The organism is Allosaccharopolyspora coralli (assembly GCF_009664835.1).
Taxonomy (GTDB): domain Bacteria; phylum Actinomycetota; class Actinomycetes; order Mycobacteriales; family Pseudonocardiaceae; genus Allosaccharopolyspora; species Allosaccharopolyspora coralli.
The window spans coordinates 3,034,081-3,956,826 of the sequence record NZ_CP045929.1; the positions used below are offsets into that span (position 1 = coordinate 3,034,081).

The 922,746-nt window shown below is 68.7% G+C and carries 835 protein-coding genes, 5 tRNA genes, 3 rRNA genes, 1 pseudogene and 6 riboswitches (1 of these 850 only partly in view); of the genes and pseudogenes, 321 read left to right on the top strand and 523 right to left on the bottom strand.

Annotated elements, in window-relative coordinates; genetic code table 11:
* Positions 1–16: 16 nt before the first annotated feature.
* Positions 17–652: a M23 family metallopeptidase gene (locus GIY23_RS14270; RefSeq protein WP_228717293.1), complete on the top strand. Its 636-nt coding sequence runs from the start codon at positions 17–19 to the stop codon at positions 650–652.
* 265 nt (positions 653–917) lie between these two features.
* Here GIY23_RS14270 and GIY23_RS14275 read toward each other — a convergent pair whose 3' ends face one another.
* From GIY23_RS14275 to GIY23_RS14295, 5 genes are all read right to left on the bottom strand, one after another.
* Positions 918–1,760, bottom strand: coding sequence for a hypothetical protein (locus tag GIY23_RS14275; protein ID WP_154077114.1), 843 nt, complete (start codon positions 1,758–1,760; stop codon positions 918–920).
* Positions 1,761–1,773: 13 nt separating this feature from the next.
* On the bottom strand, positions 1,774–2,883 hold the full coding sequence (locus tag GIY23_RS14280) for a MerR family transcriptional regulator (RefSeq protein ID WP_154077115.1): 1,110 nt from the start codon (positions 2,881–2,883) through the stop codon (positions 1,774–1,776).
* A 126-nt stretch (positions 2,884–3,009) separates the two neighbouring features.
* Positions 3,010–5,058 carry a xanthine dehydrogenase family protein molybdopterin-binding subunit gene (locus tag GIY23_RS14285; protein ID WP_154077116.1) on the bottom strand — a complete coding sequence of 683 codons (2,049 nt, stop codon included), beginning with the start codon at positions 5,056–5,058 and terminating at the stop codon, positions 3,010–3,012.
* A complete protein-coding gene (locus tag GIY23_RS14290) occupies positions 5,055–6,053 on the bottom strand; it encodes an FAD binding domain-containing protein (RefSeq protein ID WP_154077117.1) in 999 nt (332 codons plus the stop codon). Before GIY23_RS14290 ends, GIY23_RS14285 begins: the two co-directional genes overlap by 4 nt.
* Positions 6,050–6,592, bottom strand: coding sequence for a 2Fe-2S iron-sulfur cluster-binding protein (locus GIY23_RS14295; RefSeq protein WP_154077118.1), 543 nt, complete (start codon positions 6,590–6,592; stop codon positions 6,050–6,052). The genes GIY23_RS14290 and GIY23_RS14295 overlap by 4 nt, the downstream gene beginning before the upstream one ends.
* 128 nt (positions 6,593–6,720) lie before the next feature.
* Between GIY23_RS14295 and GIY23_RS14300 the strand changes: the two genes are divergently transcribed.
* Complete coding sequence (locus GIY23_RS14300; protein ID WP_154077119.1) at positions 6,721–7,254, top strand: hypothetical protein; 534 nt, start codon at positions 6,721–6,723, stop codon at positions 7,252–7,254.
* A gap of 100 nt (positions 7,255–7,354) precedes the next feature.
* Here GIY23_RS14300 and GIY23_RS14305 read toward each other — a convergent pair whose 3' ends face one another.
* The gene (locus GIY23_RS14305; protein ID WP_228717294.1) at positions 7,355–7,885 is read right to left on the bottom strand and encodes an ATP-binding protein; all 531 of its coding nucleotides are present in this window, start codon (positions 7,883–7,885) and stop codon (positions 7,355–7,357) included.
* Positions 7,886–8,112: 227 nt separating this feature from the next.
* Complete coding sequence (locus tag GIY23_RS14310; RefSeq protein WP_154077120.1) at positions 8,113–8,985, bottom strand: alpha/beta fold hydrolase; 873 nt, start codon at positions 8,983–8,985, stop codon at positions 8,113–8,115.
* A gap of 125 nt (positions 8,986–9,110) precedes the next feature.
* On the opposite strand from GIY23_RS14310, the gene GIY23_RS14315 reads away from it, so the two are divergent.
* On the top strand, positions 9,111–10,310 hold the full coding sequence (locus tag GIY23_RS14315) for an MFS transporter (RefSeq protein WP_228717295.1): 1,200 nt from the start codon (positions 9,111–9,113) through the stop codon (positions 10,308–10,310).
* Positions 10,311–10,332: 22 nt separating this feature from the next.
* On the opposite strand, the gene GIY23_RS23055 is transcribed toward GIY23_RS14315, so the two are convergent.
* The 3 genes from GIY23_RS23055 to GIY23_RS14330 form a co-directional block, all read right to left on the bottom strand.
* Entirely contained in the window at positions 10,333–10,989 is a 657-nt protein-coding gene (locus GIY23_RS23055; protein WP_154077121.1) for a 4'-phosphopantetheinyl transferase family protein, read from the bottom strand.
* A 40-nt stretch (positions 10,990–11,029) separates the two neighbouring features.
* Positions 11,030–12,550: a GGDEF domain-containing protein gene (locus GIY23_RS14325; RefSeq protein WP_228717296.1), complete on the bottom strand. Its 1,521-nt coding sequence runs from the start codon at positions 12,548–12,550 to the stop codon at positions 11,030–11,032.
* A 149-nt stretch (positions 12,551–12,699) separates the two neighbouring features.
* Positions 12,700–12,963 carry a DUF3040 domain-containing protein gene (locus GIY23_RS14330; protein WP_187351882.1) on the bottom strand — a complete coding sequence of 88 codons (264 nt, stop codon included), beginning with the start codon at positions 12,961–12,963 and terminating at the stop codon, positions 12,700–12,702.
* A gap of 278 nt (positions 12,964–13,241) precedes the next feature.
* Here GIY23_RS14330 and GIY23_RS14335 point away from each other — a divergent pair, with 278 nt between their 5' ends.
* Positions 13,242–14,258, top strand: a complete 1,017-nt coding sequence (locus GIY23_RS14335) for a DivIVA domain-containing protein (RefSeq protein ID WP_154077124.1) — start codon at positions 13,242–13,244, stop codon at positions 14,256–14,258.
* Positions 14,259–14,353: 95 nt separating this feature from the next.
* Here GIY23_RS14335 and GIY23_RS14340 read toward each other — a convergent pair whose 3' ends face one another.
* From GIY23_RS14340 to GIY23_RS14370, 7 genes are all read right to left on the bottom strand, one after another.
* A complete protein-coding gene (locus GIY23_RS14340) occupies positions 14,354–15,100 on the bottom strand; it encodes an ABC transporter permease (protein ID WP_154077125.1) in 747 nt (248 codons plus the stop codon).
* A gap of 161 nt (positions 15,101–15,261) precedes the next feature.
* Positions 15,262–17,307 (bottom strand): iron ABC transporter permease, encoded by a 2,046-nt coding sequence (locus GIY23_RS14345; RefSeq protein ID WP_154077126.1) that lies wholly within the window; start codon positions 17,305–17,307, stop codon positions 15,262–15,264.
* Positions 17,304–18,284: an ABC transporter substrate-binding protein gene (locus tag GIY23_RS14350; protein WP_154077127.1), complete on the bottom strand. Its 981-nt coding sequence runs from the start codon at positions 18,282–18,284 to the stop codon at positions 17,304–17,306. Before GIY23_RS14350 ends, GIY23_RS14345 begins: the two co-directional genes overlap by 4 nt.
* A 45-nt stretch (positions 18,285–18,329) precedes the next feature.
* Positions 18,330–19,166, bottom strand: a complete 837-nt coding sequence (locus tag GIY23_RS14355; protein WP_228717297.1) for an ABC transporter ATP-binding protein — start codon at positions 19,164–19,166, stop codon at positions 18,330–18,332.
* A gap of 185 nt (positions 19,167–19,351) precedes the next feature.
* Positions 19,352–19,702 (bottom strand): thioredoxin, encoded by a 351-nt coding sequence (gene trxA, locus GIY23_RS14360; protein ID WP_154077128.1) that lies wholly within the window; start codon positions 19,700–19,702, stop codon positions 19,352–19,354.
* Between the two features lie 176 nt (positions 19,703–19,878).
* Entirely contained in the window at positions 19,879–20,880 is a 1,002-nt protein-coding gene (locus tag GIY23_RS14365; RefSeq protein ID WP_154077129.1) for a pirin family protein, read from the bottom strand.
* Positions 20,881–21,300: 420 nt separating this feature from the next.
* Positions 21,301–22,221, bottom strand: coding sequence for a hydroxymethylglutaryl-CoA lyase (locus GIY23_RS14370; RefSeq protein WP_154077130.1), 921 nt, complete (start codon positions 22,219–22,221; stop codon positions 21,301–21,303).
* 128 nt (positions 22,222–22,349) lie between these two features.
* On the opposite strand from GIY23_RS14370, the gene GIY23_RS14375 reads away from it, so the two are divergent.
* The 4 genes from GIY23_RS14375 (at position 22,350) to GIY23_RS14390 (ending at position 26,205) form a co-directional block, all read left to right on the top strand.
* Positions 22,350–23,018, top strand: coding sequence for a GntR family transcriptional regulator (locus GIY23_RS14375; RefSeq protein ID WP_154077131.1), 669 nt, complete (start codon positions 22,350–22,352; stop codon positions 23,016–23,018).
* Positions 23,015–24,283, top strand: coding sequence for a CaiB/BaiF CoA transferase family protein (locus GIY23_RS14380; protein WP_222850164.1), 1,269 nt, complete (start codon positions 23,015–23,017; stop codon positions 24,281–24,283). Before GIY23_RS14375 ends, GIY23_RS14380 begins: the two co-directional genes overlap by 4 nt.
* Positions 24,284–24,364: 81 nt before the next feature.
* Positions 24,365–24,688, top strand: a complete 324-nt coding sequence (locus GIY23_RS14385) for a hypothetical protein (protein WP_154077132.1) — start codon at positions 24,365–24,367, stop codon at positions 24,686–24,688.
* On the top strand, positions 24,685–26,205 hold the full coding sequence (locus GIY23_RS14390) for a sodium:solute symporter family protein (RefSeq protein WP_154077133.1): 1,521 nt from the start codon (positions 24,685–24,687) through the stop codon (positions 26,203–26,205). Before GIY23_RS14385 ends, GIY23_RS14390 begins: the two co-directional genes overlap by 4 nt.
* 65 nt (positions 26,206–26,270) lie before the next feature.
* Here the strand turns inward: GIY23_RS14390 and GIY23_RS14395 are convergent, their stop codons facing one another.
* The 3 genes from GIY23_RS14395 to GIY23_RS14405 all read right to left on the bottom strand — a co-directional run bounded on the left by GIY23_RS14395 (position 26,271) and on the right by GIY23_RS14405 (position 27,154).
* Complete coding sequence (locus GIY23_RS14395; RefSeq protein ID WP_154077134.1) at positions 26,271–26,480, bottom strand: heavy-metal-associated domain-containing protein; 210 nt, start codon at positions 26,478–26,480, stop codon at positions 26,271–26,273.
* A 66-nt stretch (positions 26,481–26,546) separates the two neighbouring features.
* The gene (locus tag GIY23_RS14400) at positions 26,547–26,828 is read right to left on the bottom strand and encodes a metal-sensitive transcriptional regulator (RefSeq protein WP_154077135.1); all 282 of its coding nucleotides are present in this window, start codon (positions 26,826–26,828) and stop codon (positions 26,547–26,549) included.
* Positions 26,829–26,869: 41 nt separating this feature from the next.
* The gene (locus GIY23_RS14405; RefSeq protein ID WP_154077136.1) at positions 26,870–27,154 is read right to left on the bottom strand and encodes a YrhK family protein; all 285 of its coding nucleotides are present in this window, start codon (positions 27,152–27,154) and stop codon (positions 26,870–26,872) included.
* 124 nt (positions 27,155–27,278) lie between these two features.
* Between GIY23_RS14405 and GIY23_RS14410 the strand changes: the two genes are divergently transcribed.
* On the top strand, positions 27,279–28,493 hold the full coding sequence (locus GIY23_RS14410) for a L,D-transpeptidase (RefSeq protein ID WP_228717298.1): 1,215 nt from the start codon (positions 27,279–27,281) through the stop codon (positions 28,491–28,493).
* A 466-nt stretch (positions 28,494–28,959) separates the two neighbouring features.
* On the opposite strand, the gene GIY23_RS14415 is transcribed toward GIY23_RS14410, so the two are convergent.
* Positions 28,960–29,391, bottom strand: coding sequence for a CBS domain-containing protein (locus GIY23_RS14415; RefSeq protein ID WP_154077137.1), 432 nt, complete (start codon positions 29,389–29,391; stop codon positions 28,960–28,962).
* 351 nt (positions 29,392–29,742) lie between these two features.
* Here GIY23_RS14415 and GIY23_RS14420 point away from each other — a divergent pair, with 351 nt between their 5' ends.
* A complete protein-coding gene (locus tag GIY23_RS14420) occupies positions 29,743–30,006 on the top strand; it encodes a GlsB/YeaQ/YmgE family stress response membrane protein (protein WP_154077138.1) in 264 nt (87 codons plus the stop codon).
* 282 nt (positions 30,007–30,288) lie between these two features.
* On the opposite strand, the gene GIY23_RS14425 is transcribed toward GIY23_RS14420, so the two are convergent.
* From GIY23_RS14425 to wrbA, 5 genes are all read right to left on the bottom strand, one after another.
* Positions 30,289–30,936, bottom strand: coding sequence for an alpha-ketoglutarate-dependent dioxygenase AlkB family protein (locus GIY23_RS14425; protein WP_154078853.1), 648 nt, complete (start codon positions 30,934–30,936; stop codon positions 30,289–30,291).
* Between the two features lie 17 nt (positions 30,937–30,953).
* Entirely contained in the window at positions 30,954–33,233 is a 2,280-nt protein-coding gene (locus GIY23_RS14430) for an ArnT family glycosyltransferase (RefSeq protein ID WP_154077139.1), read from the bottom strand.
* A 419-nt stretch (positions 33,234–33,652) separates the two neighbouring features.
* Positions 33,653–34,270: an alpha/beta hydrolase gene (locus GIY23_RS14435; RefSeq protein WP_154077140.1), complete on the bottom strand. Its 618-nt coding sequence runs from the start codon at positions 34,268–34,270 to the stop codon at positions 33,653–33,655.
* Positions 34,267–35,235, bottom strand: coding sequence for a ring-cleaving dioxygenase (locus GIY23_RS14440; RefSeq protein ID WP_154077141.1), 969 nt, complete (start codon positions 35,233–35,235; stop codon positions 34,267–34,269). The genes GIY23_RS14435 and GIY23_RS14440 overlap by 4 nt, the downstream gene beginning before the upstream one ends.
* A 48-nt stretch (positions 35,236–35,283) precedes the next feature.
* Positions 35,284–35,895 carry an NAD(P)H:quinone oxidoreductase gene (gene wrbA / locus GIY23_RS14445; protein WP_154077142.1) on the bottom strand — a complete coding sequence of 204 codons (612 nt, stop codon included), beginning with the start codon at positions 35,893–35,895 and terminating at the stop codon, positions 35,284–35,286.
* A gap of 241 nt (positions 35,896–36,136) precedes the next feature.
* Here wrbA and GIY23_RS14450 point away from each other — a divergent pair, with 241 nt between their 5' ends.
* Positions 36,137–36,598, top strand: coding sequence for a MarR family winged helix-turn-helix transcriptional regulator (locus tag GIY23_RS14450; protein WP_228717732.1), 462 nt, complete (start codon positions 36,137–36,139; stop codon positions 36,596–36,598).
* Positions 36,599–36,775: 177 nt separating this feature from the next.
* Here the strand turns inward: GIY23_RS14450 and GIY23_RS14455 are convergent, their stop codons facing one another.
* Positions 36,776–37,981, bottom strand: coding sequence for a 4-hydroxybenzoate 3-monooxygenase (locus GIY23_RS14455; RefSeq protein ID WP_154077143.1), 1,206 nt, complete (start codon positions 37,979–37,981; stop codon positions 36,776–36,778).
* Positions 37,982–38,214: 233 nt separating this feature from the next.
* Here GIY23_RS14455 and GIY23_RS22670 point away from each other — a divergent pair, with 233 nt between their 5' ends.
* The 3 genes from GIY23_RS22670 to GIY23_RS14465 all read left to right on the top strand — a co-directional run bounded on the left by GIY23_RS22670 (position 38,215) and on the right by GIY23_RS14465 (position 42,096).
* Entirely contained in the window at positions 38,215–38,385 is a 171-nt protein-coding gene (locus GIY23_RS22670) for a hypothetical protein (RefSeq protein WP_187351883.1), read from the top strand.
* A 230-nt stretch (positions 38,386–38,615) separates the two neighbouring features.
* Entirely contained in the window at positions 38,616–40,253 is a 1,638-nt protein-coding gene (locus tag GIY23_RS14460) for an alkaline phosphatase D family protein (RefSeq protein WP_154077144.1), read from the top strand.
* Positions 40,254–40,629: 376 nt separating this feature from the next.
* Complete coding sequence (locus GIY23_RS14465; protein WP_187351884.1) at positions 40,630–42,096, top strand: amino acid permease; 1,467 nt, start codon at positions 40,630–40,632, stop codon at positions 42,094–42,096.
* A gap of 295 nt (positions 42,097–42,391) precedes the next feature.
* On the opposite strand, the gene GIY23_RS14470 is transcribed toward GIY23_RS14465, so the two are convergent.
* The 3 genes from GIY23_RS14470 to GIY23_RS14480 form a co-directional block, all read right to left on the bottom strand.
* Positions 42,392–43,120, bottom strand: coding sequence for a maleylpyruvate isomerase family mycothiol-dependent enzyme (locus tag GIY23_RS14470; RefSeq protein WP_154077145.1), 729 nt, complete (start codon positions 43,118–43,120; stop codon positions 42,392–42,394).
* 66 nt (positions 43,121–43,186) lie between these two features.
* Positions 43,187–43,990, bottom strand: coding sequence for an SGNH/GDSL hydrolase family protein (locus GIY23_RS14475; protein ID WP_154077146.1), 804 nt, complete (start codon positions 43,988–43,990; stop codon positions 43,187–43,189).
* 574 nt (positions 43,991–44,564) lie between these two features.
* A complete protein-coding gene (locus GIY23_RS14480; protein ID WP_154077147.1) occupies positions 44,565–45,545 on the bottom strand; it encodes a M28 family metallopeptidase in 981 nt (326 codons plus the stop codon).
* Between the two features lie 294 nt (positions 45,546–45,839).
* On the opposite strand from GIY23_RS14480, the gene GIY23_RS14485 reads away from it, so the two are divergent.
* On the top strand, positions 45,840–47,222 hold the full coding sequence (locus GIY23_RS14485) for a NupC/NupG family nucleoside CNT transporter (protein WP_222850166.1): 1,383 nt from the start codon (positions 45,840–45,842) through the stop codon (positions 47,220–47,222).
* A gap of 117 nt (positions 47,223–47,339) precedes the next feature.
* Here the strand turns inward: GIY23_RS14485 and GIY23_RS14490 are convergent, their stop codons facing one another.
* Together GIY23_RS14490 and GIY23_RS14495 are read right to left on the bottom strand one after the other, a co-directional pair.
* On the bottom strand, positions 47,340–47,672 hold the full coding sequence (locus GIY23_RS14490) for a VOC family protein (RefSeq protein WP_154077149.1): 333 nt from the start codon (positions 47,670–47,672) through the stop codon (positions 47,340–47,342).
* 79 nt (positions 47,673–47,751) lie between these two features.
* Positions 47,752–49,881, bottom strand: coding sequence for a glycoside hydrolase family 43 protein (locus tag GIY23_RS14495; protein ID WP_228717299.1), 2,130 nt, complete (start codon positions 49,879–49,881; stop codon positions 47,752–47,754).
* Between the two features lie 198 nt (positions 49,882–50,079).
* Here GIY23_RS14495 and GIY23_RS14500 point away from each other — a divergent pair, with 198 nt between their 5' ends.
* Complete coding sequence (locus tag GIY23_RS14500; RefSeq protein ID WP_154077150.1) at positions 50,080–52,164, top strand: S9 family peptidase; 2,085 nt, start codon at positions 50,080–50,082, stop codon at positions 52,162–52,164.
* A 170-nt stretch (positions 52,165–52,334) separates the two neighbouring features.
* Here GIY23_RS14500 and der read toward each other — a convergent pair whose 3' ends face one another.
* Genes der through cmk form a run of 3 tightly spaced genes read right to left on the bottom strand, consistent with a single transcriptional unit; the run spans position 52,335 to position 55,362 of the window.
* Entirely contained in the window at positions 52,335–53,927 is a 1,593-nt protein-coding gene (gene der, locus GIY23_RS14505) for a ribosome biogenesis GTPase Der (protein WP_154077151.1), read from the bottom strand.
* Positions 53,924–54,640: a lysophospholipid acyltransferase family protein gene (locus tag GIY23_RS14510; protein ID WP_154077152.1), complete on the bottom strand. Its 717-nt coding sequence runs from the start codon at positions 54,638–54,640 to the stop codon at positions 53,924–53,926. The genes der and GIY23_RS14510 overlap by 4 nt, the downstream gene beginning before the upstream one ends.
* Entirely contained in the window at positions 54,637–55,362 is a 726-nt protein-coding gene (cmk, locus tag GIY23_RS14515; RefSeq protein WP_228717300.1) for a (d)CMP kinase, read from the bottom strand. Before cmk ends, GIY23_RS14510 begins: the two co-directional genes overlap by 4 nt.
* A 339-nt stretch (positions 55,363–55,701) precedes the next feature.
* On the opposite strand from cmk, the gene GIY23_RS14520 reads away from it, so the two are divergent.
* Together GIY23_RS14520 and GIY23_RS14525 are read left to right on the top strand one after the other, a co-directional pair.
* Positions 55,702–56,190, top strand: a complete 489-nt coding sequence (locus GIY23_RS14520) for a cation:proton antiporter regulatory subunit (RefSeq protein ID WP_154077154.1) — start codon at positions 55,702–55,704, stop codon at positions 56,188–56,190.
* Positions 56,191–56,258: 68 nt separating this feature from the next.
* Entirely contained in the window at positions 56,259–57,434 is a 1,176-nt protein-coding gene (locus GIY23_RS14525; RefSeq protein ID WP_154077155.1) for a cation:proton antiporter, read from the top strand.
* A 120-nt stretch (positions 57,435–57,554) separates the two neighbouring features.
* On the opposite strand, the gene GIY23_RS14530 is transcribed toward GIY23_RS14525, so the two are convergent.
* The 17 genes from GIY23_RS14530 to GIY23_RS14610 all read right to left on the bottom strand — a co-directional run bounded on the left by GIY23_RS14530 (position 57,555) and on the right by GIY23_RS14610 (position 75,188).
* Entirely contained in the window at positions 57,555–58,310 is a 756-nt protein-coding gene (locus tag GIY23_RS14530) for a pseudouridine synthase (RefSeq protein WP_154077156.1), read from the bottom strand.
* Positions 58,303–59,187: an SMC-Scp complex subunit ScpB gene (gene scpB, locus GIY23_RS14535; protein WP_228717301.1), complete on the bottom strand. Its 885-nt coding sequence runs from the start codon at positions 59,185–59,187 to the stop codon at positions 58,303–58,305. Before scpB ends, GIY23_RS14530 begins: the two co-directional genes overlap by 8 nt.
* On the bottom strand, positions 59,184–60,011 hold the full coding sequence (locus GIY23_RS14540; protein ID WP_228717733.1) for a segregation and condensation protein A: 828 nt from the start codon (positions 60,009–60,011) through the stop codon (positions 59,184–59,186). Before GIY23_RS14540 ends, scpB begins: the two co-directional genes overlap by 4 nt.
* An 86-nt stretch (positions 60,012–60,097) precedes the next feature.
* Positions 60,098–60,436 carry a hypothetical protein gene (locus tag GIY23_RS14545; RefSeq protein ID WP_154077157.1) on the bottom strand — a complete coding sequence of 113 codons (339 nt, stop codon included), beginning with the start codon at positions 60,434–60,436 and terminating at the stop codon, positions 60,098–60,100.
* Positions 60,437–60,467: 31 nt separating this feature from the next.
* On the bottom strand, positions 60,468–61,415 hold the full coding sequence (locus GIY23_RS14550) for a ParA family protein (protein ID WP_154077158.1): 948 nt from the start codon (positions 61,413–61,415) through the stop codon (positions 60,468–60,470).
* Positions 61,416–61,532: 117 nt separating this feature from the next.
* Entirely contained in the window at positions 61,533–62,492 is a 960-nt protein-coding gene (xerD, locus tag GIY23_RS14555) for a site-specific tyrosine recombinase XerD (RefSeq protein WP_154077159.1), read from the bottom strand.
* Between the two features lie 448 nt (positions 62,493–62,940).
* Complete coding sequence (locus GIY23_RS14560; RefSeq protein ID WP_154078858.1) at positions 62,941–63,573, bottom strand: NUDIX domain-containing protein; 633 nt, start codon at positions 63,571–63,573, stop codon at positions 62,941–62,943.
* A gap of 147 nt (positions 63,574–63,720) precedes the next feature.
* Positions 63,721–65,427 (bottom strand): CTP synthase, encoded by a 1,707-nt coding sequence (locus GIY23_RS14565; RefSeq protein WP_154077160.1) that lies wholly within the window; start codon positions 65,425–65,427, stop codon positions 63,721–63,723.
* Positions 65,428–65,584: 157 nt separating this feature from the next.
* Positions 65,585–66,553: a helix-turn-helix domain-containing protein gene (locus GIY23_RS14570; RefSeq protein ID WP_187351885.1), complete on the bottom strand. Its 969-nt coding sequence runs from the start codon at positions 66,551–66,553 to the stop codon at positions 65,585–65,587.
* Positions 66,554–66,771: 218 nt separating this feature from the next.
* Positions 66,772–67,704 (bottom strand): copper transporter, encoded by a 933-nt coding sequence (locus GIY23_RS14575; RefSeq protein ID WP_154077162.1) that lies wholly within the window; start codon positions 67,702–67,704, stop codon positions 66,772–66,774.
* Entirely contained in the window at positions 67,701–68,885 is a 1,185-nt protein-coding gene (gene steA / locus GIY23_RS14580) for a putative cytokinetic ring protein SteA (protein ID WP_154077163.1), read from the bottom strand. Before steA ends, GIY23_RS14575 begins: the two co-directional genes overlap by 4 nt.
* Before the next feature lie 105 nt (positions 68,886–68,990).
* A complete protein-coding gene (gene recN / locus GIY23_RS14585; protein WP_187351886.1) occupies positions 68,991–70,814 on the bottom strand; it encodes a DNA repair protein RecN in 1,824 nt (607 codons plus the stop codon).
* A 261-nt stretch (positions 70,815–71,075) separates the two neighbouring features.
* Positions 71,076–71,969 (bottom strand): NAD kinase, encoded by an 894-nt coding sequence (locus GIY23_RS14590; protein ID WP_154077164.1) that lies wholly within the window; start codon positions 71,967–71,969, stop codon positions 71,076–71,078.
* Positions 71,966–72,829, bottom strand: coding sequence for a TlyA family RNA methyltransferase (locus GIY23_RS14595; RefSeq protein WP_154077165.1), 864 nt, complete (start codon positions 72,827–72,829; stop codon positions 71,966–71,968). The genes GIY23_RS14590 and GIY23_RS14595 overlap by 4 nt, the downstream gene beginning before the upstream one ends.
* A gap of 3 nt (positions 72,830–72,832) precedes the next feature.
* Positions 72,833–73,051: a hypothetical protein gene (locus GIY23_RS14600; RefSeq protein WP_407646767.1), complete on the bottom strand. Its 219-nt coding sequence runs from the start codon at positions 73,049–73,051 to the stop codon at positions 72,833–72,835.
* 164 nt (positions 73,052–73,215) lie between these two features.
* Positions 73,216–74,226, bottom strand: coding sequence for an HAD-IIA family hydrolase (locus GIY23_RS14605; RefSeq protein WP_154077166.1), 1,011 nt, complete (start codon positions 74,224–74,226; stop codon positions 73,216–73,218).
* Positions 74,223–75,188, bottom strand: coding sequence for a tetratricopeptide repeat protein (locus GIY23_RS14610; protein WP_228717303.1), 966 nt, complete (start codon positions 75,186–75,188; stop codon positions 74,223–74,225). The genes GIY23_RS14605 and GIY23_RS14610 overlap by 4 nt, the downstream gene beginning before the upstream one ends.
* A 117-nt stretch (positions 75,189–75,305) precedes the next feature.
* Here GIY23_RS14610 and GIY23_RS14615 point away from each other — a divergent pair, with 117 nt between their 5' ends.
* Positions 75,306–76,220, top strand: coding sequence for a hypothetical protein (locus GIY23_RS14615; protein WP_154077167.1), 915 nt, complete (start codon positions 75,306–75,308; stop codon positions 76,218–76,220).
* 156 nt (positions 76,221–76,376) lie between these two features.
* On the opposite strand, the gene rrf is transcribed toward GIY23_RS14615, so the two are convergent.
* The 13 genes from rrf to argC form a co-directional block, all read right to left on the bottom strand.
* Positions 76,377–76,494, bottom strand: a 5S ribosomal RNA gene (gene rrf, locus GIY23_RS14620).
* A 181-nt stretch (positions 76,495–76,675) separates the two neighbouring features.
* Positions 76,676–79,770, bottom strand: a 23S ribosomal RNA gene (locus GIY23_RS14625).
* Positions 79,771–80,075: 305 nt separating this feature from the next.
* Positions 80,076–81,611: ribosomal RNA gene (locus GIY23_RS14630) — 16S ribosomal RNA — on the bottom strand.
* The 16S, 23S and 5S rRNA genes sit together here, the layout of an rRNA operon.
* 575 nt (positions 81,612–82,186) lie before the next feature.
* Positions 82,187–83,461 carry a tyrosine--tRNA ligase gene (gene tyrS, locus GIY23_RS14635; protein WP_154077168.1) on the bottom strand — a complete coding sequence of 425 codons (1,275 nt, stop codon included), beginning with the start codon at positions 83,459–83,461 and terminating at the stop codon, positions 82,187–82,189.
* Positions 83,462–83,494: 33 nt separating this feature from the next.
* Positions 83,495–84,118 carry a DNA-3-methyladenine glycosylase gene (locus GIY23_RS14640; protein ID WP_154077169.1) on the bottom strand — a complete coding sequence of 208 codons (624 nt, stop codon included), beginning with the start codon at positions 84,116–84,118 and terminating at the stop codon, positions 83,495–83,497.
* Positions 84,119–84,137: 19 nt separating this feature from the next.
* Complete coding sequence (gene argH / locus GIY23_RS14645; protein ID WP_154077170.1) at positions 84,138–85,562, bottom strand: argininosuccinate lyase; 1,425 nt, start codon at positions 85,560–85,562, stop codon at positions 84,138–84,140.
* Positions 85,563–85,861: 299 nt separating this feature from the next.
* Positions 85,862–87,058, bottom strand: coding sequence for an argininosuccinate synthase (locus GIY23_RS14650; protein ID WP_154077171.1), 1,197 nt, complete (start codon positions 87,056–87,058; stop codon positions 85,862–85,864).
* Positions 87,059–87,142: 84 nt separating this feature from the next.
* Positions 87,143–87,670, bottom strand: a complete 528-nt coding sequence (locus GIY23_RS14655) for an arginine repressor (protein WP_407646768.1) — start codon at positions 87,668–87,670, stop codon at positions 87,143–87,145.
* Complete coding sequence (gene argF / locus GIY23_RS14660) at positions 87,652–88,575, bottom strand: ornithine carbamoyltransferase (protein ID WP_154077173.1); 924 nt, start codon at positions 88,573–88,575, stop codon at positions 87,652–87,654. The genes GIY23_RS14655 and argF overlap by 19 nt, the downstream gene beginning before the upstream one ends.
* The gene (locus GIY23_RS14665; RefSeq protein ID WP_228717304.1) at positions 88,575–89,783 is read right to left on the bottom strand and encodes an acetylornithine transaminase; all 1,209 of its coding nucleotides are present in this window, start codon (positions 89,781–89,783) and stop codon (positions 88,575–88,577) included. The genes argF and GIY23_RS14665 overlap by 1 nt, the downstream gene beginning before the upstream one ends.
* Entirely contained in the window at positions 89,780–90,745 is a 966-nt protein-coding gene (gene argB / locus GIY23_RS14670; RefSeq protein ID WP_154077174.1) for an acetylglutamate kinase, read from the bottom strand. Before argB ends, GIY23_RS14665 begins: the two co-directional genes overlap by 4 nt.
* Complete coding sequence (gene argJ, locus GIY23_RS14675; RefSeq protein ID WP_154077175.1) at positions 90,742–91,899, bottom strand: bifunctional glutamate N-acetyltransferase/amino-acid acetyltransferase ArgJ; 1,158 nt, start codon at positions 91,897–91,899, stop codon at positions 90,742–90,744. Before argJ ends, argB begins: the two co-directional genes overlap by 4 nt.
* Positions 91,900–91,934: 35 nt before the next feature.
* Positions 91,935–92,963 carry an N-acetyl-gamma-glutamyl-phosphate reductase gene (gene argC, locus GIY23_RS14680; protein WP_154077176.1) on the bottom strand — a complete coding sequence of 343 codons (1,029 nt, stop codon included), beginning with the start codon at positions 92,961–92,963 and terminating at the stop codon, positions 91,935–91,937.
* Positions 92,964–93,031: 68 nt separating this feature from the next.
* Between argC and GIY23_RS14685 the strand changes: the two genes are divergently transcribed.
* A complete protein-coding gene (locus tag GIY23_RS14685; RefSeq protein WP_187351888.1) occupies positions 93,032–93,637 on the top strand; it encodes a GNAT family N-acetyltransferase in 606 nt (201 codons plus the stop codon).
* A gap of 178 nt (positions 93,638–93,815) precedes the next feature.
* On the opposite strand, the gene GIY23_RS14690 is transcribed toward GIY23_RS14685, so the two are convergent.
* From GIY23_RS14690 to infC, 8 genes are all read right to left on the bottom strand, one after another.
* The gene (locus GIY23_RS14690) at positions 93,816–95,057 is read right to left on the bottom strand and encodes an NAD(P)/FAD-dependent oxidoreductase (protein WP_154077177.1); all 1,242 of its coding nucleotides are present in this window, start codon (positions 95,055–95,057) and stop codon (positions 93,816–93,818) included.
* 117 nt (positions 95,058–95,174) lie between these two features.
* Positions 95,175–96,704 (bottom strand): PucR family transcriptional regulator, encoded by a 1,530-nt coding sequence (locus GIY23_RS14695; protein ID WP_154078863.1) that lies wholly within the window; start codon positions 96,702–96,704, stop codon positions 95,175–95,177.
* A 39-nt stretch (positions 96,705–96,743) separates the two neighbouring features.
* Positions 96,744–99,236: a phenylalanine--tRNA ligase subunit beta gene (gene pheT / locus GIY23_RS14700; protein WP_154077178.1), complete on the bottom strand. Its 2,493-nt coding sequence runs from the start codon at positions 99,234–99,236 to the stop codon at positions 96,744–96,746.
* Positions 99,237–99,285: 49 nt separating this feature from the next.
* Complete coding sequence (pheS, locus tag GIY23_RS14705; RefSeq protein WP_154077179.1) at positions 99,286–100,353, bottom strand: phenylalanine--tRNA ligase subunit alpha; 1,068 nt, start codon at positions 100,351–100,353, stop codon at positions 99,286–99,288.
* Between the two features lie 156 nt (positions 100,354–100,509).
* Positions 100,510–101,334 carry a TrmH family RNA methyltransferase gene (locus tag GIY23_RS14710; RefSeq protein ID WP_228717305.1) on the bottom strand — a complete coding sequence of 275 codons (825 nt, stop codon included), beginning with the start codon at positions 101,332–101,334 and terminating at the stop codon, positions 100,510–100,512.
* A 47-nt stretch (positions 101,335–101,381) separates the two neighbouring features.
* Positions 101,382–101,750, bottom strand: coding sequence for a 50S ribosomal protein L20 (gene rplT, locus GIY23_RS14715; RefSeq protein WP_154077180.1), 369 nt, complete (start codon positions 101,748–101,750; stop codon positions 101,382–101,384).
* An 87-nt stretch (positions 101,751–101,837) separates the two neighbouring features.
* The gene (gene rpmI / locus GIY23_RS14720) at positions 101,838–102,032 is read right to left on the bottom strand and encodes a 50S ribosomal protein L35 (protein WP_154077181.1); all 195 of its coding nucleotides are present in this window, start codon (positions 102,030–102,032) and stop codon (positions 101,838–101,840) included.
* Positions 102,033–102,123: 91 nt separating this feature from the next.
* Positions 102,124–102,663: a translation initiation factor IF-3 gene (infC, locus tag GIY23_RS14725; protein WP_154077182.1), complete on the bottom strand. Its 540-nt coding sequence runs from the start codon at positions 102,661–102,663 to the stop codon at positions 102,124–102,126.
* 359 nt (positions 102,664–103,022) lie between these two features.
* On the opposite strand from infC, the gene GIY23_RS14730 reads away from it, so the two are divergent.
* The 3 genes from GIY23_RS14730 (at position 103,023) to GIY23_RS14740 (ending at position 105,755) form a co-directional block, all read left to right on the top strand.
* The gene (locus GIY23_RS14730; RefSeq protein ID WP_187352172.1) at positions 103,023–103,367 is read left to right on the top strand and encodes a DUF1844 domain-containing protein; all 345 of its coding nucleotides are present in this window, start codon (positions 103,023–103,025) and stop codon (positions 103,365–103,367) included.
* A 4-nt stretch (positions 103,368–103,371) separates the two neighbouring features.
* Positions 103,372–104,664 (top strand): amino acid deaminase, encoded by a 1,293-nt coding sequence (locus GIY23_RS14735; RefSeq protein WP_154077183.1) that lies wholly within the window; start codon positions 103,372–103,374, stop codon positions 104,662–104,664.
* Between the two features lie 419 nt (positions 104,665–105,083).
* Positions 105,084–105,755: an esterase/lipase family protein gene (locus tag GIY23_RS14740; RefSeq protein ID WP_154077184.1), complete on the top strand. Its 672-nt coding sequence runs from the start codon at positions 105,084–105,086 to the stop codon at positions 105,753–105,755.
* 139 nt (positions 105,756–105,894) lie between these two features.
* Here the strand turns inward: GIY23_RS14740 and uvrA are convergent, their stop codons facing one another.
* Complete coding sequence (uvrA, locus tag GIY23_RS14745) at positions 105,895–108,756, bottom strand: excinuclease ABC subunit UvrA (RefSeq protein WP_154077185.1); 2,862 nt, start codon at positions 108,754–108,756, stop codon at positions 105,895–105,897.
* A gap of 309 nt (positions 108,757–109,065) precedes the next feature.
* On the opposite strand from uvrA, the gene GIY23_RS14750 reads away from it, so the two are divergent.
* Complete coding sequence (locus GIY23_RS14750; RefSeq protein WP_154077186.1) at positions 109,066–109,740, top strand: MBL fold metallo-hydrolase; 675 nt, start codon at positions 109,066–109,068, stop codon at positions 109,738–109,740.
* A 101-nt stretch (positions 109,741–109,841) separates the two neighbouring features.
* Positions 109,842–110,738 (top strand): IclR family transcriptional regulator, encoded by an 897-nt coding sequence (locus GIY23_RS14755; RefSeq protein WP_154077187.1) that lies wholly within the window; start codon positions 109,842–109,844, stop codon positions 110,736–110,738.
* 77 nt (positions 110,739–110,815) lie between these two features.
* On the opposite strand, the gene GIY23_RS14760 is transcribed toward GIY23_RS14755, so the two are convergent.
* Positions 110,816–114,892: a hydantoinase B/oxoprolinase family protein gene (locus GIY23_RS14760; RefSeq protein ID WP_222850167.1), complete on the bottom strand. Its 4,077-nt coding sequence runs from the start codon at positions 114,890–114,892 to the stop codon at positions 110,816–110,818.
* 299 nt (positions 114,893–115,191) lie between these two features.
* On the opposite strand from GIY23_RS14760, the gene GIY23_RS14765 reads away from it, so the two are divergent.
* Both GIY23_RS14765 and GIY23_RS14770 read left to right on the top strand, forming a co-directional pair.
* The gene (locus tag GIY23_RS14765) at positions 115,192–115,890 is read left to right on the top strand and encodes an isochorismatase family protein (protein WP_222850168.1); all 699 of its coding nucleotides are present in this window, start codon (positions 115,192–115,194) and stop codon (positions 115,888–115,890) included.
* A 158-nt stretch (positions 115,891–116,048) separates the two neighbouring features.
* A complete protein-coding gene (locus tag GIY23_RS14770; protein ID WP_154077189.1) occupies positions 116,049–117,374 on the top strand; it encodes an MFS transporter in 1,326 nt (441 codons plus the stop codon).
* 73 nt (positions 117,375–117,447) lie between these two features.
* On the opposite strand, the gene GIY23_RS14775 is transcribed toward GIY23_RS14770, so the two are convergent.
* On the bottom strand, positions 117,448–118,236 hold the full coding sequence (locus tag GIY23_RS14775; protein WP_154077190.1) for an endonuclease I family protein: 789 nt from the start codon (positions 118,234–118,236) through the stop codon (positions 117,448–117,450).
* Positions 118,237–118,440: 204 nt separating this feature from the next.
* Here GIY23_RS14775 and GIY23_RS14780 point away from each other — a divergent pair, with 204 nt between their 5' ends.
* The 3 genes from GIY23_RS14780 (at position 118,441) to GIY23_RS14790 (ending at position 120,620) form a co-directional block, all read left to right on the top strand.
* The gene (locus GIY23_RS14780) at positions 118,441–118,848 is read left to right on the top strand and encodes a nuclear transport factor 2 family protein (protein ID WP_154077191.1); all 408 of its coding nucleotides are present in this window, start codon (positions 118,441–118,443) and stop codon (positions 118,846–118,848) included.
* Positions 118,849–119,351: 503 nt separating this feature from the next.
* Positions 119,352–119,768: a DUF309 domain-containing protein gene (locus tag GIY23_RS14785; protein ID WP_228717734.1), complete on the top strand. Its 417-nt coding sequence runs from the start codon at positions 119,352–119,354 to the stop codon at positions 119,766–119,768.
* A 57-nt stretch (positions 119,769–119,825) separates the two neighbouring features.
* Entirely contained in the window at positions 119,826–120,620 is a 795-nt protein-coding gene (locus GIY23_RS14790) for an exodeoxyribonuclease III (RefSeq protein WP_154077193.1), read from the top strand.
* 59 nt (positions 120,621–120,679) lie between these two features.
* Here the strand turns inward: GIY23_RS14790 and GIY23_RS14795 are convergent, their stop codons facing one another.
* Positions 120,680–121,423, bottom strand: coding sequence for an SDR family NAD(P)-dependent oxidoreductase (locus GIY23_RS14795; protein ID WP_154077194.1), 744 nt, complete (start codon positions 121,421–121,423; stop codon positions 120,680–120,682).
* 138 nt (positions 121,424–121,561) lie between these two features.
* On the opposite strand from GIY23_RS14795, the gene GIY23_RS14800 reads away from it, so the two are divergent.
* Together GIY23_RS14800 and GIY23_RS14805 are read left to right on the top strand one after the other, a co-directional pair.
* Complete coding sequence (locus GIY23_RS14800) at positions 121,562–122,221, top strand: alpha/beta fold hydrolase (RefSeq protein ID WP_154077195.1); 660 nt, start codon at positions 121,562–121,564, stop codon at positions 122,219–122,221.
* An 82-nt stretch (positions 122,222–122,303) separates the two neighbouring features.
* The gene (locus tag GIY23_RS14805; RefSeq protein ID WP_154077196.1) at positions 122,304–122,696 is read left to right on the top strand and encodes a DUF2237 family protein; all 393 of its coding nucleotides are present in this window, start codon (positions 122,304–122,306) and stop codon (positions 122,694–122,696) included.
* Positions 122,697–123,032: 336 nt separating this feature from the next.
* Here the strand turns inward: GIY23_RS14805 and GIY23_RS14810 are convergent, their stop codons facing one another.
* Positions 123,033–124,070, bottom strand: a complete 1,038-nt coding sequence (locus GIY23_RS14810; RefSeq protein WP_228717306.1) for a GH25 family lysozyme — start codon at positions 124,068–124,070, stop codon at positions 123,033–123,035.
* Positions 124,071–124,580: 510 nt separating this feature from the next.
* Between GIY23_RS14810 and GIY23_RS14815 the strand changes: the two genes are divergently transcribed.
* The 4 genes from GIY23_RS14815 (at position 124,581) to GIY23_RS14830 (ending at position 130,364) form a co-directional block, all read left to right on the top strand.
* Positions 124,581–127,004: a Tex family protein gene (locus tag GIY23_RS14815; RefSeq protein WP_228717307.1), complete on the top strand. Its 2,424-nt coding sequence runs from the start codon at positions 124,581–124,583 to the stop codon at positions 127,002–127,004.
* Between the two features lie 226 nt (positions 127,005–127,230).
* Positions 127,231–128,526, top strand: a complete 1,296-nt coding sequence (locus GIY23_RS14820; protein ID WP_228717735.1) for an acyl-CoA dehydrogenase family protein — start codon at positions 127,231–127,233, stop codon at positions 128,524–128,526.
* 70 nt (positions 128,527–128,596) lie between these two features.
* Positions 128,597–129,805, top strand: coding sequence for an acyl-CoA dehydrogenase family protein (locus GIY23_RS14825; RefSeq protein WP_154077198.1), 1,209 nt, complete (start codon positions 128,597–128,599; stop codon positions 129,803–129,805).
* A 118-nt stretch (positions 129,806–129,923) separates the two neighbouring features.
* Positions 129,924–130,364, top strand: coding sequence for an SAM-dependent methyltransferase (locus tag GIY23_RS14830; RefSeq protein ID WP_154077199.1), 441 nt, complete (start codon positions 129,924–129,926; stop codon positions 130,362–130,364).
* Positions 130,365–130,510: 146 nt separating this feature from the next.
* Here GIY23_RS14830 and GIY23_RS14835 read toward each other — a convergent pair whose 3' ends face one another.
* Together GIY23_RS14835 and GIY23_RS14840 are read right to left on the bottom strand one after the other, a co-directional pair.
* On the bottom strand, positions 130,511–130,720 hold the full coding sequence (locus GIY23_RS14835; RefSeq protein ID WP_187351890.1) for a hypothetical protein: 210 nt from the start codon (positions 130,718–130,720) through the stop codon (positions 130,511–130,513).
* Positions 130,710–130,934: a DUF6400 family protein gene (locus GIY23_RS14840; protein ID WP_154077200.1), complete on the bottom strand. Its 225-nt coding sequence runs from the start codon at positions 130,932–130,934 to the stop codon at positions 130,710–130,712. The genes GIY23_RS14835 and GIY23_RS14840 overlap by 11 nt, the downstream gene beginning before the upstream one ends.
* A gap of 195 nt (positions 130,935–131,129) precedes the next feature.
* On the opposite strand from GIY23_RS14840, the gene GIY23_RS14845 reads away from it, so the two are divergent.
* Together GIY23_RS14845 and GIY23_RS14850 are read left to right on the top strand one after the other, a co-directional pair.
* Positions 131,130–131,912: an enoyl-CoA hydratase/isomerase family protein gene (locus GIY23_RS14845; protein ID WP_154077201.1), complete on the top strand. Its 783-nt coding sequence runs from the start codon at positions 131,130–131,132 to the stop codon at positions 131,910–131,912.
* Between the two features lie 96 nt (positions 131,913–132,008).
* A complete protein-coding gene (locus GIY23_RS14850; protein WP_154077202.1) occupies positions 132,009–132,635 on the top strand; it encodes a cysteine hydrolase in 627 nt (208 codons plus the stop codon).
* A 70-nt stretch (positions 132,636–132,705) separates the two neighbouring features.
* On the opposite strand, the gene GIY23_RS14855 is transcribed toward GIY23_RS14850, so the two are convergent.
* From GIY23_RS14855 to GIY23_RS14865, 3 genes are read right to left on the bottom strand one after another with little or no spacing between them, the layout of a single operon-like run.
* Complete coding sequence (locus tag GIY23_RS14855) at positions 132,706–134,229, bottom strand: tripartite tricarboxylate transporter permease (protein WP_222850169.1); 1,524 nt, start codon at positions 134,227–134,229, stop codon at positions 132,706–132,708.
* Positions 134,229–134,774 carry a tripartite tricarboxylate transporter TctB family protein gene (locus tag GIY23_RS14860; protein WP_154077203.1) on the bottom strand — a complete coding sequence of 182 codons (546 nt, stop codon included), beginning with the start codon at positions 134,772–134,774 and terminating at the stop codon, positions 134,229–134,231. Before GIY23_RS14860 ends, GIY23_RS14855 begins: the two co-directional genes overlap by 1 nt.
* Positions 134,771–135,757, bottom strand: coding sequence for a Bug family tripartite tricarboxylate transporter substrate binding protein (locus GIY23_RS14865; RefSeq protein WP_154077204.1), 987 nt, complete (start codon positions 135,755–135,757; stop codon positions 134,771–134,773). Before GIY23_RS14865 ends, GIY23_RS14860 begins: the two co-directional genes overlap by 4 nt.
* Before the next feature lie 189 nt (positions 135,758–135,946).
* On the opposite strand from GIY23_RS14865, the gene GIY23_RS14870 reads away from it, so the two are divergent.
* The 4 genes from GIY23_RS14870 (at position 135,947) to GIY23_RS14885 (ending at position 140,129) form a co-directional block, all read left to right on the top strand.
* Positions 135,947–137,587 carry a sensor histidine kinase gene (locus GIY23_RS14870; RefSeq protein ID WP_154077205.1) on the top strand — a complete coding sequence of 547 codons (1,641 nt, stop codon included), beginning with the start codon at positions 135,947–135,949 and terminating at the stop codon, positions 137,585–137,587.
* Entirely contained in the window at positions 137,584–138,267 is a 684-nt protein-coding gene (locus GIY23_RS14875; protein ID WP_154077206.1) for a response regulator, read from the top strand. The genes GIY23_RS14870 and GIY23_RS14875 overlap by 4 nt, the downstream gene beginning before the upstream one ends.
* Before the next feature lie 280 nt (positions 138,268–138,547).
* Complete coding sequence (locus tag GIY23_RS14880; protein WP_154077207.1) at positions 138,548–139,672, top strand: acyltransferase family protein; 1,125 nt, start codon at positions 138,548–138,550, stop codon at positions 139,670–139,672.
* 61 nt (positions 139,673–139,733) lie between these two features.
* Positions 139,734–140,129 (top strand): pyridoxamine 5'-phosphate oxidase family protein, encoded by a 396-nt coding sequence (locus tag GIY23_RS14885; RefSeq protein WP_154077208.1) that lies wholly within the window; start codon positions 139,734–139,736, stop codon positions 140,127–140,129.
* Between the two features lie 267 nt (positions 140,130–140,396).
* Here GIY23_RS14885 and GIY23_RS14890 read toward each other — a convergent pair whose 3' ends face one another.
* Entirely contained in the window at positions 140,397–141,404 is a 1,008-nt protein-coding gene (locus tag GIY23_RS14890; protein WP_154077209.1) for a coiled-coil domain-containing protein, read from the bottom strand.
* 268 nt (positions 141,405–141,672) lie between these two features.
* On the bottom strand, positions 141,673–142,275 hold the full coding sequence (locus GIY23_RS14895) for a TetR/AcrR family transcriptional regulator (RefSeq protein ID WP_154077210.1): 603 nt from the start codon (positions 142,273–142,275) through the stop codon (positions 141,673–141,675).
* A gap of 357 nt (positions 142,276–142,632) precedes the next feature.
* On the opposite strand from GIY23_RS14895, the gene GIY23_RS14900 reads away from it, so the two are divergent.
* From GIY23_RS14900 to GIY23_RS14915, 4 genes are all read left to right on the top strand, one after another.
* Positions 142,633–144,117, top strand: a complete 1,485-nt coding sequence (locus tag GIY23_RS14900; RefSeq protein WP_154077211.1) for an aldehyde dehydrogenase family protein — start codon at positions 142,633–142,635, stop codon at positions 144,115–144,117.
* Positions 144,118–144,266: 149 nt separating this feature from the next.
* Positions 144,267–145,841: an APC family permease gene (locus GIY23_RS14905; protein ID WP_154077212.1), complete on the top strand. Its 1,575-nt coding sequence runs from the start codon at positions 144,267–144,269 to the stop codon at positions 145,839–145,841.
* Positions 145,838–147,382: a GMC family oxidoreductase gene (locus GIY23_RS14910; RefSeq protein ID WP_154077213.1), complete on the top strand. Its 1,545-nt coding sequence runs from the start codon at positions 145,838–145,840 to the stop codon at positions 147,380–147,382. Before GIY23_RS14905 ends, GIY23_RS14910 begins: the two co-directional genes overlap by 4 nt.
* 164 nt (positions 147,383–147,546) lie before the next feature.
* Entirely contained in the window at positions 147,547–148,449 is a 903-nt protein-coding gene (locus GIY23_RS14915; RefSeq protein WP_154077214.1) for a TIGR03619 family F420-dependent LLM class oxidoreductase, read from the top strand.
* A gap of 18 nt (positions 148,450–148,467) precedes the next feature.
* Here GIY23_RS14915 and GIY23_RS14920 read toward each other — a convergent pair whose 3' ends face one another.
* The 4 genes from GIY23_RS14920 to GIY23_RS23245 are packed head-to-tail and all read right to left on the bottom strand — an operon-like array spanning position 148,468 to position 151,269.
* A complete protein-coding gene (locus GIY23_RS14920; RefSeq protein WP_222850170.1) occupies positions 148,468–149,094 on the bottom strand; it encodes an SMI1/KNR4 family protein in 627 nt (208 codons plus the stop codon).
* Positions 149,091–149,870 carry a hypothetical protein gene (locus tag GIY23_RS14925; protein WP_154077216.1) on the bottom strand — a complete coding sequence of 260 codons (780 nt, stop codon included), beginning with the start codon at positions 149,868–149,870 and terminating at the stop codon, positions 149,091–149,093. The genes GIY23_RS14920 and GIY23_RS14925 overlap by 4 nt, the downstream gene beginning before the upstream one ends.
* 30 nt (positions 149,871–149,900) lie before the next feature.
* On the bottom strand, positions 149,901–151,148 hold the full coding sequence (locus tag GIY23_RS14930) for a putative T7SS-secreted protein (RefSeq protein ID WP_154077217.1): 1,248 nt from the start codon (positions 151,146–151,148) through the stop codon (positions 149,901–149,903).
* Positions 151,141–151,269 (bottom strand): hypothetical protein, encoded by a 129-nt coding sequence (locus tag GIY23_RS23245; protein WP_267313225.1) that lies wholly within the window; start codon positions 151,267–151,269, stop codon positions 151,141–151,143. Before GIY23_RS23245 ends, GIY23_RS14930 begins: the two co-directional genes overlap by 8 nt.
* A 425-nt stretch (positions 151,270–151,694) precedes the next feature.
* Here GIY23_RS23245 and GIY23_RS14935 point away from each other — a divergent pair, with 425 nt between their 5' ends.
* The 4 genes from GIY23_RS14935 to GIY23_RS14950 all read left to right on the top strand — a co-directional run bounded on the left by GIY23_RS14935 (position 151,695) and on the right by GIY23_RS14950 (position 155,171).
* Positions 151,695–152,351 (top strand): HAD family hydrolase, encoded by a 657-nt coding sequence (locus GIY23_RS14935; protein ID WP_154077218.1) that lies wholly within the window; start codon positions 151,695–151,697, stop codon positions 152,349–152,351.
* On the top strand, positions 152,348–153,364 hold the full coding sequence (locus GIY23_RS14940; RefSeq protein ID WP_154077219.1) for a phosphotransferase family protein: 1,017 nt from the start codon (positions 152,348–152,350) through the stop codon (positions 153,362–153,364). The genes GIY23_RS14935 and GIY23_RS14940 overlap by 4 nt, the downstream gene beginning before the upstream one ends.
* Position 153,365: 1 nt before the next feature.
* On the top strand, positions 153,366–154,574 hold the full coding sequence (locus GIY23_RS14945; RefSeq protein WP_154077220.1) for an acyl-CoA dehydrogenase family protein: 1,209 nt from the start codon (positions 153,366–153,368) through the stop codon (positions 154,572–154,574).
* 144 nt (positions 154,575–154,718) lie between these two features.
* On the top strand, positions 154,719–155,171 hold the full coding sequence (locus tag GIY23_RS14950) for a MaoC family dehydratase (RefSeq protein ID WP_154077221.1): 453 nt from the start codon (positions 154,719–154,721) through the stop codon (positions 155,169–155,171).
* A gap of 217 nt (positions 155,172–155,388) precedes the next feature.
* Here the strand turns inward: GIY23_RS14950 and GIY23_RS14955 are convergent, their stop codons facing one another.
* From GIY23_RS14955 to GIY23_RS14975, 5 genes are all read right to left on the bottom strand, one after another.
* Positions 155,389–156,327: an alpha/beta hydrolase-fold protein gene (locus GIY23_RS14955; protein WP_187351892.1), complete on the bottom strand. Its 939-nt coding sequence runs from the start codon at positions 156,325–156,327 to the stop codon at positions 155,389–155,391.
* A gap of 139 nt (positions 156,328–156,466) precedes the next feature.
* On the bottom strand, positions 156,467–157,453 hold the full coding sequence (locus tag GIY23_RS14960) for an NADPH:quinone oxidoreductase family protein (protein ID WP_154077223.1): 987 nt from the start codon (positions 157,451–157,453) through the stop codon (positions 156,467–156,469).
* 36 nt (positions 157,454–157,489) lie between these two features.
* Positions 157,490–158,098: a TetR/AcrR family transcriptional regulator gene (locus GIY23_RS14965; RefSeq protein WP_154077224.1), complete on the bottom strand. Its 609-nt coding sequence runs from the start codon at positions 158,096–158,098 to the stop codon at positions 157,490–157,492.
* 86 nt (positions 158,099–158,184) lie between these two features.
* A complete protein-coding gene (locus tag GIY23_RS14970) occupies positions 158,185–158,961 on the bottom strand; it encodes an SDR family oxidoreductase (RefSeq protein ID WP_154077225.1) in 777 nt (258 codons plus the stop codon).
* Entirely contained in the window at positions 158,958–159,716 is a 759-nt protein-coding gene (locus GIY23_RS14975; protein WP_154077226.1) for an SDR family oxidoreductase, read from the bottom strand. The genes GIY23_RS14970 and GIY23_RS14975 overlap by 4 nt, the downstream gene beginning before the upstream one ends.
* Positions 159,717–159,951: 235 nt before the next feature.
* On the opposite strand from GIY23_RS14975, the gene GIY23_RS14980 reads away from it, so the two are divergent.
* Together GIY23_RS14980 and GIY23_RS14985 are read left to right on the top strand one after the other, a co-directional pair.
* The gene (locus tag GIY23_RS14980) at positions 159,952–160,536 is read left to right on the top strand and encodes a DNA-binding protein (RefSeq protein ID WP_154077227.1); all 585 of its coding nucleotides are present in this window, start codon (positions 159,952–159,954) and stop codon (positions 160,534–160,536) included.
* 75 nt (positions 160,537–160,611) lie between these two features.
* Positions 160,612–161,265: an RES family NAD+ phosphorylase gene (locus GIY23_RS14985; protein ID WP_187351893.1), complete on the top strand. Its 654-nt coding sequence runs from the start codon at positions 160,612–160,614 to the stop codon at positions 161,263–161,265.
* Between the two features lie 120 nt (positions 161,266–161,385).
* On the opposite strand, the gene GIY23_RS14990 is transcribed toward GIY23_RS14985, so the two are convergent.
* Positions 161,386–162,360, bottom strand: coding sequence for a TerC family protein (locus GIY23_RS14990; RefSeq protein WP_187352173.1), 975 nt, complete (start codon positions 162,358–162,360; stop codon positions 161,386–161,388).
* Positions 162,361–162,801: 441 nt separating this feature from the next.
* On the opposite strand from GIY23_RS14990, the gene GIY23_RS14995 reads away from it, so the two are divergent.
* Both GIY23_RS14995 and GIY23_RS22675 read left to right on the top strand, forming a co-directional pair.
* Positions 162,802–165,597: an alpha/beta fold hydrolase gene (locus tag GIY23_RS14995; RefSeq protein WP_154078872.1), complete on the top strand. Its 2,796-nt coding sequence runs from the start codon at positions 162,802–162,804 to the stop codon at positions 165,595–165,597.
* On the top strand, positions 165,597–166,895 hold the full coding sequence (locus GIY23_RS22675) for an ABC transporter permease (RefSeq protein WP_187351894.1): 1,299 nt from the start codon (positions 165,597–165,599) through the stop codon (positions 166,893–166,895). The genes GIY23_RS14995 and GIY23_RS22675 overlap by 1 nt, the downstream gene beginning before the upstream one ends.
* 155 nt (positions 166,896–167,050) lie before the next feature.
* Here GIY23_RS22675 and uvrB read toward each other — a convergent pair whose 3' ends face one another.
* A complete protein-coding gene (uvrB, locus tag GIY23_RS15005; protein ID WP_154077229.1) occupies positions 167,051–169,198 on the bottom strand; it encodes an excinuclease ABC subunit UvrB in 2,148 nt (715 codons plus the stop codon).
* 74 nt (positions 169,199–169,272) lie between these two features.
* Between uvrB and GIY23_RS15010 the strand changes: the two genes are divergently transcribed.
* Complete coding sequence (locus tag GIY23_RS15010) at positions 169,273–169,821, top strand: DUF402 domain-containing protein (protein WP_154077230.1); 549 nt, start codon at positions 169,273–169,275, stop codon at positions 169,819–169,821.
* A 180-nt stretch (positions 169,822–170,001) separates the two neighbouring features.
* Positions 170,002–170,508 carry a DUF402 domain-containing protein gene (locus GIY23_RS15015; RefSeq protein ID WP_154077231.1) on the top strand — a complete coding sequence of 169 codons (507 nt, stop codon included), beginning with the start codon at positions 170,002–170,004 and terminating at the stop codon, positions 170,506–170,508.
* Between the two features lie 37 nt (positions 170,509–170,545).
* On the opposite strand, the gene coaE is transcribed toward GIY23_RS15015, so the two are convergent.
* Positions 170,546–171,451 carry a dephospho-CoA kinase gene (gene coaE / locus GIY23_RS15020; RefSeq protein WP_154077232.1) on the bottom strand — a complete coding sequence of 302 codons (906 nt, stop codon included), beginning with the start codon at positions 171,449–171,451 and terminating at the stop codon, positions 170,546–170,548.
* Positions 171,452–171,615: 164 nt separating this feature from the next.
* Between coaE and GIY23_RS15025 the strand changes: the two genes are divergently transcribed.
* The gene (locus GIY23_RS15025; RefSeq protein WP_228717308.1) at positions 171,616–171,858 is read left to right on the top strand and encodes a hypothetical protein; all 243 of its coding nucleotides are present in this window, start codon (positions 171,616–171,618) and stop codon (positions 171,856–171,858) included.
* Positions 171,859–171,990: 132 nt separating this feature from the next.
* Here the strand turns inward: GIY23_RS15025 and GIY23_RS15030 are convergent, their stop codons facing one another.
* Positions 171,991–172,464, bottom strand: coding sequence for a YbaK/EbsC family protein (locus tag GIY23_RS15030; RefSeq protein ID WP_154077233.1), 474 nt, complete (start codon positions 172,462–172,464; stop codon positions 171,991–171,993).
* A 128-nt stretch (positions 172,465–172,592) separates the two neighbouring features.
* Positions 172,593–174,128 carry a 30S ribosomal protein S1 gene (rpsA, locus tag GIY23_RS15035; RefSeq protein WP_154077234.1) on the bottom strand — a complete coding sequence of 512 codons (1,536 nt, stop codon included), beginning with the start codon at positions 174,126–174,128 and terminating at the stop codon, positions 172,593–172,595.
* 327 nt (positions 174,129–174,455) lie between these two features.
* On the opposite strand from rpsA, the gene GIY23_RS15040 reads away from it, so the two are divergent.
* Both GIY23_RS15040 and GIY23_RS15045 read left to right on the top strand, forming a co-directional pair.
* Positions 174,456–175,304 (top strand): class I SAM-dependent methyltransferase, encoded by an 849-nt coding sequence (locus GIY23_RS15040; RefSeq protein WP_154077235.1) that lies wholly within the window; start codon positions 174,456–174,458, stop codon positions 175,302–175,304.
* A gap of 143 nt (positions 175,305–175,447) precedes the next feature.
* Positions 175,448–176,401, top strand: a complete 954-nt coding sequence (locus tag GIY23_RS15045; protein WP_154077236.1) for a GNAT family N-acetyltransferase — start codon at positions 175,448–175,450, stop codon at positions 176,399–176,401.
* A gap of 723 nt (positions 176,402–177,124) precedes the next feature.
* Here GIY23_RS15045 and GIY23_RS15050 read toward each other — a convergent pair.
* Together GIY23_RS15050 and polA are read right to left on the bottom strand one after the other, a co-directional pair.
* Positions 177,125–177,568 carry a VOC family protein gene (locus GIY23_RS15050; RefSeq protein ID WP_154077237.1) on the bottom strand — a complete coding sequence of 148 codons (444 nt, stop codon included), beginning with the start codon at positions 177,566–177,568 and terminating at the stop codon, positions 177,125–177,127.
* Positions 177,569–177,726: 158 nt separating this feature from the next.
* Positions 177,727–180,432 (bottom strand): DNA polymerase I, encoded by a 2,706-nt coding sequence (polA, locus tag GIY23_RS15055; protein ID WP_154078875.1) that lies wholly within the window; start codon positions 180,430–180,432, stop codon positions 177,727–177,729.
* A 111-nt stretch (positions 180,433–180,543) separates the two neighbouring features.
* On the opposite strand from polA, the gene GIY23_RS15060 reads away from it, so the two are divergent.
* A complete protein-coding gene (locus tag GIY23_RS15060; protein WP_154078876.1) occupies positions 180,544–180,945 on the top strand; it encodes a PaaI family thioesterase in 402 nt (133 codons plus the stop codon).
* Between the two features lie 21 nt (positions 180,946–180,966).
* Here the strand turns inward: GIY23_RS15060 and GIY23_RS15065 are convergent, their stop codons facing one another.
* The 3 genes from GIY23_RS15065 to GIY23_RS15070 all read right to left on the bottom strand — a co-directional run bounded on the left by GIY23_RS15065 (position 180,967) and on the right by GIY23_RS15070 (position 183,705).
* Positions 180,967–181,578, bottom strand: a complete 612-nt coding sequence (locus tag GIY23_RS15065; RefSeq protein WP_154077238.1) for an ANTAR domain-containing response regulator — start codon at positions 181,576–181,578, stop codon at positions 180,967–180,969.
* 282 nt (positions 181,579–181,860) lie between these two features.
* Positions 181,861–182,001 carry a hypothetical protein gene (locus GIY23_RS22680; RefSeq protein ID WP_187351896.1) on the bottom strand — a complete coding sequence of 47 codons (141 nt, stop codon included), beginning with the start codon at positions 181,999–182,001 and terminating at the stop codon, positions 181,861–181,863.
* 210 nt (positions 182,002–182,211) lie between these two features.
* Positions 182,212–183,705 (bottom strand): PucR family transcriptional regulator, encoded by a 1,494-nt coding sequence (locus GIY23_RS15070; protein ID WP_154077239.1) that lies wholly within the window; start codon positions 183,703–183,705, stop codon positions 182,212–182,214.
* Between the two features lie 87 nt (positions 183,706–183,792).
* Here GIY23_RS15070 and GIY23_RS15075 point away from each other — a divergent pair, with 87 nt between their 5' ends.
* Positions 183,793–185,304: a purine-cytosine permease family protein gene (locus tag GIY23_RS15075; RefSeq protein WP_222850171.1), complete on the top strand. Its 1,512-nt coding sequence runs from the start codon at positions 183,793–183,795 to the stop codon at positions 185,302–185,304.
* Positions 185,305–185,306: 2 nt separating this feature from the next.
* Entirely contained in the window at positions 185,307–186,185 is an 879-nt protein-coding gene (locus GIY23_RS15080; protein ID WP_154077241.1) for a polysaccharide deacetylase family protein, read from the top strand.
* A gap of 109 nt (positions 186,186–186,294) precedes the next feature.
* On the opposite strand, the gene GIY23_RS15085 is transcribed toward GIY23_RS15080, so the two are convergent.
* The 4 genes from GIY23_RS15085 to GIY23_RS15100 all read right to left on the bottom strand — a co-directional run bounded on the left by GIY23_RS15085 (position 186,295) and on the right by GIY23_RS15100 (position 190,483).
* The gene (locus GIY23_RS15085; RefSeq protein ID WP_154077242.1) at positions 186,295–186,762 is read right to left on the bottom strand and encodes a hypothetical protein; all 468 of its coding nucleotides are present in this window, start codon (positions 186,760–186,762) and stop codon (positions 186,295–186,297) included.
* A gap of 313 nt (positions 186,763–187,075) precedes the next feature.
* Positions 187,076–187,858 carry an IclR family transcriptional regulator gene (locus GIY23_RS15090; RefSeq protein ID WP_154077243.1) on the bottom strand — a complete coding sequence of 261 codons (783 nt, stop codon included), beginning with the start codon at positions 187,856–187,858 and terminating at the stop codon, positions 187,076–187,078.
* Positions 187,859–187,916: 58 nt separating this feature from the next.
* A complete protein-coding gene (locus GIY23_RS15095) occupies positions 187,917–189,137 on the bottom strand; it encodes a M24 family metallopeptidase (protein ID WP_228717309.1) in 1,221 nt (406 codons plus the stop codon).
* On the bottom strand, positions 189,134–190,483 hold the full coding sequence (locus GIY23_RS15100) for an MFS transporter (RefSeq protein WP_154077244.1): 1,350 nt from the start codon (positions 190,481–190,483) through the stop codon (positions 189,134–189,136). Before GIY23_RS15100 ends, GIY23_RS15095 begins: the two co-directional genes overlap by 4 nt.
* A gap of 467 nt (positions 190,484–190,950) precedes the next feature.
* On the opposite strand from GIY23_RS15100, the gene GIY23_RS15105 reads away from it, so the two are divergent.
* Together GIY23_RS15105 and GIY23_RS15110 are read left to right on the top strand one after the other, a co-directional pair.
* Positions 190,951–191,865, top strand: coding sequence for a pseudouridine-5'-phosphate glycosidase (locus GIY23_RS15105; RefSeq protein WP_154077245.1), 915 nt, complete (start codon positions 190,951–190,953; stop codon positions 191,863–191,865).
* Between the two features lie 79 nt (positions 191,866–191,944).
* Positions 191,945–192,802 (top strand): carbohydrate kinase family protein, encoded by an 858-nt coding sequence (locus tag GIY23_RS15110; protein WP_154077246.1) that lies wholly within the window; start codon positions 191,945–191,947, stop codon positions 192,800–192,802.
* A 190-nt stretch (positions 192,803–192,992) separates the two neighbouring features.
* On the opposite strand, the gene GIY23_RS15115 is transcribed toward GIY23_RS15110, so the two are convergent.
* Entirely contained in the window at positions 192,993–196,214 is a 3,222-nt protein-coding gene (locus GIY23_RS15115) for a BTAD domain-containing putative transcriptional regulator (RefSeq protein ID WP_154077247.1), read from the bottom strand.
* 237 nt (positions 196,215–196,451) lie between these two features.
* Between GIY23_RS15115 and GIY23_RS15120 the strand changes: the two genes are divergently transcribed.
* Entirely contained in the window at positions 196,452–197,030 is a 579-nt protein-coding gene (locus tag GIY23_RS15120) for an NADPH-dependent FMN reductase (RefSeq protein ID WP_154077248.1), read from the top strand.
* Positions 197,031–197,068: 38 nt separating this feature from the next.
* Positions 197,069–197,950 (top strand): arylamine N-acetyltransferase family protein, encoded by an 882-nt coding sequence (locus GIY23_RS15125; protein WP_154077249.1) that lies wholly within the window; start codon positions 197,069–197,071, stop codon positions 197,948–197,950.
* Positions 197,951–197,956: 6 nt separating this feature from the next.
* On the opposite strand, the gene GIY23_RS15130 is transcribed toward GIY23_RS15125, so the two are convergent.
* The 3 genes from GIY23_RS15130 to GIY23_RS15140 are packed head-to-tail and all read right to left on the bottom strand — an operon-like array spanning position 197,957 to position 202,098.
* Positions 197,957–199,297, bottom strand: coding sequence for a carboxyl transferase domain-containing protein (locus GIY23_RS15130; RefSeq protein WP_154077250.1), 1,341 nt, complete (start codon positions 199,295–199,297; stop codon positions 197,957–197,959).
* Positions 199,290–200,729 carry an acyl-CoA synthetase gene (locus GIY23_RS15135; RefSeq protein WP_154077251.1) on the bottom strand — a complete coding sequence of 480 codons (1,440 nt, stop codon included), beginning with the start codon at positions 200,727–200,729 and terminating at the stop codon, positions 199,290–199,292. Before GIY23_RS15135 ends, GIY23_RS15130 begins: the two co-directional genes overlap by 8 nt.
* Before the next feature lie 19 nt (positions 200,730–200,748).
* The gene (locus tag GIY23_RS15140) at positions 200,749–202,098 is read right to left on the bottom strand and encodes an SLC13 family permease (protein WP_154077252.1); all 1,350 of its coding nucleotides are present in this window, start codon (positions 202,096–202,098) and stop codon (positions 200,749–200,751) included.
* A 228-nt stretch (positions 202,099–202,326) separates the two neighbouring features.
* On the opposite strand from GIY23_RS15140, the gene GIY23_RS15145 reads away from it, so the two are divergent.
* Entirely contained in the window at positions 202,327–203,034 is a 708-nt protein-coding gene (locus tag GIY23_RS15145; RefSeq protein ID WP_154077253.1) for a FadR/GntR family transcriptional regulator, read from the top strand.
* Here the strand turns inward: GIY23_RS15145 and GIY23_RS15150 are convergent, their stop codons facing one another.
* The 5 genes from GIY23_RS15150 to GIY23_RS15170 all read right to left on the bottom strand — a co-directional run bounded on the left by GIY23_RS15150 (position 203,035) and on the right by GIY23_RS15170 (position 208,514).
* Positions 203,035–203,796, bottom strand: a complete 762-nt coding sequence (locus tag GIY23_RS15150) for a class I SAM-dependent methyltransferase (protein WP_187351897.1) — start codon at positions 203,794–203,796, stop codon at positions 203,035–203,037.
* 202 nt (positions 203,797–203,998) lie between these two features.
* Complete coding sequence (locus tag GIY23_RS15155; RefSeq protein ID WP_154077255.1) at positions 203,999–204,928, bottom strand: sugar kinase; 930 nt, start codon at positions 204,926–204,928, stop codon at positions 203,999–204,001.
* A complete protein-coding gene (gene manD / locus GIY23_RS15160; RefSeq protein WP_154077256.1) occupies positions 204,918–206,132 on the bottom strand; it encodes a D-mannonate dehydratase ManD in 1,215 nt (404 codons plus the stop codon). The genes GIY23_RS15155 and manD overlap by 11 nt, the downstream gene beginning before the upstream one ends.
* Positions 206,129–207,154 (bottom strand): alcohol dehydrogenase catalytic domain-containing protein, encoded by a 1,026-nt coding sequence (locus tag GIY23_RS15165; protein ID WP_154077257.1) that lies wholly within the window; start codon positions 207,152–207,154, stop codon positions 206,129–206,131. The genes manD and GIY23_RS15165 overlap by 4 nt, the downstream gene beginning before the upstream one ends.
* Before the next feature lie 16 nt (positions 207,155–207,170).
* Positions 207,171–208,514 (bottom strand): gluconate:H+ symporter, encoded by a 1,344-nt coding sequence (locus GIY23_RS15170; RefSeq protein ID WP_323845117.1) that lies wholly within the window; start codon positions 208,512–208,514, stop codon positions 207,171–207,173.
* Between the two features lie 163 nt (positions 208,515–208,677).
* Between GIY23_RS15170 and GIY23_RS15175 the strand changes: the two genes are divergently transcribed.
* Positions 208,678–209,433: an IclR family transcriptional regulator gene (locus GIY23_RS15175; RefSeq protein ID WP_154077259.1), complete on the top strand. Its 756-nt coding sequence runs from the start codon at positions 208,678–208,680 to the stop codon at positions 209,431–209,433.
* A gap of 168 nt (positions 209,434–209,601) precedes the next feature.
* Here GIY23_RS15175 and GIY23_RS15180 read toward each other — a convergent pair whose 3' ends face one another.
* From GIY23_RS15180 to GIY23_RS15190, 3 genes are read right to left on the bottom strand one after another with little or no spacing between them, the layout of a single operon-like run.
* On the bottom strand, positions 209,602–211,005 hold the full coding sequence (locus tag GIY23_RS15180; protein WP_154077260.1) for an NAD(P)(+) transhydrogenase (Re/Si-specific) subunit beta: 1,404 nt from the start codon (positions 211,003–211,005) through the stop codon (positions 209,602–209,604).
* Positions 211,005–211,331, bottom strand: a complete 327-nt coding sequence (locus GIY23_RS15185; protein ID WP_154077261.1) for an NAD(P) transhydrogenase subunit alpha — start codon at positions 211,329–211,331, stop codon at positions 211,005–211,007. Before GIY23_RS15185 ends, GIY23_RS15180 begins: the two co-directional genes overlap by 1 nt.
* Entirely contained in the window at positions 211,332–212,465 is a 1,134-nt protein-coding gene (locus tag GIY23_RS15190; RefSeq protein WP_154077262.1) for a Re/Si-specific NAD(P)(+) transhydrogenase subunit alpha, read from the bottom strand.
* Positions 212,466–212,688: 223 nt separating this feature from the next.
* Here GIY23_RS15190 and GIY23_RS15195 point away from each other — a divergent pair, with 223 nt between their 5' ends.
* The 4 genes from GIY23_RS15195 to GIY23_RS15210 all read left to right on the top strand — a co-directional run bounded on the left by GIY23_RS15195 (position 212,689) and on the right by GIY23_RS15210 (position 216,341).
* A complete protein-coding gene (locus GIY23_RS15195; RefSeq protein WP_154077263.1) occupies positions 212,689–213,672 on the top strand; it encodes a TIGR03557 family F420-dependent LLM class oxidoreductase in 984 nt (327 codons plus the stop codon).
* Between the two features lie 314 nt (positions 213,673–213,986).
* The gene (locus GIY23_RS15200; protein WP_154077264.1) at positions 213,987–214,499 is read left to right on the top strand and encodes a hemerythrin domain-containing protein; all 513 of its coding nucleotides are present in this window, start codon (positions 213,987–213,989) and stop codon (positions 214,497–214,499) included.
* Positions 214,500–214,690: 191 nt separating this feature from the next.
* Positions 214,691–215,551, top strand: a complete 861-nt coding sequence (locus GIY23_RS15205) for an alpha/beta fold hydrolase (RefSeq protein ID WP_154077265.1) — start codon at positions 214,691–214,693, stop codon at positions 215,549–215,551.
* 55 nt (positions 215,552–215,606) lie between these two features.
* Positions 215,607–216,341: a class I SAM-dependent DNA methyltransferase gene (locus GIY23_RS15210; RefSeq protein WP_154077266.1), complete on the top strand. Its 735-nt coding sequence runs from the start codon at positions 215,607–215,609 to the stop codon at positions 216,339–216,341.
* Here GIY23_RS15210 and GIY23_RS15215 read toward each other — a convergent pair.
* Both GIY23_RS15215 and GIY23_RS15220 read right to left on the bottom strand, forming a co-directional pair.
* The gene (locus tag GIY23_RS15215; protein ID WP_222850172.1) at positions 216,335–217,717 is read right to left on the bottom strand and encodes a pyridoxal phosphate-dependent decarboxylase family protein; all 1,383 of its coding nucleotides are present in this window, start codon (positions 217,715–217,717) and stop codon (positions 216,335–216,337) included. The genes GIY23_RS15210 and GIY23_RS15215 overlap by 7 nt on opposite strands.
* A 252-nt stretch (positions 217,718–217,969) precedes the next feature.
* A complete protein-coding gene (locus GIY23_RS15220) occupies positions 217,970–218,497 on the bottom strand; it encodes a hypothetical protein (RefSeq protein ID WP_154077267.1) in 528 nt (175 codons plus the stop codon).
* Between the two features lie 167 nt (positions 218,498–218,664).
* Here GIY23_RS15220 and GIY23_RS15225 point away from each other — a divergent pair, with 167 nt between their 5' ends.
* Entirely contained in the window at positions 218,665–219,129 is a 465-nt protein-coding gene (locus GIY23_RS15225) for a DUF6328 family protein (protein WP_154077268.1), read from the top strand.
* A gap of 51 nt (positions 219,130–219,180) precedes the next feature.
* Positions 219,181–220,140 (top strand): lipid kinase, encoded by a 960-nt coding sequence (locus GIY23_RS15230; protein WP_228717310.1) that lies wholly within the window; start codon positions 219,181–219,183, stop codon positions 220,138–220,140.
* 17 nt (positions 220,141–220,157) lie between these two features.
* On the opposite strand, the gene GIY23_RS15235 is transcribed toward GIY23_RS15230, so the two are convergent.
* Complete coding sequence (locus GIY23_RS15235; RefSeq protein ID WP_154077269.1) at positions 220,158–220,880, bottom strand: DUF2267 domain-containing protein; 723 nt, start codon at positions 220,878–220,880, stop codon at positions 220,158–220,160.
* Between the two features lie 136 nt (positions 220,881–221,016).
* Between GIY23_RS15235 and GIY23_RS15240 the strand changes: the two genes are divergently transcribed.
* Positions 221,017–221,451, top strand: coding sequence for a DUF6292 family protein (locus GIY23_RS15240; protein ID WP_154077270.1), 435 nt, complete (start codon positions 221,017–221,019; stop codon positions 221,449–221,451).
* A 9-nt stretch (positions 221,452–221,460) separates the two neighbouring features.
* Here the strand turns inward: GIY23_RS15240 and GIY23_RS15245 are convergent, their stop codons facing one another.
* The gene (locus GIY23_RS15245; protein ID WP_154077271.1) at positions 221,461–222,414 is read right to left on the bottom strand and encodes a TIGR03557 family F420-dependent LLM class oxidoreductase; all 954 of its coding nucleotides are present in this window, start codon (positions 222,412–222,414) and stop codon (positions 221,461–221,463) included.
* On the opposite strand from GIY23_RS15245, the gene GIY23_RS15250 reads away from it, so the two are divergent.
* Positions 222,404–222,664 (top strand): hypothetical protein, encoded by a 261-nt coding sequence (locus GIY23_RS15250; protein WP_154077272.1) that lies wholly within the window; start codon positions 222,404–222,406, stop codon positions 222,662–222,664. The two genes, GIY23_RS15245 and GIY23_RS15250, sit on opposite strands and share 11 nt — an antisense overlap.
* 110 nt (positions 222,665–222,774) lie before the next feature.
* Here the strand turns inward: GIY23_RS15250 and GIY23_RS15255 are convergent, their stop codons facing one another.
* A complete protein-coding gene (locus GIY23_RS15255) occupies positions 222,775–223,239 on the bottom strand; it encodes a hypothetical protein (protein ID WP_154077273.1) in 465 nt (154 codons plus the stop codon).
* Positions 223,240–223,256: 17 nt separating this feature from the next.
* Positions 223,257–224,060 carry an SDR family oxidoreductase gene (locus tag GIY23_RS15260; RefSeq protein WP_154078880.1) on the bottom strand — a complete coding sequence of 268 codons (804 nt, stop codon included), beginning with the start codon at positions 224,058–224,060 and terminating at the stop codon, positions 223,257–223,259.
* Between the two features lie 193 nt (positions 224,061–224,253).
* On the opposite strand from GIY23_RS15260, the gene GIY23_RS15265 reads away from it, so the two are divergent.
* The 5 genes from GIY23_RS15265 to GIY23_RS15285 all read left to right on the top strand — a co-directional run bounded on the left by GIY23_RS15265 (position 224,254) and on the right by GIY23_RS15285 (position 230,039).
* On the top strand, positions 224,254–225,435 hold the full coding sequence (locus GIY23_RS15265; RefSeq protein WP_154077274.1) for a zinc-dependent alcohol dehydrogenase: 1,182 nt from the start codon (positions 224,254–224,256) through the stop codon (positions 225,433–225,435).
* A 27-nt stretch (positions 225,436–225,462) separates the two neighbouring features.
* Positions 225,463–225,924: a hypothetical protein gene (locus GIY23_RS15270; RefSeq protein ID WP_154077275.1), complete on the top strand. Its 462-nt coding sequence runs from the start codon at positions 225,463–225,465 to the stop codon at positions 225,922–225,924.
* 12 nt (positions 225,925–225,936) lie between these two features.
* Positions 225,937–227,105, top strand: a protein-coding gene (locus tag GIY23_RS15275; RefSeq protein ID WP_154077276.1) for an IS3 family transposase whose coding sequence is annotated in 2 segments (ribosomal slippage) — positions 225,937–226,198 and positions 226,198–227,105 — 1,170 coding nt in all. Because the reading frame shifts where the segments join, the coding sequence is not laid out codon by codon here.
* 52 nt (positions 227,106–227,157) lie between these two features.
* Positions 227,158–228,018: an ATP-grasp domain-containing protein gene (locus GIY23_RS15280; protein WP_187351898.1), complete on the top strand. Its 861-nt coding sequence runs from the start codon at positions 227,158–227,160 to the stop codon at positions 228,016–228,018.
* Positions 228,015–230,039, top strand: a complete 2,025-nt coding sequence (locus GIY23_RS15285; protein WP_154077278.1) for a CocE/NonD family hydrolase — start codon at positions 228,015–228,017, stop codon at positions 230,037–230,039. Before GIY23_RS15280 ends, GIY23_RS15285 begins: the two co-directional genes overlap by 4 nt.
* A gap of 17 nt (positions 230,040–230,056) precedes the next feature.
* On the opposite strand, the gene GIY23_RS15290 is transcribed toward GIY23_RS15285, so the two are convergent.
* Both GIY23_RS15290 and GIY23_RS15295 read right to left on the bottom strand, forming a co-directional pair.
* Positions 230,057–231,376, bottom strand: coding sequence for a cytochrome P450 (locus GIY23_RS15290; RefSeq protein ID WP_154077279.1), 1,320 nt, complete (start codon positions 231,374–231,376; stop codon positions 230,057–230,059).
* Positions 231,377–231,389: 13 nt separating this feature from the next.
* Positions 231,390–232,439 carry an NAD-dependent epimerase/dehydratase family protein gene (locus GIY23_RS15295; RefSeq protein WP_154077280.1) on the bottom strand — a complete coding sequence of 350 codons (1,050 nt, stop codon included), beginning with the start codon at positions 232,437–232,439 and terminating at the stop codon, positions 231,390–231,392.
* Between the two features lie 440 nt (positions 232,440–232,879).
* Between GIY23_RS15295 and ligD (GIY23_RS15300) the strand changes: the two genes are divergently transcribed.
* The 6 genes from ligD (GIY23_RS15300) to GIY23_RS15325 all read left to right on the top strand — a co-directional run bounded on the left by ligD (GIY23_RS15300) (position 232,880) and on the right by GIY23_RS15325 (position 236,855).
* Complete coding sequence (gene ligD / locus GIY23_RS15300; RefSeq protein ID WP_228717311.1) at positions 232,880–233,809, top strand: non-homologous end-joining DNA ligase; 930 nt, start codon at positions 232,880–232,882, stop codon at positions 233,807–233,809.
* A 105-nt stretch (positions 233,810–233,914) separates the two neighbouring features.
* Positions 233,915–234,217, top strand: coding sequence for a WhiB family transcriptional regulator (locus tag GIY23_RS15305; protein WP_154077281.1), 303 nt, complete (start codon positions 233,915–233,917; stop codon positions 234,215–234,217).
* 218 nt (positions 234,218–234,435) lie between these two features.
* Positions 234,436–234,837 (top strand): STAS domain-containing protein, encoded by a 402-nt coding sequence (locus GIY23_RS15310; RefSeq protein ID WP_154077282.1) that lies wholly within the window; start codon positions 234,436–234,438, stop codon positions 234,835–234,837.
* The gene (locus GIY23_RS15315; RefSeq protein WP_154077283.1) at positions 234,834–234,998 is read left to right on the top strand and encodes a hypothetical protein; all 165 of its coding nucleotides are present in this window, start codon (positions 234,834–234,836) and stop codon (positions 234,996–234,998) included. Before GIY23_RS15310 ends, GIY23_RS15315 begins: the two co-directional genes overlap by 4 nt.
* An 87-nt stretch (positions 234,999–235,085) precedes the next feature.
* Positions 235,086–236,084 (top strand): LLM class flavin-dependent oxidoreductase, encoded by a 999-nt coding sequence (locus tag GIY23_RS15320; protein ID WP_154077284.1) that lies wholly within the window; start codon positions 235,086–235,088, stop codon positions 236,082–236,084.
* A gap of 132 nt (positions 236,085–236,216) precedes the next feature.
* A complete protein-coding gene (locus tag GIY23_RS15325; protein ID WP_154077285.1) occupies positions 236,217–236,855 on the top strand; it encodes an HD domain-containing protein in 639 nt (212 codons plus the stop codon).
* A gap of 145 nt (positions 236,856–237,000) precedes the next feature.
* Here the strand turns inward: GIY23_RS15325 and GIY23_RS15330 are convergent, their stop codons facing one another.
* Entirely contained in the window at positions 237,001–237,726 is a 726-nt protein-coding gene (locus GIY23_RS15330; RefSeq protein WP_154077286.1) for a DUF1990 family protein, read from the bottom strand.
* An 85-nt stretch (positions 237,727–237,811) separates the two neighbouring features.
* Between GIY23_RS15330 and GIY23_RS15335 the strand changes: the two genes are divergently transcribed.
* Positions 237,812–238,024, top strand: coding sequence for a hypothetical protein (locus GIY23_RS15335; protein ID WP_154077287.1), 213 nt, complete (start codon positions 237,812–237,814; stop codon positions 238,022–238,024).
* The gene (locus GIY23_RS15340) at positions 238,021–238,737 is read left to right on the top strand and encodes a DUF1990 family protein (protein ID WP_154077288.1); all 717 of its coding nucleotides are present in this window, start codon (positions 238,021–238,023) and stop codon (positions 238,735–238,737) included. The genes GIY23_RS15335 and GIY23_RS15340 overlap by 4 nt, the downstream gene beginning before the upstream one ends.
* A 37-nt stretch (positions 238,738–238,774) precedes the next feature.
* Here the strand turns inward: GIY23_RS15340 and GIY23_RS15345 are convergent, their stop codons facing one another.
* Complete coding sequence (locus GIY23_RS15345; RefSeq protein WP_154077289.1) at positions 238,775–239,173, bottom strand: DUF2267 domain-containing protein; 399 nt, start codon at positions 239,171–239,173, stop codon at positions 238,775–238,777.
* Between the two features lie 150 nt (positions 239,174–239,323).
* On the opposite strand from GIY23_RS15345, the gene GIY23_RS15350 reads away from it, so the two are divergent.
* Positions 239,324–239,896, top strand: a complete 573-nt coding sequence (locus tag GIY23_RS15350; RefSeq protein ID WP_154077290.1) for a hypothetical protein — start codon at positions 239,324–239,326, stop codon at positions 239,894–239,896.
* Here GIY23_RS15350 and GIY23_RS15355 read toward each other — a convergent pair whose 3' ends face one another.
* The 4 genes from GIY23_RS15355 to GIY23_RS15370 form a co-directional block, all read right to left on the bottom strand.
* Positions 239,897–240,814 carry a dihydrodipicolinate synthase family protein gene (locus GIY23_RS15355; RefSeq protein ID WP_154077291.1) on the bottom strand — a complete coding sequence of 306 codons (918 nt, stop codon included), beginning with the start codon at positions 240,812–240,814 and terminating at the stop codon, positions 239,897–239,899.
* 15 nt (positions 240,815–240,829) lie between these two features.
* On the bottom strand, positions 240,830–241,636 hold the full coding sequence (locus GIY23_RS15360) for an SAM-dependent methyltransferase (protein WP_154077292.1): 807 nt from the start codon (positions 241,634–241,636) through the stop codon (positions 240,830–240,832).
* An 87-nt stretch (positions 241,637–241,723) separates the two neighbouring features.
* On the bottom strand, positions 241,724–242,851 hold the full coding sequence (locus GIY23_RS15365; protein WP_154077293.1) for a glycerate kinase: 1,128 nt from the start codon (positions 242,849–242,851) through the stop codon (positions 241,724–241,726).
* A complete protein-coding gene (locus tag GIY23_RS15370) occupies positions 242,851–244,434 on the bottom strand; it encodes an SLC13 family permease (protein WP_154077294.1) in 1,584 nt (527 codons plus the stop codon). Before GIY23_RS15370 ends, GIY23_RS15365 begins: the two co-directional genes overlap by 1 nt.
* Positions 244,435–244,558: 124 nt before the next feature.
* Between GIY23_RS15370 and GIY23_RS15375 the strand changes: the two genes are divergently transcribed.
* The gene (locus GIY23_RS15375; RefSeq protein ID WP_154077295.1) at positions 244,559–245,446 is read left to right on the top strand and encodes a LysR family transcriptional regulator; all 888 of its coding nucleotides are present in this window, start codon (positions 244,559–244,561) and stop codon (positions 245,444–245,446) included.
* Positions 245,447–245,546: 100 nt separating this feature from the next.
* Positions 245,547–246,620 carry a tartrate dehydrogenase gene (locus tag GIY23_RS15380; protein WP_154077296.1) on the top strand — a complete coding sequence of 358 codons (1,074 nt, stop codon included), beginning with the start codon at positions 245,547–245,549 and terminating at the stop codon, positions 246,618–246,620.
* A 93-nt stretch (positions 246,621–246,713) separates the two neighbouring features.
* On the opposite strand, the gene GIY23_RS15385 is transcribed toward GIY23_RS15380, so the two are convergent.
* Together GIY23_RS15385 and GIY23_RS15390 are read right to left on the bottom strand one after the other, a co-directional pair.
* Positions 246,714–247,829, bottom strand: coding sequence for an epoxide hydrolase family protein (locus GIY23_RS15385; RefSeq protein ID WP_154077297.1), 1,116 nt, complete (start codon positions 247,827–247,829; stop codon positions 246,714–246,716).
* Between the two features lie 191 nt (positions 247,830–248,020).
* A complete protein-coding gene (locus GIY23_RS15390; protein ID WP_154078882.1) occupies positions 248,021–248,956 on the bottom strand; it encodes a LysR family transcriptional regulator in 936 nt (311 codons plus the stop codon).
* A gap of 72 nt (positions 248,957–249,028) precedes the next feature.
* On the opposite strand from GIY23_RS15390, the gene GIY23_RS15395 reads away from it, so the two are divergent.
* The 7 genes from GIY23_RS15395 to GIY23_RS15425 all read left to right on the top strand — a co-directional run bounded on the left by GIY23_RS15395 (position 249,029) and on the right by GIY23_RS15425 (position 260,535).
* Positions 249,029–250,360: an MFS transporter gene (locus GIY23_RS15395; protein WP_228717312.1), complete on the top strand. Its 1,332-nt coding sequence runs from the start codon at positions 249,029–249,031 to the stop codon at positions 250,358–250,360.
* A gap of 37 nt (positions 250,361–250,397) precedes the next feature.
* Entirely contained in the window at positions 250,398–251,258 is an 861-nt protein-coding gene (locus GIY23_RS15400; RefSeq protein WP_154077299.1) for a LysR family transcriptional regulator, read from the top strand.
* Between the two features lie 67 nt (positions 251,259–251,325).
* Complete coding sequence (locus tag GIY23_RS15405) at positions 251,326–252,273, top strand: EamA family transporter (protein WP_154077300.1); 948 nt, start codon at positions 251,326–251,328, stop codon at positions 252,271–252,273.
* A gap of 129 nt (positions 252,274–252,402) precedes the next feature.
* Positions 252,403–253,950: a TIGR02677 family protein gene (locus tag GIY23_RS15410; protein ID WP_228717737.1), complete on the top strand. Its 1,548-nt coding sequence runs from the start codon at positions 252,403–252,405 to the stop codon at positions 253,948–253,950.
* Complete coding sequence (locus GIY23_RS15415) at positions 253,947–255,158, top strand: TIGR02678 family protein (RefSeq protein ID WP_154077302.1); 1,212 nt, start codon at positions 253,947–253,949, stop codon at positions 255,156–255,158. The genes GIY23_RS15410 and GIY23_RS15415 overlap by 4 nt, the downstream gene beginning before the upstream one ends.
* Entirely contained in the window at positions 255,155–259,276 is a 4,122-nt protein-coding gene (locus GIY23_RS15420) for a TIGR02680 family protein (RefSeq protein WP_154077303.1), read from the top strand. Before GIY23_RS15415 ends, GIY23_RS15420 begins: the two co-directional genes overlap by 4 nt.
* Positions 259,273–260,535 (top strand): TIGR02679 family protein, encoded by a 1,263-nt coding sequence (locus GIY23_RS15425; protein ID WP_228717313.1) that lies wholly within the window; start codon positions 259,273–259,275, stop codon positions 260,533–260,535. Before GIY23_RS15420 ends, GIY23_RS15425 begins: the two co-directional genes overlap by 4 nt.
* A gap of 431 nt (positions 260,536–260,966) precedes the next feature.
* Here the strand turns inward: GIY23_RS15425 and GIY23_RS15430 are convergent, their stop codons facing one another.
* Positions 260,967–261,968, bottom strand: coding sequence for an IS30 family transposase (locus GIY23_RS15430; RefSeq protein ID WP_222850173.1), 1,002 nt, complete (start codon positions 261,966–261,968; stop codon positions 260,967–260,969).
* A gap of 55 nt (positions 261,969–262,023) precedes the next feature.
* Positions 262,024–262,314 carry a transposase gene (locus tag GIY23_RS15435; protein ID WP_154077304.1) on the bottom strand — a complete coding sequence of 97 codons (291 nt, stop codon included), beginning with the start codon at positions 262,312–262,314 and terminating at the stop codon, positions 262,024–262,026.
* 92 nt (positions 262,315–262,406) lie between these two features.
* Between GIY23_RS15435 and GIY23_RS15440 the strand changes: the two genes are divergently transcribed.
* Genes GIY23_RS15440 through GIY23_RS15450 form a run of 3 tightly spaced genes read left to right on the top strand, consistent with a single transcriptional unit; the run spans position 262,407 to position 264,933 of the window.
* On the top strand, positions 262,407–263,276 hold the full coding sequence (locus tag GIY23_RS15440) for a DUF3631 domain-containing protein (protein ID WP_154077305.1): 870 nt from the start codon (positions 262,407–262,409) through the stop codon (positions 263,274–263,276).
* Between the two features lie 53 nt (positions 263,277–263,329).
* Positions 263,330–263,521 (top strand): helix-turn-helix transcriptional regulator, encoded by a 192-nt coding sequence (locus GIY23_RS15445; RefSeq protein ID WP_407646771.1) that lies wholly within the window; start codon positions 263,330–263,332, stop codon positions 263,519–263,521.
* Entirely contained in the window at positions 263,518–264,933 is a 1,416-nt protein-coding gene (locus GIY23_RS15450; protein WP_154077306.1) for a tyrosine-type recombinase/integrase, read from the top strand. The genes GIY23_RS15445 and GIY23_RS15450 overlap by 4 nt, the downstream gene beginning before the upstream one ends.
* Before the next feature lie 135 nt (positions 264,934–265,068).
* Here GIY23_RS15450 and GIY23_RS15455 read toward each other — a convergent pair.
* Together GIY23_RS15455 and GIY23_RS15460 are read right to left on the bottom strand one after the other, a co-directional pair.
* A tRNA-Leu gene (locus GIY23_RS15455) sits at positions 265,069–265,142 on the bottom strand.
* Between the two features lie 134 nt (positions 265,143–265,276).
* Positions 265,277–266,401 carry a hypothetical protein gene (locus GIY23_RS15460; protein ID WP_154077307.1) on the bottom strand — a complete coding sequence of 375 codons (1,125 nt, stop codon included), beginning with the start codon at positions 266,399–266,401 and terminating at the stop codon, positions 265,277–265,279.
* Positions 266,402–266,489: 88 nt separating this feature from the next.
* Here GIY23_RS15460 and GIY23_RS15465 point away from each other — a divergent pair.
* A protein-coding gene (locus GIY23_RS15465) for an IS3 family transposase (RefSeq protein WP_154075325.1) occupies positions 266,490–267,625 on the top strand; the annotation gives its coding sequence in 2 pieces (ribosomal slippage) (positions 266,490–266,688 and positions 266,688–267,625; 1,137 coding nt in all).
* A 103-nt stretch (positions 267,626–267,728) separates the two neighbouring features.
* On the opposite strand, the gene GIY23_RS15470 is transcribed toward GIY23_RS15465, so the two are convergent.
* Positions 267,729–268,517: an SDR family oxidoreductase gene (locus tag GIY23_RS15470; RefSeq protein ID WP_154077308.1), complete on the bottom strand. Its 789-nt coding sequence runs from the start codon at positions 268,515–268,517 to the stop codon at positions 267,729–267,731.
* Positions 268,518–268,579: 62 nt separating this feature from the next.
* Between GIY23_RS15470 and GIY23_RS15475 the strand changes: the two genes are divergently transcribed.
* From GIY23_RS15475 to GIY23_RS15495, 5 genes are all read left to right on the top strand, one after another.
* Positions 268,580–269,548, top strand: coding sequence for a helix-turn-helix transcriptional regulator (locus GIY23_RS15475; protein ID WP_154077309.1), 969 nt, complete (start codon positions 268,580–268,582; stop codon positions 269,546–269,548).
* Positions 269,549–269,754: 206 nt separating this feature from the next.
* Positions 269,755–271,293: an MFS transporter gene (locus GIY23_RS15480; protein ID WP_222850174.1), complete on the top strand. Its 1,539-nt coding sequence runs from the start codon at positions 269,755–269,757 to the stop codon at positions 271,291–271,293.
* A 90-nt stretch (positions 271,294–271,383) separates the two neighbouring features.
* A complete protein-coding gene (locus GIY23_RS15485) occupies positions 271,384–272,217 on the top strand; it encodes a TIGR03620 family F420-dependent LLM class oxidoreductase (RefSeq protein ID WP_154077311.1) in 834 nt (277 codons plus the stop codon).
* A 123-nt stretch (positions 272,218–272,340) separates the two neighbouring features.
* Complete coding sequence (locus GIY23_RS15490) at positions 272,341–272,835, top strand: nitroreductase/quinone reductase family protein (RefSeq protein ID WP_154077312.1); 495 nt, start codon at positions 272,341–272,343, stop codon at positions 272,833–272,835.
* Positions 272,832–273,251 (top strand): MerR family transcriptional regulator, encoded by a 420-nt coding sequence (locus tag GIY23_RS15495; RefSeq protein WP_222850175.1) that lies wholly within the window; start codon positions 272,832–272,834, stop codon positions 273,249–273,251. The genes GIY23_RS15490 and GIY23_RS15495 overlap by 4 nt, the downstream gene beginning before the upstream one ends.
* Positions 273,252–273,495: 244 nt before the next feature.
* Here GIY23_RS15495 and GIY23_RS15500 read toward each other — a convergent pair whose 3' ends face one another.
* On the bottom strand, positions 273,496–273,798 hold the full coding sequence (locus tag GIY23_RS15500) for a putative quinol monooxygenase (protein WP_154077313.1): 303 nt from the start codon (positions 273,796–273,798) through the stop codon (positions 273,496–273,498).
* Positions 273,799–273,991: 193 nt separating this feature from the next.
* Here GIY23_RS15500 and GIY23_RS15505 point away from each other — a divergent pair, with 193 nt between their 5' ends.
* The 3 genes from GIY23_RS15505 to GIY23_RS15515 all read left to right on the top strand — a co-directional run bounded on the left by GIY23_RS15505 (position 273,992) and on the right by GIY23_RS15515 (position 276,473).
* On the top strand, positions 273,992–274,219 hold the full coding sequence (locus tag GIY23_RS15505) for a hypothetical protein (protein WP_154077314.1): 228 nt from the start codon (positions 273,992–273,994) through the stop codon (positions 274,217–274,219).
* Positions 274,220–274,365: 146 nt separating this feature from the next.
* Positions 274,366–275,121, top strand: coding sequence for an EI24 domain-containing protein (locus GIY23_RS15510; RefSeq protein ID WP_154077315.1), 756 nt, complete (start codon positions 274,366–274,368; stop codon positions 275,119–275,121).
* A 32-nt stretch (positions 275,122–275,153) separates the two neighbouring features.
* Positions 275,154–276,473, top strand: coding sequence for a M20 family metallopeptidase (locus GIY23_RS15515; RefSeq protein ID WP_154077316.1), 1,320 nt, complete (start codon positions 275,154–275,156; stop codon positions 276,471–276,473).
* Positions 276,474–276,894: 421 nt separating this feature from the next.
* On the opposite strand, the gene rbsK is transcribed toward GIY23_RS15515, so the two are convergent.
* On the bottom strand, positions 276,895–277,812 hold the full coding sequence (gene rbsK, locus GIY23_RS15520) for a ribokinase (protein ID WP_154077317.1): 918 nt from the start codon (positions 277,810–277,812) through the stop codon (positions 276,895–276,897).
* A 182-nt stretch (positions 277,813–277,994) separates the two neighbouring features.
* On the opposite strand from rbsK, the gene GIY23_RS15525 reads away from it, so the two are divergent.
* The 5 genes from GIY23_RS15525 (at position 277,995) to GIY23_RS15545 (ending at position 284,514) form a co-directional block, all read left to right on the top strand.
* Entirely contained in the window at positions 277,995–279,575 is a 1,581-nt protein-coding gene (locus GIY23_RS15525; protein WP_154077318.1) for an AbgT family transporter, read from the top strand.
* 54 nt (positions 279,576–279,629) lie between these two features.
* Positions 279,630–280,325 (top strand): M50 family metallopeptidase, encoded by a 696-nt coding sequence (locus GIY23_RS15530; RefSeq protein ID WP_228717314.1) that lies wholly within the window; start codon positions 279,630–279,632, stop codon positions 280,323–280,325.
* 204 nt (positions 280,326–280,529) lie between these two features.
* On the top strand, positions 280,530–281,435 hold the full coding sequence (locus tag GIY23_RS15535; protein WP_228717315.1) for an oxidoreductase: 906 nt from the start codon (positions 280,530–280,532) through the stop codon (positions 281,433–281,435).
* Between the two features lie 189 nt (positions 281,436–281,624).
* Entirely contained in the window at positions 281,625–283,760 is a 2,136-nt protein-coding gene (locus GIY23_RS15540) for a putative bifunctional diguanylate cyclase/phosphodiesterase (protein ID WP_187351901.1), read from the top strand.
* A gap of 31 nt (positions 283,761–283,791) precedes the next feature.
* On the top strand, positions 283,792–284,514 hold the full coding sequence (locus tag GIY23_RS15545) for a hypothetical protein (protein WP_228717316.1): 723 nt from the start codon (positions 283,792–283,794) through the stop codon (positions 284,512–284,514).
* Between the two features lie 47 nt (positions 284,515–284,561).
* On the opposite strand, the gene GIY23_RS15550 is transcribed toward GIY23_RS15545, so the two are convergent.
* Positions 284,562–285,935 carry an LVIVD repeat-containing protein gene (locus GIY23_RS15550; protein ID WP_154078888.1) on the bottom strand — a complete coding sequence of 458 codons (1,374 nt, stop codon included), beginning with the start codon at positions 285,933–285,935 and terminating at the stop codon, positions 284,562–284,564.
* Between the two features lie 269 nt (positions 285,936–286,204).
* Between GIY23_RS15550 and GIY23_RS15555 the strand changes: the two genes are divergently transcribed.
* A complete protein-coding gene (locus GIY23_RS15555) occupies positions 286,205–286,855 on the top strand; it encodes a DUF305 domain-containing protein (protein ID WP_228717317.1) in 651 nt (216 codons plus the stop codon).
* On the opposite strand, the gene meaB is transcribed toward GIY23_RS15555, so the two are convergent.
* The 5 genes from meaB to GIY23_RS15580 form a co-directional block, all read right to left on the bottom strand.
* A complete protein-coding gene (meaB, locus tag GIY23_RS15560) occupies positions 286,856–287,842 on the bottom strand; it encodes a methylmalonyl Co-A mutase-associated GTPase MeaB (protein WP_154077323.1) in 987 nt (328 codons plus the stop codon).
* An 8-nt stretch (positions 287,843–287,850) separates the two neighbouring features.
* On the bottom strand, positions 287,851–290,067 hold the full coding sequence (scpA, locus tag GIY23_RS15565) for a methylmalonyl-CoA mutase (protein ID WP_154077324.1): 2,217 nt from the start codon (positions 290,065–290,067) through the stop codon (positions 287,851–287,853).
* On the bottom strand, positions 290,064–291,941 hold the full coding sequence (locus GIY23_RS15570) for a methylmalonyl-CoA mutase family protein (RefSeq protein WP_154077325.1): 1,878 nt from the start codon (positions 291,939–291,941) through the stop codon (positions 290,064–290,066). Before GIY23_RS15570 ends, scpA begins: the two co-directional genes overlap by 4 nt.
* A 228-nt stretch (positions 291,942–292,169) precedes the next feature.
* Positions 292,170–292,373: a hypothetical protein gene (locus tag GIY23_RS15575; RefSeq protein WP_154077326.1), complete on the bottom strand. Its 204-nt coding sequence runs from the start codon at positions 292,371–292,373 to the stop codon at positions 292,170–292,172.
* A 93-nt stretch (positions 292,374–292,466) separates the two neighbouring features.
* Positions 292,467–293,003: a hypothetical protein gene (locus GIY23_RS15580; protein WP_154077327.1), complete on the bottom strand. Its 537-nt coding sequence runs from the start codon at positions 293,001–293,003 to the stop codon at positions 292,467–292,469.
* 157 nt (positions 293,004–293,160) lie between these two features.
* Between GIY23_RS15580 and GIY23_RS15585 the strand changes: the two genes are divergently transcribed.
* Together GIY23_RS15585 and GIY23_RS15590 are read left to right on the top strand one after the other, a co-directional pair.
* The gene (locus tag GIY23_RS15585) at positions 293,161–295,668 is read left to right on the top strand and encodes a DEAD/DEAH box helicase (protein ID WP_154077328.1); all 2,508 of its coding nucleotides are present in this window, start codon (positions 293,161–293,163) and stop codon (positions 295,666–295,668) included.
* Positions 295,669–296,195: 527 nt separating this feature from the next.
* Positions 296,196–296,618, top strand: coding sequence for a universal stress protein (locus tag GIY23_RS15590; protein ID WP_154077329.1), 423 nt, complete (start codon positions 296,196–296,198; stop codon positions 296,616–296,618).
* 34 nt (positions 296,619–296,652) lie between these two features.
* Here the strand turns inward: GIY23_RS15590 and GIY23_RS15595 are convergent, their stop codons facing one another.
* From GIY23_RS15595 to GIY23_RS15625, 7 genes are all read right to left on the bottom strand, one after another.
* Complete coding sequence (locus GIY23_RS15595) at positions 296,653–297,033, bottom strand: MmcQ/YjbR family DNA-binding protein (protein WP_154077330.1); 381 nt, start codon at positions 297,031–297,033, stop codon at positions 296,653–296,655.
* Between the two features lie 41 nt (positions 297,034–297,074).
* On the bottom strand, positions 297,075–297,644 hold the full coding sequence (locus tag GIY23_RS15600; protein WP_407646772.1) for a GNAT family N-acetyltransferase: 570 nt from the start codon (positions 297,642–297,644) through the stop codon (positions 297,075–297,077).
* Between the two features lie 16 nt (positions 297,645–297,660).
* The gene (locus GIY23_RS15605; RefSeq protein WP_154077331.1) at positions 297,661–299,358 is read right to left on the bottom strand and encodes a formate--tetrahydrofolate ligase; all 1,698 of its coding nucleotides are present in this window, start codon (positions 299,356–299,358) and stop codon (positions 297,661–297,663) included.
* The gene (locus tag GIY23_RS15610) at positions 299,355–300,200 is read right to left on the bottom strand and encodes a methylenetetrahydrofolate reductase (RefSeq protein ID WP_154077332.1); all 846 of its coding nucleotides are present in this window, start codon (positions 300,198–300,200) and stop codon (positions 299,355–299,357) included. Before GIY23_RS15610 ends, GIY23_RS15605 begins: the two co-directional genes overlap by 4 nt.
* A gap of 16 nt (positions 300,201–300,216) precedes the next feature.
* Positions 300,217–301,419, bottom strand: coding sequence for a glycine cleavage T C-terminal barrel domain-containing protein (locus tag GIY23_RS15615; RefSeq protein ID WP_154077333.1), 1,203 nt, complete (start codon positions 301,417–301,419; stop codon positions 300,217–300,219).
* A 101-nt stretch (positions 301,420–301,520) separates the two neighbouring features.
* The gene (locus GIY23_RS15620; RefSeq protein ID WP_154077334.1) at positions 301,521–304,028 is read right to left on the bottom strand and encodes a GcvT family protein; all 2,508 of its coding nucleotides are present in this window, start codon (positions 304,026–304,028) and stop codon (positions 301,521–301,523) included.
* Between the two features lie 386 nt (positions 304,029–304,414).
* A complete protein-coding gene (locus GIY23_RS15625; RefSeq protein WP_154077335.1) occupies positions 304,415–305,059 on the bottom strand; it encodes a GntR family transcriptional regulator in 645 nt (214 codons plus the stop codon).
* Positions 305,060–305,583: 524 nt separating this feature from the next.
* Here GIY23_RS15625 and GIY23_RS15630 point away from each other — a divergent pair.
* From GIY23_RS15630 to GIY23_RS15645, 4 genes are all read left to right on the top strand, one after another.
* Positions 305,584–306,330 carry an IclR family transcriptional regulator gene (locus tag GIY23_RS15630; RefSeq protein ID WP_154078890.1) on the top strand — a complete coding sequence of 249 codons (747 nt, stop codon included), beginning with the start codon at positions 305,584–305,586 and terminating at the stop codon, positions 306,328–306,330.
* 122 nt (positions 306,331–306,452) lie between these two features.
* A complete protein-coding gene (locus GIY23_RS15635) occupies positions 306,453–306,872 on the top strand; it encodes a CBS domain-containing protein (RefSeq protein ID WP_154077336.1) in 420 nt (139 codons plus the stop codon).
* A 144-nt stretch (positions 306,873–307,016) separates the two neighbouring features.
* Positions 307,017–307,622 (top strand): TetR/AcrR family transcriptional regulator, encoded by a 606-nt coding sequence (locus tag GIY23_RS15640; RefSeq protein ID WP_154077337.1) that lies wholly within the window; start codon positions 307,017–307,019, stop codon positions 307,620–307,622.
* Complete coding sequence (locus tag GIY23_RS15645) at positions 307,606–309,231, top strand: acyl-CoA dehydrogenase family protein (RefSeq protein WP_154077338.1); 1,626 nt, start codon at positions 307,606–307,608, stop codon at positions 309,229–309,231. The genes GIY23_RS15640 and GIY23_RS15645 overlap by 17 nt, the downstream gene beginning before the upstream one ends.
* Before the next feature lie 257 nt (positions 309,232–309,488).
* Here the strand turns inward: GIY23_RS15645 and GIY23_RS15650 are convergent, their stop codons facing one another.
* Positions 309,489–310,181, bottom strand: a complete 693-nt coding sequence (locus tag GIY23_RS15650; protein WP_154077339.1) for an alpha/beta fold hydrolase — start codon at positions 310,179–310,181, stop codon at positions 309,489–309,491.
* Between the two features lie 143 nt (positions 310,182–310,324).
* Positions 310,325–310,756, bottom strand: a complete 432-nt coding sequence (locus GIY23_RS15655; protein ID WP_154077340.1) for an OsmC family protein — start codon at positions 310,754–310,756, stop codon at positions 310,325–310,327.
* A 305-nt stretch (positions 310,757–311,061) separates the two neighbouring features.
* Here GIY23_RS15655 and GIY23_RS15660 point away from each other — a divergent pair, with 305 nt between their 5' ends.
* From GIY23_RS15660 to GIY23_RS15670, 3 genes are all read left to right on the top strand, one after another.
* On the top strand, positions 311,062–312,141 hold the full coding sequence (locus GIY23_RS15660; protein ID WP_154077341.1) for an alkene reductase: 1,080 nt from the start codon (positions 311,062–311,064) through the stop codon (positions 312,139–312,141).
* 254 nt (positions 312,142–312,395) lie between these two features.
* Positions 312,396–313,133 carry an SDR family oxidoreductase gene (locus GIY23_RS15665; RefSeq protein ID WP_154077342.1) on the top strand — a complete coding sequence of 246 codons (738 nt, stop codon included), beginning with the start codon at positions 312,396–312,398 and terminating at the stop codon, positions 313,131–313,133.
* A 225-nt stretch (positions 313,134–313,358) separates the two neighbouring features.
* A complete protein-coding gene (locus GIY23_RS15670; protein ID WP_154077343.1) occupies positions 313,359–314,318 on the top strand; it encodes a bile acid:sodium symporter family protein in 960 nt (319 codons plus the stop codon).
* Between the two features lie 122 nt (positions 314,319–314,440).
* Here the strand turns inward: GIY23_RS15670 and recQ are convergent, their stop codons facing one another.
* Positions 314,441–316,285, bottom strand: a complete 1,845-nt coding sequence (recQ, locus tag GIY23_RS15675; protein WP_154077344.1) for a DNA helicase RecQ — start codon at positions 316,283–316,285, stop codon at positions 314,441–314,443.
* 267 nt (positions 316,286–316,552) lie between these two features.
* On the opposite strand from recQ, the gene GIY23_RS15680 reads away from it, so the two are divergent.
* The 10 genes from GIY23_RS15680 (at position 316,553) to GIY23_RS15725 (ending at position 328,229) form a co-directional block, all read left to right on the top strand.
* Positions 316,553–318,022, top strand: coding sequence for an extracellular solute-binding protein (locus GIY23_RS15680; RefSeq protein ID WP_154077345.1), 1,470 nt, complete (start codon positions 316,553–316,555; stop codon positions 318,020–318,022).
* The gene (locus GIY23_RS15685; protein ID WP_154077346.1) at positions 318,019–318,948 is read left to right on the top strand and encodes a carbohydrate ABC transporter permease; all 930 of its coding nucleotides are present in this window, start codon (positions 318,019–318,021) and stop codon (positions 318,946–318,948) included. The genes GIY23_RS15680 and GIY23_RS15685 overlap by 4 nt, the downstream gene beginning before the upstream one ends.
* Complete coding sequence (locus GIY23_RS15690) at positions 318,945–319,817, top strand: carbohydrate ABC transporter permease (protein ID WP_154077347.1); 873 nt, start codon at positions 318,945–318,947, stop codon at positions 319,815–319,817. The genes GIY23_RS15685 and GIY23_RS15690 overlap by 4 nt, the downstream gene beginning before the upstream one ends.
* A complete protein-coding gene (locus GIY23_RS15695; protein WP_228717318.1) occupies positions 319,814–320,848 on the top strand; it encodes an NAD(P)-dependent alcohol dehydrogenase in 1,035 nt (344 codons plus the stop codon). Before GIY23_RS15690 ends, GIY23_RS15695 begins: the two co-directional genes overlap by 4 nt.
* An 82-nt stretch (positions 320,849–320,930) precedes the next feature.
* On the top strand, positions 320,931–321,740 hold the full coding sequence (locus GIY23_RS15700; protein WP_154077348.1) for a DeoR/GlpR family DNA-binding transcription regulator: 810 nt from the start codon (positions 320,931–320,933) through the stop codon (positions 321,738–321,740).
* A gap of 8 nt (positions 321,741–321,748) precedes the next feature.
* A complete protein-coding gene (locus GIY23_RS15705) occupies positions 321,749–322,753 on the top strand; it encodes a zinc-dependent alcohol dehydrogenase family protein (RefSeq protein ID WP_154077349.1) in 1,005 nt (334 codons plus the stop codon).
* Between the two features lie 4 nt (positions 322,754–322,757).
* The gene (gene xylB / locus GIY23_RS15710; RefSeq protein ID WP_154077350.1) at positions 322,758–324,182 is read left to right on the top strand and encodes a xylulokinase; all 1,425 of its coding nucleotides are present in this window, start codon (positions 322,758–322,760) and stop codon (positions 324,180–324,182) included.
* Between the two features lie 2 nt (positions 324,183–324,184).
* Positions 324,185–325,252 (top strand): ABC transporter ATP-binding protein, encoded by a 1,068-nt coding sequence (locus tag GIY23_RS15715; RefSeq protein WP_154077351.1) that lies wholly within the window; start codon positions 324,185–324,187, stop codon positions 325,250–325,252.
* Between the two features lie 132 nt (positions 325,253–325,384).
* Complete coding sequence (locus GIY23_RS15720; protein WP_154075433.1) at positions 325,385–326,674, top strand: IS256 family transposase; 1,290 nt, start codon at positions 325,385–325,387, stop codon at positions 326,672–326,674.
* 226 nt (positions 326,675–326,900) lie between these two features.
* Positions 326,901–328,229 carry a sugar porter family MFS transporter gene (locus tag GIY23_RS15725; RefSeq protein ID WP_154077352.1) on the top strand — a complete coding sequence of 443 codons (1,329 nt, stop codon included), beginning with the start codon at positions 326,901–326,903 and terminating at the stop codon, positions 328,227–328,229.
* A 70-nt stretch (positions 328,230–328,299) separates the two neighbouring features.
* Here the strand turns inward: GIY23_RS15725 and GIY23_RS15730 are convergent, their stop codons facing one another.
* Complete coding sequence (locus GIY23_RS15730) at positions 328,300–328,806, bottom strand: hypothetical protein (protein WP_154077353.1); 507 nt, start codon at positions 328,804–328,806, stop codon at positions 328,300–328,302.
* Positions 328,807–328,912: 106 nt separating this feature from the next.
* Positions 328,913–330,048 (bottom strand): IS3 family transposase gene (locus GIY23_RS15735; RefSeq protein ID WP_154075325.1). Its coding sequence is split into 2 segments (ribosomal slippage): positions 328,913–329,850 and positions 329,850–330,048, totalling 1,137 coding nucleotides; the frame shifts between segments, so codons are not numbered across the junction.
* A 297-nt stretch (positions 330,049–330,345) separates the two neighbouring features.
* Between GIY23_RS15735 and GIY23_RS15740 the strand changes: the two genes are divergently transcribed.
* The gene (locus GIY23_RS15740) at positions 330,346–330,807 is read left to right on the top strand and encodes a PPOX class F420-dependent oxidoreductase (RefSeq protein ID WP_154077354.1); all 462 of its coding nucleotides are present in this window, start codon (positions 330,346–330,348) and stop codon (positions 330,805–330,807) included.
* 46 nt (positions 330,808–330,853) lie between these two features.
* Here GIY23_RS15740 and GIY23_RS15745 read toward each other — a convergent pair whose 3' ends face one another.
* The 9 genes from GIY23_RS15745 to GIY23_RS15790 all read right to left on the bottom strand — a co-directional run bounded on the left by GIY23_RS15745 (position 330,854) and on the right by GIY23_RS15790 (position 342,463).
* A complete protein-coding gene (locus GIY23_RS15745; protein WP_154077355.1) occupies positions 330,854–332,428 on the bottom strand; it encodes a hypothetical protein in 1,575 nt (524 codons plus the stop codon).
* A 777-nt stretch (positions 332,429–333,205) separates the two neighbouring features.
* Entirely contained in the window at positions 333,206–333,874 is a 669-nt protein-coding gene (locus tag GIY23_RS15750; protein WP_154077356.1) for a DUF4232 domain-containing protein, read from the bottom strand.
* 209 nt (positions 333,875–334,083) lie between these two features.
* Entirely contained in the window at positions 334,084–334,731 is a 648-nt protein-coding gene (locus tag GIY23_RS15760; RefSeq protein ID WP_154077357.1) for a DUF4232 domain-containing protein, read from the bottom strand.
* A 221-nt stretch (positions 334,732–334,952) separates the two neighbouring features.
* Positions 334,953–336,230, bottom strand: a complete 1,278-nt coding sequence (locus tag GIY23_RS15765; RefSeq protein ID WP_187351904.1) for a dihydrolipoamide acetyltransferase family protein — start codon at positions 336,228–336,230, stop codon at positions 334,953–334,955.
* Positions 336,231–336,277: 47 nt separating this feature from the next.
* A complete protein-coding gene (locus GIY23_RS15770) occupies positions 336,278–337,270 on the bottom strand; it encodes an alpha-ketoacid dehydrogenase subunit beta (protein ID WP_154077358.1) in 993 nt (330 codons plus the stop codon).
* Between the two features lie 48 nt (positions 337,271–337,318).
* The gene (gene pdhA / locus GIY23_RS15775) at positions 337,319–338,425 is read right to left on the bottom strand and encodes a pyruvate dehydrogenase (acetyl-transferring) E1 component subunit alpha (RefSeq protein ID WP_154077359.1); all 1,107 of its coding nucleotides are present in this window, start codon (positions 338,423–338,425) and stop codon (positions 337,319–337,321) included.
* A 122-nt stretch (positions 338,426–338,547) separates the two neighbouring features.
* Complete coding sequence (lpdA, locus tag GIY23_RS15780) at positions 338,548–340,011, bottom strand: dihydrolipoyl dehydrogenase (protein WP_154077360.1); 1,464 nt, start codon at positions 340,009–340,011, stop codon at positions 338,548–338,550.
* A 255-nt stretch (positions 340,012–340,266) separates the two neighbouring features.
* Positions 340,267–341,523, bottom strand: coding sequence for a PucR family transcriptional regulator (locus GIY23_RS15785; protein WP_228717319.1), 1,257 nt, complete (start codon positions 341,521–341,523; stop codon positions 340,267–340,269).
* A 40-nt stretch (positions 341,524–341,563) separates the two neighbouring features.
* On the bottom strand, positions 341,564–342,463 hold the full coding sequence (locus GIY23_RS15790) for an acyl-CoA thioesterase (protein ID WP_154077361.1): 900 nt from the start codon (positions 342,461–342,463) through the stop codon (positions 341,564–341,566).
* Between the two features lie 340 nt (positions 342,464–342,803).
* Between GIY23_RS15790 and GIY23_RS22685 the strand changes: the two genes are divergently transcribed.
* Positions 342,804–342,956, top strand: a complete 153-nt coding sequence (locus tag GIY23_RS22685) for a hypothetical protein (protein WP_187351905.1) — start codon at positions 342,804–342,806, stop codon at positions 342,954–342,956.
* A gap of 109 nt (positions 342,957–343,065) precedes the next feature.
* Here GIY23_RS22685 and ligD (GIY23_RS15795) read toward each other — a convergent pair whose 3' ends face one another.
* Positions 343,066–344,091, bottom strand: coding sequence for a non-homologous end-joining DNA ligase (gene ligD, locus GIY23_RS15795; RefSeq protein WP_228717320.1), 1,026 nt, complete (start codon positions 344,089–344,091; stop codon positions 343,066–343,068).
* A gap of 167 nt (positions 344,092–344,258) precedes the next feature.
* Between ligD (GIY23_RS15795) and GIY23_RS15800 the strand changes: the two genes are divergently transcribed.
* The 4 genes from GIY23_RS15800 to GIY23_RS15815 all read left to right on the top strand — a co-directional run bounded on the left by GIY23_RS15800 (position 344,259) and on the right by GIY23_RS15815 (position 346,960).
* Positions 344,259–344,996: a DsbA family protein gene (locus tag GIY23_RS15800; protein ID WP_154077362.1), complete on the top strand. Its 738-nt coding sequence runs from the start codon at positions 344,259–344,261 to the stop codon at positions 344,994–344,996.
* Entirely contained in the window at positions 344,993–345,631 is a 639-nt protein-coding gene (locus tag GIY23_RS15805; protein ID WP_187351906.1) for a vitamin K epoxide reductase family protein, read from the top strand. Before GIY23_RS15800 ends, GIY23_RS15805 begins: the two co-directional genes overlap by 4 nt.
* An 88-nt stretch (positions 345,632–345,719) precedes the next feature.
* Positions 345,720–346,157 carry an ATP-binding protein gene (locus GIY23_RS22820; RefSeq protein ID WP_154077363.1) on the top strand — a complete coding sequence of 146 codons (438 nt, stop codon included), beginning with the start codon at positions 345,720–345,722 and terminating at the stop codon, positions 346,155–346,157.
* Positions 346,158–346,210: 53 nt separating this feature from the next.
* A complete protein-coding gene (locus GIY23_RS15815) occupies positions 346,211–346,960 on the top strand; it encodes an RNA polymerase sigma factor SigF (protein ID WP_154078897.1) in 750 nt (249 codons plus the stop codon).
* A gap of 313 nt (positions 346,961–347,273) precedes the next feature.
* Here the strand turns inward: GIY23_RS15815 and GIY23_RS15820 are convergent, their stop codons facing one another.
* A complete protein-coding gene (locus GIY23_RS15820) occupies positions 347,274–348,965 on the bottom strand; it encodes a BCCT family transporter (protein WP_154077364.1) in 1,692 nt (563 codons plus the stop codon).
* A 389-nt stretch (positions 348,966–349,354) separates the two neighbouring features.
* On the opposite strand from GIY23_RS15820, the gene nhaA reads away from it, so the two are divergent.
* On the top strand, positions 349,355–350,644 hold the full coding sequence (gene nhaA / locus GIY23_RS15825; RefSeq protein ID WP_154077365.1) for a Na+/H+ antiporter NhaA: 1,290 nt from the start codon (positions 349,355–349,357) through the stop codon (positions 350,642–350,644).
* A gap of 251 nt (positions 350,645–350,895) precedes the next feature.
* On the opposite strand, the gene GIY23_RS15830 is transcribed toward nhaA, so the two are convergent.
* Positions 350,896–351,813 (bottom strand): M23 family metallopeptidase, encoded by a 918-nt coding sequence (locus tag GIY23_RS15830; protein WP_154077366.1) that lies wholly within the window; start codon positions 351,811–351,813, stop codon positions 350,896–350,898.
* An 822-nt stretch (positions 351,814–352,635) separates the two neighbouring features.
* Here GIY23_RS15830 and GIY23_RS15835 point away from each other — a divergent pair.
* A complete protein-coding gene (locus tag GIY23_RS15835; protein WP_154077367.1) occupies positions 352,636–353,538 on the top strand; it encodes a sulfite exporter TauE/SafE family protein in 903 nt (300 codons plus the stop codon).
* Positions 353,539–353,819: 281 nt separating this feature from the next.
* Here the strand turns inward: GIY23_RS15835 and GIY23_RS15840 are convergent, their stop codons facing one another.
* The 3 genes from GIY23_RS15840 to GIY23_RS15850 all read right to left on the bottom strand — a co-directional run bounded on the left by GIY23_RS15840 (position 353,820) and on the right by GIY23_RS15850 (position 356,745).
* On the bottom strand, positions 353,820–354,707 hold the full coding sequence (locus GIY23_RS15840) for an IS3 family transposase (RefSeq protein ID WP_187351908.1): 888 nt from the start codon (positions 354,705–354,707) through the stop codon (positions 353,820–353,822).
* Positions 354,704–355,006 carry a transposase gene (locus GIY23_RS15845; RefSeq protein ID WP_187351909.1) on the bottom strand — a complete coding sequence of 101 codons (303 nt, stop codon included), beginning with the start codon at positions 355,004–355,006 and terminating at the stop codon, positions 354,704–354,706. Before GIY23_RS15845 ends, GIY23_RS15840 begins: the two co-directional genes overlap by 4 nt.
* Before the next feature lie 569 nt (positions 355,007–355,575).
* A complete protein-coding gene (locus tag GIY23_RS15850) occupies positions 355,576–356,745 on the bottom strand; it encodes an NAD-dependent epimerase/dehydratase family protein (protein ID WP_154078898.1) in 1,170 nt (389 codons plus the stop codon).
* Between the two features lie 359 nt (positions 356,746–357,104).
* On the opposite strand from GIY23_RS15850, the gene GIY23_RS15855 reads away from it, so the two are divergent.
* Positions 357,105–357,566 (top strand): GtrA family protein, encoded by a 462-nt coding sequence (locus tag GIY23_RS15855; RefSeq protein ID WP_228717321.1) that lies wholly within the window; start codon positions 357,105–357,107, stop codon positions 357,564–357,566.
* A gap of 34 nt (positions 357,567–357,600) precedes the next feature.
* On the opposite strand, the gene GIY23_RS15860 is transcribed toward GIY23_RS15855, so the two are convergent.
* The 6 genes from GIY23_RS15860 to GIY23_RS15885 form a co-directional block, all read right to left on the bottom strand.
* Positions 357,601–359,934: a glycosyltransferase gene (locus tag GIY23_RS15860; RefSeq protein ID WP_154077370.1), complete on the bottom strand. Its 2,334-nt coding sequence runs from the start codon at positions 359,932–359,934 to the stop codon at positions 357,601–357,603.
* A gap of 5 nt (positions 359,935–359,939) precedes the next feature.
* Positions 359,940–360,911 carry an NAD-dependent epimerase/dehydratase family protein gene (locus tag GIY23_RS15865; RefSeq protein WP_154077371.1) on the bottom strand — a complete coding sequence of 324 codons (972 nt, stop codon included), beginning with the start codon at positions 360,909–360,911 and terminating at the stop codon, positions 359,940–359,942.
* Positions 360,912–361,022: 111 nt separating this feature from the next.
* Positions 361,023–361,460: an SRPBCC family protein gene (locus GIY23_RS15870; protein ID WP_154077372.1), complete on the bottom strand. Its 438-nt coding sequence runs from the start codon at positions 361,458–361,460 to the stop codon at positions 361,023–361,025.
* Between the two features lie 15 nt (positions 361,461–361,475).
* A complete protein-coding gene (locus GIY23_RS15875; protein ID WP_154077373.1) occupies positions 361,476–362,303 on the bottom strand; it encodes a phosphoenolpyruvate hydrolase family protein in 828 nt (275 codons plus the stop codon).
* Positions 362,304–362,320: 17 nt separating this feature from the next.
* On the bottom strand, positions 362,321–363,511 hold the full coding sequence (locus GIY23_RS15880) for a Tm-1-like ATP-binding domain-containing protein (RefSeq protein ID WP_154077374.1): 1,191 nt from the start codon (positions 363,509–363,511) through the stop codon (positions 362,321–362,323).
* 103 nt (positions 363,512–363,614) lie between these two features.
* Positions 363,615–364,055, bottom strand: coding sequence for a YbaB/EbfC family nucleoid-associated protein (locus GIY23_RS15885; protein WP_187351910.1), 441 nt, complete (start codon positions 364,053–364,055; stop codon positions 363,615–363,617).
* Between the two features lie 55 nt (positions 364,056–364,110).
* Here GIY23_RS15885 and GIY23_RS15890 point away from each other — a divergent pair, with 55 nt between their 5' ends.
* From GIY23_RS15890 to GIY23_RS15900, 3 genes are read left to right on the top strand one after another with little or no spacing between them, the layout of a single operon-like run.
* Positions 364,111–364,446, top strand: a complete 336-nt coding sequence (locus tag GIY23_RS15890) for a hypothetical protein (protein ID WP_154077376.1) — start codon at positions 364,111–364,113, stop codon at positions 364,444–364,446.
* Positions 364,443–365,396, top strand: a complete 954-nt coding sequence (locus GIY23_RS15895; protein ID WP_154077377.1) for a polymorphic toxin type 24 domain-containing protein — start codon at positions 364,443–364,445, stop codon at positions 365,394–365,396. Before GIY23_RS15890 ends, GIY23_RS15895 begins: the two co-directional genes overlap by 4 nt.
* A complete protein-coding gene (locus GIY23_RS15900) occupies positions 365,393–366,367 on the top strand; it encodes a hypothetical protein (protein WP_154077378.1) in 975 nt (324 codons plus the stop codon). The genes GIY23_RS15895 and GIY23_RS15900 overlap by 4 nt, the downstream gene beginning before the upstream one ends.
* A gap of 147 nt (positions 366,368–366,514) precedes the next feature.
* On the opposite strand, the gene GIY23_RS15905 is transcribed toward GIY23_RS15900, so the two are convergent.
* The 4 genes from GIY23_RS15905 to GIY23_RS15920 form a co-directional block, all read right to left on the bottom strand.
* A complete protein-coding gene (locus GIY23_RS15905; protein WP_154077379.1) occupies positions 366,515–366,862 on the bottom strand; it encodes a hypothetical protein in 348 nt (115 codons plus the stop codon).
* A 72-nt stretch (positions 366,863–366,934) separates the two neighbouring features.
* A complete protein-coding gene (locus GIY23_RS15910; RefSeq protein ID WP_154077380.1) occupies positions 366,935–368,113 on the bottom strand; it encodes an acyl-CoA dehydrogenase family protein in 1,179 nt (392 codons plus the stop codon).
* Positions 368,114–368,199: 86 nt separating this feature from the next.
* Positions 368,200–368,967, bottom strand: coding sequence for a 3-oxoacyl-ACP reductase FabG (fabG, locus tag GIY23_RS15915; RefSeq protein ID WP_154077381.1), 768 nt, complete (start codon positions 368,965–368,967; stop codon positions 368,200–368,202).
* Between the two features lie 49 nt (positions 368,968–369,016).
* Complete coding sequence (locus GIY23_RS15920) at positions 369,017–370,582, bottom strand: long-chain-fatty-acid--CoA ligase (RefSeq protein WP_154077382.1); 1,566 nt, start codon at positions 370,580–370,582, stop codon at positions 369,017–369,019.
* A 301-nt stretch (positions 370,583–370,883) separates the two neighbouring features.
* Between GIY23_RS15920 and GIY23_RS15925 the strand changes: the two genes are divergently transcribed.
* The 5 genes from GIY23_RS15925 (at position 370,884) to GIY23_RS15945 (ending at position 376,825) form a co-directional block, all read left to right on the top strand.
* The gene (locus GIY23_RS15925; protein ID WP_154077383.1) at positions 370,884–371,522 is read left to right on the top strand and encodes a TetR/AcrR family transcriptional regulator; all 639 of its coding nucleotides are present in this window, start codon (positions 370,884–370,886) and stop codon (positions 371,520–371,522) included.
* 101 nt (positions 371,523–371,623) lie between these two features.
* Positions 371,624–371,732, top strand: a riboswitch (glycine riboswitch).
* 215 nt (positions 371,733–371,947) lie between these two features.
* The gene (gene gcvT, locus GIY23_RS15930; RefSeq protein WP_154077384.1) at positions 371,948–373,051 is read left to right on the top strand and encodes a glycine cleavage system aminomethyltransferase GcvT; all 1,104 of its coding nucleotides are present in this window, start codon (positions 371,948–371,950) and stop codon (positions 373,049–373,051) included.
* Positions 373,052–373,088: 37 nt separating this feature from the next.
* Positions 373,089–374,366 carry a serine hydroxymethyltransferase gene (glyA, locus tag GIY23_RS15935; RefSeq protein ID WP_154077385.1) on the top strand — a complete coding sequence of 426 codons (1,278 nt, stop codon included), beginning with the start codon at positions 373,089–373,091 and terminating at the stop codon, positions 374,364–374,366.
* A gap of 155 nt (positions 374,367–374,521) precedes the next feature.
* The gene (bioB, locus tag GIY23_RS15940; protein ID WP_154078899.1) at positions 374,522–375,580 is read left to right on the top strand and encodes a biotin synthase BioB; all 1,059 of its coding nucleotides are present in this window, start codon (positions 374,522–374,524) and stop codon (positions 375,578–375,580) included.
* A gap of 597 nt (positions 375,581–376,177) precedes the next feature.
* On the top strand, positions 376,178–376,825 hold the full coding sequence (locus tag GIY23_RS15945; RefSeq protein ID WP_154077386.1) for a DedA family protein: 648 nt from the start codon (positions 376,178–376,180) through the stop codon (positions 376,823–376,825).
* A 127-nt stretch (positions 376,826–376,952) separates the two neighbouring features.
* On the opposite strand, the gene dacB is transcribed toward GIY23_RS15945, so the two are convergent.
* A complete protein-coding gene (gene dacB / locus GIY23_RS15950; RefSeq protein WP_154077387.1) occupies positions 376,953–378,524 on the bottom strand; it encodes a D-alanyl-D-alanine carboxypeptidase/D-alanyl-D-alanine endopeptidase in 1,572 nt (523 codons plus the stop codon).
* A 182-nt stretch (positions 378,525–378,706) separates the two neighbouring features.
* A complete protein-coding gene (locus tag GIY23_RS15955; RefSeq protein ID WP_154077388.1) occupies positions 378,707–379,318 on the bottom strand; it encodes a LysE family translocator in 612 nt (203 codons plus the stop codon).
* A gap of 96 nt (positions 379,319–379,414) precedes the next feature.
* On the opposite strand from GIY23_RS15955, the gene GIY23_RS15960 reads away from it, so the two are divergent.
* Positions 379,415–379,912, top strand: a complete 498-nt coding sequence (locus tag GIY23_RS15960) for an Lrp/AsnC family transcriptional regulator (protein WP_154077389.1) — start codon at positions 379,415–379,417, stop codon at positions 379,910–379,912.
* A 534-nt stretch (positions 379,913–380,446) separates the two neighbouring features.
* Here GIY23_RS15960 and tesB read toward each other — a convergent pair.
* A complete protein-coding gene (gene tesB, locus GIY23_RS15965) occupies positions 380,447–381,394 on the bottom strand; it encodes an acyl-CoA thioesterase II (RefSeq protein ID WP_154077390.1) in 948 nt (315 codons plus the stop codon).
* Between the two features lie 34 nt (positions 381,395–381,428).
* A complete protein-coding gene (pyk, locus tag GIY23_RS15970; protein ID WP_154077391.1) occupies positions 381,429–382,850 on the bottom strand; it encodes a pyruvate kinase in 1,422 nt (473 codons plus the stop codon).
* Between the two features lie 137 nt (positions 382,851–382,987).
* Between pyk and GIY23_RS15975 the strand changes: the two genes are divergently transcribed.
* Complete coding sequence (locus GIY23_RS15975; protein ID WP_222850176.1) at positions 382,988–383,302, top strand: VanZ family protein; 315 nt, start codon at positions 382,988–382,990, stop codon at positions 383,300–383,302.
* A gap of 219 nt (positions 383,303–383,521) precedes the next feature.
* Here GIY23_RS15975 and GIY23_RS15980 read toward each other — a convergent pair whose 3' ends face one another.
* Entirely contained in the window at positions 383,522–384,175 is a 654-nt protein-coding gene (locus GIY23_RS15980) for a DUF2461 domain-containing protein (RefSeq protein WP_154077393.1), read from the bottom strand.
* Positions 384,176–384,395: 220 nt separating this feature from the next.
* Between GIY23_RS15980 and GIY23_RS15985 the strand changes: the two genes are divergently transcribed.
* Together GIY23_RS15985 and GIY23_RS15990 are read left to right on the top strand one after the other, a co-directional pair.
* Positions 384,396–386,750 carry a LuxR C-terminal-related transcriptional regulator gene (locus GIY23_RS15985; RefSeq protein WP_154077394.1) on the top strand — a complete coding sequence of 785 codons (2,355 nt, stop codon included), beginning with the start codon at positions 384,396–384,398 and terminating at the stop codon, positions 386,748–386,750.
* Positions 386,751–386,922: 172 nt separating this feature from the next.
* Positions 386,923–387,972, top strand: a complete 1,050-nt coding sequence (locus GIY23_RS15990; RefSeq protein WP_154077395.1) for a lytic transglycosylase domain-containing protein — start codon at positions 386,923–386,925, stop codon at positions 387,970–387,972.
* A gap of 66 nt (positions 387,973–388,038) precedes the next feature.
* Here the strand turns inward: GIY23_RS15990 and GIY23_RS15995 are convergent, their stop codons facing one another.
* Positions 388,039–388,776 carry a FadR/GntR family transcriptional regulator gene (locus tag GIY23_RS15995; protein WP_154077396.1) on the bottom strand — a complete coding sequence of 246 codons (738 nt, stop codon included), beginning with the start codon at positions 388,774–388,776 and terminating at the stop codon, positions 388,039–388,041.
* A 182-nt stretch (positions 388,777–388,958) separates the two neighbouring features.
* On the opposite strand from GIY23_RS15995, the gene GIY23_RS16000 reads away from it, so the two are divergent.
* The 4 genes from GIY23_RS16000 (at position 388,959) to GIY23_RS23065 (ending at position 394,178) form a co-directional block, all read left to right on the top strand.
* The gene (locus GIY23_RS16000) at positions 388,959–390,326 is read left to right on the top strand and encodes a GntT/GntP/DsdX family permease (RefSeq protein WP_456061937.1); all 1,368 of its coding nucleotides are present in this window, start codon (positions 388,959–388,961) and stop codon (positions 390,324–390,326) included.
* Between the two features lie 351 nt (positions 390,327–390,677).
* On the top strand, positions 390,678–392,963 hold the full coding sequence (locus tag GIY23_RS16005) for a HelD family protein (protein ID WP_154077398.1): 2,286 nt from the start codon (positions 390,678–390,680) through the stop codon (positions 392,961–392,963).
* Positions 392,964–393,204: 241 nt separating this feature from the next.
* Positions 393,205–393,708, top strand: a complete 504-nt coding sequence (locus tag GIY23_RS23060) for a type IV toxin-antitoxin system AbiEi family antitoxin domain-containing protein (protein ID WP_228717322.1) — start codon at positions 393,205–393,207, stop codon at positions 393,706–393,708.
* Positions 393,660–394,178, top strand: a complete 519-nt coding sequence (locus tag GIY23_RS23065; RefSeq protein WP_228717323.1) for a hypothetical protein — start codon at positions 393,660–393,662, stop codon at positions 394,176–394,178. The genes GIY23_RS23060 and GIY23_RS23065 overlap by 49 nt, the downstream gene beginning before the upstream one ends.
* 128 nt (positions 394,179–394,306) lie before the next feature.
* On the opposite strand, the gene GIY23_RS16015 is transcribed toward GIY23_RS23065, so the two are convergent.
* Both GIY23_RS16015 and gltB read right to left on the bottom strand, forming a co-directional pair.
* A complete protein-coding gene (locus tag GIY23_RS16015) occupies positions 394,307–395,809 on the bottom strand; it encodes a glutamate synthase subunit beta (protein ID WP_154077399.1) in 1,503 nt (500 codons plus the stop codon).
* Positions 395,802–400,352, bottom strand: coding sequence for a glutamate synthase large subunit (gene gltB / locus GIY23_RS16020; protein WP_154077400.1), 4,551 nt, complete (start codon positions 400,350–400,352; stop codon positions 395,802–395,804). Before gltB ends, GIY23_RS16015 begins: the two co-directional genes overlap by 8 nt.
* Positions 400,353–401,013: 661 nt before the next feature.
* Here gltB and GIY23_RS16025 point away from each other — a divergent pair.
* Genes GIY23_RS16025 through GIY23_RS16035 form a run of 3 tightly spaced genes read left to right on the top strand, consistent with a single transcriptional unit; the run spans position 401,014 to position 403,765 of the window.
* Positions 401,014–401,961: an ABC transporter substrate-binding protein gene (locus GIY23_RS16025; protein WP_154077401.1), complete on the top strand. Its 948-nt coding sequence runs from the start codon at positions 401,014–401,016 to the stop codon at positions 401,959–401,961.
* Positions 401,958–402,995, top strand: coding sequence for a FecCD family ABC transporter permease (locus GIY23_RS16030; RefSeq protein WP_154077402.1), 1,038 nt, complete (start codon positions 401,958–401,960; stop codon positions 402,993–402,995). The genes GIY23_RS16025 and GIY23_RS16030 overlap by 4 nt, the downstream gene beginning before the upstream one ends.
* Positions 402,992–403,765 carry an ABC transporter ATP-binding protein gene (locus GIY23_RS16035; protein WP_154077403.1) on the top strand — a complete coding sequence of 258 codons (774 nt, stop codon included), beginning with the start codon at positions 402,992–402,994 and terminating at the stop codon, positions 403,763–403,765. Before GIY23_RS16030 ends, GIY23_RS16035 begins: the two co-directional genes overlap by 4 nt.
* A 150-nt stretch (positions 403,766–403,915) precedes the next feature.
* Here the strand turns inward: GIY23_RS16035 and lgt are convergent, their stop codons facing one another.
* The 8 genes from lgt to GIY23_RS16075 form a co-directional block, all read right to left on the bottom strand.
* A complete protein-coding gene (lgt, locus tag GIY23_RS16040; protein ID WP_154077404.1) occupies positions 403,916–404,947 on the bottom strand; it encodes a prolipoprotein diacylglyceryl transferase in 1,032 nt (343 codons plus the stop codon).
* 254 nt (positions 404,948–405,201) lie between these two features.
* Positions 405,202–405,606: a type II toxin-antitoxin system VapC family toxin gene (locus GIY23_RS16045; RefSeq protein ID WP_154077405.1), complete on the bottom strand. Its 405-nt coding sequence runs from the start codon at positions 405,604–405,606 to the stop codon at positions 405,202–405,204.
* Positions 405,606–405,836, bottom strand: coding sequence for a hypothetical protein (locus tag GIY23_RS16050; RefSeq protein ID WP_154077406.1), 231 nt, complete (start codon positions 405,834–405,836; stop codon positions 405,606–405,608). Before GIY23_RS16050 ends, GIY23_RS16045 begins: the two co-directional genes overlap by 1 nt.
* A gap of 240 nt (positions 405,837–406,076) precedes the next feature.
* Positions 406,077–406,871, bottom strand: a complete 795-nt coding sequence (gene trpA / locus GIY23_RS16055) for a tryptophan synthase subunit alpha (RefSeq protein ID WP_154077407.1) — start codon at positions 406,869–406,871, stop codon at positions 406,077–406,079.
* On the bottom strand, positions 406,868–408,169 hold the full coding sequence (gene trpB / locus GIY23_RS16060; RefSeq protein ID WP_154077408.1) for a tryptophan synthase subunit beta: 1,302 nt from the start codon (positions 408,167–408,169) through the stop codon (positions 406,868–406,870). The genes trpA and trpB overlap by 4 nt, the downstream gene beginning before the upstream one ends.
* Before the next feature lie 33 nt (positions 408,170–408,202).
* On the bottom strand, positions 408,203–409,015 hold the full coding sequence (gene trpC, locus GIY23_RS16065) for an indole-3-glycerol phosphate synthase TrpC (protein WP_154077409.1): 813 nt from the start codon (positions 409,013–409,015) through the stop codon (positions 408,203–408,205).
* A gap of 337 nt (positions 409,016–409,352) precedes the next feature.
* A complete protein-coding gene (locus GIY23_RS16070; RefSeq protein WP_154078900.1) occupies positions 409,353–409,910 on the bottom strand; it encodes a Trp biosynthesis-associated membrane protein in 558 nt (185 codons plus the stop codon).
* A gap of 49 nt (positions 409,911–409,959) precedes the next feature.
* Positions 409,960–411,540 (bottom strand): anthranilate synthase component I, encoded by a 1,581-nt coding sequence (locus GIY23_RS16075; RefSeq protein ID WP_154078901.1) that lies wholly within the window; start codon positions 411,538–411,540, stop codon positions 409,960–409,962.
* 85 nt (positions 411,541–411,625) lie between these two features.
* On the opposite strand from GIY23_RS16075, the gene GIY23_RS16080 reads away from it, so the two are divergent.
* Complete coding sequence (locus GIY23_RS16080) at positions 411,626–412,252, top strand: TetR/AcrR family transcriptional regulator (protein WP_154077410.1); 627 nt, start codon at positions 411,626–411,628, stop codon at positions 412,250–412,252.
* A gap of 121 nt (positions 412,253–412,373) precedes the next feature.
* Here GIY23_RS16080 and hisI read toward each other — a convergent pair whose 3' ends face one another.
* Together hisI and hisF are read right to left on the bottom strand one after the other, a co-directional pair.
* A complete protein-coding gene (hisI, locus tag GIY23_RS16085) occupies positions 412,374–412,724 on the bottom strand; it encodes a phosphoribosyl-AMP cyclohydrolase (protein WP_187352179.1) in 351 nt (116 codons plus the stop codon).
* A gap of 8 nt (positions 412,725–412,732) precedes the next feature.
* Positions 412,733–413,506, bottom strand: coding sequence for an imidazole glycerol phosphate synthase subunit HisF (hisF, locus tag GIY23_RS16090; protein WP_154077412.1), 774 nt, complete (start codon positions 413,504–413,506; stop codon positions 412,733–412,735).
* Positions 413,507–413,559: 53 nt separating this feature from the next.
* Between hisF and GIY23_RS16095 the strand changes: the two genes are divergently transcribed.
* On the top strand, positions 413,560–413,946 hold the full coding sequence (locus GIY23_RS16095; RefSeq protein WP_154077413.1) for a PPOX class F420-dependent oxidoreductase: 387 nt from the start codon (positions 413,560–413,562) through the stop codon (positions 413,944–413,946).
* Between the two features lie 420 nt (positions 413,947–414,366).
* On the opposite strand, the gene priA is transcribed toward GIY23_RS16095, so the two are convergent.
* From priA to GIY23_RS16125, 6 genes are all read right to left on the bottom strand, one after another.
* A complete protein-coding gene (priA, locus tag GIY23_RS16100; protein ID WP_154077414.1) occupies positions 414,367–415,098 on the bottom strand; it encodes a bifunctional 1-(5-phosphoribosyl)-5-((5-phosphoribosylamino)methylideneamino)imidazole-4-carboxamide isomerase/phosphoribosylanthranilate isomerase PriA in 732 nt (243 codons plus the stop codon).
* Between the two features lie 63 nt (positions 415,099–415,161).
* Positions 415,162–415,344 carry a hypothetical protein gene (locus GIY23_RS16105; protein ID WP_154077415.1) on the bottom strand — a complete coding sequence of 61 codons (183 nt, stop codon included), beginning with the start codon at positions 415,342–415,344 and terminating at the stop codon, positions 415,162–415,164.
* Positions 415,345–415,358: 14 nt separating this feature from the next.
* Positions 415,359–415,988 carry an imidazole glycerol phosphate synthase subunit HisH gene (gene hisH, locus GIY23_RS16110; RefSeq protein WP_154077416.1) on the bottom strand — a complete coding sequence of 210 codons (630 nt, stop codon included), beginning with the start codon at positions 415,986–415,988 and terminating at the stop codon, positions 415,359–415,361.
* A 144-nt stretch (positions 415,989–416,132) separates the two neighbouring features.
* On the bottom strand, positions 416,133–416,519 hold the full coding sequence (locus GIY23_RS16115) for a PPOX class F420-dependent oxidoreductase (protein ID WP_154077417.1): 387 nt from the start codon (positions 416,517–416,519) through the stop codon (positions 416,133–416,135).
* A 22-nt stretch (positions 416,520–416,541) separates the two neighbouring features.
* The gene (locus GIY23_RS16120; protein WP_154077418.1) at positions 416,542–417,456 is read right to left on the bottom strand and encodes a transketolase family protein; all 915 of its coding nucleotides are present in this window, start codon (positions 417,454–417,456) and stop codon (positions 416,542–416,544) included.
* A 20-nt stretch (positions 417,457–417,476) separates the two neighbouring features.
* Positions 417,477–418,184, bottom strand: a complete 708-nt coding sequence (locus GIY23_RS16125; RefSeq protein WP_154077419.1) for a thiamine pyrophosphate-dependent enzyme — start codon at positions 418,182–418,184, stop codon at positions 417,477–417,479.
* A gap of 94 nt (positions 418,185–418,278) precedes the next feature.
* Between GIY23_RS16125 and soxR the strand changes: the two genes are divergently transcribed.
* Positions 418,279–418,740 carry a redox-sensitive transcriptional activator SoxR gene (gene soxR, locus GIY23_RS16130; protein WP_154077420.1) on the top strand — a complete coding sequence of 154 codons (462 nt, stop codon included), beginning with the start codon at positions 418,279–418,281 and terminating at the stop codon, positions 418,738–418,740.
* A 265-nt stretch (positions 418,741–419,005) separates the two neighbouring features.
* Here the strand turns inward: soxR and GIY23_RS16135 are convergent, their stop codons facing one another.
* The 3 genes from GIY23_RS16135 to GIY23_RS16145 form a co-directional block, all read right to left on the bottom strand.
* On the bottom strand, positions 419,006–420,373 hold the full coding sequence (locus GIY23_RS16135; RefSeq protein ID WP_154077421.1) for a dihydrolipoyl dehydrogenase family protein: 1,368 nt from the start codon (positions 420,371–420,373) through the stop codon (positions 419,006–419,008).
* A gap of 158 nt (positions 420,374–420,531) precedes the next feature.
* A complete protein-coding gene (locus GIY23_RS16140) occupies positions 420,532–421,209 on the bottom strand; it encodes a response regulator (RefSeq protein WP_154077422.1) in 678 nt (225 codons plus the stop codon).
* A complete protein-coding gene (locus tag GIY23_RS16145) occupies positions 421,206–422,822 on the bottom strand; it encodes a sensor histidine kinase (RefSeq protein ID WP_228717324.1) in 1,617 nt (538 codons plus the stop codon). Before GIY23_RS16145 ends, GIY23_RS16140 begins: the two co-directional genes overlap by 4 nt.
* 140 nt (positions 422,823–422,962) lie before the next feature.
* Here GIY23_RS16145 and GIY23_RS16150 point away from each other — a divergent pair, with 140 nt between their 5' ends.
* Positions 422,963–424,345, top strand: coding sequence for a cation:dicarboxylate symporter family transporter (locus GIY23_RS16150; RefSeq protein ID WP_154077424.1), 1,383 nt, complete (start codon positions 422,963–422,965; stop codon positions 424,343–424,345).
* A gap of 82 nt (positions 424,346–424,427) precedes the next feature.
* On the opposite strand, the gene GIY23_RS22690 is transcribed toward GIY23_RS16150, so the two are convergent.
* The 3 genes from GIY23_RS22690 to GIY23_RS16160 form a co-directional block, all read right to left on the bottom strand.
* Positions 424,428–424,580 carry a hypothetical protein gene (locus GIY23_RS22690; RefSeq protein ID WP_187351912.1) on the bottom strand — a complete coding sequence of 51 codons (153 nt, stop codon included), beginning with the start codon at positions 424,578–424,580 and terminating at the stop codon, positions 424,428–424,430.
* A gap of 30 nt (positions 424,581–424,610) precedes the next feature.
* Complete coding sequence (locus GIY23_RS16155; protein ID WP_154077425.1) at positions 424,611–425,108, bottom strand: SRPBCC family protein; 498 nt, start codon at positions 425,106–425,108, stop codon at positions 424,611–424,613.
* 67 nt (positions 425,109–425,175) lie between these two features.
* Positions 425,176–425,754: a TetR/AcrR family transcriptional regulator gene (locus GIY23_RS16160; protein WP_154077426.1), complete on the bottom strand. Its 579-nt coding sequence runs from the start codon at positions 425,752–425,754 to the stop codon at positions 425,176–425,178.
* Between the two features lie 62 nt (positions 425,755–425,816).
* On the opposite strand from GIY23_RS16160, the gene GIY23_RS16165 reads away from it, so the two are divergent.
* Positions 425,817–426,716: an oxidoreductase gene (locus GIY23_RS16165; RefSeq protein ID WP_154077427.1), complete on the top strand. Its 900-nt coding sequence runs from the start codon at positions 425,817–425,819 to the stop codon at positions 426,714–426,716.
* A 225-nt stretch (positions 426,717–426,941) separates the two neighbouring features.
* Here GIY23_RS16165 and hisB read toward each other — a convergent pair whose 3' ends face one another.
* The 3 genes from hisB to hisD are packed head-to-tail and all read right to left on the bottom strand — an operon-like array spanning position 426,942 to position 430,022.
* Positions 426,942–427,562: an imidazoleglycerol-phosphate dehydratase HisB gene (gene hisB / locus GIY23_RS16170; protein WP_154077428.1), complete on the bottom strand. Its 621-nt coding sequence runs from the start codon at positions 427,560–427,562 to the stop codon at positions 426,942–426,944.
* The gene (locus tag GIY23_RS16175) at positions 427,559–428,674 is read right to left on the bottom strand and encodes a histidinol-phosphate transaminase (protein WP_154077429.1); all 1,116 of its coding nucleotides are present in this window, start codon (positions 428,672–428,674) and stop codon (positions 427,559–427,561) included. Before GIY23_RS16175 ends, hisB begins: the two co-directional genes overlap by 4 nt.
* A 31-nt stretch (positions 428,675–428,705) precedes the next feature.
* Positions 428,706–430,022 carry a histidinol dehydrogenase gene (gene hisD, locus GIY23_RS16180; RefSeq protein ID WP_154078902.1) on the bottom strand — a complete coding sequence of 439 codons (1,317 nt, stop codon included), beginning with the start codon at positions 430,020–430,022 and terminating at the stop codon, positions 428,706–428,708.
* 178 nt (positions 430,023–430,200) lie between these two features.
* Between hisD and GIY23_RS16185 the strand changes: the two genes are divergently transcribed.
* On the top strand, positions 430,201–431,481 hold the full coding sequence (locus tag GIY23_RS16185) for a M14 family metallopeptidase (RefSeq protein ID WP_154077430.1): 1,281 nt from the start codon (positions 430,201–430,203) through the stop codon (positions 431,479–431,481).
* Positions 431,482–431,825: 344 nt separating this feature from the next.
* Entirely contained in the window at positions 431,826–432,623 is a 798-nt protein-coding gene (locus GIY23_RS16190; protein WP_154075648.1) for an IS5 family transposase, read from the top strand.
* Between the two features lie 26 nt (positions 432,624–432,649).
* On the opposite strand, the gene GIY23_RS22695 is transcribed toward GIY23_RS16190, so the two are convergent.
* Positions 432,650–432,802, bottom strand: a complete 153-nt coding sequence (locus GIY23_RS22695; protein ID WP_187351914.1) for a hypothetical protein — start codon at positions 432,800–432,802, stop codon at positions 432,650–432,652.
* Between the two features lie 275 nt (positions 432,803–433,077).
* Between GIY23_RS22695 and GIY23_RS16195 the strand changes: the two genes are divergently transcribed.
* From GIY23_RS16195 to GIY23_RS16205, 3 genes are all read left to right on the top strand, one after another.
* Positions 433,078–433,254, top strand: coding sequence for a DUF3024 domain-containing protein (locus GIY23_RS16195; protein WP_222850177.1), 177 nt, complete (start codon positions 433,078–433,080; stop codon positions 433,252–433,254).
* A gap of 266 nt (positions 433,255–433,520) precedes the next feature.
* Positions 433,521–433,802 (top strand): FitA-like ribbon-helix-helix domain-containing protein, encoded by a 282-nt coding sequence (locus GIY23_RS16200; protein WP_154077431.1) that lies wholly within the window; start codon positions 433,521–433,523, stop codon positions 433,800–433,802.
* Positions 433,799–434,215 carry a type II toxin-antitoxin system VapC family toxin gene (locus tag GIY23_RS16205; protein ID WP_154077432.1) on the top strand — a complete coding sequence of 139 codons (417 nt, stop codon included), beginning with the start codon at positions 433,799–433,801 and terminating at the stop codon, positions 434,213–434,215. Before GIY23_RS16200 ends, GIY23_RS16205 begins: the two co-directional genes overlap by 4 nt.
* Before the next feature lie 311 nt (positions 434,216–434,526).
* Here the strand turns inward: GIY23_RS16205 and GIY23_RS16210 are convergent, their stop codons facing one another.
* The 7 genes from GIY23_RS16210 to GIY23_RS16235 form a co-directional block, all read right to left on the bottom strand.
* The gene (locus GIY23_RS16210) at positions 434,527–434,907 is read right to left on the bottom strand and encodes a type II toxin-antitoxin system VapC family toxin (RefSeq protein ID WP_154077433.1); all 381 of its coding nucleotides are present in this window, start codon (positions 434,905–434,907) and stop codon (positions 434,527–434,529) included.
* The gene (locus tag GIY23_RS16215; protein ID WP_154077434.1) at positions 434,904–435,146 is read right to left on the bottom strand and encodes a hypothetical protein; all 243 of its coding nucleotides are present in this window, start codon (positions 435,144–435,146) and stop codon (positions 434,904–434,906) included. Before GIY23_RS16215 ends, GIY23_RS16210 begins: the two co-directional genes overlap by 4 nt.
* A 378-nt stretch (positions 435,147–435,524) precedes the next feature.
* On the bottom strand, positions 435,525–436,166 hold the full coding sequence (locus tag GIY23_RS16220; RefSeq protein WP_154077435.1) for an ABC transporter ATP-binding protein: 642 nt from the start codon (positions 436,164–436,166) through the stop codon (positions 435,525–435,527).
* Positions 436,160–437,125, bottom strand: a complete 966-nt coding sequence (locus GIY23_RS22825) for an ABC transporter ATP-binding protein (RefSeq protein ID WP_222850178.1) — start codon at positions 437,123–437,125, stop codon at positions 436,160–436,162. The genes GIY23_RS16220 and GIY23_RS22825 overlap by 7 nt, the downstream gene beginning before the upstream one ends.
* Positions 437,122–438,048, bottom strand: a complete 927-nt coding sequence (locus GIY23_RS22830) for an ABC transporter permease (RefSeq protein ID WP_222850179.1) — start codon at positions 438,046–438,048, stop codon at positions 437,122–437,124. Before GIY23_RS22830 ends, GIY23_RS22825 begins: the two co-directional genes overlap by 4 nt.
* Positions 438,041–439,033: an ABC transporter permease gene (locus GIY23_RS16230; RefSeq protein WP_154077437.1), complete on the bottom strand. Its 993-nt coding sequence runs from the start codon at positions 439,031–439,033 to the stop codon at positions 438,041–438,043. The genes GIY23_RS22830 and GIY23_RS16230 overlap by 8 nt, the downstream gene beginning before the upstream one ends.
* Positions 439,030–440,619 carry an ABC transporter substrate-binding protein gene (locus GIY23_RS16235; RefSeq protein ID WP_154077438.1) on the bottom strand — a complete coding sequence of 530 codons (1,590 nt, stop codon included), beginning with the start codon at positions 440,617–440,619 and terminating at the stop codon, positions 439,030–439,032. The genes GIY23_RS16230 and GIY23_RS16235 overlap by 4 nt, the downstream gene beginning before the upstream one ends.
* Before the next feature lie 295 nt (positions 440,620–440,914).
* Between GIY23_RS16235 and GIY23_RS16240 the strand changes: the two genes are divergently transcribed.
* The 3 genes from GIY23_RS16240 to GIY23_RS16250 all read left to right on the top strand — a co-directional run bounded on the left by GIY23_RS16240 (position 440,915) and on the right by GIY23_RS16250 (position 444,154).
* The gene (locus tag GIY23_RS16240) at positions 440,915–441,706 is read left to right on the top strand and encodes a carbon-nitrogen hydrolase family protein (RefSeq protein ID WP_154077439.1); all 792 of its coding nucleotides are present in this window, start codon (positions 440,915–440,917) and stop codon (positions 441,704–441,706) included.
* Between the two features lie 231 nt (positions 441,707–441,937).
* Positions 441,938–443,350, top strand: coding sequence for an MBL fold metallo-hydrolase (locus tag GIY23_RS16245; protein ID WP_228717325.1), 1,413 nt, complete (start codon positions 441,938–441,940; stop codon positions 443,348–443,350).
* 165 nt (positions 443,351–443,515) lie between these two features.
* The gene (locus GIY23_RS16250; protein WP_154077441.1) at positions 443,516–444,154 is read left to right on the top strand and encodes a rhodanese-like domain-containing protein; all 639 of its coding nucleotides are present in this window, start codon (positions 443,516–443,518) and stop codon (positions 444,152–444,154) included.
* On the opposite strand, the gene nadC is transcribed toward GIY23_RS16250, so the two are convergent.
* From nadC to nadA, 3 genes are all read right to left on the bottom strand, one after another.
* The gene (nadC, locus tag GIY23_RS16255) at positions 444,108–445,013 is read right to left on the bottom strand and encodes a carboxylating nicotinate-nucleotide diphosphorylase (RefSeq protein WP_154077442.1); all 906 of its coding nucleotides are present in this window, start codon (positions 445,011–445,013) and stop codon (positions 444,108–444,110) included. The two genes, GIY23_RS16250 and nadC, sit on opposite strands and share 47 nt — an antisense overlap.
* 334 nt (positions 445,014–445,347) lie before the next feature.
* A complete protein-coding gene (locus GIY23_RS16260) occupies positions 445,348–446,949 on the bottom strand; it encodes an L-aspartate oxidase (protein ID WP_154077443.1) in 1,602 nt (533 codons plus the stop codon).
* Complete coding sequence (nadA, locus tag GIY23_RS16265) at positions 446,946–447,998, bottom strand: quinolinate synthase NadA (RefSeq protein ID WP_154077444.1); 1,053 nt, start codon at positions 447,996–447,998, stop codon at positions 446,946–446,948. The genes GIY23_RS16260 and nadA overlap by 4 nt, the downstream gene beginning before the upstream one ends.
* A 157-nt stretch (positions 447,999–448,155) precedes the next feature.
* On the opposite strand from nadA, the gene GIY23_RS16270 reads away from it, so the two are divergent.
* The 3 genes from GIY23_RS16270 to GIY23_RS16280 are packed head-to-tail and all read left to right on the top strand — an operon-like array spanning position 448,156 to position 450,575.
* Positions 448,156–448,863, top strand: coding sequence for an NUDIX hydrolase (locus GIY23_RS16270; RefSeq protein WP_407646776.1), 708 nt, complete (start codon positions 448,156–448,158; stop codon positions 448,861–448,863).
* Between the two features lie 41 nt (positions 448,864–448,904).
* Positions 448,905–449,585 (top strand): LON peptidase substrate-binding domain-containing protein, encoded by a 681-nt coding sequence (locus tag GIY23_RS16275; RefSeq protein WP_154077445.1) that lies wholly within the window; start codon positions 448,905–448,907, stop codon positions 449,583–449,585.
* 45 nt (positions 449,586–449,630) lie between these two features.
* Positions 449,631–450,575, top strand: coding sequence for a hypothetical protein (locus GIY23_RS16280; RefSeq protein WP_154077446.1), 945 nt, complete (start codon positions 449,631–449,633; stop codon positions 450,573–450,575).
* 128 nt (positions 450,576–450,703) lie between these two features.
* Here GIY23_RS16280 and GIY23_RS16285 read toward each other — a convergent pair whose 3' ends face one another.
* Complete coding sequence (locus GIY23_RS16285) at positions 450,704–451,339, bottom strand: DUF2567 domain-containing protein (protein WP_228717326.1); 636 nt, start codon at positions 451,337–451,339, stop codon at positions 450,704–450,706.
* Between the two features lie 133 nt (positions 451,340–451,472).
* Here GIY23_RS16285 and GIY23_RS16290 point away from each other — a divergent pair, with 133 nt between their 5' ends.
* On the top strand, positions 451,473–453,497 hold the full coding sequence (locus GIY23_RS16290) for an arabinofuranosyltransferase (RefSeq protein WP_154077447.1): 2,025 nt from the start codon (positions 451,473–451,475) through the stop codon (positions 453,495–453,497).
* A gap of 91 nt (positions 453,498–453,588) precedes the next feature.
* Here GIY23_RS16290 and GIY23_RS16295 read toward each other — a convergent pair whose 3' ends face one another.
* From GIY23_RS16295 to dnaE, 3 genes are all read right to left on the bottom strand, one after another.
* Positions 453,589–454,803 (bottom strand): cytochrome P450 family protein, encoded by a 1,215-nt coding sequence (locus GIY23_RS16295; protein ID WP_154077448.1) that lies wholly within the window; start codon positions 454,801–454,803, stop codon positions 453,589–453,591.
* Between the two features lie 67 nt (positions 454,804–454,870).
* Positions 454,871–458,137, bottom strand: coding sequence for an arabinosyltransferase domain-containing protein (locus tag GIY23_RS16300; protein ID WP_323845222.1), 3,267 nt, complete (start codon positions 458,135–458,137; stop codon positions 454,871–454,873).
* A gap of 265 nt (positions 458,138–458,402) precedes the next feature.
* Positions 458,403–461,999: a DNA polymerase III subunit alpha gene (gene dnaE / locus GIY23_RS16305; RefSeq protein WP_154077449.1), complete on the bottom strand. Its 3,597-nt coding sequence runs from the start codon at positions 461,997–461,999 to the stop codon at positions 458,403–458,405.
* Between the two features lie 302 nt (positions 462,000–462,301).
* On the opposite strand from dnaE, the gene GIY23_RS16310 reads away from it, so the two are divergent.
* The 3 genes from GIY23_RS16310 (at position 462,302) to GIY23_RS16320 (ending at position 464,626) form a co-directional block, all read left to right on the top strand.
* On the top strand, positions 462,302–463,360 hold the full coding sequence (locus tag GIY23_RS16310; RefSeq protein WP_187351916.1) for an AsnC family protein: 1,059 nt from the start codon (positions 462,302–462,304) through the stop codon (positions 463,358–463,360).
* Positions 463,361–463,504: 144 nt separating this feature from the next.
* On the top strand, positions 463,505–463,804 hold the full coding sequence (locus GIY23_RS16315; RefSeq protein ID WP_154077450.1) for a HigA family addiction module antitoxin: 300 nt from the start codon (positions 463,505–463,507) through the stop codon (positions 463,802–463,804).
* A 189-nt stretch (positions 463,805–463,993) separates the two neighbouring features.
* On the top strand, positions 463,994–464,626 hold the full coding sequence (locus GIY23_RS16320) for a DedA family protein (protein WP_154077451.1): 633 nt from the start codon (positions 463,994–463,996) through the stop codon (positions 464,624–464,626).
* Positions 464,627–465,335: 709 nt separating this feature from the next.
* Here the strand turns inward: GIY23_RS16320 and GIY23_RS16325 are convergent.
* From GIY23_RS16325 to ftsZ, 12 genes are all read right to left on the bottom strand, one after another.
* The gene (locus GIY23_RS16325) at positions 465,336–465,728 is read right to left on the bottom strand and encodes a hypothetical protein (protein WP_154077452.1); all 393 of its coding nucleotides are present in this window, start codon (positions 465,726–465,728) and stop codon (positions 465,336–465,338) included.
* Positions 465,729–465,846: 118 nt separating this feature from the next.
* Positions 465,847–466,734, bottom strand: a complete 888-nt coding sequence (locus GIY23_RS16330) for an RluA family pseudouridine synthase (protein WP_154078907.1) — start codon at positions 466,732–466,734, stop codon at positions 465,847–465,849.
* Positions 466,735–466,775: 41 nt separating this feature from the next.
* Positions 466,776–467,390, bottom strand: a complete 615-nt coding sequence (lspA, locus tag GIY23_RS16335) for a signal peptidase II (RefSeq protein ID WP_187351917.1) — start codon at positions 467,388–467,390, stop codon at positions 466,776–466,778.
* A 58-nt stretch (positions 467,391–467,448) separates the two neighbouring features.
* The gene (locus tag GIY23_RS16340) at positions 467,449–467,652 is read right to left on the bottom strand and encodes a hypothetical protein (RefSeq protein WP_154077454.1); all 204 of its coding nucleotides are present in this window, start codon (positions 467,650–467,652) and stop codon (positions 467,449–467,451) included.
* Positions 467,653–467,916: 264 nt separating this feature from the next.
* On the bottom strand, positions 467,917–471,111 hold the full coding sequence (gene ileS / locus GIY23_RS16345) for an isoleucine--tRNA ligase (RefSeq protein WP_154077455.1): 3,195 nt from the start codon (positions 471,109–471,111) through the stop codon (positions 467,917–467,919).
* 482 nt (positions 471,112–471,593) lie between these two features.
* Positions 471,594–472,400 (bottom strand): hypothetical protein, encoded by an 807-nt coding sequence (locus GIY23_RS16350; RefSeq protein ID WP_228717327.1) that lies wholly within the window; start codon positions 472,398–472,400, stop codon positions 471,594–471,596.
* A 200-nt stretch (positions 472,401–472,600) separates the two neighbouring features.
* The gene (gene wag31, locus GIY23_RS16355) at positions 472,601–473,458 is read right to left on the bottom strand and encodes a DivIVA-like cell division protein Wag31 (protein ID WP_154077456.1); all 858 of its coding nucleotides are present in this window, start codon (positions 473,456–473,458) and stop codon (positions 472,601–472,603) included.
* A 47-nt stretch (positions 473,459–473,505) separates the two neighbouring features.
* Positions 473,506–473,781 carry a YggT family protein gene (locus GIY23_RS16360; protein ID WP_407646877.1) on the bottom strand — a complete coding sequence of 92 codons (276 nt, stop codon included), beginning with the start codon at positions 473,779–473,781 and terminating at the stop codon, positions 473,506–473,508.
* A 28-nt stretch (positions 473,782–473,809) separates the two neighbouring features.
* Entirely contained in the window at positions 473,810–474,418 is a 609-nt protein-coding gene (locus GIY23_RS16365; RefSeq protein WP_154077458.1) for a cell division protein SepF, read from the bottom strand.
* Between the two features lie 74 nt (positions 474,419–474,492).
* Positions 474,493–475,224, bottom strand: coding sequence for a YggS family pyridoxal phosphate-dependent enzyme (locus GIY23_RS16370; RefSeq protein WP_154077459.1), 732 nt, complete (start codon positions 475,222–475,224; stop codon positions 474,493–474,495).
* Positions 475,221–475,943: a peptidoglycan editing factor PgeF gene (pgeF, locus tag GIY23_RS16375; RefSeq protein WP_154077460.1), complete on the bottom strand. Its 723-nt coding sequence runs from the start codon at positions 475,941–475,943 to the stop codon at positions 475,221–475,223. Before pgeF ends, GIY23_RS16370 begins: the two co-directional genes overlap by 4 nt.
* Before the next feature lie 128 nt (positions 475,944–476,071).
* Entirely contained in the window at positions 476,072–477,547 is a 1,476-nt protein-coding gene (gene ftsZ / locus GIY23_RS16380; protein ID WP_154077461.1) for a cell division protein FtsZ, read from the bottom strand.
* A 649-nt stretch (positions 477,548–478,196) separates the two neighbouring features.
* On the opposite strand from ftsZ, the gene GIY23_RS16385 reads away from it, so the two are divergent.
* On the top strand, positions 478,197–479,150 hold the full coding sequence (locus GIY23_RS16385; RefSeq protein ID WP_154077462.1) for an SDR family oxidoreductase: 954 nt from the start codon (positions 478,197–478,199) through the stop codon (positions 479,148–479,150).
* Here the strand turns inward: GIY23_RS16385 and GIY23_RS16390 are convergent.
* From GIY23_RS16390 to GIY23_RS16435, 11 genes are all read right to left on the bottom strand, one after another.
* Positions 479,141–480,325: an MFS transporter gene (locus GIY23_RS16390; RefSeq protein WP_154077463.1), complete on the bottom strand. Its 1,185-nt coding sequence runs from the start codon at positions 480,323–480,325 to the stop codon at positions 479,141–479,143. The genes GIY23_RS16385 and GIY23_RS16390 overlap by 10 nt on opposite strands.
* 14 nt (positions 480,326–480,339) lie before the next feature.
* Positions 480,340–481,554, bottom strand: coding sequence for a nitric oxide synthase oxygenase (locus GIY23_RS16395; protein ID WP_154078909.1), 1,215 nt, complete (start codon positions 481,552–481,554; stop codon positions 480,340–480,342).
* A gap of 356 nt (positions 481,555–481,910) precedes the next feature.
* Positions 481,911–482,729 carry an NPP1 family protein gene (locus tag GIY23_RS16400; RefSeq protein ID WP_154077464.1) on the bottom strand — a complete coding sequence of 273 codons (819 nt, stop codon included), beginning with the start codon at positions 482,727–482,729 and terminating at the stop codon, positions 481,911–481,913.
* Between the two features lie 27 nt (positions 482,730–482,756).
* Positions 482,757–483,656 (bottom strand): chitinase, encoded by a 900-nt coding sequence (locus GIY23_RS16405; protein WP_228717329.1) that lies wholly within the window; start codon positions 483,654–483,656, stop codon positions 482,757–482,759.
* Between the two features lie 85 nt (positions 483,657–483,741).
* Entirely contained in the window at positions 483,742–484,200 is a 459-nt protein-coding gene (locus tag GIY23_RS23070) for a glycoside hydrolase family 16 protein (protein ID WP_228717330.1), read from the bottom strand.
* Complete coding sequence (locus GIY23_RS23075) at positions 484,148–484,552, bottom strand: glycoside hydrolase family 16 protein (protein WP_228717331.1); 405 nt, start codon at positions 484,550–484,552, stop codon at positions 484,148–484,150. Before GIY23_RS23075 ends, GIY23_RS23070 begins: the two co-directional genes overlap by 53 nt.
* A 487-nt stretch (positions 484,553–485,039) precedes the next feature.
* The gene (locus GIY23_RS16415) at positions 485,040–485,867 is read right to left on the bottom strand and encodes an ESX secretion-associated protein EspG (RefSeq protein ID WP_154077465.1); all 828 of its coding nucleotides are present in this window, start codon (positions 485,865–485,867) and stop codon (positions 485,040–485,042) included.
* Positions 485,804–487,498: a PPE domain-containing protein gene (locus GIY23_RS23250; RefSeq protein ID WP_154077466.1), complete on the bottom strand. Its 1,695-nt coding sequence runs from the start codon at positions 487,496–487,498 to the stop codon at positions 485,804–485,806. Before GIY23_RS23250 ends, GIY23_RS16415 begins: the two co-directional genes overlap by 64 nt.
* 11 nt (positions 487,499–487,509) lie before the next feature.
* Complete coding sequence (locus tag GIY23_RS23435; RefSeq protein WP_154077467.1) at positions 487,510–488,043, bottom strand: DUF3558 family protein; 534 nt, start codon at positions 488,041–488,043, stop codon at positions 487,510–487,512.
* Complete coding sequence (locus GIY23_RS16430) at positions 488,040–488,498, bottom strand: hypothetical protein (RefSeq protein WP_154077468.1); 459 nt, start codon at positions 488,496–488,498, stop codon at positions 488,040–488,042. Before GIY23_RS16430 ends, GIY23_RS23435 begins: the two co-directional genes overlap by 4 nt.
* Positions 488,499–488,655: 157 nt before the next feature.
* The gene (locus GIY23_RS16435; RefSeq protein ID WP_187351918.1) at positions 488,656–489,513 is read right to left on the bottom strand and encodes a helix-turn-helix domain-containing protein; all 858 of its coding nucleotides are present in this window, start codon (positions 489,511–489,513) and stop codon (positions 488,656–488,658) included.
* A 133-nt stretch (positions 489,514–489,646) separates the two neighbouring features.
* Here GIY23_RS16435 and GIY23_RS16440 point away from each other — a divergent pair, with 133 nt between their 5' ends.
* Positions 489,647–489,913, top strand: a complete 267-nt coding sequence (locus GIY23_RS16440) for a hypothetical protein (RefSeq protein WP_228717332.1) — start codon at positions 489,647–489,649, stop codon at positions 489,911–489,913.
* 68 nt (positions 489,914–489,981) lie between these two features.
* Here GIY23_RS16440 and GIY23_RS16445 read toward each other — a convergent pair whose 3' ends face one another.
* The 16 genes from GIY23_RS16445 to mraZ all read right to left on the bottom strand — a co-directional run bounded on the left by GIY23_RS16445 (position 489,982) and on the right by mraZ (position 508,634).
* Complete coding sequence (locus GIY23_RS16445; RefSeq protein ID WP_154077470.1) at positions 489,982–491,313, bottom strand: WXG100 family type VII secretion target; 1,332 nt, start codon at positions 491,311–491,313, stop codon at positions 489,982–489,984.
* Between the two features lie 64 nt (positions 491,314–491,377).
* Positions 491,378–492,373 (bottom strand): DUF6346 domain-containing protein, encoded by a 996-nt coding sequence (locus GIY23_RS16450; RefSeq protein ID WP_154077471.1) that lies wholly within the window; start codon positions 492,371–492,373, stop codon positions 491,378–491,380.
* A gap of 38 nt (positions 492,374–492,411) precedes the next feature.
* The gene (locus GIY23_RS16455; RefSeq protein ID WP_187351919.1) at positions 492,412–492,666 is read right to left on the bottom strand and encodes a hypothetical protein; all 255 of its coding nucleotides are present in this window, start codon (positions 492,664–492,666) and stop codon (positions 492,412–492,414) included.
* 58 nt (positions 492,667–492,724) lie between these two features.
* Positions 492,725–493,171, bottom strand: coding sequence for a YbaB/EbfC family nucleoid-associated protein (locus GIY23_RS16460; protein ID WP_154077473.1), 447 nt, complete (start codon positions 493,169–493,171; stop codon positions 492,725–492,727).
* 228 nt (positions 493,172–493,399) lie between these two features.
* Positions 493,400–494,026, bottom strand: coding sequence for a cell division protein FtsQ/DivIB (locus GIY23_RS16465; protein ID WP_228717333.1), 627 nt, complete (start codon positions 494,024–494,026; stop codon positions 493,400–493,402).
* A gap of 157 nt (positions 494,027–494,183) precedes the next feature.
* Positions 494,184–495,563 (bottom strand): UDP-N-acetylmuramate--L-alanine ligase, encoded by a 1,380-nt coding sequence (gene murC / locus GIY23_RS16470; RefSeq protein WP_267313257.1) that lies wholly within the window; start codon positions 495,561–495,563, stop codon positions 494,184–494,186.
* Between the two features lie 95 nt (positions 495,564–495,658).
* Complete coding sequence (gene murG, locus GIY23_RS16475; RefSeq protein ID WP_154077475.1) at positions 495,659–496,801, bottom strand: undecaprenyldiphospho-muramoylpentapeptide beta-N-acetylglucosaminyltransferase; 1,143 nt, start codon at positions 496,799–496,801, stop codon at positions 495,659–495,661.
* On the bottom strand, positions 496,798–498,183 hold the full coding sequence (gene ftsW, locus GIY23_RS16480; protein ID WP_228717335.1) for a putative lipid II flippase FtsW: 1,386 nt from the start codon (positions 498,181–498,183) through the stop codon (positions 496,798–496,800). The genes murG and ftsW overlap by 4 nt, the downstream gene beginning before the upstream one ends.
* Before the next feature lie 74 nt (positions 498,184–498,257).
* Positions 498,258–499,652, bottom strand: a complete 1,395-nt coding sequence (gene murD, locus GIY23_RS16485; RefSeq protein WP_154077476.1) for a UDP-N-acetylmuramoyl-L-alanine--D-glutamate ligase — start codon at positions 499,650–499,652, stop codon at positions 498,258–498,260.
* A 28-nt stretch (positions 499,653–499,680) separates the two neighbouring features.
* Positions 499,681–500,760, bottom strand: a complete 1,080-nt coding sequence (gene mraY / locus GIY23_RS16490) for a phospho-N-acetylmuramoyl-pentapeptide-transferase (RefSeq protein ID WP_154077477.1) — start codon at positions 500,758–500,760, stop codon at positions 499,681–499,683.
* A complete protein-coding gene (locus tag GIY23_RS16495; RefSeq protein WP_154077478.1) occupies positions 500,757–502,229 on the bottom strand; it encodes a UDP-N-acetylmuramoyl-tripeptide--D-alanyl-D-alanine ligase in 1,473 nt (490 codons plus the stop codon). Before GIY23_RS16495 ends, mraY begins: the two co-directional genes overlap by 4 nt.
* A gap of 43 nt (positions 502,230–502,272) precedes the next feature.
* Positions 502,273–503,871 (bottom strand): UDP-N-acetylmuramoyl-L-alanyl-D-glutamate--2,6-diaminopimelate ligase, encoded by a 1,599-nt coding sequence (locus tag GIY23_RS16500; RefSeq protein ID WP_154077479.1) that lies wholly within the window; start codon positions 503,869–503,871, stop codon positions 502,273–502,275.
* 498 nt (positions 503,872–504,369) lie between these two features.
* Positions 504,370–506,223, bottom strand: coding sequence for a peptidoglycan D,D-transpeptidase FtsI family protein (locus GIY23_RS16505; RefSeq protein WP_154077480.1), 1,854 nt, complete (start codon positions 506,221–506,223; stop codon positions 504,370–504,372).
* Positions 506,223–506,999: a hypothetical protein gene (locus tag GIY23_RS16510; protein ID WP_154077481.1), complete on the bottom strand. Its 777-nt coding sequence runs from the start codon at positions 506,997–506,999 to the stop codon at positions 506,223–506,225. The genes GIY23_RS16505 and GIY23_RS16510 overlap by 1 nt, the downstream gene beginning before the upstream one ends.
* A complete protein-coding gene (gene rsmH, locus GIY23_RS16515) occupies positions 506,996–508,018 on the bottom strand; it encodes a 16S rRNA (cytosine(1402)-N(4))-methyltransferase RsmH (protein WP_154077482.1) in 1,023 nt (340 codons plus the stop codon). The genes GIY23_RS16510 and rsmH overlap by 4 nt, the downstream gene beginning before the upstream one ends.
* A gap of 184 nt (positions 508,019–508,202) precedes the next feature.
* Entirely contained in the window at positions 508,203–508,634 is a 432-nt protein-coding gene (mraZ, locus tag GIY23_RS16520) for a division/cell wall cluster transcriptional repressor MraZ (protein ID WP_154077483.1), read from the bottom strand.
* A 553-nt stretch (positions 508,635–509,187) separates the two neighbouring features.
* Here mraZ and GIY23_RS16525 point away from each other — a divergent pair.
* The 3 genes from GIY23_RS16525 to GIY23_RS16535 are packed head-to-tail and all read left to right on the top strand — an operon-like array spanning position 509,188 to position 513,803.
* Positions 509,188–510,315: an AAA family ATPase gene (locus GIY23_RS16525; RefSeq protein WP_154077484.1), complete on the top strand. Its 1,128-nt coding sequence runs from the start codon at positions 509,188–509,190 to the stop codon at positions 510,313–510,315.
* A 3-nt stretch (positions 510,316–510,318) separates the two neighbouring features.
* Positions 510,319–511,560, top strand: coding sequence for a DUF58 domain-containing protein (locus GIY23_RS16530; RefSeq protein ID WP_154077485.1), 1,242 nt, complete (start codon positions 510,319–510,321; stop codon positions 511,558–511,560).
* Positions 511,560–513,803, top strand: coding sequence for a transglutaminase family protein (locus GIY23_RS16535; RefSeq protein ID WP_154077486.1), 2,244 nt, complete (start codon positions 511,560–511,562; stop codon positions 513,801–513,803). Before GIY23_RS16530 ends, GIY23_RS16535 begins: the two co-directional genes overlap by 1 nt.
* A 139-nt stretch (positions 513,804–513,942) precedes the next feature.
* Here GIY23_RS16535 and GIY23_RS16540 read toward each other — a convergent pair whose 3' ends face one another.
* Both GIY23_RS16540 and GIY23_RS16545 read right to left on the bottom strand, forming a co-directional pair.
* Positions 513,943–514,374, bottom strand: coding sequence for a DUF3040 domain-containing protein (locus GIY23_RS16540; protein ID WP_154077487.1), 432 nt, complete (start codon positions 514,372–514,374; stop codon positions 513,943–513,945).
* 203 nt (positions 514,375–514,577) lie between these two features.
* Positions 514,578–515,312 carry a class I SAM-dependent methyltransferase gene (locus GIY23_RS16545; protein ID WP_154077488.1) on the bottom strand — a complete coding sequence of 245 codons (735 nt, stop codon included), beginning with the start codon at positions 515,310–515,312 and terminating at the stop codon, positions 514,578–514,580.
* A 332-nt stretch (positions 515,313–515,644) separates the two neighbouring features.
* On the opposite strand from GIY23_RS16545, the gene GIY23_RS16550 reads away from it, so the two are divergent.
* The gene (locus GIY23_RS16550) at positions 515,645–516,487 is read left to right on the top strand and encodes a ParA family protein (protein WP_154077489.1); all 843 of its coding nucleotides are present in this window, start codon (positions 515,645–515,647) and stop codon (positions 516,485–516,487) included.
* Positions 516,488–516,496: 9 nt separating this feature from the next.
* Entirely contained in the window at positions 516,497–517,285 is a 789-nt protein-coding gene (locus GIY23_RS16555) for a DNA-formamidopyrimidine glycosylase family protein (RefSeq protein ID WP_154077490.1), read from the top strand.
* A 136-nt stretch (positions 517,286–517,421) separates the two neighbouring features.
* Here GIY23_RS16555 and GIY23_RS16560 read toward each other — a convergent pair whose 3' ends face one another.
* The 7 genes from GIY23_RS16560 to rimO all read right to left on the bottom strand — a co-directional run bounded on the left by GIY23_RS16560 (position 517,422) and on the right by rimO (position 524,595).
* Positions 517,422–518,687, bottom strand: a complete 1,266-nt coding sequence (locus tag GIY23_RS16560) for a uracil-xanthine permease family protein (RefSeq protein WP_154077491.1) — start codon at positions 518,685–518,687, stop codon at positions 517,422–517,424.
* Between the two features lie 396 nt (positions 518,688–519,083).
* The gene (pspM, locus tag GIY23_RS16565; RefSeq protein ID WP_154077492.1) at positions 519,084–519,944 is read right to left on the bottom strand and encodes a phage shock envelope stress response protein PspM; all 861 of its coding nucleotides are present in this window, start codon (positions 519,942–519,944) and stop codon (positions 519,084–519,086) included.
* 58 nt (positions 519,945–520,002) lie between these two features.
* On the bottom strand, positions 520,003–520,821 hold the full coding sequence (locus tag GIY23_RS16570; RefSeq protein WP_154077493.1) for a PspA/IM30 family protein: 819 nt from the start codon (positions 520,819–520,821) through the stop codon (positions 520,003–520,005).
* 263 nt (positions 520,822–521,084) lie between these two features.
* Positions 521,085–521,642 carry a helix-turn-helix domain-containing protein gene (locus GIY23_RS16575; RefSeq protein WP_154077494.1) on the bottom strand — a complete coding sequence of 186 codons (558 nt, stop codon included), beginning with the start codon at positions 521,640–521,642 and terminating at the stop codon, positions 521,085–521,087.
* Between the two features lie 405 nt (positions 521,643–522,047).
* Positions 522,048–522,539 carry a CinA family protein gene (locus GIY23_RS16580; RefSeq protein WP_154077495.1) on the bottom strand — a complete coding sequence of 164 codons (492 nt, stop codon included), beginning with the start codon at positions 522,537–522,539 and terminating at the stop codon, positions 522,048–522,050.
* Positions 522,536–523,150 carry a CDP-diacylglycerol--glycerol-3-phosphate 3-phosphatidyltransferase gene (gene pgsA, locus GIY23_RS16585; protein ID WP_154077496.1) on the bottom strand — a complete coding sequence of 205 codons (615 nt, stop codon included), beginning with the start codon at positions 523,148–523,150 and terminating at the stop codon, positions 522,536–522,538. The genes GIY23_RS16580 and pgsA overlap by 4 nt, the downstream gene beginning before the upstream one ends.
* On the bottom strand, positions 523,147–524,595 hold the full coding sequence (gene rimO / locus GIY23_RS16590) for a 30S ribosomal protein S12 methylthiotransferase RimO (protein WP_154077497.1): 1,449 nt from the start codon (positions 524,593–524,595) through the stop codon (positions 523,147–523,149). The genes pgsA and rimO overlap by 4 nt, the downstream gene beginning before the upstream one ends.
* Positions 524,596–524,805: 210 nt before the next feature.
* Between rimO and GIY23_RS16595 the strand changes: the two genes are divergently transcribed.
* The 3 genes from GIY23_RS16595 (at position 524,806) to GIY23_RS16605 (ending at position 527,360) form a co-directional block, all read left to right on the top strand.
* The gene (locus GIY23_RS16595; RefSeq protein ID WP_154077498.1) at positions 524,806–525,369 is read left to right on the top strand and encodes an amino-acid N-acetyltransferase; all 564 of its coding nucleotides are present in this window, start codon (positions 524,806–524,808) and stop codon (positions 525,367–525,369) included.
* Between the two features lie 100 nt (positions 525,370–525,469).
* Positions 525,470–526,030, top strand: coding sequence for a phospholipase (locus tag GIY23_RS16600; protein ID WP_154077499.1), 561 nt, complete (start codon positions 525,470–525,472; stop codon positions 526,028–526,030).
* 118 nt (positions 526,031–526,148) lie between these two features.
* A complete protein-coding gene (locus GIY23_RS16605; protein ID WP_154077500.1) occupies positions 526,149–527,360 on the top strand; it encodes an alpha-hydroxy acid oxidase in 1,212 nt (403 codons plus the stop codon).
* A gap of 200 nt (positions 527,361–527,560) precedes the next feature.
* Here the strand turns inward: GIY23_RS16605 and GIY23_RS16610 are convergent, their stop codons facing one another.
* Both GIY23_RS16610 and GIY23_RS16615 read right to left on the bottom strand, forming a co-directional pair.
* The gene (locus GIY23_RS16610; RefSeq protein ID WP_154077501.1) at positions 527,561–528,832 is read right to left on the bottom strand and encodes a sialidase family protein; all 1,272 of its coding nucleotides are present in this window, start codon (positions 528,830–528,832) and stop codon (positions 527,561–527,563) included.
* A 236-nt stretch (positions 528,833–529,068) separates the two neighbouring features.
* Positions 529,069–531,561, bottom strand: a complete 2,493-nt coding sequence (locus GIY23_RS16615) for an FtsK/SpoIIIE family DNA translocase (protein ID WP_187351920.1) — start codon at positions 531,559–531,561, stop codon at positions 529,069–529,071.
* Between the two features lie 143 nt (positions 531,562–531,704).
* On the opposite strand from GIY23_RS16615, the gene GIY23_RS16620 reads away from it, so the two are divergent.
* Together GIY23_RS16620 and GIY23_RS16625 are read left to right on the top strand one after the other, a co-directional pair.
* The gene (locus GIY23_RS16620) at positions 531,705–532,562 is read left to right on the top strand and encodes a lysophospholipid acyltransferase family protein (protein ID WP_154077502.1); all 858 of its coding nucleotides are present in this window, start codon (positions 531,705–531,707) and stop codon (positions 532,560–532,562) included.
* Between the two features lie 120 nt (positions 532,563–532,682).
* Positions 532,683–534,275 carry an alpha/beta hydrolase gene (locus tag GIY23_RS16625; protein ID WP_228717338.1) on the top strand — a complete coding sequence of 531 codons (1,593 nt, stop codon included), beginning with the start codon at positions 532,683–532,685 and terminating at the stop codon, positions 534,273–534,275.
* A gap of 238 nt (positions 534,276–534,513) precedes the next feature.
* Here the strand turns inward: GIY23_RS16625 and GIY23_RS16630 are convergent, their stop codons facing one another.
* From GIY23_RS16630 to thyX, 6 genes are all read right to left on the bottom strand, one after another.
* Positions 534,514–534,768 (bottom strand): hypothetical protein, encoded by a 255-nt coding sequence (locus GIY23_RS16630; protein WP_228717339.1) that lies wholly within the window; start codon positions 534,766–534,768, stop codon positions 534,514–534,516.
* A 293-nt stretch (positions 534,769–535,061) separates the two neighbouring features.
* A complete protein-coding gene (locus GIY23_RS16635) occupies positions 535,062–536,750 on the bottom strand; it encodes a ribonuclease J (protein ID WP_154077504.1) in 1,689 nt (562 codons plus the stop codon).
* Positions 536,751–536,785: 35 nt separating this feature from the next.
* On the bottom strand, positions 536,786–537,727 hold the full coding sequence (gene dapA, locus GIY23_RS16640; RefSeq protein ID WP_154077505.1) for a 4-hydroxy-tetrahydrodipicolinate synthase: 942 nt from the start codon (positions 537,725–537,727) through the stop codon (positions 536,786–536,788).
* A 204-nt stretch (positions 537,728–537,931) separates the two neighbouring features.
* Positions 537,932–538,558, bottom strand: coding sequence for a TIGR03085 family metal-binding protein (locus tag GIY23_RS16645; protein WP_154077506.1), 627 nt, complete (start codon positions 538,556–538,558; stop codon positions 537,932–537,934).
* Between the two features lie 57 nt (positions 538,559–538,615).
* Positions 538,616–540,085 carry a serine/threonine-protein kinase gene (locus tag GIY23_RS16650; RefSeq protein WP_154078916.1) on the bottom strand — a complete coding sequence of 490 codons (1,470 nt, stop codon included), beginning with the start codon at positions 540,083–540,085 and terminating at the stop codon, positions 538,616–538,618.
* Positions 540,086–540,341: 256 nt separating this feature from the next.
* Positions 540,342–541,094, bottom strand: a complete 753-nt coding sequence (gene thyX, locus GIY23_RS16655; protein WP_154077507.1) for an FAD-dependent thymidylate synthase — start codon at positions 541,092–541,094, stop codon at positions 540,342–540,344.
* 212 nt (positions 541,095–541,306) lie between these two features.
* On the opposite strand from thyX, the gene GIY23_RS16660 reads away from it, so the two are divergent.
* Both GIY23_RS16660 and GIY23_RS16665 read left to right on the top strand, forming a co-directional pair.
* Complete coding sequence (locus tag GIY23_RS16660) at positions 541,307–541,840, top strand: toxin-antitoxin system HicB family antitoxin (RefSeq protein WP_154077508.1); 534 nt, start codon at positions 541,307–541,309, stop codon at positions 541,838–541,840.
* Between the two features lie 159 nt (positions 541,841–541,999).
* Positions 542,000–542,920 carry a DUF4097 family beta strand repeat-containing protein gene (locus GIY23_RS16665; protein WP_154077509.1) on the top strand — a complete coding sequence of 307 codons (921 nt, stop codon included), beginning with the start codon at positions 542,000–542,002 and terminating at the stop codon, positions 542,918–542,920.
* Positions 542,921–543,045: 125 nt separating this feature from the next.
* Here the strand turns inward: GIY23_RS16665 and tnpB are convergent, their stop codons facing one another.
* The 3 genes from tnpB to GIY23_RS16680 are packed head-to-tail and all read right to left on the bottom strand — an operon-like array spanning position 543,046 to position 546,260.
* The gene (tnpB, locus tag GIY23_RS16670; RefSeq protein ID WP_154075421.1) at positions 543,046–544,416 is read right to left on the bottom strand and encodes an IS607 family element RNA-guided endonuclease TnpB; all 1,371 of its coding nucleotides are present in this window, start codon (positions 544,414–544,416) and stop codon (positions 543,046–543,048) included.
* Positions 544,413–544,982 carry an IS607 family transposase gene (locus tag GIY23_RS16675; protein WP_154077510.1) on the bottom strand — a complete coding sequence of 190 codons (570 nt, stop codon included), beginning with the start codon at positions 544,980–544,982 and terminating at the stop codon, positions 544,413–544,415. The genes tnpB and GIY23_RS16675 overlap by 4 nt, the downstream gene beginning before the upstream one ends.
* Before the next feature lie 60 nt (positions 544,983–545,042).
* Positions 545,043–546,260: a winged helix-turn-helix domain-containing protein gene (locus tag GIY23_RS16680; RefSeq protein ID WP_154077511.1), complete on the bottom strand. Its 1,218-nt coding sequence runs from the start codon at positions 546,258–546,260 to the stop codon at positions 545,043–545,045.
* Positions 546,261–546,488: 228 nt separating this feature from the next.
* Between GIY23_RS16680 and GIY23_RS16685 the strand changes: the two genes are divergently transcribed.
* From GIY23_RS16685 to GIY23_RS16695, 3 genes are all read left to right on the top strand, one after another.
* On the top strand, positions 546,489–547,049 hold the full coding sequence (locus tag GIY23_RS16685; protein WP_154077512.1) for a GNAT family N-acetyltransferase: 561 nt from the start codon (positions 546,489–546,491) through the stop codon (positions 547,047–547,049).
* Between the two features lie 201 nt (positions 547,050–547,250).
* The gene (locus GIY23_RS16690) at positions 547,251–547,733 is read left to right on the top strand and encodes a VTT domain-containing protein (RefSeq protein ID WP_228717340.1); all 483 of its coding nucleotides are present in this window, start codon (positions 547,251–547,253) and stop codon (positions 547,731–547,733) included.
* A 35-nt stretch (positions 547,734–547,768) separates the two neighbouring features.
* Entirely contained in the window at positions 547,769–547,915 is a 147-nt protein-coding gene (locus tag GIY23_RS16695; protein WP_154077513.1) for a hypothetical protein, read from the top strand.
* An 11-nt stretch (positions 547,916–547,926) separates the two neighbouring features.
* Here GIY23_RS16695 and GIY23_RS16700 read toward each other — a convergent pair whose 3' ends face one another.
* The 12 genes from GIY23_RS16700 to GIY23_RS16755 all read right to left on the bottom strand — a co-directional run bounded on the left by GIY23_RS16700 (position 547,927) and on the right by GIY23_RS16755 (position 560,195).
* Positions 547,927–548,400 (bottom strand): hypothetical protein, encoded by a 474-nt coding sequence (locus tag GIY23_RS16700; RefSeq protein ID WP_154077514.1) that lies wholly within the window; start codon positions 548,398–548,400, stop codon positions 547,927–547,929.
* On the bottom strand, positions 548,400–549,158 hold the full coding sequence (dapB, locus tag GIY23_RS16705) for a 4-hydroxy-tetrahydrodipicolinate reductase (RefSeq protein WP_154077515.1): 759 nt from the start codon (positions 549,156–549,158) through the stop codon (positions 548,400–548,402). Before dapB ends, GIY23_RS16700 begins: the two co-directional genes overlap by 1 nt.
* The gene (locus GIY23_RS16710) at positions 549,155–550,528 is read right to left on the bottom strand and encodes a M16 family metallopeptidase (RefSeq protein WP_154077516.1); all 1,374 of its coding nucleotides are present in this window, start codon (positions 550,526–550,528) and stop codon (positions 549,155–549,157) included. The genes dapB and GIY23_RS16710 overlap by 4 nt, the downstream gene beginning before the upstream one ends.
* A 190-nt stretch (positions 550,529–550,718) precedes the next feature.
* On the bottom strand, positions 550,719–552,971 hold the full coding sequence (locus GIY23_RS16715) for a polyribonucleotide nucleotidyltransferase (protein WP_154077517.1): 2,253 nt from the start codon (positions 552,969–552,971) through the stop codon (positions 550,719–550,721).
* 269 nt (positions 552,972–553,240) lie between these two features.
* Complete coding sequence (gene rpsO / locus GIY23_RS16720; protein ID WP_154077518.1) at positions 553,241–553,510, bottom strand: 30S ribosomal protein S15; 270 nt, start codon at positions 553,508–553,510, stop codon at positions 553,241–553,243.
* Between the two features lie 195 nt (positions 553,511–553,705).
* Positions 553,706–554,269, bottom strand: coding sequence for a 2'-5' RNA ligase family protein (locus GIY23_RS23085; protein ID WP_228717341.1), 564 nt, complete (start codon positions 554,267–554,269; stop codon positions 553,706–553,708).
* Positions 554,270–554,564: 295 nt separating this feature from the next.
* Positions 554,565–555,062: a hypothetical protein gene (locus GIY23_RS23090; protein WP_154077519.1), complete on the bottom strand. Its 498-nt coding sequence runs from the start codon at positions 555,060–555,062 to the stop codon at positions 554,565–554,567.
* A gap of 159 nt (positions 555,063–555,221) precedes the next feature.
* On the bottom strand, positions 555,222–555,704 hold the full coding sequence (locus GIY23_RS16735; protein ID WP_154078919.1) for a helix-turn-helix domain-containing protein: 483 nt from the start codon (positions 555,702–555,704) through the stop codon (positions 555,222–555,224).
* Between the two features lie 128 nt (positions 555,705–555,832).
* On the bottom strand, positions 555,833–556,813 hold the full coding sequence (locus tag GIY23_RS16740) for a bifunctional riboflavin kinase/FAD synthetase (protein ID WP_154077520.1): 981 nt from the start codon (positions 556,811–556,813) through the stop codon (positions 555,833–555,835).
* A gap of 21 nt (positions 556,814–556,834) precedes the next feature.
* Positions 556,835–557,566, bottom strand: a complete 732-nt coding sequence (locus GIY23_RS16745; protein ID WP_154077521.1) for a DUF4232 domain-containing protein — start codon at positions 557,564–557,566, stop codon at positions 556,835–556,837.
* A gap of 371 nt (positions 557,567–557,937) precedes the next feature.
* Positions 557,938–558,831, bottom strand: coding sequence for a tRNA pseudouridine(55) synthase TruB (gene truB / locus GIY23_RS16750; protein ID WP_154077522.1), 894 nt, complete (start codon positions 558,829–558,831; stop codon positions 557,938–557,940).
* 44 nt (positions 558,832–558,875) lie between these two features.
* A complete protein-coding gene (locus GIY23_RS16755) occupies positions 558,876–560,195 on the bottom strand; it encodes an MATE family efflux transporter (protein WP_154077523.1) in 1,320 nt (439 codons plus the stop codon).
* Positions 560,196–560,483: 288 nt separating this feature from the next.
* Here GIY23_RS16755 and GIY23_RS16760 point away from each other — a divergent pair, with 288 nt between their 5' ends.
* The gene (locus GIY23_RS16760) at positions 560,484–561,011 is read left to right on the top strand and encodes a CGNR zinc finger domain-containing protein (RefSeq protein ID WP_154077524.1); all 528 of its coding nucleotides are present in this window, start codon (positions 560,484–560,486) and stop codon (positions 561,009–561,011) included.
* A gap of 56 nt (positions 561,012–561,067) precedes the next feature.
* Here the strand turns inward: GIY23_RS16760 and GIY23_RS16765 are convergent, their stop codons facing one another.
* The 7 genes from GIY23_RS16765 to rimP all read right to left on the bottom strand — a co-directional run bounded on the left by GIY23_RS16765 (position 561,068) and on the right by rimP (position 568,394).
* Complete coding sequence (locus GIY23_RS16765; RefSeq protein ID WP_228717342.1) at positions 561,068–562,093, bottom strand: DHH family phosphoesterase; 1,026 nt, start codon at positions 562,091–562,093, stop codon at positions 561,068–561,070.
* Positions 562,094–562,220: 127 nt separating this feature from the next.
* Positions 562,221–562,748 (bottom strand): 30S ribosome-binding factor RbfA, encoded by a 528-nt coding sequence (gene rbfA / locus GIY23_RS16770; RefSeq protein WP_154077525.1) that lies wholly within the window; start codon positions 562,746–562,748, stop codon positions 562,221–562,223.
* Positions 562,749–562,888: 140 nt separating this feature from the next.
* A complete protein-coding gene (locus GIY23_RS16775) occupies positions 562,889–563,182 on the bottom strand; it encodes a DUF503 domain-containing protein (protein ID WP_154077526.1) in 294 nt (97 codons plus the stop codon).
* A gap of 61 nt (positions 563,183–563,243) precedes the next feature.
* Positions 563,244–566,267, bottom strand: coding sequence for a translation initiation factor IF-2 (gene infB / locus GIY23_RS16780; protein WP_154077527.1), 3,024 nt, complete (start codon positions 566,265–566,267; stop codon positions 563,244–563,246).
* Positions 566,268–566,416: 149 nt separating this feature from the next.
* Positions 566,417–566,617: a YlxR family protein gene (locus GIY23_RS16785; protein WP_323845270.1), complete on the bottom strand. Its 201-nt coding sequence runs from the start codon at positions 566,615–566,617 to the stop codon at positions 566,417–566,419.
* 143 nt (positions 566,618–566,760) lie between these two features.
* The gene (gene nusA, locus GIY23_RS16790) at positions 566,761–567,840 is read right to left on the bottom strand and encodes a transcription termination factor NusA (protein WP_154077528.1); all 1,080 of its coding nucleotides are present in this window, start codon (positions 567,838–567,840) and stop codon (positions 566,761–566,763) included.
* Complete coding sequence (gene rimP, locus GIY23_RS16795) at positions 567,837–568,394, bottom strand: ribosome maturation factor RimP (protein ID WP_154077529.1); 558 nt, start codon at positions 568,392–568,394, stop codon at positions 567,837–567,839. The genes nusA and rimP overlap by 4 nt, the downstream gene beginning before the upstream one ends.
* A 199-nt stretch (positions 568,395–568,593) precedes the next feature.
* Between rimP and GIY23_RS16800 the strand changes: the two genes are divergently transcribed.
* Together GIY23_RS16800 and GIY23_RS16805 are read left to right on the top strand one after the other, a co-directional pair.
* On the top strand, positions 568,594–569,112 hold the full coding sequence (locus GIY23_RS16800) for a hypothetical protein (RefSeq protein ID WP_228717343.1): 519 nt from the start codon (positions 568,594–568,596) through the stop codon (positions 569,110–569,112).
* On the top strand, positions 569,109–569,555 hold the full coding sequence (locus tag GIY23_RS16805) for a ferritin-like domain-containing protein (protein WP_154077530.1): 447 nt from the start codon (positions 569,109–569,111) through the stop codon (positions 569,553–569,555). The genes GIY23_RS16800 and GIY23_RS16805 overlap by 4 nt, the downstream gene beginning before the upstream one ends.
* On the opposite strand, the gene GIY23_RS16810 is transcribed toward GIY23_RS16805, so the two are convergent.
* Complete coding sequence (locus GIY23_RS16810) at positions 569,556–570,149, bottom strand: hypothetical protein (protein ID WP_154077531.1); 594 nt, start codon at positions 570,147–570,149, stop codon at positions 569,556–569,558.
* A gap of 411 nt (positions 570,150–570,560) precedes the next feature.
* Positions 570,561–571,595, bottom strand: coding sequence for an aminotransferase class V-fold PLP-dependent enzyme (locus GIY23_RS16815; RefSeq protein ID WP_154077532.1), 1,035 nt, complete (start codon positions 571,593–571,595; stop codon positions 570,561–570,563).
* Positions 571,596–571,744: 149 nt separating this feature from the next.
* Between GIY23_RS16815 and GIY23_RS16820 the strand changes: the two genes are divergently transcribed.
* Together GIY23_RS16820 and GIY23_RS16825 are read left to right on the top strand one after the other, a co-directional pair.
* Complete coding sequence (locus tag GIY23_RS16820; RefSeq protein ID WP_154077533.1) at positions 571,745–572,155, top strand: YjbQ family protein; 411 nt, start codon at positions 571,745–571,747, stop codon at positions 572,153–572,155.
* Positions 572,156–572,239: 84 nt separating this feature from the next.
* Entirely contained in the window at positions 572,240–573,091 is an 852-nt protein-coding gene (locus GIY23_RS16825) for a hypothetical protein (RefSeq protein ID WP_154077534.1), read from the top strand.
* Positions 573,092–573,296: 205 nt separating this feature from the next.
* Here the strand turns inward: GIY23_RS16825 and GIY23_RS16830 are convergent, their stop codons facing one another.
* Entirely contained in the window at positions 573,297–575,033 is a 1,737-nt protein-coding gene (locus GIY23_RS16830; protein WP_154077535.1) for a proline--tRNA ligase, read from the bottom strand.
* A gap of 189 nt (positions 575,034–575,222) precedes the next feature.
* On the opposite strand from GIY23_RS16830, the gene GIY23_RS16835 reads away from it, so the two are divergent.
* Together GIY23_RS16835 and yaaA are read left to right on the top strand one after the other, a co-directional pair.
* Complete coding sequence (locus GIY23_RS16835) at positions 575,223–576,530, top strand: cytochrome P450 (RefSeq protein ID WP_228717344.1); 1,308 nt, start codon at positions 575,223–575,225, stop codon at positions 576,528–576,530.
* Between the two features lie 92 nt (positions 576,531–576,622).
* Entirely contained in the window at positions 576,623–577,369 is a 747-nt protein-coding gene (yaaA, locus tag GIY23_RS16840) for a peroxide stress protein YaaA (RefSeq protein WP_154077536.1), read from the top strand.
* A gap of 224 nt (positions 577,370–577,593) precedes the next feature.
* On the opposite strand, the gene GIY23_RS16845 is transcribed toward yaaA, so the two are convergent.
* A complete protein-coding gene (locus GIY23_RS16845) occupies positions 577,594–578,634 on the bottom strand; it encodes a TerC/Alx family metal homeostasis membrane protein (protein WP_154077537.1) in 1,041 nt (346 codons plus the stop codon).
* A gap of 813 nt (positions 578,635–579,447) precedes the next feature.
* On the opposite strand from GIY23_RS16845, the gene GIY23_RS16850 reads away from it, so the two are divergent.
* The 3 genes from GIY23_RS16850 to cobM all read left to right on the top strand — a co-directional run bounded on the left by GIY23_RS16850 (position 579,448) and on the right by cobM (position 583,061).
* Positions 579,448–580,962: a DEAD/DEAH box helicase gene (locus tag GIY23_RS16850; protein ID WP_154077538.1), complete on the top strand. Its 1,515-nt coding sequence runs from the start codon at positions 579,448–579,450 to the stop codon at positions 580,960–580,962.
* A 102-nt stretch (positions 580,963–581,064) separates the two neighbouring features.
* The gene (gene cbiE / locus GIY23_RS16855) at positions 581,065–582,291 is read left to right on the top strand and encodes a precorrin-6y C5,15-methyltransferase (decarboxylating) subunit CbiE (RefSeq protein WP_154077539.1); all 1,227 of its coding nucleotides are present in this window, start codon (positions 581,065–581,067) and stop codon (positions 582,289–582,291) included.
* A complete protein-coding gene (gene cobM / locus GIY23_RS16860; RefSeq protein WP_154077540.1) occupies positions 582,288–583,061 on the top strand; it encodes a precorrin-4 C(11)-methyltransferase in 774 nt (257 codons plus the stop codon). Before cbiE ends, cobM begins: the two co-directional genes overlap by 4 nt.
* A gap of 189 nt (positions 583,062–583,250) precedes the next feature.
* On the opposite strand, the gene GIY23_RS16865 is transcribed toward cobM, so the two are convergent.
* A complete protein-coding gene (locus tag GIY23_RS16865) occupies positions 583,251–584,339 on the bottom strand; it encodes a cobalt-precorrin-5B (C(1))-methyltransferase (protein ID WP_154077541.1) in 1,089 nt (362 codons plus the stop codon).
* Between the two features lie 50 nt (positions 584,340–584,389).
* On the opposite strand from GIY23_RS16865, the gene GIY23_RS16870 reads away from it, so the two are divergent.
* A complete protein-coding gene (locus GIY23_RS16870; protein WP_154077542.1) occupies positions 584,390–585,142 on the top strand; it encodes a cobalt-precorrin-6A reductase in 753 nt (250 codons plus the stop codon).
* Here GIY23_RS16870 and GIY23_RS16875 read toward each other — a convergent pair.
* From GIY23_RS16875 to cobG, 3 genes are read right to left on the bottom strand one after another with little or no spacing between them, the layout of a single operon-like run.
* The gene (locus GIY23_RS16875) at positions 585,130–586,635 is read right to left on the bottom strand and encodes a precorrin-2 C(20)-methyltransferase (RefSeq protein ID WP_154077543.1); all 1,506 of its coding nucleotides are present in this window, start codon (positions 586,633–586,635) and stop codon (positions 585,130–585,132) included. The genes GIY23_RS16870 and GIY23_RS16875 overlap by 13 nt on opposite strands.
* Complete coding sequence (locus GIY23_RS16880) at positions 586,632–587,264, bottom strand: precorrin-8X methylmutase (protein WP_187352184.1); 633 nt, start codon at positions 587,262–587,264, stop codon at positions 586,632–586,634. Before GIY23_RS16880 ends, GIY23_RS16875 begins: the two co-directional genes overlap by 4 nt.
* Positions 587,265–587,320: 56 nt before the next feature.
* Positions 587,321–588,565, bottom strand: a complete 1,245-nt coding sequence (gene cobG, locus GIY23_RS16885) for a precorrin-3B synthase (RefSeq protein WP_187351921.1) — start codon at positions 588,563–588,565, stop codon at positions 587,321–587,323.
* Positions 588,566–588,737: 172 nt separating this feature from the next.
* Positions 588,738–588,857, top strand: a riboswitch (cobalamin riboswitch).
* A 170-nt stretch (positions 588,858–589,027) separates the two neighbouring features.
* Between cobG and cobN the strand changes: the two genes are divergently transcribed.
* Positions 589,028–592,630 carry a cobaltochelatase subunit CobN gene (gene cobN / locus GIY23_RS16890; protein ID WP_154077545.1) on the top strand — a complete coding sequence of 1,201 codons (3,603 nt, stop codon included), beginning with the start codon at positions 589,028–589,030 and terminating at the stop codon, positions 592,628–592,630.
* A 48-nt stretch (positions 592,631–592,678) separates the two neighbouring features.
* On the opposite strand, the gene bla is transcribed toward cobN, so the two are convergent.
* The 10 genes from bla to GIY23_RS16940 form a co-directional block, all read right to left on the bottom strand.
* On the bottom strand, positions 592,679–593,551 hold the full coding sequence (bla, locus tag GIY23_RS16895) for a class A beta-lactamase (RefSeq protein WP_228717346.1): 873 nt from the start codon (positions 593,549–593,551) through the stop codon (positions 592,679–592,681).
* A 58-nt stretch (positions 593,552–593,609) separates the two neighbouring features.
* Positions 593,610–594,836, bottom strand: coding sequence for a uroporphyrinogen-III C-methyltransferase (cobA, locus tag GIY23_RS16900; RefSeq protein WP_154077547.1), 1,227 nt, complete (start codon positions 594,834–594,836; stop codon positions 593,610–593,612).
* Between the two features lie 94 nt (positions 594,837–594,930).
* The gene (locus GIY23_RS16905; RefSeq protein ID WP_154077548.1) at positions 594,931–595,998 is read right to left on the bottom strand and encodes a HoxN/HupN/NixA family nickel/cobalt transporter; all 1,068 of its coding nucleotides are present in this window, start codon (positions 595,996–595,998) and stop codon (positions 594,931–594,933) included.
* 82 nt (positions 595,999–596,080) lie between these two features.
* A riboswitch (cobalamin riboswitch) is annotated at positions 596,081–596,271 on the bottom strand.
* A 331-nt stretch (positions 596,272–596,602) separates the two neighbouring features.
* A complete protein-coding gene (locus tag GIY23_RS16910) occupies positions 596,603–597,919 on the bottom strand; it encodes a cobalamin biosynthesis protein (protein ID WP_154077549.1) in 1,317 nt (438 codons plus the stop codon).
* Positions 597,916–599,127, bottom strand: a complete 1,212-nt coding sequence (locus tag GIY23_RS16915; protein WP_154077550.1) for a bifunctional cobalt-precorrin-7 (C(5))-methyltransferase/cobalt-precorrin-6B (C(15))-methyltransferase — start codon at positions 599,125–599,127, stop codon at positions 597,916–597,918. The genes GIY23_RS16910 and GIY23_RS16915 overlap by 4 nt, the downstream gene beginning before the upstream one ends.
* Positions 599,128–599,387: 260 nt before the next feature.
* Entirely contained in the window at positions 599,388–600,692 is a 1,305-nt protein-coding gene (locus tag GIY23_RS16920; RefSeq protein WP_154077551.1) for a cobalt-precorrin-4/precorrin-4 C(11)-methyltransferase, read from the bottom strand.
* 103 nt (positions 600,693–600,795) lie between these two features.
* The gene (locus GIY23_RS16925; protein ID WP_154077552.1) at positions 600,796–602,202 is read right to left on the bottom strand and encodes a cobyrinate a,c-diamide synthase; all 1,407 of its coding nucleotides are present in this window, start codon (positions 602,200–602,202) and stop codon (positions 600,796–600,798) included.
* Positions 602,196–602,810 carry a cob(I)yrinic acid a,c-diamide adenosyltransferase gene (cobO, locus tag GIY23_RS16930; RefSeq protein ID WP_154077553.1) on the bottom strand — a complete coding sequence of 205 codons (615 nt, stop codon included), beginning with the start codon at positions 602,808–602,810 and terminating at the stop codon, positions 602,196–602,198. Before cobO ends, GIY23_RS16925 begins: the two co-directional genes overlap by 7 nt.
* A gap of 443 nt (positions 602,811–603,253) precedes the next feature.
* Positions 603,254–605,362 carry a putative cobaltochelatase gene (locus GIY23_RS16935; RefSeq protein ID WP_154077554.1) on the bottom strand — a complete coding sequence of 703 codons (2,109 nt, stop codon included), beginning with the start codon at positions 605,360–605,362 and terminating at the stop codon, positions 603,254–603,256.
* Between the two features lie 52 nt (positions 605,363–605,414).
* A riboswitch (cobalamin riboswitch) is annotated at positions 605,415–605,542 on the bottom strand.
* Positions 605,543–605,649: 107 nt separating this feature from the next.
* A complete protein-coding gene (locus tag GIY23_RS16940) occupies positions 605,650–606,141 on the bottom strand; it encodes a GNAT family N-acetyltransferase (protein ID WP_154077555.1) in 492 nt (163 codons plus the stop codon).
* 397 nt (positions 606,142–606,538) lie between these two features.
* Here GIY23_RS16940 and GIY23_RS16945 point away from each other — a divergent pair, with 397 nt between their 5' ends.
* Complete coding sequence (locus GIY23_RS16945) at positions 606,539–607,174, top strand: LysE family translocator (protein ID WP_154077556.1); 636 nt, start codon at positions 606,539–606,541, stop codon at positions 607,172–607,174.
* A 62-nt stretch (positions 607,175–607,236) separates the two neighbouring features.
* Here the strand turns inward: GIY23_RS16945 and GIY23_RS16950 are convergent, their stop codons facing one another.
* Positions 607,237–608,097, bottom strand: a complete 861-nt coding sequence (locus tag GIY23_RS16950; protein WP_154077557.1) for a S1 family peptidase — start codon at positions 608,095–608,097, stop codon at positions 607,237–607,239.
* 445 nt (positions 608,098–608,542) lie between these two features.
* Here GIY23_RS16950 and GIY23_RS16955 point away from each other — a divergent pair, with 445 nt between their 5' ends.
* The 4 genes from GIY23_RS16955 to gdhA all read left to right on the top strand — a co-directional run bounded on the left by GIY23_RS16955 (position 608,543) and on the right by gdhA (position 613,083).
* Complete coding sequence (locus GIY23_RS16955; protein WP_154077558.1) at positions 608,543–609,088, top strand: YbhB/YbcL family Raf kinase inhibitor-like protein; 546 nt, start codon at positions 608,543–608,545, stop codon at positions 609,086–609,088.
* Between the two features lie 75 nt (positions 609,089–609,163).
* Positions 609,164–610,288, top strand: a complete 1,125-nt coding sequence (locus tag GIY23_RS16960; RefSeq protein ID WP_154077559.1) for a VanZ family protein — start codon at positions 609,164–609,166, stop codon at positions 610,286–610,288.
* A gap of 18 nt (positions 610,289–610,306) precedes the next feature.
* Positions 610,307–611,698, top strand: a complete 1,392-nt coding sequence (locus GIY23_RS16965) for a mycothione reductase (RefSeq protein ID WP_154077560.1) — start codon at positions 610,307–610,309, stop codon at positions 611,696–611,698.
* A gap of 44 nt (positions 611,699–611,742) precedes the next feature.
* Positions 611,743–613,083: an NADP-specific glutamate dehydrogenase gene (gdhA, locus tag GIY23_RS16970; RefSeq protein ID WP_154077561.1), complete on the top strand. Its 1,341-nt coding sequence runs from the start codon at positions 611,743–611,745 to the stop codon at positions 613,081–613,083.
* Between the two features lie 175 nt (positions 613,084–613,258).
* Here gdhA and GIY23_RS16975 read toward each other — a convergent pair whose 3' ends face one another.
* Positions 613,259–614,551, bottom strand: a complete 1,293-nt coding sequence (locus tag GIY23_RS16975; protein WP_154077562.1) for a CynX/NimT family MFS transporter — start codon at positions 614,549–614,551, stop codon at positions 613,259–613,261.
* Between the two features lie 49 nt (positions 614,552–614,600).
* Here GIY23_RS16975 and GIY23_RS16980 point away from each other — a divergent pair, with 49 nt between their 5' ends.
* A complete protein-coding gene (locus tag GIY23_RS16980; RefSeq protein ID WP_154077563.1) occupies positions 614,601–615,287 on the top strand; it encodes a FadR/GntR family transcriptional regulator in 687 nt (228 codons plus the stop codon).
* 66 nt (positions 615,288–615,353) lie between these two features.
* On the opposite strand, the gene GIY23_RS16985 is transcribed toward GIY23_RS16980, so the two are convergent.
* The 4 genes from GIY23_RS16985 to GIY23_RS17000 form a co-directional block, all read right to left on the bottom strand.
* Positions 615,354–615,653, bottom strand: a complete 300-nt coding sequence (locus GIY23_RS16985; protein WP_154077564.1) for a type II toxin-antitoxin system Phd/YefM family antitoxin — start codon at positions 615,651–615,653, stop codon at positions 615,354–615,356.
* A gap of 42 nt (positions 615,654–615,695) precedes the next feature.
* A complete protein-coding gene (locus tag GIY23_RS16990; RefSeq protein WP_154077565.1) occupies positions 615,696–617,222 on the bottom strand; it encodes a cobyric acid synthase in 1,527 nt (508 codons plus the stop codon).
* A gap of 145 nt (positions 617,223–617,367) precedes the next feature.
* Entirely contained in the window at positions 617,368–618,891 is a 1,524-nt protein-coding gene (locus tag GIY23_RS16995; protein WP_154077566.1) for an FAD-dependent oxidoreductase, read from the bottom strand.
* A 237-nt stretch (positions 618,892–619,128) separates the two neighbouring features.
* Complete coding sequence (locus GIY23_RS17000) at positions 619,129–620,040, bottom strand: AurF N-oxygenase family protein (RefSeq protein ID WP_154077567.1); 912 nt, start codon at positions 620,038–620,040, stop codon at positions 619,129–619,131.
* Positions 620,041–620,173: 133 nt separating this feature from the next.
* Between GIY23_RS17000 and GIY23_RS17005 the strand changes: the two genes are divergently transcribed.
* On the top strand, positions 620,174–620,860 hold the full coding sequence (locus GIY23_RS17005; protein ID WP_154077568.1) for a TetR/AcrR family transcriptional regulator: 687 nt from the start codon (positions 620,174–620,176) through the stop codon (positions 620,858–620,860).
* Between the two features lie 111 nt (positions 620,861–620,971).
* Here the strand turns inward: GIY23_RS17005 and GIY23_RS17010 are convergent, their stop codons facing one another.
* Positions 620,972–621,790, bottom strand: a complete 819-nt coding sequence (locus GIY23_RS17010) for an IclR family transcriptional regulator domain-containing protein (RefSeq protein ID WP_154077569.1) — start codon at positions 621,788–621,790, stop codon at positions 620,972–620,974.
* 107 nt (positions 621,791–621,897) lie between these two features.
* On the opposite strand from GIY23_RS17010, the gene GIY23_RS17015 reads away from it, so the two are divergent.
* The 5 genes from GIY23_RS17015 (at position 621,898) to GIY23_RS17035 (ending at position 626,812) form a co-directional block, all read left to right on the top strand.
* Positions 621,898–622,467, top strand: a complete 570-nt coding sequence (locus GIY23_RS17015; RefSeq protein ID WP_154077570.1) for a flavin reductase family protein — start codon at positions 621,898–621,900, stop codon at positions 622,465–622,467.
* Positions 622,468–622,523: 56 nt separating this feature from the next.
* Entirely contained in the window at positions 622,524–624,095 is a 1,572-nt protein-coding gene (locus tag GIY23_RS17020) for a 4-hydroxyphenylacetate 3-hydroxylase family protein (RefSeq protein ID WP_154077571.1), read from the top strand.
* A gap of 14 nt (positions 624,096–624,109) precedes the next feature.
* On the top strand, positions 624,110–624,964 hold the full coding sequence (catA, locus tag GIY23_RS17025; RefSeq protein WP_154077572.1) for a catechol 1,2-dioxygenase: 855 nt from the start codon (positions 624,110–624,112) through the stop codon (positions 624,962–624,964).
* A 56-nt stretch (positions 624,965–625,020) separates the two neighbouring features.
* Positions 625,021–625,845: a cytidyltransferase gene (locus tag GIY23_RS17030; RefSeq protein WP_154077573.1), complete on the top strand. Its 825-nt coding sequence runs from the start codon at positions 625,021–625,023 to the stop codon at positions 625,843–625,845.
* 100 nt (positions 625,846–625,945) lie between these two features.
* A complete protein-coding gene (locus GIY23_RS17035) occupies positions 625,946–626,812 on the top strand; it encodes a dioxygenase family protein (RefSeq protein ID WP_154077574.1) in 867 nt (288 codons plus the stop codon).
* A gap of 3 nt (positions 626,813–626,815) precedes the next feature.
* Here the strand turns inward: GIY23_RS17035 and GIY23_RS17040 are convergent, their stop codons facing one another.
* The 3 genes from GIY23_RS17040 to GIY23_RS17050 all read right to left on the bottom strand — a co-directional run bounded on the left by GIY23_RS17040 (position 626,816) and on the right by GIY23_RS17050 (position 629,353).
* Complete coding sequence (locus GIY23_RS17040; RefSeq protein ID WP_154077575.1) at positions 626,816–627,310, bottom strand: nuclear transport factor 2 family protein; 495 nt, start codon at positions 627,308–627,310, stop codon at positions 626,816–626,818.
* Complete coding sequence (locus GIY23_RS17045) at positions 627,307–628,638, bottom strand: MFS transporter (protein WP_154077576.1); 1,332 nt, start codon at positions 628,636–628,638, stop codon at positions 627,307–627,309. Before GIY23_RS17045 ends, GIY23_RS17040 begins: the two co-directional genes overlap by 4 nt.
* A gap of 91 nt (positions 628,639–628,729) precedes the next feature.
* A complete protein-coding gene (locus GIY23_RS17050; protein WP_154077577.1) occupies positions 628,730–629,353 on the bottom strand; it encodes a TetR/AcrR family transcriptional regulator in 624 nt (207 codons plus the stop codon).
* A gap of 111 nt (positions 629,354–629,464) precedes the next feature.
* Here GIY23_RS17050 and GIY23_RS17055 point away from each other — a divergent pair, with 111 nt between their 5' ends.
* The 6 genes from GIY23_RS17055 to GIY23_RS17080 are packed head-to-tail and all read left to right on the top strand — an operon-like array spanning position 629,465 to position 636,377.
* Positions 629,465–630,655: an acyl-CoA dehydrogenase family protein gene (locus tag GIY23_RS17055; protein WP_154077578.1), complete on the top strand. Its 1,191-nt coding sequence runs from the start codon at positions 629,465–629,467 to the stop codon at positions 630,653–630,655.
* Complete coding sequence (locus GIY23_RS17060; protein WP_154077579.1) at positions 630,652–631,485, top strand: MaoC/PaaZ C-terminal domain-containing protein; 834 nt, start codon at positions 630,652–630,654, stop codon at positions 631,483–631,485. Before GIY23_RS17055 ends, GIY23_RS17060 begins: the two co-directional genes overlap by 4 nt.
* Positions 631,482–632,306: an alpha/beta fold hydrolase gene (locus GIY23_RS17065; RefSeq protein ID WP_154077580.1), complete on the top strand. Its 825-nt coding sequence runs from the start codon at positions 631,482–631,484 to the stop codon at positions 632,304–632,306. Before GIY23_RS17060 ends, GIY23_RS17065 begins: the two co-directional genes overlap by 4 nt.
* A complete protein-coding gene (locus tag GIY23_RS17070; RefSeq protein WP_154077581.1) occupies positions 632,303–633,946 on the top strand; it encodes an AMP-binding protein in 1,644 nt (547 codons plus the stop codon). The genes GIY23_RS17065 and GIY23_RS17070 overlap by 4 nt, the downstream gene beginning before the upstream one ends.
* Positions 633,943–635,163 carry an acetyl-CoA C-acetyltransferase gene (locus GIY23_RS17075; RefSeq protein ID WP_154077582.1) on the top strand — a complete coding sequence of 407 codons (1,221 nt, stop codon included), beginning with the start codon at positions 633,943–633,945 and terminating at the stop codon, positions 635,161–635,163. Before GIY23_RS17070 ends, GIY23_RS17075 begins: the two co-directional genes overlap by 4 nt.
* The gene (locus GIY23_RS17080) at positions 635,160–636,377 is read left to right on the top strand and encodes a CoA transferase (protein ID WP_154077583.1); all 1,218 of its coding nucleotides are present in this window, start codon (positions 635,160–635,162) and stop codon (positions 636,375–636,377) included. The genes GIY23_RS17075 and GIY23_RS17080 overlap by 4 nt, the downstream gene beginning before the upstream one ends.
* Before the next feature lie 41 nt (positions 636,378–636,418).
* Here GIY23_RS17080 and map read toward each other — a convergent pair whose 3' ends face one another.
* On the bottom strand, positions 636,419–637,276 hold the full coding sequence (gene map, locus GIY23_RS17085; RefSeq protein ID WP_154077584.1) for a type I methionyl aminopeptidase: 858 nt from the start codon (positions 637,274–637,276) through the stop codon (positions 636,419–636,421).
* 189 nt (positions 637,277–637,465) lie between these two features.
* On the bottom strand, positions 637,466–639,295 hold the full coding sequence (locus GIY23_RS17090; RefSeq protein ID WP_228717347.1) for a penicillin-binding transpeptidase domain-containing protein: 1,830 nt from the start codon (positions 639,293–639,295) through the stop codon (positions 637,466–637,468).
* Between the two features lie 72 nt (positions 639,296–639,367).
* Here GIY23_RS17090 and GIY23_RS17095 point away from each other — a divergent pair, with 72 nt between their 5' ends.
* Complete coding sequence (locus tag GIY23_RS17095) at positions 639,368–639,823, top strand: RNA-binding protein (RefSeq protein ID WP_154077585.1); 456 nt, start codon at positions 639,368–639,370, stop codon at positions 639,821–639,823.
* A 63-nt stretch (positions 639,824–639,886) separates the two neighbouring features.
* Here GIY23_RS17095 and GIY23_RS17100 read toward each other — a convergent pair whose 3' ends face one another.
* The 4 genes from GIY23_RS17100 to dxr all read right to left on the bottom strand — a co-directional run bounded on the left by GIY23_RS17100 (position 639,887) and on the right by dxr (position 644,803).
* A complete protein-coding gene (locus tag GIY23_RS17100) occupies positions 639,887–640,717 on the bottom strand; it encodes a GNAT family N-acetyltransferase (protein WP_154077586.1) in 831 nt (276 codons plus the stop codon).
* A 131-nt stretch (positions 640,718–640,848) separates the two neighbouring features.
* Positions 640,849–641,997, bottom strand: coding sequence for a flavodoxin-dependent (E)-4-hydroxy-3-methylbut-2-enyl-diphosphate synthase (gene ispG / locus GIY23_RS17105; RefSeq protein ID WP_154077587.1), 1,149 nt, complete (start codon positions 641,995–641,997; stop codon positions 640,849–640,851).
* A gap of 239 nt (positions 641,998–642,236) precedes the next feature.
* Positions 642,237–643,520: a M50 family metallopeptidase gene (locus tag GIY23_RS17110; protein WP_154077588.1), complete on the bottom strand. Its 1,284-nt coding sequence runs from the start codon at positions 643,518–643,520 to the stop codon at positions 642,237–642,239.
* A complete protein-coding gene (dxr, locus tag GIY23_RS17115) occupies positions 643,520–644,803 on the bottom strand; it encodes a 1-deoxy-D-xylulose-5-phosphate reductoisomerase (protein WP_154077589.1) in 1,284 nt (427 codons plus the stop codon). Before dxr ends, GIY23_RS17110 begins: the two co-directional genes overlap by 1 nt.
* 152 nt (positions 644,804–644,955) lie before the next feature.
* Here dxr and GIY23_RS17120 point away from each other — a divergent pair, with 152 nt between their 5' ends.
* Together GIY23_RS17120 and GIY23_RS17125 are read left to right on the top strand one after the other, a co-directional pair.
* Entirely contained in the window at positions 644,956–645,228 is a 273-nt protein-coding gene (locus GIY23_RS17120; protein WP_154077590.1) for a GlsB/YeaQ/YmgE family stress response membrane protein, read from the top strand.
* Positions 645,229–645,443: 215 nt separating this feature from the next.
* Positions 645,444–645,728 carry a DUF2631 domain-containing protein gene (locus GIY23_RS17125; protein ID WP_154077591.1) on the top strand — a complete coding sequence of 95 codons (285 nt, stop codon included), beginning with the start codon at positions 645,444–645,446 and terminating at the stop codon, positions 645,726–645,728.
* A 41-nt stretch (positions 645,729–645,769) separates the two neighbouring features.
* Here the strand turns inward: GIY23_RS17125 and GIY23_RS22840 are convergent, their stop codons facing one another.
* The 3 genes from GIY23_RS22840 to GIY23_RS17140 all read right to left on the bottom strand — a co-directional run bounded on the left by GIY23_RS22840 (position 645,770) and on the right by GIY23_RS17140 (position 648,888).
* Positions 645,770–646,030, bottom strand: a complete 261-nt coding sequence (locus tag GIY23_RS22840; RefSeq protein WP_222850182.1) for an NAD(+) diphosphatase — start codon at positions 646,028–646,030, stop codon at positions 645,770–645,772.
* Between the two features lie 191 nt (positions 646,031–646,221).
* Positions 646,222–647,520 carry a lipase family protein gene (locus GIY23_RS17135; RefSeq protein WP_154077592.1) on the bottom strand — a complete coding sequence of 433 codons (1,299 nt, stop codon included), beginning with the start codon at positions 647,518–647,520 and terminating at the stop codon, positions 646,222–646,224.
* 54 nt (positions 647,521–647,574) lie between these two features.
* Positions 647,575–648,888, bottom strand: coding sequence for a lipase family protein (locus GIY23_RS17140; RefSeq protein WP_154077593.1), 1,314 nt, complete (start codon positions 648,886–648,888; stop codon positions 647,575–647,577).
* Between the two features lie 219 nt (positions 648,889–649,107).
* Between GIY23_RS17140 and GIY23_RS17145 the strand changes: the two genes are divergently transcribed.
* Entirely contained in the window at positions 649,108–649,758 is a 651-nt protein-coding gene (locus tag GIY23_RS17145) for a hypothetical protein (protein WP_154077594.1), read from the top strand.
* A gap of 18 nt (positions 649,759–649,776) precedes the next feature.
* On the opposite strand, the gene rlmN is transcribed toward GIY23_RS17145, so the two are convergent.
* Positions 649,777–650,889 (bottom strand): 23S rRNA (adenine(2503)-C(2))-methyltransferase RlmN, encoded by a 1,113-nt coding sequence (gene rlmN, locus GIY23_RS17150; protein ID WP_154077595.1) that lies wholly within the window; start codon positions 650,887–650,889, stop codon positions 649,777–649,779.
* A gap of 85 nt (positions 650,890–650,974) precedes the next feature.
* Here rlmN and GIY23_RS17155 point away from each other — a divergent pair, with 85 nt between their 5' ends.
* From GIY23_RS17155 to GIY23_RS17170, 4 genes are all read left to right on the top strand, one after another.
* Positions 650,975–651,922, top strand: a complete 948-nt coding sequence (locus GIY23_RS17155; RefSeq protein WP_154077596.1) for a metal ABC transporter substrate-binding protein — start codon at positions 650,975–650,977, stop codon at positions 651,920–651,922.
* Positions 651,919–652,686: a metal ABC transporter ATP-binding protein gene (locus GIY23_RS17160; RefSeq protein ID WP_154077597.1), complete on the top strand. Its 768-nt coding sequence runs from the start codon at positions 651,919–651,921 to the stop codon at positions 652,684–652,686. The genes GIY23_RS17155 and GIY23_RS17160 overlap by 4 nt, the downstream gene beginning before the upstream one ends.
* 101 nt (positions 652,687–652,787) lie before the next feature.
* Positions 652,788–653,663, top strand: coding sequence for a metal ABC transporter permease (locus tag GIY23_RS17165; protein WP_154077598.1), 876 nt, complete (start codon positions 652,788–652,790; stop codon positions 653,661–653,663).
* A 94-nt stretch (positions 653,664–653,757) separates the two neighbouring features.
* Positions 653,758–654,435, top strand: coding sequence for a metal-dependent transcriptional regulator (locus GIY23_RS17170; protein WP_154078926.1), 678 nt, complete (start codon positions 653,758–653,760; stop codon positions 654,433–654,435).
* Between the two features lie 4 nt (positions 654,436–654,439).
* On the opposite strand, the gene GIY23_RS17175 is transcribed toward GIY23_RS17170, so the two are convergent.
* The 7 genes from GIY23_RS17175 to rpsB all read right to left on the bottom strand — a co-directional run bounded on the left by GIY23_RS17175 (position 654,440) and on the right by rpsB (position 660,240).
* Positions 654,440–654,871: a hypothetical protein gene (locus GIY23_RS17175; protein WP_154077599.1), complete on the bottom strand. Its 432-nt coding sequence runs from the start codon at positions 654,869–654,871 to the stop codon at positions 654,440–654,442.
* 229 nt (positions 654,872–655,100) lie between these two features.
* Positions 655,101–655,859 (bottom strand): class I SAM-dependent methyltransferase, encoded by a 759-nt coding sequence (locus GIY23_RS17180; protein ID WP_154078927.1) that lies wholly within the window; start codon positions 655,857–655,859, stop codon positions 655,101–655,103.
* A complete protein-coding gene (locus GIY23_RS17185; RefSeq protein WP_154077600.1) occupies positions 655,859–656,704 on the bottom strand; it encodes a phosphatidate cytidylyltransferase in 846 nt (281 codons plus the stop codon). Before GIY23_RS17185 ends, GIY23_RS17180 begins: the two co-directional genes overlap by 1 nt.
* Positions 656,705–656,740: 36 nt before the next feature.
* The gene (gene frr, locus GIY23_RS17190) at positions 656,741–657,298 is read right to left on the bottom strand and encodes a ribosome recycling factor (protein WP_154077601.1); all 558 of its coding nucleotides are present in this window, start codon (positions 657,296–657,298) and stop codon (positions 656,741–656,743) included.
* 87 nt (positions 657,299–657,385) lie between these two features.
* Positions 657,386–658,132: a UMP kinase gene (gene pyrH, locus GIY23_RS17195; RefSeq protein ID WP_407646878.1), complete on the bottom strand. Its 747-nt coding sequence runs from the start codon at positions 658,130–658,132 to the stop codon at positions 657,386–657,388.
* A 352-nt stretch (positions 658,133–658,484) separates the two neighbouring features.
* On the bottom strand, positions 658,485–659,300 hold the full coding sequence (gene tsf / locus GIY23_RS17200) for a translation elongation factor Ts (protein WP_154077602.1): 816 nt from the start codon (positions 659,298–659,300) through the stop codon (positions 658,485–658,487).
* Between the two features lie 109 nt (positions 659,301–659,409).
* Positions 659,410–660,240: a 30S ribosomal protein S2 gene (gene rpsB, locus GIY23_RS17205; RefSeq protein WP_154077603.1), complete on the bottom strand. Its 831-nt coding sequence runs from the start codon at positions 660,238–660,240 to the stop codon at positions 659,410–659,412.
* 484 nt (positions 660,241–660,724) lie between these two features.
* Between rpsB and GIY23_RS17210 the strand changes: the two genes are divergently transcribed.
* Complete coding sequence (locus GIY23_RS17210) at positions 660,725–661,267, top strand: M23 family metallopeptidase (RefSeq protein ID WP_228717348.1); 543 nt, start codon at positions 660,725–660,727, stop codon at positions 661,265–661,267.
* Here the strand turns inward: GIY23_RS17210 and GIY23_RS17215 are convergent.
* The 21 genes from GIY23_RS17215 to GIY23_RS17315 all read right to left on the bottom strand — a co-directional run bounded on the left by GIY23_RS17215 (position 661,248) and on the right by GIY23_RS17315 (position 682,136).
* The gene (locus GIY23_RS17215; protein ID WP_154077605.1) at positions 661,248–662,300 is read right to left on the bottom strand and encodes a FliA/WhiG family RNA polymerase sigma factor; all 1,053 of its coding nucleotides are present in this window, start codon (positions 662,298–662,300) and stop codon (positions 661,248–661,250) included. The genes GIY23_RS17210 and GIY23_RS17215 overlap by 20 nt on opposite strands.
* Positions 662,275–663,243, bottom strand: coding sequence for a tyrosine recombinase XerC (locus GIY23_RS17220; protein ID WP_154077606.1), 969 nt, complete (start codon positions 663,241–663,243; stop codon positions 662,275–662,277). Before GIY23_RS17220 ends, GIY23_RS17215 begins: the two co-directional genes overlap by 26 nt.
* A 113-nt stretch (positions 663,244–663,356) precedes the next feature.
* Positions 663,357–664,511: a DNA-processing protein DprA gene (locus GIY23_RS17225; protein ID WP_154077607.1), complete on the bottom strand. Its 1,155-nt coding sequence runs from the start codon at positions 664,509–664,511 to the stop codon at positions 663,357–663,359.
* Complete coding sequence (locus tag GIY23_RS17230; RefSeq protein ID WP_154077608.1) at positions 664,508–666,034, bottom strand: YifB family Mg chelatase-like AAA ATPase; 1,527 nt, start codon at positions 666,032–666,034, stop codon at positions 664,508–664,510. The genes GIY23_RS17225 and GIY23_RS17230 overlap by 4 nt, the downstream gene beginning before the upstream one ends.
* Positions 666,034–666,450, bottom strand: a complete 417-nt coding sequence (locus tag GIY23_RS17235; protein ID WP_228717349.1) for a YraN family protein — start codon at positions 666,448–666,450, stop codon at positions 666,034–666,036. The genes GIY23_RS17230 and GIY23_RS17235 overlap by 1 nt, the downstream gene beginning before the upstream one ends.
* 290 nt (positions 666,451–666,740) lie before the next feature.
* A complete protein-coding gene (locus tag GIY23_RS17240) occupies positions 666,741–667,064 on the bottom strand; it encodes a DUF2469 domain-containing protein (protein ID WP_154077609.1) in 324 nt (107 codons plus the stop codon).
* 21 nt (positions 667,065–667,085) lie between these two features.
* A complete protein-coding gene (locus tag GIY23_RS17245; RefSeq protein WP_228717350.1) occupies positions 667,086–667,862 on the bottom strand; it encodes a ribonuclease HII in 777 nt (258 codons plus the stop codon).
* 26 nt (positions 667,863–667,888) lie between these two features.
* On the bottom strand, positions 667,889–668,794 hold the full coding sequence (gene lepB / locus GIY23_RS17250) for a signal peptidase I (protein ID WP_154077611.1): 906 nt from the start codon (positions 668,792–668,794) through the stop codon (positions 667,889–667,891).
* Between the two features lie 232 nt (positions 668,795–669,026).
* Positions 669,027–669,383: a 50S ribosomal protein L19 gene (rplS, locus tag GIY23_RS17255; protein WP_154077612.1), complete on the bottom strand. Its 357-nt coding sequence runs from the start codon at positions 669,381–669,383 to the stop codon at positions 669,027–669,029.
* A 405-nt stretch (positions 669,384–669,788) separates the two neighbouring features.
* Positions 669,789–670,580: a tRNA (guanosine(37)-N1)-methyltransferase TrmD gene (gene trmD / locus GIY23_RS17260; protein ID WP_154077613.1), complete on the bottom strand. Its 792-nt coding sequence runs from the start codon at positions 670,578–670,580 to the stop codon at positions 669,789–669,791.
* 126 nt (positions 670,581–670,706) lie between these two features.
* On the bottom strand, positions 670,707–671,243 hold the full coding sequence (gene rimM / locus GIY23_RS17265; protein WP_154077614.1) for a ribosome maturation factor RimM: 537 nt from the start codon (positions 671,241–671,243) through the stop codon (positions 670,707–670,709).
* 9 nt (positions 671,244–671,252) lie between these two features.
* Positions 671,253–671,492 (bottom strand): RNA-binding protein, encoded by a 240-nt coding sequence (locus tag GIY23_RS17270; protein ID WP_154077615.1) that lies wholly within the window; start codon positions 671,490–671,492, stop codon positions 671,253–671,255.
* Positions 671,489–671,971: a 30S ribosomal protein S16 gene (gene rpsP / locus GIY23_RS17275; RefSeq protein ID WP_154077616.1), complete on the bottom strand. Its 483-nt coding sequence runs from the start codon at positions 671,969–671,971 to the stop codon at positions 671,489–671,491. The genes GIY23_RS17270 and rpsP overlap by 4 nt, the downstream gene beginning before the upstream one ends.
* A gap of 197 nt (positions 671,972–672,168) precedes the next feature.
* On the bottom strand, positions 672,169–672,936 hold the full coding sequence (locus tag GIY23_RS17280) for a CPBP family intramembrane glutamic endopeptidase (protein WP_154077617.1): 768 nt from the start codon (positions 672,934–672,936) through the stop codon (positions 672,169–672,171).
* A gap of 148 nt (positions 672,937–673,084) precedes the next feature.
* Positions 673,085–674,164 (bottom strand): metal-dependent hydrolase family protein, encoded by a 1,080-nt coding sequence (locus GIY23_RS17285; RefSeq protein WP_154077618.1) that lies wholly within the window; start codon positions 674,162–674,164, stop codon positions 673,085–673,087.
* A gap of 9 nt (positions 674,165–674,173) precedes the next feature.
* A complete protein-coding gene (ffh, locus tag GIY23_RS17290; RefSeq protein ID WP_154077619.1) occupies positions 674,174–675,748 on the bottom strand; it encodes a signal recognition particle protein in 1,575 nt (524 codons plus the stop codon).
* Between the two features lie 267 nt (positions 675,749–676,015).
* Positions 676,016–677,728, bottom strand: coding sequence for a DEAD/DEAH box helicase (locus GIY23_RS17295; RefSeq protein ID WP_154077620.1), 1,713 nt, complete (start codon positions 677,726–677,728; stop codon positions 676,016–676,018).
* Positions 677,729–677,989: 261 nt separating this feature from the next.
* Positions 677,990–678,709, bottom strand: coding sequence for an AAA family ATPase (locus GIY23_RS17300; protein ID WP_228717351.1), 720 nt, complete (start codon positions 678,707–678,709; stop codon positions 677,990–677,992).
* A gap of 385 nt (positions 678,710–679,094) precedes the next feature.
* Positions 679,095–679,433, bottom strand: a complete 339-nt coding sequence (locus tag GIY23_RS17305; protein WP_154077621.1) for a P-II family nitrogen regulator — start codon at positions 679,431–679,433, stop codon at positions 679,095–679,097.
* Positions 679,430–680,761 carry an ammonium transporter gene (locus GIY23_RS17310; RefSeq protein WP_154077622.1) on the bottom strand — a complete coding sequence of 444 codons (1,332 nt, stop codon included), beginning with the start codon at positions 680,759–680,761 and terminating at the stop codon, positions 679,430–679,432. Before GIY23_RS17310 ends, GIY23_RS17305 begins: the two co-directional genes overlap by 4 nt.
* Positions 680,762–680,930: 169 nt before the next feature.
* Positions 680,931–682,136: a CynX/NimT family MFS transporter gene (locus tag GIY23_RS17315; RefSeq protein WP_228717352.1), complete on the bottom strand. Its 1,206-nt coding sequence runs from the start codon at positions 682,134–682,136 to the stop codon at positions 680,931–680,933.
* A gap of 260 nt (positions 682,137–682,396) precedes the next feature.
* Here GIY23_RS17315 and GIY23_RS17320 point away from each other — a divergent pair, with 260 nt between their 5' ends.
* Entirely contained in the window at positions 682,397–683,218 is an 822-nt protein-coding gene (locus GIY23_RS17320) for a methyltransferase domain-containing protein (RefSeq protein ID WP_154077623.1), read from the top strand.
* A 34-nt stretch (positions 683,219–683,252) separates the two neighbouring features.
* Here the strand turns inward: GIY23_RS17320 and GIY23_RS17325 are convergent, their stop codons facing one another.
* On the bottom strand, positions 683,253–683,981 hold the full coding sequence (locus tag GIY23_RS17325) for a D-Ala-D-Ala carboxypeptidase family metallohydrolase (protein ID WP_228717353.1): 729 nt from the start codon (positions 683,979–683,981) through the stop codon (positions 683,253–683,255).
* Between the two features lie 298 nt (positions 683,982–684,279).
* Here GIY23_RS17325 and GIY23_RS17330 point away from each other — a divergent pair, with 298 nt between their 5' ends.
* Positions 684,280–685,353: a YncE family protein gene (locus GIY23_RS17330; RefSeq protein WP_154077624.1), complete on the top strand. Its 1,074-nt coding sequence runs from the start codon at positions 684,280–684,282 to the stop codon at positions 685,351–685,353.
* 117 nt (positions 685,354–685,470) lie between these two features.
* Here GIY23_RS17330 and ftsY read toward each other — a convergent pair whose 3' ends face one another.
* Complete coding sequence (gene ftsY, locus GIY23_RS17335) at positions 685,471–687,042, bottom strand: signal recognition particle-docking protein FtsY (protein ID WP_154077625.1); 1,572 nt, start codon at positions 687,040–687,042, stop codon at positions 685,471–685,473.
* Between the two features lie 115 nt (positions 687,043–687,157).
* Between ftsY and GIY23_RS17340 the strand changes: the two genes are divergently transcribed.
* The 3 genes from GIY23_RS17340 (at position 687,158) to GIY23_RS17350 (ending at position 690,372) form a co-directional block, all read left to right on the top strand.
* The gene (locus GIY23_RS17340; RefSeq protein WP_228717354.1) at positions 687,158–688,402 is read left to right on the top strand and encodes an anhydro-N-acetylmuramic acid kinase; all 1,245 of its coding nucleotides are present in this window, start codon (positions 687,158–687,160) and stop codon (positions 688,400–688,402) included.
* Entirely contained in the window at positions 688,381–689,892 is a 1,512-nt protein-coding gene (locus GIY23_RS17345) for a sodium:solute symporter (RefSeq protein WP_154077627.1), read from the top strand. Before GIY23_RS17340 ends, GIY23_RS17345 begins: the two co-directional genes overlap by 22 nt.
* A 159-nt stretch (positions 689,893–690,051) precedes the next feature.
* Entirely contained in the window at positions 690,052–690,372 is a 321-nt protein-coding gene (locus GIY23_RS17350) for a hypothetical protein (protein WP_154077628.1), read from the top strand.
* 6 nt (positions 690,373–690,378) lie between these two features.
* Here GIY23_RS17350 and GIY23_RS17355 read toward each other — a convergent pair whose 3' ends face one another.
* Positions 690,379–690,951 carry a helix-turn-helix domain-containing protein gene (locus GIY23_RS17355; RefSeq protein ID WP_154077629.1) on the bottom strand — a complete coding sequence of 191 codons (573 nt, stop codon included), beginning with the start codon at positions 690,949–690,951 and terminating at the stop codon, positions 690,379–690,381.
* Between the two features lie 171 nt (positions 690,952–691,122).
* Here GIY23_RS17355 and GIY23_RS17360 point away from each other — a divergent pair, with 171 nt between their 5' ends.
* Both GIY23_RS17360 and GIY23_RS17365 read left to right on the top strand, forming a co-directional pair.
* The gene (locus GIY23_RS17360) at positions 691,123–691,956 is read left to right on the top strand and encodes a class I SAM-dependent methyltransferase (RefSeq protein ID WP_154077630.1); all 834 of its coding nucleotides are present in this window, start codon (positions 691,123–691,125) and stop codon (positions 691,954–691,956) included.
* A 52-nt stretch (positions 691,957–692,008) separates the two neighbouring features.
* Positions 692,009–692,554 (top strand): DinB family protein, encoded by a 546-nt coding sequence (locus GIY23_RS17365; protein ID WP_154077631.1) that lies wholly within the window; start codon positions 692,009–692,011, stop codon positions 692,552–692,554.
* Positions 692,555–692,730: 176 nt separating this feature from the next.
* Here the strand turns inward: GIY23_RS17365 and smc are convergent, their stop codons facing one another.
* The 3 genes from smc to GIY23_RS17380 all read right to left on the bottom strand — a co-directional run bounded on the left by smc (position 692,731) and on the right by GIY23_RS17380 (position 697,663).
* The gene (smc, locus tag GIY23_RS17370; protein WP_154077632.1) at positions 692,731–696,480 is read right to left on the bottom strand and encodes a chromosome segregation protein SMC; all 3,750 of its coding nucleotides are present in this window, start codon (positions 696,478–696,480) and stop codon (positions 692,731–692,733) included.
* A gap of 108 nt (positions 696,481–696,588) precedes the next feature.
* On the bottom strand, positions 696,589–696,891 hold the full coding sequence (locus tag GIY23_RS17375) for an acylphosphatase (RefSeq protein ID WP_187351923.1): 303 nt from the start codon (positions 696,889–696,891) through the stop codon (positions 696,589–696,591).
* Between the two features lie 52 nt (positions 696,892–696,943).
* The gene (locus GIY23_RS17380; RefSeq protein WP_154077634.1) at positions 696,944–697,663 is read right to left on the bottom strand and encodes a hypothetical protein; all 720 of its coding nucleotides are present in this window, start codon (positions 697,661–697,663) and stop codon (positions 696,944–696,946) included.
* 24 nt (positions 697,664–697,687) lie between these two features.
* On the opposite strand from GIY23_RS17380, the gene GIY23_RS17385 reads away from it, so the two are divergent.
* Positions 697,688–697,879 (top strand): hypothetical protein, encoded by a 192-nt coding sequence (locus tag GIY23_RS17385; protein WP_154077635.1) that lies wholly within the window; start codon positions 697,688–697,690, stop codon positions 697,877–697,879.
* 141 nt (positions 697,880–698,020) lie between these two features.
* Here the strand turns inward: GIY23_RS17385 and GIY23_RS17390 are convergent, their stop codons facing one another.
* From GIY23_RS17390 to GIY23_RS17415, 6 genes are all read right to left on the bottom strand, one after another.
* A complete protein-coding gene (locus GIY23_RS17390; protein WP_228717355.1) occupies positions 698,021–698,662 on the bottom strand; it encodes a nucleoside/nucleotide kinase family protein in 642 nt (213 codons plus the stop codon).
* A 10-nt stretch (positions 698,663–698,672) separates the two neighbouring features.
* Complete coding sequence (locus GIY23_RS17395) at positions 698,673–699,911, bottom strand: MFS transporter (protein WP_187351924.1); 1,239 nt, start codon at positions 699,909–699,911, stop codon at positions 698,673–698,675.
* Between the two features lie 41 nt (positions 699,912–699,952).
* Positions 699,953–700,573, bottom strand: coding sequence for a DUF5825 family protein (locus GIY23_RS17400; RefSeq protein ID WP_154077637.1), 621 nt, complete (start codon positions 700,571–700,573; stop codon positions 699,953–699,955).
* Positions 700,574–700,584: 11 nt separating this feature from the next.
* On the bottom strand, positions 700,585–702,411 hold the full coding sequence (locus tag GIY23_RS17405) for a RiPP maturation radical SAM C-methyltransferase (RefSeq protein WP_154077638.1): 1,827 nt from the start codon (positions 702,409–702,411) through the stop codon (positions 700,585–700,587).
* A gap of 333 nt (positions 702,412–702,744) precedes the next feature.
* On the bottom strand, positions 702,745–703,368 hold the full coding sequence (locus GIY23_RS17410) for a nucleoside/nucleotide kinase family protein (protein WP_154077639.1): 624 nt from the start codon (positions 703,366–703,368) through the stop codon (positions 702,745–702,747).
* Entirely contained in the window at positions 703,365–704,732 is a 1,368-nt protein-coding gene (locus tag GIY23_RS17415; protein ID WP_154077640.1) for a sugar porter family MFS transporter, read from the bottom strand. The genes GIY23_RS17410 and GIY23_RS17415 overlap by 4 nt, the downstream gene beginning before the upstream one ends.
* A gap of 143 nt (positions 704,733–704,875) precedes the next feature.
* Here GIY23_RS17415 and GIY23_RS17420 point away from each other — a divergent pair, with 143 nt between their 5' ends.
* From GIY23_RS17420 to GIY23_RS17430, 3 genes are all read left to right on the top strand, one after another.
* Positions 704,876–705,877 carry a LacI family DNA-binding transcriptional regulator gene (locus tag GIY23_RS17420; protein ID WP_154077641.1) on the top strand — a complete coding sequence of 334 codons (1,002 nt, stop codon included), beginning with the start codon at positions 704,876–704,878 and terminating at the stop codon, positions 705,875–705,877.
* Between the two features lie 329 nt (positions 705,878–706,206).
* On the top strand, positions 706,207–708,033 hold the full coding sequence (asnB, locus tag GIY23_RS17425; RefSeq protein WP_154077642.1) for an asparagine synthase (glutamine-hydrolyzing): 1,827 nt from the start codon (positions 706,207–706,209) through the stop codon (positions 708,031–708,033).
* A 213-nt stretch (positions 708,034–708,246) separates the two neighbouring features.
* Positions 708,247–709,398, top strand: coding sequence for a YbfB/YjiJ family MFS transporter (locus tag GIY23_RS17430; RefSeq protein ID WP_228717356.1), 1,152 nt, complete (start codon positions 708,247–708,249; stop codon positions 709,396–709,398).
* A gap of 7 nt (positions 709,399–709,405) precedes the next feature.
* Here GIY23_RS17430 and mutM read toward each other — a convergent pair whose 3' ends face one another.
* From mutM to GIY23_RS17480, 10 genes are all read right to left on the bottom strand, one after another.
* Complete coding sequence (gene mutM, locus GIY23_RS17435; RefSeq protein WP_154077643.1) at positions 709,406–710,272, bottom strand: bifunctional DNA-formamidopyrimidine glycosylase/DNA-(apurinic or apyrimidinic site) lyase; 867 nt, start codon at positions 710,270–710,272, stop codon at positions 709,406–709,408.
* 49 nt (positions 710,273–710,321) lie between these two features.
* Positions 710,322–711,080 carry a ribonuclease III gene (gene rnc, locus GIY23_RS17440; protein ID WP_154077644.1) on the bottom strand — a complete coding sequence of 253 codons (759 nt, stop codon included), beginning with the start codon at positions 711,078–711,080 and terminating at the stop codon, positions 710,322–710,324.
* 14 nt (positions 711,081–711,094) lie between these two features.
* Positions 711,095–711,277 carry a 50S ribosomal protein L32 gene (rpmF, locus tag GIY23_RS17445; RefSeq protein ID WP_154077645.1) on the bottom strand — a complete coding sequence of 61 codons (183 nt, stop codon included), beginning with the start codon at positions 711,275–711,277 and terminating at the stop codon, positions 711,095–711,097.
* Between the two features lie 2 nt (positions 711,278–711,279).
* Complete coding sequence (locus GIY23_RS17450) at positions 711,280–711,855, bottom strand: YceD family protein (RefSeq protein ID WP_154077646.1); 576 nt, start codon at positions 711,853–711,855, stop codon at positions 711,280–711,282.
* Between the two features lie 340 nt (positions 711,856–712,195).
* Complete coding sequence (locus GIY23_RS17455; RefSeq protein ID WP_154078935.1) at positions 712,196–712,939, bottom strand: ATP synthase F0 subunit B; 744 nt, start codon at positions 712,937–712,939, stop codon at positions 712,196–712,198.
* Between the two features lie 324 nt (positions 712,940–713,263).
* Entirely contained in the window at positions 713,264–713,701 is a 438-nt protein-coding gene (locus GIY23_RS17460; RefSeq protein WP_154077647.1) for a ribonuclease domain-containing protein, read from the bottom strand.
* 468 nt (positions 713,702–714,169) lie between these two features.
* On the bottom strand, positions 714,170–714,652 hold the full coding sequence (gene coaD, locus GIY23_RS17465) for a pantetheine-phosphate adenylyltransferase (RefSeq protein WP_154077648.1): 483 nt from the start codon (positions 714,650–714,652) through the stop codon (positions 714,170–714,172).
* A 106-nt stretch (positions 714,653–714,758) separates the two neighbouring features.
* Positions 714,759–715,652, bottom strand: a complete 894-nt coding sequence (locus tag GIY23_RS17470; RefSeq protein WP_154077649.1) for an SAM-dependent methyltransferase — start codon at positions 715,650–715,652, stop codon at positions 714,759–714,761.
* Between the two features lie 107 nt (positions 715,653–715,759).
* Entirely contained in the window at positions 715,760–716,320 is a 561-nt protein-coding gene (gene rsmD / locus GIY23_RS17475; RefSeq protein ID WP_154077650.1) for a 16S rRNA (guanine(966)-N(2))-methyltransferase RsmD, read from the bottom strand.
* 140 nt (positions 716,321–716,460) lie between these two features.
* Positions 716,461–716,991 (bottom strand): hypothetical protein, encoded by a 531-nt coding sequence (locus GIY23_RS17480; protein WP_154077651.1) that lies wholly within the window; start codon positions 716,989–716,991, stop codon positions 716,461–716,463.
* A 237-nt stretch (positions 716,992–717,228) separates the two neighbouring features.
* Here GIY23_RS17480 and GIY23_RS17485 point away from each other — a divergent pair, with 237 nt between their 5' ends.
* A complete protein-coding gene (locus GIY23_RS17485; protein WP_154077652.1) occupies positions 717,229–718,527 on the top strand; it encodes a sensor histidine kinase in 1,299 nt (432 codons plus the stop codon).
* Between the two features lie 69 nt (positions 718,528–718,596).
* Here the strand turns inward: GIY23_RS17485 and GIY23_RS17490 are convergent, their stop codons facing one another.
* The 3 genes from GIY23_RS17490 to GIY23_RS17500 form a co-directional block, all read right to left on the bottom strand.
* Positions 718,597–721,977 (bottom strand): pyruvate carboxylase, encoded by a 3,381-nt coding sequence (locus GIY23_RS17490; protein WP_154077653.1) that lies wholly within the window; start codon positions 721,975–721,977, stop codon positions 718,597–718,599.
* A gap of 377 nt (positions 721,978–722,354) precedes the next feature.
* On the bottom strand, positions 722,355–724,580 hold the full coding sequence (recG, locus tag GIY23_RS17495) for an ATP-dependent DNA helicase RecG (RefSeq protein WP_154077654.1): 2,226 nt from the start codon (positions 724,578–724,580) through the stop codon (positions 722,355–722,357).
* A gap of 69 nt (positions 724,581–724,649) precedes the next feature.
* Positions 724,650–726,224, bottom strand: coding sequence for a DAK2 domain-containing protein (locus GIY23_RS17500; RefSeq protein WP_154077655.1), 1,575 nt, complete (start codon positions 726,222–726,224; stop codon positions 724,650–724,652).
* A gap of 330 nt (positions 726,225–726,554) precedes the next feature.
* On the opposite strand from GIY23_RS17500, the gene rpmB reads away from it, so the two are divergent.
* Positions 726,555–726,746, top strand: a complete 192-nt coding sequence (rpmB, locus tag GIY23_RS17505; protein ID WP_154078936.1) for a 50S ribosomal protein L28 — start codon at positions 726,555–726,557, stop codon at positions 726,744–726,746.
* A 222-nt stretch (positions 726,747–726,968) separates the two neighbouring features.
* Here rpmB and GIY23_RS17510 read toward each other — a convergent pair whose 3' ends face one another.
* Positions 726,969–727,646, bottom strand: coding sequence for a uracil-DNA glycosylase (locus GIY23_RS17510; RefSeq protein ID WP_154077656.1), 678 nt, complete (start codon positions 727,644–727,646; stop codon positions 726,969–726,971).
* A 365-nt stretch (positions 727,647–728,011) separates the two neighbouring features.
* Here GIY23_RS17510 and GIY23_RS17515 point away from each other — a divergent pair, with 365 nt between their 5' ends.
* Positions 728,012–729,343, top strand: coding sequence for an MFS transporter (locus GIY23_RS17515; protein ID WP_154077657.1), 1,332 nt, complete (start codon positions 728,012–728,014; stop codon positions 729,341–729,343).
* A 53-nt stretch (positions 729,344–729,396) separates the two neighbouring features.
* Here GIY23_RS17515 and GIY23_RS17520 read toward each other — a convergent pair whose 3' ends face one another.
* The gene (locus tag GIY23_RS17520; protein ID WP_154077658.1) at positions 729,397–730,362 is read right to left on the bottom strand and encodes a thiamine-phosphate kinase; all 966 of its coding nucleotides are present in this window, start codon (positions 730,360–730,362) and stop codon (positions 729,397–729,399) included.
* A gap of 94 nt (positions 730,363–730,456) precedes the next feature.
* On the opposite strand from GIY23_RS17520, the gene GIY23_RS17525 reads away from it, so the two are divergent.
* Positions 730,457–730,690, top strand: coding sequence for an Lrp/AsnC ligand binding domain-containing protein (locus GIY23_RS17525; protein WP_154077659.1), 234 nt, complete (start codon positions 730,457–730,459; stop codon positions 730,688–730,690).
* Between the two features lie 28 nt (positions 730,691–730,718).
* Positions 730,719–731,285, top strand: a complete 567-nt coding sequence (locus GIY23_RS17530) for a DUF3515 domain-containing protein (RefSeq protein ID WP_228717358.1) — start codon at positions 730,719–730,721, stop codon at positions 731,283–731,285.
* An 89-nt stretch (positions 731,286–731,374) separates the two neighbouring features.
* Here the strand turns inward: GIY23_RS17530 and GIY23_RS17535 are convergent, their stop codons facing one another.
* On the bottom strand, positions 731,375–732,469 hold the full coding sequence (locus GIY23_RS17535) for a D-alanine--D-alanine ligase family protein (protein ID WP_154077660.1): 1,095 nt from the start codon (positions 732,467–732,469) through the stop codon (positions 731,375–731,377).
* 42 nt (positions 732,470–732,511) lie between these two features.
* Positions 732,512–733,921, bottom strand: coding sequence for a MocR-like pyridoxine biosynthesis transcription factor PdxR (pdxR, locus tag GIY23_RS17540; RefSeq protein WP_154077661.1), 1,410 nt, complete (start codon positions 733,919–733,921; stop codon positions 732,512–732,514).
* Positions 733,922–733,980: 59 nt separating this feature from the next.
* Here pdxR and GIY23_RS17545 point away from each other — a divergent pair, with 59 nt between their 5' ends.
* Complete coding sequence (locus GIY23_RS17545; RefSeq protein ID WP_154077662.1) at positions 733,981–734,664, top strand: pyridoxamine 5'-phosphate oxidase family protein; 684 nt, start codon at positions 733,981–733,983, stop codon at positions 734,662–734,664.
* A gap of 186 nt (positions 734,665–734,850) precedes the next feature.
* Here GIY23_RS17545 and GIY23_RS17550 read toward each other — a convergent pair whose 3' ends face one another.
* From GIY23_RS17550 to GIY23_RS17565, 4 genes are all read right to left on the bottom strand, one after another.
* Positions 734,851–735,294, bottom strand: a complete 444-nt coding sequence (locus GIY23_RS17550; protein ID WP_154077663.1) for a cysteine dioxygenase — start codon at positions 735,292–735,294, stop codon at positions 734,851–734,853.
* 282 nt (positions 735,295–735,576) lie between these two features.
* Entirely contained in the window at positions 735,577–736,689 is a 1,113-nt protein-coding gene (locus GIY23_RS17555) for a cystathionine gamma-lyase (RefSeq protein ID WP_154077664.1), read from the bottom strand.
* Positions 736,690–736,843: 154 nt separating this feature from the next.
* Positions 736,844–737,854, bottom strand: a complete 1,011-nt coding sequence (locus GIY23_RS17560; protein WP_154077665.1) for an NAD(P)H-dependent glycerol-3-phosphate dehydrogenase — start codon at positions 737,852–737,854, stop codon at positions 736,844–736,846.
* Positions 737,847–738,629, bottom strand: coding sequence for a lysophospholipid acyltransferase family protein (locus GIY23_RS17565; protein WP_154077666.1), 783 nt, complete (start codon positions 738,627–738,629; stop codon positions 737,847–737,849). Before GIY23_RS17565 ends, GIY23_RS17560 begins: the two co-directional genes overlap by 8 nt.
* A gap of 115 nt (positions 738,630–738,744) precedes the next feature.
* On the opposite strand from GIY23_RS17565, the gene cofC reads away from it, so the two are divergent.
* From cofC to GIY23_RS17580, 3 genes are all read left to right on the top strand, one after another.
* Complete coding sequence (cofC, locus tag GIY23_RS17570) at positions 738,745–739,359, top strand: 2-phospho-L-lactate guanylyltransferase (RefSeq protein WP_154077667.1); 615 nt, start codon at positions 738,745–738,747, stop codon at positions 739,357–739,359.
* Positions 739,360–739,638: 279 nt separating this feature from the next.
* Complete coding sequence (locus GIY23_RS17575; protein ID WP_228717360.1) at positions 739,639–741,894, top strand: RNA degradosome polyphosphate kinase; 2,256 nt, start codon at positions 739,639–739,641, stop codon at positions 741,892–741,894.
* Positions 741,895–741,955: 61 nt separating this feature from the next.
* Positions 741,956–742,912 (top strand): NUDIX hydrolase, encoded by a 957-nt coding sequence (locus GIY23_RS17580; protein WP_154078939.1) that lies wholly within the window; start codon positions 741,956–741,958, stop codon positions 742,910–742,912.
* Positions 742,913–743,123: 211 nt separating this feature from the next.
* On the opposite strand, the gene GIY23_RS17585 is transcribed toward GIY23_RS17580, so the two are convergent.
* The 3 genes from GIY23_RS17585 to leuC form a co-directional block, all read right to left on the bottom strand.
* The gene (locus tag GIY23_RS17585; protein ID WP_154077668.1) at positions 743,124–743,882 is read right to left on the bottom strand and encodes an HU family DNA-binding protein; all 759 of its coding nucleotides are present in this window, start codon (positions 743,880–743,882) and stop codon (positions 743,124–743,126) included.
* A 227-nt stretch (positions 743,883–744,109) separates the two neighbouring features.
* Positions 744,110–744,712, bottom strand: a complete 603-nt coding sequence (gene leuD / locus GIY23_RS17590) for a 3-isopropylmalate dehydratase small subunit (RefSeq protein ID WP_154077669.1) — start codon at positions 744,710–744,712, stop codon at positions 744,110–744,112.
* A 58-nt stretch (positions 744,713–744,770) separates the two neighbouring features.
* Positions 744,771–746,174 carry a 3-isopropylmalate dehydratase large subunit gene (gene leuC, locus GIY23_RS17595; RefSeq protein WP_154077670.1) on the bottom strand — a complete coding sequence of 468 codons (1,404 nt, stop codon included), beginning with the start codon at positions 746,172–746,174 and terminating at the stop codon, positions 744,771–744,773.
* Between the two features lie 88 nt (positions 746,175–746,262).
* Between leuC and GIY23_RS17600 the strand changes: the two genes are divergently transcribed.
* Complete coding sequence (locus tag GIY23_RS17600; protein WP_187351925.1) at positions 746,263–746,964, top strand: IclR family transcriptional regulator; 702 nt, start codon at positions 746,263–746,265, stop codon at positions 746,962–746,964.
* Positions 746,965–747,060: 96 nt separating this feature from the next.
* Here GIY23_RS17600 and GIY23_RS17605 read toward each other — a convergent pair.
* From GIY23_RS17605 to gltX, 5 genes are all read right to left on the bottom strand, one after another.
* Positions 747,061–747,133, bottom strand: a tRNA-Glu gene (locus GIY23_RS17605).
* 185 nt (positions 747,134–747,318) lie between these two features.
* A tRNA-Glu gene (locus tag GIY23_RS17610) sits at positions 747,319–747,391 on the bottom strand.
* Between the two features lie 45 nt (positions 747,392–747,436).
* Positions 747,437–747,508, bottom strand: a tRNA-Gln gene (locus GIY23_RS17615).
* Positions 747,509–747,623: 115 nt separating this feature from the next.
* Positions 747,624–748,397, bottom strand: coding sequence for an HAD family hydrolase (locus GIY23_RS17620; protein ID WP_228717365.1), 774 nt, complete (start codon positions 748,395–748,397; stop codon positions 747,624–747,626).
* Between the two features lie 170 nt (positions 748,398–748,567).
* The gene (gene gltX, locus GIY23_RS17625) at positions 748,568–750,070 is read right to left on the bottom strand and encodes a glutamate--tRNA ligase (protein ID WP_154077671.1); all 1,503 of its coding nucleotides are present in this window, start codon (positions 750,068–750,070) and stop codon (positions 748,568–748,570) included.
* Positions 750,071–750,290: 220 nt separating this feature from the next.
* On the opposite strand from gltX, the gene GIY23_RS17630 reads away from it, so the two are divergent.
* Positions 750,291–751,523 (top strand): FAD-dependent oxidoreductase, encoded by a 1,233-nt coding sequence (locus tag GIY23_RS17630; protein ID WP_154077672.1) that lies wholly within the window; start codon positions 750,291–750,293, stop codon positions 751,521–751,523.
* A 21-nt stretch (positions 751,524–751,544) separates the two neighbouring features.
* Here GIY23_RS17630 and GIY23_RS17635 read toward each other — a convergent pair whose 3' ends face one another.
* The 8 genes from GIY23_RS17635 to GIY23_RS17670 form a co-directional block, all read right to left on the bottom strand.
* Positions 751,545–752,327, bottom strand: a complete 783-nt coding sequence (locus tag GIY23_RS17635) for a fumarylacetoacetate hydrolase family protein (protein WP_154077673.1) — start codon at positions 752,325–752,327, stop codon at positions 751,545–751,547.
* Between the two features lie 80 nt (positions 752,328–752,407).
* The gene (gene cimA / locus GIY23_RS17640) at positions 752,408–754,057 is read right to left on the bottom strand and encodes a citramalate synthase (RefSeq protein WP_154077674.1); all 1,650 of its coding nucleotides are present in this window, start codon (positions 754,055–754,057) and stop codon (positions 752,408–752,410) included.
* Between the two features lie 612 nt (positions 754,058–754,669).
* Positions 754,670–755,710, bottom strand: coding sequence for a 3-isopropylmalate dehydrogenase (locus GIY23_RS17645; protein ID WP_154077675.1), 1,041 nt, complete (start codon positions 755,708–755,710; stop codon positions 754,670–754,672).
* 258 nt (positions 755,711–755,968) lie between these two features.
* Positions 755,969–757,564: a phosphoglycerate dehydrogenase gene (gene serA, locus GIY23_RS17650; protein WP_154077676.1), complete on the bottom strand. Its 1,596-nt coding sequence runs from the start codon at positions 757,562–757,564 to the stop codon at positions 755,969–755,971.
* Positions 757,565–758,131: 567 nt separating this feature from the next.
* A complete protein-coding gene (locus GIY23_RS17655) occupies positions 758,132–758,368 on the bottom strand; it encodes a DUF397 domain-containing protein (protein WP_154077677.1) in 237 nt (78 codons plus the stop codon).
* A 130-nt stretch (positions 758,369–758,498) separates the two neighbouring features.
* Positions 758,499–759,494, bottom strand: coding sequence for a ketol-acid reductoisomerase (gene ilvC, locus GIY23_RS17660; RefSeq protein ID WP_154077678.1), 996 nt, complete (start codon positions 759,492–759,494; stop codon positions 758,499–758,501).
* Between the two features lie 96 nt (positions 759,495–759,590).
* Positions 759,591–760,097, bottom strand: a complete 507-nt coding sequence (gene ilvN, locus GIY23_RS17665; protein ID WP_154077679.1) for an acetolactate synthase small subunit — start codon at positions 760,095–760,097, stop codon at positions 759,591–759,593.
* A 7-nt stretch (positions 760,098–760,104) separates the two neighbouring features.
* Positions 760,105–761,937 carry an acetolactate synthase large subunit gene (locus GIY23_RS17670; protein ID WP_154077680.1) on the bottom strand — a complete coding sequence of 611 codons (1,833 nt, stop codon included), beginning with the start codon at positions 761,935–761,937 and terminating at the stop codon, positions 760,105–760,107.
* A gap of 299 nt (positions 761,938–762,236) precedes the next feature.
* On the opposite strand from GIY23_RS17670, the gene GIY23_RS17675 reads away from it, so the two are divergent.
* Both GIY23_RS17675 and ilvD read left to right on the top strand, forming a co-directional pair.
* Positions 762,237–762,953, top strand: coding sequence for a PH domain-containing protein (locus tag GIY23_RS17675; RefSeq protein WP_154077681.1), 717 nt, complete (start codon positions 762,237–762,239; stop codon positions 762,951–762,953).
* Between the two features lie 207 nt (positions 762,954–763,160).
* The gene (ilvD, locus tag GIY23_RS17680; RefSeq protein ID WP_154077682.1) at positions 763,161–765,005 is read left to right on the top strand and encodes a dihydroxy-acid dehydratase; all 1,845 of its coding nucleotides are present in this window, start codon (positions 763,161–763,163) and stop codon (positions 765,003–765,005) included.
* A 65-nt stretch (positions 765,006–765,070) separates the two neighbouring features.
* Here the strand turns inward: ilvD and GIY23_RS17685 are convergent, their stop codons facing one another.
* A complete protein-coding gene (locus tag GIY23_RS17685; protein WP_154077683.1) occupies positions 765,071–765,805 on the bottom strand; it encodes a DoxX family protein in 735 nt (244 codons plus the stop codon).
* 111 nt (positions 765,806–765,916) lie between these two features.
* Here GIY23_RS17685 and GIY23_RS17690 point away from each other — a divergent pair, with 111 nt between their 5' ends.
* Entirely contained in the window at positions 765,917–766,864 is a 948-nt protein-coding gene (locus GIY23_RS17690) for an alpha/beta fold hydrolase (protein ID WP_154077684.1), read from the top strand.
* A 62-nt stretch (positions 766,865–766,926) separates the two neighbouring features.
* Positions 766,927–768,099 carry a PQQ-dependent sugar dehydrogenase gene (locus GIY23_RS17695; RefSeq protein WP_228717366.1) on the top strand — a complete coding sequence of 391 codons (1,173 nt, stop codon included), beginning with the start codon at positions 766,927–766,929 and terminating at the stop codon, positions 768,097–768,099.
* Between the two features lie 496 nt (positions 768,100–768,595).
* Here the strand turns inward: GIY23_RS17695 and GIY23_RS17700 are convergent, their stop codons facing one another.
* The 6 genes and pseudogenes from GIY23_RS17700 to gatC all read right to left on the bottom strand — a co-directional run bounded on the left by GIY23_RS17700 (position 768,596) and on the right by gatC (position 774,207).
* Complete coding sequence (locus GIY23_RS17700; RefSeq protein WP_154076931.1) at positions 768,596–769,393, bottom strand: IS5 family transposase; 798 nt, start codon at positions 769,391–769,393, stop codon at positions 768,596–768,598.
* Positions 769,394–769,598: 205 nt separating this feature from the next.
* A pseudogene (locus tag GIY23_RS17705) lies at positions 769,599–770,399 on the bottom strand (MCE family protein); the annotation flags it as partial.
* Positions 770,400–770,700: 301 nt separating this feature from the next.
* Positions 770,701–772,206: an Asp-tRNA(Asn)/Glu-tRNA(Gln) amidotransferase subunit GatB gene (gene gatB, locus GIY23_RS17710; protein WP_154077685.1), complete on the bottom strand. Its 1,506-nt coding sequence runs from the start codon at positions 772,204–772,206 to the stop codon at positions 770,701–770,703.
* Positions 772,203–772,397 carry a hypothetical protein gene (locus tag GIY23_RS17715; protein ID WP_154077686.1) on the bottom strand — a complete coding sequence of 65 codons (195 nt, stop codon included), beginning with the start codon at positions 772,395–772,397 and terminating at the stop codon, positions 772,203–772,205. The genes gatB and GIY23_RS17715 overlap by 4 nt, the downstream gene beginning before the upstream one ends.
* On the bottom strand, positions 772,394–773,908 hold the full coding sequence (gatA, locus tag GIY23_RS17720; RefSeq protein ID WP_154077687.1) for an Asp-tRNA(Asn)/Glu-tRNA(Gln) amidotransferase subunit GatA: 1,515 nt from the start codon (positions 773,906–773,908) through the stop codon (positions 772,394–772,396). The genes GIY23_RS17715 and gatA overlap by 4 nt, the downstream gene beginning before the upstream one ends.
* Entirely contained in the window at positions 773,908–774,207 is a 300-nt protein-coding gene (gene gatC, locus GIY23_RS17725) for an Asp-tRNA(Asn)/Glu-tRNA(Gln) amidotransferase subunit GatC (RefSeq protein ID WP_154077688.1), read from the bottom strand. Before gatC ends, gatA begins: the two co-directional genes overlap by 1 nt.
* 425 nt (positions 774,208–774,632) lie before the next feature.
* Between gatC and GIY23_RS17730 the strand changes: the two genes are divergently transcribed.
* Positions 774,633–775,286, top strand: a complete 654-nt coding sequence (locus GIY23_RS17730) for an ACT domain-containing protein (protein ID WP_187352187.1) — start codon at positions 774,633–774,635, stop codon at positions 775,284–775,286.
* A gap of 36 nt (positions 775,287–775,322) precedes the next feature.
* Here the strand turns inward: GIY23_RS17730 and vapC are convergent, their stop codons facing one another.
* The 6 genes from vapC to GIY23_RS17760 form a co-directional block, all read right to left on the bottom strand.
* The gene (gene vapC / locus GIY23_RS17735; RefSeq protein WP_222850186.1) at positions 775,323–775,721 is read right to left on the bottom strand and encodes a type II toxin-antitoxin system VapC family toxin; all 399 of its coding nucleotides are present in this window, start codon (positions 775,719–775,721) and stop codon (positions 775,323–775,325) included.
* A 2-nt stretch (positions 775,722–775,723) separates the two neighbouring features.
* On the bottom strand, positions 775,724–775,939 hold the full coding sequence (locus tag GIY23_RS17740; protein ID WP_154077690.1) for a type II toxin-antitoxin system VapB family antitoxin: 216 nt from the start codon (positions 775,937–775,939) through the stop codon (positions 775,724–775,726).
* Between the two features lie 27 nt (positions 775,940–775,966).
* Positions 775,967–776,458, bottom strand: coding sequence for a GNAT family N-acetyltransferase (locus tag GIY23_RS17745; RefSeq protein ID WP_154077691.1), 492 nt, complete (start codon positions 776,456–776,458; stop codon positions 775,967–775,969).
* 35 nt (positions 776,459–776,493) lie between these two features.
* On the bottom strand, positions 776,494–778,680 hold the full coding sequence (gene ligA / locus GIY23_RS17750) for an NAD-dependent DNA ligase LigA (protein WP_154077692.1): 2,187 nt from the start codon (positions 778,678–778,680) through the stop codon (positions 776,494–776,496).
* 185 nt (positions 778,681–778,865) lie between these two features.
* Positions 778,866–779,540, bottom strand: a complete 675-nt coding sequence (locus tag GIY23_RS17755; protein ID WP_154077693.1) for a hypothetical protein — start codon at positions 779,538–779,540, stop codon at positions 778,866–778,868.
* 123 nt (positions 779,541–779,663) lie between these two features.
* Entirely contained in the window at positions 779,664–780,707 is a 1,044-nt protein-coding gene (locus tag GIY23_RS17760) for a uroporphyrinogen decarboxylase/cobalamine-independent methonine synthase family protein (protein ID WP_154078944.1), read from the bottom strand.
* Between the two features lie 143 nt (positions 780,708–780,850).
* Here GIY23_RS17760 and GIY23_RS17765 point away from each other — a divergent pair, with 143 nt between their 5' ends.
* Positions 780,851–781,573 carry a dienelactone hydrolase family protein gene (locus tag GIY23_RS17765; protein ID WP_154077694.1) on the top strand — a complete coding sequence of 241 codons (723 nt, stop codon included), beginning with the start codon at positions 780,851–780,853 and terminating at the stop codon, positions 781,571–781,573.
* Positions 781,574–781,595: 22 nt separating this feature from the next.
* On the opposite strand, the gene GIY23_RS17770 is transcribed toward GIY23_RS17765, so the two are convergent.
* The 7 genes from GIY23_RS17770 to GIY23_RS17800 form a co-directional block, all read right to left on the bottom strand.
* Positions 781,596–782,384, bottom strand: a complete 789-nt coding sequence (locus GIY23_RS17770) for an alpha/beta fold hydrolase (protein ID WP_154077695.1) — start codon at positions 782,382–782,384, stop codon at positions 781,596–781,598.
* Between the two features lie 174 nt (positions 782,385–782,558).
* A complete protein-coding gene (mnmA, locus tag GIY23_RS17775; protein WP_154077696.1) occupies positions 782,559–783,647 on the bottom strand; it encodes a tRNA 2-thiouridine(34) synthase MnmA in 1,089 nt (362 codons plus the stop codon).
* 1 nt (position 783,648) lies between these two features.
* Positions 783,649–784,881 carry a cysteine desulfurase family protein gene (locus GIY23_RS17780; protein ID WP_154077697.1) on the bottom strand — a complete coding sequence of 411 codons (1,233 nt, stop codon included), beginning with the start codon at positions 784,879–784,881 and terminating at the stop codon, positions 783,649–783,651.
* Positions 784,878–786,248, bottom strand: a complete 1,371-nt coding sequence (locus GIY23_RS17785; protein ID WP_154077698.1) for an MFS transporter — start codon at positions 786,246–786,248, stop codon at positions 784,878–784,880. Before GIY23_RS17785 ends, GIY23_RS17780 begins: the two co-directional genes overlap by 4 nt.
* 64 nt (positions 786,249–786,312) lie before the next feature.
* A complete protein-coding gene (locus GIY23_RS17790) occupies positions 786,313–787,431 on the bottom strand; it encodes a 5-methyltetrahydropteroyltriglutamate--homocysteine S-methyltransferase (RefSeq protein ID WP_154077699.1) in 1,119 nt (372 codons plus the stop codon).
* A 90-nt stretch (positions 787,432–787,521) separates the two neighbouring features.
* On the bottom strand, positions 787,522–788,349 hold the full coding sequence (locus tag GIY23_RS17795; protein ID WP_154077700.1) for a lysophospholipid acyltransferase family protein: 828 nt from the start codon (positions 788,347–788,349) through the stop codon (positions 787,522–787,524).
* A 20-nt stretch (positions 788,350–788,369) separates the two neighbouring features.
* Positions 788,370–789,143: a GNAT family N-acetyltransferase gene (locus GIY23_RS17800; RefSeq protein ID WP_154077701.1), complete on the bottom strand. Its 774-nt coding sequence runs from the start codon at positions 789,141–789,143 to the stop codon at positions 788,370–788,372.
* 439 nt (positions 789,144–789,582) lie between these two features.
* On the opposite strand from GIY23_RS17800, the gene rnhA reads away from it, so the two are divergent.
* On the top strand, positions 789,583–790,047 hold the full coding sequence (gene rnhA, locus GIY23_RS17805; protein ID WP_154077702.1) for a ribonuclease HI: 465 nt from the start codon (positions 789,583–789,585) through the stop codon (positions 790,045–790,047).
* Positions 790,048–790,118: 71 nt separating this feature from the next.
* Positions 790,119–791,126: a flavin-containing monooxygenase gene (locus GIY23_RS17810; RefSeq protein WP_154077703.1), complete on the top strand. Its 1,008-nt coding sequence runs from the start codon at positions 790,119–790,121 to the stop codon at positions 791,124–791,126.
* A gap of 95 nt (positions 791,127–791,221) precedes the next feature.
* On the opposite strand, the gene GIY23_RS17815 is transcribed toward GIY23_RS17810, so the two are convergent.
* Together GIY23_RS17815 and GIY23_RS17820 are read right to left on the bottom strand one after the other, a co-directional pair.
* A complete protein-coding gene (locus GIY23_RS17815; protein ID WP_154077704.1) occupies positions 791,222–792,181 on the bottom strand; it encodes an electron transfer flavoprotein subunit alpha/FixB family protein in 960 nt (319 codons plus the stop codon).
* A gap of 29 nt (positions 792,182–792,210) precedes the next feature.
* Positions 792,211–792,993 (bottom strand): electron transfer flavoprotein subunit beta/FixA family protein, encoded by a 783-nt coding sequence (locus GIY23_RS17820; protein WP_154077705.1) that lies wholly within the window; start codon positions 792,991–792,993, stop codon positions 792,211–792,213.
* Positions 792,994–793,293: 300 nt separating this feature from the next.
* Here GIY23_RS17820 and GIY23_RS17825 point away from each other — a divergent pair, with 300 nt between their 5' ends.
* Complete coding sequence (locus GIY23_RS17825) at positions 793,294–794,136, top strand: DegV family protein (protein ID WP_154077706.1); 843 nt, start codon at positions 793,294–793,296, stop codon at positions 794,134–794,136.
* Between the two features lie 264 nt (positions 794,137–794,400).
* Here the strand turns inward: GIY23_RS17825 and hrpA are convergent, their stop codons facing one another.
* The 5 genes from hrpA to GIY23_RS17850 all read right to left on the bottom strand — a co-directional run bounded on the left by hrpA (position 794,401) and on the right by GIY23_RS17850 (position 802,223).
* Positions 794,401–798,366: an ATP-dependent RNA helicase HrpA gene (gene hrpA, locus GIY23_RS17830; protein ID WP_154077707.1), complete on the bottom strand. Its 3,966-nt coding sequence runs from the start codon at positions 798,364–798,366 to the stop codon at positions 794,401–794,403.
* Positions 798,367–798,573: 207 nt separating this feature from the next.
* Entirely contained in the window at positions 798,574–799,767 is a 1,194-nt protein-coding gene (locus GIY23_RS17835; RefSeq protein ID WP_154077708.1) for a class I SAM-dependent methyltransferase, read from the bottom strand.
* Positions 799,767–800,552, bottom strand: a complete 786-nt coding sequence (locus GIY23_RS17840; RefSeq protein ID WP_187351926.1) for a class I SAM-dependent methyltransferase — start codon at positions 800,550–800,552, stop codon at positions 799,767–799,769. The genes GIY23_RS17835 and GIY23_RS17840 overlap by 1 nt, the downstream gene beginning before the upstream one ends.
* A gap of 50 nt (positions 800,553–800,602) precedes the next feature.
* Entirely contained in the window at positions 800,603–801,385 is a 783-nt protein-coding gene (locus GIY23_RS17845) for an enoyl-CoA hydratase/isomerase family protein (RefSeq protein ID WP_154077710.1), read from the bottom strand.
* 64 nt (positions 801,386–801,449) lie between these two features.
* Entirely contained in the window at positions 801,450–802,223 is a 774-nt protein-coding gene (locus tag GIY23_RS17850; protein ID WP_154078945.1) for an ABC transporter ATP-binding protein, read from the bottom strand.
* A gap of 413 nt (positions 802,224–802,636) precedes the next feature.
* A riboswitch (cobalamin riboswitch) is annotated at positions 802,637–802,891 on the top strand.
* Positions 802,892–803,020: 129 nt separating this feature from the next.
* Between GIY23_RS17850 and metE the strand changes: the two genes are divergently transcribed.
* Together metE and GIY23_RS17860 are read left to right on the top strand one after the other, a co-directional pair.
* Entirely contained in the window at positions 803,021–805,300 is a 2,280-nt protein-coding gene (gene metE / locus GIY23_RS17855) for a 5-methyltetrahydropteroyltriglutamate--homocysteine S-methyltransferase (RefSeq protein ID WP_154077711.1), read from the top strand.
* 302 nt (positions 805,301–805,602) lie between these two features.
* Entirely contained in the window at positions 805,603–806,760 is a 1,158-nt protein-coding gene (locus tag GIY23_RS17860) for a tetratricopeptide repeat protein (RefSeq protein WP_228717367.1), read from the top strand.
* A 215-nt stretch (positions 806,761–806,975) separates the two neighbouring features.
* Here GIY23_RS17860 and GIY23_RS17865 read toward each other — a convergent pair whose 3' ends face one another.
* A complete protein-coding gene (locus tag GIY23_RS17865) occupies positions 806,976–807,932 on the bottom strand; it encodes a helix-turn-helix transcriptional regulator (protein ID WP_228717741.1) in 957 nt (318 codons plus the stop codon).
* A gap of 100 nt (positions 807,933–808,032) precedes the next feature.
* Here GIY23_RS17865 and GIY23_RS17870 point away from each other — a divergent pair, with 100 nt between their 5' ends.
* Positions 808,033–809,352 (top strand): FAD-binding oxidoreductase, encoded by a 1,320-nt coding sequence (locus tag GIY23_RS17870; protein WP_154077712.1) that lies wholly within the window; start codon positions 808,033–808,035, stop codon positions 809,350–809,352.
* Between the two features lie 39 nt (positions 809,353–809,391).
* Here GIY23_RS17870 and glgP read toward each other — a convergent pair whose 3' ends face one another.
* Positions 809,392–811,941: an alpha-glucan family phosphorylase gene (glgP, locus tag GIY23_RS17875; RefSeq protein WP_154077713.1), complete on the bottom strand. Its 2,550-nt coding sequence runs from the start codon at positions 811,939–811,941 to the stop codon at positions 809,392–809,394.
* Positions 811,942–812,082: 141 nt separating this feature from the next.
* Here glgP and GIY23_RS17880 point away from each other — a divergent pair, with 141 nt between their 5' ends.
* Positions 812,083–813,345, top strand: coding sequence for a neutral zinc metallopeptidase (locus tag GIY23_RS17880; protein ID WP_154077714.1), 1,263 nt, complete (start codon positions 812,083–812,085; stop codon positions 813,343–813,345).
* A 375-nt stretch (positions 813,346–813,720) separates the two neighbouring features.
* Positions 813,721–815,187: a neutral zinc metallopeptidase gene (locus GIY23_RS17885; RefSeq protein WP_154077715.1), complete on the top strand. Its 1,467-nt coding sequence runs from the start codon at positions 813,721–813,723 to the stop codon at positions 815,185–815,187.
* 140 nt (positions 815,188–815,327) lie between these two features.
* Here the strand turns inward: GIY23_RS17885 and GIY23_RS17890 are convergent, their stop codons facing one another.
* Both GIY23_RS17890 and GIY23_RS17895 read right to left on the bottom strand, forming a co-directional pair.
* Positions 815,328–816,239 (bottom strand): tetratricopeptide repeat protein, encoded by a 912-nt coding sequence (locus GIY23_RS17890; protein ID WP_154078948.1) that lies wholly within the window; start codon positions 816,237–816,239, stop codon positions 815,328–815,330.
* A 320-nt stretch (positions 816,240–816,559) separates the two neighbouring features.
* Entirely contained in the window at positions 816,560–816,859 is a 300-nt protein-coding gene (locus GIY23_RS17895) for an MTH1187 family thiamine-binding protein (RefSeq protein WP_154077716.1), read from the bottom strand.
* Positions 816,860–816,950: 91 nt separating this feature from the next.
* On the opposite strand from GIY23_RS17895, the gene GIY23_RS17900 reads away from it, so the two are divergent.
* On the top strand, positions 816,951–817,451 hold the full coding sequence (locus tag GIY23_RS17900) for a MarR family winged helix-turn-helix transcriptional regulator (RefSeq protein ID WP_154077717.1): 501 nt from the start codon (positions 816,951–816,953) through the stop codon (positions 817,449–817,451).
* Positions 817,452–817,608: 157 nt separating this feature from the next.
* Here GIY23_RS17900 and GIY23_RS17905 read toward each other — a convergent pair whose 3' ends face one another.
* Together GIY23_RS17905 and GIY23_RS17910 are read right to left on the bottom strand one after the other, a co-directional pair.
* A complete protein-coding gene (locus tag GIY23_RS17905; protein WP_154077718.1) occupies positions 817,609–817,956 on the bottom strand; it encodes a DUF3817 domain-containing protein in 348 nt (115 codons plus the stop codon).
* A 117-nt stretch (positions 817,957–818,073) separates the two neighbouring features.
* Positions 818,074–818,265 carry a hypothetical protein gene (locus tag GIY23_RS17910; protein WP_154077719.1) on the bottom strand — a complete coding sequence of 64 codons (192 nt, stop codon included), beginning with the start codon at positions 818,263–818,265 and terminating at the stop codon, positions 818,074–818,076.
* A gap of 205 nt (positions 818,266–818,470) precedes the next feature.
* On the opposite strand from GIY23_RS17910, the gene GIY23_RS17915 reads away from it, so the two are divergent.
* The 3 genes from GIY23_RS17915 (at position 818,471) to GIY23_RS17925 (ending at position 820,652) form a co-directional block, all read left to right on the top strand.
* Complete coding sequence (locus GIY23_RS17915; protein WP_154077720.1) at positions 818,471–818,674, top strand: hypothetical protein; 204 nt, start codon at positions 818,471–818,473, stop codon at positions 818,672–818,674.
* Between the two features lie 129 nt (positions 818,675–818,803).
* Complete coding sequence (locus GIY23_RS17920; RefSeq protein WP_154077721.1) at positions 818,804–819,217, top strand: TipAS antibiotic-recognition domain-containing protein; 414 nt, start codon at positions 818,804–818,806, stop codon at positions 819,215–819,217.
* Positions 819,218–819,329: 112 nt separating this feature from the next.
* Positions 819,330–820,652 carry a DNA polymerase IV gene (locus tag GIY23_RS17925; RefSeq protein ID WP_154077722.1) on the top strand — a complete coding sequence of 441 codons (1,323 nt, stop codon included), beginning with the start codon at positions 819,330–819,332 and terminating at the stop codon, positions 820,650–820,652.
* Positions 820,653–820,847: 195 nt separating this feature from the next.
* Here GIY23_RS17925 and GIY23_RS17930 read toward each other — a convergent pair whose 3' ends face one another.
* The 3 genes from GIY23_RS17930 to GIY23_RS17940 form a co-directional block, all read right to left on the bottom strand.
* Complete coding sequence (locus tag GIY23_RS17930; RefSeq protein WP_154077723.1) at positions 820,848–821,579, bottom strand: hypothetical protein; 732 nt, start codon at positions 821,577–821,579, stop codon at positions 820,848–820,850.
* Between the two features lie 106 nt (positions 821,580–821,685).
* Positions 821,686–822,873, bottom strand: a complete 1,188-nt coding sequence (locus GIY23_RS17935) for an acetyl-CoA C-acetyltransferase (protein ID WP_154077724.1) — start codon at positions 822,871–822,873, stop codon at positions 821,686–821,688.
* A gap of 409 nt (positions 822,874–823,282) precedes the next feature.
* Positions 823,283–824,284 carry a hypothetical protein gene (locus tag GIY23_RS17940; RefSeq protein ID WP_154077725.1) on the bottom strand — a complete coding sequence of 334 codons (1,002 nt, stop codon included), beginning with the start codon at positions 824,282–824,284 and terminating at the stop codon, positions 823,283–823,285.
* A gap of 167 nt (positions 824,285–824,451) precedes the next feature.
* On the opposite strand from GIY23_RS17940, the gene mce reads away from it, so the two are divergent.
* Positions 824,452–824,895, top strand: coding sequence for a methylmalonyl-CoA epimerase (mce, locus tag GIY23_RS17945; RefSeq protein ID WP_154077726.1), 444 nt, complete (start codon positions 824,452–824,454; stop codon positions 824,893–824,895).
* A 125-nt stretch (positions 824,896–825,020) separates the two neighbouring features.
* Here the strand turns inward: mce and GIY23_RS17950 are convergent, their stop codons facing one another.
* Both GIY23_RS17950 and GIY23_RS17955 read right to left on the bottom strand, forming a co-directional pair.
* Positions 825,021–825,635: a TetR/AcrR family transcriptional regulator gene (locus GIY23_RS17950; RefSeq protein WP_154077727.1), complete on the bottom strand. Its 615-nt coding sequence runs from the start codon at positions 825,633–825,635 to the stop codon at positions 825,021–825,023.
* Positions 825,636–825,765: 130 nt separating this feature from the next.
* The gene (locus GIY23_RS17955; RefSeq protein WP_228717369.1) at positions 825,766–826,152 is read right to left on the bottom strand and encodes an SPW repeat protein; all 387 of its coding nucleotides are present in this window, start codon (positions 826,150–826,152) and stop codon (positions 825,766–825,768) included.
* A 188-nt stretch (positions 826,153–826,340) separates the two neighbouring features.
* Between GIY23_RS17955 and GIY23_RS23320 the strand changes: the two genes are divergently transcribed.
* Entirely contained in the window at positions 826,341–827,951 is a 1,611-nt protein-coding gene (locus GIY23_RS23320) for a M protein (RefSeq protein ID WP_154077728.1), read from the top strand.
* An 8-nt stretch (positions 827,952–827,959) separates the two neighbouring features.
* Here the strand turns inward: GIY23_RS23320 and GIY23_RS17965 are convergent, their stop codons facing one another.
* From GIY23_RS17965 to GIY23_RS22705, 13 genes are all read right to left on the bottom strand, one after another.
* Positions 827,960–828,751, bottom strand: a complete 792-nt coding sequence (locus GIY23_RS17965) for an alpha/beta fold hydrolase (RefSeq protein WP_154077729.1) — start codon at positions 828,749–828,751, stop codon at positions 827,960–827,962.
* A gap of 266 nt (positions 828,752–829,017) precedes the next feature.
* Entirely contained in the window at positions 829,018–829,767 is a 750-nt protein-coding gene (locus GIY23_RS17970) for an alpha/beta hydrolase (protein WP_154077730.1), read from the bottom strand.
* A 28-nt stretch (positions 829,768–829,795) separates the two neighbouring features.
* Positions 829,796–830,098, bottom strand: a complete 303-nt coding sequence (locus GIY23_RS22700; protein WP_187351928.1) for a hypothetical protein — start codon at positions 830,096–830,098, stop codon at positions 829,796–829,798.
* 30 nt (positions 830,099–830,128) lie between these two features.
* On the bottom strand, positions 830,129–831,088 hold the full coding sequence (locus GIY23_RS17980; RefSeq protein WP_154077731.1) for a hypothetical protein: 960 nt from the start codon (positions 831,086–831,088) through the stop codon (positions 830,129–830,131).
* Between the two features lie 222 nt (positions 831,089–831,310).
* Positions 831,311–831,997, bottom strand: coding sequence for a dihydroxyacetone kinase phosphoryl donor subunit DhaM (gene dhaM, locus GIY23_RS17985; RefSeq protein WP_154077732.1), 687 nt, complete (start codon positions 831,995–831,997; stop codon positions 831,311–831,313).
* Positions 831,994–832,629, bottom strand: a complete 636-nt coding sequence (gene dhaL / locus GIY23_RS17990; RefSeq protein WP_154077733.1) for a dihydroxyacetone kinase subunit DhaL — start codon at positions 832,627–832,629, stop codon at positions 831,994–831,996. Before dhaL ends, dhaM begins: the two co-directional genes overlap by 4 nt.
* Before the next feature lie 26 nt (positions 832,630–832,655).
* Positions 832,656–833,651, bottom strand: a complete 996-nt coding sequence (gene dhaK / locus GIY23_RS17995) for a dihydroxyacetone kinase subunit DhaK (RefSeq protein ID WP_154077734.1) — start codon at positions 833,649–833,651, stop codon at positions 832,656–832,658.
* A gap of 288 nt (positions 833,652–833,939) precedes the next feature.
* Positions 833,940–835,451: an aldehyde dehydrogenase family protein gene (locus tag GIY23_RS18000; protein WP_154077735.1), complete on the bottom strand. Its 1,512-nt coding sequence runs from the start codon at positions 835,449–835,451 to the stop codon at positions 833,940–833,942.
* A gap of 197 nt (positions 835,452–835,648) precedes the next feature.
* Positions 835,649–835,927 carry a hypothetical protein gene (locus GIY23_RS18005; protein ID WP_154077736.1) on the bottom strand — a complete coding sequence of 93 codons (279 nt, stop codon included), beginning with the start codon at positions 835,925–835,927 and terminating at the stop codon, positions 835,649–835,651.
* Positions 835,928–835,940: 13 nt separating this feature from the next.
* A complete protein-coding gene (locus tag GIY23_RS18010) occupies positions 835,941–837,623 on the bottom strand; it encodes a sodium:solute symporter family protein (RefSeq protein ID WP_154077737.1) in 1,683 nt (560 codons plus the stop codon).
* A 143-nt stretch (positions 837,624–837,766) separates the two neighbouring features.
* Positions 837,767–838,369 (bottom strand): DUF1707 SHOCT-like domain-containing protein, encoded by a 603-nt coding sequence (locus tag GIY23_RS18015; RefSeq protein WP_154077738.1) that lies wholly within the window; start codon positions 838,367–838,369, stop codon positions 837,767–837,769.
* Between the two features lie 39 nt (positions 838,370–838,408).
* Positions 838,409–839,068: an endonuclease NucS gene (gene nucS, locus GIY23_RS18020; protein ID WP_154077739.1), complete on the bottom strand. Its 660-nt coding sequence runs from the start codon at positions 839,066–839,068 to the stop codon at positions 838,409–838,411.
* Between the two features lie 192 nt (positions 839,069–839,260).
* Positions 839,261–839,671 carry a protease inhibitor I9 family protein gene (locus tag GIY23_RS22705; RefSeq protein ID WP_187351929.1) on the bottom strand — a complete coding sequence of 137 codons (411 nt, stop codon included), beginning with the start codon at positions 839,669–839,671 and terminating at the stop codon, positions 839,261–839,263.
* A 160-nt stretch (positions 839,672–839,831) separates the two neighbouring features.
* Between GIY23_RS22705 and GIY23_RS18030 the strand changes: the two genes are divergently transcribed.
* Positions 839,832–840,365 carry an NUDIX domain-containing protein gene (locus GIY23_RS18030; RefSeq protein ID WP_154077741.1) on the top strand — a complete coding sequence of 178 codons (534 nt, stop codon included), beginning with the start codon at positions 839,832–839,834 and terminating at the stop codon, positions 840,363–840,365.
* Between the two features lie 58 nt (positions 840,366–840,423).
* Positions 840,424–841,068, top strand: coding sequence for a LysE family translocator (locus GIY23_RS18035; protein WP_154077742.1), 645 nt, complete (start codon positions 840,424–840,426; stop codon positions 841,066–841,068).
* Positions 841,069–841,092: 24 nt separating this feature from the next.
* Here the strand turns inward: GIY23_RS18035 and GIY23_RS18040 are convergent, their stop codons facing one another.
* A complete protein-coding gene (locus tag GIY23_RS18040) occupies positions 841,093–841,512 on the bottom strand; it encodes a hypothetical protein (RefSeq protein ID WP_154077743.1) in 420 nt (139 codons plus the stop codon).
* Positions 841,513–841,719: 207 nt separating this feature from the next.
* Between GIY23_RS18040 and GIY23_RS18045 the strand changes: the two genes are divergently transcribed.
* Positions 841,720–842,169 carry a QcrA and Rieske domain-containing protein gene (locus GIY23_RS18045; RefSeq protein WP_154077744.1) on the top strand — a complete coding sequence of 150 codons (450 nt, stop codon included), beginning with the start codon at positions 841,720–841,722 and terminating at the stop codon, positions 842,167–842,169.
* Between the two features lie 76 nt (positions 842,170–842,245).
* Here the strand turns inward: GIY23_RS18045 and murA are convergent, their stop codons facing one another.
* Entirely contained in the window at positions 842,246–843,502 is a 1,257-nt protein-coding gene (gene murA, locus GIY23_RS18050; protein ID WP_154077745.1) for a UDP-N-acetylglucosamine 1-carboxyvinyltransferase, read from the bottom strand.
* A 151-nt stretch (positions 843,503–843,653) separates the two neighbouring features.
* Here murA and GIY23_RS18055 point away from each other — a divergent pair, with 151 nt between their 5' ends.
* Positions 843,654–844,226: a cob(I)yrinic acid a,c-diamide adenosyltransferase gene (locus GIY23_RS18055; RefSeq protein ID WP_154077746.1), complete on the top strand. Its 573-nt coding sequence runs from the start codon at positions 843,654–843,656 to the stop codon at positions 844,224–844,226.
* Positions 844,227–844,455: 229 nt separating this feature from the next.
* Here the strand turns inward: GIY23_RS18055 and GIY23_RS18060 are convergent, their stop codons facing one another.
* From GIY23_RS18060 to GIY23_RS18120, 13 genes are all read right to left on the bottom strand, one after another.
* Positions 844,456–844,926 (bottom strand): GNAT family N-acetyltransferase, encoded by a 471-nt coding sequence (locus tag GIY23_RS18060; protein ID WP_154077747.1) that lies wholly within the window; start codon positions 844,924–844,926, stop codon positions 844,456–844,458.
* Positions 844,927–845,007: 81 nt separating this feature from the next.
* Complete coding sequence (locus GIY23_RS18065) at positions 845,008–845,439, bottom strand: DUF2550 domain-containing protein (protein WP_154077748.1); 432 nt, start codon at positions 845,437–845,439, stop codon at positions 845,008–845,010.
* 25 nt (positions 845,440–845,464) lie between these two features.
* Positions 845,465–845,830 carry a F0F1 ATP synthase subunit epsilon gene (locus GIY23_RS18070; protein ID WP_154077749.1) on the bottom strand — a complete coding sequence of 122 codons (366 nt, stop codon included), beginning with the start codon at positions 845,828–845,830 and terminating at the stop codon, positions 845,465–845,467.
* A 234-nt stretch (positions 845,831–846,064) separates the two neighbouring features.
* Positions 846,065–847,498 (bottom strand): F0F1 ATP synthase subunit beta, encoded by a 1,434-nt coding sequence (atpD, locus tag GIY23_RS18075; RefSeq protein ID WP_154077750.1) that lies wholly within the window; start codon positions 847,496–847,498, stop codon positions 846,065–846,067.
* A gap of 1 nt (position 847,499) precedes the next feature.
* The gene (locus GIY23_RS18080; RefSeq protein ID WP_154077751.1) at positions 847,500–848,426 is read right to left on the bottom strand and encodes a F0F1 ATP synthase subunit gamma; all 927 of its coding nucleotides are present in this window, start codon (positions 848,424–848,426) and stop codon (positions 847,500–847,502) included.
* An 11-nt stretch (positions 848,427–848,437) separates the two neighbouring features.
* Complete coding sequence (atpA, locus tag GIY23_RS18085; protein ID WP_154077752.1) at positions 848,438–850,087, bottom strand: F0F1 ATP synthase subunit alpha; 1,650 nt, start codon at positions 850,085–850,087, stop codon at positions 848,438–848,440.
* Positions 850,088–850,151: 64 nt separating this feature from the next.
* A complete protein-coding gene (locus tag GIY23_RS18090; protein WP_154077753.1) occupies positions 850,152–850,979 on the bottom strand; it encodes a F0F1 ATP synthase subunit delta in 828 nt (275 codons plus the stop codon).
* A gap of 74 nt (positions 850,980–851,053) precedes the next feature.
* Positions 851,054–851,614 (bottom strand): F0F1 ATP synthase subunit B, encoded by a 561-nt coding sequence (locus tag GIY23_RS18095; protein WP_154077754.1) that lies wholly within the window; start codon positions 851,612–851,614, stop codon positions 851,054–851,056.
* 32 nt (positions 851,615–851,646) lie between these two features.
* On the bottom strand, positions 851,647–851,904 hold the full coding sequence (locus GIY23_RS18100; protein WP_154077755.1) for an ATP synthase subunit c family protein: 258 nt from the start codon (positions 851,902–851,904) through the stop codon (positions 851,647–851,649).
* Between the two features lie 60 nt (positions 851,905–851,964).
* A complete protein-coding gene (atpB, locus tag GIY23_RS18105; RefSeq protein WP_154077756.1) occupies positions 851,965–852,741 on the bottom strand; it encodes a F0F1 ATP synthase subunit A in 777 nt (258 codons plus the stop codon).
* Positions 852,742–852,979: 238 nt separating this feature from the next.
* Complete coding sequence (locus tag GIY23_RS18110) at positions 852,980–853,480, bottom strand: hypothetical protein (protein ID WP_228717370.1); 501 nt, start codon at positions 853,478–853,480, stop codon at positions 852,980–852,982.
* Positions 853,480–854,610 (bottom strand): glycosyltransferase family 4 protein, encoded by a 1,131-nt coding sequence (locus GIY23_RS18115; protein WP_187352188.1) that lies wholly within the window; start codon positions 854,608–854,610, stop codon positions 853,480–853,482. The genes GIY23_RS18110 and GIY23_RS18115 overlap by 1 nt, the downstream gene beginning before the upstream one ends.
* 356 nt (positions 854,611–854,966) lie before the next feature.
* A complete protein-coding gene (locus GIY23_RS18120) occupies positions 854,967–855,614 on the bottom strand; it encodes an L-threonylcarbamoyladenylate synthase (protein ID WP_154077758.1) in 648 nt (215 codons plus the stop codon).
* Between the two features lie 156 nt (positions 855,615–855,770).
* Here GIY23_RS18120 and GIY23_RS18125 point away from each other — a divergent pair, with 156 nt between their 5' ends.
* Together GIY23_RS18125 and GIY23_RS18130 are read left to right on the top strand one after the other, a co-directional pair.
* Positions 855,771–856,670 carry an alpha/beta fold hydrolase gene (locus GIY23_RS18125; protein ID WP_154077759.1) on the top strand — a complete coding sequence of 300 codons (900 nt, stop codon included), beginning with the start codon at positions 855,771–855,773 and terminating at the stop codon, positions 856,668–856,670.
* Complete coding sequence (locus GIY23_RS18130; protein ID WP_154077760.1) at positions 856,667–857,638, top strand: DUF2332 domain-containing protein; 972 nt, start codon at positions 856,667–856,669, stop codon at positions 857,636–857,638. Before GIY23_RS18125 ends, GIY23_RS18130 begins: the two co-directional genes overlap by 4 nt.
* A gap of 48 nt (positions 857,639–857,686) precedes the next feature.
* On the opposite strand, the gene prmC is transcribed toward GIY23_RS18130, so the two are convergent.
* From prmC to rpmE, 3 genes are all read right to left on the bottom strand, one after another.
* A complete protein-coding gene (prmC, locus tag GIY23_RS18135) occupies positions 857,687–858,559 on the bottom strand; it encodes a peptide chain release factor N(5)-glutamine methyltransferase (RefSeq protein WP_154077761.1) in 873 nt (290 codons plus the stop codon).
* A gap of 293 nt (positions 858,560–858,852) precedes the next feature.
* On the bottom strand, positions 858,853–859,926 hold the full coding sequence (prfA, locus tag GIY23_RS18140) for a peptide chain release factor 1 (protein ID WP_154078952.1): 1,074 nt from the start codon (positions 859,924–859,926) through the stop codon (positions 858,853–858,855).
* A gap of 89 nt (positions 859,927–860,015) precedes the next feature.
* Positions 860,016–860,240: a 50S ribosomal protein L31 gene (gene rpmE, locus GIY23_RS18145; protein WP_154077762.1), complete on the bottom strand. Its 225-nt coding sequence runs from the start codon at positions 860,238–860,240 to the stop codon at positions 860,016–860,018.
* A 139-nt stretch (positions 860,241–860,379) separates the two neighbouring features.
* On the opposite strand from rpmE, the gene GIY23_RS18150 reads away from it, so the two are divergent.
* Positions 860,380–860,895, top strand: coding sequence for a hypothetical protein (locus GIY23_RS18150; protein WP_154077763.1), 516 nt, complete (start codon positions 860,380–860,382; stop codon positions 860,893–860,895).
* 296 nt (positions 860,896–861,191) lie between these two features.
* On the opposite strand, the gene rho is transcribed toward GIY23_RS18150, so the two are convergent.
* The 6 genes from rho to argS all read right to left on the bottom strand — a co-directional run bounded on the left by rho (position 861,192) and on the right by argS (position 870,353).
* Positions 861,192–863,048 (bottom strand): transcription termination factor Rho, encoded by a 1,857-nt coding sequence (gene rho, locus GIY23_RS18155; RefSeq protein WP_154077764.1) that lies wholly within the window; start codon positions 863,046–863,048, stop codon positions 861,192–861,194.
* A gap of 923 nt (positions 863,049–863,971) precedes the next feature.
* Positions 863,972–864,874, bottom strand: a complete 903-nt coding sequence (gene thrB, locus GIY23_RS18160) for a homoserine kinase (protein WP_228717371.1) — start codon at positions 864,872–864,874, stop codon at positions 863,972–863,974.
* Entirely contained in the window at positions 864,871–865,947 is a 1,077-nt protein-coding gene (thrC, locus tag GIY23_RS18165; protein WP_154077766.1) for a threonine synthase, read from the bottom strand. Before thrC ends, thrB begins: the two co-directional genes overlap by 4 nt.
* A complete protein-coding gene (locus GIY23_RS18170) occupies positions 865,944–867,248 on the bottom strand; it encodes a homoserine dehydrogenase (RefSeq protein ID WP_154077767.1) in 1,305 nt (434 codons plus the stop codon). The genes thrC and GIY23_RS18170 overlap by 4 nt, the downstream gene beginning before the upstream one ends.
* Complete coding sequence (lysA, locus tag GIY23_RS18175; protein ID WP_154077768.1) at positions 867,249–868,667, bottom strand: diaminopimelate decarboxylase; 1,419 nt, start codon at positions 868,665–868,667, stop codon at positions 867,249–867,251.
* Positions 868,668–868,691: 24 nt separating this feature from the next.
* The gene (gene argS / locus GIY23_RS18180) at positions 868,692–870,353 is read right to left on the bottom strand and encodes an arginine--tRNA ligase (RefSeq protein ID WP_154077769.1); all 1,662 of its coding nucleotides are present in this window, start codon (positions 870,351–870,353) and stop codon (positions 868,692–868,694) included.
* A 267-nt stretch (positions 870,354–870,620) separates the two neighbouring features.
* Here argS and GIY23_RS18185 point away from each other — a divergent pair, with 267 nt between their 5' ends.
* The 6 genes from GIY23_RS18185 to GIY23_RS18205 all read left to right on the top strand — a co-directional run bounded on the left by GIY23_RS18185 (position 870,621) and on the right by GIY23_RS18205 (position 876,333).
* Entirely contained in the window at positions 870,621–871,388 is a 768-nt protein-coding gene (locus GIY23_RS18185; protein WP_154077770.1) for a DUF3105 domain-containing protein, read from the top strand.
* A complete protein-coding gene (locus GIY23_RS18190; protein ID WP_228717372.1) occupies positions 871,381–872,106 on the top strand; it encodes a DUF305 domain-containing protein in 726 nt (241 codons plus the stop codon). Before GIY23_RS18185 ends, GIY23_RS18190 begins: the two co-directional genes overlap by 8 nt.
* Positions 872,107–872,393: 287 nt before the next feature.
* Positions 872,394–873,986: an SLC13 family permease gene (locus GIY23_RS18195; protein ID WP_187351930.1), complete on the top strand. Its 1,593-nt coding sequence runs from the start codon at positions 872,394–872,396 to the stop codon at positions 873,984–873,986.
* A gap of 249 nt (positions 873,987–874,235) precedes the next feature.
* Positions 874,236–874,541 carry a maltose acetyltransferase domain-containing protein gene (locus tag GIY23_RS23105; protein ID WP_228717373.1) on the top strand — a complete coding sequence of 102 codons (306 nt, stop codon included), beginning with the start codon at positions 874,236–874,238 and terminating at the stop codon, positions 874,539–874,541.
* Between the two features lie 24 nt (positions 874,542–874,565).
* Positions 874,566–874,874: a DapH/DapD/GlmU-related protein gene (locus GIY23_RS23110; protein ID WP_228717374.1), complete on the top strand. Its 309-nt coding sequence runs from the start codon at positions 874,566–874,568 to the stop codon at positions 874,872–874,874.
* Between the two features lie 904 nt (positions 874,875–875,778).
* Entirely contained in the window at positions 875,779–876,333 is a 555-nt protein-coding gene (locus tag GIY23_RS18205; protein ID WP_154077771.1) for an HD domain-containing protein, read from the top strand.
* On the opposite strand, the gene GIY23_RS18210 is transcribed toward GIY23_RS18205, so the two are convergent.
* The 3 genes from GIY23_RS18210 to GIY23_RS18220 all read right to left on the bottom strand — a co-directional run bounded on the left by GIY23_RS18210 (position 876,326) and on the right by GIY23_RS18220 (position 878,010).
* The gene (locus GIY23_RS18210; RefSeq protein ID WP_154077772.1) at positions 876,326–876,796 is read right to left on the bottom strand and encodes an NUDIX hydrolase; all 471 of its coding nucleotides are present in this window, start codon (positions 876,794–876,796) and stop codon (positions 876,326–876,328) included. The two genes, GIY23_RS18205 and GIY23_RS18210, sit on opposite strands and share 8 nt — an antisense overlap.
* Before the next feature lie 9 nt (positions 876,797–876,805).
* Positions 876,806–877,552 (bottom strand): helix-turn-helix transcriptional regulator, encoded by a 747-nt coding sequence (locus tag GIY23_RS18215; RefSeq protein WP_154077773.1) that lies wholly within the window; start codon positions 877,550–877,552, stop codon positions 876,806–876,808.
* Between the two features lie 128 nt (positions 877,553–877,680).
* Positions 877,681–878,010, bottom strand: coding sequence for a GntR family transcriptional regulator (locus GIY23_RS18220; RefSeq protein WP_154077774.1), 330 nt, complete (start codon positions 878,008–878,010; stop codon positions 877,681–877,683).
* 126 nt (positions 878,011–878,136) lie between these two features.
* Between GIY23_RS18220 and GIY23_RS18225 the strand changes: the two genes are divergently transcribed.
* From GIY23_RS18225 to GIY23_RS18280, 12 genes are all read left to right on the top strand, one after another.
* The gene (locus GIY23_RS18225) at positions 878,137–878,502 is read left to right on the top strand and encodes a hypothetical protein (protein ID WP_154077775.1); all 366 of its coding nucleotides are present in this window, start codon (positions 878,137–878,139) and stop codon (positions 878,500–878,502) included.
* A 200-nt stretch (positions 878,503–878,702) separates the two neighbouring features.
* Positions 878,703–878,939, top strand: coding sequence for a hypothetical protein (locus tag GIY23_RS18230; RefSeq protein ID WP_154077776.1), 237 nt, complete (start codon positions 878,703–878,705; stop codon positions 878,937–878,939).
* A 160-nt stretch (positions 878,940–879,099) separates the two neighbouring features.
* Entirely contained in the window at positions 879,100–879,312 is a 213-nt protein-coding gene (locus GIY23_RS18235) for a hypothetical protein (protein ID WP_154077777.1), read from the top strand.
* 224 nt (positions 879,313–879,536) lie between these two features.
* The gene (locus GIY23_RS18240) at positions 879,537–879,809 is read left to right on the top strand and encodes a hypothetical protein (protein WP_154077778.1); all 273 of its coding nucleotides are present in this window, start codon (positions 879,537–879,539) and stop codon (positions 879,807–879,809) included.
* Between the two features lie 2 nt (positions 879,810–879,811).
* The gene (locus tag GIY23_RS18245; protein ID WP_154077779.1) at positions 879,812–879,994 is read left to right on the top strand and encodes a hypothetical protein; all 183 of its coding nucleotides are present in this window, start codon (positions 879,812–879,814) and stop codon (positions 879,992–879,994) included.
* Between the two features lie 114 nt (positions 879,995–880,108).
* The gene (locus tag GIY23_RS18250; RefSeq protein WP_187351931.1) at positions 880,109–881,602 is read left to right on the top strand and encodes a cell division protein FtsK; all 1,494 of its coding nucleotides are present in this window, start codon (positions 880,109–880,111) and stop codon (positions 881,600–881,602) included.
* On the top strand, positions 881,599–881,877 hold the full coding sequence (locus tag GIY23_RS18255) for a hypothetical protein (protein WP_154077780.1): 279 nt from the start codon (positions 881,599–881,601) through the stop codon (positions 881,875–881,877). The genes GIY23_RS18250 and GIY23_RS18255 overlap by 4 nt, the downstream gene beginning before the upstream one ends.
* A 17-nt stretch (positions 881,878–881,894) precedes the next feature.
* Positions 881,895–882,080 (top strand): hypothetical protein, encoded by a 186-nt coding sequence (locus tag GIY23_RS18260; RefSeq protein WP_154077781.1) that lies wholly within the window; start codon positions 881,895–881,897, stop codon positions 882,078–882,080.
* 30 nt (positions 882,081–882,110) lie between these two features.
* Positions 882,111–882,926: a DUF2637 domain-containing protein gene (locus tag GIY23_RS18265; RefSeq protein WP_154077782.1), complete on the top strand. Its 816-nt coding sequence runs from the start codon at positions 882,111–882,113 to the stop codon at positions 882,924–882,926.
* Between the two features lie 110 nt (positions 882,927–883,036).
* The gene (locus tag GIY23_RS18270; protein ID WP_154077783.1) at positions 883,037–884,509 is read left to right on the top strand and encodes a replication initiator; all 1,473 of its coding nucleotides are present in this window, start codon (positions 883,037–883,039) and stop codon (positions 884,507–884,509) included.
* Between the two features lie 2 nt (positions 884,510–884,511).
* On the top strand, positions 884,512–884,694 hold the full coding sequence (locus GIY23_RS18275) for a helix-turn-helix domain-containing protein (RefSeq protein ID WP_154077784.1): 183 nt from the start codon (positions 884,512–884,514) through the stop codon (positions 884,692–884,694).
* Positions 884,694–885,818, top strand: coding sequence for a tyrosine-type recombinase/integrase (locus GIY23_RS18280; RefSeq protein WP_154077785.1), 1,125 nt, complete (start codon positions 884,694–884,696; stop codon positions 885,816–885,818). The genes GIY23_RS18275 and GIY23_RS18280 overlap by 1 nt, the downstream gene beginning before the upstream one ends.
* Before the next feature lie 33 nt (positions 885,819–885,851).
* Here GIY23_RS18280 and GIY23_RS18285 read toward each other — a convergent pair.
* A tRNA-Arg gene (locus GIY23_RS18285) sits at positions 885,852–885,924 on the bottom strand.
* Between the two features lie 140 nt (positions 885,925–886,064).
* On the opposite strand from GIY23_RS18285, the gene GIY23_RS18290 reads away from it, so the two are divergent.
* The 6 genes from GIY23_RS18290 (at position 886,065) to GIY23_RS18315 (ending at position 893,633) form a co-directional block, all read left to right on the top strand.
* Complete coding sequence (locus tag GIY23_RS18290) at positions 886,065–886,982, top strand: cation diffusion facilitator family transporter (RefSeq protein ID WP_187351932.1); 918 nt, start codon at positions 886,065–886,067, stop codon at positions 886,980–886,982.
* Between the two features lie 802 nt (positions 886,983–887,784).
* Entirely contained in the window at positions 887,785–890,856 is a 3,072-nt protein-coding gene (locus tag GIY23_RS18295) for a sensor histidine kinase (protein ID WP_154077787.1), read from the top strand.
* Positions 890,857–890,890: 34 nt separating this feature from the next.
* Entirely contained in the window at positions 890,891–891,331 is a 441-nt protein-coding gene (locus GIY23_RS18300; protein WP_154077788.1) for a roadblock/LC7 domain-containing protein, read from the top strand.
* A 7-nt stretch (positions 891,332–891,338) separates the two neighbouring features.
* Positions 891,339–891,902 (top strand): DUF742 domain-containing protein, encoded by a 564-nt coding sequence (locus GIY23_RS18305; RefSeq protein ID WP_154077789.1) that lies wholly within the window; start codon positions 891,339–891,341, stop codon positions 891,900–891,902.
* 49 nt (positions 891,903–891,951) lie between these two features.
* Positions 891,952–892,548: a GTP-binding protein gene (locus GIY23_RS18310; RefSeq protein ID WP_154077790.1), complete on the top strand. Its 597-nt coding sequence runs from the start codon at positions 891,952–891,954 to the stop codon at positions 892,546–892,548.
* Between the two features lie 464 nt (positions 892,549–893,012).
* Positions 893,013–893,633, top strand: coding sequence for a hypothetical protein (locus GIY23_RS18315; protein ID WP_154077791.1), 621 nt, complete (start codon positions 893,013–893,015; stop codon positions 893,631–893,633).
* 117 nt (positions 893,634–893,750) lie between these two features.
* Here GIY23_RS18315 and GIY23_RS18320 read toward each other — a convergent pair whose 3' ends face one another.
* From GIY23_RS18320 to GIY23_RS18340, 5 genes are all read right to left on the bottom strand, one after another.
* Positions 893,751–895,121, bottom strand: a complete 1,371-nt coding sequence (locus GIY23_RS18320; protein WP_154077792.1) for a serine hydrolase domain-containing protein — start codon at positions 895,119–895,121, stop codon at positions 893,751–893,753.
* 84 nt (positions 895,122–895,205) lie between these two features.
* A complete protein-coding gene (locus GIY23_RS18325) occupies positions 895,206–897,473 on the bottom strand; it encodes a transglycosylase domain-containing protein (protein WP_228717376.1) in 2,268 nt (755 codons plus the stop codon).
* 227 nt (positions 897,474–897,700) lie between these two features.
* On the bottom strand, positions 897,701–898,072 hold the full coding sequence (locus GIY23_RS18330) for a hypothetical protein (protein ID WP_154077793.1): 372 nt from the start codon (positions 898,070–898,072) through the stop codon (positions 897,701–897,703).
* A gap of 87 nt (positions 898,073–898,159) precedes the next feature.
* A complete protein-coding gene (locus GIY23_RS18335) occupies positions 898,160–898,918 on the bottom strand; it encodes a DUF6319 family protein (RefSeq protein WP_154077794.1) in 759 nt (252 codons plus the stop codon).
* A gap of 150 nt (positions 898,919–899,068) precedes the next feature.
* Positions 899,069–900,532, bottom strand: a complete 1,464-nt coding sequence (locus GIY23_RS18340; RefSeq protein WP_154078956.1) for a flavin-containing monooxygenase — start codon at positions 900,530–900,532, stop codon at positions 899,069–899,071.
* Between the two features lie 117 nt (positions 900,533–900,649).
* Here GIY23_RS18340 and GIY23_RS18345 point away from each other — a divergent pair, with 117 nt between their 5' ends.
* The 3 genes from GIY23_RS18345 to GIY23_RS18355 all read left to right on the top strand — a co-directional run bounded on the left by GIY23_RS18345 (position 900,650) and on the right by GIY23_RS18355 (position 902,958).
* Positions 900,650–901,297: a TetR/AcrR family transcriptional regulator gene (locus tag GIY23_RS18345; protein ID WP_154077795.1), complete on the top strand. Its 648-nt coding sequence runs from the start codon at positions 900,650–900,652 to the stop codon at positions 901,295–901,297.
* A 308-nt stretch (positions 901,298–901,605) separates the two neighbouring features.
* Positions 901,606–902,433 carry a hypothetical protein gene (locus GIY23_RS18350; RefSeq protein ID WP_154077796.1) on the top strand — a complete coding sequence of 276 codons (828 nt, stop codon included), beginning with the start codon at positions 901,606–901,608 and terminating at the stop codon, positions 902,431–902,433.
* A gap of 267 nt (positions 902,434–902,700) precedes the next feature.
* Positions 902,701–902,958 carry a hypothetical protein gene (locus GIY23_RS18355; protein WP_154077797.1) on the top strand — a complete coding sequence of 86 codons (258 nt, stop codon included), beginning with the start codon at positions 902,701–902,703 and terminating at the stop codon, positions 902,956–902,958.
* A 69-nt stretch (positions 902,959–903,027) separates the two neighbouring features.
* Here GIY23_RS18355 and GIY23_RS18360 read toward each other — a convergent pair whose 3' ends face one another.
* From GIY23_RS18360 to GIY23_RS18395, 8 genes are all read right to left on the bottom strand, one after another.
* Positions 903,028–905,244, bottom strand: coding sequence for a 3-hydroxyacyl-CoA dehydrogenase NAD-binding domain-containing protein (locus GIY23_RS18360; RefSeq protein ID WP_154077798.1), 2,217 nt, complete (start codon positions 905,242–905,244; stop codon positions 903,028–903,030).
* An 11-nt stretch (positions 905,245–905,255) separates the two neighbouring features.
* A complete protein-coding gene (locus GIY23_RS18365) occupies positions 905,256–906,470 on the bottom strand; it encodes an acetyl-CoA C-acetyltransferase (protein ID WP_154077799.1) in 1,215 nt (404 codons plus the stop codon).
* Between the two features lie 399 nt (positions 906,471–906,869).
* Entirely contained in the window at positions 906,870–908,219 is a 1,350-nt protein-coding gene (locus GIY23_RS18370) for a (Fe-S)-binding protein (RefSeq protein WP_154077800.1), read from the bottom strand.
* A complete protein-coding gene (locus tag GIY23_RS18375) occupies positions 908,219–909,502 on the bottom strand; it encodes an FAD-binding oxidoreductase (protein ID WP_154077801.1) in 1,284 nt (427 codons plus the stop codon). Before GIY23_RS18375 ends, GIY23_RS18370 begins: the two co-directional genes overlap by 1 nt.
* Complete coding sequence (locus GIY23_RS18380; protein ID WP_154077802.1) at positions 909,502–910,983, bottom strand: FAD-linked oxidase C-terminal domain-containing protein; 1,482 nt, start codon at positions 910,981–910,983, stop codon at positions 909,502–909,504. Before GIY23_RS18380 ends, GIY23_RS18375 begins: the two co-directional genes overlap by 1 nt.
* 184 nt (positions 910,984–911,167) lie before the next feature.
* The gene (locus tag GIY23_RS18385; protein WP_154077803.1) at positions 911,168–912,310 is read right to left on the bottom strand and encodes an alkaline phosphatase family protein; all 1,143 of its coding nucleotides are present in this window, start codon (positions 912,308–912,310) and stop codon (positions 911,168–911,170) included.
* Between the two features lie 111 nt (positions 912,311–912,421).
* On the bottom strand, positions 912,422–913,564 hold the full coding sequence (locus GIY23_RS18390; RefSeq protein ID WP_154077804.1) for an acyl-CoA dehydrogenase family protein: 1,143 nt from the start codon (positions 913,562–913,564) through the stop codon (positions 912,422–912,424).
* Positions 913,565–913,569: 5 nt separating this feature from the next.
* Positions 913,570–914,703 (bottom strand): CaiB/BaiF CoA transferase family protein, encoded by a 1,134-nt coding sequence (locus GIY23_RS18395; RefSeq protein WP_323845420.1) that lies wholly within the window; start codon positions 914,701–914,703, stop codon positions 913,570–913,572.
* 84 nt (positions 914,704–914,787) lie between these two features.
* On the opposite strand from GIY23_RS18395, the gene GIY23_RS18400 reads away from it, so the two are divergent.
* From GIY23_RS18400 to GIY23_RS18415, 4 genes are all read left to right on the top strand, one after another.
* Positions 914,788–915,507 (top strand): MerR family transcriptional regulator, encoded by a 720-nt coding sequence (locus GIY23_RS18400; protein WP_154077805.1) that lies wholly within the window; start codon positions 914,788–914,790, stop codon positions 915,505–915,507.
* Positions 915,508–915,785: 278 nt separating this feature from the next.
* Positions 915,786–916,196, top strand: coding sequence for an SSI family serine proteinase inhibitor (locus tag GIY23_RS18405; protein WP_154077806.1), 411 nt, complete (start codon positions 915,786–915,788; stop codon positions 916,194–916,196).
* 266 nt (positions 916,197–916,462) lie between these two features.
* Positions 916,463–916,864, top strand: a complete 402-nt coding sequence (locus tag GIY23_RS18410) for a YidH family protein (RefSeq protein WP_154077807.1) — start codon at positions 916,463–916,465, stop codon at positions 916,862–916,864.
* A gap of 3 nt (positions 916,865–916,867) precedes the next feature.
* The gene (locus GIY23_RS18415) at positions 916,868–917,200 is read left to right on the top strand and encodes a DUF202 domain-containing protein (protein ID WP_154077808.1); all 333 of its coding nucleotides are present in this window, start codon (positions 916,868–916,870) and stop codon (positions 917,198–917,200) included.
* Here the strand turns inward: GIY23_RS18415 and GIY23_RS18420 are convergent.
* The 4 genes from GIY23_RS18420 to ald all read right to left on the bottom strand — a co-directional run bounded on the left by GIY23_RS18420 (position 917,182) and on the right by ald (position 921,892).
* Entirely contained in the window at positions 917,182–918,450 is a 1,269-nt protein-coding gene (locus GIY23_RS18420) for an alpha-amylase family glycosyl hydrolase (protein WP_154077809.1), read from the bottom strand. The genes GIY23_RS18415 and GIY23_RS18420 overlap by 19 nt on opposite strands.
* Positions 918,451–918,548: 98 nt before the next feature.
* On the bottom strand, positions 918,549–919,904 hold the full coding sequence (locus GIY23_RS18425; RefSeq protein WP_154077810.1) for an L-serine ammonia-lyase: 1,356 nt from the start codon (positions 919,902–919,904) through the stop codon (positions 918,549–918,551).
* 28 nt (positions 919,905–919,932) lie between these two features.
* The gene (gene gcvH, locus GIY23_RS18430; RefSeq protein WP_154077811.1) at positions 919,933–920,307 is read right to left on the bottom strand and encodes a glycine cleavage system protein GcvH; all 375 of its coding nucleotides are present in this window, start codon (positions 920,305–920,307) and stop codon (positions 919,933–919,935) included.
* 152 nt (positions 920,308–920,459) lie between these two features.
* Positions 920,460–920,556: riboswitch (glycine riboswitch) on the bottom strand.
* 220 nt (positions 920,557–920,776) lie between these two features.
* Positions 920,777–921,892: an alanine dehydrogenase gene (gene ald / locus GIY23_RS18435; protein WP_154077812.1), complete on the bottom strand. Its 1,116-nt coding sequence runs from the start codon at positions 921,890–921,892 to the stop codon at positions 920,777–920,779.
* Positions 921,893–922,401: 509 nt separating this feature from the next.
* Here ald and GIY23_RS18440 point away from each other — a divergent pair.
* Positions 922,402–922,746, top strand: the 5' portion of a protein-coding gene (locus tag GIY23_RS18440; RefSeq protein ID WP_228717377.1) for a hypothetical protein. Its footprint extends 249 nt past the window's final position; only the first 345 of its 594 coding nucleotides appear in the window; it begins with the start codon at positions 922,402–922,404; the stop codon falls past the right edge of the window.

A 922,746-nucleotide genomic window follows, 5' to 3' on the forward strand; every position in this document is an offset into this window, starting at 1 on the left:
GACAGCAGGAGATCCCGTGCACGCACGCCACACCCGGGTCGCCGCGGCGCTCTGCTTCGCGGTCGCTCTGGTTTCCACCGGTTCGACCACGGCAGCCGCCGCTACCACCGACCTCGGGTGCGGCGCCGACGACGCGTTCCATCCGTCCACACCGGCACCACCGGGAACGTTCCGCATCTCCGGTCCCACGGGCACCTGTCGTAGCGCCCCCGACCCGGTCGCCCCTGCCGCCGCCGACCCGGCTCCCCGATCATCACCGTGGGTCGTGCCCACGCGAGGAACATGCACCTCCGAGTTCGGTGCTCGCAGCCGTGGGTTCCACGAAGGACTGGACTTCGGCGCCCCGGTCGGAGAACCGATCGTCGCGGCGTCCGAAGGAACCGTCGTCGACGCGGGACCCGCGAGTGGGTACGGACTGTGGGTCCGCGTCGACCACGGTGGCGGTGTCGTGACGACCTACGGACACAACGACCGCAACCTCGTCCACCGTGGCGCGAGCGTTCGCGCGGGGGACGTCGTCGCCACCGTCGGCAACCGTGGCCAGTCCACCGGACCGCATCTGCACTTCCAGACCGAGGTGGACGGAAACCCCGTCGACCCGGAGTCGTTCTATCAGCAGCGCGGCGCTCCGCCACTCTGCGGCACCCAGTGACAACCCCGACACAGCATGTGCTGTCGTCGTGTCGTGTCAGCGGCGGAGCCGCTGTCCGATCACCACGTGTGCAGCCGGACCACCGGCGCGTTCTCAGCGCCCTCCTCGCGAGTACGGCGGTTTCGCCGCGTAGGTCGCCACTCAAAAAACGATCCCGCAGCGAGGAGGGCGCTGAGGTGCCGCTACCCAACCCACCGAGCAACACCTTCTGACAGGAGTTCTCCGAGTCCGCGTGCACTCTCCGTACGGACGCTTGTCCGCTACCTCACCCTCCGGTGCGGCGTCGAGCCTCGCGTTGGGCGGCGGCGAGATCCTCGCGCGCGTCGGCCAGCCGTTCGCCCGTTTCCGCTGCCCGGGAACGAGCGGATTCCCACGCGGCGCGCAGCCTCTCCGTCTCGTCGTGTGCGACCTGGTCCTCGCGCTCGGCACGCGCCAACGCCTCCCGGGCCGATTCAACGGCCTGTTCCGCCGCCTGTGCGGCCGGCGATCGCTCCTCCTTCGGCTTGCCCCGACGCGGACGGGAGGCCCGTCCGGCCGCCGGAGTCGACGCGGCTGCGGTGTCCGGCAGGGGCCAACCACCGTCGCTGGTGACCGCGACCGTGAGCCTGCCCGCGAGCACCTCTCCGCCGACCTCCTCGTCAGCCGCCACCGCGTCGAACGTCGAGGCGACCTCGTCGAGGACCGTCCTCGACGGGTCCCCGCCCGCTTCACGTGCCCGGTCGACGAGCGCGGTCTGCAGCGCACGACGCCGCTCGGAGAGCTCCCGCACACGATCGCCTGCCAGTTGCTCGTGCGCGGTTCGCAACGACGCACCGAGTTCGGCCAGCTTGGCAGCTCGGCCGGGCTCGTCCCGCACGACCCGATTCACCAGCCAGGCCGCGACGGTCGGCTTGCGCAACGCCTTCACACGGTTCGAGAGAGTCCGGTCACCGTCCTGAGCCGCCTGCCGCGCCAGCTCGCCGCGACGCGCGACGAAATCCTCACGGTTCGCAGCGTAGAGCTCGTCGGCCGCAGCGTCGAAATCCACCGCCTCAGCCAACCACGACAGCCCGCGGAATGCCCGGCTCGGCCCCATGACTCGCTCGGTGCCCGTGTCCGGTCGAGCCATGAGACCGACAGGCTCACTCCACCGGTTTCGCCACGACGTCGGCGACCACGCAGGTGATGTTGTCCGGTCCGCCACGTTCGTTCGCCAACTGCACCAGTCGGCGCACTGCTTTCTCCGGGACGTCCACCGACTTCAGAACCGATCGCATGCCCTCAGGCTCCACCACGCCGGACAAGCCGTCGGAACACAGCATGTACCGATCCCCGGCACGAACCTCGTGCAGTCCCGAGTCGACCGCAGCGATCTCACCCCCGTGCAGTGCCTGCGACAGGATCGAACGCTGCGGGTGTGACGCCGCTTCGTCCGCGGTGATCTGCCCACTGTCGACCATCCGCTGCACCACGGTGTGGTCATGGGTGATCCGGGTCAGCGAGCCGTCCCGCAGCAGATAGGCGCGGGAGTCGCCGACGTGCACGAGCGCGAGCTGTGACCCGGACAGCAGCATCGCGGTCAACGTCGTCCCGACACCCTCGTACGCCGGATCCGAGCGTGCGAAGTCGCGCACGGCGATCTCCGCGTCCCCGACCGCATTCTGCAACGTGTTGAGCAGGTCCCCGGCCGGAATCGCATCGTCGAGCGGCTTCAACGCCTCGACCGCCAGCGCACTGACCGGGTCCGCGTCACCGTGGTCGCCGAAGCCGTCGGCCACGGCGAACAGCCGATCGCCCGCGTACGCCCAGTCCTGGTTGTACTCGCGGGTGCGACCGTGATCGGACTGCACCGCGTAGCGCAATGTGATGGTGTTCGGTCCGTCAGCCATCTCGGTACCTTTCCTCTCGTCCCGGTCCGGACAGTCCTTTCCGGACAGGTGCTCGACGAGGAAGGTGGCGAGACGACGTTGTTCGTCGGTGAGCCGTTCGACCTCCGCCCAGTACGACGCGACCTCGGCCGCGGCGTCCGAAGCCTGCGACGCGCACACCGTTCGGATGCGCGTGAGCGGCATCCCCAGCCGACGCAACCACGACACGAGCCGCGCATGCTCCAGCTGGTTCTCGGTGTAGTACCGGTATCCCGAGTGCGGGTCCACCCGCGCCGGATGGAGCAGTCCGAGCTCGTCGTAGAGGCGCAAGGCCTTCGGTGACAGCCGCACCGCCCGCGCGAACGCCCCGATCGTCAGCTCCATGCCGCCCTCCTCGTGCCCGGCACCTCGCCGGGCGTCGACGACGCTGCCGCTTACCCCAAGGTGAAGGTCAAGCGGCAACGCCGCCGGACGGACGGCCTGCCGCGGACGACGGTCGGGCGACCTCTCTCAGCGCAGGAACGAATCGAGAGTGAGGGGAAGATCGCGCACCCGGACCCCGGTCGCCGCGTACGCCGCGTTCGCGATGGCGGGCGCGGCACCGACGATCCCGACCTCACCGATTCCCTTCACTCCCACCGAGTTCACGTGCGGGTCGTGTTCATCGACCCACGTCGCCTCCACGTCGCCGACGTCGGCGTTCGACGCGATGTGGTAACCGGCGAAGTCGTGGTTGACGACGTGCCCGAAGCGCGGGTCGAGGGCGCTGTGTTCGTGCAGCGCCATCGACACGCCCATGATCATGCCACCGACGAGCTGCGACCGTGCGGTTCGCGGGTTGACGATGCGCCCGGCGGCGAACACGCCGAGCATTCGAGGTACCCGGATCTCGCCGGTGTCGGCGTCGACCCGGACCTCGGCGAACTGGGCACCGAACGCGTGCATCGAGTACTGGCCCGCGTCCGGGTTCCTCGGCATCTTGGACGTCGTTTCCGCACCGTCGACGGGATCCTTGCCGTGTTCGTCACGGAACTCACGCGCCGCCTCGGTCACGGTGCCGCCCCAGCTCGCGAGCCCGCTCGACCCGCCTGCCAGCGACGCCTTCGGCAGCGCAGTGTCGCCGATCCGCAGGTCGACGTCGTCCAACGGAACCTCCAACGCGTCGGCCGCGATCTGGGCCAGCGCCGTCCACGTCCCCGTGCCGATGTCGGCGGCACCGATCTCGACTCGGTAGCGCTCGCCGGTGAACACGATCCGCGCCCGCGAGCCGGGGATCTGGAAGGCCGGGAACGCGGCGCTCGCCACACCGATTCCGTGCTGTCCTCGCCCGCGTCGCCAAGACCGCTCACCCCAGCCGAACCGTTCCGCACCGACCTGCAGGCAGCGGAGCAGGTTGCGGGACGAGAACGGCAGTCCGGAGGACGGGTCGGTCTCCGGCTCGTTTCGGATCCGGAAGTCGATCGGGTCCATTCCGCACTGCTCGGCCAGTTCGTCCACGGCCACTTCGAGGCCGAACATCCCGGGACACTCCCCCGGCGCCCGCATCCATGTCGGAGCGGGGAGGTCGAGTTCGGCCATGCGATGCCGGATGCGGCGCTGCGGTGAGGCGTACATCGTGCCGCTCGGTGCGCCGGCCTGCTCGACGTAGTCCTTGACGCGAGAGGCCGACACCGCGATGTCGTGCGAAAGGGACACCAATCGTCCACTGTGGTCCGCAGCCAGCCGGAGCCGTTGCACGGTCGCCGGACGGTGTCCGACAAGGGTGAACATCTGCTGCCGCGTGACCGTGACCTTGACCGCACGGCCGGGAAAGGCCATCGCGGCCAGGCCCGCCGCCACCAGAGGCGCATGCGGCAGTCCCTTGGAACCGAAACCACCGCCGACGTACGGCGAGATCACCCGGACGTGTTCGAGGCCGAATAGCGCCTCCACGGCCGATCGGGTCGCGTGTACGCCTTGGGTCGAGTCGTGCAGCGTGAGTTGGCCGTCCGCCCAGGTCGCGACGGTGGCGTGCGGCTCCATCGGGTTGTTGTGTTCCAGCGGCGTCGTGCAGGTCACGTCGACACGTGCCTGCGCGGACTCCCACGCCTCGTCGACGCCACCGGTGTCGACGTCGCTGTCGATGCCCGCGTCGACGAGTCGGGAGGAATCTCCGTCCGGCAGTTCGACGTCGTGCTCGGACTCCGCGTACTCGACCCGCACCAGGTTCGCGGCTTGAGTCGCCACGTGCGCGCTGCCGGCGAGCACCACGGCGACGATCTGTCCCCGGTAGGCGACCTCGTCGGACTGCAGTACCCGCATCTCGGGGTCCTCGGTGGACGCCAGTGCGGGCGCGTTGTGCCGGGTGAGCACTCCGGCAACGCCCTCGACTGCTTCGGCCTCGGCGGTCTCGATCGAGGACACGCGGCCGCGCGCCACAGTGGACTGGATCAGGTGCGCGTACAGCGGTTCCGTCTCCGGCTGTTCGGCGGCGTACCGGGCGTTGCCCGTCACCTTCAGCGGACCGTCCAGCCTGCGCACCGCTGTGCCGACAGAGTCAGCGCTGCCCACCCCGGTCATCCGGAGCCCTCCTCAGCTGCCGCCAGGTCGCGCAACACGGCGACGATCGTGTTCCGGGTCAGTGCCACCTTGAACTCGTTGTGCCGCAACGGTTCCGCCGCCTCCAGTTCCGCGTCCGCGGCGGCTCGGAACGTCTCTTCGGTGGCGGGGGCGCCTCGCAGCACCTCCTCCGCCCGGCTCGCCCGCCACGGCACGGTCGCGACACCGCCGAGGGCGATCCGCGCCGACTGCACCACGCCATCGGCGACCTCGACGACCGCCGCGACAGAGGAGAGCGCGAACGCAAAGGACGCGCGGTCGCGCACCTTCCGATAAGCAGACCGCGTGTGCGGCGACGCCTCCGGGAGGTCCACGGCCGTGATGAGTTCACCGTGCTCCAGCACCGTGTCGTGCGACGGGTCATCCTCGGGGAGCTTGTACAACGAGTGCACTGGCAAACCCCGGTCGTGCCCGGGGCTCTGCAATCGCACGACCGCGTCGAGCGCGGTCAACGCGACGGCCAGATCGGACGGGTGCACCGCTACGCACTCCGAGGACCCGCCGAGAACGGCGTGGTCCCGGTTCCATCCGTGCAGCGCCGAACATCCCGACCCCGGCTCCCGTTTGTTGCACGGCGTCGTCAGATCCTGGAAGTACGGGCACCGGGTCCGTTGCAGCAGATTCCCGCCCGTCGTCGCCAAGTTGCGCAACTGCCCGGACGCTCCGGCGAGCAACGCCTGCGCCAGCACCGGATACCACTCCCGGATCAACGGGTCGGCGGCGAGTTCGCTGTTCCGCATCATCCCGCCGACGCGGACACCGCCCTCGGGGCGGGCCTCCACCGAGTCGAACGGCAGCCGCGTCACGTCGACCAGCATCCCGGGCTGGGCCACACCCAGCTTCATGTGGTCGACGAGATTCGTTCCCCCACCCAAGAACTGGGCGTCCGGGCGCGCGGCCACCGCCGCGACCGCGCCCCGCGCGTCGGAAGCGCGCTCGTAGTCGAACGGATTCACGCGCGCGCCTCCTCGTCCGTGCCACGCCCGGTCTCACCCCTGGCGACCTCGGCGAGCGCCGCCACGATTCCGGTGTAGGCACCACACCGGCACAGATTGCCGCTCATCCGCTCCCGGATCTCCTCTTCGTCGAGCTCGATGCCTGCCCGCAGGTCCTCGGTGACGTGGCTGGGCCATCCGGCCTTCGCCTCGTCGAGCATGCCGATCGCCGAGCACACCTGCCCGGGCGTGCAGTATCCGCATTGGAATCCGTCGTGTTCGACCAGCGCCTCCTGCACCGGGTGCAGGTCGTCGCCGTCGTGGACACCGTCGGCGGTGACCACTTCGGACCCGTCCTGGGCCACGGCGAACGTCAGGCAACTGGTGACTCGTCGCCCGTCGAGCAGCACCGTGCAGGCTCCGCACTGCCCGTGATCGCAGCCCTTCTTCGGCGAAGTCACCCCGAGCGTCTCGCGCAACGCGTCCAACAACGTCGTCCGGGTGTCCACCGATAGCGTCCTGCGCCCACCGTCGACGGTCAGATCGATCTGGTTCTCCATCACGCCTCCCGGCCCCACTGTGCACCCCTGACGATGACGGCTCAACGACACCCACCACGTGTAGGGGTTCTCGTCGTCGGGTAACCGGCGGGTGATCCATGACAACGCTCGTCGACAGGGAGGCAACGATGTCCTGGTCCCCCGCAACCGCTCTCGCCACCGCCGACGACACCCGGATCGTCGAATCCGTGGAGCTGCCGGTACCACGCGCCACGGTGCGCGAGGAACTCAAGGAAACCGCCACCCTGACCGCCACCGTGCCGGGGCTGCGTCGAGTGCAGTGGCGCTCCCCACGGTGGATGCGCTGCGAGATCGACCTGCCTGGGCTACCGCACGTGCACGATCTCCGGATCGAGAGCACGGCGTCGCGGTCGTTCGTCGCTTGGCACAGCGAGACGCCGCCGAAACATCAGGCACGGCTCGATCTCACGCCCCTACGGGACCGAACCCGGCTGACACTGCGCATCCGTGTCGGCAACCAGAGCACGGCATCGCCGGAACAGCTCACGCTGCTCATGCGGGAGTTCCTGTTCAATCTCCGCAGCCGCCTTGAAACGAGCAGCGGCGTTCCACCGCGCGCCGGGCACGATCCGTTGCTGCACACGGGACTGAAGGTGCCGCCGGACGGCAAGCAACGAAACCAGAGCCCGACAGGATCCTGAGAGCTCCTGTCAGAAGGTGGTGCTCGGTGGGTCGGGTAGCGGAACCTCAGCGCCCTCCTCGCTGCGGGATCGCTTTCTCGAGTAGCCACCTACGAACTCATCACTCGGCGTGTTTGCCGCCGCTCGGTGAGCCGCCGAGACCGCTCAAGAGCTTGTCCCACACGGCCGGGTCCACCTCATCGGGCTGATCGGCCCACCGGGCCGCCTCGGCGGACGCCCGACGCTCCCGCTTCGGGAGCGGCACGGCGGAGGCGGCCTGCTGGCCCGGCAGCGGTACCTCGCACCACACCAACGGCGCGCCGGTACGGCCGGAGTCGACGCCGGTACGCCCTTCCTCGAGGTCCGGGGCCGTCTCCGGGCAACGCGCCGAGGGATCCCGCTCCACCTCGACGACCAACGAGCCACCCGCCAACCGCAGGCGCACGGTGAGCATGCCCGGCGTGGTCGAGTCGGCGTCGTCCACGGCTCCCTGCACCAGCGCGCCGGACACGGACGTCGCGACCGACGTGAGGTCACGCAGCGACCATTCCGCGAGGGTGAACCGGACGAACATCTCGGCGCAGCTCACCGCCGTGGGAAGCGCGATGAGCTGCAGGTCGTCGAACTGCGCGGTCTGATTGTCCACCTGCATCCTCCCGTCGTACCCGTCGGCATCCGGCCGGGCGCGATCGCGGTCGGTCTCCACTCGCCTCCGGCGGCATCGGCGGCCGCGAGGGGCACTCAGGTCCCGGATCGTACCCAACCGGAACCCGGCCGTTCCAGCACCGGCCAGGCCCGGTACGGGCCTCACCACTGTCGAGCGACACGGCGTGACACGGTGAGTGCTCTCGGCGACCATCGAAGTTCGAAGTGGACGGTTCAGTTCGCGCGGTCGACGTGGCGCATCGCGAAGTCCGCGACCAGCTCGGGCTGAGTCCGGGGCAGCCAGTGACTTCCGGCGACGTGCTCGACGTGCAGGTCCCGCACCCACGCACCGATGTCGGTCTGCAACGGGACGCCGACGAAGGCGTCGTTCGTCGGCGCCACTACCTGGACCGGAATCGTCACCTCGCGTGCACCGTGTGCGACCGCACGGCCGCCGATGTTCGCCCGATACAACTCCAAGCCGGACACGAGATCGTCAACGGCGCGCGGCACGGGCGCGGCGTCGCGTGCCCGTCGATCATGCCGGTCGAGCATCCAGCCGATCACTCCGCGCCGCGCCAACCACTCGGGCACCACCGGGGCACGGAACAGAGCGATGTAGGCCGAGGACGCCGATTGCGTGGCCAGCTCTGCCAACGCCCTCGGCGACGTACTGCGGCGCCGCCGGAAGAACTCCGGCACGTGCGCCAGCGAGGGGCCCGAGATCGACGTGAAGGTACGCACTCGCTGTCTGGTCGGATCGTTGCTCACGAAATACCAGGACTGGATCGAGCCCCAGTCGTGCGCCAGCAGATGAACCGGGGCGTCCGGACTCACCCTGTCCAGGATCACGGCGAAGTCGTCCTGCAGCTGTTCGAGCCGATAGGCCTCCCGCTGCGTCGGATGTCCGGACTGGCCCGCACCCCGCACGTCGTAGGTGACCACGTGGAAACGTTCCGCCAACCGACCGACTACCCCGTTCCACAGTTCGTGATCGTCGGGATAGCCGTGCACGCACACCACGGTCGGCCGCTGTGGGTCTCCGTGCTCTTGGACCGCCAGTTCGACGCCGTCGCGTGCCCGGGCGGAAGTGTGTCTCTCGGACACGGTGGACCTCCTCGAACGTGATCGACGCGGTGATTCTGCCTGCGACAGAAATCGTTGTGGCTACTTGAACGTTTCTGAGTACCGTGGCGCCCGATCTCTCGCCCGCTCGTCCCACCGGAGGTTTCGTGCCCACCGAGCTCTCGCTCGAACGGTCCACGGTGCTGCGTGCCCGCAACGCCGTAGCGCTGGTCTTTTTCGTTAACGGGTTCTCGATGTCGTCATGGGCTTCCCGGCTGCCCGAAGCACGGGACCTGCTCGGACTGACTCCCGGGCAGGTCGGCACGTTGCTGTTGGCCATGTCCGGCGGGGCGATGGTCGCGATGGCCGGCGCGGGCACGCTCGCGCACCACTTCGGCTCGGCGAGGGTCGTCGGTACCGGAGCGATCCTGGCAGGCGCCGCACTCGCCGTCCTGGCGCTCGGGACGAGCGTGGCCGCGTCGGTGTGGGTGACCGCGCTCGGCATGGTCGGGGTCGGCCTCGCCGTAGGTGTGTGGGACGTGGCGATGAACGTCGAAGCCGCGTCCGTCGAGCACCGGCTCGGCTACACGATCATGCCCCGCTTCCACGCCGGGTTCAGTCTCGGCACGGTCCTCGGAGCTGCTGTCGGTGCTGCCGCCTCCGCCGCCGGTGTTTCCGTCGCGCCGCACCTGCTCGCCGCCGCGGTGGTCGTCGCTGTGCTGCCACCGCTGGCGGTCGGCTCGTTCCTCGCACCCGAGCGCGAAGCCGCGGACACCGTCGAGGGCACACCGCAGGCCGCAGGGCAACTCGCGCGCACGTGGAAGGAGCCGCGCACGCTGCTCATCGGACTCATGGTGCTCGCACTCGCGCTCACCGAAGGCACCGCGAACGACTGGCTGGCGCTCGCGATGGTCGACGGGCACCAGGTGCCGCCCTGGGTCGGCGCCACGACCTTCGCGGTGTTCCTCACCGCGATGACGCTCGGCCGGTTCGTCGGAACTCACCTGCTGGACCGCTACGGCCGGGTCCTGGTGCTGCGCACGACGATGACCCTCGCGATCGTCGGCGTGTTGATCACCGTCCTCGCCGAGCCACTGCCGTTGGTTGCGTTCGGGGTCGTGTTGTGGGGCCTCGGTGCCTCGCTCGGGTTCCCCATCGGCATGAGCGCCGCCGCCGACGACCCGGATCGTGCCGCACCGCGCGTGAGCGTCGTCTCGGCCATCGGCTACACCGCGTTCCTCGCCGGCCCGCCCGTGCTCGGGTACCTCGGCGATCACTTCGGGACGCTGCAGGCCCTCCTGCTCATCGCGATCCTGCTGGTGCCCTCGCTGTTCGCGGTGTCCGCAGCGCGTCCGCCACGGACGTGAAGACCCGATCACCGGCAGACACTCAGGCTGGATGGGTGAGGGCGACGGCGAGCGTGCCGTTGGACGTGATCCAGCGGCCGCTGAAGGCGGCGACTTCGATGCCGTCCACCATCGGCGCAGGCACGCGCAGTTCCACGTCCACTCGGTCGTGACGGTGGTCGAGTCGCACCCGCGCGTCCTCGAACCCGAGCCAGCTACCGGTCATCGGGAACCATGTCTTGTACACGGCTTCCTTGGCGCAGAACAGCAAGCGGTCCCAGTGCACCGCCGTCCCGACGCGCGCGAGCTCGTCGAGCATCTCCCGTTCCTCGTCGAGCGCGACCACCCGCAGCACGCCGTCGGGCAGCGTTCGATGCGGCTCGGCGTCGATCCCGACCGAGCGCAGGTCCGTGCGCCGCGCGACCGCCGCCGCGCGGTAGCCCTCGCAGTGCGTGAGGCTGCCGACGACACCGTCGGGCCACTGCGGCGCGCCGCGTTCCCCTCGCGGGATCGCCACAGCCGGCCAGCCCAATCCGGCCAGCGCGAGGTGTGCGCAGTGCCGAGTCGTGGTGAACTCCGCCCGACGGCTGGCGACGGCGCGCGCGACGGCCTCGTGCTCGGCATCGAGGAGCGCGGCCTCCGGCGGATCGTGGTCCAGCTCCCGTGCGACCACGCACTCCGGCAGTATCCGTTCGATCACTCTGCTCGTCCCATGTCGACGCGGAGACTACCGCGGACGATCATCGACGCTCGCGCGTCGCGACGGCGATCGTCTTCTTCGCCAACATCTCGCGATCGGCCGTCGTCAGCGCCTCCTCGACGTCGTCGGCGCCGCTGAGTTTCGCCCAGCCGACGGTCGCCGACACCGGCGTACCGGGGACGAGCGCCTCCCAGTCCTCGTCGAGCACGGCGGCGGCGATACGCTCCCCGGTCGCCTGCGCGGTCGCCAGGTCTGTGTCCGGCAGGACGACCACGAACTCGTCGCCGCCGTAGCGGGCCACGAAGTCACCGCGCCGCACCGCACGGCCGACCACCGCCGCGAGCCGTTGCAACACGAGATCGCCACCGGAGTGGCCGTGCACCGTGTTCACGGTCTTGAAGTCGTCGAGGTCGATGATGCCCAGCGCGGCGCCCCGGATGTCGTCGACATCCGCCGTCACGCGCCGGTGGAAGTGCCTGCGGTTCGGCAGGCCGGTCAGCGGGTCCGTGAGCGCTTCGGACGCGTACCGGTCGACCATCCGCCGCAGCGCCTCGTGGTCGAGCTGGGCTCGGGTGCCGTCGACCAGCCGGTCCCGCAGCGTGTCGGTCACCTCGGTGGCCAACCGCACGGTCTGCCTGTTGACCGCCAGTGCCTCGCCGAGCTCTCCCCTCGCCTGGTGCGCCAACGCCCGGACGCGGTGGATCTCTGCCGCGCCAAGGGTGTACGAGTGGACCCGGCGACCGGCGAGTCGCGCCAGCGCACCGGCGGGGTCGCCGTCCACGATCGCGACGCTCGCCCGGCCGAGCAGTCGCAGGTCGTCGAGCTCGAACCCGGGCGCCTCCGTTGCGAGCAGCTCGCGCTCGACGGTCACGTCCTCGCCGAGCAGAGCCAGTCGCGCCGAGGCGTAGGCGTAGTACAGCCGTTCGGCGCACCACAGCTCCGCCGGATTCGTCCGCCGCGACCACGTCCGCAGCACCTCGCGCAGCATCCGGACGCATCCGTCCTGATCACCCCGGTGGTCGAGGGAGACGGCACAGCGCACGGCGACTTCCGGCAGCGCATGGTCGAAGGTCTGCATCCCGAGTGCTCGCCCGAGCAGGTAGCCGCGTTCGGCGGCCTCCATCGCCTGCCCGTGAAAGCCCGCGAAGGAGTACGACACCGCGAGGTTGTGCCACGCGTCGACGGCTTCCCTCTCCGGCTTGTCCACCAGCTCCAGGTACCGGGCGGCCTGCACGAGGTGGCGTAGGCACCGTTCCATCGAACTGTGCAGCGCGAACGGTGCGGCCAGCGCGTGCACACCACCGAGCAGCGCGTACTCGTCCAGGCCGCCGAGGATCTCGAAGGCGTGGTCGAGCACCGGCGGGAACTGGTCGATCCGCCCGAGGTTGTGCAGCCATCCCAGCTTGAGCATGAGAGCGCGTCCGCTGACCTTCGAGTTCGGTGCCCGTTCGGCGAGTGCGGTCGCGGCCGCGATGGCACCTTCCTCGTCGCCGTTGCGCCCGAGGGTGCGGATCTCGTCGAACACCGACTCGAAGTCGCCTTCCAGGGGTGTTCCCGTCACCTCCATCGCTCCTTCGGACGCACGGTGTGAGCGCTCCGATAGTGCCACGACCGAGTGACACGCGCACTCATGTCGCCCACAGTGAGCAGATGAAAAGCTGCGTGAGCCTTTGTGGTGGCTATGACAACCAAAAAGGCTCACGCTCCTTGTCACTGCGCGGTGATCTCCCACTGGCGAAGTCCGATCAACGCCGCCGCGCAGAACCCGGCCTGCATCGCCGCGAGGACCTCCCCCAACGACGCCGATGCGACCACCAGAACGAGCGCCGTGCACGACCACAGCCACGCCCCCACGCCCCAGCCGAGAGCGCGTGTCTCGATGCTCCCGGTCGCGAGCTGCGTGGCCAGGCTCGGCGCCTCCGCCACCAGTCGCTCTTCGATCTCGTCGAGTGCTCGCCTGTCCTCACGACGCACGTCCCCACCTCCACACACGCTCGAACCCGGCGGAGAGAACCGCCACCGCCCTCGGGTTCCCGGGGGATGACGGGCTCACACATCGGACCCACACGGTGGCCCACTGTCGACCGGACCGCAGACCGGGAGTGACGGAGGCCGCGGAACACGGCAAGATCCTTGCTCCGAACGTGGCGGATTCGGCAAGCTGGACCGCGGAACGGGTCGTCGGGGGCTCACGCGACTCGCGGAACAGCGCCGGGGCGCGATCGCTGCCGTGCGCGCCCAGGAGGACAACGATGACGGTGACCGCCGAAGAGGTACGCCTCGTCGACTTCCCCCGCCCGTGGCGCCGGGCCAAGGGTTATGACGAGTCCGAGGTCGACGACTTCCTCGACCGGATCGAAGCGACCCTGCTCCGTCAGGACACCGTCAGCGCCGAGGACGTGCTCGCCGTCCGGTTCTCGCCGAAACAACGGGGCAAACGCGGCTACCTGGCCACGTCGGTCGACGCCTTCCTGGAGAAGGTCGCGTTGGACCTGATCCGGCGAAAGAACTCACTGACGGGACACACGACCACGCTCACTCCGGTCGCGCCCGATCGCCCGGCACTGACCGCCGGACCGTCGTCACCGCACGCCCCCAGGCCGTCCCTGCCCGCTGGTCCCGAACCCACACCCGCAGACGACGGGAAAACCTCGAACACGAAGCCGCCCCGGCCGCAGGGCTCCCCGGTGCGGCCGACGGCGTTGCCGCAGCCGCCGCCTACCACGGCGTCGGCGGGTGAGCCGACCTTCGACGCCGACGAGGTCGACCGGTTCGTCGAACGGGTCGAGGCGACCTTGCGCGGCCAGGACACGCTCACCGCGGACGGTGTTCTCGCCGCCCGGTTCCACTCCGCGCAACCGGGGCGACGCGGATACTCCGAATCGAACGTGAACGCGTTCATGGTGGTGCTCGCCACGAGCCTGCAGCAGCTCTCGCAGCGTCGCGACCGGAGCACCGTCCCGTCGAAACCCGCGCCCGCGAGCGGCGGCGCGCGCATGATGACCGCCGACGACGTGAACCGGGCGACGCTGTCGAGTCCGCCGCCGGACCGGCACGGCTACCGACTCGACGACGTCGACGCGTTCCTCGACCGGATCGAGGACACCCTGCGAGGCGTCGACCAGCTCACCGCAGGCGACGTCCGCAACGCGCGGTTCCGGGTGTCCCCGCCTGGCCGGGGCGGCTACGACCCGAACGAGGTCGAGTCGTTCCTGCGGCTCATCGAGCGCCAGCTCGACGGCGCCCAGCGCAGACAGCTCGGCGCCTGAGAGGACGTACGCCTGGTACTCGAAGACCCCAACTCAGCGAGGCGCGAACTGGGGCGGCGGTACCGGATCACGTACCCGAGTTCCACAATGCGCTCTCAGCCGCGCCCCCGGATCCGGCCGCGTGCCACCAGCTCCAGTGTCAGCAGCACCGCCAGCGACTCCGCCGCGAGCAGAGCGAGCAGGATCAGGACCTGAACGGCGCCTGCCTGGACGGGGCTCGCGCCGCCGAGCAGTGCACCCACGAACGCCCCGGGAAGGGTGACGAGACCGACCGTGCGGGTTTGGTCGACCACCGGGATCAACGCCTGCCATGCGGAACGACGGTTGATCTCCAGCGCGGCATCGCGCGGCATCAGGCCGATCGAGAGCCCGGCCTCGTACTCGCCGTAGCGGTTGCTCAGCTCGTCGAGGGCCCGCCGGCCCGCCAGCGACGTCGCCGTCATCGCGCCGCCGATGATGATGCCCGCGATCGGCACGATCGCAATCGGCCGCAGCGGCACCACCCCGCTGGCCAGAAGCAACGAGAGCACGGGCACCACGCCCACGGCGATCGGCGCCGCCGCCCACGCGGCTCGCCGCCGGCCGCCGATCCGTTGCGCCGAGGTCCATCCGGCGACCGAGAACATCACCAGCACGAACAGTGCCGTACCCCACGCCGAGCCGAGCAGCGCCGTGATCACCAGCGAGACCACGGAGAGCTGCAGAACCGCGCGGACCGCCGCGACGGCCACGACGCGGCTGGTCCCAAGCCGCCCGAACCACATCGCGGCGGAGGCGATGACCGTGAGCAGCACCAGGAGGACGGCCAGGGCCGGTCCCACCTCGATCGGGGTACCCGACATGGCCTGATCATCGCGGAGGACCGCGCGAGGCCGCCAGGCGGGGACTCAGGATTGAGGCTTTGGAAATCAGGCCGGTGCGCCGATGGTCTCCCCGCTACCGGAGGGCGCTGAGGTTCCGCCACCCGACCCACCCAGCAAACCTTCTGCGAGAAGCTAAAACTTCAGCCGGTGCCGGTTCTGCGTAGTAACCACACCAGGTAGGGCGCGCCGACGATGGCGGTGACGATGCCGACCGGAATCTCGGCGGGAGCCAGCAGAAATCGGCCGAGGGCGTCGGCGACGACCACCAGCGCCGCACCGATGACCGCCGCCATCGGCACGAGCCGGCCGGTGTTGTTGCCGACCAGCCTGCGGGCCAGGTGCGGGGCGACGAGACCGACGAAGCCGACGGTGCCGATCACCGCCGCCGTTCCCGCCGCGAGGACCGCGCCCAGTCCGAGCACACCCATCCGGGCCCGGTGTACCGACAGTCCCAGGGCGCGGGGAAGGTCGTCGCCGAGAGCGAGCATGTTCACCGGCCGGGCCGCGACCGCGAGAACCACCGCGGCCAGCGCCGGGATCGCCAGCCACTGCAGGTTGTCGAAGTCACGCGCGTAGGTGCTCCCTGCCAGCCAGGTCAGCGCCGACGCGAGACTCATCTGTGAGGACACGACCATGATGTTCACGGCCGCCATGCCGGTGGCCGCGACGCCGAGGCCGACGAGCACGACCCGGGTCGGGTCCAGCCCGGTCCGGTCCTGAGCGAGCACGATGACCAGCGCCAGGGCGAGCACACCTCCCACGGCCGCCGCCAACGGGAGCATCGCGGCGGGCGCGCCGGGCACGACGATGATCGTGAGCACCGCCCCGACCGAAGCGCCCGCCGTCACGCCGACGAGGCCGGGTTCGGCCAGCGGATTGCGCACCACGGACTGCACCGCGGTCCCCGCGACGGCCAAACACGCTCCGGCGACGGCGGCGACGAGGATGCGCGGCAGCCGGAACGACACCACGGCCTCGGCGGTGGACTCTCCCGCCCCGGTGAGCACCGCGGCGATCTGCGTCCAGCTGATGGCGACATCGCCGATCCGCAAGCCGACGACCATCCCGACGCCGAGGACGACGAGCCCCGCGCCGAGAGCGACGACGTGCCGGTTCCTGCCGTGCGCCCGGGTGACCGACACGGCCGCGCCCGTGTCCGCGTCGCCGGTGGTCGCACGACGGGCGAGCAGGACGAACACCGGTCCCCCGACGAGTGCGGTGACGATTCCGACGGGGACCTCACCGAATCCGGCCGAGGCAGGGAAGAGCACCTGGGCCACGGAGTCGGCTCCCAGCACCAGCGCGGCGCCGAACAGTCCCGCCAGCGGGAGCAGTGCGGCGTGGTTGCGGATCCCGAGCAGCCGCACCGTCACCGGCGCGACGAGCCCGACGAATCCGATCGGCCCGGTCAGGGTCACCGCCGCCGACGAGAGCAGGACCGCCACGAGCCAGGCCACGGGCCGGATCCGGCCGACCCGGACGCCGAGCGACTCGGCGCCCTCGTCGCCGAGCGAGAGCAGGTCGAGCGGACGGGCGAGCAACGGTGCGAGCAGCGCGATGCCCGCGACGACCAGCCCGATGACCAGCGGCCGCTGCAGACCGGTCTGCAGCAGTGTGCCGTTGCCCCAGAAGAAGACACCGCGGGTGGCGTTCTCGTCGAGAAGTTGGAGGAACTCCGCCGCGGACGTCCCGGCGAGCGCGACGGTCGCCCCGGCGAGCAGAACCCTGCCCGGTGTCATGACGCCACGCGCGGTCAACAGGTAGACGATGCCGATCGCACCGAGACCGCCCAGGAACGCCGCCGCACCGGAGAGCACCATGCCGCTGCCGAACCCGAGGTACGCGGCGAGCGCGACGGCGAAGTACGCCCCGGCGTTGACACCGAGCGTGTCGGGCGCGCCCAACGGGTTGCGCGTCGCTCCCTGGATCAACGTCCCCGAGACTCCCAGCGCGAACCCGGCGACCACGCCCGCGAGGGTCCGCGGCAGCCTGCTGCCCATCAGGACCGACGACGCCTCGGTCGAGGCCGACCCGGTGACGACGCCGACGATCTCGGACAGGCCGAGGCCGGACGCGCCGAGGCCCAGGTGCAGGATCACGATCCCGCAGACGACGGCGAGCACACCACCGCCCACCAGCGCGGTCGCTGGTGGGCGGTGGCGCGGCCGCGTGGCCGCAGCGGTCATCGGACCTGCATCGCCTTAGCGGTCTCGTCGAGCAGCTGCATCGCCGAGAGCGGTCCGCCGAAGAACCAGGTCCCCGGGTCCAGAGCCTTGGCGCGGTCCTGCTGGACGAACGGCAGGTTCTGCCACACCGGGTTCGCCGCGATCGCACCCTTGAACGGGTCCGACTTCTTGCTCGCGACGTACATGAAGGTGGCGTTGTCCGGGATCTGAGTCAGCGCTTCCACGCCGACGGTGGTCATCCCCCACTCGTCCGGCTGACCTTGCCAGGTGTTCTTCAGGCCCGCGGCGTTGAGCACCTGAGCCACCATCGAGTCGTCACCGAGCAACCGGATCGAGGGGTCCGCCGTCGGCGCCTGACCGATCGCGTACGGGGCGCCTGCCTTGCCCGCGGCTTCGAGCTTCGTGCGGGTCTCGGCGATCTTGGTGTCGAGCTGCCCGAGCACCTGGGTGGACTTGTCCTGCTTGCCGGTGGCCTTACCCAGCTCGGTGAAGTTCTTCTTCATCGTCTCCAGCTGCGGCTTCGCCGTGTAGTCGAGGGAGACGACCGGTGCGATCTCCTGCAGAGCCTCGTAGTTGGCCCCGACACGGTCCTCGGGCGCGACGATGAGGTCCGGCTGCAGCGCCTTGATCTGTTCCAGGCTCGGCTCGGACCGGGAGCCGACATCGGTGACCTCGGGCGGCAGTTCGGTGCCGGGCGCGGAGACCCAGGTGTTGTAGGTGTCGTTGTCGGCGTTACCGACCGGCGGCACGCCGAGCGCGAGGAGTTCCTCTGTGTAGGTGAGTTCGAGTGACACGACCCGCTTCGCCGGTGCGGGCAAGGTCACCGGTCCGCGAGCGGACTGGACGGTGACGCCTTCGCCGGACGCCCCCTGTTGCTCGGTTCCCGGGTCGGCCACGGTGCCGCCACACCCGGCCACGGTCAGGGCCAGGGCGACGGCAGCGCCACCCGAGGCGCACGCGCGCAGGATCCTTTTCATGAGTCTCTCCTCGATGGTCGAAATGCGAGAACGGGTGGGAGCTGGTCAGGAGGTACTGGACACGGCCGCCCGCGGGAAACAGGCGAGGTGCCCGGTGTCCGGGTCCTGCAACACGCTGACCTCGAGGCCGAACGCGTGGTGGATCGTTTCCGGAGTGAGGACTTCGGCGGGAGTTCCGTCCGCGGCCACGACGCCGTCCGCGGCGACGACGACCTCGTCCGCGTAGGCCGCCGCCTGCGTGAGGTCGTGCAGCACCACGCCACAGGCGATCTCGTGCTCCTTGGCGAGTTTGCGGACGACGTCGAGGATCTCGAACTGGTGGCGCATGTCGAGGTAGGTAGTCGGCTCGTCGAGCAGCAGCACACCGGCTTTCTGGGCCAGCACCGTTGCCAGCCACGCACGTTGGCGTTCGCCGCCGGAGAGTTCGTCGAGACGGCGGTCGGCCAACGGGGCGGCGTCGCTGACCTGCAGCGCCCAGTCGACGGCGTCGATGTCGGTCTGGGTGTGCCTGCTGAACGCGCCACGGTGGGCGTAGCGACCGTGGCGGACGAGCTCGCGGACCGAGACACCTGCGGGCACCAGCGGGGCCTGCGGCAAGAAGGCGATGCGCTGGGACAGCGCACGGCGGGACAGCGAGCGGATCGACTCGCCGTCCAGGCTGACGCCGCCGCTCAACGGGGTGAGTAGTCCGGCGACGGTGCGCAGCAACGTCGACTTGCCGCACCCGTTCGGCCCGACGAGGACGGTCACTTCGCCGGGCGTCAGCGTCAGGTCGACGCCATCGAGCACGGCCTGCGTCCCGTGGCCGACCGTGAGATCACGCGCCTGCAGGGCACCTGCGTCCCGGCGCGCGTGTTCGCCGCTCGTCCGCTGGTCACTCACCCGAGCCTCCCGTGTCGATTGCGCTGAGCCTAGCAAGGCTAGGCTCGGCACAACAAGGTAAGGCACACCTAATTCATCGGTGCAATCGGGGTCCCTGACAGATCGGGACGAGAGGGATTATTCGTTGATACGACCGGGTTTCGGGTCGTACGGGCTCGTTGTGATCGCACCCGGTGCGACGATCGTCACGAGGCCGTGTTGCGCACCTCGTCCATGTCGAGCGCGCGAACCTTGCCGATGAGTTCCTCGAGCGCCTGCTCCGGCAGCGCGCCTGCCTGCTGGAACACCAGCACACCTTCGCGGATCGCGGCGAGCGTCGGGATGGATCGCACCTCGAAGGCGGCGGCGAGCTGCTGTTGGGCCTCGGTGTCGACCTTCGCGAACACGAAGTCCTCGTGGCGCTGCGACGCCGCGTCGAAGACCGGCGCGAACTGCTTGCACGGGCCGCACCACGAGGCCCAGAAGTCGACGAGCACCGTGTCGTTACCGGTGACGACGTCGTTGAAGTTGTCGGTGGTCAGCTCCACCACAGCCATGCCTACCTCCACTCGAAATCGGTGCACGTCCGGGTCGCGGACGGCACTGTCCGTAACAACGCCCGACGCCTCCGCACCATTCCCCAGGGCGGCTCGTGCCGCGAACCGTTCCCAAGCAGGCCGTGCCACCGGGCGTGTTTCCCGCCGAGCGGTGCCGCCGCAGCAGGCCGACGCCCTCAGCTACGTCGTCGGACGCGCGAGCGCGGACGCAGCTCCGCCTGCGGCAACGCAGGCGCGGGCAGCGACGCCTCCGAGTCGCCGGGGACCGCGCCGAAGGGTCCGCTGTCCCCATTCCGTGCCCGGCCGCCTTCCCACTCCTCGCGCGCAGTGACGATCTCGTCGTGGCTTCGGCCCACGAAGTTCCACCACATGACGAGGTCCTCTTCGAACGGCACACCTCCGAGCAGGAGAAAGCGGGACTCGGTCTCGGCGTGCACCGGAGCCTCCCGGCGCCCCAGACCGAGGTAGAGCATCGTCGCCGCGGGAACGCCCGCTCCGGCGGCAGTGAGCCGTCCGGACAGGGTGAGGACCGCGTGCTCGAAGTCCGGTTCGAGCGGAAGCACCGTCGAGCCGCCTGCGGGCAGGACGAACTCCGCTCCGACGAGCGGCGAGTGGGAACGGGCGCTGGACACGGCGCCGTCGACCTCCCCCATGAGCACGGTTCCCCGCACGTCCCCGAACTCGAGTCGCGGCAGGTCGCGGTGGTGCTCGAAGTGCGGCTCCCCCGTCCGGTCTTCGTCGGGCATCGCCACCCACAGCTGAACTCCGTGCAGCGATCCGGCCGTTTCGGGCGTGCGTTCGGAGTGTGCGATCCCGCGTCCGGCCGTCATGAGGTTGAGTTCTCCTGGCCGGACGAATTGGTCGCTGCCGAGGCTGTCGCGATGGCGGACGTCGCCGTCCACGAGCCAGGTCACGGTCTGCAATCCGATGTGCGGGTGGGGGGGAACCTGCATGCCCGGCCCGCCGCTCAGGTCGTCGGGTCCGAAGCAGTCGGCGAAACACCATGCGCCGACCATCCGCCGGTCGCGGTTCGGCAAGCTCCGCTGCACGAGCATCGCCCGTGGCCCGCCGAGCGGGACCTCGCGCGGTGCCAGCAGTTCCACCTCGGGGCCGGTCGGGGTCGCTTCGCTGCCACGGCAGAGTGTCCGCTCGTCCGGACTCAGCTCCACGTTGCTCATGGGACCACGGTAGACAAAGATCGGCGTTCTCGCGCCAAGCCCAGTCGGCGACGGCGAGCTCGTCGTCCTCGACGGCTCCCATCGAGCGTCCGGGTGGGCGATGCCGTACCCCAGGTCGTCACCGGGGACGCAAGCAGCTCCAGGTTCGGGCCGAGGAGATCGCGGAGGGCGACGGGACCGGCGCCGCGGCGAAGAGGGGCGGTCTCCGACGTGGAGGCGGCGCTGGTGGCGACGGTCGGGGCGACGACCGTCATCGGCTCGGGAAACCGCCCGGCCAGCTACCAAGACAGTCCACTGTGGGCTCCTGGTTCCACTGTCTCGACGATGAACCCATGCTGGTCCGTCTCATAGGACAATGTGGACAGTGTTGGACGGCCGGTCGCGGGCGCGTGGTCGGGATCCACCGGCATCGAACCCAGTTCATGCTTCGGTGCGCCGGGGAAACGCGTCCACTCTGCCAAGTTGAGCAGGAACGTCCGACCCGAGCCGCTCGCCGATCCAGCGGCCCGTCTCCGCGAGGCGAGCCAGGTCGAGCCCGGTGCGCACGCCTGTCCCGGCGAGCAGATACTCGAGGTCTTCGGTGGCGATGTTGCCCGTCGCTCCCGGCGCGAACGGGCATCCGCCGATGCCGCCGATACTGGCATCGAGCCAGGAAACACCGGCCTGTAACGCCGCGACGGCGTTCGCGTAACCGGTGTTGCGTGTGTTGTGAAAGTGACACCGAAGCGGAAGGTCCCCGGTGGCCTCCCGCAGCCGCCCGAGCAGATCGGTGACCTGTGACGGGACTCCGACCCCGATGGTGTCGGCCACCGCGATCTCGGCAGGCCCCGAATCGGCGATGCGACGCGCGAGCTCCGCGACACGCCGTGGACCGACCTCGCCCTCGAAGGGACAGCCGAAGGCGGCGGCGACGGTCACGCTCGCGGGTAGTCCGGCCTGATGCGCCCGAGCGACGATATCGCCGCACACCGCCACACCCTCCTCCACGGTGGTGCCCTGGTTCCGGCGCCCAAACGTGTCCGTGGCGACCGTGACCGCGTTCACCTCGTCGACCCCAGCGTCCCGGGCACGTTCGAATCCGCGGGCGTTGAGCACGAGACCGATGTAGGAGACGTCGTCGCGCCGCGGGACCTTCGACATCACGGCCTCGGCGTCGGCCATCTGCGGGACGCGGTCCGGATGAACGAAGGCGGTCGCCTCCACCCGTCGCACTCCCGCGGCGACAGCCCGCTCGATGAATTCGACCTTGGTCTCCGTCGCGAGGAGAGTGGCCTCGTTCTGCAGACCGTCCCTAGGCCCGACCTCGACCGTTCCGGCATACGAAAAAAACTCCGTCGACATTGCCCACTCCCCGATTCTGTACACAATCTGGCCACGAGCGAATGGTTCACCCGCACTCTTCTAATGTCGAGCCCTTGTTCACCGCACGCAGCCGCGCTACTTTGTACACAATCTCGTGGAGGTGATCGGTGTCACACGCGTCGGCTCGGGCCTACGAGGGGCTGCGGAAACACATTCTGACTGGCGTCCACCCGGCGGGCGCACGGCTGCGGGAAGAACAACTCGCGGAGACACTGGGGCTGAGCCGTACGCCCGTACGGGAAGCGTTGCGCAGACTCGAGGCCGACGGTCTGGTGCAGATGACCCCGCATCGGGGTGCCCAGGTCACGACATGGAGCACCGAGGACTTCGACGAGATCTTCGAGTTGCGCACCCTGCTCGAGGGGCATGCCGCGCTCAAGGCCGCGACCCGCGGTGACGTCGACGTGTCCGGGTTGCGCTCGCTGTGCGAGGCCATGGAACAACGGCTCGATGCGCTCGACGACCGTGCCTACGAGGACATCACCCGGCTGAACCTGGAGTTCCATCGGTCCCTGCACCGGGCGGCGGGGGAACGCCTGCTGCCGGACCTCGTGTCCCGAGTGATCGAGGTTCCGTTGGTACGCCGCACGTTCGACCAGTACAGCGCAGCGGAGCTGCAGCGCAGTTTCACCCAGCATCGCGAACTGGTGGAGGCGCTGAACGCAGGTGACGGGCAGTGGGCCCAGGCGGTGATGCACGCCCATATCCGGGCAGCCAGGACGGCGCTGCTGCGCGCTGCAGGTCGGTTCGACGAGGAAGGGGAACCCACGCCGTGAACGAGGACAGCTCCACCGGGCTCGTCGCGGACACCCACGCCGCGAACGGTCCCGGTTCCGACGACACCACAGTGGACGGACCCTTGACGGACGTCCGGGTACTCGAACTCGGGTCGCTGATCGCAGGACCGTTCTGCGGGCACGTGCTCGCGGATTTCGGGGCGGACGTCATCAAGGTCGAGGATCCCTCGACCGGTGACCCGATGCGCCACTGGAGTCAGGACCGTCCGGGCGGAACGTCGCTGTCCTTCCCGATCATCGCCCGAAACAAGAAGTCGGTCACCTGCGACCTCCGCACCGAAGAGGGGCAACGCATCCTGCGGGACCTCGCGCTGAGTTCGGACGTGCTCGTGGAGAACTTCCGGCCGGGAACACTGGAGCGCTGGGGCCTGGGCTTCGACGAGCTGCAGCGGATCAACCCGCGCCTGATCCTGGTCCGGGTGACCGGCTACGGCCAGGACGGTCCCTACGCACAGCGGGCCGGATACGGTTCGATCGGTGAGGCCATGGGCGGAATCCGTGCCGTGACCGGAGAGCCCGACCGTCCGTCGAGCAGGGTCGGGGTCTCGCTCGGGGACTCGTTGGCAGGGACGTTCTCCGCGCTCGGCACGGTCATGGCGTTGCACGCCCGCACGCGCACCGGGCGCGGCCAGGTCGTCGACACCGCGATCTACGAATCGGTGCTGGCCCTCATGGAATCGCTGCTGCCGGAATGGGCGATCGCGGGCCGGCGCCGTGAACGGACCGGCTCGATCCTGCCCAAGATCGCACCGAGCAACACGTACCCGACCGCCGACGGCGCGGAGATCCTCATCGGCGCCAACCAGGACACGGTGTTCGCCCGGTTGTGTGCGCTGATGGGCGTGCCCGGGCTCGCCGACGACGAGCGCTACGCCACGCACACGGCGCGAGGGGAACGGCAGCAGGAACTCGACGAGTACATCGGACTGTGGACCCGCGCGTTCGATTCGGCGGATCTGCTGGACAAGCTGCACGAGGCCGGTGTTCCCGCAGGGCGGGTGTACCAGGCCGAAGACATGCTCGCGGACCCGCACTTCGCGGCGCGGCAGGCGATCGTGCGCCTCATGCATCCGGATCTGGGCGAGTTCCCGATGCAGAACGTGGTGCCACGCATGGGGCACACCCCCGGCGCGGTGCGCACCGTTGGCCCGCGGCTGGGCGAGCACAACCGGGAGGTGTATCAGGGCCTGCTGAACGTCGACGAGGACCAGTACGAGCAGTGGCGCGCCCAGCGGGTCGTCTGAACAACTCCGTGTGCGGTTGCCCGCGCCGTCCGCACCGAAGCGAACGATTCGAGAGTCGCGCCCCGCGCCGAGGAGACCGACATGAAACGGCAAGCACCCGAACGTCCGTACCGCGAACCGATCCGCAGCCCGTGGGTGTGGGTCGTCATGGGCTTCATCGTCCTGGCGGGCGTGCCCTTCTACTTTCCACAGGGGACTGTCCATCCGGTGCTGTTCGGCCTGCCGTACTGGATGGTGGTCTCCGTCGTGTTCGCGGTGTTGTTCTCCGGATTCGTCAGCTGGCTGTGCCGGAACTGGTGGAACATCGCCGAACCCGAGGAACAGCGGACCGGCTCGGTGGAACCGCGTGACGACACCGGCACGGACACCGCGCGGGCACGCCACGACCAGGACGGTGCGGCATGAACAATCTGAGTTTCGGCGGTGCCAGCGGGATCATGGTCCTGGTCGCCTACGCGGTGATGATGCTGGTGATCGGGTACTTCGCAGGGCGCAAGCAACCCAACGTGCGCCAGAGCGTGCGAAGTTACTACCTCGCCGGGCAGGGCCTGGGATTCGTCGCGCTGTTCTTCACGCTCTACGCCACCCAGTACAGCGGGAATTCCGTTGTGGGGTACGCCCCGGAGGCCTACCGTTCGGGCTTCGTGTGGTGGCAGTCGGTCCCGTTCATGACGGCAGCCATCGCCGCGTACCTGCTGTTCGCCCCTCGCCTGTACGTGATCGCCAAGCGCGAGTCGTTCGTGACCCCGACGGACTGGGTGCGGTACCGGTTCCGGTCCACGCCGGTGAACCTGCTGGTGGCCGCCTTGATGTTGTGGGGTCTGAGCAACTACCTGCTCGAACAGCTCGTCGCGATGGGGCAGGGGATCTCCGGACTCACCGGGGACACCGTGCCGTATCAGATCGGTGTGGTGGCCTTCGTGCTCGTCATGCTCGTCTACTCGTGGATGGGCGGGATGCGTGCGGTCGCGCTCACCGACGTCATGCAAGGAATCGCGCTGCTGGTGGGCGTGGTGGTGTTGCTCGCGGGGGCGCTGTACCTCGCAGGCGGAGACCTGGGGGACGTGACGCGCTATCTCATCGCGAACGAGCCCGACAAGGTCCAGGTTCCGGTGACGACCGACTCGGTGGACTGGCTTTCCATGATCATCATGATCGGGCTGGGAGCAGCGGTCTACCCCCATGCGATCCAGCGAATCTACGCCGCGCGCGACGAACGCACACTCAAACGTTCGCTGGCGATCATGGCCTGGATGCCGCTGGTCACCACCGGGGTGGTGTTCCTGGTCGGCATCATCGGCCTGCGGTTGTTCCCGGGGCTGTCCACGGACGCCTCGGAGCAGCTCGTCGGCGTCATCGCCAACGAGGTGGCCGGCATCAACCTGTTCTTCTACGCCACGATGATCCTGCTGTTCGGCGGTGTCATCGCGGCTATCGTGTCGACAGCCGACTCGGCGCTGCTGAGCTTCTCCTCGATCGTCTCGCGCGACCTCTACGCCCGGCACATCAGTCCGCGAGCCTCCGAGGCCCGGCAGGTACTCGTCGGCAAGATCGCAGGCGTGGTCGCGATCGCGATCCTGCTGGTCGTCGCCTGGAATCCACCGGCCACGCTGTACAACATCTTCGTGCTGAAGTTCGAACTGATCGTGCAACTCGCGCCGGTGTTCATGCTCGGCCTGTACTGGAACCGGCTCTCGGCCGCGCCCGTGTTCTGGGGGATGCTCGCCGGAGCGCTCGTCGCCGGCGGCATGACCGTGGCCGGTGTGGACGACCTCTACGGAGTGCCCGGCGGACTGGTCGGTCTTGCCCTGAACGTGGTGATCTGTGTGGTCGGCTCACTGCTGGCGCCGGACAGTACGCGTACTCCGGAGCCGCCACGGACGCGCAGGGCGGAAACGGAGGTGTCGAGCGCGGCGAGCTGACGACGAGCGCGGTGCGAACTGGGGCGGCGGTGCTGGACCACCTACCCACGTTCTCACACGCCGACTCAGGCGTCGGCGAGCGCGAAGCCGGCCTCGTCCACGGCCGACCGGACGGCCCGCTCGGACACGTCTTGACTGCTCACGACGGTGAGCGCGCCCGTGGGCAGGTCGACCTGGACGTCGGTGACGCCGTCGATCTCGCTTACTTCCTCGGTCACGGACATGACGCAGTGCTGACAGGTCATGCCCGTCACGGTGTAGCGCGACTCGGCCATTCTCGAGGCACCTCCGTGCTCATTCGGGGTTGTCAGGTGCTGTTCAGGGGCTGTTCCACCTGCACCTCAGGAACGCACGAGGCGCGCGATCGCGGCGCTGGCTTCCCGTACCTTCTCGTCCGCTTCCTCGCCGCCCTCGGCGACCGCCTGGGCGACGCAGTGCTTGAGGTGCTCGTCGAGCAGCCCCAGCGACACCGCCTGCAGGCCCTTCGTGGTGGCCGAGACCTGAGTGAGGACGTCGATGCAGTACTGGTCTTCCTCGATCATCTTGGCCAGACCACGAACCTGACCTTCGATGCGCCGCAGGCGTTTGAGGTAGGCGTCCTTGTCCTCCGTGTATCCATGCACACCACCAATGTACCTCATGGGGGTACGGGTATATTCGTTGGTCAGAAGTCCTGGTCGGACTCGGTCGCGGTGTGCAGCCGTCGCAGGTGCAGGTGTCTGCTCAGCCGGATCGCCGGGCGCAGAGCCAGCTCCACGCTGCCGAGCAGGAAGCACCAGGTGCCGGCCGTGGTCGTGCTCTCGGAGAAGAACAGAACGCTGCCCACGATGAACCACACCGCGATGAGCAGGTCGTTGACGATGCTCGCCACCTCGTACCGGTACCGGATCACGAGTTCCTCGTGCCCCAGTCGCAGTACCAGCGGCGACGATCCGGACCGCTCACTCATGATCGTGCCTCCTCACAGCCTTGTACCCCACAAAGGCAACACCCGAAGTCTGGACCGGCGGCGCGCCGAAACCCGACTTACCGTGTCCTGACGGGAGACGGGGCGCGTGGGGATCGGGGGCAACGTGAGCACACATGGACTCGAGAAGCGTTCGTGGCGCGCGGGACTCGCGGCACTTTTTGCCGGAACGATGCTCGTCGGGTGTACCGGTCTCCCCGGGACCGACGACCCGCCGCCTCCGCCGACTCCGCCGGAGGTCACGACCACACCCGGTGCGGGCGCGGTGAACGTGAGCCCGGCGAAGCCGGTGTCGTTGGACGTGGCCGAGGGCACGCTCGAGCAGGTGGCACTGACCAGTTCGGACGGAACTCCGGTGCGCGGCGTGATGTCTCAGGACTCCCGGAACTGGCGGCCGCTGGAACCGCTGGCTTTCGACGAGACCTACACCTGGTCCGGCATGTCGCACGGCGAGCGCGGCACCAAGACCCCGGTGCAAGGCGAGTTTCGCACCGCTGCGCCCGCCGAACTGCGGGACGCCTCCACCAACATCGGCGACGGGCAGACTGTCGGGGTCGCCGCGCCGATCATCATCACCTTCGACGGGACCGTGCAAGACAGGGCCGCGGTGGAGTCCCGGCTGTCGATCTGGATGTCGAACCCGACCGAGGGCTCGTGGGCCTGGCTTCCCGACACTTCGGAGGGCTCGCGGGTGCATTGGCGCCCGAAGGAGTACTGGCCGGAGAACACCCAGGTCAAAGTCAGCGCCCCGCTGTACGGCGTGGACTACGGCAACGGTGTCTACGGCAAGGAGTCGGTGACGCTCGACTTCACCATCGGCCGCGCCCAGGTCACGAAGGCCGACACGCAGAGTCACGAGCTCGTGGTCATGCGCGGCGATCAGGAAGTCGCACGCTACCCCGCCAGCTACGGGCTGGACTCCGTGCTCTCCCGCAACACCCGCTCCGGCATCCACGTGGTCATGGGTAAGTCGGAGGTGCAGCGGATGATCAGTGAACGGTGGGGCTACGACGAGGTGCACCCGTGGGCGGTGCGGATCTCCAACAACGGCGAGTTCATCCACACCAACGCGGGCAGCGTCGGATCGCAAGGCTCCACGAACGTCTCGCACGGCTGCATCAACCTGTCGACGACCAACGGCAAGGAGTACTTCGACATGGCGATGTACGGCGACCCGGTCGAGGTCACCGGCTCCGACGTGCAGCTGTCCTCCGACGACGGCGACATCTACGACTGGACGATTCCCTGGGAGGAGTGGCAGACGATGTCGGCGCTGCACCAGGCGACCATCGCACCGGACGCGCAGCCCGCACCGCGCTGAGAGTGCATTGTGGAACTGGCTTGTGTGCCCGTAGGGCACGGTCATACGTGCCTAGCCGGGGCACGGTGCGGGGCTCCGGCGTTTGGAGTTCGTGCCTCGCAAGGCAGGGGTTCTCGCCGCGTACGCGTGGTACTCAAGAGGACCCCAACGCCGCGAGGCACGAACTGGGGCGGCGGTACCCGACCACCCACCCAAGTTCCCAATCGCGCTCTGAAGCGCGCGAGCGATCGCTCGACAAACTGTGCCCCGCCGCTTCGGCGGGGCACAGGCGTGTAGGGCACCCGCGCAGGGACACTGCGCCAGCAGTTCTCCGCCGCCGACGCACACCAGCCACCCACGGGCTCTCATCTCGTGGGCGGCGAGGACGGAGTCACCGTGATGGAGACCGCTCCTCGATGTCGACGAACCCGCAGCCGGCCGCGAGACGAGGTTCCGCCACGCGACCACCCACGCGGACCCGTCGAACTCAGCCCTGGGTGATGTAGTGCTCCATCTGCTCGCGGTGATGTTCGAGCGTGGAGATGCGGCTCTTGACGACGTCGCCGATGCTGACGATCCCGAGCAGCTCGCCGTCGGCGACGACGGGGACGTGCCGCACGCGCCGCTCGGTCATGAGCACCGTGAGGTCCTCGACCTCGTCCTCCGGCGTACAGGTGACGACGTCGGTCGTCATGATCTCGCCGACCGGCATCCCGAGCACTGCCGCGCCGTGTTCGGCGAGACGACGTACCACGTCGCGCTCGGAGACGATCCCGGCGAGGTCGGTGCCCTCCCCCGCCACCACCACCGCACCGATGTTGCGCTCGTCGAGCAACCGGAGCAGGCCCTCGACGGTCTCCTCCGGCCTGACGGTGGTCACCGTCGTCCCCTTGTTCGTCAACACGTCCGTGATCCGCATCGCAGGCACCTCCGCACGATCGTCGGTGTGTCGACCGTAACGGACCGAGGCCGGTCCCTCCGAGTGAAAACGACGAATCGCCCGGCCGACATGTCCGAGCCGGCCCGGAGGAGCCGCCCTTGACCTGCGTACCCGCGACGACCAGGAGAGTCCGAACCGGTGCAGAACCGTCGGATCCGGTTCGACTACCCTCCCCGGCGCACAGTACGACCGGGAACCGGATCACGGTCCGGTGACCAAGACGACACCCGGACGTTGCCCGCCTTGTGCGTCACGCAGCGCTGTCGGGGTAGTCAGACAGAGTGACCCGTGTGCGCCATCATGACGGCGCACGACGAAAGGAGTGTCACCGTGGGTTTCCTCAGTTGGATCGTGTTCGGACTCATCGCGGGCGCCATCGCGAAGTTCATCCTCCCCGGTAAGGACCCGGGCGGGATCATCGTCACGATCCTCATCGGCATCGCCGGTGGTCTGTTCGGTGGCTGGCTCGGCAGCTCGGTGTTCGGCAGCACCGGTGTCCAGGGCTTCAGCGTGATGAGCTTCGTGTGGGCGGTGATCGGTTCGCTGATCCTGCTCATCGCCTACCGCCTCCTGTTCAACTCCAAACGCGCATGACAGGGGGGCGCCGGGTCCTGGGGTCAGCCCGGGACCCGGCGCTCAGGGCTGAGCCGTCGCGCGGGTTGTGGGCTGTGGTCAGGCAGACTGCGGCGGAGGGTTTTCCCGCCGCCTACGCAGACCGCCCACCCGCGGGTTCTCACCTCGTGGCTGGCGAGGACAGCGTCGACGTGGCGTAGGGCGCTACTCGATGTCGACGATCCCGCAGCCAGCCGCGAGGTGAGGTTCCGCCACGGAACCATCCACTCACACGGACCCCGCGCTTCACTCCCCCCGGAAAGCTCACGCCATCCCGGAAACTCTCAGGGTCACGTTGAGCCGGCCTGTTCTCAAACCGAGGCCGGGCTCCGTGCTCTCCGGCAGCGTCCGCGGCACCCCGTGGTAGGCGTATCGACTCGGTCCGCCGAAAACGAACAGGTCACCCGAGTGCAGCTGCACGTCCGTGTAGGGCTTGCCGCGGTTGTCGGTGTTGCCGAAACGGAACACGCACGCCGTTCCGAGACTCAACGACACCACCGGGGCGTCGCTGCGCTCGTCACGGTCCTGGTGCATTCCCATCCGCGCGGTGCTGTCGTAGTAGTTGATCAGCGCGATGTCCGGACGATGGTCGGTCTCCGCCCCGTAGGCGGCGGTCACGGCGGCCTGCCCCCAGTCGGCGAGCCACCGCGGAAACGGTGCGACCTCTCGGCCGTCCCCGTCGTCGACGGTGCGCGAGTACTGGTATGGGTACCAGTGCCAGCCCAGGCACACCGACCGTACGGACATCACTCCCCCGCTCGGAAGCCGCGCGGAACGCAACGCGCCCGGTGGGCGGGACCACTCACGGCAGGCTTCCAGCAGCTCACGCTGCCGCGTGAGGTCGAGCCAGTCCGGCACGTGGACCGCGCCCGGAGCGACTTCCGAGCGCGGACGTGGGATCAGTCCCTGCAGACCGGGCCTCCCCACCGCTATTGGCTGAACCAGTACCCGAAGGTCGTGTAGTCAGGGTACGGGCCGAGAAACTCCTGCATCGGGCCGAGCTCCACCGTCACCGAGTCTCCGGTGACGAGGTCGCCGGGGATCGTGAACGTCGTTTCCGTCCACCCCTTGTCCTCGGGCGCGAACTGCCACGCCCCCAGATCGGTGCCGTTGGCGGTGACTCGCACCTCGCGGGAGCCGGTGATCTCGTCCCGGCTCGGTTCGGCGCTGTCCACCCGGGCGGTGATCGTGACCGGCTTACCCGGTTCCAGGTTCCGTGCGGTCATCGTCTCGCCGCCGATGACGTGCCGTCCGCTGTCGACGACCTCGCGGTCACCCGGGTAGTTGACGGTGCGGACGGTCGTCGCCGGCTGGTAGCCACGGTGTGCGGGCACGACCTCGTACTCGTGTGCTTGTTCGTCCGGGAGCGAGGCGACGTTGATGTGATCCTTGATCTCACCGGGCGGAGCGCCCTCCGCGGGCAGGTCCCCGCTGCCGAGAAGGCTCCAGTCCGCCTCGTAGATCGTGACCGTGTTGCAGAACCTGGCGGCTTGGCACGAGAACGCCGCGCCCGGGGTCTGGTACGAGAACTCCGGCGACTTGATGTCGAACACCATGATCGGGTCCTCGCTGAAGAGCCCGCCTTCCGCGAGCCCGTGCACCGACCAGTTCGGGAACACCGAGAAGTAGTCCGGTCGCCGTTGCTCGGGCAGGGTACGCAGCTGCTCGTACAGACTGCCCGGTCCGTGCACTGTCGGTTCGGCGAAGCCGTTGGTGCCGAGTCCGATGAGGTCGACGATGTAGTGGTCGGTGAAGTACGCGGCGGCGCCGACGTCGTTGACCGCGACGTTCGACCCGGGCGGCAGGTGCCCCTGCATCCAGTTGCTGATCGACACCGGCTGGTCCCGGATGCCCGCCGCCTGCTGGCCGTACCGGATTCCCCACGCGGGCAGCTCGATCGCGGTGAAGAACACCGCAACAGCCAGCAGTCCGTGCAGCACGAAGCGCCGGGAACGCCGGGTGCTGAACAGCGAGGCGACCGCCGCGACGCCCACCACCGCGAGGACCAGGATCAGCGGCAGGAACGGCTGGATGTAGCGCAGGTGATGGGCGTGGGCGTTCTTCAACGTCGAGATCGCCAGCAGCACCAGCAGCAGACCGGCGATGACGGCGACGCCGAGGGGGCGCAGCTCACGACGATCCCGCAGCAGATACCAGGTGCCGAGCAGCGCGAGGAACAACGTCCCGGGGAAGACGTAGTCCTGGTTGTTCAGTCCTCCCAGGACGAACACGAAGTCGCGGAAGTGGGTCAGTGTCTGGTCGAGGATCTCCAGCGGGTAGACGATCGGGTCGTGCAGCAGGGATTTCGCCTGCATACCGTTGGCCGAGGTCGTGCCGGTGGTGATCCGGTAGAACAGCAGCTGCCCGAGCCCGGCCGCGATCGGCAGCAGGGCCAGCGCGCAGAACCCGAAGCGTCCGTGCCACCGACCGCTCCCGCCGCGCAGGATCGTCCACACCATCGCCGCGCACAGACACACCGCGAAGATCAGACCTTCCGGTCTGCTGATCGCCAACAGTGCGGCGACGATCGGGGTGAGCACGAAACGCGCGCTGCGAAACTCGTGCAGGAACGCCAGCACACTGCCCGCGACGAGGGCCGCGACCAGGCCGACTTCCATGCCGCTCGTGGCTCCCCACAGCAGCGATCCGTTGACGGCGACGAGCACGCCCGCCCATGTGCCGACGGTGCGGCCCATCAGCCGCTTGCCGATGAGGTAACTCGCGGCGGCGGTGAAGGCGAAACACAGGGCACCGAAGCCCATCGCGAACGGCAGGAACAGCGAGCCACGCGCACCGAGCGCGTAGGCGGCCCCCATCAACAGCGAGTAGAGCAGGCTGCTCGCGCCGGCGCTGATCGGGTCGCCGGTGTTGTACTGGAAGAAGTGGCCGAGCCCGTTCTGCTTGGCGTACTGGAGGTGGATGTAGGCGTCGTCGAGCGGCGGAATGACGTTGCCCTGGTTGTAGGCCAGGCCGACGAACAGGAAGACGCTGCTCAACCCGAGCGACAGGCCGCCGATTCCCCAGGTGCGCCGGTCCTTGAGCGGCGGAGGTGCCTCCGCGTTGTCGGCGGATGCCGGTTCCGTGGCAGTGGTGCGCCACGGCGGTGATTCGGGGCTGATCGGCGTGGCGGTGCCGTCGCGGTGCCCGTCCGCGTGATCCAGGGTGGACAGTTCGTCGTCGTCGGTGCCGTTCACCCTGTAGTTCGTCACCCAGTGCCTCGCAAGAGCCCGCTCGGCCGGGGATTCGTCGGCCGCCCACCCCACGTAGTCCGGGTATCACGGCAGCCGCGACTCGGTGAGGGACTCGTCACCCCCCACCCTGGCTCACCGTGACCCAGGGTGGATCATCGGTCATCTTCCGTGCGACCGCATGATCAACCGACGGAGACGGAGTACCCGCCACGGCTCACCACACTCATGGGTGAACGGCGACACCGGGCGACCTCGCGCCGAGCCGCCCGGTGCCGGTCTCAGAGCGTCCGGGAATTGGCATGTGTGCCCGTAAGGCACGCCTCCCACGCGTGCAGCCGCAGCACGGTGAAAAGCTCCGGCGTTCCAGTTCGTGCCCCGACACCGCGGGCGAACTGGGGCGGCGGTACCGGACCACCCACCCACTCCACAATGCGCACTCAGGCCCGGGGCAGCCAGTCGCGTGCCCGGTGCGCGCCGTCCTCGGTGATCTGGTGCCCGCCCGCGTGCCACGCGGTGTCGACCTCGGCGCCTCGCTGACGGTAGGCCGCGACGAGACTCTGGGCCGCCTGCATCGGTGCCATCGGGTCGCGCTGGCCGTTGGCGAGCAGGATCCGCGTCGCCGACAGGTCGTGCTGCGGTGGTTCGGGTACGGGCAGCATCGCCGAGAACAACACGGCCTCCTGCAGGGCGTCCGGTCGCAGCAGCGTCACCGCCGCCGCGATGTTCGCCCCGTTCGAGAAGCCCACGGCCACCATCCGGCGCCCACCGAGGTCGTACTCGTCGCGGGCCGCCACCAGGAAGTCCGCGAGTTGCTCCGAACGGGCGAGCACGTCCTCGGTGTCGAAGACGCCTTCCCTGAGCCTGCGGAACCACCGCGCGGCTCCGTTCTCGGAGACCGGCCCGACGGGCGCGAGCACGCCGGCGTCCGGGCTCAACACCTCGCCGAGTCCGCGCAGGTCGTCGGGCGAGCCGCCGGTGCCGTGCAGGAGCAGCAGCACCGGCGCCTCGGCCGTGCCCGGGCGGAACGTGTGTCGAAGGTCGGCGGGCGCGCTCATGCCGGGCTCTGCTCGGGATTGTTGCCACTCGGCAGGTCCAGCTTCGGCAGCATCGCCTCGATCGACTCGCGGTCCGGTTCCAGCCACGGCGGCAGCTTGAGCGCGCGGCCCAGTTCGAGCAGTGGCTCGTCTGCGGTGAACCCCGGCTCGTCGGTGGCGATCTCCAGTAGTGTCCCGCCGGGTTCGCGGAAGTAGATCGAGCGGAAGTACTGCCGATCCAGGATCGACGTGACGTTCACCCCGGCCTCGAGCAGTTCGCCGCGCCAGTTCGCCTGCGTGGTCTCGTCCGGGGCGCGCCACGCGACGTGGTGGACGGTCCCGGCCGCGACGAGGCCCTGCGCGACGGCGGGGTCGACGCGGACGTCGACGTAGGTTCCGGGCCCGCCCTCGCCCGCGGCGAAGCGGAACCGATTTCCGTCCTGTGCGGTCGCGGTGAGTCCGAGACCGCTGAGCATCTCGGCGGTAGCGTCCTCACTGGCCACTGAGAGCTCCACGGAGTGCAACCCCCGGATGCCGTGCTCGGCGGGAACGATGCCGTTGTCCCACGGCTCCCGCGGGTCTCCCTGCGGATGCGCGACCAAGGACAACGCGAGACCGTCCGGGTCGAGGAAGGTCAGGGCATCCTCACCGTCGCGGTTGCGGACCTCACTGGTGGTGACCCCGAGATCGCCGAGGTGCTGTTTCCACCAGCCGATCGAGGACTCGGGCACGGAGAACGACGTGGTGGTCGCCTGCCCGGTGCCGCGGCGGCCCTTGGGAGCGCCTTTCCACGGGAAGAAGGTCAGCAGCGTGCCCGGCTTCCCGCTGCCGTCGCCGTAATAGAGGTGGTAGGTGCCCGGGTCGTCGAAGTTCACCGTGGACTTCACCAACCGCAGTCCCAGCGTGCGCAGGTAGAAGTCCGCGTTGCGCTGCGGATCCCCCGCGATCGCTGTGACGTGGTGCAGTCCGCTCGTGGCGATGGTCATGGTGCTCTCCCCTCCGACCCGGGCATCACCGGATCAGGTTGCGTCGGATCAGGCGGCGTTCTTCAGGGCGGCGGCCACGCGGACCACTCGGTGGGCCTGCACACTCGCGGCGGTGCGGGTCTCGTCGCCGATCTTGTTCTGGCCCTGCGCGTCGACGTGGCTGGTTCCGTACGGGTTGCCGTCGACGAACTTCGACGGGTCGGTGTAGCCGGGGCTGGCGATGATGCCGCCGAAGTGGTGGATGGTGTTGTAGAGCGCGAGCAACGTGGACTCCTGGCCACCGTGCTGCGTGGCGCTGGAGGCGAACCCGCTGTAGACCTTGTCGGCCAGCAGACCCTGCTGCCACTGCGGGCCGAGCGTGTCGATGAACTGCTTGAGCTGCGCGGCGACGTTGCCGTAGCGGGTGGGCGAACCGAAGATCACCGCGTCGGCCCAGACGATGTCGTCGGGCGTCGCCTCCGGCAGCGCCCGCGTGGCCTCGACGTTCTCCCGCCACGCGGGGTTGGCGTCGATCGCAGCGTCGGGGGCGAGTTCGGCGACCCGGCGCAGCCGAACCTCGGCGCCCGCGGCTTCCGCCTCGGCCGCGATGATCCTGGCGAGCTCGGTGTTGATCCCGGTCGACGAGTAGTAGACGACGCTGAGCTTGACGGGGGCGGTCATGGTGGCGCGACTCCTCTGTGCTGGTCGGGTGCTGCGATGCGTGCCGGTCGTACCGACACCACGAACGCTACGCGGGATTTATCTCGCGCGCAAGATGTTTTCTCGCGAGAGAATTGCCCGGTAGGGTGGACGCGACAAGGAGGAAGGACGTGCGGTGAACACCGAGACCGAACCGGACACCGGGACCGAAACAACAGTGACGACACAGCGGGAGGAAGCCGACCGGGCACGGACCACGACAGTGGCACCCGACCCGCACACCGACGACGACGAGATCGTCACGTGGTGGGGCCTGGTCATCGAGGGCTACCACCTCACGCAGGACCAGCTCATGCGCGAGATCGACGAACGCGTGGGCCTCGCACCGGGCGCGTTCGACATCCTGCTGCGCCTCGTCCGCTCCCCCGACCACCGGATGCCGATGACCCGTCTCGCGCGGGAAGCCGCACTGAGCAGCGGCGGGTTCACCAAGGTCGCCGACCGCCTCTGCCGGGCCGACCTCATCCACAGGCAACGCTGCGACGTCGACCGGCGCGTGACCTACGCCGTGCTCACCGAACACGGCGTCGGGGTCGCCGACCAGGCGCGACAGGTGTGTGCGGAAGTACTGCGCCGCCGGGTGCTGGAACCCCTCGGCACGGGCGCCTCCCAGGAACTCGCCGAGGCCATGCGCACCCTGCGCACGGCCAACGGCGAGTCGTGAATGCCCGTCTTTGGCCTGGTCCTGATGGCAGGGCATGGTCTCGCGTGCTCAGCCCGAGCCCGCTGAGAAGCCCCAGCGTTTCAGGCTGTCGCTCGTCAGGCCGCGGGTCGCCGCTGGGACGGGGCGGTACCGGACCACCTACCCACTACCCAAGATGCCCTCGGAGGGCGCGAGGCATCAGCCGTCGGAGGCGGCTCCCTCGCGGAAGGCATCCAGCGGCAGGCCCGCGTAGTTCTCGGCGAGTGACTGCGCCGCCGCCCGCGAACGTCCCACGTAGTCGAGGTGCGCGGACTGCAACCGCCGCGTGAACGCGTCGGCCCCCGGTTCGGTGTGCAGCAGCGTCGTCATGAAGTACGCGAAGTGCTCCCCACGCCACACCCGGCGCAACGCCAGGTCCGAGTAGGCGTCGAGCAACGCGTCGTTCCCGGCGTTGAACACCTCGGCCAGCGCCTCGGCCAGCAGCGTCACGTCGGAGACCGCGAGGTTGAGGCCCTTCGCCCCGGTCGGCGGCACGATGTGCGCGGCGTCGCCGGCCAACAGCAGGCGACCGTGCCGCATCGGCTCCGCGACGAAACTGCGCATGGGGGTGACGCTCTTCTCGGTGATCGGGCCGCGCTCGAGCTTCCAGTCCCCGTTCACCGCGAACCGGGCCTCGAGCTCGTCCCAGATCTGCTCGTCGGTCCAGTCCGCCGCATCCGTGCCCGGCGGCACCTGCAGGTACAGCCTGCTGACCTCGGAGGAACGCATGCTGTGCAGCGCGAAGCCGCGTTCGTGGCTCGCGTAGATGAGTTCGTCGCACGACGGCGGGACCGAAGCGAGGATGCCCAGCCACGCGTACGGGTACGCCCGCTCGTATACCCGCAGCCGCTCCGCCGGGATCGAGGCTCGCGCGACGCCGTGGAAACCGTCGGCGCCGACCACGTAGTCGGCGTAGAGCGTCGTCTCCACCCCGTCGTGACGGAAGCGGACGCTCGGCTCGTCGGTGTCGGCGCCGTCCACCGACAGGGCCTCGGCCTCGAAGTACAGCGCACCGCCCTCCTGCTGACGCAGCGCGATCAGGTCGCGCACGACCTCGGTCTGCGCGTAGACCATCACCGAGCGCCCACCGGTGAGTTCGGCCATGTCGATGCGGTGCGCCGTCCGGTCGAAGCGCAGCTCGATGCCGTCGTGCTCCATTCCTTCACGGTCCATGCGCTCACCGGCACCGCAGGCTCGCAGCACGTCGACCGTGGACTGTTCGAGGATGCCCGCGCGCTGTCTGCGCTCGACATGCTCCCGAGTCCGGGACTCCAGGATCACCGACTCGATGCCCGATCGGTGCAGCAACCGGGCCAACAGCAATCCCGCCGGGCCCGCGCCGATGATCGCCACTCGGGTTCGCATGTGCTGAATCGTCTCCTCGCCTCGTCGGATCCGGTGTTCGCGCCCGCGGCGGCAGGCTATCCGCTCGCGTGTGCAGTGCGAGGGTGCGTGGCGAACATCCGACGCGGACCCCCGATTTCCGGTGACCGGGAGAGCCGCCGACGTCCGGTCCCTCCGGCCGGCCGATCGCCGAGAGCCGGGCGGTGTGGTGAGATCCCTACGTCAGGCACACCGGGCGATGGGAAGGCGAAGCCATGCCGAGGGGTCGACGCGGGCACGACTGCACACCGGACACCTCGAAAATGGGGATCTGGGTCTGCCCGGAGTGCCGGCAGGAATGGGAGATCCACGGCATCGCGGGACACCACGTCAAGGTGCGTCGCATCGGCCGCTTCAGCAAGGCGCTCATCCGGTTGTTCGGTTAGCGGGCGCGCGGATCGATCTTCCTCGGTGGTTCCGTAGCGGAACCTCTGATGAGTGGTCGCGCTCGACGGCCGCAGTCGGCACAAGGCCACGCACACCAGCCGGCCGCGATGTGAGGTTCCGTCACCACCCCGGGCAACCGGCGCACCCCCGGACGTGATCGGCGGAGATCACCCGCGGATCGTGGCCGTCTCGCGTTTCGCTGCGCCGTGAGGTGCGGTACTCATGGCGGGTGACCACGCTCGTGCTGGGGCCCGTACTCCGTTATGTCGACGACACGTCGGCGACCGTCTGGGTGGAGACCGACCGAGACTGCCTCGTCGAGATTCTCGGCTCGACGGCACACACGTTCCACGCGGGAGGCCACCATTTCGCCCTGGTCCGCATCCGCGGGCTCGAGCCAGGCACGACCAGGCCCTACGAGGTCCGGCTGGACGGCGAGAAGGTCTGGCCACTGCCCCACGACCCGCGGCCGCCTTGCCAGATCAGCACGGTGCCCACCGGGCCCGAGAGTTCACTACGGCTGCTGTTCGGCTCGTGCCGCTTCGGCGCCTCCGAAGATCCGAAGCAGGACGCTGCGCTCGGACCGGACGCGCTCGCCGATTTCGTCGACGAACTCACGAGCGGTTCACACACGCGGTGGCCGGACGCGATGCTGCTGCTCGGCGACCAGGTCTACGCCGACGAGACGACGCCGCAGGTGCGGCGGGATCTCGCACGCAAGCGCGACCTGAACGAACCCCCCGGCCACGAAGTCGCCGACTTCGAGGAGTACACGCTGCTGTACCGGCACGCGTGGCGGGAACCGTACCTGCGGTGGCTGCTGTCCACCGTGCCCAGCATGATGATCTTCGACGACCACGACGTACGCGACGACTGGAACACCTCAGGCGCGTGGCGCGCGCAGATGGCGCGCGAGCCGTGGTGGCGCGAGCGGCTGCTCGGCGGGCTCGCCTCGTACTGGATCTACCAGCACATCGGCAATCTCGACCCCGACACCCTCGACCGGGACGAGACGTTCCAGCACGTGCTCGAACAGGGACGCGACGGCGACGCCCTGCCGATCCTGCGCGAGCTCGCGGCCGCCGCCGACGACGAACACGACGCGATGCACGACGTCCGCTGGAGCTACCGCCGCGATCTCGGCCCCGCGCGACTGCTCGTCCTCGACACCCGAGGCGGACGCGTTCTCGACACCGGACGTCGCTCGATGCTCTCCGACGTCGACTTCGACTGGGCCGAACAGGAGCTGCAGACGACACCCGAGCACGTGGTCGTCGGCTCCTCGCTGCCGTGGTTGCTACCGACCGGGATCCACCACCTCCAGGAGTGGGACGAGGCGATCGCGGCACGCGGCGGGCGACTGGGCAGGCTGGGCGAGAAGATCCGCCAGGAACTGGACCTGGAGCACTGGGCGGCGTTCCGCGGCTCCTTCGACCGGTTCACCGATCTACTGCGCCGTACCGCGCGCCGAACCGACCCGCCCGCGACGATCACCGTGCTCTCCGGCGACGTGCACCATAGCTACCTCGCCGATCCCGACTGCGGCGGTGCGCGCTGCCGGGTCACGCAGGTGGTGAGCTCCCCGCTGCACAACGAGACGCCGCTGGCGTTCACGCCTGCGCTGCGCCTGGCGTGGACGGATCCGATCATCGCCGTGTTGCGCAGGGTGGCCCGATGGGCGGGAGTGCGCGCCTTGCCGGTGCACTGGCGCAAATCCGCGGGCCCCTACTTCGGCAACGCCGTCGGGCTGCTCGACCTCGACCGGGAGTCCGCGTCGGTGGCCCTGCGCGTCGTCGATCACTCCACCGGGCGGCTCACCCGAGGTACTCGACGCCGGCTCAGCTCCACCCGCACTCCGACGTCGTGACCCGGCGCCGGTTGGTGGGCGGCGCGAAAATTCCCAGTAGCCGACCCCAACCGCGCTTCGGCGCCGGACCCGGATGGGCACCGTGCTCAGCGCACCCCCACCGACATGCGAGAACTCGTCCGGATCGGTGCCCGTGGCGCCGAGTCCGGCCGACCGGCGCGAACGGCTCACGGCGGGGGCGCCGTTGACGGGTGATTGCGCCCACCATAGGGTCCCTGCGGCCGTCACCCCAGGTCACAATACGACAACTCGGGCGTAGGCGGCACCATCGACCCGACCGGATCGCCAGGAGACCCCTCATGCCCGACCCCACCCCCGTCCGCGATTCGGCAGGCCGGACACCGGCGTACGCCCGCGAGGACCGTGGGGGGCGGGCGTGACCACGACGAATCCACGCGAGACGCTCGCGCAACGCGTCTCCCGTCGCAAACCGGTCGCGAAACTGATCTCCGAGACCGGCGCCGACCGCGACGGCGGGGAGCTCAAGCGCTCGATCGGCATCGGCAGGCTGACGATGATCGGCGTCGGCGCCACCGTCGGCACCGGCATCTTCATCGTGCTCAACGAGGCGGTGCCGCTGTCGGGACCAGCGGTGGTGTTCTCGTTCCTGCTCGCCGGTCTCACCGCCGCACTCACCGCCCTGTGCTACGCGGAGCTGGCCTCGACCATCCCGGTGTCCGGCGCGTCCTACACCTACAGCTACGCCACGATGGGCGAGCTCATCGCGTTCCTCGTCGGGGCGTGCCTGGTCCTCGAATACGGCGTCGCGGCCGGGGCCGTCGCGGTGGGCTGGGGTGAGTACCTCAACGCACTGCTCGGCCAGACCACCGGCCATCAACTCCCCGAAGCGTTCGCGGCTCCTCCCGGCGAGGGCGGCATCGTCAACGTCCCCGCCGCGGTCTTGGTGGCGCTGTGCTGCACGCTGCTGGTGCGCGGTGCGAAGGAATCCGCCACCGTCAACGCGATCACGGTGATCATCAAACTCGCCGTGCTGATGCTGTTCGTCGCGGTGGCCTTCACCGCGTTCGACGGCGGCAACTACGCGGACTTCGCTCCGTTCGGCGTTTCCGGCGTGGGACTGGCGGCGTCGATGGTCTTCTTCTCCTACATCGGCATGGACACCGTCTCCACCGCGGGTGAGGAAGTGGAGAACCCGCGCCGCACTCTCCCGCTGGCCATCTTCTGGACGGTCATCATCGTCACGACCGTGTACCTGCTGGTGGCGGTCGCCGCGGTCGGAGCCCAGAACTGGACCCGTTTCGAGGGCCAGGATGCGGGCCTGGCCGCAATCCTCGGAGAGGTCACCGGCTCCGGCTGGCCCGCGGTCGCACTCGCCGCAGGCGGCGTGGTGTCGATCTTCGGTGTCACGCTGGCCACGATCTACGGGCAGACCCGCATCCTGTTCTCGATGGGCCGCGACGGCATGCTGCCGGAGGCGTTCCACAAGGTGCACCCGCGCACCAAGACCCCGGTACGCAACACCCTGATCGTGTCCGCGTTCGTGTGCGTGCTGGCCGCCGTGGTGCCGTTGAACGTGCTCGCCGACATCACCAGCATGGGCACCCTCGTGGCATTCACCGTGGTCTCGCTCGGTGTCATCGTGCTGCGCAGGACGCGGCCCGACCTGCCGCGCGGTTTCCGGGTGCCTGGTTACCCGGTGACTCCGATCCTGAGCGTGCTCGCCTGCGCGTACCTGGTGTACGGCCTGTCGTGGCTGACCTACAGCTTGTTCGCAGGCTGGCTGACGTTGGCGCTGATCTTCTACTTCACCTACTCGATCCGGCACTCCCGGCTGGCCTCCCCGGACGAGCCCGACGACGTCACGACGCCGACGACGACGTGACGGAGAGGCACTGCCTGATGTCGACGCTCCCGCAGCCGCGGTTCCGCCACGCAACCGCCCACGCCCATCAACCCGCGCACACTCTTACAGGGCATTGAGGAACCGGCTTGTGTGCCCGTAGGGCACGCCTCATACGTGACCAGCCTCGACAGGGTGAGGGGCTCCGGCGTTCGGAGTTCGTGCTCGCGAGGCAGGGGGGTCTCGCCACGTACGGCCTGGTACTCAAGAGGACCCCAACGCCGCAAGGCGCGATGGGGCGGCGGCACCCCCCCTACCCACGTTCCCAAACGCCTTCTCACAGCCAGCGGCCCGGCGTCGGCAGCGGCCCACCGTCGCTCGTGCGCACCCCGGCACTACCGCGCCCGGTGGCGAACCGGGTGAGCTCTGCCATCGAACCGGTCACCTCCACGACCTCCGCGTCATCGAGCACGACCTCCCACGTGCGGTCGCGGTCGGTGGGGGCGAACCGGATCGCCGGCGACTGCGCCCGGCGAGTCCACATGCCGGTGACGTCGGTGAGCAACGCGTCCAGCAGCGACGCGGGGAAGTCGGTGAACTCGGCGTCGGTTCCCAGGTCGACCGCATGCACCCACACTTCGCGGCACCGCATCCACGGGATCTCGGTCGCCGCCACCGGCCTGCCCTGCGCGGTGACGACCTGCGTGGACCATGCGTCGTCCGGCAGGGTCTCCAGTTCGGACAGCAGCGCCTGGTCGGTGGCACGCGCCTGATGGCGCAGCACGTCGGCGGCGAGCGTGGCCCCGTGCTCGATCTCGTTGTCGCGGTCGTCGGTGCTCGCGTACATCGGGGTCTCGACGCCGGTGCGCGCCCAGTGCGTCAGTCGCCCGAGAGCGACGGCGTTGTACCCGACGTGGCCGACGAGATGAGCGAAGGTCCACCCGGTCAGCGCCGTCTCGCGGCGGAAGTCCGTGTCGTCGAGCCGGTCGAGGTTAGTGAAGAACAGGTCCGCGCCTTCTCGCGCCCACGCGAGACGTTCCTGGACGGTGTGCTCCGGTGAGTTCATGCTGTCACCCTCGCACGAGATCGGCGCGACTCACTTGCCTCGGTGCGACTCCGCCGACGCCCGCGTTCAGCCGAGCGCAGGCAGGTATCCGTGGGCCTGCCCGTCGACGTTGGGGTGAAACGACTCCTGCACGGGGTTGCTCGGGCCGTTGATCCACTCGGTGCCGGCACACACACCGTGCCCGTCGAACGCAGACCGCACGTCGGCGTAGGTGAACCCGGCCGCGCTCGCCGCGTCGGCGATCACGCCGGAGAGCAGGTCGGACGCTTCGTTGAGGCGCTTACGTTTGACCTCGGTGTAACCGGGGATGCCGCAGTCGCCGAGCTCGTTGAGCCGCGGGTAGCCGAGCACGAGGACGGAGGCGTTCGGCGCCGCCGCGCTGATCCCGTCGTAGGTGCTCGCGAGCGCGCCGGGCAACTCCTCGCGCATCAAGGCTTCGCCTTCGGCCACGGAATCGAGGCACATGTCGTCGGTTCCGAGCAGGCAGTCCTGGATGGTGTCGGCGAAACCGATGTCGTTGCCACCGACCGAAATCGTGACGAAACTGGTGTCGGTGTCGAGCGCGTCCAGCTGGTTGGAGTTGACGTCGGCGGTCGTCGCGCCGGAGCAGGCGACGAACTCGAACGAGGCGGGGGCGTGGGCGTCGGCCCACAGCTGCGGATACGCACGCGGGCTGCGCAGGCAGCTCCCGCTGTCGTCGAAGTACTCGCGGGTGCCCACCCCCGAGGAGTAGGAGTCACCGAGCGCGGCGTAGTTCTCGGCTGCCGCGGTCCCGGCCGTACCGGCCTCGGCGGCGAACGCGGGAGTGGCGAGGCCGGTGCCCGCGAGCGCGAGGGCGGCGGCCCAGCTGACGAGTCGGACCTGACGCATGTCTCCTCCACGACGGGTGAACGAGCCTCACCACGGATACGTCCGATGGACCGAGGGCTCTGGAGGCCGGTGGAATCGTGCTCAGTGACGCGAGAGACTCTCGTGTGCGGTCGAAGAAAGTTCCGAGCTCGCCTTGTGAAACTACCTGCGAAACACCACCTCGGAAGCGGGCGATCGAGTGGCGCCACTCCGCCGATCGAGCAGTGTGGACAGTCACTGTCCGAGACCGACACCCTCGACAGCACCCCGCCGCGACGCAGTGCCCTCGCACACGAACGAGGCGAACGGCACCTTCGCCTCGTCACATGGGGCGAAAGTGCCGCTCGCCTCGCCCTCGCACTGGCGCGAACGGCACCCTGCCGCGACGCAGTGCCCTCGCACACGAACGAGGCGAACGGCACCTTCGCCTCGTCACGTGGGGCGAAAGTGCCGCTCGCCTCGCGGTTCTCCGCGGGAGGGTTCGGGGGATGGTTGTCCGGAGTGACGTGTGCGGTGACGGGGTCCGAGCATGGAACAGCCGCGGACCCGGTGGCGGAGAGGGCGACCGGGTCGGCGGCTGGTCCTGCGGCAGCGGTCAGGACTGGGGAATGGGCAGCTGCGCGGCGAAGTCCGCCACCGTCGAGGAGATCACCTGGGAGTTCTTCTCGAACGCTTCGTTGTTGAGGTTGTCGAGATCGTCACAGGCCTGGTGGTAGCACGCATCGTAGGGTTCGCCCGCGCGACCGTTCCACTTCTGCGCCTGTTCCTGGGTCATCCTGCCCTCGGCGCCGGTGAAGATGCCGCCCGACGGGATGCCCACCTCGATGAACGGGCCGTAGTCGGAGCGGCCGTCGAAGTCCGTCCCGTCCGGCTCGACACCCGCACCCGAGAGCGCGTCGTTGAGCGCCTGCTCGATCTCCGCGGAACCGTCCGGGCCCGGACCCGCACCGACCCCGTCGGAGTCGTCGCCGTCGTAGGTGAAGTACCCGGCGTTGTTCGAGCCGACCATGTCGTAGTTGAGGTACATGGCGATCTGGTCGCGCTCCTGCTGCGAGAGGGTGTCGACGTAGTGCGTCGAACCGACCAGCCCGACCTCCTCGGCGCCCCAGAAAGCGAACCGGAGCTTGTTGGCGGGTTCGGCGCCGCTCTCGGCGTACTGCAGCGCCGAGTTGAGCACCGCCGCCGAACCGGAACCGTTGTCGTTGATGCCGTGGCCGCTCTCGACGCCGTCGAGGTGCGCACCGACCACGACGGTGTTGTCGGCGTTCCCGCCTTCGGTCTCGGCCAGCAGGTTCCAGGTCGTCGTCCCGCCGTAGGTGAACTCCTGGCGGGTGGTCACGAAACCGGCTTGGTCGAGTTGCTGCTGCACGTAGTCCAGTGCCGCCTCGTAGCCGGGCGTGCCCACGGCGCGATTTCCGCCGTTCTCGGCGGCGATGCGGTCCAGCTCCTGCAGGTGCGTCATCGCTGCGGGGGCGGAGTAGTCAGGGGACGGGGCCGCGACGACGGCGGCCGGGACGGCCATGCCGGTGGCCACCACGACGGTGGCGGCTCCGGCGAGCAAAGTGCGTGTCCGCATGATCGACTTCTTTCGTTCCGCGATCCGGGGGTGAGGCGAAACGTAACCACCGCTCGAAGCCGATCGGAGGAGTTTGGCGGGAAGTCGCCGGACACCCGCACTTCCCACGTTCCCGCCTTCGGCAGCACCGGCACGAACGCCGTCCGCGCAGTTCACGGCGTCACTTCTCCCCGCGTCGACGGCAGCGGCACTGTGGTATAGCGTCCCGGCCTACCGCGCACGATCAGGGAAATTTCCCGGGCGAGACCGCGGCGCGACCAGTGCAGACGCACCACCGGCGAAAGGATCGATCAGGTGCAGGTGCTGTGGGGAATCGGCGGGATGGTGCTGCTGTTGGCCCTCGCCTTCGCTCTGTCCACGAACCGACGCGCCATCCGGCCCCGGACGGTGATCGGCGCCCTCGCGATCCAGGTGTTGTTCGCCTTCATCGTGTTGCGCTGGGACACCGGCGAACGGGCGTTGGCGGTCGTCTCCGCCGGCGTGCAGAACGTCATCGACAGCTCCGAGGAGGGCATCGAGTTCCTCGTCGGCCCGATCCTGCCGTCCGAGGGCACGGTCGTCGCGTTCCAGGTGCTGCCGCTGATCGTGTTCGTGGCGAGTCTGACGGCGGTGCTCTACCACTGGAACATCCTGCAGTGGGTGGTGCGGATCGTCGGTGGCGGACTGCAGAAGGTGCTGGGCACCAGCCGTGCCGAGTCGATGAACGCGACCGCGAACATCTTCCTCGGCCAGACCGAGGCACCGCTCGTGATCCGGCCGTACCTGAAGAACATGACACGTTCGGAGCTGTTCGCGGTCATGGTGGGCGGCCTGTCCACAGTGGCGGGCAGCGTGCTCGTCGGGTACGCCACACTCGGTGCCCGGCTGGACTACCTGCTCGCGGCGGCCTTCATGGCCGCACCGGCGGCGCTGCTCATGGCAAAGATCATCATGCCGGAGACCGAGAAGGCCGAGACGGCCCTGGGCACACCGTTGGTGAACGACCCGGCTGCCAAGACCGAAACCTCGACGCAACTCGGGGGCGACAAGCAAGCCGCCGAAGGCGCACCGGAAAGTGAGGCCGAGTCCGCGACCACCCGGACCGCCGTGGCCTCGTCGGACGACGCAGACAACGACACGGACGCGAAGGACACCGAAGCCGAACAGGGCGAGCCTCGCAAGGCGCACAACGTCCTCGACGCCGCCGCGAACGGCGCGACCGACGGGCTGCGGCTGGCACTGAACGTGGGGGCGATGCTCTTCGCGTTCGTCTCACTGATCGCACTGGTCAACTTGATACTCGGCGGCGTCGGTGGGCTCGTGGGACTGCCGGAACTCACCATTCAGCAAATGCTCGGCTACCTGTTCGCCCCGATCATGTCGGCCATCGGCGTGCCGTGGAACGAGGCCGTGGCCGCGGGCTCGTTCGTCGGCCAGAAGTTCGCGATCAACGAGTTCGTCGCGTTCGCCGACTTCGGCCCGGTCGCCGGGGATTTCACCCCGAAGACCGCGACCATCATCACCTTCGCGCTCACCGGGTTCGCGAACCTCAGCTCGCTGGCGATCCTGCTCGGCGGTCTCGGCGGTCTCGCGCCGAACCAGCGTCCGCGCATCGCGAAGTTCGGGGTACGTGCGATCCTCGCGGGAACGCTCGCGAACCTGCTCAGCGCGACGATCGCCGGGATGCTGATCGGCTAGGTCACGCGGGTGCGCGACGTGATCTGCGTCGGCACTCGGGTGGCCGGTGTGCACAGACGGCGGGAAACCGTCGGGCGCACCGTGCCTGACCACCGACTCGACCCGCAGGCCCTCTAGCTAGGCCTCGGGTGTGCCCACTCGGAGGCGGTTGCCGTCGGGGTCACGCAGCTCGATCTCGCGTGCCCCCGGTGTCGTCTCCGGGCTCATCCCGAACTCAGCCGCGACCGCGTCGACGTCCCGAACCCGCAGGTACACCAGCGCCTCACCGGGCGCGTCGTCCTCGTGCTGAGACAACAGCACCCGTACGTCGCCGCGTGCGATCTCCACGACCGACGACGCCGCACCCTCGCCGTTCGGGGGTCGCCGGGCGGTGAAACCGAGCAGTCCGTACCACTGCAATGCCACACCGACGTCCTCGACGGGCAGGATCGGGATCACGTCCTCGTCCATCCCGTCATCCTGGCAGCACGCCGTCTTCCCCGCCACGCCGTCTTCCCCGCCACGCCGGCGCGAGCCACCCCCGATGCCGTCACCCGGCGTGGAGCCCCCCACACTGGCCGTGACTTCCGCCCACGACCTGGTTCGGGCGGTCGTCGTCGGTCGGCCGGGGTTCGTTCCCGTCGCAGCGCAGTGCACCGTCGATCTCGTTCCCGGCAACGAGGATCGGACGCCCACCGGTATTGGCGACGAGCCGTACGTCGCCACCGACGGTCGAGTCGTCCACAGCCACGGCCTGGGTGCCGTTCGCCAACCGGACCGAACCGTGGACCGCGGTGCGTTCCAGCCGCACGAGCCCGGCGCCGTCGGTGTCCACCGAGCCCACCGAGCCGCCGGAGACCCACACGCCACCGGGGCCCTGCGAGCTCACCGTGCCCGTGATCGTCGAGTCGATCGCGAGCACCGAAGCACCCGCACGCACCCGCACCGGCCCGTTCACTTCCGCACCCCGCAGGCAGGTCGCACCGTCGGTGATCTCCAGCGGCCCGTCGTGGCGGCCGGTGATCGTCTGCGCGCACCGGACGACCGGCACCGTCGCGCCGACGGATTCTCTGCCTTCGGGTCGATGGTTGTCGACACCGAAGAACTCCCCGTCCGCGCGCGCCCGCTCGTAGCGCATCGTCAGGGCGGCGAGGTCTCCGTGCAGGTCCCGGACAATCGCCCCGTCCGGCTGGTTCTCGAGCGTGACCGCATCCGGCGGTTCGACCGAGGTCGTCACACGGTTGAGCGGGTGCGTGAGGGCGTGGCCGGCACCGCGCGCCGAGCGCACCGTCCAGCCGATCCGCGTCGCGCCCTGATCCACTCGGACGACGTCCGTAGTGGTCTCCAGCGCGTACGGCGCGACGCCGGACGGGATGGGCCGGTCCGCGGTGGACTGGTCGACGGACAGTCCGCCGTCGTCGAGGCGCATTCGAGCCGTGTAGATCCGGCGGTGGTCCGAGGTCGACGGCCTGCCGTGATGGACGTAGTAGAGCTCTGCGCCGTCCGGTGACGCGATCACGCTGCCGTGACCGGTCGAGAACATGCTCTGCTGCTCGTCCTGGCTCAACACCGGGTTCTCCGGGGCCTTGCGCCACGGGCCGAGAGGGCTCTGCGCCGTCGCGTAGCCGACTCCGTAGTGCCGATTCTGGAAGTTGTTGGCCGAGTACGTCAGGTAGTAGATCCGAGAGCCGTCCGCCCGATGAGCCTTGACCGTCGTAGTGCCCTCCTCCCAGCGGCGGTCCTTCTTCTCCCCGCCGGTCTCCGCGTAGTCGTCGACGTGCGCGTTCTCCCACTCCTGCTTGTCGGAACCGTAGTCGAGGATCGGCGTGTACCCGTCCTTACGGGTACCGGGCGGATCGTCCGGCCCGAGGTTGGCGTTGACGTAGTCGGGATGCACCGTGGGAGCGGTGCCGCCCGCAGGATCGTTCCACCAGTCCGTGGTGAGTTCGACGGCGTACACGTTGGACTCCTCGATGTACTTGCTGAGGTCGTGATCCCACACCCAGTTGCGGTAGGCGTTGCGCGAGAAGTACAGGAAGATCCGGTCGCCGTCGAAGAAGACGTTCGGGTCGATGAACGGAAGGTAGGTGCCCTTCGGCGCGGTGCGCCCCTCTTCCAGCGTCTCCGGCGGCTTCTTCTGTGTGTCGTCCATGATCAGATTGACGTCGTGGTAGTCCGGGTCGTACGGGCGGTAGTCGAGCGGTTCCGTGGTGATGTTGCGGAACGGCCCGTACGGGGTGTCGGAGACCGCGACCCCGATCTTGCACGCCTCTTCGAAGTCCGGGTACCGGAAGTGCTCCGCGACACCCTCGTTCATCCGTGCCGAGTAGAACAGGTAGTACAGCCCGGTGTCGGGGTTGTGGTAGACCTCCGGCGCCCAGAACCAGTCGTGGGCCCATTGGCTACCGTCGTCGACGTCCAGCGCCCCGCCCGGCACCTTCTGCCACGTGATCAGATCCGGAGATCGGTAGATCGCGAACCGGTAGCCGGCGTCGGCGCCGTCGGTCGAATAGGCGACGTACTGCCCGGACGCCTCGTCCCAGAGCACGAACGGGTCGGCGCCGAACGTGCTCGCGTCGTTGAAGTACGTGGCGTTCGTTCCCACCGTCGGACCGGATTCCGGTGTCACTCGTTCCTCACCCACGGCGACCGGGGCACTCGCGAGCACGAGGATCGCCACCAACCACAACCCGTGCCGACAGCGTGCTCGACGCACTCGATCCCTCGCCCCCCGCAGCCCCGAGGCACCCTGCCTGCCGCAGAGCGGGACCGATTCGTGCCCGGATTTCCCGGTCCATAGTAGACTCCTCGGGTTCGCGGCGGCAGTGAATCCGGTACCAAGTGCCGGATCGGGTGAGCTGTTTGGCACGCTGCTGGGATGGTCGCCGAACGGTCCTTTCCCCGCCACAGTGCCCGCACCCAGGGATTCACGCTGGGTGCGCCGCGCAACATCACGGTCGCCGCGGACGGCGACCGGGTCCTGTTCCTGCGCTCCCTCGACGGCACCGATCGCCGCAACCGGCTCTGGACACTCGACCTGAACACCGGCGAGGAGGCGTTGCTCGCGGACCCGGACACGGTGGTCGACGACAGCACACTCTCCCCGCAAGAGCGAGCCCGGCGAGAACGGTCCCGGGAGCGCGCCGCGGGCATCGTCGGCTACGCCACCGACGAAGCGGGCGACCTCGTCGCCTTCGCACTGTCCGGACGACTCTTCGTCTGCGAGGTACCCGGCAGGACCGTCGAGGAGCTGCCCGTGCAGGCACCCGTGCTCGATCCCCGCCCCAGCCCGGACGGGACACACATCGCCTACCTGTCCCGTGGCGAGCTCCGGGTCGTCGCCACCGACGGCAGCGCGGGCCGGGCACTGGCCAGGCCCGACGGCGACGACGTCACCTGGGGTGCGGCCGAGTTCATCGCCGCCGAGGAGATGCGCCGGTCCCGTGGCTACTGGTGGGCACCCGACAGCACCCGGATGCTCGCCGCGCGCGTCGACGAAGCCGACGTCCCACGGTGGTATCTCGACGACCCGGCCGAGCCCGACCAGGCACCCGCGAGCATGGCCTACCCGGCCGCGGGCACCGTCAACGCCGACGTCCGACTGGCGGTGCTGGGGCTCGACGGCACGCGAGTGGACGTCGACTGGGACCGTGCGCACTATCCCTACGTCGTGGCCGCGTCGTGGAACGAGCACGGCAGCCCGCTGCTGACCGTCCAGACCCGCGACCAGCGCACCCAGCTCGTCCTCGCCCTCGACCCGGACACCGGAGCCACGGCGGAGATCCACCGCGACACCAGCGCCCACTGGATCGAGATCAAACCAGGCTGGCCGACCTGGACTCCCGACGGACGACTGGTGCGCATCGCCGCACACGACGACGCCTACCGGCTCGTCGTCGGCGACGAGCACTGGACAACCGCTCCCCTGCAACTGCGCGGCGTCGTCGACGTCACCGACGAGGACGTCCTCGTCTCCGCCTCCGCAGCGGATCCCACCCAGGTCCACCTCTACCGCGTCACCGCACACGGCGCCGAACGCATCACGCCCGCACCCGGCGTCCACACCGGACATCGCAGAGGCGAGGTCACCGTGCTCCAGTCCGAAGACCTCGACACCCCGAGCCCCCGGGTGCGGGTCCTGCGTCGCGGCGAGCCGGTCGCCGAGATCGCGAACCACGCCGACACCCCCGAGCTCGCACTCAACGTCGAGCTGCTCCGCGTCGGGAACCGCGACCTCGCCACCGCGCTGCTGCTCCCGCACGGACACCGCCCCGAACACGGCCCACTGCCCGTCCTGCTCGACCCCTACGGCGGACCGCAGGCGCAACGGGTCCTCGCCAGACAGCGCGGCTGGTTCACCTCACAATGGCTCGCCGACCAAGGATTCGCCGTCGTCGTCATCGACGGCCGGGGCATGACCGGACGCGATCCCGCTTGGGACCACGCCCTCTCCGGAGACCTCGCGGGACCGACGCTGCAGGACCAGGTCGACGGGTTGCACGCCCTCGCAGCGCGGCGCCCCGAACTGGACCTCGACCGGGTCGCGATCCGGGGATGGTCGTTCGGCGGATTCCTCGCCGCTCTGGCCGTGCTCCGCCGCCCCGACGTCTTCCACGCCGCCGTCGCCGGAGCCCCCGTCACCGACCAGCGCCTCTACGACACGCACTACACCGAGCGCTACCTCGGCGACCCCACGACCTCGCCCGAGGTGTACGAGGCGAGCTCACTCATCGCCGACGCACCCCGGCTGCGGCGCCCGCTCCTACTCGTCCACGGCACGGTCGACGACAACGTGGTGCCCGCGCACTCACTTCGCCTCTCGGCGGCGCTGACCGCGGCAGGACGACCGCACTCGTTCCTGCCGTTGCCCGGAGTCACCCACATGCCCTCGGACGAGACCACGGCCGAGAACCTGCTCGTCCTCCAGGTCGACTTCCTGCGCCGCGCCCTGGCAGCGAACTGAACGCCGACCAGGCGCGCGGCTCGGGCTGGTCGGGCTCTGTGCGCCGAGAGGTTTTCCGGCCGCCGACACAGATCAGCCACGGCGGGTGCTCATCTCGTGGCCGACGTGGTGTAGGGCGCTACTCGATGTCGACGATCCCGCAGCCAGACGCGAGGTGAGGTTCCGCTGCCCTAACGCTTCCTGCTCTTGGTGCCCTTGCCCGGCGGACGCCCGGAGCCGCCCTTACGTCCCGAGCCACCCTTGCCGCCGGACACACTCTTGCCGCCCTGGCGACCGGAACCGCCCTTGCCGCCCTGGCGACCGGAATCGCCCTTGCCTTCCCGGACACGCACCGAGATCCGCACCGGAGACCCCACGAATCCGAACGTCTCCCGGAACTTGCGTTCCAGGAACCGCCGGTACCCGGCTTCCAGGAACCCGGTCGTGAACAGCACGAGTGTCGGCGGCCGCGGCCGAGCCTGCGTCGCGAACAGCACTTTCGGCTGCTTACCGCCCCGTGCCGGCGGCGGATGCGCCGCGACCACCTCCGAGAGCCACGAGTTGAGCTTGCCCGTCGGCACGCGCTCGTCCCAGGACGCCAACGCCGTTCGCAGCGCGGGTGCGAGCTTGCGCACCGCACGACCCGTCTGCGCCGAGACGTTGACACGCTCGGCCCACCGCGACTGCACCATGTCGCGGTCGATCTCCTTGTCCAGCTGGAAACGACGCTCGTGATCGACCAGGTCCCACTTGTTGTAGGCGATCACCAGCGCCCGACCCGCCTCGACCACCATCGAGATCACCCGCAGGTCCTGTTCGGACAAGGGTTCGGACGCGTCGACGAGCACGATCGCGACCTCCGCGGCCTCGATCGCCTGCTTCGTTCGCAACGACGCGTAGTACTCGGTGCCGCTGGCCGTCCGCACCCGCTTGCGCAGCCCGGCGGTGTCGATGAACCGCCACACCTGCCCGTCGAGCTCGACCATCGAGTCCACCGGGTCCACGGTCGTCCCGGAGACCTCGTCGACGACCGCTCGCTGCTCGCCGGTCAGCTGGTTCAGCAGCGAGGACTTACCCACGTTCGGTTTGCCGACCAGGGCGACCTTCCGCGGTCCGGCGCCGGTGCCGAGCTCCTCCTTCGGCACCGCGGGGAACGCCTCCAACACCGCGTCGAGCAGGTCGCCAGAGCCGCGACCGTGCAGGGCGCTCACCGGCATCGGCTCGCCCAACCCCAGCGACCACAACGACATCGCCTCGGCGTACCCGCGCTCGTTGTCGACCTTGTTCGCCGCCACCAGCACCGGGCACTTCGCGCGGCGCAGCACGCGGGCGACGGCTTCCTCGGTGTCCGTCGCGCCCACACGCGCGTCGACGACGAGCAGCACCGCGTCCGCCGCGGCGATCGCCAGCTCGGCCTGCGCAGCCACCGCCGCCTGCAACCCCTTCGCGTCCGGCTCCCAGCCACCCGTGTCAAGCACCGTGAACCGCCTGCCGTTCCAGAGCGCGTCGTAGGCGACCCGGTCCCGCGTGACGCCGGGGTTGTCCTGCACGACCGCCTCGCGGCGCCCCAACAGGCGATTCACCAGAGTCGACTTGCCGACGTTCGGCCGCCCCACGACGGCCAGCACCGGTTGCGGAGCGCGCGCGCCTTCCTCGCCGTCACCGTCCTCCGGCATCCCCTCGACAGCCGACCAGTCCGCCTCGTCGGACCACGTGCCGTCGAGCCCGCCGGGGTCGACCGGGGCGTCCCATGGCCCGGCCGCGTCCTCACGCGATTCCGTCACGCCTGTTTCCCTCTCGCCTTGTCGTCACGTCCGCCGCCGACCGTCCGATCCAACTCGGCGACCAGGGCGACCAACTCGTCTCGAATCTGTTCGGTGGCCTCCGACAGCCCCGTACGCCCCTTGGCGCCGGTCAACGTCACCGGCTCCCCGAACAGCACGTCCACCCGGGGAAGGAACCGGCGGCGACTGCCGGGCGGGCGATACGTCCCGCGGCAGACCACCGGCAACACCCGCGCTCCGGACGTGCGCGCCAGCCACGCCGCCCCGTCCTGAGCCGTCTTCACGTCCCCGGTCCCCCGGGTGCCTTCCGGGAACACGGCGACGAGACCGCCGGCCCGCAACACCCGCACCGCCGCGAGCAACGGACGCCGATCGGGTTCACCGCGCCGCACCGGCAACTGGCCGATCTTGCGCAGGAACCACCCCAGCGGGCCACGGAAGAGCTCGTGCTTGATGAGGAACACGGCACTGTGGGGCAGCATGCCGAACAACAGTGGCCCCTCCATCAGCGAACTGTGGTTGGCCACCAGCACCAACGGGCCCGAGCTCGGCACCCGCTCGCGGTGGTGAATCCGCACTCGGAAGGGCAGTCGCACGACCGTCGCCCCGATCCACCGGCCCACTCGATGCAACGCGAGCGACCCACCCTCCGGCAACACCGACCCGGCGTCGTGCGACGCGGCCCCGGACGCGCCTGCGCGCTCGGCGCTCACCGGCCCGTCCGTTCCACTCCGGCGAGTAGGGCACGCTCGGTCACCAGCTCGCGCAACCGAGCCAGCACGCCGGGAACGTCCAACTCGGTGGTGTCGACCTCGACGGCGTCGTCGGCTCGACGCAGCGGCGAGACCGCGCGCTGCGAGTCGATCGTGTCCCGCCGCTGCACGTCGTCCCGCGTCCGGTCGACGTCGCTCACGCGGCCGTCCGCGGAGTCCTGAGCACTCCGACGCAGAGCACGGGTGTGCGCGGAGGCAGTCAGGTAGACCTTGAGTCCTGCCTCCGGCGCCACGACACCTCCGATGTCGCGGCCTTCGACCACGACCCCGCCGGGCGAGGCGAGAGCCTCGTCGATCAGCCGACGCTGCTCGGCGACGAGCAGTTCCCGCACCCGTGCGACCGCAGAGACCGCCGAGACCGCACCGGTGACCTCCGCGCCCCGGATCTCACGATCGACGTCTTCGCCGTCCAGCGACACGCCGGGACGCTCCGGTTCGGTACTCATCTCGAGTCTGAGCGACTCCGACACCGACGCCACGGCCGCCGCGTCACCCGGGTCGGTCCCGGCGCGCAGCACCGCCAATGTCACCGCCCGGTACATCGCACCCGTGTCCAGGTACGACGCTCCCAATGCCGTCGCCAGCCCGCGCGCGACCGTGGACTTGCCCGTCCCCGACGGCCCATCCAGCGCGACGACACCTCGCAGTCGTGCCTGTGCCACGTCGCCCGTCCTCCTCGTCACGTCGCCACCGGTCACCGTCCACCGCACCCGCCGCAGCACCCACGTGCACATGCGGGAGCACCCACGGACGGAAAGGGGAACCAGCCCTTCATTCTGCCTGGTACGGCCCGCCGACTCCCACCCGCATCCGGTTACCGGTCACGGCTGCCGCCGACGACGACCGAACAGCGGGAGCGGAGACGCTCGCCACGGGGTCCCGACGTAGCCGGTACCGCGCACACCGGACCATTCACACATTCGCCGACGAACCGACACAAACCTCCGACCTGCGAGAATGCCCTCACACCTGCGGAGTGGGACCGGCGTAGGCTCCCCCGCGTGGATGTCACAGTGACCCCGCTGCCGGGACTCGGTACCCAACAGGACTTCAGCACCCGATCCGGACATCGCGTCGGCGTCATCTCCTATCGGGACGGCCGGTTCGAGCTGATCGTCTCCGACCACGACGACCCCGACAAGATCGCGGCCTCGGTGGCGCTGACGACGCACGAGACGAGCGCCCTGGCGAACCTGCTCGGTGCCCCGCACCTCGTCGCCCAGCTCACCGAACAGCAGAGCGAGGTCACCGGAGTCACGACATGGCAACTGCCGGTCGGCACCGGATCGCCGTTCGACGGCCTGCCCCTGTCCGCGACGGAGATGCGGACGCGGACCTCCACCTCGATCGTCGCGGTCGTCCGCAGCGCGACGGTGCACCCCTCTCCCCGGCCCGACTTCCTGTTCGCCGGCGGTGACCTGGTGATCGTCGTTGGCACCCCCGAAGGCCTCAAGGCGGCCAGCGAGATCCTGGAACGCGGAACCGACTAACCCTCGCGGACTCGGACCGCGCGCGACTCGACAACTTCACACCACAGGGGAAAGGCGAGAGGCAGGAAGTGCACGAAACAGCGGTTTCCCTGATCGAACTGGGGGCGGTGTTCTTCGGTCTGGGTGTCCTCGGGCGCCTCGCCTGGCGAATCGGGATCTCCCCCATCCCGCTGTACCTGCTCGGTGGCCTCGCCTTCGGCCAGGGCGGGCTCATTCCGCTGCACGGCATCGAACCGTTCACGCACCTCGCAGCCGAGATCGGCGTCGTGCTGCTGCTGTTGCTGCTCGGCCTGGAGTACTCGGCCGGGGAACTCGTCACCGGACTCAAACGCTCCTGGGTGGCGGGACTCGTCGACATCGTGCTCAACGCGGCGCCCGGCGCGATCGTCGCATGGCTGCTCGGCTGGGGACCGATCGGCGCGCTCACGATGGCGGGCGTTACCTACATCTCGTCCTCCGGGATCGTCGCGAAGGTCCTCGGCGACCTCGGACGACTCGGCAACCGCGAAACGCCCGTCGTGCTCTCGATCCTCGTGTTCGAAGACCTCGCCATGGCGGTGTACCTGCCGATCCTCACCGCCCTGCTCGCCGGTGTGAGCTTCCTCGGCGGTCTCACCGCGGTCGGCGTCTCACTCGTGGTGATCACGCTCGTGTTGCTGGTGGCACTCCGCTTCGGCAAATACGTCTCGGCCCTCATCGACAGCACCGACCCCGAAGTGTTCCTGCTGCGGCTGCTCGGGTCGGCGTTGCTCGTCGCCGGTCTCGCCTCCGAACTCCAGGTCTCGGCGGCTGTCGGCTCGTTCCTGCTCGGCATCGCCATCTCCGGATCCACGGCGGAGAACGCGACGCGGATGCTGGAGCCGCTGCGAGACCTGTTCGCGGCCATCTTCTTCGTCGTGTTCGGCCTCAACACCGATCCGTCCGCGATCCCGCCGGTGCTCGGCTTCGCCGTGCTGCTGGCCCTCGTCACGGCTGCCACCAAGATCGCGACCGGTTGGTTCGCGGCGGCCCGCCACGGTGTGCGGAAGCTGGGCCGAGCCCGCGCAGGCGCCGCCCTCGTCGCCCGAGGCGAGTTCTCCATCGTCATCGCCGGGCTGGCAGTCGCGTCCGGCGGCGTCGACAGTCAGCTCGCAGCGCTGGCTACCGCGTACGTGCTGCTCATGGCCATCCTCGGTCCCGTCGCCGCCCGGATCGTCGAACCGGTGGCCAAGCAGGTGGTCCGTCGCGTCCCCAGCTTGTCCTGAGTCTTCCGTTGTGGGATTAGCTGACCAGGAAGACATCAATTTCATTCGACACTGAACTCATCGCGACAACAGAATCTTGGGGATACGCGCGGGTTCGAACAGTGCGGCGAAACAATCCGATCAGAGACCGACGGCCTTGTAGAGGCCGCCCACTTCCTTACGGTCCAGCTTGCGGATCGCGCCGGGCCGCTCCGTGGTCAACCGCACCTCACCGATCGCGGTCCGGACCAGGCGGTGCACCGGGTGACCCACGTGCTCCAAGAGGCGCCGCACGATGTGCTTGCGTCCCTCGTGCAGCACGATCTCCACGAGTGCGCGTTTGCCGTTGAGATCCACGAGCTTGAACTTGTCGACCTTGGCGGGACCGTCGTCGAGCGTCACCCCGTCCCGCAACCTGCGCCCCAGATCCTTCTCGATCGGCGCGGCCACCTCCGCGAGATAGGTCTTGCGCACTTCGTACGACGGATGCATGAGCCGGTGCGCCAACTCCCCGTCGTTGGTAACGAGCAACAGGCCCTCGGTGTCGACGTCGAGGCGCCCCACATGGAACAGTCCCTCGTGCTCGCGCAGATAGTCGCCGATGCACGGCCTGTTCTGGTCGTCGGACATCGTGCAGAGAATGCCCGTCGGCTTGTTCAGCAGCAGGTGCGTCACGTCCTCGTTGACGATCACCCGGCTGCCGTCGACCCGGACCTGCGAAGTCGCCGGGTCGATCCGCCGCCCCATCTCGGTCACGATCTCGTCGTCGACCTCGACCCGGCCCTCCGCGATCATCTGCTCGGCGGCACGGCGCGAGGCCACCCCGGCCTTGGACAGCACCTTCTGCAACCGGATCCCCTCGGCGGCCGGGTCGGCGGGGGCGGGGTGTTCAGACATCGTCGATCGCATCCACTTCGGGCAACAAGGGAGCCAACGGCGGCAGATCCTTCAACGACGACAGACCGAGGCGTTCCAGGAACAGCTCCGTCGTGCAGTAGAGAATCCCGCCCGTGCTCGGGTCGGTACCGGCCTCCTCGACGAGGCCACGACCCACCAGGGTACGGATGACGCCGTCGACGTTCACACCGCGTACCGCCGCGACGCGCGACCGCGTCACCGGCTGCCGGTAGGCGACCACGGCCAAGGTCTCCAGCGCGGCCCGGGTCAGCTTGGACCGCTGTCCGTCCAGCAGGTACCGCTCGACGTACGGCGCGTACCTCTCCCGTGTGTAGAACCGCCAGCCATCGCCGACGCGACGCAGATCGATCCCCCGAGCGGCCTCGGCGTACCCGGCCGCGAGACGCTCCAACGCCGACCGGACACGTGCCACCGGCTGTTCGAGCGCGTCCGCGAGCAGTTCCTCCCCCGCGGGCACGTCGACGACCAGCAGCAACGCCTCCAGCGCCGCGTCGAGATCGGCGTCGTCCGTCAGGTCGGGCGCCTCGCCCACCGGCGACGGCTCGGCCACGTCCCCTGCCTTCTCGGCCGGATCTCCTGCCTGATCGGCCTCGGCGACCGGGTCGGCGACCTCGGCATTCGAGGCGACAACGGAGCCATCGGATGCGGCGACCCCGGAACCGGCGTCTGACCCGATCGACGCCCCGGCGTCGGCTGCTCGGTCGGACTCCCCCGTCACCGGAGCGTTCGCCGCCACGGGAATGTCCCCGCTCGAACCGCCGATCTCGTCCTCCCGCGACGCCCCGTCCCCGACGCGCTGGGGCGCACCGTCGGCAGTCTGCTCGGCCGGATCTTCCCCGGCCTCGCCGTCGCTCACCCGTACTCCTCTTCCTCATCGCTCGACTGCAGCCGCTCCGCCTCGGCCCGCGCCTGATCCACGCTGCCGCCCTCCCAGCTCACCGTCAGCTCCCCTAACGGATTCTCCTGGTCGAACGCGACGACGCGTTCCCGGAACAACTCCAGCAGCGCCAGGAACCGCGCGACGATCTCCACCGTGTGCGCACAGTCCTCGACCAACGCACCGAACCCCGCGCGGCCCCGTTCTGCCAGCCTGATCCGCAACAACGCGGCGTGTTCCCGCACCGACACCTGGTGCTGGTGAAGATGTTCCAACGACACCGCCGGCGGCGGCTTCGGGCGGAACACCGCGGCCGCGACCTCCGCGAACCGCTGTGGATCCACCCCGATCGTCACCTCGGGCAACAGCGCCTCGAACCGGTCCTCCACGGCCACCGACCGCGGATAGCGGCGCAACGCACCCGCCTCCAACTCGCCGAACAGCGCCGCCACCTGCTTGTACGCGCGATACTGCAGCAACCGCGCGAACAACAGGTCCCGCGCCTCCAGCAACGCGAGATCGTCCTCGTTCTCGACCTCGGCGGCGGGCAACAACCGCGCCGCCTTCAGGTCCAGCAACGTCGCCGCGACCACCAGGAACTCGGTGGTCTCGTCGAGGTTCGAACGCTGACCGAGGCTGCGAGTATGGGCGAGGAACTCGTCGGTGACCTTGTGCAACGCCACCTCGGTGACGTCCATCTCGTGCTGCGAGATCAGCTGCAGCAGCAGGTCGAACGGTCCCTCGAAGTTCTCCAGCCGGACCGTGAACCGGTTCCCCGACTCCGACTCGGTACCGGTGCCCAGCTCTTCCGGCGAGGACGGCGCGGCCGCCACGGAAGATCCGGCTTCGTCCGCCGACACAGGAAGCTCACCCGGGATCACAGGTGACCTCAACTCTCGGACTCCCCACGCAGCCTCCGGACCAGAATCGACTCGTCGCCGCGCTCGTCGAGGTCGGCGAGCAGCACGGCCACGGCCTCCCGGACGATACGCCCCCGGTCGACCACCACGTCGTGCTCGGCCCGTAACGCCAGCCGGGCCTGTTCCAATCCGAGCAGTTCAGTGCCCGAGACGTAGACCGTGATCTTCGAATCGTGCTTTCGACGGCCGCTGCCACGCACCGGAGCGGGCTCGGCCTGCGCCCCGTCCTCCGTGGTGGATTCGGCCTCCTGCCTCGCCGTGGTCCGGAACAACTCGGCGGCGCCGGGTAGCGCCACCCGCCGATTCACAGCGCGCCCCCGAGCCGACCCCACTCCGCTCTCACCGGGCGATCACCTCGCGCGCGAGCGTGCGGTACGACTTGGCGCCGGCCGAGCGCGGTGCCCAGCGGATGATCGGCTCACCCGCGACCGTGGTCTCCGGGAACCGCACCGTCCGGTTGATGACGCTGTCGAAGACGATGTCGCCGAACGCCTCCACCACGCGGGACATGACCTCGCGCGAGTGCAATGTGCGCGGATCGAACATCGTCGCGAGAATGCCGCTGATCTCCAACTTGGGATTCAACCGCTCGCGCACCTTCTCGATCGTGTCGATGAGCAGCGCGACCCCGCGCAGACTGAAGAACTCACACTCCAGTGGGATGATCACCCCGTCCGCCGCGGCGAGGGCGTTCACCGTGAGCAACCCCAACGACGGCTGGCAGTCCACCAGCACGTAGTCGTAGTCCTTCATCATCGGGTGCAACACGCGCCCCAGCGCCTGCTCGCGACCGACCTCGGCGACCAGCTGGACCTCAGCGGCTGAGAGGTCGATGTTGCTCGGCAACAGGTCCATGCCCTCGACCGTCGTCGACATCAGGACGTCGTTGACGTTGACGTTTCGTTCGATGAGCACGTTGTAGACGGTCTGCTCGAGCTGATGCGGCTGCACACCGAGGCCCACGGACAACGCACCCTGCGGGTCGAAGTCCACCAACAGCACCCGGCGGCCGTACTCGGCCAGCGCCGCGCCCAGGTTGATCGTCGAGGTGGTCTTGCCCACCCCGCCCTTCTGGTTGCACATGGCCACGACCGTGGCCGGCCCGTGCCGCTGCAGCAGGGGAGGCTCCGGGATCTGGCGGTTCGGCCTGCCGGTGGGACCGACGCCGGCACTGCCGACCTCGTCGGCCGCGTCGACCTCCTCCGGTGCATCCGCCTGGTTCGGGGCGATGCTCAGGTCGACCGCACCCCGCGACCGCCCGTCGGCGGAGGGCTGCGGTGTCGACATGGCGATCTGACTCCTTGTCTGCCGGTGGCGATCGACCGCAGCCTAAGCGGCATGTGCGACCAGCGGCAACGCGCCTCGCCGACGTGTCGCAAATAGCTCCACCCGGTGCGTCCCGGCTCAGCCGTGCGCGCGGGGGTGCGCCGTTGCGTAGACCTCGCGCAACGTGCGAACGGTGACCAACGTGTACACCTGGGTGGTCGTCACCGACGAATGCCCCAGCAGCTCTTGTACGACCCGAACGTCCGCGCCGCCCTCCAGCAGATGCGTGGCGAACGAGTGCCGCAACACGTGTGGCGAGACCTCCGAGGCCAGTCCCGCCCGCTGCGCAGCCGACTTCAACGCCGTCCACGCGCTCTGCCGGGACAACCGCGTCCCCCGGGAATTGACGAACACGGCAGCCGACCCGCGCCCCCGCGCGACGAGCGTCGGACGTGCGCGCACCAGGTACGCCTCGAGTGCCTCCAGCGCCGGGCGCCCCACCGGCACCAGACGCTGCTTTCCGCCCTTGCCGTCCAGCACGACCGTCCGCTCCGAACGATCCACGTCGTCCAGATCGAGTCCGACCGCCTCCGAGATCCGGGCGCCTGTCGAATACAGCAACTCGAGCAGCGCCCGCTCCCGCAGCCCGCGAACATCGGAGGAACTCGCGCCGTCGAGCAGTCGCGTCACCTCCGCCAGCGGCAACGCCTTCGGCAGCCGCTGCGGCGGGCTCGGCGGCGCGACCTCCCGCGCCACGTCCGCCTCGACCACTCCCTCGGTGAGCGCGAACCGATGCAGACCTCGTGCCGCCACCAACGCCCGAGCCGTGGACGACGGTGCCAACGGGGCACGATCGCCGGTTCCCGACCGCAACGCCGCCACGAACGAGGACACGTGTTCGGCACGTACCTCGGCGAGGCCGGCGACTCCGCAGGCGGTCAAGTGCTCGGCGTACCGTCGAAGATCCCGGGAGTACGAGTCGACCGTGCTGGGCGCCGTCCCGCGCTCCACCACCAGATGCTGCACGTACTCCGTGACCAACTCCCGCAGTGCCGCGGGAAGCTCCTCCCAAGCGTTCACCGACCTCGCTCCTCGCATCGCGTGCCACCGTGATCCTAGAGCGCCTCGCGCCGACTCCGCCGCAACGACCTATTGGAGGCTCGCCCGGAGTGAGGGCTGTAGTCAGGCACACTGCGCCGACGGCCTGGGCACACCAACCACTCGCGAGGGTTGGGCGAGAAACGCATCAGCGACGACGACCGCGAGAACGCAGTCCGGGCATCCGGGACCATTTCGCCGCCGGCCAGCTGACCATGCAGGAATCCGAGGACCGGTCGGCCACCCCACCCAGACGCGAACCGCCAACGACCTCGGGCCGCTGTTCACCGACCTTCCCTGACCGCATGCGCCGGTCGCCCACCTGCTGTCCCCGCACGGCTCACCATCGACCCCGCACGGTGCCCCGTTCCCCCCTTACGGCCAGCCCGTTCCCCTGATGGACAGAGGGTGCGTCCGCCGTTCTGCTCAGGTCAGGTAGGACCGTGCCCTACGGGCAGAAATGCCAGTTCCCCAAGGCATTCTCAGGTCGCCGCTGGGCGAATCGGTGGGGCCGATCACGCCACTCGGTGTCGATCGGTCGCGGTGACACGTGACCCCGGCACACCGCATCGGCGGCCAGCAGCCCGGCCACCGTCGCCGCGTTCACGATCTCTCCCGCATGGACGCCTCGCACCGCCTCCTGCAACGGAACGCGAGTCACCACCATGTCCGCCTCCTCGTCGCCGACCGGTGACGAGCGCGAGACGTCCGAGAGCTCGCGCGCGAGGAAGACGCGTTCCGACTGATCGGTGAACCCCGCGGACGACGCGAGATCCACCAGCACCGACCACTCGGCGGCCGCGATACCGACCTCCTCGGCGAGCTCCCGACGTGCGGCCGCTGCCGGTGTCTCACCGTCCACATCGAGCAGTCCAGCGGGGATCTCCCACAACCGGCGACCCAGCGGGTAACGGTACTGGTGGATCAGCACCACGTGATCCTGCTCGTCCAATGCCACCACGGCCACCGCACCCGGATGCTCGACCACCTCCCGACGAGCGGTCTCGCCGCCGGGCATGGCGACCTCGTCGACCCGCAACGCGAGGATCTTTCCGACGTGGACATCCTCGGAGGAGACCATTCGGAACTCGTGGGTTCCCTCCGTCGGCGCTACCGGGCCACCACCTTGTCCGCCACCGTCGTGCACGACCGGCCCGTCCCGGTCGGCAGGCAGATCTCGGTCCGCAGGACTCGGCTGTTCATTCACCGCCGTCCACCTCGTTCCGGCTCACTCCGTGTTCGTACCCGACTCGGACCGCACCGCGACCTCCACCGGAAGCCGTTCCGCGGCACGGTAATCCAGCGCCGCCCGCACGAATGCGGCGAACAGCGGATGCGGCCGGGTGGGGCGGCTCTTGAGTTCCGGATGCGCCTGGGTCCCCACGAAGAACGGATGCTGATCACGCGGGAGTTCGACGAACTCCACGAGCCGCTTGTCCGGGGACAGACCGGAGAAGACCAGTCCCGCGTTCGACAGCCGGTCCCGATAGGCGTTGTTCACCTCGTAGCGGTGCCGGTGGCGCTCGGTGATCTCCTTGTCGCCGTAAGCGTCGGCGACCGTCGAGCCGGGGTCCAGCATCGCCGGGTACGAGCCGAGGCGCATCGTGCCGCCCATGTCCCGATCTCCGGCGATCACGTCCTGCTGATCGGCCATCGTGCTGATCACCGGATGCCCGCACGCCTCGTCGAACTCGGCCGAGTTCGCCCCGTCCAACTCGGCAAGGTGGCGCGCTGCCTCGATGACGACGCACTGCAGGCCCAGACACAGACCGAGCAGCGGGATCCCGTGGGTTCGCGCGTACTTCACCGCGCCGAGCTTGCCCTCGATTCCGCGCACACCGAAGCCGCCGGGAACGAGCACCGCGTCCACCTCGGCGAGCGCCTGTGCGGCCCCCGCGTCGGTCTCGCAGCTGTCCGAGGCGATCCAGACGATCTCGGTCTTCGCCCAGTTCGCGAATCCACCGGCACGGATCGCCTCGGTCACCGACAGGTAGGCGTCCGGCAGGTCCACGTACTTGCCCACGAGGCCGATGCGGATCTTCTCGGTCGGCTTGTGCACCCGGTCCAGCAGGTCACCCCACACCGACCAGTCGACGTCACGGAACGGCAGACCGAGCCTGCGCACGAGGAACGCGTCCAACCCCTCGCCGTGCAGCACCTTCGGGATGTCGTAGATCGACGGAGCATCCGGGCACGCGACCACACCGTCGGAGTCCACGTCGCACATCAGCGCGATCTTGCGCTTGAGGTCCTCAGGCAGATCCCGGTCCGAACGGCACACCAGTGCGTCGGGCTGGATACCGATGTTGCGCAACGCGGCCACCGAGTGCTGCGTCGGCTTCGTCTTCAACTCCCCGGACGGCGCCAGGAAAGGCACCAGCGAGACGTGCAGGAAGAAGCAGTTGTCCCGCCCGACGTCGTGACGCACTTGGCGGCACGCCTCCAGGAACGGCAGCGACTCGATGTCCCCGACCGTGCCGCCGACCTCGGTGATCACCACGTCGGGCGTGCGGCCGTCCTCGTCGGGCTCGGCCATCGCGCGGATGCGCGTTTGGATCTGGTCGGTGATGTGCGGGATCACCTGCACGGTGTCACCGAGATACTCACCGCGCCGCTCCTTGGCGATGACCGTCGAGTACACCTGCCCGGTGGTGACGTTCGCGTTCCTGGTCAACGGCCGGTCCAGGAAGCGCTCGTAATGTCCGATGTCGAGGTCGGTCTCGGCCCCGTCCTCGGTGACGAACACCTCGCCGTGCTGGAACGGGTTCATGGTGCCCGGATCGACGTTGAGGTACGGATCCAGCTTCTGCATCGTCACCCGCAAGCCGCGGGAGGTCAGCAGCTCCCCGAGACTCGACGCGGTCAAGCCCTTGCCGAGTGAGGAGGCCACGCCTCCGGTGACGAATACGTGCTTGATCGTGTGTGCGTGCGGCACCAAGAAAGCTCCCCGTGGTCAACGCCGTCGCCTGGCTCTGAGTTCTGCGCTGGCAGGGACGGTTCACCCGCCACTCCCACGGGATTCCAGCCTATCCCACGCGGTCGCCCTCCCGCAGCGCACCCCGGACCGCAGCGCGACGGCACACCTGTCGCGTTCACGGCACCGACTCCGCCCCGGCGAGGTCCACCAGGAACCGGATCGACTCGGCCGTGTCCAGCGCCATCGTCGTGAGCTCGCGCCATGCTTGCTGGTGCACCGAGAGCGCGTTCTCGCCCACGCAGCGCTCCCACCCCACACGGTCGGAACGGAACGCGGCGTCGGGATGTCTGCCGTCACCGAAGCCGAGCAGGGTGAAGGAGCCGTCCAACGGAAGCGGACCACTACGGAACGGCACCACTCGCACGGAGACTGCCTGCGACCGCGCCGCGGCCACGAGCCGGTAGCGCTGCTCAGCGAGTACCTGCGCCTCCCCGGCGAACCGGTACAGCGCGGACTCCGCCAGGACGGTCTCCACCCGAGGTGACGGGCGGACCGCACGACCGGGAATCCCGTCCTCCGCGCGGGCCAGCACCTGGCGCTGCCGGTCCAGCAACAGCTGGAGCCGCCGTTCGGCGGCGGAGCCGGCCCGGGCCCGCAACTGAGCCTCCGCGTAGTCCGTCGTCTGCAACAGCTCGGGCACCGACTCGGTGGCGAAGACCCGGACGGTGCTCGCATCGGACTCCAACCCGACGTAGGAGCGGCGGTCCGGAGGGAGCACGTCTCTGTACGACTCCCACCACCCCTTCCGGCGCGCCTGCCTGGCGAGTTCGACGAGGTGCGCTCGATGATCACCTTCGACGCCGCACGTCTCGGTGATCGCCATCACCGCGTCCACACCGACGCCCTGCTTCGCGGATTCGATCTTGCTGAGTTTCGCCTGCGGCCAACCCAGCGTCCTCGCCAACTGGACGTGGGTGAGCCCTGCATCGAGACGGACGCGTTTGAGCTCGGCCGCGAGGACACGGTGACTCAGTTCGGGGCTGGAGGGCCGCTGCGGGGCCGGTCGAAGGTCGCCGGACGACGGGCGCGAGTCCCGCGGAGCGGATTCCGACGCAGGGACGGAGTCGGGCGGTTGACCGGTCATGCGTCCATCGTCGGACGCAGCCGTGGCCAGGTCCATGCATATCACCGGATCGAATGATCGCAATTCGAATTATTCGAACGCATGATGAAGTCTAAGGAACCCAACCCGGTCCGGCGCGCCTCTCCCCTCCGTCGTGCCGGATCTCATGGCCGGGCGGTACGTACCCCGAGCGTGCCGCCCGGCACCCGCGACCACGGTGCACCGCTGCGCCAGAACAATCAGCCCCGCACATCAGGAGAAGGACCTTGCGCACCTTCAGCCACGCCGTACTGCCCCGAGCGCCCTTCGGTCTGCTCACGCAACGCCAGAACGGTCGCCACCCGTCCAGGGGCCGAGCCCACGTTGTCCACGGTGGACAGGGCCGAAGCCATCGTGGAGTCGGCTCGCACGACGCCGATCGGTCCCCGGCTCTCCGCTGCCGCGCGGCTCCCGGCGAGGACAGCGCCCTGACCGGCGCGATCCATCTCGGTGGCGAACCGTGCGATGGTCGCGGCCCTGTCCTGGTCGCCCGACTGCCCGGAGCCGGTGACCACGACCGCGAGCTCAGCGGGTTCGATGTCCTGAGCGACCCGGACGAACCCGCCTTCCGTCAGACCGCCGAGGGCGGCGGCTCGTTCCTCGGGCGACGGCTGCGCCCCGGCATTGCCCGAACCGGCCAAGGTCAACGATCCGAGAAGTCCTCCTGCGAGAGTCCCGGGATCCGACGCGGGGGGCAGTTGCACTCCTGCCGGAAGCAGCTGCGTGACCACCCTGCGGAGTTCGTCCGCCCGGTTCGGGTCGGCGAATCCGTCGGTCAGCTGTACCTCCCCGGTGACCCGGGCACCCGCGTCGGCGAGCGTCCGTTTCACGGCCTCGCGCTGTTCGTCGGGCGCGTCCCCGGTCGTCACCAGGGTGATCGTCCGGGAACGCAGCTGGTCGCGCACCGCCGTCGGCGCTACCGACGTGCCGAACTGCTCGGCGGCCGCGAGCTGTCCGCGGAGCGCGTCGCGTTCGGACCGCAGCTGCTCCACCTCCTGGCCGAGCGCGTCGCGTTGACCTCCCACAGTGGTCAGCAGACGTTCGCTGACCGACGTCGATCCGAGCAGGATGCCGACGGTCAAGGCCAAGAAGACAGCGGCGAGCGAGACGATGTGATAACGAACCGAGATCACGAGAACAACCCCTTGCCGAATTCGAGGACCGAGTTCCCCGTGTCGAGCAGAATCTGGAGATACGCGGAGCCGAAGCCGGTCGCGGCGAGAGTCACGAACACCGTCAGCGCCACCGCGAGGACGAGGAAGACCACCGCCGCCGTGGGTACTCTGCTGCGCTGCAGCGTGGCTACCGCGGACGCGTCGACCACTTTGCCGCCGAGGCGCAATCGGGTCAGGAACGTCGACGGGTTCGACCCCGCACGACCACTGTCCAAGAACTCCCGCAGTGTCGCCTGGAAACCGACCGTGACGACGAGGTCGGCGCCATGCGCGTCCGCGAGCAGCAGTGCCAGGTCTTCGGGATTGCCGGACGCGGGGAAGGTGACGGCCCCGATGCCCAAGTCCTGGATCCGTTCCAAGCCGTGCGCGTGGCCGTCGACGTGAGCGGGCAACACAACTTCGGCTCCGCACTTGAGGGTCGCGGTTTCCATCAGTTCCGGATCGCCGACGATCACGTCGGGCGTGTGGCCTGCCTTGCGCAAGGTGTCCGCACCGGTTTCCACTCCGACGAGCACCGGACGATGGTCACGAATGTAGTTCCGCAATCCCTGCAGATCGTCAGCATGCCCGTAGCCGGGTGCGACCACGACCACGTGTCGCGACTCCATGGCCACCGACAGATCCGGAACGCCGACCCCGTCGAGCACGAGCATCCGTTCGCGGCGAAGAAACTCGATGGTGTTTGCCGAGAACGCTTCGAGCTGGGCAGACATCCCCGCCTTTGCCTCGATCATCTGGTCGGCGACGGAGTCGGCCGTCTGCTCGGTCCCTCGTGCGACCTCGTTCTCACCGACAAAGACACCGCCCTCGTGCAGCCGTACCTTCGCGCCGTCCTTGATCTTGTGCAGTACCTCGCCACCGACGTTGTCGACGAGCGTGATCCCGGCCGAGACGAGGACCTCCGGTCCGAGGTTCGGGAACCGGCCCGAGATCGACCGGGCGGCGTTCACCACACCGCCGACCTCCGCGGACACAAGTGCCTCCGCCGTGCGGCGATCCAGATCGGCCTGGTCGATCACCGCGATGTGCCCCTTGTTCAACCGGCGAACGAGGTCACCCGAGCGGCGCTGGACCCGCGCACTCCCGACCACACCGGGCAGGCTTTCGTCCTGACGTGCAAGCAGTCCACTCAGCTTCATGCAGCGATGGTGACAAACCGATCACGTGAAGCCGGTTCGCCACGCCGAGACGACTCGTCCATTCGCAGTATCGGACGCTCCGGGCTACGGCCCGTACGGCTTCGGTCAGGACCGCGGTCCGGCCGTCTGCCGTGTCCGCGAACGCTTCGCGGGCTTCTTACCGCTCTTGGCCGGTCCGTTGTCGTCCTGCTTGTGCGCGGCAGCCGTGGCCAGCAACTCCTCGGCGTGTGCTCGTCCCGTTTCCGTCGACTCGAGCCCTGCGAGCATCCGAGCGAGCTCGGCGACCCGACGCTCGTCGGTCACCATTCGCACGTCGCTTCGCGTGACGCCGCCCTGCGAAGCCTTGTCCACCACCCAGTGTCGGTCGGCGTAGGCGGCCACCTGCGGCAGGTGGGTCACGACCACGACCTGGTGTGTCCGGGCGAGCCGGGCGAGTCGACGCCCGATCTCCACCGCGGCACGTCCCCCCACTCCCGCGTCCACCTCGTCGAAAACCAGGGTCGGCACCGTGTCGGCGCCGGCGAGCACGACCTCCAGACCGAGCATCACTCGCGAGAGCTCACCACCGGATGCTCCCTTGTGGATCGGCAGCGACGGAGCGCCCGAATGCGCCGCGAGCCGCAGTTCGACCTCGTCGGTACCGTCCGGGCCCGCATGCAAGGCGCGGCCGTCGACGTGCAACGCCGCCTCGGTCTCGCGTTCGGCCTCTTTCGGCTGCACTCCGACCTCGACCCGGGCTTGAGCCATCGCGAGACCCTCCAGCTCCGCGGTGACCGCGGTGGCGAGCCTGCCCGCCGCCGCACGCCGTTGCTCGGACAACGAGGCCGCCAGTCCGGACAGCCTTTCCGCCAACTCGTCGCGGCGTGCGGCGAGGGCCGCGAGGGCTTCCTCCGAGGTGTCCATTCGGGACAGTCGATCCCGCGCCTGCGCAGCCCAGTCCAGAACGCCGTCGACGTCCGCCGCGTACTTCTTGGTGAGCTGCTTCAGATCCGCCTGTCGCGCGAGAACGTGCTCCAGACGAGACGGGTCCGCGTCGAGGCCGTCGAGATAGGCACCGAGTTCGGCCCCCACGTCGGACAGGACCGCCGCCGCTTCCTCCAGGCGCGGCTCCAGGTCTCGCAAAGCCGGGTCTTCCGCCGTGGCCAGCTTGCGACGCGCCTCACCAACCAAGCCCAGGGCGCCGGGCACGTCCGGGTCCCCGTCCGGCGACCCGTTCACGGCAGTGTGCGCACCGGTCGCCGTGTCGCGCAGCTGGTCGGCGTCGGCCAGCCGTCGTGCCTCGTCGACGAGTTCCCGGTCTTCTCCCGGCTCGGGCGCAGCCGCCTCGATCTCGGCGAGACCGTGTCGCAGCAAATCGGCCTCGCGCGCGAGTTCACGCGAGCGTTCCGTGCGCTCCTTCCATTCCCGCGCCGCGTCGATCCACTCGCCCCGGACCCGTTGATAGTCACGCAGCACCGCGAGCACCGGCTCGCCTGCGAACCGGTCGAGCACCGCCCGCTGCTCACCACCGCGCAACAGGCGCAGCTGGTCGTTCTGCCCGTGCACCGCCAGAAGCTGTTCGGACAGGTCCGAGAGCACCGCGTTCGGCACCGACCGCCCGCCGAGGTGGGAGCGGGAACGCCCATCGGAGTTCACGGTTCGCAGCGCGATGAGACTGCCGTCGTCGTCCGGTTCGGCCCCTGCCTCCGCGGCCACGGTGCCCGCAGGAGTGTCCTGTACTGCCTCGAATCGTCCTTCCACGAGCGCGCGCGAGACGTCGTTGCGCACCTTCGACGCGTCCGCTCGTCCCCCACCGAGCAGGTGCAACCCGGTGACCACCATGGTCTTACCCGCACCGGTCTCACCGGTGACAACGGTCAGCCCGGTGTCGAGTTCGAGAGTCGCGTCGTCGATGACGCCCAAGCCCTGGATGTGCATCTCCGCCAACACACCCCGCACCCTAGCGTCACACAGCACCGGACTGGTCGACATCGAACCGATCAAGTGTTCGAAAGGAGATCCGTTCGTCATCCACGCCCGGGCGTGCCGCCGTCGTCTCCCCCACCGGGAGCCGGGGCGGCTGTCCCGGCACAGGAGCTCTCACCAGTGCAGGAACCTGGATGCCGACGGCGGTCGGTTCGCGACTCTCGTCGGTCCTTCGAACCCGCCGCCGGTGTCCGACACGCCGCACTGGCGTGTCCGACCACACCGTCACTCCGCAGACGGCCCACGCCAGCCTTGCACCGGGAGTTCGAACTTCCGCACGAGTCGATCAGTGAACGGCGTGTCGTAGAGCCGGACGAGACGCACCGGGGTTCCACCCGCGGTGACCTCGATCCGCACACCCGGCGGCAGATCGAAATGTCGTTGGCCATCACAGCACAGCACCGCTTCGTGGCCGTGCTGATCGACCTCGAGTGCCACCAGCGAGTCGCGGGCCACGACCAGCGGTCGGGCGAACAAGGCGTGGGCGTTGCTGGGCAGCACCACGAGCGCCTGCACCTCGGGCCACACCACAGGTCCACCTGCCGAGAAGGCGTACGCGGTGGAACCGGTGGGGGTCGAACACAGCACGCCGTCACAGCCGAAAGCCGACACCGGATGCTCGTCGACCTCGACCACCACGTCGAGAATGCGTTCCCGGCTGCTCTTCTCGACACTGGCCTCGTTGAGCGCCCACGTCCTCGCCAAGACTTCTCCGTCCAGCCAGGCCGTGACGTCGATCGTCATCCGTTCCTCGACGTGATAGACCCCCCGCACCACGGCGCCGACGGCGTCGTCGAGGTCGTCCGAGTCGGCACCGGCAAGGAACCCGACCCGGCCGAGATTCACCCCGAAGACCGGGACGCCGGCCATGCGGGCCAACTCGGCGGCGCGCAGGATCGTGCCGTCGCCGCCCAGCGCGAACACCAGCTCGGTACCGTCTGCAGCCTCCGTATCGGCGGTCACCACCTCGCTGAAGCAGTGCGCCTCGATCTCCGGAGCCTCCTCGTCCAGTACCCGGACGAGAAGGCCGGCATCGATCAGCTGACCGGCGACCTTCTCGGCCGTCCTCAGGTTGTGCTGGCGGCCCGTGTGGACGACCAACAGCACCGCGCGTCTCACTGCGTGCCTCCCGCGCTCTGTTCGGTCACCACGGACCCACTCTTGTCTTGTGGTCCGGCACGCACGGCCTCGCGCACGCGCCGCCGACTCTCGTCACGAGAACTCTGCTCACCGGCGCGCAACCACGCGAAGTACTCGACGTTGCCGGACGGGCCCGGCAACGGGCTCGCCACCACGCCGTGGACCCCGAAATCCCCGCTCTGCGCGTGTTCGAGGACATCGAGCACGACCTCGGCACGCAAGTCGGCATCACGTACGACACCACCGGATCCGAGGCGGTCCTTGCCGACCTCGAATTGCGGCTTGATCATCGGCAACACGTCGGCTCCGGTCTCCACGCACGCGGACAGCGCGGGCAGGACGAGGCGTAGCGAGATGAACGACAGATCCGCGACCACGAGACCCACCGGGCCACCGATGATCTCCGGGGTCAACGAGCGGACGTTCGTGCGATCGTGGATCCGCACCCGTTCGTCGGTCTGCAACTTCCACGCCAGCTGTCCGTACCCGACGTCCACGGCAACGACCTCGTGTACGCCCCGCCGCAGAAGCGCGTCGGTGAAACCGCCGGTGGAAGCGCCTGCGTCCAGGCACCGGCGACCGGTGACGTCGAGACCGTCGGCTTCGAAGACCTCCAACGCACCGACCAGCTTGTGCGCCCCTCGTGAGGCCCATTTCGGATCGTCGCGATCCTCGGTGACGAGGACAGGAGCGTCGATCTCCACCGCGGTCGCCGCTTTCCGCGCTATCATGCCGCGGACGGTCACGCGCCCGGCGGCGACGAGTTCGGACGCGTGTTCCCGCGACCGGGCGAGCCCTCGCCGCACCAGCTCGGCATCCAACCGCGCCCGTCGTGGCACCGCTCAGCTCCCGCCGTGGGGCCCGGACTGGTGGTTCTCGGTCCGGCCGAGCGCCTCTGTCAGGGCCGTGTGGGCCGTGTCGAACCGCTTGACGTGGTCGGCAACGGGGAGCTCGTCGAGTCCGCGCAGTCCCTCAAGTGCCGAGTCGATCGCCTGCTCCGCTGCACTGCCGTCGTCGGGCGCGTTCCGCCGCGCCAACATCGACGGTTTCGGGGCCGTCACGGACGGAGTCGACTCCGCCTCACCATGTGACTCCGTCCCGGTCACTGACTCTGCACTGCCGTGCGACGAGGTCATGCGCTTCCGCTCCCCTTGGTCTCCCCCACACTCGGTGACTGTCTCCACGCTATCGGACGGGTGTGCCGCGTGCGCGCACCTGGCATCGGTCAGGCCAACCCGAGTTCGTAGAGTACCGATTTCGCCGTCGCGTCCGTGCCGACGACGTCCACCCGGCCCTCGCCCGTCGCCCACCATGCGGCGCAGAGCGCTCGCAACGCAGCGAGCGGGTCGGCGTCGTCCTGCGCCGTGGAACTACCGAGTTCCACCACGGACTCCGCGCATCGCACTGTCCAGGCTTCGGACCCGCGGATCTCGGTCGCGGCCGCGGGTTCGGTCACCGCCCGCACGTCCGCGCCGATTCGGTCCGGACGCTGCTCCGATGCGGCGGTGAGTACGTCCCGCGGGGTCCCGACACCGGTCAGCACGAACAGTGACGGCATGCCGTACGCGACAGCGCCTGCGATGTCGGTGTCCAACCGGTCGCCCACCATGAGCGGGCGTTCCGCACCACTCGAAGCGACCGCACGTCGTAGCAACGGCACCTGCGGTTTGCCCGCGAACTCCGGTTCACGTCCGCTGGCGGTCCGGAGAGCATCGACCATCGCGCCGTTGCCGGGCAGCTCGCCGCGTTCCGTAGGCAAGGTGCGGTCGCCGTTACTGGCGATCCAGAGTGCTCCGAACCGCAGCGCCAGGCAGGCCTCGGCAAGATCCGCCCATCCCGTCGTCGGGGAATGTCCTTGCACCACCGCGACCGGCTCGTCCTCGAAGCGGCGGACCGGAGTGAGACCGACTCCGGCGACCTCGTCGGCGAACGCCGCACTGCCGATCACCAGGACGGCCGCTGCCGGCGGCACCGACTCGGCGACCATCGCAGCGGCCGCCTGCGCGCTCGTGCTGATCTCGTGCGGTTCCGCTGCGAGGCCGAGCGCCCGGAGATGGTCGACGACCTGCGCAGGTGATTTCGACGCGTTGTTCGTGACGAATCGGAGCGCCACGCCGGCCTCACGCGCGCCGGCGAGCGTCTCGGCGGCGGAGCTGACGGCGTCCCCGCCTCGGTAGACGGTGCCGTCGAGGTCGAGCAGCAGGCCGTCGTGGTGATCCAGCAGGCTGTCCGTCACGTCGCCCCGGCACCATCCGAGTCTTCGGTGGCCGAATCGTCGTCGGACCGGGTGGCCGCGCCACCGGACGTGCTGGCCCGAGGGGCTACGTCTCCGTCATCTCCGGCCGTGCCCGCGGCACCTGCTGCCCCACCGTGCGTGCTATTCACGTCGGGGATGTCGTCGACCGGTGCAATCGCTTGCCGCTCCCGCGGCACGTCACCGAGCTCGACCGCAGCAGTGTCATCCTCGTCGTGGACGACCTCGTCCGAACCCTGTTCCGCCGACGCAGCCTGCGCGACGAGATCTTCGGCGACGTCGTGGCCGCCGAGCATCTCCACCAGTTCGTCGAGACGCTCCGCCGCGTCGGTGTCGCCTTCGTCGTCGGCATGGGCGGCGTGCACGAACCAGGTGAACGCTTCCTGCACGCGATCCGCGGCCAGAAGATTGTCCGCGTAAGCATAGAACAGGCGGGCGCTCCACGGATCCTGACGTTGCGGATCGAGCTCCGGGATCTGCAGTCCGACCACCGCGGCATCGATCTCGCCGAGGTCGCGTCGAACCCCCGCGGCGACCATCCGCAGCTCGACGGCCTCCTCGCCGACGAGTTCGGCCGCTTCGGGGCTGCGGGACAGTTCCAACGCCCGCTCGGGCCGCCCGAGCGCACGTTCGCAGTCGATCATGAGCGCGAGGTGGCCGGCGCCACCGGCCATACGACGTGCCGCACGAAGCTCGGCCAAAGCCTCGCTCCATTCGCCGGAGGCATAGGCGGTCAGGCCGTTCGCTTCCCGCACGGCCCACACACGCGAGGCGCAGCGCCGCGCGAACCGCGCATGGACGAGGGCGCGCTGTGGCTCCTCGTCGATCAACGTGCCTGCCGCCACGATGTGGCTGGCGACCTTGTCCGCGAGGCTCTTCGGCATACTGCGCAGCTCACGACGGATATCGCCGTCGAGTTCCTTCGGATCGATCTCCTCCGGCAACTCGGGCTCCTGCGGCTTCGAGGAGACCGTATCGCCCGCACCCTCCCGCGGGCGCTTCCGTTCGTCGTCTCGTGGCCGACCGCCTCGGTCGTCACGCCTGTCACGGTGTTTGCGGTCGTGCCCCGGCTGAGAGCTCCGGTGGTGGTCGCTCCGCGCGTTCTCGCGACGACCGTCCCGGTTCCGTTCGTCGCGTCCTCCGGAGAAACGCGGCTTGTCACGCCGGACGTCGCGCCGAGGGCCTTGATCGTCGTCGCGCCGGTGATCACGACGGTCACCGGCCCGGTCGTCACGCCGGTTGTCGTCGAACCGCGACCGATCATCACGGCGCGGCCCGTCGAACTTGCGATTCCGACCACCACGGTCGTCCCGGCCACCCTGGAACCGAGAACGATCACCCCGGTCGTCGGAACGCCCGCCACGATCGTCCCGGCGCCCACGTTCGTCAGGACGTCCCTTGCCGTCGCGACGGAAGCCCCGGTCCTGACCCCGTCCCCTGTCGTCCCGACGGCCTTTGTCGCCACGACGTTCCTGATCACCACGGTCGCGCCGGTCGTCGCGCCGGGGGCGTTGATCGTCGTCGCGCCGGTGATCACGACGGTCACCGGCCCGGTCGTCACGCCGGTTGTCGTCGAACCGCGACCGATCATCACGGCGCGGCCCGTCGAACTTGCGATTCCGACCACCACGGTCGTCCCGGCCACCCTGGAACCGAGAACGATCACCCCGGTCGTCGGAACGCCCGCCACGATCGTCCCGGCGTCCGCCTTCGTCACGACGCCCCCTGTCGTCGCGGCGGAAGCCTCGATCGTCACCGCCTCGGCCGCGCTGCTGGCCGTCTCCACCGCGGCCTTTTCCCTGCTCGTCGGAGCCGCGGCCTTGTCGAAATCCACCGCCGCGATCTTCTCGCCCACCTGGACGACCGTCGCCGGATCGACCGCCGGACCGGCGACCGCCCTCGGCGCCAGCGTCGGCGCGGCGATCACGTCGGAATCCACCACGCCTGTCGTCGGAACCGGACACCGGACCTCCTGAGCACTGTGAAACTTGCTATCTGACCAGCATAAACCCACCAGCTTCAGCCGGTGGGAGCGCCTCCGCACACCGGGAAATGGTGACGCCGAAGCTGTAGTGCGTCCCTACAAGTCGGAGGGGCTGGCCGTGGTGGCCAGCCCCTCCGTGTGGGTGGAATGTCGGCGGTGTCCTACTCTCCCACACCCTGTCGGGTGCAGTACCATCGGCGCTGGAGGGCTTAGCTTCCGGGTTCGGGATGGGTCCGGGCGTTTCCCGCTCCGCTATCGCCACCGACACACTCAACACCACCCCCGGCAACCCCACACGGGTGGGGGGTGGAAGTCTTGATGTGTTGTGCGTATTCAACTGTGCCGAGCCCCCGGTTCCACACGTGTGTGTGGTGGGGGTGGTTGTTGTTTCAGATACCGTATAGTGGATGCAAGATCGCGTGGTTGTCGCGTGTGTTTGTGGTGTGGTTGTGGTAAGTCCTCGGCCTATTAGTACCCGTCCACTCCGCCCATTACTGGGTGTCCATGTCGGGCCTATCAACCCACTGATCTGGTGGGGGCCTTAACCCACAACGGGGTGGGAGACCTCATCTGGGAACGGGCTTCCCGCTTAGATGCTTTCAGCGGTTATCCCTTCCGAACGTAGCCAACCAGCCGTGCCCCTGGCGGGACAACTGGCACACCAGAGGTCCGTCCGTCCCGGTCCTCTCGTACTAGGGACAGCCTTCCGCAAGTCTCCTACGCGCGCGGCGGATAGGGACCGAACTGTCTCACGACGTTCTAAACCCAGCTCGCGTGCCGCTTTAATGGGCGAACAGCCCAACCCTTGGGACCAACTCCAGCCCCAGGATGCGACGAGCCGACATCGAGGTGCCAAACCATCCCGTCGATATGGACTCTTGGGGAAGATCAGCCTGTTATCCCCGGGGTACCTTTTATCCGTTGAGCGACACCGCTTCCACCAGCCAGTGCCGGATCACTAGTCCCTGCTTTCGCACCTGCTCGACCCGTCAGTCTCACAGTCAAGCTCCCTTATACACTTACACTCAACACCTGATTGCCAACCAGGCTGAGGGAACCTTTGGGCGCCTCCGTTACCCTTTAGGAGGCAACCGCCCCAGTTAAACTACCCACCAGGCACTGTCCCTGAACCCGATCAGGGCCCGAGGTTGAGATGCCCGGAACGACCAGAGTGGTATTTCAACAACGACTCCACACCCACTAGCGTGAACGCTTCACAGTCTCCCACCTATCCTACACAAGCCGAACCAAACACCAATACCAAGCTATAGTAAAGGTCCCGGGGTCTTTCCGTCCTGCCGCGCGAAACGAGCATCTTTACTCGTATTGCAATTTCACCGGGCCTGTGGTCGAGACAGCGGAGAAGTCGTTACGCCATTCGTGCAGGTCGGAACTTACCCGACAAGGAATTTCGCTACCTTAGGATGGTTATAGTTACCACCGCCGTTTACTGGCGCTTAAATTCTCCGCTTCACCACCCAAAGATGGTTAACGGGTCCTCTTAACGTTCCAGCACCGGGCAGGCGTCAGTCCGTATACCTCGTCTTACGACTTCGCACGGACCTGTGTTTTTAGTAAACAGTCGCTTCTCCCTGGTCTCTGCGGCCACACCCAGCTCCCCACGCACGGTGGATCACCAGACATGGCCCCCCTTCTCCCGAAGTTACGGGGGCATTTTGCCGAGTTCCTTAACCACAGTTCACCCGACCGCCTCGGTATTCTCTACCTGACCACCTGTGTCGGTTTCGGGTACGGGCCGTGCACACACATCGCTAGAGGCTTTTCTCGACAGCACGGGATCACCCACTTCACCACCACGGCTACGCCTCACCTCTCACCCACACGCTGCCCGGATTTCCCTGGACAACGGGCTACAGGCTTACACCGGTACTACCACTCACCGGCAGGGCTACCCTCCTGCGTCACCCCATCACTTGACTACTACCCACTCAGGTCCCACGCACCACCAACCAGGATCCGAAGACCCCCGTCAGCAGCGGGTGGTTAGTCTCACGGGACTCGCCATGGGCGCGTGCACACGGGTACGGGAATATCAACCCGTTCTCCATCGACTACGCCTGTCGGCCTCGCCTTAGGCCCCGACTCACCCTGGGCGGACGAACCTGCCCCAGGAACCCTTGGTCATCCGGCGGCAGAGATTCTCACTCTGCTCTCGCTACTCATGCCTGCATTCTCACTCCCACACCCTCCACACCCCCTCACAGAGATGCTTCACCGGATACAGGACGCTCCCCTACCCACCCACACACAGTGTGAGCGACACGGCTTCGGCGGTGTACTTCAGCCCCGCTACATTGTCGGCGCAGGACCACTTGACCAGTGAGCTATTACGCACTCTTTCAAGGATGGCTGCTTCTAAGCCAACCTCCTGGTTGTCTCTGCGATCCCACATCCTTTCCCACTAAGCACACACTTCGGGGCCTTAGCCGGTGTTCTGGGCTGTTTCCCTCTCGACGACGAAGCTTTTCCCCCGCCGTCTCACTGCCACGCTCCACCACAGGCGTATTCGGAGTTTGGCTGACGTCAGTAACCCGTAAAGGCCCATCAACCAACCAGTGCTCTACCCCACCCGGGCACCACGCAACGCTGCACCTAAATGCATTTCGGGGAGAACCAGCTATCACGAAGTTTGATTGGCCTTTCACCCCTACCCACAGCTCATCCCCCAGGTTTTCAACCCTGGTGGGTTCGGGCCTCCACACGGTCTTACCCGCGCTTCACCCTGGCCATGGGTAGATCACTCCGCTTCGGGTCTGCACCACGCGACTCCAACGCCCTCTTCAGACTCGCTTTCGCTCCGGCTACCCCACCCGGGTTAACCTCGCCACGCAGCAGCAACTCGCAGGCTCATTCTTCAAAAGGCACGCCATCACCACCACCCCAACAGGGGCAGCCACAGCTCTGACGGATTGCAGGCACACGGTTTCAGGAACTCTTTCACTCCCCTCCCGGGGTACTTTTCACCATTCCCTCACGGTACTCTCCACTATCGGTCACCAGGCAGTATTCAGGCTTAACGGGTGGTCCCGCCAGATTCACAGCGCCCTCCACGGAAACACTGCTACTCGGGCACGCCATCACACACACCACGCAGATTTTCGCCTACGGGACTCTCACCCACTCCGGCCAGGCATCCCAACCTGTTCAACTAACCCACGCAGCCACGCTGAAGGGCCGGCAGACCCCTCCAACAACGCCCCACAACCCCGCACACGCAACCCCTGCCGGGTCTCCCACATGCACGGTTTAGCCAACCTCCGCTTTCGCTCGCCACTACTCACGGAATCACAATTGTTTTCTCTTCCTACGGGTACTAAGATGTTTCACTTCCCCGCGTATACCCCCCACACCCTATACATTCAGATGCAGGTAACCCGACATCACTCGGGCTGGGTTTCCCCATTCGGACATCCTCGGATCACAGCTCGGTTGACAACTCCCCGAGGCATATCGCAGCCTCCCACGTCCTTCATCGGCCCCTGGTACCTAGGCATCCACCGTGTGCCCAATACAACTTACACACAAACCAGAAACACAAGACAAAAACAAGATGCTCGCATCCACTATACAGTTCTCAAACAACAACCAGACAACACACACCCGTGTGTTCCCTCAAAACCCAACAGTGCACCGACATCACGACCAACCCCACCCACAACACGAGCAGAACCAGCCGACCAGTGATTAGCGTTTCCACAACTCTTCGAGCACACCCACCACACGGAACATCCGCCCATGCACAGCAGGCACACCCCACACCCAGCACAGCCACACACGCAACACGCACGCAACCACACCAGACATGGACACGATGTTTGCTCCTTAGAAAGGAGGTGATCCAGCCGCACCTTCCGGTACGGCTACCTTGTTACGACTTCGTCCCAATCGCCGGTCCCACCTTCGACCACTCCCCCCGGACAACCGGTTGGGCCATGAGCTTCGGGTGTTACCGACTTTCGTGACGTGACGGGCGGTGTGTACAAGGCCCGGGAACGTATTCACCGCAGCACTGCTGATCTGCGATTACTAGCGACTCCGACTTCACGAGGTCGAGTTGCAGACCCCGATCCGAACTGAGACCAGCTTTATGGGATTCGCTCCACCTCACAGTATCGCCACCCATTGTACCGGCCATTGTAGCATGTGTGAAGCCCTGGACATAAGGGGCATGATGACTTGACGTCATCCCCACCTTCCTCCGAGTTGACCCCGGCAGTCTCCCGCGAGTCCCCACCATCATGTGCTGGCAACACGGGATAAGGGTTGCGCTCGTTGCGGGACTTAACCCAACATCTCACGACACGAGCTGACGACAGCCATGCACCACCTGTACACCAACCACAAGGGAAACCATGTCTCCACGGCAATCTGGTGCATGTCAAACCCAGGTAAGGTTCTTCGCGTTGCATCGAATTAATCCACATGCTCCGCCGCTTGTGCGGGCCCCCGTCAATTCCTTTGAGTTTTAGCCTTGCGGCCGTACTCCCCAGGCGGGGCGCTTAATGCGTTAGCTACGGCACGGAAACCGTGGAAACAGTCCCCACACCTAGCGCCCAACGTTTACGGCGTGGACTACCAGGGTATCTAATCCTGTTCGCTCCCCACGCTTTCGCTCCTCAGCGTCAGTATCGGCCCAGAGACCCGCCTTCGCCACCGGTGTTCCTCCTGATATCTGCGCATTTCACCGCTACACCAGGAATTCCAGTCTCCCCTACCGAACTCAAGTCTGCCCGTATCGACCGCACGCCCACCGTTAAGCGGCAGGTTTTCACGGCCGACGCGACAAACCGCCTACGAGCTCTTTACGCCCAATAAATCCGGACAACGCTCGCACCCTACGTATTACCGCGGCTGCTGGCACGTAGTTAGCCGGTGCTTCTTCTACACCTACCGTCAAAACCCCACAACAGGGCCCCTTCGTCGATGTCGAAAGAGGTTTACAACCCGAAGGCCGTCATCCCCCACGCGGCGTTGCTGCGTCAGGCTTTCGCCCATTGCGCAAGATTCCCCACTGCTGCCTCCCGTAGGAGTCTGGGCCGTGTCTCAGTCCCAGTGTGACCGGTCACCCTCTCAGGCCGGCTACCCGTCGTCGCCTTGGTAGGCCACTACCCCACCAACAAGCTGATAGGCCGCGGGCTCATCCCATACCGCCGGAACTTTCCACCCACCCCCATGCGAGGACAGGTCCTATCCGGTATTAGACCCCGTTTCCAAGGCTTATCCCGAAGTACAGGGCAGATTACCCACGTGTTACTCACCCGTTCGCCACTCATCCACCCCCGAAAGGGCTTCAGCGTTCGACTTGCATGTGTTAAGCACGCCGCCAGCGTTCGTCCTGAGCCAGGATCAAACTCTCCAACAAGGATCATTCAAAACCTGACCAACAAAAACAGTTGGCACAAAAACAAAACCACCCAACCCACACAACGCAGGCCAGGCAGCCAAACCACCAACCACAAAACATCGGCACACTGTTGAGATCTCAAAGAACACACGCACAACCCAGCAACCCCACAACAAGGCCACCAAGCAAGCGTCATCGTTATCGCGTCCGGAACACTTCCGCGTTCCGTTCTGGCTCCACCCTAACCCACACGGATCTCAGCGACTCACCGGGGGGCCACCCGACCCGATCGGGCCGGAACCTCACCCGACGAACCACATCGGGGAACCACATACAACTATTATCAAACCCCACCCGCGCCACAACCACCGACACATCGGCAGCCACACTGCGAGGCAAGGAAACACGGACCGCTACTCCAGCACCACAACCGTGCCACCTTCACGATCCCCAACACCCGGTCCGAACCCGGCCCGTTCCGTGCTGACTTCATCGAAGTTACGCGCCGGTGGACGCCACGTCAAATCACGCTTCACCGGCGTCGAAAACGAGTTTTGTGCAGCTCACGAACCGTTTTCGTCGTCGACCGCAGCCTAGTTCACGGCCTTGATCCCCGCAGTGTGTCGCTTGCCACGCCGAACCACCAGCCATTCGCCGTGCAGCAGATCGTCGGTGCTCGGCGTCCAGCTCTCATCGGTGATCTTGACGTTGTTGACGTACGCGCCGCCCTCCTTGATCGTGCGGCGGGCGGCACCGTTGCTGGTTGCGAGACCGGACTCCACGAGCAGCGTCACGATCGTCGTCGAGTCGCTCAGGGCCACTTCCCCGGTCGGTGCCTCCCCCATCGCCGCCCGCAGCGTAGAGGCGTCCAGGTCCGCGAGCTCGCCACGACCGAAGAGGGCCTGGCTCGCGGCCACGACCTGTCGCGTCTGACGTTCGCCGTGCACAAGCGTGGTGAGCTCCTCGGCGAGCCGCCGCGCCGCGGCACGAAGCTGCGGCTTCTCGATCGTGCTCTGCTCGAGCTCTGCGATCTCCTCGGCACCGAGGAAGGTGAACAACCGCAGGTATCGTCCGACGTCGGCGTCGGCGGTGTTCACGAAGTACTGGTACCAGGCGTACGGCGACGTCATCTCCGGGTCGAGCCAGACACTGCCGCCACCAGTGGACTTGCCGAACTTCCGCCCCTCGGCGTCGGTGACCAACGGGTGGGTGATCGCGTGCGCGACCACGGATTCCTGCCGCCGCAAGAGATCGACTCCGGCCACGATGTTGCCCCATTGGTCCGAACCGCCGAGTTGCAGGCGTGCGCCGTACTTGCGGTAGAGCTGCACGTAATCATTGGCCTGCAACAGCATGTAGCTGAACTCGGTGTAGGACATCCCGTCGGTTTCGAGACGACGCTTCACCGTCTCCCTCGAGAGCATCGTGTTGAGGGAGAAGTGCTTGCCGATGTCCCGGAGGAACGCGGTCACCGGCAGGTTCGCCGTCCAGTCCGCGTTGTTGACCATGATCGCGCCGGTCCTTGGATCGTCGAAGTCGAGAAACTTCTCCAGCTGCGATCCGACCCCGTCGGTCCACTCCCGAACGGTGTCCTCGTCGTGCAGGTTGCGCTCCCCCACGTCCCGGGGGTCACCGATGAGTCCGGTGGCGCCTCCCGCGAGCGCGATCGGACGGTGTCCCGCCCGCTGCAGGCGGCGCAACGCGAGCATCGGCACGAGGTGGCCGGCGTGCAGGCTGGGAGCGGTCGGGTCGAAGCCGCCGTAGAACGTGAGCGGGCCCTCGTCGAGGTCGGCGCGCAGTGCGTCGAGGTCGGTGGACTGCGCGATCAGACCGCGCCAGGACAGCTCGTCAAGGATGTGCTCACTCACGAGTCCAGTTTGGCGCATACACTCCAGCGGGCGTCACCCCAGGTCCCGGACCCGCACCCGCCCACCGCGGCGGTAGGTGCTCACCGCCGGGGAACCCGCGACCCACAACCGCCACGGGAAGTCCTGGGCCGTCGCCACTCCGACTCGCGGGCCGGTGCGCACGTCGTGTTCGTCGACGGTGGTCCCGGTCAGCAACCGGATCGAGGAGCCCGGGGCGGTGAGGTCGGTGCCATTGTGCTCCCGCGTGATCCCCAGTGCGCCGGCAAGTTTGGCGGGTCCGTCGGCGAGCTGGGTGTCCTTACGTGCGGCCGGGCGGCGCTTGCGGGCGAGGTCGACACCGTCCAGGACTTCGCCGGCCCGAAGCAGCACCGCGCCGGGTTCGTCGTCGGTGAGCGTCACCACGTTGATGCAGAAGTGCATGCCGTAGACGAAGTACACGTACAGGTGCCCGGCAGGCCCGAACATAACGGCGTTGCGCTCGGTCCGGCCGCGATAGCAGTGTGACGCCGGGTCGTCGTATCCCCGGTAGGCCTCGACCTCGACGACACGCAGGCGCACGGTCCCCTCGGGCGTGTCCGAGGCGATCTCGCTGCCGAGAAGGTCGCGGGCGACCCGCAGCGGGTCGTGGGCGAGGTCCGGCCGGGTCACGATGCTCACGGCGCGCACCGTACCGGCGTCAGTCGCCGAACCGGGCTCGGTGGTCGCGCACGGCCGAGCGCACGCGGTCGAGCTGTTCGGCGACCCGCGGCGCAGCCGTGCCGCCGTGAGCATCGCGAGAGGCGATCGAGCCCGCGACAGTGAGGACGTCCCGAACTTCCGGGGTCAGAGCCGGGTGTACGCCGGCGAGTTCGGTGTCGGTGAGCTCGTCGAGCCCGACGTCGCCTCGTTCGGCGAGCCGCACGCATTCACCGGAGGCCTCGTGCGCGACGCGGAACGGGACACCTCGGCGAACGAGCCACTCGGCGATGTCGGTGGCCAGCGTGAATCCGGCCGGTGCGAGCTCGGCGAGCCGTCCCGTGTGGAACGTCAGCGTGCCCATCATGCCCGTCATCGCGGGCAGCAGAAGTTCGAGATGCTCGACGGAGTCGAACACCGGCTGCTTGTCCTCCTGCAGATCCCGGTTGTAGGCGAGCGGCTGCGCCTTCAGAGTGGCGAGCAGTCCGGTGAGGTTTCCGATCATGGTGCCGGATTTGCCGCGCGCGAGTTCGGCGACGTCGGGATTCTTCTTCTGTGGCATGATGGAACTGCCGGTGGCCCACGCGTCGTCCAGCGTGACGTAGCCGAACTCGGCGGTGTTCCAGATGACGACTTCCTCGGCGATCCGGGAGAGGTTCACTCCCAGCATCGCGAAGCAGAACGCCGACTCCGCTGCGAAGTCGCGGCTGGAGGTACCGTCGATGGAGTTGTCCACGGCCGCGTCGAACCCGAGTTCTTCGGCCACGGCTTGCGGATCGAGCCCGAGCGACGATCCGGCGAGCGCGCCCGAGCCGTACGGCGAGTAGGCGGTGCGGGCGTCCCAGTCGCGCAACCGCGCGACGTCACGCAGCAGCGCCTGGCAGTGCGCGAGCAGATGGTGCGCGAGCAGGACCGGTTGCGCGTGCTGGAGGTGTGTCCGCCCTGGCAGGACGGTGTCGGGGTGTGCGGCGGCTTGCGAGGTGAGTGCTTCGACCACGTCGAGGACTCCGGTGGCCACGCGGCCAGTGGCGTCCCGCAGCCACATGCGGAACAGCGTCGCGACCTGGTCGTTACGGGAGCGGCCTGCTCGCAGTTTGCCACCGAGGTCGGCTCCGACCCGTTCGAGCAGACCCCGTTCGAGCGCGGTGTGGACGTCTTCGTCGTCGAGAACCGGCTGGAACGCACCGGATTCGACGTCGCCGGCGAGGACGTCGAGCCCGTCGTGCATGCGTTGGAGTTCGTCGTCGGTAAGCAGCCCAGCATGGTGGAGCACCCGTGCGTGCGCTCGCGATCCCGCGATGTCGTACGGAGCGAGTCGCCAGTCGACGTGCGTGGACAGACTCAGTCGCGCCATCGCCTCGGCAGGCCCCGACGCGAACCGTCCACCCCACAACTTGGTCGACCCCGACCCATCCTGCTCGGTCACAACATCCCCTTCACACAACGACAACCGATACTCACGACACCCGGGGCGCAGACACCCGGACCATCGTCTGGAAATCGGCGAACCCGATTCCCTCCACCCACACCATCCGGCACCGCTGCGGGTTCTCAGGGCGTCTTCTCGCGAGGACAGTGCCTTCGCAGCGTAGGCCGCTACTCAAGAAGGCACTCCCGCAGCGAGAAGACGCCCTGAGGTTCCGCCACTCGCACCGGGCGAACCGACCAAGAACGAAACCGCACCCGGCAGCGCAGACCAGCCAGACGATCAGACCAGCCGAAACCTCAACTCCCGAGATCCCGCTTCGCGGCGATCTTGGAGGGGAGTCCCCACAACTGCACGAACCCCTTCGCCAACCCCTGGTCGAAGGTGTCCCCTTCGTCGTAGGTGGCGAGGTTGAAGTCGTACAGCGACGCGTCGCTCCTGCGGCCGTTGACGACGGCGCGTCCGCCGTGCAGCGTCATCCGGATCTCGCCGGAGACGTGCTGTTGCGAGTCGGCGACGAAGGAGTCGAGCGCGTTCTTCAGCGGGGAGAACCAGAGCCCGTCGTAGACGAGTTCGCCCCAGCGTTGGGCGACGGTCCGCTTGAACCGGGCGAGATCACGTTCGAGCGTGACGTCTTCGAGTTCCTGGTGTGCGGTGATGAGCGCGAGCGCACCGGGTGCTTCGTAGACCTCGCGGCTCTTGATGCCCACGAGGCGGTCTTCGACCATGTCGAGCCTGCCGACGCCCTGGTTGCCGGCACGCTGGTTGAGCTGCTGGATGGCTTGCAGCACGGTGACCGTCTCACCGTCGATGGCCACCGGCACGCCCTTGTCGAAGGTGATGACGACTTCGTCGGGATCACGGGGCTGCGACGGGTCCTGGGTGTAGGAGTAGACGTCCTCGATGGGCGCGTTCCAGATGTCTTCGAGGAAGCCGGTTTCGACGGCGCGTCCCCACACGTTCTGGTCGATGGAGTACGGGGACTTCTTGTTGACGTCGATGGGCAGGTCGCGGTCCTCGGCCCAGGCGATCGCCTTCTCCCGGGTCCATGCGAAGTCGCGGACGGGTGCGATGACCTTGAGATCGGGTGCGAGGGCGCCGATGCCGACCTCGAACCGCACCTGGTCGTTGCCCTTGCCGGTGCAGCCGTGCGAGACGGTCGTGGCGCCGGTCTGGGCGGCGGCGTCGGTGAGGTGCTTGACGATCAGCGGCCGGGACAAGGCCGAGACCAACGGATAGCGGTCCATGTAGAGGGCGTTGGTCTGGAGTGCCGGCAGGCAGTACTGCTCGGCGTATTCGTCGCGGGCGTCGGCGACGACGGCTTCGACCGCACCGCAGTCGAGGGCCCGTTTGCGGACCTCTTCGAGGTCTTCGCCGCCCTGGCCGACGTCGACGGCGACGGCGACGACCTCGGCGCCGGTTTCCTCGGCGATCCATCCGATGGCCACGGAGGTGTCGAGGCCGCCGGAGTAGGCGAGTACGACCCGCTCACTCATGATTGTGCTCCTTTGCGTCTGTTGTGGACCACGCGTTCTCGCTGACGAGCGAGGCGGTCCGGGTACCTGCGGATGCCGGTCCGCTCAGCCGGTCTGTTCGTCCGCTTCGGGTCTTCGTTCGCCCGCGGCCATCGCGGTGAACCGTTCGGCGAGGTCGAGGCCGGTGAGCGGTTCGCGGGCGACGACCATGAGCGTGTCGTCGCCTGCGATGGTGCCGACCACCTCCAGCAGTGCCGCCCGGTCGATGGCGCTGGCGAGGAATTGTGCGGCTCCGGGTGGGGTGCGCAGGACGGTGATGTTGCCGGAACCGTCCGAGCCGACGAGGAGTTCGGCGAGCAGGCGGGTGAGCCGGGAGGTACCTCCCTGGATACCGCGCACGGGGCTACCGTCCTCGGGGACGACGTAGACGGCCGCTCCCCCGTCGGCGCCGCGGAGTTTCACGGCTCCGAGTTCGTCGAGGTCGCGGGACAGGGTCGCCTGCGTGACGTCGATGCCGTCGTCGGCCAGCAACTTCGCGAGTTCGGTCTGGCTGCGAACGGCCATGCTGGAGACGAGGTCGACGATCCGCGCCTGGCGGGCCGCCCGGGTGGTGGTCACGGCTGCATCACCCATGCCAGCAGTGCTTTCTGGGCGTGCAGCCGATTCTCGGCTTCGTCGAAGACGGCACTGGCGGGGCCGTCGAGGACCTCGTCGGTGATCTCCCGCCCGCGGTGGGCGGGAAGGCAGTGCAGCACGAAGGTTCCCGGTTTTCCCGTGGCGGCGAGGAGTTCGGTGTTGACCTGGTAAGGCTGGAACGGTGCGAGCCGGTCCTTGCCGTCGTTCTCCTGGCCCATCGAGGTCCAGGAGTCGGTGACGAGCACGTCGGCGCCGTCGACGCAGCCGCGCGGATCGGTCAGCACCTGCACCGAGCCGCCGGTCTCGGTCGCGCGCGCGTTCGCCGCGTCGAGGACCCATTGTTCCGGTGCGAATCCCTGCGGCGCACCGATACGGACGTGCATCCCCGCGGTGGCGCCGCCGACGAGCAACGAGTGCGCCATGTTGTTGGCACCGTCGCCGAGGTAGGTCAGGGTGAGCCCGGCGAGGTGCCCGCACCGTTCGCGGATCGTCTGCAGGTCGGCGAGCACCTGGCACGGGTGGAACTCGTTGGTGAGCGCGTTGATCACCGGGACGTCGGAACCGGCGGCCATCGCCTCGATCCGTGCCTGGGCGAAGGTCCGCCAGACGACGGCGTCGACGTAGCGACCGAGGACCCGGGCGGTGTCCTCGATGGTCTCTTCGCGGCCGAGCTGCATCGTGCGTCCGTCGACGATGACGGGGTGGCCGCCGAGCTGCGCGATGCCGACCTCGAACGACAGCCGGGTGCGGGTGGAGACCTTCTCGAACAGGACCGCGACCGAGCGGGGTCCGGCGAGCACGGGGTTGCCGTGCGGGTTCTTCTTGAACTCGTCGGCGAGGTCGAGGATCGCGGTCTGTTCCTCGGGGGTCAGGTCGTCGTCGCGCAGGAAGTGGCGCAGCATCAGGTGTTCACCTCGGCGGGGACGGGCAGCAGCTCGGGCAGGTGCTCGACGAAGCTCTGCACCTGTCGGGGGTGCAGGATCAGCGGTGGTGCCAGCCGGACCGTGGTCGGGTTGACGGCGTTGACGAGATAGCCCGCGCGTTGCGCGTTCGCCACCACCTGCGGGGCCACGGCTTGGGCGAGTCCGATCCCGATGAGGAGTCCGGCGCCACGCAGGTGGGTGATCTGGGGATGAGCGAGCCGTTGGACGGCGTCGACGAGGTTCTTGCCGGTGGTGTCCGCGTGTTCCAGCAGCCCGTCGTCGGCGATCGTGTGCAGCACGGCACTGGCGGCGGCGCAGGCGACCGGGTTGCCGCCGAAAGTGGTGCCGTGCTGGCCGGGGCCGAACAGCGTCGCGGCATCGCCCAGGGTCAGGCACGCCCCGAGCGAGAGTCCGCCGCCGAGGCCCTTGGCGAGAGTCACGATGTCGGGCACGATTCCGCACCGTTGGAAGGCGAACCAGTGGCCCGTGCGGCCAATGCCCGTCTGCACCTCGTCGAGGACGAGCAGCGCTCCGGTCTTCGACGCGAGCGCCCGTGCCTGTTGGAGGTAGCTTTCCGGAGGCACGACGACGCCGTTCTCGCCCTGGATGGGTTCGAGCACGATCGCGGCGGTGTCGCTGTCCACTTCGGACTCGAGCGCGGAGATGTCACCGTAGGGGACGTGGACGACTCCGTGCGGCAGCGGTTCGAACGGTGCCTGCTTGCTCGGCTGCCCGGTGAGGGCGAGCGCGCCCATGGTACGTCCGTGGAACCCACCTTCGGTGGCCACGACCTTCGCCCGGCCGGTGAGCCGGGCGAGCTTGAATGCCGTCTCGTTGGCCTCGGCGCCGGAGTTGCAGAACAGCACCCGCCCGTTCCCGCGGGCGCCGAGCAGGTCGAGGAGTTCCTCGGCCAGGCGTAGTCCGGGTTCGTGCGCGTAGAAGTTCGAGACGTGTCCGAGCCGTCCGATCTGGTCGGTCACCGCCTGCACGACAGCCGGATGCGCGTGTCCGAGTGCGTTGACGGCGATGCCGCCGACGAGGTCGAGGTAGGTCCTGCCGTCGGCGTCGGTGACCTCGCACCCGGAACCTCGCACCAGTGTGAGCTGCGGAGTCCCGTAGTTGTCCATCATGGACTCCTGCCAGCGCTTCACTCCGGCGACGTTGCCTGCCGCAGGCATGCTGCTCATGAGGTTTCGCCTTCCGTCCGTTCGGTTCGAGCATCGGGCAGCACCATGGTGCCGACGCCGGCACTGGTGAACACTTCGAGCAGGACCGAGTGCGCGAGCCTGCCGTCGATGACGTGCGCCTGCGGGACTCCGCCCCGGACCGCGCGCAGGCACGACTCCATCTTCGGGATCATCCCGGAATCCAGCGTCGGAAGCAGTTCCGCGAGGCGGCGTTCGGCGATCTGGGAGACCAGGGAGGATCGGTCGGGCCAGTCGGTGTAGAGCCCCTCGACGTCGGTGAGCACCACGAGTTTCTGCGCGCCGAGAGCGGTCGCGAGCGCTCCGGCGGCCGTGTCGGCGTTGACGTTGTGCACCACGCCGTCCGCGTCCGGGGCCACAGTGGACACGACAGGGATGCGACCGCCCGCGATCAGGTCGACCACGGCGTCCGGGTTGACCGACACGACGTCGCCGACGAGACCGATGTCAACGGCCTCACCGTCCACGGTGGCGCCACGCCGTTGCGCGGTGAACAGGTGCGCGTCCTCGCCGGACATGCCGACGGCGTGCGGGCCGTGCTGGTTGATCAGGCCGACGAGTTCGCGGCCGACCTGACCGACGAGCACCATGCGCACGACGTCCATCGTCTCCGGTGTCGTGACCCGGAGTCCGCCGCGGAACTCACCCGGCATGTCGAGGCGTTCCAGCATCGAGCTGATCTGCGGGCCGCCGCCGTGCACGACGACCGGGTGCAGACCGGCGAGTCGCAGGAACACCATGTCCTCGGCGAAGGCACGCTTGAGGTTCTCGTCGATCATCGCGTTGCCGCCGTACTTGACGACCACGGTCGCACCGTGGAACCGGCGCAACCACGGCAGCGCCTCGACGAGCACGCGGGCCTTCTCACCGGCGACGGCGAGCCGCTCGGCGGGGTCGGCGTTCGCCGGCTCCGTCAACTGGTTGCGGTCACTCGTACCGGTCATGACGAGTACGCGCTGTTCTCTTCGACGTAGGCGTGCGAGAGGTCGGTGGACAGGATGGTGGCCTGCTCGGCGCCGAGGTGCAGGTCGATCACGATCTCGATGTCCCGACCGGTGAGGTCCGCGTCGGACCGATCGGCCTGCGGCGCACCGTCGGCGTAGAGCGAGACACCGTTGGTGAGGATCTCCATCCGGTCGACGTCGATCTTCGCGTCGGCGCGGCCGAGTGCCATCGCGATCCGTCCCCAGTTCGGGTCGGAGCCGAACAGCGCCGTCTTGACCAGGTTGTCTTCCGCGATGACACGTCCGATGTGGACTGCTTCCTGCTCGCTGACGGCACCGCGAACCGTGATGTCGACGGCTTTGGTCGCACCTTCGGCATCCGCCTGCAACTGCCGGACGAGACCCTGCGACGCTTCGCGGAGACCAGCGGCCAGCTCGTCCTCCGTGATCCGTACACCCGACGCTCCGGAGGCGAGCACGAGTACCGTGTCGTTGGTGGACGTGCCCCCGTCCACGTCGAGCCGACCGAACGTGACCCGCGTGGCCGACCGCAACGCACTGTCCAGGACGGCGCCCTCCACCACCGCGTCGGTGGTCAGCACCGCGAGCATCGTGGCCATGTTCGGGGCCAGCATCCCGGCGCCCTTGGCAAAGCCCCCGACGGACCACCCCTGCCGCTGGAGATGCACTTGCTTGGGACGGCTGTCGGTGGTCAGAACGGCCTCCGCGGCGTTCTCGGCGTCCTGGTCGTGGCCACCGAGCGCATTCGCCGCACTGTCCACGCCGGACAGCACGGCGTCCATGGGCAACCGTTCACCGATGAGACCGGTGGAGCACACGGCGACCTCGATCGCTCCACACCCGAGGGCCTGTCCGACTTTCTCGGCCGTGGCGTGCGCATCCTGGAACCCGCCGCTGCCGGTGCAGGCGTTCGCGCCGCCGGAGTTGAGCACGACCGCCCGTAGTCGCCGCTGGGTCAGCACTTGCTGCGACCACAACACCGGCGCGGCCTTGACCTTGTTGGTGGTGAACACGCCTGCCGCCGCGTCGAGTGGTCCGTCGTTGACGACCAGTGCGAGGTCGCGCGCGCCGGAACCCTTGATCGCGGCGGCCACACCCGCCGCCCGGAACCCGGCCGGTCCGGTCACGCCCATCGCTACTCCTCGTTCGGGGGCTTCGCTCTTGTCGCTCACGGCGCGAGCCCGGCGACCGGGAGGCCGGCGGTCTCGTCGAGGCCAAGCGCGAGGTTCATGCACTGCACCGCTCCCCCGGCGGTGCCCTTGGTCAGATTGTCCTCGGCGCCGACGACCACGAGGCGCCCGGCGTCCCAATCGATGGTGAGCTGCAGGTGCACCGTGTTCGCCCCGACCGTCGCCGAGGTTTGCGGCCAACTCCCCTCGGGCAGCACGTGGACGAACGGCTCGTCGCCGTAGGCCTGGTCGTACACCTTGCGCGCGGCTTCGGCGTCCACCCCGTCGCGGACCGGCGCGCTGCACGTGGCGAGGATCCCCCGCGCCATCGGCGCGAGAACCGGGGTGAACGACACCGCGACGTCGCCGCCCGCAGCGGCCGAGAGGTTCTGGATCAGCTCCGGAGTGTGGCGGTGCGCCCCGCCCACTCCGTACACGCTCGCCGATCCCATGACCTCGGCCGAGAGCAGATGCGGCTTGAGCGCACGGCCCGCGCCGGAGGATCCGGTGACGGCGACGACGACGGCTTCGGGCTCGACGATTCCGGCCGCGACCGCGGGAGCCAGCGCCAGCGACGACACGGTCGGGAAACACCCGGGCACCGCGATCCGGTTCGCGCCACGCAGGCCGTCCCGCCCACCCGGGAGTTCGGGGATGCCGTAAGGCCAGGTTCCGGGGTGCTCGCCGCCGTACCAGCGTTCCCACGCGGTCGGGTCGTTGAGCCGATGGTCGGCGCCGCAGTCCACCACGACGACGTCGTCGCCGAGCTCGGCCGCCAAGGCTGCGGAGTGTCCGTGCGGCAGCGCGAGGAACACCACGTCGTGCCCCGCGAGCTCGGTCGCCGCCGTGTCGACGAGCATGCGGTCGGCGAGCGGGACCAGGTTGGGATGGTGCTCACCGAGGGAGCTTCCCGCGTTGCTCCCCGCCGTGAGTGCACCGATTTCGACATCGGGGTGAGCGAGCAGCAGGCGCAGGAGTTCCCCGCCCGCGTACCCACTCGCACCGGCCACCGCCGCTCGCACCGTCATGCGGATGATTATGCACCGTCATGCAACATCAATCAATTCGAGTGCCGGTGTCACACCCCACAGGCAGGATGAGGCGCACGACCCTCGAGCACCCGCGTTCCCTCGATCCCGACCCCATCGTGCGCCCCGGGCGCATGTGCGGCATCGAGCAGCCTACGTTGACCAGCGATTCCGGTCTGCTGCTGCGTCCGTTTCGCAACGCCGACACCGGTACGGTCGTGCGCGCCTACCAGGACCCGGACGTGCGATTCTGGAACTTTCGCCGCATCGACGACGAGGCCGACGCCGCTCGATGGATCGAACACCAGCGCGAGGGCTGGGGCGCCGAGACCGTCGCGTCCTGGGCGATCGCGGACGGGACGACCCTTCTCGGACGCATCGCGTTGAACAACGTCAAGCTCACGTTCGGCATCGCCGAGGTCGGCTACTGGATGCTGCCCGAAGCACGCGGGCGCGGAGCAGCCGTCACCGCGTTGGCGATCGTGACCGAGTGGGCCCTCGGCGAGGTCGGCCTGCACCGGATCAGCCTCTACCACTCCGTCGCGAACGCCGCGTCCTGCCGGGTCGCCGAGAAAGCGGGCTACGTCCTGGACGGCACCGCCCGCAGCGCATGGCCGCATCCCGACGGCTGGCACGACATGCATCTGCACGGCGCGGTACGCACCGACCACTGAACCCGGGAGCGAACGGCACTTTCGCCCCGCCAGACGGAGCGAACGGCACTTTCGCCCCACCAGACGGAGCGAACGGCACTTTCGCCCCACCAGACGAAGCGAACGGCACTTTCGCCCCACCAGACGAAGCGAACGGCACACTCGCCCCACCAGACGGAGCGAAAGTGCCGTTCGCGCGTCAGCGGAGCGGGTCGAAGGGACGAAGCCGTGCCGGGCGAGAACCGGTGACGATCTGATCGCCGAGCATCCGCCCCGTCCACGGGCCCAACGTGAGCCCCCACATGCCGTGGCCGCCCGCCACGAACACCCCGGGCGCACGCGTCGCCCCGATCACGGGCAACCCGTCCGCCGAGACCGGCCGCGACCCCACCCAGTCGTCCTTTCGTTCCTCCCACGCCACGCCGGTGAGCAACGGCCGCGCCGAGCGAACGATGGCCTCCACCCGAGCCTCGTCCAGACTCGCGTCGGGCGAACGGAACTCCATCGTCCCTGCCACGCGCAGTCCGCCTCGATACGGCGTGCACGCCACTCGCGCAGCAGGCAGGTACACCGGGCCCGGCACCGGCTCGTCGGTCGGCACGGTGAACGAGTAGCCGCGCCCCGCCTGCACGCGGGTGCGCACTCCGAGCGGTTTCGCCAACCGAGGAAGCCACGCTCCGGTGGCCAGCACCACGGCGTCGGCCGCGACCAGGTCGCCGTCGGCCGACTCCACCGACACCCCGGCATCCTGGTGCACGACCGTGACCTCGAATCCTGACCGGACCTCACCGTCGCGCTCGCGCACCGAGCGGGCGAGCGCGCACACGAACGCGCCGGGATCGACGAAACGCTGACCCTCGATCCGCAGCACCGACTCGATCCGCGACGACAGCTGCGGAACACCGGCGTCCGAGGGTGCCGCCTCCCGGACCGTCACCTCCTGGCCGACGCGCGCCATCGACTCGAACTCGTGCCGCAGCGCGGCGAGGCTTTTCGCGTCGTCGAACGCGGCGGTGATCGGAGCCGCATTCGTCCTCGCCTCGACGCCACCGTCGGTCAGCACGTCGAACGCGTCGAGGGACTCCCCGTTGATCTCCGCGTACGCCCGCATCGCACGCTTCCACGCTCCGGGGGTGCAGCGACGGGCGAAGCCGACCAGAAACGCCCACAGCCCCGGATCCACCGTCGCCGGCACGTGCAACGGGGCGTCACGGTCGAGCAGCGCTCGCAGCCCGTAGCGCAGCACCGCCGGTTCCGGCAGCGGTGCCGTGAAGGCCGGGGACAGATAACCGGCGTTGCCCCACGAAGCGCCGGCCGCGACGTCGTCGCGGTCGACGACGACCACCTCGACACCGTGTTCCTGCAAGAACCACGCCGTGGACAGTCCCACGACGCCCGCACCCACGACCACGACCTTGCGCGGCGCACCCTTGTCCTGCACGACACCCTCCAGCCTCGATGGCGATCCGGTTACCTCGAGGGTGACCCTCCGCACGCCCCTGCGAACTGGTGAAAGCGCACAATTCCGCACCGATTCGTTGGCCGTGCCGCACTACGCTCAGTCGAGCGACGGTTCCCCCACCGCGAGCTCGATGATCATGGCGAGCCGACTGTTCGGGTCCTCGAGGTCGACCTCGGTGACCTCCGCCAGTTTGCGCATCCGGTACCGCACCGTGTTCGGGTGCACCTCCAGACGCGCCGCGGCAGCGGCGAGATCCCCCTGGCACTCCAGCCACGCACGTAACGTCTCGACGTACCGGGTACCCCGCTGCGCGTCGTGGCGACGCAACTCGACCACAGGTCCTCGCGTCGGTGCGCGCCCCACCTGCGCGACGTGCCGGAGCCGTCGCAACAACACCTCGTGCCACGCGTCGTCGTAGACCACCGCGGGACCGCCCCGGTCCGTGTGCACCGCCACGCTCTCGTCCGCCTCACGCCGGCTCGCGACCACCTCGCGCAAACCCGCGTTGCCACCGACCCCGACGAACAACGACACGTCGTCCGGCAACTCTCGGTCCAGGGAACGCACCCACGACAAGACCTTCGACACGTCCGGACCACCCGGCAGGATGGTGTAGACCGTGTCGGCGAACAAGGCGCTGCGCCCCGGCCGGGACCAGCCGAATCCGGTGGTCACGCGCTCGAACAACAGCAGCGGCGCGGCACTGCTCGGTTCCGACCGGGCCCGCATCGCCAAGACCCGAAACTGCTCCGCCGACAGCCCGAGCTGACTCGCGGCCGCCGGAGCGTCGCCCACCCCCTCGAGCAGGCCGATCACCAGGTCCGATTCGACCTGCCGTTCCAGGTCCGCGCTCGCCCTGGCCCGCAACATGTGCAGCGACGCGGTTCGGGCCGCCGCGGTCAACGCGGCCCGCGCCGCGTCGCCGAGAGGTCGCGCCGTCTCCACCCAGATCGACCCGAGCAGTTCGTGTCCCGCCCGCACCGCAGCCACCATCCGGCCGTCGAGCAGCGCATCCTGCTCAGCTGGCACGAACAGCGGCTCGTCCGACTGCGTCAGGTGCGTGAACACGCCACGTTCCGACAGGTGCCGCCGCACCGGTTCCGGAACGCGGCGTCCCAGGATCGTCTGCCAGCGGGCCTGATCCGCCCGTTCCTGACGTGCCGAGTACGCCAACACCCGCGACCGCTGGTCCTCGATGGTCACCGGCGCGGCCACGGCCTCGGCAACCGAATCGGCCAGTGCGAACAGGTCCGTGGGCCCACGCCCGACCTCGGTCTCCCGTCCGTCGAGCACGAGGCCGTACACGACACCCGTCACCTGGCCCCACGACACCGCCGGGTCGACCAGGACCAGCGCGACACCGCGCTCGTTCGCCGTCGCCACGGCGTCCTCGCCGAGCGCTTCGGCACGGCAGACCGCCACCGACGCCTGAGTACGGTCCACCAGCGAGACGACGTGCTCGGCGGAGTCCACGCCGACGCCGAGCACGACCTCGTCCGCGCCGCCGAACTCACCGGCGTCGTGTACCGCGACCCCGAGCAGTCGCACGGCCCGGCCGTGCGGGGCACAGACAAGCCGAGCGCCGTACCCGCCGAGCACGTTGATCAACCGGTCCAACGTGACCATCACGACCACGCTCCTCCGCGATCAGGCCCGGCGCTCGGCTCAGCCGCGGAGGACGGCGCCGTGGCGCTGCTTCGCGGTGCTCACCGCACGGTCGCGCGCCTCCGTGGCCTCGTCCTGCTTCAACGTCCGGTCCGGGGCCCGGAACCGCAACGCCATCGCGAGCGACTTCTTGCCATCGCCGACCTGCTGCCCGGTGAACACGTCGAACAACCGCACGTCCTCCAGCAGCTCACCGCCCCCGGAACGCACCGTCTCGACCAGGTCGGCCGACGGCACCGAGTCGTCGACGACCAGCGCCACGTCCATGAGCACCGGCGGGTACGCCGAGACCGCCGGGGCCGGACGGTGCTCGGTCAGCGGCAACGCGTCGAGGTCGAGTTCCACCGCACACGCCCGCTTCGGTAGTTCGAACGCCTCCACGACGGTCGGATGCAGCTCTCCTGCGTACCCGACGACGACGTCGCCTGCGAGCAGTTCCGCACACCGTCCGGGGTGCCACGGTTTCCGCTCGCCCTTGCGGACGGTCAGCTCCACGTTCGCGGCCCGCGCCACGGTCCGCGCGGCCTCGACCGCGTCCGACCAGTCCGCCTCGCGGCCCGTGCCCCACCAGCCCGCGCGTTCGCGCTGACCCACGAGAACGGCACCGACGTGGGTCGGCTGCTCGGGCAGTGACGCCTGCAGCGCGGCCAGCTCCTGCGCCGACGGCCGATCCGCGACACCGACGTCCGGCACCGCAGCCCGCTGCTCCGCAGGGAGCACCACCTGTCCGATGTGGAACACCCCGAGGTCACGTTGCCCCCGGGCGACGTTGCGCTGCACGGCCTCGATCAAGCCCGGCAGCAGCGTGGTCGCCATCAGCGCGCGATCAGACTCGAGCGGGTTCACCAGCGACACATCGCGCCTGCGTTCGTCGTCCTCGGTGAGACCGAGCTTGCCGAGCTCCTCCGTGCCGGTGAACGGGAACGGCAGCACCTCCACGTAGCCGTCGTGGGCCAGCGCCCGCGAGACGGCCCTCTTCCGCCGCTGAGCGGGTGTCAGCCCACGTCCCGCGGGCGCCGGCGGGAGCACGGATGGGATCGTGTGATATCCCTCGAGCCGCAACACTTCCTCGACGAGGTCGGCAGGCTGGCCCAGGTCCGGCCGCCAGCTCGGCGGGCTCGCTGTGACAAGGCCGATCCCGCTGTCGGAGGTGCTCACCTCGATGCGGCATCCGATCTGGGTCAGTCGCCGCGCCGTGACGCCACGCTCGTAGCGCACGCCCGCGACCTTGTCCGGCAACGCGAGCGGCATCGTCACCGGCGGCGGCGCGGACCACTCGCCCACGTCGGTGCGTCCCGGTTCGATCGTCGCCTCGCCGTAGCGGACGAGCAGCTGCGCAGCCAGTTCCGCCGCCGCAGGCGCGACGGCCGGGTCGACCGTGCGCTCGAAACGCTTGCCCGCCTCGCTCGGCAACTTGTGCCTGCGCAGCATGCGGGCGATCGTCTTCGGATCCCAGTTCGCCGCTTCCAGCAACACGTCGGTGGTGCCGTCGCCGATCTCGGTCGTGGCACCACCCATCACGCCGGCCAGCGACACCGGGCCGGAGTCGTCGCAAATGACGATGTCGTCCGGATCCAGACTCCGCTGCACGTCGTCCAGAGTGGTCAGTTTCTCGCCCGGTGCGGCACGGCGGACGGTAACCCCGCCCGAGAGTTTCGTGGCGTCCCAGGCGTGCAACGGCTGACCGAGTTCGAGCATGACGTAGTTCGTGACGTCGACCGCCAGCGAGATCGACCGGATCCCGGCCAGCGACAACCGCCGCCGCATCCACCACGGCGTCGGGGACGTCGGGTCCACGCCGGACACCCGGCGGAACACGAACCGGCTGCACGCACTCGGATCGTCGATCCGCACCGGGCGGGACTCGCGTTCGTCCTCGGGCACCGGGCGGTTTCCCGGGTCGCCGAACGGGACGTCGAACGCGTTCGAGAGCTCCCGCGCCAACCCGCGCACCGAGAAGCAGTAGCCCCTGTCGGGCGTGACGGCCAGCTCGATCACGGTGTCGTCGAGTCCGAGCAGCTCGGCGGCTTCCGTCCCGGGATCGGCCGATCCCGGCGGCAGCACCAGAATGCCCTCGTGGTCGTCGCCGAGCCCGAGCTCGCGCATCGAGCAGATCATGCCCTCGCTCATGCGACCGTAGGTCTTGCGCGCGCCGATCTCGAAACCGCCCGGCAGCACCGCACCCGGCAACGCCGTCACGACGAGGTCGCCCTCGGCGAAGTTCGTCGCGCCGCAGACGATGCCCTGCAGGTGCTGCTCGCCCGTGTCGTCCTCGCCGACCTCGACGCGGCAGAACCGGATCGGTTTCTTGAACTCGGTGAGCTCCTCGACCTCGGCGACCCGGCCGACCACCAGCGGCCCGTCGACCGGCGTCAGCGGGGTGAGGTCCTCGACTTCCAAGCCGATCCGGACGAACGCGTCCGCCACGGCCTCGGCGGTCGTGTCCTCCGGCAGCTCCAGGTGCTCGGCCAACCAGGAAACAGGGATCCGCACGGGGTCAAGCCCTTCTCTCGAACGAACGGGTGTCAGGCGCCACGGGCGCTCAGGAGTCGATGCCGAACGGCGCGGTGAACCGCACGTCACCCTCGACCATGTCCCGCATGTCGGGGATGCCGTTGCGGAACTGCAGGGTGCGTTCCGCGCCCATGCCGAACGCGAAACCGGAATACACCTCCGGGTCGAGCCCGCAGGCACGCAGCACGTTCGGGTTGACCATGCCGCAGCCGCCCCACTCGACCCATCCGGCACCGCCCTTCTTCTGCGGGAACCAGACGTCGGCCTCCGCGGACGGCTCGGTGAACGGGAAGAACGACGGGCGCAGCCGCACCGACGCCTCGTCGCCGAACATCGCGCGCGCGAAGGCGTCCAGCGTGCCCTTGAGGTGCGCCATCGTCAGACCCTCGTCGACGGCGAGGCCCTCGATCTGGTGGAAGACCGGGGTGTGCGTCGCATCGAGCTCGTCGGTGCGGAAGGTGCGGCCAGGACACACCACGTACACCGGCAGCTCGCGGTTCAGCAGACTCCGGATCTGCACCGGCGAGGTGTGCGTGCGCAACACCAGACCCGAGTCCCGCGGCGCCACGTAGAACGTGTCCTGCATGGTTCGGGCCGGGTGGTCCTTGCCGAAGTTGAGCGCGTCGAAGTTGAACCACTCCGTCTCCAGCTCCGGGCCCTCGGCGACCTCCCAGCCCATCGCGACGAAGGTGTCGCCGATCTGCTCGGTGAGCTGCGTGATCGGGTGTCGCGCCCCGGCAGGCACCCGGTTGCCCGGCAACGTGACGTCCACGGATTCCTCGACCAGGACCTTCTCGTCCCGCTCGGCCTGCAGCTGCGCGCGACGCGTGTCGTAGGCGGACTGGATCGACTCGCGCGCGTGGTTCACCCGCTTCCCGGCGTCCGAGCGTGCCTTCGGGGGCAGCGCGCCGATCTCCCGGCGGGCGGTGAGCAGCGGGGACCGCTCCCCCAGATGTGCGGGTTTGACCTTCGCCAACTCGTCGAGGTCGGCCGCCTCCTCGAACGCCTTGCCCGCCGCCACCACGGCTTCCTCGAGCGTCTCCGGCGCGAGCGCGGCGACCTCCTTCGGGTCGTACGAGTCGTTCGCTGCGGACATCGTCGGTGCGTCACTCCCGTTCTCGGCGGCATCTCAGACTCGACGGCTCCGCCGACCTGCCTGAAAGCCGACCTGCCTGAAATGGGTGTCAGTCGAGTCTAAGCGATCGCGGCAACGAGATACCGCACAGCATCGTCCAGGCGTGTTCGCGGCACGTCACCCACGCACCCCACCCGGTTCGCGTTGCTCGCGCGCGGAGGCGTACAAGCACACTGCCGCCGCCGTGGCGAGGTTGAGACTTTCGGCCTGCCCGTAGATCGGAACGCGCACCGTGCTGTCGAGCCTGGCGACCAGCTCGTCCGGGAGCCCGTGGGCCTCAGATCCGAACACCCATGCCGTCGGCCTCCCCAGCAGCGCGCGCGCCTCGGACGCGGCCAGATCGTGCGCTGCGTGGCCGTCGGCTCCGAGCGGACTCAGTCCGGCGTCGCGGCAGGCGGCCAGCACCGAGTCGACGTCCCGCTCGCGCGCGATCGGCAGGTGGAAGAGGCTGCCCGTCGACGCCCGCACCGCCTTGCCGTTGAACGGGTCGACGCTGTCCCCTGCGAAGACGACCGCGCCGGCGCCGGCAGCGTCGGCGACACGGAGCACCGTGCCCGCGTTGCCCGGATCGGTGATGCCCACCAGCACCGCGACCAGCGGCGGGCGGACAGCCAGCGCCGCGCTCACCGGGACGTCGAGACGGTCGCACACGGTGACCACGCCCTGCGGGGTCACCGTCTCCGACAGCGAAGCCGCCGCCCGCTCGGTCACCTCGTGCACCCGCACGTCGCCGTCGAGCAGGTCGGCGACGAGCTCCGGCTGCCGTTCGGCGAAGGCCGCGGTGGTGAACGCCTCCCGCAGTCCCGCCGTACCGGCACGATGCGCGACCAACGCCTCCCGCACGGCCTGGGCGCCCTCGGCGAGGAACGCCCCCGCCTTCTCGCGACCCGCGCGGCGGGTCAGCTTCCGAGCGACGACGACCCGGGCCGAGCGCTCCGTCAACGGAGCGGCCTCGGTCCCGGGTCGTCGGGCCGAACCTCGTGCGGTGCTCAGGCCACGCCTTCCGGCAGGTTCTCGCGCGCCACGTCGCACAGCGCGGTGAACGCCTGCGGGTCGCGCACCGCCATGTCGGCGAGGACCTTGCGGTCCACCTCGACACCGGCGGCCTTCATTCCCTGAACGAAACGGTTGTAGCTGAGCCCGTTCTGCCGGGTCGCGGCGTTGATACGGGTGATCCACAACTTCCGGAACTCGCCCTTGCGGGCGCGACGGTCCCGGTAGTTGTAGGTCATCGAGTGGAGCATCTGCTCCTTGGCCTTGCGGTACAGCCGGGAGCGCTGACCGCGGTAACCGCTGGCCGAATCGAGAATCATCCGGCGCTTCTTCTGGGCGTTCACTGCCCGCTTGACGCGTGCCACGGGTTCCGTCCTGTTGGTCTGTCGGGGGCGGTCGTGCCGCCCGGAGATGGGCTGGAAGCGGAGGTGAGCGCGTGGCTCACCAGCGGGTCAGCGACCCAGCAGCCGCTTGACGCGGGCGACGTCGTTCTTGGCCACCGTCTCGGTGCCCTCGAGACGACGGGTGACGCGGCTGGACTTCTTCTCCAGGATGTGGCGGCGTCCCGCCTGCTCGCGGCGGAGCTTGCCCTTGCCGGTCACGCGAAAACGCTTCTTGGTTCCGCTGTGCGTCTTGTTCTTCGGCATTCTCGTCCTCGTTCCGTGCTCGCCCGGCCTGCGACGGGCCAGGATCGTCCGGCGGGTGACGCCGTGCGACGCCACCCTCCTGTCGTGCTGCTTACGCGGTGGCCTTGGACTTGCTCTTGTTCGTCTTGTGCGGAGCCAACACCATGATCATGTTGCGGCCGTCCTGCTTCGGGTTCGCCTCGATGAACCCCAGGTCGGCGACGTCGTCGGCCAGCCGTTGCAGCAGTCGGAATCCCAGCTCGGGACGGGACTGCTCACGACCACGGAACATGATCGTCACCTTGACCTTGTGACCCTGCCCGAGGAAGCGGCTCACGTGGCCCTTCTTCGTCTCGTAGTCGTGCGGGTCGATCTTCGGCCGGAGCTTCTGCTCCTTGATGACGGTCTGCTGCTGGTTCTTCCGCGACTCGCGAGCCTTCTGCGCGCTCTCGTACTTGAACTTGCCGTAGTCCATGAGCTTGCAGACCGGCGGGCGCGCCTGCGGGGCGACCTCGACAAGGTCCAGATCCGCTTCCTGCGCCAGGCGCAACGCGTCCTCGATGCGGACGATGCCGACCTGTTCGCCGTTCGGTCCGACCAAGCGGACCTCGGGCACGCGGATGCGGTCGTTGATGCGCGTGTCGGAGCTGATGGGGCCTCCTCGGTTCGATCCGGTTCACTGCTGCACCGCGGCGTGTGAAGCTCACCCCTGCGCACGCAAGCAGTCCCGCAACCCGAAGGATCGCGGGACCCTACTCCGACCGATCGAACCGGCGCCCGTGACGGGCGTCCCTGTCGCCCACGACCACGCCGTCGGCGAAGACCGGAACCCGGCGACCTCGGAATCGGTCACGCGGGTGGGAGCGGGGCTCCACTTTGCCGCCCCCGGCAAGGCGGGGGCTGGTCACGCATGCGAGGGTACCAGGCGTGACCGAGCAGCATTCCCACCCGGGCCAGGACACTTCGTCGAACGCCGGTTCCGACCTGCCCGACGGGGTGGACCCCGACGCGATGAGCAGCATGGACACCGACGTCAACGTCCGCGAGATGGTGGATGTTCCCAGCGTCGAGGTGATCAGCCGGGCGGCGGTCATGCTCATGTCGTCGGCCGCAGAGAAACTCGGACTCGCCGACGACGAGCCGGAGCACTCGGCCACTCGCGACCTGGACGAAGCACGGCGTCTGATCACCGCGCTCGCCGGTCTGGTCACCGCCTCCGTCGAATACCTCGGTGCGCACGCCGGTCCGATCCGCGACGGGCTGCAGAGCCTGCAGCGCGCCTTCCGAGAGACCTCCGCCGTTCCGGACCCGCCGGGACAGGGCCCCGGCGAAAAGTACACCGGTCCGGTGCACTGAGCCGATGACGGAGGCCACCGCGCCCCTGGACCGCGCGGCGGTGCGAGCACTGCGGGACGAGAAGCTGGACTGGCGGTTCCGGTCGATCCCGGAACGCGCCTTCGGGATGACCACCGGCGAGTTCCTGGCCACGGGCCCGTCGCTCACGGAGTTCCTCGGCCCGGTCCTCACGCTCGACGAGCCGGCGCTCGACCACAACCTGCGCACCATGGCCGAGTGGTGTGCGCAGCGCGGCGTTCTCCTGGCGCCGCACGGAAAGACGACGATGGCGCCGCGGCTGTTCGAGCGGCAGCTTGACCACGGGGCGTGGGGCATCACGGCCGCGACGGCTGGCCAGCTCCGCGTCTACCGGGCGTTCGGCCTCCGCCGGGTGTTGCTGGCGAATCAGCTCGTGGACCCGCAGGCGCTGCGGTGGCTTTCCGGTGAGCTCGACGCCGATCCCGGCTTCGACTGCGCCTGCTGGGTCGACTCGCTGCGCGGGGTGCGGCTGATGGACGAGGCGCTCACCGGGCGACGGCCGCTGGACGTGCTCGTCGAACTCGGCGCCCCGGGAGGTCGTACCGGCGCACGCGGCGTGGAAGAGTCCGTGGAGATCGCCCGAGCGGTCGCGGCCAGCCCGAAGCTGCGGCTCGTCGGTGTGGCCGGCTACGAAGCGGCGATCGCTCGGTCCACCGACCCGAGCGCATTGGAGACGGTGGACGCGTACCTCGGTGACGTGCGGGAACTGGCCCTCCGGCTCGATCACGACGACCTGTTCGAGACCGAGCACGTTCTCGTCAGCTGCGGCGGCAGTTCCTACTTCGATCAGGTCACCGACGCGCTCACGACCGACTGGCCGACGCGACGCGAGGTCTTTCCGGTCCTGCGCAGCGGTGCGTATCTCACCCACGACGACGGTCTGTACCGCGGGATGTCGCCGCTGGGACGCGAACACCGGCTGACCGGCGCCGAATCCCCGTTCCAGTCGGCGATGCGGATCTGGGCGCAGATCACCTCGCACCCCGAACCGACACTGGCGCTGGCCACGATGGGACGCCGCGACGTCTCCTTCGACGCGGGACTGCCTGAACCCCAGGTGGTGTGTGCCGACGAGGGAACCGCCCCGCTGACGGGATGCCGGGTCACCGCGCTGGCCGACCAGCACGCGTTCCTCGACGTTCCCGCCGATAGCGGCCTCCGCGTCGGCGACCGGATCGGTTTCGGCCTCTCCCACCCGTGCACGGTGTTCGACCGCTGGTCGCTGATCCCGCTCGTCCGCGACGACGAAGTCGTCGACCTGATCCGCACGTTCTTTTGAGGGGGCGTTTCAGGGGGTGTTGCTTGGTGGCGGAACCCCAGCTCCCTCCTCGCTGCGGGATCGGTTTCTCGAGTAGCCACCTACGCAACGAAACCGCTGTCCTCGCGAGGAGAGCGCTGAGAACCCGCCGGTGGTCCGGCTGCGTACGTGGTTGAACGCTCAGCGGCTCCGCCGCTGACACGACACGACCCCGACTCGTACTGCAACCACCCACGCGCGGCCTCTCACATGGATTTCCCGGAGCTCTCCGCCGGACGGGTGTCGGCGGTGGCGGAGCGTACGACTGATCGGACTCCTCGAGCGCCATTCGGGCGAACCTGTGAGTACGGTCACGTCCGATCGTTCCCGAGATCGTTGCTCGAAGCACGGGTGCATTGCCTGCCCGGTTGTCCCCAGCTCCGAGGAACAGGACCAGAACCATGCGCCGATGCCGCTTCGCGTTCACGATCGTCTGCGCCGCCGCTCTCGCGTTCACCGCACCCGCGAGCGCTGCCGCCGTCCCCGCCGCCGAGCACGACCCGGTGATCTTCGTCCACGGCTGGAACGGGTCCAGCTGGAACTGGGACGCCATGAAGGCCGACTTCGAGAACAACGGGTACAGCAGCGACGAGCTGCACGCGTGGGACTACGACACCGCGCAGTCGAACGAGATCACCGCCGAGGAGTTCGCGGGCTACGTGGACGAGGTGCTCGCGAGCACAGGCGCATCGCAGGTCGACGTGGTGACGCACTCGATGGGCGGGCTCAACACGCGCTGGTACCTCAGTTTCCTCGACGGCACCAGCAAGGTCGACGACTGGGTCTCGCTCGGCGGCCCGAACCACGGGACCACGTCCGCCGAAGGCTGTGGCGACGACTCCTGCGCGGACATGCGACCGGGCTCGGAGTTCCTCACCCAGCTCAACGAGGGTGACGAGACTCCGGGCGACACGAGCTACGCGACCTGGTGGTCGCCGTGCGACGGGGTGGTGTACCCGGCGGAGAGCACGGTGCTCGACGGGGCGGAGAACACCGAACTCGCCTGCGTGAGCCACCTCGGGCTGCTCGCCAATCACGAGGTGATGGAGGGCGTCCGGGCGTTCGTCGCCTGACCCCCGCACCGGGCCCCGGTCGCTCAGAAGGCATGTGGTTCTCGGCGCGTACTCCCTGGTACGCGAGAGGACCCCAACGCCGCGAGGCGCGAACTGGGACGGCAGCACCGGACCACACACCCAGTTCCACAATGCCCGCTCAGCCTTCCGCGAGTACCGGGGCCAGGTACCGGCCGGTGTAGCTGGTCTCCACGGCCGCGACCTGCTCCGGTGTCCCCTCCGCGACGAGCTCGCCGCCGCCCGATCCCCCTTCCGGGCCGAGGTCGAGCAGCCAATCGGCGGTCTTGATGACGTCGAGGTTGTGCTCGATGATCACCACCGTGTTGCCCTTGTCGACGAGCCCGTTGACGACCCCGAGCAGCTTGCGGATGTCCTCGAAATGCAGGCCGGTGGTGGGCTCGTCCAGGACGTAGACCGTCTGACCGGTGGATCGTTTCTGCAGCTCACTGGCGAGCTTGACGCGCTGCGCCTCGCCACCGGAGAGCGTCGGCGCCGGTTGTCCGAGCCGCACGTACCCGAGCCCGACGTCGACCAGCGTCTTGAGGTGCCGGTGGATCGCGGTGATCGGCTCGAAGAACTCGGTGGCCTCCTCGATCGGCATGTCGAGGACCTCGGCGATGGTCTTGCCCTTGTAGTGCACCTCGAGGGTTTCGCGGTTGTAGCGGGCCCCGCCGCACACCTCGCACGGCACGTACACGTCCGGGAGGAAGTTCATCTCGATCTTCAGCGTGCCGTCGCCCGCACACGCCTCGCACCGGCCGCCCTTGACGTTGAACGAGAACCGGCCCGGCTGGTACCCGCGAACCTTCGCCTCGGTCGTGGCGGCGAACAGCTTGCGAATCCGGTCGAACACGCCCGTGTAGGTCGCCGGGTTCGACCGCGGTGTGCGGCCGATCGGTGACTGGTCGACCTGCACCAGCTTGTCGACGTTGCTCAGCCCGTTGACCCGGGTGTGCCTGCCGGGCACGGTCCGCGCACCGTTGACCTTGTTCGCCAGTACCGCCGCGAAGATGTCGTTGACCAGCGTCGACTTGCCGGAGCCCGACACGCCGGTGACGCCGATGAGGCAGCCCAGCGGGAACGCCACGTCCATCTTGCGCAGGTTGTGCTCGCGCGCCCCGACCACGGTCAGTTGGCGTTTCGGGTCCCGCTTGCGGCGCTGGGTCGGCGTCGGGATGTGCTTGCGCCGTGCCAGGTAGGCGCCGGTGAGTGACTCGCTGTTGTCGAGCAGCTCCTTGTACGGCCCGCTGTGCACGACCCGGCCACCGTGTTCCCCGGCACCGGGGCCGATGTCGACGACCCAGTCGGCGCTGCGCACCGTGTCCTCGTCGTGTTCGACGACGATCAACGTGTTGCCCAGGTCACGCAGCCGGGACAGCGTCTCCAGCAGCCGGTGGTTGTCGCGCTGGTGCAGGCCGATCGAGGGTTCGTCCAGGACGTAGAGCACTCCCACCAGGCCGGAGCCGATCTGCGTGGCGAGCCGGATGCGCTGGGCCTCTCCCCCGGAGAGAGTGCCCGCGGCGCGGTCCAGCGACAGGTAGTCGAGGCCGACGTCGAGCAGGAAGCCCAACCGAGCTTGGACCTCCTTGAGCACCCGTCCGGCGATCATCTCCTCCCGCGTGCCCAGGACGAGGTGCTGGAGGAACTCCGAACACTCGCGGACACTCAGGGCGCTGACCTCGGCGATGGAGTAGTCGCCGTGCTCGGCGTTCTCCATGGTCACCGCGAGGATCTCGGGCTTGAGGCGGGTGCCGTCGCAGGCCGGGCACGGCACGTCCCGCATGTAGCCCTCGTACTTCTCGCGCGCGTAGTCCGATTCGGTCTGCTCCATCCGCCGTTCGAGGAACGGAATGACGCCTTCGTAGCTGGCGTAATAGGAGCGCTGCCGCCCGTAGCGGTTGCGGTACCGGACGTGCACCTGGTCCGAGGTGCCGTGCAGGACGGCCTTTTTGACCTTCGTGGGCAGCTTCGACCACGGAGTGTCCATCCGGAAGCCGATCGACTCGGCCAGGGAGGTGAGCAGCCGGGTGAAGTAGTCGGCGGTCTGCCCGCCCGCCCACGGCGCGATGGCACCCTCACCGAGCGAGAGGTCCTCGTCCGGCACCACCAGCTCCGGGTCGACCTCCTTGCGGTTGCCCAGACCGGCGCACTCCGGGCACGCGCCGTAGGGCGAGTTGAACGAGAACGAGCGGGGTTCCAGCTCGTCGACGCCGAACGGGTGGCCGTTCGGGCAGGCGAGGTTCTCGGAGAACCGGCGCTCCCGGTGCGGGTCGTGCTCGTCGGTGTCGACGAACTCCAGCACCACGAGGCCGTCGGCGAGCCGCAGCGCGGTCTCGACCGAGTCGGTGAGGCGCTGCTTGGCGTTCGCCTTGACCGTGAGGCGGTCGACCACGACGTCGACGTCGTGCTTCTCCTGCTTCTTCAGTTTGGGCGGGTCCTCGAGCTTGTGCACCGCCCCGTCGATCCGGGCGCGCGCGTAGCCCTGGGACTGCAACTGCTCGAACAGGTCGACGTACTCGCCCTTGCGGCCGCGGATCACCGGTGCGAGCACCTGGAACCGGGTCCGCTCCTGCATCGCCAACACCTGGTCGACGATCTGCTGCGGGGTCTGCTTGCTGATGTGCTCACCACAGACCGGGCAGTGCGGTTTGCCCGCGCGCGCGTAGAGCAGACGCAGGTAGTCCGAGACCTCGGTGATCGTGCCAACCGTCGAGCGGGGGTTGCGGCTGGTCGACTTCTGGTCGATCGAGACCGCGGGCGAGAGTCCCTCGATGAAGTCCACGTCCGGCTTGTCCATCTGGCCGAGGAACTGGCGCGCGTACGCCGACAGCGACTCGACGTAGCGACGCTGGCCCTCGGCGAAGATCGTGTCGAAGGCCAGGCTCGACTTGCCGGAACCGGACAGGCCGGTGAACGCGATCAGGCTGTCCCTGGGCAGGTCCAGGTCGATCCCGCGGAGGTTGTGCTCACGGGCGCCGCGGACGACGAGGCGGTCGGCCACTGTGATCCCTTCGGACGGTGTCGAGTGCGTGCGGTGGGTCGAATGCGTGCGGCGAACCGGACCCGGCGGCGAGCGCGATCCGGGCCGGAGCACGAGCGCAGCTCACCGAACAATGCTATTCCGGGGTACCGACAATGCTCGCGCGCCATGGTGTCCGTACCCGCCCACAGCTCGCTGACCGGCGACGACCATGCGGCAGACTCACGCGCGCGAGGTGCGGAGGCCGTGTCCAACGTACGCCTCACGCGACGGCCTCGACCAGGATCGTGCGCGTCACACGATCCTGGTGGAGGCCGTTACGCTCGTCGCGTGGAGCTACAGAACTACACCGGACACGTCGAACCAGGCGGCGCCGCCGCCACCCGCTCGCTGGACGCGGTGGTGATCACGAAGCTGTCGGTGGGCCCGATGGACAACAACGCCTACCTGCTGACCTGCCGCACGACCGGGGACGCGCTGCTGATCGACGCCGCCGCCGAGTCCGACCGGCTCACCGACCTGCTCGGGCACGACGCGTTGCGGCCTCGCCTACGCACGATCGTCACGACCCACCAGCACCAGGACCATTGGCAGGCATTGGGGTCCGTCGCGGGCCAGACCGGCTGCTACACCCTCGCCCACCCGGAGGACGCGCGCCCGCTGCCGGTGCCGCCCGACCGTCTCGTGGAGCACGGTGACACCGTCGAGGTCGGGAACCTGAGCCTCGAGGTGATCCACCTGCGCGGCCACACGCCCGGGTCGATCGCGCTGCTCTACCGCGACCCGAACGGTCGCCCTCACCTGTTCACCGGCGACTCGCTGTTCCCCGGCGGCCCGGGCAAGACCGGCTCCCCCGAAGCGTTCACGAGCCTCATGGACGATCTGGAGTCCCGCGTGTTCGCCGAACTCCCGGACGACACGTGGTTCTACCCAGGCCACGGCGACGACTCCACCCTCGGTGAGCAACGCCCGAAGCTCGCCGAATGGCGCACTCGCGGCTGGTGATTCCCCCCGCGTCCTGTGGGGCGAACGGCACTTTCGCCCCACAGGACGAGGCGAGAGTGCCGTTCGCCGCATCGGCTGATCGCGGACGATAATCTCGACGGATGAGCGAGTCACAGCAGTCCGGCCCGTCGGAGAACCCGCCGGTCACCAAGACAGGGGCGCCAGATCCGGAGCTGGGCGCCGAAAGCTCGGCACGCGGCCCCTTGCATTCGCTCCTCAACGGGATCCGGGTGCTCGAAGCGTTCTCCGTGAGCGATCCGATGCTCGGCGTCAACGAGATCGCGCGGCGCGTCGACCTGCACAAGAGCACCGCGTCCCGGATCCTGGCCACGCTCCAGCAGGTCGACCTGGTCGAGCGGGACGACAACAGCGGCCGGTACCGGCTGGGGCTGGGTGTCATCGGACTGGCGGGGCCACTGCTGGCGCACCTCGACGTCCGCAGCGTCACGTACCCCGCCCTGGAGGAGCTCGTCCAGCTCACCGGCGAGACCGCCGCCCTGAGCGTCTGGAGCGGGCACGAGTCCATCGTCGTCGAACAGGTCCCGAGCCCGAAGCTGGTCAAACACACGACTCCCCTCGGCGCCCGCTTCTCCAAGGCCACCAGCGCGACCGTGCAGGTCTTCCTCGCCGAGCGGACCGAGACCGAGATCCATCGACTGATCCGGCAGGGCCTCGTCTCGGCCATCACCGGGACCGAGGACGACATCACGCGTCTGCTGGAGAAGTTGCGGACGACCTACGAGCGGGGCTACGCGCTCAACGACGGAGACACCGACCCGGAGGAACTGTCCGTCTCCGCCCCGATTCGCGATCACCGGTCCACTGTGGTCGCCGCGGTGCTGTTGTCGGTTCCCCGGTCACGTTCGACCCCATTGCTGGTCGAGGACTACATCCGCCGGGTGCGGGAAGCAGCCGACCAGGTGTCGGCGCGACTCGGTGCACTGCGCAGGACCGCACAGGACAGGCCTGCCCACGAACCGGAGTCCCGCACGACGTGACCGTGGCGGTCGCCGACGAAACCCGTCGGCGACCGCCACGCCGGATCGCACGGTGCGGCTCGCTCGATCCCGTCGCGTTACACGGTTGCCCGCTGCGCGCGGAGCTCGTCGGTGGCAGCCGTGTCCACACTCATCGTGCCGGTGTCGATCACGACGCCGTAGTCCCGGCGGGCGAGCTCCACAGTGGTGAGTTCGTCGAGGAAGTCCTCGAGCACCTTGCCCGGCTCGCGGGTGTACGGATCCCCGTAGCCTCCGGAGTTCGGCACCGTGATCTCCACGCAGTCGCCCGCCTTCAAGGGGCGCGCGTTCACCTTCGACGGCCAGTTCTCCTCGGACGCACTTCCGGGGTTCTTGACCAGCGATGCGTTCGCACCGTCGTGGCCGCCGAAGACACCCCACGGCACGTCGGACTCGTGGCGCTCACCCTCGCACGTGACCACCGTGTCGACGAGGAAGCGGTTGACCCGAACCATGCCGACGCCGCCTCGCGTGCGGCCGGCCGCGCACGGCTCGCTCCGCAACTCGTAGCGGTCCGTGCGCATCGGGAACCGCCATTCCAGCTCCTCGATCGGGTTGTTGCGGGTGTTTGCGATCAGGCAGTCGACCGAGTCCAGCCCGTCGCGTTCCGGCCTGCCGCCGTAGGAGCCTTCGTTGACCTCCAGGTAGACCCAGTATTCGCCGCGTTCTTCCTCCCACCCGGAGTACGACATGAAGTGCAGGTGGGCGGAGTTGCCCGCGGTCACCTGATCCGGCAGCACCGGGGAGAGGGCTCGCAGCGCGAGATCCACGGCGCGCTGGACCTGGCAGAAGCGCGCGAAGCACGCCCTCGGGTAGCGCGGGTTGAAGATCGACCCCTCGGGAGCGATGACCGACACCGGACGCAACATACCCTCGTTCTGGGGAACGAAGGTCGGATGCGCCACCTCGTCCAGGAAGATCATGCGCGTGATGAAGGCGAACGCCGACATCGTCGTTCCCTCGAAGGGACAGTTGTAGGCCGACGGCACCTCGTCGCTCGAACCCGTGAGGTCGTAGGTGATCTCGTCACCCTCGATGATCACCTTGACCTTGACCGGAAGCTTCTCGCCCGGGTTGACGCCGTCGTCGTCGAGGTAGCCGGTCTCGGTCTCGTAGACACCGTCCGGGACCTTCGCGATCTCGGCACGCAACATGCGCTCCGAATAGGACAGCCACGAGCCGCCCGCCTCCAGCACCGTGTCCTTGCCGTACCGGCCCACCAGCGTCAGGAAACGCCGTGTCGCCAGGTCGCACGCGGCGATCATCGCCTCGATGTCGCCTTCGTTCTGGGTGGGCGTCCGGGTGTTGGTCAGGATGTGCTGCATCAGCTTGTCCTGACGCACGCCGCGATCGCTGATCTTGATCGCGCGGAAGATCTGGCCTTCGGCCTGGTTGTCCACCAGGTCGATCGCCAGCCCCGGGTAGGCACCGCCGATGTCGAGCAGCTGGCCGGAAGCACCGGCGAACCCGACGAGTTCGCCACGCCAGAAGATCGGGGTGACGACAGCGACGTCCGGTGAGTGCGTGGCGCCCATGTACGGGTCGTTGTGCAGAATGACGTCACCCTCGTGGATGTCGTCGGCGAGTTCCTCGATCACGCCTCGCACGATCTTGGGCATCGCACCCATGAACATGGGCGTCGAGTCCGACTCCGCCAGGACGTTGCCCTGGGCGTCGAAGATCCCGGCGCCGAGATCCTCCGACTCGCGGATGATCGACGAGTACGCCATCCGGAACAGGACGCTGGCCATCTCCTTGGCGATGGAGGTGAAGGCGCCGCCGATCACCCGCATCAGGATCGGTGCCGCGAGATCGTCGGCGGCGTCGGATTCCGCGGGCGCCGAGCTGTCGGGTTCGGGGCAGGCGATCACGATGTTGCCGAACGAATCCAGCGACGCGACGAATCCGGGCGGAACCACGGTGGTCGTGTCGTACTGCTCGATGACCGCGGGACCGACGATCTCGTGGCCGTTCTCGAGCCGCTGCCGGTCGTAGAACGGGGTCTTCTCGGTGACCGCGCGCCCACCGGAGTCGAAGACCACGTCGCGACGGTCGATCTCGGCGGCACTCACGTCCTGAGTGTTGGGGGGCAGGGTCGGCAGGTCCAACGGCTCGATGCGTCCGATGCCGACGACGCGGATGTTGACCAGTTCCACCTCGGCACCCGCGAACCGGTGGCCGTACTCCGCCTCGTGCGCCTCGTGGAACGCCTCTTGCAGCCGGTCCACCCAGGACTCGTCGATGTCCCCGTGGGGCACCTCGAACCGAACCTCGTACCCCTGGCCCTCGCACCGACATTCGGCGAGCCGTTGCACGACGCGGTGGTGCTGTTCGACGCCGTCGCGCTCGAGCCGGCCCATCGCCTGCTCGGTGAGTTCTCCGTAGCGTTTGGCGAGCAACGAAAGGTCCATCGTGGACACTGTGTGCCGCTCGGTCGCGACGAACTCGTGTTTGTGGTCGGTCGCGAGCAGACCGGTGGCGGCGATGATGCCCGGGTTCGCAGGAACGAGCACGCGCGGGATGTTGAGCTCCGCGGCGATCTCGGCGGCGAACAGCGGTCCGGCGCCACCGCCGGCCACCAAGGTGAAATCGCGCGGATCGTAGCCGCGACGCACCGAACTGAGCTCGATGGCCTGCGTCATCCCGAACTTCTGGACCTGGACCGCGCCGATCGCGGCGTCCTCGACGGACATGCCGAGTTCGTCGGCGATCGGCGAGAACGCCTGTCGCGCCGCATCGACGTTCAACCGCATGCCACCGCCTGCGAGACCCTGGTCTCCCCGCATGCGCCCCAGAACGACTTGCGCGTCGGTGGCGGTGGCCTGAGTCCCGCCACGCCCGTAACAAGCGGGCCCCGGGTCGGCACCCGCGGACTGCGGACCGACCCGGTACACGCCGCCTTCGTCGACGTAGGCGAGCGAACCACCGCCGGCGCCGATGGTGTCGATGTCCACCATCGGCACCATCGCCTGGTAGTCGCCGACCTTCGTGTCGAGCAGGTGGCGCATCCGCATCTCGCCGTCGACCGCCACGCCGATGTCGGCCGAAGTTCCCCCGATGTCGAGAGTGACGACGTTGCTGCGCTCGGCGAGCGACCCTGCCCAGATGCCGCCGGTCAAGCCGGCGACCGGACCCGACATCAGCAGGTTGACCGGGTGGTCCGCCGCGGTCTCGATCGGAATCATGCCCCCGGAGGACTGCATGATGAGCACCTCGCGGTGAAAGCCCCTCGACGTCAACTCGGTCGCGAGATGCCGCAGGTACCCGGACACGCGGGGTCCGACGTAGGCGTTGAGCGCCGTGGTCGAGAACCGCTCGAACTCCCGGTACAGCGGCACGACTTCACTGGAGATCGACAGGTAGCAGTCCGGGTACTCCTCGTGGACGATCTCCTTGATGCGGCGCTCGTGCGTGTCGTTGAGATACGAGTGCAGCAGGCACACGGCGATGGCGTCCACACCGGCCTCCCGCAGGTTTCGCACTCGTTCGCGCACCTCGTCCTCGTCGAGCGCGGTGAGCACTTCGCCGTCCGGGGCGGTCACGCGCTCCGCGACGGTCACCCGGTTCCGTCGCTTGACCAGCGGGAGGGACTGCCAGGACAGGTCCTGCTGCAACGAGAAGTTGTGCGGTTTCTTGTGTCTGCCGATGTGCAGCACGTCGCGGAAGCCTTCGGTGGTGATCAGGCCGACGTCGGCACCGGTGTGGGTCAACGCGATGTTGGTGGCCACCGTCGTGCCGTGCAGGAGCTGATCCACTTCGTCCAGCCGCACGTCCGCTTTGACGCACAGCGCCTCAAGGCCGTCCAGAACGGCCCGCGACGGATCCGACGGGGTCGAGGGCACCTTTTCCACCACGACGCGGCCGGATTCCTCGTCGAGGAAGTACAGGTCGGTGAACGTCCCACCGACGTCGACGCCGATTCGCTTCATCACTCCATCTCCTTGGCACTGGTCGGAGACCGCGGCCCGATCTCGCGGTGACGCACGCACGGATCGGCCGGGCCACGAGGCGAAGGTGTGAGCCAGATCATCACCCGAGCTATCTGGCAACATAGATGCCTCATGCGCAACGGTCAATGCGTCAGAACCGACAGCGACGCTGCTGAACGATCCAGCGTTGGTCGGAAACCAGACCACACGCCCCCCGGTCATGCAATGAAAGAGGTCACCATCACGAGCAGAGAATTCTCGGGAGCCGCCGACTCGGGAACCTCAGAAGTCGTCTTATGTGCAACGCGGTTGCGCTTTTGGCGACACTCGTGCACGCTCTGGAGACCGAGCGAACCCGGCCACCCCGTGCGCAGAGTGCGTCGCTCACAGCAGTAGGTGAACCGCGGGCCACCGAGAAGGGACCCGCGAGACGTGGGTATCCACCCTGAGCCGCGCCGGGTGACGCCACCGGTTGTCGACCGAGACGCATGGCGAAAGGAATCATCGTGTCGCAAGAACTGCAGAAGCTGCTGGACCAGACCTTCTCCACGGACACCGCCGAGTACCAGAAGCGCGGATTCCAACGCCGGATCGGCTACGGCTCGCGTCCGGCGATCGTTCACATCGACCTGGCGAACGCGTGGACCCGACCCGGTCACGCGTTCACCTGCGACAACATGGACGTCATCATCCCGGCGTGCCAGGACCTCAACCGTTCGGCCCGCGCCAAGGGCGTGCCCATCGTCTACACCACGACCGCCTACGAGGTGACCGACTCCGGACAACCGTCCGACATGGGGCTGTGGGCGAGCAAGATCCCGCTCGAGACCCTGACCGTGGGCGACCCCAGCGTCGACATCGACGACCGCATCGCGCCCGAGTCCGGCGACCTGGTCATCACGAAGAAGCGGGCGAGCGGCTTCCACGGCACCAACCTCGCCTCGTTCCTGACCTCCAACCGGATCGACACGATCATCGTCACCGGCGTGACGATGGCGGGCTGCGTCCGGCACACCGTCGAGGACGGCATCGCCGAAGGGTTCCGGCCGATCGTCGTCGAGGAAGCCGTCGGCGACCGCGTGGACGGCGTCGTGGCATGGAACCTCTTCGACATCAACGCGAAGTTCGGCGACGTCGAGCCGCTCAGCAACGTCGTCAAGTACCTCGACAACCTGCCGAAGTTCTCCGAGACCACCGCCTCCTGACCCTCTCGGCGAACCGTCCCGGTTCCGGAGCCGACCACGCACCCGGGGGTCGGTTCCGGAAACCCATCGCGAGCCCGTCACCGGCTTCGGTCGCGACGGGCCCTCAGCACCGGCGGATCGAGCGGGAGCGCGCCGCCGCGAACCAGTGGGAGTGGTGCATGACCTTCCAGCACGATCCGGTCACCGACCGGGCCACCTTGCGCAAAGTGACCCGAGCCGCCGTCGCGGGGACCGTCATCGAGTGGTTCGACTTCGCGGTCTACGGCTTCCTCGCGCACACCCTGTCCGTCAAGTTCTTCCCGGCCGACAACGAGCTCGTCGGACTGCTCCAGACCTTCGCGGTCTTCGCCGTCGCGTTCGCGCTCCGGCCGCTCGGCGGGGCCTTCTTCGGTGTGCTCGGCGATCGCATCGGCCGAAAGCGGACGCTGGCCCTCACCGTGATCGTCATGTCGGCGGCCACCACCGCGATCGGACTGCTGCCCACCTACGCCGCCGTCGGGATCGCCGCTCCGCTGATGCTCACGGTCGCGCGTTGCCTGCAAGGGTTCTCCGCGGGTGGTGAGTACGCAGGCGCCTGCACGTACCTCGTCGAACACTGCCCGCCGAACCGGCGTGCTCGTTACGCGAGCCTGCTGCCCGCTGCCACGTTCGGATCGTTCGCGCTCGCCGCGCTCGTGGCCTACTCGTTGACCGCGGGCCTGTCCGAGAGCCAGATGAGCGAGTGGGGTTGGCGGGTCCCGTTCCTGCTCGCCGCACCGCTCGGACTCGTCGGCTTCTACATCCGCCGGCGGCTGGACGAGAGCCCGGTGTTCCAAGAGGTCCAGAACGACGACGAAACCCCGACCTCCTCGCTGGCCACCACGGTGCGCACGCAGGCGTCCGCGATGCTGCGGCTCGGCGGCGTAGTCATCGCCACCGCGTTGTCGTTCTACATGTTCTCGACGTACATGACGACGTTCCTGCACACAGTGGTCGGCATGGACGAGGGCAGGGTTCTGCTGTCCAATGTGGTCGCTTTGGTCTTCGCCACCCTGCTGGCTCCCGTCGCCGGTCGCTTCACCGACCGCGTCGGACGTCGCCGGGCACTGTTCGCCGCATGCGGCGCACTCGTCGTACTCGCCGTCCCCGGTTTTCTCGTGGCGGGCACCGGCGGGCTCGCGGGCGCGGTGGGCGGTCAGCTCATGCTGGCGCTGGGGACGGTCACGGTGAACGTGGTGACGGCGGTCCTGCTCGCCGAACTGTTCCCCACCGACGTCCGGTACACCGCCTCGGCGATCACCTACAACGTGGCCTACGCCGTGTTCGGCGGAACGGCCCCGTTCATGGCGACCTTGCTCCTCGCGCTCACCGGCAGTGACTTCGCCCCTGCGGTCTATCTCGCGCTCGTCGCCGCGGTCGCCCTCGGAGCCTCGGCACTGCTCCCGGAAACCGCCGGGCAGCCTCTGACCGGAAGGAAGGAACGCGAACCGCTCCCCTCGCACTGACCACGAACGGCGCGAACGGCACTGTCACCTCGTGAGACGGGGCGAGAGTGCCGTTCGCTCCATCGGGCCGGAGTCAGGACCAGAGTTCGCCTGCCCACTCGGGGCGGTCGATGAACGGGTTCCGGTTGTGCTGGAACTGGTCGAAGATGACGTCGTTGCGGCGCTGTTCGGCCTCATCGACCGGATCCTGCTCGTGCCACTGCAACAGCACCGACGAACGGCCCATGAAAGGCTGCTCTCCGTTGTCGACCTGGTCATTGAGTTCGAGATCGGCGAAACCGTCGGTGCCCTCGTAGCGCACCGCCATGTACATGATCATCCGGGCGACGTCGCCCTTGACCTCGTCACGCGGCTCGTACGAGTCGTCGTCGGTGAAGTTGCCCGGCGCTTCCTGGACTTCGGATCCGCCCATGTCGAAGTCCTTGTTCCCGCGCTCGGAGTTCACCGACACGTCGGTCGGGCGAAGGTGGTGCAGGTCCGTTCCGGGCCCGGGAGCGGTGCCGAAGTCACCGTGCGACTTGGCCCAGACGTGTTCGCGGTTCCACTGGTCGGCATCCCCGCCGTTACTGTCCTTGCTCTGCGAACGCGCGGAGTAGAACAACAGGACGTTGGCGTTGTTCGCCGGGTCCTCGTCGGTGACCTTGAGCCCGTCCCACACCTGGTCGTAGGACAGTGTGTCCTGCTCGCTGATGATGCCGTGGAGCGCGGCTTCGAGTTCCGGCCCGGTTTTGCCGACTGCGTCCTGGTAGTAGCCCTCGGGCGGCTGGTGAGTGGGAGCCGCGGTAGCGGGTGTCGCCAGTCCGATCGCGAGGACACCGGCGCCCGCGACGAGGGCGAGTGAGGTGAGGCGGCTGTGCTGCACGAGTGAGTCCCTTCCCGACCGCTGCGGGCTCACGACACGAGCTCGTCGCCTACGCAGCGCACCGTTGGTTGCTCGATCAGGTGAAGGTTCGCACGTAAGTGGACACTGAAGTGTGGATCAGGGGCGGCAATTTCCCGCCATTCCCGTAAACAGCGGTGTCTCGCCCAGTCCGGTTGCGCACGACCGCGGCCGTACGATCACCCCATGGCAGTGACCTACGACGAGATCGTGGCCGAGATCGGCACCCACACCGCACTCCTCGCCGGGTGGCTCGCGGGCGAGGCGGCCGACGCCGACATCGACACGTTCGCCGCCGCGCACGACCCGGGGTTCAGCATGGTCGACACAATCGGCGAGATCGTCGCGTTGCCCGACGTCGTCGACGGGATCACCGCCGCTCGGGGGGCCGTGCCCGGGCTGCACATCGACGTCCAGGACGTCGAGATCCTCACTCGGTCGGACCAAGCGGTTCTGGTGCGCTACCTGGAGACCCATCGACTCGGCGAGGACCGCGCACCCCGCAGGGTGACCGCGGCGCTGCGCCCGGACCAGGCAGCAGCGGGCGGGTTCCGGTGGTTGCACCTGCACGAGACTCCGCTCCCCCGCGACTGACGCTCCCCCAGAGTGCGTTTGGGAACTGGCTTTTGTGCCTGTAGGGCACGCCTCGTACGTGCCCAGCAGCGGCGGGGCGAGGGGGCTCCGGCGTTCGGAGTTCGTGCCTCGCAAGGCGGGGGTTTGTTCGCCGCGTACTCCTGGTACTCAGAGGACCCCAACGCCGCGAGGCGCGAACTGGGGGCGGCGGACTGGACCCCCACCAACTTCCACAATGCCCTCTCAGCACTGCGAGCCCGATCGGTGACCGACCGGAGCTCTGCCGGTCCGTGCCACACTCGGGGCAGGTTGAGGAGGACGCGATGGTTGACGTGGAACACGGCGACAGCCCGTGCTGGGCCGACCGCGTGTGCGAACACTGCGGCCGGGTGCAGGATTCCCCCAGCGCGAGCGAGTGCGAGGGGTGCGGCGAGCCGGTCGAACCGGTCCGGGCCACGCAGGCCGCCGGCCGCCGGGATCGGGACGAGGAAGGACGCGCGCGCAGCGCTCGCCCCCGCGACGCCTTGGGCCGCCCGCTTCCGTACGGAACCCCCGGTGTCGAACGCCAGCCGGAAGGGATCGAGCGGACTCCGCCCGAGACCGTCTCCGAAGCACAGCGGCTACTCGACGAGGGCAAACCGTTCCACGCCCACGAAGTCTTCGAAGACGCGTGGAAGACCGGCCCGGACCACGAGGAGGGCCTGTGGCGGGGGCTCGCGCAGCTCGCCGTCGGCCTCACCCATGCCGCGCGAGGCAACACCGGTGGCGGTCAGAAGCTGCTGCTACGCGGTGCGGCGAACCTCGACGACTTCGAGCAGGACCCGCCGTACGGCATCGACGTTCCCGGCCTGGTGCGATGGGCGACCTCGCTGGCGGTGGACCTCGAGGGCTACGCCGAACCACCGGATCCTGTCACGCTCGCCCCGAAGATCACCGGCTGACGACTGCGGACGGCAGCGCCCAACGGGACCGTCGGGGGCGCGTGACAGGATCGCGGCATGCGCATCGCCACCTGGAACGTGAACTCCGTGAGCGCCCGGCTGCCACGTCTGTTGGAGTGGCTGTCGTCGGCGCGCCCTGACGTGCTGTGCCTGCAAGAACTGAAGTGCGCGGCGGACGCGTTCCCGGTCGAGGAGGTAGCCGAGCTCGGCTACGAGGTCGCCGCGCACGGCACCGGACGGTGGAACGGCGTCGCGATCCTGTCCAAGGCCGGTCTCGACGACGTGCGCCGTGGGCTGCTCGACCAGCCCGGGTACCAGTCGCAGGACGCGCTGCTCGAAGCCGACGAACCCCGCGCGATCGCCGCGACCTGCGGCGGTGTCCGTGTCTGGTCGCTGTACGTGCCGAACGGCCGCGAACCGGGACACGCGCATTACAAGTACAAGCTCCGGTGGTTGGAGGCACTGCGCGCCACGGCAGCGGAGGAACTCACCGCCGAGCGGCCGTTCGCGCTGCTCGGTGACTTCAACATCGCTCCGACGGATTCAGACGTGTGGGACATCGCGAAGTTCCACGACTCCACCCACGTCACCGACGCCGAGCGGGCGGCGCTGGCGGCGCTGGGCGAGGTCGGTCTCACAGAGGTGTACCCGCGGGCGCTCAAGTACGACATCCCGTTCACGTATTGGGACTACCGGGCGCTGGCTTTCCCGCAGAACCGCGGGATGCGTATCGACCTCGTGTACGGCAACGACTCGTTCACCAGCACGGTCGCGGATTCCTATGTCGACCGCAACGAGCGCAAAGGCAAGGGACAGTCCGACCACGCTCCCGTCGTGGTCGACACCGCGTGAGCCAGCTCCGCGGCGTGAGTCTTTGTGGTGGCTAGAGCAACCACAAAGACTCACGCCGGTCACCGGGGCATGCGCCGCCAGATCGCACGCGGCATGAGCCGGAAGGCGGCGGCGAGCAACCGGAGCCTGCCCGGCACCCACACCTCGCCTCGCCCACGACGCAACGCCGCGGTCGCGGCTTCGGCGACCTTCTCGGGCGTGGTGGACAACGGCGCCGGGCTCATGCCTTCGGTCATCCGCCCGACGACGAATCCGGGCCGGACGAGCAGCAGGTGCACCGCACTACCGTGCAGGGCGTCGGCGAGTCCGCTCGCGAAACCGTCGAGCCCGGCCTTCGCGGAGCCGTAGACGTAGTTGGCGCGCCGCACCCGCACCCCGGCGATGGAGGAGAACGCGACGAGCCTGCCGGAGCCACGGCGCCGCATCCGAGCCGCGAGCAGGGTCAGCATGCTCACCTGGGCCACGTAGTCGGTGTGCACGACGGCGACCGCGTGCGCCGCGTCGGTCTCGGCCCGCTGCTGGTCGCCGAGGATGCCGAACGCCAGCACCACGTCGTCGACGGGCCCGTGCGCGGCCTCGACACGGTCGAGGAACGCCGCGTGTTCGCCGGTCTGGTCGGCGTCGAACTCCACGGCCGACACGGCCGTCGCTCCCGCCGCGCGCAACTCGTCGACCTGTGGTCCGAGATCGTCGCTGCGGCGAGCTGCGAGGACGATGGTGGTCACGCCGTCGGCGACGAGACGCCGGGCCACCTCGGTCCCGATTTCACTGCGACCGCCGAGCACCAGGGCTGTTCTGCTCACACCGCGCAGTCTGCCGTATCGCGCGTTCCGGTCCGCGCGCACCGGCGGTGATCGTGACGCGGCCGCCGCGAGCGTGATCCCCAGGCTCGACCGTGAGAACGTGGGCAGCGACGTCGCCGCACCACACGGAGGAGATCCATGACTGGCGTGGTCCTGGTACACGGCTTGTGGAGCGAGCCACGACACTTCGACCTGGTCGCGGAGGATCTCCGCGCGGAAGGCGTGGAGGTCGCGGTGCCGGAGCTGCACCGCGGGTCGTTGGAGGCGGACACGGCGGTGGTGCAGGCCGAGGTCGACGCGATGGGGCCACCGCCGATCGTGGTGGGGCACTCCTACGGTGGCTCGGTGATCACGGGACTGACCGGGGCCGCGCACCTGGTCTACCTCGCCGCGTACGCCCCGGACGAGGGTGAAAGCGCGGCGTCGCTGGGCTCCTCGGAGGAACTGGCGGCCGCGATCACGCGGGTCGATCGCGGTGTGACGGCGCTCGACCCGGCGAAAGCGGTGGCCGCTCTGTACCAGGACTGCCCGCCGGACCTGGTGCAGCGGGCGGTCGACCTACTGCGGCCGCAGGTGATGGCGTGCCCGAAGGGTTCCCCAGTCCGGCAGGCATGGCGGGAGGTGCCCTCGACCTACGTGGTGTGCGATCAGGACCGCACGGTCGACCCCGACCTGCAGCGCCGGATGGCTCAGCGGTGCGACACGGAACTCACGTGGCCGTCGGGACACTGTCCGTTCCTGAGCCGTCCGGATCTCGTTCTCGAACTCATCGAGGAACTCAGTGCGTTCGAAGACTGACCAGTCGGGAGTCGAGTCCGCCCGGCGGTCGGGACGGGTGTCGGGGAGTGCCTTCGGCAGCCGGGGATGAGAGCCTTCAGTCATGACGAGCGACCGCAACGTGCTCGGCGGCGAGCTGGAACCCTGCGGAACCGACCCGCTCACGGGGTTCTTCCGCGACGGCTGCTGTTCGACCGGCCCGGAGGATGTCGGGCGCCACACCGTGTGCGCGGTCGTGACGACTGATTTCCTGACGTTCCAGAGCCAGGTCGGTAACGACCTCACGACACCGCAACCGGCGATCGGGTTTCCGGGCCTGCAGGCAGGCGATCGCTGGTGCGTATGTGCGGACCGCTGGGTGCAGGCCCACCAGGAAGGTGTCGCCCCACCGGTGGTGCTGGCCTCGACCAACGAGGTGACCCTGGAGCTGGTGGCGCTGGAGAAGCTGCGGGCTTACGCCGTGGACGTCCCCGCCGATCCCAGTACCCTCACCTGAGCTGCCACCCCTGCTTTGCGAGCACACCCCGGAACACCGGCCGGACGAGACACGAAAGGGCCGCCCGCGTGTTCGCGGGCGGCCCTTCGCTGTGCGAGTACCGGTTCCTCGCTCCGCGCCGAACGGTGGTGCTACTCCTGACCGGGGCAGGGACCACGACCGCGACGACGTCGGGTCTATCGGGGTGAGGCGGAAGGACGCCGATCCGGACGGTCGCCGTCATCGACCCGTTCCGCCTCGGGGGCTCCGGTGCCGGTGGTGCCGGGAGTGGCCTCGCCACTGCCCGAGGGCGTTTCACCTGGGTGACGCGGTCACCACCGGCACCGGGCCGCACGCTCAGCCCTGGGCGAGCTTCTTGAGTTCGCCGAGGGTGCCCTGGAAGTGGTTCAGGTCGGTGTCACCCGAGATGCCGGGCACCGAGCCACTGTCGGTGTACTGCCAGAACTTCCAGGTCGGGAAGCCGTCCGGGACGCTGGGCTGGTCGACCTCGTAGGCGGCGAGCCACAGCGGCTGGTCGGAGAACTTGTCGGTGCCACCCATGCACTGCTCCCAGAACGACGGGTTGGCGTAGATGATCGGTTCCTTACCGGTCTTGTCCTTGACCACGTCGTTGAACTCCGTGGTCCACTGCGTCATCTGGTCGACGTTCATGCCGTAGCAGCCGCCGCCGCTCGGGTCGACCTCGAGGTCGAGCACCGGAGGCAGGGTCTGGCCGTCCTTCTGGTAGTCCGCCACCTCGAGCATGCGGTTGGCCTGCTCGGCCGCCGAGCTGTCGTCGGGACGGGCGAAGTGGTACGCGCCGGCGATCATGCCAGCGTCCTTCGCGCCCTGGTACTGCTCCTTGTACATCGGGTTGGTGAAGTCGGTGCCGTCGGTCGAGAGCACGAAGGTGAAGTTCTGACCGGAGTCGGCGACCTGCTGCCAGTCGATCGGCCCGTTGTGGTTGGACACGTCGATGCCCTTGGCCGGGCCACCGTCCTCGGGGGAGGCGGGCAGCTGCTTGGGCTGTTCCTGCGCCTTCAGCGGCGCGGGAGCCTGCTCGGGTGCGGGCTGGTTCGGCGCGGCCACGGACTGGGCCGCCTCGTCGACACCGCGCTCTTCGGCATTCTGACCGGCGGTCGTAGCGACGACACCGAGGAGCCCGGCGACAGCGACGACGGCTCCGACCTGCGCGGTCCGCATCCTCGGGTGGACCCGGGTGTTGCCGTCTTCCAGGCGCGCCCGCTCGTTTTCCTCGCCGCCGCGCAGCCAGGTCATGGCGGAGCTCGCCAGTGCGCCCGCGCGGTCCTGGAGGGACTGCCCGCGGTCAGCCGACTCGTTCGGGGTCGAGTCGGTCGCGTTCTGGTTCGAGTTCACGTCGTGGTTGTCGTTCACGCTGTGTGCCTCTTCGGGGATTCGGGTTCGGGGTGTCAAGTCGGGGGACTGACAAGCCCCAACACTCCCTGTGTCCGGACACCGCTCGCATCACGGTAAGTACTTGGACTGGTACCTAGGTTCACTCCGAAGGGCCACGCTTGTGCACCCGGGTCATAACTCACTGTGTATTCGGACGCGGAAAGGCGGCGAAGAGAGTCGGATGCGTGCTCCGGACCACTCTGACGGGTGGTAGATCTCGGCAGGCGCGCCACTACCGGACATCACCTTGGTCCAGGCGTCGAGGCGGGCCGCAGCGCGTGCCGGCGGGCGAGCGGCACCCTCGCCTCGTCACACGGGGCGAAGGTGCCGTTCGCCCACGGGCCCGGCACGTCCTGTCACTGTCCGTGTGCGGACACGCCGAAGCGTCGGGCCATGGGTTCCGCGATGATCTCGCCACGGCACAATGTGCGGGCCACGTGGGCGAGGCACGTGCGGGTCGAACCCCGAGGGAGAAGGCGGACCAGGATCGTGACGTTGTCGCAGCAACAGGTGTCGCAGCAGCAGGTGCCGACACACCGCAAGATCGCCGACGAGCTCGGTGTGCGCGAGGGGCAGGTACGGGCCGCGGTCGACCTGCTCGACGACGGCGCGACGGTGCCGTTCATCGCCCGCTACCGCAAGGAAGCCACCGGCACCCTCGACGACACTCAGCTCCGCACACTCGAGGACCGACTGCGCTACCTGCGGGAACTCGATGAACGCCGGACGGCGGTGCTCGACTCGATCCGCGAACAGGGAAAGCTGACCGACGAGCTGCAGGCACAGGTCGTCGCCGCCGAGACGAAGGCCCGGCTCGAGGACATCTACCTGCCGTACAAGAAGAAGCGGCGCACCAAGGCACAGATCGCCCGCGAGGCGGGGCTGGAACCGCTGGCCGAGACCCTGCTCGCGGACCCGTCCCACGATCCGCAGGCCACGGCGGCCACCTACGTGGACGCCGAGAAGGGCCTCGACGACGCGGCAGCGGCGCTGGAGGGCGCGCGGTCGATTCTCGTCGAGCGGTTCGGCGAGGACGCCGACCTGCTCGGCGAACTGCGCGAGATGGTGTGGTCCCGCGGCGTGCTCACCTCGACCGTCCGGGACGGCAAGCAGGATCAGGGCGCCAAGTTCAGCGACTACTTCGAGTTCTCCGAGCCGCTGGCGAAGCTGCCGTCGCACCGGGTCCTCGCGCTGTTCCGAGGCGAGAAGGAGGAAGTCCTCGACGTAACGCTCAAGCCCGACACCGCGGAGGTCGACGGGCCCACGGACTTCGAACAGCGCATCGCCGCGCGGTTCGGTATCCGGGACGAGGGCAGGCCCGCCGACCCGTGGCTGACGGCGGCGGTGCGCTGGGCGTGGCGGACCCGGATCTTCGTGCACCTCGACCTCGACCTGCGCGGCCGGTTGCGTCAGGCTGCCGAGGACGAGGCGGTGCGCGTCTTCGCGGGCAACCTGCGCGATCTGCTGCTGGCCGCCCCGGCGGGGACCCGCGCGACGATGGGCCTGGACCCGGGTTTTCGCACCGGGGTGAAGGTGGCGGTCATCGACGGCACCGGCAAGGTGGTCGCCACGGACACGATCCATCCGCACGTGCCGCAGAACAAGTGGGACCAGTCGATCGCCACACTCGCCGCGCTGGCGACCGAGCACCAGGTGGAACTGGTCGCGATCGGCAACGGCACCGCCTCCCGGGAGACCGACAAGCTGGCCGCGGATCTGCTCTCGCGTCATGCCGAGCTGAAGCTGACGAAGGTGACCGTCTCGGAGGCGGGCGCCTCGGTGTACTCGGCCTCGTCGTACGCGGCTCAGGAGCTGCCCGAGCTCGACGTCTCGTTGCGTGGTGCGGTCTCGATCGCACGACGCCTGCAGGATCCGCTGGCCGAGCTGGTCAAGATCGACCCGAAATCGATCGGCGTGGGCCAGTATCAGCACGACCTCGCCGAGAGTTCGCTGTCGCGCTCACTGGACGCGGTCGTCGAGGACTGCGTCAACGGCGTCGGCGTCGACGTCAACACCGCGTCGGCTCCGCTGCTGACCCGGGTGTCGGGCATCGGTGCCGGACTCGCCGAGAACCTCGTACTCCACCGGGACGCACACGGCCCGTTCCGCGCGCGCACCGAACTCAAGGACGTCTCCCGGCTCGGCCCGAAAGCCTTCGAGCAGTGCGCCGGCTTCCTGCGCATCCCGAACGGTGACGACCCGCTCGACGCCTCCGGGGTCCATCCGGAGAGTTACCCGGTGGCGCGCCGCATCGTCACGGCCAGCGGCACCGATCTCGGTGGCCTGATCGGCAACAGCCGGGTGCTGGGCGGCATCCGCGCCGAGGACTTCGTCGACGACACGGTCGGCCTGCCCACGGTCGGCGACATCCTCACCGAACTCGACAAGCCGGGACGCGATCCGCGGCCTGCATTCACCACCGCGACGTTCGCGGAAGGCGTGGAGACCCTCGCCGACCTCCGGCCGGAGATGGTGCTGGAGGGTGTCGTGACGAACGTGGCGCAGTTCGGGGCGTTCATCGACGTCGGGGTGCACCAGGACGGTCTGGTCCACGTCTCGGCGATGTCGAAGCAGTTCGTCAACGACCCGCGGGACATCGTCAAACCGGGCGACATCGTCCGGGTGAAGGTCCTCGACGTGGACGTAGCGCGCAAGCGCATCTCGTTGACGCTGCGACTCGACGACGAGCCGGGTGGTTCCGCCAAGGGGCAGAGCGACTCCGGCAAGGGCCAGAACGAACAGCGGTCCGGGCGTGGGCGTCCGCAGCAGAACGGACGCGGCGACCAGCGCCGTTCGGGACGCGGCAACCCGGGCGAGAAGGGCGGTGGACGTCAAGGCGGCCGGGGTCGCGACAAGGCCCCTGGCGGTGCGATGGCCGACGCGCTCCGCAAGGCCGGGTTCGACAACCGCTGACCGTCCGGGAGCGGGACGGCGATCTCCGGACGCGGCAGCCGCCGCCCCGCTCGGGTCGGGAGGTCCGCTGGCTGTCCGGCGCGGTGAGCGGACTGGACGCGTTACCTACTCACGAGTAGTGTTACCCTTTAGTAGGAACTGTGGTCCGACCTCGAGGGCAGCGATGACTCAGAACACGGCAACGACACCGGCCCGTCCCGCGAGCGGCAACGGCAAGCGCGACGCCATCGGCTACGCCCTCGCGGCCATCAACCGGCTCGCAGGCGCGCGGGTCCTCGATCAACTGAAACTGCGCAAGCCCGCCGAGAAGGTGCTCTTCGAGGCCACCAAGGCAGGCTTCCGCACCGCAGGCGCTGCCGGCCGCTCCTTCAAGGCCGTGGAGCAGTGGGGCAAGCCCGCGCGACTGCCGAACGCCCCGGAGAAGAAGCTCTTCGACCTCACCCCGAGCGACGAGCAGCAGATGATCCAGCAGATGCTGCGCGAGTTCGCCGAGGAGCAGCTGCGTCCCGCGGCTCCCGACGCCGACTCGGCGTGCACTCCCCCGCCGGACCTGCTGGCCAGAATCGCCGAGCTCGGCGTCACCCAGATCGGCATTCCCGACGAGATCGGTGGCGCGGGCACCGAACAGTCCACGGTGACCAACGTCTTCATCGCCGAGGCGCTGGCGCACGGCGACATGGGGCTCGCCGTCGCCGCGCTCGCCCCGTCCGGCGTCAGCAACGCACTCGTCCGCTGGGGTGACGAGCAACAGCAGTCCACTTACCTGCCCGCGTTCGTCGGTGAGAACGTGCCCTCGGCGGCGCTGAGCCTGCTGGAACCCCGACCGCTGTTCGACCCGTTCGAGCTGAAGACCACCGCTCGTCGTAGCGGCGGTGGCTTCGTCCTCGACGGCGTCAAGTCGCTCGTCCCCCGCGCCCGCGACGGGGAGCTGTTCGTCGTGGCCGCCCATCTCGACGGAACCGGACCGGCTCTGTTCCTCGTCGAGTCCGACACCGACGGCGTCACGATCGAGACCGAACCGGCCATGGGACTGCGCGGCGCCGCGACCGGTCGGGTGCTGCTCGACAACGTCTCGGTGCCGAAGGCCGCGCTGCTCGGCGGCGGTCAGGACGAGGTCTACCGCGAATGCGTGCGGCTGTCCCGGATCGGGTGGAGCGCCCTGGCCGTCGGCACCGGCCAAGCCGTGCTCGACTACGTGACCCCGTACGTCAACGAGCGTGTCGCCTTCGGCGAACCGGTCAGTCATCGGCAGGGCGTCGCGTTCCGGGTCGCCGACATCGGCATCGAGCTCGAAGGGATGCGGCTGGCGACCTACCGCGCGGCGAGTCGTGCCGAGCAGGGTCATGCCTACGCGCGTGAGGCTGCCCTGGCCCGCACGCTCGCCGCCGAGAAGGGCATGGCGATCGGCAGCGACGGGGTACAGCTGCTCGGCGGGCACGGCTTCGTCAAGGAACACCCGGTGGAGCGGTGGTACCGCGATCTGCGCGCGGTCGGCGTCTCCGAGGGCGTCCTGCTCGTGTGACCCGTTCCCGTCCGAACCGCCCCCGGTCAGCCCCTTCATCGGCGACAGCCGAGATTCCAGGAGCTTTGCTGTGATCAACCTCGAACCTCCCAAGAAGTTCGCCACCCTGGTGCACCAGGCCCGCCAGTCGGCGACCGAGTTCTTCCGGCCCAACTCCCGAAAGTACGACCACGCCGAGCACAGCTATCCCGTGGAGCTGGACATGCTCGCGTCGGTGCTCGACGGGCTGAACTCCGCCGGTGGCGAAGGCGGTGGCGCCAGCGGCATCCGGCGCTCCGACAACACCAAGCAGGAGGGCACCCGTAACGGTGGCAACCTCTCCACCGTGCTCGGCACGATCGAACTGTGCTGGGGCGACGTCGGCCTGCTGCTGGCCTTGCCGCGCCAGGGACTCGGTAACGCGGCGATCGCCTCCGTGGCGGACGAGGAGCAAGCCGAGCGGTTCGCGGGCAAGTGGGCGGCCATGGCGATCACCGAGCCGGACTGCGGTTCGGACTCGGCCGCCATCCGCACCACCGCGGTCGAGGACGGCGACGAGTACGTCCTCAACGGCACCAAGATCTTCGTGACGTCCGGTGAACGCGCCGACGCCGTCGTCGTGTGGGCGACCCTGGATCCCGCGCAGGGGCGAGCGGCGATCAAGTCGTTCGTCGTCGAGAAGGGGACGCCGGGATTCACGCTGGTGCGGCTGGAGCACAAGCTCGGCATCCGCGCCTCGGACACCGCAGAGTTCCATCTGGAGAACGTGCGGGTCCCGAAGGAGAACCTGCTCGGCAGCCCGGAGATCAACACCGAGCGCGGGTTCGCGGGCGTCATGCAGACCTTCGACAACACTCGGCCGCTGGTCGCGGCGATGGCCGTGGGTGTCGCGAAAGCGGCGTTGGAGGAGACCCGGGAACTACTCGCCGAGGCAGGAGTCGAGGTCGACTACGACCGTCCGGCGGGCAAGCAGTCGGCGGCGGCAGCGACGTTCCTGCAGTTGGAGTCGGACTACGAGGCCGCGTACCTGCTGACGCTGCAGGCCGCGTGGATGGCCGACAACAGCAAGCCGAACTCGCTGCAGGCCTCGATGGCGAAGGCGAAGGCCGGCCGTGCGGGAACCGACATCACGCTGCGCTGTGTGGAGCTCGCGGGAACGTTCGGGTACTCGGAGAACAGCTTGCTGGAGAAGTGGGCCCGCGACGCCAAGATCCTCGACATTTTCGAGGGGACGCAGCAGATCCAGCAGCTCGTCGTGGCCCGCCGCCTGCTCGGCAAGTCCTCGAAGGAACTGCGCTGAAGCGACGCTCGCCAAGGGCCGCGCTCCCCAATACCCGGGTGGAGCGCGGCCCTGTTCGTCGCGGACGTCCGATCGTGGCGTCCGGTGGGCGTGGCTGCGCTCTGGTTGACTGGTCCGCATGGCCGCGCCCGCCTTGTCACCTCGACTCGCACGGATCGTGGACGCGCTTGCGCTCCGTCCCGGCATGCGAGTGCTCGAGATCGGTGGAGCGCCGGGCACCGCTGCGCGGGCCGTCGCCGAGCACGTCGGGCCGGACGGGCAGGTCTTGGTGATCGACCGGTCGGCCAAGGGTGTGGCGGAGATTCAGCGCCTCGCCGCAGCAGAGGTCGCGGCTCACCGCATGAGCGTCCGTTGCGTGGCCGCCGAGGACTTCGAGCTGCAGCCCGGCGAAGCGGCCTACGATCTGGCTTTCGCCGTGCGCGTCGGAGCCTTCGACGGGCGCCACCCGCAGGCGGGGCTGCGGGCGCGTCGCCGCATTCGAGAGGCCCTCGTGCCCGGCGGACGTCTGCTCATCGACGGCGGTGATCCGCTGCGCGAGGTCGCGCTCGACTCCGCGTGAGCGAGCGTTCGAGCCGGCCCGCAGCGCTCAGAGTGCATTGGGAAACTGTCCTTGGTGCCCGTAGGGCACGCCTCATACGTGCCCAGCCGCAGCAAAGTGAGGGGCTTCGGAGTTCGGACCACCCACCCAAGCTCCACAACGCCCTCTCAGTTCATCGACCGGGTGTCGTAGGACCACAGGTGGGTGCAGGTCGGGCACTGCAGGTTGACGACGGTCCCGCGGTTCGACAACAGATACTGCCAATGCTCGGTGCAGGTGCGCTGCTGCGAACACGTGGCGCACCCGCTCATGTGGGCGCATTCGGGGCAGTCGATCCAGGCACGTCGAGCGATGTCCGCGAACGGGTCAAGCGGCATCGCGATCGTCCTTGTCCGGCAGCACGCCTTCGGCCACGAGCATGTCGAACGTGGCTTGCTGCTCCGAATCGAGGTTCGAGTACAGCAACGCGTAGGCGCGTTCCTCGTCGTGCATGGCGGCGATCGGGTCCCAGTCCGGCCCGAGCGCCTTGACGACCTCGGCACGGCGGCGCATTTCGTCCGCGCCGAGGTCCAGGGTGAAGTCGAATCGCATGGGTCACTTCCGACGGAAAACGGATGTGCGCCGCCATGTTTCGTCACTCGAACCCGACACCACAATGCTGTACACCACATATCATCGGACCATTTCGTCACATTTCACGCCGTATAGGCCCTGTCGGGTCCGCAGTGTGTCCGAGACGCTACGGTGCGCATCGGACTCGTCACGCCAACGCAGTCGGGAGGGTTCATGAGCGAGCAGGGACTCGTCGTGTCGGTGCAGGATCACGTCGCGCGCGTCGTACTGGACCGGCCTGGCCGACTCAACGCGCTGAGTTCGGACCTGCGCACCGCACTCGTCGACGCGTTCGACCGGTTCGAGACGGACGAGGACGTGTGGGTCGTCCTGCTCACCGGCACCGGCGACAGGGCGTTCTGTGCCGGACTCGACCTCAAGGAACTCGACGAGCGCCGAGACGGTGGCACGCCTGGGGAGCTGCTCATGCGCGGCACCGGACGGAACGTGTTCGAGACGGTGCTCGAGTGCAGCAAGCCCGTGGTCGCCGCGCTGAACGGCTGGGCGCTCGGGGCAGGCTGTGAACTGGCGTTGGCGTGCGACATACGCCTCGCGGCCGAACACGCACGGATCGGGATGCCCGAAGCCAAACGCGGGCTCGGCGCGAACTTCGGCAGCCAGATGCTCACCAGGATCGTGCCGCGCGGCGTGGCCTTCGAGATGCTCTACACCGGTGAGCCGATCGGAACGGAACAAGCGCTGCACTGGGGTCTGGTGAACCACGTGTTCCCCCCGGAACAGCTCGACGCCGAGGCGACGGCGTTCGCGCAGGGCCTCGCGAGCAACGCTCCGCTGAGCCTGCGGCGCTACAAGGCCATGATCGGCAAGGGATCGGAACTCCCGCTCTCCGCCGCACTGCGCCTCTCGGCGGGCCCCAATCCCTACGACAGCGAAGACCGCAAAGAAGGCGTCCGCGCCTTCACCGAGAAGCGCCCGCCCCGCTGGCAGGCCCGCTGACATGCGTGAGCCTTTGTGGTTGCTATAGCCACCACAAAGGCTCACGCGTCGGCGCGGCAGTGCGCTACGGACGCGGCCCGTGAGACGATCACGCGCATGACGAGTTCGCTCGACCCGGCGCGTACCGCCGTCCTCGCGTTGCATTGGCAGATTCACGTCGTCAAACCCGAGGGCTTCTTCGGCGGAATGCTCGCCGAGCCGGTGGCACGCAGCGGTGTCGTCGACAACGCGGTGCGGTTCCACGAGTCCGCGCACGCGGCGGGTGCGACGGTGTTCCACACTCGCTTCACGGTTCCCGAGGACGGGGGCCTGATGGTGCCGAACACCGAGTTCATGCGGTCCGTCGCCGAAGCGGGTGAGTCCTTCCGTCCGGACGCTGAAATGACCCGGATCATCCCGGAGATGGCCGAGTCCGCCGACCACGTCGTGGACAACCAGAAGCTCTCCGGCCTCGCGGGCAACGACCTCACCGAGACGCTCCGTACGAAGGGCATCGACACGGTGCTCGTCACCGGCGTGGCCACGAACCTGACCGTCGAACAGACCGCCCGGCACGCCACCGACCTCGGCTTCATTACGCACGTGATCAGCGACTGTGTGACGACGACGGACGAAACGACGCATCAGGCGTCGCTGTCGAACCTCGACATGACCACCGCTGGTTGCCGCACCGCCGCCGACACCCTCGCCGGGCTCGCCGTCGGCGTCTCGCAGTCCCACTGACGCCTCGCCCGTCCTGACGCGGACCGGGGCGTTCGGACGATTCCGAACACCCCGGTCCGCTCGCAGGACCTCAGACGTCGACGCGCTCACGCTCCGCGTCGTCCTGTGTGGAAGGACGCCGGATCAGTCGGAACAGCACCGGCCACAGCAGGACCAGGGCGATGACGACGTAGACGGTGATCGCGAACGGTGTGTTGACGAGCCCCGAGACGTTGCCGTCGCTGATCTGCAACGCCCGCCGCATCTGCTGCTCGGCCGACGGGCCGAGGATCACCGCGATGATCGCCGGTAGTACCGGCAGCCCGTAGCGGCGCATCGCGAAACCGATCGCACCGATGACGAACAGCACGATCAGATCCAACGGCTGACCACCGACCGCGTACGCACCGACGCTGGCGAAGAACAGGATGCCCGCGTACAGATACGGCCGCGGAATCTGCAGCAGCTTCGCCCACACCGGAGCCAGCGGCAGGTTGAGCACGAGCAGCAACACCGAGCCGATGAACATGCTCGCGATCAAGGCCCACACCAGATCGGGCTCGCGCTGGAACAACAGCGGCCCCGGTTGGAGACCGTACTGCTGGAACGCGGCGAGCATGACCGCCGCGACGGCCGTGGTCGGCAGTCCCAACGTCAGCAACGAGACCATCGTGCCCGCCGCCGACGCGCTCGCAGCGGATTCCGGACCGGCGACGCCTTCGATGGCGCCGGTACCGAACTCCTTGCGACGCTTGGAGAGTCGCTTCTCGGTCACATAGGACAGGAAGGTCGGGATTTCCGCTCCCCCGGCCGGGATCGCGCCGAACGGGAAGCCGATCACGGGTCCGCGCAGCCACGGCTTCCATGTGCGACGGAGGTCGTCGGCACCGAGCCAGGGCTGCCCGACCGGGATCGGTTTGCCCGAGGAGCGCCGTAGATGCGCGGCGACCCACAGCGACTCGCCGATGGCGAACAACCCCACGGCGACGATGACGACGTCGATCCCGTCGGAGAGGTGCAGAATCCCGAAGGTCAGCCGCTGCTGGCCGGTCATCTCGTCCAGGCCGATGATCCCGATGGTCAGGCCGATCAGCAGCGACGCGAATCCCCGGATGCGGGACGACCCGAGGACCGAGGTCACGGCGATGAACGCCAGCATCATGATCGCGAAGAAGTCGGGAGCGCCGATGTTCACCGCGAGGTCGGCGATCGTCGGCGCGAGCAGCACGAGCAGTGTGATGCCGACGACGGCCCCGATGAAGTGGCCGATCGCGGCCGTGGCCAGTGCTTGGGACCCGCGTCCCTTGCGGGCCATCGGGTTGCCTTCGATCGCGGCCACCACCGCCGCACTCTCCCCTGGCGTGTTCAGCAGAATCGACGTCGTGGAACCGCCGAACATGCCTCCGAAGTAGATCCCGGCGAACATGATGAACGCCGCGGTGGGTTCGAGCGCGAACGTCACCGGGAGCAGCAGCGCCACCGCCATCGCGGGTCCGATGCCGGGCAGCACCCCGATGGCGGTGCCCAGCAGCACGCCGATCGCCGCCCACAGCAGGTTGATCGGGCTCAGCGCGGTCGCGAACCCGTCCAGGAGCAGTCCTACCGACTCCACCATCACAGCACCCCCATCAGCGGGCCGCCGGGCAGCGGAACCCCGAGCAGGTTGTTGAACGCCAGGAACGTCACGATCGAGAGCACCGCCGCCACGAGCGGGTCTCGAACGGTGTTGCGGCTACCGAGCGCGTAGGCCGAGCCCCAGAACAGGATCATGCCCGAGAGCGGGAAGCCGATGACGTCGACGAGCGCCGCGTTGGCCAAGAACGCCGCTGCCAGCAACAGAACCGTGCGCCAGTCGCTCGGGGCCGACAGGTCGATGTCCTCACCGGACTCGGCCTGGGCGCGACCACCGCGCAGCACTTCGACGGCGAGGATCGCCGCGACCAGGAGCAGAGCGATGCCGATGGCGACCGGGGCGGTCTTCGGCCCGATCGGCCCGCGTTGGGCGAAGTCGGTCTCGATGAGTGCGGCGTCGACGAGCACGAACACGCCGAGTGCCGCCAGCAGTGCGCAGACGCCGAGTTCGGAGTGCTCGCGCCACCAGCTTGTCGCGTGAGTCGTGGTGTGCGGTGCGGTCTGCTCTGCGGTAGTGGTCTCGCTCATACCAGTCCCAACTCCTTGAGCACCGACTCCACACGGTCGCGTTCCTGTCGCATGAACGCGCCGAACTCGTCCCCGGTCTGGAAGGCGTCGCTCCATCCGTTGCGCTGCAACGCTTCGCGCCATTCAGGGGTGTCGTGCATCCGGCGGAACAGCGAGATCATCCGTTCGGTGTCCTCGTCGGACATGCCGGGCGGAGCGACGATGCCACGCCAGTTGGTGAACTCGACGTCCACGCCCGCTTCCTGCAACGTCGGCGCGTCGACCCCGGGGATGCGTTTCGCTCCGGTCACGGCGAGCACGCGCAGTTCACCGGATTCGATCTGGTCGCGGTACTCGCCGATGCCGGAGACCCCGAAGTCGACCTTGCCGCCCAGCACGGACGCGAGCAGTTCACCACCGCCGTCGTAGGACACGTAGTTCACCGACTTGGGTGCGATGCCCAAGGCCTTGGCCATGAGCATCGGCGCGAGGTGGTCCGGCCCGCCGGGCGAGGATCCGCCGCCGACCGGCGTCTCACCGGGTCGGGCCTTCCACTCCGACACGAGCTGGTCCAGGTCGCGGTACGGCGAATCCTTGCCGACCACGACCACGTTCGGTTCTTCGACGGTCTTCGCGATCGGCGTGGTGTCCTGCAGCGAAACCGGCGAGTTGTTGGTGAACACGCTGCCGACGACACCGAGGCCCATCGACATCGCGAGCGAACCGTTGCCGCGCTCGTTGACGACCCGGCCGAGCCCGACGGTGCCGCCGGCACCCGGCAGGTTGAACACCTCGTTGTTGCGGTTGAGCCCCGCGTCCTCCATGGCCTTGACGGCCGTCCGGGCGGTGATGTCGTACCCGCCGCCCGGTGAATTCGGCACCAGCACCCGGAAGTTCCGGATCTCCCCGCCTGCCCGGGTGTCGGACTGCGTGCTCGCCAGGGGTGGCACGAGCAGTACCAGTAACAGAGCCCCGGCGATCGCGAATGCGCTGCGAAGTCGCACCGTCCCACCTTTCCTCGTAGAAAACGCCCGTCGCGTCGTCAATGTGCGTCGGATCATGCGCCACGCGTGGGCCGGTGTCTCGGTTCGGCAGCTATCGGACGTTGTGTCACTTGTGTCACCACCCGCGCTACCGGTTCTCGCGCTGCGCGGCTACTGTGCTGGCCGACCGAGACAGCGGAGGTGGCGAGCATGCCCAGGACGGGAACGTGGGGGTCGCTGTCCCGCAGCCTGCTCGGGTGGCAGCTCGTCATCGTCTTCGTACTGCTGGCGTCGGTGGCGGTGTACTCGGTCGCCCAGTCCGACGCGGCCTTCCGCAAGACCGAAGGCCGCCGCATGCTCTCGGTGGCCGAGGACCTCGCGGCGACGCCCGGGGTCCGCGCCAGCCTGGCCGATCCGTTCCGCCGGGACGCATTGCCGACCTTCGCCGAGAGCGCCCGCAGCCGGTCCGGGGCCGACGACGTGAGCATCGCCGACGCGCGGGGTGTCGTGCTCACCTCGCCGGACCCCGACCAGATCGGGACGCCACTGCCGCTGGGCGACAGCGAGATCCGCAGAGGCCGCGCCTGGGTCGGTGAGGTCGACAACGGCTCTGCCGACTCTCTCGTCGCGCACGTGCCTGTGATCGGCGACGACGCCTCGGTCCTCGGCGTCGTCGCCGCGGGAAGGGAGACGCCCGACTTCTTCCAAGGCGTCGCAAGCGCACCGCAGAACCCGTTGGCACTACTGGCGTTCGCGACGCTGCTCGGCGTTGCGGGGTCGATCGTGTTGGCACGCCGCGTGAAACGGCAGACGCTCGGTCTCGAACCGCAGGAGATCACCCGCCTGGTCGAGCACCGGGAGGCGCTGCTGCACGGGGTCCGCGAGGGGGTGCTGGGCGTCGACAAGCAGAACAGGGTCACCCTCGCGAACGACGAGGCACGGGCACTGCTGTCGTTGCCACAGGACTGCCTCGGCCGCGCGATCGACGAGTTGCAGCTCAACGAGCGGACACAGGACGTGCTCACGGGCCGCAGCGACGGCACGGACCAGATCGTGTTGCGACGAGGGCGGGTCGTGGTGCTCAACCGGATGCCGATCTCCTCCGTGGGAGCGGTCGTGACGATGCGGGACCGCACCGAACTGGTGGATCTGCGACGCGAGCTGGACGCCAACCGGCACGCGACCGACACGCTGCGCGCCCAGGCTCACGAGTTCTCCAACCGGCTGCACACGATCTCCGGGCTCATCGAACTCGGCGAATACGAGGAGCTGCAACGGTTCGTCGACCGGGTCAGCCACGCGCACCAGCGGTGGCGAGCGGAGGTCGCCGCGCGCATCGAGGACCCCGCGCTGGCGGCGCTTCTGGTCGCGAAAGCCAGCCTCGCCGACGAACGAGGCGTCGGCCTCCGGCTCGCCGAGGACGCGCGGCTCGACGCGATCGACGAGCAGCTCTCCAGCGACCTGGTGACGGTCGTCGGCAACCTCGTCGACAACGCGCTCGACGCCCTCGAGGGCACCGGGCGGGACAACTGGATCGAGGTGACTGTGCGTGCGGCCAGGGACGTCGAGTCTCCGGACGACCGAGAGGTGACGGTCGTCGTGCGCGATTCCGGCCCCGGTGTGGCGCCCGAGATCGTGACCGAGGTGTTCGGCCACGGATTCACCACGAAGGCCGCCGCCGACGGCGAACGCGGTCTGGGTCTCGCGCTGACACGCCGGACGTGCCACCGCAGGGGCGGTTCGGTGTCGGTCCACAACGCCGACGGGGCGGTGTTCACCGCGCGCCTGCCGATCTCCCCCACGCCCGAGCGGAGCCTCAGCACCGCCGACACGAGAGGAGGCGTGTCGTGATCAGGGTCCTGGTCGTCGACGACGACTTCATGGTCGCCAAGATCCACAGCGGATACGTCGCGCGGGTGGAGGGCTTCGAGGTCGTCGCCGTCGCCCACACCGGTGCCGACGCCGTGCGGGCGGTGGTGGATCTGCGTCCCGACCTGGTGTTGCTGGACATCTACCTCCCGGACCGCGACGGGCTGTCCGTGCTGCGGGAGTTGCGCACCAGGACCGACGCCGACCCGGACGTCCTCGTCATCACGGCCGCCAACGATCTCGACACGGTCCGCGGCACGATTCGCGGCGGTGCCCTGCACTATCTGATCAAGCCGTTCCAGTTCGACGCGCTGCGCGATCAGCTCGAACGGTTCCGCTCGTTGCACGGCACCCTCACCGAACTCCCGGGAGACGCCCCGGCGGGCCAGCAGGAGATCGACCAGCTCTTCGGCACCCGCCGCACCGGCACGCCTCCGAAGGGGCTCGCCGAGGAGACCGCGGAGGTGGTGCACCGCGTGCTGCGGGAGGCCTCCGCGCATGGGGGCGACCTGTCGGCCACGGAGTGCGCGAGCGCCAGCGAGCTCTCGAGGGTCAGCGCCCGCAAGTACCTGGAGCACTTCGTCTCCGTCGGTTCCGCGGAGGTCCGGCTCCGCTACGGCGGCACCGGGCGTCCCGAACGGCGCTACCGCGTCGCCGACTGACGCATGCCTCGCCCGCCGCCCGGGGCGTGAGCCTTTGTGGTGGCTCTGACCACCAAAAAGACTCACGCCCCCACCCGGCACACCCCGGTCCGCAGCTCACACCCTGCCTGGCGCGTGAGCCTTTGTGGTGGCTATAGCAACCACAAAGGCTCACGCCGTGTTCACAGTGCCTGGGTGTTCACAGTGCGGAAAGGTCGCTCGTGCGGTCTCCGCCGCTGACGTGGAACGCGACACACCATGACAGCGGGGTGACTCGCGGCCGATTGTTACCCTGACCGTCGTGCTGCCCGGAACGTCTGCCTCCGCCCAAGCGGCGTCGGGCAGGAAGAGCCATCGCAAGATCAGCTGGGACCTCGTCCGGTCCAGCTGTGTCGTGCTGGTGATGATCTACCACTCGACGTTCCTCAGCGTCGTCCTGCACCCGGAGCTCGAAGGCCGCGCCATCCGGTTCCCGTGGCAGGTCGGGGCCAGCATGCTCCTGGTCATCTCCGCGTACTTCGCCTGCGTGACCGTCGGTAAGGGCACCGCGCTGCGGTACTGGTGGGGCCGCGTCGCACGTCTGGTCCCGCCGTTCGTGGCGACCGTGCTGAGTCTGTTCGTGCTGCTGCAGTTCATCAGTCCGGAAGGCTGGCAGACGCCGACGAGCCGGGACCTGTGGAGCAACCTGTTCATGCTGTGGCACTGGAAGCCACAGGACTACGTCTTCCTCGACGGCTCACACTGGACCGTTCCGTTGCAGCTCATGGGCTTCTCCATGGCGGCTTTGCTCTACGGGAGCCGATTCGGGCGACGACCGGCCATCGTCGCCATCATGTGGTTGGCCATCCTGCTGCCGGTCGCACAGTGGAGCTACCGACTGTCCACACCCCCGGAGACATACCGGATGCTCGTGGACGGTCTCGGCGCGCACCGCTGGCACCTGTTCGTCGCCGGTGTGGCGGTCTGGATGTGGTCGACACGGCGGCTGAGCACACCGCACTTCGCTGCCCTCGCCGCGAGCTGCATGGTCGCCCAGGGGCTGCACAACCACCTCTACGACGCGAACGGCATCCTGGTCTCCAACTTCGGCTCCACGGTCGGTGTCTCCGTCGGCATCCTGGTCATCGCCCTCACCGCGCGCGGCCCGGACTGGAACAAGGTCGTCCCGCAGTGGACACACCGGCACATCCAGTGGTTCGCGGGCATCTCGTACGGTGTGTTCCTCACCCACCAGACGATCGGCTACGTGCTGTCGATCCACCTGCACCGGCTGGGCGTCGGGGCGGTCTGGCAAGTCGTGGTCATGATCGCGGCAGGGGTGTTCTGCGGCTGGGCGATGACACGGGCGGTGGAGCGGCCGGCGTTCAACTTCCTCATGTCCACCCACGACCGGCTCTTCCCCGGCCCGCCGCGCTCCGTGAGGTAGCGGGCGCGGACCGACTCCGGTAAACCGGGGATCATCCGGACTCGATCCGAGGAGGAACCGCATGGCCGACCGCGAGATGCCCGCGTACGTGCTCGACATGCTGGCCCGCCCCAACCCGGCGGTGATCGCGACCGTCTCCGGCACTGGCGCGCCGGTCACGGTCGCGACCTGGTACCTCTGGGAGCAGGGCCGCGTGCTGGTGAACATGGACGCGGGCCGACGCAGGCTGGAGCACATCCGTCGCGATCGCCGGGTGTCGCTGACCGTGCTCCACGGCAGCGACTGGCACGCGCACGTGAGCCTGCGCGGGCGGGTCGTCGAACTTGTCGACGACCCGGAACTGGTCGACATCGACCGCCTCGCCCACCACTACACCGGCGACCGCTACCCGGTGCGTGACCGGGCCCGGGTGAGCGGGTGGGTCGAGGTCGACAACTGGCACGAGTGGGGATTCTGAGGCGCGCCTCCGGGTTCCGTACGTGACTGGAACCCGGAGGGCACACGACTCCCTGAGAAGTTGTCTGTGGTCTGCGGTGGTGGTCACCTACCGGCGTCCCAGCTTGCCGCTCGCGACGTTGGGGTCGCCTCGATTACCAGCACGTACGCAGCGGCGACCCCGGCCTTACCAGCGACAACCTGGAACACCGGAGCTTCTCACCGTGCTCGGGCTGAGCACGCAAGACCATGCCCCGACGGGCATCAGAACAAGAGCACAAACAGGCGCTCAGCTTGTGGACGTGCTCTCCGCAGCCGTCACGCCGGCTTCATCGGCTTGCGCCTCCTCCTCGGGGTCGCCGTTCGCCTGCGCCGCGCGCTGCCGAGGTACGGCGACAGCGTGCTCGGCGTCGTCCGTCCAGGGCGCGGCGTGGCCGTGGCGCAGGCTCGCTGCCGCGTATTCCTCGGCCTCGGCGGAGTCGGTCCCGGACTCCGAGGCCGTGACCAGCGGTTCCGCCTCGGTGAGCATCTGCTGAGCGAGCCGCACCCGTTCGGCGACGTCTTGACGGACCATCCGCATCGCGGCGACGTGCTCGTCCGCGAGCCGGATCCGACGCTCGGCCTCGGCGGTGGCGGCGAGGACGCGCCGCTCGGCTTCGTCCCGGCTCGCCCGGTCCCGTTCCGTCAGCGCCTGCGCCTCGGCCTCCCGCCGGGCATGCATGGACACCTCGAAGTCGTCCTCGATCTTCGTGCGACGGTCCTCTGCCTCCGCGTCGAGCCTGCGGCGTCGCTGCTCGGCTTCCTGCGCCATCGACTCGACCTGCCGACGCATCTCCTGGAACTCTTCCTCGCGCTGCTTCTCCTGCTGCACGCGCCACGCGTCCGCGTCGGAGACGAGCTTCTCGTAGCGGCCACGGAGTTCGGCTGCCGCCTGCTCCGACCGCGCCCACTCGTGTTCGGCCGTGGCCTGGGCGGACGACACGATCTCGGTCGCCTCTTCGTGTGCCAGACGCACCATCCGGCGCATCCGTTCGGACAGGCCGTCCACGTCGACGGGGTCCCTGCTGATCCGGTCGAGCTGCTCGCGCAACGACTCGATCTCCGCGCGAGCCTCTTCCAGCTCACCGGTGAGATCGGCGACCTGACTCAACGCGGAATCGCGATCCTCGGTGAGGATGCGCAGTTCGGTTTCGGTCTGCTGTACGTAGAACTTCACCTGCGATCGGCGGTATCCCCGCCACATCACATCGAAATCCGACTTCAGCGGTACGAGTTCACGGTCCTCGTGATGCCTCACGGTCTCACCCCACTCTGGTTGATCACAGCTTCGACGAGCTGGGAGCGAGCCACGCCCCGACGCGGCACTTTCTTTTCCTGCACGGGACCGCGTGAGCGCCGAGCGACGGAGCCTGCCGGCGAGTCTCCGGCGTCGAGCGGAACCTGCGCAGTGGTGACGCCGGTCATGTTCCTCGCCCGGGAGCGTGAGATCAACTGTTCGACATCAGGCGTGACGAGGACGCCGAACACCCGAAAATCCCGGCTGAACGGCACAAAGCGCAGGTCGATCAGCGTTCCAGCACTGGACCGAGCGCCCTCCGGACGAGGGTTTCGATTTCATCTCGTCCCGGCGTCGATTCCCGGACCATCCCCTGGAGGAGCAATCCGCAGAAGATCGTCGAGACCATCCGTCCGGTGGTCCGGTCGGTGTGTGCGGTGAACAGTTCGACGAGCGCGTCGTCCCACGCGGTGCTCGCATCCCGCAACGCGGGCCGGTGCATGGCGGCGACGTAGAGCTCGTGTTGCACGATCGTGCTCGTCCGTTCGGGGCCGAGATAGTGCAGCACGAGATCGGCGAGCGCGGAGGGCAGGTCGTGCGGACCGCCGAGCCGTTCGGACCACGCCCGCAGTTGGGTGATGTCGTCCTGTGCGGCGTACTGCAGCGCGACGGCGAGCAGGTCGTCGAGCGTGGCGAAGTGATAGGTCGTGGAGCCGAGCGGAACGCCGGCAGCGGCGGCGACGGCGCGGTGCGTGAGTTTGTCGATGCCTCGGTCGGCGACGACGTCGATCGCCGCGCGCGCGATGCGCTCCCGCCGGGCGGGATCCCGCCTGCCGGTCGCAGCGGTGCGTCCCGCCGCGGTGCTCGCGGCCGAGTCTCCGATGCTCGCCATGGACGCGGCCTACCCCTTTCGCCGTTCCGCGACTCGATCGCGGATCACAGTACGCGCGTACCACCTTGCCACGAGCGGCGCAGCGGTGCGGCCGACGTCACCACACGGCGTTTCTACTGTTCACGCAACCACAAAAGATCGACATTCACGAGTATGTGTACATTTGTACACGTCCGCTGTTAGGGTTCCGACTCAGGCGCACCGTGGCGTCGAGACCGACGAGCCCCCAGCGCTCGACCACCGCACACTGAGCATCTTGTGGGACACCCGACACACCCGTCTGCGGCGGACCGCCACCCGGCCTCGACCACGCCGCCCGTCAGGGGCCGACCGCGAACACGACCGAGCGAGGACGCCATGCCCGAGCACGACCCGACGCTGTTCATCGACGGCGCGTGGGGCACCGCAGACGCCGGACGCACCCGCGAGATTCACTGTCCTGCCGACGGCAGCCACGTCGTCACCGTCGACGAGGGCGACCGCGTCGACACCGAACGCGCGATCGCCGCCGCCCGCCGCACCTTCGACGCCGGGGACTGGGCGGCGACCTCGGCCTGGGAACGCGGGGACCTGCTGTTGCGGGTCAGCGACATCCTCGCCAGGGACAAGGACGTCTTCGCCCGCGCCGAGTCACGCGACACCGGCAAACGCCTGGTGGAAAGCGAATACGACATGGACGACATCGCCGCGTGCTTCCGCTACTTCGGAAAGCTCGCGGGAATCGATGCCGGACACGTCGTCGACACCGGCAGCCCCGACTCGATCAGCCGCGTCGACTACGAACCCGTCGGGGTGTGCGGCCTGATCACGCCGTGGAACTACCCCCTGCTGCAGGTCGCGTGGAAGGTCGCTCCGGCGATCGCCGCAGGCGACACCTTCGTGCTCAAGCCCAGCGAACTCACCCCCAGCACGGCGATTCTGCTGATGCGGGCGCTCGACGAGGCCGGGCTGCCCGCCGGGGTCGGCAATCTCGTGCTCGGCGCAGGAGCCGAAGCCGGAGCGCCGCTGGCCGAGCATCCCGACGTGGACCTCGTCTCGTTCACCGGCGGCCTGCACACCGGCCGCGGCGTCGCGGCGAGCGCCGCGGCCACGGTCAAGAAGGTGGCTCTCGAACTCGGCGGCAAGAACCCCGTCGTCGTCTTCGACGACAGCGATTTCGACACCGCCGTCGACCACGTGCTCATGGCGGTGTTCCTGCACTCCGGCCAAGTGTGCTCTGCCGGATCCCGGCTGGTGGTCCAGCACGGCATCGCCGATCGCCTCGTCGACGAGGTCGTGCGCCGCGCCGAGCAGATCCGGCTCGGTGGGCCGTTCGACCCCGACGCCGAGACCGGACCGTTGATTTCCGCCGCACACCTGGAGAAAGTCGACACCTACGTCAAGGACGCCGTCGCGGACGGCGCGGTGGTGCGAACGGGCGGCCGACGCGCCGAGAACCCTGCGCTCGCCGACGGGCACTACTACCTGCCCACCGTCCTGGATCGCGTGGAACAGAAATCCCGCGCCGTGGTGGAAGAATCGTTCGGGCCGGTACTCACCGTCGAACGATTCACCGACGAGGCCGACGCGCTCCGCATCGCCAACGACACCCACTACGGCCTGGCCGGTGGGATATTCACCTCCGATCCCGCCCGCGCACAACGCGTCGCGAACCGGCTCCGGCACGGAACGGTGTGGATCAACGACTTCCACCCGTACCTGCCGCAGGCCGAGTGGGGCGGGTTCAAGCAGTCCGGCGTCGGGCGCGAACTCGGCCGTGCCGGACTCGGCGAATACCAGGAAGCCAAGCACGTCCACCAGAACCTCCGTCCCGGACCGCAACACTGGTTCTCCGGGACGTGACGGGATCGCGGGGGCCGCTCGTCGCGCCCCCGCGTCCCCGGCCGCCACCGGCGGCCCGCACGCGCCCGCAGCCAACGACCGTCTGCGTCGCGCGATCCATCCGCACAACCACCCGGCCGCCCGCGTGCGGCCGGGAAAGGAGTACGGGCATGAGCGCGCCCAACGGCGACGCCGAGCTCAGCGAGTTCGGCTACACCAACACATTGAAGAGATCTCTCGGCGGCTTCCACACCTTCGCCGCCGGCGTCAGCTACATCTCGGTGCTCACCGGCACCTTCCAACTGTCCTACTTCGGTCTGTCCTTCGGCGGACCCGCCTACTGGTGGTCCTGGCCGATGGTCTTCCTCGGGCAGTTGATGGTGGCGTTGAGTTTCGCCGAGCTGGCCTCGCACTATCCCATCGCCGGATCCGTCTACAACTGGTCCAAGAAGCTCAGCGGCCAGCACGTCGCGTGGCTGGCAGGCTGGATGATGTTGCTCGCCTCGATCGTCTCGATCGCGGCGACCGCACTCGCCTACCAGAAGACGTTGCCGCAGATCTGGGGTGCGTTCCAGGTCATCGGAGACGGCTCCGGCGGCACCGAGCAAGCCGCCAACGGCGTTCTGCTCGCCAGCGCCCTCATCGTGTTCACCACCCTCGTCAACGCCTACGGCGTGAAACTGATGGCGCGGATCAACTCCGCAGGTGTCGCCATCGAGCTCGTCGCCGCTGTTCTGCTGATCCTGTTCCTCGCCGTCGCCGCCACCCGCGGCCCCGACGTCGTGCTCGACACCCAAGGCACCGAGGCGGCCTACGCCGACAACGGCGGTTACCTGGGCGCGTTCCTCGTCGCTGCCATCGCCTCCTCCTACGTGATGTACGGGTTCGACACGGCGTCCTCGCTTGGTGAGGAGTCCATCGATCCGCGCCGCAACGCTCCGCGCGCGATCCTGCGGTCGCTCGTCGCGTCCTTCGTGCTCGGCGGGCTCATCATCCTGCTGGCGTTGATGGCGGCCCGCGACCTCTCGGCGCCGGAGCTGACCTCCGCCGGATTGCAGTTCGTACTCACCGACGCACTGGGCCCGCTCGTGGGGCGCATGTTCCTGCTCGTCGTCTTCGTCGCGATCACGGTGTGCGTGCTGGCCGTGCACACCGCTGCGATCCGGATCGCCTTCGCGATGGCGCGGGACAACGCGCTCCCCGGCGGTTCGACACTGGCACGGGTGAGTCCCCGATTCCAGACGCCGGTCGTACCCGCAGTGCTCATCGGTGTGTTCGCGATCGCGTTGTTGATCGTCAACTTCGGACAGCCGCAGATCTTCACCGCCGTCACCAGCCTGGCGATCATCCTGATCTACATCTCGTACCTGCTGGTGACGGTGCCGATGCTCGTCGCGCGACTGCGAGGCAGGTGGTCGGACTCGCGTGCGCTGGCCCGGCGACAGGGCCGCTTCTCACTCGGCAAGTGGGGAATGCCGGTCAACATCGCAGCCGTGCTGTGGGGCGTCGGGATGACCACCAACCTCGCGTGGCCGCGCCGAGCCGTCTACAACGCCGAACCGCCCTACCACTGGTACCTGCAGTACAGCTCGATCCTGTTCGTCGGCGTCGCAGCAGCGGCGGGTTTCGCGTACTACTGGTTCGTGCAGCGCCACAAGATCGGAGTGCTCAGCGAGCACGCAGCCAGAGCCCCCGAGGCGCGGGCGTCCGAGCCCGCGGCCGCGACCGATGGGAGAACCTCGTGATCGAACAGTTCGACTACGTCGTCGTCGGCGGCGGCAGCGCCGGTGCCGCCGTCGCGGCACGGCTCTCCGAGGATCCGGACGTCACCGTCTGCCTCCTCGAAGCCGGACCGTCCGATGTGGACGACAAGGCGATTCTGGAGTTGAACCGCTGGATGGAGCTGCTCGAGTCGGGCTATGACTGGGACTACCTCGTCGAACCGCAGGAACAGGGCAACTCGTTCATGCGTCACGCCCGCGCCCGCGTGCTCGGGGGTTGTTCGTCGCACAACTCCTGCATCGCCTTCTGGGCTCCGGCCGAAGACCTGAACGAGTGGGAAGCATCGGGCCTCCCCGGCTGGGGCGCGAAGGACATTTTCCCGCTGTACAAGCGGTTGGAGACCAACGACGGACCCGGCGACCACCACGGTCGCAACGGCCCGGTGACGATCCGTTCGGTCCCGCCTCGGGACCCGTCCGGTGTCGCGCTGCTCGAAGCCTGCGAACAAGCGGGGATTCCCCGCACGGAGTTCAACTCCGGGCGGACCGTGACGCATGGTGCGAACTGGTTCCAGATCAACGCGCGCGAGGACGGCACCCGCTCCTCGTCCTCGGTGTCGTACCTGCACCCGATCATGGGTCGCCGCCCGAATCTGGATGTCCGCACCGACGTCCGCGCTCGGCGCGTCGCCTTCGACGGAACCCGCGCGGTCGGCGTCGACTACCTCTGCCCGGATCAGATCCACAGTCGACAGATCCGCGCGCGGCGGGAGGTCGTGCTCTCCACCGGTGCCATCGACACGCCGAAGCTGCTGATGCTCTCCGGGATCGGTCCTGCCGAGCACCTGCGCGAGACCGGAGTCGATGTTCTGGTCGACTCCCCCGGTGTCGGGTCGAACCTCCAGGACCATCCCGAGGGCGTCATCGGCTGGGACGCGAAGCAACCGATGGTCACCGACTCGACGCAATGGTGGGAGATCGGGATCTTCACCACCACCGAGGACGGTCTCGACCGGCCGGACCTGATGTTCCACTACGGGTCCGTGCCGTTCGACATGCACACCGCACGACACGGCTACCCGACCACCGAGAACGGCTTCTGCCTCACCCCGAACGTGACCCGCAGCCGCTCGATCGGCACGGTTCGGCTGCGGACACCGGATTTCCGGGACAAGCCCGCGGTGGATCCGCGTTACTTCACCGACCCGCACGACGTTCGTGTGATGACCCACGGCATCAAGCTCGCCCGTGAGATCGTGTCGCAGCCTGCGATGCGGGACTGGGCAGGAGCCGAACTGCACCCAGGGCACGACGTGCGGACCGACGACGAGATCGCCGACTACCTCCGCAAGACCCACAACACCGTGTACCACCCGGCGGCCTCGGTGCCGATGGGAACCGGGGCGAGCGCCCCGCTGGACGCACGGCTGCGGGTCAAGGGCGTGCAGGGACTGCGCGTCGCGGATGCTTCGGCGATGCCGTTCCTCGTCGCGGTGAATCCGAACATCACCACCATGGCCATCGGCGAGAAGTGCGCCGACATGCTCACCGAAGACGCCCACTGATCTGAGGCGAACGGCACTCTCGCCCCGTCTGATGAGGCGAAAGTGCCGTTCGCCCCGTCTGATGAGGCGAAAGTGCCGTTCGCCCCGTCTGATGAGGCGAAAGTGCCGTTCGCCTCGGGGCGCGGGAGTCCCGTGGTGGGTGGGGACGTTCTACTATGCGGATCATGCGTCTCGGTCTCGCTCTCCCGCAGCTCGGACACTTCGCCGACCCCTCGCTGATCGGCACCGTCGCGGCCGAAGCGGAGCGGATGGGCTACGAGAGCCTCTGGGTCGGCGAGCGGCTCCACGCGCCGCTGGATCCGCTCACGCCGTACCCGGGCGGCGGAGGGATGCCGGAGCTGTTCCGCGCGTCGATCGACCCGGTGCTCGCGCTGACGCTGGCCGCCAGTCACACCTCCCGGGCGTTGCTGGGTTCCAGCACCCTCAACGCCCCGCTGTACTCGCCGATGCAGCTCGCCCGGTCCTTCGCAGGGATCGACCAGCTCAGCGGCGGTCGTCTGCTCGTCGGACTCGGGCTGGGGTGGTGCCGCGACGAGTACGACGCCGCCGGTGTGCCGTGGCACGAACGCGGCGCACGACTGGACGAGACACTCGACGTCCTCGAAACCCTCTGGTCGCAGGACCCCGTGAAGTTCGAGGGCAAATTCTGGACCATCAGCCCGGGCACCTTCCAGCCGAAACCGGTCCAGCACCCGCCACCGGTCTACCTCGGCGGCGTGTCCCCGGCCGCGTTCCGTCGCATCGGTCGCCGCGCCGACGGGTGGCTCGGCGTACCGATGCCGGTGGAGATGCTCCGAGCGGTACTGGGCGACATCGCTGAGCATGCTCGCGCCGCCGACCGTGATCCGGCTGCGGTGCGCTCGGTGATCCGGGTGAACGCCGAACTGACCGACCACGCAGGTGAGGGCGGCGGCCCTCATCGCGGCACCGTGGAGGAGATCGGCGAGTATCTTCGCGGGCTCGCCGCGCTCGGAATCGCCGACGCGTTCGTGGACCTGCAGTTCACCACGTCGACTCCGGAGGAGCTGCTCGACGCGGCCCAGCGGATCCGGGCTGCCTGCGCCTGAACCGGATCCCGCGCGGGGTCAGCCGGAGGCCAGGGTGATGGTGGTGCCTTGGGGGAGTTCGTGGATCTGTCGGGCCAGCGGGCCACGGATGCGCATGCAGCGGGCAGCATCCTTGGCGGTGACGTTGTCGAAGTCGTAGGTCCCGCCGAGGGCGAACAGTCGCCACGGAACGAGCCGTTGGCTGTGTCCCAACGGCCCGCACTGGTCCTGCCACGCCGTCGCGTAAGCGCGGCAGCCATGGACGTCGACGTCATCGAGCAGCCATGCCGCCCAGGCTTCGAGGGTCGTGCCCAGCGGCGTGATCCGCCCGGTCTCGGAGTCGAAGGCCACCACGGTCGTGCGGTCCTGGACGGCGAACTGCACGCCGAAGAGATCCTGTCCGAAGCAGAACAGACCGTCGGCGATCCCGCCGTAAGTGTTCTTCCACATCTCCGGGTGATTCCACTGGCTCAGCTCCGGCCCGAGGCCGGGCGTTCCGGCACGGAAGACCTGGATTCCCGCGTTGCACGCGGAGAACCCGTTCACGGCGCTCAACAGACCCCCGAGTTCACCGAGAATCCCTGCGGTGGCACCGAGATCGACCGAGCGCCGCAACCCGGCCGGGCCACGGGCCCCGGAAACGAGGTGCCGCAGCGGCGAGGTCACGATCGGACCCCGGGAACCTGGGAAATGTCCACGGCGGCGAGGACCGCGTCGCGAAGCTCCGGTGTGACTGCCTCACGCATGTCAGGTTGGAGCATGACCCCGTTCGGCGCCACGTGCCAAGGCTCTTCGGAACCCCAGAGATGCAGCGACTCCAGCAGAGCGGCGGTGGCATCGCGTGTGCGGTCGAACTTGATCAACTGCCGGGCGAGCCAGAACACGGTCGGCCATTCGAAGGGCGGGAATCCACTGTCATATAGGCGAAAGGCGATATGCGGTTCACTGCAACGTCGCGCGGCTCCCCACAGCTCCAGCTGTTCGCTCGTTGTCAAGCCAACCGGGTCACGGTCGGCGAGTTCGGCGTCGACAGTACGGAGCGACTTGGGCCGCAGGGGGCTGTAGAGGTCGGTGTCGAGGCCGGTGACCAAGCTGTGCGGCGGCCTTTCCCACAGCTTTCCTTCGAGCCAATTCAACCGTGTGCCCAGAACCGTACCTGCCGGAACGACCTCACTTACACGCGCCAGCGCACTCTTCGGTTCGTCACCGGAGGCAGCCGCTCCGATCAGTACCGCCTCACTGAACGGAATGTGGTGATCGAAAAGCGTGCCGGGAGTGTCATGAAATCGGAAAATGGTTTCCTCGGCGAGTGCGCGAACGGCGGCGAACCGCTCCTGCCACCACAGCACGTCGATGGCGGCGGCCGCAGCGGGCCACACCTCGTCCGCCGAGCCATCCATCCGTGCGATGGCAAACAGCTTGTCCAGATCGCCTTGCAGCACTTTCAGCTCCGATCGTCGCTCAACACGGCTCTACTCGACCAGGATGCGAACCTGCTCGCCGCGTCCGAGTTCTTGGGCCCTGATCTGGGCATTCATCGAGGCCCCCGAACCGCGATTGTCGCTGGCAGGGATGAACTTCACCGAACTACCTTCGCCACCTTCCGCGAACATCGCCGGCGGGTACTCGTCGCGGTCGAGGTTCTCGCTGCCACGGGTCGGGATGCCGCGCAGCGCTTCGCGCCGATTGATATCAACGTTCTCCTTGTCGATCGTGACATCCGAAGGCTTGGGGTCCGTCTCCTCAATCGGGTCACGCCCCCGCGAGATGAACCCCGCCTGTGCTTCCTCGATGTGCTGCGCCGAGTCCGGGTACTTCTCGCTCTTCACGATCACCGGCTGCGGGCTCGTGTCCGGGAGGTAGTCGCCGTAGCCGGGAGGATCCTCAGCACCGAGAGCTCCGGCGGCGTCGTCCGCCGCTTCACGGACGCCCTCGGCCGCTCGGTTGGTGCCGTCGAGCAGGGAGTGGGACCGCGCGTCGGCGGATTGCTGCACCGTCGCGGCGGCATCGTCGAAGCCGACCAGGTCGAGCGCTCCCTCGGCCACGGCGCCTGCTCCGCCGACAACACCGGCCGCCGTCGTACCTGCCGCGTCGACGGCGTTGCCGAACCCGTCCACGGCGTAGTGCACGAGGTTGCCGGGAACGTCGCCCACCGTCTCGACCGCTCCGCTGAGCGCAGCGCCGATCTCGTCGAGGAACGTGGGCTTCTCCGGTGCGTCCTGCTGGGCGGCTTTCATCGCCGACGCGGCGCGGTGCCCGGCGTCATCGACCTGATCACGAGCCCGCCGGAGCCTGTCGCGGGCGGCTTGACGTTGAGGCTCACCAGGGTCGTCGAACGGGGTACCTGGTGGCGTGGGCGTGCGTTCGTATTCGGTTCGGGCGCGTTCAGTGGCGCGTTGCCCGGCCTCGTACTCGTGGATCGCTTCGCCCGCCTGCGCCTGCCCCCACTCCAGGGTGGAACAGTAATCCTGCATGGTCCGGGCGGCGTCCTGGAAGGCATCTCCGGCCTTGATCCATCTCAGCGGCTCGGTTGCGAAACGCTGCCGGAACGCGTCCCCGGCCTCACCCTGCCAGCCGCCTGCATCCAGGCGCCGGAACCCGTTCCCGATCTCGATGAACGTCGCACCATACTCGGTCAAGGTCTGTGCCGAGGTGCGAATCGCAGACGGCTCGCCCTGGACCAGCTGTTTCGGCTCGGTGGTCTCTCCCAGCTCAGCCATCGCGCTCGATCGCCGCCGCGCCGGGATCGTCCACACCGTCGAAGAAGCCTTGCAGCCTGCGTTCGTTCTCCGTGTCTGCCTGAATGTAGGCGCCTGCGGCGTCGATCATCCGCTGCGACATGTCCTGACCGTCGACGCCGCCACAAAGATCGCGTGAGCCCTTTTAGTGGCTATAGCAACCACAAAGACTCACGCGCTCTTGTCAACGTAGGCCATCAGGAAGCCGTCGTACTCCTTGCTGTCGACGCGAAAGGCGTCCCCAGCGCCCACACGCTCCTCCACTACGGCACCGTCGGTTCGCCGATCACACGATAGCCGTCAGAGCCCGCCGAGATCACCGGAATGCCGAAAAGCGCCTCGCGGGGCCGGCCGGGCCCAGTGCGCCGAAGGTCTCCTGCCGCCTACGCACACCAACCAGATGCGGTTCCCACGCCCGAACCGCCCACGCAGATCATCCCGCGCGCCCTCGACAACACCTCGTCGGCAGACAACCGGACCCGGCCGACCCCTGGCGGGGCATACCGTCTGGTCGGTACGGTGCTGTCCATGATTCCCGTCACCGCTCGGGTCGAAGCCGCCGTCTTCGACTTCGGGGGCGTGCTCACGACCTCCGGACGCGAGATGATCCGCGCATGGACCAGTGCGGAGCGCATCGACCCTGGCACGTTCTCGGCCGCCATCAAGGAGTGGATGTCCCGCCAGGCGCCGTCCGGCACCCCGGTCCACCTGCTCGAAACCGGCGAGATGCCGGTCGAGGAGTTCAACGAACGCCTCGCCGAGCGGCTGCGCACCGTCGACGGCGGCAAGGTCGAGGCCGACGGGCTACTCGGCAGGCTCTTCGCCCACAACCAGGTCGAGCAGCCGATGCTCGATCTCGTCCGGAGACTGCGCGAGCACGGCACGCGCACCGCGCTGTTGTCGAACAGTTGGGGCGCCGCCTATCCGTGGCATCTGCTGGAGGGACTGTTCGAGTGCACGGTGATCTCCGGTGAAGTCGGCCTGCGCAAACCGGACCCGCGGATTTACCGGCTCGTTCTCGACGAGCTCGGAGTCGACCCCGGGCGCGCCGTGTTCGTCGACGACGCCCGCCCGAACGTCGAGGCCGCCGAAGCCCTGGGCATGCACACGATCCTGCACACCGACGCCCCGTCCACGACGGCCGCGCTCGCGGCCCTGACAGCGCTGCCCCTGGAGCCCACATGAGCGATCTTCCCGGACTCGACCTCACCGCACTGCGTCGCTACCTGGACTCGCAGGGTTTCGAGCCGCCGCCCCTGCACGGCGAGCTGATCGAAGGCGGTCGTTCCAACCTCACCTACATCGTCTCCGGCGGAGACCGCCGGTGGGTGGTACGCCGGCCGCCGCTCGGGCACGTGTTGGCGACCGCCCACGACATGTCCCGCGAGTACCGGGTGATGAGCGCGCTGCACGACACCGCCGTCCCGGTGCCAGAGACGCTCTCCCTGTGCGAGGACACCGACGTCCTCGGTGCGCCCTTCTACGTCATGGAGCACGTGAGCGGCACGGTCCTGCGTACCCCGGAGCAGACCGAGAAGCTTGCCGTGGCGGACCGGCGGGACGTGTCGATGCGGTTGGTGGACGTCCTCGCCGACCTGCACGCGATCGACCCCGGCTCCGTCGGGCTCGGTGATTTCGGGCGGCCGGAGGGGTTTCTGGAACGCCAGGTGCGCCGGTGGAGCAAGCAACTCGCCTCGTCGCGCAGCCGGGACATCGCGGGCATCGACCATCTCGCCGAGAGGCTGGGCGAGACCGTTCCGTCCAGCACACGCACCGGCATCGTGCACGGCGACTACCGGTTGGACAACGTGTTGCTCGGCGACGAACTCGAGATCAACGCGGTGCTGGACTGGGAGATGGCCACGATCGGCGACCCGTTCACGGATCTGGGACTGCTCGCGGTCTATTGGGAAGGCTTCTCCGGGATGCCGACCAACCCGATCGCGAAGGGTGTCGGCCCGGAGTACGACTTCCCCGCCGCATCCGAACTGCTCGACCGCTACGCCGAACGCATCGGAACCGATCTGTCCACATTGAACTGGTATGTCGGGTTCGGCTACTTCAAGATCGCCGTGATCCTCGAGGGAATCCACTACCGCTACACCCACGGGCAGACCGTCGGCTCCGGCTTCGAGCACGTCGGCGCTCTCGTCGGCCCGCTCGTCGCGCAGGGCCTGGCCACGATCGGAGAGGACTGACATGGATTTCGCCTACGACGAGCGCACGGAGGAACTCCGGACGCGCATCACACGGTTCCTGGACGAGCACGTCTACCCAGCGGAAGCGGTGCTCGCCGAACAGATCGACGGCTCCGACGACCCGTGGGCCACGCCGCCGGTCGTCGAGGACCTCAAAACCGAGGCGCGCAGCCGTGATCTGTGGAATCTGTTCCTGCCCGGTGAACACGGGGCAGGACTGACGAACCTGCAGTACGCCCCGCTGGCCGAGCTCACCGGCCGCAGCCCGAGGCTCGCGCCGGAGGCGATGAACTGTTCGGCTCCGGACACCGGCAACATGGAAGTGCTGTCGATGTTCGGCACCGAACAGCAGCAACGGCAGTGGCTGAAACCGTTGCTGGACGGCGAGATCCGGTCCGCCTTCTGCATGACCGAGCCCGAGGTCGCCTCCTCCGACGCGACCAACATCGAGACACGTATCGAACGCGACGGCGACCACTACGTCCTCAATGGACGCAAATGGTGGTCCTCCGGGGCGATGAACGCGAATTGCGCCATCCTGATCGTGATGGGCAAGACGGACCCGGACGCCGAACGTCATCGCCAACAGAGCCAGATCCTGGTGCCGATGGACACGCCTGGCGTGCACGTCAAACGCGGGATGCAGGTGTTCGGCTACACCGACGGCGATCACGGCGGCCACGCCGAGATCGAGTTCCGCGACGTCCGCGTGCCCGCGTCGAACCTGATCTCCGGGGAGGGCGAGGGGTTCGCCATCGCCCAGGCGCGCCTCGGCCCCGGCCGCATCCACCACTGCATGCGTGCCATCGGCATGGCCGAACGGGCGCTGGAACTGATGTGCCGGCGTGTCAGCGATCGTGTCGCCTTCGGCACCCCGCTGGCCGAGCAGGGCGTGCTTCAGCAGTGGATCGCCGAGGCGCGGGTGCGGATCGAGACGACACGGCTGCTCGTGCTCAAGACCGCGTGGCTGATGGACACCGCGGGAAACAAGGGCGCGCACACCGAGATCCAAGCCATCAAGGTCGCGGTTCCCGAGATGGTCACGTGGGTGATCGACCGGGCGATCCAGGCCCACGGTGCGGCCGGACTCAGCCAGGACACGCCGCTGGCGAACCTCTACGCTCACGCACGCACGCTGCACATCGTGGACGGTCCGGACGAAGTCCACCGCCGGTCGCTGGCGCGCCGCGAGCTGAAGAAGTACCGCTGAGAACTCCTGTCAGAAGCGTTGCTCGGTGGTCCGGGTAGTTCCCTACCTGATGTCGACGCTCCCGCGTGGCCAGCCACGAGGTGAGATTCCGCCGCACAACCACCAGAACAGATCAACCCGCACGCCGACACCAAGGAGCATTACATGCGCGTGTTCAGCAGTCCGGAGGAACTCCACGCCGCCAAGGGTGAGGAGCTCGGCAGCAGCGACTGGATGGAGATCACCCAGGATCAGGTCGACACCTTCGCCGACGCCACCCACGACCACCAGTGGATCCACGTCGACGCGGAGCGTGCGGCGCAGGGACCGTTCGGCGGCACCATCGCGCACGGTTTCCTGACGCTGAGTCTCGTCTCGGCGCTGAACTGGCAGATCTACCGGTTCGACGGCGTCACGATGGGCATCAACTACGGGCTGAACAAGGTGCGTTTCCCCAGCCCGGTCAAGGTCGGTTCCCGTGTCCGCGCGCACACCACCCTCGCCGACGTGGTGGACACCGGTGGTGGTGTGCAGCTCACCTTCGCGACCACCGTCGAGGCCGAAGGCGCCGACAAGCCCGCGTGCGTGGCCGAGGTGCTCACCCGGCTCATGTTCTGACATGACCTGGAGGGTGTGCGGGTTGGGCTGCGTGTGTGGTTGCAGTAGCGGAACCTCACCTCGCGGTTGACTGCGGGATCGTCGACATCGAGTAGCCACCTACGCCACGTCGACGCTGTCCTCGCCAGCCGCGAGGTGAGAACCCGCCGGTGGCCGCTCTGCGTACGGGCGGGAAGACTCCTCGCGGTGTGCCCAACCCTCCCTGCCGAGCGGGGGTTCAGCCCTCGACGGGCTTGTCGCGGCTGAGGAAGTGGACGGCCTCCAGGCCGGTCGCGTCGAATACCGAGCCGTCGTGTGCTCCCGGCAGGATCGTCACGACGGGCGTGTTCTCGTGCCCTGCGACGAGCTGCATGGTCCCGTCGAAGAAGTGGTCCTTGTCCCCGATCCACACCGCGACCGGGACGTCGCCGAGCTCGTCGAGACGCAGCAGCGGGTCGTGGCTGCGCCACACCTGCTCGGACGGGAAGGCCTGGCGGACCTCGACCTCTTTCCAGTCGGTCATCAGCGCCGGGGCGAGCAGGCCCACCGCCTCCAGCGGAATCCCGCGGCGGTTGCGTTCGATGGCGTAACAGGCAGCGCCGAACCCGCCGGTGGACAAGCCCACGCACGCGTACGGCAGGCCGGTTCCGGCCTCGCCGAGCCCGCGTTCCAGCAGCCACCGTGGGATCTCGTCCTGGATCATGCTCATGAGCTCGCCGTTGAGCGAGCCGTTGTTCCAGTAGGCGTTGTAGCCACCGTCGACGGAAACGAACCCGAACGCGGGAATCGTGCCCGCCTGGTACTCGCTTTCCATCGCGGCCAGCGTGCCGAACGGGGTCGCGGTCGGCACCGGCCCGTCACGACCGTGCAGCGAGAGCACCATCGGCAGGTTCTCGGTGTTGGTTACCCCGGACGGGTAAGTGACGGTCAGTCCGACGGAGGCTTGCCGGAACTCGGAGTACACCAACTCGGTGATCGTCGTCGGCGTGTTCTCCGGGGTGATCTGCGGCGCGGGTTCGGCAGGTGGCCAGATCTCGGGAGCGGGCAGGCGCAGCGGCGGCGTGGCCTGCGGCCCCGGTGCCGCGGCGGGCGCGGAACACCCGGCGGCGACGCCACCGGCGGCGAGCCCGGCCGCCCAGGCCAGGAACCGCCGACGTCCGACTGTTCGGTCTCGCACGTGCCTCTCGCTCTCGTGACCGGCTCGCACACTGCGGACGCGACCGCAGGGGCCGCGTCCCATCGCTCCCACGTTACCGGGCCACCCGAACTCACCGGGCACCGCGTGGTGGACGTGGCACGCGGTCGCCGCCGTGCGGCTACTGGCGAACCAGCGCGACCCGGCCGACGGTGTGCCCGTCACCGACCCGTTGGACGGCGTCCGCGAGGTTCTCCAGTGAGACCTTCTCGCTGATCAGCGGCCGGACGGCCCCTTCGGCGGCGAGGCGGCGCAGTTCGGTGTGTACCTGTACGACCGCCTGCGGGGCACGCTCGGTGTAGAGCCCCCAGTGCAGCCCGAGGATCGAGTAGTTCTTGATCAAGGCGTGGTTGAGCCCGGGCGTCGGGATGGTGCCTCCGGCGAAGCCGATCACGAGGATCCGTCCTTCGAAGGCGATGCACTTCGTCGAGCGCGTGTACGTCTCCCCGCCGACCGGGTCGTACACCACATCGGCACCCCGGCCGCCGGTGAGGTCCTTGACGACCGAGACGAAATCCTCCCGGTGCCGGTCCACGACCACGTCGGCGCCGAGTTCCCGTGCGATGGCGGCCTTGTCCGGCCCACCCACGACCGCGACGACCCGAGATCCGGCAGCCTTGCCCAGTTGCACCGCCGCGCTGCCCGTACCACCGGCGGCGGCGTGCACCAGCAGCGTCTCGCCTTCGCTGAGCCCGGCCCGGCGATGCAGCCCGAACCACGCGGTCTGGTATCCGATGTAGAGCGAGGCGCCCTCGGCGGGCGAGAGCGACTCGGGAGCGGGCAACGCTCGATCGGCCTGGATCACCGCGTACTCGCCGAAACCGCCGTGCGGCAGGGCCGCCCCACCGATCACGTGATCGCCGACCGAGACACCGGAGACCTCGCTGCCGAGTTCGACGACCTCGCCGCAGAGTTCGACGCCCGGCGTGAACGGCAGCTCGGGTGAGACCTGGTACTCGCCCCGGCACAGCAACACGTCGGGAAAGTTGACGGTGCTCGCCAGTACCCGGACGACGAGTTGGCCGGGTCCTGGCTCGGGGCGGTCGATCTCCACCAGGCGGAGTACGTCGCGGGGGGAACCGAGTTCGGTGAGCTGCCATGCGTACACGGTGACGACCTCCGGGGTCTCGTGTGGGTCGCGGGATCAGGAACGAGGGGACGGCGATCGGAGCGCGTCCAGCAGCAGATCGGCGAAGTGCTCGCCCACCTGCTCGGGAGTCCATTCCCCGTCCGGCCGGAACCAGCTGCCGAGATGGTGGACGGAGCCGAAGAAGTAGTCGACGACGAGGTCGGCGGGCTTGTCGTCGCGGAACACGCCCGCGCGCTGGCCTTCCTCGACGAGTTCACGGACACGTTCGTGGTAGCGCCGCCGCTGAGCCCGGACCTCGGCCTGGGTGTCCGGATGCAACATGTGCATCGAGCGGAAGAAGATGACCGTGTCGTCCAGGTTGTCCGCCGTGGTGACCACGACGTCGGCCGCGACAGCGTGCAGCCGCCGGTCGACGGGGTCGGTGCTGGCAACGGCCTGTTCCATGCGTGCTGTCTGCACGCGCAGCACTCGGGCGTAGATCTCGTGGAGCAGGTCGTCTTTGGAGTCGAAGTAGTGGTACATGGCGCCTTTGGTGACGCCGGCGGCATCGACGATGCGCTGGACGGAGGTCGCCTCGAAACCGTGGTCGGCGAACAGTGTCGTCGCCGCAGCCAGCAGGCGTTGCGGCACCGAGTCGGTGCCCGCGTTCGCTGCTCGTGCCATCGGTTCTCCCCGTCGTGTCCCAGGATTCGTCGTAGGTCACCGCCACCGCGGCGGTCGCAGAGGGCGTTTGGGGACTGAGGGACCTCTCAGCCCGCGTCGAGCATGCGTTGCAACTTGCGCATCGAGCCCTGCCACTTGTCCGGGTCGCCGGCACGGGCCGCGTAGTACCGGGCGACCTCTGGGTGCGGCAGGATGAGGAACCTGTCGTCCTGCAGGGCTTCCAGCACCGACTCGACCACCGTCTCGACCCCGACGGCACTGTCGGCGAGGATCTGCTGACCCTGTTTCCCGCAGCGTGCCAGCATGTCCGTGCGCACGCCCTGCGGGCACAGTGCCTGCACGGTGATGCCGCGGTCGGCGTAGGTGATCGCCAGCCACTCCGCGAAGGCGAGCGCGGCGTGTTTGGTGACCGAATACGGCGCCGACCCCAGCATGGTCAACAGTCCGGCTGCCGACACTGTGGACACGAACCGCCCTTGGCCGCGTTCGAGCCAATGCGGCAGAACCGCCCGTGCCGCGCGGACGTGCGCCATCACGTTGACGTCCCACGCGTGGTCCCAGGTCTCGTCGAGCGCTTCCGGACCGCCCGCGTGGTCCACTCCGGCATTTGCGCAGAACAGATCGATGCGCCCGTGCTCGGCGAGCGCGGTGTCGACCAGGTTGCCGACGTCCTGCGCGTCGGCGGCGTTGCCGGCGACCGCCTGCGCTCCGATCTCGGCACAGAGGCCGTGCAACGCCTCGGCGTCGAGGTCACCGGCAACGACGTGTGCGCCGCGCTCCGCGAAGGCACGGCTGAGTGCGGCGCCGATGCCGTGGGCAGCGCCGGTGACGAGCACGACCTTGCCGGTGAGTTCCACGGTCACACCCCGCCGGTCAGCGTGAGGCCGCCGTCGAGGACCAGGGTCTGCCCGGTCACCCAGCCGGCGTCGGCCTCCGAGAGCAGGAACGCGGCGGCTCCACTGATGTCGTCGGGCGCACCGAGCCGCTTCAACGGATACGAGGCGGCGACGTCCTCCTCCTTGCCTTCGTAGAGGGCCGTCGCGAACCGCGTCTTGACCACGGCAGGCGCCAGTGCGTTGACCCGGATGTCGGGGCCGAGTTCGAGGGCGAGCTGCTGGGTGATCGACAGGAGCATCGCCTTGGTGGCGCCGTAGAAGCCGATGTGCGGCGCGGGACGCTTACCCGCGACCGACGCGACGTTGAGGACGGTGCCGCCGTGCTCGGCCATCCACGCGCGATGGACCTGCTGCACCCACGACAGTGCGCCGAGTGCGTTGACCTCGAAGGTCTTGCGCGCCACACCGTGGTCGAGGTCCACGAGCGGGCCGTAGGCGGGGTTGATGCCGGTGTTGTTCACGAGCATGTCGACCCGGCCGAACGTGTCGAGGGTGCGCGCGACGGTGTCGGCCTGGTGATCGGGATCGTCGGCCTTGCCCGCGACGCCCAGCGCCCGGTCGGCGCCGCCCAGCGCCTCTACCGCCTCGTCGAGGGGCCCGTCCTTGCGCGCGGTGAGACACACCTGCGCTCCTTCGGAGACGAGGCGCTCGGCGATGCCGTACCCGATGCCCCGGCTCGATCCGGTCACGATCGCGACCTGCCCGTCGAAACGCTTGTCCATGTGGATGTGGTCCCTTCCCACGCGGTGCCGGACGGACCGGTCGACGCCCAAGACCGACCAGTCGGTACGTGCAGTCAACGCGGTTCGGGAGAGCGTCGTCAACCCCCCGCGCGGCGACCCGCCTCGGCACACGAGTCGGGGCGGCTGCAGGCACGAGCACGGTCGGTGACATGACCGACACTCATCCGGCGCACGAAAGCGCACGTTTCGCGCGCCGAGCCGCTAGACTGTGGGTATGACAGTCGCGTTGGAAACCGTGCTGGCCAGGGCGGGACTGCGGGTCACCGCCACCGAGTTCCTCAGCCTGGTCGAGGACGCGGCCAAGAAGCTCACCCCCGCCCAGCAGCAACCCTCGACCCAGTTCAGCAGCGCCGAGCGAGCCGCACTCGCCGACGTGGGCCTCGACCTGTCCCCCGTCGACGCGGACGAGCACGACGCCCGTGCGCGCACGGTGGCCGAACAGGCGGTCATGCGCGACACCGCCCTGTCGGTCAACCAGGCCGCCGCCCGGATCGGCGTCGACACCAGTCGCATCCGCCACCGCATCGGCTCCGGCAGACTCGTCGGATGGAAGGATCGCGGTGGCTGGCGGCTGCCCGCGTGGCAGTTCACCGATGCCGACGTGCTCCCCGGCCTGGACAGCGTGCTCCTGGCGGTGCCGATCGACCAGCCCGCTCTGGTGCTCGCCAAGTTCATGACCACTCCGCAGGACGACCTGCTACTCGGAGACCGCCCGGTGTCCCCGAGAGAGTGGCTGATGGCGGGCGGCAGCGCGGAACGGGTGGCGACCCAGGCCGCGATGCTCGGCACCCCCGCCTAGGAACGCTCGACACCCAGACCCCCGGCTGCCCCGGCCGGAGCGGAACCTTCCACGCACGGCAGACCAGGACATCCATTGGCACGGCTCCCCCAGCCGCCGGCCCCGGCGGCGCTGCAGGCGTTGCTCCGCCGGACCGAGGACGTGATCGCGGTTCCGGCGGGGACGCGGCTCGTCCGCGTGTTCACCACCGGTGGCAACCACCCGCAGCAGTGGGACAGCTTCCGTTACGCGGGTCCGCTGCCGCACGCACGGTTCGACCCGCACCTGCCCAATTCCCGGGGCGGCCCCTCGGTCACCAGGGAACACGGGGTGCTGTACTTCTCGCTGTCGGTGCGAACCTGCGTCGCCGAGGTCTTCCAAGCCACGTCCACCGTCGACCGGTCCTCACGGAGTCCGCACCTGGTGGTTTTCCGGCCGAGACGCACGCTGCGACTGCTCGACCTCTCCGGGCTCTGGCCCACCCGCGCGGGCGCGTCGCAGGCGATCAGCAGCGGGCCGAAGGAACGCACGCAAGCGTGGGCGCGCTCGATCCGTGCCGCACATCCCGAACTCGACGGCGTCTGGTACTGCTCGTCGATGGACGGCGGAGACCCGTCACTGTGCCTCTGGGATCCGCCTTCGGCCGACGCGATGCCCGAAGCACCGGACGTGCTGCTGCCGCTCGACCACCCCGGCCTGGACGTGCCGCTCGGCAGGGTCTGCGAGGAACTCAGCTACACGCTGCTCTGAGCCGGCACGTGTGCGCCCGTAGGGCACGCCTCATACGTGACCAGCCGGGGAAGGGTGAGGGGTTCCTGCGAGCACGAAGCCCCGGAACCACTCGGGCCCCGGGGCCGTGTCGGCCGAAAGTCAGCCCTGGTCGGTTCCGGACTCGACCTGCTGCGCGTCGCGCTTGGACTTCTGCAGACTCAGATAGGTCGTGATCGCCAGGGTGAGCACGATGAAGCCCAGCGACATCCAGTTATTGATCTCCAGCCACTCGGGCACGAGGTGGTACTCGTGGAACGCGTGGATGATCAGCTTGACACCGATGAACCCGAGGATGACGGCGAGACCGGTCGAGAGGTAGACGAGCTTGTTCACCAGGCCGCCGAGCAGGAAGTACAACTGTCGAAGCCCCATCAGGGCGAAGGCGTTCGCAGCGAAGACCAGGAACGGATCCTGAGTGATCCCGAAGATCGCCGGGATCGAGTCGACCGCGAACAACAGGTCGGCGCTGCCGATCGCGACGATGACCACGAACATCGGGGTGAGGTAGCGCTTGCCGTCGATCTTCACGCTGCTCTTGGCGCCGTGGTAGTCGTCGGTGACCGGGAACAGCTTGCGCACCCACCGTACGACCGCGTTCTCCGGATCGTCGTCCTCGTCGTCCTTGTTGCGCACCATCGACAACGCGGTCCAGATCAGGAACGCACCGAAGATGAAGAAGATCCACACGAAGCGGGCGATGAGGGCGGCGCCCACGGCGATGAAGATGCCGCGCATGACGAGCGCGAGCACGATGCCGATGAGCAGCACGCGGTGCTGGTGGATCGCCGGTACCGCGAAGCCCGACATGATCACCATGAAGATGAACAGGTTGTCGACGCTCAGGGAGTACTCGGTGATGTAGCCGGTGAAGTACTCGATCGCGAAGTGCCCGTCACCGAAGAACCAGACCCCGAGGCCGAACGCGATCGCGCAGCCGATGTAGAAGACCACCCACTTGGCGGCCTCCGAGGTCGACACCTCGTGGGGTTTGCGATCGACGATCACCAGGTCGATCAGCAGCAGGACAGCGAGTCCCGCCAGCGTGGCCGCCCAGACCCACCAGGACACGTTCAACGTGTCGGTCTGTGCCTGGGCGAGTGCCGTGCTCTGCAACGGCACCGTCGTCGGGGCACCCATCGTTCACCTCCGGTTCAGGGCGTGCGCCGGGACCGGAGGTCTCCTCCACCGGTCCGACCGGCCGGCGACACCGGGGGCGAACCCGGTCCGACCAGGCACGATCCGTGATGACGATGCCGCCGCATGGGAGTACTCCCCTCCACAGCCTCGGCGATTGTTCCTGATCGACCGGAACGATCTCCACTCGAGGTGATGAGCCGCACGATCCCGCGGCCCGGAAGGTCACGCGGTGCGTATCACGTCCGGTTGCTCTTTGATTTCTGATTCATAGCGTCTGCCCCGCGGGGCCGACCCCGGTCGTCCCCGTCGCCTACTGTCGGAGCCGTGCCTGCACGCCGCCCCCGACGCAGCATAGGCTTCCTCCTGGTCGCCTTGCTGATGGTGGGTTTCGTACTCGCCGGAGCCATGCTGTGGCCGCGCGAGGACGAGGCCGCCCCGACTCCCCCGCCCCCACGCCACGCGCTGATCGACGTCGTCGACGGCCCGTCACGCGGGGAACGCGTTCAGATCGACGCGACGCTCTACTCCCCCGTCGAGACACCCGCGCCCGCCGTGCTGCTGACACACGGGTTCGGCGGCGACAAGAACAGCCTCGCCGATCAGGCCCGCGAGCTGGCGGCTCGCGGGTTCACCGTGCTCACGTATTCCGCACGGGGGTTCGGCCGGAGCACCGGCAAGATCGCACTCAACGCCCCGGAGTACGAGGTCACCGACGCCCGCCAGATCGTCGACTGGCTCGCTCGGCAGCCGGAGGTCCGGCGCGACGGGGACAACGACCCCCGCATCGGCGTCGGCGGCGCCTCCTACGGGGGCGCATTGAGCCTGTTGCTCGCGGGTTCCGACCCCCGCGTCGACGCCGTCGCCGGAATGACCACGTACAACGATCTCGGCCAAGCATTGCTGCCGAACGCCGCGTCCTCCCGCCCGATCCCCGCGCGCACACCCGCACACGGCTCGTTCGGCCCGAACGGCGTGTTCAAGCAGTCGTGGGCGGGACTGCTGTTCGCGGCAGGCGCACACGGCAACGGTGCGTCGCCACCCGGAAACGGCCCACGTCAAGGCGCAGGTGCCGGCCCTTCCACGGCGCAGCCACCCACCCCCCGGCCGCCCCGACCCGACACCCAGACCTCCACCTGCGGGCAGTTCACCGAGGCGGTCTGTGCCGCCTACGTCGAGATCGCCCAAAACGGCGCGCCGGGACCGAGGGCCCAGGCGCTGCTCGACAGGGTCTCCCCCCAGCGCGTCGCGGACCGGATCACTGCCCCCACGCTGCTCGTCCAAGGCACCCGCGACACGCTGTTCGGACTCGACCAGGCCGACGCGAACGCCCGTCAGATCGCCGCGTCGGGAACCAAGACGAAGGTCGTCTGGTTCTCCGGCGGCCACGACGGAGCGGCACCGGGACCGCAGGTGCGGCACCGCATCGGCGACTGGTTCGCGTTCCACCTCGGCGGCGTGCCCCCGGTACCGGACCCGGGGACCAGCTTCGAGTACGAAGTCAACGGACCGCCTCGCCGCAACAGCGACGGCTCGGTGCGCACCGTCACCGCACCCACGTACCCGGGAATCGGCGGGGCGGAACGCTCCGCACGCTTCACCCTGCCGCTGTCCGGCGATCTCGCGCGCGTGGTGAACCCGCCCGGCGGAAGCCCGGCGGCGACGAGCTCGCTGCCCGGTGTCGGCGCCGGAGAGGACTCCCCCGAACAGCTCGGCCGCGCGCTGGCCATGGAGGTGCCGGGGCAGGTCGCCACCTTCCGCACCGAACCCCTGACCAGCCAACTCGTCGTCTCCGGCGCGCCGCAGACCCGGCTGGCGATCTCGGCGGTGCCGGGCGAACCGAATACCGGTCAGGCGGTGCTGTTCGCGAAGCTCTACGACGTCGCCCCCGACGGAACCAAGACGCTCACCGGTAACAACGTCGCCCCGATCCGGGTGACCGGCATCCCTCAGGACGGCACCCCCGTCGAGGTCAACGTCGCGCTGCCCGGGGTGGTGCAGTCCGTCGAGGCCGGGCACCGCCTCGAACTCGCGGTCTCGACCACCGACCAGGCGTTCGCCACCCCGGAGGAAGCCGCGGTGCATCGCGTCGGCCTCGCCGGGCCGAACGCGGTGTCCGTGCCTGCCGTGCGCGGGGCGACCGCGGCCACCCACACTGTTCCGCTCGTTCCGCTCGCCGTGATCGGCGGGCTCCTCCTGCTCCTGCTGCTCGTGGGGGCCCTCGGCCGACTGTTGGCTCGGTGGCCCGCTCGGGGTGACAAAGCCCTGGCGGGGACGCCGCTGGCACTGTCCGACGTCTCCAAGTGGTATGGCCGCCGGGCTGCGGCGGTCAACGACATGTCGCTGCGGGTCGAACGCGGCCAGGTGGTCGGCCTGCTCGGACCGAACGGTGCGGGGAAGTCGACGACGCTGCGGATGCTGCTCGGGCTGGTCCGGCCGACCTCCGGCGAGATCCGCATGTTCGGCCACAAGGTGCGTCCGGGTGCGCCGGTGCTCTCGCGGGTCGGCGCGCTCGTGGAAGGGCCGGGGTTCTTGCCTCACCTCTCCGGCGTCGACAACCTACGCTCCTACTGGGCCGCGACCGGTCGTCCACTGCTGCAGGCGCGCATCGACGAAGCACTCGACATCGCCGAGCTCGGTCCGGCCGCTCGTCGCCCCGTCCGCACCTACAGTCAGGGCATGCGGCAGCGGCTCGCGATCGCCCAGGCGATGCTCGGGCTGCCCGAGCTGCTCGTGCTGGACGAGCCGACGAACGGGCTGGACCCGGCGCAGATCCATCAGATGCGGGAGCTGCTCCGCCGCTACGCCGCCACCGGCCGCACCGTCGTCGTCTCCAGCCACCTGCTCAGCGAGATCGAGAAAATCTGTACGCACGTCGTCGTCATGCACGAGGGCCGGCTGGTCACGGCGGGCAGTGTCGAGGACGTCGTCACCGTCGACGGCGGGGCGACGTTCCGGGTCGACGAGCCGGAACGCGCTGCCGATACGCTCCGCAGCATCGAAGGGCTCGGCACCGTCGAGACCGACGGCAACCTGGTGCACGCCGACCTCGCCGGGCACACTCCTGCGGTCGCGGTCAACGCACTCGTCGCCACGGGGATCGCGGTGAACCAGGTCGGACCCCGGCACCGGCTGGAGGACGCGTTCCTGCAGCTGGTCGGAGAGGAGCAGCGCTGATGTCCCACCACGACCGGGCACCCGAGCGCGAGCAGCCGTCCGGCGTGGGTGAACACGAGGACGCGCCGGAGAGCGAGGCCACCCGGGACATCGCCGGATTCGAGGCCGTCGAGGACGACGCGCTGCTCGCCCGGTACGCGTACGAGGACGAACTCCTCCTCAACGACCGCGCCGAGGACGAGCCGTTACCGGCCGGGGACGAGATCTTGCCGCCCGGGGACGACGACGCTGCCACGGCCGGAGGCGGCGACTCGGCGCGCGACCGCGACACGTACGACGAGACGGACGAGCCCCGGGACGGCGAGGAGGCGCTGCTCGCCCGGTACGCGCACGACGACGAACTCCTCCTCGACGACGGCGTGGACGACGAGGCGACGCCGGGCCACGAAACGTTGCCGGTTGAGCGTGCCGAGGACGACGTGGCGCCCGCCGTCCCGACGAGGGTCCACGTCGCGCACCAGCCGAACGGCAGCGTCGAGGGCTACCGGGCGACGAACACGCTGCCGTGGGGCGTGGAGATGCAGCGGCAACTCCGGCGGCGGCGAACCGGGATCACCTTGACGTTCCTGGCGTTGCTGCCCGTCCTGGTGTGGGCAGCGTTCGCGCTCGGTGGCAACGACGACGACGGAAGCCGTTTGGTCGACTTCGCGACGTCGAGCGGACTGAACTTCGCGACGTTCACCCTGTTCGCGTCGGCGAACTTCCTGCTCGTCGTGGTGGTCGCGCTGTTCTTCGGCGACACCGTCGCCAGCGAGGCGTCCTGGTCGAGCCTGCGCTACCTGCTCGCCGCGCCCATCCCGCGCGCGCGGCTGCTACGCCAGAAAGCACTGGTGGCCGCCTCACTGAGCGGTATCGGACTGCTCTTGCTCGCGCTGGTCGCACTCGGCATCGGTATCGTCGTCCACGGCGGCGGCCAACTGGTCAGTCCGGGCGGTCAGGCACTCGACCTGCTGCCGGGCGTGGTGAGTTTCGCCGGAGCGGTGCTCTACGTCGCGGTGAACCTGACGTGGGTCGCCGGGCTCGCCACGTGGCTCGGTGTCGCCACGGACGCGCCGCTCGGTGCGGTCGGCGGAGCGGTCGTGGTCTCGATCGTGTCGACCATTCTCGACCAGATCACCGCACTCGGAGCGCTGCGCTCCTTCCTGCCGACGCACTACGCGACGGCGTGGCGGGACCTGCTCAGCGACGAGGTCGACTGGGCGAACATGATCAACGGGACCGCTACGAGCCTCGCCTACGCCACCGCGTTCGGCGTCCTCGCCGTCCTGCACTTCTCGCGCAGGGACGTCACCAGCTGACAAGGGAGCGAACGGCACTCTCGCCCCACGAGACGAGGCGAAAGTGCCGTTCGCTCCATCACACACAGCGAAGCAGCGCCGCGCGGTAAAGGTACGAACGGCACTTTCGCCCCACGAGACGAGGCGAAAGTGCCGTTCGCCTCGTTTCGTGGGGGCTACTCGATTCCTGCCGCGTCCATGCCGCGGAGTTCCTTCTTGAGATCGTGGATCTCGTCGCGGAGCCGCGCGGCCAGCTCGAACTGCAGGTCCCGCGCTGCGTTCATCATCTGGTCGTTGAGCTGCTGAATCAGGTCGGCGAGTTCCGCACGCGGCATGGACTTGGTGTCCCGGTCCTCCAGGACGCCGGAAGTGGCCACCGCCTCCCCCGTCGGCTTCTTGCCGCGAGAGGCGTTGCGCCCGGAGCCACCGACCTCGACGTTGTCCTCCGCCTCGTCGTAGACACGGTCGAGGATGTCGGCGATCTTCTTGCGCAGCGGCTGCGGGTCGATGCCGTGCTCGGTGTTGTAGGCGATCTGCTTGGCGCGACGGCGGTTCGTCTCGTCGATCGCCCGCCGCATCGAGTCGGTGACGGTGTCGGCGTACATGTGCACCTGACCCGAGACGTTGCGGGCCGCGCGACCGATCGTCTGGACCAGCGAGGTCTCCGACCGCAGGAAGCCCTCCTTGTCCGCGTCGAGAATGGAGACCAGCGAGACCTCGGGCAGATCGAGCCCCTCCCGGAGCAGGTTGATCCCCACCAGGACGTCGAACTCGCCCAGCCGTAACTGCCGCAGCAGCTCGACTCGCCGCAGCGTGTCGACCTCCGAGTGCAGGTAGCGCACCCGGACACCCAGTTCGAGGAAGTAGTCGGTGAGGTCCTCGGCCATCTTCTTCGTCAGCGTGGTCACCAGGACCCGCTCGTCGCGTTCGGCACGCTCCCGGATCTCGTGCACCAGGTCGTCGATCTGGCCCTCGGTCGGCTTCACCACGACTTCGGGGTCGACCAGTCCGGTCGGGCGGATCACCTGCTCCACGAACTCGCCGCCGGCGCGCCCCATCTCGTACGGGCCCGGCGTCGCCGACAAATACACCGTCTGACCGATCCGGTCGGCGAACTCCTCCCAGGTCAACGGCCGGTTGTCCACCGCGCTCGGCAGCCGGAACCCGTGCTCGACGAGGGTTCGCTTACGGGACATGTCGCCTTCGAACATGCCGCCTACCTGCGGGACGGTCACGTGCGACTCGTCGATGATGAGCAGGAAGTCGTCCGGGAAGTAGTCGAGCAGGGTGGCCGGCGCCGACCCGGCAGGCCGCCCGTCGATGTGCCGCGAGTAGTTCTCGATGCCCGAACAGAACCCGACCTGGCGCATCATCTCGATGTCGTACTGGGTGCGCATCCGTAGCCGCTGCGCCTCCAGTAGCTTGTTCTGCTTCTCCAGCTCACCGAGGCGCTCCTCGAGTTCGGCCTCGATGTCGTGAATCGCCTTCTCCATCCGCTCCGGGCCGGCGACGTAGTGCGTGGCCGGGAAGATGCGCAGGTCGTCGACCTCGCGCACGATCTCGCCGGTCAACGGGTGCAGGTAGTACAGCCGTTCGACCTCGTCGCCGAAGAACTCGATCCGCACCGCCAGCTCCTCGTAGGCGGGGATCACCTCGACGGTGTCCCCGCGCACCCGGAACGTGCCCCTGGCGAACGCGATGTCGTTGCGGGTGTACTGCACGTCCACCAACGTCCGCAGCAACAGGTCGCGGTCGATCTCGCCGCCGACCTCCAGCTGGATCGAGCGGTCCAGGTACGACTGGGGCGTGCCCAGACCGTAGATGCACGACACCGACGAGACGACGACGCAGTCCCGGCGGCTGAGCAGGTTCGACGTGGCCGAGTGCCGCAGCCGCTCGACGTCCTCGTTGATCGACGAGTCCTTCTCGATGTAGGTGTCGGTCTGCGGGACGTAGGCCTCGGGCTGGTAGTAGTCGTAGTAGCTGACGAAGTACTCGACGGCGTTGTCCGGGAAGAACCCGCGCATCTCGTTGGCGATCTGGGCGGCCAGCGTCTTGTTCGGCTCCAGCACCAGCGTGGGGCGCTGAACCTGCTCGATCAGCCACGCGGTCGTCGCCGATTTGCCGGTACCGGTCGCGCCGAGCAGCACCACGTTCGTCTCGCCCGCGTCGATGCGCCGCTTCAGGTCGGCGATCGCCTCCGGCTGGTCGCCTGCGGGCTGGTAGTCGCTGACGACCTCGAAGCGACCGCCCTTGCGCGGGATGTCGGTGACGGGGCGGAACTCCGATTGGGCCAGCACGGGGTACTCAGTCGCGAATGCCACGTCCCCGATGTTACGAGCTGCCACCGACACGGTGGGCTCTTCCCAGGGTGGCGCTCGCGACCTACGGTGTGCCCGTGACCACTCAGCGCGAGATCGCCGACCAGCTGGGCCTGCCGATCCATCCGCCGAAGGTCGAGGTCTTCGACCTCACGGACAGCACCAACACCGATCCGAAGTCCCGTGTGCGCACGGTCGACGAGTACCGGGTCGAGCCGTTCGGTCTGTACATGGCCAGGTCGATGGAGGGGCACGCCACACTGCGCTACGTGCGCTCGTGGCTGCTGCCCGCGCTCGACCTCCGTGTCTCGATCTTCGACTGGAACCCCGGGCACGGTCACGACCAGGACTTCTACCTCGACATCGCGGAGGTCGAGCCGGGGGCGCAACGCTGGCACACCCGGGATCTCTACCTCGACATCTCCGTCGGGACCGGTCGTTTCGCCCGCGTGCTCGACGTGGACGAGTTCCTGCTCGCGAGCCGCTCCGCACTGCTGGACCCTGCCACCTCGCAACGGGCAATGGAGTCCACTCACCGAGCGGTGGACGGCATCGCCGCACACGGCTACGACCTCGACCGGTGGCTGGCCACGCACGGAGTCGAGCTCAGCTGGTCCCGTGCGTGAGTCTTTTTGGTGGCTATAGCAACCAAAAAGACTCACGCGTGCCTGGCGCTCTCTGTGGTACCGCCGATGCGACGAATCGGTCGGCGGGGACACAATCGAGACGCTACGACGATCAAAAGGTTACGTGAAGAAACCGTACTGTTGATCACAGACGCCTCAAAAACCGCTACTGTCCGATGCGTGAGCACAGCGATCACTCCCCAATTGGCTGATGTTGTTGATGTCTTCGGTGCGGAACGCGTTCACTCGTCGGGTTCCCGTCACCCACTCACGCACTGCCACATCGAGCCATGGGGGTTGTCCTACAGCTGTCCCACACCAGAAGATCCCGCTCACGACAGCGAGGTCACGTGGCTGCTGCCCGCTCTCGGACTGCGACTGACCCAGTTCCGGCCGCGGCGCAGGCACGCCCGCCGAGAGTCCACGGAACTCACCGCCGTCCACGTCCAGCGCGACACCCGTTCGTGGAGGACGACGGACCTGCTGCTCGGACTGGAAGTGCCCGACCGGAGTTCGGCCCGGATCATTCGGTCCGAGGAATTCGCCGCCGCGGTCTCCGGCGGTGTCATCAGGCTGAGCGAAGCCGACTACGCACTGCGCACCGTGCACCGCACCCTCGAAGAAGTCACCCTGCATCGCGATCTCCAGCAGTGGTTGGCCCATCGCGGCATCTACGACCCGTGGTGATCATGCACGGCTCGTCGATACCGGGCCGAGAGTCCGCTCAGCGGCTCGCCGACAGGCGTACCGTCACCGGCAGACACGGATCAGCCGGGACGTGCACACGATCCTGATCATCGAACCCGGACCGCGGAAATCCGCCCGCCGCGAGGGCCTCACCGACCTGCTCGACGTCCTCCGCGGACACGGCGACCCGGAAGTCGATCGGGTCGTCGGCACCGAACCCTGCCGATTCCACCACGCCCGCGTGTTCACCGGTGAGCCGTTCCAGACGAGCTCGCACGCGGCGAACCATCGACTCCGAGCCCGTGTCGCCCTCGGCAGGGCGGCCGGCCCCCCGCCGCAGACGCACGTTCTCCTCGAACGGGACCAGCCGACGCCACCACACGGTCTCGACCGAGTCGAGCAGCTGTTCGCGCGTTCCCGAGTTGTCCAGCCACACGTCGGCGACCGCACGGCGCTGCTCTTCCGTCGCCTGTGCCCGGATCCGCGCTCGGGCGTCCGACTCCTCCACGCCACGTCCGCTGAGCCTGCGCACCCGAACGTCCTCGGGAGCGTCGACGATCACCGTGAGGTGGTAGTTCGGCGTCATGTCGAGCTCGACGAGCAACGGCATGTCGTGGACCACGATCGCGTCGCCCGGCGCCGCGGCGAACCGTTCGGCACTGCGCTCGGCGATCCTGGGATGGGTGATCGCATTGAGTGCGGCGCGCGCGTCGTCGTCCCCGAACACCTTCGCCGCCATCGCCGGCCGGTCCAGCGCTCCGTCGGCGTCGAGCACCTCCGACCCGAACCGGTCGACGATCTCGGCCAACCCGGGCGTGCCCGGTTCGACGACCTCCCGTGCGATGCGGTCCGCGTCGACGACCACCGCGCCGAGCTCGGCGAACCGCCCCGCCACCGTCGACTTGCCCGAACCGATCCCGCCGGTGAGTCCGATGAGCAGCATGGCCTCATCCTCGCAGTCTGATCGGGTGACACTGCTCGGGCGGGCGTAGGAGGGACGCTCCCACCGCCACTCGAACGAGCGACACGCCAGGGCCGCGCGTCCCGGCCTCCGTGCGAACCGCTGCGTACGCTGCGGTCGAGGACGACAGGCAGGGGACGTTCACGATGCGAACCGACGCCACGAGGATGCTCGGCCGAGTCCGCAAGCCTGGACGGCACCGGCTCGGCACGCCGGGGTTGACTCACTGCAGCGACCATCCGACCGTCTCGGGCGCGCTGGCCGTCCACCGGCGGAGGTGGATCAGCGGACTGCTCGTGCCCGCCAAGCACAGCCTCGCGGGACTGCGGCGCCGTGCCGTCGCCGCCGCGCGTGCGCGCGCATGGGCGCCGACCGTGGCGACAGCCTGACCGAGCAGCACCGCCGTGCTCGCTGGGGACACTGCAGGGTCCGTCCGCGTCGTCACGAAAATCGGCTTCGCCCGAGCCGGAACCACAGGCCACCGACTCCTCCGGTTCGAGCGGTCGCTGCGCTGAGCGCGGTCAGCGCACCGGACCGACGGTGTGCGGTGGCAGGAAGTCCGTCACCCGCCCGGGAATCCGGAACACGGCGTTCGGCGAGCCCGCCGCAGCCCAGGTGGCGTCGAACCGCAGCAGGTCCTCGTCGACGAGCAGCGTCATCGACGAGGAGTGCCCGAGTGGCGGTACCCCGCCGATGCTGAACCCGGTGACCTTCTTGACGTAGGCCGCGTCCGCCTTGGCCAGGTTCGTGCCGAGGACGCGGGAGAGGGCGGCCTCGTCCACCCGGTTGACGCCGCTGACCAGGACCAGCACCGGAGCGTCGCCCGGTTCCGTGCGGAACACCAAGGACTTGACGATCTGGGCCTGTTCGCAGTTCAGCGCTCGAGCGGCGTCCGCCGCGGTGCGTGTCGAGTCGGGCATCTCGACGACCTCGAGGTCGAGCCCCATCTCACCGAGCCGGTTCTGGAACTGCCGCGCGCGTCGCCCGACACTCATGAGCCGCTTCGCTCCTCTCCGCATGGCCGAGTACGCCGCCGCGACGTCGAACGGCCCCGCACCTGCACGAGGTACGGGGCCGTTCGAGTCGACGAGCGGTGCCCTCGGCGGGTCACCACGTCAGTGGATCATGCACCGCCGGAGAGCTTCTCCCGCAGTGCGGCGAGCTGGGCGTCGCTGGCCAGCGAGCCACCGTCGTCCTGCTGCTGCTGCTGCGGCTGCTGCTGCGGCTGCTGCTGCTGGTTCTCGGCAGCAGGCGCGGACGAGGAGTAGTTGCCGCCCTGCTCCTCGGCGGCACCCGCGGCGGCAGCCTCCGCGTCGGCCTCGGCGGCCTTCTGGACCTGCTTCATGTGCTGCTCGTAGCGGGCGTGGGCCTCGCCGTACTGACGCTCCCACTCCTCGCGCTGCTTCTCGAAGCCTTCCTGCCACTCCTGGGTCTCGACGTCGAAGCCCTCGGGGTAGATGTAGTTGCCCTCGGCGTCGTACTCGGCGGCCATGCCGTACTGCGTCGGGTCGAACTCCGAGTCCGGCGTGAAGCCCTCGTTGGCCTGCTTGAGCGACAGCGAGATGCGGCGACGCTCCAGGTCGATGTCGATGACCTTGACCATCGCGTCGTCGTTGACCTGGACGACCTGCTCCGGGATCTCCACGTGACGCTCGGCCAGCTCGGAGATGTGCACCAGGCCCTCGATGCCCTCCTCGACGCGGACGAACGCACCGAACGGCACCAGCTTGGTGACCTTGCCCGGCACGATCTGCCCGATCGCGTGGGTGCGGGCGAACTGACGCCACGGGTCTTCCTGGGTGGCCTTCAGCGACAGCGAGACGCGCTCGCGGTCCATGTCGACGTCGAGGACCTCGACGGTGACTTCCTGGCCGACCTCGACGACCTCGCTCGGGTGGTCGATGTGCTTCCAGGACAGCTCCGAGACGTGCACCAGACCGTCGACACCACCGAGGTCGACGAACGCACCGAAGTTGACGATGGAGGACACGACGCCCTTGCGGACCTGACCCTTCTGCAGCTGGTTGAGGAACTCGCTGCGAACCTCGGACTGCGTCTGCTCCAGCCAGGCACGGCGAGACAGGACCACGTTGTTGCGGTTCTTGTCCAGCTCGATGATCTTGGCTTCGAGCTCCCGCCCGACATAGGGCTGCAGGTCGCGGACGCGGCGCATCTCGACCAGCGAGGCGGGCAGGAAGCCGCGGAGCCCGATGTCGAGGATGAGGCCACCCTTGACGACCTCGATGACGCTGCCCTTGACCGGCTCGTCGGAGTCCTTGAGGTTCTCGATCGTGCCCCAGGCGCGCTCGTACTGCGCGCGCTTCTTGGACAGGATCAGACGACCTTCCTTGTCCTCCTTCTGGAGAACGAGCGCCTCGACGAAGTCGCCGACCTCGACGACCTCGGCCGGGTCGACGTCGTGCTTGATCGAGAGTTCACGGGAGGGAATGACGCCTTCGGTCTTGTAACCGATGTCGAGGAGGACCTCGTCACGGTCGACCTTGACGATGGTGCCCTCGACGATGTCGCCATCGTTGAAGTACTTGATGGTCTTGTCGATGGCGGCGAGGAAGTCCTCCGCCGTCCCGACGTCGTTCACGGCGACCTGCTGCTGCTGAGGGGCTGCGTCAGTCGGGACAGTGGTGGTGTCGGTGGACATCAGGTGGGTTGCTCCGGTACGGATTGGTTTGGTCGTTGTGATCTTGAGCTGGTGCACCAGAAGAGGGCTTGCGACCGCCGTTCCCACCGGGGCTGACCCGTGGGAATGCAGTACCGGGCGACTGACCGAGATCGATCGGACCCCCGGGCCGCGAGCGTCACGTCCGGGTGCTACCACCCAGGTTAGACGCTCCACGACAAAAGACCTAAGGCGCGGGCGGTATCGTACGCGCTTTCTCGATCGCCGGGCAAACCACATACCTCACCGGGCGGCGGCCCCCGTCGGCGACCTTCGGTTCCCAGTCTCGCACATCCCTGGAGGAACACTGTGACCAGCGGCGATGCCGAACACGCCTCGGCGGAGCAACTGCTCGGCACGGTCGGGGTGAGCACGCGCGAGGTCAGCGCGGCGGAATCGCGCACGGCGAGCCGGTTGTGGTGGGACGCCGACGCCGACGATTACCAGAACGAGCACGGCGATTTCCTCGGCCTCAGTGATTTCGTGTGGTGCCCGGAACGGCTCCGTGAGGCCGAAGCCGGATTGCTCGGCGAGGTCGCCGGCGCGCGCGTGCTCGAGGTGGGCTGCGGATCGGCGTCCTGCGCGCGCTGGCTGCGCCTGCAGGGGGCCGAGGTGGTCGCGATGGACATCTCCGCAGGGATGCTGCGCCATGCCGCCGACGGCAACAGCGCCGGAGGCGTCGAGGTTCCCCTGGTCCAGGCGAGCGCGGACGTACTCCCGTTCGCCACCGAGTCCTTCGACGTGGCGTGCTCGGCCTTCGGCGGGGTGCCGTTCGTCGCCGACTCCGGCGCGGTGATGCACGAGGTCGCGCGGGTGCTGCGTCCCGGCGGCCGCTGGGTCTTCTCGGTCACACACCCGATGCGCTGGATCTTCCCGGACGACCCCGGGCCGGAGGGACTGACCGCCATCCAGTCGTACTTCGACCGTAGCCCCTACGTCGAGATCGACGAGTCCGACCGCGCGACCTACGTGGAGCACCACCGCACACTCGGCGACTACGTCCGCCAGCTCAACGCGGCGGGGCTGCGTCTGGTGGACCTCGTCGAGCCGGAGTGGCCGGAGGACCTGACTGCGATCTGGGGGCAGTGGAGCCCGTTGCGGGGGAGACTGTTCCCCGGGACGTCGATCTTCTCCTGCGTGCTCGAACCGTCAACTTAGAGGACATCGGGGACTTGGGCAGGTGGTCCGGTACCGCAGCCCCGGTGCGCGCCTCGCCGGCGCTGAGGCTCCGCCGTCCGACCCACCGAGCAGGAACCTTCTGTCAGCAGTTCTCACCCACCGAACTTCCGAGGAGCGTGCCGGTGACCACCGCCCAGGCCCTCATGGACAGCCAGGTAGCCCGGCTGCGGACGCTGGATCCGCGGTTGCCGTCCACGTACCGCCTCCCCAGCGGCGAGCCGGTGATGGCGCGCCTGCGGGACGGCAGCGGAGTGGCGGGGATCGCGGTCCGCACCAGCCACCGTCCGGGATCGTTGCAGAGCTTGTGGTCGGCGAGCGAGAGCGCGGAGCTGTTCCCGCTGCTCGGCGACCACCCCCGCGAGGGGATGGACGCGCTGCTGCACGCGTGGCGGGAACAGCTCGCGGACGAAGGGATGCCCGACCGCGACTCCTCGTGCGTCGTGACCTGGCCGAGCCGGGACGTCGAGGCCACGCGTGCGCTGTTGGACCACGGGTTCACACCGCTGTCGTGTCTCGCGGTGCGATCGACGCCACCCGGCGATGCAGAGTTAATTCCGAGACCGCCTGGCACCGTAACTATTCGTCGGGCGGGGCCGGACGACCTCGACACGGTGGTCGAGTTCACGCTGAAAGAACTCGAGTACGCCGCGCTGGTCGGCGCCTCCGTGCACCGCCCCGACGCCGCCACGCTCAAACGGACGGCCGCACACGTGCGCCTGCACGGCAGCGGACCGGACGGACGCGACCCCGTCTGGATCGCCGAGCGCGACGGGGTGCCGGTCGGACTCGCCGAGTGCGGCTGGACCGACACCGCCCAGCACCACAGTGGACGGAGGCTGCGACCCGGACGGTGGGCCTACGTCAACTGCGTCTCGGTCGACGAGCAGGCACGCGCGACCGGGGTCGGCCGTGAGCTTATGGCCACCGCCCACCACGAGTTCGCCCGTGCCCAGGTGCTCGGCAGCTACCTGTACTACAACCCACCCAACCCGCTGTCCTCGGTGTTCTGGCCCCGGCAGGGATACCGGCCACTGTGGACGATATGGGAGGTGCGACCGGCGACCGCGGTGCGCTGAACCCTCGGGCCGGCACACCCGGCCCGAGGAAGGACGCCGTGGAGATCGTCGCCGACCGCGTGCGGATTCACAGGACCGCACGGCCCGCTCCTGCACCCCACGTCGGTGCACGTCAGGACCGGCGAAATCCGCCTCGTCACGGGCGAACCAGGCTCGGGGCGCACCGAGCTCGCCCTGGCCCTGTCCGGTCGAATGTGCCCCACGCGGCTGCGTGCGTCCCGACGGCTCACCCCGCAGCGCCCGTCGGCGACGTTGCGTCTCCGTTGTCGACGCGCACCCGGAATCACCGCGCCCGACGATGTGTCCTCAGACTCCGATGTGGACGGAAGGGTCTCCGGTGGGTGGCCCAGGCCCGCCGCGTCGATTCCGAGCGTGTCCGCGGAATGCGGCGAGCACAGCACCACGACCGCGAGTCCGCGATCGGCGTGGCGTTGCGCCGTCGAGTGCCAGGACGCCGGATCACTGCAGTGACGGCCGGGCCAGTCGACAGGGCACGCACGGAACGACGTGCTGCGGCGAGATCTCGTGCGGCTGCGGTACGGCGCGCTGTACCTCTACGCCGACCCCTACGACAGGCTCGGCTCGGCTCCGTCCTCACCGCCGTCGTCATAGACGACCACGTGCCAGTCGCGCGGACGGCAGCCCGGGGGTGACGATCCCGCGCGACCTCGTCACCCCCGGGGTGCCCCGCGGAGGTGACGAGCCCGCGCGCGATCGTGACGATCAGTCCTGGGGCAGCGCCTCGACGGCGTCGAGCGGGTCGACGGCCGGCTCGTCGATCGGGTCGTCGTACCGCGCGATCTCGATCAGGTTGCCGTCCGGGTCGCGCACGTACAACGAGGTGATCGGGCCGAGTGACCCGGTGCGCGCCACCGGCCCCTCCTCGATCCGCACGTCGTTGGACCGCAGGTGCGCCTGCACCTCGCTGATCGCACTGGACGTCACGAAGCACAAGTTCGCCGAGCCCGGCACCGGGTGCGTCGCGGTCGGCTCCACCAGTTCGCTCGCCGCGTGCAGCTTCACGGTCTGCTGGCCGAAGCTCACCGCGCGACGGTCACCCGGAAACGTCTGCGCCTTCATGCCCAGGATGAGCTCGTAGAAATCCACGGCCCGATCGACATCGGCGACGGTGAGGACCAGGTGGTCCACTCTGTCGATGTTGATCATGATCCTCCTGTCGGGTCGACCACGCGCTTGTCGCGCAGCCTGCGTGCCACCCGTTGCTCGGGCGGCGGCCACAGGACACGCAGGCTAACGAAAGCCCCACCGGCGGCGACGCGGCGGGTGACCTTGCGGTGACCCGTCGCGTCATCGCGGCCACCGTGTCAGTGTGCGGCCGAGTCCCATGTCTCGCCGCAGCCGACCGAAACCTCCAGCGGGACGTCGAGCGCGAACGCCGAACCCATCTGGTCGCGCACCAGCGACTCCACCCGCTCCCGTTCACCGTCGGCGACCTCGATGATGAGCTCGTCGTGAACCTGCAGGAGCATCCGCGACCGCAGGTCGGAGGCTTGCAGCTCACGGTGCACACCGAGCATCGCGAGCTTGATGATGTCGGCCGCGCTGCCCTGGATCGGCGCGTTGAGCGCCATCCGTTCGGCCATCTCCCGACGCTGCCTGTTGTCGCTGACCAGGTCCGGCAGATAGCGCCGCCGCCCGAGAACGGTGGCCGTGTAGCCGTCCTTACGCGCCCGGTCGACCACCTCGCGCAGGTAGTCGCGGACCCGCCCGAACCGAGCGAAGTAGGCGTCCATCTGCTCACGCGCCTCCTCGGTGGAGATCCGCAGCTGCTGGGAGAGACCGAACGCCGAGAGCCCGTAGGCCAGACCGTAGGACATCGCCTTCACCCGGCGGCGCAGCTCGTGGTCGACCTCGTCGATCGGCACTCCGAACGCCTTCGACGCCACGAAATTGTGCAGGTCCTCGCCGGTGCGGAACGCCTCGATCAGCCCCTCGTCGCGCGAGAGGTGCGCCATGATGCGCATCTCGATCTGGCTGTAGTCGGCGGTCATCAACTCCGTGTACCCGCCGCCGACGACGAACACCCCACGGATCCGGCGACCCTCTTCGGTCCGGATCGGGATGTTCTGCAGGTTCGGGTCGGCCGAGGACAACCGCCCCGTGGCCGCGATGGTCTGATGCAGCGTGGTGTGGATCCGCCCGTCGTCGCCGACCGACTTGATCAGACCCTCCACAGTGGTCTTGAGCCGGGTCGCGTCGCGGTGCTCCAACATGTGCTGCAGGAACGGGTGTTCGGTCTTCTCGAACAAGCCCTGCAGCGCTTCGGCGTCGGTCGTGTAGCCGGTCTTGGTGCGTTTCGTCTTCGGCATGTCCAGCTCGTCGAAGAGCACCACCTGAAGCTGCTTCGGCGAGCCGAGGTTGATCTCCTTGCCGATGACCGCGTAGGCCTCCTGCGCGGCTTCGGTGACCCGGGACGAGAAGTGCGAGTGCAGCTCGGCGAGCTGCTCGGAGTCGACGGCGATGCCCGCGGCCTCCAGCTCCCCCAGCACCGCCAGCAACGGCAGCTCGACGTCGGTGAGCAGCGCGCCGCTGTCGATCTCCGCCAGTTCGGCGTCGAGCGCCTCGGCGAGATCGGCGACCGCCCGCGCCCGGACCAGCTCGGCGGCGGCCGCGTCCGCGCGCACCTGGTCCTCGTCCTCCAGCAGGGACATCTGCCCGTCGTCGCCTCCGGTCTCCGCGCGCAGCTCACGCTGCACGTACCGCACGACGAGGTCCTCGAGGTCGAACGACCGTTGCCCTGGCCGGACGAGGTACGCGGCGAGCTGGGTGTCGCTGGTGAGCCCGCGCAGGTGCCACCCGCGATGCCGGATCGCGTGCAACGGCCCCTTGATGTCGTGGGCCGCCTTCGGGCGTTCCGGGTCGGCGAGCCAGGCGACGAGAGCCTGCTCGGCAGTGTCGTCGAGTTTCGCGACCTCGACGAAGGCTCCGTGGCCCGAGGCGGTCACGATCGCGATCCCGTCGAGGTCGCCGCCGGCTGCGCTCCACGTCCCGGTGAACGAGAGCCCGACGCGACGACCGTCGCTCGCGTGGTCGGCGAGCCACCCGGCGACCGCGTCCGGTGCGAGCAGTCCGCCCTCGACGTCGAAGCCTTCCTCCACTTCCGGTTCCGCGCTCGACAGCGTCGAGAACAGCCGCTCGCGCAGCACCCGGAACTCGAGGTCGTCGAACAGCCGGTGCACCGCGTCGCGGTCCCACGCCTGGACCACGAGGTCGTGGGGTCCACGTTCGAGCTCGACGTCGCGCACCAGCTCGGTCAGTTCACGGTTGAGCAGCACGTTGGGGACGTGTGCCCGTAGCGAGTCGCCCGTCTTGCCCTTGATCTCGTCGACACGATCGACGAGGTCGGCCAGCGAACCGAACTGCTGGATCCACTTGGTGACGGTCTTCTCCCCCACCCCCGGGATCTTCGGCAGATTGTCCGACGGGTCGCCGCGCAGCGCCGCGAAGTCCGGGTACTGCGCGGGGGTGAGGCCGTACTTGTCCTCGACCGCCTGCGGAGTGAAGCGGGTGAGCTCGGAGACGCCCTTGGTCGGGTACAGCACGGTGACCTGCTCGGTGACCAGCTGCAGCGAGTCCCTGTCCCCGGTACAGATCGACACCGCGAAGCCCTCGGACTCGGCGACGGTGGTCAGCGTCGCGATGACGTCGTCGGCCTCGAAACCCTCCTTGCTCAGGATCGGGATGTTCAGCGCCGTGAGGACGTCCTGGATGAGCTGGACCTGGCCTTTGAACTCGTCGGGACTGGCACTGCGGTTGGCCTTGTAGTCCTCGAACCGTTCGGCCCGGAAGGTCTTGCGGGAGACGTCGAAGGCGACGGCGAGATGGGTCGGCTGCTCGTCGCGCAACAGGTTGATGAGCATCGACGTGAAGCCGTACACCGCGTTGGTGTGCTGCCCGGTGCCGGTCTGGAAGTTCTCCTTCGGCAGGGCGTAGAACGCGCGGTAGGCCATCGAATGGCCGTCGATCAGCAGCAGTCGGCGGTCGTCGGAATGCAGGTCGTCGGAAGCCATCACGCCGTACGAGTCTAGGGTGAACCCCCGACAGCGATTCGCCGGGACGACGAGGACAGCCGCGTGACGACCACCGAGGGCGACAACTCGCCCACCAGCAACGACAGCCGGATGCCGGGGGCCCTCATCCCCGACGAGGAGACACTGCTGCACCGGATGGGGCTCGAGATCACCGAATGGGACCCCGATCGTGTGGTGGGCACCCTTCCGGTGGAGGGCAACCGGCAGAACTACGGTCTGCTGCACGGCGGCGCGAGCGCGGTGCTGGCCGAGACGCTCGGCTCGGTCGGTTCGGCGTTGCACGCGAGCGCGTTCGGCCGGATCGCGGTCGGCCTGGAGCTGAGCTGCACGCACCACCGAGCCGCCACCGAGGGTTCGGTGACCGGTGTGGCGACCCCGATCCACCGGGGACGCAGCACGGCCACCTACGAGATCGTCATCACCGACGAGAACGGCAAGCGCACCTGTACCGCGCGTCTGACGTGCGTACTCCGCGAGCAGCCGCCGGGCTGAGCGTCCGCCAGAAGCGTCGAGTCAGTCCAGGTTGTCGAGGACGGCCTGAGCCACGACCTTCATCGTCGTGCGCCGGTCCATCGCGGTGCGCTGCAACCAGCGGAACGACTCCGGTTCCGAGAGGTTGTGCTTGCTCATCAGCAGGCCCTTGGCCTTCTCGATGGTCTTGCGGGTCTCCAGCCGCTCGGAGAGGTCGGCGACCTCGGCCTCGAGTGCGTTGGTCTCGGCGAACCGGGACACCGCGAGCTCGACGGCAGGCACCAGGTCCTTCTTCGCGAACGGCTTGACCAGGTAGGCCATCGCGCCGGCGTCCCTGGCGCGCTCGACGAGATCGCGCTGACTGAACGCGGTGAGGATGACGACGGGGGCGATGCGCTCGCCCGCGATGTTCGACGCGGCCTCGATGCCGTCTTTCTTGGGCATCTTGATGTCGAGGATGACCAGGTCGGGGCGGAGCTCGTCGGCCATGCTCACCGCCTGCTCGCCGTCCCCGGCCTCACCGACGACCTCGTAGCCCTCCTCACGGAGCATCTCCACGAGGTCGAGGCGGATCAGCGCTTCGTCCTCGGCCACGAGCACACGCCGACCTGCGGACGGAACGGCGTTCGGGTCGTCGGCATCCGGCGTGGTCACCGGGTCCTCCAGGTACGTCTCGGGTCGGGCGGTGCGGTCGCACCGGAGCGTGCAGCCTACGTGGAATTGGCCCCGTCCGAACCGGTGGGTACCGCCCTGCCGAGCGTCCCACATCACGTGAGCTCGCCGGGAACGACGAAAAGCGCCGAATCGAGTGCGGAAACCTCACTCGACCGACGCCTGGTCCCTTTTCGGTACGAATCGGCGGCCGAATTTGCCCGTTCGCACCACATCATCCGAGAGCCTCACGCGACGGAGCGGAGGCTCTCGGCCGCGCGCAGGTCAGCGCCCGTGGAGCTTCACTGAACGCAGTGCGCGCTGCACGGTGGATCGCATACCACCGACACCCTCCTCGACGACGTCGGTGAAGGCCACGGCACCGACGACCAGGACGACGAACAAAGCCACGAAAACGATGAACATCTCAACTCCTCTCACTCTGATCATCGGATCCCCGAACAGATCGTTAGCACCCGAAACAGTGATCTCGATTACCGGATGGGGTCAGCCACGCCACGGATAGTGATCGTCGCCACGCGAACCACGCCACGAACGACGCGAGTCACGGGTTCCCGCCGCCAGTCGCGGGGCGAGGTTCCGCCACAGCAGATCAACCCGCGCACCGAGACACGATCATGACGGCGCAGTGGCGCGTTCCGCCGTCTGTTCCGAGACGGGTGGCCGGATCGCCTGGAGCGCGCGGAACACGCGCACCGCGACGCCGAGATCCGGAGACGGCGTGGCCACGTCCTGCTGGAGTACCGCCGACAATCGCTCGAGCCGTTGGTACAGCGTCTGCCGTTGCAGGTGCAGGCGTTTCGCCGTCGCGGTCTTGTTCGCCGCACAGTCGACGTGGGCGATCAAGGTGTTCAGGAGCCTCTCGCGCCGGACGGGCTCCAACGCCAGAACCGGGCCGAGGTGTTCCTGAACGAAGTCCTCCCACGGTGCGCGGTCACCGGCACTGATCACGAGACGTTCGACGGAGAACCGCGCCGCGTCGACCACCAGGTCGTCGACGCCCACTTCGAGACAGCGCCGGGTTTCGGTGACCGCACGCGGCAGATCCGCTGCGCTGGCCACCAAGGTCCCCACGGCCACCCGGACGGCGTCCTCGTCGGCCACGTGCCGCACGTCGGCGATCAGTGCTTCGCGCGCCTGCCCGCCCTGCTCCGGGAGCCCCACCACCGAAAGCAGCCCCTCAGGGCCGAGCCGGCTGAGCACCTGTCGGCCGTGTCGGCACGCCGCCTGCTCGACCGCGGCCGTGGTGGCTCCCGCCGGCATCACGAGCACCGCGAACGAGCACGCCCCTGCCAGCGGCGTCGCCTCCAGCAACAGCTCGACCGAGACAGGCGCGTGCTCGGGCTGCCTCAGGGCGTGGAAGAACGCCTCGACCGCCGGGGTGTCCACTTCGGACGAATGCGCGCGCATGAGCGCGAGGGCGACCGCGTGCGGCGCGCGGTCGAGGGCCGCGTCGAGCAGCACGGGGTCGGTGTGTCCGGTCGCGCGCACCACCAGCGTCGCCGACACGACGTGGCGAATCGTGATCGACGCCTCCCGCAGCGTGCCGCCCTCGGGCGCATCGGACCCGCTCCACGCCAACACGCCCCCGCCGACGTCGCGGACCGAGACCGACGCGTGAAGCCTGGCCGCGAGATGCGCGACGAGGCCGTCGAGGTCGTGGCCGTTGATCAAGTGCTCCGAAAGCTCGTCGGAAAGCGTGTCCGCGAGGCGCAGCCGGTGCACGGACTCGTTGACCAGCAACCCGTTGACGCTTTCGGCGATCTCGACGAAGGGCACCGTCCGAGTCAGCCGCACCACGGCGAACCCGAGCCGACGGGCTTCCTCCAGGACCGGTTCCGGCACCGCGTGGGAGGTCTCGATCGCGACCGCCGCGACACCACGGGCCACGAGCTCGCGAACGTAGCGACGCTGCCGCGCGGCCGGGGAGTCGACCAGGACGAGCCCGGCGGTGAGCACGAGCTCCCCGCCGCGGAGCAGGTGCGCGAGGTCGAGAACCTCGCTGGAATGCACCCACCGAACGGACACCGAGGCGTCGCCGGCGAGTAGCTCCGGCGCCGCCGGCGCCACGCTGGAATGGGCGAGCACCGCGCCCAACGAGATCGACATCGATTCACACACTGTCAACTAGCGAAGTCCGGTTGATTGACACAACGTACCTTGTTGTTCCTCTCCCCCGCCAGAAGCATGTCTGGAATGACTTCCAGTTCCGCGACGAGCGGACCGCAGCAGCTCGAGGAGGTGCTGCAGCCCGTCCCTGAGTCGGCACGCACGAGCAGCGTCTCCGGCCAGTTCTGGATCTGGGCCGGGGCGAACATCGCCCCGATCAACTGGGTCCTCGGGGCGCTCGGCATCGAACTCGGGCTGGGGCTCGCGGACACGATGATCGTGCTCGTGCTCGGCAACTTCGTGGGGATGGCGCTGTTCGGGTTGTTCGTCCTGCTCGGCCAGCGCACGGGTGCGACAGGCATGGTCCTCGCCCGAGCCGCCTTCGGCCGCCGAGGCGGCTACCTGCCCGCGGTGATCCAGGCCGTGCTCGCGGTCGGATGGTGCGCGATCAACACCTGGATCATTCTCGACCTGGTCATGGCCCTGTTCGGGGAACTCGGCTGGGTCGACGCGACCGCCGAGAACCACGCGCTCAAGATCGCCGTCGCGGCCGTCATCATGGCGGCTCAGGTCACGATCTCGTGGATCGGATACCGCGCCATTTCCGGCTTCGAGAAGTGGACGGTGCCACCGACGATCGTCGTACTCGTCGGCATGTCCATCGTCGCGTGGACACAGCTCGACATCGACTGGAGTTACGCAGGCCCGCCGGGCGAGGTCCTCGAAGGCCCCGCCCGGTTCGCGGCGATGACGGCGGTGATGACCGCGATCGGGATCGGCTGGGGCATCACGTGGTTCACCTACGCCGCCGACTACTCCCGGTTCGTCAGCCGCGGCGTCCCCCGCATCAAGCTGTACCTGGCCAGCGCCTTGGGACAGTTCGTGCCGGTGATCTGGCTCGGACTGCTCGGCGCGTCGCTGGCGACCACCAACGGTCAGGTGGACCCGGGACAGTTGATCGTCGAGGCCTACGGCGCACTGGCGATCCCGGTGCTGTTCCTCGTCGTGCACGGGCCGATCGCGACCAACATCCTCAACATCTACACCTTCGGCGTCGCCACCCAGGCGCTGGACCTGAAGCTCTCTCGCCGGACGCTCAGTGTCCTCGTCGGCGTGTTCTCGCTGCTCTGCGTCGCGCTGTTCGTCGTGCAGGGCGATTTCGCGACCGTGCTCGACTCGTGGCTGGTCTCCCTCGTGAGCTGGGTCGCGTCGTGGGGCGGCGTGATGCTCGTGCACTTCTACTGGATCGAACGCAACACGACGGACGTGGCACGCCTGTTCGACCCGGTCGGCTCGCGGCGACTGCCCGACTTCAATCCCGCCGCACTGTCCGCTTTCGGGGCGGGCATCGTGTCGACCTGGCTGTGCATGCACGGCGTCATCCCGGTCTTCCAGGGGCCGGTGTCCACGGCACTCGGCGGAGTCGACCTGTCCTGGCTCGCGGGACTGACCGTCTCGGCGGCCATCTACGCGACGTTCGGACCACGAGTGCACCGGAGCTACCTGCCCGCGACAGCTCCTTCTGCAAGGACCCCTGACACCGATTCCGACGCAGGCGAGACCCCTGCGAGCCCGTCCCGACCGATGCGAGGAGCGTGAGCATGTCACTGCAAGACGCCGAGTTCCAGTGGCCGTCCGGGTACCGCGCGGCGGCCTCGTTCACCTTCGACGTGGACGCCGAGTCGTGTGCGCTGGCCGAGGACCCGGCGACCGCAGACCGGATGTCGTTGATGGGACACCAGTCGTACGGACCGCGAGTCGGGGTGCCGCGACTGTTGCGGATCCTGCGGCGCCAGGGCGTCCGCGCCACGTTCTTCGTCCCCGGCATGACCGCCGACACCTACCCCGACATGGTTCGATCCATTGTGGACGAAGGTCACGAGATCGCCCATCACGGGTACATGCACGAGCGGATGCAGGGCCTGGACGCCGCGACCGAAGCCTCGATCCTCGACCGCGGGATCGAGTCGCTGCAACGCCTCACCGGCCGCCTGCCGACCGGCTATCGGGCCCCGTGGTGGGAGATGAACTGGCACACCCCGGAACTGCTCGCCGAGCGCGGATTCCGCTACGACTCGAGCCTGCTCGACGACGACGTGCCGTATCGGCTCCAGCCGGACGCGGTCGGCGCCCGCTCGCTCATCGAGATTCCGGTGGACTGGGCACTCGACGACTGGGAGCAGTACGCCTTCTTCCCCGGCTGGACCGGCAGCGGCGTCATCGAAAGCCCGATGAAGGCACTGGAAATGTGGTCACTCGAGGCCACCGCGCGGCATGCGGAGAACGGGTGCTTCGTGCTGACCAACCACCCGTTCCTGTCCGGTCGCCCGGCGAAGGCCTACGCCCTCGAACGCCTCATCGAGCAGGTCGCCCAGCTCGACGGGATGTGGATCGCGCCGCTGGAAGACATCGCCGCACACGCGGAGACCGTCTGCACGACAGGCCGAACGCACCGGCGTCCCGGAGTTCAGTTCGTGTGAGTGGGTGTCTGGGAACGTGGGTGGTGGTCCAGGCTGCCACCCCTGTTCGCACCTCGCGGTGTCGAGGTCCGCGCAGACACCACGAGTAGGCGGCGGACGCAGGACTCGGTCACGGGCCGTACGGGTCGGTTCCCGTACCGAACGTCAGCAGCCGGTCGACGAGTGCTTCGTCGTCCGGGTCCGGCGGTGCGGGCGGATCCTGGTGGCCGGTCCGCTCACCGGTGGCGAGGACACGCAACCATCCCGCGACCTCGTCGGGGTCGGGAACCAGTGACGCGGCGTCGGATTCGATCCCCACGCGGTACAGCCAGACGCCGTCACCGCCTGCGAAGCACCACCCGAGGTCCGGGCTCCAGTTCACGCGAACGTCCGGAACGCCTGTCAGCGCCAGCTCCACGACGACGCGTTGCTGATCGACATCGGCCGAGTCGAATTCGACCTGCATGATGCCTGCCGCGTGGCGCACATCCTCCAGGTATCCGTGGACCGTGTCGGCCATGGTGAGCCTGCCGTTGCTTCGCGTACGGACTGCGCCGTCCAAGGATTCGTAGGTCATCCCGTGTGTTGCCTCCGGCATACGGCGATGCAGGACTCGCTGCTCACCGGAGCCCTGCACCGCTTACGGCAACGGTCAGCTCCCTTGTGAGACCGAGTGCCTCATGGTGGCTACCCGACACCCAGAGTACCGAAACCGCCTGCGACGCAAGCCGTGTGAGCGCCGGACCACCCGGGTACTCACCGTGCACGGCGCAAGCACCGCTCAGCGGGTACCGGCCCGTCGAGTCCCCGGTCGTGCGCCCGGAGCGACGCCGGATGCGGAAGTGGCATGAGCAGGGCGTGAGCCTTTTTAGTGCCTATGACCACCAAAAAGGCTCACGCCTGTTACGGGGTCAGCGCACGACGGCGCCGAGCCTTTCCGAGAGCGTGTTGCCGGTGTCGCGCACCACCGTGCACAGTTGACCGCGCAAGTGGTCGGAGACCCGAAAGCTCGGCGCGGACAGGAGAACGGCGGCCACCGTCACCCCGCGATGGTCCCGCACCGGTGCGCTGACGCCGACCTCCTCGACGGAGGTCTCGCCCGCGTTGACGGCCACGCCGTCGGCGCGCACTCGCGCGAGCCGGTCGAGCAGGGCGCGGACGGAGCGCTCGTCGTCGTGGCCGGGGTGCAGCAGTCGCCCTTCGAGCAGTTCCCGTACCCGGGACTCCGGCAGCTCGGCCAGAAACACCTGGACCGAGGCACTCGCCGACGTCGTGTACCGGGTCCCGATGGGGGTCGTGTGCTTGACCTGGTGCGGGCTCGGAACCTGCTCCACGGACACCGACTCGCTGCCGCTGGAGACGACCAGGGCGCTCGTCTCGCCGGTGCGTGCGGTGAGTCCTTCGAGGACCGGGTAGGCGATGCGGCGCACGTCGAGATTGGCCAGCAGCGGCCCGGCGAGGCCGACGAGACCGAGTCCGAGCCGGAACCGCCCGCTCTCCGGGTCGCGGACCACCAGCTCGAGTTGTTCGAGCTGGGCGAGGATGCGGGAGGCGGTGCTCTTGTGCAGCTCGACGCGCCGGGCGATTTCGGTGACGCCGAGGGCCGGTTCGTCCACAGAGAACGCCCGCAGCACCCGGATCCCGTTGTGCAGCACGGAAGGTGCACTGCGCGAGAGGTCACCGTCGTCGGTCACGTCCGCCTCCTCGGCCTCGGTGTGGGTGCTGCCGCGCGCACCCACACCGACCACTCACTCAAGCACCGATGATGTTGTGCTCCGGCCCGTACGGGAACCCGGTGATGTTCTCGGCGCCGTCCTCGGTCACCACGAGAATGTCATGTTCGCGGTAACCGCCTGCTCCGGGGAGTCCCTCCGGAATGGTGATCATCGGTTCCATGGACACCACCATGCCCGGTTCCAGAACGGTGTCGATGTCCTCGCGCAGCTCCAGCCCGGCTTCGCGGCCGTAGTAGTGCGAGAGCACGCCGAACGAGTGCCCGTAGCCGAACGTACGGCGCGCGAGCAGGTTCTCCGTCTCGTAGATCGCGTTCAGTTCGTGGGCGATGTCCCCGCACACCGCACCCGGGCGGATCAGTTCGAGCCCGCGCTCGTGCACCGCGGTGTTGACCTTCCAGGGGTGCAGGTGCTCCGCACCGGGCTCTCCGAAGAACAGAGTCCGCTCCAACGCGGTGTAATACCCTGCGATCATCGGGAAGCAGTTGAGACTGAGGATGTCGCCGGCGCAGACCTGCCTGCTGGTGGGCCAGTTGTGCGCGCCGTCGGTGTTCACCCCGGACTGGAACCACACCCACGTGTCCCGAAGCTCGGCGTCCGGGAAGGTGCGCGCGATCTCGCGCACCATGGCCTGGGTACCGGCGAGCGCGACCTCGTACTCGGGAACGCCGTGCCCGATCGCCTCGACGACCGCGGCGCCACCGATGTCGGCGATGCGCGCACCGTGCTTGATGAGTGCGATCTCTTCCGCCGACTTGATCATGCGCTGGCGCATCGTGGCCGCGGAGACGTCGACGATGTCGAATCCCGGCAGCAGGTCGGCGAGCTGGCCGCGCAGCATGGGCGGGATGTGGTCGTCCTCCACGCCGAGACGCCCGCCGCGTACCCGTCCGCGATCGAGCACGGTCGCGATCGCATGCTGGAAGTTGTCCCGCTGCCAGTCGGTGTAGACGAGGTTGTCGCCGAAGCTGCGCCGCCACGGCTGGCCCGCGTCGATGTTCGCCGACACCGTCACGTGATCGTCCGCCGTGATCACCAAAGCGTAGTTGCGGCCGAAGGCGGTGTAGAGGAAGTCGCTGTAATAGTTGATGTTGTGGTAGCTGGTGAACACGACCGCGTCGATGCCTTCGTCGGCCATGTGCTTGCGCAGGGCCGTGACGCGGCGGGTCATCTCCTCGTTCGAGAAGGTGGGCACGACCTTCTCACCGTTGTGGATGTCCTTCAGACGTTCCAGATTCACTGCACACTTCCCTTCACTGATTCTTCGTGGTGATCGCTGTCCGGTGCGGAGTGGCTCCGAGCCGCCCTGGCGGCGAGCAGCAGCGAGCCCGCGGCGACGACACCGGCTCCGGCCAGGTACCAGGCCGGGGCCACCGGAGTGCCGCTGAGCTCGATCAACGCGGTGGCCACCAACGGCGCGGTGCCGCCGAACAGGGCGTTGGCGGTGTTGAAGCTGAACGCGAAGCCGCTGTAGCGCACGTGCGTCGGGAACAGCTCGGCGAGGTACGACGGCAGGGTCCCGTCGTTCATCGTCAGCAGCACGCCCAGCGCGAGTTGGACGAGGGTGACGCCGACGAGCCCGCTGACACCGAGCAGCAGGAAGACGGGGACCGCCAACAGCGCGAACAGGATTCCGGCCGCGAACATCATGCGTGCGCGTCCGACCACATCGGACAGTCGTCCCATCACGAAGACGGACGCGATGTAGCCGACGAGGGCGATCGTGGTCGAGACGAACGCGGAGGTCTCGTCCATGCCGAGTTCGGTGGACAGATACGTGGGCATGTAGGTCAGCAGCATGTAGAAGCCGACCGCGTTCAGGCAGGTCACCCCACATGCGACGAGGATGGAGCGCCGGTTGCGGCCGAAGGTCTCCCGCATCGGCGAGTGCGCGACGGACTCCCGTTGTTCCAGTGCGCGGAACTCGGGTGTGTCCTCGAGTTTCACCCGGATGTAGCGACCGATCAGACCGAGCGGTCCGGCGATCAGGAACGGGATGCGCCAGCCCCACGAGGACATCGCCTCGTCGGAGAGCGTGGAGGTCAGCAGCGTCACCGCGAGTGAGCCGCACAGTAGCCCGCCTGCCGTGCTCGCGGGTACGACGCTGGTGTACAAACCGCGCCGCTTCGTCGGTGCGTACTCGAACAGGAATGCCGCTGCCCCCGCGTACTCACCCGCCGCCGAGAATCCCTGCACCATGCGCACGAGCAGCAGCAGGACGGGAGCGGCGATGCCGAGCTGCGCGTAGCCGGGCAGCAGCGCGATCGCGAAGGTGGCGGCGGACATGATGAGGATGGACAGCGACAGCGCACGCCGCCTGCCGAACTTGTCGCCGAAGTGACCCCAGAACACGCCGCCGACGGGGCGGATGATGAAGGACAGCGCGAAGACCCCGAACGTCGCGAGCAGTCCGGCGGTCGGCGAACTCTCCGGAAAGAAGACGCTCGCGATGGTGACCGCCAGGTAGCCGTAGACGGCGTAGTCGAACCACTCCACGAGGTTGCCGACGAAGCTCGCGCCGACCACGCGGCGCAAGGTCGTCGGGCTAGCGGACTCGTCCTTCGTTCCGGTCGGTGGTGAGCTCATCGCACCCGCTCTCGTATGGGTCGTACCGGCGAGGAAGCGGACTCCTCCCCAGTGGCGACGGTCATGGACACTGCGGACGCACTCAAAGCAACGGTGTTGCGTTCATTGGAACGTACGAATCCGTTCGCGCCATGTCAACACCCGCCTCGAACGCAAGCACTTCGCTTGACAACGGGGCCGTGTGTCCGTCACGGCACGCACAGTAATGGGAAGCGAGGGCATGCTGCTCACTGACGCCATGCTCGATGAATGCAACTCTGTTCCAGTCGAGTGACGTAAGCGACGAACGTGACGTGACCCGAACAACGCATTGTCCGGCTCTCGGTGCGCCGCTTAGAGTGCACGCGGATTGAGGCTGTGGCGCCACAGTGCGCGGAGAGCCTTCCTCCGGCCCACGCAGACCGGCCGCCCACGTAGTCCAACCCGCGCACCCTCCTCAGCTGCCCGAGTTCCCGACTGGAGGTCCGATGGCTCGTCCCGATTCGCCCGTGGTGGCTGCCGAGATTCGCGAAGCCGTCGACGCCGGTCGTGCCGTGGTGGCGCTCGAATCCACGATCATCACGCACGGACTGCCGCGCCCGCGCAACCTCGACGTCGCGCACGAGGCCGAGGCATTGCTGCGCGAGGCAGGCGTGGTGCCTGCGACCGTGGGGGTAGTGGACGGAGTGCCGACCGTCGGCCTCTCCGACGACCAGATCGCAGCGTTGGCCGCCGACGACGCCGCCGAGAAGCTCAGCATCCGGGACCTTCCCGTCGCTGCGGCGAAGAACTGGACGGGTGGCACCACGGTGGCCGCCACGGCGTTGCTCGCGCACCGAGCCGGTGTCGCGGTGTTCGCCACCGGTGGGCTCGGCGGCGTCCACCACGGTGCGAGCGAGACGTTCGACGAGTCGGCGGACCTGACCGCGTTGGCCGACATCCCGATCGTCGTCGTCAGCGCGGGAGCCAAGTCCATCTTGGACGTCGGTGCGACGCTGGAACGACTCGAGACGCTGAGTATTCCGGTGGTCGGATGGCGCACCGATCGCTACCCCGGCTTTTACGTCCCCGATTCCGGACACCCGGTTCCACACACCGTGGACTCCGCCGCCGAGGTGGCGACCATGGTCGCGGCGAGCGACGACCTCGGGCTGCGTGCCGCACTGCTCGTCGCGAACCCGGTCCCGGAACACGCGCAACTTCCGGCCGCCGAACACGACGCGGCGCTCGCCCGGGCGTGGGAGGCCGCGCGAGAACACGGCATCACCGGGAAGGCGACGACGCCGTTCCTGCTCGAACATCTGCTCAGTACCACGGGCGGCCGCAGCCTCGAGGTCAATGTCGCGTTGTACAGCAACAATGTGTCGGTCGGCGCGGAGATCGCGCGAGCACTCGCGCTGTGAGAGGGCATTGGAAAAGTGGGGCGGCGGTACCGGACCACCTGCCCACGTTCCACGATGCGACCTGAGTGAAGGGGCGAGGATGCTCGGGGTATTGGGTGATCTCGTCGAGGACATCGTCGTGTGGCTCGCCGAGGACGTCCGCACGGCCACCGACACCGAGGTCTCGATCCACCGGACGCGAGGTGGAAGTGCGGCCAACGTCGCGGCCTTCGCCGCGAAGCACTGTCCGACGCGATTCCTCGGCTGTGTCGGCACGGACGCTGCCGGTGAGGCACTCGTCGCGGAGCTCACCGGCAGCGGCGTGGACGTGCGCGTACAGCGCGAGGGCACGACCGGTTGCGTCGTCGTGTTCGTGGACGAACACGGCGAACGCACCATGTTCCCCGATCGCGGCGCCAGCGTGCTGCTCCGTACCGTCGAGCCCTCCTGGTTCGAAGGGCTCCACCATCTGCACGTCCCGGCCTACTGCTTCGCCGCCGAACCGCTGAGTACCGCCTCGGTCCGGGCGATCGAACACATGCGGGAGCACGGCGGCACGGCGTCGGTGGACGCGTCCTCCACCGGAATGCTGCGCGGTTACGGACGCGACCGGTTCCTGGACCTGATGGGCGAACTGCGGCCGCGGGTACTGTTCGCGAACCGCACGGAGGCCGAGTTTCTGGGATTAGGACCCGAGCACCAGCTCGATGCGACCGTGGTCGTCAAAGACGGTCCCGACCCCACCGCGATCCTGCGTCCTTCGGAGCCGCCGGAGTGGGTCGACGTTCCGGTCGCCCCCCACGTACGCGACGCGACCGGCGCCGGAGACGCCTTCGCCGCCGGATTCCTCGCCGACATCCTCGTCGGCTCCGACCTGCGCAAGGCGTGCGAGGCCGGACACACTGCTGCAGCCTCGGTCCTCGACCATCCGGGCGCGAGTCCCCCCGGTCCTGTGTGAGCTCCTCCTGCGCGGGCGTGCGGATGGCTGCGCTCTGGTGCTTCCGTGCGGGGCGGCCGAACACCTCGTGACACTGTGCCCGACCGCAGCCCTCGAATCACCGAGAACTCCGCAGTAGATGTTGCTCGCTCGTTCCGTAGCGGAACCTCAGCGCCCTCGGCATTGCGGGGTCGGTTTCTCGAGTAGCCACTTACCGAGGTCGATCCCGTCCGTTCCGGTCGGTGCTCGGTGGTGGGAGCTCACGCGACGCGCCCTCGTCGAACGCGGCGTCGAACGCCGCGTCGCCGATTTCCCCACGGATGCGGGCAGAAATGCGGTCCACGTCGTGCCGCTCCGCCTGCGGGAGCGGAGCGCCGGACGAGCGGCGTGCCGCGTCGGCGGCTCCGAGCAGCCCGGCGGCGTCCCGGCCATACCCGGCCAGCGACCACGCTCCGGCGAGTCCTTCGAGACCGATCGCCACCGCGCGGGGACCGCCCGTGGTGAGGGCGTGGTCGTAGCCGTGCTGATGCAGGGCACGGGCCCTCTCGGCGTCGCCGCGCATCTCGGCGATGAACCCCAGCTCGGCGCTGAGCATCAGCGCGTCGAAATGTTCGCCGTGCTCGTGGTTCCAGTCCCGCCACGCGTGCAGAATCTTCTCGGCGCGATCGAGCTCGCCTTTGCGTCGCGCCACCAGCGCGAGGCCGAACTCGGCGAACTGGTGCGAGCCCCGGTGAGACTGCGCGATCGCGAGCCGCGCCGCTCGCTGGTGGAAGTCGTCCGCCGCGTCGTGCTCGCCCCGCAGCAGAGCGATGCGACCGAGCCGCGCGTAGCGGGTCGAGGCCTCGTTCCACAGGCCGAGTTCTTCGGCGATCCGCAGCCCGGCGGTGTGGAGTTCGGCGGCACGGTCGTAATTCCCGCCGACCTCGGCGAGCGTGCCGAGCGTGTCCAGGGTCTGCAGGCGTCCCCATTGGTCCCCGAGCTCGTCGAACAGATCCGTCGCGCGCTCGGCTTCCCGGGAGGCCGTGCTCAGGTCGTCGCGGAGGAGCGCGCGATGCCCGCGCGTCGCCGACGCCGCCGCCATCCCCCACTGCTCCCCTTCGGCCTGGAACGTCCGGAACGCGCGCTCCACTCGTTCGTCGGCCACGGCCTCACCCTCGCCGCCCCATTGGGTGTAGGCGAGGAACCATTCCGCGTAGGCACGAGCGACACGGTCACCGAGCTCGTCGTAGGCGCGCAGCGCTGCGCTTTCGGTGTCGGGAGGGCCGGACGTTTCACGCGCCCACCTCATCAGACCCGTGTGCCACGTCAGGACAGGAGCGCGCAGCGCGAGCGACGCGTCCGGGTCGACGGCCAGCGCCGAGGCGGTCGACCGCCTGGCCTCGGCGAGCCTGCCCCGCAAGAACCAGTACCACCCCATCGCGTCGACCAGGCGCAGTGCGAGCTCCGCGTCGGCGACGGCTACCGCCCTGTCGAGTGCGGCGCGCAGGTTCACGGACTCCGTGTCGAGCCGGTCCAACCAGTGTCGTTGTTCCCGGCCACGCAACAGCGGTGCCGCGTGCTCCGCGATGCCGAGGTAGTGGACGGCGTGGCGATCCTGAGCGGTTTCCCGCTCCCCCGCCTCCGCCAGACGCTCCGCCGCGTACGCCGCGACCGACTCGAACAGCCGGTACCGGCGCCCGTCGCCGGTGTCGATGCTGGTCACCAGCGACCGGTCGACCAGGCGACCGGCAGTGTCCACGACGTCGGCCGGGGCCAGTTCGTCGAAGCCGCACACCTCTTCGACCGCCCGCAGCGAGGCTCCGCCGACGTGCACCGACAGCCTGCGCAGGAGCGCTTGCTCGGTCGCGGTCAGCAGGTTCCAGCTCCAGTCGATCGTCGCGCGGAGCGTCTGGTGGCGTTCCGGACCCGCCCGCAGCCCGCCCGCGAGCAGCCGGAACCGGTCGTGCAGCCGTTCGGCCAATTCCCGGGTCCCCAGCGAGCGGACTCGCGCGGCGGCCAGTTCCAGCGCCAACGGGATGCCGTCGAGTCTCCGGCAGATCGCGGCGACGTCAGCGCGGTTGGTGTCGTCGAGTGCGAAACCGGGGTCCGCTGTCGCCGCGCGGGCCGCGAACAGCGCGACGGCCGGTGCCGTCGCCCCGTCCGACGCCGACGCGTCCGGCACCGTCAGTGGCGCGACCGTCCACACGGCCTCGCCCGGAATTTCGAGCGGTTGCCTGCTCGTCGCGAGAATCTTCACGCCGGGAGCCGTTTCGAGCACGGGCACGGCCAGCTCCACGACCGGCTCGACGACGTGCTCACAGTTGTCGAGCACCAGCAGCAACTCGCGTCCACGGACCGCGTCGACGAGCCGCGCGGCGGAATCGGGCGCCGCACGCTCGGCGCTGGGGTCGTCGCGAACCTCCAGGACCTCGGCGAGGAACTCGGCCAAGCCTCGTGCCCCGGGTCGATTCGCGTCGCTGGTGAACGTGGCCAGTTCCGCGAGCCACACGCCGTCGGGGAAGTCACCCACGACGCCGTGGGCGGTCTCCAGCGCGAGCCGCGTCTTTCCGACACCACCGACCCCGACCAACGTCACCACCCGATGCTCGGCGAGCAGCTCGCGGACCTGCGTGAGGTCGACCGAACGCCCTACGAGCTCCGTCAGCGGCGCAGGCAGGTTCGTGCGCGGCGCCGCCGGTGGCGGTTGTAGCGCCGGATCGTGGTCGAGGATGGCTCGGTGAAGCTCCACGAGCTCCGGGCCGGGGTCGGTCCCCATCTCGTCGCGGAGCCGGGTGCGCAGGTCGTGGTAGCTGTTCAGGGCGTCGCGTTGCCTGCCGACCCGGTACAGGGCGAGGAGATAGGCAGCGCGCAGACGCTCACGCAACGGGTGCCGGGTCACCGCTTCTTCGAGTTCCCCGGTCAGCAGCCGGTGCTCGGCGAGCTCCAAACGGGCCTCGGCCCAGTCCTCCAGCACCGCCAGCCGTCGCTCCTCCAGCCGCGCGACGGACGGTTGCGCGAAGGGCTCGTCGGCGAAGTCCGCGAACGCGGCTCCCCGCCACAGCGACAGCGCCTCGTCGAGCAGCGCGGCCCGGGCGCGGGGATCGGCCGTGGCCGACGCCCGGTCGGCCACGCGTTCGAAACGGCCGGCGTCGACGGCTTCCGGATCGACCCGCAGCAGGTATCCGGGCGGACGGGACACCAGGAGCTCCCGAGCACCCGGTTCGGCGTCGTCCAGCGCTCGACGCAGCTGCGAGACGCGTGCCTGCAACGCGTTGGCGGGGTTCGCGGGTTGGTGGTCGGCCCACAGGTTGTCGATGAGCCGATCCGAGGACACCACCGTGCCCGCATGGGCGAGTAGCTGCGCCAACAGCCCCCGGACCTTCACCTCGGGCACGCGGACCGGTGTTCCGTCCTCGTTCCAGACCTGCAGCGGCCCGAGCACCCCGAATCTCACGGACTCACGGTAACCGGACCGCGGTCACGGTTGTCCGGAATCAGAGCTTCGACGTGGTCCGAAGCCGGCCCGAAGCGAATCCGAAGTGCCGACCGCGACGGTGGACTCAGAGTGCACGCGGATCGAGGTTGTGGCAGCCACAGTGCGCCGAGGGGCCTTTCACCACGGAACCACCCACACAGATCGATCCGCGAGCCCTCCGAGTCACCCGGACATCCGCTTCGAAGGAGCGTCACCATGTCTCAGGACCGCACCCGGATCGCGATCGTCATCGCGAGCACCCGGACCGGACGCTTCGGCCCCACCGTCGCGAACTGGTTCGCCGATCAGGTACGCCAGCGCGACGACGTCGACGTCGACCTGCTCGACCTGGCCGAGGCGCAGCTGCCCGAGGTGCTGGCCGACGACGGACCGGCACCTCGCGCCGTCCGTGACCTCGCCCCGTGGCTGGCTGCCGCGGACGCGTTCGTCGTGGTCACACCGGAGTACAACCACAGTTTCCCGGCGCCGCTGAAGACCGCTGTCGACTGGTTCTACGACGAGTGGCAGGCCAAGCCGGTCGCGTTCGTCTCCTACGGCGGCATCAGCGGCGGGCTTCGCGCGGTGGAGCAGCTCCGGCTGGTTTTCGCCGAACTGCACGCCATGACGATCCGGGACACCGTCAGTTTCGCCAACTACCCGGACCTGTTCGATGCCGACGGCCGCCCGATCGACGCCGACGGGCCCGAACTCGCCGCGAAAGCCATGCTGGACCAACTGACCTGGTGGTCGGACGCGTTGCGGCGCCACCGGGCGCTGCGGCCGTACCAGGGCTGACGCAACGACGACCCGATCCGACTGCGGAGGTACTTGTCATGTCCACTTCCGACCCGTGGAACACCGCGGCGCTCGACCTCGAGGGCTACCTGACTCGGTTGGGCGTGCCCCGCCGCGCACCGAGCCACAACGCTCTCGATCAACTGCACGAATCCCACGTGCAGACGTTCACCTTCGACAACATCGACGTCCTTCTCGACCAGCATCCCGGCGTCGAGCTGCCCGCCGTCAACGAGAAGTTCGTCGGACGGGGACGCGGTGGCTACTGCTTCGAACACAGTGTCCTGTTCGCGGCAGCCGTGGAGCGGCTCGGGTATCCCGTGCACCGTCGGCTGGGCAGGGTCGGCGACCCCACCCAGGCGCCCCGGGCCCACATGGTCGTCGAGGTCGTCCTCGACGACCAGCGGCTGCTCGCCGATCCGGGCTTCGGCATGAGCATTCCCCGGCCCATCGCCCTCACCCACGGGGCACAGGTGGATCACCGAGGGCGGACCTACCGGATGCAGCGCATTCGGGCCGAAGGTGGAGTGTCCTGGGAGCTGCAACGACAGCGCGGCTCGGAATGGGAACGGATGCACACGACGGACGAACTCGCCGTCCACCCGGTCGACATCACCATGGGCCACCAGTACACCAGCACCCATTCCGCATTCCGTTCCCAACTCATGCTGAGCCTTTTCGACGAGGACGGCACGCACACGACCGTCACGCACAACACCGTCACGGTGCGCCGACCGGAGGGCGAAACCGAGCATCGAGGGCTGGAGGCCGACGAGCTCGATCAGTGGCTCGACCGGCTCCGGGTGCCGCTCACACCGCACGAACGGCACTGGCTGAACAACCGAGCAACGAAGCTACGGTCGGAGGAATCGCCCGCCACACAGACGGACACAGAGCCCGAGTCCACCCTGGCGAGTTGAAACGCGTCAGGGCGTGCCCACGATTCCTCGAACGAAACCGAGCTCGAGCAGGTCCTGCGGGCGCAGTCGCAGGCGATTCGCGATCTCGTCCACTTCGGACGGATCGCGCTTGAGGATCGCCGTCGCGGCCTCCGGTGCGATCACCGCGAAGTATCCGTCCACTGTGATCCACGTCCGTTCCGGTGCGGCGAGCGCGAGCGCGCCGCCGGAACCGCCTTCGCCGACGACCAGCGTCGTGATCGGCACGGTCGCTTCGGCCACGGCGGCGAACAGTCCCGCGATCGCCGGGCCGATCCCGGCTCGTTCGGCCGCTGCGTCGTTGGCCGCGCCGGGGGTGTCGACGAGCGTGAGCACCGGGATGGCGAGCCGTTCGGCGAGCCCGACGAGTCGTGTCGCCGTACGGAAACCGGCCGGGGTGGTCGCGGTCCCCGTCTGCGCGGCGAACGCGATCGCTCGCCCGTCTCGCTCACCGATCCCGCAGAGCATCCCCGGGTCGATGGCACCGGAGCGGTCCCCGGACAACTCGAACCGATTCTGCAGGTACCGGTCGAGGTAGGCGCTCGCGCGCGGGAGATCCGCTGCCCGCGCACGCTGGGTGGCCGCTCCACCGGAGTCCGGGAGTTCCCGGGTTCTCGGTGCTTCGGGAACCTCAGCCGGGGCGGGCTGTGTCGCCAGCGTCAGGCACAGCAGGTGCACCAGCGACGTGAGTACCGTGGGAAGTTCGCTCCGCGGGACCACCCTGTCCACCTGCCCTGCCTCGAACGTGCCTTCCGCGGTGAACGCGAGTCCGGTCTCGCCGGGATCGCGCACCCGGCTGCCACCGAAGGAGATCGTCGCTTCCGGCGAAGCCAGTACGAGGTCGGCGCCCGCTGTCAGAGACGCCCACATGCCGCCTGTCGTGGGGTGACGGGCCACGGCGACGTGCGGAATCCCGTCGCGACGCGCGAGCACGGCCGCGCGGGTGATCTCCTGGAGCTGCCGCAGCGCGCAGATCCCCTCCTGCAACCGGCTCCCGCCGGAGGCGACCAACGACACCACCGGGACTCGCAGCGTGCGGGCGCGCTCGAACGAACCGACGATCCGGGCGCCGGTGTCCGCACCGATCGATCCGCCCAGGAACCCGAACTCGGAGACGATGAGCACCGCGCGGTGCTCGCCGACCGTGCCGACGCCGCAGACGACGGACTCGGACTCCCCGGTCTTTTCCCGTGCCTGTGTCCGGCGTTCGTCGTAACCGGGCCAGCCGAGAGGACCGTCGGTTCCGTCCGAGACCTCGGGAAACCGGAACTCGTCGAATCGCGAGCAGAGCGTGTCGATCAGCTCGCGAGCGCTCCCGGGCTCATCCACGCAGCACCTTCTTCATCACCTTGCCCATGTCGTTGCGGGGAAGTGAGTCCACGAACCGGACCACGCGCGGACGCTTGTGCGGGGTGAGCAGCTTCGCGACGTGGTCGACCAGTTCCTGTTCGCTCGGCTGTATCGTGGACTCCGCCACGACCCACGCCACGATCCGCTCCCCCAGATCCTCGCTCGGTTCGCCGGTGACCGCGACTTCGGCAACGCCCGGATGCTCCAGCAGCGCGTTTTCGATCTCGCCCGCGCCGATCTTGTAACCGCCGCTTTTGATGATGTCGGTGGCCCGGCGCCCGACGATGCGGACGTAGCCGTCCGCGCTGCGGGTGGCGACGTCGCCCGTGCGGAACCAGCCGTTGACGAACGCCTCGTCGGTGGCGTCCGGCCGATTGAGGTAGCCGGTGAACAGGTTCCGGCCACGGACCTGGATCTCGCCCACGGTGTCGTCGTCCCTGACCTCGATCACGTCGCCGTGGTCGTCGACGAGCCGCAACTCGACACCGTCGAACGGACGTCCCACGTAGCCGGGCCTGCGGTCGCCCGAGGCGCGCACGCCGCAGTTCATGATCGTCTCGCTCATGCCGTATCGCTCGACGACCTGCTGACCGGTCAACCGCTCGATCCTCTGGTGTTCGACCGCGGGCAGCGCGGCGGATCCGGACACGAGCAGCCGGGCGTGCCCGAGTGCGCGCGCGATCGCCGGATCGCGTTCGGCGTCGTCGGCGAGACGCCGGTACATTGTCGGCACCCCGAAGAGCATGGTCGCCGGGCCGGCGAGTTCCTCCGCGACGCGCTCGGACGAGAACTTGCCGAGATGGCGCATGGTTCCGCCGAGACGCAGCGGCCCGAGCGTCCCCAAGATCAGCCCGTGCACGTGGAACAGCGGCAGCGCGTGGACCAGGACGTCCTCTCCGGTCCACTCCCATGCATCCGCGACAGCGTCCAGGTTGCTGCCGATCGCACGACGTGGCAGCACCACGCCCTTCGGCGCGCCCGTCGTCCCCGAGGTGTAGACGATCAAGGCAGGCGTCTCGCCGTCGGGCTCGGCAGGGAACTCGCCCGTACCCGGCTCCAGCGAGACTTCGTGCGCCGGAACCTCCGCGAGCGCCTCCGGCAGCGCGAGACCCGGTTCCACCATGACGAGTGCGGGCTCGCTGTCGGCGACGATGTGGCTCAGCTCCCGCTCCCCCGCCTTCGGGTTGATCGGCACGATCGGCACCCCGGCCATCACCGCACCGGCCACCGCCACACACGTCTGCGGACTCGACGTCGCCCAGACCGCGACCCGGTGCGTGCCCGCGACCCGCTCGGCGACCGTGGCCGCCGCACCCGCCAGGTCCCGGTAGCTCAGCGAGCGGTCGTCGAAGCGGATCGCCTCGCGCTCGTCGGGATCACGCAGCTTCGGAAGCAGCGACTGCACGTTCATGCACCGAACCTTCCTGTCCTCACACCACTCCGGGGAGGACGAACACGGCCCACGCCACCGTGGGCCCGACCGCCACCACCGCCGCCCCGTACGCCATGAGCCGGCGGAAGAACACGTCCCGATCGACACCCTTGACGTTGGCCACCACGATCGCGCCGTTCGTCGAGAACGGACTCACGTCGACCACGGTGGCCGCCACCGCCAAAGCCGTGACCATGCCGACCGCCCCGATGCTGCCCTCGTTGAGGAACGGCACCGCCAGCGGAATCAGCGCACCCATCAACGCCGTGGACGAAGCGAACGCGGAGACCACTCCGCCGATGTAGCACAGCAGCAGGGCCGCCAGCAGCGGGAGCCCGACACCGGCGACGGCTCCGCCCGCGTAGTCGATGGTGCCCATCTCCTGCAGGACACCGATGTAGGTCAGCACACCGCAGATGAGCAGGACGGTCGGCCACGCGACCTCCTTGGGAGCGTTCGCGGCGACGCCAGGCGAGATCAGCGTGAGGATCACCGCCACCGTGACTGCCGTCAGCCCCACGTCGAGTCCGAACACCAGGGTGCTCACGACGAGTGAGGCGAGCCCGAGCAGCGTCAGAACGCGGTCCCGGTCGAGCCGCTGCGCGCCGTCGGGTGTGTCGTCGGTGGCAGTGTCGTCGGCGGAAACGGCGTTGTCCGAAGCGGCGTTGTCGGAGCCGCCGCCTGTCGTCGAGCTCGGTGCGCCGACGGTCGCGTGCTCTGCGACGGCGGTACTCGTGCCGCTGCGCATCAGCCGCAGGCCTCCGAAAAGCACGAACACCACGGCCGCGAGCAGGATGTTCACCACGAGACTGCCGAGGAACAACACGATCGGGTCGCCCGGCAAGTCGTTCTCGCTGACGACTCCGTTGACGATCGTGCCGTAGATGCTGATCGGTGAGAAGCTGCCCGCCTGCGTGCCGTGCACGACCATCGCGCCCATCAGCAGCGGGTTGATGCCGTGCCGCGCCGCCAGGCTCAACGCGATGGGGGCGACGATCGCGCACGCGGCAGGACTGACGGCGCCGATCGCGGTGAGCACGGCGCCGACGCCGAACATCACCCACGGGATCACCGCCAACCGGCCTCCGACCAGCCGTACTGCCCAGTGCACCAGCCAATCGGTCGTCCCGTTGGCACGGGCGATGGCGAACAGGTACGTGACACCGACGAGAACGACGAACAGGTCTCCCGGGAATCCGGCGAAGATGTCGTCCTCGGACATCCCGCCTGCCAGGGTGCCGACGAGGAACGCCGCAGCGAACGCCAGCAGTCCCATGTTCACCGACACCGTGGTCGCGACGACGAAACACGCGACCAACGCGAGGATCGAAATCAGCTCAGGCGACACCGTTGCCTCCTCGGCTCGTCGCACCGCCCCCGTGGGACAGTGGCCAACTGGCTGAACCACTTTCGACCACAGCAGGCGCCGAGTCAAGACACAGAGGCGTGAGTCTTTTTGGTGGTTATAGCAACCAAAAAGACTCACGCCTCTGTACGAACGGCACAGTGGATGAGCCGCTTTCGCCGCCGCGGGTAGTCTGACCGGTGCACGATCGCCCCAGTTCACGGAGGTACGGTGTCCGACTCGCTGCGCCCCCTGGCCCGGCCTCGCCTCTACGAGCAGGTCGTCGGCCGGCTCCGTGAACACATCGCGGACTCCGAACTCGACGTCGGCGCCAAGCTCCCCGCCGAACGCGAGCTGGCGGAACGTCTCGGCGTCAGTCGTGCCTCGATCAAACAGGCCATCGTCGTCCTGGAGGTGCAGGGCATCGTCGAGGTACGCCACGGCGGCGGGACCTACCTTCGCCGAAGCACCCGCGAGGTCGAACCCGTCGACGAGCTCGTGGAGCGCAAGCGGCGCCTGCCCGACGTGCTCGACGCGCGCGAGGGCTTGGAGACCAAACTCGCCGAGCTCGCCGCCGAGCGACGCACCGAGGACGACCTCGCCGAGATCGACGCGGCGATCGAGGCGATGCGTGCCGAGATCGACGAGGACGCACTGGGCGCCGACGGCGACCGCCGGTTCCACGAGGCCGTCACCGCCGCCGCGCACAGCACGCTGCTGGGCGAGTTCATGCGCACCATCGCCGACGAGATCGCCGAGAGCAGGCAGGAGTCACTGCGCCAGCCCCGGCGCCCACGCAAGTCGCTCGCCCAGCACGAGCGCATCGCGGAGGCCATTCGATCGGGCAATGCGCGCGGCGCGGCGACCGCGATGCGCCGCCACCTGCAAACCGTGAGCAGGGTCCGGTTGTTGAGCTGGACCCCGGACGACGGTGACTGATCAGCGCGGTGTAGCGACGGTCGTGGCCCACACGTGCGTGAACGTCCCGTCCTCCTGCGGCCGGAGTCCCGTCGGCGCCCCGCCCGCGAGTTCCTGACGGAACCGTTCCCGAATCTGATCCCGAACGTCGGAGGGCGTGTCGGTTCGCGCCATCCAGTCCTCGATCTCGACGGGGTTGTTCCTGGTTTCGGTCGCGCGCACATCGGCACCCGCGTCCCGGACCATCGCGAGCGTCTCGGCGTGGCCGAGCGTGCGGTGATGGCTTGGGTCGCGAAGGCGTTCGAGCCGGTTCGCCTCGGCGGCCACCGCCGGATCGTCGTCGACGATCATGTCGGTGACAGCGACACGCCCGCCGGGTCTGGTCACCCGCACCATCTCGCGCAGTACCCGTTCCGGGTCGTCCACCTGATGCAGGGTCAGGCGGCAGGCGACGAGGTCGAACTGGTCGTCGAGCCACGGCAACGCGGTCGCGTCACCGATCGCGAAGACCACGTTGCCCAACCCGGCGCCGTGAGCGAGGCTTCGGCCTTGCTCCAGCATCTCCGGGGTGATGTCGACAGCGCTGACGTGCGCCACGTGCGGCGCCAGGGCCCGCCCGAGATGCGCGGCACCGGCAGCGACGTCCAGAACCTGCTCGTCCGGATTCGGGCCGAGGAGTTCGACGATCCACTCCAGCCCTCGGACGGCGAAACCCTCGTCGCTGAACGTGGCGGCCTGCAGCCGGAACTGTTCGCGAATCCTGTCTTCGTGCGACGCCGACATGAACCCCATCGTGGCAGGTGATCGTCGGGACGGGAACAGCCTCAGGCACGGATCGAGCTGTCGTCGTCACGTCAGCGGCGGAGCCGCTGAGCGATCACCACGACACAGCACGAGCACGGCGGGTTCTCAGCGCCCTCCTCGCGAGGAAGGCGCTGAGGTTCCGCCACCCGACCCACCAAGCAACACCGTCTGACAGGAGCTCTCAGCCCGGCACGACGGACCGGTCGACGATGGCGCCCGGGTGCTGGATGACCGTGGCCGCCAGCCCCTGGGCCTGTTTCGCCGACTCGACGGGGTCGCCACCGGCCAACCGTGCCGCGAGGTACCCGGCGTTGAACGCGTCCCCGGCAGCCGTGGAGTCCACGACACGCTCCACCTCGACAGCGGGAAGCGTGTGCGACGCCGCCCCCTGCGCGACCGTGCAGCCGGACGCTCCGTTCTTGACCACGATCTCGGAGACACCCAGGCCCGCGAGACGCGCCACCGTCCTTTCCGGACTTTCGTCGCCGAAGAGGGCTTGCTCGTCGGCGAACGTCGGAAGGCCGATGGTCGCCAGTTCCCACGACGTTCGCACGGCGTGCCGCGCGGTGTCGACGTCGGGCCATCCGGTGGACCGGTAGTTGCTGTCGAAGACGATCGCGCCACCGTTCGAACGGAACGCGTCGAGCGCCGTCCACAGTCGGTCCCGCGCCGCCGAATCGAGGATCTGCAAGCTGATGGCCGAGATGTAGACGACGTCGTACCCGCCGAGATCGGGCGCGGCGTCGGCGAAGAGCTCCCGAGCCGGTGCCTGCGAGCGGTAATAGGTGAAACTGCGCTCCCCCGCCGCGTCGGTCCGGACGAGGTACAGACCGGGACTGCGGCCCGGCACTCGCCGGATTCCGTCGGTACCGATGCCTTCCGAAGCGATCGCCGCCAGAACTCTGTCGCTGTAGTAGTCGTCACCCACGGCCGTCATGTAGTCGACCGCGACCCGGTCAGGACTGCTGCATCGGCTCAGGTAGGCGGCCGTGTTGAACGTGTCCCCGGCGCAGCCGAGACGGAGCACGTGCTCGTCGATGTGCGTGAGTTCGATCATGCATTCACCGATCGCCAGGAGGCGCGTCGGCGTGGCGCTGCCCTCACCAGTCATGCATCGCTCCGTCCCGCAGCCGGTTCACCGGCAGGTACTTCGGCGAGTACGGGTACTTCGCCGCCGCTTCCTCGTCGATCTCGATGCCGAGCCCGGGAGCGTCACCGGGATGCATGTAGCCGTCCCGGAACTCGTAGTTGGTGCGGAACACCTCGCTCGCAGGGTCCAGGTGTCCCATGTACTCCTGGATTCCGAAGTTCGGCACCGTCATGTCGAGATGCAACGCGGAAGCGAAGGACACCGGGGAGAGGTCCCCCGCTCCGTGCGAACCGCTGCGGACTCCGTACAGGGACGCGAGGTCGAACACCTTGCGCAGGTGGGTGATTCCTCCCGTGTGGGACACCGACGTGCGGATGTAGTCGATGAGACGCTCGGTGATGAGGTGCTGGCAGTCCCAGATGGTGTTGAACACCTCGCCGACCGCGATCGGCGTGGTGGTGTGCTGCCGGATCGTGCGGAACGCGGTCTGGTCCTCCGCCGGGGTCGGGTCCTCGATCCAGAACATCCGGTACGGCTCAAGCGATTTGCCCAGCTGGGCGGCTTCGAGCGGTGAGAGCCGGTGGTGCACGTCGTGCAGCAGGTGAAAGTCGTAGCCGAACCGTTCGCGCACCGCCGCCATCATGGTGGGCGCGAAGTCGAGATAAGCGGGCGTGTCCCAGACGTTGTCGGTCGGCATCGCGGCGTCGGCGGGCTCGTAGGTCCGGCCCGAGCCCGGATGGTGCAGGCCGTAAGTACTGTCCAGGCCCGGCACCGCCGCCTGAACCCGGATCGCCCGGTATCCGGCGTCACGGTAGCGCTGCACGTCCTCGAGCAGCTCGTCGATGTTTCCTCCGCTGGCGTGGCCGTAGATCATCACGCCGTCGCGCGCCGCCCCGCCGAGCAACTGGTACACCGGCTTGCCGGTCTCCTTGCCGAGGATGTCCCACAGCGCGCAGTCGACGGCGGCGATCGCGGTCATGGTGACCGGGCCGCGCCTCCAGTACGCGCCCCGGTACAGGTACTGCCAGATGTCGTTGATCCGCCCGGCGTCCCGCCCGATCAGCAGCGGGCACACGTGGTCCCGCAGGTACGACACGACGGCCATCTCGCGGCCGTTGAGCGTCGCGTCCCCGAGCCCGGTCACCCCGTCCTCGGTGGTGATCTTCAGTGTGACGTAGTTGCGCCCCGGTGCGGTGACGATGACGTCGGCGGAGCTGATCCTCATGCGTTCTCCCTTGCCATGACGGCGATTTTGAGGTGGCGACGGTCGTCGAGCGCGGTGCGGACGGCCTCGTCGGCGCGGTGCAGCGGGAATCGGGCGGTCAGCAGCCGAGCCAGGTCGACCCGCCCGCGATCGACCAGCGACACGGCCGTGGCGAAGGCGCCCGGCCCGTACCGGAAGCACCCGCGCACGTCGATCTCCCACCGCTGCGCGGTGACGAGCAGCTCGGGCGCCGGGGGTCGCGGTGCGGGCACCCCGACGAGTGCTGCCGTCCCGCCGGGAACCAGACTGTTCACAGTGGAGAGTGCTTCCGGCGATCCCGAGCACTCCAGCAGTTGGGTGAACTCCACGCCAGGATCGCCGTCCCGCAGGTCGACGACTTCGTCGGCACCGGCTCCCGTCGCGGAGGCGAGTCTGTCCGGGGCGACGTCGCCGAGGACGATGCGCGCGGCGCCCGCGGCGCGGGCGGCGGCGACGGCCAGCTGCCCGATCGGTCCGGCACCGGTGATCAGCACTCGCGAACCGCTGGTGATCTCCGCGCGGTGCGCCGCCCAGCACACCACCGCCAGCGGCTCGACGAGCGCGGCCTCGGTCACGTCCATGCCGGGCGGAACCCGGTGCACGAGCTCGCTGTCGGCGACCACGGTGTCGCGGACCGTGCCGTGAGTCGGCGGCGAACCGAAACACCGGCCCGACGGACACAGGTTGTAGCGACCGGAGACACAGGTGGGACACCGCCTGCACGGCCGCGCCGGTTCGACGGCCACGAGGGTTCCGAGCAGTTCGGGATCCGCGTCCGGCGCCACCTCGCTGACCACACCCGCGGTCTCGTGGCCGAGCACCGTCGGCGACCGAAGCACGTTCGGACCGTTGCGGCCGTCGGCGTAGTAGTGCAGGTCGCTGCCGCACAACCCGGTGGCAGCGACGGTGACGCGCACCGCTCCCGCATGCAGCGGCTCCGGCGGGATCTCCTCGATCCGCAGGTCGCGTGCGTCGTGCAGCACCGCGGCGAGTTCGTTCGTCATGTCGTCGACCGCTCCCTCACACCGCGAGACTCAGCAGCAGGACGAACCCGAACCCGCACACCGAGATGATCGTTTCGAGCACGGTCCAGGTCGCCAGCGTCTCCTTCACGGTCAGCCCGAAGGATTCCCGCACGATCCAGAACCCGGTGTCGTTGACGTGCGAGGCGATGATGCTGCCCGCCCCGGTCGCCAACGTCACCAGCGCCAGGTTCGCGTCGCTGCCCTCGATGAGCGGGATCACGAGCCCGGCGGTGGTCAGAGCCGCGACCGTCGCCGAGCCCTGGGCGAGGCGCAGCAGCGCCGCGATCAGCCAGGCGAGCACGAGCGGCGAGATGCTGCTGTTCTCGAACAGCGTCGCGACGTAGTCGCCGACGCCACCGTCGATGAGCACCTGCTTGAGCGAGCCGCTGACGCCGAGCACCAGCAGCAGCATCCCGACCGCCTTGACCGAGGTCTCGGCGGACTGCATCACCCGCGTCATCGGGATCCGGCGCGCGATCCCCATCGTGTAGATCGCCACCAGCACCGAGAGCACCATCACCGTCGTCGGCTCGCCGATCACCTCGACGGCCTGGAAGAAGGTGTTCTCCGGCAGGCCGAGGCCGTCCTGCAACAGCGCCACGATCGACGAGGCGAACATGAGCAGCACCGGGAACAGCGCTGTGAGCGCGCTCGAGGCGAAGCCCGGAGTGTCCTTGATGTCGAACTGCTGGCCCTCTCCGAGCTTGGCCAGGGTGCCGACCTCGGTCTTGGTGAACGCGGACGGCACGTACTTGCGCGCGTAGTAAGTGAACAGCGGCCCGGCGATGACAGCGGTCGGCAGGGCGATGACGAGCCCGTACACCAGGACCATGCCGACGTTGGCGCCGTACTGCTCGGCGATCACCGTCGGGCCGGGGTGCGGCGGCAGGAAGCCGTGCATCACCGACAGTCCCGCGGCCATCGGCAGTCCCAGGTACAGGAAGTTCACCTGCGCCTGCTTGGACATCTGGTAGACGATGGGGACCAGCAGCACGATCCCGACCTCGAAGAACAGCGCGACGCCCAGGATCAGGGACGCGACCACGACGGCCCACTGGACCCACCGTTGCCCGAAGCGGTCCACGAGACTCGTGGAGATGCGCTGGGCGCCGCCCGCGTCGGCGAGCAGCTTGCCGAGTATGGCGCCGAATCCGAAGATCAGTCCGGTGGAGGCGAGCGTGTCACCGAGGCCGTCTTCCACCGCGCCGACGATGTCCGGCAGCGGCATGCCCAGTGCCAGCGCCAGCAGGAACGACACGACCGCGAGGGCGATGAAGACATGGACCTTGAACTTCATGATCAGCAGCAGGAGCACCGCGATCGCTGCTGCGGTCAGCACGAGGGGCAATTCCGACCGTCCTTCGATGAGGTCGTGCGTTCTCGGTGGATGAGGCGTCGCGCGGCTGACCATCTCGCAGCGTTCCGTTAAGTGGAAAGCTGTTTCGTTCTCACGAACGCGAACCTTAAGCTGGTGGCTCAGCGACGTCAAACACGGGGGAACCATGGCCACCGAGCGCGGACCGGAGACCGAGAACGCCACGCTGCGCACGCTGCGGGTGCTGGAGGCAGTCGGCAGACCCGGCGGCCCGCACCCGCTCGGCCACCTCGCCAAGGAGACCGGCCTGGCCAAACCCACCGTCCATCGCCTCCTGCGCACACTCGGCACCGCCGGATACGTCACCGCGGACGGTTCGGGCGCGTACGGTCCGGGGCCGCGTGCGTACGCGCTCTCCGCCGTGTTCACGGCCGACCGCCCGACCGACACCGACGCGATCCTGCAGCAGTTCCAGTCCGAAGTGGACAACACCGTGCACATCGCGCTACGCAGCGGGCGCCGCGCGATCTACGTCCGCAAGATCGACGGCGAAGGCCCGTACCAGATGGCCTCCCGCGTCGGCGGGCAGCTCGACCTGCACTGCACCGCGATCGGCAAAGCCGTCCTTGCCCACTCCGCCGCCGAGGACGTGGAAGCCGTCGTCGCGGCCGGACTTCCCCGGCGCACGGCCGGGACGATCACCGACCCGGCCGCGTTCGCCGACGAACTCGAGCACGTGCGTTCGCGGGGCTACGCCGTCGACGACGAGGAGAACGAGTCGACGATCCGGTGCCTGGCCGCACCGTTGCTGGACCGGTCCGGCCGAGCCATGGGCGGCATCAGCGTCTCCACGATCACGTTCCACGTGCCTCGTGAGCAGCTCCTCGCCCACGCACCACGGCTGGTCGACACCGCCGCACTGCTGGCCCCCGCCTATCGTTGACCGGCGCTCAGCGTCTGAGACGCATCCGGGAACTTGGGTGGGTGGTCCAGTACCCCCAGTTCGCGCCGCGCCGCGTTGGGGCCTCGTGAGTACCACGCACGCGGCGAGAGCCTCCGCCTCGCGAGACGCGAAGCCTACGAGCACCACTGCCAGTTTCCGGACGCCCTCTCACAGTGCCTTGAGTTCCCCGGTGATCTCGTCGATCGAGCTCTTCGCGTCGCCGAAGAGCATCGAGGTCTGCACGGCGGTGAACAACGGGTTGTCGATACCCGCGAACCCGGAACCCATCGATCGTTTGAGGACGATCACCGACCGGGCCTCGTCGACGTCGAGGATGGGCATCCCGTGGATCGGGCTGCTCGGGTCGGTGCGCGCGTCGGGGTTGGTCACGTCGTTGGCGCCGATCACGAGCGCGACGTCGGTGCGGGCGAACTCCCCGTTGATCTCGTCCATTTCCTTGAGTGCGTCGTAGCTGACCTCGGCCTCGGCGAGCAGGACGTTCATGTGACCCGGCATCCGGCCTGCGACCGGGTGGATCGCGTACCGCACGGGAACGCCCCGCCCTTCCAGGAGACGCCCCATGTCGTTGACCGCGTGCTGAGCCTGGGCCACGGCCATGCCGTAGCCCGGGACGACGATCACCTGGTTCGCGTACGCGAGCTGGATGGCCGCGTCGGCGGCCGAGGTCGCCGTCACCGAGCCACCGTGCACCGGCCCGGTCGCCGCACCGCCACCGAAACCGCCCGCGACGATCGCGGGGATCGACCGGTTCATCGCCTTCGCCATGAGGTTGGTGAGGATCGCACCGGACGCGCCGACGATCATGCCCGCCACGATCATCGCGGTGTTGTCCAGAGCCAGACCCGCAGCCGCCGCCGACAATCCGGTCAGGGCGTTGAGCAGGGAGATCACCACCGGCATGTCGGCGCCGCCGATCGGCAGCACCACCATCACCCCCAGGATCGCGGCCACCACGAGCACCCCGACGATCCACCACGCCGACGCGCCGCCGCTGCCGGAACCGACGGCGATCACCACCGAACCGCCCACCGCGCACGCGAGCAGCACCAGGTTCAGCGGTTGCTGGAGTGCGCCGAGGCCGATGGGTCTGCCGGGCAGGATCTCCTGCAACTTCAGGAACGCGACCAGCGAGCCCCAGAACGACACCGAACCGACGATCGTCGCGAACAGCGAACCGGCGACGATGTGCGCGGTCGGCTGCTCGTCCAGCTCGCTGAACCCGGCGGAGTCGAGGAACTCCGCCCACGCGATCAGCGCCACGGTGCCACCACCGACACCGTTGAACATCGCCACCAGTTGCGGCATCGCCGTCATCCGCGTCCGCAACGCGGGCGGCACCCCGAGCACCACGCCGACCAGCAGCCCGCCGATGATCAGCCCCCAGTTCTCGGTGTCCCGGATCGACACGAGTGTCGCGACGACCGCCAGCCCCATTCCGGCCGCCGCGATGTAGTTGCCGCGCACGGCGGTGCGCGGCCCGGTCAACCCCATCAGTCCGTAGATGACCATCCCGAACGCGACGATGTAGAGCACGCTCACCAGTGCGTCCATCAGCGCTCGGCCCCCTCGTCGTCGGTGCTGCGCGCGGGCTTCGACTTGAACATGCCGAGCATCCGGTCGGTGACGACGAAACCACCGACGACGTTCAGCGTCCCGAAGATCAACGCCACCAGCAGGATCGCCTTGATCCCCCACGGAGCCGAGGCGGGCAGCTCACCCAGCACCACCAGCGCGCCGAGCACGACGATGCCGTGGATGGCGTTCGTCCCCGACATCAGCGGCGTGTGCAGGGTGTTGGGCACCTTCGAAATCACCGCGAACCCGACGAACCCGGCCAGCGCCAGGATCGCCAGGTTCGCCAGCAGCTCGGCGTACATCTAGCGCACCTCCCCCGTCGTGGCCGAACCGGAGCGCGTCACGCATGCCGCGGCCACCACCTCGTCGTCGAAGTCGGGCGCCCACCGGCCCTGCTCGTCGAGCATCAGTTCCAGCAGCGCCGCCACGTTGCGCGCGTACAGCTCGCTGGCGTGTTCGGGCATCGTCGCGGGCAGGTTCAGCGGCGAGCTGATCGTCACGTCGTGCCGGACGACGGTCTGCCCCGGTTGCGTGAGCGCGCAGTTGCCTCCGGTCTCGCCCGCCAGGTCGACGACCACCGAGCCCGGCTTCATCCCGCGCACCGCGTCCTCGGTCACCAGCGTCGGCGCGGTCCGGCCGGGCACGAGCGCGGTGGTGATCACGACGTCGAAGGTGCCGATCGCACGTTCCAGCTCCGTCTGTTGCCGGGCACGCTCGTCCTCGGTGAGCTCCCGGGCGTAGCCGCCCTCCCCGACGGCCTCGACCCCGAGGTCGAGCCACCGCGCGCCCACGGATCGCACCTGCTCGGCGACCTCCGGCCGGACGTCGTACCCGGTCGGCCTGCCGCCGAGCCGTTTCGCCGTGGCGAGGGCCTGCAAACCCGCGACACCAGCGCCGAGCACGAGTACCGTCGCCGGCTTCACCGTCCCCGCCGCCGTGGTCAGCATCGGGAAGAACCGGGTGCACTCCCATGCCGCGAGTAGCACTGCCTTGTACCCGGCGACGTTCGCCTGCGACGACAGCGCGTCCATCGACTGCGCGCGGGAGATGCGGGGGATCTCCTCCACCGCGAACGCGGTGACCTCCGCTGTCGACAGCCCCGCGACGGCCTCGGGGTCGCCACGCGGGTTCAGAAAGCCGATCAGCGTCGTTCCGGGGTTCAACGAGGCGACCTCGCGCGCGGTCGGCGGCGCCACCTTCACGACGACGTCCGCGGACCAGGCGTCTCCGATCGAGGCACCGGACGCGGTGTAATGCTCGTCCGGGATGAGTGCCGCGATCCCTGCCCCTGGCTCGACGACCACCCGCACGTGGCGGCCGGTGAGTTTCTCGACGACCGTGGGTACGAGCGCCACCCGCCGTTCCCCGGGCCGCGTCTCACGCACCACCCCCACCGTGCACGGGTACGCACTCCGCACCCGGGCCTGTTCGCTCATCCCGACCTCCCGGCAGGTTCCACCTTCCACGATCCGCGTCTCGTCCCTGCACGCACAACATCACGAAACGGGTCTCGGCGCTTCCCCCGTTCGCGGGTCGACGTTCCCTTTCCCAGCGGCAGCGACCTGCGGGACGAGCACGGTCGGCGTACCGTCGACCCTCGAACGGCGGTTCCACAGTGGACCTCGGACGGGGTCCGCGGGCGCCTGACGGGAGTGGTCCATGGTCCGTTTCGGGTACACCCTGATGACCGAGCAGTCCGGCCCACGGGCTCTCGTCCGCCACGCACCCCTCGCCGAACGCGCGGGCTTCGACTTCCAGGTGATCAGCGACCACTTCTCGCCCTGGCTGAACACGCAGGCCCACGCCCCGTACGCGTGGTCCGTGCTCGGGGCGATCTGCCAGGCCACGGAACGCACCGAGCTCATGACGTACGTGACGGCGCCGATCATGCGTTACCACCCGGCCGTCGTCGCCCAGAAGGCGGCGACCGTGGCCCTGCTCTCGGGCGGACGGTTCACCCTCGGAATCGGAGCGGGCGAGAATCTCAACGAGCACGTCGTGGGACGAGGGTGGCCGGGCGTGAACACCCGGCACGCGATGCTCGGCGAAGCGATCGAGATCATCACCGAACTGTTCGACGGCGACTACCTGTCCTACCGGGGCGAGCACTTCACCGTGGACTCGGCCAAACTCTGGGACGTGCCCGACAGCCCGGTCCCGATCGCGGTCGCCATCTCGGGGGCGCAGTCGGTCGAACAGTTCGCCCCGGTGGCCGACGGGATGATCGCCGTCGAGCCGGACGCCGAGCTGTGCCGGTTGTGGGACAGCACGACCAGCAGCGGCAACCGCAAGATCGGCCAGCTGCCGGTCGCGTGGGGGCTCGACCGGGACGAGGCGGTGCACCGTGCGTGGCAGCAGTTCCGGTGGTTCGCCGGCGGCTGGAAGGTCAACGCGGAGCTGCCCGCGCCGCCGAACTTCCACGCCGCGACGCGGTTCGTGCGGGAGGACGACGTCGCCGACAACATCCCGTGCGGCCCGGACGTCGACGCCGTCGTGTCCTCGGCCAGGGTTTTCTGGGAAGCCGGGTTCACCGACCTCGCGTTCGTCCAGATCGGCGGCGACGACCATCAGGACGGCTTTTTCGAGTTCGCCGAACGCGAGCTGCTTCCCGCGCTGCGGGACGCGGCGCCGCGCAGTCGTTGAGGAATTGCGCGGCTTGAGCGTGTGGGCAGGCAGCTTTCCCGTCGGCCTCCGCAGACCGGCCGCCCGCGGGTTCTCAGCTCGCCGCTCGCGAGCACCGGCGTCGACGTCACGTAGTTCTGGCGTCCAACCATGCGCCCGACGGTCAAACACTGGCGCAATCCGGCCCACAACGTTCTGGCGTCCGATTCGGAGCGACTCTTCAGGCACACTCGGACCGCCGCTCGAGTGTCGCCGGTGGAGTTGCCCGCGTGGGCGGCGACTGCGATCGTCGATCGAACGCGGCAGCCGTCGGAACACAGGAGGAACGTCGAACCATGTCCGCAGATCGAATCGGCTCCCGAGACGTCGTGGAGCTGATTCTCGCCGACCACCGTCGGTTCGAGGATCTCTTCCGCGAGCTGCGCAGCTCCGAAGGCGACCGCAGGCAGGCGCTGGCCGATCTGTCGGCGTTGCTCGTCGCCCACGCCGAGGCCGAGGAAGCCGAGGTGTACCCGGTTCTGCGGCGGAAGGCGCAGGTCGACGACGAGGAGGTCGAACACGGCGCTGAAGAGCACGCCGAGGGCCACCGGGCGCTGCTCGCGCTGTGGGAAGCGGGCGAGCCCGGGACCGAGGACTGGGACGGCAAGCTCGAAGAGCTCAGCGAGTCCATCACGCACCACCTCGACGAGGAAGAACGCACGATTCTCAACGACGCCCGCGACACCGTGGGCGACGCACAACGGGAGGAACTCGGCGACGCCTTCTCCCGTGCTCGGCAGGTGAAACTGGACGCGGACTGCGGCCGCCCGGAGTACGTCCGCTCCCTCGTCGCCTCCGACAACCACTGACCTCTCCGGCGGGAAGCCGAGGCGTCGGGGCTCCAGTGCCCTGCCGGGCTGCGTGAGTCTTTTCAGTGGCTATAGCCACCAAAAAGACTCACGCAGCGACCCCGCGCGCCTCCTTTCAGCACCCCCGATGAGTTCGGCTTACTCGCTGGGTCGATACCGGTGCAGACATCCCACGCACGCCGGAGGCAGCCATGTCCGAGCCCACTACCCACACGCTCGCCGTCCCGGGCGCCACACTGCACTACGACGTCCGGGGCGACCTCGCCGCCGGACCGGTGTTGATGCTGGTCGGGTCGCCGATGGACGCCTCGGGGTTCGGCACGCTCGCGTCGTACTTCACCGACGGCCCCGTCGTGACCTACGACCCTCGCGGAAGCGGGCGCAGCGAGCGCACCGACACCACCACCGAGTGCACCCCGGAGCAGCACGCCGACGATCTGCACCGAGTGCTCGACGCACTCGGCGTCGGTCCGGTCGATCTGTTCGGCAGTAGCGGCGGTGCCGTCAACGGACTCGTCCTCGTCGCCCGGCACCCCGGACAGGTCCGCACGTTCGTGGCCCACGAGCCACCGGTGGCCGCGGTCCTGCCCGATCGCGATCAGGTGATCGCCACGGCCGACGACATCTACGAGACGTACCACCGCAGCGGTTCGGGTCCGGCGATGGCCAAGTTCATCGCGCTCACGAGCCGCACCGGTCCGTTGCCCGTCGACTACGCGGACGAGCCCGCTCCCGACCCTGCCCAGTACGGTTTGCCCACCGAGGACGACGGCGCGCGTGGCGATCCTCTGCTCGGGCAGAACATCCGGACATGCAGCGCGTACCGACACGATTACGACGCGCTCAGCACGGCCTCGACGCGGATCGTCGTTGCAGCCGGGCGGGAGTCCGAAGGCGAGTTGGCGCATCGGGGCGCGGCAGGGGTCGCCGAACGGCTCGGCACCGACCTGGTGCTCTTCCCGGGCCACCACGCCGGCTTCCTCGGCGGTGAGTTCGGGATGCACGGCGACCCGGACGGCTTCGCCCGCGCGCTGCGCGACGCCTTGACGTGACCACGAACGTCGAAATCCGGTGGTGGGCACGGAATCCCGGTGCGACAGTGGGTCCATGCCCGAGGACTATTTCGGTGAAGGGGTCGCGGAACTCTACGACGGATTCGAGCAGGAGATGTTCGATCCCGCTGTCGTCGAGACGACCGTGGAGTTTCTCGCTCCGCTGGCCGACAACGGTGCGCTCGAGCTGGGGGTCGGCACCGGACGTATCGCGCTCCCGCTCAGCGAGCGCGGCGTGCCGGTCCACGGCATCGACCTCTCCTCGGCGATGCTGGCCCGGTTGCGGGCCAAACCGAAAGCCGACCGGATCTCACTGACCGAGGGCGATTTCGCCCACGCGACGGTGCCGCGCACGTTCTCACTCGTCTATCTCGTGTTCAACACGATCATGAACCTGACCTCGCAGGACGAGCAGGTGTCGTGTTTCCGCACGGTCGCGGCGCACCTGGAGCCGGGTGGTCGGTTCGTCGTCGAGGTCGGCGTTCCCGACCTGCAGCGGCTCCCGTTCGGCGAGACCGTCCGGCCGTTCTCGGTGAGCCCGGACCGGTTGGGGTTCGACGAGTACGAACTCGCAACACAGCGACTCGTCTCCCACCACTACCGCACGGTGAACGGTGAGCTGACCGTGCGCTCGATCCCGTTCCGTTTCGTGTGGCCCTCCGAACTGGACTTGATGGCTCGGCTCGCCGGGTTGAGGCTGTGCCAACGATGGGGCGGTTGGAATCGGGAACCGTTCACCGCAGCCAGCGGGAGCCACGTCTCGGTGTGGGAGAAGCCGTCCGCTCAGTGAGCACTGTGGACCGCACGGAGGACGGCGTCGGTCACGACCCGGACGTCCTCGTCGTTCGTGGCGTGATCGGAAACGCTGATGCGCAGCGCGGTGACACCGTTGCGCACGGTCGTGCCCAACCACGTGCTCCCCTCGGCCTGCACCGCAGCGGCGACACCACGAGTGCGGTCGTCGTCGCCGCCGACACGGGCCAGAACCTGATTGAGCACGACGTCGTTGAGGATCTCGACGTCCTCGTCGGCAGCCAGAGTGCGCGCGATCCGACGTGCTTGCGCACACGACGTGTCGACCATGTCGGCCACCCCGGAACGGCCGAGCGACCGCAACGCGGCCCACACCGCGAACGCCCGTGCTCGACGCGAACTCTCCGGCGTCCAGTCGGCCCCGTCCCGGTCTCCCGTCCTGGCGAGATAGGACGCGGACAACGTCATCGCGGCCCGATGCGATTCCGGGTGCGCGCAGAACGCGATCCCGCTGTCATAGGGGACATTGAGCCACTTGTGCGCGTCGGTGGCCCACGAGTCCGCCGCCGCGACGCCGTCGACGAGGTGCCGGGTACTCGCCGACGCCCCGGCCCACAGCCCGAACGCGCCGTCGACGTGCACCCACGCGCCGTAGCGGTGTGCGAGATCGCAGATCACTTGCATCGGGTCGCACGCGCCGGTGTTCACGTTGCCGACCTGCGCGCACACGATCACCGGCTCGGTCGTGCGGGCGGCAAGCGCGTCCGCCAGATGCTCCGTCCGTATCCGCCCGTGCTCGTCGGCCGGGATCTCGACGATGCTGTTGCTGCCGAGTCCGAGGAACCGCAGGGCCCGATCGATCGTCGCGTGCCGTTCGGCGCCCACGAGCACCGACAGCCGTGGTGCGCCGAACAACCCCTCCGCGTCGACGTCCCAGCCGGCGTCGGCGAGCACCCGGTGCCGGGCCGCGGCGAGACCGATGACGTTGGCCGTCTGCGCGCCGGTCGTGAACCCCGCGGACACGGTGTCCGGTAGCCCCAACAGGTCACTCAACCAGCCTCGGCACACCTCTTCGGTGGCCGCCGCGGCAGGAGACAGCGCGAAGTACGCCGCGTTCTGGTCCCACGCGGAGGCGAGCCAGTCCGCGGCGAGCGAGGCGGGCAGCACACCGCCTTCGACGAATCCGAAGTAGCGCCCCGCGTTGGTGCGCACCAGTCCGGGCTCGGCTGCCTGCGCCAGATCCTCGATCACCGCCAGCGGATCACTGCCCTCATGGGGTAGCGGACCGCCGAGGGCGTCCAGCAGTTCCGTCATGCCGATCCGGTGCGCAACGGGCCGTTGCTCATCAGCGGTCACGTACTGTGCGGCGATCTGACCGGTCCGTCCGAGTAGTTCCTGCCAGTCCGTGCCCACCCGGTTCCTCCTCCGTGCCGTGCTCGCGGTCGCCACGGTGGCACACTCGGCGCGGCCGTCACCACAGAAATGACCTCTGCCTCGGGTGACGAGCACGCGCGGGTCGATCTGGGCATCTGGCCGAGAAGACGAGGCCGAGCAATTGCGTAGCGGAACCTCACCTCGCGCCTGGCTGAGCGATCGTCGACGTCAGGTCACACCACCCGACCACCCACTCGCACCCTTCTGTAGCAGCTTCGAGCCGAATCTCGGTCATAGATCCGGCTCGGCCACGAGGTGCTCGGATCGCGCCGGCGAAGACGGCCTCCCGGGGGGGGCAGCCGGGGCGTCGCTGGTCACCGGCATCCGTTGCTCCGGCGGCCGAGCCGAACGTTCATGCGAGGTGAACCGGATATCGGCGGCGACCCCGGCCTGTTCGGCGAGCACGCTGCAGTAGGCGGCGGCGTAGGCGTACCTCACGAGCAACGATTCGGCCTTGCTCGCCGCCTCCTCCGCCGGACGCAGATCGTCGGCGGTCACCCGGATCGGAATCACCACCCCGGATCCGTCCGAGCTCCTGCCGCCGAGACCGTCCACCTCCATCCACGCGGCGACCGGCGAATCCACCGGTTCCACGCGAACGGCGACCTCGCCGCCACGGTCCAGATAACGTGAGGGACAGCGCCGAGCCAACTCCCGCGCAGCCCACCGGCCGGCGGCCGAAGCCGCGCGCACGAGATCAGCCCACTCGTCGCACGGTTGCGGCAGCTCTTGCACCGACCAGGACTCGGTCGTGCCCATCGTCGACCACCACCCACCGGAAAACTGCGTCCTCTCGGCATTCCCGGCGTTCGCAGTGCGCAAACCATGTTGATGAAGCGCGTGTGCACCAGCTGACTCCGTACTCGTCGTGCGCGATGATGTCGTCGGATCCAGGCTGAGATCCGGAAGCCGACCGGGGAGGAGTCGTGACGGGACCGGAGGAAACACATCACACGAAGCTCACCCGCAATCTCAGCGAGCTGCTGCAGGAGCTGCGGGTAGCCCAGGCCGGTGTGCAGATCCTCTTCGCCTTCCTGCTCACCGTGGCGTTCACCGACCGATTCGCCCGAGCCGGCACCTTTGTCCACACGCTCCACATTGTCACGGTGCTGCTGACCTGTACGTCGGCGACGTTGTTGATCGCACCGGCCGCTTGGCACCGGATGTTGTTCCGCAAACGCCGACGGGCGGAGATCATCCGGGCCGCGAACTCCTGCGCCCTCGGTGGGCTGGCTCTGCTCGCCGCTGCGATGACCTCGACCGTCTTGCTCGTCACAGTCGTGGTGATCGGCTTCGGCTGGCTCGCTCCGATCATCGCGACCTGCATCGGTCTGTCGTTCCTGAGCCTGTGGTTCCTGCTCCCCTGGCGTATCGGGTCACGACGATCCTGACCAGGACCGACGCATGCCGCTGCGAGGACGACCACCAGGACCGACTACCGTTTGCCTGGCAGTGTTGCGCCCTGCCGAGGAGGAGCCATCCGGATCACACGCGCGGCCACGAAGGCCGCACTCATAGTCAACGTGCACTCACGCACGGGTGCCCGCGCCTGCGACCACGCCGAACAGCGTCTGCGCGAGCTCGACGTACCTCTGGGCGCCGTACACCGGCTCCACGACGCCTCCCGGCTGCCGGAGACCGTGGCCGGCGCCGTCGACGGCGGCCACGACCTCATCGTCCTCGGTGGCGGCGACGGCAGTGTCAGTTCCGTCGTCGACGAACTCGCCCACCGGGAGGTGCCGCTCGGTCTGCTGCCGCTCGGCACGGCCAACGACTTCGCCCGCACCATGCACATTCCGACCGACCTCGACGCCGCGTGCCGCACCATCGCCGAGAGTCACATCGTCGACATCGATCTCGGGTTGTGCGGGAACAACTACTACGTCAACCGCGCGTCGATCGGGCTCGGCGCCCGCGTCTCCGAAGCGATGTCGCCGTTCCTCAAGCGCCGCGTGGGACCGTTGGCCTACCCGGTGGCGACCGCGAAAGCCCTGTCCCGCCACCGGCCGTTCACAGCCACACTGAGCTTCCCCGACGGGGACCACGAAGACCAGACGTTCCCGGGGCTGTTGCAAGTCGGCGTCGCCAACGGCCGCTACTTCGGCGGCGGGCAGATCGCCGGACAGGACGCCGGGATCGACGACAGCACACTCGACGTCTCGGTCATCCGGCAAGGCGGCCCGCGTGATCTCCTCGCCGTCGCACGCGAACTCCGCCGCGGCAGCACGACCGACACGGCCCAGATCAGTCACTTCCGCACCCGCGCGGTTCACGTGCACACGCCCACGGCACTGTCGATCAACGTCGACGGCGAGGTCGTCGCCAGCACTCCGCGAGAGTTCTCGGTGGCACGCAACGCACTGCACGTCCTCACCCCGGAAACGTGGTCCGACGGTTCCTGAACCGTCCACATCGGAATTCAGGTCGGGGTCGCGACCTCAAGGACGGCCTCGTCGATCCGGCGTGCGAGTTGGAGGTCGAGCTCGGAGACGCCGCCCACGGACCGCGTGGTGAGGCTGAACACCAGGATGTCGTCGTTCTCCGTGACCTCGGCGCGGTGGGACAGTTCGATCTCCGCCGCTCGCACCCGTGTGAGCACCGGCTGGTGCCTGTCCGTCGGCAGGGTTGCTTCACGAGTGAGCCGCTCGGTGGTTCCGGCCCAGTTCTCCAGCTGTGTCAACGCCCGCCGCAGCTCGTCCTCGCCCAGTGGGCGTGCGCCGCCTTCCGCGCCCGGTTCCGTCGACGTCTGCTCGGGTACCGTGCCCGGCCGGTCGAACAACGGCGTCACCTCTGCGGGAAGACCGTGGCGCAGCGTATCGACCACAGCGGGAGCGGCCAGCGCCATCTCGGCGAGCACTGCCCGGGTGAGAGCGCGTGCGTGCTCTGGCTCGCAGGAAGCACGCCGGGCGATCTCTCCCACCAAGTCGTCCTGGCGTGCACCGGGTTCGTGCGGGGCGTCCCAGTGGACCGCGTCGCGTACTTCCGGGGGAAGCGCGACCGCCATCTGAGAGCGGTCCACCCCGTCGAGCCTGCTGCTGAGCACCTCGAGGACGTGGATCGTGCTCGCACGCACGTCCCCGGTTTCCGCGAGGTCCGCGCGGTGCCTGATTCCGTCGAGGAACGACTCGTAGCGAGTAGTCACGTGGGGACCTCCTCGTCACCGAACGAATCACGAACACCCTCGGAGTACCCAGCAACTCGCGCGACAACGCGGTTCGAATCCGCTCCACCGGGTACTCCCGAACGGAGCACCCGATGCCCGGAACGAGGTACACGTCATGAACCGCGATCCGACGAGCGTGGCAGCCCGCGCGCTCCAGCACTACGCCGACGTTTCCTGCCGCACGATCTCCAGCGGAATACGCACCATCGACTGCGACGTCACGGAGACGCCTGCGACCGTGCTGGTCGTCCTCGGCACGGAGGAGCCGACGTTTCCGGAGCTGGACTGGGTACTGACCTGGGACGAGGTCAACGGGTGGGCGTCGCGAATCCGCACCAGCGAGGCGGGCGAAACCGTGTGCCTGTCGTACCTGGGCGGACGCATTCTGCCCGCACCCGCGGACGTCGGGCGCTACGTCCACGACATCGCCCACGGGCAGCATCCGGGCCAGCTCCTCCCACCCGTGTTCCGCGCCCCCGACGCGCCGGACGAACTCGAGCACGAACTCAGCATCGGCGCGTGGGACAAGCGCTTCACGCCACCGGAGTGACGTGCGAACTCAACCATGGAAATGCGGGAGCACGTTCTGCTGCCAGGCTTCGAAGAACTTCTCCTGCTCCGGTCCGATCTGCTGGACGTAGAGTTCGTCCACGCCCGCCTCGTCGAACGTCTGCACTTCTCTCACATGGCGCTCGACATCGGGTCCACACGCGAAGCTCTCGCGCACGGCGTCGTCGCCGACCAAGCCGACGGCTTGACGGAAATCCTTCGGTGTCGGCAGATTCACCGCCAGCGGGCCGGGCAACGTCTCGTTCGCCCACGTCCGTGCCTGCTCGACACCGGCCTGTTCACTGTCGGCCCAACAGACTTTCATCCCGGCCTGCACCGTCCTGCCCTTTCCACCGGCTTCCTGGAACGCCGACACCAAGTCGGCGTCCGGCTTCGGGAGACAGAGTCCCTCCCCGATGCGGCCGGCCAGCCGGGCCGCCTTCGGGCCGAACGCGGAGACGTAGATCGGCACGGGCTCCTCCGGGAGTGTGTAGAGGCGCGCGTTCTCGACCGTGTACTGCGTTCCGTGATGGTGGACGTACCCACCACGGTGCAGTGTGCGGATGACGTCGATCGCTTCTTCGAGCATCTCCTGCCGCACGGGAGGCGCGGGCCATCTGTCGCCCAGAACGTGCTCGTTGAGAGCTTCACCGGTACCGAGACCGAGCACGAACTTGCCTCCCGTCTGGACCCCCGCCGTTGCCGCGGCCTGGGCAACTATCGCCGGATGGATGCGGATCATCGGACACGTCACCGCGGTCGCGATCGGCAGTGACGTCGCTTGCGAGAGGGCACCGATCACGGACCACACGAAGGGGCTGTTGCCTTGCTCGTCCAACCACGGATGAAAATGGTCGGAGATCCACAGAGCCTGGAATCCGGCCTGTTCGGCACGCCGCGCTTGACGCACGAGTTCGTCCGGGCCGAATTCTTCGGTGGCGAGGAAGTAGCCGATGCGCACCATGATTGTCCTCCCGACATCGCGTATCGCCTGCGCGTCCGGTCCGGGCTACCCCACGCTCCACGTCGGAAAACGGCGCCCGGCGGAAGCCCTGGTGGCAGGAACGGGGAGCGTGACGGCGCCCGCGTTCGTGCTGATCGCCGCCGGGATCGCCGGGCTGGTGGCGTCCTGGGTCACCCGCGAGTCCGCACGCAGACCCCTACCCGGCTGCACCCCCACGGCCACGTCCTACGACGAAGCTCGCGAGACCTGACCCCCGCCCTCCAGGTGGCAAATTCGCGCGAATTTGCCACCCCGCTGTCCACAGGGGGCGGGGTTGTCCACAGATGTGAGATCGGGGGTAGACGGCCGGGAGTTCGGGTGCTACCGCGACGGAGGACGGAGGTCAGGGATCTTGCGGGGCTCGGCGAGGATGACGCCGTAGAGCACATGATCGGCGGCCACGGCGACCTTGCCCGGCCAGTTCCGCTTCGGGGTGTCCCGGACACCGAGCACCGGGTTGATGAGCGCTTCGAACCCGAACCACAGCGCCATACCGTAGAGCGGCCCCGCCCACGTGTGCCGTCGCACCGACTCCGGCAGGCAGGCATAGACGGCGCCGCCCATCGCTCCGTAGCCGCAGTGGGCGATCTCGACCACCGCGCCTCGGCGTTCTTCGGGCACCCGGGCCAGCAAGCCGGGGGCGTTGCTGTGCACCATCACCTCGGGAGGAGTCTGTCGCACGAGACCGAATTGAGTGGTCAACGTGCGCATGCCGCTCATGGCCAACGCCGCGGTGACGCCTCGGAACGTGCTCCAGGCGACGGTCGCCGTTCTGCCGCGCCGCATGAGCGGCTCCCTCCTGCTCAACCGGGATGGGTCTCGCCGCCGACCGGCGAGAGCACTTCCCCGCTGTAGTAACTCCCCGTCGTCGAGGAGGCCAGAAACAGGTACGACGGTGCGATCTCGTCCGGGTGGGCCATCCGGCCCATCGGTGCCTGCGAGCCGAAACCCTCGACCTTCTCCTCGGGCAACGTCGATGGGATCAGCGGAGTCCAGACCGGACCAGGCGCCACGCAGTTGACGCGGATGCCGTCGTCGACCAACGACTGCGCGAACGACTTCGTCAGCGTGTGCACGGCACTCTTGCTCGCGGCGTAGTCCATCATGGACTTGTTTCCGCGTAACCCGTTCACCGATCCGGTGTTGACCACCGATCCGCCGTCGCTCATGTGCCGCACCGCGGCTCGGGTCATCCAGAACGTGCTGTAGACGTTGACCTTGAAGGTGCGATCGAACTGGTCGGTGCTCAGCGCGGCGAGCTCGGACTCGACGGCTTGGGTCCCCGCATGGTTGACCAGAACGTCGATCCCGCCGAGCGCCTCCACGGCGGACGAGACGGCGTGTTCGCAGAACTCCTCGGAGGCGAGATCACCCTTGATCAGCTCACACCGGTGGCCCGCCTCGCGCACGAGCTGGGCGGTATGCAGCGCGTCGTCGTCCTCCATGTCGTCGAGGTAGACGATGGCGACGTCCGCGCCTTCCTTGGCGAACACGGCCGCGACGGCACGCCCGATCCCGGAATCGCCGCCGGTGACCAGGCATCGCTGACCGTCGAGCAGTCCGCTTCCGCTCCAGGTGCGCATCTCGTCGCGCGGCCGGGGCACCATCGACTCGGTGCTGCCGGGCGGAGTCTGCTGCTGCGCGGGCGCGATGTCGGTTCGCTCGGTCACAAGCCACACCCCCTCGTGTACTGGCTTGGGAGTACCCCGATGACGTGGAGAGCACACCTGAGCCTCGATTAGATCGACGTGTCGCGGGGTAAGCCCACGGCACGAACCGGCTCGGCGGAGGTGGTCCCGCGTGAAAGCACTGACCTGGCAAGGGCCTCGCACGGTCGAGGTCTCCGACGTCCCCACGCCGCGGATCGAGCGTCCCACCGACGCCGTGGTCCGGGTGACCAGTACTGCGATCTGCGGCTCCGACCTGCATCTGTACGAGGTCCTCACGCCGTTCATGACCGCCGGTGACGTTCTCGGGCACGAAGCGATGGGCGTCGTCGAGGACGTCGGCTCGGAAGTGGAGCACGTCCGGGCAGGCGACCGGGTGGTGATGCCGTTCAACATCGCCTGCGGCTCCTGCTGGATGTGCGACCGAGGGTTGTTCGCCCAGTGTGAGACGACCCAGAACAGGGATCAGGGCACCGGAGCACCGCTGTTCGGCTACGGCCAGCTTTACGGCAGCGTGCCGGGCGGCCAGGCAGAGTACCTGCGTGTTCCACAGGCACAGTTCGGGCCGATCAAGGTCTCGGAGGGCCCACCCGACGAGCAATACCTGTTCTTGTCCGACGTGCTCCCGACGGCGTGGCAGGCTGTTGAATACGCAAACGTGCCCGACGGAGGCAGCGTGGCCGTCTTCGGTCTCGGCCCGATCGGTCAGATGTGCTGCCGCGTCGCTCGCCACCACGGTCTGCGCCCGCTGGGCATCGACCTGGTCGGCGAGCGCCTCGAGATGGCGCGCCGCAATGGGAGCGAAGTGCTCGACGTCAGCGCGGGCGGTTCGATCGCGGATCGCGTGCGGGAGCGAACCGACGGACGGGGGACGGATTCCGTCATCGACGCGGTGGGGATGGAGGCGCACGGGTCCCCCTTCGGCGAACTGGCGCAGAAGATGGCGAGCGCCCTGCCCGCCGAGGTGTCCGCACCGATGATGAAGAACGCCGGCGTCGACCGGCTGTCCGTGCTGCACGAATGCATCGACACCGTCCGTCGTGGGGGCACGATCTCACTCAGCGGCGTCTACGGCGGCATGGCAGACCCGATGCCGATGCTCACGCTCTTCGACAAAGGGCTCGCCGTACGGATGGGCCAGGCGCACGTCAAACACTGGATCGGGGATCTGATGCCGCTGGTGGAGGACCCTGCCGATCCGCTCGGCGTCGGCGACCTCACCACCCACACACTGCCCCTGGACGAAGCACCCCACGGATACGACATCTTTCAGAAGAAGGCCGACAACGCCATCAAGGTCGTTCTTCGTCCCTGACTCTCCACTGTGCACAGGAGGTACTCGATGCCCAAGCACGTGTTCGTGCTGGGTCCGGATGACCGCAACCTCCAGACGTTACGCGATTCTCCCGCACTCGAGGACTGTCAGCTGCACCGGCTGCTCGACAGCGAGGATCTGGTGCACGTCGACCGGATCGACTTCGACGGTCTGCTCGCCACCGCCGACCGGCGTCTTCGCGAGTTCGACGGACCCGTCGACGCCGTGATCGGGTACTGGGATTTCCCGGTGTGCACGTTGGTTCCGTTGCTGTGCGAGGCACGCGGACTGCATTCGGCGGATCTGCGCGCGTTGCTCAAGTGCGAACACAAGTACTGGAGCCGCCTGGAACAGCGCAAGGTGATCGCGGATCTCCCGGACTTCGCCGTCCTCGACCTCGATCAGGACGCGAAGCCGCCCGAGGACGTCACGTATCCGATGTGGCTCAATGAGGTGTATCAAGGATCTTGGACAGGGCCTCTCGACTGAGAGGATGCGTCCGTGCCGGAGAAGCGTCGGAAGTTCAGCCCGCAGTTCAAGGCCGAGGCGGTGCAGCTGGTAGTGAGCACCGGTCGGCCGGTGGTTGAGGTGGCCCGGGAGTTGCAGATCAACGAGGGGACCTTGGGCAACTGGGTCAACACCTGGCGGCGGGAGAACCCGGAACCCGAGCCCGAGATGAGTCCCGTGGAGCGTGCGCGGTTGAGCGAGTTGGAAGCCGAAGTGCAGCGGCTGCGGATGGAAAACGAGTTCCTGAAAAAAGCAGCGGCCTTCTTCGCCCGGACGCAGGACTGAGTCAGCGCTGCGCGCTGATCGAGGCGGAGAAGGCCAACTACAGCATTTCCTGGATGTGTCGCATGCTTGGCGTGGCTCGGTCGTCGTTCTACGCCTGGCGCCACCGCGCCGAGACCCCGACGACCGCCCGGCGGCGGGAGCTTGCCGGACACGTGCGCCGCGTGTTCGACCAGTCCCGCCGGACGTACGGGTGCCGCCGGGTCGCCGCCCAGCTGGCCCGGGACGGCATCGAGGCCAGCGTGGGCCTGGTCGCGGACCTGATGCGCGAGCAGGGTTTGGCCGCGGTGCAACCCCGCGCGTACAAGACCACCACCGTGCCCGGTGAGCAGCCGGTCACCAGCCCGGATCTCCTCGGGCGGGACTTCACCGCCGGCACGCCCGGAACGCGGCTGGTCGGCGACATCACCTACCTGCCCACCAGCGAGGGGTGGCTGTATCTGGCCACGGTCATCGACCCGGCCACCCGCATGGTCGTCGGCTGGGCCATGGCCGCCCACATGCGCACCAGCCTGGTCATCGACGCGCTGGCCATGGCCCGCACCCACGGGCACCTCACCGCCGGGGCGGTGTTCCACTCCGACCGCGGAGCCCAGTACACCTCGAAGGAGTTTTCCCGCTACTGCAAGAAAATCCGCGTCACCACAAGCCTCGGTGGCACCGGAGTCTGCTGGGACAACGCCGCCGCCGAATCGTTCTTCGCGAGCCTGAAAAACGAGTGCTACCACCTGCACCGACACACCACCCGCGCCCGCGCACGATTCGCCGTAGCCGACTACATCGAAGTCTTCTACAACCGCCAACGACTACACAGCAGCCTCGGCTACCGCACCCCCACCGAGGCCCTACACGACCACCACCCGGCCGCAGCAGCGGCCTGACCACAACAAACCAGAGGAACTGTCCAAGATCATTGACACAGCCCACAAACCGGTGAAGTCGTTCTCCTCGCAGCTGGCTTTCAAGGTCCACGACGAGGAGGAGTTCACCGAGGCCATCGGGAGTATTCGTGAGGGGATCGGCCGCATAGGACAGCCGTTCGACACCGCCCTTGCCCATGCGAACCTGCCCGACGAGATCGCCGAGGTCGGCGGAATAGCCTGCATCGCCGAGGAGGCCGTGAAGGGGCAGCAACTCACGGTCGAGGGGTACAGCCATGGCGGAACCATCTACTTCTACGGCGTCGTGGAATCCGTGCTCTATCCGGGCACACCGAGTTTCCAGCGCTACCAGTATCCGTCGACATTGCCGCAGGACGTGCGCGACCGCGCCACGGCGGACTCGGAACGCGTGATCCGGCAGATCGGCCTCGACTGGGTACCGTTCAACATCGAGTTCTTCTGGGATCCCGACACCGGTCGACTCAACCTGTTGGAGGTCAATCCCCGGCATTCGCAGTCGCACGCCCAGATGTTCGAAGCCGTCGACGGCGCGCCGAACCATCAGGTCATGGCCCAGCTCGCGCTCGGTCGCGATCCGCGCATGCCGCGCCGCGAAGGTGAACACGCCGTCGCAGGAAAATGGTTCTATCGCCGGTTCACGAACGCGACGGTACGTCACGCCCCCACGGACGACGAGATCGCCGCCGTGGAAGAGCACAACCCCGGAGTACGGATCACCGTGCTCCCGCACGACGGCATGCGCCTCGATGAACTTCCCGACCAGGACAGCTACAGCTTCGAGCTGGCCCACCTCTACATCGGAGCGCGGAACGAGGAGGACATGCAGGCCAAGTACGACCGCTGTGTCGCGGCGCTGCCTTTCGAATTCGACGAAGTGGGAGGACGTACGTGAGAACCGTGACGACGCTACCGCTGAAGGTCCGGGAGGACAGTCACGAGTGGGTGCCGCTCACGGACGGGGCCCGGTTGAGCGCGACCGTATGGCGACCGGTGTCCTCGGACGACGACCCGGTTCCCGCCATCCTGGAGTTCATTCCCTACCGTCAGCGGGATCTCACGGCACGCCGTGACTCCATCCACCACCCGTACATGGCGGGACACGGGTACGCGTGTGTGCGGGTGGATCTGCGCGGCAGCGGGGAGTCGGACGGTGTCCTCACGGACGAGTACCTGGAGCAGGAGTTCAGCGACGCCCAGGAAGTCCTCGCCTGGCTTGCCCAGCAGCCGTGGTGCGACGGCACGACCGGCATGATGGGGATCTCGTGGGGCGGATTCAACGCGTTGCAAGTCGCCGCGCGAGCGCCCGTGAACCTCGGGGCAGTCATCGCGGTGTGTTCCTCGGACGACCGCTACGCCGACGACGTGCACTACATGGGCGGCTGCCTGCTCAGCGACAACCTGTCGTGGGCGTCGACGATGTTCGCCTACAACTCGTGTCCGCCGGACCCTGCCGTGGTGGGCGAGCGCTGGCGGGAGATGTGGCTGGACCGCCTGCAGAACAGTGGCCTGTGGCTGGAGACCTGGCTGCGGCACCAGCGTCGCGACGAGTTCTGGCAGCACGGATCGATCTGCGAGGACTACTCGTCGGTGCAGTGCCCGGTGCTCGCGGTGAGCGGATGGGCGGACGGGTACTCGAACGCGGTGTTTCGGATGCTCGAACATCTCGACGTCCCGCGGAAGGGACTCATCGGCCCGTGGTCGCACAAGTACCCGCACCTGGGTCAGCCGGGTCCTGCGGTGGGATTCCTCCAACTCGCGGTCCGGTGGTGGGACCGTTGGCTCAAGGGTGCCGACAACGACGTGATGGACGGACCGATGCTGTGCACGTGGATGCAGGACAGCGTGCCGCCGTCGACGTCGTACGACGAGCGCCCGGGACGGTGGGTCGGCGAGCCGCGCTGGCCGTCCCCGCTGGTCGTTCCGACGCGGCATCCGTTGGCGCACAACCACATCCTCGAGCCCGGGGCGACGCCCCCGGATCAGTCGCTCGGGGTGGAGTCACCACTGTCGGTCGGCCAGTACGCGGGCAAGTGGTGTTCCTACAACGCGCCCCCCGATCTCCCCTATGATCAACGGGAAGAAGACGGCGGGTCGTTGACGTTCGACACCGATGTTCTCGGTGCACCGCGTGAGATCCTCGGCTCTCCGGTGCTGGACCTCGACGTCGAGGCCGATCAGCCGGTGGCGATGATCGCGGCCCGGCTCTCCGACGTCCGCCCCGACGGCGCGGCGACCCGAGTGACCTACGGCCTGCTGAATCTGACCCACCGCGACGGGCACGAACGGCCTTCCGAGCTCGAACCCGGTGCGCGGTACCGGATTCAGGTGGCACTCAACGGTGTCGCGCAGACGTTCCCGGCCGGGCACCGTCTCCGGGTGTCGATCTCCACCTCGTACTGGCCGTTGGCGTGGCCACCGCCGCGACCGGTGCGGCTGACGATCCATACGGCGGGCAGCAGTCTGCTGATCCCGGACCGCCCGGCAGGACAGCGGGACGAACCCTACGTCCGGCCGTTCGACGAGCCCGAGGGCGCACCGCCGTTGGCCTCCGAGCAGATCGAGCCGGGTGACCAGCGCTGGACGGTCTCGCGGGACCTGGTGGACTACGAGTCGGCGTTGACGGTGGTCAAGGATCTGGGTGTCGTGCGGATGCCGGACACGGACCTGGACCTGACCCGGTCGGCGTGGGAGCGCTACAGCTGGGTCGGTGACGACTTCGATTCCGTCCGGGGCGAGAACGTCTGGACGATGGGTTTCACCCGGGAAGGCTGGAACGCTCGGTCGGTGACGCGCACGATCTTGACCTCCGACCCGGACAACCTTCACCTGCACGCCCAGCTCGATGCCTACGAGGGCGACCGCCGGGTGCTGTCGAAGAACTGGCAACGGACCATTCCGCGCGATCACGTGTGACCGAGCGGGCTCTCGGATCATCGGGCACTGACTCGGAATGCAAGCCCGAAGTTGTCGCACGTCATCGGCAGCGGCTGTGCCGGGTCGAGGTGCACGGGCGTGTCGACAGCGAAGCGGCACTGCCGTAGGAGACCGCGCAGCATCGAGGTCGTGAGCAGAAGTACGAGGTTCTCGCCCGGGCATCGTCCCGGCCCGGCACTGAACGGGATCGTGCCCGGGCGTCTCGGCGCGTCCTCGTCCAACCAGGACTGTGGTGCGAATTCGTGAGCGTGCTCCCGCATCGTCTCGTCACGGTGAAAGAACGGAGTGTAGATCAGGAACCCGGTCCCGGACGGGACCGAGGCGCCGTCCCACACGGTCTCCCCCACGCTGTCGCGTAGCACCATCGGCGTCGTCGGCCACAGTCGCGCGGATTCCTCCACGCACGCCCGCAGATACGGCGACACCGTCTCCGAGTTCCCGGCGAGTTCCGCCAGCACGGTGTCTCGCTGCGCCGAGTGCGTGGCGAGCAGCGCGAGCGCCCGGTACGCGACGATCGCCGCCGCGTCGAGGGCGAACAACCAGTGCGGCACCTGCGCTGCCGGATCGACATCGCCGTCGGGGGGCAGCGCGGCGGCGAGGCTACCCGGTTCGGCGCGGCGCAGATGAGCACGAAGCGCCTGCTCGAAACGCCGTCTGCGTTCCGGACGCAGATGGTGCAGGAACGCCCAGTCGGCGTCCGCACGCAGCCGATTCAGCAGCTCGGTGAGCCGACGGTCGCGGTGCGCGCCTGCCCCGAACACGACGGTGCGGGCGGCGCGCCACCACGCTTCGTCGAAATCCCACCAGTCCAGACCGCCGGTGGTCACGGCCAGTTCGCCCAGACCACGAGCCTCGTGTTCGGTCACCGCCTGGAAAGTGGCCCCGAGGTGGTGCGTCGCACGACCGGTCTCCAGCGCTGCTTCGTGATACTCCCGTTGCCGGGCGCGGTTCGTTCCTCGCGAGCTCAACGAGCCGTGCGGTGGGAAATGCCGCAACGCCGCGTGCTCCTCGGCGTCGGCGGGCGTGAAGCGGTCGGCTTCGCGGACGAGGATTCGCTCGACGTCGGATTCCGCGAGCACGATCGCGATCGACCGTCCCGCCGGCCGCATGAACAGTGGTGCGTCCCCGTTGCGAGCACGCAACCTCCGCAACGTGTGCGTCGCCGCCCAGTCCATCTGCAGACGTTGTGCCAGCGCCATCATCCGGGGTCGGCGACTGATCACGCCCATCCCGATCGTGGGTGCCACCACGCGGGTCAGCACCTGTGCCGCCTCCCCGGACGACGCGCGGTGGCCGGTCTCGGTGATCGTCGTCATGGTCTGCTCCCGCTCATGGGCGTCGGCCGACGCCGGTACGCAGTTCGTGCAAGCGTCCGCGCAGACCTGGATGGGGACGCAGCGGCGGTGTTTCCGCGCCGGCCGCCTCTTGCATCCCGGTGAGGAACTCGCGCAGGGTCTCCGTCGCGTCGAACCGGGGCGACCAGCCGAGCAGGTCCCGGGCCCTGCTGGTGTCCATGACGGGCAGCCGCATCACGGCGTCGAACAACTGTGGTGAGGCCGGTACGAGGTGCGCACGCCACGCGACGTCGACCGTCGTCCGGACGATCGACGCAGGCACCGACATGGTCTCCGCGTCGAGCAGGCTCGCCAACGTGCGTGTGTCCACGACCGGGTCGGTAGCCACGTTGAAGGCGCCCGACGCCGAGCCCAGGGCCGCCCGTACGTAGGCGTCCGCGGCGTCGTCGGTGTGCGACACCTGGAACCGTAGGCCACGGGGGTGCGGTACGACCGGGATGAGCGACGATCGGACGATCGAGTGCGGGACCAGCGGACCGGCGAACAGCCGACGCTGCTCGGAAGCGGAGTACCGGGTGAACAGGAATCCCGGCCGCAGCCGCACGACACGCATGCCCGGGTGGTCGCGTTCGACGAGGTCGAGAAGCCGTTCCACGTACGCCTTCTCTCGCGTGTAGGCGGCCTCTGGCCAGCCGTGCGTGGGCGAGGACTCGTCGACCGGGCGATCTCCGTCGCCCGGCGAGTACGCGCCGACTGAGGAGGCGCACACCAGCGCGGGCACTCCGGCGGCGACCGCAGCCTCGAACACCCGGAGGCTGCCCAGCACGTTGGTCCGCCAGGTGGTGACCGGGTTCCGCGTGGGCTGGAACAACCAGGCCAGGTGCACGACGACGTCGGCACCGTCGAAATGCGGGCGCAGGTCGTCCTCGGCCACGTTCACCGCCGCCCAGTGCGTCTTCGCGGGCTGCCAGGTCGGCAGGCGCCGAGCCAGGCAGCGCACCGTCGCCACCTCCGGCCTGTCGACGAGTGCTCGTACGACGGAGGTCCCCGTGTTTCCCGTCGCGCCGACCACGACGACGTTCACAGACCGCCCCTCGCTCATGGTTCGCGGCCCCTTTCACCGGCGGAACGGACTGACCTCACCCGGTTACCCAGCACCCGGCACGGCAATCAGGGGCCGCGCCCGCATTTCGGAGCCGGAGCGACACGAGCGCTACCGCTGCACACGGACTCGGCCATGCACGTTTCCGCCTCCTCACCCAGGGGAAGGCCACAGGGGTCCTTGCAGAACGAGCTGTTGGTCTGTCGACTCAGCGGTGGAGCCGCTGAGCGGTCACCACGGACGCGGCCCGACCACCAGCGGGTCCTCAGCGTAGGTCGCTCTAGAAGCCGACCCCGCCGCAGCGACGAGGGCGCTGAGATTCCGCTACCCGACCGACCCGGCAAGATCTTCTGCCAGGATTTCTCGGTCTCGCTTCTCTCCGGAGAAGTGCCCGGACGACGGCATCGTGGGAGGACTACGTCATGCGGGAGCCGATGCTCGCCACGCTCACCGAGCGCCGCTTCTCCGACCCCGGTTGGATCTTCGAACCCAAACTCGACGGAGTGCGCGCGCTCGCGATGCGTGACGGCGGACGAGCCGAGCTGTGGTCGCGGAACCAGAAGTCACTCGACGCGAGCTATCCGGAGATCATCGCGGCTCTGCAGGCGCAGGAGTCACCACGGTTCGTGGTGGACGGCGAACTCGTCGCCTTCGACGGCGACCGGACGAGCTTCGCGATGCTGCAGCAACGCATGCAACTCACCGACACCGACCGGATCGAGGCGACGGGCGTCCCGGTCTATTTCTACGTGTTCGATCTGCTCTTCCACGACGGCGACGAGGTCTCCGCGTTGCCGTTGCGGCGACGCAAGAGGCTTCTCGGCGACGTCCTCGACTTCACCGACCCGATCCGCCTCTCCACGCACCGCAACACCGACGGTGAGGCCTACTACGAGTACGCGTGCGCGCACAGGTGGGAAGGGCTGATCGCCAAGCGCGCGGACGGCCGCTACCACGGTGGCCGCTCCCGCGACTGGCTGAAGTTCAAGTGCGTCCGGGACCAGGAATTCGTCGTCGGCGGCTACACCGATCCGGAAGGCTCCAGGAACGGATTCGGGGCGCTGCTCGTCGGCTACTTCCACGAGGGGGCGCTGCGGTACGCAGGGAAGGTCGGTACCGGCTACGACGAGCGCACGCTGCGTTCGCTGCGGTCACGCCTGGACGCGCTCGGCCGATCCAGTTCTCCGTTCGCCGAACGGGTGCGTGCACGCGGCACCCATTGGGTCGAGCCGGAACTGGTCGTCGAGATCGGATTCACGGAGTGGACCACGGACGGCAAGCTCCGGCATCCGCGCTACACCGGAGTCCGTGAGGACAAGAAGGCGGCGGACGTCGTCCGCGAGACGCGGTGAAGGATCGTCCACTTCGGATTCGATCGCCCGTGTTTGGTTCGACAGGGGCGGGGTAACCCGTGCTGAAGTCTCTGAAGGCTCCCTGCCAACGAAGGGTGGGTCTCCATGCGCACTGGCCAAGCCGGCACGGGGGTGCCGAGGAACCGAGCGTCCGGGAAGCTTCCCGCGCCGCGCACCGAGCACTACGACTGGCAAGTACACGCCGCCTGCCGCTCGGTGGACACGGAGGTCTTCTTCCATCCTGAGAACGAGCGTGGGTCTGCTCGGCAACGCCGGGAGAATCAAGCCAAGCAGGTCTGTGCGCGATGTGTCGTTCGCGAGGAATGCCGCGCGCACGCTTTGCGCGTGCAGGAGCCCTACGGCGTCTGGGGCGGCCTTGGTGAGGTCGAACGCCTGCGTCTGACCTGACTGCGACCGTTCATCGACGTGGCGTTCCAGCAGGCGTAGACTAGGGGGTAGCCCTGGTTTGAGCATCCAGCCCGGGGCCGTGATGTCGAAGCAGAACCCAGGCGGACCGACTCGCCACCGACATCCGGCTTGATCCCTCGTGGGCACGACTCGCTGGGCTCCGGTGACTCGGGCTTCGCTGTGTGTTCTGCGCCACCTGCGACTTCAGGGGGTAGAGCGTGAACACGGAGACAACCACGGCCGACGGTCTGAACATCCCTGCCGGTGCGGACCGGCCCGCGCAGAAGACCTGCCGGATGTGGGTACTCCATCCGGACTCGGAGACCGCGGTGATCACCGTCGTCGGTGAGCTCGACGCCGCTTCCGCACCGCGTCTCGACGAACTTCTACACACACGGCTGCGTAGCGCGTTGAGCAACGTCGTCGTGGATCTCACGGGACTGGAGTTCCTCTGCGTCGACGCCCTGCGCACACTCGCCGTCGCCAACCGCCGCGCCGACGCCCAGAACATCTCGCTGAGCATCATGGACGGGCCACCGTGCGTGGAACGGGCGTTCGCCGCAGCCGAGGCCGCACTCGACACGGTGGAGCCGCCTCGCCCGCGGACGCCCACGTCATGAGCACGCTCGAAGCCGGCCTGCGGTCCGCGGCGGCGTCGATCTGTGGAGTGTGCGGGCAGACGCTGACCGAGGCCGACGTAGAACGGCAGCCCGTCGACGTCGACGGGGCCCGATGGGTCTGTCCGGTCTGCGGCGCACACCGCGTCCCGCTACCGGACTGACGGGCAAGCATGCACGTGTGACGAGTCTTCCGGGCGGGAGGGGACCCTTGAGGAATTTCCTTCCCCCGGAAGACAGTTGCCCTGACTATGCCCACCCATGTACCCCTCAGCGTTCTCGATCTCGTTCCCGTATCGCAAGGAAGCTCGACGCAGGACGCCCTGGAGACGTCCATGCAAGCCGCGCGGTCGGCCGACAGGCTCGGCTACAACCGGGTCTGGTATGCCGAGCATCACAACACCGCACACCTCGGCGCGAGCGCGACGGCCGTCCTCATCGGACGCAGCGCCGCGCTCACGGAACGGATCCGCGTCGGCTCCGGCGGTGTCATGCTCCCCAACCACGCCCCGCTGCGCGTCGCCGAGGAGTTCGGCACTCTCGCGCAGTTCTACCCCGACCGGATCGACCTCGGGCTGGGGCGGGCGCCAGGCACCGATCGGATGACTGCCGACCTGTTGAGTCGATCGAGCGCCGAGCCGCAAGCGTTCGCCACTCACGTCTACGACCTCACCGGCTGGTTCGGCAAGGAAGGAACCGGGCACAGCGTTCCGGTCAGCGGCGGTGTGTCGGCCGGAACCGACGTGCCCCTCTGGATCCTCGGATCGACCGTGAACGGGGCCTCCATCGCCGGACAGCTCGGACTCCCGTTCTCGCTCGCTTCGCACTTCGCGCCGGGGCAGATGCACGAGGCGCTGGAGGTCTACCGCTCGTCGTTCGATCCGTCCGCTCCGACAGCGCAGATCGACAAGCCCTACGTGATGGCCGGGATCAACGTCGTGATCGCGCCGACCGACGACGAGGCGCAGCGGTTGTGGACCACCCCGCAGCGCATGATGATCGACGTGCGCACCGGAAATCGGCGGCCACTGCAGCCGCCGGTCGAACCCGACGCCGTCCCGGAGCGAGAGCGTCAGTTCGCCGAATCCATGCTGGGTGTGAAGGCGGTCGGCTCCCCCGACACGGCCCGCGCGGACCTCGAGAAGTTCGTGGAGACCACGGGCGTGGACGAACTGATCACCGTGACCTACACGCACGATCCGGCCGACCGGATGCGGTCCCTCGAGCTTCTCGCCGAGCTCTGGTTCTGACCCGCGCTGCGAGGGCTCAGATGTCCTGGTGGCCTGGAACGGGTTTTCGCACGCTCGGCTGTGGAGGCGGCACGACGGTGCAGAAGGGCGGCCGTGTTTCGGCGGTCGCACGCGGCAGGAAGGGGCGGCGACATGAGTGACGAGATCGCGGGCGTGCGGATGCCCGACAGCGAGTTGGCGCGCGAGGCGACGGACCTCGTGTGGGAGGTTGCGTCGCCGTTGCTGTTCGACCATTCACGCCGGGTGTTCGTCTGGGGCTCCCTGCGAGGGCGACAGCAGGGGCTCGACTTCGACCCGGAGCTGTTGTACGTGGGTGCGATGTTCCACGATCTCGGACTCACCGAGCGGTTCCGTCGCACGGACCAACGGTTCGAGATCGACGGCGCCGACGAGGCCCGGCGCTTCCTGCAGCAGCGCGGCATCACCGGCGAGCGTGCCGACCGTGTCTGGACGAGCATCGCGCTGCACACCACACCCGAGATCCCGCTGCGCATGGCGCCGGAAGTCGCGCTGGTCACGCGTGGCGTGGAACTGGACGTCCTCGGCATCGGCTACGACGCCGTGTCCGAGGAGCAGCGAGCCGCGGTGGTCGCCGCCCACCCTCGTCCCGACTTCAAGAACCGCATCCTGGCCACATTCACCGATGGCCTCAAGGATCGTCCGGCCACGACGTTCGGCAACGTGAAAGCAGACGTGCTCGCTCACTTCCGTCCCGGCCTCGAGCCGCCCGACTTCGTGGAGGTCATCCGCAACTCGGACTGGCCCGAATAGTCCCCTCAGAGGGCATTGTGGAACTTGGGTAGGTGGTCCGGCCGGTCACGCATGACCGTGCCCTACGGGCACAACCGCAGTTCCCACATGCACTCTCAGCGACGCCCACCGGCAATGAGTCCCATTCGGACGGACCGCGGAGCGCTCACGCCGAGACGCGCTGTACTCGAGCATCCGCGGGGAGTCGGTGAGTGCGGATCCGGATGCCGTTCTGCAGGCGCCCACCGGCCTGCCTGGCAGCCTCGCAGCAGAACCGGACCCACATGTTCAGCTGAATCTCCTTGGCCAGACGGAGTTTCGAGTACAGCCACCGCACCAGCGGCGTGCTCGGCCGCGCCCACGCCCGGATCTCGAACACCAGCACCTCGTCCCACGAGTAGGCGTGAAACTGCACCTGCCCGGCCTCCAAGTGGCCGCGCAGAGTCACCAGCCGCAAGCAGGTGTCGTCGACCTGGACGACTCGGACCGGGCCGTCCCAGGGCCCCGGCATGTCAACGACGAACTCATCCCCCAGCGAGAGCGACTCGTCGGAATCGCTACTGCTGCGCACGTCAACCACTTCCGACGGCACGAATCTCTTGAAGTCGGCGGTGATCCACCCGAGGAGTTCTTCCGTCGTGACGTCGGCACCGACGATCTCGGCGCGAAAACAACGGTGGTAGAACGGGCCGAAACCGCTGTCGGCCAGCTGAACCGCGTCGTCGACCAGCTCCGTCGGAAGATCCGGCGGCAGGTCGTCGACCGTGGTTCCGGTGCACTCGTTGCGGTGCAGCGGAGTGATCTGCCACAGGTACCGCCACGACACCAGTATCGTGCCCACGAGCCATCGCAGGACGATCGTGCTCGCCCTCGGTTTCGGGTACGCGGCCATCGCGCCTCCTGTGTGGTGACGTGGCCAGGGAACCACTACGGTCCGGGTACCCGCATGTCCCGGCCGTACACGAGGCGGAGGAACCATGATCGCTGAGTCGCTCCATCGAACCGGCCTGCGCAGCGGTCACATGCACGCGCTGTCGATGGGGTCGGTCGTGCTGTGCATCGGACTGTGGATCCGCGCCAAGACCGTCGACCAGTCGGCCAGGGGGAACGCCGAGCGACGCGCGCTGTTCGTCGGTCTGTGGCCGCCGACGTTGTGGCTGATGGGTGACTCGCTGCGACACCTCGAATGAGATCGGCACCGACCTGCGGTGTGCGTGTCGACGTCTCGACGGCGCTGTCCGCACTGGTGCAGCGGCCGGTCAACTACGAGATCGACGAAGTGGACGGGTCGACGTGGCACGTGGATCGTCGTCACGTGTGGTTACCCTCGGAACCGCCGGGTCCGCCCGAGCACGGAGGTGTCTGGCAGCGGGCGTGTCGGCTCGTCGCCGACTACGAATTCTCCCCGCCGGAGTTGGTTCGGGCCGTGTACGACCCGGGCGCACCGTTGCTGGAGCGGACGATGTTGCTGGAGGGGCGCTTTCCGGGGCTGCGCCTGTATCTCGGCGTCCGCGTCACCGAGGTCACCGACGAACAGCGTGAACCCGACCGGCGGGTGTGGGGGTTCAGCTACGACACGCTGCGGGGGCATCTGGAACGCGGACGTCTCAGCTACGAGGTCGTCAAACACACCGACACCGGCCACGTGGAATTCGGCATCGCGGCCTACTCGCAGCGCGCGCCCACGTTGGGCCCCCTCATGCGAACGGGGTGGGCGGTGTTCGGGCGAGGCAGGCAAGTGCGGTTCTACCGCCGCTGCGGTCGACGCATGCAAGAACTCACCCGGGCCAAGCGCCCCCGCCGACCGATGTCGTACGGCTCCTCGGGGCTCGTTCTCGCGCCGTCCGACGCACGGTCCAGCAGACTCGACCGGATGGCGTTCACCAGCGTCGACCCGAGCTGACGGGCCGTCTGACGGCCGAACCCCGGTGGCGACCGGACTACCGGAACAGCTGCGCCAACGACGGCGGCAGTTGATCGATGGTGTCGGCGGTCTCCCCTTCGGGTGCCCAGTCCCGCACCGTGGCCAGTACCGCCCGGACCTGCTGCTCGGTTCGCTCCAGGTCGGTGGTCGAGATCGCTCCGCTGACCCGGTCGAGGAACCCGTTCTTGTCCATCGCGCGGGCCTGACCGCTGCGCCGGGACAGCTCGTCGCGCACCTCCGGCGGCAACCCTTGGACGAGCTCGTCGATCTGCCCACCGCTGACGCTTTCGCCCAGGGTCGTGAGAGTCGCCCGAACCAGGGCGTCCGCCTCCTCGAACGAGGAGACACCGGCTGCTTCCTGCGCCTGCTCGACGAAGGAACGCATGGTGGCGCCAGGCCACAGGGACTCGGTCATCACTCGTCTCCCCTCTCGCTCGGCATACGGGGTCCGAGGCTGCCCAACTTCCACGACGCTCAAACATCGTCGAACGAACAATCGGCGTGCCGCGTCGCCGTGCGTGAGCGGCCTCGCGTCAACCACGCGCAACCCGGGTACTCCCCGACCATGACGAAGAACAAGGACGACTACCGGGCCACCTACACCGACCCGCAGTTGCGGGAGCGTCTCAAAGAACAGATCAAGGCCTCGGACAAGGGTGGAGCCCCGGGGCAGTGGTCGGCTCGCAAGAGTCAGCTGCTGACCCAGGCGTACGAGAAGCACGGCGGCGGCTACCGGCACGGTCGACGAAAGTCCTCCCAGCAGCGCAGCCTCCAGGAGTGGACGCACCAGGAGTGGCAGACGGAGTCGGGTTCCGCCCAGGCTCGCCACGACGGCCGCACCGAGCGATACCTGCCGAAGCAAGCGTGGCGGGAACTCACGCCTCACCAACGCCGCGAGACCCGGAGCAAGAAGCAGCACGAATCGCAGCGAGGCCGGCAGCGCTCCGCGAACCCCCAGGCTGCCGCGACTGCGCGCAAGATGGCCGATCTCGACGAGCTGCCCGCTCGCGAGGCGGTGAAGCGAGCTCGCACCCTGACTCTCGAGGAAACCGAGCAGGCGCTGCGGCACGAGCGGCAACACAAGGCCCGGAAGACCGTCCTGCGTCAGCTGTCCCAACGCCTCGACGGCGGCGAGTAGTCACGCGGTCGCGCCCGGCCCTGCACGGAGGCCGAGTTCGAGTCGTTCGACGGCGTTCGCGACCGCGGCACGGTCGGCGTCCGGTAGCCCGCGGAGCGGACGAGGCAGATTCGGGTGGCCGACGAGACCGACGAGTTCGGCGATGGCGGAGACGACGCGAAGACTGCCGTGGCGGCGGAACAGCTCCCACAGCGGTCGGAGCCGCTCCGATTCCACGACGGCGGTCGCCGTGTCGCCCGCTCGGGCTGCTCGGGTGATCGCCACGGCGGGTTCGGGCAGCGTGCCGCCCAGAACCGAGTACCAGGCGTGGCACCCGGCGTTGAGGCCGGTGGCCGCGAGCGGGTCCCCGCTGACTCCGATCGTCACCGACGAGGGCAGCAGCGCACGCAGACCGCAGACGCGCCCCTCAGCCTCGTCGGGATCGGCAGGCACTCCCGGGATCTTGATCGACGCTACGTTCGGTAACTCGGCGATTCGTGCGTACAGCTCGTCGGTGAAGGCGAAGTGCGTGGTTCCCGGGTTGTCGTAGACCACCAACGGGACGGACAGCTCAGCGGTGACGTCCTCGTAGAGACCGAACACCTCGTCCTCGGTCAGTGCCTGATACGAGACCGGCGCGAGCAACACCCCCGAAGCACCCACCTTCTGTGCGTCCGCAGCGAGTTCGAGGACATCACGGGTCCGCAGCGCCCCGACGCCGACGATGACCGGAACGTCTCCGGCGTGCTCGACGGCCCGCTGCGCGACGCGGAAGCGCTCCTCACGGTTGAGGTACGGGTACGAGCCTGTGGAGCCGAGAGCGGTGATCGAGTCGACCTCCGCGACCGCGAGTCGTTCCACGAGCCCGGCGAATGACGTTTCGTCGATGCCATCGCGAGTGACGGGAGTGAGCGGAAACGCGCTGAGTCCGGTGAACATGTGGCCTCCTCGAAGTCAGGATGGCAGGACGCCCACCCCGGCAAGGCCGGGAAACCGCTCGGGGTTCTCGGCGGCGGCGTCACTCGATTCCGGACGCCACTGCGTCAGGTAGACAACGCCGGGCTCGACCAGCTCGAAGCCCGCGAACAGTGCGGTGACCTCGTCCCGTGAGCGCATGGTCATGGGAGTGGTTGTCCGGCGCCGGTAAAGGTCCTCGTGCGACGCCGCCTGCTGTGGCTGACCTTCGTGACTCGCATGCGAGAGCGCCAAGAAGCTTCCTGGGCAGAGCGCGCCCCGGTAGGCACCGATGATGCTGCGGGGATCGTCAGAGTCTGCCACGAAGTGCAGGACCGCGACCATCATGACCGCTACGGGCTCGTCGAGGTTCAGCAGCAAGGTGACCTCATCGGATTCCAGTACGTCCGCGGGAGCACTCAAATCGGCTTCGACCACCGCAGCGTCGGGGTTTCCTTCCAGGATCCTCCGGCTGTGAGCGACGGCCACCGGGTCGCTGTCCACATAGACCACCCGCGCTCCTGGAAAGGACTGCTGCGCGACATCGTGCACGTTGCCCGCGGTGGGTATGCCGGAACCGAGATCGAGAAACTGAGTCACACCCTGATCGGCGCAGTAGCGCACAGCGCGGCGCAGGAACGCACGGTTGGCGCGCATGACCAAGGGGAGATCGGGCCACAGGGCGATGGCTTCGTCGCCCATTTCCCGGTCCACCGCGAAGTTGTGACTGCCGCCCAGATAGTAGTCGTACACTCTGGAAGCATTCGGTGTGCTGTCGTCAACAATGCCGGGTTCGGGAGACAACATGTGACGGGACCTCTCCAGGGTGCGGATTCGGATTCGCCTCACGAGGATACCGGCTCGAGCACGAGATCCCGAGAACTCGCCGAAAACTCACGTCCGTCCTTGCCAGTGCGTGTAGGCGTTTGCGGCCAGGTCAGGCAGCAGTTGTTCGACGTCGTTGACGCAGCGTTCGACATCGGGCTCCAAGGAAGTCAGTGACCAGCTGCGCGTGACACCCATCGCGGCGAGCTCGTCGCGGTCCAGGGAGCAGCGTCCAGCCAGGGCGAGCACCGGAATGCCACGTTCGCGACCGAGGGCGGCCACCGCAGCGGGAGCCTTGCCGTGCTTGCTCTGCTCATCGAGGGAACCCTCGCCGATGATCACAACATCGCATTCAGCCAACCGGTCGGCCAGCGCGACGGTGTCGAGCACGAACGCGGCACCCGAGATGCGAGTAGCGCCGAGGGCGGTCAGCACGCCGAACCCGGTCCCTCCGGCCGCTCCGGCACCAGCTTGCTGCGCGGAAGATTCATGGCCGAGGAGCACCGCGAGCCGGGCGAGACCGGATTCCAGAGTGGCAACCTCGCATGCACCTGCTCCTTTCTGCGGACCGAACACCGACGCGGCACCGCTCGGTCCGAGCAGCGGGTTCGTGACGTCGGTCGCCAACGCGAGCTCGACGTGGCTGATGCGCGGATCGAGTCCGCCGGTATCGACATCGTCCAGCTGGGTCAGTGCCCCGCCACCTGCGGAGAGCTCGCGACCGGTGGAATCGAGCAGCCGCGCGCCGAGTGCCTGCAGCATGCCCGCTCCCCCATCGGTACTGGCACTTCCGCCGACCGCAAGCGTGATGCGGTCACACCCGTGGTCGAACGCCGCCGACATTACCTCGCCCACGCCGTACGACGACGCCAGCAGTGGCGCCGGACCTGTCACGGGAAGTCGTTGCCAACCGCAGATGTCGGCCAGTTCGACGACGGCATGGCTGTCGCGTACGGCGAATCCGGTATCGACAGGATTTCCCAGCGGCCCGCTCGCACGCACCGGTACGTGACGGAACCCGGCGTTGAGCACGGCGTCGAGGGTGCCTTCTCCTCCGTCGGCCACCGGACACGCTGTGGTCGTGGCCCGATTGTTGTCGACTGTGCCGATGCCCCGGGCGATGAGGCGGGCTGCGGCGCGCGCAGTGAGCGAACCTTTGAACTTGTCCGGCGCGACGAGTACGCGCGGCGCCCCCATCAACCCGCCAGCCCGATCAGAGTGGCCATCGCAGGGACGATGAGCACGATGGCGACGCCACCCACGATGTCGAAGACGATGCCGGTGCGGATCATCTGCGTGATCCGCACGACCCCGGAGCCGTAGACGATCGCGTTCTGCGGCGTCGACACCGGCAACATGAAACCGAACGAGGCGGCGAAAACACCGGCCACCGCGGGAACGATCGGAGACACGCCGGCGGCAACGGCCAGCGGGATGATGATCGGTACCACCACGGCTGCCGAAGCAGTGTTGCTCGTGGTTTCGGAGATCAGGATGGCCAGGACGACGGCGAGAACGGTCAGCGCGAACGGCGTGGTGACGCCGAACGTGTCGTACGCGGATGATCCGATCGTTTGCGCGAGCCCGGAATCCTCCAGCAGGGAACCGAAAATCATGCCCGTGCCGAAGAGCAGGATGGTGCCCCAGTCGATAGTCGTGGCGTCCTTCCAGGTGAGTGTCGCCTCTCGCCGACTCCAGTTGGCCGGCAGCACGAACAGCAGCGCAGCGCCGACGACCGCGACGATGCCTTCGTCGAGCCGGTCGTCGACCAGCGCGTAGACAGCCGACTCACTGCCCGCGGCCAGGGCGACGATGCCCGGTGAGATCCAAAGGAAGACCGTGACGGTGAACGCGATCAGTGTGTTGATCTCAGCCCGCGACAGCGAGCCCATTCCGGCTCTCTCCTCCGCGATGTACTCCCGCACTCCGTTGAGCCGCCGCACTTCCGGCTTGTTGAGCAACAGCACCACGGCCGCGAGCACGACGAACATCACGGCACAGACCGGCACTGCGAGGGTGCTCCACTGCCCGAAGGCGATCGTCCGGCCGGTGGCCTCCTCGATCAGACCGCGACCGATGAGATTCGGCGGCGCTCCCACCGGCGTCAGGAGCCCTCCGACACTCGCGCCGTAGGCGAGCATGAGCATCAAAGCAGTGCCGACCCGCAGCTGATGTGGATGCAACCTCTCAGAACTCGCGGATTCGCCGCTCAGAAGTTGAGCGAGCACCCGCAGAATGCCCATGGCCGTCGGGAGAAGCATTGCCACGGTTGCGGTGTTGGACACGAACGCCGAGAGGACGCACGTGATGGCACCGAAGGCGATGACGATCCGGGCTGTGCTGTCCGCGACTCCCGGCAGGGACAGCACAGCGAAGGCGAACCGCTGTGTGAGACCGTGCTTGAGCATCGCCTTCGCGAGGATGAACGCCCCGATGAACGTGAAGATCGTCGACGAACCGAACGGTGCGAGCACGTCGTCGACCGGTGCCACGCCGAGAAGCACGATCGCCGCGACTCCGACCATGCCGCTGACCGGGACCGGCAGCGACTCGGTGATCCACAGAGTGATCACACCGAGCAGTACCGCGCCCAGGATCTGCTGGTTTCCCGGGAGATCGAGGGGCAACGCCGCGAACGACAGCGCGATCAACGGTGCGAGCCAGAGCCCGTGGGTCTGTCGCAACCGTTCGAACCGCTGCTGTCTCGGTGAGAGATTCTGCGCGCCCGGTTCGGTATCGGGTTCGGTCTCGTCGTGCGTAGCGCTAGTGTTCGTCGACACGACCCCTCCTCTGAGTGCAACGTGCTTGGACTGTGCGTTGACTCACCAGCGGCGGTCCAAGACGCGCTTGCTACGTGCGCGATAGGTTTTACCTATTTACACTGCTCGAGTACGGAGGAGTGCGATGGATTCACGGCAGCTGACTTACTTCCTGGCGGTAGTCGACTGTGCCGGTTTCGGCCGGGCGGCCGAACAGCTGCACGTAGCCCAACCCTCGCTTTCCCAGGCGATCCGGACACTGGAGCGGCAGCTGGGCACTCCACTGTTCCACCGCAACAGCCGCGGTATCGAACTCACCGAAGCGGGACGGGCGCTGGTCCCGCCTGCGAGGCAAGTGCAGCGCGACCTTCAGGCCGCCGGCGAAGTGATCGACGACGTGAAGGGCTTGCGCAGTGGTCGCCTCGACATCGCCGGCATGCCCTCCCCCGCCGTCGCCCCGCTCAGCGAGATGATCAGTGCCTTCACTGATCTCGCTCCGGATGTCACGGTCAACGTCCTCGCGCGAGCGACCGCCGACGAGGTCGTGGAAGTCGTCCGTTCCGGAGTCTGCGAGATCGGAGTGCTCGGCACACCCCATCCGCTGCACGATTCCACAGTGGTCACCCATCGATTGCGCAGCCAGCGGTTCGTCCTGGTCGCCGCGGAGTCGGACGACCTGCCTTCCGGCGACATCGTTCAGCGCGAGCGGCTCGACGGCATGCGGCTGATCGTGGGACCGCAGGGAACCGGGATGCGGCTGCTGATCGAGGAAATGCGCAGTTCGGGGCTCAACGTGCGGATCGCGGTGGAAACCGCCCATCGGGAGGCGATCTTGACGCTCGTGGCGAACGGCGTCGGCAACGCCGTGCTCACCGACGCATGGGCGTCCATCGCACGCCAACTCGGGCTGCGCGTGTTCGCGCTCGAACCACCCGCCTACCTCGGTCTCTGGTTGGTCACCCGAGCGTCTCCGATCACCGCAGCCGCGGAGACGTTCTGGACTATGGCGGGTGGGCCGACACGTTCACGATAGGCAGTGCCTATGAGTACCCCGAACCTCGCCTCTTGGACAACTTGTATCGAGACGCCTTGAGTGGAAGGCGCACGCCAGCGAACCGTCTCAAGGAGGTCCCATGGCCCCGCGCACGTTCCACATCGCCGCCATCCCGGCCGATGGCGTCGGCCACGAGGTCGTCGACGCGGGAAGGACGGTACTCGACGCACTGGCATCGGACTCCGGCGGTGAGTTCGCGCTCGAGTGGACCGAGTTCGACTGGGGTAGTGACTACTACAGCCGCACCGGCCGCATGATGCCCGAAGACGGCCTCGAACAACTCCAGGACTTCGACGCCCTCTACTTCGGCGCCGTCGGATGGCCGAGTGTGCCCGACCACACCAGCCTGTGGGGGCTGCGGCTGGCGATCTGCCAGGGCTTCGACCAGTGGGCCAACGTGCGACCCGTCCAGTTCCACCCCGGCGTACTCAGCCCGCTACGCAAGGCCGACCAGACCGATCTGGACTGGGTCGTGGTCCGCGAGAACAGCGAGGGTGAGTACTCGGGTCTCGGCGGGCGCAACCTCTCCGGCCGCGGTCCGGGCAACGAGGTGGCCGTGCAGTCGTCCCTGTTCACGGAGAAGGGTTGTGAACGCATCATGCGGTTCGCGTTCGACCTCGCCAGGAAACGTGATCACCCCAAGGTGACCAGCGTGACCAAGAGCAACGCCCAACAGCACGGCATGGTCCTCTGGGACGAGGTCTTCGAGCGGGTCGCCGCCGACTACCCTGACGTGGACAGCGACAGGTGCTTGGTCGACGCGATGGCGGCCCGGTTCGTCCTGCACCCCGAAGACCTCTCCGTGGTAGTGGCGTCGAACCTGCACGCCGACATCCTCTCCGACCTCGGCAGCGCCCTCGCGGGAAGCCTGGGGCTCGCCAGCAGCGCCAATCTCAACCCCGAGAGGCGCACACCGTCCATGTTCGAGCCCGTGCACGGCAGCGCCCCCGACATCGCAGGTCACGGAATCGCCAACCCCATTGGTGCCATCGGCAGCGCCGCCCTGATGCTCTCGCACCTCGGACTGCCTGCGCCTGCCGCTCGCGTCGAGCGCGCCCTCGGCGCCGCGACAGCAGCAGGAGCGCTGCCGCCGGACCTCGGCGGCACGGCCACCACCAAGCAGATCACCGCCACCGTCCTCGACCACCTCTGACCGTGGCGGCATCGCCGATTCGGCCGGGGCGCTGTCGACCGGTCGCAGCCGCCGATATTCCGCCGGGCAGGAGCTGCTGTCCCGGATGCCCGGTTACCGCACCATGCGGAAAAAGGTGCGCAGTTCGTCGACGAACGTCTCGGGGCGTTCCAGGGACGCGAAGTGCCCGCCACTGTCGAGTTCTCGGTAATGGCGCAGGTCGGTGAATCGTTGTTCGAGCCAAGGGCGCGGTAGCCGGAACAGCTCGTTCGGGAAGATCGAGACACCGGTGGGCACGTCGACGCGCCCCTGCGGCCGATCGGGACTTTCCCAGTACAGCCGCGCCGACGACGCCCCGGCGCCGGGCAGCCAGTAGAACATCACGTTGTCCAGAAGGGTGTGCCGGGAGATCACGTTTTCCGGGTGACCATCGCAGTCGGTCCACGCCCGAAACTTCTCGACGATCCAGGCACACTGCGCGGCCGGCGAGTCCACCAGGCCGTAGCCCAGGGTCTGTGGGCGGGTGGACTGCTGCTTGGAGTAGCCGGTGCCGACGCGGCGGAACTCGTCGCGGTCGGCCAGCGCGGCACGCTGAGCCTCGGTCAGCTGCCCGCTCTCGCTTTCCGGGGCCGACGCCAGCGGCATGGTCAGGTGAATCCCGGCGAGGTGACGCGGATCGGTGGAGCCGAGGGCGGCCGTGATGATCGATCCCCAGTCGCCGCCCTGGGCGGCGTAGCGGTCGTAGCCCAGCCGAGCCATCAACGTCGCCCACGCTTCGGCGATGCGCTGCGCTCCCCACCCGGTGCCTGCGGGCTTGTCCGAGAATCCGTAACCAGGCAACGTCGGAGCGACGACGTGGAACGCGTCGGCCGGATCCGGCGGGTCGGTCAGTGGCCCCAGCACGTCGAGAAACTCCACAATGGACCCTGGCCAACCGTGGGTCAGCAGCAGCGGCAGCGCACCGTCGTGCGGCGAGCGGGCATGCAGGAAGTGGAGGCCCAGCCCGTCCATTTCTGTGCGGAACTGCGGCACAGCGTTGATCCGCGCTTCGGTGACGCGCCAGTCGTAGTCCTCGGCCCAGTAACGACACAGCCGGCGCATGTACGACAGCGGAATGCCCTGCGACCAGTCCTCAACGGTCTCCGCATCCGGCCACCGGGTGCGGTCCAGCCGATCACGGAGGTCGTCGAGCTGGGACTGCGGGATCTCCAGACGGAACGGCTCGAGCATGAAATCACCGTAACCGTGTCAGGTCCGGGCAGCTTGATCAACGAACGCTCGGCGTCCCTGCGATGCTCTCGCCTGACCCTCTGCGGCGCCGCTTCATGCTGTCAGCAACGGTGATCGCCGCGGGCACGGGATTCGGTTCAGAGACGCGTGAGCCTTTTTCGTTGCTATAGCCACCAAAAAGGCTCACGCCGTCATTCCTTCCGCCCACCGGGTCGGGGGCTGGGTAGTAGGGAGCCGGCGGTGCTGGTGATGGTGTTGAGGGCGGTGGTGACCGCCGGGTGCTCGCGGCTGCCGAGACGGGTGGCGGCGAGGATCCGGCGAGCCGGGGCCGGCTCGCCGTGCAGGGGCAAGCGAGTGACCGGCCAGCCTTCGTGCAGCCGGGCGAGCCGGGGCACCAGGATGATGCCGAAGCCGTGAGCGACCAGAGCCGTTCCGGTGTCCCACTCGTCGGCGTAGTGGGCGATGTTCGGTGTGAACCCGGCAGCCATGCACGCGGTGAGCACCAGGTGGTGGTAGGTGCTGCCGGGCCGGCCGACAATCCACGATTCATCAGCTGCGTCGGCGAGGGTGACCGTCCGTTGGGTCGTCAGCCGGTGTCCGTCGGGCACGACGAGATCGAGTGGGTCGTCCAGCAGGGGGCGCTGGTCGAACCGGGTGTCCGAGCCGGGCGGCGTTTCGGCGGTGGCGATCAACAGAGCGAGGTCGGCGTCTCCGGCCAGGAGCAGATCGAAGCAGCGCGACGGTTCGGCTTCGATGACCCGGACGGTCAGATTCGAGTGCTGATCCCGGAGTGCTGCCGCTGCCGGGGGCAGCAGGTGCATGGCGGCGGTCGAGAACCCGCACAGCGTGAAGGAACCATTGGTGTCGTCCGTGGTAGTGGCCAGTTCGGCGCGGGCGCGTTCGACCTGGGCCTGCAGGATCTCGGTGTGGCGCAGCACGGTGGCGGCCGCGGCGGTCAACCGGATGCCGCGACCGGACTGCACCACCAGTTCGACGTCGAGGTCGGCCGCCAGCTGGCGCAACTGGTGCGAAACCGCCGAGGGCGTGTAGTGCAGCGCCTGGGCGGCAGCGGTGACGGTGCCGTGGTGGGCGACCAGTTGCAGCACCCGCAGCTTCGGATCGATCATGTAACTATTTTGCACGATACTCTGAATGAACGTTCGCTGTACTGCAGCAATCAGCCTCGGCACGCTGTGGGCGTGTTGCTGAGGGACTTCTCCGTTCAAGGGTGTGCCGGCGCGTCCGGCGAGTTGCCCACGCTGCGGCGTGAACGCAAGCGTGAGGTGCGCGCGGCGGTATATCTGCTGGTCGTGCTGACCATCGGGGCGTACCTGCCGACTCCGCTGTACGCGGGGTATCAGCAGGCCTTCGGGTTCAGCGACCTGACGATGACGCTGATCTTCGCGACGTTCGCCCTGGTGACCGCGCCTTCCCTGCTGTTGTTCGGCCCGGCGGCGGACGCGCTCGGTCGTCGCGTGGTGCTGCGGGCCAGCGTGATCGCGGCCGCACTCGCCTCGGGATGCTTCGCGCTCGCGGAAGGTCCGGAGTGGTTGTTCATCGGCCGCGCGATTCAGGGTGTGGCGTTGGGCGCGGCGACCGCGGCAGCGACCGCCTTGATCGCGGAGCGCGACCCCGACGGGAACCGGAGCCGGGCCTCGGTCGTGGCGAGCATGGCGTTCGTCGGTGGGACCGCCGCCGGTCCTCTCGTGGCGGGGATGCTGGCCGAGTACGCACCACTACCGCTGCTGCTGCCGTACCTGGCCCACCTGGTCCTGCTGAGCATCGGCTGGCACCGCGTGTCGGCGCTGACCGCCTCCGGTGCGCGTGCGTCTCGCTGGCGGCCCACGCGGCCACACGTACCGAAAGGCATGCGCCTGCGGTTGGGCACCGCCGCCGGAGTCGGCTTTCTCGCCTGGACCGTGGCAGGACTGTTCTTGGCTGTCATCCCGGCGGTACTCGGCCGGGCGGCCCGGATCGACAACCTGGCTCTCACCGGCGGGATCGTCGCGGCGGTGCTGGTCTGTTCCGTACTGGTCCTGCCTTTCGTGCCCCGCTGTGGCCCGGAAACCGCGCAGTTCGTCGGGCTCGGTGCTCTGCTGGGCAGTCTCCTCGCCCTGGCCTTGACCGGCGGCAGCTCGCTGCCGATGACCATGGCCGCTGCCGTCGCCGCCGGGGTCGGACACGGGCTCGCCTACGGCGGGGCCGTAGCGACGATCGACGCGACCGCACCCAATGGGCAACGGGGCTCGGTCAACGGCGCGGTCTATCTCGCGTTCTATCTCGGCACCGGAGTCCCGACGGTAGCGGTCGGTCTGCTGACCCTCGAACAACCGTTGACCACTGCGATTTCCTGGATCAGCGCCACGGCAGCCGCCCTCGTACCGCTGATCGGTGCGGCACTCGCGCACGCCAACCGCACACCCAAGCAGGCCGCGTGTTCCGGCGACGCCGCGGAACCCGTCTCGGGCGGCGACTCACCAGCGGCTGGCGACCAGCGCCGCTCGAGGCGTGAGCCTTTTTGGTTGCTATAACCACCAAAAAGGCTCACGGCGCTTATACTCGCCAGTTATGGAGCTGCGGCATCTGCGTGCATTGGTGGCAGTCGGCGACGAAGGCACGATCACGGCGGCCGCCGCGGTCGTGGGCATCAGCCAGCCCGCGCTCTCGCGAACCTTGCGCCAACTGGAGCAGACACTGGGCACAAGGTTGGTCGAACGCACCACGAGCAGCCTGCATCTGACCGAGGCCGGCCAGCGACTGCACCAGCACGCCCACCAGATCCTCAACCACCTCGACGACGCGATCCGAGACGCCACCACCACCGAGCCGCGCCCGCTACGGGTCGGGTACGCCTGGGCCGCGCTGGGCCGCCACACGGTGCCGCTGATGCGCCATTGGCGCCGCGAGCACCCCGACATCCCGGTGCGGATGCGTCGGGTGGACGACCCCGAGGCCGCGTTGCGCTACGGCGAGATCGACATGGCCTTCCTGCGCACACGGCCCGACGACGACACGTTCTACGCCCTGCCCCTGCTTCAGGAGCCTCGACTGGCGGCGGTCTCCGAAGACGACCCCCTCAGCGAGAAGTTCGAGATCACGCTGGCCGATCTGGCTGACCGGCCCATCGCGATCTGTTCGACCACCGGCACCACCAGTACTCAACTGTGGCCAGCGGGCCACCGCCCCAGCACGAGCTTGGATGTCGCCAACGTCGACGAGTGGCTGGCGACCATCGCCGCCGGCGAGACGGTGGGCGTCACTGTCGAGGCGACCGGCTACTCCCATCCCCACCCCGGGGTGCGCTACGTGCCCATCACCGACGCCGAGCCGGTCACCGTTCACCTGAGCTGGCCGCCACATCCCAGTCACACGGCTGTGCCCGCTTTCCGTGAGTACGCCCAACGCGCCGTGGCGGCCGACCAGTCATAACCCGCACACATAAGCGAACCCTCGGAAGTATTTCCCTCCGCCGACGGTCACGGCAAGCCTGGGAACCATGCCCACCACGACCGCCGCGACGAGCACCCGTCCTGCGTCCGACACCGCAGGCAGTCGGTGGGCCGGGACCGGGGTGATGGCGGCCAGTGGGCTGTCCAACCAGACTGGCGCAGCCATCGGCGCCTTGGCCTTCCCTGTTCTTGGTCCAGCCGGGGTCGTGGCAGCGCGGCAGTACGTCGCTGCGATCGTGCTGCTGGCCCTCGCTCGCCCCCGCTGGCGCCGCTTCACCTGGACCCAGTGGTGGCCCGTCGTGCTGCTGGGGACGGCCTTCGGCGCGATGAACCTCTTCCTCTACGGCGCCATCGACCGGATCGGACTCGGTCTGGCAGTGACCCTGGAATTCCTCGGCCCCCTGGCGATCGCCCTCGCAGGCTCACGCCGCCGCACCGACCTGGCGTGCGCGGCGCTAGCGGTCGCCGGAGTCGTGGTCCTCACCCGTCCGCAACCCACGACCGACTACACCGGCATCGCACTGGCACTGCTGGCTGCCGCATGCTGGGCCAGCTACATCCTGCTCAACCGCACCGTCGGCCGCCGCCTGCCCGGAACCGAGGGCTCAGCCACCGGCGCCGCCGTGTCGGCACTGCTGTTCACCCCCGTCGGCGTGCACAGCTTGACCGTCGGGCCGCTCGACGCCACCGCCCTCATGTGCGCCGCCACAGCCGGTCTGCTGTCCTCAGCCGTGCCGCTCGTGGCCGACCTCTTCGCGCTGCGCCGCGTTCCCACCCACTTCTTCGGTCTGTTCATGAGCGCCAACCCCGTCTTCGCCGCCGTACTGGGGCTCCTCGTACTCGACCAATCCCTGGGCTGGGCCGAATCCGCCGCGATCGTCGCCATCGTCGCGGCGAACGCCATCAGCATCCTCACCAGCCGCCCGCCCGGCGACACAACCCCACCCCGCCACGTACCCCAGGATGAACTCTGTGGATCAGAGTTCCGGCGGTGATCCGGCCTGTCGCCACGGGCACGGGGACCGCTCGGGGCGCAGGGACCGCCTCGCCGACCACCGGCCGTGGGGTTCTGACGGGGGTGTGTCCTAGCCTCGGCGGTGACCTCGCAGGAAAGGGCCGCCTCGGTGGATCAGGATTTCGGGACGTTCGCTCACCTCACCTCACCCAAAGCAGCGCTGTACAGGGACATCATGGCGACGTTCCTGAAGGCCAAGCGCCGGTTCACCGTGCACCTCCGTCCCGAGGACGTGGACGAGGAGCTGGACAACGGACCGGACGTTTCGGTGATCGCCGGTGCTCTCGCGCAGCTCGTGGAGTGGGGAAACCTCCGCGCTGATCCGGACACCAGCCGCGTCACCACCGTCGAGGACTTCCACCGCGCCCGGTTCCTCTACCAGCTGACGCGGCACGGCGAGGCCACCGAGCAGGCCCTGACGACCTACGACGAGGCGCTCGGCAGGCGTGGGGCGCTGCAGGCGGTGGCGCTGACCGACATCACCGACCGGTTGCGCGGATTGCTCGCCCTCGCAGGCGAGCCCGATCCCGATCCGGCGAAGGTGCATCTGCTGCTGGACAGCCTCGTCGGCCGGTTCCGCGACCTCGCCGACAACGCGCAGGCGTTCATGCGATCCCTGCAGCGCACGATCGATCTGCACGACACCGACGCGGATACGTTCCGCGCCTACAAGGACCGGCTGATCGACTACCTCGAGCGGTTCATCAAGGACCTCGTCAGTACCGGCGCAGAGATCGCCGGACTCGTCGAGTCCCTGGAGAACGCCGACGTGGGTCAGTTGCTGGAGATCGCGGCGCGACGCGAAGCCGAGGACGCCGCGCCCGGTGCCGACGACAACGACACCGAGGATTCGGACCCGCGTCGGGACGCGTTCGAACGGGGTCGCGTTCTCTGGCAGGAGCGCTGGCAGGGCTTTCGTGCGTGGTTCGTCAGCGATCAGCACCATCCGAGCCAGGCGAAGCTGCTGCGCAACCAGGCGCGTGCGGCGATCCCGCAGCTGCTGCAGGTGGTGGCCGCCCTCAACGAGCGTCGTGCCGGGCGGTCGGATCGCACGGCGGACTTTCGGACTTTGGCGCGCTGGTTCGCCCAGTCGCCCGACGAGGCGTCGCTGCATCGGCTGTGGCGCTCGGCGTTCGGGCTTTCCTCCGCGCGACACCTCACCGCCGACCCCGAGCAGGACGGCGCCGTCGCTTCCAGCACCCCGTGGGCGAGTGCTCCCCCGCTGTCCATCAGCCCACGGCTACGCAAAACCGGCAGCTACGAGCGGCGGGGCAAGCCCAATCGCGTGCTCGACCGGTCCGAACAACGCCGTTACCTGGCCGATCTCGCCGCCAAGGAAGCCGCCGAGACCGCCGCCGCGCGGGCCGCCCTGGTCACCAGCCACCCGACGCGGCTCTCCGACATCGCCACATTGGAACCGGGTGCGTTCCAGCTGTTCCTCGGACTGCTCGGCGACGCCCTGGCGGCACGGACACCGGGCGCCGATACGGTCCGCACCAGCACGTCCGACGGCAGCATGGCGATCCGGCTCCGTGTGCTCGACGGGCCCGGGGAGGCCGAGATCCACACCCCGCACGGTGTGCTGCGCGGCCCGGACTTCCTGGTCGAGATCACCGACCTCACCACGCGTGACGAAACGGAGGCGCGCAGCGCATGAGCGCCGTCGACGATGTGCTCGCGTCCTCGCGCGCGGGCGAGCTGCGACGCGCCGCCCGCGCTCTGCTCCGGCGGCCGCTGGTGCGGGCCAGTGGCCCCGAGGCCGAGGCGTTCGTCCTGATCCGCAGGCACGCCGCCACGCTGCGCGAGTGGTTCGACCGCAACACCGGCTGGGCGCTGATCGTCGAGGCGGACCTGGCTCGACTGGTCAAGTACACCTCCCACACCGACGACCCCACCTATCCCGCCAGGGAGGCGCGGTCGAAACCTCCCTTCACCCGGCGCCGATACGTGCTGACCTGCCTGGCGCTGGCCACGCTGGACCGCGCCGAGACGCAGATCACCCTCGGTCGCCTCGCGGAGCAGATCGTTCTCGGGGCAGGCGACCCGGACCTGGTCGCGGCGGGCATGACCTTCACCCTCGAGGGGCGCGACGAGCGCAGCGACCTGGTCGCGGTGGTGCGGTTGCTGCTCGATCTCGGTGTGCTCAGCCGTGTCGCCGGTGACGAGGACGCGTTCGTCAAGGACACCGGCGACGTGCTCTACGACGTGCACCGCCGCGTGCTCGCCGGGCTGCTGGCCACTCCTCGGGGGCCGTCGACCGTGGCTACCGAGGCTTCCGAGACCTTCGAAGACCGCATCTCGGCGCTGACCGCCGAGACCCCGGCCACCACCGACGATCTGCGCAACCGGCGGATCCGCCACCACCTGACCCGCCGACTGCTCGACGAACCGGTGCTGTACTACGACGAACTCGACGAGGCCGAGCGGACCTACCTGTCCGGTCAGCGCACGGCCATCACCACACGCATCACCGAACTGACCGGTCTGGTGGCCGAGACCCGCGCCGAAGGCATCGCGATGGTCGACCCGTTCGACGACCTCACCGACGTGCGCATGCCCGAAACCGGAACCGAAGGTCACGCCACGCTGCTGCTCGCCGACCACCTCGCACGCAGTACCGAGTCGCCGGTCCCGCTGGAACGACTGCACCGGCACGTCCGCGAGCAGGCCGACGCACACCGTTCGTACTGGCGGCGCGACGCCGCCGAACCCGGTGCCGAGGTGGGGTTGACCACCGCCGCGCTGGACCGTCTGGAAGCGTTGCGCCTGATCTCCCGGGACGCCGAGACCGTGACCGCGTTGCCCGCACTGGCCCGCTACGCGCTGGCCGAACCGACCGTCCACTCCCCGCAGGAACGCCCGTGACCCGAGAACTCCCCGACCCGCAGCTGACCCGGTGGCAACCGCTTCGCGCCGGGCTGATCGACCTGTTCTACTACGACTCCGAGGAATTCTGGTTCCACGACGGCCGTCTGCTGCTGCGCGGCAACAACGGAACCGGCAAGTCCAAGGTACTGGCGTTGACGCTGCCGTTCCTGCTCGACGGCGACCTGTCCCCGCACCGCGTCGAGCCCGACGCGGACCCGAAGAAGCGGATGGACTGGAACCTGCTGCTCGGCGGGGCGCACCCCCATTCGGAACGGCTCGGCTACAGCTGGCTGGAGTTCGGCCGCCTCGACGAGCACGGCCGTGTGGACATCCGCACGCTGGGCTGCGGGATGAAAGCCGTCGCCGGGCGCGGCATCAGCCGCCACTGGTTCTTCGTCACCGACCAGCGCGTCGGCGACGAACTCGACCTCGTCGACGCCACCGGAACGGCCCTGAGCAAGGACCGGCTCACCGACGCGCTCGCCGACCGTGGCACCACCTACGACAGGGCACGCGACTATCGCCGAGCCGTCGACGAGGCCCTGTTCGGGTTCGGCGCCCAGCGCTACGGGGCGCTGGTCGACCTGCTGGTGCAGTTGCGCCAACCACACCTGTCCAAACGTCCCGACGAGAGGACGCTGTCGAACGCGCTCACCGAAGCACTGCCGCCGCTCGACCAGGCCGTCATCGCCGACGTCGCCGAAGCGTTCCGCAGCCTCGAAGAGGACCGGGAGTCGCTGCGGTCGATGACCGAGGCACGCGAGGCCGCGACGTCCTTCCTCAGCCACTACCGCCGCTACGCCCGCATCGCGGCCCGCAGACGCGCGAGACAGCCGCGGGACGCCCAGACCGGCTACGAGCGCGTCAACCGCGACCTGTCCGCCGCCGAGGCCGACCACACCGCCGCCGAAGAACAGCTGGAAGCCGCGAAGAGCCGGGTACAGGAGCTGACCAACGCCCGAACCCAGTTGCAGGCCAAGGAGGGCGCACTGCGCGCCAGCCCGGAAATGCGCAGCGCGCAGGAGCTGGAGCGATCGTCAGAGGAAGTTCGGCGCCGAACCGACGAAGCCCAACGCCTCGCCGGTGAGCGCGACAAGAGCCGGAACCGGCTCGCCACGCGTCGGGAACAGCACACCTCGGCCGAGTCACGTCTCGCCGGTACGCGCGAGGAACTGACCACCCGGCGACAGTCCGCGACCGAGGTTGCCTCGACGGCTCGGATCGCCGACAGCCACACCGAACACGTCGACACACCGCTGGAGGGCCACGCCGAACCGGCCGCCGTCCGCCGCGCGGCCGAGCAGCTGCGTGATCGGCAGCAACGCGCGGTCGATCACGTCGACGCCCTGCTCAACGACGTCGACACCGCCGACCGGAAGCTGGCCGACGCCCAGCGCCGGAGCGCCGAGCTCGACACCGAAGCCGGCGAGCTCGCCGAACGCACGGAATCCGCGGACAACGCCGTCGAGCAACGCGGCGCCGATCTCGTCACGGCCGTGCGTGCGCATCTCGACGGCGCCACCGAGCTCCGGCTGCCGGACCCGGCGAGCACTCTCGCCGAGCTGGAACTGTGGGTGGAGACCCTCGACGGCACGAACCCCGCGGCGACCGCCGTGAACACCGCAGGCCACGCGGCGACGGGCGAACTCGCCCGGGCGGACGCGGACCTGCAGGCCCAGCAACAGGACCGCAACCACCGCCGCGCCGAACTGATCGAGGAGATCGACCGGCTCGAGCGGGGCGAGGACACCAGCCCACCCACCCCGTACACCAGGGACTCCGCCGCGCGGGCCAACCGCGACGGGGCGCCACTGTGGCGGCTGGTCGACTTCGCCGACGAGGTCACCGCCGACGACCGAGCAGGCATCGAAGCTGCACTGGAAGCCGCGGGAATCCTCGACGGCTGGGTCATGCCGACGGGAGAGGTCTTGGATCCGGAGGCCGAGGACGTCGTGGTGCGTGCCGGAACACCGGCACGCACGTCGCTGGCCACGGCGCTGCGGCCGGCCGTCGATCGCGACGATCCGCGTGCGGCCACCGTCTCCGACGCGACCGTGACCGAGGTCCTCACAGCCATCGGCCTCGCCGACGACGCGCTCGACACGGAGTCGACGACCGCGGTGAGCCGCCGGGGACGGTTCCGCAACGGCCCGGTGGAGGGCCGCTGGAACAAGCCGGTCGCGACCTACATCGGGCGCAGCACCCGTGAAGTCGCTCGCCGCGCCCGGCTGGCCGATCTGCGTGGCGAACTGACCACACTGGACGCACAGCTGACCGAACTCGCGGATGGTCGCGCGCGCCTGGACGAACGATCGGCTGCTCTCAAGGCCGAGATGGTGAACCTGCCCGACGACGCCGCGTTGCGCGACGCCCACGCCCGGGTGAGTTCGCTGGTCGCCGAGCGCGAACGCCTGACCCAACGCCAGTCCGAGGCCACGCACGCGTTGGCGGCCGCCAATGAGGAAAACCGAACCGCGCGATCCGCGCTGACCACCGGCGCCGACGACGCCGCACTTCCGTCCGATCGCAGCGCTCTGAACGAGGTGACGAGGGCGCTGCAGGAATACCGCACCCAGTTGGAGGGGCTCTGGCCGGCCTGGCGGGCCGTCGTCGACGCCGAGCGGCGCGCCGCGGACACCGCAGCCGAACTCGCCGATGCCGAAGCGGATCTCACCGACCTGGCCGAGCGCGCGAGCGAAGCCGAACAGGCCGCCCTGGCCGCAGGCGAACACCATCAGACGCTGCGCGACACGGTCGGCGCCGCGGTCGAGGAGCTCGAACGGCAACTCTCCGAGGTCACCAACTCGCTCAGCGCCAACACCCAGCACCGTGGTGAGGCGGACCGCGAGGTGGAGAACGCCCTCGACGCGCGCGGCAACGCCAACGGCCGCCGCGAACAACTCCGCACCGAACTCGCCGAAGCCACCGAGCACCGAACCGTGGCCACCGACTCCTTCCGGCGGTTCGCCCAGACCGGCCTGCTGGCCGTGGCGCTGCCCGAGCTCGAGGTGCCGGACTCCACGACCACCTGGTCGCCGGACCCGACCGTGCGACTGGCGCGCAAGGTCAACGACGAACTGTCCGATCACGCCGAGGACGACCACACCTGGGACCGCGCGCAGCGCAGAGTCACCGAGGAACACAAGACGCTCACCGAAACGCTCACTCGCCAGGGAAACCGCGCCACGGCCGACTTGCTCGACGACGGCATCGTGGTCGAGGTCGAGTTCCACGGCCGCCGCACCTCCGTGCCCGATCTCGTCGACGCCCTCGAGACCGAAGTGTCCGATCGGGAGCGACTGCTCGACGAACGCGAGCGAGAGATTCTGGAGAACCATCTGGTCAACGAGGTGGCCAGCACGCTGCAGGAACTCATCTCGGCAGCCGAGAATCAGGTCGCCCGCATGAATGAGGAACTCGCGGCCCGACCCACCAGCACCGGGATGCGGTTGCGTCTCGTCTGGCGTCCCCGGCCGGACGGGCCCACCGGTCTGAACGCGGCACGCGAACGCCTCCTGCGCCAGAACCCCGACGCGTGGTCCGAAGAGGACAGAAGCACCGTCGGCAGTTTCCTGCAGGAACGCATCGCCGACGTCCGCGCGCGCGACACAGCGGGGACCTGGCTGGAGCAACTCACCACGGCACTCGACTATCGCGGCTGGCACCAATTCGTCATCGAACGCCACCAGAACGGGCAGTGGAAGTCGGCGACCGGGCCGGCCTCAGGCGGCGAACGCGTCTTGGCCGCGAGCGTGCCGCTGTTCGCCGCTGCTTCCTCGCACTACGCCTCGGCAGGCAACCCGCACGCACCCCGGCTGGTCACCCTCGACGAAGCCTTCGCAGGGGTCGACGACAACGCCCGAGCCAAATACCTCGGACTGCTGGCCGCGTTCGATCTCGACGTGGTCATGACCAGTGAACGTGAGTGGGGCTGCTACCCGGAGGTCCCCGGGCTGGCCATCGCGCAACTGTCCCGCACCGAGGGAGTCGACGCGGTGCTGGTGACTCACTGGCAGTGGAACGGCAGTGACCGTGTCCAGCTCGAACGGCCTGACACGGATGCGTCGACCCCTCAGCCACCACAGCCTTCCGCGCAGGACGGCTTGTGGGCGTGAGCACCGATCACGAGCGGTTGACGCGGCTTCTCGGCGGGGACGACCTCGCGTGGCTCGTCCAGCGGGCCCGGCGACGCATGGAGCTCGGCAAGCCACTCACCACGTCGGTCACCCTCTCCGAGGCGAACTCCGCGCAACGGGAGGCCGTGCACCGACTGCTCGGTCGTCGACCCCGTGCGGGAACCACTCTCACGGTCTCCCTGCCGGCCGTCGACGACGTGCTCCGGCAGTCCGGCGCGTGTCCTGACGGGTTGGAAGTCGCCGTCACCACCCTCACCGGCCCGGTTACCGTGCGATCAGAGGCGGCCGAACGGGAAGAACGCGGGTGGCGTGAGGCATTCGCCCCGTTGCGGGACGCAGTGCACGGCAGGGCCGAACTCGCCGACTGGTACGACCATCTGCACTCCAGCGGGCTCGTTCGCAGGCTCACCGGAACCTTCGAGCAGGCCGCACCAGTACTCCACAACCTCGCCGCGGTCGTCCGCGCCCTGCCCACGTCCGCCGAGCCGTTGGGACACTTCGCCGCCCGCATCACCGGCAGCGCGCATGCCCTCGACGACAACCGTCCACTGTCCACACTCACCCTCGGTGCCGCCCGCGCCGTGGCGGGCCTGCCCGACGGGTCCGGAGCACAGTGGCAGCGAGAGGTGTGGGCTGCCGTCGGCATCCTGCGCGACGAGCTGTCCTCGACGGTGCTGACGCTCGGCCTGCCCGGTGACGCGAGAACAGCTACCGGACGGGCACTGGAGGCGTTACGCGGAGCCGGTCAACCAGCCGTACTGACGCTGCGCCAGCTGATCCACGACACTCCCGAGTGGACGATCGAGGGACAACCCGTCTCGATCTGCGAGAACCCGGTGGTGGTCGCCGCCGCCGCCGACCGGCTCGGATCGATGTCGGCTCCTCTGGTCTGCGCCAACGGCCAGCCCGGCGCCGCCGTGATGCACCTGTTGCGTCAGCTCGCCACGTCGGCGGCCCGGTTGCGTTACCACGGTGATTTCGACTGGGGCGGCCTACGTATCGGCAACGTCGTGTTCGACCGACTACCTGTCATTCCGTGGCGTTTCGACTCGGCGGCGTACGAGGCCGCCGTGACCGGGCACTCCTCACACCAGCTCGGCGACAAACCGGTTCACCCCAGCTGGGACGACCGCCTCGGCGCCCGGATGCAGCAGGTCGGCCTCGCAGTCGAAGAGGAACACGTCGTGGACGACCTGATCGACGACCTGTCGCTCTCCGAGCAGCACACCGATCCCTGAGCTTGCCCCCGTAGCGCGGACACCGATGTAGATCGTCCGCTATGCTTCTCGTTTCTTCAATTGCCTAGATCGCATCGTTTTTGATGCCAGTAGAGAAATAAGAGAAACTGCTAACATGAACCATGAAACAGGGAAATTATTCCACCCCCAAAGAAGGGCGACAGAAGCGATAATCGAGACTACACTGATCACCAATAGCGCGATTTGCGCATTGGTTCTTTTGAGTGCCCCTGTCGTGTTCATGGCTGCCTCTTCCTGTTGTCAGCATTGAGTAGCGCCCCCCAGGCATTGATAACACTTGCAGCAGCGAAGGCCCCTCCCACGACCCCAGGCACCACCACCAGTCGCCAAGCCACTCGCGACGAACCCACCGACCGCAAGAACGGTACTACCGTAGGCATTGAGCCGAGCAGGCGTTGAGTCCGGCGGTGTCAGTCGGTGGAAGCAAGTGAGCTGGTGAGGAGCTCGGTGAAGACTTCTGCTGGGGTTCGGTAGTCGAGTATACGGCGGGGGCGGTTGTTGAGTTCTTCGGCCACGGTGTCCAGGTAGGACTGGTGGTCGGTGATGTCGGTTGCTTTGGGGAAGTACTCGCGCAGCAGCCGGTTGGTGTTCTCGTTCGTGCCGCGTTCCCACGGCGAGTGCGGGTGGGCGAAGTAGATGTCGACGTCGGCGGCCAGCGACAACGCCGCGTGGCGTGCCATCTCCGAACCCTGATCCCAGGTCAGGCTGGTGAGCAGATGCGACGGCATGTCGTTGATCTTCGACAGGAGTGCGTCGTGGGTCGTGGTGGCGTCATGCCTGCCGTCGGGCAGCGCCACACAGCAGGTGTAGCGCGACGTACGCTCGACCAGGGTGGCCATGGCGGTTTTGCCGCCCTTGCCCACCACGAGATCCCCTTCCCAGTGTCCGGGCACCCTGCGGTCGGCGACCTCGGCCGGGCGTTCCTCGATCGAGCGCATACCCACGATCCGCGCACCCGAGCTGCGGGCCCGGCCACGGGAGCGCCGCTGGCTACGCCCCGAGCGCAGCCAGATGCCTTGACGAGCCAGTTCGCCGGTGGGCAGCGCATAGATCCAGGTGTAGATCGCCTCGTGAGACACCTGCCAAGCCTGCTGGCCCGGCCGTTCGTGCCGCAACCGGCCCGCGACCTGGTCCGGCGAGCAGCCCTCCCGCAGCTTGGTCGTGACCACCTCACGCAGCACCGGATCTGTATCCAGCTTGCGGATCTTCGGCCGCGCTCGTGCCGACGTGGCCCGTCGTACGACTACCTGGGCCCGGTAATGCGCCCGGCCGCCATGGCGACGGATCTCGCGGCTGACCACGCTGGGATTCCGCTCGATCCGCTCCGCGATCACCGCCTGGTCCACGCCCTCGGCGATACCGCGCGAGATCTCTTCCCGATCGCCGCCCGTCAACATCGTGCGCTGTCCCACCCGGACACTCCTCGTCGGCCTTCCACACTCCACCGACGACATACCTACACCAAGATCACGTGCTTACACCGGTTGAGATCAAGCGCGCTTTTTTCAGGAACTCGTTTTCCATCCGCAGCCGCTGCACTTCGGCTTCCAACTCGCTCAACCGCGCACGCTCCACGGGACTCATCTCGGGCTCGGGTTCCGGGTTCTCCCGCCGCCAGGTGTTGACCCAGTTGCCCAAGGTCCCCTCGTTGATCTGCAACTCCCGGGCCACCTCAGCCACCGGCCGACCGGTGCTCACTACCAGCTGCACCGCCTCGGCCTTGAACTGCGGGCTGAACTTCCGACGCTTCTCCGGCACGGACGCATCCTCTCAGTCGAGAGGCCCTGTCCAAGATCCTTGATACACCTCACAGCGCCACGATCGCTCGCTGCGTGGGCGATGCCAAAGCCATGAAAGTCGAACGCTTCCCCGTCTACGCCCCCGCCGCCCTGGCCGGGATCGCCGGACACATGCCCGCCACCATCACCACCCGCGCCATCACCATCCACATGCGCAAACGCGCCCCCGACGAACCCGTCGAAGAATTTCTCGAAGAAGACGTCGAAGGCGAAGCCGCACCGCTGCGCGAGGAACTCGCCGCCTGGACCGACCAGGCCAGCGACCACCTCACCGGAGCACGACCGGTCATGCCGACCGGGGTGTTCGACCGCGCCGCCGAAATCTGGAAACCCCTCATCGCCCTCGCCGACCACGCAGGCGGGCACTGGCCCGACACCGCCCGTGCGGCCTGCCAACACTTCGTCAACGCCACCGGCCCCGGCACCCAATCCCTCGGGGTGCGGCTGCTGGCCGACCTCCGCGACCTGTTCACCACCCGCGCCGTCGACCGCATGACCACAGTGGACATCCTCCCGGCGCTGCACGCCCTCGACGAAGCACCGTGGGGCGACCTCTACGGCAAACCCCTCGACCCCCGGCGCCTGTCCAAAGAACTCGCCCGCTACGGCGTCGCCTCCAAAAACATCAAGCAACCCAGCGGACAGGTCGCCAAAGGCTTCCGCACCGACGGCGAAGACGGACTCGCCGACGCCTGGCGCCGCTACCTGCCCAGTGCCGCTACCCCCGCTACCGACGCTACCGCGCAGGTCACACCGGTAGCGGACGACAAACCGGTGCCGCTACCAGCGCTACCCGACACCGACACAGGTAGCGGCGGTAGCGGCAACCAAAACCCCTCCGCTACCGCCCTGACCAGCGAAGTAGCGCCAGTAGCGGCAGTAGCGGACAACACCAGCCCCAGCTCAGAGGAGCCGCCCTGACCGCACGACCGCTTCGCCCGAACCGCGCATTCACCCGCCCAGGAGGAGGCACCGTGGCCAAGCGAACCGGCATTTGGATGACCGTCCCCGAGTTCTGCGAGGAGATGGCCATCTCTCGTTCCACCTTTGACGACTGGCGCGCCAAGCAGCGAGCGCCGAAGGCCATCCGCCTACCCAACGGCGCCCTACGCATCCGCCGCACCGACTTCGAGAACTGGCTCGACACCCTGGAGGACGCCGCATGACCGAAACCACCTACGACGTCCGCATCTGGAAGATCCAGACACGCAAGAACAAGCAGGGCAAGATCACCAGCTACCGGGTCCGGTGGGAAGTTCAGAGGTCGGACCACTCCGAGTCGTTCAAGAACAAAGCCCAAGCAGAAAGTTTCCGCGCGGACCTGCTCCGTGCGGCTCGCAAGGGTGAAGCCTTCGTCGTGGACCGTGGCTTGCCCGTGTCCATGTTGCGACAGGTGAACGAGATGAGCTGGTTCGACTTCGCGTGCGCCTACGTGGACATGAAGTGGCCGGATCAGTCCGGCAACTCCCGGAAGGGCATCGCAGAAACGTTGACCACGATCACGCCCGCTCTGCTCGCGACCGAACGGGGGAAGCCAGACGAGAAAGTCCTACGCGACGCTTTGCACGGCTGGGCGTTCAACTGTTCCCGTCGCGACACCGTCGAGCAGCCACCGCGAGTCAGGTCAGCCTTGAAATGGCTGGCGTCGAACACGAAGCCGGTGAGCGTGCTGTCAGACGCCTCGCACCTTCGGGAAGCGCTGCGGCTGATTTCAACCCGGTTGGACGGCAAGCAGTCCGCAGCGTCGGTCGTCAGCCGCAAGCGTGCTGTGCTGTACAACGCCCTTGATTACGCTGTTGAGCGTCAACTGCTCGACCGCAATCGGTTGCCGGAGCTCAAGTGGGCCCCGCCGAAAAGCGTGCAGGCCATCGACAAGCGCACGGTAATCAACCACCAACAAGCGACGAAGCTGCTGGACGCAGTGGGCCGCCAGGAACCGAGCGGGTCCCGGCTCGTGGCCTTCTTCGCAGTCATGTACTACGCGGCTGCCCGACCGGGCGAAGCGGTCAACCTTCGCCGTAGCGATCTGATGTTGCCATCCCTGGCGCACGACCCAGCGACAGGGCAGTGGCAAGAGCCCGAGAACGCGTGGGGCGAACTGCTGCTGTCGGAATCAGCCCCCGAGACCGGAGCACGCTGGAGCACTACCGGCAGACGCCGAGACCGACGGCAGCTCAAACATCGAGGCAAAGGAGATACTCGCCCAGTACCGTGCCCGCCGCCTCTGGTGCGCATCCTGCGCACGCACACCGCGACCTACCCTCCTCGGCCCAATGGTCAACTCTTCTACGGGATGCAGGGCGGAGAGCTGCCCCAGAGCACCTACGGTCACGCCTGGGAACGGGCCCGCAAGGCGGCCTTGACGCCGGAAGAGTACAAGTCGCCACTGGCCAAGCGCCCCTACGATCTCCGACACGCGGCAGTATCCACCTGGCTCAGCGCAGGAGTCCCGCCTACACAGGTCGCTGAATGGGCAGGCCACAGCGTCACCGTTCTCCTGCAGATCTACGCCAAGACGCTCGCGGGCCAGGAGGAACTTGCCCGCAGGCGCGTCCAGCAACTCCTCGGGGAGGAGTAGCGCGAACCGTGGCCACTCATTGGCCAGAGACAGCCGCACAATCCCGCATACTGCCGGGAACAACCGCAGAAAGCGCGATCGACTGTCAACGGCTTCTGCGCAGGTCAGAGCCTGTTTTGCGCAGGTTACAGAGGGTGCCCCTGGTCCGATTCGAACGGACACTGGACGGATTTTGAGTCCGCTGCCTCTGCCGGTTGGGCTACAGGGGCTGATGTTGACCTAGGATACGCGCAGGCAGTGGCCATCCTTCGGTCGGGGTCATCTGTGGCTCCTCGGCTGGTCTCGAACGCCGGTACACGGCCGGATCGCATAGGTGTTCGAACGCTCAGTCCTCGCAACGGTCTCACCGAACCGGGTCGGGCGAAGACTCCGTGACGTGGCCCTGCTGGATGCGTTCCACTGCCAGCGGCGTGCCGAGTTCGTGTCGGTGCTGCGGGTTGCGCCGGTAGAACGCCAGGCAGTGGAACAGCAGCACCGGATCGCACTGCACGAACGCAGGGTTGATCTTGAGTCCGCCGGACCCGGGCCGCGAGATGCCGAGGTCGTGTGGGAGGTCGTCGGTCGACCAGCGCACCGAGACATCGATGAGTCGCCACTCGGGTCCCCGGAACTGCTCGCGAGTGACCGCCCGAACAACGCGCATCGCGTCCCACGACGCTCCCGAGCGCGCCGGGCCGCGTGCGACGACGACACCGCTGGGCGACAACCACACCTCGGTGTCTCGACCATCGTCGAGCACGATGAACACGGCGCACCACCCTGCGAGGACAAACGCTGCGATCGACAGGAAGGCGTTCACAGCATTCAGCCGCTCCGCAGTCGAAAGAACGAAGACACAACCCGCACCGAGCAGAACGGTGCCGCCCCACCGCAGGAATGCACGCTCGCCGGCTCTCACCAGGACAACGGCTGGTTCCCCCGACGGTCGCAGCGTGTCGAGACGCAGTCTCACCGTGGCGCGATGGGCCGGGAACCCGGCCAGGCCCACCCCCACCGAGGTCGCGACAAGCAAGAGGCCAAGAGCGAGAGAGAAAGACGTCAACGCCAGTGGCCCGCCCTCGTAGCGGTTCTGCGCCGCCCCACCGAGGAGGAACACGGCGGTGCCCAAGTTGAGGGAGGAAAGAAGGACCGAGGCGGCCCCACTTGCAGGTTCCCATCCGTCCGGCAAATCCAACGCACGGATCCCGTCCTCCGGCGGATGCGCGGCAAGGTACTTCAGGCGAACGGAATGAACCACGGCGACGACGAACTGCATCGCCGCCACCATCAGCGCCACCGCGATTGGCTCCACGTCGACTCCCCCCGTCTGTCGGTACGTCGCCGCCCGTTCTGCGATCGTCCGACGACATCGAATCAGATGGGCGAGCACGTGAGTGGAATCGGCTGCGTGCTGACACCGAGATCGTCCAGGCAGGGCTGGAAATCGGAGGCAACTAGAGGGCCGTGGCGTTTTCGGACAGGCAGCCAACTAAAATCGCTCCTTCGAGGGAAGGTTGTCTGTGTCTGGAACGAAGCGTCGGTCGTATTCTCCCGAGTTTCGGGATGAAGCGGCGAAGATGGTGACCGAGACCGGTCGTACGGTGGCCGAGGTTGCTCGCGAGCTCGGGTTGAATCAGCAGACCCTGCGGAACTGGGTGAACGCGTACGAGGCCGCGCACGATGCTCCGGAGCCGTCGTTGAGCGTGTCCGAGCGTGCGCGACTGCGTGAGCTGGAAGAAGAGAATCGTCAGCTGCGCATGAAGACGGAATTTCTGGGAAAAGCAGCCGCCTTCTTTGCCAGCGAGTATCGGTGAGCCAGCGGTACGCGTTCATCGCTGCAGAGAAGGACACCACGGACGAACACGGCGTGAAGAGCTACACCGTGGAGAACATGTGTGCCTGGCTCAACGTGTCGAAATCTGGATTCTACGACTGGCTGTCGCGACCCGAGTCGGACACCGACCGGCGCCGTCGCTACCTGGGCACGTTGATCAAGAAGTGTTTCGACGACTCCGATGGCACCTACGGCCACCGGCGCATCCACGCGTGGCTGGCCCGCTGCGGAGAGCCGGCCACGCCGGAGCTCGTGCGCAGCATCATGCGGGATCAGCAGCTCGTCCCCTGCCAGCCTCGGCCCTGGCGCCCGAGCCTGACCCAGGCGAGCACGCACGTGCTGCCGGACCTGCTCAAACGTGACTTCACCGCCCGTGAGCCGGGCGAGAAATTGGTTGGCGACATCACCTATATCCCGACCGGACAGGGATGGGTGTATCTGGCCACGGTCATCGACTGTTATTCGAAAGCCGTCGTCGGATGGGCCATCGACGACCACTACCGCACACCACTTATCGAGAAGGCGATCCACATGGCTGCCCGCAACCACACCCTTCCCGCCCGCGCGATTTTCCATTCAGACAGGGGCAGCAACTACACGTCCGCCGACTTCGCGATGACGCTACGCTCGCTCGGCATCCGACAATCCGTCGGACGCACCGGGATATGCTTCGATAACGCCATGGCCGAATCCTTCTTCGCCACCCTGAAAAATGAACGCGTTCATCGAGTTACCTACCTCACCAAAGACCACGCCAAGGCTGACATTGCTTCCTATATCGAGCTTCGATACAATCACCGCAGGCTCCATTCCGCTATCGGATACAAGGCCCCGAACGAAGCCCATGCCGAGTACTACAACCATGCGAACGCGGCATAAAATAACCCACTAACAAGCCGTCCGAAAACAGGCCGGCCCCTCACCAAGGGCAGGCGCTGGCACTAGGGCCTGGTGCCGTGCTTCGTCGAACGATCCGGCCGGGTCAGGTGAGGCCGCCGTCGGCGTGGATGTTCTGGCCGGTCATCCATCCGTTGTCGGGGTGGACGAGTAACGCGACGAGGTCGGCGACGTCGCTGGGTCGCCCGATCCGGCCGAGCGCGGTCATGGCCGCTGCGCCGTCGAGCGCCTCCGGTGGGGCACCGGCGCGCAGGAGGTCGGTCTCGGTGGGGCCGAGGGAGACGGTGTTGGCGGTGATGCCGCGATGTCCGAGTTCGCGTGAGGCCACGCGGGTGATCTGTTCGATCGCGGCCTTGCTGGCCGCGTAGGCGGCCTCACCGGCACTGGGCCAGGCGGTACCGATGGTGGACATCGTGATGATCCGCCCGTGATCCCGCAGACGACGGGCACCGTGCTGCACGGTGAGAAAGGCTCCGCGCGCATTCGTGGCCATGATTCGGTCCCATTCGTCGACGCTGAGTTCGTCGATCGGTGCCTGCGCCATGATTCCGGCGTTGGCTACCAACACGCTCAATCCGTCGACACCGGCGTCCCGGAACGCCTGGTCTGCCGTGGTGAACACCCGGTCGAACTGCTCCGGTACCGCCAGGTCGAGCTGTACGGCTCGTGCCCGGCCACCCTGCGCGGTGATCTCGGCGACGAGCGTCTCGGCGGACGCGTGGTCGGTCGCGTAAGTGATCACCACGACGGCCCCGTCGGCGGCCAGGCGCGCGGCGATCGCTCGGCCGATCCCGCGTGAGCCACCGGTGATCAACGCGCCTTGCCCGGACAACGGCTGGGTGTTTCGAGGTTCTGGTGCGGTTGGAGTCGTCATGGTGGCAGCATGACGAGCGTTCCGGAACGTATCGTTCCGCGATTACTGGGATTCTTGCTCGTATGGGCGATACCGCTTCACGTCTGCTGCACTTGCTCTCGTTGCTGCAAGCTCGTCAACACTGGTCAGGCGCTGCGTTGGCCTGCCGTCTGGACGTCACTACCCGCACCGTGCGCGCCGACGTGGAACGGCTGCGGTCGCTGGGCTATGACATCGACGCGACGCCCGGATCGAACGGCGGATACCGGCTGCGGGCCGGAACGCGGATGCCGCCCTTGCTGCTCGACGACGACGAAGCCGTGGCGGTGGCAGTCGGTCTGCGCACTGCTGCGGCCTCCGGCGTGGACGGGGTCGGAGACCACGCGATGCGCGCTGTGGCCAAACTCGAGCAGCTCTTACCGAGCCGGTTGCGTCACCGTCTGTCCACCGTGACGGCCGTCGCCGAGACCGTGCCCGCCGAGCGAGATCCTGTTGCGTGTGACGTTCTCGCGGCGGTGGCCACCGCGTGTCACCGCAACGAGCAGTTGCGGCTGGATTACTGCGACCGGCAGCAGGAAAGCACCCGGCGACAGGTCGAACCGCACCGACTGATCCATGTCGGTGGACGCTGGTACCTGGTGGCCTACGACCTCGACCGCGCCGACTGGCGCAGCTTTCGGCTTGACCGGATCAGCCCCAAGACGCCGACCGGGCCACGTTTCGTCCCTCGTGAGCTCCCCGGCCCCGACCTGGCCACCTTCGTCACGCGCGGGCGCATGCAGGCGCTGTGGAACTATCGCGCCCGGGTCACCGTGCACGCTCCTGCCGAGACCGTCGCCGGTCGGATACCCACCGGAATCTGGACCGTGCAGCCACTCGACGCGCACGCCAGCCAACTCGACGCCGGGGCCCACACCGCCGAACTTCTCGCCGCCTACCTCGGCGCGCTCGGACTGGACTTCTCGATCGACCCCGAACAGGCGCCCGAACTCGCCGAAGCCGCAGCAACGCTCGCCCGGCGCTACGCAGCGGCCGCGCCTCGAACCCCTTGACGCGGACCGGGAATCGGTCATTGTCGTAGCCATCGTTCCGGGTCCACTTGACCTCCAGTTTGGTGGAAGTTCTAGCCTTTCCCGGGACTCGCACTGGGCTCTGTCCACAGGCGACCAGTAGCACTGGCACCGCGTGTCAACGTGGCGATGATACCGCTCGACCGCGCATGGAACGGCTCGGACAGTCGACCGGAAGAAAGGCATTGATGACGATGGACAGGACGCTAGTTCGGGCCGGACGGCGGGAATGGTGGGGGCTGGTGGTCCTCGGGCTGCCGACGCTGCTCGTGTCGATGGACGCGAGCATTCTGTTGTTGGCACTGCCCCGGATCAGCGCACAGCTTGATCCCTCCAGCAGCGAGCTGCTCTGGATCGTCGACATCTACACCTTCGTCATCGCGGGCACACTGGTGACGGCAGGGACGCTCGGCGATCGCATCGGCAGGCGACGACTGCTGCTGATCGGCGCCGCGTGCTTCGCGGCAGTGTCGGTACTCGCCGCGTTCTCCACGAGCGGACTCATGCTCGTTGCCGCACGCGGCCTGCTCGGGCTCGCTGGAGCGACGCTGATGCCGTCGACCCTGGCGCTGCTGACGACGATGTTCACCGTGCCTGCACAGCGCGCGCGGGCGATCGCTGTCTGGATGAGCTGCTTTTCGGCCGGGGTCGCGCTGGGCCCGGTCGTGGGGGGATTGCTCGTTCAGTGGTTCTGGTGGGGCGCAGTGTTCCTCGCAGGCGTTCCGATCATGGCGCTGTTGTTGGTTCTGGCCCCCCGCGTCCTTCCGGAGCATCGCGAACCGAACGCGGGCCGCCTGGATCCGGCAAGCGTGCTTCTCTCGCTGATCGCAGTGATGGGTGTGATCTACGGCCTCAAGGAACTCGCGACAGGCGGCAAGGCGTCGACAGCGTTGATCGCCGTCTCGGCCGGAGTGGCTGGGGGCGTCGTGTTCGCTCGGCGCCAGCTCACCCTCGCCCAACCGCTCGTGGACCTGCGTTTGTTCGCCAACCGCATTTTCACCACTGGCATGCTCACCCTGCTGATGGGACTGCTGACCACTGCCGGGATCCAGATCTTCGTTACCCAGTACTTGCAGATCGTGCTCGGTCTCTCGCCGTTGGCGGCGGGTGTGTGGATGGTGCCGCAGGCGCTGGCAGTCATCGTCGGTACGCAGCTGTCGCCCTGGCTCGCCGCACGGGTCCGTGTCGCCTCCATCGTGGCGGGCGGCCTCGTCGTCAGCGGGCTCGGCTTTCTCGTCCTCACGCAGATCGGCGGGACACTCGCCGTGGCGGTGGTCGTCCTCGGCAACGTCGTCATCAGCCTCGGGATCGCGCCACTCATGGCGCTGAGCGCCGAGCTCGTGGTCGGCAGCGTGCCCGAAGGCAAGACAGGGAACGCCTCCGCACTCAACGAGACCTTCGGCGAGCTCGGGGCAGCGCTCGGTGTCGCCTTGCTCGGCAGCCTGGGAACCGCGCTCTACCGCACCCGGATGGCCGACACCGCCTCCGATCTCCCTCCTGGGGCGCGCGCTGAAGCGGGCGACACGGTCGGGGGTGCGGCCGCCGTCGGCGAACGTTTACCGGCGGACGAGGGCACGCTCGTGCTCGACGCCGCTCGGGCCGCGTTCACGGACACGGTGCAGACCGTGTCGATCGTGGCCGCCGTCGTGACCTTCGCCCTGTCCGCGCTGGTGTTCCGGGCACTTCGCGAGGTGCGAACAGAAGACCGGTCGCACGCCTTGAGCTGACTCGGGGTCAAGGCCATCGCGCTCGTTGACTTCGAGTGCGGTTGAGCTTCTAGCGTCAGGTCAACCGGGAAACACGATCCAGGGGGCGAGATGACGAAGATTGACTTCGGGCCGGTGGGGGTGGCACTGAACGTGTCAGACGACGACTCGTATGTCGCTGAGGCGGCCGAGTTGGAGACGCTCGGGTATTCGTCGGTGTGGCTGCCGGGCGGAGAGTTGGACTCGCTCGAGCGCCTCGCTGATCTCCTTGCCGCGACCAGGACTGTGCCGGTCGCGCCGGCCATCATTCCGCCCGATGTGTACGCCGACGATGCGGTGGCCGCGGTCTACGCTCGGCTCGAGCGAACCCACCCGGGGCGATTCATCGTGGGCCTAGGGAGCCCGCACCGCCCGCGACAGTTGCGGGCCCTCAACGACTATCTTGACCGACTGGACGCGGCTGACCCGCCGGTGCCGGCCGAGCGGCGCATCCTCGCAGCGTTGGGGCCCCGCAATCTCGAACTCGCCCGCGATCGGGCGGCCGGGGCGGTGCCGCTGCTCGTCACACCCGGCTACACAGCCTGGGCACGCGAGATCCTGGGTGCGGAGTCCACTTTGGTCGTCTATCAGCTCGCGGTCGCCGATACCGACCCGCACCGAGCCCGCCGAACTGCGCGCGAACCGACGCTGCGGGGACTCCTCGGCGTGGGCGGGTATGCGGACAACGCGCGACGGATGGGGTTCAGCGATCAGGACATCGCCGAGCTCAGCGACCGGCTCGTCGACGGGCTGATCGGTTGGGGCGACGAAACGGCGATCGCCGGGCGTGTACAGGACCATCTGAACAGCGGCGCCGACCACGTGGTGCTCGGCGACGACGACCAGCCCGGTGCGATCGAAGTGGCACGGCAACTCGCTCCCCGGTTGGCGAAGACGGCCGGGTGAACACGTTCGGGTTGTGGCCTGTCCTCAACCTCGACCGTTCGGCCCAGACGAGCGAGTGGACCACCCGTGGGTCGCCGCTGTGGATTGACCTTGACACTAATGTCAGGGCGTTAACTTGGCCCGATGGGCGCTCAGATCAACAGCTGGGACGACCGCATCGTCGCCGAGTTTCGAGCCCATGGCGGGTACGTGGAGTGGAGCAGTGAGGACGACCTCGCTGCGGGGCGCCCGATCCCGCCTCGGCCGCCGGGTTTCGACCAGCGCCAGGGTGTGCCGATCATCCTGGTACACCACATCGGAGCCAAGACCGGGCGTCAGCGGGTGAACCCGATGATGTACCAGTCAGTCGGGAACGCGTTCGCCGTCTTCGCCACCTACGGTGGCAGTCCGCGCCATCCGGGGTGGTTTCGCAATCTGTTGGCGCACCCCCGGACCACGGTCGAGGTGGACGGGCAAAGCGTCCCGGTTCTCGCTCGGGTCACCGAGGGTGCGGAGCGTGAGCGAATCTGGGGCCGACAGGTCGCGTTCATGCCGGCGTTCGCAGAGTTCGAGGCAGCCGCGGCCAGGCAGATCCCGGTTGTCGTGTTGGAACGTCTTCAGCACCATCCGAGACTATGACTGCACTGCCCGACCACGGTTGCTCGAGCGCCGACGACGAGAGCCACGAGATCAAGATCGGTGAGCTCGCTCGCCGCACCGGGGTCAGCACCCGCTCGCTCCGGTACTACGAACAGCGCGGCCTGCTGACCGCGCGCCGCGACCACAACGGATACCGTCGCTACAGCACCGACGCCGTCGACCTTGTGCTCAACCTGCGTCGTCTGCTCAAGTCTGGCCTGTCTGTGGCCGACGTCCACCGATTCGGGTCGTGCGTCGCGAGTCCTGACCTCGATTCGACTCCGTGTGTACCGGCGCTGGCGGTGTACGAGCAGCGACTCCGCACCCTCGACGAGCAGATCGCCACCCTCACTCATCTTCGCCACAACCTTGCCGCACACACCGAACACCTGCGTGCGCGGATCGAGGCCGAATGATCCTTTCGGAGCGGCCGATCGAGTCAGCGCCAGGGCGTGACCAGGTCGGTGAGGGTGTCTGTCAGGGCGGCCATGAGCAATGGCCCGAACGTGATGCGTCGGACGCCGGCGGCTCGGAGTTGGTCGAACGAGCCTGAGGGAGCGCCGTCCACCGGGTGCGCGGTGACGTTGACGGGGCCGGTGCGTGGTGGACGAACGGGAGCGTATCCACGACCTTTCACGCACACCACCCCACCGCTGCCGTTCATGCTGCGTCGTCCCCGGTCAGCGACCGCATGTCGGCGACGTCGTACTCGGTGACCGATGCCGCGAGGATGGCGTTGCTCTGGTCGTCGCCGGGGCCGTCGCCGCGGAAGGCCTCGACCGCCGCTCGCGTTTCCCAGCGCTCGAAGACGTTGATGCGGCCGGGGTCGAGCAGGTCGGCGGTGATGGCGAAGTCGAGGCAGCCGGTTGCCTGCCGTGCCTGTTCGACCACGGCCACGCAGCCCGCGAGGTAGCTCTCGCGCTGCTGGGGCTCGACGGTGATGTGTCCTGCGACGATGACCATGGGCGTGCTCCTCGGAGGTCGGGTCTCATGGCGGCGTGCTGGTGTAGACGCTCAGGTCACGTCGAGCTCATCGGGCTCCGCACGAGTCCGATCGCCTTTCAGTCAGCCCGGCGCGCATGCGGTTATCGTGGAGAGTAACCGGCCCGACACGCCGGGTGGCCGAGTTCGACGAGGGCGTCGGTGAGGAGTGGCGATGCAGGACGACGTGTTCCACCGCCGCTGGGCGGTGACGGAGGACGAACTGCTGCAGATGCTCTGGCGATGCCACGCGGGCGAGAGCCCGGACGTGGTGCTGCTGGAACTGCACGCCCGCGACCGGGATGCGCCTGCTGGCCGAATGCGGTCGAACAGCAGGGCGCCGAGGACGACTCGCCATTTTCACCACGACCGCAATCGCCACCGGCGCTACGCCGACCGCTGAGAACGCATTGTGAAACTGGGGTGGTCCGTACTGCCGCCCCGGTTTCGGAGGCTGCCGGGAGACCCGGAGATCGCATTCGCCGGACGGTGCGACACCGTGCCGGATACCGTGGCCGCAGAGACCGCGACCTACGGAGACCGTGATCGATGAAGAACCTCCTGGCAGGAACCCGTGCGCTCGTTACGGGGTTCGGCACGATCGTGCGGTCGCCGCGCATGCTGCTACTCGGCGCGTTGCCCGCGCTCATCACCTCCGTGCTGTTGCTGGGTCTGCTGGGGATGTTGGCGTACTTCGCCGGTGACATCGTGACGTCGCTGACCCCGTTCGCCGACGGCTTCTCGGAGGGCGTGCGCGACGCGATCCGGGTCCTCGCCGCGGTCGCCCTCGTCGGTGCCGCTGCGGTGGCGGGGTCGCTGTCGTTCATCGCGCTCACGCTGCTCATCGGCGGCCCGTTCTACGAGACCATCGCCGAACGCACCGAGCGTCAACTCGGCCTCGACACCCACGACGACGGGTCGGGGACGCTGCGCTCGCTCGGCCGCGGCGTCCGGGACTCCCTGAAGCTCGTGGTGATCGCCGCGCTCGGGACGGTCGTGCTGTTCGTCATCGGGTTCGTTCCCGTGGTCGGTCAGGCCATCGCATTGGTCCTCGCGGCGCTCTTCGGGGCCTGGGTGATCAGTCTGGAGATGATCGGACTCGTTTTCCAGCGGCGTGGCCTGCGTCTCGGTGATCGACACCGTGCGCTGCGACGGAACAAGGCGGTCGTGGTCGGCTTCGGGGTGCCCACCTACGTGCTGTGTTTGGTGCCGGTCGTGCAGCTCATCGCGATCCCGTCCGCGGTCGTCGGCGGAACGCTGCTCGCGCACCGTTTCCTCGGGCCTGCGCCCGATCAGCCGAGCTGACGGTGCCGTCCTGTCGGGATTACGGTGGCGTGGTGACCACTCATGAACCGGTGCCGCCCGACGATTCGTACCTGAAAGCCGTCATCGAGCGGACCGCGAACGCGGTCGCCGAGGCCGAGCCGCCGACATCACCGCACGACGGTTCCGACACGGACACCCGCGCCGAGGTCGAGCGGTGGATCCAGGCCCACGGCAGCGACCTGCTGACCCTCAGCCACGCCCTGCACGCCGACCCCGAGGAAGGGTTCGACGAGCACCGGTCGGTGCAGCGGGTCGTCGGCCTGCTCGGTCAGCACGGGCACGAACCGGAAGTCGGGCTCGCTGGTCTGCCCACCGCGTTCCGCGCGACCTCCGGCAGCAGCGGTCCGCACGTGGCGGTGCTCGCCGAGTACGACGCGCTGCCCGGGATCGGCCACGGTTGCGGACACAACATCATCTGTGCGGGTGGAGTCGGCGGGTTCCTCGCCTCGGCCGGTGTCGCCGAGCGGCTCGGCGGCCGGATCAGCCTGGTCGGGACCCCGGCCGAAGAAGGCGGCGGTGGTAAGGAAACGCTGGCGCGCCAAGGGGTTTTCGACGACGTCGACGCGGTCGTCATGGTGCACCCGTTCTCGCACGACATCGCCACGCACCCGTTCCTCGGCCGGCGCCAGGTCGAGATCGTTTTCCACGGGGTCGCCGCCCACGCGTCGGCGCAGCCGTTCATGGGACGCAACGCGCTCGACGCCGCCGTCGCGACCTACCAAGGCATCGCGGCGTTGCGGCAACACCTGCCCTCGACCGACCGTGTCCACGGGATCTTCACCGACGGCGGCGCACGCCCGAACGTCGTGCCGGACAGGGCCGCGCTGCAGTTCTACCTGCGCTCCGCCGAGCCCGCGCCGTTGAAGGACCTCGCACGGCGGATCGAGGCGGTCGCGCGGGGCGCGGCCGAGATGACCGGCTGCGGCGTCGAACTGGTGTGGGACGAGCAGCCCGCCTACCTGCCGATCCGGCACAACGAGGCACTCGCGGCTCGGTGGGCGAGCCACCAGCGCACGCGGGGCCGGACGGCGCTGCCTCGGGGAGTGGTGCCGGAGTCCCTCACGGGCTCCACGGACCTCGGCAACCTCAGTTTCCGGATGCCCGCCATCCACCCGATGATCGGCCTCGACGGCGACGGTTTGTCCTTGCACACCGTCGAGTTCGCCGACGCCGCCGGGTCGGCGAGCGGGGACAGGGCGGTCGAGGACGCGGCGCTCGGGCTGGCGATGACCACAGTGGACTACCTCGCCGACGCCAAGCTACGCGAGGCGGTCCACGCCGAGTTCGACGCCGCGGGCGGCCCCCTCGACGTCCCCAGCTTCTTCGCCTGACAACGGCGCGAACGGCACTTTCGCCTCGTCTGGTGAGGCGAGCGGCACTTTCGCCTCGTCTGGTGAGGCGAGCGGCACTTTCGCCCCATCTGGTGGAGATGGTGCGAGCGGCACTTTCGCCTCGTCTGGTGAGGCGAGCGGCACTTTCGCCCCGTCTGGTGGGGTGAACGGCACTTTCGCCTCATCCGGTGGAGACGAGGTGAACGGCACTTTCGCCTCATCCGGTGGAGACGAGGTGAACGGCACTTTCGCCTCGTCTGGTGAGGCGAACGGCACTTTCGCCTCATCCCGGTGGAGATGAGGCGAGTGGCACTTTCGCCTCGTCTGGTGAGGCGAACGGCACTTTCGCCTCATCCGGTGGAGATGGTGCGAACGGCACTTTCGCCCCATCTGGTGGGGTGAGAGTGCCGTTCGCCCCGGGTTACTGGGGCGGGGAGTGGACTTGCTCGGCGGTTGGCATGGCGGCCTGAGCGCCGAGGGCCGTCACGGCCCTTGCCGAGGCTTGCACCGCCCACCGCACCGCGTCGAGTGTGTCCGTTCCCCGCACGAGCGCGTCCGCCAGTGCGCCGCAGAACGTGTCGCCCGCTCCGGTCGGGTCGGCGACCTCGACCTCGGATGCGGGCACGTGCGTGTGGCTGTCGCCGTCGACGAGCAGTGCACCGTCGGAGCCGAGCGTGACGACCACGGCGCGCGGGCCGTCCAGGGAACGGGCCAACTCGGTCGCCTCGTCAATGGTGCGTGGCTCCGGCGCTCCGGCGAGCACACCGAGTTCGGAGCGGTTGGGTACCAGGACGTCGACCTGCCGCAGGGTCTCCTGGTCGACCGGGCGAGCGGGGGCGGGGTTGAGCACGACGGTTCCTTCGGCCAGCCGCACCGCCTCGTCGACGGCGTCCTCGGGGATCTCCATCTGCACGACCACGACGTCGGCACGGCGGACCACATCGCCTGCGGCCCGGACGTCGTCGGCGGTCAACCGCGCGTTCGCCCCGGGGCTGACGACGACGGTGTTCTCGCCTGCCTCGTCGACGAGAATGTAGGCGACACCGGACCGAGCCCCCTCGCTCTCGCCGAGTGCGTCCTGGCCGACCCCTTCGGCCCGCAGCGTCTCCCGCAGCACTCCCGCCGGGTGGTCGTCGCCGACGAGGCCGACGATCGCCACGTCGCGCCCGAGACGTGCGGCGGCGACCGCCTGGTTCGAGCCCTTGCCGCCCGCGAACTCGCGCAGGTCCGAGCCGAGGACCGTTTCGCCCGGTTCTGGTAGCCGTCGCACCTCCAGCACGTGGTCGACGTTGAGTGAGCCGACCACCGTCACCTCCGGTGGCCGCGCAACGGTCGACATCAGTGCTCCTCCTCGCCTCGGGCACAGGGACGGTAGTCGGCCCCGTGGTCGATCTCCAACTCTCGCGCATTCCACATAGGCCGCCCGAGTGGAGTTCGGGAGGTGAACGAGTGGCGTGTGGGGTTTCATGGTCGGCGAGTCAGCGGCATACTCCGCACGCTTGATCTCGTGGGAGGTGCAGGGTGAACGCCGAGACGCAGCGCAGCCGGGTCGATCGTCTCCTCGACCGCATCGAACGGATCGGCAACAAGCTACCGGAGCCGTTCATCCTGTTCGCGATCCTGCTCGGGCTGCTCGCGGTCGTCTCCACCGTGATGGCGATGCTCGGGGTGACCGCGCAGGTCCCCGGGCAGGCCGAGCCGGTGGTAATCCGTGGCGCGTTCACGCCCGAAGGCGTCGAGTTCCTGTTCACCACGCTCGCCGACAACTTCGTCGAGTTCCCGCCGCTGAAGAACGTGGTGACGATCCTGCTCGCGGTCGGGCTCGCCGAGCGGACCGGCCTGCTCACTGCGTTCATCCGGTGGGCGTTCGGTTCCGCGCCGCCGTGGCTGTTGCCGTACGCGGTGGGCGTGATCGGCGTGTCGGCCAACGTCATGTCCGATGCGGCGTTCGTGGTGATTCCGCCGCTGGCAGCGCTGGTGTTCTCGGCAGCCGGGCGGCATCCGGTCGCCGGGCTGCTCGGCGGTTTCGCCGCCGTCGGCGCCGGTTACTCGACGTCGGTCATCGTGACCAGCCTGGATGCCTTGTTCGCCGGGATCACCTCGGGAATCGCCGAGTCGATGCCGGATCCGGGGACCCCCGTCAATCCGGCGTCCAACCTGTACTTCAACGCCGTGTCCGCGGTCCTGCTCGGTGTTCTCGCCGGTGTCATCATCGCCCGCGTCGTCGAGCCCGCGATGGAACGCGCGGGTGTCTCCCGGGTCGAGGTCGACGACGAGGAGACCGACGCCGGCGAGGCGGGGAAGTCCCGCCAGGGCGAGGTCACGACGGTGGAACTGACCCGCGTCGAACGCCGGGGCCTGGTCCTCGCCGGCCTCACCGTGCTGCTGGCCACGGCAGGCGTGCTCGCGCTGGCTCTGATCCCCGGTTCACCGCTGCAGAACGACACCGGCGGCTTCCTGCCGGAGTCGCCGTTGTTGGACTCCATCGTCACGCTGGCGTTCCTGCTGTTCTTCCTGCCCGCGCTGGTCTACGGCATCGTCGTGGGCGCCATTCGTCGCAGTGCCGACATCCCCGCGCTCATGGCGAGGGCGATCCGGGACCTCGCCGGGTTCCTCGTGCTGGCGTTCATCCTCGGCCAGTTCATCGCGCTGTTCGACTGGTCGCGGATCGGCACCTGGGTGGCCGTCGTCGGCGCCGACGGCCTGCAGGCCATCGGGCTGACCGGATTCCCGGCGATCGTCGCGTTCATGCTGCTCGCCTCGCTGCTCAACCTGTTCATCATCTCCGGGTCGAGTCTGTGGACCCTGATGGCGGGCGTGTTCGTGCCGTTGTTCCTGCTGCTGGGCTTCGAACCCGGTTTCATCCAGGCCGCGTTCCGTGTCGGGGACGCCGCCACGCAGGTCATGACGCCGCTGAACCCGTACATGATCGTGCTGTTGACCTTCGTGCGGCGCTACGAGCCGCACGCCGGGATCGGCACCGTGATGGCGCGGATGGTGCCGTTCGTCGTGCCGTTCTGGCTGACCTGGGCCGCGGTGCTGGCCGTGTTCTACTTCGCGGGTGTGCCCATCGGGCCGGGAATGGACGCCCGGCTGCCGTGACATCCTGGGGCGGTCCCCGCCCCCGGACTGTGAGCTCTTGCTGTGGATGACCTCGTGCGCCAGTGGACGGCGCAACTGCTCGACTCGGGAAACGTGGTCTCGCTCGGCGTCGGCGCCGTGGCGTTGCTGCTCGTGCTGAACACGAGTGCGTGGCTGGTGCTGCGCAACGTGGTGACCATCGCCCACGAGGGCGGCCACGCCGTCGTCGCCCTGCTCAGCGGGCGGCAGCTCAACGGCATCCGGCTGCACTCCGACACCTCTGGGCTGACGGTCTCCACCGGCCGTTCCACCGGCCCCGGCATGGTGTTCACGCTGCTCGCCGGCTACCCGGCGGTGTCGTTGCTCGGCCTCGGCGGCGCGGCGCTGGTGGCTTTCGACCGCACCCGGCTGATGCTGTGGATCGCCGTCGGCCTGTTGGCGCTCATGCTGCTGGCGGTGCGCAACGCCTTCGCCGTGCTCTCGGTGGTCGCCACCGGCGGAGCGCTGTTCGCGGTGTCCTGGTTCGCCCCGCCACAGTGGCAAGCGCTGTGCTGCCTGCTGTTGAGCTGGTTCCTGCTGATCGGGTCGATCCGGCCGGTCGGCGAGCTGCGATCCAAGCGTGCCAGGGGACGGGCACCGGACTCGGACGCCGATCAGCTCGCGCGCCTCACCCGGGTTCCCGCTGCCGTGTGGCTCGCCGTGTGGTTCCTGGTCGGCGTGGCAGCGCTGCTCGTCGGCGGGCGCTGGCTGCTGCTCGTCCCGCAGATCTGAGAGCGTGATTGGGAGCTTGGGGAGTGGTCCGGTACCGCCGCCCGGAGCTCTCACAAAAACCAGTTCCCCACATGCGCGCTGAGACGCTGTCGTTGATCCGCGGGGGTGGTCGCTTGCCGCTCAGAACAAGATCAAAGGCAGGCACGGACCGCCCTGTGAACGGCGTCTCTTGCTGATCGAGGGCGGCTGCAGCAACATCACGGCGTGACCTCCACACCAGGCGGCGGCCTTGTCACGCTTCCCGGTCGTGACCCACTGACGCTGCGACGCGTCGGTTTCGGTGCGATGCAGCTCTGCGGACCCGGCGTGCTCGGTCCGCCCGCCGATCGCGCCGGTGCGGTGCGCATCCTGCGGCGCGCCGTCGAGCTGGGCGTCAACCACATAGACACCAGCGACTTCTACGGGCCGTGGGTCGTCAACGAACTCATCGCCGAGGCGCTGCACCCGTACCGCGACGAGCTGGTGCTGGCCACCAAGATCGGTGCCTATCGAGACCAGCAGGGTGGCTGGTTGCCGTCGGGGCATCCGGACGCCTTGCGTGCCCAGGTGCACGACAACCTGCGACGACTCAAGGTCGAGGTCCTCGACGTCGTCTACCTGCGGCACCTCGCGGATCGTGCCGGGGTGGACTTCGCGGACCAGCTCGGGGCGCTCACCGAGCTCCGCGACGCCGGGTTGCTGCGGCACATCGGACTGTCGAACGTCACCCTCGAGCAGTTCGAGCGTGCGCGCGGGCTGACCGACGTCTCGGTCGTGCAGAACCTCTACAACGTGGTCAACCGCAGCGACGCCGCACTCCTGACGCGGACCGCCGAGTGCGGCATGGGCTTCGTGCCGTTCTTCCCGCTGGGTTCGGGCTTCCAGGACAGTCGCGCCCGTGGACACAGTGTGCTCGCCGGGGTCGCCGACCGGCACGAAGCGACCTCAGCGCAGATCTCGCTGGCCTGGCTGTTGCAGACCGCGCCGCACGTGGTGCTCATCCCCGGCACCACCTCGCCCTCGCATCTGGAGGAGAACACCTCCGTGGGCGACATTGAGCTGACGCCGGACGACGTCGCCGCACTCGACGCGCTCGTCGCGGACGGCGACACGCTTGAGCCTGCGCATTGACGGCGGACGCCGACTGACCGTGACGGTCAGCTCCGACGTCGTCCAGCTCGGGGAGGGTTTGCATCACCCAGTAGTCTTACGCACACGCATCGGTACTACGGAGAGGTGGAACGTCGCACGCTCGTACCGTCCGGAGGCGGGGCTCTCGGCGGTGGGGTGGACGACGGTCTCGACGCCCGGATTGGCGGCATGAACCGAGAACCAGGAACGGCCCCCGCGTTGTCCGACGAGCAGTCGCGCACCGAGTTCGCCCGCGCCTGGGCGGGCACGCTCGCGGCCGGTGCCTGCCTGTCGCACTCGACCGCCGAGGTCGAGCAGCGCCTGCGTGAGGTGGTCGACGACCTCGCCGAAACCGCCCCGCACGAATGGGACACCGCAGGTCAGCGCATCGGTCGTGCTCTCGTCGAGGTGCACGCCGTCGGCGGAACGGGCCTCGCGGACACACTCGACCTGCTCCGCGCGTGGCTGCTCGAGGACGCCACCGACGCGGAAGCCCTCGAGCGAGTGTTCACGCTCGTGTCCGCGGTCGCGGCCGCGTACGCGGCGGCCGATCGGGAGAGCGTGTTCGCCCAGCAGGAAACCGTCGCGAGTGCGCTGTGGGAGTCCATGCAGCATGCGCAGCGCGAACGAGAGTTCAGCGAACGGCGTTTCCGTGAGGTGTTCACCGCCGCCCCGATCGGGGTGGCGATCTGCGAGCTCGACGGCTCGATCACCGAGGTCAACCTCGCTTTCCAGGACATCCTCGGCAGGCTCGACGACGAGCTGGTCGGAAGCCGGATGCATGGTCTCTTCCATGCCGACGACCGCGACTACCTCGCCGCCGTCTACGCGGACCTCGTGCACGGCGGCTCGTTCCGGCTGCGGGAGCCCCGGCGGCTCATGCGCGGCGACGGCGACGCGGTCTGGACCTACCTCGCGGTGTCGGTGCTCTACGGCGACGATGCGACGCCGCGCGGGCTCATCACCATGGTCGAGGACATCAGCGAACTCACGCATCTGCAGGAACGACTCCAGTACCAGGCGCTGCACGATGCCATGACCGGGTTGCCGAACCGGCAGTTCTTCCGTACGCAGCTGGAGACGACCCTGGCGAACGCCGCGCCGGGGTCCGCCGTGACGCTGTACCACCTCGGCCTCGACGGCTTCGCGCTCATCAACGACGGTCTGGGGTTCGAGGTCGGCGACACCGTCGTCAGGGTGGTCGCCAAGCGGTTGGCGACCCTCGCGAGTGAACAGGGCGCGTTGCTGGCACGGCTCGGCGGCACGGAGTTCGCGCTGCTCGTGGTGGGCGACTCGGTGCAACCCGGCGTCGCGCCGTTCGCCGCACACATCAACGACGTGCTCGCGGAGCCGATCACGGTCGCCGACACCGGCATCGCGACGTCGGCGAGCATCGGGGTCGTGACGCGCGCCGTCGACGACGAGGAGCCCGCCGATCTGCTGTGGGCCTCCGACGTGGCGTTGCGGTGGGCCGAAGACGCGGGCAAGCGGCAGTGGGCGATGTTCGACCCGGACCGCGCCCCCCACGAGCGCACCGACGCCCGTCTCGCCGCGATGATGCCGGGGGCCCTGGCAGCAGGGGAGTTCGAGGTCCTGTTCCAGCCGCTGGTGAGCATGTCGGACGACTCGCTGATCGGCGTGGAGGCTCAGCTGAGCTGGGACACGGTCGAGCACGGACGGCTGGACCACGCGTCGTGCCTCGGGCTCGCCGAGCGCTCCGGTGTGACGCTGGCGCTGCGGGACTGGTTGCTGCGCAGCGCGTGGGAGCACGTGGGCGAGTGGCAGCGCGACGGCCGTCACGTGCGGGTGATCTTCGGGTTGAGCCACAACCAGTCGCAGGACCCGGACCTGGTCGCGGCGGTGCGGGCGGTCGTCGACGACGCCGATGTCGACCCGCAGTGGTTGCGGCTGTGCATGCCGGTCGCGGCGGTGCTGGACGAGGACGGTGAGGCGAGCGAGAACGTCCGGATCCTGCAGGACATCGGCGTCCAGCCCGCGCTGCACGGCTTCGAGGCCTCGCCGCGGGAGCTGCGGCGCGTGCGGGAGCTGCCGGTGCACGCGGTGCAGATTTCCGAGAGCCTCGTCCAGATGGTCGGGCAGCAGGATTCGGGACGGGACTCGCCGGAGTTCCTCTCGATCGCCACGGTCGTGTCGATGGTGCGGGACGAGGGCATCCCGGTCGCCGTCGGCGGCGTGGACACCGAGGAACAGGCGGCACGGTTGAGCGCCATGGGCTGCGACGTCGGTCTCGGGACTCGGTTCGGCGACGCGATCCTGCCGTGGGAAGTACCGGAGCTGCTGTCCCCTCGGTCGGAAACCGCGTGAACCGTGGGTTCACACGATGTAGGCTGTCGTTGTGAACCCAAGGTTGTCAGAATCCCGTAGTGCGATCCCGGAGCGGGTTCGTCAGCGCGTGGCGCCGGACGCGGCGGACATGGTCGAACAACTCACCGCGCGTCTCCGGCGCGATCCGGCGCTCGCCGTCGAGGACCCGGGTGCGAAACCCGCCGACCACGGCGCGGACCAGCAGTACCGGTGGCGGTCGCTGTGCCGGTTCCACGCGGCGCTGGCCACCGAGCAGGTGGTCACCGACGCCGCCGTTGCTCACGCGGGGCGGGAGGCCGCCGATGCGGTCTGGCTGGGCGCCAGCCTCGCCGACCTCAGTGCCGTCACCGGCAAGACACGGCAGGCCGCACGCAAGAAGTGGCCCGACCTCGGGTCCGTGTATCGGCGCCGGAAATGGCTGGCCAACCAGGTCGAGGCGGTGCACTACGCGGCCAGGCTCCTCGCCGACGCGGCCGAGCAGCTCACGCCCGCGAAAGGGGGTGCGGCGTACGAAGAGGCGATCGACAGGCTCGTGGACGCGTTACGCCGGAGTGAGCAGGCGTTCGGCGAGCAGGAACCGGCCGATGCGGCGGCACGATGGCGGGAGCTGGACGAACTCATCGACCGGCACGTGCGCACCGTTCTCGACCTGGCCGCGCCGGACCCGGCCGACGGCTCCGCCGACTTCGCCGCGCACGGCGCCACCGGCGTACTGACCTACTACGACATGGCCACCACATCCAAAGACGCGTGAGCCTTTTTGGTGGCTATAGCGACCAAAAAGGCTCACGCGCTGGACCGTCAGTCGCGGTAGACGGGCTGGGTCTGCGGGTTGAACTCGCGGAACTTGACCTTCTCAGCCGGGTCCGTTCGCGGGTCGTTCAGCTTGAGGACGTCGAGTCCCTCCTGGATCCCGCTGGAGTAGATGTGGCCGTTGTAGTAGTACGCCGACCACGAACCGGCGATCTGCAGATCCGAGCTGAACGGTGACCGGTCGAAGTAGGCGATCTCCTGCGGATTCGCCGAATCGGTGAAGTCCCACACCGACACCCCGCCCTGGTACCAGGCCTGAACCATGATGTCCTTGCCCGGAACGGGAATCAGCGAGCCGTTGTGCGCCACGCAGTTCTCCGAGTCCTCTTGGTTCCGCGGGATCTTGAAGTACGACGCGAACGACAACTCGTTGTCGGCCGAGAGGTCGTAGATCGCGTCCGCGCCCTTGAGTGGCCCGGTTTCGTCGTTGCAGGTCGCAGCGCCGCCGCCGCCGAGTTCGTCGGTGAACACGACCTTCGTCCCGGTGTTGTTGAACGTCGCCGAGTGCCAGAACGCGAAGTTCTCGTCGTCGCGAACCTGCTCGACGACCCGCGGCTTCTCGCGGTCGGAGATGTCGAAGATCACCCCGTCACCCATGCAGGCGCCCGCGGCGATGTCCTTGGACGGGAACGCCGTGATGTCGTGGCAGCCGGTGGTCGCGCTGGTGCTCGGCGACCCGGGATTACCGCCGTCCGGGAAGATCACGGGAGCGTCGATGAGCTCCGGCTCGGCCGGGTTGTTGCCCGGAACCTTGATGATCGAGATCTTGTCGTGCGGCGGCTGACAGTTCGGGAACTCCGCGCTCGGCGCGTACGACGAGACGTAGAGGTAGACGTCGTTGCCCTGCTTCGCCGGCGCGAGCGTGTGCGTGTGCGAGCCGCAATCGGTGCGGACCGACGACAGGTAGCGCGGCTTCTCCGGGTTGCTGACGTCGAAGATCTTCATGCCTTCCCAGCCGTTGGGGTCGGCGGCGTCGGTCTCCTCGCTGTCGCACGTGTCGTTCGTGCGCGGGTAGTCGGTGGAGACGAACAACAGTTTGCCCGAGATCGACACGTCGCCCTGACCGCCCGGGCAGGCGACCTGGCTGACGACCTTCGGGCTCTCCGGCTTGTTGATGTCGTAGACGACGAAGCCGTCGTAGTTGCCGACGAACGCGTGCTTGCCTTGGAAGGCGATGTCCGTGCCGTAGGCGCCGACATTGTTGAACGGTGGCTGCTTGGGCAGGTTCGCCAGGTGCTCGATGTTGTCGCTGTGGCTGACCTCGCGGTCGACCGACTGCTGGGCGACGACGGGAGAGTTCGACGGTGTCTCGGGCTTCTCGGCGGGTGGTGTCGCCGAGGCCGAGCCGACGACCACACTCATCACGAGGGCGAACGCGCCCAGGATCGTCGTGGTCACGCGGAATCTTCGCCGACGCTTCGGGGGGCACTGTGGTGTCACGACCGCCTCACTTCCGTTGTCCGGTTGTACCGCCGCGGCCACGAGTTCCGAGTGTTCCCGGTTGGTGGTACCGCGCGCGGTCCACACGACAGTATGTTGTGCGGGAGAGCGTGAACCAATAGTCCGAATAGGGCATCGTTGCGCCGGATGTCGGACGGTCGGTGGGAGAGGTGTGAATGGTGCGTGCTCGTGTGAGTGTGGTGACTGTGCTGGCCGCCGCGGTGCTCGCCGGCTGCGGTGTCGCGGAGCCGGAAGTGGTGAAACCGGGGGCGCCGGGGGACGAGCCGACCGTCGTCACCGGGCCGGAAGCCGGCGACATCGGCGCGAACAGCGCCCCCGGTCCCGCCGAGACGACTTACGTGCAGATGATGATCCCCCACCACGAGCAGGCGCTGGAGATGACGGCACTCGTTCCGGACCGGGTGCGGGATCCGTCGGTGCGCGGTCTCGCCGACCGCATCGACGGAGTGCAGGGACCGGAGATCAAGATGATGCAGTCCTGGCTGAACAGGCACAACCGTCCCGACGTTCCCGGTCACTCCGGCCACTCGGGACACGGCGTTGCGCCCGAGTCATCGGACGCGGCGGCGCCCGTCGAAAGTCACTCGATGCCGGGCATGGCAACACCGGAGCAGATGCGGCAACTCGCCGCCGCCGACGGCGCCCAGTTCGACCGCCTGTTCCTCGAGTTGATGATCCGCCACCACGAGGGCGCGGTGCGGATGGCGACCGATTTCCTCAGCAACGGCACGGACGAGCAGGTCGTCGAAATGGCGCAGGACGTGCTCGTCACCCAGACAGACGAGATCGCCACCATGCGGGGGATGCTCGCCGAGATCTGATCACTCGCCGCGGAACGCCCGCAGCAGCCGGTCGGCGGCGAGGCTTGCGGTGAGCTCCCCGGCCCGCACCTGCGTCTGCACCTCGTCGAGGATGTCGGTGACTCGCGGGTTGCGGGTCAGGTCGGCCATGAGGTGCTCGCGCACCAGCGCCCACGTCCAGTCGATCTGTTGGCGGCTGCGCTTGTCCGCGAGCTCGCTCGTCTCGGTCAGCGTCGCGCGGTGCTGCTCGACCTGGTCCCACACGTCGGCGAGCCCGGTGCCTTCCAGCCCCGAGCAGGTCAGCACCGGTGGTTTCCACGACACGCTCGCCGGGGTGAGCATCCGCAGCGCGCTGCGCAGTTCGCGAGCGGCTTTGCGTGCCTCGCCCTCGTGGGGGCCGTCGGCCTTGTTCACCGCGACGAGATCCGCGATCTCGAGCACGCCCTTCTTGATCCCCTGCAGCTGGTCGCCGGTCCGCGCCAAAGCCAGCACGAGGAAACAGTCGACCATGTCGGCGACGGTGATCTCGGACTGTCCGACACCGACGGTCTCGACGAGCACGACATCGTGGCCTGCCGCCTCCATGAGCACCATGGTCTCCCGCGTCGCGCGGGCGACCCCGCCGAGCGTGCCCGCGGTGGGGGAGGGGCGGACGAACGCCGCCGGGTCCGAGGCGAGCGCGCCCATCCTCGTCTTGTCGCCGAGAATGCTGCCGCCCGTGCGGCTCGACGACGGATCGACGGCGAGCACAGCGACCCGGTGCCCGCGCCCGGTGAGCATCGAGCCGAGTCCCTCGATGAACGTCGACTTGCCGACGCCGGGTACTCCGGTGATGCCCACGCGATGCGCGTTGCCGCTGTGCGGCAGCAGCTCCACGAGCAGCTGCTGTGCCTTGTCCCGATGGTCGGGGTGGGTGGATTCGACGAGCGTGATCGCCCTGGCCAGCACGGTGCGCGAACCGTCGAGCACGCCCTTGGCGTACTCGTCGACGCTGAGGGTGCGAGGCATCGGCGGAGTCAGTTCTCGGCCGCGTCGAGCTTGTCGAGCAGGCCGAGCGCGGCTTCGGCGATGACCGTGCCGGGCGGGAAGATCGCCGCGGCACCGGCCTCGCGCACCGCGTCGAAGTCGGCGGGCGGGATGACGCCGCCGACGACGACCAGGATGTCCTCCCGGCCGACTTCGCGCAGTTCCTCGCGCAGCGCGGGCACGAGGGTGAGGTGACCGGCCGCCAGCGAGGACACGCCCACGACGTGCACGTCCGACTCGGCTGCCTGCCGTGCGACCTCGGCCGGTGTCTGGAACAACGGGCCGACGTCGACGTCGAAGCCGATGTCGGCGAACGCGGTGGCGATGACCTTCTGCCCCCGGTCGTGGCCGTCCTGGCCCATCTTCGCGACGAGAATGCGGGGCCTGCGGCCTTCGCCCTGCTCGAACGTCTCCACGCGTTCCCGCGCTCGGTCGATGGCCGCCGAGTCGCCCGCTTCGTCCCGGTACACCCCGGAAATCGTACGGATCTGCCCGGTGTGCCTGCCGAAGACCTTCTCCATCGCGTCGGAGATCTCCCCGACGGTCGCTTTCGCCCGCGCGGCGTCCACGGCGAGCGTGAGCAGGTTGTGGTCGAGGTCGCGCGGGCGGTTGTCGTCGAGCGCGGCCTCGGCGGCGGCGGTGAGCTTGCGCAGCGCATCCTCACATGCCTGCTGATCACGTTCGTCGCGGAGCCGCCGCAGCTTGTCGAGCTGCTGGGCGCGCACGTCGGCGTTGTCGACGCGGAGGACCTCGATCTCCTCGTCGTCCCCGTCGTGCGGGTACTTGTTGACCCCGATCAGCGGCTGCCTGCCGGAGTCGATGCGGGCCTGGGTGCGGGCGGCGGCTTCCTCGATGCGCATCTTCGGGATGCCGGCGTCGATGGCCTGTGCCATGCCGCCCGCGTCCTCGACCTCGGTGATGTGGGCCCAGGCGCGTTCGGCGAGGTCGGCGGTGAGCCGTTCGATGTAGTGACTGCCGCCCCACGGGTCGATGACCCGCGTGGTCCCCGACTCCTGCTGCAGCACCAGTTGCGTGTTGCGGGCGATGCGCGCGGAGAAGTCGGTCGGCAGCGCGAGCGCCTCGTCGAGTGCGTTGGTGTGCAACGATTGCGTGTGCCCCTGTGTGGCGGCCATCGCTTCCACACAGGTGCGTGCGACGTTGTTGTAGGCGTCCTGGGCGGTCAGCGACCAGCCGGAGGTCTGCGAATGGGTGCGCAGCGACAGCGATTTCTCGTTCTCCGGCCCGAACTGCTTGATCAGCTTCGCCCACAGCAGCCGGGCGGCGCGCAGCTTCGCGACCTCCATCGCGAAGTTCATGCCGATGCCCCAGAAGAACGACAGTCGCGGCGCGAACGCGTCGACGTCCAGCCCGGCTTCACGACCCGCGCGTACGTACTCGATGCCGTCGGCCAGCGTGTAGCCCAGCTCCAGGTCGGCCGTGGCCCCGGCTTCCTGGATGTGATATCCGGAAATCGAGATGGAGTTGAACTTCGGCATCTTCTGCGAGGTGTAGGAGAAGATGTCGGAGATGATCCGCATCGACGGCTGCGGCGGATAAATGTAGGTGTTGCGGACCATGAACTCTTTGAGAATGTCGTTCTGGATGGTCCCCGCGAGCTGCTCGGGCGCGACACCTTGTTCCTCGGCGGCGACGATGTAGAGCGCCAGCACCGGCAGCACCGCGCCGTTCATCGTCATGGACACGCTCATCCGGTCCAACGGGATGCCGTCGAAGAGCTGGCGCATGTCGTAGATCGAGTCGATCGCCACGCCCGCCATGCCGACGTCGCCGGAGACCCGCGGGTGATCGGAGTCGTAACCGCGGTGGGTGGCCAGGTCGAAGGCGACGGACAGGCCCTTCTGCCCGGCCGCCAGGTTGCGGCGGTAGAACGCGTTGGAAGCCGCGGCGGTGGAGAATCCCGCGTACTGGCGCACGGTCCACGGCTGGTTGACGTACATCGTCGGGTACGGCCCGCGCAGGTACGGCGCGATCCCCGGGTACGTCTCGAGGAAGTCCAGCTCGCCGGTGTCGTCACCGGTGTAGAGCGGTTTGACGCCGACGCCTTCGGGTGCCTCCCAGGTCAGCGCGTCGGCTTCCTTGCCGGTCGAGTCGAGCACGGCGCGGTTCCACCGCTCGGTGTCGTGGCCGGTGCGCACGGGGTCGAGCGGTACGGTGGAGAAGTCGGGAACGACGCGGTCGCTGCTCATCGGGACACTCCCCACGTGCGGTGGATCCGGTGCAGCGCGTCGAGAGCGTCGCAACCGGTGTGGATGCTGAAGTCCACTGCGGACGGTGCGTTGTCGGGCGAACCGGCGAACAGGACGAGTTCCGCACCGGCCGCGCGCAGTGCGTCCGCCGTCTCGGCCGCGCGGTCGGCGTAGACCTTGTCACTTGAGCACAGGACGACCACTCGCGACTCCTGCTCCCGGTAGGCGGCGAGCACCTCGTCGGTGGACTCGGTCGCTCCCGCTTCGGTGGCGTCGATTCCGCCTGCCGCCACCAGGTTGCGGGTGAACGACGCGCGAGCGGTGTACGAGGCGAGCGGTCCGAGCGTCGCGAGGAACACCGTAGGGCGCGACGCGGCGGCGTCGGCGGCGTCGCGAAGTGCCTCGTAGTCCGCTGCGTAACGGACCCGGGCAAGGCCGCCGGACGGTGGTTCCGGAGCCTGTTCCCGTTCGAGCAGCGGTTCGTCGAGGTTGGGGAACTCGCTGATGCCGGTGATCGGGTCCGTGCGGTGCGCGAGCGCCCGACGTCGGCGCTGCCACGTCGCGTCGAGATCCGTTGCCGCGGAACCGGATTCGAGTGCGGCGTGAAGCCCGCCTGCCGCCTCGACACCCTGGAACGTCTCCCACGCGGCGTGGGCGAGCTCGTCGGTCAACGACTCGACGTACCAGGAGCCGCCTGCCGGATCGATCACCTGGGCGAGGTGGGACTCGTCCAACAGCAAAGCCTGGGTGTTGCGCGCGAGGCGGCGGGCGAACGAATCCGGAAGGCCGATCGCGGCATCGAACGGCTGCACGGTCACCGCCTGCGCCCCGCCCACTCCGGCCGCGAACGCCGCGATCGTCGTGCGCAGCATGTTCACCCACGGGTCGCGGCGGGTCATCATCGCCGACGACGTCACCGCGTGCTGCTGCTGGGCGCGGGCGGACTCGGAGGCTTCGCTGGCGCGGGTGACCTGTTCCCAGAGGCGACGAGCGGCGCGCAGCTTCGCGATGGTGAGGAACTGGTCGGCGCTGGCGGCGAAGCGGAACTCCAGCAGGCCCGCGGCCGTGTCCACGTCCAGGCCGGCCTCGGTGAGCAGACGCAGATACGTCGTCCCGGCGGCCAGCGAGTAGGCGAGTTCCTGCGCGTCGGACCCGCCCGCGTCGTGGTACGGCAGGCCGTCCACGGTGATCGCCCGCAACTGCGGTTGCTGCTCGGCGCAGTGGCGCGCGAGTGCTACGGATGCGGTCGTGTCGACGTTGACGCCGGTCCTGGCCTGGACGGACAGCGGATCGAGGCCGAGGTTGCCGGTCAGCGCGGCGGCTGGAACGCCCTGCTCGTCGGCCAGTCGCAGCAGCGCCTCCGCGGCCTGCGGGCCGTCGGCGCCCGCGTCGAGCACGACGCTGACCATGTCGAGGTGGACCTCGGCGAGCGCGTCGCCGAGCGAGTCGACCGCGAGCCCGGCGCCTCCCAGCTCCAGCCAGATGGAGTTGGCGCCGTTGACCAGGTCGGCGAGGATCTCGCGGTTCGTCACGGCCGCGTCCGGGTGCGCGTGCCGCACCCGGACCTCCCACCCCTCGGCGACACTGCCCTCGGGTCGGGCGCCGCGCACGTACGGCGCCGCGCCCGGAAGACCGGAGGCGGTCGCGTCTCGGTTCGTGTAGAGGGGGTGGACGGTGATGCCGTCGTAGGTCTCGGTGGCGAGCACGTCCTCGACGACCTCGGGTGTCGGCGCGTCCTCGGCGAGCAGCTTCGTCCGGCGCAGCACCTTCTCGACGTGCGCCTGCCACTGCGCGTACGTCGGCGTGGGGAACTCGTCACCGAGGACGAGTCCGGTGCCGCCGCTCACCGTTGAGAGTCGGTCCTGGGACGCCATGAGTGATGATGGTAGGCCGCGCGTTCGCGCATCGATCCCCCTCGGCAGTGTGACACACCTCGCAGTATCCATCCGAGCACCTCAGAAGCTCCCGCACGACAACTTGCACGATTCCGAACCTCCCCCACCAAGCAACCACTTGCTCACCAGGTGGCAAATTCGCGCGAATTTGCCACCCCGCTGTCCACAGGGAGGGGAGATGTCCCCACCGGGTTGGGGGATGTGGGGTCAGGAGGAGCTTCGGGGCGAGTAGAGGTGGTAGGTCCAGCCTGCCTCGGCGGAGTAGTGGAGCTCGTAGTGCGTCTCGATCTTCGGGCCCTCGTGCAGATGGATGTGCCGGAGCAGCCTGCCGCACACCGCTTCGGAGTCGCGGAGCTCCTGGACGCGCCCGTCCAGCGGCCCGCCGAGGAAGTGCACCGTGCGCTCGGCCATCGCTGCACTCCTTCGCGCTGCGTACCGGTCGCCTCCATCGTCCTCACCACTGCGGTCGCACGCGAACCGCGAGCGGATCATGCCGCGCGGACTTCAGGTCGGGAGTTGCTGGCCCTGGGCGTCGATGTAGCGAATCTGCAGCCCGACGGCCCCGTCGGGCCGGGGTGTGACGGCGGTGAACAGCGGGATCGGCACCTCCGGATGGCGCAGTACGCGGACCCGCTCGCTCCGCCCGTCCGGGGACGTCAGCTCGACCAGTTCCGCCCGTTCCGGAACGGTTCCGAAGGTCAGCAGGGATCCGCTTTCCGCGAAGTCCACGGTCTGCGGGCGGAACCCCGGGTCGGTCAGCGTCGTGCACCCGCGGACGTTCTGCAGTCCGTCGACGTAGGACTGCAAGCACTGCCTGCCTTCCGAGACCTGGGACGTCAGCGACCACGAATGCCCGGACTCCCAGCCGTCGGCGACGGTGACCTCGTGGCTCATCGAGATCTCGATCCGCTCACTGCTCGGCAGCCACGCGGCCGGAACCAGGCGGGCACCGAAGAACACGGTCGCGCCCCAGATCGCCAGATACACGACCCCGGCGAGGGCCACGACCGCGAGCGGCCAGCGGATCCACCTCCGCGACATGCCTCCCCGTTCCCCGGATTGTGCACCGACCGTGCACGCAGTGCCTCTCCCCGTGACCTTACCGACCGAACGCGGCCTGACTGCGGAGCGCGGATCGCCGTGCCGCGACGGACCCGGCTGTTCGAGGTCAGAGCTGACCAGGGACGATCGGACGACCATGACGCTCACCGACCAGCTCCCCGCCGCGGCCGAACCCGACAGCCTGCTCGACGCGTTCGTCGACTGGACATCGGGGCAGGGCATCGACCTTTACCCGGCGCAGGAGGAAGCGCTCATGGAGGTCGTGTCCGGGGCGAACGTCATCCTCAGCACCCCCACCGGGTCCGGTAAGAGTCTCGTCGCCACCGGCGCCCACTTCGCCGCGCTCGGCGCGGGCCGCCGCAGCTTCTACACGGCGCCGATCAAAGCGCTGGTCTCGGAGAAGTTCTTCGCGCTCGTCGACGTTTTCGGCGCCGCGAAGGTGGGCATGATGACCGGCGACTCCAGCGTCAACGCCGAGGCACCGATCATCTGCTGCACCGCCGAGATCCTCGCCAACATCGCGTTGCGCGACGGAAAGCGCGCCGACGTCGGCCAGGTCGTCATGGACGAGTTCCACTTCTACGCCGAACCGGAACGCGGCTGGGCGTGGCAGGTGCCGCTGCTCGAACTGCCGCAGGCACAGTTCGTGCTCATGTCGGCCACGCTCGGCGACGTCACCCGCTTCGAGAAGGAGCTCACCCACCGCACCGGCCGGGACACCGCCGTCGTCAGCTCCGCCGAACGGCCGGTGCCGCTGACGTTCCGATACGCGATGACGCCGCTGCACGAGACCCTCGAGGAACTGCTCGGCGGCGACCAGGCTCCGATCTACGTCGTGTACTTCAACCAGGCCTCGGCGCTGGAGCAGGCGCAGGCGTTGATGAGTGTCAACGTGGCCAGCCGTGAACACCGCGACCGGATCGCCGAGGCTCTCGGCGACTTCCGGTTCACCGCAGGTTTCGGCAAGACCCTCTCGCGGTTGGTGCGACACGGCATCGGGGTTCACCACGCGGGGATGCTGCCGAAGTACCGGCGCCTGGTGGAGCAGCTCGCGCAGGCAGGCCTGCTCAAGGTGATCTGCGGAACCGACACGCTCGGCGTCGGTATCAACGTGCCGATCCGCACCGTGCTGCTCACCGGGCTGACGAAGTACGACGGCGTGCGCACCCGGCACCTCAAGGCCCGCGAGTTCCACCAGATCGCGGGTCGGGCCGGCCGCGCCGGGTACGACACCTCGGGTTACGTCGTGGTGCAGGCGCCGGAGCACGTCATCGAGAACGAGCGCGCGATCGCCAAGGCCGGCGACGATCCGAAGAAGAAGCGCAAGGTCGTCCGCAAGAAGGCGCCCGAAGGGTTCGTCTCGTGGAGCGAGAAGACCTTCGAGAAGCTGCGCGAGGCCGAACCGGAGCCGCTGACGTCGAGTTTCGGCGTGAGCCACTCGATGCTGCTCAACGTCATCAACCGGCCCGGCGACGCGTTCACCGCGATGCGGCAGCTGCTCGAGACCAATCACGAGGACCGGCCCGCCCAGCGTCGCCACATCCTCCGCGCGATCGCGATCTACCGTGCGCTGCTGGCCGCCGGGGTGGTGGAGGAACTCGACACTCCCGACGACGACGGCCGGTCGGTGCGGGTGACGGTGGACCTGCAGTTCGACTTCGCGCTCAACCAGCCGCTGTCGCCGTTCGCGCTGGCCGCGATCGAACTGCTCGATCAGGAGGCCTCCCCGACGTACGCGCTCGACGTCCTGTCCGTCATCGAGTCCACGTTGGACAATCCCCGGCAGGTGCTGTCGCAGCAGCAGTTCAAGGCGCGCGGTGAGGCCGTGCAGCAGATGAAGGCCGACGGACTCGAGTACGACGAGCGGATGGAACTGCTCGAGGACGTCACGCATCCGAAACCTCTGCAGGAGATGCTCGACGCGGCCTACGAGATGTACCGGCAGGGGCATCCGTGGGTCGCCGAACACGAACTCGCCCCGAAGTCGGTGGCCCGCGACATGTACGAGCGCGCGATGAACTTCGTCGAGTACGTCAACCACTACGGTCTCGCCCGTTCCGAAGGTCTCGTGTTGCGGTACCTCGCCGACGTCTACAAGGCGCTGCGGCACACGGTTCCCGACGACAGCAAGACCGAGGACCTCACCGACATCGAGGAATGGCTGGGAGAACTCGTCCGCCAGGTCGACTCGAGCCTGCTCGACGAGTGGGAACGGCTGCGCAATCCCGTCGAGGACGACGGCGCTCCGGTGGCGCCGCCCACCGAGGAACCGACCGGGATCACCGCGAACAAGCGGGCGTTCCGGGTGCAGGTGCGCAACGCGATGTTCCGCCGCGTCGAACTCGCGGCACGCCGTGACCACGATGCGCTCGGTGCGTTCGACGACGACTGGACCGCCCAGGACTGGGCGGAGGCGCTGGACGACTACTTCGAGGAGTACGACGAGCTCGGCACCGGGGCCGATGCACGCGGGCCGCACCTCCTTGCAGTGACGGAGGAATCGGGCCGGTGGCTCGTGCGGCAGACCTTCCACGACCCGGAGGGCGACCGCGACTGGGGAATCAGTGCTGAGGTCGACCTCGCTGCCTCCGACGAGGAAGGCGCCGCGGTTGTCCGGGTCACCGACGTGGGCACGTTCGACTGACCGGAACCGCCGGGCCAAGACGAGGCGAACGGCACTTTCGCCCCATGTGATGGGGTGAGTGTGCCGTTCGCCTCTCGGTTGGGGTGGTGCGATCGGCGCTTTCGCCTCATGTGATGGGGTGAGTGTGCCGTTCGCCTCTCGGTTGGGGTGGTGCGAACGGCACTTTCGCCCCACGAGACGGGGTGAGCGTGCCGTTCGCCTCGAGGGGCGGTGTGCGGGGGTGGTCGAGCAACCCCCAGCTGTCCGACCACCCCCCGCTTCCGACTATGAGACGCAGCGACTCCCGTTCCGGTTGCCTCTCGACGGGAATCGAAGCACGGTCCCGGCAGAACCAGGCCGAGCACGTGGTCAGGAGTAGGCGCGCGAGAGAGCGTCTGCGCAGGTGATCTCCGTCTCCGTCGGGAACTGTACACACTGGCCGGTCGGTCCCGGGGTTTCGTCCGGGAGCAATCTTCGACATGCTCCTGGGGAGGAAGCCTCATAGGCTGACGCCGGGCGCATGCCCGAACCAGTGGAGGGAGTTGGTCATGGCGAACGAGTTGCCGGTGGTGGTCGTCGGAATCGACGGGTCCGAGGAGTCCGGGCGCGCGTTGCGCTGGGGAGCCGAGTACGTCCACCTTCGCGGCGGCATCGTGCACGCGATCTGCGTCTGGGCCCAGCCGGTCCAGCTCGGCTACCGGCTGCCCACGCCCGACCGCGAGCTCGAGGAACACGGTCAAGCCATGCTCGACTCGGCCGTCACGACCGCGCGCCAGGAGTTCCCTGACGTGCAGCTCAAACAGCGGCTCATCCGCGGGCACGTGGTGGACGAGCTCGTGGAGTTCAGCAAGCAGGCGGACCTGATGGTGCTCGGCAACAAGGGCCACGGCGCCTTCACCGGGATGCTGGTCGGCTCGGTGGCCATGAAGGTCGTCCACCACGCCACGTGCCCGGTGCTCGTGGTGCGCTAGCCCTCGCCCGAGAGCGCTGGTCTCGGCTGCGCGGTCACGAGTCGAGTTCGGCACGGAGCCGGGAGCCGGCGTTGAGGCGCCATCCCTGGTCGAGCAGCCCGGTGATCTCGCCCCAGTCCGGTTCGCCGTCCAGGCGCACGCCGAGCCAGCCACGCGTGCCGAGATACGGCGGCACGAAGTAGTGCTCCGGAGCTGACGAGACCAGCGCTTCCTGCTCGCCGGGCGGCGCCTTGACCCACACCGCGAGCCGACCGTCGTCGTGGTGATTGACGAGCAACCACGCGAACCGTTTGCCGCGTACGAAGAAGCCCACGTGCCCGTGAGACTCCTCGGCGGAGGTGCCGGGCAGGTCCGCCACGATGGTGCGGAGCCGCTCCTCGGCGGCACGCCGGTCCTGTTCTCCCCAGCCGGTCATCCGCCTACGGTAGTCGCGGACCACGACGTCGACTCGTCGAATCAGCCGGTCGCCGCCCATTCCACCCGGTCGAGGGCGTACTCGGTGTCGCCGTGCTCGCTGCCCGGCAATGGGTCCGGCCAGTCGAGGTGCACCGTCCGGACGTGGCGAAGGCCGCACTTCTCCAGGACCCGCCGTGAGCCGGTGTTCACCGCCATCGTGCTCGCCACGACCCGGCGTACCCCGAGTACCCGGAACCCGTTGTCGATCAGGGCGCGTGCGCCTTCGGTGGCGTAGCCGTGGCCCCATGCGGCCGTGCGGAGCCGGTAGCCGAGTTCGACGGTCGCTGGGTCGTGCTCGGGCCGGAACTCGAACCATCCGAGGAACTCTCCGGAGGACACGCCGACCGCCGCCCACCAGCCGAACGAGTCCGACCGGGCGTGCCAGTCGAGCATCCGCGGCAGAACCTCGTCGCGGACCGTCTCCCGAGGAGTCGGGCTGCCGCCGGAGAGATACCGCATCACCTCGGGGTCGGAGTCGAGCGCGACGAGCGAGTCGACGTCGTCGCCGGTGAACTGCCGCAGCAGGAGCCGTGGCGTACGCAGGTGCACCCTCACCTGCACAGTGTCCACCCTCGCACCACCGGTTTCAGCTCAGCCCGACGACCTCTCCGTTCTCGTCGAGGTCGATGCGTTCGGCTGCCGGATGCGAACCGAGTCCCGGCATGGTTCGCATGTCCCCGCAGATCGCGTACACGAACCCGGCACCGACCGAGGCACGCACCTCGCGAACCGGCAGCGTCCAGCCCGTCGGTGCCCCCAGCAACGCCGGGTCGGAACTCAGCGACAGGTGCGTCTTGGCGATGCACACCGGCAGGTTCCCGAACCCGAGACGGGTGTACTCGTCGAGTGCGCGAGAGGCTGCCGGCTGGTACGTCACGTCCGAGGCACCGTAGACCTTCGTCGCGATGGTCTCGATCTTCGTACGGAGGTCGTCGCCGTCGTCGTAGAGCATCTCGAAACGACTCGGTTCGCGGGTGGCGGCCGCGACGGCGTCGGCGAGATCGAGAGCTCCTTTCCCGCCGTCGCTGAAATGTTTCGTCACGGCGACGTGAGCTCCGGCTTCCTCTGCGACCCGGCGGATCGCGTCGTGCTCACTGGCGTGGTCGGTCGGGAAGGCGTTGATCGCGACCACGGGCGATACTCCGTGTACCCGGAGGTTGTCGATCTGCTTGCGCAGGTTGTCCGCTCCGGTCAGCACGTCCTCGGGGCTCTCGGCCACCATCCCGTCCGGCAGGTCTTTTCCCGCCACGACCTTGTACCGCCCGGAGTGTGCCTTCAGCGCGCGCACCGTCGCGACGAGCACCGCCGCGTCCGGGACGAGACCGGAGGCACGGCATTTGATGTTGAAGAACCGTTCCGCCCCCATGTCGGCACCGAATCCGGCCTCGGTGACGACGATGTCCGCACAGCGCAACGCGATCCGGTCGGCCACGATGGAGGAGTTGCCGTGTGCGATGTTGCCGAACGGTCCGGCGTGGACGAAGACCGGTGCGTTCTCCACCGTCTGCATCAAGTTGGGTTTGAGTGCCTCACGCAGCAACACCGCCATCGCCCCTGCCGCCTGCAGCTGTTCGGCGTTGACCGGTTGTCCGTCGGTGTCGTAGCCGACGACGATGCGCCCGAGCCTGCGCCGCAGGTCCGCGAGTGAGGTCGCCAGCGCCAGCACGGCCATGACCTCGCTGGCTGCGGTGATGTCGAAACCCGCCTGGCGCGGTGTTCCGTCCACGCGAGCGCCGAGGCCGGTGACGATGTTGCGGAGTTCGCGGTCGTTGACGTCCATGACGCGACGCCACGTGATCCGCGCCGGGTCGATGCCCAGGGCGTTGCCGTGGTGGATGTGGTTGTCCACCATGGCGGCGAGCATGTTGTGGGCGGCGGTGACCGCGTGCATGTCGCCGGTGAGATGCAGATTCAGCGCCTCCATCGGTACGACCTGGCTGTACCCACCGCCCGCGGCGCCACCCTTGATGCCGAACGTCGGTCCCATCGACGGTTGCCGGATCGCGATCGCCGCGCGGTGCCCGCGTTGCCGCAGTGCCTGCCCGAGGCCGACGGTCGTGGTGGTCTTTCCTTCGCCGAGCGGGGTCGGCGTGATCGCCGAGACCACCACGTACTTGCCGCGCGGCCGGTCGGCGAGCTCGTCCATCGCGGACAGCGACACCTTCGCGACGTGCCGTCCGTAGGGCTCGAGCAGGTGTTCGTCGAGTCCGAGCTCGCGACCGACGTCCGTTAGCTGCGCGGGGATGCTCGCGCGGGAAATCTCCAGGTCGGAGGGAATGGTCATGCCGGGACCTCCTCGATGCGCGCCGCGAGATCGTCGCGCCACCGAGCGGTGGTGGCGACCTCGTTGAAGGTGAACAGGTGCCAGCCGGCGACGTCGTACCAGGGCTCGAGCAGGTAGGGGGACAGCTGCTCGACCACGTCGTCGGCCGTGTAGCGGGACAGCAGTTTGCCGAGCCCGCCGCGTTGCTTGCGCAGGAACCGCATCGAGTCCCCGAGTCCGATCTTCAGCGAGATCCGCAGCAGTCTGGTCACGTCCACCGAGCCGGGAATGCCGATGTACACGGGCAGGTCGATGCCACGCCGCCGGACCGCGGTCAGCCAGTCGCCGATGGTCTGCGAGTCGTAACAGATCTGTGAGACGACGTAGTCGGCGTGGACCGATTTGCGTTCCATCGCCTCGACCAGATCCTCGTCGGAGATCGCGGAGTGCCGCTCGGGGTAGCCGGTGATCCCGATGCGCGACGGTCGCCGCCCGGAGTCCGTGATCGCCCGCAACAGCGCGAGTGCGTCCGGAAACGGTCCCGCCGGTGTGGGCCCGTCACCGGCGATCACGAACACCTCGCTGACCCCCGCGTCGTGGATCCTGTCGAGCAGTGACGACAGCTGGGACGTACCGACGACCTGCCGAGCCGCCAGATGCGGTACCGCGTGCATCCCACGAGCCGCGAGATCCTCGGCGACGTCCACTGTGGTCTCCGGACCGCGTGACGGCGACGAGGTCACCGTGACCGTGGTTCCGGTCGGCAGGGCGTCGACTCGGTCGAGCACCCCGTGGGTGGGCAGCACTTCGAAACGGGCTCTGCCGAGCAGGCTCCGAAGCTGCTGCGTGCTGGTCGCGTCCATCCCACACCTGCCTGTGTCACGCGCCGACGGTGCGCCGCTGCTGTGCCTTCGGGATGTCCTTGCTCGGGTCGTGGAAGGGTTTCCGGACGACCGTCGCGCGCTGCGGACCGTGCTGGGTCTCGATCCGCAGCTCCGTGTCGAGCTCCTGGTAGGCGATCGGCACCATGGCGTAGCCGATGTTGCGTTCGAGCCGCGGCGACCAGCACGCCGAGGTGACCTCACCGATCCGCAGGCCGTGCGGGTCGTGCACCGGGAAAACGTCGATCATGGCGCCGTCGTTGAACGAGCCGACCCCGGGGCCGTCGATCTCCACACCGACCAGCTTGCGCGAGACGCCCTCTTCCTTGATGCGCTGCAACGCGGCTTTGCCGAGGAAGTCCGCGTCCTGGTCGAGGTCGACCATCCAGGTCGCTTCGAAGCCGTAACCCACCTCGAAGGGGTTGGTGTCGTAGGTGATGTCGCACCCCCACGACAGGATTCCGGCTTCGATGCGCCGAATGTGGCACGGTCCGATGACGTCCATGTCGTGGGCCCGGCCGGCTTCCCAGATCCTGTCCCAGAGCCGGACGCCGTTCTTGCTCGCGTCGTGCAGGTAGATCTCGTAGCCGAGCTCGGCGGTGTAGCCGGTGCGGGAGACCACGACGTCCATGTCGTCGAGTGTTCGGTCCACCGCGTAGTAGTACGGAACATCCATGATGGACTCCCCGAACAGGTCCACCATCACGTCCCCGGAGCGTGGCCCCTGAATCTGGACCGGGGCGACGTCGGGAACCCGGATCTGCACGTTCATCCCCATGCTGTGCGCGAGTCCTTTGGCCCACAGCAGCACGTCGCTGTCGGCGAGCGAGAGCCAGAAGTGGTTCTCGCCGAGCCGCAGGAGTACCGGGTCGTTGATGATCCCACCGTCCTCGGCCGTGATGAACACGTACTTGCACTGGCCGATGCGGCACTTGTTCAGGTCACGCGGCACGAGCATGTTCGTGAACTCGAACGCGTCCGGTCCGGTGATCTCCACCTGTCGCTCGACACCGACGTCCCAGAGAGTGACGCCGTTGAGCAGGTGCCAGTACTCGTGGACCGGATCTCCGTAGTGCCGGGGGTGGTAAGTGTGGTTGTACACGCTGTAGAGCCCGACACCGTGGCGGCGCGAGGCGTAGAAGTACGGTGATTTGCCGATCCTCGGGTACTGCAGGACACCGGGCGCGGGATTGACGGTCATGGTGTGCTCCTCGGGAACGAGAAAAGGGTGTGCCGAGCCACCGGGTCCGGCGGATCCGGGTGCGATTGGGGTAACGGGGTGGATCGGACGGCGCTGTTGGTTCAACGCCGCATGCGGCTCATGTCTGGATCGAAGAACGGATCGGCGACGACGGTGGCCGCATGTCGCCGGTCGAAGTACGACACCCGCAGGGGAGTGCCCTCGCTGCTGTACTCGGCGGGAAGCCACGCGTAGGCGAGGCTCGCGTCGACGGTGTGGCCGTAGGCGGCGCTGGTGGTGAACCCCACCGCAGCGTCGTCGACGAACACCGGCTCGTTTCCGGAGACGACCGTGCCGTCGTCGATCCGCAGGCAACGCAGGAGTTTGCGCGGGTCGGATTCGCGTCGGCGCAGGAGCGCGTCCCGGCCCACGAACTCGCCCTTGTCGGGTTTGACGGCGAATCCGAGTCCGGACTCGTCGGGATCGTGCACGCTCCACATGTCGGCTCCCCAGGCGCGGTAGCCCTTCTCTATCCGCAGGGCGTTGAACGCCCCGCGCCCGGCGGGAACGATCCCGTACTCCGCGCCGGCTTCGGCGAGCAGGTCCCACAGGCGCAGGCCGAACTCGGCGCTGGTGTAGAGCTCCCAACCGAGCTCGCCCACATAGGACAGTCGGAGCGCGGTGACCGGCACTTCGCCGACGAAGAGCCGCCGGGCCCGGAAGAAGCGGAACGCCTCGTGCGAGACGTCGATGCTCGCCAACTCGGCGAGTACCTCCCTGGCGTGCGGTCCCCACAGGCCGATGCAACAGGTTCCGCCAGTGATGTCGCGGACGAACGTGGTGTCGTCGGCATGGTCCTGCATCCAGGCGATGTCGCGTTGCCCGTTGCACCCGACCTGAAAGGTGTTTTCGGACAGACGGGCGACGGTGATGTGCGCTCGGACTCCGGCGTTCGGTTCGAGCATGAGAGTGTAAGTCACGTATCCGGGTGTGCGGTCGAGCTGGTTGGTCGTGAGTCGTTGCAGCAGGCCGAGTGCGCCCCGTCCGGAGACCTCGGCGCGAGCGAGCGAGCTCATGTCGTACATCGCGACGCCCTCGCGGGTCGCCTGCTGTTCCGCCGCGACGATCGGGGACCAGTAACGCCCGGCCCAGTCACCAGGAGGGTGGATCGTTCTTTCGTCCACAAGAGACTTGTTCGTCTCGAACCAGTGCGGGCGCTCCCATCCGTTGGCTTCGAGGAAGAACGCTTCGTGTTCCCGGTGGCGCACGTAGAACGGACTGGTGCGCAGCGGACGCGGGTGCTCGGGCGGCTGTTGCGGATGCACGATGTCATAGACCTCGCGGAAGTTCTGCGCGCTGCGTTCGGCCACGTACGAGGGGCCGTGCGCGAAGCCTTCGAACCGCCGGATGTCTCCGGACCGCAGGTCGATCGTGGGCTGCTCGCCCGTCATCCACTCGGCGACGGCCTCGCCGACACCGGCCGAGTGGGTGATCCAGACGGCTTCGGCGATCCAGAAGTTCGGGACCTCGCGGGAGAGCCCGAGTACCGGCGAGCCGTCGGGTGTGAACAGGAACAGGCCGTTCATACCCTCCGCGATCTCGCTGTCCTGCAGAAACGGCAGCAGTGTTCGGGCGTCCGACCAGGGCGTCTCGAAGTCTTCGGGGGTGAAGTCGTGTACCGAGGCCATGCCTTTCCAGCCGCCGCCGGACGAGGGAGCTTCGGCGCCGTCGCCGACAGCCGCGGTGCGTGTCAGGTCGCTGGCCCGGACCGGAATCGCGCGATGCTGGTAGGAACCGATGCCCACGCGGTCGTGGATCTGCCGGAAGTACATCGACCGGTCCTGGTGCCGCAGGATCGGTTGTGCGACTTCGGCAGCGTGGCCCGCCCATTCGGGCAGCGGCGTGGTGACCGCGTACTGGTGGGCAAGTGGCTGGACGGGAACGGACACCCCGGCCATCGCGCCGACGCTCGGACCCCAGATTCCCGCGCAGCACAGCACCCGGTCCACCTCGACGTCGCCACGGGAGGTGTGGACGACGGAGATTCGTCCGCTGTCGAAGGAGAATCCGGTGACCTCGGTGTGGTCGGCGAACCGGGCTCCACGCCGCTCGGCCGCCGCGGCCATCGCCTCGGCTGCGCGCACGGGCTTGGCGATGCCGTCCGTGGGTACGTGCAGCCCACCGTGGATGAGCGCGGCGTCGATCTCGGGAATACGTTCCAGGACTTCCGAAGCGCCGAGCAGTTCGGCCTCGACACCCCATGCCTGGGCTTGGCCCAGCTTGCGGTGCAGTTCGTGCCAGCGTTCGGGGGTCGCGGCGACCTCGATCCCGCCGACCTGGTGGAAACAGTCGGCCTCGAAGCTCGTGAACCGCTCGACGGTGCGCGCGGCGAGCTGGGTCATGGTCTGGGAGGCGTTGGTCTGGAACACGAGGCCGGGTGCGTGCGCACTGGAGCCCCCGGTGGCGAACAGCGGTCCCTGCTCAAGGACGAGGACGTCGGTGAGGCCGCGTTCGGCGAGAGCGAGCGCGGCGCTGCATCCCACGATCCCGGCGCCGATGACGACGACCTCGGCGCGCGGTCCGAGGGTGCTCTGGAAGGTGGGGGCGGTGCCCGCCGCGGTGGATGTCATGATCGCCACCTGTTGCGTATAAAACAACCAACTTCGTATAACGCAACAGTGCGCCCGGATCTCGGGACGCGTCAAGAGCGGCAGAGAGTGGATTTTCGCCGGTGATCACGAGCGCCCTCGAGCGAGAAACGGAGGCGAAAACACGCAGTGATCAGCGGGTTGGGCTCGTAGCCCGGACGAGCTAGTTCCGGCGGTGGAACGGGCCAATGACAGCGCGCGAGCAGTGTGTCAACTGTGAATTCTCGGTTCCGGTACGGCCACGACGGTGGGCGGAATACCGGGCGCGCGCCCGGGGGCCAATTCTGTCCGTGCCCGACCGCGATCATCGAGATCGCAGCGGCCGGCGACCGTCACCGACCGCAACGTGCCGTTGCCGAGTCCAGCGCTCAGAGGGCCGCGCGGATGGCGGCTTCGAAGTGGCGGACGTGGGCCACGGCGAGCCGGTCGGCCTTGCCCGCGTCGCCCTGGACGACGGCGTCGAGCAGCGCAGAGTGTTCGGCGACGTGCTCTGATACGTCGCTGAGGCGCTCGAAGAACAGGCACCAGATCCGCAGCGCCAGGTTGTAGTGCTCGTCGAGCATCGCCCGCAGGTAGGGGTTGTGAGTGCACCGGTACAACGTGCGGTGGACTCGCGCGTCGAGGTCCATGACCGGAGCCCGAGCATTCCCGGAGCGATCCACGAGAGCGCGCAACTCGGCGAGCTCCGCACGCTCGGCGGCAGTCGACCGCTCCGCCGCGCGGCGCGCGCCGTGACCTTCCAGTTGCAGGCGCACGTCCGCGATCAAGCCGTGGTCGGTGATGTTCACCTCGGTGACGAAGCTGCCGCGCCGGGGGTAGATCGCGATCATGGATTCCCGCTCCAGCCGCTTCACCGCCTCGCGGAACGGGGTGCGCCCCACGTCGAGTTCGGCGGTGAGTACGTCCTCGCGCACGGGGGACCCCGGAGTCAGCTCCAGCGCGACGATGCGGTCCCGAAGTGCCAGGTAGGCGCGTTCTGCCTGCGACCCGGCTCCGTTGACCTGCTCTCTCATGCCCACCAGTCTAAACGGTGACTGACATTCCAGTCTTCGCCCAGCGCGAGCGTGAGTCTTTTTGGTGGCTATAGCAACCAAAAAGACTCACGCCCGGACTGGGCCGAGTCCACTGTGGCTGTACATGAGAATGTCGCGGTGGCACAACGTTGAACCGTCCCGCGTGGACTCCGGGGGGCCGCCTTGTCGAGCCGTGCGACCGGCGGCCTTGGCCTGGTGTGTGTCGTCGCGGAGAGACTCGTCGGCAGGGATGCCGCGCTCGAAACCCTGCTTGGTCACGCACCGGTGATCGTGTGACAGACTGGACCGACCCCGGAGTACCGGCCCCGCTGCGCGCGTTCGTTGTCGGAGTCGTGCCGACGCGCGTCGACCGGAGCCATCTCCGACGGGTGGCTGTGCCGGAGGTAGTGTTGCGCAGGGCGGAACGTGCCTTATCCTGTGCACAGTCGGAAATTGCTGTCGACCAGGTCGGTGCCGTCGTGACCAACGAGGAACAGGCACGAGGGCGCGGTTCCGGAGCGCTCGTGCAGTCGGTGGACCGGGCCATCACCGTGCTCGAACTGCTCGCCCGCCACGGTGAAGTGGGGATCACCGACATAGCCGCGGAGCTCGGTGTGCACAAGTCCACCATCTCGCGGCTCGTGAGCGTGCTGGAGGCACGCGGGCTCGTCGAGCAGATCAGCGAACGCGGCAAGTACGCGATCGGGTTCGGCATGCTCCGGCTCGCCGGGGCGGCGGCCGACCGCATGGATCTGCCCAAACTCGGACACCCGTACTGCGAGTCGCTGGCCACCGAGCTCGGCGAAACCGTCAACATCGCCATCCGCGACGACGAAGTGGCGATCAACATCAGTCAGGCCAGGGGCACGGCGGCGGTCACCGCCCACAACTGGGTCGGGCAGCGCACGCCGCTGCACGCCACGTCGAGCGGCAAGGTGCTGCTGGCCCACGCTCCCGAATCGGACCAGGATGCTCTGCTGGCCGAGCCGCTGGAGCAGTACACCGTGCGGACCGTCGTCGACCCCGACGAACTCCGCTCGGACTTCGCACTGATCGTCCGTGACGGCTATGCCACCTCCTACGAGGAACTCGAACTCGGCCTCAACGCGGCCGCCGTCGCCGTTCACGACCAGGACGGCGCGGTCGTCGCCGCGCTCAGTGCCTCCGGCCCGTCGTACCGGTTCTCGCGACGGCGGATGCGCGACGTCGTGGGTGCGATGACCGGAGCGGCGAAAGACCTCTCGGCGCAGCTGGGGTACATGGAGGTGTGAGTCGGCTGGTGACCAGCGCGGATGTGGTTCACGCTGGGACGTGACCGCTGTTCCGGCGGTCGAGGACCGGCAGGGCGCGTGTCCGCTCGCGTCGGCGCGCGCCGACGGAGGAGTGAGTAGTCATGGCCACCGCACGCGAGATCATGCACGCTGGCGCGACCTGTGTCGGTGAGGACGAGTCGATGCTCACCGCCGCTCGGATGATGCGAGACCTCGATGTCGGGTCGCTGCCGATCTGCGGTAACGACGACCGGCTCAAAGGCATGATCACCGACCGGGACATCGTCATGCGCTGCTGCGCCGAGAAGCGTGATCCGGCCGACGTCACTGCCTCGGAGATGGCGAACGGAATGCTGTACTGGGTCACGGCGGACGACGACATGGCCGGTGTGCTGGCGATGATGGAGGAACACCAGGTGCGGCGGATGCCGGTGATCGACCAGCATCGGCTGGTGGGCATGATCTGTGAGTCCGACCTGGCCCGCAACGTCACCGACGAGCAGCTCGCGCACTTCGTCGGGCGGGTGTCCTCCCGGGCGTGAGTTCGCGGCCGGGGCGTAGAGCGGTTCGGCCCGGCTCGGCGCGACGACGAGCAGGGGCCACGGAAGCTCGGTCGCCTCGGCCGGCCGGGGCTCCGGGAGCGCCCCACCTTGACGGCAAGTAATGAACCGGTGTTCACTTCTTGAGTGGCGTACCGGCGGACCGAGAAGGTGCAGCGGCGGCTCGACGCGCAGCGCGACGCGCTCGTCGACGCCGCCGCGGCACTGCTCGCCGAGGGCGGGTGCCCGTCCGTGTCCGTCGCCGCCGTCGCCGAGCGCGCAGAGGTCGCCGTTGGCACCGTGTACCGGCACTTCGCGGGCAAGGCCGGACTCGTCGTCGAAGTGTTCCGGCGGATCGTGTCCAAAGAGGTCGCCGCCGTCGAGCAGGTCTCGGCCTCCCCCGGTGACCCTGTCGAACGAGCGGCCACCGTGCTGGAAACGTTCGCCCGGCGCGCGATGAAAACGCCGCGCCAGGCTTACGCGTTGCTCGCCGAGCCCGTCGATCCCGAGGTGGAGGCCGAGCGGCTGGTGTTCCGTCGCGCCTACCGCGATGTGCTCGCCGCGCACATTCGAGCCGGGGTGCGGTCCGGGCACCTGCCCGCGCAGGACGCCGACGTCACCGCGGCCGCCCTCGTCGGGGCCACCGCCGAAGTCCTCATCGGACCGTTGACCTCAGGGAACACCGAGATAGTGCCCGAACTTCGTACGTTCACGCTCCGTGCATTGGGAGGCCACGATGGCCGCGACACATGACGTCACCAACCAGGTGCCCGACCTCGTCGGGCACGACGTGGCCCACGACCCCGCATTGCTCGAGTCCCTGCACCGGCACGGTGCTGGCTGGGCCGAGGCCGAACTGCGTGAACTCGGCGTCCACGCAGGGTCGGCGAAGGCACAGGAACGGGGCCGGCTGGCGAACGAGAACCCGCCGAACCTGCACACGCACGATCGCGTCGGACACCGCATCGACGAGGTCGAGTTCCACCCGAGCTGGCACGAGCTCATGGAGGTCGCGGTCTCCCGTGGCCTGCACGCGGCACCATGGCGGGACGAGCGCCCGGGGGCCCACCTCGCCCGCGCGTCGAAGCTGCACGTGTGGGGCCAGGTCGAAGCCGGACACACCTGCCCGATCTCGATGACCTACGCGGCGGTTCCCGCGCTGCGGCACTCACCCGAACTCGCCGCCACCTACGAATCGCTGCTCGCCTCGACCCGGTACGACCCCGGTCTCGGTGTCCCCGCAGGTAAGAGCGGGCTCATCGCGGGCATGTCGATGACCGAGAAGCAGGGCGGATCGGACGTGCGAGCCAACACGACCGAGGCCACACCGACGGACTCCGGCGGCCACGTCCTCGTCGGGCACAAGTGGTTCACCTCCGCGCCGATGTCGGACATGTTCCTCACGCTCGCGCAGGCTCCCGGGGGGCTGTCGTGTTTCCTGGTTCCGCGCGTCCTTCCCGATGGCAATCGAAACCCGATTCGGTTGCAGCGGTTGAAGAACAAGCTCGGTAACCGGTCGAACGCCTCCGCCGAGATCGAGTACGACGGAGCCCTCGGCTGGCTCGTCGGCGACGAGGGCAGGGGTGTGCGGACGATCATCGAAATGGTCAACAACACGCGACTCGACTGCGTGATCGGCGCGGCTTCCGGCATGCGTGCGGGCGCGGTGCGCGCCGTGCACCACGCTCGGCACCGCGCGGCGTTCGGCTCCGCACTCGTCGACCAGCCGCTCATGCGCAACGTCCTCGCCGATCTCGTCGTGGAGTCCGACGCGGCGACGACGATCGCGATGCGGTTGGCCGCTGCAGCCGACCGCGTCGACGATCCTCAGGAGCAGGCGCTGCGCAGGCTCGGGCTGGCGGTGACGAAGTACTGGGTGTGCAAGCGCGGGCCCGCGCACGCCGCCGAGGCCGTCGAATGTCTCGGCGGCAACGGCTACGTCGAGGACTCCGGCATGCCGAGAGTGTACCGGGAGGCTCCGTTGCTGGGCATCTGGGAAGGTTCCGGCAACGTCGCCGCGCTCGACGTGTTGCGTGCCATGGCCAAACAGCCCGACTCGGTCGAGGCGTTGTTCACCGAGATCGCACCGGTCGAGGGTGCCGACTCGCGACTCGACCGCGCGGTGTCCGAGGTGAAGAAGGAACTCGCCGACTTCACCGATGCCGAGTACCGGGCACGCCGTGTCGTCGAGCGGATGGCTCTGGTGCTTCAAGGTGCCGGGCTCGTCCGGCACGGCCACGAAGCGGTCGCCGACGCTTTCTGCGCCTCGAGGCTGGAAGGGGACGGGGGGCTCGCGTTCGGGACGCTTCCCGTGGGGACCGACACCGAGTCGATCATCGAGCGAGCGCGGGCACGGTTCTGAGAAGTTGTCTATGGTCTGTGGTGGTGGTCACCTACCGGCGTCCCAGCTTGCCGCTCGCGGCGTTGGGGTCGCCTCGAGTACCAGCACGTACGCAGCGGCGGCCCCGGCCTTGCGAGCGACAACCTGGAACGCCGGAGCTTCTCACCGTGCTCGGGCTGAGCACGCGAGACCATGCCCTGACGGGCATCAGAACAAGAACACACACAAGCTGAGACGAGATCCGGCCGTGCGTGCGTCCACACGGCCGGATCTCGCGGTCACTGCGGGACTGTCCCGCGAACGACCTCGGCCAGTTCCGCCGGACGCGTCAACATCGGACCGTGGCCGCTGTCGACGTCCACCGCGCGGTTCGTGTGCTGAGCCATGTCGCGTTGCAGTTCCGGGGAGAACACCCGGTCCTGGGTGCACACGACGTAGGTCGACCGGTGTTCCCGCCAGCCCAGCGCCGGTGCTGTTTCGCCGAAGCTGGATACCTGATGCACGCCGAGCGAGTCCAGCACCGGGGCCACCTGCTCGTCCGTGGCGTCGTTGAACACGATCTCGCGAGCGATCTTCCTGTCCAGGCCGGCCGTGCCGTCGTCGTGCATGACGAAACCGTCCCCGATCGTGCTCGGTGACGGATCACGACCCATCAAGTCCTGTAGGGACTCTCCTTCTCGCGGGAGCGCCGCGCAGACGTACACGAGGTGCGCGACCCGATCGTTTCCCGCCGCTGCCGCGGTGATCACCATTCCCGCGTAGGAATGCCCCACGAGCACCGCGGGTTCGTCGAGCCCTTCGAGCGCTGCGCGGACGGTTTCCGCGTCGGCGGAGAGGTTGCCCGCAGGCCCCTGGGTCGGCAGATCGACGGTGTGCGCCCGAAGTCCGCTGCCTTCGAGTTCGCTCACGACGTCCTGCCAGGCCCAGCCGCCGGTCCACGCGCCGTGGACGAGCAGGATCGGTGGACTCATCTCGGATTCCTCCTACGAGGTTGCGCGGATTGATCTGCGTTGGTGGTTCACCATGCTTGACCGCCTCAATCCGCGCGGCCTCTACGTGGTGGTTTCGCGGGCTGAGGGAGCCGTGCGAACGCTCGGGTGAGCGAGTCGGATCGTCAGGCCAGTGTGGCGTCCATCGTGATCGTGGTGCCCGTCAGCGCGGCCGAGACGGGGCAGATCTCCTTGGCCTTCTGCGCGGCGTCCTGGAAGGTGGCGTCGTCGGCGCCGGGAACGGCCGCACGGACGGTCAGGTGGATTCCGGTGATCGCGAACCCGTCGCCCTTCTTGCCGAAGCTGACCTCGGCGCTCGTGTCGATGGTCTCGGGGGTGAGCTCGGAACCGCCGAGCAGGCCGGACAGTTGCATCGAGAAACACGAGGAGTGCGCGGCCGCGATGAGTTCCTCAGGGCTGGTCTGCCCGTTGGGGTCCTCAGAGCGGGTCGCGAACGAGACCGGGAACTGCCCCGCGTTCGACGAGTCGAGCGTGACGTTCCCGGATCCGGACCCCAGATCGCCGGTCCAGTGCGTCGTCGCGTTGCGGTCAACCATGAGACTTCTCCCTTACGCGTGCTCGGTTGTCACTCGCTTGCCGGTACGTGCAACGCCGCCGAGTATCGCTGACGTTCCATGATCCCGCGGTGCGGAATCTCACCGGGTTCGGCACCAGTCCGAATCGCGCGCGGCTCCGAAGTCGTTGCTCGGAGCCTTCCACTGCCTCGGTTCCGTTCATATCGGACAGGTGTCCGGTGTGGACCCTGGACTGTGAAGTGACACTCATCGTCGGACCGGAATGCCGTCCCGTCCCTGCCGAGTTGTTGAACGTGAGAGTAATCGGCGACGGAAGGACACCGGACGTGACCACCTCCCTGAAACAGAACAGCACCTTGCTGGAACCGTTGCGCGCGGGCGCCTTTTCGCTCCCGCACCGGATTCTCATGGCACCGTTGACGCGCAACCGGGCGGACCGCGACGGAACGCCGAACGAGCTGCAGGCGACCTATTATGCGCAGCGTGCGCAGGCCGGTCTCGTCATCAGCGAGGGGAGCCAGCCTTCCGCGGTCGGCCAGGGGTACCCGAATACTCCCGGTGTCCACACCGACGCCCAGCAGAACGGATGGGCTCGGATCGTGCGCAGTGTGCGTGACGAGGGTGGTCAGTTCGTCGTCCAGCTGATGCACGCGGGTCGCATCTCGCACGTCGACACCACCGGCACGCAGCCCGTCGCACCGTCGGCGGTGCGGGCCGCGGGGCAGATCTTCACCGAGTCCGGGATGCAGGCACACTCGGATCCGCGCGCATTGGACACGGATGAGATCGCGTCCGTCATCGCGGAGTTCGTCGACGCCGCGCGGCGCTCGGTCGCGGCAGGTGCCGACGGGGTCGAACTGCACGCGGCCAACGGGTACCTGCTGCACCAATTCCTCGCCGACGGCGTCAACCAGCGCACCGACCGCTACGGCGGAGATCCCGAGAACCGCGCCCGGTTCGTGCTGGACACGGCACGGGCCGTGGCCAACGAGATCGGAGCCGACCGGGTCGGTGTCCGTGTGTCGCCGGGCCACCCGTTCAACGACGTCAGCGAGACCGACCTGTCGGTCTACGACGTGCTCGCGACCGGCCTCGGCGAGATCGGCATCGCGTACCTGCACGTTCTCTGCGAGGCCGACGACCCGGTACTGGCGAAGCTGCGCGGCGCGTTCCCCGGAGTGCTGGTGTTCAACTCCGGGTTCGGCGCGGACTCCGACCCGCACGAGCTCGAGCAGCTCGTCAAGGACGGGCGGGTCGATGCCGTCGCCGTGGGTCGGAAGTTCCTCGCCAACCCGGACCTGGTCGACCGGTGGACGCAGGGAGCGGAACTCAACGAGCCCGACCAGTCGACGTTCTACGGCGGCGACCACCGCGGCTACACCGACTACCCGAAGCTGACGGAGTGACCGGGGGCGGGTTGATTCGCGTGGTCGGTTCCGTGGCGGAACCTCACCTCGCGGCTGGCTGCGGGACCGTCGGCTTCGGGTAGCCACCGACGTCACGTCGGCGCTGTCCTCGCTGGCAACGAGCTGAGAACCCGCCGGTCGTCGGTCTAGGCAGGCGGCGGGGAACTCCTCGGGCAGCGTGCGCGTCCACAGCCCTCAACCCCTCGGACGCTCCTGAAAGTTCCCGATCGAATCACGACAGGAGAGTGAGAGTCATGTCGAACATCGACGGCAAGGTCGTCGCCATCACCGGCGCGAGCAGCGGGTTGGGTGAGGCGACCGCACGCTTGTTGGCCGAACGCGGGGCCCGGGTCTTTCTGGGTGCTCGCCGCAAGGAGAACCTCGACGAGGTCGCCGAGAGCATCCGCTCCGACGGCGGCGAGGTCGACGTCCACACCGTCGACGTGACCCGCAAGGACCAGGTCGAGGACTTCGTCTCCGCCGCTGTCGGCCGGTTCGGCCGCGTGGACGTCCTGGTCAACAACGCAGGCTTGATGCCGTTGGCGCCGCTGGACGCCACCAAGGTCGACGAGTGGGAACAGATGGTCGACGTCAACATCAAGGGTGTGCTCTACGGCATCGCGGCCACGCTGCCCAGGATGCGGGAGCAGGGCAGCGGGCACGTGATCACACTGTCGTCCGTGGCCGGTCACGTCGTCTTCCCGAATTCCGCCGTCTACAGCGGAACGAAGTACGCGGTTCGCGCGATCTCCGAGGGCCTGCGCCAGGAGGCCGGGGAGAACATCCGCACCACGATCATCTCGCCCGGCGCCGTGCAGTCGGAACTCACGCAGACGATCTCCCACGAGGAGACCGCCGAGAGCGTCGCGCACCTCTACGCGAGTGCGATCGACTCCGGTGCGGTGGCGCGCGCGATCGCCTACGCCATCGACGAGCCCGGCGAGGTCGACATCAACGAGATCGTCCTGCGGCCGACGGCGCAGGCATTGTGATCTCACCCGAGCGAAACCCCCACGCCTTCGCCGCGTGGGGGTTCTCGTATGCGCGACCGCCCGTCGAGTTCGGCCCCGTCCGGCGCGGAAGGTGACGCTGCGGGGCGAGCTGTTCACGCGGCGAATCCGGGAGAGTGGCCGCGGGTTCACGGTGTGGGAGAAGGTGGCATCGGGAGCCGGTCCGGACGAGACTGCCCGGGCACCGTCAGCGCAGGAAGGACCGACATGGCATCGATGCGGCAGGTCGCCGAGTTCGTCTCCCGGTGGTTCGTGGCGTTCGTACTGCTCGCCGCGGTCGTCGGCATGGTGCTGCCCGCGCAGACGGAGGTCTTGGCGCCTGCGGTTCCGTACCTGCTCGGACTGATCATGTTCGGCATGGGGCTGACGTTGCGGCTCTCCGACTTCACCGTCGTGGGGCGGCACCCGCAGGCGTTCGGCGTCGGCGTGCTCGCTCAGTTCGTCGTGATGCCCTGCGTGGGCTGGGTGCTGGGAGCCGGTCTCGGGCTGTCGCCGGAACTTGCGGTCGGCATGATTCTCGTCGGCGCGGCGCCAGGAGGCACCGCCTCGAACGTGGTCGTGTACCTCGCGAAGGGCGACGTCGCGCTGTCGGTCGCGATGACCTCGGCCTCGACCCTGCTCGCGCCGTTGCTCACCCCGCTGATCGTGCTGGCGCTGGCCGGGTCGACCCTGCCGGTGAACCCGGGGGAGCTGTTCGTGTCGATCGTGGCCATCGTGCTCGTTCCGGTCGTTCTCGGCGTGCTCGCCCGCGCTCTCGTGCCTCGAGCCGTCGAGGCGTCGCTGCCGGTGCTGCCGTGTGTGTCCGTTCTCGGGATCGCCGTCGTGGTCGCCGCCGTGGTCGGGGGCAGCGCGGAGGCCGTGTTCTCCAGCGGTGTGCTGGTGTTGCTGGCGGTGGTGCTGCACAACGGTTTCGGGTTGTTGCTCGGGTACGGAGCGGCGCGCCTGATGGGGCTGCCGGAATCGGCGCGTCGGGCGATCAGCGTCGAGGTCGGTATGCAGAACTCCGGCCTCGCCGCGAGCTTGGCGACCACGCATTTCACCGTCATCGCCGCGCTGCCCGCTGCCGTGTTCTCCCTGTGGCACAACGTCTCGGGCGCTGTCGCGGCGTCCTACTGGGCACGACGTCCGATTCCCACGGAGCCGGAATCGGCTGACAGCACGGCATGAGGCACGCGCTTGTGGCCGGGTTGGTTCGGTAGCGGAATCTCACCTCGCCCCTGGCTGCGGGATCGTCGACATCGTTACGTCGACGCTGTCGCCAGCCAGGACCAGCCCTCCCCTCGGGCGGCCTAGCCCGCGGGTTCGGCGAGCGCGTCGAGGACCCCTTGGCCGTACTTGTCGAGTTTCGCCTCGCCGACACCGGTGACGGTCGCCAGCTCGTCGAGGGTCGACGGTGCGACGGTGGCGATCTGGCGCAGCGTCGAGTCGTGGAAGATGACGTACGCGGGCACACCCTGCTGTTTGGCGGTGACGGCTCGCCAAGCACGTAGCTGCTCGAAGCGCGGTTCGGCGTCCTGAGAAAGCTGCTCAACCGGCGAAGCCCGCTTGGCCTTGGCGGGCTTGTTGGTGACTCGCGCCGGCTCCTGGCGAAGGGACACCGTGCGTCGTTGCCCCAGAACCTCTCCGCTGGACTCGGTGAGGGTGAGTGTCCCGTGATCGCCTTCCACGGTCAGGAGTCCCTGGGCGAGCAGTTGTCGCACGACCCCGCGCCACTCGATCTCGCGGAGTTCGGTGCCGACGCCGAAGACCGTCAGCGTGTCGTGCCGGTTCTGCTCGACCTTGGGCGTGGTCTTGCCGAGCAGGATGTCGACGATCTGTCCGGTGCCGAACTTCTGGTTCCGCTCGTTCCTCAGTCGGTACACAGTGGACAAAAGCTTCTGCGCCGGAACGGTGCCGTCCCACGACTGAGGCGGGTTCAGGCACGTGTCGCAGTTGCCGCACGGCGCACCCTGCTGTCCGAAGTGGGCGAGCAGCTGCACGCGACGGCACTCGACGGTCTCGCACAAGGCCAGCATCGCGTCCAGCTGGGCGCCCAGCTTCCGCCGATGTGCCGCGTCGCCCTCCGAGTTGTCGATCATCTTGCGTTGTTGCACGACGTCTTGCAGTCCGTACGCCAGCCACGCCGTCGACGGGAGGCCGTCTCGTCCCGCACGGCCGGTTTCCTGGTAATACCCCTCCACCGACTTGGGGAGGTCGAGGTGAGCCACGAAGCGGACGTCCGGCTTGTCGATGCCCATCCCGAACGCGATGGTGGCGACCACGACCAGGCCGTCCTCGCGCAGGAATCGCGCTTGGTGTCGCGCGCGGACGTCGGCGTCCAGTCCCGCGTGGTACGGAACGGCCTCGATCCCGTTGTCTCGCAGGAACTGCGCGACCTTCTCCGTCGAGGACCGGGAAAGGCAATAGACGATTCCGGCGTCACCGACGTGTTCGGTGCGCAGCAGTTCCAGCAGCTGCTTCTTCGGGTCCTTTTTCGCCACGATCCGGTACTGAATGTTCGGACGGTCGAAACTCGCCACGAAATGGCGCGCCTCGCGCAGGTTGAGGCGTTCGGTGATCTCGGCGTGAGTGGCCTCGGTCGCGGTCGCGGTCAGCGCGATGCGCGGCACCGACGGCCACCGCTCGTGCAGTTCGGAGAGCGTGAGGTAGTCCGGACGGAAGTCGTGGCCCCATTGGGACACGCAATGCGCCTCGTCGATCGCGAACAGCGCGACCTCGCCGCGGCCGAGGAGGTTCACGGTCGAGTCCAGCCGGAGCCGTTCCGGAGCGAGATACAGGATGTCGAGTTCTCCTGCGAGGAACGCGGCCTCGGTCTCGCGGCGCTGCTCGGCGTCCTGGGTGGAGTTCAGGAATCCCGCGCGCACGCCCGAGGCGCGTAGCGCGTTGACCTGATCCTGCATGAGCGCGATGAGTGGGGAGATCACGACGCCGACGCCGCCCCGGACGAGCGACGGGACCTGGTAGCACAATGACTTCCCACCGCCGGTCGGCATCAGGACGAGCGCGTCGCCGCCGTCGATCACTTGCTCCACGATGGCGCGCTGCTCACCTCGGAACGATTCGTAGCCGAAGACGCGCCGGAGCACGTCGAGGGCGCGATCGTCCGGCTCCGCGGCGAGGTCGGTGGCAGTCATGGGCGCGATCCTACGAGCCCGGTCCGCCCCCGAGCGGTCGCCCGTCGTCCGGCGACGGTGTGTCGGATCGGTGTCGTGTCCTGCTGCGGGCGGTCGGCTCTCGGCGTCGGGACCGCCTCCGCGGAACGCAAACGAAACTTCTCGCAAAAAGTGTTAACAAGGTCCTTGGGATGTGTTAACAATGTTGTAGGTCACGTCCTGTGCGGTCCGTTCGGCGTCGTCGCCCCGGGCTCACGGAACCCAGCGCCCGACGAACGAGGAGCGCACATGATCGAGTCGACGCGGCGAGCGGTGAGCCGCCGCAGACTGCTGGGCGGCGCACTGGCCGGAGGTGCGGCCCTTGCCGCCGGCGGAGCCCTCGGCGGCTGCACGTCGCGTGCGGACGCCCGGCGCATCGACACCGACGACCGGTGGCGGCAATTCGAGGGCACGACCCTTAACTTCATCTCGGAGAACACCGCCCCCACGGCGGCCATCGCCGCGAACCTGCAGCCGTTCACCGACCTGACCGGTATCAACGTCAACATCGTGACGCTGGAACTCTCGGCGATGGTGCAGAAGGTCGCCCTCGATCTCGCCTCCGGCCAGTCGCAGTACCAGATCATCTACGCCGACCCGTACCAGGTACTCGCGCCGTACTCGAAGGGCCTGGTGGACCTCCGCGAGCTCGCCGACGATCCCACGCTGCCCGGGCAGAGCGCCGAGTTCGGCGACTTCGTGCCGGTCCAGATGGACGCGGCCGGCCGGTTCGGCGACGACGGCAAGGTGTACGCCCTGCCCTACGACTGCCCGACGATGATCTGGCACTACCGCAAGGACCTGTTCGACAAGTACCGCGACCGCATGGCCGCCGAACTGGGATTCGACCCCATGCCGGGAGACGACTCGACCTGGGAGCAGTACCTCGCGCTCGCACGGTGGTTCACCGACAACGCGGACGAGGTCGACTACGGCAGCGGCCACCAGGCCAAGCAACACGACTCGTTGATGTGCGACTTCTCCAACGTCCTGTGGGCCTACGGCGGCGACTACTTCGAGGGCGGGCAGGAGATCGGCAGGCTCGGTGCCGTCGACCCCGGCCGCTGCACCCTGAACTCCGACACCGCGATCGAGGCCGCGCGCGTCTACCAGCGGTTGCTCGACGTCGCCGATCCCGCCTCAAGTACCTGGGAGTGGGACGGACTCGGCGCCGCCTTCCGCGCGGAACGTCTCGCGATGTGCATCAACTGGCACGAGTACGCCGCGGACAACGAAAGCGTCCTGCCCGGGAAGGTGGGGTACGCGCGCCTGCCGAAGGGGCCGTCCCGCTCGGCGAACCACTACGGCGGATGCGGGATCGGGATCAGCGGCAACACGATGCCCAACGAGCGCAAGGCAGCATGGCTGTTCCTCAAGTGGGCCACCGACACCGGCACCCAGTTGTCGAACCTCAGCAGCGACGCGGGTGGCGGCACTCCGACCCGGCAGTCCGTGTACGCGCTGCCGGAGGTCCGAGCCGCCGAGCAGCGCCCATCGGACATGCCGAACATGCTCACCGCCTCGGCCGTCGAACAGGCCTGGCAACCGGAAAACTCGGGGCTGCGTCCGAAGATTCCGATGTGGAACGAATGCGACACCGCGATGTACACGCAACTGTCCAAGATGCTCGTCGGCGATCTCTCGCCCGACGCGACGATGCGTGAAGCGGCCGAGCGATTCGACCGGATCACGGCGCGAGGGTGGGTGGCGGCCGGATGAGTACGCTGACCGAGAAACCCGTTGCCGAGCAGACCGGAACCCCCGCTCCCGTCCCACGCAAGCGGAGGTTCGGGTTCGAGGCGAAGATGCTGGCACCCGGCATCCTCCTGCTCGCCGCACTGAGCATCGTCCCGTTCCTCACGATGATCGTGATGAGCCTGTCGCAGGTGCGACTGCTCGGCGGTCTGGAACTCGACTTCGCCGGGGCGACGAACTGGATCCGCTTGTTCACCGACCCGGACCTCGCGTGGAACTGGGTCCGTACGGGCGTGTTCTTCGCACTGACCCTCGGCCTGGAAATGCTGCTCGGCCTGACCTTCGCGTTGTGCATGTGGCGCCTGCTGCGCGGACGCAACCTCGTGCTGAGCCTGTTCCTGCTGCCGATGTTCGTGGCACCCGCCATCGTCGGGCTGCTGGGGCGGTTCCTGACCGACTCCACGTTCGGGCTCTACGCCTGGGTGCTGCGCGGACTCGGCTACGGCGGAGACATTCTCGGCGGGCCGGTCTCGGCGTTCGTCGCCGTGGTCTTGATGGACGTGTGGGAGTGGACGCCACTCATCGCGTTGATCACGCTGGCCGGCCTGTCGTCGGTTCCACTGGCGGTGCGTGAGGCCGCCGCCATCGACGGTGCCACGGGATGGCAGAGCCTGCGCCACATCGTCCTTCCGTCGATCTCGAACGTGCTACTCGTGGCGTTGCTGATCCGCTCGATGGACGCGATCCGCTATTTCGACATCATCTGGGTCACGACGAACGGCGGGCCCGCCGACGCGACAAAGATCGTGCCGGTCCGGCTGTACGAGACGGCGTTCCGTTTCTTCGACCTCGGGTACGCCGCCGCCATCGGCCTGGTGATGCTCGCGGTGTCGATCGCGTTGGCCCGCGGATTCGTGCGGCTGCTGGACAAGAAGGGAACGACTCGATGAGCGCCCGCGCCCCTGGTGCCACCCTGGTGAGTCCGATCGAACGCGGCTCGCGCCGCTCCCGCATCGGGATCTGGATCGTGATCGGGCTGGGTCTGGTATGGACACTCGTGCCGTTGCTGTGGATGCTGTTGTCGTCGTTCAAGAACACCACCGACGTCACGTCCGCGACGCCGCAGCTGCTGTTCACCCCGACGCTGGACAACTACGTCGGGTTGTTCACCGGAGCGAACAACCTCACGCCCTACATCGTGCACAGTGTGCTCGCGGCCGGGATCTCCGCGATTCTGTCTGTGGTGATCGGGGCACCCGCCGGATACGGACTCGCGCGAACACGCATGCGTGGCAAGCACCATCTGTCGTTCTGGATCATCTCCACCCGGATGGCCCCGATCGCCGCGATCGTGTTGCCGCTGTTCCTCATGTTCCGCGGGCTCGGACTCATCGACACCCTGGCGGGGCTGATCCTGGCGTACATGACGTTCAACCTTCCGTTCGCGATCTGGCTGATGAGCGCTTTCTTCGCCGAACTGCCACTCGCGTTGGAGGAGTCCGCGCGGGTGGAGGGCTGCACGCGCTGGCAGGCGTTCTGGCACGTGGTGCTGCCCTTGACGAAATCGGGGCTGGTGACGACTTTCGTGCTGTGCCTGGTGTTCGCGTGGAACGACTACGCCTTCGCGCTGGTCTTCAGTGGCCCGAACTCGCAGACCCTGCCGATCGCGGCGAACCAGTTGGTCACCCAAGCCGGGATCGACTGGGGCCAGTTGACGGCGATCGGCACGTTCGTGGTCGTGCCGATGATGCTGGCGGGCCTGGCCGTACGCCGGTGGCTGGTCACCGGCCTGACTCTCGGGGCGGTGACGGGAGAATGACGACCATTCCGGACACGATGCGGGTCTCGGTGCTGCACGACATCGAAGACATCGCACTGGAACAGCGCCCGGTGCCCAGGCCGGGACCCCACGACGTCCTCATCCGGGTCTCCGCAGTGGGGACCTGTGGTTCGGACACGCACTACTACGAGCACGGCAGGATCGGTGGATTCGTCGTGGAGAAGCCCCTGGTGCTCGGGCACGAGGCGGCCGGCGTCGTCGTCGCGTGCGGCTCGGACGTGACACGGCTCGAGCCGGGCAGGCGGGTGTCGATGGAGCCGGGCGTGCCGTGTTTCGTCTGCGAGCAGTGCCGCGCGGGCCGGTACAACCTGTGTCCACGGATGCGCTTCTTCGCGACACCCCCGGTCGACGGCGCGTTCAGCGAGTACGTCGTCCTCCACGAGCAGTTCGCGCACCCCGTTCCGGACTCGCTGTCGGACGAGGCTTCCGGGCTCGTCGAGCCCTTGTCGGTCGGAGTGTGGGCCTCCCGCAAGGCTCGCGTCGGGCCGGGGAGCCGGGTGCTGGTCAACGGTGCCGGACCGATCGGGCTCGTGGCCACTCAGTGTGCGCGCGCGTTCGGTGCGACCGAGGTCGTCGTGACCGACGTGAACGCCCAACGGTTGCGGCTCGCCGCCGAGCTCGGCGCCACGTCGACCGTGAACGTCGCGGACACTGCGCTCCGGGACGCCGGTCACGAACCGGATGTGCTCATCGAGTGCTCCGGAGTCCGGGCGGCGACGGCAGACGCCATTCGCACGATCGCTCGTGCGGGGCGGGTGGTGCTCGTCGGCATGGGCGGCGACGAGATGACCTTGCCGGTCGCGCACGTGCAGACCTTCGAGATCGAGCTGACCGGGACGTTCCGTTATGCCAACACCTGGCCGACCGCGATCGACCTGGCCGCATCCGGTGCGGTGGACCTCGATCGGCTCGTCACCCACCACTTCGGACTCGACGAGGTCGAACAGGCGTTGACCGTCGCACAACGGGACGCCACCGCGGTCAAATCGGTGGTGCATCCCCAGAGATGACGCGCGGAACGGCAATTCCGGACACGGTCGACGGCGATCCCGTGCGACGGTGAACTCGGGAGAACACCAGCAGGAGGACCACATGCCCAACGTGCGACCGTCCGAGGCCGCCGTCGAGCAGCGACGGCAGGACGTCCTGCGGCACGTCATGGACACCGGCCACGTCCGTATCGACGATCTCGCGGACAAGTTCGGCGTGAGCCTCATGACGATGCACCGCGACCTCGACGAACTGGTGGCACGTCGCCTGGTCCGCAAACTGCGTGGGAAGGTGGAGGCGTATCCGTCGCTGACGATCGAGACCGCGACACGGTTCCGCGTCGGCCTGCACCAGGCGGAGAAGGAAGCACTCGCCACCGCGGCGCTACCGGAGATCCGGCCGGGCGCCACCGTCCTGGTGGACGATTCGAGCACGGTGTTCCCGCTCGCGCGACAACTCGCCACGTTCGACGATCTCACCGTGGTGACGAACTCGATGACGGTGGCCAAGACGGTCGCGGGCGAGGGACGGGAGGTGGTGCTGCTCGGAGGCCGCTACCGTGCGGAGTTCGACTCGTGCACCGGCCCGGACGTGCTCCGCGCGCTCACGCGGCTGCGCGCCGACGTCGCGGTCCTGTCGGTGACCACGATCGCCGACGGGCGGCTCTTTCATCCCATCCAGGACTACGCCGAGATCAAATCGGCGATCTGCGAGTACGCGGTGCACCCCGTGCTGCTCGCCGACCACTCGAAGTTCGGCAAGACCGCGACCTACGCGCACGGCGACGTGAGTGCGTTCTCGCTCGTCGTCACCGACACGGCGACACCCGAGTCCGAGATCGAAGCGATGCGCGGACTCGGCACGGAGGTCCGTGTGGTCGCGGCTGAGGCCACCATTCCCGAGACAAGCTAGGAGACCTCATGCGCGCAGCCGTCATCGAACAACCGGGCACCGTCCGTGTCACCACGGTCGACGACCCGACACCAGGGCCGGACGACGTGGTGGTCGCCGTCGACGCGTGCGGCATCTGCGGCACCGACCTGCACATCATGGACGGTGATTTCGCACCGACGCCGTATCCGATCGTCCCCGGCCACGAGTTCTCCGGGGAAGTCCTCGCCGTCGGCCGCGACGTCACGAGCGTGACGACCGGCAGCGCCGTCGCGGTGGACCCCTCGTTGTTCTGCGGATCGTGCCACTATTGTGCGCTCGGTCGGGGAAACCTCTGTGAGCGGTGGAACGCGATCGGTGTCACGCGAAACGGCGCCTGCGCCGAGTACGCGCTCGCCCCCGCGGCGAACTGTTACCCGATGCCGGACGGGGTTCCGCTCTCACACGGCGCGCTCATCGAGCCACTGTCGTGCGCGGTCCGTGGTTTCGACCTGTTGCCGCGTCGGATCGGCGAGCACTACCTGATTTACGGCGCGGGCACGATGGGTCTGCTGATGACCCAGCTCGCCAAGAACTCCGGCGCGACGTCGGTGTCCGTCGTGGACCTCAACCCGGACCGGCGTGCGGTCGCGTCGAAACTCGGTGCGGACCAGGTCGCGTCGAGCCCCGACGAATGGGACCGGCCGCACGGCTGGGAAGTCGTCGTCGACTGCACCGGCGTCATCGCCGCCATCGAAGACGCACTGACCCGGGTCCGCCGCGGCGGGACGTTCCAGCAGTTCGGCGTCGCGCCGAGTGAGGCGACCGCGTCGTTCTCCCCGTTCCGCGTGTACAACGACGAGATCACCATCGTCGGCAGCATGGCCGTGCTCGCCAGCTACGGACGAGCCGTCGAGATGATCCGTTCCATCGACGCGGAAACGATGATCACCCACGCGTTCGGACTGGACGACTACACCGGAGCACTGGACGCCTTCCGTGCGGGAACCGGCCGCAAACTCCAGGTTCGGCCGTCGACGAGCGTGGGAAGCTGAGGCGATGAGCACCTCGAAGACCTTGGTCGCCGGCGTGGATTCCTCCACGCAGGCGACGAAAGTGGTGGTCTGTGACGCCGAGAGCGGCGCCGTCGTCCGCGAGGGCAGAGCGGCACATCCGGACGGCACCGAGACGGATCCGGAGATCTGGTGGCAGGCGATGCACTCGGCCACCGACGGTCTGCTCGAGGACGTCGCCGCGATCGGAATCGGTGCCCAGCAGCACGGAATGGTCGCGCTCGACGAGCACGGCGCGGTGATCCGGCCCGCACTGTTGTGGAACGACACCCGCTCCGCCCAGGCGGCGACGGACCTGATTGCCGAACTCGGCGGCGAACAGGAGTGGGCGAAAGCGGTCGGCACCGTCCCGGTCGCGAGTCTCACCGTCACCAAGCTGCGCTGGATGGCCGAGCACGAGCCGGAACTCAGCGACCGCGTCGCGCACGTGCTGCTCCCGCACGACTGGTTGACGTGGCGGTTGACCGGCGGCGACCCGGTGACCGATCGGGGAGACGCCTCGGGAACCGGATACTGGTCGCCGTCCGACGGGCGCTATCGACCCGACCTGCTCACCCACGCGTTCGGTCGTGAACCGCGAACCCCGACCGTGCTCGGGCCTGGCGAGGTCGCGGGCGAGACCCCCTCGGGCCGGGTGGTCTCGGCAGGGACCGGGGACAACATGGGCGCCGCGCTCGGGCTCGATCTCGCGCCGGGGGACGTCGTGGTCTCCATCGGAACCAGCGGAACGGTATTCGCCTCGTCGGCCGCACCGACCGCGGACTCCACAGGCACGATCGCGGGATTCGCCGACGCGACGGGGAAATTCCTGCCTCTGGTCTGCACCCTCAACGCCGCCCGCGTTGTCAGCGCGACGGCAGAGATGCTCGGCGTCGAGATCGAGGAGTTGGACGAACTCGCCTCGCGCGCCGAGCCCGGTGCGGGCGGACTCGCGCTGCTGCCGTACCTCGACGGGGAACGCACGCCGAACCTGCCCGATGCCAGCGGAAGTCTCGTCGGTCTACGGCGGGACAACATGACACCCGAGAACGTCGCCCGCGCCGCGGTCGAAGGCATGCTCTGCGGCCTCGCCGCGGGTGTGGACGCGGTACGTGAGGCCGACGTGCCGCTGCGGCGGGTGTTGCTGATCGGAGGGGCCGCACAGTCCCGGACCGTGCGCGAAGCGGCACCCCAGGTGTTCGGCGTGCCGGTCACGGTGCCGCCAGCGGCGGAGTACGTGGCGGTCGGGGCGGCGCGCCAAGCGGCGTGGGCGCTGGCCGGTACCGCCGAGCCGCCCGCGTGGCCACTGCGTGGGGCGACACGCCTCGACGTCACCGACAACGACGCGGGGGAGCGGATCCGGCAGCGGCATGGCGCCGCGCATCTGATGGTGCACGAGGACGGTCCACCGATCGACCGAGACAAGGAGTGACGATGGCGACCATCACCTACGACAAAGCCACCCGGCAGTACGCGGGCGCCGAACATCCCGCGGTGGACAAGCTGGATCTCGACATCGCGGACGGCGAGTTCCTCGTGCTGGTCGGGCCTTCCGGGTGTGGGAAGTCGACCAGTTTGCGCATGCTCGCGGGGCTGGAGGACGTCGACGGCGGCACCATCCACATCGGAGACCAGGACGTCACCGGTTTGGAGCCTCGGGACCGGGACATCGCGATGGTGTTCCAGAACTATGCGCTCTATCCGCACATGTCCGTCGGCGAGAACATGGGATTCGCACTGAAAATCGCGGGAATGTCCAAGGCGGACATTCAGAGTCGCGTCGAGGACGCCGCACGGCTGCTCAACCTGGAGGAGTTCCTCGAACGCAAGCCGAAGGCACTCTCCGGCGGCCAGCGTCAGCGCGTCGCGATGGGTAGGGCGATCGTCCGCGAACCGCAGGTGTTCCTCATGGACGAGCCGCTGTCCAACCTGGACGCCAAACTCCGATCGTCCACCCGAGCACAGATCGGCCAGCTGCAACGGAAACTCGGCACCACGACGGTCTACGTCACCCACGATCAGATCGAGGCCATGACGATGGGGGACCGCGTCGCAGTGCTCCACGACGGTGTTCTCCAACAGTGCGACACCCCGCGCACGCTCTACGACCAGCCGATCAACTCGTTCGTCGCCGGGTTCATCGGCTCACCCGCGATGAACCTGTGCTCCGCCGACGTCGTCGACGGCGGTGTCCGGTTCGGTGGAACCACGGTGCCGGTCGGTCGGGACACCCTCCGGAACGCCGACGCAGGAACCGTCTTGCTCGGTGTTCGCCCGGAGGGCCTCGAACTCGCCGACGACGGCATCCCGCTCACCGTCGATCTCGTGGAGGAACTCGGCGCCGAAGCGCTCTGCCACGGCCACGTCGACGGGCACGAGGACACGACGATCGTGGTCCGGGTGGACGCTCGCGTGCCACCGAAGACGGGATCGAGGGTGCACGTGCGCATCCGCCAGGGCGAACACCACCTGTTCTCCGCCGACACCGGGCAGAGACTCTGAGGCGTGAGCCTTTTTGGTTGAGCAATGCTTGGGACCTGTGGATCGGCTGGGAGGGGGCGTACCTTCCCAGTGATCGAGTGAAGGTTCTCAAGCATGACCGGCGTTGCAGCGCTGGTCGGGAAGGTACGACCCATGCTTAGCGTAGTCCCTGATCCCACTTCTGGTAATGATGGCTCGACACAGGGCTCGTCGCCCTCGTCGTTGCTGGATGAGATTGCTCGTGAGGGTGCTCGGCGGATGTTGGCTGAGGCTCTGCAGGCCGAGGTGGATGCCTATATCTCCCAGCACTCCGGAGAGCGTGACGAGCACGGTCACCGGCTGGTGGTGCGCAACGGCTCGCACCAACCGCGTGAGGTGCTGACCAGCTCCGGTGCTGTCGAGGTCACCGCCCCGCGGGTCAATGACAAGCGCATCGACCCCGACACTGGCGAGCGCAAGCGGTTCTCCTCGGCGATCCTGCCGCCGTGGGCCCGCAAGTCACCCAAGATCACCGAGGTGTTGCCGCTGCTGTACCTGCACGGCCTCTCGTCCGGGGATTTCGTGCCCGCGCTGGGACAGTTCCTCGGCTCGACCAAGGGCCTGTCGTCGACGGTGATCACGAAGCTCACCGAGCAGTGGAAGGCCGAACAACGAGCCTTCGCCGCACGCGATCTGTCCGCAGTGGACTACGTGTATGTGTGGGCCGACGGCATTCACGTCAACATCCGCCTCGACGAGCACAAACTCTGCCTGCTGGTGCTCATCGGTGTCCGCGCCGACGGCCGCAAGGAACTCATCACGCTGGCCGATGGCTACCGCGAGTCCACCGAGTCCTGGGCCGATGTGCTGCGCGATTGCGCCCGCCGCGGCATGCGCGCCCCGACCCTGGCCATCGGCGACGGGGCCCTCGGGTTCTGGGGCGCACTGCGCGAGGTCTTCCCGACCACGGCCGAGCAGCGGTGCTGGTTCCACAAGACCGGCAACGTGCTGGCCGCCCTGCCGAAATCCGCCCAACCCGGCGCGAAAAAGGCCCTGGCCGAGATCTGGAACGCCGAGGACAAACACCACGCGCGTGAGGCCGTGACCGCCTTCGAGACCACCTACGGCGCGAAGTTTCCCAAGGCCGTCGCCAAGCTCACCGACGACCTCGACGAGCTACTCGCGTTCTTCGACTACCCGGCCGAACACTGGCAACACCTGCGCACCACCAACCCGATCGAGTCGACCTTCGCGACCGTGCGGCATCGAACGAAGGTCACCAAGGGACCCGGCTCGCGGGCTGCCGGGCTGGCCATGGCATTCAAGCTCATCGAATCCGCCCAAACCCGCTGGCGCGCGATCAACGCACCCCACCTCGTGGCCCTCGTCCGCGCCGGCGCCCGCTTCACAGCCGGCCAACTCATCGAACGCCCCGACGACCACGCCCCACCCTCAGCAGCCTAAACAAACTTCATCCACAGGTATTGACAATTGCTCTTTTTGGTTCCTATGACCACCAAAAAGGCTCACGCGCGGATCAGCCCTGTCGGAGGCGGCGGGTTCGCGGCTATCTTGCCGTAGTGTGCCCGTGATCACACGGCCACGTGAGGCTCCGGGGTGCCCCGCACCCCTTGTCCGGGCGGAGGCGGCTTTGGCGGACGCGGCGACACGACCTGCGACCACTCCCGGCATGCGTGGCGGTCGCGCGTTCTACTTCTTCGGCGCTCTCGGCGCCGTGCTCTACGGCTACGACACCGGCGTCATCGGTGGCGCGATGCTGTTCATCAGTGACGACTGGCAGGTCGGTTCGTTCGCCGAGGGACTCATCACCAGCTGCATCCTCGTCGGAGCGATGATCGGTGCACTGTTCGGTGGGCCGATCGCCGACCGGATCGGGCGTCGCGGGGTCGTGTTCGTCTGCTCGGTGATCTTCTTTCTCGGCGCGCTCGCGTCGGCTGTGGCCACGGATGTCGCGACGTTGGTGGCCGCGCGAACCGTGCTCGGTCTCGCCGTCGGTGGCGCCTCCGTGATCGTGCCGCTCTACCTCGCCGAGATGGCACCGACGCACATTCGTGGCGCCATCGCGACGATGAACCAGGCGTTGATCATCCTGGGCGTCGGGCTGGCCTCCCTGGTCACGTTCCTCGCCCGCGACGGCGGAGCGTGGCGACTCGCGTTCGGGCTCGGCGCCGTTCCGGCCGTGGTCCTGCTCGTCGGTATCGCGTTCATGCCGGAAACACCGCGGTGGCTGGTGAAACGCGGCCGCGACGACGAAGCCCGAGCCGTACTCTCGATCACACGACCGGCGGCCATAGTGGACGCCGAGCTCGCGGAGATTCGCGACGTCGAATCCGCGAGTGTTCGCAGCAGCGGGCCAGCAGTGTTGTGGTCGACGCCCTGGATCAGAGCGATCCTGCTCGTCGGGGTCGGACTCGCCGTAGCCCAACAACTCACCGGGATCAACACGATCGTCTACTACACGCCGAAGATCCTGGAGTCCCTCGGGGCGACGGAGACGTTCGCGCTGTTCTTCGGCGTCATCAACACCGTGCCCAACCTCGTCGCCGTGCTGATCGCGGCTCGTATCGTCGACCGCGTCGGACGCACCCCGCTGTTGACCTACGGCAGCGTCGGCACCGCGCTCGGAATGTTCGCACTCGGCCTGCCGCAACTTCTCGGCGCCTCACCTACCGTGACGAACGCCGGGGCCGTGGCCGGTCTCGTGATCTTCACGGTCACGTTCTCGCTGACCTGGGGCCCAGTTCTCTGGGTGATGCTCTCCGAGATCTTCCCGCTGAACGTGCGGGGCGCCGCGATGGGCATCGCCACGATCGCCAACTGGGTGTTCAACTTCGCGGTGTCGTTGAGCCTGCCGGTGCTCATCGCCGCATGGGGCACCGGGGCGGTGTTCACCATGTACGGGCTTTTCGGGGTGCTCGTGCTCGGGTTCGTCGTCAAGTGGGTTCCCGAAACCAAGTCCCGGAGCCTCGAGCAGATCGAACTCGACTTCCGCCGGTGAGCGTGCATACAGAGTGCCGGGGAGTTCGTGGTGCCCCGTGCAGCCATTTCCGACTACACGGGGCTCGACATTACGACGTGCATCCGCCGGTGTTCGCAGCTCGCAGCCCGAAGTCGCTCACCGCTTCCGCCTGGTCGAACGCGAAACGGTACTTCGACCCCGGCTCACCGCCGGGCACGTCGGTCTCGACGATCCAGTCCTGCGGCGGGACCGGCGTCAGGTCCTCGTAGGCGGCCTCGACGTCAGAGCGAGCGGTGCCGAGCGTGACGTGCTCCGGCGTGCGTGACAACGACGTGCCGCCGATGAACACCACCCCCTCGGCCGGGTCGACGAACACGCCGCTACCGGGGTTCGACTGACCCTCTTCAGGGCGCAGCGAGTAGTACGTGCAGTTCTCGCCGACCTGCTTGCCGACGAGCAATCCGGTCGCCTCGGCCTCGGCCAGGGACTGACCGAGATGCAACGTCTTGTAACCGTCCGGCCCGACAACGGCGTCGTCCGCGGCTTGAGCGACTCCGCCGCCCAACGCACACGCGGCAGCGACCGCGACACCTGCCATCACACTACGTTTGAACATCGAAGACCTCCCCAGTGTTTCGTGCTTCCACCCCGATTCACGCACCCGTCCTGGTGGTGGGTTTGAGGGGCCGGCCTGTTTTCGGACGGCTTGTTAGTGGGTTATTTTATGCCGCGTTCGCATGGTTGTAGTACTCGGCATGGGCTTCGTTCGGGGCCTTGTATCCGATAGCGGAATGGAGCCTGCGGTGATTGTATCGAAGCTCGATATAGGAAGCAATGTCAGCCTTGGCGTGGTCTTTGGTGAGGTAGGTAACTCGATGAACGCGTTCATTTTTCAGGGTGGCGAAGAAGGATTCGGCCATGGCGTTATCGAAGCATATCCCGGTGCGTCCGACGGATTGTCGGATGCCGAGCGAGCGTAGCGTCATCGCGAAGTCGGCGGACGTGTAGTTGCTGCCCCTGTCTGAATGGAAAATCGCGCGGGCGGGAAGGGTGTGGTTGCGGGCAGCCATGTGGATCGCCTTCTCGATAAGTGGTGTGCGGTAGTGGTCGTCGATGGCCCATCCGACGACGGCTTTCGAATAACAGTCGATGACCGTGGCCAGATACACCCATCCCTGTCCGGTCGGGATATAGGTGATGTCGCCAACCAATTTCTCGCCCGGCTCACGGGCGGTGAAGTCACGTTTGAGCAGGTCCGGCAGCACGTGCGTGCTCGCCTGGGTCAGGCTCGGGCGCCAGGGCCGAGGCTGGCAGGGGACGAGCTGCTGATCCCGCATGATGCTGCGCACGAGCTCCGGCGTGGCCGGCTCTCCGCAGCGGGCCAGCCACGCGTGGATGCGCCGGTGGCCGTAGGTGCCATCGGAGTCGTCGAAACACTTCTTGATCAACGTGCCCAGGTAGCGACGGCGCCGGTCGGTGTCCGACTCGGGTCGCGACAGCCAGTCGTAGAATCCAGATTTCGACACGTTGAGCCAGGCACACATGTTCTCCACGGTGTAGCTCTTCACGCCGTGTTCGTCCGTGGTGTCCTTCTCTGCAGCGATGAACGCGTACCGCTGGCTCACCGATACTCGCTGGCAAAGAAGGCGGCTGCTTTTCCCAGAAATTCCGTCTTCATGCGCAGCTGACGATTCTCTTCTTCCAGCTCACGCAGTCGCGCACGCTCGGACACGCTCAACGACGGCTCCGGAGCATCGTGCGCGGCCTCGTACGCGTTCACCCAGTTCCGCAGGGTCTGCTGATTCAACCCGAGCTCGCGAGCAACCTCGGCCACCGTACGACCGGTCTCGGTCACCATCTTCGCCGCTTCATCCCGAAACTCGGGAGAATACGACCGACGCTTCGTTCCAGACACAGACAACCTTCCCTCGAAGGAGCGATTTTAGTTGGCTGCCTGTCCGAAAACGCCACGGCCCTCTATGGACTGGACCTCGACTGTGGTTGAAGTTCTAGAGTATGAGTCATGCCCATTGGTGAGACGGGAGCCAGTCTGTTCACGAACCGAAAGGTGGTCGAACATTTCGAACAGGTGCACATCGCCTGAGCCTGCGCGCACGTTCGGCCGAACGCGGAGGTGACGCCTACGCTGGGGAGCATGGCACCGAAGATCGCCACCAACGACCGAGTCGACCGGGACACGCTGCTGGAGTTCCTCCGCGAGCGACACCGCGCACTGATCATCACCCGCCGGACCGACGATTCACCGCAGATCTCCCCTGTCACCTGCGGCGTCGACTCCGACGGGCGCCTCGTCGTGTCCACGTACCCGGAACGCGCCAAGACGAAGAACCTCCGGCGGGACAGCCGGGTGACGATGTGCGTGCTTTCCGACGAGTGGGACGGGCCGTGGGTTCAGATCGACGGCACCGGCGAGGTGCTGGACCTTCCGGACGCGCTGGAACCGCTCGTCGAGTACTTCCGCAGTATCTCCGGTGAGCATCCGAACTGGGACGAGTACCGCGAAGCGATGACCCGGCAAGGCAAGTCGTTGATCCGGGTGAGCATCGACCGCTGGGGCCCGATCGCCACCGGCGGTTTCCCGCCCGGCCGGGCGTGAGGAATGGGCGCGCCGCACCGCAGTGCGACGCGGCGCGCCCACCGGCTCACGGGGCCAGCGAGTCGAGCAACTCACTCCACGGCCCGAACTCGCCGTCCGGACCGTCCTGAGTCGTGGTGTACATGTCTCCGTCGTGTCCGACGGCGAACAACGTCATCGTTCCGTCCGCTGTGGACACCACGGCCGGGTCACCCGCGAGATGCCCTTCCATCTCGGTCCACTCGGACCATCCGCCGTTCGGTTGCTGCTGCGCGGTGAACACGCCTCCGGCCGAGCCGCGGACGAAAACCGACAGCCGACCCTCCGGCCCGACCTTCAACGCCGGAACCCCGTCGAAGTCGCCGCCCAGCGCCGCCCAGAACCCGTCGGGTCCGGGGTCGCGCATCGTGTACAGCTGGCCGTCGTTGCCGACGGCAGCGACCACGACCGAACCGTCGGGTCGGGCGAGCGCGACCGGGTCGCCTGCCATGCTTCCGCCGAGACTGGTCCAGTCGGTCCAGTCCGCACCAGCGGTGTGCTGCGCCGACATCGAGATCGACTGCTCGCCGTCCCGAGCGAACACGGCGATCGCACCGTCCTTGTCCGGAACCACGGCCGGCCGTCCTTCGAGGCGACCGCCGAGACCACGCCAGTCCGTCCAATGACCACCCGGGCCCGCTTGCGAAGCAGTCTGCAGCTGACCGTCGTCACTGATGGCGAACACCGAGAGCGCGCCGTTTCGCTGCACCAACGCCACGGGATCATGGGCGATGGAGCCCTGGATGGAGGTGAAGTCGGACCACTTCCCCGGCGCTTCCTGCGTGGCCACGGACAGTTCGCCACCGTCGGTGCGGACGAACAGTGACAGCGTGCCCTGGTGGTCACGAGCGACAAGTGGCTGACCGGCAGGCTTACCGCCGATCCCGAGCCAGCCGACCCAGTCACCGCCGGGAGCGACCTGCCACGCGGTGACCACCTCTCCCTGCGAGCTGCTCCGCGCGAACACCGAGAGAGCACCATCGTGTCCCGGCATCACCCACGAGCCGAACGCGACCGGCTCGCCGTGCACCGGTGCCGGTGGCGGCGGCGGCTGTTGTCCCGGTGGCGGCTGCTGCCCCGGGGGCGGCGGTGGGTGCTCATTTCCCGGTGGCGGCGGTGGGTGCTGTCCCGGAGGCGGTGGGTGCCCCGGCGGAGGCGGCTGCTCGTTACCCGGCGGGGGTGGACGGTGTCCGGGAGGCGGCTGCTGACCCGGCGGTGGCTGCTGGGGCGGCGGAGGCTGACCGTTCCCGGGTGGTGGTGCACCGAACGAGCGCTTCACTTCCTCGAGAATCGCTCGCGCCTCGCCCTCCCGCTGGTCGTAGCGCTCCGGGTGGGCTGACTTCTGGGTCTGCTGGGAGAGCTGCCCCGCAGTCAGACGCGGGTTCTTCTTGTCCTCCTCCACCGCGGCCTCGAAGAACTTCCCCGCCGCGTACTTGACGTTCATGCATTCCTCGGCCGAACCCCAGTCCATCGACGGGCGCTGCTGGAACACACCGACCGAATCCGCGTGACCGTGATTGATGTTGGTCATCTGGGACTCGACGAGCGCTGTCTCGAACGCGGCCAGCATGACCTTGTCGTTGACCCGTCGTTCCATGCCCACGAGGTAGATCGTCTTGCCGACTTCCAGGTCCGGCGGCCCCTCCTGCCCACCGCGCGGCGGAGGGCCATCACCCGGAGGCGGCAACGGCCTGCCTTCCGGCGGTGGAGGCTCATGGCCAGGCGGCGGAGCCGGCGGCGGCTGGTTCCCCGGAGGTGGTGGCGGCGGTGGCGGGTTCCCGGGTGGCGGCGGTGGCCGATGGCCGGGCGGAGGCGGTGGACGGTGCCCAGGCGGAGGGGGTTGGTTCCCGGGTGGCGGCCGATGCCCGGGAGGTGGCGGTTGCGGCGGTGGATTCTGGCCGGGAGGTGGCGCCATCAAGGTCGGGATGTTCCACGGACGAGGGTCGTCACAGGACGGATCCGCAACCACAGAGATGTGAAAGTGCTTGACGTGCGGGTTCGGCCCCGAGTATGGGGTCCACTGCCACGGATTGTTCCCCGGGCGCGAGTCCAGGATGAGATTGTTGGCAATAAGGTACTTGATCCTCGGATCCTTGCTCGCAGCCAGCTCGTCGGTGATCCGGTTGATGTCGACACCGTTGTCGGGGTCGTGCGTGATGTCGATCGCGGTCACGATTCCCGGACCGTACCAAGGGTTGTGGTCACTCTCGCGACTTTGATGATCAGCGTCGCCCACGATGCCGTCACTCGCGTCGTCCCGCCGTGGGTAACGCTCATTGAACTGCGCGAGCATCGTCTCCAAGCTCCGCGCCGGTCGCCAATTCATCGGCGTACTCCTGATTCGATCGATATTCTCATGAGGTCGTCAGGTCTGTCTCGGTCACTCGGCGAAGAGTTGACCGTGCTCGACACGACCGCCGTTGCACACCGCACCCAGTCCCCAGTCGAGGAAGAACGGTGTTTGCTCGCCGGGCATGAAGACCCGCACCTTCACGGGGTCGGTACAGGCTGCCGCCGGGTCTCTGCCGTCTGTGTTGGTGTCTTCCCACCAGAAGTCCTGAAGCACGGCTTCCCTGGTACCGATCGTGACGGGCTCCGCCGACGGTCCTGCGGGGTTCTCCTCCAGCGACATCGGGAGAAGTTCGCTGTTCTCGCCGACGAAATCGAGGGTGGCATGCCCGTTGAGGGTGCAGGCGGTGCTTCCCACGTTCGCGACCCGAAGCACCGTGTGCTGTGTTCCTTCGGAATCGAGACCCATCACGGAGTCCGGGTAGAACCGGGCACGGAGCTGTTCCGGCTGACAGTCGCTGTCACCTTCGGAAACCTCCGAAGAAGGCTGTTGCGACGGTTCGACCGGCTGCTGTTCAGGCTCCGACGCAGGCACCGTGACCGTCTCGGTCGCGGGCTGCGGTGCGGGAGCGGGCGGTGGTGGCGGTGGCGCCGCCTGGGGGACAAGATTCCCACATGCGGACACCGAAGCCACGACTCCGAGCGCCACCAGTCCCGTTGCTACCCGGGAGCGGTGCTGCTGTCGATGCAGCAATGACAACGGTCATCGTCCTCTCCGATGTCGACACATCGTGTTGATCAACAGTACGGGAGGATGCTTACAGAGCCGGATGACCCGTGTCATGCGTTCGGCCGAAAAAGCCGTGAACACGCTGGCAAAAACGACAAACCGACCAGGTCTCCGCGAGCGAACTGAGCCTGCGGTGCAACTATTATCCCTTACGCCCGACTCGCCTGGTTGCAGTGCCGTCAGCGATGTTCGACGAAGGGCCCGACGTCGAGCAGGCCGTTCGAGCACACCGCGCCGAGCTTCCAGTTCAGTTCGACGACGTCCTCCGAGCCCGGAAGCGTGACCTGGAGGCCGTTGGCGTCAGAACACGGTGATGTCTGGACTTCCCATGACAGGTAGCTGTCTGCGCCCGCTCCGGGCGTGAGGACGATCGGAGAATACGATTCCATGCTCCGCCGTCGATCGGTCGGCAGCGGCCCGCCGCTCTCGTCCGTGAGCTTGACTGCGGGAAAACCGTCCACAGTGCAAGGATCGGAGGAGGTGTTCGTCACCGTCACCACCGTGCGGTTCTCCGTACCGAGATCGCCCCGTCGAGACGGATTCAGAGTCGCCTCGACGTCTTCTCCGGCGCACGGGTCCTCTGCAGACCCCGTTTCGTTCTCTTGCGTGGACTTCTCGTCTTCGGAGTCCTGTTGCCTCGGCTCAGACGTCTCCTGCTCTGCAGGCTCCGTGACCGTCACGGTCGCCGGAGCCGGCGGGGGCGCGGGCTGTTGTGGCGCCGCCTGCGGAAGCACGGTTCCGCAGGAAGCCACCGAGGCCGACAGGCCGAGCACCACCAGACCGGTCACGACACGAGAGCCGAACTCCCCTCGGTACTGCTGTGGCATCGACGATCCCCTCTGTCATTCGACACGTTGACATGATCAACGACGTTCGAACGGGATGGTTCCAGACCACCGTGATCACTGTCAGGCGTTCGGACAGAGAACCGACGAACCGTTGCGACACGGGAGGACACAGCAGGTCCGAAGTCCGGTGTCCGAGACGACAGTGCCCCCTCCCTGCGAGCGGGAAGAGGCACTGTCCGAGACGGACGAAAGCTGGTCCGTCAGGCGATGATCCGGATCGGGTCCTCCAGCAGACCGGTGAGCTGCTGCAGGAACACCGCGCCGACGGCTCCGTCGACGGCGCGGTGGTCGGCGGAGAGAGTCACGCGCATGATCTTGCGGACGACGAACTCGCCGTCGCGGTGCTGAATCTCCTCGCGAGTCGCGCCCACGGCGAGGATCGCCGCCTCCGGGGGGTTGATCACGGCGGAGAACTCCTCGATACCGAACATGCCGAGGTTCGACACCGAGAACGTGCTGCCGTTCATCTCGTCGAGTTTCAGCTTGCCCTCACGTGCCCGGCCGGCCTTCTCTCGCCCCTCGGTGGCGATCTCCGACACGCTCTTACGGTCCGCGTCCGGAATCACCGGAACCACAAGGCCGTCGTCCAGCGCTACCGCCACGCCTAGGTGAATCCTCTTGTGCTGCAACAGTTTGTCGCCAGCGAACGAGACGTTCACGGAGGGGTTCGCGCGCAGTGCGGTCGCGCACGCCTTGACCACGAGGTCGTTGACGCTGACCTTCGGACCGTCGGCGGCCTGCAGCCGTTCGTTGAGGTTGCCGCGGAACTCGATCAGCTCCGTCACGTCGATCGCACTCGTCAGGTAGAAGTGGGGCGCCTGCTGCTTGCTCTCGGTGAGGCGCTTGGCCGTGACCTTGCGGATCTTGCTGAGCGGGATCTCCTCGACGTCCTCGTCTGCGACCGGAGACGGCGCGGATGCCGACGCCTCCACCGCAGGCTGGGGCCGCGACTGAGGTTCCGGCTGCGGCTCCTTCGCCAGCTCCGCGTCGATGTCGGCTCGGATGATTCGCCCCCCGGGTCCCGTTCCCGCGATCGCGGCCAGTTCCAGACCGTGCTCTCGCGCGATCGCCTTCGCGAGCGGGGACGCCTTCGGTTTCGTTCCGACGGAACCGTTCTCCTCGGGACCGTTCACCGCCGGTGTGGCCGCCGAGTCCGTAGCTGCGTCCACGGCGGGTGCTGGTTCCGGTTCGGGCTTCTCAGCGGCTGCCGGAGCAGGCGCCGTAGCCTCAGCCGTGGCGCCGGAGCCGTCGCCGAGAAGCGCGATCGGGGTGCCGATCGGCACCGTCTCGCCCTCACCGACGAGCACCTTCTCCAGGACGCCGTCGTCGTAGGCCTCCAGTTCCATGAGAGCCTTGTCGGTCTCGATCTCTGCGACGATCTCACCGCGCTGCACCTGGTCGCCTACCTGCTTGCGCCAGCCGGCGAGGACGCCCTCCTCCATCGTGTCGGAGAGCCGGGGCATGTGGATCTCGGTCATCGTGCGTTCCTTCGAACTTCAGCGGGCGACGGGGAGGGGGCCGAGGGTCAGCGGCGCTTGCCGACAGCGGCGAGCGTCTCGTGCACCGCTGTCGCCAACGATTCCTCCGATGGCAGGGCGGCTCGCTCCAGCGGCTTGGCGTACGGGAGCGGGACCTCGGCCGAAGCGACCCGGCGCACCGGGGCGTCGAGGTAATCGAACGCACCGTCCGAAATGGACGCCGCGATCTCGGCCCCGATCCCGTAGGTGAGCCAGTCGTCCTCGGCGATGACGGCGCAGCCGGTCTTGCGCACGGACTGCACCACGGTGTCGCGGTCCAACGGTCGAAGACTCCGCAGGTCGACCACCTCGGCGGAGACACCCTGTTCGGCGAGCCGCTCCGCGACCTTCGAGGCGACCATGGCCATCCGGGAGTAGCCGATGATGGTGACGTCGGTGCCCTCGCGGGTCACCTTCGCCTTGCCGATCTCGGCGGGCTCGACGACTTCGGGGACCTCGCCCTTGGTGTTGTACAGCGCGAGATTCTCCAAGAACAGCACCGGGTCGTCGTCGCGGATCGACGCGAGCATGAGTGCCCTCGCCTCGGCCGGCGTACTCGGCGCAACGACCTTCAGGCCCGGGACGAACGCGTAATACAGCTCGATGTTCTGCGAGTGCGTCGCACCGAGCTGCTGCCCGCCTCCGCCAGGTGTCCGCAACACCATCGGCACGTTGCACTGACCGCCGAACATGCCATAGATCTTCGCCGCGTGGTTGACGATCTGGTCGAGCGCGATGAGCGAGAAGTTGATGGTCATCAGCTCGACGACGGGCCGCAGCCCCAGCATCGCCGAGCCCACTGCCGCGCCGACGAATCCTTCCTCGGCGATGGGCGTGTCCCGGACCCGCTTCTCGCCGAACTCGTCGAGCAGGCCCGCGGTGATCTTGTACGAGCCCTCGAAGACCCCGATCTCCTCACCGATGAGGAACACGTCGTCGTCGCGACGCATCTCCTGTTGCAGCGTATCGTGCAGGGCCTGCCGATAGGTGATGACAGCCAAGGAAATTCTCCATGTCGTACGCGGTGGGACGGCTCGGACGGCCGGAAGTCAGAAGACCGGGTCGGCGGGGAGGCGACGCGAGTCGTTGGCCACCGGGGTCGCGTAGGTGTAGTCGAACAGGGTCGAGACATCCGGATGCGGGCTGTCGTCGGCGAACGCGACGGCCGCGTCCGCGTCGGCTTGCGCCTGCTTCTCGATCTGCGCGGCGCCGTCCTCGTCGAGGATCGCGGCATCGAGCAGCTGTGCACGGAACGTCGTCACCGGGTCGGCGGCACGCGCCGCCTCGACCGACTCCTCGCTGCGGTACTTGCCCGGGTCGACGACCGAATGCCCCTTGAGGCGGTGGCTCACGCACTCCAGCATCGCGGGCGCACCGGTCTCCCTCGCGCGCTCGACCAATCGTGATGCGGCCTCGTTGACGGCGAGAACGTCGGTGCCGTCGACGCGCTCACCGTGCATCCGGTACGCGACGGCTCGCTTGTACAGCTCGGACTCCGCGGAGGACTTCTCCACCGTGGTGCCCATGCCGAGGTAGTTGTTGACGACGACGAAGACCACCGGAAGGTTCCACAGCGCTGCGATGTTCAGTGCTTCGTGGAACGCGCCGATGTTCGTGGTGCCGTCGCCCATCTGGCACATGACGACCTCGTCGCCGCCTCGATAGTCGATGGCCAGGGCCGCGCCGGTGGCGAGGGGGACCTGGCCGCCGACGATGCCGTAACCGCCGAGCAGCCGGGCCTCGATGTCGAACATGTGCATCGATCCGCCCCAGCCGCGGGAGGTTCCGGTGGTGCGGCCGTAGAGCTCGGCCATCACTCGGCCCGGCTCGATCCCCTTCGCCAGCGCGTAGCCGTGCTCGCGGTAGTTGGTGAACAGGTAGTCGGAGCCGCGCAACGCGGCCATCAGGCCGACGACGGTCGCTTCCTCGCCGAGGTTGAGATGGCAGTAGCCACCGATCTTGGCCTGCGTGTACCCCTGCGCCGCGCGCTCTTCGAAGCGCCGTACCAGAGTCATCTGCCGGAAGTATTCGCGCAGCGTATCCGGCGACGCACCGTCGAACGGCGTCGAGGCGTTCTTCGAGCCGCGGCGGTTCGCGCCGCTGCTCGACGTGCCGGTGCGCGTGGATTTCTTGCCACGGGTCGCGGTCTCCGCCATCGCGGTACCCCTTTCCGAGTCCGGAATACGGTTCGTTTCGATCCACAGAAGACAGACGAATGCCCGGGATCGTGCGTTCTGGTTCTCGAGGAGGGGCGGCCCTGGCCGGACGCCCCACTCGCTCAGCGTGTGCGCGGAGGCGCGGTGTGGACGGGCAGACCCATCGCCATCATCGCGGACTCCATGCCGATCTCGCCGAGCGTCGGGTGCGCGTGAATGGTGTCGGCGAGCTCGTCCAGCGTCGCCTCCAGCTCGATGGCCAGGGTGCCTTCGGTGATGAGGTCGCTGGCGGACGGTCCGATGATGTGCACACCCAGCACCTCGCCGTACTTCGCCCCCGCGACGACCTTCACGAATCCCTCGGTGTCGCCGTAGGTCTTGGACCGGCCGAGCGCCGCGAACGGGAACTTGCCCACGGTGACCTCGTGTCCGGCCTCGGTCGCTTGCTGTTCGGTGAGGCCGACGCTGGCGATCTCTGGGTGGGTGAAGGTCGCGGCAGGCACCGCCGTGTAGTCCATGCGGGCGTGCTCGCTACCGACGATGTGCTCGACGGCGGTGATCCCCTGGTGCGAGGCGACGTGGGCGAGCAGCACCTTGCCGGTGACGTCGCCGATCGCGTACACGTGCTCGATGTTGGTGCGCAGGTGGTCGTCGACCTCGACGAACCCTCGCTTGTCGGTGGCCACGCCGGTGTTGGCGAGATCCAGCGAGTCGGTGTTCGGCTTGCGCCCCACGCCGACGAGCACGACGTCGGCGTCCACTTCGGACACCTTCGCACCGTCGACGGAGACCGTCAGCCCGTCCGAGCTCTGGTCGATCTTCGAGACGGTCGCGCCGGTGAGCACCCGGATGCCACGCTTGCTGAACGAGCGCCCGAGCGCCTTGCCGATCTCGGCGTCCTCGGCGGGCACGAGGCTCGGCATCATCTCGACGAGGGTGACCTCGCTGCCGAGCGCCTGGAACAGGCTCGCCCACTCGGCGCCGACCGCGCTGCCGCCGACGACGACGATGCGGTTCGGCACCTCGGTGAGCCCGAATGCGCCGTCCGAGGTGACCACGCCGGGCAGGTCCGCGCCCGGCAGCGGGAGCTGGACGGGCACCGAGCCGGTCGCGACGAGGACGTCGCGTCCCCTGGCGCTGCTGACCGGCGTCGCGCCGACCGGGTTCGCCGCGTACTTCGGCCCGTCCGGACCGAGTTCGCCGTCGCCGACCTCGTAGACGTCCACGGTGGTCGGGCCGGTGAACCGGGCGTGCCCGTCGATGAGCGTGACGCCGTTCGCCTTGAGCAGCTGGGCGACACCGCCGGTGAGTTCCTGGACGATGCCGTCCTTGCGCTTGAGCACCGCGCCGTAGTCGAGGCTCACGTCGCCGACACCGACGCCGAAGTCGGCCGCGTGCAGGACGGTCTCGTAGACCTCCGCCGAACGCAGCATCGCCTTCGTCGGGATGCAGCCCCAGTTCAGGCACACTCCGCCGGTGCGTTCCTTTTCCACCAGCCCGACCGACAGGCCGCGCTGGGCCGCACGAATCGCCGCCACATAGCCTCCGGGGCCGCCGCCGACGACGAGAAGGTCGAATTCCTGCACTGCGCTGTGCTCCTTCGTCCGGCCCGGGCGGATCTCGTGAACCCGCCGGGGAAATCTGCAGAACAACGCCCCTCGTCGGTGACCACCGGGCGCACCACGCAGTCTCGTGACCGGGACCACGTCCACGCCAGGCTCGCTCGCCCAGATCTTGCGCAGCCGAACTGTGCACTTCGCACAGCGATCCCCGCATCATTCCGGACACGACTGGCCCTCCGGCGGGGCGTGTCGCCCTACTCGCCGGTAACCCGGGTCACGTCAGGTCCCGGAGGTGCCGGGAAGCTCCATCGCCGTGAGCGCCAACGACAGGGCCACGTAGGAGTCGCGACCGTGCAGCGGCCTGTCGATCAGCGTCGAGATCCGCTGCAGCCGATTGAGCACCGTGTTGCGGTGGCAATGCAGCCGCGTCCCGGTGTGCGCCGTGGAGCAGTTCTCGTCCAGCCACGCGGCCAACGTCTCCAGCAACACCTCCCGCTCACGCAACGGCAACGCGAGCACCGGCCCCAGACACGACTCCAGCAACCGCTGCGCGAGGTCCGGCGACTGCACCAGCAAAGCCTGCGGATACCGGTCCGCCAACGAGACCAATCCCGTCGAACCGCGCGGCGAGGTGCCCATCGCCGTCATCGCCAACTGGTGCGCGAAGCCGACCTCCGCCAGTCCCCGCACCACCGGCGAGCACGCGACGCGCCCCCGGGCCAGCGGACGCATCGCGTCGAGGACCAGTGCCTCGGGGTGACGTTCGAGTGCCACCAGGCCGACGAGCGTGTCCGCCCGGACCTGCCACACCGACCGGACGTGCAGCGAGGCCAGGACGTGCTGCTGGCCGTGCAGAGCCGCACCGCCGTCCGGACCGACGTCGGCGACGACCACCAGATACGGGCCGCCCGGCGGCAGATCGAGCTCCTGGGCGGTGCGCTGCGCGAACGCGGTGTCCCGGCCACGGCCGGCGAGCAGGTCCTCGACGAGCGCGTGACGCCGCTGGTCGTCGCGGCGCCACCGTTCGAGTTCGGCGTTGCGGTACGCGGTGGACAGCTCCGAGGACAGCCCGTCGATCACCGTCCACATCGAGGTCGCCGCCCCGAGCAGCACGTCCGGTTCGACCCGCTCGGCCCGTGCCTGCTCGACCAGCGACTCCCAGACGATGCGCCCACCGAGCCGGAAGGTGCGCAACATGACCTCCAGCGGCACACCCTGTTCGGCCCGCCGCCGGCCGATCGCGGTCGCCACGTCGTCGGAGCCGGTGTCGACCGCGCCTCCCGATGCCTCGCTGAGGATGCGCAGCACCCGACCCAGGTAGCGCTGGCAGCCGTCCCACAGTTCCTCGTACGGGACCGGGCTGTAGTCGGTCCATTCCGGGTTGTCGGTGAAGATCGCGGCCATCAGCCGCTCCGCCAGCGCGGAGACGTCGCCGATCCGGGCGGTGGCCAGCGCTCGCGTGGTCGCCGCGCCGTCCGCGTCGTCCGGGACGGCGGACAGCGGGCTGAGGGGACCCTCGGCCGGCTCTGCTACCACGCCGATCGAGGGTACCCGCCCGCACTCCCGCGCCCGTCGTTCAGCCGACGCCCAGCAACGCCTCCTGGGCGACGGTCGCGACCTGCCTGCCCTGCGGGTCGAACACGGCGCCCTGCGCGAGCACGCGCCCGTCCTCACCGACCGGCGAGTCCTGGTCGTAGAGCAGCCAGTCGTCGCTGCGCGCTTCCTGGTGGAACCACATCGCGTGGTCGAGGCTGGCCATCCGCAGCCGGGGCGCGTGCCGGTCGAGGCCGTGGCGGAGCATCACGGGCTCCAGCAACGTCATGTCCGAGGCGTAGGCGAGCGCACAGGCGTGGATCAGCGGGTCCTCGGGCAGGGTCTCCCGAGTCTTGATCCACACCAGGTGCCTGGTCACGTCCTCCGGGCGTTGCCGGGGCGGGTACGGCGGGTCGTCGACGTGGCGCAGGTCGATCGCACGCGGCAGCTTCCACCAGTCCGGACCGTCCACGCGGTCCCGGGCGAGCCGCTCGTGCAACGACAACAGAGTCTCCGGCGACGGTGCCGACGGGAACGCCTTCTGATGACGCACTCCCCCACGTCCACGCTGGAACGACACCGTCGCGGAGAAGACCTCGTGTCCGCCCTGCCGGGCTATCACACGCCGTGCCGAGGTGGACCCGCCGTCGCGGATCCGGTCGACGGAGTACTCGACGTGTTCGGCGGGACTCGCACCGCGAACGAACAACGCGTGCAGCGAGTGCACGGGACGACCGGCCTGCACGGTTCGCCCGGCGGCGGCGATCGACTGCGCCAGCAGGACACCACCGAACAGGCGCTGCGCGGGCCTCGGCTGAGTGCGCCCCCGGTACCGATCCGCCCCGAGAGCCTCGAGGTCGAGCAGCTCACGGAGCAGCGGAACGCCTTCGTATTCACCGACCGTCACCGCGTTGACACGGGCCGTGCCAGCTCGATCGTCCACAGTCGCCTCCGCGCCTCGTTCCCGTCTTCCCCATCCGCATCGTTCCTCACCGCTCCGACCACGCGAGCCCGGCGTCCACTTTCCAGGCCTGACAACACTGAGTCCTCATTGGACAGTCACCTATCGTGTCAACCGAAAAACCGTGCGAAACCAACAGCTTTCCGGTCCGTCACGGCCACGATGAGAGACGAGTCACGCCGGGAATCGCGCGCGGCCGGATAACGTTTCGATGACCTGCGGCGACATTCTGGGTGAGAGCGGGTCGAGCATCGGATGTCGACCTTGTCACACACCGACCGAACACCGGTCGCCGAACCACGAACGCCCGGGGGTACCGAGAATGCAGAGCAGCGGCCGCCACACCATCGTGTCGGTTGTGGGAACCGTCGCCACGGTCCTGTTGACCGTCGCACTGGCAGCTCAGGCACCGGAACCCGCCGCACCGGAGCACCCAACGCCGCAACCCGCGGCGTACGTGGGCGACCACCGCTGACTCAGGGTGCATTGGGGAACTGGCTTGTGCCCGTAGGGCAGTACTCAAGAGGACCCCAACGCCGCGAGGGACGAACCGGGGCCTTCTTGCGTACTTCCCGCCCACACCCTCACTCCCGGACGATCTCCTGCGGGTGCTTGTCGGCCCGAAGGCCCCGGTACCGCGGTTGGCGGAGCCTGCCGTCCCCGGTCCACTCCGAGAACACCACCTCGGCCACCAGCTCCGGCTCGACCCAGCGCACGCCGCGCTCCGGCACCGGGTCCGCCAACGGTGACGACGGCCGTTCCAACGCGACGAGTCTGGCCGTGATCGCACGCAGTCCCGCCTCGTCGAACCCGGTGCCCACCTTCCCGGCGTAGCGCAGACGCACTCCTTCGGGTTCGTAGTAGCCGAGCAGCAGCGCGCCGAACCCGGAACGCGCCCCCTTCGGAGCTGTGAACCCGGCGACGACGAATTCCTGCGTGAGCACGCACGGCAGCTTCACCCAGTCCCGTGAGCGACCGGAACGGTACGGGGACGCGCTGCGCTTGGCGACCAACCCTTCCCACCCGTCGACCGCCGCCTGCTCGTACAGTCGTCGGCCGTGGCCGGCCGCGTGCTCGGTGTAACGCAGCGGCTCCGCGAACGGCACGAACTCTTGTAGCAGGCGCTTACGGGTCCGGAGTGGGAGACGTCGCAGATCGACACCACCGACGGCGATCAGGTCGAACAGGTAGTAATGGATGGTGATGCCCGAATTCCGAGCCGCCCGCGCGTCGGAGAGATGCATGCGTCCCTGCAACGCGCCGAAGCTGGTCCGTAGGCCGTCGAAGGCCACCACCTCGCCGTCGACGACAAAGCCGGGCAGGCCGGAGAAGGCCTCGCTGATCTCGGGATACGCGGCGTCCACCCGACGCCCGCTCCGGGACCACAGCTCGGTGCCCGCCCCGTCCGCGCCGGCGACGAGGCGCATTCCGTCGAGCTTGCGTTCGAACAGCCAGGTCCTCGCGTCGTGCGGGGGAACGTCGTCAGCCTGGAACGGGCGGCTGTCACTGTCGGTGGCCAGCATCGGCGCGCACCAGGTGCCCGTCCACGGACGCAACAGCCGTTCCTCGCCTGCCGCGAGGAACGAGAACGGGTCGTCGCCGGTCACCACGGGTCACGAGTATCCGACTCGCGGGGCCGCGGCTCATCTACTACCCCAGTCGGTTACACGACCGTGTGAATGCGCGAAACTGGGAGGCGTCGCACACAGCGGCCTCCCGTCCTTACCCCCACGTGGGCTTCGTGTCCCCACCCGAGACCGCCCGAAGGTTTGAATCGATGTCCAAGACGAGCAATCCGCTGGCCGCAGGCAGGAAAGGGCCTTCGACCAACGTCATCCTCACCGTCGTGGTCGCGTTGGTGGGCGTACTGGTGATCGGCGGTGTGCTGCTGTTCGCCGGCGGCGGCGGCTCCTTCGGTGGCGGACAGGCGGTGCCTGCCCAGACGCTGCAGCGGGAGAACCCCAACCAGGTACTGCAGTCCGAGGACCAGAAGGTGCAGGTCACCGAGTTCCTCGACTACCAGTGCCCGTCGTGCGCGCAGTACTACCAGCAGGTCACCAGCCCGATCGAGGACCAGTACCAAGGCAAGATCGATTTCACCGTGCGGAACTTCCCGCTGACCCAGGCGCACCCGCTCGCCATGCCGGCCGCGCAGGCTGCCGAGGCCGCCGGAATGCAGGGCAAGTTCAAGGAGATGTACCACCAGATCTTCGACAACTACCAGCAGTGGGCCGTCGCCCCGGGCGGGCAGAGCGTGCAGCAGGACCCGGCTCGGGCCACTGCGACGTTCGAGCAGTACGCGCAGCAGATCGGCCTCGACATGGCCAAGTTCCGGCAGGACCGGGATTCCGACCAGGTCAGCCAGCGCATCGAACAGGACATGAGCGACGGCCAGCAGGCCGGTGTCTCCGGTACGCCGACGATCTTCGTCAACGGCGAGAAGTGGGAGCCCAGCGGCGGCGGTGACCCCGCGCAGCAGTTCAAGGAGCGGATCGACCAGGAGCTCGCCAAGTGAGCGCACCTGCGGCGGCCGCACCGTCGCCCGCCGAGACCACCGACCAGCGACCTCGCGGTCCGTTCGAGCGGATCGTGGCCTGGCTGTGCGTGCTCGGCGGGGTGGCCGGCCTGGTGAGCGCGTTCGCGCTCACGCTGGAGAAGATCGCCACGATCAGCAACCCCGGCTACCAGCCGAGCTGCAACCTCAACCCGATCATCTCCTGCGGGTCGGTCATGAAGAGCTGGCAGGGCTCGACGTTCGGGTTCCCGAACCCGCTGATCGGCCTGGTCGCCTACGGGGCGCTCATCACGATCGGCGTCGCGCTGCTCGCCGGCTTCCGACCGCCGCGCTGGTTCTGGGTCGGCCTGCAGGTCGGCACCGGCCTCGGTCTGCTGTTCGTGTTCTGGCTCATCTACTCGAGCCTGTACTCGATCTCCGCGCTGTGCCCGTACTGCATGGTCGTCTGGGTCGCCACGATCGTCGTGTTCTGGTACGTCACGATGCACAACCTCGAGCGCGGGCATCTCGGCGTGAACGGACCCGCCGCACAGGGACTCGCGCGCTTCCACAGCCTGGGGCTCGCGGTGTTCTTCCTGGTGATCATCGGATTCATCCTTCAGGCGTTCTGGATGTTCTGGTCGACGCTGCTCTGAGTACCGTGGCCGGCCCCGTTTACGTACGCTCTCGCTCGGGTAACACTGCTGCCATGAGAACGGATCACCGCCCTGGAGGGGGACACCGATGAGCGCGGAGCGAGGCCTGGACGTCTCCGACGGGGTGAGCGCCGGGACGTCCCACGTGGTCGAGGTGCGAGTGGACGCCGACCCGGGGCAGCTCTCGGTGCTCCGTGCCGTCATCGGCGACCTCGCCATGCGCGCGGACTTCGATGTCGACGCCATCGCCGATCTGCGTCTCGCCGTGGACGAGGCGTGTTCCTCCCTGGTCCGGCTGGCCAGCAGTGGGTCGACTCTCGTATGCCGGGTCACACCCGAGGACTCGGGTATCAGTGTCACCGCGGAGGCGCTCAGCGACGAGCAAGCCGGGCCCCGTACGGACACCTTCAGCTGGCGAGTGCTGACCGCCCTCACCGATACGGTGAACGCCGTCGTCGACACCGACGACAACGGGCAGAACGTCGTGCGGCTCGACCTCACGAAGCGACGGACGGCCGGTCGGTGACACCGACTCATCCGGACACCGAAGAGTCGAGGGACGACAAGCGTTACGCCGAGATGGCACCGCTGTTCCAGGAACACGCGGCTCTCGACGCGAGCGACGCTCGCCGCGAGGAACTGCGGGACACGCTGGTCACCGAGCATCTGCCTGTCGCACGGCACATCGCGCGTCGTTTCAGTCATCGCGGTGAGTCGCTCGAGGACCTCACCCAGGTGGCGACCGTCGGCCTGATCAACGCCGTCGACCGGTTCGACCCGTCGCGGGGGGTGGACTTCCTGTCCTACGCGGTGCCCACGATCATGGGTGAAGTGCGACGGCACTTCCGCGACACCGGGTGGGCGGTGCGGGTTCCGCGCCGGTTGCAGGAGCTGCACCTGTCGGTCTCGTCGGGAATTTCCTCGCTGTCCCAGGAACTCGGCCGCGCCCCGACACCCACCGAACTCGCCACCCACCTGGGTGTCGGCAAGGAAGAGGTGTACCAGGGCCTCGACGCCGGTAACGCATACCGCAGCAGTTCGCTGGACGAGCTGCTCACCGCGACCGACGACATCCCGCTGCGGGAGGCGATGGGCAGTGACGACTCCGCGCTCTCCGAGGTCGAGAACCGGGAGGCGATCCGGCCGCTGCTCGACGAGCTCGGCGAACGGGAACGCCAGATCCTGCTGCTGCGGTTCTTCCGGTCGATGACCCAGACCCAGATCGCCGAGCAGCTCGGCATCTCGCAGATGCACGTCTCCCGGCTGCTCGCGCGCACCCTCGCGTGGCTGCGTGAGCGACTCGACAACGACACCCCCGCGCCGGACTGATTCTCCTCAAGAGCGGTTGGACTGCGTTGGTGGTGCCGTAGCGGAACCTCACCTCGCGGCTGGCCGACCACGAGGTGAACCGGCGTGTCCACTGAGAATTCCGGACGGCTGTCGTCGCGTCGTGTCGGCGGCCGAAGCCGCTGAGCCATCACCGCGTACGCAGCCCGTCCACCGGTGGGTTCTCAGCGCCGCCCTCGCGAGGACCGCGGTTTCGCTGCGTAGGTCGCTACTCGAGAACCGATCCCGCAGCGAGGACGGCGCTGAGGTTCCGCCACCCGACCACCGAGCAAGCCCCTTCGGGTAGGAGCGCCGATCAGGTGTCCGGGTCCTTCGTGGCCACTGTGGAACCGCCCGATCCGGCTCCCGCGCGGGAGTCCGGCTCCACCGACTCGTCGCCGCCGGAATCCGCCGTGGAACCCGGCCTGCGTTGCGAGCTCTCGCGCATGGACACCAGCGGGCTCGGCGCTGGCGGCACCGTGACCAGGCCGCGTTCGTCCGAGAGCCCGCGCACGAGGCCGACACACGTGAACAGCAACACGATGCAGAACGGTAGTCCGGCGAGGATCGACGCGGTCTGCAGCGCGCTCAACGCGTCCTCGCCGCTCGCGGCTCCCGCCAGCAGCAGGATCGCCGCGATCACTCCTTCCAGAATCGCCCAGAACAGGCGCTGCTGCCACCGCGGGTGCGGGTCGCCGCCGTTGGTGAGGATGTCGACCACCAGCGATCCCGAGTCGGACGAGGTGGCGAAGAACAGCACCACGACGATGATGGCGACCACCGACGCCAATCCGGCCAATATCTCCGGTATCGGCAACTGACTGAACAGGACGAACAGCGCGGTCTCGGCGCTGGCTTCGCCGATCGGGTTGGCCGGGTTGTCCTGCAGCCGGTTCAGCGCCGCGTCACCGAAGACGGTCAGCCACACCATCGACGCGCCGACGGGAGCGAACAGGGCGCCTGCGATGAACGACCGGATCGTGCGCCCGTAGGAGATGCGGGCGAGGAACATGCCGACGAACGGGGACCACGAGATCCACCAGCCCCAGTAGAACAACGTCCAGGTGCCCTGCCACTCCTGGGCGGATTCGCTGCCCGGGTACGTTTCGAAGCTCGTCAGCGGCAGGTTCTGCAAGTAGGTGCCGACGTTGGCCGCCAGCGCGTTGAGCAGGTCGCGCGAGGACGCGAAGACGAACACGAAGATCATCAGCGCGAACGCCAGCCACAGGTTGATCAGCGACAGGTTCCGGATGCCCTTGTCGATGCCGAGCATCACGGACACGACCGCGACCGCCGTGATCGCCAGGATCAGAACGACCTGCAAGAACGTGGTGTTCTCGATGCCGAAAAGCGTCTCCAGCCCGGCGCCGACCTGCTGGCCGCCGAGTCCCAGCGACGTGGCGAGGCCGAACAGCGTGCCGAACACCGCGAGGATGTCGATCGTGTTGCCGATCCAACCGTTCATGCGCTCGCCGATGAGCGGGTAGAAGGCGGCGGCCGGGCGCAGCGGCAACCCGCGCCGGAAGGCGAAGTAGCCGAGGGACACGCCGAGCACGATGTAGATCGCCCACGGGTGCAGTCCCCAGTGGAAGAAGGTGAGGTTCATGGCGTTGGCGGCGGCTTCCTGGGTGCCGCCTTCGCCGGTGGGTGGCTCGAGGTAGTGCGAGACCGGCTCACTGACCGCGTAGTAGACGAGCCCGATGCCCATCCCTGCGGTGAACAGCATCGCGAACCAGGCGAGCTTGCTGTATTCGGGCTTGGAGTCCGGCGGCCCGAGTCGCACCGACCCGTAGCGGCTGCACATCAACACGATCACGAAGATCAGGAAGAAGCTGGCGGCGATGATGTAGAGCCACTCGAAGTTCATGGTGATGAACGTGTTCGCCCCGCTCGCCGCGGTGCTCAACGCCCCCGGAGCGATGACACCCCAGAGCACCAGGGCGATCGCGATGACCCCCGAGATGATGAACACCGGGGGGTTGGTGTGCGTTCTCAGGTAGTTCCACATCGCAGGCCCACCTCTTCGTGTCAATGACCCGTGCGCACGGCATCTTCACGCTAGGTCCCATGACACTCCCGGGCGACGCCACGCGCAATTCCGATACCGGACGGAAACGTTCTTGCCGCCGTGCGCTCCCCTGGTGGTCACCGTGTGAATACGTTGCGCCGGGACAGCACTCTTGTCTCCGCGCTGGGTCCCCACCTCGACTCACACTGTCTACTCAACGTAGTCGATGCTGGTCAGCCCGAACCGTGCAAAACGCGCGTCAGCTCGGCCGGGCGTCTGCCGCGCATACTCGGAGGCACTCGGAACGGCTCGCGTAGGATCACGTCCGGTGTGCCGGGAAGTCTGGTCGGCGAAGTTTCTCCGTTTCCGACGAGAGGTAGGACGGCCGGATGGCACAGGATCACCGGAACCAGCACGGCAGCGGCCAGGGGCAACTTCTCCCCCAGTCCTCACAGCCGGAAGCGCGGACACTCGCCGGCATTCTGCGTACCGAGACCGTCGGGGGCGCGTTGCTGCTGGCCGCCGCGGTGGTCGCGGTGGTGTGGGCAAACTCCCCGTTCAGCGAGGCGTATCAGACCGTCAGTGAGTTCGTCCCGTGGCCGGGCGGCGCCGCCGTGGGCCTCGACCTCGACATCTCGCACTGGGCCGCCGACGGGCTGCTCGCGATCTTCTTCTTCGTGGTCGGTCTCGAGCTCAAGCGCGAGTTCGTCGCGGGCGACCTACGCGATCCACGCCGCGCGCTGGTTCCTGTGGTCGCCGCGATTTGCGGCATGGCGGTTCCGGCGCTGGTGTACGTGGCGATCAACATCAACACCGGCGGTGACGCGCTGCGCGGGTGGGCGATTCCCACCGCGACCGACATCGCCTTCGCTCTCGCGGTCCTGGCGATCATCAGCTCGCACCTGCCGAGCGGGCTCCGCGCGTTCCTGCTGACCCTCGCCGTGGTCGACGACCTGCTGGCCATCACGGTGATCGCGCTGTTCTACACCGACGACTTCCACCCCGCGATGCTCGGCGCCGCCCTGCTTCCGCTCGCCGCGTTCGGGCTCCTCGTGCAGTTCCGCAAGACGTGGTGGTGGGTGTTGATCCCGCTGGGACTGGCGACGTGGTTGCTCGTGCACGAGTCCGGGGTGCACGCCACCATCGCCGGCGTGCTGCTGGCCTTCACCGTGCCGGTGCACAGCAAGGACCCGTCTCAGCCCGGGCTCGCCGAACACTTCGAGCACCGCTGGCGGCCGATCTCGGCCGGAGTCGCCGTCCCGATGTTCGCCCTGTTCGCGGCCGGTGTCTCCCTCGGCTCGGAAGGCCTGGGCGGCGCGCTGACCGACCCGGTGGCGATCGGCGTCGCGGCTGGCCTCGTCGTCGGCAAGGTCGTCGGCATCTTCGGGTCGACGTTCGTGATGGGCAAGTTCACCAAGGCCCAGCTCGACGAGAACCTCGCCTGGTGGGACGTGCTCGGGGTCTCACTGCTGGCCGGGATCGGGTTCACGGTCTCGCTGCTGATCGGCGAGCTCGCGTTCGGCACGGGCAGCCCGCGCGACGAGCACGTCAAGGCGGCGGTGCTGTGCGGGTCGCTGATCGCCGCCGTGCTGGCCTCCCTCGTGCTGACCGCCCGCAATCGGGCCTACCGGCGCTTCGAGGAAGCCGAGGCGAGTCGCGGCGAGAGCGGCACCGGATAAGTACTTCCGACGTTTTTGCTCGGTGGGTCGGGTAGCGGAACCTCACCTCGCGGGTGGCCGGTCCGCGTAGGCGCCGAGGAGACCGTCCACGCAGAGTGCCTGACCGAAGCCCTCACTCCGTCCGCCCCTGGCCGGTCACGGACACGAAAGAACCGCCCGGGACCATGTCGGGGGAACAGGTCCCGGGCGGTTCGTCGACGGCCCGAGTCGGGGGGACTCGCGCCGGGTCCGTCCGGCGGTGGCCGGGTTCGTCAGTAGCTGATGCCCCGCTCCTCCAGCCACGGCACCGGGTTGATCTTGCTGCCACCCTCGATGACCTCGAAGTGCAGGTGCGGCCCTGTCGACTGGCCCTTGTTGCCCATCGTGGCGATCTGCTCGCCGGCCTCGACCTGCTGGCCCTCGCTCACGTCGATGGTGTCGACGTGGCCGTAGACGGTGATCGTGCCGTCATCGTGCTGGACCCGGACCCACTGGCCGAAGCCACTGGCCGACCCGGCGTTGATGACCTCACCGCCGGTGGTCGAGTAGATCGGGGTGCCGATCGAGTTCGCGACGTCGATGCCGTTGTGGCTCGAGCCCGAGCGCTGACCGTAACCGGAGGTGAACTCGCCCTCGGCAGGCTTGGCGTAGCCGCTGCTGTTGGTGGCACCCGCCTGGTTGGAGGACGCCGCGGCCTGCTGCGCCTCGGCCTCCTGCTGCTGCTGTGCCTCGGCTTCCGCCTGCTGCTGACGCTCCGCCTCGGCCTGCTGCTGACGCTCCTGCTCAACCCGGGCTTGCTCGGCCCGCTCGGCCTCGGCCCGCTCCCGCTCCTGCTGCATGGCCTGTGCCTTCTGCATCTTGGCCTGCTCGGCAGCGGCGTCGGCGGCAGCCTTGGACTTGAGGATCTCGGGGGCGTCCACGGGCTGCTGACGGTCGCCGTTCACGGCCTGACCCAGGTTCTGCTGGGCGGCGACCGGCTCGAACGGGCGGTCGTCGCCACCTCCGGCGTTGGCGGCCAGCGGCTGCCCGATGGCGACGAAGGCGCCCGTGGCGACGACCGCCGCGAGAACCTTGTTGCGCAGCGGCTTGCCCTGACCGGGGCCGGACTTCTCGGGAGTGGAGTGGTCGGGGGAGTTCTCGGAGGCCGCCGACATCGGGGTATGCCGGTCCTCCTGGCGGTGCTTGCCCATGTTCGCCTCTCGTCGTCTCGGGGAGGCCGGTCACTTCCCGTCGGGGGGCGGGTGGTCCCTCTTCGGGGCGAGGAACCTCGTGACCGAACCGTGACGTTTCAGCGAAGAACGTAGCTAAGAGTTATCGGAGCGGCAAGCCTTCACCCAACAGGTGCAGGTTGATCGTGTGGCATCACTCTCTTTGAACACTTTATGTAACACTCGAAGATGACCATCGGGTAACGCGCCCACCCTGCCCGACGCCGCGCACACCGATCCGTCGTCCACCGATCACGCCGGCGGTCCACCCGGGACACGCCGCGCACCCCTGCCCGCGACCACGAGGTCATTTCGGCTGGTATGCCGACGACGCGATCCCGGAGCCCGAACCACCACACGAACGGGGGACACTCATGCCTCTGACCTCGCATGATCAGCGCTGGTGACCACGATGGACAGTACGAAGATCGCCCCAGAGTCGACACACGCGTGCGACACGCGCCACGAAACGGCCGCACAGTGACGTCGGACACAGTTTCCGGAGATGATCGTCGCCGCGGGTCACACCCCTCGCGTGTGCGTACACAGACCTGCATCGACACCTCCCGGAGCGTGGGACAACTGTCGCGTCGGTGGCACGTCTGTTTGACTGTCGCCATGACCCAAGGCGATCCAGGACTGCTGCTCGTTCAGCGCCTGCACGTGGACCTGCTCCGGGTCGTCTCCACCGGGTGTCTCACGGAGCGCTGACCAGCACCCGAGCCGTCAGCTCCTGCTCCAGTTCCCTCGACGCTCACCGCCGGCGCCGCCGGCAGAGACCTCACGCCTCTTTGGAGACACCACGTGCAAGCGTTCATCATCTTCGCCATCGGCGGGTTCATCGCCCAGCTGGTGGATGGCTCGCTCGGCATGGCCTACGGGGTCACGTCGACGACCATTCTGCTGACGGCGGGCCTCACCCCGGCGGCCGCCTCGGCCTCGGTCCACCTCGCCGAGATCGGTACCTCCGTGGCCTCCGGCCTCTCGCACTGGCGCTTCGGCAACGTCGATTGGAAGATGGCGCTGGCTCTCGGCATCCCCGGCGCGATCGGCGCCTTCCTCGGCGCCACCGCGCTGAGTAATCTCTCCACCGCGGCCGCCGCGCCGTGGATGGCCACGATCCTGGTCGTCATCGGCGCCTACGTGCTGTTCCGGTTCGCGTTCCGGCCGGTCCGGCGGCGACAGCTCACCGGAGTCAGTCCGAAGTTCGTCGCGCCGCTGGGCTTCATCGCCGGGTTCATCGACTCCACCGGAGGCGGCGGCTGGGGACCGGTGTCCACGCCGACGCTGCTCAGCACCGGCAAGATCGAACCGCGCAAGGTCGTCGGCTCCGTCGACACCAGCGAGTTCTTCGTCGCGATCGCCGCGAGTTTCGGGTTCCTCTTCGCGCTCGGCAGCTCCGGCCTGTCCTGGATCACGGTGGCGGGGCTGCTGCTCGGCGGCGTCATCGCGGCACCGCTGGCTGCCTACCTGGTGCGGATCGTGCCGATGCGACTCATCGGCGTCGGAGCGGGCGGGCTCATCGTGCTCACCAACAGCCGCACCCTCGTCAACGCCTTCGACCTCTCGTTCCCGCCGCCGGTCGTGCTCTACGGCGTTCTCACGGTCACCTGGCTCGCCGCGCTGGCCTGGACCGTCTACAACGTGGTGCTGGAGCGTCGCACCGAGGCGGTCGAAGAGAAAGCCGAGGAACCGGTCGTCAGCTGAGAGGGCATGGTGGAACTTGGTGGGTGGTCCGGTACCGGCGTCCCACCTTGCCCCGGCTGGTCACTTGTGACCGTGCCCTACGGGCACAAGAGCCAGTTCACGCTGAGAGTGCATTGGGGAACTGTCCTTGGTGCCCGTAGGGCACGGTCATACGTGCCCAGCCGCAGAAAAGTGAGGGGCTCCGGCGTTCCAGTTCGCGCCTCGCAAGGCAGGGGTTCTCGCCGCGTACGCGTGGTACTCAAGAGGACCCCTGACCTTCCCCCTGGTGGCCGGACACGTGGTTATGCGGCCTCGGGTATCTCTTGCTGTTCCCATTGTTCGGGGCTGGCATAGCCCAGGGTGGAGTGCAGTCGTCTGCGGTTGTACCAGGTCTGGATCCAGACGAAGATGGCCTGGCGTGCCTGGGCTCGGGTGGTGAAGCGGTGTCGGTGCACGAGTTCTCGTTTCAGGGCCCCGAAAAACGACTCCACGATGGCGTTGTCCCAGCATATCCCGGTGCGCCCGAGTGAACGCCGAATGCCCAGTTCGCGGCAGTGTTGGGCGAACTGAGCACTGGTGTACTGACATCCGCGGTCGCTATGGAAGATCACCCCGGCGACGTTGCCACCGCGAGTGGCTACCGCGTTGTCCAGGCAGTCTGCGACGAGGTCGGTGCGCAGGTAGCTGGCCATGGCATAGCCCAGTACCCGGCGTGAGCCGACATCGAGGACGGCGGCCAGGTACAACCAGCCCTCGTCGGTGGGGATGTAGGTGATGTCGCTAGCCCAGCGCTGGTCTGGCAGGCCGGGCATGAAGTCCCTACCGAGCAGGTCCGGGGCGGGTTCCGGTTGGTCCGCGGGAACTGTGGTGCGTACCCGCTTGCGCGGGTGCACACCGACGAGGTCGTGAGCCCGCATCAACCGCTCCACGCGCTTGTGGTTGACTACCCAGCCCCGGTGGCGCAGCTCGGCATGCACTCGGGGTGAGCCGTAGGTGCCACCGGAGGCTTCGTGCACCGAGTGGAGCTCGGTGACCAGGTCGTCCTCGGCCTGCTGGGCCGGGCTCGGTTCACTGGCCTGGGCTCGTCGCCAGTCGTAGTAGGCCGAGGTCGAGACCCCGGCGGCGTGGCAGGCGGCCGCTACCGTGAAGCCGTCGGCCTTCTGGGAGTCAACGAAGCGGTAGCGGGTCACTCTGTCGACTCCCTCACCCAGAAGGCCGTGGCTCGTTTGAGCAGGTCACGCTCCATACGGAGCTTCGCGTTCTCCTGCTCCAGCTCGGCCAGCCGCGTGCGCTCTGAGGTGCTCAAGCCCTCTTGCTGGCCCCGGTCGATGCGGGCCTGCTTGACCCAGTTACCCAGGGTCGAGTCATAGATCCCCAGATCCCGGGCGGCCTCGGCCACCGACTTGCCGCCGGTCAGCACCAGCTCGACGGCATCCCGCTTGAACTCCGCCGAGAACTTCCGACGGGTTCGTCGTTGCCCTTCGGTCACGCGGACACTCTCCAATCAACTCGAGTGTCCGGTCCACCGGGGGAAGCTCACCCCAACGCCGCGAGGCGCGAACTGGGGCGGCGGTACCCGACCACCTACCTCAGTTCCACAACGCGATCTGACACCGACACGGTAGGTGCCCCGGGTGCTACCAGCGCCCGGGGCACCGCTCCCCGTACCGTGACCCCGCCCGGGCACAGCGCCCGCCGGCAGGACCGCCCAGTCTGCCAAGGCACGGTGGCATATTCCATACAGTTCGGCATATTCCCACCCGTCCGGCCCCACGGACGAGAAACGGGCCGCGCCCCCGCCGAAGCGGCAGCGCGGCCCCTGAAAAACTCCTCACCCCAATGAGCTGTCGTCGTGTCGTGTCAGCGGCGGAGCCGCTGATTGACCCCGTACGCAGCCGAGCCACCGGCGGGTTCTCAGCGTCCTCCTCGCGAGGACAGCGTTTCGTGGCCTAGGTGGCTACTCGAGAAACCGATCCAGCAGCGAGGAGAGCGCTGAGGTTCCGCCACCCGACCCACCGAGCAAGACCTTCAGTGAGGAGTTCCCAACGACAGCGTGCGTCAGTCGCCCGTCCGCATCGGGCTGGACGCCTCACGCCACTTCACCGTCGGACGCATCGCGGCGTCGTCGACACGGTGCTTGAAGCTCTCCGCCACCCCGAACAGCGACTCGATGAGCGTGTTCGACAGCAAGTGCGGCTCCAGACCCAGCTCGACCAGACCGGTGTGCACCACGTTGTAGTAGTGCTCGGACTGCTCGACACGCGGGTTGTCGAGGTGCTCCACGGTGACCGAACCGTCGTAGCTGTTCGCCACGACCTTCGCGATCTCCTCGACGGAGAAGCTCTCGGTCATCTGGTTGAACACCCGGAACTCACCGCGCTCGGCCGGGTTCTCCGACGCCAGACGGATGCACTCGACCGTGTCGCGGATGTCGATGATGCCGCGAGTCTGCGTGCCGGATCCGTACACGGTCAGCGGGTGCCCGAGCACCGCCTGGATGACGAACCGGTTCAGCACGGTGCCGAAGATCGCGTCGTAGTCGAACCGCGTCGCCAGCCGCGGGTCGCGTTTGGTCTGCGGTGTCTCCTGGCCGTAGACCACGCCCTGATTGAGGTCCGTGGCCCGCAGGCCCCAGATGCGGCAGCCGAACTCGATGTTGTGGCTGTCGTGCACCTTGCTGAGGTGGTAAAAGGAGCCCGGCTTCTTCGGGAAGAGCATCCGGTCCTTGCGGCCCTTGTGCTCGACCTCCAGCCAGCCTTCTTCGATGTCGATGTTCGGCGTGCCGTACTCGCCCATCGTGCCCAGCTTGACCAGGTGGATCTCCGGATCGATCTCCTGAATCGCGAACATCACGTTGAGGTTGCCCACCACGTTGTTCTGCTGGGTGTACACGGCATGCTTGCGGTCGATCATGGAGTACGGCGCGGCACGTTGCTCGGCGAAGTGCACGATGGTGTCCGGACGGAAGTCGCGGACCATCGCGTAGGTGAACTCGGCGTCGACGAGATCACCGTAGTACGAGGTGATCGTCTTACCCGAGACTTCGCGCCACGCATCGACGCGGACCTGAAGCGGTTCGATCGGAACCAGACTCTGTACGCCCATCTCGTGGTCGTAGGCCCGCCGAGCCATGTTGTCGGCGACTGCGACGTCGTGACCGCAGTCGGACAGATGCAGAGCGGTCGGCCAACCGAGGTAGCCGTCCCCCCCGAGGACGAGGATTCGCACGCCTTGTTCTCCCTTGTTCATGGGCGGCACCGCCGGCACCGGAGCAGCCCCGAGGCTTTCCGAGGTACCGGGACACCCGGCACGATAAGCAGTGCTCTGTTCGAGCACGGTGAAGGTACGCCTCTTCTACCACCACCGGGTCGAGATGACCACGAGCATGCTCTCATCCCATACCCGCACGACGAAGCATTGTGTGGGCAATGGTTGCCCAGCGCTGTCCGACACGCCAGCGATGTCCCGATTGGCCAGCGCACGTCCCATGCGGACGGCCACGGATCGGGGGGCGGCGGACGAGGCGACGCTCGTGGCGCTCGGTATCGTTCGATCCGAACAGGTGACACCCACCGGAAGGGACCGGAGTGCAGGAGAGCGGCAGGCCCGGTCTGCTCGGCCGTTACTGGCGGCTGGTGAGCCGATACGCGGCGGCCTCGGCCGTCGCGACGGTCGTCAGCCAGCTCGTGTTCCTCGCGTCCTACAGCCTCGGGGCCCCGCCACCGCTGGCCACGATGCTCGCCTGGCTGTGCGGAGCGATCCCGAACTTCCTGCTCAACCGTCGAACCTGGGGCGGCGGCGACGCCGTTCGCGGCGAGCTCGCACGGTTCGCGATCGTGTCCGTCGGGACCGCGGTGCTCGCCGCGCTCGTCACCACCGGTGTCGAACAGCTCGCCGTCACCTGGTTCGCGAATTCACGGCCGACGCAGGTCGCGTTGGTGCAGGCCGCGTTCCTCGGGACCTATGTGGCGATGTTCGTGGTGAAGTTCTTCCTCATCGACCGGTTCGTGTTCACCGCGCACCGCAAGGACGTCAGCACCGAGGCCTGAGCGCCGGTGCCGGTGTCCTCCGTGGCCGGTGTCGTCAGTGGTGTCCGGTGGAACCGGCGGTCGCCGCGGAGACGTTGTCGTCGACCCGGTCCTGCGCACGGCGGGATTCCTCGCGACGCTCCCGCCACAAGGTGCCGAGCACGACCTTCGTGTAGCGGTAGCCGTAGAGGATGTTGTTGCCCTTCTTGCTCTCCCCTGCCGACCGTTCCAGCATCGTCATCGGCTTCTCCAGCACCCGGTAGCCGTGCGCGAGGACGCCGACCAGTAGTTCCGACGACTGGTACTGGTTCTGTTCCAGCCGGACAGTGTTCGCGACCTCGACCTTCATGCCACGGAACCCGAACGAGGTGTCGGTGACCGTCTGGCCGGTCAGTGCGCTGACGACCCAGGCGAACACGTAGGTCCCGGCCTTGCGCAGCCCGTCGGTGGTCTCGCTGCGGCCGAGGCGTCGCGACCCGGTGACGAAGTCGGCCTCGTCGTCGATCAGCGGCTGCAGCAGGCTCGGCAGCTCGGCGATGTCGTACTGGCCGTCGGCGTCGGTGGTGACCACGTACTTCGCGCCCCGCTCCCCGGCGAGCCGGTAGCCGAGGCGCAGCGCCGCGCCCTGTCCGCGATTCGTCGGCACGACGCAGGTGTAGGCGTTGTGCTGCTTGGCCACGTCGGCGGTGTCGTCGGAGGCGCCGTCGACGACGACGAGCGTGTCCACGTCGAGCCCGCAGCTAGTGCTCGGCATCCCGTCGAGCACGTCGGCGATCGCGGCTTCCTCGTTGTAGGCGGCGATGAGGACGACGACCGGAGCGAATCCCTGGTCGCCGTACCGCTCCGCGTAGTCGTCCAGCGCAGTGCGGTCCACCTCGTCGGGGAACGTCGCGGTCATGTCGCTCTCCTTCGGGGCCGCCCGAGCCGGCCGGCCTGTCGGTGTCACGGAGCTCGCCTCCGCCGACTCCCCGCCGGCGTCGTCGGGTCTCCGCCCGAATATGGCTGTGAGCCCCAGCGCTCCTGCGATCGGCAGCAGCACCAGTGCGGGCAACTGGTAACGCCACGAGAATTCCATAGCGGCCGCCGTGGACAGTACGGTGGTCGCCAGTCCCGCGGGCAGCAGGCACGCCGCACGCAATCCGGATCGTCTCGCCCTCCCCACGCCCAGCATCGCAGCCACCGACGCGAGCAGCAGCACACCCAGTACGGTACCCGGGGTGTACCCGTAGCTGAGCTGGTACGAGCGCAGCCAAGAAGCCAGCTCGACGTCGACGTAGAGTTCGCCGTCGTCGTAGCGCTCCAGATACTCCATCACGTACCACTCGGGTATGTCGTGGAACGGGTACTGCAGCTGGAACTGCCAGCGATCCAGCGGCACGTCGCCGGGGCTCTGCGTGCGGGTCGGCGCGAATCCCTTGAGGAAGTCGCGGACGACGCCGCTGACGACGTCGCCGGGCTGGTTCAGCACGACCTTCTTCGCGAACGAACTCTGCGCGGCGGCGTAGTCGAAGCCTTCCGGGAGGGATTCGAGGACCCCGGGGTAGGCGAAGACGTGGATGTAGAAGTCGATGCCGCGTTCCTGCCGTTCCTCGACCGGCTCGTCCGGGCAGACGATCTCCTCTTCCGGAGTCAGGTCGAGTGCCGCGCAGTCGGCGACGACGGCCGTCCGTCCGTAGACGACGCTGCCGGTGGTGCCGCTGAGCGCGAAGTTCCCGGTCGTCGACAGCGTGTAGAAACCGTAGCCGACGACCACGGCCAGGAACGCCGCCGTCAGCGCGGCCGCCGTCCCGATCCGGCGCAGCCACCCGCCCTTCGGGCGCATACCGGCTGCGACCAGCACGAACACCACGGCCGGGACGATGAGGGTGAGGCCGACGAGACGCACCAGTACCGAGAGGCCGAGAACCAGGCCGGCGAGCGCGGCCACTTTCGGGCCGGGCGGGCCCCACCAGGTCAGCAGCGCGACCGCACCGAGCAGCAACACCTGGAAGAGCAGATCGGACATGATCATGTGCTCGATCTGCACCTGGTAGGCGTCCAGCAGCACCGGTGCGCAGGCCAGTGCGGCCAGCCAGTTCCGCACGCCGAGCCGCCGCAGCAGCACGTAGATCGCGACGCCGAGCAGGATCCCGATGAGGTGCTGTGCGCCGACGACGAACGCGAAGTCACCCGCGAAGGGTGCGAGCAGCATCAACGGCCCCAGCATCAGGACCTCGTAGCCGATCGGGTTGATCCCGCCGGGGTAGAACACGCCCAGGTCCTCGAGGTACCGGAACGAGTCGATGTAGAGCAGCGCCGGCTGGTACGCGAGCTGGGTGATCACCCGGAGTGTGGCGCCGCCGAGGACGAGCAGCGCCAGCAGCCAGTGCCGACGCAGCAGACGCGCCACCGCCGTCACGGTGTTCCGTCGGCGGCCGCGGCGCGGAAGTCGTCCCACACCGTACGAAGACCGTCGGTCAGTCCCATCGTCGGCGTGTAGCCGAGTTCGCGCTTGGCGGTGGAGACGTCGACGATGACCGCGGGCATCTCCCCCTGCTTGGCGGGCACGTGCTCGACCGGCAGCGGCTCGCCGGTGGCGGCGCGGACGGCCTCGATGAGCTGCGTGACCGAAATGGACTCACCGGAACCGATGATCGCGCTGCCGGTGTACTGCTTGTCGAAGGCGGCCATGATGCCCTGGACCACGTCGGAGAGGTGGACGAAGTCCCTGCTCTGCGAGCCGTCGCCGTAGACCTCCACACCCTCGCCCGCCAGCGCGGCGCGCATCAGTCGGGGGATGAAGCTGTCCTTGTGTCCCATCCCCGGGCCGTAGATGTTGGTGAACCGCAGCGAGGCGGTCGCGAGGCCGTAGGCACCGGCGTAACCGGAGAGCAGCATCTCGCCCGCCGCCTTCGTGGCCCCGTACGGGGTGAGCGGCTGCAGCGGCAGGTCCTCGGAGATCGTGCCGTGGCCGATGTCGCCGACGACGGCGTTGGTGGAGGCGAGCACGAACTGCCCGATGCCGCGCTGCCGCGCGAGTTCCAGCAGCTCGTGGGTGACCCGCACGTTCGTCTCGAAGGTCTCGGCGGGCTGCTCGGCCGACTTGAGCACGGAGGTGATGGCCGCGAGGTGGATGACGCCGGTGCACCCCTCGGAGAGGGCGCGGTCGCGCACGTCGGGGTCGGCGAGCTCGCCCTGCACGTGCGTCACGCGGTCGTCGCGCACCGAGGCGGGCAGTGGCTCGCGGTCGGCCACCACGACGGACGTGCCGCGGTCGAGGAGCGCCCGGACCACGGCCCGGCCGACGAACCCGGAGCCCCCGGTGACGACGACCCGGCCGGCGCGGCCGCTGCTGTCAGGTGTGGAAGAGGTCACGCTGCTGGTCACGCGCCGACTCTAACCGGACCCGCATGGGGTCACTGTCAAGGCATGCCGGTCCTGGCCTTGTGCTGCGACACCGTGACGGGCCCGCGACCGTTCCGGAATGGACTCCCCGCCTCACCCGGCGAAGAGGTCCCGCAGCCCGCGCAGTCCGGTGCCGAACACGCCTCCGCTGAAGAACTCGACGAGTTCGGTTTCGTCGGCACCCTCCGAGTCGAAGTCCGCGTACCACTCGACGAAGGTGTCCGCGGTAGCGGTGACCGGCCGGACCCGGATCGTGGCCCGGTACCGGCGCACCGAGAACGCGCTCTTCAGGATGTCGTAGGTCATCGAACGGTCGCCGTCGTCGAGCGCGACGAGCCGCTCCACCACCGCGCCGCCGTCACCGAGCGTCAGATGCCGCACCGCGCCGACCTCGACGGCGGGCGGCGCCCCTTCGAGTTCGCTTCCGGTGATCGCGGGATGCCAGTCGGGCAGCCCGTTGAACTCCCGCACCCGGCTCCACACGTCCTGCGCGCCCGCAGGCACGACCGCACTCGCGTATGCCCTGGTCATCTCGCCTCCTGTTGGTCACCGGGTTCTGATTCGGGTGAACGCCTCGGTCTGTCGGGTCAGCGCCTGTTCGGTGGGCAGGCGTTCCATGCTGCTCGCGCCGTAGAACCCGTCACAGCGCGCGGTGCGGCTCAGGACGTACTCGGCGTCCTCTGGCATGGAGATCGGGCCGCCGTGGCACAGCACGAGCACGTCGTCGCGTACCTCGGTGGCCGCCTGCGCCCACTCGTCGATGGAGGCGACGCAGTCGTCGAGGGTCTTGGCGGTGTCGGCACCGACCGAACCGCCGGTGGTCAGCCCCATGTGACAGACGATGATGTCGGCACCCGCCCGGGTCATGGCTCGAGCGTCGTCGGCGGAGAACACGTACGGCGTTGTCAGCAGGTCGGCTTCGTGCGCTGCGGCGACGAGCTCCACCTCGAGCTGGTAGCTCATGCCGGTCTCTTCGAGGTTGGCGCGGAAGGTGCCGTCGATGAGCCCTACCGTCGGGAAGTTCTGGATCCCGGCGAAGCCCAAGTCGCCCAGTTCCCGCAGGAAGCGCTCCCGCATCATGAACGGGTCGGTGCCGTTGACGCCGGCGAGCACGGGCGTGTGGCGCACGACGGGCAGTACCTCGGGCGCCATGTCGACGACGATGTCGTTGGCGTTGCCGTAGGCGAGCAGCCCGGCGAGCGAGCCGCGCCCGGCCATCCGGTAGCGACCCGAGTTGTACAGCACGATCAGGTCGATGCCGCCCGCCTCTTCGCACTTCGCGGAGAGCCCGGTTCCGGCACCGCCGCCGACGATCGACTCGCCGCGCGCGACCTTCTCGTGGAAACGCCGCATCAGCTCGGCGCGTTGGGGCATCGATCCTCCTGAAACGCTCACGCCGGGGAGACCTCGTGGAACTGGTCGAGCAGGGTGCTGACGAACTCCGGGTCGTTGATCGCGTGCGGGGACCGCACGAGACGCCGCTGGTCGGTCTGGTGGAGTTCGCGTTCGATCGTGTCGAACAGCACGGCGTCCGTCTCCGGATCGTGGAACGGCTGGCCGGCGACGTCCAGCAGGGACACACCACCTTCCGGCAGCACGAACCGAACCGGCCCCTCGCACGCGTTGAGTTTGCGCGCGAGGAACTCACCGATGCGTCGACACTCGTCGGCGTTCGTTCGCATCAGAGTGACCTGCGGGTTGTGCGCGTAGAGGGTGCGGTCGCGGTAATGCTCGGGCACGGTCGCGCCGAAGTTGACCATGTCGAGAGCGCCGCACGAACCGACGTAGGGCACGCGGCTGCGGGCGATCGCGTCGAGCCGCTGCTCGCCCGCGCTCATCACCCCGCCGGCGACGAGATCGCAGACTTCCGTCGTGGTCACGTCGAGCACGGCCGCCACCAAGCCATCGTCGACGAGTTTCTCCATGGCGCGCCCACCGGTTCCGGTGCAGTGGAAGACCAACGGGTCGTACGCGTCGTGCAGGCGTTCGCTGAGCGCGGTGACGCACGGCGTCGTCACACCGAACATCGACAGCGCCACCGCAGGCAGGTCCGCCACGTCGGGCACCGGGTGCGTGATCGCACCGAGCAGCGCGTGCGCGGCGTTGCCGAGGACTCGACGGGAGATCCGGTTCAGCCCGGCGACATCGGTCACCGACGGGAACAGCACCACGTCGCTGTAGTCCACATAGGACGACGTGTCGCCAGAGGCCACAGTGGACACGACGTACTTCGGGACTCCCACCGGGAGGGCGCGCAACGCGGGCGCCAGCAGTGCGGTGCCGCCCGAACCTCCGAGCCCCAGTACCCCGGCGACGTCCTCACGGGAGGGCAGGAACCGTTCGAACGCGGTCGCCATCGCTGAGACGGCACTCCCCCGGTCGCCCGTGAACACGGCGTTCACCCCGTCGGGATGGTGCGCAGCGACCTGCTGGGCCGAGACGCTCACCGAACCGTGCTCGGGCGTGCCTGAGGTGCTCAGGTCGACGGTCACCACATCCGAACCCGCCGCGAGCAGCGAGGCGACATGATGCAGCTCGGCACCCTTCGTGTCGAAGGTCCCCACGACGTAAGCGCTACCCATCGCCCCTCCGATCTCCGTCGACGCCTCCCGGAACCCTACTGCGACGACGCCGAAGCCACATCCCGTTGATCAGGTGACGGACGATGTCCAGCGAGGCCGCCGATCAATATCGGTTCAGCCGCTGCTGCACCCTGGAGATGTCCTCCCGCACACTCCCCATCGCTCGCTCGAACTCGGTAGTCACCTGCTGGAGATCGTCCGCGAGCACGCCGAGCACCCCGTCGCTCTCCCGTACACGACGGTCGAGATCGTCGAAGGCGTCGTTCACGGCATCTGCCACGGCCCTCCCCAGCCACTGCGAATCAGCCCGCCCGGTCACCACAGGGTCCAGAGACACCTCAGTCACTCGACCCTCAACCCCGACCGCTACCCGTATCCCGCCGTCACCGGCCACGCCCTCGCCTGCCACCGCATCCGCTGCATGCGGCGTTGCGCCGTCACTTTGAAACCCTGCCTGCTCCTCGAGGAAACTCCCGCCGTCCATCGTTCTCCCCTCCGCGCTGACGGCCCACTCATGTGCCGATTCCGCGTACACCCGGTCCATGATCAGGGTACGGTCCGATCGCCGAACGCGGATCGACTTCTGACAAGTGGGACACATGACCAACGGCTTCGCTGTCAACACCGAACACCTACGGCAGTCCGGTGGTCGCTTGCGTGCTCTCGGCGACGAGCGATCAGCGCACGCGAACGCTCGGCGCTTCCAGCTGTCCGGCAGCAACGCCGTTTGGGGCACGGACGAACCCGGTCTCGCGTTCGGAAGCGCATACGGCGAAGTCGCTCATCTCGCCGGTCGCGCACTGGAGTCCGTCGGCCAGGGCATCGCCGGACTCGGAACAGTACTGCGTGAGATCGCCGACGACATCGAAACAACGGATGATCAACACGCGGCGGCTCTCCAGCGCATCGCCGACGAGCTCGGTCCACCGCGATGAGCGTGACACTGCCACCCGAACTGAGCGCACTTCTCCACGAGACCGGCGCAGCGTGGCCACAAGCCGACGAGGACCGACTCTGTGACCTCGCCGCATCCTGGCGTGCCACGGCCAAGGAACTCGGGCAGACACACGCGCAGGCGACGGACGTCGCGCAAACCATCGTGGCCCGACACCAGGGCGCCGTGATCAACGCTTTCGAAGACTACTGGTCACAGGTGGACCGCCATCTCGCGATGAGCGTTGTCGCGACAGACCAGATCGCAAGCGGGTTGGAGGCGATGGCCCAGGCGACGTTGAGTACGAAGTCCTCCATCATCGACGTACTCGCCAGAGGCCACCAGGCGCGGACCGAGCTGCAGAGCACCAGCGCGACGATCGCCGTGATCGGACCGCTCATCGGCCTACTCCTCCGGACTCTCGGTCGATTCCTCGCTACCTTGATCCGACAACTGGCGAGCACCATAGCGAATTGGTTTCGTCCCGCTTTCCGCGCGATCGGAAGATTCTTACAGGACATCATCGAGTTTTTCGCCGAAATCCTGCCCGAGCCCTCACCGGAGCCGTTGCCGCCACCTCCGCCACCTCCATCGGAGCCGACGTACCCACGCGACCAACCACTGCCGCCCGCCCGGGAGCTCATCGACAACGGCACGGAGTACACCGACCCGGGAAAGCGCGGACGGTCCCTCCCACTCGAGTCGGAACCCAATTCGGTCCTCTACCTGCGAAATCCACCTGAGAACGGCGCAGTGAGCTGCTACACTGTTTACGACAACAATGGTTTCGCCGTAAAGAGGGTCGACCTACAAGGTCGTGATCACGGTGGCGTGCCCACTCCGCATGTCGTCGACTACAAGGTCAACGTCAACCCCGAAACCGGCGAACAACACGTTGGTCAAATCAACAAGAAAAAGCCGAGGCCAGCCTCATCGAAGGAGATACCGTGAGCTCCCCACGTCAGCCGGAAGATCGTGCCGTGCCGCATTTTCTGACGCCGTGGCGGGAACTCAACGGTGACGATTTCGGGCCGCTGGATTACCTGAATCAAGAAACGGCAATCCCATTCGTCGTCGCATCACAATGGCTGTTTTGCCCAGCGTTCGAAGAATACCGAGGATGCATTATCCTGGAAGGGCGAATCGACAGACCGAGCGATCCAATCATCGATGATTGGATCGAACAATTTCAAGGGGACCTGTCGCGGACCGAGGAAAAGTGCAACCTCACGACCCTGTACGATGTTTTCGGTGGCTCCGATACGGGACCTTACGACGACGACTTGTCCCAGCTCGCGCAGACTTTGGCGCACTGCTGGGATGCACTGCTGAAAAAAGAGTTCCCCGACCGGGAGTTCATCGTCGAGGTGTACGACACCGAGGAGTCCTACGGCCCCCAGGTCACGTTTTACAGCAAACCGCCGGAAACCCCTTGCGCGAGCGCAGTCGTCGTCTACGATCTGGCAACCGGTCAGTTTCCCTCACTGAGGGATGTCCCCGACGCCGTCCACGTCGATCTTCCGCCGTCACTGCTGGCCCGGTTCGCTCAACTACCGACCCGGTCGACGCTGCTTCGAGAAGTCGACCTCCGCTCGGTGACGGACATGACGACGCTACTCGCCAGCTTCGCTGCCCATGCCACCACTCTGACGGAAGCATTCGCACAGTCACCCCTGGAAGCGTTGTTGTTCACCAAGTTCGAACAACTCTGGGTCAAAGACCGCAGTCTTGCCGAACAGTTCGTCACCGAACTCCCAGCAGCACTGGCCGCCGCACGCGCGGCGGGACGGAATCGGCACGTCGCGCTGGTCGACCTGTCGAGCCCCACGGCGGACGCGGTACTCGACCATCTGCGCTGGACCACGACCGGGACCGAGCCATCCGCACCGATCCCGGTCTTCCACTACCCACCGTCCGCATGACTTCCGGCGCGAACAGAGCTGCGCCGCGCTTGCGCTTCCCCAGCCGCCCCCAGCCGCTCACCTCCCGCCGCAACTTCGGAGCGAACGGCACTTTCGCCTCATGAGATGAGGCGAAAGTGCCGTTCGCTCCGACGACAGACGCTGGAGTCAGGACTGGGACGTGCCCGGGTTGTCGCGGCGGGGCTGCTGGTCACCGAGGCCTTGGAAGTCGCTCGGGTTCGCCGAGCCCGTGCTCTGCGAGCCGCTACCCTGCGAGCCGGTGGGCCCGGAGCTCGTGCCGCCGGACTGCTGACCGCCCAAGCCGCGGAAGTCGTTCGGGTCCGCGGAGCTGGTGGTGCCCGAACTCGACCCGCCCGAGCCGCCGAGGACCTTGTTCTTCAGGTCGTCGATCTTCTGCTTGTTCTTCGGATCCTGCGCCATCTGCTTGGCCTTGCGGATGGCCATCTGGCCCTGCGGGCTACTCGCGAAACGCATGACCTTCCTGAACAGCGACATCGTGGCTCCAGTTCCGATCCGGGGTCTACACCACCAGGGTACCGGCACCCACCACCCCGCGAGCCCGTGTCCTCAGCCGAGGGACCCGCTGACCGAGGCGTGGCCCTTGAGCAGGTTGCGGGAGATGGTGCGACGCTGGATTTCGTCGGTGCCCTCGAAGATCCGCAGCAGGCGCAGGTCCCGGTACCAGCGCTCCAGCGGGAACTCCTTGGTGTATCCCATGCCACCGTGGATCTGCAGCATGCGGTCCACGATCTCGTTCGCCCGGACACCGCCGTGCAGCTTCGCGATCGACTGGGCGTGGCGCGAGTCCATGCCCTGGTCGCGCTGCCACGCGGCCTGCAGCACGAGCCACCGCAGTGCCTCGATCTCCACCGCCGAGTCCGCGATCATCCACTGGATCGCCTGCCGGTCGGCGATCGGCGCACCGAACGTACTGCGGTTCTTGGCGTAGTCCATGCTCATCTCGACCATGCGCTCGCAGTTGCCCAGCGCCCGGGCGGGCAGCAGGTACCGGCCGCTGCCGATCCACTGCATCGCGAGCCGGAACCCCCCGCCGAGCTCGCCGAGGATGTTCTCCTCCGGCACCCGGACGCTCTCGAAGATCAATGCGGCCGGCTGGCGCTCCCGCTCGCCCATGATCTCGATCGGCTCGGACTTCCAGCCCATGTCGCGGTCCACCAGGAAGCAGGTCACACCCCCGTCGGCGCCCTTGTCCTTGTCGGTCACCGCGAACACCATCGTGAAGTCCGCGTCGATCCCGCCGGTGATGAACGTCTTCTCACCGTCGATGACCCACTCCGAGCCTTCCTTGCGCGCCGTGGTCCGGAGTTCCTTCGCGTCCGAACCCGCACCCGGCTCGGTGATCGCGAAGCAGGACTTGCGCTCACCGGCGATGGTCGGCAGCAGGTAACGCTGCTTCTGCTCCTCGTTGGCGTAGTAGAGGATGTTGTCCGCACCGCCACCGAAGCTGAACGGCACGAACGTCCGGCCCAGCTCGATCTCGATGAGCGCGGCCATCACCGCGGGCAGCTCCATACCGCCGTACTCCTCCGGGGTCTGCACGCCCCAGAACCCGGCCGCGCGCGCCTTCTCGCGCAACGCGTTCTTCTCCTCCGAGGTGATTCCTTCCTCACCGCGGCGCTCGCGGCGCAGTACCTCGTTCTCCATCGGCACCAGCTCGCGGGTGACGAAGTTGCGTACCCAGTCGCGGATGTCGCGCTCGGTCTCGGACAGGGAGAAGTCGACCATGATGCCTTCTTTCGAACAGGACGGGAATCGCGAGATGAGGAGTCCGAAGTGGACGGCCGTGTGCGGCCACGGCCGTCCACTCGCCGTCAGCCGAGCTTGCGCCCGCCGTCGACGTAGAACGTCTGACCGGTGATGAACGACGAGTTCTCACTGCTGAGGAACTCGACCGTGTTCGCGATGTCGGCGGGATTGCCGACCCGGCGCACCGGCGTGTCCTTCGCGGTCATGTCCTGCATGTCCTGGAAGTCCACGCCGATCCGCTCCGCCGTGGCGGCCGTCATGTCCGTGACGATGAATCCGGGGGCGATGGCGTTGACGTTGACGCCGAACGGCCCGAGCTCGATCGCCAGCGTCCGGGTGAAGCCCTGCACCCCGGCCTTGGCCGTGGAGTAGTTGGCCTGACCCCGATTGCCGAGAGCGGACACGCTGGAGAGGTTCACGATCTTGCCCCAGCGCTGCTCGACCATGTGCTTCTGCGCGGCCTTGCTGCACAGGAACGCGCCCCGCAGGTGCACGCCCATCACCAGGTCCCAGTCCGTCTCGGACATCTTGAACAGCATGTTGTCCCGGGTGACGCCCGCATTGTTGACGAGGACACCGACCGGCCCGAGCTCGGCGGCGATCCGCGCGAACGCGGCGTCCACAGAGGACGAGTCGGTCACGTCCGCGCCGACAGCCAGCGCCTTGCCGCCCGCGTCGGTGATCCGGGAGACCGCATCGGCGCCGGCGGATTCGTCGATGTCGACGAGTGCGACCGCCGCACCCGACGCGGCCAGCTTCTCCGCCACTGCGGCACCGATCCCGCGGGCCGCACCGGTGACGACCGCGACCCGGCCGCTCAGTTCCTCGCTCATGCTCGGCACTTCCTCACTTCCGTGATCCGAGGTCGGCCCGACGCCGACCTCACTGCTGGGAGATCGTCTCGCGCAGCTCCCGCTTGAGGACCTTGTGACTCGGCCCCAGCGGCAGTTCCGGCAGGAAGACGATCTTGCGCGGGTACTTGTGGTGCGCGGTCTTCTCCGCTGCCCACCCGATGATTCCCTTGGCGAGGGTCTCGTCGGCCTCGTCCAGCGAGCAGGAGGGCACCACCACGGCACACACCTCCTCGCCCCGCCCCGTGTCCGGGACACCGAGCACGGCGACCTGCGAGACGGACGGATGCCGCACGAGCAGCTCCTCGACCTCACGCGGGTAGATGTTGTAGCCGTTGCGGATGATCAGATCCTTCTTGCGGTCCACGATGGACAGGAATCCGTCCGCGTCCTTGCGGCCGATGTCGCCGGTGCGGAACCAGCCGTCGACGAGCACCGCCTCGGTGGCCTCGCGGTCGCCGAGGTATCCGGCGAAGACGTTGTGGCCCCGCACCACGATCTCGCCGAGCTCACCGGTGGGCACGAGCTCGATGCGGTCCTCGCGGTCCTGGTCGGCGACCTCGACGTCGATGCCCCACAGCGAGTGCCCGACGGTGCCGGGCCGGGTCCCGTGCAGCGGCTGGTTGACCGTCGCCGTAGGCGAGGTCTCGGAGAGCCCGTAGCCCTCGTAGATCCGGGCGCCGAACCGGGACTCGAAGTTCTCCAGGACGGCGACCGGCAGCGCCGCACCACCGGAGATGCACAGCCGCAGCGACGACAGGTCGGCTCCCTCGGGCGCGGCCTCCAGCATCCGGATGTACATCGTCGGCACGCCGTTGATCTGGGTGATGCCGTGTTCGCGGATCAGGTCGATCGCGGCGGCCGGGTCGAACTGCGGCTGCAACACCAACGTCGCCGAGGCGCGGAACGTGGTGTTCAGCGAGACCGTCTGCCCGAAGACGTGGAACAGCGGGAGGCAGCCGAGGATCCGGTCCTCGTGCCGGGTGTCGTTCGCGTCGAAGGCGTTGACCGTCGCGTTGAGCACCAGGTTCAGGTGGGTGAGCACCGCGCCCTTGGGGCGCCCGGTGGTCCCGCTGGTGTAGAAGACGACGGCGGGATCATCGGGCACGCGGGTGACGTGGTTGGCGATCGGGTCGGCCGCGGCCGCGAGCTCGGTCAGCGACGGCTCGTCGGCGGTGGTCGGACCCACGGTGACCACCGGCACGCCCACGCGCTTGGCCGAGTCCCGCGCGAGCGCGAGCTGCGAGGTGTGCGAGACGACGAGTTTCGCCCCGGCGTCCCTGATGAGATAGGCGGCTTCGTCGGGCACGAGCAGCAGCGGCACCGGCAGCACCACGGCACCGGCCGCGATGATCGCGTAGTAGGACCGCACGAAGTCGATGACGTTCGGGGCGACGAGAGCGACCCGATCGCCGGGGCCCACCCCTTGCTGCTGCAGGGCGGCGGCGTGCTTGCGCACCTGCTCCCACAACTCGCGGTAGGTGATGGTCTCCTCGCCCTCGACGACGGCCACCCGGGCCGGGTGGCGCCGGGCGGGCTCGGCGAGTACCGAGGCGAGCGAGAGGGTCGCACCGAGGGTCGGCTCTGCTGTGGTCATGCGGGGGCCTCCTGTCGAGGTCTCTGCGCCCACTCCGGGCGCCGAGGTACGGACGAGAACCGTGGGCATCGGGAGGTCCGCCACCACCGGGGAGCGGCCGAAGGAATGGACACCAGTAACTAACGCCGTTAGTTTTATGGCAGCCTACGACCGTTCCGACACAGCACGCAAGGGTCACACCTCCACGGAGCCCGACCGGTTCAACGTCCACCGGTCACCCGAGGTGACGGGCGGTGCGCCCCGGATCACAGCAGGCAGTGGGCCACACCTGTGCACGTCCGACCCACGACAGGAGACCACCGTGCCGAGACCGACGAATCCGCTGCTGTCCCCGGAGAGCATCCGGGGCAGCGCGCTCGACCTCATCGACATTCACGGCCTCGAAGCGGTCTCCATGCGCAAGATCGCCGACCACCTCGGTGTCCGGGCCGCGTCGTTGTACAACCACGTCTCCACCAAGGACGAGCTGCTGCACCAGATCGCCAACGAGATCATGGACCGCGTCGACACCTCCGGCTTCGACCACGGCTGGGAGGACGGGCTGCGGACCTGGGCGCGCTCGTACCGCGCCGCGCTGGCCGAGCATCCGAACCTGGTGCCGTTCGTCGCCTCGGGGCCCGCTCGCCGCGACGTCGCACTGCAGCGCGCCGACGCCGTGCACGGCGGACTCACCCACCACGGGTGGCCGCAGCGTTACGCCACGATGATCGGCGCCTCGACCAAGTACCTCGTGGTCGGTGCCGCGATGGGGTCGTTCTCCCGGGGCTTCGTCGACGAGCCCGACGTCTACGACGGAAAGTTCCCGCACCTCAACCAGGCACACCGGCTGGCACGACACGCCGCGGAGATCGACCACGACAGCTTCGAACTCGCACTGTCCGCACTGGTCGACGGCCTGCTCACGGTCTACGAACAGGTGGCCGAGCCGCCCGAGCGGTGACCGTGACGGCCGCGTGGATCACGCTGCCCTCCGGTTGACTCCGTACCCAGCGCTTCCGTAGCGTCATCGGCCGAGCCAACGACAACAGAACACCGCGCCCACGACGTCGAGCGGGAGAGACCCCACCCGGTGTGCCTCGCACCCGGACCGGGGCGCCGAAGGAGCAATCCTCCCTCCAAACTCTCAGGCCACAGACACCGCTCGGTACCAGGCGAACGGAGAAAAGCAGGAGCGCCCGCTCCTCGCCCACGGTGCAAGCCGCCTCGCGCGGTGAAACTCTCAGGCCAATGACTCCGGGGAGACGGTCTCACCAGCGCAAACACCCGCGCCCGTGTTCGTGCCGACGCCCCGGATAGGCTGACCTCCGCATGTGAGCGGCCCGGAGCAACGACACGACCGGCGCCACGAGGAGGAGTCGCACAGCCATGACCTCGCCCCGCCAGACCCCCTTGCACGAGGTGCACGAGCAGCTCGGCGCGACGATGACGGAGTTCGCGGGCTGGACGATGCCACTGCGCTACTCCGGCGACATCGCCGAACACAACGCCGTGCGCACCACCGCGGGCCTGTTCGACCTCACGCACATGGGCGAGATCCGGATCACCGGCCCGCAGGCGGCCGCCGCGCTGGACTACGCGCTGCTCACCAACGCCACCGCGATCACCCCGGGCCGCGCGCGGTACACCATGATCTGCAACGCCGAGGGCGGCGTGCTCGACGACCTCATCGTCTACCGGCTCGCCGAGCAGGAGTTCCTCATCGTCGCCAACGCGGCGAACGCGGCGGTCGTCTCCGCCGAGGTCGCCGACCGGGTCGAGGGCTTCGACGCCACCCACGAGGACGTCTCGAACGACTACGCGCTGCTGGCCGTGCAGGGGCCGAAGGCCGTCGAGATCCTCGCGCCGCTGACCGACACCAACCTCGACGAGGTCAAGTACTTCGCCGGCTACCCGAGCACCGTGGCGGGCAAGCCGGTGCTGCTGGCCCGCACCGGCTACACGGGTGAGGACGGTTTCGAGCTGTTCACCGCGCCGGAGGACGCCACCACCGTGTGGCAGGCGCTGACCGAGCAGGGCGCCCCGGCGGGCCTGCAGCCCGCCGGCCTGTCGTGCCGCGACACGCTCCGGCTCGAAGCCGCGATGCCGCTCTACGGCCACGAGCTCTCCGCCGACCTGACCCCGTTCCACGCCAACCTGGGACGGGTGGTCAAGCTCGACAAGGAGTCCGATTTCGTGGGTAAGGCGCCGCTGGCGAAGGTCGCCGAGCAGCCCACCGACCGCACCCTGGTCGGCCTGCGCAGTGACCAGCGCCGCGCACCCCGTGCCGGCTACCGGGTGCTGGCGGCCGACGACACCGAGATCGGTGAGATCACCAGCGGTGCGCCGTCGCCGACCCTGGGACACCCCATCGCCATGGCCTACGTCGACCGCGCGCACAGCGAGCCGGGCACCGCCCTGCAGGTCGACATCCGCGGCAAGAACGTCGACGTGGAGGTCGTTGCCACGCCGTTCTACCGCCGTTCCAGCTGAGTAGACCCCGCCCGAGAACGAGTGCAGGAGGCAGCACATGTCCACGGAGTTCTTCAATAGTCGGCTTGCGGATGCGGATCCGGAGGTGGCGGCCGCGGTCGATGCCGAGTTGCGGCGCCAGCAGACCACGTTGGAGATGATCGCCTCGGAGAACTTCGCGCCGCAGTCGGTGCTGGAGGCCCAGGGTTCGGCGTTGACGAACAAGTACGCCGAGGGATACCCCGGGCGGCGTTACTACGGCGGGTGTGAGCACGTCGACGTCGTCGAGCAGCTGGCCCTGGACCGGGTCAAGGACCTCTTCGGCGCCGCCTACGCCAACGTGCAGCCGCACTCCGGCGCCCAAGCCAACGCCGCGGCCATGTTCGCCCTGCTCAAACCCGGTGACACGATCATGGGTCTGGACCTGGCCCACGGCGGACACCTCACCCACGGCATGCGGATCAACTTCTCCGGCAAGCTCTACAACGTGGTTCCCTACCACGTCTCCGAGACCGACCACCGCGTCGACATGGACGAGGTCGCTCGACTGGCCCGCGAGAACAAGCCGCAGATGATCGTGGCCGGCTGGTCGGCGTACCCGCGGCACCTGGACTTCGCGGCCTTCCGCGCCATCGCCGACGAGGTCGGTGCCTACCTCATGGTCGACATGGCCCACTTCGCCGGACTGGTCGCGGCCGGGCTGCACCCCAACCCCGTCCCGCACGCCCACGTGGTCACGACCACCACGCACAAGACCCTCGGTGGTCCGCGCGGCGGCGTGATCCTCTCCGGCGACCCGGAGTTGACCAAGAAGTTCAACTCCGCGGTCTTCCCCGGCCAGCAGGGCGGCCCGCTCGAACACGTCATCGCAGGCAAGGCCGTCGGGTTCAAGATGGCCGCCAGCGAGGAGTTCCGCGACCGTCAGACCCGCACCGTCGAAGGCGCCGGCCTCATCGCCCGCCGGTTGCAGGCCGACGACGCCACCCAGGCCGGTGTGCAACTGGTCTCCGGCGGCACCGACGTGCACCTCGTGCTCGTCGACCTCCGCAACTCCCAACTCGACGGGCAACAAGCCGAAGACCGGCTCCACGAAATCGGCATCACCGTCAACCGCAACGCCGTGCCCAACGACCCCCGGCCCCCGATGGTCACCTCCGGGCTCCGCATCGGCACCTCGGCGCTGGCCACCCGCGGATTCGGCAAGACCGAGTTCACCGAAGTCGCCGACATCATCGCCGAAGCACTCCAACCCACCTTCGACGACACCCGCAGCAAATCGCTGCGCGCGCGTGTCGAAAAGCTCGCCGCCGACAAGCCGCTCTACCCGAACCTCTGAGTTCGTTCTCTCCGGTGGGGCCGTGTCCGTCAGGGCACGGCCCCACTGTCGTGTGTGGACGGTGTCGGGTGAGGCAGCGCCGACAATTCCGGGCGTCCGAACTTGTCGGCGTCGTCAATGGAGATCCGGTGATCCGGAGCGGAAGGCTCGTGGCCATGACGACGCTGCAGGATCTCACCACGAAGGCTCTCGATCGGCGGGCCCCGACCCGTGACGAAGCGATGGCCGTGCTCACCGACACCCACGACGTGCTCGACGTGGTCGCCGCCGCGGGCACCGTGCGCAGGCACTTCTTCGGCCGCCGGGTGAAGCTGAACACGATCATCAACATGAAGTCGGGCATGTGCCCCGAGGACTGCACCTACTGCTCGCAACGGCTGGGCTCGACCTCGGAGATCCTCAAGTACTCGTGGATCAGCCCCGAAGAAGCCGCCGAGACCGCCGATCGCGCCGCGCAGGCAGGGGCGAAGCGCATCTGCCTGGTCGCCAGCGGGCGCGGCCCGGGTCAGCGCGACGTGCGCCGGATCGCCGAGACCATCGAGGAGATCAAGGCCGCGCAGCCGGACGTGGAGATCTGCGCCTGCCTCGGCCTGCTCAAGGACGGCCAGGCCGAGGAACTCCGTGACGCCGGTGTCTACGCCTACAGCCACAACCTCAACACCAACGAGGACCGCTACGCCGACATCTGTTCCACGCACACCTTCACCGATCGGGTCGAGACCGTGGGCAAGGCCACCACGGCCGGAATGTCGTCGTGCTCGGGCGCGATCTTCGGCATGGGCGAGTCCGACGAGGACGTCGTCGCGCTCGCGTTCGAGCTGCTGGAGCTGGACCCGGACTCGGTGCCGATCAACTTCCTCATCCCGATGGAGGGCACACCGCTGTCCGAGGACTGGACCCTCACCCCGGAGCGGTGCCTGCGGATCCTGGCGCTGTACCGGTTCTTCTTCCCGGACGTGGAGGTTCGCCTCGCAGGTGGCCGGGAGATCCACCTGCGCGGCCAGCAGACTCTCGCACTGCACCTCGCCAACTCGATCTTCCTCGGTGACTACCTCACGTCCGAGGGCCAGACCGGGGACGAAGACCGAAGAATGATCACCGACGCCGGGTTCACGATCGAGGGCACCGACGAGCAGACGCTGCCCGACCAGCGGCACGATCTCGTGGCGATCCGGCGCCGGGGCACCGGCACCGAGCTCCCGTCCAACGCCTGAGCGGGCATTGTGGGACGTGGGTGGGTGGTCCGGTACCGCCGCCCCAGTGCGTGCCCCTCGCCCTGCCGAGGCTGGACACGTATGAGGCGTGTCCTACGGGCACACAGTTCCCACATGCACTCTGAGCGTCAGAGGAAGCGCGGATTGATCCGCGTGGGGTGGTTCCGTAGCGGAACCTCACCTCGTGGCCGGCTCCGGGAGCGTCGACATCGAGTAGCCACCTGCACCACGTCGACGCTGTCCCCGCCGGCCACGAGGCGAGAACCCGCCGTCGGCCGTTCTGCGTAGCAAGCAGGAACCCCGACGCAGTGCGCCTGACCACAGCCCTCAAACCGCGCACTCTGTCAGTCGCAGCGTGTGTGTCCGGTCGGCGACACACGGTGCTCGCGTCCACAGTGGTGCATGCCACCACAGTGGAAATCCAGCGGAGATATTCGTCACAACACCAGGAGTCTCGCGCGGACGCCGTCTCACCTTTCACCTGCGAGGGCCGGGAGAATCTCAGGGGCAGTCTCAGGGTGAGCACCGGTGGGGCGGTTCCGTTCGATTCCGTAGCGTCGATGGAGTCGTGTCCGGTTTCGTCCTCGGAGATCATCAATGCCCCTTGCGTCCGCCCTCGCCGCCCAGACCGACGGAGGCGGCATCACCGCATGGGTGCTGGCGATCATGGAGGTGCTGGGCGGTCCCGGCGCCGGGCTCGCCGTCGCGCTGGAGAACCTGTTCCCGCCGATCCCCAGCGAACTGATCCTGCCGCTGGCCGGGTTCGCCGCGAGCGCGGGCAGCATGAGCCTGCTCGGCGCGATCCTGTGGACCACCACAGGCTCCGTCGTCGGCGCGATCGCGCTCTACTATGTCGGAGCGTTGCTCGGCCCGGAACGCACTCGGGCCATCGCCGTGAAGCTCCCGCTGGTGGACGCCACCGACCTCGACCGCACCGAGGACTGGTTCACCCGGCACGGCACGAAGGCGGTCTTCCTCGGCAGGATGGTGCCGGTCTTCCGCAGCTTCATCTCGGTGCCTGCCGGGGTCAAACGGATGCCGATGCCGGTCTTCGTCGCCTTCACCGCAGCGGGCAGCCTCATCTGGAACACCCTGCTCGTCCTCGCCGGGTACTTCCTCGGCGCGAACTGGGGTGTCGTCGAGAGTTACGTCGGCGTGTTCCAGACGTTCGTCATCATCGCCGTGGTCGTGGCGGTGACCACCTTCGTCGCCCGCCGCCTCCGTCGCCGCCGCGTCGACGCCTGAGTCGCGCTCATCCGGTCCATTCCTCGCCTCACCCGACCCTCATTCTGGTGGGGCGAACGGCACTTTCGCCTCACCACACGAGGCGAAAGTGCCGTTCGCCTCGTGTGGGAATCGGCTTGGTGGTCGGTCAGCAGGCTTTGACCCAGCTGCACTCCAGCTGCGATTCGTCGACCTCGGTCCTCGGATCGTCCTGCGGGAGCACCGAGCGCAGCCGCACGGCAGGGCGCGACTGGTCGTCGGCGCCGTCGTACTCGGCGAGGCGCACCGCGACCGCGTCCTCGAGGTCCTGCGGCGAAGGTGAGACGAAGTCGTTGAACAGCACCGAAAACACCAGCTGGTGACCGTTGCGCGCCGTCACGTACCCGGACAGGGACGTGACTCCGGTCAGTGAGCCGGTCTTGGCGTGCACGTTGTTCTCGGCCGGAGTGTCGCGCATGCGGTTGCGCAACGTGCCTCCGACGAACCGCTCCGGCACGCCCGCCACCGGCAGCGACCGGTACCAGGCGTCGAACCACGGCCGCTTCCGAGCCTCGGTGAGCACCGTCGCGAGGTCACGGGGCGCCACCACGTCCATCGTGGACAGACCGGAGCCGTCGACGAAGCGGACCTGTTCCGGGTCGACGCCGAAGTCCGCGAGCCGTGCGGCGATCACGTCGGTGCCCGCCGACCAGCTTCCCTCACCGCGCTCGGCGCGGCCCATCGCCTTCGTGAGCACCTCCGCGTGGCCGTTGTTGCTCAACTTCATGAACGGCACCAGGAGCTCCGACAACGGAATCGACTCCCGCGAGGCGACCACCGACGCACCCTCCGGTGTCGTCCCCTCGCCGACTCCGGAGACCTCGACGCCGTGTGCGGCCAAAGCTCGGGCGAACACGTCCGCGGCGTACGCGGTCGGATCCGGGACGCTGGCGAACTCTTCGACCGCTTCTCCGCCTGCCGGAACCGAACCGGTGACGACGACTCGGTTCGTGGCGTGCTCGCGTTCCACGGTCAGATCCGCGTCGGAACCGGGAGGTCCGGTCGTCGCGCGGTTGTCGACCTCCAGCACACCGGTCGCCGGAACCAGCTCGACGCCAGGCGCCGCACCCTCGACTGCCGGAGACACCCGCACGATCGCCGTGCCCGCGTCGAAATCCTCGTTCGGCGCCACGGTCAGCGCCGAAACCGGGGCCGCGTAGTAGTAGGGCTCGTCGTCCCAGGCCCAGCCCGTTCCGAGCGGCACATCGTCGAACCACGAGTCGTCGGCGACGAGATCGCCGCGGATCTCCTGGATGCCCGATTCGGCCACCTGGGCGGCCAACGCGTCGTACTCCTCGGCCCGCATGGTCGGGTCACCCTCGCCGCGCAGGAACAGGTCCCCGTTCAGGACACCGCCGTCTTGCTCCCCCGCGGCCCGGACCTCGGTGCCGAAGCGGAAATCGGGACCGAGGGTCTCCAGCGCCGCCGCCGACGTCACGAGCTTCGCGTTCGAAGCGGGGGTCGCACGGGCCTTGCCCTCGCGGGAGTAGAGCAGCTCCCCCGTCTCGGTGTCCCGCACGACCACGCCCGCGTGTGAGGCCGCCAGGCGCGGGTCGGAGAGGATCCGGTCGAGATCGGCACGCAACGAGTCCGGTCCGGACGGCGCTGCGGTCGTGGGCACCCCGCCGACCACCACCAAGGTCGCGACGGACGACAGAACGAGAGCCCAGCGACGACGCATCGCGCACCCCTCCGACCGGCCCCGCACCGGGACCACCGATGATCGTCGAATCAACCACGATCAGGTGCGCCGGTCAACGACTCGGCCGCGCGGGTCGGGTACTTGGTCGCGCCGAGTGATGGCTGCCGTCAGGCACCGTCCACCACGAAACCACCAACGCGAACCAACCCCCGCGCACCCTGTCAGCCGAGTACGAGCGAGCCCGCCATCGCCAGCAGCGCCCCGCCGCAGCAGCGCTCGAACACCCGTCGGCGGCGAGGATCGGCGAGCCACACGGTCATCCGTCGCACCGACGGCACCACCAGCAGCCACCACGCGCCGAAGGCACTCACCGCGACCGCGCTCAACAGCGCCGCCTGCCGCATCGCGTCGCCCGCCGGATCCATGGCCTGCGGCAACAGCGTGAGGAACGTGAGCATGACCTTCGGGTTGAGCACGTCCACGAGCAGGCCACGCAGGAACACCGAACGACCCGACCCCGGGTGGAGGCTCATATCGTTCGTGTGTTCGGCGGAACCGGCCCGACGCAGAATCTGGACGCCCAGCCAGCCGAGGTAGGCGACACCGATCACCTTCACCACGACCAACGCGGTCGGCGCGGCCATGACCAGCGCCGAAAGGCCGAGGGTGGCCGCGCTCGCGTGCAGCAGCAGGCCCGTGGTCACGCCGGCCGCCGCGAGCCACCCGTGCCGAGCGTTGTTCGCAGCGTTGCGCGTGACGAGCACGAAGTCCGGACCGGGAACCATGATGATCACCGCCAAGCCGACCAGGAACGGACCCCACGCGATCTCCACGACTGACCACCATTCTTCCGAGGGTGTGCGACGAACCGGGGTGATCGTGCGTCACCAATTCCCCTCCGCACCATCGTTTCCGTATGATGTTCGGTCATGTCCGATTTGGTGGAACTGGATTCGGTCGACTGGCACATCTTGGAGGAGTTGCAGAACGACGCGACGCTGACCAACCGCACGCTGGCCGAACGAGTCGGCCTCGCCCCGTCGAGTTGCCTGCAGCGCGTTCGTCGCCTGCGGGAACAGGGCGTGATCGTCGGGTCACACGTCGACGTCGACCCGGCGGCCGCCGGGCTCCCCCTGGAAGCAGTGGTGTCGATCAACGTACGCCCGCACACGCGGACGGTCGTGGACTCGTTCCGCGGGTTCGTCCTGGCTCAGCCCGAGACCCGCAGCCTCCTGCACGTGTCGGGTCAGGCCGACTTCCTGCTGCACCTCGCGGTCAGTGACAGCACGCACCTGCAGGAGTTCCTCGTCGACAGGCTCGCGGCGCGCACCGAGGTCCGGCACTTCACCAGCTCGATCGTGCTGGAACAGGCCCACACCCGCGCTCTCACTCCCCCGCGGCACCTCCGCCCCACTCGCCGCCGCTGAAGCGGGGGGGGGCACATGCGCGCGACATTGACACCCGCGCTGCGGAGGGGCGGAGGCTCCTGGAGTGATCTTGGGCTCTGAGTAGCAATACGCTGATCCCGCTTCCCCGCTTTGGATAGAGTTTGCCCTGATCGTTGCACTTGATCCTGGGGAGGACCCACGTGAGCGTCCGTGTCGATCCAGCGACGCGCCACCAAAGGCATGATCGAGAAGGCCTCCACCAGCGCCGCCGCAGTGAGTGGACTCTGGGGAACCATGACCAGTTCCCAACGTGCCGATCTGATGGACCGCTGACAGGCCTGTGAACAACTCAGCGAGAGCGTCAGCATCTCCGCCAGTCGTTCCTGCTTTGCCTCGATAGGCATCGCCGGCCTGCCGCCCCAGTCGGCTTCGGAGCGGTCAGAGCCAACACGGGAAGATCTTCGCGCGAATTTGCCGCCCCTATCGCACAGTGTTGCGCCGCCTACGCACCAAGCCACGAGATCAGGCTCCTCCACGGCACCACCAACGCAGAACGACCCTGCAGGGATGCGGTCAGTCGAGGACGCGGAGGAGTCCTTCTTGGACGACCGTGGCGACGAGTTCGCCGTCGCGGGTGAAGAACCGGCCGGTCGCCAAGCCGCGACCGCCGGACGCGCTGGGCGACTCGCAGTCGTAGAGCAGCCACTCGTCGGCCCGGAACCTGCGGTGGAACCACATCGCGTGGTCCAGGCTCGCGCCCACGACCTTGTCCAACCCCCAGTACACGCCGTGCCGTGCCAGCACCGCGTCGAGCAGGGTCAGATCCGAGGCGTAGGCGACCATGCACACGTGCAGCAGCGCATCGTCCGGCAGGCTCCCGTCGGCGCGCATCCACACCTGGCTGCGCGCCTCGCGGGGACCGGCGGCTCGGCTCACCCACGGCGGGTCCGTCACGTACCGGACGTCGATGGGGCGCGGCATCTTCACGGCGTCGCCGAAGACCTCCGCGAGTCCCTCGACGGTCTGGCCGTAACTGGGCAGCGTCTCCGGGGCGGGCACGTCGAGCGGCATCGGATCGGCGTGGTCGATGCCGGGCTCATCCTGCTGGAAGGAGGCCGACAGCGAGAAGATCGGCTTGCCGCGCTGCACCGCCACGACCCGGCGCGTCGTGAACGACTTCCCGTCCCGAGTGCGGTCGACGTCGTACACGATCGGGACACTCGGGTCTCCCGGCCGGATGAAGTACGAGTGCAGTGAGTGCACGTGCCGATCCTCGGGAACGGTCCGCCCGGCCGCGACCAGCGCCTGCCCGGCCACCTGTCCGCCGAACACCCGCACCGGCGACTCCGCGGGGCTCACGCCCCGGAAGATGTTCTCCTCGATGCGTTCCAGGTCGAGCAGCGCCACCAGCCGGTCCACCACGGGTTGCCCGCGCGGAATCCCGGCGTCGTCGACGAACGCGGCCTCCCCGAGTTCGGCGCCAGCGGGGTCGGCCGCGGCCGCGCGTGCCGCTTCGGTCACGTCAGTCTCCTCCAGCTCGTGCGGACCGACCTGATCAGACGTGGTCCTCTTCGCCGAGACGGTGCACCCGGATCAAGTTGGTCGATCCGACGGTACCGGGCGGAGACCCCGCCACCACGACGACCATGTCGCCCGTCTTGGACTTGCCCAGCGACAGCATCGCCTGGTCGACCTGGCGCACCATCTGGTCGGTCGTGTCCACTTTAGGCACCAGGAACGTCTCCGTCCCCCAGGTGAGAGCCAGCTGACTCCGCACGGACTCCTCGGGTGTGAACGCCCACAGCGGGAGCCGTGTGTGCAACCGCGCGAGCCGACGCACCGTGTCGCCCGACTGACTGAACGCGACGAGCGCCTTGGCGTTGAGACGCTCCCCGATGTCGCGCGCGGCGTACGAGATGACGCCGCGCTTGGTCCGGGGCACGTGGCTGAGCTCCGGCGGGGTCGGAGAACCGGCCTCGACCGCCTCCACGATGCGGCCCATGGTCTGCAGGGTCTCGATCGGGTAGCGGCCGACGCTGGTCTCACCGGAGAGCATCACCGCGTCGGCTCCGTCGAGCACCGCGTTCGCGACGTCGGAGGTCTCCGCGCGGGTCGGCCGGGAGTTGTTGATCATCGAGTCGAGCATCTGGGTGGCCACGATGACCGGCTTGGCGTTCTCGCGGGCGATCCGGATCGCCTTCTTCTGCACCAGCGGGACGTGCTCGAGCGGCACCTCGACGCCGAGGTCACCACGGGCGACCATCACGCCGTCGAAGGCGAGCACGATCGCTTCCAGGTTGTCGACTGCTTCGGGCTTCTCCAGCTTCGCGATCACCGGACGCCGCGCGCCGACCCGGTCCATGACCTGATGCACGAGGTCGATGTCGGCGGGGCTGCGCACGAACGACAGGGCGATGAAGTCCACCCCGAGTTCGAGCGCGAACTCGAGGTCCTCGACGTCCTTGTCGGACAGTGCGGGCACCGAGATGTCCATGCCGGGCAGCGACAGCCCCTTGCTGTCGGAGACCGGGCCGCCCTCGTCGACCTCGCACACCACGTCGTTGCCCTCGACCGCGGTCACGTTCAGGCTGACCTTGCCGTCGTCGACCAGGAGGCGGTCGCCTTCCTTGGCGTCCGAGGCCAGGCCCTTGTAGGTGGTGGACACCCGGTCGTGGGTGCCCTCGATGTCGTCGACCGTGATGCGCACGACGTCGCCGCTGCGCCACTCGACGGGACCCACCGCGAACTTGCCGAGGCGGATCTTGGGGCCTTGCAGGTCACCGAGCACGCCGACAGCGCGCCCGGTCTCCTTCGCTGCCGACCGGACCATGTCGTAGGACCGGCGGTGGTCGTCATGCGACCCGTGGCTGAAATTCATCCGGGCGACGTTCATGCCGCTCTCGACCAACTCGGTCACCTTGTCCGGGGTCGAGGTCGCGGGGCCCAGGGTACAAACGATCTTCGCTCGTCGACTCACATCGGCTCACCCTAGTCTGTCGGGGGGCTCGCGCACCGCGTGTGGCCCACACAATGGACGTTCGGGAGAGATCGTTGCTGAATCATTACAGGATTCGCCTGCGACAGGCACCGTTCGCCCTGGTCGCTCTGGCAAGTGTGGTGATTCTGTTCACACCCGCGTCGGGCGTGCCGTCGGCGCCTCCGGGCACCGACGTGATCGTGCACCTGACGCTGTTCGCCGCGCTCGCCGGCACGGGCGCGCTCGCCCGGCTGCCGCCTCGGCCGCTCACCCTCGGGCTGGCCCTGTACGCCGGGGCCTCCGAGGTGCTGCAAATGCTTCTTCCGCTCGGGCGCAGCGGCGACCCCGTCGACGTGCTGGCCGACCTCGCCGGTGTGGCGCTCGGGCTCACCGCGGCGGTGTGGGCTCCCCGCGTTCGCGCGGCCACCTCGCGCAGCGTCCTCTCTGACTGAGAAGGCGTGTTGGAACTGAGGTCGGTGGTCCGGTACCGGCGCCCCAGTTCGTGCCTCGCGGCGTTGGGGTCCTCTTGAGTACCAGGCGTACGACGCGAGAACCCCTGCCTTGCGAAGCACGAACTCCGAACGCCGGAGCCCCTCACTTTGCTGCGGCTGGGCAGGTATGACCGTGCCCTACGGGCACCCATGACCGTTCGCAAATGCACTCTGGCGGGGTCAGCCGGCCGAGCCGACGTGGGCAGCACACCAGTGGTTGAGGTCCGCGAGCGCCGACCAGGCGGTGCGGACGCGGTCGAGGCAGGCGCGTTCGTGCAGGATCTCGTCCGGGTCCCACCGGTGAGCGACGTGCAGCGTGCGGTGTCGCAGCAGCCACAGCCGCGGATGATCGGCCGCGATGCCGCGCGGGCGGGTCTTCATGACGTCGCCGCCGAGCTCCCACTGCTGGTCGAGCAAGGCGTCGACGATGCCGCGCAGACGTTCACCCCGGATCTCGTCGTCGAGCGCGGTGCGCAGCCGTTCGCGCTGGGCGACAGCGGTGTGGAAGCACCCGCCCGCGACGAGCATGCCCGCGGCCGAAACCTCCACGTAGTACGCGCCGCCGCCACGCCCCCGCTCGATCACGGCGCCGCAGTGCGTCTTGTACGGCGACTTGTCGGCGCTGAACCGCACGTCTCGGTGCGGACGGAACACCTTGCCGGTGCCGAAGCCGGGCCCGAACTCCGGTTCCAGCTCGGCAAGCAGCTGCTCCATGGGACCGCGCACGTGCTCGCGGTAGAGCGCGAGATGGTCACTCCAGTACGCCTTCGAGTTGTCGGCCTCCAGACCGTCGAAAAACTCGCACGCACCGTCCCCGAACCCGGCGAAACCCATGCGGGAAGGGTACGAGGGTGCGCGGAGCGATCTGCGTGGGCGGTTTCGTAGCGGAACCCCGTCTCGCGGCTGGTAGCGAGAGCCACTCCGGCCCCACTGCGCTCTCCCCGCGAGAGCGTCTCCGACACGGCCACACGAACGTTGGAACCAGCTCCGCGCGGCACGTCAGCAGGATCGTTTCGCCCAGTTCAACCGCGCTGCAGCGGGTAGTCTCGCAGTCGTGGCTCCTCCCGCACACGCCAGCACCCGGGAGCCTGCGGGCAACCTGCCGGTCGACGTGACGAGCTTCGTCGGGCGGCGCCGTGAGATCACGCTGACCAAGCGTCTTCTCGCCGAGTCCCGTGTGGTGACCCTCACCGGATCCGGCGGTGTCGGCAAGACACGGCTGGCCATTCGTGTCGCCACGAATGTCCGGCGCAACTTCCGCGACAAGGCCTGGTCCGTCGAGCTCGAGGACGTACGTGATCCGTCGCTGCTCGCCGACGCGGTCCGCGAGCAGCTCGGGCTGAGCACCCCGGAATCGCCGACGGACGTCGACGGTGTCGTCGACCAGCTTCGGCAGAGCGAGATGCTGCTCGTGCTGGACAACTGCGAGCACCTGATCGACGAGGCCGCGCTGTTCGTGGACACGGTGATCCGCCGCTGCCCCGGAGTCCGGATCCTCGCCACCAGCAGGCAGTCGCTCGGCGTCGCGGGTGAGAGCACGATGGTCGTGCCCCCGTTGCAGGTGCCGGACCCGGACCACCTGCCTGCTCCCGAGTCCTACGAGCAGTTCGCCTCGGTGCGGTTGTTTCTCGACCGGGCGCGTGCGGTGCTGCCGGAACTGGAGGTCGACGCCCAGAACGGTCCGGCGCTGATGCGGCTGTGCCACCACCTGGACGGCAACCCGCTGGCGATCGAACTCGCCGCGGTGCGGTTGCGGTCGCTGTCGCTGGAGCAACTGGAGGAGCGGCTCGCGGAGCGCTACGACCTGCTCACCCAGGGTCGGCGCGGCGCCCCGTCTCGGCAGCAGACCCTGCAGGCACTGGTCGACTGGAGCTGGGACCTGCTCACCGAGGGCGAACGCCGGGCGTGGGCGCGGATCTCGGTGTTCTCCGGCAGCTTCGAGCTGGAGGCCGCCGAACACGTCGCGGGCAACGGGCTCAGCCCGGTCGCGGTGCTCGGCGCGATGCATTCGCTGGTCGACAAGTCGGTCCTGCTGCGGGAGGAGACCGAGGGCGAGGTCCGGTACCGGCTGCTGCACATCCTCCGGGACTACGGCCAGGAGCGCCTCGCCGAGTCCGGTGAGCAGCGGGCGGTGCGGCGCAAGCACTACCACTGGTTCGCGGGGCTGGTGAACCGGTTCGCCCGGGAGTGGATCGGTTCGGAGCAGGTCGCGTGGCTGGAACGGCTGCACAACGACCACGGCAACCTGCGGGCCGCGATGGACGCGGCGTTGGAGGACGACGACGGAGTCACCACGGCACTGCTGATCGCGGTGCAGCTGACGCCGTACTGGACCGCGAGGGGACTCAACGGCGAGGCCAGGATGTGGCTGGAGAAGGGCCTGGAACGGTCGTCGACGCCGAGCCCGCAGCGGTCGGCGGCGGTTCGGGCGAACGCGTGGTTCGCCCTGTTGCAGGGTGACGTCCCCGCCGCCGACAAGCTGCTCGACCAGGCTGCGTCGGGACCGACGGGCAGCGTGGCCCAAGCGGCGTACCTCGCACAGGTCCGGGGGATGCGCGCGTTCTTCGTCGGAGACCTGTCCACGGCGACGACGCTGCTGGAGGACGCGCTGTCCGGGTTCCGTACCGCGCGGGCCGCGCAGGGCGAGCTGTTCGCCCTGTTCGGCCTGGGCTTCGTGCGGGGCATGACCGGCGAATCGGAGACGGGCCTGGTCCTGCTGGAGCAGGCGATCGCACTCAGTACGGACTACGACGAGGTGTTCTGGCGCGCGTACGCGTTGTGGGCGTCGGCACACGTCGAGTTCGAGCGGGGCAACCTCGAGCACGCGGAGAACGCGGCCAAGGACGCGTTGCGCCTCAAACGTCGGCTGGACAACCGGCTGGCGACCGCGTTCAGCTTCGGCACGCTCGCGTGGATCGCGCAGCGTCAACGGCGACCCGACCGGGCGGCGCGGTTGTTCGGCGCGTCCGCGGCGATGTGGGACGCGGTGCGGGCGGCGCCGGCGTTCTACGCGACGTTCGAGGCCGCGCACGTGCAACACGAGGAGGAGACGCGTACCGCGCTCGGTGACGACACCTTCGACCAGGAGTTCGAGCGCGGCTACCGGATGACCTCGGCCGGGGCGCTCGACTTCGCGCTCGAGGTCAAGAAGCGGCCGAAGCCGGCCCCGACGAAGGAGACCGCCGGCGGGGACGAGGTGAAGCTGACTCGCCGCGAGCGGGAGATCGCCGCGCTGGTGGCCCAGGGGCGTACGAACAAGGAGATCGCGGAGAACCTCGTCATCGCGCAGCGCACGGTCGAGGGCCACGTGCAGCACATCCTCACCAAGCTCGATTTCAGCTCGCGCGCACAGATCGCCGGGTGGCTGGCGGGCCAGCACACCGGCGGTTCCGGTGATCAATCACCCTGAGTTTTCACTTTCCGTGACTTCGTCGTAATCAGTGTTCCCCTGATCGGCGGAAACTAGGTACCTATCCGAGTACTTGCCGTGATGCGCGCGTGACATTGTCACGGGGAGTGTTGAGCAGGTGAGCCCCGAAACCCCAGAGCCGTCCCCCGACCGGCTCAATACCCCCGATGCCATGCACGAAACGACGTCAGCCCCCGACGCCCAGTCGGAGGCCGGCACCGAGCAGGCGGAGTACACCGCGGCCACCCCCGAGGCCGTGGCGCACTCCTCCAGCAGCAGTGCGACCCCCGTCGGCGCCCATCGCCGTCGTGGGCGTTCCCGCGCGGTGCTCGACTGGTTGCGCGACCCGAGTAGCGGGTACCTGAGCCCACTGCAGCGCGTCACCCCCCGGATGCGGCTGGTTCAGGTGGGCAGCGCCGTGGCCGCGGCAGGCGTCCTCGCCGCGACCGCAGGTGCCCTCGCCTCGGTACCGCAGGACACGTCGGTCGCGTCGGCCACGTTCGTCCAACCGCTGGTCGAGCGCGACAACCAGGCCCCCGCAGGTGCCCAGGACCGCCAGGAGCAAGCCAACCGGGACAACGCCGGAGCAGCAGGCCCCGGCAACGCCCCCGGCGCCCAGGCGAAGCAGAGCCCGGTCGAGGAGATCAAGTCGTGGTCGACGAAGTCGGCCGACACCATCCCCGTGTCCCAGAACGCCCTGCAGGCCTACGCCGAGGCCGAGCAGTCGCTGGAAGAGAAGCGGCCGAACTGCAACCTGCCGTGGAACCTGCTCGCCGGGATCGGCCGTATCGAGTCCAAGCACGGCGAGATCTTCGGCGCGAAGCTGAACGACGAGGGCAGCCCCACTGACCCGATCGTCGGGATCGCCCTCGACGGCAGCAGCGGCGTCAAGGCCATCACCGACACCGACGGCGGGAAGCTGGACGGTGACCCGGTGACCGACCGCGCCGTCGGTCCGATGCAGTTCATCCCCACCACCTGGGAGAAGTGGGGCATGGACGGCAACCACGACGGCAAGGTCGACCCCCAGAACCTCAACGACGCCGCGGCGTCCGCGGGCAACTACCTGTGCGGCGAGGGCGAGGCCCGCGACCTCTCCGGTGAGGACGCCCAGCGTGAGGCGCTGATGGAGTACAACCAGTCCGCCGAGTACGGGCAGGACGTATTGGACGCCGCCGCCGAGTACGCGCAGGCAGGCGGGCCGCGGTCGGAACGGGGCTGACGTCGCGGTCGTGACGCGGCCGGGCCGGCGGAGCTTGTTCCCTCTCGGCTCCCCGGCCCGGTCCGGTCACACTTCGCTCGCGCTCCCCCGCTGCTCGCGACCGTCGGCGAGGCGGTCGAGCGTGCCTTCGAGCGACTCGGCGACCAGTTCTCGCATCGCCCCTTCCGCCCGGTGCGCGTCACCGCCGTGGATGCAGGCCGCGATCTCGCAGTGCAGTTGAACGGCCACCGGCCGAGGGGTGCTGGGCATCAGGCCGTGCCCGGTCCGCCACCGCAACACCTCCGCCACCACCTCGTCGAGCTGCGCGAACATCTCGTTTCCCGAGGCACCGAGCACGAGCCCGTGGAAGGCGATGTCGGCCTCCAGGAAGGTGTCGAGATCACCGGTCCGGGCGGTCGCGGCCATCCGCTCCGAGAGCGTGAGCAACCGGGCCGTGTCCTGCGGCGGGGCCCGGCGAGCGGCAGCGGCAGCCGCTGCGGGCTCCACCGCCGTCCGCATCTCGACGAGCGTTTTGACCTGCGCTTCCCTGTCCGCGGCGAGGAGCCAGCGGATGAGATTCGGGTCGAACGCGTTCCACTCCGCGCGCGGGCGCACCACGATGCCGACCCGTTTCCGGCCGATGACGAGCCGGATCCCGGCCAGGGTGCGGACGACCTCACGGGCGACGCTACGGGAGATCGCGAACCGCTCTTCGAGTTCGTCGGTGCGCACGACGCTGCCCTCGGGGTGCACTCCCGCGGCGATCTCGTGGCCGAGTGCGTCCACGACCGTGTCGTGCAGCGCGCCCCCAGCGGTTCGGCTCATCGGGTTCCCTCCCGTCGGTGACGCCGAGCTTACGAGCGAGCGCACGGCATCCTGGACATTTCGGCATACTAAATCGGTTCACTAGCCGAAAAAGTCATATTTAATGCCGGGCTTCTCCTATGCTCTGCCGCGCACCAGCCCAGCGAGGAGCCCTCATGTCCCATCCCGGGTCCACCGAACTCCTGCTCGCCGCGCCTGCGGCGAGCTGGACCGCCCACGACACCCGCCTGCTGTCGGCCACGCTCGCCGGAATCGCCGTGATCGTGCTGCTGATCAGCTGGGCGAAGCTGCACCCGTTCCTGTCGCTCGCGCTCGGCGCGGGCACCCTCGGCGTGGTCGCAGGGATGCCCTTCGGCGACCTCGTCGAGACGTTCACCGAGGGGCTCGGCTCCACCGTCGGCGAAGTCGGCCTGCTCGTGGCACTCGGCGCGATGCTCGGCAAGCTGCTCACCGACACCGGTGGCGCCGACGAGATCGTCGAGACGGTGCTCCGGCACACCACCCGCCGCAGCCTGCCGTGGGCGATGGTCTTCGTCGCCTCCCTGCTCGGACTGCCGATGTTCTTCGAGGTCGGCGTGGTCGTTCTCGTGCCGGTGGTGATCATGGTCGCGAGCCGGGCCGAACAGCCCGTCCTGCGCATCGGGATTCCCGCGCTCGCCGGACTCTCCGTCCTGCACGGGCTGCTCCCGCCGCATCCGGGGCCACTCGCCGCGGTCGACGCGCTCGGAGTCGACCTCGGTCTCACCCTCGCGGTGGGACTCGTCGTCGCGATCCCCACCGCGATCGTCTCCGGCCCGTTGTTCGGTTCCCTCATCGCACGTCGCGTCGAGGTGCCCACCCCCACGCACCTACTCGGCGACGCGGAACGCGCACGACCCGGGCAACGTCCCGGCTTCGCGCTCGCCACGACGATGCTGCTAATGCCGGTCGTGCTCATGCTCGGCAAGTCGTTCGCCGACCTCACCCTCGCCGAAGGCTCCGCGGGCTACCTTGTGCTCGACACGGTGGGAACCCCGGTCGTGGCGCTCATGCTCACGGTGCTGACCGCCGTCGTCGCGCTCGGCCGCGGCGCCCGGTTCAGCCGCACCCGCCTGGCCGACACCGTCGGCGGCGCGCTGCCCCCGATCGCCGGGATCATCCTGATCGTCGGCGCGGGCGGCGGTTTCAAACAGACCCTGGTCGACTCCGGGGTCGACACGATGATCACCGACCTCGCCCGCGGTGCCTCGCTGTCGCCGCTGGTGCTCGCCTGGCTCATCGCGGTCGGCATCCGGGTCGCCACCGGCTCGGCGACCGTCGCCACGATCTCCGCCGCGGGCATCGTCGCTCCCCTCGTCGCAGGCATGGACCCCGTGCAGGGCGCGCTCGTCGCGCTGGCCATCGGGTCCGGGTCGCTGTTCCTCTCGCACGTCAACGACGCCGGGTTCTGGCTGGTCAAGGAGTACTTCGGAATGACCGTCGGGCAGACGCTGCGCAGCTGGTCGGTGATGGAGACGCTTCTGTCGGTGGTCTCGTTCGGGTTCATTCTGGTCATCGACCTCGTGCTGTAGCCGCCAACCTTTGATCTTGTTCCGACACCTGTCCGGGCACGGTCTCGCGTGTTCAGCACGGGCACGGTGAGGAGCTCCCGGGTTCCAGGCCGGCGCTCGCAAGGCCGGGGTCGCCGCGGCGTCCGTGCCGGTCTCAACTTCGCGAGCGGCTTGATGGGACGCCGGTACGCGACCACCACCGCAGACCACAGACAGCTTCGCACCGGGTCCGAAGCCGGGCGCTTGATCGACACTCCGCGTGCACGTCGGCACCCGGAGGACGGCGGTATATTGGAGGGTCGGGCCGAACGGCACGTGACGGTCGTCCTGCCCGTTCCTCCGCAGACACGCCAGCACCAAGGTGGAGTCCCTTTGTCCCACGCCCGAGGTGACCGGGAGACCGTCCGTACCGCCGACCTCGACGCCGAACAGCAGTACGTCTCGATGCTCTACGACAAGCTCGACGCGGTGCGTCGTGAGACGGCGCAACGGCTCGCCCGCACGCTGCGGGAAACCGGCGGCACACCGCAGGCCCGCACCGAACGTGACGTGTCGACGACGATGTACACCGACACGCTCACGCAGCTCAGCGCGGTGGAGAACGGGTTGTGCTTCGGCAGGCTGGACCTCGACTCCGGCGAGGATTTCCACATCGGACGGATCGGCCTGTTCGACGAGGAACACGAGTACGAACCGTTGCTCATCGACTGGCGCGCCCCCGCGGCCCGCCCGTTCTACCTGGCGACCGCCGCGTCACGGGACGGCGTGCTGCGCCGCCGCCACATCCGCACCCGGCAGCGCACGGTGGTCGACCTCGAGGACGAGGTGCTCGACCTCGACGCCGCGCACGAGGGCAACGACCTCGGTCTCGCGGGTGAGGCGACGTTGCTGGCGGCGCTCGATGCGCGGCGCACCGGGCAGATGCGCGACATCGTGGCGACGATCCAGGCCGAACAGGACCGGATCATCCGCGCGCCCATGAACGGCGTGCTCGTCGTCCAGGGCGGCCCGGGTACCGGCAAGACCGCGGTGGCGCTGCACCGTGCCGCCTACCTGCTGTACACCTTCCGCGAGCAGCTCTCCCGCCGGGGCGTGCTCGTGGTCGGGCCGAACACGACGTTCCTCCGCTACATCGGGCAGGTCCTTCCGTCGCTGGGCGAAACGGGCGTGTTGCTGTCCACTGTGGGCCAGCTCTACCCCGGAATCGACGCCACGGCGGCGGAATCCCCGGCGTCCGCGGAGATCAAGGGGCGCCTCGACATGGTCAAGGTCCTCACCGCGGCGATGAAGGACCGCCAGCAGGTACCGAAGGACCACATCGAGGTCAGCTTCGACCGGGAAGCACTGCGGTTCCACCGCAAGGACTGCATGCAGGCCCGCACCCGTGCCCGCCGTTCGCGGCGGCCGCACAACGAGGCGCGGCGGGTGTTCCGGACCGAGATGTTCACCGTGCTCACCGAACAGGTCGCCGACCGCCTTGGCCGGGACCTGCTCGACCAGCGCGACCTCGACGAGATCAACACCGAGCTGCGCGCGGATCCGGCGGTGAACAAGGTTCTCGACGATCTGTGGCCGCAGCTGACTCCGCACGAGGTGCTCTCCGACCTGTGGAGCTCACCGGCCCGGCTGGCCACCGCGACCCGCAAGATCCTGGACGAGCGGGAGCGCGACTTGCTCTCGCGTCCTGCCACGGCGGAGTGGACGCCTGCGGATGTGCCGCTGCTCGACGAGCTCGCGGAGCTGCTTGGTGAGGACGATTCCGCCGCACGGGCGGAACAGGAGCGCGAAGAACGCGAACAGCTCGCCTACGCGCAAGGCGTCCTGCACATCATGGAGCAGGACGAAGAGATCGCGGACGAGGAGCGCCTCCGCGTGTCCGACGTTCTCGACGCCGAGTTGCTGGCGGAGCGCCACGAACACCGCAGTGAGCTCACCGCAGCCGAACGCGCGGCCGAGGACCGCACCTGGACGTTCGGGCACGTCATCGTCGACGAGGCACAGGAGCTGTCGGCGATGGCGTGGCGAGTGCTCATGCGCCGCTGCCCGAGCAGGTCGATGACGCTGGTCGGCGACATCGCCCAGACCGGCGCCTCCGGTGGCGCCGAGTCGTGGGACGCCGTGCTGTCCCCCTACGTCCGGCAACGCTGGCGCTACGAACAGCTCACCGTCAACTACCGCACGCCGTCCGAGATCATGAACATCGCGGCGGAGGTGCTGGCGGCCATGGACACCGAACTGAGCCCTCCGACCTCGGTGCGTTCCAGCGGGTTTCCGCCGTGGGTTCGGGAAATCGCCGACCCCGGCGTCGAACTCGGCGGGATCGTGAGCGAGGAGATCGCGGCCGTGGAAGGAACGGTCGCCGTACTCGTGCCGTCCGCGCTCCACGACGAGATCGGCGACTGGTTGGAGTCCGAAGTAGACTCCCTTGTTCTCGGGCGCACACCGGAAGACCTCGAGAGCAGCGCGGTGCTGCTCACCGTCGAACAAGCCAAGGGCCTGGAGTTCGACTCGGTCGTCGTGGTCGACCCCGAGGCGATGCTGGCCGACTCGCCGCACGGCACCAACGACCTCTACGTCGCGCTCACCCGTAGCACCCAACGCCTCGGCATCGTCCACACCGGCACCCTCCCGGAGGCCCTCACGCCCCTCGCGGAGTGAGCCACGTCGGTGGGGCGAACGGCACTTTCGCCCCACCACACGAGGCGAACGTGCCGTTCGCCTCATCACCGCTCAGGTGCGAACGGCACTTTCGCCCCACGAGACGAGGCGAGAGTGCCGTTCGCACCTTTCGGCTCGTGTGGTGTGAGCTTCACCCGTAGTTGTCCACAGGGCATCGTTTTGTCCACAGCTTCACGATCGTGTCCTGGTGTCTGTCGGCCGTCCTGGCGACGCTGACGACATGAGGAAGCGGAGAATCATCGATTGGGATCTCGTGGACAGCTGCGCGACGCGCGGAGTCATCACTGTTCGCGAACTCGAAGAACTGGGCGTGCCGCGGCAGACGATCTCCCGTCGGCTCCAGGCAGGTGGGCCGTGGACGCGTCTGTTACCGGGCGTGGCGCTGCTTGCCACCGGTCCACCCACCGTGGATCAACGTATCGAGGCGGCGCTGCGCTACGCGGGCCACGCCGCGACGGTGACCGGTCTCGCAGCAGCGGCCAAGCACGGCTTACGCCGGTCGCCACAGGTCGAGAGCGTGCACGTGCTCGTGCCATCCGATCGGCGCCGCCGAGCTCAAGCTGAGTTCGTCCAGGTTGAGCGCACACAACGGCTGCCCGAGCCGGTCCACGTTCACACGACGCCCATCGCTCCGCTCCCCGCGCCGTGCTCGACGGCGCACGACGGTTCACCGAATTGGACCGAATCCGCGCACTGCTTGCCGAACCCGTACAACGCGGACTGACGACAGCGGACGAGTTGACCGCCGAACTCGAAGTCGGTTCACAGCGGGGAAGCGCGCGGGTCCGGGTGGTGCTCGAGGAGATGCGCGCGAATGTCCACTCTCCTGCCGAGTCCTGGGGTTACCGCATGGTCGAGGGAACAGCGTTCGCGGCGATGAGGTGGAACCCTCGTATCCTGGACCGGAACGGCCAGCTGCTCGGGATACCCGACGGGTGGATGGACGACGTGGCGCTCGCATGGCAGATCGACTCAAGGGAGTTCCACCTCGCTCCGGCGCACTACGAGGCGACCGTCCGCCGACACACCGCGATGACCTCAGCGGGGATCACGGTCGTGCACACCCTGCCCTCGCAGCTTCGGAGGGAACCGTCCCAGGTGCTCCGCGATCTGCGTCGGGCCTACGAGCACGCACAGCGTCGGCCGCGTCCACCGGTCACGGCGGTCGCACAGACCGTCCCGCGCGCGGCATAAGAGGCGAACGGCACGTTCGCCTCACCACACGAGGCGAAAGTGCCGTTCACCTCATCACCACTCCGGTGCGAACGGCACGTTCGCCTCACCACACGAGGCGAAAGTGCCGTTCGCGCCTCCCGCTTCGCTCAGACCGCCAGGGGGAGGGCGGTGGGGTGAACCGGGGACGGCAGGTCGGACTCGCCGGTGAGGTGCTCGTCGACCGCGTTGGCCACCGAACGACCCTCCGCGATCGCCCACACCACCAGCGAGGCACCACGGTGGGCGTCGCCGCAGACGAACACGCCCGGCGCGGTGGTCTCCCAGTTCGAGCCGCAGCCGATGCTTCCGCGCGGGCTGAGTGCGATACCGAGTCCCGGCAGCAGGTCCATGTGCTCCACACCCTCGAAGCCGATCGCGTAGAGGGCGAGGTCGCACGGCAGTTCCTGGACCTCGTCGGAGGTGGGCACGACTTGCCTCCGGCCGTCCGCGTCGCGCTCGACCTTCACCTCACGCAGCCGCACCGCGCACACGTTCCCGTTGCCGTCGTCCACAAAGGATTCCACGGCGACCGCGAACTTCCGCTCACCGGCTTCCTCGTGCGCCGGGTACGTGCGGAGGATGTACGGCCACGTCGGCCACGGGGACTGGTCCGGATCCCGTTCACTCGGCGGCTGCGGGTAGTTGTCCAGCTGAGTCACGCTCGCCGCGCCCTGTCGGGTCGCGGTGCCGTAGCAGTCGGCTCCGGTGTCACCGCCACCGATGACGAGAACGTGCTTGCCCTCGGCGGAGATGGTGGTCGGACCGTCGCCCTCGACCTCCTTGTTCGCCGGAACGAGATGGTCCATCGCCATGTGCACACCGTTGAGCTCGCGCCCGGGAACCGTGCGGTCGTCACGACCACGAAGGGCGCCGACAGCGAGGACCACCGCGTCGAAACCGGCACGCAGGTCGTCGACGCCGAGGTCCACCCCGACCTCGCAGTTGGTGATGAACTTGGTGCCCTCGGCACGCATCTGCGCGAGCCGACGATCCAGGACGGACTTCTCCATCTTGAACTCGGGAATCCCGTACCGCATCAGCCCGCCGATGCGGTCGTCCCGCTCGTGCACGACGACTTCGTGACCGGCACGGCTGAGCTGCTGCGCGGCGGCCAGGCCCGCAGGACCCGAGCCGACCACGGCGACGCGCTTGCCGGTGCTGATCTCCGGAACCTGCGCGGTGACGTAGTCGTTCTCCCACGCCACCTCGGAAATGGTCTCCTCGACTCGTTTGATCGCGACCGCGCCACCGGCCTCCGGCGAGATCGCGAGCACACAGCCGGCTTCGCACGGCGCAGGACACAACTTGCCCGTGAACTCCGGAAAGTTGTTCGTCGCGTGCAGCCGCTCACTGGCGGCCTCCCAACGACCGCCACGGACCATGTTGTTCCACTCGGGAATCAGGTTCCCGAGCGGGCACCCTGCGGATCCACTGTGGCAGAACGGGATTCCGCAGTCCATGCAGCGCGCGGCCTGCGTCGAGACCTGCTCCGCACGCTCCTCTGTGGACAGCGCGGCGTATACCTCGTTCCAGTCACCGAGGCGATCGTCGGTCGATCGTTTCGGCGCGTTCCGGCGCTCGTACTTGAGAAAACCGTGCGGATCAGCCACGGGACGCCTCCATGATCGCCTCTTCCTCGTCCCGTCCCTCGGCGCGGGCGAGCCGGGAGGCTTCGAGCACTCGCTGGTAGTCGCGCGGCATCACCTTCGTGAACGCCGCCGAGCGGCGCGGCCAGTCGCCGAGCAGCGACGTCGCCACCGCCGAGCCGGTGAGGTCGCGGTGGCGTTCCACGACCTCGCGCAGCCACTTGAGGTCCTTCGCGGTGGGGCGCTGCAACTCGACCATGGCGGTGTTCGCCCGGACCGGATCGAGGTCCAGCACGTAGGCGATTCCGCCGGACATGCCCGCCGCGAGGTTGCGGCCGGTGCTGCCGAGCACCACCGCCCGGCCACCGGTCATGTACTCGAACGCGTGGTCACCGGCACCTTCTGCGACGGCGAGCGCGCCGGAGTTACGGACGCAGAACCGCTCGCCGACCTTGCCGCGCAGGAAGAGCTCGCCGCCGGTGGCGCCGTAGCCGATCACGTTGCCCGCGATGACCTGCTCCTCCGCGGCGAACGCCGAGTCCGGGTGCGGACGGACGAGGATCCGTCCACCGGAGAGTCCCTTGCCGACGTAGTCGTTGGCGTCGCCGACGAGATCCAACGTGACGCCGGGCGGCAGGAACGCGCCGAACGACTGTCCGGCCGAGCCGTCGAACTCGACGTGGATCGTGTCGTCCGGCAACCCGTTCCCGCCGTAGCGGCGGGTGACCTCGGCGCCGAGCAGGGTGCCGCCAGTGCGGTTGACGTTGCGCACCGGCAGCTGCAACCGCAGCGGGTGTGCGTCCTCGAGACCGGCCTCGGCGAGCTGGATGAGCGTGCGGTCCAGCGCGTGCTCCAGACCATGGTCCTGCTCGCGAACCCGGCGACGCACCGAGGAGTACGGCGTCTCCGGTTCCTCGAAGACGGGTCCGAGGTCGAGTCCCTGGGCCTTCCAGTGCTGCAGCGCCTCTTCGGTGCGCAGGGCCGAGACCTGGCCGACCGCCTCGTCGAGACTGCGGAAACCGAGCTCCGCCAGGTATTCCCGCACTTCTTGGGCGACGAACTCGAAGAAGTTCACCACGTGGTCGGCCTGACCGGTGTAGCGCGCCCGAAGGTCCGGGTTCTGGGTGGCCACGCCGACCGGGCAGGTGTCGAGGTGGCACACGCGCATCATGATGCAGCCCGCCACCACCAGCGGGGTCGTCGCGAAGCCGTATTCCTCGGCCCCGAGCAGCGCCGCCACCATCACGTCGCGCCCCGTCTTGAAACCGCCGTCGCACTGGACCGTGATGCGGTCACGCAGGCCGTTGACGCGCAGCGTCTGCTGCGCCTCGGCCAGGCCGATCTCCCACGGGCTTCCCGTGTGCTTGAGCGAGGTCAACGCGGCGGCACCGGTGCCCCCGTCGTGCCCGGAGATCATGACCACGTCCGAGTGCGCCTTGGCGACCCCAGCGGCGACGGTGCCGACACCGGTCTCGGAGACGAGCTTGACCAGGACCCGGGCCCGCTCGTTGGCGTTCTTCAGGTCGTGGATGAGCTGGGCGAGGTCTTCGATCGAGTAGATGTCGTGGTGCGGCGGCGGCGAGATGAGGCCGACGCCGGGCGTGGAGTGCCGGGTCTTGGCGATCCACGGGTACACCTTGTACCCCGGAAGCTGACCCCCTTCTCCGGGCTTGGCGCCCTGCGCCATCTTGATCTGGACGTCGTCGGCGTTGACGAGGAACTCGCTGGTGACGCCGAATCGCCCGGAGGCGACCTGTTTGACCGCCGAGCGACGCTCCGGGTCGTAGAGCCGGTCAGCGTCCTCGCCGCCCTCTCCGGAGTTCGACTTGCCGCCGAGCCGGTTCATCGCGATCGCGAGCGTCTCGTGCGCCTCGGCGGAGATGGCACCGTAGCTCATCGCGCCGGTGTGGAACCGCTTGACGATGGAGCTGACCGGTTCGACCTCCTCGATCGAAACCGGTTCGCGGTCGCTGTCGAAGCCGAACATGCCGCGCAGGGTGCCGCCCTCTCGGGAGAGCCGGTCGACCTCGGCGGTGTACTCGCGGTACTTCTCGTAGGCCCGGGTCTTCGTCGAGTGCTGCAGCGCGAAGACGGTTTCCGGGGTGAACAGGTGGATTTCGCCCTCACGGCGGTACGAGTACTCGCCGCCGACCTCGAGCCTGCGGTGCACCCGATCGGTCGGGTTGTCCGGGTACGCACGACGGTGGCGCACCGCGACTTCCTCGGCGAGCACGTCCAGACCGACACCGTCTAATTTGGACGTCGTGCCCTTGAAGTACTGCGCGACGAGGTCCCGGGACAGTCCGACGGACTCGAAGACCTGCGCGGCCGTGTACGCGCCGACGGTGGAGATCCCCATCTTGGACATCACCTTGAGCACGCCCTTGACCAACGCCTGCACGTAGTTGCGCACGGCGGTGCGCGGCCGGATCCCGCTGATCTGGCCGGTGGTGATCATGTCCTCGATCGTCTCGAAGGCCAGGTACGGGTTCACCGCGGCGGCACCGTAACCGAGCAGGGTGGCGATGTGGTGCACCTCGCGTGCGTCGCCGGTCTCCACCACGAGCGCGACCCGCAGCCGTTCCTTGGTCCGCACGAGATGGTGGTGCACCGCCGAGACGAGCAGCAGCGACGGAATGGGCGCCCGCTTGTGGTCCGCGTCGCGGTCGGAGAGCACGAGAATGCGCGCGCCGGACGCGATCGCCTCGGACGCGTCCTGTTTGACGCGTTCGATCGCGTCCGCCAGCGCGTCGCCGCCACCGTCCACTTCGTACAGTCCGGAAAGGATGGAGCACGCGAACCCGGGCAGGTCGCCGTCGGAGTTGATGTGGATGAGTTTGGCGAGCTCGTCGTTGTCGATGACCGGGTTCGGCAGCACCACGTGCCTGCACGACGCGGCCGAGGGTTCCAGCAGATTGCCCTCCGGGCCCATCACGCGCGCCACGGACGTGACGATCTCCTCGCGGATGGCGTCCAACGGCGGGTTCGTGACCTGGGCGAACCCCTGTACGAAATAGTCGTAGAGCATCCGGGAACGCTGGGACAGCGGCGCCATCGGGGTGTCCGAGCCCATCGACCCGAGCGGCTCGCCGCCGCTGGTGGCCATCGGCGCGAGCAGCAGCCCGAGTTCCTCCTCGGTGTAGCCGAACGCGAGCTGACGACGGACCACCGACTCGTGGCTGTGCACCACGTGCTCACGGTCCGGCAGGCTCTCCAGATGCATGAGCCCGGCGTGCAGCCACTCCCCGTAGGCGTGCTGTTCGGCCAGCTCGGACTTGACCTCCTCGTCGTCGACAAGGCACCCCCTGGCGGTGTCGACGAGGAACATCCGGCCCGGCTGCAGGCGGCCCTTGGCGACGACCTGGTCCGGTTTGAGGTCGAGAACACCGCTCTCGCTGGCGAGCACCACCCTGTCGTCGGCGGTCTGCCACCAGCGCGCCGGGCGCAAGCCGTTGCGGTCCAGCACCGCGCCCACGAGCTCGCCGTCGGTGAACGTCACGCACGCGGGGCCGTCCCACGGTTCCATGAGGCTCGCGTGGAACTGGTAGAAGGCCTTGCGTTTCGGGTCCATCTCGGCGTGGTTCTCCCACGCCTCCGGGATCATCATCAGCACCGCGTGCGGCAGGCTGCGGCCGCCGAGGTGCAGCAGTTCGAGAACCTCGTCGAACGAGGCCGAGTCCGAGCCCTCGTCCCCGCAGATCGGATAGAGCCGCGAGAGGTCGCCCGGCACGAGGTCCGATTCCAGGAGTGCTTCGCGGGCCCGCATCCGGTTGCGATTGCCGCGAACGGTGTTGATCTCCCCGTTGTGCGCGACGTAGCGAAACGGGTGCGCCAGCGGCCACGACGGGAACGTGTTCGTGGAGAACCGGCTGTGCACCAGTCCGATCGCGCTCTCCAGCCGCTCGTCGGTGAGGTCGGGGAAGAACGCGGGAAGCTGCTCGGTGGTCAACATTCCCTTGTAGACCAGGGTGCGGCTCGACAGTGACGGGAAGTAGACCTCCAGATCCTCGGCCGCCGCCACGTGCTCGGCGCGCTTGCGGAGGCAGAATGCCAGCCGGTCCAGCGCCAGGCCGGACTCTCCGGCGGCGCCCTCGGCGAACAGCATCGCGAAGTGCGGCATGCAGCCGAGCGCGGTCGGACCGACGCCGGCATGTTCCTGGGCGACCGGCACGTCCCGCCACCCGAGCACGCGCAACTGTTCCTCGGCGGCGAGGCGCTCGACGATCGCCACGGCCTTCGCCCGCTCGGCGGGGTCCGACGGGAGAAAGCAGACACCGGCCACGTACCGGGACTCGCCGGAGGCATCGGGTTCGGGCAGCGTGAAGCCGGCTTCCGCACGCAGCAGCCCGTCCGGCAGCTGCAGCAGGATGCCCGCGCCGTCCCCGCTCGTCGGCTCGGCGCCGGCGGCGCCGCGGTGCTCGAGGTTCGCCAGCGCCGTCAGCGCGTCCGCCACGATCGCGTGGGAACGCCGCCCTCGGATGTCAGCCACCATGGCCACACCACAGGAGTCCTGTTCCTCGTCAGGATCGTAGAGACCCTGGGGACCGGGATTCGCGGAGAACACCATGGCAGACCTCCCTCGTCGTCCTTGTGCTCGAGCCGACAGCTCGCGTCGTGACTGCCGGGGACGGGACGACATTGGCCCGCGAGATTTCCTACCGAACGGTTTCGCCGGACATGTCGACGTGCCGACGCACCGGGAAGGCCGACAAACGTTAACAGCCAGGTAAGGATGCGGTCGCTGTGAAGTGATTCTGACCATCTTCGACTCGTGGGGGAACCGCGTAGCTGGTCCGTTCCACGGAGCGCGTCCCCCAATCTAACCGGCCGTTACCCCTCATGGCACCCCTGCGTCCGGAATCCGGAAGGAGTAGCCATGGTCACCGTCCGCCTGCGGGGCGCCGCACAGCTGATATCTTTCCTGCTCAGGACGGCACACCACGGAACCGGCAGGCCACCGGCCCAGCTCGGCCTCCGAGGGAGAACCGTCCGGACATCGCGGAACGGATTCGGATGCGATTCCGGCACCGGCGAGGCATCGTCGACCATCGTGTGACGTCCCGAACAACACGACGGGAACCGAAGGAACTCCGTGTTCCGCGGCGGGGTGGTCACCGGCGAGCACCGAACCGTTCGGCGAGTCGCACAACCTGACATCCGGTGCACCGGGAACCCGGGTGGGAAACCCCATTCGCCGATCCCCGCACCCGCCGACCCTCGAGGACGCCATGACCGGGTTCCGCCGCCTCCCCGCGCTGCTGTTGACCACACTCGCGCTCGTCGCCGGTGTCACCGGCTGTGCCCAGCGCCCGCAGCCGACCGAGCCGCCGCCGGGACCGGTAGCGGACCCGGCGGCCTCGTTCCCGGCGAAGGTCTCACTGCCGGGGCAGGACTCGGTCACCATCGCCCAGCAGCCCAAGAGTGTCGTCTCGCTCAGCCCCACCGCCACCGAAACACTGTTCGCGATCGGGGCCGGCGAGCAGGTCACGGCCGTCGACCGGGACTCGACCTTCCCGAAGCAGGCTCCGCGCACCGACATCAACGCGCTCAACGCCGATGCCGCGACCGTCGGCTCGCACGATCCCGACCTGGTCATCGCCCCGGAGAGCGCCACCGAACTCGTCAACGGGCTCCGAGCCGTCGACGTGCCCGTTCTCGTCACACCCGCGGCGGAGAACCTGAACCAGGCCTACCGGCAGATCGAGGTCCTCGGCAAGGCCACCGGGCACGGCACGCAGGCACGCGATCTCACCGCCCGGATGCGCGGCCAGATCGACGAGCTGGTCCGCACGACCCCGAAGCCCGACCGCCCGCTGACCTACTTCCACGAGGTCAGTCCGGACTTCTACACGGCCACCTCGCGCAGCTTCGTCGGCAGCGTCTACTCGAAGTTCGGCCTGGTCAACATCGCCGACCAGGCGCAGGGCGACTTCCCGCAGCTCTCCGGCGAGGAGATCGTGCAGGCCAACCCCGACCTCGTCTTCCTCGCCGACACTAGGTGCTGCGGTGTCACCCCCGAATCCGTGACCCAGCGCCCCGGCTGGGGTTCGCTCGGCGCCGTCCAGAACAACCGCGTCGTGGCACTCAACGACGACGTCGCCGGTCGTTGGGGCCCGCGTGTGGTCGAGATGGCCCGTGAGGTCAGCAACGCCGTCACGAACGCTCAGAACCCCTGAGTACCCGACGCGCGACCCCGAGCCGCACCACGCTGCGGCCCACGCACCTGCTCGTCGCGTCCGTCGTCCTGCTGGTGAGCCTGCTCGCGTCGGTGCTGTTCGGGGCCGCCGAACTCGGAGTGGGCCGGGTTCTCGCCGAGATCACCGCCCAGCTCACCGGTGGTCTCTCGCCGCTGAGCGAACGTGAAGCCGCGATCCTGTGGGAACTGCGCGTGCCCAGGGCCGCTCTCGGTGTCGCCGTCGGCGCCGCACTGGCCGTGTCCGGGGCCGCGTTCCAGGGTGTCTTCCGCAATCCGCTGGCCGACCCGTACCTGCTCGGCGCCGCCGCAGGCGCGGGGCTCGGGGTCACGACCGTGATCGCGCTCGCGCCCGGTTGGGGTTCCGAGCAGGCTCTGGTGCAGCTCGCCGCGCTCGTCGGCTCGCTCGGAGGGGTCGCGCTCACCTGGACGATCGGCCGCTCCGCGGGATCCGACACCGCCACCCTCGTGCTCGCCGGCGTCGCCGTGACCTCGTTCCTCACCGCCGGTCAGACGTTCGTCCAGCAGATGCGCCTCGAGTCCCTGCAGCAGATCTACATGTGGATTCTCGGCCGCCTCGCCGTGACCGGCTGGGCCGAGGTGTTGTCGGTGCTGGTTCCGCTCGTACCGGCGGCGACGGTGTTGTGCCTGTGTGCACGACTGCTCGACCTGCTGGGCACCGGCGACGACGAGGCGACCGCACTCGGCGTGCGCCCCCGGGTGGTGCGGAGTCTCGTGCTCGTGTCGGCGTCGGTGGCCACCGCCGCCGCCGTCTCGGCCGCCGGGCTGATCGGGTTCGTCGGGCTCGTCGTGCCTCACCTCGTGCGGCTGGCCGCAGGCGGCAGCTACCGGATCATCGTGCCGCTCTCGCTGCTCTACGGTGGAGCGTTCCTGGTCGCGGCCGACATGCTCGCCCGCACCGTCCTCGCCCCCGCAGAACTACCGATCGGCGTGATCACCGCCTTCGCCGGGGCACCGTTCTTCGCCGTCCTGCTGCGCACCAGGAGTACGTCGTGAGCTCACTGACCGTTCGCCACCTCACCGCCGGATACGGCAAGGACGTCGTGCTCTCGTCGGTGTCGACGTCCGTGGACACCGGCTCGTGGCTGAGCATCATCGGCCCGAACGGCTCCGGGAAGTCGACGCTGCTCAAAGCCGTCGTCGGCATCGCCCGGCACACCGGCGACGTGCTGGTGGACGAGCAGCCGCTGCGCACCCTCGGACGCCGCGCGCGGGCTCGCCGCCTCGGCTACGCGCCGCAGATTCCCCAGCTGCCGGTGGGGCTGACCGTCACCGACTACGTGCTGCTGGGTCGCACCCCGCATCTGGGATTGCTCGGGCACGAAGGGCCGGCTGACCTCGCGGTGGTGCACGACGTCGTCAACCGGCTCGACCTCGACCATCTCGCGTCCCGGCCGCTGGCCACTCTTTCCGGTGGTGAACGCCAACGAGCGGTGCTCGCGCGGGCCCTCGCGCAGCAGGCCGACGTGCTGCTGCTCGACGAGCCGACCACCGGACTCGACGTCGGACACGCGCAGGCGCTGCTCGACCTCGTCGACGAGCTCCGGCGCGAGCACGGCACCACGGTCGTCACGACACTGCACGACCTCACACTCGCCGCGCAGTACGCGGCGCGGCTGCTTCTGCTCGACAACGGCACCGTGGCCGCCGAAGGTGAGCCGACGTCGGTCCTGACTCCGAAGACGCTCGCCGAGCACTACGACGCCCGAGTCACCGTGCTGCACGCCCCCGACGGCTCACCCGTGGTCACCCCCGTCCGCGACTGACGTGTAACCACGAGGCGAACGGCACTCTCGCCCCACCACACGAGGCGAAAGTGCCGTTCGCCTCAACACCGCCCATAAACGCCGGTGGGGCGAACGGCACTTTCGCCTCACCACACGAGGCGAGAGTGCCGTTCGCCTCGTGTGGTGAACTCAGGGTTTGTCGCCGGGGCGATCGGTGTCGTCGGGTGGACTGTCGGCCTCGCCGTCGGGTTCGACCTTCGTGGCTCCCGCAGGCTCGGACTCGTCCGTGCTCGCCGCGCCGTCGGATGCCTCGTCGGGCTCGTCGCCGGGCAGCGGCTTGCCCCACAGGCGCTCCGGGTCCTCGCGCTTGCCGCGGACGACGAGCAGGTAGGTCACCGCGAGCACGAAGATGATGATCGAGGTGAACACGTTGATACGGACGCCGAAGATGTGGGTGGCGTCGTCGGTGCGCATCATCTCGATCCACACCCGGCCCGCCGTGTACCCGGCGACGTAGAGCGCGAACACCCGGCCGTGCCCCATCCGGAAGTACCGGTCGGCGAGCACGACGAGCAGCACGACGCCCAGGTTCCACACCAGCTCGTAGAGGAACGTGGGATGCACGATCGCGACCGGCGTGTGGTCCACGGCGACACCCGCGATCGGGTCCGCGAGCCCGGTGTCCGGATCGACCCTGCGGTAGAGCTCCAAGCCCCACGGCAGATCCGTCGGTGCGCCGTAGAGCTCCTGGTTGAACCAATTGCCGAGGCGGCCGATCGCCTGCGCCAGCACCAGACCCGGCGCGACGGCGTCGGCGAACGCCGGGAGCGGGACTCCACGGCGGCGGCACCCGATCCAGGCGCCGACCGCGCCGAGCGCGACCGCGCCCCAGATGCCGAGGCCGCCCTCCCAGACCTTCAGCGCGTCCAGCGGATCCCGGCCGGGGCCGAAGTATTTGTAGTAGTCGGTGGCCACGTGGTACAGCCGACCGCCGACGAGGCCGAATGGCACGGCGAAGACGGCGATGTCGGTGACCGTGCCCTTGCGGCCACCACGGGCGACCCAGCGGCGGTCCCCCCAGATGATCGCCACCACGATGCCGACGATGATGCACAGCGCGTAGGCGCGGAGCGGAACGGGGCCGAGGTACCACACGCCCCGGTCCGGGCTGGGAATGGTGGCCAGGATCGACGTGGCCGAGGCGGGCACGGGGACAATCACGCAACCCACCGTATCGGTCTGCCCACCGCCCCCGCCCACGTGGTGCGAGGCGAGACCGCGAACGCGCACCGGTGCCGATGAGGAACGCGTCGTGAGCAGCTGCTGCGTTGGCGCGTGCGGTAGTCGGTGGCCCCACAACGGAGAGCAGCGCTGTGAGGGCACCGATGCGGCGGGCTGAGGTAAGGCTGGCCGCCGGTGGCGGTCCGCGAACCAGGCTGACCGAAGCGCGACCCCCGACTGAGGGGTTGACGCCGCTACGGCCAGGTTTCGATGACAGCGGCGTGTCCTGCGGCCTTGGCGAACTTGTGGTCGTCGGTGACCAGAGGCATGTCCAGCGACTCGGCCAGCGCCACGTAGACGGCATCGTAGGCGGTGAAGTTGTCCCGCAATGTCAGGGTTCGTCGTTGGTACGGCTGCATTGGGTAACGGAGCAGCGGCAGGTCTGCGAAGTCGATGAGCATCTGCTCTGCGCGCGCAAGCCGGATTCGGATCGCAGGCTTCGACGTCAGCAGCATGCCGCGGATGGCCGAGGCGACCTCTGCATCGATTGACGCCGGGGCATGGATGTGGCGATGCTGGCCGAACCGCTCACGCAGGTCGTCATCGGTGGCGCGATTCTGAAGCAACCGCACCACGATCGAGGCGTCGACTACGGTCATTACCGGCGGTCATCGTCAATGAACGACCGGATATCGTCGCCGTCGGCCTCGATGCTGTCTCGGGTCACAATCCGAGACAGAACCTCACCCATCGCCGGACGCGACGTCTCGTCGTGGATCAGTTCCCGCATGTAACTCGACAGCGACATGCTCCGGGCCGCCGCGCGAGCGCGGAGCACCTCGGCATCCTCAGCGGGGACGTCGCGAACCTGCACGATCTCAGTGCTCATACGGGCCATCTTACCTCAGTTTCATGAAACTTGCATGCATCGTCTGCATCGTGTCCGTATACGGTTCGCAGGTCAGACGCCCCTGCGCCCTTTCCATCTTGATCTTGAGAGTCTCAGAGCGCATTGTGGAACCTGGGTAGGTGGTCCAGTACCGCCGCCCCGGAGCCCCTCACCGTGTCGCGGCTGGTCACGTGTGAGGGCGTGCCCTACGGGCACACATGCCAGTTCCCAGGCGCCCCGTCAGCGGCGGCGGACGCCGTCGGCGAGCTCCGCCGCGAGCGCGCCGACACCGGCGGTTCCTTCGGCACGGGCGCGCGTGACGAACTCGGAACCGACGATGACCCCGTCGGCGAACGAGGCGACCTCGGCGGCCTGCTCACCGTTGCGCACACCGAGTCCGACACCCACCGGAAGATCCGTGTACGCCTTGGTCCGGCGCACCAGACCCGCCGCCTGGCTGCCCACCGAGTCCCGGGCGCCGGTCACTCCCATCACCGAGGTCGCGTAGACGAACCCGGAGCCTGCCTTGACCGTCATGGCGATGCGTTCCTCGGTGGAGGCGGGCGCCACCAGGAAGATCCGGTCCAACCCGTGCTGCTGCGAGGCCGACAGCCACTCCTCGGCCTCGTCGGGCACCAGGTCGGGGGTGATGAGTCCGAGCCCGCCCGCGGCGGCGAGGTCCCGGGCGAACGCGTCCGGGCCGTAGTGGTGGATCGGGTTCCAGTAGCTCATCACGACCGCGCTGCCCCCGGCGGCGGCGACGGTGGAGACGACGTCGAAAAGGTCCCGGACCCGGAACCCGGCCTTGCGGGCGTCGTCGCTGGCGGCCTGGATCGTCGGCCCGTCGATCACCGGGTCGGAGAACGGCAGTCCCACCTCGACGAGGTCGCAACCGGGCCGCTCCGCCGTCCCGGCGATCATCGCGCCGAGCAGGTCCTTCGATTCTTCGACCGAGGGGAACCCTGCGGGCAGGTACCCGATGAGTGCCGCGCGGTTCTCGGCCCGGCAGGTGGTGAAGACCTCGTTCAGACTCACCGGGATTCCTCCTGTGGTTCCTGCGCGCGTCCCTCGTCGTCGACGAGTCCGAAGTGCTTCGCGGCGGTGTCCATGTCCTTGTCGCCGCGGCCGGACAGGCTCACCACGATCAGCCCGTCGGGGCCGAGCTCCCTGCCGAGCCGGAGCGTGCCGGCAAGGGCGTGGGCGGACTCGATCGCCGGGATGATGCCTTCGGTCCGGGACAGCAGCTGGAAGGCGTGCATGGCCTCGTCGTCGGTGACCGAGCGGTACTCGGCACGCCCGGAGTCCTTGAGGTAGGAGTGCTCGGGGCCGACGCCCGGGTAGTCCAGGCCCGCCGAGATCGAGTACGCCTCGATGATCTGCCCGTCGGCGTCCTGCAACAGATAGGACCGCGCCCCGTGCAGCGTGCCGGGCGCCCCCTCGCTCAGGGTCGCGCCGTGCTCACCACTGTCGATTCCGTGGCCTGCGGGTTCGAAGCCGACCAAGCGCACGTCGGGGTCGTCGATGAAGCCGTGGAACATGCCGATCGCGTTCGAGCCGCCGCCGACGCACGCGGTGACCGCGTCCGGCAGCCTGCCGGTCATCGCGAGCGTCTGCTCCCGGGCCTCCTCACCGATGATGCGATGGAAGTTGCGCACCATCACCGGGAACGGGTGCGCCCCGGCCGCCGTGCCCAGCAGGTAGTGCGTGTGGTCGACGTTGGTTACCCAGTCGCGCAAGGCCTCGTTGATGGCGTCCTTGAGGGTGGCCGACCCGTTCGCGACGGGCCGGACCTCGGCGCCGAGAAGCTTCATGCGGGCGACGTTGAGGGCCTGCCGCTCGGTGTCGACCTGGCCCATGTAGACCACGCACTCCAACCCGAGCAGCGCGCACGCGGTCGCGGTGGCGACACCGTGCTGGCCTGCGCCGGTCTCGGCGATGACGCGGCGCTTGCCCATCCGCTTGACCAGCAGCGCCTGCCCCAGCACGTTGTTGATCTTGTGCGAGCCGGTGTGGTTGAGGTCCTCGCGCTTGAGCAGGATCCGCGCGCCACCGGCGTGTTCCGCGAACCGCTGCGCCTCGGTGAGCAGCGACGGCCTGCCCGCGTAGTCCCGCAGCAACCGCGCCAGCTCGTTGACGAACTCGGGGTCGCGCTGCGCCTTGTCGTACTCGGCGGCGAGTTCGTCCTGGGCGTGGATGAGCGCCTCCGGCATGAACCGGCCGCCGTACGGGCCGAAGTGGCCGCGTTCGTCCGGGTCGTGCCCCTCGGGCACCGGTTTGCCGGGCCGGTGCGCCCGAGCGTTCTCCGCCTCCGGTGCGTCCCGCACAGGGCCCATCAGCTGCACTCCTCTCTGCGGCGCGCGCAGGTCCTACCGGCTCGGCCGCGGGCACGCCGGGTGCGACCCGGCGGTGACGAGCTGCGTGACGGCCGCGCGCGGATTGTCGCTGGTCACGAGCCCTTCACCGACGAGAACGGCGTCCGCGCCGGACCCGGCGTAGGCCATCAGGTCGCTGGGACCGCGCACCCCGGACTCGGCGATCTTGAGCACTTCGTGCGGCAGTCCCGGTGCGATGCGGCCGAACACGTCCCGGTCGACCTCCAGGCTGTGCAGGTTCCGCGCGTTGATCCCGACGACCTTCGCGCCCGCCTCCAGCGCCCGGTCGGCCTCCTCGGCGGTGTGCACCTCGACCAGCGCGGTCATCCCGAGGGACTCGACGCGGTCGAGCAGTGCCGCCAGCGCGACCTGCTCCAGCGCGGCGACGATGAGCAGCACCATGTCGGCACCGTGCGCGCGGGCCTCGTGCACCTGGTAAGGGCTGACGATGAAGTCCTTGCGCAGCAACGGGGTGGTGGGCACCTTCGCGCGGACCGCGTCGAAGTCGGCGAGCGATCCGCCGAAGCGGCGCTGCTCGGTGAGGACGCTGATGACCCGGGCACCGGCCTCCGAGTAGCCGGCCGCGAGGTCCTTCGGCTCCCCGATGTCGGCGAGATCGCCCTTGGACGGGCTGCGTCGCTTGACCTCCGCGATCACCCCGACTCCCGGCGAGCGCAGCGCGGCCATGACGTCGTGCGCGGGCGCTGCCGCCGCCGACCGCTGCTTGATCTCGTCGAACGGGACCGCGGCCTCGCGGACAGCGAGATCTTCGCGCACGCCGTCGATGATGGACTCGAGCACGCTCACGCGAGCACCTCGCCCCGCCCCGTCGTCGCGCCACCCGTGCGGGCGGACGCGGCCGGGATCCTCAACCGAAGCGTGTGGTGTGCGCAGATGCGTTCCTTGCGCTCGATCACGACACTCCCCTTCCCGTCGTGCCGTTCGCAGAGCCGATGCTAAACCTGCCCGTCATGCCCCGTTTGCAAGGGGTGGGTCCAACGTCCCAGTACAGCAAGGACCTTCGGTCCTGAGGCTTTGTGGAACTTGGGCGGGTGGTCCGGTACCGCCGAGGCTGGACACGTATGAGGCGTGCCCTACGGGCACACAAGCCAGTGCCCGATGCACTCTGACGCCGCGCCGCCGATCAACCCCGGCGATCGTCCTCGGTGCCGCCGGCTCGTTCGTCGGTCGGGTCCTCGCCGGAGTCCAGCGCGTCCCACCAGCGCTTGTCCGGGTCGCCTTCGGCGCGAGCCGACGAGCCCGGGGCGTCGTAGCGCGCCCCCATTCCCGCCATCCGGTGTGCGGCGACCAGCACCCACAGCCCCGCGACCAGCAGTAGCGCCGCCGCGACGAGGACGAGCAGCGGGCCGTACACCGGTAGCTGCGCCGAACCGAGCGGCGTGCTGCCCGCCGGAACGTCCCGCGACGAGGCCGTTCCGTCCGCGAACCACGACACGGTCCGCCACGCCAGGACCGCCCCTGCTGCCACCACCAGCAGACCCATGAGTCTGCGCAGGATCCCGGACGTCGCGAGCACCGCGGCCACCGCCGCCAGCGTCGCCAGCGCGACCGGGACGAGTTCCGGACGGGCGGCGGCCCCGGCCACCGGGAAGTCCTGGTCGCCGGTGAACGGTGTGCGCCACCGCTGTTCGACCCACACCAGCCCACTCGCGCCCCAGCTCGCGGCGGCTCCGGCGAGCATCAGGAGCACGACGATCCACAATGGACGCCGAGGCGGGGCTGCTGCGGTCTCAGACCTCGGCACGATCCGCCCCGTTCCCTGCGGCCGGCGCACCGGTTTCCGGGCGGCGCAGCGTCTCGGCCGTGGCTACCGCGTTGAGCACCGCACGCGCCTTGTTCAGACACTCCTGGTCCTCGGCGACCGGGTCCGAGTCGGCGACGATGCCGCCACCGGCCTGCACGTAGGCGCGACCGCCCTTGACGAGCGCGGTGCGGATCGCGATCGCGGTGTCGGCGTCCCCGGCGAAGTCCAGATACCCGACGACACCGCCGTACTGGGCACGCCGTGTCGGTTCCAGTTCCTCGATGATCTGCAACGCGCGCGGTTTCGGTGCCCCGGAGAGAGTTCCCGCCGGGAAGCACGCCGTCACCGCGTCGAAAGCGGTGCGGTCCTCGGCGAGCGTTCCGGTGACGGTCGAGACGATGTGCATCACGTGGCTGTAGCGCTCGATGCGGAAGAAGTCGACGACGTGCACCGAACCCGGACGGCACACCCGCCCGAGGTCGTTGCGGCCGAGGTCCACCAGCATCAGGTGCTCGGCTCGTTCCTTGTCGTCGTTGAGGAGTTCCTTCTCCAGCGACGCGTCCTCGTCGTCGTCGGCGCCGCGCCACCGGGTGCCCGCGATCGGATGCGTGGTGGCCTGGCCGTCCCGGACGGTCACCAGCGACTCCGGGCTCGAACCGACGATCTCGAACGGCTCCGCGCCGGGTTCCGGCGCCTCCAGCCGCAACAGGTACATGTACGGGCTCGGATTCGTGGTCCGCAGCACCCGATAGACGTCGAGCGCGTCGGCCCCGGTGTCCATCTGGAACCGCTGCGAGACGACGACCTGGAACGCCTCCCCGGCCCGGATCGCCTCCTTCGCCGACTCCACCGCCTCGACATGCTCGGCCTGCGACCGGGTGCGCTCGAAGTCCGGCCGCGGGCGGGAGAACGTCGCCACCGTCGGCTCCGCGGACCGGCACAACTGCTCGGTCATCGTGTCGAGCCGCCGCACCGCGTCGTCGTAGGCCGCGTCCACCCGCTCCGGCGAGTCGTCCCAGTTCACCGCGTTCGCGATGAGTGTGATCGTGCCCTCGTGATGGTCCAGCGCGGCGAGATCGGTGGCCAGCAGCATCACCAGCTCGGGGATCCGCAGGTCGTCCTCGGTCTCGTCCGGCAGACGTTCGAGCCTGCGAACGATGTCGTAGCCCAGGTAGCCGACCATGCCGCCGGTCAGCGGCGGCATGCCGGGCAGCGGGTCGGTGTGCAGCAACCGCACCGTCTCCCGCAGCGCCTCCAGCGGATCGCCGCTCTGCGGCAACCCGACCGGCGGCGTCCCGGTCCAGTGCGCCTCGCCGTCTCGGGAGGTCAGCGCCGCCGCGCTGCGGGCACCCACGAACGACCAGCGCGACCACGAACGGCCGTTCTCGGCGGACTCGAACAGGAACGTGCCCGGGCGATCACCCGCCAGCTTGCGGTACACGCCGAGCGGGGTCTCGTCGTCCGCGAGCAGCTTGCGCACCACCGGGATGACCCGACGATCTGCCGCGAGCGCGCGGAACTCCTCCCGGGTGGGGCTGACACTGCCGATGTCACCGTCGCCGACCATGCCCGCCATTGTGCCGGTCCGCCCGTGCTCGACCTCGACGGACCGGCCTTTGCGGCGCGCGCGGCCCACCCGCGAGGATGGTGGTGTGACCAGCAGCACCGACGACACCGCGCCGGGAACCCGGCGACGAGGGCGGCGCGGCGGCGGCCAGGACACCCGGGAAGCCTTGCTGCGTGCTGCGCGAGAAGTCTTCCCCGTCGAGGGCTACGACCGCGCGACCGTGCGCACCATCGCCCGCCGGGCCGGGGTGGATCCGGCGATGGTCAACCACTGGTTCGGGGGCAAGGAGAACCTGTTCACCGCGTCCGTGGCGATCCCGGTCAACCCCGCGAGCATCGTGCACGAGTTCGTCACGGGTGATCCCGACCGGATCGGCGAGCGGATGGTGCGCCGGTTCGTCACCGTGTGGGACGAAGCCGAGGGCGGCTCGTTCACGGCACTGTTGCGCAGCATCACCGCCACCGAAGAGGCGAGCCGGATGCTGCGCGAGTTCCTCACCACCTCACTGTTCGGCAGGCTGACCCGGGAACTCGAAGTGGACCAGCCGCAGATGCGGGCGGCGCTGTGCGGGACGCAGATGGCCGGGCTCGGGCTCATGCGCTACGTGCTGCACCTCGAACCGCTCGCCTCGGCGGACCGCGAACGCGTCGTGGCCGCGATCGCGCCGACGCTGCAGCGCTACCTCACCGGCGACATCGACGGCGTGGCGTGACCACTCGGCTCAGCGGGTGCGCCGATGAATCCGCATGCCGGTACTCGAGGCGAGGCCGACACCGCGAGCGGCAGGGCGGGACGCTGGCGAACGAGCGTCACCACAGCGCACAGACAACGTCTCACTCGGCAGCGAGAAGCACGTCGGCGTCGAAGCAGGTGCGGTCCCCGGTGTGGCAGGCCGCGCCCTGCTGGTCGACGACCAGGAGCACGGTGTCACCGTCGCAGTCCAGCCGCACCTCGTGCACGTGCTGGGTGTGCCCCGAGGTCTCGCCCTTCACCCAGTAGGAGCCGCGGCTGCGGGAGAAGTACGTGGCCTTGCGGGTCGTGAGTGTGCGGTGCAGCGCGGCATCGTCCATCCACGCGACCATGAGCACCTCGCCGGTGTCCTTCTGCTGCGCCACGGCGCACACGAGTCCCGCCGCGTTGCGCTTGAGCCTGGCCGCGATCGCCGGATCCAGCTCTCCGTCCACTGTAGAACTCATCGGACGGTGATCCCGTCCGCGCGCATCGCGCTCTTGACCTCGCCGATCGTCAACTGTCCGAAGTGGAACACGCTCGCCGCCAGCACCGCGTCGGCTCCCGCGTGCACCGCCGGGGCGAAATGCTCGACCGCGCCGGCTCCACCGCTGGCGATCAGCGGCACCTCCACCGCGGCCCGCACGGCACGAATCATCTCCAGGTCGAAACCGGACTTCGTGCCATCGGCGTCCATCGAGTTCAACAGGATCTCGCCGACACCGAGATGCTGCGCCTCCGCCGCCCACTCGACCGCACAGATCCCCGTCCCCCGGCGACCGCCGTGCGTGGTGACCTCGAAACCCGACGGCGTCGGCGTGCCCCCCTCCGGCACCCGGCGAGCATCGGCGGAGAGCACGACGCACTGAGCGCCGAAGCGCTGCGAACACTCCCGCAGCAGTTCCGGCCGCGCGATCGCCGCCGTGTTCAGGCTGACCTTGTCCGACCCGGCCCGCAACAGACGGTCGATGTCCTCGGGGCTGCGCACACCCCCGCCGACCGTGAGCGGGATGAACACCTCCTCTGCGGTCCGCCGCACCACGTCGTAGGTGGTCTCCCGGTCCGACGACGACGCCGTCACGTCCAAGAACGTCAGCTCGTCGGCGCCCTCACCGTCGTAGACCCGGGCCAGCTCGACGGGATCGCCCGCGTCGACGAGGTTGGTGAAGTTGACACCCTTGACGACCCGCCCCTGGTCGACGTCCAGGCAGGGGATCACGCGCACCGCAACGGCCATGCCCCCAGGGTAGACACCGCTGCCCCCGCACGGAGGACGGCTACCGTGGGGGCGTGCACTCGCTGACGAACATCCTCGCGGACTCGAAGTACCTGCTGCTCACGACGTTCCGCCGCACCGGACAACCGGTCTCGACGCCGGTGTGGGTCGCACCCGACGGCGGCAGCCTCGCGGTCTGGACGGTCCGGGACTCCGGCAAGGTCAAGCGGATCCGGCGCAGTGGCGCGGTCGAACTCGCGCCATGCGACGTCCGGGGTGTTCCGCACGGACCGTCGGTGCGGGGCCGCGCGATGACGCTCGACGAACCCGATACCCGGCGCGTCGAGCGGCTCCTCGTCCGCAAGTACGGACTCGTCGCGCGGCTCTACGTCCGGCTCAGCCACCGCCGTCGCGGCCGCGACGGCACCGTCGGCGTCAGCATCACCGTCGACCCCCGCTGACCCCCGGCGCACACACCAGACGAGGCGAAAGTGCCGTTCGCTCCACCCGACGGGCGCGCATCTCATGAGGCGAAAGTGCCGTTCGCCCCACCAGACGAGGCGAAAGTGCCACTCGCCCCACCCGAAGGGCGCGCATCTGATGAGGCGAAAGTGCCGTTCGCCTCACGAGACGAGGCGAAAGTGCCGTTCGCCCCACCAGACGAGGCGAAAGTGCCGCTCGCCCCACCAGAAGGGCGCGCATCTGATGAGGCGAAAGTGCCACTCGCCCCACCCGAAGGGCGCGCATCTCATGAGGCGAAAGTGCCGTTCGCCCCACCAGACGAGGCGAAAGTGCCGCTCGCCCCACGAGACGAGGCGAAAGTGCCGCTCGCCCCACGAGACGAGGCGAGAGTGCCGTTCGCCTCAGGTGCGGTGGTGGGCTCAGCGGACGGCGGCGAGGGCTTCCTCGAGGGTGAAGTTGCCTGCGTAGAGGGCCTTGCCGACGATGGATCCCTCGACGCCGTCCGGCGCGAGCCGCGACAACGCCACCAGGTCGTCCACACTGGACACCCCGCCGGAGGCGACGACGGGAGCGTCGGTCCGCGAGCAGACCTCACGCAGCAGCTCCACGTTCGGCCCCCGGAGCGTGCCGTCCTTGCTCACGTCGGTGACGACGTAGCGCCGGCACCCTGCGGCGTCCAGCCGTGCGAGCACCTCCCACAGGTCGCCGCCGTCCTTGGTCCAGCCCCGCGCGGCGAGCCGGTGGCCTTCGTCGGTGATCCGCACGTCCAGCCCGACGGCGACGCGTTCACCGTGCTCGGCGACGACGCGGGCGGTCCACTCCGGGTCTTCGAGCGCTGCGGTGCCGAGGTTGACGCGCTCGCAGCCGGTGGAGAGCGCGGCCCGCAGCGAGGCGTCGTCGCGGATCCCGCCGGAGAGTTCCACCCGCACGTCGAGCTTGGCGACGGCTTCGGCGAGCAGCTCCCGGTTCGCGCCGCGACCGAAGGCGGCGTCCAGGTCGACGAGATGGATCCACTCCGCGCCCGCGCGCTGCCACGTGAGCGCGGCCTCCAACGGATCGCCGTAGGAGGTCTCGGTACCGGCGGCTCCCTGGACCAGGCGCACGGCCTGCCCCTCGGCCACGTCAACAGCGGGAAGCAGAGTGAACGTCACGCCGCAACCCTACGACGCGCGAGCGCTCGCCGATGACCAGGGTTCACACCGTGGAACGCCTGCTCATCGCTTCTGTTGGCCGGAGCGGTGAGCGAGGAAGAACGGGACCGCGAGCACCAGCAGCGCGAGGACGACCACCAGCCAGCCGGGCACCCCGGCCTGCACGAGATACGTCGCCGAGAAGCCCGCGATCATCCCGAACGCCAGCAGCAGCGCGACCAACTTCGCGGCCCCGTCGGGCCGCATCAGACCGTGGCGCCTCACAGACTCTTCAACCAATTCCGCAGTAGGTGGGATCCGGCGGCGCCGGATTTCTCGGGGTGGAACTGCGTGGCCGTCAGCGCGCCGTTCTCGACGGCGGCAAGGAACGGTCCGCCGTGGTCCGCCCAGGTGAGCATGGCGGGGGCGATGGCCTCCGACGGTGCGAGTTCCCAGCGCTGCGCGGCGAACGAGTGCACGAAGTAGAACCGGGTGTGCGGGTCCATGCCGTCGAAGAGCACCGAGCCCTGGGGCGCGCGGACGTCGTTCCACCCCATGTGCGGCAGCACGTCGGCGGGGAGCCGTTCGACGGCGCCCGGCCACTGGCCCACACCGTCGGCCTTGACGGAGTGCTCGACGCCACGCTCGAACATCACCTGCATCCCGACACAGATGCCGAGCACGGGGCGATCGCCCGCGAGCCGGTGGTCGATGATCTTGTGGCCGTCGACGGCGAGCAGCCCGCTCATGCAGGAGGCGAACGCGCCCACACCGGGGACGACGAGGCCGTCGGCCTCGCTCGCGGCACGGCGGTCGGCGGTCACCTCGACGTCAGCGCCCGCATGCGTCAGGGCGCGCTCGGCGGAGCGGAGATTGCCCGATCCGTAATCCAGTACGACGACTCGTGCCACCTCACCAGGCTAAGAGGATGCGCGGGTCGCTCTGCGTCGGGGGTTGCGTGGCACCAACGCAGATCAACGCGCCCAGCCAGCCGCGAGGTGAGGTTCCGCTGCCGGACCACCCACGCAGACCGATCCGCGCGCCCTGCCGGCCGTTCATGCGACGTCCCGTGCCTGTGTCCCCTTCGTCTCGTCGACGCCCCAGGTCAGGATGCGGCGCGGGCGGATCCGGATCACGTCGTCGCCGTTGTCGCCGCCGCCGGAGAGCGCCGCTGCCGTCCCCCGGATCTCCACGCCGCGCGTCGTCCACGGCTTGCGGGAGACGAGATCGTCGACGACGAACGTCACCCGCTCGTCGCCCTGCACGTTGCGCCATTTCTGGCTGTCCGCAAGACCGAAGCCGTAGACGTCGATCGTCGTCCCGTCCGGGCCGAGGTGCACGAGCACCGGGCGGGCCTGCGGTGCCCCCGACGGGCTCAAGGTGCACAGCCGTCCGAGTGTCTGCGACCGCAGGTATTCCGCCTCCGCCGGTGTGAACGCCATCCGTGTCCCTCTCCCGGGCTCGTCACCGGAAGAACGCCCGGAGTGACGAGGCGATCTGCTTCGGTGTGAGCCCGTGTGCCGTGTCGTGGTCCTCGATGTCGCCGTAGTCCCGGAGTTCATTGTCGCGGGTCACCCCCAGGGACAGCACGCGGTGCGGCAGGTCGTGCAGCGCGTCGTCGACGACGTGCGCGGAGGTTCCGGCGAGGTACGGCTCCACGAGCGCCACGTCCGGCGCCGCGAGCTTCGCGGCCGCACGCAGCGTGCGGTGGTCGAACGGACGGACCGTCGCCGCGTACAGGACGCTGACGTCGAGGTTCGCGGTCGCCTCGAGCACCGGGTCCAGCATCGGCCCGACCGCGAGCACCACTCCGGTCCCGCCGCTACGGACGCGCACCAGGCCCGGCCCGGTGGCGACGGGTTCGGAATTCTGCCGCTCCGACATCCGCAGGTACACCAGTCCGTCACCGCTGAGCGCGGTGCGCAGCAGCGGGTCGAGCTCGTCTGCGTGGCCGGGCACGTGAATCGTCCAGTGCGGCAGCGTGTCGAGGAGCGCGACGTCGCCGGGCGCCATGTGCGTCCGGCCGGCGAACGGATAGTCGTAGGAGCCTCCGGTGCTCACCAGCACCGCCCCGACACCCTGGTGGTTGAGGTCCAGCTTGAGCTGTTCGAACGGGCGCTCGACCGCGAACGGCGTGATCGTGTGCACGACGGGTCGCATTCCGGCGAGCGCGAGCCCACCGGCGGTGCTGACGAGCAGCTGTTCGCGGATCCCGACGTTGAGCACCCGGTCCGGGTGACGGGCCTGGGCTTGCTCGAACCGGTCGGAGGAGATGTCGGCGAGAACGACGGCGAGGTTCGCTTGGTCGTCCAGTGCCCGGTCGACGGTGTGCACGAACCGTTCCCGCATGGTCGTGGCAGGTGTTTCGGTGGTGGTCATGGTGGTCTCTCCCTGAGAGGTCAGTTTCGGGGTTCGACTCGCGCGACGACCGCGAGCGGCCGGTCGTGACGGGTGTCGGTGAGGGCTCGGTACAGCGCGGAGTGGTCTCGTCCGTCGACGGTGTGAGCGGCCCAGCCCTCCCGGGCGAAACGCTCGGCGATCCCGTCCGGCCAGCCGTGCGTGGCGGACTGGTTGTCCACGACGACAGTGGTGAGGCTGCCGAGCCCCGCGCGGCCCGCGTAGGCGATGGCCTCGTGGTTGCTGCCCTCGTCGAGTTCGGCGTCTCCGACGAGCACCACCACGCGGGGGTCGTGCTTGGCCCGAGCGCGGAGCCCGAGCGCGGTCCCCACCCCCAGCGGGAGACCGTGCCCGAGCGAGCCGCTGCCGATCTCGGCACCGGGCACGAGTACCCGGTCCGGATGGAACCCCAGCCGGGAGCCGACCGTTCCCCACCCGTCGAGTTCCTCCGGAGCGAAGAAGCCTTTCGCGGCGAGCACCGCGTAATAGGCCATCGGACCGTGGCCCTTGGAAAGCAGGAATCGGTCTCGGTCGGCGTCGTCGACCCGGTCGGAGGAGACCGAGAGAATCCGGTCGTAGAGCACCCACAGGACGTCGAGCGTCGAGGTGGCGGCGTTGTCGTGTTTCTCGTCCCCGGTCATGCGCGCCATCAGCGGCCGGAGGTCGTCGTAGCCGAACTCGGTGCGCTCGGCGGTCGGTGTCGTCGTCATGAGACCCAGCCTGAAACTTCGAGTTCGCTGGAAGTCAAGGAATTCCGAACCGAAATACTTCGACTGCACTTGAAGTTTTCGCTAGGATGGCCCCGTGTCGAAGCTTCCGAACCTGTTGTCCATCGGCGAGGTCTCCCACCGCAGCGGTGTCGCCCAGACGGCCTTGCGGTTCTACGAGGAACGCGGCCTCATCCGTTCCACCCGCACCGGCGGCAACCAACGGCGGTACGAGCGCCAGGTCCTGCGCAGGCTCGCGTTCATCCGGGCGGCGCAACGCGTCGGCCTCAACCTGGAACAGATCGGCGAGGCACTCGCGACGCTGCCCGAGGACCACGCTCCCACCAAGGCCGACTGGACACGACTGTCCCGAACCTGGCGGGACGAACTCGACGCGCGAATCGACGGTTTGCAGCGGCTGCGGGACAACCTCACCGGCTGCATCGGCTGCGGCTGCCTGTCGTTGCGCACCTGCGCACTGAACAACCCCGACGACGAACTCGCCGAGTTCGGCCCCGGCTCGTCCCGCCTGCGCCCCCGAGCCGACAACGCCTCTTGAGCGCGCCGACGACGGCACACACCCGGAAAGAGCACACATCCCGACGAGAGGTCAGTGCCCGTCTGTGATCGTGTTCTGATGCGCGTCAGGGCATGGTCTCGCGTGCTCAGCCCGAGCACGGTGAGAAGCTCCGGTGTTCCAGGTTGTCGCTCGCAAGGCCGGGGCCGCCGCTGCGTACGTGCTGGTACTCGAGGCGACCCCAACACCGCGAGCGACAAGCTGGGACGCCGGTCAGCGACCACCACCGCAGGTCAATAACAGCCTCTCAGAACCGGGGCGCCAGTTTCCACAGCGCTCCTTCGAGTTCCTCGCTGAAAGTGGGGAATGGATGGATCACGTCCGTGGTGTCGGTGATGGGGATTTCTGAGCGAAGAGCTTGGGAAAGCTCGGAGATCCATTCCTCGGCTCGACCTCCGGTGGCGGTCGCCCCGAGCAGGGTGCCGGTGTGCGGATCTGCGATCAGTTTGAGCCAGCCCTGTGTCGTGCCGTCGATGGTGGCGCGGACGGTGTCGGATACGGCAGCTGTCGCGATCACCGGTTCGGTGCCTGCTTGCCGAGCGGAGGCTTCCGTGTGTCCGACGGATGCGAACGTCGGGTCGGTGTAGACCGTCCGCGGCAGGGCCCGGTAGTCGGTTCGCACCGGCCTACCTGCGAGGTTCGCCGCCACGACCCGCCCTTGGTAGTGCGCGGTGTGGGTGAACGGGGCTGGGCCTGCGGCGTCGCCGATGGCCCACACATTGTCCGTTCCGGTGACACGACAGTGCTCGTCGGTCGGGAGAAACCCTCTCTCGTCGGGCACTACGCCCAGGGTGTCGAGGCCGATGTCGGTCGTGGCGGGTGTGCGGCCGGTGGCGAACAGGAGTGTGTCGGCCGCGACGGAGTACTCGGTGTCGAGGAGGACACGGGTGCGTCCTTCCTGTGTCTGCACTTCGCTGGCCGTCGTGCTGAGTGCTACCTGCACGCCGAGTCCTTCGAGGGTGTCGGCCATCTGTTGCGAGGCTTCGGGTTCCTCTCGGGGGATCAGTCGGGAGGCGCGTTGTACCAGCGTGACCGTGCAGCCGAAAGCGGCGAACAGGTACGCCATCTCGCAACCCACGGGGCCACCGCCCACGATGACGAGCGAGTCGGGGTACTCCGCGGTGCTCATCGCATGTTCACTGGTCCACGCGGCGATGTCGTCGAGGCCGGGGATGTCGTCGGGCACGGTCGGTGTCGATCCCGTGTTGAGCACGAGGTCGCGATAGCCGATCTCCTCACCGTCCACCGTCACCACGCCTGGCCGGGCGATCCGGCCGTGACCACGGACCAACGTGGCGCCGGTCTCGGCCAGAGCTGCCGCGCCGGCGCTGTCGTCCCGGTCGTGCACCAGGCGGTCGCGGCGTCGAACGGCTTGGTCGTACGCCTGCCGGGCCGAGACTCCGCCGGTGAACAGGTCGGTGAACTGGCCGTGCGCTGCGAGTCGCCACGTGGCAGCGGTCTGCAACATCGCCTTGCTGGGTACGCAGGCGAAAAAGGGGCAGTGGCCGCCCACGAGGCCGGACTCGATCACCGCCACGGATCCGCCGGGCACCGATCCCCAGATCATCTTCGCGCCGGCCCCGCCACCGAGGATGACGACATCGAACGATCGCATGGTCTGCCCTCTCGATTCGAGGCCGCACACCGGTCTCGTGCGCGAAGCTAACACTCACACTCGAGAGCCGCCGATCGCCGACGCGAGCAGCCCGCTCCGCCGCTGCTGAACGCGAACAGCGCGAACCCGCCGAAGATCGAGGCACTCAACGGCGGAGGTCAGGCGGGGGCCCAGAGGTAGAGCATCTCGGGGCGGCCGACGCCGCCATACTGGGGTCGGCGCACCACCATGCCGTGCTCGACGAGGTGTTCCAGGTAGCGCCGAGCAGTCACCCGGGAGACTCCCGCGGCCTCGGAGACCACCCCGGCGGGAGCCCCCTCGGGCCGCGCCCGCAGCGACGCGACGACCTCGGAGAGCGTTTCTTCCGCCATGCCCTTCGGCAGCGGCGTCCGTTCGGTGCCGCGCAGCGCGGCCAAGGCGAGGTCGATCTCGCCCTGCCCGCGCGCGTCTCCTTCCCCGCCGAGTCCGGCGCGGAACTTCGCGTACTGCTCCAACTTCTCCCGCATCGCGGCGAACGTGAACGGCTTGAGCAGGTACTGCACCGCACCGCTGGACACCGAGGCCCGCACCACCTGCAGATCGCGCACCGAGGTCACCACGATCACGTCGGTCTCGCTGCCCGCCGCGCGCAGACCACGCGCCACCTGAAGACCGTCCATGTCGGGAAGATGCAGGTCGAGCAGGACGAGATCCACGGGCGTGCGCTCGAGGAAGTGCAACGCCTCGCCACCGGTCCGGGCACGGCCGGCGACCTCGAACCCGGCGATCCGCTCGACGTAGCGCTCGTGCGCCTCACCGGCGACGGGATCGTCCTCCACCACCAGTACCGAGATCATGACGCGTCCCCAGGCAGTCGCGCGGTGAACACCGCGCCCCCATCCGCGCCGGTCTCCACGGAGATCGCGCCGCCGTAGCGGCGTACCGCCTGTCCCACCAGCGCCAGACCGAGCCCGCGACCGCCGGATTTCGTCGACCAGCCGCGGTCGAACGCGCGCCGCGCCGCTTGTGCGTCGAGGCCGCTCCCGTTGTCGGCGACCCGGATCAGCAGGCCGTCGTCGCCCCCGCGCACGGTCACCGACACCGCCGGGGTTCGCGGCTCCGGCCGGTCCAGCGACGCGTCCACCGCGTTGTCCACCAGATTCCCGAGGATCGTCACCAGGTCGCGTGCGGCGAACCGCTCGGTGACATTCTCCGCCACCGTCGTGTCGTCGGTGAGCGTGACCGCCACGCCCCGCTCGTGCGCCTGAGCCGACCGCCCGAGTAGCACCGCCGCGAGCACCGGCTCTCCGATCGCGCCGACGACGGTGTCGGTGAGCCGCTGCGCGAGTTCCAGTTCGGCGGTCGCGAACTCGACCGCTTCCGACGGCCGGTCGAGTTCGATCAGCGACACCACGGTGTGCAGCCGATTCGCGGCCTCGTGCGCCTGCGAGCGCAGCGACTCGGAAAACCCGCGCACGGTGTCGAGCTCTCCGGTCATGGCCTGCAGTTCGGTGTGGTCGCGCAAGGTCACGACGCTGCCCTGGTCGCGACCTCCGCTGCGTACCGGAGAGACGTTGAGCAGCAGGACGCGATCGTCGGTCAGGTGAACCTCGTCCCGCACGGTCCCGCCGGACCGCAGGGCCTTCGCGAGATCCTCGGCGAGACCGAGTTCGTCCACTGTGCGCCCCTCGACCTCCGATGGTCGTTGCGACAGCAGGACGGCGGCACCGTCGTTGCACAACGTCACCCGCCCCGTGGGCGAGACGAGCAACAGTCCTTCGCGCACCGCGTGCAGGATCGCGTCGTGGTGGTCGACCCGCCGACGCAGCTCGACGGCTCCGAGTTCCCCGGTGTGCCGCCGCAATCGCGCACTGACCCAGTAGGTCGCGAGTCCGCCGACAGCGAGTGCCGCCAACGCCACCCCCACCAGTGGCAACACTTGCGCGCGCACTTCGTTGGTGAGTACTCGCACGGTGATCCCGACGCTCACGAGCGCCGAGACCCGCCGTTGCGGATCGAGCACGGGAACGACCGCACGCACCGAAGGGCCGAGCGTGCCGGTGTAGGTCTCGGTGAACACGCGACCGGACCTCGCCTGCGCGGTGTGCCCCAGGAACGGCTTGCCGATGCGCGCCGGATCCGGGTGGGTGAACCGGATCCCCGCCGGGTCCATGATCGTGACGAAGTCCGCCCTCGTCTCGGACCGCACGTCCTCTGCCACCTCCTGCAACGTCGCGGACGGGTTCTCGGCCCGCACCGCCTCCCGGACGTGCGGCGAGGCCGCGAGCGCCTGTGCGAGCGCGACGACCTCTCCGCGCGCCGCTTCCTCGGTCCGGCGCACGCCGTCCACGTAGGCCAGAACCACGCCGGCGAGGACGACACACGTCACGACGACGACCTGCAGCACGAACAACTGCCGAGCGAGGCTCCATCCGTCGACGAAGCGGGCGGGGGACCGAGTCTGACGCACGAGTGACCTGCAACCAGCCGATGAACGAAATGAACACAACAGTGACGCGCGGCCGAACGATGGCCGATAGTCACTCCGCACCATAACGGCGTGAGCTGCGACACGGCGGGCGCCTCGTACCCGCACGAGGAGGACATCAGGTGGCAAGCAACGACGCCGCGACCGGAACCGCGGAGAGCACACCCGCCCGCAGGGACCGGACGCACTTTCTGTACATCGGAGTCATCGTGGCGGTACTGGCGGGTGTCGCCGTCGGGTTCGTCGCGCCGGAGCTCGGTAAAGCGCTCAAACCGCTGGGAACCGGGTTCGTCGACGTCATCAAAATGATGATCTCGCCGATCATCTTCTGCACGATCGTGCTCGGTGTCGGCTCGGTACGCCAGGCCGCGAAGGTCGGCAAGGTCGGCGGTCTGGCCTTGCTCTACTTCACCGTGACGACGGTGGTCGCGCTGACGCTGGGGTTGATCGTCGGCAACTTCCTGGACCCGGGACAGGGCCTGCAAGTCACCGACGAGCTGCGCGGCGCAGGCGTCGAACAGGCCGGTGAGGGATCCGAGTCCACCACCGACTTCCTGCTCGGCATCATCCCGACGTCGCTGGTCTCGTCGCTGACCGAGGGCGAAGTGCTGCAGACGCTGCTCGTGGCACTGCTGACCGGGTTCGCGTTGCAGATGATGGGCTCGACCGGCGAACCGATCCTGCGCGGAATCGAGCATCTCCAGCGCTTGGTCTTCAAGATCCTCGCGATGGTGATGTGGGCGGCACCCGTGGGTGCCTTCGGCGCGATCGCGGCCGTCGTCGGCGCGACCGGACTCGATGCACTCAAAAGCCTCGGCATCATCATGCTCGGGTTCTACCTGACCTGTGTGGCGTTCGTCTTCGCGGTGCTCGCGCCGCTGCTGTGGTTCCTTGCGAAGGTCAACATCCTGTCGCTGCTGCGCTACCTCGGCCGCGAGTACCTGCTGATCGTGTCGACGTCGTCGTCGGAGACAGCACTGCCCCGCCTCATCGGAAAGATGGAGCACATGGGCATCAGCAAGCCGGTCGTCGGCATCACCGTGCCCACCGGCTACTCGTTCAACCTGGACGGCACCGCGATCTACCTGACGATGGCCTCACTGTTCATCTCGAGCGCGCTGGGCGACCCGTTGAGCGTCGGCGAACAGGTCTCGTTGCTGGTGTTCATGATCATCGCGTCGAAGGGCGCCGCCGGTGTCAGCGGCGCCGGACTCGCCACCCTGGCGGGCGGCCTGCAGTCGCATCGGCCGGAGTTGCTGGACGGTGTCGGTCTCATCGTCGGTATCGACCGTTTCATGTCCGAGGCACGCGCCGTGACGAACTTTACCGGCAACGCGGTGGCCACGGTCATTCTCGGGGCCTGGACCAGGGAAATCGACCGGGACAAGATGCACGATGTCCTCGCCGGCCGGGATCCGTTCAACGAGAGCACGATGACGGACGAGCCCGCGGCGGAGCCGGGCGACGACCCGGGCCCGGACAAGGAGAAGGCCCTCGCGAACTGATCGCGCACGCAGAACGGCGCCTCTCTCCACTTCGGACAGCGGCGCCGTTCCGGCGCGTCGGACTCGATGCACCGAGATCGGATCACAGCAGCCAGAGCACTCCGCCGACTGCGGCGAGCACCGCCGCGGCGGCGAGAATGCCGGCCATCAGCTTCGTCGTCTTCCACAGCGCGTACACCCCGCCGAGGAGAAACCCGGCAACGGCGAACAGCAGCAGTGGCGCGTATTCCTGCACGGAACGACCGTACCGGAGTGGAGGCGGGGATCAGGACGCCCGACCGTCCTCCAGCACGCTCTTGAGTGTGGTCAACGTGGTGCGGATGTTGCGACGCTGGAAGTCGGCGAACAGCGAGCCTCGCGTGGCCGCCTTGTCGAACGCCGCTGCCACGAAGTCCGGCCACCGGCGATCATCGGTCCAGGTTTCGGTCACGCGGGTTCCGCCGTCCACCGACTCGAACCGGTACTCCCACGTCGCGACGCGCCCGGGAAGACGCGGCGTCCGCAGCCCGATGGCGTGCACCCGGAAGGCGAAACGCGTCCCCCGCTCGGCGGCGGTCACCGTGCACCGCGTGGTCCAGTGGAACCGGCCGCGCTTGTTGTGCCCGTCGAAGACCGTGCCCACCCGGACCTCGTCCGGCACGGTGGCGCCCCGGTTCTCCGGACTCCAGCGGCCCATCTGCGCAGGGTCGCTGACCTGGTCGTAGATCGTCGTCGGGTCGGCTGCGACGACGATGCTGTCCGAGACGGTCGTGGTCCGCGCCATGGCTGTGCTCCGAATCTCTGTGGGGTACGGGGATCTCTGGTGTGCTGAGTGTCTGGTGTGCGAGGAGTCACTCGCGTGGACGGAGACCGTCCACGAGGTCGGCGACACCGGTGGCGATCGCGTCCGGAACCTGGTCTTCCGGCAACACGCCACCGGCCGCCAGGCCTGCGATGCCGTGGACGAGGGCGAACACCGAGAGCCCGATCCGCTCGACGTCGCCGTCGACGACCTGTCCCTGGGCCCGCGCGTCGACGATGATCGCGATCGGCGCCGCACACGCCTCGCGCGCGGCGGCGCCCACGTCGTCTCGTGCGTGCTTGCGTGCCCACATGAGGTGGAGCAATTCGGGATTGGCCACCGAGAAGCGCACATAGGCTTCCGCGAACATGGCGAGCTGGTCGGTGAAGGAGCCATCGACTCGCACCGCGCGCAAGGCGGCGCCGAGTCGTTCGAACCCGGTGAGCGCGAGCGCGTCGAGAAGGTCGTTGCGGTCTCGGAAATGCCGCCGCGGCGCCGCGTGGCTGACGCCGGCGTCACGCGCGAGCTCCCGCAGCGACAGTGCGTCTACTCCGTCCTCGGCCACGGTGCGCTCGGCGTGTTCCAGCAGCGCCGTGCGCAAGTCGCCGTGGTGGTACCGCCGTGCCATGCGGCGGAGTGTAGCGCAATGTTTCCATTGACAGCATTGTTGTCAATGCCTACTTTACGGGTATGGCCGACTCACGCTGGACCACCGCAGACATGCCCGCACTCCACGGCCGCACTGTCGTCGTCACGGGCGCGACCAGCGGCGTCGGCCTCGCCACAGCGAGAGCGTTCGCACGTGCCGGAGCCCACGTGGTCCTCGCCGTGCGCGATCCCGTCAAGGGCAAGACAGCCGCGCGCGCCGTCGGCGGCAGCAACGAGGTCCGCCTGCTCGACCTCGCCGATCTCGCCTCGGTGCGTGCGTTCGGACAGGACTGGCACGGGCCGCTCGACATCCTCGTCAACAATGCCGGAATCGCGATGGTCCCGGAATCGCGGACGAAGGACGGATTCGAGAAGCAGTTCGGCACCAACCACCTCGGCCACTTCGCGCTCACCAACGCGCTGCTACCGCACATCACCGACCGGGTCGTCACGCTCTCGTCCGGCGCGCACCGCGCCGGCACGATCCACTTCGACGACTTCGACCTGCGCCGCAACGGCTACGGCATGATCAAGGCCTACGGGCAGTCGAAACTCGCGAACCTGTTGTTCACCCTCGAACTCCAGCGCCGCCTGCACCACGCAGGCTCACCGGTCCGCTCAATGGCAGCCCATCCCGGCTACTCGGCCACCAACCTCGGCACACCAGGCCGCGCCAAGGTGCTCGTGGAGGCGGTCCACCTGGCGGGGCGACTTCTCGCCCAGACGAGCACGCAAGGTGCACTGCCCACGTTGTTCGCCGCTACCCAGGACCTGCCCGGCGCCAGCTACGTCGGACCCGACGGCCGCTCCGAGATGCACGGTCACCCCACGCTGGTCGGCCGCTCCGCCGAAGCCAGCGACGTCACCACCGCACAACGCCTCTGGACCGCCTCGGAAAAACTCACCGGCGTCCCCGCAGGCATCGGAGCCCTCGACTCGTAACCGGCCGCGCGGCGCCAGTCGCTCCGCTCTCCCCACGTACGTGGTCTTTCCGCTCTCCCCACCACGTACGCAGCCCAGCCACCGGCGGGTTCTCAGCGCCCTCCTCGCGAGGACAGCGATATCGCCGCGTAGGCCGCTACTCAAGAGATCGATCCCGCAGCGAGGAGGGCGCTGAGGTTCCGCTACCCGACCCCCCAGCCAAGACCTTCTAGCAGAAGTTCTCAGTCACAGGGCGCCTTTGGTGGAGGGGATCACGCCGGCGAAACGCGGGTCCGGTTCGACTGCGGCCCGCAGCGCGCGGGCGGCGGCCTTGTACTGGGCCTCGGCGATGTGGTGCGGGTCGCGGCCGTGGATCACCCGCACGTGCAGCGCGATCTGCGCGTGGAACGCCAGCGACTCGAACACGTGCCGGTTGAGCACGAACGGGTAGTTCCCGCCGATGGTGAACGCGTCGTACTTCTCCGGTTCACCGGTCAGCACACAGTACGAGCGGCCGGAGACGTCGACGGCGGCGTGCGCCAAGGTCTCGTCCATCGGGATCCACGCGTCCCCGAACCGACGGATGCCCTTCTTGTCCCCGAGAGCCTCGCGCAACGCCTGCCCGAGCACGATCGCGGTGTCTTCGACGGTGTGGTGCGCGTCGATGTGCACGTCGCCCTTGGCGCGCACGGTGAGGTCGAACGCGGCGTGCGTGCCGAGCGACGACAGCATGTGGTCGTAGAACGGGACGCCGGTGTCGACGTCGGCGGTGCCGGTGCCGTCGAGATCGACCTCGACCAGCACCGAGGACTCGCGGGTACTGCGTTCGACCCGCCCGGTGCGCGTTCCCGGTTCGAAGGTGGTCACGAAAGCTCCTCGGTCACGGTGCGGCAGGCGTCCAGGAAAACGTCGTTCTCCTGCGGGGTGCCGACGGTCACCCGCAGGTGCCCCGGAATTCCGACGTCACGGATGAGCACGCCGGAGTCGAGGTAGCGCTTCCACGCCCGGTGCGCGTCGTCGAAGTGTCCGAAAAGGACGAAGTTGGCGTCGCTGTGCACCGGGGAGAAACCCATGTCCCGCAACGCTTCCACCACACGGTCGCGCTCGCCGGAGAGCGCCTGCACCGACCCCAGGGTTTCCCGCGCGTGGCCCAGTGCGGCGCGGGCGGCGGCTTGTGTCTGCGCCGACAGGTGGTACGGCAGCCGCACGAGCAGCAACGCCTCGACGACCGCGGGGGCTGCGGCGAGATACCCGAGCCGTCCACCCGCGAAGGCGAACGCCTTGCTCATGGTGCGGCTGACGACGAGCTTCGACGGGTACTGCTCGATGAGCTCGACAGCGCTCGTGCGCGAGGAGAACTCCACGTACGCCTCGTCGACGACCACCACCCCCGGTGCGGCGTCCAGGATCGTCCGCAGCTCGTCGAGACCGATCGACTGCCCGGTCGGATTGTTGGGGCTGGTCACGAACACCACGTCCGGCCGGCGCTCGGCGACGATCCGCGCGGCCTGCGCCGCATCCAGGCCGAAGTCGGCACGACGCGGAGCGGGCAGCCACTCCGTGCGCGTCCCGGACGCGAGAATCGGGTGCATCGAGTACGACGGCTCGAACCCCAGCGCCGTGCGCCCGGGCCCGCCGAAGACCTGCAACAGCTGCTGCAGCACTTCGTTCGAGCCGTTCGCCGCCCACACGTTGTCCGCCGAGACGTTCACCCCGGTGGCACCGCTGAGGTACGCGGCGAGGTCCTCACGCAGCGCGACCGCGTCGCGATCCGGGTACCGGTGCAGCTCGCCCGCGATCTCCTGCACGGCGGCGGTCACGTCGGCGACCAGCTCCGGCGACGGGGGGTACGGATTCTCGTTGGTGTTGAGCCGCACCGCCACGTCCAACTGGGGAGCGCCGTACGGGCTGCGCCCGCGCAGGTCGTCGCGCAGCGGGAGGTCGGCGAGCGTGACGTCGCCACCGATCACGTCGGTCATCGAAGGTCCCCTTCGGTGGGAGCAGCAGAGGTCAACGGGCGAAGCGCACGGACACGGCCTGACCGTGCGCGGGCAGGTCCTCGGCGTCGGCCAAGGCGAGGACATGGTCGGCGGCCTCGCGCAGCGCCTGCTCCGAGTAGTCGACGACGTGGATCCCGCGCAGGAAGCTCTGCACACTCAGGCCCGAGGAATGCCGCGCACACCCACCCGTCGGCAGCACGTGGTTCGAGCCCGCGCAGTAGTCGCCCAGCGACACCGGCGAGTGCGGGCCGACGAACACGGCACCGGCGTTGCGCACCCGCGCGGCGACCTCCGAGGGGTTCTCGGTCTGGATCTCGAGGTGCTCGGCGGCGTAGGCGTCGACCACCCGGAGCCCGTCGGCCACGTCGGCCACGAGGATGCAGCCGGACTGCACGCCGGTCAGCGCGGTGCGGATCCGTTCGGTGTGCTTGGTCGAGGGCACCTGCTCGGCCAGCGCGGCGTCCACCGACTCGGCGAGGTCCGCGGAGGTCGTCACGAGCACGCTCGCGGCGAGCACGTCGTGCTCGGCCTGGCTGATCAGGTCGGCCGCCACGTGCGCCGGGTCGGCGGTGTGGTCGGCAAGGATCGCGATCTCCGTCGGCCCGGCTTCGGCGTCGATCCCGATGACGCTGCGCAGGAAGCGCTTCGCGGCGGTGACGTAGACGTTGCCCGGTCCGGTGACCACGTCGACCGGCGTCAGCTCGGTGCCGTCGGTGTCGGTGCCGCCGTGCGCGAGCACCGCGACGGCCTGGGCGCCGCCGACAGCCCACACCTCGTCGACCTCCAGCAGCGCGGCGGCGGCGAGGATCGTCGGGTGCGGCAGGCCACCGAACTCGGCCTGCGGCGGTGAGCACACCACCAGCGACTCGACACCCGCCATCTGGGCGGGCACGACGTTCATGACCACGCTCGACGGGTAGACCGCGAGCCCGCCGGGAGCGTAGAGGCCGACACGGGCCACCGGCACCCACCGCTCGGTGACGGTGCCACCGGGCACGACCTGGGTGGTCGTGTCGGTGCGGCGCTGGTCGGCGTGCACCGCACGGGCGCGGGCGATCGAGTCCTCCAGAGCCGCCCGCACCTGCGGGTCGAGCTCGTCCAGCGCGCGCGAGAGGGCGGCGTGCGGCACCCGCACCGTCTCCGGCGTCACCGCGTCGAAGCGGGCGGTGTACTCCTGCACGGCCTGCACACCGCGGTCCCGCACGTCCTCGATCACCGGCCGTACCTGATGCAGCACGTGCTCCACGTCGGTGGCCGCGCGCGGCAGCGTGGCGCGCAACTCGGCGGGCGACGGGACACGACCACGCAGGTCGGTACGGGTGAGCATCGACTTCCTCCGCATCGGTGACGACTCGTCCCAGGGTAGTCCGCAGCTCGCGTGCCGTGCGCGCAGCTCCCGCGGAAACCGGGAAAACGTCGAAGCCACTCCGACGGAAGTGGGTTGCAGATCACTCTGATCGGGACGAGGGTTCTGCGGGTCCCAGACGTGTTCGATCGGAGACTCGATGTTCACCACACGGCACAAGGCAGTCACGGCGGTCGCCGCCGCGGCGCTGATCATGCTGCCGTCTCTGCACTCCGCCGTCGCGGCGGCGCCGGAGACGCCACCCCCCACGCCCGGCGCGGCCTCGGCCCAGGACCGGGACGTCTACAAGGTACCGAACACCGACAGCAAGCAGCGGACGGAGATCGCGGCCACCGGTGCCCAGGTGCTCTCGTCCGCCACCGGCGAGGCCACCGTCGAAGCCACCCGCGCCCAGGCCGAGCAACTCCGCCAAGCCGGGTTCACGTTGCAGCACCAGGCCAACGTCGCCGACGCGCTCGCCAAGCGCAGCAAGGGCGCGCCCGGGCAGTTCCCGCCAGGCGACGAGGCGTACCACACCTACGACGAGGTCCAGCAGGAAATGGACGCGGCGGCCAACGATCACCCGGAGATCGCCGCCAAGTCCGTCGTCGGCACGTCCTTCGAAGGCAAGGACATCCCGATGATGAAGATCAGCAACAACGTGGCTCAGGACGAAGACCAGCCCGAGGTGCTGTTCAACTGCAACATCCACGCCCGCGAGCACCTCACGACCGAGATGTGCATGCGGATCATCCAGCGGTTCACCGACAACTACCCGGACGACCCGACGGTCAAGGAGATGGTCGACACCCGCGAGATCTGGGTCATCCCGGTCAGCAACCCGGACGGCTCGATCTACGACTACGAGTCCGGCGAGTACCAGGGGTGGCGCAAGAACCGCCAGGACCAGGGCACCGACCTCAACCGCAACTTCGGGTACAAGTGGGGCTGCTGCGGTGGCTCCAGCGGCGACCCGGCGTCCGAGACCTACCGGGGCGAGGAAGCGTTCTCCGCACCGGAGACGCAGGTGCTCCGGGACTTCGCCGAGTCCCGCGTCATCAACGGTGAGCAGCAGCTCAAGGGATTCATCGACTTCCACACGTTCTCGGAGCTCGTGCTGTGGCCGTTCGGGCACACCGAGGACGACGTCACCGACGGCATGACCCAGGAAGAACGGGACCGATTCGAACGCGTCGGCACCGCGATGGCCGACACGAACGGCTACACCCCGCAGCAGTCCAGCGACCTGTACGTCACCGACGGCGACAGCCTCGACTACATGTGGGGTGAGCAGCGCATCCTGTCGTTCACCTTCGAGATGTACCCGAGCTCGGGAGGCATCGACGGGTTCTACCCGCCCGGCGACGTGATCGCGGAGGAGACCGCCCGCAACGACGCGGCGGTCGACATCATGCTCCGCGAGGCCGGTGCCGGTGCCTGACCGGTGACCTGAGGACCGCGACGGTGGGCCGTTCCCTTCGGGGAGCGGCCCACCGTCGTGTGTGGACCGGGTCGACGCAGAGGGCATGTGCGAAGCTTTTGTGCCCGTAGGGCACGCCTCGCAACTGACCCGGGGCAGGCTGAGCCGTGGTACCGGACCACCTACCCACGTTCCACAACGGCTTCTCAGAGGCTGTCTTGGATCCCGGTGGTGGGCATGTGAAGGGCCTCTGCTAGTGATCGTGATGCCAGTCATGATCACTAACAGCAGAGGCCCGACTCAGTTTGTACCCCACGACGCCTTCGTCCAGCGCATCGGCCCGCATTCGCCGCTACCCGTCGGACATGACGGACGCCGAGTGGGCAGTGATCGAACCACTGCTGCCCACGGCGGCGTGTGCCAGCCCGGCCGGGGGGCGTCCGGAGAAGCACCACCGCCGCGACATCGTCGACGCGATCCGCTACGTCACCGACAACGGAGTGAAATGGCGCGCGCTTCCCGTGGACTTTCCGCCCTGCAAGACCGTGTACGGCTTTTTCGCTCGCTGGCGCGAGAACGGCACGGTGGAAATAATGCGTGATGCGCTGCGTGAACAGGTCCGCCAGCAGGCCGGCCGGCGCCCGCGGCCCACCGCAGCCGCCATCGACGCGCAATCGGTGCGCGCCGCCGAAACAGTCGGTGACTCCACCCGCGGCTACGACGCCGGCAAGAAGGTCAACGGCCGCAAACGCCACATCGCCGTGGACACCATGGGACTGCTGCTGGTCGTCATGGTCACCGCCGCCAACTTGCAGGACCGGCCCGCCGGGCGCCCTCTGCTGTCGCTGCTGCACCGCGCCCACCACAGGGTGCGCCACATCTGGGCCGACGGCGGCTACACCGGAACCCTGCTGACCTGGGCGAAAACAACCCTGGGCATCACCGTCGAGATCGTGAAAAAACTCGCCGAACAAACCGGGTTCGTGCCCCTGCACCGCCGATGGGTCGTCGAACGAACCTTCGCCTGGATCAGCCAAGCCCGCCGCAACACCCGCGACTACGAACGCCTCCCCGAACACTCCGAGGCCTTCATCAACTGGGCCATGATCACTATGATGAGCCGACGACTGACCCGCCCACAAACGCGGGCCCCCACCCCCTAACCAAGATCAAAGACAGGCTCTCAGACTCAGGCGAGCAGCAGCGCCAGCACGCCGGCGAGGATGCCCACGACCACGACGACGGCCGCGGTGATCATCAGCACCCGGACGTTCGGGCTTTCCTCGCGGATCTCGGTCTGCGCGCGCTCACGCCACTGCGTGAACGTGGTGCCTTCACTCACGGCTTGTCTCCCATGCTGCCGGTGTCGGCGTCGCGGCGACGCCTCTGCTGTCCCCGACTCGTCATCACGATGCCACACAACGGGAAGTCACAACTGGGTGACACCGGAGCACTGTGTTCGTCCGATCGGCCCAGACCGTGGCGATGCGGGCTCACGCCCCGGCGTGACCGGCGTCGGAGCGGAGCAAGCCACTAGAAAGCGTAGCCTTCTACGGACAACGCCGTGATCAGCAGCGAACGAGGGCGTTCGGTGCCGTGCCGTGCCCGGGGCGGCGTGTGGGTGGTTGGCAGACTGGCGGCCGGCTGCGCTACACCCGGGCCACCCGGCAGTGGTCGCTGTACTGGCGCGACCGGAACCTGGCCTTCCACACCTACGACCTCCCGGCGAGCCCGCGTGTCGAGGACCTGCTCGCCGGGGTCGCCCACGACCCGAACGCCATCTTCTGGGGATGAACCGGGGCGCGGCGAGGAGTCTCGTCCGTATCGGGGGCCTCGGGCTGGCTGCGCGGTACGAGTCAGCGGATCGATATCGTCATCATCAGTGCCGATCAATCGGACCGGACGAAGTGGGAGGACAGCGCGAAAGCGTCCGCCGCTCCGGTGCCCGCTTCGAGCGCCTGAGCCGGAACCACATCATGGCGCCATCACATCGCGCCATAGTTGGCGTCACTAAATGGCGCCAATCTGTGCGCCGTTCTATGGCGCGGTAGACTGGCGGCATGGATACCGGGCACCGACTCACGATCCGCGAGGTCGATCCCGCCGACGTCGACGCGCTCAAGGCGGCGGCCTCGGCCGCCGGGCGGTCGCTCAACGCCTACCTCCGTGCGGTGCTGCACGATCACGCGCGGACCGCGCGCAACCGCCGGCTGCTGGCCGCCCTCGACCACGATCACGGCGAGCAGGCACTGCCTGCGGACCTCGACGCGGCCGCCGAGGTTCGGGCGCTGCGCGACGAGCGCGACGCGGTCGACGACCAGCGCGCCGGCACGCGCGCATGAGCACAGTGGTCGTCGACGCCTCCGTTCTCGTCGACGCGCTGCTGCCCGGCCCACGCAGCGCGGCCGCGCGCGCGACACTCAGCGGCGCCTCCGTGCTGGCCGCGCCGGAACACCTGGGCGTCGAGGTGCTGTCCGTGCTGCGGCGGCTGTCGCTGCGCAATGACAGCGTCCCCGCCGCCGCGCTGGACACCGCTCGACGCACGCTCGTCGCCCTCGATCTCGACCTCGTCGGCCTTGCCGAACTGCAGGATCGGATCTGGAGCCTGCGTCACGTCCTGACCAGCTACGACGCGGCCTACGTCGCGGCCGCCGAGCACCTGGAGGCAACCCTGGTCACCTCGGACGCGTCCCTGCTGGGCTGCCCGCACCTCGGGTGCCCGGTCCTCGATCCCCGCGCCCACGGCGCCTCGTAGCGCCGCGCATCGGTCCTGGTCGACTATCGGAACGTGGTCCGTCCGGGTTGGAGTCCCCGTACACCCGAAGCTGCCCTGAGCGCCAAAGCGACCCGGTAGCTCTGTTCCCGCCATCAACGTCATGGCCGCACTCTCAGCTTCATCCAGGCAGTTCGCCCACGTCCTGGCCTGGTCCACCTGGCGACGACGCCACCACCACCGCGCTCGCAGGGCCCACTACCGGCGACAATCACCCACGAAGCATGATCCACACGATCTACGACTGCAGAATCAGCGCTGTTTGTCGTTCCCATGTTCCCCCCACGCCGTAGTCAGCACAGCAGCTCGATGTGGCAGTCGGCGCCGGGCGCGTGTGCCAGCCGGGCGTCGGTTGTCATTAATGCGGTGGCCTCGGTCAGTTCGGTCAAGGCGACGTAGGTGGCGTCGTAGGCGCTGAGGTTGTGCCTCAGCGCCCACATCCGCGGCCGTAACCAGTCGGCCGGGAACCTGGCCAGCGCGAGCTGGGTAAACCCCTGCAGCGCGAGGTCTCCTTGTGGGTCGCTGAGGACGCCGCGACGGACAAGACCTCGCAGCACGTGGGTAACTTCGCTGTCGATCAGATGCGGAGCTGCCAGTTCTTCGTCGCCGAGCCGCTCGGGAGCGAGGTTTCCGGCGAACAGCTCCACGACGACGCCGGCGTCGACGATCTTCACTCGCCGCGGCCCTCGCGCAGCACCGACAAGATCGTGTCGCGATCCGGTCGCCCACGGACATTGGCCTGGGTCGAGCGAATCACCCCAGCGTTGTGCCCGACAACCTGGGCACGCTTGGCGAGGTGCTCGAGTTCGCGCTGGAGGTATCTGGTCAGCGAGAGTCCCTGGGCCTGGGCGGCTTCGACCAGGGCATCGTGGACCTCGTCTGGCACGTCGCGAATGTGCATCACCTTCGCCATGCCACATATCCTACCGAAAGTGGGTGCAAACTGCACCCAACGAGTCTCAACGGGCGTTCCCTTGCGGACGTCCTGGTCGCACGCGGTGAGATGGGATACCGATCGTTCCGCGACACCACCACAGGAGGCCCCAGGCTGCCCATCGTCGTCGACGACGAGCTTCGCCAGAACGTGGAGCGGGCGGGATGGGTGAGCGAGACTACTCCGATGGTTTCGGGCTACGCCCGGAGCGACCAGTTCCGCGGTGCTCGACCTTGCACCGTCGAGATGTGCGCCAGGTGATCGTGTCGGACGTCGTGACCCCCCAGCCCAGCAACATCAGGCGACAAGGAGCCTGGCTTGCAGGTGTAGATATCGCGCGAATGTGCCACCCGGAACTCACCACTGGGTCACGTCGTCGGCCCAGCGGCGCAGGAGCGCTTCGTCGTGGCTGATGGCGAGCACTCCCGTTCCCTCGGCGGCCACGTCGTCCTGCACCACCGAGACGAGCAGCGCCGTCGTGGAGGCGTCCAGCATCGCCGTCGCCTCGTCGCAGATCAGGTAGCCCGGCCGTAACACCAGTGCACGCGCGAGACACGCACGCTGCAACTGACCGTCGCTGACCTCGTGGGGGCGCCGGTCGAGCAGCTCACCGGTGAGCCCGACACGGTCGGCGAGCCCGTCGACACGAGTCGTTTCCTGTTCCCGGTGCCCGGTCGCGCGCAACGGCTCGGCCACGACCTCACGCAACGACAGCCGGGGGTCGACCGCGCTCCGCGGCTGTTGGAACACCAGCCCGACGCGGGTGCGCAGCCGCGCCGGGACGGAGTGGCGCGCACCGCGCACCACCTCGCCGTCGACCGACACCTTTCCCTCCCAGGGCGCCTGCAGCAGCCCGAGCAGTCGCGCGAGGGTGGTCTTGCCGCAACCACTCGGCCCGGCGAGCCCGACGACCCGGCCCGGCGGCACGTCGAGGTCCACGCCGTCGAGGACCGGGCGTCCCTTCCGGTACCCCGCGACGAGCCCGTGCCCGCTCAGCACGGCGCGTGTGCGGCGACCCGGCGGGCGCCGCTGCGGACGAGGTCGGGCACGCCGCTGCACGGCGCGAAACCAGGCCGATCGGGTGAGCGGAGGCAGAACACGCAGCCCCATTCCTGTTCGAGACGGTCGAGGTCGCTCAACACGGGCGGGTGACCCGGGATCGGGCGGAATCCACCTTCCGGCAGGGCGTCGAGCAGTCCGGCGGTGTACGGGTGCCACGGATCGGCGAAGACCTCGGCAGCGGGACCGGTCTCGACGATGCGGCTCGCGTACATCACGGCGACGTCGGTGGCCACGCGGCGAGCGGCGGCGAGATCGTGGGTGATGAGCAGGACCGCTCGCCCGTCGGCGGCCGCCTCGGCGAGCAGGTCCGTGGTGCGGTCGATCAGCGGCCGGTCCAGTCCCGTCGTCGGCTCGTCGGCGAGCAGCACCGGCGGATCCCCCGCCAGCGCGAGGGCGACGGCCACCCGCTGCACCATGCCGCCGGAGAGCTCGTGCGGATAGCGGTCGAGGTCCCTCGGCCGGAGTCCCACCCGTTCGGCGAGCTCGTCCGCACCGGCCCCGGCCCGGAGCTCACGGACGGTCTCCTCGATCTGGCTGCGTGCGGTGCGTACCGGGGTGAGGTGCGTGCTCGCGGACTGCGGCACGAGTCCGATCCGCCGCCCGCGCACCGAGCCTGCGAGCACCGCCTCGCTCGCCGACAGCAGCTCCACCGGGCCGCCTGCCCGCACCGTGGCATGCCCCTTGACCTGCGCGTTCGCCGGGAGCAGCCCGAGCAGGGAGGACGCGAGCACGGATTTGCCGCAGCCCGACTCCCCCACCAGCGCCAGCACGTGCCCGGCTTGCAGCGACAGCGAGGCATCGGTCACCGCGCGCACCTCGGCGTCCCCTCGGCTGCGTCCGAGACGGAACCGCACCGACACGTCGTCCAGTTCGAGCAAGGCCTCCGGGGTGCTCACAGCGCCAGCTCCGATCGTCGGCGGGGCACGACGGTGTCGCGCCAGGTGGCGGCGATGCCGGAGACGGCCAGCGTGGTCGCCACCAGCAGCACCGACGGGAACAGCACGATCCACCAGGCTCCGAGCAGCACCGCGGCTCGGCCGTCGCCGAGGATGTTGCCGATGCTGGCCATGTGCGCGGGCAGCCCGAGGCCGAGGAAGCTCAACGCCGTCTCGTGCCACACCGCGTGCGGCACGAGCAGCACCGCCGAGAGCGCAGCCTGCGGGATCACGGCGGGCAGCAGGTGCCGCCGCAGCACCCGCCACCGCGACGCGCCGCCGGAGATCGCGGCGTCGATGTAGGGGCGCTGCCGCAGCGAGAGCACTCGCGACCGCACGATGCGAGCGACGGTCGTCCAGTGCGTCAGGGCGATCGAGAGCACCACGGCGACGACGCTGCCCCGGTAGAGCGCGACGATCACGATGCCCAGCAGCAGGTGCGGCACCGCGTTCACGGTGTCGACGGCCCGCATCAGCAGCCGGTCGGTCCATCCGCCGAGTGCGCCCGCCGCGGCTCCGACGAGCGTTCCCAGCACCGTGGAGATCACGGCGCTCACTCCGGCGACGAGCAGCGACACCCGCAACCCGGCGAGGGAACGTGCGAACAGGTCGCGTCCTGCCGTGTCGGTTCCGAACGGGTGCGCCGCCTCGGGCGGGAGCCGAATCGAGTCGTAGCGGACCAGGTCGTCACCGCCGACTACGGCGGGCACGGCGAGCGCGGCCAGCACGAGGACGCCGAGCACACCGATCGAGCCCCACCAGCGCGCACGGGCGCGGGACTCCGGTGCATGCCCCCGCGTCGTGCCCGCACGGCGACGGCCGGCGTCCCGCCACAGCTCCGGCCTGGGCGGGCAGAGCTCCTCGGCCTGCAACTGGTCAGCCATCGGCGTTCACCCTCGGGTCGAGCAGCACCGCCGCCACGTCGGCCAGCAGCGAACCGAGCAGCACCGCGCCGGTCGCCAGGATGGTCACGGCAGCGAGCATCGGATAGTCGACGGCCTCGGCGGCGGTCACCACGGCCGCGGCGAGACCGGGCCACGAGAACACCGCCTCGACCAGCACGGCGCCGGTGACCAGCTCCGGCACCCGCGCGCCGATGAGCATCACGAACGGCAGCACCGCCGTCGGCAACGCGTGGCGCAGCACCACGGTCGGCTCGCTGAGCCCGCGCGCTCGCGCGCCGGTGACGTGGTCCTCGGTCAGCGAGGTGAGCAACGACTGCCGTACGTGCAGCACCAGCCACGGCGACTGCGAGATTCCGAGCGCCGTCGCGGGCAGCACGAGGTGCTGGGCAACCTGTCCCACCGAGAGCTCCGCGCCCGCGTCGGTGAGACCGGCGACCGGCAGCCACCCCAGCGCGAGCGCGAACACCGAGATCGACAACAGTGCCAGCACGAACGGCGGAATCCCCTCGAGCGCGTGGCCGATCCCCGTCACCACCCGGTCGATCCAGCCGCCCTGCCGCCAGGCGGCGATCGTCCCGAGCAGCAGCGCGAGCAGCACCGCGATCGCCAGGCCGGTCGCGGCGAGCAGCATCGTCCACGGCAGTCGTTCGAGCACGACTTGCGCGACCGGTTGCCGGAACGAGCGGGACACGCCGAGGTCGCCGCCGAACACTCCGGTCACCCAGCTCCAGAACTGCACGAGCACCGGCTGGTCCAGGCCCAGCTCCGCGCGCACGCGCGCGACCTCGGCGGCGTCGGCCTCGAAGATCTGCACGCCGTAGTACTGCCGGATCGGGTCGAACGGGGAGGCGGCGGCGAGCAGGAACATGCCCAGCGTCACGACGAACAGCACCGGCACCGCGAACAGGAGCCGCCGCAGCACGAGGCGGCCGACCGCCTCGGCACGCGACGACACGGCGTTCATGTGACCGTCGTCCAGTCCTCGACGTTCCACCACGGCCCCCACGTGGTGCCGTGCGTATGCGGCTCCACGACCGGTTGGTAGCCGTTCCAGCGGCCTTCCCGTACGAGGTAGCTGTGGTCCAGGAACGCCAGGTACACCGCTCCCGGGTCGGCGACGTAGGCCGTCTGCGCGCGCCGGTAGTGCGGTGCGCGCTCCTGGTCGCCGATCGCCCGCCGACCGGCGTCGAGTGCGGCGTCGACCTCGGCGTTGCGATAGCCGCCGGGGTTGTTGTACGTGCCGGTCCCGGTCGCGGAGGAATGCAGTGCCGAGTACGTCTGCAGGTCCGGGTCGAGCGGGGTGCCTGCACCGAGAACCACGGAGTCGTCGTTGATCCTGGGGTCGATGGCGTCCCACCCGAGTCCTTCGAGCGCGACCTCGATCCCGACCGTCTGCGCGTCCGAGGCGAACGCCAGCGCCAGGTCCCGCCGCAGCGAGTCCTCGGCGTTGTAGAGCACCGCGAACCGGGCGCGCTCGCCGCCGCGGGTGCGGATGCCGTCCGATCCCCTGACCCAGCCCGCGGCACCGAGCACCTGTTCGGCGCGGGCCGGATCGAACGGGAACACCGCGGACGGCTCGTGGTGCGGGCGCATCGACGGGGGAATCGGTGTGGACGCCGGCGTGCCGTGTCCACCGAGCAGTGCGTCGACCATGCCTTGCCGGTTCACGGCGAGGTTCAACGCGAGCCGCACCGCCGGGTCGCCGGTCACGGGATTGCCGACCGGCAGGGTGATCGAGCGGAAGTCCGCCGAGTCGTGGTGCAGGACGCGGTAGCCGTCGACCCCGCCGACCCGCTCGGCGAGCACCGGCGGCAGCACCGTGCCGTCGAACTCGCCCGCCTGAAGACGCTGGGCCCGGGTGTTGTCGTCCGTGGCGAACACGACCGTGATGTCACCGACCTGCGGCGCGCCGCCCCAGTAGTTTTCGTTGCCGCGCCAGATCATCTGATCGCCCCGGCGCCATTCGACGAGCCGGTACGGGCCGGTGCCGATCGGCTCGGTGTTCAACGGCGAGTTCTCCAGCGGCTCCGGCTCGGCGAGGGTCTCGGCGGGCACGATCCCGAGCACCATCAGCGCCGGCCACGCCGCGTAGGGGTACTTGAGGTCGAAGCGCACGGTGCGTGCGTCGACCTTCTCGACCCGTTCCAGCATGTCGAAGTCGGAGCTGATCGTGGAGGCGAACGCCGGATCGAGGACGGCGCGGTAGGTCGCCACGACGTCGTCGGCGTCGAACGGTGTGCCGTCGTGGAAGACGACGTTCTCGCGGAGGGTGACCGTCCACTGTCGCGCGTCCGGTGTGGACGAAGGCTCCTCGGCGGCCAGCGCGGGACGCAGCGTTCCCCTGCCGTCGAACGAGACGAGCCCGTCGTAGAACTTCGCCGCCCCTTCCTGGGCGTAGCCGAGCAGCGGGTGCAGCGTGTCCGGCTCGTAGCCGTCGCCCAGCAGCATCCCGTTCGGGCTGCCGGAGCCTCCGGGTGCCGTCGGCGCGGTGCACGCCGCAGCCAGCATCGTCGTGGGCACTGCCGCGAGGAACACTCTGCGATTCAGCACCCACCGACAGTAGCCGTTGTTGCCAATAATGCTCAATAAGCATTTGGGAGGGTGGTTGATCTGCGTGCGTGGTTCCGTGGCGGAACCTCACCTCGCGGCTGGCTGCGGGATCGTCGACATCGAGTAGCCACCTACACCATCTCGACGCTGTCCTCGCCAGCCACGAGGTGAGAACCCGCCGGTGGTCGGCCTGCGTAGGCAGCGGAGAAAGACTGCTGGCGCAGTGTGCCCGACCGGAACCCCCGAGCACCTCCATGGCTTCGACACCGCGGGGGTGTTGAGGAAGGATGAGGCCATGCGGATCGCGCTGTGTCAGGTCGTGTCGTCGTCGGACCCGAAGGCGAACCTCGAACTCGTCGCCGACGGAGTCCGCCGTGCCGCCGAAGCCGGTGCGCGGCTCGCCGTGTTCCCCGAAGCGACGATGGCCTGCTTCGGGGTGCCGCTGGGGCCGTTGGCCGAGCCGCTCGACGGCCCGTGGGCCGAGGAGGTGCGACGACTCGCGGACGACGCCGGGATCACCGTCGTGGCCGGGATGTTCACCCCCACCGACGACGGACGGGTCACCAACACTCTGCTGGTCACCGGCGCCGGGGTGCGGGCCCACTACGACAAGATCCACCTCTACGACGCCTACGGGTTCACCGAGTCGACCACGGTCGCCCCCGGCGAACAGCCTCTCGTCGTCGACGTCGACGGCACGGCCGTCGGTATCACCACGTGCTACGACGTGCGATTCCCCGGCTTGTACACCGCTCTCGCCGATCGCGGCGCCTCGGTGATCGTCACGAGCGCGTCGTGGGGTGCGGGCGACGGCAAGCGCGAGCAGTGGGAACTGCTGGTCCGGGCTCGTGCGCTGGACTGCACCTCGTGGATCGTGGCCTGCGGTCAGGCGGATCCGCGCAGCATCGGCCGGGAACCCGGGGGCAAGGCCCCGACCGGGATCGGCTTCAGCACCGTGGTCACCCCGCTCGGCGCGGTCCACGCCCAGCTCGCCGACGCGCCGGACGTCTTGATCACCGACGTCGACCCGTCCGCGGTGAACGACGCGCGCAAGGCCCTTCCCGTCCTGGCCAACCGGCGGTTCTGAGCAGCCGTCCTTGATGTTGTCTTGATGCCCGTGAGGGCATGGTCTCGCGTGCCCGCCGCGTACACCTGGTACCCAAGAGGCCCCCAACGCCGCGAGGCACGAACTGGGGCGGCGGTACCGGAGCACCACCCGAGCACACGCCCGCCGAGTCGACCGGCGACCGATCGGCAACTGTGAAGGGTCGCCGGAAACACCCGGCGCTCGGTAGCGTTCGGGGTGGAGGTGGTGGTCGTGCCGGGGGAACACACCCAACCGCTCGTCCGGGTCGTGGAGACCTCGACGCTCGGCGATCGCAGCTACGTCGCCGGAGATGGCACGGTCTCCGTGGTGGTCGACCCGCAACGCGACGTCGACCGGATCCTCGCCGCCGCCGGGGAGGTCGGCCCCCGCGTCGCGCTCGTGCTGGAAACCCACCTGCACAACGACTACGTCTCCGGCGGCCTGGAACTCGCCCGCCTGACCGGCGCGGAGTACGGGATGTCCGCGGACGAGGTGGTGGGGTTCGACCACCGTCCGCTGCGCGACGAGGACGTCCTCACGGTCTCCGACCGGCTGCGAGTGCGCGTGGTCGCGACACCGGGCCACACCTTCCACCATCTGTCCTACGTGCTCGAACACGACGGACACGCCGCCGGAGTCTTCACCGGGGGCTCGTTGCTGTACGGCACCACCGGGCGCACCGACCTGCTCGGTGACGAGCACCGCGAGGAGCTGGCACGCCACCAGCACGCCTCGGCGCGCCGGCTGACCGAGGAGCTGCCGGACGGCGCGAAGGTCTGGCCGACCCACGGATTCGGCAGTTTCTGCGCGGCGGGCGCCGCCGGGACACAGGGCGACACGGTCGGCGACCAGCGCCGCGACAACCCGGCGTTGACGTTGGCGCAGCGAGAATTCGTGGACCACGCGCTGTCCGGACTGGACGTCTACCCTGCCTACTACGCGCACATGGGCGCGATCAACGCGGCGGGGCCGCCGACGCTGGACCTGCGCCCGCCGCACCGCGCGAGCCCGGAGGAACTCACCGCGCGGCTCGACGCGGGCGAATGGGTCGTCGACCTGCGGTCTCGCAAGGCGTACATGTCGACGCACCTGGCCGGCACGGTCAGCCTCGGCCTGGACGGCCCGATGGCGACGTGGCTGGGATGGCTCGCCGAGCGGGACGCCGCCGTGACCCTGGTCGGGTCGAGCCCGGCCGAGGTCGCCGAGGCCCAGCGGGAACTGTGCCGGATCGGGAGGGACGAGTTCGCCGCCGCGGCCGTCGGGAAACCCGACGAACTCGCGGCCGACCCGACTCAGCTACGCAGCATCCCGACGGCGACCTTCGCCGACCTGGTCGACCGCGTGCACAGCCGCAAGCCGACCGGGCACCCCACGCTGCCCCACCCCGACGTGGTGCTCGACGTGCGCGCGAACACCGAATGGCAGGCCGGCCACCTCGAAGGAGCCACGCACCTTCCGCTGTACGCCCTGCCGGAGCGCATGAACGACGTCCCGGCCGGAACGGTCTGGGTGCACTGCGCGAGCGGCTACCGGGCGGCTGCCGCCGCGTCCTTGCTGGCGGCCGCCGGACGACAAGTCGTGCACGTCGACTCCCCCTTCGACACCGCAGAGGAAGCCGGCGCCACGGTGGTCCGGCCTTCCTGACGGCCCGCACCGCGACGGCCGATCACATCTCGCGAACAACGGGACGATCACAGCACCCCGAATGGGGTAGCCTGTCGCCCGCCGGGTGTTGCGTACACCACGTTTCGCGGGCAGCGACGTGGTCACGGAGCCCCGTACAGCCACGGAAGGCGACAGGGGACACCGATGTCCGACACTCGACCGCCCGAACTGTCCGCCGCAGCGGTCCGCGACCTGCTCGATTCCCAGCCGTCGACGCGCGTGATCGACGTCCGCACCGCTGGTGAGTTCCAGACCACCCGCCTCCCCGGCTCCTTCAACGTCCCGCTGGACGTGATCCAGGCGCACGGCCCCGAATGGCTCGTCGACCACGACGACCCGGTCGTGCTCGTCTGCGGATCGGGCGTGCGTGCCGAGCAGGCGCGGCGCGCCCTCGAACCGACCGGCCTCTCGCAGGTCGTGGTGCTGGCGGGCGGCGTGTCCGAATGGCCGGACGAGGTGGAACACGGCGCCGACCACTGGGAACTGGCCCGCCAGGCTCGTCTCGTGCTCGGACTGCTGATCCTGGTGAACGTCGTGGTCATGTTCTGGTACGACCCGGCGAAATGGTTCGTGCTGGCGTTCGGGGTCGGCTTGATGTCTTCCGCGTTCGCCAACGACTGCGGCATCGAGCGGATGCTGTCGTCGCTGCCCTACAACCGCAGACGGGAAGGGCGCGCCACCCTCGAAGCGCTGACGGCGCCGGAAGTCCCCGGCAGACGAACCGGCCCGAGCCTCATCACTCCAGGTCGAGGCCGAGGTCCAGCGCCGGGGCCGAGTGGGTGAGCCACCCGACGGCGAGGTAGTCCACACCGGTCTCCGCGTAGGCGTGCGCGACCGGCAGGGTCAGGCCGCCGGAGGCCTCCAGTTCGGTGTGCGCAGACACCTGCCGGGTGCGACGGACCGCCTCGACGCACTGCTCGGGGCTGAAGTTGTCGAGCAGCACGAGTTCCGCCTGCTCCGCCAGCACCTCGTCCAGCTCGGCCACAGTGGACACTTCCACTTCCAGCGGCAGCTCGGGCGCGGACGCACGACACGCCCGCAGAGCCGGTACGACTCCGCCGGCGGCGACGACGTGGTTGTCCTTGATGAGCACCGCGTCGCCGAGACCGAGCCGATGGTTCACGCCGCCGCCGCAGCGCACCGCGTACTTCTGCGGCAGCCGCAGCCCCGGCAACGTCTTCCGGCTGTCCCGGACGCGGCATCGGGTCCCCCGCACCGCGGAGACCCACTCCGCGGTCGCCGAGGCGATGCCGCTGAGGTGGCAGAGCAGGTTCAGCGCGGTCCGTTCGGCGCTGAGCAGTCCCCGTGTGGCGGCGCGAACCTCCAACGCGCAGTCGCCCGCCGCGAGCGGGGATCCGTCCGGGCGAGCGGCGACGATCTCGTAGCCGTCGGCGCCGAGTACTTCGTCGAGAACCACCAGCACCAGCGGGAGCCCACTGAGGACACCGTCGCGGCGAGTGTTGAACCGGCCCCGCGCCACGGCGTCGGCGGGCACCGTGGCCGCTGTGGTCGCGTCGGGGCCGTACCGCAGGTCCTCGGCGAGGGCGGTCCGCACCAACGCCCGCGTCTCCTCGACGTCAAGGCCCGCGTCGGCAAGGCTCTGCGCAGTCACCTGCGATACTCGCGATTCCGGCTGTGTCATCCCTGTCTCCTGTCCACCGTTTGCGCGGAGAACTCCGAGCAGAATGAGCTGTCGTCGTGTCTTATCAGCGGCGGAGCCGCTGATAAGTGACCACGTACACAGCCCGACCATCCGCGGGTTCTCAGCGCCCTCCTCGCGAGGACAGTGATGTCGCCGCGTAGGTCGCTACTCGAGAGATCGATCCCGCAGCGAGGATGGCGCCGAGGTTCCGCTACCCGACCCACCAAGCAAGACCTTCTGCTGGTAATTCTGACTCAGAGGGCGTTGTCTTTGCTGCCGCTGGGCACGTATGAGGCGTGCCCTACGGGCACCAAGGACGGTTCCCCAATGCACTCTAAGCAATACTTTGGGAAGTGTCGGTGTCGCAGCGGATGAGCCAGCCGGAGACGTCGAGTCGCCATCCGATGCTCGACCGCCACTGCCTGTTGTCCGGATTCGGCAGGTCGGATCGACGGTGGCAGCCTCGGGACTCGGTCCGCGCGGTCGCCGCCGCCAGCAACGCCTGCGCCGTCAGCGCGAGCGACGAGTCCTCGACTGCTTGCCTGGTCCGCAACGGCCGGACGACCGACGAGGTGTCGATGAGCCGGGTGGCGACGCCCATGCCGCGCGCCTCACGCCCGATTCCCACGTGCCGGCTCATCGTCCGCTGCAACAGATCCCGGTCGACGACCGCAGCGGCGGGAATCGCCTCGTACCCGCCCCGTTGCCTGCTGATCCGTCCCGCACGAAGATCCCTTGCCACGGCGTCGACGGCGCGCGAGGCGACGACCAGCCCCTCCAGCAGACTGTTCGAGGCGAGCCGGTTCGCGCCGTGCAGTCCGGTCCGGGCGACCTCGCCCGCCGCGTACAGACCGGACACGGACGTTCGTCCGTCCACAGTGGCCACGACCCCGCCGCAGGAGTAGTGTGCGGCGCTGGTGACCGGAACGGGCTCGTGAGCCGGGTCGACTCCCACCTCACGACAGGCCGCGTGCACCGTCGGGAACCGCCGGGCGAACGACGCGCCGATTCCGCTCGCGTCGAGGTACACGCACTCCGCGTCGGTTTCCGCGAGCCGCCGGTTGATGGCCTCGGAGACGACGTCCCGCGGTGCGAGGTCTTCCAGCGGATGCTCACCCGCCATCACCCGTCGTCCGCTCGCGTCGACCAGCACGGCACCCTCGCCGCGCACTGCCTCGGTCACCAGGGGCCTGCGTCCGCGCGCCCCGCCCGCGAAAAGCACCGTTGGATGAAACTGCACGAACTCCAGGTCCGCGACGACCGCACCCGCCCGCAGCGCCAGCGCGACACCGTCCGCCGTCGCGACCTCCGGGTTGGTCGTGGCGGCGTAGAGCTGACCGAGTCCGCCCGTGGCGAGGACGACTGCGGGAGCGTGTACGACCCCGGGACTGCCTGCCGCGTCCAGGGCCAGGAGACCGGCGAGCGCACCACTGTCCCCGCGCAGCAACTCGACGACACAGTGGTGTTCGAGGACCGGAATCCCACCGTCGCCGGTGGCCGCGACCAGCGCACGCTGCACCTCGGCTCCGGTGGCGTCCCCGCCCGCGTGGATGACACGGAAGGCGCTGTGCCCACCCTCGCGAGCCCGGGACAGCGACCCCGGGGAGTCGGCGTCGAACTTCGCGCCCGTGGTGCGCAGACGTTCCACAGCCTCCGCGCCGTCGGTCAGAATCGCCCGGACCGCCGCACGCGAGCACAGGCCCGCTCCCGCGACGACGGTGTCCTCGACGTGCTGCTCGACGCTGTCGCCGTCGTCGTGCTCGTCCGGCCGGAAGACCGCGATCCCGCCCTGCGCCCACCCGGTGTTCCCGGCGGGCGCGGTGTCCTTGGTGACCACGAGAACACGCAGGCCGATCTCTCGGGCGCGCAACGCGGCGGTCAGCCCGGCGACGCCGGTGCCGACCACGACCACGTCGGCGGCGGCCTCCCAGCTCACTCGCCACCGCCCGAGGTGCCGATCGCGATCATCCGCTCCACCGAAGCCTTCGCTCGCTCGGCGACGTCCAGTGGCACGTGGACCTCGTCGGCGCCCTCGCTCAGACAGCGCAGCAGCGCCGCAGGGGTGATCATCTTCATGTATCGGCACGAGGCACGGTCGTTCACCGCGCGGAAGTCGATCTCGGGTGCGGCGGTGCGCAACTGGTGCAGCATGCCGACCTCGGTCGCGACGAGCACCGACGACGCCCCGGTCTCCCGCGCGGCGTCGAGCATCTGTCCCGTGGAGAGAATCTTGACCCGGTCTTCGGGCACGGTGCCCTCGCCCGCGAGGTACAGGGCCGAGGTCGCGCAGCCGCACTCCGGGTGGATGAACAGGTCGGCGTCGGGATTCGCCGCGGCGCGTTCGGCCAGTTCGGGTCCGTTGATGCCGGCGTGCACGTGACACTCACCGGCCCAGACGTGCAGGTTCTCGCGTCCCGTCTCGCGCTGGACGTGCGCGCCGAGGAACTGGTCCGGACAGAACAGCACGTCACGGTCGGCCGGAACGGACCGCACCACGTCGACCGCGTTGGAGGAGGTGCAGCAGATGTCCGTCTCGGCCTTCACCTCGGCGGTGGTGTTGACGTAGGAGACCACGACCGGGTCGTCGAATCCGGCCTTCCATTCGCGCAGCTGTTCGGCGGTGATCGAGTCCGCGAGCGAACACCCGGCTCGTTCGTCGGGAATGAGCACCGTCTTGCCCGGGCCGAGGATCTTCGCCGTCTCGGCCATGAAGTGCACACCGCAGAAGACGATGGTGCTCGCGGTGCTGGCGGCCGCGATCCGGCTCAGCGCGAGCGAGTCGCCGGTGTGGTCGGCGACGTCCTGGATCTCGGGCAGCTGGTAGTTGTGCGCGAGCAGCACGGCGTCGCGTTCGTCGGCGAGGCGCCGGATCTCGCGCGCCCACTCGGCGTCCGCGACCACACCGGTGTAGCCGGTGTCGGTGCGCTCCCAGGCGTGTCCGGTGGTGACCGTTCCCGCCGTGGCCGCAGTTCCCGTGGTCGCCATGTCGTCCTCCCGTCCTCAGTGCGGCGGGCCGCACGCGTCGACACCTCGACGACGCCACCCGCTCGCCGCGGTGGACAGCCCCGCCACCACGGCGCCCCCCGAAAACACCACTCGGGGGTGTTCGCGCTCTCGTAGTTTTCGCCTTAGAATCGAAAACGTGGTTCATGCTAACACGCAACCTCCCGTTCACCGCTGCGACACAGGTCACGAAGTGCTCGCCGCCGTGCTGCGAATCCAGGACTCACGCCTGCACGTGCTGCTGTGGCAGCGCGCACAGCAACCCGCGCTGCACCGGTGGTCGCTGCCCGGCGGCACCCTCGCCGACACCGAGGACGTCGAAGCCTCGATCCGCCGCCAACTCGCCGAGAAGGTCGACGTCCACCAACTCGCCCACGTCGAACAGGTCTCGGTGTTCAGCACCCCCGACCGCGTCCCCGGCCAGCGCATCGTGGCCACCGCGTTCCTCGGGCTCGTGCCCTCCGACCTCGACCCGGTCATCCCCGGCGACACCCGCTGGCACCCCGTCGACGACCTGCCCCCCACCGCGTTCGACCACGACTCGATCGTCGACGCCGCCCGCGACCGGCTGCGCGGCAAGCTCTCCTACACCAACATCGGCTTCGCGCTCGCGCCCGAGGAGTTCACCGTCTCCGAACTGCGCAAGCTCTACACCGCGGCCCTCGGGTACTCGGTCTCGGCGACGAACCTGCAACGCGTGCTGTCCCGGCGCGGCGTCCTCGAACCCACCGGCCGCACCGTCTCGTCCGGGCCGACCGGAGGACGCCCCGCAGCGCTGTTCCGGTTCACCACACGCGGCCTCGCGGTCACCGACCAGTTCGCCGTCCTGCGCCCGCCCACGGCGTGAAGATCTCGACCAGCGTGCCCGCGGCCGAGTAGGTTGTGCCCGTGACGGACACGATCCCGCTGTTCCCGCTGGGAACCGTGCTGCTGCCCGGCGGCGCGCTGCCCCTGCACGTCTTCGAGCCACGCTATCGGCAGCTCACCCTCGACCTGCTCCACGAGGTGGTCCCCGAACGACGGTTCGGCATCATCGCGATCCGTCAGGGCTGGGAGGTCGGCGAAGGCAACGTCGACGCCCTCCACGACGTCGGCTGCAGCGCCGTGCTCGAGACCGCGCAGCGCCTGCCCGAGGACCGCTACGACATCACCACCACCGGCGAGCACCGGTTCCGCCTGCTACAGCTCGACACCGAAGCCGCGCCGTACCTGATGGCCAGGGTCGAATGGCTGCCCGACACCACCCCGGAACACCCCGCGACGGAACTCACCGAACGCCTCGTGTCCTCGGCCATGACCGCACACACCCGCTACCACGACTCGGGGTTGCGCCACGACCACCGACAGGAGCTCGACGACGACCCCGACCCGGCGCAACTCGCGTACACCCTCGCCGACGACTGCGTGCTCGGCGTCGACGACCGGCAGGAACTGCTCGCCGAAACCGATCCGCACCTGCGGCTGCGGCTGGTGCGGCAGCTCATGCTCCGGGAGGCCGAGTTCCTGCGCGAACTCCGCGCCGTGCCGGCCTCACTCGCCGAGTTCGTCCAGCAGCCCGGCGTGAATTGACCGGTTCCCGCCCGAGGGACACGGACGCGCGGATACGATCTGTGCATGTCGACGCCTGGGGGCCCCGGGGACCCGCACCACCAGTACTACCGCGTAGACCCGATCACCGGTGAACAGGTCACCGGCCCCGGACAGCAGTCGGGAATGCAGTACCAAGGCTTCGGCCTGTACGCGGAGAACAACCTGCGGACCGGCCCGCCACCGAAACGACGCGCACCGCTCGTCGCCGGCGTCGTCGTCACCGTGGTACTCGTGACCGCGCTCGTGACGACCTCGGCGCTGATCGTCACCAGCAGCTCCGAGAACGAGGCCGCCCCGCCCCCGCCAGAGCCCACCGCTCCGGTCGCGCCACCTCCGGAGTCGGAGTCGCCCGAGCCCACGCCGGAGGAGGAATCGACCGGCACGCCCAGCGACGACCAGGAATTCGTTCCGGCGAGCGTGCCCGGCTGGACCGGGGTGTCGTGGCCGAACTTCGAGATGGTCTACGACGTTCCGCCCGACTGGAGCCCCGAGCCCGGCGTGCTCAGTGGGATGGAGAACGCGGAAGGGGACCGCGAGATCCTCAGCGCGACCTCGGTGTACCTGCCGGACGTCTGCCCCGAGGCCGGGGCCTCGTACCGGGCGAAGATCGGCGTCACCGTCGGCGACGTCGACGACCCGGTCTCGGCGGCGCGGACGAAGATGGAGTCCTGGGCGCGGATCGGCCTGTCCGGGGAGGACGGCTCGGCGCCGCCGCCGGTGCGGTTCAATCCGCCGCAGCCGGTGCGGGTCAACGACGGGCGGACCGAAGCGACGTTGGTGAGCGGCACGGTCACGCCCGCGCCGGGCGGCGAGTGCCCGGCGCCGAACGTCTACCTCGCGGCGATCGCGTTCGACAACGACACCGAGGGCAGTTCGCCGATGCTCTTCGCCCACGCCGACCAGGAAGTTCCCGACGCCGTCCCCCCGGAGGTCGTCGACCAGGCCCTCCAGACCTTCCGCCGTCCCTGAGAGCGCATTGCGGAGCTTGGGTCAGTGGTCCATCACACCGAGGCGTGAGCCTTTGTGGTGGCTATAGCAACCAAAAAGACTCACGCCTCGGTGACGGCCGACTGTGCCGCTCGCCTCGGACTCACGCCTCAGTGCCGGCGGCCGAGGTCGTCCATGCCGTTCCAGGACGCCGCCAAGCCGTAGGCGAGCGCCACCCCCAGCGGCGCCATGAGCACCACCCACGGCGTGTCGATGCTCGGCGCCACCGTGACGAGATCGCCCACCTGCGACGCGGCGGGCAGCGCATACAACCCGGCCGCGAACGCGGTGCCCAGCCGCATGCCCAGCCAGCCCGCGACGGCCGCACCGAGCACCGCCCCGAGCAAGAACACCGGACCCCTGCGCGAGCGCAGCATCCAGGCCGCGCCGCCCACGAGAACGCCCAGACCACCGGAGAGCAGCAGGAAGATCGCCAGCGCGTCGAAGCTGTGGTAGCTCTCCATCAGCACCGAGCTCGTCGCTCCGCCGTCGACGACGGTGCTCTGCTGCGGCGGAGCGAGCCGTGACCACACCCACCCCAGCGGCAGCCCGAACAACGACAGCAGCGAGAGCGCACTCACGGCGGGCAGCAAGTCCGGCTTGACGGAGACCTGCGACTGCTCGGTGGCGAACGCGGGAACCAACGCAGGTCCGTTCTCCGGTCCCGACACTGCGCCCGCCTGTCCGCGGCCGCCGTCCGTCTCGACCGAGCCGTCCGGCGCCGACCCCCCTGCTGGTTCCTGCACGCCGAAACCTTAACGTCCGCAGGGGCCCGTCACGTGGTGGCACTCGGACCGAGTCGGCACACGGCCTCCGGGCCGGCGCGGCACATCAACTATTCTGCGCCTGCTCCTGTCGCCCACCGCCGAAGGACGAACCGTGGCGGGATTCTTCCCCCAGCCGACCGTGACCGGTCCGAGCCCGACCGACGAACCCCGCCAGGACTCCGCCGTCCGCCTGCCGCTGCGCAGCACGGTCGTGGAGTTGCTGCTCGGGTCGGTGCTGGCGGTCGTGGTGAGCATGGTGCTGCAGTTCGCGGCGACCCGCCTGAGCATCAGCGAGCCGAGCTACGCGCCGGAGGCGCTCGCCGCGGTCGCCACCGGCCTCGTCGTGCTCGTGCTGTTCACGCTGCTGACGTTCGGGCATCGGCGTGGCCCGCGCTGGCTGCGGCTGGCCGGGACGTGGACGGCGCTGGCGGCGTTCAGCACGCTGGCGTTGGCCGTCCCGCTGCAGAACACGCGGTACTACCTCGGCGGCTCGTCGACCGACAACGGCTTCCGCATGCAGTACATGACGCGGATGGCCGAGAACCTCGGTCTCGTCGACATGAACTACGTCGACACCGCCCCGTACTACCCGGCGGGCTGGTTCTGGCTCGGCGGCCGGTTCGCGAACCTGCTCGGCTGGGAAGGCTGGGCCGCCTACAAGCCTTACGCGATCGTGTGGGTCGCGGTGACCAGTGTCGTGGCGTTCACGTTGTGGAGCGTCGTGATCCGGCGGCGGCTCGCACTGCTCGCGGCCCTGGCGACCACCCTCGCAGGCCTGCTGCACGGCGTGCACGAGCCGTACGCGTGGCCGTCCGCGGCGTGGCTGCCGCCGGTGGCGGTGCTGACTTGGCACGCCATGCGCCGCGAGAGCTCCGCGCCACGCTGGACTCTGGCGTGCATTGGCGCCTATGTCGGGTTCGCCGCCGTCACCTACACGCTGCACTTCGGTTTCGCGGTGCTGCTGTTCGTCACGATGGCGATCGTGCTCGGCCTGTTGCGGATCTCCCGGGGCGCGCGGGTCGGCGACACCGTGAAGCGGATGTTCCTGCGGCTGCTGCCCGTCGGCGTCGTCAGCGCCCTCATCGCGCTGCTGGTGTGGCTGCCCTACATCGTGGCGACCCAGTTCTTCCTCGACAATCCGCGCAGCGCGGCGCTGCACTACCTTCCGGAGGAAGGCGCGTTCCTTCCGATGCCGATGACCGAGGGCAACGCTCTCGGCGTGCTGTGTCTGGTCGGGCTGGTGTGGCTGTTGATCCGCTGCCACCGCAACGAGATCGCCGCCGCCATGCTCACGACCGTCGTCGCCGTCTACACGTGGTTCGTGCTCTCCACGCTGGCGTTGGTGGCGAAGACGACGCTGCTGGCTTTCCGGCTCACGGTGATCCTGGAAGTGGTCCTCGTCGTGGCGGGCGTGCTGGGACTGCTCGAACTCATCGGATACCTGCGAAACCGGATCGACGCACGGCACGCCGCGCAGGTGACCCTCGTGACGGCCGCGCTCGGGCTCGTCGGCACCGTCACGATCACCCAAGGCGCGATCGGGACCGCGATGCAACCGGCGGTGCAGCAGGCCTACACGGACTACTACCCGACCGGCGACACCGCGCGCGGTGAGCAGGATCCGGAGAAGACCGGCGCCTGGACCGACGAACTCATCGCGACGATCTCCGGTCTGACCGGACGCGAACCGCAGGACAACATCGTGATGAGCACCGACTACAAGATCATGTCGTTCCGGCCGTACTGGGGCTACCAGCAGGAGACGCCGCACTACGCGAACCCGTTGGGCGAGTACGCCGACCGGGCCGAGCGCATCACGAACTGGTCGAAGGCCTCGTCGAGTGCCGACCTGGTGCGCATGCTGAACAACGACCCGTACGGGGCGCCGAACGTGTTCGTGCTGCGCCTGCCCACCGACGGACAGGAACAGGACGCCCAGGAACCGGCTCAGGCGGACGAGGCGACGCAGCCGGACGACGAGGGAGCGGGCAAGCTCGCGCTCCAGCTCAAGGGCGACTCGTTCCCGCAGCAGCCGAACGTGCGCGACTACGACGTGTACTTCGACCCGGCGGTCTTCGCGTCACCGGAGTTCGAGACCCGCGACGTCGGCCCCTACCGCGTCGTCGTCCGCCGCTGAGTGCCGCGCCGGCCCTTCACGAAGCCGCGCGGATCGAGGCTGTCGTCAAACCGCTACGGAACCACCCACGCGGATCAACCCGCGCGCCCTCCTATTGGCGCAGGGTGACGGGAAAGGTCTCCAAGCCGCGGATGATGCCGCTGAACCGGTACGTCAGCGAGTCCCGGGGCACCGCCAGCGCGAGGTCCGGGAACCGCTCGACGAGCCGCCGCACCGCGATCTGCCCTTCGAGACGCGCGAGCGGCGCGCCCACACAGAAGTGGATTCCGTGCCCGAACGCGAGGTGGCCTTGCGCGTCGTTGTCGGCGTCAAAGGTCTCGGCCGCGTCGAAACGCTCGCCGTCCCGGTTCGCGGAGGCCAACCCGACGATCACCGTCTCGTCCCTGGGAATCGTGACCCCCTCGGACAGTTCGACGTCCTCCACGGTGTGCCGCAGCGTCGCCATGTTGATCGGTCCGTCGTAACGGAGGGTCTCTTCGATCACCGCGTCCACCCGCCCGGGATCGGCGCGCAACGCCGCCTTCTGCGCCGGATGGTCCAGCAGCGCGAGGACGCAGTTGGCGATGAGGTTGACCGTGGTCTCGTGCCCCGCGACCAGCAGCAGGAACAGCATCGAGATCAGTTCCTGCTCGCTGAGCCGGTCGGATTCGTCCCGGACCTCCAGCAGGGCGGTGATCAGATCGTCCTTGCCCGGCTCGTGCCGCCTGCGTTCGATCAGCGCCACGAGATACTCGGCGAGGCGCATCGTGGTCTCCCGCGCCCGTTCCTGGTCTCCCGCTTCGAGGACGCCCTGCGACCACGTCCGGAAGTTGTCGCGGTCCTCGGCGGGCACGCCCAGCAACTCGCAGATCACCTGCATCGGCAGCGCGAAAGCGAACGCGTCCAGCAGGTCCACTTCGGACTCGTCGGCCATCCGGTCCAGCAGCTGCTCGGTGATCTCCTCGATCCTGGGGCGCAGCGCGGCCACGCGGCGTGCCGTGAAGACTTTCGCCACCAACTTGCGCAACCGGGTGTGATCCGGCGGATCCAGGTTGAGCATGTGTGCCTGCAGCGCGTCGAGCCACGCCGGCGGCTCCCCGCCCGCCTTGCGCCGCAACAACTCGCCGAAGCTGCGGTAGTCCTTGCTGAACCGGGGGTCGGTCAACGCCACGCGCGCATCGGCGTACCGGGTGACCAGCCAGACCGGAAGCCCGTTCGGGCTCACGACTTGCACCGCAGGTCCTTCGCGGCGCAACTGGGCGAAATGCCGGTGCGGCTCCTGCAGAAATTCCTCGTCGATCGCCGGACATCCGTGGCGCACGGTCATGGGCACTCCCAACGAATCGCTCCGCCCCAGTGAACACCGTTCACCACTGGTTGTCACCCGACGATACTCAGTCGGGCTGGTTCGTCGAGGCCCCTTGCGTGTCCCGATCGGCGGAACTCGGCACGTCACCGGGCAACTGCACGTTCAGGCTCAGCCGTCCCGGCGACCACAGACCCCCGTGCGTCTCCCGGTGCTGCACCACAGCCGTCTCGGCGGGCAAGGCTTCGGCCACCACCGGGTCGACGGCGTACAGGGTTCCCCAGTCCCGCTTGATGTCGCCCTGCAGATACGTCGGCAACTCACGCACCGTGGTGGTCACGTTCATCCAGCCGAACGGGCCACCCGCGTCCGGCGACGACCAGCTCTCCCCCGCGCCCCGCAGCTCGGCACCGGCCACCACCCGGAACTTCGGCACCTCGGCGATCCCGTTCCCGATCCCGGAGAGGTTCGCGCACGGGTGCACGAACGCCGCGGGCCACTCCACGAACGTCGGCTCGTCACCGAGCACTTCGGCCATCGTCTGCAGCTGCGGGACGCGCGGTGCGCTGACGGCCAGCCAGCCCGCCATGCCCAACGCCTGATCGTCGACGACGAGCCGGACCCGGTCGGCACCACGCGCGGGTTCCGGAACGGTCACCCGTGCATCCCGCCACTCCGGAGGCGGGCCCATGAGCAGCGTCTCGCGGTGCGTGATCTCGAAGCCCCGCGCGGTGTCCCGGCCGAACTCGGCGACCACCGAGTTCGGTTCCGCCTCGGCCCCGGCCATCGACACCACCAACGGTGACGCACCGGACCGCGCCTTCTCCGGCAGGTCGTACCACTGTGTCCGCAGCTCGGCGGTGCCGGACCCGTTCGGGTCGTAGCTTCCCCACACCGGCGCCTCGTCGTCCCCGAACTGGTGCGGCGGCTCCCAATCCGGTTCCAGCGGATCCGAGCCGTCACCGGGCGGCAGACCCGGCCGGGAGAACCCGTCCTGCACCGGCCGCAGGTAGCCGTCGCGACCGTCTTCCTCGGCGGCACCGCGCGGGATCTCGGTACCCGGGGCCACCTGCGTGGGCTGGTTCGCCGAGACCGGAAGAAGCCCGTCCCGTGGACGCATCTCCACGTCGACGTAGTCCGACAACCCGCACGAGGACGAGAGCAGCTGGCGCACGTTGTCCGCACCGAGGCTGTAGCTGCCCCGCTGCTCGTGGACGGCCTTGCCGAACGCCGCGATCTCCCCCACCACCAGCAGCGCACAAATGATCGCCAGTGGCGCCGTCCCGAGTCGCAACGCACGGCTGGACTTCTCGGTGCGGGCGAGCCTCGTCCGGCGCTCGTCGAGACGAACGTGCTCGATCACGGCCACGATCCCGGCGACGGCCGCGCCCACCAGCAACGCCGTGCTCGCGTTGTAACCCTCGATCGACGGCGGCTTGTCGAACCACGGCACACCCCAGCCCGAGACGTACCACCACCCGTTCGTGCCCGTCGCGGACAGCGCGGAGATCAGCATCAACCCGGCGAAGAACGCCGCTCGGTTCCGCTTGGAACGCAACACAGTGCTGCTCGTCGCCAGCGCGGTCAGCGCCGCCAGCGCACCGCCGACCGCGGCGAAGATCCCGAAGTGGTGCGTCCACTTCGTCATCGTCATCGCCAGCACCACGAACGACATGGCGGTGACGGCGAGAAGCCTGCGACTCGGGCCCAGTGCCGCACCGTGGATCCGCCCCCGGCGCAGCAACACCACCGCGCACGTCACCAGGCACAACATCACCAGCAGCACCGGGAATCGTCGCGACAACGAACCGTCCGGCTCGAAACTGAACAGCAGGTTGTAGCGGATCAACTCCTCGTACCAGTTGTCGCTGGGGCCGAACGTCGTCTTCAACTCGATCCCGTCGAGCACCGAGCGCCACGTCTGGTCCGAATACACCGCGGTCAGGATCACGAAGCCGCACGCCGACAGCGGGGCCAGCACCGGCAACCACCCGAACTGGCGCGCGCGGTCCCGCAGCAGCCGCGACAACGGCTTGATCGCGGCCAGGTACGGCAGCACCGCGACCAGGCCGTGTGGGTTCGCCCCCACGGCCAGTGCCGCACCGACCAGGCCGAGCGCGGCGGGCAACAGCCTCCTCGTCGCCACGGCCCGTTCGACGGCACACAACGTGAGCAGCGAGAACACGACCACCACCGGCTCGGGACGCAAGCCGTTGTTGTACGGCAGCCAGAACGCGAGGAACACGGCGGCGGCAGCCCACCCGGCCGCGCCGCTGCGCCGCACCTTCTGACCGAGCCGGGGCAGCACTTCGCGGCTGATCAGCAGCCAACTCGCGATCGCCATCAGCAACGCGGGCATCCGCACCCACAACGTCGCCGTCGACACCTGCACCCACACGGTGTAGATCTCGTAGAACCACCCCCACGGGGCTTCCGGGTTCGCGAACCAGCGGTAGTAGTTGCTGACGAACCCAGCGCTCTCCCGTGATCGTGCGATGCTCAGGATGTATCCGTCGTCGGAGGTCATGGCACCGATGAGCCACCACACGACGATCGCGCCGTAGACCGCGAGGTCTCGTGACGTCGGCTTCCACCAGCCGCGCGGGGCGAGCCGGGGAGGTCGTCGACCCGCGCGCGCGTCGAGCAGCCGGACGCAGCACGCGGCGCCCACGAACGCGACGACGGCCAGCACCATCACCACGACTTTCAGCACCGTCGCCGTACTGTCGAACCGGTTGTCGACCCGCGCCTCGAAGGACAGGCCGCGCACGTCGTCTGCCGCACCGTCCACGTCGGAGTAGATGCCGGTCAGCTGCGGGCGCTGGTCGCCGGCGACGGTGGCGAACGGCCGCTGGTCGACGCTCGCGGTGGTCCGCTCCCCGTCCGAGCGGATCGTGATCAGGCAGTCGCCCGGCGGCAGTGAGACGGAACCGAGCTGCTGGCCCCGGCTACGCAGGTCCAGCCGGTCACGTTCGGTCTGCAGCGACAGCCCCGTGAGGTTGCCGTACTGGGACTCCGGCGGGTTCGTCGACAGCAGCACCGCCGAACCCCCCGACCGCTCGGTGGCGTCCCGCGCCGTGGCGCACGGGACGTCGGCGCTGAGCCACAGCGGCGAGTAGCTCACCAGCGGCGCCGCCACCGGGGCCGTGCCCTGGGCGGTCGGCCACTTGAGTGTCGTGATCTCGTGGTGGACGGGCAGGAACGGCACCGCCAGCGACAACAGCGTGCCGAGCACGCCGCACACCACGGCCCAGATCTTCACCCGACGGGCACCGGACACCCTGTGCCCGAACTCGGCGACCGGGCGGCGTACGTGGCCCCCGGTCGCCTCACCGTCGTCGAGATCCTTCAGCACCACCCGAGACTAAGCCGAACCCGCCGCTCACGCTGCGTGCTGCGAACTCACGACAGAAGGGTGTGCTCGGTGGCCGGGTGGCGCTGGTCGGGCTCATTCCCTTCGGCGTTCTACGCAGCCGGACCACCCGCGGGTTCTCAGCGCCCTCCTCGCGAGGACAGCGATTTCGCCGCGTAGGCCGCTACTCAAGAAATCGATCCCGCAGCGAGGAGGGCGCTGAGGTTCCGCCACCCCACCACCAACGCAAACAACCCACCCCGACCAGTCAGCCTGTGGGTTCGAAGCAGCCTGCTCCGAGAAGCCCCTTGAGCTCGCCCTGCAGGCCGTTGTCGGTGGCGACGAAGAAGTCACTCGACAACGCCAGTCGGGTCACGCCGCGCGGGCCCTGCAACTTCACGTGCACCGGGACGTCGCCGGAGTGCGCCTGCAGGGTGCGTTTGAGCTCCGTGACCAGCGAACGGTCTACCCGGTTGGCCGGGACCTTGATCACGAACGCCGGGCTCGTCCCCGGATCGGTCTCCGCCGCCGAGATGTCGATCGGCAGCGCGTCCGAGGCGAACACGCTCACCGTGCCCTCACGCTCGTTGATGCGCCCCTTGACCGCGATCGCCGTGTCCTCCACGAGACAGTCCGCGAACACCTCGTAGGACTTCGGGAAGAACAGCACCTCCACGCCCGCGTCGAGGTCCTCCAGCGTCACGATCGCCCACGGATGGCCGTTCTTGTTGATGCGCCGCTGAATGCCGGAGATCATCCCGGCGATCTTGCACTGCTGCTCCTTGCCGTCCTTCGACGACTCGCGGTCGCCGGAGACGAGCGCGGCGATCCCGGTGTCCTGGTACGGAGCCAGCAGCCGCTCCGCCCCGTCCAGCGGATGCGCCGAGACGTAGAGGCCGAGCATCTCCCGCTCGTAGGACAGCAGCTGCTTGCGCGGCCACTCCTCCGGGGTGAACTGCAGGTGAGCCAGCGGGGAGGAGTTCTCAGCGCCCTCGGCGCCCGAGTCCGCACCGAAAAGGTCGAACTGCCCGAGCGCCTGCTGCCGTTTGAGCCCGACGACCGCGTCGACGGCGGCCTCGTGATGCTGGGTCAACGACATCCGGGTGTGCCCGAGCGAGTCGAACGCCCCCGCCTTGATCAGCGATTCGATGACGCGCTTGTTGCACACCACCGTCTCGGACTTGTCCAGGAAGTCGGTGAACGACGTGTACCGGCCCTGCTCGTCGCGCATCGTGGCGATGGAGTTGACCACGTTCGTGCCGACGTTGCGGATCGCCGAGAGGCCGAACCGGACGTCGGATCCGACGGCGGTGAACATCAGGCCGGAGTCGTTGACGTCGGGGGACAGCACCTTGACGCCCATCCGCCGGCACTCGCCGAGGTAGACCGCCATCTTGTCCTTGTTGTCGCCGTTGGAGGTCAGCAACGCCGCCATGTACTCGGCCGGGTAGTTGGCCTTCAGGTACGCCGTCCAGTACGCCACCAGCGCGTACCCGGCCGCGTGCGACTTGTTGAACGCGTACCCGGCGAACGGCAGCACCGTGGACCAGAGCTTGTCGATGGCCTCGTCGCTGTAACCCTGCTCGCGCATGCCCGCCTGGAAGCGCCCGAACTCTTCGTCCAGGACCTCCTTTTTCTTCTTGCCCATCGCGCGCCGCAGAATGTCGGCTTGTCCCAGCGTGTATCCGGCGACCTTCTGCGCGATCGCCATGATCTGCTCCTGGTAGACGATGAGCCCGTAGGTCTCGGCCAGGATGTCGGAGAGCGGCTCTGCCAGTTCGGGATGGATCGGCTCGACCGGCTTGCGACCGTTCTTGCGGTCGGCGTAGTCGAGGTGCGCGTTGACCTCCATCGGCCCCGGGCGGTACAGCGCGTTCGCCGCCACCACGTCGCCGAACTCCGTGGGCTGCATGCGCTTGAGCAGCTCCCGCATGCCGCCACCTTCGAGCTGGAAGACTCCGAGGCTCTCACCCCGCGACAACAGCTCGTAGGTCGCACGATCGTCGAGTCCGAGCGTGGACAGGTCGATCTCGAGGTCGTGGTTGGCCCGCACCGACTCCAGTGCGTCGCCGAGGATCGTCAGGTTCGACAACCCCAGAAAGTCCATCTTCAGCAGGCCGATGGCCTCGCACGACGGGTAGTCCCACCCGGTGATGACCGAGCCGTCGTCCCGCTGCCACAGCGGAACCGCACCGAGCAGGTCCTGGGAGGACAGGATCACCGCGCACGCGTGGACACCGGCGTTGCGGATCAGGCCTTCCAGCCCGCGCGCGGTGTCGAAGATCTGCGAGACCGACGGGTCGGTCTCGATCAGCGACCGGACCTCGGTGGCCTCGGCGTAACGCTCGTGCTCCGGATCCACGATGCCGGAGAGCGGAATGTCCTTGGCCGCGACCGGCGGCGGCAGCGCCTTGGAGATCTTGTCGGCGATCGCGAAGCCCGGCTGGCCGTGATGCACCCGCGCGGCGTCCTTGATCGCCGCCTTGGTCTTGATCTTGCCGAAGGTGATGACCTGCGCGACCTTGCCCCGGCCGTACTTGTCGATCGCGTACTGCAGCACCTCGTCGCGGCGCCGGTCGTCGAAGTCGAGGTCGATGTCCGGTGGCGAGTCCCGCTCCGGGTTCAGGAACCGCTCGAAGATCAGCCCGTGTTCCAGCGGATCCAGGTCGGTGATGTGCAGGATGTAGGCCAGCAACGACCCCGCTGCCGAGCCACGCCCGGGACCCACGTGGATGCCCTGCGACTTCGCCCACCGGGTGACGTCGCCGACGACGAGGAAGTACGCGCAGTAACCCTTGGTGTCGAGGACGTCGATCTCGGTCTTCACCCGGTCCAGGACCTCCTGTGACGCCCCGTCCGGGTACCGCGTCGGCAGGTACTCGTCGATCTCGGATTGCAGCTGGTCCCGTTCGGACGTGCCGCCCTCGACCGTCACGCGCGGCATCCGGTCCTGGAAGGACCAGACGTCGTCGTAGGATTCGATCATCTCGGTGACGCGCAACGTGTTGTCCGCGGCGCCGGGAACCTCGGTGTCCCAGTATTCCCGCATCTCCTCCGCGGACTTGAGGTAGTAGCCGTCGCCGTCGAGCTTGAACCGCGACTCGTCGTTGAGCGTCTTGCCCGACTGCACGCACAGCAACGCCCCGTGCGACCCGGCCTGGTCGACGGTCACGTAGTGGCTGTCGTTGGTCGCCAGCGGCTCGAGGGCGAGTTCCCGCGAGATGTTGAGCAGGTTCTCCCGTACGGCGCGCTCGATCGGCAGGCCGTGGTCCATCAACTCCACGAAGAAGTTCTCGGCACCGAAGATGTCCTTGTAGTCCGAGGCCGCCTGCAAGGCCTCCCGGTATTGCCCCAGCCGCAGCCGCGTCTGCACCTCGCCCGACGGGCACCCGGTCGTCGCGATGATCCCCTCGCCGTGCTCGGCGAGCAGGTCCCTGTCCATGCGCGGCTTGCGGTACTGGCCTTCCATGCTGGCCAAGCTCGACAGGGTGAACAGGTTGCGCAGGCCGGTGGCGTTGCGGGCCAGCATCGTCATGTGCGTGTAGGCGCCCGCACCGGAGACGTCGCCGCCCTCACCGAACTCGTCGGTGGACCGCTGCTTGGCCTCGCCCCAGAAGACGGGCTTCTTGTGGAACCGGCTGGTCGGCGCCACGTACGCCTCGATGCCGATGATCGGCTTGATGCCGGTCTTCTTCGCCTGCTGGTAGAACTCGTCCGCGCCGAACATGTTGCCGTGGTCGGTCATCCCGACGGCGGGCATTCCCAACCGCTGCGCCTCGGCGAACAGGGCGCCCATCTTCGCCGCACCGTCGAGCATCGAGTACTCGGTGTGCACGTGGAGATGAACGAAGGGATCGACGGGCACGGGTGAGTCCTCCCCTTCTCGCTCGGCTGCCCCGATCGTCGCTCGATCAACGCGGCGCGAGGCCGCGGACTCGGTAGGCGAGATCGGGTTCGGCGACAGCCTAACGCTGCGTCCCGGACTCGCCGACGACGTCCCCGGGCGTGCCGCGAACCTGACCGATCCGGAACCGCCGCGCCACGCACAGCAGTCCCGCCACCTGCACGAAAAGACGACGCGAGACCATCGAGCCCGCGGGCCGTGTTCCTCGCGGCCTACCCCGCCCCGCGCCCACCGGCGATCTCGAGAGGGTAGCGTGACCGGACGTGACTGCCCCTGATCCCGTGGACGTGCGACTGCTCAGCGCCGTCGCCGAGACCGGTCGCGCCGCCGTGCCGGACCTCGCCGCGCGGCTCGGCATGGACGTACGCGACGTCGCGTCACGGTTGGCGGCCTTGTCGGGAACCGGTCTCCCGTTGGTGGTCGGCGTCGAGTGCGACACGCACGCGATCCGCAACGCGATCGCGGCCGCGAACGCATGGAACCAGCAGCACAGTGGCGCGTATCCCGCTCAGCCGGCCGGTCACCCCGCTAGCCACTCCGCCGCCACCCCGCACAGCGGTTCGTACCCGGTGCAGAACCAACCCAGCGGCCCGTACCCCACTCAGGGCCGACCGGGCGGTCCGGCCACCCCGCACAGCGGACCGCACCCGACGCAGAACCAGCCCAGCGGCCCGCATCCGATGCAGGGGCAGCTCAGCGGCGGGCATCGGGTACCTATCGGATACGCGGCGGCGAGCGGCCCGCACGGTGTCGCGCAGCCGTACACTCCCCAGCCGCCACTCGCACAGGGTAACGCGCAGCCGCCGCAAGCCACCGGGAACACCTGGGGGCCGCCCGGTTCGGCGGCATGGACGCGCGGCGATCAGAAGACGACCGAGGTGGCGCCGGTCGCTCGACCGCGCACCGGCAGCGTCGGCAGCAAACTCGACGTCGACGGTCCCGACGGTGAGCGCATGACGATCCAGCTCGTCGAGGTGGTGGACCCGGGCGACTTCCTGTTCACCGCCGCAGGCCACGAGCTGCAAGACGGCGAACGCTCCGTGGTGGTGCACACGGAGTTGACCAACCGGGGAACGCAGCCGTTGACCTCGCTGCCCGACCAGTACCTGGTGCTCGTCGCCGCCGACGGCTCGAGTGTCGCGAAGTCCACCGTGACGCTGTCGTCACGACCTCCGCACCGGATCGGGGTGCAGCCGGGTGAGACGACCGGCGGCCACACGCTCTACGTGCTGCCCGAGGACACCGTGCTCAGCTCGCTGCGCTGGTCCCCGCACCCCAACGACGTCCAGCACACCCTCACCTGGGACCTCTCCGACCTCTGACGTGGTCTCGGCATCGCGCCGGGTGGCGTCGGTACGCACGGCTCCTCGATACTGCCGATGCGCAGTACTGGCGTGGCAGTACCAGGGTGCGTCCGGCTGTGCGCTCCGCCCGAGAACGCGAAATCGCTCGATCGAGAGACGACCATGATCTACGAGACGGCCACGCCTCCCACGCACCCGGGAATCATTCTGCGCGAGGAGTTCCTCGAACCGATGGGCATCAGCAACTATCGCCTCGCTCAGGCGATCGGGGTGCCCCAAACTCGGATCAGTGCCATCACTCGTGGTCAGCGCAGTATCACCGCGAGGACCGCGCTGCTGCTGTCCCGGTACCTCGGCCTGTCCGAGGGATTCTGGATCGGTATGCAGGCCGACTACGACCGCGAGATCGCCAAAGACGAACTCGGCGACTCGCTGTGCGCGATCCAGCCCGTGAGCACCTGACGGAACACCTCAACGACGTCCAGCACACCCTCACCTTGGACCTCTCGACCTCTGACTCCCGGAAGGGACGCCCCTGACCGAAGTCAGGGAACAGACTGCCGATCGTCCGATGTGGGCCTCGATGCCGTCTTCGTAGGGTCGACGCGATTCGTTCGTGGATCTGACCGCGTAGACCTGACTGGGGACTCGATGTTCGAGGCGCTCGCCGACCTGCTTCATGCCGCCGTCACTTCACCGTGGGTGTACCTCGCGCTGTTCGCCGCCGCCGCGCTCGACGGCTTCTTCCCCGTCGTCCCTGGCGAAAGCCTGGTGATCACCGCGGGCGTGTTCGCGGTCTCGGGCGAACCGAATCTCGCGGCGGTCGTCGCGGTCGCCGCTCTCGGGGCGTTCGTCGGCGACCACGTTTCCTACCTGCTCGGCCGCAACGGCGGCCGGAGGTTGATCGAGAGACTGCCACCCCACTCGAAGAAGCGTGCTCCGTTCAGTTGGGCGTCGCGAACACTGGGCGAACGCGGCGGGTTGGTGCTCGTGATCTGCCGCTACATTCCGGGTTTGCGCACCGCGACCACCATCACCCTCGGCACGGTGGCCTATCCGTTGCGCCGGTTCGCCGCCTTCGACGTGATCGCCGTAGTGACGTGGGCGGTGTACTCGGCGTTGATCGGTTACCTCGGCGGACACGCCTTCGAGCAGGACCCGATCAAGGGGGTCGCCTTCGGCATCGGCCTCGCGCTGGTGATCACCGGCCTGGTGGAAGCCGTGCGCTACCGACGCCGACGCCGCGAGCAGGAAACCGGGGAACGCGAACTGATCCACCGGTGAGCTCGTTCGTTTCGTAGGACTCCTCGCAGGCTGAGCTGTCGTCGTGGCGTGTCGGCGGCGAAACCGCTCAGCAGTACCCACGTACGCAGCCCGGCCGCCCGCGGGTTCTCCGCCACCCGACCACCCACGCAAACCAACCCGCAACCTTGCCTGCTCGGCCACGGCGCGATGCTCGCCCTCCACATGCTCGGCACGCTCCCATCCCCACCGGGTCAGTGCCGCCTGCTGCCTCCGGTAGCGACCGAGCAGCCACGGAGCAAGCCCCAGGAATGCGACGGCCACAACGGTCTCTACGAGGACACCGAGATCGAAGTCGACCACGACGAACCACAGTCCACGCGCGACAGCGATCCCGGCGAACGCCAGCAGTGCCGGTCGGGCGGCCGCCAATCGGCGGCCCGCCAGCGCGCTGAAGGCGACCGGCGCCCAGAGGAACACCGGCTCGAACGCACAGGTCGCCGCCGACCCGACGAGTGCCGTCGTCGGCAGCCGACGCGCCGTCAACACCACCGGTGCGAGCGCGACCGCGCCGAGTGCCACATGCCACCAGGACGAACCGGCATGCGCGTTCGCGACAGCTTGACCAGCGCCTGGAGTGACCAGCACCAGCCACAGCAGGCAGTCCCAGAGTCGCGGGTAGCCGCCGATCTTCGCGCGAGTCACCAGCGGGACGATAGCCGCATCCCCCGGCACCGGCTACTGCCGGAAGTCAGGCGTCGTCGCGACCGCCGCGCAGCCAGTCCATCGCGCCCGGACGCTGCTGCTTGGCGCGACTGCGGTACTCCAACTTCGGCCAGTCCGTCGCTTCCTGCCGCGGTCCGTGCTCACCGGGATCCGGTTCGCCGAGCACCGCCGGGCCGGCGTGTCCGAAGTCCTCCGGCTCCACGACACCTTGGCCGATCACGCCGTCCGGGCCGACGAGACCGCCGATCCCGGCCGGTGGCGTCGCCTCGTCCGAGCGCGCGATCACCCCGTCGTCGGCTCCGCGCCGGCCCGGCACGTCCTCGAAGCCCAGCGGAATCCCGTGGGCGGGAGTGGGGGCATCCGAGTCCGCGAACCCCGACGCGCGCGTGTCCTCGTTCCTGCCGTCTCCGCGGTTCACCGGTCCTCCTGCGCCCATTCCAACCTCCAGCGTCGCGCCCGACAGTACGTGATGTTGCCCGCGCATCGCGGAGCACACACCGAACCAGAGGACGTTGTGGCAGTTCCACAATGCACTCTTAGTCGTCGACTTCGCGCAGGCCGTCGAGTACGTGCTGGAGATCGGTCGGATACTCGCTGGTGAACGAGACCCAGCTCCCGTCGGACGGGTGCTCGAAACCCAGCGCGCGAGCGTGCAGCCACTGCCGTTGAAGGTCGAACTTCCGGGCGAGCACCGGGTCGGCGCCGTAGGTCAGGTCGCCGACGCACGGGTGCTTCACCGCGGCGAAGTGCACGCGGATCTGGTGCGTGCGCCCGGTTTCCAGCTTCACGTCCACGAGCGAGGCCGCGCGGAACGCCTCAACGGTCTCGTAATGGGTGACGCTCGGTTTGCCTCCGGTGACCACAGCGAACTTGTAGTCGTACTTCGGGTGCCGGTCGATGGGGGCGTCGATCGTGCCCCGGCTCGGATCCGGATGCCCTTGCACCAGCGCGTGATAGCGCTTCTCGACGGTGCGTTCCTTGAACGCTCGCTTGAGCAGCGTGTACGCGCGTTCGCTCTTGGCGACGACCATGACTCCCGTCGTGCCCGCGTCCAGCCGATGCACCACGCCCTGACGCTCGGCGGCTCCGGAGGTGGAGATGCGCAGGCCGGCGGCGGCCAGACCCCCGACCACGGTCGGACCTTCCCAGCCCGGGCTCGGGTGCACAGCGACCCCGATCGGCTTGTCGACGACCACGATGTCGTCGTCCTGGTGCACGATCCGTAGCCCGTCGACGGGAACCGCCTTGACCTCCAGCGGATCACCGGCCTCCGGCAGGGAGACTTCGAGCCAGGCACCGGCGACGAGCCGGTCGGACTTGCCTGCGGGATCACCGTCGAGGTGGACCTCGCCTGCGGCGGCGATCTCGGCGACGACCGTGCGGGACAGTCCGAGCAGCTTCGCCAGGCCGGCATCGACCCGCATCCCGTCCAGACCGTCCGGGACGGGAAGCGTGCGCAGATCGCTCACTGCTCGCCTCCCTCGGCGCCGGACTCGCTGCGTTGCTTGCGCTTGCTCTTGTGGATCGTGCCGTCGTAGTCGCGGCCGAGCAGCGTCAGCAGCACGATGAGCGCGCCGCCGCAGACGATCGCGGAGTCGGCGACGTTGAACACCGGCCACACGCTGCCGTCAGGTGCGAACAACGAGACGAAGTCGACGACGTGGCCACGCAGCGGCCCTGGCTGGCGGAAGATCCGGTCGACGAGGTTGCCGCAGGCACCGCCGAGCACCAGTCCCAGCCCGAGCGCCCAGCCGGTGGAACGCAGCTTGCGGGCCAGCCACACGATCACCCCGACGATGACGATCGCGAGCAGCGCCAACAGCCAGGTGAGCCCGGTGGCCAGCGAGAACGCCGCGCCCGGGTTCCGGAACAGCACGAGGTACACGGCCCCGCCGAACAGCTCCACCGGCGGCTCGCCCTCGAGCTCGGCCACCGCGACGACCTTGGTGACGACGTCGACGACGAGCAGCAGCGCGGCGATACCGAACAACAACGGCAGCAGCCGCCGGGGTCGGGGTGCGGAGGGAGTGTCCCGTTCCGCGGGCGCCGGTGGGTCCTGATCGGGTTGTTCGGCGTTCACGCCACCATTGTCCCCGACCCCACCGGCGTCGCTCGCAGCCACTCCCGCCGGGTGGGCGTCACCAGCGCAGGAGTCGCCCGAGCAGGTCGTAGCCCATGCCACCACCCGGACCCCGATCGTCGGGTCCGCCGTAGGCGGCCACGATCGTCGCCGAGCGTTCCGCCGGGGGTGTGGGTTCCGCGGCCTCGGACGTGGCGGAGAGCCCGAGCGCGGGAGCCAGCGCGAACGCGGCGACGGCCATGCGGGAGAGTGACGTGCTCATCGGACATCGACCACCTCTGTGTCAGTGGCGCGACGTGCCCGCCGGAGCACGACTGCCCGCATGACTCGGCGAAGGCCGCGCATCCGACGAGGATCACCGACGGACCACGCGAGGACACCGAGTCACCCGGCGGCACCGTGCGATATCGCGGACATCCCAGGCATCACGCCGTCTCAGAGAGTAGCCCCGGTCACAGCACCCACCAAGGCCTCCGCCCGGCTGGTCCAGTCACACAGAGCGACCACACGCGACCCCGATGCCGTCTCAGGCCTTGACGACCTGCACGCTCACCTCGAGCCCGTCACCCACCGTGCCCGACGAGCTCGCCGAATCAGTGGCGTCCGCAAGCGCGGAGTTCCGTTCACCGGAAGCGCCGTTCGTCTCGAGTGAGTCGGCGAGAGTCTCCCCGGCGATGAACTCGCGATGTGCGGACACCGCGTCGAGCACCTCCGAGGGTGCCGTGACCGCGACCCGCACCCGGTCCGAGACCTCCAGTCCCGCCTCACGCCGCGCCTGCTGCACCACCCGCACGACATCACGGGCCAGACCCTCGGCCGCGAGCTCAGGGGTGACCTCGGTGGACAGGACCACCAAACCCGCCCCGTTCGGCAACGCCGAAGCCGCGCCCTCATCGGTCGAGACCAACCGCTCGGTGAACTCACCCTCCACCAGCTCGATCCCGGCAGCGACGACACCGCCGCCCGGTGTGCGCTTCCAGTCGCCGGCCTTGACCGCCTTGATGACCGGCTGGACGTCCTTGCCCAGACGCGGCCCCGCCGCGCGCGCGTTCACCGCGATCTCGAAGCTTCCGTGAGTGGCGACGTCGTCGGTCAGCTCGACCTCCTTGACGTTGACCTCGTCGCGGATGATGTCGGCGAACGGCTTCAGCGCCTCCGCCTCCGGGGTCGCCACCACCAGCCTCGACAGCGGCAGCCGCACGCGCAGCTTGTGCCCCTTGCGCAGTGCCAACGTTGACGAGCACACCGCGCGCACCTGGTCCATCGCGTGCACGAGTGCCGCATCGGCGGGCAGCTCGTCGACCAACGGCCAGTCCGTGAGGTGCACCGAGCGACCACCGGTGAGCCCGCGCCACACCGCCTCGCTGGTCAGTGGCAACAGCGGAGCCACCACGCGGGACGTGACCTCGAGCACCGTGTGCAGCGTGTTGATCGCGTCCCGGTCACCCGCCCAGAACCGCTCCCGCGAACGGCGGACGTACCAGTTCGTCAGCACCTCGAGGAACTCCCGCACCGTCTGGGTCGCCCCGGCGAGGTCCAGCGCGTCCATCGCGGCCTGGACGTCGCCGACCAGCTCGTGGGTCTTGGCCAGCACGTAGCGGTCGAGCACGTGGTCACTGTCCAGACTGGACCGTCCCTCGACGCCTTCGGCGTTCGCGTACAGCGCGAGGAAGTACCACGAGTTCCACAGCGGGAGGACCGCCTGGCGGACGGCGTCCCGGATGCCCTTCTCGGTGACGACCAGGTCACCGCCACGCAGGATCGGGCTGGCCATGAGGAACCACCGCATGGCGTCCGAGCCGTCGCGGTCGAAGACCTCGTTGACGTCCGGATAGTTGCGCTTGGACTTCGACATCTTCATGCCGTCGTGGCCCAGCACGATGCCGTGCGCCGAGACGTTCGAGAACGCGGGCCGGTCGAACAACGCGGTCGCCAACACGTGCAACGTGTAGAACCAGCCGCGGGTCTGGCCGTTGTACTCCACGATGTAGTCGCCCGGATAGTGGTGCTCGAACCAGTCGGCGTTCTCGAACGGGTAGTGCACCTGGGCGAACGGCATAGACCCGGACTCGAACCAGCAATCCAGCACCTCCGGAACCCGGCGCATCGTCGACCTGCCGGTGGGATCGTCCGGGTTCGGCCGGGTCAGCTCGTCGATACCCGGGCGGTGCAGGTCCGTCGGCCGCACACCGAAGTCGCGTTCCAGCTCCTCCAGCGAGCCGTAGACATCACAGCGCGGGTGCGCCGGATCGTCGGAGACCCACACCGGGATCGGCGAACCCCAGTAGCGGTTCCGGGAGATGTTCCAGTCGCGCGCGTTCTCCAGCCACTTGCCGAACTGCCCGTCGCGGATGTGCGAGGGAACCCAGTTGATCCGCTGGTTGAGCTCCACCATGCGGTCCCGGAACTGCGAGACAGCCACGAACCACGAGGACACCGCACGCTGGATCAGCGCGTTGTCGCAGCGCCAGCAGTGCGGGTACGGGTGGTCGTAGGTCTCGTGCCGCAGCAGCAGCCCAGCTTCCTTCAGGTCACGGATGATGGCTTTGTTCGCGTCGAAGACCTGTTGCCCCGCGTACGGGGCCACCTCGGCGGTGAAGCAGCCGTGCGAGTCCACCGGCACCACCGGCTCGATGCCTGCGGCGTCGGTCACCACCTTGTCCTCCTCACCGAAGGCGGGGGCGATGTGCACGATGCCCGTACCGTCGTCGGTGGTCACGTAGTCCGCCGACAGCACCTGGTGGGCGTTCGTCCGGCCCGCGAAAAAGTCGAACGGCGGGTCGTACGCGAGCCCGAGCAGCTCCGAGCCCGTGTATCGAGCCACGACGCGATCGGCGGCGTCCTCGCCCAACTCGCGGGCGTAGGCGGCCAAACGCGCCTCTGCCAGCAGGTAGCGGTCGCCGCTCACGGTCTCCACGAGCACGTACTCGATCTCGGGATGCACGGCGGCGGCGAGGTTCGACGGCAGCGTCCACGGGGTCGTCGTCCACACCAGAGCCTGCGCGCCGTCGAGCTCGGAGTCCGGCACCCGCAACCGCAACCCCACGGTCACCGCAGGATCCTGGCGCTGCCGGTACACGTCGTCCATGCGGGTCTCGGTGTTCGACAGCGGCGTCTCGCAACGCCAGCAGTACCAAAGCACCCGGAAGCCCTCGTAGACCAGACCCTTGTCCCACAAGGACTTGAACGCCCACATGACGCTTTCCATGTAGTCCAGGTCGAGCGTCTTGTAGTCGTACTCGAAGTCGACCCAGCGCGCCTGCCGGGTGACGTAGTCCTCCCACTCGCCGGTGTAGCGCAGCACCGACGCACGGCAGGCCGCATTGAACTCGGCGACGCCCATCTGCTCGATCTCGGACTTCGAGGTGATGCCGAGCTGCTTCTCCGCCTCCACCTCGGCGGGCAGACCGTGGCAGTCCCAGCCGAACCGGCGCTCCACCCGGCGGCCGCGCATCGTCTGGTAGCGCGGCACGATGTCCTTGACGTAGCCGGTGAGCAGGTGGCCGTAGTGCGGCAGGCCGTTGGCGAACGGCGGACCGTCGTAGAAGACGAACTCGTTCGCGCCGTTCCTTCCCGCCTCGCGGTTGTCGACGCTCGCCCGGAACGTGTCGTCCTTCGCCCAGAAGTCGAGGACCCGGCGCTCGATCTCGGGAAACGACGGCTGTGCCTCGACACCGTTCGCGCTGTCGTCGGACTGGAGATGGACCTTGGGGTAAGCCATCGCGGGTGCGCTCCTCGTCGACCCCGCCCCTCGGCGAGGTGTGTCGTCTCCCTCGTACGAGCACCTTCGTGCTCCCACGGGGACGACACGTCGAGGACCGGTCACAGACCGGCTCGCGTTCCGCGGTACCACCCCGCTTGCCACCCACCGATTCCCGCCCGGTGAGGGCCGCTCGTCGTCGGCTGTCACGGGCCGAACCCGTCCGGGTCTAGTGGGGCGGACGCCCGTTCTTCCGGAGGCTCCCCGGTGATGGCCGGATCGACGCCGATGTACCCAGGGTAACCCGGGCGGTCCACCGCATATTTCCGGGAGGACCCTGCAGTCTCAGCGGCTGTCTGTGATCTTGTGACCACAGACAGCGTCTCAGAGTCAGAGGGCGCGCGGGTTGATCTGCGTGGGTGGTTGGAGTGGCAGAACCTCACTTCGCGGACGACTGGCCGGTCCGCACCCTGCGTGACCACAGCCTCGACCCGCGCACCAGCTCAGCCGCGACCGCGGAGCTGCTCCATCAGGCTCGCGTCGGGCTTGCACCGCGCGCACGGCGAGAAGGCGAGTTCGCGAGCCTCGCGCACCGGCAACGGAATGGTCCGCCGCGAACCGAGCCACTCGCACGTCGACAGGTGATAACGCGGGCGCTCGTCGATCACGACGACCTGATCGTCGGTCTCGGAGATCAACGCGACGTCGGCGGGATTGGTCTGTTCCTCGTCCGGTTCGGCATCGGAGGAGTCCGCTCCGGCGTCCTCCGAGACGGCCGCCGGGACCTCCGGGCCGGGAGGGTCGTCGGCACCGGTATCGGACAGCGCCGCGGTCCCGGTGACCGTCGCGCCGGACGCGGCAGCCGCGGTCTCATGCCGGTCCGTATCGCCCTTGGCCACAGCCGTGTCTTCGGCCCGACCCGTCGGTGCGTCACCGTCGCGCGCGGGACTGTCGTCGGCCTCGGGGCTGCCGTCCGACTCGGCACTCCCGTCCGACTCGGGGCTGCCGCCCGCCGAGCCCTCAGCCGTCGCCACCGGTGCCATCGTCGCCGTCGGCGCCTCGCTGTCAGCTCCGGACTTCTTCCTGCCGAGGCGGCCTGCCCGGCGAGTCAACGCGTGCCGGGGGCGGGCACCGCTCGGTGTCGTCCGCTTCCACCGGAAGCGCTCCGCCAGCAGCAGCGCCCCGGCGAGACCACTGCACACGACCGAGATCCACGCCCACTGTGGCTCCCCCACCAGCACCGAGGCGACGAGCACCCCGGCCGCGGCCAGTACCAGCAGCAGACTCAATACCAACACGTCGACACTCACGCCTTCCGACTCGCACGGCCGTGCTCACACCGGCCGCACCGCCGGATCGCAGGCGGGCGGTGACGACCGGAGCCGTCACCGCCCGTGGAGAGTTCTCGTCCCAGTGGAACAGGGGTACCTGGTCCGGTACCGCCGCCCCAGTTCGCGCCTCGCGGCGTTGGGGTCCTCCTGAGTACCAGGACCAGTTCCCGAACGCCCTCTCAGCCCGCTTCCGCGGCCCGCGCCCCGAAGCTGTAGCTGCCCTGCTGGTTGCCGGACGAGCGGCTGCCACCGCTGCTGCTGCCGCCACTCTCGGCAGGTGCGGCCGAGCCACGGTCCTGCAGCTCACGCAGCTGCGACTCGAGGTAGGTCTGCAGTCGAGTGCGGTACTCGCGCTCGAACGTCCGCAGCGTCTCGATCTTCTTCTCGAGCGCGTTCTTCTCCTGCGTGATGTTGCCCATCACCTCGGCGTGCTTGCGCTGGGCGTCGCGCTCCAGCCCGGCGGCCTTCTCCTTGGCCTGCCGCTCCAACGTCTCCGCGCGTGTGCGCGCGTCGTTGAGCATCGTCTCCGCGCGGGTGCGGGACTCGTTGACCATCGTCTCGGACTTGGAACGCGCGTCCGAGAGCAACTGCTCGGACTTCGTCCGCGCCTCCGAGAGCATGCCGTCGGCCTCGGCCTTGGCCTCACCGGTGAGCCGGTCGGCCATCTCCTGGGCGAGCCCGAGGACCTTGGCGGCCTGCACGTGGTGGTCACCACCCGGCGACGTCTGCTCCGCGGCGGCCGCGGGCGGCGGCACCGGAGCGAGCCTGCGCGGCTCCTCCACCGGCGCGGACGTCGTCGTGGACGCCGCCGATGAGGCCTGGCTCCTGGCGTCGTCCAGGTCGCCCTGGGTCGACTGCAGCTGGCCCTCCAGCTGCTCGACCTGTCCCCGCAGGTCGTTGTTCTCCTCCACCAACCGGGCAAGCTCGGCTTCAACCAGGTCGAGGAATGCGTCCACCTCGTCCTCGTTGTAGCCCCGCTTGCCGATCGGCGGTTTGCTGAACGCCACGTTATGAACGTCGGCGGGGGTCAAGCCCACAAGATCACCTCACGCACTCCTCGGCTGCGGGTCGCCCAGGTTCCCCGTCACCCGGGTTGCACCAGTCGCATCAGTATGAACACGACCAGCAGCAGCACCATAATAGATAGGTCCAGCCCGACGTTCCCGATGCGGACGGTCGGGATCACCCGTCGCAACAGTCTGACGGGTGGGTCGGTCATTGTGTAGATGCTCTCCAAGGCGATTGCAACCCCTCCGGCGGGACGCCAGTCCCGCGCGAAGGCGCGCACCAACTCGACCACGATCCTCGCGGTGAGCAGGAGCCAGAAGAAGAACAGAACGTAAAACAGAACGATCAGCACCGGTTCCACAGCTCAACTGTGCCACCACTCACCCGTAGTTGAACAAGGCACCCTCCGCGAGCCGACGCTTGTCCTCGGCGGCGACGTCGATGTTCGGAGGTGAGAGCAAAAACACCCGATTGGTGACTTTGTCGATGGACCCACGGAGGGCGAAAGCCAGTCCCGCGGCGAAGTCGACCAGCCGCCGGGCGTCCGCTTCATCCATTTCGGTCAAGTTGATGATGACCGGAGTGCCGTCGCGGTACTGCTCGCCGATCGTCCGCGCCTCCCCGAAGCTGCGCGGATGCAGCGTTGTGATCTTGCTCAAGTTGACGTGGCTGCCGGTGTCGGTCACCGCACGCAGCTGCGTCACCGGCTCCCGCCGCGACTCGGAGGCCATCGAACCACGGGGAGGCGGAGCCTCCGCTCCGTACGACCTCCGCGGCGCGGGCGCGCCGTAGTCCTCGTCGACCTCGTCGACCTCGGGCTGATACCCACCACGGACACCGCCGCCGAACCGGCGGCGACCGATCCGGTCACCCGGCTCGAACTCGTCCGGTTCCTCGGCGTAGCGGTCGCGGTAGACGTCGCCGTACTCGTCGACTTCGTCGGCCGGGACCATGCCGAAGTAGGCCTTCAGCTTGTGCAGAGCGCTCATCGGCAAGCCCTTCTCTCCCCGCGACTCCTTCGAGCCGATCACGGACGGCCGACCCTCAGACGCCCCGTTGACGGCTAGAGCGAGGTTAACCGGCGACCTCCGAGCAGCGCGGTTCCGACACGCACGCGTGTCGAGCCGTGGGCGATCGCACGTTCGAGGTCTCCGCTCATCCCCGCGGACACCACACCAGCTTCGGGGTGATCACGACGGACGCGGTGGGCGATCGTGGAAAGTGTGGCGAAGGCCACCTCCGCATCGCCCCGCAGCGGGGCGACCGCCATCACGCCCCGCAACCGGAGTTCCTCGGTCGCCGCGACGGTGTCGGCGAGTTCGGGCACGTCCTCCGGCGGACACCCACCACGACCTTCCCGCTCGTCGAGCCCGACCTGAACCAGCACGTCCAGCGGCTCACGGCGCTCTCCCGCGTCGAGCGCGGACGCCGAGGCCCGCCGCAGCGCCTCGGCGAGCCTCGGGCTGTCGACGGACTCGACGACGCTCGCCCAGCGCGCCACCGAGCGAGCCTTGTTGCGCTGAACCTGACCGACCATGTGCCACCGAGCGGCCGAATCCGGACGCAGCTGCGTGAACTCGGCGACCTTCGCGCGCGCTTCCTGCTCGCGGTTCTCCGCGAACAACGTCATGCCCAGATCCGCCAGCAACGCCGCGTCGACCGCCGGGAAGGTCTTGGTCACGGCGAGGACGTCGACCTCGGACGGCTCACGTCCGGCCGCTCGACACGCGGCATCGACGCGTGCACGGACCTCGGCAACGGACTCGGCGAGCTCTTCCCGGCGTTCGGCACTCACGCGCCGTCCTCTTCCGGCTCCGCCCACACGACCGCCGCGAACCGTCCGGTGCGGCCGCTCTCACCACGGTGGCTGTAGAGCTCGGTGGACTCGAGCGTGCACCGAGGGTCGACGCCGATCTTGGCCACCCCGGCACCCGCGAGCTGCTCCCACAGGCCCGCGCGCAGGTCGAGTCCCGGCGTGCCCTTGCGTGTCTTGCACGCACTGCCGGGCAGGTGTTCCTCGACGTCGGACTGCATCTCGCGCGGCACCTCGTAGCACTCGCCACAGGCGGCGGGCCCGATCAGCGCCTCCACGCGGTCCAGTTGCGCCCCCGCGTCGCGCATGCGACTCAACGCCGAGACGAGCACGCCGACGCGCGCACCGACTCTCCCGGCATGCACGGCAGCGACGACGCCACTGGTGGGGTCACCGAGCAACACGGGCACACAGTCGGCGACGAGTGCGACCAGGGCCAGGTTCGGAGTCGCAGTCACGAGTGCGTCGGTGGCTTCGACCGCCTCGGAACGGGGCTCGTCGACGACGGTCGCGGTGCGGCCGTGGATCTGTTCCATCCACACCAGCCGGTGTTCGGCGAGCCCGATCCCCTCCGCGAGTTTCCGCCGGTTGGCCGCCAGCGCCGCCACGTCGTCACCGACGCTGCCGCCGAGGTTGAACGAGTCGAACGGTGCCGCCGAACTGCCACCGTCCCGCGTGGTGATCACGCGTCGAATCCGCACCACATGCCCCTTCCGCGAAGTCCACCAGCGACCGTCCGACACACGAAGAATCGGCACCGGACGCCGTCTGGCGTGTCCGGTGCCGATTCTCGCGCAATGCTGTCGCCGGGCCACGCCCGGCCGTGTGCTCAGCGGCGCATGAACGGAGGGATGTCCACCTCGTCGTCGTCGTTGTCGTCCGAGACGGGCACCGACCGGTTCGGCAGCGAACCCGTGAACCCGCCGCCCCCGGCGCTGTTCGTCCCGTGCGCCGGGTAACTCGCGCCTCGCACCGGCGCCGCCGGGGTGGCGGCTCCGTCACCGCCGGGGGCGGGTGAGTGCGACTGGACGGACTGCGGCTGAGCCTGGGGTGGCTGAGCCTGCGACTGCTGCGGGTGCGACTGCTGGGCCTGTGGCTGCGGGTGCTCGTCGGCACGCGGCTGCTCGGGCTGCGGTGCCGCCGGCTGCTGCGGCGCGGCCACCTGCGGCGTGGCGGCGGAGGCCTGCGGCCGGTAGCCCTGCTGCTGGCCCGCGTCCGGCAAGTGCTCCGCCTCGGCGCCCTCGGGTGCGGCGTCCCGGCTGCTGACGACTTCGCCGTCGGTGACCTGTCCGGCTTCGCCGCTGGCCACCGCTCCGCGTGAGCCGACCTTGGTGGGGTCGAGCTTCTTGTGCGTCGGCGTACCGGAATCGAAACCGGCCGCTATCACGGTGACCCGGACCTCGTCGCCCAGTGAGTCGTCGATGACCGTACCGAAGATGATGTTCGCCTCCGGGTGGGCGGATTCCTGCACCAACGAGGCGGATTCGTTGATCTCGAACAGGCCGAGATCGGAACCACCCGCGATGGCGAGCAACACCCCGTGCGCGCCCTCCATGGACGCTTCCAGCAGCGGCGAATTGATCGCCTTCTGCGCGGCCTGCACGGCTCTGCCCTCGCCTCTGGCGGAGCCGATGCCCATGAGGGCACTGCCCGCGCCGGACATGACGCTCTTGACGTCGGCGAAGTCCAGGTTGATCAGCCCGGGGGTGGTGATCAGGTCGGTGATGCCCTGCACACCGGAGAGCAGCACCTCGTCGGCGGAGCGGAACGCGTCCATGAGGCTCACGCCGATGTCGCCGAGCTGCAGCAGCCTGTCGTTCGGGATGACGATCAGCGTGTCGCAGCAGTCCCGGAGTTCCTTGATGCCCTGTTCGGCTTGGTTGGCGCGACGCTTGCCCTCGAAGGAGAACGGGCGTGTGACCACACCGATGGTCAGAGCGCCGAGTTTGCGGGCGACGGAGGCGATCACCGGGGCACCGCCGGTCCCGGTTCCGCCGCCCTCACCGGCGGTCACGAAGACCATGTCGGCGCCCTTGAGGACCTCTTCGATCTCGTCCTTGTGATCCTCGGCGGCCTTGCTGCCGACCTCGGGCGCGGCCCCGGCACCAAGGCCGCGGGTGAGCTCGCGGCCGATGTCGAGTTTGACGTCGGCATCGGACATCAGCAGGGCCTGCGCGTCGGTGTTCACCGCAATGAACTCGACACCCTTGAGCCCCACCTCGATCATGCGGTTGACGGCGTTCACGCCGGCGCCGCCGATGCCGACGACCTTGATCACCGCGAGGTAGTTGTGCGGGGGCGTCATCGGATCCGCCTTCCTGATCGTGGCTGTCGTGCTCGTCGGGTGTTACGCGTACTTCCGGGAACCGTTCCGGAGCCGGTGTTCGTCGTCGGCGTCACCGCCGACTCCGGTGCCGGCAACGGGATCGGCGCGTGCGAACCCGTCTTCGGTGCGGACGGTAGGCACCCGGGTAGTCCGGAGTCCAGCAGCCACGCCGTTGGCACGACGGTGTGTCGCGGCACGTCTCGACAGAACGTCCTGCCGATCGGCCGTGTGCCGTCGTTCCCCGCAGTCTCCCGTGGTTCGCCCGCCGGACACCGACGCCGAAGGTTGCGGTGATCACCATCATCACCGTACCCAACGACGATCACCGGCATCCTGGAGACCGGCGCATCCGGTCGCCTCCCCCGCGCCTCCGTTCCAGTAGCCGATCCACCGCGGAACACGCTCGTCCTCCACGCCCACCCCTTCCCCGCCCTGTGGACAACTCCGACACCTGTGGACAACCGGGTGGCAAATTCGCGCGAATTTGCCACCCCGGAGGCCGGGAGACGGGCCGGACCTGCGAATTCACTGTGGAGGTGCCTCGTTCAGATGGTGGGGTGCGGTGAGGGCAGCTGGGGTGTCGGTGGTCGTTGGGAGCCTCGGTGCGCGGACAGGAAAAGGAGTCGTCATGGCAGAGCAGGGCGTCCCCACATCCCAGGGAAGCGGCCCCCCGTTGGAGGGCACGGTCGCGCTGGTCGCGGGGGCTACGCGCGGCGCCGGGCGCGGGATCGCCGTCGAACTCGGTGCCGCGGGTGCGACGGTCTACGTCACGGGCCGCAGCACCCGCTCGCGGCGTTCGGAGTACGACCGGCCGGAGAACATCGAGGACACCGCGGATCTGGTGACCGAAGCGGGTGGGACGGGCATCCCGGTCCGGGTCGATCACCTGGAACGCGAGGAGGTCCGCGCGCTGGTGGAGCGGATCGACCGCGACCGCGGTCACCTCGACGTGCTCGTCAACGACGTCTGGGGCGGGGAGAACCTGTTCGCCTGGGGGAAGCCGCTGTGGGAACAGTCGTTGGACGACGGGTTGCGACTGCTGCGGCTCGGTGTGGAGACGCATCTGGTCACCAGCCACGCGGCGCTGCCGTTGCTGGTCCGGAAGCCGGGCGGTCTCGTCGTCGAGGTCACCGACGGCACGCACGAATTCAACGAGGCGCACTATCGGGGCGAGTGCTCGATGTTCTACGACCTCGCGAAGGTGTCGGTGGCCCGGCTCGGGCGCGCCCAGGCCGAGGAACTGCGTCCGTTCGGCGGCACGGCGCTCACCGTGACGCCGGGATGGTTGCGTTCGGAGATGATGCTCGATGCGTTCGGAGTCACCGAGGACACCTGGCGGGACGCTGTGCCCGAGGTTCCGCATTTCTGCATCTCGGAGTCGCCCCGCTTCGTCGGTCGCGGGGTGGCGGCGGTCGCCGCCGACCCGGGGCGCGAACGCTGGTCCACGCAGTCGGTGTCGAGTGGTCACTTGGCGCAGGTGTACGGCTTCACCGATGTGGACGGGTCGCGACCCGACGCGTGGCGCTACATCACCGACGTCGAGCGGCCCGGCCATCCCGCGGACGCCACCGGCTACCGCTGAACGGCAGGCACGGTTCGCCAGGATCGCGCCGAGGCCAGCACAGCGAGAGCCAGGAACGCGCTGGCAGCGGGGGCGACGAACGCGACGGCCACTCCCCACTGTTGCAGCAACGCCCCTGCGACGCCGGAACCGACGGCGTTGCCCATCATGAACACGGTGATCAGCCACGCGAAAGCCTCGGTGGTCGTACCGGCAGGGACGCTGTCGCCGATCACGACGAAGGTGCACGCGAGCGCGGGCGCCAGGAACAGTCCACTGAGGACGGCGAGGGGAAGGATCAACCCGGGCGCCGGGGCGAACGCGAGCGGCACGTAGCCGAGGGCGAGGCCGAGTACGAGCCACGTGAGCCTGTCGCGCGGCTGAAGCGGCCAGTCACGGGTGCCGTAGGTGAGCCCGCCGACGAGCGCTCCGAGCGCGTTGGCTCCGAGGATCAGCCCGGAGAGGTTCGTCGACCGCTGGGCTTCGCTGTAGCCGACGACGACGATGGTCAGTAGCCCGAGAGTGGCACCCACGAACAGGAAGGCCCCGAGCAGCACTCTCAGATCGGAGGAGCGCAGCGGCCCGAGCCAGTCGGCCTGCCGGGGTTCCGGCCGCCACTGCCGCACGGGTGGTGCGGCGACGAACACGAGCGTGCCCACCAGGGCGAGTCCACCGGTGAGCACGACCGCACCGGGCTCGCCGAATGCTTGCACGGCCACGATGACGAGCAGTGGTCCTGCGACGAAGATGACTTCCTGCAGCGCCGCGTCGAGCGCGTAGGCCGCGTTGACGAGCCGCCGGCTGCCGAACACTCGCGGCCACAGGCTCCGCAGGCACGGCTCCAGCGGAGGAGTGAACGCCCCGGCCACGACGATCGCGACACCCGCGAGCAGAACTTGGTCCGATGTGGACAGAGCAAGGGCACAGAACCCGGCTGTGGAGGCGAGAACACTCACCACTAGCACCCGCGCCTGCCCGTGAAGATCGACGAGCCTGCCGAGCACGGGGCCACCGACCGCGGCTGCGACCCCGTACAACGCGGCGAGCACGCCGACGGTCCCGTACTCGAATCCCTGCGCACGCAGGAACAGCGCGACGACGAGCGGACCCATCCCGTTGGGCAGCCGTCCGACGATGTTGGACGAGACGAGATGGCCGACGTGACGGTGCCGCAAGCATTCGGCGTACGTGCGCACGAGTGACCTCCTGTTCAGCCGTGCAGGGCTCGGTGGACGGCGTCGTCGTCGGTGACGAACTCCGGCACCAGCCGGTCTTCGTCGTAGTAGCGGTGGAACACGGGAGTGTGGCCGCCCGAGATCGGCGGCACGATCCAGCTCCAGTCGGCGGGGCACGTGCGTCCGGCGGATTCCTCCCTGGCGAGATGGGTCAGGAAACGCTGGGATTCGGTGTGATGGTCGGTGATGGTGACGCCCGCTTCGGCATAGGAGTGCAGGACGGCCCTGTTGAGCTCGACGAGTGCCCGGTCCCGCCACAGAGTGGATTCTCGCGTCGTGTCGAGCCCGAGCCGGTCGGCGACCCACGGTACGAGGTCGTAGCGGTCGTGGTCGGCGAGATTGCGCGCGCCGATCTCGGTGCCCATGTACCAGCCGTTGAACGGGGCGGCCGGGTAGGAGACACCGCCGATCGACAGCCGCATGTTGCTGATCACCGGCACCGCGTGCCAACGCAGCCCCGCCGCACCGAACCACGGTAGTTCGGGGTGTGTCAGCGGAACCTCGAGCACCGCGTCGTCGGGCAGCGGAAACAGCTTCACGCCCTCGTGGATGGTTTCGACGGCGAGTGGCAGGACGTCGAACGAGCTCTTGGCGGTCGGTGGCGGCCAGCCACGCCCGATCATGGAGCGGGTGAACTCGCGGTAGCGCGGATCGCCGAGAGTGCCGCCGTCCGGCGTGGCGTACCCGGCGTAGCGGATCAGCTGTTCGTTCCAGATGCGCGGGGCGAGCGACTGCGGCGTGTCGGGCGGGAAGATGCTGATGACAGGCCGGATCTTGCCGCCGTTGGTGGCGATCCGGAGATGGTCGATGCAGTCGGCGGCGACTTCGGCGGCGTCGTGCGAATCGCGGAGATCCCGCACGCGCAGGCTCTTCCAGTAGAGCCTGCCGATGCAGCGTGCACTGTTGCGCCACGCGACGCGCGCTCCGAAGGCCAGTTCCGGCCCGGTGTGCCGGTAGGTGCCGGTCGCCGCGATCTCGCGCCGCACCTCGGCGATGCGAGCGTCGACCCGGCGCAGCTGGTCGGTTTCGCCGTGGAACAGACGGAGGAAGTCCTCGGCCTCGCGCAGATCGACCGCAGGTTCTCGCCGCACCCGCAGACGTTCGGTTCGTTGCGCCGCGGCGACCGTGCTGAAGGGACGGGTCGCGTGGCCGACGCCGTGGAAGAACGTCGACGGAGTTTCGTCGCTCAGCCTGAACACGCCGCCACCGTATCCCGCGTCACCCGGCAGTCATGGGCAGACTCACGGATTCATCGGTGGCGGCGTGCACCGCGCCGACCGACGTCTGCAGTGCGGTGATCGCGCAGGTCGAGGAGCGGCGATCAGGCGCACCGAGCTGACAGCTTCCACACCACCTACGCAGCCCGACCACACGACGGCTTTTCCACCACGCACGCAGGCCGGCCCGCGGCGGGTTCTCAGCGCCCTCCTCGCGAGGACAGCGATTTCGCTGCGTAGGTCACTACTCGAGAAAGCGATCCCGCAGCGAGGAGGGCGCTGAGGTTCCGCCACCCGACCCGCCGAGCAAACCCTTCGGCTCGGAGTTCTCACTCGTGAGGGTTGAACTCGATCTCGTCCGGCTTGGCTTTCCCGAGGTTGTCCTCGAAACTGCCGTCCTTGATCGCGAGGCTGGCACTGCCGAAGTCAGCGCTCGTCAACGCGTCACGGACACCGTCGGGAAAGTGGTCCCAACTGACCAGATCCGGATACTGCCACTCGCCGTAGTGGTTTTCGGGCTGTTCGTCCGCCTTCGCCAGCCGGAACGCGTGCGTGCTGGCGCCGTCCTTGTGGTAGACGACCTTCGGGTGCGTTCCTTCCCAGGCGACGTCCGATCGGGGATACGTCGAGTAGTCGCCGTGAGCCGACACGGAGACATACTCGGCTTGATCCTCGTACACCCACACCACGACGTGTTCGATGTCGTGCCGGTGCCCGAACGCATCCGCCCCCGGCACGACCTGGTCTTTCTCGAAGTACAGGTCGTACAGGTAGGCGCACCAGCCGTTGTCGTCGCACCGGGACCGCGCATAGGAGTTGGTGTTGTCGAGGTCGGACCGGTCGCGGCAGTTTCCGTTCAGTGCACCGGAAGTGTCGAGACCTTCGGCGATCTCGCCGCCGGGCCCCACCGCAGGAGTCGGGTAACAACCGTCGGTGTCGTAGTCGAAGGCCGGTTGCCACTTGCCGTCCGGTTCCTCGGCGCTCGACGGAAGTGCTTCCGGTGGCTCGGCCCACGCGGACGCGGTGGGTACGGTGACGACCAGCACGCACGCGACGACCACGGAACGGAGCGCGAACGAGATCTTCCCGAACCGTGGTGGCCTCGATGCCGTGCATGGCCGCACGCTGGTCTCCTGTTCGATCGACATACGATTCCCTTCACACAGCCGGAAAAATCACTGGAACCCGGCGAAGATACGAGTGAACTCCCAGTCCTGCTGGGGAACGCCGGAACACGAGTCCGTACCGCCGCCCTCGCACGACCGGTCGCGGTTGACCGACCAGTACGCCAACCTGCCGAGGTCGTTGGCATTGGCGTAGTCGACGATCGTGCGGAAGTCGTCCTGGTCCACGACCTCTCCGACGTCTGTCCGGCCGTTCATGGAGGAAATCCCGCTGTGGGCGTAGGCCTCTGCGTCGTCGTAGCCGTAGGCGTTCCGGACCGCGTTCTTGAGTCCCTCCGCGGCGCGCACGGTGAGTTCACCCATGTCCTGGTCGTTGCCACCGAAGTTGAACGGCATGATCGTCCAGGCGTCGACGGTGAGTCCGGAGGCAGCGGCCGTGTCGATCAGGCTCGTGTCCGGGCCGTCCTGCCCGGTGCCGAAGGTGACGTACACCCGGACGTCCGGTTTGCTGTCCTTCACCAGCTTCAGGGCGTCGACGGTCTTCTGACGGACGGCCGGGTCGTCGTATGCGTCCGCTTCGATGTCGATATCGATCGCAGACAACCCGTACGTGTCGATCACCTTGAAGTAGGCGTCGGCCAGCGCACTCGCGTCGGGACAGCTGACTTCGAGTTTCTGGCCGCTCCATCCGCCGAAGGACGGCACGACGTCGCCACCCGCGTCGCGGATGGCCTGGATCGTGGATTCGTCCGCCCCGCCCGAGAGAGGGCGAGAACCGTCCCACTGCGGATCGCACTGCCCGTTGCTGAGAACGAAGGCGAGGGTGAACGCCCTCGTCCCGGTCTCGTTCATGACGGCGACCGGGTCGGGCGGATCTCCCCAGCCGGTGTACAGATAGGGCGCGTAGTCGGGTGCCGCCGCCTCCGATGTGGACGGTTCGGCGGCGGCCACGGTCGGGCCGCGACGAGTGCCGCCGCGAGTATCGCGCCGAGTGCTGTTCTGCTGACCATCGCTCGGTGTCCTCCGTTCGGTCCGGTCAGCTCTCGCTGCTGACGCGCACGTAGTCGACAATGAGTTGCTGGGGGGAACTCGGTGTCTCGTCCGGATCTCCTGGCCAGTCACCACCGACGGCGAGGTTGAGGATCAGGAAGAAGGGTGTGTCGAAGACCCACGGGTCGCCGCCCGTGTCCGCCGGGGTCTTGGTGCCGTAGACCTGGCCGTCGACACTCCAAGTGATCGCCTCGGGCAACCAGTCCACCGCGAAGACGTGGAAGTCGTCGGCGAAGTCCTGCCCGTCCGGCAACGAGTAGGAACTGCCGAGTCCGTCGGAACCCGAGTAGCCCGGCCCGTGCAGAGTGCCGTGCACGGTGCCCGGTTCCGAGCCGATGTTCTCCATGACGTCGATCTCGCCACAATCCGGCCACCCGACATCACCGCAGTCGTCACCGAGCATCCAGAACGCCGGCCACATTCCCTGCCCGCGCGGCATTTTCATGCGCGCCTCGACACGACCGTGGGCCTGGGTGAACTTTTCCGGCGCTCGACAACCTGGCGGAGGTGTACTCGCACGGCCCGTACCAGCATTCCTGCCCGGTGTTCTCCTTTTTCGCGGTGATCACCAGATTTCCGTTGCCGTCGAGCGCGGCATTGTCGGTGCCCGAGGTGTACCACTGCCGTTCGTGGTTGTTCACGTTGTCGCCGGTGTCGTAGCTCCAGCGGCTCTCGTCGATACCGCTTCCCGCCGGGCCGTCGAAGTGGTCCTCGAAGGTGACCCTTGGTTCCGCAGGTGCTTCGGGGGAGGCCGCTGTCGCTGCGGTCGCGGACAGCGCGACCACCATCACGGCCACGGCGAACGCCGTCGAGCGCATTGTCGTCGCCTTCATGCTGCTCCCTCTGGGAAAGTCCTGGTCGGCACCGGAGATCGGCGCGGCACCGACCTCGCGGCCGCACGCCCGCTCGAAGACGGTCGACGAGGCCGCGACAAGACAGGAGCGGGTGAGCGATGGGTGACGCACGACCCGATCATCGCGACGAACTCCTACCTTCCGCGGGATCGCATTCCCAGAATTCCCACGGAGTCGCCGTTCTTCGCCTCCACCGGTCGTATCGGCCGGCTCAGAATGAATCGGAATGCTGCCAAGCCAGCAGACAGACATGTACCGCCAGACGGGTGCACCGGCATCGAGCAGGAAGGGAGACGAATTCCGACTTCTCGAACGCGAGAGACATGAAGCGCGAGGCTCGACGCAGTTGCGAGACTTCCTGATTCCGTAAATGCCGTCAGCTATTCCTCTTGGGAAATTCGGACGACCGAAGGTCGGTGCCGGTCGAGGGTCACCGAACGGAGGAGACGAGGTCGTTGATCTTCGCGCCGATGAGTCGCGCGTCGGCAGGGGTGAAGGCCATCAACTGCTCACCCGTGGCGCTTCCTTCGACATGGTCGAGGTAGCGGCCGTCGGGCTGAACGTTGTCGAACCATTTCAGCACCGTGGACCGGTTCACTTTCCCGTTGCGGTCGCGCAGGTTCGCGGCGATCTGACCCGCCCGGACGTGCTGGGCATCCGCGATGGCGTCGTACAGGGCCAGTTGTTGCTCTCCGCTACTGCCGCGTCGCCGCGTCGCCGACTCCATGAAACTGTCGTGACCTTCGTCCTCATCGGACTGTCGCATGCGTTGCTGAAAGGCGCTGACAGGGACCTTGGCCACGCCCCGGTTACCGGGAGGCGCCGGCGGCAGGGTCGGTAGCAGAACCTGCGGAAGGGGAATATTCTCATGAATCTCGACCGTGAGTGTGCCGCCGTGCCGTTCGGTTTCGCCGGGCGTTTGCACACCGAGGACGACGCGGTCGCCTTCGGTGATCACGGCGACGGTTCGCCACATGTGGTCACTGTCGAGCCGCGGAAACCACAGGGAATCGACCCAGTAATGGGGTTTGGTGAGCACCGTGAGCGCCTCGGCGAGTTCGGTGTCGATCTCGTCGGCGACCACGATGCCGAGCTGCTCCATCGTGGGGTACTCCCGCTGCGCGATCTCACCGACCTGTTGGGTCGTGCGCCCGTAGGACGGCCCTTCCAGCGGCAGCACGAGATCATCCAGCTTCAGGAAATACCGCACGAGATACAGGTGCAGCGGATGAAGCTGCCAACGGCCTGCGAGGCCCACCAGATCCTCCCCGATGTTCTGTTGTCATGGCCGGGTGTCTTCCGTACGACACCCGGCCATGACTGGTTGAGCTCAGGCCCCGAAAACGGGCGGGGCCGTCTTGGGCATGTCGTCGAGCCAGATGTCGTCCTGCTCTTCGAGCCAGCTCGGGCGCTCGTGTTCGGTCTCGTCGCCGCCCTGGCCGCGCGCACCGGCACCACCCATGGCGCCTCCCATACCGCCGCGTGCGGCACCGCCTGCAGCACCACCGGCCGCGCCACCAGCGGCGCCGCCTGCGCCACCGGCACCACCGCCCATGCCGCCGACTCCGGCGCGTCCGCCGGCTCCGAGCTGACCGGAACCACCGGCTCCACCGGCCGCGCCGCCACCGACGCGACCCGCGCCACCGGCTCCACCAGCGGCGCCACCGCCGACGCGACCGGCGCCACCGGCTCCACCCGCGGCGCCACCGCCGACGCGACCGGCGCCACCGCTCCGCCCCCGGCACGTCCGGCACCACCGAGTCCGCCCGCGCCGCGGCCGCCGCCCGCGCCGCGGCCGCCGCCCGCGCCGCGGCCGCCGCCGGCGCCTCGGCCACCACCGGCCCCGCCGGGTCCGAAGACGCCGCCGACACCACCAGGGCCACCCGAACCGGCGCTACCACCCGGACCCTGTCCGATCGGCGAACCGCCTGCTCCCGAGCCGCCGGAGCCACCCGGCACCCACGCGGAGCTGCTGCCTGCCGGACCACCGGAGAGGTTCGGACCGGTACCGACGGCGGAACTACCCTGGACACCGCCAGCGCCGCCACCGGAACCGCCCACACCCGAACCACCGACCGTGCCCGGATCGACGGGCGGCGGCGGTGGGTTGATCGACGCCGGCGGGGGTGGCGGCGGAGGCGGCGCGGGTTTGCCGTGAATGTCTTGGTACGCGGGCATCTGCGCGTCGACGTTGTTGTACGTCGAGCCGAGCACACGTCCCATCGTCTCTTGCGCGCCGCGTTCGGCTTCCTGCCGTTCCCGCATCTGCGAGACCGCATCGGCGCCTGCGAGCACCGGGCCCACCATCGGAACCACTGCTCCGGCACCGACGTTCGCCGCGGTGCGGGCGTAGTTGTGGCCCTCCGGTTCGGGAACCATCTGCTTGGTCTGCCCAGCGGCGGAGGAGGCTTCTCGGACCTTGTTGCCGGTCAGTTCGAACGCGTCCGAACTGCTGTCCATCCACCGGGACAAGGGGTCGCCGACAGCGGCGGCCTGGTCCGCAGCTTCACCTTCCCAGCCGCCACGGACCTTCTGCTGTAGGCCGCTGGCGTAGCTGCCGCCGATCTCGCGGAGCGCACCGGCCAAACCCGACCACGCCTCGGCGGTCTCGTTGGCCGTGCCCTCGTTGAGCTTCTGGTTTCGGTCGAAGAGTTCGCGGTGGCTGTAGCCCGCCCAGTTCTCACACGTGGAGATCGAGGCCGGGTCGAACTCGCTCACCCCGCGCTCGAGCGACCGACTCTCCTGCGCGATCCGTTCCCGTTCCTCGACTCCGTGCTCCTGCGCCGCCTCGGAACGCTCGCGTGCCTCCTCCTGCGCGGACGTCTCCCCGCCGATGAGCCCGGCCTTCACGTCCTGGGCCGTGTCGGAGATGGTGTCCCATAAACCCATGATTCCCCCAGCTATTTCGGAAGGTCCGACTCAATGGCCTGAGCAACCCGCTCAAGCTCACCACACGCATCGAAGTTTTCGGTCGGGTCGTTGCGAGTACCGTCCAAACGGATTATCCCACCGCCAGAAGAGATCACGAGAGAGCAAACACCACCGACGGATTTGTCCTCTCCGGTCAAAGCTCGCCTCGCCTCACGCGAGCCGACGTTGACCGGCGCGTATTCTTCCCATGATCGAGACTGACTGTATGAGTCGACAGTTTCCTCGGCATTCCGATACACGCGCAGTGACGCATCCTCACCTCGGTATCGGCACCCCGGTTCTGACTCAAGCTGATTCACTGGACGACCACTGCTGGAGTACCCGAGTGACTCCAGTTTCTCTGGAGGAACCACGCTACAAGGATCCAACGCAGACAGGGCGTTCTCAGACGGAGCAGCGGACTGAGGAGCCTCATCGGGCTCTGCAGATACACCACACGACGCAACGGCAAACAAAGCTGCCGACGCGAGCACTCCACCCGCAAGTCGCGCAAACAAACTCACTGAACACCCTTCCCAAGGTCCGCGCCGATTTGCTCATCGCGCGACTCATAATCCTTCGCAGCCTCTTCGAAAAGCTTAGCTTGCTCGATCATTTCTCTTTGGAGACTATCAAGCAAGGCCAATGCACCACCCTCGTCCTGCTTGGCCTTTTGAGTGAAATGATGAGTCAGCGCGACTGACGTGTCGTAGTCCCCGAGCCCCTCAAGGTTTGCAATCTGCCGATAATCCTCAAGTAAGAACTGCACCTCTTCCGCTTGGTCGCGGCAGTATTTCGCTGCCTCGAGGGCGACCTGCGGGTCGATCCGCAGTGCACCGGAGGCGACCTGCTCCTTCAGCTGCGAAGTCTTCGCTCCCGCCGCGCCGAGCGCCTCTCCGGCACCCGCGAAGCCACCGACAGCCGCCCCGGCGGCCGCACCAGCACCGAATGCTCCGATCTCGCCTGCCATCTCGGCCATCGCAGCCTCACTCTCCCCAGCCAGGACTCTCACCAAACCAGACAAACCTTATCGGCAGACGCAGCGGCCCCACAGGCGGTTCCCCAAAACGAAACATGACGGCCGTCACACCCGTTCGGAGTACTCGCGGGCGAGGTCCGACGGCGCGCTCACGCCATTACCCCAGCTCCCCGAGCAGGTCGCGGACGAACGCGACCGACTGGCGCTGCGACAACGCTTGTTTCTGCAGCGCAGCCGCGATATCGAGATGCGTAGCAGACAGAGTAGCGTCGTCGACGTCGTACCGAGTCCCCACTGCCGGATGGGCTTCGAGGTACACGCCGGGGCTGTACCGCTCGAACTCGAGCACGACGAACTTGCCGTCCATACCGGCGTGTGCGCCGACCGCAGTCGGCAGGATCTGGATGCTCACGTTCGTCAGACCGGAGAACTCGACGAGTCGCTCAAGTTGCGCCCGATGCACCTCGGGTCCCCCGATCGGCCGTCGCAGCGCCGCTTCCTCCACGACCACGTCGAGCGCCAAAGGCCGACGACCGTGTAGGCGTTGCTGTCGTACCATCCGCAGCTCGGCGACCAGATCGTGCTTGTCCCCGGCAACACGGTTCTGGGCTCGGGTCAACGCGGTCGCGTACTCCGGGGTCTGAAGCAGCTCCGGGACGACGGAGTGCTCGTAGACGAACTCGCGAATCGCGTCGCCCTCGGAGCCGAGGAAGAACGCGAACCGGTCCTCGACGACCTCGGCGTACGGCGCCCACCAGCTGGGCTTGCCCGACGTACGCACGTTCTCGACCAGCGCGTCCATGTCGGCCTGCACCGCACCGTAAAACAGCAGCAGATCGCGCACGTCCCGGTGCTGCAGCCGGTAGAGCCCGGCCTCCATCTGGCTGATTTTTCCCCGCGAACAGCCGAGTTCGTCCGCGGCCTCACTGGCGGTGCGCCCTGCTCCCACACGGTGCCGACGCAACTCCGCGCCCACACGTTTGCGCAACGCCACCGGGTCCACGCTGTCGATCACCACGCGCCTCCTCCGGCTCAGTGTGCCCGCTCCCCTGCCCGGTTCGGCGATCACTACCTGATCGTGCCCTGTTGAGACTAACGGTTAGTCCCTAACATGCAAGTAGAGCCCTTTCGAGCGGAAGGAGAGCATCATGAACGACAACTGGGGTCCGCCGAGCCACACTAGTTACCTCGACGTGTTGCACACGCTCGTGTGCAAAGAAGCTCCGACACTCTTCGCACTGTGCCGGGCGATCGACCACCGGCGATCGGCGAACGTCGAGTACTGGGGACTGTCCTTTCCCCACCATGCCACCGTGGTGCACCCCGACGGCGGTGCACACGGCAGCTTCCAGTCCGCGGCGTCAGCACATCACCTGTTCTCCACGGCCGCTCCCCTGCACCTGGTGTGGCCATGAACGGGAGGCACCGGTTCACTCGACCGTCCGAAAACGCCACAGATCGCACCATGCAAGGAAGACCGCGACTAATTCGGGTCGGGCAACGTACCTTCCATCCGGTAAGTCCCGTCGTACCAGCCGTCGGTGCCGTGCTCCCCGGTGTACTGACCGTGCCGGTTGTACCCGTCATAGGTCGAGGCGTTGTCACCGCTCGTGTCATCGTAGTTCTGCTCGTGGTACTGGTTCGCGCCCAATGCTGCCCGGGCAGCGACACTCTCCGGATTAACCACATTGGACACGTGGTCCATACGGGCCGCGCCCTGCGCGCCGTCGGCACCATTGAACAGGCCCGTCCGTTGCACCCAATCCTGAGCTCGCTTACCTGCCCCTTCCGCGACCGCTCGGCCTGCGTCCTCAGCACCCACGATCCGGTTGAGCCCGCTGCCGGCAAGCTGTTCGGAACCACGCCCCAGCCCACGCGCCGCGTCGGCAACACTTTCCGAGGAAGAAACGAGGCCCTCCGACACCTTCGCTGCGCCCGACGAAGCCGACGCCGCACCGTCCGAGGCCTTCGCCGCTGCCTGGCCGGCCGCGGTGGTCGCACCGCCCACCGTGGAATTGGCCGGGACCGTCTTCGCGCCCGAGGTCACCAGGTCGGCGCCCACCTTGGCGCTGACCTTCGCCATGTCGTCGAGCACCTTCGCCAGGTGTGCACCCGCCTTCCCGAGCTTCGCGAGCAGCGAACTGATCTTCGCGGTGATCTTCGCGACGGTCATTCCGATCCGACCGGCCGCGTAGGCGAGATAACCTGCGACCGTCGCACCGAAGCTGACGACAGAACCAGCCAAGGCAGCAAGCGCTCCCTTGATCAGCTCTGCGACGATCGCAGCGACGATGTCGCGGATGATGGCCCGGCACGTTGCCACCATCGTGCCCGCCGTCGCCAACGTAGACGATGCCGTACCCGCACTGATCGACAGAGATTCCAGCCCATCGGCGTAAGTCTGGATCTGCTTGGAATAGGCGTCTTTGGCCTGACCGGACCAGTCGCTCGTCTGCTGCTCCGCCGTGCCGGGAAATTCCTTGGCCAACGCCTGCAACTCCTCTTTCACCGAGTTCCAGGTCTCAACACCCGCCGCGATCGCGTTCGGATCCCCTGCAAAGAAATCGAGCAGTTCCCGCAACGGACCAAAGTGCTCGATCAACCATCCCACGCCAGCTGCCAACGCGGCGCCGATCGGATCGATCGCGGTGACCATCGCATCCAACGCCAACACGCCGCCACTGGCAGCGAACTCACCCCAGTCTTCGCTCCCGGCAGCCTCCCAGGTTGCGCGGGCGGAATCGACCAGTCCCGATCCGGCAGTATGCGCGCCAGACCCGCGGGCCGACGCGTCGACATCGACGATCCATTCCATGTCGAAGCCCTGATCCTTTCAGCTTGGGTGAACAACCTGGTCCGGTAGGTGCTGTACTCGATGGCTACGACCCAGAAGACGACCGGCTCGCGTCGACGGTGGCCGATTCCCCAGTCGAGCTCGCCGAGTCCTCAGGCAGATTCCTCTTGTGCCTCGCCGCGACAACCAAGAAGCGCGCCCCGAACGCCCCGAAAAGACCAGGCCACGACGCCGCGTACACCCACGCTTGCCAACCCGCACCGCCGTCCGGCCACGCGAAAAACACCGCAAGCACAGCGACAGTCGAGAACAACGCTCCGTAGAACCTCGCGAACGTGATGTTCGGCTGATCCCACATACCCGGTTCACGGACGCCTCGGCGTCGGCGGTCAATGGTGACGAGCGCACCCCCAGCCAACGAGAGGCAGCCAACCATGATCACCAAAGTGGGTCCGGCACCTCCGATCTCGACAGTGCCCAAGCCGCCCGAAACCACCAAGGCCCAACCCATCGGAGCGACCAACGGCGTCCAGACCGACAAGCGCAACCGGCGGCGTCGCTCAGCCCGTTCGACACTGCCCATGGGTGGCACGCCCGGAACCCGAAACCCGAGCAGCCACAAGGCCACCAACGGTACGAACAACGCGTACCCGAACGCGCCGTACGGAGCATCTCGCAACGACACCGCCCCGGACATGCCGTTCCCGTCCCGGTACTCCACGGCCACCGGCTGCGTGATGTCGGCCGGCGTGAGCATGAAACCGTTAAAGCGATGCTGCTCTCGCGCGCCGTCCTCCCACGTGATCACGCCGTCGCACTGCCACCACCAACCAAGCCCGGAAGTGCTGACCGGCCCGATTCTCGTGCAGTCGACGGCCGTTGCGGTGCCCACCCTCCGGACAGAACCGTCGATCGAGGTCATCGCGGTTCCTGACAACACCGTCATGATGATCAATGCCAACAACACCCGCACGAAGACTTGTGTGAGAACGTGCGTGACACGTCCCGCTCGCCCCACGCGCTCGAACGGCTCGATCGGCTCCTTCAAAGGGCTCGCCCCAGGCCCGATCACCTGATGCATCTCATTCCGCGTACCCGGCGCGGAATTCTCCCCCTCGTTCACCACTGGATCTGTCCAAGGCACTGCGCGTTCTGGTCATCGGTCGAGGCGTAGTCCTGCCCGCACGCGCTGACCTCATCTCCGAGAGTCTTCGTCCGCTCTGAAAACGTCTTGATCTCTTCCGCCGCCTGCTGTGACGTTTGACGCGCCTCCGTGGCGAACATCTGCCCCACCAGCCCGAAGGTCTCGGTACCGAACTCGACACCTCCGCCTTTCTCTCCGATCTGTGCGACCTTGTCCGCGAACTCGGTCAACCAGTCCGAATGTTGGCTCAACGACTCACGGACAACCCCAAACATCTGCACACCTCACTCAGCGAAGGAACGTTTCCGGCTGTTCGTCACCGTCGTCGTCGGCCTGATCCGCTCCGACGTCGCGATCCGCCTCGACATCGGCGGGCAGCTGCGAGCGGAGGAACTCCGCTCCAGACGCTCCCGTCACCGGTTCAACGATCTGCGCCACCCTGGGCGCCACGCGTGCCTGAGCCTCACGTGCCAACCGCAAGATTGTCGCTTGCAGTTCCTCCGGTCCCCGTCGCAAAGAACGCTGATCGAGCTGCAGGTCTTTCAAAGCCCCGTTGGAACCTACGGTGACTGAGACACCACCGTCCGAAGCAGTCTCGGCCAGTTCGTGAAGCTGCGCCTGCAACTGCTGAGATTGTTGCACCATCTCGTCGGCCCGCTGCTGAAGCGAATCCAGCCACTCCTGCGGCGACGCCACCAGTTCCTCGCATCCCCGCAGCGTCGCGCCACCGGACACGGGACGACGAGCATCCCTGCCGGAGCACAGTGAGCGAAACGCTACCAACGTGCTCGCGCTCAGCGGGCCAAACGTAGGTAACGAACGCAGAGCAGGAGTCAGCACGGCCCCGAAATGAGACAGAAGCCATATTTCCCCGGCTCAAGAGCCGTCACAATCGTCGCTCGTCCCACGAAGTAGGACGGAAGATTGAGGGCGCTGCCGCCTTGTCTCGCGCGACCATCACCGTCAGGCGACGGTGGGCAAGGCCGGGGTGGTGACGTCGTAGAGCGTGCCATCACGTGTCAGCAGCGGCGGCAGAATCTGTGCTTTCCGGGCGGAATCCGCCGTCGATCCCCACTCCACGCGACGGTTCCCGACGAGGTCGAGACTCACGTTGTTCGGGCCGTTGGCGATCACGGCCGTCACCTCGGCACGCACGTCCGGCGGCAACGCTTCGAGAATCCGCAACGACGCCGCGACCGCCGCATCGCGTTCCTTGCCGCGCACCCGCAACTCCGGAAGGTCCGGCGGCGGTTGGCGCACCTTCGTGAAGCCCACACCCTCACCGTCGATGAGCCGAGCCATGCCCTGATCCATCGAGTACAGCTTCGGTGTCCGCTCGGTCACCTCGATACTCACCGTCGACGGCCACGACAGCGACACGTCCGCCGACGCGATCGAGGGGTTCGCACGGAGACGCTGCACGATCGCGTCCGAATCGACCTGCAACATCGGACGTCCCATCGGCACCTGCGCACGCTCGGTCAGCTGTTGCTTCGGCACCGTCGTGGCACCCTGCACCTCGACCGAACGCACGCTCAACGCCGGCGTGAAGTAGGCGACGAGCACCAGCGCCGTCACGACCGTGAGCACGGCAGGCACGATCCAGCGACGACGGCGACCTGGTGCGACAGGCCTCCCGTAGTCGTCGGCGTCGGCCGTCTCGTCCCGCCTCCGGGTGCGTCCCGCACGGCCACGAGTGCGGTCCGGACCGGAACGCCTGCCCCGGTCCGTACCGCGACCCCGTCCGCTACGCGCCATTCGACGCCCGCTCGATCTCGGTGAGGATCTCCGGCCCGAGCATCGTCACGTCACCGGCACCCATCGTGATCACGACGTCACCGGCGCCCACCAGCGACGCCACGTTCGGTCCCGCGTCCGTCAACGACGGCTCGAAATGCACCCGATCCGTCGACAGTGGCACCGAATTCGCGATGATCTCGCCGGTGACACCCGGCTGCGGTTCCTCCCGCGCGCCGTACACGTCGAGCACCACGACCTCGTCGGCCAACCCCAGCGCCGTCGCGAACTCCTCCGCGAACGCCGCCGTCCGTGAATACAGGTGCGGCTGGAACACCACGACGAGCCGCCCGTCGCCGACCACGGGACGCGCCGCCCGCAGCTGCGCCTCGACCTCCGTCGGGTGGTGCGCATAGTCGTCGTACACGCGCACGCCCTCGGCACGGCCCTTGAACTCGAAACGTCGCCGCACACCACCGAAAGCGGCCAAGCCGTCGAGCAGCTCCTCACGTGGGGCACCGAGTTCGAGCCCCGCCAGCAGCGCGGCGACCGCGTTGCCCGCCATGTGCTCACCCGGCACCGCCACGGAGACGTCGACCCGGATGGGGCCGCTGCCGTCCGCACCGGTGAGTTCGACCGTCGCCACCCCGGCCTCGTGCTCCGGGCGGTAGCCGACCATGCGCGCATCGCCGACGCCGGTCACCGAATGCCCGTAGCGGCGCACCCGCAGACCGTCCGCCTCCGCGCGATCGGCGAGCAGCGCGGCGCCCGGATCGTCGGCACAGGCGACCAGCACCCCCTCCGGTTCGATCCGCTGCACGAACTCCTCGAACACACGCGTGTAGGCCTCGACGGTGCCGTGGTGATCCAGGTGATCGGGCTCCACATTGGTCACCACCGCGATCGACGGGGCGAACACCAGGAACGAGCCGTCACTCTCGTCGGCCTCGGCGACGAAGATCCCACCGTCGCCGTGATGGGCGTTCGCCCCGGACTCGTTGAGGTCGCCACCGATCGCGAACGACGGATCCATTCGGCAGTGCTGCAGTGCGACCGTGAGCATCGACGTCGTCGACGTCTTGCCGTGAGTGCCCGCCACACACGCCACCCGGTGATCGGCCATCAACGCCGCGAGCGCCTCCGCGCGGCGCAGCACCGTGACGCCCCGACGCTGCGCCTCCACCAGCTCCGGGTTGTCCTGCCGGATCGCCGTCGACGCCACGATCGCCGACGGGTCCGCGTCGGCGAACTGGTCCAGGTTCTGCGCCTGATGTCCCAGCGCGATCTCCGCACCCTGGGCGCGCAATGCCAGTACCGTCCGCGAATCCTTCGCGTCCGATCCGGAGACCTGTCGGCCGCGAGCCAGCAAGATCCGTGCGATGCCGCTCATTCCGGCGCCGCCGATGCCGACCAGGTGCACCCTGGCCAGCAACGCGTCCAGCTCCGCGGAGGGTCGGGACACGTCGACGCCGGACGGGTTGGCGCTCACTTGACTGCCACCTCCAACGCGATCCGTGCGAGGACGTCGGCCGCCTCACGGTGCCCGCTGCCCACCGTCGCCCGGCTCATCGCCTGCAACGACGACGAATCGACCGCCAGCGGCACGATCTCGTCGACCACCTTCTGCACGGTGAAGTCCGCGTCCGCCACCAGTCTCGCACCTCCGCCCGACACCACGGGCTGAGCGTTGAGCGCCTGCTCGCCGTTGCCGTGCGGCAGCGGGACGAACACGGCGGGCAGACCGACGGCCGAGACCTCCGCGACCGTCATCGCCCCCGAACGGCACACCACCAGATCGGCCGCGGCGTAAGCGAGGTCCATGCGTTCGAGATACGGCACCGTGATGTAACGCGGCGCGCCCTGAACCTCTTGCACCGCAACGGTGTTCTTCGGTCCGTGCGCGTGCAGGACACCCACACCGGCTCGCCCTAACGCCTCGGCCGCACCGGAGAACGCGGTGTTCAGCGTGCGCGCGCCCTGCGAACCGCCGAAGGCGAGCACGACGGGTGCCTCCGGGTGCAGCCCGAAATGCTGCCGGGCCTGGCGCCGCAGCGCGGCCCGATCCAGCGACGTGATCGACTCACGCAACGGAATACCGATCGTCTCCTGCTTCGGCAACCCCGTGTCCGGCACCGCCGCCAGCACCCGCTCCGCGAATCGGGCACCGATCTTGTTCGCCAGGCCGGCGCGAGCGTTCGCCTCGTGGACCAGGATCGGGGTCTTCCCCCGAGCCGCCAGGTAAGCGGGCAACGAAACGTAGCCGCCGAATCCGACGACGACGTCGGCGCCCACCCGCTCGAGGACCTCCCGCGTACTGCGCACCGACTCGCGCACCTTCAGCGGCAGCTTCAACAGCTCCGGGCTCGCCTTGCGCGGCATCGGCACCGGCGGCACCAGCTCCAACGGGTATCCGCGCGCCGGGACCAGCTGGTTCTCCAACCCACGCTCGGTGCCCAACGCCGTCACCCTGGCGCCCGGATGCTGCCGACGCACGGCGTCCGCGAGCGCCAGCGCGGGCTCGATGTGCCCGGCGGTGCCGCCTCCCGCGACCACCACCGAGGGCGCTCGCCCCGCAGGCGGCTGTCCCGCGTGCTCCGGCCACCCACCGGGTGTCTGCTGCCCGCTCACCGATGTCCTCCTCGTGTCTGTGTCCGTCCCGAACGGGAAGTCTGCCCGCGCGGCGCCGGAGCTCGCGAAGCACCCCGTGTTCGCGGATCACCCCCAGGTCGGCCACCTCGGTCTCCGGGACGGCTCGGAGGTCGTGGGTTCTTGCGTTGCACCGGTGGCCGGTACGGCTGCGGAGCGGGCAACCACAACAGCTTGCCCACCTTGCCCGGACCGAGCGACCGCAGCGCCGCGATCGCCTCCGGCTCGTGCCGCGCGAAGTTCGCCAGCAACCCGAACACCAGCATCGCCGTGACCACCGAGCTCCCGCCCGAGGAGATCAGCGGCAGCGGCAGGCCGGTCACCGGGAGCAGGCCCACCACGTAGCCGATGTTGATCGCCGCCTGCCCGACCAGCCACGTGGTCAACGTCGCCGACACCAGGCGGATCCACGGGTCGGTGTTGCGGAAGGCGATCCGCATGCCGACGTAGGCCGCGGTGCCGAACAGGCTCAACACGACCGCGCAGCCGATGAAGCCGAGTTCCTCCCCGATGACGGCGAAGATGAAGTCGTTGTGCACGTTCGGCAGGTACTGCCACTTCGACCAGCCCTGCCCGAGCCCGCGCCCGAACAGTCCGCCGTCGGCGAGCGCGAACATCGCCTGCCGGGCGTGATACCCGCTGCCCGTCGGATCGGCCGAGGGGTCGAGGAACGAGGTGATCCGCTCCGCCCGGTAGTCGGCGATCAGGCCGAGCACGACACCGCCGGTGACCGCTCCCAGCACGAGCGTGCCGAAGATGCGCAGTGGCGCCCCCACGAACCACAGCAACGCGATCAGCACGATGAACAGCGTGACCGTGGAGCCGAAGTCGGGCTGGAGCATCACCAGCGCGAACATCAGCATCGCCGCCGGAACGACCGGCACCAGCAGGTGGCGGTACTGCGTGAGCAGTCCGCGTTTGGTGACCAGCACGTGGGCACCCCACAGCGCGAACGCCACCTTCGCGAACTCCACCGGCTGGAAGGACACCCCGCCGACGACGAACCAGCTCTGCGCGCCGTTGAGCCGTGTCCCGAGTGGCGAGAGCACGAGCGCGAGCATCAGCAGGCACACGCCGAACAGCGGGAGGCTGTAGCGGCGCAGGAGGCGCAGCGGCATACGCAGCGCGCCGTAGAACAGCAGGAGTCCCGCACCGACGTAGGCCAGCTGTTTGACGAACACACTGTAGGAGGTCCCGTCCCGACTGAAAGAGTCCACACTGGACGCCGAGAGGACCATCACGAGTCCGAAGACGGTCAGCAGCCCGAACACCGCGAGCAGCAGGTGGAACGAGGCCAGCGGCCGGGTCAGCCACGCGGTCAACGCCGAGACGAGGGAGAGCCCGCCCTCACGGCCGCGACTCACCAGACCGTCGCGATCGCGAGAACCACCGTCGCGACCGCGACTCGTTCGCGTACGCGTGCCGGACGCCACCGTCCTCACCTGCCCTGAACGCGCGGATCCGCTGCCGCGGAGGACGCCGCGACCTCCGCGGTCACGGCCTCGACGAACGCGGTTCCCCGGTGCGCGTAGTCGGTGAACATGTCCATCGACGCGGCCGCGGGTGCGAGGAGCACGGTGGCACCGGAAGACGCGAGGTCCCGCGCCAGGCGGACGGCTTCGACCATGCCGCCATCGTCCCCCGAATCGACCTCACGAACGGGCACCTGCGGGGCGTGTCGAGCGAGGGCGGAGACGAACCGATCCCGGTCGCGGCCGAGGAGCACCACCGCGTCGAGCCGGTCGGCGTTTCCTTCCACGAGCCAGTCGACGTCGGCACCTTTGAGCAGTCCCCCGGCGATCCAGACCACCCGCCGGTGCGCGCGAAGCGCCGCGTCGGCCGCGTGCGGGTTGGTGGCCTTGGAGTCGTTGACGTAACGCACGCCGCCGGACTCGGCCACCTGCACCGACCGATGGGCGCCGGGCTCGAACTCGCGGAGACCCTGCGCCACCGACTCGGCGCTGACGCCGACGGCCCGGGCGAGAGCGGCGGCGGCCAACGCGTTCGCGACGTTGTGCGGCCCGGCCGGGCGCACGTCCGGCTCCGGCAGCAACGCCGTCGTCTCCGGTGAGAAGGCACGGTCGACGAGGACACCGTCGAGGACGCCGAGGTGGCCTTCGGGCGGAGGGTCCAACGTGACGCCGACACGACGCGCGCGGGACGCGGCCGCCAGCCGGGTCGAGCTCGCGTCGTCGGCGTTGAACACCGCCACCGAACTCGCCGCGTAGACCTTGCCCTTCGCCGCGCCGTAGGCCTCCGCCGACCCGTGCCAGTCGAGATGGTCATCGGCGACGTTGAGCACCACCGACGCGGCCGGGGCCAGCGAGTCCGACCAGTGCAGCTGGAAACTCGACAACTCCACCGCGAGAACGGCGTGCCCGGCCCGGACCGCGTCCACGACCGGAAGCCCGACGTTGCCGCACGCCACGGCGTCGAGACCGCCCGCGCGCAGGACCGACTCCAGCATCGTCACGGTCGTCGTCTTGCCGTTGGTGCCGGTGACCGCCAGCCACGTCGCAGGGGAACCGGAGTCCTGGTCGAGTCGCCACGCGAGCTCGACCTCCCCGATCACCTCGATGCCCGCCGCGTAGGCGGCGGCGAGCAGCGGTGCGTCGGGGCGCCACCCGGGGCTCGTCACGACCAGGTCGATGCCCTCGGGCGGAACCGTGAGGCCGGGCACGAGCTCGACGCCGCGCGAGCGCAGCGCCTCGAGCTCGGCGAGCCGCTGCTCGGAGCCGTCGGTCACGGTGACCGACGCGCCCGCCTCGACGAGTGCTTCCGCCGCGGACCGGCCGGAAACCCCGGCGCCCGTCACCAGAACCCGTCGCGTCATCGCCTGCGCCCCTCTCGTCACGTCCGCGTCACGAACCGCCGAGGGCGAGCCAGTCGGCGTAGAACAGACCGATCCCGAACATGCAGCTGATCCCGGCGAGGATCCAGAACCGGATGATGACCGTGGTTTCCGCCCAGCCCGCGAGCTCGAAGTGGTGATGGAACGGGGCCATCCGGAACAAGCGTCGCCGCGTGGAACGGAACACCACGATCTGCAGCACCACCGACAACGCCTCGACCACGAACAAGCCACCGATGATGATCATGAGCAGCTCGGTGCGGGTCGTCATCGACAGGCCCGCCAGCAGGCCACCGATGGCCAGCGAACCCGTGTCGCCCATGAAGATCTTCGCCGGCGCCGCGTTCCACCACAGGAACCCGACACACGCCGCCATCGCCGCAGCCGCCACGATCGCCAAATCCAGCGGATCACGCACCTGATAACACGCGGGCCCGGGACCACCCACGATGTCCGAGCAGGCGTAGCGGAACTGCCAGAACGCGATGAGCACATAGCTGGCCAGCACCATCGCCGCCGACCCCGCGGCGAGACCGTCCATGCCGTCGGTGAAGTTCACCGCGTTCGACCAGCCGCTGATCGCCAGGAACGCGAACAGCACGAACCCGACGGCGCCGAACGAGACCACGGTGATGTCGCGGATGAACGACAGGTTCTCCGAAGCGGGAGTGATGCCGTTCTGGTCCGGGAACTGGATCGCCAGGATCGCGAACAGCACCGCCGCCACGACCTGACCGACCGTCTTCGCGGTCTTGTTCAGCCCCAGGTTGCGTTGCTTACGGATCTTGATGAAGTCGTCGAGGAACCCGACGATGCCCAGCGCAGTCGTCAGACCGAGCACCAGCAGCGCGGACGCCGACGGCAGCTCGTCGCTGACCGTCAGGTGCGTGACCAGGTAGCCCGCCCACATCGCGACGAGGATCGCCACGCCGCCCATCGTCGGCGTGCCGCGCTTGGCCGAGTGCGCGCCCTGCACCTCCTCGCGGATCTCCTGGCCGAATCCTTGCCGGGAGAAGACCCGGATCAGGTACGGCGTGAACAGGATGGAGACGACCAGGGCGACGGCCGCCGCGACCAGGATGCTCTTCACGCCTGCTCCTCCCCACCGGCGTCGGCCGCCAGGAGGTCCTCGGCGACCCGCCACAGGGCCGCCGCCTTCGATGCCTTGGTCAGCACCACGTCACCCGGGCGCAGTTCGGCGCGCAGCAGCGCGACGGCCGCGTCGACATCGGGAACCAGGACCGACTCCTCTCCCCACGAGCCTTCCATCACGGCTCCCTGGTGCATCGCCCGCGCCTGCTCGCCGACGACCACCAGACGGTCGATGTTCAGTCGCACCGCCAGGCGTCCGAGCTCGTCGTGCGCCCGCACGGTGTCCTCGCCGAGTTCACCCATCAGTCCCAGCACCGCCCAGCCGCGACCGGGCGTCTCCCGCGTCATCGAGGCCAAAGTCTTGAGTGCCGCGCGCATCGACTCGGGGTTCGCGTTGAACGCGTCGTTGACGACGGTGACACCGTCGGCGGTCTCGGTGACCTCCATGCGTCGCGACGACACACGCTGCACCGCGTCCAGCCGGGCGGCGACCTCGCGGGTGTCGACGCCGACCTCGCGGGCGATCGCCGCGGCGGTCAACGCGTTGCCGATGTGGTGCTCGCCGTGCAGCGGGAGCGTCACCTGCGCCGAGCCTTCGGGGGTGACCAGCGTGAACCGTGGACGCGCCTGGTCGTCGAGCGTGACGTCCTCGGCCCGCACGTCCGCCGACGGCGCCTGGCCGACGAGCACGACCCGCGCCGATGTCCGCTCGGCCATCGCCGCGACCAGCGGATCGTCGCCGTTGAGCACGGCCACCCCGTCCGCGGGAAGCGCTTCGACGAGTTCGCCCTTGGTCTGCGCGATCATCTCCTGCGAACCGAACTCGGACATGTGCGCGCTGCCGACGTTGAGCACCGCTCCGATGCGCGGCGGCGCGACCTCGCAGAGGGCGGCGATGTTGCCGACCCCCCGCGCGGAGAGTTCCAGCACCAGATGGCGGGTGTCCTCGTCGGCGCGCAGCACCGTCCACGGGTGGCCGAGTTCGTTGTTGAACGAGCCGGGCGGTGCGACCGTCGGACCGGACGGGGTGAGGACCTGCGCGATCAGATCCTTCGTGGACGTCTTCCCGGACGAACCGGTGACTCCGACGACCGTCAGTCGCTCCAGTCGGTCGACGACGTGGCGAGCGAGCCTGCCGAGCGCGTGCAGCACCGCGGCACCGGAGCCGTCGGTGTCCCCCGCCAGCGCCATCACGCGCGACCGGTCCGAGTCGGGCGCGGGCGGCACGATCACGGCGGGGGCGTCGACCTCGCGCGCGGCGAGCACTCCGACCGCACCGTCGGCGACCGCACTCGCGGCGAAGTCGTGTCCGTCGACCCGCTCGCCCGGCACGGCGACGAACAGTCCGCCCGCGGTCAGCTTCCGGGAGTCGAACTCGACTCCGCCGGTCACCACTTCGTCGCCGCCGCAGCGATGCAGGCTTCCGCCGACCGCGTCGGCGATCTCGGCCAGGCTCAACCGGATCACGTCGCCTCCTGTTGCCCCGGACGGCACTCGTTCACAGCGCTGGTCACCGAGCGTCTTCCTCTCGTTCGCGGACGGCCCGAGCCAATTCGTCCCGGTCGGAGAAGGGATGCACAACGCCGCCCACGTCCTGACCGGTCTCGTGTCCTTTGCCCGCCACCACGACGATGTCGCCCGACTCGGCGTGCCGGACGGCCTCGTCGATGGCCTGTCTCCGGTCGCCGATCTCGACCACCTCGCCGCGTTCCTCCGGCCGTAGTGCCAGTGCACCGCCGAGCATCGCGGCGCGGATCTCGGCGGGATCCTCGCTGCGCGGGTTGTCGTCGGTGACGACGAGCAGGTCCGCGCGTTGCGCCGCGGCCTCGCCCATCAGCGGGCGCTTCAGCGTGTCTCGGTCGCCGCCGCACCCGAGCACGACGATCACCTTCCCGGACACCTGTGCCCGCGCCGCGTCGAGCACCGCGGCCACCGCACCGGGCTTGTGCGAGTAGTCCACCACAGCGGCGAAGTCCTGCCCGAGTGCGACACGCTCCATGCGCCCCGGAACGTCCACTTCGGCGAGTCCACGCTCGATCGCCTCCACCGGAACGTCGACCGCGCGCAGCATCCCCGCGGCCAGCAACGCGTTCGCCACGTTGAACGGCCCGGGCAACCGCAGCCGTACGTCGAAGCTCGACGACTCCGGTCCGTGCACGGTGAACGTCTGTTCGCCGGTCGGCAGCGGCGCCACGGCACTCACCGTCCAGCTCGCCTCGCCGATCGTCGAGACCGTCTCGGTCTCCGGCTTGACCAGCCGCCGACCCCATTCACCGTCGACGCACACGACTTCGCGCTCCGAGCGACCGTCGAACAGCAGCGCCTTCGCGCCGAAGTAGTCGTCGAGGTCCTTGTGGAAGTCCAGGTGGTCCTGCGAGAGGTTGGTGAACCCGCCGACCGCGAAACGGGTGCCCGCCGCGCGCCCGAGGGCGAGCGCGTGGCTGGAGACCTCCATCGCGACGTGGGTGACGCCGCCTTCGAGCATGACGGCGAACAGGGCCTGCAGGTCGGGAGCCTCGGGCGTGGTGAACGCGCTCTCCAGCCGCTCACCTGCGATGCGCGTCTCGACGGTGCCGACCATGCCTGTGGTGTGGCCCGCCTCGCGCAGACCCGACTCCACCAGGTACGCCGTCGTCGTCTTGCCCGAGGTGCCGGTGATTCCCAGGATCGACAGCCGCTGCGACGGGTCACCGTAGATCCGCGAGGACGCGGGCCCGAGCACGCTGCGGGGGTCCTCGTGGATGAGCAGCGCGACCGCACCGTCCCGGACCCGGGGATGGTCGGCGAGGTCGACCCGTTCGACGCCGGCCTCGTCGGTGAGAACCGCCACCGCGCCCGCTTCGATCGCCTCGGCCGCGAAGTCGGCTCCGTGCACCCGCGTCCCCGGCAGCGCGGCGAACAGGTCCCCCGCTCGGACGTGCTGCGCCCGCAACGTCGCACCGGACACCGTGGGCGCGGCGCGGTGACCTGCGGCGCGACGGATGCGCGCGCCGATGGTCCCGGCGAGTTCCTCGAGAGCCACCGGCTCGACCCGAGACGGTCGAGGCGGGGCAGTAGCGACCGCTGATGGCACGTCGACAGAGGCTACCGGTACCGCCTTCGGGGGCATCCTCACGGTCGGTGTCGCGATCATCGAACGTGTGATCCCGGCCTCCGGTGACGAACCCTGCGGACCTGACCACCGGAGCAGTACCCGCTGCGGCGGCCGCGCGCGGTCCGCGTCGTTCGTGCCGACACCGCGGTGCGTTCCGGCGCGACCATCGATGCTGTGGCCGAGATCATGTTCGATGCCGGGCCTCCAGCGGTGCGACGAGCGAACGAGCTCAGCGGTTGCGCGGATCGAGAGCTGCAGTCGGGCACACTGCGGTGACCAGCCGCGATGTGAGGTTCCGCCGCGGAAGGACCCACCCCCGCTCACACTGAGAGCGCATTGTGGAACTGGCGCCTCCGCAGGGTGAGGGGCTCCGGCGTTCGGAGTTCGTGCCTCGCAAGGCAGGGGTCCTCGCCACGTACGCCTGGTACTCAAGAGGACACCGACGCCGCGAGGCGCGAACTGGGGCGGCGGTACCGGACCACCTCCCCAAGTTCCCCAATGCGCTCTGAGAACTCATCGGATCTGAAGGATCTGCTCGGGAGCCGGCTCCTTCGACAACGGCAGCTGGTACCGCTGGGTCAGGTAGGAGGCGACGTCGTGGAACAGCGGTGCCGCCGACGAGCCCTCCGGAGTGCCGGACTGCGGTGCGTCCAGCATCAGCCCAACCACGAACCGTGGATCGTCCGCGGGAACGATCCCGGCGAACGTGATCCAGTAGTTCGACTGGCTGTAGCAGTTGCACGACGGGTCGATCTGCTGCGCGGTCCCCGTCTTCCCCGAGACCTGGAAGCCTTCCAGCGCAGCGTCGGAGCCGGTGCCTTCCTGCTGCGGGACGTCCTGCACCACGGAACGCAACATGTCCTTGACGGTGTCCGCGGTCCGCTCCGAGACCACCCGCACGCCCTCCGGTTGCGGTCGCTCCTCCCGCTGACCGTCCGGGCCGGTTTCCGCCGCGATGATCCTCGGCGGCACGCGCACACCGTCGTTGGCGATCGCCTGATACATCCCGGCCATCTGCAGCACGGTCATCGACAGGCCCTGCCCGATCGGCAGGTTCGCGAACGTCGAACCGGACCAGTCCTCCTTCGGCGGCACGTAGCCGGAGGACTCGCCGGGCAGCCCGATCCCGGTCTGCTGACCGACGCCGAACTTGTGCATCAGGTCGGCGAACCGGTCCTCACCCAGCCGTTGCGCGGTCATCAAGGTGCCCACGTTCGACGACTTGCCCAGCACGCCGGTGAACGTCAACGGGATCGTGCCGTGCGACCAAGCGTCCCCGACGACGCGGTCGGCCACCTTGATCTGACCCGGCACCTGCAACACCGAGTCCGGACGCACGAGCCCGTCCTCGATCGCACCGGCCGCCGTGACCACCTTGTGCACCGAACCGGGCTCGAACGGGTTCGTCACCGCCGCGTTGCCGAGCGCCTTGTTCGTCCACGTGTCGCTGTTCGCCGGGTTGAAGCTCGTGTCGTTGGCGAGCGCGTACACCTCGCCGGTGTGTGAATCGAGAACGACCGCGCTGCCGCCACGGGCTCCCGCCTTGGCGACGTAGTCCGCCAGCTTGTTCTGCACTGTGTACTGCAGGTCGGAGTCGATCGTCAGTTCCAGGTCCGAACCGGGCGTCGCCGGCTCCAGCTCCCGCTCGGTGCCGGGAATGACGACCGGGCTGCCTGCGGCGGTGTCCGACACCTTCGCGCCGTCGCGCCCCGCGAGCAGCTTGTCCAGCGAGCTCTCCATACCGATGAGCCCCTTGACCTTCTCCTCGTCCATCCGCCACTTCGCGGCACCGACGACGTTGGCCCCGACCTCGCCTGCCGGGTACTCGCGCGTCGCCCGGTATTCCGCGCCGACGTGCGGGTACTTCTCGGTGATGAGCCGGGCGGCACCGGGGTCGATCACCGGACCGAAGTAGGTGAACCTCTTCTGCGAGAACAGCGCGTCGAGGACCTCCTTCTCCGGCAGCTTCGGACCCACGACCTGATGGATGTAGCGCGCGATCTCGCGCTTGTACTGGTCCGCGTTCGGCTTCGACGGGTCCTGGCGGTGCGCTTCGTTCTGGTCTTCGCGCAACGAGATCGGGTTCGTATACAGCTGCCGGGACTCGCTGCTGAACGCCAGGACGTTCCCGCTCCGGTCGGTGATCTCCCCGCGTTCGGCCGGAATCGCCTCCTTCGTGAGCCGCTGCTTCTCCGACTCCTGCGACAACGCGCTGGCCTGGAACCCCTGCACTCGCACCAACTGGGCGCCTGCGGCCACGAGCGCGAGCACCAGGATCAGCCGGCCCACCACCAGGCGTCGGCTACTCCCGGCGACGTTCGTGCGGGCCGTCCGCCTCGTGACCCGTTTCCCCCCGCCGCGTGCCATCAGGGAGCGTCCACCGCCGGAGCGGGTGCGGCGAGACGCTGCGGGTCGTCCTGCTCCGGAGCAGGCTGCTGGTCAGCAGGCGGCTGCTCGGCGGGCGGCTGCTGCTCGGGTGCGCGTGCGTTCGGGTCCTGTCCCGGCTGGACGGGGGGAACCTCGCCCGGCTGCGGCGCGGGAGGCTCGGGCGGTGGGGGCGGAGCAGGAGCCTCGGCCGGTTCCGGCTCACCGACGACCGCGACCGAACCGTCCGGCTGGACCTGCAGGTACGCCGGTTCCGGGGCAGGCACCATGCCGAGCTCGGACGCGCGACGCTGCAGCGCAGGCGTCGCGTCGAGTGCGCTCACATCGCGCAGCAGCGTCTCTTTGCGCTCCTGCAACGCGTTGACCTCCGCTTCGGCGTTCTGCAGCTGGTACGAGCCGCTGACCGCCGCGATCGCCAGCCACAGCGTCGCGATCAGTCCGACCGCCAGCAGCGACATCACCGTCACCATGAACGGCAGCCGTGCGTGCGCGACCTTCGACTGCAGCATCGCTTTGCCTGCGGCAGCGCGCCGCACCGGGCCGCGCTTGACCGCCCGCTGCGGCGCCTTCGTCGAGGCGGACCGGTGTGGTCGCGACTGCGGGGCGTTGCGCTCCGCGGTGCGTTCCCGCCGTTCGTCGCGACGCGGGGCGCGTTCCGGCGCGCGGGTCGCGGTACCGGACCGGCTGCGGGACGTCTTCGCCTCACGCTCGGTCGCCTGCCGTGCGGCGGCTGTCCTGGTGTGGGTCGGTGCTGTCATGCCGCCGCCTCCTTGATGCGCTCCGCTGCCCGCAGCCGCACCGAGGCGGCGCGCGGGTTCTGGGCTGCTTCGTCGTCACCGGCGCGCTCGGCGCCCCGGGTGAGCAGACGCAGCTCCGGGCCGTGCCCGGGAAGTTCCACCGGCAGCCCCGCTGGAGTCCGTGAGGACGCGCCCTCGGCAAGAGTCCGCTTGACCAGCCGGTCCTCCAGGGAGTGGTACGAGAGCACGACGACACGGCCGCCGACGGCCAGCGCCGCGACCGCTGCCGGGACCGCGCGTCCCAGCACCTCCAACTCGCCGTTGACCTCGATGCGCAACGCCTGGAAGGTGCGCTTGGCGGGATGTCCACCGGTGCGGCGAGTGGCGGCGGGCACCACCCGGTACAGCAGTTCCACCAACCGCTCGCTGCGGTCGAACGGGGCGTTCTCCCGCTCGCGCAGCACAGCGGAGGCGATCTTCGAGGCGAACTTCTCCTCGCCGTACTCCCGAAGGACCCTGGCGAGCGCCCCGTGCGAGTAGGTGTTGAGCACGTCCGCCGCCGTCGGCCCGGTGCTCGCGTCCATCCGCATGTCCAGCGGTGCGTCGTGCGCATAGGCGAAACCCCGGTCGGTCTCGTCGAGCTGCAGCGAGGACACGCCCAGGTCGAAGAGCACTCCGTCCACAGCGGACATGCCGAGCTCGGGGAGGACCTCGCCGAGCTCGTCGTAGACCGCGTGCACGAGGTGTGTCCGATCGGCGAAGCGCGCCAGCCGCCGCTCGGCCAGCCGCAACGCCTGCCGGTCGCGGTCGAGGCCGACCAGGTGCAACCGGGGGTGGGCCTGCAGCAGCGACTCGGCGTGGCCACCCATGCCGAGCGTGGTGTCCACGACGACGGCGGGGCCCTCGGCCAGCGCGGGCGCGAGCAGGTCCAGCGTGCGATCACGCAGCACGGGGACGTGCCGTTCGTGCGCAGCGCGCTCGTCGTCGCGCCGGGGCGAATTGTCATCGCCCTGCGACGAGGCGCGGTCGATACCGCCCATCACGGTCCCCTCCTCCCGCGTGGTGTCCCTGTGGCGGCGGTGCATCCCACTGCCCCGCCGGTGGTGCTGTGATGCCGGATCCCGTCAGGTCCCAGCCCGCCCGCATCCTGATGCCGGGGAAGGTGCATCAGGCTCTGTCGAGCGGACCGAGGCCTCACGGCACCCGGACGTCTCCCCCTCCGGGTCAGAAGACCCCGGGTAGGACCTCCTCCCGCGCCTGCGCGTAGTTCTCCTCGTTCTCGTCGAGGTAGCTCTCCCAGCGCTCGGCGTTCCAGATCTCGAGCCGATTGATCGCGCCGATGACCACGCAGTCCTTGCTGAGACCGGCGTAGCGGCGCAACTCGGAAGCGATCGAGATCCGTCCCTGCGAGTCCTGGCTCTGCTCGTCGGTGCCCGCGAACAGGTAGCGCTGGTAGGCACGCACCGACTCGTTGGTGAACGGCGCCTCGGCGACCTTCCGCGCCATCTGCTCGAACTCGTCACGGGGGAAGACGTAGAGACAGTGGTCCTGACCTTTGGTGATCATGAGACCCCCCGTCAACGGTTCCCGGAACTTCGCGGGCAACGTCAATCGCCCTTTGTCGTCCAACTTGGGGTAGTGGGTTCCGAGGAACACTCGGGCCACCTCCCCCCGACCTCCGGGCCCGGGGCTCTCCCCGGACCCGACACCGCGGTCCGTCCCGCAACCGCACGACTGTTCACGCCACTGCCGACCGAACTGCAACTGCTCCCAGCGGGACCCCCTTCGCCCCACCGTCACCCACAGTACCCCACAACGCTCCACCGTCAACACGAATCACCCGGGTCGCACCCGTCCGAATGGCGACGTTTACCCAGGTAATCCCGATGGGGAGGACCGTGGGGGACGGTGGAGGAACGAGGTGTCCGACACTCCGGCGACGTGTCGTGTCGATCACGATGAACCTGTCTCGCGGCGCCGGTCAGGCAGCGGGGACCCTTCCAGCCCGACGCGTGGGGGAACGTGGGGAGCCGCGACCGGCTACGGAAGCACACCGTTGTTTGACACACTGCACCGCAGGCTGAAGAGCCGATCGCGGCGCTCGCCCGCGGCGGGACGGCCGAGAGGCCGAGGACGGCCCGGATCGGCACGACACCGGAAGGCGTATGACCGATACTGGCCGCATCGGTCGATTCGCCGACCGGCGTGGATGTCCGCACCCGACGACAGCCGCGCGACCGGCACCATCCATCCCGGTTTCGCGACGGACGGATGCGGGGTGTCCCGCAGGACCACAGGAGGATGCGTGACGCCCAGGACTGACACGACGGACACCGCGGTCGACGGCGAGCACGCACAGCCGAGCATCGGCGCGTTGCACGACACCGTGCAACGCATCGCCGCCAACGTGGAACGGGTCCTGGTCGGCAAACCGGAGGTCGTGCGGATCGCACTGGTCACGTTGCTCGCCGAGGGCCACCTGCTGGTCGAGGACGTACCGGGCGTCGGCAAGACCTCACTCGCGAAGGCGCTGGCACGCTCGATCGACTGCACGGTGAGCCGCATCCAGTTCACCCCGGACCTGCTGCCCAGCGACATCACGGGCGTGTCGATCTACAACCGGCAGGGCGAGGAGTTCGAGTTCCGCCCCGGTCCGGTGTTCGCCAACATCGTCGTCGGCGACGAGATCAACCGCGCGTCACCGAAGACCCAGTCGGCGCTGCTGGAGTGCATGGAGGAGGACCAGGTCACCGTCGACGGGCAGACCTATCCGCTGCGGAAGCCGTTCATGGTGATCGCGACCCAGAATCCGATCGAGATGGAGGGCACCTACGCCCTGCCGGAGGCGCAACGCGATCGGTTCACCACCCGCGTCTCCCTCGGGTACCCGGATCCGAACGCGGAGCTGGAGATGGTCGACGAGCACTCTGGCGACGATCCGCTGGAACAGCTGCGGCCCGCGGCCGACGCGCAACGGGTCAGCGCCCTGATCGGGGCGGTGCGGCGCGTGCACACCACCACCGAGGTACGCCGGTACGCCATCGAGCTCGTCGCGGCGACCCGACAGCTCCCCGAGCTGCGTCTCGGAGCCTCCCCGCGCGCGACCCTGCATCTGGTGCGCGCCGCACGCGCCCAGGCCGCGTTGGCCGGACGGGATTTCGTGATCCCCGACGACGTCCAAGCGGTCGCCTCGCCCGTCCTGGCACACCGGCTGGTGCTCACCAGCGAAGCGCACGCGACCCGGCGCTCCGCTGCGGACCTGGTGCGTCAGCTGCTGCAGCGGGTGGCCGTCCCGCGCGGCTCGCACATCGCCCGCGATTCCGACGCGCGGCGGTGACGCGTGCTCGGCGGGCTCACGACCCGGGGCCGCTGCCTGCTGGCCGCAGGCTTCGCGGCGGGCGTGTGCGCGCTGGTGCTCGACGAGCGTGACCTGCTGCGCGTCGCCGTGTTCGTGGTCGCGCTGCCGCTGGTGTCCGCGTGGCTCGCCGGACGCACGCGGCACGGACTGGCCGCGCAGCGCGACGTCGCACCAGCGCGGATTCCGGTCGATTCCGAGGCGTCGGTGCGGGTACGGGTCACCGGTTACGGTCGGCTGCCGCTCGGCGGGATGCTCCTGGAGGACGAGGTGCCGCCGGCGCTGGGCGATCGGCCCCGGTTCGTACTCGACCGGTTCCCGGGACGGCAGGGCGTGGACCTGGAGTACACGATCCGCCCCGCGCTGCGCGGCATGCACCGGATCGGTCCGTTGTGGACCCGGATCGGCGACCCCTTCGGTATGTCGGAGTTCTCGCAGGAACTCGGCGGGCGGACCAGGGTAGTCGCCGTCCCGCACGTGGTGCCGCTCGGAGACCTCCCGCCCGGTTCGGGGCTCGGGCTCGGCGAGGACGGATCCACCCGGCTGCGCGCGGGACACGGCGACGACGACGTCATGGTGCGCGAGTACCGCCACGGCGACGACATGCGGCGGGTGCACTGGAAGTCGACCGCGCACCGCGACGAGCTCATGGTGCGCGTCGAGGAACGGCCGTGGCACGGCGGCGTCACGGTGCTGGTGGACCGGCGGGCTGCGGCACATCGGGGCAGCGGGCGGTCCTCGAGCCTGGAGTGGGCGATCTCGGCGACCGCGAGCATCTGCTCGCACCTGCACAAGCACGGTCAGCAGGTCCGGCTGGTGACGGCGGACGGCGCGGTGCTCGCGGGCGGCGGCGGCGATTCCGACGGCGGTCACGACGAGAACAAGGTGCTGGACGCGCTGGCCGCATTGCAGCCCGCGACGCAACGGGATCTCGCGTGCGACCTCGATCCGGGCCATGGCCGTGAGCTGATCGCCGTGCTCGGCGCCGTGAGCGCGGGTGGGGTGCACGAGCTCACCCGTTCCCGGCCGCCGGGGGTGCGCAGCCAGGCTCTGCTGCTCGATGTCGGGCAGTGGAGCGACGGTGGCGAGGACAACGACACCGCCGCGACGGCGCACCGGCTGCGCGCGGCCGGCTGGACGGTCGCCGTCGTCGAGGGCCGCACCGGCTCGATGGCGGCCGCGTGGGCCGAGTTGTGCCGTGCGGGTCGCGCGACGGGAGTGGGCTGATGGTCGTCAACCGGCTGGGCGGCGCCGCGGAGGGATCAGCGGCGAGGGGGTCGGCGGCACAGAGCGTCGCCGTCGCCGCCGCGGTGCTGCTCTCGTCCACCGCGTTCAGCGCGATCTTCGCCGACGCCTCGTGGTTCCTCCCCGCACTGATCATGGTCGCCGCGATCACCGCGATCGGCGCCGTGACACGCTCCGCCGGATGGCGTTCGCCGTTGATCGCACTCACCCAGCTGGTCGCGATCGCCGTGCTCATGGTGACGCTGTTCTCCGGGCAAGCGGTACTCGGCGTCCTGCCAGGACCCGCGTCGATCGGCGAGGTACTGGGCATGCTCGGCCAAGCCGGTGAGGTGGTCCGCACCGGCGTGCCGCCGGTGCCGGCGGACCCGCCGTTGCAGGCGCTGCTGGCTCTCGGACTGGGGCTCGTCACCGTCTTCGTCGACGTGCTCGCCGTCTCGGCAGGGGCGCCTGCGGTGGCGGGGCTGGTGCTGCTCTGCCTGTACGCACTGCCCGCGTCACTGGCGGACCTGATGCTGCCGTGGTGGGCGTTCGCCGCCGGAGCCGCCGGGTTCGCGGGATTGCTCGTCGTCGGCGGCAGGCACCCCACGCCTGCCGGGAGCCCGGAATCCGGCCGCAGCACGCTGCGGCAGCACGCCGTGGCCATCGGGGCGGCCACCACCGCGCTCGCCCTGTTCACCGGGGCCGCGTTCACCGGAGTCGGCACCGACGGGAGCCTGCCCGGCTCACGCGACTCCTCGAGCGAGGCGACGGACGGGATGGGAATCCGGCCGTTCACCTCGCTGCGCGGGCAACTCGACCGGGACCGGGTCGTGGAGCTGTTCCGGGTCACCGGGCTGCCGCAGGAGGCGTACCTGCGTGCGATGACGCTGCGCCGGTTCGATCCCGAGCGGGGCTGGGATCTCGAGGGACTCACCCAGGGGGTCGGGGCCGACGGCAGGCTGCCCGCACCGAACGGCTCACCGCTGCCCGCTGGGCGCGAGCTCGAGGTCACCATCGAGCCGCTCGGGTACCGCGACCCGTGGTTGCCCATTTACGGGGTTCCGCTGGACGTCTCCGGGATGGGTGAGGACTGGCGGTACGACCCGGCGGCCGGGATCATCTTCACCCAGCAACGACAGCCGAGCAGGCCGTACACCGAACGGTTCCTGCTGCCCGATCCGCCCGCCACGCAACTGCGGTCGAACCAGCCGGCGCCCGAGGTCGACCCCGCCTATCTCGACACCAGCGGTATCACCCCCGACGTCGCGGACCTGGCACGGCGGATCACGACGGACGAGGCGACCGAGTTCGACAAGGCGGTGGCGTTGAACCGCTTGTTCACCGACCCCGCCAACGGTTTCCGGTACGAGCTCGAGACCGCGCCGCCGACCTCGGCCGACGGCGTCGCGGACTTCCTGTTCCGCGGCAAGCGCGGATACTGCGAACAGTTCGCGTCCGCGATGGCGGTGCTGCTGCGCGCGGTCGGGATCCCCTCCCGCGTCGCGGTCGGTTTCACCGCGGGCACCGACCAGGGTGAGACCCGCACGATCACCACCGACGACGCGCACGCGTGGGTCGAGGCCCACTTGCCGGGCGTCGGCTGGACCACCTTCGACCCCACGCCGCTCGACGACGGGCGCACGGCACTGCCGAACTACCTCGACCGGGAACTCAACCCGACGGTCGAACCGCAGCCGATGCCGGGCGAGACCGTGCCCCCGGGTGAGCAACCACCCGGCCAAGCGCAGGAGAACCCCCGGGACGAGTCCGGGGTGCCGCCGCCCGGCCCTGGCGCCTCGGGCGGTTCCGGATGGTGGCCTGCGCTGGCGGCCCTGGTTCTGGCCCTGGCCACGCTCGGTGCACCGCTCGGTTTCCGCGAACTCCGGCGCAGGCGACGGGTGCGGGCCTCGGCGGAGGGATCGGCGTCCGCCGCGTGGAGCGAGGTGCTCGATCAGTCGTGGGACCGCGGGACGACGTCCTCGGCCACGGAGACCGCTCGCGCCGTGGCGGGCAGGCTCATCCACGACCACGAACTCGACAGCGACGGTGCTCACGCACTGCGTGGGCTGGTGACCGCGGTGGAACAGCACTGGTACGGGCACCCGGAGGCGGCCCGCCGGAACGACAGCGACCTCGGTGACCTGCTCGGGAAGGTGCTGGCGAGTTTCGAGCGCAACGATCCGTTGTCCTGGCGCGAGCGGCTGCTGCCCCGCTCGGTGCTGCGCCCGAGCGGCACCACGGGCTGACCGGCCCCGGCAACGCCCGGACCCGGCAGCTCAGGAATCGGGGGTCCCACGACCCGAAAGGCCCGCACCCGGTCTACCGACGCAGACGACCGCCGTACGGTGCGGCACCCGTACGGCGGTCGTGGTCACGATTCGGTGGCTATTGGTCGAAACGCTTTCGGAAGCGCTCTTCCATACGTTGCGCGAACGAACTCTTGCCGCCCTCGTCCGAGCTGCGTTGTCGGCCCGTAGCCCCGCCCTCGGACGGTGTCGTCCCGCCTTCGGGCTGTTCCTCGTCGGATTCCTGTCCACCGGAACGCAGAGCGGACAGAACGATCACTGCTCCGCCGAACATCACGAGAAAGCCGACCACGCTCACCACGGGGATATCGGCAGGCTTCACCGGTATCACCACGCCGACCACCAGCAGGATCAACCCCAGCACGAACACGGCGATGCCCTGCAGGCGTCGCCGCCGCGACGGGCGGTGCAGCCGCCCTCCGCGCACGGTGGAGGCGAACTTCGGATCCTCGGCGTAGAGCCCTCGCTCAATCTGGTCGAGCAGTCGCTGCTCGTGCTCGGAGAGTGGCATGGCTCCTCCTCCGGCACAGTACTTACAGTGGCGCCGGAAACCTGGGCTCGGGTGTCGGCGAGCCCGGGCGGTACGGACCCGGCGAACGCTGGGGGGCGTCACTGTCGAGGATACGGTCCCGAGGACGAGACGACTACCCGGTCCCGGTACGAGCTTCGTCGCTTCCCACGACCGGGCGCCCTGGACAGCCGCTCCGGTCGCGTTCAGCCGCCTGGGAGACGCCCGACCGCGTGCAATCGGGTGGCGATGTCCCGCAGCGGCGGGGTCGCGGCTGCGCTGAGTTCGAGCTCGCCGAGCGCGTCGGCGGCGCCGGAGCCGGACTCCAGTACCGAACCGGGCACCAAGTCCCTGAGTACCCCGTGGCCCTGCACGATCTCGACGGCCAACCCGCCGTCCCGCAACGCGGACTCCACACTCGAGACGTCGAAACGGCGTTGCAACGTGTCGGCCGTGCCGTCGAGCCGACCGTCGGGTTCGCGGTACAGGCGAAGCGCCTCGTTCATCCGACCGGCCATGGCGCGCCCCACGATGGCTCCGAAACGGTTGGCGACCAGCACCGACACCGCCCCACCGGGGGCCGTGGCCGCGACCAGCGCGGCCACTGACGCGGCCACGTCGTCGACGAACTCCAGGAGCCCGTGTCCGAGCACCAGGTCCGCCCCACCGGACGGACGCAGCGCACCGAGCGCGTCGGTGTCGCCCTGCAGGGCGGAGACCCGATCCGCGACACCCGCGTCCGCAGCACGGCGCTCGAGCGTGGCCAAGGCGTTCGGGCTCGGATCGACGACGGTCACCGAGCATCCGGCCAACGCCAGAGGCACCGCCCACACCCCGCTGCCGCCACCGACGTCGAGCACCTCGGGCGCCCGACCGTCCCGGCGGTCGCGCGCGGCGGCCACTTCTGCTTCCAGCACGCGGTGCACGGCCTCCGATCGCATGCGGGCAGCTTAGAGGGCTCCGCCGGTCCGACGCGTTCTCGGGGCCCGGCGCGTTCCAGGACGGTGAGTTCCCGACGGCGACACGGCACCGACCCCGCGCGCGAACCGTCCGGCGGCAGAGAACCGCAAGCCCCGCACGAGGCGAACGTGCCGCTCGCCCCTCCACACGAGGCGAACGTGCCACTCGCCCCCTCCACACGAGGCGAACGTGCCACTCGCCCCGCCACACGAGGCGAACGTGCCGCTCGCGCCTGGAGCGACCATCGCCTGCGTGACGTCCCCGATGCGCCACGACTCTCGGTTCCGGCGATGTTGTTCCGTAGGCTACGGGCGTGCAAACCGTGGCAGTGCTGAGCCTCAAGGGCGGCGTCGGCAAGACGACCGTGGTCCTCGGACTCGCGTCCGCCGCGATGCGTCGCGGTGTCCGGACGCTCGTGGTGGACCTGGACCCGCAGTGCAACGCCACCGCGGCACTCGAACCCGGGGACACCAGCCGCGGGCTCAGTGACGTGCTCGCCGACCCGACATCCGATCGGCTCCGTGACGCCGTGGCGCCGAGTGCGTGGGGCGACGGCGTCGACGTACTCGTCGGTTCCGAGGACTCCGAGGTCCACAACGGACGCGTCAACGGTTCGGACCCGTTGAACGGACTCACCGAGGCACTGTCCGCTCTGGACACACTGATCACGGACGGTGACCTGCCGTACCAGCTGGTGCTCCTGGACTGCCCGCCGTCGCTGGGTCGCCTCACCCGCTCCGCACTGGTCGCCGCCGACCGCGCCTTGCTCGTCACCGAACCGACGATCTTCGCCGTCTCCGGTGTGCAGCGCGCGTTCGAAGCCGTACAGGCCGAGCGCACCGAGAACAACCCCCGACTGCAACCGCTCGGCGTCGTCGTCAACCGCATCCGGCCGCGGTCGCACGAGCACCAGTTCCGCATCGACGAACTGCGGGAGATCTTCGGGCCACTGGTGATGCCGGTCGCGTTGCCGGACCGTCTCGCCGTCCAGCAAGCACAGGGCGCCTGCGTACCGATCCACCAGTGGGGCACGCCGGGAGCACGCGAAGTCGCGCTGGGATTCAATCTGCTGCTCGCCAGGGCACTGCGAGCCGGTAGGAGCCGTCCGTCGGCCGACGACGATGCCGACGAGGACGAGGAACTGGAACACGGCTGAGGAGGCTCGGTGCCCGAGGGCGACACGGTGTTTCTCACCTGCCACCGGCTGCACGAGGCACTCGCCGGTGAGCCGCTGGTGCGCGGCGAACTCCGCCATCCCCGCTGGGCGACGACGTCGCTGGCCGGTCGCACCGTCACCGAAGTCTCCCCCGTGGGCAAGCACCTGCTCACCCGATTCGACGACGACACCACGCTGCACAGCCACCTGCGGATGGACGGTGCGTGGCACCTGTACCGGCCGGACTCGCGCTGGAAACGCCCAGCCCACCAGGCTCGGGCGGTCCTCGGGACCGCTGCGCGCGTCGCGGTCGGCTTCGCGCTGCACGACCTCGAGATCGTGCCCACGAGCCAGGAATCACGGCTGATCGGCCACCTGGGCCCCGATCTGCTCGATCCCTCGTGGAACGACGACCTGCACCGGGAAGCGCGGCGCAGGCTCAGCGAGGACCCGCAGCGCGCGATCGGCGACGCGCTGCTGGACCAGCGGATCCTCGCCGGGGTCGGCAACCTCTACCGGACCGAGGTGTGCTTCCTGCTGCGGCGCTCGCCGTGGACGCCGGTCGCCGAGATCGACGCCGACAGAGCCGTGACGCTCGCCGGGGATCTGCTGCGGCGCAACGCCTGGCACCCCGAGCAGTCGACGACCACGATGCCGGGCGTGGCTCACTGGGTGTACGGGCGGCGGATTTGCGCGCGCTGCGGGGGACGCGTGCGACGCGACAGCCAAGGACCACGCCACGGCACGCCGACCGAGTACGACCGCGTCACCTACTTCTGCCCGCGCTGCCAGCCCTGAGGGCATCTGGGACTTGGGTGGTCCAGTACCGCCGCTTCAGTTCGCGCCTCGCTGCGTTGCGGTCCTCTTGAGTACCAGGGCGCCGGAGCTTCTCACCCTGCTCAGGCTGAGCACCTGAGATGGCACAACTGCCAGTTCACCAACGCCTGTTGCGACGGCCGGCCCGCACGAGTCGCCGCACCACCGGGTAGCCGAACACGATCCCCGCCGACCCCCAGACCAGGCCCACGATCTCCACGTCCCCGAGCACCAGGGTGACATTGCCTGCCGAGGCCACCAACGCCGTCCCGAGCGTGATCACGTTCGCCGGATCGGTGAACTCGACCCGGGACTCGGTCCAGATTCGCGCACCCGTGATCGCGACCTTCGCAAGGAGCACCACGCCCGCTCCGCCCAGGACAGCGGGCGGGATCGTGCCGAACAACGCGACCGTCTTCGGCGAGAACGAGGCGGCCACCGCCGCACCCCCGGCGACCGTGCACGCCACGGTGGAATGCACCCGCGTGGCCGCCACCACGCCCACGTTGGACACCGAGGTCGCCATCGCCGGAGCACCGGAACAGCCCGCCACCGTCGTGGCCAGGCCACCTCCGATCAGCGCGTCTCCGATGTGACCGTCCAGGTTCCTGCCCGTGGCCGCCTCCAGCGACTTGATCGAGCCGACCTGGATCGCGACCAGCAGGATGGCGGCGGGCAACACGACGGGTACCACCGACAGATGCACCTGGGGCAGGACCGTCTCCGGCACCCCGAACCACGAGGACTCCCGCAGCCGGGTGAGCGCGGTCGGATCCACCCGGTCGGCAACGAAGACGCCCGCCCAGCCGGCCAGCACCCCGAGCAGTACCGAGACCCACGTGAGGCCGCCGCCTAGCAACGAGGCCACCAGCACGACCGCAGCGCACCCCAGCCCGGGAACCGGATGGTCGACCACTGCCGTGACGACGTGCGGGGCGACGGTCGTCACCAGCATGAGCACGATCGCGCCGGTCACCACCGGGGGCAGCGCCGCCTCCAGCATGCGGACGCCGAGCGCCTTCACAGCCACACCCACGGTCACCACCAGCAGGCCGACCACGACAACTCCGCCGAGGAGCATCGACGGAGTCGCACCGTCGTCGCGCGCGGCGACCAACGGCGCCACGAGCAGTGACGAGGCTCCCAGGACGCCGGGCACCCGGTTCTTCGTGACCAGCCCGAACACCAGGGTTCCGGCACCGGACACGAGCAACGTCGTCGTAGGCGGGAACCCGGCGAGCAACGAGACGGCGACGCTCGCGCCGATCATCACCACGAAATGCTGCGCACCGAACGCCGCCGTCCACACCCAGCCAGGACGCTCGTCGCATCGGACCACGATGTCGTCACCCGGAAGGCGACGATCACCGCGCACGGTCCACATGCAACAGGCCTCACTTCCGGGCGCGCCGAACCAAGGTCATGATCGTGTCACGATCCGGCCGCACATCAAGAAATCCGGTAACGCTCTCACACGATCAGTCCAGCACCCCCTGGCGCAAGGTTCCCGCGCACGGCGAGCGCAGCGTCACAGCCGACGCGCGCCACTCCGAGGTCGCGCGGATCGAGGATCGCATTCAGGCACCTTGCGCCGACGGGGTTCCCGCCGGTCTACGCAGACCTGAGGGTTCTCACCTCGGTGGTGGGAACAGTGTCGACGTGACGCAGGTGGCTACTTGGTGCGCCACAAGCTCAGCTCTCGCCGCCGGACCAACTCGAGCGAGCAGGAAAGAGGCTCGGGCCCACGAACGAAATCGACGAGTGCCGCACCCGGACGACGTCAGGTGCCGGGACGCCGATCGCGTCGCTGGTCAATCGCCTCGGACTGGGGGTCCCGGCCGGAGATCTCGTGGAGACCCTCCGCGAACCCGGCGAGGCGATCCGTGGCGTCCTGCATCAGTGAGGCCTGCTCCGGCTCGTCACTGGCCGCCACCGCGCGGGCCGCCGCGGCGACGAGCTTGCCGTACCCCTCGACGCCCTCGTCGAGGTCCGCGCGCAAGCGGGTCGCATCCGCGCGCAACGTCTCCTGGTCGGCCTCCGGCGCGAACCGCTGCGCGGACTCGACCGAGCGCAGCCTGTCCGAGACCCGTCGCAACGCTCCCGCCGTCCGCACGGCCGTCGCCCGCGCGTCCTCCGCACGATCGTTGACCCCGTCCACACTCGCCGCCGTGAGCTGTACCAGCGACTCGTGCAGACTGTTCTCGGCGTCCCGGAGCTTGCGCATCGGTTCCCGGGCGGCCGAGTCCGCCGGGGGCAGGGCCACCGGCTCGGGCGGGGCCTCCGGCAACGGCGTCCGCAGCAGCGCGCGGTACTTGCGCCACGCGACGATCGTCCCGATCCCGGCCGGAAGCGCCAGCGCCCCGAACCCGACACCGGCCAGGTTCGCCATGACGTCCATCGGGGCTTGGAGCCCGGCGAGGTCGTCGGCCATGAAGGCGGTCGCCGACGAGCCACCGAGCACGCCCGTACCGACCCCGCCCGCGACGGTCGTGTGCTTCGCGCGCCGACGCCGACGGAGCAGACGCGCGCGCGGGTCGCGCCACGACGCGACCTTCTTCCGGACCCGGTCGGCGACCGGACCCTTCATCTGGTCCAGGACGAACTCGCCCCACTCGGCGGCCTCGTCCCGTCCTCGCGCCACGTCTCCCCCGTACGCACTCAATCCCGGTTACCGACGACCCGAACCAGAGACAGCAAGCTCACGCCTGCCCGGTCTGCGGATTCTGCTGCTGCGTCGGCTGACTCGCCGGAGCGGCCGGCTCGGAGGCTTGCTGACCGCCGGTGACCTGCTGCTGCCCGCCACCCATCGACGCACGCAGCTGCTCCAGTCGGTTCGCGCCCGCCGCGTCGACGGAAGCCTGCTCGACCTCCATCATGCGCCCCTGCACGCTGTTCTCGGCCAGCTCGGCCTCACCCAGGGCGGTGCTGTAGCGCTGCTCGATCTTGTCCCGCACCTCACCCAGCGACGGGGTGTTGCTCGGGGCGGCCACCTCGGTCATCTGCCGCAGCGAGCTGGAGACCTGCTCCTGCATCTTGGCCTGTTCGAGCTGGCTGAGCAGCTTCGTCCGCTCGGCGATCTTGGACTGCAACACCTGCGCGTTGCGCTCCACGGCTTGCTTGGCCTGTTCCGCGGCGGACAACGACTGGTCGTGCAGGGTCTTGAGGTCCTCGACCCCCTGCTCGGCCGTCACCAGCTGGCTGGCCAGCTGGCTGGCCGTCTCCTCGTACTTCTGCGCCTTCGCCTCGTCACCCTCGGCCCGCGCCTGGTCGGCCATCGTCAACGCCTGACGCGCCGAGGCCTGCAGCTTCTCCACCTCACCGAGCTGGCGGTTGAGCTTCATCTCCAGCTGGCGCTGGTTGCCGATCACCGACGCGGCCTGCTGGGACAGCGTCTGATGCTGGCGCTGCGCATCCTCGATGGCCTGCTGGATCTGCACCTTGGGGTCGGCGTTCTCGTCGATCTTCGACGAGAAGGACGCCATCAGGTACTTCCAGAACTTCACGAACGGGTTGGCCATCTCCCTGCCTTCTCTCCGTGCTCAGCTGCCCGTGCCCGACGCACCCGACGAGCCATCAGGTGCGTCCGTTGGGTCCATCGTGTCAGGTCATCAGGTGCGCTTCCACCAGACCGAGAACTTCTCCGGGATTTCCCGGAGCCTCCGGAGGTCGCGGCGACGTACCGGCGCACCCGGACAACTCAACCACAGACGATCACCCGCGGCGCACGCGGTGGGTCGCCGCACCACCGCACGCGCCTGACCTGGGGTATCGGGCAAATCGGTCAGGCGGCGACCACGACTCCGCCCGCCGAACGCACCGGAGCACTGATCCGCTGACTCAGCACGGGCTGCAGCCGCAGATCCTGCTGCGCCTCGTCCTCGTCGGAGGCCGCCATCGCGTCCGCCTCGGTCAACGTCTCCAGCGAGTCCGGGCTCACCGTCTCGGCAGTAGCCGTCTCGGCGACGCTCGCCCCCGTCGTGCCCGCGAGCTGGTCGGCGGCCACCTCGCCTCGGACGAACTCGCCTCCGACGAGGCTGGGCACCAGCGTGCCGCCCTCGATCGAGCGGGCGTCCGGCTGCTCCACCACCGACGGCACCAGTTCCGAGGAGCCGTCGAGGTCCCCGGCCACGGTCACCAGCAGCTCCGGCAACGGCAAATCCAATGCCCCGCAGATCGAGCCGAGCAGCTCGCTGGACGCCTCCTTGCGGCCCCGCTCGACCTCGGAGAGGTAGCCCAGGCTCACCCTGGCGGCGCGCGACACTTCCCGCAGCGTACGGGACTGATCGGTCCGGGCGCGACGCAGTCGTTCACCGACCGCTTCCCGCAACAGCAAGGTCATCGCGCGCCTCCCTTCTCTCGCCGCCGGCCTCCGCCGGTTCTGGACCGTCCTGCGGTGGTCAACGCTTGCCCCGCCGGACGAGTTCCGCTCGCCGGGCGTGCACCCCGAGGGACTGCACGGGGCGCGTCGAACACCGCACGCACGGCACCAGGTTACTCACCGAACCGCCGCTGTGAGGCACCGACGGGTCTCGTCCGCCGAGGGCGAACGTCCGCCACGCCTCGCCCGCGCGCCGCCCCGAGGCCGATCGCAGCACGAGACGGTGCTCACGCCCAGGTGGGAGCGGGTGCTACCCGTACGATCCCGAATCGCTCGTGCGTTCCGGCCTTGCGCGTGGCGCCCACCACAGTGGCAAGAACGGGACGAGCCGACACACCGAGCTCTCGTTCGGACGAGTGACAGGCGTCAGTCGAGGCCGACCGGGAGTTCCGCCAACGCCAGCCGAACCGCACCGGCCCGAACCTCGTGCCGATCGCCCTCCAGGACGACCGACCGCACCCGAACCTCCCGGGAACTCGCGAGCCCCACATGCACGGTTCCCGGAGCGACACCGTCCTGCGGCGACGGTCCGGCCACTCCGGTCAGCCCCACCCCGACATCGGCGGCACACCGTTCCCGTGCTCCCACCGCCAGCTGCCGAGCGACCTCCGGGTGCACCGCACCCACTCGCCGCAGCAGCGCCGGGTCCACGCCGGCGAGCGTGGCCTTCATGTCGGTCGCGTAGACCACGAGCCCCCCGCGCACCACCGCGCTCGCACCCGCGACGTCCGTCAACGCCGCGCACACCATGCCCGACGTGAGCGACTCTGCCGTGGCCACGGTCTTCCCTCGCCGCTCCAGCGAGTCGAGCACCGCCGCCACCTCGGCGCGTTCGAGACCGAGCGCCTCCACGATCACGAATGCATCGCGCGCTTACCCATCGCGCGCAGCCGCACCGCACGGACGACGTAGTCGAGTCCGGTCACCACCGTCGCGAGCACGGCCGCGCCCATCGCGGTCCAACGCAGCAGCTCGGCCGCGTCACCCAAGGGCACGAGATACAGCCCGATGGCCACCGCTTGCAGGGCGGTCTTGAGCTTGCCGCCGCGACTGGCCGGGATCACACCGTGCCGGATCACCCAGAACCGCAGGCCCGTGACCGCCAGCTCGCGAGCGATGATCACCAGGGTCACCCACCACGGCAGGTCGCCGAGCAGGCTCAACCCGATCAGCGCCGAGCCCGTGAGTGCCTTGTCGGCGATCGGATCCGCGATCTTGCCGAAATCCGTGACCAGACCGCGCCTGCGGGCCAGCTCGCCGTCGACCCGGTCGGTGATCGAGGCGACGACGAAGATCGCCGCGGCCACCCATCGCCACGCGGCGTGCTGCCCGCCGTCCCAGAACAGGGCGAACAGGAAGAACGGCACCATCGCCAGCCGCGAGACGGTCAGCGCGTTGGCGACGTTGACGACGGGCACGCCGCGAGGCGTGCCGGACGTCGATCCGCGCGCGGCGCTTTCGGAACTCATGCCGGTGCCTCGCGCACGTCGACCGGACGGACCACCAGGTCCACCCCTTCGGTGTCGACCACCTCGCACCGCAGCAGTTCCCCCACCACCGCCGCGCCGGGATCGACGACGAGGCATTCGCCGTCGACCTCCGGGCCCTGATGCTCGGCGCGGCCCGCGCACTCCTGTTCGTCGGAGGCGAGCCGCTCGACGAGGACGTCGACCCGGGTGCCGACGCGGTCCTCGGCGCGCTGGGCGATGAGCTCCTCGACGAGTCGCGAGGTCCTCTCGACCCGACGGGCGACCTCGTCCGGATGCACCTTGCCGTCGAAACCCTCCGCCTCGGTGCCGTCCTCGTCGGAATAGCCGAACACGCCGACTGCATCCATGCGGGCACGGGTGAGGAAGTCGTGCAGTTCCGCGAGATCGTCCTCGGTCTCGCCGGGGAACCCGACGATGACGTTGCTGCGGATTCCCGCTTCGGGGGCGAGTGCGCGGATTCGTTCGATCAGGTCCAGGAACGACTCGGTTGAGCCGAACCGCCGCATCCGGCGCAGCACCCGCTCGTTCGAGTGCTGGAACGAGAGGTCGAAGTAGCGCGCCACACCCGGGGTCGTGGCGATGGCCCGGAGCAGTCCGGGTGTGGTCTCGGCGGGTTGCAGGTACGAGACGCGGACCCGGTCGACGCCGTTGAGCGCGGCGAGACCGGGCAGCAACACCTCCAGCGCACGCGGGTCGGAGAGATCCTTGCCGTAGGACGTGGAGTTCTCACTGACCAGGAACAACTCACGCGCGCCTTGCTCGGCGAGCCAGGCCCCCTCGTCGACGACCTCCTGCGGCGGCCGGGACACGAAGGCTCCGCGGAAGGACGGGATGGCGCAGAACGAGCAGCGCCGGTCGCAGCCGGAGGCCAGTTTCAGCGCTGCCACCGGCGTGTCGTCCAGCCGTCGGCGAGCGGAACGACGCGTCGAGGGCACCCACCCGTGACCGGGGATCGAGACCTCGTCGGCCGCCGCCGCGCCGGGACGCTCGACCGGCGTGATGGGCAGCAACGTCCGCCGGTCCCGCGGAGCGTGCGCGGCGACGGAACGTCCGTCGAGCACGTCGTCGAGTCGCTCCGCCAGCTCGCCGTAATGATCGAATCCCAGCACCGCGTCGGCCTCGGGCATCTGCTCGGCGAGTTCGGTGCCGTAGCGCTCGGCCATGCACCCGACCGCGACGACCTTCGCGCCGCCGTCGGAGGCGGCCAGCAACGTGTCGACGGAGTCCTTTTTCGCCGACTCCACGAAGCCGCAGGTGTTGACCACCACCACGTCGGCGTCGTTCTCGTCGTCGACCAGGTCCCAGCCGCCCGAGCCGAGGGTTCCCGCGAGTTCCTCGGAATCGACCTCGTTGCGGGCACAGCCGAGCGTGACCATGGCAACGCGGCGGGTGCCGGCGCCACCGGCCTTCTGCTCGACAGACATGCTCCGAGCGTAGCGGGCGGGGTCCACGCCGCTGCCCGCACTCGCCCTGCGGCTCGGCCCGGACCCCTGAACTGCGTCGACGCTTCCTCGTGCCCACGACCAGCCGACCCTGAACATTCACCGGGAAGGATGAACTCCGCAACCGCCCCGACGCCACACTCGGAGCGTGTGCCGGTTCTCGGTGCTCGACAGAGCCGCTAGGATGGCACCATGCATGACTATGCGTCTAGTTCGATAGTGATTCGACGCGCTCGGATCGGTGACGTCCGCACGATCAAGCGGCTCGTCGACTCCTACGCCGGGAAAGTCTTGCTCACCAAGGACCTCGTCACTCTCTACGAAGCCGTCCAGGAGTTCTGGGTCGCCGAGCTCGACGACGAAGACGGACCGCGACTCGTCGGCTGCGGAGCCCTGCACGTGCTGTGGGAGGACCTCGCCGAGATCCGCACGGTCGCCGTCGACCCCGCCGCACGCGGGCACGGTGTCGGCCACCAAGTCGTCGCCCGACTCATCGAACTCGCCCGCGGCCTCGGGCTCGCCCGGATCTTCGTTCTCACCTTCGAGACGACGTTCTTCGCCCGCCACGGATTCACCGCGATCGACGGGGCACCCGTGAGCGAGGACGTCTACGAGGAAATGCGCCGGTCCGTCGACGAAGGCGTCGCCGAATTCCTCGACCTTCCGCTCGTCAAACCGAACACGCTCGGAAACACCCGCATGTTGCTCGAGCTCGACGGCGTGTCACCCGATCACCCGACATTTCTCCCCCATTGACGGAGACTGTCGACGTTCGCGTGTCGCCCGGCGTCCGAAACCGCTACACACAGAGGAGTTGATACCGCTGCACCACCGCTGAACTCCACGAGGAACCACTGTGCCCCGGAACCGCAGCCTGCTCACCACCGTCACCGCCACTGTCCTTCTGCTGTTCTCCACCGGCACCGCCCACGCCGATCTCACCGACGACGAACTCCGCACCGTCACCGACGAGTACGTGTTCGCCCGCTCGCTCGACGAATTCCTCGACCTGCGCTCCGAGAAACCGTACGCGGACCAACTCGACTGGTCCTCCGACAGCTGCTCGCTTTCGCCGGACGAACCGCTGGGTTACCGATTCGGCGCCTCCTGCAACCGCCACGACTTCGGCTACCGCAACTACCAGAGGCAGGACCGTTTCCATGCGGACACCCGCCGCACTCTCGACGACAAGTTCCGCGACGACATGCACGACGAGTGCGGCGACGACGCGACGTGCCGCGGTGTCGCGACGATCTACTACCAGGCCGTGCGTCAGTTCGGCGGGAGCGGTTCCAGCACCGCCGAAGCCGTCGAGCGGGCCGACATCACCGTCCTCACCGGCGAAGACGGTCGAGCCGAGAAGGTCACCTCGATCGACGCCCGCGGCGGCGTACTCGAAGTCGATCTCCGGAACTGAACGCGCTCCGCTGCCGGATGTCGCGATCTCGGCCCCGGAAGCGGGATCTGCCACTGTGGCACGAACTGGGTACCGTGCAGCTGTTCACCGTTTCCCGGAACGGAAAGGTCGGTGCCCGATGGTCAAGCGACAGATTCCCCGTTGGTCGGAGCTGCGCCCGCTGTTGCGCGTCCGTCCGCCCGAGCTGAACGCGACCGACCGGCGCCTCTCGCGCGCCCACACCATCCGAGACCTGCGCGCGATCGCTCGCCGCCGCACCCCGCAGGCCGTTTTCGACTACACCGACGGCGCCGCCGAACAGGAACTCAGCCTGCGCCGGGCCCGGGACGCGTTTCGTCGTGTCGAGTTCCGCCCGTCGGTTCTGAGCAACGTGTCGGAAGTGGACACTTCACGCCCGATTCTCGGGGAACGCGCGCCACTTCCCTTCTCCCTGGCCCCGACCGGATTCACCCGGATGATGAACCACGAGGGAGAGCGTGCCGTCGTCAGCGTCGCGGACCGCGCCGGCATCCCCTACGGCCTGTCCACCATGGGCACGACCTCCATCGAGGACATGGCGGCCGCCGCGCCCGACGCGCGAAAGTGGTTCCAGCTCTACATCTGGCGCGACCGGCGGGCGGGCAAGGACCTCGTGCAACGGGCCAAGGAATCCGGATACGAGGCGTTGATGCTCACCGTCGACACCCCCGTCGCCGGGGCACGGTTGCGGGACGTCCGCAACGGCCTGACGATCCCCCCGACCTTGACGCTCAAGACGATCGCGGACGGCGCGACGCACCCCGCGTGGTGGATCAACCTGCTCACCACCGAACCGTTGACCTTCGCCACGTTCCGCCACTACGAGGGCACCGTCGCGGACATGATCAACGAGCTGTTCGACCCGACACTGAGCATGGACGACCTGGAGTGGTTGCGCGGCCTGTGGGACGGCAAGCTGCTGATCAAGGGCATTCAGAACGCCGACGACGCCCGTCGTGTCGTCGACCACGGAGCGGACGCGGTGATCCTGTCCAACCACGGCGGACGCCAGCTCGACCGAGCTCCCACGATGCTCGAGCTGCTGCCCTCGGTGCGTGACACGGTCGGCGACCGGGCAGAGGTCATGCTCGACACGGGCATCCTCGACGGTGGCGACATCGTCGCGGCCCTCGCGCGTGGAGCCGACTCGTGTCTCGTCGGCCGCGCGTACCTCTACGGACTCATGGCAGGAGGCGAGCGCGGCGCGGAGAAGGCGGTCGACATCCTCCGAGCCGAGATCATCCGCACCATGCAACTGCTCGGGGTCCGCTCCGTCGACGACCTCACCGACAAGCACGCCCGCCTCCGCTGACCCGATGTCCGCTGAGGCGAACGGCACTTTCGCCTCACGAGACGAGGCGAACGGCACCTTCGCCTCACAGGACGAGCGGAGTGAACGGCACCTTCGCCTCACGAGACGAGGCGAACGGCACCTTCGCCTCACAGGACGAGCGGAGCGAACGGCACCTTCGCCTCACGAGACGAGGCGAAAGTGCCGTTCACTCCGGGGGATCAGGCGTCGAAGCGCCCGGGGTCGAGGGGCTGCGGCCGGAGCAGCTGCTCCGCGCCCGGTTCGCCGTCCACCGGGCCGGTTCCGTAGAAGAGCTCGCACGGACCGTTGACGTAGTCGATGTAGTCGGTCGTCAGGTGCAGCACCGAGGCGCCACCGTCGATCGGCGCGACCGTCGGCGAGAAGTTCCGGCAGTCGCTGCCTCGGTTGTGCTTGATCTGCACCGGCGACGGGATCTCCCGCCAGCCGGACTCGAGGTTCGTCGGATCGTCGTTGACCAGCAGCGTCCGCCCATTGCCCTCGACCGGAGCACCGCTCTCGTCGGCGAGGATCTGATAGGCCAGCACGAGCTTGCCCTGGCCGGGTCCCGGCATCCAGCTCAACGTCGGAGTGTGCACCGGGTACTTGCCGGTGTCGGTCTTGATCTCGGTACCGAAGTCCCGGGGATCACCCCAGTTCCACCCGTCCGGTGAGGTCTTGATGTAGACCGCACACAGTCGTTGGTCGTCGTAGTTGCAGGCCTCGAAGGTCATCAGGTACGTGCCGTCGGGCAACTGGCGAACACCGGCCATTCCCGGCCGAACCCCGAAACGATCGTCCTTGAACGTGTCCTGCGGCTCGGTCCAGTTCACCCCGTCCTGCGAGCGCGTCTGCACCATCTTCTGGTCGTGGTTCGGGTCCATGTCGTCGGAGTAGAACGCGACGAGGTCGCCTTGTGCCGAGACGGTGAACTCCGGTTCCCAGACACCCGGCCCCTGCGGTGGATTCGCGATGTCGGAGAGGTAGCTCCAGGTCTCGCCGTGGTCGTCGCTGCGCCAGAGCCGGATGCTGCTCTGCCGCTCCTCCGCGTCGAGGCCGATGCCTGCCGTTCCCGCCCACAACAGCGTCCCGGCGGGCATGTCCCCGACCTGCCGGGGCAGTTCGTACAGGGTCGAGCAGCACATTCCCTGCCGGTTCTCCCCCGCGGGGTCCCGGATCTCACTGATCTGGCGGAAGGACCGGCCGTCGTCGTTGCTCTCGTAGAACACCGGGAATCCGGCCTCGTTCTGATACGTGGTGGTGCTGACCAGAATCTTGCCGTTGTGCAACGGACCGCTGTGCCGCAGCTTCACCGCACGGGGATAGCTGCTGCCTCCTTCACGGAACTGTTTGCCCTTGTCGACGTCCGCGGCTCCGGGCGGCGGCGGTGGTGGTTCCGCCGCCACAGGAGCAACGGTGACCAGCACCAGCGAAAGCGCGCCCACCAGGCTGCCGAGTAGTGTCCTGCCGCGCATCGTGACCCTTTCGACATCGTGACGTCACCGGCGGCGATCGCATCCTGCCGGCAAGAGGATGGCGGCGACACTATCGCGCGGAAGCGCCGAAAACGGCTGGATCCACTACTCTGAAAAGCGCAATCCCAGCACGCATTCGGCGGTCGCGAGATCGCCTCGATAATCAATTCGCACAATTCCCGGAAACGCAGTCGACCAACGGGAAAACGGGAATCGGCGCGGTTACCGGACGCGCGTCAGTTCTCGTCGTCCTCGCTCGGCGCGGGGCCACCGCGGATCGAGTACAACGCGTTCTCTAGTTCGTCGGGCTTGACCAGCACCTCACGGGCCTTCGATCCCTCCGAGGCGGCGACGACCCCCCGTGTCTCGAGCAGGTCCATCAACCGTCCGGCCTTGGCGAACCCGACACGGAGCTTGCGCTGCAGCATCGACGTCGACCCGAACTGGCTGGTGACCACGAGCTCGGCCGCCTGCAGCAGCACGTCGAGGTCGTCGCCGATGTCGGAATCGATCTCCTTCTTCTCGCCGGCCTTGGCCGTGGTCACGCCGTCGGTGTACTCCGGGTCGGCTTGCTCCTTGGTGTAGCCGACGATGCGGTGAATCTCCTCGTCGCTGACGAAGGACCCCTGCACCCGCTGCGGCCGGGAGGCACCCATCGGCAGGTACAGCGAGTCCCCCATACCGATGAGCTTCTCCGCGCCCGGCTGGTCGAGGATGACGCGGGAGTCGGTCAGCGAGGACGTCGCGAACGCCAGCCTCGACGGCACGTTCGTCTTGATCAGGCCGGTGACGACGTCGACCGACGGGCGCTGGGTCGCCAGCACGAGGTGAATTCCCGCCGCGCGGGCCTTCTGGGTGATCCGCACGATCGCGTCCTCGACGTCGCGCGGCGCGGTCATCATGAGGTCCGCGAGCTCGTCGACGATCGCAAGGATGTACGGATACGGCCGGTACTCGCGTTCGCTGCCCGGCGGCGCCGTGATCTCGCCCGAGCGGACCTTCTCGTTGAAGTCGTCGATGTGGCGTACCCGGCTGGCCTGCATGTCCTGGTAGCGCTGCTCCATCTCGTCGACGAGCCAGCCCAGCGCGGCAGCGGCCTTCTTCGGCTGGGTGATGATCGGTGTGATCAGGTGCGGAATGCCCTCGTACGGCGTCAGCTCGACCATCTTCGGGTCGATGAGGATCATCCGCACCTCGTCCGGAGTGGCCCGCGCCAGCAGCGACACCAGCATCGAGTTGACGAAGCTGGACTTACCGGAGCCGGTGGAGCCCGCGACCAGCAGATGCGGCATCTTCGCGAGGTTCGCCAGCACCATGTGGCCCTCGATGTCCTTACCGAGCCCCATCACCATCGGGTGCGTGTCCTTGCCCGCCATCGGCGAACGCAGGATGTCGCCGAGCAGCACCATCTCGCGGTCGGAGTTGGGGACCTCGATCCCGACGGCGGACTTGCCCGGGATCGGCGCGAGCAACCGCACGTTGTCGGTCGCGGCCGCGTAGGCGATGTTCTTGGTGAGCGCGGTGATCTTCTCGACCTTGACGCCGGGGCCGAGTTCGACCTCGTAGCGGGTCACCGTCGGCCCACGGACGAAGCCCTTGACCTGCGCGTCGATGTTGAACTGTTCCAGGACGCCGGTGATGGCCTCGATCATCGCGTCGTTGGCCTTGCTGCGGGTCTTCGGCGGGTCCCCGCCCTGCAGCACGTCGGGTGGCGGCAGCGTGTAGTCGCCCTCGACGGTGCGGATCACCGCGAGCTTCTCGGTGCCCTTCGAGGACTCCTCCGGAGCCGGGTCGGCGGCGGGTACCTCGGCCGGTGTGGCCTTGGGAGTCTTCTTCGGCTTCTCGGCCGGGGTGTCGTCGAACGACAGTTGCGGGTCGTCCTCGTCGGACATCGACGCCTGCCGGCGCCGCGACGGGCGCCGCAGCCGCACGGTGGAGCCGTCGAGCTCCTCGGCTTCGCCGCTGTCCTCGGGTTCGTCGGGACGCGCGCCGAGGGACCGCAGCCTCTCCGGAATCTCCCGCACGGCGGTTCCGGTGAGTACGAGCAGGCCGAACAGGGACACGAGCACCAGCACGGGCACGGCGACCCACCCGGTGAGGCCCTGCGCGAGTGGTCCACCCGCGACGAAGCCCAGCGCGCCACCGGCCTGCGGCCATCCCGGTGTCTGCAGCGGCGCGCCCTCGGCGATGTGCAGGACACCGAGTGCGCCCAGGACCGACAGCATCGAACCGATCACCACGCGCGGACGTGCTTCGGGGTCGGTCTCGGTGCGCATGAGCAGCACGGCGGTCACGAACAGCACGATCGGCAGCACGACGGCGGCGGTGCCGATGGCGAACCGCAGGGCCCAGTCCAGCCACTGCCCGACCGGCCCGCCCGCGCGCCACCACACCCCGGCGGCGGTGACGACACCGACGGCAAGGAAGATCAGCGCGAGCCCGTCCCTGCGGTGCGCCGGGTCGAGATCCTTGGTGCGGCCGAGTGCCCGCACCATGCCTCCGAGTCCGCGGGCGATTCCGTTCCCGAGCCCGCCGGAGGACTTCTTCTTGCGCGTCGCGGTCTTGCGCGTGGCGGGCTTACGCGGTGCGTGAGTGGAACCGGGGCGCGGTCGGGACGAGTTGCTGTTCTTGCCGCGGGTGGAGTTGTTCTTGCGCGTTCCCCCGGACGAGCCGGCACGCGCGCCGCTGCGGGCCGATCCCTTCGTCCCGCTCGTCGTCCGGCTCGCCATGCCCCACACGGTAATCGGTGCCCACCTCTCCCGTCACACGTGACACAGACTGCCCGTGCGCGCCACACGTCACATCGAAACGCCCCCGGATGTGGTCCGACCGAGTGAACATTCGGCTGCCGTCGTGCGATGCTGGTGAGCCTATGGTTGCCCTGCCGTCGCCGTCGGACGAGCCGACACGCCGCATCGATCGCCGAAAGGTGTATCGCGAGACGCCGTGGCTGTGGCGCGCCGTGCTCCGCGCCGACCGCGCCGTCGTCGCCCTGACCGGACGCCTGGAGGTCACCGGGGACGTGCCGGACGAGCTACGGGAGCGGCCGCTGCTCCTGGCCGCCAACCACATCGGCAACGTCGACGCGCTCGTCCTCATGGGCGCGTGTCATCACAGGCGGCTCGCGCCCAGGTTCGTCGCCACCGGTGGTCTCTTCCGTGCAGCCGTGCTCGGCACGGTGATGCGCCGCTCCCACCACATCCGCACCGACCGCGGCTCGGCCGGGGCGCGGGAGGTACTCAGCCACGTCGTCTCCGGCTTCGCCGCCAACGGGCGACCCGTGCTCGTCTATCCGGAGGGCGGGATCAGTACGGAGCCCGGCTTGTGGCCCGAAAGGGGCAAGACAGGTGTGGCCAGGATGGCACTCGCCTCAGGGGCGCCGGTCGTCCCGATCAGTCAATGGGGCGCACACGAGGCCATGCGCTACGGATTTCCGGCGGTGAAGCGGATCCGCGACCTGTGGATCCCGCTCGCCTCGTGGCTGCGAGCGACCGTTCGTCGCCCAAGGCTGCGCGTCCACTTCGGAGCTCCGGTCGATCTGTCCGGTTTGTCCATCGACCGTGCCGGCGACGCCCGCCGGGCACACGAGCGGATCATGCGCGCGATCACCGACGGTCTCGTCCCTCTCCGCGAGGACGAACTCGACGCGCCGAGCCACCGCGATCCGACTCGTGTGTCGAGCGGCAAACCGAGCCCCTGGCGAACTCAGAGGGCTGCTCCGAACGATTGAATGTTGTCCGTGCCCGGGCATGACGCGGACGCTGTGACGGTGGACCGGGTGGAGAATGCGCGAGCGATCGGCCAGGCTGCAACGAACCGTCCGTCGTTCCGACCGCCACGAAGGATCACCGTGAAGAAACGAATACTGTCCACGTTGGCCGCGACGTGCTTGCTCGCGGGCATCGGTGTCGCACCCACCGCGGCTGCCGCACCGCAGGCCCCCGACTACACCCCCGCCCCGGTCGACTGGGGACCGTGCGAGAGCGAACCGCTGGTCCAGGCCGGAGCCGAGTGCGGCACGGTCGAGGTGCCGCTCGACTACGACGACCCGGAAGGCGAGAAGATCTCCCTCGCCGTCTCGCGAGTGAAGGCCACAGTCCCGGCAGAGGAATATCAAGGCGTCATGCTCGTGAACCCCGGCGGTCCCGGCGGATCCGGACTGAACCTCGCCGTGCTCGGCGGCAGCGTGCCCAAAGGTGCGGGCGACGCCTACGACTGGATCGGGTTCGACCCGCGCGGCGTCGGCTCCAGCACGCCGGCCGCGAGCTGCGACCCGCAGTACTTCGGCTACGACCGTCCCGACTACCGGCCGACGACGCCGGAACTCGAGAAGTTCTGGCTGGACAAGTCCGCCGGATACGCCGACGCGTGCAAGGCCAACGGCCGGTTGTTGGACAACATCAAGACGACGGACAACGTCGCGGACATGAACAGTATCCGCAACGCTCTCGGGGCCGAACGGATCAACTTCTACGGCTTCTCCTACGGCACCTACCTCGGCCAGGTGTTCGGCACGCTCTACCCGGACAAGCTGCGTCGTGTCGTGATGGACGGCGTCGTCAACGTCGAGGACGTCTGGTACCAGGCGAACCTGAACCAGGACGTCGCCTTCGAGCACAACATCCAGGTCTACTTCGACTGGATCGCCCGCTACGACGAGGTGTTCGGCCTCGGCACGTCCGGGGACGAGGTCGAGAAGCAGTTCTACACGCAGAAGGAACGACTCGACGCCGAACCGGCCGAGGGCAAGATCGGCTCCGACGAGTGGACCGACCTGTTCCTGTCCGCCGGATACGGCCAGCGCAACTGGGAAACGATCGCGCACGCGTTCTCCGGCTGGGTGCACCGCGGCGAGTCGGCTCCGCTCGTGGAGCTCTACGACGCCTCCGCGGGACAAGGCGACGACAACGGCTACGCGATGTACCTCGGCACCGAATGCACGGATGCGCAGTGGCCGACCGAGTGGGATCAGTGGAAGAAGGACAACTGGAAGGTTCACAAGAAGGCGCCGTTCGAGACCTGGGCCAATGCCTGGTACAACGCACCGTGCATGACGTGGCCCGCCGAGGCGGGAACACCCGTCGAGGTCGACGGTAGTGAGGTCGACAGTGCGCTGCTCATCAGTGAGGAGAAGGACGGCGCCACGCCGTACGCAGGCGCGTTGGAAGCCCGCAAACGCTTCCCGAACGCCAGCCTCATCAGCCTGCCTGGCGGCACGACGCACTCCGGCTCGCTGGGCGGCAACGCGTGCCTCGACGACCAGATCGCCGACTACCTGCTCACCGGCGAACTGCCGGAACGCAGGCCGGGAAACAACCACTCCGACACCACCTGTGAGCCGTTGCCGCAGCCGGTTCCGGAAGGCGCACAGTCCGCCGCCAGGGCACCACACCAACAGCCGGAGGTCCTGCAAGAGGCCCTGAAAGCGAACCACCGCCGCTGACGGAGCGGTCGCCGCAGGTCAGGAAGCGTGAGCCTTTGTAGTTGCTCTAGCCACCACAAAGGCTCACGCGACCTGGGCTGGCGTCCGGGAACCCGAACAGGGCCGGTCATTTGCCGCGCAGGTCGGGAAGCGTGAGCCTTTTCAGTTGCTCTGGCCACCACAAAGGCTCACGCGACTGCGCCCGGCCTCAGGGGAGAGACCGGGCGCAGCACCCGCGGTTTCGAGAGGTGCCGGGCGATCAGCCCTCGACACTCGGGTGGTCGACGATCGGAGCGTTCACGCAATGCGTCTGCGACGGGGACAGGATGGGCGCCACCAATCCGGCGACCGCAACGTTGTTGCCGCACGCCTGAATCGGCGCCACGCTCACGTTGTTGTCGTTGAGGATGTTCACGCCGTCGTTGTCCGTGCTGTCGGCGAACGCGGGCGACCCCGCGGCCATCAACGCAGCGGCCGCGGCGGTTGCTCCGAGGACTCGCAAAGAAGTACGCACCAGGGAACCCCTTCTTTCTGATCGGTCAGGTCACCCGAGCGACGAACGGAATTCGCCGCGAGCGGCGGAATCCCTGGTCGATCCGGCTCCGTTACCCTGGCACCGCGACGAGATCGCGTCGCCCTGTAGACCCCCATCGAGAACCGAAGATCACGCTACCGAGCAGTTCGCCACCCTGCGTGAAACACGAAAACCCGAAAGATCATGCGTCTTGTCACGCGATCGGTTCTCACGTTGAGTGTTGATCTGTCCTCTACGGACCGAAACATGCAGGAGCTCTGAGGGGTCTACGGTCAGGCGGTCACCGGGACGACGTTGGGCACGATCATCGGACGACGACGATAGGTGTCGGCCACCCACTTGCCGACCACGCGCCGGACCGACTGCGCGATCCGGTGCGTGTCGGTGATGCCGTCCGACTCGGTGCGGGCCAGTTCCATCTCGACCAGGTGCAGGACCTCGTCCAGGGCCTTCGGATCGTCCGAGAAACCCCGGCCCGACAGCTTCGGCGCCGAGACCGCGCGCCCCGTCGCTGCCTCGACCGCCACGGTGATCGAGATGAACCCGCCCTCGCCGAGGATCAACCGGTCCGACAACGTCGACTCGCCGACGTCGCCGACCGACAGACCGTCCACATAGACGTGTCCGACCTCGACCCGACCCGACCGCGTCGCGATTCCGTCGACCAGGTCGACCACCACACCGTCCTCGGCGATGACGACCCGGTCCGCGGCCACGCCCGTCAACCGCGCCAACTCAGCGTTCGCCCGCAGATGCCGCCACTCGCCGTGCACGGGCATCACGTTGCTCGGCCGGACCGCGTTGTACAGGTACAGCAGTTCACCCGCCGAGGCGTGCCCGGAGACGTGCACCTTCGCGCCGCCCTGGTGCACGACCTCGGCCCCGAGCCGTACGAGGCCGTTGACGACACCGAACACGGCGGTCTCGTTACCGGGAATCAGCGAACTCGCGAGCACGACCGTGTCGCCCTCGCGGATCCGGATGTTGCGGTGCTCGCCGCGCGCCATCCGCGACAACGCCGAGAGCGGCTCACCCTGCGACCCCGTCGAGACGAACACCACCAGATGCTCGGGCATCGCCAACGCCTCGTCGAGATCGACGATCAGACCCGGCGGGACCCGCAACAGGTCGAGATCACCGGCGATGCCCATGTTGCGCACCATCGACCTGCCCACGAAGCACACCTTTCGGCCGTGCTTGGCGGCCACGTCGAGCACCTGCTGCACGCGGTGCACGTGGCTGGCGAAACACGCCACGATGAGCCGCTGCGTCGCCGAGCCGACGACACTGTCGAGCACCGGGCCGATCTCACGTTCGGGCGTCACGAACCCGGGAACCTCGGCGTTCGTCGAGTCCACAAGGAACAGGTCGACGCCTTCGTCTCCCATCCGCGAGAACCCGGCGAGGTCGGTGAGCCTGCCGTCCAGCGGCAGCTGGTCGAGTTTGATGTCCCCCGTGTGCAACGCGACCCCGGCCTGAGTGCGTACGGCCACCGCCAACGCGTCCGGGATGGAATGGTTGACGGCGAAGAACTCCAGCGAGAACGGGCCGTGCTGGCAGCTCTGGCCCTCGGCGACCTCGTGCAACACGGGGTCGAGGCGGTGTTCCTTGCACTTCGCGGCCAACAGGGCCAGCGTGAAGCGCGATCCGATCACCGGAAGGTCCGGCCGCATCTTCAACAGGAACGGCACCGCACCGATGTGATCCTCGTGCCCGTGCGTGAGCACCAACGCCTCGATGTCGTCCAGCCGGTCCTCGATGTAGGCGAAGTCCGGCAGGATCAGGTCGACCCCTGGCGAGTCGTCCTCGGGAAACAGCACGCCGCAGTCGACGACCAGCAGACGTCCGTCGAACTCGAAGACCGTCATGTTCCGGCCGACTTCGCCGATGCCTCCGAGGGCGACGACGCGCATGCCGCCCTCGGGAACCGGCCCCGGCGGTTCGGAGGACGTCTGGCTCATCGGACTGGATTTCGGAACGACGTGATCGTGACTGCTCAACGCGCTGTCACCTCGACGGCGTCCGGGTTGACCAGGACGAGGCCCGCGTCCCAGAGGTCGCTGGTGATCAGCCGCAGCTGCTCGTCGGTCGCCGCGGGCAGCGGCAAGCGCGGCTGGCCCGTCTCGTAGCCGCACAGCCGCATCGCCGTCTTCGCGAAGATCACGCCACCGACGAAGTTCATCGACCGGTACACCGGCAGCAGTCCGACGTGGACGTCCCGGGCAGCGGTGACGTCCCCGGACTCGTAGAAGTCGAGCATTTGACGCAGCCGGTCGCCGACCACGTGGCCGATGACGCTGACGAATCCGACCGCACCGACCGACAGCCACGGCAGGTTCAGCGGATCCTCGCCGGAGTAATAAGCCAGGTCGGAGTTCGCCATCACGTCGCTGCCCGCGAGCAGGTCGTGCTTGGAGTCCTTGACGGCCTTGATCCGCGGGTGCTCGGCGAGTCGCTTGAGCGTGTCGATCTGGATCGGCACCACCGAGCGCGGCGGGATGTCGTAGAGCATCACCGGCAGCTCGGTGGCGTCCGCGATCGCCGTGAAGTGCTGCTGGATGCCTTCCTGCGGCGGACGGGAGTAGTACGGCGTCACCGCGAGCAGCCCGTGGGCGCCCGCCTTCTCGGCGGTGGTGGCGAGCTCGATCGAGTGCGCGGTGTTGTTGGTTCCCGCACCGGCGATGACGGTCGCGCGGTCGCCGACCGCTTCGACCACCGCGCGCACGAGGCGCTCCTTCTCCTCGTCGCTGGTGGTCGGGCTCTCGCCGGTGGTGCCGTTGACGACCAGTCCGTCGTTGCCGACGCGGTCGACGAGATAGGCGGCGAGTTCCTGCGCCAGATCCAGGTCCAACTCACCCGAGTCGTTGAACGGGGTCACCATCGCGGTCAGTACGCGACCGAACGGGCGACCCGGAGAGGCGGTGGGGCAGACGGTCATACCCCGTGACGCTACCTGGTGAGGCCAGCCTTCACCGCAGGCGCACCGGCCCCGTGGCGACCGTGCCGACCCGCCGAACCTCGCACGCGGAAACCTCCCGCCGGATCACCGGCCGAACCGTGCTTCTTCCCGGCGTGGCCGCGGCGTGCGCACCACATTTCCGCCGCCGGACGATCTCCGCGAGCGAGGTCACTCGAGCGAGCGTCACAGACTGCGGCGGAGATCCTCCACGGCGAGGACGTCCGCGTCGTTGCCGTCGAACGTCACCTGGGCGGGCTTCCTGCCGAACGCGTGCAACACGAGCTCACTCGGCTCGCCCTGAATGCGCACCGTGCGCGGGCCGCGCGTGGCCGCGATCTCGGTGCCGTCCGGTCGGCGCAGCACGACCCCGACGGGGCTGCGCCCGTAGAACATCCGGGCGACCTTCGTCAGCGACTTCCACAGCGCTTCTTCCAGGTCCGGGCTCGTGGTCCGCTGCCGCCAGTCCGGTTGAGCACGGCGTACGTCCTCGTGGTGCACGTAGAACTCGGTCGTGTTCACCGTCTCGTCCACGGCACCGATGCCGAGCGGGTTCCACTTCGGCGGTCCCTGGCGGATCTGGTCGATCAGCGCGGTGTAGTCCCGCTCCCGGAACTCGCCCTGGATGCGATCGCCGCGCTGTCCCAGCGCCTTCGACACGAAGCCGGTCAACGCGTCCGGGCGATGCTCCCTGGTCACCAGATGCACGGCGAGGTCACGGGTCGTCCAGCCCTCGCACAAGGTCGGCTGGTCCGGCCCGACTCGGTCCAATTCGTCGCACAACTGTCGACGTTCGTCTGCGGCAACACCCATGGCCACAGCTTACGGATCTCAGCGCGTTCGAGCCGCAGCACACGCCGTCGGCACCGGTCAGCTCGCGACGGCGGAGCTCTGCAGCTCGTCGCCGTCGGCGTGTTCGAGCACGCAGTAGATCTCGTGCGAACCCTGCTGGTCGTTGTCGCTGTCGTCGTCCCCGATGGCGGCACGTTTGGCGTCCCAGTGCCCTTCGGTGGGCACGATCGCCCGGAAGCGCAGGTCCGACTTGCCCACCGCGATGATCGTGTCGGAGCGGAAGGTCGCCGAGCACACGCCGTTGGCGTAGTCGACCATCGCCTCCGCCCCCGGGTAGGCCAGGTCCGGATCCACGCTGGAGAACAGTTCGTCGTCCGCGAAGACTTCGAACCTGTGCGCCGACGAGCAGGACACGCCCTGCTCCTCGGTCACCCGGTCGACCGCCGACAGCGGCTCGGCTCCGCACTTGTTGCCACCGGTGTCGAAGTCCGCCAAGTCACCGCCGGGGCCGTAGGTGACGGGTTCGGCGAGCGCGGGCGCCTCGGAGTCCGCGAGGACGAAACGTCCCAGGGCCAGACCCCCGCCGAACAGGACAACCGCGGCGATCGCCGACGCGAGCACCCGGTGCTTGCGCCGAAGGCCACCCGAAGACGCCGCCGCCACCGGCTCCCGGCCGCCCGCAGGCGCGCTCCGCAGCAGTGCCCGCACCTGCGCCGCCGTGAAGCGCGCGGCGGGGTCGGCGATGAGCAGTCCGGTGATGACCGGGCCGAGCACCGGGTGCGGCCCGGACAGGCGCGGATGCTCGGTCAGCACCGCGTTCAGCGTCGCCGCCGTGGTCTGCCGTTCGAACGGCATGTATCCCTCGAGAGCGAAGAACAACGTCGCGCCCAAGGCCCACAGGTCCGACGCAGGCGTCGCCTCCGCCCCCTGAAGACGCTCGGGCGCCATCGACGACGGCGAACCGATGATCGCACCGGTGGTCGTCAGGCGGGGGTCGTCGTAGCCCTGCGCGATGCCGAAGTCGGCGAGTTTCACCCGTGAACCCGCCACCATGAGGTTGGCCGGTTTCACGTCGCGGTGAACCACTCCGGCCGCGTGCGCCGTCTCCAGGGCAGCCAGCGCCTGCGTCGCGATGTCGACGACGGTCTCCGCGGGCAGTGCCCCGCGCTGCGCCACGAGCTGGTCGAGCGTGACCGCCTGCACGAGCTCCATGACGATGTAGGTGGTGCCCGTCTCGGCGAGGACGTCGTAGACGGTGACGACGCCGGGGTCGTTGAGCCGTCCCGCGGTACGAGCCTCCCGCAACACCCGCTGCTCGTACACCCGGCGTTCGGACTCGGCCACCCCGTCCGGCAGGTGCAGCTCCTTGATCGCGACCTCGCGACCGATCACCTGGTCCCACGCTCGCCACACGATGCCCATGCCACCGCGTCCGAGCTCGGAGAGCACCTGGTAGCGCTCACCGATCACCCTGCTCGGCCGCGTCCCGACCTCGTCCACCGCGCCGACCTCCCACACCTGCGCCCGGTCCCGGCCGGGTCCAACCATCACGATCGTCGCGTCACGAGAGCGCACCCGCGGCTCGCGACCTCGACGCGGGGTTGAGTTCCTGTCTGTGATTGTGTCCTGACGTCCGTCAGGGCCGTGGTCTCGCGCGCCGAGCCCGAGCACTGCGGGCTCCGGCGTTCAGGTCGTCGCTCGCCAGACAGGGGACGCCGCTGCGTCCGCTCCTGGTACTCGAGGCGACCCGCTCCTCCGACGGCGCGCGCCCTCGATCGGTTCCCGGCGCACCGCAGAACGGCGGTCAGCCCTCCGTGACGAAGGGGCTGGACGCGACCTCGGTGCCGTCCTTGAGCGAGGTGATCTCGAAGTCGTTGAACACGTTGCCCGCCGCCTTCTGCAGCTGCCGAAGGCACTCGATGGCCAACCCCCGGATCTCGACGTCCGCGTGCTCACTGGCGCGCATCGCGATGAAGTGCCGCCAGGCGCGGTAGTTTCCGGTCACGGTGATCCGCGTCTCGGTCGCGTTCGGCAGCACCGTCCGCGCGGCTTGGCGGGCCTGCTTGCGGCGCAGGGTCGCCTTCGGCTCGTCGGCGAACTTCTCCTGCAGGCCCTCCAGCAGCTCGTTGTACGCGGCGACGCTCGCACTGGTGGCCTCGACGAACTTGGCGTGCAGCTCGGGATCCTCCGCGATCACGTCCGGCTCGACCATCGCGGCGTCGCGCTCCGGCACGTAGCGCTGGGACAGCTGCGAGTACGAGAAGTGCCGGTGCCGGATGAGCTCGTGGGTCAGCGACCGCGACATCCCGGTCAGGTAGAACGTCACCGAGCCGTGCTCCAACACCGACAGGTGACCCACCTCGATGACGTGGCTCAGGTAGCCCGCGTTGGTGGCGGTCTTCGGGTTCGGCTTGCTCCACGACTGGTAGCAGGCACGCCCGGCGAACTCGGCGAGCGCCGCTCCCCCGTCGGCGTCGGTGGACCAGTCCACGTCCTCCGGCGGGAAGAACTCCGTCTTAGCGATCAACTGAACCTTCGGCGGCACGATCTCGGTCACGTCCGGCGTTCCTTCCTGCTCCCACACCCGGCCCAGGTCGTCCCGACGGTCCTGCTGGACCGTCCGGCGCGACCCTTCGGCGGGTCCGACTCCCCTGTTCTCGGGATCGCAGCCTAACCGCCACCACCGACGAGGTGGCCGCTGCGGTCGCCCACGCCGATGACATCATACGGGCGGTTGCGCGATGTCATCTTCGACGTCACTATGGCGTCATGGATTTGAGCGCATACCTCACCCAGCTGCGCGAAGACCTCACGACCGCCGCCTCCGCCGGGGACGATCAGACCCGGCAGACCGCGGCCGTGCTCTCCGCAGCCATCGAACCGGCCGCCCGACTGGCGATCATGAACGCGCTGTCCGACCTGGCCGCCGAAGTGACCACCCAGCTCGACGGCCAGGTCGTCGACGTCCGGCTCGACGGACGCGACGTCGACGTCGTCGTCACCGGATCCGGCCGTGACCAGACCGAACCGGCCGGCACGACGCCCCCGCCGCCACCGGCAGGGGACGCCGGGGATGTCAGCCGCATCACCCTGCGCCTGCTCGAACAGATCAAGTCTCAGGCCGAACAGGCCGCGTCGACGCAGGGCGTCTCACTGAACACCTGGCTCGCCCAAGCCGTCCAGGGCGCCCTGCACAGCGGCGTGGCGCGAGGCACGTGGCCACAGCAGTCCGGCGGCGCACGACCGGGACGCTGGGGCAGCGAGGGCCCCGGCTCGCACGTGCACGGCTGGGTTCACGGCTGACCACCCGACACGCGCGACCGCCCGAAACGAGGACTACGAGCGCATCGTGGAACTGGGGTACGTGATCCAGTACCGCCGACCTCAGTTCCACAACGCCCCTGAGGCGTGCCCTGCCGGCACGAACGCCAGTTCCCACCTGCCCTCCGAGAGGAACCCATCATGAGCGAGAACGACGCGAGCGGGCAGCGTGACCTGGTCCGCACCCAGGACTTCGCCGTCGACGGCCCGATCGAACTCGACGTCACCAACGGCGGCGGCAACGTCACCATCGAACTCACCGACTCCGCGGACGGGACGGTGCACGTCGAGGTGCGCCACGCACCGCACGGGGTCGACGACTGGAACAAGGCCCTTGACGGCCTGCTGAGCTGGGTCAACAAGCAGTTCGGCGAGACCGGACTCGGGGCCGGAACCGAACAAGCGCCCGCGACGGAGGCCGTGCGACAGACGCGCGTCGACCTCACCGGCAACCGGCTCGTCGTCCGGGCGCCGCAGAGTCTCGGCCTGCGTGGCGTACCGCTGGCGATCACCGTCACCGGGCCGGCCGACTGTCCGGTCTCGGTGCGCAGCGGTTCCGGCAACGCCACGGTGACCGGACCCGCAGGGCCTGTCAGCGTCCAGTCGGGCTCCGGCGCGGTGTCCGTGGAGAACGTCACCGGCAAAGCCACGCTCCGCAGCGGTTCGGGCGCGCTGAGGCTCGGCTCGGCGACCGAGGCGGTGCACGCGCGCAGCGGCAACGGCGAGATCGAGATCGCCGGCATCGCGGCGGCCTCCTCGGTGGCGACCGGCAGCGGCTCGGTGTGGCTCGGGGCGGTGGACGCGGACGTGCTGGTGCGTTCCGGGAGCGGCAGCGTCACGATCGCCGACGCCGGCGGCGGACAGACGGAACTCATCAGCGGATCCGGGAACGTGCGGGTGGCGGTGCGGCAGGAGTCGTTCGCCGAGGTCGACCTCACCTCGTCCACCGGCACCGCGAGCAGCGACCTGCTGGTCGAGGACACAGCGCCCGACGAGACCCCCACTTTCCGCGTCTTCGCTCGTTCGGGCAGCGGGGACGTCCTGGTCACGTCGGCCGTGTAGAACCCACCGGTGGCCGGCGCACGTAGGCCGCGGACAGGGCGTCGCGCAGTGTGCCCGCCGCAGCCCTCGAGTCGCGCACCGTTCAGAAAGTGTGTAAAAACGTGCACTTCCTGAGCTGCGTATCGCTACGCAGCCTTGGCCGCACCGTCCGGTGCGGCCTTCCCGTGGCGATACCCCACGCCAGCAGAGCTGGTCTTACCAGGGTTTCCAGCGGGCTCGTTTTCCGTCCCGGCGCAACTCTCCGTGGACGTGCCACCCGCAGCCTCGGCCAGTCCGGCGAGGTTGCGGGCGGCGTTGAGGTCACGATCCAGGGACAGGCCGCAGGCATCGCAGTTGAAGGTCCGCTCGGACAGGCGCAGCTTGGTTTTCACCGCGCCACAGGCCGAGCAGGTTTTGCTGGAGGGGTACCACCGGTCGGCGACAACCAGGCGACGTCTGTTCCAGGTAGTTTTGTAGTCGAGTTGGCGCCGCAGCTCGCCCATGCCCACGTCCGCGATCGAGCGGGACAAGGTGCGGCTTTTCAGCATCCCGGCCACGTTCAGGTCCTCGACCACGACCGTGTCGAACTCGTCGACGAGTCGGCTCGACAGCTGGTGCAGCCCCTCGGCGCGGGCGTTCGCGACATAGTGCTGCACTCGACGCACCCGGTCTTGCGTGTCGTGCCACCGGTTCGACGGTTTCTGCTTGGTCCGCTTGTCCGGACCCGTGCGGCGGGACGTCTGCCGTTGCAGTCGGCGCAGTTTCCGCTGCGCACGGTCCAGGTGCTTCGGATTCGACACGTGTTCGCCGGTGGAGAGCACCGCCAGGTGCTTGACCCCGAGGTCGACGCCCACGGTGCCGCCGGTGGTAGCCGGTTGCGGTTGGTCGCGTTGCACTTCGGCTTGCAAGGACACCAACCACCGGCCCCTGCGATGCGACACGGTGGCTTTCAGGATGCGGGCGGTGTCGGCCTCGATGCGCCGGGCGAGTTTCCGGGTCGACTCGTGGGTGCGCACGGTGCCGATCGTCGGCAGCCGCACGTGCCGCCGATTGCGTTGAGCGAGTCCGAACGCGCCGGTGGTGAACGTGGCAGACCAGGTAGAGCGCTTCGACTTGAACCGGGGGAATCCCACCCGCTTACCGACCCGCTGCCCTTTCCGGGACCGGTTCCAGTTGTTCAACGCGGTCGCGAGGTTGGCCAGCCCGGACGAGTACGCCTCCTTGGAATTCTCGGCCCACCAGGGCGCCACCGCGTGCTTGGCGGCGTTCCAGGTTTTCCGCAGACTGTAAGCGGACCAGTTCAGACCGGGCGTCACCTCGTCTTCGGATACGCCGTACGAGCCTTCCGCTTCCTGCTGGTCGAGGTTGGCTTTCACCCGGGCCAAGGCCCAGTTGTAGGCGAACCGTTGCCCGCCGCAGTTGCTGCGCAACGCGTCTGCTTGCTGCTCGGTCGGGGCCAGCGCGAACTCATACGCCTGCACCGTGAACCCCGGTCGGGGCTGGAACGTCCGGCTCATCGCGGCGGCACCTCCGCAGCTTTCAGGGCTGCTTTCGCCCGTTTCGCTGCGGACCGGCGCCCGTACAGCCGGGCGCACATGCTGGTGAGCACCTCGGTCACATCGCGCACCAGGTCATCTTCCACTTCGGCATCGTCGAGGACGACGATCCGGCGGGACTGTGCGGCGAGTGCGGCTTCGAGGTGTTCGACGCCGAACCGGGCGAGACGGTCGCGGTGCTCCACCACGATCGTTGTAGCAGCCGGGTCTGACAGGAGTGTGCGGAGTTTCGGCCGGTTGCCGTTCAGCCCGGAGCCGACTTCGGTGACCGTGCTGTCCAGGGTGAAGTCCTGTCGGGCGCATTCCTGCGCGACCCGTCCGGCTTGCCGGTCGAGGTCGTCGCGCTGGTCCGTGCTGGACACGCGGCAGTACGCCACCGTCCGCCCGGACTCGGTGGCCGACGGTTCGACCAGGATCGTGCCCGTATCAAGCTGCCGAGCAGACGCGGGCAACGTGCCCGCATGGAACCAACTCAACGCAGCCCGATACGACACACCCTGTGCACGCGCCCACTCCTTCAACCTCACCCGTACAGAACAACACACGATGACACGGAACTACTCAGAACCAGCAACAGTTAAGAACCCTCAGCTCACTTCCGCGCGGAGAGCGGCGGTGAGATCACCGTGAGTGCCGACGGCCACCCCGTCGAGGCCGAGCCATGCCGCCATGTCGTGCACAGCGCCGCCGAGTTCTCCCGCAACCCGCGCCTCGTCCGCCCCTTCTTCCAAGAACGCTCCGGGGACGCGGAGGACACTCGCGTTCCGGTCCGCCTTGAGGTCGACCCGTGCCACGAGCTCGCCGTCGAGCAGGAACGGGAACACGTAGTAGCCGTGTACCCGTTTGGCCGCGGGGACGTAGATCTCGATCCGGTAGTGGAAGCCGAACAACCGTTGCGCGCGGGAGCGTTCCCAGATCAACGGGTCGAACGGACACAGCAACGCCCGGCCTGTCACCCGGCGCGGCGTCCGCGCGGCGCAGTGCCGGTACGCGGGCTGTTTCCAGCCGCGAACGTCGACCGGTTCGAGCGTCCCGTCCTCGACGAGCTCGGCGACAGCGCGCTGCGACTGCGCGGGCTTGAGCCGGAAGTAGTCCCGCAGGTCCGGCTCGGTCGCCACCCCCAGCGACCGCGCCGAGCGCTCGACCAGCGCGCGGACCGCGTCGGCCTCCGGCGGGTCGTGGGCGAGGATCTCCGGCGGCAGCACCCGCTCCGGAAGGTCGTAGAGCCGCTCGAACCCGTTCCGGGCACCGGTCGTCAGCTCGCCGGAGGCGAAGAGCAGTTCACAGGCGCGTTTCGTATCGGTGCGATCCCACCACGGTCCCCGGTTCTGCTTCTGCTCGGAGCCCAGCTCCCGTTCGAGCGCCCCGGCCCCGATCGGGCCGGACTCCTTGACCACGGTGAGCACGTCGTCGAGCAGGCCGGGATTGTCGTCGATCAGGTGCCGCAGCTTCGTGCGCCACGAGCCGCCGTACTCCCGCATCCGCCACCGCAGCAGCGGCCACACCTCCAACGGCACGAGGGACGCCTCGTGCGCCCAGTACTCGACGAGCAACCGGGGCTTGCCGGACCGCGGCGCCCACGCGGCATTGTCGACGAGCTCGTGGGCGTAGCGGCCGATCCGGCTGAACACCGGCATGTAGTGCGCCCGGACGGCCACGTTGACCGAATCGAGTTGGAGCAGCCCGGTGCGGGCGAGCACTCGCTGCAGGTGGCGGCGGTCGGGTTCCCCGGACGGCGCGGCATCGGTGAAGCCCTGGGCGGCGAGGGCGGTCCTGCGCGCCACGGCGGCGCTCATCGTCTGCACGGTTCGATCGTGCCAGTCACCCCCGACACCGCGGTCGCCGCTGACCGGGCAGGGCACTCGACGCGCCAGCGGTGGTCGCGCCCTGTCAGAGCGCGATTGAGACTGTGGCATCACAGTGCGCCGAGGCTTTCCCTCCGGTCTACGGTTCTCACCTCGTGGCCGGCGAGGTGAGGTTCCGCCACGGAACCACCCACGCAGGTCAATCCGCGCGCCCTTTACGTTGGAGGCATGGCCGATGCCGAGGTGCGGGTCGCCGGTTCCGCCGACACCCCCGAGATCGCGCGTATCCAGGTGAGCACCTGGCGCAGCGCCTACGCCGACGTCCTGCCCGTCGAGGTCCTCGACTCGATGGACCCTGCCGAGGCGCGAGAGCAGTGGGAGGAAGCCGTCGGAGGCGACTCCGCCCACGTGCTCCTCGCCGCCGAAGGAGGCTGGACTGTCGGCTTCTGCGCCGCCGGGTGGGCTCCCGAGCAGGAGGTCGCCGCCGCCGACGGGACCGCACCGGACGACGCGGGCGCGACCGCGCTGGTCAGCGCGCTCGTCGTCGAACCGCGCTGGGGTCGGCGGGGACACGGTGGGCGGCTCATGGGCGAGATGGCGCAACGGCTGCATCAGCACGGCGCGACGCGCGGGATCGTGTGGCTACCCGAGGCGGACGAGGCCTCGCGCGCGTTCTTCCACAGCGTCGGCTGGGCGCCCGACGGCACAATGCGCACTCTCGACGCCGGAGGCCGTCCGGTCCGGGAGATGCGATTCACCGGCAGCCTCGAACTCCACTTCGTGCAGTAAGCGTTCGGGGCGGCTGAGCGGTCACCACGTACCCGGCCGGACCACCGGCGGTTCTCAGTGCCCTCCTCGCGAGGACAGCGATGTCGCTGCGAGGAGGGCGGGAGAGGTTCCGCCACCCGACCCACCGGGCAAGACGATGGCAACCCTCACGAGATGGGTTGGTACCGTCTACGGCGACCGTCGACTCCACGCGGGGGACCTGTGCTGAGCATTCTGGGCTTGCTCTCGACCGCCTTCGGCATGTCGATCGCCTCGGCACTGGTCCCGTTGATCAGCATCGAGGTCGTCGTCATCGGCATGGTGCTGCAGAGCCCCACACTGCCCTGGTGGCTGCTGGCCGTGGTCGTCACCGTCGGCCAGGTCGGCGGCAAACTGCTGTACTACTACAGCGCGAAGGGCGTCATCCGGCTGCCTGCCTTCATGCAGCGCAAGGGCAGCCGCTCCGGGCGGTGGCACCAGTGGTTGCAGAGCTTCCGCGCGAGTTGCCACGACCGTCCGGTGTGGACAGGCGCGGTGTTGCTGGTGAGCGCGGTGATGAGCATCCCGCCGTACGCCGCGACGGCGATCATCGCCGGGTGGGCCCGGGTGTCGTTGACGACGTTCGTCACGACCGCGTTCGTCGGCCGGTTCGCGCGGTTCGCCGCACTCGCGCTCGCCCCCGGCGTCGTCGTCGCCTGGCTGTAGTTTCAGAGGGCGGATCGACCTGCTGTGGTGGTTCCGTGGCGGAACCGGAGCTCGCGGCTGGCTGCGGGCGCGTCCGCGTCGTCGCCAGCTACGAGGTGAGCACCCGCCGGTACCCGGTCCGCGCGTCCACCGTCGAAAAGACCTCGGCGCACTGTGGCTGCCACGGGCTCACTCCGCGCTGATTCTGAGCCGGTCACGCGTTCCGTTCGAGTTCGATGGCCTTGCGCATCGCTTTGCGCCCCCGGTTGCGGTCACCGGCGAGGTCGTAGGCCTCCGCGACCGCGTACCAGTTCCGCCAGTTCTCGGGGTCGGCGTCGAGTTCGGCCTGCTTCTGGTCGAACCACTGGTCCGCAGCGTCCCGCTCGACCCTGCCGGACGGTTTGCGCGGCAGGTGCGTGACGTCCGGCAAGGCTCCCTCGTCGTCCAGACGCCGGGCGAGCCGTTCGGTCGCGACGCCGAACCGCAGCTGGTCGTAGAGCAGCAGCATGCCGAGCACCGGCAGCACCAGGATCGACAATCCGAACAGGACGAACACCGGCTGACCGCTGCTGATCATGGTGTAGGCGCGGGCGCCGGCGAACACGAAGTACACGAGCAGCACCACAGCCAGCACGAACGCCGCCGTGCGGGCATTCAGCGCGGGGCGGCGGCGCGTCGGCTCGGACATCACAGCCCCAGGACCTTGTCGAGCCCGACGGTCAGGCCCGGACGGGAGCCGACGGCACGCACCGCGGCGAGCACACCGGGCATGAACGAGCTGCGGTGGTAGGAGTCGTGCCGGACGGTCAGCGTCTCGCCCTCGGTGCCGAGCAGCACCTCCTGGTGCGCCACGAGCCCGGCCAGCCGGACCGAATGCACGTTGACCCCGTCGACCTGCGCTCCCCTGGCGCCGTCGGGGTCCTTCGTGGTGGCGTCCGGCGACGGGCCCACGCCCGCGTCGGCGCGCGCCTGCGCGACGACCTGAGCGGTGCGCGCGGCGGTACCGGACGGGGCGTCGGCCTTCTTCGGGTGGTGGAGTTCCACGATCTCGACGGAGTCGAAGAACCGGGCCGCGGTCTCGGCGAACTTCATCGACAGCACCGCGCCGATCGCGAAGTTCGGAACGACGAGCACCCCGACCTCGGGGCGGTCCCGCAGCCACCCGCGCACCTGGTCGAGCTGCGACTCGCCGAGGCCGCTGGTGCCGACGACGAGGTGGATGCCGTTCTCCACACAGAACCGCACGTTGTCCAGCACCGCGTCGGGATGGGTGAAGTCGACCGCGACGCGGGCGCCGGCGGTGACGAGCTCCTGCAACGAGTCGCCCTGGTCGACCTCGGCGACGGCCTCGGTGTCGGTGGCGTCCGTGACGGCTTTGACCGCTTCGGAGCCCATGCGGCCGCGGGCGCCGAGGACGGCGACCTCGAGGAGACTGGTGTCGCTCACGTGGTGGCGTCCTTCCGGTTGAGGCGATGCAGTTGGTCCGGCAGTGCTGCCCGATCAGCGTACGGCCCGACGACGGTCGCGGTGAGCGGCCGACGCAGCAGGTCACCCGCGAGCTGCGCCACATCGTCGGCCGTGACCTCGGCGATGCGGTCGAGGGTCTGCTCGACGCTGAGATGCCTGCCGTAGTTGAGCTCGCTCTTGCCGATACGCACCATGCGCGAGGCCGTGTCCTCCAAGCCGAGCACGAGCGCGCCGCGCAGCTGACCTCGGCCGCGTGCGACCTCGGCCTCGGTGAGTCCGTGTTCGGCCACCTCGGCGAGGACCTCGCGGATCACGTCGACCACGTCGCCGAGCCGGTTCGGTTGGCAACCCGCGTAGACGCAGAACAGGCCGGCGTCGGCGAACGCCGTCGTCGCCGAATACACCGAGTACGCGAGACCGCGTTGTTCACGGACCTCCTGGAACAGCCGCGAGCTCATGCCACCGCCGAGCGCTGCGTTGAGCACGCCGAGCACGAACCGGCGCGGATCGTGCCGGTCAAGCCCACGGCAGCCGAGCAGCAAGTGCGCCTGTTCGGTGTCGTCGGTGCGCAGCACGAGTGAGTCCTGCTTCGGCAGCCGCGCGCGGCCCGCGCGGGGCGCGGCAGGCTCGATCTCGCCGTCGAGGCGTTGGCCGAGGGTTTTACGGACCAGGCGCAGCACCGTGCGGTGGTCGACGTTGCCGGACACCGCGAGCACCATGTTCGGCAGCTGGTAGCTCCGGCGGTAGAAGCCGTGCACCCGAGCGCGGGTCATGCCCTCGATGGATTCCTCGGAACCGAGCACGGACCGTCCGAGCGGATGGTCACCGAGGACGGCGGTCGTGAACAGTTCGTGCAGCACGTCCTCGGGGTCGTCGTCGCGCATCGAGATCTCTTCGAGCACGACGCCGCGTTCGGTCTCCACGTCGGAGGCCGCGTTGACGGCGTCGAAGACGACGTCGCAGATCAGGTCGACGGCCAGCGACAGGTCCTCGTCGAGGACGTGCGCGTAGAAGCAGGTGTGTTCCTTGTTGGTGAACGCGTTGAGCTCGCCACCGACGGCGTCCATCTGTTCGGCGATGTCGACGGCGGTGCGCTTCTGCGTTCCCTTGAACAGGAGATGTTCGAGGTAGTGCGCCGACCCGGCCTGGACTCGCTTCTCGTCGCGAGACCCGACACCCACCCACAGCCCGACCGAGGCGGAGCGGACGCCGGCAACGGGTTCGGTGACGACCCGCAGTCCTCCAGGCAACACGGTCCGCCGCAGCGCCTGACCTCCGGTACCGCCGAGCGTCTTGGTCGTCCCCGGCCGCTGCAGATGCCCGGCCGCCCTAGCGTTGCGCTGTCCCATGTCTCCATCTCGTCGGCGCGGGTTCCACCACCATCGCCGCAGGTTCGGCTAATCCAGCCCGTCAGGCAACCGCCGCAGGCGGTTCCACCACCCCGGACTCAACCGGCACCGGGCAAAGCCAACCCCCGACAGAACGCAAGCCGGGCGACCAACCGGCAACACCGATCAGCCGCCCGACTCACAATCAGAATCACTCAGCAGCAGCCTCGGCAGGTGCCTCTGCCGAAGCCTCACCCGCCTCCGCGTTCTCCTCGTCGACGACGACGAGGCTGATCTTGCCGCGGCTGTCGATGTCGGCGATCTCGACACGCAGCTTGTCGCCGACGTTGACGACGTCCTCGACCTTGCCGATCCGCTTGCCGTTGCCGAGCTTGGAGATGTGGACGAGGCCGTCCTTGCCGGGCATCAGCGAGACGAAGGCACCGAACGCGGCGGTCTTGACCACGGTGCCGAGGAACCGCTCGCCGACCTTGGGCAGCTGCGGGTTCGCGATGGCGTTGATCTTGTCGATCGCGGCCTCGGCGGACGGGCCGTCGGCGGCACCGACATAGATGGTGCCGTCGTCCTCGATGCTGATGTCCGCGCCGGTCTCCTCGGTGATCGTGTTGATCATCTTGCCCTTCGGCCCGATGACCTCGCCGATCTTGTCGACCGGGACCTGCACCGTGGTCACGCGCGGGGCGTGCGGGCTCATCTCGTCCGGCGAGCCGATGGCCTCGGCCATCACCTCGAGGATGGTGAACCGGGCGTCGCGCGCCTGGCCGAGCGCCTGGGCGAGCACCTCGGACGGGATGCCGTCGAGCTTGGTGTCGAGCTGCAGCGCGGTGACGTACTCCTTGGTGCCCGCGACCTTGAAGTCCATGTCACCGAACGCGTCCTCGGCGCCGAGGATGTCGGTCAGCGCGACGTAGTGGGTCTTGCCGTCGACCTCGTCGGAGACCAGGCCCATGGCGATCCCCGCGACCGGCGCCTTCAGCGGGACACCGGCGTTGAGCAGCGACAACGTGGAGGCGCAGACGGAACCCATCGAGGTGGAGCCGTTGGAACCCAGCGCCTCGGAGACCTGACGCAACGCGTACGGGAACTCCTCACGCGTAGGCAGCACCGGGACGAGCGCACGCTCGGCGAGTGCGCCGTGGCCGATCTCGCGGCGCTTCGGGCTGCCGACCCGGCCGGTCTCCCCGGTCGAATACGGCGGGAAGTTGTAGTGGTGCATGTAGCGCTTGGTCGTTTCCGGACCGAGGCTGTCGATGGTCTGCTCCAGGCGCAGCATGTTCAGCGTGGAGATCCCCATGATCTGGGTCTCGCCGCGCTCGAACAGGGCGGAGCCGTGGGCACGCGGCACCACGCCGACCTCGGCGGAGAGGCTGCGGATGTCGGTCAGGCCGCGGCCGTCGATACGGACCTGGTCACGGATGATCCGCTGCCGGACGAGCTTCTTGGTCAGCGAGCGGAACGCGGCGCCGACCTCCTTCTCGCGGCCCTCGAACGCCTGGCCTTCCTCGACACCGACCCGCTCCAGCGTGGCCGCCTTGAGCTCGTCGGTCTTGTCGTCGCGGTCCTGCTTGCCGGGGATCGCCAGCGCCTCGGTGAGCTCGCGGGAGACGGCGTTCTCGACGGCGGTGTAGGCGTCGTCCTGGTAGGCGGGGAACACCGGGTAGTCGGCGGTCGCGTTGCCCGCGGCAGCGGCCAGCGACTGCTGGGCCTGGCACAGGGTGCGGATGAACGGCTTCGCGGCCTCGAGTCCGGCGGCCACGATCTCTTCCGTGGGGGCCTGCGCACCGGAACGAACCAGGTCGTCGGTGTGGTCGGTGGCCTCGGCCTCGACCATCATGATGGCGACGTCGTCACCGACGATGCGGCCGGCGACGACCATGTCGAACACCGCACGCTCGAGCTGCTCGTGGGTGGGGAAGGCGACCCACTGGCCGTCGATGAGCGCCATCCGGGTGCCGCCGACAGGGCCGGAGAACGGCAGGCCGGACAGCTGAGTCGACGCCGAGGCGCCGTTGATGGCCAGGACGTCGTACGGGTCCTTGGGGTCGAGGCTCATCACGGTGACGACGACCTGGACCTCGTTGCGCAGACCGTCGACGAACGACGGACGCAGCGGCCGGTCGATGAGCCGGCAGGTCAAGATCGCGTCGGTGCTCGGGCGACCCTCACGGCGGAAGAACGAGCCGGGAATGCGGCCCGCGGCGTACATTCGCTCTTCGACGTCGACCGTCAGCGGGAAGAAGTCGAGGTTGTCCTTGGGCTGCTTGGACGCCGTGGTGGCGGAGAGCAGCATCGTGTCGTCGTCCAGGTAGGCGACGACGCTTCCGGCGGCCTGCTTGGCGAGCCTGCCGGTCTCGAAACGGACGGTGCGCGAGCCGAAGGCGCCGTTGTCCAGCACCGCGGTGCTCTCGAACACGCCCTCGTCGACGGATTGTGCTTCGGTCACGGGGTACTCCTCGTTCTCGAGGACCCACGGCCGTGGTGGAGCGTTCCGGCTGAGCCGGCCATCGATCGAAGCTCTCGGGTGCTGTTCCGCTCCCGGGAGCCACTACCGAGGACCGGCGGACGCCTTCCCACTGCGGCGTGAGTCCTGTGTTGTTCTCGTGCGTCTACCAGGGTCTCGCCCCGGTGGGCGCCGCGCCCGGCGCCCGATGTTCCGTGGTCCTCACGAAACATCGAGGGGAGTGGCCGCGCGGCCACTCCCCTCGACAAAGCTCAACGGCGCAGGCCGAGTCGCTGGATCAGCGAACGGTAACGCTCGATGTCCACCTTCGTCAGGTAGTTGAGCAGCCGGCGACGGCGACCGACCATCAGCAGCAGGCCACGACGCGAATGGTGGTCGTGCTTGTGCGTCTTCAGGTGCTCGGTCAGGCCGGAGATCCGATTGGTCAGCAGGGCCACCTGGGCCTCGGCCGAACCGGTGTCCGTCTCGTGCAAGCCGTAGTCGGACAGGATCTGCTTCTTCTCATCAGTGGAGAGAGCCACGTGTGTTACTCCTTGTTTCGTGTGCCGTGCGAGGTGCTCGCCCGAACCGGCGTGGACCACGCCACGAACGGCCCGGATTCACCCCCGGTCGTCGCACGCCGAGGAAGAGCCCGGTGGGCGCACAGGATTCCCGGCCGCCACGGACTACAGCCGGATCCCGGACGCAGGATATCAGGGACTCCGCCGCCTCCCGGCTCACCCGGGCACGGAGACCCGATGCACCGTCCGGTACGTCCGAGTGCCGCCATCGACTTCACTGGCGATGAGGCTGAGTTCATCCGCGCCCCACCACGGCCCTGCGTAGGTCTCGAACAATCCGCGCAGCGCGGGTTTGTCCGTCGCGCCCGCCGACCAGCGGGCGAGTGTGAGGTGCGCCCGGTACTTGCCCGGGTCCGCGCCCGCGAGACGGACCAGTCGGCGCAGCGAACCGGCGTCGTCCTCGGCTGCGAACTCGACGCCGAGCCACAGCACGCCGCTGAAGAAGCCGCACCCGCGTAGCCGCAGCCGGGGAGCGAAGACTTCCGGTTCCTTGCGGACGACCCGCGCCATCCGGCGATCCAGCCGGTCGGAGTGCCACTCGGGATCACTGTCGTCACCGTGGAACGCGAGCGTCAGGTGCCTGCGCTCGCGCGGAATCAGCCGAAACCCGGTCGCGCCCGCCGTGGCCGGGTCGAGCCGTGCACGGTCGAGCTCACCGAGCCACTCGTCTAGGTGATCCAACGCCTCCCGCGAGGGCCACACCGCCGTGAACAACCGCACGGGGGCCTCCTCAAAGCCTGTCTGTGATCTTGTTCTGATGCACGTCCAGGCATGGTCTCGCGTGCTCAGCCCGAGCACGGTGAGAAGCTCCGGCGCTGCAGGTAGCGACACGGCCCCAGAGGTGATCACGGGACCTTGATCGTCTGAAGGTCCGTGCGCTGTGCCGCCCTCGTCGCTGACCGAACCATTGTGGTCGAGTTCGCTGACCTGCTCGGGTCGGGTGAACGGCCCGAGTTCTCCCGACGGTGTTCGGCACCTGCTTCCACTGCCGGCCAACCGCGATGTACTGGGGACGTCACCGGATGCGAGTGGTCGAGAATCCGATGCCGCCGCACCGACCGACGGGAGGCTGCCCCTGGCCCGTGTTGACACCGATCGACTGGCCGGGAACGGCGGAGCGGACGCCACATCGGAACACCCCGGGCCCGGATCTGCTGGCAACGCTGATCCGACATCGGGCGAGCCAGAACGCCCCGGAGAGCGTGTCGCGCCCCGGATCAGTGATCGGCGGCACGCCACGAGGCCACCATCGCTGGGTACTCCGCGCGAACTCGCGCCACGCAGGGGCGTCCTCGGGATCCAGCTCGCGGGCGTGCACAGCGCAGCGGTGTAACGCTTGCTCCCAGGTTTGGAGTCGTTCGTCCTGCGGTTCCACGGTGTGTTCCAGCGCAGCGATCCGGGCAGAGCACACCGCGCGCGCCTCGTTGAGGACTTCCAACGCTGCCTCGTAGGCCACCGCTTGGTCGCTGGACCAGGTAAACGACTCCAGCCCCTCCAGCATGTATCGGGCCATCTCAACCTCCATGTCGACCACGAGCCGATCCTGTCACCCATGCCGCGCTCGCCGGTTATCCGAGAGGGACCTTCGCCGTCGCGTCGACACCTCGCCGATGCAGGAGCTCGGCGTCGTTCTTCCGTCCGGGAGCGCCCCGGCGGACGGCGACAAGCGTGCTCAGCCGTCGCCGGCGGCGGCGCGGCGGAGCAGTTCGGCCAGACCCGGGTACTTGCCGTCGATGAGCGAGGCCGCGGCCTCCAGTTCGCTCGGCCGCGCGACCTCCCGCAGGACCGGCCACGCCGTCTCCTCACCGTTCGCGTGGATCACCGGCAACGTGTCCCGCCCCACGCTCGGCTTCGAGTACCGCACGTCCTCCAGGGCTTGATGGATGGCGTCGTTCTCCCCCGCAGCCACCCCCGGAATCAGGACCTTGCGTTCGAGCATGACGAGCCGGGCCAGCACCGACGGGTTGCCGATTTTGGCGCGACGACCGCTCATCACCTGGCTGAGCATCGGCGCGCTGATCCCGAGCACCTCGGAGAGCTGGGCCTGCGAGATGCGGAACGCGACGACCAGCCGACGCACCCGGTCGCCCAGCGGTTCGCCGTACCACTGACGCTGCAGTTCCAGGTTTCGCTGGACGATCTTGCGTTCCTCCACCTTCGCTCCCCCGGTCCGGCCGTTGATCGAGATCTTGCTCTGCGCTCCGCATCCTGTCAGCTCGTGCGCCCCGGCAGGGCCGGAACGGGCGAACCGGTGCGAACTCGGCAGATCGGGCCGGGCGGCGCTCACCGGTCGGCGTCCAGGATCGCGCGGGTCCGCTCGACGTCGTCGTGCATCTGCCGGACCAGATCGGCGACCTCGTCGTAGCGGACCTGACCACGCAGCCGGTCGACGAAGTCGAGCTCGACGTACTCCCCGTAGAAGTCGGTGTCGACGTCGAGGACGAACGCCTCGATCGTGCGCTCGGTGCCGGAGAACGTCGGATTGCTGCCCACGGACACGGCCGCCCGCAGAGTCTTGCCCGGATCGCTCGACCCGCGCCTGCGGTGCGTGAACCAGCAGGCGTAGATCCCGTCGGCGGGGATCGCGGCGAACTTCGGGGTGTCCAGGTTCGCGGTCGGATAGCCGAGCTCGCTGCCGCCACGTCCGGCACCACGGACCACGATGCCCTCGAGCCGATGCTTGCGGCCGAGCGCTTCGGACGCGGCCTGCACGTCGCCCGCGTCGATGCAGGCCCGGATGTAGGTCGACGAGAACGTCACGGACTGCTCGCCCGCTGCGCTCTCGACCGGGCCGGACAACAGCGGGTCGGACTCCGCATCGAACCCGTACCGCGAACCCAGGCTGCGCAGCAGTTCGATGGTGCCCGCCGCCTTGTGCCCGAACGCGAAGTTCTCCCCGACGACGACGACCGCGGCGTGCAGCTTCTCGACGAGGATCTCGTGCACGAACTCGTCCGGGGGCAGCCGCGACAGGTCCGGGGTGAACGGCAGGACGCAGAACACGTCGACGCCGAGTTTCTCCACCAACGCCGCCCGGCGGCGCAGCGTGGTGAGCTGAGCGGGATGGCTGCCCGGGCGGACGACCTCGGTGGGGTGCGGATCGAAGGTGAGCAGCACACACGGCAGGTCGCGCCGGCGAGCCAGCCGGACGGCGTGCCCGATCAACTCCTGATGTCCCCGGTGGACGCCGTCGAACACGCCGATCGTCACGACACACCGGCCCCAGCCACCGGGGATCTGCTCCACACCGCGCCATCGCTGCACGCCGGAGAGCCTACTGGCCGCTCACCGCGCGAGGCTCTCCCACCCGGAGACGTGCAGCGTTCCGTCCTGGCAGGGGTTCAGCGGCCCGTCCTGGGACGTCGTGCCGCCACGGGCGTTGACGTGTGCGCTCGAGTCCTGGTTGTCGGAGCCTCGGACGCCGATCATGGTCGGCGCGGACACACACCCTCGATCGGTGCCTTCGTAGGGCAGCGTCCACCAGGTCACGGAGGCACCCGCCCGCTCACCCGGACGTAGCGTGAGGTATCGCGGGGCGGGCAGCTGGTCGCCGACCGTCGTGGTCGGCCTCGGGGTCTCGTCGTCGTAGAGCGTGAGCTGCGGGTACCCGTCGAGAGTGCAGGGCTGCGCACTCACGTTCCCCACCGTGAGGTAACCGTCGCCGCGGCCCTCCGGGTACTCGGCGGAGTCCCACACGGTGTCCAACGCGTCGGCCGGACACGGGTGGAGCACGTGCTCGTCGTCCTCGATGACCGGCTGTTCGCCAGCCGTGTCCGAGCCGGAGCCATCGGCTGTCCCGGTATCCGCGGAGTCGTCGGCGGACCCTGCGTCGCCACTGTGCTCCGAGTCCTCGGTAGACGTGTCCTGAGCGGGCGGTTCCTCGACGACCTTCGTCACGGTTTCCTGCGGCGGCGCGGGTGGCGGTGCGGCGTTCTCGTTCGGGAGGCAGCCGCTCAATGCCGCTCCCGACGCCACGATGGTAGCGACGTACACGGTGCACTTCCGGGCGAGGGTCATCGGATCTCCTCCGCGAGTTCGTGGTCTCCCTGGCGGGATGTCACGACCTCGGACCGCTCGCCCCCCGGTCGGGTTCCAGGCGCTGACGAAGACGAGTAGGACTACTCAGGGGCATTGTGGAAGTTGGGTGGGTGGTCCGGTACCGCCGCCCCAATTCGCGCCTCGCGGCGTTGGTGTCTCTTGAGTACCAGGCGTACGCGGCGAGAACCCCTGCCTTGCGAGTCACAAACTCCGAACACCGGAGCCCCTCCCCCTGCCCAGGCTGGGCAGGTATGAGGCGTGCCCTACGGGCACACAAGCCAGTTCCCCAATGCACTCTCAGCAGCTCCGCACGGCTCGAGTAGACCGTCTCACCGCTCGGCTACGCCGCCTCACGGCTTGAGCACGAGGACGGACTTCGCGGTCCGGCCGCCGTCCTTGGCCAGCACGACCGGCGATCCGTCCGGGCCGAAGACCCCGTACGTCCCCAGGACGTTCGCCGCCGGAATCGTCCTGCCGTGCAGCAACGCGGTCACCGCGGCGGCGTCGACATCGACCCGGGGGAACGCGGTGGCCACCGCGTCGTCGAGCCCCATCGACAGCTCCGGCCGCTCTTCGAGACGTTCCAGGGTGTGTGCCGTGCCGAGCCCGAACGGGCCGACCCGGGTGCGGCGCAGCTCGCCGAGATGACCTCCCACGCCGAGCGCCTCCCCGAGGTCCCGCGCGAGCGCCCGGACGTAGGTCCCGGAACTGCACTCCACGAGCGCGTCGATCTCGACCGTCTCGTCGCCCCGACGCAGCGCCAGCGCATCGAAACGCGAGACGGTGACCGGCCGCGCGGCCAACTCGACACTCTCCCCGGAACGCGCCAGTTCGTAAGCACGCCGACCGTTGACCTTCACCGCGCTCACCGCACTCGGCACCTGCTCGAGTTCACCCGTCAATTCGGCGATACCGGAGTACACGGCCTCGTCGGCGACGCCCGAGGCATCCGTGCTCGACAGGACCTCGCCTTCGGCGTCGTCGGTGCTCGTGGCCGACCCGAGCCGGACCGTCGCCAGGTAGGCCTTGGTGTCCAGAGCCAGATGCCCGAGCAGCTTCGTCGCGCGCTCCAAACCGAGCACGAGCACGCCCGTGGCCATCGGGTCCAACGTTCCGGCATGGCCGACCTTGCGGGTGCCCATGATGCGACGGACACGGGACACGACGTCGTGCGAGGTCATCCCGGAAGGCTTGTCGACGACCAGCAGACCGGGCAAGACAGCGGAGCGCGGAGAACCAGACACGGCGACCCATCTTCCCCGACGGCCTGGCCGGGTCGCACGCAGGCTCACGCCGAGACGGTCTGCAGGCCGGTGACCGCCCAACGGCCGGAGCGTGCCCGCAGCAGCACCGCCGCCATCCGCGCGAGCATGAACAGCGCGAGCCCGGTCCAGATCCCGCTCAGGCCCCAACCGAACGCCAGCGACAGCCAGATCAGCGGCAGATACCCGACGATCGCCCCGAGCAGCGTCGTCGTGCGCAGGTACGCCGCGTCGCCGGCGCCGAGCAGCACGCCGTCCAGCGCGAACACCACCCCGGCGATGGGTTGCAGCGCGACGAAGAACCACCACGCTTGCGGGACCGTGCCGAGCACCGCCTCGTCCGAGGTGAACACGGCGGGCAGCACGCCGGCGAGCGCGGCGAAGCCGACGCCGAGCAGGATGCCGAAGTACAGGCCGTACCAAGAGATCTGACGGGCGACGGCCTTGGCAGCGGGAGCCGAACCGCGGCCGAGCGCCGCTCCGATCAACGCCTGTGCCGCGATCGCGAGCGAGTCGAGTACCAGGCTCAGGAACATCCACAGCTGCCACACGATCTGGTGCGCGGCCACCGAATCCGCACCCATCCGCGCGGCCACCGACGTCGCGGACAAGAAGCACGCCTGGAACGCCGCCGTGCGCAGCACCAGGTCGCGGCCGAGCCCGAGCTGCGCGCGGATCAGCGAGGGTCGTGGCTTCAGCGCCACCTTCTCGACGACCAGAGCGCGGACGAACAGGGCCGCCGCCAGCGTCTGACCGCAGACGTTCGCGACCGCCGAACCCTCGAGCCCCCACTCGAGGGTGTAGATGAACAACGGACACAGCAGCGCCGACAGTGCGTTGCCCGCGAGGATGAAGTACAGCGGACGGCGGGTGTCCTGCACGCCGCGCATCCAGCCGTTGCCCGCCATCGTCACCAGCACCATCGGGGCACCGAGCAGCGCGATCCGCATCCACGACGCCGCCGCCGTCGCGATCGGCCCCTCACCGGCGAGGAGTTCGGTGACCGGAACCGCGACGAGCTGCACGAGCAACGACAGCACGACACCCACCCCGAAGCCCAGCCAGGTCGCCTGGACGCCTTCCTCCACCGCGTCGGCACGACGGCCCGCGCCGTGCAGCCGCGCGGTGCGGGCCGTCGTGCCGTAGGACAGGAAGGTCAGCTGCGAGGAGACCAGCACGAACAGAGTCGAGCCGAGCGCGAGCCCGGCCAGCGGGACCGCGCCGAGGTGTCCGACGAACGCGGTGTCGACCAGCGCGTACAGCGGCTCCGCCGCCAGCACGCCCAGCGCGGGGACCGCCAGTCCGAGGACCCGCCGCACCGGAACCCGCTCGTCCACGTCCGCCACCGAGACCTCCCGTAAGGTGTGACAACGCCTTTCGCCCCTGACGAAGCCACACTAGGATAAGTAGCCGTGCGAATCGAGGGCTCACCCCGTGGGGACTCCTCGATGTGAGCGGTCACCACGCACGCAGCCCGGCCACCCGCGGTTCTCAGCGCCCTCCTCACGAGGCCAGCGATGTCGCCGCGTAGGCCCGCTACTCAAGAAATCGATCCCGCAGGGAGGAGGGCGGGGGAGGTTCCGCTACCCGACCCACCAGGCGAGACGTTCCGTGAGGAGTTCACACGGTCGGAGATGGACAACGCTGATTACACCCAGGTGGCGCTTCGACTCGCCAATGCACCGCTGGACGACGTCGACGACCTCAGGGCGGCGCTGCACGACGAACCGTGGTGGGCCGATCGCGCCACGACCGACGACCTCGTCGTCCTCCGAGCGGTCGCCGCCCAGCTCCGGGACGCGCTCGACGCGGCGGTGCACGCGCACCACGACGAACTCCGGCACCGCGTGAACCACCTGCTCGAAAGCCACCCGCCACGGCCGCGGTTGTCCGGGCACGGCGGCGGCGACGGACTGCCGAACTGGCACATCCACGTGGCCGACGTGGACGCACCCCCGGCGACCGAGGTCGCGGCCGCCGCCTCGTGGGGGCTCGCGTACGGCGTCGTCCGGCACGGCACCGAGCGTTGGGGACGATGCCACGCCGAGTCGTGCGGCACCTACTTCCTCGACACCTCGACGAACCAGGCGAAGCGGTTCTGCTCCCCCCGCTGCGCCAACCGCGTCCACGTCGCGGCCTTCCGCGCACGTCGCCGTGGGTGACGCGCCACCAAGTGCTCGCGCGGGTCGAGGGCGGCGGTCAGGCAGACTCGCGAGGGCTAGAGCGTGGGAACGTCGGTCAAGGCAGCGCGCAGCGCGGCGACGACGTCTGCGGACGTCGCCGCCTCGGTGGTGAAACCGGACGCCTTGTCGTGCCCCCCGCCGCCGAGGGCCCGCGCAGCAGCGCCCACGTCGAGCCGGCCCTCCGAGCGCAGCGACACCGACCAGCGCTGCTCGCCGAGCTCCTTGAGTACCGCCGTGACTTCCGCCTCGCCTGCCGTACGCAGCACCTCCACGACGCTGTCCGCTTCGTGCGCGCTCATTCCGTCCACGTCGCACAGCCGCACCGTCGTGTGCGCCAGCCCGAATCCCCGCGCGGCGTCCGGGTCCAGTTCCGCCCGGTGCAGCACGTCCGAGAGCGCCGCCATCCACCGGAACGGATGCGTGTCCATCAGCGAGCGGACCAGCTCTTCGGCGTCGATGTCGTGGCCCAGCAGCCGCGCCGCGACCCGATGCGCCGACGCCGACGCGTGCCGGAACGACCGGGTGTCGGTCACCAGCCCCGCGTACAGGCAGCGCGCGATCGACCGGTCCGGCTCGATGCCCAACTCGTCGAGCAGCCGCAACACCAGTAGCACCGTGGCCTCGGCCGACGGGTCGATCACGTGCTGTGTGCCGAACCGGGTGTTCGCCACGTGGTGGTCCACCACGAGCACGTCCCCACCGGCCTGGATCGTGGCGGCTACCCGGTCCTCGAGGCCGCCGAGCCGATGCGCGTCCCCGGTGTCGAGCACCACGAGCAACGGCACCGACGCCGGAACCCGGTGCGACGGGACCACGAGACCGTTCGCGTCCAGACCACTCAGCGAGTCGGAGAGGACGTCCGGCCGGCCGAACGACACCCGCACCGCGGCACCCCGGTGGTGCAGTGCCGTCCCCAGCGCGAGCGCGCTGCCGAGAGCGTCCGCGTCCGGGTCGACGTGTCCGAACAGGGTCACATCGGAGGCGTTCGCGAGCAGACTCGCCGCCCGGCGCAGCTCGATGTCGAACTCGCCGCAATCGGTTTCGACCCCTCGCGCAGTCACCTCGCCACCTCCACGGCTGTCGGCCCGCAACACGCCTTCGGGCGGGTGCGGTTTCCTCAACGGATCCCCGTCACGATCCTGACCCGCAGTCCCCTGGCGGGACCAGTCACGTCAACGACCGTTCACCTCAGCGACCGCTGCCGTCCTGCCCCGACCGTTCACCGGCGTCGTCATCGAGATCCACGGTGTCTTCCTCGAGATCTCCCTCGTCCCCGAGATCAGTGGCGTCGTCCCCGTCCTCGGACGACCGATACGGGTCGGCGTCGCCTGCCGGTGCGGCCGTCGACGCCAATCGCGCCACCTCGGCATCGGCCTCCTTGGCCTGCGCGAGCAACTCTTCCATCCGGCGAGCGTCGTCCGGCACGGTGTCGGCGACGAACGTCAACGTCGGCGTGAACCGGACACCCGTCTGCGCCCCGACCCGCGAACGCAGCACACCGTTCGCGCTGGCCAGCGCCGCCTCCGTCGACGCATGATCGGCGTTGTCGCCGAAAACCGTGTAGTACACGGTCGCGTCCCGCAGATCCGCCGTCAGTCGGGCGTCGGTGATCGTCACCATCGCCAGGCGCGGATCTTTCACCTCGTACTCCAGGCCGGACGCCACGATCTGCGCGATCCTCTTGGCGAGCCGGCGGGCGCGCGCGGTATCAGCCACGGCGCACCTCCTCCTCGATGTCCTCCGTCACCGGCCCACCGGGCCGATGAGTCACCCCGCCGACGCGAGCACGCGCCGACCACCGTGGCGGCACCACGGTCCCGTGCACGGCGACCCCACCGAGCACGGACCGCCACCGTTCAATCCTCCGGACCGAGCATGCGTTGCCGCGTGGACAGCAACTCCAGTTCCGGGTGCCCCGCCATCGCGCGTTCGCAGGCGTCGAGAACCTCGCGCACGTGCCCGGCATCGGCGGCTACGGCGCTCACCCCGATCCGGGTCCTGCGGTGCAGATCTTGGTCGCCGACCTCGGCGACCGCCACGTCGAAGCGCCGCCGCAGCTCGGCCACCACCGGCCGCACCAGGCCACGCTTCTGTTTCAACGAATGGACGTCTCCGAGCAGCACGTCCAGCTCCAACGCACCGACGTACATGCGCCGACCACCGCCGCGACGAGCCGGCCGGGGCCCGGACGGACCGGACCCCGGCGTCGACTCAGACTCGCGGCTTCTCCCGCATCTCGTAGGTCTCGACGAAGTCGCCGACCTTGATGTCCGAGAAGGACCCCAACGTCAGACCACATTCGAAACCGTCGCGGACCTCGGTCGCGTCGTCCTTGAACCGCTTCAGCGAGTTCACGCTGAGGTTCTCGGCGACCACGACGTTGTCCCGCATGAGACGCGCCTTCGCGTTGCGCCGCATGATCCCCTCGGTGACCATGCACCCGGCGATCGTGCCGACCTTCGAGGACTTGAAGACGTCCCGAACCTCGGCGCGACCGAGCTCCACCTCTTCGTACTCGGGCTTGAGCATGCCCTTGAGGGCCTGCTCGATCTCCTCGATCGCCCGGTAGATCACCGAGTAGTACCGGATCTCCACGCCTTCGCGGTTGGCGACCTCGGCGGCCTTGCCCTCCGCACGGACGTTGAAGCCCATCACGATGGTGTTCTCGGCGGTGGCGAGGTTGATGTCGCTCTCGTTGATGCCACCGACACCGCGGTGGATCACCCGGAGCTGCACCTCGTCGCCGACCTCGATCTTCATCAAGGACTCCTCGAGCGCCTCGACGGTGCCCGAGTTGTCACCCTTGATGATCAGGTTGAGCTGGTTGGTCTCCTTGAGCACCGAGTCCAGGTCCTCGAGGCTGACGCGCTTGCGGCGCGACGCGTTCTGCGCCTCGCGGATCCGGGCCGCGCGGCGGTCCGCGATCTGGCGGGCCACCCGGTCCTCGTCCACGACCAGGAACGCGTCACCCGCACCCGGCACCGAGGTCAAACCGATGACCTGGACCGGACGCGACGGCTTGGCCTCGGTGACGTCCTCGTCGTGCTCGTTGATCATGCGGCGGACGCGCCCGTAGGCACCGCCGGCGACCACCGAGTCACCGACCCGCAGCGAGCCGCGCTGCACCAGCACGGTCGCCACCGGACCACGGCCACGGTCGAGGTGTGCCTCGATGGCCACACCCTGCGCGTCCATGCCCTGGTTCGCCCGCAGGTCCAGCGACGCGTCCGCGGTGAGCAGGACCGCCTCGAGCAGCGACTCGATGTTCTCGCCCTGCCGGGCCGAGATGTCGACGAACATCGTCTCGCCACCGAACTCCTCGGCGACCAGGTTGTACTCGGTGAGCTGCTGCCGGATCTTCGCCGGGTTCGCGCCCTCCTTGTCGATCTTGTTCACCGCGACCACGATCGGCACCTCGGCCGCCTGGGCGTGGTTGATCGCCTCCACCGTCTGCGGCATGACGCCGTCGTCGGCGGCGACCACGAGCACCGCGATGTCCGTCGACTTCGCACCGCGGGCACGCATGGCGGTGAACGCCTCGTGACCGGGGGTGTCGATGAAGGTCACCGGACGCTCGCGCCCCTCCAGCTCGGTGACCACCTGGTAGGCACCGATGTGCTGGGTGATGCCGCCCGCTTCGCCCTCCTGGACGTTGGCCTTGCGGATCGTGTCCAGCAGCCGCGTCTTACCGTGATCGACGTGACCCATGACCGTCACCACCGGCGGACGGGAGGTGAGGTCCTCGTCGGAACTGCCCGGGTCACCGAAGCTGATGTCGAAGGACTCCAGCAGCTCCCGGTCCTCGTCCTCCGGGCTGACCATCTCGACCTGGTAGTTCATTTCCTGGCCGAGCAGTTCGAGGATCTCGTCGGAGACCGACTGGGTCGCGGTGACCATCTCACCGAGGTGGAACATCGCCTGCACCAGCGAGGCCGGGTTGGCGTTGATCTTCTCGGCGAAGTCGGTCAGCGAGGCACCGCGGCGCAGCCGCACCGCCTCGCCGTTACCGCGCGGGAGCCGGACACCGCCGACCGAAGGCGCCTGGAGGTTGTCCATGTACTCCTGGCGCTTCTGGCGCTTCGACTTGCGGCCACGACGCGCCGGGCCTCCGGGACGCCCGAAGGCACCCGCTGTGCCGCCGCGACCGCCGGGACCGCCACGGCCACCACCGCCGCCGGGACGCCCACGGAAGCCACCTCCGGGCGGGGCACCGCCCGGGGCGCCACCGCCACCACCGGGGCCGCCACGACCGCCGCCGGGACCACCGGGCCCGCCGGGTCCGCCGCGACCGCCACCAGGCCCACCGGGACCACCGCGGCCGCCACCGGGACCACCGCGGCCGCCACCGGGACCGCCACGACCGCCACCGGGACCACCGCCCGGCTTCGACGGACGGGACGGCATCATGCCCGGGTTCGGCCGCGGCGGCATCATGCCCGGGTTCGGACGGTTGCCCCCGCCCTCACCGCGCGGCGCGCCGCCGGACGGGGCGCTGCCCGCGCCCTGGCCTTGGCCCTGGCCGCCGCCCTGACGATCCGGACGCTGTCCACGGTCGGGACGTTGCCCACCGGAACGCTGGCCTTGGCCGCCCTGGCCCTGGCCTTGACCGCCCTGGCCTTGGCCCTGGCCGCCGCCCTGACGCTTGTCGGGACGCTGAGCCGGAGCACCCTGGCCGACGCCGAACGGGTTGTTGCCGACCCGCGGCGAGCGCGGGCCGGGCTTGGGCGCCTGCGGGCGCGGCGGAACGACACCGTCGCCGTCACCCTCACCGGCAGGCTCGGAGCTCGGCTTCGGACCCGGCTTCGGACCGGGCTTGGGGCCCGGCTTCGGCGCCGGGGTGTCCGCCTTCGCAGCCGGAGCCGGCGTGTCTTCCTTGGGCTGCTGTTGCGCCGGTGGACCGGGTTTCGGCCCCGGCTTCGGCGCACTCGGCTTCGGGCCCGGCTTCGGCGCGGCCTTGGCCGCACCACCGTCGGACGCGGCACCCTCGGCCGCAGCAGTGCGCGGCGACGCTTGCTCGCCGGATGCAGCGGTGGAACCGGACTTGCTCTTGTCGGACTTCTTCGACGCGCCACCCGCCTTCGGGTAGGCGTCACGCAGCCGTCGTGCCACGGGCGCTTCCACCGTGGACGAGGCCGACTTCACGTATTCGCCCTGCTCGGCGAGCTTGTTCAAGACGTCCTTGCTCGTCACGCCGAGTTCTTTGGCGAGCTCATGTACGCGGGCCTTGCCTGCCACTGCTCTCCTCATCTGGGGAGGCCGGGCGGCAGTCCCGCTCGACCTCGTCCTATCGCCGATGCGCGTTCATGTCTTCAGCTTCACGGCTGATTCATGACGGGTCGACCTGCTTCCTTCCAACGTCCGGAGCGGGAAGGTCCCGCTCCGGGTCACGCCCACTGCTCGAGATGCACCTGGATCGCCGAGGTGTCGAGAGGCCCACGCACGCGCAACGCGCGAGGGAACGCTCGACGTTTCTCGGCGAGACGGAGACACGCGGGTTCGGGATGCAGCCATGCGCCCCGACCCGGGTGCCGACGCCGGGGGTCGGGAACGGCGACACCTCTCGCACGACCGCTCTCCGCCACCACTCGCAGCAGCTCCGTGGCCGACGTCCGGTTCCGACAACCGACACACGTGCGAACGGGACCGTGCGGACCACGGTCATCGGACGTGCGTGTACGGATTGTCGCTCCCTCGCGCCGAAGCCACCAGTGATTCTAACCTGCCGTTCTCACTCGGCCGAACCCACGGTCGGCAGCTCGTCGACCTCGGAGTGCACCGCCTCCGCCGGGGGCGGCTCGGCCGCCGGATGCCCGGCCTCGGTGGTCGGCGCGTCCGGATCGGCGTCACTGCGGATGTCGATCCGCCACCCGGTCAGGCGCGCCGCCAACCGGGCGTTCTGCCCCTCCTTACCGATCGCGAGGGACAGCTGGAAGTCGGGAACGATGACGCGCGCGGTCTTCGCCCGCTCGTCGACGACCTCCACCGAGACAACCTTCGCGGGCGAGAGCGCATTCCCGACGAACTCCGCCGGGTCGTCCGAGAAGTCGATGATGTCGATTTTCTCGCCGCCGAGCTCGCTCATCACGTTGCGCACCCGTGCCCCCATCGGTCCGATGCACGCGCCCTTGGCGTTCACACCCTCGACCGAGGAGCGCACCGCGATCTTCGAGCGGTGGCCGGACTCGCGCGCCACCGCCGGAAGCTCCACCGTGCCGTCGGCGATCTCCGGGACCTCCAGCGCGAACAGCCGTCGGACCAGGTTGGGGTGCGTGCGCGACAGGGTGATCTGCGGGCCGCGAGCACTGCGCGAGACCCCGACCACGTAGCACTTGATGCGGGTGCCGTGTTCGTAGCGTTCCCCCGGCACCTGCTCGGCCGCCGGAATCACGCCCTCGCTGTCGCCGACCTGCACGACCACCATGCCGCGCGAGTTCGCCCGCGCGTCACGCTGGATCACCCCGCCGAGAATCTCCCCCTCCTTGGTGGAGAACTCGCCGAAGGTGCGCTCGTGCTCGGCGTCGCGCAGCCGCTGCAGGATGACCTGGCGCGCAGTGGTCGCCGCGATCCGGCCGAAGCCCTCGGGAGTGTCGTCCCACTCCTCGTCGACCTCGCCCTCGGCGCTGAGCGTGTGCGCGAGCACGCGCACGATGCCCGTCTTGCGGTCGACCTCCACCCGGGCTCGCGGCTGGTGGCCGTCGGTGTGGCGGTACGCGGTCAGCAGGGCCGACTCGATGGCCTCCAGGACCGTTTCGAACGGGATGTCCTTGTCGCGCTCGATCGCCCTCAGCGCGGCGATGTCGACGTTCACTTCGACTCCTCAGTGTTGTCGCGGTCGCTCCCTGCGCGGGAGGTCCCGCCCGCAGCCCGCTCCAGTGTTGCCAATTCTTCCGCCGGTGGCTGCTGGAATTCCACCTCGACCGTGGCCCGTTCGACCTCGGTGTACTGCAGTGTCCGCAACTCGGTGCCCACGAGCACCTGCACCGAGGTCTGCCCCGCCGCACCGACCCGCACCGCCAGCTGGGTGCCGTCGGTCAGCCGCACCGTCACCTTCCGGAACTTCGCGCGCTGCCAGTGACGCGGCTTCGTCAGCGGCCGGTCCACCCCGGGCGAGGTCACTTCGAGGGTGTACGAGCCCTCGAGCACGTGCTCGTGGGCGTCGAGGACCTCGGAGACGACTCTGCTGGTGTCGGCGATGTCGTCGAGTCCCACGCCGTCGTCGGCGTCGACGACGACCTTGACCAGACGGCGACGACCGGCCTGCTGGACGTCGAGGCCCTCCAAGTCGAAGCCCGCGGCTTCGACGGCCTCGGCCACGACGGGCTCCAGCTGCGCGGCGATCTCACCACGCGGCGGGCTGGACACGTTGGCACTCCCACGTTCTCCGGGTGCAGGTCGACAGGGAACACCTCGGGCCCGGTGACGGACCGCGCGGTACCGCGACCAGAACTGCACCGCACCGGTCGCGGTCGCCCAGCGTATCGCGTCCCGCGAGCGGCCAGCGCGGCATGACCGGGGTAGGTGATCTCGCCCTCGCGACGCCGCCGCGGCACGGGTGATCTCGATGCCGGCCGCTGTGGGGCTCCTGGCAGGATGGGACGACGTGGACCGCCCCGCCCGCCGCTCACCCGCTCCGGTGCTGCACCGCCGCCGCCTGCTCGGCCTGACCGCGCTGCTGCCGGTGACCGCCGTGCTCGCGTGCACCGCCGACGAGCAACCGCCCGACCCGCTCCAGGCACTCGCACGCACCGCGAGAGCCGACGCGGTGCTCGCCGAACTCGCGGCGGAGCTCGGCGTCGGTCAGGCGCCCGAGCTCGTGCGGGTCCGCCGCGCACACGCGGACGCGCTGCAGCGTGAGATCGACCGCATCGACCCGCCGGACGAGGACGACCCCCGCCCGCGTGACCCACAGCCCTCGCAGCGTCCCTCGTCGGCGCCGGAAGCCACGACCGCGCTCACCGAGGCACTCCGTTCCGCAGGGCGACAGGCCGCCGACCAGGTACCGAGGCTGCCCGCGCATCGGGCCGGGCTGGTCGGTTCGGTCTCCGCGAGCTGCGCGAGTCTGCTGGAGGTGCTGGCGTGACCGAGCTGCCCGAACCCGTCACGCGATCGTTGGACGCCGCGGTCGCCGCCGAGCACGCGGCACTGTGGGTCTACGGACTCGCGACCGCCTTCGCCGCCGAACCGCGCGTGCGCTCGGCCCTCGACGAGGCGATGAGCACCCACCGCGACCTTCGCGACCGGGGTCAGCAGACGCTGCGCGACGCCGGGAACCGGCCACCGGCCGCCGCGCCCGCGTACTCGATGCCCGAACCGGTCACCGACCAGGCCTCGGCGATCCGGATGCTCGTCACCAGCGAACAGGAGTGTTCGGTCGGGTGGCGCGCCGTGCTCGACACCGAGGGGGCCGAGCCGGTGCGCGGGCTCGCGCTGGAGGCGCTCACCGCCACGGCCCGCAGGGCGACACGCTGGCGGCTCACCGTCGGCGAAGAGCCTGCTGCACCGCCGTTTCCCGGCCAGCCCTGATCAACGCGGGCCGGTTTCGCCGTCCTGCGGCCAGCCGAGCCGCAACGCGTCCTTGGTGACCTCGGTGAGCCGTGCGTCCTCCCTGCCGGGCGAGGAGAAGTAGCTGGACTCGCCGATGACGACCAGCCTGTCCTGCTGTTCGGAGTGGTAGCCGAGGTCCTTGTTCAGGTTCGGGAAGTCGTCCGGCATGTCGAGGTCGGACGACATGAGGTCCTGGATGTTGCCAGTCCCGTCCCGGGTGGTCAGCGCGTTGAGCTCGGCGGCCGTCGCCGCGTCGGGCATCCGGGCCGTGACCACCGAGGTGAGCACCTTCTCTCCGCTCGGCAGCATCGTGGTGTACAGCGCACGGGTGAGGTGCTCACACGAGTGGGTGCGGAAGTACTGCGCGATCCGCGCCGTGGAGAACTCGCCGCAGGTGGCCGTCTCGACGCGCAGGTACTGGTCGAACCGGTACTTGCCGTCGTCGGCCGCCGACGGGGTCGGTGCCTGCGCCTCGGGCTCCGTGTCGGGGGCCACGGCGAACCAGATCAGGCCGGACACGACGGCCACACCCAGCAGCAGACAGCCGCGCAATACCCAGCCCATCGTGGTCACGGACGCCGAGTCGTCGTTGCGACGCGGCGGCTCGGGTGCCCTGTTCGGGCCCGGCGCCGGAGGGGGAGGAGGCCCCGGTGGCGGCCCGGCAGCCCTCTGCTGCGTGCGGGGCGGCGGCAGGTGTCCGGTGTGCTGGTACGGCGGCCGTCCGGCGTGAGGCGTTCGAGAGTGCCCCGGCGGCGATCCTGGGCGTGCGAAAGCGGGACGGGTGGTCTCGTCGGAGCCTCCGACAGGTCCCGAAGGACGTGCCGGACCGGAGTCGCGGACGGCACCCAGCGGCGCGGTGTCACCGCGCTCGAAGCCAGACAGGGCAGGACTCGCCCGTTCGGGTAAACCGTGAGGATCCGACACGAGCACCTACCGTAGCGGTTCCCCCGGACAGGGCGAACAGGACATGCATCGGCCGACGAGCTATGCCGAACGGAGTACTCGCATCACCCGTTCGACGTCGTCCACCGTGTTGTACATGTGGAACGCGAGCCGGACCGCGCCCGCCCGCACCGAGTGAGCGATGCCGGCGGCGGCCAACTTCTCGTGCGCCTCCGGGACGTCGACGGCGGTGATCGCCGAACCCGCCGGCGACTGCCCCAACTCCTCGCGCAGGACGTCCACAAGGCCGACACAGTGCCGGCGCACCGACTCGCGGTCGACCTTGAGCAGCCAGGACATCGACGTGGCCGCCCCGACATGGGCGAACCACGACGGCGACAGGTCCAGACCGTGCGCGCCCTCGGCAATCCGAGCAGGCAACCCCTCGGTCGCGGCGTCCCGGTCCGGGACCGAGTACCAATTCGCGCAAAGCGGCGCGACGAGAGCGCGAGCGTCCGGTCGTAGCGCCATCCATGCCGAACCACGCGGCGACAGCAGCCACTTGTACGCGGTTCCGACGACGAAATCCGCCCACTCGAGTTGCAACGGCAACCACCCGGCAGCCTGCGTGACGTCGAGCAGCACCCGAGTCCCACCCGCCTGCGCCGCCACACGCAGGGCGTCGAGGTCCACGATCCGACCGTTGTTCGCCTGCACGACGCTGGCGACGACGAGATCGTGCTCCGCCACCCGGGCCGGGAGCTCCCCCAGACCGACCTCGGTGAGCCGCACACCCCGGCGCTGCTGCACGGCGAACGGGAAGGTCACGCTCGGGAACTCCTGCGCCGCGGCGAGGACGGTGGTGTCGGCGGGCAGGCTCGCGGCGACGAGGCCGACAAGCTGGGACACCGTCGCTCCGGCGGCGACCCGATCGGCGGGGACACCGATGAGCGAGCCGAACGCGGCCCGGGCGGTGTCGGCCGCGTCCACGAAGTCCCCGGCACCGTCGAGACCGCTGCCCCAGCGACGGACGGTCTCCGTCATCGCGTCGGCCGTGACCGTGGGCGGGATCCCGATGCTCGCCGTGTCGAGGTACCCCTCCGGCACGTCGAACGTCGCTCCGAATGCCTCGCGCATCCTCCGAACCTAGATCAGCGACACACCCCGACACGAGCCCCGTTTCCGGCCCCTGAACTCCCCAACCGAGTGGGGACAACCCCGCCCCCTGTGGACAGAGGGGTGGCAAATTCGCGCGAATTTGCCACCCCGGCTCGTAGGGTGGGGTTATGGAGACGGAGGAGCTGGAGGTTCGGACCGGGTCGGCCGAGGTGGTACAGGACCTCAACGGCGAGTGCCAACGCTTCCTGCGGCAGGTCGGCGCGAGCGACGGGCTGCTGCACGTCTGGGTTCCGCACGCCACGGCAGGGCTCGCCGTGCTGGAGACCGGAGCGGGCAGCGACCACGACCTCCTCGCCGCACTCAAGGACCTCTTCCCGGAGGACGACCGCTGGCAGCATCGTCACGGTTCACCCGGGCACGGCCGCGACCACGTCATCCCGGCCGTCGTTGCGCCCTACGCCTCGATCCCGGTCCTCGGCGGATCGATGGCATTGGGCACCTGGCAGTCGGTGTGCCTGGTCGACACGAACTCCGACAATCCGGTCCGCACGGTGCGCCTCAGCTTCCTCGCGGGCTGAACCCGCCAGTCTCACGCTCAGGGCTTCGGCAACGACTTCTGAGCCGAGCACGGACTGCTCTCAAGGCCCCGATACGGTGACCCCGTGACGTGGCCGAACAACGGGCAGAACAACTGGGGACACCAGCCGCCCCCACAGTCCGGACACCAGTACACCGGCAACTACAGCGGCTTCGGCATGTTCGAGGAACCGCTGCGGGACGGCAGGAAACCACGCCGCAGGAAGTGGCTGACGATCACGGCCGTCGTGGTCGCCGTACTCGCGTTGGCCGGCGGTGTCGCGGCGGCGCTCGTGTTCGGCGGCACGACGCCGCAGCGGCCCGCCCCGCAAGCGGCTCCCCCGCCGGCACCGACGAGCACGACCTTCGTTCCGCCCGACGCGCCGGAACCGGTCGTGCCGGGCTGGCAGGTCGCCTACAACCCGCTGGGGCAGATCGCCTACGACGTGCCGCCCGACTGGCAGGTGCTGCCGGAGAACGACACGTGGTCGGCCCCGACGCTCGGCAACGTCGTGTTCCAGGGGTTGAGCAACGGCGCGCCCTACTCGTGCGGCGGCGGCTTCGTGCGCGGTCAGGTCGGCAGTACCGCCGTCGAGCAGGCGCAGCCCATCGACGTGACGGCGAACCAGTTCGCCGACGCCGTCGGCCGCGAGATCTACCGCACCACGTCCCCGCAGATGCAGCTGCAGCTCGCGCCGCCGCAGCCGCTGCAGATCGACGGCGTCGAAGCGGTCCGCGTGGACGCGACGGCGACGCTGCCGCCCGGCAATCCGTGCCTGCCCACCGAGGCGACGATCTCCACCGTCGTGTTCCAGGCGAAGGAGAGCTTCGTCGTCGTGGTCGCAGGCGCCGACAGTGCCGGAGGCCCGCCCGAGCCGGCCGCACCCGGCGCCGAGGTCGTCGGGCAGATCGTCGAGTCAGCACGCCCGGTGCGCTGAGTACTCACGCGGCTGGAAGGCGTCGGTCGGACACCCTGCGCCGAGATTTTTCAGCCATCGGCGGGTTCGCCTCTCACGGCGAAGCCAGCGTCGACGTCGTGGAATCGCAACCTGACGTCGACGTTCCCGCAGCCAGCCGCGCGAGGACGCCGCCACGGAATCCCCACCCAGCACCCGCGCCGCCACCGGGCGACGCACCCTCGGATCACAGCGCGCGAAGGTGGTCGACGATCTCGTCGACGGCGACCTCGGTCCGCTCGCCGCTGCGCCGGTCCTTGACCTCGACCACGCCGTTGGCGAGGCCCTTGCCGACCACCAGGATCGTCGGCACCCCGACGAGCTCGGCGTCCGCGAACTTCACTCCCGGCGAGGACGCGCGGTCGTCGAGGATCACCCGCACACCCGCGTCGTCGAGTTCGGCGGCGAGACGCTCGGCCGTGTCGCGGACCGTGTCGTCCTTGCCTGCCATGACCATGTGCACGTCGGCGGGGGCGACCTCACGGGGCCAGACGAGTCCGTCCCGATCGTGGTTCTGTTCGACGATGGCGGCGACCAGGCGGGACACGCCGACGCCGTAGGACCCCATCGTGATCCGCTTCGGCTTGCCGTCCTGCCCGAGCGCGTCGAGCCCGAACGTGTCGGAGTACTTGCGGCCCAGCTGGAAGATGTGGCCGACCTCGATCCCGCGTGCGGATTCGAGTGTGCCGGTGCCGTCCGGCGAGGGGTCGCCCTCGAGAACCTCGGCCGCCTCGATGGTGCCGTCCGGTGTGAAGTCGCGGCCGCACACGAGGTCCACGACGTGATGGTCGGGTTTGTCGGCGCCGGTCACCCACGCCGTGCCGGTCACGATGCGGGGGTCGACGAGGAAGGGAACCTTGTTGTCCTGCAGCGCCTTCGGTCCGATGTAGCCCTTGACGAGGAACGGATTCGCTGCGAAGTCGGCCTCGGTGAGCAGCTCGACCTGCGCGGGCTCCAGGGCGGCTTCGACCCGCTTGAAGTCGACCTCGCGGTCACCGGGGACGGCGACGGCGAGCAGCGACCACTCGTCGGAGCCGGGCTGGCGGGTCTTGACCAGGACGTTCTTCAGCGTCTCGGCTGCGGTGAACTTCCGTTCGCCGGTGCTGTTGAGGAAGTCGACGAGCGTCTCGATCGTCGGCGTGTCCGGCGTGTGATGCACCTCGGCGGCGGGCTTGTCGTCGACCGACTGCGCCTCGGGAGCGCGGGTGACGACGGCTTCGACGTTGGCCGCGTAGTCGGAGCCGGTGCTGCGGACGTAGGTGTCTTCCCCGGTCTCGGACTCGGCGAGGAACTCCTCGGACGCCGAGCCGCCCATGGCGCCGGAGGTGGCGGCGACGATGACGTAGCGGAGCCCGACGCGGTCGAAGATCGTGCGGTAGGCGTCGCGGTGCTTGCGGTACGAGTCGGCGAGCCCGTCGTCGTCGAGGTCGAAGGAGTACGAGTCCTTCATGACGAACTCGCGACCGCGCAGGATCCCGGCGCGGGGCCGCTCCTCGTCCCGGTACTTCGTCTGGATCTGGTAAAGCATCACCGGGTAGTCCTTGTACGAGGCGTACTCGCCCTTCACGGTGAGCGTGAACAGTTCCTCGTGCGTGGGCCCGAGCAGGTAGTCCGCACCCTTGCGGTCCTTGATCCGGAACAGGGCGGGGCCGTACTCGGCCCAGCGGTTCGTCGCCTCGTAGGGCTCCCGGGGCAGCAGCGCGGGGAACAGGATCTCTTGCGCGCCGATCGCGTTCATCTCCTCGCGCACGACCTGCTCGACGCGGCGGAAGACGGCCAGGCCCAGCGGGAGCCACGAGTACACGCCGGGGCCGACGCGACGCACGTACCCGGCGCGGACGAGCAGCTTGTGGCTCGGCACCTCGGCGTCGGCCGGATCCTCACGCAGGGTACGCAGGAACAACGTCGACATCCTCGTGATCACGGCTGCTCGCTCCTCGGTCGGCGTGCGGTAGGGGTGCCAGCAGCGTAACGAGCACCCCGGGACCGATCGCCAGCGGATTACCGCTCGTCACGCACCGTGCCGGAGGGCCGGTGCGAACGGCACGTTCGCCTCACCGGACGAGGCGAAGGTGCCGTTCGCCTCGTCGCGGCCGTGGTGCGGGTGGTGATCGTGAGTAGTCTCGGTGGTAAGGGAACGGAGGTCGTCGTGGGTGCCAACGCGCTCAGTGAAGCAGCACTGCGGTTCCGGCTGGTCGCCAACAATGCCGCCACGTGGTCCGCCGCCGTGTCGGGAGACCCGACCGCACGACTGTTGCATTCGCCGTGGCGGGAGTCCCCGTACCCGATCTACGAGCGGTTGCGCTCGTCCGGGCCGCTGGTGCGCAGCAAGCTGGGACTGGTCACAGCCACGACTCACGAGACGTGCCGTGCCGTGCTCCGCGACCGCAGCATGGGCGTGCGTCCGGAGTCCGGGCCGGACCCGCTGGGCGAGCTGGACGAGCTCGATCTGTCGCTGTTGAAACTCGACCCGCCCGACCACACGCGGTTGCGCAAGCTCGCGGCACCGGCGTTCCGGGCACGCCGCCTGGCGGCGCTGCGCGAGTCGGTGGAGTCGATCGCCCACGATCTCGTCGATCGGGCGACGCGGCGCGGGGAGTTCGACCTGATGCGCGACGTCGCACTCCCGCTGCCGATTCGGGTGATCACCGCGTTGCTCGACCTCCGCGACGTCGACACTCCGACGCTGGCCCGCCACGGCTCCGCACTCGCGTCCAGTTTGGACGGCGTGCGCGGGCCGAGGCAGCTCCGCGCCGTCCGCCGCGCCGACGCCGCGTTCCACGCCATGTTCACCGACCTGATGGAGCAGCGGCGTCGTGCGCCCGGCGACGACGTCGTGAGCGATCTCGTCCACGCTCACGACGACGAACAGGTCACCGCCGACGAACTGGTCGCGCTGTGCAGGCTGCTGCTCGTCGCCGGTTTCGAGACGACGGTGAACCTCATCGGCAACGGCACGCTCGCGCTCTTGCGTCACCCGGAGCAGTGGGCGGCGCTGCGGGACGATCCCGGCCTCGCGCCGTCGGCCGTCGAGGAGGTGCTGCGGTGGGACGGCCCGGTGCAGAGTTCGGCGCGCATCGCACACGAGACCGTCGAGATCGGTGGTCGGCGGCTGCGCAAGGGCACGCTCGTGCTGGTGCTGCTCGGTTCGGCCGGGCGCGACCCGGCGGCGCACTCCGATCCGGATCGCTTCGACATCACCCGCGAGGAGTCCGAACACCTCGCGTTCTCGCACGGGGCGCACTACTGCTTGGGGGCTCCGCTGGCCAGGATGGAGGGTGACCTGGCGTTCCGTGTCCTGGCCGACTGGCTCCCGAACCTCACGCTGGCCGGACGTCCGCGGCAGCGGCGCACGACCGTACTGCGAGGTCTGCGCACGCTCCCCGTCGCGTCCGGAGCGGTTCCCGCGCCCCGTGCATGACAGTCGAGTACTGAGCGCACACGGGCGTGTGGCGACGGTGCAACCGCTGACCCGGATCTCGAGGCCGGTACGGCGCTACTAGTCTCTCCGCCGTGCTGGTGCTGCTGCCCCCTTCCGAGACGAAGGCCAACGGTGGCGACGGGCCGCCGCTGGACCTCTCGGCCCTCGCGCATCCGGACCTCACCGAGACCCGGCGTGCCGTGGTCTCGGCACTGGTCGATCTCGCCGACGACGTGCCGAGCAGTCTGCGGCTGCTCGGACTTTCGGAGCGGCGGACCGACGAGGTCGAACGGAACGCGGCGCTGCTCGGCTCGCCGACGATGCCGGGCCTGCTGCGCTACACCGGCGTGCTCTACGACGCGCTCGACGTCGGTTCGTTGACCGAGTCGGAGCGGGCGCGCGCCGACGAACGACTCGCGGTCGGGTCCGCGCTGTTCGGGCTCGTGCGCGGCACCGACCGGATTCCGGCGTACCGGCTCTCGGCGGGCAACAGCCTGCCCAACCTCGGCACCTTGCGCGGCGTGTGGCGGCCGGTGCTGGAACCACTGCTCTCGGCACGTGAGGACCTCGTGGTCGACCTGCGATCCGGTGCCTACACCGCGCTCGCCCGCGTTCCGGAGGCGCTGACCGTCCGGGTCCTCACCGAGACCCAGGACGGTCAGCGTTCCGTCGTGAGCCACCACAACAAGGCGCACAAGGGCGAGCTGGCGCGTGCGCTGGCACGGGTTCCGCAGGAGCCACGCGACGTGGAGGACGTGATCACGGTGGCGAAGGACTCCGGGCTCCGCGTGGAGCGGGAGTCCGAACACCAGCTCTGCATCGTCGTCCCCGCCGCCTGAAAGCGCGTGCTGGAACTGGGGAGGGTGATCCGGTACCGCCGCCACAGTTCGAGCTGCTCAGGCTGAGCAGGGTGAGAGGTGTGCCCTGCGGGCACGACTGCCCGCTCCCCCACGCCCTCTGAGCGCCTGCGACCCGTCAGTGGCGGTTGCGGGGCGGATCCAGCCCCGCGAGGACCACGCACGTGATCACCAGCGCGATCAGCATCAGCACGGTGGTCGCGATGTCAATGAGTGTGCCTATGGGCATGCTCGTCTCCCGACTCCGTTTCCGGCGTCTTCCTGGTGGCGCGCAAGCTCGTGAACGTGACGACACCGAGCACGAGGACGATCACGGCGAGCGACAACGGCGTCGGCACCTCCGGGACCGCGGGCCAGATGCCGTGGGCCCAGTGCAGCACCAGCTTCACGCCGATGAACCCGAGAATGATGGCGAGCCCGTGGTTGAGGTGCACGAGCTTGTCCAGCGCCGTGTGCAGCACGAAGTACAGCGCGCGCAGACCGAGCAGCGCGAACGCGTTCGTGGTGAACACGAGGTACGGGTCCTCGGTGATCCCGTACACGGCGGGCACCGAGTCGACGGCGAAGACCACGTCGGTCGCGAAGACCGCCACGACCACCACGGTCAGCGGGGTCAGCGCGCGCTTCCCGTTCTCGATGACGGTCAGCTTCGCTCCGCGGTAGTCGTCGGTCACCGGCATCAGGCGCCGGAGGAACTTGACCGATCGCATCTCGGAGACTTCCGGAGCGAAACTCTCCCCCGAGACGGCGTCGCGGAAGATCTTCACCGCGGTGAAGAACAGGATCGCACCGAACACGAGGAACGCCCACGTTCCGGCCTGGAGCAGCGCCGCGCCCGCCGCGATGAAGAAGCCGCGCAGCACGAGCGCACCGACGATCCCGTAGAGCAGCACCCGCTGTTGCAGTGCCGCCGGGACCGCGAAGGCCGCCAGCAGCAGCATGAAGACGAACAGGTTGTCCACCGACAGCGACTTCTCGACGACGAAGCCGGTCATGAACTCCAGTGCCTGCCCGCCGCCGAACTGGCCCCACAGCCACACCGCGAACACGCAGGGCAACGCGAGGTAGAAGACCGACCACCCGATCGCCTCACGCAGCGAGACCTCGTGCGGCTTGCGCGTGACGATGAAATCGACCACGAGCAGCAGCACCAGAACGGCGATGCTGATCAGCCACAGCGGCAGGGAGCCGATCGACCCCGACTCCGCCTGAGCCACCGTATGAACCACACGAGCCTCCTCGAACATTCAGGTTCGAGGTCTCCTTCACCCGCGTGGGGCGGCTGCCCGAGGATGCCGCGTGGCACCCGTACTGACCGGGTCAGACACTTGGGAAGTACTCCCCTCCCCGCCAGTATCACGATGCCCGTGATGCCTGACAAGTCCCGTTCACGCGATTTCCGGTGACGCCGACTGCGCCCGATCCCGAGCCTCCTGGAATCTTGCTGCTCAGGCGACTGCGGGGGAAAAGACGACCGCGGCGGAGTTCTCGTATCGCGCCCCCTGTTTCGTCAGTCTCGAACCCGCACGGCCTGGGGTGATACGCGGCGACGCATACCTCGTTCGCCCATCTGTGTGGCGTTGACGACAGAGCCGTCGGACAGGGCGGTCCACGCGGCCGAGTACTGGCCCACCGAGCGCGTCCTTCGTGGACGGAGAGTGCCTTGCCGGATCCGCCCCGTCACACCACGGCGAAACGCTTCGACGAGTCACTCGGAGCTGCGGGCACTGTGGACAGCAGGCACTCGTGTTCGGCACCGCCGATCGCCACCGGACGTGACCTGAACAACACACGGGCGGAATGTGACGATTTTTCCTGATCCCGTAGGCCGGCGCTGCTCCTCCGGCAGGTAAGCTGAGTCCGCACCGGCCCCGCAGCGCACGCTGACGAACCCGTTCGCCAGCTCTGCCCCTGGACCTCCGATTCCGGAGCGCACGACGCGCGAGTCGTGTCCGGCCGGTGCACAACCCGACCAGCGGCGCGCACCGACGCGCCGGGCTCGTCCGTGTGAACGATCGGCGCCCACGAGGTGTCTCCCGGGACGTGCCACTGCCCCGGAGGTGTTCGTGCCCCGTCCCACCCCTCATCGCCGTCCCCGTCGGCGCCGTTCCGCCGCACCTGCGCCCGCGCCGAGCCTGTTCGACCAGGCGGCCGTGACGGCGGTCGACCCAGCACCGTTCGCCGAACTGGGGCTGCCGAAACGGCTCGTGCGCGCACTCGCGGACGCGGGGCTGACCGAGGCGTTCCCGATCCAGGCCGCGACGATCCCGGACGCCCTCGGCGGGCGCGACGTGCTGGGCCGGGGACAAACCGGATCAGGCAAGACGCTCGCGTTCGGGTTGCCGATGCTCGCGCTGCTCGACGGCCGCAGCGCTGAACCGCAACGTCCGCGCGGACTGGTACTCGTGCCCACCCGCGAACTGGCGACGCAGGTGACCGACGCCCTGAAACCGCTGGCGAAAGCACTCGGGCTCTACGTTCGCGAGATCGTCGGCGGCATGCCGTTCCACCGCCAGGCCGACACGTTGCGCCGCGGTGTCGACCTGGTGGTGGCCACGCCTGGGCGGCTCAACGACCACATTCAGCAGGGCACCTGCTCGCTCGCGGAAGTCCAGATCACAGCGCTGGACGAGGCAGATCAGATGGCCGACATGGGCTTCCTCCCGCAGGTGCGCGGACTGCTCGACCACGTTCCCTCGGACGGACGCCGGTTGCTGTTCTCGGCGACGCTCGACGGCGACGTCGACAAACTGGTGCGCGAGTACATGACGGAGCCGGTCGTGCACTCGCTGGCGCCGCCTGCGGCCAGTGTCGACACCATGGAACACCACCAGTTGTCGGTCTCCGCGGAGACCAAGAACGACGTGCTCGCCCACATCGCCTCCCGCCCGGGCCGCACCATCATGTTCGTGCGCACCAAGCATCAGGCCGATCGACTCTCCCGCAAACTCCGCAAAGCCGGAGCGCCTGCCGAGGCGTTGCACGGCGGGAAGACGCAGAACGCGCGCAACCGCATTCTGGACGAGTTCCGTTCCGGGGATTCCGGCACGCTCATCGCGACCAACGTCGCCGCTCGGGGAATCCACGTCGACGACGTGAGCCTCGTCGTGCACGTGGAGCCACCGGCGGACCCGAAGGACTACCTGCACCGGGCGGGACGCACGGCTCGCGCCGGCGCTTCGGGCACCGTGGTCACCCTCGTCACCGACGATCAGCAGCCCGCTTTCCGGCAGATGACGGCAAAAGCCGGGGTCGATCCGGTCGCCACCGAGGTCGCGGCGGGCGACGAGGCGTTGACACGGTTGACCGGCGCGCGGCCGCCGAGCGGTGTGCCCATCGTCACGCCCTCGGGACAGAAGCAGCAGTCACGTTCGGGTGCGCGACCCACGCGCAACAGGGGCGAGCGGAGCCGCGGCGAGTCCGGCCGGAGCGAAGGGCGCTCGGGAGAACGGAACAAGCGTCGCGACGGTCAGGCCGGCGACCGCACCCGTGCGCACAACACGAACGGTCGTGGCAACGCGGGACGTTCGGGTGGAAACCGCAACGCACGCAAGGGATTCGCCCGGCGTGGCTGACCGAGTATCGACACGTCGGCGACAGAAGAGGCATCCAGTGTTCGTGAGGGCTCGACCGTCCGTTGAGGACACTCCGGCGAGTGACCGGAGCCCGTGTCCGGCATGAGTGCCGCTGCGATCGACGTGGTCGGCATCGGCGCCGACGGGTGGGGCGGCTTGTCGCCGCGCGCCCACAGTGTCGTGCACGCTGCGGACGTCGTGATGGGCAGCTCCCGCCAGCTCGAGCTCATTCCGGACACCGGGGCGCGTCGTGTCCCGTGGCCCTCCCCGCTGCTCCCGGCGCTGCCCGGCTTGCTCGACGAGTATGCCGACGCTCGAGTGTGCGTACTCGCCAGCGGCGACCCGATGTTCCACGGGATCGGCAGCACGCTCGCACGCATCGTCGGCGCCGACCGGCTTCGTGTCCTCCCGCACGCGTCGTCGGTGTCGTTGGCATGTGCTCGCCTCGGCTGGCCGCTGCACGAAGTCGAGGTGCTCAGTGCGGTCGGCAAGCCGGTCGCTGCACTGCACCCTTCCGTCCACGATGGATATCGCATTCTCGTCTTGAGCGCGGACGAGACGACCCCGGCCGCGGTGGCGTCACTGCTCGTCGCGCGCGGCTACGGCGGAAGCCGCATGTCGGTGCTCGACCGTCTCGGCGATGCGACGGAGTCGGTGACCACGCGCACCGCGCGCGAATGGGGCTCGCACGAGGCGACTGCGTTGAACGTCATCGCCGTAGAGTGCCGCGCGGATGCCGAGGCGCGCGTCCTGGCGAGAACACCAGGCCTTCCTGACGACGCCTTCGACCATGACGGGCAACTGACGAAACGGACCGTCCGAGCCGTCACCCTGTCTACATTGGAACCTGTACCGGGCGCACTGCTGTGGGACGTCGGCGCGGGCGCGGGCAGCATCGCCATCGAGTGGATGCGCACCCACCCTTCGTGCAGCGCGACCGCGATCGAGCATCGTGAGGATCGTGCGGCTCGCATCACCCGCAACGCGCAAGAGCTCGGCGTCCCAGGACTTCAGGTCGTGACCGGCGCCGCTCCCGACGCGCTGCACGGACTCGACCGGCCGGACGCCGTGTTCGTCGGCGGCGGTGTGACCACCGAAGGCCTGTTCGGCTCATGCTGGCAAGCGCTGCGCCCAGGCGGCCGGATCGTGATCAACGCGGTGACGGTCGAGTCCGAGGCCGTGCTCGCCGAGCTCCGTGCCCGGTACGGGGGCGAGCTGTACCGGCTGGCTGTCGATCATGCACGCTCGGTGGGTGGATTCACCGGATGGGAACGCCAGATGCCGGTGACACAGTGGACGGTGCGCAAGTCTCACGAGGAGGGAACATGACGGTTCGGTTCGTCGGAGCAGGCCCTGGGGCGGCCGACCTGATCACAGTGCGCGGGCGCGACACGATCGCCGCGTCCTCGGTGTGCCTGTACGCGGGCAGTCTCGTTCCCGCCGAGCTGCTCGCGCAAGCACCCAACGGCGCCGCGCTGGTGAACACCGCAAAGCTCACTCTGGACGAGATCATCGACGAGATGGTGACCGCCCACGAACGCGGTGACGACGTCGTGCGGCTGCACTCCGGCGACCCGTCGGTGTTCAGCGCCGTGGCCGAGCAGATGCGCCGCCTCGACGCGGCGGGAGTCCCCTACGAAGTGGTTCCGGGAGTGCCCGCTTTCGCCGCCGCAGCAGCGGTATTGCGGCGTGAGCTGACGGTTCCGGGAGTGGGCCAGACCGTCGTGCTCACCCGCACCTCGTCGAACGCGACACCGATGCCGGAGGGCGAGGACCTCGCCACGCTCGGACAGTCCGGCGCGACGATGGTGCTGCACCTGGCCGTGAACCTGGTCGAGAAGGTCGTCGAGCAGCTGGTGCCGAACTACGGTTCCGACTGTCCGGTCGCGGTGATCGCCGGAGCGAGCCGCGAGGACGAGACGGTGCTGCGAGGAACGCTCGCCGACATCGGCGAACAGGTGCGCTCGGCCGAGATCACCCGGACCGCGGTCATCGTGGTCGGCGAGGTGCTCACCGCGGGCGAGTTCCCGGACAGCCACCTGTACTCCCACGACCGCTGCCGCGACACCCACGTCCCGGACACCCCCGGCACCCACTGAACCCAGCGAGGCGAACGGCACTTTCGCCCCACCACACGAGGCGAACGGCACTTTCGCCCCACCACACGAGGCGAACGGCACTTTCGCCCCACCACAGCGGCTGGAGACCTCCGCCTACTGGGACGGGGCGAACGGCACTTTCGCCTCATCACACGAGGCGAAAGTGCCGTTCGCCCATCCGAAAAGCGCTCAGGTGCGGCCGACGATGGTGCCGGAGCGGTCGATGACGAGGGTGTCGACGTCGACGGGGGCTGCCCGGAGGACGTCGAGCGCGACGTCGCGGGCGCCTCGCGCGACGAGGTCGCCGAGGGGCACGCCGTCCGCCTGACACACCTGCAGCGCGTCGAGCGCGGTGTTCGCCTCCGCGACGCGTGCGGCGAGTGCCTCCGAACCGCCCGCCTCTCGGACGATCCGAGCCAGCGTCGCGAAGTTCACCTGCGAGCGCTTCGAATGCAGGTCCATGTGCCCGTCGGCGAGTTTCGACATCTTCCCGATGCCGCCCGCGACGGTGAGCCTCGGCACGGGATGCCGTCGGAGGTATTTCAGCACCGCACCGGCGAAATCGCCCATGTCGAGCATCGCTTCCATCGGCAGCCCGTACTCGTCCAGCACCGTCCGCTCCGAGGTGCTTCCGGTGCAGCCCGCGACATGGGTGAGCCCTTCCGCGCGTGCGACGTCGATGCCTCGGCGGATGCTGTCGATCCAGGCGGAACACGAGTACGGCACGACGATGCCCGTCGTGCCGAGCACCGACAGTCCGCCCACGATGCCGAGCCGCGGGTTCCACGTGTGCCGCGCGAGCTCGTCGCCGTCCTCAATAGACACTTCGAGATCGAGGTCCCCGCCCGCGCCGCGCTCGGCTGCGATCTCCGCAACGACGTCGCGCATCATCGTGCGAGGCACCGGGTTGACAGCGGGCTCTCCCACCTGCAACGGCAGGCCCGGCTTGGTGATCGTGCCCACTCCTGCACCCGCATGGAACACCACGCCGTCACCCGGTTGGCCAGGCCGCACCGTCACCGATACGACCGCGCCGTGGGTGACGTCCGGATCGTCCCCCGCGTCTTTCGTGACCGCCGCCGACGCTTGCCCGTCGCCGAGCCACTCGCGGGTGAGTGCGAACGCGGGCCGCTGCCCCTTCGGAAGCACGATCCGTACCGGATCCGGGAAAGTGCCCGTGAGCAGCGCGGTGTACGCGGCGGCGGTCGCGGCCGTCGCGCACGCGCCGGTCGTCCAGCCGTACCGCATGCCACCCGGTGCGCGCTCGTCGTCGGTCATAGCGCGAGAATGCACCGCACAGGGCCGTCGAGCGAAACGGAGACACGCCGATGCCACCGCGGATTCTGGTGCTCGGAGGAACCGGGGAGGCCCGCGCGCTGGCGAGCGAGCTCACGGACCGTGACGAAGCGCAGGTCACGAGCTCGTTGGCCGGACGAGTGCGCGATCCGCGACTGCCCGACGGGCACGTCCGGATCGGCGGCTTCGGCGGCGCCGACGGCCTGGCCGCGTACCTGGCGGAGGACAACACCACCGCCGTCGTCGACGCGACACACCCCTTCGCCGAAGGCATCACGGCCAATGCTTTCGCGGCCTGTCGCACAGTCGGCGTCCCGATGCTGGCGCTGCGCCGTCCAGGGTGGACGGAACAGTCCGGTGACCGGTGGTACCGCGTCGATTCTCTCACCGCTGCAGCCGCCACCCTGCCTGCGTTCGGCGATCGCGTGTTTCTCAGCACCGGGCGCCTCGGTCTGTCGAGCTTCGGCCACCTCGACCAATGGTTCCTGGTGCGCACCATCGACCAGCCCGACCCGCCGATGCCCCGCCGCTCGACCGTCGTGCTCGCTCGCGGCCCGTTCTCCGTCGACGACGAGCTCGCCTTGCTGCGCGAGCACCGCATCGACGTGCTGGTCACCAAGGACAGCGGCGGCAGCATGACGGCCGCGAAACTCGAAGCGGCGCGGACGCTCGGAATCCCGGTGATCGTCGTTCAGCGCCCACCCGTACCCGACGTGCCCACCGTGAGCACCGTCGAGGACGCGGTGCTCTGGGTGGAGACCGCGCGAACCGATCACGACGGGTAGCGGCGCGGACTGAACACCGACGCCCGCCCGTCGGCGTCGTCGACCAGCGTGGTCTGCGACGAGCCGACCAGCAAAAGACAGCGCATGTCCACTTCGGACGGATCGAGATCGGCGAGCCGGACAACGCGCACAGACTCCTCGGCTCCGCCCACGTCGCGGCCGATCACCACCGGCGTCTCCGGAGCGCGGTGTTCCAGCAGCACCTGGCGCGCGGATTCGACCTGCCACGTGCGCGTCTTCGACGCCGGGTTGTACAGCGCCATCGCCAGGTCGGCCTTCGCAGCCGCACGCAGCCGGTCGGCGATGACCTCCCACGACTTCAACCGGTCCGACAGCGACAGCACGCAGTAGTCGTGCCCGAGCGGGGCACCGATCCGGCTCGCCACGGCCTGCGCAGCGGTCACGCCGGGCAGAACCCGCACCGGAACGTCGCCCTTCTCGGCCGCCACTTCCACAACGGCGCTCGCCATCGCGAACACCCCGGGATCACCGGACGACACGACCGCCACCTTCGCCCCGCGCCGCGCCAGTTCGAGCGCGAACTCGGCGCGTTCGGACTCCACCCTGTTGTCGGAGGCGTGCTTGCGCTGGCGCGGGTTCGAGGGGAGCCGGTCCAGGTACGGCCCGTAGCCGACGAGATCGTCGGCCTCCGTGACGGCCGCCTGCGCCTGCGGCGTGGTCCACTCGCGACCTGCCGGTCCGAGACCGACGACCACGACTTCACCTTGCCGCACAACAGATTCTTCCGGTTCGCGCGCTGCGGGTGTCCGCACGTTGTTGACCGGGCTCGGCAACAACGCCAACGAGAAGTACGGCACCGCATCCGGGTCGACCTCGGCCAACGGCTCCCACCGCTGCCGGTCCGTCGTCGCCCGCTCCACGAACCACGCACGGTCGAGCGCGCCCGCCTTCTCGAACGCCTCACGTACCCCGCCGAACGTGCGGCCGAGTTTCATCACCGCGGCCGCGTCGGTGCGGGCCAGGTGGTCGGCGAGCACGTCCGGTTCGAGCGTGCCGGGCAGCACCGTGAGCACCTCGTCGCGCTCCGCCAGCGGTCGCCCGAGCACCGCCGACGCCGCACTGACCGACGTCACTCCGGGCACGACCTCCGCGGGGAAACGGTCCGCGAGACGTTTGTGCATGTGCATGTACGACCCGTAGAACAACGGATCACCCTCGGCGAGCACGACGACGTCACGCCCGGCTTCCAGGTGTGCCGCGAGCCGCTCGGCCGCGTCCGCGTAGAACTCGTCGATCGCGCCCTGGTAACCACCCGGATGCTGCGTGGTCTCCGTCGTCACGGGATAGACGAGCGGCTCCTCGATCTGACCGTGCCGCAGGTGTCCTTCGGCGATCGAACGGGCGATGCTGCGCCCGTGCCGGGCCGAATGGTAGGCGACGACCTCGGCGTTCTCGATCAGCCGCACGGCCTTGACGGTGAGCAGTTCCGGGTCGCCGGGCCCCAGCCCGACCCCGTACAGCGTGCCGGTCACTCTTCCTCACTCGCGATCGCATTGAGCGCGGCGACGGCCATCGCGCTGCCGCCGCGCCTGCCGTGTACCACCAGGAACGGGACGCCGCTGCGGTGGTGCACCAATGCCTGTTTCGATTCGACGGCGCCGACGAATCCGACCGGGATGCCGAGCACCGCGGCCGGCCGGGGTGCTCCTGCTTGCAGCAACTCCAGCAGCCGGAACAACGCGGTCGGCGCGTTTCCCACCGCCACGACCGCCCCGTCGAGCCGGTCGCCCCACAGATCCAGGGCCGCCGCGCTGCGCGTCGTGTCGAGCCGTTCGGCCAACTTCGGCACCTGGGGCTCCGACAGGCTGCACAGGACCTCGTTGTCGGCGGGCAGCCGCTTACGGGTGACTCCGGCGGCGACCATCTCCGCGTCGCACAGGATCGGCGCACCTGCCCGAAGCGCGGTCCTCGCCTGCTGCACCACTCCGTCCGAGTACGCGATGTCGTCGACGAGGTCGACCATGCCGCACGCGTGGATCATCCGCACCGCCACCTGCGCGATGTCGGTGGGCAGCGTGTCGAGTCGCGCTTCCGAGCGGATCGTGGCGAACGAATGCCGGTAGATCTCCGGCCCGTTGCGAATATAGTCGTCGGCACGCACGGTTTCGGGTGCGCGCGTGTGTTCGACGCCGTCGTGCGGCGCCTGTTGCTGCTCGGTCACGCTGTCCTCCGTGCCGCGTTGATCGCGGCGGGTGTGTCCTCGGCATCGAGCCCTGATGCCGTCACCTCGTCTGCGAGGCGTACGTCGTAGCCGGCACCCGTCGCCAGCACTTCCACCGCCGTTGCACGCGGAGTTCCGCACCGCCGCGAACAGCCGACCCAGTGCACGGGTGTGCCGCCGGGTTCCAGTGACTCGGCGACGCGGTGCGCGTCCCGCTGCACGTCGGCGTGGGACTTCGCGCAGCCGGGCGTGCCCGTGCATGCGGTCATCCCGCTCCACGGCGAGTCGGCCTCCACCACGAAACCCTGTTCACGCAGGTGTTGTGCGCGTGTAGCGGCCTCGGCAGCGGCGAGCCCCGGCACGAGCACGCTACGCCATGGGGTGATCCGCAGGTCCCCACCGGCCCGGTCGGCCAGAGCCGCGAGCTGGCTCGCGCGCTGGGGAGTGAGTCGTCCGAGAGGCGCGCCGACCGCGAGCGCGACGAGGTTGCCGCGCCGCGCCGCGATCCCCGGCCGGACGGGCTCTGTGAACGGCGGATCGCTCGGTTCGGAGCACGGTCGGCCCAGGTCCGCGGCGATGCGACGTCGACCGTCGTACAGTTCGGCAAGGCGCCACACCGGTGCCGGTTCGGCGGCTCGTTGCCGCATGAAGGCCTCGGCCGCCGTGATCGCCGAGCGCGCCGCACTCTCCTGGCCGACACGCACGCCACTGTCCCGGCCCGCCAGCAACACGGCGAACTCCGTCGCGCCGACCGCGTGCAGGCCGATATCGCCGCCGAGCGTCGACACGTCTCCACGGCCATCGTCCACGGTGAACAGAAACCGCCCCGGCAGCGCCGCGAGCTCCGGTACGGCGCACAACGCGGTGTCGAGTTCCTCGACGCACCGTGACACGTCGAGCAGTCCGTCGTCGTCGAGCCCCGTGCACGGGGAGGCGATGACGTTGCGGCAGGTTTCGTGCGAGCGGGACGGCAGCAACCCGTGCGATCCGAGCCTGGTCGCGAGCTCGGCGACGTCGGAGTCGTCCACACCGCGCAATTGCAGGTTCGCACGGGAGGTCAGTTCCAGCTGCCCGTTGCCCAGCTCGCTGGCCGACTCGGCGAGAAATCGCATCTGACCTGCGGTGATACGGCCACCGGGTAGACGAATACGGGCGAGTCCCCCGTCCGCCGCCGCATGCACGTGCCAGGCGCCGGGACAGGCGTCCTCACGTGTGCGCGGCGGTCCGGGTTTGTTCAACACCCGGCTGATCCTACGGGGTCGGCGGGGGGTGACCGGCTCGTCGCGCAGCGCGGTCGAACCCTCGTTCACGTGCGGTGATCACCGTCACCGGAACAGTCCTGGACGCGGGCCCGAACTTGACGCGACCTGCCTGCGTTCCGGAGAGTAGGAGTCCACGAGCGGCGACAGGTGGAGGAAGCCGGTGCGAGTCCGGCGCGGTCCCGCCACTGTCACCGGGGAGCGGACCCCGACCGACGTCACTGCCTGCGGGCGGGAAGACCGGGGCGAGCGCTGATCCGGAAGCCAGGAGACTCCGGTCGCCGCGACCGACAGCCCGGGGCGAGGACCCCCGAGGAAGGTTGCCATGCGTTCTGTCCGCACGCCCACCACCGTGTGCCGGTTCCCCGCGCCTTCGCGCGCCGACTTCCGCGAACACCGGGAAACCGCCCTGGGGGCTCATCGTCACGACCGGGAGCGTTCCGCATGATCCTGCTTCTGTCCACGTCGGACACAGACCTGCTGAGCGCCAGGGCGAGCGGCGCGGATTTCCGGCTCGCGAACCCCGCACGACTCGGCGTCGAGGACCTGCCCGAACTCGTCGACGGCACCGACCTGGTCGTCGTACGCCTCCTCGGCGGCAGACGAGCCTGGGAAGAGGGCCTCGACTGGTTGCTGGCCGGCCCCCGCCCGGTCATCGTGCTCGGCGGCGAACAGGCGCCGGACGCGATGCTCATGGAACACTCCACGGTCCCGGGTGGCGTCGCGGCCGAGGCGCACCGCTACCTCGCCGAAGGCGGACCGCAGAACCTCGAACAGCTCTTCGGCTTCCTGTCCGACACCGTGCTGCTCACCGGTCACGGCTTCGACCCGCCGGTGGCGCTGCCCACGTGGGGCGTGCTGGAGCGCACGCCGCGACGGACCGAAGGGCCGACCGTCGCGCTGCTGTACTACCGCGCACACCACGTCGCAGGGAACACGGCGTTCGCGCACGCCCTGTGCGAGGCGATCGAGGACAAGGGCGGGCAGGCCCTGCCCGTTTTCTGCGCCTCGCTGCGCACGCCCGAACCGGACATGATCGAGGAACTCCGCAAGGCGGACTCGCTCGTCGTGACGGTCCTCGCGGCGGGCGGCAGCAAACCGGCGACCGCGCAGGCGGGCGAGGACGACGAAGCGTGGGACATCGGCGCACTCGCCGACCTCGACATTCCCATCCTGCAGGGACTCTGCCTCACCAGCAGCCGCGCCCAGTGGGAGGACAACGACGAAGGTCTGTCCCCTTTGGATGCCGCGACGCAGGTGGCGGTGCCGGAGTTCGACGGGCGCCTGATCACGGTTCCGTTCTCGTTCAAGGAGAACGACGAACAGGGTCTGCCGCAGTACGTCGCCGACGCCGAACGGGCCTCGCGCGTCGCGGGGATCGCCGTGCGCCACGGACGCTTGCGTCACGTTCCCGCCGGGGAACGCAAGATCGCACTGATGCTCTCGGCCTACCCGACCAAGCACGCCCGCATCGGCAACGCCGTCGGCCTCGACACCCCGGCCAGCGCGGTGAAGCTGCTCCGCGACATGCACGCCGAAGGCTACGACGTCGGAGGAATCACCGGTGACGACGCACTTCCCGGCATCGAAGCCCAGGACGGCGACGAGCTCGTCCACGCGCTGATCGCCGCAGGCGGGCAAGACCGGGAATGGCTCACCGAGGAACAGTTGTCGGGCAACCCCGTCCGGATCGCGGCCTCTGCTTACCGCTCCTGGTACGAGACGCTGCCCGCCGAGCTGCGCGAGGAGATCGAGCGGCACTGGGGTCCGCCGCCCGGCGAGCTGTTCGTCGACCACTCGCGAAACCCGGACGGCGAGATCGTGCTGGCCGCGTTGCGCGCGGGCAACGTGGTGTTGATGGTGCAGCCGCCGCGCGGCTTCGGCGAGAATCCGATCGCGATCTACCACGACCCGGATCTGCCTCCGAGCCACCACTACCTCGCCGCATACCGCTGGCTCGCCGACGAGTTCGACGCCGACGCCATGGTGCACCTGGGTAAGCACGGGAACCTCGAATGGCTGCCAGGAAAGACGGCGGGGCTCTCCGCGGCCTGCGGCCCGGACGCCGCGCTCGGAGATCTGCCGCTGGTGTACCCGTTCCTGGTCAACGATCCTGGCGAAGGAACCCAGGCCAAGCGGCGGGTGCACGCGACGTTGGTGGACCACCTGGTCCCCCCGATGGCCCGCGCCGAGAGCTACGGCGACATCGCGCGGCTCGAACAACTCCTGGACGAGTACGCGAACATCTCGGCGATGGACCCGGCGAAGCTGCCCGCGATCCGCGCACAGATCTGGACGTTGATCCAGGCCGCCAAGCTCGACCACGACCTCGGCATGGAGGAACGACCGCACGACGCCGAGTTCGACGACTTCCTGATGCACGTCGACGGCTGGTTGTGCGAGGTCAAGGACGCACAGATCCGCGACGGCCTGCACATCCTCGGCGATCCGCCTGCCGGCGAGGCTCGGGTGAGCCTGGTGCTCGCGATGCTGCGCGCGCGCCAGATGTGGGGCGGGAACACCGCCGCGCTGCCAGGTCTGCGTGAGGCGCTGGGAATGGCAGAGGACGGCAGCGCCGGCCGCACCGAGGTCGACGAACAGGAGGGGCGCGCGTACGCGCTCGTCGAGGCGATGGAGCAAGCCTCCTGGGAACCGGACAGCGCCTCCCGCGTGTGCACCGACGTTCTCGGCGACGCACCGTCCACTGTGGTGGAAGTGCTCCGGTTCGCCGCGACCGAGATCGTTCCGCGTCTCGACGCCACGACCGACGAGACCCGATCCACGTTGCGCGCGCTCGACGGGCGCTTCATTCCGGCGGGCCCGAGCGGTTCTCCACTGCGGGGACTGGTCAACGTGCTCCCGACCGGGCGGAACTTCTACTCCGTCGACCCGAAGGCCATTCCGAGCCGGCTGGCGTGGGAAACCGGGCAGGCGATGGCCGACTCGCTGGTCGAACGCTACAAGTCGGACACAGGCGAATGGCCGCGTTCGGTAGGCCTGTCCGTGTGGGGCACGTCGGCGATGCGCACGGCAGGGGACGACATCGCCGAGGTACTGGCGTTGATCGGCGTCCGGCCCACCTGGGACGAAGCGTCCCGGCGCGTGAACGGTCTCGAGGTCGTGGGCCTGGAGGAGCTGGGCCGCCCCCGCATCGACGTGACGGTGCGGATCAGCGGCTTCTTCCGCGACGCATTCCCCCACGTGGTCGCGATGCTCGACGACGCCGTGCAGCTCGTCGCGAAGCTGGACGAACCCGGCGAGCAGAACTTCCTGCGCGCGCACACCGACGCTGACCTCGCCGAGCACGGTGACCACCGTCGCGCGACCATGCGGATATTCGGTTCCAAGCCCGGAGCCTACGGGGCGGGTCTGCTGTCGCTGATCGACAGCCGGAACTGGCGGGACGACGCCGACCTCGCCGAGGTGTACGCCGTGTGGGGCGGGTTCGCCTACGGCCGCGGCCTCGACGGTGCACCGGCACGTGGCGACATGGAGTCGGCCTACCGCAGGATCTCGGTCGCGGCGAAGAACACCGACACCCGCGAGCACGACATCGCCGACTCGGACGACTACTTTCAGTACCACGGCGGGATGGTCGCCACCGTGCGTGCGCTCACCGGCAAATCGCCCGCCGCCTACATCGGCGACAGCACGCGGCCGGACTCGGTCAAGACGCGCTCACTGCACGAGGAGACCTCACGCGTGTTTCGGGCCCGCGTGGTCAATCCTCGCTGGCTGAGCGCGATGCGCAAACACGGCTACAAAGGTGCGTTCGAGCTCGCGGCCACAGTGGACTACCTGTTCGGCTACGACGCCACCACCGGCGTCGTCGGCGACTGGATGTACGAGAAGCTCGCCGAGACGTACGTGATGGACCCGGAGAACCACAAATTCCTCACCGAGTCCAATCCGTGGGCGCTGCACGGCATCGCCGAGCGCCTCCTCGAAGCCGCCGACCGGCAGATGTGGGCCGCACCGAACCCGGAGACCCTGCAAGCACTCCGTGAGGCCTACCTGGAAACCGAAGGCGACCTCGAGGACCGCTGAACCACGGCGCGCGTGAGCCTTTGTGGTGGCTATAGCAACCGAAAAGGCTCACGCGTCGGTCAGGCGTTCCGCGACGCGCTTTGCGGCGTCGGCGATCAGCGCGTCGTCGGGTTCGGCGTCTCGGATCGGCTTGTCGGACAGAACTGCGATGATGATCGGCTGATCGAGGTCGGTCCAGGTCACGGCGACGTCGTTGTTCGTCGCGTACGATCCGCCGCCGGTCTTGTCCCCGGTCACCCACGTTGGCGGCACACCGGCTCGGATACTCGTGTCCCCGGTCGTGTTCGCCAGCAACCACGCGGTGAGCCGATCTCGCTCCGGCCGGGGCAATCCGTCTGCGAGCACGAGACGCCCGTAGCCGGTGCCGATCGCAGCCGGCGTGGTCGTATCACGCGGATCGCCACGTTCCGCCTCGTTGAGTTCCGGTTCCCACCGATCCAGACGAGTCGCCGGATCGCCGAGTGTGCGGGCGAACGGCGCGATCGCGGCGGGACCACCGAGCTCCGTCAGCAGGAGATTCCCTGCCGTGTTGTCACTGTAGGTGATCGCCGCGTCGCAAAGTTCCAGCACCGTCATCCCGGTATCCACCGCCTGCTCGCATATCGGCGAATGCACGACGAGGTCCTCGCGCCGGAAGAAGACCCGATGCCGGAAATAGTCTCCCGCGAGACCGTGCTCACGAAGAAGTGCGGCTGCCGCGTACGGCTTGAACGTGGAGGTCATCGCGAAACGCTCGTGTGGACGGTGGTGGACGGTCCGGCCCGTCACCGCATTCCGCGCCCACACGCCGAGTCGCGCGCCGTAGCGCTGCTCGAGCTCCGGGAAAGTCGGCTCACTGCCCGCGATTGCGTGCCTCGTGGAGGCCAGGACCGGCACCGCGGCTAGTCCGGCGAGTACACCTCGTCTGCTGATCGACTTCACCGTCGTCCTCCTCATCGCAAGCGTGAGTCTTTGTGGTGGCTATGACCACCACAAAGACTCACGCGTCGGTGAGGCGGGGGTCAAGGGTGGTGACGGGGCCGACGACGATGACGGCGGGTGGGCGGATTCCCGCTTCCCGCACGTCAGCGGCGACCTGGTCGAGGGTGCTGCGCAGAGTGTGCTGGCCTTGGGTGGCTCCGTCCTGGACGACGGCGACCGGAGTCTCCCGAGCACGGCCGTGCTGGACGAGCACGCGCGCGAACTCCCCGATGTTCTTGACCGCCATCATGAGCACGATCGTGCCACGCAGCTTCCCGAGCGCTTCCCAGTCGACGAGGGACTGCTCGTCGTCGGGACCGACGTGCCCGGAGACGACGACGACCTCGTGCGTCACGCGCCGGTGGGTGACCGGCACCCCGGCAGCGGCGGGCGCGGCGAAAGCACTGGTGACACCGGGCACCGTCGTCACGTCGACACCGGCTTCGACGCACGCGATGAGTTCCTCGTAGCCGCGCCCGAACACGTACGGGTCGCCGCCTTTGAGGCGCACCACGAACTTGCCCGCCCGCGCGCGCCCGACGAGCAGCTCGTTGATCGCGTCCTGGTGCGCGGCGCGACCGTACGGGATCTTCGAAGCGTCCACGACTTCGACGTGCGGGCCGAGATCGTCGAGCAGTTCGCGTGGTGCGAGCCGGTCGGTGACGACGACGTCGGCACGCGCGAGCAGCTGCCGCCCGCGCACCGTGATCAGGTCCGGCGCACCGGGACCACCACCGACGAGCGCGACACCGGGCTCGTGGCGCTGCGGACGATCGTCCACGACGCCGCTGCGAAGCGCTTCCACCAGGCCGTCCCGCACAACGGAGGAGCGGCGGTGCGCGCCGCCTGCCAAGACACCCAGTAGTAGCCCGTCGTGCTCGGCGATCGCGGGTGTGACCGCCGTCCCCTGCGAGGCATCGTCGGCCCGGACGCAGAAGATCCGGCGGCTTTCGGCGTCCGCGACGACCCGTGCGTTGACGTCCGGGTCGGAGGTACAAGCGATCGCGTACCACGTCTCGTCCAGATCACCGGGCGTGTACCGACGTGCGCTCCAGGTGAGCTCCCCGGCGTCGGCCATCGCTTCCACGGCCGGGGTGACCTCGGGCGAGACGACCTCGACGCGCGCACCGGCGTTGATCAACCGAGGCACCCTGCGTTGCGCCACGGTGCCGCCGCCGACGACCGCGACGTGCTTGCCGCCGAGATCGAGTCCCGCGAAGTAGTGCCGTTCGTCGTGCGTGCTCATGTCCGTCTGTCCGTCTCGAAGGTCGCCCCCGGCGTCCTCGACGGGGTGCGCTCACTGCCCGGCTCGGGTACGGGCCTTCTCGCTCTGCGGGCGCTCACCTGCTCGGCGCTCCGGCAGTACGCCGGTCGGCGCCGGAGAACCTCCACCACAGGGCAGCGCCGCCCCATACTGCCATGAACGCGGCCAGCGTCAGATATCCGAGCAGCTCGAAGTGGTCCCCGATCGCCGCGACGGGAGCGAGTCCCGCGGCCCCGAGTTCGTCGAACACACCCGCGAGGACGACCAGCGCGACGACCGCGGCGAGCACGACGGTGAGCGTGGTGGTCGTCACGTTCACCCACAGTCTGCGCAGCGGGCGCGCGAGCGACCAGGTGTAGGCGCGGGACATCAGCATGCCGTCGATGCTGTCCACAGTGCACATTCCGGCGGCGAACAGCAGCGGCAGGCTCAACACCGCCATCGCGGACAGCTCGCCGGGAGCGACGAGTGCCAGCACTGTGACTTCGGTCGCCGTCTGCATGCCGAGGCCGAACAGGAAGCCGATCACGAGCAGGTGCCAGGACTGTCCGACGAGACTCATCCGTCCGCGCAGCAGCCGGGCGAGCAGACCTCGCCGACCGAGCACGAGCTCGACCTCGGAGTCCCCGACTTCCCCGGCCCGCGCCCGGCGCAGCAATCGTACGGCGTCCCGCAGCACCAGCGCGTTCAAAACCGCCAGGACGGCGAGCACGGCAACGACGAACAGACTCACCCACAGCCCGACCCGGCCGCCGACCTGCTCCGCCCACCGCTGTGCGGCGGGTCCCGCGACGAACGCGACCGCCATCGCCAGCGCCACGACGACACCGGCGTGTCCCAGCGCGAACCACATTCCGGTCGCCACCGGCTTCTTTCCCCGCTGCATGAGCAACCGTGTCGCATCGTCGATCACGGCGACGTGGTCGGCGTCGAAGCCGTGCCGCACGCCGAGCAGGTAGGCGGTCATGCCCGCGGCGGCGAGCCCGCCGGCAGCCGTGAACGAGTCCTGCGCCGCCAGGTACATACCCCACCCGACGAGGTGCAGCATGCCGACGGCGCCGAGCACCAGCGCTGCGTTACGGCGCTCGACTCGTCCCCACCCGCCGGACGCCGGCGTGTCCGGAATGCTCGTTTCTGTGGCCATCGCGTCGCGGACCTCCTGGGTTCTCCCGCCCGGGGATCGTCTCCGTGCGTCACGGCGTGACGCTCGGTCTCCGCACGTCACCTGGTGACGTAGGGCCGGCGTGAGTGTCCTGACTCCCGGATCGCCGCGGCGTTCCCGCCTTCCCGCTCGTGTCGAGCCGTGGCATGTGGGGCCGCTCCCCGGTCACAGTGGCGGGACCGTCCCGGATTCGCACCGGGTTCCTCCGCAACCAGCGGACGTATCGTGACCGCACCGTGTGCACGAGGTCAACTTCCGGGCGGGTCCCGGTGCCGCGGATCACCGTCGGCGGAGCCCCGGTGTCACCTTTGCCCTGTCTCGCTCAGTGTCTGTGATCTTGTTCTGATGCCCGTCCGGGCATGGTCTTGCGTGCTCAGCCCGAGCACGCTGAGAAGCTCCGGGCGTTGCAGGTTGTCGCTCGCAAGGCCGGGGCCGCCGCTACGTACGTGCTGGTACTCGAGACGACCCCAACGCCGCGAGCGGCAAGCTGGGACGCCGGTAGGTGACCACCACCACAGACCACAGACTCAGAGGGCATTGGGGAACTGGGGGCCCGGTACCGCCGCACCAGTTCCACCATGCGCTCTCAGTCGACGGGACCTGTTACTCCTCGGCTCACCCCGGGCACCACGACCACTTCGACGGCGGCTCGCTCGGCGTCGACCTGCTCGACCTCGCCGGTGTGCGCGAACGCGACGGCGCGACCGGAGGCGGCAACGTCGACGGCGTCCGCAACGACGCCGACCTCGGTTCGCGCGTCCGGGCTCAGGACGCGACCGACGCGATCGAGTACCGCGCGGGAGCCGACGACGACGGCCGCTCGGCGCAGCTCGGCGTCCGCACGGGGAGTGCGGAGATCATCGGGTCCCGGCCCGACCCCGACTACGGCAAGCCGCCCGCGTGGACGCAGTCTGGCGGCGGCGACGGTGACCCGCCGCGAAGTGAGCTTCGGCACCACCAGATCGACCGGCCCGCCTGCAGCGTCCTCCGTGGCGGCGGCCAAGGCCGCTGCTTCGGCGACGCTCCCGGTACCGACACGGTCCCGCACCGCGCCACTGGGACTCGGCACGTCGACCCTGTCCAGAACGTCGGCGGGGAACACCCGCAACGGGAGCTCGTCCCCACCTTCCTCCGAATGCCAGAACCCCAGGTCCTGCACCGCTTCCGCGAGCCCGGGGTGGTCTTCGGCGCGAGCGACGGTGGCGATGGCGCGTACCGCTCGCGGGTCCAGCGAGTACTCGCGTTCGAGCAGCGCGACGGCCTCGACGATCTCGGTCCGCGATGCCTCCCGAGACGCGCCGACTCCGACGATCAGGGTCCGGGGCACGAGCCACAGCAGCCGGGCACGGTCCGCATCGGCAGGACGACGATCGTCGAGCGCTATCGTCCACTGCGGACTCGCCGCGTCCGGCGACACCGTGTCCGGAAGGGCGGGAAGCGGAAACCCGTGGGGATTCGACAGGCCTACCGGTTCACCATCCGCGACAGCGGCGGAACATTCCGTCACGTCACCGTCCACAGTGGCATCCAACGCGTCGACCAGCTCGTCCAGCGGCCCGGTCACGTGCTCCTGCTCGACGGTCACGGCGACCGCATCCAGCACGTCGGCGACCTGGAGCGCGAGCGCGTTTCCGCCTGCGCCACTGAGCACGACGGCGAAACGGCCGTCCGCGTCGACACAGACGACCGCGGGATCGGTTCGTTCACCCGTCAACAGGGGCGCGACCGACCGGACCGCCGAACCCGTGCCGAGGAACAACACGACCCCGGAAAGCCGGTCCCACACGCGCCGCAGCGAGGGCCCGACCGGTCCTTCGACGACGAGTGCGTCCGCGCCGAAGCGGGCCGCCAACTCGCTCGCCCGACGACGCCCCGTGTGCGTCGGCGCGAAGAGACCGATCACGCCGACGGTCCAGCAGTGCGCGTACCGGAGAGCACGACGATCGGCACCGACGGTTCCAGCCGCGCACCGCCGTCCGGCAGCTCGTCCAGGCGGCTCGCCGCGAGCTGCACGCCTTCCACCTCGTAGCCCGCGTTTCGCAGCGCCTCGCGAGTCGGCGCGATCCGATCCAGGGTCGCGAGCGCGACGACGACGCGCTGCGCCCCGGCGTGTGCGCACGCAGTCACGACGTCGGAGCCGCCGGAACCGACGAACACGGCGTCCGGTCTCGGCAGATTCCGCAGCGCTTTCGGCGCCGCACCCTCCTCGATCCGGACGTCGACGTCGTGCTCGGCCACGTTCGTGACCATCCGCACGACCTGTGCCTCGTCCTGCTCGACGGCGACCGTCGCGGCACCGAGCCGGGCACACTCGATCGCGACCGAGCCCGCACCGGAGCCCACGTCCCACACGAGCTCGCCCGGGCGGGGAGCGAGTCTGGACAGCGCCACCGCTCGCACGTCCGCCGACAACAACGTGCCCTCCCGGTGCGAGAACGCGCCCTCCGAAAGCCCCCACCCGGAGCGCGGCGGAACCGGCTCGCCGCCCGCGAACCAGGAACGCACACCGGAGCCGTCCTGCTCACCGACACACAACACGACCGTGCCCTGACCCCACGCCCGCTTCGCAGCCTGAGCGGGCTCGACGGTGGTGAGCTGCTCGTTCGGGCCGCCCAGGTCCTCGCCGACGACGAAGGTGCGGCGCCAGCCCTCGAGCCCGGACCCGAGTTGCGCGGGACCGGCTCCCGGCGAGGTCACCACCGCCACCGCGCGTCGGGCGCGGCACACGTTGATCGCCCGTGCCAACCCGTCCGGGCCGGCGTGCACGACCGTCACCTCGTCCCAGCCACGACCGGCCTTCGCGAGCAGCCGCTGCACGCTCGACATCGCGGGCAGCACCGAGAACCGGATTCCGCGCTCCCGCAAGGCTCCGACAACACCGAACATTCCCGGGTCGCCCGCCTCGAGCACGACACCGGACTCGTCACCGGCGAGCGCGGCCAGTGCGTTGAGTGCCGGGTCGAGATCGTCGGTCTCGAAGGTCTTCGCGGACTCCGGTGCGTACCCGTCGAGCAACGCCCGGGAACCCACCACCAGCGTCGCCGCGTCCAGCGTCTCCACGGCTCCGTCCGGCACCGTCGTGCCGACGACACCGATCACGGTGACCGCCACGTCCTCCACCTCGTTCCACGCTCGACGATCTCGCGCGCGTCAGTCCATCACGAATCGCCGGTGCAAGCACCGACCCGATCGACGGGGTGTGTTGCAACCGGCGAGGTCGCCTGGGTGGGTGGTCTGGTACCGCCGCTCCAGTTCGTGCCTCGTGGTGTTGGGCTTCTCTTGACGACCAGGTGTACGCGGCGAGAACCCCTGCCTTGCGAGGCACGAACTCCGAACGCCGGAGCGTTCCCCGATGCCCTCTGGCACGAGTTCTACTCCGAACGCTGGGCCTTGGTTCGTTTGGTGGTGCGCTGCCCGCTCTTGGCCGACCGGGACGACGAGCTGCCGGCCCGTTTCGTCTTGGGCCCTTGCGATTTCGACGCTGCCTTGGACGAAGACTTCGCCTGCGGAGCCTTCGCCGTGGCCCCGGCGGGCGGGCTCTGCTCGTCGTTCTCCGCGCTGGCAGCGGTCTCGATCGGCTCCGGTTCCGACGTAGACTGCTCGGGAACGGCCGGTTCGGTCAGCTCCGGCGACGCCGGCTCCGAGCCGACGAACAAGTGCGGCTGCGCCTGATCCACGCGCCTCGTGCGTGCCGCCCGCGCGGCGCCTCGTGCCGTTTCCTGCCAGTCCCGGACCGTCCACCACGCGAGGTCCGGGTTCGGGACACCCGACGCGGGCGCGCGTTCGGGCTCCGTCGTCGAGGCCTCGCTGGCCTGTGCCCAGTTGGGGCGGTACGGACCGTACTCGCGCGCGAACGGCTCCCCGTGGGTGCGTGCGACGGCGCGCTGAGTCGACGAGGTCGACCGGGGCCGGCTGCCGCGCGGAGTCGTCGAACCGGCCGCCTGCCTGGACCGCGTGGTACGCGCACGGTTGCCGCTCACCGCTCCACCGACGACGAACAGGGCCTGGCGCCAGAGTTTGTGCTGCCGGACGGACCGTTCGAGCTCGCCGAGTGTCGTGCGCAGCACGACCTCGTCCGGCGAGGACACCTTCGCTGCGACCAGCACCGGCACGTCTTCCTGGTAGCCACCCGCCTTCAGGTCCGCTGCGAGCTGAGGAGCCCGTGAGGCGGGAAGTAGCACGGACATCGTCGTGCCGTGCGCGGCGAACTCGCGGATCTCCCGGCTCGCGGAGACCTCCGGACGGCACAGCACGACCGACTGGGCGTACTCCGGGTCGGTCAGCTCCCGGCCCACCGCCGCGGCCGCCGCCGACAACTCCGCCACGCCGGGAACGATCTCGACGTCGACGTCCATCCGGGCGCACGCGTCGTATTGCGCCTGCACGCCGCCCCACAAGCTCGGGTCGCCCGCGTGCACCCTGACCACCCGCAGCCGGTCACGCTCGGCACGGCGGAACACCTCCACCGAGTCGTCGTGCGTCAGCTTCGACGAATCCACGAGTTCCGCGGACCGCGCGGCGTGTTCGTGCAAGCAGTCCGGGGCAACGACACTGGCAGCCCAGAGGATCACGTCGGCCTCGGCGAGACGTCGAGCACCGCGCACGGTGATGAGGTCCCCGGCGCCCGGGCCGGCACCGACGAACGACACGCGAGCACGAGACGGTTCCGGAGACATGTCCTCCCCATCGCAGTGGTGGGACGACCCGACGAGCGAATCACGGGCCGTGAGTAGGTCACGACCGTACCTGTCTGCTTCACGCCACCGATCCGGGGCGTGATCACCCCGCTTCGCTGCGGCTCCGGGCGGAGTCACCGGTTGCGAACTCGGCGCAGTACCGGACGAACCGACCGATCGCCTCGGGATGACCGGCGGGGTGAGTGTGCAGGTAGGACGCGTGCACACCACCGCAGACGAATCCTTCGGCGACCACCCCGTCGCGACGCCACCGCCACGCCGCCGACTCGCCGTGGCCGGGGTCGAGGACGGTACGGTGGAACTCGTGTCCGCTGATCCGCTGCCCTTCGGCGAACAACGGTGAGTTCGACACCGCCACGGCGTCGCGGTAGCCCAGCGTCAGCGTGGACGACATCCGCGCCCACGCCGGGATCACGCCGCACAGTGGGTGACCGTCGAGTTCTTCGGCGAGGTAAAGCAGACCACCGCACTCCGCGTGCACCGGTCCGCCGGCGGCGGCGAAGGCCGCGATCTCCTCACGTAGCGCGGTGTTCGCCGACAACGAGCCCGCGTGCTGCTCGGGAAACCCACCCGGCAGCACGAGTCCCGCGGTGCGCTCCGGAAGCGTCGTGTCCCGCAACGGGTCGACGACCACGACGTCGGCGCCTGCCGAGGAGAGCAGTTCCGGATGCTCGGTGTAGCCGAAGGTGAAGGCCGGGCCACCGGCCACCGCCACGACCGGTCGCGAGACTTGCCTGGTGACCTCGGTCGACGGGTCCCAGGCCGGGCACGAGAATCCGGGCGCAGCCCGAGCCACGTGCTGCACCGCGTCGAGGTCGACACCGGACTCGACCGCGTCGGCCATCGACTCCACCGCTTCCCGCGCGGCGGCTCCGTGCTCGGCGACCGTCACCAGACCGAGATGCCGGGACGGCACCTCCAATCCCGAAGTGCGGCGCAGCGCGCCGAGAACGGGCAAACCTGCCGCCTCCGACGCCTCCCGCAGCACCTCTTCGTGACGGTCCGAACCGACCCGGTTCAGAATCACACCGCCGATCCGGACACCGGGCTGATAGCTGCGAAAACCGTGCAGCAAGGCCGCGATGCTCTGCCCCTGCCCGGTCACGTCGACCACGAGCACGACCGGCGCGTCGAGCAGACCGGCGACGTGCGCGGTCGAACCGATCGCGGGACCGTCCGCCGGACCCGCACCGATGCGACCGTCGAACAGGCCCATGACGCCTTCGACGACGGACAGGTCCGCGTCGGCTCTCCCGTGCGTGAACAACGGGCCGATGCGCTCGTCACCGACCAGCACCGGGTCGAGATTGCGACCGGGTCGCCCGGCGGCGAGCCGATGGTAGCCGGGGTCGATGTAGTCCGGACCCACCTTGAACGGAGCCACGTCGACACCACGTCGACGCAACGCCGCGAGCAGCCCGGTGGCGACCGTGGTCTTGCCGTGTCCGGACGCGGGCGCGGCGATCACCACGCGGGCGTCACTCACCACTCGATGCCTTTCTGTCCCTTCTGGCCGGCGTCCATCGGGTGCTTGACCTTCGACGTCGCCAAGACCAGATCAGCGGCCGCACACAACGAGTCCGGAGCGTTCCGACCGGTGATGACCACATGCTGGTGTCCAGGACGGTCCCGCAACGTGGTCACGACCTCGTCGACGTCGACCCACCCCCAGTGCAGCGGATACGTGAACTCGTCGAGCACGTACATGCCGTGCTGCTCGGTCTCGAGCCTCCGGCGGATCTCCTGCCAGCCCTCGAGCGCAGCCGCGGCATGATCCTCCTCGCTGCCCTTCTTGCGGGACCAGGACCAGCCCTCACCCATCTTGTGCCACTCGACCGGGCCACCCTCGCCTGTCTGCGCGTGCAGGGCACCGAGTGCGCGGAAGGCCGATTCCTCACCCACACGCCACTTCGCGGATTTCACGAACTGGAACACGCCGATCGACCAGCCCTGGTTCCACCCACGCAACGCCATACCGAACGCGGCGGTGGACTTGCCCTTCATCTCGCCGGTGTGCACGGCCACCAGCGGGCGGTTCCGGCGCTGGCGCGTGGTGAGTCCGTCGGCGGGCACGGTCGAAGGCTTTCCCTGTGGCATGCGCCGAGCCTAGACGCTCGGTGCTCGGCTGCGGGCGCTCCGGAGGGATTCACCACGTGGCCCGGTCAGCGGGGAAAGAGGGCTGTCGCCGTGTCGTGCCAGCGGCGGAGTCGCTGAACGGTCACCACGTACCCAGCCCGACCACCAGCGGGTTCTCAGCGCCCTCCTCGCGAGGACAGCGATATCGCTGCGTAGGTCGCTACTCGAGAAATCGATCCCGCAGCGAGGAGGGCGCTGAGGTTCCGCCACCCCACCACCGAGCAAGCCCTTCCGAAAGGACTTCTTAGCTATGGAAAAGCCCCCGCACTCAACCAGCCTGGGGGTCACCGGGAGTACGGGGGCTCTTCACGGTCCACCCCTGGGGGTCGGGTGGACACATCCCCATAATACCAACGACACGCGCCGGGAGCCGCATCGACTCCCCCGCGTCGCCGCCGGAACGTTCACGCGGCTCGGACGGTGTCCGGGCGTGCCGCGCGAACGACACCGGCGACGCTGTCCGCCGAGAGTTCCTCCAGCCGCAGGCACGGTCCTTCCAGTGCGGTTGCGATCTCGGGAGCAAGACCGAGGCGGACGTGCCCGCTCTCGCAGTCCACGACGACGGACGAGACGTCGAGATCCGCAAGCAGCCGCGCGGCTCGCATGGCATCGTCGACGGACTCCCGGGAGCGTTGACGGCCGGTGACTTCCCCGTGTTTCACCGGCACGGTCGCCTTGCCGTCGGTGAGCAGCACGAGCAGCGGTCTGCGCTGCGGATCACGCATCCGTTCCGTGGTCACGACCTTCCGTGCGGTGAGCAGGCCGTCCGCCAACGGTGTCCGGCCTCCGGTCCGCAGCTCGCGCATCCGGCTCGCGGCGATGTCCACAGAGGAGGTCGGGGGCAGCGCGAGCTCGGCGTCGTCGCCACGGAAGGTCACCACACCGACCTTGTCCCGCCGCTGGTAGGCGTCGGTGAGCAACGACAGCACAGCGCCACTCACGGCGGACATGCGCTCGCGCGCGGCCATCGAGCCCGAGGCGTCGACCACGAACAACACGAGATTGCCCTCCCGGCCTTCCCGGACGGCACGCCGGAGGTCGTCCTGACGCAGCACCAGGCCGGGACCACGACGGCCTCGCGCCGATTGATGTGGTGCCGCCGCCGCTACGGTCGCGGGAAGGTGCACACCGGAACCATCCACTGTGGAGGAGCGAACGACCTGGCCCGACCGGGACCGGGCGCGCGAACGGCGACCGGGCGCTCCCTCGCCGACGCCGGGAACCTCCAGGAGGCGCGCGCGGAAGGACGGCGCGGGAACCGCGGGCGGCCGTTCCGACGAGGCGTTGCCCTCGGGGGCACCCTGCGATTCACCGTCTCCGGTGGACTCGGACGGCTCCGGCTGCCGAGCACCACCACCGCCGTCCGGCGGGCCGTCCCCGCCGCCGTCGGGGTCGTCGTCCCCGTCGTCGGGCCCTCCGTTCCCGGCATCCCCGTCGTCAGGTCCGCCCTGGCCGTCGTCCGGACCTTCCGACTCGTCACCGGCGTGCTCCGCGGCGTCGGAGAGCGCCTGTTGCAGCTGCTCCTCCTCGACACCCGGCTCGTCGAACGGGTCGCGCCTGCGGCGATGCGGCAACGCCAACCGTGCCGCGGCCTCGACGTCGACCTCGGCCACTGCGTCCGCGCCGCGCCACGCCGCGTGTGCCACCGCGGTCCGCGCCAGCACCAAATCCGCTCGCATCCCGTCGACCTCGAACGCCGCGCACAACGCGGCGATCCGGCGCAGCTCAGCGTCCGGCAGCGACACCGTGCCCAGTCGAGCCTGGGCCGCGGCGATTCGTTCGGCGAGCTCCGCGTCCTCGGACTCCCAGGACCGGGCGAAACCGTCCGGGTCGGACTCGAACGCGAGTCGACGGCGCACGACCTCGGTGCGCGTGTCCACGTCGCGGGAGGCTGCCACCTGCACCGTGAGGCCGAACCGGTCGAGCAGCTGCGGCCGCAGCTCGCCCTCCTCCGGATTCATCGTGCCCACCAGCAAGAACGAGGCCGCGTGTGAGACCGACACACCCTCACGCTCCACGTGCGCGCGGCCCATCGCCGCCGCATCGAGCAGCAGATCCACCAGGTGGTCGTGCAGGAGGTTGACCTCGTCGACGTAGAGCACGCCCCGGTTCGCCGACGCGAGCAATCCCGGCTGGTACGCCCGGACTCCGTCGGAGAGAGCACGTTCCAGGTCGAGTGAGCCGACGAGCCGATCCTCGGTCGCGCCCACCGGGAGCTCCACCAGCTGCGCAGGGCGCGTCTCAGCCGCCGTGGCGTCGTGCGGGGCATCAGGGCAGTCCTCGTCGACGGCCACGGGCGAGCAGCCGAAGCGGCAGCCGGGCACGACGTCGAGCGCAGGCAGCAGCGCGGAGAGTGCACGCACCACCGTCGACTTCGCGGTTCCCTTCTCGCCGCGCACCAGCACCCCGCCGATGCCGGGGTGTACCGCGTTGAGCAGCAGGGCCAGCCGCATGTCGTCGTGCCCCACGATCGCGGAGAACGGGTACTGCGACCTCGTGCGAGCAGCGGTCATGCCAGAGTCCTTCCTCGGGTGTCGGACGCCCCGGGTCGACGTGCGCGAGGGGCAGTGTCCTGACTCCCGGATCCGCGCGTACCTCCGGCCTTCCCAGGGTGCACACCCCGGTGGCTCGCGTGGGAGGTCGCTCCCCGGTCACAGTGGCGCCGACCGTGCCGGATTCACACCGGCTTCCTGCGGGGTGCCACGCCCCGAACCCCTCGCTGGGATCCACGGCATCGTCTCAGAGGGCAGCTAGGAACGTGGGTGGGTGGTCCAGGACCGGCGCCCCAGTTCGCGGCCGGTCAGCCGGTTCGGTCGGGTTCCCGGCGCATCGCGACGTGGGGGATCCCTTCCTCCCGATACGGTTCGCCATGCTCGACGAAACCGAAGGATCGGTAGAAACCGAGCGCATGAGTCTGCGCGGACATCTCGATCGGCGCACCGCTGAAGTCGTCGACCGCGACGCGCATCAACTCCCGGCCCACTCCGGTGCCACGCGCGGATTTCGCGACGCACACCCGCCCGATGTGCACGGTGGCGTCGGAGTCGCACAACACCCGCAGGTAGCCGACCATCTCCCGCTCGCCCTTCTCACCGAACTCGTCCGACTCGCCGGTGATCCAGTAGTGCCGGGTGCTCGGTTCCAGGTCGCGTCCGTCCAGTTCGGACTCGGGTGGGCACTCCTGCTCGATCACGAAGACGGACAGGCGCAGCCACAGGATGCGATACAGGTCCCGAGGATCGAGGTCCGCGACCGAGGCTCGGTGCACCGCCGTCGGCGACTGCGCATTCATGCCTGTTCCCTATCACAACGCCACATCGCACACAGCATTGCCGGGCGTCGCGACCGGTCTCGGCGCCACGACACCTCGCAAGTGCCGACACGAGCCGTGCTCAATCGCGCACGCATCGCATTCTTCGGCCTTCCTTTCGTGACTCGCGGCACACGTCATGCCGATATCGCGTGATCCGGGCGTGATCCAGTTCGCAGGAGTGTCACCTCACATCCAAGTCCGACGACATCGGGATAATCTTTCGATACGATCGTTCCCGGCGGGAAAATTTGCTTCCCTTGCGCCGTCAGCGACGACTGTGCTTCGCCTCACTTCTGCGCGTGCCACTGACACCGCTGTCTTCGAACACCATCGCCGCGCGCACCGCGCGTGCATTCGGAAAGGACGGAACAACGTCATGCTTCTGGACTTCAGTCCGCTGCCGGCTTTTCTCGTCGCCAGCATGGTCGTGGTCCTCACACCCGGTGTGGACGTGTTCCTCCTGTTGCGTACCTCCCTTCGCTCCGGCATCCGGCCGGGACTGCTCGCCCTCGCCGGGATCCACACCGCCAGCGTGATCCAGGTCGGCGTCGTCATCTCCGGGCTCGGCGCACTCATCACGCAGAACCCGGCCGTGCTCTCCGTCCTCAAGTGGCTCGGCGCCGCCTACCTCGTCTACCTCGCGGCCACGATCCTGCGCGGCCTGTGGCTCACGAGGCAGGAGACCGCAGACCTCGACGCACCCGCCACGGCCGGGCTGCGCGAGGCCAACCCGTACCTGCGCGGGTTCTTCAGCAACATCACCAACCCGAAGATGCTGCTGTTCAGCCTCGCGTTCCTGCCTCAGTTCGTCGGCTCGTCACCGCAACCGGCCGCCCAGCTCGTCATGCTCGGCGTCGTGTTCCTCGTCGTCGCCGCGATCTGGGAAATCTCGATCGTGGTCGGCGCCGCCCGCATCGCGAGCAAGCTTCGAGACCCGCGCGTGGCCCGGACGCTGGACGCGGTGAGCGCCGCCGCCTTCCTCACCATCTCCGTCGGGCTCGTCGCGACCTGACCTCGCTGCGGGCGGCATCCGCCGCCCGCAGCCGGCCACGTGGATCAACCCGCGTCCTCAGCTCAAGCGGCAGGCTGGGGCGCCGGTCCGCCGGAGGCCGGGGCGGCGACCTCCCCGTCACCGACGTGCTGACGCAGGAAGTCCTCGTAGGACGCCACTCGTGTGTACACGCCCGGCGTCTCCGGACGAGCGCACCCGTTGCCCCACGAGACGATGCCGATCAGCTTGTCTCCCGCGACGAGCGGGCCACCCGAGTCGCCCTGGCAGCTGTCGACACCACCCTCCGGCAGGCCGGCGCACACCATCGAGTCGGCCGAGAACCCCGGGTTCGCCTCGGCGCAGTCCGCGTCGGCGGCCACCGGTGGATGCGCCTTGCGCAGCGTGGTGGACGGGCTACCGCCCTCCGACGTCGCACCCCAGCCGAGCACCGTCGTCAGCGTTCCCGCTCGGTAGAGCGAGTCGTCGGCGGAGGTGGCGAGCTCCAAGGGCCGCTGGTTCAGTGCACTCGCGAGCGTCAACACCGCGATGTCGGCGCCGAGGTTCGGGCTTCCGTACTCGGGGTGCGTGGCGATCCCGCCGACCGCGGCAACCGCGCCGCCGTCGCCCCGTGTGTCCTGCCTGCCCGCCACGATCTCGATGTTCTCCGGCCGCTCGGAGTCCACACAGTGCGCGGCCGTCACGACCTTGTCCGGCGCGACGAGCGTGCCGCCGCAGAACTGGGCACCCTGCTCGGCCAGGTACACGGTGAACGGATACTCCGCGATGTCGGCCTCGGAGCCGCCGACAACGCGCGTCTGCGGTGGCCCCGGACCGTCGGCCTTCGACGGCGCGGCATCGACGGATGCGGCGCTCAGCGCCGACGACACGATCGCAACGGTGAGCACTCCGGTCCACGCTCCCGCACGACGCAAGGTCCGTCCCATGGCGATGTCTCCTCCCCGGCGAGGCCCCGGTGGCCGTCGCCTCACTGCGCGTCAGTCTCGCCGAGCTGAACAGAGCGACCCCGCCGCGACCAGCGACACCTCTCCGACGCCACTCGAAACGGTGATCATCGACCGGAAACGACCACTCGACGGTGGGATACCGACACACGCGCGGCGTGTCGGCTGTCCTTCCCGGCCGCGAGGGTCGACGCGTCCTCAGGGGGCGCGTCCGTCCACTCCGGACCGTCTCGTCCCGATCGCCGCCGGATTCCGCTCCCACCGGGAAAGCCCCCGCCGGGGACGCTAGGCTGGGGAGGGCGAGGTGATCTTCCGGTCACCGGCACGACGCGCGGCAGTCGGCCCGCCGGGTCGCGCCCGCAGTGCCCGATCGTCCATGCGTGACCTGCACGAACCGACACGGTCTCCGAACGAGAGGAATGCCGGCATGAGCCTGGAGCGCCCGACCGACCCGGACCCGTACACCCTGTTGCCGGAGGTGCCGGCGTTCACCGTCACCTCCACCGACGTCGCCGACGGCGACAAGCTCTCGCTCACCCACGTCTTCGACGGCATGGGAGCCGGTGGCGAGAACCGCTCGCCGCAGCTGAGCTGGCGAGACTTCCCGGAGACCACCAGGAGTTTCGTGGTGACCTGCTTCGACCCCGATGCCCCGATCCCCGGCGGCTTCTGGCACTGGGTCGTCGTCGACATCCCGGTCGGAGTCACCGAACTGGCCCACGACGCTGGCAACCGCTCCGGCAGCGGGTTGCCCGATGGCGCCTTTCATGTCACCAACGACCTGGGCGAGAAGGCCTACGGCGGCGCGGCACCGCCCCCCGGTGATCGCCCGCACCGCTACTACTTCGTGGTGCACGCGGTCGACACCGACAAGCTCGGCGTCGACGACACCGTCAGCCCGGCCGTCGTGAGCTTCACGCTCGCCTTCCACACCGTCGGCCGCGCGATCATCACCCCGACCTACGCGCACTGACCTGCACCGCTGGTGCCGGTGCGCCGACACCGGCACCAGCGGTACGATCTCGGAGACGAGCGGGACGGAGTAGCTGTGAGCGTCCGGGTGCTCCCGGCCTTCGTCGCCGTGATCATCGCGGTCGTCCTCGCGCTCGTCCTGTTCGTGCCGTTCGTCGCCCGGGCGCACCGCCGCCACGGACACCTCGGCCCCGGGCGTACGTTTCTGCACTTCGCCGCACTGCTGTACGCGTTGGGGCTGGCGGCCTACGTCCTGATCCCGCTCCCGCCGACCGGTCCCGGGTTCTGTGCCGCGCTCGCGCATCTCACACCTCAATGGGAGCCGCTCCGCTGGCTCGCGGGTCTTCCCCGCCCCGGTTCGGCCGCCGACGTCACCTCGCTGCTCTCGTACTCCACGGTTCAGCAGTTCGGCTTCAACGTGCTGCTGTTCGTACCGCTCGGCATGCTCGCCCGCCACCTCGCACGCGCGGGTGTCCCGCTCACCGTGCTGCTCGGGTTCGCGACGTCGCTGTTCGTGGAGCTGACCCAGCTGACCGGCATCTGGTTTCTGTACCCGTGCCCGTACCGACTGTTCGATGTGGACGATCTACTCGCGAACACGCTGGGAGCGGCGTTCGGGAGTGCGTTGGCGCCCGTACTGCGACTGGTGTCCGGTCCCGCCGGCAGCGACGCAGGCGAGCCGAGACCGGTCGGTGTCGGACGACGGCTCCTCGGAATGGTGTGCGACGCGTTGCTGCTGTGGTGGTGCGGCAGTGCTGTGCTGCGCGCCTCGGAAGTACTGCTGCGTGAAACACCATGGGAGGGCACGATCGCCGCACGCACCCTCGCGCTGTGGTTCACGCCTGCGTTCGCACTGCTGTTGTGCACGGTGTTCGGACGCGGAACCACACTCGGCCAACACGCGGTCCTGCTGCGCGCGACGCGGCGGGACGGCCGTGCGCCGAGCGCGCAGGAGGCCGTCGTGCGGTGGCTGGGCGGGCTCGGCGGGCTCGCGGTCGTGCAGGGGTTCCTACCGCTGCTCGACGTGCCTCGTGCGGGGGCGTTCGTCGCGCTCGCCTGGTGCACGATCCACGCGTTCGGTGTGACACGAACGCACGACCGGCGAGGAATCACAGGCGTGCTCGCCGGGTTGACAGTGAAGGACGCACGGGAGGACGACGCGTCGCTGCGGCCGCCCGTGACGAGAACAACACCTCAGTGATGCAGGATGGATGGACCCGTGCCCCACTTCGACCTCGTCATCATCGGATCCGGCTCCGGCAACTCGATTCGCGACGAGCGGTTCGCCGACTGGAACGTCGCCGTCGTCGAGAAGGGGATCGAGGGCAGCTACGGCGGCACGTGCCTGAACGTCGGCTGCATCCCGACGAAGATGTTCGTGCACACCGCCGACGTGACGAGCACTCCGAGCAGCGGCACGAAGCTCGGCGTCGACCTCGAGCTCCGCGATGCCCGCTGGCGCGACATTCGCGACCGCATCTTCGGCCGCATCGACGCGATCTCCGAGGGCGGGCGCCGCTACCGGGCCGAAGGCGAACCGACCGTCACGCTCGTGGAGGGGCAGGGCAGGTTCACCGGAGTGAAGGAGTTCACCGTCGATGGCGCCGACGGCCGACAGGTGCTCACGGCGGACCGATTCGTCGTCGCCGCGGGCGGGCGCCCGGTGATCCCGGACATACCAGGGATCGAGTCCGTCGGCGCGCACACCAGCGACACCGTCATGCGGTTGGAATCGCTGCCGCCGCGAATGATCATCCTGGGTACCGGCTTCGTCGCCACCGAGTTCGCGCACGTGTTCTCCGGGCTCGGGGTCGACGTCACGCTGATCGGCCGGTCCGGGCGGGTCCTGCGGGCCCAGGACGAGGATGTGTCCGCCCGCTTCACCGAACTGGCCGAGCAGCGCTGGGACGTGCGGCTCGACCGCAAGGAACTGGACGTCGAGCGTGTCGACGGCGTGACGCGCCTGCACCTCGACGGCCCGGACGGCCCGGAGGTCGTCGAGGCCGAGGAACTGCTGGTGGCCATCGGCCGCCGTCCCAACACGGACCTGATCGACAGCGCGGCCGGCGGGCTCGACACCGCAGCGGACGGCAAGATCACGGTCGACGCGACTCAGCGCACCAGCGTGGACGGCGTGTGGGCGCTCGGGGACGTCAGCTCCGCGTTCGAGCTCAAGCACGTCGCCAACCACGAGATGCGTGTCGTGCAACACAATCTGCTGCACCCCGATGAGCCGATCGAGTCCGATCATCGATTCGTTCCGCACGCCGTGTTCTCGTCGCCACAGATCGCCTCGGTGGGGCTCACCGAACAACAGGCCCGAGAACACGGCGTGCGGTACGTCACGAAGATTCAGGACTACGGCGACATCGCCTACGGGTGGGCGATGGAGGACACGACCGGGTTCGCGAAACTGCTCGCAGATCCAGCCACCGGGAAGATCCTCGGAGCGCACATCATCGGCGCGCAGGCTCCGACCTTGCTGCAGCCGCTGGTGCAAGCGATGGAATTCGACATCGACGCCCGCCGAATGGCGCGCGGACAGTACTGGATCCACCCCGCGATGCCGGAGCTGGTGGAAAACGCGCTGCTCGGACTCCCGCTGGACTGAACTAGTATTCAAGGGGAAACGGACAGCGAGGAGGACGAGTCGCCGTGGCGCACAGCACCTTGGACCGGATTTTCGAAACAGTCGTCGACCGCAACCGCGGTGAAACCGAATTCCACCAGTCGGTCTGGGAGGTCTTCGAGAGCATCGGTCCGGTGCTCGACCGCCATCCCGAGTACGCCGACCGAAAAGTCATCGAGCGACTCTGTGAACCGGAACGACAGATCATTTTCCGGGTGCCGTGGGAGGACGACAACGGCGAGGTCCACATCAACCGTGGGTTCCGAGTGGAGTTCAACAGCGCACTCGGGCCGTACAAGGGCGGACTTCGGTTCCATCCCTCGGTGTATCAGGGCATCGTCAAGTTCCTCGGCTTCGAGCAGGTCTTCAAGAACGCGGTGACCGGCCTGCCCATCGGGGGCGGCAAGGGTGGCTCGGACTTCGACCCGAAGGGGCGTTCCGAGCGCGAGATCATGCGGTTCTGCCAGAGCTTCATGACCGAGCTGCACCGGCACCTGGGTGAGTACACCGACGTCCCCGCCGGGGACACCGGTGTCGGCGGCCGTGAGATCGGCTTCCTGTTCGGGCAGTACAAGCGCATCACCAACCGGTACGAGTCCGGGGTGTTGACCGGTAAGAGCCTCGCCTACGGGGGCGCGCAGGTGCGCACCGAGGCGACCGGATACGGCTGTGCGTACTTCGTCGAGGAGATGCTGGCGGTACGTGGAGACTCTCTCGAGGGCAAGAACGTCGTCGTGTCCGGGTCGGGCAACGTCGCGATCTACGCGATCGAGAAGACGCACCAGCTCGGCGGCACGGTCGTGGCGTGTTCGGACTCCAACGGCTACGTCCACGACGAGAACGGCATCGACGTCGAGCTCGTCAAGCAGCTCAAGGAAGTCGAGCGGGTGCGGCTCGCCGAGTATGCGGAGCGCCGTCCTGGCGCCAAGTACGTGTCGGGCCGTTCGGTCTGGGAGGTGCCGTGCCAGGTCGCGATGCCCTCCGCTACCCAGAACGAGCTCGACGGCGACGCGGCCGCGATGCTCGTGCGCGGCGGCTGTGTCGCGATCGGCGAGGGTGCGAACATGCCGACCACGCCCGAGGGAGTGCGCGTCTTCCAGGAGGCGGGCGTCGCGTTCGGCCCGGGCAAGGCGGCCAACGCGGGTGGCGTGGCGACGTCGGCGTTGGAGATGCAGCAGAACGCCTCGCGGGACTCGTGGGGCTTCGACTTCACCGAGAGCCGGCTGCGCGAGATCATGCAGGACGTGCATGCTCGCTGCCACCGCACGGCGGAGGAGTACGGCATGCCGGGCAACTACGTGGCGGGGGCGAACATCCACGGCTTCGTCCACGTCGCCGACGCCATGCTCGGCCAGGGCTTGATCTGAGGACCCCATGAGGCGAACGGCACTTTCGCCCCACCACACGAGGCGAAAGTGCCGTTCGCCCCTTCCCGACGTCCCCGGGGTGGCAAATTCGCGCGAATTTGCCACCCCGTTGTCCACAGGGTGCGGGATTGTCCCCACTCGGTTGGGGGGCGTGCTGGGGTTCCGCGCCGGCGTGTCAGATGGTGCGGGGGCGACCGGCGACGACGCCGATGCAGCCCTGGACCACGACGACGCCGAGGACCAGCAGCAGCGAAGCCGTCCACGCTCCCGTGACCACGTGCAAGGAACCGAACAGGAACGGCCCCGCGGTCGCCACGATGTAGCCGATGCCCTGCGCCATCGCGGAAAGCTGCGCGGTGTCGGCCGCGTTGGCGGTGCGCAACGACAGGAACACCAGGGCGAGCGGGAAGGCGCTGAGCCCGACTCCGACGAGCAGCGCCCACACCACGGGCGCCGCGGTCGGTGCGACGATCAGGCCGAGCACGCCGGTGGTGCTGAATACGGCGAATCCGACGGCCCAACCGGACTGACTGCGGCTCCTGGCAACCAGCGGCGGCAGCACCATGTTCATCGGCACGCCGACGAGTAGCAGCAGACCGAGCAGCAGTCCCGCTTGCCCCGCCTCCATGCCGGCACCCTTGAACACTTCCGGCAGCCAGCCCATGACGACGTAGGCCACGAGCGACTGCAGCGCGAAGTAGGCCGTGACCGTCCAGGCGAGCGGGCTGCGCAGCACTCTCGAGGGCGCTGCGGACTTCGGTGCGTACGCGTCGTGGTTGCCGATGCCCCGCGTGGCCGTGGTCCAGACGATCAGCGCTGCGAGTGCGACGACCGACCAGGTGGCGAGCGCGAGTCGCCAGCTTCCCGTGCCGCTGAGCAGCATCGGGGTGAAGGTCGAGCCGAGCGCACCGCCCCCGGCCATGGCGGTGGTGTAGAGCGCGGTGGCCGTGCCCACCCGGTCGGGGAAGGACTCCTTGACGACGACGGGGATGAGTACGTTGCACAGGGCGATCGCGCCGCAGGTCAGTAGGGTTCCCGCGAGCACCGTCCACGGCCCGTCGACGACGCGGAACAGCATGGCGGCGGTGAGCACGCCCAGCGCGACCGCGACCGCACGATGCACTCCCCACCGACGTGCGAGCAGTGGCGCGGCGACTCCGGCGACCCCGAAGCACAGGGTCGGCATGGAGGTGATGACGCTGGCCCAGGTGGTGCCGACGCCGAGGGATCCACGGACTTCGCCGAGGATGGCGGCGAGGCTGGTGACGGCGGGGCGCATGTTCGCGGCGGCGAGCGCGACGCCGATGAGCAGCAGGACACCGCCTGTGATCGTGCGAGTACCCGGCGTGTGCCGCTCCGGCTTCGCGCGTCCCGCCGGCGGCGAACCTGCCTCAACCGCCCCACCGGCCCCACGATCGGTGGCATTCTGGGCGGCCACGTCGCGATGCAGGGTCGGCTCGGTACTCATCGCGTACAAGTATTACAAACGTAGGATGTTTGGATGAAAGGATCTCGCTGTGCCATTGGTCACCACCAAGCGGACCGGCCTCGTCGACCAGGTCATCGCGCAGATGCGCGAACTGGTCTCGTCGGGTGAATGGCCCTTGGGGCAGCGCATCCCTCCCGAGGCCGAACTCGTCACCGCACTCGGCGTCGGACGCAACACCGTCCGCGAGGCGGTGCGTGCCCTCTCCCACGCCGGGTTGCTCGAGGTGCGGCAGGGCGACGGCACCTTCGTGCGTGCGACCAGCGAAATCTCCGGTGCGGTCGGCCGGCTCTGCGGCACCGAACTCCGCCGGATCCTCGAGGTCCGGCGAGCGTTGGAGGTCGAGAGTGCGCGACTGGCCGCCCTCGCCCGCACCGACACCGACGTCGCAGAGCTGGCGACGCTGCTCGACGACCGCGACGCAGCGCTCGAGGCCCGGGAGGGCGAGCGGGTGGCCGACACCGACACCCGCTTCCATCTCCGCCTGGTCGAGGCCGCGTACAACCCGGTCCTGCTCGAGCTCTACCGCGGCATCAGCGAAGCCGTGCAGTCGAGCGTGGCGACCATGTTCGACGCCGAAGCGCCGTTCGGGGACCACGTCTCGCATCGCGACCTGCTGGAAGCGGTGCGCGCGGGCGACCCGGTGCGTGCAGCCTCGGAGGCCGGCGGATTCCTGGAGGAGTTTCTCACGCACCTGGGTACGGCGGGTCAGGACTGAGGCTGAGAACTCCGTTCAGAAGGTTCCGCCGCCGACCTGCCCACGCAGATCACCCCGCGCATGCTCTCAGCCGGAGACGTCCACCGGCCAGAAGTCGGTGCCGACGTCGAAGGTGCCCTCGGCGCTGAGGTCGGCGCCGGAGGCGTCCGAGGTGTCGCCACCGGAGTATTCACCCACCAGCCCGGCGGTGGCCAGGCCGCCGATCACGCCCCCGGCGAAGCCCTCCCTGCCGGAGGATCGCCCGCACGGCTGCAACCGCATCGCCGGAACACCGAAGCGGGTGATGACGATCTCTTCACCGGCTTCGGCACGGTCGAGCAGTTCGGTGAGCCGTTGCCGGACTTCGTCGACCGTGAACGCCGCCATAGGTCCGAATCTACCCGCGTACACGCCCGCACGGACCGGTTGTCACTCGGATGCCAGGCAGGAGCGAACGGATGGCAGAGTCGGAACGGGCTCGTCGAGGCAGCGCCACAGCGCGTCGGTGTCGAGGTGCTGTTCGACGAGGTCGCCCAGCAGATCCCATTGTTTCGCCCGCAGCGCGGCGAAATCGGTGCCGCCGGAGACCCGGAAACCGTCCCGCCCGGCGTGCCGCGCCGCCCGGTCGAGGAACACTCGACGGAACTCGTCGTTCTCGAACAGGCCGTGCCAGTGGGTTCCCGCCACGGCGCCGTCGATCGCACCCTCGGGCTCGCCGGACGCCAAGAACAGGAGCGGTTCCAGGGTGTCCGAACGCCGCATCGGAACGCCGTGATGGATCTCGTACCCGTGCACGTGGGTGCCCCAAGCGGAACCGCTGGGCCGAGCGAGCGTCTTCTTCTCGGCGAACTCGATGTCGAGGTCGAGCAGTTCGAGTCCGGGCACGCGCCCGGCCCCCGACTCGACGGTGTCGTCGATCGCACGGCACAGCATCTGGAAACCACCACAGATGCCCACGACCGGCAGTCCGGCCCGCGCGTGGGCGAGCACGGCGTCGGCGAGCCCGGTGCTGCGCAGCCAGTCCAGGTCGGCGACCGTCGACTTCGAGCCGGGCAGCACGACGAGGTCGGCGTCGGCGAGGCGGGACGGTTCGGTGACGAACCGCACCGCGACCCCGGGCTCGGCGGCGAGCGCCTCGACGTCGGTCGCGTTGGAGATCCTCGGAAGTCGCGGCACAGCGACCCGCAACCACTGGTCGCCTTCGGGCGGCGCGGGGCGACCCAGCACCCCGTCGGCGACGGTGGACAGCGAGTCCTCCGCGTCGATCCACAGCTCCTCGGCCCAGGGCAGGACCCCGAGCACGGAACGACCGGTGAGCGCGCGGAGTTGGTCGAGCCCCGGTCGCAGCAACGCCGGGTCGCCGCGGAACTTGTTCACCACGAATCCCGTGACGAGCGCCTGGTCCGCGGGGTCGAGCAGCGCGAGCGTGCCGAACATCTGCGCGAACACCCCACCGCGGTCGATGTCGCCGACGAGCAGCGTGGGTAGGTTCGCGGCGCGCGCGAGTCCCATGTTCGCGATGTCGTGGGCACGCAGGTTGATTTCGGCAGGCGAGCCCGCACCTTCACAGATCACGGCGTCGTGCCCGGCCCGAAGACCATCCAATGTGGACACCACTGTGTCCAGGAGTGCCGCCTTCCGGTCCCGGTACGACAAGGCCGTCACGTCTCCGACGGCCTCACCGAGCACCACGACCTGCGAGCTGCGATCGCTACCGGGCTTGAGCAGCACGGGATTGAACCGAACCGACGGCTGAACCCCGCAGGCCGCGGCCTGCATCGCCTGCGCGCGGCCGATCTCTCCGCCGTCGGGGGTGACCACCGAATTGTTCGACATGTTCTGCGCCTTGAACGGCACCACATCGACACCTCGGCGGGCCAGCCACCGGCAGATCCCGGCGACGACGACGCTCTTGCCCGCGTCCGACGTCGTCCCCGCCACCAACAATGCGCCCACACGACCTCCCCGTTCGACGCCGCAGAGCAGGTTAACCGGATCGCCGGCACGCTCACCGCACGCGGTGCCGCATTCCCCCAGCGTCGCCTTGACCAGCGCTGACGCGCGCGTGAGCCTTTTTGGTGCCTATGACCACCACAAAGGCTCACGTGAACTTGTGGGCGGACGGCTTCCGACGACGCACCAGCCGGGTGAACGCGCGCCGGGAACCGCTCGGCACAGGCAGGCGTCCTGCCACGGCATCGTCGAGCACGCTGTCCACGGTTTCCTGCGAGCACGTGCGGTTCGTCCCGATGCCTCCGGAGGGGCCGCGCTTAATCCATCCGACCACGTACGCCCCCGAGACCGGTTGTTCCGTGACCGGATCGACGACTCGACCACCACGATGGGGCACGGTCGCGGTCGCCTCGTCGAACGGCAGGTCCGCCAGCGGCGCGCTGCGGTACCCGATCGAACGGACCACCAGGCCCGCTGAGATCCAGTCCTGCTCCGAGGTCAGCTGGACGCGCTCCCGTTGCACGGTTCGCGCCACCAGCACCGAGCCGTCGGAGGCGATCTCCACCGGAGCGGACCAGAACCGGAGCACGAGCCGCTTGTCGGCGCAGCGTTGCTCGCAGCTCTCGATCGGCACGCCGTCGAGCAGCGCCGCCTTGTCACCCGGAGCCGCTGCGTCGATCGCTTCCCGCACGCCCGGCTGGTCGTCCACCACGATCCGAAGATCGGGATTCCGGGACAACGCACGGAATTCCGGGCGGGTGTAAGCCGCGTCCCGCGGTCCCCGGCGCCCGAGCAGGACGACCTCCCGCACGCGACTGCGGCGCAATGTCCGGAGTGCGTGCTCGGCGATGTCGGTCGTGGCGAGTTCTTCGGGATCGGACAGCAGGATGCGGGCGACGTCGAGCGCCACGTTGCCGTTGCCGACGAGCACGACTCGCTCGGCGGAGAGGTCGACGGCATCCGGCGGGACGTCGGGGTGCGCGTTGTACCAGCCGACGAATCGGGTCGCCGAAATGCTCGCCGGACCGTCCTCACCGGACACGTCGAGCGTCCGTTCCCGGCTCGCGCCCACGGCGTAGACCACCGCGTGGTGGTGCTCGGCGACCTCGGCGTGCGACACGTCCGCCCCGACCTCGAGGTTCATGTGCGCGCGCAGCCGCGGATGCCGGTACAGCGCCGCGAAGGAGTCCCCGATCTTCTTCGTCGACGGATGGTCCGGGGCAACCCCGTAGCGTACGAGGCCGCCGGGTACCGGGAGGCGGTCGATCATCGTGATCTCGGCGCTGGTCGACCGCAGCAGCGACTGCGCCGTGTACGCCGCTGCCGGTCCCGTGCCGACCACGGCGATGCGTAGCTCGTCCGAACCCTGCGGCCCCGAGCGCGGGAACCGCGGCGCACCCCAGGTGTGGTCCGCACCGTTGTCCTCGTAGTACTGGGCGTTGATATCACTGAACACGGCTTGGTCAGCGCTGAGCAGGTCCACCGGGAACACCGCGTCCACCGGGCACGCGTCCGCGCACGCACCACAGTCGATACACGTGCGCGGGTCGATGTAGAGCATCTCCGTCGTGCCGAAGTCCGGTTCGTCCGGCGTCGGATGGATGCAGTTGACCGGACACACCGACACGCACGTGGCGTCGTTGCAGCACGTCTGGGTGATCGCGTAAGCCATGAAATTCCTGTCCGCAGGATGAACGTGTTCGGTGATCTGCGTAGGTGGTTCCGTAGCGGAACCTCACCTCGCGGCCGGCTGCGGGATCGTCGACCTCAGGTAGCACGCCTACATCACGTCGACGCTGTCCTCGCCGGCCACGAGGTGAGAACCCGCCGGTGGCCGGTCTGCGTAGGCGGTGGGGCGCCTACCGGCGCGGTCTGCCCACCGCAGGTCAACCGCGCCTCGAAGCCTTGTTCAGACCATGTCGACTTGCCGGTAGAGCGCTGTGGCGGGCCGGGTGAGCAGACCTGTCTCGGACAGGAAGTCCATCAGGTGCGCGCAACTCGACCGCATCATCGCTTTGCGGTGTTCGTTGCGCCGGACCTCGGCCAGGGCGCGCCGGGTGTCGAGACCGGCGGCCGCGTACACACCCGTGTTCACCATGTTGCGGACGATCACGGTCGCGACGGCGGCGATGAGCGCGCTGCTCGCGTGACGGCGGACGCTTCCCACTTCGCGCATGTGGTCGCGGATCTCCTGGCGCGCGAACTTCATGTGCCGGGACTCCTCGACGACGTGGATCTTGCTGGAGGTGCGCACGATGTCGAGGACGTTCTCACCGCGCATCCAGTCGCGTTGCATCACGTCGAGGATCTCCTCGGCGACGAGGATGCCGCCGTAGGCGTTCTCGGCGGTGGCCAGCGTTTTGAACGCCCTGCCGAGTTCGGCGCTGGCGCGGTTCGGGTAGTAGGCGCGGACGCCCATCTTCTCGCAGGCGCGGGCGAACATGATCGAGTGCCTGCACTCGTCGGCGATTTCGGTGAGAGCGAACTGGAACGAGGAGTTCGCCGGGTTTTTCACGTACTGATCGCGCAGCACCATCTGCTGCAGGATCATCTCGAACCAGATGCCGGTGCTCATGATCGAGCACACCTCGTGACGAGTGAGCGTGACCCGCTGGCGTTCGCTCATCTCGTTCCACAACGGCGTTCCGTACAGCGTGCTCCACTCGGGATTGAGGCCGTAGTCGTCGTCGGGCAGCGGCGCCTCCCAGTCGATCTCCTCAGTGGGGTCGTAGGAGAGCTTCTCGGCGGATTCCAGGAGACGCCGCGAGCCGTCCTCGGCCGCGCGCTCGTCCTGCACGTGCTCCGTGGTCGAACCGGTCATCAGGGCACCTCCGGTGAGTCCAGGTGTTACTTCCAGTAACAGATACATCATCGTACCACCCAGAGCGACAAGAACGTGCTGTCCATCACACGGCCAATCGTGAGCACGACGCGGCCGATCGTAGGCTGAACCGATGCCCCCGCACAGCGCCACACCCGAGACGGCCGACGGCCGCGCCGACCGCTGGGCGGGTCAGCGGCAACGGCGCCGCGCGGAACTCGTCGACGCGGCACTGGCCGCGATCGCCGAACACGGCCCGACCGTGTCCACCGAGCAGATCGCCACTCACGCAGGCGTCTCCCGACCGCATCTCTATCGGCGGTTCCGGGGCGCCGAGGACCTCCATCGGGAAGTCGCTCGCCGCATCGGAGAGCTCGTGCTCGCCGAGATGACGCCACTGCTGGACAAGCCCGGCGGCTCGGCCCGGGCGATCATCGAACAGGCGGTCTCGGCGATGGTGCGCTGGCTCACCGACAACGCCCATCTCTACCGCTACCTCGTGCACCGTGCCGCTGAGGGCAAAGACAGCGGCGAAGACGTGGCCGGTGGGGTTCGTACCGCGATCGGTTCCCAGCTCAGTGCCCTGCTCGCCGCCTACATGGAGATCCTCGAGATCCGCCAGCCCATCGCCGATCCCGGTGCGTTCGGCATCGTCGGGTTCGTCGAGTCCGCTACGAACCGCTGGCTCGACGAGCCCGGCGAGCTCACCCGGGAGGAACTGATCGCGCACCTGACCGGCTGGATCTGGGGCACGATCGACCACGTCCTGCGCACCTCGGGCGTTCACATCGAGGCCGACACGCCGCTACCGGGCCTGTGACCCGAGCTGGACCCCGGCCAGCGTCTCGGTAGCTGTCTGTGACCTTTGCCCTGATGCCCGTCACGGCATGGTCCCCGTGTGCTCAGCCCCAGCACACTGAGAGGCAGCTTCTCAAAAGAAGCCTTCGAACTCCTTGCTCGTGGACTCGTGCCCGGGTACGGCCTTGAGCCCGAGGTCCTCGCTGATGCGCTGCGCCGTACGGACCACAACCGGCATCACCTCCCGACGCAGCGTCTCGACGTCGGACCGGCCGCTGGAGGTCGCCGAGGCCAAGGCGGCGACCACGGCACCGGACTGATCGCGCACCGGAGCCGACACCGCGATCACGCCTTCTTCGATCTCGCTGGCGACGATGGCCCAGCCCTGACTCCGCACCCGGCGCAGCTCTTGGCGCAAACCGATCGGGTCGGTGATCGTGTGCCGGGTATGGCGGGGCAGCCCGGCCTCGATGACCCGGTCCAGCTCGTTCGCGGGCGCCCATGCCAGCAACACCCGGCCCATCGAGGTCGCGTACGCCGGAACGCGCGTTCCCAACGCGACGTTGACGCTCATGATCCGACGTACCGGAACCCGTCCGATGTAGACGACTTCGGTTCCGTCCAATGCCGACAGCGAGGCGGATTCCTCGGTGTTTTCCGCTAGTTCCAGCAGATGCGGCTGCGCCACGTCAGTGATCGAGTTCGAGGTGGAGTAGTGCTGCGCGATGCTCAGCACCCGCGGTGTGAGCCTCCAGCGTCCCTCGGCGCCGTGGACGTACCCGAGCTTCTGCAGGGTGATCAGGATACGTCGCACGGTCGGACGCGAGAGCTCGGTGGCGGCCGCGATCTCGGCCAGGGTCGGGCTGGGACGGTCCGCGTCGAACGCCCGCAGCACCGCGAAGCCGCGCTCGATGCTCTGGATGTAGTCGCGCTCGGTCTCTCCGGTGGTCATCGGACTCCATCCTTCCCTACGTGACTTGACGCACGACGTGACGTGCGGCACTCTCAGTGCTGACCGCATAGCGTTCAGTTTGTACGCAGAGCGTACTAGGAGCGACCATGACGCTCGACCAACGAGAAATCCGCAACGCACTCGGCCGGTTCGCGACCGGCGTCACCGTCGTCACGTGCCGCAACGAGCACGGAGAGCCGCACGGCGCCACGGTCAACGCCTTCACCGCCGTCTCTCTCGAGCCCGCCCTGTGCCAGGTGACGCTGACCCGCAAGTCCAAAGCGTGCAGTTACCTCGACGACGCACCGTTCGCGGTGAACGTGCTCGCCGACGACCAGACGAGCGCGGCATGGCACTTCGCGGGTCGCCCCCAGGACCCGCAGCCGGAATGGGCCCAGACCCCGCTCGCGCCGGTTCTCGTCGGCAACGCGGCCACCCTCACGTGCCGGCCCTGGCGCACCTACGACGGCGGCGATCACCTCATCGTGCTCGGCGAGATCGACGACATCGAGATCCGCGACACCGAACCGCTGCTGTTCTACGCAGGGGGATTCCGCGCCCTACGTCCCCACGACAAGGACCACTGGGCCGTGTCGAGCGACTGCCCGGAGATCGGGTGGTTCGACGCGGCGAGCGACTTCTCCCCGTTGTGGGAACACCGCGCCACCGCCTCCTGAGCAGGCCCCGAGACCCGCCCGAACGCACCGACCGATCAACGACGAAAGGTCCCGTGATGACCACCCAGCAGGAGAACCCGACCGCTGAGGCGACCCAGAGCCCCACGAGCAGCCGCCCGCTGACCGGCGACGAGTACATCGAGTCCATTCGCGACGGACGCGAGATCTTTCTCTACGGCGAGAAGGTCGGCGACGTCACGACCCACCCCGCCTTTCGCAACTCGGTGCAGATGACCGCGCGACTCTACGACTCCTTGCACGACCCGGAGAAGCAGTCCGTGCTCACGACGCCGACCGACACCGGCAACGGCGGGTTCACCCACCCGTTCTTCCGGACTCCGCACAACGCACAGGACCTCTACGCCGACCGCGACGCGATCGCGGAATGGGCGAAGATGACCTACGGATGGATGGGCCGCAGCCCGGACTACAAGGCGTCGTTCCTGGGAACGCTGGGCGCGAACTCCGACTTCTACGAGCCTTTCGCGGACAACGCCCAACGGTGGTACAAGGAGTCGCAGGAAAAGGTCCTGTACTGGAACCACGCGATCATCAACCCGCCGGTGGACCGGGACAAGAACCCGGACGAGGTCAAGGATCTGTTCATCCACGTCGAGGAGGAACGCGACGACGGCCTGATCGTCTCGGGCGCGAAGGTCGTCGCGACGGGTTCGGCGATCACGCACTACAACTTCATCGCCCACTACGGATTGCCCATCAAGAAGCGCGAGTTCGCCCTCGTGTGCACCGTGCCGATGGGCGCACCCGGTATGAAGCTGATCTGCCGCAACTCCTACTCCAACGTCGCCGACAGCACCGCGAGCCCGTTCGACTATCCGCTCTCCAGCCGTTTCGACGAGAACGACACGATCTTCATCCTGGACAAGGTGTTCATCCCGTGGGAGAACGTCTTCATCTACGGCGACGCCGAGAAGGCGAGCACGTTCTTCCCCGGTTCCGGCTTCCTGCACCGGTTCACGTTCCACGGAGTGACCCGACTGGCAGTCAAGCTGGACTTCATCGCCGGACTGCTCATGAAGGGCGTCGAGGCGACCGGCACGAAGGACTTCCGGGGCATCCAGACCCGCGTCGGTGAGGTCATCGGCTGGCGCAACATGTTCTGGGCGCTTTCGGACGCGATGGCCGCCAGTCCCGACGAGTGGAAACACGGCGCCGTGCTGCCACACTTGGATTACGGCTTGGCCTACCGCTGGTTCATGACCGTCGGCTACCCGCGCATCCGCGAGATCATCATGCAGGACCTGGGCAGTGGCTTGATCTACCTGCCTTCGCACGCGAACGACTTCAAGTCCCCGGAGATCCGCCCGTACCTGGACCAGTACGTGCGCGGCTCGAACGGCTACGACTCCATCGAGCGCACCAAGCTGATGAAGCTCATCTGGGACTCGGTCGGCAGCGAGTTCGGCGGCAGGCACGAGCTCTACGAGCGCAACTACTCGGGCAACCACGAGGGCGTCCGGGCCGAGTTGCTCTTCGCCGCCCAGCAGTCCGGTGCCGCCGACGGAATGAAGGGCTTCGCCGAACAGTGCATGGCCGAGTACGACCTGGACGGCTGGACCGTGCCCGATCTCTACAACCCCGGCGAGACCACGCTGGGCGGTCGCTGATCCGAGGAGACGTCATGACCACCACAGACCCGTCGCCCACCGCCGCCGACTCCGGATCGTCGGCAACCGAGGCGTTCCGCGCAGCCCACCAGGGCGAGCACGGCACCGAGCAGGTCTCCGCCGAGCGCGTGGCCACCGTGGTGCACGCCGTGCTCTCGGGCGTGCACGAGTCGATCCGCGAACACGAGGTGTCCTATCCCGAGTTCCAGGCGGCCAAGCAGTGGCTGATGAACGTCGGCGAAGGAGGCGAGTGGCCGCTGTTCCTCGACGTGTTCGTCGAGCACGCCGTGGAAGAGGTCGCCGCGCGAAGCCATGAGGGTTCGCAGGGCAGCATCCTCGGTCCGTACTACCTGCCGAACCAGACCCGGCTGCCTGCGGAGGCGTCGCTTCCGGCCCGGCCCGACGAGAAGGGCACCCCGCTGGTCTTCGCCGGCCAGGTGCGCGACACCTCGGGACAGCCGGTGAGTGGGGCCGAACTCGACATCTGGCACGCCGACGACGAGGGCTACTACTCGGGTTTCGCACCGGGAATTCCGGAGGGAAACCTGCGTGGTGTCGTCGTCACCGACGAACAGGGCCGGTTCCGGATCAGCACGGTGCAGCCCGCGCCGTACCAGATCCCGACCGACGGCCCGACCGGCACGCTCATCACCGCCGCCGGTTGGCATCCGTGGCGTCCCGCTCACCTGCACCTGATCGTGCGGGCGCCGGGACATCGGCCGATCACCACCCAGCTGTACTTCGAGGGTGGCGACTGGCTCGACAGTGACGTGGCGGAAGCGACCAAGCCGGAACTGGTGCTGGATCCGCAACGTCAACAGGACGGTCACCTGCTCTCCGAGTACGACTTCGTCCTCGAACCCGTCTGACCAGTCGGCCGGGCCGCGACTCGCGCGGCCCGGCCGACCCTCGATCGGGAGCACCCATGAACGCTGACGCACGATACGACGGCTCGGAGACCGTTCTGCTCGACAGGCCTTCGTCCGGGCCGTTCCTGTGGAACGGACTCGACGAGGTCCCCGCCGGGTGGGGTCCGTGCGTGGTCACGCTCGGCGTGTTCGACGGAGTCCACAAGGGACATTCGACGGTCATCGGCCACGCGGTCCGTGCGGGACGGGCGCGCGGACTGCCGACCGTGCTGGTGACCTTCGACCCGCATCCCGCCCGAGTCGTCGGCATCGACCGCGACACGGCGACGCTGACCACCGTCGAACGCCGTGCCGAACTCGTCCACGAACTGGGGGTGGACGCGGTGCTGGTACTGCCGTTCACCCCGGAACTCGCCCGAGTTACCGCCGATTCTTTCGTCGACCGGGTGCTGGTGCGGACGTTGGAGGCGCGAGAGGTCGTCGTCGGCAGCAACTTCACGTTCGGCCACAAGGGTTCGGGAACGGTCGACACCCTGCGCGAACTCGGCCGGAACCACGGATTTCGCGCGCACGGCGTCAACTTGACGAGCGTGCGAGACCACCCGAACTCGTCAACGCACGTGCGCACCTGCCTGCGCAGCGGCGATGTTCGCGCCGCGACGCACGCGTTGGGCAGACCGCACCGGATCGACGCCTACTGCGACACCACCGGATACCTGCGGCTTCCCGCGGGAACCGCGATCCCCGCCGCCGGGCTCTATGTCGCCCGCACCGGAACCGACACGGTGCACGTGCGGGTGTCGCCGGACGGCGCGATCCTGCTTCTGCCTCCCTCCCCCGGCGCGGTCAACCTGGAATTCCTCGAGCGACGACGGGAGTGACACTCCCAGCCGAACGCAGGAGTCCTTTGTGGATGACGGAATCGCTGGCGTCGTATCTTGTCACGACCAGTAAGACCTACTTTGAGGAAGAACCCTGAACATGGACTTCACCGAAGAGACGGCGTCCGATGCGGTCGTCGCCAGCTTCGCCAACACCGAGGACCCTCGCCTGCGGGCGGTGCTGGGCTCGCTCACCCGGCATCTGCACGACTTCGTCCGGGAAGTCCGGCCGTCGCACGACGAGTGGGCGAAAGCCGTCGACTTCCTGACCGAGGTCGGCCAGACGTGCGACGAGACCCGGCAGGAATTCATCCTGCTCTCCGACGTCCTCGGCGTGTCGATGCTGGTCGAGACGATCAACGGGCAGCACGGTGGAACCGAGAACACCGTGCTGGGCCCGTTCCACGCCGTCGAGTCGCCGCAGCGGGACGCAGGCGAGAACATCGACCTGCTCGGCGAGGGTGAACCGTGTGTGGTGACCGGGCGCGTCGTCTCCACCGACGGCGAGCCGCTGCGCGGGGCGAGCGTGGACATCTGGCAGTGCACCTCGGAGGGCTTCTACGACGTGCAGCAGCCCGACGTGCAGCCGCTGGGCAACGGGCGCGGCCTGTTCCGCTCCGACGACGACGGCCGATTCTGGTTCCGCACCGTCGTACCGAGCCACTACCCGATCCCGACCGACGGCCCCGTGGGCGCACTGCTCGAGACGGCCCGGCGTCACCCGTACCGGCCTGCGCACATCCACCTGCTCGCCGAGGCGGCCGGACACGAACCCGTCACGACGCACTTGTTCGTCGCCGACAGCCCCTACATCGACTCGGACGCGGTCTTCGCCGTCAAGCAAAGCCTGGTCACGGAGTTCGTACAGGTCGACGACGAGGATCAGGCCAAGGCCTACGGCGTACAGGCACCGTTTCGGCTCGTTGACGTCGAGATCAGCCTGGAAACCGAGGGACGCCTCGCGTGACGGTCACTCCGTGGCGTACCGCGGGTCGAGCGCCGTTCTCGCGGGCTCCCACTCCATACCGCCCGGTTGCCAACCGGACCGCAGCTCGCACCACCAGAAGAACGACACGCAGCGCTCGACGAAACGCCACCGGCCGTCGGACTCGCGGCGCATGACGTCGGTGTAGCGCCCCGCCGCGACGTGCGGCTCACCGTCGACGACGCACGGTTGGTACAACCACGTCTCGCCCTGCGCGTCGTCGCCGTCGACGGTGACGGTCTCGTTCGAGCTGAAGTGCCACCACGCCGTGAGCGGACCGTGCTGCAGGCGCGGGAAGAACTCACGCAGCTGCTCGCGGCCCTGCGCGGTGGAGAGCCCGACGAACGCCCCGTCCTCGGTGAACAGGTCGGCGAGCTCGTCCCAACGGCCGTCATCGAGGTACTGGCAGTACTTCGCGCGAAGCTGGCCGATCTCGTGGATGTCCTCGAGGCGCGCGACCCTGGTTTCCAGGTCGTTCATGCGCTGACTCCCTCCGATGTCCGGACCTCGTTCGAGGTCGCGTGCAGGTCTCGCCGGAAATGCTCCCGCACCGTGTAGACCGCGACGAACGTGAGTGCGGCCATGACGACGATGTACAGCGACACCGACCACGCCCCGGCGGCGGCCAGCAACGCGGTCATGATGAACGGAGCGAGACCGCCCGCGAAGACCGACGCGAGCTGGAAGCCCAGCGAAGCGCCCGAGTACCGCACGTCGGCGGGGAACATCTCCGCGAACAACGCCGCTTGCGGCCCGAACATCACCGCGTGGATGGTGAAGGCGATCGTCAGTCCGAGCAGCACGAGCGGCACCGAGCCGGTGCCCACCAACCAGAACAGCGGGAACGCGAAGGCGGCCATGAGCACCGCGCCGACGAGGTACTGCGTGCGACGTCCCTTGCGGTCACTGAGCGCCCCGAACAGCGGGATCGTCACGATCTGAGTAGCTCCGGCGCCCAGCACGCACATCAGCATGCCCGTGCGCGACAGGCCCGCGTACTCGGTGCCGTAGTCGAGCATGCCGCTGATGAGGACGTAGAAGGTCGCGTTGACGACGAAGAACGCGCCCGCCGCCTGCAGAATCTCCCGCCGGTACAAGCGCAGAGCCAGACCCAGCGGCGATCGCCGCACGGTGCCCGCCGCCGAGCCTTGACGCATGCTCCGGAACACGGGCGTGTCCTCGATCTTGAGCTGCACGTAGATGCCGATCGCCACCAGGAACAGCCCGGACAGGAACGGCACTCGCCAACCCCAACTCTGGAACTGGTCGTCACTCATGGTCGCCACGAGCGCGAGAAAGAAGAGGTTGCCGGTCACCGCGCCCAGAATCGAGCCCATCTGGATGAAGCTTCCGTAGTAGCCGCGGCGCTCCACGGGCGCGTGTTCGGTGAGCAGCAACGCAGCACCTCCCCACTGCGCGCCGACGCCGAGCCCCTGGATCAGGCGCAGTGCCACGAGCAACAACGGCGCAGCCACGCCAATGGCGTCGTACGTCGGCAGCAGGCCGATACCGAAGGTCGCCCCACCCATGACGACCATCGCGCCGACGAGGGGTGGTTTGCGTCCGAAGCGGTCGCCGAGATGACCCGCGACGATCCCGCCGAGGGGCCGGGCGACGAACCCCACCGCGAACGTGGCGAAGGACGCCAACGTCCCCGCGACCCCGCTGAACTCGGGGAAGAACACGCTGCCGAACACGAGCGCGGCGGCGGTCGAGTAGATCATGAAGTCGAACCACTCGAGCGTGGTGGCGAGGACCGCGGCCCCGGTCAGGCGGCCCATTCCCGCTGGTCGATCGTCGGTCTGCATTCCGCCACCTCCGAAGAGTACGAACGATCGTTCTCAACGTAGCGGGAGGCGCTCCGAGTGACAAGACCACCCGCCGTCGATGCGGTGCGGATCAGTGCCCGGGACGGGTCTCCACGAGCGCGAGCGCATAGTGCGCGTGCTGTTGGGCGAGATCCTCGCGCGAAAGCCTGCCGGTGTCGTGGTACCAGGTGGAGATCGCCGAGCACATGGTCACGATGTTGCGGGCGGCGTCCTGCGGATACGGCGTCGCGAACAGCCCGGACGCCGCGCCCTCCGCGACGATCTCGTCGAAGATCGCTTGCGTCCGGTCGCGCGCTCGCACCACCTGATCCCGGTTCTCCCCCTGCAGGTACCGCACTTCGCTGATCGCGACGAGCGCTGCGAGCTGGTGGTCCACGACGAACTCCACGTACGCCTTGACCGCCTCCCGCAGCCGCGCGGCCGGCCCGTCACCGATCCGCTCGACGGCCCTGCTCGTGCGGTCGAGCAGTTCGTCGTTGGCTCGGCGCAACAGTTCCGCGAGCAAGTGCGCCTTGGACGGGAAATAGTTGTACAGGTTGGACAGGCTGGTTCCCGCGCGCTTGGCGACCTCGCGCATCGACGCCCCGTTGAACCCCTCCTCGCCGAACGCGACGAGCGCCGCGTTGAGGATGGGCGCCTCGTTGCGTCGCCCGGTCTCGCCGATGAGGGCCACGGAGGAAGAACGACTGTTCATGTCGGCGAGGCTACCGGTTGACTTCGGCGCGTCGGAGTGCTTCAGTAACAAGAACGGTCGTTCGTTCCTGTCAGTTCGGCCAGAGCACGCCTGTACCGCCGAGGGAGTGCCATGACACACCGTCCCGACACATCCGCCACGGCCGTGCCCGGCCCCCTGACCGACGAGCGTCGCGAGATCCAGGCACTCGCCAGGGACTTCGCGATGAACGAGGTGCTGCCGCTGGCCAACGAACTCGACCCGCAGCAAGGGGCGATTCCCGACTCGCTGCGGGGCCAGATGGCCGAGATGGGGTTCTTCGGCCTGCTGATCCCGGAGGAGCACGGCGGCCTCGGACTGGGCGTCTTCGAGTACTGCCTCGTGGCCGAGGAACTCGCCCGTGCGTGGTTGAGCGTGTCCGGACTGCTGGCGCGCGGCAACGGGATGGGTGGCGGATTCACCGCAGAGCAGCAGAAACGGCTGCTCCCCCTGGTCGCCAACGGCGAGTACCTCGGCGCGTACGCGCTGTCCGAGGCCGAAGCCGGATCGGACGTGGCCAACCTGTCCTGCCGGGCCCGCCGGGACGGCGACGAATGGGTCGTGACCGGCACCAAGATGTGGTGCACCTACGCCGACGAAGCCGACTACCTCGTCCTGTTCGCCCGCACCGACCCGGACAAGGACCCGGCGAAGCCACACCGAGGTATCAGCGCGTTCCTCGTCGAGAAGCCGCGCGGCACCTTCCCTCCGGGGGTCACGGGGAGCAAGGTCCGCAAGATCGGCTACCACGGGTGGAACACGTGGGAACTGTCCTTCGACGAGGTCCGGCTCCCTGGCGACGCCCTGCTCGGCGAGGAGGGGCGCGGCTTCTACCTCGCCGTCAGCGGCCTGGAGGTCGGCCGTGCGCACACGGCGGCACGGGCGATCGGGCTGGCCAGGGCCGGGCTGGAGGACTCGATCGCCTACGTCCGCGAGCGCGAACAGTTCGGTCGCCCGATCGGTGATTTCCAAGCGATCCGGTTCAAGATCGCCCAGATGGCCACCGAGATCGAAGCGAGCAGGCGACTCATGTACCACGTGGCGACCGAGATCGACCAGGGACGACGGTGTTCCCTCGAGGCGTCGATGGCGAAGTTGTCCGCCAGCGAGATGGCCGAGCGCGTCACGAGCGAGGCGCTGCAGATCCACGGCGGCGCGGGCTACACGACCGACTTCGCCGTGGAACGACACTGGCGCGACGCCCGGTTGACACGCATCTTCGAGGGCACCTCGGAGATCCAGCTCCGGGTGATCTCCGACGAGCTTCTCGGGCGGTCCGCATGACCTCGATGCACTTCGAAGACTTCGCGGTCGGAGCGCGCTACACGAGCGGCACCCGCACGGTCACCGACCAGGACCTCAAAGCCTTCACCGAGCTCAGCGGCGACCGCCATCCGCTGCACGTCGACGGCGGCTCGGGCCGTTTCGACCGTCCCGTCCTGCACGCACCGTTCGGCCAGGCCGTGTTCTTCGGGCTCTTCCACGACCTGCACCTGGTCGACGACACCATCGTGAGCGTGCTGGACACCCAGTGGCAGTACCGCGCTCCGGTTTATGTCGGCGACACCCTCCGGTTCGAGATGACCATCACCCGCTGCCGCCGGACGTCGAAGCAGGACGAAGGCGTGGTCACGCGACACGTGACGCTGTTCAACCAGGACGACGTGGCCGTGCAGGACGGCACCAGCGCGATGCTCCTCCGTGCCCGCACCACCGGCCCCGATCCGGTCGCGCGCGCGTTCGGCACGGTCGCCTGGGGCAGCGCTCTCGCCGAGCTGGCCGCCGACGACGAACGGTTCACCTCGGCGATCGCCAGCTGGGACGGGACGATCGGCCTGCGCTGCGGCGCCGACGAAACCCAGCTGCGGATCTACCGGGGACGCGTGATCGACGTCAGCAGGCGGTCGCCGCACGGGTCGACGTTCACGCTCGGTGCCGACGAGTCCGAGTGGACCGAGCTGCTCACCGGCGACGACAACGACTTCATGCAGCGGGCGATGCGGGGCCGGTTCCAGGTCTCCGGCAGCGGCTACGAGTACCTGCGACTGACGAAGGTGCTGCACACGCTGATCGACCACGCACGCACGCTCGCGCAGCAAGGGGGTTCGCCATGATCGAGGCCCGCTATCTCACCGTCGACAGCTGCTTGTCCTACGTGGAGCTCGCGGGCTCGGGCCCGCCGGTACTCCTGGTGCACACCGCCGGGCAGTCCGGGGTCCAGTGGCGCCACACCACGGGTGCGCTCGCCGAACGCGGATACCGGGTGATCGCGCCGGACCTGCCCGGCCACGGCCGGTCCGAACCCGCTCCGGGCGGCGCCGTGGACGACCTCGGGGTTTACGCGCGGTGGCTGCGGAACCTGCTCGACGCGCTCGAGGTGCACGATCCCTGGATCGTCGGATGCTCGATCGGCGGCAAGATCGCCCTCGACCTCGCCGCACGGATGGCAGACGAGGCACGGGGCGTCGTGGCGATGGCCGCCGAACCGATGCCGGGTGAGATCAGCGCCGCGGGGCTGCGGCGTGAACTGGAGGATGTCGCCGCGGCGAGCCGCACCGACCGCACCTACCTCGGAACGCTGGCCGTCGTCGGACGCGACGTCGACCCCGCCCGCGCCGAGCTGATCGCGCGCATGCACCGGCGAGAAGACCCGGAAGTGTCCACATCGGACTTACTCGGCTGGGCTGCGCACGACCTCACGGACACGCTGTCGTCGATCACCTGTCCCGCTCGCCTCGTGATCGGCGAAGACGACCTCTGGGTGAACTCCGAGCGGGCACGGCGCGCTGCCGAGCACCTCCCCGACGCACGATGCACCGTGTTGCCCGGGATCGGTCACTACCCGATGGAAGAGATCGTGGACTTCCCGACGGTGCTCGACGGCTGGCTCGGCGAGCTGGCCCCCACTACCTCTCGGAGCGAGGTGCACGCATGAGACATCCGACGACCTTGGCGGCTCTGCTCCGCGAACTCGCCGAGCGTGATCCCGCAGCCGTGGTCGCGATCGACGCGGGTGTGTCCGATCCCGTCACGGTCAGCCGTCACGACCTGCACCGGCGCAGTGAGCAGTTGCGTGAGGACCTGCGTCAACGGGGGGTCGGTCAGGGCGATTGCGTGGCCGTGTGGCTGCCGAACTGGTCGGACACGCTCGTGTGGCAGTTCGCCGTCGCCGCGCTCGGCGCGCACGTGATCGGGGTGAACACGCGCTACAACGTCGACGAACTCACTCACGTGCTCGACAGGGCGCGACCGATCGTGATCGCCGTCGCCCACGACTTCCACGGCCTGGACCTGCTCGGCACCCTCCGGACGGCGACGGCTCGCACCACGACATCGGCACCGTCGGTGGCGGTCGTAGCCGGTCCGTACAGGACTGCACCGGCCGAGACGGATCGCTACGACCTGGGCGCAGGAGCTTGGATCCCGTCCCCGCCCGACACGCCCCCGACGACGTCCGCGGAGTCCGGCGGCCACGACCTCGCCGTGGCGTTCACGACCTCCGGCTCCACCGGGAAGCCGAAACTCGCCGCCCACACCGAATCGGCCGTCGTCGGCCACGCGTGCGACGACGCCGCGGGAATGGACGTACGGACCGGCGATGCCGTCCTCTGTGTGCTGCCGTTGTCCGGTGTCTTCGGGTTCAACACGGCCATGGCCGCGCTCGCAGGCGGCGCGGTGTGCGTGCTCGAACCGGTCTTCGACGACGTCACCGTCGTGGACGACATGGCCAGGCACGGCGTCACCCACGTCGTCGGGGCGGACGACATGCTGGTGCGTCTGCAGGACGCCTGGCGAGCTCGTCCTCGCGACCTGTCCAGCTGGCGATGGGCCGGGATGGCCGACTTCCTCGGCCGCTCGCACGAGATCGCCGAATGGGCGCGCGACGAGTTCGGCACCCGGACCACCGGTGTCTACGGTTCCTCGGAAGTGTTCGCGTTGACACTGTTCTGGCCACCCGACGAACCCGAACCGCGGCGCTGGAACGGCGGCGGTCGCCCGGTCTCCGCCGCGACCGAGGTCCGCGCCGTCGATCCCGTCACCGAGGACGCGGTGGCCGTCGGCGAACAGGGTGAACTACAACTGCGCGGTCCGACGGTCGTGGACGCCTACCTCGGTGACCCGCAGGCCGCGGCACGGTCGTTCACCACCGACGGATGGTTCCGGACCGGAGACTTCGCCGTGGTCTCCGCCGACGGCGCCGTCGACTACCGCGGCCGTATCGGCGACGCGCTCCGGCTGCGCGGATTCCTCGTGGACCCGGCCGAGATCGAGCATCGACTCGTCGAGCACGACGCCGTGCACACCGCCAAGGTCGTCGGCATCGACGGCCCTGACGGGGCCACGCTCGCCGTCGGCTACGTGGTTCCCGTGGACGAGTGCGAGGTCGATCCCGGCGAACTTCGCGACTGGTGCGGAGGCACGCTCGCCCGCTTCAAAGTTCCTTCCGAGATCCACGTCATCCCGTCGATGCCGACGACCTCCGGCACCAACGGCAGCAAGATCCACGCGGCCACCCTGCGCGAATGGGCCCGCGCGCGACACACACCCGAACACTCCACGGAGGGGAGACGATGAGCATCGACGCGGTGATCGTCGAGCCGGTCCGCACGCCAGTCGGACGCTACGGCGGCCAGTTCGCCCACCTCCCGGCGACCGACCTGGCAGCCGGAGTCATCGGCGCCGTGCTGGACCGGACGAGTGTGGCCCCCGAAGCCATCGACGACGTGGTGTTCGGACAGTGCTACCCGAACGGCGAGGCACCGGCGATCGGGCGGGTCGCTGGGCTCGACGCGGGCCTGCCCGTGGAAGTGCCCGGACTGCAGCTCGACCGCCGCTGCGGATCGGGGCTGCAAGCGGTCATCGACGCTGCGATGCGGATCCAGACCGGCGTGGCCGACGTCGTCCTCGCCGGTGGCGCCGAAAGCATGAGCCGCGTCGAGTTCTACTCCGACCAGATGCGGTGGGGTGTCCGCGGCGGCGGCGTCGAACTCCACGACCGCCTCGCACGTGCCCGGGTGACCGCGGGCGGACGCAACCACCCGGTCCCGGCGGGCATGCTCGGCACTGCGGAGAACCTCCGACGGGAGTACGACATCGCGCGCGAGGAACAGGACGAACTCGCGCTGCAGTCCCACCGGCGCGCCGTCACCGCTATCGACGAGGGCCGGTTCGACGACGAGATCGTCCCGGTGACCGTGCCCGGCACACGCGGCCGGGAAGGCACGGTCGTGGATCGCGACGAACATCCTCGCGCCGACACCACACTCGAATCACTGGCCGGATTGCGGCCGGTGATGGGCGGCGACGACCCGGACGCGACGGTCACCGCAGGCAACGCCAGCGGGCAGAACGACGGCGCGGCCGCATGCCTGGTGATGAGCAGGCAGCGAGCCGAAGACCTCGGACTCGCGCCGTACGCGCGGTTGGTCACGTGGGCGGTCGCGGGGGTGGCACCGTGCCGAATGGGCATCGGCCCTGTCCCCGCCACCGAACAGGCCCTGGACCGGGCCGGGTTGTCCTGGGCGGAAATGGATCTCATCGAGCTGAACGAAGCCTTCGCCTCGCAGGTCCTCGCCTGCACGCGAGAATGGGGCTTCGGCTCCGACGACTTCGAGCGGCTGAACGTCAACGGCTCGGGCATCTCCCTCGGCCACCCGGTCGGCGCGACCGGGGTGCGCATCCTCGCCACCCTCGCCCACGAGCTGCGGCGCAGGCAGGCGCGCTACGCCATGGAGACGATGTGCATCGGTGGCGGCCAAGGACTCGCCGCGATCTTCGAGGCGAGCGCATGAGTTCCCGGCCCCTCACCGGTCTCCGCATCGTCGAGTGCGCCAGCTTCGTGGCGGGCCCGTCGGGCTGCCTGGCACTCGGTCAACTCGGTGCCGACGTCATCAAGGTCGTGCCACTCGGCGGCCCTGCCGACCAGTACCGCTGGCCGCTGGCACCGGAGGGGGAAAGCCTGTACTGGGCGGCGCTGAACCGGGGCAAACGATCGCTGGCGGTCGACCTGCGAAGCCACGCGGGCAAAGAACTCGTGACCGAGCTGATCACCACCGACGGTCCCGACGCCGGGCTACTCGTCGACAACGTCGCCGGAAGTCGTTGGCTCTCGTACGAGGAGCTCTCCGCGCGGCGGCCCGACCTCGTCCACCTCCACGTGCAAGGTCATCCCGACGGCAGACCGGCGGTCGACTACACGGTCAACGCCGACGTCGGAATCCCGACGATCACCGGTGGAGCCGACGCGCGCGGTCCGGTCAACCACGTGCTGCCCGCATGGGACCTGCTCACCGGGATGACGGCGGCCACCGGCTTGCTCGCGGCGCTGCGCGAGCGGGAGAAGACGGGCCGCGGCAGCTACCTCGAACTCGCGTTGGCCGACGTCGCCACCAGCGGAGTCGCCAACCTCGGCTGGCTGGCCGAAGCCGAGCAGCGCGGTGGTCCGCGCCCGCGACACGGCAACCATCTCTACGGCAGTTTCGGGGTGGACTTCACGACGCGCGACGACGCACACGTCATGGTCGTCGCGCTGACACCCGGGCACTGGCGAGGACTCTGCACCGCCACCGGAACGAGCGAGGTCTTCGCGGCGCTGGAACAGGCGCTGGACGCCGACCTCGCGCGCGAATCCGACCGCTACCGGCTGCGGGAGACGATCACAGCGATCCTGCGTCCCTGGTTCGCCGAACGCGACCTCGCGGAGGTCGCCGACCGGCTCGAGACCGGCGGGGTGTTGTGGAGCCGGTACCGCGAGATGGACGAGGTCGTCGCCGCACACGACCGTTCGGAGACGCCGTCCGTGCTCACCAGAGTGAACGAGCCCGGTATCGGCCGCACCGTCGCCGCCCGCCCGGCGTTGCGCTCGGGTGGAAGCTACGGCGAAGCCTCTGCCGCGCCTCGCCACGGTGAACACACCCACCAGGTGCTGGCCGAGGTGCTCGGACTCGCCGACCACCAGATCGGCAAGCTCCACCAGGACGGCGTGATCGACGCGGACCCGCGCTGAGCGAGCTGCGGGCTCAGCGCTGCGGGATCGATGCCCCTCACTCAGAGCTGGGTGAGGATCTCGTTGCCGGTCTCGGTGATGAGGATGGTGTGCTCGAACTGGGCGGTCCAGCTCTTGTCCTGCGTGGTCACCGTCCAGCCGTCCTCCCACAGGTCGTGCTCGTGGGTGCCGAGGGTGATCATCGGCTCGATGGTGAACGTCATGCCCGGCTCGAGGACCGTCTGCACCGACGGGTCGTCGTAGTGCAGCACCACAAGTCCACTGTGGAACGAACGGCCGATGCCGTGACCCGTGAAGTCCCGGACCACGCCGTAGCCGAACCGCTTCGCGTAGGACTCGATGACGCGACCGACCACGTTGAGTTGCCTGCCCGGCTTCGCGGCCTTGATCGCACGCATGGTCGCCTCGTGCGTGCGCTCGACGAGCAGCCGCACCTCTTCCGAGGTCTCCCCCGCGACGAACGTCGCGTTCGTGTCGCCGTGCACGCCGCCGATGTAGCCGGTGACGTCGACGTTGACGATGTCGCCGTCCTCGATCACCGTCGAGTCCGGGATGCCGTGGCAGATGACCTCGTTCAGCGACGTGCAGCACGACTTCGGGAATCCCCGGTATCCGAGCGTCGACGGGTAGGCGCCGTTGTCGACGAAGAACTCGTGGACCACCCTGTCGATGTCGTCGGTGGTCGCACCCGGCACGACCGCCTTGCCCGCCTCGGCGAGCGCCTGCCCTGCCAGCCGGCCCGCGACGCGCATCGCCTCGATCACCTCGGGCGGCTGGACGTCCGGGTCCGTGTTGGGCGCAGGAGCCGGCTTGTCGACGTACTCCGGACGCACGATGCTCGACGGCACCGGACGTCGCGGTGTCTGCTGACCTGGCTGCAAAGGGGCGCGTACCGGCATAACCCTCACTCTAGAACGTCGTCACCACCCGACGGCGCTGCCCGGCCCCCTCCCGCACCTCGGGGGTGGCAAATTCGCGCGAATTTGCCACCCCGTTGTCCACAGGGTGCGGAGTTGTCCCCACCCTGGCGGGTGTTGCCGGGGGTGCCGGCGAAGCTCGAACTCACCGTCGGATGTGATTTCGGGCACTCACGGGGCGCTGTCGAGGAAGTCCTTCGCCAGGTCCACGGCAGGGCCCGACTCACCCGCGTCCGTGATGAGCACCGCGAACGCCAGGTCCCCCCGGTAGCCGACGAACCAGCCGTGCGAACGCTCGCCGTCCCCGTACTGGGCGGTGCCGGTCTTGCCCGCGACGTCTCCCGACCCCTGGAGCTGGGTCGCCGTCCCGGAACGCACGACCTCACGCATCATCGGCCGCAGCTGGTCCAGCGTGCGCTGAGGCGGGGGCTCGGGCTGCGCGTCGGCCTGGGTCTCGGTGCCCTCGATCAACGTCGGAGACGGCATTCGGCCGTTGGCCACCGTCGAGGTCGCCAGCGCCATGCCGAACGGGCTGGCCAGGACCGTGCCCTGCCCGAACGCGTTCGCCGCCTTCGCCGTCGTCGTCTCCGGCGGCGGCACCTTCCCCGTGATCGTCGTCGCCCCCGGCATCACGAAGTCCACCCCGAGCCCGAGCTGCTGAGCGGCATCCGGCAGGGCGTTCGGCGGCAGATCAACGCCGAGCTGGGCGAACGTCGTGTTGCACGAGCGGGCGAACGCTTGCGTCAGCGGCACCGTCCCGAGCTCGAAGTCCTTGTCGTTGGGGACCGTGCGCCCGTCGAAGACTTTCGACCGCGGGCAGTCCACCGGCGCGTCCGCGGTGACCCGGCCGCTCGACAACGCCGCCGACGCGGTGACGATCTTGAACGTCGACCCGGGCGGGTACTGCCCGGTGAGCGCCGGTGTCCCCTGCGCGTCGGCAGGCTGGTTCTGCGCGACGGCGAGCACGTCTCCGCTCGACGGCTGCATCGCCACCACCATCGCCGCCTGCGGCACCGGGTCGACAGCCTGCTCGGCCGCCCGCTGCACCTGGTCGCTCAACGTCGTGGTGACCGGCGCGGCAGGCTTCGGCCGCTGCTCCTGCAACGACTGCACCGCAGCGCCCTGCGCGTCGACGATCGACACCGACCAACCCGCGTTGCGTTCGAGCTGCTCGTCGACGTGTTGCGCGATACCCGAGAGCACCTGCGTCCCGTACTCGCGGTCGTCGGCGAGCAGCTTCGACTGCGCCGGGAACGACACTCCCGGCAACTCGGAGATCTGCCCCCGCACGCGGTCGTAGTCCTCCGCCCGCAACTGCGCCACCACGTACGCCTGACCGTCGGGAGTCTCGTTCACCCCGGAGAGGATCGAGTCACGGGTGATTCGGGGATCGACCTGCCCGAGCGCGCTGCCGAGTTCGCCCGCCACCGCGGACACGTCGCCGGCCGCGGCGGGGTCGAGCGCCACGGACACGAGCGTCTGCGGGCGCATCAGCTCCACTCCGTTGCGGCCTCGCAACGGCTGCGGATCCGCCTTGAGCGCGTCGAACCGAAGCGACTGCCCCTCCTGCAGCTCGGGGTGGATCGCCGAGGGTTCCCACTGGACTTTCCAGCCGCCGGGTCCCTGCTCCTGTTCCTGGAGCCGCACGGACCCCTCATAGCTCCAGACCTGGTTGTTGCCGAAGTCCCATGCGATGTCGAACGTCGCACGCACCGGTCCGTCACCGCCCTCGGCGGAGACGTCCTTGACCGTGGTGCGCACCGACTCCGGCGACAGTGACCGGCGGGTGGACTCCAGTGCTCGGCGGGCAGCATCCGGATTCGTGGTCTGCTGCGCGGCACCGGCGTCGTCCCCGGCCGCCACCGATTGCAGGTACGACTCGGCGACGTCATCGGCGGAGGGGCCTTGCTCGAACACACCGCACCCCGCCACCGGGGCCAGCAGCAGCAACACCACCAGCAACCGGGTCAGCGGGCTGCGACGACTCTGCGGATCAGACACGACGCGTAGTATGCCTAAGATCCATGCGGCCGGTCACGGTCCGGTCCGCCGAAAGGACTCGCGGCCCGCGTCATGACCTTCGTTCCAGCCGGTTTCGTTCCACCACGCGCCTTCGCCACGGCCGAGTTCGTGCTGGCGCCGCTCGGTCCCGAACACAACGAAGCCGACCATGCGGCGTGGACCTCGAGCATCGACCACGTCCGGCGCACACCCGGTTTCCCGTTACGGGACGGCTGGCCGCCGCAGGACGGCATGGGGCTCGACGCGAACCTCGCCGATCTCCGCAAGCACGCCGAGGACTTCGGGAAGCACCGGGGTTTCACGTTCACCGTGCTCGACGCCGAAGACGCCGCCGACGTGATCGGGTGCGTGTACGTGTATCCGGCGGAGGGCGATGCCACCGTGGCCCACGCGCGCTCATGGGTGCGCGCAGACCGGGCGGACATGGACCTGCCGCTCCGGCATGCGGTGCACGAGTGGCTGAGGTCCGAATGGTGCTTCGGCACGATCCGCTACGACGGGCTCTAGGCCTCGATGCTGGCTCTCGTCGGCGGGGCCGTCGCTTCCCAGAGTGAGATCAACGGCAGGCGCTCAGAACAGGACGGTGGCGAACACGCCGCGTTCCTCGAAGCCGATCTTGCGGTAGGCGATCCGCGCGGCGACGTTGAACCCGTTGACGTACAGGCTCGCGGTCCGGCCGATCGCCGACAACCGCTCCGCCACCGCCGCGGTTCCGCGGGTGCCGAGGCCACAACTACGCCGGTCCGGATGCACCCACACGCCCTGGATCTGCCCCACCGAACGCGACAACGCCCCGATCTCGGCCTTGAACACCACCTCGTCGCCGTCGAATCGGGCGAACGCGCGACCACCCGCGATCAGCTCGGCCACCCGAGCGCGGTAGCCGGCGGCTCCACCGTTCGCGCACGGGTCGATGCCCACCTCCTCGGTGAACATCGCGATCGCGGCAGGCAGGTAACGGTCCAGCTCGTCCGGCCGAACCCGGCGTACCAGCGGATCCGGGTCGACCTGCGGGGGCGTGTCGAGCACCATCACCGGCTGCTCCGGGCGGATCTCCCGCGGCGGTCCCCAACCCGATGCCAGCTCGCTCCACAGGCCCAGAACCTGCTCCGAGGGGCCGACCAGCGAGGAACACACGCGGCGGCGACTCAGCGCGCGGTCGGCGAAGGCGCGCATCGCGGTGGCGTCACCCTGCAACGGGATGAGGTTGACGCCGGAGAAGCACAGGCCGTCGAGTCCGCCGAAACCCCACAGTTCACCGCCGAGCCGCCACGGGTGCAGCCCGGCGGTCTCGAAGCGGGCGGCCACCATGCACGCGGCGACGGGATCGGCCTCGAGAACGGACCGAACCTCTCGCGCGTCACTGTCCTCGAGCAACCGCGCCCCGGCGAGCTTCAGCACGGAGCAAGAGTGCCAGACGACCCGGAGGGTGCGCTCTCCCGCCCTCGGACAGTGGCGGGAACTGCCGACGCCATCACCCGAAAAGGGCAAGACCTGCGCCCGGCGCCGGGCGACAGCGGTGCCGCCTGCGATCAGCCGACGGTGACGCTGGGTGCCTCACCCGTGGTTTCGTCCATGTCCTCGGCGATGCGCGAGGCTTCCTCGATCAGCGTCTCGACGATCTGCGCCTCGGGAACGGTCTTGATGACCTCGCCCTTGACGAAGATCTGGCCCTTGCCGTTACCGGAAGCCACCCCGAGGTCGGCCTCGCGAGCCTCGCCGGGACCGTTGACGACACAGCCCATCACGGCCACGCGCAGCGGCACCTCCATGCCTTCCAGACCAGCGGTGACCTCGTCGGCGAGCTTGTAGACGTCGACCTGCGCGCGCCCGCACGACGGGCAGGAGACGATCTCGAGCTTGCGGGGGCGCAGGTTCAGCGACTGCAGGATCTGGGTGCCGACCTTGATCTCCTCGACCGGCGGCGCGGACAGCGACACCCGGATCGTGTCGCCGATGCCCTGCCGCAACAGCGCGCCGAACGCGACGGCCGACTTCACGGTGCCCTGGAACGCAGGCCCGGCCTCGGTGACGCCGAGGTGCAGCGGGTAGTCGCACTGCTCGGCGAGCAGCTCGTAGGCGCGCACCATCACGACCGGGTCGTTGTGCTTGACGGAGATTTTGATGTCGTGGAAGTCGTGTTCCCCGAACAGGCTCGCCTCCCACAGCGCCGACTCGGCCAGCGCCTCGGGAGTGGCCTTGCCGTGCTTCTCCAACAACCGCTTGTCCAGCGACCCGGCGTTGACGCCGATCCGGATCGGCGTGCCGTGGTCCTTCGCGGCCTGCGCGATCTCCTTGACCTGGTCGTCGAACTTGCGGATGTTGCCCGGGTTGACGCGGACGGCCGCACAGCCCGCCTCGATGGCGGCGAAGACGTACTTCGGCTGGAAGTGGATGTCGGCGATGACCGGGATCTTCGACTTCTGCGCGATGATCGGGAGCGCTTCGGCATCGTCCGATGTGGGGCAGGCGACCCGGACGATGTCGCAACCGGACGCCGTCAGCTCCGCGATCTGCTGGAGGGTGCCGTTGATGTCGGTGGTGTTGGTCGTCGTCATCGACTGGACCGAGATCGGGTGATCGCTGCCCACTCCGACCGGACCGACCTGCAACTGCCGGGTCGTGCGGCGCTCGCTCAAGGTCGGTGCCGGCGTGCCGGGCATACCCAGATCGATGGTCATCGGGTTCTCTCCACCTTCGGCTGTGCTCGGATGCCTGTCCCCGTGCGCGGTGGGGTGCCGCGTCGGGCCTCAGCCGCTCTCCACAATACCGGCGACCCCCTCGCACCCCGCGCTCCCGGCACCTGCGTCCTGCGTCACCCCGGCACGCGTGAGCCTTTTTGGTGCCTATAGCAACCACAAAGGCTCACGCGGCCCGGCAGGGCACTCGGCCGCACCCGTCAGAACAAGGTGAGCGGGTGTCAGAACAGGGTCACCGGGTTGACTATGTCGGCGACCAGTACCAGCAGCGAGTACGCGATGAACACGAGACTCACCGCGTAGGCCAGCGGCATGAGCTTGGCGGTGTCGAACGGACCCGGGTCCTTGCGTCGGAAGAGCTTGGCGAACCCGCGGCGCACGGACTCCCACATGGCACCGGCGATGTGGCCGCCGTCGAGCGGCAGGATCGGCAGCATGTTCAGCACGAACAGCGACAGGTTCACCCCGGCCAGCAAGTTGACCATGGTGATGAGCCGCTCGTCCACGCTCGCCTGCTCGTAGGAGAGCACCTCGCCCCCGATTCGGCTCGCACCGACGATGCCGACGGGCGAGTCCTGTTCCCGCTCGTCCCCGCCGATGGCGGCGACGAGGTCCGGGACGCGCTGCGGGAGCTGCAGGACCTTCTGCACGGTGAGGGTGATGATCTCGCCGAACCGCTGGGCGACCTCCCCCGGCCCTTGCTGGACGAGCACCTGGGTGGGGGCGAGACCGAGGAAGCCGACGCGTTCGGTGTCCCCCGAGCCGTCGAGTGCGTACTGCTCGCTCTGCATGAGCGTGGCGGTGAGCATCTCGCGCTGGCCGTCGCGTTCGACCACGACCGGAACGGTGCCACTGGAGTTGCGGATGGCCACCCGCAGCTCGTCCCAGCTGGCGTAGGACCTGCCGTCGAACTCGACGATCTCGTCGCCGGGCTGGAATCCGGCCTGCGCGGCGGGGGACGGCGGCGCTCCGGCGGGGCAGTTCTCCTTGTCCTGCGCGTCGGCGGGAATGACGCATTCGCTGACGGTGGCGACCGTCTTCGTCGGTTCCTGCGCGCCGTAGCCCATGAGGATGCCCGCGAAGATGCCGATGGCCAGAATCAGGTTCATGAACGGGCCGCCGAACATGACGATGATCCGTTTCCACGGGGAGCGCTGGTAGAACTGCCGGTGCGCGTCCTGTGGGGTGACCTCCTCGGCGGCGGCCTGCCGGGCGTCCTCGATCATGACTCGCCACGGCGCCGAGGAGGCGGTGCGCCCGTACTCCTCCTCCTTCTGCGGCGGGAACATGCCGATCATGCGGATGTAGCCGCCGAACGGGATGGCCTTGATCCCGTACTCGGTGTCGCCCTTCTTCCGCGACCAGACGGTGCGCCCGAACCCGACCATGTACTGGGTGACCTTGACGCCGAACATCTTCGCGGCCGCGAGGTGGCCCAGCTCGTGCCAGGCGATGGAGACCAGCAGCCCCACGAAGAAGATCAGTATTCCCAGGACCACCAGCATCAGTTCGCACTCCTCGTTGCGGCCAGCTCTCGGGCCTTCGCGCGTGCCCACCGCTCGGCCGCGAACACCTCGTCGACGCTCGCCGGTTCGGACCGCCACGAGTCGGCCGCCGCGAGTACGTCACCCACAGTGTCCACGATGCCGGTGAATCCGGTGCGGCCTTGCACGAACGCCTCGAGTGCTTCCTCGTTGGCGGCGTTGTAGACGGCGGGCAGACAACCGCCTTCGCTGCCTGCGTGACGGGCCAGCGACACGGCGGGAAAGGCTACCTCGTCCAGTGGTTCGAACGTCCACGCGGTGGCCTCGGCAAAGGAGAGTGCGGGCGCCGCCCCGGCGACCCGGTGCGGCCAGTCGAGGCCGAGCGACAACGGCAGCCGCATGTCGGGCGGACTGGCCTGGGCGAGGGTGGAACCGTCGGTGAACGTCACCATCGAGTGCACGATCGACTGCGGGTGGACGACCACGTCGATCCGGTCGTAGGCGAGGTCGAACAGCAGGTGGGCCTCGATGAGTTCGAGTCCCTTGTTCACCAGGGTCGCTGAGTTGATCGTGACGACGCTGCCCATGGTCCAGGTGGGGTGGGCCATCGCCTGCTCCACCGTCACCTCCGCGAGTTGCTCGCGGTTCCGGCCCCGGAACGGGCCGCCCGAGGCGGTGAGCACGAGCCGGTCGACCTCGTCGGCGCGCCCCCCGGCCAGGCACTGCGCGAGCGCGGAGTGTTCGGAGTCGACGGGCACGATCTGGCCGGGTGCGGCGCGGGCGAGGACGAGCGGTCCGCCCGCGATGAGCGATTCCTTGTTGGCGAGGGCCAGCTGCGCACCGGTGTCCAGCACGGCCAACGTGGGCGCCAGGCCACGGGAGCCGTCGATGCCGTTGAGCACGACGTCCGCCGGGGTGCTGCGCACCAGATCGACGGTCGCGTCCGGGCCGCCGAGCAGACGTGGGATCCGGAACTCGCCGTCGCGGTAGCCGCGGCGCTGCGCTTCGGCGTAGAGCGCGAGCTGCACGTCCTCCAGCGCCGTGCCCCGCGCCACCGCGACGGCGTCGACGTCGAACTCGAGTGCCTGCTGGGCGAGCTGCCGCGGGTCACTGCCGCCCGCGGCGAGCCCGGCCACGTGGAACCGCTTCGGGTTGCGCCGGATGACGTCGAGTGCCTGCGTCCCGGTGGAGCCGGTGGAGCCGAGGACGACGACCGACCTCGGGTCCCCTGACTCGGGACCTGCGGAGGCCGCCTGCCCGGAGCGGGCGACCGGTGGCGGCGCTGGGGAATCGGAAGCACTCATCGCCGCCATTGTCCCCGAAGTGAGTGAGGTCCCGGCGCTCGCAGTGCGCGCGCCCCGTTTCGGCGTCACGATCAGCAGTGTCACCGTCGCCCGCCGGGACGCCGTCACGGCGTGTCCCCGGGCGGGGCGGCCACGCCAGGAAGGGGCGCGCCATGGGTTTCATCGGTTGGATCGTGCTCGGGCTCATCGCTGGTGCACTCGCCAAGCTCATCATGCCGGGTAAGGACCCGGGTGGGATCTTCGTCACGCTGCTGCTGGGCGTGGTGGGTGCGTTCATCGGCGGTCTGCTGGGCAGCTGGATCTTCGGGGTGGGGATCGAACAGTTCTGGTCCATCACCACCTGGCTGCTGGCGATCGCGGGCTCGGTGATCGTGCTCGGCATCTACCGCTTGGTGGTCGGCCGCACCAAGGCCGTCAAGGGCTGAAGGGGCTGCTCGGGAGCCCCAGACCACCCGGGAGTCGCACGCAAGGCCGGGCGCACACGGGCGCTCGGCCTTGTTCTCCTGCCGTACTCCGGTTCTCCCGTCCTCCTGCGCGGGCGGACGGCGCGAATGTGCAAAGATGACCCTGCGCGATCCGCACCGCCGGACCGCGCAGGAGCGTGTCGGTGCCCACGCGCGGGCAGTGCAGAGGAGGAACCGTGGCGAACACGGAACTGGAGACCAAGCCGAGCACGGCCGTCGATCCGCACGACGAGCCGTCGGCGGAGTGGGGCTGGCACGGTGGCTTCCCGAAGGCCACGCAGGCCGCAGGCTGGTTCTCCGTGTTCGCCTGCCTGATCATGCTCTACGGCAACCACCAGGGGATTCTCAGTGGCGGTGACGGCTTCAAGACCGCGGACATGTGGTTGATCGGCATCGCACTCGCGCTGGCCATCGGCCTGGTGCACGACGTGCGCAGGCGCCGCACCGCCTGGCGGCGCTGAGCCGCGCACGGCACGCGCTGCAACTGGGATCGGCCCCGTGTTCAACGGTGCCCGCTGAGCCACATCGCGGCCAGGTGGGTCTCGATGGAGTCCGGCCGGAATCGCTCTGCTCGCGCAGCGAACTCGTCGTAGCCCACCCATCGGGCCTCGACGATCTCCTCGCCGTCGACGGTGACATCGCGGCTCGCCGCACGCGCGTGAAAGCCGAGCATGAGGCCCGAGGGGAACGGCCAGCCTTGTGAGGCCACATACGTGACCGACCGAGCACCACGCCGACCTCCGGTGTACGGCAGTGTGCTCACGAGAGCCCCCAGAACGCTGATGTCGACGATCCCGCAGCCAGCGGCGAGGTGAGTTCCGCCGCAGAGCCACCAACGCAGATCAATCCGAGCACCCTCCAGCCTGCTGCGGTGGTGAAACTCACCCGTCCGCGACCGAGCGCGAAACGCTGCACCACCCGTCATCGCGGGCGGCGCAGCGTCCTCGGCGAACCTCAGCTCGGCTGCACCGGGAACTGTTCCAGCAGCGGCCGGTTCTCGTCGTAGGGGATGGCCGGGTCGACCGGTGCCGGTTCCCCGCAGTTCGGGGTGCTCCCCGCTCCCGCGAAACGGTCCTGTAGCCAGTTGACGCTGCGCGGGAACGCGGCGACGAGACCGCCGACGTGGGTCGGACCGAGATTGGGCGCGAACTGGACGTCCGCTCCGCGGGCACACCAGTCCGCGGCAAGGGTTTCGCCCTGGTCGAACGGAATGATGTCGTCGAGTTTGCTGTGCGTGAGCAGCACCGGCGTCTCGGGCGTGCGGTTGCCGATGCGCTGCTCGGCGACGATGTCGCGGAACGGCGCTTCGTCCAGATAGTCGGTGATCGGCCGTCCGTCGGCGGTCACGGACTCCGACTGCACGAACGGATACCCGACGGCGTCCTCGACGCAACCGTCTTTCAGTTCCGCCGCGTACTGACGGCCCTCGTCGTTGAGATACCGATCGAGGTCGAGGTCGTAGCCCTCGGCGAGGCCGACGACGGCGAAGCCGAGCAGTCCGGCGTACGGTCCGCCGTCGAGGTGGTGGGCCACGTTCCCGAGCTCGGCGGGCACGGCCCCGGCGACCACTCCTTCGATGTCGAGCTCCGGGGCGTAGGTCGCGGCGAGCTCGGCTGCGGCGGCCGTCGCACCCCCTCCCTGGGAGTAGCCGTAGAGCCCCACCGGCCCGTCGTCGGGCACGCCCGCCTCCGGAAGACGCTGCGCCGCGCGGACCATGTCGAGTACGGCGTTGCCGGTGACTTCCCGGTTGACGTAGGTGTGCACATCCGGGGTGCCGAGGCCGTCGTAGTCGGTGATCGCGACCGTGTATCCCTTGGCCAGCAGGGCCCGGATCGTGACGCCTTCGTACTCGGTGCCTGCTGCCAGGCGGATCGAGGGGGCGCAGCGGTCGGCGAGGCCTTGGGTTCCGGGCGCCAAGCCGACGACAGGACGTTCCCCGGCACCGGTCCACTCACCGTGCGGCGTGATCACGGTGCCGGTCACGGCGATCGGCGCACCCGTGCGGTCGGTCGACTTGTACATCACGCGCTGCACGTTCGCGTCGACTTCGACCGTCTTGAGGGGATCGAGGAAGAACTCCGAAGGCTCGGCACGAACGACGTCACCGTCGGCGACGGGCAGTTCAGCGGGTGGTTCGTAGAACGGCGGCCGCTCTGCGGCCGACGCGCCCGAAGGGGCGCCGGTGGCGAACACCGCCCCTATCGCTACGGCCAGCAAGGTGATCCCCACGCGGCGGGGCGGCGAAACGCGCATCAGTGCCTCCGGGCGAGCCCGGGCCGGCCATCTGGTGACCGGCCCGGGAGGTGATCACGGCTTGAGGATCCGGTCGGTCAGCTGCGGCAGGAGCGGTGCCTGCTCGTCGTAGGGAACGGCCGGATCCGCAGGCGCCTGGTCGATGTTTCCGCAGTTGGGCGAGGTTTCCTCGCCTGCGAGGCGATCGTCGATCCACTGGAACGCCCGGGGGAAGTTCGCGACCGCTCCGCCGACGTGGGTCGGGGCGAGGTTGGGCGCGAACTGCACGTCGGCGCCTTGAGCACACCAGTCCGCGGCCAGCGTCTTGGTCTGCTCGAACGGGATCACGTCGTCCAGCAGGCTCTGGGTGAGCAGCACCGGGACCTCCGGCTTACCGTTCCCGATCCGCTGCTCAGCCACGGCGTCCTTGAACGGCGCTTCGTCGAGGGAGTCGGTGAGCGGCCTGCCGTCCTCGGTCAGGTCCGCTGAGCGGGTGAACGCGAAGTTCGGCACCGCGTCGAGCAAGCAGGAGTCTTCGATTTCCTGCCGGTACTGCTCGCCCTCCTCGTTGAGGACCGGTTCGAGGTCGAGGTCGTAACCCGACGCCAGCCCCGACAGCGCGTAGCCGAGGAACGCCGCGTAGAGGCCGCCGTCGAGGTTCTCGGCGACCCCGCCGAGTTCGGCGGGCACGGCACCGCCCGCGACGCCTCTGAGATCGAGTTCCGGCGCGTAGGCCGGGGCCAGCTCCGCCGCCGAGGAGACTCCGCCGCCGCCTTGGGAGTAGCCGTAGAGCACCACGGGACCGTTGTCCGGCAGGGTGGACTCGGGCAGGTTCTGCGCCGCACGCACCGAGTCGAGCACGGCGTTGCCGGTGACCTCGCGATTGACGTAGGTGTGCACACCCGGAGTGCCGAGACCTTCGTAGTCGGTCAGGGCGACCGCGTAGCCCTTGGAGAGCATGGCCTTGATGAAGAAGCCCTCGTACTCGGTGCCGTTGGCAAGCTGCCGCGACGGGGCGCAGCGGTCGGCCATTCCCTGGGTGCCCGCCGAGAAGCCGACGACCGGGCGTTCCCCGTCACCGGTCCACTCACCGTTCGGAGTGATCACCGTTCCGGTCACCGCGATCGGCTCACCGCCACGTCCCGAGGACTTGTACATCATCCGCTGGACGTTCGCGTCGACCGGAACGGTCTTCAGCGGGTCGAGGAAGTACTCCGAGGGCTCGGACCGCACGATGTCGCCGTTCTCGGCAGGCAGCTCCGCCGGAGGCTCGTAGAACGGAGGCCGTTCCAAGGCGGGCGCGGCGGATGCCGTCGCGACGGTGAACGACGCGCCGATGGCGGCGGTCAACAGCGTCACGCCGACGCGACGGAACGGGCCAGTCTGCACGGGGCTCTCCTCAAGGCGAACGGTGTTTACCTACGATGCGGTAGGTTCCGAGGTCTCACGGTGACTCGATGCACATCGTGCCCGCAATCACATAGGCTACCCGGAAGTAACTTCGCAACCGGTTCGTAACCGAATATCCACTGTTCGTACTCGCACCACCACGTGAGGTCACCGAAAATTGGGGCGCGCGCGATTCATCGGGCGCGGTACGTTCCTGCCATGCCAGCCGAGATCAACTCGCTCCCGGCGCCGATGACCGCCGATGACCTCGACCGTGCCGTGCGGCTCGCTGTGGCAGTTCTGCAGAAGGCGCCCGCCGACGCATGGACCACCAAGGCCGGCTCACTGGAGTGGGACTGCTGGGAGACCGTCGAGCACCTCAGCGACGACCTCTTCGCCTACGCCGCGAAACTGGGTCCCCCACAACCGCCTTTGGACAGCGAACTGGCCTTCGTGGCCGAGAGCCGACGCCCGGGCGGACCCGCAAACACCATTCACGCGAACCGTGAAGCCGGCCCGGTCGGCTTGTTGCAGGTGTTGGAAGCCAGCGGAGCGCTGTTGGCCGCGATGGTCCGCACGACTCACCCGCACACTCTCGCCCACCACGTCTTCGGAGCCTCGGATCCCGAAGGATTCGCCGCGATGGGGATCGTCGAGACCCTCGTGCACACCCACGACCTTGCAGCAGGACTCGGACTCACCTGGGACCCACCTGCCGACCTGTGTGCGCGAGCACTCGCCCGACTGTTCCCGGACGCACCGGAGACCGCGGATCCGTGGCCAGCCCTGCTGTGGGCCACCGGACGCACCGAACTACCCGGGCGCCCGCAGCTGACCACCTGGCGCTGGTACGGCGAACCCCGGACGTGAGGACTGAAGCGCCGGAGCTCAGCTTTCGGCGGCGAGCTGGCCGCACGCGGCGGCGATCTCCTGACCACGGGTGTCCCGGACGGTGCAGGGAACGCCCGCGTCGCGGACGCGACGGACGAACTCCCGTTCCACCGGCTTCGGGCTCGCGTCCCACTTGCTGCCCGGGGTCGGGTTCAGCGGGATCAGGTTGACGTGCGCGAACTGGCCCAGGTGGCGATGCAGGAGCTTGCCGAGCAGATCCGCCCGCCACGGGTGATCGTTGACGTCGCGGATGAGTGCGTACTCGATGGAGACCCGGCGGCCGGTGTTGTCCGCGTAGCCACGCGCGGCGTCCAGCACCTCGGCGACCTTCCAGCGGTTGTTCACCGGAACCAGGGTGTCGCGAAGTTCGTCGTCCGGCGTGTGCAGCGACACCGCGAGGGTGACGTGCAGGTCCTCGGCGGTCATCTTCCTGATCGCGGGTGCCAGGCCGACGGTCGAGACCGTGACCGAACGCTGCGAGAGACCGAGGCCGTCCGGGGGCGGGTCGCAGATCCGGTGGACGGCGTCGATCACGCGGCGGTAATTCGCCAACGGCTCGCCCATCCCCATGAACACGACGTTGGACAACCGTCCGGGGCCGCCGGGCACGTCGCCGTCCCGCATCATCGCGGCGGCCGAACGCACCTGGTCGACGATCTCCGCTGTCGAGAGGTTGCGCTGCAGACCACCCTGGCCGGTCGCGCAGAACGGGCACGCCATTCCGCAGCCCGCCTGGCTGGAGATGCACACGGTCGCCCGGTCCGGGTACCGCATGAGGACGCTCTCCAGCATCGTCCCGTCGTGGGCCTTCCAGAGCGTCTTCCGTGTCGTGCCCTCGTCGGTGTCGAGGCCGCGCACGGACGTGAGCAGCGTGGGGAACAGCTCCTTGCCGAGCCGCTCGCGACTCGCGGCCGGGATGTCGGTCATCGAGTCGACGTCGGCGTTGAGCTTGCCGAAATACTGATGGGCCAGCTGCTTGGCTCGGAACGGCTTCTCTCCCAGCTCGCTGACCGCGTCCGCGCGCTCCTGTGCCGAGAGGTCGGCGAGATGACGCGAGGGCATGCCCTTGCGGGGGGCGTCGAAGACGAGCGGAAGCGAGGTCGCAGACATAGCGCCGCTATTCTCCCACGTCGCCGCGCATCGGAACGGCGGAGGGGCTTGGTAGTCCGCATACCCACTCAGTAGAGTTTTCGTCATGCCGAAACTCGTCGTCACGTCCAGGCGAAAACACGGTGTGGGCGCGGCGATCCTGTGTGTGATCGTCTCCGCGCTGGTGAGTTCGTGTGCGACAGGGGTCGGCGCCCCGAACGACCCGCGCAAGCACGTCGTCACCACCTTCACGGTGCTGGCCGACATGACCCGGGCCGTGGCGGGCGACACCGTGTCCGTGGAGTCGATCACGAAACCCGGCTCGGAGATCCACGAGTACCAGCCGACTCCCAGCGACCTGATGCGCGGGGCGCGTGCCGACCTGGTGCTCGACAACGGCTTCGGGTTGGAACGGTGGTTCGAGCGGTTCCTCGACCAGACCGAGTCGCCACACGTCACCCTCACCGACGGGGTCGAACCGATCTCCATCGGCGACCGTGACACTTCCGACGGCCGTGCCGTCAATCCGCACGCCTGGATGTCGCCTGCGAACGCGAAGATCTACGTCGCCAACATCCGCGATGCCCTCGTCGAGCTGGAGCCCGCCCATGCGGCGGAGTTTCACGCCAATGCGAACGCATACCTCGCCGAGCTCGACGCGATCGAACGCACGCTCGCGGCCGAACTGCGTGCCGTACCCGAGCCCCATCGCGCACTGGTCACCTGCGAGGGAGCGTTCAGCTACCTGGCACGCGACGCCGGGCTCCGCGAGGCGTACCTGTGGCCGGTGAACAGCGACCAGGAGGGCACGCCACAGCAGGTGAAGAACACCACCGCATTCGTCAGGGACAACGACGTACCGGCCGTGTTCTGCGAATCGACGGTGAATCCGCAGGCACAGCACCAGGTCGCGGAAGAAGCCGACGCCCGGTTCGCCGGGACGCTGTACGTGGACTCGTTGTCCGCCCCGGACGGCCCGGTGCCGACCTATCTGGACCTGCTGCGTCACGACACCCGCACCATCCTCGACGGACTCGGGGGAACGAACCGATGACCCTGCCTCGCACGAGTGACGAGTCCGGTTCCGGACACGGGACCGGAGTGAGCGCCCGCGGCGTGCGCGTCACCTATGGCGACACGCTCGCGCTCGACGACGTGACGGTCGACATCGACGCCGGAACGATCTGTGGACTGCTCGGCATGAACGGGTCAGGGAAGTCCACGTTGTTCAAGTCGCTCATGGGCCTGGTCACGCCGGACCGGGGCACGATCTCGCTGCTCGGCCGACGCTCGAAGCAAGCCCGCAAGGACGGCCTCGTCGCCTACGTCCCGCAGGCGGAGGCCGTGGACTGGGCGTTCCCGGTGGCCGTGGCGGACGTGGTCATGATGGGCCGCTACGGGCGACTGCGCGGCGGCAGGCGCCCACGGGCCGTCGACCGTTCGGCTGTGCGCGCGGCGTTGGACCGGGTGGGTCTCGCCGAGCTGCACGCGAACCCGATCGGCGCTCTCTCCGGCGGACAGCGCAAACGCGCGTTCGTCGCCCGCGGCCTCGCGCAGGAGGCGGAGTTGGTGTTCCTGGACGAGCCGTTCGCCGGTGTCGACACGCGATCCGAGTCGATGATCCGGGGCCTGCTGCGTGAACTACGTGACGAAGGCCGCACCGTCGTCGTCTCCACCCACGACCTCGCAGGCGTCGGCGACCTCTGCGACGAGGCGGTCCTGCTCCAGCAACGAGTCGTCGCCCACGGCCGCCCGGACGAAGTGCTCACCCCGGACACCCTGGCCAAGACCTTCGGCCTGGAAACGACAGAACCGTGACCGCCCGGAGCGAACGGCACCTTCGCCCCACATGACGAGGCGACAGTGCCGTTCGCCCCTCCGGTACCGGCAGACGGCAACCACCTGAGAAGGCACCTGACATGGCCGAGATCCTTTACTGGCTCCTCGAACCGCTGCAGTTCGGGTTCATGCAGCGCGCACTGCTCATCAGCCTGACCGCCGCCCTGGTGTGCTCCGTCCTCTCGTGCTGGGTCACCCTCATCGGGTGGTCCCTGCTCGGCGACGCGGTGAGTCACGCGGTGCTTCCGGGCGTGGTCCTCGCGTACGTGCTGGCCATCCCGTTCTCGGCGGGCGCCTTCGTCTTCGGCGCGCTGGCGGTCGCGATGATCGGAGCGATCCGCAACACCACCCGGATCAAGGGCGACGCGGCGATCGGCGTGGTCTTCACGGGGCTGTTCGCGCTGGGAGTGGTGCTGGTGTCGCGGATCCCGAGCGAGATCGACCTGCAGCACATCCTGTTCGGCAACGTCCTCGGCGTGTCGGATTCGGACATCCTGCAGGTTCTCGTCATCGGCGCCCTCACACTCGGGGTGGCGTTGTACAAGCGCCGTGATCTCACGCTCTACGCGTTCGACCCGACCCACGCGCACGCGATCGGGCTGAATCCACGCCGGATCGGGGCGTTGCTGCTCACGATGCTCGCCTTGACGGTGGTCGTGGCGCTGCAGGCGGTCGGCGTGATCCTGGTGACGGCCATGCTCATCACGCCGGGGGCCACGGCGTTGTTGGTCACGCGTCGTTTCGGGCGGATGCTCGTGGTCTCGGCCCTGTTCTCGACCCTCGGCGCGTTGGCGGGCACGTACGCGAGTTTTCACCTGGACACGGCGACCGGAGGAACGATCGTGTTGTGCCAGGCGATCCTGTTCCTCGTGGTGTATCTGGCGGCCCCGCAGCAGGGCATCGTCGCCACGGCGCTGCGAACTCGTCGTCGACGTGCTGCTGCAGCGGCCTCGTGACTGGAGCCGGCTCGCCACCGGGGTGCGTCGCGCAGCGTCCGGTCCGGAGCCCGGCGCGGGCTCGAGGTCTCCTATCGTTGAGGTCATGGAAAAGATGTCCGAGCGGCCGTCCCCCTCCGTGGAGGACTACGTCCGCACGATCTACGGGCTGACGGAACGGGGCGTCGCGGTCACGAACGCGACGCTGACCCAGCGGCTCGGACTCAGCCCGTCCTCGGTGTCCGGCATGATCAACAAGCTGGATCAGTTGGGGCTGGTCACCCACGTCCGCTACCGCAGTGTGGAACTCACCCCGGAGGGGCGCGGCCTGGCCCACAGCGTGCTGCGCAGGCACCGGCTCATCGAGCTGTTCCTGGTCGAAGAGCTGGCCTACACCTGGGACGAGGTGCACATCGAGGCGGACTCGCTCGAACACGCCGTCTCGGACGAGCTGATCGCCCACATCGCCGCGAAACTCGGCCACCCGACGCACGACCCGCACGGCGACCCCATCCCCGCCGCCGACGGCAGCGTGGAAAAGCCGCGGACGACGCTGCTCAACCAGCTGGAACCGGGCACGATCGGCACGATCGCGCGCGTGTGGGACACCGATCCGGAACTGCTGCGGTACCTCACCGATCACGACATCACTCTCGGAACCAGGATCGAGATCGTGGAACGCAAGCCGTTCGGCGGGCCGCTGGTCGTCCGGGTCGGCGATCCGTCCCGGCCGACGACCCACTTCCTCGGCGCCGAGATCACCGAAGCGCTGTCGGTGAGCGTGCGCGGGTGACGAGTCAGGACGCCCGGCGATCCGCCGCGTCGTCCACTCCCGGCTGCGCAGACGTGGGCGTCTCGCCATAGATCGCGTGCGTGACCAGGTTGCGGTGCAACTCGTCGGTCCGGTGTGCCCCGAGCACCGCAAGCAACAGGTCGAAACGGTTGTCGGTGAGCAGGACCGCCACGGCCGCGAACCCGACGAGTCCGCCGAAGACGAGAACGGACACCCACACCACGGAGGCGCCCTGTACGAGCAACATCACCGCGACCGCCAGTGCGAGGCCGGAACCGAAGGCGACGCCGCGGGCAACACTCACCTGCGTGAGCAGGGAACGGAACGCCGGGTACTGGTGGCACAGCTGACGTACCAGCCGGGCACGCTCGCGGCGGTCCATCTGCGCGACCTGGCTGAGCCCGGCGGTGATCGGTTCACCCGCGCGGATGGCCATGCTCGCTCCTGCCGCCTCGACACTGCCGATGCCCGTACCGGAATCGACGTTCCCGGTGCGTAACACCGGCCGCCCGAGAACCGATATCAGTCGATCACGTCCCGACTTCGAGAACAAGGCGTCATTCGGGCTGTTCCCTCACTGACGGGCGCGTCGCAGGGTCACGCCACTCTCGCGGGGTCTCGTGATGCACCGCCCACCGGTGAACAGCGGACACGGAAGGCCACAGTCAGCTACGTTCCGTGACATTCGTGAGGAGTCCGTGCGGCTTCTGTCGCGTCCGCACTCGATAGCCCACGTGCAGGCTCGTCCCCGCCACGCTGCGCGCAGCCCGAGCCGCGACAGCGGCCGAGAACTCGATGCCCAGTACCCGCTGCAGGCTCGCCCGATCGTCGAACCGCCACTCGGCCACCACGCTCGCGCTGTCGAACCCGTGCTGGGCGAAGAAGTCTTCGATGCGAGCCGGGTCCAGCGCAGGCACGTCCGCACGCATCCAGTCCCCGTACGGGGAAAACCCCGTGTCCAGATCAACCACCAGCAGCGTTCCGCCGGGGCGCAGGACCCGATCGACCTCACGCAGCCCGGGCTCACAACCAGGGCCGAAGAAGTACGCCGTCCGCGCGTGCACGACGTCCATGCTCTCCGACTCCACAGGCAACGCCTGCGCCGCACCGGGACGCACGTCGACGTGCTCGACGCCCGTCAGCCCGCTCAGTCGGCGCCGCGCCCGCGTGACCAGCGGCGCGTACGGTTCCACTCCGACAACGGAGGACGCGAGCCGGGCGAGACCCGCGAGGTGGTAGCCGTCCCCGCAGCCGACGTCGAGCACGTCCCGATCGCGGAGGTCACAGCGGCTCTCCACGGCCCGGTGGAGCACCCCGGTCGCGTCCTGAGCCCGGTTCTCGAGTTCGTAGACCTCCGGCCAGTTCCAGATGTTCGGACTCGGCGTCGGCTCCACCGCCTGCCCCGTCCGCGCGCTCCGGCGCATCACGCAGGCACGAGCCAGGACAGCATCAACCACGCCACGACGGCCGACGGCAGCAGTGAATCCATCCGGTCCATCAGCCCGCCGTGTCCGGGCAGAAGATTGCCCATGTCCTTGATGCCCAGGTCCCGCTTCATCAGGGACTCCATCAGGTCACCGATGGTCGCGCTGCACACCACGGCCGCCCCGAACAGGGCGCCCTGCCACCACTGGCCTTCCAGCAGCAGCATCACGGTGGCCACACCGGCGGCGACACCAGCCAGCATCGAGCCGGCGAACCCTTCCCAGGTCTTCTTCGGGCTCACCTTCGGCGCCATCGGATGCTTGCCGAGCAACACACCGAGCGTGTAGCCGCCGGTGTCCGAGGCGACCACGCCGACCATGAACGCCATCGCCCGGAACGCCCCGTCCTCCGGGACGACCAGCATCGCCGCGAACGAGGCGAACAGCGGCAGGTACGCCGTCATCAGGACCGAGGCGCTCACGTCGCGGAAGTAGCCCTCAGCGCCCCTGGCGAACCGCCACACCAGGCACGACAACACCGTGACCGCGAAGACGATCATGAGGCCGTTCACGCCGAACGGCCAGGACAACCAGAGCATCGCCTGACCGCCGAGCAGCACCGGAAGCAGCGACACCCGGATTCCCGCGCCGCGATGCAACGCCCCGGCCAGCTCCACCGTCGAGATCGCCACCGCGGCGGCGACGATCCCGATGTAGACGTGCCGCAGGATCAGCAACGACAGAATGATCGCCGCACCGAGCACCACGCCGACGGCGATCGCCGCCCTCAGGTCACGGCCGGCTCTCGACGGACGCGCCGGGGTTGCCGGCATGTCAGCGGACATCCGGGCCCCACCTTCCAGCTTGCCGGCCGTCACCGCTCAGACTTCGAGCAGCTCGGATTCTTTGTGCTTGACCAACTCGTCGATCTGACTCACGTACCGGTGGGTGACGTTCTCCAGCTCCTTCTCGCCGCGCATGCCGTCGTCCTCGCCGACCTCTCCATCCTTGATGAGACGGTCGATCTCCTCCTTGGCCTTGCGCCGGATCCCGCGCACGGAGATCCGGGCCTCCTCGCCCTTCTGCTTGGCGAGCTTGACCATCTCCTTGCGCCGCTCCTCGGTCATCTGCGGGATCGCCACCCGGATCAGGTTGCCGTCGTCGGAGGGGTTCACACCCAGGTCCGAGTCCCGGATCGCCTTCTCCATGGCCTGCAGCTGGCTCGCGTCGTACGGCTTGATCACGACCAGCCGGGCTTCCGGCACGTTGATACTGGCGAGCTGATTGAGCGGGGTCGGCGAACCGTAGTAGTCGACGACGATGTTGGAGAACATCGCCGGGTTCGCGCGGCCGGTGCGGACCGTGGCCAGCTCGTCCTTGGCCACGCCCACCGCCTTCTGCATCTTCTCCTCGCCGTCGAGGAGAGTCTCGTCGATCACGGCTGCTCCTTCACAGATGCCGACCACTGGACATTGCACGGCCGCCGACGCGCAGCGACCCACGACACGATCAGGATCTCAGCAGGCTCATACTCGGCTTGCGGCCGGGGTGCTCACCAGCGTCCCGATCCGTTCACCACGCACCGCCCGCGCGATGTTTCCCTCTTCCAAGAGGTTGAACACGAGCATCGGCATGTGGTTGTCCATGCACAAGCTGAACGCCGTCGCGTCGGCCACCTTCAAGCCGCGCTCCAGGACTTCACGGTGCGTGATGCTCGGGAACAGCTCGGCTCCCGGCGTCGTCTTCGGGTCCGCCGTGTACACACCGTTGACGCCCTTGGCCATGAGCACCACCTCGGCCCCGATCTCCAGCGCACGCTGGGCGGCGGTGGTGTCGGTGGAGAAGTACGGCATGCCGACTCCCGCGCCGAAGATCACGACCCGCCCCTTCTCCAGGTGCCGGATCGCACGCCGCGGGATGTAGGGCTCGGCGACCTGCCCCATCTCGATGGCCGTCTGCACCCGGGTCTCGATGTCGTGCTCACGTTCGAGGAAGTCCTGCAGCGCGAGGCAGTTCATCACCGTGCCCAGCATGCCCATGTAGTCACCGCGCGAACGCTCCAGGCCGCGTTGCTGCAGTTCGGCGCCCCGGAAGAAGTTTCCGCCACCGATGACCACAGAGACTTCCACGCCGCCGGCGACGACATCGGCGAGTTGTTCGGCGACCGCGCCGACCACGTCCGGGTCGACCCCGACGGCACCGCCGCCGAACATCTCACCGCCCAACTTCAGCAGCACCCGGCTGTAGCCGTCGATCGCGTCCGCTGTCGGCACGCCGTCGTGGGTCACAGGTTCCTCCTGAAATCCGTGCGGACATCCGCCCTACCGCGTCCCGGTGGGGCGCGATGCCGGTCTTCCGGCTTCGTCGATCGACGCGGACGGGGCCCCGGTCGCCGAGACGACCGTTCGTCACAGTGTCGGGTATGCGGTCGCCTACCCCGTGTGCGGGCGGCCCGCGCACCGTCCCACACGTTCCCGCACGGACCGCGTCCGCCCGAGAAAGCGCCCCGCCTCCGGTAGCGAAGGCGGGGCGCACTGTCGACACTCGTCGGTGGGCCGTGTGACCGCGACCCGGAAACAGGATGGCCCGCGGCAGGGACTCCTGCCACCCGACATGCCGCGAGGATCAGGCCTGGCCGACCTCGAAACGCGTGAAGCTGGTGAGCGTGACACCGGCCGCGTCGAGACGGGCCTTCACGGTCTGCTTGTTGTCCTGCACCGACGGCTGGTCGAGCAGGCAGTTGTCCTTGTAGAAGCCGTTGAGGCGACCCTCGATGATCTTCGGCAGCGCCTGCTCCGGCTTGCCCTCTTCCTTCGCGGTCTCCTCGGCGATGCGGCGCTCGTTGGCGACGATGTCCTCCGGGACCTCGCTGCGGTCGAGGTAGGTCGGCTTGAGCGCGGCGACCTGCATGGCCGCGCCGCGAGCGGCCTCGTCGTCCGCACCGCTGTACTGCACGAGCACGCCGACCGCGGGCGGCAGGCCCGCGGCACGACGGTGCAGATAGGTCGCGACGGTTCCGTCGAACGCCGCCACCCGGCGCAGCTCCAGTTTCTCGCCGATCTTGGCGGACAGCTCGTGGATGGCGTCGCTGACGGTCTTACCGTCCAGCTCGGCCGCCAGCGTGCTCTCGACGTCGGTCGCGCCCGCGGCCTTGGCCGCCGTGACGACCGCGTTGGCGAGTGCGACGAACTCGTCGTTCTTCGCGACGAAGTCGGTCTCGCTGTTCAGCTCGATCATCACGCCGGAATCGGCGGCGACGAGCCCCTCGGCTGTGGAGCGCTCGGCACGCTTGCCGACGTCCTTCGCACCCTTGATACGCAGGTTCTCCACGGCTTTGTCGAAGTCGCCGTCGTTGGCCTCGAGCGCCTTCTTGCAGTCCATCATGCCGGCGCCGGTCAGCTCGCGAAGCCGCTTGACGTCGGCCGCAGTGTAGTTCGCCATCGTGCGTGGTCCGTCCTTGTCCGGAATGTCGCAGTCGGTCCGTCCCCACGCGGGGACGGTGGTCGGGTGAACCGCCTCGCGCCCGCCGTGGCGGGCGCGAGGCGTCGGATCAGGACTGCGCGGGCTGCTCGCCAGCCTGCGCCGTCGCCGCGTCGGACCCGGCCAGCAGGTCCTTCTCCCACTCGGCCAGCGGCTCCTCGCCACCGGTGGCCTCCGGCTTCTCCTCGCCCTCGACGGCACCGTTGGACCGGCCGCCGCGCGACATGAGGCCGTCGGCGACACCGTCGGCGACCACGCGGGTCAACAGCGCGGCAGAGCGGATCGCGTCGTCGTTACCCGGGATCGGGTAGTCGACCTCGTCCGGATCGCAGTTGGTGTCCAGGATCGCCACGACCGGGATGCCCAGCTTGCGGGCCTCGCCGACGGCGATGTGCTCCTTCTTGGTGTCCACGATCCACACGGCGCTGGGCACCTTGGACATGTCGCGGATACCACCGAGGGTCTTCTCGAGCTTGTCCTTCTCGCGGGTCAGCATCAAGATCTCCTTCTTGGTGCGCCCCGCGAAGCCGCCGGTCTGCTCCATCGTCTCGAGTTCCTTGAGACGCTGCAGACGGCGGTGGACGGTCTGGAAGTTGGTGAGCATGCCGCCCAGCCAACGCTGGTTCACGAACGGCATACCGACGCGCTGGGCCTGCTCGGCGATCGCTTCCTGCGCCTGCTTCTTGGTGCCGACGAACATGATCGTGCCGCCGTGCGCCACGGTCTGCTTGATGAAGTCGTAGGCCCCGTCGATGTAGGACAGGGTCTGCTGCAGGTCGATGATGTAGATGCCGTTGCGCTCGGTGAAGATGTAGCGCTTCATCTTCGGGTTCCAGCGCCGGGTCTGATGCCCGAAATGCACGCCGCTGTCGAGCAGCTGCTTCATGGTGACGACGGCCATGGCCTGTTTCGCACCTCGTCGTGTCGGGCGTGCCGCCGCAGCGACACGCGGGTTTCGGTTCTCGCGGACGCCCGGGTGGGGCCCGCCCTGGTGCCTGGCCGGTTCTCCCACCGGGATCCGTGACCGGACCCGGACCTCGGGAGCACCGCGTCCCTCGCCCTCACGGCAGCGATCCTGGCTCACCGCTACTCGGAGAACGTCACCTGAAGCCGCACACTGCGGGACGGTGATGTCGGGGCGACGCGCAGGCACGCGAAGTCGGCTCGTGCTCGCACGAAACCGCAGACCTAGTGTACTGGACCGCGGAACCGTCCGAGACCACGGCCGGTTGTCCACAGCTCGCCGGGTTGTCCACAGATTCACGATCGTGTTCTGGCCGGGCAGCACCGGGCCCGAACACCGTGGACGGATGCCATCCCCGATCAGTTTCCCGACCCGGCCTACCCGGGCGATCAACCGCCTTCTGCGACGGACCGTTCTCCTGATGACGCTGGTCACGGCACTACTGGGCGGACAGGCGCTGGTCGCCGCCTCGGCCCCGCCCGCACACGGCCCCTCCACGCGCGCCGAATCCCGGTACGACTGGCCATTGCATCCGCGGCCCGAAGTCGTCCGTGGGTACGAGGCGCCGTCGACGCCCTACGGGCCGGGTCATCGGGGGGTCGACCTCGCTGGCTCCCTCGGCCAACCCGTACTCGCCGCCGGTGACGGACTGGTGCTGTTCGCCGCTCCGCTCGCCGGGCGTCCCGTCGTCTCCATCGAGCACCCGGGTGGTCTGCGCACCACCTACGAGCCCGTCACCGCGACCGTCGAGGTGGGCGACCTCGTGCGGCGCGGCGAGTCGATCGGGGTGCTGACAGGCGGTCACCCCGAGTGCGCGGTACCGGAGCCGGGCGCGTGCCTGCACTGGGGCGCCCGCAGACGACTGGACTACACCGACCCGCTACGCCTGGTCGGGCCGTCGCCGGTGCGACTGCTGCCGTGGACCGAACCGCCCGACGCCGCGTTCACGTCGCCTGTTCGGTGAGTTTCGTCCGAAGCCGCAGCACAGCCCGGGTGTGCAACTGACACACCCGGGACTCGGTCACCCCGAGGACCTTGCCGATCTCGGCGAGGGTCAGGTTCTCGAAGTAGTACAGCGTGACCACCACGCGGTCGCGGTCGCTGAGCCGTTCCACGGCTTCGGCGAGCTGTCGTCTGCTGTCCCGGTCGACCAGTGCCGCCACCGGGTCCTCCGCCCGATCGTCGGGCAGTGTCTCGGCCAGCGACGCGGTGCCCCGGCCCGCGCCGATCAGATCGTCCAGGGCGACGACACTGGTCATGTTGAGCTGCGCGAGCAGGTCGCGCAGGTCTTCCTGGTTCATCTCGAGTTCGTCGGCCAGCTCGCAGTCGGTGGCCGTGCGCTGCAGCTTCGCCTCGAGTCGTTCCAGCGCCCGCTCGACGTCCCTGGCGCGGCTGCGCACCGAACGCGGCACCCAGTCCTGCGCGCGGAGGTCGTCGAGGATCGCGCCACGGATTCGTTGCATCGCGTACGTCTCGAACTTCAGACCCCGTTCGGGCTCGAACTTCTCGATCGCGTCCACCAGGCCGAAGATCCCCGACTGGATGAGATCGGAGATCTCCACGTGCGCGGGCAGGCCCGTCCCGACCCGGCCGGCGACGTACTTGACCAGTGGCGCGTAGTGCAGGACCAGTCGATCGCGTAGCTCCTGCTCCCGCGTGCTGCCGAACGCCTGCCACAGCGCGACGATCCCCGCCTCGACCTCGTCGGCACTGCGTGGGTCCGGTTCCCGCTGACCATCCTCGACGGCGAGGCTCGCGAGCCCCGCCTGGCCGCTCGGTGTGTCGCTGCCCGCGTCCTGATCGTCAGCGGCCTGGGCACCCCTGAGCCGATCACCAGCGGTCCGCTGACCGCCCCGGTCACCACGCGCCTGATCACCACTGTCCCGATGGCCGTCGGTCGAGGTACGAGCGCCGCGACGCACGTGGGCGCCCGGCCTCGCGGTCGCCGCACGGGCGCCGCCCCCGGCGTCGTCAGGTACGGGGGTGGGTTCGGTCATGGATCGCCTTCAGCCGTTCGACGGTGACGTGGGTGTAGAGCTGGGTCGTCGCGAGCGTAGCGTGACCGAGCAACTCCTGAACGCTACGGAGGTCGGCTCCCCCCTCGAGCAGATGGGTGGCGGCCGAGTGCCGTAAGCCGTGCGGGCCGGTGTCCGCGGCCCCCTCGACGGCGCCGATCGCATCGTGCACAACGCGGCGTACCGCACGCGGATCGAGGCGCCCGCCCCGCTTCCCCAGGAACAACGCCGGCCCGGACCGGGCGGTGAGCAACGCTGGCCGACCGGACGACAGCCAGCGCCCGAGCGCCCGAGCGCCGGGCGCGCCGAAGGGCACGGCGCGTTCCTTGTCACCCTTGCCGACGACGCGGACCAGCCGGTGATCGTCGTCGATGTCATCGAGGTCGAGGCCGCAGAGCTCAGAGACCCGGAGCCCGGTCGCGTACAGCATCTCGAGCACGGCGTGATCGCGCAGTGCCACCGGGTCGGCTTCCTCGGTTGCGGACTCCGAGCAGCTCATTACGGAGGCCGCCTGCTCCACACGGAGCACGGTGGGCAGCGTCCGAGGTTTCGACGGCGCCGCCAGTCGCGGTCCCGGGTCCACCGTCAGCAACTCGTGCCGCGTCGCCCAGGCTGTGAACGTCCGCGCGGCGGCGGCCCGCCTGGCCAGAGTTGTCCGTCCCGCACCTACCTCGTGCATCCGGGCGAGCCAATCCCGAAGCACCCCGAGGTCCAGCCTGCCGAGCGAACTCGCCCCACGACGCCCGTGGAGGTGGTCGAGCAACGAGACCACATCGCCGACATAGGCACGAACGGTGTGCGTCGACAGCCCTCGTTCGACGGACAGATGACGCTCGAAGCGATCGACCGCCGCGCCCAGTTCCTCGGGCAGACAGCGGCGTGCGGCGCGCAGGTCCGGCCGTTCGGGGCGGTCGGTTCGGGGCATGCCCCGACGTTGCTCCTCGCGCAGTGGCGAGGTCAAGACCGCTCACTGCTGCCGCAGGCGGAGCGGCCTCCGTCTGCGCGAGGTTCGTAGAGAGGCCGCGCAGCAAGGCACGATCAGGAGACACGGGACCACCCTTCATCCCCGCGGCGCGCGAGTCCTGCGAACTCGAGCTCCGGCAGCACCGCGCGAACCTTGCCCGGCGGCAGTCCGGTCGACACGGCCAGCTGCTCCGCACTCGCTCCGTCCCACAACGCCTCGTGCACCCGTCGCGCGTACGAGCCGACCTCGTCTGTGACACGTTTCGGTGAACCTTGTTCCGGCGGAGCCGAGCCCATCGGGTTGATCAACTCCAGGACGTCGTCCGGCCTTGTCACCAGGACCGCCTTGCCTGACCGGATCATCGCGTGACACCCGACGGAGGACGCCGACGTGACCGGGCCCGGGGCGGCCATGACCGGACGTCCCAACGATTCCGCCGTCGACGCCGTGTTCCCGGCACCACTACGGGCGCCTGCCTCGACAACGACCGTTCCCGCGCCCGCACCGGCGATGAGGCGGTTGCGGACGAGGAACCTGTGTTTACGGGGCATCGTGGCCGGTGGGTACTCGCTGAGGACGAGACCGCGTTCGGCGACCGTGGCCAAGAGCCGGGCGTGGCCTGCGGGGTAGTCGACGTCCGCCCCGGATGCCACGAACGCGACCGTCACCCCGTGGGCCTCGTCGGTACCGGATCCGCGCGCCGCGAGTGCGCCTCGATGAGCGGCACCATCGATGCCGTACGCCGCCCCGGACACGACCGTCACCCCCGCCGAGACGAGCCCGTGGGCCCACTCGGCGGACACATGTTCGCCGTATCCGGACGCCGCCCTGGCACCCACGATCGCGCACGAACGGTCGAGCGCGCGCGCCAGCGACCTGCTTCCCCGAGTCCACAGCGCGAGCGGCGGTGCGACCCCGGCCAGTCCGATCGCGGTGGCCTCCTCGAAGCATCCGAACCGCTCGGTCGGCCAGTCGCCCGCGTGCTCCGGCGTAAGCAGGCGGAGACCCGCTCGTCGTGCCGACTCGAGCAACGCGGAACCGGACACCTCGCCCCGCCGAGCCTGCACCTCGTCCTCGACGTCCCGCGGAACATCGCCCGCGACGACCCGGGCGGCGGCCTCCACCGGACCGTGTGCGGACACGAATCCGCAGACAGCGGGCGCCGGTGGTTCCGCAACTGCCGACAGATACGCGCGAGCCACGAGCACCTCCTCGTCAGGCGTCGTCATGCGGACCTCCGATCACGGAATTCGAGCGCCGCCGCGACGTGATCCGCCCCCGGACGAGGTCTCCGATCCAGGTCGGCGAGCGTCCAGGCCACTCGCAGACACCGATCCGCACCACGAGCGGTCACCGCGCCCACCTCGACACCACGGTCCAGCAACGCGGTCGCCTCGGCCGGAAGGGCGAACTGCCGCCGCAGCACCGGCCCTGGCACATCGGCATTGGTCTGCCAGCCGAAGTCCGACCAGCGCTCGATCGCCGTTGCACGCGCATGCGCCACCCGCTCCCGAACGATCTCGCTCGATTCCGGCTCGGTCCCCGGCAGCATCGTCATCGACGTGATCGGGCGCATCCGCACCCGCAGATCCACTCGGTCGACCAACGGTCCGGACAGCTTGCCCAGATAGCGTCGGCGGGCCTGCGGCGCGCAATGACAGTCGACGTCACGCACCGGCGCGCACGGGCAGGGATTCGTCGCCAGAACGAGTTGGAACCGCGCCGGATACCGCAACGTTCCGTCCCTGCGGGACAGCCGTATCTCCCCCTCTTCCAAGGCCGTGCGCAACGCTTCGAGGCGTTTCGCGCCGAACTCACATGCCTCGTCCAACAGCAGGATGCCCCGGTGAGCGGTGCTGACCGCCCCGGGCCTGGCGAGTCCGGCACCACCCCCGAGCAAACCCGGCAGCGAGGTCGAGTGATGGGGAGCGACGAACGGGGGTTCGGCGATGAGCGGTGACCCGGTGGGCAGCAACCCACCGATGGAGTGGATCGACGTGACCTCCAGGGACTCCTGCCGCGTCAACGGCGGCAGGAGACCCGCGAGGCGGCGAGCCAGCATCGTCTTGCCCGTGCCCGGCGGACCCGTCATCAGCAGGTGGTGACCACCGGCGGCCGCAACCTCCAGCGCCCATCGGGCTTCCGGCTGTCCCAACACCTCGGACAGGTCGGGGCGCCGCAAGGCATCGTCGACGTCCCCCGAATCGGGCACGTCCGGATCGGCGTCGAGCTCGCCGACTCCCCGTAGCCAGGCGATCACGTCAGCGAGAGACTCCGCGCCGAAGGTCTCGATGCCCTCCACGAGCCGCGCCTCGGCGAGCGACTCAACCGGAACCACCGCCCGCGTCATGCCCTCCCGCACGGCGGCGACGAGCCCGGGGAGCACGCCTCGCACCGGCCGGATGCGACCGTCCAACGCGAGCTCACCGAGCAGGACCGTGCCGTCCAACCGCTCAGGAGGAACCTGTTCGGCTCCCGCGAGAACGGCGCAGGCCAACGCCACGTCGTACGAGGTCCCGGTCTTCGGGAGCGCAGCAGGCGACAGCGCGAGCGTCACGCACCGTTGCGGCCAGTCCTCACCGCAGTTCTGCACCGCCGAGCGCACCCGGTTCTTCGATTCCTGCAACGCCGCGTCCGGCAACCCCAGCAGATGCAGGTTCGGGATCCCCCCTTTCCGGACGTCGGCCTCGATCTCGACCACGACACCGTCCACACCGAACAGTGCCACCGCCCAGGTCCGGTGCAACGCCATCAGAACGCGCCCTCGACGAGTTCCAACCGCGCCGCACCGTTCGGGGGCCACAACACCGACGCCACGTCGAATCTCACCCGCACTCCGGTGAGCTGATACCGGCCGAGCCATTCCTTCGCGAGCGCACGCAGCCGCTGTTGTTTGGCCGAGTCCACGGCGTGCACCGGCGATCCGTAATCGTTGCCGGCGCGGGCCTTCACTTCGCAGAAGGCGAGGACGTCGCCGTCGGTGGCCACGATGTCGATCTCGCCGAGCGGACACCGCCAGTTGCGGCACAACACGACCAGACCGAGTCGTTCGAGATGCTCGGCGACGAGCCGCTCCGCCTCGCGGCCGAGAGCATGCCGCCCGCTCGTGTCGTCGTCGAGGAGTTCGCCCGGCATCGGCTCTCGACCGGTCGCGTGTCGTTCCCCCATGTATCTCACTCCGTTCAGCGCAGCAGGGCATGGCTCCACGCTGCCCGGAACGCGGCGTCATTCCCAGGCCACATCGGCAATCTGTGGACAACTAGATCCTCTGTGGACAACTGGGGCAGTCCGACGTCCGACACGCCGATACGGCTGCAGGGAAAACAAGGGCACGCGGAGGAATTCTCGACTACTCATCCGGATGCGTTCACCCGCTCGGGAACAACTGCGTCGGACACCACGGACAGCAAAGAGGGCGGCCGACGCCGTGCGTCGACCGCCCTTTCTGCTCACGGGGCTCAGGAACCGAACGGTCCCTCGTCCGGTAATCGGAGATCGGGCTTGTCCAACTCCTCCACGTTCACGTCCTTGAAGGTGATCACCCGGACGTTCTTGACGAACCGCGTCGGGCGGTACATGTCCCACACCCACGCGTCCGACATCGAGACCTCGAAGTACACCTCGGCATCGGAGTTTCGCACCTGGACGTCCACCCCGTTCGCGAGGTAGAAGCGCCGCTCGGTCTCCACCACGTACGTGAACTGCCCCACGATGTCGCGGTACTCCTTGTAGAGCTGCAGCTCCATCTCGGTCTCGTACTTCTCGAGATCCTCGGCGCTCATCGGCGTGCAAGCCCTTCCGCTTCACTGGTCGGACAGAATCGTCCCGTCCTGGAACTCACCCTCATCCTCGGACCCATCATTGTCCACCACTGCCGCCTCGGAAGCATCGAACAATCCGGGTTTGCTGGTCACCTCGCGCGGTGAACGCATCCGGTGCTCCTGGGCAGCCGAAACCACGTTCGCGTAGGACCAGCGGTGGTGCTCGCTCGGCCCGCACGAGGACAGTGCCGCCCCATGACTCCGTGTGCAGTACCCCTTGTGCTCGTCGAACCGGTACTGCGGCATCCGTTCGTGCAAGTCGAGCATGATCCTGTCGCGGGTCACCTTCGCCAGTACCGAGGCCGCCGACACGCACGCGGCGACCAGGTCGCCTTTCACCACGGCCACGCTCGGTGCGGGCAGGCCGGCCACCCGGAAACCATCCGTCAACACGTAGCCCGGCTCGCAGCCGAGCAGCGCCACCGCGCGCCGCATACCCTCCAGGTTGGCGACGTGGACGCCCAGCGCGTCGACTTCCTCCGCAGGCACCACGACCGTCGACCACGTCCGGGCACGACGGACGATGACTTCGTAGAGACGGTCGCGCTCGGTCGCACCCAGCACCTTCGAATCGGTCAGGCCGTCGAAACGCTTCGAGTCCGAAGGTCGCAACACACACGCGGCCACGACGAGCGGCCCCGCGCACGCGCCGCGGCCCGCCTCGTCGACTCCCGCGACGGGCCCCAGACCTCGACGATCCAGTGCGCTCTGCAGGGCCCAACTCCCCGTGCTGCGCCGGATCACCGTCCTTGGTGGCACGGTGTCCGCCAACCGTACGGCTGTGGTCAGAATTGCTCCCGGGAACGTCGGTCCACCACCAGCGTCCGCAGCTTACGTCCCGTCCACACGACCGGGAAAGCGGCAGCGAGGCCGACTCCGAGCGGCGCCCCCGACTGCCAGGCCGGGGCCCCGAGCGCGACCGCCTGCGGATCCGGTTCCGGAATGCTCTGCCACCGCGTCGGCGGCAGGACGATGACCTGAGCCTTGCCGATCACGTTGTCCACCGGGACGGCGCCGTTCTCACCGCCGCCACCTTGGTAGCGCGAGTCCGCGGAGTCGTTCCGGTTGTCCCCCATGACCCACAGATGCCCGTCCGGCACCGTGACCGGTTCGAACTCCTTCTGCTCGGTGCCGCGCCCCTGCTCGTAGAACAAATAGGCGTCCTCGTTCAACGGGTTGCCGTCCACCAGGACCCGATTCTCGGAGTCGCAGCACTCCACGGTCTGCCCACCGGTGGCGATCACCCGCTTGACGAAGTCCTTCTCGTCCGGGGCGCCCATCCCGATCAGCGAGGCCGCCCCCTGGAAGAACTGGGCGACCGGATTCGTCGGCTCGGGAGAGTCGAAGTCGTTCTGGCCCCAGCTGTCCGGGCCGCGGAAGACCACCACGTCGCCCGGCTGCGGGTCGGTGAAGTGATAACTCACCTTGTCGACGAGCACCCGGTCGTTGCTGCAGCCGGGGCACCCGTGCAGGGTCTGCTCCATCGACTGCGACGGGATGACGTACACCCGCGCAAGGAACGCCTGGATCAACACCGTCAGCACGAGCGCGGTGACGATGAGGATCGGGAGCTCGCGCCAGAACGAGCCCTTCTTCTTGCTCTTCCGTCCCCGCTCCTGTTGCGCGCCCGCGGCGCGTTCACCCTCGGGGGGTTCGTCGTCGTATCCACCGGAGCGCACCACGTCAGCCACGCGGCCAGGCTACTGGAACGGCTGATCCCGTCCTCGGGCTCCCCCGGCACGTCGGCCGCCTCGCAGCCGGTGGTTGACCGCGTGACGAGGGCTTTCTCGCGACCACGCACCGACGAGCCCGCGCCGCCGCCGGGCGCAGTCAGCGGGTTCACCCGAAAGAGCCGGACGATTCTCCGCACAGCAAAGGACCCGGGGCCGAAACCCCGGGTCCTCCGCGATGTGTCGTACGAGATCAGGAAGCGGCGGGCTCGCGCTTCTCCTTGATCTTCGCGGCCTTGCCCCGCAGCTCACGCAGGTAGTACAGCTTCGCTCGCCGCACCTCGCCGCGCGTGGCGACCTCGATCTTGGCGATGTTCGGGCTGTGCACCGGGAAGGTGCGCTCCACGCCGACACCGAAGGAGATCTTGCGGACGGTGAAGGTCTCCCGGAGGCCACCGCCCTGCCTGCGGATGACCACACCCTGGAAGACCTGGTTCCGCTCACGCGAACCCTCGATGACGCGGACGTGGACCTTCAGCGTGTCGCCAGGCCGGAAGGCGGGGATGTCGGAACGCAGCGACTGGGCGTCCAGAGCGTCCAGGGTGTTCATCGGTGGTCCGTCCTCATCCGTGTCGTTGATCCCCCGCGCGGTCGCTCGCCGGTCTACCGTCACGAGCCGGTCACCGCTGGTCTCGGGGTGAGCTTTCATGCGCGCCGGAGGTCCCGGCTGCAGCAACCTGTCCAGTGTGCCAGACGGGGTTCCCGTCCGTTCAACCGGGCCCACCAGCGACGGAACCGGGCGTCAGAGGGCATTTGGGAACTGGCTTGTGTGCCCGTAGGGCACGGTCATGCGTGCCCAGCCTCGGCAGGGTGAGGAGCTCCGTCGTTCCAGTTCGTGCCTCGCAAGGCTGGGGTTCTCGCCGCGTACGTGTGGTACTCAAGAGGACCCCAACGCCGCGAGGCGCGAACTGGGGCGGCGGTACCAGACCACCTCCCCAAGTTCCCAAATGCGCTCTCAGGACGTCCCCGGCCCACCTTGGGGCCGCTCTGCGCCCGCCTGCTCGCCGAGGGCATCCAGCGCCTCCCGATCCTTGCGGTCCAGCGCACCCTCGGGCAGAGCATCGAGAAGCTCCGGACGACGACGCCACGTGCGTTCCAGCGCCTTGTCCCGGCGCCAGCGCGCGATCGCCCCGTGGTTGCCGGAACGCAGCACATCGGGAACGGGTCGGCCCCGCCACACCTCCGGGCGCGTGTAGCTCGGCCCCTCCAGCAGGCCGTCCGAGAAAGAGTCCTGCTGAGCCGAGGCCGGATTGCCGAGCACCCCCGGCAACAACCGCACCACGGACTCCACCATCGCGAGTACCGCCACCTCGCCGCCGACCAGCACGTAATCACCGATCGAGACCTCGTCGACCGGCATTCGCTCCGACGCCTCGTCGACAACCCGCTGGTCGATGCCTTCGTAACGACCACAGGCGAAGACCAGCCACGGCTCACGCGACCACTCGTGCGCGAGATCCTGGGTGAACGGGCGGCCGGCGGGAGTCGGCACGACCAGCCGGGGGGAAGTCTCGGCCGCCGGCGGGCACACCGCATCGAGTGCCTCGCCCCACACGTCCGGCTTCATGACCATACCCGGCCCACCGCCGTACGGACTGTCGTCGACCGTCTTGTGCACGTCATGGGTCCAGGTCCGTAGATCGTGCACGCCGACGGAGATCCGTTCCCGCTCGACGGCCTTGCCGAGCAGTGCCTCACGCAGCGGGTTGAGGTAGTCGGGGAAGATCGTGATCACGTCGATGCGCATCGCATCCCCTTCGTTGCTCGGGACTGGTGCCCGGCCGACGACCGCCGGCCTCGGAGTGCAATCGCGCCGCGAGGCACGAACTCGGGCGGCGTACCGGACCACCCAACCCCGTTCCAAACTGCCGTCTCAGAGGTCTTCGAGCAGTCCTTCTGGTGGGTCGACGACGACCCGGCCGGCCGCGAGGTCGACCTCGGGAACGATCTCCGACACGAACGGCACGAGCCGTTCCGCACCTGCGAGATCGCGCACCGACAACAGCTCACCGGCCGGAGTGTGCAGGACTTCCTCGACCTCGCCCACGTCCGAGCCCGACGTCAGCACGACCCGGAGCCCGACGAGTTGATGATCGTGGAACTCTTCCGGGTCTTCGAGGTCCTCGAGCTCGTCGGACGAGACCGTCAGCAGAGCACCACGCAGTTCCTCGGCGGCCTCGCGGCCCTCGACCTCCTCCGCGAACACCAGCAGCCGCCCGGCGTGCGGCCGGACGGCTGCCAGGACGAGCCTGCCGCGGTCGTGACCGCGGCGCTGCACGCCCAAGACCGCGCCCGGGACGAACCGCTGCTCCGGACTGTCGGTACGGACCTCGACCACCAGCTCGCCGCGCACACCGTGCGACTTGACGATGCGGCCGACAACCAGCGTTGACGCTTCCCGGTTGGTCATGGGCGCAGGTCAGCGGTCGGTGTCGACCACGTCCACCCGGATCCCGCGCCCCCCGATACCGGACATCACGTTCCGCAGCGCAGTCGCCGTACGACCGCCGCGACCGATGACCTTGCCGAGATCGTCGGGATGCACGTGCACCTCGAGGGTGCGCCCGCGCCGGGTAGTGATGAGCTGCACGCGGACATCGTCGGGGTTGTCGACGATGCCGCGCACGAGATGCTCGAGCGAGTCCGCGACGACCGTCACGCCTCGGCGTCCTCGGACTTCTCCGCCGTGTCGGCGCCCTTGTCCTCGGCGGCCTTGTCGTCACTGTCGGCCTCGGCCTTGTCGGCCTTCTTGCCGCCCTTCTTCTTCGGCGTGGTCGCCTCGGTGGTCGGCTCCTCGCCCGCGGCAGCCAGAGCGGCCTCGAACAGCTCCTGCTTGGACGGCTTGGCTTCGGGGGTCTTCAGCTTGCCCTCGGCGCCGGGCAGGTTCTTGTACTTCTGCCAGTCGCCGGTAGCCCTGAGGATGCCCGCCACCGGCTCGGTCGGCTGCGCGCCGACACTCAGCCAGTACTGCACTCGCTCCGAGTCGACCTCGATGTGACTCGGCTGCTGCTTGGGGTGGTACTGCCCCACGGTCTCGATGACGCGCCCGTTCCGGCGGGTCCGGGCGTCGGCGACGACGATGCGGTAGTGCGGCGCACGAATCTTACCGATTCGCGCCAGCTTGATCTTGACAGCCACGGGTGGAGGTGCTCCTCAGACTCTCGTTCGTGCTTCGGGTGAGCCCACCCGGCGGTGTGGGGCAACGCGCCGGTGAACTCGGACGTCAGGGTCGCGCGGCGGTGAGAGGGACCGCTCGCAGCGAACAGTTCATCATTGTGCCAGACGGCACGGCAGTCGATTGTGCCAGAGCCCGCCGCGCACGACCGCACCTGGGTTCACCCGGCGGGAAGCAGCCCGAGGGAGAGCAGCAACAGCCCCAACGCGGGCAGAAAGTTGTTCACCTGGTGCGCGATCACCGCGGCGGTGAGCCGCCCGGTAATCAGTCTCGCCACGCCGATCGGAATCGCGATGACCAGTAACAACACGGTTCTCTCGGGCTCGAAGTGGCCGATGGCGAACGCGGCGGTGCTGAGCACGAACACGGTGAACCTGCTCCACCGAAGCCGCTCCATGGCCCCCCACAGCAACCCGCGGTACATCAGCTCCTCGCAGACGGGTGCCACCAGCCACACGTGGAAGAACAGCAGCACCGCGAGCGCCGGCGGAATGTTCACGCCCGCGAGCAGGCTGCCGACCGCCGAGTTCGCGTCCTCCCCGACCCACCGGGTCCACAGGGCGGTGGCGAACACGGTGACGAACAACCCCGCACCCCCGACGAGCAGCCCGGTCCGGATGTCGGAGCGCTGCCAGCGCAGCCCGAAATCGGCCACCGGACCCTGGCCACGGACCAACGTGATCACGACCGCGGTGATCCCGGCGAGCAGCGTGGGAAGGATCAGAACGAGCGCCAACGCGATCCCCGCCGTGCTGCCTGCGCCACCGATGTCGCCGAACGACGCGGCCAGTACGACCGAGGCGCCGAGGAAAACCGCCTCCGCGAGGAAGAACGCTCCGAACCCCCAGCGGTGGGTTCGGGTCACCGCCGTCGACGAGGCGGGCACACCGTCCTGCTCGACCGGCTCGGAGAAGTGCGGTGCGTTCACAGGCGCCTCCGTGGGCCGGGCGGGAACGTTCAGCGGCACGTCACCGCCCAACGGGTCGCCAGGTTACCCGCGCGATCGTCTCCGCGTGGCTGATCGGCAACGTGAGGACCGAACGGGTCAGGCCACCACCGCGCCAGACCCGACGGCATCACGCCACGACGCTGCCCCGGAGCACGATCCGCCGTGGGTGCCGCAACGCGGCGAGGTCCTTGCGCGGATCCTCGTCGTAGCAGACGACGTCCGCGACCGCGCCGTGTGCGAGCGCGGAGTAGCCCAGCCACTCCCGGGCCGACCAACTCGCCGCGCCCAGCGCCTGCTCGGCGGACATGCCCACGCGGTGCAGCGCGGCGACTTCACGGACGAGAGAGCCGTGCTCGATACCGCCTCCGGCGTCGGTGCCCGCGTACACCCGCACACCGGCCTCGACGGCCTTCGCGACCGTCGCGTCGCCGCGCTCGTACAGATCCGTCATGTGTGCGGCATAGTCCGGATACTTCGACGCCGAAGCCGCGAACGAGGGAAAGTTCTCGATATTGATCAGAGTCGGGACGAGCGCGGTCCCCTGCCGCGCCATCTGCTCCACGGTCTCGTCGGTGAGCCCGGTTCCGTGCTCGATGCAGTCGATCCCGGCGTCGAGCAGCCCGGGGATCGCGTTCTCGGCGAAGACGTGCGCGGTGACCCGCGCACCGTGCTCGTGTGCCGTCGCGATCGCCCGGCGCAGCACGTCGTCACTCCACAGCGGAGCGAGATCGCCCACGGACCGGTCGATCCAGTCGCCGACCAGCTTCACCCACCCGTCACCGTAGGCAGCCTGCTCGGCGACCTTGGCGGGCAGGTCGTTCTCGTCCTCGACGTCGTCGGCCAGGTACGGGATGTAGCGCTTCGGGCGCGCGAGGTGCCTGCCCGCACGAACGATCCGCGGCAGGTCGGCGCGCTCCTGCAACGGCCGCGTGTCGATCGGCGCGCCGCAGTCCCGGACGAGCAGCGTGCCCGCGTCCCGGTCGGTCTCGGCCTGCGCGACGGCCTCCGCGAGCTCGACCGGGCCCTTCGGGCCGATCCCGACATGGCAATGTGCGTCGACGAGACCGGGCACCAGATACCCGCCCTCGAAGACGGTGGTGGCATCCGGAACGGGGTCCAGGCTGATCACACCGTTGTGTACCCAGAGGTCGCGATGCTCACCGTCCGGCAGCGTGACGCCGCTGAGGTGCGCCGGTGTCGAGCTCATCGCGCCCGCTCACTTCTTTTTCTTCTTGTTCCCGCCGAAGTCCAGTTTCGACGGGTCGAACCCGGACGGCAGGTCGTTGAGACCGCCCTGCAGCTGTGACAGATCCGGCTGGCCGGCACCGCCACCACCGCCCCCACCGACACCGCCGGGGGGCAGGCCGGGAAGGCCACCGGGCATTCCGCCCTTCATGCCCTTCGGCGGCGTCGGGCCCTTGTTCTTGCCCTTCTTGCCCTTCTTCCCCTTCTTGCCCTTACGGGTGCCGCCACCGCCGCCGAAACCGCCGAACTGCCCGGCCATCTGCTGCATCATCTTCCGGGCCTCGAAGAACCGGTTCACCAGATCGTTGATGTCACTGATCTTGACACCGGAACCGTTGGCGATGCGCTGGCGACGCGACGCGTTGATGATCTTGGGGTCGTCGCGCTCGGCGGGGGTCATGCCCCGGATGATCGCCTGGACCCGGTCGAGGTGCGTCTCGTCGAAGTTCGCGAGCTGATCCTTCATCTGGCCCGCACCCGGCAACATCCCGAGCAGGTTCTGCAGCGGGCCCATCCGGCGCACCGCGAGCATCTGCTCCAGGAAGTCCTCCAGCGTGAGCTGCCCCTGCCCCAGTTTCGCGGCGGCCTGCTCGGCCTGCTCCTGGTCGAAGGCCTGCTCGGCCTGCTCGATGAGCGTGAGCATGTCGCCCATGCCGAGGATCCGGCTGGCCATGCGGTCCGGGTGGAAGACGTCGAAGTCCTCCACCTTCTCGCCGTTCGAGGCGAACAGGATCGGCTGCCCGGTGACCTCCCGGACCGACAGCGCCGCACCACCCCGCGCGTCGCCGTCGAGCTTGGTGAGCACCACACCGGAGAAGCCGACACCGTCGCGGAACGCCTCGGCGGTGCTCACCGCGTCCTGACCGATCATGGCGTCGACGACGAAGAGGGTCTCGTCGGGCGTGACCGCGTCCCGGATGTCGGCGGCCTGCTTCATCATCTCCTCGTCCACACCGAGCCGGCCCGCGGTGTCGACGAGGACGATGTCGTGCTGGGCGCGGCGGGCTTCCTCGATGCTGCGGCGTGCCACGTCCACCGGGTCGCCGACACCGTTGCCCGGCTCCGGCGCGTAGACCGGAACGCTGGCGCGTTCGCCGACGACCTGCAGCTGGGTGACCGCGTTCGGGCGTTGGAGGTCGCAGGCGACCAGCATCGGGGTGTGGCCCTGCTGGGCGAACCAGCGGGCGAGCTTGCCCGCCAGCGTCGTCTTACCGGAGCCCTGCAGCCCGGCGAGCAGGATCACCGTCGGCGGATTCTTGGCGTACTCCAGCCGGCGTGTCTCGCCACCGAGGATGTTGACGAGCTCCTCGTTGACGATCTTGATGACCTGCTGGGCCGGGTTGAGCGCCTGCGAGACCTCGGCGCCCTTGGCGCGTTCCTTGACCCCGGAGATGAAGCTGCGCACCACGGGCAGCGCGACGTCGGCCTCGAGCAGGGCGATGCGGATCTCCCGCGCGGTGGCGTCGATGTCGGCGTCGGACAGCTTGCCCTTGCCGCGCAGGTTCTTCAGGACCGATGTGAGCCGGTCGGAGAGGGTGTCGAACACGGGTTCTCGGGCTCCAGAGTCGTCGGAGTGGCTGGGTACCCCACCGCGTCGGGCGGATGCGAGGCCTCAGTGGCTCACCAGTATCCCGTGGCCACCGTGCCGGTCGCGAACACCTCCGGTGTTCCGGTACCCCCTGCGAGGGTAACCGCCGCGCCGTTCACCCCGGCGCGGGTGCGGATGGGTGGCAAATTCGCGCGAATTTGCCACCCCGCGATCCACAGGGTGCGGAGTTGTCCACAGGGGGTTCGTCGAGAGGCTGGGTCGGAGTCAGTCGCGGCGGCGTTGCCCGGCGACCGGGCGAGCACCCTTGTTGCGGAACGAACGGCCCCCGTCGCGCTTGGGACCACGCGAGCCGCGCCCGCCACCACGGCTGACCTCGCCGTCGGACTGGGTGATCCGCAACCCGCGACCGGCCACCTGCGTCTTGCGCAACTTGCGCAGCAGGTCCTCGGGCATGTCCGCGGGCAACTCGACGAGCGTGTGCTCGGCCCGGATGTCGATGTTGCCGATGTTGCGACTGGCCAGCCCGCCTTCGTTGACGAGTGCGCCGACCAGCGCGCTGGGGGTCACCCGATTCCGGCGGCCGACCTCGACGCGGAACACGCTACGGCGGCCGCTGGCGGACTCGAAGGCCGCGACGTCGTCACGCTGCTTGCGCTTGTCGGCGGCCGGCTCCGGCTCCAGCAGCAGCGGCCGGTCTCCCTGAGCCATCCGGGCCAGCGCGGCTGCGATCTCCAGTGCGGGCACGTCGTGGGACTGCTCGTAGTCGCGGACCAGGTCCTGGAAGGTCTCGAGGCCACCCGCGCTCAGCGTCTCGGTGATCGTCTGCGCGAACTTCTGCAGCCGCTGGTCGTTGACCGCCTCGATCGTCGGCAACTCCATCTGTGCGATGGACTGACGGGTGGCCTTCTCGATGGAGCGCAGCATGTGCCGCTCACGCGGCGAGACGAACAGGATCGCCTCACCACTGCGTCCCGCGCGGCCGGTGCGGCCGATGCGGTGCACGTAGGACTCGCTGTCGTGCGGGATGTCGTAGTTGAGCACGTGCGAGATGCGTTCCACGTCGAGCCCCCGCGCCGCCACGTCGGTCGCGACGAGGATGTCGAGCCTTCCTTCACGCAGGTGCCCGATCGTCCGCTCCCGCTGTGCCTGCGCGATGTCGCCGTTGATGGCGGCGGCACTGAACCCGCGGGCCTGGAGCTTCTCGGCGATCTCCTCGGTGGCCTGCTTGGTCCGCACGAACACGATCATCGCGTCGAACGGTTCGACCTCGAGGATGCGGGTGATCGCGTCCAGCTTGTTCGGTCCGCGGACAGGGATGTGGCGCTGGTTGATGTTGGTGGCGGTGCTGGTCTTCGTCTTGACCGAGATCTCCACCGGTTCCCGCAGGTAGGACTGGCTGATCTTGCGGATCGCCGGCGGCATGGTGGCCGAGAACAGCGCGACCTGCCGCTGGTCGGGAACGGACTGCAGGATGCGCTCGACGTCGTCGATGAACCCCATCCGCAGCATCTCGTCGGCTTCGTCGAGCACCAGCATCCGCAGTTCGGACAGGTCCAGCGACCCCTTATCCAGGTGGTCGATGAGCCGGCCGGGGGTGCCGACGACGACCTGCACACCGCGTTTGAGACCGGCCAACTGCGGCCCGTAGCTCTGGCCGCCGTAGATCGGCAGCACGTGGAAACCCGGCAGGTGCGCGGCGTACTTCTGGAACGCCTCGGCGACCTGGATCGCCAGTTCACGGGTCGGGGCCAGCACCAGAGCCTGCGGCTTCTTCGCCGACATGTCGAGGTGGGACAGGATCGGCAAGGCGAACGCGGCAGTCTTGCCGGTGCCCGTCTGCGCGAGCCCCATGACGTCCCGGCCCTCCATCAACGGCGGGATCGTCTGCTCCTGGATGGGCGAGGGCGTTTCGTAGCCGATCTCGGTGATGGAGCTCAGGACACGGTCGTCGAGCGCGAGTTCGTGGAACGTGGGCATGGTGAGTGCGTCGTCTCCTCATCGGTCCGCGAGAGGCTGAAGATGCGCGGCCGGTCCTGTCCGCGACGCTCTCCGGCACGTCCTCGACGGCCGACGTCGTCCCGCCGATGGGGCATCGGCGCGGGAGTGGGCGGTTCAGGTCCTTCTCACGCGGCGGAGGATCCACCGCGTGCGCATTCGAACCGCGCACATCTGCAACGCACATTCATTTCCGATGGTGCAGGGCTTCCCACAGAACCCCTGCCGGCACAGCGTTGCCTGTCACTCGCAGCTCGATGACTCAGCCGATGCACCGGAGTCTTCCCGGTGCACGCTGGTGTTCACTTTAACGGTTCCCACGGCACGGGCGCCTGCCCACCCCGGAGCATCGGGACGTAGGTCACCTCCGGACACGTCGAGGGTGAGACCGTGCCGCACGTCGTCCCGGGTGAGGACCCGCACCGCGTGGTAGCCACGGGGGGCGGATCCGCCTTGGAGCAGCGCGTCGAGACGTCGAACGCGCACCACGTGCCTGCGGAACGCATGGGACCGGATGAGCCTGCCCCGCTCGTACTGCCCGGCCAGCGCGAGCGCGGGTTCCACGTGCAACCACACGAAAACCCGGCGCCGACGCGTGAGAGCGCCGACCAGAACGAACGGAGCGCGCGCGATCCAGCATGTCGACGGGTCGTGCACCACGACCGGCGCGCGCACGAGCAGGCATGCACGCACGATCCGCAGCCGGTGAGTGACGTGCACGAAGCATCGGTACCAGCGATACGGGATCCGCTCCGGCAGGAACGCGCTCAGCCGACGCCGTACCTGTTCGGAGTCGAGGACCGACACCTCGGTGGTCGTGTGCAGTTTCGTCAGCAGCGTGCTCTTGCCCGCACCGGGCAGACCGGCGAGCACGACGAGCGTGCGCCGGTCGATGTGCAGAGTCAGCGGTGAGCATCGGGAGGCCGGGACGTTCTCCGGTGTCGGCCGTTCGGAAAGATCCACTACTGGACCACGTTACCGACGCGATCGTGGTGTGGCGCAACGGGATGTGCTCCCTGCGAGCTCCGGCCGGGGTGGCTCACCCCCCTTGGGAGTCACCCCGGCCGGGACATGCGCGACGCGTTCGTGACGTTCCCGGACCCTCCCCCGTCCGACCCCCAGTACGGACGGGCCCCTGCCCGGGCTCCCCTCTCCAACGCGTCACGACGGAGTCTGCCTCTCACGAGCGTCGGACAAGACCGTGAAGCCCCCTGAATCGGCCTGCGTAGTGTTACCCATTCCCGCTGCGGGCCCACCCCTGCTCCATCCGTGTGACCTTGTCGGAGGTCCTGCACACACGAACGTGGGCGGCGCCCGGTCGAAGCACCGCCCACGTTCGCGAGGTCGGTCAGAGTGCAGCGTCGCCGGTTTCTCCGGTGCGAACGCGCACGACGGCCTCGACCGGAGTCACCCACACCTTGCCGCTCCCGGCCCGTTCGCTCCGAGCCGCGGCGACCACGCCGTCGACGACGGTGTCCACAGTGGCTTCGTCGGTCAGTACCTCGACTCGCAGCTTGTCGATGAGGTCAACCGGGTGCTGCGCACCCCGGTACACCTCCGTGTGTCCTTTCTGGCGGCCGTAGCCCTGCGCGTCGCTGACGGTCATGCCGAGCACGCCCAGGCGTTCGAGTGCAGCCTTCACGTCGCCCAAGGTCGACGGCGCAACGATCGCGGTCACGAGTTTCACGAGTGAGTCCTTTCCAAGGCACGAGCCACATCGGGGGCACGGAACGCCGAGGCCGAACCACGACCGTCGCCGAAGTGGTATGCGGTTTCCGCGTGTTGGGTCTCGTCGACGCCTTCTTTCTCGTCGTCTGGCCTGATGCGGAATCCGGTCGTGGCGCGTACCAGCCACGCGAGAAGCAGGCTCAGCACGAACGAATAAACGAACACTGCGATCGCCCCGACGACTTGTCGCCACAGCTGGTCGACTCCACCGCCGTAGAACAGGCCGTCGACCTCCTCCGGAGCCGCGGACGACGCGAAAAGTCCGACGAGCACGGTGCCGGCAAGACCACCGACGAGGTGCACACCCACGACGTCGAGCGAGTCGTCGTAGCCGAAGCGGTACTTGAGGCTGATCGCCAACGCACACAGCGGGCCGGTGACGGCACCGATCGCGATCGCCCCGATCGGAGTCACCGACGAGCACGCCGGAGTGATCGCCACGAGACCGGCGACGATGCCCGAAGCCGCGCCGAGCGTGGTGGCGTGACCGTCCCGGATGCGCTCCACCACGAGCCAACCGAGCATCGAGGCCCCTGTCGCGACCAGGGTGTTCATCAGCACCACGGCCGCCGTCGTGTCGGCGGCGAGCGCCGAACCCGCGTTGAATCCGAACCAGCCGAACCACAACAGCCCAGCGCCGAGCACCACCAACGGCAGATTGTGCGGCTTGCCGGTCTCCTGCGGCCAGTCGGCCCGTTTGCCGAGCACCAGCACCAAGGCGAGCGCCGCTGCCCCGGCGTTGATGTGCACCGCGGTGCCCCCGGCGAAGTCGACCGCTGCCAGCCGGTTGGCGATCCAGCCACCCTGCGCGAGCACGGCGCCCGCGTTGTCGGTCTCGTCGAACGCGAAGACCCAGTGAGCGACCGGGAAGTACACCACGACGGCCCACAGCCCGGCGAAGAGCAACCACGGCCCGAAACGAGCCCGGTCGGCGACGGCCCCGGAGATGAGCGACACCGTGAGGATCGCGAACATCGCCTGAAAAGCGGCGAAAGCCATCGTCGGAACGGTGTCGGAGAGCTGCTCACCGCTCAGCAGCGGGGAAAGCCCGAAGAACTCCGTCGGCGAGCCGAGCAACCCGAGCCCCACATCACTCCCGAACGCGGTCGAGTATCCGATCAGCACCCACAACACGCCCACCACGCCCATGCTGCCGAGGCTCATCATGAGCATGTTGAGCACGCCGCGCGACCGGACCATGCCGCCGTAGAAGAACGCCAGGCCCGGGGTCATCAGCATGACCAGAGCCGCGCTCACGAGCACCCAAGCAGTGTCGCCTGAATTCATGTCGCCTCCCGTGTAGCGATACCGAGTTGGGTGGCATCGTGGGAAAGCGGTGTTTCCGATCGTCGATTCGTCCATTTCCCGGCTGTGAAGTCGACGCCGCCGATGTGACGAACGTGTTGCGCGCCGTCGCAGCGTGAGCCTTTTTGGTGGCTCTGGCAACCAAGAAGACTCACGCCCTTGTCGCGGCGTGGACGGACGGCACGTGCAGCGCGCGGCCAGCCATGAGCCCTGCGACCCCCATGGCGGCACAACACCCGAGCACGAACACCAGTGGGACCGTCCAGTTCCCCGCCAGTTCGTGGGTGACACCGACCGCGAAGGGCCCCACCGCCGCGAGCAGGTATCCGGCTCCCTGGGCGGTACCGGACAACGCCGCAGTCGTGTCGCTGTCGGGGGAGCGCAACCCGAACAGCGTCAACGCGAGCCCGAACGAGGCTCCCTGCGCGACCCCCAGCACCACGGTCGCCACCCACACCACGCCCGGTGCCGTACCGAGCACGATGCCGGTGAACCCCGCCGCGACGAGCAGAGTCAGGCCCACCGCGATTCCCCGCTGGTCGCGCGATCGACGGCACAGCAACGGGACGGTCAGCGATCCGGCCGCCTGGATCGCGGCTTGGATGCCGAGCATGAACCCGGCGGTCTCGGGACTGAACCCTCGGCCTTGCAGTATCACCGGCAACCACCCGAACACCACGTAAGCCATGAGCGACTGCATGCCCATGAACACGGTGACCTGCCACGCGAGCGGGTTACGCCACAGGCCGTGTGCGGCCACCGGGGCCGGTGGACCTGCCGAGACGCGGCGGACGACGACCAGCGCCACCGCCAGCGCGACCAGCACCGGGATCGCGATCAGCCCGATCGAGAACTGCCAGGACCCGAGCCCGACCGCCAGCGGCACCACGGCGCTCGCGGCGACCGCGCCCCCCAGTGTGAGGCACATCGTGTAGAGCGCGGTCATCGCTGGCACGTGCTGCGGGAAATCCCGTTTGATCAGGCCGGGCAAGGCGACGTTGGCGACCGCGATCCCGGCTCCGACGACGACGGTGCCGCCGAAGAGCGCACCGGCACCCCCGAACGCGCGCGCGGCGTTTCCGACGAACAGGACGACCAGGCAACCGAGCAGCACCCGCTCGTCGCCCCACCGCTGGCGCAGACCCGGCGCGACGAAGGCGAAGACACCGAGACAGATCACCGGCAACGTGGTCAACAAGCCCGCGAGCGTCGTGGACAGGCCGAGGTCGGCCTGGATCCGGTCGAGCACGGGAGCGATCGCGGTGATCGGCGGTCGCAACGTCAGCGCCACCAGCGCCAGCAGCACCACGGAGCCGATCAGCCGTCGCGGTACCTGCGTCTCGAGCTGCGCGCGCACCTGCCACTCCCCTCTCGCCTGGACCGGTCATCCGATGATCGAAGAACTCGACCGTTCCTCAGCAGGCTGCCGCCGTAGTCGCGTACCACGAAAACCCCGCTCCCGCCGAGCGGATGCCGCACCATGGCCAGACTGCAATGCGCGCCGAGACCGCCTGAGGACGCAGCACGAGCACCTGATCGACGAGCCGCCCGCAGCGCCGACCCGGCACCGAAGGATTCGTGTGGACGAATCGGAAACGCTGTCTCAGTCTGGGCAGCATGACGAGCGCTTCCTCCCGTGGGTACGCACTCGGGGCCAGCGACGCCGAGCGAGCCCGTCTCATCGTGCAGCACGACATCTACCGGGGTGAAGCGGCGAGCCTCGCCGAGCACATCGGTCTCCGGCCGGGTTCACACGCCGTCGACGTGGGGTGCGGCCCGCTCGGAGTCCTCGACCTGCTCACCGAGCTCGTCGGCAGCTCGGGTCGCGTCGTGGGTCTCGATTCGGAACCCCGAATGCTGGACATGGCACGGACCACGCTCGCCGAACGGAGCATCACCGGCGTCGAGCTCGTGTGCGACGACCTGCTCGACGACGACTTGGACGCGGAGTCCTTCGACGTGGTTCACGAACGGTTCCTCATCACCAACCTGCCGTATCCGCGAGACGTCGTGTCCTCGATGACGCGCCTCGCGAAGCCGGGCGGGTACGTCGCGCTCGAGGACATCGACTGCATTTCGTGGACCTGCCATCCGCCGCATCCGTCGTGGGGCAGGCTGTCGGCCGCGTTGCTCACCGCCTGGTACGCGGCGGGTCTCGACGCCTACGTGGGGCGCAAGCTGCCGGGCCTGCTGCGCGAGGCCGGACTGGTCGACGTCGGGCTCGACGCTCACGTGAACGTGTGGCGGCCCGGCGACCCGTACCAGAAGACCCTGCCGCACTTCGTGCGTGAGTTCCGGGAACGCATCCTGCGACTCAGCGACCTCACCGAGCAGGAATTCGACCGCTGCCTGCACGAACTGGAGGCGCACCTCGACCAGCCGACCACCTTCACCCTTTACAACACGCTCATCCAGGCGTGGGGCCGCAAGCCCGAATGACCGTCCGGGCTCGCGGCCCCGGCCGCCGCGACGCTCACACGTCCCAGTGCCAGTAGTTCGCGCCGTAGGGGTACTCCATCCGGCTGTCGACGTGGGTGAACGTCTCGTAGCGGATGATCCCGGAGAGCCCCGAGGTCTGTGCGCGCCCGATCACGTCGTCGACGCTGTGACCACCGACGACGATGTCGGCCGCGATGCCGTAGGTATGTTGGCTGTTCGGCACACCGCCGACGTTCTCGTTGTGCGAGAGACTGCGGAAACCCGAGTTGATCGTCACCGGCGCGTCGCCCGACTTCGTGCGGATCGCCTCGAGCTTGTACATGAGCCGGCGTACGTTCTCCTTCACCTCGGAGGTGCCGACGTTGCCCTCGCCGAACTCGGCACCGTCCTTGGAGTGGAACTCGTCGAACCCGAAGTGCGCGGTCGAGCCGTCCGACGCCGTCAGTGCGTCGAGCGCGTCCTGCGTCGGGCCGTCGACCTCACCGGTCGGCGAGAGGCTGTACGCCTCCTGGAATCGGGTCACTGCGGCCTCGGTGTTCGCGCCGAACTCGCCGTCGACGGCGAGAAAGGTCTGCTCGGCCGAGTCGGCGGCCCAGCCCGCCACTCGGACCTGCACTTCGGCCACGTCGGCGCCACGGGCGCCGGAGGTGAGCCGCCTCCGGCGCGGTGCTGCGGAGACCGGAGCTGCCACCAGGGCAGGCCCGGCGGCAGCGGCCAACGAAAGCGTCAGTAGAGCGGACCGTCTGGTCATCCTCGCGGACATGATCATCCCCTTCGCGTCGAGCCACGACAAACGGGAACATCATGTCGAAGATCCACTGACAGTCATGATCTCGTGTCGAGAACTTTCCACTCTCGTGTTCGAATCCACCCGATCGGACCAAACCACGGGTGCCCGCAGCCGCGAATCTCCCTTGAGTCGCAGAAGGCGCGGGACGGTTCCGCAGTTCGCCGCGCCGCTGTCGCTGCCGCTGCACCGAGGACGAACCGGTCGCTGTCCCCCAGCGACGCAGCCAGTTGACCTGTCCGAATTGAGAGGTGTTCGACGTATCGTGTGGGGAATGCAGATGAAGGCGATCCCGCTGGTCGCCGCCGCGACCCTGGCGGTTGTCGCGTGCTCGCCGCCCGAACAGGGCGAAGCGCCCGCACCACCCGAGGGCGCGGGTGAGACCGCGGACGAACGCGCTCCCCAGGACAGGCCCACGACGCCTCCGGCCGAGCCGGGCGACGCACCTCCGCCGGCGGAGGACCCCGCGGGCCGCGTGGTGCCCTTGCCCGAAGGCGGACAACCATGGGGTGTCGCCTACGACCCCGCTTCCCAGCAGGTCTTCACGGCGCTGCGCGAGCCGGCGCGCCTGGCCGCCTACGACATCGCCGGCGACGAGGTCCGCGTGACGCCGACTCCCGGCGCGGCCCGGATGATCGACCTCGTCGCGCCCGGTGGACCGCTGCTGTATCCCGCAGAGACCCTCGACACGCTGTACGCGATCGACGTACCTTCCCTCGAGATCGAGCAGGAGGCGCCTGCCGGCCGGGGCCCGCACCAGGCCGTCCAGGTCGGTGACACCACGTTCGTCACCGAGGAGTTCGGGCACGCGGTGCGCGCACTGCGTGGTGGCGAGACGGTCGCCCGCTTCACCGAACCGGTGCAGCCGGGCGGGCTCACGGCCACGGACGGGCGCGTGGCGGTCGTCGACGTCGTGACCAACACCCTGTTCGTCTACGACGCGGCCAGCGGCGAACTCGTCACCTCGCTGCCCGCGGGGGAAGGGCCGAGTCACGTCGTGCCGGTCGGCGACGGGAAGGTGGCCGTCTGCGACGTTCGCGGCAACGCCGTGCTGACCTACGACATCACCGGTGAGCCTCGCGAGCTCGACCGCATCTCGGTTCCGGGACGAGCCTTCTGGATCGAAGCCGACGCGGAGACCGGAACCGTCTACGCGGCGCTGTCCAACACCAACAAGGTCGCACAGCTCGACGTCGGGCAGGACGGAAGCCTGACCGAACGTGCGACGGTGCCGACGGTGCAGGAACCGGTGTCGATGGATCTCGACCCGAACACCGGAACCGTCTACGTCGCCGGGTACGCCCAGTCCGAGCTTCAGATCGTGCCGCCCACAGCCTTCGGCAACTGACAGCGCGTGAGTCTTTTTGGTGGTCATAGCCACCAAAAAGACTCACGCCCGCGCGCGGGCAGGTGAGGTTCCGCTACCCGACCAACCGAGCAGGCCTTCTGAAAGACATCCCAGTCCTCAGCCGAGGAGGGCGTCGACGAAGGCTTCCGGTTCGAACGGCGCGAGGTGGTCTGCACCCTCACCGAGGCCGACCAGCTTCACCGGCACCCCGAGTTCGCGCTGCACCTGGAAGACGATGCCGCCCTTGGCGGTGCCGTCGAGTTTGGTGAGCACGATGCCGGTCACGTCGACGACGTCGGAGAACACCCGCGCCTGGGTGAGACCGTTCTGCCCGGTGGTCGCGTCGAGCACCAGCAGCACCTCGTCGACCTGGGCCTGCTTCTCGACCACGCGTTTGACCTTGCCGAGTTCGTCCATCAGGCCGGTCTTGGTGTGCAACCGTCCCGCGGTGTCGACGAGGACGGCGTCCACACCGGTGTCCGAACCGCGCTTGACGGCCTCGAACGCGACGCTGGCCGGGTCGGCGGCCTCTTCCCCGCGCACCACCTCGGCTCCGACTCGCTCGCCCCACGTGCCGAGCTGTTCGACGGCCGCCGCGCGGAACGTGTCGGCGGCACCAAGCAGCACCGTGCGGCCGTCGGCGACCAGGACGCGGGCGAGCTTGCCGGTCGTGGTGGTCTTACCGGTGCCGTTCACGCCGACGACGAGCACGACCGCGGGCTTGCCGCCGTTCGCGGGGTCGCCGTGCGGCAACGCCCGAACGGACCGCTCTGACTCGGTGGCCAGCTGGTCGACCAGGACCTCCCGCAGCAGCCCCCGGACCTCGTCGGAGGTCCGGACACCGCGCGAAGCGATCTCCGAGCGCAGTCGCTCGACGACTTCGGTGGTCGTCGCCGCGCCCAGGTCGGCCATGAGCAGTGTGTCCTCGATCTCTTCCCACGAGTCCTCGTCGAGGTCGCCCGCGCCGAGCAGGCCGAGCAGACCCTGCCCGAGGCTGGACCGGGAACGGGACAGGCGACCGCGCAGGCGTTCGAGCCGTCCCGAGGTCGGTTCGATCTCCTCGACCGGCTCGGCGACGGGTGCTTCCGGAACCGGCGGTGCGGCTTGCTCCGGCGGCGCGGCCTGTTCCGGGACCGTCGGCTCGGCAGGGGCAGTCGCGGCGGAGGCAGCGCCCTCGACGGGGGGCTCGGCCTCGACTGGGGTCTCGGGCGCAGCTTCCACCGGCGCCTCGGTTCCGGTCGCCTGCTCCGGCTCGGCAGGAGCTTGCGTCTCGGTCGACCCCTGGGCAGGTGGTGCCGTGTCGACCGGAGTGTCCTGTTCCGGGGCGGGTGGCTCCGCGGTGGCGGTGCCGGTGCTCTGGTCGCCATCCGGCAGCGAGACGTCGACGATGCCGCGCCGCTCGGTGTCGCGCGGCACCGAGGCGTCGTCGCCGACCGCCGGTTGCCCCTCCGTATCGGTGCGTTCCTCGACGGGGTGCTCCGGTGGCGCGGCGGTCGCGGCACCACCACTGGAGAGGCTGAATCCGCCACCGGCCTGATACCCGCCCGGCTTCTTCTCGCCCTCCGCCTCGTCCGGCTTCTCCAGGCTGATCTTGCGACGCCGGTTGAGCGCGACGCCCGCCGCCACGGCCGCCACGAGCAGCACCGCGACGACGACGGCAACGATGAGAATCACGTTCGAGGAGCTCACCCGGCCATCCTCGCACCCGCGCAGGCGTGAACCTGCGGCGACCCGGGTGGACAATTCACCAACAATGCGGGCGAAATGCTTGCATCCCCCGGCCGTGTCGCATACACCACAAGTCGTGGGCGCGTGGCGGATCGTGGGACTGCTGTCCGGGACGTCGATGGACGGAATCGACGTGGCCGTAGGAGACCTGTGGCTGGACGGCGACACCGTGCACCTGCGTCCGCTCGGTCACGACGAGCTCGCCTTTCCGCCCGGACTGCGCACCCGTCTCCTCTCGGCACTACCGCCCGCCGAGCTCACCGCTCACGACCTGTGCGTGCTCGACACGGAGATCGGCCAGGAGTTCGCCGCGGCGGCCAGGCACGCGATCGACACGCTCGCGGCAGGGCGCGCCGACGTCGTCGCCTCCCTCGGACAGACGCTGTACCACTGGGTCGAGAACGGGCAGGCACGCGGGACGCTGCAGATCGGGCAACCGGCGTGGATCGCCGAGGCCACGAACCTGCCCGTGATCGCCGACCTCCGCGCCCGCGACGTCGCCGCAGGAGGGCATGGTGCCCCGCTCGCCGCGGTGATCGACACACTGTGGCTCGCCGACGGTGCCGGGCCCGAACGCACGCGCATCGCGCTCAACATCGGCGGGATCGCCAACATCACCGTGGTCGGCAGCGGGCGGCCACTCGCCTACGACACCGGGCCCGGCAACGCGCTGCTCGACCTCGCCGCGACCCGCGTCACGGGCGGCGCTGCGACCCACGACGTCGACGGAGCGCTCGCCGCGCGCGGGTCGGTCCGGGCCGAGATCCTCGACGCGCTGCTCGACGACGACTACTTCACCGCGCCCCCTCCGAAGTCCACCGGCAAGGAGCATTTCAACGCGGCCCTGCTGGACCGGGCGCTTGCCGGACTCGCCGTCGACGACGCGGACCTGCTCGCCACGCTCACCGAGTTCACGGCCGTCACGATCGCCGATGCGTGTCTGGGCCACCGCCCGCACGACGTTCTCGTTTCCGGGGGCGGAGGCGCCAATCCGACGCTGATGGCCGCGCTGCGCCGCCACCTGGACCCACAGGGCGTCGCAGTGAGCACCAGCGACTCGCTGGGGCTGCCCGCGTCCTCCAAGGAAGCGCACCTGACCGCCCTGATCGGCTTCTTGACCTGGGTGGGCCTTCCCGGCAACGTTCCCTCGAGCACCGGCGCCACGGGCCCGCGCACGCTCGGCACGATCGTGCCCGGTGGCCGACCACTCGCACTTCCCGAACCCGCCGCGCACCCGGTCCGCCGCTTGCGCGTCCACCCCCACGACTCGACCGCGGACCGCGACCACCAGGAGGCGCCATGCACCCAGTCGACCTCGTAGTCATCGGCCTCTATCTGGTGGCGATGCCGCTGGTGGGGCTCCTGCTCAGTGGGAAGCAGACCTCGTCGCAGGACTACTTCATCGGCGGCAGGAGACTGCCCTGGTGGGCGGTGTGCTTCTCCGTCGTGGCCACCGAGACGTCGACGCTGACGGTGATCAGCGTGCCGACCGTGGCCTACCTCGGCACCTTCACGTACCTGCAGCTGGCGATCGGCTACCTCATCGGCCGGATCATCGTCGCGTTCGTGCTCCTGCCCCGGTACTACCAGGGCAACATGGTCAGCGCCTACGAGTACCTCGGACAGCGATTCGGGAGCGGGCTGCAGGGCACCGCGTCGGTAACGTTCCTGATCACCCGCCTGCTGGCGGACGGACTCCGGTTGTTCGCGACCGCGATCCCGGTGAAGGTGCTGCTGGACTCGGCGGGGATGAACGTCTCCTACTGGCAGATCATCCTGGCGCTGTCGATCATCACGGTGATCTACACCTACCTCGGCGGCATCCGGGCCGTGGTCTGGGTGGACGCCATCCAGATGGCCGTCTACGTCGGTGGCGCGATCATCGCGGCGATCATCCTGCTCGGCAGGGTCCCGGCGGACTGGTTCTCCTCCGCCGTGGACGAGGGCAAGTTCCAGCTCTTCGACTTCACCTCGTCGTTGGTGACCGAGCAGTACGCGTTCTTCACCGCGGTCATCGGTGGTGCCGTGTTCGCGATGGCCTCCCACGGCGCCGACCAGCTCATGGTGCAGCGTCTCCTCGCCTGCAAGACGTTGCAGGACAGCCGCAAGGCACTGATCGGCAGCGGCGTCGTCGTCTTCTTCCAGTTCGCACTGTTCCTGTTCGTCGGCACGCTGTTGTGGTCGTTCTTCCAGGGCGCCGACCCCGAGTCGATGGGCATGAGCAGTGACGACGAGCTGTTCCCGCGGTTCATCGTCACCGAGATGCCCGTCGGGCTGGCAGGGCTGCTCATCGCGGGCATCATCGCGGCGGCCATGAGCACGTTGTCGTCCTCGCTGAACTCGCTGGCGACGTCCACGGTCAGCGACCTGTACCGGCGGATCACCAAGCACGAGCCGGACGACGCCTCGATCCTGCGGCAGGGCAAGCTCTGGACCGTGGTGTGGGCCGTGGTGTTCGTCGGGTTCGCCTCGATGTTCACCAGCACCGAGAATCCCGTCGTGGAGGTGGGGCTGAGCATCGCGAGCTACACCTACGGGTCGTTGCTCGGTGCGTTCCTGCTCGGTCTGCTGATCCCGCGAGCACGCCAACTGGACGCGCTGATCTCGTTCGTGGTGACCCTGTTGGTCGTGCTGTACGTGGTGTTCGGGCTGACCTTCCCGGACGGCGAGGGAGGCGAGACCGCGATGGCATTCCCCTGGTACACGCCGATCGGCGTGATCGTCACGCTCGTCGTCGGCGGATTGCTGTCGCTACGGCACCCGCGCACCGCACCCGAGGAACCCGAACCCGACCGCGCCGACGCCGCCTGACCGCCCGGGGTGGCAAATTCGCGCGAATTTGCCACCCCGCTGTCCACAGGGGAGAGAGTTGTCCACATCCGACCGGGTGGCGTAAGTTCGGTTGCGGGTTCGACCGGGTCCACACTGTCCGAGCAGGGTCGAGTGGACCCGTGAGGCCGGGGGTGTGCCATGCGCACGAAAGACAGCGACAGAGCGAACGAGCACGTCGAGATCCAGCACAAGTTGGACGCCTACCAGCAAGGCCGGCTGGACGACGTGGAATGGGTGCTCGTGCGCACGCACGTGGCCGAATGCGACATGTGCCGCGCTGACATGGACCGTCCGAAGCTGTGGAACCGCGCCTCACCGCAACGCATCCTGCCAGCCGGGGAACACGAACCCGCACTGACGGGACCAGCCGTGCCCAGTTGGCTGTTCGTCACCGGTACCGCATCCGTCGCCGCGCTCGTCGCCTTCGGTATCGGTTTCGCGTTGGGCACGGGCGCCTGACGAGGATCACGAACTCGCGCTGCGAGGCTTCGCGCGAACGTGCATGCGTTCGCCTTGCGGCCCGAACAGGCTGAGGATCTCCACCGGCGCCTGGCCGGTGCTACCGAACCAATGCGACTGCCGGGTGTCGAACTCGGCGACCTCCCCGGTCTTGAGTAGCACGTCGTGTTCGGCGAGGACGAGCCGCAGGGTTCCGCTCAGTACGTACATCCACTCGTAGCCCTCGTGCGTGCACGGGTCGGGAGTGCTGCGGTCGGTACCGATCACCATCTTGAACGCCTGCAAACCGCCGGGCTGTTGGGTCAACGGTACGACCATGAGGTCGCCGTGTTTGACCGGTTTCAGCCGCACTCGTGGATCCCCGACCGGGGGCGCGCCGACGAGTTCGTCCAGCGGCACCTGGTGCGCGTGCGCGATCGGCAGCAGCAGTTCCAGGCTCGGTTTGCGCAGCCCCGATTCCAGCCGTGACAGCGTACTCATCGAGATTCCGGTGATCTCCGACAGCGCCGCGAGCGTGCACGAGCGGGCTTGCCGGATGGCTTTGAGCCGGGGGCCGACGTCGGCCAGCACCTCATCCATGAGGTTATTGCAGAAGTGGCAAACAGGTTTGTCAAATTCAAGAGACGCCGCTCAGGATGGATCCCGGGATCGCCGTGGACCGCAGAACGCAGGTCACGGCAACCGAAGCTTCCCGACTGAGCCGCACTCGCGGTGATCTGAACCTGATCGAGGACGTGCCGGAGGAATCGGATGAACGACATCGACTGGGCTGCGATGGCCGACCTACTCGAGGACGAGGGGGAGGTCCACCGTCCGTACGTGCGACAGGCCATCGACGAGCTGAGCGACCTGCGGCCGCGTCGGGTCCTCGACATCGGCAGCGGACCAGGCGTCGCGGCCTGCCAGCTGGCCGAGACGTACCCACGCGCGGAGGTCGTCGCCGTGGACGGCGCACCGGAGTTGCTCGCTCGCGCTGAGGATCGCGCGAAGCACCTGGGCCAGCACCTGCGCACGACAGTGGCCGAGTTTCCGGCAGATCTGGGCCGGCTGGAGACCGCGGACCTGATCTGGTCGGCGAACACCATGCACCACGTAGGCGACCAGCAAACGGCGCTCGAACAGCTCAGCACCCTGCTCGCACCCGGTGGAGTGCTTGCCCTGACCGAGGGCGGACTGCCGTCCCGCTGGCTGCCGCGCGATCTGGGATTCGGGCGGCCCGGGCTGCACTTCAGGCTGGACGACGCAATGAACGAGCGGTTCACCGCGATGCGCGCGGAGTTGCCCGGATCCGCGTCCACGGTCGAGGACTGGCCGAGCATGCTGAGGCGAGCCGGACTGGTCGATGCACGCAGCAGGACATTCCTCGTGGACCTTCCCGCGCCGCTGGATGAGGCACCTCGACGATGCGTTCGACACTGGATGCAGCGCTACCGCAGTGCTCTCGCCGAAGATGTGGACGCCACGGACCTGGCGACGCTGGATCGGTTGCTCGACCCAGCCGATCCGGACGGCGTCGACCAACGGGAAGATCTGTTCTTCCGCACCGCAAAGACCGTGCACTACGCACGCCGACCGCAGCAGTGAGCCTCCTGTGCAATGTGAGGCGACTGTCGGGGGGCAAGACCATGCTGTGCGGATGAGCGACCGAACCACGCCCGCCCACTTCGCTGCCGCGTGGGCCGCCGACACCCGAGCACCGCTGCCCCGCGTCGGGGACGAGCGGGAGATCCTCACCGCGTCGCTCGACTGGCACCGCGCCACGTTCGAGCTCAAATGCGCCGGTCTCACACCCGAACAGCTCTCCCGCCGCAGCGTGGCAGCCTCGGGTCTGAGCCTGCACGGTCTGCTGCGTCACCTCGCCGGGGTGGAACGGTGGTGGTTCCGCATCCAGTACGCCGGTGCGGACGTGCCACTGCTGTACTACTCCGACGAGGACCCCGAGCAGGATTTCGAGCAGCTCGACGGCAACGTCGATGAGGCGTTCGCCGTGTGGCACCGGGAATGTGCCCGCTCCCGAGAGATCGTCGCGGGTGCCGCATTCGACGACACCGGGCGCCTCCGGACCACCGGCGAGGCCGTGTCCTTGCGTCGCGTCGTCGTCACCGTTCTCACCGAGTACGCGCGCCACGACGGCCATGCCGACCTTCTGCGTGAGTCGATCGACGGCGCCACCGGCCACTGACGGGCTGCGCCCGATAAGTAAGAGGGTGCACGGGTTGGTCTGCTTTGGTGGTCCTGTGGCGGAACCGCGCGTGGCCGGCTTGCGTACGCGGCGAGAAAACGGTGGGCGCAACGTGCCTGACCACAGATTCGATCCGCGCGCCCTCTCACCTAAGCGGCAGGCGCGGTGGTCCCAACTCAGGACGTGCCGGATTCCCCGGACACCACTCCTTGCTCCGATGCAGGGTCACCGTCCGGTTCCCCGCCGGCCGAGCCGCCTTCGACTTCCGGTGCCTCGTCGCCCGACGCGACGACTTCGCCTGCGAGGGGCTCGTCCGGGCCGATCGGGGCGGGTTGCTTCGGGCCGCCGTCGGCGCCGCTGAGTCGCTGCGAGATGACCGTCGTGATGCCGTCGCCCTGCATGCTCACTCCGTACAGGGCGTCGGCGATCTCCATCGTCGGCTTCTGGTGCGTGATGATGAGCAGTTGCGAGGTGCTGCGCAGCTCGTCCAGCAAACTGATCAGGCGGCGCAGGTTCGTGTCGTCGAGCGCCGCCTCGACCTCGTCGAGGACGTAGAACGGCGACGGGCGAGCGCGGAAGATCGCCACCAGCATCGCCACCGCCGTCAGCGACTTCTCCCCGCCGGAGAGCAGTGAGAGTCGCTTGACCTTCTTGCCCGGTGGCCGCGCCTCGACCTCGACGCCGGTGGTGAGCATGTCGTCCGGATCCGTGAGCACCAGCTTGCCCTCCCCACCGGGGAAGAGCACCGAGAAGACCTTCTTGAACTCGGCGGCGACGTCCTCGAACGCGGCGCCGAAGACCTCCAGGATCTTCTCGTCGACTTCCTTGACCACGCCGAGCAGGTCGCGGCGGGTGTCCTTGATGTCCTCGAGCTGGGTGGACAGGAACTTGTAGCGCTCCTCCAGCGCCGCGAACTCCTCCAACGCCAGCGGGTTGACCTTGCCGAGCGCGTTGAGGTCCTTCTCGGCGCGTTGCGCGCGGCGCTCCTGCGTGGCGCGGTCGAACGGCACCGACGGCGGTTCGGAGACGTCCTCGCCGCGTTCCTTCGCCGCCTCGTACTCGGCGATCTCGGCCTGGCTCGCGGGCACCGCGACCGTCGGCCCGTACTCGTCGACGAGATCGTCGAGGCCGACGCCGAAGTCCTCGATGGCCTTCGCCTCGATCTGTTCGATCCGCAGCCGCTGCTCCGCTCGCACGACCTCGTCGCGGTGCACGGCGTCGGTGAGTTTCTCGAGCTCCCCGGACAGTTCCCGCACCCGGGTCCGCACCGTGCCGAGCTTCTGCTCGTGCTCGTTCTGCAGCGCATGGGCCTCGTCGCGTTCGCGCGTCGCGGCGGTCAGCGACATCGCGATCCGTTCCAGCGCGGTCTCGCACCCGGCGACGACGGCTTTCGCGACCCGCGCGCCGCGCTCGCGCGCCCGCACCTGGGCCTCGGCGCGCGCTCGGGCCTCCCGTTCCTGACGAGCTTGCCGACGAAGCTGGTCGGCCTTGCCCTGCACCGACCGCGCCTGCTCCTCCGCGGTGCGCACCGCGAGCCGGGAGTCCATTTCCTGCTGGCGTACGGTGCCGAGTTCCTGCCCGACCCGGTCCCGGACGTCGGTGTCCGGCTCGGCCTGCTCGGCCTGCTCGTTCTCGACGGCCGCGAGCCGCTCCTCCAGCTCGGCGAGCTGTTCGAGCGCGAGTTCCCGGGAGGCTTCGACCTTCTCCCGCTGCTCCCGCAACCGCTGCACCTCGGCCGTCGCCGAGGTCGCGTCGCGTTCGAGGCTGGCGAGACGTTCGGAACTACGTGCGTTCCGCACGTTCGCCTCGTTGATCTGTTCCTGCGCGTCCCGCACGGAGTCCCGGCTGGTCTGTTCCTCGGCGCGGGCGCCTTCGAGCGCGGCCGAGTGCTGTTCCAATCGCCGTTGCGCCGCGGCGAGTTCCTGTTCGGCCTCGTCGACGGCCGCCTGCACCTCGAGGGTGCTCTGGTTGTCCCCGGAACCGCCGACCGCCCACGTCGCGCCGAGCACGTCCCCGTTCGTCGTGACCGCCCGCACCTGCGGATGCCGCGCGACCAGTGCTTTCGCGGCCGAGAGGTCGTCGACCACGGCCAGCTTGTCCAACGCCTGCGTCACCGCGGGCCGGAGCGCATCCGGTGCCTGGACGAGATCGACGGCCCAGCGAGCCCCACCGTCCAGCGCGGGCCACTGTGACCGGTCCGCCGCCTGTGCGCCACCGACGAGGACCCCGGAGGATCCCGCCTCGTCGGAGCGGAGCACCTCGAGCGCGGTCACCGCGTCGTCGACGCTGTCCACCGCGACCGCGTCGGCGACCGCCCCCAACGCGGCGGCGAGCGCGACCTCCGCTCCTTGCTCGACGGTCAGCAGCGCGGCGACCGAACCGAGCAGGCCGGGAACGCGGCCACCCGCCGCCATCAGCGCGCCCGCGCCGTCCTTGCGCCGCAGGCCCATCGACAGCGCTTCGACCCGAGCCCGCCACGACGCGATCTCCTGCTCGGTGGCTCGTTCGTCCTTGACGAGCTCCTCCACCCGCGCACGCGCGGCGTCGCGCTCCTGCTCGGCGGTGACCTTGCGCTGTTCGAGGTCCGCACCGTCGGACTCCGCGCCTCCGGACTCGGCGTGCGCGTCGGCGAAGGCGGACTGCGCGGTCTCCGCTCGCTCGGTCGCCTCGGTCAGCGCGTTCGACAGCCGCTCGATCTCGTCCCCGGTCGCGCCGGCCTTGCTCCGGGTCGACTCGACCTGGCCGGACAGCCTGGCAACGCCCTCCCTGCGGTCCGCGATCGCGCGCACGGCCGCCATGTGCTCGCGCTCGGCCTCCTGGTGCTGTCGTTCCAGCTCGGCACGGCTCTCCACCACCTCGGCCAGTGCCTCGCGAGCGTGCTCGACTTCCTCCTGCAGGTACTCCTCGCGGGCGGCGACCTCTTCCGCCTCACGCTCGAACTCCTCCGGATCCCGGCCACTGCGCTGCTGCTCGGTCTGCTCGGTGAGATGCCGGAGCCGCTCGCCGGCGAGGCGGTGCGTGCCCCGCAGCCGCTCCTCCAACGCCGAGAGGCGATACCAGGTGTCCTGCGCCTTGGTGAGCCTCGGCGCGTCGGCCGCGACCTGTTCCTCGAGCGTCTTCTCCTCGTTCTGCGCGAACTGGAGCGCGCGTTCGACCTCGGTGCGGCGATGCCGGGCGGCTTCCTGGTCGGCTTCGTCCTTGGCCAGCTCGGCCCGGGCACTGACCAGGTCGTCGGCGACGAGCCGAAGCCGCGCGTCCCGCAGCTCCGACTGCACCGTCTGCGCCTTGCGCGCGATCTCGGCCTGCTTGCCCAGTGGCTTGAGTTGGCGGCGCAACTCGCTGGTGAGGTCCGTGAGCCGGGTCAGGTTCGCCTGCATCGCGTCGAGCTTGCGCAGCGCCTTTTCCTTGCGCTTGCGGTGTTTGAGCACGCCTGCGGCCTCTTCGATGAGCCTGCGGTGCTCGTCCGGCTTGGCCTGCAGGATCGAGGCGAGCTGGCCCTGACCGACGATGACGTGCATCTCGCGTCCGATACCGGAATCGGAGAGGAGTTCCTGCACGTCCATCAGACGACACGAGTTGCCGTTGATCTCGTACTCGGAAGCGCCGTCGCGGAACATCCGCCGGGTGATCGAGACCTCGGTGTAGTCGATGGGCAGCGCGCCGTCGGCGTTGTCGATGGTCAACGTCACCTCGGCACGACCGAGCGGGGCACGGCCGGAGGTGCCCGCGAAGATGACGTCCTCCATCTTGCCGCCGCGCAGCGCCTTCGCGCCCTGCTCCCCCATCACCCAGGTCAGCGCGTCGAGGACGTTCGACTTGCCCGAGCCGTTGGGGCCGACCACGCAGGTGATGCCGGGTTCGAAGCGCAGCGTCGTGGCCGAGGCGAAGGACTTGAAACCCTTGAGGGTCAGGCTCTTCAAATGCACGGCTACCGACGACCTTCCCGCGAACGACGAGTCACGCCCGATCCCGGGGAGCCTACCCGTGCGGGCGGCCACGACCTCGCAGAACCGGTGTCCGGGTGTCGATCACGACTACCTCTCGACGAAGCCGTCCAGACCACCCTTGGCCTCCGACCATCGTTCGGCGACGTACTCGACCGCTCCCGGCGCGCGCTCCGAACGCAACGCCGCAAGCAGCTTTTCGCAGTTCACACGAGACCCTTCTGCGACGACCTCGACCCGGCTCGCGGGGAGGTTGGTGGCGCTGCCGACGAGGCCGAGCTCGAGGGCGCGGGCCCGTGTCCACCACCGGAAACCGACGCCCTGCACGCGACCGTGCACCCAGGCGGTCAACCGGATCGGTTCCGAATCACTCACCCCTGTATGGTGCCGCATCGGTCTCGTGGCGATCTTCGCCGGTCAGGTCCTCGGCGTCCGGTCGACATGATCACGACGGGTTCGCGGGGAAGTCACGACCGCGGCACGGTCCGACGCCCGGAGTCCCGGCCGTACCGCTGTCACCGCTACCGTGTCCGACGGTTTCGGGCGACTTGCCCGGCCCGGAGACGCCCGGTGGCACACGTGCCGTGACGAATCGCTCCGGTCGAACGAGTGGGAGTCCGATGGATCCGATGCACGGCCAGGAAGGGATCGGCAAGCGGGTGGCAGCGCTGGCCGCCTCAGGTCTCGCCGTCGCCACCGGTTTCGCCACCGCGGCCACCGTCGCACTCGCGAGCCAGCAGACGGACTCATCGGCGAACCCCCGACCGCCTGCCGCCACCACGGCGCCGACCACCTCCTCCAGCAGCATGCTTCCTCGGCCGCCCGGGTCGCCGCCGCCTCCTGCACCGCCGTCGCCGTCCAGCGGCGAGTCCGGTTCCACGACGAACGGCCCCACGTCGACGACCGATGAGCCTGTGAACACCACCCCGGAGCCGCCGGGGTCGACCCCGAACGACCCGCTTCCACCACCGGCGCCGCCTCCGGGCCCGCCCACCTCGGCGCCGCCGACGACCTCGACGCCTCCACCGGAGCCGACGACCTCGCCGCCGACGTCGGAGCCGCCACCGTCCAGCACGACCAGCCCGACCACCTCGTCGTCCCAGAGCGGAACGACCTCGTCCTCGCCGACGACCACCGACGACGAGCCCGAGTCAGGCGAGAGCACACAACGCCAGGAATCCGGCAACGAATGAGCACGCAGCTCGCGGTGCACGCGTGCCGGTCGCTGTGCTCCTGGCACCGCACTCGCACGGAACTCGACGGGCTCCCGCTGCTGGCCTGCCGTGGTTGCGGCTCGCAGTGGGTGCGTAGCGAGCCGTGGACGCCGATCGACCACACCGGCTGCATCCCCGACGACGTCCGCACCGAACTCCGCCGCTGACCACCATCCGGCCGACCCCGACGAACTCGACACCGAGTCCCCGGGCGTCCCCACCCACATTCCACCCGCCCGGGTGGGGACAACTCCCCCACCCTGTGGATAGCGAGGTGGCAAATTCGCGCGAATTTGCCACCCGCCCGGTCAGATTGGGTCGCCGTGGACCAGGACGGTGGCGTGAGTGCGGGTCGGGGCGATGAGGGTGGCGTTGCGCTCGTCGCTGCGGGCGACCCACGCGCGCGCGTCTTCCGGGGTCTTGCCGTGGCGGACGTGCCTGTCGACGAGCCGCTGCACTCGCGCTGCGTCGTCGGGCAGCAGGAACCACGTCTCGTCCAGCACTTCCCGCACCCGGGCCCACGGCCCCGAGTCGAGCAGCAGGTAGTTCCCCTCGGTGATCACCAGCGGCACGTCCGGCGGCACTGCGATGGCTCCGGCGAAGGATTCCTCGATGTCGCGGTGAAACTCCGGCGCGTAGACGACCTCTCCCTCCGGATGCCGCAGCCGCCGGAGCAGCGCGAGATATCCGGCCGAGTCGAAGGTGTCCGGAGCGCCCTTGCAGTCGCGCCGCCCGAGCCTGTGGAGTTCGGCCTCCGCGAGGTGGAAGCCGTCCATCGGCACGACGACCGCCCGAGATCCGAGTGCGTCGAGCACGTCGGCCGCGACGGTCCCCTTGCCCGCTCCCGGGGCTCCCGTGATGCCGAGGAGTCGTCGTGCACCGCGCTCGACGAGTGTCTCCGCCCGGCGCACGAGTTCCGAGAGATCGTCGTCGCAGTCCACAGTGGACAAATCTCGCTCCCTACAACGCGGTGAGCCTCCGTGCGGAGAACGCGACGACGACACCCACCAGCGCCGCCGCCGTGAGCAATACCGTACCCAGCGAGGTGAATGTCGCCAGCGGTCCGGCGACGGCGGCGCCGAGCGGCATGAGCCCCCACGCGAGGACCCGGTGTGCGCTGGTGACCCGGCCCATCATCGGCGCCGGGGTGAGACGCTGGCGTTTCGTCGCGGACAGCACGTTCCATCCGCCGGCGCCGACTCCCATGACGAAGTACGCGATCCACGCGACGACGGGCACCGGCGCGAGCCCGAACAGCGCGATCCCGAGTGCCAGCAGGCTCAGACAACCGATCATGACGTGCCCCGTCGCGGCGCGCTCCGCGCACCAGGGCACGACCTGCGCGGCCAGGATGGTGCCGACGGCGGTGCACACGAGCAGCGTCGGCACAGCCGCGGCGGGTAGCTCGAGGACTTCGATCGCATACAGCACCGCGATGGCATTGACCGCGCTGATGAGCAGCGCCGTCATCCCGACGACGCCCACCACGGTGCGTAACGCCGGTTCACCGAGCAGGAACCGGAGCCCCGAGAGCACCTCCGACCGCAGCGTCGTACGGGACTGCCCGCCGTCGGCTGCGCCCGTCTTGCCGCCGGAGTCGCGCACCCGTGGCAGCACGCAGACACGTAGCGCGGCGAGGATGAAGGCCAGCGAGATCGTCGCGAAGCAAGCCGCGGGCTCCCACGCGAACAGGGCTGCCGCCGCGAGCGGCCCGGCGATCTGGATGCCGGTGGTCTCCACCCCGACGAATCGACCGTTCGCCCGTTCCAGATCGTCGGACCCGGCGTAGGAGACGAGCATGGACTGCGACGCCGAGTCCGCGAACGTCTCGGCGCAGGTCAGCAGGAAGGCGCTCGCGACCAGGACCCACAGCACGTCGGTGCCCGTGACGATGCTCGCCGCGAGCACGAGTGTGAGAACGAACCGGAACACGTGCGCCCACAGCACCGTCCACTTCGGTTCACACCGGTCCACCAGCGCACCGGCGGGAAGCGCCACCAGCAGCCACGGCAGCACCTCGGCGACGGCGACCGCCGAGACGGCCAGCGGGTCGCGAGTGCTCACCGCCGCGTACAGCGGCAGAGCGGCCGTCCGCACCCCGTCGCCCATCGACGTGAGCGCCCAGCTCACGAGCAGGCCCCGGAACGATCGGGTGCGCACCCCGACATGGTGGGCCTGCTCCTGCGGGGCCAGGGTCATGCGGTGCTCCGTTCCGAGGTGCGAGTGGTTCGGTCGCGCGCTCACACCACCATCGCGGGGACCGGCCATCGTCGTACTCGAACCGGGGCCCACCACAGTCGCTCGCCGAGCGCCACGAGCAGTCCGGCTTCCTGGAGTGATTCCGCGACCCACGGGGCGACGGAAGCCGGGGGCCTTCCTGCGCCCAGCTCACGCAGAGCCTCCACGTACGCGGCGTCGTCCACGACGTACCGGTCGAGCACGTCGCGTCGACGGTCACGCACTTCCACGAGTCCCGGACCGTGGCGCATGAGACACCGTCCCGGGTACCACCGGTTGCACCATTCCGCGAGATCCACCCGATCGGCGCAGTCCCCATCGACCCACCGCGGCGGGTACAGGTGGGCGAACGCACGCCAGTCGGGCAGTTCGTCGACCCGCTGATCGTTGACCCGCAGGGTCCAGTCGCACTCCACGGCCCACGCCGTCAGTTCCCGTACGAGGTCCAGCCTGCGCAGATCGTCCCCGTCGGCAGCGATCGCGACGGGTTCGACGAGGGTGACGCGGGTGGTTCCCGCCGCGCACAGCGAGCGCGCCGTGGGGACAGGATTCGCAGGTGTGCTCGTCAGCCGTACTTCTCCCGTGCGGGAGCACTCCGGCGGCATCGTGCTCTTCGAAGTCATGGGCGCTTCCCTCATGCGATGCGGAGCAGCTGCTGACCGGTGGCACGCGGCACGACGTGGACGTGTGCGCCGTCGTCGCCGTACACCAGCCCGGACATCGTCCATTCCGCCAACCGGTCGGTGATCTTCGCGTGTTCGGCGCCACATTCCCTCGCGAGTGAGTCCACTGTGCGGGGACGGTCGAGGGCGTGGAAGAGGTGTCGGTCGAAGGGGTCGTCGAGCACTTGTTCCGTCCGCCCGTGCCCCGGCCGGTCGCCCAGGATCACGATGCCGGAGTCGGATCGATGCCACCCGAGACCGCTCCGCGCATGGTCGGTGCGCCAGCTTGCGATCGCGTCGAGCACCGCGCGCTCGGCGGGTTCGGTGAGTCCCGCCGGTTCGGCCGCGAACAGATACGCGAGGTCGTCCAGCTCGGCCGCCGAGAGGTCGTAGGTGATGGCGTACTGCGGATCCGGCGTCCTCTCGGCGAACCCGAGTGCGGGATCGTCGAAGAACGGGCTGAACCGTTCGATCGCCACCCGGTCGGCACCGTCCATCGGTGGCAGGTGGGCCAGTGCGGGCATCTGCGCGGCGGCGGCGAGGTGATCCACATCGGACTCACCGGGGAATCCGTAGAGATAGTTCCACATCACCGTCATTCCCAGTTCGGAGGCGTCGCGCAGCATCCGGACGTTCTGGCACCCGGTCACCCCCTTGTCCATGCGCCGCAAGACGGAACTGCTGAGGCTCTCGATACCGGGCTGTACCTGCACGAACCCGGCATCGACGAGGTCGCGTAGCTGGTCGTGCCGCAGATTCGACTTGATCTCGCACTGCACCCGCAGATCGAGGTCTGCGTCACGAAGTCTCGGCAACACGGTCCGCAAGTGCTGCATGTCGAGGATGTTGTCGACCAGGTACAGGTCGAGGATCTGGTACCGCTCGACGAGTTCAAGGAGTTCGTCGTGGAACCGCTCGGGGCTCTTGCTGCGGAACTGCATGAACGAACCGTTGAGCCCGCAGAACGTGCAGTGATGCTTCTCGCCCCACCAGCATCCCCGCGCTCCCTCCACGACGAGTCGCGGCTCGATCGAGGTCGCGGCACGCGACGCGGCGAATCGGGGGAAGTATCCGTCGAAGTTCGGCGCGACGATGCTCGCGGGCGGCAGCGGCGCGGAGGTCATGCCGTTGGCGACCGAGTCACCGTCGGCGTCGCGCCAGCACAATCCCGGGATGTCGTCGACCGCCGTCGCCGCTCCGATCGCGGTGAGCAGCGCGTCGAAGGACCGCTCGCCCTCGCCGCGCACCGCATAGTCGATCTGGCGGAAGTTGCGGTGCCACGCGCGACCCTGCGGCCCGTCGCAGTTCGCGCCGCCGAGGACCGTCACGACCTGCGGTTCGATCCGTTTCAGCTCGGCCGCGAGCGCGAGCGCCGCCGTGTTCTGCTGGAACGTGGTGGTGAACCCGAACACTTCTCCCGGTGCGGGCGCGCACGACCGGGCGTACTCCTTGATCCAATCAGGAACCCGTCGATGCAGATCGAGACAGAGCTTCAGGGTGTCCTCGTCGTCGCATCGAGGCGCGAACTCGGCGACTCTCCAGTGTGGATCGTCGTACAGTGCGGACGAGAACACCCAGTCGCCGTGACCCTGAAAGTAGGAGTCGAGCGCGAAATGCCCGTACCCGGCGGTGTCCAGGTCGGCCTCGTCGTGGGCCCAGTCGAAGAAGTCGAGGTTGGCGTCGAGCACCCGGACGTCGTCGACGTACGGATTGCCGAGCGCGACGGTCTTGAGGATCCCGCACGCCAGCGACGGGTACTCGACGGAGGCCCAGGGCATGGTCACGAGTGCCACGTCCATGATCGGTCCACCCCTCTCCGGGGGCGGGCGGGGCAAGCACCCCGCCCGCCGCGAACGAACTCAGGAGATCCGGACACCGACGGGGCCGGAACCGACCGTTTCCTTCGGATCGTTGTGCACGGTGGTCTTCTTCATGACCTCACCTCCCTCCGTCGCTCCTCCGGCGCCGCCCTGGAGGCGGGAGTGCCGAGGTCGTACGGCGGCGCGCGGCCGAACCGACGGTAGGCAGTGCCGCTAAACATCGGCTAACCGCACGGGGTCGGCTGGGGAGCGTGAGTCCCGCTGGCAGCCGGGAGCGTGAGTCTTTTTGGTGGCTGGAGCAACTAAAAAGGCTCACGCCTCTGTCGGATCGCCTTCGACGACGAGGTCGGCGCGAGATCGGCTCGGCGCCACCAGCGCGGCGTTGCGCTCGTCGGAGCGGCTGACCCACTCGTGGGCCTGTGGCGAGGTCTTACCGAACCGCACGTGGCGTGCGACGAGCCGCCGCACCCGGACGCCGTGGTCCGGAGCGAGAAACCAGGATTCGTGCAACAACCCAGCGACCGAATCCCACGGCTCGGTGTCGAGCAGCAGGTAGTTGCCCTCGGTGATCACGAGCGGAACGTCCGCAGGGACGGAGATCGCATCCGGGACGGCCTCCTCGATCTCGCGGTCGAACGCCGGTGCGGAGACCGGCTCGCGTCGGCGGATGCGGCGCAGCAGATCGACGTACCCGAACACGTCGAACGTGTCCGGGGCCCCCATCCGGTCCCGCCTCCCGAGGCGACGCAGCTCCGCCTGGCTGAGATGGAATCCGTCCATCGGCACGACCAGGGCACTGGAGCCGAGCGCCTGCACGAGCGCGTCCGCGACCGTTCCCTTGCCGCAGCCGGGCGGCCCCGTGATGCCGAGCAGCCGCCGCTGTCCCGAGTCCGCCAGCTCCTGTGCTCGTTCGACGAGCACGGACAGCGAGCTCACGAGCTCCCGCCGCGCAAAGACTGCTCGATGTCCTCCAGTGTGCGACCCCGTGTCTCCGGCAGATTGCGGTACAGGAACACCAACCCGATCACGCCGAACACGCCGTAGATCCAGAACAGGCCGGTCGCGGTGAACGCGTTGATGATCGACAGCACCGAGATCGAGATGAAGAAGTCCAGCACCCAGTGCGTCATCGTGCCGATGCCTGCGGCCTTCCCACGGACCGCCGTGGGGAAGATCTCGCTGTTGATCAGCCAGATCGCGATGCCCAGGCTGGCCGCGAACGCCGCCTCGTAGAGCATCAGCCCGACCGTGAGGAGGATGCCGAGCCCCTCGACGGTCGGTAGCAGGTAGAGCGCACCGAGCCCGAACAGGACGGCGATGACCACGCCGGTGCCGCCGATGAGCAACGGGCGCCGCCCCACCTTGTCGATGAGCAGCAACGCGATCACCGTGAAGATCATGTTCGTGGCGCCGATGCCGACCGAGGACAGGATCGCGGCCGAGTCGCCCATGCCGGCTTGCTGCAGGATCGTCGGCGCGTAGTAGATGACCGCGTTGACGCCGACGAGCTGGTTCGTCGCCGCGACCGCGACACCGAGCAGTACGGCGGGCCGCAGCCGGGGGCTGAACAGGTCCCGGTAGGAAAACTTGCGTTCCTCGCGCATCGCCTCGGAGATCTCGGCCAGTTCGGTCTCGGCTTCGTGCGCCCCTCGCGAGCGCACCAGCGCGGCGCGCGCCTGCTCGGTGCGTCCCTGCGCGAGCAGCCACCGCGGGCTTTCGGAGAGAGTGAACAGGCCGACGAGCATCGCCAGCGACGGGACGACCGCGAGGCCGAGCATCCAGCGCCATCCGCCGCTGTCGGCGAAGGCGTAGCCCACCAGGTACGACACGAAGATGCCGATGGTGATCATCATCTGGTTCATCGACACCAGGCGGCCGCGCACCGAGGGCGGTGCGATCTCGGCGATGTACATCGGCACCACCAGCGAACTCGTGCCGATGGCGACGCCGAGAAGCACGCGCGCGACGATGAGCACACCCGGGCCGGGTGCGGCGGCCGAGAGCAGGGCGCCGACCGTGAACACGGCGGAGACCACGATCAACGTGCGCTTGCGGCCGAGCCGGTCGACGACCGGACCGCCGGCCAACGCGCCCGCGATGGCGCCGAGCAGCAGCGAGGCGACGACGATCTGTTTCATCGCGTCGTCGAGGCCGAACGCCGGGCCGATGTAGAGCAGCGCGGCCGAGATGACGCCGGTGTCGTAGCCGAACAGCAGCCCGCCGAGCGCCGCGATCGTCGACGCGCCCAGAACGGCGCCGCGCCCGGCGCCCGGCGCTCGTGTGCGCTGGTCGGTACTCATCGAGGGAACTCCCTTTCGGCGGTGGCGCGCATCACGCCCGTTGCGACGAATGGTCGCGACCGTAGACCCGTGTTAAGCGCTTACGCAAGCGGTTACCTTGATAGTGTCCGGAATGACCGGACCGCACGCGACGGGGAGGCGTCATGGCGACGATGGCCGACGTGGCCAGGCACGCTGGGGTGTCCATCGCGACGGTCTCGCACGTGGTCAACGGCACCCGCACCGTCCGCCCCGACACGCGGCGCCTGGTCGACGACGCGATCGAGACTCTCGGCTACGCCCCGAACACGCTCGCCCGCTCGCTGGCGACGGCCAGCAGCCGCACCTTGGCCGTGGTGATGTCGGCGATCACCAATCCGTACTTCGGACAAGTGCTCCAGGGCATCGAAACGGCCGCAGTGCAGCAGGGTTACACGCTGGTCGTCGCCGAGTCCCGGGACGACTCGGACCACGAACTCGCGGTGGTGCGCGCGATGCGGGAGCGCCGGGTGGACGGCGTGATCCTCGCGCCGTCCGCCGACGCCTCCCGCACGCTCGAGTACGCGGCCGGGCAGGGTCTTCCGCTGGTGCTCGCCGACCGCCTCGTCGACGCCCGCTACGACCAGGTCGGTCCGGAGAACACCGAGCCGACGGCACAGCTCGTCGACCACCTCGCCTCGCTGGGACATCGCCGCATCGCGCTGGTCTGCGGCCGAAGTGGACTGTCCACAACGGACGAACGGATCGACGGGTACCGGGAGGGTCTGCGGCGCAACGGGATCCATTTCCAGGCCGGGTATCTCGCAGAGGGCCGATCGCAGACGGCGCCGGCACTGCACGCCACCACCGAATTGCTCTCGTCGAAGACTCCGCCGACGGCGCTCATCACGGCGAACAACGGGATGACGATCGGCGCGATGCAGGCGCTGCGCGAGCACGGACTGCGAGTGCCCGACGACACCGCACTCGTCGCTTTCGACGACTTCCCCTGGGCGGATGTGTTCTCGCCGCGGCTCACGGCGATCGCGCAACCCTGCGCGGAGATCGGCGCAGAGTCCGCGCGGCTGTTGTTCCGGCGCATCGGCGAGCCCGACGCCGAACCGACGACCTCCCGCCTGGCGTCGTCGTTCGTGCACCGAGACTCCTGCGGCTGCACGGCCGAGTGAGCGAGTGCGTGGATTGATCTGCGTGGGTGGCTGTAGCAGCGGGACTTCACCTCGCTGCTGACTCCGGGATCGTCGAAATCGAGTAGCCACGACCCTGTCCTCGCTGGCGACGAGGCCAGAACCCGCCGATGGCCGGCCCGCGTAGGCAGCGGGCACACCGTCGGCGCACCTTTCAAGCTGCGTGACCACTTCCTCCCACCGTGTTACCCACCGCACGATTCGTCCATTTTTGCAGGTCAACACGGTGTCGCCGCTCACTTCTGGTTGGATTATGCAACTATATTTCTTTAGCATTGCTTATGGAATCACGCGCTCAGTGAGGAGCAACCATGTGCGGCATCTCCGGATGGGTCGACTTCCAACGCGACCTCACCCGCGAAGGACACACGACCGACGCCATGTGCGACACCATGGCCTGCCGCGGTCCGGACGCCTCCGGAACCTGGACCCGGCCCCACGTCTCCCTCGGGCACCGGCGACTCGCCATCATCGACCTCCCCGGCGGCACCCAGCCGATCAGTGTCGACACACCTGACGGTCCGATCGCGATGGTCTACAGCGGCGAGGCCTACAACTACGTCGAACTGCGCGACGAACTCCGCAGGCGCGGACACCGCTTCGACACCGACAGCGACACCGAGGTCGTCCTGCACGGCTACCAGGAATGGGGCGAAGCCGTCGCCGAACATCTCAACGGCATGGTCGCGTTCGCGATCTGGGACGGCCGCACCGACAAGCTGGTGCTGATGCGCGACCGGATGGGCGTCAAGCCGCTCTACTACTACCCCACCGAACACGGCGTGCTCTTCGGCTCCGAACCGAAGGCGATCCTGGCGAACCCGCTCGCGGACAAGGTCGTCGACGCCGACGGACTCCGTGAGCTGTTCAGCTTCACCAAGAGCCCCGGGCAGGCGGTGTGGCGCGGGATGGCCGAAGTCGAGCCCGGCACCGTACTGACGGTCGACCGAACCGGACTGCACCACCACACCTACTGGACGCTCGACGCCGTCGACCACACCGACGATCGAGACGCCTCCGTGGCGCACGTACGGGAGCTTCTCGACGACATCGTCGCCCGGCAACTCGTCTCCGACGTGCCGCGCTGCGTGCTGCTCTCCGGCGGGCTGGACTCCAGCGCCATCACCGCACTCGCCGCCGGTCAGCTGGACGAGACCGTCCGCACCTTCGCGGTGGATTTCCTCAACCAGACCGAGAACTTCGTGCCGGACGAACTCCGGGCCACTCCGGACGCGCCGTACGTACGCGACGTCGCGGAGCTCGTCGCCTCGCAACACCAGGACATCGTTCTCGACCCCGCCCGGCTCGCCGACCCCGCCGTCCGGCGGGCCGCGGTGCAGGCACGTGACCTGCCGCTCGGTCTCGGCGACATGGACAACTCGCTGTACCTGCTGTTCAAGGCCATCCGGGAACACTCCACGGTCGCGCTCTCCGGCGAGTCCGCCGACGAGGTCTTCGGCGGGTACAAGTGGTTCCACGATCCGCACGTGCAGCAAGCACGAACCTTCCCCTGGATCGCCGCCGTGCAGTCCCAGCGGATGGAGTCCGACTCCATGCTGGAGCCTGGACTCGACGCCACACTGGACATTCCCGGCTACGTGCGGTCCGAGTACGACAAGGCGGCCGCGAGCGTTCCGGTTCTCGACGGGGAGTCCGAGTTCGAGCGGACCATGCGGCGACTCAGCTACCTGCACCTGACCCGTTTCGTACGATTCCTGCTCGACCGCAAGGACCGGATGAGCATGGCCGTAGGACTCGAGGTCCGCGTCCCGTTCTGCGACCACCGGCTCGTGGAGTACGTGTTCAACGCGCCCTGGTCGTTGAAGACCTTCGACGGCAGGGAGAAGAGCCTGCTGCGGCACGCCACGGCGGACGTGCTGCCGCGTTCGGTCGTCGACCGCGTCAAGAGCCCGTACCCGTCCACACAGGACCCCGGGTACGCGGCGGAACTGCAGAAGCAGGTGCGCGAACTGGTCGACCAGGGCGATCCGGCGCTGGACCTGCTCAACCGTACGACTGTGCGCAACGGTCTCGAAGTCGCTCCGGAGGCGGTCACGGCCGGCACCCGGAACCTGTTCGAACGCGCCCTCGACCTGTCCGTGTGGTTCGACCTCCGCCAGCCCACCATCAAGGTCTGAGCGCATGGTGAGACTCGGGTAAGTGGTCCAGGAGTTCTGAAAACGGAGGCAACGGCCGGCGGGGTGAGGCGACCGTCACCGGCGCAGACCGTTGCGGAGCGACGTCCTGCTTGACAAGGTCGAACGACCGTGCCACGAGGGTGCGCACATCCCGCGAGCCGCTGCAGACAGAGCCGTTCGCGACCCTTCTCCCGACGAGCGCAGGAGATTCTCGTGGGACCGAACACGTCGGACGATCCACGGCTGCTGTGGTCGGCGATACTCGCACTCGCGGCCGCGATGGGCGTCGGCCGGTTCGTCTACACCCCGATCCTGCCGCTGATGCAGAGTCAGACCGGGCTCGATCCGGAGGCCGGTGCGCATCTCGCCACCGCGAACTACGTCGGGTACCTCGTCGGAGCCGTCGCACTGAGCCTCGCGCCCGGTCTGACCGCCTCCCGGCCGCTCCTTCGAACGTCTCTCGTCGCGCTCGTCGGTTCCCTGGCGCTCATGCCCGCGACCGGGCCCTCCGGATGGCTTCTGCTCCGGCTCGTCGCGGGCATCGCCAGCGCCGTCGTCTTCCTCGCTGCGGTCCGGGTAGCCGTGCGTGCCACGCAGAACAGCCCGCATCGCGCCGGTTACGCGTACGCGGGCGTCGGCAGCGGCATCGCCCTGTCGGGACTTCTCGTGCTGCTGTGGGGATCGAGTCCGTGGCCGTTCGCCTGGTACAGCGCAGCGGGATGCGCGCTCGTCCTGTTTGTTCCACTGTGGATCCTTCACGGTCGCGGTGAACACACCCACTCGAGCACTGTGGCTCCGGCCACTCGCACCACCGACGGGAACGCCTACGTCCTCCTGCTGATCCTCTATTTCCTGGAAGGCGTCGGCTACATCATCGCGGCCACGTTCCTCGTCGCCGCCCTCAGCGACACGGGACTCGCCTGGCTGGGTAACACCACGTGGATTCTCGTGGGCCTCGCCGCCGCACCGTCCTGCGTGGTCTGGGCGTACTGGTCGCGCCGCGTCCCGCGCCCGACACTGCTCGTCGTGGCGCTCGCGGTCCAGACGGTCGCCATCGCGCTGCCGGGGCTCACGACTCAGCCGGCAGTGGTGCTGCTGGCGGCACTCGGTTTCGGCGGGACGTTCATGGGGATCACCACGCTGACCCTCGGGCTCGGCGCCGAACTCGACCTGCCACGCGCCGCCGCCACCCTGACCGCCGGGTACGGCTTCGGACAGGTACTCGGGCCGATCGTCGTGCAACCCACCCTCGGGAGCGGCTACCGGCCCGCGCTGCTCATCGGCGGCGCGATCGTCTTCACCGCAACGCTGCTCGCCGTGCGACTCGCCGTCGTGACGCGTACCAGGCAGGAAGCCGCCGCGTGACGAGTCGTCACCAGTGGCCGTTGCGGGGACGCGGCTGACAGACGGGGCAGGTGTAGGACGAGCGGTTCATGAACGCGTCCCGCCGCACCGGGGCACCGCACCGCGGGCACGGCCGGTCCGCCTGCCCGTACACCGCGAGCGAGCGATCGAAGTAACCGGACTCGCCGTTGACGTTGACGTAGAGCGCGTCGAAAGACGTACCGCCCTGCTGCAACGCCTCGTCGAGGACCTCGCCCACGGCATCGAACAGCCGTCGCACCGCCGGACGCGTCAACGTCGCGGTCGGCCGGGCGAAATGCAACTTGGCGCGCCACAGTGCCTCGTCGGCGTAGATGTTGCCGATCCCGGACACCAGCGACTGGTCCAGCAGCGCGCGCTTGACCCCCGTACGACGCGAGCGCATCCGTTCCACGACCCGATCCGGCTCGAACACCGGTTCCAACGGATCGGGGGCGATGTGTGCCACCGGCTTCGGCAGGTGTACCGCACCGACCGGCACGAGGTCGTCGAGGCTAAGCCCGCCGAAGGTCCGCTGATCCACGAACCGTAACTCGGTGCCCGAGTCGGCGAACCGGAACCGCACCCGCAGGTGCTTTTCGTCCGGGGCGTCCGGTGGCTGCACCAGCAACTGCCCGCTCATCCCGAGATGCGTGAGCAGCGCCTCGTCACCGTCGACCTCGATCCACAAGTACTTCCCGCGCCGACACGCCGCCGTGAACGTGCGGCCCGTCAACCGGGCGCTGAGATCGTCCCCGCCCAGGACGTGCCTGCGCACGGCACGGGGGTGCAGCACTTCGACACGCGACACGGGGCGGCCGAGCACGTGCGCGCCCACACCGCGGCGCACCACCTCGACCTCGGGCAACTCGGGCAAGCGACATCCTCGGTCATCGCGCGCCGACAGCGCGCGGACAGCACCGTGCTCAGGCGGAGGAGTCCCCGTCGGCGCCCCCGGTGGTCTGCTTGACCTGCTCGGACAGGGCCCGCCACGCGGCCTCGGCCGCCTTCTGCTCGGCTTCCTTCTTGGTACGCCCGTCGCCCTGGCCCAGCGTGCTGCCGCCGACCGCGACGAAGGCGTTGAACTCCTTGCGATGATCCGGGCCCTGCTCCTCGACCCGGTACTCCGGGACGCCGAGTCCGGCCGCCGCGGTGAGCTCCTGCAGGCTCGTCTTCCAGTCGAGACCGGCGCCGAGCTGCGGAGCTTCGGTGAGCAGACCGTCGAACAGGTGGTGGACGACCCGACGCGACACGTCGATGCCGTGCTGGAGGTACACCGCCCCCAGCACCGCCTCCAGCCCGTCCGCGAGAATGCTCGCCTTGTCCCTGCCACCGGTGAGCTCCTCACCCCGGCCGAGCAGCAGGTACTCGCCGAGCCCACCGTCACCCAGCTCGCGCGAGACCGACGCCAGCGCGTGCATGTTGACCACGCTCGCGCGCAGCTTCGCGAGCTGGCCCTCCGGAAGGTCGGGATGCTCGCGGTACAAGCGGTCCGTGATGACCAGGCCCAGCACCGCGTCACCCAGGAACTCCAGCCGCTCGTTCGGCTGCAGCCCGCCGTTCTCGTAGGCGTACGAGCGGTGCGTCAGGGCAAGGTCCAGCAGCTCGGCGTCGAGTTCGACGCCGAGCGCGTCAATCAGCGGAGCGCGGTCGACCACTCGGGTTCGTGCCTGCTTTCCCCCCACGGCAACCGGCCGGCTCAGGCAGGCTTGACGACCGCACGGCCGTCGTACTGACCGCAGGTCGGGCACGCGACGTGCGGCAGCTTCGACTCACGGCAGGCACGGTTCGAGCACTGCACCAGGGTCGGAGCGGACGCCTTCCACTGCGACCGACGGTGACGGGTGTTCGACCGGGACATCTTGCGCTTGGGGACGGCCACGACTAGTTCTCCTCCTCGGTCCCGCCGAACCGCTCTTGCAACGCGGCCCAGCGAGGATCAATGGTCTCATGCGTGTGTTGCGGGTCGAGTTCGGCCCACTTGACGCCACAGCCCGCGCACAGGCCCTGACAGTCCGGCGAGCACGTCGGCGACGGGTCCAGCGCCAGCAGCATGGTGTCCCGCACCAGCGGCTGCAGGTCGACGAGCTCGTCGACGACCCGGCTGACCTCGTCCTCGTCGGTGCTTTCGTCCGTGGCGCTGTCCGGGTAGGCGAACAGCTCCCGCAGGTCGACCTCGACGGCGTCGGTGATCGGATCGAGGCAGCGCGAGCACTCCCCGACCAGCGGTGCGCCGGCCGTTCCGGACACCAGGACACCCTCGACCACGGCCTCCACCAGCAGGTCGAGGTCGATCGTCTCGCCTTCCGGAACCCTGATCATGTCCAGGCCGAACCCGGCCGGAGCGACCGGGTTCCGCGTATAGGTACGACTGGCCCCCGCACGGCGGCCGACGTCCCGGGTGTCGATGACCCAGGGCCCGGACCGGGCGGACTGCGCGACGGCGTGATTCTCGGACATCACACGTTCCGGATCGATGGTGCTGGATGGGCTGGTGAACGGCGCGGACCCGCACGGAGCCTCGATGTGCTCTCCCCGACCAGGGCGTCCGCACCGGAGTGACCCCGGGGTGCCGACTACTCCGCGGAGGGAGCAAGCAGGACGGGAAGGTCGCCGAACCAGCCCTGCCAGGGTACGCGACAGCTCGGCGAGGACGAAAATCACCCCGTAGCTGTCTCGTCCGTGGTCGCCGGCCCGCAGTCGTGCTGTAGGGCACGCCTCTCGCCCACCACGCGCTCTGAGCGGTCACGACCTGCGCGGACCGGCAACCCGCCCACGCAGACCAACCCGCAGGCCCTGCTCAGTGCTCCCGGCCGCTGCCGTTGACCGCGACGGGGTTCCATTCCTCGTAGTCGTAGGGCGCGCCCATCGGACTACGCAGCTGCTGGCGTCCCTTGCCTACGGTGCGCAGCGTCCGGCCGAGCAGGTCCTCGAAGTCGGCCAATCGGGCGTCGACGTACGAGTCGCATTCACCACGCAACCGCTCGGCGTCCTCGTGCGCCTCGTCGACGATGCGCTTGGCCTCGACGTGCGACTCCTGCACCACTTCGGTCTCGGCGATGAGGCGGGCCTGCTCGGAGCGCCCCTCGTGCACCGACTGCTCGTAGGCGGCACGACCGGCCTGGACCATGCGGTCCGCCTCGGACTGCGCCTGACCGATGTAGTCCTCGTACTCCCGGCGACCGTCGTTGACCGACTGCTCGGCCTCGGCACGAGCCGAGGCGACGATCTCTTCGGCGCGCTCCCGCGCGTCCGCGAGCACCTGGTCGGCCTCGGTGCGCGCCTCCGAGACCGTGCTCTGCGCCTCGGAACGCGCGTCCGAGAGGCTCTTGTCGGATTCCGTCTGTGCCTTGGTGACCACCTCGTCCCGGTGGTCGAGGACGTCCTGGGCGTCGTCGAGCTCGGACGGGATCGCGTCCCGCACGTCATCGAGCAGCTCCAGCACGTCACCCCTGGACACCACGCACCCGGAGGTCATGGGGACGCCGCGCGCTTCCTCGACGATCGTGACCAGCTCGTCGAGCGCCTCGAATACCCGGTACACGTCGATCTCCCTGCCTTCGTTGCCGACCACCGGTCGTCAGCCTTCCAGAGGGCTCACCCGGCGCAGTGATCACCCGGCTTCCCGGCCGACCGTACGGGGCACGCCGCACACCGGATCATCGCGTCCAGTGTGCCCCACCAGTGGTGACGCGGCGTTCATACCGGTCTTCCCCCGCGTGTCCGAACCCACGGAGTCCGCCCGCCCGCCCGGCGAGCGGGCGGGCGGACGGACGCTGAGCGGGCATCGTGGAACTTGCGTGGGGGGCCGGGACCGTGCCCCTACGGGCGCAACCGCCAGTTCCCCAATGCACTCTGAGCGGTGTCGTCAGGTGTTGACGTCGGTGAGACGGAAACTCTCGTAGTGGTCCTCGGTGTAGAAGAACTCGCCGCCCTCGCCGACGACGAACCTGCGGGCACCGCGGTCGTCGCTGCCGGGGGTCTCGACGGTGTACTCGCGGTAGTAGCCCTGTTCGCAGTCCGGGAGGATGCCCTCACGGTTCTGGAACACCTCGTCGTCCTGCGGGTAGGGGTACGGTCCGCCTGCCTCGATCAGCTCGACGGTGTCGGTGGCCTCGGGCGGCAACGCGGAGAGGTCGACGCGCTCGAACTCCGACGTGTCACCGCACGGCGCCTGCTGCTCGACGGCGGGGGCGGAGACGTCGGCCGGGGCCGACGACGCCGTGGTCTGGAAGCCGACGAGCGCCGCGATCGCGAACACGGCGGCCAGGACGGCCTGCACTGTCTTCGAGGTGATCTGCTTCATGCCCTCGAACGGTAAACAGGGAAAACGGTCGCGGAGTGACTCCGACGTGAAATCGACATGGTCCGCACCCGACAGGACGGAATTGCTCACTCGTTCGGACGAGAATGCCTACTCTTCTCCCATGACCGACGCATTCACCCTCCGTCGAGCTCGTGCGGAGACGTCGTCGGTACGCTGCAGCTCACGTTCGCCCCCGGCCTCTCCCGACGCGGAGCGGCCGTGCCCGGATCGAAGCGGTGCACGTCCGGTCGGCGGAACGCGGACGCGGAACCGGGTGGGAGGGTGCGGTGGGCGATCGAGGAACGACGCTCGTACAGCTCACCCGCCACCACACGAGGGAGCGTGCGCACGAGTTCTACGAACGCTCGGATTCGCCCGCTCCCAGATCGGCATGAAGCTCGACCCGACTGAGCGCTCAAGCCGAGAGACCATGCCCTGACGGTCTCCGGCGAGACCGAAGACACGCACTCAGGCCTGTTCGGCGAGGCGTTCGAGCAGCCGGCTCTCGATCTTGGGAGGCAGCAGGTTCGACACGTCACCGCCGTAAGTGGCGACCTCCTTGACCAGCGAGCTGGCCAGGAAGCTGTACTCGGGGTTGGTCGACATGAACAGCGTCTCCACACCGGAGAGGCGCTGGTTCATCTGCGCCATCTGCAGCTCGTAGTCGAAGTCGCTGACCGCGCGCAGGCCCTTCACGATCGCGCCGATGCCGTGGTCGCGGCAGTAGTCCACGAGCAGGCCGTGCCACGAATCGACCCGCACGTTCGGCCACGGTTCACTGACCTCGCGGAGCATGTCGATCCGCTCGTCGACGTCGAACAGGCTCTTCTTGCTCTTGTTCACCAGAACGGCGACCACGACCTCGTCGAAGAGACCGGACGCTCGTTCGATGATGTCCATGTGCCCGTTGGTGACGGGGTCGTACGAACCTGGACATACGGCACGCCTCATGGGCGGCGACGGTAGCAGCACCGGGGCGCGCCCCCCAGACGGCCGTGGCCGGAGTCACCGCCAGGGCGCCTCGGGGCACGACAGGTGGCCGTGCCCCGGGCGGGCGTCACCGGCCCCGGCTCGCGACGACGAACTGACCGGCGTCGCCGAAGACCTCACCGATACCCGCGAGGTCCCGCGACAGGCTCACGGAGGCGTCACCGACCAGCTCTCGCCGGACGGTCCAGCCTTCGGCGGCGAGTGTCGTCCCGGCGTCCGCACGTGTCTCGGTGTTGAACAGCGTGGTGACGTCGAAGCCCGCGTTCTTCGCCTCCTCCGCCAGCCGGGGGCTGACGTGCTCGACCTGGTTTCCGGTGAGGTGCTCCACTGCGAACTGGCTGCCGGGTGCGGACAACGCGGACACTGTGGACAGCAGAGTGGCCTGCGCTCGGGCGGGCAGGTACGGCAACAGTCCTTCGGCGAGCCACGCCGTCGGAACGGACTGGTCGAAACCGGCGTCGCGCAACGCCGTCTCCCAATCGTCACGGAGATCGACGGCCACCGGCGTCCACGAACAGTTCGGTTTCACGCCCAGCTCGTCCAGGACGGACTCCTTGAAGTCGAGCACCTTCGGCTGATCGATCTCGAACACGCGGAAACCGTCGGGCCAGTCGAGACGGTGAGCCCGGGTGTCCAAACCGGACGCGAGGATGACGGCCTGACGTACGCCGTTGTCTGCCGCACGAGCGAAGAAGTCGTCGAAGACTCGGGAGCGCACACCGAGATAGCCGGCCATGACGCTCATCAACTCGCTCGACGTGTCCTGGACGAGCTGCAAGGACACGCCTTCCGGCACTGGAGCCGCGTCGAAGAGGTGCTGGGCGTAGGGGTCGGCGATGAGCCGGTCCTCACGTCGTGTCTCGGCCGCCCTGGCTCCGGCCACGGCGAGTGCCGTGATTCCGACTCCGGAGACGATGTCCCATGCGCCGTTCTGGTCCGATTCGTCGCGTCCCGACACCATTGTCTTCCTTTCACCGTAGGAAAACCTCGATCCGACGGTGAGGCATTTAGTTGTGCAACACAACCACATGTGACACAGCGAACCGCCACCCCTCGCCATCGAGGATGTCACCGCTCGACGTGCTCGCCCCAATGCACCGCGGTGTCCCCGTACCGCTTGACCCGGAGACCACTCAACGGCCGTGGCCATTCAGGATCGTCACCGTGCAACGAACGCTCCACAACGAGAACCGTGCCCGGCTCGGTCCACCCGTTCGCTGCCAAGGCCGAGAGGATCCGGTCCAACGTCGCCACGTCGAGGTCGTAGGGCGGGTCGACGAGCACGACGTCGAAAGGCTCGTCGGGCTCGGTGGCGAGCACTGTCTCGACCTTCGCCTGTTCCACCCGAATCGACCGGAACCCGAGGGATGTGGCGTTGCGGCGCAAGATCTGCGCCGCCCGCCGGTCGGACTCGACGAACATCGCGTGCCCGGCGCCCCGCGAGAGCGCCTCCAGCCCCAGAGCTCCGGAACCACCGAACAGGTCCAGCACGCGTGCGTCGTGCAGATCGGTCGCCGCCTCCAGCGCACTGAACACCGCCTCGCGCACCTTCTCCGAGGTCGGTCGCGTCCCTCGCGGCGGCACCTCGATGCGTCGCCCGCCCACTGCTCCTGCCACGATCCTCGTCACGGCCCCATCCTCGCGCACCGAGCGCCGTCACGGCTCCGTCGGGCTCGCACCGGCAACGACCGCGCCCGTCCCACCCTGCTCGGGCTGAGCACGCGAGCGGCGTGCCCTACGGGCACAACTGCCGGCTCCCCAACGCGTGCTCAGCCATCGACGCGGACGAAGGCCCGGGCCGACGAGGCCCACCGATACTGCTCCGGATGGGTGCGGTCCGTCTCGTAATCGAGGATCGTGACCTCGATCAGGTGGTCCGGGGCTATCGTGAACGCGTCCGGGACCTGCGTCCACACCGGGGGGCTCACCACCGTTCCCAGCGGGCGCACGTCCGGGTCGGCCGTCATGGCCACCAGAGCTCGCGAGTACTCCGAGTTCGGCGGCCCGCACTCGACGAGCATCAGAGCGTCCTCGACGCCCTCGCCGGTGACGTCCGCGAAGACGATCTCGCGGTCCGGGGTGAACCGGTACACCGCGTCGCGCGTCGACGCCTGCCCGTCGGCGAAGGTCACGGATTGTTGTGCGCACGGCCCCACGGCCGGAACCTCGAAGGTCTCGTTCCGCCAGTCGACCTCACGCACGCCTTGCGCGCTGCCCACCGCCGGCGCGCTTGCGAGCAGCACCAGCAAGACGGTGAACACCGCCCCGCACACACCGCGTACCAGTTCCGACAAGGCCATGACCTGCCCCCATCCTGCTCGTGCTCAGCGGCGCGCCGACCACTGCCGCTGTCCGGAACACGCTCGCCACCGTCTCCGGGGTTGCCCGGCCCCGCTTCCCACTTTCGTCCCCGCACACTGCGACTTTCGGCGGATGAGAGCCGAAAGCCTCCGGCCTACTCTTCCGACGTACAGGGGGCGTGCGAGCTCACGTCCGATGGCAGCGGTGGCCGTGGCGGCGCGGTGAGCGAGGGGGCGATGTCCGCACGCGTCGAGGAAGACGAACTCACGCGCGGGGAGACTCGAGTCATCCGCACCCTGGCGGGGTTCCGGGTGCCCCGGCCGTTCTTGGTCGATCTCGCCGTCGTGGTCGGGATGGTTCTGGCCCACGTCATGGCGTTGTACTTCACGCCGCCGCCGTCGGGACCGTGGACCTGGCCGCTCCTCGTGAGTTCGCCGGCGCTGGCGACGCTGCTGGTACGGCGCAGGCACCCGTGGACAGGACTGGTCGCCACCCTGATCTCGACCGTCGTGCTGATCGTGCCGGACATCCACATCGGCGCGCTCAACCTGGCGATCCTCGTCGCGGTCTACTCCGTCGCGGGCCGCGCCAGTGCGACGGCGACCGTCGGTGCCGGACTGTTGGCCATGCTCTACCCGGTGGCGCGGTTGATCGTCTTCGAGTGGCCGTTCGGTGAAGGCATGATGATGGTCATCGGACACGCCGTGGAGATTCTCGTCGTCGCCGGTTTCGGCTGGTCCATCCGAGTCGCACGGCAGCGGGCGCGCCGGCTGCGCCAGACCGTCACCTTGCTCGAGGGTGCCAGGAGCCGGCTCGCGACGGACGCGGCGGCGATCGAACGAGCCCGGATCGCCCGGGATTTCCACGACATCCTTTCGCACCACCTCGCCATGGTCGTCCTCCGTGCCGGAGGCGCCCGGGCGGAGGTGGGGCGATGCCCCGAGAGCGCACGCGGGACGCTCGTCGAACTCGAACGGACGTCCCGTTCCGCGCTCGGCGAGATGCGCCAACTGCTGGGTGCGATGCGAGACGGCAGCGACGAGGCCAGCGAGGCCGCGGCCGGCGCGGCGGAGGAACGACAGCGCGTCCCGGCGCCGACTTTGGAGCGGCTGGACGCGCTGGTCGACTCGGTCCGCGGTTCCGGGATGGTGTGGCAGATCGAACGACGCGGCCACGTCCGTGAGCTCGGTCAGGGCGTGGAGATGACCGCCTACCGCATCGTCCAGGAAGCGGTGACGAACGTGCTCAAACACGCCGGCTTCGGCCGCGCGCAAGTGGTTTTGGACTACGGGGAGAACACGCTCGGCATCGAGGTCATCAACAAGGTCGGCGGCTTCGATCGGGAGCTGCTCTGCGAACATTCCCCTGCTCGGCGGGAAACGTCGGTGCGCGGCACCGCTCCGGCCGGGCACGGACTGATCGGCCTGCGAGAGCGAGTGGCCGTCCTCGGGGGCACGCTCGCCGCGCACCCCGTTCCGCACGGGTTCCACCTCGCCGCTGTCCTCCCGTGCGCGGACGGCACCGAGACCGCCTGACGCTCCAGCCGACGAGGCGAACGGCACTCTCGCCCCACGTGTCGAGGCGAAAGTGCCGTTCGCTCCGGCTCACCCGAGTTCGATGATGAGGTCCCCGCCCTCGACCTGCTGGACCCCGCCGATCGCGAGGCGCTTGACGGTGCCCGCCTGCGGCGCGGTGATCGCCGCCTCCATCTTCATGGCTTCGATCGTGGCGACGGTCTGCCCGGCGTCCACGCTCTCGCCCTCCTTCGCCGAGAGCGTCACGACGCCGGCGAACGGTGCGGCCACGTGGTTCTGGTTGCCGCGATCGGCCTTCTCGGCCACCGGCAAGTCGGAGGCCACGGAACGGTCCCCCACCTGGATCGGCCGCATCTGGCCGTTCAGGATCGCCATCACCGTGCGGTTGCCGCGCTCGTCGGCCTCCGAGATCGCCTCCAGCCCGATGATGAGGCGTACGCCCGGCTCCAGGTCGACCGAGTACTCCTTACCCTGCCGCAGCCCGTAGAAGAAGTCCTTGCTGTTGAGCAGCGAGGTGTCACCGTAGTCGCGCCGGTGTTCCTCGAACTCCTTGGTGGGCTTGGCGAACATGAGCCGGTTCAACGTGATCCGCCGGTCCGAGACGAGGCCCTTCTTGTCCTCTTCGGACAGTTCGATGACCTTCGGCTCCCCGGTGCGGCCCTCGAGCGCGCGAGACCGGAACGGCTCCGGCCACCCTGCGGGCGGGTCGCCGAGCTCGCCCTGCAGGAAGCCGATCACCGACTCCGGAATGTCGAAGCGGCGCGGCTCGGCCTCGAAGTCCTTCGGGTCGACGCCGGCACCCACCAGGTGCAGCGCCAAGTCCCCCACGACCTTCGACGACGGCGTGACCTTCACCAGCCTGCCGAGGATCCGGTCGGCGGCGGCGTACATCGCCTCGATCTCCTCGAACTTGTCGCCGAGTCCGAGCGCGACGGCCTGGGTACGCAGATTCGACAGCTGACCACCCGGAATCTCGTGGTGGTAGACGCGGCCCGTCGGCGAGGACAGTCCCGCCTCGAACGGCGCGTAGACCTTGCGCACCGACTCCCAGTACGGCTCCAGGTCGCACACGGCCTGCAGGTCGAGCCCGGTGGAGCGTGCGGTGTGGTCGGTGCCCGCGACGATCGCCGACAGCGGCGGCTGCGACGTGGTGCCCGCCATGGATGCCGCCGCACCGTCGACCGCGTCGACCCCGGCCTGGATCGCAGCCTGGTACGTCGCCAGCTGGCCACCGGCGGTGTCGTGCGTGTGCAGGTGCACCGGAAGGTCGAACTCGGACCGCAGCGCCGAAACCAGCTTCTCGGCTGCCGGCGGACGCAACAGACCCGCCATGTCCTTGATCGCGAGAACGTGCGCGCCGGCGTCGACGATCTGCTCGGCCAACCGCAGGTAGTAGTCCAATGTGTAGAGCTTCTCGGCCGGGTCGGCGAGGTCGGCGGTGTAGCACAACGCGACCTCGGCGACAGACCGTCCGGTCTCGCGGACCGCGTGGATCGCCGGACGCATCTGCTCGACGTCGTTGAGCGCGTCGAAGATGCGGAAGATGTCGATGCCGGTGTCGGTGGCCTCCTGCACGAAGTGCTCGGTCACCTCGGTCGGGTACGGCGTGTACCCCACCGTGTTGCGCCCGCGCAGCAGCATCTGCAGACACAGGTTGGGCATCGCCTCGCGCAGCGCCGCGAGCCGCTCCCACGGGTCCTCTGCGAGGAACCGCAACGCCACGTCGTAGGTCGCACCGCCCCAGCACTCCACGGAGAGCAGCTCCGGGGTCATGCGTGACACGTGCGGGGCGACGGCGAGCAGGTCCTTGGTGCGTACTCGCGTGGCCAGCAACGACTGGTGCGCGTCGCGGAACGTGGTGTCGGTGACGCCGACCTGCTCACGCTCCCGCATCCACCGCGCGAACCCGTCCGGGCCGAGTTCGGTGAGCTTCTGCTTCGAGCCCGCGGGCGGCTCCACCGACAGATCCGTGGCCTCCGGCAGCTTCACGGTCGGGTCCGGAACCGACGGCCGCTCCCCGTTGGGGTGGTTGACCGTCACGTCCGCGAGGTAGGTCAGCAGCCGCGTGCCGCGGTCGGCCGAATGGCGCGCGGTGAGCAGGTGCGGACGTTGCTCGATGAACGAGGTCGTGACGCGACCCGCCTCGAAGTCCTCGTCGTCCAGAACCGCTTGCAGGAACGGAATGTTCGTGGAGACACCCCGGATCCGGAACTCGGCGACCGCGCGCCGGGCGCGCGCCACGGCGGTGTGAAAGTCCTTGCCACGGCAGGACAACTTCACCAGCATCGAGTCGAAGTGCGGGCTGACGCTCGTCCCCGCGAAGGCGGTTCCGCCGTCGAGCCGGACGCCCGCTCCGCCCGGCGACCGGTAGGCGCTGATCATGCCGGTGTCGGGGCGAAAGCCGTTGGCGGGGTCCTCGGTGGTGATGCGGCACTGCAGGGCGAAACCCCGCAGCCGTACCGAATCCTGGGTCATGCCGAGGTCCTCGAGACTTTCCCCGGCGGCGACCCGCAGCTGCGACTGCACGAGGTCGGCGTCGGTGACCTCCTCGGTCACGGTGTGCTCGACCTGGATGCGCGGGTTCATCTCGATGAACACGTGCCGACCCCGCTCGTCGACGAGGAACTCGACGGTTCCGGCGTTGACGTAGCCGATCTGCCGGGCGAAAGCGACCGCGTCGGCGCAGATCCGCTCGCGAAGCTCCGGGTCGAGGTTCGGAGCGGGCGCGATCTCGATGACCTTCTGGTGCCGCCGCTGCACCGAACAGTCGCGTTCGTAGAGGTGGACGACGTTGCCCTCGTTGTCGGCGAGGATCTGCACCTCGATGTGGCGCGGGTTGACCACGGCCTGCTCGAGGAACACGGTCGCGTCGCCGAAGGCCGACTCGGCCTCGCGCATCGCGGCTTCGAGCGCCTCGCGCAACGACTCGATCTCGTTGACCCTGCGCATTCCGCGACCGCCACCACCGGCGACGGCCTTGACGAAGACCGGAAACTGCATGTCCTCGGCGGCGCTCATGAGCGCATCGGCGTCGGAGGAGGGCGCCGACGAGTCCAGGACAGGGACCCCCGCGTTGCGGGCAGCGGCGACCGCGCTGGCTTTGTTGCCCGTCATCTGCAGGATGTCGTGGCTCGGGCCGACGAACGTGATGCCCGCTTCGGCGCACGCCTCCGCCAGGTCGGGATTCTCCGAGAGGAACCCGTAGCCCGGGTAGACGGCGTCGACCCCGGCCTTCTTCGCGGCTCGGACGATCTCCTCGACCGACAGGTAGGCACGGACCGGATGGCCGGGCTCGCCGATCTCGTAGGACTCGTCGGCCTTCAACCGGTGCAACGAGTTGCGGTCTTCATGCGGGAACACCGCAACGGTGCCCGCGCCGAGTTCGTATCCGGCTCGGAATGCACGAATCGCGATCTCGCCTCGGTTGGCGACGAGAACCTTGCGGAACATGCCGGCTCCTCCAAGATGCAGGTGTCGGACGGTGCGAGAACACTACCGCGAAAATTCTCTTCGCGGTGACCTCTCCCGCGTGATGGACATCATCGAGGACAGCGCTGACCTGCCCGGACTTACCCACCACACAACCCGCCGACGAGAGAAACTTTCAAAGAAATTCCGTCTGAGCAAAGTGAGGCCCTCGCGCCCCGAACCACTCGAACCGACGCCGACCCCCACGCCGACGACACCCGCGAGACCAACCAGGCCCCGCCGAACCACCGACACCCCCCAACTTCGCACCTCACCCAACTGGGCGTACCACCCCACCCCACCTCGGAAAACGGGGTGGCAAATTCGCGCGAATTTGCCGTACCCCCGGGGGGTAGGGGTCAGGACTTGTCCAGATAGCCGGCGCGGTCGGGGTCGACGACTTCGGCGACCATGCGGTGCAGACCGGGATGCCGTTCGAGCTCCGGGTCGTCGGTGAGCACCTCGTCCGCGAGTTCGCGGGCCCTGGCGATCACGTCCTCGTCGCGTAGCAGCGACAGCATCTTCAGGCCGGACTTCGTGCCGGACTGGGCGGCGCCGAGGATGTCGCCCTCGCGGCGCAACTCGAGGTCGAGGCGGGCGAGTTCGAAGCCGTCCGTGGTGGAGGCGACCGCGTCCAACCGTTCCCGGGTGGTCGTGCCGGCCATCGCCTCGCTGACCAGCAGGCACAGGCCCGCCGCGCTCCCGCGGCCCACTCGGCCACGCAACTGGTGCAGCTGGCTCACGCCGAAACGGTCCGCGTCCATGATCACCATGACAGTCGCGTTCGGCACGTTCACGCCGACCTCGACGACCGTGGTCGCCACCAGCACGTCCACCTCGCCCGCCGCGAACCCACACATCACGGCATCCTTCTCGTCAGCGGGGAGTCTGCCGTGCAGCACGGCGATCCGCAGGCCCTGCAATGGTCCCGCACGGAGCTGTTCGGCGACGTCGAGAACCGCGACCGGCGGCCTGCGTTCACCCCCGGAGTCCTCGTCCGGTGGCACCTCGCCGGTGCTGTCGTCCACTTCGGACTTCGAGCTCTTCGAGGTGGACTCGTCCTCGCCGATGCGCGGGCACACCACGTACACCTGGCGTCCGGCTCGGACTTCTTCCCGGACCCGTTGCCACGCACGGTCCAGCCACGCGGGCTTCTCCGAGACCGGAACGACGCTGGAACTGATCGGCGACCGGCCCTGCGGCAGTTCGCGCAACGCGGACGTCTCGAGGTCGCCGTACACCGTCATCGCCACCGTGCGCGGGATCGGCGTCGCCGTCATCACCAACACGTGCGGCGCGGTGTCCTCGCCGCCACGGGCGCGCAGCGCATCCCGTTGCTCGACGCCGAACCGGTGCTGTTCGTCGACCACCACCAGTCCCAGGTCGGCGAACGACACCGTCTCCTGAATCAAGGCGTGCGTCCCCACGACGATGCCCGAGGCGCCCGAAGCCGCGTCCAGCAACGCTTGTTTGCGCTGCGCGGCGGGCAGCGATCCGGTCAGCAGTGTCACGCGGGTCGACTGCTCGGCGCCGCCCAACTCCCCGGCCTTCCCGAGATCCCCCAGCGAATCGGCGAGCGACCGAGAGTGCTGGGCGGCCAGCACCTCGGTCGGCGCGAGCATCGCGGCCTGGCGCCCTGAGTCGATCGCTTGCAGCATCGCACGCAGCGCCACCAGCGTCTTTCCGGAGCCGACCTCGCCCTGGACCAGCCGGTTCATCGGATGCACCCGGGCGAGATCCGCCGCGATCTCTTCGCCGATCTCACGCTGACCCGCGGTCAACTCGAACGGCAACCTGTCGTCGAACTCGGCGAGGATTCCGTCGTCGGCCCGAGCGCACGCGGGCGCCGGGTGCGTCTGTGTACTCGCCCGCATCCGCGCGAGGACGAGCTGCACCGCCAGTGCCTCGTCCCACTTGAGCCGTTCCTGCGCCGCCTCGACCTCGGCATGACTCGACGGACGGTGGATCATCCGGATCGCTTCGTCCACACCGGACAGCCCGAGTCGTTGACGCATCGGCTGGGGTAACGGGTCGTCGGCCCCGTCCCACATTTCCAAGACCTGGGACACGCAACGCGCGATCGACCAGGACGGAAGTCCTTGCGCCGCCGGATACACCGGAATCAGCGCCGAGGCGAACTCCTCCGCCTTCGCGGCGCCGCCTTCGTCGGAGTCATCGGAGTCGAACAACTGGTACTCGGGGTGCGCCAGCTGCAACTTGCTGCGGTAGGCCGTGACCTTACCCGCGAACATGCCGCGACGACCCGGAATCAGCTCACGCTCACGCCACGCCTGGTTGAAAAAAGTACAGATCAACGAGCGCTGTCCGTCGGTGATCGTGGCCTCGACGATCGTGCCGCGACGCGAGCGCATGGTCCGTTTGCTCACCCGATCGACCCGAGCGAGCACCGTCGCGTGCTCGTCGATCTCCAGACCCGCGATCGGGGTGAGCTCACCGCGTTCGGCGTACCTGCGAGGGTAATGCCGCAACAGATCGCCCACAGTGGACAGGCCGAGAGTGGAATCGAGCGCCTTGGCCGTCTTCGCGCCCAACACCCGATCCAAGCCCGTGGCTCCTGTGGTCATCCCCGCACCTTCGTTCCCGCTCACGTCCGGGATCGGACGTTACCGAACCGCACCGACGCCGCACGCACCTCACTCCACCCCGATCATGACCGCGGTGCCGAGATCACCTGCCGGGTAGCACGCGAGTTCCACCTCCGGACGCGTCCGGTGCAGATGCGCGGTGAGTCGCTCACCCAACGTGTCCGGGGCCTGAGCACCCACGAGCACCGTCACGAGCTCGCCACCCGCGCCGAGCATCCGATCCGAGAGCGAACACGCCGCCTCGCACAGGTCACCCTCGATGAGCACCACGTCGCCGTCGATCATGCCGAGCACGTCTCCGGATTGACACGTCCCCACCCAGGTCAGGGCCTCGCGCGCGGCGACAACAAGTTCACCCCGGCGGGTCGCAGCGGCGGCCTCGGCCATCGCGACCGTGTCGTCGGCGGCCCGGCGCAGCGGGTCGTGCACCGCGAGCGCCGCGAGACCCTGCGTCGGTGACGCCGTCGGCACCACGACGACGTCGATGCCTGCCCGCACCGACATCCCCGCCGCGTCCTCAGCCAACGGCGTCACCGTGTCGTCGTTGGGCAGCACGACGACGTCCCGTGCCCCCACACTCTCGATCGCCGCGACGAGATCGCCGGTGCCGAGCGGACGTTCGGTTCCCACCGCGACGACCTCGGCGCCCTCGGCGGTGAACAGTTCCGCGAGGGCCTCGCCCCGCACACACGCCACCACCACTCGCCGCGCCGACACAGCCGCGACCTGATCGGCGAAGCGCGTCACCCGGATCCGGTGTACGCGTCCCGACTCGATGCCGGATTCGATCGCGGCGCCGATGTCGTCGCAGTGCACGTGCACCGCCCACGACGCTCGGCCGTCACCCGCGACGGACACGCAGTCGCCGAGGCCCGCCAGCCGGGTGCGGAGAACGGCGGCGGCCTTGTCGGTCGCGCCGTCGAGCAGGTACATGACCTCGTACGAGAACGCCGAGTCGTGCTCCAACGAGACAGGGGGAGCCGATAGCGGCGCCGCCGGGGACTCCGCGGCGAGACGGAGCCCCTCGTGCAGAACGGCGTGCAGCGCATCGAGCAGCACGACGAGACCGCGGCCACCGGCGTCGACGACACCGGCACGCGCCAGTTCCGGCAGCTGCGCGGTCGTCTTCCCGAGCGCGTCGACTGCCGCGCCGGTCGCCACCCGGGTCACTTCACCGAGGTTGGTGGACCCACACGCCGAGGCCGCCGTCGACGCGGCCCGCAGCACCGACAACAAAGTGCCCTCGGCGGGTTGGGCGATGGCGTGTCGTGCGAGATCGTCGGCGCGCCGCAGCGCATCGCACAGGCACGAGCCGTCCAGGGCGCGGTCGTCGCGGGTCGCCTCGGCCAGACCTCGCAGCACCTGCGAAACCAACATGCCCGAATTGCCTCGTGCACCGGCCAACGCGCCCCGGGCCAGCGCCGCGACCACCGCCGCGGTGCCCGCACCCTCGTGCACCGGCTCGGCCGCGGCGGCACGCATCGTGAGCAGCAGGTTCGTGCCGGTGTCCCCGTCGGCGACCGGATACACGTTGATCCGGTCGATGGCCTCGCGATCACGCTCCAGGTCGGAGACGGCGAACTCGGCCCACCGGCGGGCCCCCGAAGCATCGAGCGCGTGCAAGACCTTCGGACCTCCCACCGGTCACGACAACGGCACCGGTCGAGCGTAACCTCCGCCCCACGGCACCTCGGCGACCACCGTGGCGCCCACGTCGGAGACGGCGTGCCGGGTGCGTTAGACTCGTACGGTCCCGGGAGGCGATGACCCAGGGCGACCGACCACTCAGGTGCGATACCGCCCTGCTGGGATGGTGCCGCCGGACGGCGGTGTTCAGGACGCGCAGCCCTTCGGGGCCGGACCCCACGGGTCCGTGCACGACCTTCATCGCTGGAAACATCGTGAACCCCGCCGACGCGAGGCGGGACCCAAGCAGAGTTAGGGGTGTCTGACGTGGCTGCCGTCTGCGACGTCTGCAGTAAGGGACCAGGCTTCGGCAACTCGGTCTCGCACTCCCACCGGAAGACCAAGCGCCGGTGGAACCCGAACATCCAGACCGTTCACGCCAAGATCGGTCTGTCCCAGCGCAAGCGGATGAACGTGTGCACATCCTGCCTCAAGGCGGGCAAGGTCGTGCGCGGCTGAGCACACACTCCGCACGCAGAACGTCGAGAGGGCCCGGGACACTCCGTCCCGGGCCCTCTCGTCGCGTAGGGGTGGCAAATTCGCGCGAATTTGCCACCCCGCTGTCCACAGGACGGGGAGTTGTCCCCACTCGGGCGGGGTGAATCCGCACTGGGGCCTTCGGGGCGATGGGCGGATGCGCGTGAGTGTGTGAGCCCTCGACGTGACCGGTGGCCTGCGGGATCAGGGCAGCTTCCAGTCGATGGGGGCGGCGCCTCGCTCTTCCAGGAGGGCGTTGGCGCGACTGAAGGGCCGTGAGCCGAAGAAGCCCCGATCGGCGGACATGGGGCTCGGATGCGAGGACTCCACGCACGGCACGTCGGCCATGAGCGGCCGGAGATTGCGGGCATCGCGGCCCCACAGGATCGCCACCATCGGCTCGTCCCGCCCCGCCAGCGCCCGAATGGCTTGTTCGGTGACCTCTTCCCAACCCTTGCCGCGGTGCGAGGCGGGCCGGCCCGGCTCGACGGTGAGCGCGCGGTTGAGCAGCAGCACCCCACGCTGCGTCCACGGGCTGAGGTCGCCGTGCGAGGGAGCGGGATGACCGAGGTCCTCCCCGTACTCCCGAAAGATGTTGCCGAGGCTGCGGGGCAGCGGCCGCACGTCTTCGGCGACGGAGAAGCTCAGCCCGACGGGATGGCCCGGTGTCGGATAGGGATCCTGGCCGACGATGAGCACCCGCACGTCGTGGAACGGTTGCTGGAACGCGCGGAGCACGTTCTGCCCGGCAGGGAGGTACTGCCGTCCGGCGGCGACCTCCGTGCGCAGGAACTCCCCCATGTCGGCGATCCGGTCGGCGACGGGAGCGAGCGCTTCGGCCCAGCCGGCTTCGACGACTTCGGGCAACGGGCGTGCGGTCACGGCGGCGACTTTATCGGGCAGCAGGAGCGACTTCCGCAACCGCCCCGCAGCACCGCCTTTCGACGTCGAACGATGTCAACGTGCTGACCCTCACATTCGGCGGCCGTCGGGGGTATGGTTGCGCGGACCAGCGACGACGATCAAGTTCATCGCTCGGCTCCCGCTCGGCGGAGTGTCTCCGGAACCTCGCCGCACGCGCCGGGCAGGGGGCGAACTCGATCATTCACACCCACGGGGGAACTCATCGATCAGGACACAACGGCGCATCATGCTGGCCCGACACTGCTCACTCAGCTAGGTTCCGGAATTCCGACTCTGTTCACGGAAGGTGTGGACAGCACGACCCGGAGGTGGCGCACAGTCCTATGACCGCATCGGACACCGCAGAACCCACGCCAGAACAGCAGTCACTGCTGAAACGCGCGATCGCCGCGGCCGCGATCGGCAATATGACCGAATGGTACGACTTCGGTGTCTACGCCTACGTCGCGATCTACGTGGGTATGGCGTTCTTCCCCGAGGCGGACCCGGGGGCCCAGACGCTCTCGGCGTTCGGTGTATTCGCGATCTCGTTCCTGCTGCGCCCGCTCGGCAGCCTGTTCTTCGGCCCGCTCGGTGACCGGATCGGCAGACAGAAGGTCCTCGCGATCACGATCCTGCTGATGTCCGGGTCGACCTTCCTCATCGGTCTGCTTCCCGGTTACGAGACGATCGGCATTCTCGCCCCGATCCTCCTGCTGCTGTGCCGCATGCTGCAGGGCTTCTCCACCGGTGGCGAGTACGGCGGTGCCGCCACCTACATCGCCGAGTTCGCGCCCGACAAGAAGCGCGGTTTCTACGGATCGTGGCTGGAGTTCGGCACCCTCACCGGGTTCGGTTTCGGTGCGCTCGTGCCGACGATCCTGATCCTGAGTCTGAGTGACGCCGCCATGAACGAGTGGGGCTGGCGCATCCCGTTCCTCATCGCCGGTCCCCTCGGCGCAGTGGGCCTCTACCTGCGTTCGAAGCTGGAAGACACCCCGGCGTTCAAGAACCTCGAGCACACCCACAAGATCGAGAAGTCGCCGCTGAAGGCCCTGATCGTCGGGTACTGGAAGCGACTGCTCATCCTCATGGGCATCGTCATCACCATCAACGTCGGCAACTACACGATCCTGACGTACATGGAGACCTACCTCGCCGAGGAGTTGGAGATCTCCAAGACGGCGGCACTGTTGCCGTTGCTGCTCGTCACGTTGATGATGATGGTGTTGATCACCCCGATCGGCGCGCTGTCCGACAGAGTGGGCCGCAAACCGCTGTTCCTGTCGGCGTGTTTGTGCTTCCTGGTCCTGACCTATCCGGCGTTCTGGCTGATCTCGCTGGGCAGCGCATTCACCACCTTCTGCGGGCTTGCTCTGCTGGGGCTCTGCCATGTGCAGCTGATCGGTCCGCTCGCGGCGACGCTGCCCGCGATGTTCCCGACCGGCGTGCGCTACGCGGCCTTCGCGATCGGCTACAACGTGTCGACGTCGCTGTTCGGCGGTACCGCGCCGTTCATCAACGACTACTTCGTCGGCCTGACCGGCAACAACTTCTTCCCCGCCTACTACCTCATGGCGGCGGCGGCGATCGGGATCATCCCGGTGCTGCTGATGAAGGAGACCGCGGGCCAACCGCTGATGGACGACGACGAGCCGCTTCAGACTCGGGCGTAACCGCACAGAAAACGGGGCGGCGAGGCGTCAACCTCGCCGCCCCGTTCTTCGTTTCAGCGCCAGTGCTGCCAACCGGCGTCGCCCGCGTACTCCTCGCCGTCGACGGTGACACCCTTCCCCCCGGCGACGCTGCCGACGACCGTCCAGCCTTCGGGCACCGCTTGCGCCGAAGGGAACGTCGCCACCAACGACTGGTCCTCCCCGCCGGTGAGAACCCAGTGGCGCGGGTCGGCCCCGAGCGCCGAGGCGACCTCCACGAGCCGCTGCGGCACGTCCAGCAGCTCCGTGCGGACGTCGACGGACACCTCGGACGACTCGGCGACGTGTCCGAGGTCGGCGAGCAGACCGTCCGACACGTCCACCATGGACGTCGCTCCGGCGTCGGCCGCCTGCGGTCCCGCCGTGTACGGCGGCTCGGGGACGCGCTGGGCGCTCACCACGGCAACCGGCGACCGAAAACCGCGTCCCAGCACGGCGAGTCCGGCGGCGGCCCACCCGAGCCGGCCGGCCACCGCGACCACGTCGCCAGGACGCGCACCGGAGCGCGTCACCGGAGCTCGCCCCCCGAGATCGCCGAGCGCGGTGATCGAGATCGTGAGGGCTGTCGCGGAGACCATGTCGCCGCCGACGACGCCGGCACCGGCGCTCTGTGCTTCTTCCCACATTCCGGCGGAAAGCTCGTCCACGACCGACGTCGGCAGGTCCGGCGGGCAGGCCAGGCCGACGAGCAACCCGGTCGGCCGGGCACCCATCGCCGCGATGTCGGAGAGGTTCACCGCCACCGCTTTACGCCCGACCTGATGCGCGTTCGACCAGTCGAAACGGAAGTGCACGTTCTCCACGAGAACGTCGGTGGTCGCCACTATGCGGCCGTCCGGAGCGTCGAGCACGGCCGCGTCGTCGCCGGGACCGAGCACGGTTCCGGCAGGCTGTTCGTGACCTGCGATCACCCGGTGGATGAGACCGAACTCACCCACACCTGCGACAGTGTTCGCGTCCTCGGCCTGGTCAGGACCCAACGGAGACCTACCTTCCCTGAGCCATCGCCCGGTCGGATGGGGTAACTTTCTGCCAGTTTCCTACCCTGGGCAGATCAACACGAAGGGGCACGCCGTGGTTCAGGCATACATCCTCATCCAGACCGAGGTCGGCAAGGCGGCCACCGTCGCCGCCGAGATCGCCGGGTCTCCCGGCGTCATCAGCGCGGAGGACGTCACCGGCCCGTACGACGTGATCGTGCGCGCCGAAGGCGAGAACGTCGACGTGCTCGGCAAGATGGTCGTCGCCAACATCCAGGCCGTCGAGGGCATCACGCGCACGCTGACCTGCCCGGTGGTGCATCTGTGACGAGGACCCGCGTGGCAGCGCTGAGCACGTGAACTCGCAGAAACCCGCGTTCGCCGCACCACGATCCGTCGTGGTGCTGGCGGTGACGCTGGGCGCGTTGCTCGTGGTCGGTGTCGCGGCGCTCGGCCTGCGTGCCGCGACCGTGCAGGATCGCGCCGAGGAAGCGATCGAGCAGCAGCAGCTCGCGCGGCGGACGGGGCCGCTGGCGATGCCGCCGGTTCCGGCGCCCGCCGCAGCGAGCCCGGGGTGCGCGGCGGTTTTGGAGGCGCTCCCGGAACGGCTCACGATCAGTGGCGATCCGGTCGGACGCCGGGAGATCGCGGATCCCGCTCCGCCCGCCACCGTCGCCTGGGGCGACCGTGATCACGACCCGGTGACACTACGCTGCGGAATCGAGGCTCCGGCGGAGTTGAACCCGTCCTCGCCGTTGCGCGAGATCTCCGGCGTCCGGTGGTTGCCGATCAGTGAGGCGGGGTCGACGTCCTGGTTCGCCGTCGACGGTCCCGTCCGAGTGGCGTTGACGCTGCCCGGGGACTCGGGAACGGGCCCGCTGCAGGAGATCTCCGAGGCGTTGCGTCCGACCCACGGATCGTGACGACGGCCGGTTCCCCCCGTCCCTGTGGACAACTCGCCTCCCTGTGGACAGCGGGGTGGCAAATTCGCGCGAATTTGCCACCCCCGGGCTCAGCGGAGGCCGGTGCCGCGGGCGAGGGCGGTGTCGACGAGGGTGCTCAACAGTGTCGAGTAGTCGATGCCGGTGTGCGCCCACATCTGCGGATACATCGACGTCGTGGTGAAGCCGGGCATCGTGTTCGCCTCGTTGACGATCACCGCGCCGTCGGTGCTGACGAAGAAGTCCACCCGCGCCAGGCCCTGGCAGTCCAGCGCGCGGAACGTCCGCACCGCCGCGGCGCGGACCGTCGCGATGGTCTCGTCGTCCAGCTTGGCCGGAATGTCGATCTCGGTGGTGTCGTCGAGGTACTTCGAATCGAAGTCGTACCACCCGGAAGCGGTCGTCACACGAAGCTCGGCGGGCAGCGACGCCTCGACGCGGCCGTCCGGGAACTCCAGCACACCGCACTCGATCTCGCGGCCGGTCACCCCGGACTCGATGATCACCTTCGGGTCGGTGCGGCGCGCCTCGGCGATCGCGGCGTCGAGATCGGCGAGGCCGGTGACCTTCGTGACCCCGACCGACGATCCGGCGCGGGTCGGTTTGACGAACAGCGGCAGGCCCAGGCGGTCGAGCTGCTCGGCGGTCAGTGTCTCCTGCTCGCGACGCAGGATCTCGTAGGAACCGACATCGAGTCCCTCGGCCTGCAGCAGCTTCTTGGTGAACTCCTTGTCCATCGCGACCGCGCTGGAGAGCACGCCCGCACCGACGTAGGGCACGTCGGCCATCTCGAGCAGTCCTTGAATGGTGCCGTCCTCGCCGTAGGCGCCGTGCAGCGCCGGGAAGACGACGTCGACCCCGGAGAGGATCTCGCCGCCTCGCGCTTGATCGACGAACACGAGGTCGTTGCGCGTGGGGTCACCGGGCAACGCCAGCGCATGGCCGGAGGTGACTTCGGGAACGGCACGGTCGTGGATCTCCAACTCCCGCTGCGCGTTGTCCGGCCCCAGGACCCAGGCCCCTTCCGGGGTGATCCCCACCGGGACGATGTCGAACCGCTCGGTGTCCAGATTCGACAGGATGTTCCCGGCGGAAACGCACGAAATACCGTGTTCGGGGCTGCGGCCGCCGAAGACGACCGCGACCCGGGTCTTGCGCTGTGTCATGCGCGGGACGATACCCGGCAGTCACAGTGACCGCCGACGCCGTCAGCCCTCGCGATACAGCGCGGGCACCAGCTCGAGAGCGCGGCGCAGTTCCTCCCGGGAGCAGGCCGCGTAGCCGAGAGCGACCCCGCACCACACCGGCTCGTCCTGGTGATGACGCTCCAACCCGTCCAACACCACCCCGCGCTGACGAGCGTCGGCGATCATGCGCCGTTCGGTGGCGACGTCCGGCAGGCCGAGCACGACGTGCGCGCCTGCCTGGTCGCCGAACACCGCGACGTCGTGCTCGGCGAGCGTGTCGACGAGCATCGCCCGACGTTGCGAGAGTTCCCGGCGCAGCCGCCGCAGGTGCCGCCCGAGGTCGCCGTTCCTCGCGAACTCCGCGACGAACCGCTGTCCGGCTGCGGCCGGCCCGATCGCCGTGACCTCACGATGTTCGAGGACGGCGGCACCGACCTCGGGCGGGGCGAGCATCCAACCGACGCCGAGCGTCGGGGTGAGGATCTTGCTGGTGGTGCCCAGGTGCACCACCACGTCGGGCGCCATCGACACCAGCACCGGCAGGGGTGCCACGTCGTAGCGGAGTTCGCCGTCGTAGTCGTCCTCGATGATCAACCAGCCGTGGGCGCGTGCCCGTTCGACGAGCGCGATCCGGCGGTCGGCGGGCAGTCGACCACCGATCGGGTACTGGTGTGCGGGCGAGCAGTACACGGCCGAGACCCCGCTGGGGATCGCCTCCACCACGATTCCGCCGTGATCCACGGGAACCGGCACGACGGAGACACCGAGCGCGCGGAGCGCGTTCACGGCTCGCTGGTACCCGGGGTCCTCCACGGCGATCGTGCAGTTCCGGCCGAACACCGCGACCGCGAGTTCGGTGACGGCGGCGCTGGTTCCGCCCGTGACGAGAACGGCGTCGCCGCGCGGCTCGTCGACGACGAGTCCGCGATGCCGCAGGAGATGCTCGACGACGGCCTCCCGGTATTCGGGCAGGCCGGCCCGCACCGGTTTCGGCAGCGGCGGGGCGTCGGCGCACGCACGCCAACCTCGCCGCCACGCTGCCTTGTCCAGCCCGCCGACCCAGGGTGAACCCGGGGTAAGGTCCACGGCGCCGGCGTCCGCTGCGGTTGCGCGCACGGTCGGGCCGCGCCCGGCGCCTGCGGCGCCCGGGGGCGTGGTCGTCACGTACGTGCCGGAGCCGCGGTGACCGACGATCCAGCCTTCGGCGTGCAACTGCTCGTAGGCGGCGGCCGTGACGGTGCGGCTGACCCCGAGGTGCCGTGCCAGGGCCCGCGTCGACGGCAGCCGGTCGCCACCGCGTACCTGCCCATCCGTCGCGGCGGTGCGGAGCGCATCGGCGAGTTGGACGGCAAGGGGCGTGGCCGACTCCCGGTCCAGTTCGATGGCGAGTTCGAGCAGCGACGAGCTCGCGGCGGGCACGGCATGTGGCATCTCGGAAATCTCCCTGATTGGCCCTTCGATAATGCCACTTCGCGGGTCAGGGTGGGGCCGTGACCCACCCTGACACTTCTGTCCCACACCTGTCCGCCACCGAACGCACCACCATCCGGCGCGGCGCGAAGCGTGCCCGCGCGGACCGGTCCGAGCTGCACGCCCTGCTCGACGACGCGCTCATCTGTCACCTGGGCGTTCAGATCGACGGCGTGCCTCGGGTGCTGCCGACGGCTTTCGCCCGCTGCGGCGAGACGCTGTACCTGCACGGCTCGACCGGGGCGCGGAGTCTGCGGGAGGCCGTCGTCGACCAGGAGGTGTGCGTGACCGTGACCGAAGTCGACGGCATCGTGTACGGGCGGGCGACGATGCACCACTCGATGAACTACCGCTGCGCCGTGACCTACGGACGACCCCGGCTCGTCGACACCGCCGAGGAGCGGTGGGCGGCGTTGCGGGCGCTGACCGAACACCTGTCCCCCGGATCCTGGGACTACGCGCGGCGGCCGAACCGCAAGGAACTCGCGAAAACGTCGGTCGTGGCGCTCCCGCTCGACGAAGCTTCGGTGAAGTCGCGCGCCGGTGCTCCCGGCGACGACGAGGACGACATCGAGGCGGACGTCGCCTGGGCCGGCGTCCTGCCGTCGCACCGCACTTGGGGCGCCCCGGTGACGACCCCCGATCTCCGCTCGGACATCCCCGTTCCTCACCACGTCACCACCCGCGCGAAGGCCCACCCCTGAGGCGAACGGCACTTTCGCCTCGTGTGGTGAGGCGAACGGCACTTTCGCCTCAGTGGATCGATGGGGCGAACGGCACTTTCGCCCCGTCTCGTGGGTCGAACGTGCCGTTCGCCTCACGGGCAGCCCAAAGTGGGCGAACGGCACTTTCGCCTCGTCTCGTGGGGCGAAAGTGCCGTTCGCCTCGGGTTAGCCGTGGGTGCGCATGGGGACTCGGGAGGGGCGGTAGACGTGGAGGCTGACCGCCGGGTCCTCGCCCTCGTTGCGCACCTGGTGCACGTAGTGCGGGCCGAACACGCGGGACTGGCCCGGTGAGACGGTGTGCAGCGCCTCGACCGAGCGCCCGCCGGTGACCACGACACGCTCGGACAGTCGCCCGGTGACCACGGTGAACGCCCCGGTCGCGCCGCCGTGGTCGTGCAGCGTGGTGTGCTGGCCGGGCAACCAGCTCATCAGCCACACCTCGTGCGAGGCGGTGCGCTCGATCAGCGTCATCCAGCGCTCGTCCGGGTCGTAGCGAAGCAGGTGCGCCCAGGTGTCGCGCTGCTCGGCGAACTGCTTCGCGATGCGCGCCGGGTGGGCGAGGGACGTGTCGGCCGCGTGCGCGACCGTGTTGGGTGGAACTGCGAACACGGGGAATCCTTCGGAAACGAGCCGGAAATGCGGGCGGCGAGCCCGCGTCGACGGGTCAGATCACCGAAGGGGACACAGCGCGCTGGCAACGCGGCGGAGGTCGATGGGACCCCGCCGTACGGCCGTGCTGCGCGTCGTCACGCCGAGAACTAGACCAGCCACCGCTGGTGCCGGTCAAGGCGACCACCGCCGGACGCGCTCGATCTCACACCACCGGGCGGTACTCAGCGGAGCTGAGGTTCCGCCACCGAACCGCCCACCCAGACCCACCCGCGCGCCCACTCAGCCGAGCGCCTGCAGCACGTCCTCGACGAGGTCCGCGGTGTCCTCACACCCGGCGGAGAAGCGCACGAACCCGGCAGGCACCGCGTCGCCCCACTGTGCCCGCCGATCGACCGTGCTGTGCAGACCTCCGAAGCTCGTCGCGGCGACGAGGAGTTCGCTGCGTTCGAGGAACCGCTGCACCGCGGCCGCGTCGGGCAACACGAACCGGAACACTCCCGGCCACCGCCGCATCTGGCGTGCGGCGAGTTCGTGCGACGGGTCCGCAGGCAGGCCCGGCCACCGCACCTCCGACACGCCCGGACGCTTCGCCACGGCCTTCGCGAGCGCTGCGGCGTTCTCGGCCTGGCGCTGCAATCGAAGGTCGAGGGTGCCGAGGCTGCGATGTGCGAGCCATGTCTCGAACGGCCCGGCGATCGCCCCGGAGAGCTTCCGCGCACGTTCCAGCCGCTCGGCGAGCGCGGAGTCACGCACCGACAGGTGCCCGAGCAGCACGTCGCTGTGGCCGGACAGGGCCTTGGTGTCGCTGGCGACGACCACGTCCGCCCCGAGTTCGAGCGGCCGCTGCCCGAGCGGCGTCGCGGTGGTGTTGTCGACGGCGAGCAACGCCCCTGCCGCGTGGGCACGCTCGGCCAGCGCCGCGATGTCGCACACGTCCAGGCCGGGGTTGGAGGGTGTCTCGAGCAGTACGAGGCGTGCGTCGCGGAACGTCTCGTCCGTCCACGGACCCGGTGTCGGGACCTCCCGCACGTCGAGCCGGAGGTCGGCGAGCTCGTCGTGCACGAACTCCCGGACGGCGTAGTAGCCGTCGGACGGCAGCACCACGGTGTCGCCGGGTGCCAGGACGGTGTGCAGGAGCGTGCTGATCGCCGCCATCCCGGACGGCAGCACCACGCAGTGCCCGCCGTCGAGGTCGCCGACCGCCGATTCCAGGGCACGCCACGTCGGGTTGCCCGCGCGACCGTAGACGTCGGTGCCTTCGCCGCCGAGGTGGTACGGCGCGGCGAACACCGGTCCGGGCAGCAGCGGCTGGCCGGCCTCCGGCTCGGGGTGTCCGCCCTGCACGCAGCGGGTTCCGTCGCCTCGTGGTGTCTGCACGCCGACTCCTTTCATGCCTGACTGAAAGTGCCTTTGGGAACTGGCTTTTGTGCCCGTAGGGCACGGTCGCACGTGACCAGCCGCGGCAGGGGCGGCGGTACGGGACCACCCAACCCAGTCAAAAGATGCCTCTGAGCAGCCTTTTTTCGATGGTGGTCGCTGACCGGCGTCACTCCGGTTTGGGATCGCGCCCGAGAAGCATCGCCGCCGCGGGTTCCGGGGCGAGTCCGTCGTGACACACACGGTGCACGACCTCGGTGATCGGCATCTCGACACCCGTGCGGGCGGCGAGTTCGCGGATCGACGAGCAGGACTTCACTCCTTCGGCGACCTGCCCGTGCGTGGCGGCCTGCGCTTCGGCCAGCGACTCCCCGAGGCCGAGACGTTCGCCGAAGCTGCGGTTGCGGGACAGCGGCGAGGTGCAGGTGGCGACCAGGTCGCCGAGCCCGGCGAGCCCGGCGAAGGTCATCGCCTCGGCACCGAGCGCGACGCCGAGCCGCGTGGTCTCGGCGATCCCACGAGTGATCAGCGTGGACATGGTGTTGTCGCCGTAGCCGAGTCCGCTGGCCATGCCGCTGGCCAGCGCCATGACGTTCTTGCACGCCCCGGCCACCTCGATCCCGATCATGTCGGTGTTGGTGTACGGCCGGAAGTAGCCGGTGGAGCTCGCCTGCTGGAGTGCGACGGCGCGGTCGTGGTCGGTGCAGGCGACGACCGTCGCCGTCGGCTGGCCCTCGGCGATCTCGCGGGCGAGGTTCGGGCCCGAGACCACGGCGACCTGCGACATCGGCACGTCGGCGACCTCGCTGACGACCTCGCTCATCCGCTTGAGAGTGCTGAGTTCGACACCCTTGGCGAGGCTGACGAGCGTCGCGTCCGGCGGCAGCAGTGGCTGCCAGCCCGCGAGGTTCTCCCGCAGCGTCTGGCTCGGTACCGCCAGCACGACAGCATCCGCGTCGTGCACCGCCTCGACGGCGTCGGAGGTCGCGCGCAACGTCTCAGGCAGGTCGATGCCGGGAAGGTAGTCGGGGTTGCAGTGCCGATCGTTGACGGCGTCGGCGACCTCGGCCCTGCGCGCCCACAGCACGACCTCGCTTCCCGCGTCGGCGAGGACCTTCGCGAAGGTGGTGCCCCACGAGCCGGAACCGAGAACCGCGATCTTGCCGTGAGACTCACTCATCGAGTGCCCGGCCTCCGTACGACTTCTTCGCGGGTGAGTAGAACCCGGCGGGCGGTTGCTCGTCCCGGATCTCCCCGAGCAGGCCCCGGACCCGGCTCATCGACAGTTCCGCGACTTCGCGCAGCACCTTGGGCTCGTGCTCCTTGCCGCGGTAGGCGGACATGTCGATCGGCTCACCGAAGCGGTACGTCACCTGTTTGCGCGGGAACGGCCGGAACCGCTTCGCGTAGTGATCGTAGATCGCCCTGGTCCCCCAGCGTGCCACCGGAATCACCGGCACGTCATGGTCGAGCGCGAGACGGGCGACACCGACCTTCGGCGTCATCGGCCACCCGTTCGGGTCCTTGGTGATCGTGCCGTCCGGGTAGATGAGGATGACCTTGCCCTCCTCGAGCGCGTTGTGCGCTTCCTGCAGGCTCTTCTGCGCGTCGGCGGTGCCGCGGAAGACCGGGATCTGCTCGATGGCCACGAGGACGCTGGACAGCCCGGTCACGCTCCACAGCGTGTTCTTCGCGAGGAACCGCGGAAGACGTGCCGCACGATGCACGGTGACGGCGTCGTAGACCGGATCGAGGTGGGACACGTGATTGAGCACGAGGATCGCGCCGCGTTCGGCAGGGATCCGGTGCAGACCGGACACCCGGACCCGCGAGAGCAGCATGGTGATCGGGTAGAACACGATCCTCGCCAGAGTGAGCCAGAACAGGGCGACGGCGCCGCTGACTCCCTCTCGGGTCTTCCTTCGGGCGCGTCTGAGACTGCGGGGGTCCGCCACGTCCACTCCTTCCGTGCCGAGCGGCTGCCAAACTACCCGCTGCCACCTCACCGGGTCCGACCGCATGGTGGACGCGCCGTGGCGGCGAAACTCCCCGTGGGCGCACGATGACGTGATGACTGCCGTGCAGCTGCTGGTGCCGATCAAACCACTGTCGCTGGCGAAGTCCCGGCTGACAGGGTTGTCGCTGCGCGGCGGCGCACACGCGGACCTCGTGCTCGCGTGCGCCCGGGACACCGTGGCCGCGGCTCGCGCCGCCGACGGGGTCGCCGACGTGGCCGTGGTGACGACGGACCCGGCGGTGGCGGCGGCGTTCGAAGCCGACGGTGTCCCGGTCGTGCCCGAGTTGTCCCGTCAGGGTCTGAACGCCGCGCTGCTGGACGCCGAAACCGGCTTGCGCGACAGGGCTGAGCGGCTCGGTGCGTTGCAGGCCGACCTGCCCGCTCTGCGCCCGTCCGAGCTCGCGGGTGCACTGCGCCGGGCGGGCGACGACCGCGCGTTCTGCGCCGACCGGCACGGCACAGGCACGACGTTGCTGCTGGCCGCGCCCGGGGAACGCCTCACACCGGCGTTCGGCGCGGGCTCCGCCGGGGCGCACCTCGATTCCGGTGCGAAGCCTCTGGACGGGCCCTGGGAGTCGCTGCGCTGCGACGTCGACACGGCAGTCGACCTCGCCGCCGCCGCCGCACTCGGTCTGGGTCCCCGCACCCGCGCCCTGTACGCGGGCTGAGAAGGCGTTGTGGGTGGAGTTGGGCGGCCGGCTGCGGGATCGTCGACATCAGGTAAGTACCCGCGTCACGTCGACGCTGTCCTCGCCGGCCACGAGGTGAGAACCCGCTTGTGGCCGGTCTGCGTAGGTGACAGAAACCTGACGCCGCCGTGAGCCTGACCGCAGCCCTCCATCCGCGACCACTGCTCCGAGCGGCCGTGTCGTCCGAACCGGTGTGACCTTCGTAGTGGGGTCCCCCATCGGGCGGTCGGTTCGGTGTCAGTGCGGGACAATGACCGTGTGAGCAATGCCGACGACCGCCAGGACCGACACCCGGGCACCGCGAAACGCCGCGGGGCAGCCGCCGAGGGCAAGCACGACCCAGAGCCTCCGGCCCCGGCCGGCGAACCGGACCTACCCGTGCAGGGGGAGCACACCGTGCTCGGTGCCCGGGTGCCCGCTGCCCCACCGGCGGTCACCCGCGCCGCCGCCAGCACCGATCTTCCGGAAGACCGCTACCTCAACCGGGAACTGTCCTGGCTGGACTTCAACGCTCGCGTGCTCGCCGTCGCCGAGGACGACTCACAGCCGCTGCTGGAACGCGCGAAGTTCCTGGCCATCTTCGCCTCGAACCTCGACGAGTTCTACATGGTGCGGGTCGCCGGGCTGAAACGGCGCGACGAAACCGGGTTGTCCGTCCGCAGCGCCGACGGCCTGTCCCCGCACGAACAGCTCACCCACATCGCCGCCCGCAACCAGGATCTGGCGGACAAGCAGTCCCGGATCTTCGTCGACGAGCTGATGCCCGCGTTGCGCGCCGCCGGTATCCACATCCAGCGGTGGGACGACGTCGACGAGGCCGACCAGCGTCAGCTCGCCGGCTACTTCGACGAACAGATCTTCCCGGTGCTCACACCACTCGCGGTCGACCCGGCGCACCCGTTCCCCTACATCTCCGGGCTGTCGCTGAACCTCGCGGTCACCGTCACCGACCCGGACGAGGGGTTGCGGCGCTTCGCCCGCGTGAAGGTCCCGGACAACGTGCCGCGCCTGATCCGGGTCGAGGCGAACCGGGAGAGCACGACGGCGACGTTCCTCCCGCTGGAGGAACTCATCGCCGCGCACCTGGACCGGCTGTTCCCCGGGATGCACGTCAGCGAGCACCACATCTTCCGCGTCACCCGCAACGCCGACCTGGAGGTCGAGGAGGACCGGGACGAGGACCTGCTGCAGGCCATGGAGCGGGAACTCGCCCGCAGGCGCTTCGGCCCGCCGGTGCGCCTCGAAGTGGCGGACACGATGAGCGAGACGATGCTCGAGCTGTTGCTGCGGGAGCTCGACGTCGACCCGCACGACGTCGTCGAGGTGCCCGGCCTGCTCGACCTGTCGTGCCTGTTCCAACTCGAGAAGCTGCAACGGCCGGACCTCAAGTCAGCACCGGTCGTGCCCGCAACGCACCCGGCTTTCGCGGAGGGCCAGACCTCCCGGAGCATCTTCGCCACCCTGCGCGACGAGGACGTGCTGCTGCACCATCCCTACGACGCGTTCTCCACGTCGGTGCAGCGGTTCATCGAGCAGGCCGCCGCCGACCCGAACGTGCTCGCCATCAAGCAGACGCTCTACCGCACCTCGGGCGACTCCCCCATCGTCAACGCGCTCATCGACGCGGCCGAGGCGGGCAAGCAGGTCGTGGCGCTGGTGGAGTTGAAGGCACGGTTCGACGAGCAGGCGAACATCCAGTGGGCGCGCACTCTGGAACAGTCCGGAGTACACGTGGTGTACGGCCTCGTCGGGTTGAAGACGCACTGCAAGACGGCGCTCGTGGTGCGGCAGGAAGGCTCGACGATCCGTCGCTACTGCCACCTCGGTACCGGCAACTACAACCCGAAGACCGCGCGCACCTACGAGGACCTCGGGTTGCTCACCGCCGCACCCGAGGTCGGCGCGGACCTCACCGACCTGTTCAACGTCCTCACCGGATACGCCCGCCACGGGACCTACCGGCGAATCCTGGTGTCCCCCCAGGGCATCCGCAACGGCATCGTGGAACGCATCGAGGCCGAGGCCGCACTCGCCAGGCAAGGACAGCCCTCCGGAGTGCGGATGAAGGTGAACTCGCTCGTGGACGAGCAGATCATCGACACGCTGTACCGTGCCTCCATGAGCGGGGTACCGATCAGCATCGTCGTCCGCGGCATCTGCGCGCTCAAGGCGGGCGTCGAGGGGCTCAGCGAGAACATCGAGGTGCGCTCGATCCTCGGAAGGTTCCTCGAGCACTCCCGGGTCTTCCACTTCGCGGGTCTCGACGAGCACTGGATCGGCAGCGCCGACATGATGCACCGCAACCTCGACCGACGCATCGAGACGCAGGTGCGGGTCACGGACCCGAGACTGACCGCACAGCTCGACGAACTGATGGATTCCGCGATGGACCCGGCGACCCGGTGCTGGGTCCTCGACGCGAAGGGCGACTGGGAGGCGTCGCCGCGGTCGGGGGAGAGTGTCCGCGACCATCAAGTGGAGATGCTGCGCAAGCACGGCGCGAAGGTGAGCTGACGTGAACGACGACACGGTCGACGTGCCGATCCCCGGTGAGCCGCACGAGACGAGCCCCGCGCTGACGAGCCGACGCTCCCCGGACGACGAGTTCGGGCCTGCCGTGCGCGCCGCGGGCGCCGTGCTGTGGCGCGACGGCAAGAACGGCGCCGAGGTCGCCGTCGTGCACCGTCCCCGCTACGACGACTGGTCGTTGCCGAAGGGCAAGCTCGACAAGGGCGAGCTCGCCGCCGAGGCTGCCGTCCGGGAAGTTCGGGAGGAAACGGGCTTCGAGTGCGTGCTGCAGCGCACGTTGCGGCAGGTACGGTATCCGGTTCCAGCGCACTCGGCGCCACAGGGCACCGCCACGAAAGTCGTCGACTATTTCGCCGCACACTCGTGCGGGGGCGAGTTCGTCGCCGGGAACGAGGTCGACGAACTGCGGTGGATTCCGGTCGCGCAGGCACCGGAACTGCTCACCTATCCGCACGACGGCACCGTTGTCGACGCGTTCACCGCGGTGCCCACCGACGTGCACACGCTGCTGCTGGTGCGGCATGCGAAAGCGGGGAAACGCTCCGATTGGCACGACGACGACACGTTGCGCCCGCTCACGGACGCGGGGCGGGCACAACGCGACGTGCTGCATCGGATGCTGCCGTTGTTCGGGCCGCGTCGCGTGCATTCGGCACCACGAACACGGTGTGTCGACACAGTGGCGCCGGTCGCGGCCGACCTGGGCGTCGACGTGGTGGCCGAGCCACTGCTCTCGGAAGAGGGGTACGCCGAGGATCCCGCCGTGGCACTCCGCAGGCTCATCGACCTCGCGCGGCTACCGGGAACCTCGGTGGTCTGCAGCCAGGGCGGGGTGATCCCCGACGTCGTCGAAAGTCTCCTGCTGGCCGAGGGGCACAATCCGGGTGAGGTGCCGAGCAAGAAGGGCAGCGTGTGGACGCTGACCCTGCACGGCGGCAGCGCAACGAACGGCACGGGGCCGGGATTGCGGCTCGTAACGGCAGACTACGTCCCCGAACCCTGACCCCCGGACGGCTCCCCGCGAGGATGAAAGGACATTGAGGAACTGGCACGTGTGTCAGTGAGGCACGCCTCACACGTGACCAACCGCAGTAAAGACGAGACGTTCCCAGCTGCCCGCTGAGAGGCGACCCGTGACCGGGTGACGACGCCCTCGCGGGGCGGGTCGTCACCCGGTCAGGTCGGCCGAGTGCACTCGCGTGCGAGGCGAGCGATCACTTCTTGGTGGTCTTGCGCGTGGTGGTCTTGGCCGCGGGACGCGTCGTCTTCGCGGTCGTCGACTTGGTGGCGGTCTTCGGAGCCGCCTTCGCACCACCGGACTTCGCCGTGCTCGTCGACTTCTTGGCCGTGCTCGCCTTGGCGGTCGTCTTCGGCGCGGCCTTCGTGCTCCGCGACGTGCTGGCCTTCGGCGCGGCCGACTTCGTGCCCGCCTTGGACGTGCTCTTCGCGGTACTGGCCTTCGCCGTGCTCGCCTTCGAGGTGCCGGTCTTCGCCGTGCTCGCCTTCGACGTGCCGGTCTTCGCCGTGCTGCGGGTGGACGCGGTCTTCGTCGCAGCGGTCTTGGCCGTCGAACGCGTGCCCGTGGACTTGGTCGAAGCGGGCTTGGCGGTCGACTTCGCCGAGCTGCGAGTTCCTGCGGCGGCACGGGTCGTGGTCGTCCGCGCACCGGTCTTGGAAGCGCTGGCCCTCGGCAGCTTGCGGGAACCGCCGATGACTTCCTTGAACTGGGTGCCGGGGCGGAATGCGGGAACGTTGGTCTTCTTGACCTTCACCGACTCGCCGGTACGGGGGTTGCGGGCCGTGCGAGCGGCACGGGCACGCTTCTCGAAGACACCGAAGCCGGTGATGTTGACCTTTTCGCCCTTGTTGACATTGCGGACGATGAGGTCCACCACGCCTTCCACCGCTTCGCTCGCGGTCTTCTTGTCGCCGAGGCGTTCCGCGAGGGCCTCGATGAGTTGGGCTTTGTTCACTTCAGTCCCTCCAAGGACAACAACGGCCCCGTTGGGCCGACTCAACGCCACGGTAAAGCCCCGAACAGGCGAACGCCATTCGCCACGCACCTTTTTTTTCGTTGCGGCGCGGGACATTCGGCCCTGTTCGGGGCTCTCCGGAGGGGGTGAAGCAGTTGTTGAATGACCTGAGTCACGAGGTTTTTTCCTTACATGATCGGAAAAAACCCTTGGATCAGGGTTGCGGCTCAGACCCCCTTCGCAGGCAGGGTCGCGGGCTTGAAGCCGGGACGAGATTTTTCGAACTCATCGATGTTCTCGACGTGCCGGAGCGTCAATCCGATGTCGTCGAGCCCCTCCAACAGCCGCCAACGGGTGTACTCGTCGATGTCGAACGGCACCGTCAGGTCCTTGGCGTGAACGGTTCGCTGCTCGAGGTCGACCGTGACGGGAGTGCCCGGTTCGTTCTCCAACAGCTTCCACAGCAACTCCACATCGGACTGCGAGCACTCGGCCGCCAGCAGCCCCTGCTTGCCGGAATTCCCGCGGAAGATGTCGGCGAACCGGGACGAGATGACCACCCGGAAGCCGTAGTCCTTCAACGCCCAGACGGCGTGCTCCCTGGACGAGCCGGTGCCGAAGTCCGGTCCGGCGACCAGAACACTGCCGGTGCGGAACTGGTCCTGGTTGAGCACGAAATCGTCATCCGCGCGCCAGGCCGCGAACAGCGCGTCCTCGAATCCGGTGCGCGAGACGCGCTTGAGGTAGACGGCGGGGATGATCTGATCGGTGTCCACGTTGGATCGGCGCAGCGGAACACCGACTCCGGTGTGCGTGGTGAACGGTTCCATGGTGCGTGACTCCTGGGTTGCGCTGGGAAATCGGGATGCGCGGATCGCGACGGGCTGGTCAGTCGAGGTCCTCGGGCGAGGACAGCGTCCCGCGCACCGCGGTCGCTGCCGCCACCACGGGCGAGACGAGATGGGTACGGCCGCCCTTGCCCTGGCGTCCCTCGAAGTTGCGGTTCGACGTCGAGGCGCTGCGCTCCCCCGGCGAGAGCTTGTCCGGGTTCATCGCCAGGCACATCGAGCAGCCCGCCTGCCGCCATTCGGCGCCCGCGGCGGTGAAAAGCTCACCGAGCCCCTCGGACTCGGCCTGCTCGCGCACCTTCATCGAGCCCGGCACGACGAGCATCCGCACGTCCGCGGCCACCGTGCGCCCCTTCAGAACGTCCGCAGCGGCCCTGAGGTCCTCGATGCGGCCGTTGGTGCAGGAACCGAGGAAAACCGTGTCCACGGCGATCTCACGCAGCGGAGTGCCGCCCGCCAGCCCCATGTAGTCGAGTGCCTTCTCGATGCTGAAGCGCTCGCTCTCGTCGGCGATCTGCTCCGGGTCCGGCACGTTCCCGCCCAGCGGCAGGCCCTGCCCGGGATTCGTGCCCCACGTCACGAAAGGAGTGAGGGTATCGGCGTCGATGGTCACCTCGGCGTCGAACGTGGCGTCGGCGTCGGTGCGCAGACTCTTCCAGTACTCGACGGCTGCGTCCCAGTCGTCGCCTTCGGGCGCGTGCGGCCGGTCCTGCAGGTACTTGAACGTCGTCTCGTCCGGGGCGATCATTCCGGCGCGCGCGCCCGCCTCGATGGACATGTTGCACATCGTCATGCGTGCTTCCATCGACATCTGCTCGACGGCGGTACCGCGGTACTCCAGCACGTAGCCCTGACCGCCGCCGGTGCCGATCCGGGCGATGACCGCGAGAATCACGTCCTTGCTCGTGACGCCGGGACGCAGCGTGCCCTCGATGTTGACGGCCATCGTCTTGAACGGCCGCAGCGGCAGCGTCTGGGTGGCGAGGACGTGCTCGACCTCGGAGGTACCGATCCCGAACGCGAGCGCACCGAAAGCACCGTGCGTCGAGGTGTGACTGTCGCCGCACACGACCGTCGTCCCGGGCTGGGTCAGGCCGAGCTGCGGTCCGACGACATGCACGATGCCCTGCTCGGCGTCACCCATGGAGTGCAGCCGGACGCCGAACTCCGCGCAGTTCTCGCGCAAGGTGTCGACCTGGGTCTTGGAGACCGGGTCCGCGATCGGCAGATCGATTCCGGTGGTCGGGACGTTGTGGTCCTCGGTCGCGAGCGTGAGGTCGGGCCTGCGGACCGGACGGCCCGCCAGCCGCAGCCCCTCGAAGGCCTGCGGGCTGGTGACCTCGTGGACGAGATGGAGGTCGATGTAGAGGAGGTCGGGCTCCTGCCCCTCGCCGCGGCGCACGATGTGCTTGTCCCAGACCTTCTCCGCGAGCGTGCTGGCCATCGCTGTCCTCCTCGTTCCGAGGCCGTGGCGACCGAACGGGTCGCCGGAATGGTGGACTTCCCAGATCTCGGGAAGTTAGTATCGGTACGTGGGACAGCATAGCGGTATCGGAGTGTTGGACAAGGCAGTGGCCGTCTTGCAGGCGGTGGCCTCGGAGCCGTGTGGCCTGGCCGAGCTCTGCAGCAGGACGGGTCTGCCTCGTGCGACGGCACATCGCTTGGCCGTGGGCCTCGAGGTGCACCGCATGCTGCGGCGCGGTTCCGACGGCCGGTGGCGCCCGGGTGCGGCTCTGACCGAGCTGGCCGGCGGCGCGGTGGACCCGTTGCTGGAGGCCGCGGGCACGATTCTTCCCAAGCTGCGGGAGATCACGGGCGAGAGCGTGCAGCTGTACCGCCGCGACGGCGTGCAGCGCTTGTGCGTGGCAGCGGCGGAACCGCCGAGCGGCCTGCGGGACACGGTTCCGGTCGGTAGCTCGCTGCCGATGTCGGCGGGTTCGGGCGCGAAGGTCCTTGCCGCGTGGGTGGATCCGGCGACGCAGCGCACCGTGCTCAAGGACGCCGTCTTCGGCGAGCGCACGTTGATGGAGGTGCGGCGCCGGGGATGGGCGCAGAGCGTCGCGGAACGCGAATCCGGTGTGGCGAGCGTCTCGGCTCCGGTACGGGATTCGGCAGGCAGCGTCGTCGCGGCCATTTCGGTGTCGGGCCCGATCGACCGCATGGGGCGCAGGCCCGGCGCTCGCTGGGCGGCGGACCTCCTCGCCGCCGCCGACGGCATCCAGAACCGGCTCTGATCCGACGTCAAAGGCAGGCGAAGCCCGTCCGGGAGTCCGATCCCGACGCCCGGAACACGAAAACGGGCCCGGTGCGTGCACCGGGCCCGTTCTGGGTAGTCCCGACGGGATTCGAACCCGCGCTACCGCCTTGAGAGGGCGGCGTCCTAGGCCTCTAGACGACGGGACCGCGCTGTGCCGAAAGCGTATCGCACGCCCACAAGCGCACCCCAACCACCCCGAATTCGACAGCGAAGCCCGGGGAATAGCGGCTGGACCACTCAGCCGACCACCGCATCGTGCCCCGGCGACTCGACCGGCACAACGAAAAGGCCCGGTGCACACACCGAAGTGCGTACACCGGGCCCATCTCTGTAGTCCCGACGGGATTCGAACCCGCGCTACCGCCTTGAGAGGGCGGCGTCCTAGGCCACTAGACGACGGGACCGCGCTGAGCGATCAGGGCGCGTGTGATCGCGCTCCGATCTTCTCGCTGGGGTACCAGGACTCGAACCTAGACTAACTGAACCAGAATCAGCCGTGCTGCCGATTACACCATACCCCACCGGCTCGACGGTCAGCCTCGCTGTCCGTCGGTGCTGGAAGAATACTAGACCACGCTGCACCCGCTTTCGGAACGCACCCCCCGGGTTCGTCCTTTTCCGCTGGTGACAGCAGTTTCAGCGGGCCGAGGCAAGAGCGGCCGACCGGGGCGGGTCCGCATGTTCGACGCCGTAGTCGCACACCAGGTGTTCCGGGAGTTCGTCGAGGCCGGCGATGACCGGCACATCCGTCTGTCGCGGCGCGGGGACTCCGGAGCGGTCGAGCCAGACGCCGCGGAGTCCGGCTCGGACGGCGGCGGTGGCGTCGACGTCGAGGCGGTCGCCGACGTGCAGGACCTGATGGGACGGAACGCCGAGTTCGGCACAGGCGATCTCGAAGATGGCGGGATCGGGCTTGGCGACGCCGACCTCGCCGGAGATGATCACGGCGTCGAATACCCCGGACAGTCCCACGCTGGCCATCTTCTTGCGCTGGTACCCGCCGGGCGCGTTCGTGACGGCGGCGAGGCGATAGCCGCTGGCGTGGAGCCATTCGAGGCAGGGCGCGACGTCGTGGAACAGCCGCCAGGCTCGTTGCATGGCGCACATCCGATGATGCTCGCGCCGGGCGACCTCGGCGTCGGTGAGGAGTTCACCGAACTCGGCGAAGAAGGCGCGAGTGCGTTCGTGCAGCATCGTGTCGAAGTCGACGTCGCCGGCGAGATAGCGCGCGTAGTGCTCGTCGGTGGTGCGACGCCACACCGGCCAGGCGGCATCGTGGCCGACGAGCGCGGCGAGTCCGCTGCGCGAGGAAGCCGCGTTGTCGAGCAGCGTGTCGTCGATGTCGAGACACACGGCTGTGACGGGTCCGGGTGGGCGCGTGGCGATGTCGGAGTCCGGGGCGGATATCACTCAGCGAGACTAGGTGTTCACGTGTCGTGCCGACTCGTCCAACGCGGTGAATCCGCCCCGCTCTGACACGGTTTAGAGACACCCTCCCACCCCTGGCGCGAACGGCACCTTCACCCCACCAGACGAGGCGAAAGTGCCGTTCGCCCCATCCGGGCGAGGGCCTCGGCCCCCTACGACGCAGCCTTCGCGGAGCGAAGACGGTGCAGGGTGGCCTCCCGGCCGAGCAGCTCCATCGACTCGTAGAGCGGCGGCGAGACCGTCCGGCCTGTGACGGCGACGCGCACCGGCGCGAACGCCTTGCGCGGCTTGATCCCGAGCCCCTCGACGACGGAGTCCTTGAGGGCACCTTCGATGGCGGCCGAGCTCCATTCGGACAACCCCTCGAGCGCCTCGATCGCCGCGTCGAGGACCGGCTGCGCGTCGTCACCGAGTGCCTTCTCGGCGGAGGCCGCCTCGGGTTCGAAGTCGCTGCCCGCGAACAGGAATCGCATCATGCCGACCGCGTCCGAGAGCACGATGAGTCGTTCCTGGACCAGCGGGGCGGCGGCTTTGACGATGTCGAGCTGCGCGTCGCTGGGGCTCTCGGGCAGGACGCCGCTGGCGACGAGGTAGGGCAGCACGCGGGCGACGAAGTCGTCGGGCGCGAGGGCGCGCAGGTGCGCGGAGTTGATCGCGTCGGCCTTCTTCTGGTCGAACCGCGCGGGATTGCCGCTGACGCGGCCGATGTCGAAGGCGTCGACCATCTCGTCGACGGTGAACACGTCGCGGTCGTCGGCGATCGACCACCCGAGCAATGCGAGGTAGTTGAGCAGTCCCTCGGGCAGAAACCCGCGCTCACGGTGGTGAAACAGGTCGGCCTGCGGATCGCGCTTGGAGAGCTTCTTGTTGCCCTCGCCCATGACGAACGGAAGATGACCGAACGCGGGGGTGAAGTCGGTGACGCCGATGCGCTGCAGCGCTTCGTAGAGCGCGATCTGTCGCGGTGTCGAGGAGAGCAGGTCTTCGCCTCGCAGCACGTGGGTGATTCCCATGAGCGCGTCGTCGGCGGGGTTGGTGAGGGTGTAGAGCGCGTCGCCGTTACCGCGCACCAAGACGGGGTCGGGAACGCTACCCCCCGGGAAGGTGATCTCGCCGCGCACCAGGTCCGTGAAGGTGATGTCGCGTGCCGGCATCGTCAGCCGCAGGACGGCGTTGCGGCCTTCCGCGCGGAAAGCCGCCTTCTGCTCGTCGGTGAGATCGCGGTCGGCGTTGTCGTAGCCGAGTTTGGGGTCGCGGCCTGCCGCCCGGTGGCGGGCTTCGACCTCGTCCGCGGTGGAGAACGATTCGTACAGTTCCCCCGCGTCGAGGAGCCGCTGCGCGAGGTCGCGGTAGATCTCGCGGCGCTCGCTCTGCCGGTAGGGACCGTGATCGCCGCCGACCTCCGGGCCTTCGTCCCAGTCGATGCCGAGCCACCGCAACGCGTCGAGCAGAGCCTGGTAGGACTCCTCGGTGTCGCGGGAGGCGTCGGTGTCCTCGATGCGGAACACGAGCGTGCCGCGATGGTGGCGCGCGAAGGCCCAGTTGAACAGGGCGGTGCGGATCAGCCCGACGTGGGGCGTACCGGTCGGCGAGGGGCAGAACCGGACGCGGACGGGGGCTGGCGGGCTCTGGGGGGTGCTCTCTGGCGTGCTCATGGCGCTTTCAGCTTAGAGGGCGCGCGGATGGATCTGCGGTGGTGGTTCTGTGGGCGGTCTGTGGAGGCGGCGGGCACACCCTCGGCGCGGTGTACTCGCTTCGCGCACCCTCGTATCCAGTGCGACGACGGTGTTGACGGTGGCGTCCGACCGGGAGCACCATCGAGTTATTCAACGCTCGTTGAATAACTCGGGGACGCCACTCTGACGGGGAGCAGCGATGGAACGCACGACCTGTTGCATCATCGGCGGCGGACCGGCGGGCATGGTCCTGGGACTGCTGCTGGCCCGCAGCGGTGTCGAGGTCACCGTGCTGGAGAAGCACGGCGACTTCCTCCGCGACTTCCGAGGCGACACCGTTCACCCGACCACGTTGCGGCTGCTCGACGAACTCGGCCTGACGGAACGGTTCGCCGAACTCCCGCAACGCCGCATCGACCAGGCCCGGCTCCCGCTCGGCGCGGACGGGACGTTCGTGACCCTCGCCGACTTCAGCACCCTGCGCAGCGAGTTCAACTACATCGCGATGGTGCCGCAGTGGGACTTCCTCGACCTGCTCGCCGACTCGGGTAAGCAGGAGCCGACGTTCACGCTGCGGATGAACACCGAAGCCACGTCCCTGATCCGCGAACGCGGGCGGGTACGCGGCGTCCGGTACCGCCAATCCGACGGAACCACCGGCGAACTCCGCGCGACGATCACCGTCGCGTGCGACGGCCGCGGATCGGCGGTGCGCGACATCCCCGAGCTCGACCTGCAGGATTTCCCCACGCCGATGGACGTGCAGTGGTTCAAGATTCCGCGCAAGCCGGACGATCCCGAAGGCGCTGTGGGCAAGATCAGCGCCGGGCGCTTCTCGATCCTCATCGACCGCGGTGACTACTTCCAGTGTGCGTCGATCATCGGCAAGGGAACCGACGCGCGCGAGCGCTCACGCCCCATCGAGAAGTTCAACGACCAGCTGCGCGACTTCGTCCCCTGGCTGTCCGGCCGTCGCGAGCTGGTCCGGGACTGGGACGAGGTGAAGCTGCTGCACGTGAGTCTCGACCGGCTCCGCAAATGGCACGTCCCCGGCCTGCTGTGCCTCGGCGACGCGGCGCACGCCATGTCACCGGTCGGCGGTGTCGGAATCAACCTCGCCGTCCAGGACGCCGTCGCCGCCGCCCGGCATCTCGCCGATCCCCTGCGAGAGAACCGCCTGCGCCGCCACCACGTCGCCGCGGTGCAACGGCGGCGTTGGCCCACCACTGTCCTCATTCAGGGCCTGCAGCGGACCATTCACCGCAACGTCGTCCGGCGTGCGCTCGACGGGACGATCGACTTCGGTGAGGCGGCCAAGATCCCGCTGCCGCTGCGGCTCGCGACCGCGCTTCCGCTGTTCAAACGCGTTCCCGCGTACCTTCTCGCGCACGGCGCCCTGCGCGAGAAGCCACCCCGATCCGCGCTGCGGTAGCTGCGCGGATCGAGGCTGTGTTCAGCCCTGCTGGATCGGGTTGGTGAGCGTGCCGAGCCCGTCGATCGACACCGAGACCTTCTGCCCCGGCTGCATCGGGCCGACGCCTGCGGGAGTGCCCGTGAGGACCACGTCCCCGGGCAACAGGGTCATGATCCGCGAGACCCACGACACCAGCGCACCGACGTCGTGGATGAGCAGGGACGTGCGGGAGTCCTGTTTGACCTCGCCGTCGAGTTCGGTGCGGATCGAGAGGTCGGCCGGGTCGAGTTCGGTGTCGATCCACGGCCCGAGCGGGCAGAACGTGTCGTAGCCCTTGGCACGAGTCCACTGCCCATCGGCCTTCTGCTGATCACGAGCGGTGACGTCGTTGGCGACCGTGTAGCCGAGCAGGACCTCGGTGCCACGTGCCTCGGGCACGTCCTTGCACGGCTGGCCGATCACGGCGGCGAGCTCGCCCTCGAAGTCGACGCGTTCCGAGTTGGCGGGCAGTTTGACCGGATTGCTGGGGCCGGTGACCGAGGTCGACGGCTTCATGAAGATCAGCGGCGTCTCCGGCGCCGCGGACCCCATCTCCTCGGCGTGCTCGGCATAGTTCTTGCCGACACAGAGGACCTTGCTCGGCAGGATCGGCGCGAGCAGCCGCACGTCGGCCATCGGCCACTTGCGCCCGGTGTAGGTCGGCTCGCCGAACGGATGCTGGTCGATCTCGATGGCGAGGACCTTGTCGCGCGGCGCGGACGGGTCCGGTTCGAGCGCGACGAAGGACACCCCGTCCGCGTGGGCAACACGAGCCAATCGCACAACAACCTCCGAAACGACGACGAACCGCTCCAGCGTATCCCGCCCCCGAGCGACGCACCCGAGGCGCCAGGAGCGCGATTCTACGAAGCGGCAACCACGACGCTTTCCCGCCTCCGCATCGCTTTGAAGGCGAGGGCGTCGCGAAGTGCGAGCCAGCTCGCCTCCACGATGGACCCGTGGACACCGACGGTGGTCCACTCCTGTTCGTCGTCCCTGGAGTCGACGAGAACCCGGGTGACCGCGTCGGTGCCGGAGGCGTCGGTGAGGATGCGGACCTTGTAGTCGGCGAGTTCGACCTCGTCCAGCCACGGCAGGTGCGGCACGAGTGCTTGGCGCAGCGCGGCGTCGAGTGCGTTGACCGGGCCGTTGCCCTCGGCGGTCGCGATGACGCGATGGCCGTTGACGTGCACCTTCACGGTGGCTTCAGAAACGACCTCGCCGTCAGGACGGCGGTCGAGGACGACCCGATGGGACTCCAGCTCGAAGGGCGCACCGGCCACATCGGACGGTTCTCCCTTCGCGGCCGCCATTTCTCTGCGCAGCAGGAGTTCGAGGGAGCCGTCGGCCGCTTCGAAGGACCAGCCGCGGGATTCGAGCTCCTTGACCCGCCGGACGGCACCGGTGACGGCCTCCGGGCTGTCGCTGAGGTCGAGGCCGAGTTCAGCGCCCTTGAGTTCGAGGCTGGCGCGACCGGCCATTTCGGTGACCAGCACGCGCATGCTGTTGCCGACACGAGCCGGGTCGATGTGGTTGTAGAGCTCGGGGTCGACCTTGATCGCGCTGGCGTGCAGTCCGGCCTTGTGCGCGAACGTGGAGGCCCCGACGTAGGCCTGGTGGGTGTCCGGGGCGAGGTTGGCGATCTCGGCGAGGGCGTGCGAGACGTGCGTGAGTTCGGTGAGTTTGCCCTCGGGCAGCACGGGCATGTCGAGTCGGGTGGCGAGATTGCCGACGACGGCGAACAAGTCGGCGTTGCCAGCACGTTCTCCGTAGCCGTTGGCCGTGCACTGCACGTGGGTGGCGCCTGCTTGCGCGGCGGCGACGGTGTTCGCGACGGCGCAGGAAGTGTCGTCCTGGCAGTGGATTCCGACGCGGTAGCCGGTGCGCGCGACGACTTCGGTGACGGTTTCGGCCAATTGCGTGGGCAATTGCCCGCCGTTGGTGTCACAGAGGACCGAGACGTCGGCTCCCGCGTCCATTGCGGACTCGAGAACACGCAGCGAGGTGTCGGGATCGTATGCGAATCCGTCGAAGAAGTGCTCGGCGTCGAGGAAGACACGACGTCCTTCACCCACCAGGAAGCGCACGGTGTCCGCGATCATCGCGCAGTTCTCGGCGACGTCGGTGCGGAGCGCGCGTTCGATGTGGCGGCGGTCCGACTTCGCCACGAGGGTGACGACGGGCGCTCGGGAGTCGAGCAGGGCCCGCACTTGTTCGTCGTCGGCGGCGGTGCCGCCTGCGCGGCGGGTGGAGCCGAACGCGACGAGCGCCGCGTGCCGCAGCTCGAGTTCTCCGGCGGCGGCACGGTGGAAGAACTCGGTGTCCTTGGGCAGAGCGCCGGGCCAGCCACCCTCGATGAATCCGACGCCGAGGGAATCCAGCAGCCGCGCGACGGCGAGCTTGTCCGTCACGGAGTAACTGATGCCTTCACGCTGGGCACCGTCGCGCAGCGTCGTGTCGTAAACGTGGAAGGCGTCGCCGAGAGGTGTTCCTGCCGGGCTGGTGCGGCTCACTGGAGTCTCCCTGTCGTCGTCGTTCGTAGCGCTGTCGTGCGTCGGTCGTGGCGGGTCGGCGGTGACCGGTGGCCGAACACAAAAAAGACCCCTCGCGGATGCGAGAGGTCTGCGCGCCTGGGTGGGTCGTGCTCGTCACCCGGCGCGCTCGTCGATAATGATCGCGTTGTGCTGGACCATGCTCGGATCCTCCCACACACACCACCCAGATCACCACCTGGGCGCGTCTTCCCACAGGATGAGACCAGCAGAGGGAGCGAACGGCACTTTCGCCCCACCACACGAGGCGAAAGTGCCGCTCGCCTACCAAACCCCATTGGGGCGAACGGCACTCTCGCCCCACAAGACGAGGCGAAAGTGCCGCTCGCCCCAACCGGCACCGCCGCGGGTTCTCACGGGCTTTCTCGCGAGGACAGCCCGTTCACCGCGTCTACCGGCTATGAGCTGTCGACGCCCCGTACGCAGCACGACCACCGGCGGGTCCTCAGCGCCCTCCTCGCGAGGACAGCGGTTTCGCTGCGTAGGTCGCTACTCGAGAAACCGATCCCGCAGCGAGGAGGGCGCTGAGGTTCCGCTACCCGACCCACCAAGCAAAACCCTCTGACAGGAGCTCTACGCCTGGGCGACCTCGCGGGAGGAGACCAGTGCGGCCAGCCGGTCCCCCACAGCCGTCGTGGCCCCGGGGGCGGAGTGGTCCCGGGTGGCGAGGTCGAAGGCGACCGAGGCTTCGATGCGCCGGGAGGCTTCGTGCTCGCCGAGGTGGTCGAGCAGCAGCGCGACGGACAGCACCGCGGCCGTGGGGTCGGCGGCCCCTTGCCCTGCGATGTCGGGGGCGCTGCCGTGCACCGGTTCGAACATGCTCGGGTTGCGGCGGGTCGCGTCGATGTTGCCGCTGGCGGCGAGCCCGATGCCTCCGGTGATCGCCCCGGCGAGGTCGGTGACGATGTCGCCGAACAGGTTGTCGGTGACGATGACGTCGAACCGGCCGGGGTCGGTGACGAGGTGGATCGTCGTGGCGTCGATGTGCTGGTACGCCACGGTGACGTCGGGGTGTTGCAGCGACACTTCCTCGACGATGCGCGACCACAGCGAACCGGCGTGGGTGAGCACGTTCGTCTTGTGCACCAGGGTGAGGTGCTTGCGGGGCCGGCTCTCCGCACGGGCGAAGGCGTCCTTGACGACTCGTTCGACACCGAAGGCGGTGTTGAGGCTCACCTCGGTGGCGATCTCGTGGGCGGTGTCCTTGCGCAGGATTCCGCCGTTGCCGACGTAGGGGCCTTCGGTGCCTTCGCGGACGACGACCATGTCGACCTCACCAGGCTCGCTGATCGGGCTGGTGACGCCCGGGTACAGCTGCGCGGGGCGCAGGTTGACGTGGTGGTCGAGTTCGAACCGCAGACGCAGCAGCAGTCCGCGTTCGAGGATGCCGCTGGGGACCGTGGGGTCACCGACAGCGCCGAGCAGGATCCCGTCGTGCTGACGGAGTTCACTGAGAACGGATTCGGGCAGCAGTTCGCCGGTGGCGTGCCATCGGGAAGCGCCCAGGTCGTACCGGGTGATCTCGGCGTCGGGGGAGACTTCGCCGAGCACCTTGAGTGCCTCCGCGACGACCTCCGGGCCGATTCCATCACCTGGGATCACAGCGAGCCGCATGCACATACCTCCCGAGCACCTCCCCGAACGGACGGGGGGCGTTGACCAATTGAGCCGAAGGTTACCGGCAACGCTCGGTGAACAGGCACGCCGGACCCACCAACCGGTTGATCTTTCCCGCCTGGCGGGACGCCCAAACGGGTGACGGGGTCATCGCCGCGGACGGCTGGGACCGTCGTGCTCAGCTCCGGCACGCTTCCGGTCCACAGAGTGAACGGCGCCCCGGCCAGGACGCCGTTCACCCGACGGTGCGAAGAGTCAGCCGAAGTCGACGTTGCGCACGATGCGGGCGCCGACCGCGGCACCGATCGGTTCGAGCACGCCCCCGTCGACCGGACGGTCGACGCGCAGCAGCATCGTCGCGTCCTCGCCACCGGTGGTCTGGCTCAGCTGCGCGGCCTCGATGTTCACGCCCACCTCGCCGAGCAGGGTGCCGACCTTGCCCATCACACCGGGACGGTCCGGATACTCGAACACGAGCATGCTGCCCTCGGCACGGATGTCGAAATGGCGCCCGTTGATCTCGATCAGCTTCTCGACCTCGGTCGGCCCGGACACGGTGCCGGAGACGACTCCGGAGCGACCGTCCGGCAGCGACGCGCGCACCGAGACGACGCTGCGGTGGTTCGGGCTCTCCGAGGTGCGCTTGACGTCCACGGACACGCCGAGGTCGTCCGCGAGCTGCGGCGCGTTGACGAACGTGACCTGGCTGTCGACCGCGCCGGAGAACAGGCCGCGCATCGCCGCGAGCGGCAGCACGGCGACGTCCTCGTCGGCGAGTTCACCGCGGGCCTCGACGCTCACCGAGGTGGGCGTGGACCCGAGCAGCGCGGCGAGCATGGACCCGAGCTTCTGCGTCAGCGGGAGGAACGGGCGCACTTCCTCGCCGACCGCGCCACCCTGCACGTTCACGGCGTCCGGCACGAAGTCGCCGCGCAGAGCCAGCAGGACGGAGTCGGCGACGTCGGTGCCCGCCCGATCCTGAGCCTCAACGGTGGACGCACCGAGGTGCGGCGTGGCGGTCACGTTCTCCAGCTCGAACAGCGGGCTGTCGGTGGTCGGCTCGGTGCTGTAGACGTCGATGCCCGCTCCGCCGAGGTGGCCGCTGCGCAGTGCGTCGGCGAGAGCTTCCTCGTCGATCAGGCCGCCGCGTGCGGCGTTGATGACGATGGCGCCCTGCTTGACCTTCTTGAGCTGCTCGGCGCCGATGAGGCCGAGCGTCTCGGCGGTCTTGGGCAGGTGGATCGACATCATGTCCGCCCGCTCGAGGAGCTCGTCGAGGCTGACGAGCTCGATGCCGAGCTGGGCGGCCCTACCTGCGGAGACGTAGGGGTCGTAGGCGATGAGATTGGCCCCGAAGGCCTCGACGCGCGCGGCGAAGAGCTGGCCGATCTTGCCGAGGCCGATGACGCCGACGGTCTTGCCGTTGATCTCGACGCCGCCGTAGGCGCTGCGCTTCCACTCGCCCTGCCGCAGGCTCGCGTCGGCGGGAGCGACATTGCGGGCGACGGCCATCAGCAGCGCCATCGCGTGTTCGGCGGCGGAGACGATGTTCGACGTCGGGGCGTTGACGACCATCACGCCGCGTTCGGTGGCCGCGGGCACCTCGACGTTGTCGAGGCCGACACCGGCGCGGGCGACGACCTTGAGCCGGGTGGTCGCTGCGAGTACTTCCGCGTCGACCTTGGTGGCTGACCGCACGAGCAGCGCGTCGGCGTCGGCGACGGCGTCGAGCAGCGCGGGGCGGTCGGTACCGTCGACGTGGCGGATCTCGACCTCGTCCCCGAGGGCGTCCAGCACGGACGACGCCAGCTTCTCGGCGATCAGGACGACGGGACGGCTTGCGTTGGTCACGGGCGCGCTCCAAGTAGAGACATCACTGTCGAAGCTGGGCACGACTCTGTGCCCGGACTGCAGGGAGTTTAGCGCCGGTCCATCTCCCGTTCGGGTGGGGTGTTGCCCGTATCACCGCTCACGACTCGGCCACCTCCGGCCGGTTAGCCGCGTGAGCTGCATAAACAGCCGGATCACGACGCGCCGCGAATGTGAGCGAACCACGCCGGAATCGGTGCGAACGGCACTCTCACCCCGTCTCACGAGGCGACGGTGCCGCTCGCTCCACCCCCGCGCTGGGTGCGAACGGCACGTTCGCCCCACCACACGAGGCGAGAGGGCCGTTCGCCCCGTGTGGGATCGCGCCGGAGTTTTCAGAGGGCATTTGGGAACTGGCTTGTGTGCCCGTAGGGCACGGTCATACGTGATCAGCCTCGGCAGGGTGAGGAGCTCCGACGTTCGGAGTTCGTGCCTCGCAAGGCTGGGGTTCTCGCCGCGTACGTGTGGTACTCAAGAGGACCCCAACGCGGCGAGGCGCGAACTGGGGCGGCGGTACCGGACCACCTCCCCAAGTTCCACAATGCGCTCTCAGGGCTCGTCGAACTCGCCGTCTTTGGCTCCCGCGACGAACGCGTCCCATTCCTCGGGCGTGAACACCAGCAGCGGCCCCGAGGGGTCGGCCCCGTTGCGCATGCCGATGTAACCGTCGACGAAGGCGATCTCGACACCGGGCTCGTCGTCCTCGGTGCTCGTGATCCACTCGGCGCCGGTGAAGTCGAGTCGGCCCCGGACGTGGAACTTGTCGTCGTGGATGTGCTCGTTCACCCCGCGCAGCCTAGCTCGCACCCTGCGTGAGATTCGCGGGCACCGTCATGCGGCCGACGCCGTGGCCCGGTACCGACACACTGCTGCCCGGCGCGCGGTGCGCGCCGGGCAGAAGTCGAGTCCGCGTGACTCAGCGCTGGGTCCAGGACATCAGGCCCCGGAGCTTCTTGCCGACCTCTTCGATCTGGTGGGCGTTGCCCGCGTCCTGCAGCTTCTGGAAGTTCGGGCGCCCTGCCTCGTCCTCACCGACCCACTCCTTGGCGAAGGTCCCGTCCTGGACCTCCGCGAGGATCTTGCGCATCGACTCCTTCACGTGCTCGTCGATGACGCGCGGGCCCCGCGTGAGGTCTCCGTACTCGGCGGTGTCGCTGATCGAGTACCGCTGCCCGGCGATGCCGCCCTCCCACATGAGATCGACGATGAGCTTGAGCTCGTGCAGCACCTCGAAGTAGGCGATCTCGGGCTGATAGCCCGCCTCGACGAGCACCTCGAAACCGGTCTGCACGAGCGCCGAAGCACCGCCGCAGAGCACCGCCTGCTCACCGAACAGGTCGGTCTCGGTCTCCTCGGTGAACGTCGTCTTGATGACCCCGGCGCGGGCACCGCCGATGCCCGCGGCGTAGGCGAGCGCGAGCTGCTGGGCGCTACCCGACGGGTTCTGCTCCACGGCGATCAGGCACGGCACGCCCTTGCCGTCGACGAACTGGCGACGCACCAGGTGCCCCGGCCCCTTCGGCGCCACCATGGCGACGTCCACATCGGACGGCGGCTGGATGAGCCCGTAGCGGATGTTGAAGCCGTGGCCGAAGAACAGGGCGTCGCCGGACTTCAGGTTCGGTGCGATGTCGTCGGCGTAGATCTGGCGCTGCTTGGTGTCGGGAGCCAGGATCATGATCACGTCCGCTTCCGCGGAGGCTTCCGAGGGAGTGACCACGCGCAGGCCCTCTTCCTCGGCCTTGGCGCGGGACTTCGAACTCTCCGGCAGTCCGATACGGACGTCGACGCCGGAGTCGCGCAGGCTCAGCGCGTGCGCGTGCCCCTGGCTGCCGTAGCCGATGATGGCGACCTTGCGGCCCTGCACAATGCCGAGGTCGGCGTCGGAGTCGTAGAAGATCTCGGTGGCCATGTCTGTTCGTCGTCCTCTCTCAAAATTCCCCACGGGCGCGTAGGCCCGCCGGTCACTCGTGTTCGCGGGCACGCGCTCGGCGCCCGCATGGCGTTGTCAGCGCACTGCGGTGGCCGTGATCGAACGGGGACCGCGTCCGATCGCGATGGTCCCGGACTGCACGACCTCCCGGACCCCGTAGGGCTCCAGCATCCGCAGCAGTGCGTCGAGCTTGTCGACGTCCCCGGTGGCTTCGATGGTCAGCGCCTCCGGCGAGACGTCGACGACCTTGGCGCGGAACAGCTGCACGGTCTCCAGAACCTGGCTGCGCACCGAGGAGTCCGCGCGCACCTTGACCATCAGCAGCTCCCGCTGCACCGCGGACTCGGGCTCCAGCTCCACGATCTTGATCACGTTGATCAGCTTGTTGAGCTGCTTGGTGACCTGCTCCAGTGGCTGCTCGGAGACCGAGACCACGATCGTCATCCGCGAGATCTCCGGGTGCTCGGTCGGGCCGACGGCCAACGACTCGATGTTGAAGCTACGGCGCGAGAACAGCCCCGACACCCGGGACAGCACGCCGGGAACGTTCTCCACCAGAACGCTCAACGTGTGGCGGCTCATGGCAGTCTCACCCCTCGTCCTCGTCGAACAGCGGACGGATGCCACGTGCCGCCATGATCTCGTCGTTGCCCGTGCCCGCGGCGACCATCGGCCACACCTGGGCGTCCTCACCCACCACGAAATCGATCACGACGGGTCGGTCGTTGATTTCCATGGCCCGCTGGATGACGCTGTCGACGTCCTCTTTGGACTCACACCGCAGGCCGGCGCAGCCGAGCGACTCCGCGAGCATCACGAAGTCGGGAATGCGGTGCTTGTGGGTGCCGAGGCCACTGTGTGAGTAGCGCTCGGCGTAGAAGAGGTTCTGCCACTGCCGAACCATACCGAGGTTGCCGTTGTTGATGACGGCGACCTTGATGGGGATCTCCTCGATGGCGCAGGTGGCCAGCTCCTGGTTGGTCATCTGGAAACAGCCGTCACCGTCGATGGCCCACACGGTGGTCTCCCCCATGCCGGCCTTCGCCCCCATCGCGGCGGGGACCGCGTATCCCATGGTTCCCAGACCACCGGAGTTCAGCCAGGTGCGCGGCTTCTCGTAGGAGATGAACTGCGCCGCCCACATCTGGTGCTGGCCGACACCGGCGGTGTAGACGGCATCGGAGCCGACGAGCGCGCCGAGCCGCTCGATGACGTACTCCGGCGACAGCGTGCCGTCGGACGGCCATTCGTAGCCGAGCGGGAACGTGCTGCGCCACCGTTCCAACTGCTCCCACCACGGGGCCAGGTCGGGCCGCCCGTGCTCCTCACTCGCCGCGGTGACGGCCTCGACCAGGTCGCCGATGATGTCTTTGCAGTCGCCGACGATCGGAACGTCCGCCGCGCGGTTCTTGGAGATCTCGGCCGGGTCGATGTCGGCGTGGACGACCTTCGCCTCGGGGGCGAACGTGGACAGCTGCCCGGTGACCCGGTCGTCGAACCGGGTTCCGAGTGCGATGAGCAGGTCGGAGCGCTGCATCGCGGCGACGGCGCCGACCTTGCCGTGCATACCGGGCATGCCCAGGTGCTGCGGGTGCGAGTCGGGGAACGCGCCGCGGGCCATGAGGGTCGTCACCACGGGGATCCCGGTGGCCTCGGCCAACTCGCGCAGCTGCTCGGTCGCGTCGGCCTTGAGCACGCCACCGCCGACGTAGAGGACCGGCCGATGCGACTGGCCGATGAGTTTCGCCGCTTCCCGCACCTGCTTGCCGTGCGGCTTGCTGGTCGGCTTGTAGCCGGGCAGCTTCGTCTCCGGCGGCCACACGAAAGAGGTGTTCACCTGCTGGACATCCTTGGGGATGTCGACCAGCACGGGCCCCGGGCGCCCGCTGGAGGCGATGTAGAAAGCCTCGGCGATGACGCGGGGGATCTCGGCGGGATCGGTGACCAGGAAGTTGTGCTTGGTGATCGGCAGCGTGATGCCGCAGATGTCGGCTTCCTGGAACGCGTCGGTACCGATCATGGACCGGGCCGTCTGTCCGGTGATCGCGACGATCGGGACGGAATCCATGTGCGCGTCGGCGAGCGCGGTCACGAGGTTCGTCGCCCCCGGGCCGGACGTGGCCATGCACACACCGACCTTGCCGGTGGCCTGGGCGTATCCGGTCGCCGCGTGGCCCGCTCCCTGCTCGTGGCGGACGAGCACGTGACGGACCTTCGACGAGTCGAGGAGCGGATCGTAGGCCGGGAGGATCGTGCCACCGGGGATACCGAAGACGACCTCGCATCCTGCGGCCTCGAGCGAACGCACGAGCGACTGCGCGCCCGTCGCCTTCACCGGGGAGCCGCTCGGGGGCGCGGGCTTGGGACGGTGTCCCGGCGGCGGAGCCGGAACCGGGTTCTGCCTGGTTTTGGCGCTGGTCATCGGATTCTGCCTTCTCGCCGAATCAGCGGGGTGGTGATGGGCAGGGCACGAAAAAACCCCCGGCGGCCACGGGTGGCCGCACGAGGGTCAGGCGCGTCGATGCTGCGTTTCCTAGGCGTCGACGCGCCTGGAAATTACGAGAAGCTCGTTGAGTCGCAGCATGCGTCCGAACCTAGACGCTCCCTCGCACGGAGTCAACCAGCGGGACATCGTTCCCGAATGGTGGACACGCCGGTGTGACCCGCCGTGCGCCCCGACCAGGTGGAGTGCGCTGCGACGTCGGGTGAGACCATCGCATCGTGAGCCAGTCCGCCGCAGATCCTGAGAACACCCACGCAGCCGATGAGGTCCCGCACCTCCAGGACCGCACCGTCGGCGAGTCGTCGACGGATCACGCCGAGACGACCGTGCTGACGGAGTCGGCCGGCACCGGCCACGACTCCGCGAGCGAGGAGTCCTCAGGGGCGGACGCCCCCGAGAACACCCCGGGCGAGGCTGCGTCCGAAGAAGCCGAGCTGGATGGGGCCGCGTCCGACGGCGCTGCCGGCTCCGGCGATGCGGAGGCCACTGCCGCGCCCGCCGCGGCGACCGCGATCGGCAACAAGGCGACCGCGGAGTACGAGACCGCCGTGCGGCGTCTCCCCGACAAGCTCACGTTCCGGATCACCGGCGCCTCGCTGATCGCGGTGATCATCGTGACGGTGTGCATGAGCCCGCTCGCCTTGTCGAGCTGGTGGCTGGCGCTGCTGTTCCTGGTCCCGATCGGGATGGCGGTCTGGGTGCTGCGGGTCCGCACGGTCGTCACGCCCGAATCCGTCGCTGCCTGCTCACTGACCCGCACGACCACCGTGCGCTGGGACGACGTCAAGTCGTTGCGCCTCGATGAGCGCCGCTGGGTGCGGTTGGTCCTCGCGTCCGGCCGGGAGGTCACGCTGCCCGCCGTGCGGGTGCGCAACCTCCCGAACCTGGCCGCGATGAGCGGCGGACGCATCGCCGACCCCGGCACAGAGGCGTGAGTCTTTTTGGTGGCTATGACCACTGAAAAGGCTCACGCCCGCGTCGGCCGGAATCGCACCGGCGCCTGCGAGGCAGCGTGTCACCGGGAATGCCCCGGCCGAGGCCGGGACCTGCGCCGGGAGTAACGTCCACGGCACCGCGACGTGTGCTGCGCCCACAAGGCGCGCTCTCGCTGCTCTCGGACACCGGGAAGGATCCAGGCCGCGATGCCCCCGTTGCGCTCACGCACCACCACCCACGGCAGGAACGCCGCAGGCGCCCGGTCGCTGTGGCGTGCCACCGGCATGACCGACAGCGACTTCGGCAAGCCGATCGTGGCGATCGCCAACTCCTACACCCAGTTCGTTCCCGGCCACGTACACCTGCGCGACCTCGGTGACGTCGTCGCGGGCACCGTGCGGGAAGCCGGCGGCGTGCCCCGTGAATTCCACACCATCGCCGTCGACGACGGCATCGCCATGGGCCACAGCGGAATGCTGTACTCGCTGCCCTCGCGCGAGATCATCGCCGACTCGGTCGAATACATGGTCAACGCGCACCAGGCGGACGCGCTGGTGTGCATCTCGAACTGCGACAAGATCACGCCCGGCATGCTCAACGCCGCCATGCGCCTGAACGTGCCGACGGTGTTCGTCTCCGGCGGACCGATGGAGGCGGGCAAGGCCGTCGTCGTGGACGGCGTCGCACAGGCACCGACGGACCTGATCACCACGATCGCCGCGTCGGCGAACTCGGCGGTCGACGACGAGGGGCTCGGCGAGGTCGAGCGTTCCGCGTGCCCGACGTGTGGCTCCTGTTCCGGCATGTTCACCGCGAACTCGATGAACTGCCTGACCGAGGCACTCGGACTCGCCTTGCCCGGCAACGGTTCGACGCTGGCCACCCACGCGCTGCGGCGAGAGCTGTTCGAGAACGCCGGACGCACGGTCGTGGAGATCGCGCAACGGTGGTACCGGGACGACGACGCCTCGGTCCTGCCCCGCTCGGTGGCGAGCAGGAAGGCGTTCGAGAACGCGATGGCCCTCGACATGGCGATGGGCGGCTCGACGAACACCGTCCTGCACGTCCTCGCCGCCGCGCAGGAGGGCGAGGTCGACTTCACGCTCGAGGATATCGAGCGCATCAGCCGCGCGGTGCCGTGTCTGTCCAAGGTCGCGCCGAACTCCGATTACCACATGGAGGACGTGCACCGCGCAGGCGGAATCACCGCGCTGCTCGGGGAACTCGACCGCGCGAGCCTGTTGCACCGCGACGTGAGCTCGGTGCACTCCCCCGACCTGGCGGGCTGGCTGTCCGAATGGGACATCCGTGGCGAGTCGCCGTCGACACGGGCGATCGAGCTTTTCCACGCCGCGCCCGGAGGGGTTCGCACGACGCAGGCATTCTCCACCGAGAATCGGTGGTCCTCTTTGGACACAGACAGCGAGGGTGGTTGCATTCGCTCCGTTCCGCACGCCTACACCGCCGACGGAGGACTCGCGGTGCTACGCGGCAACCTCGCCGAGGACGGCGCCGTCGTGAAGACCGCCGGGGTCGAGGAGGAGCTGTGGACCTTCGAAGGTCCGGCGCGCGTGCTGGGGAGTCAGGAACAGGCCGTCTCGGCGATCCTCAACCGTGAGATCCGGCCGGGTGACGTGCTGGTCATCCGGTACGAGGGCCCGGCGGGCGGACCGGGAATGCAGGAGATGCTGCACCCGACGGCGTTCCTCAAGGGCTCGGGCCTGGGCAAGCAGTGCGCGCTGATTACCGACGGCCGGTTCTCCGGCGGATCGTCCGGGCTGTCCATCGGGCACATCTCGCCGGAAGCGGCTCACGGCGGCGCGATCGGACTCGTCCAGGACGGCGACCGGATCCGGATCGACGTCCCGAGCCGGGAGCTGGAGTTGCTCGTCGACGACGAGGTGCTCACCGAACGCCGGTCCAAGATGGACGCCGCTGAACACCCGTGGCGGGCGGCCGACCGGGAGCGGCCGGTGACCACCGCGCTGCGCGCTTACGCGCGGCTGGCGACCTCGGCGTCCTACGGCGCCGTTCGCGATCTCGGCACATAGCGGATCGTTCTCGCCGAACACCGACCGCTCGGGTGGTCGCGGAACGCGCGACCACCCGAGGCGAGTCAGCGAAGCAGGAAGAAGACTGCGGCCGCCGAGCCCGCGGCGAGCAGCAGTGCGAGGAAACCGCTGACGAGTGGACGCCGGTACCAGGCGCGCCCGTTGTCGAGGGAGACCCTGCCGGGGCCGGTGAACATCAACGCCACCGCAGCGCAGAGCAGCAAGACCTCGAACTCGACGCCGCCGTCCGAGGCGAAGAACCCGGACTGGGCGTTCAGCGCGATCGCGGGCCCCATGACCCCGGCGAGCCCGGCGGCGCCGAGCGGAGTGAACAGGCCGAGCACGAGCAGCGCGCCTCCGCCGAGCTCGGCGGCTCCGGTCACCAGCGACAGAATGGCGGTCTGCTCGAAACCCATGGTCGTGAGGCTTTCGGCGAAGCCTTCGGTGCCGGGTCCGCCGAGCACGCCGAAGAGCTTCTGGGCGCCGTGCAGCCCGAAGATCACGCCGAGCGCGAGGCGAAGGACCAGCAGGCCGAGGTCCGCACCGCCGTGCCAACGGGCGCCGCGGTCGACGTCGTCGTAGAAGTCGAGGCCGCGTCGGTCGTCGTACACGCCGGGGTCCGCGTCGGTGTAGTCGGCGTCGACGGAGTCGTAGCTGCCGGCGCCGCCGGTCCGGATCTGTGTCGTCTGGGCCGACACCGCTTGTTGTCGGCCGGAGCGCGCACCGGCCGGAGCATTCTGGACGGTGCGATCGTCGGGGTAGCCGCCCGCGCCACCGGGGGGATCGTCGTGGGTGCTCACGATGGCTGAGAGTAAGGGATCGTCACCCTCTCGGGCGAGAGGTGGTCGGGAAACTCAGCAGCGCCGTGATGGCTTCGCAATGCGCCGGACCGCGTGCGTCAGAATGAACCGATGGGCGTGGAGTCGGTCACCGAGTTCGACGTCGTCGCAGGGGACGGCACCAGCGTTCGGGCGTGGGAGCATCGCGACGACACCGCAGAGCCGTCCACCGTGCTGTGGTGCCCCGGTCTCGGCGCGACCCCGGAGGCCTGGCCCGACCTGCTCGAATCGGGAGCCGTCTCGCACGTGGTGAGCTGGTATCACCGGGGCACGTTCGGCTCAGCGCGACCGGCGGTGCCCAGCCGCATCACGCTCGCCGAGCACGTCGACGACGCGCTCGCCGTGCTGGACCGCGCCGGGGTCGCGCGCTGCACGGTCGTGGGGTGGTCGGTCGGTGTCGGGGTGGCCGCGGAACTGGCGCGCAGGCGGCCGGACCGCGTGTCCGGGTTGTTGTTGATCGCGGGCACTCCGGGAGCAGGGTTCGAGGCGATGTTCGGCACGCTCGGGGTTCCTGCACCGTTGCGCCCACTCCTCGCCTCCACCGGCGCCATGTCGCTGCGGCTGCTCGGTCCGGCGCTGGACTCCGTCTTGCACCGCATGCCAGCCACGGAGCTGTCGGCGCGCTTGTTGCAGCACAGCGGTTTCATGCGGCCAGGCGCCGACCCGGAGCGCGTCACCGCCGCGATGCGGCGCTTCCTGCGGCACGACTGGGGCTGGTACTTCACGCTGGCCTTGGCGACCGGGCTCGCCGCCGCCGTTCCGCTGAACGCGGTGCGTTGCCCGATCACGTTGGTCGTCGGCCGCCACGATCTGCTGTCGGACACGCCGCGCGCGGTGGCGTCGGTGGCCGGGCTCGCACAGGCGCGGGTACGCATCTTCGACACCTCCCATTTCGTCCCGCTCGAAGCTCCTGCCGAGCTGCGGGACGAGCTGACCCTGCTGTTGCGGCGCGAGTTCGCGGTCGACTGCGCGAGGCTCGGCCTGGTTCCCGAGGACCTGCCCGCACTCGAGACGGACTAGCCGGTTCACCGAACCGGACGTCTCACCCCGCGTTCACCGGGGAATGGATACCCTCGGGCCTCGTGGCAGCCACTTCTGAGCGCATTCGCCGACTCCGCGCGGTGCTCGGCGTTCTCGTCGCGTCCGGCGCGCTGCTGGTCGGCTGCGCACAGTTTCCCGACCAGCACCCGACGAACTGGCGGGAACAGCCGTCGTTGGAACCGCAAGCGGGACCACAACCGTCGGTCGAGGGGCAGGAGCCGCCACCGCCGGAGCAGGGCAGCGACCCCGGCCAGCAGCAGCCTCCGCCGCCGGAAGGCTGTGCGGACCCGGACACCGCTGTCGTCGCGACCTGCCTCGCCCCGGTCGGGGCGGTCGCGGTTCTGCCGGACGGACAGGGCGCGCTGGTCGCCGAACGCGACACAGGACGCATCCTGCGGGTTCAGCAGGACGCCGAGCCGCTGGAGATCGCGCGGATCCCGGTCGACACGGCGGGCGGTGGTGGACTCACGGGGCTGGCGCTGTCCCCGTCCTACTTCGAGGACGAACTGATCTACGCCTACGCCTCGACGCCGACGGAGAACCAGGTGGTCCGGATCGCGCCGGGCGACCGGCCGAAGCCGATCCTCACCGGCATCCCGAAGGGCGCGTCGAACAACGGGGGCTCGCTGTTCTCCGACCCGGGTGGTGCGCTCATCGTCGCGACCGGGGACACCGGGTCCGTGGAGGCGGCGCGCGACCCGAACTCATTGGCGGGCAAGGTGCTGCGGATCGACGGTTTCGGAGGGCCCGCCGAGGCGAATCCGACGCCCGGCTCGCCGGTCGTGAGCTCCGGTCTCGCCTCCCCCGGCGGGATCTGCGGTGCCGCCGGGGGGTCGTATTGGGTGACCGACCGCGGCGGGCCGCAGGACGCGCTGCACCGGGTGACGCCCGGGGAGCCGATCGGCACTCCGGCATGGACGTGGCCGGACCGGCCGGGCGTGAGCGGGTGCGCCGCAGCGCCGGGAACGGTGCTGGTGTCGTTGAGCAACGCCTCGGCGTTGTACTCGCTGAACCCGGGACCGGGAGGAACGTTCACCGGCCAGCCCACCAAGGTCATGGAGAACACCTACGGCCGGTTCAGTGCCGCCGCGCTCGCGCCGGACGGGTTGTTGTGGCTGGGAACCGTGAACAAGGCTGGCGGCGAGCCCGTGTCCAGCGACGACCGCGTCATCCGAATCGAGCCCCCCTCAGGAGGGTCGGCAGGCAAGGATTGATCAGTCCCTCCTGAGGCACATGACCGCGGCGCGCAACGCCTCCATGGGGGGCGGTGGTCGGGCGACGGGCGGGCGGGTCGGCAGGCAAGGATTGATCAGTCCCTCCTGAGGCCAGTAACCGCGGCGCGCAACGCCTCCATCAGAGGGCATTTGGGAACTGGCTTTTGTGCCCGTAGGGCACGCCTCGCAAGGCAGGGGTTCTCGCCGCGTACGTGTGGTACTCAAGAGGACCCCAACGCGGCGAGGCGCGAACTGGGGCGGCGGTACCGGACCACCCCACCCAAGTTCCACAATGTCCTCTGAGGCAGGCGATGGGGGCGACGAGCGTGCCCGTCAGGGGCGGCAGCCTTCGGGGTTGACGGGACCCACGGCCGGTGGAAGCAGGCCGCAGACGTAGACGTCGATCCACCGCCCGTTGCCCATGGTGTTGCTGAACAGGCGGAACAGTGGCTCGATCTTGTCGATGCTCTGTCTCAGAGCCTGTCTTTGATCTTGGTTAGGGGGTGGGGGCCCGCGTTTGTGGGCGGGTCAGTCGTCGGCTCATCGTAGTGATCATGGCCCAGTTGATGAAGGCCTCGGAGTGTTCGGGGAGGCGTTCGTAGTCGCGGGTGTTGCGGCGGGCTTGGCTGATCCAGGCGAAGGTTCGTTCGACGACCCATCGGCGGTGCAGGGGCACGAACCCGGTTTGTTCGGCGAGTTTTTTCACGATCTCGACGGTGATGCCCAGGGTTGTTTTCGCCCAGGTCAGCAGGGTTCCGGTGTAGCCGCCGTCGGCCCAGATGTGGCGCACCCTGTGGTGGGCGCGGTGCAGCAGCGACAGCAGAGGGCGCCCGGCGGGCCGGTCCTGCAAGTTGGCGGCGGTGACCATGACGACCAGCAGCAGTCCCATGGTGTCCACGGCGATGTGGCGTTTGCGGCCGTTGACCTTCTTGCCGGCGTCGTAGCCGCGGGTGGAGTCACCGACTGTTTCGGCGGCGCGCACCGATTGCGCGTCGATGGCGGCTGCGGTGGGCCGCGGGCGCCGGCCGGCCTGCTGGCGGACCTGTTCACGCAGCGCATCACGCATTATTTCCACCGTGCCGTTCTCGCGCCAGCGAGCGAAAAAGCCGTACACGGTCTTGCAGGGCGGAAAGTCCACGGGAAGCGCGCGCCATTTCACTCCGTTGTCGGTGACGTAGCGGATCGCGTCGACGATGTCGCGGCGGTGGTGCTTCTCCGGACGCCCCCCGGCCGGGCTGGCACACGCCGCCGTGGGCAGCAGTGGTTCGATCACTGCCCACTCGGCGTCCGTCATGTCCGACGGGTAGCGGCGAATGCGGGCCGATGCGCTGGACGAAGGCGTCGTGGGGTACAAACTGAGTCGGGCCTCTGCTGTTAGTGATCATGACTGGCATCACGATCACTAGCAGAGGCCCTTCACATGCCCACCACCGGGATCCAAGACAGCCTCTCAGGTTCTGTTCGTTGCGGGCCAGTTGTCCGGCTACCCGCTCCAGCGCGCCTAAGGTCGGGCCGAGCTGCTGCTGGTTGTCGTCGACGAGGCCGCCGAGTTCGGCGCTGAGCTCCCGGGTGCCGTCGAGGAGTGTGGCGACGGACTCGCGACGGTCCCGTAGTTCACCGAGTAGCAGGTTCCCGTCGGCGAGGAGTCGTTCGAACTCGGCGTTGCGGTCGGCGACGGTGCCGCTCACCGACGACGTCTGCTCCAGAAGGGTCCGCAGCTCGTCGTCACGGCTGGCAATCGAGGCGCTCAGGGCCGACAACCCCTCAAGGGCTCCGCGGACCTCGTCCGGGGTGTCGCGGAAGGACTCGGTCAGCACGCGGAAGCTGCCCGCGAGCTGCTCGGTGTCGATCGAGCCGAGGTTGCGGCTGAGGTCCTGCAGGCCGGTGCTGAGGTCGTAGAGGCTGGCGGTGCGCTCTCTCGGGATCGGAGCTCGTAGCTCGGCACCGCCGCGCGGTTCGACAGCGAGATAGCGGTCGCCCAGGAGTCCTCCGAGCTTGATCGCCGCGGCACTGCGGTCGCCGACCCATGTCTCACCCGCGGTGAAGCTGACTTCGACGTGGTCACCGTCGAGTTCGAGGTCGGTGACCCGGCCGACCTTCACTCCCGCGACGCGCACCGGCGCGTCCACCGCGAGACCGGCGACCTCGGAGAAATGTGCGCGGTGTTCGGGTCCGTCGCCGATCAGCGGGAGGCTCTGCACGTTGAGGGCCGCGAGGATGAGCGTCGCGATGGTGCCGAGGCCGGCGACAGCCGTGGCGATGGGATGCCGATGGTGAGCCGTCCGCCACGTCCGCTGCACAGCACCTTCTCCCCGCCACTATGCCGTTACCGGAAGTTACTGATACTGGCGGTAACAGTCTCAACGACCACGAGGTGTGTCAACTGTCACCACGACCGGGTCGCCGAGGCGGCAAATTCGCGCGAATTTGCCGCTCGGCCGAGGGGGTGGTGACGCGGCGTCGACGTGGAGAGGAAGTAAGAAACCCGAAGGTGCACGGGCAGCAGTGTCGAGACGCCTCCGCCCGAGGGGCGGAGGCGTCTCGACTTCAGGTACTTCAACTCGTGAGCAGAGGTAGCGGAACCTCAGCGCCCAGGAACTCTCACTGACCGCAGGTGGCGAGGACGAGTTCGCGCACCCGTTTGGCGTCGGCTTGCCCCTGGGTCGCCTTCATGACCGCGCCGACGATCGCCCCGGCGGCCTGAACCTTCCCGTCCCGGATCTTGTCCGCCACGTCCGGCTGAGCGGCCAACGCCTCGTCGATCGCAGCTTGCAACGCCGAATCGTCCGAGACGACCTCCAGGCCGCGTGCCGCGACGACCTCGTCCGGCTCGCCCTCGCCCGCGAGGACACCGTCGACGACCTGGCGGGCCAGCTTGTTCGTCAACGTCCCCTCGGAGACCAGCGCGATCACCCGCGCGACCTGCTTCGGCGTGATGGCGAGCTCCCCGAGCTCGACGCCCTGCAGGTTCGCCTGCTGCGCCAGGTAGGCCACCCACCACGAGCGAGCCTCGTCGGGGGACGAACCCGCGTCGACGGTGGCGACGATGAGCTCCAGCGCTCCCGCGTTGACGAGGTCCCGGAGTTCCTGGTCCGAGAGCCCCCATTCCTGCTGGACGCGCTTGCGCCGCTCCCACGGCAGCTCCGGCAACGTCGTGCGTAGCTCCTCGACCCACTCGCGGCTCGGTGCGATCGGCACCAGGTCCGGCTCCGGGAAGTACCGGTAGTCCTCTGCGGTCTCCTTGCGGCGCCCGGCGGAAGTCGTCGCCGACGCCTCGTCGAAGTGCCGCGTCTCCTGCACGATCTCGCCGCCGCCGTCGAGCACCGCCGCGTGCCGGCACATCTCGTAACGCACCGCCCGCTCGACGCTGCGCAGCGAGTTCACGTTCTTCGTCTCGGTACGGGTACCGAACTCGGTGCCGCCCCTCGGCATCAGCGAGACGTTGGCGTCGCAGCGCAGCGAGCCCTGGTCCATCCGCACGTCCGAGACGTCCAGCGCACGCAGCAGATCGCGCAAGGCGGTGACGTACGCGCGGGCGACTTCGGGTGCTCGCGCGCCCGCGCCTGCGATCGGCTTGGTGACGATCTCGATCAGCGGCACACCCGCCCGGTTGTAGTCCAACAGCGAGTGCTCGGCACCGTGGATCCGGCCGGTGGCGCCGCCGACGTGCAGCGACTTGCCGGTGTCCTCCTCCATGTGCGCACGCTCGATCTCGACGCGGAACGTCTCTCCGTCATCGAGGACCACGTCGAGGTGGCCGTCGAAGACGATCGGCTCGTCGTACTGGGAGGTTTGGAAGTTCTTCGGTTGGTCCGGGTAGAAGTAGTTCTTCCGCGCGAACCGGCACCACTCGGCGACCTGGCAGTTCAGGGCGAGACCGATGCGGATCGCGGACTCGACGCCGGTGCCGTTGACGACCGGAAGCGCACCGGGCAGGCCGAGACACACCGGGCACACCTGGGTGTTCGGCTCCGCGCCGAAGCGGTTCGCGCAGCCGCAGAACATCTTCGTCCGGGTGGAGAGCTCGACGTGGACCTCGAGACCCAGGACCGGGTCGTAGCGTTCGAGGACCTCGTCGTAGTCCATGATGTCAGCGACGGCGGTCACAGCTCTTCCTTCCTGCGCAGGGTGCGGAACGCCAACGCCAGCCCGGTGATCACACCGAGGCCGCTGATGATCGAGTCGGCCAGCGCGAGCCGATCGTTGTCCTCACGGGCCTGCTTGATCTTTTTCTGCAGGCCGACCACGGAGGCCACCTGCGAGCCGATCAGGATCGCCGCCTTGATCTTGTAGTTCATCCGGCCACCTCCAGGTGGGGAACGCGGTTGATCAGCGCACCGCCGTCGGCGGCGTCGCGCGCTGCTTCGTAGGCCGCACCCACCCGGTAGAGGCGGTCGTCGGCCGTCGCGGGAGCCATGATCTGCAGACCCACCGGCAGTCCGTCCTCGTCGGACAGTCCACACGGGACGCTCATGGCGGCGTTACCCGCCAGGTTCGACGGAATGGTGCACAGGTCGTTGAGATACATCGCCATCGGGTCGTCCACCCGCTCGCCGATCGGGAACGCCGTGGTCGGCGTCGTCGGTGAGACCAGCACGTCGACCTGCTCGAAGGCCGCCGCGAAGTCCCGGGTGATCAGCGTGCGCACCTTCTGCGCCGAACCGTAGTAGGCGTCGTAGTAGCCGGAGGACAACGCATAGGTGCCGAGCATGATGCGCCGTTTGACCTCGGCGCCGAACCCGGCCTCGCGGGTCAGCGACATGACCTGCTCGGCGCTGCGCGAGCCGTCGTCGCCGACGCGCAGGCCGTAGCGCATCGCGTCGAACCGGGCCAGGTTCGACGAGGCCTCGCTCGGCGCGATGAGGTAATAGGCACCCAACGCGTAGTCGAAGTTCGGGCAGGAGACCTCCACGACCTCCGCGCCGAGGTCGGTGAGCTGGCGGACCGCCGCCTGGAAGGAACGCTCCACGCCGGGCTGGTACCCTTCGCCCGCGAACTCCCGGACCACTCCGATGCGGACACCGTTGAGGTCGCCGTTCGCGCCGTGCCGGGCAGCGTCGACCACCGGCGGCACCGGCGCGTCGATCGAGGTCGAGTCCATCGGGTCACGGCCGCCGATCACCTCGTGCAACAGCGCCGCGTCGAGCACGGTGCGCGCACAGGGACCACCCTGGTCCAGCGACGACGAGAACGCCACGAGTCCGTACCGGGACACCCCGCCGTAGGTGGGTTTCACGCCGACGGTGCCGGTGACCGCGCCGGGCTGGCGGATCGATCCGCCCGTGTCGGTCCCGATCGCCAACGGCGCCTGAAACGCGGCCAGCGACGCCGACGAACCGCCGCCGGAACCGCCCGGGATGCGGGTGGTGTCCCACGGGTTGCGGGTCGGGCCGTAGGCGGAGTTCTCCGTGGACGAGCCCATCGCGAACTCGTCCATGTTGGTCTTGCCCAACACGACGACACCGGCCTCGCGCAGCTTGCGCGTCACCGTCGCCTCGTAGGGCGGGCGCCAGCCCTCGAGCATCTTGGAGCCGACGGTGGTGGGCATGTCGCTGGTGGCGAAGACGTCCTTGAGCGCCAGCGGCACACCCGCGAGCGCGGACGCCTCGGTTCCCGCCGCCCGGTCGGCGTCGACCTTGCGCGCGGCCTCGAGCGCCTCGTCGGCACCGACGTGCAGGAACGCGTGAACCACCGGGTCCACAGCGTCGATGCGGTCGAGGTGCGCCTGAGTGACGTCTTCGGCGGAGGTCTCGCCGGAGCGGATCGTCTCCGCCAGTTCCGCGGCGGTGAGTCGGGTGAGGTCGGTCATCACGCCTCCTCGTCCAGGATCCGGGGCACCCGGAAGCGGTTCTCCTCGGCCGCCGGGGCACCCGCGAGCGCCTGCTCGCGGGACAGGCTCGGGCGGACCGCGTCCTCACGGAACACGTTGGTCACCGGCACCGCGTGCGAGGTCGGAGGAATGTCGTCGGAGGCGACCTCCCCCACCTTGGCGACGGCGTCGAGGATCTGGTCCAACTGGCCGGCGAAGGTGTCGAGTTCCTCTTCGGTGACGGCCAGTCTGGCCAGGCCGGCGAGGTGGGCCACCTCGTCACGGGAGATCGTTGACACTGCGGAGACTCCCTGCTCGGGTCCGACGTTGCTGGTGACCTCAGTCTATGGCTCCCGCCACCGGCGGCCTGGCCGGGTCCGGATGACCGGGGCGAACGGCACTTTCGCCTCGTCCGGTGGGGCGAAAGTGCCGTTCGCCTCAACGCCGGTGCCGGGAGGAACTTCGGCCGGGCATGACTCGTTCGTAGGGGGAATGTTCCCGAGATGACACACCGGGAGAGCAGGATGGGAGCGGCGCACGCCCCCGACGACTCGTGCCCGGCAGGGCTCGACTCCGACGGGGACGTGGGATCAGCGGCACCGGGAACGTCTGTCACAATCCGACACGGCTTGCTCGTACGGTTGTCCTCAGACGGGTCCGTGCGCCATGTTCGAGGAGCGCGGTCGGCGAGGTGCCGTGCACGAAGCTGGAGGCGTGGAGTCCGGTGTCCTTCCTGATCCGGGTGCAGGTGCCGGACCGTCCGGGAACCCTCGGCGCGGTGGCCTCCGCGTTGGGTGAGATCGGCGCCGACATACTCAGCGTCGACGTCGTCGAACGCGGCCAGGACATGGCCGTCGACGACATGGTCGTGGAACTGTCCGGAAACCGTCTCCCGGACGTCCTCATCACCGCCGCCGAGTCCATCGACGGCGTCGTGGTGGACGCCGTGCGTCCCTACGCAGGCGTGCTGGACACGCACCGTGAGCTCGAGCTCGTCGAAGAGATCGCCGCCGAGCCCGCCAACGGACTGCAGATCCTCGCCGAAGGCGTGCCCAAGATCATTCGATCGGGTTGGGCGATGGTGTTCGGTCACCGCTCCGGAGGTGCCGAACAGCTCGCCGCGAGCCAGTCCGCCCCGCAGGAGGGCTACCTCGAACTGCCCTGGCTGCCGCTGGCGCGGGCGACGATCCTCGACTCCGACGGCCACTGGGTGCCCGAGACCTGGCAGGAGCTGGCCACCGAGCTCGCCGCCACGCCGATCGGCAAGCCCGACCGGGTCCTGCTGGCCGGACGGCCCGGCGGCCCGGTGTTTCGCAAGGCGGAGGTCGCCCGGCTGGCCCACCTCGCGGGCATCGTCTCCGTGGTCCTCGAAGGCTGAGCACGGGCACAGCGCGCCAGCGTCGGTCGGTGGATCTCACTCAACTGTGGAATGACACACCAGGCCGGGTGCCACCTCGCTGAGCACGACGAAATCGTGGTCCCGGTGCAGCAGCGTGGCCTGCTCCCGGATCGCCACGGCCGCAATGACACAGTCCAGCAACGAACGCACGGTTCTCCCTGTCGCCCGAGCTGCCCGAAACAGCTCAGCGGCCGTGTCGAAGTCGGTGTACGACTCCACCGCAAGCGGCACAGCACTGTCCAGAACATCGCTCACCATGGCCACACGGCGTGGCGAGACACCGGCCAAGACCTCCATCCGCACGGGCGGAGTGGTGGCAAGAAGCTGAGGTTCCCCGCGCAGCTCCTGAACTGCCTTGTCCGCGGTCGAACCGGTAGCGCGGAGCCATTCGATCCACACGGACGTGTCGACCAAGATCACTCCCACTCGATCACCCGGCTACCCCCACGCAGTTCCTCCAGATCGAGGTCGAAACCGATGCCGTGCAACGACTCGAGAGCTTCCGTCGTCAGTCGCGGTCTCGCGACTCGACGGAGGGCGAAGTCCACGGCTTCACGCTTCGACCCCAGGCGGTAGCGATCCATGACATTGGCAATCAACTCGTCATCAATGTCGATGTTCGTTCTCGTCATACACCAAGAATACACCACGAAGGTGTATCAGAGATCGAGAGCGAAGCTGAGCAGGCGGACCTCAGGCAGCGGTCGCCAGTCGTACTCGGGACGACGGTAGAAACCGCTGCGGCGGTACATGGCCTGGGCCTGAGTCATCGATTCCTGGCTGAACAGCACGATGCGGTCGAGCTCGTACGAACGCGCCTCGGCGACGACCGCCTCCAGCAACGCCCGGCCGACCCCGCTGCCATGGTGTTCGGGCACGACCGCCAACATCCGAAGCTCTGCCTCCCCCGGCCGCGCAGCCTCGGCCCACCCGCTGCCGTGCATCGCGAAGGTCGCCGTCCCCACCACGGAGTCGCCCTCCACCGCGACCAGCAGCGTCGCCTTCTCGGCGCGCGCCGACGCGTCGCGCAGCACTTCCGTGTAGTCCTCGTCGCCGTCGAGATGGCCACCCTCGACGTACGCCCGCACCGTCAGGGCGCCCACCGCGTCGAACTCCTCCGGCTGCGCCCGTCGGATCGTCCTCGTCTGCATGAACCGATCCTGCCATCCGCGCGCCGACGGGACGCTCACTCCGCGGGCAACGCTCGCTGCGCGGCGGCCTCGGGGCCTTGGTCGAGCAACACCGTGAACCCGTCCTCGTCGAGCACCGGGACCTTGAGCTGCATCGCCTTGTCGTACTTCGAACCGGGCGCGTCGCCGACGACGACGAACGCGGTCTTCTTCGACACCGAGCCGGCCGCGCGACCACCCCTGGCCATGATGAGTTCCTTGGCCTCGTCCCGGGAATAAACCTGCAAGGAGCCGGTGACCACAATGGAGAGACCTTCGAGATGTCGTGGCACGGACTGGTCGCGCTCGTCCTCCATGCGCACGCCTGCCTCGCGCCACTTGCGCACGACCTCGCGGTGCCAGTCCACAGTGAACCATTCCCGCACCGCCGTCGCGATCGTCGGACCGACGCCGTCGACGGCGGCGAGATCAGCCTCCTCGGCCGCCTCGATCCGTTCCAGTGAGCCGAGTTCGCGAGCCAGCGCCTGCGCAGCGGTCGGACCCACGTGCCGGATCGACAGGGCCACCAGCACCCGCCACAGCGGCTTCGACTTCGACGACTCCAGGTTGTCCAGCAACTTCCGGCCGTTGGCCGAGAGCGCTCCCGCCTTGGTGCGGAACAACGGCGCCTTCAACAGCTTCTGCTCGTCGAGGTCGAACACGTCGCCTTCGTCGACGAGCACGCCCGAAGCCAACAGCGCCGCGGCAGCCTCGTAGCCGAGCACCTCGATGTCGAACGCGCCACGCCCGGCGAGGTGGAACAGCCGCTCCCGCAGCTGTGCGGGGCAGGTCCGCGAGTTCGGACAGCGGATGTCGACGTCGCCTTCCTTCTGCCGGGACAACGTCGACCCGCACTCCGGGCACTCGGTCGGCATCACGAACTCGCGCTCGGAGCCGTCGCGGGCGTCGGTGACCGGACCGAGCACCTCTGGAATCACGTCACCCGCCTTGCGGATCACCACCCGGTCCCCGATGAACACGCCCTTTCGACGCACCTCGTCGGAGTTGTGCAGGGTCGCCATCGACACCGTCGAGCCCGCCACCTTCACCGGCTCCATCACCGCGAACGGCGTGACCCTGCCGGTGCGTCCGACGTTGACCTGAATGTCGAGCAGCGCGGTGGTGGCTTGTTCCGGCGGGTACTTGTAGGCGATCGACCAGCGCGGAGTGCGCGAGGTCGCACCGAGGCGGCGTTGCAGCGAGACCTCGTCGACCTTGACGACGACACCGTCGATCTCGTGCTCAGCGTCGTCGCGATGCTCGCCCCAGTACCGCACGTGCTCCACGATCGCGTCGGTCGCCGACAGCACGCGGGTGTGCTCCGAGACCGGCAGGCCCCACGCCCGCAACGCGGCGTACGACTCGGACTGCCGCGCGGGTTCGAAACCCTCCCGCCTGCCGAGACCGTGGCAGATCAGCCGCAGCGGACGGTTCCGGGTGATCCGCGGGTCCTTCTGGCGCAGCGACCCCGCCGCCGCGTTGCGCGGGTTGGCGAACGGCGCCTTGCCCGCGTCGACCAGCGCGGCGTTCAGCTCGCCGAACTCGCTCACCCGGAAGAACACCTCGCCGCGAACCTCGACCAGCGCGGGCACCGGATACTCGTCGGTGCCGGTGAGCAGGTCCGGGACGTCGTGCATGGTGCGGACGTTGAGCGTCACGTCCTCACCGGTGCGTCCGTCGCCACGGGTCAGGGCACGTTCGAGGCGACCGTCGCGGTAGAGCAGGTTGATCGCCAGGCCGTCGATCTTGAGCTCGCAGAGGTAGCTCGCCGCCGAGCCCACCTCCCGTTCCACCCGGTCCACCCAGGTGCGTAGCTCGTCCTCGTCGAAGGCGTTGTCGAGGCTGAGCATCCGCTCCAGGTGATCCACGGCGGTGAACTCGGTGGAGAACGTGCCGCCCACGATCTGCGTCGGCGAGTCCGGCGTGCGCAGCGCCGGGTGTTCGTCCTCCACGCGCTGCAGTTCGACGAACAGCTCGTCGAACTCGCCGTCGGTGATCAGCGGCGAGTCCAGCACGTAGTAGCGGAACTGGTGGCCGCGCACTTCCTCGACGAGGTTGCCGTAGCGTTCCCGCACCTCGCCGGGAACGTCCTCGACGCCTTCGGCATCGGTGTTCGCGGCGGGATCGGCGGGACGGGCGTCCTCCGACGTCGCGGCGGTGTCCTCGGGCGCGTCAGCGGTGGTGGCTCGGTCGTCGCTGGTCACGTCTGCACCCTAGCGAGCATCCCCGACACCACCCGTCGGCGACTCCCACCCCGCGGGTGGCAAATTCGCGCGAATTTGCCACCCCTCCATCCACAGGCGCCGGGGTTGTCCACAGGGTTCGGGCTCGATTCGCCGAGTTCGTCACTCGTGCGAGGTGTGTCGCGCTCGACCGGGTGAGTGGTCGATCAGGCCGAGGCGTCGGGAGTCGTGGGGCCGGAGGCGACGGAGCGGACGACATCGCGGAACTCCAGTAGCCCGACGGCGCCGTCCGGTTCGAGCAGCGCCGTCTCCACCCGGCCGAGACGGTCCGCAGCGAGTCGCTCCCCGAGTACCGCCTGCAACGGCAGGAACGTCAACGCCGTCCGCTCCGCCTCCTCCAGGTCCGCGAACCCGGGATGATGCACCGCCACGTCGACGAGCCCTTCGGCATGGTCGACCTGCGCAGCGAGCCGCACCTGCGACAACGCGTACTGGCCGCCGTGCAGGTTCACCGTCACCTGCGTCGGGTCCGGCACCGGCGGGATCGAGTCGTGGTACTCCCAGTTCTGGTCGTCCGCAGGCGCCGCCGCCTTCCACGCGTCGGTGACCGCCCGCAGCTCGGGGTCCGCCTGCGCACTGACGACGAGCGCGAACAGCGCGTTCTCCCCCTGCTCGATCGAGACGATCAGATCCGGGTGCACGCTCGCGACGGCCTCGGCGAGCGGGTGGTCGAGGCGATGCGGCTGTCCGTCCCCGAGCGCGGCGCTGACCTGCGGCTGGAGCTCGTCGTCCCAGAGCTGCCAGAACGCGCGGACCCGGTCGGCGAGATCGGGCCCGGCTTCCCGCTCGGTACGGTCTCGGCGGCGGAAGAGCTTCAGCATGGCCCCATTGTGCCGCGCGGCGACGCGACGCCGTGGCCGATTCCGGTGACTGCCACGCGCGATCGGCATCAGCGAGCACCGTGGGGCCCGCAGAGCGAACGACCTCGGCCTGGCGCCCGCTGGTCAGCCCGTCGGGTTCTCCGCCTCGTCGACGAACAGCTTGCCGAGGTCGCGCACCAGTGACAGCGCTCGCCGAGCCCACTCCGGAGAGGCTCCGGCGAGTCCGCACGCCGTCGTGGCCACGGTTCCCTCGGCGAGGATCCGGCGCGAGAAGCCGAGCCGCGCGGCAAGGTCGAACGCAGGCAGCGCGAGTTCCCGCAGATCGGGGCGCTCGGACGGATCGGTTCCCGGCACGAGCCCGAGGAACAGGCTGGTGCCGCCGTCCCACGCCTCCCCGAGTTCGTCGGCGAACGAGCCCGTGACCTCACCCATCCCGGTCGCGTCGAGTGACACCGCGCCCGCTCCGGCGCGGCGCAGCAGGCCGACCGGGGGCCTGCGCGCACAGCAGTGCGCGATCACGGGTTCGCCGGTCGCTTCGCGCAACGGCGCGATGACCTCGCCGAGCAGACTTTCGACCTCGGGTACCGGGACCGCGGGCACCGTGCCGTAACCGCTCGGCGTCGGCAGGTCGCCGCGCAGCACTCGCGGCAGCGTCGGCTCGTCGAGTTGGAGCACCACACGTGCCCCCGTGCGCTCGATCATGCGCTGCACGTGCGCGCGGAGCCCCTCGATCAACGAGGTCGTGAAGTCCCGCAACGCACCGTGGTCAGTGAGAACGCGGTGACCGCGTTCCAGTTCGATGCCGGCGGCCAACGTCCACGGGCCTGCCGCCTGCACCTTCAGCAGCGCGGGCGGCGCGCCGGCCTCGGCCACCGCCTGCTCCATCGCATCGAGGTCCCAGCGCATCAGGTCCTGCGCCCGGCGCTGATCACGTCCCGGTTTCGCGGTGACCCGGTAGCCGGACGGCACCACCTCGACCGCGAGGTCGACGAGCATCCCCGCGGTCCGGCCGAGCGAGTCGGCGCCGACGCCGCGTGCGGGCAGTTCGGGGAACGGCACGAGATCCGGTAGCTCCCCCACCGAGATCCGAGCCGCTTCCTCCGCGTCCACACCGGGCATCGAGCCGGTGGCGGTCGCCGTCCCTGGGTTCCACGGAAAGTCGGTCACCGAACCATTATCGACACCCAGGAACAGCCGCACCTTCTCCCCCACCCCGAGCAGACCGGCCGCCGGGGCGAACGGCACCCTCGCCTCGTGTGGTGAGGCGAAAGTGCCGTTCGCCCCGTTGTGACGGGCGCTACGCTCCCGACATGGAGACGATCGAGCTGACCGAGACCGCACGCCGACGCGGCGGTTCCGCGCGGTTGCATGCCCACCTGGTGCGCCCGTCGGGTGAGGGACCGTGGCCCGGGGTCGTCATGCTGCACGAAGCGTTCGGGGTCAACGACGTCTTCCTGCGCCAGGCCGAACGCCTGGCCGAATCCGGTTACCTTGCGATCGCGCTGGACCTGTTCAGCGACGGAGGGGCCCGTCGCTGTCTCGTTCGGACGTTTCGGGCGATGCTGTCCGGGGAGGGCGCGTCGTTCGTCGACATCGACGTCGCTCGCTCCTGGCTTGCCGAGTCCTCCGAATGCACCGGAAAGGTCGGCGTCATCGGCTTCTGCATGGGCGGCGGTTTCGCACTGCTCACCGCCGGTAGCGGCTTCGACGCGGCCTCGGTGAACTACGGCCAGTTGCCGAAGGAACTCGACGCGGTGGCGGCGGATGCGTGCCCGGTGGTCGGCAGTTTCGGGAAGAGGGATGTGACGTTGCCGAATGCCGCCGTCAAGCTCGACAAAGCGCTCACAGCCGCCGGAGTCCCGAACGACGTCAAGGAGTACCCGCAGGCGGGGCATTCCTTTCTCAACGACGCCGAGATCGGACCGAGGCCGTTGCGCCCGCTGATGCGCGTCGCCGGTGTCGGACCGGAACCCGACTCGGCGACGGACGCGTGGCGCCGAATCGACGACTTCTTCGCCGCCCACCTGCGCTGACCTCTCAGCGGGAACGCCTTCGTCAGCGTGCAGACCACAGATCGCGCAGCAGCGGGTGCACGATGTCCGGGCGTTGCTGGTGCGGCCAGTGCGACGCGCCTGGAACGCGCACGAGCTTCGCACCGATCCGATCGGCCGTGGCACCGGCGCACGCCATGATCGGTTTCCCGCCGTACTCACGGTAGTTCTCCGGAGCGTCCTCCCAGGTTCCGGTGAGGACCAGCTTCGGCCAGTCCCGCGCCGCGAGCACGGCGGCGTCGACTTCCACCTGCCAGGCCGGGAGCTCCGTGAGCGCCGCCCGGGAGGCGCGCACCATTTCCGGTGTCGTCTCCTCCGGGGGCTCGAACCCCACGCTCTCGTAGCTCAGCCGGACCAGGTCCTCATCGGACAGTTCCGGTGGAACCGCCTGCAGAGCTTCACGATTGCGTTCGAGCGCCGTCGCGACCACGGGATCGTCCGCGGCGAGCTGGAAACACGCGGGTTCGATCAGCGTCAACGACCGCACGGCCTGCGGCGCCCGTGCAGCGGCGATCATCGCGACCACACCACCCGACGAGTGTCCCAGCAGGTGCGCACCGTCAGCGAGCAACTCCACGACGTCGTCAGCGTCCCGGACACAATCGCTGCACTCCACGTCCGGACTGCGTCCGTAACCACGACGGTCCGGCACCACCAGCCGATACCGGTCCGCCAGTTCGCGTTGCGTCTCGAACCCGAGCGGCGCGTCGCCCCATGTCCCGGAGCCGTGTACCAGCACCACCGGCTCGCCACGGCCACTGTCGTCCCACACCGTCACTGCCACCGCACCCATGACTCGATCATGCCACCAGCTGAGAAGATGCGGGAGTGGGTTTGCTCGGTGGGTCGGGTGGCGGATGCGTACGGGGTGACCGCCCGGCGGCTCCGCCGCTGAGACGACAGCTCATGCTGCGATAACCCTCGAGCCGGGAAACCAGACCGCGACCAGGGTGAGTGCGACCGGCGTTCAGCGGGTGCCGGAAATCAGTGCACTGCCGAGGACCAGGTCACCCGAGTCTTCCGGGCGGTAGAGGACGATCGCCTGACCGGGGGCGACGCCGCGTAGCGAGTCGCGGAGACGGACGCGCACGACGTCCTCCTCATCGACCTCGACGACCGCGTCCGCGGTGCTGCCGTGCGCCCGTACCTGCACGACGCAGTCCGTCGGCTCCTGCAGCGGCTCATCCGGCCAGACCGGCCGGTTGGCGTCGATCTCGGTGACGCCGAGATCCTCGGCCGAGCCGACCTTCACCGTGCCCGAGACCGGTTCCAGCGACAGCACGTAGCGTGGCCGCCCGTCCGGCGCAGGCTCGTCGATACCGAGGCCCTTGCGCTGTCCCACGGTGAATCCGTGCACGCCGGTGTGTTCGCCGAGCACAGCACCGGAATCGTTGTCCACGAGCTGACCCGGCGACTGCCCGAGCCTGGACTCCAGGAACTTCTTGGTGTCACCGTCGGGAATGAAGCAGATGTCGTGGCTGTCCGGCTTGTTCGCCACCGCGAGATCGCGCTCGTCGGCTTCGGCGCGCACCTCGGACTTCAGCGAAACCCCCAGCGGGAACATCGAGTGCCGCAACTGTTCCGGGGTCAGCGAGGCGAGCACGTAGGACTGGTCCTTGTCCTCGTCCCTGCTGCGCCGCAACGACGGCACTCCATCCACAACGGACAGCTGTGCATAGTGGCCGGTGCAGACCGCGTCGAAACCGAGCCCCATCGCCTTGTCCAGCAACGCCTCGAACTTGATCTTCTCGTTGCAGGTCAAGCACGGGTTCGGGGTCCGCCCTGCGGCGTACTCGCCGACGAAGGTGTCGATGACCTCCTCGGTGAACCGCTCGGCGAAATCCCACACGTAGAACGGGATCCCGAGGATGTCGGCCGCCCGCCGGGCGTCGTGCGAGTCCTCGACCGTGCAGCAGCCGCGCGCACCGGTGCGCAGCGTGCCGGGTTTGGCCGACAGCGCCAGATGCACGCCGGTCACGTCGTGTCCGGCCTCGACCGCTCGGGCGGCGGCCACCGCCGAGTCGACACCGCCGCTCATCGCCGCCAGCACTCGCACGTCACACCTCCGTCTTCGCCACGGACGGCGCCGAGAGCCGGCGCAGCCCGGGAACTCCCGCGCTCCTGGCACGCTCCACGGCGGGCCCGATCGCCGCCACGAGTGCACGCACGTCCTCCCGCGTGGAGGTGTGCCCGAGCGAGAACCGCAGCGAGCCGCGCGCGGCCTTCGACTCGGAGCCGGTGGCCAGCAGCACGTGGCTCGGCTCGGCCACACCCGCCGTGCACGCCGACCCGGTCGAGCATTCGATGCCCTGCGCATCGAGCAGCATCAACAGACTGTCGCCCTCGCAGCCGGGAAAGGTGAAGTGCGCGTTGCCCGGCAGTCGCGACGGTCCACCGCCGACGACGCCCCGGCCCGCATCGCCGTTGAGCACCGCGTCCGGCACCGCTGCGAGCACGCCGGAGACGAGTTCGTCCCGCAACGCCGTCAGCTCCGGAACGTGCCGCTCGCGGACACCGACGGCCGAGCGGACTGCGGCTGCGAGGCCCAGTATTCCCGGCGTGTCGAGCGTGCCGGAGCGGACCTCGCGCTCCTGGCCGCCGCCGTGCAACACGGGCGTGCACTCCACGTCCCGGGAGAGCAGCAGCGCGCCGACTCCGTACGGACCGCCGACCTTGTGTCCGGTCATCGTCAGCGCCGACGCCCCGCAGGCCGCGAAGTCCACCGGCAACGTCTCCACGGCCTGAACGGCGTCGGTGTGCAACGGCACCCCGTAGCGCTGCGCGACTGCGGCGAGGTCGGCCACCGAGTTGACCGTGCCGATCTCGTTGTTCGCCCACATGGCTGTGACCAACGCCACTTCGTCGCCGTGTTCGGTGAGTGCTGCCTCGAGCACCTCCGGCCGCACCCGACCGTCGCGGTCGGCTTCCAGCCACGTGACCTCGGCGCCCTCGTGCTCGGCGAGCCAGTCGACCGCGTCGAGCACCGCATGATGCTCCACCGCCGAGGCGAGCACCCGGCGACGACGTGGGTCCGTGCCGCGGCGCGCCCAATAGATGCCCTTCACCGCGAGGTTGTCGCTTTCGGTGCCGCCGGCGGTGAAGACCACTTCCGAGGGGCGGGCGCCGAGTACTTCGGCGACGGTCTCGCGGGACTCCTCCACCGCACGGCGCGCCTTGCGGCCCGAAGTGTGCAGCGACGAGGCGTTGCCCAGCCGGGACAGCGCCTCGCTCATCACCGCGACCGCCTCCGGGCGCATCGGAGTGGTCGCAGCGTGGTCCAGGTACGTCATGACGACCCCAGGATAGTCCTCCCCGAGCGCCGGGCGAGGGCCGCACCCACCAGCGCCGACGCGGCGAGCAGCACGTCCACGATGACCACGCCCCTGGTCGGTGCGTCGGTGGAAGCCAATGCGGTCACGAGAACTCCGGCGAGGCCGATCAGCACGGTCTGGGTGAGCATGTCCGAGAGCTGCAACGCCGACGAGTGGAACCCTTGCTCGCTGCGCGGCGACAAGGCCAGGACGCGCACGCCGGTACTCGCGACCGCGATCCCCATGCCGCATCCGCCGACCGCCCACAGCAGGAACACCATCCAGTGCGGCCCCCACGCGGGCGCGGTCACCGTCAGGCCCGCGGTGGCGATCGCGACGAGCGTGAGACCTGCGGCAACGATGTGCTCACGGCTCAGATTGCTGTTGCGGCTCTGCCAGAGCGCCCCGAGTGTCCACCCGAGGGAACCGATGGTGAGTGGGATTCCGGCGGTCGCAGGCGAGTAGTCGTGCACCGCGGTGAGTGTGAGCGGCACGAACGCTTGGGCCGCGAAGAAGGTCCCGGCGAGCAGACCACGCGAGAGCACCATCACCGGGATGCCGGGACGACCGCGCAGGGTGCCTGCCGGAAGCAGCACCCGAGTGCTGGCCAGCAGCGCCGCCACCGACGCAACGCCCAAGGCCAGGGACAGCCACGACGGGTTCTGCGCCGCCCATGTCAGCCCGACCGCGCCGCCGGCGGCTCCGAGCGCGGCCAGCGGCAGACCGGAACGGGCCGGCGCGGCGACCTCGGGCGGGCTGAGGCGGCGTAGCGACGGGGCGAGCAGCACTGTGCCCACGGCCACCAGCGGCGCGAGACCGAGGAACACCCACCGCCAACTCAGGTGTTCGGTCAGCAACCCGGCCACGGCGGGGCCGACCAGGGCGGGCACCACCCACGCGGTCGACAGCGCGGCGAACGCTTTCGGCCGGTCTTCTTCCGGGTAGACGCGGGCGATCATCACGTAGAGGGCGACGACCTGGCCGCCCGCTCCGACACCTTGCAGCGCACGAGCCACGAGCAGCACCGTCATGTTCGGGGCGAGCCCGGCGAGCAGCAGCCCGACAGCGAACGTCGGCACGGCCAGCAGCAACGGCAGGGCGGGGCCGTGCCGGTCCGCGAGCCGGCCGCCGAGGACCGTCGAGACCGCGCTCGTGGCCATGAACACCGTGAACGGCCACGAGTAGAACCGCTCACCTCCGAGCTCGTTCACCATCGTCGGCAGCGCCGTGGCCAACCCCATCGCCTCGAACGCGATGAGCGTCACCAGCAGGATCAGCCCAAAGGTGAATGCGCGCCGCTGCGGATGCCACAGGGCACTGGTCGACTCCGTCCGCACAGTCGTCATGCCGACCAGCATCCCAGCGTGAGCCTTTGTGGTTGCTATAGCCACCACAAAGACTCACGCCTCTTTACCCCCACAGCTCCTCGGCAGTCTCGACGATGAGGGCGAGTTTCGCCCACTGCTCGTCCTCGGTGAGCGCATTACCCTCCACTGTGGACGAGAAACCGCACTGCGGAGACAGGCAGAGCTGGTCCATCGGTACGAACCGGCTCGCTTCCTCGACCCGGCGCTTGAGCTCGTCCTTGGTCTCCAACGCGCCCCGTTTCGTCGTGACGAGACCGAGCACGACCTGCTTGCCCTCCGGCACGAACCGCAACGGCTCGAACCCGCCGGAACGCTCGTCGTCGAACTCCATGAAGAAGCCGTCCACGTCGAGCTGGTGGAACAGCGTCTCCGCGATGAACTCGTAGCTGCCCTCCGCCGCCCACGACGAGCGGAAATTGCCCCGGCACATGTGTGTGGTGACGTGCAACCCGTCCGGTCGACCCGCGAGAGCGGCGTTCATCTGACGGATGTAGCGCTCGTGCTGGTGTTCGGCGTCGTCGCCGCGCTCGGCGAGCATCGCCCGCTGCGACGGATCGTTGAGGTACGCGAGGCTGGTGTCGTCGAGCTGCAGGTACCGGCATCCCAGCTCTCCCATCGCGCGGATCTGGTCGGCGTAGGCAGCTGAGAGATCGGCCCAGAAATCGTCCTCGCTGCCGTACACGGCGGGATCGATGCTCGCGCGGCCGCCGCGATAGTGCACCATGCTCGGCGACGGGATCGTCAGTTTCGCGGTCGCGTCCGTGGTCTCCCGCAGGAACCGGAAATGCTCCGCGAAGATCGTCTCCTGCAACCGGATCGCGCCGCTGACCTTCAACGCCGCAGGGGAGAAGTCGAACGTTCCGTCCTCGTTGCGGAACTCGACGTGCATGTTCTCGTCCGACTGCGTGATTCCGCCGAGTTGATAGATGAAGTCCATGTGCCACGAACCGCGCCGGAACTCGCCGTCGGTGGCGCTGCGCAACCCGACATCCGCCTGCTTGCGCACCACCTCGCGGATCGCGTCGTCCTCGACGGTCGCGAGCTCGTCGGCACCGAGTCGACCGGCGGCGTGTTCCTCACGTGCACGCAACAACTTCTGCGGACGCAGGAGGCTGCCGACGTGGTCGGCGCGAAACGGCGGCACGGAACGGGTGTTCGACATGGAGTCCTCCCGGGCGACGGCGAACAGTTGTGCGCACTGTCGTGCACCGACGGACACTACGCCCACCGGAACTTCCGTTGATCGGAAGGTTCAGGCGGCGACGAGATGCTCGGTCCGGAGCAGTGCCGGTTCCGTCTCCGAGCGGATCGCCACCTCGACCCGACGCGCCAACTCGCGCCGGTCGCTCACGGTGCGGGCATCCCAGGGCGGCAGCGCGGACAGTTCCAAGACCAACCCGCGTGTGCGCGCCACCGACACCAACGACGACAGCAACGTTGCGTCCCCGACGAAAGCCGCGGCGGTGCTCGGCCGACCGGCCACGCGGTATCGCAACGCGACCGGCTGCACGAGCGCGTCCGCTTCCACCGCGGCCTGGAACACGGCCGGACGATGACGCCCTGACGCCCTGCCACACCAGGTCGTGCCCTCCGGGTACACCCCGATCATCGAACCGCCGCGCAACGCCTCCGCGACTCGGTTGACCGCAGCGGGCAACGATCGCAAACCCTCGCGTTCGATGAACAACGTGCCTGCCCGTGCCGCGATGCCACCGACCACCGGCCAGTCCCGCACTTCCGCCTTCGCCAGCAGCCGCATCGGACGCACCGACTGCAACGCGATCACATCGAGCCATGACACGTGGTTGCATGCCACGAGCACGGGGCCGGTGACGTCGAGCCGCTGCGCGTCACGCAGCACCACCTCGACACCGAACGCGTTCAGCACGAGCCCGAACCACCGTCCGAACAGGACACGGCGGCGGTCGTGCGGGACGAACGGGAGGACAGCGACGAGCGCCGCTCCCACCAGGAACACGACGAACGCACGCGTGAACCGCAGCGCCACCCGCGCGGGACCGACTCGGTCGTGATGTCCCCGACGCGGCAGGCAGGTCGGACCGCAGGGAGACGTCGGCATCCACCCGTGCTGGGAACTCGTCACTGCGTTCCGCCGAGGAAGTACCGCAGGTACCGCTGGTCCATGTTCGGCAAGTTCAGCAGCACGAAGAAGTCCGCGACCCCGAAATCGGCGTCGAGTGCAGGCGGCCCGCACACCCAGGCGCCGAGCCGAAGATAGCCCCGCAGCAACGGCGGCAACGAGCCGCGCGTCACACCGGCGACCGGCTCCCACGGCTGGTACGGCCGGACGCGGAACTCGTCCGGAGCATAGTGCTTCTCCGACACGGTGTCCCACACGCGGCCGGCGACCGCGCCGCCGTCGTACAACGGCACCGAAGCGCACCCGGCGAGCCACGTGTGCCCGTGCAGATACATGTAGCGGGCGATCCCCGCCCACACCAGACTCACCACCGCTCCACTGCGGTGATCGCGATGCACACACGACCGGCCCGTCTCCACCAACGCGGGTCGCAGGGAGCGCAACGCGGACAGATCGAACTCCGTCTCGGAGTACAGGCCCCCCGCGGCCTCGGCCCGCTCCGGCGGCAGCATCCGGTAGGTGCCGACGACCTCACCTGTGTGGTCGTTGCGCACGATCAGGTGGTCACAGAACTCGTCGAACGCGTCCGCCTCGGCGCCCGGCACGCTCGCTTCGACCTGCGCGCCCATCTCCTCGGCGAACACCTGGTAGCGCAGGCGCTGCGCGGCCCGCACCTCGTCGGTTTCCCGCGCCACGAGCAGCGAATAGTGTGGCTGGTCCGTCGACCGCGCCCCGGTGGGCGCGGTGCTGATCAACAGCTGCGACTCAGGCATGGTGCAGGTGTATCGCCACGCGGACGAAGCGCAGAAGGGCGCAGGAGGACACTCCACCGGAACATCCGGTGAATCCCCGGTGAGACACCCGGTCCCGATGGCGCGAACGGCACTCTCGCCTCGTCGCACGGGGCGAAAGTGCCGTTCGCACCGTTGAACTGGTGGGGCGAAAGTGCCGTTCGCACCGTCACACGGGGCGAGGGTGCCGTTCGCACCGTTGAACTGGTGAGGCGAAAGTGCCGTTCGCCTCATCACACGGGGCGAGGGTGCCGTTCGCACCGTTGAACTGGTGAGGCGAAAGTGCCGTTCGCCTCATCACACGGGGCGAGGGTGCCGTTCGCACCGTTGAACTGGTGGGGCGAAAGTGCCGTTCGCCTCGTCGCACGGGGCGAAAGTGCCGTTCGCTCCTTGGTTCGGCGGGTGCGCTAGGTTCCGAGGCATGAGCGACGACACCGCGAACGCGGCACCAGTGGAGCTGTTCACCGACGGGGCCTGCAGCGGCAATCCCGGGCCCGGCGGGTGGGGTGTCGTCCTGCGCTACGGCGAACACGAACGCGAACTGCACGGCTCGGATCCGGTGACGACGAACAACAAGATGGAGATGACCGCCGTCATCGAGGGTCTCGCCGCGCTGACCCGGCCGATGCCGATGGTCACGATCCACACCGACAGCACCTACGTGCTCAAGGGCATCACCGAGTGGATGGCCGGGTGGAAGCGCAACGGCTGGCTGACCTCGGCGAAGAAACCGGTGAAGAACGTCGACCTGTGGCAGCGCCTGGACTCGGAATGCTCGCGTCACGGCGAAGTCCGCTGGAAATGGATCAAGGGGCACGCGGGCCACGCGGACAACGAACGCGCCGACGCCCTCGCGTGCCGAGGCCGCGACGACGCTCGCCCCTGAGCAGCCTGCGCCACAGGAGTCCTGGCGATAACGCGTTGCCTGTCTGACAGGAGTTCACCGACACTGCTCGCATGGTCGATGCACTCGTGGTCGGTGGAGGTCAGGCGGGCCTGGCCGCCGCGTTCGAGTTGCGACGCCAGGGGTTCCGGCCGACGGTCCTGCACGCGGGTGCGGAGCCGGTCGGCTCGTGGCCGCACTACTACGACAGTCTTCGGCTGTTCACCCCAGCGTGGTTGAACGCACTGCCCGGTCTGCCGTTTCCCGGCGAGCCACGCCGGTATCCGTTCCGTGACGAGGTCGTCGACTATCTTCGCCGATACGCGAACGGCCTCGAGTGCGAGATCCGTACGGGCGCCCACGTCACCTCGGTCAGCGCCGCCGACGGCGGGCACCTCGCGACGACGGCCGACGGCTCGCAACACTGGGGGAAGGTTCTCGTTGCGGCCACCGGTTCCTTCGTCCGTCCACACTGGCCTGAACTGCCACTGGACGACTACACCGGACAGGTCGTGCACGCCGCCGATTACCGCACACCGACGCCGTTCGCCGGGCAGCGAGTGGTCGTCGTCGGCGCGGGCAACTCCGCGGCGCAGATCGCCGTCGAGCTCGCCGAGTACGCCGACGTCAGCCTCGCCACCCGCGCACCGGTGCGTTACCTCAACACCAAGCCGCTGCGCCCAGACTCGTGGCTCTGGCCGGTACTGGGCGCGGCTTCCCGGGTACCGCTCCGGTCCCTGAGCCGCGGCGGTACGGGCACCGTTCCCGTGCTGGAGACCGGCGGTTACCGAGCCGCCATCGAAGAGCGCGGGCGGCCGGACCGGCGGGACATGTTGTGGCCGGACGGTCAGAAGCAGCGTGTGGACGCGATCATTCTCGCCACCGGTTACCGGCCCGCACTGGACTACCTGAGCACCTCGGGAGTCCTCGACGGCAACGGCAGACCTCGGCATCGGTTCGGGGTCGCCACGGGGTGTCCGGGAATCGGCTTCGTCGGGCTGGAATACCAGCGAACCGTGCTGTCCGGCTCGCTCGGCGGCGTCGGCCGGGACGCGCGCTACGTGGCCACAAAGATCGCGTGAGTCTTTTTAGTGGTCATAGCCACCAAAAAGACTCACGCATGCACAGGGGCGGGCCACACCGGAGTGCGACCCGCCCCTGTCGAAGCGTCGGGGGTTCAGCCCTTGCGCTTGGCGACCTCGTCGGTGAGCTGCGGGGCGACCTTGAACAGGTCACCCACGACACCGAAGTCGGCGATCTCGAAGATCGGCGCCTCCGGATCCTTGTTCACCGCCACGATCGTCTTCGACGTCTGCATCCCGGCACGATGCTGGATCGCACCCGAGATGCCCAGCGCCACGTACAGCTGCGGCGAGACGGTCTTGCCGGTCTGCCCCACCTGGAACTGGTGCGGGTAGTAGCCGGAGTCGACGGCCGCACGGGACGCGCCGACGGCGGCACCGAGCGAGTCGGCGAGCTTCTCGACGACGTCGAAGCTCTCCGCCGAGCCGACACCACGGCCACCGGAGACGACGACCGAGGCCTCGGTCAGCTCCGGACGGTCGCCGCCCTCGACCGGCTGCAGCCCGGTGATTTTCGCGGACTTCGCCGGGTCGGCCGCCGGGACCGCCACCGTCTCGTCGGCGGCCGCACCGGAGGCTTCCTCGGCCTCGACGCTGCCGGGAAGCACCGTCACGACCGGGGCACCGCGGGTGACCTTCGCCTTGGCGTTGTAGGTGCCACCGAACAGCGAGTGCGAGCCGACGCCCTCGCCGTCGAGGTCGACGACCTCGGAGAGCAGGCCGGAGTTCAGCCGCACCGCGAGACGGCCCGCGATCTCCTTGCCGTCCACCGAACCGGGGACGAGCACCGCGGCAGGCGAGGCCGAGCCCGCGAGTTCGGACAGGACGTCGACCTGCGGGGTGACCAGGTGGTTGCCTGCGTCGTCGGACTCGGCGGCGTAGACCTTGGCCGCGCCGTAGGCGGCCAGCGAGTCCTTCAGCTTGGCTGCCGTGCCGGGCGCACCGACGACGACCGCCGACGGCTCACCGAGCCGCCGCGCGGCGGTGAGCAGCTCGAACGTGATCTTCTTGGCTTCGCCGTCCACGTGGTCGACGAGGACCAGTACCTCGGACATGTGTTCGTCTCCTCCTCGCGAACCGTGACTCAGACGAGCTTCTGACCGGCCAGGTACTCGACGACCTGCACGCCGCCCTCACCCTCGTCGGTGACGCGCTCGCCACCGGACTTCGGCGGCTTCGGAGCGGACTCGACGACGGTGGAGCCCGCGTTGGCCAGACCGACCTCGGAGGCGTCGATGCCCGCGTCGGCAAGGCTCAGCACCTCGACCGGCTTCTTCTTCGCGGCCATGATGCCCTTGAAGGACGGGTAGCGCGGCTCGTTGATCTTCTCGGTGACCGAGACGACGGCGGGCAGGTTCGCCTCGACGCTGACGATGCCGGCGTCGCTCTCCCGCTCCACCGAGACGGTGGAGCCGTCGGTGGTGACCTTGCGCGCGTACGTCAGCTGCGGCAGCCCCAGCAGCTCGGCGAGCATCGCGGGAACCGCACCGCTGCGACCGTCGGTGGACTCGTTGCCCGCAATCACCAGGTCGACGGAGCCGACGGTACCGATCGCCTTGGCCAATGCCTTGGCGGTCGCGACCGTGTCCGAGCCGTGCAGCGCCTCGTCGGAAAGATGGACGGCCTTGTCGGCACCCATCGACAGCGCCTTGCGGATCGCGTCGGTGGCCCGGTCGGGACCCATCGAGACGACGGTCACCTCACCGCCATGGGCCTCCTTGATCAACAGCGCTTCCTCGACCGCTCGCTCGTTGATCTCGTCGAGCACAGCGTCCGCTGATGCACGGTCGAGGGTGTGGTCCGAGTCGGAGAGCTTGCGCTCGGACCATGTGTCGGGCACCTGCTTTACCAGAACGACAATGTTCATGGGCCCTGTTCGACCTCCCGCGGACAGACGACAAATTCGGATGTGTCCGGCGCGTCGACGCTCGGACGGTGTTCGTTTCAGCCAGTGGGCCGGGTTAGGTTGACCTTGCCACGCGGTCGCGTGGAAAGCACAGTGACCCCTGCCACCCCGCATGTTACTAGTCGGTAGCCCCTGCGCAACCAGGGGTTGTACGTGACGGTACTCACCTGTCGCACGACGGACGAGCACCCCTGGGGCGTCGTTGCCACCGGACGCGGGGCTGAACGTGAACGCGATGAACCGCGCAGTAGCCTGTCGGCCATGAGCCGACGCGTCGCCATCGTGACCGACTCGACTGCCTCGATCCCGACGGATATCGCCGACTATCTCGGTGTCGCGGTCGTGCAGTTGGGTCTGACCGTCGGCGACGAGGAGAACGACGAACGCCGCGTGCCACACGCCGACCTCGCGCGTGCCATGCGGGAGGACGTTCCGGTCGCCACGTCCCCGCCGCCGGCGCCCGCGTTCTACTGGTGCTTCACCGACGCCGTCGCCCGCGGCGCGGAAGCCATCGTCTCGGTGCACCTTTCCGGAGCGCTGTCCGAGACGTGCGACGCCGCCCGCGAGGCCGCCGCCGAGCTCGACGTGCCGGTGTACGTAGTCGACTCCCGGCTGTGCGGACTCGGCCTCGGCTATCCGGTCATGGCCGCCGCGGAAGCAGCCGACGCCGGGGCGACCGCGCAAGGCGTGCTCAGCGTCCTCGACCGCAGGCTGCGGGCCACCACGGAGATGCTCTACGTCGACACTCTCGAATACCTGCTGCGCAGCGGCCGAGTCAGCAAGACCCAGGCGACCGTCGGCAGGGCTCTGTCGATCAAGCCGGTGCTGGTGCTCAAGGACGGGTCCCTGATCCAGCTCGGTCGTGCCGTCGGCCCGGAACGGGCTCTGCGACGCGCGGTGACCCATGCTCGAAAGCGCGCAGGCGATCAGAAGGTCGACATCGCCGTCGAACACTTCGAATGCCGCGACCGGGCCGAATGGCTCGTCGACGAACTGCGCATGGAAATCCCGCACGTCCGCCGCTGCACCATCGAGCAGACCAGCGCGATCATCGGTGCGCACGCGGGCCCCGGCGCGATCGGAATCACGGTCTCTCCGGTCTGAGAACTCCTTGTAGATGGTGTTTTCCCGTGGGTCGGGTAGCGGGTTCTCAGCGCCCTCCTCGCTGCGGGATCGCTTTCTCGGGTAGCTACCTACGCAGCGAAACCGCTGTCCTCACGAGGAGGGCGCTGAGAACCCGCCGATGGTCGGGTCCAAGCGCGGGGTCGCCGCTGCGTACGTGCTGGGCACTCGAGGCGACCCAACGAGCGGCAACCTGGGATGTCGGTAAACGACCACCAAGGCAGCTCAAAGACAGCTTCTCCAAGCTCAGAGCAGTGTGTCCATCGCCTTGTGCAACCGCTTCACCGACACCGGCTGTGGTGTGCCCAGGGACTGCGCGAAGAAGCTCACCCGCAGGTCCTCGATCATCCACCCGATGCGACGCAGTTCGTCGCTGACCGGGCGTTCCTGCGGAACGCCGTCGAGCAGCCCCTGGTAGCGGTCCTCGACTTGATGGACCTCGTCCATCAAGTCACGGTCGCGTCGCGGGTTCTGCGGCAGCTTGTCGAGCCGGTGCTCGATCCCCCGCAGGTACCGAGTGAGGTCCGGCAGTCGATCCCATCCGGTGGCGGTGACGAAGCCGGGATGAATCAGGTTCGACAGCTGGGTCGTGATGTCCTCGCGGGCCTCGGCCGGGAGCTGTCCGCCCCGTTCCGCGAGCAGCGTGTCGACCTGTTGTGCCGCGGTCAGCACCTTCTCCACTGTGGACACCAGATGTGCCGTGTACGGCCCGATGCCGACCCGCACCTTCTCCTTGAGCGTGCCGAAGGCCGTTTCCTCCCACACCGGACCACCGTTCTCGGCGACGATCTTGTCGACGGCACATCCCACGCAGTCCTCGACGAGCGCGGCGACGTCACCGTGCGGGCTGCGGGAGAACACCAGGCGGGCCCGCGTCGACAGCCCCTTGACCTGTGACTTCACCGGCGACGGCACGGCCATGAGCAGCATCCGTCGAGTCCCGGCCCAGCCGGCGGCGCGCTGCTCGGCCTCCGTGCCGAACATGCGCACGCCGACGCTCTCGCCCTCGTCGACCAACGCCGGGAACGCTTTGACGTCCTGCTCGTCGGCCCGCTGCTCGAACGTGCGCGGCAGGTCCCCGAAATCCCATTCGGTCACCCCGCTGCGTTCGACTCCGTCAGCGGCCGCGGACAAGGCGGCGCTCATGTTCGGCCGGAGTTGTTGTTTCAACGCCTGCAGATCACGGCCCTCGGCGACCGTCGTGGAATCCTCGACCACCCTGAAGGTGATCCTGAGGTGACCGGGAAGTGCCGCGAAGTCCCATTCCTGACGCGCCACCGTGATTCCGGTCAGCGCCCGCAGTTCCCGCTCCAATGTGTCCAGCAGCGGCTCCGAACACGGCCGCACCCGCTGCAGCACGGCCTTCGCGTAGTCGGGTGCGGGAACGAAGTTGCGCCGCAAGGGTTTCGGCAGGGACTTGATCAGTGCGGTGACCAGTTCTTCGCGCAGGCCGGGGATCTGCCATTCGAACTCGACCGGATCGATCTGATTGAGTACCGGCACCGGGATGTGCACGGTGACACCGTCGGCGTCGGCACCGGGTTCGAACTGGTAGGTCAACGGCAGTTCGTGCGCGTTCTGTCGCCAGCTGTCCGGGTAGTCGGCGTCGCTGACCGCGCCCTTGCTGGTGTTGATCAGCATCGACTTCTCGAAGTCGAGCAGGTGCGGATCCTCGCGCCGCTTCTTCTTCCACCACGAGTCGAAGTGCTTGCCCGAGACAACGTCGGACCCGACGCGCCGGTCGTAGAACTCGAAGAGCGTTTCGTCGTCGACGAGGATGTCGCGGCGCCGCACCCGCTGCTCCAGTTCGTCGACCTCGGCGAGCAGTGCCCTGTTGTCGTGGAAGAACTGGTGCCGCGTGTCCCAGTCACCCTCCACGAGCGCGTGCCGGATGAACAGCTCGCGGGACAACTCGGGGTCGATGCGCCCGTACTGGACCTTGCGGTCCGCGACCAACGGAACCCCGTAGAGCGTGACCTTCTCGAAGGCGACGACCGCGGCCCGGTCCTTCTCCCAGTGCGGTTCGCCGTAGTTGCGTTTCACCAGGTGCTGGGCGAGTTTCTCGACCCACTCGGGCTCGATGCGGGCCACGACCCGCCCCCACAGCCGGGATGTCTCGACGAGTTCGGCGGCCATCACCCAGCGCGGCGGTTTCTTGAACAACGCCGACCCGGGGAACACCGCGAACTTCGTCCCGCGTGCGCCGACGAACTCGGTCATCGGTTTCCGTTGCGGACGTTGCTGCGATCGAGGTTTGCGCTCCTCGTCCTTGAGCCCGATGTGCGAGAGCAGCCCGGACAGCAAGGACTGGTGGATCCGGGGCGAGTCGGCCGGCTCGTCGTTGATCGAGAGTCCGAGTTGTTTGACCATCTGACGCAGCTGCGAATACAGGTCCTGCCACTCGCGCACCCGCAGATAGTTGAGGAACTCGGCCCGGCACAGCTTGCGGAACTGGTTCGACGAGAGCTCGCGCTGTTGCTCCCGCGCGTAGTTCCACAGGTTCAGATAGGCGAGGAAGTCGGATTCCTTGTCGGCGAAGCGGCGGTGCTTCTCGTCGGCCGCCTGCTGCTTGTCCGCCGGACGTTCACGAGGATCCTGAATGGACAGGGCGGCGGTGATGACCATCGCCTCCCGCACACAGCCGTTGCGTTCGGCCTCCAGCACCATCCGTGCGAGCCGCGGGTCGATCGGCAGCTGGGAGAGCTTGCGCCCGACACCGGTCAGGCGCCGCTGGGCGCCGTTCCCGGATTTCGCGGATTTCGTGTCCTGCTCGATCGCGCCCAGCTCGTGCAGCAGGTTCACTCCGTCCGTGATCTGCCGCTTGTCCGGCGGTTCCACGAACGGGAAGGACGCGATGTCGCCCAACCCGAGGGAGGTCATCTGCAGGATCACCGACGCCAGGTTCGTGCGCAGAATCTCCGGGTCGGTGAACTCGGGCCGCGCCAGGAAGTCGTCCTCGGAGTACAGACGGATGCAGATGCCGTCGGAGGTTCGCCCGCAGCGGCCTTTCCGCTGGTTCGCCGACGCCTGCGAGACGGCCTCGATCGGCAGTCGCTGCACCTTCGTCCGCGCGCTGTAGCGGGAGATTCTGGCGGTGCCCGGGTCGATCACGTATTTGATGCCCGGCACCGTCAACGACGTTTCGGCGACGTTGGTCGCGAGCACGATCCGCCTGCCCGTGTGCCGCTGAAAAACCCGGTGCTGCTCGGCCGACGACAACCTCGCGTACAACGGCAACACTTCGGTGTTGCGCAGCTCGACCTGGTTCAGCGCGTCGGCGGTGTCCCGGATCTCGCGCTCGCCACTGAGGAACACGAGTACGTCGCCGGGTCCTGCGGCGGCGAGCTCGTGGACGGCGTCGATGATGCCCTGCGTCTGGTCCCGCTCGTCACGGCTGTCGGCCTCGCCGTCGTCGTCGAGCAGCGGGCGGTAGCGCACCTCCACGGGATAGGTGCGTCCGGAGACCTCGACCACCGGTGCGTCGCCGAAGTGCCGGGAGAAGCGCTCCGGGTCGATCGTGGCCGACGTGATGATCACCTTGAGGTCGGGGCGGCGCGGCAGGAGCTCCTTGAGGTAGCCGAGCAGGAAGTCGATGTTGAGGCTGCGCTCGTGCGCCTCGTCGATGATGATCGTGTCGTAGCGGCGCAACAGCCGGTCGCGTTGGATCTCCGCGAGCAGGATGCCGTCGGTCATCAGCTTGACGAGCGTGTCGTCGCCGGACCGGTCGGTGAAACGCACCTGGTAGCCGACCGTCGCGCCGAGCTCGGTGTCGAGCTCCTCGGCGACCCGCTCGGCGACGGTGCGCGCGGCCAACCGCCTGGGCTGGGTGTGGCCGATGAGCCCCTGCACGCCGCGGCCGAGCTCCAGACACATCTTCGGGATCTGCGTCGTCTTCCCCGACCCCGTCTCACCCGCGACGATCACGACCTGGTTGTCGCGGATCACCTCGAGCAGGTCGTCCCTCTTGTGGCTGACCGGCAACGCGTCCGGGTAGCCGATACTCGGGACCTGTGCGCGCCGGTTCTGCACGCGCGTCTCGGCGGCGTCGACGTCGGCGGCGATCTCGCTGGTGACGGCCTCCACAGCCTGCGGATCGCGGATCTTGCGCACGCCGTCGAGACGGCGACGCAGCCGCACCTGCTCGTGGTGCATCAGCGAGGGCAGGCGTTCGCGCAGGTCGGCGAGTGCCGTGCTGTCCGGAGTGGGTCCCATACCGCACCCCAGGATAGGCGGCTCCCCGGCCGAGGTGCCTCCCTATTCCCGCCGAAGGCGAGCTGCGTCACGTCCAGCGGCGAAACTATGACTGGGCGCGGGTGGCTCATGTGCGACAGCAGCGGGGGCAGTCGGCACAGTGTGCGCGGCGAAGCCGCTGGGCGCTGAGGTCCCGCCACCCAGCCACCAACCCTCGGCTGGGAGTTCTCACGCTGGTGGTGTGCGCTCGGCGACGCACAGGTACGCCATCGGGGTGCTGCCGACTCGGGTGAGCAGGACGCTCGCACTGCCCGGCCCCTTCGGTTTGAGCCTGCGGCGCAGGGCGTCGGGGTCGACGTCGAGCCCGCGAACGAGGATCTCGACGACGCCGATCCGGTGCTTGCGCAACAACGCCCGGAGTGCCTTCTCGTTGTGGCGCCCGCTGTCGAACACCCGAAACGCCCGGACGTCCGGCGGCGGCGCGTCACCGGTGAGGTAGGCGATGCGGTGATCGAGCTGCCCGAGTCCGTGACGCGCGGCGTACTGGCGCACCAGACCTGCCCGCACGACGGAGCCGTCCGGGTCCACGATCCACTGCCCCACCGGCCTCTCCGGGCATTCGTCCGATTCCGTGTCCGTGATCGTCCATTTCGCACAGCCACCGGAAGCGGTGCGCCGCAACACCGTGGCCCGGCGCCGGACTCCGGGCGTCGCCAGCTCGCCGAACCACAGGCACGCCTCCCGCACCCGAGCGTCCAGGGACACGACTTCGACCTCTGCGGATTCCGGCACGGCCGCGAAGTCGAGCCCCGGGGCGCATTTCACCGTGAGATCCCGTCCGGCATACGTCTCGACCAGTTCGTCCAGCCGCGGCACAAGGTCCGCGGCCTTCCAGGTGCGCCTGCCCGCGCTGTCCCGTCGCGCCGGATCGGCGACGACCGCGGTGGCTCGGGTCGTCGGGCGCAACGCGTCCGCACGCACGAGCAGCGCCCGTGTCTCGCGGAGATTGTGCCGCGCCATCGCGAGCCGGACGGAATCGAGATCGGAGCCCACGCTGTGCCAAGCCTGAGTCGCGATCTCGTGCAAGTCCGCGCCGACGGAGCACGTCACGTCGTGCACGTCGCGGCCGGACAGCCGGCGAGCCCGATGTCGCGCGACCTCGGCCGGCGTCGCCTGTTGCAGCGCCGGATCCGTGAACAACCACCGGGACGGATCGGCCACTTTGGACTCGGCGCGTCGGCGTAGGACCGCTGTTTCCAGTGCCGCGGACGAAAAGCGCTCTCCTGCGAGTCTCCGCGCAGTCGCGACGTCGTCCATTCTGGACTTCGCCGTGAGTGGACGACGATCCAGTTCGGCCAGTACCGCAGCGCCGTCGTCGGAACGCAGAAACGCGACGTCGTCCGTGTCGAAGGTGTACGCCACTACAGCCGCTCGAGGCCGTGCGTCTGCATACCGGACAGCGTCACCGCACCGAAGAGTTCACGCGGGAGCGCACCCGACACTCGTCGGTCCACCCAGGACAGATGACGAGCGGACCGCCGGACGAACGGCTCCCACCACGACCCGAGCTCGCCGCGGACCACTTCCGCAGTGCGGGCAGGAAGACCGAACCACGCCGCGGACAGATCCTCACCCCGGGCTTGCACGTCCACCGCCCCCAGCCGGAGCACAAGACGTTCCAGGCCCTCCGGGTGCACCGGAAGCTCGGCAACGTCGTCTGCCGGCGACTCGCCGGGTTCCCGCGTGGACAGCCACGCGCCGAGTCGGTCCGCCGCCCGGTTCGTGAAAGATCCGAGAGTCGTCCGTTCCCCGGCGAACACGAAGCGGCCACTCGGCCCCAACACGCGCAAGGTCTCCCGCAGAACGGCAGGCACGTTGCGAACCCGGCCCAACGCGCCCAGTCCCACGACGGCGTCGAAAGTGCCGTCCGCGAACGGCAACTCGTCCCACTCGCCGACCGTGCCCCGGATGCCGAAACCGACGGTCTTCGCCGCCAGCCGCACCGATTCGAGCCGCGCGGGTGACGGCTCGACGACCGAACCCTCCTCGACCAGACCTCGCCGCAGCAACTCGGGGAGCAAGCCGCCACCGCCGAGCGCCAGCACACGACGGTGCGGTGTCTGGCGGGTCAGCTCACCGAACCCGTCCGCAGCGGTGAGCACCGCGCGCTGCTCGTGTCCCGCGTCGTCGGTGGAGAACGCCGTCACATTCGCTCCCTGCCGGTGGGCGGTCGCGCGGGCACGCGACCGCCCGACCCTCACTTGCCGGTGAACTCGGCCTTACCCGGCCCGCTCTCGATGAACGACCGCATGCCGATCTTCTGGTCCTCGGTGGCGAACCCGGCCGTGAACAGGTGCGTCTCCATCTTCAGGCCGGTGTCCAGGTCGACGTCGAGCCCGCCGTCGATCGCGGCCTTCGCCGCCGCCAGCGCACGAGCGGGCCCCTTCGCGAACGGGGCGACCCACTGCTGTGCGGCCGAGAAGACCGCGCCCGGCTCGACGAGCTCGTCGACCATGCCGATCGCGAGCGCCTCGTCGGCCTCGACGAACCGGCCGGTGTAGATGATGTCCTTCGCCTTGCTCGGACCGACCAGGCGCGCGAGCCGCTGTGTTCCGCCGGCCCCAGGGATCACGCCGAGCAGAATCTCGGGCTGGCCGACTCGCGCGTCGTTCGTCGCGATGCGGCGGTCGCAGGCCAGCGCCAGCTCCATCCCGCCGCCGAGCGCGTAGCCGGCGATCGCGGCCACCGTCGGTTTCGGGATCGCCGCGACCGCACTGACCGCGTGCGAGAGGCCGCGCTGTTCCTTGACGGCCATGTCGGTAGCGGACTTGTCGGCCATCTCCTTGATGTCGGCGCCCGCGGCGAAGACCTTCTCGCCGCCGTAGACGATGACCGCCCGCACGTCGTCCCGTTCGGCGGCCTCGACCGCCACCTCGCGCAACTCCTGCTCGATCTGCTGGTTCAACGCGTTCATCTTCGGACGATCGAGCCTGATCGTGCCGATTCCGCCCTCGACCTCGAGCCTGACGAACTCACCCACGAAAGCACCCTCCTCGTTGACACGGTGTCGAGCCGAAGGCTACCCACACCGCCCCGTGCCTCGCCTACGACGTGACTCGCCTGCGCGCGAAGTACCGGTCGCCGCTGCGAGTGAGTTCCAGGTCTTGATCGAAGGTCTTCGACAGGTTGTCCTCGGTGAGCACGTCGTCGAGCAGTCCTTGCGCGACGACCGCACCCTCGCGCAGCAGCAGCGCGTGCGTGAACCCCGGCGGGATCTCCTCGACATGATGGGTGACCAGCACCGACGCGGGCGCGTCCGGGTCCATCGCCAACGCCGCCAGCCGGGCGACGAGATCCTCCCGGCCGCCCAGGTCGAGTCCCGCGGCGGGCTCGTCCAGCAGCAGCAGCTCCGGGTCGGTCATCATCGCCCTGGCGATGACGACCCGTTTGCGCTCGCCTTCCGAGAGCGTGCCGAACGTGCGTTCGGCCAGATGCGCGACACCGAGCAGTTCGAGCAGTTCGAGCGCACGGTCGGTGTCGAGGTCGTCGTACTCCTCGCGCCAGCGGCCCATCACGGAGTACCCGGCGCTGACGACGACGTCGCGCACGACCTCGTCGGTCGGGACGCGCTGTGCGGTCGCCGCGGAGCTGAAGCCGATCCGGGGGCGCAGTTCGAAGACGTCGGTGCGGCCCAGCGTCTCGTCGAGGATCCCGACGATGCCCGCGGTCGGATGCATCTCGGCGCCGGCGAGCTTGAGCATGGTCGTCTTGCCCGCGCCGTTGGGACCGAGCACGACCCAGCGCTCGTCGAGCTCCACCGCCCAGTCGACGTCGGCGAGCAGTGCGGTCGAGCCCCGCCGGACGGTGACCCCGCTCATCCGGATGACCTGGTCCTCCACGTCTACCTCCCGCCGCACGACCGGGCCGCTCGGTGCCGCCGCGTGCCCGCCGATGATGTCCGATCCGGGCTCGCCGCCCGCGTCGCACCCATTGTCGCGGTTCCCCCCTTCCGGCCGGCGGGGTGGGGCATGACAGCAAGGGAACATTCCTGTCACCGGTGCACGGAAAGTTCCCTTGCTGTCATCCCGCCCACCTCGCCCAGGGTGAGCAGCGTGACAGTAGGGGAACTGTCGGTCATCCGTGACAGGAAAGTTCCCTTCCTGTCACCGGCCCCGACCGGCTGCTTCGCCGGGTGGGCGGGTGCGATGAAGGGAACCTTACGGTCATGTGTGCGCGGAATGTTCCCTTGCTGTCACCCGCTCCGCGGTTGTGTTCCGGCGCCGCGTCGGTAGTGTCTGCTGGTGCTGATGGTTCGTCGCCACGTCACGGGCACCGAACGCCACGGGGCGCGAGGCGACGAGGCAAGAGGGAACCCGGTGCGAGTCCGGGACTGCCCCGCAGCGGTGAGTGGGAACGACCGTCGTCGCGTCCGCGGAAGGACACGGCACTGGGAGCCGCAACGGCCCTGGGAAGCCGACGACCAGTAGGCCGTCCCGTCAGGGACCTGCCCGCGAGTCCGAAGACCTGCCATCGGTGCGCACCCGGACGGGTGCGCTGTCCGGGGCCTCGTGGGTGGGCCGGGCGGACGTACGGGTCGTCGCCGCGATCCGCGCCGCGCGTCACCTCCTGCCTTCCCCGGACTCGTCCTTGTCGTCGAGCTCGCGAGGAGAGAGCTGTGACCATTGGATCGACCGTGCTCGGATACCCCCGGATCGGCCCGCGCCGCGAACTCAAGCGCGCGTTGGAGAGCTACTGGGCCGACCGCTCGAGCGAGTCGGAACTGCGTGAGGTCGCGAAGACGCTGCGCACCGACTCGTTGCGGGAGTTGCGCGACGCCGGGCTGAACACGATCCCGGGAAGTTTCTCCTACTACGACCAGGTCCTCGATGCCGCCGTCGTGTTCGGCGCGGTACCGCAGCGCTACCGGGACCTCGGCTTGAACCCGCTGGACACGTACTTCGCGATGGCGCGCGGCGTGGCCTCGACCGCACCGTGGGAGATGACGAAGTGGTTCGACACGAACTACCACTACCTCGTCCCGGAGATCGGGCCGGAGACGTCGTTCGCGCTCACCGACCGCACGCCACTGGAGCACTACCGGGAAGCCGCGGAACTCGGCGTCACCACTCGGCCGGTGCTGGTGGGGCCGGTGACGTTCCTGCTGCTGTCGAAGGCCTCGGAGCAGGCGGGTGAGCGGTTCCGGCCGCTGGAGCGGTTGGATGACCTCGTCACCGAGTACGCGACGCTACTCGGCGAGCTGCATCGGGCCGGTGTCGAGTGGGTCCAGCTCGACGAACCGGCGCTGTCCGCCGACCGCACGCAGACGGAACTGGAGCAGTTCCGTGCCGCCTACCGGAAGCTGGGTGCGCTGACCGAACGTCCGAAGATCTTCGTGCCGACCTACTTCGGACCGGTCGGTGAGGCACTGTCCGCACTCGCGTCGGCGCCGGTGGAGGGAGTCGGGGTCGATCTCGTCGCCGGACAGTCCACTGCCGACTCACTCGCGACCGCGACGGAGCTGCGGGACAAAACCCTGGTCGCCGGGGTCGTCGACGGCCGCAACGTGTGGCGCACCGACCTCGACGCGGCTCTGGGCACGGCGGCCACACTGCTCGGTTCCGCAGCCGAAGTCGCGGTGAGCACCTCGTGCTCGCTGCTGCACGTGCCCTACGACCTGGAGCTGGAGACGTCGCTGGACCCGCAGGTCGCCTCCTGGCTGGCGTTCGCGAAACAGAAGGTCGCCGAGGTCGTCACGGTCGAGACCGCGCTCCGCGACGGTCGCGAGGCGGTGTCGGCAGAGCTGGACCACGCTCGGAAGGCCGTGGAAGACCGGAAGAACTCACCGCGCCTGCGCGACGACACGGTCCGCTCCCGGACGGGCTCGCTCACCGAGTCGGACGTGCGACGGTCCGCCTACGAGACACGGCGCACGGCTCAGCAGAACGCGTTGAAGCTACCGGTGCTGCCGACCACCACGATCGGGTCCTTCCCGCAGACCAGCGAGGTCCGCAAGGCACGCGCCGCGCTGCGCAACGGCACTATCGCGGCTGCCGACTACCGTCAGCGCATGCTCGACGAGATCGAACGGGTGATCACGCTCCAGGAGGACCTGGGACTGGACGTGCTGGTGCACGGCGAGCCGGAACGCAACGACATGGTGCAGTACTTCTCCGAGTACCTCGCCGGGTTCGCTTCCACCGACAACGGGTGGGTGCAGTCGTACGGGTCGCGCTGCGTGCGACCGCCGATCCTGTTCGGCGACGTGTCGCGGCCGAATTCCATGACCGTGGAATGGGCGAGGGCGGCCCAGAAGTTCACCGCCAAGCCGGTCAAGGGCATGCTCACCGGCCCGGTGACGATCCTGGCGTGGTCGTTCGTCCGCGACGACCAGCCACTCGCCGACACCGCCGCGCAGGTGGGTCTGGCCATCCGGGACGAGGTCTCGGACCTGGAATCCGCAGGGATCGGCGTGGTCCAGGTCGACGAGCCGGCACTGCGGGAACTGCTGCCGCTGCGTGCCTCGCAACGTCCGGAGTACCTGAAGTGGGCGGTGGACTCGTTCCGCCTGTCGACGGCCGGCGCGAGCGACGCGACACAGATCCACACGCATCTGTGCTACTCGGAGTTCGGTGACGTCATCGACGCGATCGTGTCGCTCGACGCGGACGTGACGAGCATCGAGGCTGCCCGATCCCGGATGGAAGTCCTCGACGATCTCAACGCGGTCGGGTTCGGCCGCGGAGTCGGTCCCGGGGTCTACGACATCCACTCGCCGCGGGTTCCGGAGATCGACGAGGTGCAGCGGTTGCTGCGCGACGCGCTCGCCTCGGTGCCGGCGGATCGGATCTGGGTGAATCCGGACTGTGGCCTCAAGACCCGTGGCTACGCGGAGGTCGAGCCTGCGCTGCGCCACATGGTCGAGGCGACGAAGCAGGTCAGGAAGTCCCTGGAGTGACCTGACCGGGTCGGCGAGCGACCCGGCCCGTCGCCGAGTCGCGGCGTCTTCCCACCTCGCGCCGCGACTCGCTCCGCCCCGGCTGCCTTACCGGGGCGACGGTGACAGTAAGGGAACATTCCTGTCACCAGTGCGCGGAAAGTTCCCTTACTGTCACGCGCGGGCCGCCCGTGCTGCTCGGCGGCAGCGTGCGGGCGGCTCGCGCTCGGTGCACGGGCAGCGGTCGCTGAGGCGCGTTGCTGGGTCGTTTGTCGCCGAAAGCTGCCGTGGAGGTTCGGGCGATCCCGTAGGCTCCTGGGCTCGTGCGAACACTGCGTGTGCTGACGTCGAGGCCGTGGCTGTCGGCGACCGTGCTGGGCCTGATCGCCGTAGCGATCGTCGAGACCTTCTCCGGGGGCGGCTTCGGCGGCTTCGTGTTCGGGGCGCTCGGCGCCCTGGTCGGCGTGATCACCCTCCCGATGGTCACCCAGTCGGGGCTGCTGATCGGCTCGGCGGTGTTCGGTCTGCGGGTGCGTCACGTCGAGCTCGGTGCGATGCGCGGCCTCGTGTCCTGGACCTGGCGTCGCACGACATTCACCGTCCGAGCGCTGCCCGTGGTGCTGGCCTCCGAGATCGGCCCCTGGCGTTCCCCGGTGATCTTGCGGTGCTGGCTGGCGGGCCTGACCTCGGCGCTCGCGGGCATCGCCTCCGTCGTCAGCGTGTGGTTGCTCACCGACGGTTCGTTCTGGAGAGGTGTGCTCGTCGCCGCGACACCCTTGATGATCTCGAAACTGTGGCCGCGCCGCGCGCCGCTGACGACCTCGACGGGCTGGCTGCTGTTCGGGCTGCCCCGCATGCCCGAGCCGAAGCGGACCGAGTTCTGCGCGGGCCCGTACGCGGCGCAGAGTTACGAGTTGCTCAAGTCCGGCGATGTCGACGCCGCACAAGCCGTGGTGGACGAGTTGTCGGCCGCGCATCCGGACTTGAACACCACGAACTCGTGCCAGGTGACGATGCTGGAGGCACGCGGCGAGTACGCGCAGGCCGTGGCACTGCTGTTGGGCCACATGTCGACACACGACATCCCGCCGAGGGAGCTGTCGTACACGCTCGCCGGGCTCGCGGGTCTCGGCCTGACGGCGGTCGAGTCCGGTCAGGCCGATGCCGAGACGCTGCTGCCGATCTCGCGGAAAGCGCTCACCGACGCCATCGCACTCGGCTACCCGGAGTTCAAGCTCGGCGGCACCCGGGCGCTGCTGGCACTGCTCGACGACGAGCCCGAGCAGGCGATCGAACTCGCCGAAACCAGCGCGGACCATGCGACCAGCCCGATGTCGCGCGCCGACGATCACGTGACGGTGGCACGCGCACACATGGCTCTGCGCGACAATGCTTCCGCTCGCCTCGCGCTGGACAAGGCCGAGGCTTGCGCCGACTGGTGGCCGCGCGTTCGCGCGACGCGGCAGCGCCTGTCGGTCTGACAGTGCGTCTGGGATCTGCCATTGGTGCCTCGTAGGGCACGACGCCTCAGTCGCGATCAGCCCCGGCACGGCGAGACGCTCCGGCGTTCGGAGTGCGTGCCTCGCAAGGCAGGGGTTGTCGCCGCGTCAACGTGGTACTCAAGAGGACCCCAACACCGCGAGGTGCGAACTCAGGCGACGACACTGGACCACCTACCCCCAGATGCCCTCTGAGCTCAGCGCAACCCCTCCGTCAGCCGGTTCGCGGTGGCACGGAGCTGCTCCGCGACGGCCTCCGAACAGTCCACCGTGTACGGCGCGTCGAGTGCGACGAGATCCTGCACCACGGTGTCGATCCGATCGGAACCGAGGTGCACCCGGCACAGGTCGTCCCCGAGCCTTTCGATCCGGCCAGGCAACGGGGCGAGCAGTCGCCCCGACACCGACTCTGCCGACGCCTGCACTGTCGCGGTGAGTGCGTAGCGGTAGGGCGCACTCGCGAGCGACCTCGCGACGTACTCGGCGAGATCCGGCGCAGGTGGAGGGCGAGGCGTGAACCTCCGGCGTGTCGTCGCGAGTCCGTGCACACGGTCGAGCCGGAACGTGCGCCAGTCTTCCCGCGCGAGGTCGAATGCGACGAGATACCAGAGGCCGCGCACGGTGACCAGGCCCTGCGGCTCGACCCGGCGTGAGGTCGCGGCACCGTCCCGCGCGCGGTGCTCGAAGGTCACCGACTCGTGGTCCCGGCACGCGGCGGCAACGACCGTCAGTAGCTCCGGGTCGGTGTCCGGCGCGTCCGTGCGCACGCCCGTCACCGCAGTCGTCGCGTCCGCGAGCGCCGCGACCTGCTGCCGCAGGCGTTTCGGCAGGACCTGTTCGAGTTTCGCAAGGGCGCGCAAGGCGATCTCACCGATACCGGACACGCGGCTGCTCGCGGCCGTCCGCAGCGCCACGGCCGCCGCGACTGCTTCGTCGTCGTCGAGCAGTAACGGCGGCAGCGCCGTTCCGGCCCCCATCCGGTAGCCGCCGACCGCGCCGCGCGTTCCCGTCACCGGGTATCCGAGTTCCCGCAGCCGGTCGACGTCGCGGCGCACCGTCCGTTCCGTGACGTCCAGTCGTTCCGCGAGTTCGGCCCCGGACCAGTCACGACGGCTCTGCAGCAACGACAGCAGGCGCAGCATCCGGGAAGGCATGTTCCGCACCCGAACAGCGTCGCACCTGCTCCGGACATTTCCTGTCCGGAATGGCTCGTAGCGTTCACCGGTGTCCCACAACGACCCCGAGGAAGGCGCTATGACCAGCACAGACTTCACCCCGAAAGAGCTGCCGACGACCGACGACACCACCGGATACCAGACCGCGGTGCATCCTCGGCCCGACCTGGTCGTCGAGGCCTCGAACTCGTCCCACGTCGTGAACGCCGTCGACCACGCGCTGACTCGCGGCTTGTCGGTGTCCGTGCTCGACACCGGCCACGGTTCCGGCGACGTCGGTGGTGATCCCGGCGTGCTCGTCAGGACCCGGCACATGAACGGCGTGGCCGTCGATCCCAGCTCCCGGACCGCCTGGGTCGAGGCGGGCGCGCGGTGGCGGCAGGTGATCGACGCAGCCGCGCCGCACGGTCTGGCGCCGCTGTCCGGCAGCTCCCCGGAGGTGGGCGCGGTCGGCTACAGCCTCGGCGGCGGGATCGGGCTGCTCGCCCGCAAGTACGGCTACGCCGCCGACCACGTCCTGGGTATCGACATCGTCGACGCGCGGGCCCAGCACCTCCGAGTGACCGCGGAGTCCGAACCGGAGCTGTTCTGGGCGCTGCGGGGCGGCGGGGCACCGTTCGGCATCGTGACCGGCATGCGGATCAGGCTGTTCCCGGTGAGCACGCTGCACGCAGGCGCCCTGTTCTTCGACGCCCGAGACGCCGGTGTGCTCGCCCGCTACCTCGACTGGACACGCGAGCTGCCGGACGAGATGACCACCTCTGCCACCCTCATCCCGTTCCCCGACCTGCCGACCGTGCCCGAACCACTCCGCGGGCGCCGGTGCCTGCACGTCGCGCTCGCACACTGCGGGACGAGGAACGAGGCCGACGACCTGCTCGCGTCGCTGCGGCGAATCGGGCCGCTGCTGCTCGACACCGTCGAGGACATGCCGTTCACCGAGTCGGGCAAGATCCACAACGACCCGACGGAACCCAGCGCCACACTCGGCTCCGCACTGATGCTCGACGACCTCGACGAGACGACAGTGCACACCGTGGCGGACCTGACCGGTCCGGAGGCTCCGGGGACGCACATCGTCGGAGTGCGGCACCTCGGTGGCGCACTGACGACGCCGCAGGGCGCGCCCAACGCCGTCTCCCATCGCCGGGCGCGCTACGTACTCGGAGTACTGTCGCCGATCTTCGACGCCGAACCCGACACACTGCGCGGTGTGCAGAACCGTGTCGCCGACGCGGTCGCGTCGTGGACCGTCGGGCACAACCTCAACTTCGACTTCGGGCCGCGCTCCTCGCCTGTTGACCGGTTCCACTCCCCCGGCACGCTCGCCGAACTTCGCAACCTCAAGGCGAAACACGACCCGCACAACCTGTTTCGGCACACCCGCAGCCTCGGTTGAGCGACGGCTGAGCCGCACGGACTCGCGGCTCCGTGCGGCTCAGCCGGCGAGGACGACGCGGCCGAGTTCGGCCCGGCCGGACAGCAGCGGGTGCCGAGGCAGGACGCGGACGGTGTATCCGGCGGGGCCGGCGTGCGGCAGCGTCACGGACGCGACGTAGCGGCGGCTCTCGTCGCGGCGCATCGGCTGCGTGACGACGTCGTGCAGCTCGTCGTCGTCATCGACCCTGCCCACGACCACCTCGACGTCCACATCGGACTCGTCGAGGCCCGCCAACTCCACCCGAGCGCGCACCGTCACCGCACTGCCCAGCAGCGGAGTGGGACCTTCGACGGCCAGCTCGCTGTCCTCAACCCGCACCCCGGGCCACGCGGCCACGACCCGCGCGACGTACTCGGCGAGTTCCTTGGCGCCGCGGTAGCCGTCCTCCGAGACCGCCTTCGCCGACAACGCGGCCGGTGTGTAGTGGTGATCGACGTACTCCCGCACCATCCGCGAGGACTGCACCCGCGGCCCCAGCGACGCGAGTGTGTTCCGCACCATCGACATCCACTTCGCGGGCACGCCGTCGGTGTGCCGCTCGTAGAACGCGGGCACCACCTGCCCGGCCACCAGGTCGTAGAGCGCGGCGGCTTCGAGCGCGTCGCGTCGCGCCGGATCCGACACGCCGTTCGCGGTGGGGATGGACCATCCGTTGTGGTCGTCGTGCATCTCGTCCCACCATCCGTCCCGCACCGACAGGTTCAACCCTCCGTTGAGCGCCGACTTCATGCCGGAGGTGCCGCAGGCCTCCAGCGGGCGCACGGGGTTGTTCAACCACACATCGCAGCCGGAGTAGAGGTACCGGGCGAGAGCCATGTCGTAACCCGGCAGGAACACGATGCGATGCCGTACCTCCGGGTCGTCGGCGAACTGCACGATCTTCTGAATCATCGCCTTGCCGCCCTCGTCGGCGGGATGCGACTTGCCGGCAACGACGAGCTGCACCGGACGCTGCGGATCGAGCAACAGTCGCTTCAACCGCTCCGGCTCGCGCAGCATCAACGTGAGCCGCTTGTAGGTCGGCACCCGGCGGGCGAACCCGATCGTGAGCACGTCCGGGTCGAGGACGGAGTCGCACCAGCCGAGTTCGAGCTCCGAAGCCCCCCGTTCCAGCCACGCGCTGCGCAGCCGCCTGCGGACCTCGTCGACGAGCCGTTGCCGCAGCGAGCACCGCAGTTCCCACAGCAGCGAGTCGCTGACCGGTTCCATCCCGCGCAACCCCACACCGCTGTCCATTTCGGACTCGCCGAGCAGCTTGCCGAGTTCCCGCGCCGACCACGTCGGCCCGTGCACGCCGTTGGTGACCGACGAGATCGGAATCTCCTCGGTGCCGAACCCCGGCCACAGTCCGGAGAACATGGAGCGAATGACCTTGCCGTGCAGCTCGGAGACCCCGTTGGCGCGTTGAGCCAGCCGCAACCCCATGTGGGCCATGTTGAACTTGGCACCGTCGTCATCGGCTCCCAGCTCCAGGACCCGCTCCGTCGGCACTCCCGGCAGCAGCGGTTCCGACGCACGATCGTCGAAGTAGTGCCGCACCAACTGCACCGGGAACCGGTCGATGCCCGCACGCACCGGGGTGTGCGTGGTGAACACGGTGCCCGCCCGCACCGCAGCCAGCGCTTCCTCGAACCGCAGACCGGGATCGTTCAGCAGCTCGCGCACCCGCTCGAGTCCCAGGTACCCGGCGTGCCCCTCGTTGGTGTGAAACACCTCCGGCTGAGGGTGACCAGTAAGCGCGCAGTACGCACGGACGGCCCGCATTCCGCCTACTCCGGCGAGGATCTCTTGCCGGATCCGGTGATCGGCATCCCCGCCGTAGAGACGGTCGGTGACGCCGCGCAGTGTCTCCTCGTTGTCCGGCACGTCCGAGTCGAGCAGCAGCAACGGGACCCTGCCGACCTGCGCCTTCCACACCCGCGCGCGCAACATGCGCCCGGCGGGCATCGCGACCCGCACGATCACCGGACGGTCGGTGTCGTCGGTGAGCAGTTCGAGCGGCAACGCGCGGGGATCGAGCACCGGGTAGTGCTCCTCCTGCCAGCCCTCGGGGGACAGCGACTGCCGGAAGTAACCCGAGCGGTACAGCAGGCCGACGCCGATCAGCGGCAGTCCCAGATCCGACGCGGACTTCAGGTGGTCGCCTGCGAGCACCCCCAGCCCGCCCGAGTAGTTCGGCAGCGCATCGGTGAGCCCGAACTCCATCGAGAAGTACGCGATCGAGGACGGCAACGTGCCGCCCTCGTCCTGGCGCTGCTGATACCAGCGCGGCACCGTCAGGTAGCGGCGCAGGTCGTCGTCGACCGCGCGTGTGCGGGCCAGGAACTCCTCGTCGCGCGCGAGCGTGCTCAACCGATCGGCGGGCACGCGCGCGAGCAGCTTCAACGGGTCGCCTGCGACCTCCGACCAGAGGTTCTTGTCGATCGCGGCGAACAGGTCTTGCGTCGGCGGGTGCCAGCTCCAACGCAGGTTGGTCGCCAACGTGCCCAACGCCTGCAAGGGCTCGGGCAGGTGCGCGCGGACGGTGAAGCGATGGACGGCTCTCACGGGAGCGGACTGTATCTCGCGCGAGCCGCTCCCGGGGACCGTGGCGGCCCGGTACCGCGTCCGACACGTGGGAGACCAGCGCAGGAGCCCGGCCGGCCGTGGCAGCGTCCGGCGACACGAAGGAGGTGCGAAGCTGGACGGGTGCGCGTCCGACACCTCCTCACCGCGGTCCTCGCCGCCACTCTGGCGCTGGCGGCCTGCTCCGCACCGGCGTCCGAGCCGTCCACGGCCATAGCCCAGGGCGTCGACCCCTCGTTCGTGCACGGAACCGACCGCGGCCCGCTCGACACGCTCGCGGCCACGACCGTGACCGACGTGCAGCGCTTCTGGTCCGAGCAGTATCCGCAGGTGTTCGATCGGCCGTGGAACGACCTCGACGGCGGGTTCTTCTCCGTCGACACCACAGCGCCGAACGGCCCGACACCGCCGTGCGCTGGTGACCCCACCGGTTTGGAGGGCAACGCGTACTACTGTGCGGCCGTCGACGCGATCGCCTGGGACCGGTCCGCGTTGCTGCCGGTCCTGCAAGCCCGGTACGGCGACGCCGCCGTCGTCGCCGTGCTCGCTCACGAGATCGGCCACGCGGTGCAGCAGCGCTCCGGACTCGACGTGGGCGGAGCCGACGAGCCACTCCTGCTGGAGACGATGGCCGACTGTTACTCCGGCGCCTACTTGCACCAGGTCGTGGCAGGCGACTCGCCACATCTCCAGCTGAGCGAGGACGACCTCGACGGCGCGATGCGGGCCTTGCTGGCCTTCCGCGACCCGGTCGGCACCGACTCCGGCACTGGTGACGCGCACGGAACGGCTTACGACCGGGTGACCGCCTTCGCAGAAGGGCACCGGCACGGAGCCGCGCGGTGCGCGTCGTTCACCGAGGACCGGCCGTTCGTCGGTGAACGACTCGACGCGCAGCCACGTCCGAACGTCGATCTCGGCGCCGTACTGCGTTCCGAGGATCCGCGACGCTTCTTCGGTGAGATCGCCGGCCGTGAGGCCGCGCCCCCGATTCGGACGTCGACATGCGCGTCCGGGCAGCCCGTCGCCTCGTGCGGCACGCCGACAGGAGTGGCGATCGACCGGGAACCGCTGGCGCGCCTGCACACCGTCATCGGGGACCAGGCGACCACCACACTGCTCGCCTCCCGTTACGCCGTCGCCGCCCTCGACGCGCGAAACCTACCAACGACGGGTCGTGAGGCCGGACGCACGGCGAGCTGCCTCACGGGTGCCTACGTCGGAGCACGGCAGGAGACCACCGGCGACGTGGACGAGGCGGTGGAAACGCTACTCGTGGACGACACGGTGTCCCGGGGCAGCGACAACCGAAGTCACCTCAGCGGTCTCGACCGCCTCCACTCCTTCCGCACCGGCTTCGAGAACGGCCCCGACGCCTGCTGGTGACAGCAAGGGAACATTCCGCGCACCGATGACAGGGAATGTCCTTGAAGGGTGCGCGGATTGATCTGCGTGACTGGTTGCAGTAGCGGAACCTCACCTCGCGGCTGGCGTTCGGATCACCGAGTAACGACCTACGCCACGTCGACGCTGTCCTCGCCAACCACGAGATGAGAACACGTCGCTGGCCAGCCTGCGTAGGCGGTGGGAATGCCCTCGGCGCACTGTGGCTGCCACAGCCTCAACCCGCGCACCCGCTGACTGTCACCGCCGCGAGGGACGATGCGGGCGAACCCCGCCGGCGGAAGATCACGACCCGCTAGGCTGCTCGACGGTCCGGCATCGGGCCGTACACGACCCGCCGAGCAGGGAGAACAGCCAGTGGCAGCGGTACCGGCACACCGTCGGCGGAAACGAATCGCGGTGACGGTGCTCGCCGCTCTCGGGTGCGTGAGCCTGATCGCGGGTTGTGCGCGCACGATCGCCGGCACCCCCGCGGCCGCCGAGCGCGCCTCGACCACCGACGTCGCCGGACTACCCGCGGCGAACGGTCCGAGCGGTCCGAAACCGGGCGTGCCGGATGCCGATCTCACGGTCGAGAACAGCGACGGCGGGCCAATGGACGGTCTCGCTCGCAACGCGGTCGCCGACGTCGAGTCCTACTGGTCCGGCGTCTTCCCCGACACCTTCGGCCGGGAGTTCGCTCCGGTCGAGCAGTACGTCTCGTACGACTCGTCGGGTTCCGGCGTCCAGCTCTGCGGCGAGAGCACCCGGGGTGTCGCCAACGCGTTCTACTGTCCTCCGGACGATGCGATCGCCTGGGATCGCGGCGAGTTGCTTCCCCAGCTGCAGAACAGCTTCGGCCCGATGGCGCCGGTCGCGGTTCTCGCCCACGAGATGGGTCACGCGGTGCAGCATCGTGCGGGCACGGTCGCCGACAACGATCCGGTGATCGTGTTCGAACAGCAGGCCGACTGCTTCACGGGCGCGTTCTTCCGGCACGTCGCCGAAGGCAACGCCGAGCACTTCCGGATCTCCACCGGCGACGGCCTGAACCGGATCATGGGGGTGCTGAGTTTCATCCGCGACGCCCCCGGAACCAGCGGCTTCACCGCCGACAGCGCGCACGGCAACGCGTTCGACCGAGTCACCGCGTTTCAGTACGGCTTCAGCGACGGGCCGGGACGCTGCGCGGAGATGGACGCCGCCGACGTCGAGCGACGCACCACCCAGTTCCCGTTCTGGAAACACGCGCAGGAGACGGACCTGCCGGTCGACGACGAACACCTCGAGGCGGTCCGCGCCAGTCTCGACGAGGTGTTCGCCGACAGCGGGACCCAGCCGCCGAAAATCACCACCGACGGCACTCCCTGCCCGGGTACCCGACCGACGCCGCCCGCCACCTACTGCGAGTCCACGAACACCGTGTCGCTCGATACAGCGGAGTTGCAGCGCATCGCCACCCCGCCAGTGAGCAGCGATGCGAACTCCGGCTACGGCGACTTCGCCGCCTACGCCCAGGTCGCGTCCCGGTATGCGCTGGCGGTGCAGAAGGCCGCCGGTCTCCCCCTCGACGACGAGGCGGCCGGGCTGCGGACCGCCTGCTTCGTCGGATCGTGGAGCGGCGTGCTCGTGGAGGACCCGATCGGGCGGCGCAATCCTGTCGGCACGCTGCGCATCGCCCCCGGCGACGTCGACGAAGGCGTCGCAGCGCTGCTCGGCGAGGACAGCCTGATCGCCGCGAACATCGACGGTGAGCAAGTACCCGCCGGGTTCGCGCGGGTCGAGGCGTTCCGCAGCGGCTTCCAGGACGGCAGCGGAGCCTGCGCCGCCAAGTACCGGAGCTGAGCAGCGCCCTCCACGGCACCAGGCGAGGACACTGCTCGCGTCCGAGACTCAGAGCTTGGAAATCGCGTGGGCGGTCCGGTACCGCCGCCCCAGTTCGCGCCTCGCGGCGTTGTTCTGCGGCGCGGGTCGCTTACCGGCACTCAGAACAGGGCGCTGGCCAGTTTCCGGCGTGCTGCGAGGACCCGCTCGTCACCGTCCGGGAACAGTTCGAACAGCTCCAGCAAGTGCTGGCGAACCCGGTCCCGGTCGTCGCCGGCGGTCCGCTTCACGGTGCCGATCAGGCGCTCGAAGGCCGCCTCTGGGCGTCCCACGAGTTCCGCGTCGGCGGCGGCGAACTGGGCGTCCAGATCGTCCGGAGCGGCGTCCGCCTTCGCGATCGCGTCCGGGTCGGCCGACTCTGCACGCGCAACGAACCGGACCTGCTGCAACGCGGCCTTCGCCTGCTCGTTGTTCGGCTCCTCGGCGAGAATCCGCTGGTAGGCCGACTCGGCGGCGCTGTAATCTCCACGGTCGAGCGCGTCCTCGGCCTCCGTGAACCGCGGATCCTCCTGTTCCGGCTCCGGCTCGACGCCCCCGGCAGCGCGCTCGGCCTCGGCGATCGCCGGCATCTGCTCCCGCATCTGGTCGAGCAGCGACGAGATCCACTGGCGGATCTGCGGCTCCGGCTGTGCGCCCTGGAATGCCTCGACCGGCTGACCGTTGGCGATGGCGACCACCGTCGGCAGCGACTGAACACCGAAGATCTGCGGGATACGCTGGTTGGCGTCCACGTCGATCTTGGCGAGCACCCAGGCACCACCGGACTCGGCGGCCAGCTTCTCCAACACCGGGGACAGCTGCTTGCACGGCTCGCACCAGCTCGCCCACAGGTCCACCACGACAGGGACCTGCATCGAACGGTCGATGACCTCGCTCTGGAACGTCGACTCCGTGACGTCGACGACCCACTGGCTCCCGCCGCCCTGTGCGGCGGCGCCCTGGGATGACTGGTTTCCCGAACCGGCGGCTTCGGCCTTGTTCTTCAGCGCCGACAGGTCGACGGCACCGGACATGGATGCGCTCTCGCGGGGGTCTGGCCTCGTCACGGTCCCATCCTGACACGCGGCGCCACCGGCCCGAACGCTGGGCGCGTGATCGGACCGACGGCCCCGATGACAGGTGTGGATTGATCCGCGTGGGAACGCATTGTGGAACTTGGCTGGGTGGTCCGGTACCGGCGCACCGTGCCCCGGCTGGTCACGCATGACCGTGCCCTACGGGCACACATGCCAGTTCCCAAATACCCTCTGAGTGATTCCGTGGCGGAACCTCACCTCGCGGCCGGAACTCCTGTTCCCGACCACAACCCTCACTCCGCGCGACCACTGAACGGCTACTCGCCGAGGTGTTCCTCGACGCGACGGACCTTCTCGGAGAGCTGTCCCGAGTGGCCCGGCCGGATGTCGGCCTTGACCACCAGGCTGGTGCGCGGGGCCCGGGCGGAGACCGCTTCCGTCGCCCGCTTGACGACGTCCATCACCTCGTCCCACTCGCCTTCGACGGTGGTGAACATCGAACCGGTCTCGTGCGGGAGTCCGGACGCCCGCACCACCCGGATCGCGTCCGCCACCGCCTCGCTCACACTGTCACTGTCCCCTGCGCCGGACGGGGCGACGCTGAATGCCACGAGCACGCCTCGACCTCCTCTCAGTCGGTGGACGTTCTGCCCCGATCATGCCTGTACGCGTCCGGGAGCTGCACGGGCGCTGCTAGCGTCGAGAGTCATGAGCGCCCGCAGTCCGCTTCCTTTCGACCCGATCGCCCGCGCCGCCGAACTCTGGGCCGATCGGGTCGGGCCGTCCACCACGATGGCAGCGGTGACCAGCGTGATGCGGGTCCAGCAGATCCTGCAGTCGGCGGTCGACTCGGCGCTGCGCCCGCACAACCTCACGTTCGCCCGCTACGAGGCGCTGGTGCTGCTGACGTTCTCGCAGCGCGGCAGCCTGCCGATGCGGGTCATGGGAGACCGGCTGCAACTCCACCCGACCAGCGTCACCAACATCGTCGACCGGCTGGAACACGACGGGCTCGTGCACCGGGTGCCGCACCCGACGGACCGGCGAACCACCCTCGTCGAGATCAGCGACGAGGGCCGGGACCTCACGAAACGCGCCACGGAGTCGGTCAACGAGATCGACTTCGGGCTGCGCGGGGTCACCGAACGCCAAACCGAACAGCTCACCGAACTGCTCGGCAAGGTCCGCCACGCCGCTGGTGACTTCTGAACGCTCAGAGTTCCTTCGGGAACTGGCGTTCGTGCCAGCCGGGCACGGTCATACGGATCAGCCCGGGGCACGGTGAGGGGCTGCGGCGTTCCAGCTCGTGCCTCGTCAAGGTGCGGCGGCCGTACTGGACCACCGACCCAAGTCCCCAGATACCTTCTCAGTTGAGTGCGCGGACCCGCTGCCAAAACGTCGGCTCGTCGGCGTCGCGCACCTCGAGCAGGCCGCGCCGCCTGGCCCACCGCTCGAACCACACGGTCACCAATGGCGGGATCGAGGCCAGCCCGGCGAGGACCAGTACACCGAAGCTCCACCGCAGCGGACTGAACACCACGAACGTCGTCACGAGGTAGGCCGTGAACACGGCGCCGTGGATCCACCCGAAGATCGTCACGCCCAGCGGCATGTCCAGGCCGTACTTGAACGCCATCGCCACCAGCAGACCCGCCCAGGACAGCGCCTCGGCGACGGCGGCGACACGGAACCACTCACCATAGGTCCTGGGCACGACGACTCGTTTCTCTCGGCGCGGTGGCCGGACCGCGCGGACGACCTCTCGCTCCCAGTGTGGCCGGTGCGCTCGGTCACACAGCAGGCAGGCCGACCGATGTGCGCACCGCAGGACTCATGCGGGCGGCTTCAGGCCGAGCTTGCGGCCGGGAGTGCCGCTACAGTGTCGGCAATCGTGCCATTCCGACAAGGTGGATCCGTCGCCGTTTTCGAGCGACATGTACCACCGCGGCTTCTCGACGCGACCGGTTCCGTCGCACGCCGCGCAGACGATCTTCATGGCGAGGTTCTCCCGGTACTGCTTCACGCGCCGCATCCTATGGGGGCTCGGCAGCGATCTTCAGGCAGCTCCCGCTTTCACGCACAGAGGACATTCCCACTGTCCACGGTGGTCGACGCACCGTCACGGATCAGTCGCGGCCGGCACCGGATCACGCCTGGTCCAGCGCTCGCGCTGCGGTGCGGGCTCGATCCTCGCTCCCACACCGCGGAGTGGGCGTTACCCTGGAGGCATGGGTGCCTACGGCAATCTGTTCGGAGGACACAAGGCCCGCAACGACCGGGACGACCAATCCAACGGTCAGGGCTATGATCCCGGTGGTCCGCTCGACCTGGACTCCGGCGTCGTCCACCTCGCCCCACCGGTTCAGGACCGGGCGACCGACGACGACAGCACGGAGGACGAGGAGAACGCCTCCGACCGCGACGACGCGTGACCTTTCCCGCGGATTGTCGCGAACCTCATCCGGCGTGACGGCGGTTCGGTTAGCGTGCACGACGCACGATGATCACGAACGGCCTCGGACGGTTCACCTCCGTGCGCCGGTGCCGGAGAAGGGGACGCGGTGCAGCCGGACACACCGTCGAGCATTCACAGACTGGACCCGGACGAAGCGGTGCAGGACGCCACCGCACTGGTCGGCCACCTCGATCCCGACAGCACCGAGCGGCTCGACGGGTCGCAGCACCCCACCCCGGCGCGGCTCGGGCACGACTGGAACCGCATCAGCGCCACGATCGCCGACTTCTGCGCCGCACGCGTACCGGTGGACGACGCGCGGGTGCAGGAAGTCATCCATGACCACTACCGGTGGATCTGCCACTTCTGGACACCCGACCGGGACTCGTACGTGCGCTTGGCGAACCTGTACGTGAACCAACCGAAGTTCCGCAAACGCATCGAACGCAAAAAGCCCGCCGGCACGGCCACCTACCTCAAGGACGCCATGCTCGCGTACGCCTCCACCCACCTGCACTGAGCCCGGTGACAGGAAGGGAACTTTCCTGTCACCGGTGACAGGAAAGTTCCCTTCCTGTCACCACCCCAGGGGGCGCGTGGCCGTTGTCGGTGCGGCACCGTTGAATGTCGGTATGCGCAGGTGGGTGTTGCATGTGGACATGGACGCGTTCTTCGCGTCCGTGGAGCAACTCACGCGCCCGACCGTGCGCCGACGTCCAGTGCTCGTCGGCGGCCTCGGCCCGAGGGGCACCGTGGCAGGGGCGAGTTACGAGGCGCGGGAGTTCGGCGCGCGTTCGGCGATGCCGATGTCGGAGGCGCGCCGCCGCTGCCCCGTGGCCGTCGTCCTGCCCCCGCGGTTCCGCGTCTATCAGGCGCTCAGTTCACGAGTGCTCGATCTGGTCCGGGACGTCTCGGACGTGATCGCCCAGGTCTCGATCGACGAGGCGTTCCTCGAACCCGGTGAACTCGCTGGCGCCGAGACCGAGGCCGTCGCGGAGTTCGCAGCTCGGCTGCGCGCGAGCATCCGCGATGAGGTCGGGGTCACGGCATCGGTCGGGGCAGGCTCGGGCAAGCAGCTCGCCAAGATCGCCTCGGGGCTGGCGAAACCGGACGGCGCGCTGGTGGTCCCGCCCGACGAGGAGCGTTCCCTGCTGTGGAGTCTCGAGGTGCGCGCCATGTGGGGCGTCGGACCCGTGACCGAGTCCAAGTTGCACCGGATCGGGGTACAGACCGTCGGTGACCTCGCCGGGCTGCATCTCGGCGACGTCGTCTCGCTGCTCGGCCAGGCGCACGGCACCGAACTGCACCGGCTCGCCCACGGCATCGACGACCATCCGGTGGTCGAGCGGGCCGAATCGAAACAGGTCAGCGCCGAAACCACCTTCGACGTGGACGTGCGAGACACCGACGTGCTCGCCGCCGAGGTCGCGTCGATGGCCGAGGGCGCGCATCGCAGGCTCGTCGCCTCGCACCGCGCGGCGAAAACGGTGACGTTGAAGGTCCGGGACTCGGACTTCACGACGCTGAGCCGTTCCGAGACGCTGCCGTCGGCCAGCAGCGACCTCACGACGCTGTCAACGGTGGCGCGACGATTGATCGGGGTGGCTGTGGTGCCGGGAACGCCGATCCGGCTCGTGGGGGTCTCCTACTCGGGGCTGGCGAGTTCCGAACAGGAGCCGTTGTTCGTCGACGAGCCCCGGAACAACGAGTTGCAGCCCGAAACGGACGTCACTTCGGTCTCGGTTCCGGAGCCCGCACCGGCCGACGAGGCGCCGTGGCGAGCGGGCGACGACCTGCGGCACGAAGATTTCGGCCACGGCTGGGTGCAGGGCGCCGGCCACGGCCGGGTGACCGTGCGCTTCGAGACAGCGGCAACCGGACCCGGCCGGGCGCGCACGTTCTCCGTGGCGGACCCGCTCCTGACCCGCGCCGATCCGATGGACAGCCTCGCTTGAGAGCGCATTGTGGAACTTCGGTGGGTGATCCGTACCGCCCCCAGTTCACGCCCCGCGGCGTTGGGGTCCTCTTGAGTACCACACGTACGCGGCGAGAACCCCTGCCTTGCCAGGCACGGAACTGAAACGCCGGAGCCGCTCACCCTGCCCCGGCTGGTCACCTATGACCATGCTGTACGGGCACAACGCCAGACGCTACGAGCCGGGCGGCGGGGTGTGGCGACGGTACTGGCCGACCCACTTGCGGCTGGCGAACGCCTGCACCGCCCGCTCCAGGTCACGAGGCATGCGGTTCATCGGCGGCAGGTGGAACCGGTACCGCACACCGGGCAGACCCTGCATCGGTGGCCGGTCCTCCACCAGCCACCGGTCCAGTTCCGGATGCCGCTCCCCGAATCCCGGATCGGCGGGGTAGACCTCGAGCGCCCGGCGCCGCTCCGGGTGCACGGGACGCTTGTGCTCGATCATCGGCAAGGTCCCGATACCGACCGCGGAGATCTCAGACCACGCCACGCCGCAGACCTCGCCGCGGGTGCGCGCGTAGAAGCCGCTGCCGTCGAACAGAAATCCGCGGCTGCTCAACACGCCCCGTGAGGACGCCACGAAGTACAGGAACACCACGAAGGTCAGCAACTGCGCGACCCAGAGCCACGGCCCGCCACCGTCGACGAGCACCGCCGCGCACACGACGACACCGAAACCGCTGAGCCCGCCGCCGACCAGCAAGTTCCGAAAGCTCGCCGCGCTGACGTCGACGTCCCGTGCCTCCGAGCTGATCATGGTCCGCTGCGGCTGCTGTTGAGGTGGCGACGGCGGCGAGTAGGCCCGTGTCTGCTGTTCCGCGTACGGCGACGTGCGGCGCGGCGTCGTCGCGCGTTCCGGGTCGACCGCGTCGGCCCGCTGCCAGCCACCGGGTTTCCACTTCATGCCCCCAGCGTAGCGCCGAGGCGTGCGGTCGATCACGCTGACCGGCACGGTTCAGGGTCATCTCCGGGTTACCCCGGGGACGACCCTGACCTGCGATGTCGACGGGTCAGGCGCGGGGAACGCGCAGGATGAGCGCGTCGCCCTGCCCTCCACCGCCGCACAGCGCGGCAGCACCGGAACCGCCTCCGCGGCGCCGGAGCTCGAGCGCGAGGTGCAACGCCAGACGAGCACCGGACATGCCGATCGGGTGCCCGAGGGCAATGGCACCACCGTTGACGTTGACCTTCTCCTCGTCGGTACCGAGTGCGCGGGCCGAGACGATGCCGACCGCGGCGAAGGCCTCGTTGATCTCGAGCAGGTCGAGGTCGGCAGCGTCGACGCCGTCCTTCGCGCAGGCAGCCTGCACAGCGTTCGAGGGCTGCTCGTGCAGGCTCGCGTCCGGCCCGGCGACGACGCCGTGCGCGCCGATCTCGGCCAGCCAGCTCAGACCGAGTTCCTCGGCTTTGGTCTTGCTCATCACGACGACGGCGGCGGCACCGTCGGAAATCTGGGAGGCCGAGCCGGCCGTGATCGTGCCGTCCGCGGCGAAAGCCGGGCGCAGCTTGCCGAGCCCCTCTGCCGTGGTGTCGGCGCGAACACCCTCGTCGGTGTCGACGATCACTGGGTCGCCCTTGCGCTGCGGAACACCGACCGGCGCGATCTCCTCGGCGAACACGCCGTTGTCGGCGGCCGCTCCGGCACGCTGGTGCGAACGGGCCGCGAAGGCGTCCTGCTCCTCGCGTGTCACGCCGTACCGGGAGTTGTATTTTTCCGTCGACACGCCCATCGCGACCTGGTCGAACGCGCAGAACAGGCCGTCGTGTGCCATGTGGTCGAGCATCTGCACGTCGCCGTACTTGAAGCCTTCACGGGACTTGCCGAGCAGGTGCGGCGCCTGGGTCATGGATTCCTGACCACCCGCGACGACGACGTCGAACTCCCCTGCCCGGATCATCTGGTCGGCCATGGCGATGGCGTCGAGACCGGACAGGCAGACCTTGTTGATCGTCAGCGCGGGGGCGTCCATCGGGACGCCGGCCTCGACCGCCGCCTGACGCGCGGGGATCTGCCCGGCGCCTGCGGTGAGCACCTGACCCATGATCGTGTACTGGACCTGCTCAGGTGCGACCCCGGCGCGTTCGAGCGCGGACTTGATCGCGACCCCTCCGAGCTGGGCGCCGGAGAAGCCCTTCAGCGAGCCGAGCAGCCGGCCCATCGGGGTCCTCGCCCCGGCGACGATCACAGACGTTCCCACTGGTGCTCCTCCCGGATGCCACTCGTCCACGACCCACCCGCGACGGCGGACGTCCACACCGGTGTGGCCGCTGATCTCACGATCCACCGAGGGTACGACGTCCGACCGCCGGGCAGCGGTGTGAGTCGGAGCACAGGATGACAGTAAGGGAACTTTCCGCGCACCGGTGACAGGAATGCTCCCTTGCTCGCACGGATCGAGGACCGCGGTCAGGCACATTGCGCCGACCGTGTTCCTCTACCTCCCCACCAGCCGCCGCGGGTGCTCACCTCGCGGCTGCCGAGGACACCGTCGACGCACTGTGTCGCTACCCGATGTCGACGATCCCGTAACCACCCGCGAGGTGAGGTTTCACCACCGAACCACCCACGCGGATCAACCCGCGCGCACGTTTCCTGTCAGTCGCGGATCAGCAGTTTCCGCGGCCCGCGGTCGTGTCACAGAGGTCGGTCTCGGTCTCCCACGACAGCCTGTCCCTCGCGTCCGTTCCGAGGGCGCGGGACGCGGAGACGTCTTCACCGGCGCCGGAGTCCGCGTCGAGCCAGTAGCGGACTTCGTAGTCGGTGCCGTTCTCGGTGTAGGTGAACACGTAGAACGGGTCCGGCAGCGGCGCTGGGCCGAAGTCAGGTGCGGTCCACGCATCGGCGCCCTGGGCCTTCGACGGGTCGACGTAGAGGCAGTCGTAGGTGGTGCCCTCGTAGGTGCACTCCCGCGCCGAGGCACCGCCGTGACGTTTCACCGAGGTGTCGGTGGTGAGCCCGTCGGAACTCAACCGCTGGTAGACGTCCTCGCACGCTCCTTCGTCGCAGGCGTGCCAGTCGGTCCACGCAGCGGCTCGGGCCTCGGCGGCCGACGAGCCGCCGCTGACGGCGGAGCAGTACTTGCCGACGATGTAGGGAGCCATGGTCTTCGCCGCGGACACCGAGTCGATGGCGGTGGCAGCGGTTTCCTCGGTGCCGAGGCCCGCGGAGTCGAGCTGCCACATCCCGACCCCGGGGTTGAAGAACAGGCCGTTGCCGCGCTGTTCCGGATCGGCGAGGGAAGTCTGGTCGTCGTAGCGTGAGAGGGTCATCGGGGACGGAGCCTCACCGTTGCCCGCGACCTCCGGCCAGGTCGGCGAGAGCGTGAGGTAGGTGGCCGCGTCGGCGCTGATGTCGCAGTCGGCGCTGCCAGCGGCACTGGACGCGGCCGACGAGACCGCGTCGTAGGACTCGGCGCCGAACTTCAAGGGCCCTGGCTGGACTGGGGCGCGCTCCCGTTTCAGGTCGGCTTCGCGGGGGTTGTCGCCGCCTCCGCCAGTGATCACGCCGTCGTCACCCGCGGCCAACGCGCCCGGCCCCCCGGCCACACCGGCAAGTGTCGCGACCGCGGCGGCCACCACGAGACGCCGTAATCGTTGCTTGTTGTCCATAGTCAGCTCCTTTCCGTGAATCATCGACATAGTCGCGGGTGCGGCGACGCTGTGCACTCCACTGATCAGAGCAATTCGGCACGATCAGCGCACGATGAACGGCGTGGCGCGAACGGAGCGTGAACGTGCGGGAGGCGTGCGGCGGCGTGGGAGTTACGCTTTCGCCCATGCAGCAGGAACTCGCCGGACTCGTCACCGCCGTCGATCACGTCGGGATCGCCGTCGCCGACCTCGACGAGGCGATCGCCTTCCAGCGCAACACTTTCGGACTCGAAGTCACGCACAGCGAAGTCAACGACGACCAGGGGGTCCGGGAGGCGATGCTGCGTGCCCCCGGCGACGCCGCGGGCGCCACGCAGATCCAGCTGCTCGCGCCGCTGCGGGAGGACTCGACCATCGCGAAGTTCCTCGACCGCAACGGGCCTGGCCTGCAACAACTCGCGTTCCGCGTGACCGACCTCGACGCCGCGTCGGACACCTTGCGCGGCAACGGCGTGCGATTGCTGTTCGACGCGCCGCGCCGGGGCACCGCCGAGAGTCGCATCAATTTCGTGCACCCGAAGGACGCGGGCGGCGTGCTGGTCGAACTCGTCGAACCCGCACGCGACTGAAGGGCATAGTGGAACTGGATGGGTGGTCCTGTACCGCCGCGCCCTGTCCAGGCTGGTCACGTATGACCGTGCCCTACGGGCAGAAGAGCCAGTTCCCCAATGCACTCGGGAACCCACGCGCGGACTCAGCCCGCCCGACCCTCCAAAGCGGACGCCACGAAGTCGATCTCGTCGAACAGCTTGTCGTCCCCTGCCGCCTGCTCCGGCGCGTGCCGAGACACCGAGTGCCGATGGTGGACCGCACGCGCGAGCAGCAACGCCGCCGTGTGCGTCTCGGCTCGTCCGGAGCCACCGGCCAACGCGGTCTCGATCACCTCGCGAAACCGCTCGACGACGAACTCGAACCGTGCTTGCAGCGCGTCCCGCACCGCGGCGTGCGTGTCGGCCTCCCGCCACAGCAGGTGACTGAGCAGCACCGACGACTCGAACCGGTCGTCGAGCAGGTGCACCAGACGCCGCAAACTCCCCCGCAGGTCGCCCGCGACGGCGACGTCGGCGCCGACGCGCTCGTCCGGAAGCCGGTCCACCAGCGCGACCAGCAGGTCCTGCTTGCGGCGGAAATAGTAGTGAATGAGCCCCTTGGGCACGTCCGCGTGTTCGGCGATCCGGGACGTCGGCGTCGCGTCGAAGCCGCGTTCGGCGAACAGCGCGCCCGCCGCGGCGAGAATCCGTTCCCGTGATGCCGGTTCGTTCACCGTGCCGGTTCCCTCGGAGGGGGTCGAGCCGGTCGCCTCGGGCATCGCGGGAACCTCCAGACACACCACGGTCGAGCCACGGCACAGTCCACCATCAGGCAGCGCGGCCCGAACACTCCGGAGCCGCGCTGCCACTGTGTCGACCGATCAGCGCCGACCGATCATGTGCCACACTTCAGTGGGAACTCGCCATTCCTCCTCGGTGCGCGGCAGTCGCCTCCGGCAACGCGGCACCACCGGCGATGACCGCGAGAATGCCGACGACCCACGAGGTCCACGCCGCGCCGGCGAGCGCGCTGTAGCCGAGCACCCAGGGGGAGATGAACAGCAGTACGCCGATCGCCATGTGCGCGTACTCACTCGCCATCGACCCCGGCATGGCAAGCGACCACACCGCCGCCACCACCAGGAGCGCGCCAAGGACGAGCATCGTCGACAGCGCCGACCCGGTCGTCGTGGTCCACAACGTCGCGAGCATCAGGTACACACCCAACGCCACGGCGGCCCAGTCCTGCCACCGGATCCACGGCTGGGACTTCACGTCGTTCGCTCTTCTGGCCACCTCGATCACCTCCACCAGTGCCCTGTGCGACCTCTCTATCGTCGTCTTGGTTGGCCAGCCGGTCAAGTCCACCTTCCGGTGTCCACTCGGGCCGATCGAACACCGCGGTCGTGAGAGCGGACGAAAAGTTGCCACCGCCTCACCCGCACCTCCCACGGCACGCCCACGTTCCAGGTAGCGTTGGACGCATGGGCCTTGCCGACGACCGTGACCTGCTGCCACTGGGATCAGGCTTCGACCTCGTTCGAAAGGGTGGCTACGACCGTGCCCAGGTCGACGAGCACCTCGAACGGGTCGACGCCGACGTGCGCATCCTCAGCTCCGATCGCGACGCCGCGGTCTCCCAGGCCGGGGATCTGTCGCGACAGCTCGAGTCCGCGCGCACCGAGATCGAGAACCTCCGTGGCCAGGTCGAACGGCTGTCCAAGCCGCCGACCACGCTGGAAGGGCTCAGCGAACGACTCCAGCGCATGTTGCGGCTCGCACAGGACGAGGCCAACGACATCCGGACACGCGCCGAGAACGACGCCGCCGACACGCGCAGCCGGGCCGAGCGCGAGGCCAGCGCACTCCGCACCCGGTACGAAAAGCTGATCGCCGAGCTGGACGCGCGGCGCACCGAGATGGAGTCCGAACACACCGCCGCCATGGACGCGGCTCGCGCGGAAGGCGAGCGGCTGACCGACGCGGCGAAGGCCGAAGCGGCGAAGCTCGACGAGGAGTCGGAAGCCCGGCGCACCCAGGTCGAAGAAGACTTCGAGGTCGCGATGGCCGCGCGGCGCACCGAAGCGATGCGCCACCTCGCCGAGCAGGAATCGACCAGCAAGTCGGAGGCCGAGCGCCGGGTACGGGACGCCACCGAGGAGGCCAACCGCAGGCTCCGGGAAGGGACGCAAGAGGCGCACCGTCGCGTCCGCGAGGCGACCGACGAGTCGAACCGACTGCACCAGGAGGCCACCGAGTACTCCGAGCGGGTCACGAGCGAGACCGACGAGTACGCGGGGCGCGTCACCCGAGAGGCCGACGAGTACACCCAGCGGGTCACCCGAGAGACGGACGAACGGGCCGAGCGCGTCACCCGAGAGAGCACCGAAGCCGCCGAGCAGCGCGAACGCGACAGCATCGCCGGCGCCGAGAAGCGGGACAAGGACAGCACCGACAAGGCGGAGAAGCTGGTCGCGGACGCCACCGAGAAGGCGAGCCTGCTCGTCTCCGACGCCGACACCCGGGCAGCGACCCGCACAGCTCAGGCCGAGGAGGAAAGTACCCGACTCGTCGACGAGGCCCGCGCCGACGCGGAAAAGCGCCTCGGCGAGACGACCGAGGAATGCCGTCGCCGGGTCGCACTCGCCGACAAGCAGGTGGCCTCGCTGTCGGAACTGCGCAACACGGTCGCCGCGAAACTGCGGGACGCGGTGGGGCTGCTCGACCAGACCACACCGCTGCTCGACCGGCTCGAAAACGAGGACGTCGAGGAGGAGAAGCTTCGCGAGGCCTCCGAGCAGGCCCGCGAGGACGTCCGCAAACAGGCGGCGGACTCGATCGCCACGGACCGTCGCAATCAGAATCCCGACGAGACGTCCTCGACGTCCGGTTCGAGCGGGAAGTCCGGCCCGGCACCGGGGAACTCACAGGATGTCGACGCCGCGACCGACAAGATCGACCGTGACGACCTGCGGCAGAACGGAAACCCGTTCGACCAGCCGACCCGCAGGATGAAACACCCGGCGCACAATCCCGACAACGGCGGTTCCACGAAGGTGGACGCGTCCACGGGGAACCGGTCACGCAGCAGCTGACCGTCGGGTCACTCCGCTACGATCTCCAGCCAGTCGCCGACCACTCGGGCGAACTCGTCCGGGTCTTCGAGCGGCGACAAATGCCCGGTGCGGGGGACGACTACCTGCTCGGCGTTCGGCAATAGCTCGGTCATCGTGTCGGCGTCACCGACCGGGCTCAGCCAGTCCTCCTGCCCGACGACCACCAGCGACGGCCCCGAGAATTCGCGCAGCACCGAGGCATTGTCCGGACGCGCGGCCATCGCTCGTTGCGCCCAGGACACCCCCGCAGCCGGTTGCGTCTCGACCAGTTCGCGGGTGCGAGAGACGACTTCGGCTCGCTGGGAGCGCGTGGTCTCGCCCAGCAAGTTCGGCAGCATCGACTCGGCCAGCCACCCGTCGGTTCCGTCCTGCTCGGCGCGCTCGGCGACGTTGAGGCGGGTCGCACGCTGGGACTCGTCGTCGGCCGCGCACTTCGTGTCCGCCAGCAGCAAGCCGCTGACTCGTTCGGGCGCGGCACGCAGCAGCGCCATCGCCACATAGCCGCCCATCGAGCATCCACCGACCACCGCGCGGGGGACGTCGAGAACGTCGAGCAGGGCCAGAACGTCTGCGGCGACGGAGTCGAGATCCGGCTCCGCCACGTCCCCGGGTGCGTCCGACTCGGTCAGCGGCGACTCTCCCAGGCCCCGCTGATCAGGGGTGATGATGCGCGCCTGATTCTCCAGCTTCCCGCGGGCGGCGCTCCACATGCGGGCGTCCAGCGGAAAGGCGTGCAGCAGCACAAGCGGTGGGCCCACGCCGGATTCGATGAAATGCACCCCGCCATGGTGCCTGACACTGCCCCACCCACGGCAGCGGCGCGCGACAGTAAAGAGACGCGAAGTGCTCTGCGTTGGTGGTTCCGTTTCGGAACAGTGCCTGACCACAGCCTCAATCCGCGTGACAGTAAGGGAACTTTCCTGTCACCGGTGACAGGAAAGTTCCCTTACTGTCACCGAGCACCGCGTGTGTGGCGTCAGCGGGCGTCACGACAGGCACGACGGGCGGAGGCCGTCACTCCGCCGCCGTGTCGGTGCGAAGCCGGTTAGGAGTTGACGATCGTGACCTGACGCGTCTCGTACTCGCCGTCCCACGTGCGCGGCAACGGCGTCGGCACCTCCGGCGCGACGGCTTGCACCATCGCGTCGAGTGCCTGCTCGGCCTTGCCGACCCACAGATGCTTCGTGCCGGGGAAGCCGGTGACCTGGGCCTGCGCCAGCGGGGCGAAGCGGCGCTGCGCTTCCTCCGGCTGCAGGTAGTCGTCGAGTTCCGGGATCAGCGCATGCACCGGTTTGCCCGAATCCCGCCAGGCGTGCAGGTGCTCCTCCCCGCTCCAGCGCAACGGCGGCGAAATGAGCACCGCTCCTTGCACGAGCGGGTCGAGGCCGTGGACGAGCGTGAGGTCCGTGCCGAACGACCAGCCTACGAGCCACACGTTCGGTAGGTCGTGGAACTCCGCGTACTCCAGGGCCGCGGCCACGTCGTAGCGTTCCGAGTCGCCGTGATCGAACGAGCCCTGACTGCGACCCGCCTCGCTCGCCGTGCCCCGCGAGTTGAACCGCAGCACCGCCATGTCCGCCAGTGCGGGCAACCGGAACGCCGCCTTGCGGTAGATGTGTGAGTCCATCATCCCGCCGTGAGTAGGCAACGGGTGCAGACACACGAGAGTCGCGCGTGGCTCGCGTGCTTGCGGCAACGACAGCTCACCGATCAGTTCCAGACCGTCGGCCGTGTGCAGGGTGATCGGTTCGCGGCGGCCGGGCAGCACGGTGTTGGCGCGGATTTCGGTACTCACGTTCCGATCCTCGCACGGGTCGGCGACGTCACGACCAGCGGCGGGTGGGCCCGCGACGATGACGCGCGTGCCAACAGCCGCCGTGCCAGTGCCTGCGTTCCTCCGCGCCGCCGTGATCCGCAGGCCAAGCGACCACGTGCGGGATACCCGGCCGGATCTCGTGATCACATCCGGGGCATCGATACGTCTTGGTCGCCTGAGCGGCGGGAACGCTGCGCACCATCCAGTCACCGTCCGGGCCCGGCTCGACGCGGGACGCTCCGAGCGCGGCGCCGACAGGCCGCGGCCCCGACCTCGGGGCGGAGCGTCGCTCGCGGTTCCGGCGTGGCACGCCACCACGGTATCCGGTGTCCGGGCGGGATCAGATCGGTGGCAGGTTCGGCCACACCCGCTCGGCAAGCCCTCGCGCATACTCACATGCCCCACTGCCGGTCTCGCCCGGCACTGCCACGACGATCATGGCGACTTCCGTCTCACCGTTCTCGGGCGGACCGAACGGGACGTGGGCGGTCTCCGCCGAACACAGAGGCACCGACGGATCCCCTCCGACGACACTGAGCACGGTGCGGCGATTCGCGATCCGTTCCTCGACGGCGGCGGAATGCAGCACAGCTGGGGGCGCGCCCGCCGTGTGCAGAATCTGCACCCGCGTGGCGTCCGACCGTTCCTGCCCCCACCGGCACTGGTGCGTCGACGGCGAACGACGTGGCTGGGCGGTTTCGAGGCCGGGAATGTCCTGCATCACGTTCGGGGCAATGCCGTCACAGGCATCCACGAGGGCCAACGAGTTCGAGGGGAACTCGCGGTGCCGCACCGTGTGCTCCGACAGAGAGTCCGCGATCGCCTGCGCGCCGGTATCGGCGACTCCGCACAGGCCGGCTCCCGAACCGCCCGCCCGAAGATCAGCGCTGACTTCGACGGACGTTCCGTCCGCCAGGACGACGTGCCGGGCGCAATGCCCCGGCAACGGAGTTTCTTCGACGATGCGCACGCCACCATGCCGCCGCACGGGGTTTCCCGCCGTCGGTACGTTCCGGGCGAGCTCACCGAACGACACACCGATCACGGTCTCGTCGCGCGTGATCCGCAGGAGACAGTAGTCGAGGGAGACGGTCGCGGCGCGCTCGACGCGGCCGAACTCGTTCCAGGCACCCGCGTCGGCGAGCGAACAAGGGTCCACTGTGCGCAGATCACCGAGGGCCGTCGCAGCGGTCTCGCGAGGAGCCGCCCGGCCTTGTCTGTCCGGCGCCGACGCGGCACAGCCGGCGAGCACAGCGGCCAGCCCCAGCACGACCAACACGTCCCGCACCCGCCGCCGCATGCGGCCACTGTATCGGCCGCCTGCCCGCCGGAGGATGACAGTAAGGGAACTTTCCTGTCACCGGTGACAGGAAAGTTCCCTTACTGTCACGCGCGGATTGAGGCTCTGGCAGCCACAGTGCGCCGAGGGTTGTGTCGCCAGTCTGCACAGACCAGCCACCGGCGGGTTCTCACCTCGTGCCTGACGAGGACAGCGTCGAGAGGATGTCGCACCTCTTGCTGTCTACTCGTCGAAGTTGCGGGCAGCGAGGTCGCGGATGCTGTCCACAGCGTCCTCGGCGTCCGGGCCGGTGGCGCGTACCTCGATCCGGTCGCCTTTGCGGGCACCGAGGCCCATCACGCCGAGCACGCTCGCAGCATCGGCTTCCTTGTCGTCGAAAGCGAGAACCACGTTCGCCTGAACACCGGCCAGCGACCGCGCCACGAGTGCCGCAGGCCGCGCGTGCAACCCGACCTCGTTGTCCAGCACCAGCTCTCTGCGAACCTCGGACTCGGCCGGGGCGGCTGTCTCCGTCTCCGCCGATCCGGCGACGTCGGAGACAGCAGCGGATGTCGCGGCCCGGGCGACCTCCGCGAGCACGGCGCCGCCCTGAGCTTTCACTGCCGCTGCGACCGCGCCCTCGACCAACGGCGCGTCCACGACGATCGCCGTGTCCGGGTCACCCAAGGCTTCGACGGCGAGGTCCGCTGTCATCTGGGCACTGCCGAGGTCGAACAACAGCACCACACCCCAGCCCGTGTCCGCATCGGACAGTGCGGCGGAGACCTGCTCGAAGTCCGTTCCGATCTCCCCGCTCGGCAATCCGCCGGCTGCCACGACACGCACTTCCGGTGCCATCTGGGTCGCGACCTCGACAATGCCCTCGGCGAGTCGCGTGCTGTGTGAAACGACGACGAGTCCGACGCTCATGCCTGCCTCCTGGCGAACGCGCTGAGCAGCAACGCAGTCGATCGAGCACCGGGGTCGGTGTGTCCGGCGCTGCGCTCTCCGAGATACGAAGCCCGCCCCTTGCGGGCCACGAGCGGTTCGGTCGCCGCGACCCCCTGGTGGGCCGCGTCCGAGGCAGCGGCCAACACACCGGATGGCCCCTCACCCGAGGCGGCCGCCGCCTTAGCCGCCTCCACCGCAGGAGACAACGCGTCGACCATGGTCTTGTCGCCGGTGACGGCTTTACCCCGAGCCGTCACGCCTTCCAGCCCCGCTTGCAACGCACCGGCGACCGCGGACCCGTCGAGTTCGTCCAGATCGGTCACCGCCGTCGCAGCCCGCAGGAACGCGGTGCCGTACAGCGGCCCCGACGCACCACCCACAGTGGAAATCAGCGTGGTTGCGGCCTTTTTCAGCACCGCACCCGGTGACTCCGAGTCGACGTCCATCTGCTCCACCGCCGTCAGCACGGCACGGAAACCCCGGTCCATGTTCTCCCCATGATCGGCGTCACCGATCTCCCGGTCGAGCCGGACCAGTTCGTCCCGGTGTTCGGCGACCGTCGCCGCCCCGGATCGCAACGCCTCGACGACGTCGCTCGCCGTACAGCTCATTCGAGTCCCTCTCGTCGGTTCGTGGTTCACCAGCGGAGTGCGACCGTGTGCACCGGCGCGTCCCACAGTTCGAGCAATTCGTCGTCCAGTTTCAACAGGGTCAGACTCATGCCCTGCATTTCCAGACTCGTGGTGAACGGTCCGACGAGCCTGCGCCGCACCTGGACACCGCGTTCGGCCAGGACCGACTCGGCGATGCCGTGTGCGAGATAGAGCTCCAGCGGCGGTGTGCCGCCCATCGAGTTGGTGAACAGCAGCACCTCGTCGCCGTCCCCGAACGGCAGGTCCTCCAGGATCGGATCGAGCAGACGACGCACGATTCCGTCGGCGTTCTCCAACGGAACCCGATGCCTGCCCGGCTCCCCGTGGATGCCGATCCCGATCTCCATTTCATGCTCCGAGAGCGTGAAGCTCGGTTCGCCCGCGTGCGGCACGGTGGGAGCGCTCAATGCCATCCCCATCGACCGGACCCGGGAGACGACTCTGCGGGCGAGTTCCTCGCAACGGTCCAGATCGTCACCGCGCGCCGCCGCCGCTCCGGCGATCTTCTCGACCATCACCGTGCCGCCGACGCCGCGACGCCCGGCCGTGTGCGTCGAGTCCTTGACGGCGACGTCGTCGTCGACGACCACAGTGCGCACGTCGAGCCCATCGGCGGCGGCGAGTTCGGCGGCAGTCTCGAAGTTGAGCACGTCTCCCGTGTAGTTCTTCACCACCAGCAGCGTTCCCGTCCCGCCATCGGTCTCGGACACGGCCGCTTGGACCGCGTCGGGAGTCGGAGAGGTGAAGACCTCGCCCGGCACAGCCGCGCTGAGCATGCCGGGGCCGACGAAACCGCCGTGCAACGGCTCGTGGCCGGACCCGCCGCCGGACACGACCGCCACCGAGCCACGCACCGGCGCGTCCGCGCGGATGATCACCGACGGATCGTGCCGCACACGCAACAGGTCCGGGTGGGCAAGGGCCATTCCCCGGACAGCGTCCGCGACCACTGTCGCCGGCTCGTTGATGATCTTCTTCATCACTCGTCTCCTCGCGGCTCGGATCACCTCGGCCGGCACTCTGCGCGACGACCGGGTTCCCCACGGTAAGGGACCATTCCGATCACTCCCTCGAAGGTTCCCGCGCCCGCGCCACGATCGCCACCTCCGGCCGGTCGGCACGGCGTGACAGGAAGGGAACATTCCTGTCATCTGTGCGCGGAATGTTCCCTTCCTGTCACGCGGCAGCACAGCAGACATGAAACGGCGCTCTCGCCTGCGGTGGGAGGCGAGAGCGCCATTCGCTCGTTCGAGACCGGGAGCGACTGCTCAGCGACCGTGCATGAGGCGCACCAGCCGCATCAGCCTGCGCACCGTGCGCGGCGAGCGTTTGAACGTCATCGGATTGATCGGCATCCTGAACTTCGCTCGCGTCACGGCTTGCGGCCGAGTGAACTCGCGCAGCCCGTCCTCGCCGTGGATACGCCCGAAGCCGGAGTCACCGATACCACCGAACGGCAGAGCGGGCACGGCCGCGAACGCGATGATGCCGTTCACGGCCACCATCCCGGCTCGAATACGCCGTGCCAGGTCCGCGCCCCGCGATCGGGAGAAGATGGTCGCGCCGAGTCCGAAGCGGCTCCGGTTCGACAGGTCGATCGCCTCGTCGACGTCGCGCACCCGCTGCACCACGATCGTCGGGCCGAACGTCTCGTCGAGGTTGACGTCCGCTTCCGGCGGCACGTCGGTGAGCACCACCGGCTCCACGAACGGTGCCCGCACCGAGTGGCTTCCGCCGACGACCGCTCGCGCGCCACGTTCCAACGCGTCGTCCACATGACGGCGGATCACCTCGACCTGCGAGGCCATCGTGATCGGCCCGAGGTTCGCCTGCGGTTCACCGCCGGGCCGCAGCTCGGCCGCCATGGTGGCCACCTGATCGAGGAACTTGTCGGCGACCGCGTCGACGACGTAGGCGCGTTCCACGCCGACGCAGGTCTGACCCGCGTTCGACATCGCACCCCACACGGCCGCTTCGGCCGCAGCACGCAGGTCGGCGTCCTCGTCGACGATGAACGCGTCCTTGCCGCCCGCCTCCAGCAGCACCGGCGTCAGCGTTTCCGCGCAGGTGGCCATGACACGCTTGCCGGTCGCGGTGGAGCCGGTAAACGCCAGTTTGTTCACCCCGGAACGACACAACGCCGCACCGGTCTCGCCGAATCCGGTGACGACGGTGAACACCGGCTGATCCGGCACGGCTTCCTCGAACGTGCGAGCCAACCACGCACCGACACCGGGTGTGAGCTCGCTCGGTTTGAACACCACCGAGTTGCCCGCTGCCAGCGCGTAGGCGATCGAGCCCATCGGGGTGAACGCCGGGTAGTTCCACGGGCCGATGACTCCGACGACGCCGTGCGGGTGGTATTCGACGGTCGAGGCCTGGTTCACCATGAGCAGGCCCGACGAGACCTTGCGACGTTTGAGCACCTTCTCGGCGTTCGCCGCGGCCCAGGCCAGATGGTCGACGACGAGCACGAGTTCGAGCCGCGCGTCGTCGATCGGCTTGCCGGTTTCGGCGCAGATCACTCCGGCGCCCTCGTCGAGGCGACGGACGAGAAGCTTGCGCCACTGATCGAGTCGCTGCTTACGGCCCGAGAAGCCCAGGTCTGCCCACCATTGCTGGGCGTCCCGCGCCCGTTGCACGGCCTTGTCGACGTGGTCGGCGTCGTGCACCGGGTAGGTGTCGACGACCTCGCCTGTTCGGGGGTCGAGAGACTCGAAGGTCGGGACACCGTTCGTGGCCGCTCCATCACCGGTCTCGGTCGATACCTCCGCCGTCATGCGCGCCTCCCACCGCTCGTCGATCGTTCCTGCGACGCAGCCTACGGAAGTCCGTGAGGCTGCGGTATCGACCGCCACCGCGAAGACAGCACTAATTCACCACACCGGACGTTCCGGCCGCGTCTCGACGACAGCAAGGGAACCTTCCTGTCATCAGTGACCGGAAGGTTCCCTTGCTGTCACGCTCGGTCCCGCGCTCAGGGCTGCTCCGAGGGCTCTTCCGCATCGGGCGCGTCCGGCACGATGATCGGCCGCAGCCGCGCCCACGCGGTGAACAACGCGGCGAACACGAGCATCCCGATGCCGGACCACAAGTTGATGTTCGTGCCCGCGGCCTTCGCGATGTCCTCCTCCGACGTCGCCAGCACACCCATCCCGACGAGAACCGCGCCATAGATCGCGAACAGCATCGCGATGATCAACCGGACGTCGAAAGCTCCTGCGGCGTGGCCGCTGCGATTCACCTGAGTTGTCATGAGTCGCCTCCCGTCAGCCGAACATGAAGTTGAGCGCGATGGTGATCACCAGCACGATGCCCGCAAGCAGCGCCGGCCTGCGGTACCAGCCCGCGTCCTCGCCGGTCGTGGACGCCGTGCGCTTCTCCTTCGGTGTCAACGAGTACACCAGGCCTTCCAGTTCGGAGTCCGGTTTGGGCCGGGTCATGTAGCTGACCACGACGCTGACCACCACGTCGACGACGAACGCGGCGCCCGCACCGACGAAACTCGCGCCTTGACCGGGCAGGTCCAGCACTCCGGTTTCGGCGAGCGCGAAGACCGCGATCGCCGAGACCGTTCCGAGTACCAGACCGAGCCACCCGGCAGTCGGGGTCATGCGCTTCCAGAACATGCCGAGGATGAAGGTGGCGAACAGCGGCGCGTTGAAAAACGAGAACAGCTGCTGCAGGTAGTCCATCAGGTTGGAGTACCCGGCGGCGATGAAGGCGGTGCCGATGGCGGCGACCGTGCCGCCGACGGTCACCCAGCGCCCCATACCGAGGTAGTACTCGTCCTCGCGGTCCTTGACGACGTAGGCCTGCCAGATGTCGTAGGTGAACACCGTGTTGAACGAGCTCAGGTTCGCGGCCATCCCGGCCATGAACGAGGCGAGCAGACCGGCCAGGGCGATACCGAGAATCCCGTTGGGAAGCAGGTCCCGCATGAGCAGCAGGATCGCGTCGTTGTAGTCGACGTTGCCCTCGCCCGTTGCCTTGTAGGCCACCATGTCCTGCACGGACACCGCCGCGATCATTCCCGGGATCACGACGATGAACGGGATGAGCAGCTTCGGGAACGCACCGATGATCGGGGTGCGCTGCGCGGCGGACATGCTCTTGGACGCCATCGCGCGCTGGACCTCGACGAAGTTCGTCGTCCAGTAGCCAAAGGCGAGGACGAAACCGAGACCGAACACGACGCCGAGCACGCTGAGGAAGCTGTTGGTGAAGCCGGTCAGTTCGTTCGCGGGCCACGCGGAGAGTTGCTCGCTACCACCCGGACCTGCCGCGACTCGGTCGACCAGCCCCTGCCAACCACCGACCTTGGTAAGCCCGACGATCGTCAACGGCAGCAGCGCGGCGACGATGACGAAGAACTGCAGCACCTCGTTGTAGATCGCGGCCGAGAGTCCGCCGAGCGCGGTGTAGCTGAGGACGATGAGCGCGGCGACGACCACCGAGACCCACAGTGGCCAGCCGAGCAGCACGTTGACGATGCTGGCGAGCAGGAACAGGTTGATGCCCGCGATGAGGACCTGGGCCACGGCGAAGCTGATGCCGTTGACGAGGTGCGCGGGCTTGCCGAATCGCCGGAGCATGAACTCGGGAACACTGCGGACCTTCGACCCGTAGTAGAACGGCATCATCACGATGCCGAGGAACAGCATCGCCGGGACCGCACCGACCCAGAAGTAGTGCATCGTCGGCATGCCGTACTCGGCACCGTTCGCCGACATGCCGATGATCTCGATGGCACCGAGGTTCGCGGCGATGAACGCCAGACCGGTCACCCACGCCGGCAGCGACCGCCCGGACAGGAAGAAGTCGAGACTGCTCGACACCGACCGTCGCGCGAGCAGCCCGATCCCGAGCACGAACGCGAAGTAGAGCGCGAGCAGTACGTAGTCCACCGCGCTCGCGTCGAGCCGCAGCTGCTCCTGGGCCAGCACATGCACGCTACCCCACCTCCAGATCCAACAAACTCAAACGATATTCACCACAGATGCGAAGCGAGCGCACAGTACCGCACGGCGAGCGACGCCGCTTGCGGTCGATATCAATTCGTTGAACAGGAAGCGTCCGCGCCGGAAACGGCGGGTCAGAACAGCGGCGGTAGACCCAGCTTCTCCCACCAGGTCGGCTTGCCCGAACGTGCGCGCAGAGTGAGGTGTGCGTACTGCATCCGCCCGCGCACGACGATGCGACGCGGCGCCGACGGAACCTCGCCGCCCGTGCGTCGGTCTCGCACCGATCCGTCGACCAACTCGAGGCCGTTGCAGTCGACCCACGTTCCTTGCGGGACGGAGAACTCGATCTTCGTGTATTTGGTGGAGACGTCGATCTCGACCGTCGAAGCCGCCCACTGCGCATGCAGGAAGTCCAACACGACGGAGCCGAGCTTGCCGGTGATCGTGATCGACGGCGGCACCACCCAGTTGCCGTGCCGCTGCAACGCCGAGTTCTTCGGCCGCAGCTCGAGGACCGACTCCCCCGCCGTCAGCGACACCGCAAGCGACGGGAGATCAGCGAACAAGGCGTCCAGCTCGCCCCGCGTACGACACGCCAGAGCACGATCGGTGCGTCGAGTGAACTCGTCGAGGTCGAGACGGCCCTCTCCCAACGCCGTGTTCAAGCGCTGCACCGCCTGCTCACGCTCGGCGTCGGACAACCGCATACGCGCAGGATCGAACTGTCCCGTCATGCCGGACAGTATGGCAACGGCGAAGAGGCTCCACGCGGATCAGAACAACCGGAACTCATCGGGCTCGATGCCGCGGAGGTCGTCGTAGTCGAGCGTGACACAGCGAATGCCGCGGTCCTCGGCCAGGGTTCGCGCCTGCGGCTTGATCTGTTGCGCGGCGAACACGCCCGTCACCGGGGCCAGCAACGGGTCGCGGTTGAGGAGCTCGAGGTAGCGGGTGAGCTGCTCCACCCCGTCGATCTCGCCGCGTCGTTTGATCTCCACGGCCACGCTCGACCCGTCGGAGTCCCGGCACATCAAATCGACAGGGCCGATCGCCGTGGGGAACTCGCGCCGCACCAGCGACCATCCGTCGCCGAGCGTCGTCACGTGTTCGGCGAGCAGCTCCTGCAGATGGGATTCCACGCCGTCCTTGACCAGGCCGGGTTCGTGGCCGAGCTCGTGCTTCGAGTCGTGCAGCACCTCGTCGATACTGATCACGAGCTTCTCGCCGGCCTTGTTCTGCACCGTCCACACGCCCGGATCCTCGATCAGCCAGCACGGCGGGCTCATCCAGTTCAGCGGTTTGTAGGCACGGTCGTCGGAGTGCACCGACACCGAACCGTCGGCCTTGACCAGCAGCAGGCGCTGCGCCAACGGCAGATGCGCGGTGAGACGACCGACGTAGTCAACCTTGCAGCGGGCAATCACGAGACGCACCCGGAACACAGTACGGGCACCCGGCCTCATGTCGAGCACCCCGCCGTGGGGCGAGGTGTCACGGCGTGGCGGGTGACAGCAAGGGAACCTTCCTGTCACCCGTGCGCGGAAAGTTCCCTTGCTGTCACTGTGGCGTGAACGCTCGGACGGCGACCGTGGAAGGAGTCGGCCGCCGTCCGAGCGGGTTTGGGGTCAGGCCCCGTCGATGCTGATCTGCTGGTTCGGCTGGACGTATTTGACCGTGGGCTCCTGGGCGAGCCGTTCGGCCTGCTTCGCCGTGGCATGCATCGCGAAGCCGGTGAGTGCGGAGGAGTACTCCGTGGTGATAGTCGCCCCGTGTTTTCGAGCCAGGTCCGCCGCGGTCACGCCGACCGCCTCTGCGGAAACGGTGTCTTCGAAGACGACCACGTAGCTGTCCTGCACGGTCGGCGCGTGCTCCATGCCGGCCACCTTGTCCTCGCCGCCAGGCCGCTGAGCGGTCTCCTCGCCTGCCTGCGACCCCGTCGCACCGAGGGCCAGCACCGTGCCTGCACCCAACGTGGCCGTGACCGCCAGGGCCGCGAGGACCACCGCGATCCGCTTCGTCTTCCTCGTCCTGCTCACGACGCCATCCCTCCGTCCCGACGACCCTGTCACTGCGAAGACGGACCCGAGCCGGCCGCCGGTTGCATGAGCCGGGTGGCAGGAAGGGAACTTTCCGCGCACCGGTGACAGGAATGTTCCCTTCCTGTCACGCCCCCTCCGCCGCAGGCAGGATGCGGCCATGGAAACAACGAGCACTCGTGAGGTGTACGCGAACGCGTGGATGACGGTGCGTGAGGACGGCATCGTGCGACAGGACGGCTCCAGCGGCCTCTACGGAGTGATCGACAAGCCCGACTACGCCCTGGTCGTTCCCCTCGACGAGGGGCGGCTACACCTCGTCGAACAGTACCGCTATCCCCTCGGCCGACGTCGCTGGGAGTTTCCGCAGGGCACCGCCCCCGATCGGCAGGACGTCGACCCGGCCGAGTTGGCCACGCGTGAACTCCGGGAAGAAACCGGTCTGATCGCCGACGACGTCACTCTGCTCGGCTCTCTCGACGTCGCCCCGGGCATGTCCAGCCAGCGCGGCCGGGCCTATCTCGCCACCGGCTTGGTTCACGGCCCCCATGAACGCGAACCCGAGGAACAGGACATGCGGGCTGCCTGGTTCTCCAGATCCGAGTTCGAGGCGATGGTCCGAGACGGAGAGATCACCGACGCGCAGTCGATCGCCGCCTACACGTTGCTGTTGCTGCGGGAACGCACTATGTGACCGGGACAACAACTCGCGACCGTGGTCTCGGCGTTTCGGTAGTGCCTAGCCTGACGGGGTGCCCGAACAGCTGATCCCGTTCCTCCTGGTCGCGATCGTCATCGCCGTCGTCCCCGGACCGGACACCGCACTCGGGCTGCGCAACAGTCTGCGCGGTGGCACGACGGCGATGTGGTGGACCGGCATTGGGTGCTGCGGCGGCCTGGTCGTCCACGCCGCGGCCTCGATGATCGGCCTGTCCGCCCTGCTCGCCGCTTCCGCAACGGCGTACACGGTGGTCAAGGTGCTCGGAGCCGCGTATCTCGTGTGGCTCGGTGCGACAACGTTGTGGGCGAGTTGGAAGCAGCGACACGAGCCCGCGGAGGAGCCGACACTCGATCTCGCCTCGTCGCAGCAACCCATCACGCGGCGCGCGGCGTTCCGGCAGGGCCTGATCAGCAACCTGCTCAATCCGAAGATCGTGCTGCTTTTCCTCACGTTGATTCCGCAGTTCGTCGGCGGCAACGAGCCGCGCACCACCACGTCGATGATGTTGATGCTGGTCTTCCTCGGCGTCTCCGTCGTGTGGTGGAGGCTGATGTCGTGGATGGTCGGCGCGATGCGGCAGTTGGTGACCAAGCGCCGCGTCCGCCTCACGCTGGAACGCGTCACGGGCACCGTGATGGTGGGACTCGGCCTTCGGGTCGCGCTCGACGGGGCTTGACCACCGACCGGCGGGCCCAACTCCTCAGCGCCGGAGGGTACTGCCCACCAGCAGCAACGCCAGCCCGCACAGCAATGACACCACTTCGGCCACGCCGGCGAGCGACTGCGGCACTCCCGCCGCGACCTCGCGGGAGCCGAACAGTCCGACCGTGACGGCAAGCACGAACGCGAGCAGCGTCGCCGCGTTGAACAGGCAGGCTGCGGCGACCGGGATCCAGTGGCGCCAGATCGGGACGACGAGCCCGAGAACGATGCCCGCCACCGCGTTGAGCAGGAAAAGTGGGCCGATTACGGGAACCTCGGCAACGCCTTGGGCCCACAGCTCGAGATGGACCACGCCGGACATCAACACCCCGGTCACGACGAGGCCTCGCAGCACCTCGGCGACCGTTGCGCGCCCGGTCGCCGACGCCGCGGCGGTACTCACGGAACTCGCGTTCATACCCACTCCTCGCGGAGCGCCGCGAGCCGCGCCGCCCCTTCCTCCGACAACCCGAGATTGTCCATTATGCCGGTTTGGTGCACAGTGTCGCTCAAGGTCCACTCGGAGCGTGACAGCAAGGGAACATGCCGCGCACATGTGACAGGAAGGTTCCCTTACTGTCACCCGCCACCCGAGGTGCAAGTGCAATCGAACGCGAGGTGCGGCATGAGTCAGTTCCCGACCTGTTCCCGCCGCCACGTGCTGCGCGCAGGCGGAGCCGTGGCGGCCGTGTGCGGCGCGGCGGCGTGTACGTCGAACAACCAGCAAGGGTCGAGTCTCACCGACGCCGCCGAAGAGCCGCCGCCCCCACCGCCGGAGGGGACCCCGCTCGTCCGCCTCGCCGACGTCCCGGTCGGCGGCGCCGCGGCGGCCGAAGCACCCGACGGGCGGCAGATCCTGGTGGTCCGACCACAGGAAGGCGTCGCCGAGGCGTTCAGCGCCGCCTGCACCCACGAGGGCTGCACAGTCGCCCCGCAAGGACAGCAGCTCGAATGCCCGTGTCACGGTTCGGTCTTCGACCTTTCGGGCAACGTCGTCACCGGTCCCGCGGATCGTCCGCTCGACCGCGTCGAGGTTCGCATCGACGGCGACCAGGTCGTCACCGGGCAAGCGTGACCCGCTCTGTACCGCGGAAACGCTTCGAAAGGCTTCTCTCGGCCGAGCCCCCGGGCCCGGGGCCCAAGCATGAGGGCTATTCCGTGATGCGGTCGATTCGGGCACCGAGGTCGCGCAGGTTCTCCACGAAGTTCGGGTAGCCCCTGTCGATGTGGAAGACGTCCCAAACCTCGGTCACCCCGTCCGCGCACAAGCCCGCGATGACCAGCCCCACTCCGGCGCGAATGTCAGAAGCCCACACGGGCGCGCTGGAAAGGTTCTCCACTCCGCGCACGACAGCGTGATGACCGTCGGTGCGAGCATCGGCACCCATCCGCACCATCTCCTCGATGAAGCGGAACCGGGACTCGAACAGGTTCTCGGTGATCATCGACGTGCCGTCGGCCACAGCCGAGAGGGCTAGCGCCATCGGCTGCAGATCGGTGGGGAACCCGGGATACGGGAGCGTCACGAAATCCACGGCCACCTGCCGCTGGGTGGCTACCACCCGGAAACCACCGTCCAGCGCCGTCACCGAAGCGCCGCCGCTGCGCAGCTTCTCCAGAACCAGGTTCACGTGCTGGGGATCCACACCGCGCACCGTGATGTCGCCCTGTGTCGCCGCCGCCGCGAACGCCCACGTCGCCCCGACGATCCGGTCACCGATGACCTCGTGTTCGACGGCCCGCAACGACTCCACGCCGTGCACCGTCAGGGTCGAGGTCCCCGCGCCCTCGATCTTGGCGCCCATCTGCTGCAGCATGACGCACAGGTCGACGATTTCCGGCTCACGGGCCGCGTTGTCGATCACCGTGGTGCCCTCCGCGAGCACCGAGGCCATCAGGATGTTCTCCGTGGCTCCGACGCTCGGGAAGTCCAACCAGATCTGGGCCCCGCTGAGATCCTCGGCCTCGGCAACGACCGCGCCGTGCTCGATGTAGCTCGTCGCGCCCAGCTTGCGCAGCCCGTTCTGGTGCATGTCCAGTGGGCGTGAGCCGATCGCGTCGCCACCGGGCAGCGTCACCACCGCTTTGCGGCAGCGCGCCACCAGAGGGCCGAGCACGCACACGGAAGCCCTGAGCTTGCCCATCGACGGCGAGATCGCCTCATGGCTGATGCGCTCCGGAACCGTGATCGTGGCCTTACGGCCCTCGGTGCGGACCTCACATCCGAGACTCTCCAGCACGTCACCCATCAGGGGAACGTCGAGAATCTCGGGGCAGTTCGTGATCGTCGTGGTGCCCTCGGCCAGCAGCGCTGCCGCCATCAGCTTCAGCACGCTGTTCTTCGCACCGACCACGTCGACTTCGCCTTCAAGTCGGGCGCCGCCGTGGACCCGGAAGTGCTCACTCACGAGCAGCCAGGTTACGGCCCGGCATCGGCACCCCGCGGACCGGGTGCGTCGCACATCGTGACAGTAAGGGAACTTTCCGCGCACCGGTGACAGGAAAGTTCCCTTACTGTCACCCGCCACAGGCGGAGAGGCAGGCGCATAGGGTGGGTGCATGGGTGTGCACCTGACGAAGATCTACACGCGGGCCGGGGACGGCGGGACGACTCGCCTGTCGGACAACTCACAGGTCAGCAAAACCGACGAGCGTCTCGTCGCCTATGCCGACGTGGACGAGACGAACTCTCTGCTCGGCGTCGCGCTGGCCACCGCACCGCTGGACGAGACGGTCCGAGCCGTGCTCACAGAGGTCCAGAACGACCTGTTCGACGTAGGTGCGGACCTGTCGACCCCCGTCGCCGAGAACCCCAAGTACCCGCCGCTGCGCGTCACCCAGAACTACATCGACCGGCTTGAAGCACACTGCGACGAGTTCAACGACCACCTCGAACCGCTGCACTCGTTCATCCTGCCCGGCGGCACGCCCGCCGGAGCGCTGTTGCACCAGGCACGCTGCGTCGCACGCCGCGCGGAACGGGCAGCATGGGCGGCCTGCGCTGCCGACCCGGAGGGCACCAACGATCTGCCCGCGAAATACCTGAACCGGCTGTCCGACCTGCTGTTTATCCTCGCGCGCGTCGCCAACCCCGACGGTGACGTGCTCTGGAGGCCCGGCGGCAACAGCTGACGCCGCCGAGAGGGTGCGCGGATTGATCTGCGTGGGTGGTTCCGTGGCCGGTCTGCGACGTCGGCGGAACGATCGTCACCGCACCGTGCCCACCACAGCCCCAACCCGCGCGGCCGCTCGTCACGGCATCAGCATCGACACCGGCTGGACCACAGAGGTTTGACGGCTCTGGAAGCGGCACGGCGCGACACGACGGGCAGGCACGGCTGCACGACCACCGATGCGGCGCTCAGAGCCACTTACCGAAGCAGCGACTGTCGCCGTCACAGCGGTACACGCCGAACTTGCTGATCTCCGCGTAACCAGACGATTCGTACAGTGCGATCGCTTCCGGCTGTGCCGTGCCCGTCTCCAGAATCGCCCGGCGCCGGCCAGCCGACCGCGCGGACCGTTCCAACTCGGCCAGCATCGCCCGAGCCAGCCCCGAGCCGCGCGCGTGCGGCACCACGTACATGCGCTTGAGCTCGGCGTCGCCGTCCTCGAAGAACGGTTCGTCCCCGTCGTGGGCACGCCACCCGCCGGACGCGACGGCCTCCCCACCGCGATAACCGAGCAAGAACAACCCACGCGGCGCCGCGAACTCCTCCACCGTCATCGGCGTGCTGTCGTGCTCGCCGTAACGCAGGAGGTACTCCTGCTGCACCTCGTCGACCAGCCGTCGAGCGTCCGGGTGATCGTAAGAAGCAACCTCGATCCGCACGAACTCAGCCTAGACCTCGCCGTCCACCAGATTCTGCATGCCGACCCGAGCGTGGGCGTTGCGCTATCCGACGACTGCGACTCAGGACGCCCATGGGACGGATTTTCCCGGAGGAGCAGACTCCAGCCACGACAGGAACCCAGTCAACGCGTCCGGCCCCATCGCGATCTCGACGTGCCGCCCCAGCCCGTCCAGATCGAGCACGACGGATCCCGACGGCACCGTATAGGTCTCCGGCGTCGTCGGTTCCCGACGTCCGGCGATCGCCACATCGGACCGATTCATCACCCAGCTCGGCCCGTTGCGCAAGCTCAACACCCGATACCACGTGAATTCCTCGCCGCGATATCGCGCCACCCCCAGGTGCCAGCCACGGGCACCCTCGTCCGCACGGGATCGCAGCGCCACATCGACACCACCCGTACGCAGCTGATGGACCCTTCGCCACACGCGCACCACGATTCCCAACGCTGCCAGCGCCAGCGCCAGCACGAGAATCGTGGCGGTCCACATGCTCGATTGCCCCCTGTCTAGTGCGTCAGGAAGACCGTTCAGCCGCCCGCAGACGACTCTCCGCCCGCGCCCGGACGTCCGCGTCCTGGGCCCCCGCTTCTTCGCGGGCCTTGGCGACGTCGATCTCCTGCGCCAACTCCGCGGACTCGGCGAGGATGCTCACCCCATCGCCCGTCACGGACAGGAACCCGCCATGCACCGCCGCCGTCACCGTGTCGTTGTCGACCGTGGTGATCTTCACGACGCCACCCTCGATCAACTGACCGAGCACCGGCTCGTGACCGGGCAGGACACCGATTTCGCCCTCGAGCGTCTGGGCCGACACGGCGGTCGCCTCACCGGACCACAAACGGCGTTCGACGGCGACCAGTTGGACGGACATGTTGGCCACGCGCGTCTCCTTCGTCGGGTGTGTGTGCGGAGTCTAGCCAATAGCCCCTGGACAGCGACGAGTCGCCCCGGGGTCGGGGCGTGCGTGACAGGAAGGGAACTTTCCACGCACCCGTGACAGAAAGGTTCCCATGCTGTCACCGCCCCACAGGAAAGGCCGGGGCCCCGAAGGACCCCGGCCTGCGATCCTGACCGGACACCGAAGGCGGATCTCCCGGCCGACGGTGTCCACACCTCACTTCGAGGTGAGTTTGTTGTACGCCTGCTCCAGGTCCTCGATACCACCGATGGACAGGAACGCCTGCTCCGGATAGTGGTCGAAGTCGCCCTTGCACAGACGGTCGAACGCCTCGATCGTCTCCTTCGGGTCCACGAAGGAACCGTCCTGGCCGGTGAACTGCTTCGCGACGAAGAAGTTCTGGCCCAGGTAACGCTCGATGCGCCGCGCGCGGGAGACCGTCACCTTGTCCTCTTCGGACAGCTCGTCCATACCGAGGATGGCGATGATGTCCTGCAGCTCCTTGTACTTCTGCAGGATCCGCTTGACCTCCTGCGCCACCCGGTAGTGCTCCTCGCCGACGATCGCCGGGTCGAGGATGGTGGAACTGGACGACAGCGGGTCGACCGCCGGGTAGATACCCTTCTGCGAGATCGCACGGGAGAGCTCCGTGGTCGCGTCCAGGTGAGCGAAGGTCGTCGCCGGCGCCGGGTCGGTGTAGTCGTCGGCAGGGACGTAGATCGCCTGCATCGAGGTGATCGACCGGCCCCGCGTCGAGGTGATCCGCTCCTGCAGGTCACCCATCTCGTCGGCCAGCGTCGGCTGGTAGCCGACCGCCGAGGGCATCCGGCCCAGCAGCGTCGAGACCTCCTGGCCGGCCTGGGTGAACCGGAAGATGTTGTCGATGAACAGCAGCACGTCCTGGTTCTGGACGTCGCGGAAGTACTCCGCCATCGTCAGCGCCGACAGCGCCACCCGCATACGGGTGCCGGGCGGCTCGTCCATCTGACCGAACACCAGGGCGGTGTCGTCGAGGACGCCGGACTCGCCCATCTCCACCCAGAGGTCGTTGCCCTCACGGGTGCGCTCACCGACACCGGCGAACACCGAGGTACCACCGAAGTTCTTGGCGACACGGCGGATCATCTCCTGGATGAGCACCGTCTTGCCGACACCGGCACCACCGAACAGGCCGATCTTGCCACCCTGCACGTAAGGGGTGAGCAGGTCGATGACCTTGATACCGGTCTGCAGCATCTCGGTCTTGCCTTCGAGCTGGTCGAAAGCCGGCGGCTTGCGGTGGATCGTCCAGCGCTCGGCGTCCGAGGCGTAGCCCGGCTCGTCCAAGCAGTGGCCGAGGGCGTTGAACACGTGGCCCTTGACGACGTCACCGACCGGAACCGAGATCGCGGACCCCGAGTCGGCGACCGTCGAACCACGAACCAGTCCCTGCGTGGGCTGCATGGAGATCGTGCGCACGACGCTGTCACCCATGTGCTGGGCGACCTCGAAGGTCAGCGTCTTCTTCATGCGCTCGTGGGTGATCTCCGCGGTGAGCGCGTTGTTGAGGTCGGGCACCTGGTCACGCGGAAACTCCACGTCGACGACCGGGCCGAGGACCCGGACGACGCGGCCGGTGCCAGTAGCCGTGCTAGTGGCAGTCGCAGTCATGTCACTCACTTCCTGCTGACGAGAGCGCCTCGACACCACCGACGATCTCGCTGATTTCCTGGGTGATCTGGGCCTGACGGGCCTGGTTGGCCTGACGGCTGAGGTTTTCGACGATCTCGTCCGCATTGTCGGTCGCCGACTTCATGGCGGCCCGGCGAGCGGCGTGGATCGACGCCGCCGCGTCCAGCAACCCAGCGAAAAGCCTGGTGTTGATGTACTTCGGCAGTAGAGCCTCGAACAGCCTCTCGGCGTCCGGCTCGAACTCGTACGCCGGTGAAAGCCCGGCGGCGGGCTCCTCCGAGTATTCGACCTCCAACGGAGCGACCCGGTTGACCGAGGGGCGCTGCGTCAGCATCGAGACGAACTCGGTGTGGACCAGGTGCAGCTCGTCCACACCCAGAATACCGTCCTCACCGGCGTCGTCGGGGTAGTCGTCGGCGCCCGCGAGGAACGCCTTGACCAGGGTCTCGCCGACGTCGGCGGCATTGTCGTACTCCGGACGGTCCGAGAACCCCGCCCAGCTCTTGGCGATCTCCCGGTTGCGGAACCGGTAGTACGCCTCGCCCTTGCGGCCGATGACGTAGAGCACCGGCGTCTTGCCCTCGGAACGCAGCAGACTCTGCAGCTCCTCGGCCTCCCGCAACACGTTCGCGTTGTAGGCGCCGCAGAAGCCGCCGTCGCTGGTCACGACCAAGACCGCGGCTCGCTTCGGCTCAGACCGCTCGGTGAGCAGCGGGTGATCGAGCGTGCTCGCCCCGGCCACCGCCGACATCACCCTGGTGATCTCGTCGGCGTACGGTCGCGACGCCTCCACCCGCGCCTGCGCCTTCATGATGCGCGAGGTCGCGATCAGCTCCTGGGCCTTGGTGATCTTCCGGATCGATTTGACCGACCGGATGCGATTGCGTAGTTCCCGAAGTTGAGCCATGAGTTACCCGGTCACTTCTTCGGGGCGGGACGGTTGACCTTCACGGTCTCCTGACCGACCTGGTCGGCGTCCATCGCCTCGGCCTCGGCCTCCTTCTGCGGTTCCGCGGACCCGCCCTCGGAGGTCGTGAACTGCTTCTTGAACTCGTCGACCGCCGAGACGATGGAGTTCGACGTGTCGTCCGAGAGCTTCTTCGACTCGACGATGTCCTTGAGCGCGGTTTCGTTCGTGCGGCGGAAGTACGCCAGGAACTCGCTCTCGAAACGCTGCACGTCCTCGGTCGGCACCGAGTCGAGGTGCCCCTGGGTCCCGAGGAACAGCGACACGACCTCGTCCTCGACCGGCAGCGGCTCGCCCTGTCCCTGCTTGAGGACCTCCATGAGGCGGGCACCACGGTCGAGCTGGGCCTTCGATGCGGCGTCGAGGTCGGAGGCGAAGGCCGCGAAGGACTCGAGCTCGCGGTACTGCGCGAGGTCCAGACGCAGCGAACCGGAGACCGTCTTCATCGCCTTGATCTGCGCGGAACCACCCACACGCGACACCGAGATACCGACGTCGATGGCGGGGCGCTGTCCGGAGTTGAACAGGTCGGACTGCAGGAAGCATTGACCGTCGGTGATGGAGATGACGTTCGTCGGGATGTAGGCCGACACGTCGTTCGCCTTGGTCTCGATGATCGGCAGGCCCGTCATCGATCCGGCGCCCATCTCGTCGGAGAGCTTCGCACAGCGCTCCAGCAGGCGGGAGTGCAGGTAGAACACGTCGCCCGGGTAGGCCTCACGGCCCGGCGGGCGGCGCAGCAGCAGCGAGATCGCGCGGTAGGCCTCGGCCTGCTTGGTGAGATCGTCGAACACGATCAGGACGTGCTTGCCCTGGTACATCCAGTGCTGGCCGAGGGCCGAACCGGTGTAGGGCGCGAGCCACTTCAGACCCGGTGAGTCCGAGGCGGGGGCGGCGACGATGGTGGTGTACTCCATCGCGCCCGCGGCCTCGAGGGACCGCTTCACGCCGGCGATCGTGGAACCCTTCTGGCCGACCGCGACGTAGACGCAGCGCACCTGCTTGTCCGGGTCACCGCTGTCCCAGTTGGCCTTCTGGTTGATGATCGTGTCGACGGCGACCGTGGTCTTGCCCGTCTTACGGTCACCGATGACCAGCTGACGCTGCCCGCGGCCGATGGGGGTCATCGAGTCGATGGCCTTGATGCCGGTCTGCAGCGGCTCGCCGACGCCCTGACGCTGTACGACCGTGGCGGCCTGCAGCTCCAGTGCACGGTGGTCCTCGCCGACGACGTCGCCGAGGCCGTCGAGGGGCCCGCCCAGCGGGTCGACCACGCGGCCGAGGAACCCGTCGCCCACCGGCACCGAGAGGACCTCACCGGTGCTCTTGACCTCCTGGCCCTCCTCGATGTTGTCGGAGTCGCCGAGGACGACCGCACCGATGGACTGGGCCTCGAGGTTCATCGCGACGCCCTTGACGCCGCCGGGGAACTCCAGCAGTTCCTCGGTCATGGCCGAAGGCAGACCCTCGACATGGGCGATGCCGTCACCGGTATCGGTGACGACGCCGACCTCCTCGCGGCTGACCTCCGGGGAGTAGCTGGAGACGTACTTCTCGATCGCACTGCGGATCTCGTCCGACGAGATCGTCAGCTCCGCCATGTCTCGTTCCTGCTCTCGGTTCGTTCGTGAGAAGTGAGTGTGTTCGCTCGCCTGGGGCTTCGGATCAACCGGCGAGGTCGCGCCGCAGAGCCTGCAGACGCCCGGACGTGCTGCCGTCGATGACCTCGTCACCGACCCGGATCACCAACCCGCCGCCGATCTCGGGGTCCACTTCGAGATGGATCGCGATCGGTCGCGCGTAGATGTGTTGCAGCGTCGTGGCGAGCCGCTGCTGCTGCTCGTCGCTCAGCGGGACCGACGTGACGACGTGCGCCACCGACCGTTCCCGCCGCTTGGCCGACAACTCCGCCAGCTCCTCGAGCCCGTCGCTGACGTGGCCGCGAGGGTGGCTGACCAGCTGCCGAACCAGGCTCTGCGTCACCGGCTCGACCTTGCCGTCGACCAGCTGGTCAACGACCACGGACTTGCCCTCGGCCGAAGCCGTCGGGTCCGACAAGAGACGCTCCAGGTCCGGGTCGGACCCGATGATGCGCCCCAGCCGGAACAGCTCGTCCTCGACTGCGTCCAGTCTGCCCGCCCGCTCGGCCTGCACGAGTAGTGCGGTACGGGCCAGGCGCTCGACGCCGTCGACGAGGTCGCGAGGACCCGACCAGCGAGACCGCACCGCCTCGACGACGACCGGTAGCGCCCTGGTCCCGAGCTTGCCTCCGAACAGCTCGCGAGCCAAGCGTTCCCGGGAACTCGAGTCGGTGGAGGCATCGGCGAGAGCACGCCGCAGCCCGGACTCGCGGCCCAGCACGGCGGCGACCCCGAACAGCTCGTCGGCGAGCCCGGTGATCTCCGCGGGTCCGGCCCCGTCGGTGGCCTGCAGCAACTGCAGCTCGGTGGCTGCCAGTGCTTCCCGACTCGCGGCGTTCACGAGGGTGCTCAACTCTCAGCGCCTTTCACTCGTGGGCGATCGATCGTCTCGACCATCGATCCGGTGCCCGTCTGGTTCGTACTCCGTCAGCTCTGGCTGGAGCCGGATGCCGGTGCTGCCGTCGTCTCGAGGTCGTCGAGGAACCGGTCCACGGTGCCGCGGCGACGGGCCTCGTCCTCGAGGGACTCACCGACGATCCGGTCGGCCAGATTGACTGCCTGCCTGCCGAGGTCGCCGCGGAGTTCGGCGACGATCTGCGCACGCTGCGAGGCCAACTGACTCTGCCCGGCAGCCACGATCCGGTCGGACTCGGTCTGGGCCTGGGTCCGCATCTCCTCGACGATCTGCTGACCTTCGGCGCGGGCGTCGTCGCGAATCCGAGCCGCCTCGGCCCGCGCATCCGCCAGCTGCTCCTTGTACTGCTCGAGGGTGCGCTGCGCCTCGGCCTGGGCCTCTTCGGCGCGGGCGATGCCACCCTCGATCTTCTGGCTGCGCTCTTCGTAGAGCTTCTCGAAGCGCGGCACCGCGTACTTGTTCAGCACCCACAGCAGCAGGAGAAATGCCACGAGGCCGAGGATCAGCTCCGAGGGCATCGGCAGGATCGGGTTGTGCTCGCCTTCGGCGGCCAACACCATCTGCGTGTTCATCACAACGTCTCCCAACGCGTCGAGTACCTAACTCAGGCTGCGGAGGCGATGAAGTAGACGACCAGGCCGATCAGGGCGAGCACCTCGACGAGAACGAACGAGATCCACGCGATGCCCATGAGCTGGCTCTGAGCCTCCGGCTGACGGGCGGTGCCGTTGATGACGGCGGCCCAGATCAGACCCACACCCACACCGGGGCCGATGGCACCGAGGCCGTAGCCGATGGCGGCGAGACCCGGGTTGATGGCACCGGCGGTGTCGGCGGCCTGCGCAAGAACGATGTTGCTCACTCTCAACTACCTTTCACTCGGTCCGCGGGATGCGGATCGGGAGTTCCGTGGGTCTGGACGTCAGTGCTCTTCTGCGAGCGCGCTGCCGATGTAGCTCGCGGACAGCAGCGCGAAGATGTAGGCCTGCAGGACCTGGATCAGTGCCTCGACGAACGTCAGCACGATGGCGAACCCGAAACCGAGCAAGGACACCGGTTTGAGGAACGCGCTCGCCTCCACGAGCAGGTACTGGCCGCCGAGGGTGAACACCAGAAGCATGAGGTGGCCGGCGAACATCGCGGCGAACACTCGGATTGCCAACGCGAACGGGTTGGTCACGAACTTCGAGATGAACTCGATCGGCGCGAGAAGCACGTAGATCGGCTTGGGCACGTTCGGTGGGAACATGATGCCCTTGAGGTAACCGGTGAAGCCGTGCCGCTTGAATCCGATGCCGTGATAAGTGACGTAGACCACGAGCATCAGCGCGATCGGGAACCCGATCTTCGCCATCGTGGGGAACTGCACCAGCGGAATGATCCCGAACAGGTTGTTCACCAGAACGAAGGTGAAAAGCGCGAAGATGAGCGGGATGAAGGGCTTGAACTCCTTCGAACCGATCTGGTCCCGCGCGGTGTTCCGCGAGAAGTCGTAGATCTGCTCCGCGGCGAACTGGCCCTTCGAGGGAACCAACTGCATGTTCCGCGTCGTCACGACGAAGTAGGCACCGATGATCACGACGGACAGTGCCACCAGCAGCATCGGCTTGGTGACCCCACCGAAGATCGGCGGCAAGAAAAAGCTATCGGCACCCGGCGGGACGAACGTCCCGCCTTGAGCCAGCACCAGCGCGCCCAACTGGGCTCCTTCCGGTTCTCCCGGTCGGCGTTCACTCCGCCGGGGGAATCGTCACGATTTGCACTTAACGTACCTGATACCTGTCCGGAGACCCCGGGGGGCCCACCTTAACGTCGAGACCCGGCTCGACCACGCTCCCAGGTACTCGACCGTGCTGTTCAACGGCCTGACCGAGGCAACGTCAAGCGATACTACCAACGAGTAACTTGCGGGTACGGGCACCCGCTCAGATCACCACTCACGATCCGGCCACAGGCACGATCGTGGGAATCTTCGTCTTGCGGAATCCCTGCGCCTCCGCGGCGGTCCACACGAGCACCGTGGCTAGCATCGTCAGCGCCAGCGACATCGGATGCAACGCATCAACCCAGGTCAGCAGGGTCATGACAATCATCAGAACAAGAATCTTGCCCGTGTAACCGCCGAGTGCGACCGCCATCATCGCCATCGGGTGCATGCCCCGCGACCACTTGATGAGCCCGATCGTGGCCATCGAGGAAGCGGTCGCGACCGCGCCGCCCACCAGCGCACCGAGCACGCCCGACAGACCGACGACCAACCCGGCGACGACTGTGGCGATCCCCACAGTGGCGATTCCCGGCCACAACGCGGTGCGGAGCATCGTGTCGGCGAGACGCCGCATCGCGGCCGCGTGCTCACCCTCCGGCTCAGCCTGCGGCGCGGAGGTACTCGCGATCGGCTCGGCGGCCGGTGGGGACGGATCGTGGGCTCGACTCATCAGACTTCTCGATCAGCAGGAGCGCTCCGCGCTCGAAGACGGGGTACGAGCGAAACGATACCCGCCACCAGCACTCCCAGGCCGATGACACAGGCCACGGTCACCGGGTTCTCGAACAAAGTCAGCGAGACCGCACCGAACGCGAGCACCGCCGCCCACAGATAGATCAGCATCACCGCGCGACGCTGCGAGTGGCCGATCTCCAACAGCCGGTGGTGGAGATGCATCTTGTCCGCATGGAAGGGGCTCTTACCGGCCCGAGTACGGCGCACCACGGCCATGATGAGGTCCAACAGCGGCACGAACAGCACCGCCGCCACCACCAGCAGCGGCGAGAGCAGCGCCAGCGCGTCCCGGCCGCCGAAGCGCGTGAAGTCCATCTTGCCTGCGGCCGTGGTGCTCGCCGTCGCCAACATCAAGCCGATCAACATGGACCCCGAGTCGCCCATGAAGATCTTCGCCGGTTGGAAGTTGTACGGCAGGAAACCCAGACACGCACCGGCGATCGTCGCCGCGATGAGCGCAGGCGGATATGCATTGACGTCGCCGCCCTGGCTGCTCAGCAACCCCAGACAGAACACGCACGTGGCACTCGCCGCGATCAGGCCGATGCCCGAGGCCAACCCGTCGAGGCCGTCGACGAAGTTCATCGCGTTGATCATCGTGACGACGAGCAACACGGTCAGCAACTGCCCCTGCGTGCTGTTCAACGACAGCAGCGAACCCACCGAGTTCGGGTCGTCGCCCCACGGCACCCAGAACAGGAACCACTGCACACCCAGCAGCACCAGAATCCCCGCTGCGGTGACCTGACCGGCGAGCTTCGTCAGCGAATCGAGCTCGAACCGGTCGTCGAGTGCTCCCACCAGGACGATCAGCCCACCGGCGAGCACCACGGCGATCGCGTCGGAGGAATAGTCGAAGCTGCGCGAGAGCACCGGCAGGTTGTTCGCCAGGAACATCCCGCCGAGCACGCCGCCGTACATGGCGACCCCACCCATACGCGGGATCGGTGTCAGATGAACGTCCCGCTGCCTCGGATAGGCGACCGCACCGATCCGGATCGCCACCAGGCGAACCAGACCGGTCAGCAGGAACGTCACGGCCGCCGCGCTCAACGCGACGAGCATGTACTCGCGAACCGGAAGTCCGGCAGGTGCCCAGGTCGGATCCACGGCGCGTCACCCGCGCGGAGGCCGGAGCGACCGGCCGGACGCGTGCTCGCACCCTGGCAACGACATGCTCACGCTCGGCGCTCCTCGTCGTGATGGATGGCGCGAAGACTCACTCCGCCTCTCGGTCGGCCACGCTATCGCCGGGCCGAACCCGCGCCACGCACCGGTCCACAGCAGCATTTTCGCCACGAACACCCGCCCGCCATGCTAGCCCGTTGCCGGTTCGGGCCGGGTGTGACAGGAAGGGAACCTTTCTGTCACCCGTGCGCGGAAGGTTCCCTTCCTGTCACACCGATACCGGAGTCGAGCCGCTACGCGATGTCGACCTCGATGCCGAGCACCTCGTTGATCTCGCCGACGGTGACCGCGCCCTCGCGCAGCACGCGCGGCTGCGCGGCGGTCAGATCGACGATCGTGGAGGCCACCGGCTCACCGGTCGGGCCACCGTCGAGGTAGACCGACACGCTGCTGCCGAGCTGATCGCGCGCGGAGAGAACGGTCTCGGGCGGCGGGTTCCCGGTGCGGTTGGCACTGGAGACCGCCATCGGCCCCACCTCACGCAGCAGGTCGAGCGCGACCGGGTGCAGCGGCATCCGCAGGTTCACCGTGCCGCCGGTGTCGCCGAGATCCCAGCTCAACGACGGTGCTTGCGGCAGCACCAGCGACAGTCCGCCCGGCCAGAAGGATTCCACGAGAGCGCGCGCCTGCTTCGACACCGACAGCACGAGCCCATCCACTGTGGACCAGGAACCGACCAGGACCGGGACCGGCATCGACCGGGAGCGTCCCTTCGCCGCGAGCAGCGCCCCCACCCCGTCGGAGTCGAACGCGTTCGCGCCGATCCCGTACACGGTGTCCGTGGGAAGAACCACGAGTCCGCCTGCGCGCACGGTGTTCGCGGCGGCGGTCAACCCGGCCGAGCGGCGGTCCGGGTCGGTGCAGTCGTAGAGGGAGCTCACTCCCCGATCCTGGCACGTCGGCTCCACACCCGTGTCAGTGGTGCCCTCCGCCCGCCCGCGGGAATACCCTCGAGCCGGGTTCGCGTCCACAGCGGACCCGCACGGCACTGGGGCCACCACGTCCCCGTTGCGCACCGGCGACGAACAGGAGAGCAGATGCCCCACCCCGCCGAGGGCGTCGAGGTCGAACACGCGGAGTTCCCCGCGGGGAAGATCCGCCACTATCGCAGCGGCGACGGTGGGCCCGCGATCGTGCTGTTGCACGGCGGTGGGTTCGACAACGCGATGGTGACCTGGCGGCACACGATCCCGATGCTGGCCGAAGACCACCGGGTGTTCCTGTTCGACCTCCCCGGACAAGGTGGCAGCAGACCGTGGCACGGGCGCGCCGACCAGCGCACTCTCGAGGAGGTGGTGCGGTGGATGTTCGACGTGTGGGGACTCGACGACGCCGTGCTCGTCGGGCATTCCATCGGCGGGAGCGTTGCCGCCGGATTCACGCTCCGGCATCCGCGACGCGTTCACGGACTCGTGCTCGTCGACTCCGCGGGTTTTCAGACCCGCATGCCTCGGCACCTGCCCACGTACCTGGCCGTGCGGTCCGGGCTCGGGACTCTCGCGACGAAGGTGTTGGGCCGCAACCGAGCGTTCACAGGTGCGGTGCTCGCCCGGTCGATCCTGACCGGCGGTGCGACGGTGCCGGACCTCGGTTCGCTGGTCGACGAGGTGAAGGACGAGGCGCGTCAGCGGCAGTCGGTTTTTCCGGACTGGTTGGATTCGGCGATCACCCGCAAGGGACTGTCGGTGAACCATCTGCCTCGGGCCGATCGGATCCACTGCCCCACGCTCGTTCTGCACGGTGAGCAGGATGCGGTGACGTCACCGGCGTCCGCGCGAGAGGCGGCGGGAGCGATCGCAGGCTCGAGGCTGCGAGCCATCGAAGGAGCCGGCCACTGGCCGGCGCGGGAACGGCCCACCGAGTTCAACGCCGCGCTGCGGAAGTTCGTCAACGAGCTACAGGGCGACGCAGGCGCCGACGAACCGGAGACCTCATGAGTTCCACGGACATATCCGAACGGTATTTGCGTTTCGCGGAGGAAGCGGCGGGGAGCTCACCGCTGTACGCGACACTCGCCCGCGCGGTCGCCGACGACGCACTCCTCTGCGAGTCGATCTCCGCACTGCCGGAACGCTGCCACCAGCCGAACCTCCTTTTCGCCGCCGTCCAGTACGTAACCGGCTCGGCACCGGCCAGCGGCACCGATCTCTCCGCACGGACGTCCGTGCACTGGGACGACATCAGCGCCACCATGCGCAGCCGCTACACCCAGACGAACGAGGCCAATCGGTGCTCAGCCCTGCTGTTCGGCCTGCACGACCTGCCCGGGCCGCTCGCTGTGGTCGAAGTCGGTGCGAGCGCCGGACTGTGCCTTCAGCTCGACCGCTACACCTATCGATACACCGGAGCCGACCTCGCCACCCTCGGCACCGGGCCGTGCCCGCTCACCTGCGAGCTCCAGCCTGGTGCGCGAGCGCCGCAACGGATCCCGGACATCGTATGGCGGGCCGGCCTCGACCAGAACCCGCTCGACGTGACCGACCAGGACGACGTGCGCTGGCTCCGAAGCCTCGTGTGGCCCGGCATGCAGACACGGCTCGAACGACTCGACTCGGCGATCCGGGTGGCGCGGACGGCGCCACCCCGGATCGATCGAGGCGATCTGGTCCAGGACCTGCCCGCGCTGCTCGACGAGGTGCCCGAGGGGACGACACCGGTCGTGCTGCACTCGGCCGTCCTCGCCTACGTCGACGCAGGCACGGTACGAGACTTCCTCGACGTCGTGGAGCAGGCAGGGGCCGTCCGTGTCGGCATCGAATCCCGGAAGGCCAGTCCCGCGCTCGCCGACCACGCGGGATCGGAATCGGCGAACTTCACCTGGGGCTCGTTCGTCCTCGACCGCGACGGCTGCGTCCTCGCCCACTGCGAGTCGTACGGCTCCTGGCTGGCCCCGGTCGAGTCGTGACAGTAAGGGAACTTTCCTGTCACCGGTGACAGGAAAGTTCCCTTACTGTCACCCCAGGTCGGCTCGGCGAGCTGTCGCGAACCGCGGGCGGCCCGCCAGATCCGTGTGGTCCTGCACCGAGTCGAGCACCTTCCGCGCGGTGAGCAGCGCCGGCACCGAACCGCCGTGTGTGTCATCGTGCTCGACCGCGACCCCACCACCCGGCTTGAGCAACCGAGCCGCGCACCCGACGACGTGCCGAACCACATCCAGCCCGTCCCGACCGCCGAACACGGCGTCATGAGGGTCGTGCGCCCGCACTTCCGGGGGCACCGGGGTGCCCTCAGGCACGTACGGCGGATTGCACACCACGAGGTCGACGAGACCTTCCCACTCCATGAGCAGCATTGAGTCGGCGACGTCGCCCGAGTACAGGCTGATCGGTGTTTCCCCTGCCTGCGCCTGCGCGTCGGCGTTACGCCTCGCCCACGCCAACGCTCCCGAGTCGCGTTCCACTGCATGCACCGCCGCGTCCGGACGTGCTTTCGCGACGGCCAACGCGAGCGCCCCGGATCCCGTGCAGAGATCGACTACCACCGGCGAGTCCACGCCCTCGAGAGTCGCCAAGCCCCATGCCAGCAGCAGTTCCGTCTCCGGCCGCGGCACGAACACCCCCGGGCCGACGGCGAGGCTCACGTCCCCGATCGACGACGTGCCCGTCAGATGCTGCAACGGAACCCGGGTCGCACGACGCCGCACGAGATCGTTGAGTGCCTCGACAACCGCTGGGTCGACCAGGGGAACCATCATGAGCTTCGTGCGTTCGACCCCGAGCAAATGCGCGGCGAGCAGTTCAGCGTCCGTACGGGGGCTCGGCACACCGGCGACGGACAGCACGCGTTCCGCGTCCAGGATGGCCAAACGAAGTGGGTGTCGACTCACGGGGAAAGCTTAAAGCGATCATCGCCCGCTTCGCGCGCAGCTCCGGCGAATGCGAGTAAGGGAACTTTCCGCGCACCGGTGACAGAAAAGTTCCCTTACTGTCACGCGCGGATGGCGGCTGTGGTCGGGCACGTACGGCGACGGTTGTTCCGCTGCCCACGCAGACCGGCAAGCGGCGGGTTCTCACCTCGTGGCTGACGAGGACAGCGTCGAGGTTTGGAGTCGGTGCTACCTCAGGTCGACGATCCCGCAGCCAGCCGCGGAACCACCCAAGAAGATCAATTCGCGCACCCTCAGGCGTCGGAGCCGAGGCGCTCCTCGCGGTCGGCGGTGATCAAGGCGCCGAGAACAGCGTCGAGATCACCGTCAAGGACCTGATCGAGGTTATAGGCCTTGAAGTTGATCCGATGATCAGAGATGCGGTTCTCCGGGAAGTTGTAGGTGCGCACCCGCTCCGAACGGTCCACCGTCCGCACCTGGCTACGCCGAGTCTCGGCCGCCTCGCGCTGCGCCTCTTCGTCGGCCATCGCTTGCAGCCGCGCCTGCAGCACCCGAATCGCGCGGAGCTTGTTCTGCAACTGCGACTTCTCGTTCTGGCACGACACGACCACACCGGTCGGCACGTGCGTGATCCGCACCGCCGAGTCCGTGGTGTTGACGCTTTGCCCGCCCGGCCCCGATGAGCGGTACACGTCGATGCGAAGGTCCTTCTCGTCGACCTCGACCTCGACATCCTCGGTCTCCGGATACACCATCACACCGGCCGCCGAGGTGTGCACTCGTCCCTGGGACTCGGTCACCGGGACTCGCTGCACCCGGTGAACACCGCCCTCGAACTTCAGTTTCGACCAGACACCGTCCGGCGAGGTGCTCCCCGCAGCCCCCTTCACCGAGACCGTCACATCCTTGAATCCGCCGAGGTCGGAGTCGGTGGCGTCGAGAACCTCGGCCCGCCACCCCTGACGCTCGGCGAACCGGAGGTACATGCGCAGTAAGTCGCCCGCGAACAGGGCCGACTCTTCGCCGCCTTCACCGGACTTGACCTCCAGCACCACGTCGGAGGCGTCGTTGGAGTCGCGGGGCAGCAACAACTCGGTCAGCTTCGCTTCGAGCCCGGGAATCGTCTCCGCCAGGGTGTCGATCTCGGCCTCGAAGGAACGGTCCTCGGAGACCAGTTCCCGCGCCGCCGCGAGATCGGATCGTGCTTGGTTCAGTTCGCGGGCGACCCGCACCACCGGAGTCAACTCGGCGTAGCGGCGGCCGAGTTTGCGTGCGTTGGCCTGGTCGGCATGCACGTCGGGGTCGGCGAGCCGCTGCTCCAGCTCGACGTACTCCGCGAGCACGCCCTCGACCTTCGACGTTTCCACCGTCACCTGAACTCCCCGAACTTCGACCGACCGGAACGACGAACGGCGCCCGCCCCGCGGGAACCGCGGCACGGGCGCCGTGAAGTCAACTACTTGGCGGCGTTCTTGTTTCGCCGGCCGTACCGGGCCTCGAACCGCGCGACGCGGCCACCGGTGTCCAGGATCTTCTGCTTACCCGTGTAGAACGGGTGGCAGTTCGAGCACACCTCGACGGCCATCTGGCCGCCCTTCTGGGTGCTCCGCGTGGTGAACGTGTTCCCGCAACCGCAGTTCACGGTGGTGTCCACGTACTCGGGGTGGATTCCGCTCTTCAAGGTGGTGTCCTCTCGTCATGGTGCCGGGTCCCCGTCGTGTCGCGACACGGCGGAGTGAACCGGCACCGAACTCAGCCGCTCCATTCTGCCAGAGCTGAGCTGTTGACCTGCAACACAGGGGGCCGCGTTCCGGTCCAGGGTGCCGGTCGCCGCGATGCTGCGACCATCCGGCGCGCCAAGCCCACCGTCCGGCGACAAAGGGCTGTGCGAACACGTCGCGCCCCAGCATGATCTATGCGTGCTTCTGTGCCCTGCCCTGGGAAAGCTCAGGCTTACTGGATGGCTCGCGCTGCCGGTGTTGTTCCTGTTCAGCGTCGCCGGTGTGGCCGCTGCTCTGTTCGCCGGAACAGGCTCCGACAATGTCGCACTGTCGACGCCGCTGCTGTTCGGATGCGCAGTGGCGGTGACACTGTTGACCAGTGGAAACGTTGCCTGGCGTCGCGCCCGGTGGAAACACGCGACGACGGGCACCTACGTGCTGACTCTGCTGATGGGGGCACTCACCCTGGACGGCCTTCAGCTGCCCGTACCGGAGACGCTCGCAGTCGGCGCCGTCGGCATCGCCGCCCTCGGTCTTCTCCTCTTCCGCAACCGGTCGCGCGGCCCCTGCCCCGCGCGGAAGGTGACAGTAAGGGAACTTTCCTGTCACCGGTGACAGGAAAGTTCCCTTACTGTCACGCCCGGTTTGAGGCTGTGGCAGCCACAGTGGGCCGAGGGCTGTGCCGCCGGTCTAGGCAGACCGGAACCCGGGGGACTCACCTCGTGGCTGGCGAGGGCAGCGGCGACGTGATGGAGGAGTGCTGCCTGCGGTCGACGATCCCGGAGCCGGCCGCGAGGTGAGGTTCCGCCACTACACCCACCCACCCAGAGCGACCACATCCTCTTACTGTCATCCGGGCACGAGAAAGGGCCGCCCCTTGCGGAACGGCCCTTTCGTGGGTGTGGTCGAGGTCAGTCCTCGTCCTTGCCCGGGGTGGTCTTGGCGACCTGCATGAGGAACTCGATGTTCGTCTGCTGCTTACGCAGACGGTTCTGCAGGAGTTCCAGCGCCTGCTGGGCATCAAGGGCCGACAGGACGCGGCGCAGCTTGTGCGTCACGGCCAGCTCGTCCGGCGACAACAGCAGCTCATCCTTCCGGGTGCTCGAGGCGTCGACGTCGACGGCCGGGAACATCCGCTTGTCGGCGAGCTTGCGGTCCAGCTTGAGCTCGGAGTTGCCGGTGCCCTTGAACTCCTCGAAGATCACCGTGTCCATCGTCGACCCGGTCTCGACCAGCGCCGTGGCGAAGATCGTCAACGAGCCGCCGTTCTCGATGTTGCGGGCGGCACCGAGGAACCGCTTCGGCGGATACAGCGCGGTGGAGTCCACACCGCCCGACAGGATCCGTCCCGACGCCGGCGCCGCCAGGTTATAGGCACGCCCCAGACGGGTGATCGAGTCGAGCAGCACGACCACGTCGTGTCCCATCTCCACGAGCCGCTTGGCACGTTCGATGGACAGTTCCGCCACGGTCGTGTGGTCTGCCGGGGGCCGGTCGAAGGTGGAGGCGATGACCTCACCCTTCACCGACCGCTGCATGTCGGTGACCTCTTCCGGGCGTTCGTCGGCGAGCACGACCATCAGGTGACACTCGGGGTTGTTCGTGGTGATCGCATTGGCGATCGCCTGCAGCACCATCGTCTTACCGGCCTTCGGCGGCGAGACGATCAGCGCACGCTGCCCCTTCCCCACCGGCATGACGAGGTCGATGATCCGACCCGTGAGGTTGTTCGGATCGTGTTCCAGCCGCAGCCGCTCGTTCGGGTACAGCGGCGTCAGCTTGTGGAACTCGTTGCGGCTCTTCGACTCCTCCGGCTCGAGACCGTTGATGGAGTCCACCCGCACCAGCGGGTTGAACTTCTGCCGCTGCTGCTCACCTTCCCGGTGCTGCTTGATGACGCCCTTGATGGCATCGCCGCGGCGCAGACCGTACTTGCGGACCAGCGACAACGACACATACACGTCGTTCGGCCCCGCGAGGTAGCCGGACGTGCGCACGAACGCGTAGTTCTCCAGCACGTCGAGGATGCCGGCGACGGGCAACAGCACGTCGTCGTCCCGAACCTCTGGCTCACCGCCCTCACCACGGCCACGGTTGCGCCGACGGTCCCGGTAACGGCGACCGCGCCGGCGACCACCGTCGTCGTCGGCGTCGTTCTGCTGGTTGTCCGGGCGGTTGTCCTGGCGGTTGTTGCCGTCCTGGCGACCACCCCGACCACCGTCGGAACCGTCGTTCTGGTCGGCGTTGCCCGAACCGGAACCGCCACGACCACGCCTGCGGCGGTTCCCCCGGCGGTTGTCGTCCCCGTCCCCGTCCCCGGGCTGACGACGGGAACGACCACGCTGCTGACCGGAGCCATTGCTTCCCGAGGTGTCCTCCGAGCCGCCGTCCGGGGCGGTCTTCTTCGTCTCCTCGGTCCCCGGGGCCTTCGACTCCTTCACCGCAGCCGGTGCCTCCGACGAAACCGTCGAGGCCTCCTGGCGAGCGGTGTCGTCCTTCTTGGAAGCGCTGGCCTTCGGTGCCGCGCCGCCCTGCCGTTCCTTGATGGCGGCGATGAGGTCACCCTTACGCAGTCCGCTGGTGTCGATCCCCAGTTCCCCGGCAAGCTGCCGCAGCTCCGCGAGGACCATCCCGGACAGGCCCCCGCGCCGACGTGGTGTTCCGTTGGCCCCGGATTCCGGCGCCGAGTGCGCCGACTCGGATTCCGGCTGACCCGCAGAGGAGACGCCGCTGGCGTTCTCGCTGCTCAACAATTCGGTGTTGCTCACGAATGTCCTTCCTGACCGGCTCGCGCCTCCTCACGCGAACCAGCGGATTGCCCGCCCGACGGGATTCGCGGGCGGCCTGTGTGCGGCTACCGGCTCTCGCACCTTTCGACGCCCACGCACAGCGTGGCTCGATCGGTGTCGACACTGGCCCGGTGAGGGCCGGTACTCCCGGGCGGTGGCGTAACCCGGCTCGCATGATTCCGTCGATGCCACCGGCGCGAAACCACTTCTCGTGCTGCCATGCGCGAGTCGCGCTTCACGTGCGACGCATCCACCCCGATCCACACTCGTCGATGCACGCCTTTGCTACCGCCGCTGTCCCGGAGTCGTCCACTCGACAGGCCGTGACACGCCGGGGATGTCCCGACTTTCGGGTGCGCGAGATCGCAGGGCGGCCGTGTCCGGTTGCCCGTTCAAGATCATGAAACATCTCCAGGAGGGCCATGCGGGAACATGACGTGAACTTGGAGTCCGCACCCCGACGTCAGCACGGGACGAACCGTCGACGTCGTCGACGTGATCTTCGTCCGAGTCGACAACTCCTACCTCGGTCACCGCAGTCCGGGTACCCGCCGGTATTGATCTCCGCTCGTGCGGAGCGGGGAACACGTTCACTGGCGAGAGATGCGTCGTGGGCGTTGACATCCCGTGACGGCACCGGCGCCCGTGCGCGCGGTGACTGATTGACCATGAGGGTAGACGCCCTATGACTCAGGTGCAACAACCCTCGAACGGTGTGGCACGACCCCATTCCGAACCATCGTCGAGGCGAACGCTCGGTGAAGAACCGCACCACGTCGACCGCACTCCGTGCTGCCGACACCACCTTTGTACCATTTCCCCGCTTCCCAGGGGTACAGCGGGGCGTCCGCTCCGCCCGATCAGCCCACTCCGCCCCGGCACACGGGACACGCCGAGACAGCTCAGCCCAGCTCAGCGACCTGAACTCCGCCACGGTCGACCGGCACTGGATGCACCTCGAAGCCGTCGCTGTCGACCGTCTCCGGCAGCGCACCGCCCCCCGGGAAGGTCAGCACCGTCGGGCCGGCCCCGGAAACGGCAGCAGGCACGCCTGCCTCTCGCAAAGCCTTGATCACCGCCACGCTCGCAGGCCACGCCCGCTCGCGGTAATCCTGGTGCAGCCGATCGGCCGTTGCCGCCAGCAGCACACCCGGGTCGCTGGTGAAAGCGTGCACGGCGAGCGCGGCTCGACCCGCGGCGAAAGCGGCGTCCCGGTGCGGCACCGCCTCGGGCAACAGGCCACGCGTCGTACGTGTCGCCGACTTCTCGGCCGGAACCAGCATCACAGGGGCCAGGTCGGGATGCGGCTCGAGTCGGCTCGCGTGGAACCGCTCCGCGTCGTTCCACGCGATGACGAAACCACCGAGCAAGCTCGCCGCGACGTTGTCGGCGTGCCCCTCGAACGAGGCGGCGAGGTTCAGCGCATCTTGCCGGACGGTCTCGTCCCGCACCGAAACACCGCTGAGCTCGCACCCCGCAGTGATGCCCGCGACGATCGCCGCGGCCGACGAGCCCAAGCCTCTCGAGTGCGGAATCCGGTTCGCGCACCGCACGCGCAGGGACGGCGGTTGCACCCCGAAGTGGCGCATCGTCCGGTGCAGGAGCTTCACGACAAGGTGCCGGTGGCCGGTGGCAACCTCGCCAGCACCCTCGCCGTCCACCTCGACCTGCACGTCACCAGTCGCCCCCGCGACGACCTCGACGGTGATCTCGTCGTAGCGCGCCAGCGACAGACCGAGCGCATCGAATCCGGACCCGAGGTTGGCCGTCGACGCGGGAACGGTCACGCGGAACGCGCGACTCACGCGAGCTCCAACGCGGAGGCCACGGCGTTCGGGTCCACCGGGAGCGGCTCGATCTCCACCATCCCTGCCAGCGCGGTGTCCGGGTCCTTGAGACCGTGGCCGGTGACCGTGCACACCACGACCTTGCCGGTGCCGAGCCTGCCGTCCGCGGAGGTGGCAAGCAAGCCTGCGACACTGGCGGCCGAACCGGGCTCGACGAACACTCCTTCCCGTGCGGCCAGCAAGCGGTACGCGCTGAGGATCTGCTCGTCCTCGACCGCGGAGAACAGCCCGCCGGAGGCATCCTTGGCCTCGATCGCACCGTGCCACGAGGCGGGATTGCCGACCCGGATCGCAGTGGCCACCGTCTCCGGTGAGAGTACCGGCTCGCCACGCACGAGCGGCGCGGCACCGGCCGCCTGGAAGCCGAAAAGCACCGGCCGCGAGTCGACGACCCCGTCCCGTGCGTATTCCTCGTAGCCCTTCCAGTAGGCGGTGATGTTGCCCGCGTTGCCCACCGGCATGCAATGCACGTCGGGTGCCCGCCCCAGGCCGTCACACACCTCGAACGCCGCGGTCTTCTGGCCCTCGATCCGCACCGCATTGACCGAGTTCACCAGTGTCACGGGGAATTCGGCGGAGGTCTTGCGGGCGAGTTCCAGACAGTCGTCGAAATTGCCCTGCACCTGCAGGATCCGGGCACCGTGGATGACCGCCTGTGCGAGCTTGCCGAGCGCGATCTTGCCCTGCGGCACCAGCACCGCCGACGTCATCCCCGCGCGCGTGGCGTAGGCAGAGGCCGAAGCGGAGGTGTTTCCCGTCGAGGCGCAGATGACGGCTTGACTCCCGGCGGCGCGGGCGTGCGTCATCGCGACCGCCATCCCCCGATCCTTGAAGGATCCGGTGGGGTTCGCGCCTTCGACCTTGAGGTGCACCTCGCAGCCGGTGAGTTCGGACAGGTGCGGGGCGTGTACCAGCGGTGTCCCTCCCTCCTGAAGGGACACCACGTGTGCTCCGTCGGGGACCGCGACCCGGTCGCGGTAGCCGAGGATCACACCCGGCCACCACGGCGTGGTCTGCACCGAGGACGTCACGACGACTCACCTTCCACTCGCATCACGCTCACGACGTCGCGCACCACGGACAACCGCGCAATCGCGTCCACTGTGGAACGCAGCGCGCTGTCCGGGGCGACGTGGGTGACGACGACGAGGCTCGCGTCCTCACCACGACCTTCCTGCCGCACCACGGAAATGCTCACGTCGTGCTCGTTGAACGTGGACGCGACCTGCGAGAGCACACCCGGTTTGTCCTCGACGTCCAGACTGATGTGGTAGCGCGTCGGCGTACTGCCCATGGACTGAACCGGCAGTTGCGCGTGCGCCGACTCCCGCGGCCCCTTGCCGGACTCGACCAGGTTCCGCGCGACCGCGACGAGATCGCCCAGCACCGCGCTCGCGGTGGGCGAGCCGCCGGCGCCCTGGCCGTAGAACATCAACTGGCCCGCGGACTCGGCCTCGACGAACACCGCGTTGAACGCACCGTTGACCCCGGCCAACGGATGCGACTTCGGGATCATCGCCGGGTGGACCCGCGCCGAGACCGCTTCGGTGCCGTCGTCGTCCACGACCCGCTCACAGATCGACAGCAACTTCACCGAGCGGTCCAACCCCTGTGCGGCGGCGATGTCGCCCGCGCTGACACCGGCGATGCCCTCCCGGTGCACGTCGGTCGCCGTGACCCGGGTATGGAACGCCAACGAGGCCAGGATCGCCGCCTTCGCGGCCGCGTCGAACCCGTCGACGTCGGCGGTGGGATCGGCCTCGGCATACCCGAGTTCACCGGCCTCCTCCAGCGCCTCCGAGTACGTGGAGCCGCTCGCGTCCATCGCCGAGAGGATGTAGTTCGTCGTGCCGTTGACGATGCCCATGACCCGATTGATCCGGTCACCGGCCAACGACTCGCGCAACGGTCGCAGCAGCGGAATCGCCCCCGCCACCGAGGCCTCGAAGTAGATGTCGACGCCGGACTCGTCCGCTGCGGCGAACAGCTCCGAGCCGTACTCGGCGAGCAGCGCCTTGTTCGCGGTCACCACCGACTTGCCGGAGCGCAGTGCCGCCAGCAGCAACGACCGAGCGGGCTCGATGCCACCGACGAGTTCGACGACGAGGTCGACGTCGCCCTCCACGAGAGCGTGCGCATCCGTGGTGATCAGGTGTTCGGGCACGTCCGGGTGTTTGTGCGGGCGGCGCACCGCCACGCCCGTCACCTCGACGGGCGCCCCGGTGCGCGCCGCGAACTCGGCCGGCCGCTCCCGCAGCAGGCGCAACACCTCGGTACCGACCGTGCCGCACCCCAACAGGGCGACGCGGACCGGCTCACGATCCTCGATCACTCACACCTCCAGCCGGAGCAGGTCGTCCTCGGTCTCCCTGCGCAGCAACACCCGTGACCGACCCCCGCGCACCGCGACGACCGCCGGCTTCGGCAGCCGGTTGTAGTTGCTGGCCATGACGTAGCAGTAGGCGCCGGTCGCTGCGACCGCGAGCAGGTCTCCCGGAGCAATGTCCTCCGGTAGCCAGCAGTCTCGCACCACGACGTCACCGGACTCACAATGTTTGCCCACGATGCGGGACAGCACCGGGGCGGCATCGGAACTGCGCGAGACCACTCGACAGTCGTAGACCGCATCGTAGAGCGAGGTCCTGATGTTGTCGCTCATGCCTCCGTCGATACTCACGTACCGCCGCGACACGCCGCCGTCGAGCTCGACGTCCTTGATCGTTCCCACTTCGTAGACGGTCACCGTACCCGGACCCGCGATCGCCCTGCCGGGCTCGACCGCGACCTTCGGCGGCAGGAAACCGGCAGCCTCGCACTCCTTGCGCACGATCTGATGCAGTCGGCGGGCCAGTTCCGGCACGGGAAGGGGGTCGTCCTCCGCGGTGTAGGCGATTCCCAGCCCGCCGCCGAGATCGATCGTGTCCACTTCGGACAACTCGTCGGCGCCGTGCTCGTCGCGCAACCGCGTCAGCAGGCCGACGACCCGGTGCGCGGCGAGCTCGAAGCCGTAGTCGTCGAAGATCTGCGAACCGATGTGACTGTGCAGGCCGACCAGCGACAACCCGGACGCCTTCACCACACGACGAGCGGCTTCCGCCGCACCGCCGGAGGTCAACGAGAAACCGAACTTCTGGTCCTCGTGCGCCGTCGCGATGAACTCGTGCGTGTGCGCCTCGACGCCGACCGTGACACGGATCATCACCGGCTGCCGCACTCCCCGCTCAGTGGCGACGTGGTCGAGCCGAGCGATCTCCTGATACGAGTCCAGCACCACCGAGCCGACACCTGCCTCGACCGCCTGGATCAGCTCCTCGACCGACTTGTTGTTGCCGTGAAAGGTGATCCGTTCCGGCGGAAACCCGCCGCGCAACGCGACGCGCAGCTCGCCACCGCTGCACACGTCGAGACTCAGCCCCTCTTCGGCGACCCACCGGGCCACTTCAGTGCAGAGGAACGCCTTCGAGGCGTAATGCACCGAGGACGGGTCGCCGAACGCTTCGGCGTACTCGGCGCAGCGCGACCGGAAATCGGCCTCGTCGAGCACGAACAGCGGTGTGCCGTACTCCTCGGCGAGATCACGCACGTCGCGACCGCCGACGCCGACGGCCCCGTCGTCCTCGCGTACGGCATTACGCGGCCACACGAGAGGATGCAGTCGGTCCAGTTCCTCCACTGTGGAAGGAGCTGAACCTGCGGTGTTTCCTGGCAGAACCACATCGGCGTGCCGCGGTCCTGCGGGATGGGCGCGCATTCCGTTGCGCCTCCTCGGTTGCGTCTACATCTGTTCGGGTGCGCTGACGCCGAGCAACTCCAGGCCGTTCGCCAGCACCTGCCTCGTCGCCTCGCACAACTGCAGGCGAGCGACCGTCAGCGGCGTCGCTCGATCGTCACCCGGTTGGATCACACGGCACGAGTCGTAAAACTTGTGATACGCACTCGCCACCTCCTCGAGATAGCGGGCAACGCGGTGCGGTTCGCGCAGCTGCGCCGCCGACGCCACCACCCGGGGGCACTCCCCGAGGGTGCGGATGAGGTCGCCTTCCCTGTCGTGGGTCAACACGGACAGGTCGGCGTCCTCCACCGATCCCCGCTCGATCCCGAGCGAGGCGGCATTGCGCTGCAACGACGACAACCGGGCGTGCGCGTACTGCACGTAGAAGACCGGATTCTCGTTGGTGCGCTTGCTGATCAGGTCGAGATCGATGTCGACGGCCTGGTCCACCGAGGACCGCGTGAGTGAGTACCGCGCTGCGTCGACACCCACCGCCTCGACCAGATCCTCCATCGTCACGACGGTTCCGGCACGCTTGCTCATCCGCACCGGCTCGCCGTCACGGACGAGGTTCACCATCTGCCCGATGAGCACTTCCACCACGGCCGGGTCGTCACCGAGAGCCGCTGCCGCGGCTTTCAGACGCGCGACATAACCGTGATGATCGGCGCCGAGCATGTACAGGCACAGGTCGAACCCGCGTAGCCGTTTGTCCCGCAGATAGGCGACGTCACCGGCGATGTAGGCGGGGGCGCCGTCGCTCTTGATGAGCACCCGGTCCTTGTCGTCGCCCTGGTCCGTCGACCGCAGCCACCACGCGTTCTCGGCGAAGTACAGGTTGCCCGAGTCCTTCAGGTCCGCGACCGCCGTGGCGACGGCACCGCTCTCGTGCAGCGAGTTCTCGTGGAAGAAGACGTCGAAGTCGGTGCCGAACTCGTGCAGGCTCTTCTTGATCTCGTCGAACATCAAGTTGACGCCGACCTCGCGGAAACGCTCGTGCCGTGCGTCGACCGGGAGGTCCAGAACGCCCGGCTCGACCTCGAGTACGGCAGAGGCGATGTCGGCGACGTACGCACCGCCGTAACCGTCCTCCGGTGGCGGCTCCCCCAGCGCCGCGGCGATCAACGAGTGCACGAAGCGGTCGATCTGGGCACCGTGGTCGTTGAAGTAGTACTCGCGCGTGACCTCCGCGCCCTGCGCCTGAAGAACCCGCCCGAGCGCGTCCCCGGCGGCCGCCCACCGCGCGCCGCCGAGATGCATCGGCCCGGTCGGGTTCGCGGAGACGAACTCGAGGTTGACGGTGAGGCCTGCGTAAGCGTCACCGCGGCCGTAATCGGCTCCGCCCACGAGGACGTCGCGAATAATCGCGCCCTGCGCGTCGGCGGCGATCCGCAGGTTGAGGAAACCCGGCCCGGCGACGTCCACGGAGGCGATCGACCCGTACGCCGTCAACTCCTCGGCCAGCCAGCCTGCGAACTCACGCGGCACCACACCGGCCTTCTTCGCGACCTGCATCGCCAGGTTCGTCGCGTAATCGCCGTGCTCGGGATTGCGCGGGCGCTCCACCGTCACCGACTCGGGCAGCACAGAGGTGTCGAGCCCTCTGGCGGACATCACCTCGACGGCGGCGGAACGAATCAGGTCAGCAAGCGCGGCAGGGGTCACCCGAAGCAGTCTAAGGACCCGTCGTCGCTGTTCAGCGAACGGGTCGCCCCCATCCGGCGGGAGGGTGACAGGAAGGGAACTTTCCTGTCACCGGTGACAGAAAAGTTCCCTTCCTGTCACAGGTGACCCCCGCTTCACGTTCGACCAGTAGAGTGCCGCCAGACCGTGAAACGGAGTGTGTTTCGACACACGGAGGCCCGCGAGCGTCCCTCTCCGCGCTGGAGGGCCCCGACCGGCGGGCGACCGGCGAGGCAAGGATTCAGCAGCATGGCGAGCAGCAAGAAGAAGAGGAAATCCGGCGGCAGTCGATCGCCGGTCGTCCAGCAGAGGTCCGTCCCCTGGGTCATGATCGGCGCCGTCACGGTGGTACTCCTGCTCGCCGCAGGCGTGTTCGGCTACGTCTACGTCCAGTACCTGGGGCGGCAAGACGTACTTGCGTTCACCCCGTCGCAGGAGAACCCGGACCCGTCGAAAGACATCCCCGGTGTCGAGACCGCCCAGTACGAGGCACAGCAGCACGTCTCCCCTGACCAGCGCGTCGCCTACGACCAGACTCCACCGTTCGGGGGGCCGCACGACGGCATCTGGGCCGACTGCACCGGCCAGGTGTACGACACGCCCGTGCGCAACGAGAACCTCGTCCACTCACTCGAACACGGTGCGGTGTGGATCGCCTACAACCCGGACAAGGTGCAGGGTGCTGATCGTGCTTCGCTCGCCGAGCGGGTCGAGGGCGAGCCGTACACCATGATGTCGCCCTATCCCGGCATGGAGAGTCCGATCTCCCTGCAGTCCTGGGGTCACCGACTGCAGGTCGACAACGCCGACGACAAGCGGATCGACCAGTTCATCACCGCCCTGCGGCAGAACAACAACGGCGTGTACCCGGAGATCGGCGGCGCATGCCAGGCCTACCCGGGCGCGTTCGACCCGGCCGACCCGCCGCCCTTGGACACCTCCCCGCCACCACCGAACGCGGTCACGATGGACGGCCGAGGAGCACAGACCGCGCCTGCGGGCGGCATGGGTGGCTGAACCCGACGGGGACGGGACGTTGCACGTGATGAACGACTCCGACAACGATCGCAGGCCTGCGTGGGCCCGCGTGCTCGTCGCCGTGGGCGCCGGACTGTCCCTGCTCCTCGTCGGAGCCACTCTCGGCTTGTTACTCAAGATCCCCTCGACCGGTACCGAGCCCGAGCCCACACCCGTCGACATCGGCTTCGCCCAGGACATGACCCACCACCACCAGCAAGCCGTCACGATGGCGACGCTAGCCCGCCAGCACGGCAACGACCAGGCGGTCCGGCAGCTCGCGTTCGACATCGAAACGAACCAACGCAACCAGATCGGACGGATGCAGGGCTGGCTCAGCGTGTGGGGGCGGCCTGCGCAGGCCCCGGGGCCACCGATGCGATGGATGCACGGTGCTACCGACGGCCATGACGGCCACGGTGGCTCCGGCGAGGGGGCGATGGTCGGGCCCGACGGGCGCATGCCCGGAATGGCGACGAGCGACGAATTGGCAGAACTGCGGTCGCTTCGCGGCCAAGCGTTCGACGTCAGATTCCTGCAACTGATGCTGCGGCATCACGAGGGCGGTGCGGGAATGGCCCGCAGTGGCGCCGAGCAGGCGGCTGTTCCCGCCGTCCGAGGGCTCGCGACCAACATGCTCACGGCCCAGGCCAAAGAGAGCGACGTGATGCGAGGGATGCTTTCCGCCCGGAACACCCCACCCCTACCCCTCAACTGAGCGCTCCCAGCCGCAGTGACAGGAAGGGAACTTTCCACGCAACGACGGCCGTGCCCACACCCACGCGTGGTCCGCGGATCGTCGAGGGAGCAGCACGGGGACCTCAGCAGCCCTGATGTTCGACAACGCCGCGACGGTCATAGAGCCGGGGCATTAGGACATCATTTGTCTCAATAATGCAGGACTTTGTATTTCACCTTCTCAATTCAGCGCACTAGGGTTCCGCAAATCTCGGGTTCAGACATGGTCTGAACACTCTTTGACGCAGAAACCTTGAGGCCAGTGCGATGAGTGAGCCACAGCCAGAAGGCCCGGACTGCACGCGGCCAACGGCCGCAGGTCCCGGAACGACGGACACCCTCGCCACAGAGCAGACCCATACCGAAAGCGGCGATGCCCTCGACTCAGGCGGGAAGCGCACCCGGTGGCTCCTGGCCTTGGGGCCGACAGCCGGTTTGGTCCTCGCCCTGCTCCTACCGTCGTCATTGTCGTTCGAGGGGCGTGCGGTGGCCGGCTGCGCCCTGTGGATGGCGATCTGGTGGATGACCGAAGCCGCACCCATCCCAGTGACCTCGCTGCTGCCCCTGGTGCTGTTCCCGTTGTTCGACATGGGAAGCATGGAAGACGTCGCGGCTCCCTACGCGAGCTCGGTCGTGTTCCTCGTAATGGGCGGCGTCATCCTGGGTCTGGCCACCGAGAAGGCCAACCTACATCTGCGCGTGGCATTGCTGACCATCCGGACCGTCGGTACCCGGCCCGCACAGATCGTTTTCGGCTTGATGGCCGCTTCCGCCTTCATCTCCGCGTGGGTCTCCAACACAGCGACCGCGGTCATCATGGTGCCGATCGCCGTGTCTGTCCTGCACCTGGTGCGCTCCGTGGACGAACGGGCCGCCGGGAGCAAGTTCGCCGCGTCCATGCTGCTCGGCGTCGCCTACGGCGTGACCATCGGTTCCACCGCCACCCTCATCGGCCAACCACCGATGGCCCTCATGAAGGCCTATTTGCGCGAGACACACGGCTTCGACCTGCAGTTCGGCCACTGGATGCTCGTAGGCGTGCCGTGGGCGATCTTCCTGCTGTTCGTGGCCTGGCTCGTGCTGACCAAGCTGGTGTTCCGCGCCGAAGTGAAGGAGATCCCCGGCGGAGCCGACATGATCCGGGCCGAACTCGCCAAGCTCGGGCGCATGACCACCCCAGAACGCCGGGTGGGCATCATCTTCCTGCTCGCGATCCTTTTCTGGGTCGTCGTGCCCTTCATCGCCGACCTTCCGGCCGTGGCAGAGCCCCTTCCGTTCCTCGGCAGCATCTCGGACACTCAGGTCGCCATGGCCGCCGCCATCGCCTGCTTCCTGGTGCCTGCCGAGAAGCGGTCCGTGCACGGTCATGGCACCCCGCTGCTGCGCTGGTCCGCAGCCAAGGAGATCCCGTGGGGCCTGTTGCTGCTGTTCGGCGGGGGCCTGTCCCTGTCGGCGATGTTCACGGCCACCGGTTTCAGCGAGTGGCTGGGTGGACAAGTCAGCGGACTCGTCGGCGTCCCGTCGTGGCTCGTGCTTCTCGTCGTGATCGTCGTGAGCCTCGCGCTGACGGAGCTGACGTCGAACACCGCTACCGCAGCCGCCTTCTTCCCGATCTTCGGTTCCGTGGCAGTGGGACTGGGCATGGACCCACTGTTCATGACCATCGCCGTCACACTCGCCGTGTGCTCGGCCTTCATGCTGCCGGTGGCGACCCCGTCGAACGCCGTGGCTTTCGGCTCGGGCGAGGTCTCCATCAAACAGATGGCCCGGGCAGGTGTCTGGCTCAACGCCCTCTCGCTGGTACTGGTCATGGTCGTGATGTACACGTTCGTGCCGCTGGTGTTCGCTTCCGGCTTCTAAAGCCAACGAGTGACAGCGTCCGGAGGCTGGCACGTAAGTCGCCTGTGTGCCAACGCACACATCGTGAGACGGCAGCAAACCGCCCCGGCAACATCTTGCCCAGCCAGGTGAGGTTGCTCGATCGGAACTGCTGACCGTTGCTCAGCCGGGATCTCACTTGGACGCCGCGGGTCGGCCTCTGTTGTACCGGATTTGTGTCGGCAAGCCAGTAGGTCCCACGATCCAGGTGTGGGTGAGCACTAGGAGCGCATGCTCCGCAACGAGTGGTACCTCGACGAGCCCGACCTCGTCCACGACCGACGACGCTGCTGGCGGTTACTCGACCTGTTCAACGACACCCGCGCCGACGACGACGCCGAACGCCAGAACACCCTGCACCAGCTCGTCGGCAACGTCGGCGACGACGTGGTCGTCATGCCTCGATACCACGGCAGCTACGGAACCCGACCGCACTCGGAAACCGTAGTTTCATCAATCACGACGCCTTGTTCATGGACGACGCCACAATCACGATCAGCGATGACGTCCGGATCGGCCCGCGCAACCAGCTCCTGACCGCTCAACATCCCGTGGAGGACCATGCCCGTCGGCAGGAGGGTTGGGGAATGCGCACTTCCGACCAGCATCGGGAGCCACACATGGCTCGGCGCGGGTGTGATCGTCTACCCCGGAGTGACGATCGGTGAGAACACCGTGATCGGGGCGGGCAGCGTCGTCACTCGCGACGTGCCCGATCCGGTGGGGTTCCACTCACAACTGTCGCGAGGTGGGCGGGGCACTCCGTGTCCGTCCCCCTCGACATCTACGCCCCCTGCTTCTACGGCCACGACGTCCTCGCCCGGAAGTAAGTGGAGGCAGCAGTCGGAGCGAGCTGATCTTTGCACGTGAATTGCACGTAACCAGCGGCCTGTAGCGGCACCGATCGAGCGACAGTGAGACGGGCAGCAAATCGCCCCTGCCAGCGTCTTGCTGCTCAGGGGCGATTTTCGGCTGGCCAGATTGGGCGCCCTCGGCAGGACTCGAACCTGCGACACCTGCCTCCGGAGGGCATTCCAAGCAGCTCCCCCACCTGCGTCTACGCCGAAGTTCCGCTGGTGACCGCCCCACATGGAAGTGGGCAGTTGTCGTTGTTGTCGGTCAGTTGGCGCCCGCATGTGCCCCAGATGTGCCCCATGTCTGTGATGGCGAAGCAGTCACGACGAGACCTGCACCGCGTCGCTCGCCAGCGGAGGGGTGTGCCTCCATCCCGTCGACCTGGCGTAGCCCGATCACGTCGTGGGGAGGGTGCAACCGACGAGTGTGACCGTAGCCGATGGTGCCAGGCTTGCGCCCTCCCCACGGCGTGATAGCCCTCTGGGAGGTCGTCGGGATGGAGGCTTCCCCGGAACCACCCACCTGACCGCATCGCCCCCCGCGGTCCCCCGCCATCCTGTTGGCCTGCCCGTCCGGCGAGGACACCCTCGTTGCGGTGATCCGGCTCGTCGGGTGCGCGTGTGAAGCGATGGTTACTCATCTAGCGGCCCCTGCGTGGTTCCCGGCCGCCTGCTTTCCGCTCCGTGGCCGGGCGCGCCGGCGGGACCGGCCGCCAGGCCGCATGCCCGCCGGCGCTTGCCCGGCCACACGAAACAGCAGGCAGGCGGCCCCGCAGGGGCCGCCCTTGATGAAGTAAGGAAACTCTGAACACACGCACTCTGAGACGACCCTGCGACACACTCTGAGGCGCGTTGATCCGTTCCGGTAGCAGTGCAACGAGCTGGTGCCCGTTGTCCGGAGTCGCAGATACGGTGCGGGCATGACGACGTACTCGTGGGCTTTCGGACTGGCTCAGAGCAAGCTTGCAGATGTGTTGCCCCGACGCTGGGCTCACGTTCAGGGTGTTGCACGGCAGGCGCGGGAGCTTCGGAGTATCGCGGGAGATCAAGCGGAACTGCTCGAAACGGCGGCTGTGCTTCACGACATTGGCTACGCCCCCGACATCGCCGTGACAGGGTTTCATCCGCTGGATGGTGCGGTCTTTCTTGGGGACGCTGGTGCGTCTGACCGTCTGGTGCACCTAGTCGCGCACCACTCCTACGCGGCGCTTGAGGCTGACTTGCGTGGGTTGTCGCAGCAACTGAAGAACTACGACGACGAGGGCGGCCTACTCCGCGATGCGCTGTGGTACTGCGATCTGAGTACGACTCCACATGGCCAGAAGGTCGACGCTCGTGCGCGCATAGCGGAGATCCAAGATCGATACGGGCCTGATCATTTAGTGACCGAGTTCATCACCAAGGCTTCGCCCGAGTTGCTTGCGGCAGTGGACAGGACCCAGGTTCGTTTAGATGCGTGCGAGGCACTCAGCTGAGGTAGGGGTGGTGCCGGTCCTGTAGTCCGTGCTCGACTCGGAGCCGCATGGACGGGTGGATCGTAAGTGACTCGATCTCGGGTGGCGGCACCCAGTGGACTCTGCGGGACTCGTAGCTAGTCCGCAGCTCTCCTCCGGTAGGTCGTCCCCGGAGAAGAATCGAGAACTCCTGCCGTACCTCGCCGTCGTCATAGGCTATGACGTGATGGGGGTCGGAGTAGATGCCGATGACCTCGTTGATCGCGACGTCGATTCCAGTTTCTTCGCGGACCTCGCGTATCGCGGCCTCGCGGGTGGTCTCACCGACATCTTGCGCCCCACCAGGTATTGCCCAGTAGCCGTTATCGGTGCGTTCGATCATAAGCAGCCGTCCAGACTCATCCTGGATGAACACAGCGACCGCGACCGCGAGGCTGTTCGCGCGCGGTGCCTCCGGGTCCCTGTAGTAGTCCTTCTTCGGCATGGTTCCTGCTTACCACGTGTGCTGGCTTGCGCCTGCCCATACGGAGTCGAAGCTGTCGTCGTACGTCGTGAACAGGTCGCCAGCGGACAAGCGTCGGAGGTGGAGTGCCGGTGCGTGCGCAGCGATCTTCCCGAACACATGTGGGTTGACGATCATCTCGTCATCGAATCGGTAGATCGAGTTGTAGAGCACCGTGCCGTGTGTTCGTACTTCGATGCCGGGCACGTCGGCTAGTGGGGTAAAGAACGCTAGCGCGTGATCAATCTTGGCTGAGATCGTGGCGCGCCCGATGGCCTCGTCCAGACTGCGCTGGACGACAGCGTCACTGTCCCTGTCTCCAAGAAGGAGACGGATTCGTGTTCCGTTCTGTGCCTTCTCCTTCAGGGTCGCAAGCAAGTTCGGCTTCTCAGTCATGAACATGCCTACATAGACGAGCATGTCGACGTAGGTCGTGGCTTGAGCCAGTAGGCGGTCCCAGAGATCAGTGGGTACGGCGCTGCGGTGAGGGTAGACCTTGACGATCTCGGATTCGCTGACTGTCTCGACTGTCGCTTCTGCGACCGAGTTGGGCCATAGGTAGCGCACGCTCTCGCCGAGCTTCGCTGCGATGGCGTGGCGATACCGGAGGTAGGGCTGTCGCCCTTTCGTGACCCATCGCTCCACTGTCTTGGGATCAACTTCAAGCTCGGCAGCTAACTCCGCAGGCGTGATGCCCTTGCCGACCAGTGCATCACGCAACCTCTCGTTGGTGGTCAACTCGGGCTCCCTCCCGGACGACTGGGGACGTCCATGTTGACACCAGGACGTCCTTAGCCGTCCCGGTACGCGGTGAACTCGTCCTCGAAATCAGAGGAATCTGAGGGCATGGCAAGGAACGAGCGAGATCAACGCTTCTCGATGGCTTCGACGCGGGCCACAAGGTCGGCGACGGTGGTCTGGAGTCGAGCAACGATCTCGTGCAGGTCGGATGACGGGGCTGCGTCAGCTACACCGTTGACGAACACGCCAACGGAGGGCGTTGACGTCAGCCAGCCTTCGTCTTGCAGAACACCAAGGGCCTTTTGTGCGGTGCCGAGTGCGACGTCGTACTGGTCGGCCACTCCCCGGTTGCCGGGCAGCCGATCACCAGGGGAGAGGACACCGGTTCGGATGTCGCTCTTGATGGCCTCTGCGACGCGTTGGTACGCGGCGAGCCCCGGGGCTTCTCGTTCCATGCCGATCAGTGTAGGGCAACTGACCCACTCTGACATAGATCACCCGTTCGGAGCATGGGCAACTGACTTAGTCTGACCTAGACTGATATATATCGACAGCAACAACGAGCACGGAGGCGAAGAACGATGGCTGAGACGTTGCGGAACATCCCGGTGGAGCTGAGTGGCCACAAGCTGCTGGTCTCGGAACCGCCCGTGGCGAAGACGCGGGAGACCGAGAGCGGAGCGACGGAGGTGGTCACGAACCCGGCGGATGGGTCCACGTTGTTCGTGGTGCTGCTGTTCGCGAAGCCGCGCCCTCGGGACGGCCGGTCTGGCGGCAAGGGTGCCGAGATCAAGGTGACCTTGGAGACCGACCCGGGCGACGAGATCGATGAGGGCACGCGGATCGAGTTGATCAACCCTCGGGTCTCGCACTGGGAAAACGAACTCGGCGGCCGGACCATGTCGGGCCTGTCGTGGCGCGCCACGGGATTGAAGCCCGCCGCGTAAGAAGATCCGCCGAACTCTCGGCGGCCGACCGATTCTTTTTCAGCCCTTCGGGCTGGTTGTTCTTTGATGAATTCCATAGTGGACCGAGCTATGCCTTTTTCCGGCACACCAGCGTGTGTCGGGGGAAGTCATGTTGGCCCCCGGCGCCGTGTGTTCCGGGGGCCTTCATGGCATCCAGTCCGACAAGGGAGTGATTCCTGATGATGGCAAGTGAGAAGCGTATGGCTCTGGCCAAGATCGAGGCGGGTCTCGCTGCGTTGGAGCGTATGCGGGACGAGTTGCCGACCGGTGGGGATCTGAAGTCCTCCGGCGCGGCCTTCTCGCGGGAACTCTACGAGATCAACGCCATGGCGCTGGAACTGGACTCACGAGCCGGATCGCTGCGGCTGGCACTGAAATACGACTCAGAGGACCTACTCACGCCACCCGTGCGCTGAGCCTCTGAGACCACAAAAGGAAGGGAGATTCGGTAATGGAGAAGGTCACGCAGGGGCCGGTGGGTGTGCGGCGGTCGCGGTTTTGGTATTGCGCGGCGTGCTCGCTGGGCGGGTCGTATGTGCACAGTTTCGATGAGTTCTGCGAGTGGGGTGGTCATACATGAGTGAGCGAGGCCAGGTGTGGCGGTGCCGCGTCCGAACGCGCGAGGTGTTGTCCCGGGTCGCGGGGGCCCGTGAAGACGCCGAGAAGCTGTCGCGGGTACTGGATGAGGACTCCCCCTCCGCGACACGGAACATTCCGTTCATCGTCGCGGCGCTGTTGGACGCGGAATCCCGTCTGGAGGACACGGCTGAGGAACTGGAGGCGTTGTGATGAGCACGCGGAACGGGTTTCACGGGTCCGGCTGCCTCGGCGGTGGCCGATGAGCACACGCGACAGGACCGATCGCAGACGTGAGGGGGTGAGTGGTGATGGGCGGGCATGACTGCACGGCGTTCTTTTACGTCGGCCCGGATGGGATGGCGCACTGCCAGCAGTGTTCGAACACCTGGCGCGTGAACTAACCACACACAACACGCAACGGAAGGGAGTGATCGGTGGTGCAGGTGCAGGCGGCGAATCGGCACGCGATCCGCAAGTACGAGGAATTCTGCAAGGCGCTGGACATGGTGCGGCAGGCGTTGGATGAGGCGCAGCCGTTGATCAAAACCATCAACGGCAAGGCCACGGGCCGGATGGACGGGTGGAAGATCCCCTCGCGGCAGCAGGTCGAAAAGACCTACGGCAAGGCGCGGACCGAGTTGGACGCGCTGAACCAGGCGGCGAAGAAGTACGAGAAGGAACTGATCTCACGCGGATGGAGGGTCTAGGAATGGGGCACTTTCAAACAACGAACGCGGTCGAGGACATCGACAAGGCCATGTCCGAGCTGCGCCGGTCGATGCGCGGGTTGCAGATCCGCACCGCCGGGTTCAAACGCGATCACGACGAACTGGCGCGGGCGGTCTCGGCGTTCACCGTCGATCTCACCGACGCCACCCCGAAAAACGACTAACCACACAGAGCAGACCGACAGCGCACGGACGGGCTCGGCCACCCCAGCACATGACGGGGTGTCCGGGCCCGTCCTTTGTGCGTGCAGACGAACGGAAACGGGAGTTGAGCAGCAATGGGGATCAGTAAGCGACGGACGGGCGCGGAGTTCCGCGCGATGATGTGGATGGCGCGGCACCCCGGCATGAGTACGGCCCCGGCGTTCCTGGGTGCGGGTGTGCTCGAGTTGGGCCCGGTCACCGTGGGCAGCGCTCTCGCCGGGACGGCTGCGGCCGGGCTGGGCTGGTATCGGGCGCACCCGGATTCCTACGACAGCTACGCGGGCCCGGTGCTGCGGGCGTTTCGCCGCCGGTGGCTGCGCTACGTCGGCACGCGGTGGCGCGACATTATGGAGTCCTGCGGGCTCTCGAAGACCAAACGCAACACCGACCACGTCCTGACCCCGCGGCTGATGCGGGTGCGCTCGGCCGCCCCGTCGATCGACACGCTGTATGTTCGGCTGTTGCGGGGCCAGTCGGTCAAGCAGTTCCAGGACCGCCACGGCGAGTTGGCGGCGGCGTTCAAGGCCGACACCCTCGGCATCACCCCCGTCAAACCCCAAGTCGTGGCCATCACCGTCGTCCGCGGCAACCCGTTCGCCGACGTCATCGAGGCCACCGACATCCCCGCCGAAGCCAGCGATGTGGACTTCTCGGCGATCGAGCTGGGTGAGGACGAGTACGGCAACACCTGGACCGAACCCCTCGCCGGCAACCACTGGCTGGGAGCCGGGGCGATGGGCTCGGGCAAGTCCTCGCTGATCTGGAACGCGCTGCGAGCGCTGGGCCCGGCCATCCGGGACCGGCTCGTGGTGGTGGACATGTGCGATCTCAAGGGCGGCATGGAAACCAGCCAAGGCCGCCCCCTCTTCGACCACTACGCCACCGACCCAGCCCACGCGCTCGAAGTCATCGAAGCCTTCCGCGACGAACTCAAAGACCGCGAAGCCCTCCTCGCCGAGCAGGGCGCACGGACGTTCACCCCGAGCGTCCAGACGCCGTTGCGGGTGTTGATGATCGATGAGCTGGCGATGATGACCGCCCTCGGCGATGCCAGCATCACCCGCACCGCCACCAAGGTCCTCGCCGAGATCCTCACCCAGGGCCGTGCGGCCGGGTTCTCCGTCTGCGTCTACGTGCAGGAACCCACCAAGGACATCGTCCCCATCCGAGATCTGTTCACGCGGCGGATGTGCCTGCGGGCGTTGACGGCGCTGCATCCGGACATGGTCCTCGGCGACGACGCCCGCGTCCGCGGCGCCATCGCCGACGAAATCCCCGCCGACCCGGAACACGCCGGGATCGGGTTCCGGGTCGATGACCGCACCCGCCGTCCCACCCGAGTCCGCGCCGGATACGTCCCCGACAACGGGATCACCGAACTCGTGGCCACCTGCACCCCGGACAGGGCCGAGTCCAACGTCATCGCCCTACCCGAGACCCGCGATCCCGGCGACGACACCCAGGACGACGACACCACCACCGAGAACGGCGACCTCGACGACTTCGAGGACGAGATCGAGGTCATCGACGCCGACGACACCGACGACGATCAGGAGGACATCGCATGAGCACCCCCACCCTGACCCGCACCACCCAGCACAGCGGGTATGCGGCTCCGACCGTGGACCGCCACACCGGCGGCGTCTGGTCGCAGACCCTCGACCACCGCGAGCAGCTGTGCCGCCTCGTGGTCGACACCCGCCACCCCGACCAGCCGTTCTACCTGCACGCCAAAGCCGCCCTGCGGCTGAACACCGAGAAACCGATGGGACGGCTACATGCGCGGGTGTGCCCGACCTGGCGGTGGGCCACCGCCACCGACCTCGACCACCACACCCACTGAACCGGAGGAACCCCACCATGCAGCCGCTGTTGCACATCACCTTCACCGGCAAAGGCTTCGCCGTCTTCCTCGGCGTCATCCTCACCGTGATCGCCACGATCGGGATCGTCTGGCTCGTCTTCGGCACCACCCCCGCGATCCTGCTCGCCATCGGCCTCACCCTCCTGATCCAGGGCATCAAAGCCCTCGTCCGCTTCGACTAACCCGCACACCGCAGAAGGGAGGTGAGCACAATGGACACCGCCCAGAACGACGAGGACGTGAAACCGAGTCGGGCGCACCGGTGGCTGGCACCGACCTCGCTGGTCATCGTCGCCCTCGCGGCCGTGATGGGCTGGGCCGCGAGTTTCGTCGGGCTGCACGCGTACGGACAGCACGCTATGGCCGGGTTCGGGTTCTGGTCCGCGTGGTTGCTTCCGGCGACCTTCGACGGGGCGGCCTTCGCCTGCACCCTGATGACCTACCGCTCCTCGCTACACGGACGCTCCGCCGCACGCGGACGAGCCCTGATGTGGGCATTCACCGCCGTGAGCGCGTGGATCAACTGGATCCACCAACCCACACCGGACACCCGCCTCGTCGCCGCCGGACTCCCCGTCGCCGCCGTCGCCGTGTTCGATGTGGTCCTCGGTGAACTGCGGGCCGACTACGAGGCACGTCACGGACGGCAGGCGTTCCGGCTGCGCCCCGGGCTGCTGGTGCTGCGGTGGCTGGTCGACCGCACCGGCACCGCATCGGCGTTCCGGGAGCGGATCACCGCCATCCCGGTCGCCCAGCTCGCCGGACTCGCCACCGACTCGGCGACCGAGGCAACACCGGAACGCACACCAGCACCGGAAACCGCGGACACGGCACCACCGGTCGGGGTGAAGCTACCGGCCGAGATGACCGAGAAGATCCGCCACGCCCACCACGAGGCCACCCAAGCGGGCCGGGAGTTCACCGCGGCCGACGTCCGTGCACTGGTCAAGGTTCCTGCCGGGATGGCCGACCGGATCGTGGCCGACTTGCACACCCGCAACGGACACGCCCTGATCGGAACGCACTAACTGAATCTAGAGACCCACCCAGCTCGGCGGACGTGTCGAGCCACTGGGCCGGGGCGTCCGCCGCTTCCCACACCGGAGGTGACGCGATGCCACCCGGCACCGTTGATCGCATGACCCGCCGCATGCAGGCGACGGACTATCGCAGCTGGCGCGAGCAGGTCGAACGCACCGGAGGCTGCACCCACCCCGTGAAGATGAGCGGCCACCACTCGATCACCGACCGAACCACCGGCGCCGTCCTCTCTTCCCATACCGGCCAGATCATGGCCCCCTGTGGCAACCGCCGCGAAAGCGTCTGCGTCGCGTGTTCGGACCGCTACGCCGCCGACGCCTTCCACCTCCTGCGTGCGGGCCTGTCCGGCGGAACGAAGGGCATCCCCGAGCAGGTGTCAGAGAAGCCGCGGCTGTTCGTCACCCTGACCGCTCCGTCGTTCGGCCCGGTCCACAACCGCCCCACCACACCCAACGGGAAACGTCGCCCGTGTGCATGTGGCCGGTGGCACCACGAACACGACCCCGCCCTCGGACAACCGCTCGACCCCGAGACGTACGACTACACCGGGCACGTGCTCTGGCAAGCCCACGCCGGACTGCTGTGGGGACGGTTCCGCACCCACCTGGCGCGGCACCTCGCGCGGGCGGCCGGGATCACCGTCCGCGAGTTCTCGAAGCACGCGCGGATCTCGTTCGCCAAGGTCGCCGAATACCAACGACGCGGACTCATCCACTTCCACGCCGTCATCCGCCTCGACGGACCCGACGGACCCCTGGATGCCACCCCGTCATGGGGCAGCACCGAAGTCCTCACCGACGCCGTCCACGCCGCCCACGCCACCGCTCGCCTCACCTCCCCGGAGGTCGACGGGCACCGCTGGGCCCTCGCCTGGGGTGCGCAGGTTGACGTGCGCCCCATCCGCCCGGCGAACGCCTCCCAGTTCGGGGACGAACACGGCGTCATCACCGACGACCGGCTCGCCTCCTACGTGGCCAAGTACGCCACCAAGGGCACCGGCAAATCCGAAGCCACCGACCGCCCCATCCGCTCGCAAGGCCACATCGACCACCTCGCCGTCTCCGAGCACCACCGACGCATCATCCGCACCGCCTGGTCGCTGGCCGCCCCGGTGCCGTGCCCGGACTGCCACCCGAACGGCGAACACACTGGTGAGGGCTGTGGATGCCCGGTCGGCAGTTGCGAGACCTGCGGCGGTGGCGGACTTGTCAGCCGCACCACCCTTGGCCACCACTCCGGCCAACTGGCCCCGGAGAAGTCGGACCCGATCGACGCGCTCAACCTCCGGCGGTGGGCACACATGCTCGCCTTCCGCGGGCACTTCCTATCGAAGTCCCGCGAGTACTCCACCACCTTCGGCGAGCTCCGCGACGCACGATCCCAGTTCCGCCACGAAGCCGCACTCGACGCCCTCGGCATCACCGACCCCGACTCGGTGCTCGTGGTCAACCACTGGGACATGACCTCAGTCGGCCACCGCGACGACGACGAACGCGAACTCGCCGCCGCCATCGCCGACAACCACCGCCAAGCACGCAAACACCGCCACACCAACGAAAGAAAGGACTGACCATGATCCGCAACCTGTGGAGCCCCACCGACGTCGCCGACTACCTCGGCGTGCCCGTCCAAACCGTCTACGGGTGGCGAAAGGTCGGGTCTGGACCGCCGGGGCGTCGCGTGGGCAAACACGTCCGCTACAAGCCCGACCAGGTCGAAGCCTGGTTCGACGGCCTATGCGAAGGGATCATCTGATGGCTGACATTGATGACCGCTGGTACCGCAAGGGTCCAGATGGCGAGGACATTCCGACCCCGCGTCACGGTCAGGGGTCACGCTGGCTTCTGCGGTGGCGCGACCCCAGCGGCGTCCAACGGAAGAAGAGCTTCAAGCGCAAGGCGGAGGCCCAGAAGTTCGCGACGGATGTCGAGCACCGGATGCTGTCCGGCTCGTACGTTGCACCGCACGCGGGTCGGGTTCTGGTGGACGAGTCGGCTCGTCAGTGGCTCGACGCTCAGGCGCACCTCTCGCGGTCCACATTCGCTCGGTACGAGATCGCAGTGAACACGCATATCCGCCCGCGTTGGGGGCGCGTGCAGCTTGCGGCAGTGACTCACGCCGACGTGCAGCAATGGGTCTCGGCGTTGGCCCGGGAGTACTCCGCTGCCTCGGTGATCAAGGTGCATCGGGTCTTCTCGCAGATCATGTCGTGGGCAGTACGGGATGCTCGGATCAGTCAGAATCCTGCGGATGGCGTCCGGCTCCCTCGGCCTGCACCACCGGACCATCGATATCTCGATCACCGCCAGGTCACCGAGTTGGCCGACGCGTGCGGGACGAGCGGGCTTGTCGTGCGGTTTCTTGCCTACACGGGGCTCCGATGGGGCGAGTTGGCTGCATTGAAAGTCAAGCGAGTGGATCTCGTGCGGCGACGTGTGCTGATCGCCGAGTCGGTGACCGAGGTCAACGGGGAGCTGGTGTGGGGCACCACGAAGACACACGAGCGGAGGTCGGTCCCGCTTCCTCGGTTTCTTGCGGAGGCCGTGGCACACCTCGTGGCGCACCGGGCGTCCGACGACCTGCTGTTCAGTTCGCCGCGTGGGGGTGTGCTCCGCGTGCGGAACTTTCGGCGTGGAGTGTTCGACCGTGCGGTCAAGGAGGTCGGACTGACCGGATTTCACCCACATGAGCTACGTCACACGGCGGCTTCGTTGGCGATCGCTTCGGGTGCAGACGTGAAGATCGTCCAACAGATGCTGGGCCACAAGACCGCGACGATGACGCTGGACCTCTACGGCCACCTATTCCCGGACCGGTTGAACGACATCGCTGATCGGATGGACCGTGAGGCATGTGCCCCAGATGTGCCCCGCGAGTGATCTTGGCTCACGGCTGCACCGCTCTGACCTGGGCGCCCTCGGCAGGACTCGAACCTGCGACACCTGCCTCCGGAGGGCAGTGCTCTATCCGCTGAGCTACGAGGGCACGTCTTGCTTGTGATGCACACCTTATCGCATCACTACTCCCGGCCCGGCGGGGGTCCAACTGGGTGTCGGAGAGGGCACACCTGGCACCGATTGCATTCATGCGCATCTCACTATATATCTGGACGGGGAGGTATGGCGATGGGTCACGGACACGGACACGGGACGGCAGCCGACGGCGTCAGCGCCTCGGCGCAGTACGTCCGCAGGCTCGCATTGGCATTCGGAGTGCTCGCCGTGTTCTTCGTGCTCGAGGCAACCGTCGGGTACCTCAGTTCCTCCCTAGCGCTACTCTCGGACGCCGGTCACATGCTCACCGATGTGCTCGGCGTAGGCATGGCCCTCGCCGCGATCATCACGGCGCGCAGACCCACAAAGAGCAACCGTACCTTCGGGCTTTACCGAGTCGAGGTCCTCGCAGCACTGGCGAACTCCGTCCTACTCTTCGGCATTGCCGCATACATCCTCTACGAAGCGGTCGGACGATTTCGCGAACCCACCGAAGTCGCCGGCCTACCGGTGATGTTGACGGCCACGGCCGGCTTGGCCGCCAACCTCGTCGCGTTCGCGCTACTCCGCCCCGGATCGCAGGCAAGCCTGAACATGCGGGGCGCATACCTCGAGGTCCTCGCTGACACGGTCGGCTCAGTGGGAGTGCTGATCGGCGGATTTCTCACCTGGGCGTTCGGCTGGTGGTACGTGGATCCCCTCGTCGCGATCGGAGTGGGACTGTTCGTACTCCCGCGCACCATCAAGCTGGCGCGACAGGCACTCCGGATCCTGGTGCAGGAAGCACCCGAACGTGTCGATGTCCCGAAGCTCGAGCAGGACCTCACGCATCTGCCTGCCGTGACCGAGGTTCACGACGTTCACGTCTGGACCCTCACTTCCGGCATGGAGGTCGCATCGGCTCACCTCGCGACTCGGGCCGACGCCAACCCTGGCGACGTACTTCTGGCCGCACAACAGATGCTGCGGCAGCGATACGACATCGACCACGCGACCCTTCAGGTCGAGTCCTCCGAGTGCGCCCGCCGATGCGCCTCGCTCCGTTGGTGACAGTAGGGGAACTTTCCTGTCACCCGTGACAGGAAAGTTCCCCTACTGTCACGGCATCGGCTGGCCGCAGTGGTCACCCCGGGCGAACGGCGCGCGCCCGTCCGTGTGCCGAAGGTGCCTCACGTAATCGTGATGACCGGGAGCCCAGATCGAACTGGGCCGCCATCGGGCCAGCAGATTCAACCACTGATTTACACATTCTGATGAACATAAAGATCACTTACTGTGCACGGAGTGATCGTTGCGCCCGTTCATCGGGACCCGGACCGGTGAGCCGCCACGCACGGACAGACACGGTTGATCCTGTTGCTTCTGGGGCATCTCCGCTGCTCACGATCGTTGTTACAGCTCAGTGAGCCGCCAATGGCGACTACACGAACGCGGCATTGCACCACCGAAACGTTCACACTTGAGGCCCATCGAGCACGATGCACCCATCGAGCGACAACTCGGCGCGTCGGCGACACCAGCATCGCCACGATCAGTGTTTGGATTCGGAACACTAGCCACGACAATCCGACTTTTTGATCTTCAAACCGTCGAAATGCCAGTTCAGAGGCCTAGCGTCGACGACGGTAGACGAGAGATCAACGAAAGGTAGTGTCCTGGCCGGAAACCCCGCAGCACCCGGAACGGCGCAATCGCCCGACGAGACCGGAAGCGAGCATCCGTTCCGACTCCCCGAACCTTCGAACTCGGTGCAGTGCGGGAAAGAACTGCCGCGCACAACTGATGGACCCCCGATCCACCATTCACACGCGCTGTTGCCCCGAAACCCGACGGCGCGAGAAGGGACTGCGTCGTGAGCAGGACCGACGACTCGGCCACGGACGCGCCGCGCTCATCCCGATGGGCGACCATCACACATTGGCGCAACTGGCGACTGGTCACGAAACTCGCGGCCGTCGTTCTGGTTCCCGCAGTATTCGCACTCACGTTGGGCGTTCTCCAAGTCCAGGAGCAGGTCGCCGACTCCGCCGAGTACGCCCGCAGCGACCATGCCGTCCAGGCTGCCACCGCCCTCCGCGCGACCATCGGAACGCTGCAGGAGGAACGAAGCAGCGCGGCCGAATACCTTGCTCAAGGCAACGTTTCCGCACCGAAACTCCAACAAGAGTTCGCGACCACCGACCGACAGAACGCCACCAGCGCCGACCGGTTCCGCGAACACATCGACCGGGATCCCGTCGTGGGGTTCAACCACGAGAATGCCCAAGAACAACTCGACGAGGCACGCGCGCTCCGCGGCGACATCCTGGCCGGAACCGCCGACCCCGTCGTCGTCATCGACACTTATAGCGAAGCGTCGCGAGCACTGCTCGCTCTCGACCGTGCGCTCACAGTGCAGGTCGCCTCGCCCACACTGAACTCGACGTCCAACGCTTCGCATGCCCTAGCCCAGATCGGCGAGGAACTCAGTCTGCAACAAGCACTCGTCCTCGTCGGTGTGCTTCGCGACTCGCTCACGTCGCAGAGCAAACGCAGCCTCGAGTCGAGTGAGGTACGCCGTGTCGCTGCGACCGCGGAATTCCGTTCTGTGGCCACGGAAGCACAACGTGCCGAGTTCGATGACATCATCTCCTCGGCAACCTCCGCCTCTCGGGACCGTTCCCTCCAGCTCGCCATGGGAGCACCGGGAGAAGACATCTCGGACGGACTGTCGCCGTTGATGGTCAGCGCCACTATGTGGAACGACCAGTCCCAGTCCGCTGTCGACAGCATCCTCGAGTTTCAGTTCCGACTCGATTCGAACCTGCATCGCACCGCTTTCCAGCTCAGTGAACGCGCCAGTAATCTGGCGGGCGCTCACGCTGTGATCCTGCTCTCTGCTCTCGCCGTCGCGGCTCTCATCATCGTGCTCATCGGTCGCCAGTTGCTCGGCTCGCTCGACCTGTTGCGTCGGGCGGCACTCATGACCGCGCACAAGCAGCTCCCCCAGGCCGTCTCGCGTATTCGTGCAGGTGAGCAGGTTCGAGCTGATATGGAACGTGTTCCGGTGCACACGACCGAAGAAGTCGGCCAGCTGGCCAGGGCCTTCGACGCCGTCCAGAACCAGGCCGTGGAACTGGCTTCCGAACAGGCAGAACTCCGCAAGGCCTACAGCGACTCGTTCGTCAACGTGTCGCGGCGCAGCCAGAGTCTGCTCGAACGACAGCTGCGGTTGTTCGAAGCGCTCGAGCGCGACGAGGAAGACCCCGATCATCTGGCGACGTTGTTCCAACTCGACCACCTCGCGACCCGTATGCGACGCAACAACGAGAACCTCATGGTCCTGTCCGGATCGGAGTTGGCGCGGCGGTTCACCCGCTCCACGAAGCCGGCGGATCTCATCCGGGCTGCGGTCTCGGAGATCGAACACTACCCCCGGGTAGTGGTGCATCCGATGCCGAACGTGCAGGTCGTCGGTTACGCGTGCAGCGACTTGGTGCGGTTGTTCGCTGAACTCCTGGACAATGCCGCGAACTTCTCGCCGCCGAACACATCCGTCACCGTGACGGGACGATACGGGGATGACGGGTCACTCGCGATCGACATCGTCGACGAGGGTTTCGGGATGCGCGAAGCGGAGATCGCCGCCACCAATCACCGCATCCGCACCGACCACGAGAGCGAAGCATCCACGTCGAGGAGGATGGGACTGTTCGTGGTGGCGCAACTTCGGGCGCGCCACGACATCCGTTGTCAGTTGCATCCCGGGCGGGACGGACGAGGCATCCGAGCGACCACTGCGATCCGAGCGGAAATGCTCGTTCCCGAATCCGGCGACTCCTACACCCGGACGAACAAGCGGACGGGCGACAACGCACGTCCCCCCAGCACCATGTCCGACCGTGACGCGGACACATTGCTGACCTCGTTCGATTGGGAAGCGGCCGAACAGGACGCCAACACACGCAACGGCGTCACGCGAAACGGGTTCTCCTTGCCGCCGGGGGTCACGATTCCCGACCAGGTTCGCGACGAGAGTTCGCGCGACGGCAGCATGACGGATGCAGTGGAGGCGGGCGAGTCCTTCGCATCTCACGGCCTTTTCGAGCGCGGTGACGAGAACACGAGCGTGCCATCGCGGCGACCGTCGGCCTTCGAAGAACCCGCCGAGTCATCCGCGAGCGGTCGCGACAGCACCGAATCCGAGCCGCCGTCACCCGGGTCGGACGACGAGGACGAAACCCCGATCTTCGATGATCTCGCCTCAGCCTGGTTCCAGGTCTCACGCCCCACCAATCCTGCGGACCGTCGCTGGCCCGCCAAGCCCGCAGGGAGTGACAGTAAGGGAACTTTCCAGTCACCGATGACAGAAAGGTTCCCATCATCGCACCACGACACTAGCGAGGACGGGACGGCTCACTGGGACTTCGCGACGGATGCACACCAGGCGCGGGCCGAAGACGTCTCGCGAACCGAACCGGCCGAGTTCACCGAAGCCGGCCTTCCCCGTCGAAACCCCCAGGCACACCTACTCGCCGGCAGCGCTCAACTCGACGATGACCGGCCCCGGTATCGCGACGCCACGATCACCCGGAACCGCCTCGCGAGCTTCCAAAACGGAGCTCATCGGGCACGACACCGACTGGAGCCCGAGCGAAGCGGGGCCGCCCCGGGGCGGCCGACCAGCACCCTCGCCCCGACGGTGCAGACGGTTACTGAGAGGCGTCTCGCGGACGAGGCCGAACTCGAGTTCACCGAAGCCGGCCTGCCGCGTCGCGTTCCACGAACCCACGTCATTCCCGAGTCTGAAGCGGATTCGGCGCCCGCCATTGACCGGAGCCCTGAACTCGTTCGGGGTCGTCTGGCCGGTTTTCAACGTGGCGCACGCCAGGGACGACACACTCTCGCGGAGCCGCCGACAGAAGAACCCGATGACCAGCGCTGACAGAAGAGTGTCCACCTTACGGGCAGGAGGCTGCATGAACTCCGAGCAATCCCATCCCAGCCAGTTCGGCTGGTTGATCACCGACTTCACTGAACGCGTACCCGGCGTCGCGCATGCCGTAGTGGTGTCGGCCGATGGCCTGTTGCTGACCCGCTCCGAGAAGTTGCCCGTCGACCGAGCAGATCAGCTCGCCGCGATCGCATCAGGTTTATTGAGTCTCACCCATGGTGCGGCGCGGTGCTTCGAGGCAGGTCGCGTCACCGAGACGATCGTGGAAATGGACAGGGGGGTGATGCTGCAGATGGCGATCAGCGATGGCTCGTGCCTGACGGCGCTGGCGTCTCCCAACTGCGACATGGGCCTCGTCGCCTACGAGATGGCGTTGTTGGTGGAACGGGTCGGCCAAATGCTCACGCCGGAGCTGCGAAACCAGTTACAAGGCGCCGATCCCGTGATGACCGCACAATCCGTGTGAGTGGGTCATGAGTACCCCTCTCCCCGGTGCCCAGGACGACAACCGCGATGACGAGATCGCGAACATTCTCGGCAACTTCACACTCGGAGCGGGCAGCCGCGTCCGCGCCGCACAAGCTGCTGACCGCTCCGCCGAAGCCGCGAACAGAGGCGACACCCAGCACGAGTACCCGTCGTCCGCACACTGGTCCGAGCCAGAGTTTTCCAGTGCCGTGGAAGCACACACAGAGGAAGAACCTGCCACCGCTATCCGTCCGTATGCGTGGACCGGCGGAAGAACGCGGACGAAGCACATTCTCGAAGTGGAGACCTTGGTGTCGACCAGCGCAGTCGCGGCAAGTCCCGGCGCGGGCCGACTCGAACACGAGTCGGTTGCCGAACTGTGCCGCGAGCCCAGGTCCGTTGCCGAGGTTGGCGCACTGCTCGGTGTCCCCATCGGAGTGGTCAAAGTGCTACTCGGAGACATGGCGGACCTCGGTTTGGTGTCGGTTCACGACACGGTCAGTGACAACGGCAGCGAGTCACATCTGTTCCTGATGGAACGAGTCCTGAGTGGACTACGACGACTGTAACCGGCGATCGAAAGCCCTGACGAAGCCCGGTGACTACGAGGGAGAACCCATGACATCCGAAACACTGGCGAGTGTCGCACCCGCCAAGAAACCCGGGGCGACAAGCTCCGCCAAGATCATCGTGGCTGGTGGATTCGGCGCCGGCAAGACGACACTCGTGGGCTCTGTCTCGGAGATCGTTCCTCTGACCACCGAAGCCGTGATGACGGATGCGAGCACCAGTGTCGACGACCTCACCTCCACACCTGGGAAACAGTCCACGACCGTCGCGATGGACTTCGGGCGTCTGTCCATCGACTCCGAACTGATCTTGTACCTGTTCGGCACACCCGGCCAGCATCGGTTTTGGTTCATGTGGGACGACCTCGTTCGCGGTGCCATCGGGGCGATCGTCCTGGTGGACACGCGACGCCTGGCGGACTGCTTTCCCGCCATCGACTTCTTCGAACATCGCAAGCTGCCTTACGTCGTGGGCGTGAACTGCTTCGACGGTGCCCTTCGACACCGAGTCGAGGAGGTCCGCGACGCGATCGCCGTTGACGAGGACGTCCCGGTCGTGCCCTGCGATGCCCGCAAGCGTGACGCGACCAAACAGACACTCATCCGCATGGTCGAGCACTCGATGCACACCTGGGCGGCGAAGTGACAGTACGGGAACTTTCCACGCAGAGATGACCGGAAAGTTCCCGTGCTTGCAACGCTGACAGGTGTGTCCGACACGCGTCTTCTGACCCATGCAGCCTCCCGACTCCGCGCGCTCCTGGCCGGATATTGGCAGGCATGCCGAGCCTGTCACCCGTTCTTCCCAGCGGCGAGCAACGTCGCGTCTTCCACGTCGCCGAACTCGAAAAGCTGGGAGTTTCCCAGTCAACTTCGTATCGACGCTCGCGAGCCGACGGTCCATGGACGCGCCTCGCCCCCGGGATCGTTCTCGCCGCTGCGGGACCACCCACGGTCGATGACCGAATACAGGCAGCGCTCCTACACGCCGGGCCAACCTGTGTCATCACCGGAATGCACGGCGCTCGTCGGTACGGATTGACCGCGCCACCAGAGGATTCACCAGTCCACGTGCTCATACCACACACACGGCGCGTTCAGAGCTATCCCATGATCGTCATCGAGCGGACGACCCGGATGCCGCAGCCTGAAGACCGCGATGGCGTGCCGTGCGCACCACCCGATAGGGCCGTGACGGACGCGGCACGGACATGGCAGACCCGAGAACTGACTGAAAAGCTGCTGGTCGAGGCGACACAACTCCGTTCGCGGTGTCATCCTTCTGCCCTCGCCATCGAGATGGAGCGTGGAAGTCGGCGTGGTACAGGACTACCACGAGAGATCCTTCGCGAACTGACCGTGGACTTGCGGTCCGTGGCAGAACTCAATGCTTGCCGGCTGCTCCGCAAGACCGACCTCCCCACTCCGCAGTGGAACGTCGCAGTCTTCGACGCCAACGGGCGGTTCGTCGCTTGCCCGGACATATGGTTCGATGACGTGGCGCTTGCTGTGGAGGTCGACTCCTTCCAATTCCATTTCTCCCGAGCTTCGTACGCTGAAACGCTCACACGCAACAGTCGATACGCCGCGAACGGCATCGCGGTTCTGCAGCTTCTGCCACGGCAGCTCACGGACAGATCTGGCACCGTCGTCGCGAGCATCCGAGCAGCCTATGACGCAGCGGCCGCGCGCCAAAGGCCAGAGGTGACCATGCGTGCGTCCCGTACGTAGGCTGCCCTTACGCTGAGTCCTTGGCGCTGCCGGCGCCGCCTGACAACCAACTCACGAAGGGTCTCGAGAAGGACCTACTGATCGACAGTGACAGTAATGTTCCCCTACTATCACGCATCACAGCACCTCGCGGGCGGGCATCCAGTCGAGGCTGCCTCCGGGAACGGGGGCGTCGCGGCCGTACGGGGTGCGGGTGAAGATGAAAGTGCACAGGTTCAGATGCGTGACTTCACCCTGTGGATCCCTACCAATGCGCAAGGGTTCCCCCTGGTAATAGCCGTCGAGCCCGACCCACGTGCCGTCGCGTCCGGGCCGGAAGCGGGAGCTCCGACCTTGCCCCTCCCAAGGCGATAGGTCGAGCAGTCCATCGGGAAGGATCTGGAGGACATACGGCGTCGGCCCCCAAAACCACTGCCCTGTCAGCGGGAGCCAGTCCGGGGGAACATCAAGACTGGGCGTCCAGGGCTCCGGGATTCTTGGCTCGTGCTCCTCAAGAATGTCGAGCAAATCAGTAGCCAGGCTACTGCGAGGTCCGGCAGTGCTGTTCGCGAAGAACACCACTCCGGTCTTGTCGTTCGGGTCGGCCATGGCCATTGCCACGAATCCTGGCATGGAACCGCTGTGACCCGCGATACGTCGTCCAGCGTGCCTCCACAACTGAAATCCCAGACCCGCCCCCATCAGCCACTCGTCGCCGTCACTGACTGACCCTGGCGAGCGCATCTCCGTCACCGTGTCCGGGTGAAGGACCTCTCCCGAATCCCCCATGACGAATCTGAGCCATCGACCGATATCGTCCACTGTGGACCACAACTGGCCGGCCGGGGCCATCGCACCGGCGTCCTCCGCCGGCTCAGGGTGAACGACGTCGGCCCATGGATGCACAGCCCAGCCTTCGGCGTGCGGGACGACCGGAGACAGAGTCGTCCGAGTCATCTCAAGCGGTCGCAAAATCTCCAGCTCGAGGGCCTCTGTCCAATCCCGTCTGCGCACACGGCTGATCAGTTCTCCGAGTAGGCCGAACCCCGTGTTCGAGTAGTGGAATCCGTGCTTCGGTGCCGCACGCATCGCGTCGGAGTCGACGCAGTCGACGAACTCCTGTGCTCCCACCCCCGGTACACGTTCCCACCACGTGCCGGGCGGCTCCGCCCCGAGCCCGCTCGAATGGGACAGGAGGTCAGCTATGCTGCGGTCGCCCACAGCGGTCCCGGGAACATAGTCGTCGAGCTGGTCCGCCAGGTCGATCAGGCCCTCGTCCCGCAACCGCAAGACGAGCGCGGCCACGAACGTCTTGGTGATCGATCCGATCCGGTACTGCGTGTTCCGCGTCGGTTCGCTCCCCCGAACTCGACCGCGGCCACGGGTCCAGATCAGTTCACTGTCACGGACCACACCCGCCACCACGGAGGGAGTACGGGTTTCGCTCTGTTCGACTGCGAGACGACGGAACAGCGCGCGCTCGGTTGCTGGGAGAAGGTTTCCTGACATGCGCTCATGCTTTCACGCGGCCCCGATAGCAGTATGGGAACCTTCCGATCACATGTGACAGGAAGGTTCCCATACTTTCACGCTCTACCGATCGGGTCGGCCGGCGTTTTGGGGGCGGCCGGGGTTGGCTTGGTCCGGTCGTTCCGGGTTAGGCGGCCCGCCGGGTTCGCTCGGCGCGCCCTGGCCGTTGTCCGGCGAGGGCTGCTCGGCGGGCGGCTCTGGCGCCGGCGGAGGGGGCGGGGCAGCCGAGCCTTCCGGCAGTTCCGCGACCGGCAATCCCTCGTGGATCTTCGTCATCGCGTCATACCATGTGCGCGCCGGAACCTTCCCGCCGAAGATATTGCCGCCGCTCTTCCCGCACAGATAAGGCGGCGCGTCGCCGCCGGCATCACAGATTCCCTCGGGACTGTCTCCGTCCGCGTAGGTCAACACCGCACCGGCCATCTGCGGAGTGGCGGCCAAGAACCCGGCGGACCGGTGCTCCTGAGTCGTTCCCGTTTTGCCGATCATCGGACGGGTCCACCCGGCGTCCTGCGCCGCCTGGTGTGACGTGCCGCCCGGCAGATCATCTTTACTCATGCCGACCGCGAGATCGTTTGCCACGTTCGGGGGAACAACCTGCTCACACGGTTCCTCATTGAGCGGAACAAGATTGCCGTTCCGGTCACGTACCTCTTCGATCGGGCTCGGTGGGCAGTACATGCCGCTGCTCATGATGGTGGCACCGACGTTGGACAGCTCCAATACACTCGTCGGCGTGTATCCGAGCGTGAAAGCACCCCGGTTGGTGTCGTTCACGGTCTGAGCCTGCGACTTCTCGCCTTCCTCGAGGGGCTGACCGCTGGTGTTGACGCCGTTCATGCCGAACCTCAGCCCCAGTTTCGACGCCATGTCGACGACGTTGTTCAGGCCGACTCGTTCCTGCAGCGCGACGAAACCAGTGTTTGGCGAGGTCGCGAGAGCGTCCTGCAAGGTGCGCGGCCCCGGATCCACACCGTCGGCGTTACCGACCGTGTACGGCGCGGTCCCGTTCTTGTAGACGTTGGACGTGTACGTCTCCGGCACGGAAATCGTGTCGTAGATGCCGACACCCTGCGCGATTGCCGCAGCGGCGGTGAAGACCTTGTAAATCGAGCCCGCGCCGAACGGTTGGACCCGGCTGACGATGTCGTAGGCGGTCTGCCCCTTGCTCGCCTCGTTGCCGTAGTCGCGGTTCGCGACGAGAGCACGGACCTTGTGCTTGTCCTGCCCGGGTTCCACGACGGCCATCGCGTTGGCGATGCCCTCGGTCTGGGTGGGCACACCCGCCTCCGCTGCGGCCTTCGCCGAATCAGTGGCTTTGCGGTCCATGGTGGTGCGAATCGTGTACCCACCGGACTTCAGCTGCTCCATGTCGATCCCGGAACGTTCCAGATAGTCCGTGACGTAGCTGCAGAAGAAGCCGTCGGTCGTGCCGTCACCGACACCGACGCAGCCGTTCGGCGGACGCCCCAGCTCCGGCAGCACACCCAACGGTTCCTGCTTGGCGATCTCGGCATCACGTTCGGTGATGCGAATGTTGTTGCCCTGGTCCGCCATCAGGTCGATGACGAGGTTGCGTCGTTGCAGCGCTTCTTCGGGGTTGGTGCTCGGGTTCAACGAACCCGGCTTGTTGACGATCGCCGCCAGCAGTGCGGACTGGGCGATCGTCAGTTGTTCCGGAGGAATCCCGAAGTACGTTTGCGCTGCTGCACCGACACCGAACGTCTGATTTCCGAAGGGCACCACGTTCAGATAAGCGGCGAGAATGTCTTCCTTGCTCATGGTGCGTTCGAGTTCGACGGCGATCCGAGCCTCACGCAGCTTGCGGGCGATCGTCGTCTCTTTCGCCTGGTGTGCTTCCACCTCGGAGCGGGCGACCACGTGCACCAGGTAGTTCTTCACGTACTGCTGGGTGATGGTCGACGCGCCCTGAGCCGTCCCGCCAGTGCTCACGTTGGTGGCGAGAGCGCGCATGGTGCCTTGCCAGTCCACACCCTGATGATCCCAAAACCGTTTGTCCTCAACCGCGGTGATCGCCGACTTCATGGTGTCGGGAATTTGTTCAGGCTTCGTCTCCACGCGGTAGTCGTCGAAGAAATAGGCGATCGGTGCGCCGGCGTTGTCCGTGACGACCGACACCTGCGGCATGTCCTTGTTGGCCAGTGAGGTGGACGTATCCGACATCGCTGTGGCTGTCTGATTCACTGCGGCACCCGAGCCGACCGCGACCGGCAACAACAGGCTGGCGACGAGCACCCCTGCAACGACGCACAGCCCGAACATCTTCAACAACACGCCGCTGCGCACGTCCGCCCCAATCACTGTTCTCATGCGACCACCGACGTCGACCGGGTTGAGCAGACACGGCACCATGTCTGCACGGAGAACACGCAGCACACGTCAGTGGGCGCCACGCGACGTCGTCGGATGTGTTCCTTGTCGTCACTCAACCTGTTTGATATCACATCGCGCCGACAACATCGCGTGGCATCCCGATAGTGGGTGTCTTCTCACTTGCCTGAGCAGCCAGCTGTCGAGCACACGACGTCACGCTGCGGCTAGGAACGGTCCGCCTCGTCAAGTTCGGCGAGGTAGCGGTTGTACTCCGCCATTTGCGGGTCATCGTCCGCGGAGACACGGGGCGCCTGCGGCGGAACCAGCGGACGGCCGTGTGTGGACTCCTCCGCCGGCTCGTCGTCGTGCTCGGTCTGCTCCGGCACAGCGTCCATGCGGACCAAGCGATACCAGAAGAACAACGTGAACAGGCCGAACAGCGGCCACTGCAGCGCGTAACCGAGATTCTGGAAGCTGCCACCGGCTTCGTGGGCGCGATCCCACTGCCACCCGGTGAGAACACCGGTGGCGATCACGGCCGCGAGGAACAACGCATGCAGCAGGAGCCACCGCGGCGTAAGCAAACTGCGGTTCACAGCATCGATTCTAGCGCTGGGGATGGGAGACGGCGGTGACAGCATGGGAACCTTCCTGCCACAAGTGCACGGAAAGTTCCCATGCTGTCACGCTCCGCGAGACGGCTGGTCGGTGAGCTCGGAGAGCGCTCGTTCGGCTTCGGCGAGTTCTTGCTGCAGCTGTTCCACCCGAGCGCGCTGCTGTTCGCGGGCGGCTTCGAGCAGCGGCTCGACAGCTCCCGCAACGTCCTCGTGCAACGCCTCGGCAGCGTGTGCGACCGCAGAGGCGCTGACCGGCGCCTCCTTCAGCACCCGTTTCTTGCCGGTCGTGACGTCGACGATCCACTGGCCACCGGATGTGGAGGTCAGCGTGATGACAACCCCAGGCTGCTGGCCGGTCTTTCGTTGAGCCGGAGGTGCCGCGGCGGCGGTCTTTGTGCTCGTCGCTCGCCCACGTGCGCCGTGGCCGCCTGCTGACTGTCCGGCCGATGCCTTCGACGGTGCCCGCGCGTGCGACGCGCCCGATTCGTCGGAGCGACCCGAAACGCTCGTCACGGCACCCTCGGCAGCGCTGGTCTTCTTGCTCGACGCTACTTTCCCTCGGCCCGAGGAGGTCTTCCGCTGACGCGATGGCCTGCTCATGGTCACTTCGCCGGCCGAGAACGACAGAACATCTTGCGAACCAGCCGGTTTGACCTGGATAAAGTCCCCTTCGTCCAGATCGCCCAACGAGACGACCTTGCCGGAACGGCCCTGCGTCACACCGACCGCAGCCTGGGTGAACCAGACGGTCGGTGTCCTTCCTGCGGCGAGATCCGCTCGCAGCCCACGAATCTCGTCGGACGAGAGCGCACCGGTCTGAGCCATGACATCCTTCCGCCAGAATCCACCGAACGGCCGGGTTCCGGCCGGACTACGAGACGGCCCGTCATCCGCTCGACGTCCGTGACCTGGCGGCACTTCGGTGGACCGGGACCACAACGACCGGACCAGCTTATCGAACGTCCGTGCGAATACTCAACGCCCGTCTGCACGTGCGATCTCGTAATCGGAACGGTCGAGCTTGCGCGTCCACGCCCAGTACGTCCAGCTGAACCCAGGCCACAAGGTACGGTTCACGCCGTTCTCGTCCAAATACCAGCTCTGACACCCACCGGACGACCACACCGCGTCGGACAAGTTCTCCTGAACCTTCGTGTTGAACTCGTCCTGCACCGACTGTCGCACGTCGAACAGGTCCACTTCACCGTCGACGACGGGCTCCAAACACTGCATCACGTGGTTGAGCTGGGATTCGATCATGAAAACCACGGAATTGTGCCCCAGGCCCGTGTTTGGACCGAGAAGAAAGAACAGATTGGGGAATCCGGACACGGTCATCCCTAGGTACGCCTCCATCCCGTCCGCCCACGCTTCCTGCAGCTTCCGGCCACCGCGACCCGTGATGGCCAGGTCGTCGAAAGCATCGGTGACGTGGAATCCGGTGCCGAAGATGATGGCATCAACTTCGCGCTCGCACCCCTCGTCGTCGATCACAGAATTCTCCGTGATCTCCCTAATCCCATCGGTGTGCAGGGCCACGTTCGCACGGTTCAACGACGGATAAAAGTCGTTGGACAGCAGAATTCGCTTGCACCCCATCGAGTAATCCGGTGTGACGACTTCGCGAAGCTTCGGGTCGTGCACCTGCTTACGAATGTGGCGCTTCGTCGCCCACTGAGAGATACGCTGAAGGAATCGGTTGCGCAGGACGGCGACGGACCGCAGCTCAAGCACCCAGTATACGGCGGCACGAGCGACCTTCTGGGCTAGTGGAACCCGCCGGAAAATGGTGCGCACCCGCGAGGGAACCCGGTGATCGGGTTTGGGCTGAATCCACGGCGGCGTGCGCTGAAAAAGGTGCAGCTGGTCCACTTCTTTCGCGATCTGCGGGACGAATTGAATCGCGCTCGCTCCTGTTCCGACGACAGCCACGCGCTTCCCCGTGAGGTCGTAGTCGTGGTTCCAGTCGGCAGAATGGAAAGCCTCGCCCTGAAATTTCTCCATCCCCGGGAGGTTTGGGTAGCTGGGGATGTGCAGCGCACCGAGACCGGAGACAACAGCCTTGCCGATGAACACCCGACCGTCGGCGAGGTGCACGCTCCAGCGACGGGTGTCGTCATTCCACTCGGCACCGGTGAACTCGGCCTCGTAACGAATGTGCTCGCGGACTCCGTAAGTGTCGACGCACCGCTCGAGATAGTCGCGGATCTCTTGTTGTCCAGCGAAGGTTCGAGACCAATCCGGATTCTGCTCAAAAGAGAAAGAGTACATCACCGAGGGCACGTCGCAGGCGCAGCCGGGATAGGTGTTGTCGCGCCACGTTCCACCGATGTCGTCGTCCTTCTCGAGCAGAACAAAGTCGTGGATTCCGGCCTTCTTGAGCCGGATCGCGGTCCCCAGGCCGGCGAACCCCGTGCCGATGATGACGACCGAGGTCATGGACGCCTCGGTCTTTTCCGCCTGCCGTTGCTGCACGTCGAACCTCCGGACCAGCCGCTCGCTAGTTGACTCCGCAGTAGGTTACTACGAGTAGGTTACTTCCGGTAGGGTACGGTCGTGCAGCCACGACCCACCGCTTCAGCCCCGCGGCAACAGGCCACGCGACACCCAACCCGCAAGCGCCTTACCAGGGCGGAACGTGAACAACAGATCCTTGTCGTCGCGGAGCGGGTGTTTGCCGAACGCGGCTACCAAGGGGTGTCCATGGACGACATCTCTCACTTGGTCGGCTTGTCGAAGCCGATGCTCTACGAGTACTTCGGCTCGAAAGACGGTCTCCTGATTGCCTGCCTCGAGCGGGCCAAGAGAGAGCTGTTGGAGGCGACGAGCGCCGCTGCTGCGGCGGCGACCGAGCCGGCGCAGCTCATGCACAACTGCTTCGCCGCCTTCTTCCGGTTCGGTGACGAGCACGCGCAGTCGTGGGCGCTGCTACGCAACGAATCGGCCATCCCGAGTGTTCCGATCAACTCGGGGCTCGAGGCCATCCGGCGCCAACAGGTCGAGTTCACCTCCGCGCTGATGCAACAGATACGCCCCGACATCGACACCGAACGGCTCGAAGTGTTCGCCGAAGCGTTGATCGGCGCGTGCGAACGGTTGGCGCTCTGGCGGGAACAGCACCCCGGAACCAGCCCCGAAGAAACCGCCGACCACCTACTGGCTCTGGCAGGTACTGGCCTGTTCCCGCCCGAGCGGCAGGCGTGACAGCAAGGGAACATTCCGCGCACCGGTGACAGGAAAGTTCCCATACTGTCACCCGGCGCAGGCCGGGGGTGTTGGCGGAACGTGTGCCGAGGTTCGGGTGTGGACGCGTCGTCATCCACTCTTTCGAGGGGCACCGGAGTTCGACGGTCAAGATCGTGTGGCGGGGCGCCGATGCGGAGCTCGTCGGTCGTTCATCTCGAGGGCGAGCGTCGCGCTCGCCTCAGCACGGAGAAGGCTCCGCCTTCGACGGCAGGCGCCCTACGGCCGCCGGACGACCGCGCCCAACAACGGAGACCAAGGAGACACACTTGCGCCCCTGGACCACGCGCTCCCTACAGGCAGCGGTCGCCGCCGCCGGGATCGCCGCAGCCGGAACCGGCACGGCGACTGCGGCCGGCAGCTCCGCACTGACCGACGCGCCTGACGACATCCGGGTCGACGTGCCCGCTGACACGTGTGTGATGCCTGACGGTGTAGCGCCGGATAACAACATCGCACCGTGTGCGGACGTGAACGTCACCACGAGCACGCCCAACGTGGTGAAGACCGCCGGCGCCGACATCACCACCATGGCGCACGGGATCGAAGGGGAATTGCAGGACGGCCAGCCTGTCCTCGCCCCCGGCAAGCCGAACCGCGTGCTCGGTCATGCCTTCGCCGAGACCACTCGCATCGAGAACATGACGCAGACACGCCCGAACCTCGGCGTGGACGTCGAGCCGGGGCGCACCGGCTTCCTCGACCAGACCCGCCCCGGCGGCGGGCTACTCGACGCCGAGGTGGGGCCACGCGGTCCCTCGCACGAGGGTTTCTCCGCGGCCGACACGGCCGTGGACCTGACCGCGGCACAGGGCCACGAAGTGGACCCGATGTTCGAACCGGTCGGCATGGTCACCTCGGCCACCGAGCAGACCCCGCTGCAGAGTCCCGGCGAGCAGGTCGGCGTTCCGGCTCCGGCCGAGATGATCCCCGCTGTGCAACAGGTTCCTGCGACCACGAAGCTCGACGACGCCGCGACACGCCCGTTGCAGCAAGGAGTCGCCGACATTCAGGAAGGCATGGCGCCCGTGCTGACACCGTCGGCGTCGACGGTCGGCCACCTCGTCAGCGAGAGCGGCACGCCCGTACTCAACTGAACTCGCGTTCCTGTTCTCCGAGCCGTGGATCCCTTTCGGTCCACGGCTCGCAGTTCGTCCATAGTGGATCAACCAAGGTATGAATTTCCCTCATATGCGATGCATTCGGTGATCACCTCATCGGGCTAAATCCGCGCCACAGTGGCTTCTCGGCTCGACTTGCCGACGATCAATCAAGCAGGATCTGACGCACTCACGGGACATGATCCGGAAATCGAATCCGGGTCCTGTGAGGAATGGGATCCCCAACGTCGAAGGAGAAACACGATGCGCACCAGTGCACGTGTCGCAGGAGTGGCCACTGTGGCCGCTGGCATGTTGGCTGTCGCGTCCCCCGCGTTCGCCGACAGTTCGGACAACGAGGGTGTGAACCTGGGCAACGACAACAACATCAGCGCTGTGCCGGTTCAAGCGTGCGGTAACAACGTCGGCGCCGCGATCGGCGCGGCCGTGCCGGTGCTGTCGCCCCAGACTGCCGAGTGCGTCAACGCGCCCGTGGTGGACCACCCCTCCGTCGAGGGCTGAGCACCATCCGCACATGCTGAGGGCGTCGGGTCCGGGGACCCGACGCCCTCGGCGTGTCGTTCCCGATGATCAAGCGGAGGCGGCCGCCACGACGCCCGTGTCGGGCTCACCGATGTCGAGCGACTCCCGCAGTTCCGCCTTGCGCAGCAAGGACTTCGGGGGCGTGAACCGATCGCCGTACCGGTCGGCGAGTTCCTCGGCGCGAGCGACGAAACCGCTCACGCCACCCTCGTAGCCGTTGATGAACTGCACCACTCCCCCGGTCCACGGCGGGAAGCCGATCCCGAGGATCGAGCCGACGTTGGCGTCAGGCACCGACTCGAGGACACCTTCCTCGAAACAGCGCACCGTTTCCAGCGCCTCGACGAACAGCATCCGTTCCTTCAGCTCGGCGAAGTCGAGCGTGCGCGGATCGATCTCGTCCGAACCGAAGGCCGCGGCGAGGCCGGGCCAGAGGCCGACACGCTTGCCGTCCTCGTACTCGTAAAACCCGGCTCCGTGCGCTCTACCCTTGCGGTCGAACTCGTCGATCATGCGATCAAGGACGCCGTCCGCTGGGTGCGGGTTCCACGTGCCGCCTGCTGCCTCCACCGCCTTCCGGGACTCGTCACGAATTCGGCGAGGCAGTGTGAACGTCAGTTCGTCGAACAACTGCAGCACCGGAGCCGGATAGCCTGCCTGGGCCGAAGCCTGCTCGATGGACTGAGCGGGGACACCTTCGGAGAGCATCGCGACGCCTTCGTTGAGGAAGGTGCCGATGACGCGGCTGGTGAAGAATCCGCGACTGTCGTTGACCACGATAGGCGTCTTGTTGATGGCGCGGACGACGTCGAAGGCTTTCGCCAACGCCGCGTCGCTGGTCTGCTCACCCCGGATGATCTCGACCAGCGGCATCTTGTCGACCGGGGAGAAGAAGTGCAGGCCGATGAAGTCCTGCGGGCGCTGCACACCCTCGGCGAGTCCGGTGATCGGCAGCGTCGAGGTGTTCGACGCCAGGAGTGCGTCCGGGGCGACGACCTTCTCGACTTCGGCGTGCACCGTGTGCTTGAGCTGGGTGTCTTCGAACACGGCCTCGATGACGAGGTCGCAGCCGGCGAGGTCGTCCGCCTGATCGGTCGGGGTGATCCGCGAGAGCAGCGCGTCCTTCTTTTCCTCCGTGGACCTCCCCTTGGCGATGGCTTTGTCCAGCAGTGTCCGCGAATAGTCCTTGCCCTTGTTCGCCGCGTCGACGGACACGTCCTTGATGAAGACCTCCATGCCCGCCTTGGCGCACACGTAGGCGATGCCGGCCCCCATCATTCCGCCGCCGAGAACGGCGACCTTCGAGGCGTTCCACTGCTCGATTCCGTTCGGCCTGCTGCCGCCCGAATTGACGTGCTGCATGTCGAAGAACAAAGCCTTGATCATGTTCTTGGACGTCTGTCCGCACACGAGATCCAGGAAGTACCGGCCCTCGATCAGCAGCGCCGTGTCGAAGTCGACCTGCGCGCCTTCGACTGCGGCGCTGAGAATGTTGCGCGGGGCGGGCATCGGGGCGTTCTTGAGCTGCTTGCGGAGGTTGGCCGGGAACGCCGGAAGATTCGCCGCGAACTTCGGATTGGCCGGGTCGCCACCGGGAATCTTGTAACCCTTCCGGTCCCACGGTTGCGTGGCCTCCGGGTTGTCCTTGACCCACTGCTTGGCTTTCGCGAGCAGCTCGTCGGCCTCGTCCGCGAGATCGTCGACGAGGCCGACGTCTTTGGCCTTACCGGGGCGCATCTGCTGGCCCTGAGTGAGGACGTTGATCAGCGCATCGGCGATACCCAGCATGCGAACCGTGCGCACGACGCCGCCTGCGCCGGGCAGGAGGCCGAGGGTGACCTCGGGGAACCCGAATCGGGCACTCGGAGTGTCGAGCGCGATGCGGTGGTGGCAGGCGAGGGCGATTTCCAGCCCGCCGCCCAGGGCGGTGCCGTTGAGCGCGGCCACGACCGGTACCCCGAGGGTTTCGACACGTCGCAGGAGCGCCTTGTTGGTGGTGACCGTTTCCGTGACGCGCTCGAGGTCGTCAGGGCGGGCGCGCAACAGTTCGTTGAGGTCGCCGCCTGCGAAGAACGTCTTCTTGGCCGACGTCACGACGACGCCGGTGATGCCGGCGCGCTCGTCCTCGAGGCGCTGCACGGTCTCGCCCATGGAGCGCAGGTAGCGCTGATTCATGGTGTTGGCTTGCTGCTGGGGGTCGTCCAGGGTGAGCACGACGATCCCGTCGGCGTCCTGTTCCCAGCGGATGGTGCTCTGCTCACTCATGTGCGTATCCCTCATGCGGTGCGTTCGACGATGGTGGCGATGCCCATACCGCCGCCGATGCACAGCGTGGCCAGGCCGTAGCGCTGTTCGCGGCGTTCGAGTTCATCGATGAGCGTGCCGAGGATCATCGCGCCGGTGGCGCCGAGGGGGTGGCCCATGGCGATGGCGCCGCCGTTGACGTTGACCTTGTCGTGGGACAGGTCGAAGTCCTTCATGAACTTCAGCGGGACCGCGGCGAACGCTTCGTTGATCTCGACGAGGTCGATCTGGTCGATGGTCATGTCGGCCTTGGCGAGCGCCTTACGGGTCGCCGGGGTCGGGCCGGTGAGCATGATCGTCGGGTCGGCGCCGCTGAGTGCGGCCGAGACGACGCGGGCTCGGGGTTTCAGTCCGGTGCGCTGCCCGAGGGATTCACCGCCGATGAGGGCGAGTGCCCCTCCGTCGACGATGCCGGACGAGTTACCCGGGGTGTGGACGTGGTTGATCTTTTCGACCCAGTGGTACTGCTGCAACGTGACGGCGTCGAACCCGCCCTGTTCGCCCATGGCCTCGAAGGACGGGTTGAGTTCGCCCAGCGATTCGACGGTGGCTCCTGGCCGCATGTGCTCGTCACGGTCGAGCAGCACCGTGCCGTTGCGATCTTTGACAGGCACGACAGACTTGGCCATGCGTCCGTCCGACCACGCTTTCGCTGCCCGAGTCTGAGACTCGGCGGCGTAGCCGTCGATGTCGGTGCGGTCGAAGCCTTCGAGGGTGGCGATGAGGTCGGCGCCGATGCCTTGGGGGACGAAGGACGTAGCGAGATTCGTCTCCGGGTCCATCGCCCAGGGGCCTCCGTCGGAGCCCATCGACACGCGGGACATTGACTCGACGCCACCGGCGAGGACGGCGTCCTCCCAGCCGGAGCGGACCTTCTGAGCGGCGGTGTTCACAGCTTCGAGACCGGAAGCGCAGAACCGGTTGAGTTGGACGCCGCTGACCGTGTCCGGGAGCCCGGCGGCGAGGGCCGCGGTCTTGGCGATGTCCGCGCCCTGATCCCCGACCGGGGAGACGACACCGAGCACGATGTCGTCGATGAGCTGCGGGTCCAGTTCGGGATGGCGTCTGCGTAGTTCGTCCACGAGCCCGACGACCAGGCTGATCGGTTTGGTCCCGTGTAGTGACCCGTTCTTCTTGCCGCGCCCCCGTGGGGTGCGGATCGCGTCGTAGACGTACGCCTCGGACATGGGCGTCGTGCCTCCTCGGTACGGCAGGTACTCCATTCAGAGTGTGACAGCATCGCTGTCACAGTCAATGGCGACAGTAAGGGAACTTTCCTGTCACTGGTGACAGGAAAGTTCCCTTACTGTCAGAACGCGGTCGTCCACGAGAGGGTTGGGTGGACTGGAGGTTGATGAGGACGCACGTAACGCCACGAGCGAGGCCTTCCACGCTGTCATTCCTACGACGCCGAGCAGCGTGAACAGGGTGATCAGCGGCAGTGCGCCGCTCACGCGCTCCATCCGAGCGAGTTCAGCGACGGATCCAGGTCCTGCTCGTACACGACCACTCCTGGGTGGGGTTCGTGCTTGTCCGCACGGCCTGCAAGGCGCTCCCTCAGAGCGGCTGAGACTGCGGACGCAGTCTCAGCCAGTGAGCCTGTCCTTACCGAAACCGTGCATCGAGGCGTCGAGCACCTGCACGGTGTGAGCCATCGGCATCTGTTCGCCGCGCCGTTCGAGCGCGGTACGGATCTGCATGGAACATCCGGGATTGGCGGTCACGAGCAGCTCGGCGCGAGTCTTGGCGACGTTGGCAGCCTTGCGGTCGCCAAGTTCCTCCGCCGCGACGGGCTGGAGCAGGTTGTAGATTCCCGCGGACCCGCAGCAGAGTTCGCCGCGTTCGATCTCGCGGATCGTCAGTTCGGGGATCTGCCGGAGCAGTTCTCTGGGTTGGCTTCGGATTCCCTGGCCGTGGCTGAGATGACACGCGTCGTGGTAGGCCACTTCGACGGGCAGCGGTTGTCGTGGCGCGACGGGCCCGAGTTCGGTCAGGAGTTCACTGACGTCCCGCACCCGCTGGGAGAAGTGTTCCGCACGTTCGGCGTACTCCGGATAGTCCTGCAACAGTCGCGGATATTCCTTGAGTGTGGAGCCACATCCGGCGGAGTTGATGACGACGTAGTCCACATCGGCGTCGGCGAAGGTGTCGAGCAGCGACTTGGCGAAACGGATCGCTTCCGGCTCCCGGCCGGAGTGTTCGCTGAGTGCGCCGCAACAGCCTTGTGCCTCAGGGATGACGACGTCGCAGCCTTCGGACGCGAGCACTCGCGCGGTCGCGGCATTGACGTCCGGGAAGAACGCGCTCTGCACGCACCCGGTGACCATCCCCACGACGGCCCGTCGTTCCCGCCGCGCGGTGACTCGTCTCGGCAGCACGGGCGCGCGTTCGATGGGCGGCGCGAGCGACTCCATCACCTGCAGATTCTTCGGCATCTTGCCCATGAGTCTGCTCGCGCGGAGTCGTTCGGCGAGCCCCGACTTCTGATACACGGCCAGGGGGCCGCGCAACAGGCGGAGCCGCTTCGGGTGCGGGAACAAGGAGAAGATCAAGGAGCGCAGCAGCTTTTCCGAACGACTGCGTTCGTGGCGGCGTTCGACCTGCGCCCGTGTCTCGCTGATGAGCGTGCCGTACTGCACGCCGGAGGGACATGCGGTCACGCAGGCCATGCAGCCGAGGCAGTTGTCGAAGTGTTCGACCATGCTCTCGCTCAGCGGTTCGCCGTCGAGCCCGGCCTGCATGAGGTGGATGCGTCCGCGAGGCGAGTCCATCTCCTCGCCCCAGAGGTCGTAGGTGGGGCACGCGGGAAGACAGAATCCACAGTGGACGCAATCGTCGACCAGATCGCGCTGTGGCGGATGCAGCAGGTCGAAAGCTTCCTGCTGTCCGTGACTGTGCTCCGCCGGTTGCCCGGGGCGAACAGCCTCGTCGGTCATCAGATCCCTCCCACGAAACGCCCCGGAGCGAGACGATGTTCCGGGTCGAACTGCGCTTTGGTGTTCTTGAGCAGGGTGAGCACGCCGGACGGAACGGGACCCCACGGATCGACCGTCGCGGTCACGGCGCGCGGCGCACGGACGATCACGGTGTTCTCGCCGGGAGCGGCGGTGACGGTGCGCAGGGCGGAGACCAGCTCGGCCACCGCGTCGGGGTCGGTACCCGCCGGAATGCCACCGTCGAGCACGCCGACCCCTGCCGCGCCGCGTAAGGACAGTTTCACGCCGGACCGTTGCGCCGCTTCGGAAGCGCGACTGATGACGCCCGGAATCGATGCGGGCCGGACCGTCAATCGCAAGCCGATGTCATCTCCGGTCCCGTGTGGATAGTGTCCCCACCACGCGGGCGGATCGTCGTGAACGTCGACGTTTGTGCCCGTTTCCCCGCCGACGAGTTCGGAGAGGGTGAGCGCTCGCTCATGGGTGGCATCGGCACGTCCCTCGAGCTGCGCACACACCGTTGTGCGCCCGTCGAGAGTGCGGTCGAGTTCCACCGCTGTGGGCATCGCCTGAGTGCGCTTGAACGCACGGAGCACGGCGTCGAGCATCGCCGGTTCGTCGGCGTCGACCGAGATCCACCGTCGCTCGGCGGCCAACGGATGCAGCCGGAAGATCGTTTCGGTGATGACGCCGAGAGTTCCGTACGATCCACTGTAGAGCTTGCCGAGGTCGTAGCCGGCGACGTTCTTGACGACCTTGCCTCCAGCCCGAGTGACGACACCGTCCGGGCGGACGACGGTGATTCCGATGAGCAAGTCTCGAACCGTGCCGTGGAGATGTCTGCTCGGCCCTGCCGCGCCGGTGGCGACGATGCCGCCGAGAGTCGCATTCGGCAATGGATGCTCGATCGACAGTTGCTGTCCGGACTGGGCGACCTGCTCCTGCACACGCCGCAGGGAGGTCCCTGCTTTCGCGTGCACGACGAGGTCACCGGCGGCGTGTTCGACGATCCCGTCGGCGGCGGAGAGATCCACCAGCAGATCGACCTCGCGCGGCGGAGCGCCCCAGTCGAGTTTGCTACCGGAACCGGTGGCCACGACCCGGAGTTCGTGTTCGGCCGCCACTCGCATCGCGGCCGACACCTGTTCCGTTCCGTCCACTGTCGCCACCCAACTCGGAGCGGCACCGCCGACGCTGTCGGTCTCGGCTGCGGCGCGAACGCGGTCCGTCCCGAGTGCGGCGCCGAGTGCATCCGGCACGGAGTTCTTCGTCGGAAGGGCCATCAGAACTGGTCCGCCAATCCTGCCTCGGTGAGCGGGTGCACGCCTCGGCGCGGGCCGGGCACCTCGCCGCACAGTCGGGGTGTCGGGAAGAGCTTGCCGGGGTTGCAGAGTCCGCGCGGGTCGAAGGCGCAGCGCACTCGTTGCATGGTGTCCAGGTCTTCGTCGGTGAACATCCGGCCCATGTACCGGACCTTGTCGGCTCCCACGCCGTGTTCGCCGGTGATGGAACCGCCCTGTTCGATGCACAGGTCGAGAATCGCGCCGGAAACCTGTTCGGCTCGCTGTTCGGCACCGTCCTCGGAGTCGTCGAAAAGGACGAGCGGGTGCAGATTGCCGTCGCCCGCATGGAAAACGTTGGCCACGCGGACGCCGGAGTCGGCCGAGAGCCGGGCGATCCGGCTGAGAACTTCCGGCAGAGAGGTTCGGGGAATCACGCCGTCCTGCACGATGTAGGCGGGGCTGATCCGGCCGACCGCGGCGAAAGCGGACTTGCGCCCCTTCCAGATCATCGCGCGTTCGTGGTCGTCGGCGGCGACGCGGATCTCGAAGGCTCCGTGGTCGCCGCAGTGGCGTTCGACCTCGGCAAAGGTGTGTTCGACTTCGGTGGCGGGTCCGTCGAGTTCGATGACGAGGACCGCTCCCGCTCCGTGCGGGTATCCACACTGGACGGCTTGTTCGGCGGCCTCGATGGACAGCGCGTCCATCATCTCGATCGCGGCAGGGGTGACGCCCGCAGAGATGATCGCGGAGACCGCGCCGCCCGCCTCGTCCGTCGACGGGAATCCGGCCAGGAGTGTCTGCACCGTTTCGGGCTTGCGCAGGAGTCGCACGGTGATACTGGTGACGACACCGAGCGTGCCTTCGCTCCCGACGAACGCGCCGAGCAGGTCGTAGCCGGGTGTTCCCGCGTGCAGTTCCACCAACTCGCCGTCGGGGGTGACGACGTCGACGGCGAGGATGTGGTTGCTGGTGAAGCCGTACTTGAGGCAGTGCGCACCACCCGAGTTCTCGGCGACGTTGCCGCCGACCGAGCACACCTGCTGACTCGACGGGTCCGGGGCAAAGTAGTAGCCGTCGGAGGCGACCGCCTTGCTGACGTCCAGGTTGATGACGCCGGGTTGGACGACCGCGCGTTCGTTGGCCAGGTCGATGTCGAGAATGCTGCGCATCTTCGACGTCACGATGAGCACGCCTTCGGCATGCGGCAGCGCGCCGCCCGACAGGCCCGTGCCCGATCCCCTGGCGACGAAGGGCACGCCCGCGTCGGCGCAGGCTGTGACCACGGCACGCACCTGCGCGGTGGTTTCGGGCAGAACGACCAGAGCGGGGACAACCTTGTAGCTGGCGAGTCCGTCGCACTCGTAGGTGCGGCGCTGTTGCGGGTCGGTGATCACGCACTCCGGCGCGAGGACCTCGTGACAACGCTCGACCACGCCGGCGATCTGCGGCGCGGCCACGGCCTCGGGGCTTGCCGACTGCATGATGAGCCTCCTCACCACGAGTTCCGGAGTACGAAACCCGCTCTCCGTCAGACGGAACGATAGGAGATCGAGCCACATAGATACAAGGGGTCGACAACCCGCACATTCGCCGTCGAGAGTGTCCTACAGCACATTCTCCGAAGGTGTCGAGGTTACCGTTTCGTCCTCGCGAGCGGCGTCCGAGTCAGCCCGTCGCGACGAGCGCCGGAACGAGTTGTTCAGCAGCGGTGAGCGAACCGTGGTGGCCGCGTAGCGACGACTCCATGGGCTCGGCGACCGAACGGACGATGCCGGAGTCGCGCATGACCACCAGGACGTCACCGATGCGTTTCCGCACGTCGCCGGGTACAGCCGAACCGAACCAGCCTTCGTCGATCGCCTGCTCCCGGCTGAGCACGAGACCGCCATCGCCCACCGTGGCCGACCATGCCGCGAGCACGTCGTCGTGCGCTCCGTCCTCGCTGTAGACCTGACGCGAACGGACCTCTCCGCCGATGAGCCGAACGCCCGCCTGCAACACCGGGTCCGTGTCCGCGTCGAGCACGGCCGCCGGGTCGAGTTTCACCATTCCGTGGTCGGCGACCACGACCAGAGCCGAGGAGGGCGGCATTCGGTCCGCGATCATCTCGACCAACCGGTCGATCTGCCGGAGCTGGAACCGCCACGGCATCGAGCCCGGCCCGTGCACGTGCCCGAGCAGGTCGAGGTCACCGTGGTAGGCGTAGCACAGCGTCGGCCCGCTGCCGGTGAGTGCGTCCACCACGCCGGAGGCGAGATCCCCGAAAGCGTTGACGCCGTGGAAGTGCGCGCCGCGAAAGGCCGCCCGCGTCAAGCCCGTGTCGCGGAATTCGCGCGGGACGACGAGCCGGACGTCGACCCCCTTGCCGGCGGCACGTTCCATCACCGTCTGTTCCGGCTGCGCCGTTTCCGGCGGCCACGAATCCAGGAGGCTCTGTCGTTCGTGCGGCGGGCCGCTCGTGGACCAGGACAGCGGCCGGAACAACGTTCCCGACGGCTCGGCGAAGGTGTACCCGACGATGCCGTGAGCTCCGGCGCACGTGCCGGTGCCGAGCGTCGTCAGGCTCGTGGCGGTGGTCGTCGGGAACCCGGCCGTGAGCGGCCGTCCCTCGAGCAACGACGCGAGGAAGGGAGCCTCGGAGGCGTGCTCGTCGAGCAGTGTCCATCCGAGTCCGTCGACGAGCAGTACCGCGATCGCCCGGCAGGGCGGGAACCCGAGTGTCGTGTCGGCACCACCGACCGCCGCCAGTGCCGCGGGTAGCACGTCGGCCAGGGACCGGCCGGGGTTCGGGGCGACGATCCAGGTCATGAACTCACCCTCACCCCCGGCGCCCGGGAGTTCAACCGGTGACAGGATGGGAACTTTCCTGTCACCGGTGACAGGAAAGTTCCCATCCTGTCAGCCCGCCCTCGCCGCAGGTCAGAAGCCGAGGGAGCGGCCGATGATCTCCTTCATGATCTCGGTGGTGCCGCCGTAGAGGGTCTGCACGCGCGAGTCCAGGTAGGCCTTCGCGACGGGATACTCGGTCATGTAGCCGTAGCCGCCGTGCAGTTGCAGGCAGCGGTCCACGACCCGCTTGTTCATCTCGCTGAGCCACCACTTCGCCATCGCCGCCTCCGGTACCGACAGCTCGCCGCGCAGGTGTTCGCTCACGCACCGGTCCACGAACACCCGGCCGATCTGGACCTCGGTCTCCATTTCGGCGATTTCGAAGCGCGTGTTCTGGAACTTGCCGATCGGGCGGCCGAACGCGGTGCGTTCACGGCAGTAGTCCTTGGTCAACGACAGGACCTTCTCGGCGCTCGCCGCGGATGCGACGGCGATCGACAACCGCTCCTGCGGGAGGTTCTGCATCAGGTAGATGAAGCCCTGCCCTTCCTCACCGAGCAGGTTCTCGGCGGGCACCCGCACGTCGTCGAAGTACAACTCGGCGGTGTCCTGGGATTTCTGCCCGATCTTGTCGAGGTTGCGGCCGCGTTCGAAGCCCGGCGTGCCCCGTTCGACGACGATGAGGCTGATCCCTTCGTGCCCGGCATCGGGGTCGGTGCGGGCGACGACGATGACGAGGTCGGCGAGAATGCCGTTGCTGATGAACGTCTTCTGCCCGTTGAGCACGTAGTTCTCGCCCTCGCGGACGGCGGTGGTGCGGATGCCCTGCAGGTCGCTGCCCGCGCCGGGTTCGGTCATCGCGATCGCGGTGATCGTCTCGCCGGAACAGAAGCCGGGCAGCCACCGCTGCTTCTGTTCCTCGGTCGCCAACGACTGCAGGTAGGTCAGGTTGATGTCGTTGTGCACCGGGGCGCCCCAGCCGCTGACGCCGCCTGCCACGAGTTCCTCGTCGAGGACGACGTTGAAGCGGAAGTCGTCGACACCACCGCCGCCGTAGCGTTCGTCGACGGCCATGCCGAGAAGTCCCTGTGCACCCGCCGCCCGCCAGGCGTCACGGCTGACGACACCGGCTTGTTCCCACTCGTCCACGTGGGGCACGAGTTCCTTCGCGACGAACGTGCGCGCCGTTTCCCGGAACGCTTCGTGCTCGCTGTCGAACAGGTCCCTGCGCATCGGGCTCACGTGTCCTTTCCGTTCTCGGTTCCCCACTCGACGGCCACAGCGTCGAGATCCTGGACTGCGTTCGGCACTGGGCCCGGTGCGGGCACCGCAGTGCGGGAGAAACGAGGTGCGGGCGCGGGTTGCACGGTCCCGTCGTGGTCGACGAACGTCCCCCGTTCCGCCATGTGCGGGTGGTCGGGCGCCTCGGCGAGCGACAGCACCGGGGCCACGCACGCCTCCGTCCCCTCGAACAGCCGGGTCCACTCGTCGCGAGTTCGTTCGGCGAACCGTTTGCCCAGCACGTCGCGGAGTACGGGCCAGGTCGAGGGATCGGCCCGGTCCGGAACCTCGTCCTCGATGTCCAGCACCCGCAGGAGTTCCGCGTAGAACTGCGGTTCCAGAGCCCCGACCGCCATGTGTCCGCCGTCGGACGTTTCGTAGACGTCGTAGAAGGGCGCACCGGTATCGAGCAGGTTGCTGCCGCGTTCCGGTTTCCAGCCGCCGGAAGCGAGCATGCCGTAGATCATCGTCCCGAGATGCGCGGAACCGTCCACGATGGACGCGTCGACGACCTGACCCCGGCCGCTGGAGCGCGCCTCGAACACTGCCGCGAGGAGTCCGACCGCGAGGTACAACGAGCCGCCGCCGAAATCGCCGACGAGGTTCAGCGGCACTTGCGGGGGCCCGTCCTTGCGCCCGATCGCGTGCAGCATCCCGGTCAGGGCGACGTAGTCGATGTCGTGCCCTGCCGTGTGGGCGAGCGGCCCGTCCTGTCCCCAGCCGGTCATCCGGCCGTACACCAAGCGGGGATTCACCCTGGCGCACTCGTCGGGTCCGATACCGAGCCGTTCGGCGACCCCTGGCCGGAATCCCTCGACGAGCACGTCGGCGGTCTCGACGGCCCGCAGCAACGCCGCGATGCCCGCGGGATCCTTCAGGTCGACCTCGACGGCCCGTTTCCCCCGGTTGACGACGTCGTCCTGCGCATGTCCACCTCCCCCGCCGGGGCGACCGACACGGACGACGTCGGCTCCGAGATCGGCGAGCAGCATCGCGCAGAACGGTGCCGGCCCGAGACCCGCGAGTTCGACGACGCGCAACCCGGCGAGGGGGCCTCGCGGCGTCGTCCGCTGTTGATCGATGTCCGACACGCGCGCACCCTCTTCCGGAGCTGTTCACGACTCTCTTAGTGTTACACTTTTGGTGTCACAGTGGTCAAGGAGTATTGTGCCCCCATGCTCGGCACAGCGGACGAAGAGCTCACCGTCGACGAACTGGCGGCGCGCGCGGGAGTCACCGTGCGCACCGTGCGCTTCTACGCCTCACGCGGACTCCTCCCCCCGCCGCGACTGCGCGGCCGGCTCGGCCTCTACGGCACCGACCATCTCGGGCGGCTCGAGCTGATCCGTGAGCTGCAGACCCTTGGGTTCACCCTCTCGGCGATCGAACGCCACCTCGAACGGATCCCCGACGACGCCACCGCCGAGGACCTCGCCCTGCACCGTGCGCTGCTCGCCCCGTGGACGACGGAGCACAGCGAGGACCTCACCCGGCACGAGATCGACCAGCGCGTCGGCAGACACCTCGACGACGAGGTCATCGAGCAACTCGTCTCGCTCGGCATCCTGCACCGCATCGAAACGGACAGCGAGCGGCTGCGGCTGCCGAGCCCGGCGATGCTCACGATCGGAGTGCAGGTGGTGGATCTCGGCGTTCCGAAGGACATGCTCCAGGAAGCCGATTCGATCGTGCGGGCACACACTCAGCAGATCGCCGTCGAGCTCCAGGACCTCTTCTCCCGCAAGGTGCTGCGTCCTTATCTGGACAGCGAACGCACCGATCAGGAGCGGGACCGGGTTCGGGCGCTGACCGACCAGTTGGCGCCACTGACGATCCAGGTGCTCGTCCACGGGTTCCAGCACGCGGTCAACGACGTGATCCGCGACCGGGTCTGAGCCGCCCGCTTCCCTCCCCAGTGGACACGATCGTCTCGGCTCCGACCGTCAGTCCGGCCGCCGGGACACATCGCGCACTTTCCTCCTTCGGATCAGATCAGCCCGGTCGAGGGACTGACGCGCTGGCAGCACCGCGAACTCTGGTGACGATCAGTAATTACCCGCGAGTCGGGTGAACCTCGATCAAGTGATCTTGGCGCCAAGGGGAGGTGCTGGGCCCGTTCGTGCCGATACATCAGGGGACGACCACGTCTTGCCCACAAGGGAGGAACCTCTCGATGTCCGCACACCGGTCCATCGGCGGCACCGTGCTCGCCGCAGCCGCCGTCGTCGGGGCCGCGCTCATCCCCGCCACCGCCCACGCCGGCCCGGCCGAGCCGGCCGAGCTCAGCGTGATGCACCTCAGCGTCACCAACCAGGCGAAGATCACCGAGTCCCGAAGCACCCTGCTCACTTGCGGGCCCGCAGGCGGGACCCACGCCAACGCCGCGCAAGCCTGTGCGGCGTTGGACGAGGCCGCAGGAAACTTCCAGGATCTGCAAGCGCAGAGCACGCAATGCCCGTTGATCTACGAGCCCGTCACCGTCACCGCCAAGGGGACGTGGAAGAACGCTCCGGTCGAGTTCACTCACGAGTTCGCGAACTCCTGCGTGCTGGCCGCGCAAACCGAAGGCGTGTACGACTTCTGACAGGGCATTGGGGAACTGGCTCTTGTGCCCGTAGGGCACGCCTCATACGTGCCCAGCCTCGACAGGGTGAGGAGCTCCGGCGTTCGGAGTTCGTGCCTCGCAAGGCAGGGGTTCTCGCCGCGTACGGCGTGGTACTCAAGAGGACTCCAACGCCGCGAGGCACGAACTGGGCGGCGGTACCGGACCACCCACCCAACTTCCACAACGCCTTCTGAGGTCGTCGGTGGCGGGTCGCCGACCCGCCACCGCACGCTACGGTGACGCGCATGGACTCCCAGCGTCACGAGCCCGACCGGGCCGATCGACGGTGGCCGCGACGGCTCTACCGGCAGGGAGTCGAACCCGACGCACGATTCACGCTCGCCAACGAACGCACCTTCCTCGCATGGCTGCGGACTTCACTGGCCCTGATGGCCGCCGGGGTCGCCGTCGAGGCGCTCGCGGCCGCGACCGGTGGCTCGAACGTACTGCGCACCATCCTCGCTCTCGCCCTGCTCGGCGCTGGAATCCTGTGCAGCATCGGGGCGTTCGCCCGGTGGTTCGCCACCGAACTCGCGCTGCGCACCGGCCGCCCGCTGCCCGCACCGAGGCTCGCACCCGTGCTCGGTGTCGGACTCGCCGTCGTGGGCGCGGCAACGTGCGTGTTGCTGCTGACCTACGGGGTGTGAGCCGTGACTTCCCGCTGGCACGAACCGGAAAGCCCCGGCCTGCAGGTGGAACGAACCACGCTCGCCTGGCTTCGGACCTCGCTCGCGTTCGTCGTGGGACTGCTGCTGATCGTGCGGTTCGTCGCGCACCACAGTGCGCTGCTCGCGGCGATCGGGATCACAGTCGCACTCCCGGCGGCACTACTCGTCGCCGCGCTCGCCGCCCGGCGCTTCCGACACTCCCTGTGGTCCTTGCCCACGCACGACACACTTCCCGACGGAGCGTTGCCAGCGGGTGTCGCCGCGTTGGGGCTCGTGGTCGGTAGCTGCGGCGTGGCCTACGTTCTGCTGAACTGAGCATTGCCGGACTGGGGTTGTCCGCGCAGCCACACCGCCGCGTTCGCGGGCAGCTCGCCCTCGGGCAGGTCCGTGCTGGCGAGCAGTACCTCGCCGGGGGGCCGCCGCACGGCTTCTCCCGTGGTGTTCAACGCACAGATCGCACCCCCGGCAGCCCTGCGGAACGCGAGACAGCCTTCCGGGGCTCCGTACCACTCGACGTCGTGATCCTGTGAGTCCCACAGTCGCTGCCGCAGGTCGATCCCGTTGCGGTACAACGACAACGTCGAGGAATCGTCCTCCAGTTGGGACTCCACCGTGAACTTCGCCCAGTCCGAATCCCACGGATCCCACGGCCCGGGCGCGGCGGAGAAACCGAACGGGGGCTCGGTTCCCTCCCAGAGCATCGGCGGTCGTACGGCCGAGTTCCGGATGGTCTCGGCGTTCGGCAATCCCAGTTCCTCGCCGTAGTCGAACCCGATCGACCCCGGCAGCGCCATGAGCACCAGCGCAGCTGCCCGAGCACGCTGCCGTCCGAGCACGCCCCCGCCGAAGCGGGTCGTCGGCAGCAAGCGGTCCGCGCGACCCAGTGACCACGAGGGGCACAACCCGTGACCGGGACGGGCCAGGACCGAGTCGGCGACTCGCCGCACCTGCACGGCGTCGAAGTCCGCCAGACCGAATCGCATGTCGACCCCGAGATGCATCGGAGGCCGCACCTGCGGGTCGCGGTACCAGCGCTCGTCGAGCAGGGCCGCGAGCACCGCGTCCGGATAGTCGTCGAAAACCGGGAGCGCCAGTTCCAGCATCCGGTGGAGGTCGTCGTCGATCGCCTCGGCCGACCGCGGCGCGGCCCCGAGGCGTATCCCGTCCATGCCCCGGTCCAGCCAAAAGGACACGCCGTCGGCGATCACGCGCGCCGAGTCCGGGCCGTTCAGCACCGAGCGGCCGAAGGCGAGGTCCAGCACCAAGCGCAGACCCGCCGTGTGCGCTTCGTCGACCAGCCGGTCCAACGACGGCAGGTCACCCGCCAGCGGGTCGAGTTCACTGCCTTCGCCGGTGACGGTGCGATCGAACACGTACGTCATCCACACCGCGTCCACCCCGAGCAACTCCAGATAGCCGAGGTGGCTGCGCAGACCGTTGATGTCGCCCACGCCGTCACCGTCGGAGTCGACGAAGCCGCGCACGTTGACCTGGTAGTACACGGCCCGGTTCCACCAGTACGCGCACCCGCCCGGCGACCGGGGAAATTCGGTAACGGCGCGCATGGCAGCCGAAGATACCCGGCGGTCGCCGGACCGGGCAGGCGACGTGCGGCCATCGTGTTCGGGTGGGTGTGGCGAACGTGGCCCGCCACACCCGCCCGTCAGCACTCGATGACGTTGACGGCGAGTCCGCCGCGCGCGGTCTCCTTGTACTTGACCTTCATGTCCCGGCCGGTGTCGCGCATCGTCTTGATGACCTTGTCGAGCGACACGAAATGCGAACCGTTGCCGCGCAACGCCATGCGGGCGGCCGTGATCGCCTTGACCGACGCGACCGCGTTGCGTTCGATACACGGGATCTGCACCAGTCCCCCGATGGGGTCGCAGGTGAGCCCGAGATTGTGCTCCATCGCGATCTCGGCGGCGTTCTCCACCTGTGCGGGAGTGCCGCCGAGCACCTCGGTGAGACCCGCCGCGGCCATCGAGCAGGCCGAGCCGACCTCACCCTGACACCCGACCTCGGCCCCGGAGATCGACGCGTTCTCCTTGAACAGCACGCCGATCGCACCCGCCGCCAGCAGGAAGCGCACGATCCCGTTCTCGTCCGCACCGGGCACACACCGCGCGTAGTAGTGCAGCACGGCGGGAACGATGCCCGCGGCCCCGTTGGTGGGCGCGGTGACGACCCGACCGCCTGCGGCGTTCTCCTCGTTGACCGCCAACGCGTAGAGCGTCACCCACTCCATCGCGTCATCGGTGTCGGTGAGACTCGCCCGCAGGTCGGCCGCGCGGCGCTGCACCTTCAGACCACCGGGCAGCACCCCGTCGGCCGTGCAGCCGTTGTGCACGCACTCCTGCATGACGTCCCAGATGTGGACCAGCCCGCGCCGGGTCGTCTCCTCGTCCCGCCACGACGCCTCGTTGGCCAGCATGAGTTCACTGATCGACGAACCGGTGCGCTGAGCTTGTTCCAGCAGACCGTCCCCTGTGGAGAACGGGTGCGCCACCGGCGTCTCGTCCTCCTTGATGCGGTCCGCGCCCGACGCGTCGTCGTCGACGACGAACCCACCACCCACCGAGTAGTAGGTCGCCGACAGCAGCGCCTCACCGGTCTTGTCCTGGGCCACGAACCGCATTCCGTTGGGGTGCAACGGAAGCGATTTGCGCCGGTGCATCACGAGATCCCGGTCCACCGAGTAGCGAATCTCGTGCTCGCCACCCAGCCGGAGCCGGTTCGTGGCCCGGATCTCCTCGACCCGGGGTTCCACAGCCCGAGGGTCCACCGATTCCGGTGCGTGACCTTCCAGCCCGACCAGGACGGCTTTCGGGCTGCCGTGGCCGTGGCCGGTCGCACCCAGCGATCCGAACAGTTCGGATTTCACTCGGGCGACGTCGTGCAGCCGCCCCGACTCTTGCAACCGCGACACGAACATCCGTGCCACACGCATCGGTCCCACAGTGTGTGAACTCGACGGGCCGATGCCCACCGAGAACAAGTCGAAGACACTGATCGCCATTGATCGGTACCTCCCCTCGCGAGGCGGGTCAGCTGGTGCCCGTGAGTTCGGCGTACTGCTGCGCTGTCAGCACCGTGCCGGGCTGCTCGACGCGAAGCTCCAACAGCCACCCCGCACCGAACGGTTCGGCGTTGACCAGGCCCGGCTCGTCGGCGACCGCCTCGTTGACGGCGACGACCTCACCGGTGGCCGGTGCGTACAGGTCGCTGACGGACTTCGTCGACTCGAGTTCGCCGCAGGACTCTCCGGCCTTCACCGTGTCGCCGACGTCGGGCAGCTGGACGTAGACGATGTCGCCGAGGGACTCGGCCGCGTACGGGGTCACACCGACCCGGACCACGTCGCCGCGGTCCTCCAGCCACTCGTGTTCCTCGGTGTAGCTCAGGGTGGTGGGAAGAGACATGGCAGGCTCCGTCCGTCGAGGGGTCGCACTCGTTGCAGCGGGCACGGACGCTCCGCGTCCCGTGCCTCCCCCTCTGTTGCGGAACCTGAGAGATTCACCGCACGAGGCGGCTTTCACCGTGGGTGCGCGCCGGGCACGCTTTCCAGAGTTGCCTCGGCCGAACGGTCATGGGTGCCTGAGAGTGTGCGGGGAGTCTTGCTCCTTCGGCGCCCCACGAGCTGGTCGCGGGGTCTCTCCCGTTCGGTGTCGACGGCCGGTGTGCGGTTGTCTGTTCGAGAAGCAACGATAATCGGGCCGTTCGCGCTGTCAACGGGCGGCTCGTCTCGAGCACCGGCCACTCGCCTCCGACGCGGCTCCTCCGCCGACCGCGCCCCGTCCCCTCGCATCCCTCTTCGCCTGAGGTTCGTCGCCGGTGACAGTAAGGGAACTTTCCTGTCACCAGTGACAGGAAAGTTCCCTTACTGTCATCTCAGGCGAGGGCGTGGGTGACCTCGGTGTGGGAGAGGTTGTGGGCCTCGGCGACGGCGGCGTTGGTGAGGTATCCCTCGTGGGTGTTGAGGCCCTCGGCGAGCGCGTCGTCGGCGCGGCAGGCGTCGCGCCAGCCTTCGTCGGCGATGCGGAGTGCGTACGGCAGCGTGACGTTGGTGAGGGCGTGGGTCGACGTGCTGGGCACGGCACCGGGCATGTTGGCCACGCAGTAGAACACCGACTCGTGCACGGTGTAGGTCGGCGCGTCGTGCGTGGTGGGCCGGGAGTCGGCGAAGCAGCCGCCCTGGTCGATGGCGATGTCGACGAGCACGCTGCCGGAACGCATCTGCGAGACGAGTTGGTTGGAGACGAGCTTCGGGGCTCGCGCGCCGGGGATGAGCACGGCGCCGATGACCATGTCGGCGGAGGTCACGGCCTGTTCGAGGGTGTAGCGGTTGGAGGCGATGGTGCGCATCTGGCCGCGGTAGTCGCGGTCGATGTCGCGAAGCTTGTCGACGTTGGTGTCCAGCACCTCCACGTCGGCACCCATGCCCAGCGCGATACTCGCCGCGTTGAGCCCGGCGACTCCGCCGCCGATGACCACGACACGGGCCGGCGGCACGCCGGGCACTCCGCCGGGCAGCACGCCCCGGCCTCCGGTGGGGCTCATCAGCGAATACGCGCCGACCTGCGCGGAGAGCCTGCCTGCGACCTCGCTCATCGGCGCCAGCAGGGGTAGCCCGCCGCCGGGGGTCTGGACCGTTTCGTAGGCGATGGCGGTGGCTCCGGAGGCGAGCAGTGCCCGAGTCAGTTCTGCCTCGGCGGCCAGGTGCAGGTAGGTGAACAGCACCTGGCCGCGCCGCAGCCGCGGGTACTCCTCGGCGATCGGTTCCTTGACCTTGAGCACGAGCTGGCCTTCGGCCCAGACCTCGTCGGCCGATGGCAGGATCTTCGCCCCCGCGGCCAGGTAGTCCTCGTCGGGAATCGCCGAGCCCGTCCCGGCTCCGGTCTCGACGAAGACCTCGTGGCCGCGGCTGACGAACTCGTACGCCCCCGCTGGTGTGCACGCCACCCGGTACTCGTGATTCTTGATCTCGCGGGGCACTGCGATCTTCACGGCGAAGTCCTCTCGTCGTCCTCGCGCACTGTGGTGCGCGTTCCTCGTCCGGGACGCCTCCTGGGCGTTCAGATGTGTTGCGCACCACGATCCGCTGCCGGGAGCGGCGACGCATCGTGCCCACAGGACGACCTCGACCCGTTGCGTTGTGCGTGAGCACAAATCGCGCGGCGTATGCGGCCACGCTGGACGACGACACGGATGAAGCGAAGAAAGGGCGGCGCGCTCGACCAGCCTGGGGGTCACCGGGAGCACGCCGCCAACCCCAGTGTAGGACACGACCGCGTGTTTGCCGACGCCCCCTGGGCCCCGAACGGGGAATTTCCCAGGGCGGAGTTCATACACCAGCGTCACTCGAAACGGTGACCTTCACTCCGTGGTTGTGCAGTCGCGCGGGGCACGCGCCGATGACCACTCGCAGTGCGGACGAACGCCACCCGAATTGGTGGCGAGCACGGTTAAACCGCCCCCGTCGAATACGTCGGCTCACGACCCCGGGAGAGCACGACATGGACCGGACAGCCTCCACCGCCGAAACCCCTGACCACGAGCCGGACGCAGGCACCGAACACCAGCACGACCACTGGCGACGCGACGTCCTCGGCCGGCTCGACACGCTGGACGGCGCCGTTACGGCAGGAGCCGACACGCTGATCCCACTCGCCCGCACCGAGCTCTACCGACTGTCCGAAGGGTTCCGCAGGCTGCTCGACGAACACCGCCCGGACGCTGAGGGACGCTGCCACGCCTGCCCCGGCGCTTTCCGCGGCCGCCGCTGGCCGTGCTCGGTCTGGACTACCGCCTACCGCTACCTCGTCGGCGACCACTCCGACCAGGCGAACCGGGCCCGCCGC

Coding starts and splice junctions, on each gene's coding strand:
- GIY23_RS14275 (WP_154077114.1), bottom strand. CDS start 1,760: ATGGCTCGACCGGACACGGGCACCGAGCGAGTCATGGGGCCGAGCCGG.
- GIY23_RS14280 (WP_154077115.1), bottom strand. CDS start 2,883: ATGGAGCTGACGATCGGGGCGTTCGCGCGGGCGGTGCGGCTGTCACCG.
- GIY23_RS14285 (WP_154077116.1), bottom strand. CDS start 5,058: ATGACCGGGGTGGGCAGCGCTGACTCTGTCGGCACAGCGGTGCGCAGG.
- GIY23_RS14295 (WP_154077118.1), bottom strand. CDS start 6,592: ATGGAGAACCAGATCGATCTGACCGTCGACGGTGGGCGCAGGACGCTA.
- GIY23_RS14300 (WP_154077119.1), top strand. CDS start 6,721: ATGTCCTGGTCCCCCGCAACCGCTCTCGCCACCGCCGACGACACCCGG.
- GIY23_RS14305 (WP_228717294.1), bottom strand. CDS start 7,885: ATGCAGGTGGACAATCAGACCGCGCAGTTCGACGACCTGCAGCTCATC.
- GIY23_RS14335 (WP_154077124.1), top strand. CDS start 13,242: ATGACGGTGACCGCCGAAGAGGTACGCCTCGTCGACTTCCCCCGCCCG.
- GIY23_RS14340 (WP_154077125.1), bottom strand. CDS start 15,100: ATGTCGGGTACCCCGATCGAGGTGGGACCGGCCCTGGCCGTCCTCCTG.
- GIY23_RS14345 (WP_154077126.1), bottom strand. CDS start 17,307: ATGACCGCTGCGGCCACGCGGCCGCGCCACCGCCCACCAGCGACCGCG.
- GIY23_RS14350 (WP_154077127.1), bottom strand. CDS start 18,284: ATGAAAAGGATCCTGCGCGCGTGCGCCTCGGGTGGCGCTGCCGTCGCC.
- trxA (WP_154077128.1), bottom strand. CDS start 19,702: ATGGCTGTGGTGGAGCTGACCACCGACAACTTCAACGACGTCGTCACC.
- GIY23_RS14365 (WP_154077129.1), bottom strand. CDS start 20,880: ATGAGCAACGTGGAGCTGAGTCCGGACGAGCGGACACTCTGCCGTGGC.
- GIY23_RS14370 (WP_154077130.1), bottom strand. CDS start 22,221: ATGTCGACGGAGTTTTTTTCGTATGCCGGAACGGTCGAGGTCGGGCCT.
- GIY23_RS14385 (WP_154077132.1), top strand. CDS start 24,365: ATGAAACGGCAAGCACCCGAACGTCCGTACCGCGAACCGATCCGCAGC.
- GIY23_RS14390 (WP_154077133.1), top strand. CDS start 24,685: ATGAACAATCTGAGTTTCGGCGGTGCCAGCGGGATCATGGTCCTGGTC.
- GIY23_RS14395 (WP_154077134.1), bottom strand. CDS start 26,480: ATGGCCGAGTCGCGCTACACCGTGACGGGCATGACCTGTCAGCACTGC.
- GIY23_RS14405 (WP_154077136.1), bottom strand. CDS start 27,154: ATGAGTGAGCGGTCCGGATCGTCGCCGCTGGTACTGCGACTGGGGCAC.
- GIY23_RS14415 (WP_154077137.1), bottom strand. CDS start 29,391: ATGCGGATCACGGACGTGTTGACGAACAAGGGGACGACGGTGACCACC.
- GIY23_RS14435 (WP_154077140.1), bottom strand. CDS start 34,270: ATGAGCGCGCCCGCCGACCTTCGACACACGTTCCGCCCGGGCACGGCC.
- GIY23_RS14440 (WP_154077141.1), bottom strand. CDS start 35,235: ATGACCATCGCCACGAGCGGACTGCACCACGTCACAGCGATCGCGGGG.
- wrbA (WP_154077142.1), bottom strand. CDS start 35,895: ATGACCGCCCCCGTCAAGCTCAGCGTCGTCTACTACTCGTCGACCGGG.
- GIY23_RS14455 (WP_154077143.1), bottom strand. CDS start 37,981: ATGCGAACCCGAGTGGCGATCATCGGCGCGGGCCCGGCGGGATTGCTG.
- GIY23_RS22670 (WP_187351883.1), top strand. CDS start 38,215: ATGCCGAGGGGTCGACGCGGGCACGACTGCACACCGGACACCTCGAAA.
- GIY23_RS14470 (WP_154077145.1), bottom strand. CDS start 43,120: ATGAACTCACCGGAGCACACCGTCCAGGAACGTCTCGCGTGGGCGCGA.
- GIY23_RS14475 (WP_154077146.1), bottom strand. CDS start 43,990: ATGCGTCAGGTCCGACTCGTCAGCTGGGCCGCCGCCCTCGCGCTCGCG.
- GIY23_RS14480 (WP_154077147.1), bottom strand. CDS start 45,545: ATGCGGACACGCACTTTGCTCGCCGGAGCCGCCACCGTCGTGGTGGCC.
- GIY23_RS14490 (WP_154077149.1), bottom strand. CDS start 47,672: ATGGACGAGGACGTGATCCCGATCCTGCCCGTCGAGGACGTCGGTGTG.
- GIY23_RS14500 (WP_154077150.1), top strand. CDS start 50,080: ATGGTCGCCGAACGGTCCTTTCCCCGCCACAGTGCCCGCACCCAGGGA.
- GIY23_RS14530 (WP_154077156.1), bottom strand. CDS start 58,310: ATGTCTGAACACCCCGCCCCCGCCGACCCGGCCGCCGAGGGGATCCGG.
- GIY23_RS14550 (WP_154077158.1), bottom strand. CDS start 61,415: ATGTCGACACCGCAGCCCTCCGCCGACGGGCGGTCGCGGGGTGCGGTC.
- xerD (WP_154077159.1), bottom strand. CDS start 62,492: ATGCGAGGAGCGAGGTCGGTGAACGCTTGGGAGGAGCTTCCCGCGGCA.
- GIY23_RS14560 (WP_154078858.1), bottom strand. CDS start 63,573: ATGGTCTCCTCCGAGGATGTCCACGTCGGAAAGATCCTCGCGTTGCGG.
- GIY23_RS14570 (WP_187351885.1), bottom strand. CDS start 66,553: ATGACCGGTCAACCGCCCGACTCCGTCCCTGCGTCGGAATCCGCTCCG.
- steA (WP_154077163.1), bottom strand. CDS start 68,885: ATGAAGCTGAGTGGACTGCTTGCACGTCAGGACGAAAGCCTGCCCGGT.
- GIY23_RS14650 (WP_154077171.1), bottom strand. CDS start 87,058: ATGAGTGAGCGGGTCGTACTCGCCTACTCCGGCGGCCTCGACACCTCC.
- GIY23_RS14655 (WP_407646768.1), bottom strand. CDS start 87,670: ATGGGTGATGCAGCCGTGACCACCACCCGGGCGGCCCGCCAGGCGCGG.
- argF (WP_154077173.1), bottom strand. CDS start 88,575: ATGCTGCGCCACTTCCTGCGCGACGACGACCTGACCCCCGAGGAACAG.
- GIY23_RS14665 (WP_228717304.1), bottom strand. CDS start 89,783: ATGAGCAGCATGCCTGCGGCAGGCAACGTCGCCGGAGTGAAGCGCTGG.
- argB (WP_154077174.1), bottom strand. CDS start 90,745: ATGACCGGTACGAGTGACCGCAACCAGTTGACGGAGCCGGCGAACGCC.
- argJ (WP_154077175.1), bottom strand. CDS start 91,899: ATGGGCGTGACCGGACCGGCCGGGTTCCGGGCGGCGGGTGTGGCCGCC.
- argC (WP_154077176.1), bottom strand. CDS start 92,963: ATGACGGTGCGAGCGGCGGTGGCCGGTGCGAGTGGGTACGCGGGCGGG.
- GIY23_RS14685 (WP_187351888.1), top strand. CDS start 93,032: ATGAGGCGCACGACCCTCGAGCACCCGCGTTCCCTCGATCCCGACCCC.
- GIY23_RS14695 (WP_154078863.1), bottom strand. CDS start 96,704: ATGGTCACGTTGGACCGGTTGATCAACGTGCTCGGCGGGTACGGCGCT.
- pheS (WP_154077179.1), bottom strand. CDS start 100,353: ATGTCCGCAGCGAACGACTCGTACGACCCGAAGGAGGTCGCCGCGCTC.
- rpmI (WP_154077181.1), bottom strand. CDS start 102,032: ATGCCGAAGAACAAGACGCACAGCGGAACCAAGAAGCGTTTTCGCGTG.
- GIY23_RS14730 (WP_187352172.1), top strand. CDS start 103,023: ATGAGCAGCATGGACACCGACGTCAACGTCCGCGAGATGGTGGATGTT.
- GIY23_RS14735 (WP_154077183.1), top strand. CDS start 103,372: ATGACGGAGGCCACCGCGCCCCTGGACCGCGCGGCGGTGCGAGCACTG.
- GIY23_RS14740 (WP_154077184.1), top strand. CDS start 105,084: ATGCGCCGATGCCGCTTCGCGTTCACGATCGTCTGCGCCGCCGCTCTC.
- GIY23_RS14755 (WP_154077187.1), top strand. CDS start 109,842: ATGAGCGAGTCACAGCAGTCCGGCCCGTCGGAGAACCCGCCGGTCACC.
- GIY23_RS14770 (WP_154077189.1), top strand. CDS start 116,049: ATGACCTTCCAGCACGATCCGGTCACCGACCGGGCCACCTTGCGCAAA.
- GIY23_RS14780 (WP_154077191.1), top strand. CDS start 118,441: ATGGCAGTGACCTACGACGAGATCGTGGCCGAGATCGGCACCCACACC.
- GIY23_RS14790 (WP_154077193.1), top strand. CDS start 119,826: ATGCGCATCGCCACCTGGAACGTGAACTCCGTGAGCGCCCGGCTGCCA.
- GIY23_RS14800 (WP_154077195.1), top strand. CDS start 121,562: ATGACTGGCGTGGTCCTGGTACACGGCTTGTGGAGCGAGCCACGACAC.
- GIY23_RS14805 (WP_154077196.1), top strand. CDS start 122,304: ATGACGAGCGACCGCAACGTGCTCGGCGGCGAGCTGGAACCCTGCGGA.
- GIY23_RS14830 (WP_154077199.1), top strand. CDS start 129,924: ATGGCCGCGCCCGCCTTGTCACCTCGACTCGCACGGATCGTGGACGCG.
- GIY23_RS14835 (WP_187351890.1), bottom strand. CDS start 130,720: ATGCCGCTTGACCCGTTCGCGGACATCGCTCGACGTGCCTGGATCGAC.
- GIY23_RS14840 (WP_154077200.1), bottom strand. CDS start 130,934: ATGCGATTCGACTTCACCCTGGACCTCGGCGCGGACGAAATGCGCCGC.
- GIY23_RS14845 (WP_154077201.1), top strand. CDS start 131,130: ATGAGCGAGCAGGGACTCGTCGTGTCGGTGCAGGATCACGTCGCGCGC.
- GIY23_RS14850 (WP_154077202.1), top strand. CDS start 132,009: ATGACGAGTTCGCTCGACCCGGCGCGTACCGCCGTCCTCGCGTTGCAT.
- GIY23_RS14855 (WP_222850169.1), bottom strand. CDS start 134,229: ATGGTGGAGTCGGTAGGACTGCTCCTGGACGGGTTCGCGACCGCGCTG.
- GIY23_RS14860 (WP_154077203.1), bottom strand. CDS start 134,774: ATGAGCGAGACCACTACCGCAGAGCAGACCGCACCGCACACCACGACT.
- GIY23_RS14870 (WP_154077205.1), top strand. CDS start 135,947: ATGCCCAGGACGGGAACGTGGGGGTCGCTGTCCCGCAGCCTGCTCGGG.
- GIY23_RS14885 (WP_154077208.1), top strand. CDS start 139,734: ATGGCCGACCGCGAGATGCCCGCGTACGTGCTCGACATGCTGGCCCGC.
- GIY23_RS14895 (WP_154077210.1), bottom strand. CDS start 142,275: ATGGCGAGCATCGGAGACTCGGCCGCGAGCACCGCGGCGGGACGCACC.
- GIY23_RS14900 (WP_154077211.1), top strand. CDS start 142,633: ATGCCCGAGCACGACCCGACGCTGTTCATCGACGGCGCGTGGGGCACC.
- GIY23_RS14905 (WP_154077212.1), top strand. CDS start 144,267: ATGAGCGCGCCCAACGGCGACGCCGAGCTCAGCGAGTTCGGCTACACC.
- GIY23_RS14915 (WP_154077214.1), top strand. CDS start 147,547: ATGCGTCTCGGTCTCGCTCTCCCGCAGCTCGGACACTTCGCCGACCCC.
- GIY23_RS14930 (WP_154077217.1), bottom strand. CDS start 151,148: ATGGCTGAGCTGGGAGAGACCACCGAGCCGAAACAGCTGGTCCAGGGC.
- GIY23_RS23245 (WP_267313225.1), bottom strand. CDS start 151,269: ATGTCGCAGCGGATGATCGACGCCGCAGGCGCCTACATTCAGGCAGAC.
- GIY23_RS14935 (WP_154077218.1), top strand. CDS start 151,695: ATGATTCCCGTCACCGCTCGGGTCGAAGCCGCCGTCTTCGACTTCGGG.
- GIY23_RS14940 (WP_154077219.1), top strand. CDS start 152,348: ATGAGCGATCTTCCCGGACTCGACCTCACCGCACTGCGTCGCTACCTG.
- GIY23_RS14945 (WP_154077220.1), top strand. CDS start 153,366: ATGGATTTCGCCTACGACGAGCGCACGGAGGAACTCCGGACGCGCATC.
- GIY23_RS14950 (WP_154077221.1), top strand. CDS start 154,719: ATGCGCGTGTTCAGCAGTCCGGAGGAACTCCACGCCGCCAAGGGTGAG.
- GIY23_RS14965 (WP_154077224.1), bottom strand. CDS start 158,098: ATGGCACGAGCAGCGAACGCGGGCACCGACTCGGTGCCGCAACGCCTG.
- GIY23_RS14975 (WP_154077226.1), bottom strand. CDS start 159,716: ATGGACAAGCGTTTCGACGGGCAGGTCGCGATCGTGACCGGATCGAGC.
- GIY23_RS14980 (WP_154077227.1), top strand. CDS start 159,952: ATGACAGTCGCGTTGGAAACCGTGCTGGCCAGGGCGGGACTGCGGGTC.
- GIY23_RS14995 (WP_154078872.1), top strand. CDS start 162,802: ATGGTGGGTTTCGTACTCGCCGGAGCCATGCTGTGGCCGCGCGAGGAC.
- GIY23_RS22675 (WP_187351894.1), top strand. CDS start 165,597: ATGTCCCACCACGACCGGGCACCCGAGCGCGAGCAGCCGTCCGGCGTG.
- coaE (WP_154077232.1), bottom strand. CDS start 171,451: ATGCTGCTCATCGGACTCACCGGCGGGATCGGTTCGGGCAAGTCGACG.
- GIY23_RS15025 (WP_228717308.1), top strand. CDS start 171,616: ATGCGAACCGACGCCACGAGGATGCTCGGCCGAGTCCGCAAGCCTGGA.
- GIY23_RS15030 (WP_154077233.1), bottom strand. CDS start 172,464: ATGAGTGTCGGGCGACGCGCGCGGCAGTTCCAGAACCGGCTCGGTGAG.
- rpsA (WP_154077234.1), bottom strand. CDS start 174,128: ATGTCCACCGACACCACCACTGTCCCGACTGACGCAGCCCCTCAGCAG.
- GIY23_RS15050 (WP_154077237.1), bottom strand. CDS start 177,568: ATGATCAACATCGACAGAGTGGACCACCTGGTCCTCACCGTCGCCGAT.
- polA (WP_154078875.1), bottom strand. CDS start 180,432: ATGGCTTCCGACGACCTGCATTCCGACGACCGCCGACTGCTGCTGATC.
- GIY23_RS15060 (WP_154078876.1), top strand. CDS start 180,544: ATGCCGGGGGCCCTCATCCCCGACGAGGAGACACTGCTGCACCGGATG.
- GIY23_RS22680 (WP_187351896.1), bottom strand. CDS start 182,001: ATGTTCATCGTTTTCGTGGCTTTGTTCGTCGTCCTGGTCGTCGGTGCC.
- GIY23_RS15070 (WP_154077239.1), bottom strand. CDS start 183,705: ATGTCGATCTCGTTGGGCGCGGTGCTCGCCCATTCCAGCGTGGCGCCG.
- GIY23_RS15075 (WP_222850171.1), top strand. CDS start 183,793: ATGACTTCCAGTTCCGCGACGAGCGGACCGCAGCAGCTCGAGGAGGTG.
- GIY23_RS15080 (WP_154077241.1), top strand. CDS start 185,307: ATGTCACTGCAAGACGCCGAGTTCCAGTGGCCGTCCGGGTACCGCGCG.
- GIY23_RS15085 (WP_154077242.1), bottom strand. CDS start 186,762: ATGCCGGAGGCAACACACGGGATGACCTACGAATCCTTGGACGGCGCA.
- GIY23_RS15100 (WP_154077244.1), bottom strand. CDS start 190,483: ATGAGCTCACCACCGACCGGAACGAAGGACGAGTCCGCTAGCCCGACG.
- GIY23_RS15105 (WP_154077245.1), top strand. CDS start 190,951: ATGGCTCGTCCCGATTCGCCCGTGGTGGCTGCCGAGATTCGCGAAGCC.
- GIY23_RS15110 (WP_154077246.1), top strand. CDS start 191,945: ATGCTCGGGGTATTGGGTGATCTCGTCGAGGACATCGTCGTGTGGCTC.
- GIY23_RS15120 (WP_154077248.1), top strand. CDS start 196,452: ATGTCTCAGGACCGCACCCGGATCGCGATCGTCATCGCGAGCACCCGG.
- GIY23_RS15125 (WP_154077249.1), top strand. CDS start 197,069: ATGTCCACTTCCGACCCGTGGAACACCGCGGCGCTCGACCTCGAGGGC.
- GIY23_RS15135 (WP_154077251.1), bottom strand. CDS start 200,729: ATGAACGTGCAGTCGCTGCTTCCGAAGCTGCGTGATCCCGACGAGCGC.
- GIY23_RS15150 (WP_187351897.1), bottom strand. CDS start 203,796: ATGTCGGCGTCGCACGAAGACAGGATTCGCGAACAGTTCCGGCTGCAG.
- GIY23_RS15155 (WP_154077255.1), bottom strand. CDS start 204,928: ATGACTGGTGAGGGCAGCGCCACGCCGACGCGCCTCCTGGCGATCGGT.
- manD (WP_154077256.1), bottom strand. CDS start 206,132: ATGAGGATCAGCTCCGCCGACGTCATCGTCACCGCACCGGGGCGCAAC.
- GIY23_RS15165 (WP_154077257.1), bottom strand. CDS start 207,154: ATGACGAACGAACTCGCCGCGGTGCTGCACGACGCACGCGACCTGCGG.
- GIY23_RS15175 (WP_154077259.1), top strand. CDS start 208,678: ATGGCCACCGAGCGCGGACCGGAGACCGAGAACGCCACGCTGCGCACG.
- GIY23_RS15180 (WP_154077260.1), bottom strand. CDS start 211,005: ATGGACGCACTGGTGAGCGTGCTCTACATCGTCGCGTTCGGGATGGTC.
- GIY23_RS15185 (WP_154077261.1), bottom strand. CDS start 211,331: ATGTACGCCGAGCTGCTGGCGAACCTGGCGATCCTGGCGCTGGCCGGG.
- GIY23_RS15190 (WP_154077262.1), bottom strand. CDS start 212,465: ATGAGCGAACAGGCCCGGGTGCGGAGTGCGTACCCGTGCACGGTGGGG.
- GIY23_RS15195 (WP_154077263.1), top strand. CDS start 212,689: ATGGTCCGTTTCGGGTACACCCTGATGACCGAGCAGTCCGGCCCACGG.
- GIY23_RS15200 (WP_154077264.1), top strand. CDS start 213,987: ATGTCCGCAGATCGAATCGGCTCCCGAGACGTCGTGGAGCTGATTCTC.
- GIY23_RS15205 (WP_154077265.1), top strand. CDS start 214,691: ATGTCCGAGCCCACTACCCACACGCTCGCCGTCCCGGGCGCCACACTG.
- GIY23_RS15210 (WP_154077266.1), top strand. CDS start 215,607: ATGCCCGAGGACTATTTCGGTGAAGGGGTCGCGGAACTCTACGACGGA.
- GIY23_RS15220 (WP_154077267.1), bottom strand. CDS start 218,497: ATGGGCACGACCGAGTCCTGGTCGGTGCAAGAGCTGCCGCAACCGTGC.
- GIY23_RS15240 (WP_154077270.1), top strand. CDS start 221,017: ATGAACCGCGATCCGACGAGCGTGGCAGCCCGCGCGCTCCAGCACTAC.
- GIY23_RS15250 (WP_154077272.1), top strand. CDS start 222,404: ATGCGCACCATGATTGTCCTCCCGACATCGCGTATCGCCTGCGCGTCC.
- GIY23_RS15245 (WP_154077271.1), bottom strand. CDS start 222,414: ATGGTGCGCATCGGCTACTTCCTCGCCACCGAAGAATTCGGCCCGGAC.
- GIY23_RS15255 (WP_154077273.1), bottom strand. CDS start 223,239: ATGCGGCGCGGCAGAACGGCGACCGTCGCCTGGAGCACGTTCCGAGGC.
- GIY23_RS15260 (WP_154078880.1), bottom strand. CDS start 224,060: ATGGTGCCCCGGCCGCGCGACGAGATGCGCACCTGGAGCGGAAGCGGA.
- GIY23_RS15270 (WP_154077275.1), top strand. CDS start 225,463: ATGCCCAAGCACGTGTTCGTGCTGGGTCCGGATGACCGCAACCTCCAG.
- GIY23_RS15290 (WP_154077279.1), bottom strand. CDS start 231,376: ATGACGACGATCACCGAGACCGGCCACCGCGCGTCGTCCGGGGAGGCG.
- ligD (WP_228717311.1), top strand. CDS start 232,880: ATGCGGGAGCCGATGCTCGCCACGCTCACCGAGCGCCGCTTCTCCGAC.
- GIY23_RS15305 (WP_154077281.1), top strand. CDS start 233,915: ATGCGCACTGGCCAAGCCGGCACGGGGGTGCCGAGGAACCGAGCGTCC.
- GIY23_RS15315 (WP_154077283.1), top strand. CDS start 234,834: ATGAGCACGCTCGAAGCCGGCCTGCGGTCCGCGGCGGCGTCGATCTGT.
- GIY23_RS15320 (WP_154077284.1), top strand. CDS start 235,086: ATGCCCACCCATGTACCCCTCAGCGTTCTCGATCTCGTTCCCGTATCG.
- GIY23_RS15325 (WP_154077285.1), top strand. CDS start 236,217: ATGAGTGACGAGATCGCGGGCGTGCGGATGCCCGACAGCGAGTTGGCG.
- GIY23_RS15330 (WP_154077286.1), bottom strand. CDS start 237,726: ATGGCCGCGTACCCGAAACCGAGGGCGAGCACGATCGTCCTGCGATGG.
- GIY23_RS15335 (WP_154077287.1), top strand. CDS start 237,812: ATGATCGCTGAGTCGCTCCATCGAACCGGCCTGCGCAGCGGTCACATG.
- GIY23_RS15340 (WP_154077288.1), top strand. CDS start 238,021: ATGAGATCGGCACCGACCTGCGGTGTGCGTGTCGACGTCTCGACGGCG.
- GIY23_RS15345 (WP_154077289.1), bottom strand. CDS start 239,173: ATGACCGAGTCCCTGTGGCCTGGCGCCACCATGCGTTCCTTCGTCGAG.
- GIY23_RS15350 (WP_154077290.1), top strand. CDS start 239,324: ATGACGAAGAACAAGGACGACTACCGGGCCACCTACACCGACCCGCAG.
- GIY23_RS15355 (WP_154077291.1), bottom strand. CDS start 240,814: ATGTTCACCGGACTCAGCGCGTTTCCGCTCACTCCCGTCACTCGCGAT.
- GIY23_RS15360 (WP_154077292.1), bottom strand. CDS start 241,636: ATGTTGTCTCCCGAACCCGGCATTGTTGACGACAGCACACCGAATGCT.
- GIY23_RS15365 (WP_154077293.1), bottom strand. CDS start 242,851: ATGGGGGCGCCGCGCGTACTCGTCGCGCCGGACAAGTTCAAAGGTTCG.
- GIY23_RS15375 (WP_154077295.1), top strand. CDS start 244,559: ATGGATTCACGGCAGCTGACTTACTTCCTGGCGGTAGTCGACTGTGCC.
- GIY23_RS15380 (WP_154077296.1), top strand. CDS start 245,547: ATGGCCCCGCGCACGTTCCACATCGCCGCCATCCCGGCCGATGGCGTC.
- GIY23_RS15385 (WP_154077297.1), bottom strand. CDS start 247,829: ATGCTCGAGCCGTTCCGTCTGGAGATCCCGCAGTCCCAGCTCGACGAC.
- GIY23_RS15390 (WP_154078882.1), bottom strand. CDS start 248,956: ATGATCGATCCGAAGCTGCGGGTGCTGCAACTGGTCGCCCACCACGGC.
- GIY23_RS15400 (WP_154077299.1), top strand. CDS start 250,398: ATGGAGCTGCGGCATCTGCGTGCATTGGTGGCAGTCGGCGACGAAGGC.
- GIY23_RS15405 (WP_154077300.1), top strand. CDS start 251,326: ATGCCCACCACGACCGCCGCGACGAGCACCCGTCCTGCGTCCGACACC.
- GIY23_RS15415 (WP_154077302.1), top strand. CDS start 253,947: ATGAGCGCCGTCGACGATGTGCTCGCGTCCTCGCGCGCGGGCGAGCTG.
- GIY23_RS15440 (WP_154077305.1), top strand. CDS start 262,407: ATGAAAGTCGAACGCTTCCCCGTCTACGCCCCCGCCGCCCTGGCCGGG.
- GIY23_RS15450 (WP_154077306.1), top strand. CDS start 263,518: ATGACCGAAACCACCTACGACGTCCGCATCTGGAAGATCCAGACACGC.
- GIY23_RS15470 (WP_154077308.1), bottom strand. CDS start 268,517: ATGACGACTCCAACCGCACCAGAACCTCGAAACACCCAGCCGTTGTCC.
- GIY23_RS15475 (WP_154077309.1), top strand. CDS start 268,580: ATGGGCGATACCGCTTCACGTCTGCTGCACTTGCTCTCGTTGCTGCAA.
- GIY23_RS15480 (WP_222850174.1), top strand. CDS start 269,755: ATGACGATGGACAGGACGCTAGTTCGGGCCGGACGGCGGGAATGGTGG.
- GIY23_RS15485 (WP_154077311.1), top strand. CDS start 271,384: ATGACGAAGATTGACTTCGGGCCGGTGGGGGTGGCACTGAACGTGTCA.
- GIY23_RS15490 (WP_154077312.1), top strand. CDS start 272,341: ATGGGCGCTCAGATCAACAGCTGGGACGACCGCATCGTCGCCGAGTTT.
- GIY23_RS15495 (WP_222850175.1), top strand. CDS start 272,832: ATGACTGCACTGCCCGACCACGGTTGCTCGAGCGCCGACGACGAGAGC.
- GIY23_RS15500 (WP_154077313.1), bottom strand. CDS start 273,798: ATGGTCATCGTCGCAGGACACATCACCGTCGAGCCCCAGCAGCGCGAG.
- GIY23_RS15505 (WP_154077314.1), top strand. CDS start 273,992: ATGCAGGACGACGTGTTCCACCGCCGCTGGGCGGTGACGGAGGACGAA.
- GIY23_RS15510 (WP_154077315.1), top strand. CDS start 274,366: ATGAAGAACCTCCTGGCAGGAACCCGTGCGCTCGTTACGGGGTTCGGC.
- rbsK (WP_154077317.1), bottom strand. CDS start 277,812: ATGTCGACCGTTGCGCGGCCACCGGAGGTGACGGTGGTCGGCTCACTC.
- GIY23_RS15540 (WP_187351901.1), top strand. CDS start 281,625: ATGAACCGAGAACCAGGAACGGCCCCCGCGTTGTCCGACGAGCAGTCG.
- GIY23_RS15550 (WP_154078888.1), bottom strand. CDS start 285,935: ATGAGTGTGGTCGTCGGCTCGGCCTCGGCGACACCACCCGCCGAGAAG.
- meaB (WP_154077323.1), bottom strand. CDS start 287,842: ATGCCTCGCACCCTCAGCGTCGACGAGTACGCCAAGGGCGTGCTCGAC.
- scpA (WP_154077324.1), bottom strand. CDS start 290,067: ATGAGCAGCGACCGCGTCGTTCCCGACTTCTCCACCGTACCGCTCGAC.
- GIY23_RS15570 (WP_154077325.1), bottom strand. CDS start 291,941: ATGGCGTCCCAGGACCGACTCTCAACGGTGAGCGGCGGCACCGGACTC.
- GIY23_RS15575 (WP_154077326.1), bottom strand. CDS start 292,373: ATGGCCGAGCGCACGGTGCACTTCCTCGGCGGGCCGCTGGACGGGCGC.
- GIY23_RS15580 (WP_154077327.1), bottom strand. CDS start 293,003: ATGTCGCGGAGGTGGATCCGCTGGCCGCTCGCGGTCGTGGCCCTCGCC.
- GIY23_RS15585 (WP_154077328.1), top strand. CDS start 293,161: ATGACGCTCACCGACCAGCTCCCCGCCGCGGCCGAACCCGACAGCCTG.
- GIY23_RS15590 (WP_154077329.1), top strand. CDS start 296,196: ATGGCGAACGAGTTGCCGGTGGTGGTCGTCGGAATCGACGGGTCCGAG.
- GIY23_RS15595 (WP_154077330.1), bottom strand. CDS start 297,033: ATGACCGGCTGGGGAGAACAGGACCGGCGTGCCGCCGAGGAGCGGCTC.
- GIY23_RS15605 (WP_154077331.1), bottom strand. CDS start 299,358: ATGACCATTCCCTCCGACCTGGAGATTTCCCGCGCGAGCATCCCCGCG.
- GIY23_RS15610 (WP_154077332.1), bottom strand. CDS start 300,200: ATGGACGCGACCAGCACGCAGCAGCTTCGGAGCCTGCTCGGCAGAGCC.
- GIY23_RS15615 (WP_154077333.1), bottom strand. CDS start 301,419: ATGACCGTCAATCCCGCGCCCGGTGTCCTGCAGTACCCGAGGATCGGC.
- GIY23_RS15620 (WP_154077334.1), bottom strand. CDS start 304,028: ATGACATCCACCGCGGCGGGCACCGCCCCCACCTTCCAGAGCACCCTC.
- GIY23_RS15625 (WP_154077335.1), bottom strand. CDS start 305,059: ATGAGAGAGCAGGTCAACGGAGCCGGGTCGCAGGCAGAACGCGCCTAC.
- GIY23_RS15635 (WP_154077336.1), top strand. CDS start 306,453: ATGGCCACCGCACGCGAGATCATGCACGCTGGCGCGACCTGTGTCGGT.
- GIY23_RS15645 (WP_154077338.1), top strand. CDS start 307,606: ATGGCCGCGACACATGACGTCACCAACCAGGTGCCCGACCTCGTCGGG.
- GIY23_RS15650 (WP_154077339.1), bottom strand. CDS start 310,181: ATGAGTCCACCGATCCTGCTCGTCCACGGCGCGTGGACCGGCGGCTGG.
- GIY23_RS15655 (WP_154077340.1), bottom strand. CDS start 310,756: ATGGTTGACCGCAACGCGACGACGCACTGGACCGGCGATCTGGGGTCC.
- GIY23_RS15665 (WP_154077342.1), top strand. CDS start 312,396: ATGTCGAACATCGACGGCAAGGTCGTCGCCATCACCGGCGCGAGCAGC.
- GIY23_RS15670 (WP_154077343.1), top strand. CDS start 313,359: ATGGCATCGATGCGGCAGGTCGCCGAGTTCGTCTCCCGGTGGTTCGTG.
- recQ (WP_154077344.1), bottom strand. CDS start 316,285: ATGACTGCCACCGACCTCGCCGCGGAGCCGGACGATCGCGCCCTCGAC.
- GIY23_RS15680 (WP_154077345.1), top strand. CDS start 316,553: ATGATCGAGTCGACGCGGCGAGCGGTGAGCCGCCGCAGACTGCTGGGC.
- GIY23_RS15685 (WP_154077346.1), top strand. CDS start 318,019: ATGAGTACGCTGACCGAGAAACCCGTTGCCGAGCAGACCGGAACCCCC.
- GIY23_RS15690 (WP_154077347.1), top strand. CDS start 318,945: ATGAGCGCCCGCGCCCCTGGTGCCACCCTGGTGAGTCCGATCGAACGC.
- GIY23_RS15695 (WP_228717318.1), top strand. CDS start 319,814: ATGACGACCATTCCGGACACGATGCGGGTCTCGGTGCTGCACGACATC.
- GIY23_RS15700 (WP_154077348.1), top strand. CDS start 320,931: ATGCCCAACGTGCGACCGTCCGAGGCCGCCGTCGAGCAGCGACGGCAG.
- GIY23_RS15705 (WP_154077349.1), top strand. CDS start 321,749: ATGCGCGCAGCCGTCATCGAACAACCGGGCACCGTCCGTGTCACCACG.
- xylB (WP_154077350.1), top strand. CDS start 322,758: ATGAGCACCTCGAAGACCTTGGTCGCCGGCGTGGATTCCTCCACGCAG.
- GIY23_RS15715 (WP_154077351.1), top strand. CDS start 324,185: ATGGCGACCATCACCTACGACAAAGCCACCCGGCAGTACGCGGGCGCC.
- GIY23_RS15720 (WP_154075433.1), top strand. CDS start 325,385: ATGCTTAGCGTAGTCCCTGATCCCACTTCTGGTAATGATGGCTCGACA.
- GIY23_RS15725 (WP_154077352.1), top strand. CDS start 326,901: ATGCGTGGCGGTCGCGCGTTCTACTTCTTCGGCGCTCTCGGCGCCGTG.
- GIY23_RS15730 (WP_154077353.1), bottom strand. CDS start 328,806: ATGTTCAAACGTAGTGTGATGGCAGGTGTCGCGGTCGCTGCCGCGTGT.
- GIY23_RS15740 (WP_154077354.1), top strand. CDS start 330,346: ATGGCACCGAAGATCGCCACCAACGACCGAGTCGACCGGGACACGCTG.
- GIY23_RS15760 (WP_154077357.1), bottom strand. CDS start 334,731: ATGCCACAGCAGTACCGAGGGGAGTTCGGCTCTCGTGTCGTGACCGGT.
- GIY23_RS15765 (WP_187351904.1), bottom strand. CDS start 336,230: ATGACCGAGATCCACATGCCCCGGCTCTCCGACACGATGGAGGAGGGC.
- pdhA (WP_154077359.1), bottom strand. CDS start 338,425: ATGGCGGAGACCGCGACCCGTGGCAAGAAATCCACGCGCACCGGCACG.
- GIY23_RS22685 (WP_187351905.1), top strand. CDS start 342,804: ATGCAGAGCAGCGGCCGCCACACCATCGTGTCGGTTGTGGGAACCGTC.
- GIY23_RS15800 (WP_154077362.1), top strand. CDS start 344,259: ATGTCCAAGACGAGCAATCCGCTGGCCGCAGGCAGGAAAGGGCCTTCG.
- GIY23_RS22820 (WP_154077363.1), top strand. CDS start 345,720: ATGAGCGCGGAGCGAGGCCTGGACGTCTCCGACGGGGTGAGCGCCGGG.
- GIY23_RS15815 (WP_154078897.1), top strand. CDS start 346,211: ATGGCACCGCTGTTCCAGGAACACGCGGCTCTCGACGCGAGCGACGCT.
- GIY23_RS15820 (WP_154077364.1), bottom strand. CDS start 348,965: ATGTGGAACTACCTGAGAACGCACACCAACCCCCCGGTGTTCATCATC.
- nhaA (WP_154077365.1), top strand. CDS start 349,355: ATGGCACAGGATCACCGGAACCAGCACGGCAGCGGCCAGGGGCAACTT.
- GIY23_RS15830 (WP_154077366.1), bottom strand. CDS start 351,813: ATGGGCAAGCACCGCCAGGAGGACCGGCATACCCCGATGTCGGCGGCC.
- GIY23_RS15870 (WP_154077372.1), bottom strand. CDS start 361,460: ATGACCAGGGCATACGCGAGTGCGGTCGTGCCTGCGGGCGCGCAGGAC.
- GIY23_RS15875 (WP_154077373.1), bottom strand. CDS start 362,303: ATGCCCCAACGCGCCGAGCTGATGCGGCGTTTCCACGAGAAGGTCGCG.
- GIY23_RS15880 (WP_154077374.1), bottom strand. CDS start 363,511: ATGGGTAGCGCTTACGTCGTGGGGACCTTCGACACGAAGGGTGCCGAG.
- GIY23_RS15885 (WP_187351910.1), bottom strand. CDS start 364,055: ATGGACCGGGTGTACGCGGAATCGGCACATGAGTGGGCCGTCAGCGCG.
- GIY23_RS15890 (WP_154077376.1), top strand. CDS start 364,111: ATGACCAACGGCTTCGCTGTCAACACCGAACACCTACGGCAGTCCGGT.
- GIY23_RS15895 (WP_154077377.1), top strand. CDS start 364,443: ATGAGCGTGACACTGCCACCCGAACTGAGCGCACTTCTCCACGAGACC.
- GIY23_RS15905 (WP_154077379.1), bottom strand. CDS start 366,862: ATGTCGCTGTTCAGGAAGGTCATGCGTTTCGCGAGTAGCCCGCAGGGC.
- GIY23_RS15910 (WP_154077380.1), bottom strand. CDS start 368,113: ATGGTCGACTTCTCCCTGTCCGAGACCGAGCGCGACATCCGCGACTGG.
- fabG (WP_154077381.1), bottom strand. CDS start 368,967: ATGAGCGAGGAACTGAGCGGCCGGGTCGCGGTCGTCACCGGTGCGGCC.
- GIY23_RS15920 (WP_154077382.1), bottom strand. CDS start 370,582: ATGACCACAGCAGAGCCGACCCTCGGTGCGACCCTCTCGCTCGCCTCG.
- gcvT (WP_154077384.1), top strand. CDS start 371,948: ATGACCTCGCCCCGCCAGACCCCCTTGCACGAGGTGCACGAGCAGCTC.
- glyA (WP_154077385.1), top strand. CDS start 373,089: ATGTCCACGGAGTTCTTCAATAGTCGGCTTGCGGATGCGGATCCGGAG.
- bioB (WP_154078899.1), top strand. CDS start 374,522: ATGACGACGCTGCAGGATCTCACCACGAAGGCTCTCGATCGGCGGGCC.
- GIY23_RS15945 (WP_154077386.1), top strand. CDS start 376,178: ATGCCCCTTGCGTCCGCCCTCGCCGCCCAGACCGACGGAGGCGGCATC.
- dacB (WP_154077387.1), bottom strand. CDS start 378,524: ATGCGTCGTCGCTGGGCTCTCGTTCTGTCGTCCGTCGCGACCTTGGTG.
- GIY23_RS15960 (WP_154077389.1), top strand. CDS start 379,415: ATGTCCGATTTGGTGGAACTGGATTCGGTCGACTGGCACATCTTGGAG.
- GIY23_RS15980 (WP_154077393.1), bottom strand. CDS start 384,175: ATGGGTTTCGCCGGGTTCGGGGACGGTGCGTGCGAGTTTTTCGACGGT.
- GIY23_RS15990 (WP_154077395.1), top strand. CDS start 386,923: ATGCACGAAACGACGTCAGCCCCCGACGCCCAGTCGGAGGCCGGCACC.
- GIY23_RS15995 (WP_154077396.1), bottom strand. CDS start 388,776: ATGAGCCGAACCGCTGGGGGCGCGCTGCACGACACGGTCGTGGACGCA.
- GIY23_RS23060 (WP_228717322.1), top strand. CDS start 393,205: ATGAGGAAGCGGAGAATCATCGATTGGGATCTCGTGGACAGCTGCGCG.
- gltB (WP_154077400.1), bottom strand. CDS start 400,352: ATGGTGTTCTCCGCGAATCCCGGTCCCCAGGGTCTCTACGATCCTGAC.
- GIY23_RS16025 (WP_154077401.1), top strand. CDS start 401,014: ATGACCGGGTTCCGCCGCCTCCCCGCGCTGCTGTTGACCACACTCGCG.
- GIY23_RS16045 (WP_154077405.1), bottom strand. CDS start 405,606: ATGACCGTAGTCGACGCCTCGATCGTGGTGCGGTTGCTTCAGAATCGC.
- GIY23_RS16050 (WP_154077406.1), bottom strand. CDS start 405,836: ATGAGCACTGAGATCGTGCAGGTTCGCGACGTCCCCGCTGAGGATGCC.
- trpB (WP_154077408.1), bottom strand. CDS start 408,169: ATGGGCCCTGTGCGGGACGCACCGGAGGCGGAGAACGCTCGGGCGCAC.
- GIY23_RS16070 (WP_154078900.1), bottom strand. CDS start 409,910: ATGCTCGCCGGAGCCGCCGCGAGCTGGGGCGCGAGTGGGCTGGTGTGG.
- GIY23_RS16075 (WP_154078901.1), bottom strand. CDS start 411,540: ATGGTCGGCGACGGTGACATCGGCAGTGTCAGCCCCACCCGGGAGGAG.
- hisF (WP_154077412.1), bottom strand. CDS start 413,506: ATGGCCGTTGCGGTGCGCGTGATCCCCTGCCTGGACGTCGACCAGGGG.
- GIY23_RS16105 (WP_154077415.1), bottom strand. CDS start 415,344: ATGCGGCCCGACGGGGCCGCGAAGTTGGTCGCGCTGCTGCTGGCGTTC.
- GIY23_RS16115 (WP_154077417.1), bottom strand. CDS start 416,519: ATGGCGTTCACACCGGCGGAGGCGGAATACCTGCGGTCGCAGACACTC.
- GIY23_RS16120 (WP_154077418.1), bottom strand. CDS start 417,456: ATGACCACCACCGAAACACCTGCCACGACCATGCGGGAACGGTTCGTG.
- GIY23_RS16125 (WP_154077419.1), bottom strand. CDS start 418,184: ATGACGACGACACCGACCGCCGAGCGCACCGAGTTCGGCTACGACGAC.
- GIY23_RS16135 (WP_154077421.1), bottom strand. CDS start 420,373: ATGCGATCGTTCGATGTCGTCATCCTCGGTGGCGGGGCCGGCGCGAAG.
- GIY23_RS16140 (WP_154077422.1), bottom strand. CDS start 421,209: ATGATCTCGGTACTGGTGGTGGAGGACGATCCCGTCGCCGGTGAGGCG.
- GIY23_RS16155 (WP_154077425.1), bottom strand. CDS start 425,108: ATGGCGCGGACCACGACCGTCTCGGACAGCATCGTCGTCGCAGCCGAC.
- GIY23_RS16160 (WP_154077426.1), bottom strand. CDS start 425,754: ATGGCACGGCGGTACCACCACGGCGACTTGCGCACGGCGCTGCTGGAA.
- GIY23_RS16165 (WP_154077427.1), top strand. CDS start 425,817: ATGGCCGACTCACGCTGGACCACCGCAGACATGCCCGCACTCCACGGC.
- GIY23_RS16175 (WP_154077429.1), bottom strand. CDS start 428,674: ATGACCGACGTGATCGGTGGCGACGTCACGCTCGCCGACCTCCCGCTG.
- hisD (WP_154078902.1), bottom strand. CDS start 430,022: ATGCTCACCCGTACCGACCTGCGTGGTCGTGTCCCGTCGCCCGCCGAG.
- GIY23_RS16185 (WP_154077430.1), top strand. CDS start 430,201: ATGTTCACCACACGGCACAAGGCAGTCACGGCGGTCGCCGCCGCGGCG.
- GIY23_RS16190 (WP_154075648.1), top strand. CDS start 431,826: ATGACGGACGCCGAGTGGGCAGTGATCGAACCACTGCTGCCCACGGCG.
- GIY23_RS16200 (WP_154077431.1), top strand. CDS start 433,521: ATGGATACCGGGCACCGACTCACGATCCGCGAGGTCGATCCCGCCGAC.
- GIY23_RS16205 (WP_154077432.1), top strand. CDS start 433,799: ATGAGCACAGTGGTCGTCGACGCCTCCGTTCTCGTCGACGCGCTGCTG.
- GIY23_RS16215 (WP_154077434.1), bottom strand. CDS start 435,146: ATGGCGAAGGTGATGCACATTCGCGACGTGCCAGACGAGGTCCACGAT.
- GIY23_RS22830 (WP_222850179.1), bottom strand. CDS start 438,048: ATGGCTGACCAGTTGCAGGCCGAGGAGCTCTGCCCGCCCAGGCCGGAG.
- GIY23_RS16230 (WP_154077437.1), bottom strand. CDS start 439,033: ATGAACGCCGTGTCGTCGCGTGCCGAGGCGGTCGGCCGCCTCGTGCTG.
- GIY23_RS16240 (WP_154077439.1), top strand. CDS start 440,915: ATGCGGATCGCGCTGTGTCAGGTCGTGTCGTCGTCGGACCCGAAGGCG.
- GIY23_RS16250 (WP_154077441.1), top strand. CDS start 443,516: ATGTCCGACACTCGACCGCCCGAACTGTCCGCCGCAGCGGTCCGCGAC.
- nadC (WP_154077442.1), bottom strand. CDS start 445,013: ATGACACAGCCGGAATCGCGAGTATCGCAGGTGACTGCGCAGAGCCTT.
- nadA (WP_154077444.1), bottom strand. CDS start 447,998: ATGGCGACCACGGGAACTGCGGCCACGGCGGGAACGGTCACCACCGGA.
- GIY23_RS16280 (WP_154077446.1), top strand. CDS start 449,631: ATGTCGACGCCTGGGGGCCCCGGGGACCCGCACCACCAGTACTACCGC.
- GIY23_RS16295 (WP_154077448.1), bottom strand. CDS start 454,803: ATGACCGTGCGCCACGGATGTCCGGCGATCGACGAGGAATTTCTGCAG.
- GIY23_RS16315 (WP_154077450.1), top strand. CDS start 463,505: ATGATCTACGAGACGGCCACGCCTCCCACGCACCCGGGAATCATTCTG.
- GIY23_RS16320 (WP_154077451.1), top strand. CDS start 463,994: ATGTTCGAGGCGCTCGCCGACCTGCTTCATGCCGCCGTCACTTCACCG.
- GIY23_RS16330 (WP_154078907.1), bottom strand. CDS start 466,734: ATGCGGGTCGATGCCGGCCTGGCGAAGCTGCTCGGACTGTCCCGCACG.
- GIY23_RS16340 (WP_154077454.1), bottom strand. CDS start 467,652: ATGAGCACGTCACTCTCCCGCATGGCCGTCGCCGCGTTCGCGCTGGCT.
- ileS (WP_154077455.1), bottom strand. CDS start 471,111: ATGGCTTACCCCAAGGTCCATCTCCAGTCCGACGACAGCGCGAACGGT.
- GIY23_RS16365 (WP_154077458.1), bottom strand. CDS start 474,418: ATGAGCGCTCTGCACAAGCTGAAGGCCTACTTCGGCATGGTCCCGGCC.
- ftsZ (WP_154077461.1), bottom strand. CDS start 477,547: ATGACGCCCCCGCACAACTACCTCGCGGTGATCAAGGTCGTCGGCATC.
- GIY23_RS16385 (WP_154077462.1), top strand. CDS start 478,197: ATGGCAGAGCAGGGCGTCCCCACATCCCAGGGAAGCGGCCCCCCGTTG.
- GIY23_RS16400 (WP_154077464.1), bottom strand. CDS start 482,729: ATGTCGATCGAACAGGAGACCAGCGTGCGGCCATGCACGGCATCGAGG.
- GIY23_RS23070 (WP_228717330.1), bottom strand. CDS start 484,200: ATGAAAATGCCGCGCGGGCAGGGAATGTGGCCGGCGTTCTGGATGCTC.
- GIY23_RS23250 (WP_154077466.1), bottom strand. CDS start 487,498: ATGGGTTTATGGGACACCATCTCCGACACGGCCCAGGACGTGAAGGCC.
- GIY23_RS16430 (WP_154077468.1), bottom strand. CDS start 488,498: ATGGCCGAGATGGCAGGCGAGATCGGAGCATTCGGTGCTGGTGCGGCC.
- GIY23_RS16440 (WP_228717332.1), top strand. CDS start 489,647: ATGAACGACAACTGGGGTCCGCCGAGCCACACTAGTTACCTCGACGTG.
- GIY23_RS16445 (WP_154077470.1), bottom strand. CDS start 491,313: ATGGAATGGATCGTCGATGTCGACGCGTCGGCCCGCGGGTCTGGCGCG.
- GIY23_RS16450 (WP_154077471.1), bottom strand. CDS start 492,373: ATGCATCAGGTGATCGGGCCTGGGGCGAGCCCTTTGAAGGAGCCGATC.
- murC (WP_267313257.1), bottom strand. CDS start 495,563: ATGAGCGGCATCGCACGGATCTTGCTGGCTCGCGGCCGACAGGTCTCC.
- murD (WP_154077476.1), bottom strand. CDS start 499,652: ATGACGCGACGGGTTCTGGTGACGGGCGCCGGGGTTTCCGGCCGGTCC.
- GIY23_RS16500 (WP_154077479.1), bottom strand. CDS start 503,871: ATGCCCCCGAAGGCGGTACCGGTAGCCTCTGTCGACGTGCCATCAGCG.
- GIY23_RS16505 (WP_154077480.1), bottom strand. CDS start 506,223: ATGGCACGCGGCGGGGGGAAACGGGTCACGAGGCGGACGGCCCGCACG.
- GIY23_RS16510 (WP_154077481.1), bottom strand. CDS start 506,999: ATGACAGCACCGACCCACACCAGGACAGCCGCCGCACGGCAGGCGACC.
- rsmH (WP_154077482.1), bottom strand. CDS start 508,018: ATGGGCGGTATCGACCGCGCCTCGTCGCAGGGCGATGACAATTCGCCC.
- GIY23_RS16525 (WP_154077484.1), top strand. CDS start 509,188: ATGTCCGCACCCGACGACAGCCGCGCGACCGGCACCATCCATCCCGGT.
- GIY23_RS16535 (WP_154077486.1), top strand. CDS start 511,560: ATGGTCGTCAACCGGCTGGGCGGCGCCGCGGAGGGATCAGCGGCGAGG.
- GIY23_RS16540 (WP_154077487.1), bottom strand. CDS start 514,374: ATGCCACTCTCCGAGCACGAGCAGCGACTGCTCGACCAGATTGAGCGA.
- GIY23_RS16545 (WP_154077488.1), bottom strand. CDS start 515,312: ATGCGATCGGAGGCCGTGCACCGCGTGCTGGAAGCAGAAGTGGCCGCC.
- GIY23_RS16560 (WP_154077491.1), bottom strand. CDS start 518,687: ATGTGGACCGTGCGCGGTGATCGTCGCCTTCCGGGTGACGACATCGTG.
- GIY23_RS16570 (WP_154077493.1), bottom strand. CDS start 520,821: ATGGCCAACCCGTTCGTGAAGTTCTGGAAGTACCTGATGGCGTCCTTC.
- GIY23_RS16575 (WP_154077494.1), bottom strand. CDS start 521,642: ATGACCTTGCTGTTGCGGGAAGCGGTCGGTGAACGACTGCGTCGCGCC.
- pgsA (WP_154077496.1), bottom strand. CDS start 523,150: ATGAGTTCCGAAAGCGCCGCGCGCGGATCGACGTCCGGCACGCCTCGC.
- rimO (WP_154077497.1), bottom strand. CDS start 524,595: ATGTCTGTCGAGCAGAAGGCCGGTGGCGCCGGCACCCGCCGCGTTGCC.
- GIY23_RS16595 (WP_154077498.1), top strand. CDS start 524,806: ATGCATGACTATGCGTCTAGTTCGATAGTGATTCGACGCGCTCGGATC.
- GIY23_RS16605 (WP_154077500.1), top strand. CDS start 526,149: ATGGTCAAGCGACAGATTCCCCGTTGGTCGGAGCTGCGCCCGCTGTTG.
- GIY23_RS16610 (WP_154077501.1), bottom strand. CDS start 528,832: ATGCGCGGCAGGACACTACTCGGCAGCCTGGTGGGCGCGCTTTCGCTG.
- GIY23_RS16615 (WP_187351920.1), bottom strand. CDS start 531,561: ATGGCGAGCCGGACGACGAGCGGGACGAAGGGATCGGCCCGCAGCGGC.
- GIY23_RS16620 (WP_154077502.1), top strand. CDS start 531,705: ATGGTTGCCCTGCCGTCGCCGTCGGACGAGCCGACACGCCGCATCGAT.
- GIY23_RS16635 (WP_154077504.1), bottom strand. CDS start 536,750: ATGAGCCAGACGTCCTCCGAACCGCCGGGGCCGGTTCCCGAGGGCGGC.
- dapA (WP_154077505.1), bottom strand. CDS start 537,727: ATGACCGTCTGCCCCACCGCCTCTCCGGGTCGCCCGTTCGGTCGCGTA.
- GIY23_RS16645 (WP_154077506.1), bottom strand. CDS start 538,558: ATGGGTGTTGCCGCAGACGAACGTCGACAGTTGTGCGACGAATTGGAC.
- GIY23_RS16650 (WP_154078916.1), bottom strand. CDS start 540,085: ATGGTTGGACCCGGCCGGGACCGGGCGCAGGTGTGGGAGGTCGGCGCG.
- GIY23_RS16660 (WP_154077508.1), top strand. CDS start 541,307: ATGGATTTGAGCGCATACCTCACCCAGCTGCGCGAAGACCTCACGACC.
- GIY23_RS16665 (WP_154077509.1), top strand. CDS start 542,000: ATGAGCGAGAACGACGCGAGCGGGCAGCGTGACCTGGTCCGCACCCAG.
- tnpB (WP_154075421.1), bottom strand. CDS start 544,416: ATGAGCCGGACGTTCCAGCCCCGACCGGGGTTCACGGTGCAGGCGTAT.
- GIY23_RS16685 (WP_154077512.1), top strand. CDS start 546,489: ATGGCCGATGCCGAGGTGCGGGTCGCCGGTTCCGCCGACACCCCCGAG.
- GIY23_RS16700 (WP_154077514.1), bottom strand. CDS start 548,400: ATGTCCGAGCCGACGCGCCGCCGCCCCGCGCTGAATGCCCGCACGGCG.
- GIY23_RS16710 (WP_154077516.1), bottom strand. CDS start 550,528: ATGGGACAGCGCAACGCTAGGGCGGCCGGGCATCTGCAGCGGCCGGGG.
- GIY23_RS23090 (WP_154077519.1), bottom strand. CDS start 555,062: ATGGCCCGATACATGCTGGAGGGGCTGGAGTCGTTTACCTGGTCCAGC.
- GIY23_RS16745 (WP_154077521.1), bottom strand. CDS start 557,566: ATGACCCTCGCCCGGAAGTGCACCGTGTACGTCGCTACCATCGTGGCG.
- GIY23_RS16760 (WP_154077524.1), top strand. CDS start 560,484: ATGGACAACGCTGATTACACCCAGGTGGCGCTTCGACTCGCCAATGCA.
- GIY23_RS16775 (WP_154077526.1), bottom strand. CDS start 563,182: ATGTACGTCGGTGCGTTGGAGCTGGACGTGCTGCTCGGAGACGTCCAT.
- GIY23_RS16800 (WP_228717343.1), top strand. CDS start 568,594: ATGCCGGCCGCTGTGGGGCTCCTGGCAGGATGGGACGACGTGGACCGC.
- GIY23_RS16815 (WP_154077532.1), bottom strand. CDS start 571,595: ATGCGCGAGGCATTCGGAGCGACGTTCGACGTGCCGGAGGGGTACCTC.
- GIY23_RS16820 (WP_154077533.1), top strand. CDS start 571,745: ATGGAGACGGAGGAGCTGGAGGTTCGGACCGGGTCGGCCGAGGTGGTA.
- GIY23_RS16845 (WP_154077537.1), bottom strand. CDS start 578,634: ATGTTCGAGGAGGCTCGTGTGGTTCATACGGTGGCTCAGGCGGAGTCG.
- cbiE (WP_154077539.1), top strand. CDS start 581,065: ATGAGTGCCGCTGCGATCGACGTGGTCGGCATCGGCGCCGACGGGTGG.
- cobM (WP_154077540.1), top strand. CDS start 582,288: ATGACGGTTCGGTTCGTCGGAGCAGGCCCTGGGGCGGCCGACCTGATC.
- GIY23_RS16865 (WP_154077541.1), bottom strand. CDS start 584,339: ATGACCGACGACGAGCGCGCACCGGGTGGCATGCGGTACGGCTGGACG.
- GIY23_RS16870 (WP_154077542.1), top strand. CDS start 584,390: ATGCCACCGCGGATTCTGGTGCTCGGAGGAACCGGGGAGGCCCGCGCG.
- cobN (WP_154077545.1), top strand. CDS start 589,028: ATGATCCTGCTTCTGTCCACGTCGGACACAGACCTGCTGAGCGCCAGG.
- cobA (WP_154077547.1), bottom strand. CDS start 594,836: ATGAGCACGCACGACGAACGGCACTACTTCGCGGGACTCGATCTCGGC.
- GIY23_RS16905 (WP_154077548.1), bottom strand. CDS start 595,998: ATGGCCACAGAAACGAGCATTCCGGACACGCCGGCGTCCGGCGGGTGG.
- GIY23_RS16920 (WP_154077551.1), bottom strand. CDS start 600,692: ATGTCTCCGGAACCGTCTCGTGCTCGCGTGTCGTTCGTCGGTGCCGGC.
- cobO (WP_154077553.1), bottom strand. CDS start 602,810: ATGCCACAGGGAAAGCCTTCGACCGTGCCCGCCGACGGACTCACCACG.
- GIY23_RS16935 (WP_154077554.1), bottom strand. CDS start 605,362: ATGACCGCTGCTCGCACGAGGTCGCAGTACCCGTTCTCCGCGATCGTG.
- GIY23_RS16940 (WP_154077555.1), bottom strand. CDS start 606,141: ATGAATGCGCAGTCGCCGACGGCGGTGCACCGAGCCTCGGTCGCGGAC.
- GIY23_RS16945 (WP_154077556.1), top strand. CDS start 606,539: ATGCTTCTGGACTTCAGTCCGCTGCCGGCTTTTCTCGTCGCCAGCATG.
- GIY23_RS16950 (WP_154077557.1), bottom strand. CDS start 608,097: ATGGGACGGACCTTGCGTCGTGCGGGAGCGTGGACCGGAGTGCTCACC.
- GIY23_RS16955 (WP_154077558.1), top strand. CDS start 608,543: ATGAGCCTGGAGCGCCCGACCGACCCGGACCCGTACACCCTGTTGCCG.
- GIY23_RS16975 (WP_154077562.1), bottom strand. CDS start 614,551: ATGAGTACCGAGCCGACCCTGCATCGCGACGTGGCCGCCCAGAATGCC.
- GIY23_RS16985 (WP_154077564.1), bottom strand. CDS start 615,653: ATGGCGGCGTTCACGGTCGACGAAGTCCGGCAACGGCTCACCGAACTG.
- GIY23_RS16995 (WP_154077566.1), bottom strand. CDS start 618,891: ATGGCTTACGCGATCACCCAGACGTGCTGCAACGACGCCACGTGCGTG.
- GIY23_RS17000 (WP_154077567.1), bottom strand. CDS start 620,040: ATGACCGGTTCGACCACGGAGCACGTGCAGGACGAGCGCGCGGCCGAG.
- GIY23_RS17005 (WP_154077568.1), top strand. CDS start 620,174: ATGCCCCCGCACAGCGCCACACCCGAGACGGCCGACGGCCGCGCCGAC.
- GIY23_RS17010 (WP_154077569.1), bottom strand. CDS start 621,790: ATGACCACCGGAGAGACCGAGCGCGACTACATCCAGAGCATCGAGCGC.
- GIY23_RS17015 (WP_154077570.1), top strand. CDS start 621,898: ATGACGCTCGACCAACGAGAAATCCGCAACGCACTCGGCCGGTTCGCG.
- GIY23_RS17020 (WP_154077571.1), top strand. CDS start 622,524: ATGACCACCCAGCAGGAGAACCCGACCGCTGAGGCGACCCAGAGCCCC.
- catA (WP_154077572.1), top strand. CDS start 624,110: ATGACCACCACAGACCCGTCGCCCACCGCCGCCGACTCCGGATCGTCG.
- GIY23_RS17030 (WP_154077573.1), top strand. CDS start 625,021: ATGAACGCTGACGCACGATACGACGGCTCGGAGACCGTTCTGCTCGAC.
- GIY23_RS17035 (WP_154077574.1), top strand. CDS start 625,946: ATGGACTTCACCGAAGAGACGGCGTCCGATGCGGTCGTCGCCAGCTTC.
- GIY23_RS17040 (WP_154077575.1), bottom strand. CDS start 627,310: ATGAACGACCTGGAAACCAGGGTCGCGCGCCTCGAGGACATCCACGAG.
- GIY23_RS17045 (WP_154077576.1), bottom strand. CDS start 628,638: ATGCAGACCGACGATCGACCAGCGGGAATGGGCCGCCTGACCGGGGCC.
- GIY23_RS17050 (WP_154077577.1), bottom strand. CDS start 629,353: ATGAACAGTCGTTCTTCCTCCGTGGCCCTCATCGGCGAGACCGGGCGA.
- GIY23_RS17055 (WP_154077578.1), top strand. CDS start 629,465: ATGACACACCGTCCCGACACATCCGCCACGGCCGTGCCCGGCCCCCTG.
- GIY23_RS17060 (WP_154077579.1), top strand. CDS start 630,652: ATGACCTCGATGCACTTCGAAGACTTCGCGGTCGGAGCGCGCTACACG.
- GIY23_RS17065 (WP_154077580.1), top strand. CDS start 631,482: ATGATCGAGGCCCGCTATCTCACCGTCGACAGCTGCTTGTCCTACGTG.
- GIY23_RS17070 (WP_154077581.1), top strand. CDS start 632,303: ATGAGACATCCGACGACCTTGGCGGCTCTGCTCCGCGAACTCGCCGAG.
- GIY23_RS17075 (WP_154077582.1), top strand. CDS start 633,943: ATGAGCATCGACGCGGTGATCGTCGAGCCGGTCCGCACGCCAGTCGGA.
- GIY23_RS17080 (WP_154077583.1), top strand. CDS start 635,160: ATGAGTTCCCGGCCCCTCACCGGTCTCCGCATCGTCGAGTGCGCCAGC.
- map (WP_154077584.1), bottom strand. CDS start 637,276: ATGCCGGTACGCGCCCCTTTGCAGCCAGGTCAGCAGACACCGCGACGT.
- GIY23_RS17095 (WP_154077585.1), top strand. CDS start 639,368: ATGACCTTCGTTCCAGCCGGTTTCGTTCCACCACGCGCCTTCGCCACG.
- ispG (WP_154077587.1), bottom strand. CDS start 641,997: ATGACCATCGATCTGGGTATGCCCGGCACGCCGGCACCGACCTTGAGC.
- GIY23_RS17110 (WP_154077588.1), bottom strand. CDS start 643,520: ATGCTGGTGGTCCTGGGAATACTGATCTTCTTCGTGGGGCTGCTGGTC.
- dxr (WP_154077589.1), bottom strand. CDS start 644,803: ATGAGTGCTTCCGATTCCCCAGCGCCGCCACCGGTCGCCCGCTCCGGG.
- GIY23_RS17120 (WP_154077590.1), top strand. CDS start 644,956: ATGGGTTTCATCGGTTGGATCGTGCTCGGGCTCATCGCTGGTGCACTC.
- GIY23_RS17135 (WP_154077592.1), bottom strand. CDS start 647,520: ATGCGCGTTTCGCCGCCCCGCCGCGTGGGGATCACCTTGCTGGCCGTA.
- GIY23_RS17145 (WP_154077594.1), top strand. CDS start 649,108: ATGCCAGCCGAGATCAACTCGCTCCCGGCGCCGATGACCGCCGATGAC.
- rlmN (WP_154077595.1), bottom strand. CDS start 650,889: ATGTCTGCGACCTCGCTTCCGCTCGTCTTCGACGCCCCCCGCAAGGGC.
- GIY23_RS17155 (WP_154077596.1), top strand. CDS start 650,975: ATGCCGAAACTCGTCGTCACGTCCAGGCGAAAACACGGTGTGGGCGCG.
- GIY23_RS17160 (WP_154077597.1), top strand. CDS start 651,919: ATGACCCTGCCTCGCACGAGTGACGAGTCCGGTTCCGGACACGGGACC.
- GIY23_RS17165 (WP_154077598.1), top strand. CDS start 652,788: ATGGCCGAGATCCTTTACTGGCTCCTCGAACCGCTGCAGTTCGGGTTC.
- GIY23_RS17170 (WP_154078926.1), top strand. CDS start 653,758: ATGTCCGAGCGGCCGTCCCCCTCCGTGGAGGACTACGTCCGCACGATC.
- GIY23_RS17175 (WP_154077599.1), bottom strand. CDS start 654,871: ATGGCCATCCGCGCGGGTGAACCGATCACCGCCGGGCTCAGCCAGGTC.
- GIY23_RS17180 (WP_154078927.1), bottom strand. CDS start 655,859: ATGCGCCGGAGCGCGCGGACGGGGCAGGCGGTGGAGCCGACGCCGAGT.
- GIY23_RS17185 (WP_154077600.1), bottom strand. CDS start 656,704: ATGTCCGCTGACATGCCGGCAACCCCGGCGCGTCCGTCGAGAGCCGGC.
- tsf (WP_154077602.1), bottom strand. CDS start 659,300: ATGGCGAACTACACTGCGGCCGACGTCAAGCGGCTTCGCGAGCTGACC.
- rpsB (WP_154077603.1), bottom strand. CDS start 660,240: ATGGCCGTCGTCACCATGAAGCAGCTGCTCGACAGCGGCGTGCATTTC.
- GIY23_RS17210 (WP_228717348.1), top strand. CDS start 660,725: ATGACGCTGGTCACGGCACTACTGGGCGGACAGGCGCTGGTCGCCGCC.
- GIY23_RS17215 (WP_154077605.1), bottom strand. CDS start 662,300: ATGACCGAACCCACCCCCGTACCTGACGACGCCGGGGGCGGCGCCCGT.
- GIY23_RS17220 (WP_154077606.1), bottom strand. CDS start 663,243: ATGCCCCGAACCGACCGCCCCGAACGGCCGGACCTGCGCGCCGCACGC.
- GIY23_RS17225 (WP_154077607.1), bottom strand. CDS start 664,511: ATGACGACGCCTGACGAGGAGGTGCTCGTGGCTCGCGCGTATCTGTCG.
- GIY23_RS17230 (WP_154077608.1), bottom strand. CDS start 666,034: ATGGCGTTGCACCGGACCTGGGCGGTGGCACTGTTCGGTGTGGACGGT.
- GIY23_RS17235 (WP_228717349.1), bottom strand. CDS start 666,450: ATGGGGGAACGACACGCGACCGGTCGAGAGCCGATGCCGGGCGAACTC.
- GIY23_RS17240 (WP_154077609.1), bottom strand. CDS start 667,064: ATGAGCGCCGAGGATCTCGAGAAGTACGAGACCGAGATGGAGCTGCAG.
- rplS (WP_154077612.1), bottom strand. CDS start 669,383: ATGAACACCCTGGACGCTCTGGACGCCCAGTCGCTGCGTTCCGACATC.
- trmD (WP_154077613.1), bottom strand. CDS start 670,580: ATGCGCATCGACGTGATCACGATCTTCCCCGACTACCTCAACCCGCTG.
- rimM (WP_154077614.1), bottom strand. CDS start 671,243: ATGACCAACCGGGAAGCGTCAACGCTGGTTGTCGGCCGCATCGTCAAG.
- GIY23_RS17285 (WP_154077618.1), bottom strand. CDS start 674,164: ATGAGCTCGACACCGGCGCACCTCAGCGGCGTCACGCTGCCGGACGGT.
- GIY23_RS17295 (WP_154077620.1), bottom strand. CDS start 677,728: ATGCCCACGTTCCACGAACTCGCGCTCGACGACCGTGTCCTGAGCTCC.
- GIY23_RS17310 (WP_154077622.1), bottom strand. CDS start 680,761: ATGAATTCAGGCGACACTGCTTGGGTGCTCGTGAGCGCGGCTCTGGTC.
- GIY23_RS17320 (WP_154077623.1), top strand. CDS start 682,397: ATGACGAGCGCTTCCTCCCGTGGGTACGCACTCGGGGCCAGCGACGCC.
- GIY23_RS17325 (WP_228717353.1), bottom strand. CDS start 683,981: ATGTCCGCGAGGATGACCAGACGGTCCGCTCTACTGACGCTTTCGTTG.
- GIY23_RS17330 (WP_154077624.1), top strand. CDS start 684,280: ATGCAGATGAAGGCGATCCCGCTGGTCGCCGCCGCGACCCTGGCGGTT.
- GIY23_RS17345 (WP_154077627.1), top strand. CDS start 688,381: ATGCACCCAGTCGACCTCGTAGTCATCGGCCTCTATCTGGTGGCGATG.
- GIY23_RS17350 (WP_154077628.1), top strand. CDS start 690,052: ATGCGCACGAAAGACAGCGACAGAGCGAACGAGCACGTCGAGATCCAG.
- GIY23_RS17355 (WP_154077629.1), bottom strand. CDS start 690,951: ATGGATGAGGTGCTGGCCGACGTCGGCCCCCGGCTCAAAGCCATCCGG.
- GIY23_RS17360 (WP_154077630.1), top strand. CDS start 691,123: ATGAACGACATCGACTGGGCTGCGATGGCCGACCTACTCGAGGACGAG.
- GIY23_RS17365 (WP_154077631.1), top strand. CDS start 692,009: ATGAGCGACCGAACCACGCCCGCCCACTTCGCTGCCGCGTGGGCCGCC.
- GIY23_RS17375 (WP_187351923.1), bottom strand. CDS start 696,891: ATGCGGCACCATACAGGGGTGAGTGATTCGGAACCGATCCGGTTGACC.
- GIY23_RS17385 (WP_154077635.1), top strand. CDS start 697,688: ATGAGCACGCAGCTCGCGGTGCACGCGTGCCGGTCGCTGTGCTCCTGG.
- GIY23_RS17395 (WP_187351924.1), bottom strand. CDS start 699,911: ATGACCCTGGCCCCGCAGGAGCAGGCCCACCATGTCGGGGTGCGCACC.
- GIY23_RS17400 (WP_154077637.1), bottom strand. CDS start 700,573: ATGACTTCGAAGAGCACGATGCCGCCGGAGTGCTCCCGCACGGGAGAA.
- GIY23_RS17405 (WP_154077638.1), bottom strand. CDS start 702,411: ATGGACGTGGCACTCGTGACCATGCCCTGGGCCTCCGTCGAGTACCCG.
- GIY23_RS17415 (WP_154077640.1), bottom strand. CDS start 704,732: ATGAGTACCGACCAGCGCACACGAGCGCCGGGCGCCGGGCGCGGCGCC.
- GIY23_RS17420 (WP_154077641.1), top strand. CDS start 704,876: ATGGCGACGATGGCCGACGTGGCCAGGCACGCTGGGGTGTCCATCGCG.
- asnB (WP_154077642.1), top strand. CDS start 706,207: ATGTGCGGCATCTCCGGATGGGTCGACTTCCAACGCGACCTCACCCGC.
- GIY23_RS17450 (WP_154077646.1), bottom strand. CDS start 711,855: ATGTCCGAGAATCACGCCGTCGCGCAGTCCGCCCGGTCCGGGCCCTGG.
- GIY23_RS17460 (WP_154077647.1), bottom strand. CDS start 713,701: ATGAAGCAGATCACCTCGAAGACAGTGCAGGCCGTCCTGGCCGCCGTG.
- coaD (WP_154077648.1), bottom strand. CDS start 714,652: ATGAGGCGTGCCGTATGTCCAGGTTCGTACGACCCCGTCACCAACGGG.
- GIY23_RS17470 (WP_154077649.1), bottom strand. CDS start 715,652: ATGGTGTCGGGACGCGACGAATCGGACCAGAACGGCGCATGGGACATC.
- GIY23_RS17480 (WP_154077651.1), bottom strand. CDS start 716,991: ATGGCCTTGTCGGAACTGGTACGCGGTGTGTGCGGGGCGGTGTTCACC.
- GIY23_RS17485 (WP_154077652.1), top strand. CDS start 717,229: ATGTCCGCACGCGTCGAGGAAGACGAACTCACGCGCGGGGAGACTCGA.
- GIY23_RS17490 (WP_154077653.1), bottom strand. CDS start 721,977: ATGTTCCGCAAGGTTCTCGTCGCCAACCGAGGCGAGATCGCGATTCGT.
- recG (WP_154077654.1), bottom strand. CDS start 724,580: ATGACCACAGGAGCCACGGGCTTGGATCGGGTGTTGGGCGCGAAGACG.
- GIY23_RS17515 (WP_154077657.1), top strand. CDS start 728,012: ATGACCGCATCGGACACCGCAGAACCCACGCCAGAACAGCAGTCACTG.
- GIY23_RS17535 (WP_154077660.1), bottom strand. CDS start 732,469: ATGACACAGCGCAAGACCCGGGTCGCGGTCGTCTTCGGCGGCCGCAGC.
- pdxR (WP_154077661.1), bottom strand. CDS start 733,921: ATGCCACATGCCGTGCCCGCCGCGAGCTCGTCGCTGCTCGAACTCGCC.
- GIY23_RS17555 (WP_154077664.1), bottom strand. CDS start 736,689: ATGAAAGGAGTCGGCGTGCAGACACCACGAGGCGACGGAACCCGCTGC.
- GIY23_RS17560 (WP_154077665.1), bottom strand. CDS start 737,854: ATGAGTGAGTCTCACGGCAAGATCGCGGTTCTCGGTTCCGGCTCGTGG.
- cofC (WP_154077667.1), top strand. CDS start 738,745: ATGACTGCCGTGCAGCTGCTGGTGCCGATCAAACCACTGTCGCTGGCG.
- leuD (WP_154077669.1), bottom strand. CDS start 744,712: ATGGAACCGTTCACCACGCACACCGGAGTCGGTGTTCCGCTGCGCCGA.
- leuC (WP_154077670.1), bottom strand. CDS start 746,174: ATGGCCAGCACGCTCGCGGAGAAGGTCTGGGACAAGCACATCGTGCGC.
- gltX (WP_154077671.1), bottom strand. CDS start 750,070: ATGAGCACGCCAGAGAGCACCCCCCAGAGCCCGCCAGCCCCCGTCCGC.
- GIY23_RS17630 (WP_154077672.1), top strand. CDS start 750,291: ATGGAACGCACGACCTGTTGCATCATCGGCGGCGGACCGGCGGGCATG.
- GIY23_RS17645 (WP_154077675.1), bottom strand. CDS start 755,710: ATGCGGCTCGCTGTGATCCCAGGTGATGGAATCGGCCCGGAGGTCGTC.
- ilvC (WP_154077678.1), bottom strand. CDS start 759,494: ATGGCCACCGAGATCTTCTACGACTCCGACGCCGACCTCGGCATTGTG.
- ilvN (WP_154077679.1), bottom strand. CDS start 760,097: ATGAGCCGCCACACGTTGAGCGTTCTGGTGGAGAACGTTCCCGGCGTG.
- GIY23_RS17670 (WP_154077680.1), bottom strand. CDS start 761,937: ATGACCAGCGCCAAAACCAGGCAGAACCCGGTTCCGGCTCCGCCGCCG.
- ilvD (WP_154077682.1), top strand. CDS start 763,161: ATGCCCCCGTTGCGCTCACGCACCACCACCCACGGCAGGAACGCCGCA.
- GIY23_RS17690 (WP_154077684.1), top strand. CDS start 765,917: ATGGGCGTGGAGTCGGTCACCGAGTTCGACGTCGTCGCAGGGGACGGC.
- GIY23_RS17700 (WP_154076931.1), bottom strand. CDS start 769,393: ATGACGGACGCCGAGTGGGCAGTGATCGAACCACTGCTGCCCACGGCG.
- GIY23_RS17715 (WP_154077686.1), bottom strand. CDS start 772,397: ATGAACTACAAGATCAAGGCGGCGATCCTGATCGGCTCGCAGGTGGCC.
- gatA (WP_154077687.1), bottom strand. CDS start 773,908: ATGACCGACCTCACCCGACTCACCGCCGCGGAACTGGCGGAGACGATC.
- GIY23_RS17740 (WP_154077690.1), bottom strand. CDS start 775,939: ATGACGAGAACGAACATCGACATTGATGACGAGTTGATTGCCAATGTC.
- GIY23_RS17745 (WP_154077691.1), bottom strand. CDS start 776,458: ATGCAGACGAGGACGATCCGACGGGCGCAGCCGGAGGAGTTCGACGCG.
- GIY23_RS17755 (WP_154077693.1), bottom strand. CDS start 779,540: ATGCTGAAGCTCTTCCGCCGCCGAGACCGTACCGAGCGGGAAGCCGGG.
- GIY23_RS17765 (WP_154077694.1), top strand. CDS start 780,851: ATGGAGACGATCGAGCTGACCGAGACCGCACGCCGACGCGGCGGTTCC.
- GIY23_RS17770 (WP_154077695.1), bottom strand. CDS start 782,384: ATGGGTGCGGTGGCAGTGACGGTGTGGGACGACAGTGGCCGTGGCGAG.
- GIY23_RS17780 (WP_154077697.1), bottom strand. CDS start 784,881: ATGACGTACCTGGACCACGCTGCGACCACTCCGATGCGCCCGGAGGCG.
- GIY23_RS17785 (WP_154077698.1), bottom strand. CDS start 786,248: ATGACGACTGTGCGGACGGAGTCGACCAGTGCCCTGTGGCATCCGCAG.
- GIY23_RS17790 (WP_154077699.1), bottom strand. CDS start 787,431: ATGTCGAACACCCGTTCCGTGCCGCCGTTTCGCGCCGACCACGTCGGC.
- GIY23_RS17795 (WP_154077700.1), bottom strand. CDS start 788,349: ATGCCGACGTCTCCCTGCGGTCCGACCTGCCTGCCGCGTCGGGGACAT.
- GIY23_RS17800 (WP_154077701.1), bottom strand. CDS start 789,143: ATGCCTGAGTCGCAGCTGTTGATCAGCACCGCGCCCACCGGGGCGCGG.
- rnhA (WP_154077702.1), top strand. CDS start 789,583: ATGAGCGACGACACCGCGAACGCGGCACCAGTGGAGCTGTTCACCGAC.
- GIY23_RS17810 (WP_154077703.1), top strand. CDS start 790,119: ATGGTCGATGCACTCGTGGTCGGTGGAGGTCAGGCGGGCCTGGCCGCC.
- GIY23_RS17815 (WP_154077704.1), bottom strand. CDS start 792,181: ATGTCCGAGGTACTGGTCCTCGTCGACCACGTGGACGGCGAAGCCAAG.
- GIY23_RS17820 (WP_154077705.1), bottom strand. CDS start 792,993: ATGAACATTGTCGTTCTGGTAAAGCAGGTGCCCGACACATGGTCCGAG.
- GIY23_RS17825 (WP_154077706.1), top strand. CDS start 793,294: ATGAGCCGACGCGTCGCCATCGTGACCGACTCGACTGCCTCGATCCCG.
- hrpA (WP_154077707.1), bottom strand. CDS start 798,366: ATGGGACCCACTCCGGACAGCACGGCACTCGCCGACCTGCGCGAACGC.
- GIY23_RS17850 (WP_154078945.1), bottom strand. CDS start 802,223: ATGAGCGGGGTCACCGTCCGGCGGGGCTCGACCGCACTGCTCGCCGAC.
- GIY23_RS17865 (WP_228717741.1), bottom strand. CDS start 807,932: ATGCCTTCCCGGATGCTGCGCCTGCTGTCGTTGCTGCAGAGCCGTCGT.
- GIY23_RS17870 (WP_154077712.1), top strand. CDS start 808,033: ATGACCAGCACAGACTTCACCCCGAAAGAGCTGCCGACGACCGACGAC.
- GIY23_RS17890 (WP_154078948.1), bottom strand. CDS start 816,239: ATGTCCGGTGCCGTCGACCTGTCGGCGCTGAAGAACAAGGCCGAAGCC.
- GIY23_RS17900 (WP_154077717.1), top strand. CDS start 816,951: ATGAGCGCCCGCAGTCCGCTTCCTTTCGACCCGATCGCCCGCGCCGCC.
- GIY23_RS17915 (WP_154077720.1), top strand. CDS start 818,471: ATGGGTGCCTACGGCAATCTGTTCGGAGGACACAAGGCCCGCAACGAC.
- GIY23_RS17925 (WP_154077722.1), top strand. CDS start 819,330: ATGCGCAGGTGGGTGTTGCATGTGGACATGGACGCGTTCTTCGCGTCC.
- GIY23_RS17930 (WP_154077723.1), bottom strand. CDS start 821,579: ATGAAGTGGAAACCCGGTGGCTGGCAGCGGGCCGACGCGGTCGACCCG.
- GIY23_RS17940 (WP_154077725.1), bottom strand. CDS start 824,284: ATGGACAACAAGCAACGATTACGGCGTCTCGTGGTGGCCGCCGCGGTC.
- mce (WP_154077726.1), top strand. CDS start 824,452: ATGCAGCAGGAACTCGCCGGACTCGTCACCGCCGTCGATCACGTCGGG.
- GIY23_RS17950 (WP_154077727.1), bottom strand. CDS start 825,635: ATGCCCGAGGCGACCGGCTCGACCCCCTCCGAGGGAACCGGCACGGTG.
- GIY23_RS23320 (WP_154077728.1), top strand. CDS start 826,341: ATGGGCCTTGCCGACGACCGTGACCTGCTGCCACTGGGATCAGGCTTC.
- GIY23_RS17980 (WP_154077731.1), bottom strand. CDS start 831,088: ATGCGGCGGCGGGTGCGGGACGTGTTGGTCGTGCTGGGGCTGGCCGCT.
- dhaM (WP_154077732.1), bottom strand. CDS start 831,997: ATGAGCGTCGGACTCGTCGTCGTTTCACACAGCACGCGACTCGCCGAG.
- dhaL (WP_154077733.1), bottom strand. CDS start 832,629: ATGAGCTGTACGGCGAGCGACGTCGTCGAGGCGTTGCGATCCGGGGCG.
- dhaK (WP_154077734.1), bottom strand. CDS start 833,651: ATGAAGAAGATCATCAACGAGCCGGCGACAGTGGTCGCGGACGCTGTC.
- GIY23_RS18000 (WP_154077735.1), bottom strand. CDS start 835,451: ATGACGGCGGAGGTATCGACCGAGACCGGTGATGGAGCGGCCACGAAC.
- GIY23_RS18005 (WP_154077736.1), bottom strand. CDS start 835,927: ATGACAACTCAGGTGAATCGCAGCGGCCACGCCGCAGGAGCTTTCGAC.
- GIY23_RS18015 (WP_154077738.1), bottom strand. CDS start 838,369: ATGACGGGACAGTTCGATCCTGCGCGTATGCGGTTGTCCGACGCCGAG.
- GIY23_RS18030 (WP_154077741.1), top strand. CDS start 839,832: ATGGAAACAACGAGCACTCGTGAGGTGTACGCGAACGCGTGGATGACG.
- GIY23_RS18040 (WP_154077743.1), bottom strand. CDS start 841,512: ATGAACGCGAGTTCCGTGAGTACCGCCGCGGCGTCGGCGACCGGGCGC.
- GIY23_RS18045 (WP_154077744.1), top strand. CDS start 841,720: ATGAGTCAGTTCCCGACCTGTTCCCGCCGCCACGTGCTGCGCGCAGGC.
- GIY23_RS18055 (WP_154077746.1), top strand. CDS start 843,654: ATGGGTGTGCACCTGACGAAGATCTACACGCGGGCCGGGGACGGCGGG.
- GIY23_RS18065 (WP_154077748.1), bottom strand. CDS start 845,439: ATGTGGACCGCCACGATTCTCGTGCTGGCGCTGGCGCTGGCAGCGTTG.
- atpD (WP_154077750.1), bottom strand. CDS start 847,498: ATGACTGCGACTGCCACTAGCACGGCTACTGGCACCGGCCGCGTCGTC.
- GIY23_RS18080 (WP_154077751.1), bottom strand. CDS start 848,426: ATGGCTCAACTTCGGGAACTACGCAATCGCATCCGGTCGGTCAAATCG.
- atpA (WP_154077752.1), bottom strand. CDS start 850,087: ATGGCGGAGCTGACGATCTCGTCGGACGAGATCCGCAGTGCGATCGAG.
- GIY23_RS18095 (WP_154077754.1), bottom strand. CDS start 851,614: ATGAACACGCAGATGGTGTTGGCCGCCGAAGGCGAGCACAACCCGATC.
- GIY23_RS18110 (WP_228717370.1), bottom strand. CDS start 853,480: ATGAGTCGAGCCCACGATCCGTCCCCACCGGCCGCCGAGCCGATCGCG.
- GIY23_RS18115 (WP_187352188.1), bottom strand. CDS start 854,610: ATGCTCGTCGCGTTGAGCGCGGCGGCCGTGACGTTCCTGCTGACCGGT.
- GIY23_RS18125 (WP_154077759.1), top strand. CDS start 855,771: ATGCCCCACCCCGCCGAGGGCGTCGAGGTCGAACACGCGGAGTTCCCC.
- GIY23_RS18130 (WP_154077760.1), top strand. CDS start 856,667: ATGAGTTCCACGGACATATCCGAACGGTATTTGCGTTTCGCGGAGGAA.
- lysA (WP_154077768.1), bottom strand. CDS start 868,667: ATGCGCGCCCATCCCGCAGGACCGCGGCACGCCGATGTGGTTCTGCCA.
- GIY23_RS18185 (WP_154077770.1), top strand. CDS start 870,621: ATGGCGAGCAGCAAGAAGAAGAGGAAATCCGGCGGCAGTCGATCGCCG.
- GIY23_RS18195 (WP_187351930.1), top strand. CDS start 872,394: ATGAGTGAGCCACAGCCAGAAGGCCCGGACTGCACGCGGCCAACGGCC.
- GIY23_RS23105 (WP_228717373.1), top strand. CDS start 874,236: ATGCTCCGCAACGAGTGGTACCTCGACGAGCCCGACCTCGTCCACGAC.
- GIY23_RS23110 (WP_228717374.1), top strand. CDS start 874,566: ATGCCCGTCGGCAGGAGGGTTGGGGAATGCGCACTTCCGACCAGCATC.
- GIY23_RS18205 (WP_154077771.1), top strand. CDS start 875,779: ATGACGACGTACTCGTGGGCTTTCGGACTGGCTCAGAGCAAGCTTGCA.
- GIY23_RS18210 (WP_154077772.1), bottom strand. CDS start 876,796: ATGCCGAAGAAGGACTACTACAGGGACCCGGAGGCACCGCGCGCGAAC.
- GIY23_RS18220 (WP_154077774.1), bottom strand. CDS start 878,010: ATGGAACGAGAAGCCCCGGGGCTCGCCGCGTACCAACGCGTCGCAGAG.
- GIY23_RS18225 (WP_154077775.1), top strand. CDS start 878,137: ATGGCTGAGACGTTGCGGAACATCCCGGTGGAGCTGAGTGGCCACAAG.
- GIY23_RS18230 (WP_154077776.1), top strand. CDS start 878,703: ATGATGGCAAGTGAGAAGCGTATGGCTCTGGCCAAGATCGAGGCGGGT.
- GIY23_RS18235 (WP_154077777.1), top strand. CDS start 879,100: ATGAGTGAGCGAGGCCAGGTGTGGCGGTGCCGCGTCCGAACGCGCGAG.
- GIY23_RS18245 (WP_154077779.1), top strand. CDS start 879,812: ATGGGGCACTTTCAAACAACGAACGCGGTCGAGGACATCGACAAGGCC.
- GIY23_RS18250 (WP_187351931.1), top strand. CDS start 880,109: ATGGGGATCAGTAAGCGACGGACGGGCGCGGAGTTCCGCGCGATGATG.
- GIY23_RS18255 (WP_154077780.1), top strand. CDS start 881,599: ATGAGCACCCCCACCCTGACCCGCACCACCCAGCACAGCGGGTATGCG.
- GIY23_RS18260 (WP_154077781.1), top strand. CDS start 881,895: ATGCAGCCGCTGTTGCACATCACCTTCACCGGCAAAGGCTTCGCCGTC.
- GIY23_RS18265 (WP_154077782.1), top strand. CDS start 882,111: ATGGACACCGCCCAGAACGACGAGGACGTGAAACCGAGTCGGGCGCAC.
- GIY23_RS18270 (WP_154077783.1), top strand. CDS start 883,037: ATGACCCGCCGCATGCAGGCGACGGACTATCGCAGCTGGCGCGAGCAG.
- GIY23_RS18275 (WP_154077784.1), top strand. CDS start 884,512: ATGATCCGCAACCTGTGGAGCCCCACCGACGTCGCCGACTACCTCGGC.
- GIY23_RS18280 (WP_154077785.1), top strand. CDS start 884,694: ATGGCTGACATTGATGACCGCTGGTACCGCAAGGGTCCAGATGGCGAG.
- GIY23_RS18290 (WP_187351932.1), top strand. CDS start 886,065: ATGGGTCACGGACACGGACACGGGACGGCAGCCGACGGCGTCAGCGCC.
- GIY23_RS18300 (WP_154077788.1), top strand. CDS start 890,891: ATGAACTCCGAGCAATCCCATCCCAGCCAGTTCGGCTGGTTGATCACC.
- GIY23_RS18305 (WP_154077789.1), top strand. CDS start 891,339: ATGAGTACCCCTCTCCCCGGTGCCCAGGACGACAACCGCGATGACGAG.
- GIY23_RS18310 (WP_154077790.1), top strand. CDS start 891,952: ATGACATCCGAAACACTGGCGAGTGTCGCACCCGCCAAGAAACCCGGG.
- GIY23_RS18315 (WP_154077791.1), top strand. CDS start 893,013: ATGATCGTCATCGAGCGGACGACCCGGATGCCGCAGCCTGAAGACCGC.
- GIY23_RS18320 (WP_154077792.1), bottom strand. CDS start 895,121: ATGTCAGGAAACCTTCTCCCAGCAACCGAGCGCGCGCTGTTCCGTCGT.
- GIY23_RS18325 (WP_228717376.1), bottom strand. CDS start 897,473: ATGAGAACAGTGATTGGGGCGGACGTGCGCAGCGGCGTGTTGTTGAAG.
- GIY23_RS18335 (WP_154077794.1), bottom strand. CDS start 898,918: ATGGCTCAGACCGGTGCGCTCTCGTCCGACGAGATTCGTGGGCTGCGA.
- GIY23_RS18340 (WP_154078956.1), bottom strand. CDS start 900,532: ATGACCTCGGTCGTCATCATCGGCACGGGGTTCGCCGGCCTGGGGACC.
- GIY23_RS18355 (WP_154077797.1), top strand. CDS start 902,701: ATGCGCACCAGTGCACGTGTCGCAGGAGTGGCCACTGTGGCCGCTGGC.
- GIY23_RS18360 (WP_154077798.1), bottom strand. CDS start 905,244: ATGAGTGAGCAGAGCACCATCCGCTGGGAACAGGACGCCGACGGGATC.
- GIY23_RS18365 (WP_154077799.1), bottom strand. CDS start 906,470: ATGTCCGAGGCGTACGTCTACGACGCGATCCGCACCCCACGGGGGCGC.
- GIY23_RS18370 (WP_154077800.1), bottom strand. CDS start 908,219: ATGACCGACGAGGCTGTTCGCCCCGGGCAACCGGCGGAGCACAGTCAC.
- GIY23_RS18375 (WP_154077801.1), bottom strand. CDS start 909,502: ATGGCCCTTCCGACGAAGAACTCCGTGCCGGATGCACTCGGCGCCGCA.
- GIY23_RS18380 (WP_154077802.1), bottom strand. CDS start 910,983: ATGCAGTCGGCAAGCCCCGAGGCCGTGGCCGCGCCGCAGATCGCCGGC.
- GIY23_RS18385 (WP_154077803.1), bottom strand. CDS start 912,310: ATGACCTGGATCGTCGCCCCGAACCCCGGCCGGTCCCTGGCCGACGTG.
- GIY23_RS18390 (WP_154077804.1), bottom strand. CDS start 913,564: ATGCGCAGGGACCTGTTCGACAGCGAGCACGAAGCGTTCCGGGAAACG.
- GIY23_RS18400 (WP_154077805.1), top strand. CDS start 914,788: ATGCTCGGCACAGCGGACGAAGAGCTCACCGTCGACGAACTGGCGGCG.
- GIY23_RS18405 (WP_154077806.1), top strand. CDS start 915,786: ATGTCCGCACACCGGTCCATCGGCGGCACCGTGCTCGCCGCAGCCGCC.
- GIY23_RS18410 (WP_154077807.1), top strand. CDS start 916,463: ATGGACTCCCAGCGTCACGAGCCCGACCGGGCCGATCGACGGTGGCCG.
- GIY23_RS18420 (WP_154077809.1), bottom strand. CDS start 918,450: ATGCGCGCCGTTACCGAATTTCCCCGGTCGCCGGGCGGGTGCGCGTAC.
- GIY23_RS18425 (WP_154077810.1), bottom strand. CDS start 919,904: ATGGCGATCAGTGTCTTCGACTTGTTCTCGGTGGGCATCGGCCCGTCG.
- gcvH (WP_154077811.1), bottom strand. CDS start 920,307: ATGTCTCTTCCCACCACCCTGAGCTACACCGAGGAACACGAGTGGCTG.